Source organism: Pseudomonas sp. AC193, assembly GCF_979258075.1.
Genome location: NZ_OZ409832.1, coordinates 353,083 through 1,210,000, shown reverse-complemented (window position 1 = coordinate 1,210,000; position 856,918 = coordinate 353,083). Strand labels below are relative to the sequence as shown.

Annotated in this window: 752 protein-coding genes, 13 tRNA genes, 1 other RNA gene, 38 pseudogenes and 1 riboswitch (1 of these 805 cut by a window edge); of the genes and pseudogenes, 352 read left to right on the top strand and 452 right to left on the bottom strand. The window is 58.4% G+C overall.

Going from position 1 to position 856,918, the window contains the following annotated elements; all coding sequences use genetic code 11:
- The first annotated feature begins 425 nt into the window (after positions 1–425).
- Positions 426–1,313 carry a threonine/homoserine exporter RhtA gene (rhtA, locus tag ACZZ0D_RS05720; RefSeq protein WP_463552651.1) on the top strand — a complete coding sequence of 296 codons (888 nt, stop codon included), beginning with the start codon at positions 426–428 and terminating at the stop codon, positions 1,311–1,313.
- A 168-nt stretch (positions 1,314–1,481) separates the two neighbouring features.
- On the top strand, positions 1,482–1,763 hold the full coding sequence (locus tag ACZZ0D_RS05715; RefSeq protein ID WP_053122157.1) for a hypothetical protein: 282 nt from the start codon (positions 1,482–1,484) through the stop codon (positions 1,761–1,763).
- A 1-nt stretch (position 1,764) separates the two neighbouring features.
- Here the strand turns inward: ACZZ0D_RS05715 and ACZZ0D_RS05710 are convergent, their stop codons facing one another.
- Positions 1,765–2,328 (bottom strand): TetR/AcrR family transcriptional regulator, encoded by a 564-nt coding sequence (locus tag ACZZ0D_RS05710; RefSeq protein ID WP_463552650.1) that lies wholly within the window; start codon positions 2,326–2,328, stop codon positions 1,765–1,767.
- A gap of 92 nt (positions 2,329–2,420) precedes the next feature.
- Here ACZZ0D_RS05710 and ACZZ0D_RS05705 point away from each other — a divergent pair, with 92 nt between their 5' ends.
- Together ACZZ0D_RS05705 and ACZZ0D_RS05700 are read left to right on the top strand one after the other, a co-directional pair.
- Positions 2,421–3,149 carry an SDR family oxidoreductase gene (locus ACZZ0D_RS05705; protein WP_463552649.1) on the top strand — a complete coding sequence of 243 codons (729 nt, stop codon included), beginning with the start codon at positions 2,421–2,423 and terminating at the stop codon, positions 3,147–3,149.
- 37 nt (positions 3,150–3,186) lie between these two features.
- Positions 3,187–3,783, top strand: coding sequence for a 2-hydroxychromene-2-carboxylate isomerase (locus tag ACZZ0D_RS05700; protein WP_463552648.1), 597 nt, complete (start codon positions 3,187–3,189; stop codon positions 3,781–3,783).
- A gap of 49 nt (positions 3,784–3,832) precedes the next feature.
- Here ACZZ0D_RS05700 and ACZZ0D_RS05695 read toward each other — a convergent pair whose 3' ends face one another.
- The 4 genes from ACZZ0D_RS05695 to ACZZ0D_RS05680 form a co-directional block, all read right to left on the bottom strand.
- Positions 3,833–5,641 (bottom strand): aminopeptidase P family protein, encoded by a 1,809-nt coding sequence (locus ACZZ0D_RS05695; RefSeq protein WP_463552647.1) that lies wholly within the window; start codon positions 5,639–5,641, stop codon positions 3,833–3,835.
- A 56-nt stretch (positions 5,642–5,697) separates the two neighbouring features.
- Positions 5,698–6,864, bottom strand: a complete 1,167-nt coding sequence (locus tag ACZZ0D_RS05690) for an aminotransferase class V-fold PLP-dependent enzyme (RefSeq protein ID WP_053122167.1) — start codon at positions 6,862–6,864, stop codon at positions 5,698–5,700.
- Positions 6,865–7,069: 205 nt separating this feature from the next.
- Complete coding sequence (locus tag ACZZ0D_RS05685; protein WP_053122169.1) at positions 7,070–7,684, bottom strand: LysE family translocator; 615 nt, start codon at positions 7,682–7,684, stop codon at positions 7,070–7,072.
- Between the two features lie 101 nt (positions 7,685–7,785).
- Entirely contained in the window at positions 7,786–8,055 is a 270-nt protein-coding gene (locus ACZZ0D_RS05680; RefSeq protein WP_053122171.1) for a hypothetical protein, read from the bottom strand.
- Between the two features lie 392 nt (positions 8,056–8,447).
- Between ACZZ0D_RS05680 and msuE the strand changes: the two genes are divergently transcribed.
- The 4 genes from msuE (at position 8,448) to ACZZ0D_RS05660 (ending at position 12,626) form a co-directional block, all read left to right on the top strand.
- The gene (msuE, locus tag ACZZ0D_RS05675; RefSeq protein WP_463552646.1) at positions 8,448–9,011 is read left to right on the top strand and encodes an FMN reductase; all 564 of its coding nucleotides are present in this window, start codon (positions 8,448–8,450) and stop codon (positions 9,009–9,011) included.
- A 10-nt stretch (positions 9,012–9,021) separates the two neighbouring features.
- Complete coding sequence (gene ssuD, locus ACZZ0D_RS05670; RefSeq protein WP_008079343.1) at positions 9,022–10,167, top strand: FMNH2-dependent alkanesulfonate monooxygenase; 1,146 nt, start codon at positions 9,022–9,024, stop codon at positions 10,165–10,167.
- 131 nt (positions 10,168–10,298) lie between these two features.
- A complete protein-coding gene (locus ACZZ0D_RS05665) occupies positions 10,299–11,486 on the top strand; it encodes an acyl-CoA dehydrogenase family protein (RefSeq protein ID WP_463552645.1) in 1,188 nt (395 codons plus the stop codon).
- Between the two features lie 36 nt (positions 11,487–11,522).
- On the top strand, positions 11,523–12,626 hold the full coding sequence (locus tag ACZZ0D_RS05660; protein ID WP_053122179.1) for a sigma-54 interaction domain-containing protein: 1,104 nt from the start codon (positions 11,523–11,525) through the stop codon (positions 12,624–12,626).
- Here ACZZ0D_RS05660 and ACZZ0D_RS05655 read toward each other — a convergent pair.
- On the bottom strand, positions 12,623–12,988 hold the full coding sequence (locus ACZZ0D_RS05655) for an antibiotic biosynthesis monooxygenase (protein WP_053122181.1): 366 nt from the start codon (positions 12,986–12,988) through the stop codon (positions 12,623–12,625). The two genes, ACZZ0D_RS05660 and ACZZ0D_RS05655, sit on opposite strands and share 4 nt — an antisense overlap.
- Positions 12,989–13,081: 93 nt before the next feature.
- Here ACZZ0D_RS05655 and soxR point away from each other — a divergent pair, with 93 nt between their 5' ends.
- From soxR to ttdR, 4 genes are all read left to right on the top strand, one after another.
- Positions 13,082–13,534 carry a redox-sensitive transcriptional activator SoxR gene (gene soxR / locus ACZZ0D_RS05650; protein ID WP_463552644.1) on the top strand — a complete coding sequence of 151 codons (453 nt, stop codon included), beginning with the start codon at positions 13,082–13,084 and terminating at the stop codon, positions 13,532–13,534.
- Between the two features lie 257 nt (positions 13,535–13,791).
- Entirely contained in the window at positions 13,792–14,250 is a 459-nt protein-coding gene (locus ACZZ0D_RS05645) for a VOC family protein (RefSeq protein WP_053122185.1), read from the top strand.
- A gap of 214 nt (positions 14,251–14,464) precedes the next feature.
- Positions 14,465–15,340 carry an alpha/beta fold hydrolase gene (locus ACZZ0D_RS05640; protein WP_463552643.1) on the top strand — a complete coding sequence of 292 codons (876 nt, stop codon included), beginning with the start codon at positions 14,465–14,467 and terminating at the stop codon, positions 15,338–15,340.
- A 60-nt stretch (positions 15,341–15,400) separates the two neighbouring features.
- A complete protein-coding gene (gene ttdR / locus ACZZ0D_RS05635) occupies positions 15,401–16,315 on the top strand; it encodes an L-tartrate utilization transcriptional activator TtdR (protein ID WP_463552642.1) in 915 nt (304 codons plus the stop codon).
- A 56-nt stretch (positions 16,316–16,371) separates the two neighbouring features.
- On the opposite strand, the gene leuD is transcribed toward ttdR, so the two are convergent.
- Positions 16,372–16,986, bottom strand: a complete 615-nt coding sequence (gene leuD / locus ACZZ0D_RS05630; RefSeq protein ID WP_463552641.1) for a 3-isopropylmalate dehydratase small subunit — start codon at positions 16,984–16,986, stop codon at positions 16,372–16,374.
- Positions 16,983–18,401, bottom strand: a complete 1,419-nt coding sequence (gene leuC, locus ACZZ0D_RS05625) for a 3-isopropylmalate dehydratase large subunit (RefSeq protein WP_463552640.1) — start codon at positions 18,399–18,401, stop codon at positions 16,983–16,985. The genes leuD and leuC overlap by 4 nt, the downstream gene beginning before the upstream one ends.
- Positions 18,402–18,803: 402 nt before the next feature.
- Here leuC and ACZZ0D_RS05620 point away from each other — a divergent pair, with 402 nt between their 5' ends.
- The 8 genes from ACZZ0D_RS05620 to ACZZ0D_RS05585 are packed head-to-tail and all read left to right on the top strand — an operon-like array spanning position 18,804 to position 25,067.
- The gene (locus ACZZ0D_RS05620) at positions 18,804–20,003 is read left to right on the top strand and encodes a PepSY-associated TM helix domain-containing protein (protein WP_463552639.1); all 1,200 of its coding nucleotides are present in this window, start codon (positions 18,804–18,806) and stop codon (positions 20,001–20,003) included.
- Entirely contained in the window at positions 20,000–20,542 is a 543-nt protein-coding gene (locus ACZZ0D_RS05615) for a hypothetical protein (RefSeq protein ID WP_053122195.1), read from the top strand. Before ACZZ0D_RS05620 ends, ACZZ0D_RS05615 begins: the two co-directional genes overlap by 4 nt.
- Positions 20,539–20,880, top strand: coding sequence for a hypothetical protein (locus ACZZ0D_RS05610; RefSeq protein WP_053122197.1), 342 nt, complete (start codon positions 20,539–20,541; stop codon positions 20,878–20,880). Before ACZZ0D_RS05615 ends, ACZZ0D_RS05610 begins: the two co-directional genes overlap by 4 nt.
- Entirely contained in the window at positions 20,877–21,452 is a 576-nt protein-coding gene (locus ACZZ0D_RS05605) for a DUF6162 family protein (RefSeq protein WP_463552638.1), read from the top strand. Before ACZZ0D_RS05610 ends, ACZZ0D_RS05605 begins: the two co-directional genes overlap by 4 nt.
- Before the next feature lie 35 nt (positions 21,453–21,487).
- A complete protein-coding gene (locus tag ACZZ0D_RS05600; RefSeq protein WP_463552637.1) occupies positions 21,488–22,417 on the top strand; it encodes a metal ABC transporter substrate-binding protein in 930 nt (309 codons plus the stop codon).
- A complete protein-coding gene (locus ACZZ0D_RS05595) occupies positions 22,414–23,262 on the top strand; it encodes a metal ABC transporter ATP-binding protein (RefSeq protein WP_463552636.1) in 849 nt (282 codons plus the stop codon). Before ACZZ0D_RS05600 ends, ACZZ0D_RS05595 begins: the two co-directional genes overlap by 4 nt.
- Positions 23,262–24,161, top strand: coding sequence for a metal ABC transporter permease (locus ACZZ0D_RS05590; RefSeq protein WP_007917717.1), 900 nt, complete (start codon positions 23,262–23,264; stop codon positions 24,159–24,161). Before ACZZ0D_RS05595 ends, ACZZ0D_RS05590 begins: the two co-directional genes overlap by 1 nt.
- Positions 24,162–25,067, top strand: a complete 906-nt coding sequence (locus tag ACZZ0D_RS05585) for a metal ABC transporter substrate-binding protein (RefSeq protein WP_463552635.1) — start codon at positions 24,162–24,164, stop codon at positions 25,065–25,067.
- Between the two features lie 175 nt (positions 25,068–25,242).
- On the opposite strand, the gene ACZZ0D_RS05580 is transcribed toward ACZZ0D_RS05585, so the two are convergent.
- The 5 genes from ACZZ0D_RS05580 to ACZZ0D_RS05560 form a co-directional block, all read right to left on the bottom strand.
- Complete coding sequence (locus ACZZ0D_RS05580) at positions 25,243–25,467, bottom strand: MbtH family protein (RefSeq protein WP_053122206.1); 225 nt, start codon at positions 25,465–25,467, stop codon at positions 25,243–25,245.
- 83 nt (positions 25,468–25,550) lie between these two features.
- The gene (locus ACZZ0D_RS05575) at positions 25,551–26,963 is read right to left on the bottom strand and encodes an aspartate aminotransferase family protein (protein WP_400648365.1); all 1,413 of its coding nucleotides are present in this window, start codon (positions 26,961–26,963) and stop codon (positions 25,551–25,553) included.
- 142 nt (positions 26,964–27,105) lie between these two features.
- Positions 27,106–27,591 (bottom strand): GNAT family N-acetyltransferase, encoded by a 486-nt coding sequence (locus ACZZ0D_RS05570; RefSeq protein WP_463552634.1) that lies wholly within the window; start codon positions 27,589–27,591, stop codon positions 27,106–27,108.
- Positions 27,592–27,807: 216 nt separating this feature from the next.
- Positions 27,808–29,130, bottom strand: coding sequence for an ATP-binding protein (locus tag ACZZ0D_RS05565; protein ID WP_463552633.1), 1,323 nt, complete (start codon positions 29,128–29,130; stop codon positions 27,808–27,810).
- The gene (locus ACZZ0D_RS05560; RefSeq protein WP_463552632.1) at positions 29,130–29,810 is read right to left on the bottom strand and encodes a response regulator; all 681 of its coding nucleotides are present in this window, start codon (positions 29,808–29,810) and stop codon (positions 29,130–29,132) included. Before ACZZ0D_RS05560 ends, ACZZ0D_RS05565 begins: the two co-directional genes overlap by 1 nt.
- Positions 29,811–30,081: 271 nt before the next feature.
- On the opposite strand from ACZZ0D_RS05560, the gene ACZZ0D_RS05555 reads away from it, so the two are divergent.
- The 5 genes from ACZZ0D_RS05555 (at position 30,082) to dsbG (ending at position 35,086) form a co-directional block, all read left to right on the top strand.
- Entirely contained in the window at positions 30,082–30,786 is a 705-nt protein-coding gene (locus ACZZ0D_RS05555; protein ID WP_463552631.1) for a C2 domain-containing protein, read from the top strand.
- Positions 30,755–31,597, top strand: coding sequence for a hypothetical protein (locus ACZZ0D_RS05550; protein WP_463552630.1), 843 nt, complete (start codon positions 30,755–30,757; stop codon positions 31,595–31,597). The genes ACZZ0D_RS05555 and ACZZ0D_RS05550 overlap by 32 nt, the downstream gene beginning before the upstream one ends.
- A gap of 128 nt (positions 31,598–31,725) precedes the next feature.
- Positions 31,726–33,459 (top strand): protein-disulfide reductase DsbD, encoded by a 1,734-nt coding sequence (gene dsbD, locus ACZZ0D_RS05545; protein WP_463552629.1) that lies wholly within the window; start codon positions 31,726–31,728, stop codon positions 33,457–33,459.
- A complete protein-coding gene (locus tag ACZZ0D_RS05540) occupies positions 33,459–34,340 on the top strand; it encodes a TlpA disulfide reductase family protein (protein ID WP_053122220.1) in 882 nt (293 codons plus the stop codon). Before dsbD ends, ACZZ0D_RS05540 begins: the two co-directional genes overlap by 1 nt.
- The gene (gene dsbG, locus ACZZ0D_RS05535; RefSeq protein WP_053122222.1) at positions 34,316–35,086 is read left to right on the top strand and encodes a thiol:disulfide interchange protein DsbG; all 771 of its coding nucleotides are present in this window, start codon (positions 34,316–34,318) and stop codon (positions 35,084–35,086) included. Before ACZZ0D_RS05540 ends, dsbG begins: the two co-directional genes overlap by 25 nt.
- A gap of 48 nt (positions 35,087–35,134) precedes the next feature.
- On the opposite strand, the gene ACZZ0D_RS05530 is transcribed toward dsbG, so the two are convergent.
- The 3 genes and pseudogenes from ACZZ0D_RS05530 to ACZZ0D_RS05520 form a co-directional block, all read right to left on the bottom strand.
- Complete coding sequence (locus ACZZ0D_RS05530; RefSeq protein WP_463552628.1) at positions 35,135–36,658, bottom strand: hypothetical protein; 1,524 nt, start codon at positions 36,656–36,658, stop codon at positions 35,135–35,137.
- Between the two features lie 121 nt (positions 36,659–36,779).
- Positions 36,780–37,604 (bottom strand): alpha/beta fold hydrolase, encoded by an 825-nt coding sequence (locus ACZZ0D_RS05525; RefSeq protein WP_463552627.1) that lies wholly within the window; start codon positions 37,602–37,604, stop codon positions 36,780–36,782.
- A gap of 191 nt (positions 37,605–37,795) precedes the next feature.
- Positions 37,796–50,793: pseudogene (locus ACZZ0D_RS05520) on the bottom strand (non-ribosomal peptide synthetase).
- A gap of 371 nt (positions 50,794–51,164) precedes the next feature.
- Here ACZZ0D_RS05520 and ACZZ0D_RS05515 point away from each other — a divergent pair.
- Positions 51,165–51,719, top strand: a complete 555-nt coding sequence (locus tag ACZZ0D_RS05515; protein WP_463552626.1) for an RNA polymerase factor sigma-70 — start codon at positions 51,165–51,167, stop codon at positions 51,717–51,719.
- Between the two features lie 135 nt (positions 51,720–51,854).
- Here ACZZ0D_RS05515 and ACZZ0D_RS05510 read toward each other — a convergent pair whose 3' ends face one another.
- From ACZZ0D_RS05510 to ACZZ0D_RS05500, 3 genes are all read right to left on the bottom strand, one after another.
- Positions 51,855–52,868: a GNAT family N-acetyltransferase gene (locus ACZZ0D_RS05510; RefSeq protein WP_463552625.1), complete on the bottom strand. Its 1,014-nt coding sequence runs from the start codon at positions 52,866–52,868 to the stop codon at positions 51,855–51,857.
- Between the two features lie 87 nt (positions 52,869–52,955).
- Positions 52,956–53,753, bottom strand: coding sequence for a substrate-binding periplasmic protein (locus tag ACZZ0D_RS05505; RefSeq protein ID WP_053122232.1), 798 nt, complete (start codon positions 53,751–53,753; stop codon positions 52,956–52,958).
- Between the two features lie 91 nt (positions 53,754–53,844).
- Positions 53,845–54,468, bottom strand: coding sequence for a TetR/AcrR family transcriptional regulator (locus tag ACZZ0D_RS05500; RefSeq protein WP_053122234.1), 624 nt, complete (start codon positions 54,466–54,468; stop codon positions 53,845–53,847).
- A 185-nt stretch (positions 54,469–54,653) separates the two neighbouring features.
- On the opposite strand from ACZZ0D_RS05500, the gene ACZZ0D_RS05495 reads away from it, so the two are divergent.
- The 8 genes from ACZZ0D_RS05495 to ppnP all read left to right on the top strand — a co-directional run bounded on the left by ACZZ0D_RS05495 (position 54,654) and on the right by ppnP (position 63,998).
- Positions 54,654–56,438: an acyclic terpene utilization AtuA family protein gene (locus ACZZ0D_RS05495; RefSeq protein ID WP_463552624.1), complete on the top strand. Its 1,785-nt coding sequence runs from the start codon at positions 54,654–54,656 to the stop codon at positions 56,436–56,438.
- A 12-nt stretch (positions 56,439–56,450) separates the two neighbouring features.
- The gene (locus tag ACZZ0D_RS05490; RefSeq protein ID WP_463552623.1) at positions 56,451–57,320 is read left to right on the top strand and encodes an SDR family oxidoreductase; all 870 of its coding nucleotides are present in this window, start codon (positions 56,451–56,453) and stop codon (positions 57,318–57,320) included.
- Positions 57,321–57,323: 3 nt separating this feature from the next.
- Complete coding sequence (atuC, locus tag ACZZ0D_RS05485) at positions 57,324–58,940, top strand: geranyl-CoA carboxylase subunit beta (RefSeq protein ID WP_463552622.1); 1,617 nt, start codon at positions 57,324–57,326, stop codon at positions 58,938–58,940.
- A 31-nt stretch (positions 58,941–58,971) separates the two neighbouring features.
- A complete protein-coding gene (gene atuD, locus ACZZ0D_RS05480) occupies positions 58,972–60,129 on the top strand; it encodes an acyl-CoA dehydrogenase family protein (protein WP_212543687.1) in 1,158 nt (385 codons plus the stop codon).
- Positions 60,126–60,923, top strand: coding sequence for an enoyl-CoA hydratase/isomerase family protein (locus ACZZ0D_RS05475; RefSeq protein ID WP_463552621.1), 798 nt, complete (start codon positions 60,126–60,128; stop codon positions 60,921–60,923). Before atuD ends, ACZZ0D_RS05475 begins: the two co-directional genes overlap by 4 nt.
- A 110-nt stretch (positions 60,924–61,033) precedes the next feature.
- The gene (locus tag ACZZ0D_RS05470) at positions 61,034–62,995 is read left to right on the top strand and encodes an acetyl/propionyl/methylcrotonyl-CoA carboxylase subunit alpha (protein WP_463552620.1); all 1,962 of its coding nucleotides are present in this window, start codon (positions 61,034–61,036) and stop codon (positions 62,993–62,995) included.
- A gap of 70 nt (positions 62,996–63,065) precedes the next feature.
- Positions 63,066–63,608 carry a 3'-5' exonuclease gene (locus ACZZ0D_RS05465; protein WP_159815673.1) on the top strand — a complete coding sequence of 181 codons (543 nt, stop codon included), beginning with the start codon at positions 63,066–63,068 and terminating at the stop codon, positions 63,606–63,608.
- 105 nt (positions 63,609–63,713) lie between these two features.
- Positions 63,714–63,998 (top strand): pyrimidine/purine nucleoside phosphorylase, encoded by a 285-nt coding sequence (gene ppnP / locus ACZZ0D_RS05460; protein WP_007940055.1) that lies wholly within the window; start codon positions 63,714–63,716, stop codon positions 63,996–63,998.
- A gap of 73 nt (positions 63,999–64,071) precedes the next feature.
- Here ppnP and ACZZ0D_RS05455 read toward each other — a convergent pair whose 3' ends face one another.
- Together ACZZ0D_RS05455 and ACZZ0D_RS05450 are read right to left on the bottom strand one after the other, a co-directional pair.
- The gene (locus ACZZ0D_RS05455) at positions 64,072–64,878 is read right to left on the bottom strand and encodes an MOSC domain-containing protein (protein WP_159815674.1); all 807 of its coding nucleotides are present in this window, start codon (positions 64,876–64,878) and stop codon (positions 64,072–64,074) included.
- A gap of 166 nt (positions 64,879–65,044) precedes the next feature.
- Positions 65,045–65,980 (bottom strand): chemotaxis protein CheV, encoded by a 936-nt coding sequence (locus ACZZ0D_RS05450; protein WP_007908676.1) that lies wholly within the window; start codon positions 65,978–65,980, stop codon positions 65,045–65,047.
- A 456-nt stretch (positions 65,981–66,436) separates the two neighbouring features.
- Here ACZZ0D_RS05450 and ACZZ0D_RS05445 point away from each other — a divergent pair, with 456 nt between their 5' ends.
- From ACZZ0D_RS05445 to ACZZ0D_RS05435, 3 genes are all read left to right on the top strand, one after another.
- Entirely contained in the window at positions 66,437–66,907 is a 471-nt protein-coding gene (locus ACZZ0D_RS05445; protein ID WP_463552619.1) for a hypothetical protein, read from the top strand.
- A 475-nt stretch (positions 66,908–67,382) separates the two neighbouring features.
- Positions 67,383–68,276, top strand: coding sequence for a sensor histidine kinase (locus ACZZ0D_RS05440; protein WP_053122255.1), 894 nt, complete (start codon positions 67,383–67,385; stop codon positions 68,274–68,276).
- A complete protein-coding gene (locus ACZZ0D_RS05435) occupies positions 68,273–68,932 on the top strand; it encodes a response regulator (RefSeq protein ID WP_159815676.1) in 660 nt (219 codons plus the stop codon). The genes ACZZ0D_RS05440 and ACZZ0D_RS05435 overlap by 4 nt, the downstream gene beginning before the upstream one ends.
- Here ACZZ0D_RS05435 and yegS read toward each other — a convergent pair.
- Complete coding sequence (gene yegS, locus ACZZ0D_RS05430) at positions 68,916–69,833, bottom strand: lipid kinase YegS (RefSeq protein ID WP_463552618.1); 918 nt, start codon at positions 69,831–69,833, stop codon at positions 68,916–68,918. The two genes, ACZZ0D_RS05435 and yegS, sit on opposite strands and share 17 nt — an antisense overlap.
- A gap of 316 nt (positions 69,834–70,149) precedes the next feature.
- Here yegS and ACZZ0D_RS05425 point away from each other — a divergent pair, with 316 nt between their 5' ends.
- Positions 70,150–70,458 (top strand): hypothetical protein, encoded by a 309-nt coding sequence (locus ACZZ0D_RS05425; protein WP_212549054.1) that lies wholly within the window; start codon positions 70,150–70,152, stop codon positions 70,456–70,458.
- 60 nt (positions 70,459–70,518) lie between these two features.
- Here the strand turns inward: ACZZ0D_RS05425 and ACZZ0D_RS05420 are convergent, their stop codons facing one another.
- Together ACZZ0D_RS05420 and moaB are read right to left on the bottom strand one after the other, a co-directional pair.
- Entirely contained in the window at positions 70,519–71,745 is a 1,227-nt protein-coding gene (locus ACZZ0D_RS05420; protein WP_426619513.1) for a molybdopterin molybdotransferase MoeA, read from the bottom strand.
- Positions 71,729–72,268: a molybdenum cofactor biosynthesis protein B gene (gene moaB, locus ACZZ0D_RS05415; protein ID WP_053122265.1), complete on the bottom strand. Its 540-nt coding sequence runs from the start codon at positions 72,266–72,268 to the stop codon at positions 71,729–71,731. Before moaB ends, ACZZ0D_RS05420 begins: the two co-directional genes overlap by 17 nt.
- An 81-nt stretch (positions 72,269–72,349) precedes the next feature.
- Here moaB and mobA point away from each other — a divergent pair, with 81 nt between their 5' ends.
- Positions 72,350–72,952 carry a molybdenum cofactor guanylyltransferase MobA gene (gene mobA, locus ACZZ0D_RS05410; RefSeq protein ID WP_053122267.1) on the top strand — a complete coding sequence of 201 codons (603 nt, stop codon included), beginning with the start codon at positions 72,350–72,352 and terminating at the stop codon, positions 72,950–72,952.
- A 78-nt stretch (positions 72,953–73,030) separates the two neighbouring features.
- A complete protein-coding gene (locus ACZZ0D_RS05405; protein ID WP_053122269.1) occupies positions 73,031–73,252 on the top strand; it encodes a YgdI/YgdR family lipoprotein in 222 nt (73 codons plus the stop codon).
- A gap of 90 nt (positions 73,253–73,342) precedes the next feature.
- Here ACZZ0D_RS05405 and ACZZ0D_RS05400 read toward each other — a convergent pair whose 3' ends face one another.
- Positions 73,343–73,999: a thiopurine S-methyltransferase gene (locus tag ACZZ0D_RS05400; RefSeq protein WP_463552617.1), complete on the bottom strand. Its 657-nt coding sequence runs from the start codon at positions 73,997–73,999 to the stop codon at positions 73,343–73,345.
- A 102-nt stretch (positions 74,000–74,101) separates the two neighbouring features.
- Here ACZZ0D_RS05400 and ACZZ0D_RS05395 point away from each other — a divergent pair, with 102 nt between their 5' ends.
- Positions 74,102–74,869, top strand: a complete 768-nt coding sequence (locus tag ACZZ0D_RS05395) for a DODA-type extradiol aromatic ring-opening family dioxygenase (RefSeq protein ID WP_463552616.1) — start codon at positions 74,102–74,104, stop codon at positions 74,867–74,869.
- A gap of 106 nt (positions 74,870–74,975) precedes the next feature.
- Here ACZZ0D_RS05395 and ACZZ0D_RS05390 read toward each other — a convergent pair whose 3' ends face one another.
- Positions 74,976–76,649, bottom strand: a complete 1,674-nt coding sequence (locus tag ACZZ0D_RS05390; RefSeq protein ID WP_053122275.1) for a DEAD/DEAH box helicase — start codon at positions 76,647–76,649, stop codon at positions 74,976–74,978.
- A gap of 423 nt (positions 76,650–77,072) precedes the next feature.
- Between ACZZ0D_RS05390 and ACZZ0D_RS05385 the strand changes: the two genes are divergently transcribed.
- Entirely contained in the window at positions 77,073–77,864 is a 792-nt protein-coding gene (locus ACZZ0D_RS05385; RefSeq protein WP_212543698.1) for a crotonase/enoyl-CoA hydratase family protein, read from the top strand.
- 102 nt (positions 77,865–77,966) lie between these two features.
- Here ACZZ0D_RS05385 and ACZZ0D_RS05380 read toward each other — a convergent pair whose 3' ends face one another.
- Positions 77,967–78,722, bottom strand: a complete 756-nt coding sequence (locus ACZZ0D_RS05380) for a spermidine synthase (protein WP_053122388.1) — start codon at positions 78,720–78,722, stop codon at positions 77,967–77,969.
- A gap of 150 nt (positions 78,723–78,872) precedes the next feature.
- Here ACZZ0D_RS05380 and ACZZ0D_RS05375 point away from each other — a divergent pair, with 150 nt between their 5' ends.
- Complete coding sequence (locus ACZZ0D_RS05375; RefSeq protein WP_007964815.1) at positions 78,873–80,219, top strand: class II 3-deoxy-7-phosphoheptulonate synthase; 1,347 nt, start codon at positions 78,873–78,875, stop codon at positions 80,217–80,219.
- Positions 80,220–80,327: 108 nt separating this feature from the next.
- Here ACZZ0D_RS05375 and ACZZ0D_RS05370 read toward each other — a convergent pair whose 3' ends face one another.
- Entirely contained in the window at positions 80,328–81,554 is a 1,227-nt protein-coding gene (locus ACZZ0D_RS05370; RefSeq protein ID WP_463552615.1) for a winged helix-turn-helix domain-containing protein, read from the bottom strand.
- 64 nt (positions 81,555–81,618) lie between these two features.
- On the bottom strand, positions 81,619–81,834 hold the full coding sequence (locus ACZZ0D_RS05365) for a DUF1127 domain-containing protein (RefSeq protein WP_053122393.1): 216 nt from the start codon (positions 81,832–81,834) through the stop codon (positions 81,619–81,621).
- Positions 81,835–81,931: 97 nt separating this feature from the next.
- Between ACZZ0D_RS05365 and ACZZ0D_RS05360 the strand changes: the two genes are divergently transcribed.
- Positions 81,932–82,786 carry a LysR substrate-binding domain-containing protein gene (locus ACZZ0D_RS05360; protein ID WP_172680137.1) on the top strand — a complete coding sequence of 285 codons (855 nt, stop codon included), beginning with the start codon at positions 81,932–81,934 and terminating at the stop codon, positions 82,784–82,786.
- Here ACZZ0D_RS05360 and ACZZ0D_RS05355 read toward each other — a convergent pair.
- On the bottom strand, positions 82,776–83,525 hold the full coding sequence (locus ACZZ0D_RS05355; protein WP_463552614.1) for a sulfite exporter TauE/SafE family protein: 750 nt from the start codon (positions 83,523–83,525) through the stop codon (positions 82,776–82,778). The two genes, ACZZ0D_RS05360 and ACZZ0D_RS05355, sit on opposite strands and share 11 nt — an antisense overlap.
- Positions 83,526–83,636: 111 nt before the next feature.
- Between ACZZ0D_RS05355 and ACZZ0D_RS05350 the strand changes: the two genes are divergently transcribed.
- From ACZZ0D_RS05350 to ACZZ0D_RS05340, 3 genes are all read left to right on the top strand, one after another.
- Positions 83,637–84,593 (top strand): LysR family transcriptional regulator, encoded by a 957-nt coding sequence (locus ACZZ0D_RS05350; RefSeq protein WP_463552613.1) that lies wholly within the window; start codon positions 83,637–83,639, stop codon positions 84,591–84,593.
- 72 nt (positions 84,594–84,665) lie between these two features.
- Positions 84,666–85,121 (top strand): MarR family winged helix-turn-helix transcriptional regulator, encoded by a 456-nt coding sequence (locus tag ACZZ0D_RS05345; RefSeq protein WP_463554764.1) that lies wholly within the window; start codon positions 84,666–84,668, stop codon positions 85,119–85,121.
- A gap of 281 nt (positions 85,122–85,402) precedes the next feature.
- Complete coding sequence (locus ACZZ0D_RS05340) at positions 85,403–85,822, top strand: organic hydroperoxide resistance protein (protein WP_463552612.1); 420 nt, start codon at positions 85,403–85,405, stop codon at positions 85,820–85,822.
- A 144-nt stretch (positions 85,823–85,966) separates the two neighbouring features.
- Here ACZZ0D_RS05340 and ACZZ0D_RS05335 read toward each other — a convergent pair whose 3' ends face one another.
- Positions 85,967–86,536 carry an elongation factor P gene (locus ACZZ0D_RS05335; RefSeq protein WP_007908599.1) on the bottom strand — a complete coding sequence of 190 codons (570 nt, stop codon included), beginning with the start codon at positions 86,534–86,536 and terminating at the stop codon, positions 85,967–85,969.
- Positions 86,537–86,584: 48 nt separating this feature from the next.
- Positions 86,585–87,727, bottom strand: coding sequence for an elongation factor P maturation arginine rhamnosyltransferase EarP (earP, locus tag ACZZ0D_RS05330; protein ID WP_463552611.1), 1,143 nt, complete (start codon positions 87,725–87,727; stop codon positions 86,585–86,587).
- A 124-nt stretch (positions 87,728–87,851) separates the two neighbouring features.
- Here earP and ACZZ0D_RS05325 point away from each other — a divergent pair, with 124 nt between their 5' ends.
- Entirely contained in the window at positions 87,852–88,262 is a 411-nt protein-coding gene (locus ACZZ0D_RS05325; RefSeq protein ID WP_053122285.1) for a hypothetical protein, read from the top strand.
- Positions 88,263–88,264: 2 nt separating this feature from the next.
- Complete coding sequence (locus tag ACZZ0D_RS05320; protein WP_053122286.1) at positions 88,265–88,747, top strand: GreA/GreB family elongation factor; 483 nt, start codon at positions 88,265–88,267, stop codon at positions 88,745–88,747.
- Between the two features lie 9 nt (positions 88,748–88,756).
- On the opposite strand, the gene cysB is transcribed toward ACZZ0D_RS05320, so the two are convergent.
- From cysB to ACZZ0D_RS05295, 5 genes are all read right to left on the bottom strand, one after another.
- Positions 88,757–89,731: an HTH-type transcriptional regulator CysB gene (gene cysB, locus ACZZ0D_RS05315; RefSeq protein ID WP_007908591.1), complete on the bottom strand. Its 975-nt coding sequence runs from the start codon at positions 89,729–89,731 to the stop codon at positions 88,757–88,759.
- 112 nt (positions 89,732–89,843) lie between these two features.
- On the bottom strand, positions 89,844–90,347 hold the full coding sequence (locus ACZZ0D_RS05310; protein ID WP_463552610.1) for a universal stress protein: 504 nt from the start codon (positions 90,345–90,347) through the stop codon (positions 89,844–89,846).
- Positions 90,348–90,445: 98 nt separating this feature from the next.
- Positions 90,446–91,351: a 5'-nucleotidase gene (locus tag ACZZ0D_RS05305; protein ID WP_463552609.1), complete on the bottom strand. Its 906-nt coding sequence runs from the start codon at positions 91,349–91,351 to the stop codon at positions 90,446–90,448.
- 29 nt (positions 91,352–91,380) lie between these two features.
- Positions 91,381–92,337 (bottom strand): putative 2-dehydropantoate 2-reductase, encoded by a 957-nt coding sequence (locus tag ACZZ0D_RS05300; protein WP_282352551.1) that lies wholly within the window; start codon positions 92,335–92,337, stop codon positions 91,381–91,383.
- Positions 92,334–92,720 (bottom strand): thioredoxin family protein, encoded by a 387-nt coding sequence (locus ACZZ0D_RS05295; protein ID WP_463552608.1) that lies wholly within the window; start codon positions 92,718–92,720, stop codon positions 92,334–92,336. The genes ACZZ0D_RS05300 and ACZZ0D_RS05295 overlap by 4 nt, the downstream gene beginning before the upstream one ends.
- On the opposite strand from ACZZ0D_RS05295, the gene ACZZ0D_RS05290 reads away from it, so the two are divergent.
- On the top strand, positions 92,719–93,162 hold the full coding sequence (locus ACZZ0D_RS05290) for a PilZ domain-containing protein (protein ID WP_053122296.1): 444 nt from the start codon (positions 92,719–92,721) through the stop codon (positions 93,160–93,162). The two genes, ACZZ0D_RS05295 and ACZZ0D_RS05290, sit on opposite strands and share 2 nt — an antisense overlap.
- Before the next feature lie 130 nt (positions 93,163–93,292).
- The gene (locus tag ACZZ0D_RS05285) at positions 93,293–94,369 is read left to right on the top strand and encodes a 3-deoxy-7-phosphoheptulonate synthase (RefSeq protein WP_053122298.1); all 1,077 of its coding nucleotides are present in this window, start codon (positions 93,293–93,295) and stop codon (positions 94,367–94,369) included.
- A 60-nt stretch (positions 94,370–94,429) separates the two neighbouring features.
- Here the strand turns inward: ACZZ0D_RS05285 and ACZZ0D_RS05280 are convergent, their stop codons facing one another.
- The gene (locus tag ACZZ0D_RS05280) at positions 94,430–94,711 is read right to left on the bottom strand and encodes a GNAT family N-acetyltransferase (RefSeq protein ID WP_003226804.1); all 282 of its coding nucleotides are present in this window, start codon (positions 94,709–94,711) and stop codon (positions 94,430–94,432) included.
- A 636-nt stretch (positions 94,712–95,347) separates the two neighbouring features.
- On the opposite strand from ACZZ0D_RS05280, the gene oprI reads away from it, so the two are divergent.
- Complete coding sequence (gene oprI, locus ACZZ0D_RS05275) at positions 95,348–95,599, top strand: outer membrane lipoprotei OprI (protein ID WP_003199355.1); 252 nt, start codon at positions 95,348–95,350, stop codon at positions 95,597–95,599.
- Positions 95,600–95,725: 126 nt separating this feature from the next.
- On the opposite strand, the gene ACZZ0D_RS05270 is transcribed toward oprI, so the two are convergent.
- The 3 genes from ACZZ0D_RS05270 to ACZZ0D_RS05260 all read right to left on the bottom strand — a co-directional run bounded on the left by ACZZ0D_RS05270 (position 95,726) and on the right by ACZZ0D_RS05260 (position 97,790).
- Positions 95,726–96,697, bottom strand: a complete 972-nt coding sequence (locus ACZZ0D_RS05270; RefSeq protein ID WP_463552607.1) for a L,D-transpeptidase family protein — start codon at positions 96,695–96,697, stop codon at positions 95,726–95,728.
- 136 nt (positions 96,698–96,833) lie between these two features.
- Entirely contained in the window at positions 96,834–97,127 is a 294-nt protein-coding gene (locus tag ACZZ0D_RS05265; RefSeq protein ID WP_007908575.1) for a hypothetical protein, read from the bottom strand.
- A 57-nt stretch (positions 97,128–97,184) separates the two neighbouring features.
- Entirely contained in the window at positions 97,185–97,790 is a 606-nt protein-coding gene (locus ACZZ0D_RS05260) for an arylesterase (RefSeq protein ID WP_053122303.1), read from the bottom strand.
- Positions 97,791–97,800: 10 nt separating this feature from the next.
- On the opposite strand from ACZZ0D_RS05260, the gene ACZZ0D_RS05255 reads away from it, so the two are divergent.
- The 3 genes from ACZZ0D_RS05255 to greB are packed head-to-tail and all read left to right on the top strand — an operon-like array spanning position 97,801 to position 101,520.
- Positions 97,801–98,484, top strand: coding sequence for an ABC transporter ATP-binding protein (locus ACZZ0D_RS05255; RefSeq protein WP_159811583.1), 684 nt, complete (start codon positions 97,801–97,803; stop codon positions 98,482–98,484).
- Positions 98,484–100,988 carry an ABC transporter permease gene (locus tag ACZZ0D_RS05250; protein WP_463552606.1) on the top strand — a complete coding sequence of 835 codons (2,505 nt, stop codon included), beginning with the start codon at positions 98,484–98,486 and terminating at the stop codon, positions 100,986–100,988. Before ACZZ0D_RS05255 ends, ACZZ0D_RS05250 begins: the two co-directional genes overlap by 1 nt.
- Before the next feature lie 34 nt (positions 100,989–101,022).
- Positions 101,023–101,520, top strand: a complete 498-nt coding sequence (gene greB, locus ACZZ0D_RS05245) for a transcription elongation factor GreB (RefSeq protein WP_053122307.1) — start codon at positions 101,023–101,025, stop codon at positions 101,518–101,520.
- 4 nt (positions 101,521–101,524) lie between these two features.
- Here the strand turns inward: greB and ACZZ0D_RS05240 are convergent, their stop codons facing one another.
- From ACZZ0D_RS05240 to ACZZ0D_RS05225, 4 genes are all read right to left on the bottom strand, one after another.
- Positions 101,525–101,833, bottom strand: a complete 309-nt coding sequence (locus ACZZ0D_RS05240) for a class I SAM-dependent methyltransferase (protein ID WP_212549039.1) — start codon at positions 101,831–101,833, stop codon at positions 101,525–101,527.
- A 209-nt stretch (positions 101,834–102,042) separates the two neighbouring features.
- Positions 102,043–102,933 carry a pseudouridine synthase gene (locus ACZZ0D_RS05235; RefSeq protein WP_463552605.1) on the bottom strand — a complete coding sequence of 297 codons (891 nt, stop codon included), beginning with the start codon at positions 102,931–102,933 and terminating at the stop codon, positions 102,043–102,045.
- Positions 102,934–103,004: 71 nt separating this feature from the next.
- Positions 103,005–103,322, bottom strand: a complete 318-nt coding sequence (locus ACZZ0D_RS05230) for a transcriptional regulator (protein WP_053122309.1) — start codon at positions 103,320–103,322, stop codon at positions 103,005–103,007.
- A gap of 165 nt (positions 103,323–103,487) precedes the next feature.
- Positions 103,488–103,724 (bottom strand): glutaredoxin family protein, encoded by a 237-nt coding sequence (locus tag ACZZ0D_RS05225; RefSeq protein WP_053122310.1) that lies wholly within the window; start codon positions 103,722–103,724, stop codon positions 103,488–103,490.
- 209 nt (positions 103,725–103,933) lie between these two features.
- On the opposite strand from ACZZ0D_RS05225, the gene ACZZ0D_RS05220 reads away from it, so the two are divergent.
- On the top strand, positions 103,934–105,646 hold the full coding sequence (locus tag ACZZ0D_RS05220) for a cation:proton antiporter (protein WP_282352569.1): 1,713 nt from the start codon (positions 103,934–103,936) through the stop codon (positions 105,644–105,646).
- Here the strand turns inward: ACZZ0D_RS05220 and ACZZ0D_RS05215 are convergent.
- Positions 105,643–106,851, bottom strand: a complete 1,209-nt coding sequence (locus ACZZ0D_RS05215) for an ammonium transporter (RefSeq protein WP_463552604.1) — start codon at positions 106,849–106,851, stop codon at positions 105,643–105,645. The genes ACZZ0D_RS05220 and ACZZ0D_RS05215 overlap by 4 nt on opposite strands.
- Before the next feature lie 308 nt (positions 106,852–107,159).
- On the opposite strand from ACZZ0D_RS05215, the gene ACZZ0D_RS05210 reads away from it, so the two are divergent.
- The 8 genes and pseudogenes from ACZZ0D_RS05210 to ACZZ0D_RS05175 all read left to right on the top strand — a co-directional run bounded on the left by ACZZ0D_RS05210 (position 107,160) and on the right by ACZZ0D_RS05175 (position 118,485).
- Positions 107,160–107,474, top strand: a complete 315-nt coding sequence (locus tag ACZZ0D_RS05210; protein WP_053122315.1) for an ElaB/YgaM/YqjD family protein — start codon at positions 107,160–107,162, stop codon at positions 107,472–107,474.
- A gap of 2 nt (positions 107,475–107,476) precedes the next feature.
- The gene (locus ACZZ0D_RS05205; RefSeq protein WP_008079909.1) at positions 107,477–107,863 is read left to right on the top strand and encodes a phage holin family protein; all 387 of its coding nucleotides are present in this window, start codon (positions 107,477–107,479) and stop codon (positions 107,861–107,863) included.
- A complete protein-coding gene (locus ACZZ0D_RS05200; protein WP_463552603.1) occupies positions 107,860–108,198 on the top strand; it encodes a hypothetical protein in 339 nt (112 codons plus the stop codon). The genes ACZZ0D_RS05205 and ACZZ0D_RS05200 overlap by 4 nt, the downstream gene beginning before the upstream one ends.
- A 123-nt stretch (positions 108,199–108,321) precedes the next feature.
- The gene (locus ACZZ0D_RS05195; RefSeq protein ID WP_212543712.1) at positions 108,322–109,485 is read left to right on the top strand and encodes an EAL domain-containing protein; all 1,164 of its coding nucleotides are present in this window, start codon (positions 108,322–108,324) and stop codon (positions 109,483–109,485) included.
- Positions 109,486–109,554: 69 nt separating this feature from the next.
- Positions 109,555–110,883, top strand: a complete 1,329-nt coding sequence (locus ACZZ0D_RS05190) for a deoxyguanosinetriphosphate triphosphohydrolase (RefSeq protein ID WP_053122321.1) — start codon at positions 109,555–109,557, stop codon at positions 110,881–110,883.
- 329 nt (positions 110,884–111,212) lie between these two features.
- Positions 111,213–111,839: a response regulator transcription factor gene (locus ACZZ0D_RS05185; RefSeq protein WP_053122385.1), complete on the top strand. Its 627-nt coding sequence runs from the start codon at positions 111,213–111,215 to the stop codon at positions 111,837–111,839.
- A gap of 8 nt (positions 111,840–111,847) precedes the next feature.
- Positions 111,848–115,491, top strand: a pseudogene (locus ACZZ0D_RS05180) (transporter substrate-binding domain-containing protein).
- Between the two features lie 48 nt (positions 115,492–115,539).
- The gene (locus ACZZ0D_RS05175) at positions 115,540–118,485 is read left to right on the top strand and encodes an HD domain-containing phosphohydrolase (protein ID WP_463552602.1); all 2,946 of its coding nucleotides are present in this window, start codon (positions 115,540–115,542) and stop codon (positions 118,483–118,485) included.
- Here ACZZ0D_RS05175 and ACZZ0D_RS05170 read toward each other — a convergent pair whose 3' ends face one another.
- Together ACZZ0D_RS05170 and ACZZ0D_RS05165 are read right to left on the bottom strand one after the other, a co-directional pair.
- Positions 118,486–118,968: a GAF domain-containing protein gene (locus ACZZ0D_RS05170; RefSeq protein ID WP_159811571.1), complete on the bottom strand. Its 483-nt coding sequence runs from the start codon at positions 118,966–118,968 to the stop codon at positions 118,486–118,488.
- On the bottom strand, positions 118,965–119,855 hold the full coding sequence (locus ACZZ0D_RS05165; protein WP_282352585.1) for an ATP-binding protein: 891 nt from the start codon (positions 119,853–119,855) through the stop codon (positions 118,965–118,967). The genes ACZZ0D_RS05170 and ACZZ0D_RS05165 overlap by 4 nt, the downstream gene beginning before the upstream one ends.
- A 166-nt stretch (positions 119,856–120,021) precedes the next feature.
- Here ACZZ0D_RS05165 and ACZZ0D_RS05160 point away from each other — a divergent pair, with 166 nt between their 5' ends.
- Positions 120,022–122,343, top strand: coding sequence for a hybrid sensor histidine kinase/response regulator (locus tag ACZZ0D_RS05160; RefSeq protein ID WP_282352587.1), 2,322 nt, complete (start codon positions 120,022–120,024; stop codon positions 122,341–122,343).
- Here the strand turns inward: ACZZ0D_RS05160 and ACZZ0D_RS05155 are convergent.
- The 3 genes from ACZZ0D_RS05155 to msrB (ACZZ0D_RS05145) all read right to left on the bottom strand — a co-directional run bounded on the left by ACZZ0D_RS05155 (position 122,327) and on the right by msrB (ACZZ0D_RS05145) (position 123,851).
- Positions 122,327–122,788: a MarR family winged helix-turn-helix transcriptional regulator gene (locus ACZZ0D_RS05155; protein ID WP_400751750.1), complete on the bottom strand. Its 462-nt coding sequence runs from the start codon at positions 122,786–122,788 to the stop codon at positions 122,327–122,329. The genes ACZZ0D_RS05160 and ACZZ0D_RS05155 overlap by 17 nt on opposite strands.
- Positions 122,785–123,270 carry a glutathione peroxidase gene (locus tag ACZZ0D_RS05150; RefSeq protein ID WP_053122369.1) on the bottom strand — a complete coding sequence of 162 codons (486 nt, stop codon included), beginning with the start codon at positions 123,268–123,270 and terminating at the stop codon, positions 122,785–122,787. The genes ACZZ0D_RS05155 and ACZZ0D_RS05150 overlap by 4 nt, the downstream gene beginning before the upstream one ends.
- Positions 123,271–123,455: 185 nt before the next feature.
- Positions 123,456–123,851, bottom strand: a complete 396-nt coding sequence (gene msrB, locus ACZZ0D_RS05145; RefSeq protein WP_053122371.1) for a peptide-methionine (R)-S-oxide reductase MsrB — start codon at positions 123,849–123,851, stop codon at positions 123,456–123,458.
- A gap of 226 nt (positions 123,852–124,077) precedes the next feature.
- Between msrB (ACZZ0D_RS05145) and ACZZ0D_RS05140 the strand changes: the two are divergent.
- Both ACZZ0D_RS05140 and htpX read left to right on the top strand, forming a co-directional pair.
- A pseudogene (locus ACZZ0D_RS05140) lies at positions 124,078–125,290 on the top strand (pyridoxal phosphate-dependent aminotransferase).
- 305 nt (positions 125,291–125,595) lie between these two features.
- On the top strand, positions 125,596–126,483 hold the full coding sequence (gene htpX, locus ACZZ0D_RS05135; RefSeq protein WP_053122372.1) for a protease HtpX: 888 nt from the start codon (positions 125,596–125,598) through the stop codon (positions 126,481–126,483).
- A gap of 84 nt (positions 126,484–126,567) precedes the next feature.
- On the opposite strand, the gene ACZZ0D_RS05130 is transcribed toward htpX, so the two are convergent.
- Both ACZZ0D_RS05130 and ACZZ0D_RS05125 read right to left on the bottom strand, forming a co-directional pair.
- Positions 126,568–127,002: a DoxX family protein gene (locus tag ACZZ0D_RS05130; protein ID WP_053122374.1), complete on the bottom strand. Its 435-nt coding sequence runs from the start codon at positions 127,000–127,002 to the stop codon at positions 126,568–126,570.
- A gap of 109 nt (positions 127,003–127,111) precedes the next feature.
- Positions 127,112–128,533, bottom strand: a complete 1,422-nt coding sequence (locus tag ACZZ0D_RS05125; protein WP_053122376.1) for an MltF family protein — start codon at positions 128,531–128,533, stop codon at positions 127,112–127,114.
- 236 nt (positions 128,534–128,769) lie between these two features.
- Between ACZZ0D_RS05125 and ACZZ0D_RS05120 the strand changes: the two genes are divergently transcribed.
- The 3 genes from ACZZ0D_RS05120 to ACZZ0D_RS05110 all read left to right on the top strand — a co-directional run bounded on the left by ACZZ0D_RS05120 (position 128,770) and on the right by ACZZ0D_RS05110 (position 131,831).
- Positions 128,770–129,579, top strand: coding sequence for a TatD family hydrolase (locus ACZZ0D_RS05120; RefSeq protein WP_463552601.1), 810 nt, complete (start codon positions 128,770–128,772; stop codon positions 129,577–129,579).
- 173 nt (positions 129,580–129,752) lie between these two features.
- Complete coding sequence (locus tag ACZZ0D_RS05115) at positions 129,753–131,234, top strand: methyl-accepting chemotaxis protein (RefSeq protein ID WP_463552600.1); 1,482 nt, start codon at positions 129,753–129,755, stop codon at positions 131,232–131,234.
- Between the two features lie 231 nt (positions 131,235–131,465).
- Positions 131,466–131,831, top strand: a complete 366-nt coding sequence (locus ACZZ0D_RS05110; RefSeq protein ID WP_463552599.1) for a DUF962 domain-containing protein — start codon at positions 131,466–131,468, stop codon at positions 131,829–131,831.
- A 1-nt stretch (position 131,832) separates the two neighbouring features.
- Here the strand turns inward: ACZZ0D_RS05110 and ACZZ0D_RS05105 are convergent, their stop codons facing one another.
- The 3 genes from ACZZ0D_RS05105 to ACZZ0D_RS05095 all read right to left on the bottom strand — a co-directional run bounded on the left by ACZZ0D_RS05105 (position 131,833) and on the right by ACZZ0D_RS05095 (position 133,952).
- Positions 131,833–132,627 carry an acyl-CoA thioesterase gene (locus tag ACZZ0D_RS05105; RefSeq protein WP_053122383.1) on the bottom strand — a complete coding sequence of 265 codons (795 nt, stop codon included), beginning with the start codon at positions 132,625–132,627 and terminating at the stop codon, positions 131,833–131,835.
- A 202-nt stretch (positions 132,628–132,829) separates the two neighbouring features.
- A complete protein-coding gene (locus ACZZ0D_RS05100) occupies positions 132,830–133,597 on the bottom strand; it encodes a CHAD domain-containing protein (RefSeq protein ID WP_212549026.1) in 768 nt (255 codons plus the stop codon).
- Between the two features lie 76 nt (positions 133,598–133,673).
- Positions 133,674–133,952 (bottom strand): hypothetical protein, encoded by a 279-nt coding sequence (locus ACZZ0D_RS05095; protein WP_053122404.1) that lies wholly within the window; start codon positions 133,950–133,952, stop codon positions 133,674–133,676.
- A gap of 217 nt (positions 133,953–134,169) precedes the next feature.
- Between ACZZ0D_RS05095 and ACZZ0D_RS05090 the strand changes: the two genes are divergently transcribed.
- Positions 134,170–135,210: a patatin-like phospholipase family protein gene (locus ACZZ0D_RS05090; protein WP_159811562.1), complete on the top strand. Its 1,041-nt coding sequence runs from the start codon at positions 134,170–134,172 to the stop codon at positions 135,208–135,210.
- Positions 135,211–135,293: 83 nt separating this feature from the next.
- Here the strand turns inward: ACZZ0D_RS05090 and ACZZ0D_RS05085 are convergent, their stop codons facing one another.
- The 6 genes from ACZZ0D_RS05085 to kdpF all read right to left on the bottom strand — a co-directional run bounded on the left by ACZZ0D_RS05085 (position 135,294) and on the right by kdpF (position 143,457).
- A complete protein-coding gene (locus ACZZ0D_RS05085; RefSeq protein WP_053122408.1) occupies positions 135,294–135,989 on the bottom strand; it encodes a response regulator in 696 nt (231 codons plus the stop codon).
- 48 nt (positions 135,990–136,037) lie between these two features.
- A complete protein-coding gene (locus ACZZ0D_RS05080; RefSeq protein ID WP_463552598.1) occupies positions 136,038–138,689 on the bottom strand; it encodes a DUF4118 domain-containing protein in 2,652 nt (883 codons plus the stop codon).
- Between the two features lie 130 nt (positions 138,690–138,819).
- Complete coding sequence (gene kdpC, locus ACZZ0D_RS05075; protein WP_401241543.1) at positions 138,820–139,365, bottom strand: potassium-transporting ATPase subunit KdpC; 546 nt, start codon at positions 139,363–139,365, stop codon at positions 138,820–138,822.
- 231 nt (positions 139,366–139,596) lie between these two features.
- On the bottom strand, positions 139,597–141,654 hold the full coding sequence (gene kdpB / locus ACZZ0D_RS05070) for a potassium-transporting ATPase subunit KdpB (protein ID WP_212543727.1): 2,058 nt from the start codon (positions 141,652–141,654) through the stop codon (positions 139,597–139,599).
- Positions 141,655–141,664: 10 nt separating this feature from the next.
- On the bottom strand, positions 141,665–143,359 hold the full coding sequence (gene kdpA / locus ACZZ0D_RS05065; RefSeq protein WP_159811558.1) for a potassium-transporting ATPase subunit KdpA: 1,695 nt from the start codon (positions 143,357–143,359) through the stop codon (positions 141,665–141,667).
- A gap of 8 nt (positions 143,360–143,367) precedes the next feature.
- Positions 143,368–143,457, bottom strand: a complete 90-nt coding sequence (gene kdpF / locus ACZZ0D_RS05060) for a K(+)-transporting ATPase subunit F (protein WP_007899818.1) — start codon at positions 143,455–143,457, stop codon at positions 143,368–143,370.
- 396 nt (positions 143,458–143,853) lie between these two features.
- Here kdpF and eat point away from each other — a divergent pair, with 396 nt between their 5' ends.
- The 3 genes and pseudogenes from eat to ACZZ0D_RS05045 all read left to right on the top strand — a co-directional run bounded on the left by eat (position 143,854) and on the right by ACZZ0D_RS05045 (position 146,306).
- Positions 143,854–145,218 (top strand): ethanolamine permease, encoded by a 1,365-nt coding sequence (gene eat, locus ACZZ0D_RS05055; RefSeq protein ID WP_053122419.1) that lies wholly within the window; start codon positions 143,854–143,856, stop codon positions 145,216–145,218.
- A 222-nt stretch (positions 145,219–145,440) separates the two neighbouring features.
- Positions 145,441–145,608: a DUF2897 family protein gene (locus tag ACZZ0D_RS05050; protein ID WP_080896048.1), complete on the top strand. Its 168-nt coding sequence runs from the start codon at positions 145,441–145,443 to the stop codon at positions 145,606–145,608.
- A gap of 139 nt (positions 145,609–145,747) precedes the next feature.
- Positions 145,748–146,306: pseudogene (locus tag ACZZ0D_RS05045) on the top strand (TetR/AcrR family transcriptional regulator).
- Here ACZZ0D_RS05045 and fabF (ACZZ0D_RS05040) read toward each other — a convergent pair.
- The 3 genes and pseudogenes from fabF (ACZZ0D_RS05040) to ACZZ0D_RS05030 all read right to left on the bottom strand — a co-directional run bounded on the left by fabF (ACZZ0D_RS05040) (position 146,303) and on the right by ACZZ0D_RS05030 (position 148,941).
- Positions 146,303–147,577 carry a beta-ketoacyl-ACP synthase II gene (fabF, locus tag ACZZ0D_RS05040; RefSeq protein WP_463552597.1) on the bottom strand — a complete coding sequence of 425 codons (1,275 nt, stop codon included), beginning with the start codon at positions 147,575–147,577 and terminating at the stop codon, positions 146,303–146,305. The pseudogene ACZZ0D_RS05045 and the gene fabF (ACZZ0D_RS05040) sit on opposite strands and share 4 nt — an antisense overlap.
- A gap of 17 nt (positions 147,578–147,594) precedes the next feature.
- On the bottom strand, positions 147,595–148,392 hold the full coding sequence (locus tag ACZZ0D_RS05035; RefSeq protein ID WP_463552596.1) for an SDR family NAD(P)-dependent oxidoreductase: 798 nt from the start codon (positions 148,390–148,392) through the stop codon (positions 147,595–147,597).
- 211 nt (positions 148,393–148,603) lie between these two features.
- Positions 148,604–148,941, bottom strand: a pseudogene (locus tag ACZZ0D_RS05030) (ComEA family DNA-binding protein).
- Between the two features lie 445 nt (positions 148,942–149,386).
- Here ACZZ0D_RS05030 and ACZZ0D_RS05025 point away from each other — a divergent pair.
- On the top strand, positions 149,387–150,316 hold the full coding sequence (locus ACZZ0D_RS05025; protein ID WP_463552595.1) for an NAD-dependent epimerase/dehydratase family protein: 930 nt from the start codon (positions 149,387–149,389) through the stop codon (positions 150,314–150,316).
- 110 nt (positions 150,317–150,426) lie between these two features.
- Here the strand turns inward: ACZZ0D_RS05025 and ACZZ0D_RS05020 are convergent.
- Positions 150,427–152,422, bottom strand: a pseudogene (locus ACZZ0D_RS05020) (polysaccharide biosynthesis protein).
- Between the two features lie 623 nt (positions 152,423–153,045).
- Between ACZZ0D_RS05020 and ACZZ0D_RS05015 the strand changes: the two are divergent.
- Genes ACZZ0D_RS05015 through ACZZ0D_RS05005 form a run of 3 tightly spaced genes read left to right on the top strand, consistent with a single transcriptional unit; the run spans position 153,046 to position 158,685 of the window.
- On the top strand, positions 153,046–153,864 hold the full coding sequence (locus tag ACZZ0D_RS05015) for an ABC transporter permease (RefSeq protein ID WP_463552594.1): 819 nt from the start codon (positions 153,046–153,048) through the stop codon (positions 153,862–153,864).
- The gene (locus tag ACZZ0D_RS05010; protein ID WP_463552593.1) at positions 153,854–155,176 is read left to right on the top strand and encodes an ABC transporter ATP-binding protein; all 1,323 of its coding nucleotides are present in this window, start codon (positions 153,854–153,856) and stop codon (positions 155,174–155,176) included. The genes ACZZ0D_RS05015 and ACZZ0D_RS05010 overlap by 11 nt, the downstream gene beginning before the upstream one ends.
- Positions 155,170–158,685 (top strand): GT99 family glycosyltransferase N-terminal domain-containing protein, encoded by a 3,516-nt coding sequence (locus ACZZ0D_RS05005; protein ID WP_463552592.1) that lies wholly within the window; start codon positions 155,170–155,172, stop codon positions 158,683–158,685. Before ACZZ0D_RS05010 ends, ACZZ0D_RS05005 begins: the two co-directional genes overlap by 7 nt.
- A gap of 58 nt (positions 158,686–158,743) precedes the next feature.
- Here the strand turns inward: ACZZ0D_RS05005 and ACZZ0D_RS05000 are convergent, their stop codons facing one another.
- The 7 genes from ACZZ0D_RS05000 to ACZZ0D_RS04970 are packed head-to-tail and all read right to left on the bottom strand — an operon-like array spanning position 158,744 to position 164,931.
- The gene (locus ACZZ0D_RS05000; protein WP_463552591.1) at positions 158,744–159,556 is read right to left on the bottom strand and encodes a glycosyltransferase family 2 protein; all 813 of its coding nucleotides are present in this window, start codon (positions 159,554–159,556) and stop codon (positions 158,744–158,746) included.
- Positions 159,557–159,567: 11 nt separating this feature from the next.
- Entirely contained in the window at positions 159,568–159,924 is a 357-nt protein-coding gene (locus ACZZ0D_RS04995; protein WP_463552590.1) for a DMT family transporter, read from the bottom strand.
- On the bottom strand, positions 159,921–160,757 hold the full coding sequence (locus ACZZ0D_RS04990; RefSeq protein ID WP_463552589.1) for a sugar phosphate isomerase/epimerase family protein: 837 nt from the start codon (positions 160,755–160,757) through the stop codon (positions 159,921–159,923). The genes ACZZ0D_RS04995 and ACZZ0D_RS04990 overlap by 4 nt, the downstream gene beginning before the upstream one ends.
- Complete coding sequence (locus ACZZ0D_RS04985; RefSeq protein WP_463552588.1) at positions 160,754–161,548, bottom strand: NAD-dependent epimerase/dehydratase family protein; 795 nt, start codon at positions 161,546–161,548, stop codon at positions 160,754–160,756. The genes ACZZ0D_RS04990 and ACZZ0D_RS04985 overlap by 4 nt, the downstream gene beginning before the upstream one ends.
- Positions 161,545–162,786 carry a hypothetical protein gene (locus ACZZ0D_RS04980; RefSeq protein ID WP_463552587.1) on the bottom strand — a complete coding sequence of 414 codons (1,242 nt, stop codon included), beginning with the start codon at positions 162,784–162,786 and terminating at the stop codon, positions 161,545–161,547. The genes ACZZ0D_RS04985 and ACZZ0D_RS04980 overlap by 4 nt, the downstream gene beginning before the upstream one ends.
- Entirely contained in the window at positions 162,764–163,906 is a 1,143-nt protein-coding gene (locus ACZZ0D_RS04975; protein WP_463552586.1) for an FAD-dependent oxidoreductase, read from the bottom strand. The genes ACZZ0D_RS04980 and ACZZ0D_RS04975 overlap by 23 nt, the downstream gene beginning before the upstream one ends.
- On the bottom strand, positions 163,906–164,931 hold the full coding sequence (locus tag ACZZ0D_RS04970; RefSeq protein ID WP_463552585.1) for a glycosyltransferase: 1,026 nt from the start codon (positions 164,929–164,931) through the stop codon (positions 163,906–163,908). The genes ACZZ0D_RS04975 and ACZZ0D_RS04970 overlap by 1 nt, the downstream gene beginning before the upstream one ends.
- A 409-nt stretch (positions 164,932–165,340) precedes the next feature.
- Here ACZZ0D_RS04970 and ACZZ0D_RS04965 point away from each other — a divergent pair, with 409 nt between their 5' ends.
- Entirely contained in the window at positions 165,341–165,541 is a 201-nt protein-coding gene (locus tag ACZZ0D_RS04965; protein WP_463552584.1) for a transposase family protein, read from the top strand.
- Between the two features lie 152 nt (positions 165,542–165,693).
- Positions 165,694–166,515 (top strand): annotated as a pseudogene (locus tag ACZZ0D_RS04960) (IS66 family transposase); the annotation flags it as partial.
- Between the two features lie 152 nt (positions 166,516–166,667).
- On the opposite strand, the gene ACZZ0D_RS04955 reads toward ACZZ0D_RS04960, so the two are convergent.
- The 19 genes and pseudogenes from ACZZ0D_RS04955 to mtnA all read right to left on the bottom strand — a co-directional run bounded on the left by ACZZ0D_RS04955 (position 166,668) and on the right by mtnA (position 187,676).
- Positions 166,668–167,141, bottom strand: coding sequence for a hypothetical protein (locus ACZZ0D_RS04955; RefSeq protein WP_463552583.1), 474 nt, complete (start codon positions 167,139–167,141; stop codon positions 166,668–166,670).
- A gap of 40 nt (positions 167,142–167,181) precedes the next feature.
- Positions 167,182–167,760, bottom strand: a complete 579-nt coding sequence (locus ACZZ0D_RS04950; RefSeq protein ID WP_463552582.1) for an acyltransferase family protein — start codon at positions 167,758–167,760, stop codon at positions 167,182–167,184.
- A gap of 159 nt (positions 167,761–167,919) precedes the next feature.
- Positions 167,920–168,945 carry an MraY family glycosyltransferase gene (locus ACZZ0D_RS04945; RefSeq protein ID WP_463554763.1) on the bottom strand — a complete coding sequence of 342 codons (1,026 nt, stop codon included), beginning with the start codon at positions 168,943–168,945 and terminating at the stop codon, positions 167,920–167,922.
- Positions 168,946–168,949: 4 nt separating this feature from the next.
- Positions 168,950–169,903: a UDP-glucose 4-epimerase family protein gene (locus ACZZ0D_RS04940; RefSeq protein WP_463552581.1), complete on the bottom strand. Its 954-nt coding sequence runs from the start codon at positions 169,901–169,903 to the stop codon at positions 168,950–168,952.
- Positions 169,903–170,824: pseudogene (locus tag ACZZ0D_RS04935) on the bottom strand (glycosyltransferase). The gene ACZZ0D_RS04940 and the pseudogene ACZZ0D_RS04935 overlap by 1 nt, the downstream one beginning before the upstream one ends.
- A gap of 51 nt (positions 170,825–170,875) precedes the next feature.
- Positions 170,876–171,766 carry a glucose-1-phosphate thymidylyltransferase RfbA gene (gene rfbA / locus ACZZ0D_RS04930; protein ID WP_463552580.1) on the bottom strand — a complete coding sequence of 297 codons (891 nt, stop codon included), beginning with the start codon at positions 171,764–171,766 and terminating at the stop codon, positions 170,876–170,878.
- Positions 171,763–172,656, bottom strand: a complete 894-nt coding sequence (gene rfbD, locus ACZZ0D_RS04925; RefSeq protein WP_463552579.1) for a dTDP-4-dehydrorhamnose reductase — start codon at positions 172,654–172,656, stop codon at positions 171,763–171,765. Before rfbD ends, rfbA begins: the two co-directional genes overlap by 4 nt.
- Entirely contained in the window at positions 172,653–173,729 is a 1,077-nt protein-coding gene (rfbB, locus tag ACZZ0D_RS04920; RefSeq protein ID WP_463552578.1) for a dTDP-glucose 4,6-dehydratase, read from the bottom strand. Before rfbB ends, rfbD begins: the two co-directional genes overlap by 4 nt.
- Positions 173,730–173,952: 223 nt before the next feature.
- Complete coding sequence (locus ACZZ0D_RS04915) at positions 173,953–174,192, bottom strand: lipopolysaccharide assembly protein LapA domain-containing protein (RefSeq protein ID WP_463552577.1); 240 nt, start codon at positions 174,190–174,192, stop codon at positions 173,953–173,955.
- Between the two features lie 30 nt (positions 174,193–174,222).
- Entirely contained in the window at positions 174,223–174,519 is a 297-nt protein-coding gene (ihfB, locus tag ACZZ0D_RS04910) for an integration host factor subunit beta (protein ID WP_003189779.1), read from the bottom strand.
- Positions 174,520–174,664: 145 nt separating this feature from the next.
- Complete coding sequence (locus ACZZ0D_RS04905) at positions 174,665–174,943, bottom strand: hypothetical protein (protein ID WP_212543750.1); 279 nt, start codon at positions 174,941–174,943, stop codon at positions 174,665–174,667.
- Between the two features lie 197 nt (positions 174,944–175,140).
- Positions 175,141–176,823: a 30S ribosomal protein S1 gene (rpsA, locus tag ACZZ0D_RS04900; RefSeq protein WP_463552576.1), complete on the bottom strand. Its 1,683-nt coding sequence runs from the start codon at positions 176,821–176,823 to the stop codon at positions 175,141–175,143.
- A gap of 118 nt (positions 176,824–176,941) precedes the next feature.
- Complete coding sequence (gene cmk / locus ACZZ0D_RS04895; protein WP_159811537.1) at positions 176,942–177,631, bottom strand: (d)CMP kinase; 690 nt, start codon at positions 177,629–177,631, stop codon at positions 176,942–176,944.
- Positions 177,628–179,835, bottom strand: coding sequence for a bifunctional prephenate dehydrogenase/3-phosphoshikimate 1-carboxyvinyltransferase (locus ACZZ0D_RS04890; protein ID WP_463552575.1), 2,208 nt, complete (start codon positions 179,833–179,835; stop codon positions 177,628–177,630). The genes cmk and ACZZ0D_RS04890 overlap by 4 nt, the downstream gene beginning before the upstream one ends.
- Before the next feature lie 28 nt (positions 179,836–179,863).
- A complete protein-coding gene (hisC, locus tag ACZZ0D_RS04885; RefSeq protein WP_463552574.1) occupies positions 179,864–180,976 on the bottom strand; it encodes a histidinol-phosphate transaminase in 1,113 nt (370 codons plus the stop codon).
- A 13-nt stretch (positions 180,977–180,989) separates the two neighbouring features.
- Positions 180,990–182,084: pseudogene (pheA, locus tag ACZZ0D_RS04880) on the bottom strand (prephenate dehydratase).
- Positions 182,084–183,169, bottom strand: coding sequence for a 3-phosphoserine/phosphohydroxythreonine transaminase (gene serC / locus ACZZ0D_RS04875; protein ID WP_053122464.1), 1,086 nt, complete (start codon positions 183,167–183,169; stop codon positions 182,084–182,086). The pseudogene pheA and the gene serC overlap by 1 nt, the downstream one beginning before the upstream one ends.
- A gap of 231 nt (positions 183,170–183,400) precedes the next feature.
- Positions 183,401–186,175 (bottom strand): DNA gyrase subunit A, encoded by a 2,775-nt coding sequence (gene gyrA / locus ACZZ0D_RS04870; RefSeq protein ID WP_463552573.1) that lies wholly within the window; start codon positions 186,173–186,175, stop codon positions 183,401–183,403.
- A 424-nt stretch (positions 186,176–186,599) separates the two neighbouring features.
- Entirely contained in the window at positions 186,600–187,676 is a 1,077-nt protein-coding gene (gene mtnA / locus ACZZ0D_RS04865) for an S-methyl-5-thioribose-1-phosphate isomerase (RefSeq protein ID WP_212549005.1), read from the bottom strand.
- A 108-nt stretch (positions 187,677–187,784) separates the two neighbouring features.
- Here mtnA and ACZZ0D_RS04860 point away from each other — a divergent pair, with 108 nt between their 5' ends.
- The 5 genes from ACZZ0D_RS04860 to ACZZ0D_RS04840 all read left to right on the top strand — a co-directional run bounded on the left by ACZZ0D_RS04860 (position 187,785) and on the right by ACZZ0D_RS04840 (position 192,686).
- Complete coding sequence (locus tag ACZZ0D_RS04860; RefSeq protein ID WP_463552572.1) at positions 187,785–189,119, top strand: TRZ/ATZ family hydrolase; 1,335 nt, start codon at positions 187,785–187,787, stop codon at positions 189,117–189,119.
- Positions 189,120–189,175: 56 nt separating this feature from the next.
- Positions 189,176–189,874 (top strand): bifunctional 2-polyprenyl-6-hydroxyphenol methylase/3-demethylubiquinol 3-O-methyltransferase UbiG, encoded by a 699-nt coding sequence (ubiG, locus tag ACZZ0D_RS04855; RefSeq protein ID WP_463552571.1) that lies wholly within the window; start codon positions 189,176–189,178, stop codon positions 189,872–189,874.
- 4 nt (positions 189,875–189,878) lie between these two features.
- Positions 189,879–190,550 carry an N-acetylmuramic acid 6-phosphate phosphatase MupP gene (mupP, locus tag ACZZ0D_RS04850; protein ID WP_038364376.1) on the top strand — a complete coding sequence of 224 codons (672 nt, stop codon included), beginning with the start codon at positions 189,879–189,881 and terminating at the stop codon, positions 190,548–190,550.
- Positions 190,551–190,658: 108 nt separating this feature from the next.
- Positions 190,659–191,399, top strand: coding sequence for a YciK family oxidoreductase (locus ACZZ0D_RS04845; protein ID WP_400753361.1), 741 nt, complete (start codon positions 190,659–190,661; stop codon positions 191,397–191,399).
- A 360-nt stretch (positions 191,400–191,759) separates the two neighbouring features.
- A complete protein-coding gene (locus tag ACZZ0D_RS04840) occupies positions 191,760–192,686 on the top strand; it encodes a GGDEF domain-containing protein (protein ID WP_463552570.1) in 927 nt (308 codons plus the stop codon).
- Positions 192,687–192,805: 119 nt separating this feature from the next.
- Here the strand turns inward: ACZZ0D_RS04840 and ACZZ0D_RS04835 are convergent, their stop codons facing one another.
- From ACZZ0D_RS04835 to ACZZ0D_RS04805, 7 genes are all read right to left on the bottom strand, one after another.
- Positions 192,806–193,567: a TenA family transcriptional regulator gene (locus ACZZ0D_RS04835; protein WP_218959131.1), complete on the bottom strand. Its 762-nt coding sequence runs from the start codon at positions 193,565–193,567 to the stop codon at positions 192,806–192,808.
- Between the two features lie 79 nt (positions 193,568–193,646).
- Positions 193,647–196,106 carry an EAL domain-containing protein gene (locus ACZZ0D_RS04830; RefSeq protein ID WP_463552569.1) on the bottom strand — a complete coding sequence of 820 codons (2,460 nt, stop codon included), beginning with the start codon at positions 196,104–196,106 and terminating at the stop codon, positions 193,647–193,649.
- Positions 196,107–196,207: 101 nt separating this feature from the next.
- Entirely contained in the window at positions 196,208–198,025 is a 1,818-nt protein-coding gene (locus tag ACZZ0D_RS04825) for an ABC transporter ATP-binding protein (RefSeq protein ID WP_400649829.1), read from the bottom strand.
- Positions 198,018–198,620, bottom strand: coding sequence for a DsbA family protein (locus ACZZ0D_RS04820; RefSeq protein ID WP_172680145.1), 603 nt, complete (start codon positions 198,618–198,620; stop codon positions 198,018–198,020). The genes ACZZ0D_RS04825 and ACZZ0D_RS04820 overlap by 8 nt, the downstream gene beginning before the upstream one ends.
- Before the next feature lie 35 nt (positions 198,621–198,655).
- Positions 198,656–199,597 carry an oxygen-dependent tRNA uridine(34) hydroxylase TrhO gene (gene trhO / locus ACZZ0D_RS04815; RefSeq protein WP_053122483.1) on the bottom strand — a complete coding sequence of 314 codons (942 nt, stop codon included), beginning with the start codon at positions 199,595–199,597 and terminating at the stop codon, positions 198,656–198,658.
- Positions 199,598–199,893: 296 nt separating this feature from the next.
- Complete coding sequence (locus ACZZ0D_RS04810; RefSeq protein ID WP_008079766.1) at positions 199,894–200,193, bottom strand: BolA family protein; 300 nt, start codon at positions 200,191–200,193, stop codon at positions 199,894–199,896.
- A gap of 12 nt (positions 200,194–200,205) precedes the next feature.
- Positions 200,206–200,727, bottom strand: a complete 522-nt coding sequence (locus ACZZ0D_RS04805; RefSeq protein ID WP_053122485.1) for a DUF2059 domain-containing protein — start codon at positions 200,725–200,727, stop codon at positions 200,206–200,208.
- Between the two features lie 194 nt (positions 200,728–200,921).
- Here ACZZ0D_RS04805 and ACZZ0D_RS04800 point away from each other — a divergent pair, with 194 nt between their 5' ends.
- Positions 200,922–202,316, top strand: coding sequence for a class II fumarate hydratase (locus tag ACZZ0D_RS04800; RefSeq protein WP_463552568.1), 1,395 nt, complete (start codon positions 200,922–200,924; stop codon positions 202,314–202,316).
- A gap of 122 nt (positions 202,317–202,438) precedes the next feature.
- Here the strand turns inward: ACZZ0D_RS04800 and ACZZ0D_RS04795 are convergent, their stop codons facing one another.
- Positions 202,439–203,398, bottom strand: a complete 960-nt coding sequence (locus tag ACZZ0D_RS04795; RefSeq protein WP_463552567.1) for a DMT family transporter — start codon at positions 203,396–203,398, stop codon at positions 202,439–202,441.
- Positions 203,399–203,609: 211 nt separating this feature from the next.
- Here ACZZ0D_RS04795 and ACZZ0D_RS04790 point away from each other — a divergent pair, with 211 nt between their 5' ends.
- The gene (locus ACZZ0D_RS04790; protein ID WP_212543757.1) at positions 203,610–203,804 is read left to right on the top strand and encodes a DUF6316 family protein; all 195 of its coding nucleotides are present in this window, start codon (positions 203,610–203,612) and stop codon (positions 203,802–203,804) included.
- A 129-nt stretch (positions 203,805–203,933) separates the two neighbouring features.
- On the opposite strand, the gene ACZZ0D_RS04785 is transcribed toward ACZZ0D_RS04790, so the two are convergent.
- Both ACZZ0D_RS04785 and pap read right to left on the bottom strand, forming a co-directional pair.
- On the bottom strand, positions 203,934–205,118 hold the full coding sequence (locus ACZZ0D_RS04785) for a thiolase family protein (RefSeq protein WP_212543758.1): 1,185 nt from the start codon (positions 205,116–205,118) through the stop codon (positions 203,934–203,936).
- A 102-nt stretch (positions 205,119–205,220) separates the two neighbouring features.
- The gene (pap, locus tag ACZZ0D_RS04780) at positions 205,221–206,735 is read right to left on the bottom strand and encodes a polyphosphate:AMP phosphotransferase (RefSeq protein WP_159811527.1); all 1,515 of its coding nucleotides are present in this window, start codon (positions 206,733–206,735) and stop codon (positions 205,221–205,223) included.
- A 227-nt stretch (positions 206,736–206,962) separates the two neighbouring features.
- Between pap and mnmC the strand changes: the two genes are divergently transcribed.
- Positions 206,963–208,942, top strand: a complete 1,980-nt coding sequence (gene mnmC, locus ACZZ0D_RS04775; RefSeq protein ID WP_463552566.1) for a bifunctional tRNA (5-methylaminomethyl-2-thiouridine)(34)-methyltransferase MnmC2/FAD-dependent 5-carboxymethylaminomethyl-2-thiouridine(34) oxidoreductase MnmC1 — start codon at positions 206,963–206,965, stop codon at positions 208,940–208,942.
- Between the two features lie 3 nt (positions 208,943–208,945).
- Here mnmC and ACZZ0D_RS04770 read toward each other — a convergent pair whose 3' ends face one another.
- Positions 208,946–213,766: an NEL-type E3 ubiquitin ligase domain-containing protein gene (locus ACZZ0D_RS04770; protein ID WP_463552565.1), complete on the bottom strand. Its 4,821-nt coding sequence runs from the start codon at positions 213,764–213,766 to the stop codon at positions 208,946–208,948.
- A gap of 316 nt (positions 213,767–214,082) precedes the next feature.
- Here ACZZ0D_RS04770 and ACZZ0D_RS04765 point away from each other — a divergent pair, with 316 nt between their 5' ends.
- From ACZZ0D_RS04765 to ACZZ0D_RS04750, 4 genes are all read left to right on the top strand, one after another.
- Positions 214,083–215,855, top strand: coding sequence for an N-acetylglutaminylglutamine amidotransferase (locus tag ACZZ0D_RS04765; protein ID WP_212543762.1), 1,773 nt, complete (start codon positions 214,083–214,085; stop codon positions 215,853–215,855).
- 3 nt (positions 215,856–215,858) lie between these two features.
- The gene (gene ngg / locus ACZZ0D_RS04760; RefSeq protein WP_463552564.1) at positions 215,859–217,607 is read left to right on the top strand and encodes an N-acetylglutaminylglutamine synthetase; all 1,749 of its coding nucleotides are present in this window, start codon (positions 215,859–215,861) and stop codon (positions 217,605–217,607) included.
- Between the two features lie 159 nt (positions 217,608–217,766).
- Positions 217,767–218,954, top strand: coding sequence for an osmoprotectant NAGGN system M42 family peptidase (locus ACZZ0D_RS04755; RefSeq protein ID WP_463552563.1), 1,188 nt, complete (start codon positions 217,767–217,769; stop codon positions 218,952–218,954).
- A 175-nt stretch (positions 218,955–219,129) separates the two neighbouring features.
- The gene (locus ACZZ0D_RS04750) at positions 219,130–219,357 is read left to right on the top strand and encodes a YheU family protein (protein ID WP_003192759.1); all 228 of its coding nucleotides are present in this window, start codon (positions 219,130–219,132) and stop codon (positions 219,355–219,357) included.
- A gap of 5 nt (positions 219,358–219,362) precedes the next feature.
- On the opposite strand, the gene csrA (ACZZ0D_RS04745) is transcribed toward ACZZ0D_RS04750, so the two are convergent.
- The 3 genes from csrA (ACZZ0D_RS04745) to ACZZ0D_RS04735 all read right to left on the bottom strand — a co-directional run bounded on the left by csrA (ACZZ0D_RS04745) (position 219,363) and on the right by ACZZ0D_RS04735 (position 220,899).
- Positions 219,363–219,548 carry a carbon storage regulator CsrA gene (gene csrA / locus ACZZ0D_RS04745; protein ID WP_400753333.1) on the bottom strand — a complete coding sequence of 62 codons (186 nt, stop codon included), beginning with the start codon at positions 219,546–219,548 and terminating at the stop codon, positions 219,363–219,365.
- 139 nt (positions 219,549–219,687) lie between these two features.
- Positions 219,688–220,020: a YnfA family protein gene (locus ACZZ0D_RS04740; RefSeq protein ID WP_463552562.1), complete on the bottom strand. Its 333-nt coding sequence runs from the start codon at positions 220,018–220,020 to the stop codon at positions 219,688–219,690.
- Between the two features lie 63 nt (positions 220,021–220,083).
- Positions 220,084–220,899 carry an SDR family oxidoreductase gene (locus ACZZ0D_RS04735; protein WP_463552561.1) on the bottom strand — a complete coding sequence of 272 codons (816 nt, stop codon included), beginning with the start codon at positions 220,897–220,899 and terminating at the stop codon, positions 220,084–220,086.
- Positions 220,900–221,210: 311 nt separating this feature from the next.
- On the opposite strand from ACZZ0D_RS04735, the gene ACZZ0D_RS04730 reads away from it, so the two are divergent.
- Complete coding sequence (locus ACZZ0D_RS04730) at positions 221,211–221,369, top strand: DUF3309 family protein (RefSeq protein ID WP_169432680.1); 159 nt, start codon at positions 221,211–221,213, stop codon at positions 221,367–221,369.
- Positions 221,370–221,444: 75 nt separating this feature from the next.
- Here ACZZ0D_RS04730 and ACZZ0D_RS04725 read toward each other — a convergent pair whose 3' ends face one another.
- The 10 genes from ACZZ0D_RS04725 to ACZZ0D_RS04680 all read right to left on the bottom strand — a co-directional run bounded on the left by ACZZ0D_RS04725 (position 221,445) and on the right by ACZZ0D_RS04680 (position 230,957).
- A complete protein-coding gene (locus tag ACZZ0D_RS04725) occupies positions 221,445–223,538 on the bottom strand; it encodes an LTA synthase family protein (RefSeq protein ID WP_463552560.1) in 2,094 nt (697 codons plus the stop codon).
- 313 nt (positions 223,539–223,851) lie between these two features.
- Complete coding sequence (locus ACZZ0D_RS04720; protein ID WP_053122514.1) at positions 223,852–224,457, bottom strand: START domain-containing protein; 606 nt, start codon at positions 224,455–224,457, stop codon at positions 223,852–223,854.
- 41 nt (positions 224,458–224,498) lie between these two features.
- Positions 224,499–224,753: a YkgJ family cysteine cluster protein gene (locus ACZZ0D_RS04715; protein WP_401243336.1), complete on the bottom strand. Its 255-nt coding sequence runs from the start codon at positions 224,751–224,753 to the stop codon at positions 224,499–224,501.
- 166 nt (positions 224,754–224,919) lie between these two features.
- Complete coding sequence (locus ACZZ0D_RS04710) at positions 224,920–225,387, bottom strand: translation initiation factor 2 (RefSeq protein WP_463552559.1); 468 nt, start codon at positions 225,385–225,387, stop codon at positions 224,920–224,922.
- A 79-nt stretch (positions 225,388–225,466) separates the two neighbouring features.
- A complete protein-coding gene (locus ACZZ0D_RS04705) occupies positions 225,467–226,906 on the bottom strand; it encodes an aminotransferase-like domain-containing protein (RefSeq protein WP_053122520.1) in 1,440 nt (479 codons plus the stop codon).
- Between the two features lie 292 nt (positions 226,907–227,198).
- Complete coding sequence (locus tag ACZZ0D_RS04700; protein ID WP_053122522.1) at positions 227,199–228,011, bottom strand: OmpA family protein; 813 nt, start codon at positions 228,009–228,011, stop codon at positions 227,199–227,201.
- A complete protein-coding gene (locus tag ACZZ0D_RS04695; RefSeq protein WP_463552558.1) occupies positions 228,008–228,364 on the bottom strand; it encodes a DUF4398 domain-containing protein in 357 nt (118 codons plus the stop codon). The genes ACZZ0D_RS04700 and ACZZ0D_RS04695 overlap by 4 nt, the downstream gene beginning before the upstream one ends.
- A gap of 9 nt (positions 228,365–228,373) precedes the next feature.
- Complete coding sequence (locus ACZZ0D_RS04690; RefSeq protein WP_463552557.1) at positions 228,374–229,195, bottom strand: substrate-binding periplasmic protein; 822 nt, start codon at positions 229,193–229,195, stop codon at positions 228,374–228,376.
- 80 nt (positions 229,196–229,275) lie between these two features.
- Positions 229,276–230,205, bottom strand: a complete 930-nt coding sequence (locus tag ACZZ0D_RS04685; protein ID WP_007908340.1) for an electron transfer flavoprotein subunit alpha/FixB family protein — start codon at positions 230,203–230,205, stop codon at positions 229,276–229,278.
- Between the two features lie 2 nt (positions 230,206–230,207).
- Positions 230,208–230,957, bottom strand: a complete 750-nt coding sequence (locus tag ACZZ0D_RS04680) for an electron transfer flavoprotein subunit beta/FixA family protein (RefSeq protein ID WP_007908338.1) — start codon at positions 230,955–230,957, stop codon at positions 230,208–230,210.
- Positions 230,958–231,505: 548 nt separating this feature from the next.
- Here ACZZ0D_RS04680 and ACZZ0D_RS04675 point away from each other — a divergent pair.
- Positions 231,506–233,170 carry an electron transfer flavoprotein-ubiquinone oxidoreductase gene (locus ACZZ0D_RS04675; RefSeq protein ID WP_212543769.1) on the top strand — a complete coding sequence of 555 codons (1,665 nt, stop codon included), beginning with the start codon at positions 231,506–231,508 and terminating at the stop codon, positions 233,168–233,170.
- Between the two features lie 186 nt (positions 233,171–233,356).
- On the opposite strand, the gene ACZZ0D_RS04670 is transcribed toward ACZZ0D_RS04675, so the two are convergent.
- Positions 233,357–234,247 (bottom strand): AraC family transcriptional regulator, encoded by an 891-nt coding sequence (locus tag ACZZ0D_RS04670; protein ID WP_053122530.1) that lies wholly within the window; start codon positions 234,245–234,247, stop codon positions 233,357–233,359.
- Positions 234,248–234,439: 192 nt separating this feature from the next.
- On the opposite strand from ACZZ0D_RS04670, the gene ACZZ0D_RS04665 reads away from it, so the two are divergent.
- A complete protein-coding gene (locus ACZZ0D_RS04665) occupies positions 234,440–235,492 on the top strand; it encodes an NAD(P)-dependent alcohol dehydrogenase (RefSeq protein WP_053122532.1) in 1,053 nt (350 codons plus the stop codon).
- A gap of 6 nt (positions 235,493–235,498) precedes the next feature.
- Here ACZZ0D_RS04665 and ACZZ0D_RS04660 read toward each other — a convergent pair whose 3' ends face one another.
- The 7 genes and pseudogenes from ACZZ0D_RS04660 to ACZZ0D_RS04630 form a co-directional block, all read right to left on the bottom strand.
- A complete protein-coding gene (locus tag ACZZ0D_RS04660; protein ID WP_053122534.1) occupies positions 235,499–236,302 on the bottom strand; it encodes an IclR family transcriptional regulator in 804 nt (267 codons plus the stop codon).
- Positions 236,303–236,362: 60 nt separating this feature from the next.
- Positions 236,363–237,674: pseudogene (locus tag ACZZ0D_RS04655) on the bottom strand (MFS transporter).
- Positions 237,675–237,844: 170 nt separating this feature from the next.
- Complete coding sequence (dgoD, locus tag ACZZ0D_RS04650; RefSeq protein WP_030131992.1) at positions 237,845–238,993, bottom strand: galactonate dehydratase; 1,149 nt, start codon at positions 238,991–238,993, stop codon at positions 237,845–237,847.
- Positions 238,994–239,053: 60 nt separating this feature from the next.
- A complete protein-coding gene (locus ACZZ0D_RS04645; RefSeq protein WP_463552556.1) occupies positions 239,054–239,674 on the bottom strand; it encodes a 2-dehydro-3-deoxy-6-phosphogalactonate aldolase in 621 nt (206 codons plus the stop codon).
- Positions 239,675–239,693: 19 nt separating this feature from the next.
- The gene (locus ACZZ0D_RS04640; RefSeq protein WP_463552555.1) at positions 239,694–240,683 is read right to left on the bottom strand and encodes a 2-dehydro-3-deoxygalactonokinase; all 990 of its coding nucleotides are present in this window, start codon (positions 240,681–240,683) and stop codon (positions 239,694–239,696) included.
- A 182-nt stretch (positions 240,684–240,865) separates the two neighbouring features.
- On the bottom strand, positions 240,866–241,414 hold the full coding sequence (locus ACZZ0D_RS04635) for a hypothetical protein (protein WP_463552554.1): 549 nt from the start codon (positions 241,412–241,414) through the stop codon (positions 240,866–240,868).
- Positions 241,411–241,893, bottom strand: a complete 483-nt coding sequence (locus ACZZ0D_RS04630) for a GNAT family N-acetyltransferase (protein WP_159811512.1) — start codon at positions 241,891–241,893, stop codon at positions 241,411–241,413. The genes ACZZ0D_RS04635 and ACZZ0D_RS04630 overlap by 4 nt, the downstream gene beginning before the upstream one ends.
- Before the next feature lie 219 nt (positions 241,894–242,112).
- Here ACZZ0D_RS04630 and ACZZ0D_RS04625 point away from each other — a divergent pair, with 219 nt between their 5' ends.
- From ACZZ0D_RS04625 to ACZZ0D_RS04610, 4 genes are all read left to right on the top strand, one after another.
- Positions 242,113–242,766, top strand: coding sequence for an HD domain-containing protein (locus ACZZ0D_RS04625; protein ID WP_463552553.1), 654 nt, complete (start codon positions 242,113–242,115; stop codon positions 242,764–242,766).
- Positions 242,767–242,876: 110 nt separating this feature from the next.
- Positions 242,877–244,073 carry an MFS transporter gene (locus tag ACZZ0D_RS04620; protein WP_463552552.1) on the top strand — a complete coding sequence of 399 codons (1,197 nt, stop codon included), beginning with the start codon at positions 242,877–242,879 and terminating at the stop codon, positions 244,071–244,073.
- An 82-nt stretch (positions 244,074–244,155) separates the two neighbouring features.
- Entirely contained in the window at positions 244,156–244,497 is a 342-nt protein-coding gene (locus ACZZ0D_RS04615) for a hypothetical protein (protein ID WP_053122557.1), read from the top strand.
- A gap of 44 nt (positions 244,498–244,541) precedes the next feature.
- Complete coding sequence (locus ACZZ0D_RS04610) at positions 244,542–244,796, top strand: hypothetical protein (protein WP_053122559.1); 255 nt, start codon at positions 244,542–244,544, stop codon at positions 244,794–244,796.
- A 159-nt stretch (positions 244,797–244,955) separates the two neighbouring features.
- Here the strand turns inward: ACZZ0D_RS04610 and ACZZ0D_RS04605 are convergent, their stop codons facing one another.
- From ACZZ0D_RS04605 to ACZZ0D_RS04475, 27 genes and pseudogenes are all read right to left on the bottom strand, one after another.
- Positions 244,956–245,888 carry a PfkB family carbohydrate kinase gene (locus tag ACZZ0D_RS04605; protein WP_463552551.1) on the bottom strand — a complete coding sequence of 311 codons (933 nt, stop codon included), beginning with the start codon at positions 245,886–245,888 and terminating at the stop codon, positions 244,956–244,958.
- Positions 245,881–247,347 carry a purine-cytosine permease family protein gene (locus ACZZ0D_RS04600; RefSeq protein ID WP_053122564.1) on the bottom strand — a complete coding sequence of 489 codons (1,467 nt, stop codon included), beginning with the start codon at positions 247,345–247,347 and terminating at the stop codon, positions 245,881–245,883. The genes ACZZ0D_RS04605 and ACZZ0D_RS04600 overlap by 8 nt, the downstream gene beginning before the upstream one ends.
- A 171-nt stretch (positions 247,348–247,518) precedes the next feature.
- Complete coding sequence (locus ACZZ0D_RS04595) at positions 247,519–248,517, bottom strand: ADP-ribosylglycohydrolase family protein (RefSeq protein ID WP_463552550.1); 999 nt, start codon at positions 248,515–248,517, stop codon at positions 247,519–247,521.
- Positions 248,514–249,227 (bottom strand): GntR family transcriptional regulator, encoded by a 714-nt coding sequence (locus ACZZ0D_RS04590; protein ID WP_212543778.1) that lies wholly within the window; start codon positions 249,225–249,227, stop codon positions 248,514–248,516. Before ACZZ0D_RS04590 ends, ACZZ0D_RS04595 begins: the two co-directional genes overlap by 4 nt.
- A 322-nt stretch (positions 249,228–249,549) precedes the next feature.
- Entirely contained in the window at positions 249,550–250,518 is a 969-nt protein-coding gene (araH, locus tag ACZZ0D_RS04585; RefSeq protein ID WP_026000669.1) for an L-arabinose ABC transporter permease AraH, read from the bottom strand.
- A gap of 12 nt (positions 250,519–250,530) precedes the next feature.
- Entirely contained in the window at positions 250,531–252,075 is a 1,545-nt protein-coding gene (gene araG / locus ACZZ0D_RS04580) for an L-arabinose ABC transporter ATP-binding protein AraG (RefSeq protein ID WP_212548980.1), read from the bottom strand.
- A gap of 53 nt (positions 252,076–252,128) precedes the next feature.
- Complete coding sequence (locus ACZZ0D_RS04575; protein WP_008087257.1) at positions 252,129–253,133, bottom strand: substrate-binding domain-containing protein; 1,005 nt, start codon at positions 253,131–253,133, stop codon at positions 252,129–252,131.
- 135 nt (positions 253,134–253,268) lie between these two features.
- Positions 253,269–254,087: an SDR family oxidoreductase gene (locus ACZZ0D_RS04570; protein WP_159811504.1), complete on the bottom strand. Its 819-nt coding sequence runs from the start codon at positions 254,085–254,087 to the stop codon at positions 253,269–253,271.
- Positions 254,088–254,358: 271 nt separating this feature from the next.
- Positions 254,359–255,234, bottom strand: coding sequence for an SMP-30/gluconolactonase/LRE family protein (locus ACZZ0D_RS04565; protein WP_053122574.1), 876 nt, complete (start codon positions 255,232–255,234; stop codon positions 254,359–254,361).
- Between the two features lie 135 nt (positions 255,235–255,369).
- The gene (locus tag ACZZ0D_RS04560; protein ID WP_463552549.1) at positions 255,370–256,086 is read right to left on the bottom strand and encodes a FadR/GntR family transcriptional regulator; all 717 of its coding nucleotides are present in this window, start codon (positions 256,084–256,086) and stop codon (positions 255,370–255,372) included.
- A 177-nt stretch (positions 256,087–256,263) separates the two neighbouring features.
- Positions 256,264–256,824 carry a DUF1285 domain-containing protein gene (locus ACZZ0D_RS04555; protein ID WP_008087248.1) on the bottom strand — a complete coding sequence of 187 codons (561 nt, stop codon included), beginning with the start codon at positions 256,822–256,824 and terminating at the stop codon, positions 256,264–256,266.
- A gap of 16 nt (positions 256,825–256,840) precedes the next feature.
- Entirely contained in the window at positions 256,841–257,446 is a 606-nt protein-coding gene (locus ACZZ0D_RS04550; protein WP_053122582.1) for a DUF4823 domain-containing protein, read from the bottom strand.
- 169 nt (positions 257,447–257,615) lie between these two features.
- Positions 257,616–258,584 carry a GTP 3',8-cyclase MoaA gene (locus ACZZ0D_RS04545; protein ID WP_463552548.1) on the bottom strand — a complete coding sequence of 323 codons (969 nt, stop codon included), beginning with the start codon at positions 258,582–258,584 and terminating at the stop codon, positions 257,616–257,618.
- A 137-nt stretch (positions 258,585–258,721) separates the two neighbouring features.
- Positions 258,722–259,360 carry a TetR/AcrR family transcriptional regulator gene (locus ACZZ0D_RS04540; RefSeq protein ID WP_007908276.1) on the bottom strand — a complete coding sequence of 213 codons (639 nt, stop codon included), beginning with the start codon at positions 259,358–259,360 and terminating at the stop codon, positions 258,722–258,724.
- 454 nt (positions 259,361–259,814) lie between these two features.
- Complete coding sequence (locus ACZZ0D_RS04535) at positions 259,815–260,606, bottom strand: TatD family hydrolase (protein WP_463552547.1); 792 nt, start codon at positions 260,604–260,606, stop codon at positions 259,815–259,817.
- Between the two features lie 15 nt (positions 260,607–260,621).
- Positions 260,622–260,978 (bottom strand): PilZ domain-containing protein, encoded by a 357-nt coding sequence (locus ACZZ0D_RS04530; RefSeq protein ID WP_007950801.1) that lies wholly within the window; start codon positions 260,976–260,978, stop codon positions 260,622–260,624.
- Positions 260,979–261,020: 42 nt separating this feature from the next.
- The gene (locus ACZZ0D_RS04525; RefSeq protein ID WP_463552546.1) at positions 261,021–262,004 is read right to left on the bottom strand and encodes a DNA polymerase III subunit delta'; all 984 of its coding nucleotides are present in this window, start codon (positions 262,002–262,004) and stop codon (positions 261,021–261,023) included.
- A complete protein-coding gene (gene tmk, locus ACZZ0D_RS04520) occupies positions 261,997–262,629 on the bottom strand; it encodes a dTMP kinase (RefSeq protein WP_463552545.1) in 633 nt (210 codons plus the stop codon). The genes ACZZ0D_RS04525 and tmk overlap by 8 nt, the downstream gene beginning before the upstream one ends.
- A gap of 19 nt (positions 262,630–262,648) precedes the next feature.
- Entirely contained in the window at positions 262,649–263,821 is a 1,173-nt protein-coding gene (gene mltG / locus ACZZ0D_RS04515) for an endolytic transglycosylase MltG (protein ID WP_401243280.1), read from the bottom strand.
- Positions 263,822–263,824: 3 nt separating this feature from the next.
- Positions 263,825–264,641, bottom strand: a pseudogene (pabC, locus tag ACZZ0D_RS04510) (aminodeoxychorismate lyase).
- Entirely contained in the window at positions 264,641–265,885 is a 1,245-nt protein-coding gene (gene fabF / locus ACZZ0D_RS04505) for a beta-ketoacyl-ACP synthase II (protein WP_053122604.1), read from the bottom strand. Before fabF (ACZZ0D_RS04505) ends, pabC begins: the two are co-directional and overlap by 1 nt.
- A 111-nt stretch (positions 265,886–265,996) precedes the next feature.
- Positions 265,997–266,233 (bottom strand): acyl carrier protein, encoded by a 237-nt coding sequence (acpP, locus tag ACZZ0D_RS04500; RefSeq protein ID WP_003175607.1) that lies wholly within the window; start codon positions 266,231–266,233, stop codon positions 265,997–265,999.
- A 196-nt stretch (positions 266,234–266,429) separates the two neighbouring features.
- On the bottom strand, positions 266,430–267,173 hold the full coding sequence (gene fabG / locus ACZZ0D_RS04495) for a 3-oxoacyl-ACP reductase FabG (RefSeq protein ID WP_007908254.1): 744 nt from the start codon (positions 267,171–267,173) through the stop codon (positions 266,430–266,432).
- Positions 267,174–267,189: 16 nt separating this feature from the next.
- The gene (fabD, locus tag ACZZ0D_RS04490) at positions 267,190–268,128 is read right to left on the bottom strand and encodes an ACP S-malonyltransferase (RefSeq protein ID WP_463552544.1); all 939 of its coding nucleotides are present in this window, start codon (positions 268,126–268,128) and stop codon (positions 267,190–267,192) included.
- 123 nt (positions 268,129–268,251) lie between these two features.
- Positions 268,252–269,262: a phosphate acyltransferase PlsX gene (gene plsX / locus ACZZ0D_RS04485; RefSeq protein ID WP_082341469.1), complete on the bottom strand. Its 1,011-nt coding sequence runs from the start codon at positions 269,260–269,262 to the stop codon at positions 268,252–268,254.
- 4 nt (positions 269,263–269,266) lie between these two features.
- Positions 269,267–269,449: a 50S ribosomal protein L32 gene (gene rpmF, locus ACZZ0D_RS04480; RefSeq protein ID WP_003179396.1), complete on the bottom strand. Its 183-nt coding sequence runs from the start codon at positions 269,447–269,449 to the stop codon at positions 269,267–269,269.
- Positions 269,450–269,462: 13 nt separating this feature from the next.
- The gene (locus ACZZ0D_RS04475; protein ID WP_463552543.1) at positions 269,463–269,990 is read right to left on the bottom strand and encodes a YceD family protein; all 528 of its coding nucleotides are present in this window, start codon (positions 269,988–269,990) and stop codon (positions 269,463–269,465) included.
- Between the two features lie 105 nt (positions 269,991–270,095).
- Between ACZZ0D_RS04475 and ACZZ0D_RS04470 the strand changes: the two genes are divergently transcribed.
- Positions 270,096–270,674 (top strand): Maf family protein, encoded by a 579-nt coding sequence (locus ACZZ0D_RS04470; RefSeq protein WP_463552542.1) that lies wholly within the window; start codon positions 270,096–270,098, stop codon positions 270,672–270,674.
- 119 nt (positions 270,675–270,793) lie between these two features.
- On the opposite strand, the gene sppA is transcribed toward ACZZ0D_RS04470, so the two are convergent.
- The 3 genes from sppA to rluC are packed head-to-tail and all read right to left on the bottom strand — an operon-like array spanning position 270,794 to position 273,416.
- A complete protein-coding gene (gene sppA, locus ACZZ0D_RS04465; RefSeq protein WP_401244663.1) occupies positions 270,794–271,783 on the bottom strand; it encodes a signal peptide peptidase SppA in 990 nt (329 codons plus the stop codon).
- A gap of 24 nt (positions 271,784–271,807) precedes the next feature.
- Positions 271,808–272,470 (bottom strand): HAD-IA family hydrolase, encoded by a 663-nt coding sequence (locus ACZZ0D_RS04460; RefSeq protein ID WP_053122618.1) that lies wholly within the window; start codon positions 272,468–272,470, stop codon positions 271,808–271,810.
- Complete coding sequence (rluC, locus tag ACZZ0D_RS04455) at positions 272,457–273,416, bottom strand: 23S rRNA pseudouridine(955/2504/2580) synthase RluC (protein WP_045123283.1); 960 nt, start codon at positions 273,414–273,416, stop codon at positions 272,457–272,459. The genes ACZZ0D_RS04460 and rluC overlap by 14 nt, the downstream gene beginning before the upstream one ends.
- A gap of 697 nt (positions 273,417–274,113) precedes the next feature.
- Between rluC and rne the strand changes: the two genes are divergently transcribed.
- The gene (gene rne / locus ACZZ0D_RS04450; RefSeq protein ID WP_463552541.1) at positions 274,114–277,341 is read left to right on the top strand and encodes a ribonuclease E; all 3,228 of its coding nucleotides are present in this window, start codon (positions 274,114–274,116) and stop codon (positions 277,339–277,341) included.
- Positions 277,342–277,500: 159 nt separating this feature from the next.
- Here rne and ACZZ0D_RS04445 read toward each other — a convergent pair whose 3' ends face one another.
- From ACZZ0D_RS04445 to ACZZ0D_RS04390, 12 genes are all read right to left on the bottom strand, one after another.
- Entirely contained in the window at positions 277,501–278,091 is a 591-nt protein-coding gene (locus ACZZ0D_RS04445) for a nucleotidyltransferase family protein (protein WP_463552540.1), read from the bottom strand.
- Entirely contained in the window at positions 278,088–279,068 is a 981-nt protein-coding gene (locus ACZZ0D_RS04440; protein WP_463552539.1) for an XdhC family protein, read from the bottom strand. Before ACZZ0D_RS04440 ends, ACZZ0D_RS04445 begins: the two co-directional genes overlap by 4 nt.
- On the bottom strand, positions 279,068–281,389 hold the full coding sequence (locus tag ACZZ0D_RS04435) for a xanthine dehydrogenase family protein molybdopterin-binding subunit (protein ID WP_463552538.1): 2,322 nt from the start codon (positions 281,387–281,389) through the stop codon (positions 279,068–279,070). The genes ACZZ0D_RS04440 and ACZZ0D_RS04435 overlap by 1 nt, the downstream gene beginning before the upstream one ends.
- The gene (locus ACZZ0D_RS04430) at positions 281,386–281,856 is read right to left on the bottom strand and encodes a (2Fe-2S)-binding protein (RefSeq protein WP_053122632.1); all 471 of its coding nucleotides are present in this window, start codon (positions 281,854–281,856) and stop codon (positions 281,386–281,388) included. The genes ACZZ0D_RS04435 and ACZZ0D_RS04430 overlap by 4 nt, the downstream gene beginning before the upstream one ends.
- A 312-nt stretch (positions 281,857–282,168) precedes the next feature.
- Positions 282,169–283,188 (bottom strand): UDP-N-acetylmuramate dehydrogenase, encoded by a 1,020-nt coding sequence (murB, locus tag ACZZ0D_RS04425; protein WP_463552537.1) that lies wholly within the window; start codon positions 283,186–283,188, stop codon positions 282,169–282,171.
- A complete protein-coding gene (locus ACZZ0D_RS04420) occupies positions 283,185–283,649 on the bottom strand; it encodes a low molecular weight protein-tyrosine-phosphatase (RefSeq protein WP_053122639.1) in 465 nt (154 codons plus the stop codon). Before ACZZ0D_RS04420 ends, murB begins: the two co-directional genes overlap by 4 nt.
- Positions 283,649–284,413, bottom strand: a complete 765-nt coding sequence (gene kdsB, locus ACZZ0D_RS04415; protein ID WP_053122642.1) for a 3-deoxy-manno-octulosonate cytidylyltransferase — start codon at positions 284,411–284,413, stop codon at positions 283,649–283,651. Before kdsB ends, ACZZ0D_RS04420 begins: the two co-directional genes overlap by 1 nt.
- Positions 284,410–284,595, bottom strand: a complete 186-nt coding sequence (locus tag ACZZ0D_RS04410; RefSeq protein ID WP_003174668.1) for a Trm112 family protein — start codon at positions 284,593–284,595, stop codon at positions 284,410–284,412. Before ACZZ0D_RS04410 ends, kdsB begins: the two co-directional genes overlap by 4 nt.
- A gap of 21 nt (positions 284,596–284,616) precedes the next feature.
- Positions 284,617–285,627 carry a tetraacyldisaccharide 4'-kinase gene (gene lpxK, locus ACZZ0D_RS04405; RefSeq protein ID WP_463552536.1) on the bottom strand — a complete coding sequence of 337 codons (1,011 nt, stop codon included), beginning with the start codon at positions 285,625–285,627 and terminating at the stop codon, positions 284,617–284,619.
- Positions 285,627–286,055: an ExbD/TolR family protein gene (locus tag ACZZ0D_RS04400; protein WP_053122649.1), complete on the bottom strand. Its 429-nt coding sequence runs from the start codon at positions 286,053–286,055 to the stop codon at positions 285,627–285,629. The genes lpxK and ACZZ0D_RS04400 overlap by 1 nt, the downstream gene beginning before the upstream one ends.
- Entirely contained in the window at positions 286,052–286,687 is a 636-nt protein-coding gene (locus ACZZ0D_RS04395; protein ID WP_007908216.1) for a MotA/TolQ/ExbB proton channel family protein, read from the bottom strand. Before ACZZ0D_RS04395 ends, ACZZ0D_RS04400 begins: the two co-directional genes overlap by 4 nt.
- A 101-nt stretch (positions 286,688–286,788) precedes the next feature.
- On the bottom strand, positions 286,789–289,023 hold the full coding sequence (locus tag ACZZ0D_RS04390; protein ID WP_463552535.1) for a DNA internalization-related competence protein ComEC/Rec2: 2,235 nt from the start codon (positions 289,021–289,023) through the stop codon (positions 286,789–286,791).
- A 136-nt stretch (positions 289,024–289,159) separates the two neighbouring features.
- Here ACZZ0D_RS04390 and ACZZ0D_RS04385 point away from each other — a divergent pair, with 136 nt between their 5' ends.
- Positions 289,160–289,678, top strand: a complete 519-nt coding sequence (locus tag ACZZ0D_RS04385) for a DUF2062 domain-containing protein (protein ID WP_463552534.1) — start codon at positions 289,160–289,162, stop codon at positions 289,676–289,678.
- Positions 289,679–289,832: 154 nt separating this feature from the next.
- Here the strand turns inward: ACZZ0D_RS04385 and ACZZ0D_RS04380 are convergent.
- The 5 genes and pseudogenes from ACZZ0D_RS04380 to ACZZ0D_RS04360 all read right to left on the bottom strand — a co-directional run.
- Positions 289,833–290,009, bottom strand: a pseudogene (locus ACZZ0D_RS04380) (ABC transporter permease); the annotation flags it as partial.
- Between the two features lie 153 nt (positions 290,010–290,162).
- Positions 290,163–290,942 carry an ABC transporter permease gene (locus tag ACZZ0D_RS04375; RefSeq protein WP_053122664.1) on the bottom strand — a complete coding sequence of 260 codons (780 nt, stop codon included), beginning with the start codon at positions 290,940–290,942 and terminating at the stop codon, positions 290,163–290,165.
- Positions 290,939–291,871 (bottom strand): ABC transporter ATP-binding protein, encoded by a 933-nt coding sequence (locus ACZZ0D_RS04370; RefSeq protein WP_053122667.1) that lies wholly within the window; start codon positions 291,869–291,871, stop codon positions 290,939–290,941. Before ACZZ0D_RS04370 ends, ACZZ0D_RS04375 begins: the two co-directional genes overlap by 4 nt.
- A 123-nt stretch (positions 291,872–291,994) precedes the next feature.
- Positions 291,995–292,618 carry a glutathione S-transferase family protein gene (locus tag ACZZ0D_RS04365; protein ID WP_463552533.1) on the bottom strand — a complete coding sequence of 208 codons (624 nt, stop codon included), beginning with the start codon at positions 292,616–292,618 and terminating at the stop codon, positions 291,995–291,997.
- Positions 292,619–292,661: 43 nt separating this feature from the next.
- On the bottom strand, positions 292,662–293,321 hold the full coding sequence (locus ACZZ0D_RS04360; protein WP_463552532.1) for a transglutaminase-like domain-containing protein: 660 nt from the start codon (positions 293,319–293,321) through the stop codon (positions 292,662–292,664).
- Between the two features lie 249 nt (positions 293,322–293,570).
- Between ACZZ0D_RS04360 and ACZZ0D_RS04355 the strand changes: the two genes are divergently transcribed.
- Positions 293,571–296,018, top strand: a complete 2,448-nt coding sequence (locus ACZZ0D_RS04355; RefSeq protein ID WP_463552531.1) for an acyl-CoA dehydrogenase — start codon at positions 293,571–293,573, stop codon at positions 296,016–296,018.
- Between the two features lie 74 nt (positions 296,019–296,092).
- Positions 296,093–296,500 carry a PA2817 family protein gene (locus ACZZ0D_RS04350; RefSeq protein WP_053122680.1) on the top strand — a complete coding sequence of 136 codons (408 nt, stop codon included), beginning with the start codon at positions 296,093–296,095 and terminating at the stop codon, positions 296,498–296,500.
- 87 nt (positions 296,501–296,587) lie between these two features.
- On the opposite strand, the gene ACZZ0D_RS04345 is transcribed toward ACZZ0D_RS04350, so the two are convergent.
- Positions 296,588–297,586, bottom strand: a complete 999-nt coding sequence (locus tag ACZZ0D_RS04345; RefSeq protein ID WP_053122682.1) for a LysR family transcriptional regulator — start codon at positions 297,584–297,586, stop codon at positions 296,588–296,590.
- 88 nt (positions 297,587–297,674) lie between these two features.
- Between ACZZ0D_RS04345 and ACZZ0D_RS04340 the strand changes: the two genes are divergently transcribed.
- The 4 genes from ACZZ0D_RS04340 to ACZZ0D_RS04325 all read left to right on the top strand — a co-directional run bounded on the left by ACZZ0D_RS04340 (position 297,675) and on the right by ACZZ0D_RS04325 (position 301,727).
- A complete protein-coding gene (locus tag ACZZ0D_RS04340) occupies positions 297,675–298,301 on the top strand; it encodes an alanyl-tRNA editing protein (RefSeq protein ID WP_212548963.1) in 627 nt (208 codons plus the stop codon).
- Positions 298,302–298,392: 91 nt separating this feature from the next.
- Complete coding sequence (locus ACZZ0D_RS04335; RefSeq protein WP_463552530.1) at positions 298,393–299,163, top strand: 2OG-Fe(II) oxygenase; 771 nt, start codon at positions 298,393–298,395, stop codon at positions 299,161–299,163.
- 1 nt (position 299,164) lies between these two features.
- Complete coding sequence (locus ACZZ0D_RS04330) at positions 299,165–299,803, top strand: LysE family translocator (protein ID WP_463552529.1); 639 nt, start codon at positions 299,165–299,167, stop codon at positions 299,801–299,803.
- A 184-nt stretch (positions 299,804–299,987) separates the two neighbouring features.
- Complete coding sequence (locus tag ACZZ0D_RS04325; protein ID WP_463552528.1) at positions 299,988–301,727, top strand: dipeptidase; 1,740 nt, start codon at positions 299,988–299,990, stop codon at positions 301,725–301,727.
- Positions 301,728–301,828: 101 nt separating this feature from the next.
- On the opposite strand, the gene ACZZ0D_RS04320 is transcribed toward ACZZ0D_RS04325, so the two are convergent.
- From ACZZ0D_RS04320 to ACZZ0D_RS04295, 6 genes are all read right to left on the bottom strand, one after another.
- Positions 301,829–301,904: transfer RNA gene (locus ACZZ0D_RS04320), tRNA-Gly, on the bottom strand.
- 2 nt (positions 301,905–301,906) lie between these two features.
- Positions 301,907–301,982: transfer RNA gene (locus tag ACZZ0D_RS04315), tRNA-Glu, on the bottom strand.
- Between the two features lie 57 nt (positions 301,983–302,039).
- Positions 302,040–302,115 (bottom strand) — tRNA-Gly (locus ACZZ0D_RS04310).
- A gap of 3 nt (positions 302,116–302,118) precedes the next feature.
- A tRNA-Glu gene (locus ACZZ0D_RS04305) sits at positions 302,119–302,194 on the bottom strand.
- Between the two features lie 104 nt (positions 302,195–302,298).
- Positions 302,299–302,374 (bottom strand) — tRNA-Gly (locus ACZZ0D_RS04300).
- A 2-nt stretch (positions 302,375–302,376) separates the two neighbouring features.
- Positions 302,377–302,452 (bottom strand) — tRNA-Glu (locus ACZZ0D_RS04295).
- Between the two features lie 383 nt (positions 302,453–302,835).
- Here ACZZ0D_RS04295 and ACZZ0D_RS04290 point away from each other — a divergent pair.
- Positions 302,836–303,594, top strand: a complete 759-nt coding sequence (locus ACZZ0D_RS04290) for a hypothetical protein (RefSeq protein WP_053122697.1) — start codon at positions 302,836–302,838, stop codon at positions 303,592–303,594.
- A gap of 794 nt (positions 303,595–304,388) precedes the next feature.
- Here the strand turns inward: ACZZ0D_RS04290 and ACZZ0D_RS04285 are convergent.
- The 4 genes and pseudogenes from ACZZ0D_RS04285 to ACZZ0D_RS04270 all read right to left on the bottom strand — a co-directional run bounded on the left by ACZZ0D_RS04285 (position 304,389) and on the right by ACZZ0D_RS04270 (position 308,733).
- The gene (locus ACZZ0D_RS04285; RefSeq protein WP_463554762.1) at positions 304,389–305,252 is read right to left on the bottom strand and encodes a methyl-accepting chemotaxis protein; all 864 of its coding nucleotides are present in this window, start codon (positions 305,250–305,252) and stop codon (positions 304,389–304,391) included.
- Positions 305,250–305,474: pseudogene (locus tag ACZZ0D_RS04280) on the bottom strand (HAMP domain-containing protein); the annotation flags it as partial. The gene ACZZ0D_RS04285 and the pseudogene ACZZ0D_RS04280, both read right to left, overlap by 3 nt.
- A gap of 990 nt (positions 305,475–306,464) precedes the next feature.
- On the bottom strand, positions 306,465–307,841 hold the full coding sequence (locus tag ACZZ0D_RS04275) for an aminotransferase-like domain-containing protein (protein WP_463552527.1): 1,377 nt from the start codon (positions 307,839–307,841) through the stop codon (positions 306,465–306,467).
- 130 nt (positions 307,842–307,971) lie between these two features.
- Positions 307,972–308,733: an SDR family oxidoreductase gene (locus ACZZ0D_RS04270; protein ID WP_159811474.1), complete on the bottom strand. Its 762-nt coding sequence runs from the start codon at positions 308,731–308,733 to the stop codon at positions 307,972–307,974.
- 105 nt (positions 308,734–308,838) lie between these two features.
- On the opposite strand from ACZZ0D_RS04270, the gene ACZZ0D_RS04265 reads away from it, so the two are divergent.
- Together ACZZ0D_RS04265 and ACZZ0D_RS04260 are read left to right on the top strand one after the other, a co-directional pair.
- Positions 308,839–308,976 (top strand): hypothetical protein, encoded by a 138-nt coding sequence (locus ACZZ0D_RS04265; protein WP_463552526.1) that lies wholly within the window; start codon positions 308,839–308,841, stop codon positions 308,974–308,976.
- Positions 308,973–309,977: an NADP-dependent oxidoreductase gene (locus ACZZ0D_RS04260; protein WP_463552525.1), complete on the top strand. Its 1,005-nt coding sequence runs from the start codon at positions 308,973–308,975 to the stop codon at positions 309,975–309,977. The genes ACZZ0D_RS04265 and ACZZ0D_RS04260 overlap by 4 nt, the downstream gene beginning before the upstream one ends.
- A gap of 125 nt (positions 309,978–310,102) precedes the next feature.
- On the opposite strand, the pseudogene pyrF reads toward ACZZ0D_RS04260, so the two are convergent.
- A pseudogene (gene pyrF / locus ACZZ0D_RS04255) lies at positions 310,103–310,802 on the bottom strand (orotidine-5'-phosphate decarboxylase).
- A 296-nt stretch (positions 310,803–311,098) separates the two neighbouring features.
- Here pyrF and ACZZ0D_RS04250 point away from each other — a divergent pair.
- From ACZZ0D_RS04250 to xopAW, 3 genes are all read left to right on the top strand, one after another.
- Complete coding sequence (locus ACZZ0D_RS04250) at positions 311,099–311,848, top strand: response regulator (protein WP_053122719.1); 750 nt, start codon at positions 311,099–311,101, stop codon at positions 311,846–311,848.
- Positions 311,848–312,894 (top strand): sensor histidine kinase, encoded by a 1,047-nt coding sequence (locus tag ACZZ0D_RS04245; RefSeq protein ID WP_463552524.1) that lies wholly within the window; start codon positions 311,848–311,850, stop codon positions 312,892–312,894. Before ACZZ0D_RS04250 ends, ACZZ0D_RS04245 begins: the two co-directional genes overlap by 1 nt.
- 232 nt (positions 312,895–313,126) lie before the next feature.
- Entirely contained in the window at positions 313,127–313,777 is a 651-nt protein-coding gene (gene xopAW / locus ACZZ0D_RS04240) for a XopAW family type III secretion system calcium-binding effector (protein WP_463552523.1), read from the top strand.
- 516 nt (positions 313,778–314,293) lie between these two features.
- Here the strand turns inward: xopAW and ACZZ0D_RS04235 are convergent.
- From ACZZ0D_RS04235 to ACZZ0D_RS04220, 4 genes are all read right to left on the bottom strand, one after another.
- A complete protein-coding gene (locus tag ACZZ0D_RS04235) occupies positions 314,294–315,346 on the bottom strand; it encodes an AI-2E family transporter (protein WP_463552522.1) in 1,053 nt (350 codons plus the stop codon).
- Positions 315,347–315,415: 69 nt separating this feature from the next.
- Complete coding sequence (locus tag ACZZ0D_RS04230; RefSeq protein ID WP_400652023.1) at positions 315,416–316,222, bottom strand: DUF4892 domain-containing protein; 807 nt, start codon at positions 316,220–316,222, stop codon at positions 315,416–315,418.
- A gap of 115 nt (positions 316,223–316,337) precedes the next feature.
- Positions 316,338–317,192 carry an alpha/beta hydrolase gene (locus ACZZ0D_RS04225; RefSeq protein WP_463552521.1) on the bottom strand — a complete coding sequence of 285 codons (855 nt, stop codon included), beginning with the start codon at positions 317,190–317,192 and terminating at the stop codon, positions 316,338–316,340.
- Complete coding sequence (locus ACZZ0D_RS04220; RefSeq protein ID WP_053122732.1) at positions 317,189–317,995, bottom strand: alpha/beta fold hydrolase; 807 nt, start codon at positions 317,993–317,995, stop codon at positions 317,189–317,191. The genes ACZZ0D_RS04225 and ACZZ0D_RS04220 overlap by 4 nt, the downstream gene beginning before the upstream one ends.
- 210 nt (positions 317,996–318,205) lie before the next feature.
- Here ACZZ0D_RS04220 and ACZZ0D_RS04215 point away from each other — a divergent pair, with 210 nt between their 5' ends.
- Together ACZZ0D_RS04215 and ACZZ0D_RS04210 are read left to right on the top strand one after the other, a co-directional pair.
- Entirely contained in the window at positions 318,206–320,908 is a 2,703-nt protein-coding gene (locus ACZZ0D_RS04215) for an RHS repeat-associated core domain-containing protein (RefSeq protein ID WP_463552520.1), read from the top strand.
- Positions 320,905–321,219, top strand: a complete 315-nt coding sequence (locus tag ACZZ0D_RS04210) for a hypothetical protein (RefSeq protein ID WP_463552519.1) — start codon at positions 320,905–320,907, stop codon at positions 321,217–321,219. The genes ACZZ0D_RS04215 and ACZZ0D_RS04210 overlap by 4 nt, the downstream gene beginning before the upstream one ends.
- Before the next feature lies 1 nt (position 321,220).
- On the opposite strand, the gene ACZZ0D_RS04205 is transcribed toward ACZZ0D_RS04210, so the two are convergent.
- The 5 genes from ACZZ0D_RS04205 to ACZZ0D_RS04185 form a co-directional block, all read right to left on the bottom strand.
- Positions 321,221–321,664 (bottom strand): hotdog fold thioesterase, encoded by a 444-nt coding sequence (locus tag ACZZ0D_RS04205; protein WP_053122736.1) that lies wholly within the window; start codon positions 321,662–321,664, stop codon positions 321,221–321,223.
- A 31-nt stretch (positions 321,665–321,695) separates the two neighbouring features.
- Positions 321,696–323,351, bottom strand: coding sequence for an AMP-binding protein (locus ACZZ0D_RS04200; RefSeq protein WP_463552518.1), 1,656 nt, complete (start codon positions 323,349–323,351; stop codon positions 321,696–321,698).
- 167 nt (positions 323,352–323,518) lie between these two features.
- Complete coding sequence (gene sixA, locus ACZZ0D_RS04195) at positions 323,519–323,971, bottom strand: phosphohistidine phosphatase SixA (RefSeq protein ID WP_053122740.1); 453 nt, start codon at positions 323,969–323,971, stop codon at positions 323,519–323,521.
- Positions 323,968–324,315 carry a DUF4389 domain-containing protein gene (locus ACZZ0D_RS04190; RefSeq protein ID WP_463552517.1) on the bottom strand — a complete coding sequence of 116 codons (348 nt, stop codon included), beginning with the start codon at positions 324,313–324,315 and terminating at the stop codon, positions 323,968–323,970. Before ACZZ0D_RS04190 ends, sixA begins: the two co-directional genes overlap by 4 nt.
- Before the next feature lie 21 nt (positions 324,316–324,336).
- Positions 324,337–325,362: an NAD(P)H-dependent glycerol-3-phosphate dehydrogenase gene (locus ACZZ0D_RS04185; protein ID WP_463552516.1), complete on the bottom strand. Its 1,026-nt coding sequence runs from the start codon at positions 325,360–325,362 to the stop codon at positions 324,337–324,339.
- 196 nt (positions 325,363–325,558) lie between these two features.
- On the opposite strand from ACZZ0D_RS04185, the gene ACZZ0D_RS04180 reads away from it, so the two are divergent.
- From ACZZ0D_RS04180 to ACZZ0D_RS04155, 6 genes are all read left to right on the top strand, one after another.
- A complete protein-coding gene (locus ACZZ0D_RS04180; protein WP_463552515.1) occupies positions 325,559–327,682 on the top strand; it encodes a TonB-dependent receptor plug domain-containing protein in 2,124 nt (707 codons plus the stop codon).
- A gap of 1 nt (position 327,683) precedes the next feature.
- Complete coding sequence (locus ACZZ0D_RS04175) at positions 327,684–328,613, top strand: ABC transporter substrate-binding protein (RefSeq protein WP_463552514.1); 930 nt, start codon at positions 327,684–327,686, stop codon at positions 328,611–328,613.
- Positions 328,613–330,517 (top strand): response regulator, encoded by a 1,905-nt coding sequence (locus ACZZ0D_RS04170; protein ID WP_053122748.1) that lies wholly within the window; start codon positions 328,613–328,615, stop codon positions 330,515–330,517. The genes ACZZ0D_RS04175 and ACZZ0D_RS04170 overlap by 1 nt, the downstream gene beginning before the upstream one ends.
- A gap of 247 nt (positions 330,518–330,764) precedes the next feature.
- The gene (gene fabA / locus ACZZ0D_RS04165) at positions 330,765–331,280 is read left to right on the top strand and encodes a 3-hydroxyacyl-[acyl-carrier-protein] dehydratase FabA (RefSeq protein WP_003172830.1); all 516 of its coding nucleotides are present in this window, start codon (positions 330,765–330,767) and stop codon (positions 331,278–331,280) included.
- Positions 331,281–331,291: 11 nt separating this feature from the next.
- Complete coding sequence (gene fabB, locus ACZZ0D_RS04160; RefSeq protein WP_053122750.1) at positions 331,292–332,512, top strand: beta-ketoacyl-ACP synthase I; 1,221 nt, start codon at positions 331,292–331,294, stop codon at positions 332,510–332,512.
- Positions 332,513–332,903: 391 nt separating this feature from the next.
- A complete protein-coding gene (locus ACZZ0D_RS04155) occupies positions 332,904–333,092 on the top strand; it encodes a hypothetical protein (RefSeq protein ID WP_008079144.1) in 189 nt (62 codons plus the stop codon).
- Positions 333,093–333,158: 66 nt separating this feature from the next.
- Here the strand turns inward: ACZZ0D_RS04155 and ACZZ0D_RS04150 are convergent, their stop codons facing one another.
- The 8 genes from ACZZ0D_RS04150 to ACZZ0D_RS04115 form a co-directional block, all read right to left on the bottom strand.
- Positions 333,159–334,106, bottom strand: a complete 948-nt coding sequence (locus ACZZ0D_RS04150) for a hypothetical protein (RefSeq protein WP_463552513.1) — start codon at positions 334,104–334,106, stop codon at positions 333,159–333,161.
- A 231-nt stretch (positions 334,107–334,337) separates the two neighbouring features.
- Positions 334,338–334,880 carry a DUF2058 domain-containing protein gene (locus ACZZ0D_RS04145; RefSeq protein WP_053122756.1) on the bottom strand — a complete coding sequence of 181 codons (543 nt, stop codon included), beginning with the start codon at positions 334,878–334,880 and terminating at the stop codon, positions 334,338–334,340.
- A 26-nt stretch (positions 334,881–334,906) separates the two neighbouring features.
- Positions 334,907–335,740: a nucleoside triphosphate pyrophosphohydrolase gene (gene mazG, locus ACZZ0D_RS04140; protein ID WP_212543815.1), complete on the bottom strand. Its 834-nt coding sequence runs from the start codon at positions 335,738–335,740 to the stop codon at positions 334,907–334,909.
- A gap of 131 nt (positions 335,741–335,871) precedes the next feature.
- A complete protein-coding gene (relA, locus tag ACZZ0D_RS04135) occupies positions 335,872–338,115 on the bottom strand; it encodes a GTP diphosphokinase (protein ID WP_053122760.1) in 2,244 nt (747 codons plus the stop codon).
- A gap of 101 nt (positions 338,116–338,216) precedes the next feature.
- Entirely contained in the window at positions 338,217–339,593 is a 1,377-nt protein-coding gene (gene rlmD / locus ACZZ0D_RS04130) for a 23S rRNA (uracil(1939)-C(5))-methyltransferase RlmD (protein WP_282356195.1), read from the bottom strand.
- Positions 339,593–340,495 carry a cysteine synthase CysM gene (gene cysM, locus ACZZ0D_RS04125; protein WP_053122764.1) on the bottom strand — a complete coding sequence of 301 codons (903 nt, stop codon included), beginning with the start codon at positions 340,493–340,495 and terminating at the stop codon, positions 339,593–339,595. Before cysM ends, rlmD begins: the two co-directional genes overlap by 1 nt.
- Before the next feature lie 198 nt (positions 340,496–340,693).
- Entirely contained in the window at positions 340,694–342,118 is a 1,425-nt protein-coding gene (locus ACZZ0D_RS04120; RefSeq protein ID WP_463552512.1) for a histidine kinase sensor domain-containing protein, read from the bottom strand.
- Positions 342,105–342,827: a response regulator transcription factor gene (locus ACZZ0D_RS04115; RefSeq protein ID WP_282356200.1), complete on the bottom strand. Its 723-nt coding sequence runs from the start codon at positions 342,825–342,827 to the stop codon at positions 342,105–342,107. The genes ACZZ0D_RS04120 and ACZZ0D_RS04115 overlap by 14 nt, the downstream gene beginning before the upstream one ends.
- A 219-nt stretch (positions 342,828–343,046) precedes the next feature.
- Between ACZZ0D_RS04115 and ACZZ0D_RS04110 the strand changes: the two genes are divergently transcribed.
- Both ACZZ0D_RS04110 and ACZZ0D_RS04105 read left to right on the top strand, forming a co-directional pair.
- A complete protein-coding gene (locus ACZZ0D_RS04110; RefSeq protein WP_463554761.1) occupies positions 343,047–345,800 on the top strand; it encodes a response regulator in 2,754 nt (917 codons plus the stop codon).
- Positions 345,801–345,882: 82 nt separating this feature from the next.
- Positions 345,883–346,872, top strand: coding sequence for a 2-hydroxyacid dehydrogenase (locus tag ACZZ0D_RS04105; RefSeq protein ID WP_463552511.1), 990 nt, complete (start codon positions 345,883–345,885; stop codon positions 346,870–346,872).
- A 3-nt stretch (positions 346,873–346,875) separates the two neighbouring features.
- Here ACZZ0D_RS04105 and ACZZ0D_RS04100 read toward each other — a convergent pair whose 3' ends face one another.
- Entirely contained in the window at positions 346,876–347,331 is a 456-nt protein-coding gene (locus ACZZ0D_RS04100) for a hypothetical protein (protein ID WP_463552510.1), read from the bottom strand.
- Between the two features lie 133 nt (positions 347,332–347,464).
- Between ACZZ0D_RS04100 and ACZZ0D_RS04095 the strand changes: the two genes are divergently transcribed.
- Both ACZZ0D_RS04095 and ACZZ0D_RS04090 read left to right on the top strand, forming a co-directional pair.
- Positions 347,465–347,899, top strand: a complete 435-nt coding sequence (locus ACZZ0D_RS04095) for a hypothetical protein (protein ID WP_038367468.1) — start codon at positions 347,465–347,467, stop codon at positions 347,897–347,899.
- Positions 347,899–348,303 carry an META domain-containing protein gene (locus tag ACZZ0D_RS04090; RefSeq protein WP_463552509.1) on the top strand — a complete coding sequence of 135 codons (405 nt, stop codon included), beginning with the start codon at positions 347,899–347,901 and terminating at the stop codon, positions 348,301–348,303. The genes ACZZ0D_RS04095 and ACZZ0D_RS04090 overlap by 1 nt, the downstream gene beginning before the upstream one ends.
- A 138-nt stretch (positions 348,304–348,441) precedes the next feature.
- On the opposite strand, the gene ACZZ0D_RS04085 is transcribed toward ACZZ0D_RS04090, so the two are convergent.
- Entirely contained in the window at positions 348,442–348,909 is a 468-nt protein-coding gene (locus tag ACZZ0D_RS04085) for a TlpA disulfide reductase family protein (RefSeq protein ID WP_159814989.1), read from the bottom strand.
- A gap of 113 nt (positions 348,910–349,022) precedes the next feature.
- On the opposite strand from ACZZ0D_RS04085, the gene arsC reads away from it, so the two are divergent.
- From arsC to ACZZ0D_RS04070, 3 genes are read left to right on the top strand one after another with little or no spacing between them, the layout of a single operon-like run.
- On the top strand, positions 349,023–349,376 hold the full coding sequence (gene arsC / locus ACZZ0D_RS04080; protein WP_463552508.1) for an arsenate reductase (glutaredoxin): 354 nt from the start codon (positions 349,023–349,025) through the stop codon (positions 349,374–349,376).
- Positions 349,373–349,969, top strand: a complete 597-nt coding sequence (wrbA, locus tag ACZZ0D_RS04075; protein ID WP_053122780.1) for an NAD(P)H:quinone oxidoreductase — start codon at positions 349,373–349,375, stop codon at positions 349,967–349,969. Before arsC ends, wrbA begins: the two co-directional genes overlap by 4 nt.
- Positions 349,970–349,971: 2 nt before the next feature.
- Complete coding sequence (locus tag ACZZ0D_RS04070; protein ID WP_212543821.1) at positions 349,972–350,397, top strand: DUF2069 domain-containing protein; 426 nt, start codon at positions 349,972–349,974, stop codon at positions 350,395–350,397.
- A gap of 90 nt (positions 350,398–350,487) precedes the next feature.
- Here ACZZ0D_RS04070 and ACZZ0D_RS04065 read toward each other — a convergent pair whose 3' ends face one another.
- Both ACZZ0D_RS04065 and ttcA read right to left on the bottom strand, forming a co-directional pair.
- Positions 350,488–351,162 carry a DNA-3-methyladenine glycosylase I gene (locus ACZZ0D_RS04065; RefSeq protein ID WP_159814991.1) on the bottom strand — a complete coding sequence of 225 codons (675 nt, stop codon included), beginning with the start codon at positions 351,160–351,162 and terminating at the stop codon, positions 350,488–350,490.
- Positions 351,163–351,326: 164 nt separating this feature from the next.
- Entirely contained in the window at positions 351,327–352,151 is an 825-nt protein-coding gene (gene ttcA / locus ACZZ0D_RS04060; RefSeq protein ID WP_038367448.1) for a tRNA 2-thiocytidine(32) synthetase TtcA, read from the bottom strand.
- Positions 352,152–352,576: 425 nt separating this feature from the next.
- Between ttcA and ACZZ0D_RS04055 the strand changes: the two genes are divergently transcribed.
- Positions 352,577–353,179, top strand: a complete 603-nt coding sequence (locus ACZZ0D_RS04055) for a Yip1 family protein (protein WP_463552507.1) — start codon at positions 352,577–352,579, stop codon at positions 353,177–353,179.
- Positions 353,180–353,307: 128 nt separating this feature from the next.
- On the top strand, positions 353,308–353,802 hold the full coding sequence (locus tag ACZZ0D_RS04050) for a SprT family zinc-dependent metalloprotease (RefSeq protein WP_053122789.1): 495 nt from the start codon (positions 353,308–353,310) through the stop codon (positions 353,800–353,802).
- Positions 353,803–353,911: 109 nt separating this feature from the next.
- On the opposite strand, the gene ACZZ0D_RS04045 is transcribed toward ACZZ0D_RS04050, so the two are convergent.
- Positions 353,912–355,093 carry a CaiB/BaiF CoA transferase family protein gene (locus ACZZ0D_RS04045; RefSeq protein ID WP_463552506.1) on the bottom strand — a complete coding sequence of 394 codons (1,182 nt, stop codon included), beginning with the start codon at positions 355,091–355,093 and terminating at the stop codon, positions 353,912–353,914.
- Between the two features lie 232 nt (positions 355,094–355,325).
- Complete coding sequence (locus ACZZ0D_RS04040) at positions 355,326–356,660, bottom strand: dicarboxylate/amino acid:cation symporter (protein ID WP_053122793.1); 1,335 nt, start codon at positions 356,658–356,660, stop codon at positions 355,326–355,328.
- Positions 356,661–357,011: 351 nt separating this feature from the next.
- Here ACZZ0D_RS04040 and ACZZ0D_RS04035 point away from each other — a divergent pair, with 351 nt between their 5' ends.
- Positions 357,012–358,010, top strand: coding sequence for an AraC family transcriptional regulator (locus tag ACZZ0D_RS04035; protein ID WP_463552505.1), 999 nt, complete (start codon positions 357,012–357,014; stop codon positions 358,008–358,010).
- Positions 358,011–358,203: 193 nt separating this feature from the next.
- Here ACZZ0D_RS04035 and ACZZ0D_RS04030 read toward each other — a convergent pair whose 3' ends face one another.
- The 4 genes from ACZZ0D_RS04030 to ACZZ0D_RS04015 form a co-directional block, all read right to left on the bottom strand.
- Positions 358,204–359,259, bottom strand: a complete 1,056-nt coding sequence (locus tag ACZZ0D_RS04030) for a hypothetical protein (protein ID WP_463552504.1) — start codon at positions 359,257–359,259, stop codon at positions 358,204–358,206.
- A gap of 169 nt (positions 359,260–359,428) precedes the next feature.
- Positions 359,429–360,775, bottom strand: coding sequence for an ATP-binding protein (locus tag ACZZ0D_RS04025; protein WP_463552503.1), 1,347 nt, complete (start codon positions 360,773–360,775; stop codon positions 359,429–359,431).
- The gene (locus ACZZ0D_RS04020) at positions 360,772–361,449 is read right to left on the bottom strand and encodes a response regulator transcription factor (RefSeq protein ID WP_053122799.1); all 678 of its coding nucleotides are present in this window, start codon (positions 361,447–361,449) and stop codon (positions 360,772–360,774) included. Before ACZZ0D_RS04020 ends, ACZZ0D_RS04025 begins: the two co-directional genes overlap by 4 nt.
- Before the next feature lie 145 nt (positions 361,450–361,594).
- Positions 361,595–362,200: a hypothetical protein gene (locus tag ACZZ0D_RS04015; RefSeq protein ID WP_159812689.1), complete on the bottom strand. Its 606-nt coding sequence runs from the start codon at positions 362,198–362,200 to the stop codon at positions 361,595–361,597.
- A 144-nt stretch (positions 362,201–362,344) separates the two neighbouring features.
- Here ACZZ0D_RS04015 and ACZZ0D_RS04010 point away from each other — a divergent pair, with 144 nt between their 5' ends.
- Positions 362,345–363,136, top strand: a complete 792-nt coding sequence (locus ACZZ0D_RS04010) for a dienelactone hydrolase family protein (protein WP_463552502.1) — start codon at positions 362,345–362,347, stop codon at positions 363,134–363,136.
- A 150-nt stretch (positions 363,137–363,286) separates the two neighbouring features.
- Positions 363,287–364,006 carry a 4'-phosphopantetheinyl transferase family protein gene (locus ACZZ0D_RS04005; RefSeq protein WP_463554760.1) on the top strand — a complete coding sequence of 240 codons (720 nt, stop codon included), beginning with the start codon at positions 363,287–363,289 and terminating at the stop codon, positions 364,004–364,006.
- Between the two features lie 117 nt (positions 364,007–364,123).
- Here the strand turns inward: ACZZ0D_RS04005 and ACZZ0D_RS04000 are convergent, their stop codons facing one another.
- Both ACZZ0D_RS04000 and ACZZ0D_RS03995 read right to left on the bottom strand, forming a co-directional pair.
- Positions 364,124–365,734 carry an ATP-binding protein gene (locus ACZZ0D_RS04000; protein WP_053122805.1) on the bottom strand — a complete coding sequence of 537 codons (1,611 nt, stop codon included), beginning with the start codon at positions 365,732–365,734 and terminating at the stop codon, positions 364,124–364,126.
- Positions 365,731–366,453 carry a response regulator gene (locus ACZZ0D_RS03995; RefSeq protein WP_159812697.1) on the bottom strand — a complete coding sequence of 241 codons (723 nt, stop codon included), beginning with the start codon at positions 366,451–366,453 and terminating at the stop codon, positions 365,731–365,733. Before ACZZ0D_RS03995 ends, ACZZ0D_RS04000 begins: the two co-directional genes overlap by 4 nt.
- A gap of 832 nt (positions 366,454–367,285) precedes the next feature.
- Here ACZZ0D_RS03995 and ACZZ0D_RS03990 point away from each other — a divergent pair.
- Entirely contained in the window at positions 367,286–370,180 is a 2,895-nt protein-coding gene (locus ACZZ0D_RS03990; protein WP_463552501.1) for a ribonucleoside-diphosphate reductase subunit alpha, read from the top strand.
- A 1,019-nt stretch (positions 370,181–371,199) separates the two neighbouring features.
- On the opposite strand, the gene flgE is transcribed toward ACZZ0D_RS03990, so the two are convergent.
- The 6 genes from flgE to ACZZ0D_RS03960 form a co-directional block, all read right to left on the bottom strand.
- A complete protein-coding gene (gene flgE, locus ACZZ0D_RS03985; RefSeq protein WP_159812701.1) occupies positions 371,200–372,534 on the bottom strand; it encodes a flagellar hook protein FlgE in 1,335 nt (444 codons plus the stop codon).
- A 31-nt stretch (positions 372,535–372,565) separates the two neighbouring features.
- Positions 372,566–373,294, bottom strand: a complete 729-nt coding sequence (gene flgD, locus ACZZ0D_RS03980; protein ID WP_212543828.1) for a flagellar hook assembly protein FlgD — start codon at positions 373,292–373,294, stop codon at positions 372,566–372,568.
- A gap of 15 nt (positions 373,295–373,309) precedes the next feature.
- Positions 373,310–373,753 (bottom strand): flagellar basal body rod protein FlgC, encoded by a 444-nt coding sequence (flgC, locus tag ACZZ0D_RS03975; RefSeq protein WP_053122816.1) that lies wholly within the window; start codon positions 373,751–373,753, stop codon positions 373,310–373,312.
- A 3-nt stretch (positions 373,754–373,756) separates the two neighbouring features.
- Positions 373,757–374,164, bottom strand: coding sequence for a flagellar basal body rod protein FlgB (flgB, locus tag ACZZ0D_RS03970; RefSeq protein WP_053122819.1), 408 nt, complete (start codon positions 374,162–374,164; stop codon positions 373,757–373,759).
- A 324-nt stretch (positions 374,165–374,488) separates the two neighbouring features.
- On the bottom strand, positions 374,489–375,316 hold the full coding sequence (gene cheR / locus ACZZ0D_RS03965; protein ID WP_053122821.1) for a protein-glutamate O-methyltransferase CheR: 828 nt from the start codon (positions 375,314–375,316) through the stop codon (positions 374,489–374,491).
- Between the two features lie 46 nt (positions 375,317–375,362).
- Positions 375,363–376,295, bottom strand: a complete 933-nt coding sequence (locus ACZZ0D_RS03960) for a chemotaxis protein CheV (protein WP_159812703.1) — start codon at positions 376,293–376,295, stop codon at positions 375,363–375,365.
- An 82-nt stretch (positions 376,296–376,377) separates the two neighbouring features.
- On the opposite strand from ACZZ0D_RS03960, the gene flgA reads away from it, so the two are divergent.
- From flgA to ACZZ0D_RS03940, 4 genes are all read left to right on the top strand, one after another.
- The gene (gene flgA, locus ACZZ0D_RS03955) at positions 376,378–377,139 is read left to right on the top strand and encodes a flagellar basal body P-ring formation chaperone FlgA (RefSeq protein WP_082341472.1); all 762 of its coding nucleotides are present in this window, start codon (positions 376,378–376,380) and stop codon (positions 377,137–377,139) included.
- Between the two features lie 160 nt (positions 377,140–377,299).
- Complete coding sequence (gene flgM / locus ACZZ0D_RS03950; RefSeq protein ID WP_053122828.1) at positions 377,300–377,626, top strand: flagellar biosynthesis anti-sigma factor FlgM; 327 nt, start codon at positions 377,300–377,302, stop codon at positions 377,624–377,626.
- Positions 377,627–377,674: 48 nt separating this feature from the next.
- On the top strand, positions 377,675–378,142 hold the full coding sequence (locus ACZZ0D_RS03945) for a flagella synthesis protein FlgN (RefSeq protein ID WP_053122830.1): 468 nt from the start codon (positions 377,675–377,677) through the stop codon (positions 378,140–378,142).
- Positions 378,143–378,230: 88 nt separating this feature from the next.
- Complete coding sequence (locus ACZZ0D_RS03940) at positions 378,231–378,977, top strand: flagellar brake protein (protein WP_053122832.1); 747 nt, start codon at positions 378,231–378,233, stop codon at positions 378,975–378,977.
- Between the two features lie 525 nt (positions 378,978–379,502).
- Here ACZZ0D_RS03940 and ACZZ0D_RS03935 read toward each other — a convergent pair.
- The 5 genes from ACZZ0D_RS03935 to ACZZ0D_RS03915 all read right to left on the bottom strand — a co-directional run bounded on the left by ACZZ0D_RS03935 (position 379,503) and on the right by ACZZ0D_RS03915 (position 385,636).
- Positions 379,503–380,891, bottom strand: coding sequence for an MFS transporter (locus tag ACZZ0D_RS03935; protein WP_463552500.1), 1,389 nt, complete (start codon positions 380,889–380,891; stop codon positions 379,503–379,505).
- Between the two features lie 67 nt (positions 380,892–380,958).
- Positions 380,959–382,200, bottom strand: a complete 1,242-nt coding sequence (locus ACZZ0D_RS03930) for a glutamine synthetase family protein (protein WP_212543940.1) — start codon at positions 382,198–382,200, stop codon at positions 380,959–380,961.
- Between the two features lie 324 nt (positions 382,201–382,524).
- Positions 382,525–383,217 (bottom strand): sensor histidine kinase, encoded by a 693-nt coding sequence (locus tag ACZZ0D_RS03925; RefSeq protein ID WP_463552499.1) that lies wholly within the window; start codon positions 383,215–383,217, stop codon positions 382,525–382,527.
- Positions 383,214–384,818 (bottom strand): tetratricopeptide repeat-containing response regulator, encoded by a 1,605-nt coding sequence (locus tag ACZZ0D_RS03920; RefSeq protein ID WP_159812709.1) that lies wholly within the window; start codon positions 384,816–384,818, stop codon positions 383,214–383,216. The genes ACZZ0D_RS03925 and ACZZ0D_RS03920 overlap by 4 nt, the downstream gene beginning before the upstream one ends.
- Positions 384,819–385,559: 741 nt before the next feature.
- Positions 385,560–385,636, bottom strand: a tRNA-Arg gene (locus ACZZ0D_RS03915).
- 294 nt (positions 385,637–385,930) lie between these two features.
- Between ACZZ0D_RS03915 and ACZZ0D_RS03910 the strand changes: the two genes are divergently transcribed.
- Together ACZZ0D_RS03910 and ACZZ0D_RS03905 are read left to right on the top strand one after the other, a co-directional pair.
- Positions 385,931–386,161, top strand: coding sequence for a hypothetical protein (locus tag ACZZ0D_RS03910; protein ID WP_463552498.1), 231 nt, complete (start codon positions 385,931–385,933; stop codon positions 386,159–386,161).
- Between the two features lie 20 nt (positions 386,162–386,181).
- Positions 386,182–386,361, top strand: a complete 180-nt coding sequence (locus ACZZ0D_RS03905; protein ID WP_212548931.1) for a PA3371 family protein — start codon at positions 386,182–386,184, stop codon at positions 386,359–386,361.
- Here the strand turns inward: ACZZ0D_RS03905 and phnN are convergent.
- Positions 386,336–386,905 carry a phosphonate metabolism protein/1,5-bisphosphokinase (PRPP-forming) PhnN gene (phnN, locus tag ACZZ0D_RS03900; RefSeq protein WP_463552497.1) on the bottom strand — a complete coding sequence of 190 codons (570 nt, stop codon included), beginning with the start codon at positions 386,903–386,905 and terminating at the stop codon, positions 386,336–386,338. The two genes, ACZZ0D_RS03905 and phnN, sit on opposite strands and share 26 nt — an antisense overlap.
- Before the next feature lie 389 nt (positions 386,906–387,294).
- On the opposite strand from phnN, the gene ACZZ0D_RS03895 reads away from it, so the two are divergent.
- Positions 387,295–387,621, top strand: coding sequence for an Arc family DNA-binding protein (locus ACZZ0D_RS03895; RefSeq protein WP_003178899.1), 327 nt, complete (start codon positions 387,295–387,297; stop codon positions 387,619–387,621).
- Positions 387,622–387,861: 240 nt separating this feature from the next.
- On the opposite strand, the gene mgtE is transcribed toward ACZZ0D_RS03895, so the two are convergent.
- Complete coding sequence (gene mgtE, locus ACZZ0D_RS03890; RefSeq protein ID WP_053122849.1) at positions 387,862–389,304, bottom strand: magnesium transporter; 1,443 nt, start codon at positions 389,302–389,304, stop codon at positions 387,862–387,864.
- Between the two features lie 320 nt (positions 389,305–389,624).
- Between mgtE and ACZZ0D_RS03885 the strand changes: the two genes are divergently transcribed.
- Entirely contained in the window at positions 389,625–390,143 is a 519-nt protein-coding gene (locus ACZZ0D_RS03885) for a cell envelope protein SmpA (RefSeq protein ID WP_463552496.1), read from the top strand.
- A gap of 19 nt (positions 390,144–390,162) precedes the next feature.
- Here ACZZ0D_RS03885 and ACZZ0D_RS03880 read toward each other — a convergent pair.
- From ACZZ0D_RS03880 to ltaE, 8 genes and pseudogenes are all read right to left on the bottom strand, one after another.
- Positions 390,163–390,239 (bottom strand) — tRNA-Arg (locus ACZZ0D_RS03880).
- A gap of 72 nt (positions 390,240–390,311) precedes the next feature.
- Positions 390,312–390,388 (bottom strand) — tRNA-Arg (locus tag ACZZ0D_RS03875).
- 72 nt (positions 390,389–390,460) lie between these two features.
- Positions 390,461–390,537 (bottom strand) — tRNA-Arg (locus tag ACZZ0D_RS03870).
- A gap of 107 nt (positions 390,538–390,644) precedes the next feature.
- Positions 390,645–390,735: transfer RNA gene (locus ACZZ0D_RS03865), tRNA-Ser, on the bottom strand.
- Between the two features lie 62 nt (positions 390,736–390,797).
- Complete coding sequence (gene csrA / locus ACZZ0D_RS03860) at positions 390,798–390,986, bottom strand: carbon storage regulator CsrA (RefSeq protein ID WP_002554426.1); 189 nt, start codon at positions 390,984–390,986, stop codon at positions 390,798–390,800.
- Positions 390,987–391,174: 188 nt separating this feature from the next.
- Positions 391,175–392,416: an aspartate kinase gene (locus tag ACZZ0D_RS03855; RefSeq protein WP_053122853.1), complete on the bottom strand. Its 1,242-nt coding sequence runs from the start codon at positions 392,414–392,416 to the stop codon at positions 391,175–391,177.
- Positions 392,417–392,506: 90 nt separating this feature from the next.
- Positions 392,507–395,127, bottom strand: a pseudogene (gene alaS, locus ACZZ0D_RS03850) (alanine--tRNA ligase).
- Between the two features lie 146 nt (positions 395,128–395,273).
- Positions 395,274–396,278 carry a low-specificity L-threonine aldolase gene (gene ltaE / locus ACZZ0D_RS03845; protein WP_463552495.1) on the bottom strand — a complete coding sequence of 335 codons (1,005 nt, stop codon included), beginning with the start codon at positions 396,276–396,278 and terminating at the stop codon, positions 395,274–395,276.
- A 301-nt stretch (positions 396,279–396,579) separates the two neighbouring features.
- Positions 396,580–396,751, top strand: a riboswitch (FMN riboswitch).
- Between the two features lie 101 nt (positions 396,752–396,852).
- Here ltaE and ACZZ0D_RS03840 point away from each other — a divergent pair.
- Positions 396,853–397,362: a 6,7-dimethyl-8-ribityllumazine synthase gene (locus tag ACZZ0D_RS03840; RefSeq protein ID WP_007919335.1), complete on the top strand. Its 510-nt coding sequence runs from the start codon at positions 396,853–396,855 to the stop codon at positions 397,360–397,362.
- 148 nt (positions 397,363–397,510) lie between these two features.
- Here the strand turns inward: ACZZ0D_RS03840 and astE are convergent, their stop codons facing one another.
- The 7 genes from astE to ACZZ0D_RS03805 form a co-directional block, all read right to left on the bottom strand.
- Entirely contained in the window at positions 397,511–398,521 is a 1,011-nt protein-coding gene (gene astE / locus ACZZ0D_RS03835) for a succinylglutamate desuccinylase (RefSeq protein ID WP_212548927.1), read from the bottom strand.
- A gap of 12 nt (positions 398,522–398,533) precedes the next feature.
- Entirely contained in the window at positions 398,534–398,824 is a 291-nt protein-coding gene (locus ACZZ0D_RS03830; protein ID WP_007919345.1) for a hypothetical protein, read from the bottom strand.
- Positions 398,825–398,881: 57 nt separating this feature from the next.
- On the bottom strand, positions 398,882–400,228 hold the full coding sequence (gene astB, locus ACZZ0D_RS03825; RefSeq protein WP_463552494.1) for an N-succinylarginine dihydrolase: 1,347 nt from the start codon (positions 400,226–400,228) through the stop codon (positions 398,882–398,884).
- A gap of 163 nt (positions 400,229–400,391) precedes the next feature.
- Positions 400,392–401,861: a succinylglutamate-semialdehyde dehydrogenase gene (gene astD / locus ACZZ0D_RS03820; protein WP_400755718.1), complete on the bottom strand. Its 1,470-nt coding sequence runs from the start codon at positions 401,859–401,861 to the stop codon at positions 400,392–400,394.
- Positions 401,858–402,883 (bottom strand): arginine N-succinyltransferase, encoded by a 1,026-nt coding sequence (astA, locus tag ACZZ0D_RS03815; RefSeq protein WP_053122864.1) that lies wholly within the window; start codon positions 402,881–402,883, stop codon positions 401,858–401,860. Before astA ends, astD begins: the two co-directional genes overlap by 4 nt.
- Before the next feature lie 51 nt (positions 402,884–402,934).
- The gene (aruF, locus tag ACZZ0D_RS03810) at positions 402,935–403,954 is read right to left on the bottom strand and encodes an arginine/ornithine succinyltransferase subunit alpha (protein WP_053122867.1); all 1,020 of its coding nucleotides are present in this window, start codon (positions 403,952–403,954) and stop codon (positions 402,935–402,937) included.
- A 218-nt stretch (positions 403,955–404,172) separates the two neighbouring features.
- Positions 404,173–405,393 (bottom strand): aspartate aminotransferase family protein, encoded by a 1,221-nt coding sequence (locus tag ACZZ0D_RS03805; RefSeq protein ID WP_463552493.1) that lies wholly within the window; start codon positions 405,391–405,393, stop codon positions 404,173–404,175.
- A gap of 302 nt (positions 405,394–405,695) precedes the next feature.
- On the opposite strand from ACZZ0D_RS03805, the gene ACZZ0D_RS03800 reads away from it, so the two are divergent.
- Complete coding sequence (locus ACZZ0D_RS03800; protein ID WP_463552492.1) at positions 405,696–410,741, top strand: dermonecrotic toxin domain-containing protein; 5,046 nt, start codon at positions 405,696–405,698, stop codon at positions 410,739–410,741.
- A 24-nt stretch (positions 410,742–410,765) separates the two neighbouring features.
- On the opposite strand, the gene argR is transcribed toward ACZZ0D_RS03800, so the two are convergent.
- The 7 genes and pseudogenes from argR to acs form a co-directional block, all read right to left on the bottom strand.
- On the bottom strand, positions 410,766–411,746 hold the full coding sequence (gene argR / locus ACZZ0D_RS03795; protein ID WP_007912706.1) for a transcriptional regulator ArgR: 981 nt from the start codon (positions 411,744–411,746) through the stop codon (positions 410,766–410,768).
- A gap of 243 nt (positions 411,747–411,989) precedes the next feature.
- Positions 411,990–412,754: an ABC transporter ATP-binding protein gene (locus ACZZ0D_RS03790; protein ID WP_007912705.1), complete on the bottom strand. Its 765-nt coding sequence runs from the start codon at positions 412,752–412,754 to the stop codon at positions 411,990–411,992.
- A gap of 27 nt (positions 412,755–412,781) precedes the next feature.
- Positions 412,782–413,895, bottom strand: a pseudogene (locus tag ACZZ0D_RS03785) (M14 family metallopeptidase).
- A 1-nt stretch (position 413,896) separates the two neighbouring features.
- Positions 413,897–414,595, bottom strand: a complete 699-nt coding sequence (locus ACZZ0D_RS03780) for an ABC transporter permease (RefSeq protein WP_053122875.1) — start codon at positions 414,593–414,595, stop codon at positions 413,897–413,899.
- Positions 414,592–415,281 carry an ABC transporter permease gene (locus tag ACZZ0D_RS03775; protein ID WP_053122878.1) on the bottom strand — a complete coding sequence of 230 codons (690 nt, stop codon included), beginning with the start codon at positions 415,279–415,281 and terminating at the stop codon, positions 414,592–414,594. Before ACZZ0D_RS03775 ends, ACZZ0D_RS03780 begins: the two co-directional genes overlap by 4 nt.
- A gap of 92 nt (positions 415,282–415,373) precedes the next feature.
- Positions 415,374–416,147 (bottom strand): ABC transporter substrate-binding protein, encoded by a 774-nt coding sequence (locus tag ACZZ0D_RS03770; RefSeq protein ID WP_158833097.1) that lies wholly within the window; start codon positions 416,145–416,147, stop codon positions 415,374–415,376.
- A 786-nt stretch (positions 416,148–416,933) separates the two neighbouring features.
- Complete coding sequence (gene acs, locus ACZZ0D_RS03765) at positions 416,934–418,889, bottom strand: acetate--CoA ligase (RefSeq protein WP_053122882.1); 1,956 nt, start codon at positions 418,887–418,889, stop codon at positions 416,934–416,936.
- Positions 418,890–419,340: 451 nt separating this feature from the next.
- On the opposite strand from acs, the gene ACZZ0D_RS03760 reads away from it, so the two are divergent.
- The 5 genes from ACZZ0D_RS03760 to ACZZ0D_RS03740 all read left to right on the top strand — a co-directional run bounded on the left by ACZZ0D_RS03760 (position 419,341) and on the right by ACZZ0D_RS03740 (position 424,362).
- A complete protein-coding gene (locus tag ACZZ0D_RS03760) occupies positions 419,341–419,601 on the top strand; it encodes a DUF2790 domain-containing protein (RefSeq protein WP_053122884.1) in 261 nt (86 codons plus the stop codon).
- A gap of 562 nt (positions 419,602–420,163) precedes the next feature.
- Positions 420,164–421,414, top strand: coding sequence for a ribonucleotide-diphosphate reductase subunit beta (locus ACZZ0D_RS03755; RefSeq protein ID WP_064119947.1), 1,251 nt, complete (start codon positions 420,164–420,166; stop codon positions 421,412–421,414).
- A gap of 348 nt (positions 421,415–421,762) precedes the next feature.
- Complete coding sequence (locus ACZZ0D_RS03750; RefSeq protein WP_463552491.1) at positions 421,763–422,296, top strand: BRO-N domain-containing protein; 534 nt, start codon at positions 421,763–421,765, stop codon at positions 422,294–422,296.
- A gap of 114 nt (positions 422,297–422,410) precedes the next feature.
- A complete protein-coding gene (locus ACZZ0D_RS03745; protein WP_463552490.1) occupies positions 422,411–423,124 on the top strand; it encodes an HNH endonuclease in 714 nt (237 codons plus the stop codon).
- A gap of 251 nt (positions 423,125–423,375) precedes the next feature.
- The gene (locus tag ACZZ0D_RS03740; RefSeq protein ID WP_463552489.1) at positions 423,376–424,362 is read left to right on the top strand and encodes a hypothetical protein; all 987 of its coding nucleotides are present in this window, start codon (positions 423,376–423,378) and stop codon (positions 424,360–424,362) included.
- 166 nt (positions 424,363–424,528) lie between these two features.
- On the opposite strand, the gene ACZZ0D_RS03735 is transcribed toward ACZZ0D_RS03740, so the two are convergent.
- The gene (locus ACZZ0D_RS03735) at positions 424,529–425,209 is read right to left on the bottom strand and encodes a DUF6933 domain-containing protein (RefSeq protein WP_463552488.1); all 681 of its coding nucleotides are present in this window, start codon (positions 425,207–425,209) and stop codon (positions 424,529–424,531) included.
- Positions 425,210–425,583: 374 nt separating this feature from the next.
- Between ACZZ0D_RS03735 and ACZZ0D_RS03730 the strand changes: the two genes are divergently transcribed.
- A complete protein-coding gene (locus tag ACZZ0D_RS03730) occupies positions 425,584–425,901 on the top strand; it encodes a helix-turn-helix domain-containing protein (RefSeq protein ID WP_426619290.1) in 318 nt (105 codons plus the stop codon).
- On the opposite strand, the gene ACZZ0D_RS03725 is transcribed toward ACZZ0D_RS03730, so the two are convergent.
- Both ACZZ0D_RS03725 and ACZZ0D_RS03720 read right to left on the bottom strand, forming a co-directional pair.
- Positions 425,902–427,419, bottom strand: a complete 1,518-nt coding sequence (locus tag ACZZ0D_RS03725) for an amidase family protein (protein ID WP_463552487.1) — start codon at positions 427,417–427,419, stop codon at positions 425,902–425,904.
- Between the two features lie 111 nt (positions 427,420–427,530).
- Complete coding sequence (locus ACZZ0D_RS03720; protein ID WP_463552486.1) at positions 427,531–428,595, bottom strand: MBL fold metallo-hydrolase; 1,065 nt, start codon at positions 428,593–428,595, stop codon at positions 427,531–427,533.
- A 215-nt stretch (positions 428,596–428,810) separates the two neighbouring features.
- Here ACZZ0D_RS03720 and ACZZ0D_RS03715 point away from each other — a divergent pair, with 215 nt between their 5' ends.
- From ACZZ0D_RS03715 to ACZZ0D_RS03705, 3 genes are all read left to right on the top strand, one after another.
- Positions 428,811–429,419: a TetR/AcrR family transcriptional regulator gene (locus ACZZ0D_RS03715; protein ID WP_159812741.1), complete on the top strand. Its 609-nt coding sequence runs from the start codon at positions 428,811–428,813 to the stop codon at positions 429,417–429,419.
- Positions 429,420–429,576: 157 nt separating this feature from the next.
- Positions 429,577–430,632: a diguanylate cyclase gene (locus ACZZ0D_RS03710; RefSeq protein ID WP_463552485.1), complete on the top strand. Its 1,056-nt coding sequence runs from the start codon at positions 429,577–429,579 to the stop codon at positions 430,630–430,632.
- Between the two features lie 166 nt (positions 430,633–430,798).
- A complete protein-coding gene (locus ACZZ0D_RS03705; RefSeq protein ID WP_053122919.1) occupies positions 430,799–431,332 on the top strand; it encodes a DUF1003 domain-containing protein in 534 nt (177 codons plus the stop codon).
- On the opposite strand, the gene ACZZ0D_RS03700 is transcribed toward ACZZ0D_RS03705, so the two are convergent.
- Entirely contained in the window at positions 431,333–432,211 is an 879-nt protein-coding gene (locus ACZZ0D_RS03700) for a LysR family transcriptional regulator (RefSeq protein WP_463554759.1), read from the bottom strand. It lies immediately after the preceding gene.
- A 228-nt stretch (positions 432,212–432,439) separates the two neighbouring features.
- Between ACZZ0D_RS03700 and ACZZ0D_RS03695 the strand changes: the two genes are divergently transcribed.
- A complete protein-coding gene (locus tag ACZZ0D_RS03695) occupies positions 432,440–433,141 on the top strand; it encodes a CTP synthase C-terminal region-related (seleno)protein (protein WP_463552484.1) in 702 nt (233 codons plus the stop codon).
- Positions 433,138–433,443: an antibiotic biosynthesis monooxygenase family protein gene (locus ACZZ0D_RS03690; RefSeq protein ID WP_159812747.1), complete on the top strand. Its 306-nt coding sequence runs from the start codon at positions 433,138–433,140 to the stop codon at positions 433,441–433,443. Before ACZZ0D_RS03695 ends, ACZZ0D_RS03690 begins: the two co-directional genes overlap by 4 nt.
- A 116-nt stretch (positions 433,444–433,559) precedes the next feature.
- Here ACZZ0D_RS03690 and ACZZ0D_RS03685 read toward each other — a convergent pair whose 3' ends face one another.
- On the bottom strand, positions 433,560–433,886 hold the full coding sequence (locus tag ACZZ0D_RS03685) for a DUF2025 family protein (protein WP_463552483.1): 327 nt from the start codon (positions 433,884–433,886) through the stop codon (positions 433,560–433,562).
- A gap of 220 nt (positions 433,887–434,106) precedes the next feature.
- Here ACZZ0D_RS03685 and ACZZ0D_RS03680 point away from each other — a divergent pair, with 220 nt between their 5' ends.
- Positions 434,107–435,234, top strand: a complete 1,128-nt coding sequence (locus tag ACZZ0D_RS03680; protein WP_463552482.1) for a glycerophosphodiester phosphodiesterase — start codon at positions 434,107–434,109, stop codon at positions 435,232–435,234.
- 156 nt (positions 435,235–435,390) lie between these two features.
- Positions 435,391–435,696, top strand: a complete 306-nt coding sequence (locus ACZZ0D_RS03675) for a PepSY domain-containing protein (RefSeq protein ID WP_282357912.1) — start codon at positions 435,391–435,393, stop codon at positions 435,694–435,696.
- A 255-nt stretch (positions 435,697–435,951) separates the two neighbouring features.
- On the opposite strand, the gene ACZZ0D_RS03670 is transcribed toward ACZZ0D_RS03675, so the two are convergent.
- Positions 435,952–436,392, bottom strand: a complete 441-nt coding sequence (locus ACZZ0D_RS03670; protein ID WP_463552481.1) for a hypothetical protein — start codon at positions 436,390–436,392, stop codon at positions 435,952–435,954.
- Between the two features lie 207 nt (positions 436,393–436,599).
- On the opposite strand from ACZZ0D_RS03670, the gene ACZZ0D_RS03665 reads away from it, so the two are divergent.
- Complete coding sequence (locus ACZZ0D_RS03665; protein WP_463552480.1) at positions 436,600–437,622, top strand: transporter; 1,023 nt, start codon at positions 436,600–436,602, stop codon at positions 437,620–437,622.
- A gap of 334 nt (positions 437,623–437,956) precedes the next feature.
- Positions 437,957–439,571: pseudogene (locus ACZZ0D_RS03660) on the top strand (inorganic phosphate transporter).
- Between the two features lie 122 nt (positions 439,572–439,693).
- Here the strand turns inward: ACZZ0D_RS03660 and ACZZ0D_RS03655 are convergent.
- On the bottom strand, positions 439,694–440,590 hold the full coding sequence (locus ACZZ0D_RS03655; RefSeq protein ID WP_401242020.1) for a LysR family transcriptional regulator: 897 nt from the start codon (positions 440,588–440,590) through the stop codon (positions 439,694–439,696).
- 120 nt (positions 440,591–440,710) lie between these two features.
- Between ACZZ0D_RS03655 and ACZZ0D_RS03650 the strand changes: the two genes are divergently transcribed.
- Entirely contained in the window at positions 440,711–441,469 is a 759-nt protein-coding gene (locus tag ACZZ0D_RS03650) for an SDR family NAD(P)-dependent oxidoreductase (protein WP_463552479.1), read from the top strand.
- 131 nt (positions 441,470–441,600) lie between these two features.
- On the opposite strand, the gene ACZZ0D_RS03645 is transcribed toward ACZZ0D_RS03650, so the two are convergent.
- Entirely contained in the window at positions 441,601–442,038 is a 438-nt protein-coding gene (locus tag ACZZ0D_RS03645; RefSeq protein WP_212543856.1) for a multidrug/biocide efflux PACE transporter, read from the bottom strand.
- A gap of 89 nt (positions 442,039–442,127) precedes the next feature.
- On the opposite strand from ACZZ0D_RS03645, the gene ACZZ0D_RS03640 reads away from it, so the two are divergent.
- On the top strand, positions 442,128–442,982 hold the full coding sequence (locus tag ACZZ0D_RS03640; RefSeq protein ID WP_463552478.1) for a LysR family transcriptional regulator: 855 nt from the start codon (positions 442,128–442,130) through the stop codon (positions 442,980–442,982).
- 326 nt (positions 442,983–443,308) lie between these two features.
- Here the strand turns inward: ACZZ0D_RS03640 and ACZZ0D_RS03635 are convergent.
- The 3 genes and pseudogenes from ACZZ0D_RS03635 to ACZZ0D_RS03625 all read right to left on the bottom strand — a co-directional run bounded on the left by ACZZ0D_RS03635 (position 443,309) and on the right by ACZZ0D_RS03625 (position 445,352).
- Positions 443,309–444,549 (bottom strand): annotated as a pseudogene (locus ACZZ0D_RS03635) (RNA polymerase sigma factor).
- Entirely contained in the window at positions 444,542–444,886 is a 345-nt protein-coding gene (locus ACZZ0D_RS03630) for a YciI family protein (protein WP_008081988.1), read from the bottom strand. Before ACZZ0D_RS03630 ends, ACZZ0D_RS03635 begins: the two are co-directional and overlap by 8 nt.
- Positions 444,887–444,926: 40 nt before the next feature.
- Entirely contained in the window at positions 444,927–445,352 is a 426-nt protein-coding gene (locus ACZZ0D_RS03625) for a YybH family protein (RefSeq protein ID WP_463552477.1), read from the bottom strand.
- 141 nt (positions 445,353–445,493) lie between these two features.
- Here ACZZ0D_RS03625 and ACZZ0D_RS03620 point away from each other — a divergent pair, with 141 nt between their 5' ends.
- The 10 genes and pseudogenes from ACZZ0D_RS03620 (at position 445,494) to ACZZ0D_RS03575 (ending at position 453,066) form a co-directional block, all read left to right on the top strand.
- A complete protein-coding gene (locus tag ACZZ0D_RS03620) occupies positions 445,494–445,979 on the top strand; it encodes a GNAT family N-acetyltransferase (protein ID WP_159812775.1) in 486 nt (161 codons plus the stop codon).
- Between the two features lie 17 nt (positions 445,980–445,996).
- Positions 445,997–446,602: pseudogene (locus ACZZ0D_RS03615) on the top strand (pyridoxamine 5'-phosphate oxidase family protein).
- A 268-nt stretch (positions 446,603–446,870) separates the two neighbouring features.
- On the top strand, positions 446,871–447,932 hold the full coding sequence (locus ACZZ0D_RS03610; RefSeq protein ID WP_463552476.1) for a hypothetical protein: 1,062 nt from the start codon (positions 446,871–446,873) through the stop codon (positions 447,930–447,932).
- Between the two features lie 33 nt (positions 447,933–447,965).
- Complete coding sequence (locus tag ACZZ0D_RS03605) at positions 447,966–448,271, top strand: hypothetical protein (RefSeq protein WP_463554841.1); 306 nt, start codon at positions 447,966–447,968, stop codon at positions 448,269–448,271.
- Positions 448,231–449,298 carry an MATE family efflux transporter gene (locus ACZZ0D_RS03600; protein WP_463552475.1) on the top strand — a complete coding sequence of 356 codons (1,068 nt, stop codon included), beginning with the start codon at positions 448,231–448,233 and terminating at the stop codon, positions 449,296–449,298. The genes ACZZ0D_RS03605 and ACZZ0D_RS03600 overlap by 41 nt, the downstream gene beginning before the upstream one ends.
- Before the next feature lie 32 nt (positions 449,299–449,330).
- A complete protein-coding gene (locus ACZZ0D_RS03595) occupies positions 449,331–450,389 on the top strand; it encodes a hypothetical protein (protein ID WP_463552474.1) in 1,059 nt (352 codons plus the stop codon).
- Positions 450,386–451,036, top strand: a complete 651-nt coding sequence (locus tag ACZZ0D_RS03590) for an inositol monophosphatase family protein (protein WP_463552473.1) — start codon at positions 450,386–450,388, stop codon at positions 451,034–451,036. Before ACZZ0D_RS03595 ends, ACZZ0D_RS03590 begins: the two co-directional genes overlap by 4 nt.
- Positions 450,985–451,224 (top strand): inositol monophosphatase family protein, encoded by a 240-nt coding sequence (locus ACZZ0D_RS03585; protein ID WP_463552472.1) that lies wholly within the window; start codon positions 450,985–450,987, stop codon positions 451,222–451,224. Before ACZZ0D_RS03590 ends, ACZZ0D_RS03585 begins: the two co-directional genes overlap by 52 nt.
- Positions 451,225–451,246: 22 nt before the next feature.
- Complete coding sequence (locus ACZZ0D_RS03580; RefSeq protein ID WP_463552471.1) at positions 451,247–452,383, top strand: radical SAM protein; 1,137 nt, start codon at positions 451,247–451,249, stop codon at positions 452,381–452,383.
- Positions 452,380–453,066: a dTMP kinase gene (locus ACZZ0D_RS03575; protein ID WP_463552470.1), complete on the top strand. Its 687-nt coding sequence runs from the start codon at positions 452,380–452,382 to the stop codon at positions 453,064–453,066. Before ACZZ0D_RS03580 ends, ACZZ0D_RS03575 begins: the two co-directional genes overlap by 4 nt.
- Positions 453,067–453,279: 213 nt before the next feature.
- Here the strand turns inward: ACZZ0D_RS03575 and ACZZ0D_RS03570 are convergent, their stop codons facing one another.
- The 3 genes from ACZZ0D_RS03570 to ACZZ0D_RS03560 form a co-directional block, all read right to left on the bottom strand.
- Positions 453,280–453,768 carry a GNAT family N-acetyltransferase gene (locus ACZZ0D_RS03570; protein ID WP_053122958.1) on the bottom strand — a complete coding sequence of 163 codons (489 nt, stop codon included), beginning with the start codon at positions 453,766–453,768 and terminating at the stop codon, positions 453,280–453,282.
- 120 nt (positions 453,769–453,888) lie between these two features.
- Positions 453,889–454,383: a GyrI-like domain-containing protein gene (locus ACZZ0D_RS03565; protein ID WP_053122959.1), complete on the bottom strand. Its 495-nt coding sequence runs from the start codon at positions 454,381–454,383 to the stop codon at positions 453,889–453,891.
- 67 nt (positions 454,384–454,450) lie between these two features.
- Positions 454,451–455,113 carry a LysE family translocator gene (locus ACZZ0D_RS03560; protein WP_463552469.1) on the bottom strand — a complete coding sequence of 221 codons (663 nt, stop codon included), beginning with the start codon at positions 455,111–455,113 and terminating at the stop codon, positions 454,451–454,453.
- Between the two features lie 138 nt (positions 455,114–455,251).
- Here ACZZ0D_RS03560 and alaC point away from each other — a divergent pair, with 138 nt between their 5' ends.
- Complete coding sequence (alaC, locus tag ACZZ0D_RS03555) at positions 455,252–456,460, top strand: alanine transaminase (protein WP_053122962.1); 1,209 nt, start codon at positions 455,252–455,254, stop codon at positions 456,458–456,460.
- A 176-nt stretch (positions 456,461–456,636) separates the two neighbouring features.
- Here alaC and ACZZ0D_RS03550 read toward each other — a convergent pair whose 3' ends face one another.
- Both ACZZ0D_RS03550 and ACZZ0D_RS03545 read right to left on the bottom strand, forming a co-directional pair.
- Positions 456,637–457,992 carry a GntP family permease gene (locus ACZZ0D_RS03550; protein WP_053122964.1) on the bottom strand — a complete coding sequence of 452 codons (1,356 nt, stop codon included), beginning with the start codon at positions 457,990–457,992 and terminating at the stop codon, positions 456,637–456,639.
- Positions 457,993–458,074: 82 nt separating this feature from the next.
- On the bottom strand, positions 458,075–458,608 hold the full coding sequence (locus tag ACZZ0D_RS03545; RefSeq protein WP_426619276.1) for a gluconokinase: 534 nt from the start codon (positions 458,606–458,608) through the stop codon (positions 458,075–458,077).
- Between the two features lie 216 nt (positions 458,609–458,824).
- On the opposite strand from ACZZ0D_RS03545, the gene gntR reads away from it, so the two are divergent.
- Positions 458,825–459,856: an HTH-type transcriptional regulator GntR gene (gene gntR / locus ACZZ0D_RS03540; protein ID WP_053122969.1), complete on the top strand. Its 1,032-nt coding sequence runs from the start codon at positions 458,825–458,827 to the stop codon at positions 459,854–459,856.
- A gap of 115 nt (positions 459,857–459,971) precedes the next feature.
- On the opposite strand, the gene ACZZ0D_RS03535 is transcribed toward gntR, so the two are convergent.
- Complete coding sequence (locus tag ACZZ0D_RS03535; protein WP_463552468.1) at positions 459,972–460,844, bottom strand: LysR family transcriptional regulator; 873 nt, start codon at positions 460,842–460,844, stop codon at positions 459,972–459,974.
- 121 nt (positions 460,845–460,965) lie between these two features.
- Here ACZZ0D_RS03535 and ACZZ0D_RS03530 point away from each other — a divergent pair, with 121 nt between their 5' ends.
- From ACZZ0D_RS03530 to ACZZ0D_RS03520, 3 genes are all read left to right on the top strand, one after another.
- On the top strand, positions 460,966–461,406 hold the full coding sequence (locus ACZZ0D_RS03530; protein WP_463552467.1) for a PACE efflux transporter: 441 nt from the start codon (positions 460,966–460,968) through the stop codon (positions 461,404–461,406).
- A 125-nt stretch (positions 461,407–461,531) separates the two neighbouring features.
- Positions 461,532–462,956, top strand: coding sequence for an MFS transporter (locus ACZZ0D_RS03525; protein ID WP_463552466.1), 1,425 nt, complete (start codon positions 461,532–461,534; stop codon positions 462,954–462,956).
- Positions 462,943–463,074, top strand: coding sequence for a hypothetical protein (locus ACZZ0D_RS03520; RefSeq protein WP_463552465.1), 132 nt, complete (start codon positions 462,943–462,945; stop codon positions 463,072–463,074). Before ACZZ0D_RS03525 ends, ACZZ0D_RS03520 begins: the two co-directional genes overlap by 14 nt.
- A 134-nt stretch (positions 463,075–463,208) precedes the next feature.
- Here ACZZ0D_RS03520 and ACZZ0D_RS03515 read toward each other — a convergent pair.
- From ACZZ0D_RS03515 to ACZZ0D_RS03490, 6 genes and pseudogenes are all read right to left on the bottom strand, one after another.
- A pseudogene (locus tag ACZZ0D_RS03515) lies at positions 463,209–463,637 on the bottom strand (methyl-accepting chemotaxis protein); the annotation flags it as partial.
- A gap of 114 nt (positions 463,638–463,751) precedes the next feature.
- Positions 463,752–464,528, bottom strand: a pseudogene (locus ACZZ0D_RS03510) (PAS domain-containing protein); the annotation flags it as partial.
- Between the two features lie 545 nt (positions 464,529–465,073).
- Positions 465,074–466,087: an ABC transporter substrate-binding protein gene (locus ACZZ0D_RS03505; RefSeq protein WP_463552464.1), complete on the bottom strand. Its 1,014-nt coding sequence runs from the start codon at positions 466,085–466,087 to the stop codon at positions 465,074–465,076.
- A complete protein-coding gene (locus tag ACZZ0D_RS03500) occupies positions 466,084–466,611 on the bottom strand; it encodes a sigma-70 family RNA polymerase sigma factor (protein ID WP_463552463.1) in 528 nt (175 codons plus the stop codon). The genes ACZZ0D_RS03505 and ACZZ0D_RS03500 overlap by 4 nt, the downstream gene beginning before the upstream one ends.
- A gap of 178 nt (positions 466,612–466,789) precedes the next feature.
- Positions 466,790–467,581 (bottom strand): phosphate/phosphite/phosphonate ABC transporter substrate-binding protein, encoded by a 792-nt coding sequence (locus ACZZ0D_RS03495; protein WP_463552462.1) that lies wholly within the window; start codon positions 467,579–467,581, stop codon positions 466,790–466,792.
- 142 nt (positions 467,582–467,723) lie between these two features.
- Complete coding sequence (locus tag ACZZ0D_RS03490) at positions 467,724–468,665, bottom strand: fatty acid desaturase (RefSeq protein WP_463552461.1); 942 nt, start codon at positions 468,663–468,665, stop codon at positions 467,724–467,726.
- Positions 468,666–468,989: 324 nt separating this feature from the next.
- Here ACZZ0D_RS03490 and ACZZ0D_RS03485 point away from each other — a divergent pair, with 324 nt between their 5' ends.
- Entirely contained in the window at positions 468,990–469,397 is a 408-nt protein-coding gene (locus ACZZ0D_RS03485; protein WP_426619269.1) for a GNAT family N-acetyltransferase, read from the top strand.
- A gap of 81 nt (positions 469,398–469,478) precedes the next feature.
- Here the strand turns inward: ACZZ0D_RS03485 and def are convergent, their stop codons facing one another.
- The 3 genes from def to ACZZ0D_RS03470 form a co-directional block, all read right to left on the bottom strand.
- A complete protein-coding gene (def, locus tag ACZZ0D_RS03480) occupies positions 469,479–470,018 on the bottom strand; it encodes a peptide deformylase (RefSeq protein WP_053122989.1) in 540 nt (179 codons plus the stop codon).
- Positions 470,015–470,971, bottom strand: coding sequence for a YihY/virulence factor BrkB family protein (locus ACZZ0D_RS03475; protein WP_053122992.1), 957 nt, complete (start codon positions 470,969–470,971; stop codon positions 470,015–470,017). The genes def and ACZZ0D_RS03475 overlap by 4 nt, the downstream gene beginning before the upstream one ends.
- Before the next feature lie 165 nt (positions 470,972–471,136).
- A complete protein-coding gene (locus ACZZ0D_RS03470; RefSeq protein WP_053122994.1) occupies positions 471,137–471,328 on the bottom strand; it encodes a CsbD family protein in 192 nt (63 codons plus the stop codon).
- A 198-nt stretch (positions 471,329–471,526) separates the two neighbouring features.
- Here ACZZ0D_RS03470 and ACZZ0D_RS03465 point away from each other — a divergent pair, with 198 nt between their 5' ends.
- Positions 471,527–471,904 (top strand): hypothetical protein, encoded by a 378-nt coding sequence (locus ACZZ0D_RS03465; RefSeq protein WP_008082340.1) that lies wholly within the window; start codon positions 471,527–471,529, stop codon positions 471,902–471,904.
- Positions 471,905–472,139: 235 nt separating this feature from the next.
- Here the strand turns inward: ACZZ0D_RS03465 and fadD1 are convergent, their stop codons facing one another.
- A complete protein-coding gene (gene fadD1, locus ACZZ0D_RS03460) occupies positions 472,140–473,837 on the bottom strand; it encodes a long-chain-fatty-acid--CoA ligase FadD1 (protein WP_212548889.1) in 1,698 nt (565 codons plus the stop codon).
- A gap of 347 nt (positions 473,838–474,184) precedes the next feature.
- On the bottom strand, positions 474,185–475,873 hold the full coding sequence (gene fadD2 / locus ACZZ0D_RS03455; protein ID WP_426619268.1) for a long-chain-fatty-acid--CoA ligase FadD2: 1,689 nt from the start codon (positions 475,871–475,873) through the stop codon (positions 474,185–474,187).
- A gap of 199 nt (positions 475,874–476,072) precedes the next feature.
- Here fadD2 and ACZZ0D_RS03450 point away from each other — a divergent pair, with 199 nt between their 5' ends.
- Both ACZZ0D_RS03450 and ACZZ0D_RS03445 read left to right on the top strand, forming a co-directional pair.
- Positions 476,073–477,017, top strand: coding sequence for an alpha/beta hydrolase (locus ACZZ0D_RS03450; protein ID WP_053123001.1), 945 nt, complete (start codon positions 476,073–476,075; stop codon positions 477,015–477,017).
- 42 nt (positions 477,018–477,059) lie between these two features.
- On the top strand, positions 477,060–477,530 hold the full coding sequence (locus ACZZ0D_RS03445; RefSeq protein WP_053123003.1) for a MaoC family dehydratase: 471 nt from the start codon (positions 477,060–477,062) through the stop codon (positions 477,528–477,530).
- A 139-nt stretch (positions 477,531–477,669) separates the two neighbouring features.
- Here ACZZ0D_RS03445 and ACZZ0D_RS03440 read toward each other — a convergent pair whose 3' ends face one another.
- Positions 477,670–478,137, bottom strand: a complete 468-nt coding sequence (locus tag ACZZ0D_RS03440) for a ferritin-like domain-containing protein (protein WP_038369175.1) — start codon at positions 478,135–478,137, stop codon at positions 477,670–477,672.
- A gap of 205 nt (positions 478,138–478,342) precedes the next feature.
- On the opposite strand from ACZZ0D_RS03440, the gene ACZZ0D_RS03435 reads away from it, so the two are divergent.
- Both ACZZ0D_RS03435 and ACZZ0D_RS03430 read left to right on the top strand, forming a co-directional pair.
- A complete protein-coding gene (locus tag ACZZ0D_RS03435) occupies positions 478,343–478,579 on the top strand; it encodes a DUF3820 family protein (RefSeq protein ID WP_003213031.1) in 237 nt (78 codons plus the stop codon).
- 28 nt (positions 478,580–478,607) lie between these two features.
- Positions 478,608–479,789 (top strand): aminotransferase class V-fold PLP-dependent enzyme, encoded by a 1,182-nt coding sequence (locus ACZZ0D_RS03430; RefSeq protein WP_463552460.1) that lies wholly within the window; start codon positions 478,608–478,610, stop codon positions 479,787–479,789.
- Positions 479,790–479,794: 5 nt separating this feature from the next.
- Here the strand turns inward: ACZZ0D_RS03430 and ACZZ0D_RS03425 are convergent, their stop codons facing one another.
- From ACZZ0D_RS03425 to zwf, 4 genes are all read right to left on the bottom strand, one after another.
- The gene (locus tag ACZZ0D_RS03425) at positions 479,795–480,520 is read right to left on the bottom strand and encodes an intradiol ring-cleavage dioxygenase (protein ID WP_463552459.1); all 726 of its coding nucleotides are present in this window, start codon (positions 480,518–480,520) and stop codon (positions 479,795–479,797) included.
- 304 nt (positions 480,521–480,824) lie between these two features.
- A complete protein-coding gene (locus ACZZ0D_RS03420) occupies positions 480,825–481,490 on the bottom strand; it encodes a bifunctional 4-hydroxy-2-oxoglutarate aldolase/2-dehydro-3-deoxy-phosphogluconate aldolase (protein ID WP_008082815.1) in 666 nt (221 codons plus the stop codon).
- 17 nt (positions 481,491–481,507) lie between these two features.
- Positions 481,508–482,221, bottom strand: coding sequence for a 6-phosphogluconolactonase (pgl, locus tag ACZZ0D_RS03415; protein ID WP_159812809.1), 714 nt, complete (start codon positions 482,219–482,221; stop codon positions 481,508–481,510).
- Positions 482,208–483,674, bottom strand: a complete 1,467-nt coding sequence (gene zwf, locus ACZZ0D_RS03410; protein WP_053123011.1) for a glucose-6-phosphate dehydrogenase — start codon at positions 483,672–483,674, stop codon at positions 482,208–482,210. Before zwf ends, pgl begins: the two co-directional genes overlap by 14 nt.
- Before the next feature lie 227 nt (positions 483,675–483,901).
- Between zwf and ACZZ0D_RS03405 the strand changes: the two genes are divergently transcribed.
- Positions 483,902–484,762: a MurR/RpiR family transcriptional regulator gene (locus tag ACZZ0D_RS03405; RefSeq protein ID WP_171057240.1), complete on the top strand. Its 861-nt coding sequence runs from the start codon at positions 483,902–483,904 to the stop codon at positions 484,760–484,762.
- Between the two features lie 123 nt (positions 484,763–484,885).
- On the opposite strand, the gene ACZZ0D_RS03400 is transcribed toward ACZZ0D_RS03405, so the two are convergent.
- The 11 genes and pseudogenes from ACZZ0D_RS03400 to edd all read right to left on the bottom strand — a co-directional run bounded on the left by ACZZ0D_RS03400 (position 484,886) and on the right by edd (position 498,698).
- Positions 484,886–485,740, bottom strand: a complete 855-nt coding sequence (locus tag ACZZ0D_RS03400; RefSeq protein WP_463552458.1) for a D-hexose-6-phosphate mutarotase — start codon at positions 485,738–485,740, stop codon at positions 484,886–484,888.
- A gap of 297 nt (positions 485,741–486,037) precedes the next feature.
- Complete coding sequence (locus ACZZ0D_RS03395) at positions 486,038–487,387, bottom strand: carbohydrate porin (RefSeq protein ID WP_463552457.1); 1,350 nt, start codon at positions 487,385–487,387, stop codon at positions 486,038–486,040.
- A gap of 228 nt (positions 487,388–487,615) precedes the next feature.
- A pseudogene (locus ACZZ0D_RS03390) lies at positions 487,616–488,777 on the bottom strand (ABC transporter ATP-binding protein).
- Between the two features lie 2 nt (positions 488,778–488,779).
- The gene (locus ACZZ0D_RS03385; RefSeq protein ID WP_007917872.1) at positions 488,780–489,625 is read right to left on the bottom strand and encodes a carbohydrate ABC transporter permease; all 846 of its coding nucleotides are present in this window, start codon (positions 489,623–489,625) and stop codon (positions 488,780–488,782) included.
- Positions 489,618–490,526 (bottom strand): carbohydrate ABC transporter permease, encoded by a 909-nt coding sequence (locus tag ACZZ0D_RS03380; protein WP_463552456.1) that lies wholly within the window; start codon positions 490,524–490,526, stop codon positions 489,618–489,620. The genes ACZZ0D_RS03385 and ACZZ0D_RS03380 overlap by 8 nt, the downstream gene beginning before the upstream one ends.
- Positions 490,527–490,676: 150 nt before the next feature.
- Positions 490,677–491,979 (bottom strand): annotated as a pseudogene (locus ACZZ0D_RS03375) (ABC transporter substrate-binding protein).
- A 118-nt stretch (positions 491,980–492,097) separates the two neighbouring features.
- A complete protein-coding gene (locus tag ACZZ0D_RS03370; RefSeq protein ID WP_463552455.1) occupies positions 492,098–493,357 on the bottom strand; it encodes a D-mannose isomerase in 1,260 nt (419 codons plus the stop codon).
- A 188-nt stretch (positions 493,358–493,545) separates the two neighbouring features.
- Entirely contained in the window at positions 493,546–495,015 is a 1,470-nt protein-coding gene (locus ACZZ0D_RS03365) for an ATP-binding protein (protein WP_053123022.1), read from the bottom strand.
- Entirely contained in the window at positions 495,005–495,736 is a 732-nt protein-coding gene (locus ACZZ0D_RS03360) for a response regulator (RefSeq protein WP_008082801.1), read from the bottom strand. Before ACZZ0D_RS03360 ends, ACZZ0D_RS03365 begins: the two co-directional genes overlap by 11 nt.
- A gap of 179 nt (positions 495,737–495,915) precedes the next feature.
- Positions 495,916–496,875, bottom strand: coding sequence for a glucokinase (locus tag ACZZ0D_RS03355; protein ID WP_463552454.1), 960 nt, complete (start codon positions 496,873–496,875; stop codon positions 495,916–495,918).
- On the bottom strand, positions 496,872–498,698 hold the full coding sequence (gene edd, locus ACZZ0D_RS03350; RefSeq protein WP_463552453.1) for a phosphogluconate dehydratase: 1,827 nt from the start codon (positions 498,696–498,698) through the stop codon (positions 496,872–496,874). The genes ACZZ0D_RS03355 and edd overlap by 4 nt, the downstream gene beginning before the upstream one ends.
- 220 nt (positions 498,699–498,918) lie before the next feature.
- Here edd and gap point away from each other — a divergent pair, with 220 nt between their 5' ends.
- The 9 genes and pseudogenes from gap (at position 498,919) to ACZZ0D_RS03305 (ending at position 509,740) form a co-directional block, all read left to right on the top strand.
- The gene (gene gap, locus ACZZ0D_RS03345; RefSeq protein ID WP_053123028.1) at positions 498,919–499,920 is read left to right on the top strand and encodes a type I glyceraldehyde-3-phosphate dehydrogenase; all 1,002 of its coding nucleotides are present in this window, start codon (positions 498,919–498,921) and stop codon (positions 499,918–499,920) included.
- A gap of 189 nt (positions 499,921–500,109) precedes the next feature.
- Positions 500,110–500,637, top strand: coding sequence for an RNA polymerase sigma factor (locus tag ACZZ0D_RS03340; RefSeq protein WP_053123030.1), 528 nt, complete (start codon positions 500,110–500,112; stop codon positions 500,635–500,637).
- Between the two features lie 107 nt (positions 500,638–500,744).
- The gene (locus ACZZ0D_RS03335; RefSeq protein WP_463552452.1) at positions 500,745–501,710 is read left to right on the top strand and encodes a FecR family protein; all 966 of its coding nucleotides are present in this window, start codon (positions 500,745–500,747) and stop codon (positions 501,708–501,710) included.
- A gap of 120 nt (positions 501,711–501,830) precedes the next feature.
- Positions 501,831–504,386 (top strand): TonB-dependent receptor, encoded by a 2,556-nt coding sequence (locus ACZZ0D_RS03330; RefSeq protein ID WP_463552451.1) that lies wholly within the window; start codon positions 501,831–501,833, stop codon positions 504,384–504,386.
- 112 nt (positions 504,387–504,498) lie between these two features.
- The gene (locus ACZZ0D_RS03325; protein ID WP_159812518.1) at positions 504,499–505,107 is read left to right on the top strand and encodes a biliverdin-producing heme oxygenase; all 609 of its coding nucleotides are present in this window, start codon (positions 504,499–504,501) and stop codon (positions 505,105–505,107) included.
- 173 nt (positions 505,108–505,280) lie between these two features.
- Positions 505,281–505,676 (top strand): YbaN family protein, encoded by a 396-nt coding sequence (locus ACZZ0D_RS03320; protein ID WP_212543888.1) that lies wholly within the window; start codon positions 505,281–505,283, stop codon positions 505,674–505,676.
- A gap of 385 nt (positions 505,677–506,061) precedes the next feature.
- Positions 506,062–507,342, top strand: a pseudogene (locus tag ACZZ0D_RS03315) (methyl-accepting chemotaxis protein); the annotation flags it as partial.
- A 102-nt stretch (positions 507,343–507,444) separates the two neighbouring features.
- Positions 507,445–508,200 (top strand): methyl-accepting chemotaxis protein, encoded by a 756-nt coding sequence (locus ACZZ0D_RS03310; RefSeq protein WP_401242094.1) that lies wholly within the window; start codon positions 507,445–507,447, stop codon positions 508,198–508,200.
- A gap of 193 nt (positions 508,201–508,393) precedes the next feature.
- Positions 508,394–509,740 (top strand): CoA transferase, encoded by a 1,347-nt coding sequence (locus ACZZ0D_RS03305; RefSeq protein ID WP_463552450.1) that lies wholly within the window; start codon positions 508,394–508,396, stop codon positions 509,738–509,740.
- Between the two features lie 126 nt (positions 509,741–509,866).
- On the opposite strand, the gene ACZZ0D_RS03300 is transcribed toward ACZZ0D_RS03305, so the two are convergent.
- Both ACZZ0D_RS03300 and arcD (ACZZ0D_RS03295) read right to left on the bottom strand, forming a co-directional pair.
- A complete protein-coding gene (locus tag ACZZ0D_RS03300) occupies positions 509,867–510,730 on the bottom strand; it encodes a DNA-3-methyladenine glycosylase family protein (RefSeq protein ID WP_463552449.1) in 864 nt (287 codons plus the stop codon).
- A complete protein-coding gene (gene arcD, locus ACZZ0D_RS03295) occupies positions 510,727–512,154 on the bottom strand; it encodes an arginine-ornithine antiporter (protein WP_053123047.1) in 1,428 nt (475 codons plus the stop codon). The genes ACZZ0D_RS03300 and arcD (ACZZ0D_RS03295) overlap by 4 nt, the downstream gene beginning before the upstream one ends.
- A gap of 603 nt (positions 512,155–512,757) precedes the next feature.
- On the opposite strand from arcD (ACZZ0D_RS03295), the gene arcD (ACZZ0D_RS03290) reads away from it, so the two are divergent.
- The 12 genes and pseudogenes from arcD (ACZZ0D_RS03290) (at position 512,758) to ACZZ0D_RS03235 (ending at position 527,782) form a co-directional block, all read left to right on the top strand.
- The gene (gene arcD / locus ACZZ0D_RS03290) at positions 512,758–514,185 is read left to right on the top strand and encodes an arginine-ornithine antiporter (protein WP_212548873.1); all 1,428 of its coding nucleotides are present in this window, start codon (positions 512,758–512,760) and stop codon (positions 514,183–514,185) included.
- 35 nt (positions 514,186–514,220) lie between these two features.
- Entirely contained in the window at positions 514,221–515,477 is a 1,257-nt protein-coding gene (arcA, locus tag ACZZ0D_RS03285; protein WP_053123052.1) for an arginine deiminase, read from the top strand.
- A 69-nt stretch (positions 515,478–515,546) separates the two neighbouring features.
- Positions 515,547–516,557 carry an ornithine carbamoyltransferase gene (locus ACZZ0D_RS03280; protein WP_053123054.1) on the top strand — a complete coding sequence of 337 codons (1,011 nt, stop codon included), beginning with the start codon at positions 515,547–515,549 and terminating at the stop codon, positions 516,555–516,557.
- Positions 516,558–516,813: 256 nt separating this feature from the next.
- Positions 516,814–517,743, top strand: coding sequence for a carbamate kinase (gene arcC, locus ACZZ0D_RS03275; protein ID WP_053123056.1), 930 nt, complete (start codon positions 516,814–516,816; stop codon positions 517,741–517,743).
- 62 nt (positions 517,744–517,805) lie between these two features.
- Entirely contained in the window at positions 517,806–518,168 is a 363-nt protein-coding gene (locus ACZZ0D_RS03270) for a DUF5064 family protein (protein WP_463552448.1), read from the top strand.
- A 245-nt stretch (positions 518,169–518,413) separates the two neighbouring features.
- Positions 518,414–519,922, top strand: coding sequence for a sigma-54-dependent transcriptional regulator (locus ACZZ0D_RS03265; RefSeq protein ID WP_159812525.1), 1,509 nt, complete (start codon positions 518,414–518,416; stop codon positions 519,920–519,922).
- Between the two features lie 554 nt (positions 519,923–520,476).
- Positions 520,477–520,860 (top strand): glycine cleavage system protein GcvH, encoded by a 384-nt coding sequence (gcvH, locus tag ACZZ0D_RS03260; protein ID WP_159812526.1) that lies wholly within the window; start codon positions 520,477–520,479, stop codon positions 520,858–520,860.
- 11 nt (positions 520,861–520,871) lie between these two features.
- Positions 520,872–523,724, top strand: coding sequence for an aminomethyl-transferring glycine dehydrogenase (gene gcvP, locus ACZZ0D_RS03255; RefSeq protein ID WP_463552447.1), 2,853 nt, complete (start codon positions 520,872–520,874; stop codon positions 523,722–523,724).
- Positions 523,725–523,910: 186 nt separating this feature from the next.
- Entirely contained in the window at positions 523,911–525,287 is a 1,377-nt protein-coding gene (locus ACZZ0D_RS03250) for an L-serine ammonia-lyase (RefSeq protein WP_463552446.1), read from the top strand.
- A 166-nt stretch (positions 525,288–525,453) separates the two neighbouring features.
- Entirely contained in the window at positions 525,454–526,578 is a 1,125-nt protein-coding gene (gene gcvT, locus ACZZ0D_RS03245; RefSeq protein ID WP_463552445.1) for a glycine cleavage system aminomethyltransferase GcvT, read from the top strand.
- 404 nt (positions 526,579–526,982) lie between these two features.
- Positions 526,983–527,196, top strand: a pseudogene (locus tag ACZZ0D_RS03240) (cold-shock protein).
- Between the two features lie 97 nt (positions 527,197–527,293).
- Positions 527,294–527,782, top strand: a complete 489-nt coding sequence (locus tag ACZZ0D_RS03235) for an RDD family protein (protein WP_463552444.1) — start codon at positions 527,294–527,296, stop codon at positions 527,780–527,782.
- A 136-nt stretch (positions 527,783–527,918) separates the two neighbouring features.
- Here ACZZ0D_RS03235 and nadA read toward each other — a convergent pair whose 3' ends face one another.
- From nadA to ACZZ0D_RS03140, 19 genes and pseudogenes are all read right to left on the bottom strand, one after another.
- A complete protein-coding gene (nadA, locus tag ACZZ0D_RS03230; RefSeq protein ID WP_463552443.1) occupies positions 527,919–528,977 on the bottom strand; it encodes a quinolinate synthase NadA in 1,059 nt (352 codons plus the stop codon).
- Positions 528,978–529,247: 270 nt separating this feature from the next.
- A tRNA-Lys gene (locus ACZZ0D_RS03225) sits at positions 529,248–529,323 on the bottom strand.
- A 62-nt stretch (positions 529,324–529,385) separates the two neighbouring features.
- Positions 529,386–530,078 carry a 7-cyano-7-deazaguanine synthase QueC gene (queC, locus tag ACZZ0D_RS03220; protein WP_053123071.1) on the bottom strand — a complete coding sequence of 231 codons (693 nt, stop codon included), beginning with the start codon at positions 530,076–530,078 and terminating at the stop codon, positions 529,386–529,388.
- 1 nt (position 530,079) lies between these two features.
- Complete coding sequence (gene queE, locus ACZZ0D_RS03215) at positions 530,080–530,727, bottom strand: 7-carboxy-7-deazaguanine synthase QueE (RefSeq protein ID WP_159812532.1); 648 nt, start codon at positions 530,725–530,727, stop codon at positions 530,080–530,082.
- A gap of 166 nt (positions 530,728–530,893) precedes the next feature.
- Positions 530,894–531,736 carry a tol-pal system protein YbgF gene (gene ybgF / locus ACZZ0D_RS03210; protein WP_053123074.1) on the bottom strand — a complete coding sequence of 281 codons (843 nt, stop codon included), beginning with the start codon at positions 531,734–531,736 and terminating at the stop codon, positions 530,894–530,896.
- Positions 531,737–531,742: 6 nt separating this feature from the next.
- Positions 531,743–532,240 (bottom strand): peptidoglycan-associated lipoprotein Pal, encoded by a 498-nt coding sequence (pal, locus tag ACZZ0D_RS03205; protein ID WP_003178634.1) that lies wholly within the window; start codon positions 532,238–532,240, stop codon positions 531,743–531,745.
- A 52-nt stretch (positions 532,241–532,292) separates the two neighbouring features.
- A pseudogene (tolB, locus tag ACZZ0D_RS03200) lies at positions 532,293–533,574 on the bottom strand (Tol-Pal system beta propeller repeat protein TolB).
- Positions 533,575–533,591: 17 nt separating this feature from the next.
- Positions 533,592–534,671 carry a cell envelope integrity protein TolA gene (gene tolA, locus ACZZ0D_RS03195; RefSeq protein WP_053123075.1) on the bottom strand — a complete coding sequence of 360 codons (1,080 nt, stop codon included), beginning with the start codon at positions 534,669–534,671 and terminating at the stop codon, positions 533,592–533,594.
- A complete protein-coding gene (gene tolR, locus ACZZ0D_RS03190; RefSeq protein ID WP_161806672.1) occupies positions 534,671–535,123 on the bottom strand; it encodes a protein TolR in 453 nt (150 codons plus the stop codon). The genes tolA and tolR overlap by 1 nt, the downstream gene beginning before the upstream one ends.
- Positions 535,124–535,146: 23 nt before the next feature.
- Positions 535,147–535,842, bottom strand: a complete 696-nt coding sequence (gene tolQ / locus ACZZ0D_RS03185; RefSeq protein ID WP_008080223.1) for a protein TolQ — start codon at positions 535,840–535,842, stop codon at positions 535,147–535,149.
- Positions 535,832–536,299: a tol-pal system-associated acyl-CoA thioesterase gene (gene ybgC / locus ACZZ0D_RS03180; protein ID WP_053123077.1), complete on the bottom strand. Its 468-nt coding sequence runs from the start codon at positions 536,297–536,299 to the stop codon at positions 535,832–535,834. Before ybgC ends, tolQ begins: the two co-directional genes overlap by 11 nt.
- A gap of 127 nt (positions 536,300–536,426) precedes the next feature.
- Entirely contained in the window at positions 536,427–537,488 is a 1,062-nt protein-coding gene (gene ruvB / locus ACZZ0D_RS03175; RefSeq protein ID WP_053123079.1) for a Holliday junction branch migration DNA helicase RuvB, read from the bottom strand.
- A complete protein-coding gene (gene ruvA / locus ACZZ0D_RS03170) occupies positions 537,489–538,097 on the bottom strand; it encodes a Holliday junction branch migration protein RuvA (RefSeq protein WP_053123081.1) in 609 nt (202 codons plus the stop codon).
- 114 nt (positions 538,098–538,211) lie between these two features.
- Entirely contained in the window at positions 538,212–538,739 is a 528-nt protein-coding gene (gene ruvC, locus ACZZ0D_RS03165; RefSeq protein ID WP_008080220.1) for a crossover junction endodeoxyribonuclease RuvC, read from the bottom strand.
- A gap of 157 nt (positions 538,740–538,896) precedes the next feature.
- Complete coding sequence (locus ACZZ0D_RS03160) at positions 538,897–539,643, bottom strand: YebC/PmpR family DNA-binding transcriptional regulator (protein ID WP_016983823.1); 747 nt, start codon at positions 539,641–539,643, stop codon at positions 538,897–538,899.
- A 128-nt stretch (positions 539,644–539,771) separates the two neighbouring features.
- Positions 539,772–541,547, bottom strand: coding sequence for an aspartate--tRNA ligase (gene aspS, locus ACZZ0D_RS03155; RefSeq protein WP_053123083.1), 1,776 nt, complete (start codon positions 541,545–541,547; stop codon positions 539,772–539,774).
- Positions 541,548–541,656: 109 nt separating this feature from the next.
- Positions 541,657–541,878 carry an FmdB family zinc ribbon protein gene (locus ACZZ0D_RS03150; RefSeq protein WP_463552442.1) on the bottom strand — a complete coding sequence of 74 codons (222 nt, stop codon included), beginning with the start codon at positions 541,876–541,878 and terminating at the stop codon, positions 541,657–541,659.
- Positions 541,879–542,012: 134 nt separating this feature from the next.
- Complete coding sequence (locus ACZZ0D_RS03145; RefSeq protein WP_053123086.1) at positions 542,013–542,351, bottom strand: ribbon-helix-helix domain-containing protein; 339 nt, start codon at positions 542,349–542,351, stop codon at positions 542,013–542,015.
- A gap of 182 nt (positions 542,352–542,533) precedes the next feature.
- Complete coding sequence (locus ACZZ0D_RS03140) at positions 542,534–543,004, bottom strand: Dps family protein (protein WP_053123088.1); 471 nt, start codon at positions 543,002–543,004, stop codon at positions 542,534–542,536.
- A 313-nt stretch (positions 543,005–543,317) separates the two neighbouring features.
- On the opposite strand from ACZZ0D_RS03140, the gene ACZZ0D_RS03135 reads away from it, so the two are divergent.
- On the top strand, positions 543,318–543,920 hold the full coding sequence (locus ACZZ0D_RS03135) for a cold-shock protein (RefSeq protein WP_463552441.1): 603 nt from the start codon (positions 543,318–543,320) through the stop codon (positions 543,918–543,920).
- A 66-nt stretch (positions 543,921–543,986) separates the two neighbouring features.
- Here ACZZ0D_RS03135 and ACZZ0D_RS03130 read toward each other — a convergent pair whose 3' ends face one another.
- Together ACZZ0D_RS03130 and ACZZ0D_RS03125 are read right to left on the bottom strand one after the other, a co-directional pair.
- Complete coding sequence (locus ACZZ0D_RS03130) at positions 543,987–544,193, bottom strand: SlyX family protein (RefSeq protein ID WP_463552440.1); 207 nt, start codon at positions 544,191–544,193, stop codon at positions 543,987–543,989.
- A gap of 3 nt (positions 544,194–544,196) precedes the next feature.
- A complete protein-coding gene (locus ACZZ0D_RS03125) occupies positions 544,197–544,622 on the bottom strand; it encodes an HIT domain-containing protein (protein WP_053123094.1) in 426 nt (141 codons plus the stop codon).
- An 897-nt stretch (positions 544,623–545,519) separates the two neighbouring features.
- On the opposite strand from ACZZ0D_RS03125, the pseudogene ACZZ0D_RS03120 reads away from it, so the two are divergent.
- Positions 545,520–546,846, top strand: a pseudogene (locus ACZZ0D_RS03120) (OprD family porin).
- A 228-nt stretch (positions 546,847–547,074) separates the two neighbouring features.
- On the opposite strand, the gene ACZZ0D_RS03115 reads toward ACZZ0D_RS03120, so the two are convergent.
- Both ACZZ0D_RS03115 and ACZZ0D_RS03110 read right to left on the bottom strand, forming a co-directional pair.
- The gene (locus tag ACZZ0D_RS03115) at positions 547,075–547,917 is read right to left on the bottom strand and encodes a mechanosensitive ion channel family protein (protein ID WP_053123098.1); all 843 of its coding nucleotides are present in this window, start codon (positions 547,915–547,917) and stop codon (positions 547,075–547,077) included.
- Positions 547,918–548,069: 152 nt separating this feature from the next.
- On the bottom strand, positions 548,070–548,555 hold the full coding sequence (locus ACZZ0D_RS03110) for a YajQ family cyclic di-GMP-binding protein (RefSeq protein WP_008080210.1): 486 nt from the start codon (positions 548,553–548,555) through the stop codon (positions 548,070–548,072).
- A 140-nt stretch (positions 548,556–548,695) separates the two neighbouring features.
- Here ACZZ0D_RS03110 and ACZZ0D_RS03105 point away from each other — a divergent pair, with 140 nt between their 5' ends.
- From ACZZ0D_RS03105 to ACZZ0D_RS03095, 3 genes are read left to right on the top strand one after another with little or no spacing between them, the layout of a single operon-like run.
- Positions 548,696–549,613 carry a putative 2-dehydropantoate 2-reductase gene (locus ACZZ0D_RS03105; protein WP_212548863.1) on the top strand — a complete coding sequence of 306 codons (918 nt, stop codon included), beginning with the start codon at positions 548,696–548,698 and terminating at the stop codon, positions 549,611–549,613.
- 45 nt (positions 549,614–549,658) lie between these two features.
- Complete coding sequence (locus ACZZ0D_RS03100; RefSeq protein ID WP_159812536.1) at positions 549,659–551,695, top strand: sensor histidine kinase; 2,037 nt, start codon at positions 549,659–549,661, stop codon at positions 551,693–551,695.
- 3 nt (positions 551,696–551,698) lie between these two features.
- Positions 551,699–552,274 carry a cob(I)yrinic acid a,c-diamide adenosyltransferase gene (locus ACZZ0D_RS03095; RefSeq protein ID WP_463552439.1) on the top strand — a complete coding sequence of 192 codons (576 nt, stop codon included), beginning with the start codon at positions 551,699–551,701 and terminating at the stop codon, positions 552,272–552,274.
- A gap of 131 nt (positions 552,275–552,405) precedes the next feature.
- On the opposite strand, the gene ACZZ0D_RS03090 is transcribed toward ACZZ0D_RS03095, so the two are convergent.
- The 4 genes and pseudogenes from ACZZ0D_RS03090 to secA all read right to left on the bottom strand — a co-directional run bounded on the left by ACZZ0D_RS03090 (position 552,406) and on the right by secA (position 558,347).
- Positions 552,406–553,350, bottom strand: coding sequence for a Nudix family hydrolase (locus ACZZ0D_RS03090; protein ID WP_463552438.1), 945 nt, complete (start codon positions 553,348–553,350; stop codon positions 552,406–552,408).
- Entirely contained in the window at positions 553,347–553,979 is a 633-nt protein-coding gene (locus tag ACZZ0D_RS03085; protein ID WP_159812539.1) for a glutathione S-transferase family protein, read from the bottom strand. Before ACZZ0D_RS03085 ends, ACZZ0D_RS03090 begins: the two co-directional genes overlap by 4 nt.
- Positions 553,980–554,270: 291 nt before the next feature.
- Positions 554,271–555,489, bottom strand: a pseudogene (gene argJ / locus ACZZ0D_RS03080) (bifunctional glutamate N-acetyltransferase/amino-acid acetyltransferase ArgJ).
- A gap of 122 nt (positions 555,490–555,611) precedes the next feature.
- Positions 555,612–558,347: a preprotein translocase subunit SecA gene (gene secA, locus ACZZ0D_RS03075; protein ID WP_463552437.1), complete on the bottom strand. Its 2,736-nt coding sequence runs from the start codon at positions 558,345–558,347 to the stop codon at positions 555,612–555,614.
- Between the two features lie 307 nt (positions 558,348–558,654).
- Between secA and ACZZ0D_RS03070 the strand changes: the two genes are divergently transcribed.
- Positions 558,655–559,110 carry a DUF721 domain-containing protein gene (locus tag ACZZ0D_RS03070; RefSeq protein WP_053123114.1) on the top strand — a complete coding sequence of 152 codons (456 nt, stop codon included), beginning with the start codon at positions 558,655–558,657 and terminating at the stop codon, positions 559,108–559,110.
- Positions 559,111–559,200: 90 nt separating this feature from the next.
- Here the strand turns inward: ACZZ0D_RS03070 and ACZZ0D_RS03065 are convergent, their stop codons facing one another.
- Entirely contained in the window at positions 559,201–560,688 is a 1,488-nt protein-coding gene (locus tag ACZZ0D_RS03065) for a helicase HerA-like domain-containing protein (protein WP_159812540.1), read from the bottom strand.
- Positions 560,689–560,874: 186 nt separating this feature from the next.
- Between ACZZ0D_RS03065 and ACZZ0D_RS03060 the strand changes: the two are divergent.
- From ACZZ0D_RS03060 to ACZZ0D_RS03035, 6 genes and pseudogenes are all read left to right on the top strand, one after another.
- A pseudogene (locus ACZZ0D_RS03060) lies at positions 560,875–561,906 on the top strand (HAMP domain-containing protein); the annotation flags it as partial.
- Between the two features lie 93 nt (positions 561,907–561,999).
- Positions 562,000–562,764: a methyl-accepting chemotaxis protein gene (locus ACZZ0D_RS03055; RefSeq protein ID WP_371262383.1), complete on the top strand. Its 765-nt coding sequence runs from the start codon at positions 562,000–562,002 to the stop codon at positions 562,762–562,764.
- 246 nt (positions 562,765–563,010) lie between these two features.
- Positions 563,011–563,940: an IS110 family transposase gene (locus ACZZ0D_RS03050; RefSeq protein ID WP_463552436.1), complete on the top strand. Its 930-nt coding sequence runs from the start codon at positions 563,011–563,013 to the stop codon at positions 563,938–563,940.
- 282 nt (positions 563,941–564,222) lie between these two features.
- Positions 564,223–565,314 (top strand): glycosyltransferase family 4 protein, encoded by a 1,092-nt coding sequence (locus tag ACZZ0D_RS03045; RefSeq protein ID WP_463554758.1) that lies wholly within the window; start codon positions 564,223–564,225, stop codon positions 565,312–565,314.
- The gene (locus ACZZ0D_RS03040; RefSeq protein ID WP_463552435.1) at positions 565,307–566,083 is read left to right on the top strand and encodes a DUF2334 domain-containing protein; all 777 of its coding nucleotides are present in this window, start codon (positions 565,307–565,309) and stop codon (positions 566,081–566,083) included. Before ACZZ0D_RS03045 ends, ACZZ0D_RS03040 begins: the two co-directional genes overlap by 8 nt.
- Positions 566,080–567,075, top strand: coding sequence for a lysylphosphatidylglycerol synthase transmembrane domain-containing protein (locus tag ACZZ0D_RS03035; RefSeq protein ID WP_463552434.1), 996 nt, complete (start codon positions 566,080–566,082; stop codon positions 567,073–567,075). The genes ACZZ0D_RS03040 and ACZZ0D_RS03035 overlap by 4 nt, the downstream gene beginning before the upstream one ends.
- Positions 567,076–567,128: 53 nt before the next feature.
- Here ACZZ0D_RS03035 and ACZZ0D_RS03030 read toward each other — a convergent pair whose 3' ends face one another.
- Together ACZZ0D_RS03030 and purU are read right to left on the bottom strand one after the other, a co-directional pair.
- Positions 567,129–567,302: a hypothetical protein gene (locus ACZZ0D_RS03030; RefSeq protein WP_178124167.1), complete on the bottom strand. Its 174-nt coding sequence runs from the start codon at positions 567,300–567,302 to the stop codon at positions 567,129–567,131.
- Between the two features lie 85 nt (positions 567,303–567,387).
- The gene (gene purU, locus ACZZ0D_RS03025) at positions 567,388–568,236 is read right to left on the bottom strand and encodes a formyltetrahydrofolate deformylase (protein ID WP_007912774.1); all 849 of its coding nucleotides are present in this window, start codon (positions 568,234–568,236) and stop codon (positions 567,388–567,390) included.
- 337 nt (positions 568,237–568,573) lie between these two features.
- Between purU and mvaT the strand changes: the two genes are divergently transcribed.
- Positions 568,574–568,951 (top strand): histone-like nucleoid-structuring protein MvaT, encoded by a 378-nt coding sequence (gene mvaT / locus ACZZ0D_RS03020; protein ID WP_007933316.1) that lies wholly within the window; start codon positions 568,574–568,576, stop codon positions 568,949–568,951.
- Between the two features lie 94 nt (positions 568,952–569,045).
- Here mvaT and sbcB read toward each other — a convergent pair whose 3' ends face one another.
- Entirely contained in the window at positions 569,046–570,476 is a 1,431-nt protein-coding gene (gene sbcB / locus ACZZ0D_RS03015; protein ID WP_463552433.1) for an exodeoxyribonuclease I, read from the bottom strand.
- Positions 570,477–570,656: 180 nt separating this feature from the next.
- Between sbcB and ACZZ0D_RS03010 the strand changes: the two genes are divergently transcribed.
- From ACZZ0D_RS03010 to ACZZ0D_RS02975, 8 genes are all read left to right on the top strand, one after another.
- On the top strand, positions 570,657–571,382 hold the full coding sequence (locus ACZZ0D_RS03010; protein ID WP_463552432.1) for an RDD family protein: 726 nt from the start codon (positions 570,657–570,659) through the stop codon (positions 571,380–571,382).
- Positions 571,379–572,356 (top strand): stage II sporulation protein M, encoded by a 978-nt coding sequence (locus ACZZ0D_RS03005; RefSeq protein WP_463552431.1) that lies wholly within the window; start codon positions 571,379–571,381, stop codon positions 572,354–572,356. The genes ACZZ0D_RS03010 and ACZZ0D_RS03005 overlap by 4 nt, the downstream gene beginning before the upstream one ends.
- Complete coding sequence (locus ACZZ0D_RS03000; RefSeq protein WP_463552430.1) at positions 572,343–573,890, top strand: DUF4129 domain-containing protein; 1,548 nt, start codon at positions 572,343–572,345, stop codon at positions 573,888–573,890. The genes ACZZ0D_RS03005 and ACZZ0D_RS03000 overlap by 14 nt, the downstream gene beginning before the upstream one ends.
- Positions 573,887–575,050, top strand: coding sequence for a DUF4350 domain-containing protein (locus ACZZ0D_RS02995; protein ID WP_463552429.1), 1,164 nt, complete (start codon positions 573,887–573,889; stop codon positions 575,048–575,050). The genes ACZZ0D_RS03000 and ACZZ0D_RS02995 overlap by 4 nt, the downstream gene beginning before the upstream one ends.
- Positions 575,047–576,048 (top strand): AAA family ATPase, encoded by a 1,002-nt coding sequence (locus tag ACZZ0D_RS02990; protein ID WP_053123333.1) that lies wholly within the window; start codon positions 575,047–575,049, stop codon positions 576,046–576,048. The genes ACZZ0D_RS02995 and ACZZ0D_RS02990 overlap by 4 nt, the downstream gene beginning before the upstream one ends.
- Before the next feature lie 109 nt (positions 576,049–576,157).
- Entirely contained in the window at positions 576,158–577,489 is a 1,332-nt protein-coding gene (locus ACZZ0D_RS02985) for a DUF58 domain-containing protein (protein WP_463552428.1), read from the top strand.
- Between the two features lie 143 nt (positions 577,490–577,632).
- The gene (locus ACZZ0D_RS02980; protein WP_053123251.1) at positions 577,633–577,842 is read left to right on the top strand and encodes a hypothetical protein; all 210 of its coding nucleotides are present in this window, start codon (positions 577,633–577,635) and stop codon (positions 577,840–577,842) included.
- Positions 577,843–578,338: 496 nt separating this feature from the next.
- Entirely contained in the window at positions 578,339–578,716 is a 378-nt protein-coding gene (locus ACZZ0D_RS02975) for a DUF6124 family protein (RefSeq protein WP_053123253.1), read from the top strand.
- Positions 578,717–578,786: 70 nt separating this feature from the next.
- On the opposite strand, the gene ACZZ0D_RS02970 is transcribed toward ACZZ0D_RS02975, so the two are convergent.
- Positions 578,787–579,146 (bottom strand): PilZ domain-containing protein, encoded by a 360-nt coding sequence (locus ACZZ0D_RS02970; RefSeq protein ID WP_053123255.1) that lies wholly within the window; start codon positions 579,144–579,146, stop codon positions 578,787–578,789.
- Positions 579,147–579,376: 230 nt separating this feature from the next.
- Positions 579,377–579,763: a tetratricopeptide repeat protein gene (locus ACZZ0D_RS02965; protein ID WP_053123257.1), complete on the bottom strand. Its 387-nt coding sequence runs from the start codon at positions 579,761–579,763 to the stop codon at positions 579,377–579,379.
- 197 nt (positions 579,764–579,960) lie between these two features.
- Here ACZZ0D_RS02965 and pyk point away from each other — a divergent pair, with 197 nt between their 5' ends.
- Both pyk and ACZZ0D_RS02955 read left to right on the top strand, forming a co-directional pair.
- Complete coding sequence (gene pyk, locus ACZZ0D_RS02960) at positions 579,961–581,412, top strand: pyruvate kinase (protein ID WP_008080434.1); 1,452 nt, start codon at positions 579,961–579,963, stop codon at positions 581,410–581,412.
- Positions 581,413–581,599: 187 nt separating this feature from the next.
- The gene (locus tag ACZZ0D_RS02955; protein WP_463552427.1) at positions 581,600–582,859 is read left to right on the top strand and encodes an NHL repeat-containing protein; all 1,260 of its coding nucleotides are present in this window, start codon (positions 581,600–581,602) and stop codon (positions 582,857–582,859) included.
- 114 nt (positions 582,860–582,973) lie between these two features.
- Here the strand turns inward: ACZZ0D_RS02955 and ACZZ0D_RS02950 are convergent, their stop codons facing one another.
- From ACZZ0D_RS02950 to ACZZ0D_RS02940, 3 genes and pseudogenes are all read right to left on the bottom strand, one after another.
- Positions 582,974–583,723: an enoyl-CoA hydratase-related protein gene (locus tag ACZZ0D_RS02950; RefSeq protein WP_463552426.1), complete on the bottom strand. Its 750-nt coding sequence runs from the start codon at positions 583,721–583,723 to the stop codon at positions 582,974–582,976.
- A gap of 329 nt (positions 583,724–584,052) precedes the next feature.
- The gene (locus ACZZ0D_RS02945; RefSeq protein ID WP_463552425.1) at positions 584,053–584,988 is read right to left on the bottom strand and encodes an iron-sulfur-binding ferredoxin reductase; all 936 of its coding nucleotides are present in this window, start codon (positions 584,986–584,988) and stop codon (positions 584,053–584,055) included.
- Positions 584,981–586,088: pseudogene (locus ACZZ0D_RS02940) on the bottom strand (GGDEF domain-containing protein). The gene ACZZ0D_RS02945 and the pseudogene ACZZ0D_RS02940 overlap by 8 nt, the downstream one beginning before the upstream one ends.
- A 553-nt stretch (positions 586,089–586,641) precedes the next feature.
- Here ACZZ0D_RS02940 and ACZZ0D_RS02935 point away from each other — a divergent pair.
- The 7 genes from ACZZ0D_RS02935 to ACZZ0D_RS02905 all read left to right on the top strand — a co-directional run bounded on the left by ACZZ0D_RS02935 (position 586,642) and on the right by ACZZ0D_RS02905 (position 603,100).
- Positions 586,642–588,165, top strand: a complete 1,524-nt coding sequence (locus ACZZ0D_RS02935; protein WP_122589657.1) for a fumarate hydratase — start codon at positions 586,642–586,644, stop codon at positions 588,163–588,165.
- Positions 588,166–588,362: 197 nt separating this feature from the next.
- Positions 588,363–592,853: a SpvB/TcaC N-terminal domain-containing protein gene (locus ACZZ0D_RS02930; protein ID WP_463552424.1), complete on the top strand. Its 4,491-nt coding sequence runs from the start codon at positions 588,363–588,365 to the stop codon at positions 592,851–592,853.
- Positions 592,853–595,627, top strand: coding sequence for an RHS repeat domain-containing protein (locus tag ACZZ0D_RS02925; RefSeq protein ID WP_463552423.1), 2,775 nt, complete (start codon positions 592,853–592,855; stop codon positions 595,625–595,627). The genes ACZZ0D_RS02930 and ACZZ0D_RS02925 overlap by 1 nt, the downstream gene beginning before the upstream one ends.
- Positions 595,611–598,292 carry an RHS repeat domain-containing protein gene (locus ACZZ0D_RS02920; protein WP_463552422.1) on the top strand — a complete coding sequence of 894 codons (2,682 nt, stop codon included), beginning with the start codon at positions 595,611–595,613 and terminating at the stop codon, positions 598,290–598,292. The genes ACZZ0D_RS02925 and ACZZ0D_RS02920 overlap by 17 nt, the downstream gene beginning before the upstream one ends.
- A 103-nt stretch (positions 598,293–598,395) precedes the next feature.
- Positions 598,396–600,156 (top strand): ATP-binding protein, encoded by a 1,761-nt coding sequence (locus ACZZ0D_RS02915; protein ID WP_463554757.1) that lies wholly within the window; start codon positions 598,396–598,398, stop codon positions 600,154–600,156.
- Positions 600,156–601,478 (top strand): sigma-54-dependent transcriptional regulator, encoded by a 1,323-nt coding sequence (locus tag ACZZ0D_RS02910; RefSeq protein ID WP_159812554.1) that lies wholly within the window; start codon positions 600,156–600,158, stop codon positions 601,476–601,478. Before ACZZ0D_RS02915 ends, ACZZ0D_RS02910 begins: the two co-directional genes overlap by 1 nt.
- A 302-nt stretch (positions 601,479–601,780) precedes the next feature.
- A complete protein-coding gene (locus ACZZ0D_RS02905; protein WP_159812555.1) occupies positions 601,781–603,100 on the top strand; it encodes an MFS transporter in 1,320 nt (439 codons plus the stop codon).
- A gap of 149 nt (positions 603,101–603,249) precedes the next feature.
- Here ACZZ0D_RS02905 and ACZZ0D_RS02900 read toward each other — a convergent pair whose 3' ends face one another.
- Positions 603,250–604,005, bottom strand: a complete 756-nt coding sequence (locus ACZZ0D_RS02900) for a COG4705 family protein (protein WP_463552421.1) — start codon at positions 604,003–604,005, stop codon at positions 603,250–603,252.
- A gap of 341 nt (positions 604,006–604,346) precedes the next feature.
- On the opposite strand from ACZZ0D_RS02900, the gene ACZZ0D_RS02895 reads away from it, so the two are divergent.
- Complete coding sequence (locus ACZZ0D_RS02895; protein ID WP_159812556.1) at positions 604,347–604,601, top strand: hypothetical protein; 255 nt, start codon at positions 604,347–604,349, stop codon at positions 604,599–604,601.
- 257 nt (positions 604,602–604,858) lie between these two features.
- On the top strand, positions 604,859–605,488 hold the full coding sequence (locus tag ACZZ0D_RS02890) for a flavin reductase family protein (RefSeq protein ID WP_212543918.1): 630 nt from the start codon (positions 604,859–604,861) through the stop codon (positions 605,486–605,488).
- A 4-nt stretch (positions 605,489–605,492) separates the two neighbouring features.
- Here the strand turns inward: ACZZ0D_RS02890 and ACZZ0D_RS02885 are convergent, their stop codons facing one another.
- Together ACZZ0D_RS02885 and ACZZ0D_RS02880 are read right to left on the bottom strand one after the other, a co-directional pair.
- Positions 605,493–605,735, bottom strand: coding sequence for a hypothetical protein (locus ACZZ0D_RS02885; protein WP_053123283.1), 243 nt, complete (start codon positions 605,733–605,735; stop codon positions 605,493–605,495).
- Positions 605,736–605,778: 43 nt separating this feature from the next.
- Positions 605,779–606,132 (bottom strand): antibiotic biosynthesis monooxygenase family protein, encoded by a 354-nt coding sequence (locus ACZZ0D_RS02880; RefSeq protein WP_159812559.1) that lies wholly within the window; start codon positions 606,130–606,132, stop codon positions 605,779–605,781.
- A gap of 369 nt (positions 606,133–606,501) precedes the next feature.
- On the opposite strand from ACZZ0D_RS02880, the gene ACZZ0D_RS02875 reads away from it, so the two are divergent.
- Complete coding sequence (locus tag ACZZ0D_RS02875) at positions 606,502–607,431, top strand: AraC family transcriptional regulator (RefSeq protein WP_212543919.1); 930 nt, start codon at positions 606,502–606,504, stop codon at positions 607,429–607,431.
- A 129-nt stretch (positions 607,432–607,560) separates the two neighbouring features.
- Here ACZZ0D_RS02875 and ACZZ0D_RS02870 read toward each other — a convergent pair whose 3' ends face one another.
- Both ACZZ0D_RS02870 and ACZZ0D_RS02865 read right to left on the bottom strand, forming a co-directional pair.
- Positions 607,561–609,009: an aldehyde dehydrogenase family protein gene (locus ACZZ0D_RS02870; protein ID WP_463554756.1), complete on the bottom strand. Its 1,449-nt coding sequence runs from the start codon at positions 609,007–609,009 to the stop codon at positions 607,561–607,563.
- Positions 609,009–610,646 carry a 5-guanidino-2-oxopentanoate decarboxylase gene (locus tag ACZZ0D_RS02865; RefSeq protein ID WP_463552420.1) on the bottom strand — a complete coding sequence of 546 codons (1,638 nt, stop codon included), beginning with the start codon at positions 610,644–610,646 and terminating at the stop codon, positions 609,009–609,011. Before ACZZ0D_RS02865 ends, ACZZ0D_RS02870 begins: the two co-directional genes overlap by 1 nt.
- 229 nt (positions 610,647–610,875) lie before the next feature.
- On the opposite strand from ACZZ0D_RS02865, the gene ACZZ0D_RS02860 reads away from it, so the two are divergent.
- Positions 610,876–611,757, top strand: a complete 882-nt coding sequence (locus ACZZ0D_RS02860; protein WP_463552419.1) for a LysR substrate-binding domain-containing protein — start codon at positions 610,876–610,878, stop codon at positions 611,755–611,757.
- Positions 611,758–611,872: 115 nt separating this feature from the next.
- On the opposite strand, the gene ACZZ0D_RS02855 is transcribed toward ACZZ0D_RS02860, so the two are convergent.
- Both ACZZ0D_RS02855 and ACZZ0D_RS02850 read right to left on the bottom strand, forming a co-directional pair.
- Entirely contained in the window at positions 611,873–612,487 is a 615-nt protein-coding gene (locus ACZZ0D_RS02855) for an NAD(P)-dependent oxidoreductase (protein WP_463552418.1), read from the bottom strand.
- 255 nt (positions 612,488–612,742) lie between these two features.
- Complete coding sequence (locus ACZZ0D_RS02850; RefSeq protein ID WP_463552417.1) at positions 612,743–613,621, bottom strand: MBL fold metallo-hydrolase; 879 nt, start codon at positions 613,619–613,621, stop codon at positions 612,743–612,745.
- 114 nt (positions 613,622–613,735) lie between these two features.
- On the opposite strand from ACZZ0D_RS02850, the gene ACZZ0D_RS02845 reads away from it, so the two are divergent.
- Positions 613,736–614,641 (top strand): LysR family transcriptional regulator, encoded by a 906-nt coding sequence (locus tag ACZZ0D_RS02845; RefSeq protein ID WP_401243207.1) that lies wholly within the window; start codon positions 613,736–613,738, stop codon positions 614,639–614,641.
- Positions 614,642–614,771: 130 nt separating this feature from the next.
- A complete protein-coding gene (locus ACZZ0D_RS02840) occupies positions 614,772–614,948 on the top strand; it encodes a hypothetical protein (protein ID WP_212543925.1) in 177 nt (58 codons plus the stop codon).
- Positions 614,949–615,061: 113 nt separating this feature from the next.
- Here the strand turns inward: ACZZ0D_RS02840 and ACZZ0D_RS02835 are convergent, their stop codons facing one another.
- Positions 615,062–615,946, bottom strand: coding sequence for a helix-turn-helix domain-containing protein (locus tag ACZZ0D_RS02835; RefSeq protein ID WP_053123335.1), 885 nt, complete (start codon positions 615,944–615,946; stop codon positions 615,062–615,064).
- A gap of 187 nt (positions 615,947–616,133) precedes the next feature.
- Between ACZZ0D_RS02835 and pobA the strand changes: the two genes are divergently transcribed.
- Together pobA and ACZZ0D_RS02825 are read left to right on the top strand one after the other, a co-directional pair.
- Positions 616,134–617,318, top strand: coding sequence for a 4-hydroxybenzoate 3-monooxygenase (gene pobA / locus ACZZ0D_RS02830; RefSeq protein WP_463554755.1), 1,185 nt, complete (start codon positions 616,134–616,136; stop codon positions 617,316–617,318).
- 79 nt (positions 617,319–617,397) lie between these two features.
- Positions 617,398–618,915, top strand: coding sequence for an MDR family MFS transporter (locus ACZZ0D_RS02825; RefSeq protein ID WP_053123339.1), 1,518 nt, complete (start codon positions 617,398–617,400; stop codon positions 618,913–618,915).
- A gap of 127 nt (positions 618,916–619,042) precedes the next feature.
- Here ACZZ0D_RS02825 and ACZZ0D_RS02820 read toward each other — a convergent pair whose 3' ends face one another.
- The 4 genes from ACZZ0D_RS02820 to ACZZ0D_RS02805 all read right to left on the bottom strand — a co-directional run bounded on the left by ACZZ0D_RS02820 (position 619,043) and on the right by ACZZ0D_RS02805 (position 623,021).
- Entirely contained in the window at positions 619,043–619,891 is an 849-nt protein-coding gene (locus ACZZ0D_RS02820; protein ID WP_400648813.1) for a cache domain-containing protein, read from the bottom strand.
- Between the two features lie 169 nt (positions 619,892–620,060).
- Positions 620,061–620,915: an ATPase gene (locus ACZZ0D_RS02815; protein ID WP_463552416.1), complete on the bottom strand. Its 855-nt coding sequence runs from the start codon at positions 620,913–620,915 to the stop codon at positions 620,061–620,063.
- A 116-nt stretch (positions 620,916–621,031) separates the two neighbouring features.
- Positions 621,032–622,024 carry an NAD-dependent epimerase/dehydratase family protein gene (locus ACZZ0D_RS02810; RefSeq protein WP_463552415.1) on the bottom strand — a complete coding sequence of 331 codons (993 nt, stop codon included), beginning with the start codon at positions 622,022–622,024 and terminating at the stop codon, positions 621,032–621,034.
- Positions 622,025–622,121: 97 nt separating this feature from the next.
- Entirely contained in the window at positions 622,122–623,021 is a 900-nt protein-coding gene (locus tag ACZZ0D_RS02805; protein WP_053123347.1) for a LysR family transcriptional regulator ArgP, read from the bottom strand.
- A 96-nt stretch (positions 623,022–623,117) separates the two neighbouring features.
- Here ACZZ0D_RS02805 and ACZZ0D_RS02800 point away from each other — a divergent pair, with 96 nt between their 5' ends.
- The 3 genes from ACZZ0D_RS02800 to ACZZ0D_RS02790 all read left to right on the top strand — a co-directional run bounded on the left by ACZZ0D_RS02800 (position 623,118) and on the right by ACZZ0D_RS02790 (position 624,900).
- Complete coding sequence (locus ACZZ0D_RS02800; RefSeq protein WP_463552414.1) at positions 623,118–623,519, top strand: ACT domain-containing protein; 402 nt, start codon at positions 623,118–623,120, stop codon at positions 623,517–623,519.
- Positions 623,520–623,524: 5 nt separating this feature from the next.
- A complete protein-coding gene (locus ACZZ0D_RS02795) occupies positions 623,525–624,127 on the top strand; it encodes a LysE/ArgO family amino acid transporter (protein WP_053123351.1) in 603 nt (200 codons plus the stop codon).
- A 176-nt stretch (positions 624,128–624,303) separates the two neighbouring features.
- A complete protein-coding gene (locus tag ACZZ0D_RS02790) occupies positions 624,304–624,900 on the top strand; it encodes a superoxide dismutase (protein WP_008085479.1) in 597 nt (198 codons plus the stop codon).
- Positions 624,901–624,968: 68 nt separating this feature from the next.
- Here ACZZ0D_RS02790 and ACZZ0D_RS02785 read toward each other — a convergent pair whose 3' ends face one another.
- Genes ACZZ0D_RS02785 through ACZZ0D_RS02775 form a run of 3 tightly spaced genes read right to left on the bottom strand, consistent with a single transcriptional unit; the run spans position 624,969 to position 627,476 of the window.
- Positions 624,969–625,763, bottom strand: a complete 795-nt coding sequence (locus ACZZ0D_RS02785; RefSeq protein WP_463552413.1) for a hypothetical protein — start codon at positions 625,761–625,763, stop codon at positions 624,969–624,971.
- Positions 625,764–625,770: 7 nt separating this feature from the next.
- Complete coding sequence (locus ACZZ0D_RS02780) at positions 625,771–626,148, bottom strand: hypothetical protein (RefSeq protein WP_463552412.1); 378 nt, start codon at positions 626,146–626,148, stop codon at positions 625,771–625,773.
- Positions 626,148–627,476: a hypothetical protein gene (locus tag ACZZ0D_RS02775; RefSeq protein ID WP_463552411.1), complete on the bottom strand. Its 1,329-nt coding sequence runs from the start codon at positions 627,474–627,476 to the stop codon at positions 626,148–626,150. Before ACZZ0D_RS02775 ends, ACZZ0D_RS02780 begins: the two co-directional genes overlap by 1 nt.
- 491 nt (positions 627,477–627,967) lie before the next feature.
- On the opposite strand from ACZZ0D_RS02775, the gene ACZZ0D_RS02770 reads away from it, so the two are divergent.
- From ACZZ0D_RS02770 to ACZZ0D_RS02740, 7 genes are all read left to right on the top strand, one after another.
- Positions 627,968–630,019, top strand: a complete 2,052-nt coding sequence (locus ACZZ0D_RS02770) for a putative bifunctional diguanylate cyclase/phosphodiesterase (protein WP_053123358.1) — start codon at positions 627,968–627,970, stop codon at positions 630,017–630,019.
- Between the two features lie 218 nt (positions 630,020–630,237).
- Positions 630,238–631,584, top strand: a complete 1,347-nt coding sequence (locus ACZZ0D_RS02765; protein WP_053123360.1) for an imelysin family protein — start codon at positions 630,238–630,240, stop codon at positions 631,582–631,584.
- A gap of 408 nt (positions 631,585–631,992) precedes the next feature.
- A complete protein-coding gene (locus tag ACZZ0D_RS02760) occupies positions 631,993–633,420 on the top strand; it encodes a di-heme oxidoreductase family protein (protein ID WP_463552410.1) in 1,428 nt (475 codons plus the stop codon).
- A gap of 28 nt (positions 633,421–633,448) precedes the next feature.
- Entirely contained in the window at positions 633,449–634,513 is a 1,065-nt protein-coding gene (locus ACZZ0D_RS02755) for an imelysin family protein (RefSeq protein WP_053123364.1), read from the top strand.
- Between the two features lie 14 nt (positions 634,514–634,527).
- Complete coding sequence (locus tag ACZZ0D_RS02750; RefSeq protein ID WP_400755228.1) at positions 634,528–635,628, top strand: DUF1513 domain-containing protein; 1,101 nt, start codon at positions 634,528–634,530, stop codon at positions 635,626–635,628.
- A 266-nt stretch (positions 635,629–635,894) separates the two neighbouring features.
- The gene (locus tag ACZZ0D_RS02745) at positions 635,895–637,043 is read left to right on the top strand and encodes an efflux RND transporter periplasmic adaptor subunit (RefSeq protein WP_212543935.1); all 1,149 of its coding nucleotides are present in this window, start codon (positions 635,895–635,897) and stop codon (positions 637,041–637,043) included.
- Positions 637,044–637,056: 13 nt separating this feature from the next.
- On the top strand, positions 637,057–640,083 hold the full coding sequence (locus ACZZ0D_RS02740) for a multidrug efflux RND transporter permease subunit (protein WP_212543936.1): 3,027 nt from the start codon (positions 637,057–637,059) through the stop codon (positions 640,081–640,083).
- 487 nt (positions 640,084–640,570) lie between these two features.
- Here the strand turns inward: ACZZ0D_RS02740 and ACZZ0D_RS02735 are convergent, their stop codons facing one another.
- The 5 genes from ACZZ0D_RS02735 to ACZZ0D_RS02715 all read right to left on the bottom strand — a co-directional run bounded on the left by ACZZ0D_RS02735 (position 640,571) and on the right by ACZZ0D_RS02715 (position 644,296).
- A complete protein-coding gene (locus ACZZ0D_RS02735; protein WP_463552409.1) occupies positions 640,571–640,798 on the bottom strand; it encodes a hypothetical protein in 228 nt (75 codons plus the stop codon).
- A 2-nt stretch (positions 640,799–640,800) separates the two neighbouring features.
- A complete protein-coding gene (locus ACZZ0D_RS02730; RefSeq protein WP_212546268.1) occupies positions 640,801–641,514 on the bottom strand; it encodes a lipopolysaccharide kinase InaA family protein in 714 nt (237 codons plus the stop codon).
- Positions 641,515–641,518: 4 nt separating this feature from the next.
- A complete protein-coding gene (locus tag ACZZ0D_RS02725) occupies positions 641,519–642,187 on the bottom strand; it encodes a class I SAM-dependent methyltransferase (protein ID WP_463552408.1) in 669 nt (222 codons plus the stop codon).
- A gap of 152 nt (positions 642,188–642,339) precedes the next feature.
- Positions 642,340–643,623 (bottom strand): sensor histidine kinase, encoded by a 1,284-nt coding sequence (locus ACZZ0D_RS02720; RefSeq protein WP_463552407.1) that lies wholly within the window; start codon positions 643,621–643,623, stop codon positions 642,340–642,342.
- Complete coding sequence (locus ACZZ0D_RS02715) at positions 643,613–644,296, bottom strand: response regulator transcription factor (RefSeq protein ID WP_463552406.1); 684 nt, start codon at positions 644,294–644,296, stop codon at positions 643,613–643,615. The genes ACZZ0D_RS02720 and ACZZ0D_RS02715 overlap by 11 nt, the downstream gene beginning before the upstream one ends.
- 203 nt (positions 644,297–644,499) lie before the next feature.
- Between ACZZ0D_RS02715 and ACZZ0D_RS02710 the strand changes: the two genes are divergently transcribed.
- On the top strand, positions 644,500–646,449 hold the full coding sequence (locus ACZZ0D_RS02710; RefSeq protein ID WP_463552405.1) for an LTA synthase family protein: 1,950 nt from the start codon (positions 644,500–644,502) through the stop codon (positions 646,447–646,449).
- Between the two features lie 54 nt (positions 646,450–646,503).
- Positions 646,504–647,247, top strand: coding sequence for a phosphatase PAP2 family protein (locus tag ACZZ0D_RS02705; RefSeq protein WP_463552404.1), 744 nt, complete (start codon positions 646,504–646,506; stop codon positions 647,245–647,247).
- 373 nt (positions 647,248–647,620) lie between these two features.
- Here the strand turns inward: ACZZ0D_RS02705 and groL are convergent, their stop codons facing one another.
- From groL to ACZZ0D_RS02685, 4 genes are all read right to left on the bottom strand, one after another.
- On the bottom strand, positions 647,621–649,267 hold the full coding sequence (groL, locus tag ACZZ0D_RS02700) for a chaperonin GroEL (RefSeq protein WP_053123383.1): 1,647 nt from the start codon (positions 649,265–649,267) through the stop codon (positions 647,621–647,623).
- A gap of 50 nt (positions 649,268–649,317) precedes the next feature.
- Positions 649,318–649,611 (bottom strand): co-chaperone GroES, encoded by a 294-nt coding sequence (locus tag ACZZ0D_RS02695; protein ID WP_007916610.1) that lies wholly within the window; start codon positions 649,609–649,611, stop codon positions 649,318–649,320.
- Between the two features lie 259 nt (positions 649,612–649,870).
- Positions 649,871–650,347 (bottom strand): FxsA family protein, encoded by a 477-nt coding sequence (locus ACZZ0D_RS02690; RefSeq protein WP_159815384.1) that lies wholly within the window; start codon positions 650,345–650,347, stop codon positions 649,871–649,873.
- 65 nt (positions 650,348–650,412) lie between these two features.
- Positions 650,413–651,144: a HugZ family pyridoxamine 5'-phosphate oxidase gene (locus tag ACZZ0D_RS02685; RefSeq protein ID WP_400755538.1), complete on the bottom strand. Its 732-nt coding sequence runs from the start codon at positions 651,142–651,144 to the stop codon at positions 650,413–650,415.
- Positions 651,145–651,308: 164 nt separating this feature from the next.
- On the opposite strand from ACZZ0D_RS02685, the gene ACZZ0D_RS02680 reads away from it, so the two are divergent.
- On the top strand, positions 651,309–652,067 hold the full coding sequence (locus ACZZ0D_RS02680; protein ID WP_053123391.1) for an SDR family oxidoreductase: 759 nt from the start codon (positions 651,309–651,311) through the stop codon (positions 652,065–652,067).
- 132 nt (positions 652,068–652,199) lie between these two features.
- Here the strand turns inward: ACZZ0D_RS02680 and apbC are convergent, their stop codons facing one another.
- Positions 652,200–653,294, bottom strand: a complete 1,095-nt coding sequence (gene apbC / locus ACZZ0D_RS02675) for an iron-sulfur cluster carrier protein ApbC (protein WP_212546272.1) — start codon at positions 653,292–653,294, stop codon at positions 652,200–652,202.
- A 225-nt stretch (positions 653,295–653,519) separates the two neighbouring features.
- Between apbC and metG the strand changes: the two genes are divergently transcribed.
- The 8 genes and pseudogenes from metG to ACZZ0D_RS02635 all read left to right on the top strand — a co-directional run bounded on the left by metG (position 653,520) and on the right by ACZZ0D_RS02635 (position 660,519).
- Positions 653,520–655,571: a methionine--tRNA ligase gene (gene metG, locus ACZZ0D_RS02670; RefSeq protein ID WP_463552403.1), complete on the top strand. Its 2,052-nt coding sequence runs from the start codon at positions 653,520–653,522 to the stop codon at positions 655,569–655,571.
- 114 nt (positions 655,572–655,685) lie between these two features.
- Positions 655,686–656,255, top strand: a complete 570-nt coding sequence (locus ACZZ0D_RS02665) for an electron transport complex protein RnfA (protein ID WP_463552402.1) — start codon at positions 655,686–655,688, stop codon at positions 656,253–656,255.
- Positions 656,252–657,456, top strand: a pseudogene (gene rsxB, locus ACZZ0D_RS02660) (electron transport complex subunit RsxB). The gene ACZZ0D_RS02665 and the pseudogene rsxB overlap by 4 nt, the downstream one beginning before the upstream one ends.
- Entirely contained in the window at positions 657,443–658,426 is a 984-nt protein-coding gene (locus ACZZ0D_RS02655) for an RnfABCDGE type electron transport complex subunit D (protein WP_463552401.1), read from the top strand. Before rsxB ends, ACZZ0D_RS02655 begins: the two are co-directional and overlap by 14 nt.
- Complete coding sequence (locus tag ACZZ0D_RS02650; RefSeq protein ID WP_463552400.1) at positions 658,423–659,028, top strand: RnfABCDGE type electron transport complex subunit G; 606 nt, start codon at positions 658,423–658,425, stop codon at positions 659,026–659,028. Before ACZZ0D_RS02655 ends, ACZZ0D_RS02650 begins: the two co-directional genes overlap by 4 nt.
- The gene (locus tag ACZZ0D_RS02645; RefSeq protein WP_463552399.1) at positions 659,025–659,594 is read left to right on the top strand and encodes an Rnf-Nqr domain containing protein; all 570 of its coding nucleotides are present in this window, start codon (positions 659,025–659,027) and stop codon (positions 659,592–659,594) included. The genes ACZZ0D_RS02650 and ACZZ0D_RS02645 overlap by 4 nt, the downstream gene beginning before the upstream one ends.
- Positions 659,591–660,229, top strand: coding sequence for an endonuclease III (gene nth, locus ACZZ0D_RS02640; RefSeq protein WP_463552398.1), 639 nt, complete (start codon positions 659,591–659,593; stop codon positions 660,227–660,229). The genes ACZZ0D_RS02645 and nth overlap by 4 nt, the downstream gene beginning before the upstream one ends.
- Before the next feature lie 107 nt (positions 660,230–660,336).
- Positions 660,337–660,519 (top strand): PA3496 family putative envelope integrity protein, encoded by a 183-nt coding sequence (locus ACZZ0D_RS02635; RefSeq protein WP_463552397.1) that lies wholly within the window; start codon positions 660,337–660,339, stop codon positions 660,517–660,519.
- A gap of 88 nt (positions 660,520–660,607) precedes the next feature.
- Here the strand turns inward: ACZZ0D_RS02635 and ACZZ0D_RS02630 are convergent, their stop codons facing one another.
- The gene (locus tag ACZZ0D_RS02630) at positions 660,608–661,234 is read right to left on the bottom strand and encodes a response regulator transcription factor (protein ID WP_053123410.1); all 627 of its coding nucleotides are present in this window, start codon (positions 661,232–661,234) and stop codon (positions 660,608–660,610) included.
- Between the two features lie 474 nt (positions 661,235–661,708).
- On the opposite strand from ACZZ0D_RS02630, the gene ACZZ0D_RS02625 reads away from it, so the two are divergent.
- Positions 661,709–662,119, top strand: coding sequence for a hypothetical protein (locus ACZZ0D_RS02625; protein WP_463552396.1), 411 nt, complete (start codon positions 661,709–661,711; stop codon positions 662,117–662,119).
- A 10-nt stretch (positions 662,120–662,129) separates the two neighbouring features.
- Entirely contained in the window at positions 662,130–662,351 is a 222-nt protein-coding gene (locus ACZZ0D_RS02620) for a hypothetical protein (protein ID WP_463552395.1), read from the top strand.
- 113 nt (positions 662,352–662,464) lie between these two features.
- Here the strand turns inward: ACZZ0D_RS02620 and ACZZ0D_RS02615 are convergent.
- Positions 662,465–663,684: pseudogene (locus tag ACZZ0D_RS02615) on the bottom strand (argininosuccinate synthase).
- Positions 663,685–663,813: 129 nt separating this feature from the next.
- A complete protein-coding gene (locus ACZZ0D_RS02610) occupies positions 663,814–664,722 on the bottom strand; it encodes a flagellar protein MotY (RefSeq protein WP_463552394.1) in 909 nt (302 codons plus the stop codon).
- A 160-nt stretch (positions 664,723–664,882) separates the two neighbouring features.
- Here ACZZ0D_RS02610 and pyrC point away from each other — a divergent pair.
- Together pyrC and rnt are read left to right on the top strand one after the other, a co-directional pair.
- Positions 664,883–665,929: pseudogene (gene pyrC, locus ACZZ0D_RS02605) on the top strand (dihydroorotase).
- Positions 665,926–666,603, top strand: coding sequence for a ribonuclease T (gene rnt, locus ACZZ0D_RS02600; RefSeq protein WP_007916667.1), 678 nt, complete (start codon positions 665,926–665,928; stop codon positions 666,601–666,603). Before pyrC ends, rnt begins: the two are co-directional and overlap by 4 nt.
- 73 nt (positions 666,604–666,676) lie before the next feature.
- Here rnt and ACZZ0D_RS02595 read toward each other — a convergent pair whose 3' ends face one another.
- Positions 666,677–667,279 carry a peroxiredoxin gene (locus ACZZ0D_RS02595; RefSeq protein WP_003227723.1) on the bottom strand — a complete coding sequence of 201 codons (603 nt, stop codon included), beginning with the start codon at positions 667,277–667,279 and terminating at the stop codon, positions 666,677–666,679.
- Positions 667,280–667,593: 314 nt separating this feature from the next.
- Between ACZZ0D_RS02595 and ACZZ0D_RS02590 the strand changes: the two genes are divergently transcribed.
- Together ACZZ0D_RS02590 and bfr are read left to right on the top strand one after the other, a co-directional pair.
- On the top strand, positions 667,594–667,812 hold the full coding sequence (locus tag ACZZ0D_RS02590) for a bacterioferritin-associated ferredoxin (protein WP_003227725.1): 219 nt from the start codon (positions 667,594–667,596) through the stop codon (positions 667,810–667,812).
- 201 nt (positions 667,813–668,013) lie between these two features.
- Positions 668,014–668,487, top strand: a complete 474-nt coding sequence (gene bfr, locus ACZZ0D_RS02585) for a bacterioferritin (protein WP_042560739.1) — start codon at positions 668,014–668,016, stop codon at positions 668,485–668,487.
- A gap of 281 nt (positions 668,488–668,768) precedes the next feature.
- Here bfr and grxD read toward each other — a convergent pair whose 3' ends face one another.
- From grxD to ACZZ0D_RS02570, 3 genes are all read right to left on the bottom strand, one after another.
- Entirely contained in the window at positions 668,769–669,110 is a 342-nt protein-coding gene (grxD, locus tag ACZZ0D_RS02580; protein WP_007916674.1) for a Grx4 family monothiol glutaredoxin, read from the bottom strand.
- A gap of 97 nt (positions 669,111–669,207) precedes the next feature.
- Positions 669,208–671,313: a molybdopterin oxidoreductase family protein gene (locus ACZZ0D_RS02575; protein ID WP_463552393.1), complete on the bottom strand. Its 2,106-nt coding sequence runs from the start codon at positions 671,311–671,313 to the stop codon at positions 669,208–669,210.
- A gap of 134 nt (positions 671,314–671,447) precedes the next feature.
- A complete protein-coding gene (locus tag ACZZ0D_RS02570) occupies positions 671,448–671,738 on the bottom strand; it encodes a hypothetical protein (protein ID WP_053123421.1) in 291 nt (96 codons plus the stop codon).
- 404 nt (positions 671,739–672,142) lie between these two features.
- Here ACZZ0D_RS02570 and argF point away from each other — a divergent pair, with 404 nt between their 5' ends.
- Positions 672,143–673,063 (top strand): ornithine carbamoyltransferase, encoded by a 921-nt coding sequence (gene argF / locus ACZZ0D_RS02565; RefSeq protein ID WP_100845205.1) that lies wholly within the window; start codon positions 672,143–672,145, stop codon positions 673,061–673,063.
- Positions 673,060–674,169: an ABC transporter ATP-binding protein gene (locus ACZZ0D_RS02560; RefSeq protein ID WP_463552392.1), complete on the top strand. Its 1,110-nt coding sequence runs from the start codon at positions 673,060–673,062 to the stop codon at positions 674,167–674,169. Before argF ends, ACZZ0D_RS02560 begins: the two co-directional genes overlap by 4 nt.
- A gap of 121 nt (positions 674,170–674,290) precedes the next feature.
- On the opposite strand, the gene ACZZ0D_RS02555 is transcribed toward ACZZ0D_RS02560, so the two are convergent.
- Positions 674,291–675,073, bottom strand: coding sequence for a PhzF family phenazine biosynthesis protein (locus ACZZ0D_RS02555; RefSeq protein WP_463552391.1), 783 nt, complete (start codon positions 675,071–675,073; stop codon positions 674,291–674,293).
- A gap of 98 nt (positions 675,074–675,171) precedes the next feature.
- Positions 675,172–675,642 carry a Cys-tRNA(Pro) deacylase gene (ybaK, locus tag ACZZ0D_RS02550; protein WP_463552390.1) on the bottom strand — a complete coding sequence of 157 codons (471 nt, stop codon included), beginning with the start codon at positions 675,640–675,642 and terminating at the stop codon, positions 675,172–675,174.
- A gap of 361 nt (positions 675,643–676,003) precedes the next feature.
- Between ybaK and ACZZ0D_RS02545 the strand changes: the two genes are divergently transcribed.
- The 11 genes and pseudogenes from ACZZ0D_RS02545 to ACZZ0D_RS02495 all read left to right on the top strand — a co-directional run bounded on the left by ACZZ0D_RS02545 (position 676,004) and on the right by ACZZ0D_RS02495 (position 688,654).
- On the top strand, positions 676,004–676,855 hold the full coding sequence (locus tag ACZZ0D_RS02545; protein ID WP_053123429.1) for an MIP/aquaporin family protein: 852 nt from the start codon (positions 676,004–676,006) through the stop codon (positions 676,853–676,855).
- A 77-nt stretch (positions 676,856–676,932) separates the two neighbouring features.
- On the top strand, positions 676,933–678,435 hold the full coding sequence (gene glpK / locus ACZZ0D_RS02540) for a glycerol kinase GlpK (RefSeq protein ID WP_463552389.1): 1,503 nt from the start codon (positions 676,933–676,935) through the stop codon (positions 678,433–678,435).
- A 95-nt stretch (positions 678,436–678,530) separates the two neighbouring features.
- The gene (locus tag ACZZ0D_RS02535; protein ID WP_007916700.1) at positions 678,531–679,286 is read left to right on the top strand and encodes a DeoR/GlpR family transcriptional regulator; all 756 of its coding nucleotides are present in this window, start codon (positions 678,531–678,533) and stop codon (positions 679,284–679,286) included.
- Between the two features lie 294 nt (positions 679,287–679,580).
- Positions 679,581–681,122, top strand: coding sequence for a glycerol-3-phosphate dehydrogenase (glpD, locus tag ACZZ0D_RS02530; protein WP_463552388.1), 1,542 nt, complete (start codon positions 679,581–679,583; stop codon positions 681,120–681,122).
- A 432-nt stretch (positions 681,123–681,554) separates the two neighbouring features.
- The gene (locus ACZZ0D_RS02525; RefSeq protein ID WP_053123435.1) at positions 681,555–682,481 is read left to right on the top strand and encodes a glutamate/aspartate ABC transporter substrate-binding protein; all 927 of its coding nucleotides are present in this window, start codon (positions 681,555–681,557) and stop codon (positions 682,479–682,481) included.
- 193 nt (positions 682,482–682,674) lie between these two features.
- A pseudogene (locus ACZZ0D_RS02520) lies at positions 682,675–683,422 on the top strand (amino acid ABC transporter permease).
- Positions 683,422–684,093 carry an amino acid ABC transporter permease gene (locus tag ACZZ0D_RS02515; RefSeq protein WP_003227756.1) on the top strand — a complete coding sequence of 224 codons (672 nt, stop codon included), beginning with the start codon at positions 683,422–683,424 and terminating at the stop codon, positions 684,091–684,093. Before ACZZ0D_RS02520 ends, ACZZ0D_RS02515 begins: the two are co-directional and overlap by 1 nt.
- Positions 684,090–684,824 carry an amino acid ABC transporter ATP-binding protein gene (locus tag ACZZ0D_RS02510; RefSeq protein ID WP_212546293.1) on the top strand — a complete coding sequence of 245 codons (735 nt, stop codon included), beginning with the start codon at positions 684,090–684,092 and terminating at the stop codon, positions 684,822–684,824. Before ACZZ0D_RS02515 ends, ACZZ0D_RS02510 begins: the two co-directional genes overlap by 4 nt.
- A gap of 253 nt (positions 684,825–685,077) precedes the next feature.
- A complete protein-coding gene (gene aauS, locus ACZZ0D_RS02505) occupies positions 685,078–686,979 on the top strand; it encodes a two-component sensor histidine kinase AauS (RefSeq protein WP_053123442.1) in 1,902 nt (633 codons plus the stop codon).
- Positions 686,976–688,304: a two-component response regulator AauR gene (gene aauR / locus ACZZ0D_RS02500; RefSeq protein ID WP_053123444.1), complete on the top strand. Its 1,329-nt coding sequence runs from the start codon at positions 686,976–686,978 to the stop codon at positions 688,302–688,304. The genes aauS and aauR overlap by 4 nt, the downstream gene beginning before the upstream one ends.
- 11 nt (positions 688,305–688,315) lie before the next feature.
- Positions 688,316–688,654, top strand: a complete 339-nt coding sequence (locus ACZZ0D_RS02495) for a GlpM family protein (RefSeq protein ID WP_008079444.1) — start codon at positions 688,316–688,318, stop codon at positions 688,652–688,654.
- 107 nt (positions 688,655–688,761) lie between these two features.
- On the opposite strand, the gene ACZZ0D_RS02490 is transcribed toward ACZZ0D_RS02495, so the two are convergent.
- Positions 688,762–689,430 (bottom strand): DsbA family oxidoreductase, encoded by a 669-nt coding sequence (locus ACZZ0D_RS02490; protein ID WP_463552387.1) that lies wholly within the window; start codon positions 689,428–689,430, stop codon positions 688,762–688,764.
- A gap of 213 nt (positions 689,431–689,643) precedes the next feature.
- Complete coding sequence (locus tag ACZZ0D_RS02485; protein ID WP_463552386.1) at positions 689,644–690,678, bottom strand: alpha/beta fold hydrolase; 1,035 nt, start codon at positions 690,676–690,678, stop codon at positions 689,644–689,646.
- A gap of 203 nt (positions 690,679–690,881) precedes the next feature.
- Here ACZZ0D_RS02485 and metR point away from each other — a divergent pair, with 203 nt between their 5' ends.
- The gene (gene metR / locus ACZZ0D_RS02480; protein ID WP_008087231.1) at positions 690,882–691,799 is read left to right on the top strand and encodes a transcriptional regulator MetR; all 918 of its coding nucleotides are present in this window, start codon (positions 690,882–690,884) and stop codon (positions 691,797–691,799) included.
- Between the two features lie 83 nt (positions 691,800–691,882).
- On the opposite strand, the gene ACZZ0D_RS02475 is transcribed toward metR, so the two are convergent.
- Genes ACZZ0D_RS02475 through ACZZ0D_RS02465 form a run of 3 tightly spaced genes read right to left on the bottom strand, consistent with a single transcriptional unit; the run spans position 691,883 to position 693,488 of the window.
- The gene (locus ACZZ0D_RS02475) at positions 691,883–692,389 is read right to left on the bottom strand and encodes a GNAT family N-acetyltransferase (protein WP_053123451.1); all 507 of its coding nucleotides are present in this window, start codon (positions 692,387–692,389) and stop codon (positions 691,883–691,885) included.
- A 2-nt stretch (positions 692,390–692,391) separates the two neighbouring features.
- Positions 692,392–693,030, bottom strand: coding sequence for a LysE family translocator (locus tag ACZZ0D_RS02470; RefSeq protein WP_053123452.1), 639 nt, complete (start codon positions 693,028–693,030; stop codon positions 692,392–692,394).
- 23 nt (positions 693,031–693,053) lie between these two features.
- Positions 693,054–693,488, bottom strand: a complete 435-nt coding sequence (locus ACZZ0D_RS02465; RefSeq protein ID WP_463552385.1) for an NUDIX hydrolase — start codon at positions 693,486–693,488, stop codon at positions 693,054–693,056.
- Positions 693,489–693,730: 242 nt separating this feature from the next.
- On the opposite strand from ACZZ0D_RS02465, the gene ACZZ0D_RS02460 reads away from it, so the two are divergent.
- Positions 693,731–694,519 carry a helix-turn-helix transcriptional regulator gene (locus tag ACZZ0D_RS02460; protein WP_463554754.1) on the top strand — a complete coding sequence of 263 codons (789 nt, stop codon included), beginning with the start codon at positions 693,731–693,733 and terminating at the stop codon, positions 694,517–694,519.
- Between the two features lie 212 nt (positions 694,520–694,731).
- Positions 694,732–696,351, top strand: a complete 1,620-nt coding sequence (locus ACZZ0D_RS02455) for an FMN-binding glutamate synthase family protein (protein WP_463552384.1) — start codon at positions 694,732–694,734, stop codon at positions 696,349–696,351.
- 36 nt (positions 696,352–696,387) lie between these two features.
- Here the strand turns inward: ACZZ0D_RS02455 and ACZZ0D_RS02450 are convergent, their stop codons facing one another.
- A complete protein-coding gene (locus ACZZ0D_RS02450) occupies positions 696,388–696,750 on the bottom strand; it encodes a polysaccharide synthesis protein GtrA (protein ID WP_053123458.1) in 363 nt (120 codons plus the stop codon).
- A gap of 244 nt (positions 696,751–696,994) precedes the next feature.
- On the bottom strand, positions 696,995–698,416 hold the full coding sequence (locus ACZZ0D_RS02445; protein WP_053123460.1) for an amino acid permease: 1,422 nt from the start codon (positions 698,414–698,416) through the stop codon (positions 696,995–696,997).
- A gap of 627 nt (positions 698,417–699,043) precedes the next feature.
- On the opposite strand from ACZZ0D_RS02445, the gene ACZZ0D_RS02440 reads away from it, so the two are divergent.
- The 4 genes from ACZZ0D_RS02440 (at position 699,044) to ACZZ0D_RS02425 (ending at position 708,122) form a co-directional block, all read left to right on the top strand.
- Complete coding sequence (locus ACZZ0D_RS02440; RefSeq protein WP_463552383.1) at positions 699,044–699,502, top strand: REP-associated tyrosine transposase; 459 nt, start codon at positions 699,044–699,046, stop codon at positions 699,500–699,502.
- 296 nt (positions 699,503–699,798) lie between these two features.
- Positions 699,799–702,912 (top strand): transglycosylase domain-containing protein, encoded by a 3,114-nt coding sequence (locus tag ACZZ0D_RS02435; protein WP_463552382.1) that lies wholly within the window; start codon positions 699,799–699,801, stop codon positions 702,910–702,912.
- Between the two features lie 114 nt (positions 702,913–703,026).
- The gene (locus tag ACZZ0D_RS02430) at positions 703,027–704,580 is read left to right on the top strand and encodes a dermonecrotic toxin domain-containing protein (RefSeq protein ID WP_463552381.1); all 1,554 of its coding nucleotides are present in this window, start codon (positions 703,027–703,029) and stop codon (positions 704,578–704,580) included.
- 95 nt (positions 704,581–704,675) lie between these two features.
- Positions 704,676–708,122 carry an NEL-type E3 ubiquitin ligase domain-containing protein gene (locus tag ACZZ0D_RS02425; RefSeq protein WP_463552380.1) on the top strand — a complete coding sequence of 1,149 codons (3,447 nt, stop codon included), beginning with the start codon at positions 704,676–704,678 and terminating at the stop codon, positions 708,120–708,122.
- A gap of 54 nt (positions 708,123–708,176) precedes the next feature.
- Here ACZZ0D_RS02425 and ACZZ0D_RS02420 read toward each other — a convergent pair whose 3' ends face one another.
- The 6 genes from ACZZ0D_RS02420 to ACZZ0D_RS02395 form a co-directional block, all read right to left on the bottom strand.
- Positions 708,177–709,424, bottom strand: a complete 1,248-nt coding sequence (locus ACZZ0D_RS02420) for a hypothetical protein (protein ID WP_463552379.1) — start codon at positions 709,422–709,424, stop codon at positions 708,177–708,179.
- Between the two features lie 33 nt (positions 709,425–709,457).
- Positions 709,458–709,958 (bottom strand): CS1 type fimbrial major subunit, encoded by a 501-nt coding sequence (locus ACZZ0D_RS02415; RefSeq protein ID WP_463552378.1) that lies wholly within the window; start codon positions 709,956–709,958, stop codon positions 709,458–709,460.
- Between the two features lie 33 nt (positions 709,959–709,991).
- A complete protein-coding gene (locus ACZZ0D_RS02410; protein ID WP_463552377.1) occupies positions 709,992–710,729 on the bottom strand; it encodes a molecular chaperone in 738 nt (245 codons plus the stop codon).
- A gap of 60 nt (positions 710,730–710,789) precedes the next feature.
- Positions 710,790–712,043 carry a hypothetical protein gene (locus ACZZ0D_RS02405; RefSeq protein WP_463552376.1) on the bottom strand — a complete coding sequence of 418 codons (1,254 nt, stop codon included), beginning with the start codon at positions 712,041–712,043 and terminating at the stop codon, positions 710,790–710,792.
- A 28-nt stretch (positions 712,044–712,071) separates the two neighbouring features.
- Positions 712,072–714,594, bottom strand: a complete 2,523-nt coding sequence (locus ACZZ0D_RS02400; RefSeq protein ID WP_463552375.1) for a CS1-pili formation C-terminal domain-containing protein — start codon at positions 714,592–714,594, stop codon at positions 712,072–712,074.
- Positions 714,595–714,703: 109 nt separating this feature from the next.
- Entirely contained in the window at positions 714,704–715,195 is a 492-nt protein-coding gene (locus tag ACZZ0D_RS02395; protein WP_463552374.1) for a CS1 type fimbrial major subunit, read from the bottom strand.
- Positions 715,196–715,729: 534 nt separating this feature from the next.
- Here ACZZ0D_RS02395 and ACZZ0D_RS02390 point away from each other — a divergent pair.
- Entirely contained in the window at positions 715,730–716,305 is a 576-nt protein-coding gene (locus tag ACZZ0D_RS02390) for a PadR family transcriptional regulator (protein WP_463552373.1), read from the top strand.
- Positions 716,302–717,087, top strand: coding sequence for a siderophore-interacting protein (locus ACZZ0D_RS02385; protein WP_463552372.1), 786 nt, complete (start codon positions 716,302–716,304; stop codon positions 717,085–717,087). Before ACZZ0D_RS02390 ends, ACZZ0D_RS02385 begins: the two co-directional genes overlap by 4 nt.
- A gap of 144 nt (positions 717,088–717,231) precedes the next feature.
- Here ACZZ0D_RS02385 and ACZZ0D_RS02380 read toward each other — a convergent pair whose 3' ends face one another.
- Together ACZZ0D_RS02380 and ACZZ0D_RS02375 are read right to left on the bottom strand one after the other, a co-directional pair.
- Positions 717,232–717,861 (bottom strand): Pr6Pr family membrane protein, encoded by a 630-nt coding sequence (locus tag ACZZ0D_RS02380; RefSeq protein WP_463552371.1) that lies wholly within the window; start codon positions 717,859–717,861, stop codon positions 717,232–717,234.
- A gap of 1 nt (position 717,862) precedes the next feature.
- A complete protein-coding gene (locus tag ACZZ0D_RS02375; protein WP_008088485.1) occupies positions 717,863–718,093 on the bottom strand; it encodes a VF530 family protein in 231 nt (76 codons plus the stop codon).
- A 287-nt stretch (positions 718,094–718,380) separates the two neighbouring features.
- Here ACZZ0D_RS02375 and ACZZ0D_RS02370 point away from each other — a divergent pair, with 287 nt between their 5' ends.
- The 9 genes from ACZZ0D_RS02370 to cmoB all read left to right on the top strand — a co-directional run bounded on the left by ACZZ0D_RS02370 (position 718,381) and on the right by cmoB (position 730,199).
- Complete coding sequence (locus ACZZ0D_RS02370) at positions 718,381–719,742, top strand: carbohydrate porin (protein WP_158833869.1); 1,362 nt, start codon at positions 718,381–718,383, stop codon at positions 719,740–719,742.
- A gap of 144 nt (positions 719,743–719,886) precedes the next feature.
- Positions 719,887–722,298 (top strand): glucose/quinate/shikimate family membrane-bound PQQ-dependent dehydrogenase, encoded by a 2,412-nt coding sequence (locus ACZZ0D_RS02365; protein ID WP_463552370.1) that lies wholly within the window; start codon positions 719,887–719,889, stop codon positions 722,296–722,298.
- 521 nt (positions 722,299–722,819) lie between these two features.
- On the top strand, positions 722,820–723,185 hold the full coding sequence (locus tag ACZZ0D_RS02360) for a DUF6124 family protein (protein WP_463552369.1): 366 nt from the start codon (positions 722,820–722,822) through the stop codon (positions 723,183–723,185).
- Positions 723,186–723,971: 786 nt separating this feature from the next.
- A complete protein-coding gene (gene lon, locus ACZZ0D_RS02355) occupies positions 723,972–726,389 on the top strand; it encodes an endopeptidase La (protein WP_159815767.1) in 2,418 nt (805 codons plus the stop codon).
- 196 nt (positions 726,390–726,585) lie between these two features.
- Positions 726,586–726,981 carry a hypothetical protein gene (locus ACZZ0D_RS02350; RefSeq protein WP_463552368.1) on the top strand — a complete coding sequence of 132 codons (396 nt, stop codon included), beginning with the start codon at positions 726,586–726,588 and terminating at the stop codon, positions 726,979–726,981.
- Between the two features lie 253 nt (positions 726,982–727,234).
- Positions 727,235–727,627, top strand: coding sequence for a protease inhibitor I42 family protein (locus ACZZ0D_RS02345; RefSeq protein WP_053123491.1), 393 nt, complete (start codon positions 727,235–727,237; stop codon positions 727,625–727,627).
- Between the two features lie 2 nt (positions 727,628–727,629).
- Positions 727,630–728,268 (top strand): lysoplasmalogenase, encoded by a 639-nt coding sequence (locus tag ACZZ0D_RS02340; protein WP_400649443.1) that lies wholly within the window; start codon positions 727,630–727,632, stop codon positions 728,266–728,268.
- Positions 728,269–728,502: 234 nt separating this feature from the next.
- The gene (cmoA, locus tag ACZZ0D_RS02335; protein ID WP_007916813.1) at positions 728,503–729,246 is read left to right on the top strand and encodes a carboxy-S-adenosyl-L-methionine synthase CmoA; all 744 of its coding nucleotides are present in this window, start codon (positions 728,503–728,505) and stop codon (positions 729,244–729,246) included.
- Positions 729,243–730,199 (top strand): tRNA 5-methoxyuridine(34)/uridine 5-oxyacetic acid(34) synthase CmoB, encoded by a 957-nt coding sequence (cmoB, locus tag ACZZ0D_RS02330; RefSeq protein ID WP_463552367.1) that lies wholly within the window; start codon positions 729,243–729,245, stop codon positions 730,197–730,199. Before cmoA ends, cmoB begins: the two co-directional genes overlap by 4 nt.
- 130 nt (positions 730,200–730,329) lie before the next feature.
- On the opposite strand, the gene tadA is transcribed toward cmoB, so the two are convergent.
- Entirely contained in the window at positions 730,330–730,827 is a 498-nt protein-coding gene (gene tadA / locus ACZZ0D_RS02325; RefSeq protein ID WP_463552366.1) for a tRNA adenosine(34) deaminase TadA, read from the bottom strand.
- The gene (locus tag ACZZ0D_RS02320; protein WP_463552365.1) at positions 730,827–732,203 is read right to left on the bottom strand and encodes a multicopper oxidase family protein; all 1,377 of its coding nucleotides are present in this window, start codon (positions 732,201–732,203) and stop codon (positions 730,827–730,829) included. The genes tadA and ACZZ0D_RS02320 overlap by 1 nt, the downstream gene beginning before the upstream one ends.
- 256 nt (positions 732,204–732,459) lie before the next feature.
- Here ACZZ0D_RS02320 and ACZZ0D_RS02315 point away from each other — a divergent pair, with 256 nt between their 5' ends.
- On the top strand, positions 732,460–735,426 hold the full coding sequence (locus ACZZ0D_RS02315) for a membrane-targeted effector domain-containing toxin (RefSeq protein WP_463552364.1): 2,967 nt from the start codon (positions 732,460–732,462) through the stop codon (positions 735,424–735,426).
- Positions 735,427–735,495: 69 nt separating this feature from the next.
- Here ACZZ0D_RS02315 and guaA read toward each other — a convergent pair whose 3' ends face one another.
- The 4 genes from guaA to ACZZ0D_RS02295 all read right to left on the bottom strand — a co-directional run bounded on the left by guaA (position 735,496) and on the right by ACZZ0D_RS02295 (position 740,302).
- Positions 735,496–737,073, bottom strand: coding sequence for a glutamine-hydrolyzing GMP synthase (gene guaA, locus ACZZ0D_RS02310; RefSeq protein ID WP_212545604.1), 1,578 nt, complete (start codon positions 737,071–737,073; stop codon positions 735,496–735,498).
- Positions 737,074–737,172: 99 nt separating this feature from the next.
- Positions 737,173–738,642, bottom strand: a complete 1,470-nt coding sequence (gene guaB, locus ACZZ0D_RS02305; RefSeq protein ID WP_053123503.1) for an IMP dehydrogenase — start codon at positions 738,640–738,642, stop codon at positions 737,173–737,175.
- Between the two features lie 207 nt (positions 738,643–738,849).
- Entirely contained in the window at positions 738,850–739,398 is a 549-nt protein-coding gene (locus tag ACZZ0D_RS02300; RefSeq protein ID WP_053123506.1) for a sugar ABC transporter ATPase, read from the bottom strand.
- Positions 739,399–739,534: 136 nt separating this feature from the next.
- A complete protein-coding gene (locus tag ACZZ0D_RS02295) occupies positions 739,535–740,302 on the bottom strand; it encodes a sulfite exporter TauE/SafE family protein (RefSeq protein WP_463552363.1) in 768 nt (255 codons plus the stop codon).
- A 100-nt stretch (positions 740,303–740,402) separates the two neighbouring features.
- On the opposite strand from ACZZ0D_RS02295, the gene ACZZ0D_RS02290 reads away from it, so the two are divergent.
- The 3 genes from ACZZ0D_RS02290 to ACZZ0D_RS02280 all read left to right on the top strand — a co-directional run bounded on the left by ACZZ0D_RS02290 (position 740,403) and on the right by ACZZ0D_RS02280 (position 743,625).
- Positions 740,403–741,290, top strand: coding sequence for a LysR family transcriptional regulator (locus ACZZ0D_RS02290; protein ID WP_463552362.1), 888 nt, complete (start codon positions 740,403–740,405; stop codon positions 741,288–741,290).
- A 130-nt stretch (positions 741,291–741,420) separates the two neighbouring features.
- Complete coding sequence (gene xseA / locus ACZZ0D_RS02285; protein ID WP_008082520.1) at positions 741,421–742,800, top strand: exodeoxyribonuclease VII large subunit; 1,380 nt, start codon at positions 741,421–741,423, stop codon at positions 742,798–742,800.
- A gap of 3 nt (positions 742,801–742,803) precedes the next feature.
- On the top strand, positions 742,804–743,625 hold the full coding sequence (locus ACZZ0D_RS02280; RefSeq protein ID WP_282354647.1) for a peptidoglycan DD-metalloendopeptidase family protein: 822 nt from the start codon (positions 742,804–742,806) through the stop codon (positions 743,623–743,625).
- Positions 743,626–743,867: 242 nt separating this feature from the next.
- On the opposite strand, the gene ACZZ0D_RS02275 is transcribed toward ACZZ0D_RS02280, so the two are convergent.
- Complete coding sequence (locus tag ACZZ0D_RS02275) at positions 743,868–744,095, bottom strand: hypothetical protein (protein WP_463552361.1); 228 nt, start codon at positions 744,093–744,095, stop codon at positions 743,868–743,870.
- Here ACZZ0D_RS02275 and leuA point away from each other — a divergent pair.
- Entirely contained in the window at positions 744,088–745,767 is a 1,680-nt protein-coding gene (gene leuA, locus ACZZ0D_RS02270; protein ID WP_463552360.1) for a 2-isopropylmalate synthase, read from the top strand. The genes ACZZ0D_RS02275 and leuA overlap by 8 nt on opposite strands.
- Positions 745,768–745,944: 177 nt before the next feature.
- Here the strand turns inward: leuA and ACZZ0D_RS02265 are convergent, their stop codons facing one another.
- From ACZZ0D_RS02265 to trmJ, 21 genes are all read right to left on the bottom strand, one after another.
- Positions 745,945–746,736 carry an amidohydrolase gene (locus tag ACZZ0D_RS02265; protein WP_463552359.1) on the bottom strand — a complete coding sequence of 264 codons (792 nt, stop codon included), beginning with the start codon at positions 746,734–746,736 and terminating at the stop codon, positions 745,945–745,947.
- Complete coding sequence (locus ACZZ0D_RS02260) at positions 746,724–747,872, bottom strand: pyridoxal phosphate-dependent aminotransferase (RefSeq protein ID WP_401243154.1); 1,149 nt, start codon at positions 747,870–747,872, stop codon at positions 746,724–746,726. Before ACZZ0D_RS02260 ends, ACZZ0D_RS02265 begins: the two co-directional genes overlap by 13 nt.
- A gap of 246 nt (positions 747,873–748,118) precedes the next feature.
- Positions 748,119–749,588 (bottom strand): ribosome biogenesis GTPase Der, encoded by a 1,470-nt coding sequence (gene der / locus ACZZ0D_RS02255; protein ID WP_053123520.1) that lies wholly within the window; start codon positions 749,586–749,588, stop codon positions 748,119–748,121.
- 139 nt (positions 749,589–749,727) lie between these two features.
- A complete protein-coding gene (gene bamB / locus ACZZ0D_RS02250; protein ID WP_463552358.1) occupies positions 749,728–750,879 on the bottom strand; it encodes an outer membrane protein assembly factor BamB in 1,152 nt (383 codons plus the stop codon).
- Positions 750,872–751,513 carry a YfgM family protein gene (locus tag ACZZ0D_RS02245; RefSeq protein ID WP_053123524.1) on the bottom strand — a complete coding sequence of 214 codons (642 nt, stop codon included), beginning with the start codon at positions 751,511–751,513 and terminating at the stop codon, positions 750,872–750,874. The genes bamB and ACZZ0D_RS02245 overlap by 8 nt, the downstream gene beginning before the upstream one ends.
- Positions 751,514–751,554: 41 nt before the next feature.
- Entirely contained in the window at positions 751,555–752,844 is a 1,290-nt protein-coding gene (hisS, locus tag ACZZ0D_RS02240; RefSeq protein WP_426619192.1) for a histidine--tRNA ligase, read from the bottom strand.
- 37 nt (positions 752,845–752,881) lie between these two features.
- On the bottom strand, positions 752,882–753,991 hold the full coding sequence (gene ispG / locus ACZZ0D_RS02235; RefSeq protein ID WP_008084646.1) for a flavodoxin-dependent (E)-4-hydroxy-3-methylbut-2-enyl-diphosphate synthase: 1,110 nt from the start codon (positions 753,989–753,991) through the stop codon (positions 752,882–752,884).
- A gap of 3 nt (positions 753,992–753,994) precedes the next feature.
- Entirely contained in the window at positions 753,995–755,029 is a 1,035-nt protein-coding gene (locus ACZZ0D_RS02230; protein ID WP_463552357.1) for a RodZ domain-containing protein, read from the bottom strand.
- Positions 755,029–755,787: a type IV pilus biogenesis/stability protein PilW gene (gene pilW, locus ACZZ0D_RS02225; protein WP_053123531.1), complete on the bottom strand. Its 759-nt coding sequence runs from the start codon at positions 755,785–755,787 to the stop codon at positions 755,029–755,031. The genes ACZZ0D_RS02230 and pilW overlap by 1 nt, the downstream gene beginning before the upstream one ends.
- A 12-nt stretch (positions 755,788–755,799) precedes the next feature.
- Complete coding sequence (gene rlmN / locus ACZZ0D_RS02220) at positions 755,800–756,948, bottom strand: dual-specificity RNA methyltransferase RlmN (RefSeq protein WP_008084652.1); 1,149 nt, start codon at positions 756,946–756,948, stop codon at positions 755,800–755,802.
- Positions 756,949–756,976: 28 nt separating this feature from the next.
- Positions 756,977–757,402, bottom strand: a complete 426-nt coding sequence (gene ndk, locus ACZZ0D_RS02215; protein ID WP_007916882.1) for a nucleoside-diphosphate kinase — start codon at positions 757,400–757,402, stop codon at positions 756,977–756,979.
- Positions 757,403–757,489: 87 nt separating this feature from the next.
- A complete protein-coding gene (gene iscX, locus ACZZ0D_RS02210) occupies positions 757,490–757,690 on the bottom strand; it encodes a Fe-S cluster assembly protein IscX (protein ID WP_463552356.1) in 201 nt (66 codons plus the stop codon).
- A gap of 14 nt (positions 757,691–757,704) precedes the next feature.
- Positions 757,705–758,046 (bottom strand): ISC system 2Fe-2S type ferredoxin, encoded by a 342-nt coding sequence (gene fdx / locus ACZZ0D_RS02205; RefSeq protein WP_007916885.1) that lies wholly within the window; start codon positions 758,044–758,046, stop codon positions 757,705–757,707.
- Positions 758,046–759,911, bottom strand: coding sequence for a Fe-S protein assembly chaperone HscA (hscA, locus tag ACZZ0D_RS02200; protein WP_053123535.1), 1,866 nt, complete (start codon positions 759,909–759,911; stop codon positions 758,046–758,048). Before hscA ends, fdx begins: the two co-directional genes overlap by 1 nt.
- 51 nt (positions 759,912–759,962) lie before the next feature.
- Complete coding sequence (hscB, locus tag ACZZ0D_RS02195; RefSeq protein ID WP_053123537.1) at positions 759,963–760,484, bottom strand: co-chaperone HscB; 522 nt, start codon at positions 760,482–760,484, stop codon at positions 759,963–759,965.
- A gap of 8 nt (positions 760,485–760,492) precedes the next feature.
- Positions 760,493–760,816, bottom strand: a complete 324-nt coding sequence (gene iscA / locus ACZZ0D_RS02190) for an iron-sulfur cluster assembly protein IscA (RefSeq protein ID WP_003227904.1) — start codon at positions 760,814–760,816, stop codon at positions 760,493–760,495.
- Between the two features lie 34 nt (positions 760,817–760,850).
- Positions 760,851–761,237, bottom strand: a complete 387-nt coding sequence (gene iscU / locus ACZZ0D_RS02185; RefSeq protein ID WP_007916892.1) for a Fe-S cluster assembly scaffold IscU — start codon at positions 761,235–761,237, stop codon at positions 760,851–760,853.
- A gap of 101 nt (positions 761,238–761,338) precedes the next feature.
- Positions 761,339–762,553, bottom strand: coding sequence for an IscS subfamily cysteine desulfurase (locus ACZZ0D_RS02180; RefSeq protein ID WP_463552355.1), 1,215 nt, complete (start codon positions 762,551–762,553; stop codon positions 761,339–761,341).
- Between the two features lie 47 nt (positions 762,554–762,600).
- A complete protein-coding gene (iscR, locus tag ACZZ0D_RS02175) occupies positions 762,601–763,092 on the bottom strand; it encodes a Fe-S cluster assembly transcriptional regulator IscR (RefSeq protein ID WP_003227911.1) in 492 nt (163 codons plus the stop codon).
- A 245-nt stretch (positions 763,093–763,337) separates the two neighbouring features.
- Positions 763,338–764,114 carry a serine O-acetyltransferase gene (gene cysE, locus ACZZ0D_RS02170; RefSeq protein ID WP_463552354.1) on the bottom strand — a complete coding sequence of 259 codons (777 nt, stop codon included), beginning with the start codon at positions 764,112–764,114 and terminating at the stop codon, positions 763,338–763,340.
- Positions 764,115–764,117: 3 nt separating this feature from the next.
- On the bottom strand, positions 764,118–764,888 hold the full coding sequence (trmJ, locus tag ACZZ0D_RS02165) for a tRNA (cytosine(32)/uridine(32)-2'-O)-methyltransferase TrmJ (RefSeq protein ID WP_008084663.1): 771 nt from the start codon (positions 764,886–764,888) through the stop codon (positions 764,118–764,120).
- A 145-nt stretch (positions 764,889–765,033) separates the two neighbouring features.
- On the opposite strand from trmJ, the gene suhB reads away from it, so the two are divergent.
- Complete coding sequence (gene suhB / locus ACZZ0D_RS02160) at positions 765,034–765,852, top strand: type III secretion system regulator SuhB (protein WP_008084666.1); 819 nt, start codon at positions 765,034–765,036, stop codon at positions 765,850–765,852.
- Between the two features lie 241 nt (positions 765,853–766,093).
- Here suhB and ACZZ0D_RS02155 read toward each other — a convergent pair whose 3' ends face one another.
- The 6 genes from ACZZ0D_RS02155 to queA all read right to left on the bottom strand — a co-directional run bounded on the left by ACZZ0D_RS02155 (position 766,094) and on the right by queA (position 772,196).
- Positions 766,094–766,642, bottom strand: a complete 549-nt coding sequence (locus tag ACZZ0D_RS02155) for a glycine zipper 2TM domain-containing protein (RefSeq protein WP_053123539.1) — start codon at positions 766,640–766,642, stop codon at positions 766,094–766,096.
- Positions 766,643–766,761: 119 nt separating this feature from the next.
- Complete coding sequence (secF, locus tag ACZZ0D_RS02150; RefSeq protein ID WP_463552353.1) at positions 766,762–767,676, bottom strand: protein translocase subunit SecF; 915 nt, start codon at positions 767,674–767,676, stop codon at positions 766,762–766,764.
- A 9-nt stretch (positions 767,677–767,685) separates the two neighbouring features.
- Entirely contained in the window at positions 767,686–769,554 is a 1,869-nt protein-coding gene (secD, locus tag ACZZ0D_RS02145) for a protein translocase subunit SecD (protein ID WP_463552352.1), read from the bottom strand.
- Positions 769,555–769,619: 65 nt separating this feature from the next.
- On the bottom strand, positions 769,620–769,958 hold the full coding sequence (gene yajC / locus ACZZ0D_RS02140; RefSeq protein WP_003227923.1) for a preprotein translocase subunit YajC: 339 nt from the start codon (positions 769,956–769,958) through the stop codon (positions 769,620–769,622).
- A gap of 43 nt (positions 769,959–770,001) precedes the next feature.
- Positions 770,002–771,117 (bottom strand): tRNA guanosine(34) transglycosylase Tgt, encoded by a 1,116-nt coding sequence (tgt, locus tag ACZZ0D_RS02135; RefSeq protein WP_164979451.1) that lies wholly within the window; start codon positions 771,115–771,117, stop codon positions 770,002–770,004.
- Between the two features lie 14 nt (positions 771,118–771,131).
- Positions 771,132–772,196, bottom strand: a complete 1,065-nt coding sequence (gene queA / locus ACZZ0D_RS02130; RefSeq protein WP_053123547.1) for a tRNA preQ1(34) S-adenosylmethionine ribosyltransferase-isomerase QueA — start codon at positions 772,194–772,196, stop codon at positions 771,132–771,134.
- Between the two features lie 108 nt (positions 772,197–772,304).
- On the opposite strand from queA, the gene ACZZ0D_RS02125 reads away from it, so the two are divergent.
- From ACZZ0D_RS02125 to ACZZ0D_RS02090, 8 genes and pseudogenes are all read left to right on the top strand, one after another.
- A tRNA-Leu gene (locus ACZZ0D_RS02125) sits at positions 772,305–772,389 on the top strand.
- Between the two features lie 166 nt (positions 772,390–772,555).
- Positions 772,556–773,797: a tyrosine-type recombinase/integrase gene (locus ACZZ0D_RS02120; RefSeq protein WP_463552351.1), complete on the top strand. Its 1,242-nt coding sequence runs from the start codon at positions 772,556–772,558 to the stop codon at positions 773,795–773,797.
- 191 nt (positions 773,798–773,988) lie between these two features.
- On the top strand, positions 773,989–774,582 hold the full coding sequence (locus ACZZ0D_RS02115; protein ID WP_463552350.1) for a hypothetical protein: 594 nt from the start codon (positions 773,989–773,991) through the stop codon (positions 774,580–774,582).
- A gap of 130 nt (positions 774,583–774,712) precedes the next feature.
- Positions 774,713–774,958: pseudogene (locus ACZZ0D_RS02110) on the top strand (helix-turn-helix transcriptional regulator); the annotation flags it as partial.
- Positions 774,959–775,037: 79 nt separating this feature from the next.
- On the top strand, positions 775,038–775,430 hold the full coding sequence (locus ACZZ0D_RS02105; RefSeq protein ID WP_463552349.1) for a virulence-associated protein E: 393 nt from the start codon (positions 775,038–775,040) through the stop codon (positions 775,428–775,430).
- Positions 775,427–776,662: an AAA family ATPase gene (locus ACZZ0D_RS02100; protein ID WP_463552348.1), complete on the top strand. Its 1,236-nt coding sequence runs from the start codon at positions 775,427–775,429 to the stop codon at positions 776,660–776,662. The genes ACZZ0D_RS02105 and ACZZ0D_RS02100 overlap by 4 nt, the downstream gene beginning before the upstream one ends.
- Positions 776,663–776,664: 2 nt before the next feature.
- Positions 776,665–777,441 (top strand): hypothetical protein, encoded by a 777-nt coding sequence (locus ACZZ0D_RS02095; protein WP_463552347.1) that lies wholly within the window; start codon positions 776,665–776,667, stop codon positions 777,439–777,441.
- A complete protein-coding gene (locus tag ACZZ0D_RS02090) occupies positions 777,438–778,043 on the top strand; it encodes a hypothetical protein (protein WP_463552346.1) in 606 nt (201 codons plus the stop codon). The genes ACZZ0D_RS02095 and ACZZ0D_RS02090 overlap by 4 nt, the downstream gene beginning before the upstream one ends.
- A 995-nt stretch (positions 778,044–779,038) precedes the next feature.
- Here ACZZ0D_RS02090 and ACZZ0D_RS02085 read toward each other — a convergent pair.
- Positions 779,039–779,794 carry a bestrophin-like domain gene (locus ACZZ0D_RS02085; protein WP_463552345.1) on the bottom strand — a complete coding sequence of 252 codons (756 nt, stop codon included), beginning with the start codon at positions 779,792–779,794 and terminating at the stop codon, positions 779,039–779,041.
- A 357-nt stretch (positions 779,795–780,151) separates the two neighbouring features.
- Between ACZZ0D_RS02085 and ACZZ0D_RS02080 the strand changes: the two genes are divergently transcribed.
- The 10 genes and pseudogenes from ACZZ0D_RS02080 (at position 780,152) to ACZZ0D_RS02035 (ending at position 787,403) form a co-directional block, all read left to right on the top strand.
- Entirely contained in the window at positions 780,152–780,337 is a 186-nt protein-coding gene (locus tag ACZZ0D_RS02080; protein ID WP_463552344.1) for a hypothetical protein, read from the top strand.
- Positions 780,338–780,354: 17 nt separating this feature from the next.
- Complete coding sequence (locus ACZZ0D_RS02075) at positions 780,355–780,480, top strand: hypothetical protein (RefSeq protein ID WP_463552343.1); 126 nt, start codon at positions 780,355–780,357, stop codon at positions 780,478–780,480.
- Entirely contained in the window at positions 780,477–780,722 is a 246-nt protein-coding gene (locus ACZZ0D_RS02070; protein WP_463552342.1) for a hypothetical protein, read from the top strand. The genes ACZZ0D_RS02075 and ACZZ0D_RS02070 overlap by 4 nt, the downstream gene beginning before the upstream one ends.
- A pseudogene (locus ACZZ0D_RS02065) lies at positions 780,719–780,951 on the top strand (hypothetical protein); the annotation flags it as partial. The gene ACZZ0D_RS02070 and the pseudogene ACZZ0D_RS02065, both read left to right, overlap by 4 nt.
- Positions 780,952–781,563 carry a Rap1a/Tai family immunity protein gene (locus tag ACZZ0D_RS02060; protein ID WP_463554753.1) on the top strand — a complete coding sequence of 204 codons (612 nt, stop codon included), beginning with the start codon at positions 780,952–780,954 and terminating at the stop codon, positions 781,561–781,563.
- 332 nt (positions 781,564–781,895) lie between these two features.
- Positions 781,896–783,860 (top strand): alkyl/aryl-sulfatase, encoded by a 1,965-nt coding sequence (locus tag ACZZ0D_RS02055; protein ID WP_463552341.1) that lies wholly within the window; start codon positions 781,896–781,898, stop codon positions 783,858–783,860.
- Positions 783,861–783,946: 86 nt separating this feature from the next.
- Positions 783,947–784,618, top strand: coding sequence for a DUF3313 domain-containing protein (locus tag ACZZ0D_RS02050; protein ID WP_463552340.1), 672 nt, complete (start codon positions 783,947–783,949; stop codon positions 784,616–784,618).
- Positions 784,619–784,685: 67 nt separating this feature from the next.
- On the top strand, positions 784,686–785,966 hold the full coding sequence (locus ACZZ0D_RS02045) for an OmpP1/FadL family transporter (protein WP_463552339.1): 1,281 nt from the start codon (positions 784,686–784,688) through the stop codon (positions 785,964–785,966).
- A 184-nt stretch (positions 785,967–786,150) separates the two neighbouring features.
- Positions 786,151–786,672 carry a hypothetical protein gene (locus ACZZ0D_RS02040; RefSeq protein WP_463552338.1) on the top strand — a complete coding sequence of 174 codons (522 nt, stop codon included), beginning with the start codon at positions 786,151–786,153 and terminating at the stop codon, positions 786,670–786,672.
- A 437-nt stretch (positions 786,673–787,109) separates the two neighbouring features.
- Complete coding sequence (locus ACZZ0D_RS02035; protein WP_463552337.1) at positions 787,110–787,403, top strand: hypothetical protein; 294 nt, start codon at positions 787,110–787,112, stop codon at positions 787,401–787,403.
- A 241-nt stretch (positions 787,404–787,644) separates the two neighbouring features.
- On the opposite strand, the gene ACZZ0D_RS02030 is transcribed toward ACZZ0D_RS02035, so the two are convergent.
- On the bottom strand, positions 787,645–788,583 hold the full coding sequence (locus ACZZ0D_RS02030; protein ID WP_463552336.1) for an autotransporter domain-containing protein: 939 nt from the start codon (positions 788,581–788,583) through the stop codon (positions 787,645–787,647).
- A gap of 650 nt (positions 788,584–789,233) precedes the next feature.
- Positions 789,234–790,037: a DUF2092 domain-containing protein gene (locus tag ACZZ0D_RS02025; protein ID WP_463552335.1), complete on the bottom strand. Its 804-nt coding sequence runs from the start codon at positions 790,035–790,037 to the stop codon at positions 789,234–789,236.
- 428 nt (positions 790,038–790,465) lie between these two features.
- Between ACZZ0D_RS02025 and ACZZ0D_RS02020 the strand changes: the two genes are divergently transcribed.
- The 4 genes from ACZZ0D_RS02020 (at position 790,466) to ACZZ0D_RS02005 (ending at position 793,642) form a co-directional block, all read left to right on the top strand.
- Complete coding sequence (locus ACZZ0D_RS02020; protein ID WP_463552334.1) at positions 790,466–790,945, top strand: hypothetical protein; 480 nt, start codon at positions 790,466–790,468, stop codon at positions 790,943–790,945.
- A 927-nt stretch (positions 790,946–791,872) separates the two neighbouring features.
- Positions 791,873–792,580, top strand: a complete 708-nt coding sequence (locus ACZZ0D_RS02015; RefSeq protein ID WP_463552333.1) for a hypothetical protein — start codon at positions 791,873–791,875, stop codon at positions 792,578–792,580.
- A gap of 179 nt (positions 792,581–792,759) precedes the next feature.
- Positions 792,760–793,038: a hypothetical protein gene (locus ACZZ0D_RS02010; RefSeq protein ID WP_463552332.1), complete on the top strand. Its 279-nt coding sequence runs from the start codon at positions 792,760–792,762 to the stop codon at positions 793,036–793,038.
- A gap of 286 nt (positions 793,039–793,324) precedes the next feature.
- Complete coding sequence (locus ACZZ0D_RS02005; RefSeq protein ID WP_463552331.1) at positions 793,325–793,642, top strand: hypothetical protein; 318 nt, start codon at positions 793,325–793,327, stop codon at positions 793,640–793,642.
- Positions 793,643–793,762: 120 nt separating this feature from the next.
- Here the strand turns inward: ACZZ0D_RS02005 and ACZZ0D_RS02000 are convergent, their stop codons facing one another.
- Positions 793,763–794,242 (bottom strand): GNAT family N-acetyltransferase, encoded by a 480-nt coding sequence (locus tag ACZZ0D_RS02000; RefSeq protein WP_463552330.1) that lies wholly within the window; start codon positions 794,240–794,242, stop codon positions 793,763–793,765.
- Positions 794,243–794,530: 288 nt separating this feature from the next.
- Here ACZZ0D_RS02000 and ACZZ0D_RS01995 point away from each other — a divergent pair, with 288 nt between their 5' ends.
- Together ACZZ0D_RS01995 and ACZZ0D_RS01990 are read left to right on the top strand one after the other, a co-directional pair.
- The gene (locus ACZZ0D_RS01995) at positions 794,531–795,025 is read left to right on the top strand and encodes a hypothetical protein (protein ID WP_463552329.1); all 495 of its coding nucleotides are present in this window, start codon (positions 794,531–794,533) and stop codon (positions 795,023–795,025) included.
- Between the two features lie 706 nt (positions 795,026–795,731).
- The gene (locus ACZZ0D_RS01990) at positions 795,732–796,061 is read left to right on the top strand and encodes a hypothetical protein (RefSeq protein ID WP_463552328.1); all 330 of its coding nucleotides are present in this window, start codon (positions 795,732–795,734) and stop codon (positions 796,059–796,061) included.
- Here the strand turns inward: ACZZ0D_RS01990 and ACZZ0D_RS01985 are convergent.
- Positions 796,058–796,426, bottom strand: a complete 369-nt coding sequence (locus tag ACZZ0D_RS01985) for a PH domain-containing protein (RefSeq protein WP_053123551.1) — start codon at positions 796,424–796,426, stop codon at positions 796,058–796,060. The genes ACZZ0D_RS01990 and ACZZ0D_RS01985 overlap by 4 nt on opposite strands.
- A gap of 199 nt (positions 796,427–796,625) precedes the next feature.
- On the opposite strand from ACZZ0D_RS01985, the gene ACZZ0D_RS01980 reads away from it, so the two are divergent.
- The 3 genes from ACZZ0D_RS01980 to ACZZ0D_RS01970 all read left to right on the top strand — a co-directional run bounded on the left by ACZZ0D_RS01980 (position 796,626) and on the right by ACZZ0D_RS01970 (position 799,833).
- Positions 796,626–796,979, top strand: a complete 354-nt coding sequence (locus tag ACZZ0D_RS01980; RefSeq protein ID WP_053123553.1) for a hypothetical protein — start codon at positions 796,626–796,628, stop codon at positions 796,977–796,979.
- Positions 796,980–797,109: 130 nt separating this feature from the next.
- Positions 797,110–797,841, top strand: coding sequence for a hypothetical protein (locus tag ACZZ0D_RS01975; RefSeq protein ID WP_463552327.1), 732 nt, complete (start codon positions 797,110–797,112; stop codon positions 797,839–797,841).
- Positions 797,842–797,913: 72 nt separating this feature from the next.
- The gene (locus ACZZ0D_RS01970) at positions 797,914–799,833 is read left to right on the top strand and encodes an alkaline phosphatase D family protein (protein ID WP_463552326.1); all 1,920 of its coding nucleotides are present in this window, start codon (positions 797,914–797,916) and stop codon (positions 799,831–799,833) included.
- Between the two features lie 112 nt (positions 799,834–799,945).
- Here the strand turns inward: ACZZ0D_RS01970 and ACZZ0D_RS01965 are convergent, their stop codons facing one another.
- Positions 799,946–801,118 (bottom strand): acetylornithine/succinylornithine family transaminase, encoded by a 1,173-nt coding sequence (locus ACZZ0D_RS01965; protein WP_463552325.1) that lies wholly within the window; start codon positions 801,116–801,118, stop codon positions 799,946–799,948.
- A gap of 102 nt (positions 801,119–801,220) precedes the next feature.
- Between ACZZ0D_RS01965 and ACZZ0D_RS01960 the strand changes: the two genes are divergently transcribed.
- Positions 801,221–802,126 (top strand): LysR family transcriptional regulator, encoded by a 906-nt coding sequence (locus tag ACZZ0D_RS01960; protein WP_212545562.1) that lies wholly within the window; start codon positions 801,221–801,223, stop codon positions 802,124–802,126.
- Positions 802,127–802,182: 56 nt separating this feature from the next.
- The gene (locus ACZZ0D_RS01955; protein WP_463552324.1) at positions 802,183–802,590 is read left to right on the top strand and encodes a GNAT family N-acetyltransferase; all 408 of its coding nucleotides are present in this window, start codon (positions 802,183–802,185) and stop codon (positions 802,588–802,590) included.
- Here the strand turns inward: ACZZ0D_RS01955 and ACZZ0D_RS01950 are convergent.
- Entirely contained in the window at positions 802,584–803,432 is an 849-nt protein-coding gene (locus tag ACZZ0D_RS01950; protein WP_463552323.1) for an exonuclease domain-containing protein, read from the bottom strand. The genes ACZZ0D_RS01955 and ACZZ0D_RS01950 overlap by 7 nt on opposite strands.
- 107 nt (positions 803,433–803,539) lie before the next feature.
- Between ACZZ0D_RS01950 and ACZZ0D_RS01945 the strand changes: the two genes are divergently transcribed.
- Complete coding sequence (locus ACZZ0D_RS01945) at positions 803,540–804,343, top strand: HNH endonuclease (RefSeq protein WP_463552322.1); 804 nt, start codon at positions 803,540–803,542, stop codon at positions 804,341–804,343.
- A gap of 53 nt (positions 804,344–804,396) precedes the next feature.
- Here the strand turns inward: ACZZ0D_RS01945 and msrA are convergent, their stop codons facing one another.
- From msrA to msrB (ACZZ0D_RS01930), 3 genes are read right to left on the bottom strand one after another with little or no spacing between them, the layout of a single operon-like run.
- Positions 804,397–805,101 carry a peptide-methionine (S)-S-oxide reductase MsrA gene (msrA, locus tag ACZZ0D_RS01940; RefSeq protein WP_053123567.1) on the bottom strand — a complete coding sequence of 235 codons (705 nt, stop codon included), beginning with the start codon at positions 805,099–805,101 and terminating at the stop codon, positions 804,397–804,399.
- Positions 805,102–805,116: 15 nt separating this feature from the next.
- A complete protein-coding gene (locus ACZZ0D_RS01935) occupies positions 805,117–806,925 on the bottom strand; it encodes a cytochrome c biogenesis protein DipZ (RefSeq protein ID WP_463552321.1) in 1,809 nt (602 codons plus the stop codon).
- Positions 806,926–806,968: 43 nt separating this feature from the next.
- Entirely contained in the window at positions 806,969–807,487 is a 519-nt protein-coding gene (gene msrB, locus ACZZ0D_RS01930; protein WP_463552320.1) for a peptide-methionine (R)-S-oxide reductase MsrB, read from the bottom strand.
- A 151-nt stretch (positions 807,488–807,638) separates the two neighbouring features.
- Between msrB (ACZZ0D_RS01930) and ACZZ0D_RS01925 the strand changes: the two genes are divergently transcribed.
- From ACZZ0D_RS01925 to ACZZ0D_RS01915, 3 genes are all read left to right on the top strand, one after another.
- Positions 807,639–808,349, top strand: coding sequence for a response regulator transcription factor (locus ACZZ0D_RS01925; RefSeq protein WP_463552319.1), 711 nt, complete (start codon positions 807,639–807,641; stop codon positions 808,347–808,349).
- Positions 808,346–809,857 (top strand): sensor histidine kinase, encoded by a 1,512-nt coding sequence (locus ACZZ0D_RS01920; RefSeq protein ID WP_212545556.1) that lies wholly within the window; start codon positions 808,346–808,348, stop codon positions 809,855–809,857. Before ACZZ0D_RS01925 ends, ACZZ0D_RS01920 begins: the two co-directional genes overlap by 4 nt.
- Positions 809,858–809,975: 118 nt before the next feature.
- The gene (locus tag ACZZ0D_RS01915) at positions 809,976–810,677 is read left to right on the top strand and encodes a hypothetical protein (protein WP_053123575.1); all 702 of its coding nucleotides are present in this window, start codon (positions 809,976–809,978) and stop codon (positions 810,675–810,677) included.
- 301 nt (positions 810,678–810,978) lie between these two features.
- On the opposite strand, the gene ACZZ0D_RS01910 is transcribed toward ACZZ0D_RS01915, so the two are convergent.
- The 10 genes and pseudogenes from ACZZ0D_RS01910 to hmpA form a co-directional block, all read right to left on the bottom strand.
- A complete protein-coding gene (locus tag ACZZ0D_RS01910) occupies positions 810,979–811,470 on the bottom strand; it encodes a RidA family protein (RefSeq protein WP_212545555.1) in 492 nt (163 codons plus the stop codon).
- A 199-nt stretch (positions 811,471–811,669) separates the two neighbouring features.
- The gene (locus ACZZ0D_RS01905; RefSeq protein WP_463552318.1) at positions 811,670–811,975 is read right to left on the bottom strand and encodes a hypothetical protein; all 306 of its coding nucleotides are present in this window, start codon (positions 811,973–811,975) and stop codon (positions 811,670–811,672) included.
- A 317-nt stretch (positions 811,976–812,292) separates the two neighbouring features.
- Complete coding sequence (locus ACZZ0D_RS01900) at positions 812,293–812,607, bottom strand: helix-turn-helix domain-containing protein (RefSeq protein WP_129395407.1); 315 nt, start codon at positions 812,605–812,607, stop codon at positions 812,293–812,295.
- A 272-nt stretch (positions 812,608–812,879) separates the two neighbouring features.
- Positions 812,880–813,767 (bottom strand): heme o synthase, encoded by an 888-nt coding sequence (cyoE, locus tag ACZZ0D_RS01895; RefSeq protein WP_053123579.1) that lies wholly within the window; start codon positions 813,765–813,767, stop codon positions 812,880–812,882.
- A gap of 10 nt (positions 813,768–813,777) precedes the next feature.
- Positions 813,778–814,116 carry a cytochrome o ubiquinol oxidase subunit IV gene (cyoD, locus tag ACZZ0D_RS01890; RefSeq protein ID WP_053123586.1) on the bottom strand — a complete coding sequence of 113 codons (339 nt, stop codon included), beginning with the start codon at positions 814,114–814,116 and terminating at the stop codon, positions 813,778–813,780.
- Entirely contained in the window at positions 814,116–814,739 is a 624-nt protein-coding gene (gene cyoC / locus ACZZ0D_RS01885; RefSeq protein WP_042560958.1) for a cytochrome o ubiquinol oxidase subunit III, read from the bottom strand. Before cyoC ends, cyoD begins: the two co-directional genes overlap by 1 nt.
- 3 nt (positions 814,740–814,742) lie before the next feature.
- A complete protein-coding gene (gene cyoB, locus ACZZ0D_RS01880; RefSeq protein WP_053123588.1) occupies positions 814,743–816,773 on the bottom strand; it encodes a cytochrome o ubiquinol oxidase subunit I in 2,031 nt (676 codons plus the stop codon).
- A 3-nt stretch (positions 816,774–816,776) separates the two neighbouring features.
- Positions 816,777–817,719 (bottom strand): annotated as a pseudogene (gene cyoA / locus ACZZ0D_RS01875) (ubiquinol oxidase subunit II).
- An 825-nt stretch (positions 817,720–818,544) separates the two neighbouring features.
- Positions 818,545–819,054 carry a disulfide bond formation protein B gene (locus ACZZ0D_RS01870; protein WP_053123590.1) on the bottom strand — a complete coding sequence of 170 codons (510 nt, stop codon included), beginning with the start codon at positions 819,052–819,054 and terminating at the stop codon, positions 818,545–818,547.
- Positions 819,055–819,284: 230 nt separating this feature from the next.
- Positions 819,285–820,466 (bottom strand): NO-inducible flavohemoprotein, encoded by a 1,182-nt coding sequence (hmpA, locus tag ACZZ0D_RS01865; RefSeq protein ID WP_212548779.1) that lies wholly within the window; start codon positions 820,464–820,466, stop codon positions 819,285–819,287.
- Between the two features lie 164 nt (positions 820,467–820,630).
- Between hmpA and norR the strand changes: the two genes are divergently transcribed.
- From norR to ACZZ0D_RS01840, 5 genes are all read left to right on the top strand, one after another.
- A complete protein-coding gene (gene norR, locus ACZZ0D_RS01860; protein ID WP_463552317.1) occupies positions 820,631–822,190 on the top strand; it encodes a nitric oxide reductase transcriptional regulator NorR in 1,560 nt (519 codons plus the stop codon).
- Positions 822,191–822,514: 324 nt separating this feature from the next.
- Positions 822,515–823,417 carry a chemotaxis protein CheW gene (locus tag ACZZ0D_RS01855; protein ID WP_463552316.1) on the top strand — a complete coding sequence of 301 codons (903 nt, stop codon included), beginning with the start codon at positions 822,515–822,517 and terminating at the stop codon, positions 823,415–823,417.
- 27 nt (positions 823,418–823,444) lie between these two features.
- Entirely contained in the window at positions 823,445–823,906 is a 462-nt protein-coding gene (locus tag ACZZ0D_RS01850; protein WP_463552315.1) for a GNAT family N-acetyltransferase, read from the top strand.
- A gap of 152 nt (positions 823,907–824,058) precedes the next feature.
- A complete protein-coding gene (locus ACZZ0D_RS01845) occupies positions 824,059–824,385 on the top strand; it encodes a hypothetical protein (protein WP_282354300.1) in 327 nt (108 codons plus the stop codon).
- An 83-nt stretch (positions 824,386–824,468) separates the two neighbouring features.
- Positions 824,469–825,218: a YkgJ family cysteine cluster protein gene (locus tag ACZZ0D_RS01840; RefSeq protein WP_463552314.1), complete on the top strand. Its 750-nt coding sequence runs from the start codon at positions 824,469–824,471 to the stop codon at positions 825,216–825,218.
- 149 nt (positions 825,219–825,367) lie between these two features.
- Here the strand turns inward: ACZZ0D_RS01840 and ACZZ0D_RS01835 are convergent, their stop codons facing one another.
- Both ACZZ0D_RS01835 and ACZZ0D_RS01830 read right to left on the bottom strand, forming a co-directional pair.
- Positions 825,368–825,607 (bottom strand): hypothetical protein, encoded by a 240-nt coding sequence (locus ACZZ0D_RS01835; RefSeq protein WP_053123604.1) that lies wholly within the window; start codon positions 825,605–825,607, stop codon positions 825,368–825,370.
- Positions 825,608–825,905: 298 nt separating this feature from the next.
- A complete protein-coding gene (locus ACZZ0D_RS01830) occupies positions 825,906–826,268 on the bottom strand; it encodes a DUF6124 family protein (protein ID WP_426619177.1) in 363 nt (120 codons plus the stop codon).
- 957 nt (positions 826,269–827,225) lie between these two features.
- Between ACZZ0D_RS01830 and ACZZ0D_RS01825 the strand changes: the two genes are divergently transcribed.
- The 7 genes from ACZZ0D_RS01825 to ACZZ0D_RS01795 all read left to right on the top strand — a co-directional run bounded on the left by ACZZ0D_RS01825 (position 827,226) and on the right by ACZZ0D_RS01795 (position 837,308).
- On the top strand, positions 827,226–828,386 hold the full coding sequence (locus tag ACZZ0D_RS01825; RefSeq protein WP_400755331.1) for an efflux RND transporter periplasmic adaptor subunit: 1,161 nt from the start codon (positions 827,226–827,228) through the stop codon (positions 828,384–828,386).
- Positions 828,383–831,484, top strand: coding sequence for a multidrug efflux RND transporter permease subunit (locus ACZZ0D_RS01820; protein WP_426619175.1), 3,102 nt, complete (start codon positions 828,383–828,385; stop codon positions 831,482–831,484). The genes ACZZ0D_RS01825 and ACZZ0D_RS01820 overlap by 4 nt, the downstream gene beginning before the upstream one ends.
- Positions 831,485–831,493: 9 nt before the next feature.
- Complete coding sequence (locus tag ACZZ0D_RS01815) at positions 831,494–832,171, top strand: heavy metal response regulator transcription factor (protein WP_053123617.1); 678 nt, start codon at positions 831,494–831,496, stop codon at positions 832,169–832,171.
- Positions 832,161–833,525 (top strand): heavy metal sensor histidine kinase, encoded by a 1,365-nt coding sequence (locus tag ACZZ0D_RS01810; protein WP_053123619.1) that lies wholly within the window; start codon positions 832,161–832,163, stop codon positions 833,523–833,525. Before ACZZ0D_RS01815 ends, ACZZ0D_RS01810 begins: the two co-directional genes overlap by 11 nt.
- Positions 833,526–833,930: 405 nt before the next feature.
- The gene (locus ACZZ0D_RS01805) at positions 833,931–834,152 is read left to right on the top strand and encodes a hypothetical protein (protein WP_053123621.1); all 222 of its coding nucleotides are present in this window, start codon (positions 833,931–833,933) and stop codon (positions 834,150–834,152) included.
- 194 nt (positions 834,153–834,346) lie between these two features.
- Entirely contained in the window at positions 834,347–835,663 is a 1,317-nt protein-coding gene (locus ACZZ0D_RS01800) for an OprD family porin (RefSeq protein WP_463552313.1), read from the top strand.
- Positions 835,664–835,799: 136 nt separating this feature from the next.
- Positions 835,800–837,308 (top strand): sensor domain-containing diguanylate cyclase, encoded by a 1,509-nt coding sequence (locus tag ACZZ0D_RS01795; RefSeq protein WP_463552312.1) that lies wholly within the window; start codon positions 835,800–835,802, stop codon positions 837,306–837,308.
- A gap of 148 nt (positions 837,309–837,456) precedes the next feature.
- Here ACZZ0D_RS01795 and lpxC read toward each other — a convergent pair whose 3' ends face one another.
- From lpxC to rsmI, 18 genes and pseudogenes are all read right to left on the bottom strand, one after another.
- A complete protein-coding gene (gene lpxC / locus ACZZ0D_RS01790) occupies positions 837,457–838,368 on the bottom strand; it encodes a UDP-3-O-acyl-N-acetylglucosamine deacetylase (RefSeq protein WP_008082763.1) in 912 nt (303 codons plus the stop codon).
- 112 nt (positions 838,369–838,480) lie between these two features.
- Positions 838,481–839,677, bottom strand: coding sequence for a cell division protein FtsZ (gene ftsZ, locus ACZZ0D_RS01785; RefSeq protein WP_053123624.1), 1,197 nt, complete (start codon positions 839,675–839,677; stop codon positions 838,481–838,483).
- 105 nt (positions 839,678–839,782) lie between these two features.
- A complete protein-coding gene (gene ftsA / locus ACZZ0D_RS01780) occupies positions 839,783–841,042 on the bottom strand; it encodes a cell division protein FtsA (RefSeq protein WP_463552311.1) in 1,260 nt (419 codons plus the stop codon).
- A gap of 15 nt (positions 841,043–841,057) precedes the next feature.
- On the bottom strand, positions 841,058–841,924 hold the full coding sequence (locus ACZZ0D_RS01775) for a cell division protein FtsQ/DivIB (protein ID WP_053123632.1): 867 nt from the start codon (positions 841,922–841,924) through the stop codon (positions 841,058–841,060).
- A gap of 4 nt (positions 841,925–841,928) precedes the next feature.
- Positions 841,929–842,903 (bottom strand): D-alanine--D-alanine ligase, encoded by a 975-nt coding sequence (locus ACZZ0D_RS01770; RefSeq protein WP_212545542.1) that lies wholly within the window; start codon positions 842,901–842,903, stop codon positions 841,929–841,931.
- Entirely contained in the window at positions 842,900–844,360 is a 1,461-nt protein-coding gene (gene murC / locus ACZZ0D_RS01765; protein WP_463552310.1) for a UDP-N-acetylmuramate--L-alanine ligase, read from the bottom strand. Before murC ends, ACZZ0D_RS01770 begins: the two co-directional genes overlap by 4 nt.
- Positions 844,353–845,423 (bottom strand): undecaprenyldiphospho-muramoylpentapeptide beta-N-acetylglucosaminyltransferase, encoded by a 1,071-nt coding sequence (gene murG, locus ACZZ0D_RS01760; RefSeq protein WP_463552309.1) that lies wholly within the window; start codon positions 845,421–845,423, stop codon positions 844,353–844,355. Before murG ends, murC begins: the two co-directional genes overlap by 8 nt.
- The gene (gene ftsW, locus ACZZ0D_RS01755) at positions 845,413–846,630 is read right to left on the bottom strand and encodes a putative lipid II flippase FtsW (RefSeq protein ID WP_053123640.1); all 1,218 of its coding nucleotides are present in this window, start codon (positions 846,628–846,630) and stop codon (positions 845,413–845,415) included. The genes murG and ftsW overlap by 11 nt, the downstream gene beginning before the upstream one ends.
- Entirely contained in the window at positions 846,627–847,973 is a 1,347-nt protein-coding gene (murD, locus tag ACZZ0D_RS01750) for a UDP-N-acetylmuramoyl-L-alanine--D-glutamate ligase (protein ID WP_463552308.1), read from the bottom strand. The genes ftsW and murD overlap by 4 nt, the downstream gene beginning before the upstream one ends.
- A gap of 5 nt (positions 847,974–847,978) precedes the next feature.
- Entirely contained in the window at positions 847,979–849,061 is a 1,083-nt protein-coding gene (gene mraY, locus ACZZ0D_RS01745) for a phospho-N-acetylmuramoyl-pentapeptide-transferase (protein ID WP_008082775.1), read from the bottom strand.
- Complete coding sequence (locus tag ACZZ0D_RS01740; RefSeq protein WP_463552307.1) at positions 849,061–850,428, bottom strand: UDP-N-acetylmuramoyl-tripeptide--D-alanyl-D-alanine ligase; 1,368 nt, start codon at positions 850,426–850,428, stop codon at positions 849,061–849,063. The genes mraY and ACZZ0D_RS01740 overlap by 1 nt, the downstream gene beginning before the upstream one ends.
- Entirely contained in the window at positions 850,421–851,884 is a 1,464-nt protein-coding gene (locus ACZZ0D_RS01735) for a UDP-N-acetylmuramoyl-L-alanyl-D-glutamate--2,6-diaminopimelate ligase (RefSeq protein ID WP_463552306.1), read from the bottom strand. The genes ACZZ0D_RS01740 and ACZZ0D_RS01735 overlap by 8 nt, the downstream gene beginning before the upstream one ends.
- Positions 851,884–853,623, bottom strand: coding sequence for a peptidoglycan D,D-transpeptidase FtsI family protein (locus ACZZ0D_RS01730; RefSeq protein WP_178124211.1), 1,740 nt, complete (start codon positions 853,621–853,623; stop codon positions 851,884–851,886). The genes ACZZ0D_RS01735 and ACZZ0D_RS01730 overlap by 1 nt, the downstream gene beginning before the upstream one ends.
- Positions 853,623–853,917: pseudogene (ftsL, locus tag ACZZ0D_RS01725) on the bottom strand (cell division protein FtsL). Before ftsL ends, ACZZ0D_RS01730 begins: the two are co-directional and overlap by 1 nt.
- A complete protein-coding gene (gene rsmH / locus ACZZ0D_RS01720; RefSeq protein ID WP_463552305.1) occupies positions 853,914–854,861 on the bottom strand; it encodes a 16S rRNA (cytosine(1402)-N(4))-methyltransferase RsmH in 948 nt (315 codons plus the stop codon). The pseudogene ftsL and the gene rsmH overlap by 4 nt, the downstream one beginning before the upstream one ends.
- Positions 854,858–855,313, bottom strand: a complete 456-nt coding sequence (gene mraZ, locus ACZZ0D_RS01715) for a division/cell wall cluster transcriptional repressor MraZ (protein ID WP_008147486.1) — start codon at positions 855,311–855,313, stop codon at positions 854,858–854,860. The genes rsmH and mraZ overlap by 4 nt, the downstream gene beginning before the upstream one ends.
- A 402-nt stretch (positions 855,314–855,715) precedes the next feature.
- Positions 855,716–856,069: RNase P RNA component class A (gene rnpB, locus ACZZ0D_RS01710), an RNA gene on the bottom strand.
- Between the two features lie 73 nt (positions 856,070–856,142).
- Positions 856,143–856,918, bottom strand: the 3' portion of a protein-coding gene (gene rsmI / locus ACZZ0D_RS01705) for a 16S rRNA (cytidine(1402)-2'-O)-methyltransferase (protein ID WP_159815078.1). The gene runs 130 nt beyond the window's last position; only the last 776 of its 906 coding nucleotides appear in the window; its start codon lies off the right edge, out of view — the gene reads right to left on this strand; it ends in the stop codon at positions 856,143–856,145.

The window sequence follows — 856,918 nt, the reverse complement described above, 5'->3', positions numbered from 1 at the left end:
ACCGAGGCGCGCATTCTACAGCAGCCTCATTTGCTGTCAAGTGATTATTTTCAGAAGTTTTCGAAGAATTCTTCAACAACTTCAACCACTTGCGCTTCAGATCTCTCGTCAGCGGGAGGCGAATTCTACAGCGTTACACGCTGCTGTCAACACCTCTTTTTCAACTTCCTTTTGGCTTCGATGAACTGAAGCACTTGCTGCCGAAACCTACTTAACTCATTGAATCTCAAGGAGTTTTCCGTTTCGACTGCGCCGGAAGTGGGGCGAATTATAGACGCATGAAATCTGCCGTCAACCCCTGATTTCATTTTTCTATCGATAAACGCAAAAAGCCTGCTTATATATAGACGCCATCGTAGCGAATGCGCAGTATATTGCCCAACAACTCAAAAATGCCTGCTATATACCCTGGATGACACCGCGCAATGAATGACCAACCCCGCTCGCTTGCCTCAATGCTGTTCCCGGTTGGCCTGCTATTAATAGCAATGGCATCGATCCAGTCCGGTGCCTCGCTGGCCAAAAGCATGTTCCCGGTGGTAGGCGCCCAAGGCACCACGACCCTGCGACTGATCTTCGCCAGTATGATCATGCTTCTATTGCTGCGTCCATGGCGCGCCAAGCTGACGGCCAAGTCGCTGCGCACGGTCATTGTCTACGGCATGGCATTGGGCGGGATGAACTTCCTCTTCTATATGTCATTGCGCACAGTCCCACTAGGGATCGCCGTCGCACTGGAATTCACCGGGCCGCTGGCCGTCGCCATTTACGCATCACGTCGCGCTATCGATTTTCTCTGGATTGGTTTGGCGGCTGCAGGCTTGTTCCTTCTCATCCCCACGGGCGCGACTACTGCCGGCATTGATCTGGTCGGTGCGGGTTACGCATTGGGCGCAGGTGTCTGCTGGGCACTCTATATCCTCTTCGGTCAGAAGGCCGGGGCAGACAATGGCGTAACGACCGCAGCGTTGGGCGTGATGATCGCCGCGCTGTTTGTCGCGCCCATCGGCATCGTGCATGCCGGCGCTGCTTTGCTGACGCCCTCGCTGATCCCGATCGCTATCGGCGTGGCCATCCTTTCCACCGCCCTGCCCTACACCCTGGAAATGGTTGCCCTCACCCGCATGCCCGCGCGCACCTTCGGCACCTTGATGAGTATCGAGCCCGCATTCGGTGCGCTGTCAGGCCTGCTGTTTCTGCAGGAATACCTGACGTTGTCACAATGGATGGCGATCCTGTGCATTATTCTCGCCTCCGTCGGAGCTACGCTGACCATGGGCAGCGGCGCGAAGCCCGCCATTGCGGCCGATTGAAACAGGATTTGACGAAGGTCTGGCATTTGCCGCTTATTTAGGCCATGTTTAGTCCGTTAACCCAGTGTCAGGCATGGATTTTTTCGAATACGGACGTCAGTACGCTTCAAGCGCGATCGCATACAGGCAGACCAGAGCAACAGACTTCTGGCTGCCATAAGGACGGTAATGAAACGAATTTTGATATTGATCGCCATACTCGCGGTTGCAGGCTGCGCGGCGACATCGGAAACCCAGGTAAAACGCGGGAAGAAGGGGCTGCACATCAACTGTTCAGGGCTGTCGTCCTCCTGGGACAAGTGCTACACCCACGCCGCCAACGCCTGTGCCCCCAAGGGCTATAAAGTCATTGCCAAATCGGGGGATGGCGTCGAAGAGCCTGGCGATTATCCTTTTGGCCTCAACCCTGCCGGCTACACCAGCCGCAGCATGATCGTCATCTGCAAATAGATCATTGCAGTCTGGCGATCTGCCGAGCGATTTCTTCCTGACTGGACTTCAGCACTCTGTGCTGAATGTTCGGTGTGGCCAACATACGCGCCACCACCAACGCCCCGACACATTGCGACAGCACTGACCACGCCAGGCTGTCGCTCTCCAATATTTTCGCCCAACTCTCCTGCAACCGGCAGATCCACAGTTCTGCCTGTTCCCGCACTTGAATATCTGAACGGGCGATTTCCGCACCCAGCGATGGCAAGGCACAGCCGGACTCAGGCTGCTCGACATGGGCCATGCTCAAGTAATGTTTAAGACACCGCTGCAGTCGTTCGTGATCCTGAGTGCCCTGCCCGCCCAACCGTTCCAGGCTGTGGCCCAATTCGCGCTCGACGATAGCGGTAAACAACGCATCCTTCGACGCGAAGTGACTGTAGAACGCCGCACCACTCAAGCCGATAGCCTTCATCAAACCATCGACGCCTACCGTGGAAAACCCCGAACGCTTCGCCGACAGCGAACTGCTCTGCAGAAGCTTTTCCCGGGTTTCCAGTTTGTGACTGGCGGAGTAACGCATGTGTTTGCCCTCGAAATTGACCGCCTTGACGTTGTCGGAATCCTAGCATAACGTTCGTTCACTTAACGATCGTTTAGCAAAGGGATCTACCCATGAATAACAAGAAGGTCGTGTTGGTTGTCGGAGCCGGCGATGCTACGGGCGGCGCTATTGCCAAGCGCTTTGCCAAAGAAGGATTCGTTGCCTGCGTCACACGACGCAGTGCCGAAAAATTGCAGCCGCTGGTAGACGCCATTCAGGCAGACGGCGGCGAAGCACACGGTTTCGCCTGCGATGCGCGCAAGGAAGAAGACGTGATCGCGCTGATCGAAGACATCGAAACCCGCGTTGGCCCGATCGAAGCGTTCGTCTTCAACATCGGCGCCAACGTGCCGTGCAGCATCCTCGAAGAAACCGCGCGCAAATATTTCAAGATCTGGGAAATGGCCTGCTTCTCGGGTTTCCTCAATGCACGCGAAGTGGCCAAGCGCATGGTCACGCGCAATCGCGGCACGATCCTGTTCACTGGCGCTACCGCCGGTTTGCGCGGAGCTTCAGGGTTTGCCGCATTCGCCGGCGCCAAACACGGTATCCGCGCACTGGCCCAAAGCATGGCAAGGGAGCTGGGGACGATGAACATTCATGTCGCCCATGTGGTGGTGGATGGTGCGATCGATACCGACTTCATTCGCAACAGTTTCCCGGAGAAATACGCCACCAAGGATCAGGATGGCATTCTCAACCCCGAGCACATCGCCGAAAACTATTGGTACCTGCACAGTCAGCCGCGCGATGCCTGGACATTCGAGCTGGATCTGCGTCCATGGAACGAACGCTGGTAAACCCGCCGCCCATAACAATAATGAGAGTGCAGCAACCATGACGAAAACCGTGGAGTTCTATTTCGACCTCGGCAGCCCTGCCACGTACCTGGCCTACAGCCAATTGCCAAAAATCTGCGCAGCGACTGGCAGCGAATTGATCTATATCCCGATGCTGCTCGGCGGCGTGTTCAAGGCGACCGGCAACGCCTCCCCCGCGATGATCCCGGCCAAGGGTCGCTATATGTTTCAAGATCTGGATCGCTATGCAAAACGCTACGGCGTGCCGCTGAAATTCAACCCGCACTTCCCAATCAACACGTTGATGCTGATGCGTGCCGTCACGGGCATCCAACTGCGTCAGCCGGAACGCTTCCAAGCGTTTATCGATTGTCTGTTCACAGCGCTTTGGGTCGATGGCCGCAGCATGGACGAACCGCAAACCGTCGCAGTGGTATTGAGTGAACACGGTTTCGATCCGCAGGAAGTACTCGCGCTGACCAACGACGAATCCGTCAAAGCTGTGTTGAAAGAGAATACCGAGACTGCGGTTAAACGCGGCGTGTTTGGCGCACCGAGCATGTTCGTCGGCAACCAGTTGTTCTTTGGTCAGGATCGACTCGACTTCGTCGAAGAGGCATTGCGCCAGATCTAGTTCGAAGCCATCGCTCGGGCGCTGGCGACAGCGCCCGAGCGTCAATCGTTTAGATGGCAGCAGTACGCGTGTTCAACCACTCCAGCGCAGCACCTTCCAGCAACGGGCTCAAACGCTCACGCACTTCAGCGTGATAGGCGTTGAACCACTGTTTCTCTTCCTGAGTCAGCAGCGCCGGCGCCAGGCAGCGAGTGTCGATCGGGCACAGGGTCAAGGTTTCAAACTTGAGGAATTCGCCGAATTCACTGCTGCCCGCCTCGCGATTCATCGCCAGGTTCTCGATGCGCACACCCCAACGACCCGGACGATAGGTACCCGGCTCGATCGAGGTGATCATGCCCGGCAACATCGCGGTTTGCGGTGCTGGCGCGGCTTGGTAGGCAATCACCTGCGGGCCTTCGTGAACGTTGAGGAAATAGCCAACGCCGTGACCGGTGCCGTGACCGTAATCGACACTCTCAGCCCAGATCGGCGCGCGGGCGATGGCGTCGAGCAGTGGCGACAGAATGCCTTTCGGGAACTGCGCTCGCGACAGTGCAATCACGCCTTTGAGCACACGCGTGCAATCGCGTTTCTGCTCTTCGGTCGGCGTACCGACCGGCACCATCCGCGTAATGTCAGTGGTACCGCCGAGGTACTGACCACCCGAGTCGATCAGCAGCAGGCCATCACCCTCGATCACCGCGTGCTCTTCTTCGGTGGCGTGATAATGCGGCATCGCGCCATTGGCGTTGAACGCGGCAATGGTGTTGAAACTCAGCGAGACATAATCCGGACGACGTTCACGGGCAGCGGTGAGTTTCTCGTCGATCGTCAGCTCGGTAATCCGCTCACGACCCCAGGCTGACTCCAGCCAGGCGAAGAATTCGCACAGCGCCGCGCCGTCCTGCTCCATCGCTTGGCGGATGTGCTGAGCATCGGCTTCACTTTTCTGCGACTTGGCCAGCGTTGTCGGGTTAAGACCTTCGACCAGCGTCACGCCGCTGTCGAGGTTTTCCAGCAGTCCGCTGGTGACCCGCGCCGGATCCACCAGCACACTCGAACCACTCGGCACGGCGCGCAAGGCTTCAGCGACTTCACTGTAGTCACGCAGGGTGACGCCATCGGCTTCCAGCACGGCGCGCAAATCCGCATCAACCTTGCTCAGCGCCACGAACAGCGTGGCTTGCTGTTGATTGATCAACGCAAAGGACACAAACACCGGGTTGAACGACACGTCGCCGCCGCGCAGGTTGAACAGCCAGGCGATGTCGTCGAGGGTGGCGATGAAGTGCCAATCAGCGCCACGTGTCTGCAAGGTTTCGCGCAGCTTGGCGAGTTTTTCGCCACGGCTGACGGTCGCCTGTGGTGGCAGATGCTGATAGATCGCTGCATTCGGTAGCGTCGGGCGATCGCTCCAGACTTCCTGCAACAAATCGATGTCGGTACGCAAACGCGCGCCACGCGCTTCGAGTTTGCTGCTCAACGTGCGCGCCGAGGCCACAGCCATTACTGCGCCATCGACGGCGACCACGCCACCTTCCGGCGTTTGCTCAGCCAGCCAGTCCAGTGGACTCGGTTGACCCGGCTGCAACTTGACCAGTTCGATGCCGCTGCCGTTGAGTTCTTTGGTTGCCTGTTCCCAGTAACGGCTGTCGGCCCAGACGCCGGCGAAATCGTTGGTGACAATCAAAGTGCCCACCGAACCGTGGAAACCCGACAGCCACTGCCGGCCCTGCCAGTAACCCGGCAGATATTCCGACAGATGCGGGTCGGCAGACGGCACCAAGAGTGCGTGAATGCCTTCGCGACGCATCAGCTCGCGGGTGTGCGCCAGGCGCTGGGGCACCGATCCTTCGGTGAAGGTCTGGGTACTCATCATGTCTCCTGCTAATCACTTCATCGTTATTGTTCGTAGCCGTTAGGTCGGCTGGTTTACAGCCCTGTCGCCCAGAATGCCGGAGCACTGGCGCAGGCGGTCTTGATCAGTTCGCAAGCCTTGTCGATATCGTCGGCGGTGGTGAAACGGCCGAGGCTCAGGCGAATGGTGCGCCCGGCCAGGTGTGCGTCATGCCCCAGCGCCAACAGCACGTGAGACGGTGCGTTACTCGCGGAGTTACACGCCGAGGTCGCGGAAAACGCGATCGAATGGCTCAGCGCGGCGCTATTGAATTCGCCCTCGCTGAACGTCAGGCTCAAGGTGTGCGGAATGCGCTGGCTGGCGCTGCCATTGAGGCGCACGCCGGGCAGGCTCAGCAATTGTTCGAGCAGACGCTCGCGCAACGCGACGATCGTGCTCTTCTCTTCGTCAAATGCGGCAGCCGCCAGTGCGAACGCCGAGCCCATTCCGGCGATCTGATGAGTTGCCAGCGTCCCGGAACGCAAGCCACCTTCGTGGCCGCCACCGTGAATTTGTGCCTGCAGCTTTTGCTGTGCCCGTGGGCCGACATATAACGCGCCGATGCCTTTGGGGCCATAGAGTTTGTGCGCCGAAAACGACATCAGGTCGACCGGCCACTGCGCCAGATCAATCGCCACTTTGCCGGCACCTTGCGCCGCATCGACGTGAAACAGCGCTTCACGGTTGCGCACGATTTCGCCAATCGCCTGCACGTCGTTGACGGTGCCCAACTCATTGTTGACCAGCATCAGCGACACCAGAAAGGTGTCCTCGCGCAGCGCTTCACTGACCGCTTGCGGCGTGATCAGGCCATCGGCGTCCGGCACCAGATAGGTCACGGCGATGCCGGCGTCCTGCAATTGGCGGGCGGTATCGAGAATGGCTTTGTGTTCGATCTGACTGGTGATGATGTGGCCGCCGGACACGCCGCGCGCCTGTGCCACACCTTTGAGGGCGAGGTTGTTGGACTCGGTGGCACCGGACGTCCAGACAATCTGTTCGGCTTGAGCGCCCACCAGTTCGGCGACTTGCCGGCGCGCCTGCTCGACCGTGTGCCGGGCCTGCTGGCCGAAGGCGTGGGAGCTGGAAGCCGGGTTACCGAAGTTACCGTGAAACCCCAGACATTCGATCATCACCTGGATGACCCGCTCGTCCACCGGGGTGGTGGCGGCGTAATCGAAATACAACGGACGTGTGTTCATAAAAGACTCGCAGAGCGTGTTCCGGGATCAGGAGGCTCGTGTCTGCAAACGGCACCGCGCAGCCTTGTGAGCTGCGCGTCGGTTCGAGAGCGTCATCAATACCTGATCGGATGCCGTTAAAGAAGAACAACTTCATTTAAAAGTGCGTAGGAACGCTCCTGAAGCGAGCTTAACAGGCATCGGGCTGCGGGTTGAAGGCTATGCGTCAGTGAAAGCTTTCGAGAAGTAACGGATACAGCGAAATCACCAGCAGCGCGGCCATGCCCCAGTTGAACACGCGCAACCAGCGCGGATCTTTCAACACATTGCGTAACAGCGTGCCGCAGGCAGCCCAGACGCCGACACTCGGCAGGTTGATGATGGCGAAAACGGCGGCAATCACCACGACATTGGTGAAATAGCCCTGCATCGGCGTGTAGGTGCTGATTGCGCCGATGGCCATGATCCACGCCTTTGGATTGACCCACTGAAACGCCGCAGCGCCGAGATAACTGATCGGTTTGGCCTCGCCCTGAACGTTGTCGCCCACCGGCCCCGAGTGAGCGATTTTCCACGCCAGATACAGCAGATACGCCGCGCCGACGTAGCGCAGGATCGTATAAAGAATGGGATAGGTCTGAAACACCGCGCCGAGTCCAAAACCGACCGCCACCACCAACACAAAAAATCCGCAGGTAATGCCCAGCATGTGTGGAATGGTGCGGTTAAAGCCGAAGTTCACGCCCGATGCCAGCAACATGGTGTTGTTCGGCCCCGGCGTAATCGAGGTGACAAGGGCAAACAGGGCAAAGCCCAGCAGCAGATCAAGCGAGAGGGTCATGGTGGGCAATCCGTCAGGGTCATTCAGGTGTTGACCCTATATCACGCCACCGCGCAAACCCACGGACAGTTGAGTAAAACTTCCAGCAGTACAGTTTGTTATCAGCTAGGGCGACCGTGCAGCTGTACAGCTCGCTCGGCGCTCATCTCACCTTGTTTATCGAAGCCGAAAGTCTTCTGTGGCTGGCCGAGCAGTTGGGCTTTTTTCGCGTGGTATTCGTCGAAGGACAACCCACTGCGGTTCAGTGCTTCCATCGCCAGTTCGCGGGATTCTTCTGCGCTGTAAGGGCGCAATTCTGGCGAAACGTGACCGGCACAACCGGCGAGTACAGAGACAGCGAGCAGCAGCGAAACAGTCAGTAGATGATTCATGGGAGCGTCCTGGCGAGCAGTGGTAGTCGATGGACAAAGGCTACGCCCGGGCTCGCTCGCGCAGAAATCAACGCTCTCAATAGTGGCTATCAGGATTTTCGCAGAGCCTTAGACATATTCGTTAACGATCTATAAATATCTATTAACGGTCTTTTGCGGAATAACAACTAGCCTTTATAACTTCTTCCCCATAGGCGCTTCAGTGTTGCTCCAGCAACTGTTGCTCAGGCAACAGCAGTTCAACAAAGCCACCTGAAATTCGTACAAACGGCCGCTAGAAAAACACTCAAAGCCCCGCCACACCGGGCCTCCAGGAATTGGTACAGCGTTTGCTCAAGCCCAGTGACTTAGCCACTGCTCGCTGAGCAACTGTTGAAAACAAGGAATTGATCATGTCGCGTCCTCTGAAAGTCGTCGCCCTCTCCGGCGGAACCTGGCGTCCCTCGCGTACGTTGGTGCTGACCCAGGCCTTGCTGGCCGAACTTGCCGGGCATTTGCCGATCGACAGCCATCTGATCGAACTCGGTGACATCGCCCGTCCGCTCGGCGGTGCCCTCTCGCGTCAGGAGCTTAGCGCCGAAGTCGAGGCCGAGCTGCAAGCCATCGAACAAGCGGATTTGCTGATTGTTGCAGCGCCGGTTTATCGCGGCTCGTATCCGGGTCTGCTCAAGCATCTGTTCGACCTGATCGACCTCAATGCGCTGATCGATATCCCGGTGCTGCTCGCTGCCACCGGTGGCAGCGAACGCCATGCGCTGGTGCTCGATCACCAATTGCGTCCGCTGTTCAGTTTCTTCCAGGCCGTGACCTTGCCGATCGGCGTGTACGCCACCGAGGCCGATTTCGCCGACTACCAGATCACCAGCGAGCCGCTGAAAGCGCGCATCCGTCTGGCCGCCGAGCGCGCTGCGCCGCTGTTCGCCACGCAAATCAAACCGTTGCTGAAGATCGCTTAAGGAGCTGTTCATGGATGTTTTCTGGTTCCTGCCGACCCACGGCGACGGCCACTATCTGGGCACCACCCAAGGTGCGCGCCCGGTCACGCTCAACTATTTGAAACAAGTCGCGCAAGCCGCTGACAGCCTCGGTTATCACGGTGTGTTGATCCCGACCGGGCGTTCCTGCGAGGACTCGTGGGTGATCGCCTCGGCACTGGTGCCGTTGACCGAACGCCTGCGTTATCTGGTGGCGATTCGGCCGGGAATCATCTCGCCGACCGTTTCGGCACGGATGGCGGCGACGCTGGATCGACTGTCCAACGGCCGCTTGCTGATCAACGTGGTGACCGGTGGCGACCCGGATGAAAACCGTGGCGACGGCAGCTTCCTCAGCCACAGCGAACGCTACGAAGTCACCGACGAATTCCTGAAAATCTGGCGCCGCGTGTTACAGGGTGAATCGGTGGATTTCGAGGGCAAGCACCTGAAAGTGCAGAACGCCAAAGCGCTCTACCCGCCTGTGCAGAAACCTTATCCACCGCTGTACTTCGGCGGCTCCTCCGACGCGGCGCATGACCTGGCCGCCGAGCAAGTTGATGTCTATCTGACCTGGGGCGAGCCACCGGCGGCCGTCGCGGAAAAACTCGCTGATGTGCGCGAACGCGCGGCGCGCCACGGTCGCACGGTGAAGTTCGGTATTCGTCTGCACGTGATCGTCCGTGAGACCGCCGAAGAGGCGTGGAAAGCCGCCGACAAACTGATCGAGCACATCAGTGACGAGACGATAGAAGCGGCGCAGAAATCCTTTTCGCGCTTTGACTCCGAAGGCCAGCGGCGCATGGCGGCGTTGCACGATGGCCGGCGCGACAACCTGGAAATCGCGCCGAACCTGTGGGCCGGTGTCGGTCTGGTGCGCGGTGGCGCGGGGACGGCGCTGGTTGGTGATCCGCAGCAAGTGGCAGCGCGGATCAAGGAGTACGCGGATCTGGGCATCGAAAGCTTCATCTTCTCCGGTTATCCGCATCTGGAAGAGGCTTACCGCTTTGCCGAGCTGGTGTTCCCGCTGCTGCCCGAGCCGTACGCGAGCCTGGCCGGGCGTGGCGTGACCAACCTGACCGGGCCGTTTGGCGAAATGATTGCCAATGATGTGCTGCCCACCAAAGCCACTGCCTGAACCGAATTCCCTGTGGGAGCGGGCTTGCTCGCGAAGGCGTCGTGTCAGTCACCATTTATATCGATGACCCAACGCATTCGCGAGCAAGCCCGCTCCCACAGGGGGATTGCGTCGATTTTGAGGAACACCGTGTGACCGCCAAACCGCAAAGTACCCTGTTATCCCCGCTGCAAACCGCCCGCCTACTGGCCGCCGAGTTTGCCCTCACCGCCGTCGAACGCGACGAGCGCGGTGGTACGCCGAAAGCCGAGCGCGATGCTCTGCGCGACAGCGGCCTGCTGGCCCTGAGCATTCCCACCCGCTACGGCGGCCTTGGCGCGACCTGGAGTGAAACCCTGCAAATCGTCCGCGAGTTCGCCAAGGTCGACAGCTCTATCGCTCACGTCTTCGGCTTTCATCATCTGATGCTCGCTACCGTGCGCCTGTTCTCGCGACCGGAACAATGGCAGCCGTGGTTCGAACAGACCGCGCGGCAGAACTGGTTCTGGGGCAACGCGCTGAACCCGCTCGACACTCGCACCGTGGTCAAGAACCTCGGCGGTTGGCGCGAGTTTTCCGGGAAGAAAAGCTTCTGCTCCGGCGCCAGCGATTCGCAGATGTTGATTGCCTCGGCAGTCGATGAAAGCGCGGGCGGCAAGTTGCTGATCGCGGCGATTCCCAGCGGCCGCAGCGGCATCACCCTGCACAACGACTGGAACAATATCGGCCAGCGTCAGACCGACAGCGGCAGCGCCACATTCGAACGCGTGCGTGTCGAGGAGTCGGAGCTGCTGCTTGATCCGGGCCCGCTGAGCACGCCGTTCGCCTGCTTGCGACCACTGATCGCGCAGCTGACTTTCACGCATATGTTTCTCGGGATTGCCGAAGGCGCATTCGAAGAAGCGCGGCAGTACACCCTCAAGGAAACCCGGCTCTGGCACAAATCCTCGGCGCGCGAAGTCAGTGAAGACCCGTATGTGCTCGCGCATTTCGGCGAGTTCTGGGTGGCCCTCGAAGGCATTCGTTTATTGGTCGAACGCGCGGCGGCGTTGCTGGATGAAGCGTGGGCGAAAGGCGCAAACCTCAGCGCCGAAGAACGCGGGCATGTCGCCACGGCGATTGCCACGGCCAAAGTCGCGGCCAGCCGTCAGGGTCTGGAGATTTGCAGCCGTCTGTTCGAAGTCACCGGCGCGCGCTCGACCCACGCCTCGCTGCGTCTCGACCGGCACTGGCGCAACTTGCGCACGCAAACCCTGCACGATCCGCTGGATTACAAACTCCATGAGCTGGGCGACTGGGCGCTGAACCAGTCGCTGCCGGTGCCGACTTTCTATTCCTGACCTGTCTGCATTTGAACTAAAAAGAAGGACGAGCCCATGCAACTGCTGACCTTACCGCCCTCACCCGCGCTGGCCACGTCGATCCGTGCCACCGCGCAGGTGTTCGAAGATCCGAAGTCCCAAGCCCTGCTCGCGCATTTGCAACAGGTTGCACCGAGCGAGGCCAGCGTGCTGATCATCGGTGAGACCGGTACCGGCAAGGAGTTGGTGGCGCGGCATATTCATAACCTGAGCAACCGTCGCCATCGGCCGTTTATCGCGGTCAATTGCGGCGCGTTTTCCGAGTCGCTGGTCGAGGCCGAATTGTTTGGTCATGAAAAAGGCGCGTTCACCGGCGCCTTGAGCGCCAAGGCTGGCTGGTTCGAAGAGGCGGACGGCGGCACCTTGTTTCTCGATGAGATCGGCGATCTGCCGATGGCGATTCAGGTCAAGTTGTTGCGCGTGTTGCAGGAACGCGAAGTGGTGCGGCTCGGTTCGCGCAAAAGCATTCCGATCGATGTGCGGGTTTTGGCCGCGACCAACGTGCAACTGGAGAAAGCCATCAATGCCGGCAATTTCCGTGAGGATCTGTATTACCGCCTCAACGTGGTCAATCTGGAACTGAGTCCGTTGCGTGATCGCCCTGGCGACATCCTGCCGCTGACTCGGCATTTCATCGAGGCCTACAGTCAGCGTCTCGGTTACGGGCGAGTCAGCATCAGCCCCGGCGCCGAGCACAAACTGCGCGGCTACAGTTGGCCGGGCAACATCCGCGAACTGGAAAACGTCATCCATCACACCTTATTGATCTGCCGTAACGGCGTGATCGAACGTGATGATTTGCGCCTGTCCAATCTGCGCATCGAACGCCCGGACGATCATCACAACAGCGCCGACGACTCACCGGAAGCGTTGTTGGAGCAGGCCTTTCAAAAACTCTTCGCGCAACAGGCCGGCGCACTCCACGAAAAAGTCGAAGACGCGTTGCTGCGCGCGGCTTACCGCTTCTGCCACTACAACCAAGTGCACACCGCCGCCCTGCTCGGCCTGAGCCGCAACGTCACACGCACACGGTTGATCAAGATCGGCGAACTGGCAGTGAACAAGCGCCGGGCACCCGCCAATCTGCACGGCGAACGCCTGCTGCAACTGTCGATCTAGCCGACCAGATTGCAGTGCAGCGCATCGTCGTGACTGCGGGCGATGCTGCTGAGCACCTGAAAGGAATTGAAGGTGATGGTTTTCGCCTGATGCGTGTGGATCAACTGCCAAAAGTCCTGCTCGCCGCTCTCGAAACTGCGAAACGCCGCCTCCCCCGCTTCGCGGGTCTGCCATTGCAGAAAACTCAATACGCGCCGGCCATCGTCGCTGGCCTGCACACTCGCGCTGACAAATCCCGCGTAGCGCTGGGCCAGACGTTCAGTCTGTACCGACAGCGCATTGACCAATGCCGGCTGCTGACGTGGTTCGATTTCGAATTCGATCAACTGGGTGAAACTGCGATTTTTCGCTGTTGCTTGCATGAAAGTCCCCACTTGGCTGTAAGGCGAATCTTGCGACTCGAAGGCCTGCAGGGTAAAACCTCTAGTTAAGTCAAGGTCAAGAGCTGTTTTCCAATGATCAGCAAAGAACAGGTGTACAAGCAGCTAACGGTTGGCGAAGTCGCGGCGCGCAGTGGCGTGGCGGTGACGGCGCTGCACTTCTATGAATCGAAGGGACTGATCAAGAGCCAGCGTAATGCCGGCAATCAGCGGCGCTATCCGCGTGAGGTGCTGCGGCGGGTGGCGTTGATCAAGGTCGCGCAACGGCTGGGGATTCCGTTGGCGGAGATTGGCGAAGCGCTGAAGATTTTGCCGGATGACCGTGCGCCGACGGCGGCGGATTGGCGGGTGTTGTCCGAGCAGTGGCGGCGGGAACTGGATGAACGGATCGAGCAGTTGATGCTGTTGCGGGATCGTTTGAATGGCTGTATTGGTTGTGGTTGCCTTTCAATGGAGGCCTGCCCGCTGCGCAATCAGGGCGATGTGCTCGGTGAACAAGGGCCAGGGCCGCACTTCCCTGAATTTTGATGGAAAACCCTGTGGCGAGGGGATTTATCCCCGTTGGGCTGCGGAGCAGCCCCAAAACCTGCATCCCTATTCCTTCAGACATACCTCATTGACTGACTGAGGGTCTGCTTCGCAGCCCAACGGGGATAAATCCCCTCGCCACAAAGGCTGGTTTCCATCGCTCAATTTGGGTGCTGCTCGTCGGGCAAAAGTCTGGTGTGCGCGGACAGTTCTATAGTGATTCTTCACCTCGCAAAACAACAATCAGGGAGAAGGTCATGAGCGTCAAACCCATTCCCGAGGGGTATCACAGCATCACCCCCTACCTCGGCATCCACAAAGCCGCCGAGGCCATCGAGTTCTACAAGAAAGCTTTTGGTGCCACCGAAGTCATGCGTCTGTCCATGCCCGACGGCGGCATTGGCCACGCCGAACTGCGCATTGGCGACAGCGCGATCATGCTCGGTTCGCCGTGCGATCAAGGGCCGTTGAGCAATCCGGATCAAGCGGTGTCGGTTGGTTTGCATTTGTATGTGACAGATGTCGACAAGTCATTTCAGCGAGCGCTGGATGCCGGGGCGACGTCGGTGTCGGAGGTCAAGGATCAGTTTTACGGCGATCGCAGCGGGACGTTGAAGGATCCGTATGGGCATCTGTGGTTTCTGGCCTCGCGCAAGGAGGATTTGACTGAGGAGCAGATCAGGCAGCGGGCGATGGAGATGTTTGGCCAGGGTTAGGTTTTGCAGTGTTTGCATAGGCGCTATCGCGAGCAGGCTCACTCCTACAGGGGGACTGCATTCCAATTGTAGGAGTGAGCCTGCTCGCGATCGGGCCGGTACTGACAAACAAATCACACTTCATGAACCCGCCCATCACGCTTTGCGCCTTGCCCCAAACCCCGGACGCTTTCAGGATGCAGGCCACAAGAAACCTGAAACAAGGATCAGCCCGATGTTTGCCGGATTTCTCAAAGACCAGCGCCACGTCAACGGCGTCGACATTGCCTACCGCGTCGGCGGCAGCGGGCCGGGCCTGTTGCTGCTGCACGGCCATCCGCAGACCCATGTGATCTGGCACAAGATTGCCGAACAACTCGCCAAACACTTCACCGTGGTCGCCGCCGACCTGCGCGGTTACGGCGACAGCAGTCGCCCCGACGCTGACGAGTTGCACCTCAGCTACTCGAAACGCGAAATGGCCCGCGACAACGTCGAATTGATGCAAGCGCTAGGCTTCGAGCAGTTCTCGATCCTCGCCCATGACCGTGGCGCGCGCGTCGCTCATCGCCTCGCCCTCGACCACCCCGCCGCCGTGCAACGCATGATGCTGCTGGACATCGCCCCGACCCTGGCGATGTACACCCAAACCAACGAAGCCTTCGCCCGCGCCTACTGGCACTGGTTCTTCCTGATTCGCCCGGCGCCGCTGCCGGAAACGCTGATCGAAGCCAACCCGGAAGGTTATCTGCGCAGCGTGATGGGCAGTCGCAGCGCCGGCCTCAAACCGTTCACCGACGAAGCCTTCAGCGAATACCGCCGCTGCCTGCAACAACCCGGCAGCGCACGCGGCATCTGCGAAGATTACCGCGCCAGCGCCGGCATCGATCTGGAGCACGACCGCGCCGACATCGCCGCCCATCATCATTTGAGTTTGCCTTTGCGGGTGCTGTGGGGCGCGGAAGGCACCGTCGGCCGCTGTTTCGATCCGCTCAAGGAATGGCAGCAAGTGGCGACGAACGTCACCGGCCAGGCCCTGCCCGCCGGCCATTATATCGCCGAAGAAGTCCCCGCACTGTTGCTTGCCGAAGCGCTGGCCTTTCTGCGCTGAACAGAGCCTGTAAATCGCGGTGCTACGCCGGCGGCTTCTGCCGCCAGCGTGCGTTTTGACATGTCCCAGAAGAAAGACTCCGTGCCCCTGCCCGAAGACCTGCGTGTGCTGCTCACCGTGATCCGCAAAAACGGCTTTGCCGCCGCGGCCGATGAGTTGGGCCTGTCGCCCGCCTACGTCAGCAAACGCATCCAGATTCTCGAAACCACCCTTGGCACACGCCTGCTGCATCGCACCAGTCGGCGCGTCTCGCTGACCGAGGATGGCGAGCGTGTGCAGCGCTGGGCGTTGCGCATTCTTGATGACTTCCAGCAACTGCACGACGAACTTTCCGACGCCCACGACAGCCCGCGTGGGCGTTTGCACATCTGCAGCAGTTTCGGTTTCGGTCGCAATCACGTGGCGCCAGCGGTGTCGTTGCTGGCCGAGCGCTACCCGGAACTGCAGATTCGTCTCGACCTGTTTGATCGGGTGGTGGACATCATCAATGAAGGTTTCGACCTGGAAATCCGCGTCGGCGACGACATTCCCGGGCAGCACATCGGTCGACGTCTGGTGAGCAATCGACGCGTGCTGTGCGCGGCGCCGAATTATCTGCAACGGCGTGGCACGCCGCTGACGCTGGAGGACTTGCAGCAGCATGACTGCCTGGTGATCAAGGAACGCGACAACGCTTTCGGCATCTGGAATCTCGATCGCGAGGGCGGGCAGGAAAGTGTGCGGGTCAGCGGGCCGTTGTCGTCGAACAATGGCGAGATTGTTCTGCAATGGGCACTTGATGGGCGTGGGGTGTTGCTGCGTTCACTGTGGGATGTGAAACCGTTGCTCGAGCAAGGGTTGCTGGTGCAGGTGCTGGAGGATTACGGGCAGAGCGCGAATGTCTGGGCGGTGTACCCGACACGGTTGGCGAATTCGGGGAAATTAAGGGCGTGTGTGGAATTCTTGCAGGAGCACTTCAAAAGTCTGTCGCTATAACCCAAACACAACACAAAACCCCTGTGGGAGCGGGCTTGCTCCCACAGGTTATGCGTTTAGCTTAACCACGGGTTGTTAGCCAGATGTTGGCGTTCGAAATCCTGAATCTGTTCGCGGCGTTGCAAGGTGCTGCCAATCGCATCCAGCCCCAGCAACAGCGAAGTTTTGCGCAGGGTATCGATCTGGAAATCGATCACGCAGCCATCCGCCAAACCTATCTGCTGCGCTTCTAGATCAATGCTGATCCGCGCCGTTTCAGCCTGCCGAACAAGCTGCCCGATCCGCTGCACCTGCGCCTCTTCCAGGGTGATCAACAACACCCCGTTACGCTGGCAGTTGTCGTAAAAGATCCCGGCAAAACTGCTGCCGATCAACGCGCGAACGCCCAACTGCTGTAACCCCCACACCGCGTGTTCACGACTGGAACCGCAGCCAAAATTCGGCCCGACCACCAAAAAACTCGCGCCCTGCCATGCCGCTTGATTGAGCACGAAATCAGGATTGGGCCTGCCATCCGGCAAAAATCGCAGATCGAAAAACACCCCGCGATCCTGCCCTTGGCGATCGATGCCCTTGAGAAACTGTTTCGGCATGATCACGTCGGTGTCGACGTTGGCCGCCAGAAACGGCGCGGCCTGACCGCTGACTTGAGTGAAGGGTTGCAGGCTCATGGGCGTTCTCCAAAGTGGCGAATGTCGGTGAGTCGACCGCTGATCGCAGCAGCGGCGACCATCGCCGGGCTCATCAAATGCGTGCGTGCGCCGGCGCCCTGGCGGCCTTCGAAATTGCGGTTGGTGCTGGACGCGCAGCGGTCGCCGGGGGCGAGCACGTCGTCGTTCATCGCCAGGCACATCGAGCAACCGGACTGACGCCATTCAAAACCGGCGTCGAGAAAAATCTGCGCCAGCCCTTCCGCTTCGGCTTGCGCACGCACTTCGCTGGAGCCGGGCACGATCATCGCGCGCACGTGCTCGGAGACGCGTTGCCCGCGCACGACGCTGGCGGCATCCCGAAAATCTTCGATCCGCGCGTTGGTGCATGAGCCGATGAAGGCGTGGCTGATGACGATGTCGCTGAGCGCCATGCCCGCTTCGAGGCCCATATAGTTGAGGGCGCGGCGCATGTCCTGACGCAGGATCGGGTCGCTGATCAATTGCGGATCCGGCACTCGCGCACCGATGGCAGCGGCCTGGTCCGGGCTGGTGCCCCAGGTCACCATTGGCTCCAGCCCACTGGCGTCGAGGTGTATTTCGCGATCGAACACAGCGCCGGGATCGCTGCGCAATTCGCGCCATTTTTCCACGCCGCGATCCCACAACTCACCTTGGGGCGCGCGCGGTTTGCCTTTCAAGTAGCTGAAGACTTTCTCGTCCGGCGCCATAAAGGCCCCGCGCGCACCGGCCTCGACGGCCATGTTGCAAATGGTCATGCGCGCTTCGACGCTCAAGGCATCAATGGTCGAACCGCAGAATTCGATGGCGTAACCGGTGGCCCCGGATGCGCCGATCTGGCCAATCAGCGCCATGATCACATCCTTCGAGGTCAGGCCCGGCGCCAACTCGCCATCCACCGTGACGCGCAGGCTTTTCAGGCGTTTGTAGACCAGCGTTTGCGAGGCCAGCAGGTGCTCGATCTCGGAGGTGCCGATGCCGAACCCGAACGCGCCGAGTGCGCCGTAGGTCGTGGTGTGGCTGTCGCCGGCCGCGATGACCATGCCCGGCAGGATGAAGCCTTGCTCCGGAGCGATCACGTGTTCGATGCCTTGGCGCTTGTCGAGGATGTCCAGCAGTTCGATGCCGAAGTCCCGGCAGTTCTCCGCCAGATACGACACTTGCCGCGCACCGCCGGCATCGGGCATCGCAGCGATGCGCACCGGCGTGGTCGGGTTGACGTGATCGACCACCGCCAGCGCCGTGCCCGGCCGCCACACTTCGCGCCCAGCCGCGCGCAAGCCACTGAACGCTTGCGGGCTGGTGTATTCGTTGATCACCTGACGGTCGATATACAGCAGCACATGCCCCTGATCGTCGAGACGGCAGACCGTGTGGGAATCGATGTGTTTGTCGTAAAGGGTTCTGGGGCTCATCAGGGCATTCACTCAAGCAATCCAAGTGATTCCCATCATAGGCAGGCGCTGCCGCCCATCAATTGCCAGACAGTGATGGCGCAGATCATGAATCGTGTTCAATCCCCCCGCCCTACGCTTTTGTAGGAGTGAGCCTGCTCGCGATAGCGATATAACAGCCAATAAATTAATCGACTGACGCGACGCCATCGCGAGCAGGCTCACTCCTACAAGGGGCCGTGATAATTCGGCGGATTGCGAAACATTTGCTTTCATATCGCCTTTCGGGATTTGCGTCGCTCATTCGTCTTATAGAAATGCAGGCCGTTCGCGTAGGCAAAAGCCACGACCGGTCGTTCGGGGACTGCTGTGCTGCGAAGCCCGTGGTGCCGCGCCCTTCCATCGAAATCAAGACGCGCAATCATGTCGAAGAAATCCCGCTCCAAACTGTGGTTCCTCGTTCATAGCTGGCTGGCGTTACCGATCTGGTTCTTTGTGCTGATCGTCTGTGTCACCGGCACGCTGGCGGTGGTCAGCCAGGAAATCGTCTGGCTGGCCAACCCGCAAATGCGCGCCAGCCAACCGACCGACGACGCACCGCTGCTCAGCTACGACCAGGTACTCGCGGCGATCAAAAAAGCCGAACCACGCACCGTGGTCGAGAGCATCAGCCGCCCGGATGAGTCGCATTTTGCCCTGGACGTGCAGGTCAGCTACCCGGATGGCCGCGAGCAGACCGTTTACGTCAACCCGTATACCGGGGTGATTCAGGGAGTCGCGCCCGACTTCAACTTCCAGGCCTTTACCCGCGCCCTGCATGGCTGGTGGCTGGTGCCGTTCACCAACGGTTTCAGTTGGGGCTGGTACCTGGTGTCGTTCCTCGGTCTGCCGTTGCTGGCTTCGCTGGTGACCGGGCTGGTGGTTTATAAACGCTTCTGGAAAGGATTCTTTAGTCCGACCCTGCGCTTTCGCCACGGCGCGCGAATCTTCTGGGGCGATTTCCACCGCCTCAGCGGCATCTGGTCGATCTGGTTTATCGCCGTGATCTCGATCACCGGCACCTGGTTTCTGATTCAGGCGCTGCTGTTCGACAACCACATTTCCATCTCCAGCGAACCGATCATTCCGGCGATGTCCCGTGAAGCGGTGCCGATCTCGGCCGACGGCAGCCCGCCGCCGCGCATCAGTCTGGATCGGGCCATTGAAATCGCCCAAGAGAAAATCCCCGGCCTCGAAGTCAGCTTCGTCAGCCTGCCGGCCAACGCCTATACCCACCTCAGCGTCGGAGGACGCGGCTGGTATCCGTTGATGTTCCAGACCGCGACGCTCGATCCTTACAGCGGTGAGTTGGCCACTTCACGTTTGTTGAGCGACCGCACCTCGCTGGAGTTCGTCACCGAATCCATGCGCCCGCTGCACACCGGCGACTTTGGCGGGTTGTGGATCAAGTTGATCTGGTTCTTCTTCGGCCTGCTGCTGAGCATGATGGTGCTCAGCGGTTTGTTGATCTGGACCAAACGCACGGCGCTGGCCACGGCCAATGCTCTCAAGCGTGAATCGAAGAAAAACCGCGTGCAGGCGCAACCGGCGATGCGCCGGGAAACGTCGGAGGTCAACCCATGAGCAAGTCCGCAGCTTTGCCGCAACCGTCGCGCTTGAGCGTGTTCTGGCACAAATGGCGTTTCCACATCAACGTGCTGTTGCTGCTGATCCCGCTGGGTTTCATGCCGAAATACTTCGCCGATGTCGCGCTGTTTCGCGGCGATGCCGGCCTCGGTGAACGCGAAGTCGGCGAAATCGCAGTCGGCCCGTGGAGCCTGCGCCTCGCCGAATTGCGCAACGAGGCGCCACGTCTGGAAGGCCCGGCCGGCTACATGAAAGGCTTCAACGCCGCGCTTTGTGATGCTTGCATCGACAAAGTCAAAGCCACTTATCTGCGCATCGGCAAACCGCGCAGCCTGCGCGCCGCCGGGGTGATTTTCTTCGGCGCGCCGTATCGCATGGGCGCGCAGTTGCCGGTGCCGGAGAAAACCAAAGCCGACGCCGAACTGTGGATCACCATGGAAGGCTGGGACGGCAGCATGCATCAGGCCTCGATTCCCCTGAGCCAGGCCTCCCCCGCCACCATCGCCTGGCTGACTCAACAAGGAGCCAAACCATGACCCGCTCGCAACGCCCTTCCCGCCTGCGGCTGAGCGCCGCGCTGCTGGTGCTCTGCGCCGGTTTCACTGGCAGCGCTCTGGCGCATAACCCGATGTGCGAATGCAAAGCCATCGACGCCGACCAGATCAAATGCACCGGCGGTTTTTCCGACGGCAGCGGCGCCCCCGGCGTGACCCTCGACGTGATCGGTTACGACGAAACCATTCTGGTACCGGGCAAGCTTGGTAGCGATTCGACGCTGACCTTCAAAAAACCCGGCGCCGAATTCTACGTGCTGTTCGACGCGGGTCCCGGCCACGTCGTCGAAATCGACCAAGCGGATATTGAGGCCCCATGAGTACGCCCACCACGCAAGTCGTCCGCCCGGCCGGTGCCGGCCATGAAACCCTCAATGTGTTGCTGTTGTGCCTACTGATTCTGGCGGTTGCCGGTTCGGTGGTGGCGTGGCGCGGGGTGTCCCATGAGCCGGAACCGGTCGCCAGCCATCAGTTCGATGCGCGCCGCGATCTCAGTGCTTCCGAGCAGGGCATCTATGCCGATCTGCGAGTGACCCTCGACGAAATCCGTCTACTACGCGAAGAACAGCAAACCTTGCCGACCCCGAAAAATCTGGCTGACGAAGGTTTTGCGCCGTTTGCTCAGGATGCGAGTTCGGTCAGTCGCGGCGGTCATGCCTGGCAATTGCTGGCCGACACTGCCTACTTTGGCCACAGCCAGGCACCCTCCGTCGCCGGTTCATTCGTGATGCTGTTGAGCGCCGATCACAGCGCTGCACCGGACATCTGGCTCAACCGCGATGCCGATCTCAACGTGCCGACCGAACTGACCGACGCCGCCCTGTCTGCGTCGGGCTGGAAACAGATCGTCGCGCAATACGATGCCGGGGTTACCCGCGAACATCGCCATTGATTCCTCGCCCTCACCCGAGAGAAGACCGTTTGCCCATGTCTATTTCATCGTCCCGCCGTCCGTTGTTGCGTCTGTTTTTAGCCGGTCTCTGTGCCTGCCTGCTGAGCCCGTTGGCCAGCGCCGATCCCGCCAAACGCCTGCGCATCGGCATCACCCTGCACCCGTATTACAGCTATGTGGCGAACATCGTCGGCGACAAAGCCGAAGTGGTGCCGCTGATTCCGGCCGGTTTCAACCCGCACGCCTACGAGCCGCGCGCCGAGGACATCAAGCGCATCAGCGGGCTGGACGTGATCGTGCTCAACGGTGTCGGCCATGATGATTTTGCCGACCGGATGATCGCCGCCAGCGAAACGCCGAGCGTCAAAACCATCGAAGCCAACGAAAACGTGCCGCTCTTGGCCGCCACCGGGGTCGCCGCGCGCGGGGCCGGCAAAGTGGTCAACCCGCACACGTTCTTGTCGATCAGCGCCTCGATCGCCCAGGTCAACAACATCGCCCGCGAACTGGGCAAACTCGACCCGGACAACGCCAAAACCTACACGCAGAACGCCCGCGCCTATGGCAAACGCCTGCGGCAGATGCGCGCCGACGCCTTGGCCAAGCTGACCGAGGCGCCGAACGCCGAGCTGCGCGTCGCCACCGTCCATGCCGCTTACGACTATCTGTTGCGTGAGTTCGGTCTGGAAGTGACGGCAGTGGTTGAGCCGGCGCACGGCATCGAGCCGAGCCCGAGCCAGTTGAAGAAGACCATCGATCAACTGCGCGAACTGGACGTGAAAGTGATCTTCTCGGAGATGGATTTCCCGTCGAGTTACGTCGATACCATTCAGCGTGAATCCGGGGTGAAGCTGTACCCGCTGTCGCACATCTCCTACGGCGAATACACCGCCGACAAGTACGAAAAGGAAATGACCGGCAACCTCAACACCGTGGTGCGGGCGATTCAGGAGTCGGGGGCATGACTTCAAAAGAAACCCTCTCTCCCGAAAACACCGAATCCCCTGTAGGAGTGAGCCTGCTCGCGATGGGGCCAGGTCAACCAGCATCATTGTTGGATGACACTCCGCTATCGCGAGCAGGCTCACTCCTACAGGTTTCGGGGCCGACTTTGGATTTTGCGGAGGTTTGTCTGACGCTGGGGCGGACGACGATCCTCGACAAGGTCAGTTTTCAGGTGTTGCCCGGCAACGTACACGCATTGGTCGGCCCCAACGGTGGCGGCAAGAGTTCGTTGATCAAAACCCTGCTCGGGCAGATGCCGCATCAGGGCCAGCTCAGCCTGCAATGGCCCGGCGAGCCCGGCACCATCGGTTATGTGCCGCAAGCGCTGGAATTCGATCGCGGGTTGCCGATGACCGTCGACGATTTCATGGCCGCGATGTGCCAGCGTCGCCCGGCGTTTCTCGGTTTGAGCAAACACTACGCCGGCGCCATCGGCGATGCGCTGGAACGCGTCGGCATGCAGGACAAGCGCAAGCGGCGCATGGGCGCGCTGTCCGGCGGTGAGCGGCAGCGGGTTTTGCTCGCACAGGGTTTGATTCCGGCGCCGCAATTGCTGGTGCTCGATGAGCCGATGTCGGCTCTCGACGAAGCTGGGATTCAGGTGTTCGAACGCCTGCTCGGCGATTGGCGCGCGGCTGGCATCACGGTGTTGTGGATCGAGCATGATCTGGAAGCCGTCGGCCGTCTGGCCGATCGCGTCACCGGCCTCAATCGTCGCGTGCTGTTCGACGCCACACCTCGCGAGGCGTTGACCCCGGAGCGTCTGCTAACACTGTTTTCGACCCATCCACGGAGCGCGAGCTGATGAGTTACGAAGCCTTTCGTTTGATGGTTCAAGGCTGGGCCTCGTCCGGTTATCTGCCGGAAGCGCTGGCCTACGGTTTTGTCGTCAATGCGCTGCTCGCCGGCCTGCTGATCGGCCCGGTGCTCGGCGGCCTCGGCACGCTGGTGGTGGTCAAGCGCTTCGCGTTTTTCTCCGAAGCAGTCGGTCACGCCGCGCTGACCGGCGTGGCCATTGGCATTCTGCTTGGCGAACCCTACACCGGGCCATACGGCAGTCTGTTCGGTTACTGCCTGTTGTTCGGCATCCTGCTCAATTACCTGCGCAACCGCACCGGTCTGGCGCCGGATACCTTGATCGGCGTGTTCCTCTCGGTGTCGCTGGCCTTGGGTGCGAGCCTGCTGCTGATTCTCGCCGGCAAGATCAACGTGCACATTCTGGAGAACGTGCTGTTCGGTTCGGTGTTGACCGTCAACGGCAATGACCTGGCGGTGCTGGCCATCGTCGGCTCGCTGGTCATGGCGTTGGCACTGCCGCTGTACAACCGCATCATGCTGGCCAGTTTCAACCCGCAACTGGCGGCGGTGCGCGGCGTCGCGGTGAAGACCCTGGACTATCTGTTTGTGATTCTGGTGACCTTGATCACTGTGGCGGCGGTAAAGGTCATTGGTGCGATTCTGGTCGGTGCGCTGCTGGTGATTCCGGCCGCTGCGGCACGCTTGCTCAGCCAGTCGCTCAAGGGCTTTTTCTGGTGTTCAGTGTTGATCGCTACTGTGAGCACCTTGTGCGGGATTCTCGCGCCAATCGTTTTCGATCTGCCGATTCCGTCCGGCGCCGCGATCATTCTGGTTGCCGGCATCGCCTTCGCCCTCGCCGCCATAGCGCGCGGCGTCGTCCCGAGTCTGAAAGGGAATCTTGGATAAATGACTTTTTCAATGCGCAAACTGACCTTGGCCATGGCCCTGTGTGGCGTGGTCAGCACTCCGTTGTTCGCCGCCGAAAGCACCAAGCCGCTGCACGTGCTGGCCTCGTTGCCGATCACTTACGGCTTGGGCGAAGTGTTGCTCAAAGGCACTGACGTCAAGCTCGAACGCGCGGCGCCGGCGAATCTGCCGGGCAGTCGCCAGACCGCTTATTTCACCGGACGCGGCGCGCCGGCGCTGAGCAAACTGGCGACCGACGCCGACGCGGTGATCGGCGTGCGCTCGCTGTGGGCCGATGATCCGCTGTACCCGATTTCTCGGCGCAGCAATATCCGTATCGTTGAAGTCGACGCCGCGCGCCCGGTGGACGGCGCCCTGCCCGGCATCGCTGTGCAGCCGGATCTGAAGGTGGACGGTTTGAACAGTCAGCCGTGGCTGGCGAGCAACAACATGGGGCGCATGGCCGACGTGATGGCGGCGGATCTGGTGCGTCTGGCACCGAGCGCCAAGCCTGCAATCGAGGCGAATCTGGCGGCGTTGAAACAGCGTTTGCTCAAACTCAGTGCCGACAGCGAGGCGAAGTTGGCCAGCGCGGATAATCTGAGTGTGATGAGTTTGAGTGATCACTTTGGCTATTTGATTGGCAGCCTCAATCTGGAGTTGGTCGGCCAGGATCCACGGCCGGATGCGGAATGGACGGCTGAGGATCTGCAGAAACTGACGGCGACACTCAAGGACAATGATGTGGCGGTGGTGCTGCATCATCGCCAGCCTTCGGAGGCGGTGAAAGCGGCGGTGGCGGCCTCGGGGAGTCGGTTGGTGGTGTTGAGTACCGATGCGGCGGATCCGGTGGCGGAGCTGGAGGGGAATGTAGATTTGGTGCTTAAGGGGTTGAGCGGGGTTTAATTCAGTTCGACCGCGTTATCGTTCTTCGCGAGCAAGCCCGCTCCCACATTTGGAATGCATTCCCCTGTGGGAGCGGGCTTGCTCGCGAAGAGGCCTGACCTGACAACACATTCTCAAGACATGAAAAAACCCGCTAACCGTCACCGGTTCAGCGGGTTTGTTTTTGCCTGATGACTTACTGCGCCGCGACCTGCGCTTCCATCTTCTGACGCAAGCTCAGCGGACGCATGTCGGTCCAGACTTCTTCGATGTAGGCCAGGCATTCCTTTTTCAGGCCGCTCTTGCCCACGGTGCGCCAGCCTTCCGGCACGGCCTTGTAGTCCGGCCAGATCGAGTACTGCTCTTCGTGGTTGACCACGACCTGAAAGAGGATGTCCTCGCGGTCGAATACTGACGTCATGCTGGTTCTCCATCGTTGTAAGGGTGGGCTGCACAACGGGTGCAGCCGGGTATAAAGAAAGAACGTTCGGCGCGGCGAAAAATTTACACAGCGGTGGTGGCAGCGGCCAACGCGCGGCCGAAGATTTCGGCAACACGGTCGATCTCCGCCGCAGTAATCACCAGCGGCGGCAGGAAACGCACCACCGCGCCATGCCGACCGCCCAGCTCCAGAATCAAACCGCGCTTGAGGCATTCACGCTGCACCAGCGGCGCCAATCGCGCGAAGGCCGGCGGATGGCCGAGCGCATCCGCCGCACCGTTCGGGTCGACCAGTTCAACCCCGAGCATCAGACCGCGACCGCGAATATCGCCGAGTTGCGGGAAGTCGCGCTGCAAAATGCGCAGATGCTCGCTCAAGCGTTCGCCCATGGCGGCGGCATGTTCGCAAACCTTGTGTTCGACCAGATAACGCATCACCGCCGACCCGGCGGCCATCGCCATTTGATTGCCACGGAACGTGCCGGCGTGCGCGCCCGGCTGCCAAGTGTCGAGCCAGTCGCGATAGACCACCACCGCCAGCGGCAGGCTGCCGCCGATGGCTTTGGACAGCACCACCACGTCTGGCACGATGCCAGCGTGTTCGAAGGCAAACATCTTGCCGGTGCGGGCGAATCCGCTTTGAATCTCGTCGACGATCAATGCGACGCCGGCCTTCTCGGTGATCCGGCGCAAACCGCGCAGCCACTCGATGTCGGCCGGAATCACTCCGCCCTCGCCCTGCACTGCTTCGACAATCACCGCTGCGGGCAGTTGCACGCCGGCTTCGGGGTCGTTGAGCAGGTTGTCCAGATAACTCAAATTGGCCTTCACACCCGCCGCGCCACCAAGGCCAAACGGGCAACGGTAGTCGTACGGGAACGGCATGAACTGCACGCCGTTACTGAGCAATGCGCCCAACGGTTTCTTCGGCCCCAAACTGCCCATCAGGCTCAACGCGCCCTGGCTCATGCCGTGATAACCGCCGGAAAACGACAGCACGGTGCTGCGTCCGGTGGCCGTGCGCACCAGCTTCAAAGCCGCTTCCACGGCATCAGTACCGGTTGGGCCGCAGAACTGGATTTTCGCTTCTGCTGCCAAAGCCGCTGGCAGCAAAGCAAACAGATCCTGAACAAATTGATCCTTGACCGGCGTGGTCAGGTCCAGCGTGTGCAACGGCAATTCATCGGCCAGCACTTGCTGGATCGCTTCGATCACCACCGGGTGGTTATGCCCCAATGCAAGCGTACCGGCACCGGCCAGGCAATCGATGAACGTGCGCCCTTCAACGTCTTCGACGTACAAACCTTTGGCGCGTTTGAGCGCCAGCGGAATGCGCCGCGGATAGCTGCGGGCATTGGATTCCTGTTGCGCCTGACGCGCGAGCAACGGCGACTCGTTGAACTGGTACAGCGTTTCCGCCGGCACCGAGGTGACCCGGGCCGACGACTCTTCAATAAGGCTGGTGGCGACTGACATCTCTCGACCCTCAATACGCTATGGATAGTGACCAAAACAGCACACCGGGCAGGTGCGCGTTCCGGTCGCGGGGCGCACTTGCAGGTTTTCCTGTTCTGGAAACGCTTCAGCGTGTCGAGGATTTAGACCCTTGATCGAGTTGTCAGCTGGAGTCTGCCAACGGCTTGCTCATGGGCTGTGTCTGCAGGTCTTTGTCGTTAAGGGCTGGCGCCGATTCGCGGTAGCCCAGGTGGTGATAAAACGGCTCACCGGTGCGGGTGCTGTTGAGTTGAATGTGGATCGCCCCGCGAATGCGTAGCCAGCCTTCGAGATCGGTCATCAGCGCTCTGCCTGCACCGCGTCGAAAGCACTCCGGTTGCACGTAACAGAAGGTGATATCGCCATTCGCTGTGGCCATGCCGACGCCGATCGGTTTGTCGTCGAGCAGGGCGATGTTGAGGTAGAGCTGCGGGTTGGCGAGCCAGGCGCTGAAGTCTTCAGTTGACTGCCGGGAAATCCATTCGCTGACCCGTCGGGGATCGTTGCGATGATCGAGTGCGCAACCGATGCGGATAGAACGTTCGATGATGCGGCTGATGATGCCGGCGTCAGCCAGAGTGGCGGGACGAATGCAGATGGGGGCTTCCATGGCGCAGTTTCCTCAATCCATTGAGATAAAGCTGGGGCTGACCTTAACCCTCACACCAACGGATAGCGACCGCCAAGAAGTTACATTTAATGTGCCTAACACGGATCCCCTGTGGGAGCGGGCTTGCTCGCGAAAGCGCTGGGTCAGGCAACATTGCATTGACTGGTACACCGCTTTCGCGAGCAAGCCCGCTCCCACATGGGGACGTCGTTGGGATTAGATCGGTTGCAGCGGCATGCTCAGTTCGACGCGCAACCCATCCGCGCGGCTGTCGAAATGCAGGGCGCAATCGCAGCGCTGGACGATCGCCTGAACAATCGCCAGACCGAGGCCGCAACCAGTGCTCTGGCCGTTGCGCCAGAAGCGTTGAGTCAGATGCTGCAAATCGTCCGGCGCAATACCCGGCCCATGGTCGCGTACGACAAAATTCACGCGATTGCCGGTGGTTTCCATGCTCACCTCCACCGCGCAATCTTCCGGTGTATGGCGCAGCGCGTTGTCGAGCAGATTGCGCAACGCGGCAATCGCTAACACCGCCGGCATTTGCAACGGCGCCTCCGACAGTTGGGCAGGCAGTTGCAGTTTGATCCGCAGCCGCTCGCCGCCGGTGGCATCCTGAATCGCCAACCGCGCCACTTGCTCGGCACTGCACTGAGAGCCGTCGTCGAACGACAAACTGCCCTCGACCCGCGCCAGCAACAACAATTGCTCTAGGGTTCGATGCAATCGGTCAGCGCCCTCCTCGGCCCGCGCCAGTGACTGATCGCGAGCGCTGCCCTCGGTCATGCGCGCGACTTGCAGGTGAGTCTTGATAGCCGTCAGCGGACTGCGCAGTTCATGGGCGGCGTCACCGGTCAGACGGCGTTCGCGCTCGATGGTTTTGCCGATGCGCTGGAACAACTGATTCTGCGTATCCAGCAGCGGTTTCAATTCGCTGGGAAACGCCTGCAATTGCAACGGTTCGAGCGAGTCGGCATTACGCCGCATCAACGCTTCGCGCAGTCGATTGAGTGGCGCCAACCCTTGGCCGATGCCCAGCCACAACAGGCACAAGCAGCCCAGCAATGCCACGCCAACGGGCACCGAAGCGGCGAGCAGAATCGACATGTTCAAAGCCTCACGCTCGATCTGCCGATCCGCCGTGGTGATGCGCACATCGCCGCGCGCGAGGGTGAAACTGCGCCACGGCGCGCCATCGATCATCTGATCGTGGAAACCCATTTTCTCGGCTTCCAGCGCTTGTTCAGGATTGTTGTGGCTGCGGGCAAGAATTTCCCCGCGCAACGAACTGACCTGACACGCCATGCCGCCGGGAATGTTCAGTTGTTCCGCGCTGAAGTGAGTGCCCTCGCCTTTGCTTGGCAGTGTCGGCAATTGCTCCAGCAACCCGGCGACCATGCGCGCCGACGCCACCAGACGCTGGTCGAGGGAAAACATCATCTGGTTGCGCAGGTCGCTGAGCATCCAGGCCGCGGCCAGCGCCCAGATCAGCGCGAACGCGGCGCCGAGGGTCAGGCTCAGGCGCAGTCGCAGACTCATCACTTGCCTTGATCTCCGCCATCCGCCGGGCCGAGGCGATAGCCCAGACCGCGCACGGTTTCGACGATGCCTTTGCCGAGTTTGCTGCGCAGGTGGTGGATGTGCACGTTGAGCGCGTTGCTTTCCAACTCGTCGTTGAAACCGTAGACGCTGTCTTTCAGTTGCTCGGTGGAGAGCACCCGGCCGCGATTGTGCAGCAGGGCTTGCAACAATGATTGTTCGCGTCGCGACAAATCCACCGGCTGCCCGGCGAGCATGGTTTCGCGGCTGCTCGGGTCGTAGGTCAATGCGCCGTGCTCGATCAGATTGACGCTGCGACCGGCGACGCGGCGCAACAGGGTTTGCAGACGCGCGAACAGTTCGCGCAGATCAAAGGGCTTGAGCAGGTAATCGTCGGCGCCGGCCTGCAAACCGTCGACGCGGTCTGTGACCGAATCGCGCGCGGTCAGAATCAGCACCGGAATTTCCAGGCCACTCTGCCGCAATTGTTGCAGCAACTTGAGGCCATCTTCGTCGGGCAGGCCGAGATCGAGCACCATCACGTCAAATTCCGCGACCTTGAGCATCGCCCGCGCCTTCGACGCGGTGTTGACGTGCTCAACGGTCAGCCCCTGAGCCGTGAGACCGGCAACGATCCCGCTGGCGATCAGCTCGTCGTCTTCGCAAAGCAGTACGTGCATGGGAGCTCCGTGAGCAAAAAAGGCGATTCGAACAGAGAAAGATTAAGTGGCAATTATGGCAAGTGATTTCGCTGACGAGAAGAGGAGAAGCAACGGGGCTCCGCGAGTCCTGTTAAACAGCTTCTGTTAAATATCCACCTTATCGAGGCACACTCAAATATTAGATGATAGAAATAAACAGAACAACATGCCCTTCTCACATTTACCCGTTAGTGCATTACTGTCTACACCACAGGAATAATCCTGCTCACAACTTAAACACGAAATAATTATGCCCAAACTAAAAAACTTCGTTGCCGTCGACTGGCGCGCAGGAAAAGACAAAATCTACTTCTTCTTTAAAGACCCCGAGACGTACTCTCGATTCGATATTGATGATAACCGCGTCATTGACGGCCACCCCACTACCGTCCGATACCAAAACTGGCATGACTTCCATATCCACGTTGAAAATTTGCGTTTCGGTTTCACCACCACAGGTTTCAAAAACGCAGAATATCTGGCGTTTGACTCCGATATCTTGTGGTTATTCTACTATGACCGCGAGCAACCTATGGTCTGCAAATACGATCAGGATCTCGACAAAGTTAATAGCTTCATGCCCCTCTCAAAATCTCCCTGGTTCAAATTGGAACCCTTCTTCGATCGAATTGTTGCTGGTACTTGGCGAGAACGAGCACACCAGCCTCGGGAATTTGAGTTCTTGCTCAATGATGGTACCTGCCTGCTTCTGAATCTCACGAATGACGTAAACACACTGCGCCTTCTCCCTATCGACGCTCTCTACCCCGCGCTGACCCACTTTAAAGACAGGATCATAACCGCCGTGCAAAACGACCGGTCACTGGCAGAGAGTCATTACTATGTTTTTCTGACGGGAAACCAGTACCTCAGGTTCAACCTTTGGACGCGTGAATTGCTCGCAGGTCCGATTGACATCAATGATGGAAACTGGCCAGGGCTATTACGCGATTGAAGCGTTTCATCGAAGCGCGTGTCGGGCGAGCGAATTTCCGGTGAGGTTAATCATCCGCCAGGCCGTGCCCAAAAAAGTTAAACCCGCAACACACCCCATTACTTTTAATAAAATTTTCAATGTGAGTTTTAACATGAGCAAAAACTTTGTAGCGGTTGACTGGCGCTCCGGCCCCGACCGTATTTACTTCTTTTTCAAAGACCATAACTACTATAAACGCTTCGACCTTGGAGACAATAAAGTCCCCCCCGGCTATCCCGCCAGTGTTACCGATCATTGGCATGGTTTCGACAAGACTGCCGAATGTTTGTACTTCGGCTTCACCACCACTGCCCCCAGCTGGGACGGAGGTAACGATACCCTCTGGCTATTCTATGAGGAAGACGATGCACCTTACGTCTGCGAGTTCAACCAGAAAACCGACAAAGTCCGCTCAAAAAAACCTATCGAACAATCCATATGGGCAGTATTGCAACCTTACTTCTACAACATAGTGGGTGTCATGTGGGCCGAAAGTTCGGCCGACAAGGAAGTTTATTGGCTCCTAATGAATGACGGCAACTATTTAGTCTATGACCTGTATTCCAAAGCATTCGAAATACGTCCCCTGAAAAACTCTCCATGGGCAGAATTGGAACAATACAAATACCGTATGATGACTGCAGTAACAAACGACTATCCGACCTTCGATAGATATTTTTACGTCTTCCTGGATGACAATCAGTATCTGAAATATGAACAAAGCTCGAAAAAAATAACGGGGCCCCATGCTGTTTCCGACGTCTCCTGGCCCGGGCTGATAAAGAACTGAAGTCTCCTGTAAGCTTCTGTGCGCTGGCGTCGGACTCCTCATCCGTAATCAATGGGGATGGCGGTTAATCATCGGTTAATCGCCACCGCCCATTGTTCACCCCACTTGCACAGGGACAAGGCTCCTCCATGCGTCATTTTTTTCTATTGTTTGCACTATTGATCTCCGGTTTAGCCCAGGCAGGGAATAATCCTTTCGATTCAAAACCGGAATTTTTGCCGGTCGACAAAGCGTTCGTACTCACCTCCGAACGCCTGGAATCCGGTGAAACCCAGTTGTTCTGGCAGATCACCGACGGCTACTACCTGTATCAGAAACGCCTGAAATTCGATGGGCTGACCGCCGAACAACAACCAGCGCTGCCAACAGGTGAATCCCACAGCGATGAGTTTTTCGGTGAGCAACCGGTTTACCGCCAAGGCCTGGAGGTGAAAATCCCGGCCTCGGCCAGCGGCCAGATCAAAGTCAGCTATCAGGGCTGCGCGGATGCCGGTCTGTGCTATCCACCGCAAACCCGCGTGATTGATCTGGGGGGCAAAGCCGCCGTCGCTGCCAGTTCCGAAGCGCCGGATCAAGCCTTGGCCAGCAGCCTGCAACAACGGGCGCTGGGCTGGAGTTTGCTGGTGTTCTTCGGCCTTGGTCTGTTGCTGGCCTTCACCCCTTGCACGTTGCCGATGTTGCCAATTCTGGCGGGCATGGTCGTCGGCAGCGGCGCCACTCCGCGTCGTGGTTTTGCGCTGGCCGGCAGTTATGTGATTTGCATGGCGCTGGTGTATGCCGCGATGGGCGTGATTGCCGCGCTGCTCGGCGCCAATCTGCAAGCGTGGCTGCAAAATCCTTGGTTGCTCGGCACCTTTGCCGCGATCTTCGTGGTGCTGGCATTGCCGATGTTCGGCTTCTTTGAACTGCAATTGCCGGTGGCCCTGCGTGATCGCCTCGAACACGCTTCGCGCAGCCGCAGCGGTGGCAGCCTGATCGGTGCCGGTGTGCTCGGCGCGTTGTCCGGTTTGCTGGTCGGCCCGTGCATGACCGCGCCGCTGGCCGGTGCGCTGCTGTATATCGCGCAGAGTGGCAATGCGCTGCACGGTGGCTTGATTCTGTTCTCGCTGGGCATCGGCATCGGTGTGCCGCTGTTGCTGCTGGTCACGGTTGGTAATCGCTTCCTGCCGAAACCGGGTGCGTGGATGAACCTGCTCAAAGGCGTGTTCGGTTTCCTCTTTCTTGCTACCGCTTTGCTGATGCTGCGTCCGGTGCTGGATCCGTCGTTGTGGCTGGGCCTGTGCGGTGCGCTGCTGTTGATCGCCGCTTACAGCGCCTGGAAACAATCCGAAGGCTTTGGCCGAGTTGCGCAGATATTCGGCGCCGCTGCACTTCTGTTGGGTTTGTGGGGCAGTTTGCTGGTGATCGGCGCGGCGGGTGGCAGTGATGATCCGTATCAGCCGCTGCAGGTTTACAGTGCCGGTCGCACCGCAAGCGCCGCACCGAATGGTCATGAGGCGTTCACCACCATCAAGGATCCTGTCGCTTTGCAAAGCGAACTGGATGCTGCGAAAGCCAAGGGCCAGTGGGTGCTGCTCGATTACTACGCCGATTGGTGCGTGTCGTGCAAAGTCATGGAGAAACAGGTGTTCGGCAAAGACAAGGTGATGCAGGCGCTGAGTGATGCGCGTCTGCTCAGGCTCGATGTCACCGCCGACAACGCTGCCAGCCGCGAACTGCTCAGTCGTTACAAAGTGCCGGGGCCACCGAGTTTCGTCTGGATCGGCACTGACGGCGAAGAACGCCGCAGCCAGCGCATCACCGGCGAAGTCGATGCCGACACTTTCCTGCAACGCTGGGCCACCACCCGGGACACCAATTAATGCTGACTTTCACCCTCGGCACTTTTGCCATCGCGCTTAACCACCTGCTGCTGATCAGTGCTTTGGCGCTGGCGACGTTTGTCGGCTGGCGGGTGGCCAAGCGCGGCGGTGATAACCCCGAGTCGGCGCTGTTCAGTCTGTTTCTGCTGGGCATGTTGGCCGCGCGCATCGCGTTTGTGCTGATGTACTGGTCGCACTACCGTAATGACCCGTGGCAAATCATCGACCTGCGCGATGGTGGGTTTCTGGCCTGGCCGGGGGTGATCGTTTTGCTGTTGGCAGCGCTGTATCGCGGCTGGCGTCGTCCGGGCTTGCGTCGACCGTTGGGTTTTGGCGTAGCCAGTGGTGTGGTGTTCTGGCTGTTGGCGACGCTGTCGCTGAACATTTACGAACAGGGCACGCGCCTGCCGGACATTGCCCTGCGCAATGCCGCCGGGGAGACGGTCAAACTCAGCGATTATCAGGGTGGCCCGCTGGTGATCAACCTCTGGGCGACCTGGTGCCCGCCGTGCCGACGGGAAATGCCGGTGCTGGAAAACGCTCAGCAACAACGTCCCGACCTGACCTTCCTGTTCGTCAATCAGGCCGAAAGCATGCAAAGCGTCGCGACGTTTCTCGAAACCCAAGGCCTGAGTTTGAACAACGTGTTGTTCGATCGCGGCGGCCGACTCGGTCAAGCCGTGGGCTCCATGGCTTTGCCGACTACGCTGTTCTATAGCCCTGATGGCCGCCTGCTGGGCAGCCACTTGGGCGAGTTGTCCAATGCCAGCCTGGCGCGCGCACTGGAAAACTTCGACACCGCGCCTTCAAGTCCCAATCCGGCCGCAGCGACGGTCAACTCTGCAAGGAAACTGCCATGCCCCGCCTCCGCCACCTGCTGACGCTGACTCTGGGCACTGCCCTGTTGCACCTGCCGTCCGTGCAGGCCGCTGAAGAACTGCCGGCCGCGATCAAACAGATTGAAGCCAAAGGCGCGAAAATCGTCGGCCAGTTCGATGCTCCCGACGGCTTGCGCGGCTATGCAGCGCAATACCAGAATCGCGGCATGGCGCTGTACCTGACCGCGGATGGCAAACACGTCATTCTCGGCAATATGTACGACGCCGACGGCAAGGACTTGAGCAGCGAACCGTTGCAGAAACTGGTCTACGCGCCAATGGCCAAGGAAGTCTGGGCCAAGTTCGAAGCGAGCAACTGGATTCAGGACGGCAACAAAGATGCACCGCGCACCGTGTACCTGTTCAGCGACCCGAACTGCCCGTACTGCAACATGTTCTGGGAACAGGCGCGGCCTTGGGTGAAGTCCGGCAAGGTGCAATTGCGCCACATCATGGTCGGCATCATCCGCGAAGACAGCCCGGGCAAATCCGCTGCACTGCTGGCCGCAAAAGACCCGGCCAAAGCCCTGGAAGATCACGAAAAGGCTGGCAAGGGCAGCTCGCTCAAGGCCTTGAAAGATATTCCGGCAGCGGTGCAAACCAAACTGGCAGCGAACATGCAGTTGATGGAAGACCTGGACTTGCAGGCCACCCCGGCGATTTTCTACATGGATGCCAAGGGCGAGCTGCAACAGCAACAAGGCGCGCCTTCACCGGACAAGTTGGCGCAGATTCTTGGGCCTAAGTAATGAGAAAAGCCCGCTCTAAGTAGCGCGGGCTTTTTTTGGCTTAAAGGATCAACCACACATTGTGAAAAAGTCCAGAAAGCTATAGTCCTGCGCCACAACTTGCATGCTCTTGATTCGAGATTGGTCAGGGGCGACGAAATCGATCAATTGATGCAGATCGCCTCCTTCGTTTATCCCGTGATATTCACCCGTTCCCAAAATATCACCATTGATATCGAAATACGTTACGACACCTTTATGGTGCAGATGGGCCCATGTGAACGAAATCCGCTCGTAATCCGCCTGAAAATCAAACTGAATGCGTTGGGGTGGCGTTGTCATGCTCGAGTTAATGCACATGCCAAAAGAAAGTTGTTCAATGAACCCGACGGTGGTGTAGCCATAACGCATGATGCCTGCTGATCCTGCGCCCTCAAGCAACTTGATCGACATGGTGGGTAAGTTGAATGTGTAATCGTCAGCGACACTGACGAGTTTCACCTGCTGATCATCAAAATTTTCCACATGAACATAGCGCTGCTTCTGCACTGTCACTCGAGTGATGGGTGAAGGTCGCTCGATGCCATCGCGCTCAACCGTGTAGCTCACTTCGACAGTTTTACCCTCATTGGCGGCCACTGCCGATGCGCTTACGGCAACTTCAACAGTCCCTTCAGCATTACCATGAACAGTTGCCAGCTCAGGCGTACCGTCTCCCGGAGTGCCGCGCCAAAACGGCTTGATCTTGTCAGTCAAACGCATGCCGTCGTACTTGATAACGATGGTCACTTTTTCCGAGACCAGTTCCGGGTTCAGCACACCGTTCAACGTCTGTTCGACGGCAGGTGCCAGCAAATCGGTATCTGATTTCAGCAAAAGGTTGGTCCAGCGTGGCAATTCATGAGCGGTATCAATGTTCGTACCTTTGTCGTACGTAACAAACGTCTTCAGCGTCAAAGCCGATTTATCGTCGAGTCCACTCAACCAGCTTCGATCAATGGTCAATTCCAGACCGTTGCTGACCTCCTCGGAGGTCACTTGCCGCGCCGTGACCAATTCCAGCGTTTCATGGGTAGGATAATTGCGCTGCCCGACAACGCTGATCCAAATATGCTGCCCAAGTGCGATGAAACACCAAGGGGCAAGCTGAACACGCGCATTGCCTGAGAACCTGCGCATGTCCAGAAATACAGTACCTTCAATCATGACGACATCGGGTAACCGCGGTTCCGGCAAATCGGCGGGGGGAATGTGTTCTACGGTCAGATCGAGTTTGTGAGAAAGCATCACGTCCCCGCCCGAACTTGCCTCATACCAAACCTGCACGGTTTTACCGACAGATAGACCAACGAGCGACGCTGAAATAAACACCTCTGCGGGAAGTGAAGCGCCCTTCGACTGGGTGGTAAATTCCTCGATATGGCCGGGCCGTGCCCAAAAGAGCCGGACAGTATGTGCGGTACTGAGCCCCGGAAAATCAATTCGTACAGTTGTACCGCTCAACGCCTTGCCAGGGGACAAAGTCGAGTTGTACGACGCATCTACTACCAATGGAACCGGAAGTTCAGGATCATTTGCTGATTGATTTGACATGACGACTCTCCTGTCGGCGATCACACGATTCAGCCCACACCGGGCGAAGCCATTTGATGCCTGTTCGAGAGAGCCGCGCTACTGTCAGAGTTGACAGTAGCGCGGGATGCAGAAAGGTGGTTCAGGCGATGGAACGGTTCTGTTCAGACAAAAAGGCAAACAACACCTCCGTCACAAACTGCGCATTCTCCAGATTGGAGATATGCCCCGCTTCCGGCACCAGCGCCCACGGGCAGCCAATCAACTCGGCCATTTCCTTTGCCTCTGACGGTGGCCGTGGTTTGTCCTGATCGCCGCACAGCACCAGCGTGCTGGCAGCGTCCAATTCGCCCAGACGCGGCAACAAATCTTCGCGGCCAAAAGTGATGCGCCCCATCGGCACGATGCTTTCGCGCAGGCGATCTGCGCTGTACGCCGCCAGTTTCGCGCGGAATGCCTGATACAGCGGCGACTGCGGATCGATGCCCGGGCGGAAGAAGATCGGTACGACGATGTCGAGCAGTTGCTCGGAGATTTCGCCGGTGTCTTCGATTTGCTTGAACAGCGAGAAATAATATTGGCGGGTAGGTTCCGGTTCGACGCCGAGGTAGGTGTCCATCAGCACCAGCCCGTTGATCCGCTGCGGTGCCGCCAGCGCGAGACGTGCGCCCCACATTCCGCCGACCGACAATCCGACGAGAGTGACCTGATCGATCTGTAGATGATCGAGCAAGGCCTGCGCCTGGCGGGCGATGTCGTCCAGTGAGGCGGTGCCTTCCGGTAGCCGGCCTGACTCGCCGTGGCCCCACAGATCGAGGGCGATCACCCGGTAGTGTGGCAACAACGCGGCGATCTGCGGCGCCCACATGGCCTGATCCCACAGATAGCTGCCGGCGAGCAATACCGCCGGGCCGGTGCCTTGATCAATGTAATGCAGCGCTTGTCCGTCAACCGTAAAGAAGGGCATCGATTCACCTGCGCGGTAAAAAACAGAACCGGCAGACTGAGCTGCCGGTTGGTTGTCGTCAATCGGGGAAATGATGCGGTTTGTGTTGAGGCTGATGACGCCTTCGCGAGCAAGCCCGCTCCCACAGGGGAACGCATTCCAACGGTGGGAGCGGGCTTGCTCGCGAAGGGGCCCGTGCAGACACTAGAGAATTAAAGCCCTTCCAGCTCCGCCATCAGATCATTCAACCGATCCACCTTCTCCTCGGTAATGTCACTCGCCGCCAGTCCATCAATGTATTCGGCCAACTCCTCGACCGTGCTGCACTCGAACATCGCCCGCAGCGGCACGTCTCGTTGCAAGGATTTCTGCACACGCGAAGCGATCTGCGTGGCCAGCAACGAATGCCCGCCCAGTTCGAAAAAGTTGTCGCGCACACCGACCTGCTCGACCTTCAACACCTCGGCCCAAATGTCCGCCAGCGTCTGCTCCAGCTCATTGCGCGGCGCCAGATAATCCTGACTCTGCAACTGACCGATCTCCAGCGCCGGCAAGGCTTTGCGATCAAGTTTGCCGTTGGCATTCAGCGGCAACTGATCGAGCCACAACCAGTGCAGCGGCACCATGTATTCCGGCAATTCGGCGCGCAGACGCTGCTTGATCCGCTCAAGACGCTCGCTCGGATTGAGTGCCGAATCGGCCGCCACCAGATAACCAACCAAGTGCTTGCCGTTGACGCCCTCCTGCACACCGACCGCGCCATCGCGCACTTCCGGCTGTTCATGCAGACGCGCTTCGATCTCACCCAGCTCAATCCGGTAACCACGAATTTTCACCTGATGGTCGACGCGGCCAACGTACTCCAACACACCATCGCTACGCCGCCGCGCCAGGTCTCCGGTGCGATACAGACGTTCGCCCGGCGCACCGAACGGGTTCGGTACAAACACCGGCGCCGTGCGCAGCGGATCGCTGACATAACCGCGACCAACGCCCGTGCCCGCCACACACAACTCACCCACCGCACCCAACGGCACCAGCTCCAGCGCGCCATCGAGCAGATACAGCAAGTTGTTGTCGGTCGGCGTGCCGATCGGCAAATAACTGCCGCGCGTCGAAGCCATGTCGACCCGGAAGAACGCCACGTCGTCGGAACATTCCGCCGGGCCATACGCGTTGACCAGACCAATCTGCGGATAACGCAGCAACCACTGATGCGCCAGCTCCGGCGGCATCGCCTCACCGGTCGGCAACATCCAGCGCAAGCCATCGAGACTCAGGCGATCCGAAGCGAGCATGCCCTGAATCAGCGACGGCACACTCTCCAGCACGGTGATGCCCTGCACTTGCACATGCTTCAGCAGACCTTGCGGATCGTGGGCAATCGTATTCGGCACAATGTCCACTCGCGCGCCGAACAGCGGCGCGGCAAGGAACTGCCAGACCGAAATATCGAAGCTCTGCGAAGCGGTTTGCGCGATCACATCGGCGTCACTCAAATTCAAATACGGCACCTTGCTCAACTGGTTATTGAGCATGCCGCGCTGTTCGACCATCACGCCTTTCGGCAGGCCGGTGGAGCCCGAGGTGTAGATCACGTAAGCGAGGTTGTCCGGGCCGCTGTAAATGCCAGGATTCGCTGACGATAACGCCAAAGCCTGCACTTCTTCCCAAACCAGAAGCCGTGGACGATTGGCGCAGCTGAATTCATCCAGCAAGGTCTGCGCCTGTTCGCGACACGCCTCACTGCACACCAGCAGCGGCGTGCGGCTCAGTTCGATGATGCGTTGCAAACGCTGACTCGGCAGACCCGGATCCAGCGGCAGATAACCCGCGCCCGCCTTGAAGCTGCCAATGATCATGCCGAGCAGGTCGAGATTGCGTTCGGCGAGCAACGCCACCGGTTGATCCGTCTGCACACCCGCCGCGACCAGTGCATGGCCGAGACGGTTGGCGTTGTGGTTCAGCTCGGCATAGCTCTGTTGCTGATCAAGGCACGTCGCGGCGATGCGTTGCGGATGCGCAGTAACCTGCGTTTCGAACAGCGCCACATAGCTCTGCTCCAGCGGATAATCGTGGGCACTCTGGTTGCAACCATGCAGCAGGAAGTCCTGCTCCTCGGCGCCCAACAGCGGCAGATCAGCCATGTCGCCATGGAAGCCCTCGACCAGCGCCAGCAGCAGACGCTTGAACTCGCCGAGCATGCGCTCGATGGTCGATTCGTCGAAATAACGCTGGTCATAAGACAGGTGCAGACCAAGGTCATCGCCCGGGTAGCACACCGCCGTCAACGGGAAGTTAGTGTGGGTTCGTCCGGAGTCCGAGGTCGCGTTCAGGCTCTGCGCGCGATCCAGCACCGAGACTTCCACCGGGGCGTTTTCGAAGACAAACAGGCTGTCGAACAGCGGCTGGCCTTTCGGCAATTCGCTTTGTTCCTGGATGTTCACCAGCGGCAGGTATTCGTACTCGCGCAGTTGCATGTTGCTGTCGAGCAAAGCGCTGAGCCACTGACGCACGCTGCTGCGTTCATCGTCCGCCGGCATCTGCACCCGCAGCGCGATGCTGTTGATGAACAGGCCGACCGTGCGTTGCATCTCCGGCATTTCCACCGGCCGCCCGGCCACGGTGACGCCGAAGAGCACGTCGCGATCACCACTCAGGCGGCGCAGCACCAAGGCCCACGCCGCTTGGGCGAAGGTGTTGATGGTCAACTGATGCGCCTGCGCCAATTCACGCAGACGCGCACCGTCCTCGACTTTGAGGCGGGTGTAGCGGTCGCCGACGATCATGCCGCCGCTTTCACCGGCATGTTCACGCAAGAACGGCCGGTCACTAGGGATCGGCGTGGTGCGCTCGAACCCTTGCAGGTTCTGCTGCCACCACTGCCGTGCTTCGGCCAGGCTCTGGCGTTGCAGCCAGCCGATGTAATCGCGATAACGCGGCGGCACGGCGAGTTGCGCTTCGCGACCTTCACCCAGAGCGGTGTAAATCTCGAAGAAATCGTTCATCAGCAACGAGCGGCACCAGGCATCGATAAGGATGTGGTGGTTGCTCATCATGAACCAGTAACGCGCCGCGCCGACCTTGATCAGGCGCAGATGGAATGGCGCCTGATTGAGTAGATCGAACCCGGCCTCACGCTCGTTTTTCAGCAGCGCTTGCAGCTTTGGTTCCTGCTCGGTTTCGGCGATGGCGCTCCAGTCCAGATATTCGATTGGCGTGCGACCCGGCGTGTGAATCACTTGCAGCATGTCTTCGCCGACGTTCCAGCAGAACGAGGCGCGCAACGCTTCGTGACGGGCGATCACCGCTTGCCAGGCCTGGGCAAAACGCTCGGCGTCGAGTTCGCTGTTGATGCGGTAGCGATCCTGCATGTAGTACAGACCGGTGCCCGGTTCGAGCAAGGTGTGCAGCAACATGCCTTCCTGCATCGGCGTCAACGGATAGACATCTTCGATGTGCGCGGCCGGCACCGGCAAGGCATCGAGTTGCGCCTGAGTCAGTTTGGCCAGCGGGAAGTCCGACGGCGTCAGGCCACCGGCGTCGTCTTGCAGGCAATGGGCGATCAGGCTTTGCAGCTCACCGAGATAGGCATCGGCCAGATCGTGGATGGTTTGCGCGTCGTAACGCTCGGCGCTGAACGTCCAGCGCAAGAGCAGTTCACCGCCATACACCTGACTGTCGACGCTCAATTCATTCGGCAATGGCGCCTGCGGATCGTGGGCAGCGCCAACCGGCTCATCCAGCGGACGGAACAGTGCATCGCTGGCGAAGCTCTGGTCGAACTGGCCGAGGTAGTTGAAGGTGACCGGCGCATGCGGCAGAGCCTCCATGCTGCGCTGAGTGAAATCATCGGCCAGATAACGCAGCACGCCATAACCCAGACCTTTGTGCGGTATCGCGCGCAGTTGCTCTTTGATTGCCTTGATCGAAGCGCCCTGCCCTGCGGCCTCTTCGATGTTGTGCGGGGTCAGGCGCAGCGGGTAAGCACTGGTGAACCAGCCGACGGTACGGGTCAGGTCGATTTCGTCGAACAGGGTTTCGCGACCGTGGCCTTCCAGTTGAATCAGCGCCGATGGCTGACCGCTCCAGCGGCACAGCACCCGGGCCAGTGCCGTCAGCAGCAGATCGTTGACCTGCGTGCGATAAGCGCTAGGCGCCTGTTGCAGCAGCTGTTTGGTGTGCTCGGCATCGAGGCGCACGCTGACGGTTTGTGCATGACGATTCTGCTGGCCGCCCTGCGGGTTTTCGCAAGGCAGATCGGCGTTCTGACCGGCCAACTGGGTTTGCCACCAGTTGAGTTCTTCGCGCAGGGATTCGCTGCCGGCGTAGGCCTGCAAACGGGCGGCCCAGTCTTTGAAGGCACTGGTTTTTGCTGGCAGTTTCACCGCTTGCTCGGCGTCGAGTTGGCGGTACACGGTTTGCAAATCGTCGAGCAACACGCGCCACGACACGCCATCGACCACCAAGTGATGAATCGCGATAAACAGGCGTTGCTGAGCTTCCGGGCCGTCAACCAGCACGGCACGCAGCAGCGGGCCTTGCGCAAGGTCGAGGCTGCGCTGCGCATCGGCGAACAGCGCTTCACACTTGTCCATCGACGGCACGCGCACTTGCCACAACACCGCCGCATCCGACACCGGTTGGTGCGTCGCTTGCCACACGCCGTTGGCCTCGGTGAAGCGCAGACGCAGGGCATCATGCTGCTCGATCACCGCCAGCAGCGCTTGCTCCAGACGATGCGGTTGCAGCGCCACGGTTGGCTCCAGCAACAGCGCCTGATTCCAGTGCTGACGCTCAGGGATTTCCGTGTCGAAGAACCAATGCTGAATCGGCGTCAGACGCGATTCACCGGTCACCAGGCCTTGCTCCGCTGTCACTTGTTCGCTGCGACTGGCCACGGCGGCGAGGGTCTGCACAGTCTGATGCTGGAACAGATCACGCGGGCTGAAATGAATGCCTTGCTGACGCGCGCGGCTGACCACTTGAATCGACAGAATCGAGTCGCCACCGAGTTCGAAGAAATTGTCGTTGAGGCCCACCTGTTCGACATTGAGCACCGCGCACCAGATCTGCGCCAGGGTCTGTTCCAATTCGTTGCTCGGCGCCACGTAATCCTGGCGATTGAGCTCCGGATCCGGCGCCGGCAAGGCACGGCGGTCGAGTTTGCCGTTGGCGGTCAGCGGCATGCTCGCCAGCAGAATCAGGTGCGTCGGCACCATGTAATCCGGCAGTTGTGTCTTGAGGTGCGACTTGAGGGCTTCGCGCAGTTCAGCCTGTCTGGCTTCGCTTTGCTCGGCGACTTCAGTCACCAGATAGCCGACCAGTTGTTTGCCGCTTGGCGCATCAAGGGCGAGCACCACGGCTTCGCGGATCGAAGCGTGATCAAGCAGACGGGTTTCGATTTCGCCCAGTTCGATGCGGAAACCACGAATTTTTACCTGATGGTCGATCCGGCCCAGGTATTCAACCAAGCCATCGCCACGCTGGCGCACCAGGTCGCCGGTGCGGTACATGCGCCCGCCGTCAACGGCAAACGGATCCGCGACAAAACGCTCAGCAGTGATGCCCGGACGATCGTGATACGCCTGCGCCAGGCCCGCGCCGCCGACGAACAATTCACCGGTCGCGCCCTGTGGCACCAGCGCCAGATCGGCGTCAAGAATGTACGCAACACGCGCGCCAATCACGCTGCCGATCGGCACACTGCCCGCACCCTCTTCCAGCACCTCCGGCGCCAGACTGGCCAGCGGCATGACCACGGTTTCCGTCGGGCCGTAAGCGTTGAAAAACATCGCCGGTTTGAACGCTGCACGAATGCGTTGCAGGTGTTCACCGGTCAGCGCTTCACCGCCAGTGATGATCATCCGCACCGGCAGGATCTCGTTTTGCGTCGAAAGGAACTGCGCCAACTGGCTGCCGTAGCTCGGGGTGAAACCGAGCACGTTGATTTTATGCGTGCGGATCAAACCGCAGATTTCTTCGGCGTCCCACTGACCTTGCGCACGCAACACCACTTGCGCGCCGCTGAGCAGCGGCACCAACAAACGCTCAGTCGCCGCATCGAAGTTGATCGAATAGAAGTGCAGTTCGCAGTCGTCCGGGCGCATGCCAAACCGCTCGATCACGGCCTGACAGTGCATGGTGATTTCGCCGTGGGAAACCACCACGCCTTTCGGCTTACCGGTCGAACCCGAGGTGTAAATCAGGTAGGCCTGATGCTGCGGCAGGCTGATAAACGGCAGCTCAGTGGCCGGGTAATCGGCCAGCGCTGCACTGTCGTCTTCCAGGCACCAACGCGCCACACTCGACGGTAGATCGCCGAGGGCGTTGAACATCGCGCGATCACTGAGCAGCAGCCCAATGCGGCTGTCTTCGATCATGTAATGCAGACGGTCGAGCGGGTATTCCGGGTCCAACGGCACATACGCACCGCCCGCCTTGAGAATCGCCAGCAGGCCGATGACCATTTCCAGCGAGCGCTCCAGCGCCAGACCTACGCGCACTTGCGGGCCGACGCCACGCGCCCGCAATGCCCAGGCCAGACGGTTGGCGCGGGCGTCGAGTTCGGCGTAGCTCAGGCTCTGCCCGGCAAAGGTCAGCGCCGCTGCGTCTTTGCGCGCCAGTGCCTGTTCGGCGAACAGGTGATGAATGCACTGGTCGAGACGATGCTCGCCCGGCTCGATGCCGAGGCTGTCGCGCAGCTGCTGTTGCTCGGGCGCGTCAAGCAGCGGCAATTCACTGAGGCGCTGTTGCGGATCGGCGATCAACGCTTCGAGCAGGTTGCGCCAATGTTTGGCCATGCGCGCGATGGTCGGTTCGTCGAACAAGTCGGTGCTGTACGTCAGGCAGCAACCGAGACGATGGTCGAGGTCGGTGACTTCCAGGTTGAGGTCGAACTTGGTCGCCCGCGCATCGTTGGCCAGATATTCGACAGTCATGCCAGCGAGCATGCGGCTCTGTTGGAATTCCCAGCGCTGCACGTTGCACATCACCTGGAACAGCGGGTTGTACGCAGCACTGCGTGGCGGCTGCAAGGCTTCAACCAGATGATCGAACGGCAGATCTTGATGCGACTGGCCTTCGATCACGGTGTGGCGCACTTGCTCGAACAATTCGCCGACCGACATCATGCCGTCGAGCTGGCAGCGCAGCACTTGAGTGTTGAGAAACGCACCGATCAGCCCTTCACTTTCCGGACGAATACGGTTGGCCACCGGCGCGCCGATGCGCAGATCGGTCTGCCCGCTGTAGCGGTAAAGCAGCGTGGCGAGCGCGGCGGTCATGGTCATGAACAGGGTCAGACCGTTTCGCGCGTTGAACGCACGAACCCGCGTCGCGAGGTCGTCGCTCAGGTCGAAACGGAACAGCTCGCCCTGGTGGCTTTGCACCGGCGGACGCGGGCGGTCGCCGGGCAATTCCAGCAGCGGATGTTCGCGACCGAGTTGCGCCGTCCAGTAATCGAGTTGGCGTTGACGCTCGCCGGATTCCAGCCAGTTGCGCTGCCAGACGCTGTAGTCGAGGTACTGCACCGGCAGCGGTTGCAGCGGCGAATCGCGATCATCGACAAACGCTTCGTACAGTGCGCTGAGTTCGCGGGCGAAGATGTCCATCGCCCAGCCTTCGGTGACGATGTGGTGCAGGGTCAGCACGAAGTAATGCTCGTGCTCGGCGGTCTTCACCAGACAGGCGCGCAGCAGCGGGCCAGTTTCCAGATCGAACGGCAGATGCGCTTCTTCATCGGCGAATTGCTGAACCTGTTGCTCGCGCTGATCGGCGGCAATTTTCGAGAAATCCTTCCAGCCCATGCGCACGCCGGTCTCGGCATGCACCTGTTGACGGGCGATGCCGTCGACGCTCGGGAACGTCGTGCGCAGGGTTTCGTGGCGCAGGATCAGCGCTTGCAATGCGGCCTCGAAACGCTCGACGTGCAACACGCCACGCAGGCGCGCCATGCCACCGACGTTGTACGCCGGGCTGTCCGGTTCCATCTGCCAGAGGAACCACATGCGCTGTTGCGAGTACGACAGCGGCACTGGTTGGCTGCGGTCGACTTTGGCGATTGGCGGCTGCTTGTTGGTGCGGCCGCTGACTTGGATCAAGCGAATCTGTTCGGCGAAATCACCGAGTTCGCTGTGCTCGAACAACGCCCGCAGCGGCAGCTCGACGTCACAGGCCTGACGGGTGCGCGAGATGATTTGCGTGGCCAGCAGCGAGTGGCCGCCAAGGGCGAAGAAGTCGTCGCGCAGACCGACCAGGCTCAGGCCAAGGACTTCGCGCCAGATCGCGGCGATTTGCTGTTCCAGCTCAGTCACCGGTTCGACGTGTTCACGCACTTGCCATTGCGGCTCGGGCAAGGCACGGCGGTCGAGTTTGCCGATGGGGCTGAGCGGCATTGCGTCGAGGCGCATCAGTTGTGCCGGCACCATGTATTCCGGCAGTTCGGCGGCGAGTGCGGTTTTCAGACGAGCGATTTGTTCGTCGTGATGTTCACTGGCATCGGTCGCGGTGAAGTAGCCGATCAGTTGCGCGCCGGCAGCGGTTTCGCGCACCAGCACCACGGCTTGAGCGACGCCGTCCTGGGCGAGCAAACGCGCCTCGATTTCTTCCGGTTCGACACGGAAACCACGCAGTTTGACCTGCTGATCGAGGCGACCGAGGTATTCGATCACGCCGTCAGACGTCCAGCGCGCGCGGTCGCCGGTGCGGTACAAACGTGCGCCCTGCTCGCCCAATGGATCAACGACAAAACGCTCGGCAGTCAACGAAGGACGACCGAGGTAACCGCGAGCCAAACCAATGCCGCTGATGCACAACTCACCCGGCACACCGGCCGGCACGGGATTGAGATCAGCGTCGAGCACGCGGCAAATCACGTTGCCCAGCGGTCGGCCAATCGGCGAACGCTCGCCATCGGCGGTGGTGCAATGCCAGTGGGTGACGTTGATCGCGGTTTCAGTCGGGCCGTAACGGTTGTGCAATTGCACCGCCGGCAGTTGCGCCAACACGCGGTTGCGCAGTTCAGCGGGCAGCGCTTCACCACCGGAAAAAACGCGGCGCAGGCTGGTGCATTCGGCGCTCAGCGGTTCGTCGATGAACAGCGAAAGCAGCGGCGGTACAAAGTGCAGCGTGGTCACGCCGTGTTCTTGCACCAATTGGGCGATGCGATGCGGATCGCGGTGTTCACCGGCGCCGGCAATCAGCAAGCGCGCGCCAGTGATCAGCGGCCAGAAGCATTCCCACACCGAGACGTCGAAACTGATCGGCGCCTTTTGCATCAGCACATCGGTTTCATTCAACGCGTAAGCGCTCTGCATCCATTGCAGACGTTCGGCCAATGCCGCATGCGTATTGCCGACGCCTTTCGGCTGGCCGGTGGAGCCCGAGGTGTAGATCACGTAGGCGAGGTTGTCGCCGTGCAAGTGCAGACCCGGTGCCTGGCTCGGCCAGTTTTCCAGGTGCAGGGCGTCCATGGCGATCACGCTGACGCCGTCGCTGGCCGGTAAACCGCCGAGCAGTTCGGTCTGGGTCAGGAGCAATTCGACGCCGCTGTCGCTGAGCATGTAAGCCAGGCGATCAGCCGGGTATTCCGGATCCAGCGGCACGTAAGCGCCGCCGGCCTTGATGATCGCCAACAGGCCGATCAACAGTTGCGGCGAACGCTCGGCGGCGATGGCCACGCAAACGTCCGGGCCGACGCCTTTGTCGCGCAGATAGTGCGCGAGGCGGTTGGCTTGCGTGTGCAGTTCGGCAAAATCGAGGCTACCGCCCTCCCACACCAGCGCAGTGCGTTCCGGGGTCTGGCGTGCCTGTTCGTTGAGCAGTTCGGGCAGCCATTGTTGTGCCGGGGCGCACGGCGCGACGCTCCAGTTTTTCTGCTGATCGTGTTCGCCGACGGTGAGCAATTGCAGATCGCCGATGGCTTGTTCTGGACGCTCGCAGACTTCGCGCAACAGATTGCTGAAATGCTCGGCCAGTCGCGCGATGGTCGCGGCGTCGAACAGTTCGTCGGCGTAGTCGAAGGACAATGTCAGGCGACCATTACGGTCTTCTTCGCTGTGCAATTGCAGGTCGAACTTGGCTTCGCGGCTGTGCCACGGCAACTCTTCGGCGAGCAGACCCGACAGGTGCTTCAGCACACTGAGGTCGCGTTGCTGGTGGTTGAACATGACCTGGAACAGACCTTGTTCGCGGGCCTGCGGGAAGGCTTCGAGCAGTTGTTCGAACGGCAGATCCTGATTCGCCTGTGCGCCGAGTGTGGCCTGGCGGGTTTGCGCCAGCAGCTCAACGAATGGCAGGCGCGAATCGATCTCGGCGCGCAGTACTTGGGTGTTGATGAAGAAGCCGATCAGGCCTTGAGTTTCCAGGCGCGGACGGTTGGCGTTGGGCACGCCGATGCGAATATCACGCTGACCGTTGTAGCGATGCAGCAGACTCTGGAATGCCGAGAGCAACAGCATAAACGGTGTCGATTGATGCGCTTGCGCTGTGTTGCGAATCGCCTCGCTGAGGCTGACGTCCAGACGCACGGTGTGACGTGCAGCGCTGTGTTTGTGTTGCGCCGAGCGCGGATGATCGGTGGCCAGCTCCAGCACTGGATGCTCGTCGCCCAACTGCGCTTTCCAGTAAGCCAGTTGCCGCTCACCCTCGCCTTGCGCCAGCCATTGGCGCTGCCAACTGCCGTAGTCAGCGTATTGGGTTGGCAGCGGCGCGAGGTTGGCCGTTGCGCCTTGCGAGGCCGCGGCGTACAGGCGCGAGAATTCGTCGATCAACACGTTCAGCGACCAACCGTCAGCGATGATGTGGTGCATCGTCACCAGCAGTTGGTGATCTTCATCGTCGAGACGGATCAGCGTCACCCACAGCAGCGGGCCCTTTTCCAAATCGAATTGAGTGTGAGCTTCGTCGTCGCGGATCTGCTGCGCGCGGGCTTCGCGTTCATCGGCTGGCAGGTCGCTGATGTCGATCAATTGCAGGTTGAAATCGGCAGCGGCATCGACTTGTTGCAGAGCAACGCCGTCACGTTCGAAGAAACGCGTGCGCAGGGATTCGTGGCGCTCGATCAATTGCTGGAAGCTGGCGCGCAGTGCGTCTTCATCGAGTTCGCCACGCAAGCGCAGGCCGCCGGGAATGTTGTAGGCGCTGCTGTGCGGGTCGAGTTGCCAGGTGATCCACAAGCGGTTTTGCGCCAGCGATTGCGGCATCGGCTCGGAACGTGACAGCGCGGTGATTTCACCTTGCGCGCTGCCGCCGTCCTGTTGTTGCTGGGCGACTGCGGCGGCAAACGCGGAGAGGGTCGGCGCTTCGAACAGCAGGCGAAGGCTCAGCTCCAGACTGAGTGCTTCGCGAACACGGGCGATCACTTGCGTGGCGGCGATCGAGTTACCGCCAAGCAGGAAGAAGTGATCGTCGGCGTTGACCTGTTTGACGTTGAGTTGCTCAGCCCAGATCTTGCCGATCAGCGTTTCAAGTTCGGAGGCGCTGGCTATCGATTTTTGAGTTTCAGCGGTGCTCGACGGGAACACCACGTAGCTGTCGAGGCTGCCATCGGCCAGACGATTGCGGCACGCCGAGCGCTGTAATTTGCCGCTGGAAGTTTTTGGCAGTGCACCGGGATTGAGCAATACGACCACGCTCGGCGCTTCTTGATACGCCTCGGCCACGGCTTGGCGGATGGCTTTGATCAACGCTTCCGGCGGCAGGATTTTCTGCACGCTGCGGCTGATTTCTGCAGCGATGCCAATACCCTCTTCGCCATTCTGATTGATCGCGAATGCAGCAACGCGGCCCTTGCGCACCACTTCCACTTCACGTTCAACGGTTTGCTCGATGTCCTGCGGATAGAGGTTGTGGCCGCGCACGATGAGCATGTCTTTCAGGCGACCGGTGATGAACAGTTCGCCGTTGCGGATAAAACCCAGGTCGCCAGTGCGCAGCCAGGTGCGGCCAGCGTGCTGGACGAAGGTTTTGGCGCTGGCTTCGGGGTTGCGCCAGTAACCGAGGGCAATGCTCGGGCCGGTCGCCCAGACTTCGCCGACGGCATTGTCGGCGAGTTCTACGAGCGTATTGGGCTCAACGATCAGCACCGCGTGCTCAGGCTGGCTGATACCGCAACTCATGATCGGGGAACCATCGCCCGGCTCGGCACGATTTTGCGCCAGCGCTTGATCGTCCACGCGCAGTGCAGGAATGCCGGTGCCGCGCGGGGTGCCGGCGACGAACAGCGTGGCCTCGGCCAGACCGTACGAGGCCATGAAACTGTTATCGCTGAAACCGCTCGCGGCGAACTTGTCGGCGAAGCGTTCCAGGGTGTCGAGGCGGATCGGTTCGGAACCGGAATAGGCCACGCGCCAGCGGCTCAGGTCGAGACGCTCCAGCGCCGATTCGCTGACCCGTTCGCTGCACAAGCGATAGGCAAAATCCGGCCCGCCGCTGATGGTGCCGCCGTATTGGCTGATCGCTTCGAGCCAGCGAAGGGGCCGACCGAGGAAGTACGCCGGCGACATCAGAATGCACGGCACGCCGCTAAAGATCGGTTGCAGCAGACCGCCGATCAACCCCATGTCGTGATACAGCGGCAGCCAACTGACGATCACATCATCCGGGTTCACATCGATGCCGAAACCGTGGCGGATCAACAGTTCGTTGGCCACCAGATTGCCGTGGCTGACCTGCACGCCTTTGGGCAGCGCAGTCGAGCCGGAGGTGTATTGCAGGAAGGCGATGTGCTCTGGCGGCAGGTTCGGTTCAAGCCAGTTTTCGGCCAGCGCATTGTCGAGCGTATCGACGCACAACAGCGGCGGCGCGCCTTCGATCTGCTGCAAGGCGTCGCGCAGGTCGGCGCTGGTCAGCAGCAGACGCGGTTCGGCGTCGGCGATGATCGACAGCAAACGCTCCTGATGGTGTCGGCGCGCCGATTCCGGCGGATACGCCGGCACTGCGATCACGCCCGCATACAGGCAACCAAAAAACGCCGCGACGTAATCCGGGCCGCTGGGAAACAACAACACCGCGCGATCACCAAATCCCGCCTCAGCCTGCAACGCGGCAGCAATCGTGCGCGCGCGTTGATCGAGTTCGCGATAGCTGAGCACCACAGCCTGTTCTTCGTTTTCGGCAAGAAAACGCAAGGCCAGTTGATCCGGCGTCAGGGCCGCGCGGCGCTGGAGGGCTTGACCAGAGTGCTGGGGATGTCGAACGCGTCGGTCATGAGGTTTCCTGCCTGAAGTCGGCTTGCTGAGTGGAATCGGGTTGCTGCGTCACGCCCTCAAGGGCATGCAGGGCGCGGTCTGTGCCGACCGCGCAAGGCTGCGGAATGCTGTCTGGTCGGGGTTCGGTACCCGGAACCATTCACCAATGAGAACGGATGACGTCTTGAAATAATTAGTCGACAGGCTGGATCGCCAACGGGGCTGGGATGCGGCGGCGTGTCGCAGTTCTCACAACGCACCAATTTGTATCATTAGTTCTCTTTCTCAATTGACAATCATTATCATTCAACATAATTTGTCGCTCGATGTGTAGGACGGCCCCGTCCCCCCAAGGCGTCCCACTAACCTATTTGGCAGCAAGGTGATTTCCATGACGGAACCAGTATCCACAAGCAGGTGCGATTCACCGCTACTTCAGGCATTCGTCGACAATCGCCTGATTCTGGTCAAGATTGCAGCCCGCATTACCGGCTGCCGGTCACGTGCCGAAGACGTGGTGCAGGATGCGTTTTTCCGACTGCAATCGGCGCCACCGATCACGTCGTCGATCAAGGCGCAACTGAGTTATCTGTTCCAGATCGTGCGCAACCTGGCCATCGATCACTACCGCAAACAGGCGCTGGAGCAGAAATACTCAGGCCCTGAAGAGGAAGGGCTGAACGTGGTCATTCAAGGTGCTTCGCCGGAAATCTCGCACATCAACTTCTCCACCCTGGAGCACATCGCCGATGCACTGACCGAGCTGCCCAGCCGCACCCGCTACGCGTTCGAGATGTACCGCCTGCACGGCGTGCCGCAAAAGGACATCGCCAAGGAACTCGGTGTTTCGCCGACGCTGGTCAACTTCATGATTCGCGATGCGCTGGTGCACTGCCGCAAGGTGTCGAGCAGTCGTCGGGATGTGGTGATTGCGGGGCGGCGCTAGGATCTTAATTCGGCGTCAAGCCATTCGCGAGCAAGCCCGCTCCCACATTTGAATTGTGTACATAGATCAAATGTGGGAGCGGGCTTGCTCGCGAAGGCAGACATGAGAGCGCAATAGATCTCAAGCCCGGTCACCTCAAGCCAACTTGCACCGATCAAAAAACCGCTCACGCCCCAGGATCATCAGCGCCGCACGTTTGTGCGGGAAGTCGAATTCCTTCTCGCAGTGGAAGCACTGGTTCTGCATATGGCCAATCATCTTCGCGTTATCGGCACGCGGTTCGGCGACCACGCGCTGGGTGCGCGGATCGTCCAGAAACAGGTAATGCACCAGCGCCGATAACCAGCTCGCTACCTTGTGCGGGCCACGGTGATCCTCCTCCCCCACCAGCATGTGAATGCCCCGGTCGTAATCGTCGGCATCGTAGAACGGCGCGATACGATCTTCCTTGGCCCAATAAGCTTCGAAGTAGGCGAACGGCTGATCATCGAAACAGCCGATCAAGGTCAGTGTGTGCGGGTCGGCGTCGAGTTTGCTCAGGTATTCGCGATGCTTTTCGATGCTGCCTTCTTCCTGCCAGAAACTGGCGACACGCGGGCTGTTTTGCCAGCGGTTGAAGCGCGGCAGATCCTCTTCGATTTCCAGTGTGCGCAGGGAAATCCACGCCCCCAGACGCGCATCGAAACGCCGATAGACTTCACCGCGCGGTTTTACCGGTCGCAGTGGATGGCGCTTGCCAGCGCTGATGACCATTTGCTGCGGATAGCTGCCGGTCAGCGACGTGCCGAGCCACGGTTGCGGCAGTTGCCAGAACAACGTGCGCTCGCAGCGATATTCACCGGCCACCTCGGTGCTCACCAGCAAACCGCTGAGCAAGGCTTCGGTCGGCGGTTGATCGAGTTGCCAGGTCAATTGCTGGCATTCAGGATCGCGGGCGAACAGCCAATAACAGGCTGCCCACAGCGCTTGCCCCGGCGGCAAGGCGAAACGCTCATCGATCTGGATCGGCCCTTTGGCCTCGCGATCGAGGCGCAGGCGAATCAATGGTTGCCCGTCCAGGCTCAGGCTCAGACGGCTTTCGGTGGCATCGGCTACCAGTTGGCTGCCCGAGGGCAGGGACAAGGCAACCAGGTCATTCAGATTGGACATGGGTCGGGCTCACGATAATCGTCGACAGTTCAACGATTGGACGTGATCCGGCAGGGGAAATTTAGGCTTGGCAGAGAAATCGGTGCCTCAGTGATGCGGCACTGGCACCACGGCAATCTTGTACGGATCGAAGATTTTCAGCATCTCGCCGTTGTCGCGCAGGCCTTGCAGCAGCTTGCCGAACGCCTCGCCGGTGATCGGCGCGGCAGGACGCAGAATCGCATAGTGGTGGTAAACCTGATCAATGCGCTGCGACACCAGCAACTCGTCGCGAACCTTCTCGTTGCGCAGCAGGTAATCGCTCAGATAGGAGCGCGTCACCAGAGCAATGTCGGCGCGCCCGCGCAGCACCATCAGCAGGTTGCTGTCGTGGGAATAGGTCAACGTTGCATTGAAATTCTGCGCGAGGAATTTCGGGTCGGCGTTGAAGTTGGCGAACTCATAGTGATAGCCGCTGAACAACGCCAGACGCTTGCCTTTAAGGTCAGCGAAATAGTTCTGCTGGCGACCGTCTTCACGTTGCGCGACAAAAATCTCGGCGTCTTCAAGGCCCATGTCGACGTCAGTGTGAGGGATTTCCTTCCAGCCCCAATCAGGGTTCTCGAAGATCGCCATGTCGATCCGGCCTTGTTTGAAATCACCGAAACGTCGCGGGATCGAAGTCGGCACGAGGACGAATTGATAGTCTTTTTGCAGGCGGTTCAGCGACTCGACCAATTGTGGCAGCAGACCGGTGTCGGCACCGTTTTCCGGGCGGATGGTGTACGGCGGAAAGTGCGCGGCGCCCACCCGAACCAGTTGCGCTGCTTGCGCAGGCAACAACCAGAATGCCGCCAGCGCTGCGAGCATCACGCCCGACGCCGTCCGAATTGGCGAAGACTTCAAAACACCCCACTCCCCGAAAAATACCGATCAATGCATTCAAGCTAGGCGGTTTCGCCCAGTTAGCCAGTTTCACCGCCTGATAGAAAGCGTCTCAGCGCTCTTCAAGCACCAGAATCAGCGCCTCATCCGCCAGTTGATCGAGGCTCAGACTGCCGCCGGCACGGAACCAGGTGGTCGTCCAGGACAACGCACCGGTGAGAAAACGTCGAGTGACAAACACGTCGCCACGAATAAACCCGGCCTCTTTGGCTTCGCCGAGCACCTCTAGCCAGAGGTCTTCGTAGACATCGCGCAACGCCAGCACTTTGGCCTGGCCGTCTTCGGACAACGAACGCCATTCATACACCAGCACCGCCATCGCTTCGCCGCTGCCGCCCATGATCGACTGCAATTCACAGCGAATCAGCGCCAGCACCCGCTCACGCACATTGTTCGCGTCGGCGAGCGCGGCGCGCATCAGTGCCGTGTTGTAACGGATGGTTTCTTCCATCACCGCCCGGAGAATTTCGTCCTTGCTTTTAAAGTGATGAAAAATACTCCCCGACTGAATCCCCACCGCGCCGGCCAGATCGCGCACCGTGGTGCGTTCGTAGCCTTTATTACGGAACAGGTGAGCCGCCACTTGCAGCAGTTTGCCGCGCGCGCTGTCCGGGTCGGTCAACTGGCCGTCGTCGACCAATTCGCGCATGACCCTCAGGGCTTTTTGCTCGTCCACCCGTTCTCTCCTACAGTCGATCAGTCTGTTCCCCCCTGAAACCGCAGGGTTGCGCGCAATTTAAGCCGCCAACGGCAACCAAGCAAGCGCTTGGGCAGAAGATAGTGTTTCGCTGTTTACAAACCAAGCGCTTGCTTGGTAGCCTCCAGACACTTCTGTCGCAGGTTGCTGAGTCGGAGATAAAAATGCCCACCACCGTTCGCATCGGATGCGCCAGTGCATTCTGGGGAGACACCTCGACCGCCGCCGCGCAGTTAGTCGACGGCGGCAAACTGGATTATCTGGTCTTCGACTATCTGGCCGAAATCACCATGTCGATCATGGCCGGCGCGCGCATGAAAGACTCGCAGGCCGGGTTCGCCGGGGACTTTATCGAAGTCCTTACACCGCTGCTGCCACAACTGGCCGAGCAAAATATCCGCGTCATCAGTAACGCCGGCGGGGTCAATCCGCAAGCCTGCGCCGCCGCCCTGCAAGCGGCCTGCGACAAGGCCGGCATCCCACTGAAAATCGCCGTGTTGCTCGGCGATGACCTGCAACCACAATTCAAACAACTCAGCGGCATCACTGAAATGTTCAGCGGCGCCCCGTTGCCGCCAATGTGCGTCTCGACCAATGCCTACCTCGGTGCGCCGGGCATTGTCGAAGCGTTGCGACTGGGCGCCGATATCGTCATCACCGGCCGCGTGGTCGACAGCGCCGTGGTCAGCGCCGCGCTGGTGCACGAATTCGGCTGGTCGTGGCACGACTACGACAAACTCGCCCAAGCCGCACTGGCCGGGCACATCATCGAATGTGGCGCGCAATGCACCGGCGGTAATTTCACCGACTGGCGCGACGTGCCGGATTACGAGCACATCGGTTTTCCAATCGTCGAAGTCAGCGCCGACAGCCAATTTATCGTCAGCAAACCGGAAGGTTCCGGTGGACTGGTCACGCCACTGACCGTCGGCGAGCAAATGCTCTACGAAATCGGCGATCCGCAGGCCTATCTATTGCCCGACGTCGTCTGCGATTTCACCGAGGTCAAACTTCAGCAGCAAGGCAAAAACGCGGTGCACGTACACGGCGCCAAAGGCCTGCCACCGACGGATAAATACAAGGTCAGCGCCACCTGGCCGGACGGCTTTCGCTGCACCGCCAGTTGCCTGATCGCCGGCATCAATGCCGTTGAAAAAGCGCAGCGCGTCAGTCAGGCAATCATCGACAAGACCGCAGAAATGTTCAGCCAGCGCGGCTGGGCGCCCTACAGCGAAACCCACATCGAACTGCTCGGCAGCGAAGCCACTTACGGCCCGCACGGTCAGCGCCACGACAGCCGCGAAGTGGTGATCAAACTCGCCGTGCGTCACCCGAGCAAACAGGCGCTGATTGTGTTCTCCCGGGAAATCGCCCAGGCCGCGACCGGCATGGCGCCGGGGCTGACCGGCATCGTTGGCGGACGGCCAACCGTGTATCCGCTGATCCGTTTGTTTTCATTCCTGATCGATAAAAACGCCTGCACCTTGCAGATCGATCTGGCCGGTGAACGCCATTCTTGCGCCCTGCCCTCGTTGGTCGCGCTCGACAGTGAAGATTTGCCGATTGCCCAGCAACCGCCGAAACCTCAGGGCCGCGCCGATGCCAGCGTGGCACTGGTGAAACTGGCCGTGGCGCGCTCCGGTGACAAGGGCAATCACAGCAACATCGGCGTGCTGCCGCGCAAACCCGAATACTTGCCGTGGATCGCCGAAGCGTTGACCCCGGCAGTGATCGTCGACTGGATGAGCCACGTGCTCGACCCGATCCACGGCCGCGTCGAACGCTGGTATCTGCCCGGCACCCACAGCCTCAACTTTCTTTTGGAAAACGCCCTCGGCGGTGGTGGCGTGGCCAGTCTGCGCATCGACCCGCAAGGCAAAGCCTTCGCCCAGCAATTATTGGAAATCCAGGTCCCGGTGCCGCAGAGCATCGCCGAACAGCTCGACTAGAGGATGGTGTGCATGGCTTACGCGTCGATTTTCAATGCCGAGCTGTTCAGCGGCCAGACCATCATCGTCACCGGTGGCGGCAGCGGCATCGGCCGTTGCACCGCGCATGAACTGGCAGCGCTCGGCGCCAACGTGCTGCTGGTCGGGCGCAAACCGGAAAAACTGGAAAAAGTCGCCGCCGAAATTGCCGAGGACGGCGGCCGCGCGCATTGGCAGGCCTGCGATATTCGTGATGAAGAAGCCGTAAAACAACTGGTCAAGGAACTGATCGCCGAGCACGGGCCGATTCATGGTCTGGTCAACAACGCTGGCGGCCAATACCCGTCGCCGCTGGCTACGATCAATCAGAAAGGTTTCGAAACCGTGCTGCGTACCAATCTGGTCGGCGGTTTTCTGATGGCGCGGGAAGTCTTCAACCAGTCGATGAGCAAACACGGCGGCAGCATCGTCAACATGCTCGCCGACATGTGGGGCGGCATGCCCGGCATGGGCCACTCCGGCGCGGCGCGTTCGGGCATGGATAACTTCACCAAAACCGCCGCGTTTGAATGGGGTTATGCCGGGGTGCGGGTCAATGCGGTGGCGCCGGGCTGGATCGCCTCCAGCGGCATGGACACTTACGAAGGTGCGTTCAAAGCGGTGATTCCGACCCTGCGCGAGCATGTGCCGCTCAAGCGCATTGGCACCGAATCGGAAGTCAGCGCAGCGATTGTATTTTTGCTCAGTCCGGCGGCGGCATTCATCAGTGGCAGCACGTTGAAAATCGATGGCGCGGCCAGCCTCGGCAGCCGTGCGTGGCCGTTGCACAAAGCGACTCACAGCGAGTCGTTCAATGGCTTCCATCGCGCCTACCTTCCAGACGTGCTGAAGGACAAGGAGTAAGCCATGCCGCAGATCCAGTCCCAACTCGATCCGCACAGCGAGGCCTTTGCCCGTAACCGTGCGGCAATGCTCGTGGCCATCGAGCAAGTGCAGCAACTCGAACAAAACCTGCTGAATAAAGCTGCCGAAGCGAAAGAGAAGTTCGATAAACGCGGGCAACTATTGCCGCGCGAACGCCTGAATCTGTTGCTCGATCCCGGCGCGCCGTTTCTCGAACTGGCCAGTCTCGCCGGTTATAAGTTGCATGACGACAAGGACGGCAGCTCGGCCGGTGGCGGACTGATCGCCGGCATCGGTTACGTTTGTGGCATCCGCGCAATGGTGGTCGCCAACAACAGTGCGATCAAGGGCGGCACGATCTCACCGAGCGGTTTGAAAAAATCCCTGCGCCTGCAACAGATCGCTCAGGAAAACAAACTGCCGGTAATTACCCTCGCCGAAAGCGGCGGTGCCAACCTCAATTACGCGGCGGATATTTTTGTCGAAGGTGCGCGCAGTTTTGCCAACCAGGCGCGGATGTCGGCGATGGGTTTGCCACAGATCACCGTGGTGCACGGCTCAGCCACGGCGGGCGGCGCTTATCAGCCGGGACTGTCGGATTACGTGGTGGTGGTGCGCGGCAAGGCCAAGCTGTTTCTGGCGGGCCCGCCGTTGCTCAAAGCGGCCACCGGCGAAGTCGCCACCGATGAAGAACTCGGCGGCGCCGAGATGCACGCGCAGGTCGCCGGCACGGCTGAATACCTGGCGGAAAACGATGCCGACGGCGTGCGTCAGGTGCGTGAAATTCTGCGAATGCTGCCGTGGAATGAACAACTGCCATGGCTGCCGGAGCCGCAATACAAAGAGCCGCTCTACCCCATCGAAGAACTGCTCGGCTTGATCCCCGACGATCCGAAAAAACCCTACGACGTGCGGGAAATCATCGCGCGCATCGCCGACGAATCCTGCTTTCTGGAATTCAAGGGTGAGTTCGATCAGCAAACCCTTTGCGGGCAATTGAAGATTCAGGGTCGCGCCTGCGGTTTCATCGGCAACAACGGTCCGATCACGCCGAACGGTGCGAGCAAAGCGGCGCAATTCATTCAGCTGTGCGATCAGAGCCAGACACCGTTGCTGTTTTTCCACAACACCACCGGCTTCATGGTCGGCACCGAATCGGAACAGCAAGGCGTGATCAAACACGGCTCGAAACTGATTCAAGCGGTGGCCAACGCGCGGGTGCCTAAACTGACCATCGTCGTCGGCGGCTCGTACGGGGCCGGTAACTATGCGATGTGCGGACGCGGTCTCGATCCGCGCTTTATCTTTGCCTGGCCGAACAGCCGCACGGCGGTGATGGGCGGCGCGCAGGCCGGCAAAGTCTTGCGCATCGTTACCGAAGCCAAACAGCTCAAGGACGGTTTGACGCCGGATCCGAAAATGCTCGACATGCTTGAACAGGTCACCGCGCAGAAACTCGACAGCCAGTCCACCGCGCTCTACGGCAGCGCCAATCTGTGGGATGACGGGCTGATCGATCCACGCGATACGCGCACCCTGCTCGGCTACTTGCTGGACATCTGCCACGAAGCCGACATTCGCACGCTGCAACCCAACAGCTTCGGCGTCAGCCGGTTCTGACCGCCACGGATCTTACGGAGAACAATAAAAAATGATCTTCACCCCGGAACACGAAGCCCTGCGCCGTACCGTCCGCCAGTTCGTCGAGCACGAGATCAATCCGCACGTCGATGAATGGGAAAAGGCCGGACGCTTTCCCATCCACGAGATTTTCCGCAAGGCCGGCGACCTCGGTTTGCTCGGTATTTCCAAGCCGGAAAAATTCGGCGGCATGGGCCTCGATTACAGCTATTCGATTGTCGCCGCTGAAGAGTTCGGCACCATTCATTGCGGCGGCATTCCGATGTCGATCGGCGTGCAGACCGACATGTGTACGCCCGCCCTCGCCCGTTTCGGCTCCGATGAATTGCGCGAAGAGTTTCTGCGGCCGGCGATCACCGGCGAGCAGGTTGGCTGCATCGGCGTTTCCGAGGTCGGCGCTGGCTCCGACGTCGCCGGGCTGAAAACCACCGCGCGCAAGGACGGCGACGACTACGTGATCAACGGCAGCAAGATGTGGATCACCAACTCGCCGAGTGCTGATTTCATCTGCCTGCTGGCGAATACTTCCGACGATAAACCGCACATCAACAAGTCGCTGATCATGGTGCCGATGACCACGCCGGGCATCAGCCTCAGTTCGCACCTCGACAAGCTCGGCATGCGCAGCTCGGAAACCGCCCAGGTGTTTTTCGACGATGTGCGCGTGCCGCAGCGCAACCGCATCGGCCATGAAGGCGCCGGGTTCATGATGCAGATGCTGCAGTTTCAGGAGGAACGCCTGTTCGGCGCGGCGAACATGATCAAGGGCCTTGAGTACTGCGTCGACAGCACCATCGAGTACTGCAAGGAGCGCAAAACCTTCGGCAATGCACTGATCGACAATCAGGTGATCCACTTCCGCCTCGCCGAACTGCAAACCGAAATCGAATGCCTGCGCGCGCTGGTCTATCAGGCCACCGAGCAGTACGTGAAAGGCCAGGACGTCACGCGCCTGGCGTCGATGGCCAAGCTTAAGGCCGGGCGTCTGGGCCGCGAAGTCAGTGACAGCTGCCTGCAATATTGGGGCGGCATGGGTTTCATGTGGGACAACCCGGTGGCCCGCGCTTATCGCGATGTGCGGCTGGTGTCGATTGGCGGCGGCGCCGACGAAATCATGCTGGGGATCATCTGCAAATTGATGGGCATCCTGCCGGGGAAAAAGAAATGAGCAGCCTGCCGGAATGCCAGACGCTGTTGCTGGAACTGCATGGCGGCGTGCTGCACATCACCCTCAATCGCCCGGACAGCCGCAATGCGATGAGCCTGCAAATGGTCAGCGAATTGCGTGAGGTGCTGGCGTCGGTACGCGAGGATCGCAGCGTTCGGGCTCTGGTGCTCAGCGGCGCCGGCGGGCATTTCTGCGCGGGTGGCGACATCAAGGACATGGCCAGTGCCCGTGCTCAGGGTGCGGATGCTTACCGTGATTTGAATCGTGCGTTCGGGGCTTTGCTGGAAGAAGCGCAGCACGCGCCGCAAGTGCTGATCACGGTGCTGCAAGGCGCGGTGCTCGGCGGTGGTTTTGGGCTGGCGTGTGTCAGTGACATTGCGATTGCCGATCATCAGGCGCAGTTCGGTTTGCCGGAAACCAGCCTTGGTCTGCTGCCGGCGCAGATCGCGCCGTTTGTGGTGCAGCGCATTGGCCTGACCGAGGCGCGGCGACTGGCGCTGACCGCCGCACGTTTTGACGGGCATCAGGCACGCCGTTTGGGGCTGGTGCATTTTGTCGAGCAGGATGCGCAGGCGCTGGCGGAGCGACTGGATGAGGTGCTGCAACACGTGCTGTGTTGTGCGCCGGAGGCGAATGCCGTGACCAAGAAATTGTTGTTGGCGAGTGCCGGGCAGCCTTCGAGTGAATTGCTTGATGAGGCGGCGCAGTGGTTTAGCGAAGCGGTGACGGGAGAAGAAGGGATCGAGGGCACCATGGCGTTTGTGCAGAAGCGTAAACCGCGGTGGGCCACCTGAAAGCATCGCGAGCAGGCTCACTCCTACAGGGGAACGCATTCCAATTGTAGGAGTGAGCCTGCTCGCGATGAGGCCTCCACATCCACCGCAAAAACCTCAGGAAACCCACCATGCCCGCCATCCAAAAAATCCTGATCGCCAACCGCGGTGAAATCGCCTGCCGCATCCAGCGCACCGCTCAGGCTTTGGGCTACCGAACCGTCGCCGTCTACAGCGACGCGGACGCCGACGCCCTGCACGTGCAAATCGCCGATCAAGCCGTGCACATCGGCCCCGCCCCCGTGCAGCAGTCCTACCTGAACATCCCGGCGATCATCGACGCCGCCCGCCGCAGCGGTGCCGACGCCATTCATCCCGGTTACGGCTTTCTCTCGGAAAACGCCGAGTTCGCCCGCGCCTGCGAACAGGCTGGCCTGACGTTCATCGGCCCGAGCGTCGCAGCGATCGAATTGATGGGCAGCAAACGCCGCTCGAAAATCGCCATGCTCGACGCCGGTGTGCCGTGCATCGCCGGTTACCAGGGCGCCGAGCAGGACGACGCGACCCTGCTGCGCGAGGCCGAGCGCATCGGCTATCCATTGATGATCAAGGCCAGCGCCGGTGGCGGCGGTCGCGGCATGCGTCTGCTGCACGATGGCTCTGATTTACCGGCGCAACTGCGTACCGCGCGTTCGGAAGCGTTGAACGGTTTTGGCAGCGACGAATTGATTCTTGAACAGGCGCTGATCGAGCCGCGCCATGTCGAAGTGCAACTGTTCGGCGATCAACACGGCAACCTGATCTACCTCGGCGAGCGCGATTGCTCGGTGCAGCGCCGCCATCAGAAAGTCATCGAAGAAGCGCCCTGCCCGGTGATGACCGCCGAGTTGCGTCAGGCCATGGGTGAAGCGGCTCTCAAGGCTGGGCGCGCGGTGAATTATGTCGGCGCTGGCACCGTGGAATTCCTGCTCGATGCACGCGGGCAGTTCTACTTTTTGGAAATGAACACTCGCTTGCAGGTCGAGCATCCGGTGACAGAGCTGATCACCGGGCTGGATCTGGTCGCCTGGCAATTATGGGTCGCCGAAGGTCAGCCGTTACCGCTGACTCAGGATCAGGTGCAACTCCATGGTCATGCCATGGAAGTGCGCCTTTACGCCGAAGACCCTGCGCAGGATTTCTTGCCGCAAACCGGTTGTGTAGAGGCGTGGGAGCCAGCGCTGCAACACGGCGCGCGCATCGATCATGGTCTGCGCGAAGGGCAATCGGTCAGCCCGTTCTACGACCCGATGCTCGGCAAACTGATCGCCCACGGCGCTACTCGCGAAGAGGCTCGACGCAAACTCCTGCGCGCGGTGCAGGACACAGTGTTGCTGGGTGTGCAAAGCAATCAGCGGTTGCTGGTCAGCCTGCTGCAACATCCGCAGTTCATCAGCGGTGAGTTCAGCACGGCATTTATCGCGCAGCATTTCAGCGATCACGCGTGCCTGAACAGTTACGCGCCGAGTGCCGAAGACTTGGCCATCGCTGCGGTGTTGTTCTATCAAACCAGCGCCCTCAGTCACCGTGCGCCGCTGTCCGGTTGGCGTAATAACGCCAGTGTGCCGCTGCATTTTCGCCTCGGTCTTGATGAGCAAAACTGGACGCTGCAACTGCTCGCTGAGCCGCAAGGTGCGTTCAAAGTGCAAGTCGCCGAACGCACACTGGCATTGAAACTCATCGATCAAGACGCCCACTCGATAACGCTGGAAATCGACGGCGTGCGCCAACGCCACGCCTGTCGTCTCGATGGCGAACAACTCTGGCTGTTCACTCACCCCGGCAGCCTGCGCCTGGAGGATCGAACTCACGCGGTGATCGGCAGTCAGACCAGCGTCAGTTCCGGCACCTTGAAAGCGCCCATGGACGGCGCCATCGTCGACGTGTTGGTCAGCGAAGGCAGCCCGGTCTGCAAAGGTCAGCTGCTGGTGGTACTGGAGGCAATGAAAATGGAGCACCCGCTCAAGGCCGGCATCGACGGCGTGCTCAAGCGGGTGCAGGTCAAAGTCGGCGATCAGGTAAAAAATCGTCAGGTTCTGTTGCAGGTGGAGTAGTCAGCCGAGCGCAAACGCAGGGTTTGGCTACGCTCTGAATAATCAGAACGCACAAATCAGGAACCCTGCGATGCCCCACTGGCTGGTCATAGATCTGGAAGCCACCACCGATGAGGGTGGCTGGCCGGTCACCGAGATGGAAATTATCGAGATCGGCGCGACGCTGGTCGACCGTGCCGGGCGCGAGCAGGATCACTTCCAACGCTTCGTCAAACCGACTCGACGGCCGTTGCTGACGCCGTTCTGCCGCGAGCTGACGCACATCACCCAGGCCAATATCGATACGGCGCAACCGCTGACTGAGGTCTGGCCGGCGTTCGAACGCTGGCTCGCGCAGCATCAATCACGTCTTGAAGGCTGGGCCAGTTGGGGCGATTACGACCGCAAACAACTGCTCCAGGAATGGCAGCGCCTGCAGATCGACAGCGGCCTGAGTCGAGTGCCGCACATGAACCTCAAGCAACGCTTCGCCAAGGCCCGACGTCTGGAGCGGCCATTGGGCCTCAACGGTGCGCTGCAACTGGCCGGCATGCAGTTCAGCGGTCAGCAACACCGGGCGCTGGAAGATGCGCGCAATACCGCACGATTGTTGCCGCTGGTTTTGCCACTCTAGGGTCAATTCGAGAACTGGCTGGACAGGCGCCGGGCAGGTGACGGCGCCCAAAGCCTTGTGCATACTGGCCGCCTCCATTTTTTAGCCCTTTTCGAGGAATCGCCCATGTTTAAAGTCAACGAGTACTTCGACGGCACCGTCAAGTCGATCGCCTTTGGCACCGCTGAAGGTCCGGCGACCATCGGCGTCATGGCCCCGGGCGAATACGAATTCGGCACCAGCCAGCGTGAAATCATGCACGTGGTCTCCGGCGCACTGACCGTCAAACTGCCCGACAGCAGCGACTGGGAAACCTTCGCCGCCGGCAGCCAGTTCAACGTTCCGGCGAACAGCAAATTCCAGCTGAAAGTCGCGGTTGATACCGCTTACCTGTGCGAGTACCGCGGCTAACTCGTCGGTTTTCACAGCGCCAATAAAAATGCCCGGGTCCAAGGACTCGGGCATTTTTGGTTTCAGGGGCGGCTTATTCGAGGATTTCCACCGGCATTCCGACCTCGAGACGACCGTTGCTGTCATTCACCAGGTTCTGACCGAACATCGCGCCATCGGCTTCGGCGCGGTATTTCTGCAGGGTGGCCAGCGGTTCACGATCGGCACTGCGCTCGCCAGTCTGCGGGTCGATGGTGGTAAGGATGCAGCGCGCGCACGGCTTGACCACGCGGAACTCGACGTCGCCGATACGGATGCGTTTCCAGCCATCCTCGGCGTACGCTTCGCTGCCTTCGATCACCAGATTCGGGCGAAAACGCAGCATCTCCAGCGGTCGCCCGACCCGTTGCGACAGATCTTGCAGCGACGCCTCGCCAATCAACAGCAGCGGAAACCCGTCGGCGAACGCGACCTGATCATCATCCTTGCCGACACCTGACGGCGTGGTGCGCGCACGATCCAGCGGCACTTGCACCAGACGTGTCGGTTTGCCGATGAACTCGCTGACCCAACGCGCCGCCTCATCACCGGCATCCGGCACGCGCAGAGTGTCACGCCAGATAGTCACGCCGCGCAGTTCGGCGTCGCTGCCCGGCAAAGCGATTTCGATGGAAGACTGTTGCGCCGCGCTCAGGGTCAGACCGCCCTGCGCATTCCACAGCGCCGACAACTGGCTCATTTTTGCTACAGCACGCTGGGTCAGGAAGCGGCCGCTGGCTTCGTCCACGAGCATCCAGCGTCGGTCGCCATCGAGCCCCAGCTTGTCGAGGTCGACGCTTTGCAGCACATCGACTTTGCCGGATTTCAACGGGTAACGATAAAGCGCGCTCAGACGCAGCATGGCCAGCTCCCTGGAGGATAAAAACGCCACCCTATACGAGCTTGGTCAGGGAATCAAAGAGCAAACTGTAGGAGTGAGCCTGCTCGCGATAGCGGTGTGTCAGATAATGATTTGGGGCTGACAAACCGCTATCGCGAGCAGGCTCACTCCTACAAAGGGTGTGTGATCAGGCAGGGACTTCGTCGAGCATCAGGCGCTGGCGCACCACATCGACCAGTTTGTCCGGCTGGAATTTCGAGAGGAAGTTGTCGCAGCCAACCTTCTTCACCATCGAATCGTTGAAGCTGCCCGACAGCGACGTGTGCAGTACCACGTACAGCCCACGCAGACGCGGGTCGTTGCGGATTTCGGTGGTCAGACGGTAACCGTCCATTTCCGGCATTTCCGCGTCGGTGAAGATCATCAGCAACTTGTCAGTCATGTTCACGCCGGTGTCAGCCCAGGCCTTGAGCATGTTCAGCGCTTTCAAACCGTCGCTGGCGATGTGCATCTTCACGCCCAACTGGCCGAGGGTGTCACGCAGTTGCGAGAGCGCCACGTTGGAATCGTCGACCAGCAGCACTTCGCGACCACGGGCACGTTCGAGCACCGGGTCTTCGAGCTTTTCCCGCGAGACCTTGGCGTTGTACGGGACGATTTCGGCGAGAACTTTCTCGACGTCGATGATTTCCACCAACTGATCATCGACCTTGCTGATCGCCGTCAGGTAATGCTGACGACCAGCGCTGGTCGGTGGCGGCAAAATGGCTTCCCAGTTCATGTTGACGATGCGATCCACACCGCCGACGAGGAAGGCCTGCACCGAGCGGTTGTATTCAGTGACGATGATGGTGCTGTTCGGGCCCGGCACCAACGGACGCATGCCGATCGCCTGGGACAGATCGATCACTGGCAACGTCTGCCCGCGCAGGTTGACCACACCGCACACGAACGGGTGACGCTGCGGCATCAGGGTCAGCTTCGGCAGTTGCAGGACTTCCTGAACCTTGAACACGTTGATCGCAAACAATTGGCGTCCAGCCAGACGAAACATGAGAATTTCCAGGCGATTCTCACCCACCAGTTGCGTGCGTTGGTCTACCGTGTCGAGAATGCCGGCCATCAATGACTCCTGGGCTTGTTCAGATGAATTCACTAACTGGCTTTATCGGCAGTTAATGACGAATCTTGATTGCTGCGAAATTAGCCATCAAAATGCCACAACCGGCCATTGATGTCACATTAACATCATGCTTTACTGGCTCGGTTGTTTTCATCTGCTACAGTCTTTGCGGCGCGACCTCGGTTTGCACGGTAGGTTCCCGCGCCTAAGGGATTCCCCTAGTATCAATCAGGCCCAACCTGATATTCGCGATATCCAATAGCCATTAATGTGACGCCATTCTCATTGCATGAACGGAGTCAGGCTATTGTGTGCGATCGCAACTCAGTGGCAACCCATCCCCTGGAAATCCTCAGCCTGTGCACCTGCGGCACGTCTGGGCGCGATCTGCCGACGATTCACGATCGTCGCCACACACGGCACTCCCCCATCAGACATGACGCTGTGGAGGTAAGCATGCCAATCGACCGTAAAGACTGGGCGCAACGCTTCCCCGAATTTCTGCTCGAGGCTGAGACGCTGCTGGCCAAGTCGGAAGAATGCCTGAGCCATCTGCAACTGATCAGCAATGACAAGGATGCCATCGCGTGCATGCAGGGCACACTGCTCAAGCTCGCCGGCAGAGCTGAGGCACTGGCGCTGGAAGCGATTTCCGAGTTTTCCCTGCACATCTACAGCCTGCTCAATCTGACCCAGGATCACGTCGATCTGCACGAACAAGCGCTGAGCGCCTTGAAAGATTGCTTCACGCTGATGGCCTGGCAACTGGAGCTGGTCGATGTGAAGACCGGGCAACTGAGCCTTGATGGCAGCGAACAGGCCTCATTAATCGAAGCGTTCGCCTTTCATGTCGGGCAAAGCCAGTTCCAGATGCCTTTGCCGGGCAAACGTTTGCCACCTCTGTCGTTCTCTGAGCGACAGGCCTGATCTGGCGTCAGGCTTGAGCACTACTCATTTAATGTCGTTATTGAATAGTTCATACCCGCCAGCGACATATCGAACTAAATAAACCCACCTGACACGACGGATAATTTTCAGCCCGCCTCAGGGTTTTCCTGTGTGTTAAGAATCGTGATTTAGTCAATTTGTTTATCTGTCGAATAACATACTTCGACTTTTTTCCATTATGGAACATACGTCCATAATGGCGTCTTTCCTGACTCATTGGACATATAGAGCAGGCGCGACCAACGGTATCTTAAGTGGTACTATGCCGCCCATAAGTTGCTTTCAAATTAATGGCAAAGTGATTTCATTGATCGGCGTCCAGAGAAGTTGGCGGTTAACTACCGCTCACTGTAGCCAGTTGAAATCATTCACATAATTGACAGCATTTCCAGACAGAGACCCGTCAGCCACCGACCGGTCTACCCGCAGCGAACATCCATTGGCTCCATCCGTTATGTACGCCAGCATAAAGACCCTCACAACATGGCCACCCTCCCGGGAGAATGCCCGCCGGTTCACACTCATCCTGTGTGTCGCCGCTGCGCTGGGCAGCCTTCTGACCTACGGTTTTTCCAAGCCGTTGGGCTTGGGTCTGTTGTTGCTCGACATCGCAGCCACGGCGTGCGTCTGGGTGCAATATCGCCTGTCACGCAAATCGATCAAGTTCCAGCCACAGGAACTCGCCGATCGCCTGCTGGAAGTGCAGGAAAACGAACGCCACCGCCTCAGCCGCGAGCTGCACGATGACATCGGCCAATTGCTGACCGCCGCCAAATTGCAAAGCGACTGGCTGAAACGCCGTATGCCGGAGGAATTGCAGGAGCAATGCACCGTTCTCTGCGACACCCTCGAAGAAACCCTCAACAAAGTCCGCGACGTATCGGCCATCCTCAACCCACGGCAACTGACCAGCCTTGGCCTTGAAGCGAGCCTGCGCGCGCACCTGCTCAAGACATTGACCAACACCGACGTGCACTGGAGCCTCGACTGCCAGCAGCGCTTGAACGGTATTCCGGAAGAAATGGCCGTCGCTGCGTTTCGTATTGCGCAGGAGGCAGTGACCAACATCCTGCGTCACGCCCAGGCGAAAAACCTGCTGATTCGCGTGCAGCGCTTGCCCAAGGGCTTGACCCTGCTGATCAGCGATGATGGCCAGGGCTTCGCGCCGGCCGTCAATCCGGGGCGTGAAGGACAACGTGGCATGGCCGGCATGGCCGAACGGATCGAACAACTGGGTGGCACCCTGAGCGTGATCAGCGAACCGGGCAAAGGCACTCAAATCGAAGCACTTTTCCCCTGGGCGCCGCGCGCACTCGAGCGGGCCAGTACGAATAAGGTTATGCGTTGACTTGTAACTTACTTCTAGTGGATGACCACTCGCTGATCAGGGCCGGCGTGCGCGCTCTGGTTATGGATATTCCCGGTTACGCGGTAATCGGCGAGGCCAATGACGGCTCGCAGTTACTTGAAATGGTCGAGCTGCTGAACCCCGATATTGTCTTGCTGGATATTTCCATGAAGGAAACCGGCGGCCTCGAAGCGTTGCAGCGACTCAAACGCGTGCGCCCGCAAAGCAAGGTGCTGATCCTGTCGATGCACACCGACCCCGCATTGATCATGCAGGCGCTGGAATCCGGCGCTTACGGTTATCTGCTCAAGGATACGACCGGCACCGAGCTTGAACACGCACTGGACGCGCTGCGCAATAACGAGCGTTATCTAAGTCCGGCAATCGCCCACACGGTGATCAACCAGGCTCTGGTTCGCAATCAAAAAGGCCAGCCGGACACCTCCGATTCGCACAACCTGACGGCACGCCAACTGGAAATCCTCCGACTGATCGTGCGCGGCAAGTCGACCCGGGAAATCGCCAACGGCCTGGGCCTGAGCATCAAAACCGTCGAGACCCACCGCGCGCAGATCATGAAACGTCTGCAGATCTACGATGTGGCGGGCCTGGTGCTGTTCGCCGTGCGCGAACAGATCATCAGTCTGGACGACTGATCGGCGTTGTAGCGCTCAACAGCGGAGAGTCCTCAGGCAAATGCACCTGCAATGCCGCAGGGCGCGCTTCGAAGCGCAGGCTATCGCCTTCCAGTGGCTCACCATCCAGATTGATGTAAAGCCCTTCAGACACCTTGATTTCGACCCACGGCAAACGTGTCCGCACGAACATGTTGTCGAGGCCGAAGCCATCAGTGAGCAGATTCTTCAAGGTACCCACCAACTCCTGTGGCGCCGGCAGAATGCTGATATCCAAAAGACCATCATCAGCCAGTGCCTGCGGACACAGCACGTGCCCACCGCCCGCCTGACGGCCATTGCCGATGCCCAGCGCCAGCAGCTCGCCACGCCAGTGGAAATCCGGCCCCTGCAACTCGCCATAGGCTGCATGCAGCTCACTGAAGCGCGACAGACCGGTGAACAGGTAGGCCGCGCCACCGAGTACTTTCTTCAAGTCTTCAGAAGTATTGGCCGTGACCTGGCTACCAAAACCGCCCGTGGCCATATTGAGGAAAATCTGCCCGCCAACCTGGCCCAGATCGATGTCGCGCGCAGGCACATCGAGCAACTCAAGAGCCTCTGCCGGCTCCAGCGGAACGCCCGCCGCACGGGAAAAATCGTTCGCCGTACCCAGCGGCAACAGCACCAGGCTGGCTTCGCCCGGATGCGCCGCCAGCGCCTGGGCGATATCACGCAAGGTGCCATCGCCACCACCAGCGATAATCTGTTTATAGCCAGCCGCCAGCGCCTCTTCGACCAGACGCTGGGCATCGCCGCCCTCCCAGGTCAGGCGCACGGCCAGCTCCCAGCCTTGTTCGCGTTTACTTTCGACGGCGGCACGAACCGCCTCGTTGAGTGCCTGCTTGCCATGCAGAATCAACAGCGCCCTGCGTTCACTCATTGCAATCACTCCGTGAATGGATTCGGTATGAGACATCTTGACCACTGGCGCACGGAAAAAAGCCGCAAGAACCGTAATTAATTCAGGCGTCTCGGCGCAGGCGTCCTACAGGGCTGGGATTTTTCTTACAAGATGTGATGAATTGGCTGCATTGACCAACTCCAGCCATTGGTAGATCGTGCGTCGGCGGTATCAATCTTCAATCTGAAAACACACAAGGATGTGCATGTAATGAGTGGATACACCTCTAGGGCTTTCGATACTTTCATTGACACCGTTAGCGACCCGCGTCCATTTCCAGCAGGCGTCAACATCAATGCATAGTCAAGAAGCCAGACTGCCAGTGAGCCCGGTTGCTCCACTCGCGCAAAGTCGCACCAGCCACACCACTGACTTCCACAGCGGCGCCAAACCCACTGGAGAAACGAACATGGAACCTCGCGTCACCGAGCTGGAAACCCACCTCAAATACATCCGCAGGGACATGGATGAAGTCAGGGGCGATGTCAGAACCATCAAGCATCGCCTCGCCTACGCGGCAGGCGCAACAGCCGTCGTGATGGGTTTGCTGGGATGGATAGCCAACAGTCGTTTTGACCAGATCATTTCGCTCATGGCTCACTGACGCCTGAGCGGGCCCGCAGGTGCCGGCGACACGCGCCAGCACCTGCGGATACCGAGGCAGTTAACCCAGAAGCTCACTCAGGGGAATGAAGACAGCTTCGTCGCCCTCAACCAGCGTCCGGCCCTCAAGCACCTCGACGAGACCGTCAGCCCAGGCTGCACTGCGCAAAACGCCGGAGCTTTGATTGCGATAGATGATCGCCCGGCCCTGTTCCAGCCGTCCGCGCAAGTACTCACGACGGTTGCCAGCCACTGGCCAGTTGAACCCTGCCGGCACGCGGAACTTGAGTGGTTCAACGTCTTGCACGCCTTGGCGCCGCAACAGATACGGCCGGGTCAACAGGGCGAAGGTCACCAGCGTCGAAGCAGGGTTACCCGGCAGCCCGATCACCGGCACGTTACGGAAATGGCCGAAGGTCAGCGGTTTCCCGGGTTTGATCGCCAGCTTCCACAAGGCGAGCTCGCCCTCTTCCCTCAATGCGATGCCGAGAAAATCCGCCTCACCGACCGAAACACCACCAGTGGAGAGAATCAGATCGACATCCTGCAATTCGCCCAAACGCTCTCGGGTCGTCGCCAGATTGTCCGGAAGAATCCCGGCATCGATCACTTCGCAGCCCAGCCGCTGCAACCAGCTGCACAGCACCACACGGTTACTGTTGTAAATCTGCCCCGGCCCCAATGCCTGACCGGGCTCAATCAGTTCATCGCCGGTCGACAGCACGGCTACGCGCACCTTGCGCACGACATTCAGGCCGGCGCGGCCCAATGAAGCGGACAAGCCCTGCTCGATCGGCCCCAGGCGAGTGCCGGCCGACAGGACGAGTTCACCCACCGTGGTTTCCTGGCCCTGCGGACGAATGTTCTGCCCGACTTTCATGGCTTCGGAAAAACCTACGCGGCCGTCCGCCATGACTTCGGCGTTTTCCTGCATCTCGACACAATCGGCTCCGGCCGGCACAGGTGCGCCGGTGAAGATTCGAGCACAGGTTCCACGCTGCAAAGGTTCAGGCGCTTGCCCGGCGAATATTTTCTGGCTGACCGGCAACGGCTCGCCCGTCCAGTCGGCCAGATTCAGCGCGTAACCGTCCATCGCACTGTTCGGCCACGGCGGCAGATCCAGCGTCGAAACCAGATCCTCGGCCAGCACGCGCCCCTGAACCTCAGCCAGCGGCAAATACTCACGCTCGACGATTGGCGAGGCCTCGGCCATTTCCAGCAGCCGCGCCAATGCCACTTCGACAGGCATCAGCGCACCGGTCTTGCCCGGCTTACCCACGGGATTCACAAGGCGCCGCCTGTTTCAGATGCGGGACGAAATTGCATGGGCGGTGACGGGAATCCAGTTGCTCGGCGAGAATCCCGTCCCAACCGGTGCGTACCGCATTGGTCGAACCCGGCAGGCAGCACACCAGCGTGCCATTGGCCAGACCGGCCAGTGCGCGGGATTGAACGGTGGAGGTGCCGATATCGGCCACCGAGATCTGGCGGAACAATTCGCCAAAGCCATCGACCTGTTTGTCGAGCAGGCAGGCCACCGCTTCCGGCGTACTGTCACGGCCGGTGAAGCCGGTGCCGCCAGTGATCAACACGACCTGCACAACATCGTCGGCGATCCAGTTGGCGACTTGCGCACGAATTTTATACAGATCATCTTTGAGCAGAACCCGCTCGGCCAGGTTGTGGCCGGCCGCCAACAGGCGATCGACAAAGACCTGACCTGAGGTGTCGGTTTCCAGTGTTCGGGTATCGCTGACAGTCAGCACGGCAATATTGAGCGGTGCGAAAGGTACATCAGCCTTGGCTTTCATAGGCTCGTCCAGTTGTAGGAGAAACAGCCCGGTGTTATATCACAGCGCCCCCTTTTTACGCCGCCCCTACGGAGAGCCAAAATGACCGCAAATACGCCATTGCCCCCTTGTTCCGTGCTGCTGCTGGCAGGCGGACGCGGCCAGCGCATGGGCGGTCAGGACAAAGGTTTGATCGAGTGGCACGGCGAACCGCTGATTGCGCATCTGCAGCGCAAAGTACGAGCGCTGACGGACGATTTGATCATCTCCTGCAACCGTAATCGCGAACGCTATGAAACCTATGCCGATCAATTGGTGGTGGATGATGAGGGTGACTTCCCCGGGCCACTCGCCGGTATTCGTGCAGGCTTGAAAGCGGCGCGCCATTCACACTTGCTGGTGTTGCCGTGCGATGTTCCGCGAATCGACGAAGCACTGCTGCAAAGCATGCGCGAAACCGCCAATCACAATCCTGACAAACCTTTAATGTTGTGGCACGACGAGCACTGGGAACCGTTGTTGTGCGTGATTCCCGTGAGCCTGCTGCCAGCCTTCGAAACCGCCTGGAACAGCGGTGAACGCAGCCCCGGCCGGGTGATGCGGAGCCTCGGCGCCACTGCATTGGAATGCCCGGACAATGACCCGCGACTGGCCAACCTCAACACCCCCGAACTGTTAAAGGCGCATAACACTGTGTCAGACTGACACTATTCAAGGAACTCTCACGCCTTGTATACGTCTCAAGCTCAGTAACCAAAAGAATTCCCATTCGGAGACACACCCATGACTCAACGGACCATCGCCTCTCTCATGCTCGCACTGGGCCTGGCCACCCTCGCCGGTTGCTCGTCGCCTACAGTGATCACGCTGAATGACGGTCGCGAAATCCAGGCCGTCGACACGCCGAAATACGATGATGATTCGGGTTTCTACGAGTTCCAGCAACTGGACGGCAAAGAAACTCGCATCAACAAGGATCAGGTTCGCACCGTTAAAGAACTGTAAGGTTCTTCGAAGCGACGTCTGACCCAGCCGGTTTGCCCGGCTAAAAAAATGCCCCGATACGTCGGGGCATTTTTTATGCGCGCAAGAAAGTTACCGAGCGGTTATCCGATAGACCCGCTCCTCAAGCCGCGTCGCACCTGCCTGCACAAACTTGCCGCTGTCACTCAGCACATCCTGCGATTCCAGCACCTGCATCTGCCATGCGCCCCCGAACAAGTGTCGCACTTGAGCATCGTCTACGGAGAACGGCGGCCCGGAAATTTGCGATTGATCGTAATCCAGCGTAATCAACAGCCCCTTCAAACCCGCCGACAGAATATTCTGCAAATGCTCGGCGTAACGCTCGCGCATTGGCGCCGGCAAGGCGATCACTGCTGCACGGTCGTACAGCGCGGAACAATCGGCAACGTCCTCTGCGCTCAGCGCGAAAACGTCACCGCACCACAACTCGATTGTGCCAGCGCGGTAAACCTTGAAGACGCCGTGCTCGCTGATCTGTGGCTGCAGTTGTTGCTCGGTGAAAAAGTCTTCTACGGCTTTCTCTGACAGTTCAATACCGAGAACCCGGTGCCCGCGCCCGGCCAGCCACAGCAAATCCAGACTTTTCCCACACAACGGCACCAGCACCCGCGCTTGTGCCGCGAGATTCAGATCCGGCCAGAACCGTTGCAGATAAGGATTCACTTGCGGTAAATGAAAGCCGATCTGGTTCGAAGCCCACTTCTTGTGCCAAAACTCAGGCTGCATGCATCCCCCTAAAAATTCGATCAAAAAGCGTTAAAACTTATATTAGATTTAGATCAATGAACTGACTGAAGATGGGCCATCTTACCGTTCAGGAGCCCGCACATGTTTCCCAGTCTGTATATCTCACACGGCTCACCGATGCTTGCATTGGAGCCAGGCGCCAGCGGCCCGGCCCTCGCGCGATTGGCCGCCGAACTGCCGACACCGAAAGCCATCGTGATCGTCTCTGCACACTGGGAGAGCCACGAACTGTTGGTCAGCAGCAATCCGCAACCGGAAACCTGGCATGACTTTGGCGGGTTTCCCCGTGCGCTGTTTGAAGTGCAATACCCGGCGCCGGGCAATGCGCAACTGGCTGGAGAAGTGGCGCAGTTGCTGACGGCGAACAACCTGCCAGCACGTCTCGACCCGCAGCGCCCTTTCGATCATGGCGTGTGGGTGCCGTTGTCGCTGATGTATCCGCAGGCGAATATTCCGGTGGTGCAGGTTTCGCTGCCAAGTCGGGCAGGCCCGGCGCTTCAGACCCGTGTGGGTCGAGCATTGGCCGGTTTACGCGAGCAAGGGATTCTGTTGATCGGCTCTGGCAGCATCACCCACAACCTGCGCGAACTGGACTGGCATGCCGGGCCGGAAAGCGTTGAGCCATGGGCGCGGGATTTCCGTGATTGGGTGATCGACAAGCTGGAAGCCGATGATGAGGCGGCGCTGCATGATTATCGTCAGCAGGCGCCGAATGCGGTGCGCAACCATCCGAGTGATGAGCATTTGTTGCCGCTGTATTTTGCGCGGGGTGCGGGGGGTGAGTTTAGTGTGGCGCACAAGGGATTCACGATGGGTGCGCTGGGGATGGATATTTACCGCTTCGGTTGATGCCATCGCGAGCAGGCTCACTCCTACAAGGGCAAAAAATAGGCAAAAAAAAATCCCCGAACCAGTCGGGGATTTTTTATGTGCGATCAATCACCCCAAGAGCGGATCAATCTTCGCGGTAGCGACGCAGCTTCAACTGCTTACCGGCAACGCGAGTGTCCTTCAGTTTGGTCAGGAGTTTGTCCAGACCATCTTCCGGCAGCTCGACGAGGCTGAAGCTGTCACGCACCTGGATGCGACCGATCGCTTCACGGGCCAGACCGCCTTCGTTGAGGATGGCGCCCAGCAGGTTTTTCGCAGCGATACCGTCACGCGCACCCAGCGCGGTACGGCAACGAGCACGGCCTTCGCCCAAAGGCATTGGCGCGCGACGCTCGCGGTCACCACGATCAGGACGATCGCCAGTGCGCTCAGGACGGTCGCCACGCGGTGCGTTGTTCGGCACCAGTGGGCGTTCCTTCTCGATTGCAGCCAGGTTCAGCGCTTGACCGTTGGTGGCTTTGCGCAGCAGCGCAGCAGCCAGAGCACGCGGAGTGCAGCCGATGTCTGCGGTCAGACGATCGAGCAACTCACCGTGAGTCGATTCAGCGTCAGCCACCAGCGGCGACAGGCTGTTGGTCAGTTTCTTGATGCGCGCATCGAGAACGGCTTGAGCGTCCGGCAGGCGAACTTCAGCAACCTTCTGACCGGTTACACGCTCGATCACTTGCAGCATGCGGCGCTCACGTGGAGTCACCAGCAGCAGTGCACGACCTTCGCGACCGGCACGGCCAGTACGGCCGATACGGTGAACGTAGGACTCTGGATCGTACGGCATGTCTACGTTGAACACGTGAGTGATGCGCGGAACGTCCAGACCACGAGCAGCAACGTCGGTCGCAACAACGATGTCCAGACGGCCATCTTTCAGCGAGTCGATAACGCGCTCACGCTGGTTCTGGGCGATGTCACCGTTCAACGCGGCGGCTTTGTAGCCTTTGGCGTCGAGGGCGCTGGCCAGATCCAGGGTCGCTTGCTTGGTGCGCACGAACATGATCAGTGCGTCGAAGTCTTCCACTTCCAGCAAGCTGAGAACAGCCGAAGTCTTCTGGTCAGCGTGAACCAACAGGTGAGCCTGTTCGATCGCGGTAACGGTCTGGGTCTTGGTCTGGATCTTCACGTGTTGCGGATCGCGCAGATGGCGTTCGGCAATGGCGCGGATCGACTGCGGCAAGGTGGCCGAGAACAGTACGGTCTGACGGGTCGGTGGCAGAGCCTTGAAGATAACTTCGAGGTCGTCCATGAAACCCAGTTTGAGCATTTCGTCCGCTTCGTCGAGAACCAGGTGGTTCACGGTCGACAGGACTTTTTCGTCACGACGCAGGTGGTCGCACAGACGGCCCGGGGTGGCGACAACGATCTGTGCGCCATTACGGATTGCTTTCAGTTGCGGGCCCATCGGCGCGCCGCCGTAAACGGCCACAACAGTAACGCCTGGCATTTGCTTGGCGTAGGTTTCGAAAGCGGTTGCTACTTGCAGCGCCAACTCACGGGTTGGCGCCAGGATCAGGGCTTGCGGCTCGCGCTTGGCAGGATCGATGCGGTGCAGGATCGGCAGGGCGAATGCGGCGGTTTTACCCGTACCGGTTTGCGCCTGACCAATCATGTCTTGACCGGCCATGATGATCGGGATCGATTGCTGCTGAATAGCCGAAGGTTCTTCGTAGCCAGTCGCGATGACGGCTGCAAGAATGTTCGGATTAAGATTAAAAGCGGCGAAGCCGCCGGTTTCCTGGGTCATGGGTCTGCCTCTAAGTGCATCCGCAAAGACCCATGCTCCAAAGCTGCGCATGCCGTGTTGAGACTCAAGAGTCGCCCTGGCTGCTTTGTCGGCGGGGATTTGCGAAAACGAATGAATGAAAAAAAGAATCGTCCGGGAAGAGCCCGCAGTGCGGACGTGCAGCCGAAGCTGACTTCGGGGAATTGCGCTACCTAAACGCGGCCCGGTTAAAGGCCGGCGCGCACTATACCGGAAATTGCCCAAAAAGGGAGCTTTTTTTATCGGCAAAATGCGTGTGTCACCGCTGTGTAATGGGGTTTTGCGGATAATCGTTTCAAGGTCTATTTTTCAAAGGCCCGGCCCTGCGGGCGATGACGCTTAAACGATTCACCGACGTGCGGCATTCCGTCGCTGCACCCGCCCTTCCCGCCCGAGGATCTACCGATGAATCAGCCCTGCGCCGGCCGCGTCAGCCGAGAACGTCGTGGTCACGTCCACCTGATCGGCCTGGATCGAGCGGCCAAGCGCAATGCTTTCGACCTCGACCTGCTCAACGACTTGAGCCTGGCCTATGGCGAATTCGAAGCCGACAGCGAGGCGCGGGTGGCGGTGGTGTTCGGCCATGGCGAACACTTTACCGCCGGTCTGGATCTGGTAAATGCCAGCTCAGCGTTGGCCGAAGGTTGGCAGGTTCCGACCGGCGGTTGCGATCCGTGGGGTGTTTTTGTCGGGCCACGGGTGAGCAAACCGGTGATTGTCGCGGCGCAGGGTTATTGCCTGACCATCGGGATCGAGCTGATGTTGGCGGCGGATATCAATCTTTGCGCGAGCAACACCCGCTTCGCGCAAATGGAAGTGCAGCGTGGGATTTTTCCTTTTGGTGGCGCGACTTTGCGTTTTCAACAGATTGCCGGCTGGGGCAATGCGATGCGCTGGCTGCTGACCGGCGATGAGTTTGATGCGCACGATGCGTTGCGCTTGGGGTTGGTGCAGGAAGTGATGGCCAGTGAGGATTTGTTGCCTCGGGCGATCGAATTGGCGGAGCGGATCGCGCGACAGGCGCCATTGGGGGTGCAGGCGACGTTGATGTCAGCGCGGCAGGCGCGGTATGAGGGTGAGACGGCGGCGACGCAGGGCTTGCCGGCGCTGGTGAAGAAGTTGTTGGCGAGTGAGGATGCCAAGGAGGGCGTGCGGTCTTTAGTGGAACGGCGGCCTGGAATATTCAAAGGAATTTAACCCCTGTAGGAGCTGCCGAAGGCTGCGATCTTTTGATCTTGATCCTATGAAAAACAAGATCAAAAGATCGCAGCCTTCGGCAGCTCCTACAGGGGTTTCGGATCAAGTGGCCGGGCGAATCGCGTTGATCAACGACTGCAACGAATACCCCAACCGTGGCGCCAGTGCTTCGGCCCGCGCCGTCAACGCCTGCATGTCCAGCTCCTGATCGAGATCCGCCGGCACCAGCAAAATCACATTGCCCTCCTTCACCGGCAGCTCCCAGTAATGCCGGTGATAGAGCCCGCGCAACAGCGCCGCGCCCAACGGCTGGCCATCATCGGTGGCCCACTGATTGATCACCAGCCAGCCGCCCGGATTCAAACGCTTCTGGCAATCACCGAGAAACCCCCAGGCCAGGTGCCCGACACCCGGCCCGACGTCGGTGTAGAGGTCGACGAAGATCAAATCCGCAGGTTCCGCCGTCGGCAGCAATTCCAGCGCATCGCCAACACGGATGTACAGACGCGGGTCATCATCCAGCCCAAGATATTCGATCGCCAGACGCGGCACGTCCGGGCGCAACTCGATGGCTTCAACGTCTTCCAGCGGCAGAAACTTGAGGCAGGCCTGGGTCAATGTCCCCGCACCCAACCCGAGAAACAGCGCGCTGTCCGGTTGCTCATGGCACAACGCGCCGATCAGCATCGCGCGGGTGTAGTCGTACTCCAGCCAGCTCGGGTCAGCGGTGAACACGCAGCTCTGCTCGATCGCATCGCCGAATTCGAGAAAGCGGTAATCGGCCACTTCCAGCACGCGAATCACGCCGAACTCATCCTGTACTTCGGCGAGCAGATGCTCGACGCGCTCCTCAGTCATTTCGTCTCCTGATGGTCACCGGGCGCGGTGACGCGATGGCACCGCTGTGGCGCCGTGGCAAAGCGGCGATTGTCGGCGAAGGGGCGGGAGCAGGTCACGCACTAATTGCTGCTAACATGGCCGTCCGTGCGTAGAACCTTAGAGACCGTGATGAGCCAACCGTGGAGCCCTGACAGCTGGCGCGCCCTGCCGATCCAGCAACAACCCCAATACCCCGACGCCGCGCACCTGCGCCAGGTCGAGCAAACCCTGGCCAGTTATCCGCCGCTGGTGTTTGCCGGCGAGGCACGCGAGCTGCGTCGACAGTTTGCTGAAGTGACTCAGGGCCGGGCGTTCTTGCTCCAGGGTGGCGATTGCGCAGAAAGCTTCGCCGAATTCTCTGCGGCAAAGATTCGCGACACCTTTAAAGTGTTGCTGCAAATGGCGATCGTCATGACCTTCGCCGCCGGTTGCCCGGTGGTCAAGGTCGGGCGCATGGCCGGTCAGTTCGCCAAGCCGCGTTCGGCCAACGACGAGACCATCGATGGTGTGACGCTGCCGGCTTATCGCGGCGACATCGTCAACGGCATCGGTTTCGATGAGAAGAGCCGCGTACCGGATCCGGAGCGTCTGCTGCAGTCCTATCACCAGTCCACCGCGACGCTGAACCTGTTGCGCGCCTTCGCTCAGGGTGGCTTTGCCGACCTGCACCAAGTGCACAAGTGGAACCTCGATTTCATCGCCAACTCGGCGCTGGCGGAGAAGTACAGCCACCTCGCCGACCGCATCGATGAAACCCTCGCGTTCATGCGCGCCTGTGGCATGGACAGCTCCCCGCAACTGCGCGAAACCAGTTTCTTCACCGCCCACGAAGCGTTGCTGCTGAACTACGAAGAAGCCTTCGTGCGCCGCGACAGCCTGACCAACGATTACTACGATTGCTCGGCGCACATGCTGTGGATCGGCGACCGCACCCGTCAGCTCGACGGCGCTCACGTCGAATTCTTGCGTGGCGTGAACAACCCGATCGGCGTGAAAGTCGGCCCGAGCATGAACCCGGATGATCTGATCCGCCTGATCGACGTGCTCAACCCGGACAACGATCCCGGCCGCCTCAACCTGATCGCACGGATGGGCGCGAACAAGGTTGGCGATCACCTGCCGGCGCTGATCCGCGCGGTGCAGCGTGAAGGCAAGCAGGTGCTGTGGAGTTCCGACCCGATGCACGGCAACACCATCAAGGCCAGCAGCGGCTACAAGACCCGCGACTTTGCGCAGATTCTTGGCGAGGTGAAGCAATTCTTCCAGGTGCACGAAGCGGAAGGCACTTATGCCGGCGGGATTCATATCGAGATGACCGGGCAGAACGTCACCGAGTGCATCGGTGGAGCGCGGCCGATTACGGAAGACGGTTTGTCGGATCGCTATCACACGCACTGTGATCCACGGATGAATGCCGATCAGTCGCTGGAGTTGGCGTTTTTGATTGCTGAAACCCTCAAGCAGGTTCGCCGCTAAGGTTCGAGATCTTTATCGCTTGAACGGGCCTCTTCGCGAGCAAGCCCGCTCCCACATTTGGAATGCATTTCAAAATGTGGGAGCGGGCTTGCTCGCGAAAGGGCCAGCTCAATCAACGCCTATCTTGGCCAATGCCACCCGCAACCGCAGCGCACTCTCGCGCTGACAATTGAGCTGCACCCGCTCCAGCCCCAGCCAATCCGCCATCCGCCGCAAATTCATCGCCAGCGCCAACATCCCCTGCTCATCCAGCCCTGGCTCTTCCTCGTGCACCGCATGCACCGCCAACCGCCCCGCCGCTCGCTCAGCGCGTAAATCCACCCGCGCGGCAATCCGCTCATTGTGCAAAAACGGCAACACGTAATAGCCGTAGACCCGCTTGTCCTGCGGCGTATAAATCTCCAGTCGATAGCGGAAATCAAACAATCGCTCCGTCCTGCTGCGCTCCCAGATCAACGAATCGAATGGCGACAACAGCGCACTCGCCGTCACTTTGCGCGGGATTTTCGGCTCCGGCAGGCAGTAAGCGATCTGCCGCCAACCAGCCACTTCGCACATCTGCAACTGCCCCGCCTCGACCAGTTCCGCCAGTCGCGGTCGCGCATCCGCCGGATTCAAGCGGAAGTAATCACGCAGGTCTTTCTCAGTGCCGACACCCACCGCTTGCACCGCATGCAACAGCAATCCCCGTTGCGCCTCGGCTTCATCCGGCAATGCCTGCTGCAAGATCGAAGAAGGAATCACCCGCTCCGGTAAATCATACAAACGCTCAAAACCACGTCGTCCCGCCACCGTCACTTCACCGGCGGCAAACAACCACTCCAGCGCATGCTTTTCCGCGCTCCAGTCCCACCATGGCCCGGCCTTGTCTTCGCGGGTCGACAGACTGCCGGCGCCCACCGCGCCCTGCTCTTGCACCGAACTCAACACGCGACGCACCACGTCCTGCTGCTCGCGACCAAACTTCGCCAGTTGCTGATAAATATCCTCGCCGCGCCGCGCTCGCTGCATGCGCCAAGCCATCAACGGATACATCGACAGCGGCAGTAACGATGCTTCATGGCCCCAATATTCAAACAACGTGCGACGTCGCCCCGAACTCCAGGCAGCCTGGTCGAGCAAGTCAGAAGAATAGGTACCGAGACGGGAAAACAGCGGCAGGTAGTGCGAGCGCACCACGGCGTTGACGGAGTCGATTTGCAGCAAGCCCAGCCGTTCGATCAGCCGGTTGACGTGAGCGGCTTTGACGGTCGGCGGCTGGCGCCCGTTGAACCCTTGGGCAGCCAGCGCCAGTCGTCGTGCCTGTTTGAGGGAAAAGGACAGTGTCGCGGGCATGAGCATCTCCTTGTCTGCTCGCAACCTACCTCACCTGAAAGTGGTTTGTGTAGCGGCGCCCTCATCATTTATGCATCGGGTCGTCCCAGAATGGCCGCACGGTTTCGTGCTCGACGTCGGCACGACTGACCCCGATGTCCTTCAACGCTTCGTCGCTCAGACTGGCGAGCAACTCACGTTCACGGTGCAAATCGTACCAGCGGCTAAACTTGTGCAGCAGATCGGAAACGATGTGACCGCTAAATTTTTCTTCGCCTGCAAACTCTCTTTGACCTTTCATCGTGTTGCCCTCCGTTGTGGATGGCTCAAGTCTCTGCCTGGCGCTAAGATCAATCCAACGAATGTTTCTGATGGCATGCATCACGGAGATTCATCAATTGTCCGCCTACCCCAGTATCGATACCGATGTCCTGCGTACCTTCGTCGCGATTGCCGATCAGGGCGGGTTCACCCGCGCCGGCGAAATGGTCAACCGCACGCAATCGGCGGTGAGCATGCAGATGAAGCGTCTGGAAGAAGACGTGTTACAGCGTCAGTTGTTCGAGCGTGATGGACGTCAGGTGCGCCTCACGGCTGAGGGCCAGGTGCTGCTCGGTTACGCGCGGCGCATTCTTAAACTTCACAGTGAAGTGTTCAACACGCTGCGCGAGCCGCACATGGTCGGCACCGTGCGCATCGGTACGCCGGATGATTATGTGATGCGTTTTCTGCCGGGGATTCTGTCGCGATTCGCCCAGTTCTATCCGCTGATCCAGATCGAAGTGCATTGCGAGTCGACCAAACAACTGTTGCAGCGCACCGACCTGGACTTGTCGATCGTCACCCGCGAGCCGGGCAACGAGATCGGCCAACTGCTGCGCAAGGAGCGTTTCGTCTGGGCCGAGGCGCAGAACTTCAGCGCCCACGAACAAACGCCGCTGCCGCTGGCAATGTTCAACAGTGATTGTTTCTGCCGCTTGTGGGCGTGCAATGCGCTGGACGCGATGGGCCGCGATTACCGCATCGCCTACAACAGCACCAGTTTGTCGGCGCTGATGGCGGTGGTGAGCGCGGGTCTGGCGATCACCGCGCAACTGGAAAGCCTGATCACCCCGGACATGCGCATTCTTGGTGCCGACCAAGACCTGCCGTTGTTGCCGGAGGCCAGCATCATGCTGGTGCGCAACCTGAACAATCCATCGCCGATCACCGAATGCCTGGCCGAGCACATCGTCGAAGGCTTCAAACTTTAAACGCGAGCATCACCGCACACAGCACCAGAAAACCGCAGAACAGCCCACGCAGGAGTTTTTCCGGCATCGCGTGGGCAACTTTTACACCCCAACTGATGCTGGCCAGACCACCGATGGCCAGCGGCAGGCCGATCATCCAGTCCACTTCTTGATGCACCGCGTACGTCACCAACGTCACGCCGGTGCTCGGCAAGGCCAGCGCCAGCGATAAGCCCTGGGCAACCACTTGAGTGGTGCCGAACAGGCTGGTCAACACTGGCGTCGCCACCACCGCGCCGCCAACCCCGAACAAACCGCCCATGGTGCCCGAGGCCGCGCCGAGCACACCAAGCCACGGCCATGAGTAGCGCATCTCGGACGTCGCGGCAGGTTGGCGACCGAACATCTTCAACAGGTTGTAAACCGACAACACCACCAGAAAAGCGACGAAGCCGATGCGCATGGTTTGCGCGTCGATACCGACAGCCCAGATCGAGCCGATCCAGGCAAAGCAGAAACCCATCACCGCCAGCGGCAGCGCGTGGCGCAACTCAATGCGATTGCGCTGGTGATAACGCCACAGCGCCAGCATCACGTTCGGCACCACCATCACCAGCGCTGTGCCTTGGGCGATCTGTTGATCGAGGCCAAACCAAACACCGAGCAGCGGAATCGCGATCAGACCACCACCGATGCCGAAGATGCCACCGAGGGTGCCGAGTGCGGCGCCGAATAACAGGTACAACAAAAACTCCATCACAGCCGAATTCCTCTTACGTCAGGCGAATCATCCTACGCAGTCGCGGCTGGCGGGGAAACGCACAGCAACGCACAATGGCTATGCTGATTTCGCACAAGCATTGAGTTCGCCATGAATCCCAATCAACTCACCGACCAGCTCGGATTGTTTCTGGACGTGCTGGAAAGCGGCAGTTTTTCTGCCGTCTCTCGTCGTCATCCGTTGACGCCATCAGCCATTGCGCGACGGATCGACAGCCTGGAAAGCGCCGTGGGCAGCCAGTTGTTTGTCCGCAGCACTCACGCGGTGCTCGCCACGCCGGCCGGGCTGGCGTTCGCCGAACGCGCACGTCGAATCGTAGCTGAGCTGCAACTGGCTCGCGCCGAAGCCGTGTCTTTGAGCAGCGCGCCGGAAGGTTTGATTCGGGTTGATGCACCGGCGGCGTTCGGGCGCAGGCATCTGGCGCCGGTGATTGCCGACTTTCTGGTGCTATATCCGGGGCTCGATGTGCATTTGCACCTGATCGACAGTTTTGTCGACATGGGCGGCTCCAATCTCGGCAAGGTCGATCTGGTGCTGCGCGCCGGGCAACTGGCGGATACCCGGTTGGTCGCCACGCCGCTGGCGAGCATGGTGCGCATCGCTTGTGCGAGTCCTGACTATCTCAAGCGCCGCGGCGTGCCGAGCACTCCAGCGCAATTGAGCGAACATGACGGCCTCGACTGGGAAGGCCTCGCCCCGCCGTTCGCCTGGCGTTTCGAGCAGGACGGGCAGATGCAATTGCATCGCCCGGCGCGGATCCGCATGAGCGCCAACAATGCCGAAGCCTTGGTGTGCGGAGCGCTGGCCGGGTTGGGCATTGCGCATCTGCCCACGTGGCTGGCCAGTGAATACTTGCTGCGCGGCGAATTACTGCCACTGTTTTGCGCCGACGGTCTGCCGAAACCGGAAACCACCGGCATCTATGCGCTGCGCATGGAGCAACAAACCCACTCGCGCAGTCGCTTGCTTCTGGAATACCTGAAAACGCGCTTCAGCCCGATACCGCCGTGGGATTTGGCGCTGCAACGGGATATCGGCCGGCACTAGCGATGGAAAATTATCTGGCGCATTAAACACTCGAGCGCTAGATTCATGACCATCAACGATCAAGGCGTAGACATGACTTCCGAACGCGACACCTGCGACGACCTGCTGCTCGACAATCAGGCCTGCTTCGCCCTGCATTCCACCTCGCTGATGATGACCAAGGTGTACAAACCTATGTTGCAAGCGCTGGGGCTGACCTATCCGCAGTACCTGGCGATGATGGTGTTGTGGGAAAAGGACGGTTTGACGGTCGGGGAAATCAGCACAAAGTTGCTCACCGATCCGGGGTCGCTGACGCCACTGCTTAAACGGCTGGAGGTTGAAGGGTTGTTGAGCCGTACGCGCAGCCGAGAGGATGAGCGCGTTGTGATTGTCGAATTGACCGCCAAGGGGCGTGAGCTCAAAGAGAGCGCCCAAACCGTTCCGCAATGCATTCTCGGCGCCAGCGGTTTCTCCATCGAACGCCTGCAAAACCTGCAAGAAGAGCTACAAGCACTGCGCAGCCACCTGCAAAACAGCCTCACCTGAAACCATCACCTACCCCCCCCCCTGTGGGAGCGGGCTTGCTCGCGAAAGCGGTGCGTCAGATTCAAATTCGTAGACTGACACGACGCCTTCGCGAGCAAGCCCGCTCCCACACAATTTTGCTTCGATTCAAAAAATCCTTTCAGATCATGCCTTTCTGATAACGCGCATAATTTTTTGAAAAATTATCTTGCGCACTAAATATTAGCGCGATACATTCACTTCGCACTTACTTAGCGCGCAAACAATTAGCGCAACACATCACACCCTACGAGGCTCTCACCATGCAAACTCTCTACACCGCAATCGCAACCTCCACTGGCGGCCGTGATGGTCGCGCGATCTCCAGCGACAACATCCTCGACGTCAAACTCGCCACCCCGAAAGAACTGGGCGGTGCTGGCGGCGCGGCGACCAACCCTGAGCAACTGTTTGCCGCCGGCTACTCGGCCTGCTTCATCGGCGCACTGAAATTTGTCGCCAGCCAGACCAAACGCAAGATCCCGGATGACGCGTCGATCACCGCCCACGTCGGCATTGGTCAGATCCCCGGCGGTTTTGGTCTGGACATCGATCTGCACATCAGCCTGCCAGGCCTGGAACAAGCCGACGCGCAATCGCTGGTCGACGCCGCGCACCAGGTCTGCCCGTACTCCAACGCCACGCGTGGCAATGTCGACGTCCGCTTGCACGTCGCTGTGTAAACAAAGCAAAAGATCGCAGCCTGCGGCAGCTCCTACACCAATCCCTGTAGGAGTTGCCGCAGGCTGCGATCTTTTGCTCTTTCTTTCAGGCACAAAAAAGCCCGACTCAATGGCCGGGCTTTTTCTTTCCGCAAAAACCGGTGCTTATTTAGCACGGCCTTTGTAGGAACCGCCTTCGCGGGTGTCGATTTCGATCTTGTCACCGATTTCGATGAAGTCAGCAACTTGCAGCTCAGTACCGTTAGCCAGTTTGGCTGGCTTCATGACTTTGCCGGAAGTGTCGCCACGAGCCGAACCTTCGGTGTAGTCAACTACGCGCACGATGGTGGTCGGCAGCTCTACGGAAACCAGACGCTCTTCGAAGAAGATCGCTTCGCAAACATCGGTCATGCCTTCTTCAACGAAAGGCAGAACGGCTTCGATGTCTTCAGCGTTCAGCTCGTACATGGTGTAGTCAGTGGTGTCCATGAACGTGTAGGTGTCGCCGCTGATGAAGGACAGGGTCGCTTCTTTGCGGTCGAGGATTACGTCGTCCAGTTTGTCGTCAGCGCTGTAAACGATCTCGGTCTTGTAACCGGTCAGCAGGTTTTTCAGCTTGGTCTTCATGATCGCGCTGTTACGGCCCGACTTGGTGAATTCAGCTTTCTGAACCAGCCAAGGATCGTTTTCGAGACGGATCACGGTACCGGGTTTCAGTTCTTTACCAGTTTTCATTGCGAATATCCGAATTTGGATGGGATTTACAAAAATCTAGGCCGCGTATCATATCCAATTTAGGTAAAACTGTACCAGCGCTGCGGCAAGATCGGCCTGCAAGCCTTGTTCCAGACACCATTTTTGCGCATTTCCCTGCAGTTCTGGCCAGTGTTTGCGGCTTGCCAGCCAGTGTTCACCGATCGGCTGACCGGCACTCCACGCCCGCCACAGACCGTTCATCGCCTCAGCAGCGGCCGGCGACAAGCCTTTTGTGTAAAGCGCGAGGAAGGCGTCGAGCTTGTCCAGATGGATGTCTTCGTCCTGCTGATAGATGTGCCAGAGCATCGGCCGCCCCGCCCATTGCGCACGCACGAACGAATCTTCGCCACGCACTGCGTTGAAATCGCAGCACCACAGCAGATGATCGTACTGATCCTGTCGGACGAACGGCAGCACTTGCACGATCAACGACTGGCGCACATGAATCGCGCCGACACTCAGCGTTTCCACGTCCAGCCACTGGGCGACATCACCCAGCACGCGCCCTTCTGGCACCAACAGATGCGTCGGCTGACTGTCCGCCGCCAACACATCAAGCCAACTCGCCAGCCCTGCGTTTTCGTAAGCAAACAGCGAGATCAGTTGCGCACCCTCGGCGCGATCAATCCCCAGACCTTGCAGGAATGTTCGCTGCGCCTGAGCATCCTGCTGAAATTGCCTACGACGCTCCAGCAAACCATGCTCACGCAGCAAACCGCCTGTCCCCTGTTGGAATCCCGGAAAAAAGAAGAACTTCTGCACGGTTTTGTATTTGACCGACGGCAGTCCGTGGCAACCGATCACCCAGTCTTCAGCGCTCAGATAGTCAAGGTTCATCCACAGTGGCGGCTTCTCGCGCTCGGCCATGGCGTCCATGTAATCACTCGGCAGCTGACAGGCAAACGCAGCAATGACCACGTCGGCCGCCTCGGTGTGCAGCCACTCGCTCGGCCAGTGCCGCACCTCGACGCCTTGCTGAAATTGCTGCGCGACGTTGATATCAATCTCGGGACAGATACGCTCAAACGCACGCAGATCATCGACCCACAAGCGCACCGGCAAAGCATGCTCAGCGACCAATTGCCGAGCCAGACGCCAGGTCACGCCGATGTCGCCATAGTTGTCGACCACGGTGCAGAAAATATCCCAGCGGGGTTTCAGTTCCGACATTCAAGACTCCCGTTGGCAAAAGCCGCAATTGTCCGCATAAATCACCTCGCGCAGAAGAGCCGACGGCGATTAATCTTCGTGCGACAATCGCCGCTCGCCCGCAATCATCCGCCAGGAGGCAGCCATGCCCTACCGCCCAAACCCGCGTCGCCCCTTGCCTGTTCAGCTTAGTGCGTTGCGCCTGACCGGCAGCATTGCCTTGGGCATGTGGCTAGGCTTTCTCGCCATCGCGCTGACTTGCTGGGTGCTTTCCCGTTTTCTGTTCGCTGAACAATTGGCGCCGGTCGCTCAAGCCGTTCAGCAAGTCGCCAAACCACCTGCGGCGATTCCGGTTCAGCCGGACATTCCGCCGCAAAGCCAACTGTTCCAGCAGTACGAAGAAAACCTGCGCAAAAATGAACAGCAGGCTCGTCTGGATCAGGCGCGCAACAGCAGCCGCAATCAGTCGAACCCCAACTGCCAGTTCTGGCTGCAGCAAGATCAGACGGCTCCAAGCGAAAAATCCCGCGCCAACGTTTTGCAATTCTGCGATTGACCATGAACAAGCACACTGTCCACCAACTGATTCTCGACAAGCTGCGCATCGACCTCGACATCGCCGAACGTGCGGCGCAAACCGCCTACGAAACCGCGACCCACGAAGAGAACATCGCCGAAAACAAGTACGACACGCTGGGACTGGAGGCGTCGTATCTGGCGGCGGGTCAGGCGAAGCGGGTCGAGGAAATTCGGCAGTCACTGGCGCTGTGCCAGAACCTGACGCTACGTGCCTACGACGAAAATCGCGGCATCGAAGTCGGCGCCCTACTCGGTCTGGAAGACGAAAAGGGCCGCGAGCAATGGCTGTTTCTGGCGCCGGATGCGGCAGGCCTGAAAGTCGACGTGGTCGGTCAGCCGATTACCGTCATCACGCCGCGCTCGCCGCTCGGCAAAAGTCTGCTGGGCAAGTGCGAAGGTGATGAGGTGGAGATTCTGGTGGCGGGCACCCGGCAACAGTTTGCTGTCACCGAGGTGCTCTGATTCAACGGATCAGTGAACCGGCAGTTCGACGCCGTCGAACAGTTCTTCCAGTTCCTGCTTGTTGTGGCACTGAATGGCTTTGGCCATCACTTCGCGGGTCAGGTGCGGCGCAAACTTCTCGATGAAGTCGCACATGAAACCACGCAGGAAGGTGCCGCGACGGAAACCGATCTTGGTGATGCTCGACTCGAACAGCTCGCTGGCATCCAGCACCACCAGGTCGTTGTCGAGTTTGGTGTCGACCGCCATTTTCGCGACGATGCCCACGCCCAGACCCAGACGTACGTAGGTTTTGATCACGTCGGCGTCGGCAGCGGTAAACACCACTTTCGGCGTCAGGCCGCGATGGCTGAAGGCTTCGTCGAGTTTCGAACGGCCGGTGAAGCCGAACACGTAAGTCACGATCGGGTATTCGGCCAGTGCTTCCAAAGTCAGCTTCGGCAGCTTCGTCAGCGGGTGACCTTGCGGCACGACCACGCAGCGGTTCCAGCGGTAGCACGGCATCATCACCAGATCGCCGAACAGTTCCAGCGCTTCGGTGGCAATGGCGAAATCGACGGTGCCGTCAGCGGCCATTTCAGCGATCTGCATCGGCGAACCCTGGTGCATGTGCAGCGCAACGTCAGGGTATTGCTTGATGAAATTGCTGATCACCGGCGGCAAGGCATAACGCGCCTGGGTGTGCGTGGTGGCGATCGACAGGGTGCCCTTCTTCTCGTTGGAGAATTCCTGAGCGATCTGCTTTATGCTTTCGACCTTGCGCAGAATCTCACCGGCGGTGGTGATGATGCGCTCGCCGGCCGGGGTGACGCGGGTCAGGTGCTTGCCGCTGCGGGCAAACACCTCAACGCCGAGTTCGTCTTCCAGCAGACGGATTTGTTTACTGATGCCCGGTTGCGAGGTGTAAAGGCTTTGGGCTGTAGCGGAAACGTTGAGGTCGTGGTGCGCCACTTCCCAGATGTAGCGCAATTGTTGAAGCTTCATATGTATCCCTCAAAGCAGGTAGACGCCACGGGCATCAGCGACGGTATATAACTATATTAATGGTTTGAAGAATAAATCTAGAACTTTTTTGTCAAAGTGCCATTATTCTGCTTCAGCGATCCTCACTGCGCCGACGCTCAACCAGCGGCACCAGATAAACCGGCACCTTCGATAACTGCAGAACCCGCGCCGCCGTTCGCCCCAACGGCGTTTCCGCGCTCACCCCATGGCTATGACTGCCAACGATCAGCAAGTCGACAGAGAGCTTCTGCACCTGGTCGAGAATCACCTGTGACGGATCCCCCTGCAGCACGCGCACCGCGCGAATGCGCTGCAAGTCTTGTTCGCCTTCATCGCCCAATTCTTCACGAAAGCTTTCCAGCACCCGCTGCTCGATATTGGCGATGACTGTTTTCAGACCTTGGCTATGAAATTCGTTCAATGCCTGCTCATCGAGATAGCTCTGCAACACCGATTCGGCGAACAGCCCCATCGGCTCCACCGCGTGCACCACGTACAGGTCAGCATTGAATGTTCGCGCCAACGCCAGGGCATGCTGCATCACCAACGGTGCGTACAGACCGAGGTCAGTGGCATACAGCATCGAACGAATCATATGACCTCCTCGCAAGCCAACATGGCGGAGATTTGATTCAGCTTAGCAGTGCCTTGGCGACTACGACGTGCGGCGCAACGTCTTGAACCGTTTGGGCTTTAGACCGCCGGTTCGTTGCTGATGCCGTGGGGGACATGGCCCGTGGCAACCACTTCGCGGGCCGCCTCGCAATGCCCGGCCTGATCGTCGAAAAACACGTCAGCGGCGAACGCTTCGAGGAACGCCGATTTGGTCAGACCGCCGAGGAACAACGATTCGTCGAGACGAATATCCCACTCGCGCAACGTGCGAATGACCCGCTCGTGCGCCGGTGCCGAGCGCGCGGTAACCAGTGCCGTGCGGATTGGGCAATCGTCATCGGGGAATTCGCGCTGGAGCAAATTGAGTGCAGCCAGAAAGCCTTTGAACGGCCCGCCACGCAACGGTTCGCGGGCCGATTCGCGTTCCTTGGCCTGAAACGCTTCCAGCCCGCCGGACTGATACACACGCTCCGACTCGTCGGAAAAAATCACCGCATCACCGTCGAAGGCGATGCGCAGTTCATCGCTGGCCGCACGGCTGGCGCCACCGGACAGAATGGTTGCTGCCGCAAAACCAGCGTCCAGCGCCGCACGCACATCTTCGGCATGGGTTGACAGAAACAGATCACAACCAAAGGCTTTCAGGTACGGATAAGGACTGCGCCCGCCGACAAACGCCGCGCGGGAAATCGCCAGCCCGTAATGGTGAATCGAGTTGAACACGCGCAGGCCAGTATCGGCGCTGTTGCGCGACACCAGAATCACCTCGACCCGCGCGCGGCCGAGGCGACTGTTGAGTGTCAGGAGTTTTTCCACCAGCGGGAAGGCATCACCGGGCGCGAGAATCTCGTCTTCGTGTTCGATCTGATATTGCCGATAGGCTTCGACGCCGCTCGACAGATACACCTTGTGGCTCTCGCTCAGGTCGAACAAGGCCCGCGACGAAATCGCCAGCACCAGTTTGTCATCGATGTTCTTGGCCATGCGTTCCCCCGCCCCTTACAAAAACCGATCTAAACGTTGCGTCGGTCGATAAAGCTTAAATTGCGGTACAGCGCTTCGATACGCGGCAAGTCACAGCCTGCCGCTTTCGCTGCCGCCAATGGTCGAGCGTAGATCGCTTCGAGTTCCAGCGGACGCTTGTGTAAAAAATCGTGGTACATGCTCGGCCAGTAGTCGGGCATTTTCTCGGTCATCGTGAACAGGAAACCGGCGTAACCGGGCGGCATGTCGTGGCCGCAGGCTTTGGCGCCCTCAACCACTTCGGCCATCAATGCCTGGATGTGCGCGCGGCTGTCGGCATCTGCCATCAACGGCGTGGTGCCCGCGCCGAGCAAGACCGAGAGACCGTTGTAAGGGATATTCCAGACCAGTTTCTGCCAGCGCGCCTGGTGCAGATTGGGCATCGCTTGCGAATCAAGACCGGCGGTACGGAACAGTTCGGCGCCCTCCTCAACGATCGCCATGCGCGCGACATCATCAATCGCCGAGCCGCTGTGATAACCGACGTTGACCGCGCCGAGCGCCTGATGCGTCACCAGACCCGGCCCCTCGCGATGCACGCAGATCAGGCACAGACCACCGAGCAGATGCAGCGAATCAGGCAACAGCGCACGCAAACTGTCTTCGACATCCAGACCGTTTTGCAGCAACAGCACTTTCGCATCCGGCTTGGCGGCTTGAATGATTGCCGGCGCCAGATCAGCGTTGCTGGTGGTTTTTGCGCCCACCAGCAGCCAGTCACACTTGGGCATGTCTTCGGCTGACGAATAGGCTTGCGCCGGGTTCAGCGTCATCTGGCCATGCACTGCGCTGTTCACCTGCAAACCGCGCTCGGCGACTGCCGAGAATTCGCTGCGCAACAAAAAGTGCACATCGAAACCGGCCCGCGCCAGCATCACACCGTAAAATCCCCCGATTGCGCCGGTACCAATAATCCCGATCACCGGCTTATTCACTGCCGCCATCATGGCAACTCCTCTGCAATTCGACCCAGCGCCTGCGCCAATGCTTGGTTGAGTGCATCGGCGGTCAGGCGTGCGTGCACAGCCCCAAAGAACTCGCCGTCGCGCACTACAAATAGCGCCGGCAAATGAAAGACCTGATAACGCTCGACCAAACCACCGTTGTCGCCGGCGTCGATCCAGCACACGCGATCGGCCGCCAGCGCCATCCCCGGCAATACTTCGCGGGCATAGCGGCAACTCGCGCAGCCGACACTGGTGAAAATCACCAGGGAAACGCCGCTCATCGCCAGCAGCCGTTGGTCGGCGTCGAAATCGGTCAGTTCGGATTCGACCACTATACTGGGGGAAACAATGTCAAATGGCCGACACAGGGAGTCTGTGCTCATGGGACGTTTCATTCCTCATCCGGACGAGGTGCCGGTTGAATTAACCTTGCTCAAGCCTGAATGTATTTCCAGGCAACAGCTGCACACTATCAGCCTCGGCGGCATCGCTTGCAATTACCACCGTGCCTGGCGCCATGGCACGGCGCTGCAAGTGCGCATGCCGACGCTCAACACCGACATCTGTTATCCGGGCTACGTGGCGTGGTGTTTGCGGCGTAAAAAAGGTTATCTGGTGGGCATCGCGTTTACCGATGAGCAGACGCTGTTCAGCGCACGAATGGGTGAGCAGGTGTGTCAGATCGAGCGCTACTGCCGCATGAACGAAACCCACGATGATCTGCAGGAAATTCAGGCTGTGGCCCTGCAATGGGTCGAGCAACACGCCGATGAGTTCTCCCATGACAGCGTGCGCAAGGCTTTTGCGCAGCCAGCGCTGGACTAAAGCACCTTTTGCCCATTGTCGAGCAGGCGCTTTACGCGCTAAGGTTCCGCTCCCCGACGCGCTTAAATCTGCTGTGCTCCGCCGCGCGGGGATCGCTGGCGGCCGGCACCCGTGACCTGACGAGTAAACGATGGCTGATTTACCGATCAACGACCTAAACGTCGCCTCTAACGAGACCCTGATCACTCCCGATCAGCTCAAGCGTGATATCCCTCTGAGCGACGCTGCCCTGCGCACCGTCACCAAGGGCCGCGAAGTCATTCGCAACATTCTTGATGGCACCGACCACCGTCTGTTCGTAGTGATCGGCCCGTGCTCGATCCACGACATCAAGGCTGCCCACGAATACGCCGATCGCCTGAAGGTGCTGGCGGAAGAAGTCTCCGACACCCTGTATCTGGTCATGCGCGTGTATTTCGAGAAGCCGCGCACCACCGTCGGCTGGAAAGGTCTGATCAACGATCCGTACCTGGACGACTCGTTCAAGATTCAGGACGGCCTGCACATCGGTCGTCAATTGCTGCTGGATCTGGCCGAAAAAGGCCTGCCGACCGCCACCGAAGCCCTCGACCCGATCTCCCCGCAGTATCTGCAGGATCTGATCAGTTGGTCGGCCATCGGCGCGCGCACCACCGAATCGCAGACCCACCGTGAAATGGCTTCCGGCCTGTCCTCGGCGGTCGGCTTCAAGAACGGCACCGACGGCGGCCTGACGGTTGCGATCAACGCCTTGCAGTCGGTCTCCAGCCCGCACCGCTTCCTTGGTATCAACCAGGAAGGTGGCGTGTCGATCGTCACCACCAAAGGCAACGCCTACGGTCACGTGGTGCTGCGCGGTGGTAACGGCAAGCCGAACTACGATTCGGTCAGCGTTGCCCTGTGCGAACAGGCGCTGAACAAAGCCAAGATCAAGCCGAACGTGATGGTCGATTGCAGCCACGCCAACTCCAACAAGGATCCGGCCCTGCAACCGCTGGTGATGGAAAACGTCGCCAACCAGATTCTTGAAGGCAACCAGTCGATCATCGGCCTGATGGTCGAGAGTCACCTGAACTGGGGCTGCCAGGCGATTCCGAAAGACCTCGCCGATCTGCAATACGGCGTGTCGATCACCGATGCCTGCATCGACTGGTCTGCCACCGAGACCACCCTGCGCAGCATGCACGCCAAGCTCAAGGACGTGCTGCCGAAACGTCAGCGCAACTGATCGACGTTTCGCAGGCATAAAAAAACGCCGGGCAATGCCCGGCGTTTTTGTGTGTGCGATTCAGATCTTCGCGGCGCGGCGCTGGTGACGTTCCATATAGCGCTCGACGTAAGAGCACGACGGAATCACCGTGTAGCCCATTTCTTCAGCGTACTGCAGCGCGCTTTCCGTCAGCGCGGCGGCAATGCCTCGGCCACGCAGGGCATTGGGCACGAACGTGCGATAGATATCCAGGGTCTGTTTCCCCAGATCCATATAGGTCAGATAGGCACGATGACCGTCCACATTGGTCTCGAACTGATGACCAGCCTGGTCATGGTGGATGGACAACGCCTCGCTCATCACTACTCCTCGCGGGTCTTGAATTCTGACCCCTACCTTACCGATGTTTTTCCGGCGAAGGAACATCTACGCCACCCCGTGCCTGTTGGACACCGAGAAGAGCCACACCGATCTCGCGCAACCGAGCACCTGATAAATAGTAGGCACCATTGGCAAAAATGCTCAAGGTGCGCTCGTCATCAAGCCAGTTGACGGGGGTTGCTCCGATGGACGCAGGGGTGGCGTGGGAGGAGATCTTCCCGGGCCGCTCACCTGAACATTGCCGGATGTTGAGACTTAAGACGTGCAGCCTTTTTTAAAGTCACCTCAAGAAACATAAAGATAGGTGATGCACCACGCAAAATCGCAATGAAAGTATGGACGAATTGATATAGACAGACTTTAGCCAAGACCGCAAAAACAACCACCACAGCGGGAACTTTTTCACATTAACTCGCTCTGCACGGGGCTTGCAGCTGTTTATTTTTTAAACAGTGCAGTTAAAAGTTGCTCGAAAAAGAATCAACGCCTACAATTTTTTTTGCATCTTGCGCTACGTCAGTTTACTTACTACAAGTAATGGGTAGTATGTACGCCGGCTATTTCCTCAATCGGAGGAGACAGTCACTTAATTGAAAGTCCTTGAAGGGGAACACGATGAACAACGTTCTGAAATTCTCTGCTCTGGCTCTGGCCGCAGTTCTGGCTACCGGTTGCAGCAGCGCATCGAAAGAAACCGAAGCACGTCTGACCGCTACTGAAGACGCAGCTGCTCGCTCCCAGGCTCGTGCAGACGAAGCTTACCGTAAAGCTGATGAAGCTCTGGCTGCTGCTCAAAAAGCACAACAGACTGCTGACGAAGCTAACGAGCGTGCTCTGCGCATGCTGGACAAAGCTAGCCGCAAGTAATAGTCCTTCGGGATTGTTATCAAGCCGATCCGATGTCTGGATCGGCTTTTTTGTGCCTGATGCTTTTGTCCGGGCAATAAAAAACCCGCCGAAGCTTAAGGCATCGACGGGTTCTTGATCGCTAGCTTACTGCTGCATATCGATCGGTGTGCTCGAAACAATCGGCGTCGAAGTATTCGGTGTGCCGATTTCCGTTGGCAGACCATCTTCAGCCGCGACCACATCGCGCACTACATCCCAGTTCACGCGCAGATTACTGGTGACGTCTTCACGCTTGAGCATCGCATTGATGACCGCCGTGTGCTTGTCGACCACCGACGGGTTGCCCTTGTCGTCGATCGGCGTGTGCGCTTCCAGGTAAACCTTGCCGCCGCTGGTGCCGAACTTGTAGGCATCGTTGAGGATGCGCACCGACGTGCCGACCGGCACCATGCTAGCCATTTCCAGCACGTTGTTGTTGAACATACGGAAGCAGCCGTGGCTGGTGCGCATGCCAATGCCGAACTTCTTGTTCGAACCGTGGATCAGGTAACCCGGCGTGCCGAGGTTGAACTTGAACGGCCCCAACGGGTTGTCCGGGCCGGCCGGCACGACGTTCGGCAGCGGATCGCCATCAGCGGCGTGCTCAGCCTTGATCGACGCTGGCGGCGTCCAGGTCGGGTTCGGCGTCTTGGCGGTGATGGTGGTGTGCGCGATCGGCGAACCCCAACCCTCACGGCCAATCCCCAACGGGAACGTGTAAACCACGTTCTTGCCCTTCGGGAAGTAGTAGAGGCGGTACTCGGCGAGGTTGATCACGATGCCTTCGCGCGGGCCCGGCGGCAGGATGAAACGGGTCGGCAAGACGATTTCAGTGCCGGCGCCCGGCAACCAGGCATCGACGCCCGGGTTGGCCGCGACCATTTCCGAATAGCCCAGATCGTAGGTCGTGCCCAGATCGGCGAAGGTATCTTCGTACTTGGCTTTGATCACCTGCACCTGACCGATGATGTCTTCACCGGGTGGTGGCAGGGGAAACTCCAATGCAGCAACGGGACCGGCCACACACAGGGCGGCAAGTGACAGGCAGCGGGTGACGGCAGGCAAGCGCGGCAACATCCGGAAAATCCTTCGCATGATCAACAAGGGTATAAGAGCGCGATTGTACACCGCACCTAGAGTATTCGGGGAGACAGCCCGATAGGCTGGCGAAACTCTTCATGTAGGAGCTGCCGCAGGCTGCGATCTTTTGACCTTAAAGCTCGAAACGCAGCTCCGGCCAGATCGGCGACGTGCCACGCTTCTGCGACTCCAGAATCGCCCGGCACAGCGAGCACAGGCGCTGATCCTGAAACACCCGGCGATCCACGCTCGACCAGCGCGGTTGCGCCGGCAGCAGGCTGCCACACAGGGTTCGATCAGCCGAGCCACCGAGTTCGAGCTGACGCGTCACCAAATGCACCCGCACTTCCTGGCAGGCGAACAGATCCAGCTGCTCGTCAGGCTCGATCAGTTGGTAGGCAAACAGGGACCAGGCAGAACGCGACATCTGGGGCTCCGAATAAGGGGGCGCCACATTAGCCGAAAGCCTGCCCTTAGAAAAGCCTCATAACAGCGGTTTTAGCGTCGGCCAGACATTTTCCAGCAACTTGCCCTGAGCCCCGACCGCCGGGTGTAATCCATCGGCCTGCATCAAGTCCGGATGACCGCCGACGCCGTCGAGGAAAAACGGCACCAGCGGGATCTTTTTATCGTCGGCGAGTTTGCCGTAGACCTCGGCAAAAGCATCGGTGTACCGCTTGCCGTAGTTGGGTGGCAGCTGCATGCCGAGCAACAACACCTTGGCGCCGCTCTGGCGCGAGCTGTCGATCATCGAGGCAAGATTTTGTTGCAATTGAGTTGGCGGCATTCCGCGCAAGCCATCATTGCCGCCCAGTTCGAGGATCACCAGTTCCGGCTTATGCTCTGCAAGCAGCGCCGGCAGGCGCGCCTGGCCTCCGGCACTGGTGTCACCGCTGATCGAGGCATTGACGACTTTATCGTCGAAACCCTCCTGTTTGAGCCGTTGTTCGAGCAACGACACCCACCCCAAGCGGGTATCCAGCCCGAAACCGGCGCTGATACTATCGCCAACGATCAGGACAGTACCCGCCGCTGCGTTCTGGGCCATGCACATAACGGCCAGGCCAGCACTCAAAAACCACACACGCATCGGATTCTCCATGGGCTCAAGCATTCTCACCGCGAAGAACCTCAGCAAAGTGGTTCCCAGCGCGGAAGGTGAACTGACTATCCTGCACGAACTCAGCCTGGAACTGAACAAGGGCGACAGCCTGGCCATCGTTGGCGCGTCCGGTTCCGGCAAATCCACCCTCCTCGGCCTGCTCGCCGGCCTCGACCTGCCGAGCAGCGGCGAAGTCATCCTCGCCGGGCAAAGCCTGAGCAATCTCGATGAAGACCAGCGCGCACGCATTCGCGCCGAGCACGTCGGTTTCGTCTTTCAATCGTTTCAATTGCTCGACAGCCTCAATGCGCTGGAAAACGTCATGCTGCCGCTGGAGCTTGATGGCCGCAAAGACGCGCGTGAGCGTGCGACCGAATTGCTCCAGCGCGTCGGCCTCGGTCAGCGCCTGACTCACTCGCCGCGCCAGCTCTCCGGTGGCGAGCAGCAGCGTGTAGCGATTGCCCGAGCGTTTGCCGCCGAGCCTGATGTGCTGTTCGCCGACGAACCCACCGGCAACCTCGACAGCCACACCGGCGAGCGCATCAGCGACTTGCTCTTCGAATTGAACAAGGAACGCGGCACCACCCTGGTGCTGGTGACCCACGACGAACGCCTGGCCCATCGCTGCCGGCGCCTGATCCGTCTTGAAGCCGGGCTCTTGGTCGCCCCTCTGGAGCCTTGATGGCACGTTTGCCGCTGTTGCGTCTGTTCAGTCTCGCCATTCGCCAATTGCTGCGCGATGCCCGCGCCGGCGAATTGCGCGTGTTGTTCTTTGCATTGGTGGTGGCCGTGGCGGCCAGTACCGCCATCGGCTACTTCGGCGCACGTTTGAACGGCGCGATGATGTTGCGCGCCACCGAGTTTCTCGGCGCCGATCTGGTGCTTGAAGGCAGCTCACCGGCCCGCGAGGAGCAAATCAAAAGCGGCACCGAGTTGCGCCTGAATCATGCGCAAGTCGTGGAGTTCTCCAGCGTCATCGCCACCGACAACGGCATTCAGTTGTCGAGCATCAAAGCCGTCGATCGCGCCTATCCATTACGCGGTGAACTGAAAAGTGCACCGGCACCCTTCGCCCCTGAAGACATCGGCGGCGAACCGCAACCCGGCGAAGCCTGGGTCGAAGCACGCTTGCTGACCGCGCTGGATCTGAAGATCGGCGACAGCATCGACGTCGGCATGAAAACTCTGAAGCTGACACGCATCCTGACTTACGAACCGGATCGCGCCGGCAACTTTTATAGCCTGACCCCACGGGTACTGATCAACCTCGACGACCTCGCCGCCACCGGCGTGGTGCAACCGGGCAGCCGGGTGAGTTATCGCGAACTGTGGCGCGGTGAGCCGCAGGCGCTGGAAACCTATAGGCAACTGATCAAACCGGGCCTTGCGGCCAATCAGCGCATTCAGGATGCCCGCGACGGTAACCGGCAAATTGGTGGCGCGCTGGGCAAGGCCGAACGTTATCTGAACATGGCCAGCCTGGTCGCAGTGCTGTTGGCCGGCGTTGCAGTGGCATTGTCGGCGAACCGTTTTGCCAGTCGCCGTTTCGATGCCAGCGCGTTACTGCGCTGCCTCGGACTGTCGCGCCGGGAAACCATGCTGCTGTTCAGTATTCAACTGACCGTACTTGGCTTGCTCGCTGCCCTCAGCGGTGCGCTGCTCGGTTGGCTGGCGCAGTTGGGCTTGTTCGCGTTATTGCATGATTTGTTGCCGAGCGATGTACCTGCGGGCGGATTGTTTCCGGCGATTGCCGGGATCGGCACCGGGCTCGTAGCCTTGGCCGGTTTCGCCCTGCCGCCGCTCGCGGCACTGGGTCGCGTACCGCCGCTGCGAGTTCTGCGTCGCGACATGCTGCCGATTCCGTCGAGCACTTGGATGGTTTATGGCGTGGCACTCGGCGCGCTCGGTCTGATCATGTGGCGCTTGAGTCTGGATCTGCTGCTGACATTTGCCTTGCTCGGCGGCGGCGTGGTCGCCGCGCTGGTGCTTGGAGGTTTGCTGCTCTTACTGCTGAAAAGTCTGCGCCGCATGCTCGCCCGCGCTTCGTTGCCGTGGCGCTTGGGTCTGGGCCAGTTGCTGCGTCATCCCTTGGCCGCCGCCGGTCAATCGCTGGCCTTCGGTTTGATCCTGTTGTCGATGGCGTTGATCGCGCTACTGCGTGGCGAACTGCTCGACACTTGGCAAAACCAGTTGCCGAAAAATGCCCCTAACTACTTTGCCCTGAACATTCTGCCCGCCGATAAACAGGCGTTCAGCGATCACCTGATCAACGTGTCGGCCCAAGCTTCGCCGCTTTATCCGGTAGTGCCGGGCCGACTGATCAGCATCAACGGCGATCCGGTGCAGCAGATCGTCAGCAAGGATTCGGCGGGGGATCGTGCGATACAACGCGACCTGAGCCTGACTTGGGCTGCCGATTTGCCCACCGGTAACAAAATCACCGCAGGGTCATGGTGGAGCGGACAACCGTCGGACGACGTACCCGGTGTGTCGGTCGAAGGTAAAGTCGCAGAGAGCCTGAAACTGAAGCTTGGCGATCATCTGGTGTTCACTGTCGGCGGGGTCAATCGTGAAGCGAAGGTCACCAGCCTGCGCGAGATCAACTGGGATAACTTCCAGCCGAACTTCTTCATGATCTTCCAGCCGGGCACCTTGAAAGATCTGCCAGCGACCTACCTGACCAGCTTCTATCTGGCACCGGGTCATGATCAGCAGATTGTCGAGCTGTCGCGCGCCTTCCCGGCGGTGACCATCCTGCAGGTCGAAGCCCTGCTCGAGCAGCTGCGCAGCATCCTCGCCCAAGTCACCCTGGCCGTGGAATATGTATTGTTGTTTGTTTTGGCGGCGGGAATGGCGGTGTTGTTTTCCGGCCTGCAAGCGACGCTGGATGAACGTATTCGCCAAGGCGCGTTGTTGCGTGCGCTGGGCGCGGAACGGCAATTGCTGATCAAGGCGCGGCGCATCGAGTTCGGTTTGCTCGGCGCGGTCAGCGGTTTGCTCGCGGCCATCGGTTCGGAAGTGGTGAGTCTGGTGCTCTATCGCTACGCCTTCGACCTGCCATGGCATCCGCACCCATGGTTGTTGGTACTGCCATTGATAGGCGCGGCGCTGATCGGTGGCGCCGGTGTATTCGGTACGCGCCGGGCGCTCAACGCAAGTCCGCTGACAGTGTTGCGCGAGGGTTGATAGACTCCAGCGGACTTAACCACAAGAAGTTGCCATGAGTCGTTACCGCCCTCCCCGCCCCGCTGGCACCGCGCTGATCACCCCCGAAGGTGAAGCGCGGATGCGTGCCGAATTTCATGAGCTGTGGCATGTGCGTCGCCCGCAGGTGACGCAGTCGGTCAGCGAGGCTGCGGCGCAAGGTGATCGCTCTGAAAACGCCGAATACACCTACGGCAAGAAGATGCTGCGCGAGATCGACAGCCGCGTGCGCTTTCTGACCAAACGTCTGGAAGCACTCAAGGTGGTCAGCGAAAAACCCAGCGACCCGAACAAGGTTTACTTCGGTGCGTGGGTCACGATCGAGGACGAAGACGGCAAGCAATCGCGTTACCGCATCGTCGGCCCCGATGAACTGGATCTCAAACTCGGTTTGATCAGCATCGATTCGCCACTGGCCCGCGCCTTGATCGGCAAGGCGCTGGACGCTGAGGTGCGCGTGCAAACGCCGACCGGAGAACAGTTCGTTTACATCGTGGCGATCGAATATCTCTGAAAAGTCAGCGGCGGGTGATCAGGCCTTGCCGCGCAACGCGGGTCAGTTGCTTGATCATTTCCGGCGCGTCTTCCGCGCTTGGCGCCTGAATCACTGCCAGATCAAAACTGTCACTGGTAAACCGCGCCAGCGACTCGCCGTCTTCAACAAACTGGATCAGGAATGCGGCAGGGCCGCCGCTGCGGCGTGGCCAACCATCGAGATAACGCAACAGCGTCGGCTGATGTTTGCCGCCAAGCAGGATTTTCGGGTTGCGTTGAGTGATATGCGCGGTGATCGGCGCGGGACGTGCAGGAGGGCGTAGTGCATTCATTGGTCGTGTCTCTGCCTCAAAAGTCTGCATGGCAGGTGAGAGGCAACACCGAACCAGCGCTTTAGCGGTATTTCGAAGCCCTGTTCCGGCTTCTGACGGCAACTGTTTAAGTCACCTGGCGCCCCGCAAGTAGCTGTTTAAATCGGCGCATAAACACATGCTAGATAACGTGACCGTACAGTGTCAAGAATCAGCAGCTATAAGCGCTGTCACCACTGCAAGGTGATACGGCTCTCGAATTCACGCGCCTCCCCAGTGACTGGATCAATGAAGCGCAGGCCCTGCGCCAACAGTTTCAGCGGATTGGCGTAATCATCCTCGACGTCCTTCAACACGTCCGGGTAAAACGGGTCGTTGCAAATGCTCGCGCCCAATGCGGTCATGTGCACACGCAGTTGATGTTTTTTGCCGGTGACCGGGTACAGGCCATAGCGCCACAGATCGCCATTCTTCTCGCGAACTTCGACCGCCGTTTCCGTGTTGCTGACGCCCGGCCCTTCCTGCATGCGGAAAAACGGTTCGCCATCGACCAGACGACTCTTGTGTACCAAGGGGAAGTTCAGTTCAGGCAGTGCAGGCGCGATCGCCTCGTAGCGCTTGTCGATCTGCCGGGTCGGGAACAGTGACTGATACGCCGAACGGGTTTGCGGATTGGCCGAAAAGATCACCAGCCCGGCGGTGTGCCGGTCGATGCGGTGCAACGGCACCAGATGGGGATTGTCCAGACGCCGAATCAAGCGTCGCAGCAACGTCTGTTCGACGTACTCGCCAGCCGGGGTCACTGGCAGGAAATGCGGTTTGTCCGCCACCACCAGATGCTCGTCGGCATAAAGAATCGACTCGACCACCGGGATCGGTTTCTCGTCCGGCACTTCACGGAAGTAGTGAATGCGCAGACCTTCCTTGTACGGCAGATCCACCGAGATCGGTTGACCATTACCGTCCAGCACTCGGCCACGGGCGATACGATCCAGCCACTGTTCGCGGCCAATGGCCCGGAAGTGCTCGCACAAACAATCAAGCACCGTCGACCAGGAACCCGGTGGCAGATACAGGGTGCTGGCCTGATTGTGTGCAGCGGAAAATGGAGATGTGGACATACGAAAATTCTAACCCTCAGTGCAGGCCGGCATTATCCAACACTGAGGGAAACGAACCTAGCGCAGAATCCTCACGCCGGAATCGACTTGAGCGCCGCCGCCTCAGTGAACTCCTTGAGCCAGCGCAACACCTCGACCGCCTCCCAGCGACCCGGGTCATACAAGGCGTAGAGCAAGCCCTGATAACCGACTACGTCGAGTTGCTTGTGATAACCGGCACGCTGAAACAGCGCCTCGATCTCGGCAAAGCACGTATTGAAATGGACTTTATTGAAGGGCGTCTTGCCTTCCGTGACCAAGCCGTCGAGGCGCAATTCGGCGACGGCCTCGCGCACCACGTCAACCGACATCCGGTTCACGCTGTTCTTCAACTGTTCGACATTGACCACGGTGCATCCCTCTGACGTCCGGCTCACCTGCTCACACCCTGCAAAAAACACAGAATGCAGCAGGCCAACCCAATTACTGTATGAACATACAGTAACCGAATATTTGGCAAACTGCCAAGGAATGGATGCGCGGTCGCGACCGGCGGGGAGGATGCAGAAAACCGACTATTGGAGGAACGCCACAACCTGATCAGCGTTGAACGGCCAGCCCAATTCCGCGCCGGTGTCGACGCGGCGCAGCACTGGAATGCGCAGACTGTAAGCCTCGAACCACGACTCGTCGTCAGCAATGTCGACCAGTTCAACCAGCAAACCGTGCTCGACAAAAGGCATCAGCTCGGCTTCGGCCAATTCGCACAGATGGCATCCAAGGGTGCCGAACAGCTGACATTCAGGAGGCATGATGGGCTCGACCACAAAAAGAGTGCGCCTATTCTAGGCCGCAGCGAAAAACCCGTCGACCCACCGCCGCCCAAAGGCTTGAGTCTCTCCTACGTCGCTTGCGCGCAAAACCCTGATGCAAATCAGTCCGCAGAAATCGCAATTACGTGATCCTCCCGCTCTTTTTGCCTCTACGCTTGAACAGCCAGAGCCTGACATCGGAGTGTCTAGTGTTTGCCAACCTGTTGATCATCCTCGCCTCGTCCCTCGTGGTGATTGCCCTGTTCCGCCGTCTGCGATTGCCGCCGGTGCTGGGTTACCTATTCGTGGGTTTGCTGGTCGGGCCGAGTGCGTTCGACTGGGTCAACGAGAGTGAGCATCTGCCGGACGTGGCTGAATTGGGCGTGGTGTTCCTGCTGTTTTCGCTCGGGCTGGAATTTTCTCTGTCGAAGATGATTGCGTTGCGCCAAGTGGTATTCCGGCTGGGCAGTCAGCAGGTGCTGATCAGCACCGCGCTACTGGGGCTGATCCTGATTTTGCTGGGCATGCCGGTGACGCCCGCTTTGTTGCTCGGCGCCGGGCTGTCGTTGTCGTCCACGGCGATTGTTACCAAGGAACTCGGCAGTCTCGGCGAAGTGTTCAGCAGCCACGGCCAGAACGCGATCGGCGTGTTGCTGTTTCAGGACGTGGTGGCGGTTTTGCTGCTGACGCTGGTGCCGGTGTTCGCCGGCAGCAGCGCACAGGCCTGGTACTGGGCCCTGCCCCTGACGCTGGCGAAAACCGTGGTGCTGTTTGTCGGTCTGCTGCTCGCCAGTCGCTGGTTGCTGCCACGGCTGTTTCATGAAGTGGCGGCTTCGCGCTCCGCGGAATTGTTCGTGCTGTTGGCGCTGGTGATCGTACTGCTGACGGCGTGGCTGACGCACTTGCTCGGCTTGTCCCCTGCCCTCGGCGCGTTTCTTGCCGGCATGTTGCTCGGCGAGAGTCATTACCGGCATCAGATCGAAGCCGATATCCGGCCATTCCGCGACATCTTGCTCGGGGTGTTTTTCGTCAGCATCGGCATGCTGATCGACCTGCAACTGTTTGTCAGCGATGGCTTGCTGATTCTCGGGCTCACGGTCGGTTTGATGGTGATCAAGGGGATCGTCGTCGCGCTGCTGGTGAAGTGGCGCGGTAGCGATAGCGAAACCGCGTGGCGCAGCGGTCTCGCCTTGGCGCAGGGTGGCGAGTTCTGCTTCGCGCTGATGGCGCAGATGCAGCAAAGCAGTCTGCTGCCGGAAAGACTCGGCGCCTTGCTGCTGGCGGCGACGTTCTGCTCGATGGTGCTGACGCCGCTGCTGTTACGCGCCGCACCACGCATCGCCGCCGCCCTGCACCGCAAGCCCAATCAGGAAGCGCAGATCGAAGAAATCAGCGCGCTCAACGCTGACCTCGACAAGCACGTGGTGATCTGTGGCTACGGTCGTGTCGGCCAATCCATCGGCCGGTTCATGCGCAACGCCGGACAACCGTTCATTGCTTTGGACAATGACCCGGTGCGTGTTCAGGAAGCGGCCTCTGGCGAGAGCGATGTGCATTATGGCGATTCCGCGCGCGGTGATCTGCTCACCGCTGTCGGCCTGTTGCGCGCCCGCTTACTGGTGATCGCCGTCGATCAAAGCGATGTCGCCCTGGGCATTCTCAAAGAAGCGCGCCGACTCAACACGCACATACCGATTCTGGTGCGCACCCGCGACGACAGCCAATGGAGTGAACTGAAAGCCGCCGGCGCCACCGAGGTGGTGCCGGAGCTGTTGGAGTCGAGCCTGATGCTCGCCTCACACGCGTTGATCATGCTCGGTCTGCCCGCACATCAGGTGCAGGAACAAGTCGATCAAGTGCGCATCGACCGCTATCGTCTGTTGCACGGTTTTTATCCCGGTGCCGACGATGAAGAGGCCTAGTCCTGACTCACCGCGCCAATCTTGTGCAGCGACAGATCGGCGCCGTAATACTCTTGTTCCTGACTCAGGCGCAGCCCATGCAAGGCCTTGATCGCGCCGTACACGACAAAGCCACCGATCAGTGCCACCGCAACGCCGAGCGCGCTGCCGAGCAACTGGCTGATCAGGCTGACGCCGCCGAGTCCACCGAGCGCGGTCTGGCCGAAGATGCCACAGGCAATCCCGCCCCATACGCCACACAAACCATGCAACGGCCACACACCCAACACGTCGTCGATACGCCATTTCACCTGCGCGGCGGTAAAGCACCAGACAAACAGCGCACCGGCAATCGCGCCGGTGACCAATGCGCCCACCGGGTGCATCAAGTCGGAACCGGCGCAGATCGCCACCAAACCGGCCAAGGGGCCGTTGTGCAGGAAGCCCGGGTCATTGCGCCCGACGATCAACGCCGCCATGGTGCCGCCGACCATCGCCATCAACGAGTTGACTGCCACCAGCCCACTGACGCCTTGCAGCGTCTGCGCGCTCATCACGTTGAAGCCGAACCAGCCGACAATCAGAATCCACGAACCCAGCGCCAGAAACGGAATGCTCGACGGTGCAAACGCCACCAAGCGTCCATCGCGATAACGTCCATTGCGCGAGCCGAGCAACAACACCGCCGCCAGCGCCAGCCAGCCGCCCATCGCATGCACCACCACGGAACCGGCGAAGTCATGGAACGGCGCGCCGAACTGCGCCGTCAGCCACGCTTGCAGACCGTAGTTGCCGTTCCAGATCATCCCTTCGAAAAACGGGTAGATGAACGCTACGATCAGCGCCGTCGCACACAACTGTGGAACGAAGCGCGCGCGCTCGGCGATGCCGCCGGAAATGATGGCAGGGATCGCCGCCGCGAAGGTCAGCAGAAAGAAAAACTTCACCAATCCGTAGCCGTGATCAGCGCTGAGCACCGCCGCCGGTTGCATGAAGGTCACGCCGTAAGAGAGCCAATAGCCTATAAAGAAATAGGCCAGGGTCGAGACGGCGAAATCGCTGAGGATTTTCGCCAAGGCGTTGACCTGGTTTTTCTGGCGAACCGTACCGACTTCCAGAAAGGCGAAACCGGCGTGCATCGCCAGCACCATCACTGCACCGATCAAAATGAACAAGGTGTTGGAGCTGTGCACCAGGGTGTCCACAGCGCTTTGCAGATTTTCCATAAGCAGGCAGACCCTAAAGGCGAAAAAGGCACCAAAGCGGTTCATGCGGGCATTTCATGCACCAAGTTGCGACCACGCAGTCACTGAAGGGAGTTGTCCAGTGAACTGCTTTGGCGCACGAGGTCGATGTCCTGACACGTACCGGGATTATTTGAGTTAAGGTTTTCCAGCGCGTACGCCCGGCAACAGCGCACAGCGACCGGGCCACGCACCACGAGATAGCAAAAGTTGTACCAGTCATTTGTACTGAACCTTCGCGCAAGGCTCATACTCGAACGCATCAGAAAGCCAACTACGGAGATCCACCCATGGCCAGCATCAAGGCAAAGACTGCTCAAGAAATCCTGATGAACGACTTCCAGACACTGGTCGCCGACACCGAACGGTTGCTCGAGCACACCGCCACCCTGGCCGGCGATCAGGCAGATGAACTGCGTGAGCAGATCCACGACAGCCTGTTGCGCGCCCGCGAGACCCTGAAGCTGACCGAAGACACCCTGCGCGAACGCGGTCAGGCTGCGGTTTCCGCTACCGAAGACTACGTGTCGGCCAACCCTTGGCAATCGGTGGGGATCGCCGCTGGCGTCGGCTTCCTTATTGGCCTGCTGGCCACTCGGCGCTGATCATGTCGATCGGTGAATCCGGCCCGACAGCGGGCACCGCCTCCTCCACGCGGCGTCTGGGCGCCGCCGTTCTTGGTCTGCTGCACAGCCATGTCGAATTATTCGGCATTGAATTACAGGAGCAGAAATCACGCACCGTCAGCCTGTTGTTGTTCGCAGGCTTGGCGCTGGTCTTTGCCCTGTTGTTGCTGGTGGGTTTATCGACGCTGGTGATGATCATCTTCTGGGACACCTATCGTCTCGCCGCAATCATTGGCCTGTGCGTCTTTTACACCTTGGCCTCGATCTTCTGCGGGCTACGCCTGAAAGCCGCGATCTTCGATGAGTCCTCGCCTTTCCACGGCACGCTCGAAGAGCTGGCCAACGACCGGGAGCGCCTATTGCCATGAGCCTGCCTCAACTTCCGCACAATGGTTCGCGACGGGAAATGCGCAAGGCACTGATCCGTCTGCGCATGGAAATGCACCGTCAGGAAATCCGCCACGAAACCGCACAAGTGCTGCAACCCCTGCAGCGCATGCGCGGCATTACGCAAAACCTGCAAGGCGGCTTCGGCATCAAACACGCGCCGTTATGGGGTGTGGCGGCGGTAACGCTGCTGGGTTTCATCACCGGCAAAGGCGCGAAAAGCGGCGGCGTCGGTGGTCTGACCCGTCTGATCCGTCTCGGCACCAGCCTTGGGCCATTGATCAGACTGGTCATGCAAAGCTCTGGCAAACGCTGAACTGACGCATCTGGCTACATTCTTGCAACACCGGCGGGATGAACCTCTTATCCAGAGGTTCAATCCTGCACGCCTACCCGGTCGGCAGGGTTCAACCAGAACAAGAACGACTAAGGAGGCCCCGTGATCGACGGGCAACCGCTCGCCTGCTTTCAGCCTTTTATTGATACTGCCACCGGACGCATTGCCGGCGTTGAAGCATTGGGCCGCCTGCGTCAGGCTGATGGACAACTGAATTCGGTCGGGCCGCTTTTCGCCGACCCGCGCGTGCCGGCCATTGCCCTGCGCCGCCTCGACCGGCAGATCCGTGACAACGCCTTGAGCCGTCTGCATGAAGCGCCGGCAGACTGGTTTCTCAGTCTGAACATGTCGCCGCGCTGGATCAGTCGTCTGCGCCCCGACCAAGCCTTGCCCAGCCTCAAACAACTGGCCCGGCATGGCGTCGATCCGCAGCGCATCGTTTTCGAAATCACCGAATTGGGCGGCAATAGCCAACGCCTGGCCGAAGTGGTCGCGCGCTATCGTCAGGCCGGAGCGCGAATCGCCATTGATGACTTTGGCGCGGGCTATTCGCAGCTTGATCGAGTGCTGGCCTTGCAGCCAGACATCCTCAAACTCGACATGCGCCTGTTCCAGGCGGCCGCGTTGGGCGGGCCCAGCAGTGACGTGGTCAAAGCGCTGGCACAGATGGCAGAAAAGACCGGCTGCTGGATCATCGCCGAAGGTGTCGAGACCGAAGCGCAGCTGAATTTTGCCCTGGAGTGTGGCTCGCGTTACGTGCAGGGTTTTCTGTTCGCACGTGCCCAGCAAGACTTCTTCCCCGCCGACGCATTTGTGCAACGCTTCGCTGAACTTCGCCAACGCTACGTCCGGCAGAAACTCAACGAACGCGGGCGATTGATGCAGATGCGCCAGCAACTCAGCGAACTGATGACGATCCTGCAAACCTGGGCTCAGGCCCGCGCGCCCTTGACTGCATTGCCGCAACTGGATGCCTTTCCGTGGCTGCTGCGGTTTTACCAATGCGACCGCCACGGCACACAACTGACGCCCAATCTGGAATGGCGGCAGAACGGCTGGTTCGCCGACAACCGCTATCTGGGGCACAACTGGTCGTGGCGCCCGTACTTCTACCATCTGCTCGCCGAAGGCTGGGAAGAACGCCGTCTGACCCTGTCGAACACCTACCGCGATGCCACCAGCAACCAGTACTGCCTCACCGCCGGACAGTTTTTCGACAACGGTGAACGGCTGCTGCTGATCGACATAGATGCGGCGGGACTGTAGTTCCGCTTGCAGGCACGGGGCTGAACCGGGAAGCTAGGGCATCAGTTATCCAGACGGAGAGAATCAGCCTTGGATTGGCAGACCCTGCTCAACCGCGAACGCCTCGGAAAGCCGCTGCACAGCCCGCAAGAACTCGGCCGCAGCCCTTTTCACAAAGACCATGACCGCATTATTTTCTCCGGCGCGTTTCGTCGCCTGGGACGCAAGACGCAAGTGCACCCGGTCACCAGCAACGATCACATTCACACGCGCCTGACCCACTCGCTGGAAGTCAGTTGTGTCGGCCGCTCGCTGGGCATGCGCGTCGGCGAAACCCTGCGCAGTGCTCTGCCGGAATGGTGCGACCCCGCTGACCTCGGTATGGTCGTGCAATCGGCGTGTCTGGCTCATGACATCGGTAATCCGCCGTTCGGCCATTCCGGCGAAGATGCGATTCGCCACTGGTTCCAACAGGCCGCCGGACGTGGCTGGCTCGATGGCATGAGCGAGGCCGAGCGCGGAGACTTCCTCAATTTCGAAGGCAACGCCCAGGGTTTCCGCGTGCTCACGCAACTGGAATACCACCAGTTCGACGGTGGCACGCGACTGACGTATGCCACCCTCGGCACCTACCTGAAATACCCGTGGACTGCGCGTCACGCCGATTCCCTCGGTTACAAAAAGCACAAGTTCGGCTGCTACCAGAGCGAATTGCCGCTGCTCGAGCAGATCGCTCACAAACTCGGTCTGCCGCAAATCGAAGACCAGCGCTGGGCGCGTCATCCATTGGTGTACCTGATGGAAGCCGCCGACGACATCTGCTACGCGCTGATCGACCTCGAAGACGGCCTCGAGATGGAGCTGCTGGAGTACGCCGAGGTCGAGTCGCTGCTGCTCGGTCTGGTCGGTGACGACCTGCCGGAAACCTATCGCCAGCTCGGCCCGCAGGATTCACGTCGGCGCAAACTGGCAATCCTGCGCGGCAAAGCCATCGAACACCTGACAAACGCGGCGGCGCGAGCCTTCGTCGAACAGCAAGACGCCCTCCTCGCCGGCACCTTGCACGGCGATCTGGTGGAACACATGCACGGTCCGGCCAAGCGTTGCGTACTAAATGCCAAGGACATTGCGCGCAAAAAGATCTTTCAGGACAAGCGCAAAACCCTGCATGAAATCGGCGCGTACACCACGCTGGAAATCCTCCTCAACTCGTTCTGTGGCGCGGCGCTGGAACAACACAATGGCCGCACGCCGTCGTTCAAAAGCCGACGCATCCTCGACTTGTTGGGCAATAACGCGCCGGATCCACAGGCGTCGTTACACAGCTCTTTTCTGCGCATGATCGATTTCATCGCCGGCATGACCGACAGCTACGCCAGCGACATGGCACTGGAAATGACCGGGCGCTCCAGTCATTGATCCGTTTGCACCCGACCGGCGCCGGTCGGGTGTAATCATTATCGAAGGTCTCTGCTAGCTATGATGCACCCTCTTTTGCGGCGTAATTCAAACAAATATTAAACACACTATAAATCCCCAGTTGCGACCCGCACTTGCAAAACACTCTGCGCAAACCCGCGACAGTTGAAACAGCCCTTCCTTACGTCAAACCTAATCACCCGTAGTCCCATTCCCAAGTAATTGTAGGAATTATCCTATAACGCACCTAGAGCCATGTCCGCTCATACGAGCGTTCATACATCTGAGCTAAGGTGCGCGCTTTATTCGTGCTTGTATGGGATTTGATTATGAACTCCGTTTTTATTGTCGACGATCACCCGGTCATCCGTCTTGCCGTTCGCATGCTGCTGGAACATGAAGGCTATAAGGTCGTCGGCGAAACCGATAATGGGGTCGATGCCATGCAAATGGTGCGCGAGTGCATGCCTGACCTGATCATCCTTGACATCAGCATCCCCAAGCTCGACGGGCTCGAAGTGCTGGCCCGCTTCAACGCCATGGGTTCCTGCCTGAAAACCCTGGTGCTCACCGCCCAGTGCCCGACCTTGTTCGGCATTCGCTGCATGCAGTCCGGGGCTTCGGGTTACGTGTGCAAGCAGGAAGACTTGAGTGAACTGGTCAGTGCAATCAAGGCAGTACTTTCCGGTTACAACTATTTCCCGAGTCAGGCATTGAATCCTGTACGTAGCGATGACATTCGTTATGCTGAACTTGAATTATTCAAATCGGTCAACGACCGCGAACTCATGGTGTTACAACTATTTGCCCAGGGTCGTACTAACAAGGAAATCGCCAAAGGCATGTTTCTCAGCAACAAAACCGTGAGCACTTACAAAAAACGCTTAATGCAAAAACTCAAAGCCAAATCCCTTGTTGAACTAATCGAAATGGCCAAACGTAACGCACTCGTGTGAGAGCCCGCATGCCCAGTCGTTTAAAGGACTATTTAATAGCGTTGAGTGTAAGCCTGTTGCTGAGCTCAAACGTGTTCGCCATGGTTGGCGAATCACCGGTGTATGCCTTATTCAGTCGCACGACCGGCGAATCGCTATCGGTCACCTTCGAGGCGTCGCAACGACAGTGGTTGCACACCCGCAGCGAACTGGTGCTGGGCACTTCGGCACCGGATTACCCGCCGTTCGACATGACCGTCAGTGGCCGCGACTACGAAGGTCTGACTGCCGATTACGCCGGTTTCCTCAGCGAAGCCACCGGACTGCCGATCCGCATTCAACGATTCCCCTCGCGGGATGCCGCTATTCGCGCGTTGCTGGATGGCCAGGTCGATCTGCTCGGAACGGCGAACGGCTACGAAGCCGGCAACGCCAATCTGGCTCTGTCCGAGCCCTATGCGGTCGACCAACCGGTGCTGGTGACACGCGAAGGCGAAACCCGCTCCCTGAGCGAAGGCTTGGCCGGCCTGCGTTTGAGCATGGTTTATCACTATCTGCCGCTGGCCGAGGTCAAGGCGCTGTACCCCAAAGCGCTGATCACCTGCTATCCGTCGTACCAGAACGCAATTAACGCGGTGGCATTCGACCAGGCCGATGTCTTTCTCGGCGACACCCTGTCCACGCACTACATGATCAACAAGGGTTACCTCAACAACGTGCGCATGGCCAACTTCGGCAAACAGGAAGCCCAAGGGTTCAGCTTCGCCGTGCGCCGTAACAATCCGCAGCTGCTGGACGTCATCAACACGGTACTCAAAGCGGTGCCGCGCAGTGTGCGCGAGAACATCGCCAAACGCTGGAGCGCCGGCAGCGACATGTTGCTGACCGATCAGAAACTGCAACTGACCCGCCGCGAAGAGGCCTGGCTCAAGCAGCATCCCGTGGTCAGCGTGCTGGTCAACGAGGCTTACGCGCCGCTGACGTTCTTCGACGGCGATGGCAATTTTCGCGGCATCAGCGCCGACCTGCTGGAGCTGATCCGTCTGCGTACCGGCCTGCGTTTCGACATCCGCCGCAGCCGCAATGATGCCGAAATGGTCAAACAGATCGACAACCACCAGGCCGACCTCATCGCCGCGCTTCTGCCGACCGCCGAGCGCGAAGAGACCCTGACTTTCAGTCGCCCTTATCTGGAAAACTCTTACGTCCTGCTGACCCGCAAGAGTGCTGGCAGCCCGACCAATCTGGGCCAGCTCAAAGACAAACCGATCGCGATTGCGCAAGGCAATCCAATGGTCGAGTACCTGCGCCGCGAATTTCCACGCATCGAGTTGATCGAGACACCGGACACCTTCAGCGCGGTTTCGCTGCTGGCCGAAGGTCATGTTGAAGGCGCGGTGAATTCTCTGGTGATCGCCAACTACTTCATCTCTTCGAGGATTTTCGAGCGGGCGCTGCAGATCACCACCACCATCGGCACCGGTCAGGCTGCCTTTTCTCTGGCCACGGCGCGCGACAATACCGAGCTGAGTTCGATCATCAACAAAGCCCTGCTGAGCATCGCACCCGAAGAACTGGGTGTGATCAATGGTCGCTGGCGCGGCTACACCTCGGCCTCGCAGAACACCTGGCGCAATTATCAACGCCTGTTCTATCAAGTCATCGGGGCTGCCGGCGTGGTTCTGCTGTTGTTGCTGGCGTGGAACGCTTATATGCGCCGCCAGATCAACCAACGCAAAGCAGCGGAACGGGCGCTCAACGACCAGTTCGAATTCATGCGTTCACTGGTCAATGGCACGCCGCATCCAATCTATGTGCGTGACCGGCAAGGACTGTTGCAAAGCTGCAATGACAGCTACCTCGAAGCCTTCAACGCCAAGCGCGAAGACGTGATCGGCAAAAGCGTCATGCAGGGCACGCTAAGCAACGCCTTCGAAGCCCAGGCATTTCAGGCGGATTATCAGCGAGTCATCGCCCAAGGCAAGCCGCTGGTGCTCGACCGTCCCTTGCACATCGGCAATCGGCGGCTGACGATCTATCACTGGATCCTGCCCTATCGTGACTCCAGCGCAGACGTGCAAGGCATCATCGGCGGCTGGATCGACATCAGCGAACGCCGCCAGCTATTCGAGGAACTGCGCACGGCCAAAGAGCAGGCCGACGATGCGAATCGTGCGAAAAGTACCTTTCTGGCGACGATGAGCCACGAGATCCGCACGCCAATGAATGCAGTAATCGGCATGCTCGAACTGACGCTCAAACGCATGGATCAGCAGCACCCCGATCGCTCATCGATCGACACCGCCTACCATTCGGCCAAGGATCTGCTGGGTCTGATCGGCGATATTCTGGATATCGCGCGAATCGAATCCGGACGCCTGAGCCTGAGCCCGGAACGGGTCAACCTGGTCGAAACGGTGGCGTCTGTTACGCGCATCTTCGATGGTCTGGCGCGGCAAAAAAACCTGTCACTGCACATGACGTTCAACCCGCCGCAACTGGCGGTCGACGTGCAACTGGATCCGCTGCGCTTCAAGCAAGTGCTGTCCAACCTGATCAGCAACGCGATCAAGTTTACCGAGCACGGCCAAATCAGGATCACTCTCGATCTGATGAAAACCGACGATCCGGCGCGTTCATTGATGCAACTGACCGTTCAAGACAGTGGCGTGGGCATCAGCGCCGAAGATCAGCAGCGTCTGTTCGAGCCTTTTCCCAAGCGGAGAACAGCGCTCAGCAAGCCCGCAGTGGCGCGGGTCTGGGTCTGGTGATCAGCCGCAGCCTGTGCGAAATGATGGGCGGAAAACTGCAGTTGAGCAGCCACCCCGGGATCGGCACTCAGGTGTGTATTTCCCTGCCATTGGAAACATTTCCCGCCGAAGTGATCACCCGCAAAGCCGAGCCGCCGATCAAGGCATCACTCGCCCCACTCAACGTATTGGTGGTGGATGATCACCCCGCCAATCGTCTGCTGATGTGTCAGCAACTGGAGTTTCTGGGGCACCAGTGCAGCCTCGCCGAAAACGGCAGCAGCGGACTGGACATGTGGAAAGCAGGTCAATTCGATCTGGTGATCGCCGACTGCAACATGCCGTTGATGAACGGCTATGACCTGACCCGCGCGATACGCCTGCATGAGCAGCAGAACCACAGCCCGCCGTGCACGGTGCTGGGTTTCACCGCCAATGCTCAACCCGAGGAAATCCTGCGCTGTAAGCAGGCCGGGATGGACGACTGCCTGTTCAAACCCTTGAGCCTGAGCCAACTGAGCCACTGGGTGGACGGCATCACCCCGGCCCCCCAATCGCCGGCATTCAACCTGCAAAGCCTGAACTTGCTGACCGGCGGCAACCCTGCACAGGGCCGACGATTGTTGGCCGAGTTGCTCAAAAGCAGCCGCCTCGACCGTGAAGAATTACTCGCGCTGTCGCCGCAGAACGACTGCCAGGCATTGGCGCTGGTCGCCCACAAGATCAAAGGCGCGGCACGCATTGCACAGGCTTCGCGAGTGATCGAATGCTGCGACGCACTGGAACAAGCCTGCAACCAGTCAATGTCGGCAGACGAGATTGCGCGGCGCTGTGCGGCGAGCAATCAGGTGATGCTCGAACTGGAGCAGGCGTTGCAGCAACAATTGGCATTGGCCGACCAAGGCAAAATGACTGTGCCTTAACTATGCTTGGGCGCTGAGCAGTGAGTTAAACCTTTTGGAGAGCCAGAAATGCCCAGCCCACTGCGCCCGGAACAACGCCGGTTCCCTCTGCATGTGCACATCAGCGTCATGTTTACGTTTCTATTGCTGCTTACCGGGGTGATCCTGGGACTGTTCAATTACCGACAGACCACGCAGATCATCCTCTCGAGCAGCGAAAAACTGTTCAACCGCATCGAACAGGATGTACGCGTCGACCTGCACGCCACCTATCAGCCGATTCGCCATCTGCTCAGCCTGCTGGCAGACAACCCGGCCACGCAAGCTGTGGCGCTGGAACAGCGGCTGCCTTTACTCAGGCCATTCAGCCAGTCATTGACGGACAATCCGGATCTGGCCTCGCTGTATCTGGGTTATGCAAACGGTGATTTCTTCATGGTGCGACCGTTGCGCAATGGTGCTTTGAAAACCCTGCTCAAAGCACCGGAGGCCGCCGCGTTTCAGGTCTGGAGCATTGAGCACGGTGCCGATGGCCCGCCACGGTCGCAATCGCTGTTCTTTGATCAATCGCTCACGCCAATCAGCCGGCAGTACAACCCCGAAGACCTTTATGACCCGCGTACCCGCGCCTGGTTTACCAGCGCCCGACAGCAGGCCGAGCAAATCACCACCGAACCCTACGTATTTTTCTCCACCCACAATGTCGGCACCACCCTCGCCCGGCGCAGTGGCGAAAACGCCGTGATTGGCGCCGACCTGACGCTGGAAGCGCTGTCCGCGACGCTGACCAAACACGTGGTCACCCCGGCCACCGAAATCGCCTTGTTCGATGCTGACGGCAATGCCGTGGCCTACCCCGACAGCAGTCGTCTGATCGTCGACGATCGCACCGCACGGCTGGCCAAGGTGACTGATCTCAGTCCGCAGTTGCATGCGTTGCTGTCCGGCGCGCACAAAGGCAATCGCCTGGAATCCGAAGGTCGCCAATGGATCGTCGCCCGCAGCAGCATGCAGGAAGGTGGGCCGCGCGGTCTGCAATTGGCCTTGCTGGTGCCAGAGGACGAGTTGCTAGTCGACGCCTATCGCATGCGCTGGCAAGGTGCGCTGATTACCCTCGCGACGTTATTGCTGTGCCTGCCGCTGGGCTGGTTGATCTCACGAATTCTGGTCAAACCCCTGCACGCGCTGGTCAAGGAGGCCGACGCAATTCGCAGTTTCGATTTCAATTTCCCCCTGACCCGACGCTCACCGGTGCTGGAAGTCGATCAGTTGAGTGTGTCGATGGCGCGAATGAAAGACACGCTGGCGAGTTTCTTCCGCATCACCGACAGCCTTTGTGCCGAAACCCGATTCGCGCCGCTGTTACAGCGAGTGCTGTTCGAAACCGTGCAGATCGCCCAGGCTCAGGCAGGCCTGATCTACCTGCGTGAAAGCGACGGCAACCGCATGGAACCTTACGGGATGGTCATCGACGGCACCGCGCAAACCCTCGAAGATTTCGCTATTCAGGGCCACGACCTGCAGGCACATCAAGGTCCGGCATGGTTTCAGCAACTGGCACACGCCGACAACGTGGTGAGCAACCTGGGTTTCGAACAGGCCGGCGACTTGCAAAAAGTCTTGCTCGCGATGGCTTCGCCGCGCGTGCACCTGATCGGCATTCGCCTGCGCAACCGCCACAACGAAACCATCGGCCTGCTGATCTTGCTGGTGAACGACAGCGGCACGTCCGCCGACCTGGAAAAACTGCGACCGGATCGCATCGCCTTTCTCCAGGCCGTGTCCGGCGCCGCCGCGGTGAGCATCGAAAGCCAACGTCTACAGGCCAAGCAGAAACAACTGCTGGACGCCTTCATTCAATTGCTGGCCGGCGCCATCGACGCAAAAAGTCCCTACACCGGCGGCCATTGCCAGCGCGTGCCGGAACTGACTCTGATGCTCGCTCATGCGGCGGCAGCCAGTCACGCCCCAGCCTTCAAGGCCTATCAACCCAGCGAAGATGAATGGGAGGCGCTGCACATTGCCGCGTGGCTGCACGATTGCGGCAAGGTCACCACGCCTGAATACGTGGTCGACAAGGCCACCAAACTGGAGACCATCAACGACCGTATCCATGAGATTCGCACCCGCTTTGAGGTGCTCAAACGCGATGCGTGGATCAGCTACTGGCAAGCACTGGCCATGGGCGGTAACGAAGAACAGCTCAGCGTTTTGCGCGACACCACGTTGTCGGCACTGGATGACGATTTCGCCTTCGTCGCCCGCTGTAATCTGGGCAGTGAGGCGATGGCCGAAGCGGATCTGCAACGACTGAATGAGCTGGGCCAGCGCACATGGATGCGCACACTCGACGATCGTTTGGGGGTGTCATGGGAAGAAAACCGTCGCCAGTCGCGAACCTCGGCGCCGACTCTGCCAGTGCGGGAAAAACTGCTGGCGGACAAGCCCGAACACTTGCTCGAACGCGCCGACAGTGAGCTGATTCCGGAAGACAATCCGTGGGGTTTCAAACTTGATGTGCCACGCTACAAATACAACCGCGGCGAGTTGTACAACCTGAGCATCACCCGCGGCACGCTGACCCGCGAAGAACGCTACATCATCAACCATCACATGGTGCAGACGATCCTGATGCTCAGCCACCTGCCCTTCCCCGGGCATCTGGACAGCGTCGCCGAAATCGCCGGCGGCCATCATGAAAAAATGGACGGCACCGGTTACCCGAAACGGCTGAAACGCGAAGAAATGAGCCTGCCGGCACGGATGATGGCGATTGCCGATATTTTCGAGGCACTGACGGCGGCAGATAGGCCTTACAAAAAGGCCAAATCCTTGAGCGAGGCGCTGAATATCATGGCGACGATGAGCCACGAGTCGCACATTGATCCTGAGCTGTTCGGCCTGTTCATCAACGAAGGCGTGTATTTGCAGTACGCCACGCGCTTTCTTGATCCGCTGCAGATCGATGCGGTGGATCCCGCCAGCCTGCTCCGCAAGGCTGGCGTCAGCCCATGATCAGCAGTCGGTCAGGCGCAGGAAAATCGCCGCGAGTTGCTCGATGCCAGCCTGATCGTCAGCGCCAAAACGCGCCAGCTTCGGGCTGTCGAGGTCGAGCACGCCAATCAGGCGACCGTCCTTGACCAACGGCACGACCAGTTCACTGTTCGACGCGCTGTCGCAAGCGATATGGCCGGGAAACGCGTGAACGTCTTCAACTCGCTGCGTCTGCAAGGTTGCCGCCGCCGCGCCGCAAACACCGCGACCAAACGGAATGCGCACGCAAGCGATCTGCCCTTGAAACGGGCCGAGCACCAGCTCTTCGTTGCGGTTGAGGTAGAAACCCGCCCAGTTCAGGTCATCGAGCTGGTTAAACAGGAACGCCGAAAACTGCGCGGCGTTGGCGATGAAATCGCGTTCGTCCGCCAGCAGCGATTCCAGTTGCGCGGCCAACATGCCATAGCCTTCGAGACCCTGGCCGCTTTGTTGCAAATCAATCATGCCTTGTGCTCCAACAATTTCAGTCCCACCCAGTAGCGGGCGAATTGGTACGCGCAACGTCCGTTGCGATTGCCGCGGCCAGTGGCCCAACGCACGGCGAGGATGTCCAGCTCTTCGTCGCGCTGCCAGCTCAGATTGGCCTTGGCTGCCAATTGGCCGATCCAGTGTTCAACGACGTCGAGGAAGTGTTCTTGGGTGAATGGGTAGAACGACAGCCACAGGCCAAAGCGATCCGACAAAGCAATCTTGTCCTCCACCGCTTCGCTTGGGTGCAACTCACCGTCGACGCGTTTCCAGTTTTCGTTGTCGCTTTCTTTCTCCGGCACCAGGTGACGACGGTTCGATGTGGCGTACAACAAGACGTTGTCCGGCGCCTGTTCCAGCGAGCCATCCAGCACGCTTTTCAGCACGCGGTAATCGCCTTCACCGGATTCGAACGACAAGTCATCACAGAACAACACAAATCGCTGTGGCAGTTTGCCGATCTGCTCGACCACGCGCGGCAGGTCGGCCAGATGATCGCGTTCGATCTCGATCAAACGCAGGCCGGCTGCGGCGTGTTCCGCGAGCAATGCGCGCACCAGCGAGGATTTACCGGTGCCGCGCGAGCCCCACAACAAGGCGTGGTTGGCCGGCATGCCGTCAAGGAACTGCTGGGTGTTGCGGCCCAATTGTTCGAGCTGACGGTCGACGCCGATCAGGTCGGACAGACGCATGTCGAGGCTGACTTCCAGCGGCAGCAAATAACCGCTGCGCCCGTCACGCTGCCAGCGCGCGGCCAGGCAAGTGTTCCAGTCGATCACCGGACGCGGTGCCGGCAACAAGGGTTCGATCCGCGCCAGAACCGACTCGGCGCGTTCAAGAAAAGCATTCAATCGGGAATCCACGTCTTTTCCTCGGGCTCGTTCACAGTGATGATGGCGATCCAGCCACGACACACAGACTTAAAGTCCCGCACCCAGCCTTGTTACAAGGCGATTCGGGAACCTCGGTATCCATACATGATCGACTATGCTTGAGCAGCGAAGGGAAACGGAAGTGGTTCAACACCCCATGGATATCAAATTCACCCAACGGCTGTCGTACAAGCAAGCCAAGCTTACTGTGCTGGTCGGGTTCATTCTGGGCACGCTGCTCAGCCTGCTGCAAATCGGCATCGATTATGCCAGTGAAGACGCTTCCATCAACCGTGAAATCCTGTCTTTGCTGGAAATCAGCCACAATCCGGCGTCTCGCATCGCTTACAACATCGACGCCGAACTGGCCCAGGAACTCACCCTCGGCCTGCTCCGTTCGCCGGCCATCATTTCCGCGCAACTGACCGATAACAACGATACGGTACTGGCCAGCGTCAAACGTCCCGAACTGCAAAGCGGCTACCGGATGATCAGCGACGCCCTGTTCGGCGCCAAACGCCAGTTCGAAGACCGCCTCTACCTCGACCACCTGCCCACCGAATCGCTAGGGGTGCTGAGCCTTGAAGTCGACACCTACGCGTTCGGCAGCCGCTTTCTGCGCCGGGCGGAAATCACCTTGCTCAACGGTTTCGCCCGCAGCCTGATTCTTACCGGCATTCTGCTGGCGTTGTTCTACGTGATGCTGACCAAGCCACTGGTGCGGGTGATTCGCGAACTCAGCAGTCGCGATCCGCGCAGCGCAGAACCGACAACTCTGGAATGCCCCGCCGGGCATGCCAATGACGAAATTGGTGTGCTGGTCAAAGTCGCCAATCAGCAATTCGAAAACATCGCCACGGAAATTCAGCAGCGCCGCAACGCGGAAAACCGCCTGACCGATTACCTCAGCCAACTGGAAACCATCGTTTCCTCGCGCACCGCTGAACTCAAGGCGATCAACACGCGGCTCAGCCAATCCAATCAGGAACTTGAAGTCGCCCGCAGCACCGCGTTGGACATGGCCGAGGCACGCTCGGCGTTTCTCGCCAACATGAGTCATGAAATTCGCACGCCGCTCAACGGCTTGCTGGGGATGATCGCGCTATCGCTGGACGGCCCGCTGAACGCCGAACAGCAACAACAACTGGCGATCGCCCACGACTCGGGGAAAGTGCTGGTGGAATTGCTCAACGATATTCTCGATCTGTCGAAATTCGATGCCGGTCAACTGGAGCTCGAACACATTCCGTTCGACCTCGGTGCGCTGGTCGAAGACACCGCCAACCTGCTCTCGCAGAACGCTGCGCCGAGCGTCGAGCTGACCTGCCTGATCGATCCGCATTTTCCCGCGCTGGTACTCGGCGACCCGACCCGGGTTCGGCAGATCGTCAGCAACCTGCTGTCGAACGCGCTGAAGTTCACCCGTTTCGGTCGCGTCGATGTGCGCTTGTCGGCCTATAAGGATGGCGTGCGCATCGAAGTCTGTGACACCGGGATCGGCATCGCGCAGGAAGCGCAGGTGAAAATCTTCCAGCCGTTTACTCAGGCTGGCGCTGGCATCACTCGGCAATATGGCGGCACCGGGCTGGGTCTGGCATTGACCTACAACCTGTGCGAAGCCATGCAGGGCCGTCTGACGATCAGTTCGGAGGCCGGTTTCGGCAGCCAATTTTGTGCCGAACTGCCGCTGCCCAGCCATACCCGCGCGATCGCTCCGGCACCGCTGCATGGCAAAGTCCTCGCCATCACCGCTGGCAGTAGTGGCCTGGCGGAACTGCTGAAAAGTTTGCTGCCGGGCTGGGGCATCGAATACGACCAGTGCACGATTGATGATTCATTGCTGGGCCGCACGCCTGACGTATTGATCACCGATTGCCCGGAATGCCTGTTCGGCTTGCGCCCTACAATCAAGGCGCCGATTTTACTGGTCACCGCTTATGGCAGTTTTCTGCCCAGCGAAGAAGCCGCGGCGCTGGCGCCACTGCAGCAGCAGGCGCGACCGCTGGCTCGCAACGCGCTGTATCAGAATCTGCGCAGAACCTTGCAAGCGGACATCACCGATGTCGGTGATACACCTCTGGAGGCTGCACCCTCGCTTCGGCGCGCTCGGGTTTTGTTGGTCGAGGACAACCCGGTCAATCAACTGGTGGCCAAAGGCATGCTCGGCAAGCTTGGCTGCGAAGTGGTGGTCGCGGCTCACGGTGCCGAGGCGTTGGATCAACTGGAATTCCATGATTTCGACATGGTGCTGATGGACTGCAACATGCCGGTGATGGACGGCTACGAAGCGAGTCGGCAGATTCGCCAGAGCGGGCGCTGGCCGCAATTGCCGATCGTCGCCCTGACCGCCAACGCCATGTCCGAAGAACGAGAACGCTGCCGCGCGGCGGGCATGAGCGACTATCTGGCCAAACCGTTTCGCCGCGAAGAACTGGCAGCGCTGCTTGATCAATGGGTGCCGATTACGCCAAAGCCTTGATCTGCCCGAGCAAGTGATCGAGGCCGTTGCGCAATTCGTTGAGCCGGTCGAGATCCACGCCGCTGTCGCACAACAACTTCGCTTTGAGCGGCCCGACCTGCTCGCGCAATGCTTGCCCGGCGGGCGTCAGGCTCAAATGCACCTCTCGCTCATCACGGGCCGAACGCTGGCGCTGCACCCATTGCATTTGCTCCAGACGCTTGAGCAGCGGGGTCAGCGTCCCGGAATCCAGTGCCAGACGTTCGCCCAGCGCTTTCACCGTCGGTTGCTCCGGGGCGCTTTCCTGCCACTCCCACAACACCAGCATCACCAGATATTGCGGATAGGTCAGGCCGAGCTGATCAAGCATCGGCTTGTAGGCGCGAATCACTGCGCGAGATGCGGCGTACAGCTTGAAACACAACTGGTTGTCGAGCTGCATCGAATCGACGGACAGGCTGTTCATTTCAGCAGCGCTTCGATCTCGCCGTTCAGATCCTGTGGTTTGGTGGTCGGGGCGAAACGCTTGACCAGTTGACCATCCTTGCCGATCAGGAACTTGGTGAAATTCCACTTGATGCCCTGCGAACCCAGCAGACCCGGCGCGCGTTTTTTCAATTGCACGAACAGCGGGTGCGCATCGGCACCGTTGACGTCGATCTTCTTGAACAGCGGGAAACTCACGCCGAAATTCAGCTCGCAGAACTCACTGATCGCGCCTTCATTGCCCGGCTCCTGCTTGCCGAACTGATTGCACGGAAAGCCCAGCACCACCAGGCCTTGATCCTTGTAGGTCTGCCACAGTTCTTCGAGGCCTTTGTATTGCGGGGTGAAACCGCACTTGCTCGCCGTGTTGACCACCAGCACCGCTTTACCGGCGTAGTCGGCCAGGGTCTTTTGCTCACCCTTGATGGTGGTGCACGGGATATTCAGCAGGTTGTCGCTCATGGGTCGGGCTCCGCAGGAAGTGGCAAAGGGCAAACATAGCGAGCAATTAAATTGTGTGCAATTTAATTTATCGGATTACACCCCTGTAGGAGCTGCCGAAAGCTGCGATCTTTTGACGTTGTTTTTTAAAGCAAGATCAAAAGATCGCAGCCTTCGGCAGCTCCTATAGGGGTTTTATCGTGAGGTTACTCGCGTGGTTCGAGGTTCAGGCACACCGAATTGATGCAATAACGCAGACCGGTCGGCGGCGGGCCGTCCGGGAACACGTGGCCCAGGTGCGCGTCACAGCGCGCGCATTTCACTTCCGTGCGAATCATGCCGTGAGTGGTGTCACGGATTTCGGTCATCGCGCTTTCGCCGATGGGCGCGTAGAAGCTCGGCCAGCCGCAGCCGGAGTCGAATTTGGTCTTGGAGTCGAACAGTGGCTCATTGCAGCACACGCAATGATAAACACCGTCGGTTTTGGTCGCATTGTACTTGCCGGAGAACGGTCGTTCGGTCGCACTGAGACGGCAAACGTTGTACTGCTCGGGGTCGAGCATCTCACGCCATTCTTCCAGGGTTTTTTCCAACTTTTCCATCATCACACCTCAGCGGCTGAAAAAGCCCGATCTGTACCTTTTCCACGGATCGAGCGGCACGTATGATTGCGCCTCATTTGATGCCAGTCTGGCAGCCGCGTTACATGCACTCAAACGGATTTTTTGCAGCGTCACGTTCCGGCACCCGGTTGGCATGCAAACGCAGGAATCCCAGTACGGTAGTTCATACAGCGTCTGGATCGTTCATTTTCGGGATCACATCGCCATGCAGTTCAGCAAATCGAACAAGCTCGCCAACGTCTGCTACGACATTCGCGGCCCGGTGCTCAAGCACGCCAAACGTCTGGAAGAGGAAGGCCAGCGCATCCTCAAGCTGAATATCGGCAACCCGGCACCGTTTGGTTTCGAGGCGCCGGACGAAATTCTTCAGGATGTGATCCGCAACCTGCCGACCGCGCAAGGCTACAGCGATTCCAAAGGCCTGTTCAGCGCGCGCAAAGCGGTGATGCAGTACTACCAGCAAAAGCAGGTTGAAGGTGTCGGCATCGAAGACATCTACCTGGGCAACGGCGTGTCCGAGCTGATCGTGATGTCGCTGCAGGCGCTGCTCAACAACGGCGACGAAGTGCTGGTGCCGGCCCCGGACTATCCGCTGTGGACCCGCGGCCGTGAGCCTGGCGGGTGGTAACGCCGTGCATTACCTGTGCGACGAAGGCGCCGACTGGTTCCCGGATCTGGCCGACATCAAGGCCAAGATCACCCCGAACACCAAAGCGATGGTGATCATCAACCCGAATAACCCGACCGGCGCGGTGTATTCCAAGGAAGTGTTGCTGGGCATGCTGGAAATCGCCCGCGCACACAACCTGGTGGTGTTCTCCGACGAAATCTACGACAAGATTCTGTATGACGACGCGGTGCACATCTGCACCGCTTCGCTGGCCCCGGATCTGCTGTGCCTGACCTTCAACGGTCTGTCGAAGTCCTACCGCGTGGCCGGGTTCCGCTCGGGCTGGATCGCCATCTCCGGGCCGAAACACAACGCGCAGAGCTACATAGAAGGCATCGACATGCTGGCGAACATGCGTCTGTGCGCCAACGTGCCGAGCCAGCACGCGATTCAGACCGCACTCGGCGGCTATCAGAGCATCAATGATCTGGTGCTGCCGCAAGGGCGTCTGCTGGAACAACGCAACCGTACGTGGGAATTGCTCAACGACATTCCGGGCGTGAGTTGCGTCAAGCCGATGGGCGCGCTGTACGCGTTCCCGAAAATCGATCCGAAAGTCTGTCCGATCCATAACGACGAAAAATTCGTTCTCGATCTGCTGCTCTCCGAGAAGCTGCTGGTGGTGCAAGGCACGGCGTTCAACTGGCCGTGGCCGGATCACTTCCGTGTGGTCACCCTGCCGCGCGTTGATGATCTGGAAATGGCCATCGGCCGCATCGGCAACTTCCTCAAGTCTTACCGCCAGTAATAGGCCAGCAGTGCGCAACGCCCCGAACGTTGCGCACTGTCTGATTCGGCAACACTTCTGCGCCCCACCCTTTGCGTACGCCTTCTACACTTGCGACTCGTACCGATCACGTGCGTCTGACGTAGTCGCGACGGGTCGCGGCTGTTTGTCATCCCTGTCGGTTTACGTTGTGGGAAATGAACCTTGCACCGAAGAATTCACTGTAGGACACAGTTTGAAATAGTCACTCAGTTGAATAGCCCGCTGCAGCACCTTATATACCCCGCAGTACGCTACATCTTTAGCTTGAGGAGATTTCTACAACCATGATGCGCATCCTGCTGTTTTTGGCCACTAACCTGGCGGTCGTGCTGATAGCCAGCATCACCCTGAGCCTGTTCGGCTTCAACGGGTTCATGGCGGCCAACGGGGTTGATCTCAACCTTAGTCAGCTGCTGGTTTTCTGTGCGGTCTTTGGTTTTGCCGGTTCGCTGTTCTCGCTGTTCATCTCCAAGTGGATGGCGAAGATGAGCACCAGCACCCAGATCATCAGCCAGCCACGCACCCGGCATGAGCAATGGCTGCTGCAAACCGTCGAGCAATTGTCCCGCGAAGCCGGGATCAAGATGCCCGAAGTCGGTATTTTCCCGGCCTACGAGGCGAACGCCTTCGCCACCGGCTGGAACAAGAACGACGCGCTGGTCGCGGTCAGTCAGGGCCTGCTCGAGCGTTTTTCGCCCGATGAAGTGAAGGCCGTGCTGGCTCACGAAATCGGCCACGTGGCCAACGGTGACATGGTCACGCTGGCGCTGATCCAGGGCGTGGTGAACACCTTCGTGATGTTCTTTGCACGGATCATCGGCAACTTCGTCGACAAAGTGATCTTTAAAAACGAAGAAGGCCAAGGCATCGCCTACTACGTGGCGACCATTTTCGCCGAACTGGTGCTGGGCATTCTGGCCAGCTCGATCGTCATGTGGTTCTCGCGTAAACGTGAATTCCGTGCTGACGAAGCCGGTGCACGTCTGGCCGGTACCAGCGCAATGATCGGTGCCCTGCAGCGTCTGCGCGCCGAACAGGGCTTGCCGGTGCATATGCCGGACACCCTGAATGCTTTCGGCATCAACGGTGGCATCAAGCAGGGCTTCGCGCGCATGTTCATGAGCCACCCGCCGCTGGAAGAGCGTATCGACGCCCTGCGCCGTCGCGGTTAAACCCAGCGCAGCAAGCCAGTCGCAGTAACAAACAAAAAGGCCCGTATCTCACGATACGGGCCTTTTTTTGTCCGGGTTTTGCGATCAGCCAGCGATGGCGCGATCCACCGAGAGTTTGCCGGCGCCTTCGATCAGTACCGCGAGGCTGCCACCGAGCAGGGCCAAGGCAAATTCGTAACCGTTGTTGGCCATGAACAAACCGTTGCTGATGTGTACGGTGAAGATCGCCACCAGCGACAGGAAGGTCAAACCCAGCGCCGCCGGACGAACCAGTAAACCGATGATCAGCGCCAGACCGGCAAAGAACTCGGTACCACCCGCCAGCGTCGCCATCAGGTAACCCGGGTGCAAACCGATGCTGTCCATGTATTGCGCGGTGCCGGACAAACCGTAACCACCGAACAGTCCAAACAGCTTTTGCGAACCGTGAGCCGCGAAGATCACACCGACAGCGATGCGCAGGATGGTCAGACCGTAACCGGCGCGGGTGAACAGGACTTTGTTGATCAGTGAACTCATGGAAGCATTCCTTGTTTTGCGAGAAGTGTGTGTTGGTTGGCCGCTATATTAATCAGTTAATTTCATGATAAAAGCGCAATTATTCCGCCATAACAATCAAATTATTAGATCACTTCCGTGAGGCTACTTTTTGTCCTCCGGGCTCCAACGACTCTCGCTCCCGGTCGAACGCCAAGTAATACTTGTTCACGCTATTAACATAGCTGACCGGCCCCATTCCCACCTGCTCCATGGCAATGCGCTCGACCTGGAAGAACCACTGATTGGGGTTCAAGCCACGCCGCCGCGCTTCGGCGCGCATGCCTTGCACCCGCTCCGGGCCGATGTTGTAAGCCGCGAGCGTGAAGGCCATGCGCTCGCGCTCGTTGAGCTTGGGACTGTTGAAGAACTTGCGCCGGATCATCGCGAGGTATTTGGCCCCGGCCTGCACATTGGCATCGAGATTCTGAATATTGTCGACGCCGACGCGTTGCGCGGCGGACGGGGTGATCTGCATCAGCCCGGTTGGGCCACTGCCGCTACGGGCATTGGGTTGCAGCGCGGACTCCTTGAACGCCAGCGCCGCCAGGTTCAGCCAATCCATTTTTTGCGCGTCAGCGTGTTTTTGCAGGGTCGGGCGCAGTTTTTCCAGACGCTGGCGATCAGCCTTGGCCAACGGATAGTGAACTTGATAGAGGCGACGGTAGATGCGCAGAAACGCCGCATCTTCGTTGGACGGCTTTTTGTAGCCGGTCAAGAAGCGATCAATGCTCGCCCGCAGCATCGAGGCGTCGCGGCGGACGAACCAGTACTCTTCGCCAGGCTCGCTGATCATCAACTGCCGATCAAAACGCAATTTCGGCAGGATCTTGCCCCAACGCTCGGCGATGGGTTGCTCGACGATGGTCAGGTGGAAAATCCCGCCCTGCACCATTTCCAGCACATCTTCGACCGCCAGTGTCGGGTCGACCCATTCGATCTTGATCGGCGCCAGTTTGTGCAGCGCTAGTTTCTGATTCAGCTGGCTTACAGCCTCCCCCGCCGCGCTGCCGGTCGGCAAGGCGAGGGTTTTGCCGGAGAGTTGTTCAACCTTGGTGTAGCGTCGCTCGCCCTTGATGCCGACCAGGATCAGCGGCACGTTGCTGGCAATCGGTTCACTGCTGGCGACCGCGTGACCCGGTTGCAGGTCGAGCAATTCTCCCGGCGCCACCAGATCACCTTCGCCACGCTGTAAGGCGCCGAGCAATTGATCCTTGGATTTGGGGATGATCTTGAGGGTGATTTCCTGACCGTCACGGGCGTGACCGTTGAGGTATTGCTCGAAGGCCCGCAAGCGATGGTATTCGACGCCGATGGCCTGGCCCTGGACTTCGCCGGAGCTGTTGCGGCTCTGGTTGACCAGCACCCGCAACACGCGACTGCTGCGGATCTCCGAGAGATCGCGCACTTTCGCGGCCGGCACGGCTTGCAGCGGCCCGGGCAGGCGCGCAACCGCCGTCATCGGCAGCAGCAGCGATCCACACAACAGCAACAAAACCGAGGGACGAACCATCCACTCTCCGGAAAGAATACGGGGCAATTTCACCGCTGAACGGTCGAAATCACCGACGAAAACAGAGCGCCTGGAGCGCTGGCAAGGTGCGAGAGACTGGCACAGCGTTGGCATTGCTGCCAATCAGACGGGTCTCGCGGCATCAAAAGACAGCTTTAACTCGTTGTAGTTCTTGGCTTTTCTTATGAATCTACAGCTCTGGTATGCTTTCCGGCCTTCGGCCCGAGGTAGCAACCATGCAACTCATCGATATCGGCGTCAACCTGACCAACCCAAGTTTCGCCGACAAACACCAGGCCGTACTCGACCGCGCCTACGCCGCCGGGGTCTGCCAACTGGTGCTGACCGGCACCAGCGTCGAGGGTAGCGAACAGGCGCTGGAGCTGTGTCAGCAACTGGATGAGAGCGGTCAACGGCTGTTCGCCACCGCCGGCATTCACCCGCATTCGGCCAGTGACTGGAGCGCTGACAGCGCGGGGCGTTTGCGCAGTTTGTTGAAGGAATCGAACGTAGTCGCGGTGGGCGAATGCGGGCTGGATTTCAATCGCGATTTCTCGCCGCGTCCGCAGCAGGAGAAGGTGTTGGAAGAACATCTGGCGCTGGCCGTTGAGCTGCAGTTGCCGGTGTTTTTGCACGAGCGCGATGCCAGTCAGCGACTACTGGAGATACTGAAAGGCTTCCGCGATCAGTTGCCTGCTGCGGTGGTGCATTGCTTTACCGGTGAGCAAAAAGCGCTGTTCAGTTATCTCGACATGGATCTGCACATCGGCATTACCGGCTGGATCTGCGACGAGCGTCGGGGCACGCATCTGCATCCGCTGGTAAAAGAGATCAAACGCGGACGGCTGATGCTGGAAAGCGATGCGCCTTATTTGTTACCGCGTACGTTGCGACCGAAACCGAAGAACGGGCGTAATGAGCCGGCGTATCTGACGGAGGTGTTGCGCGAGGTTGCTCTGCATCGCGGGGAAACCGGGGAGGACCTGGCTGCGCACACCACCGCGTGCGCCCGCGCATTCTTCAATCTCCCGGCATTGGTGGTGTAAGCCGCAAAAAGATCGCAGCCTGCGGCAGCTCCTACATTGGAATGACGTACACCATGTAGCTACCGCAGGCTGCGATCTTTTAATCTTTTGACCCACATCAAATCCAGATCCCTCCGTAGCGGCACAATGCTGGCACCTTGCCAATGTTGTTTCCGCTATCAGAGAAGACCTCCATGGGTGCCTGGCTTAGCAATATCTCGCTGAAATACAAATTCTGGGCGGTCAACGCGGTCGCCTTCGTCACCACTTTGTTGTTGGTGTTGTACGCCGTACACCTCGAACAACAGGCGCGCACTGATGCGTCAAAGGCCTCCGCGCAGGCCCAGGCGCAGTTGCTCAAGGCCTGGCCGGTCGGGCAAGCGCTGCCCAAAGCCGATCAAGTGCTGACGTTTAAACGCGGTGAAGCGCCGCGCCTCAACGATCAACCGTTATTGGAAATCGCCGACAGCAACGGCTGGATCGAGATCAACCCGATGCCATTGTTCGGCAAAAATCCGTTGATGGGCGCCGAGGTGTTCGGCCGTGCCGACGGTCAACGCGTCGCCGTGATCGCTTATGGCCCGAGCCTGGCGCAGGTATTCGATGAGCGTTTTGCCAACTTCGCCGTGGCCGTATTGATCCTGATGCTGGCCATGCTCGGCGCTTCACAACTGTTGATCCGCTTCCTGCTCAGCCAACTCAACACCCTGAAAGACGTGATGCTGCACGTCGAGAAAAGCGGCGACCTCTCGGCCCGCGTGCCATTGGCCTGCACAGATGAAGTCGGGCAGATGGCCAGTGCGTTCAACGCGATGCAAGCCGGTTATCAGCGTGTGGTCACCACTGTCGCCAACACCGCGAGGCAATTGGATGTCGGTGCGGCGCGTCTGGCGGCGAGCATGAACGAGGTGCGTCACGGCATGCTCGGTCAGCAGAGCGAAACCGATCAAGCGGCCACGGCGATCAATGAAATGACCGCCACGGTCTATCACATCGCCCAGCACGCGGGCGCCACCCGCGATTTGTCGCAGACCGCTGACGGTCTGGCCGGCAGTGGTCAGCAAGTGGTGGCGCGGGTGCAGCATTCGATCGCCGGTCTGTCCAGCGGCGTGCAGCAGACTGCCGAGATGATTGAACGCTTGGCTGAGGACAGTCAGAAGATCAACGGTGTGGTCAGCGTGATTCACAGCATCGCCGAACAGACCAATCTGCTTGCTCTCAATGCTGCCATCGAGGCCGCGCGTGCCGGGGAAATGGGTCGGGGTTTTGCGGTGGTCGCCGATGAAGTGCGCCACCTCGCGAAACGTGTGCAGGCTTCGACTGATGAGATCACCACGATGGTGTCGGCTTTGCAGGCCGGCACGCGCGACGCGGTGGATTTCATGCAGGAGAGTTCGTATAAGGCAGACGATTGTGTGCAGCAGGCGCAGGAAGCTGGCGCGGCGCTGGCCGAGATCACCGGCGCAGTGGCGCAGATGCGCGAGAGCAATACGCAGATTGCCGTGGCTGCTGAGCAGCAGAGTCAGGTTGCCGAGGAGATGAATCGGGCGGTGGTGAGCATTCGCGATGTGACCGAGAACACCGTGCAGCAGACGGTGGATTCGGCGACGACCAGTAATGAGTTGGCGACGTTGGCTGGGGAACTGAGCAAGGCGATTGGGCAGTTGAAACTCTGAGGGCCTTTTCGCAAGCAAGCCCGCTCCCACAGGTTTCACTGGAGTTCACAAAATGGGTTTTCACTGGAGATCACTGTGGGAGCGGGCTTGCTCGCGAAGGCGTCAGATGGGCCGACATCGAATCCGAACATGACGCCTATCACTTCAATAGCCAACCTCGATTCGCCGCCCTTCCCGGCCCGGCCTATTCTTCATCCATGCAATCAACATGGATCGAGGAGTAGCCACATCATGGGCAAACGACACCCCAACCTTCCCGCGTGGCAATGGCGCGCGTACCCGGGCAATCATCAGCACCCGACCAATCTGGTGTTGCACCTGATTGCCGTGCCGTTGTTCATCGTGGCGTTTTTGTTGATCGTCTCTGGCGTGTTCAACCTGAGCCTGGCCAGTGTCGCCATCGGCGTGATTGGCATCGTCGCGGCGCTAGGTTTGCAGCGTCACGGGCACCGCTTGGAGGCACAAGCCTCCGAGCCGTTCAGTGATCGCAAAGACGCGATTTCACGTTTGCTGGTCGAGCAGTTTCTGACTTTTCCACGGTTCTTTCTCAGCGGCGGCTGGTGGCGCGCCTGGCGAGAGCGTCACCGTCGGCATTGAGTCAGGCGAAGATCGTGACGGTCTGCCGACTCATGGCAATCAACTCGCCCTCCGCGCTCCACAGCTTGGCGGCGGCATGCCCGTAGCCGTCGGCGGCGTACTCGGTTTCCACGCGGTACTTGCACCAGTCCAGCGTGCTCAATTCACGTAACGGCTGGACGAATTCGATGGTCCAGGTCAGCGTGCTGCCCATGGCCGGTTTCTTCAGATGTGGCAGCAGCGACGGCGGCCATGCGTCGACCAGCGCAAGAATGTGCGCCTCGGTCACTGGCTCTTCCTTCACGTCGCCACGCAAACGCACCCAACCGCCCATGTCCCGCGAAGAATTACCGGTGAACGGCAAACCGCCAATCGTCCAGCGCATCGCCAGGTGGCGCATGAATTCCGGCAACACACCTTTGATGTACGGCAGTTCCTGACATTCGTCCCAGTGCTTCATGTCCGGCGCAGGCTCAGCGGCAATCGCCACTTCCGAAGGACGCGAGGCGCCAAAACTGCCTTGCACCAGCGTGACCACCTGACCGTTCTGCATCGCCCGGCCCAGCACCTGGCTGACGGCTTTGCCTTCACGCAGCACATCCACTTCAAAACTCACCGGGACTTCCGGCTCGACCGGGCCGACGAAGGTGATCGCCAGCGAACGCACTGGTCGATCCGCCGGCACTTTCGCGCGCATGGCTTCGTATTGCAGCGCGGCAACCAGGCCACCAAAACTGGCGCGGCCCTGAGCCCATTCGGCGGGGATCGACAGTTCCGGCTGGCGGCGCACCGCATCGAGCAGATCACAAAAGCGCATGGCAACCTCAGAAAACGAAAATGAATGCAGGGATCTTAACCACAGCCGGAGAGCACCGCAGCGTCTATTCCGGTCAAATGCGCTGACAGATCAGACACCACTCCCTGTAGGAGCTGCCGCAGGCTGCGATCTTTTGATGTTGAAAAACAAGATCAAAAGATCGCAGCCTGCGGCAGCTCCTACAGGGGGTGATGCGGTGTCTTCAGGATTTGAAGCAGGTGCTGCTGAGTTTTTCGAGCACACGATCAGCCTTGGCCTCGGCTTGGATCAAACCTGCCTGCCAGGTGGCGACACACGGTTGCAGATCGGTTTCCAGTTCGGCTTTCGCCAGCCACTGCCAGCAATCGTGCCAATCGCCCAGAGCCCCTTGCGCAGACTTCAAGCGTGGCAGCGCCGCTTCCGGCAGACGATCCAGTTCTGGATACGCCTCGATGCCGTAACGCACACGCTTGATCAACAGACGCAGACGATGGCGATCATGCGCCGGATCATGCAGCGCCTGATCGAGATTCTTCCATTGTTTGCCGAGGCGTTTTTCGATGCGTTTAGCCAGACCTTTGAGCAAGCCCTGACGCTGAGACGCACGAATAAACCGTGGAAAAGCGTCGAGAATCATCAGCAGCGAGGCCACCTCGGCACTCGCCGCCAGTGCCGGGTAAGCCTCCGCCATCTGCGCCATGCGCCGCTGCGCCGCTAGCGGTTGATCGTGTTCCAGCAAGTAAGCCGCGAGCACTTCGCGATCGCGCCACGGCGTGGTCAATTGACCGACCGCCGAGGCTGCGTCTTCCAGTTGCTCAACCCCGGGCAAGCCGCGCAATGGCCGCAACAAGCTGCGCAAGCGACGCACGGTGGTACGCAGATCGTGCAGCGCTTCAGGATCAGTACGCGCCGTCAGCCGCGCCTGGCAACTGAGCAATCGCACTTCAATGCTCAGGATATGAGCCACCAACCGATCAACCAACGCAGACATCACTTGCTCCTTCAGAACGTCTTGGGGAGGAGTCTGGCGCCTCGTCAGCGCAGCATCCTTGCTTCAGGTCAGCCGCTTAACGGCCGGCGCGGGATTCGCGAATGTAGAAACGCGCCTTCTCGGCCTTGCTCGCGCAACCTTCGAAACCTTCGAATTGCTGCTGGGTTTTGGCCGCCGTCAGCAACGACAACGCTTTGGAATAACTGACGGTGCCGGCAAAGCCTTCGGCCTTGGCCAGATCCAGCTCATGCCACGCCGTGTCGAGCTGGCTGCCGCAACTGTCGCGGTACGCAGTCTTGCCGGCGCAACCGGCCAATGCCAGGGCGATCAAGGGCACACAGATCCAGGCTTTCATCACTTACACCTCAAAAATAGGTCAACAGTCGTGCAGGTAAGACGGTTCGGCGGCGAAAAAGTGCCTTGTGCGGCCGTGATTCTGCGGTGGCGAAAAGGATAGCCCCGCGCGGCCATGAAGTATCGAAAAAACGACGCGACTGCGCCGCTGAGCGACCTCGGCGATTGAGCCGCTTGCCCGATGGGTGCATTGTGCAACCTTGTCGGGAGGAAGCTGGATGAAAAAGCGTGTCGCGCTGGTACTGGGCTCCGGTGGCGCCCGGGGCTATGCCCATATCGGAGTCATTGAAGAAATCGAAAAACGCGGTTACGAAATCGCCTGCATTGCCGGTTGTTCGATGGGCGCGGTGGTTGGCGGTATCTACGCCGCCGGCAAACTTGATGAATACCGCAACTGGATCGAAAGCCTCGACTACCTCGACGTGTTGCGCCTGGTCGATGTCAGCTTCCGCCTCGGCGCAATTCGCGGTGAAAAGGTCTTCGGGCAGATCCGCAAAATCGTCGGCGAGATCAATATCGAAGACCTGCGCATCCCCTACACCGCCGTCGCCGCCGACCTCACCAATCAACAGGAAATCTGGTTTCAGGAAGGCTGTCTGCACCAGGCCATGCGCGCTTCGGCGGCGATTCCCAGCCTGTTCACCCCGGTGATGCAAGGCAATCGCATGCTGGTCGATGGCGGCATTCTTAACCCGCTGCCGATCGTGCCGGTGGTGTCCAGCCACTGTGATTTGATCATCGCGGTCAATCTCAACTCGACCAACCAGCGGCATTACAAACTGCCGGTGATCCAGCGTCCGCCGGCGTTTCGTTCGCGTTTCGACAGTTTGATCAGTTCGTTGGGCTCGAAGATGCCGTTTCGTCGCACCCAGGCTGAACAGTTGTTGAAGCTGGAACAGGAAGCGTTGCGTGCGGAAGCGGCGGATATCAATCCGTGGCTGGAAGGCGCCGACCCCGATAATCAGCAACCGGCCGCCGCGCCTGAGCGTGAAGGCGCGCCGAAATCGGCGACGGGTTCGTTCATCATCGATAACGTCGGGCCGGCGTCATTGCTGGATCTGATCAACCAGAGTTTCGAGGTGATGCAGACTTCGTTGGCGCAGTACAAGATTGCCGGGTATCCACCGGATATTTTGATCAACGTGCCGAAGCGGGTTTGCCGGTTTTTCGAGTTTTACAAAGCGCCGGAATTGATCGCGCTGGGCAGGGAGATTGCGCGGGATACGATGGATCGGTATGAGAGTGAGCAACAGCAGTAAAGATCAAAAGATCGCAGCCTTCGGCAGCTCCTACAGGAGGACGCATTGCAATGTAGGAGCTGCCGAAGGCTGCGATCTTTTAGCTATCCCACAAACTCCATAAGCCGATACCCAACCCCCGCCTCCGTCACAATAAACCGTGGCCGCGTCGGATCATCCGCCAGTTTCTGCCGCAAATGCCCCACCACTATCCGCAGATAATGACTGTCCTCGGTGTGCGTCGGCCCCCAGATATCCTTGAGCAATTGCTGCTGGGTGATCACCCTTCCCGGATGCCGCGCCAGTTGCGCCAGCACCGCGTATTCCTTGCGAGTCAACGCCACTTCGACGCCGTCGAGCAGCACCCGCCGATAGGCCAGATCCACGGTCAGCGGGCCAAAACTCAGCGCCGCTTGTTGCGCCTCCCCCGCCGGCGCCTGACGCAACAACGCCCGCACCCGCGCAAGAAATTCCTGAATGCCGAACGGCTTGGTCACGTAGTCGTTGGCGCCGCCATCCAGTGCCTCGACTTTCTGCCCTTCGCTGGCACGCACCGACAGCACCAGCACTGGCGCCGTGGCCCATTCGCGAAACTCACGGAGCACTTGCTGGCCGTCCATGTCCGGCAGGCCGAGGTCGAGCACCAGCAAGTCCGGTTTATTCAGCGCCGCTTGCGCCAGGCCCTCGGCGCCGGTGCCAGCCTCGAGCACTTTGTAGCCTTGTGAGGCGAGGCTGATGCGCAGGAATTTGCGGATCTGCGGTTCGTCGTCGATGACCAAAATGGTCGCGGTCTGGCTCATGAATTCACATCAACACAAAAGATGGGCAAGAGAGTAGCGCAGTCGGCATCAGGCTTCATTGTCCACCCCCGGTTGCGCCTGCAACGGCAAGTGCAGGGTGATGCAAGTGCCGCGACCTTCGATGCCGTCAGCGACGGTGATTCGTCCGCCATGTGCACCGACCATGCCCTGACAGATTGCCAGGCCAAGACCGGTGCCCTGCCCGCCGCGATCACCGCGTGCGGCGGTGTAGAACATATCGAAAATCTTCGCGCGCTCGTCTTCGGGAATTCCCGGGCCTTCGTCACTGACCGAGAAGAAAATCTCGCTGTCATCGGCGCCGGCGCGTAATTCCAGACGACCGTGATTTGGCGAAAACCGTGCGGCGTTTTCCATCACGTTGACCAACGCCTGCTCGATCAGCGCAGCATGCACGAACAGCAACGGCAACTCGGCCGGCACCTCGGTGCTGACCTGCAACGGCGCCAGTACCGCGCGCAGACGATTGAGCGAACTGCCGACGATGTCCGCCGGCGACACCCAGTCCCGCGCCAGCTTCAACGCGCCGTGGCCGAGGCGGGTCATGTCGAGCAGATTCTGGATGTAGCGATCAAGACGCTCGGCTTCGTCGCGGGTGCCTTCAAGTAGCTCGCGACGATCCTCCAGCGGAATCGCTTCGCCGAGCGCCAACAGGCTGTCGATGCTGCCGCGCATGGCGGTCAGCGGCGTGCGCAAATCATGTGAAACCGAGGCCAGTAGCGCACTGCGCAATTGCTCGGTTTCGCCATGCAGGCGTGCAGCTTCGAGATCGTCGGCCAGTTGCGCGCGGGCCAGTGCCTGCGCCAGCGGCTGGCTCAATGCGGTCAGCAGACGTCGACGCTGACCGCTCAAGGTCTGGCCTTCTTTGGCGCAGACGCCGAGCAGCGCCAGCGGCCCATCCTCGACCGACAACGGCCACCACCACCAACGCCCGAATGGCAACGTGCCGGTGCCCATACCCGCCGGTTGATCGTGTTGCCAGGCCCAATCGGCGGCGGCGCGTTCGGCTTCGGTGAATTGCAGCGGCCCGCCGGTCTCGACTTTCCAGCCGCCCTGACCGTCGCGATTGAGCAGGCACAGTTGCAGATCGCTCCAGCCGTTGAGGTGTTGCGCGGCGGCGCTGACCACGGCTTGACGATCGGTTGCGGCAGTGAGTTTGCGCGACAGATCGAGCAGCTCGGTGGTCTCTTCCTGGGTGTCGCGCAACGCCTGCAATTGTCGACGCTGACGCGCCGCAAGGTTGCCGGTGAGCGCCGCCATCAACAGGAAAAACAGCAGGGTCAGCACGTCTTCTTCGCGCTGGATGCTGAAGGAAAAATTCGGCGGAATGAATAAAAAATCGTAGGTCAGAAACGACAGCGCGGCACAGGCCAGCGCCGGGCCGAGGCTGCTGCGCACCGCCACCACCAACACCGCCGCGAGGAACACCAGCGAGATGTTCGGCAGCGGCAACACACTCGACACCGCCCACGCCAAGGCACTGGCCAATAGCGTGGCGACCAATGCCAGCGCGTAATCGAACCACACCAGCGTCAGCGGATTGCGTTGGCGCGGTTGATGCTGTTGGTGATCGCTGTCGAGGACGTTGATTTCCAGACCGTGGGCCTGGCGCAGTAAACGCGTTGCGAGACCGCCACCGAACAGTCGACGACGCAAACGCGGTCGCGACTGGCCGACCAGCACCAGACTCGCGCGACGTTCGGCGGCATGCTGGATCAGGGTTTTCGCCACCTCACCGGCGCGCAACAAAACCACTTCACCGCCGAGGCGTTCGGCCAACTGCTGAGCGCTTTGTAGACGCAGCCGCGATTGTTCGTCGCGCACACTGCCGTTATCGACGTGCACCAGACTCCACGGCAAATGCCGACGCTGCGCGACACGGCTGGCGTGGCGCACAAGGCGTTCGGCCTGCGCGTCGCCATCGACTCCGACCAACAACCTGCCACGCACCGCCGGCGCGGCTTGACCGAGTTGGCGATAGCCTTGGGCGAGATCGTTATCGACTTGCGCGGCGGCGGTTTGCATCGCCAGTTCGCGCAATGCGGTGAGGTTGGTCTGGGTGAAAAACGCATCGATCGCCGCGCGCGCCTGTTCCGGCACATAGACCTTGCCTTCGCGCAGACGCTCGAGCAATTCGCGTGGCGGCAGGTCGATCAGCAGCAGTTCGTAAGCCTCTTGCAGCACCCAGTCCGGCAGGGTTTCGCGCACCTGCACACCGGTGATGCCGCGTACCTGATCGTTAAGACTTTCAAGGTGCTGGACGTTGACCGTGGTGAACACGTCGATGCCGGCGGCGAGCAATTCCTGAATGTCTTGCCAGCGTTTGTCGTGGCGACTGCCGGGGGCGTTGCTGTGGGCCAGTTCATCGACCAGCACCAGTTTCGGTCTGGCCGCGAGGATGCCGTCGAGATCCATTTCTTCGAGCATCACGCCACGGTATTCCGAGCGCAGCAGCGGTTGTTGCGGCAAGCCGCCAAGGAGCGCTTCGGTTTCGGCGCGGCCATGGGTTTCGACGACGCCGGCGAGGACTTTTACGCCCTGACGGAGTTGCGTGTGCGCGGCCTGAAGCATGGCGTAGGTTTTGCCGACGCCGGGGGCGGCGCCGAGGAAAACCTTGAGCCGGCCCCGGCCGTCGCGGGGCAGGTCTGCTAACAGTGCGTCGGCGCGGCCGGAGTCGCTCATGCTTGATGCTCTCTCTTGCTGATAGTGATGCGGTGACTGTGATGGCCTCTTCGCGAGCAAGCCCGCTCCCACATTTGGAACGCGTACCCCTGTGGGAGCGGGCTTGCTCGCGAATGGCCGCGCCGCCGATTCAGAGTTTTTCCAGTGCCATGTTCAGCTCCAGCACATTGACCACCGGCGGCCCCACCAGCGGCTGTTCGATGTGCGCATCGAGCAGTTGCTGCAAGGTCGCGACCGGCAGGTTGCGCGCTGCCGCGACTCGCGCCAGTTGATAGGCAATTGCCGCCGGTGGCAAGTGCGGATCGAGGCCGCTGCCGGAGGTGGTCAACAGCGCTAACGGCACCGGGCCCTGGCCGGGCACCTGCAATTTGTTGGCGTCGTCGATCACACGCGTGGCGAGTGCCGGGTTGCTCGGCGCGAGGTTGCTGGCGCTGCTGGACACGGTGGCGAAGGCGCCGGCGGAAGGACGTGGATGGAACCAGGCATCGCCGACGAAATCCTGAGCAATCAGGGACGAGCCGCGGACTTTGCCGGTGGCATCGTGGACGAGGCTGCCGTTGGCTTGCTCGGGGAAAGCGACCTGGGCGATGCCGGTGACCACCAGCGGGTAGGCGACACCGGTGACCAGAGTCATCAGCACCAGCAGGCTGAGGGCGGGACGTATCATTGTGGACATTTCAAAATCCTCGAATTCGTTGGGCAAACTTTTTGTGGGGTGTCAGGGGGATCGCTTCCCCCTCACCCCAGCCCTCTCCCCCAAGGGGGCGAGGGGGAAAGGGAGCCGATTTCTATGCTTTTCAAAACCTGAGTTCGACTCGATAGCTCAGGTCGGTGCAGCTCTCAATAACACCCTCAATCAGTCCCCTCTCCCTCCGGGAGAGGGCTAGGGTGAGGGGCTCTTCCAGCCTCAAACCAAATGCAACGCCGTGAGCAACATGTCGATCGCCTTGATCCCCACAAACGGCACCAGAATCCCGCCCAATCCATAGATCAACAGATTGCGCCGCAACAACGCCGCCGCACTCGCTGCCTGCACGCGCACACCGCGCAATGCCAGCGGAATCAGCACAACGATGATCAATGCGTTAAACACAATCGCCGAGAGAATCGCGCTCTGCGGGCTGGTCAACTGCATGATGTTCAGCACCCCCAGTTGCGGATAAATCGAGGCAAACAGCGCTGGCAGAATCGCGAAGTATTTGGCCACGTCGTTGGCGATGGAAAAGGTCGTCAGCGCACCACGGGTCACCAGCAATTCCTTGCCGATCTGCACCACGTCCAGCAGCTTGGTCGGGTCGCTGTCGAGATCGACCATGTTCGCCGCTTCACGCGCCGCTTGTGTGCCGTCGTTCATCGCCATACCAACGTCAGCCTGGGCCAGCGCCGGAGCATCGTTGGCGCCGTCGCCGCACATCGCAACCAGGCGACCGTCGTTTTGCTCGTGACGAATACGCGCGAGTTTTTTCTCTGGCGTGGCTTCGGCGAGCACATCATCCACACCTGCTTCAGCAGCAATCGCAGCAGCGGTCAGCGGGTTGTCGCCGGTGACCATCACCGTGCGAATCCCGAGTTTGCGCAGTTCGGCAAAACGCTCACGAATCCCCGGTTTGACCACGTCCTTGAGGTGGATCGCGCCGAGCAATTTGCCGTCCGCGCAAACCAGCAACGGCGTGCCACCGCTCTGCGCGATCTTGTCGATTTCCCGCGCCAGCGCCGGGGCCAGATCCGCGCGTTTCTGACCGAGGAAACTCAGCAGCGAATCCACTGCGCCTTTGCGATATACACGTCCCTGATAGTCGACGCCGGATAAACGCGTCTCGGCGCTGAACGGCACGCCCGTCAGGGTTTCCGGCGCCGGTTCAGCTTGCGGATGCAGACCGCGCAGGTACTCAACGATCGACTTGCCTTCAGCGGTGTCGTCGGCCAGCGAAGCAAACAGCGCACCCTCGGCCAACTCACGACCATTCACACCCGGCGCGGCATACACCGCGCTGCAGCGACGGTTACCGAAAGTGATGGTGCCGGTCTTGTCGAGCAGCAGCACGTGCACGTCGCCCGCCGCTTCTACCGCACGGCCAGACTTGGCGATCACATTGAGGCGCACCAGACGATCCATCCCGGCAATACCAATCGCCGACAGCAGACCACCAATGGTGGTCGGAATCAGTGTGACCAGCAGCGCCACCAGGAACACCAGCGGCAAGCTGCCATTGGCGAAATGGGCGAACGGTTGCAGCGTCACCACGACCAGCAAGAAGATCAACGTCAGGCCGATCAGCAGAATATCCAGCGCCACTTCGTTCGGAGTTTTCTGGCGTTTGGCGCCTTCGACCAAGGCGATCATGCGATCGAGGGTCGACTCGCCCGGGTTGACGGTGATCTTCACCAGCAACCAGTCGGACACTAGCCGCGTGTTGCCGGTGACGGCCGAACGGTCGCCGCCGGACTCGCGAATCACTGGCGCGGATTCACCGGTGATCGCTGCTTCGTTGACCGCCGCGATGCCTTCGATGACTTCGCCGTCACCGGGGATCATTTCCCCGGCTTCGACGCGCACCACATCGCCCTTGCGCAGACTTGCCGCAGGCACGACCTGAAAGCTGCCATTGGCTTGTTTGCGTCGAGCGCTGAGGCCTTCGCTGCCAGCCTTGAGACTGTCGGCGCGGGCCTTGCCGCGACCTTCGGCCAAGGCCTCGGCGAAGTTGGCGAACAGCACGGTGAACCACAGCCACAAGGCGATTTGTGCGGCGACGAAGGTCGGTACGTCGGCATCCGGGAGGAAGCACAGCACGGTGGTGAAAATCGCGGTCAGTTCGACCACCAGCATCACCGGCGAACGCTTCAACTGCCGAGGGTCGAGTTTGACGAAAGCTTGCACCAGCGCCGGACGCCACAGGGCCGAGATCGCGGTTTTCGCTTGTTCCGGCGCCTTAACGGCAGCGGGTTTGATTGCGGGCATATTCATCGATAAGTCCTCAGAAGCCCATGCTCAGATGTTCAGCGATTGGGCCCAAAGCCAGAGTCGGCAGGAAGGTCAGGCCGCCCACCAGCAAAATGGTCACGGTCAACAGGGTCACGAACAGCGGGCCGTGGGTCGGGAAGCTGTTCTGGCCGATCGGTGCGGTTTTCTTCATCGCCAGACTGCCGGCCAAGGCCAGAACCGGAAGGATGTAACCGAAGCGACCGATCAACATGCCCAGACCCAACATCAAGTTGTGGAACGGCGTGTTCGCGCTTAGGCCACCGAACGCCGAACCGTTGTTGGCACTCGCCGAGGTGTAGGCGTAGAGCAACTGGCTGAAACCGTGCGGGCCGGGGTTGCTGATGGTCGCCGCAGCACTGGGCACCGCTGCGGCAATCGCACCGAGCACCAGCACGCCGACCGGCATCACCAGCAAGGTCACCACCAGCAATTGCACTTCCCGCGCCTGGAGTTTTTTGCCGAGGTATTCCGGGGTTCGGCCGATCATCAAACCGGCGAGGAACACCGCGATCAGTACGTTGAGCAACATGCCGTAAAGCCCGGCACCGACGCCGCCGAAGATCACTTCGCCGACCATCATGTTGACCAGCGCGACCATGCCGCTGAGCGGGTTGAGGCTGTCGTGCATGCCGTTGACCGAACCGTTCGACGCGGCCGTGGTGGTCACCGACCAGAGCACGGTGGCGGTGGTGCCGAAACGTGCTTCCTTGCCTTCCAGCGGCGCGGTCTGTTCGACGGCGGCGTTGTTCAGGGTCGGGTTCGGTTGGTACTCGGCCCACAACGAGGTCGCGCCGCCGATCAGGAACAGCGCCAGCATGCAGGCGATGATCGCGCGGCTCTGACGCAGGTCTTTGACGTAATGACCGAAGGTGAACACCAGCGCCACCGGGATCAGAATGATCGAGGTGACTTCGAACAGGTTGCTCCACGCGGTCGGGTTCTCGAACGGATGCGCCGAGTTGACACCGAAGAAGCCACCACCGTTGGTGCCCAATTGCTTGATCGCAATCTGGCTGGCCGCAGGGCCGAGCGGGATCACTTGATCAACGCCCTGCATCGTTACCGCATGCACATACTGCGCGAAGGTTTGCGGCACGCCTTGCCAGACAAGATACAGCGCCAGCAGCAAGCACAGCGGCAGCAAGCCGTAGAGGGTGGCGCGAGTCATGTCGACCCAGAAGTTGCCGAGGGTTTTCGTCGATTTTCGCCCAATGCCACGGCACAGCGCGACCAGTACGGCGAGGCCGGTGGCGGCGCTGACGAAGTTCTGCACGGTGAGGCCGACCATCTGGCTCAGGTAGCTGAGGGTCGCTTCGCCGCTGTAGGACTGCCAGTTGGTGTTGGTCATGAAACTGATCGCGGTGTTGAACGCCTGCGTCCATTCCTGGCCCGGCAGGTTCTGCGGGTTCAGCGGCAAGTGATCCTGGAACAACAGAATCGCGAACAGCAGCAGGAAACCGGCAAGGTTGAACGCCAGCAGCGCCAGGGTGTACTTCTGCCAGCTCTGTTCAGCCTCGGGATCGACACCGGAGATGCGATAGCAACCGCGCTCGACCGGGCCAAGAATCGGCGTCAGCCAGGTGCGCTGACCTTCCATCACTTTGTAGTAGAAGCGCCCGAGGAACGGCGCCGGCAGCAGGACCAACGCAAAAAACGCGAGGATCAGCCAATAGTCATAACTGTGCATAGCCGCTCCTAGTTCCGATCCGCGCGCAACAGCGCAACCAACAGATAAATGAACAGCCCCACTGCCAGTAGCAGTGACACCCCGTCCAGAACGCTCATGGAAGATCTCCGTGTTACGGCGTATTGCCGCGTGTGGGGTAATTGTCGGAAAGGAGGCTGTAAAGGAACGAGACCGAGGGGGTTGGCTGGGCATAAAGAAAGCGTAAAGAGTGTGTTTATGCGGGCTTTACGGAGATTTTCTGGCGTTTGCACAGGCCCCATCGCGAGCAGGCTCACTCCTACAGTTGGAATGCGTTCCCCTGTAGGAGTGAGCCTGCTCGCGATAGCGTCAAAACAGGCACCACTGCACCCAACTGGCGCACAGAAAACACTCATCCAACAGCCAACATCCCCGATACGACCCCATTCAACTTATTACGACTTGTTTCACCACAATGGCACGCCCACTGCACGCGCCCTCTCCCGAGCTTTCCAAACCGTTCAGGGAGCAAGCGCATGAACACACAACTCAAACCCACGCTGGGCACGTTGCACCTGTGGGGCATCGCCGTCGGCCTGGTGATTTCCGGGGAATATTTCGGCTGGAGTTACGGCTGGGGCGTCGCTGGCACGCTGGGCTTTCTGGTGACTTCGTTCATGGTCGCGACCATGTACACCTGCTTTATCTTCAGCTTCACCGAACTGACCACCGCGATTCCTCATGCGGGCGGGCCGTTTGCCTACAGCCGTCGCGCCTTCGGCGAGAAAGGTGGGCTGATCGCAGGGTTGGCGACGCTGATCGAATTCGTCTTCGCGCCACCGGCGATTGCGCTGGCGATTGGCGCTTATCTGAATGTGCAGTTTCCGGCGCTCGACCCAAAACACGCAGCGGTCGGCGCGTATATCGTCTTTATGGGCTTGAACATCCTCGGGGTGAAACTGGCGGCGACGTTTGAACTGATCGTCTGCGTATTGGCTGTTGCCGAGTTGCTGGTATTCATGGGCGTGGTCGCGCCGGCCTTCAGCTTCAGCAACTTCGCTCTGAATGGCTGGGCCGGTTCCGACGTATTCGGCGCACCCGCGATTGCCGGGATGTTCGCGGCGATTCCCTTTGCGATCTGGTTTTTCCTCGCCATCGAAGGCGCGGCGATGGCTGCCGAAGAAGCCAAGGATCCGAAACGCACGATTCCCAAGGCCTATATCAGCGGCATTCTCACTCTGGTTTTATTGGCGATGGGCGTGATGTTCTTTGCTGGCGGCGTCGGTGACTGGCGCACCTTGGCCAACATCAACGATCCACTGCCGCAAGCCATGAAAACCGTGGTCGGCGACAATTCGGGCTGGCTGCACATGTTGGTCTGGATCGGCCTGTTCGGGCTGGTGGCGAGTTTCCACGGGATCATCCTCGGCTACTCGCGGCAGTTCTTCGCACTCGCCCGCGCCGGCTACCTGCCCGCTTCGCTGGCAAAACTCTCGCGCTTCCAGACGCCGCACCGCGCGATCATTGTCGGCGGCATCATCGGCATCGCCGCCATCTACAGCGACGGCCTGATCAACCTCGGCGGCATGACCCTCACCGCCGCGATGATCACCATGGCCGTATTCGGCGCGATCGTCATGTACATCATGAGCATGCTCAGCCTGTTCAAACTGCGCAAATCGGAGCCGAACCTGGAGCGTACTTTCCGCGCGCCGTGCTATCCGCTGATCCCGATGATCGCGCTGGTATTGGCGGTGGTGTGCCTGGTGGCGATGGCGTGGTTCAACGCCTTGATCGGGCTGATTTTCCTCGGCTTCATGGCCGTGGGTTTTGGCTACTTTTTGCTGACCGGGCAGTTACGCGCCAATGCGCCGGCCGACGCCATGCTCACGGGCCAATAAGTCCCCTGTAGGAGCTGCGGCACGCTGCGATCTTTTGCCTTTGCTTGTTAAAAACACAAGATCAACAGATCGCAGCCTTCGGCAGCTCCTACAGGGAATTAAGGTGCTGCAGGGATATCAGGCCTAGAATGGAACCACTGCGAAGTCACTTCGCTCAAAAGTGGTAAGCAGCGTCGCACGGCGAAATCCTCGTCGATCGATCTGCTATTAAGGAGAGCCGTTATGCCCTGGTATGCCTGGTTGATTCTGGTCGTTGCAATCGGCTCGATCGTTGGCGGTTTGATGATGTTGCGAGACACCGCCAACAAGGTCGAACTGACCGATGAAGAACGCAAACGCGTGGCTGCACGCAACGCCGAAGCGGACGCCAAAGAAGCGCAAGACCGCTGAACCAGACCCCGCCAAATCGGCGGGGTTTGTGTTTTTTATACGCTTTGGACTTATCTGCATGCTTTTTAGAAGTAGAAGTACAGTCACCATTTAATTTTGTGTGGTTAAGATGGGGGCATTGTTGCGGAGAGAGTTTCAGATGCGTTACTCGCACGAACCATAAAGCCCAGACCCATCAGCGCATCATCAAGGAGGCCTCGGCACGATTTCGCAAGGACGGAATCGGCGCCACAGGCTTGCAACCCTTGATGAAGGCACTGGGGTTGACCCACGGTGGCTTCTACTCGCACTTCAAATCCAAGGACGAATTGGTGGAGAAGGCCCTGCAAGAAGCCGGCGCACAACTCGACGCGCACTGCGCGATGTTGTTTTCTGAAGAGCAACCTCTGGAAGCCTTCATCGACAGTTACCTGTCCGAATGGCACTACACCTCGCCCCATGAAGGCTGCCCGTTACCGACCATGTCTTCGGAGCTCGGTTTGCGCGGACAGCCAAGCCCGACCACCGACGCTGTGCTTAATGCGCGACTCGAGCAAGTGCAGAACACGCTCGAGGGCGAAACGGCCGCCGACCGCAGCATCGTGATCATGGCTACCCTGCTGGGGGCCCTGGTGTTGGCGCGTAGTGTCGAAGATCCTGAGCTGGCCCAGCGCATCCTCGGCGTTACGCGCGCGCATCTGAAAAATCAGCAGGACTAGTCTTTCCAGCGTTTGAACAACACGCTGGCATTGACGCCGCCAAAGCCGAAGCCGTTGGACAACGCATATTCGATTGGTATTGAACGTGCCTCACCATGCACGATGTCGACACCTTCGCTCGCCGGATCGGGGTTGTCGAAGTTGAGTGTCGGTGGCACCACCTGATCACGGATTGCCAGCAACGTAAAGATTGCCTCCAGGCCGCCTGCCGCACCGAGTAGATGTCCGGTTGCCGATTTGGTCGAGGTCACGGCGATTTTGTTTTCTGCGCCGAACACACTCTTGATCGCCGCCAACTCGCCTAGATCCCCGACTGGCGTTGAAGTGGCGTGGGCGTTGAGATGCTGCACATCAGAGGCTTTAATGCCGGCCTGAGCCAGTGCCAGCTCCATCGCCCGTCGCGCACCGCTGCCATCTTCAGGCCCGGCAGTCAGGTGATAAGCGTCAGCGCTGGTACCGTAGCCAACCAATTCAGCCAAGGGTTGAGCGCCACGCGCAAGGGCATGCTCGAGTGACTCAATGACCAGCAACCCGGCGCCCTCGCCCATCACGAAACCGTCGCGACCGCTGTCGAAAGGACGCGAAGCACGTTCCGGCGTGTCGTTGTAACCGCTGGACAGGGCTCGGGCTGCCGCAAAACCAGCGAGGCTGACCCGATCAATCGCCGCCTCCGCCCCGCCGCACACAGCAATGTCCGCTTCGCCCGCACGAATCATGCGCGCCGCATCGCCGATTGCCTGAACACCAGCAGCACATGCCGTGACCGGTGCGCCCAACGGGCCTTTCAAACCATGCTGGATCGATACATGACCAGCGGCCAGATTCACCAGAAATGACGGAATGGTGAACGGTGACAACCGTCGCGGGCCACGACTGTCCGTGGTGCGCACTGCATCGGCGATCGCACCGAAACCACCTACGCCGGATCCGATGATCGTCGCCGTACGCTCCTGACCCGCAGCGTCGGTCGGATGCCATCCTGCCTGCTCCAACGCCTGCCGCGCTGCCTCCATGGCGAACAGAATGAAGCGATCCATCTTCTTCTGTTCTTTCGGCGGCGTGGCGCGATCGGGATCGAAACCGCCTTCGGCGTCCTCCGCCAGCGTTGGCACTATGCCGCCGACGCGGGTGGGCAAATCAGCGCTCACCGCTTCCGGTAGAGTGCGCAAACCAGATCGCGCGCCCAGTAACCGCTGCCAAACGACTTCGACATCACTGCCCAAAGGCGAAACCAGACCCATCCCGGTAACTACAATTCGACGCTGATTCATACCGCAGTTACCTCTGATCAGTTTTTGTAGCGTTGGGCCGCCGAACTGCGCGACAGATTCGGAGCCATGACATGCCGGGCACGCACAAAGGCCTGCCATTCACCTTCGTCAGGCAGCGACGGGATAGTGATCAACTCGCCTTGATCCAGACCAGCCAGCGCCGCATCGACCATTTCACCGCCCTCCATCACCATCTCCGCCGGAATGCCAGTGGCATCGATGCCCGAGCGCTCCCAGATTTCGGTGCGGGTAACGCCGGGTAATACCGCTTGTACCTTGACGCCGGTGCCTTCGAGCTCCGTATTCAGCGATTGAGTCAGGCTTAGAACATAAGCCTTGCTGGCGCTGTAGGTCGCGTTGAAACGCTCCGGAAACAGCGCCACCACCGAGGCAATGTTGATGATCGTGCCGCGACCGGCCTTCGTAAAACTGGCGGCAGCCGCCGAAGCCAGAAGGGTCACGGCGGTGACATTCAACTGAATCAGGCGCTCCAGTTGCTCAGCATCGGAATTGGCCAGCAGACCATCGGCCGCCACCCCGGCGTTGTTCACCAACAGGCTGATGCTCGAGTCACTGCGCAAACGCTGCTGGAGTTTCAGCAGATCGTCCTTTTGCGTCAGATCGGCCTTGAGCACTTCGACCTGAACCCCATGGGCCTCGCGCAACTGGCTCGCGGCGCTTTCCAGACGCTTCTGATCACGGGCGACCAACACTAAATCAAAACCACGCGCTGCCAGCCGCTGCGCGTAAATGGCACCTATCCCGGACGAAGCACCGGTGACGACGGCTGTACCTTGAGACTGAACTGAACTCATTAGGGCGCTCCTGAAACACATTGGGATATGGGCCTCCAATGCTCACTGACCTGGAGGTGACGGAAATTATTATAGGCATAATCCAAAAATAATATGATACCAATAATTTTCAGCTTGCCGATAAACGCAACCAGGCTCCCTTTGCCAAATCTCTGCGCCAGAAAACAGAAAGGCCGGTCAATGACCGGCCCCTTGGCGTTGAATAATCAGGTTAGTTCACTTCCAGCTTCTCGCGATTGCGATCCAGGATCGCCTTGCCAATACCCTTCACTTCCAGCAACTCATCGATAGAGGCAAAAGCTGCCCGTTTGTTTCACGATATGCAACAATCGCTTTGGCCTTTGCCTCACCCACACCAAAGAGTTCTTTCTGTAGCGTTGCCGCATCACTGCTATTGAGATCAACCTTGGCAGTCTGGGATGCAGGTGTGGCGTGGATGGCCAATGGCGCCTTGACGGGTTCTGGCGCGATTGCCGGCGCAGCGATTGCAGCGATCGAGGCGCTGGCTAAAAAGGCAAAGACCAGAGAGTAGAGATAACCGTTACGCATAAGTGACGCTCCATGACATCGTTATAGAAAAGCAACATTCCGAATGCTGCCTCCCAAACTTAGGCGATGAATCCGAAGTGTCAAAGGTGTGTACGTTACGAGATATTTTAACTTCCGCATAAAACTAAAAATTGATTTTATGCAACTCCTATTATTGAAAAAGATATTTCAGGCATGGGAATTCCGTTAACCGATTCTTCACGATTTTTCATGCGGCACAAGGTCAAACAGATCACGGATGACGCATTGCACGGTGCCCGACACCTGATATTCACAAAGTATTTCATCTCGATAATCCGCAGCCAATGTGGGACACTCCTGCACCAATTCGGCTGCTTTTTCGCCCTGCAAAAGGCGGACTGAAGCACTTCACGCAAAAAAACTGCAATCCCTGGACACGAAGCCCTAAACGGGAATGTCCTTTGACTATCGGATGATGTACGTCATGGCTAACGCTCCTATCCTGATAACTGGTGGTGCCGGATTCATCGGCTCGCACCTGACAGATGCATTGCTTGAAAAAGGCTACAGCGTTCGGATTCTGGATGATTTTTCGACCGGCAAGCGCACTAATCTGCCTACCCAGGATGCCCGACTTGAAATCATAGAGGGTAATATCGCCGATGCCGAAACCGTATCGAAGGCGATGAAAGGCTGCCACGCTGTGGTTCATCTGGCGGCGGTGGCATCTGTTCAAGCCTCGGTCGACGACCCTGAAAAAACGCACCAGAGCAATTTCATTGGCACGCTCAATGTTTGTGAAAGCATGAGCAAGCTGGGCATCAAGCGTGTTGTTTTTGCTTCCAGTGCGGCGGTATACGGCAACAATGGTGAAGGCGAGGCTATTGACGAGGAAACACCTAAAGCCCCTCTGACGCCTTATGCCTCAGACAAACTTTCGAGTGAGTACTACTTCGACTTTTATCGCCGGCAGCATGGTCTCGAACCCGTAATTTTCCGGTTTTTTAATATATTCGGCCCTCGTCAAGATCCTTCTTCGCCCTATTCCGGCGTGATCAGTATCTTCAGTGAAAGGGCAAAAAAGGATTTACCAATCACCGTATTCGGTGATGGCGAACAAACACGAGACTTCGTTTATGTGGGCGACCTGGTGAAGGTACTGGTTCAGGCCGTTGAAATTCAGGCGTTCGAAGCTACCGCGATGAACGTCGGCCTTAGCCAAGCCACCACCTTGAACAAGATAATGGAAACACTCTCGGCGATTCTGCAAAAGCCACTGCAGGTCAGCTACACAAGCGGACGTCCAGGTGACATCAGACACTCAAGAGCCAACAATCGCCGGCTGTTGACACACTTTGATTTTCCTCAAGCCACCACGTTGATGGTCGGTCTGACCCACTTGCTCGAAGAGTGAGTCATCACGCCAGCCCTGCTTTTACAGCGTAATGACCGCACAAGAAAACGCCCCATTTCACAATAGGGCGTTTTTTTACCAGTACGTGCAACCTGACTCCGAAGCCTTGCTCAAGGCTCCAGCCGCCGCTGCTGGTAAATCCAGTCGACGATTTCTCCGTCCGGGCTGTACCCGCACACGGTTTCACGCAGCAATTTTCTGACCCGTGAATAGTCATCACTATCGACCGCTGCGAGCAGCGCCGCAATTCTTGCCTTCAAAACATCCCAAGGCAGAAAATCCTCATTTGCGCTCATGATCATCGGGTGCTGGGTCTCAACGACGTTATCCCCAATCAACAACTCTTCGTAGAGTTTCTCACCTGGACGCAGTCCAGTGAATTCGATGGCAATATCGCCTTGCAGGTTACGCTCGGATCGAACACTCAACCCGGAAAGATGGATCATCTTTTCAGCCAGCTCGACTATTTTTACCGGCTCCCCCATATCAAGAACAAATACATCGCCGCCCTGCCCCATTGAGCCTGCCTGGATGACAAGTTGAGCAGCCTCGGGAATGGTCATGAAATATCGAGTGATCTTCGGATGCGTTACGGTCAATGCTGCGCCCGGATTTGATCTGCCGGTAAAACAAAGGGATCACCGAACCGGAAGAACCAAGCACATTCCCGAAGCGAACCATCGTGAAACGGGTCTTGTTCACGCGCGATACTTTAGCTGTATCCCCAACAAGAACCGGTGCCTGTTCTCGACTCAGCGCCTGCAATATCAATTCAGCGAATCGTTTGGTGCCGCCCATGATATTCGTCGGGCGAACGGCCTTATCCGTGGAAATCAATACAAAATTCGCAACGCCTGCTTGAAGTGCTGCCTGAGAGGTGTTGAGGGTGCCGATAATATTATTGAGAACACCTTCGGCGATATTGTGTTCGACCATGGGTACATGTTTATAAGCGGCCGCATGATAAACCGTATCAACCCGCCAGGTTTTCATCACATCGAGCAGCTTACCTTGATCTCGAATCGAACCAAGAATTGGCAGAAGGCGCACTGAAATGGATTTTCGGCATGCCCGCTGCTCTAGCTCGGACAAAATATTGTAAAGACTGAATTCACTATGGTCGAACAACAGGAGCGTTCTGGCACCGAGTGAAAAAATCTGTCGACACAGTTCCGAACCTATCGACCCGCCTGCTCCCGTGACAAGCACGACTTTTCCTGTGATGCAGCGTGCCAGAAGCTCAGGTTGTGCCGGTACAGCATCGCGCCCAAGCAGGTCGGCAATATCGACTTCCTGAATGTCATCGACTTTGACCCGGCCACTGGCAAGATCCGTGAAGTTCGGAACACTGCGGACATGTAAAGGAAAGCCTTCCAGTACATTGAGGATTTCGCGACGCCTGGCCCGGGTGGACGATGGAAGCGCCAAGAGAATTTCCTGAGCGCCTGTCGTGTCGATCATCTGCTGTATGTGTTTGGGTTTGTATACCTGAAGTCCGGATATCGATCTGTCAGCAATGCTCGGATCGTCATCGATAAACGCAACAGGCCTCATGACTCTGCCCATTCTGAGAGCAGCCACCAGTTGGTTTCCCGCAACACCAGCGCCGTAAATCGCTACTTTGGTCAAGGCATCATTAGGACTGGCAAACGGCACATGCTGAGCCGCGGTAAACCAATCTCCCATGAAATATTGGCGCAAGAAAAGGCGCAACCCGCCAATGATCACCAGACTCAACCACCAGTAGTTGAAAATTATTGATCTCGGGACCACGGCCTCATGATTGCTGTACCAGTAGAGAACGACAGCAAGCAGCAACGACGACAGGCTGACAGCCTTAATAATGGCAATCAGGGCATCATTACCAAAATAGCGCATGACCGCCCGGTACATTCCAAACCGAACGAACAACGGGATGGCAATGACCGGGGCACAGACAAACAGCCAGACATGGACCTTTATCGGATTGTACATATCGTCAATACCGAGTCTGACGATAAAGGCCAGCCATAGCGCCAACCAGACCAGTCCGGCATCGGTTGCGACTTGTAAAAGTCTCTTGTGCCGACGCGGCAATCCAAGCAACAAAGTCCGAATTTTATCCATAAATACTCAACTGTTCAGATCCGGCTCCCTTGAACGGGAGACCTTTCCAGCGTACGAAAATCAATCTGTCCCGCTTTCATCGAAAGATCATAATCCACCCGGAGCCATTCAGGGGTCACACATGCCAAAAAAGCGTCCAGCCCGGCGCCTCGTGACATTGACTGAGGTCTGCAGGCGCCTGATGCAGGTCAGATTGGCTTGCGATGATGCTCGATTATTCGACCGGTGAGATCTTCCTTCTGATTGATTACTCCCCTTCACAGTTGGCAATCACGGATCGGAAAAACCCGAGGCGTATGGTACATTAGCCGGCAAATACACCTCGCTCGCCAATGCCTGTTGAGAGTCCATCCAGTTGGTGATCGAAGCTTTTCATTCCATAGCCGATTTCAGAACACATGATGGTCGAGATTGCTTATTTATGAAACTGCGGGACCTTTCCACCACCGGTTACCTCTGACACTGGCAAAAACCGCATTGATTGCAGATGTCATATCGACCGCCATGGCTTAGCCTTTCGGTCTTAGGGGTACGCAGTCTTCAACGATTGATGGCTTTCACCCGACGAGCTGTGATCCAAACAAAAACCGTGTCAATCCTTTCCCCGCGGAGCCTTTTTCCCAATGCAGAGTTATGCAACCTCTCCTCTCGAAATTTTCAGATCCAGCTGGAAAAATCGTAGATTAATCAGCGCACTGACCAAGCGTGAGGTCGTTGGTCGTTATCAAGGATCGCTTTTTGGCCTACTCTGGTCATTGTTCAATCCAATCCTGACACTCGCCGTTTATACGTTTGTGTTCAGCGTTGTATTCAAGGCTCGCTGGAGTGGTGGTAGTGACTCCAAAGCCGAGTTTGCTCTGGTGCTGTTCGCGGGCCTGCTCGTTTTCAACCTGTTTTCCGAAAACATCAATCGGGCGCCCGGACTGATTCTGTCGAATACCAACTACGTCAAAAAAGTGATATTCCCGCTGGAAATACTCCCGGTGATTTCACTCTGTGCAGCCCTCTTTCACACGGTCATCAGCCTCTTGGTATGGCTGGCGTTCTACACTGTTTTCATCTCGCCGCCGCCTTTGACCATATTGCTGACGCCGATAGTTCTCGTACCCATCGTGCTTATCTCGCTTGGAGCGGGTTGGCTGTTGTCGTCACTCGGCGTTTTTTTCCGTGATGTTTCCCAGATCATCGGTATTTTCACCACGGCGCTGCTGTTCATGTCTCCGGTCTTTTATCCCGTTTCGGCATTACCGGAGGAGTATCGATACTTTATGTATTACAACCCACTCACACCCTCGATCGAGTTTGTCAGAGACGTCATGATTCAAGGTGTAATTCCATCCCCCAAAGCGTTTCTTGTGTATCTGGCGGGAAGTCTCGTTTTTGCGCTGATCAGCTTTGCCTGGTTCCAGAAAACTCGTAAAGGATTTGCTGATGTCCTCTGAACTCGCGATAAAAGTCGAAGGTATTCACAAGTGCTTTCATATATATGAAGAGCCGCGCGACCGCTTTAAGCAGTTTATATTTCCGTTGACTCAAAGCATCCTACGACTGGAGCGGAAAAACTACTACCGCGAGTTCTGGGCTCTTCGGGATGTCTCGTTTGAAGTTCGCAAAGGCGAGATCATCGGGATCATCGGGCGTAACGGCGCTGGTAAGTCGACCCTTCTGCAAATAATCTGCGGGACGCTCAACAGCACCTCGGGCACGGCCCAGGTGAAGGGCCGAGTGGCTGCATTGCTGGAGTTGGGCGCAGGCTTCAACCCGGAATTCAGCGGACGCGAGAACATCTATCTGAACGGCAGCATTCTTGGCCTGACCAGAGAAGAAATCGACGCACGCTATGATGAAATCATTGATTTCGCCGACATCGGTTCATTTATCGAGCAACCGGTCAAAACTTACTCAAGCGGCATGTATGTTCGCCTCGCGTTCGCGGTACAGGCGTGCATCGAACCCGATATCCTGATCGTTGACGAGGCGCTCGCAGTCGGCGATATCGGCTTCCAGTACAAGTGCTTCAAGCGAATCGAAAAACTGCGCGATCGCGGCACGACCATTCTGATGGTGACTCACTCTACTGGCAGCATTCTGGAGTATGCCAATCGCTGCTTGGTCATCGACAACGGCCGTGTCATTACTGATACCACTGACGTGTTGTCGGCTGTATTGACGTATGAAAAAGGCATGGTTGCCAACCAGGCTGAGTCCAATCCATCTTCGGCACCTCATGAGTCCACCGGCAGTTACTCTCTGGAGGAGCTCAAGAACTTTCAGAGCACTGAATTCAATAGCGAGACCGGCGAGAAACGCTTCGGTTCGGCACGGGCGATTATCAAGAGCCTGGACATCTTCAGAATGGATGGCAGCAATATTGCTGAACGCCCAATCATCAAGTCCGGGGAGGAGCTGCGCTTTTCCTTCATGATCGCCTCTTCCGAGGAGATCCCTGAGGTTGCGCTTGGCATCTCTTTAAGCAAAGCTCAGGGGGGAGATATCTGGGGAGACAACAATCTTAGCGCAGGCACTGCAATTACCCTTCGCAAGGGTCAAAGCCGGATTGAATATGTGGTTCGACTGCCTCTAAGCGCCAGTGAATATTTGATTCACTGCGGGCTATCCTGTACCCACCTTGGAAAACGAGAAGAGCTTGATCAGCGCAGGCCGATGCAGCGCCTGCGCTTCTGGACACCTCGTGAGCAAGTAGGCGTCGTATACTCCCCTATCACCGTCAAAGTAATAGATGCCGAATGCTGAGCATATTCCTTCCCCCCTTCCCGTTTCGCGGACTGGAAGCCCCTTATCTCTGGGTCTTCTATAAGTATGCGCATGAGTCCCAAGAGCCTCTGCACTTCATGATGTCCCCTTCTTATCTGCAAAGTGAACAGCACTTCGTGGATGAAAAGCGCTGGGAGGTAGAAGAGGCATCCTATCGCCACCTTGGATACGCTTTCCCCTCGGCAGACGTATTGGCAACGCATCACTTCAGCCATTTTGAAGACACGATGTTTACCCAGCTAATGGTAGGTTCGGGGAATAATCCAATCCTTGCCTTTAAACGCTTGTTGACTGAGCGCATCCCCGCTTTGGAGACCGCCATCGAAGCGATGCTGAGCGGCCGCGAAAAGCCTGAAGCAATCATCTCTTGCTTAAATTGCCCCTCTCTCAAAGCAGTCGCTCTGGCTCAAGGCATTCCGGTAATTCATACAGAACTCGGCCCCCTGCGGGCGCCCAACTATCGTTGGACTGCCTATTTCGATTTCAGCGGCGTCAACGGCAATACCGAGGCGGAGAAACGCTTTCTACAAACCAAATCCAGTTTCGGCGAAAAGCCGATCACGATGGAACAGCTCCGGGAGTTTTTTATCTCGTGCGCTTATATCTTCCAACCCAGCAGCCGTGACGATAGCGTCGGCGTGCCTCTGCAAGTGGAAGATGACTCCAATCTGATCGCTTATTCGAATGGCTACGACAATAACTCACTTATTGCCTTCGCACGTTTTTGTGATAGCGAAAATCTGCTTGTCCGAGCACATCCGAGCAGCCAATTCGCGCTGAAGGGAAATAATGCGAAGATCGACGAGTCGGCCAACAGCGTCGAATTCATCGGTAAGTGCAAAGAAATTATCACCATCAATTCTAGTGTAGGACTCGAAGGACTGCTGCTCGAAAGAAAGGTCACTACGCTTGGAGATTGCTCCTTTACATTTATCAATCAGGCAACCAGTGAACAGGACCGAGTCGATCGCCTCGCATTTTACCTGTTCTGTTACCTGGTACCTTTCGACGCGGCATTCAATCCTGAGTATATTCGATTCCGGCTGAACAATCCGACCGAACTCGAAATTCTAAAATGGAACATGAGCAGCTACGGATTCGAGTCTGACGAACATGCGTCGTTGGCTGAAATTATTTACGACAGGACTACGCAACACATCATGGAAAAAATTACACAGTTAAAAGTCCAGATGGCAGAAGAGCTGGCATTGCTCAACGCCACTAATCAAAGGATTTTATCTGAACACCAACAGGCAATATCAGATCAACAACAAGCGCTCGCTGACAAGGAACAGGCAATATCAGATCACCAACAGGCACTCGCTGACAAGGAACAGGCAATATCAGATCACCAACAGGCGCTCGCTGACAAGGAACAGGCGATCGCGGATCAGCAACAGGCATTGGCTGACAAGGAGCAGGTGATCGCTGACAAGCAAAAGGTGATCGCTGAGAAGGAGCAGGCACTCGTTGAGCGGCAAGATGCACTCGCCGCGCAGCAACAGGCGCTGGACGAACAGTGTCAGCTGGAAGAGCAGAATCAGCGCTTGCTAGAGCAAAACCAGAAGCTGGAAGAAAAGCAGAACGATATCTCTCTTAACCAGGCAGCGATTATCGAAGAATACGAGCGCAACATTCGCGATGAACAGGCGCGCCTGACAAAAATATTGTCCAGCTCCTCGTGGAAAGTAACCATGCCGCTTCGCTACAGCAGAAGAGTAGCTTCTTCTACCGCACGCAGGCTCCTGGCTTATGCGAGACATGCAAAGCGTATCCTCGACACAATCAAATCTGACCCGAAAGTGCTGCTTCGTGCGATCCGGCATATAAATCAGAATGGTCTGAAAGCAACGCTCAGGCGCTCCACACAAGCGCTCGAAAACAACTTTGTGCCGAGTGTGACTCAGCTGAAATTAGACAAGCACACCACCACGCACATTCTCACTACTAAACACTGTATTTTCGTCGCAGAGTTGATCAAACGGAACCTCGAGAAAGCTGGATTTCCAGCCGACATCATTTTTGAGGCTCCGGACACCGGCTTCGATGGAACACTGCACTTCGTTATTTGCCCACAAATCTTCACCACACTGCCGGGCACTTACATTGCATTCCAAATGGAGCAATCCGTCAGCTCACGCTGGTTTGAAGACAGTTACCTGCGCACGCTCGAAAACGCATACGCTATTTTTGACTATTCCAGCATCAACGTGCAGTTCCTGCAGGATAAAGGTCTCAGCTTCAAACAGATTTACTACACTCCGATCTCCTTCATTCCTGACTACGCCACCCCTGATTCTGTAGAAAAAGAATACGATATTCTGTTCTACGGCGATGCCAACAATGAAAGACGACAGGAGTATCTCGCGGCGCTGAAAAAGAAATATAAAACCAAAGTCATCAGCAACATATTTGGTTCAACCCTGTATAACGAGATCGCCAAGGCAAAACTGGTAGTTAACATCCACTACTATGAAGGCGCACTGCTCGAGACAACTCGCGTTTACGAATGCCTGTCCAGAGACGCGATGATTGTTTCAGAAAGCAGTTCGGACATTGAAGATCACAAAAATCTTGAAAATATCGTTGACTTCACCGAAATCGGCGACATTCAAGGAATGGTGAATCGCGTTGACTTCTGGCTAAGTGACGACGCTCGACGCGAGCAAAAAATAGCACAAAACAGAAATGCGCTGCGTGAGGGACCCGACGAGTTTGAATACTACTTCCAGCGTTTCCTGCTGGCGACCGACCATATTAGCTTCGATGAGTTCTATGAAATTGCGGGCCATAACATCCAGTTTAAAACCAACTACGTCTGCCTCGGCCTACCTGAGTCCACAGAGCGCAGAAAAGATTTTGAACAGGACAACAAAGTTGGCTTCCAATATTTCCCGGGGCTGCGCCACAGCGCCGGCTGGATAGGCTGCGGCCTCAGCTATAAGTTCATTTTGCGCAAGGCTTACGAACATAACTTTAATAAAATCACTGTCTGTGAAGACGATGTCGAGTTCCTGGATGGCTGGAAAGAAAAATTTGACCAGATCCATGATCATCTTGAACTCAAGGAAAAGGGTTGGGACATATTCTCCGGCCTGATCGCCAACCTACATGCAGAAACGAACGTCAAAGAGATTGAAGCGTTTGACGGCTACGAGCTGATTCACATCAACAAGATGACCAGTACGGTTCTCAACACTTACAACGCAAGTGTTTTCCCAAAAGTGGTGAAATGGGATGAAAGCTTCCGCGATCCGTATAAAAACACTATCGACCGTTTTATCGAAAACCAGTCAAACATCGATGTCATTACCACAGCGCCGTTCCTTGTTGGGCACAAGGAAGAGTTGATGTCCACGCTCTGGGGATTCAAGAACACCCAGTACACCGATATGATCAATGCAAGTACGTTACTGCTGAAGGAAAAAATAGCTGCTTTCAAGGGCCTGGAAACTGTGACACACGAAAAAAGCAGTAACCAACCTTAAACAAGGTCGGTGGCGCCTCCGAAAGGCGCCACCCGCTGCTCATCCAAACCGAACCCGCTCAACGTTCTGGATTGTATTTTCCCAGGCAGGCGTTAAACAAAACCAGCAGAACCGATAGATTTCCCTTGAAGGCGCTAATCTTCGTTGGCACTTCCCCTTTCGGATAGCGGCGCACAGTCGCCAATTCAACGCAACGATAACCCAGTTTTGGCGCTCGGTAGGAAAGATAAGCCAACAGCTCGTAGGTTGTGAAAACGTCGCGAAATATGCCGATCTTTGGATCTAGCAACATCGTGCGGCTATAGGCGCGAAAACCCTGAGTCGTGTCAGTCCATTTAAACCCTGAAGAAAAGCTGAGCAGCGGTGCATGAATGAACTTGATAGCAAAATCTCGTGATAATGGTGTATTAACCGCGACACCACCCCTCAGATAACGAGATGCTTGCACGAAGTCAACTCCCTCCGCTAACGCTTTAATAAAGTCATGAATGGCGTCGGGGTCGTCCTTGTCATTACCATCAATGGTAATAATCCCCTCATATCCTTGGTCTAAAACAAAAGCGTAAGCGCATCGTAATTGAGCGCTTAACTTGCCTGCGCCTGTTTTAAGAATAAGGCCTCGGACACCGACGCTTTGCAGAAAGGGCAAGGCGAGAGATCCGTCGGTACTTCCGCCATCGACAATCAAAATATCGGCGGCAAGACTCACTGAACAAGTGGCCATGCGAGCCAGCAGACTTTTGATTCTTTCCCCCTCATTGATGACAGGAATGATGACGCAATAGCGATGTTCGCGGCCGAGCCACATAGGCACGTCAAAGGAAGGCACTTGCCAGCGTTTACGATTCTCAATGATTTCAGGGTATTTCATTCTATCTACCATTAGGCTACACGAGCAGTAATCAACGCCACACCAACAACTACCAGGAAAATTCCGGCCCCCGTAGTCCAGTGGAACGGCTCACGAAAAATCAGGACAGAGAACAATGCAACCGTCGCAACGGCGCCGGCTGTCAGCACGGGATGAGCGACATTCAGTGGCAGTCGCACCAATGCCGCGGCATAGAGAACGAAGGCGGCTCCATAAAGTGCGAGCCCTAACCAGAACGGCCAGTTACTCAGGGCCGCCAGCGGGTTGCTCAAGGATGGAAATTGCCTCGGTGGCATCATCGCCATCTTCACCAGAACGCTCGCAGAAGCATTGCTCAGAATACCCAAGAATAGAATCAGCCACTTCATCCACGTTCTCCTGTCGAATTGAAACGATAATGCTCAATGGCGACTTTCAATGAACGTTCGATCGATACGCTGTGCGGCTCATTCACCGTTGCCAGGGTTTCAATAGTCACCCAATCGTTAACCAAGTACTTACGAATGGCATCGCTCATGGCCCGATGTGAAGTCGTCCCATCGCCCAATGGCAACAAGTCTGGTTCACTTATATGAACGTGCCCGATCAGCGCGCAATGGTTGCGAAGCACCTCTTCCGGGTCTTCGCCATTGATCGCTAACGAACCCGTATCAAATTGCATTTTGACGGCGGGATGCGCGACCTCACGAACTATGAGCGCAGTTTCATCTGACGTCGTCATGAAGTTTGCACCGTAGTGCACGGGGTTCGGTTCGAGATTGATTTCAACCCCTGCATGCTGGGCGATCGCCCCTAACGCTTGAAAAAACGACACAGACAGATCACGGGCCTGCTGGTCACCAAGGCCGGAGCGGTCACGGTTTTTCGGCGAACCGAATACCAGCCGTGTGGCGCCGAGGCCGGCGCCAATATCGCAAACGCCTTTCAAGTGATCCAGCATCGCTTGGCGGGATGGTGCAGTGCCGAAAACATTCAGTCCGGAGGTGCCAAACAACAACGCCTGCATTCCGATGATTTGTATTCCGCAGTCTTCCCAGCGCTGACGAACTCGCAAGATATCACTATCACGGGCATTGACCGGATCGGGAAAGTTTTTCCCGGGTGCAATGTCTATTGCGCTGATGCCGTATCTCTTGAACAACTCGGCCATAGCTTCATCTTCAGCGACATCCCACGCGATGTTGGAGATGGAAATGTTCACACTTTATCTCCCACGCCCTTCGCGTTCGCCAATGGTTCAGACTGAGCGTACGCACGTATTGCTTGAGTGGTTTCGCGGGCACTGTATTGATGACGTTCACTGCCACCGAACAGCGTCGCATATTTGGTTTGCATATCATAAATGGCCGGCGTCTTGACCAAAGGATTATCGAATGCTTTACCGAATCCCTTTAATGAAATTTCTGAAACACTCACCGGCTCAGCGGTAAGGTGAACCAGCTTCAGACCGGCCGCCAGTGCCATCGTAATATCCGACCAAAGATTGACCATAGGATAAAATTGAAAAACTCCGCGACTATCGATGGAACTCAAATTATTGTCATTCAGAAAATCGAAAATCACATTTTTCTTTAACCCAGGCCCTACGAGGCCCGGCAGACGAACGATCAGATAGTTGTCGAAGTGAGATTCAACAAATTTTTCCAGCAGTCGACGATGCAGGCCATAAGCATTAAGTTCGGCTTCATCCACCTCAGAGTCCTCATCGACTCCAATGCTGTCCTTGAATACGTCCACAGTACTGATCAAGATCAGCGTTTTACATTGCATGCTTTTAAGGTGAGCAATCAAACGCTCAATTTTCTGAAGATCTGCTGCGGGCTCAAGATTGGCGAGCCACTTCTGCGCTGGCGCCCCTGCACAAACGACAGTATCAAATGTTTTTCCGGCAATATTCGATATATCAGTAGAACGATAGACCTGTGAAAAAACGGTCTGTTTAAGAAGAGTCCCACCTACAAAGCCGGAGTAACCTATCAATGCATTATTCATAATTCCGCTCCTGCGCGAGCACCAGCAAACATAACAACCTTATTGACATACAAGGTAAGCAACATTACAAATGCCAAACCTAGCGTCAATGAAAAGACATACCAGTCATACATGTCATGCCACATAATATGTTGATAGGCAAATACATACCACGAAGCATAGCCGGCAAAACCGAAGACATAGATGGAAAACTCATTCCAGTCCATGTACTTAAAGCGACCCAGTAGTGCTGCGAGCATTACAATAATGACATTCATTTCACTTAACACTGGCCAGGTATTTAACAGAGAAAACCCTGGGAGCGACCAGCGATTAGTCATGACATTATAGAATTGCAAAGTAAACGGCTTGGCGACTCCGCTGGTACTGGCGGTGCGCCTGGACAAGGTCGAGAATACATTGGTCATTGAGTCTGAAACAGATAACCCGGTTTCAACCATGCACAGCCCAACGTGGATACATAGCGCACAAATGAATGCGAGGACAGTCAACCCAAATACAATAGTGGTGGCTTTGAGCTTCTTGTAGACATTCCCGTCAGTGAAGAGAAATGCTGAGAACGCTGTGAGCAAGGCAAACACAGTGGCAAACTCGTAACCCCGCAAAAAGCACAGCAAGCACGCAATGAAAACCAATGGCAGATTGATCCTTCCTTTTTTACTCGCACTATAGGCCACTATTAATGCAGGCAAGATCAGAAGCCCGGGAACAAAGTACAAATTCAATGAAAAAAAAACATATCCGCTTGCCGATGCAACCAGAAAAGGAACGGGCCAAAACACCTGAAGCCCGGTTTTCCTTGTCCACAAATATAGAAGACTTACCAGCAAGCTGGCGAACAAAAAGCCATTCGTGAGTTTTAGAAAAATAAAGTAGTACTGAAACGTTTCATAGTCTTGAATCCCTATGAGCGATGCAAGAAAACTGGCCGGAGCAGTCTGTAATGCAAGGTTTGAATAATATTTCTTATAGCCCTTCTCGTAACTGGTGTAATCGCCAGTGCTGTAGCTGTCGGCAACGATTGGAAAAAAACCAAGCCCAGGCGTCAGTACATTTTTGCGAATGGTGTTTCTGACAAGATACTCAGAATATGAATCACCGCGATCCTCATACTTCCCATTACCATCTCCATAACTGCTTTTTACCGCAGATGGATTGAAGGTCCAGAAAAAAAGCACTGTCAGCACACATAGAAAAAGAAATGCGCGACGCCTGCTACTCTTGAGTAGTACGGTCAATTTCGATGCCCTCAATCAATTGTAAAATATCGTAGATATTGTCGATCTTCCCACCCAATACCGAGTAACAGTTAGGTAATTTAACGTGCCTCTCAAAAAATATCGGCCTACCGTCATCCCCCTCATTTTTTGTAAGTACCGTTTTAACCTCGAATAGAGAATCCTGATAAACAGAATTAAGGACTGAAGGAATATACCGACCTACGTCCCTGACCATTCGATCAACTCGACTATGGCGTTGGTAATCGCTCAAACGCCCATAAGGGTCGAGACCGCGACTGTCACTCCAGTTCAAGTGAGGCGTGTAGCGTACGTGTGAAAGCGAGTGGAGTCTGCGCGCAGGAAATGGCATCACGGAGAAAAACGGCCCATCCATGACGGTGATGCCCAACCCCTCCAGATCGGAGGGCATTTGCATCAGTGGCATTTCGGTGATCTCCTGTTTCAAGCTCGCCTTAATCACAGGAAAGTCGCCGCCGATTTGATTCAAACCGCTATAAGTACAGTTGAAGATGTAACGACAGTGCAACTCCTCTTGATCCCCATCACGCGCATCTGCGATGACGCGTAGACCGCCCTCTTCTTTTTTATAGACAGCGGTGGCGCGTCGACCATATCTGACCTGAACGCCACATTCATCCAGCTCTCTTTCAGCCCAACCGGCCAGCTTTAGCGAGTCGAATGCATACTCTTCTACTTGGTAGACCGCTTCTATCAGACGCGGCTCGAACAACGCAGACAGAGAACCGGAAGCCACTTCTATTACTGCACCAATGTCTTTGCAAAACCGCTCAAACTGCCGAGCCGTGACCTTGGAGTTCTTTCTGGAAATCGCGTACAGCTTTATGAAGTCCTTGCTGATCGCTTCAGGCCAGTCCGCCACGAATCGTGGAAGATTTATCCGGCTGCGATAGGCAGTCGTGAAGCTCCGGGGATAATGGTAGCCATTATGGACACGAGCCTGGTTGTTGTAAGAGGCACGGGTCATCAGCCGTGGTTCTCGCTCGAGGATCACTACACGTTTCAATCCGCGCGCTCGCGCCAGGTAGGCGGCGATCGCTGCGCCATAGAAACCTCCTCCGATAACAACAGCATCAAAAGTTCTATCTGCCGCAGACATCATAAGGCTCGGCCGTCCGTCGGGCTGGCCGGCTGAGCCGGCGATGCATCAGCTTCTTCAATGTTCAATCGTTGATGACGTGTCATGATGGCACTCGTGAACTCCTGCCCAACATGATAAGGCGGTCCCTCATTGGAAAGGCTTGCCATATTGAGGATGTACTCACCTAAAACGAGCAATACCAGGGAAATAAGAAAGAACATGCCCGACTGTTGCAGCGAGAAGCTAATCCATCCCGGCGCGACGTCAGTCTTAAAAATACCTATCGCCATCACGTAAATGCAATAAACCAAATTGGCGACCGCACCAAATAGGGACAACGAAGTAACCAGGCGCATGGGGGCACGTGTCGTCGACACCAGCAGCCGCATGCCGCGATCGATGCTCTCTACGAGCCGCTTCGTTTCAGTGGTTTTCGGAGCAGAACTGTAATTCAAATAGGCGCGAGCAAATCCCCCCGTTGCGGGGAGATGGCGATAGGTCAAAGCAGGCTGCGGGTGTTGCAGAATAAAATTAATAACCCGCTTGCTCAAAATTCTGTACTGAGGCGCCTCCTTGGCCAGATGAATTCCATTAAACCAACTGTATAGGCGGTGGAAGACTGAGTACGCCCCTCTGTAGGCTACGGTTTGTTTGGGCTTCTGCTCGTTATTGGCAAAAACCACATCTGCGCCTCCCACTGCGTGATCGAGCATCTTTGGTACGAACGCGATATCATCGGCCAAAGGATCAATCACGACAACGAAGTCACCCAGAGCACTCTCCAGTCCTACCCAGCAAGCGGTATCGGTATCAACTTCCTTGGTTAATGCATAAACCTGCAGGTTGGCCAAGCCCTTCTCACCAGTAATCCATTTCATGACGGATATACTGTTGTCTTCCGAAGCGTTGTCGACGATGATCAACTCATAATCGCTGACCAATCCGCCAATCACATCGGCGGCTTGCGTGACAATACTTTCGATATTCTCAGCTTGGTTGCGTACTACGAATACCACCGACAAAAAACAAGGAAAAAATTCCATCTCTGATCTCGATTTTAAACAGTCAATTAGCCAGACCGGGATTGTTCCGAATTCAATCAAGTCACCCTGACGTTTTGAGTCAAGCCCCCCCCTGCGACCCACGCCCGCTGCCACCGTTTTTTAATGAGCCAAGAGTACCATCTTACACGGCGGCGCCCGAAGAGTCAGAAGCTCCGTTGAGATGCGACGGCTGAGCAAATGGCATCATGAAAGACGCACTCGCAACGCCAGAGACCGTCTCTCGTATAGCTCGTATACCAAAAAGGCGCTGAAAAAGGTTAAAGAAACATATAACGCCCCACTGCACCATGCACTTAATAGCGGAGTAAGCGTTCCACAAACCCCACATTCAAAGCGTTTAGCTGATCCCGGATGCTGAGCGCCCGATTCCCTCAGGAGCCGGCTCGCCATGATGCGCCCCGATCCCAAAGTCAAAAAAGTGTATCTGCCCCCAAGCCGCGGACTTCCGAAAATCCATCGACGGCATGGATGTGCTGGCGAGCTGGATATTAAAGTTGCAGTATTTGACCCCGTGCTTTTCGTTCTCCTCAACAAGCCCCGTATCCGAGTGAAGATTTTACGTTGGGAGCGCAACGGCTTCTACCTTTGACTCAAGCGCCCAGAGTCCGAACGATTCAAAACATCGCCTGACGCCACTGACGAGGCGATTGTTCTGACCGTCCAGAAACTCAACTGGATGCTCGATGGCTTTGACCTCTGGCGAAACCGTCCCCATCAAGTTTTAACGCCGCGTTTCGTGACCTGATTCTGACCACCAAGTACGTCGATGGACTACCGCTTCACAGTTTCGAAAAAGTCTTGGGACGCCTCGGTGTGGATATCACGCACCCGACGTTGGCACGCTGGGTTATCCAGTGCGGCGAACACTTCCAGCCGCTGCTAAACTCGATGCGGGAGAACCTGTTGGGCAGCCGTGTTATCCACTGCGATGAAACGGGCGTGCAGGTGTCGAAAGAGCCTATTCGAGACCCGAGCAGCCAGTCCTGGATGGGGGTGCAAACAGGCGGCCCGCCCGATAAAGTGATCCTGTTTGACTACTCCAGCAGCCGCGCGCAGGAGGTGCCAACGCGCCTGCTCAATGGCTAACGTGGCTACGTGATGACCGATGATTACGCCGGATATAATGCGTCGGGCGCGCAGGCCGGAGTAGAGCGTGATCTGAAGGATGCGGGCGACGACGACCGTAATACAGGTCTTCATGATCGGAGCCTGCCAGTGCTGGCTCAGTTAAAGAACTGGATGGAAAGATACAGCCGCAAGTGACGTCTCAAACGCCTTGGGCTACGCCATCGGCTATCGGGCACCTGGAGTGGTGCGCCGAGGCAGACTATTTGCCGATCGACAACACCCCCGCCCAGCGTGCGATCAGGCCCTTCGCCATCGGAAGAAAGAACTGGTTGTTCATCGGCGCCCCGGAAGTTCCGATGCCAGCACTCAACGTTACAGTATGTTAGAGGCGGCTAAAGCTAAAAGCCAAGAGCCCTATGCTATTCGTGACTGCGCCACGTTTAGCGCCTGCCACAAGTAACTAGGGTAGAAGACTTCGAGGCCTTGCTGCCGTAGAAATGCTCGTCCCAAATTCCAAAACATTGAAAGATCCTCACTTTAAACGCGGGGCTCAGGGATCGTTTATGCTTCTTTCATAAAGCCGAGAACCTCTATCCCGGGATTCCGGGCAGAATTACATAAAAGCCGATACTGAGGCTTTTATAAAGTCATTTCTCGAGCACTTCCCCGTTAAATTTATATCTGAAGTAAGCTGTCTTAAGTAAAAGGGCTGGTTTTTCAACAACATTCCAGGAAAGAGCACCAGCAATCCAAGATAGAGGGATTGATATCAATGCTAGATGTACAGCTGATATCTCTGGAAAATAAAAAATTATAGTCGACTGAATGACATATGAGTAAAGATATATCCCATAAGAGTAATCCGCTATCCATCTTGGCGCAGAGAGCTTTCTCGAATATGCGAGAAGCAGAACTGCATAACCAATCGATATGAAAAACAGCAGGTTTTTGAAATTATGATTTGTTGATATGAATGTAAGTAGCAGTACGAAAGCCAGCAGTGGAAAACTAAGTGGGATATATTTTTTTAGGGTAAAAAAAACAGCACCAATAAAAAAACAAGCCACCAACCTAAAATTGGCGTCGCTCATGGGTATACCAGGCAACATATGCTGGCTCATGAGATATACCGTGGAGATAGAAGCGACGACCAGCCCTATGTTAGATCGAGCTATCAAAAAAAAACCAAAACAATCCAAGAATCAAATAAAGCCTACCTTCGAATGGAATAGTCCATAGACTACCGTTTAGCGAATGACTAACGCCCGGCAAGTAAAATTCGGCCCTATACAGAGAGGAATTATTTATTATGTAGTCCCATGTCCGAACATCCGTGATAAATTCTTTTGCTGGTAAAGATGTTAGGAAGACCCAAGCAAACATCGTTGTCACTATGACACACACAAATATCCCTGGGAATATTCGTAACGCGCGAGATATCGCAAAATCAAAAATCGACCTTCTTTGTAAAAGACTCCCCGTCACAAGATAACCGCTTAGGCAAAAGAACATCAAAACGCCTATACCGTGAAGGGTGAAACCAAAAATGGAAAAGTTCGCCATCAACTCTGGCGAATAATCTTTCGAAAGGACTATTGAGTGTCCTGCAACCACCATTGTTGATGCCAGCAATCGAATAACAAGAAAGTTATTTTTTTCGCTAATCCTTTTTTGTTCTTCCGCCTCTCCCAGATAAATCAACTCCCCCCTTATAGCGCATTTAAATATTAGGTTGCTCACGACAGTTTGCCTACCTAGCAAGAATACTTCAATTTTGCTATCAAAAAAACCAATTAATGTTTCCAGAGTAAGGCATTTATACCCCCACAATTTAAGGGCTGTCTCATGGAGAGACTAGCTCGATTCTTGATTCTTGGTAAAAATATATGGCTGGGAGCACTAATTGCTTGATGCAGGCTCAAGGCTGCCCGCTTTAAGCCGGTAAGCCGCAACGATCAAGGGCAGGTAAGCAAAGGGCACCCCAAGCAAGGGATCGAGACGCTGCAAACCTACCAGCAAGGCGATAGGCCAAAGCCACAACAGGTTAATCGCCACAATCGTCAAAGTCACTTTCCTGTGGCTCTGGAACAGGCGAGAAGCGTATTGATAAGCGTGGCTGCGGTGCGCTTGCGAAACAGCATCTCCGCGAATCAAACGCCGGAGCAATGTCCACGTTGCATCGACGATGAAAACGCCCAGTAAAATTATCCAGACCCAAAGCAATTGTGGGGCGACACAAGCGGCACTGATCGACAGGATTCCGAGAATCAAACCTAAAAAGCCACTCCCCGCGTCCCCCATGAATATTTTCGCTGGTGGAAAATTCCAGCATAGGAAACCTGCCGCCGCTGCTGCCAACATCAAGGGCGCCCAGGCGATTGCTGCCTGACCCATTAACCCATAGATAACCGCTGCGCCAATGGATGCGCATAGCGCCTCAGCACCTGCAAGACCATCGATCCCGTCCATGAAATTATAGAGGTTGAGCATCCACACCAGGTAAATTATCGCCAATACATCACCAAACCATCCCAAATGGAAAGTTGAACCAAAAAACTCGAGTGCAGGCAGCCCATTTAGCCAAAAAACTGCCCACAAAGCCGCGAGGAAGTGGCCAAGCAAGCGCCATCTTGCTGCGATGTGCCCATGATCATCGGCAAAACCGATGACTGCCACCGCCAAGCCGGCGCCCATCAATGAATAGAATTCGGAAGCTGCAAATAGCGCCAGTTTCAACATGAATACCAGAGCGCATGCGAAACAGATGACAATCGCCACACCGCCGCCGCGCGGGGTGGGAATGGAATGAGAACTGCGCGCATTCGGTATGTCGATCAAGTTTTGGGCCAACGCATAACGACGCAGTAACAGCGTCATAAGCCAGGAAGCGGCGAATACAGCAACTAACCCCCACCAAAATGTCATTACTTTATTTTTCCAGGTAATGGCCAGCGGTTTGACGCATGGCGCTGTCGACATTTACGGGCGGAGTCCAACCCAACACTTCGCTGTTCTTGCTTATATCTACTTGCAGTGAATCGCAGAGCCTGCGACCGATCACCCGTTTCCCCACCAAAAGCGTCATCAGGCTCAGCAACGAGACTGGTACTGGTAATAGATACGCTTTTTTCCCGAGAGCCATTGCAAGTCGTCGTAGCAACTGGGTTGTGGAGAGATCTTCGCCATCACTCACTAGAAACGTATTGCCGCATGCCGCGGGATGATCGATGCACACAACGATCAGATCAACCAGATTGCCGATCGCCACTAGACTTCTTCGATTGTGGATCGCCCCCAACGGCAAGGGGAAACCCTTTCTCAGCCAGTGCAGCATACTCAAAAAATTGGCTTTAACCCCGGGCCCATATACCAGCGGGGGCCGGATGATAACGACCTCCATGCCAGTGGAAGCACTTAATACTTTCAGTGCATCTTCCGCCTCATGCTTGGACACCCCGTACGGATCAAGCGGCGCAGGAACATCCTGTGCAGTGAACGGGCGCTCCAGGCAAGTGCGCTCACCATTGACTTTGATGGAGCTGATGTAAATGAAACGTTTGACCCCTGAAGCAGCAGCATGCCTGGCCAGTTGCAAAGTGCCCTCGACATTGACCTTGCGAAATTCCGCCAGCGCGTCGTCAGCCGTATCGTTCATCACATGCACCCGGGCCGCAGCGTGCACGACCACAGGAACACTACTCAAGTCCGGGAGAGATTGAGCATCAGCAAGATCTAAAGCCACAGTTTGACACAACCCCTGCAAACGCGTCGGCCCACGAACAGCTGCAACAGGGGTGAATTTTTTGTCCAGCAATAGCCTGAAGACCAATGCCTCGCCGACAAAACCACGTGCCCCTGTAACTAACACCCTCGACCCCGTCATCAGTTTTTTTTACCAATCAGTGCTGTCGCCCAGCAGATGAAAAAGAATAAAACCTTATCGCGCAGGCGACGTCTGCATTGCCAGGCACTGAAAGACAACTTGATAAGTTCGCGCTGACGCAGGCGTATCCAGCTTTTGACAAAAACATCAGACTCCTGCCCCACCAGGCGCGCAATAAGCTGCACTTGATTGAACCACCAGCCATCGTGGATGGTTTTATAACGGGAAACCAACGAATTCAGGCCTGTGTTGGCACCGACCTGATTGTTCTCATGCTGTCGATACTGCATGGAAGGAGTCGGATCGATGTACCAGCGGTATCCGTGACTACGAGCAAATGCATAAAAAAACCAATCATGCAAACTTACTTCCTGCAACAACCCCCAATTCCCCAGCATCAAGTCTTTCAAAGACTGTGCCAATCTTTCGCGGAACACGTAAGTGCAACCAGACACCCGCCGCCTCGAACAGATAATCCCATTGCACCTGTGGTTGCGCCTTGTCCAGCACTTGAGCCTTACCATCGAGCCAAAACGCAGTCACATTACTGGAATAGGCGTCTACCTGCTGGCGCTCGATTTCAGCTATTGCTCGCCCAAGCTTATCGCCGAGCCAGACATCATCCTGATCAGCAAAAGCAATGAAGTCGAATGCCGAGAAGTCGACGTCCCGAATCAAACGAAAGAAGTTGCGAGAAGCGCCACCAAAACTGCCGGCGGAGGGGAGCACCACGACATCTGTCGCCGTGGCCGCGTAAGCAGCGCACCAGACTTCCGTACCATCAGTGGAGGGATCAACGCTGATGTACACAGATACATCCACGCACGATTGTTCGAGGATCGAAGACAACTGCTCCTCAATCCATTGCATGCCGTTGTAGGCAGCCAGCAAAACTGCAACTTTCGGTAATCTTACTGGCATGCCATCCTGCTTGCACAATTGAACACTGGATCTTCGAAAGACGAATTCTGGTTAGCGGGAACTCGAATCCAACAGCTTTTGCAGGTATTGCCCGTAACCGGTTTTCTTGAGGCTCTCTGCCTGAGCAGCCAGGGCATCGGCGGTTATCCACCCATTGTGATAGGCGATTTCTTCCAGGCAAGCCACCTTGAGGCCCTGTCGCTGTTCGATCGTGTGAACGAAGTGACTGGCTTCCAGCAACGAGTCATGGGTGCCTGTATCCAGCCAAGCGAAACCTCGACCAAGCATTTCGACACTCAATGTCTTGCGCTCAAGATATGCACGGTTCACATCGGTAATTTCCAGCTCCCCACGAGAAGAGGGCTTGATGTTCTTGGCTATCTCGACGACATCGTTATCGTAAAAATACAAGCCGGTTACCGCGTAATTGGATTTCGGCTTGAGTGGCTTTTCTTCGATGCTCAACGCACGACCGGTCGCATCGAACTCCACCACGCCGAATCGCTCCGGGTCTGAAACGTGGTACCCAAATACCGTGGCCCCCTGTTGCTGTGAGGAGGCGGAACGCAAGTTGTCAGAAAAGTGCTGGCCGTAGAAAATATTATCGCCAAGGATTAGACAGCAAGGATCTTTGCCGATGAACTCTTCGCCGATGATAAACGCTTGCGCCAACCCATCCGGACTTGGCTGCTCTGCATAAGTCAGTTGAATGCCGTACACACTGCCATCACCCAGTAACTTGCGAAAGCACGGCAGATCCTCTGGAGTGGAGATAATCAGAATCTCTCGCATGCCGGCGAGCATCAGCACGGACAACGGATAAAAGATCATCGGTTTGTCGTAGATCGGCAACATCTGCTTGGAAACACCAAGAGTTAGCGGGTGCAGGCGCGTACCCGAGCCGCCAGCGAGGATGATGCCTTTACGATTTGTCGTGGTCATTTGTTCAGAACTTCCCTAAGCATTCGGGTTACACCACTTTGCCAATCCGGCAAGTGTAGAGAAAAATTGTCGCGCAGCTTCTGAGTATTCAATCGTGAGTTCAGAGGGCGACTTGCCGGTGTTGGATAGGCGGTTGTTTCGATCGGACTGACAGTCTTCACAGCCAGCTCCTCGCCTTGGGCTTTTGCGAAGTCAATGACATGACTGGCATAGCCATGCCATGACACTTCGCCCGCAGCGGTCAGGTGATAAAGACCGGCCAAATCTGGACACCTGAAGACTTGCTTGATGGCCAACGCCGTTACATCAGCAATGAGATCAGCCCCGGTCGGTGCTCCGATCTGATCCGCAATCACACTCAACGTTTCGCGATCATTCGCCAAGCGCAGCATGGTCTTTGCGAAGTTATTGCCGCGAGCACCGTACACCCAACTGGTGCGGAAAATCAGATGCTTGCAACCCGACGCGGTAATTGCCTGCTCGCCGGCGAGCTTGCTGGAGCCGTAATGGTTCACCGGAGCAACAGCGTCTGTCTCCTGCCATGGCGTGACGCCTTGGCCACTGAAAACGTAATCCGTTGAGTAGTGAACCAGCCATGCGCCCGACGCTGCGACTTCTTCCGCCATAACGCCACTCGCAAGGCCGTTTACGCGATCTGCTAACTCGGTTTCCGATTCAGCCTTGTCGACCGCGGTATACGCAGCGGCGTTAACAATAACGTCAGGCTTTACCTGACGAATCGTTGCGCGCAGGGATTCGAGATTGGACAGATCACCACTGAGCCCATCAACGGGATGACGGTCCAGGGCGATCAACTCGCCAAGCGGCGCCAGGGAGCGTTGCAGCTCCCAGCCCACTTGGCCGTTTTTCCCTAAAAGTAGGATTTTCATGCCTTGTTCGAACGATCCGCGTAGTTCTGATCAATCCACTGCTGGTAGCTGCCGTTCTTCACGTGATCTACCCACTCAGTGTTGGTCAGATACCACTCAACTGTCTTGCGAATACCGGTTTCGAAAGTCTCTTCCGGCGTCCATCCGAGCTCACGCTCGATCTTGCTTGCGTCGATCGCATAACGCAGGTCGTGACCTGGACGATCTTGCACATAAGTGATCAAGCTTGCGTGCGGACGGTGAGCCGAATCAGGACGCAACTCATCCAGCAGCGCGCAAAGTGTGTGCACAACTTCGATGTTCTGCTTTTCATTATGACCGCCGATGTTGTAGGTCTCACCCACAACACCTTCGGTGACGACTTTGTACAAAGCACGCGCATGATCTTCAACATATAACCAGTCGCGAATTTGATCGCCTTTCCCGTAAACCGGCAACGGCTTGCCTTCCAGCGCATTGAGAATGATCAGTGGAATCAATTTCTCAGGGAAGTGGCAAGGGCCATAGTTATTCGAGCAGTTGGTGACCAACGTCGGCAGACCGTAAGTGCGCGCCCAGGCACGAACCAAGTGGTCGGAACTCGCCTTACTGGCGGAGTACGGCGAGCTAGGTTGGTACGGTGTGGTTTCAGTGAAGAGATCTTCCGGGCCTTCGAGATCACCATACACTTCGTCAGTGGAAATATGGTGGAAGCGGAAATTGGCCTTGCGTGCATCATCCATGGCGACCCAATAGTGGCGCGAGGCCTCCAGCAGGGTGTAGGTGCCAATAATATTGGTCTGGATGAACTCGGACGGGCCAGAAATAGAACGGTCAACGTGCGATTCGGCAGCCAGATGCATGATTGCATCCGGTTGGTGCTCACGCAGGACGCGATCAATTTGTTCACGGTCGCAGATATCAACGCGCTCGAACGCATAACGCGGATCAGGGCTGACTTCAGCCAAAGACTCCAGGTTACCGGCATAAGTCAACTTGTCGACGTTCACGACAGAGTCAGTAGTATTGGAAATGATGTGACGGATGACTGCCGAGCCGATAAACCCGGCGCCGCCGGTAACTAAAATTTTCACGCGAAACCATACCCTTGAGTTGCTGACAGTGTCACCAACGAGCACCGTCTGATCCATGGATGCAAAAGCCGCCTAACATGGGGCATTTGTCAGAGTCAGTCTGAATCGATTTTGGGAATTTTCCATTATCGAACAAGGGCTGCATTTTACAGCTTAATGAACGTTTTACTAATGGATATAGACAAGCAGTGAGGCGACTCGATGGACGTAACAGCCCCGTTTGCTAGACGAGGCGTTTGCGCGCCGCTCTGGATGAACGCCCAAGCAGCCAAGCGAGCATAGGCCCGATCAACATACCCACGAGAAGTGCTGCAACGACAACCAGGGAAACTGGAAGCGCCGGCCCCGACCACCCCAAAAACATCAACTCTATCGACTGCTGGTTTTCAAGGATAAAAGCCAAAATCACCAGTACCAGCAATAAAGCAAAAACACCGAGAACAATACGCTTAAGGTTACGCACGCATGCCTCCTTGATAACTCAGAGCGAAGATCAAACCCCCTCCTCCTCTTCCTCATTCACACGATCGCGCAGTTCTTTACCTGGTTTGAAATGCGGAACGAATTTTCCGTCCAGACTCACAGACTGACCGGTTTTAGGATTGCGCCCAACGCGCGGCGCGCGATAGTGCAAGGAGAAGCTGCCAAAACCACGGATCTCGATGCGATCACCGGTAGCCAGACATTGAGACATTTGTTCAAGCATGGTCTTGATGGCCAACTCCACATCCTTGGATGAGAGCAGCCCTTGATGGGTGACAATTCGTTCGATCAACTCCGACTTCGTCATATTTTTCCCTTCTTTTTCAAGCAGCTAGATCAGCGCTTGAAAGGTTTTAGCACGCCCGGAAGATTTTGAACAGCCCAGGGATTGACATATCTTCCTGCGCATTGAAACGCCCGTTTTCAGGGCACAAGCTCTATAAACGGCCACCCTATCGACACATCACCAACATCGTGCGCGTCAGGTAACCCGCAGGATTGAAGCCAAAAGGATACTGATCATCATCCTTGGCATCATCGGATCTGGTAATGACCTTGTAGCCTGCGCCTTTGCATTCTTTTGTGGCGCGCTTTTGACACTTCTCCCAACTCGAGCCCAATCCCGAGCAATCGACCTCGATGCCGCTGACGCCGCGCACCACATGCGTCTTGGCGCTCGTGGCGCAGCCCGCCAACATCAGCACACCGACCAACACGATAAACTTGTTCATTCACTTCCTTATGCCAGGCAATCTGCCCGACTACTGCGATCTTCAGCCTAAGCCTAGTCGCGAATAGACGATTGATCCGAATAAAGAAACAGACAATTGAGTAACAAGATTGGTTTCACGCGAGAGGTGCCCCTCCACCAAATCGCAGGCACAAAAAAGGGCGACCGAAGTCGCCCTTTTTAATGATCAAGCAGAACTTAGTTCTGTTTGGCCATTGCCTGGCGCAGCAGTGCCGCCATGGTGGTGTCGCCAGTAGGAGCTTCTTCAGCCTTCAGGCTTTGGATAGCTTCTTTCTCTTCAGCATCGTCTTTCGACTTGATGGAGAGCTGGATTACGCGGCTCTTGCGATCAACGCTGATGATCTTGGCTTCTACTTCCTGGCCTTCTTTCAGAACGTTGCGCGCGTCTTCAACGCGGTCACGGCTGATTTCGGAGGCTTTCAGAGTCGCTTCGATATCGTCGGCCAGAACGATGATGGCGCCTTTGGCGTCAACTTCTTTCACAGTGCCTTTAACGATGGCGCCTTTGTCGTTCTCTTGAACGTACTCGGAGAACGGATCGCTTTCCAGTTGCTTGATACCCAGGGAGATGCGCTCGCGCTCTGGGTCAACCGACAGGATAACGGTGTCCAGCTCGTCGCCCTTCTTGAAACGACGAACAGCTTCTTCGCCAACTTCGTTCCAGGAGATGTCGGACAGGTGAACCAGACCGTCGATGCCGCCGTCCAGACCAATGAAGATACCGAAATCGGTGATCGACTTGATGGTGCCGGAGATTTTATCGCCCTTGTTGAACTGGCCAGAGAAATCTTCCCATGGGTTAGATTTGCACTGCTTGATGCCCAGGGAGATACGACGACGCTCTTCGTCGATGTCCAGAACCATAACTTCCACTTCGTCGCCGACTTGTACGACTTTCGAAGGGTGGATGTTCTTGTTGGTCCAGTCCATTTCCGAAACGTGTACCAGACCTTCAACGCCTTCTTCCAGCTCAGCGAAGCAGCCGTAGTCGGTCAGGTTGGTTACACGAGCGGTAACGCGAGTGCTTTCTGGGTAACGGGCTTTGATAGCAACCCATGGATCTTCGCCCAGTTGCTTCAGGCCCAGGGAAACACGGTTGCGTTCGCGATCGTATTTCAGAACCTTAACGTCGATTTCGTCACCAACGTTAACGATCTCGGAAGGATGCTTGATGCGCTTCCAGGCCATGTCGGTGATGTGCAGCAGGCCGTCCACGCCACCCAGATCGACGAATGCGCCGTAATCGGTGAGGTTTTTGACGATACCTTTGACTTGCTGGCCTTCCTGCAAGGATTCCAGCAGAGCTTCACGCTCGGCGGAGTTCTCGGCTTCCAGGACGCTGCGACGGGAAACGACAACGTTGTTGCGCTTCTGGTTCAGCTTGATGACCTTGAATTCCAGCTCTTTGCCTTCCAGGTGCGTGGTGTCGCGCACTGGACGGACGTCAACCAGGGAACCTGGCAGGAACGCACGGATGCCGTTAACGTCGACAGTGAAGCCGCCTTTAACCTTACCGTTGATAACGCCCTTGACCACTTCCTCAGCTGCGAAGGCTGCTTCCAGAACGATCCAGCACTCAGCGCGCTTGGCTTTTTCACGGGACAGCTTGGTTTCACCGAAACCGTCTTCAACCGAGTCCAGAGCAACGTGAACTTCGTCACCGACATTGATAGTCAGATCGCCAGCGTCGTTGTAGAACTGCTCAAGCGGGATGAGTGCTTCAGACTTCAGGCCAGCGTGAACGGTTACCCAGCGAGCTTGGTAATCGATATCAACGATAACACCGGTGATGATGGAGCCTGCCTGAAGGTTCAGGGTTTTTAGGCTTTCTTCAAAGAGTTCCGCAAAGCTTTCGCTCATTTTAATTCCTGTAAATGAGGGCGAAGGATACGCCCATCTCCACACCCCAGACGGTGTGGGTTAGTTTCATATAGAAGAAGCGCCGCAGGACTATGACTGGTCCCTGTGGCCTTCTTGGTCACCCGGCGATATCGCGAATGGCGATCTCGCTCATGATGCGTTCAAGCACCTGATCGATGGACAACTCCGTGGAATCCAGCTGTATGGCGTCAGCCGCCGGCTTAAGCGGGGCTACCGCTCGCTGGGTGTCACGCTCGTCGCGTGCACGGATCTCATCTAGCAGACTCGACAGACTAACACCCTCGACTTTGCCCTTCAACTGCAAATATCGACGGCGCGCTCTCTCCTCGGCACTGGCGGTCAGGAAAATCTTCAGCGGCGCGCTTGGAAAAACCACGGTGCCCATGTCGCGACCATCCGCGACAAGGCCCGGCGCTTCCTGGAAAGCCCGCTGGCGCTGCAGCAGCGCCTCGCGTACGGCCGGCAATGCAGCCACTTGAGAAGCACCGGAACCGACGCTTTCAGTGCGGATGACATCGCTGACCTCATCACCTTCCAGAATGATGCGTTGCAACTGACCGTCGGTCGCCGCAATAAACTGAACATCCAGATGAGCGGCGAGTTTCTTCAGCAGCTCTTCATTGGTCAGATCAACACCATGGTTGTGCGCAGCAAATGCCAGCAAACGGTACAGCGCACCGGAATCCAGCAGGTTCCAGCCCAGACGCTTGGCCAGAATCCCGGCTACGGTGCCTTTGCCCGAGCCGCTTGGCCCATCAATGGTGATGACCGGTGCAATGTTGTTCACGACTGAGCCTCTTGTGCCACACGAATACCGACCTGCGCGCACAATGCGAGGAAGTTCGGGAACGATGTCGCGACGTTGGCGCAATCATGGATGCGGATCGGTGCAGTGGCGCGCAGCGAGGCCACGCTGAAAGCCATGGCAATACGGTGATCGCCGTGACCATGCACTTCGCCGCCGCCGATCTGGCCGCCGTCGATGATGATGCCGTCCGGGGTCGGTTCGCACTTGACGCCCAGCGCCAGCAAACCGTCCGCCATGACCTGGATACGATCGGATTCCTTGACCCGCAGCTCTTCAGCGCCGGTCAGTACGGTGCGCCCTTCAGCACAGGCGGCCGCCACGAACAGCACCGGGAATTCGTCGATCGCCAGTGGAACCAGCTCTTCCGGAATCTCGATGCCTTTGAGTTTAGCTGCCCGCACGCGCAGGTCAGCCACAGGCTCACCGCCAACTTCACGCTGGTTCTCCAGAGTGATGTCCGCGCCCATCAGACGCAGGATGTCGATAACGCCAGTACGGGTCGGGTTGATGCCGACGTGCTCAAGCACCAGCTCCGAACCTTCAGCAATCGAGGCCGCTACAAGGAAGAACGCCGACGACGAGATGTCGCCCGGAACTTCAATGTGAGTTGCCGTCAGCTTACCGCCGGATTCAACCGAAGCCGTAGCGCCTTCAACGCTGACCGGGTAGCCAAAGCCGCGCAGCATGCGCTCGGTGTGATCGCGAGTCGGAGCCGGCTCGGTCACAGTGGTCTTGCCTTCAGCGTACAGACCGGCGAGCAGCAGGCAGGATTTCACCTGAGCACTGGCCATCGGCATGGTGTAGGTCAGGCCTTTGAGCTTGTGACCGCCACGAATAGTCATCGGCGGACGACCTTCAGCCGCGGTTTCAATCACGGCGCCCATTTCACGCAGTGGATTGGCCACGCGATTCATCGGACGCTTGGACAGCGAGGCATCGCCGGTCAAAGTGCTGTCGAAGTTCTGCGCAGCCAACAGGCCGGAGAGCAGACGCATCGAGGTACCGGAGTTGCCCAGATAGATCGGGCCCGGCGCCGGTTTCAGACCGTGCAGGCCGACACCGTGGATGGTCACGCGGCCGTGGTGCGGGCCTTCGATGACCACGCCCATGTCGCGGAACGCCTGCAAGGTCGCCAGGGCGTCTTCGCCCTCAAGGAAGCCTTCGACTTCGGTAACGCCTTCGGCCAGCGAACCGAGCATGATCGAACGGTGGGAAATGGATTTGTCGCCCGGTACGCGAATCCGACCGGACAGGCGGCCACCAGGTTGAGCCAGGAAGATCAGATCGTTGGAATTCATAGCGTCCACATAGGCCCTGCGGGCCAGGATTTTACTGAAATGCTCGCGGGCAACCCGGGCGCGCGTGAAAACGCCCAACAATTGGTGCCCATCCCCTGCATCGACCGCGTCGCGCAAGGCGTCGAGGTCGCTGCGAAATGTATCGAGTGTGCGCAGAACAGCCTCGCGGTTAGCGAGAAAGATGTCGTGCCACATCACCGGGTCGCTTCCGGCGATTCTTGTGAAATCGCGAAAACCACCGGCAGCGTAACGGAAGATCTCAAGGTTTTCATTGCGCTTGGCCAACGAATCGACCAGACCGAAAGCCAACAAGTGTGGCAGATGACTGGTCGCGGCCAACACTTCATCGTGACGCTCGACCTGCATGTGCTCGACGTCGGCGCCCAATTCGCGCCACAGACGATCAACCACAGCCAATGCAGCCGGATCAGTTTGCTCAAGCGGCGTGAGGATCACTTTGTGACGACGGAACAGTTCGGCATTGGAGGCTTCCACCCCGCTCTGCTCGGAACCGGCGATCGGATGGCCCGGCACGAAACGCGGCGGCATCGCGCCAAACGCTTCGGTTGCCGCGCGCACCACATTGCCTTTGGCGCTACCGACGTCGGTCAGAATCGCCTGACCCAGATCCATGCTCGCCAGACGCGCGAGCACTTTTTCCATGGCCAGAATCGGCACCGCCAGCTGAATCACGTCAGCGCCCTGGCATGCAGCCGCCAAGTCATCTTCACAACGATCGACCACACCCAACTCAACCGCGAGCTTGCGCGATTGCGGATCGAGATCGACCCCGACCACTTCGCGGCACACACCGCTTTCACGCAAGCCTTTGGCAAACGAACCACCGATCAACCCCAGACCGACCACCACAAGGCGACCGATCATAGGTGCAGCAGATTGCATTGCAGTGACATCACCCACGAGCCAGAACCTTGCGCAGCGCTTCGAGGAAGCGGCTGTTTTCCGCCGGCAGACCGATGGTCACCCGCAGGTGGTTCGGCATGCCGTAATTGGCCACTGGACGCACGATCACGCCTTCGCGCAGCAAACCCTGGAACACAGGGGCTGCAACTTGGCCGAGATCGACGCAGATGAAGTTGCCTTTCGACTCGATCCAGCCCAGACCCAGCTCACGAAAACCGGCCTGCAACTGCTGCATGCCCGACTCGTTGAGCTGACGGCTTTGCGCCAGATACTCCTCGTCTTTCAGCGCTGCGCAGGCTGCTGCCAACGCGAGGCTGTTGACGTTGAACGGCTGGCGAACGCGGTTCAGCACGTCAGCAACAACCGGGGTCGACAGGCCGTAGCCAACGCGCAATGCCGCCAGACCATAAGCCTTGGAGAAAGTGCGCGACACCAGCAGGTTCGGGTAAGCGGCGAGGAAATCCAGACCGTCCGGCAAATCACTGCCTTCGGCGTATTCGATGTAAGCCTCGTCGAGCACCACCAGCACATGCTCCGGAACATCCTGCAGGAACTCGTCCAGCGCTTCAGCGCCGAACCAGGTGCCGGTCGGGTTGTTCGGGTTAGCAATGAAAACCACGCGAGTGTTGGCATCGATGGCCGCGAGCATTGCAGGCAGATCGTGCCCCCAATCCTTCGCCGGCACCACTTTGGCCTGCGCGCCGACCGCTTGAGTGGCGATCGGGTATACCGCAAACGCGTGCTCACTGAACACAGCGTTGAGGCCCGGTGCCAGATACGCGCGCGCGACCAACTCAAGAATGTCGTTGGAACCGTTGCCCAGCGTGACCTGATTCAGGTCTACGCGGCACTGTTCGGCCAGCAGCGATTTCAGCGCGAAACCGTTGCCATCCGGATAACGGGTCAGCTCGGCCAGCTCTTCGCGGATCGCCGCCAAGGCTTTTGGACTGGCGCCCAGCGGATTTTCATTGCTCGCCAGTTTGACGATTTTTGCCGGATCCAGATCCAGCTCGCGCGCCAGTTCGTCCACAGGCTTGCCCGGAACGTACGGCGAAAGTTGTTGCACGCCCGGCTGTGCCAGAGCGAGGAAGTTGCCACTCATTTGCTACCGCCCCTTAGAGAACTGCTTTCGGGTAGGAACCCAGCACTTTGAGTGCTACTGCTTCCTGACTGATCTTTTCCAGCACACCTTTGATCAACGGATCACGGTGGTGGCCGACGAAGTCGATGAAGAACACGTAGGTTCATTTGCCGCTGCGCGACGGACGGGTTTCGATGCGGGTCAGGTCGATTCCGTTGTCATGGAACGGCACCAGCAGCTCGTGGAGCGCGCCGGGTTTGTTGCTCATCGACACGATGATTGAAGTCTTGTCGTCGCCGGTCGGCGGCACTTCCTGGTTACCAATCATCAGGAAGCGCGTCGAGTTGTCCGGACGGTCTTCGATCTTCTCGGCCAGACGCGTCAGGCCATACAGACCGGCCGCCATGTCACCGGCAATCGCCGCCGAATTCCACTCGCCTTTAACCCGCTTGGCCGCTTCGGCGTTGCTCGACACCGCGACGCGCTCGACATTCGGATAGTGCGCGTCCAGCCACTTGCGGCACTGGGCCAGCGACTGCGCGTGGGAGTAGATGCGGCTGATGCTGTCGGTCTTGGTGTTTTCACCGACCAACAAGTGATGGTGAATGCGCAGCTCGACTTCGCCACAGATGACCATGTCGTGTTCGAGGAAGCTGTCCAGCGTGTGGTTGACCGCGCCTTCGGTGGAGTTTTCCACCGGCACCACGCCAAAATTCACCGCACCGGCAGCAACTTCACGGAACACTTCGTCGATCGCCGCCATCGGCTTGCTGATCACCGCGTGACCAAAGTGTTTCATGGCTGCGGCTTGGGTGAAGGTGCCCTCAGGGCCGAGGTAAGCCACTTTCAGCGGCTGCTCGAGCGCCAGGCACGACGACATGATTTCACGGAACAACCGCGCCATCTCTTCGTTGCCCAGCGGCCCCTGATTGCGCTCCATCACACGCTTGAGCACCTGAGCTTCACGCTCAGGACGATAGAACACCGGCACTTCGCCTTCGGCCAGCGAGGCCATCTTTACTCGCGCGACTTCCTGGGCGCAACGCGCACGCTCACTGATCAGCTCCATGACTTTGGTGTCCAGAGCGTCAATGCGAACGCGCAGTGCCTTGAGTTCTTGCTCGGACATCAGCCGTGTTCCTTCTCGAATTCAGCCATGTACGCCACCAGCGCGTTGACCGCAGTGATGTCGACAGCGTTATAGATGGAGGCGCGCATACCACCCACGGAGCGGTGGCCCTTGAGGTTGAGCAGACCGCGCGCTTCGGCACCGACCAGGAACGGCTTGTCCAGACGATCATCGGCCAGACGGAATGGCACGTTCATCCACGAGCGATCCGATTTGTTGATCGGGTTGCTGTAGAGGCCGCTGGCGTCGATGAAATCGTACAGCGTGCGCTGTTTGACGTCGTTGAGTTTGGCGATCGCGTCAACGCCGCCCTGCTCTTTCAGCCACTGGAACACCAGACCGGACAGGTACCAGGCCAGGGTCGGCGGGGTGTTGTACATCGAGCCGTTATCCGCCGCGACTTTGTAGTCGAGCATGGTCGGGCACAGTGCGCGCGCCTTGCCGAGCAAGTCTTCGCGGATGATGTTGACGACGATGCCACTCGGGCCGATGTTTTTCTGGGCGCCGGCGTAGATCATGCCGAAACGCGAGATATCGACCGGGCGCGACAGAATGTCGGAAGACATGTCAGCCACCAGCGGCACGTCACCGACTTCCGGGATCCACTGGAATTCCAGACCGCCGATGGTTTCGTTCGGTGCGTAGTGAACGTAAGCGGCGTCTTTCGACAGGTTCCACTCGTTCTGGCCCGGGATGGCGAAATAGTCGTAAGGCTTGGCGGTGGCGGCGACGTTGACGTGGCCGTAGCGCGAGGCTTCTTCGATGGCTTTCTGCGACCAGATACCGGTGTCGATATAGTCGGCAGACCCGCCTTCAGGCAACAGGTTCAGTGGAATCTGCGCGAATTGCTGGCTGGCGCCACCTTGCAGAAACAGCACTTTATAGTTCGACGGGATATTCAGCAGGTCACGCAGATCCTGCTCGGCCTGGGTGGCAATGGACACGAACTCATCGCTGCGATGGCTCATTTCCATGACCGACAGACCCTTGCCGTGCCAATCAAGGAGTTCACCCTGGGCGCGCTGCAGGACAGCTTCAGGAAGCGCCGCAGGACCGGCGCAGAAGTTATAGGCTCGCTTGCTCACATCCAATCTCGCTCTGATTTGGTGGTATCACGCATTACAACATCAGCGACACGAATCGAATGTGGGAGCGGGCTTGCTCGCGAAAGCGGTAGGACTGGCAACATCTTCGCTGAATGTCAGTCCGTCTTCGCGAGCAAGCCCGCTCCCACACTGGATCTTCATGGGTGTCGATATTTCATACCGGACAAATAACAAGGGGGCGAATTCTCATCCGCCCCCTTGCTTGTCCGCTTATTCTTGCGGTTCTTCGTCTGCTGCGGCGTCGAGTTGCTGGTCTTCACCGGCATCGTCGTTTACGACAGTGCCTTCGAATTCCTCGCCCTCTTCCCCTTCAAGCTCTTCGCCTTCGACTTCCGAAGGTTCCTGAACCCGCTCCAGACCGACCAGGGTTTCATCCTTGGCCAGTTTGATCAGCGTCACACCTTGGGTGTTACGGCCCAGGCTCGACACTTCGTCGACGCGGGTACGCACCAGGGTGCCCTGATCGGAGATCAGCATGATCTCTTCACCGTCCTGCACCTGAACCGCACCGACCAGACGGCCGTTACGCTCGTTGCTGACCATGGCGATAACGCCTTGACCGCCACGCTTGTACTCAGGGAACTCGGTGATCGCCGTACGCTTGCCGTAGCCGCGCGCCGAAGCAGTGAGAATTTCGCTGCCTTCTTCCGGAATCAGCATGGAGATCAGCTTCTGCCCTTCTGGCAGACGCATGCCACGCACACCGCGGGCGGTACGGCCCATGGCGCGAACTTCGGACTCCTTGAAGCGCGTAACTTTGCCGCCGTCGGAGAACAGCATGATTTCCTGCTCGCCGTCGGTGACAGCCGCGGAGATCAGGATGTCGCCTTCGTCCAGCTCCAGCGCGATCAGACCAACGCTGCGCTGACGGCTGAAGGCCACCAGCGGCGTCTTCTTGACCGTACCGTTGGCGGTCGACATGAAGATGAACGGCGCTTTTTTACGATCAGCAGCCTTGATACGGGCACGACGTTCTTCGTCGGTCTCGTTGTTGTTTTCGATTTCCTCTACATCAACCTCAACGCCTTCAGCCTCTTCTTCTTCAGCCTGACGCTTCATGGCTTCGAGATCTACCGGCAGCATGGTGGTGATGTATTCGCCTTCGCTCAATGGCAGAAGGTTGACCAGTGGACGACCACGGGCAGCGCGGGACGCTTCCGGGATTTCGTAGGTCTTGAGCCAGTACACTTTGCCTTTGCTGGAGAACAGCAGCAGCGTGGTGTGGCTGTTGGCAACCAGCAGGTGAGCGATGTAGTCCTCATCCTTGACGCCGGTCGCCGATTTGCCTTTGCCGCCACGACGCTGAGCCTGGTACGCAGCCAATGGCTGGGTCTTGGCGTAGCCACCGTGGGAGATGGTTACAACGCGCTCTTCCTCCGGGATCATGTCACCCAGGGTCAGATCGAGACGGGCATCGAGAATCTCGGTGCGGCGCACGTCGCCGTATTCGGCACGAATCACTTCCAGCTCTTCGCGAATCACTTCCATCAGGCGCACAGCGCTGTTGAGGATGCGGATCAGCTCGCCGATCTGGTTAAGGATCTCTTGATACTCGGCCAGCAGTTTTTCGTGTTCCAGACCGGTCAGACGGTGCAGACGCAGCTCCAGAATGGCTTGCGCCTGTTCTGGCGACAGGAAGTATTTGCCTTCGCGCAGACCGTATTGCGGATCGAGGTTTTCCGGACGGCACGAATCGGCACCGGCACGTTCAACCATCGCGACCACGGCCGAGGATTCCCACGGCGTGCTGATCAGCGCTTCTTTAGCTTCCGACGGGGTCGGCGACGCTTTGATCAGGGCGATAACCGGGTCGATGTTCGACAGGGCAACGGCCTGACCTTCGAGGATGTGACCACGCTCGCGCGCTTTGCGCAGTTCGAACACGGTACGGCGGGTAACCACTTCGCGACGGTGACGGACGAAGGCTTCCAGCAGATCCTTGAGGTTCAGGATGCGTGGGCGGCCGTCGATCAGCGCAACGATGTTGATGCCGAATACCGATTGCAGCTGGGTCTGGGCGTAGAGGTTGTTGAGGATCACCTCAGGCACTTCGCCGCGACGCAGTTCGATCACGACGCGCATACCGTCCTTGTCGGACTCGTCGCGCAGTTCGGTGATGCCTTCCAGCTTCTTCTCTTTAACCAGCTCGGCGATCTTCTCGATCAGACGCGCCTTGTTCAACTGGTAAGGGAGTTCGGTGATGACGATCTGCTGACGGCCACCGACCTTGTCGATGTCTTCAATGATCGAACGAGCGCGCATGTAAATACGCCCGCGACCGGTGCGGTAGGCTTCGATGATACCGGCGCGACCGTTGATGATCGCGGCGGTCGGGAAGTCCGGACCGGGGATGTATTGCATCAGTTCATCGACGGTCAGCTCAGGGTTGTCGATGAGCGCCAGGCAACCGTCGATGACTTCACCGAGGTTGTGCGGCGGGATGTTGGTCGCCATGCCCACGGCGATACCGCTGGAGCCGTTGACCAGCAGGTTCGGGATACGCGTCGGCATGACCGCCGGGATCATTTCGGTGCCGTCGTAGTTCGGCACCCAGTCCACGGTTTCTTTGTGCAGGTCAGCCAGCAGCTCGTGCGCCAGCTTGGTCATGCGCACTTCGGTGTATCGCATCGCCGCAGCGTTGTCGCCGTCGACCGAACCGAAGTTGCCCTGACCGTCTACCAGCAGGTAGCGCAGGGAGAAAGGCTGGGCCATACGAACGATGGTGTCGTACACCGCGGTATCACCGTGCGGGTGATACTTACCGATCACGTCGCCGACAACACGGGCAGATTTCTTGTACGGCTTGTTGTAGTCGTTACCCAGCTCGCTCATCGCGAACAGTACGCGACGGTGCACGGGCTTGAGGCCATCGCGCGCATCCGGCAGTGCACGGCCGACGATTACGCTCATCGCGTAGTCGAGGTAGGACTGCTTCAGCTCGTCTTCGATATTGACCGGGAGGATTTCTTTGGCCAGTTCGCCCATGAGAAGCCTGATTCCTTTTTCTGGTGAAACTTCGTCATATCCATATGGGACCAACGAAGCTCGTCGGGGCCGGCCGAGTGCCATGCGCCGACTTACGACAAATCAACATTGGAGCGTGGATTTGCGCAGTAAAGACAGCTTCGTGAAGCTGCCTCGGAAAACGCCGGATGTTATCACAAAGGCCGCCACGCACCTATCCCCCAGATGCGCATGGAGCATAGTTAGTTGACCGGTGACAGGCTTAACGGGGACGAGAGAGGCTTAGAGCTTCTTTGAATGCAGAAATGGGGCTCGGTTTAACGATGTTTATTGACATTTAGGGCCTCATCGCGAGCAGGCTCACTCCTACAGGTTCTGCGTTCGACACAAGGCCTTGTAGGAGTGAGCCTGCTCGCGATAGCGGTCTTCCATGCGCCACAGCCAATCAATGCAGGCGTTTGCGGCACATCAACTGGGCCATTTTGGCGGTATCCGGGCGCTCGACGATGCCTTTCTCGGTGACGATCGCGTCGATCAGATCCGCCGGCGTCACGTCAAACACCGGGTTGAACGCTTCAACGTCGGCACCGACGCGCTTGCCGCCGACTTCCAGCAACTCGGCGCCATCGCGCTCTTCGATCGGGATGTCGTCGCCGCTGGCCAGGTTCATGTCGATGGTCGAACTCGGCGCCACCACCATGAAACGCACGCCGTGATGCATGGCGTTGACCGCCAGTTGATAGGTGCCGATCTTGTTCGCCACGTCGCCATTGGCAGTGATGCGGTCGGCGCCAACGATCACCCAGGTCACGCCTTTGGTTTTCATGATGTGTGCAGCAGCGGAGTCGGCGTTCAGGGTCACCGGGATGCCTTCGTTGGCCAGTTCCCACGCGGTCAAACGCGAGCCTTGCAGCCACGGACGGGTTTCGTCGGCGTAAACGCGCTCGACCATGCCTTCAATAAAGGCTGCGCGAATCACACCCAGCGCGGTACCGAAACCGCCCGTCGCCAGCGCGCCGGTGTTGCAGTGGGTCAGAATCGCCTGCGCATTGCCTTGATGCTTGCGGATCAGGTCGACGCCGAGCTGCGCCATGGTCAGGTTGGCTTCGCGGTCGCTTTCATGAATAGCGATCGCCTCGGCTTCCAGCGCCGCCAACGGATCGGCGTTTTCTCTCACGCGATCCAGGCGATCGTGCATACGGCCGAGCGCCCAGAACAAATTGACCGCAGTCGGACGGGAATCAGCCAGCAAGGCGAAATCCTCTTCCAGCGCCGCGTACCAGTCGCCACCTTCAGCGATCCGCGCACGCGCGGCGAGCACGATGCCATAGGCCGCACTGATGCCGATGGCCGGCGCGCCACGCACCACCATCGAGCGAATCGCCTCGGCCACGCCGGCGGCGCTGGTGTAGGCAATCCACGTTTCTTCGAACGGCAAAATACGCTGATCCAGCAGGTGCAGCGCGCCGTCTCGCCAATCGATGGCCTTCACTTTCTCCGCAGCCAACAGTCGATCGCGCATCCCACACCCCGCACTCATGAACAAAAGCCGCCGATTATAGCGATCCCCCCGCGAAGACGCTCGGGTATACTTCGCCATCCTTTACAAAAGCACTGGAACCGACCCTCGATGCCGAAACCTGCCATTGCGCTCGACTTATTATTGCTGCCGACCTGGCTGGTACCCGTCGAACCTGCAGGCGTTGTGCTCAAGGAGCATGGCCTGGGCATCCGCGACGGTCGCATTGTGTTTATCGGCCCGCGCGCCGAAGCATTGAAGTGTAACGCCACGGAAATCCGCGAGTTGCCGGATGTGCTGCTCGCCCCCGGCCTGATCAATGCCCACGGCCACGCGGCGATGACGCTGTTCCGCGGCCTGGCCGATGATCTGCCGCTGATGACCTGGCTGGAAAACCACATCTGGCCGGCCGAAGCGAAATGGGTCGATGAAGATTTCGTCCGCGACGGCACCGATCTGGCCATCGCCGAGCAAATCAAGGGTGGCATTACCTGCTTCTCGGACATGTACTTCTTCCCGAAAGTCGCCAGCGAGCGCGTGCACAACAGCGGCATTCGCGCGCAAATCGCCATTCCAATCCTCGATTTCCCGATCCCGGGCGCGAGCAGTGCCGATGAAGCCATCCGTCAGGGCGTCGAATTGTTCGGCGACTTGAAGCATCACGAACGCATCAAGATCACCTTCGGCCCTCATGCACCGTACACCGTCGGCGACGAGAATCTGGAAAAAATCCGCGTGATCGCCGAGGAGCTCGACGCATCGATTCATATGCATGTGCACGAAACCGCGTTCGAAGTTCAGCAGTCATTGGAGAAGCTCGGCGAACGTCCGCTCGCCCGCCTCGGCCGTCTCGGCTTGCTCGGCCCGCGCTTCCAGGCCGTGCACATGACCCAGATCAGCGATGATGACCTGACGTTGCTGGTAGAAAGCAACACCAGCGTGATCCATTGCCCGGAATCCAACCTCAAACTGGCCAGCGGCTTCTGCCCGGTCGAGCGTTTGTGGCAGGCTGGGGTGAACGTTGCGGTCGGCACCGATGGCGCGGCGAGCAACAATGATCTGGATTTGCTCGGAGAAACCCGCACCGCTGCGCTGCTGGCGAAAGCCGTCGCAGGTTCCGCCACCGCGCTGGACGCCCATCGCGCGCTGCGCATGGCCACCCTGAACGGCGCACGCGCGCTGGGCATCGAGGCACAAGTCGGCTCTCTGGAAATCAGCAAAGCTGCCGACATCGTCGCTTTCGATCTGTCCGGTCTGGCCCAGCAACCCGTGTATGACCCGGTGTCGCAGCTTATATACGCCACCGGCCGCGACTGCGTGAAACATCTGTGGGTCGCCGGCAAACAACTGCTCGACGACCGCCGCCTGACGCGACTGGACGAAGCACAACTGGGCGCCACCGCCAGGGCCTGGGGCCAGCGCATCAGCGGCCACAAAGAATCGTAAAAACCCCGGAACACACACCGGGGCTACAGCCTTTTTCAAGTTTTAGAGGATTTAACATGAGCAACGTCGACCACGCCGAAATCGCCAAATTCGAAGCCCTGGCCCATCGCTGGTGGGATCGTGAAAGCGAATTCAAACCGCTGCACGACATCAACCCGCTGCGCGTCAACTGGATCGACGAGCGGGTCAATCTGGCCGGCAAGAAAGTCCTCGACGTCGGTTGTGGCGGCGGCATCCTCAGTGAAGCCATGGCCCAGCATGGCGCCACCGTGATGGGCATCGACATGGGCGAAGCGCCGCTGGCGGTCGCGCAACTGCATCAGCTGGAATCCGGCGTCAACGTCGAATACCGCCAGATCACTGCCGAAGACCTCGCAGAAGAAATGCCTGAGCAGTTCGACGTGGTGACCTGCCTTGAAATGCTTGAGCACGTACCGGATCCATCCTCGGTGATCCGTGCCTGCTTCCGCATGGTCAAACCGGGCGGCCAGGTGTTCTTCTCGACCATCAACCGCAACCCGAAGGCGTACCTGTTCGCGATCGTCGGCGCTGAATACCTCATGAAGTTGCTGCCGCGCGGCACTCACGATTTCAAGAAATTCATTCGCCCGTCCGAGCTCGGCGCCTGGAGCCGCATGGCCGGTCTGACCGTCAAAGACATCATCGGACTGACCTACAACCCGCTGACCAAGCACTACAAACTGGCCAGCGACGTTGACGTCAACTACATGATCCAGACCCTGCGCGAGGAGTAAGCCGATGGCCATCAGAGCGGTTCTCTTCGACATGGACGGCACCCTGCTCGACACGGCGCCGGACTTCATCGCCATCTGCCAGGCAATGCGCGCCGATCGCGGCCTGCCGCCGATCAACGACAAGCACATTCGCGACGAGATTTCCGGCGGCGCCAAAGCCATGGTCGCGGTGACGTTCTCGATGGATCCGGAATCGCCGGGCTTCGAGGAATTGCGCCTTGAGTTCCTTGAGCGCTATCTGGTCGGCTGCGCCGTACACAGCAAGCTGTTCGACGGCATGGGCGAATTGCTCGCCGACATCGAAAAGGCCAACCTGATCTGGGGCGTGGTGACCAACAAGCCGCTGCGCTTTGCCGAGCCGATCATGCAGCAGTTGGGGCTGGCCGAACGTTCGGCGCTACTGATCTGCCCGGATCACGTGAAAAACAGCAAGCCGGATCCAGAGCCATTGATCCTCGCGTGCAAGATGCTTGATCTGGATCCATCGACGGTTCTGTTTGTAGGCGATGATCTGCGCGATATCGAATCGGGGCGCGACGCCGGTACGAAAACCGCGGCGGTGACGTTTGGCTATATCCATCCAGACGACAACCCGCGGCATTGGGGCGCGGACGTGGTGGTGGATCATCCGTCGGAGTTGCGCAAGGTGCTCGATAGCGCGCTCTGCAGTTGCTGATCAAGGTCAAAAGATCGCAGCCTGCGGCAGCTCCTACAGATATTTACTGTCCTGTAGGAGCTGCCGCAGGCTGCGATCTTTTAGCTATTAATGGATTGTGAGGTTTTTATGTTTGATTACTCCGCTCGTCCCGAATTGCTCAAGGATCGGGTCATTCTGGTCACCGGTGCCGGTCGTGGCATTGGCGCGGCTGCGGCGAAAACCTACGCCGCTCACGGCGCGACCGTGTTGCTGCTGGGCAAGACCGAAGCCAATCTGACGCAGGTCTACGACGAGATCGAAGCGGCGGGCCATCCGCAGCCGGCGGTGATTCCGTTCAACCTCGAAACCGCCCTGCCCCATCAGTACGATGAACTGGCAGCGATGATCGAAGCTGAATTCGGCCACCTCGACGGCCTGCTGCACAACGCCTCGATCATCGGCCCGCGCACGCCGATCGAGCAGTTGTCCGGCGAGAATTTCATGCGCGTCATGCAGATCAACGTCAATGCCATGTTCATGCTGACCAGCACCCTGCTGCCGCTGCTCAAGCTGTCGCAGGATGCTTCTGTTGTCTTTACCTCCAGCAGCGTCGGTCGTAAGGGCCGCGCCTATTGGGGCGCTTATGGCGTGTCGAAGTTTGCCACCGAAGGTTTGATGCAAACCCTCGCCGACGAAGTTGAAACCGTGGCGCCGGTGCGCTCCAACAGCATCAACCCCGGCGCCACTCGCACCAGCATGCGTGCTCAGGCATATCCGGGGGAAAATCCGCTGAACAACCCGACGCCAGAGGAGATCATGCCGGTCTATCTGTATCTGATGGGCCCGGACAGCACCGGCATCAACGGCCAGGCTTTCAACGCTCAGTAGTGCCATACGTCGGCTTTGTTGCCGCGGCGGATTCCCGTCGCGGCCAACATTTGCCGCTCGCGGCCGTCACAATTTAGTCAATTATCCAGCGCGAATTTTCCCTGCAAGCTCGCAAGCCATTGAATAAAAACGGTTTTAACAAATATGAACCGAATGGCACGACTTTCGCTCTAATTTTCCTCAAAGCAAGCCGCGTGAAGGCAATGGGGCGAGGCCGATTTCGATAGCTTACTAATCGTCATCAGGCAGACTAAACTTACGCCAAACGTCCTACGGGACTGATGGATCAGTATGACGCGCAGCCCATAGCCGCTCTCACCCAGCCTGTAAGACAGACTTACTGCTAAGGGTTCACGCCATATGAAATCACCCTCCCAGACCAATGCAATTGACTTCGACAGCGCCAAATTGCAACGCCTGGGCTTCGGTCAACTGCCTCCCTTGCTGGAGCGACCGACCAGTCTTGCGCAGCTGCGCCAGCAACTGAGCCTGCAACTGCAAACCAGTCTTGAACCGCAACGTATCCTCGGGCTGTTTTTCCGTGAGGTTCAACGCATCGTGCCGCTGGACGCCTTGAGTTACGTGCATCAGGGCAGCGATCTGCGGCTGGAGTTCGGCGCTCGCGGTCACCATTCGGTCAGCTACAGCTTGAGCCACGAAGGCGAGCACATGGGCGAACTGGTGTTCCGCCGCAATCAGCGTTTCAACGAACAGGATCAGGGCAACCTCGAATCACTGCTGTCGTCGCTGCTGTACCCGATGCGCAACGCCCTGCTCTACCGCGCCGCGACGCAAAGTGCTCTGCGTGATCCGCTGACCGGCGCCGGCAACCGCATTGCCATGGAGCAGACCCTGCAACGCGAGATCGACATGTCGCGCCGGCACGGGCAGCCACTGTCTGTGTTGATGCTGGATATCGACCACTTCAAACGCGTCAACGACAGCCATGGGCACAGCGCCGGTGATGACGTGCTCAAAGCCGTGGCGGCGTCGATCAAGGGTCAGTTGCGCAACGTCGACATGGTCTTTCGCTATGGCGGTGAAGAGTTTTTGATTCTGCTGTCGAACACCAGCCGCGAGGCGGCGGCGATGGTTGGCGAGCGACTGCGTTATGCGGCGCAGGCTGCCGAGTATTACGCGGATGGCCAGTTGATCGAGTTGACGGTGAGTCTGGGCTGCTCGACGCTGCTGCCGGGGGAATCGGCGGAGAGCCTGTTGCGCCGCGCGGACAGTGCGCTGTATGTGGCCAAGCGCGAAGGTCGTAACCGTTTGGCAATGGCGGGTTAAGCCCTCCCATACACCACAAAACAACTGTGGGAGCGGGCTTGCTCGCGAAGGCATAGTGTCAGTCAGCAAATCAGTTGACTGACACACCGCTTTCGCGAGCAAGCCCGCTCCCACATTTTTTATTGCGTAACTACAGCCCTGCGCTCACGGCTTACAAGCAAACGCTCGGACGTCTCCAGTTGCATGCACCGTTCGAGGAACAGGTACATATAGTCGTAGCTCTTGCACACCGCCTGACGCAGCTCGGTCTGCAAGGCCTTGCTTGGGTTCATCCCCGCCAAAGTGCAGATGATCTCCAGCGCTTCCCATGGATGCGCATCATCGTACTGCGCATGCATCTTCAGCCACTTCATCGCGCGCTTGCGATCCTCTTCCGGGAACGCGGCGGCGTAGACGCCCGTGGAGCACACCACCGCCGACCACTCACCCGTTGCGCCTTCAATTGCATAGTTAGTGGCGGCAATGGCCACGATCAGCGAATCGGCGGAACTGGTGTGCCAGCACCAATGACTCAAGGCATGCAATTCCGGCGGCACTTGTTGTGCTTGCAGGTCTTCGAGACTGACACCGTGCGCGCGACTCCAGTGCACCCAATAATCGGCGTGGTTGAGTTCAACGCGGATATTGCGCATCAACCAGCGCCGCGCCATGTCTTCACCCGGATGCCGGGCAAACTTGGTTTTGGTCAGGTTCTGCGCCATGTACAACGCGAACTGCTCAACTACCGGCCAGCCCCCGACAAGGTACTGACGCATGGTTTTTGCGCTGAGCTTGTTATCACGCATGCGCAGATACAACTCATGTTCGACAACCCGGCGCTTGCTCTCGCTGCAATCCTCAATGAGCTGTTGTGCCCAGGCAGGATAACTTGCAGCTTCCATGAGTGGTCCGGTTCGGTTGAATGTGTCGATCACTGTTCGGCTCCTTTTGATTTGTGATTATAAGGATCGGCAAGAGATTTCAACGGAACGTGCCAGGCGCTTTGAATAACAGCGGCTGCGGTCTGGCGGGCCGACTTTGCAAACTGTCACAGGTAAACAATTGCGGACGCTCAATAATGTAACCCTGAGCGTAATCAACTCCGATCTCAAGCAATGCCTGCTCGATCTGGGTTGTTTCAACAAATTCGGCAATTGTCTGCTTACCCATGACATGCCCGATGTGATTGATCACTTCGACCATTGCGCGGTTAATCGGGTCGTCCAGCATATCCTTTACGAAACTCCCGTCGATCTTCAGGAAGTCTACAGGTAAATGTTTCAAGTAAGCGAATGAAGACATTCCGGCACAAAAGTCATCCAGCGAAAAGTAACAACCTAAGCCTTTGAGTTCATTAATAAAACGTATTGCACTGCCTAAATTTGAAATAGCACTGGTTTCTGTAATTTCAAAACAAATCATTTCAGGCGGGATGGCATAGTTAACAAACTGTTCCCGCAGGAAGTGCAAAAACGCGTCATCTCCTATAGTAATGCCTGACAGATTAATCGCACACATCGCCAACGGGCCTTCATGTTCTTCTGCAATACATTGAGCAATAACCTTAAATACGTTTTGCACAACCCAACGATCTAACTGACTCATCAATCCATAACGTTCAGCGGCCGGAATGAAACTGTCCGGAAGAATCATCCGGCCGGATTCATCATGCAGGCGCAGCAAAATTTCGATGTGCGCGCGGCCATCCTGAATGCCGCCCAGCGGGGCGATTTCCTGGGCGTACAGGCAGAAACGGTTTTCCTCCAGTGCCATGTGCAAGCGTTGCACCCAGGCCATCTCGCCGAAGCGCAGGGACAGCTCGGAATCGTCGGCGTGATAGACCTGCACCCGATTGCGGCCCTTTTCCTTGGCCATGTAGCAGGCCATGTCGGCTGCGCGCAGCGACGCTTCGAGGGTGGTCGGCGTCTGACCGACATGCACCAGGCCGATACTGACGGTGGTCAGAAATGGACGGCCCTTCCACACGAAATGCAGGTTCTGCACGGTCTGGCGCAGGCTGTCGGCAATCTTCTCCGCTGCCTCCAGCGCGCAGTTCTCCAGCAAGATCCCGAACTCATCACCACCCAGCCGCGCCAGGGTGTCGCCCTCGCGCAGGCCTGATTGCAGCAACGCGCAGATATGCCGCAACAACTCATCGCCCGCCGCGTGACCGCAGGTGTCGTTGACCAGTTTGAACTGGTCAAGATCGAGGAACATCAGCGCATGTCGCCCGCCCTGCCGCGAGAGATTGTGCAGGGCTTGCTCCAGGCGATATTCGAACTCGCGGCGGTTGGCCAGCCCGGTCAGCGCATCGTGGGTCGCCTGCCACGACAGATTGGCGATGTATTGCCGCTCCTGGGTCATGTCGTGCAACACCAGCACCGTGCCGCTGACTTTGCCGGCATTACGGATTGGCGCGCCGACCAGCGTCACCGACACCGTGCTGCCGTCGAGTCGCTGAATCAGTTTGGAGTGTTCGCTGCCCCCGCTGAGCTGGCCGCTGAGAATATGTTCGATCAGCGTCAGCCCTTCGGCCTGCGCGTTGTCATCGAGCAAATTGAACAATGCCGCCAACGGCAAGCCGGCAGCCTGCTCGGCTTTCCAGTGGGTCAGTGCCTCGGCAGCCGGGTTCATATAGTCGATAGCGCCGTCGACATCCGTTGTGATCACGCCGTCGCCAATCGAATGCAGCGTGACATGCGCACGATCTTTTTCCAGTTGCAGGGCTTCGGCAAACGCGTGGCGTTGTTTGAGCAACTTGCGTGTGCGCAACAGCGCCAGCACGATCAACCCCAGCGCGGTGGCGAGGTTGGTGAACAGCAACAGCCGCAGAATCACCCGCGAACCTTCACCCAAAGCATCACTGAACGCTTTGGCCGCCGGCGTCACGCCGTCGTTGATATCAAAAATCTGCGCTTTCCAGAGGCGAACATCCGCATCGGACGCGGTGTTCTCGGTGATGCTGTGGTGCATCTCGCGAGCCACGTTATCCAGCTCCACCAGATAGGCATCGCCCACCTTCCAGCGGTCGATCGCCCTTTCCAGATAACTGAAATGACGAAAATTGAGGTACAGCCAGATCAGGCTGGAGACGTCATCCGGGTGGTTGCCACCCTTGAGAATGCCTTCACGCGCCGATTCCAGATCCGGCGGCTGACGATCCAGGGCCACGCGCAACTGATGACCGCCCTGCGGCACGGCAATGGCATCCTGATACTTGAGGAAGATCGCCTCGTCACGACTGTCGGCGTACAGGTTGAGGTAATAAATGGCGTCTTTCTGACCTTTCGACCACAGGCTCTCGCCCGCCACGTAACCACGCACGGCCGACAGGACATAAAGACTCACACCGCCCAATAACGCCTGAAACAACACGACGGCAATGAAAGGCCAGACGATGCCCAACAAACGTGGCGTTCCGAGCGTCCGCTTTTGCTTCATGGGATCCCTTGTATGGCTGCCTGATCATCCCTTCCGATCAGACCACCTTCCTAGACTAGGAGGCGTTTGGGCTCACGGCAAGCGGCATGGATGCCGATAACTCAGTGGCGCTGCAAATGCCCGTAGAGCTTGGCGTACAAACCACCATCGGCGATCAGTTGTTGATGATCGCCGTCTTCAGCCACTTGCCCGCCATCGAACACCAACACGCGATCGGCCTGCTTCACCGCTGACAAACGGTGGGCAATGATCAGCGTGGTGCGACCGTTGAGAAAACGCGCCATGGCCTGATGCAGGTTGTATTCGGTGGCGGCATCGAGGGCCGAGGTGGCTTCGTCGAGGATCACCACTTTTGGTTCGGCGAGGATCATCCGCGCAATTGCCAAACGTTGGCGCTGACCACCAGAGAGGCGCACGCCGGAGCGGCCGACGATGCTGTCGAGGCCATCGGGCAAGGCGCGGATGGTTGCTTCGAGCTGGGCGATTTCCAGCGCCTGCCAACAGGCTTCGTCGTCGCGCGTGCGACCCATGGTCAGGTTGGCGCGCACGGTATCGTTGAACAGCGCCGGGTGTTGCAACACCACCGCGACGTTCTCGCGAACGGTGTCGAGGCCGATTTCCTGCTGGGTCGAACCGCCGAAACGAATGGTGCCGGACAGCGGCGTGTACAACCCGAGCAGCAATTGCACGAGAGTACTTTTGCCGCCGCCACTGGCACCAACGATGGCGACTTTCTCACCGGGGGCAATCGACAGATCGAGCTGATCGAGCACCAGTTCATCGCCGTAACCGAAGCTCAACCCTTGCACCTGAATACCGACGGTGTCGCGGCCCTTGAACGGATCGACGCCGCCGGGATATTGCGGCTCGTCGGCCCGCGCCAGCAGCTCGTTGATGCGCGTCAGCGCGCCACCCGCCGCGTAATAGGCGTATTGCAGATTGAGCAGTTGTTCGACCGGGCCGATCATGAACCACAGGTAACTGAACACCGCGAGCATCTGACCGATCGACAGGTCGGAGAACAGCACGGTGAGCATCGCCGCCGCACGGAAAATATCGATACCGAACTGAAACAACAAACCACTGGCGCGGTTCGAGGCGTCAGTTTTCCATTGCGAGTTGACCGCGTAATTGCGCACTTCCTGCGCGCGCAAGCCGAGCCTGCCGAGGAAAAACCCCTGCCGGTTGCCGGCGCGAATTTCCTGAATCGCATCGAGGGTTTCGCTCAGCGCCTGAGTGAAGCGCGCGGTGCTGTCGTTCTCGAGTTTCTTCAGGTGTTTGACGCGTTTGCCCAACTGCACCGTGGCGTAAATCACCAGCGGGTTGAACAGCAAAATCAGCAGCGCCAGCTTCCAGTGCATCCACATGAGGATGCTCGCGGTGCCGACCAGGGTCAGCATCGCCACGAGAAAACGGCTGAGGGTTTCGCCGACGAATTTGTCGAGGGTATCGAGATCGGTGACCAGGTGCGTGGTCACCGTGCCGCTGCCCAGACTTTCGTATTCGCCGAGGGAAATCCGTTTGAGGCGCTCGATCAGGCGCACGCGGATGCGGTAAACGATGTCCTTGGCCAGTCGCGCAAACAGCCGCGACTGCAACACACCAAAACACAGCGAGCTGCAACGCAGCGTCAGCGTCACCACCAGCATCAGGCCGATGTAGCCTGCCGCTTGCTGCCACATGCTGGGCAACACATGGTTCATGACTTTCAGCGCAGCATCGCCGTGGCCGAGCAGCACTTCGTCGACGAGCAACGGCAGCAGCAGCGGAATCGGCACGCTGCACAGCGTCGCCAGAACAGCCACGCCGTTAGCGATCCACAGGGATTTTTTGTGTGTGAGAGCCAATCGCCGGACTTCTGCCCAGCTTAGCCGGTCGACACGCTTTACGGCTGGCGTGTCATCGGCCGGATCATGCACAGGCAGCGCGCTCCAGCCAGCGGCCGAGCAACGGCGACAGTTCGCTGAGCGGTTGATAGCCATTGGTCAGCAGCGCCAGTTGACCGTTACGCTCGGCGAGCAAGGTCGGGAACCCGGCGATGCCGAGATCCTGCACCCAATTGAAATCGGCCAACGTGGCTTCGTGCTGATCGGCACGGTCGAACAGCGCAGCGAATTCGATACGCGGCACGCCGGCCTGCTCGGCCAGTTCCACCAGCACGCTGGCTTGGGTGACATCACGACCTTCGGCGTAGAAGGCCTGCTGGATCAGTCCGACCAGTGTCCACGCGCAATCCGGCGCCAGGCTGCGCGCGGTGACGATCGCGCGACAGGCCGGCTCTGTGTCGTAAACAAAACCGTCGGGCAACGCGCCGTCGAATCTGAACGGCTGGCCAGTAGCTTCGGTGACCGCTTGCCAGTGCTCAAGAATGTAGCGCCGCGTGGTCGGCTCCAACGCCGAGCCGCTGCCGGTGCGCAAACCGCCGACCACCAGATGCAGCTCGACCCCGGCTGCCTGCGCCTGCTCCACCAATGCCTTGGCCACTGGAGCAAAACCCCAGCACCACGAACACATCGGGTCCATCACATAGAGCAGGCGTGCAGACATGATTAAGCCTCGGTGGATGCTTGCTTATAGTTGTAGCCGATCGGGTGCGGCTGGTTGCGCGCCTTGGCCAGTTCGATCTGCTTCTGTCGATCGATGGCGCTGCGGCGGGTCTTCTCGCTCAGCTTGTCCCAGCAATGCGGGCAACTGATGCCGGCGACGTAATGCTCGCTGGCGCGATCTTCAACGCTGACCGGTGTGCGGCAGGCATGACATTGATCGTAGTCGCCTTCGCTGAGGTCGTGGCGCACGGTCACGCGGTTGTCGAACACGAAGCAGTCACCCTGCCACTTGGTTTCTTCCTGCGGCACCTCTTCGAGGTACTTCAGAATGCCACCCTTGAGGTGGTAAACCTCTTCGTAGCCCTCGCTGAGCATGTAGCTCGAGGCTTTCTCGCAGCGAATACCGCCGGTGCAGAACATCGCGACTTTCTTGTGCACGGCCGGGTTGAAGTGTTCTTTGATGTAGTCAGGGAATTCGCGAAAACTGGTGGTTTTCGGATCAATGGCGCCTTCGAAGGTGCCGATCGACACTTCGTAATCATTGCGCGTATCGATCAACAGCACTTCAGGGTCGCTGATCAACGCGTTCCAGTCTTGCGGATCAACGTAGGTGCCGACCTTTTTGTTCGGATCGACGCCTTCGACACCGAGGGTGACGATCTCTTTCTTCAGTTTGACTTTGGTGCGATAGAACGGCTGCTCGTCGCAGTACGACTCTTTGTGATCGATGTCGATCATGCGTGGGTCGTTCTTGAGCCAGGCGAGCAGGCCGTCGATGCCTTCGCGAGTGCCGGACACCGTGCCGTTGATGCCTTCTTCGGCGATCAGCAGGGTGCCTTTGATCTGGTTGTCGACCATCGCTTGCAGCAGGGGCTCGCGCAGGTTGACGTAATCTTCGAGGGTGACGAACTTATACAGTGCCGCCACGACAATCGGTTGTGTCATGGGTATTTCTCCAGGTGGCTACCCTCGCAAAGGGTGAACCGGATTCAAAAAAAAACGCGCCGGGTGAGCGGCGCGTTGCGGATTCTAGCAAAAACACGATGTGTTTTGGATGTACTGAGCTTTCTGTGACAACACAAAACCTGTGGCGAGGGGATTTATCCCCGATGGGCTGCGAAGCGGCCCCAAACCCTGAGAATGCGGTCTTTCAGGGAGATTGGGTTCTGTGGCTTTTGGGGCTGCTTCGCAACCCAACGGGGATAAATCCCCTCGCCACAAAAATCCAGCCACATCCAAAATCAGTGTTTGCTTCCGCCGGCACAGGTCGGCGACGCCGGGGCGGCGCCGGTCTCTGCCCATTCCTGCGGGGTGTAGGTGTGCAGCGCCAACGCATGGAACTCGCCCATCAGCTCGCCGAGCGTGCCGTAGACTTTCTGGTGGCGCTTGACCCGGTTCAGGCCTTCGAACTGCGCGCTGACCACCACTGCCTTGAAGTGGGTCTGTAACCCGCGACTGTGCATGTGGCTTTCATCCAGCACTTGCAGATGCTCAGGCTGTAACAGGCCCAGCGTAGATTCGATGCGTTGTTGCATGCTCATCACGAACTCCGCTTACGGCTTTTTCTTGGCCGGAGCAGCGCCTTTCGGGGCCAGCTCGTTGGTCATGTCTTCCAGCAGCTTGTTGACTACCGGTACCGCGCTTTCCAGTTTGGCCTGGGTCATCTGGGCCGATTGCTGAGTCAGCTGCGGCATTTTTTCCAGGACTTTTTTACCCAGTGGCGACTGGTAGAACGCGACCAGGTCTTTCAGCTCGGATTCGCTGAAGTTGGTGGTGTACAGCTTGACCATGTCCGGCTTCAGCTTGTTCCAGCCAATGGCCTGATCCAGCGCGGCGTTGGCCTTGGCCTGGTAGGTTTCCAGCACGGCTTTTTTAGCTTCGGGGGCTTTGGTCTGCTCAAAGCGCTGAGCGAACATTTGCTGCACTTGCATGTACACCGGAGTGCCCAGTTTGTCAGCGTGGGCCAGTGTCAGGAAAGCTTCGGCACTGGCGTTGTGGCTGGCGGTATCGGCAAGCACCTGGCCGCTGGCGCAAACCAGTGCAACCGCGGTACAGATGGCACGAAGACGAGTCATCGAGTTTCCTTTTAAGCAAAGCGAGGTAAAACCCCAAGGGCGACCATTCTGCGCCTAAAAATCGCTGCGGCTCAACCCCCCAAGCCTTGCCGCGCTTGATTGGCGGGGTTTTACCGGTCAACAATCGATTCGATGGAACCACCCGGGCCGAACCCGGCCTAAACTGCGCAAACAGACCAACAGGAGTGTGCACGATGAGCCGTATCGAAACCGACAGCCTGGGCCAGATTGACGTCCCGGACGATGCTTACTGGGGGGCTCAGACGCAACGCTCGCTGATCAACTTCGCCATCGGTCAGGAACGCATGCCGCTGCCGGTACTGCACGCCCTGGCCCTGATCAAGAAAGCCGCGGCACGGGTCAACGACCGCAACGGCGACCTGCCCGCCGACATCGCCCGCCTGATCGAACAGGCCGTTGACGAAGTCCTCGACGGCCAGCATGACGACCAGTTTCCGCTCGTCGTTTGGCAGACCGGTAGCGGTACCCAGAGCAACATGAACGTCAACGAGGTGATCGCCGGTCGCGCCAACGAACTGGCCGGCAATCCGCGCGGCGGCAAAACCCCGGTGCACCCGAACGACCACGTCAACCGCTCGCAAAGCTCCAACGACTGTTTCCCCACTGCCATGAGCATCGCCACTGCGCAAGCCGTGCAGGAACAACTGCTGCCGGCGATTGCTGAGCTGTCCGGAGGCCTCGCCGAACTCGCCGCGCGCCATATGAAACTGGTGAAAACCGGGCGCACGCACATGATGGACGCGACGCCGATCACCTTCGGTCAGGAATTGTCCGGTTTTATCGCGCAACTGGATTACGCCGAACGGGCGATCCGTGCCGCGCTGCCAGCGGTGTGTGAACTGGCACAGGGCGGTACCGCCGTCGGCACCGGGCTGAACTCGCCGCACGGTTTCGGTGAAGCGATTGCCGCCGAACTGGCGGCGCTGTCGGGTCTGCCATTCGTCACCGCGCCGAACAAGTTCGCCGCCCTCGCCGGCCACGAACCGCTGACCAGCCTCTCCGGTGCGCTGAAAACCCTCGCCGTGGCGCTGATGAAAATCGCCAACGACTTGCGTCTGCTTGGCTCCGGCCCGCGCGCAGGTTTTGCCGAAGTGCGCCTTCCGGCCAACGAGCCGGGTAGCTCGATCATGCCGGGCAAGGTTAACCCGACCCAATGCGAAGCGCTGTCGATGCTCGCCTGTCAGGTGCTGGGCAACGACGTGACGATCGGCATCGCCGCCAGTCAGGGCCACTTGCAGTTGAACGTGTACAAACCGGTGATCATCCACAATCTGCTGCAATCGATCCGCCTGCTCGGCGACGGCTGCAGCAACTTCCAGCAGCACTGCATTGCCGGGCTGGAGCCGGATGCGGAAGTCATGGCGCGGCATCTGGAGCGTGGGTTGATGCTGGTGACGGCGCTGAATCCGCACATTGGTTATGACAAGTCGGCAGAGATCGCAAAGAAGGCTTACAGCGAGGGGCTGACGTTGCGTGAGGCGGCGTTGGCGTTGGGCTATCTGACCGATGAAGAGTTTGATGCGTGGGTGCGGCCGGAGAATATGATTGAGGCTGGGGCCAAGGGCTGAGGTTTGTAGCGCCTGCCAGTCCGTCTTCGCGAGCAAGCCCGCTCCCACAGTTGACCGCATTCTCATGTTGGAAATGCGGTCAACTGTGGGAGCGGGCTTGCTCGCGAAGAACGATGACGCGGTCAGCCTGCAGCCATTTTCATCCGCCGCGCCTTGAGCCCGGCAATCAACGACGGCCCCAACGCCACCAGCGCCGAGCCCAACACCACCAACACCGCCCCGCCATACCCAAGCCCATTGATCTGCTCGGCATGCACGTACTCCGGCCAGATCCCTGCCGCAATCGCCACCGCGCCAAACGTCACCAACGGCGTAATCGCCAGCGTCGCACTGACCCGCGACGCCTCCCAGTGCGCCAGCGCTTCGGCAAACGCGCCATAGGCAATCAACGTATTCATGCAGCACGCCAGCAGCAACCAACCCTGCAACGGGCTCAACTCCAGCGCTTCGAGCGGGTGCACCCACGGCGTCAGCAACAACGCGCAGAACAGGTAAATCACCATCATCACCTGCAACGAATTCCACACCGTCAGCAATTGCTTCTGACCCAGCGCGTAAAACGTCCACACCGTCGACGCCAGCAGCACCAGCAGCACCCCGGCGGTGTAATCCGACAGTGAGGTCAGCAACTCCGCCAGACGCTGATTAAAGAACAGCACAAAACCGACCAGCAGCACCAACAACCCAATGCCCTGGCCAATGCTGAAACGCTCCTTGAACACAAACAGACTGGCGATCAGCAACATGATCGGCCCCATCTGCACCACCAATTGCGCTGTGCCGGGGCTGAGCAGATTAAGGCCCATCAGATAGAGCACGTAGTTGCCGACCAGACCAAGCACCGCCATCAGCACCAGCCAGCCACCCTTGGGCCCCAGCACTTTGCGGCTCGGCAGGCGTTTGACCGCGGCCAGATAAATGAACAGGCAACTGCCGGACACCATCAAGCGAAACCAGGTCACCGTGACCGGATCCATCACCAGCAACACCTGTTTGAGTTTGATCGGCAGAATGCCCCACAGAAACGCGGTCAGCAGTGCCAGGAACAAGCCGTAAACCCAGCGACCGGATGAAATGTGCATGCGAACCCCAAAAGCCTGCTGACGAGTGCGCTCATTCTAGGCTTGCCGCCGGGCGCGACACAGGGACAGTTGGGGCCAGGACGTGAATGAAACTGTGCAGGTCGCAGCATTAAATTGACGCGCTGCCGTTGATCGGCTGGCCGCGCGGGTTAAGTGCTTCAGGCATAAGCTGATTGGATCCCGTCCAGCGCCTCAGCCAAGGAGACCGATCATGTTAGGCATGCGCGCCCAAGACAACGCCCCCGCCACGCACTTTCGCAGCGACCGCGTGTGCCGGGTCAATGGTGAACTGTATTTCAGCACTCGGGAAAACACCCTTGAGGGGCCGTTTGAGAGTGCCGAGCAGATTGAGAAGGAAATTCAGGCTTATATTGCGCGGATGCAGGGGCTGGATTCCAGCCGTTAGGCCTTGGCGCTGCCTTCGCGAGCAAGCCCGCTCCCACATTCGATCGCATTCCTCACATGGAATTGCGTTCAACTGTGGGAGCGGGCTTGCTCGCGAAGAGGCCCGAACAGGCAACGCAAATTCAGCGGTTTAACGCACCGCTTCAAACAACCCCGTCGCGCCCATCCCGCCGCCCACGCACATCGTCACAATCCCGTAACGCAAATTACGCCGCTGCAACTCCCGCACCAGATGCCCGACCTGCCGCGACCCGGTCATGCCGAACGGGTGGCCAATCGAAATCGAGCCACCGTTGACGTTGTATTTGTCGTTATCGATCTCCAGCCGATCACGGCTGTACAGGCACTGCGAAGCGAACGCCTCATTGAGTTCCCACAGATCAATGTCCGCCACCTGCAAACCTTTCGCCTTCAGCAGTTTCGGCACCGAGAACACCGGGCCGATGCCCATCTCGTCCGGCTCGCAACCGGCCACGGTAAAGCCACGGAAAAACGCTTTCGGCTTCAGCCCCAATTCCAGGGCTTTTTCCAGACTCATCACCAGCGTCATCGACGCGCCATCCGACAATTGCGACGAGTTGCCCGCCGTCACCGAACCGTCTTCAGCGAACACCGGTTTCAACCCGGCGAGGCTTTCATAGGTGGTGTCCGGACGGTTGCAGTCGTCGCGATCGACCACGCCGTCGAGAATTTGCACTTCGCCAGTGTTCTTGTCTTCAACGCGATACTTCACCGACATCGGCACGATTTCATCGTTGAACAGCCCGGCCGCCTGCGCCTGCGCGGTGCGGATCTGGCTCTGCAATGAATAGCGATCCTGCGCTTCACGGCTGACGCCATAACGTCGCGCAACCACTTCGGCAGTCTGGCCCATCGTGTAATAGATGCCCGGCGACTGTTGCTTGAGCAGCGGATTGATCAGGTGATCGGTGTTGACGCTTTTCATCGTCAGGCTGATCGACTCGACGCCGCCAGCGACAATGATGTCGCTGCAACCCGAAGCGATCTGGTTAGCGGCAATCGCAATCGCTTGCAAGCCCGACGAGCAGAAACGGTTGAGGGTCATGCCGGCGGTGCCGGTGCCCAGACGCGAGAGCACCGCGACGTTGCGGCCGATGTTGTAGCCCTGCGCGCCTTCGTTGGAGCCGGCGCCGACGATGCAATCCTCGACGCTGGCCGGGTCGATGTCATTGCGCGTTAGCAGCGCGTTGACACAGTGTGCCGCCATGTCATCGGGGCGGGTCTGGTTGAACTTGCCGCGAAAGGATTTGGCCAGGCCAGTCCGCACGCTGTCGACGATCACCACTTCACGCATGGCATACCTCATTATTGTTGTCGGTTGAGAGTGAACCGAGCATAAGTCCACCCCATTGCCGACTGCGACAATCATTCACCCCGCGTATGCGTGTCCATCGGTTCAGTCCTTGTGCTTTTTCGCGTGCTTGTCGGATTTCTCGAACGCGTCTTCGAGCGCGCGGTTGATCGTGCGCAGCACTTTCACTCGCGCCCAGCGCTTGTCGTTGGCCTCAACCAGCGTCCATGGCGCGATCTCGGAACTGGTGCGATCGACCATATCGCCGACGGCGGCGCGGTAATCGTCCCACTTGTCGCGGTTGCGCCAGTCGTCCTCGGTGATCTTGAAACGCTTGAACGGGATCTCTTCGCGCTCCTGGAAACGCTCCATCTGCGTGTCCTTGTCGATGGCCAGCCAGAACTTGACGACGATCACCCCGGCGTCGGCCAGCTGCTCCTCGAAGTCATTGATCTCGCCATATGCACGCAGCCAGTCCGCCGGTGTGCAGAAACCTTCAATGCGCTCCACCAGCACTCGGCCGTACCACGAACGGTCGAACACGGTGAACTTGCCGCGCGCCGGAATATGTCGCCAGAAACGCCAAAGGTACGGTTGCGCACGCTCCTCTTCGGTCGGCGCGGCAATCGGCACGATGTTGTATTGGCGCGGATCGAGCGCCGCCGCAACCCGACGGATCGCCCCGCCCTTGCCCGCCGCATCGTTGCCTTCGAACACCGCGACCAGTGCATGGCGACGCATGCGTTTGTCGCGCATCAGACCGGACAGGCGCGCCTGTTCGGTGATCAGTTGTTCTTCGTAATCTTTCTTGTCCAGACGCTGGGTCAGGTCGAGGCTGTCGAGCAGGTTCAGATGATCAACCGGCGTACCCAGCGGCGCGGCGCTGACATCGTGGGGATGCACGTCCGGGCGTTTCAGCGCACTTTGCAAACCTTCAAGGAGAATCTTGCCGACGGCCAGACTGCGGTAGTTCGCATCCATGCCTTCGATCACATGCCACGGCGCGTAATCGCGACTGGTGCGGCGCAGCACGCGCTCGCCGTATTTGACGAATTTGTCGTAGGTCTCCGATTGCTGCCAGTCGAGCGGGCTGATGCGCCAGCTGTGCAGCGGATCGTCGGCCAACGCTTTGAGTCGCGCCTTCATCTGCTTTTTCGACAGGTGAAACCAGAATTTGAAGATCAGCGCGCCTTCATCGCAGAGCATCTTTTCCAGACGCTCGGCGCCAGCGATCGCTTGATCCAGGCGTGGATCCTTGAACAAACCGTGGACTCGCCCCTGAAGCATCTGGCTGTACCAGTTGCCAAAGAAAATCCCCATCCGCCCTTTGGCCGGGAGCATCCGCCAGTAACGCCAGGCCGGTGGCCGCGAGAGTTCTTCGTCGCTCTGTTGGTCGAAAGTGCGCACCTCGATCAGGCGCGGATCCATCCATTCGTTGAGCAACTTGACCGTCTCGCCCTTGCCCGCGCCTTCGATGCCGTTGATCAAAATGATCACCGGGAAACGCTTCTGTTGCTGCAACTCGAACTGGGCCTCCAGCAGCGCTTCACGCAGTGCCGGGACGGCGGCCTCGTAGGTGTCTTTGTCGATGGCGTGACCGATTTCAGCGGATTCAAACATTGGACGGCTCCTTCCAGGGTTCAGCAAGACTAGCGGATGATGACAACCTCTGAACAGATCGCAGCCTGCGGCAGCTCCTACACTGGAATGCAATCCACCCTGTAGGAGCTGCCGAAGGCTGCGATCTTTTGACATTTTCCATGGCCCCCTGGATCAGACCTTGCCATGGATCAAGCACCCCTCGCCCGATCGGCTAGAATGGCCGCCTTGTCGTTGCCGAGCCTGCCATGAAACCCGTATTGCCCCACGCCCAACTCGATTGGGATGAACAGGGACGCCCGCGTTCGCGAGTGTTTGATGACGTGTATTTTTCCGACAAGTCCGGTCTGGATGAAACCCGTTATGTGTTCCTCGAACAAAACCGCCTGGCCGAGCGTTTTGCTGCGCTGCCGGCAAGCGGTCGTCTGGTTATCGGCGAAACCGGTTTTGGCACCGGGCTGAATTTTCTCTGTGCCTGGCAGTTGTTCGCACAACACGCCGTGGCCGGGGCGCGGCTGCATTTTGTCAGCGTCGAAAAATACCCGTTGAGCCCGGCCGATCTGCAACGGGCATTGGCCTTGTGGCCAGAACTCAAACCGCTGGCCGATCAGTTACTCAAGCATTACGTAGCCATCCATCAAGGCTTTCAGCGCATCACCTTGGCCGACGGTCGCGTGACGCTGACCCTGCTGATCGGCGATGCGCTGGAGCAACTGCCGCAACTCGATGCACAGATCGACGCATGGTTTCTCGACGGTTTCGCCCCGGCGAAAAATCCGGACATGTGGACGGCGGAACTGTTCGTCGAACTGGCACGACTCGCGGCACCCGGCTCGACCATCAGCACCTTCACCAGCACCGGATGGGTACGCCGTTTGCTCAACGCCGCCGGCTTCAAAATGAAACGCACGCCGGGCATTGGCCATAAGTGGGAAATTCTGCGTGGCGAGTTCCTCGGTTGGCCGTCAGACGTTGCGCCACCCGCCCCGGTAAAACCGTGGTTCGCCCGCCCTGCCCCAGTGGCAGGCGAACGTCGTGCACTGGTAATCGGCGCCGGACTGGCCGGTTGCGCCACCGCTTCCAGCCTCGCCGCGCGCGGTTGGCAAGTGAGCTTGCTGGAGCGCCACGATGGCGTGGCGCAAGAAGCCTCGGGCAATCCGCAGGGCGTGCTGTATCTGAAGCTCTCCGCCCACGGCACCGCGTTATCGCAATTGATCGTCAGCGGTTTCGGCTACACCCGTCGCTTGCTGGAAACCCTGCAACGCGGCACCGATTGGGACGATTGCGGCGTGCTGCAACTGGCGTTCAATGCCAAGGAAGCTGAGCGTCATGCGCAATTGGCCGCAGCGTTTCCCGAGGATTTACTGCATTGGCTCGACCAGCCCGAAGCGCAACATCGCGCCGGCATCGCTTTGGCCCACGGCGGTTTGTACTATCCCGAGGGCGGCTGGGTGCATCCACCGGCGCTGTGTCAGGCGCAAGCCGCGCAGCCGAACATCGAACTGCTCAGCCATCGTGACGTACTGGAACTGCGCAAAGTCGACGATCAGTGGCAAGCCTTCGACGGTGACCGCTTACTGGCCAGCGCACCGGTCGTGGTGCTGGCCGGCGCCGCCGAGATCAAACGTTTTGCGCAAAGTGCCGAGCTGCCGCTCAAGCGCATTCGCGGACAAATCACTCGCCTTGCCGAGACCGCAGAAAGCCAGGCCCTGACTACCGTGGTTTGCGCCGAAGGCTACGTCGCCCCGGCACGTTTGGGCGAACATACCCTCGGTGCGAGCTTCGATTTCAACAGCGACGACCTGACCCCGACCATCGCCGAACACGAAGGCAATCTGGCGATGCTCGAAGAGATCTCCAGCGACCTCGTATCGCGTCTGCACATCAGCGAACAGCCTGTCGAAAACCTTCAGGGCCGCGCCGCATTCCGCTGCACCAGCCCCGACTATTTGCCGATCGTCGGCCCCGTTTCCGACCGCGATGCGTTCAATCAGGCATACGCCACGTTAGCCAAAGATGCCCGCCAGGTTCCGGACGTGGCCTGCCCGTGGCTTGACGGGCTCTACGTCAACAGCGGCCACGGTTCTCGCGGTCTGATCACCGCACCGCTGTCGGGTGAATTGCTCGCAGCCTGGCTCGATAACGAACCGTTGCCGCTGCCGCGAAGTGTCGCTGAGGCGTGCCACCCCAATCGCTTTGCGCTGCGCCGCCTGATTCGCGGCAAGTAACTTTTACCCTTGGGGCAAGGCGCAGATCCCCAGATTAACCAAACGTATCGCATCGTCGGTCAGGCGTGTCAGCACAGCTTCCTCAGCCAGCTCGCGCTGGAACCTGATCGCATCCATCTGGCTGAGATAATCGGCGGAACTGAGTGTGCTCGCCTGTTCAAATACGGCATCCAACTGCGGGGAAAACGTCTCGTCAATATTGGAGAACTGGCGACTGAACGTGCGTTTGAGGTAATCGCACCAGAATGACTGGCGCTGCAGGAACGTCACCCACTGCGCTGAAGCTTCAGCCGCAACGATCCTGTTCTTCGCAATGTCCAGATCAGCACGGGTCACACCGGCCAGTAAGGCATAACGCATGAACCGCGGCTGCCCCGGCAGATCCAGGTCATCGGCGAGACCGGTGCGATACGCGAGGTTGACCTCCAAAGGATCGGAGGTCGGATTCTTGTCGGCATGTTCTTGAGCGATCTGGTTCAACTGATCCAGTCGGAACAGCCCACGGCCGAGTTTGATCAGGGGTTTGGCACCATTTACTCGACCTTCAGCAGGGCTGATCACCCTGTCGACTTCAACGGCGATTTCCAGATGACTGAAGTTTATCGCTGCACTGTCCGTACAGTTGATCGGATTGGCCGCCAGATCGAGGATCTGTTCGTACAACGGCGCTCGCTGCTCCGCCGCCTCGAGTACCGCCCAGACCCGTCGTTGCATGTCTTGGGTCGCTTTTTCGGAATCGGCGGTATGACTGAGTTCCGCCAGCAGATGGAATAATCCTTCGGCCCTCGGATCATCCTTGAATGCCGTCCAGATTCGGTTACGACGATTCCAGTCCTCCCCCGCGCCGTCAGTGAACCAAAGCGATCGCGCCTGGTTTTCGTCGAGACGGGCATTATCGTTATCCAGATAGCCCATGCCGACGCCGATGTTTTCCCGGTAATTCGACAGGTGCGTGTTGCTGACGTCGGACAATGGATTGAATCGCAGGTTAAGTGTCTGACTGAAACGTCGCGGGGTTTTGAAGAGCCAATCCGGCAATACCTTTATTTCGTTGTTGCGCAAATCCACCCAATCCAGATTCGGCAAACGTGCCAGACCGTTGGGCAACTCCGTAGCACCGGTCTCGCGCAGTGCCAGAGAGCGCAATTTCAACATATGGCTGACATCCGGGGTTGCCCCCAGCGGATTGCCGCTCAGGTTCAAACTGTGAAGCGTGCGCAACTGGCTCAGTTTCAGCAGCGTCTGCTCGGTCAGCTTGATCTGGTTACCCGCCAGGCTCAACCGGCCAAGATCAGGCATGAACGAGAGAATTTCCGGCAGCCGAGTGAGCTTGTTGCGATCAAGCTCCAGGGATTCAACTTGCTTGAACGAGCGGAGGAAATACGCGATATCGTCCCCTTGCTCCATGTTCCTCAACGACAATCGCTTGATGTGGTCGAACTTCAGACCAGGTGGCAGAGTGGGCAGTTTGCCGACTCGCATGCCGTCCAGACTCAACGTACAAACGGGTTGACCATTGGCGTCTCTGACCCATAAGAGTCGCCGAAAACTGTCCTCAATCAGTTCAGCGGTGGCTTTGCGACTATGACGCACCTCTTGCCCATCCCCGCCGAGCGCCCTTATCGCGGGCTCATCCTCGCTCCAGAGTTCCAGTGCATCGCGCAGGCTGCGCAGATCCTCACGCAACGCTTTAACACCGGTTGCCCGGGTCAGCGGGTCGTTGCCCAACTGATCGATCAATTGGCTGGCCTGGGCTTCGGTGTAGCTGGGGAAAAGCCTCAAGACTTTGCGCAGCAATGCTCGCGGATGAGCCGTCGTCATCACCTGATCGGCCTGCACACAAGCCGGCTCGAAAACAACCGGCTCAGACTTGCCGGAGATCAACATCCGCGCAGTCACCTCGCGCTCGTCCAGTGCAGTTTCAAGCAGCTTATTGCGTAGTCGAGCCCCATCAGCAGGCACCGGATCGGGAAAACCGGCGGCGGTACGTTGCGCGGGAGCCAGCGCCTTGAGAATGGCTTGATAGAGATCGTCAGCCCCCGCCTCAACCCGTCCCAGCGATTTTCTGTCGCCATCAAACACATCGTACCCGCCATTGGATTTAACCAAAGTGCGGGTGTTCAAGGGCGTCGCCGGCTCGACGCCAATCGCTTCCAGCAAAGGCCCTTTCAGGGTTTTTTCTCGTACCTCAAGCCGCAGTTGTGCATCCCAGCCGCTCAGACGGGGCAGTAACTGTATGGCCAGCTTTTCAGTGTCCGGATTGGCCAATACCGGCAAATGAAGCCCGATCAGCGCACGATCAACACGTACCTGATGGGTCGCGGCCCTGACCTTCTGCGCCAGACCGACAGGCACTCGACCGGTAGAGCGCAGGTGCAGACGCTCGACACTCGGCGCTTGATCGATAAGACGCTGGGCATGGCGCGCCGGCAGCTCGACAAACGTATTGCGCAGCTTCTGCACATCGTCAGCCTCGATCCGGTCATAGCGTTCATACATTCGCTGGAACACCGCCGGACGATCAGCCTTGAGCCGTGAGCCGAGTTTTTTAGCGAGAATCTCGCGTTCGTTCTGACGACCGGGACTGCCCCCCAGCAAGGCATCGACTTCCTTCTGATACAAACCGTCGATGACCTTTTGCAGTAATTGACCTTCAGCCAATTGGTCTTCATTAATCAGCACACTGAGACGATCGTCGCGCACCGTGGTGAGGGGGTAGGTTGCCGTGACTTCGCCTGCGGCATCGGTGACCGCGATGTAACGGTCTGTCGGCCAGCCGGGCATCCTTGGCAACGCACGCAATTGTTCATGCACAGGTTGCCCTGAGTGGGTTTCGCCCCGCTCAAGCTCGCCGATGAGCACACGGAGCCGTCGCTCCGTACGCAGTCGCTCCACGCTGTCGCGCAGACGGGATGACAGCGGCAGATTGTCGCGCAAGGCACGCTGCAACGCTTCGTAGCGGTCGCCGCTGATCCTGCGCATCATGTCCAGTTCGGCATCTGTAAAATCACACAGCTGTGGATCGATACGTTTGAGGGTATACGCCGCGCTGCGCCACTGTTCTGTGTCTTCGGCCGGAGTGTGCCAGCCACCTTCGACGTGACGTTCAAGCACCGGGGAGAACGCTTCAGTGCGTCCAGGGTGTTGCAGGCGCCAGGTACCCGCTGCCGAATCGGTAGTACCAGCAAGGATTCGGTGCTCGACCCGACCGTAAAACCTGCTGCCGATCTTATGAAGCTCTTTGGCGCCTTCGGCCAGCGTGAGCCCGGGCGGAAGGTCATGCTCGTAAGGGCTTAAATCGGGCCGCCACAGGCGTGGTTTGCCGGCATGATTGTAAATCGCGGTGAACTGGCCAAAAAAGGCCGGGTGTGAACGCACCAGATTGCGTCCAAGCGTGCCAACGACTTTCTGGCCACCCGCGAACACGCCCATCAGTGCAATATTTTCCGCCACGCTGAGCAGGTGTGACAGCGCTTCCTGCTGGTCGCCCCGCCGCCAGTCCTCGATGCCTTCATACACCTCGCCAAGCAATTGCCCTACCGCAACGCCCATCATCAGTTGGCCGAGCACCGGTACAAAAAATCCTGCTACGGAGGCGACGGTGACACCGAGCTGGAGAAAATCCAGCAGACGTTTGCCGCGTGCATCGTCATCAATGTCGGCGGTCGGCACCACCAGTTTGCGTGCATCAACCTGCATTTTGCCTACGTGACTTTGCACCATGAACTCGAACAGCGGCACCGTGATCGGCAATGACCTGATGGATCCCAGCTCAGCGGAATCGGCGACAGCCTTGAAAAAATCTGCCTTGTCATCTTCATCAATGCTGTTGGCGAAGTAATCCTTGTAGCGCCGATCCTTCAACTTTTGCGTCAGGTACTGTTTGAACGCATTGAAGCTCGGGTACTCGTACAACGCGCGCTCGGGCTCTCCCGCCATATACACCAGACACGGTTCCTGAGGATGCGATTCGAACGAATGGGCGCAAAACACCACGACACCCCAAACGCAGCTGTCGAAAATCTCCAGGCCTTGCATCGTCAGTGTCTGTTTTTTGTAGAGCAGCGTTGCCGCCGACACCACACCTTCGGCGTCAATAAGCCGTTGCACAGTCTGCAAACCGGCAGGGGTGATGTGATTTTTGATGGCGGCGAGTTGGGTGTCCAATTGCAGCGACAGCTTTTTCATGCTCGCAATGTCGTGAACCATGGCGTTGCGCACCACGGCCTTGTCGTCACCCTCCAAAGGCCCGAAAACCTGCTGAAAATGCGCCTGATAGCGTTTACCAAGATCCAGCTCTCGGCATAGCCCGGCAAAGGCCGCCACAGTCAAACCGCTTACGCCGGCCGGAGTGCTTTGTACGACGACCTGACTGCCGACGGGAAATCCGCCTGCTGCTTCCTCTTCGGTGAAATTCTGCATGGCGGCCTGTAGCAACGTCTGCGTGGCCGCCGGAAAGGTTTTTACGCCATTTTCATCTGTCGATATCGGCTCGCAGCCGCAATCGGCACCGGGCAAGCTCAGAAAATCCTTTTCTACGTCGAAATCCACCGGCCATTTCTGGCACAGCGCAACGTTCAGTTCATCGATACAAAAGGAGTGCAACGGCTTGAGCGTGGCCAGCTCCTTTTCGACTGTCAGTTGAACGGCATGCAAATCTCGAGTAGTTCGATCAATCGCCGCGAGTTGGGTGACTGAACATTTCAGCAAAAAAGCGGGCAGGTTTTTTTGCAAGGCTTCGGCGCTGTCCAGATCGCCAGTGGCGTCGAGCAACGTGTTCAAAGTCAGATCTTGAGACTGCGTTTTTATTTCTGTGGTCGGCATCTGCAATAGTCCTTTATTGCGGGTTCGAACGACGACCATATCAATACCGAGGAAAAATAAAAAACCTAAAAAAACGGCTGAAACCCCGGTAATTCAACAGTTTTTTGCACCGATAAAATATCTATATACCGCCATTTGAATTCGATCATTTGGTAAGTGGTGCGGCGCTCGCTTTGTCATTACGCGCTGTCGGATACGCGCGCTTATAACTCATCGTTCTAAAACTCCCACAACCGCACCGGGTCAGTTTCTGAGTACCGGCCATGTCGGCCGCTGAAGAAATACCCTCCCCAACGGAAAAACCGGTAAGGACTTTATGTGCGGATTAGCTGGCGAGTTACGTTTTGATCAACAACCTGCAGACCTTGCAGCCATCGAGCGAATCACCCATCACCTGGCGCCTCGCGGCCCTGACGCGTGGGGCTTTCATGCTCAAGGGCCGATTGCCCTGGGCCATCGTCGCCTGAAAATCATGGACTTGTCGGACGGCTCGGCGCAGCCGATGGTCGACAATCAACTCGGCCTGTCGCTGGCCTTCAACGGCGCGATCTACAACTTCCCGGAATTGCGCGCTGAGCTCGAAGCGCTGGGCTATGCCTTCTATTCCGGCGGTGACACCGAAGTGCTGCTCAAGGGCTATCACGCTTGGGGCGAAGCGCTGCTGCCGAAACTCAACGGCATGTTCGCGTTTGCCATTTGGGAGCGCGATGCCAAGCGTCTGTTTATCGCCCGTGACCGTCTCGGCGTGAAGCCGCTGTACCTGTCGCGCACCGGTCAGCGTTTGCGTTTTGCCTCGGCCCTGCCGGCGCTGCTCAAGGGCGGCGACATCAACCCGATCCTCGATCCGGTGGCGCTCAATCACTACCTGAATTTTCACGCCGTGGTGCCTGCGCCGCGCACCTTGCTGGCCGGTATTGAAAAGCTGCCGCCAGCGAGCTGGATGCGCGTTGAAGCCGATGGCACCACCGAGCAGAAAACCTGGTGGACGCTGCCTTACGGCCCACACGACGACGAGAAAAATCTGACGCTGGAAGACTGGGTCGACCGCGTGCTAGACAGCACTCGCGAAGCGGTGGCTATTCGTCAACGTGCCGCCGTCGATGTCGGCGTGCTGCTGTCCGGCGGTGTCGATTCGAGCATGCTCGTCGGTCTGTTGCGCGAAGTCGGCGTGGAGAATCTGTCGACCTTTTCCATCGGTTTTCAAGATGCCGGCGGCGAGCGCGGTGACGAGTTCCAGTATTCGGATCTGATCGCCAAGCACTACGGCACGCAGCACCATCAACTGCGCATCGACGAGAAAGAGATCATCGAGCAACTGCCCGCGGCGTTCCGCGCGATGAGCGAACCAATGGTTAGCCACGACTGCATCGCGTTCTATCTGCTGTCGCGCGAAGTGGCCAAGCACTGCAAGGTGGTACAGAGCGGCCAGGGCGCGGACGAGCTGTTCGCCGGTTATCACTGGTACCCGCAAGTCGACGGCGCGGCCGACCCGTACGCGGCATATCGCAACGCGTTTTTCGACCGCAGTTATGACGACTACGCCGCCACCGTACAACCGAAATGGCTGACCGCGAATGACGCTGCCGGCGACTTCGTAAAGGAACATTTCGCACAGCCCGGCGCAGATGCCGCTGTGGACAAAGCGCTGCGTCTGGACAGCACGGTGATGCTGGTCGATGACCCGGTCAAACGTGTCGACAACATGACCATGGCCTGGGGCCTGGAAGCGCGTACGCCGTTTCTCGACTACCGACTGGTTGAACTGTCGGCCCGTGTGCCCGGCAAATTCAAGCTGCCGGATGGTGGCAAGCAAGTGTTGAAAGAAGCCGCGCGCCGAGTCATTCCAAGTGAAGTGATCGACCGTAAAAAAGGCTATTTCCCGGTGCCTGGCCTCAAGCATTTGCAAGGCGACACCTTGAACTGGGTGCGCGAACTGCTGCTCGATCCGAGTCAGGATCGCGGCCTGTTCAACCCGGCCATGCTCGACAAATTGCTGACCGACCCGCAAGGCCAACTGACGCCGTTGCGCGGTTCGAAGCTGTGGCAACTGGCTGCTCTGAACCTGTGGCTCAGTGAACAAGGAATCTGATCGATGAAACCCCATGCCACGGCCATCAATCAGCGCCTGATTCGCGGTCAGACTCCGTCCTATGAACGCTTGCAGGCGCGGTTGGCCGAAGATGGTAGCACCCTCGCCGCCGACCCGATCGCAGTACATTGCGGTTGGGGCCGGTTGCTGATCGGCCACACCTTTCCTGACCCGGCGTCACTGGCGCAGGAACTGCTCAACGAGCAGCCCGGCGAACGCGATATCGCGCTGTACGTGGCTGCGCCGCAGCAGATTCTCGGGCTGGAACCGACGCAGCTGTTTCTCGATCCGTCCGACACGTTGCGTTTGTGGTTCAGCGATTACCGTCAAGCGACCCGCGTGTTTCGCGGCTTCCGCATTCGCCGGGCGCAAAATGAGGCGGACTGGCAGGCGATCAATCTGTTGTATCAGGCGCGCGGCATGTTGCCGATCGACTCCACCCTGCTCACCCCGCACCATCAGGGCGGCCCGGTGTATTGGCTGGCCGAGGATGAGGACAGCGGCGCGGTGATCGGCAGCGTCATGGGCCTGAATCATCACAAGGCGTTCAACGATCCGGAAAACGGCAGCAGCCTGTGGTGCCTCGCGGTTGATCCGCAATGCTCGCGGCCGGGTGTCGGCGAAGTGCTGGTGCGTCATCTGGTCGAGCACTTCATGAGTCGCGGTTTGAGCTATCTCGATCTGTCGGTGTTGCACGACAACCGTCAGGCGAAAAACCTCTACGCCAAGCTCGGTTTTCGCAACCTGTCGACCTTCGCGATCAAGCGCAAAAACGGCATCAATCAACCGCTGTTTCTTGGCCCCGGGCCGGAAGCACAGTTCAATCCGTACGCGCGGATCATCGTTGAAGAGGCGCATCGGCGCGGCATTGACGTGCAGGTCGACGACGCCGACGCCGGATTGTTCACCCTCAGCCATGGTGGCCGTCGCGTGCGTTGCCGTGAATCGCTGAGCGACCTGACCAGCGCGATCAGCATGAGTCTGTGTCAGGACAAAAGCCTGACGCACAAAGTACTGAAAGCGGCCGGTCTGAACCTGCCCTCGCAGCAACTGGCGGGCAATGCCGACGACAATCTGGCCTTTCTCGATGAGCATCAACGGGTGGTGGTCAAGCCGCTCGACGGTGAACAGGGCCAGGGTGTGGCCGTGGATCTGCAGAACATCGAAGAGCTGCAGCAGGCTATCGAAGCGGCGAAACAATTTGATAGCCGAGTGCTGTTGGAGAGCTTCCACGAAGGCCTTGATCTGCGAATTCTGGTGATCGGTTTTGAAGTGGTCGCAGCAGCGATTCGTAAGCCGGCGGAAGTGGTCGGCGATGGTCAGCATTCGATCGGCGCGTTGATCGAGGCGCAAAGTCGACGTCGGCAAGCGGCCACCGGTGGCGAGAGCAAGATTCCACTGGATCACGAAACCCAGCGCACCTTGCATGCGGCCGGGTATGACTACAGCAGCATTCTGCCGGCGGGTGAGCATTTGTTTGTGCGCCGTACCGCGAATCTGCACACCGGTGGCACGCTGGAGGATGTCACGGCGATTCTGCATCCGACGCTGGTCGACGCGGCGGTGCGTGCGGCGCGGGCGCTGGACATTCCCATGGTTGGCCTCGATTTGATGGTGCCGGCGGCGGATCAGCCGGAGTACGTGTTTATCGAGGCCAACGAGCGCGCCGGGTTGGCCAATCATGAACCGCAGCCGACGGCTGAGCGGTTTGTTGATTTGTTGTTTCCGCACAGTCAGCCGGCTGTTTCTTGATTCTGCTTTGTCTTGGCTGACGCCTTCGCGAGCAAGCCCGCTCCCACAGGGGAACGCATTCCAAATGTGGGAGCGGGCTTGCTCGCGAAGAGGCCCTCAAATTCACCAGCATTCTTCCTCATCGAAACCATCGATGTGCTCAACCCATCAGGAGTTTCCATGACCTCACAAATCCCCGAACCGGATCTCAACTACCTGCAAAAAGTCCTCCTGGAAATGCTCGCCATTCCCAGCCCGACCGGGTTCACCGACACCATCGTGCGTTACGTCGCCGAGCGTCTCGAAGAACTCGGCATCCCGTTCGAAATGACCCGGCGCGGCACCATTCGCGCCACGCTCAAGGGCAAGAAAAACAGCCCTGACCGCGCAGTCTCTGCACACCTCGACACCATCGGCGCCGCCGTCCGCGCGGTGAAAGACAACGGTCGCCTGACCCTCGCCCCCGTCGGTTGCTGGTCGAGCCGTTTCGCCGAGGGCAGCCGTGTCAGCCTGTTCACCGACAACGGTGTGATTCGCGGCAGTGTGTTGCCGTTGATGGCGTCCGGGCATGCGTTCAACACCGCCGTGGATGAAATGCCGATCAGCTGGGATCACGTCGAATTGCGTCTGGACGCCTACTGCGCGACCAAGGCCGATTGCGATTCGCTGGGCATCAGCGTTGGCGACGTGGTGGCGTTTGACCCGCTGCCGGAGTTCACCGAAAGTGGCCACATCAGCGCCCGTCACCTCGATGACAAGGCTGGCGTTGCTGCGCTTCTGGCGTCGCTGAAAGCCATCGTCGACAGCGGTCAGGAACTGATGATCGATTGCCATCCGCTGTTCACCATCACCGAAGAAACCGGCAGTGGCGCGGCGGCGGCATTGCCGTGGGACGTCAGTGAATTTGTCGGCATCGACATTGCGCCGGTCGCGCCGGGGCAGCACTCCAGCGAACACGCGGTGAGCGTGGCGATGCAGGATTCCGGCGGGCCTTACGACTATCATCTGTCGCGGCATTTGCTGCGCCTGGCCGCTGAAAACGAGCTGCCGGTGCGTCGTGATCTGTTCCGTTATTACTTCAGCGATGCGCATTCGGCGGTGACGGCCGGGCACGATATTCGTACCGCGCTGCTGGCGTTTGGTTGCGATGCGACCCATGGTTATGAGCGTACGCACATCGACAGTCTGGCCGCACTGAGCCGATTGTTGGGCGCGTACATCTTGAGCCCGCCGGTGTTTGCCAGTGATGCGGCGCCGGCGAATGCTTCGCTGGATCGCTTCAGTCATCAGATTGAACATGACACGCAGATGGAAAGCGAAACGCGGGTGCCGCCGGTGGATAGCCTGGTGGGGCAGCGTTCCGACTAGATAGATAATTGTTGTCTGTACCGGCCTCTTCGCGAGCAAGCCTGCTCCCACATTTGGAATGCGTTTCCCCTGTGGGAGCGGGCTTGCTCGCGAAGGCGTCGGTGCGGTCAACACAAAACTGGCAGCCAACCGGCAATCGCCGTAGCATCCCGACATTGATTCAGCCGAGGTGCCCATGCTCATCCCTTACGACGCTCTTGAAGTCGACACCCTCACCCGCCTCATCGAAGATTTCGTCACCCGTGACGGCACCGACAACGGCGATGACACGCCGCTGGAAACCCGCGTGCTGCGCGTACGTCAGGCGCTGACCAAAGGCCAGGCGTTGATCGTCTTCGACCCGGAAAGCGAGCAGTGCCAGTTGATGCTCAAGCACGACGTGCCCAAGCATCTATTCGACTGAAATTCTCAGCGGGCCCCTTCGCGGGCCTGCTTGCGCTGGATTCGGTCATAGACTTCGGCGCGGTGCACATTGACCTTCTTCGGCGCTTCAACGCCAAAGCGCACGCTGGAGCCGTTGACGGACAGCACGCGCACGGAAATGTCGTCACCGATGGAAATCAACTCACCAACTACACGGCTGAGTACAAGCATGAGGTTCGTCCTTCAGGGGGTGGCAAACCCTGAAGATGCGCGGCTTGCCGGCGCGCCACAATGCGTGGCCGACAAATCAGTTTTGCCTTACACCCTCGCAAGCCTCTAGCTGTCAGACACTTCCCACAAATCGATCAGTTCAGGCAGCAGAAAAGCGCGGCCCGAACAAAATCACGCTGGCGCCGATCACGCACAGCGCCACGCCGATCCAGTCCGAACCCAATGGACGAACGCGCTCGACGACCATCAACCAGCCAATCGACGCGACGATGTAAATCCCGCCGTAAGCGGCGTACGCACGGCCGGCATAGTTGGCTTCAACACGGGTCAACAACAGCGCGAACAACGTCAGGCTGAGCAACGCCGGGATCACCCACAACGCACTTTTGCCCTGACGCAGCCACATGTAAAAGGCGTAACAACCGGCGATTTCAAACAGCGCCGCGAGGAAGAACCACAAGTAATTGAGCATTGACGCGTCTCGACAGGGTGACCATTGCGGCCACCCTAACGACGCAATCGGCAACGAGCAAGGTCAGCCGTTGATCTGTTTGGCCTTGGCGCGCATTTTCTCGGCCATCGAGGTCATTTCGTTGTAGAGCAGTTGCGGGTTTTTCTGCTTGATCGCCCACGCCATGCGCCCTTGTTCGTGAGGCAGGATCATGAACTCGCCGGCAGCGACTTGCTGGTAAATGTAATCGGCGATGTCCGCTGCGGTAATCGGCGAACTCTCCAGCAACTTGCCGACCGCCGCCTTCATTGCCGGAGTCGGGCCACGGAAAGAATCAAGCAAGTTGGTCTGAAAGAACGAAGGACAGACCACATGCACGCCGACTTCCTGTTGCGCCAGTTCAATCAACAGACTTTCCGAAAGCGCCACGACACCAGCCTTGGCGACGTTGTAGTTGCTCATTGCCGGGCCCTGCATCAGCGCGGCCATCGAGGCGATGTTGATGATCTTGCCTTTGCTTTGTTCGAGCAGCGGCAGGAACGCTTTGCAGCCCTTGACCACACCCATCAGGTTGATCGCGATCTGCCAGTCCCAGTCTTCCAGCGACAGTTCGCTAAAGAAACCGCCTGACGCGACGCCGGCGTTGTTAACGATGATGTCGATGCCGCCAAGTTTTTCTTCGCAAGCCTGTGCGAAGGCTGTGAGTTGGCTGTAATCACGCACATCGCAGCGCTGGATGAAGCCGTCGCCGCCCGCCTCGCGCACCATTTTCAGGGTTTCCTGCAGGCCAGGTTCGCTGACATCGGACAAGGCCAGTTGCCAGCCTTCACGCGCCCAGCGCAGCGCGATTTCGCGACCCAGGCCTGAGCCCGCGCCAGTGATCATCATGCGATTTTGCATAGCACACAGCCTTGTTGTTCTGGGGAAGATGCGCGGAGTGTAGCGAAGGTTGTGCGCGCGCCCACGCTCCATCAAGTTGCTGAATACAAGGTCAAAAGATCATTCCGTACACGAATTTCTGTAGGAGCTGCCGAAGGCTGCGATCTTTTGATCTTTCGCTTTAAAGGAAATAAGCCTGAAATCCAAATACATTAAAAAAACATTGAATTTTCTTTCATTCGCACCAGTCGGACTTTGTAAGCCGTCTGGAATTACTTAGTCTCCAGTCGCCCCTTGAACACCAAGACTTCTCGAACTCTCTCAACAAGGAAATCGACATGGGCACAATTCTTATCATTATCCTGATCCTGTTGCTGATCGGTGGTCTGCCGGTCTTCCCGCACTCCAGAAGTTGGGGTTATGGTCCGTCGGGCATCATCGGTGTGGTGCTGGTCGTGCTGTTGGTGCTGTTGCTACTGGGTCGGATATAACCCTCTAGCCGGCAAAAAAAAAGAGGCCCTTTTCAGGGCCTCTTTTTTATTGCGCGGACTTTTACTTTACAGCGCTTAGTCCGGCTTGCCGTTAATCACACCGGCGGTGTTGTCCATCAGGCTCTTGGTCGCCGTTTGCAGGAACGCTTCGAGTTTGTGTTTCAACTCGGCAGCGCGCGGTGCATCCGGAATAACCTCGGCACTTGGGGTGGCGCCCAGTTGGTACTGATAGAGCTTCGCCGACATGTCCTTGTCTTTCGGCAGTACCAGAATCTGGTCTGCGGTGACGATGGCAGTGGTCTGCTCGCTGCCCGACGGTTTGATCACACCGAAACCGGTGTCGCCTTCCGGCAGGTTGAGCAGGTCACGGCCCCAGCACTGGTGACGCACTTCGCCACCGAGGCGACCCATGATGGTCGGCACGATGTCGATCTGCGTGCCCACGGTGTGGTCACGGGTGCCGAACTTCTCCTGGATGCCCGGCGCGATCATCAGCATCGGCACGTTGAAGCGGCCCAGATCCATTTCGGTGATCTGACGCTCATTGCCGAAACCGTGGTCGCCGACGATGACGAACAGGGTTTCCTTGAAGTACGGCTCTTTGCGCGCCTTCTCGAAGAACTGACCCAACGCCCAGTCGGAGTAACGCATGGCGGTCAAGTGTTCGTTGAGGCTGCCACGATCGGTGACGCGCTCGACCGGCAATGGCGACGGCAAGGCGTATGGCGTGTGGTTGGACAGGGTTTGCAGCAACGCATAGAACGGCTTGCCGTTTTCACGCGCCTTCAACTCGACCAGACCGCGATCGAACATGTCCTGGTCGGACACGCCCCACGTTGGATCGGAGAACACCGGATCGACGAAATCGTTACGGCCAACGAAGTTGGTCATGCCCTGGTTGCTGAAGAAACCCGACTGGTTGTCCCAGGCGAAGTCACCGTTGTAGACATACACGTCGTCGTAATCACGGGCGCTGAGCAGTTGCGGCAGGCCGGACAGTTTGTGACTGCCTTCCGGGGTCTGCATCAGGTATTCGAAACCCGGCAGGTTCGGGAAGCAGGCCATGGTCGCGAACATACCCTGGTGGGTGTGCGTGCCGTTGGAGAAGAAACGGTCGAACAGCAGGCCTTCCTTCGACAGTTTGTCGAGGTACGGCGTGATGTTGCCCGGCGCGCCCAATGCACCGACCGAGTGACCGGCCATGCTTTCCATCAGGATCACCACGACGTTCTTGATCGGCAGGGTCTTGTCGGCCGGCGGCGTGTAATCACGGCGCACGGCAGCGATGTCGGCATCGACCAGTTTGTCGTCCAGCATCACCAGCATCTCGCGCACCACTTTCTGCGCTTCTTCTTGCGGCAGTGTGGCTTTCCAGATGTTGTCGCGGTCTTCGCCCATGCGGTCTTTCGCAGCGGCGATCAGCGACAGCGTACCGTTGAGGCCGAGTTGGTTGGCGAAGTTGGAATCGGTGGTGTAGACATCACCCCAACGCATTGGCGGGCCCTGACGCAGGGTGCCACGCGCGGCAACCACGCAGATCAACAGGCACACCACGAATACCGCAGCGCGGGTGTACCACGGCGCCACCTGACGGGTGCTGACGGTACCGCCGCTGAACGGCCCGCGCGGACGCGTTGCACGATCAGCGCCTTTGAACGCCAGGGTTAGAATCACCGTGCCGACGACCCACGCCAGCAGATAACGCACCACCGGGAAACCGTACCAGAGCATGCTCATCACGGTTTTCGGGTCTTCTTTTACGTACTGGAACACCAGACCGTTAAGGCGCTGGTGGAACTCACGGTAGAAGTCCATCTCCATCAGGCCGAGGAACAGCGCGATGCTCGAAGCGATGGTCAGCCACAGACGGAAGAAACCGCGTGCTGCCATGGCCCGTGCGCTGAACAGCGCCAGTACCAGCGGAATGCACAGGTAAACCACCAGGCGCAGGTCGAAACGCAGGCCGTTGGCGAAAGCTTCGAGGAAGGTCGAGGCCGGGGTATCGAGGATCATCTCGCGGTTGTAGACCAGCAGCGCGAGGCGCAGCACGGAAAACATCACCATCATGACCAGCGCACAAAGCAGCGTGTAGGCCAGATGCGATTTGAGGGTCGGTTGCAGCAGGCGAGCAGAAGATCGCTGCTGATTCAGGGCGTCCGGGTTTGCCATGTCGTTTTAGGACCCATTAGTTGAAGTTGCAAAAATACAGCGGCGCCCTGCCCTCTATTGGCCATTCCAGGCCCCGGGGCGTGCGCGGTGCGCAAATGTTGCACGATCGTTCGCACCATTGCCATTGATTACTGCCCCGCCGCCAGACAGTTTCATTTCAAGCGGCAGCAGACAGCGGCAACGTGCAAACAGCGCGGGCGAATTGTCTGGAACACTTTGTGAAAATTTCGTGCAACGCATATCTGGAAACACAATATAGATACAAAACAAAACGCCCCGAATCGGTCGGGGCGTTTTGTGTAGAGCGGGCTGATTACTTCTCGGCGCGTTCTTTCAGAGCTTTGAGGGTGTTGAACGGTGCATCGACCACGAACTTGTTGGCAACCATCGCCGGCACGCTGCCGCCTGGCTCAGTGTGAACTTGATAGGTCACTTCAACCTGATCACCTTTCGGTACGAACTTCCAGAAGCCTTTGACCTGTTCAACACGAACGAAGCCTTTTTCTTCCGGAATGTACTTCGGCAGGCCTTCCAGGTTGCGGGTCAGGCTGCCGTCGGCGCCTTCAACGGTGGTGACTTTCAGCACCGAATCACGCGGGGTGACTGGCCAAGGCGTGTTGAACTGGGTGTAAGTCCAGCTCTGATCGCCTTCGTGTTTGAGCAATTTCTGGGTCTTGCACTCGTGAATCCAGGCGCAGGCACCGGAGACGTCTTCCTGCAGTGCGCGCAGTTTGGCGACGGTGGTCTTCATCAGCGCGACGCCCTGATAGGACTTGTAGTCCGAACCCGGCACTTCGCTCAGGGAGACTTTGATGCCGTCTTCGTTCTTGGCGACTTTCCAGTCTTCAGCCTGGGCAACCGAGGTGGCCAGCACAGCGGTCAAACCACACAACACAGCGATACGATGCAGCGAACCCATAGTCTTATTCCTTATTGTTGAAGTTCCGTTCGTTTTACACATCACGCCGCCGTCATTTGTTCCCACCAGCCGATCAGCCTGATCGCTTCTTCCGAGTTGCTGCCGCAGACTTCGATGTCGGCAGAGAAGCCGGAACAGACTGCCGGGCGCTCGGGGCGGCCGAAAATATTGCACAGGTTTTCGACCGAGAGTTGCACGCAACGTTCGCCGGCAGGTTTGCCATCAGGCATGCCGGGAATCGGCGAACTGATGGAGGGGGCGATGCAGCAAGCGCCACAGCCTTCACGGCATTTCATGACGAACAATTCCTCGCGACGGGCGATGTGTAAAAGGGACGCGGAACAGAGTAACCGCTAAAACGGCTGTTTTAAATTGCCTGAACCGGGGTTTTTAGCGATTACTGAATGTGACTGACCGGTCTCCGACAAAGCGTCTGGTCTGCGGGTCACAGCAACGTGCTGTTTATTGCTTGAATTCGAAATCGAGCGCCGCGCCTTCCACTTCCCGACGCTCTTCGTTGCGCAGCTGCAACTGCATTTCGTTGCTGAGCAAACGGCCATTGAGCTGGAACCCGGTGTTTTTCTCGCCGAACATCTGCGGCAGGATCGGCTCGCGCTTGGGCATCTCGACGGTGCCCTTAGGCTTCAACTCTTGAACCATGTCTTTGGGCAGGCTCAGATCGAGTTTGGTCGACGGCAGCGGGGTTTTCGCCACTTCACGGGCGGACTTCGATTTGGAAGCCACCGGTGGGCGTTTCTTCACAATTTTCTGCTGGACTGGTTTCGCAGCTGCGGCCTTCTTCACTGCCGGCGCTTTTTTCGCCGGCGTGGTCGCTGCCGGTTTTTCCGGGCCAGACGCCATGACATCGGGCACATGGCCGATCATCAGCAGGCAAAGCACAACCCAGGCGGCAGGAAAAATCGCTTTCATGAACTCCAACGACATTAACGGCAGAGGGCCATATGCTGGCCTGTTGCACGTCACATGACAAGCATGACGCGCCGTTCGTTCAGAAACCGCCCGCCGTTTCCTGACACAGTTGCGTTGCCAGCAAGCCCAGAGTCATCAATGCCCGCTCCGCCTCGCGGTTCCACGGAATGCCGCAATTCAGGCGGATACAGTGGTTGAACTGCTCGGTATTACTGAAGATCAGCCCCGGCGCGATGCTGATGCCCTGCTGCAAGGCGCGCACGTGCAAATCCTGCGTATTCACCCTCCCCGGCAAGCTCACCCAGAGAATGAAACCGCCAGTAGGACGGGTCATTTGCGTGCCTTCGGGGAAATACTGCTGCACCGCCAACTGGAAAGCGCTGAGATTCTTGCGGTACTCCTGACGGATGTAGCGCAAATGCCGGTCATAGCCGCCGTTTTCCAGATACGCAGCAATCGCCATCTGCGTGACGCTGCAGGCTGAATGGGTGCTGAAGGTCTGCAGACGCTGGATTTCCTGCTGATACTTACCGGGAATCATCCAGCCGATGCGCACACCGGGCGACAAGGTCTTGGAAAAACTCGAGCAGTAAATGACCCGATCCAGTCGATCGTAAGCCTTGAGCGCTTTGGTTTTGCCCTGCTCGAACATCAACTCGCCATAGATGTCGTCTTCGACGATCTGGATATCGAAATCCGAGGCCAGTCGCAGCAACTGTTTCTGGCGCTCTTCGGGCATGGTGCCGCCCAACGGATTGCTCAGGCGCGTGGTCAGCACCAGCGCTTTGATCGACCATTGGTTGGCCGCCAGTTGCAGAGCTTCGAGGCTCATGCCGGTGGCGGGATCACTCGGGATTTCGATGACTTTCAAGCCAAGCAGATCAGCCAGTTGCAGCAAGCCGTAATAAGTCGGCGACTCAGCGGCGATCAGATCACCCGGGCGGGTCAGCACGCGCAGCGACATCTGCAAGGCATCGACACAACCGTGGGTGATCACCACCTCTGACGGATCGACGACGACACCGGCGTCGCGCATGCGAATTGCCACTTGCCGGCGCAACGGTTCGAAACCGGGGCTGAACATGTAACTGAACGCGCGCGGGCTGTGGAATCGGGTGACTTTCGCCAGTTGCTGATGCAGCGCGCGCACCGGCAAATAATCGACGCTCGGCACGGCGGCACCCAGCGGGAACACACCTTCGCGGCGCGACTCGACCAAAACCTGTTGAATGATGCTGCTGCGCGTCACCAGACCGGGACGCTCAACCCGGGCAATGTCCGGCGTTGGCGCGGTCAGTGCGGGGGTCTGGTGGACGTAATAACCGGACTGCGGGCGGGCGCGAATCAGCCCCTGATCTTCTAGATTGGCGTACGCCTGCAACACCGTGGCATGGCTGACGTTGAGCTGCGAACTCATCTTGCGCACCGAAGGCACGCGCTCCCCCGGTTGATAGACACCACGGCGGATGTCTTCGGCCAGTTGTTGAGCAATACGTTGGTAGAGCAAGAGATTGGTCATGACGCAGCACTCGATTTCACGGGCATTTTATTCTTGTGTGAAACAATACCGGAACAGTTTAGAAGTGTACTGGGACAGTTGCCACAATACTCGACCATACAGTGCAGTGTCTGCCCCCGACTGTACCGATTTGCGAGCCAATCGACAGACGTAAAAAAACCCGGCGCTGCATGACAGGCCGGGCTTTTGTAGGAGCTGTGTAGGAGCTGCCGAAGGCTGCGATCTTTTGATCTTCAAAAAGAAAAGTCAAAAGATCGCAGCCTTCGGCAGCTCCTACAGGGCTTTGCGTTGCTTAGCGGGCGGCGCCGAGCTGGCCTTTTTCGTCGGAGAAGACAATTTCCACGCGACGGTTCTGTGCGCGCCCACGCTCGGAAGCGTTGACGTCCACCGGGTATTCGTCGCCGTAGCCTTCGACCTGAATGCGTTTGTCCTCGATACCAAGATCCATCAGCACGTCGGCCACCGCTTGCGCGCGGTCGCGGGACAGTTTGAGGTTTTCCTGCTTGCCGCCGGTGCTGTCGGTGTAACCCTCGATGCGCACTACGCGTTTCGGGTTCAGTTGCAGGAACTGGACGATTTTCAGCACGACACGGTTGGCCGAGTTTTTCAGCTCCGCTTCGCCAGTGTCGAACAGCACGTCGCCGAGGGTCATCACCAGACCACGGTCGGTCTGCGTAGTGGCCAATGCGACGATCTGCTCTTCGAGCCATTTGCCTTGTTGCTGCACGCTGAGCAGTTTCGATTCGCGCAGGGCCAGTTGCAGGCGCTGACGTTCGAGTTCGAGCTTGGCGATGCGTTCTTCGTTGAGCACTTGATTGGTGTGCTCGCGGGCGATTTCGCTGTAGCGCTGGCTCAGGTAGGCGTAATGCACCACGTCCGAACCGCTGCCCCAATAGGTCGACAGGCGATCGGCGCGGGCCAGGGATTCCCCGGCGCGGATCACGTCTTTCGGCGCGATGCGCAGCACGTTCGAGTCTTCTTTGACTTTCTGAAAGTCAGCGCCCGCCTCTTGCAATGCCGTTTCGCTGTGTTGACCGGCGCAGCCGTAAAGACTGGCGCAACCGGCGAGAATCAGACCGCCAAGGACTTTCGACTTGAGGCTCATTGGGCATCTCCCAGTTGCTTGCCCAGACGGACGATGCGGGTGTTGAGCACATTCACCTGTTCTTCACTTTTTTGCGTCAGCACCTTGGCTTCGGCCAGACGCGCATCCAGTTCGGCCTGTTCGGCACGCATCCGCGCATTGCGGTAGGACTCGTCGGCCATGTTGCCCTTGGCTCGATCGTACTTGGTTTCGGCCAGTTTCATTTCCGGCACATCATCAGCGGTGGCACCGACAGCCTTGGCCTGGGTGATGGCCTGCTCGGTGAGGCGCATTTGTTCGTTGGGTGCCGGATCACTGGCGCAACCGGCCAGAGCCAGAACGGCCATCGCCGCGAAAAGAGGTCGAATACTCACTAAGAATCCCTACTGTTTTGGGGCACTGACAGGCTGTTGCGGCTGTTGCTGCTGCGCCTTCCAGCGCTCGATATTGCGTTGCAGCACGGCTTCCGTCAGTCCGGACGCGGGCAATTCTGTCATCTTTTTGGCTAGCTGTCCGCGCAACCACGGATCGTTGCAGGCCGAGTTGTGGGAAACCGCGAGGAACAGGCCCGGGCGGTCGATGGGTTGCTCGAACGCCAGCAGATCATTGGCCATGCCCAATGCCTGCGCGGCGGCCATGCCCGAGTAGCGGCCGGCGAGTACATATTCCACTTCACCGAGGAGCAATTTCTGCAGGGCTTGGGTGAGGTTGGCTGTCTTGGTCAGGGTCAGATTCTGCTCGGCGAAAGTGCCGAATCCCTGCGTCATTCGAGACTTTTCCGACAGCGCGCCCGCGTGACCCTGCAGGTCTTTGGCTTCGCTGTAGACCAGTGTCGAGCCTTTGCGCGTCCACACCAAGTAGTCGTTTTCAAGCAGCGGCGGGTAGATGTAGTCGAGGTTTTCCAGCTCGTTGAAGATCAACGGCGCGTCGGCGAGCATGTCCATGCGCCCGCTGCGCACTTCGTCGAGGCTTTGCGAGCGTTTACCGGCGTAGAGCAACTCGACTTTGATGCCGAGATCCTTGGCGACTTGTTGAAGCAGGTCGGCACTGGCGCCGATCAGTTGCTTGGGATTTTGCGGATCCTGCCACAGGTACGGCGGCGCGTCCGGGCTGCCGGTGACGACAAGGCGCTCGCACTTGCCAGCGGCCATCGCCAAACCGGGCAACAGGGCCAAACCCAACAACCATCCGCAGCGCAGATCCATGGCGAAACGCTCCCACTCAAATCCAAGACAAAAAAAAGCCCGACCAACAGGTCGGGCTCTTTATAAGTGAAGCCGCCGGTTTAAACCAGCTTCTCCAGCTCAGGTACTGCTTCGAACAGATCCGCCACGAGACCGTAATCGGCCACCTGGAAGATCGGCGCTTCTTCGTCCTTGTTGATCGCAACGATCACTTTGGAGTCTTTCATGCCGGCCAAATGCTGGATAGCGCCGGAGATACCGACGGCGATGTACAGCTGTGGCGCAACGATTTTGCCGGTCTGACCGACCTGCATATCGTTCGGTACGAAACCTGCGTCGACGGCGGCGCGCGAAGCACCCACCGCAGCGCCCAGCTTGTCGGCCAGAGCGTACAGGTGTTTGAAGTTGTCGCCGTTCTGCATGCCGCGGCCGCCGGAAACGACGATCTTGGCAGCGGTCAGTTCTGGACGATCGGACTTGGCCAGTTCTTCGCCAACGAAGCTCGAAGTGCCCGCGTCGTGTGCAGCGCCGACTGCTTCAACAGCCGCCGAACCACCTTCAGCAGCAACCGGGTCGAAACCGGTGGCACGCACGGTGATCACTTTGATCGCAGCGGTCGATTGCACGGTAGCGATGGCGTTACCGGCATAGATCGGGCGCTTGAAGGTGTCAGCGCTTTCGACCGAGATGATCTCGGAGATCTGGTCAACGTCCAGCTGCGCAGCAACGCGCGGCAGGATGTTTTTGCCGTTGGAAGTGGCTGCAGCCAGGATGTGGCTGTAGCCAGCGCCAAGCTCAGCGACCAGCGGAGCAACGTTTTCCGGCAGCTGATGCGCGTAAGCCGCGTTGTCAGCGTTCAGAACTTTGCTCACGCCAGCGATTTTCGCTGCGGCTTCAGCCACGGCGCCAGCGCCTTGGCCTGCAACCAGAACGTGAATGTCGCCGCCGATTTTGGCAGCAGCAGCCACGGTGTTCAGTGTGGCCGGGGCCAGCACTTTGTTGTCGTGTTCAGCGATTACCAAGATAGTCATGATTAGATTACCTTCGCTTCGTTTTTCAGTTTCTCGACCAGTTCAGCCACCGACTTGACCTTGATGCCTGCGCTGCGTGCAGCCGGCGCTTCGACTTTCAGGGTCTTGTTGGTGGAGGCGGTGGAAACGCCCAAAGCGTCCGGAGTCAGCACTTCGAGAGGCTTCTTCTTGGCTTTCATGATGTTTGGCAGGGACGCATAACGCGGCTCGTTCAAACGCAGGTCGGTGGTGACGATCGCCGGCAGTTTCAGGGAAACCGTCTGCGCGCCGCCGTCGATTTCGCGAGTCACGGCAACGCTGTCGCCAGAGACTTCGACTTTCGACGCGAACGTGCCCTGACCGTAGCCGCTCAATGCCGCGAGCATCTGGCCGGTCTGGTTGTTGTCGCTGTCGATGGCCTGTTTGCCCAGGATCACCAGTTGAGGCTGTTCCTTGTCGACCACAGCCTTGAGCAGCTTGGCCACGGCGAGCGAGGTCAGATCTTCAGCGGATTCGACGAGGATGGCACGGTCGGCACCCAGAGCCAGTGCGGTACGCAGCTGCTCCTGAGCGGTGGTCGGGCCGATGGAGACGACGACGATTTCAGTCGCAACACCTTTCTCTTTCAGGCGTACGGCTTCTTCCACTGCGATTTCGCAGAACGGGTTCATCGACATCTTGACGTTGGCGAGGTCTACGCCGGAATTGTCCGCCTTGACGCGAACCTTGACGTTGTAATCCACAACGCGTTTGACAGCTACAAGAACCTTCATGGATTCCTCGTTACTCTCCGGTGAAAAGAAAGTCGCCTAGGCGAACCTGGCGGTTGATGCTCATCGGGCTACAAGGGCACCTCTAAAAACGCCGGCTTGTACTCGGGATGATTTCACGTTGCGAAGTGCGTGACCGTTCGTCAGTGGTGACCATTCAGTCATTCAACTTCGCGGTGTGTAAACTGCGCGCCAGACCTGCGCTGCGCATCACCCTTTCTGCCTACGCCCTGTCTTTAGAGGTGCTCTTGAAACCGCCAGTCTGCCTACGACGAGCGCAAAACCGCCCGTATCTTGACCGGAACGCCTATTCCGGTCAATACAGCAAAATGACCATTCATAAGCCGCGCTTCTTTGATTTCTCTGGGCTGGAGCCAATTCAAACAAACGTTTGTATTGGACGCTGAGAGTGGTGTAGATATAATGCGCCGCCTAGAGAGAAAGGTGGGTTTCCCGATATTCCCTTTGACGTTAACGTAAAGGCAATTCGGATGCGAGATCGAACCTCCAAATTAGAAAAAAAACTGTGAGCCTTGAGTAGGAGATAGCCTGTGGAACGCGAATACATGGAATTCGACGTGGTCATCGTCGGTGCCGGCCCCGCTGGCTTGTCCGCCGCCTGCCGTTTGAAGCAGAAGGCCGCCGAAGCCGGTAAGGAAATCAGCGTCTGCGTGGTCGAAAAAGGCTCCGAAGTCGGCGCACACATCCTGTCCGGCGCCGTGTTCGAACCACGCGCTCTGAACGAACTGTTCCCGGACTGGAAAGAACTCGGCGCCCCGCTGAACACGCCCGTCACCCGCGACGATATTTTCGTGCTGAAAAACGCCGAAAGCGCGCAAAAAATTCCAGACCTCTTTGTGCCCAAGACCATGCACAACGAAGGCAACTACATCATCTCCCTCGGCAACCTGTGCCGCTGGCTGGCCCAGCAGGCCGAGAACCTCGGCGTAGAAATCTACCCGGGCTTCGCCGCTCAGGAAGCGCTGATCGACGAGCAAGGCGTGGTGCGCGGGATCATTACCGGTGATCTCGGCGTCGACCGCGAAGGCAATCCGAAGGAAGGCCTGTACACCCCGGGCATGGAACTGCGTGGCAAATACACGCTGTTCGCCGAAGGCTGCCGTGGTCACATCGGCAAGCAACTGATCCAGCGCTACAACCTCGACAGCGATGCCGACGCTCAGCATTACGGCATCGGCCTGAAAGAAATCTGGGAAATCGACCCGGCCAAGCATCAACCAGGTCTGGTGGTGCACACCGCCGGTTGGCCGCTGGACATCATGGGCACCGAGAACACCGGTGGCTCGTTCCTCTATCACCTGGAAAACAATCAGGTGGTGGTCGGTCTGATCGTCGATCTTTCCTACAGCAACACGTACCTGTCACCGTTCGACGAGTTCCAGCGCCTCAAGCATCACCCAGTGCTGGCGCAGTACCTGGAAGGCGGCAAGCGCATCAGCTACGGCGCCCGCGCGATCTGCAAAGGTGGCCTGAACTCGCTGCCGAAAATGGTCTTCAAGGGCGGCGCGCTGATCGGTTGCGACCTCGGCACCCTGAACTTCGCCAAGATCAAAGGCAGCCACACCGCGATGAAGTCGGGCATGCTCGCCGCTGAATCGGTAGCTGACGCGTTGTTCGCTGAGAAGGACGGCACTGAAGAATTGACCACTTATGTGGACGCGTTCAAGAAGAGCTGGCTCTACGACGAACTGTTCGCCAGCCGTAACTTCGGCCCAGCGATTCACAAGTTCGGCGCCATCGTTGGCGGCGGTTTCAACTGGCTGGATCAGAACATCTTCGGCGGCAAACTGCCGTTCACCCTGCACGACACCAAGCCGGATTACGCTTGCCTCAAGCTCGCCGCCGACTGCAAGAAGATCGACTATCCGAAGCCGGACGGCAAACTCAGCTTCGACAAACTCAGCTCGGTGTTCATCTCCGGTACCAACCATGAAGAAGAACAGCCTTGCCACTTGAAGTTGAAAGACCCGAGCATCCCGATCAGCAAAAACCTGCCGCTGTACGACGAACCGGCGCAGCGCTATTGCCCGGCCGGCGTATATGAAGTGATCACCAAGGAAGACGGCGAGAAGCGCTTCCAGATCAACGCCCAGAACTGCGTGCACTGCAAGACCTGTGACATCAAGGATCCTTCGCAGAACATCACTTGGGTCACGCCGGAAGGCGCTGGCGGCCCTACTTATCCGAATATGTAAGTCGAACCGCTGAACATCAAGGCTCCCGAATCGGGGGCCTTTTTGTTGCCAAAAATTCCTTGTATCACCACAAAACAACTGTGGGAGCGGGCTTGCTCGCGAATGCGGTGTATCAGTCAATGAATTAGCTGAATGACACTCCGCATTCGCGAGCAAGCCCGCTCCCACAGGGGGATCTTCGTCGACTCAGGCAGCGCGTTCGTCGCCCGGGCTGCGCTCGAAGTAGCGCTTATATTCGCGACTGAACTGCGACGTACTCTGATACCCGACCCGATGCGCCACTTGCGCCACGCCCAAGCCCTCCGCCACCAGCAACGTCTGCGCCTTCAACAAGCGCAAACGCTTCAGATACTGCACCGGCGACAGCAACGTGCTGCGTTTGAAATGCTCATGAAACGTCGACACGCTCATGTTCGCGCAACCGGCCAATGTCTCGACATTCAACGGCTCGGTGTAATGCGCATGCAGATGACTGATCGACGCCGCCACCCGCGCAAACTGCCCCTGCTGTTCGACCAACGCGCGCAACACATCCGCCTGCGGCCCGCGCAACGCAACGAACAATAATTCACGTACCCGCGCCGGCCCGAGAATCTGGCACTCCAGCGGATCGTGCAGGCAACTCAACAGCCGCTCGACGCAGCCACGCATGTCATCGTCGAGCACCACCGAGGTCATCGACTCCGGCGTCTGCGCCGGAATATGCCGCCCCGGCGCCAGCCCCATGGCCAACACCAGTTCACCGAGCAACACCCGATCAATCGCCACGCTCACGCCAAGCAACGGCGCATTGGGCAAGGCAAACGTCTCACACTCAAACGGCACTGGCAGCGCCTGAATCAGATAATGTCCGGCGCCATATTCCATCGTCCGCGGCCCGAGAAACGCCAGTTTGCTGCCCTGCGCGATGATCATCAGGCTCGGTTCATAAATGTGCGGGCCACGGGCGACGTCGCAACTGGCGCGCAACACTTGCACACCGGGCAACCCGGTCGGGGAATAACCATCGCGCAGCGCCAACGGTTCGATCAACGAAACCAGCCGGGCATTGGCATCAAGATGACGGGTTAATTGCATCAAAACTCTTCACTGAAAATAAGGCGGAAAAAGGCGATGAAAGCATGATGGCAGATCCTTTTGCCGCTGCGGCCAATGAAACCCGCATGCCGGAGGATTAGGCATGAGACCCGGAGGAATCGTCATGGCCGGACTGTCAGTCGACGCCCAGAATGCGCCGCCTCACTTGTTCCTGCTTTTGCGAGGTTTTACATGTACACCGCCATCGGCTATGCCGCCCAATCGGCCACCACCCCCCTCGCCCCGATGAAATTCGAACGTCGCAGCCCGCGCGCCGACGACGTCGCGATCGAGATCCTCTACTGCGGCGTCTGCCACTCCGACATCCACCAGGCTCGCAATGAATGGGGCATCGCTGTTTACCCGTTGATGCCCGGCCACGAGATCGTCGGAAAAGTCACCGCGATCGGTGCGAATGTCACCCAACACAAAGTAGGCGATCTGGTCGGGGTTGGCTGCATGGTCGACTCGTGCCGCACCTGCGAAGCCTGCCAGTCGAACCTTGAGCAATACTGCCTCGAAGGCCCGACCATGACCTACGCTACACCGGATCGAGTTGATGGCAGCAATACCATGGGCGGTTATTCGGACAGCATCGTCGTCAGCGAACACTTCGTCGTGCGCATTCCGGAAAGACTGGCACTGGCCAGCGCCGCGCCGATTCTGTGCGCCGGCATCACCACCTACTCACCGCTCAAGCACTACGGCGTCAAGGCTGGCGACAAGGTCGGGATTCTCGGCATGGGCGGTTTGGGCCACATGGGTATCAAGTTCGCTAAAGCCATGGGCGCCGAAGTCACCCTGTTCACCCGCTCGGCGAGCAAGGCTGAAGAAGGTCGTCGTCAGGGTGCCGATCACGTGATCGTGTCTACCGATGCCGAGCAGATGAAAGCCGCTGCCGGTTACTTCGACTTCCTGCTCGATACCATTCCGGTGCAGCACGATCTCAACCCGTACCTCGACACCCTGCGCTTCGACGGCGTGCACATTCTGGTTGGCCTGATCGAACCGATCGATCCGCCCGTGCATGCCGCCAAACTGGTATTGGGTCGCCGCATCCTGGCCGGCTCGTTGATCGGTGGCGTCGCCGAAACCCAGGAAGTGCTGGATTTCTGCGCCGAGCACAACATCACCTGCGACATCGAAATGCTCGACATTCGCCAGATCAACGAGGCTTACGCGCGCATGATCGCCGGCGACGTGAAGTACCGTTTCGTCATCGACATGGCGACGCTCAAGGTTTAAACCCGCTTAAACCTTCAAGCCAAGCTCCGCCGAGAGCCGGGCTGTGACCCCTTTGATCAGGGGAATCAGCTCGGCCATTTTTTCCAGCGGCATGTACGGCACGGTGCTGGCGATACTGATCGCCGCCACGATGCCCTTGCTCGCATCGCGAATCGGCGCCGCCACGCAGCGGATCGACGGTTCGTTGTCTTCCAGATCGAACGCGTAGCCACCGGCGACGTACTCGGTCATGCGCTGCTCAAGCTGTTCCCACGACTGCTGGGGATGCTGCGGCCAGAACTGACTTTTCCCACCCGCCGGCAGACTGATGTCGTACAGCCGCTGCCAGTCTTTCGGCGAGTCATCGAGCATCAATGCCTTGCCAATCCCGGTGCGCGCCAGCGGCATACGATGGCCGACCCGCGAACGCATTTCCGGGCCATTGCGCCCCGGGTTCTTCAGCAGATACAACACTTCATCGCCTTCACGAATGCCCAAGTGCACGGTGTCGCCGGTCAACGCCGACAACTCGTCCAGATACGGCCCGGCCAGGCTCACCAGCGGCAACTCTTCGCGCGCCTGGAAACCCAGTTCGATCAGCTTCGGCCCGAGCAGATAACCGACTTGCGGCACCACGCGCAGGTAGCGTTCATCGACCAGGCAACTGGCCAGACGATGGGTGGTGCTGCGCGTGGTGCCGATCAGTCGGGCAATTTCCTTGAGATCGCGGGCGCCACTGGCCACCGCTTGCACCACACCGAGGCCGCGCAACAGCGTCTGGGTGCCGGTGGGCGCGGCGTCCTTGGTTTTTTCCGGAGCGTCTTCCTGCATATCCAGCCTTTACCGTTGAGCGAGGGAGCGGGCGGCATTATGGTCGCCCGACGCAGACCACTACAACTCGATACGCTCGACCTTGCCGACCAGCAGCACGTAGGACAAAGCACCGATCAATGCGAGCACCGCGATATAAGTGATCGCCGGCGCGAACGAATCGCCGCTGGCGAGGAAGCCGATCACGATCGGCGTGGTGATCGCCGAGAGGTTGCCGATGAAGTTGAACACCCCGCCGGTCAGGCCGAGCAAACGAGCCGGCGCAAGTGTCGAGACCAGCGACCAAGTGATCGAGGCCAGGCCATTACCGAAGAACGCCAGCGCCAGAAAGGCAATCACCAGCGGCGTCGACTCAACGAAGTTGGCACCGATGATCGAGGTAGAAATCAGCAGCCCGCCAATGATCGGCAACTTACGCGCAAAGCCGACGGTGTAACCGCGACGAATCAGGAAGTCGGAAAAGAACCCCGAGCACAACACGCCAACGAACGCGGCAAGAAACGGCAGCGACGCGAGCAGGCCGGACTTGATGAAGTCCATACCGCGATATTTCACCAGGTATGTCGGGAACCACGTCAGGAAAAACCACAGCGTCGAGTTCAGGCAGAACTGGCCGAGGTAGATGCCCCACAATTTGCGTTTGGTCAGAACGATACCGAGATCGGTCCAACTGAATTTGGCTTTGACCTTGGCCGTTTCTTTCTGAATATCGACCAGGCCACCGCCCTCGCGGATCAGGTCGATTTCGGCTTCGTTGGCGCCTTTGAAATCCCGTGGCTCGCGATACACCGCGTACCAGATCGCCGCCCAAATAATGCCGACGGCGCCGGTCGCGACGAAGACCATGTGCCAGCCGAATTCGTGTTGCAGCCAAGCGAGTACCGGGGTCAGGAATGCCAGGCCGACAAATTGCCCGGAGGTATAGAAACCGATGGCCGTGGCGCGTTCACGCTCGGGGAACCAGGTTGTTACAACGCGGCTGTTGATGGGATAGGCCGGTGCTTCCAGCGCGCCGACGGCCATGCGCAGCACGAACAGCGCGATGAAACTGGCGGCGAAACCGAGCATCACCGTGGCAATCGACCACAACAGCAAAGCGACGCTATAAAGGATGCGCGGCGGCACGCGATCGACCAGCCAGCCGCCGGGGATCTGCATGGCGGCGTAGTGCCCAGCCGAACGCGGAGAAGATCAGGCCGACGTGGATCGGGTCGATGCCCAGATCACTGGTCAGCGCCGGCGCGGCAATCGACAGGTTGCTGCGGTCGAGGTAGTTGATGACCACGGTGATAAACAGCAACACCATGATGAAAAACCGCTTGCGGCTGGGCGCGACTAAAGACGCCTGCCCGGTGAGGGTTTGCGGTTGCATGGGGAGAGCCTCTTTTTATGTTTATTGAGGTCGGCCTGAGGCCTGTACTGCACCCTGTGGGAGGGGGCTTGCTCCCGAAGGCGGTGTGTCATTCGACATCTCTCTGACTGATACACCGCCTTCGGGAGCAAGCCCCCTCCCACAGGTTTTTTTGTGGTGTCAGGGACGACTCACCACTCGGCAAAGCTGCCATCGGCATGGCGCCAGATCGGGTTGCGCCAGCGATGCCCAACCGCCGCGCGCTCGATCACGTATTCCTCGTTGATCTCGATGCCCAACCCCGGGCCGTTCGGAATCTTCACGAAGCCTTTGTCGTAATCGAACACCCGCGGATCTTTCACGTAGTCGAGCAAATCATTGCTCTCGTTGTAATGGATGCCCAGGCTCTGCTCCTGGATAAACGCGTTGTAACAAACCGCGTCCAGTTGCAAGCACGCCGCCAGCGCAATCGGCCCCAGCGGGCAATGCAGCGCCAGCGCGACGTCGTAGGCTTCGGCCATGTTGGCGATCTTGCGGGTTTCGGTGATACCGCCGGCGTGGGAAGCATCCGGCTGGATGATGTCGACGTAACCTTCGCTCAACACGCGTTTAAAGTCCCAACGCGAAAACAAGCGCTCGCCGAGGGCAATCGGTGTGCTGGTCAACGGCGCCAGTTCTTTCAGCGCTTCGTAGTTTTCGCTGAGCACCGGCTCTTCGATAAACATCAGTTTGTATGGATCGAGTTCCTTCATCAGCACCTTGGCCATCGGCTTGTGCACGCGGCCATGGAAGTCGACGCCGATACCGACGTTCGGCCCGACCGCGTCACGCACGGCGGCAACGTTGGCCAGCGCCAAGTCGACTTTCTCGAAGGAGTCGAGGAATTGCAGCTCTTCGGTGCCGTTCATTTTCACCGCAGTGAAACCACGGCTCACCGCCTCTTTCGCCGCACGCGCGGTGTCGGCCGGACGGTCGCCGCCGATCCACGAATACACACGAATCTTGTCGCGCACCTGGCCGCCGAGCAGATCACTCACCGACACGCCGAGGGCCTTGCCTTTGATGTCCCACAGCGCCTGATCGATGCCGGCCAGTGCGCTCATATGGATCGCTCCGCCACGGTAGAAACCGCCGCGATACAGCACCGTCCAGATGTCTTCGATGTTGCGCGGGTCTTTGCCGATCAGGTAATCGGACAATTCTTCGACAGCGGCGGCAACGGTGTGCGCGCGCCCTTCAACCACAGGCTCGCCCCAACCGGTCACGCCCTCGTCGGTTTCGATCTTGAGGAAGCACCAGCGCGGCGGAACGATGAAGGTGGTGAGTTTGGTGATTTTCATCTCTGCTCTCTTTTTGTAAATGCAGCTCTTATCTGGATAGCGCACGCAGCGCCAGAATTCTTAGCGAAGGGCCTTCCACGCGGCCACGTAGGCCTTGGCATTCACCGCCACTTGCTCCGGGCTCATGCCCGGTTTGAACAGGCCGGAACCGAGGCCGAACCCTTTCACGCCGGCATCGATAAACGCCTGCATGTTGTCCGGGGTGATGCCGCCAACCGGCGCCAGCACCGTCCCGGACGGCAACACCGCAAGCCAGGCTTTGACGACTGCCGGACCCATCTGCTCGGCCGGGAACAGCTTGAGAATGTCCGCGCCCTCCGCCAGCGCCGCGAACGCTTCGGTCGGCGTGGCAACACCCGGCGACAGAAACAGCCCCGCCGCTTTCGCCGCGCGCAACACCTTGGCATCGCTGTGCGGCATGACGATCACTTGGCCGCCGGCCTCTTTCACCAACTCGACCTGCTCCGGCGTCAACACTGTGCCGGCACCGATCAGGCAATCGGCGGGCAAGGTCTTGCGCAGGATGCGGATACTTTCGTACGGCGATGGGGAATTTAGCGGTACTTCGATGACGCGAAATCCGGCGGCATACAGGACTTCTCCGACAGCGGCAGCTTCCTGCGGGTGCAGGCCACGCAGAATCGCGATCAGACCGTTTTGCGCCAATGCTTGCTTGAGCATGTCAGGCCTCCAGTCAGGGTTAACGGGATGAGGAATCGATCAGTGCAGCGGCCAGCGCCAGTTGCCACAAACCACGCTCGGTGGCCTGCTCGGCCAGCGTCACCTTGGCGAAACCACAGGCGTCGAGGGCACGGCGGTAGCGCGCACACAGTTGCGCGTTGCCGATGAGGATGATCGAAGGAAGATTCGGGTTGTTGCGGCGTCGGCGTTGAGCGCTGGCCAGTGCCGCCAGCTCATGGCCGATCATCAGCCCGGACAGATAATCCGCCTGCGCCGTCGGGCTCAGTTCACCGGTCAGGCCCAGCGTGCGGGCACTGAACAAGGTCGACAGCACGCCGAGTTCGCCGTCCGCCGACTGCGCAATCTGCACGCCACGGTCAAACGCCTGAGCATCGAACGTCACGCTGTGTTGCTGGGTGCGGCCAAGGATGCTGTGTTCGCTGAGCACGGCGAACACTTCGCCGGTCATGAACGTATCGAAACGGGTGATGCAGCCTTCGACCACGTCCACCCACTTCGAATGACTGCCCGGCAGACCGATCAACAGATCAGCGCCCGCCTCGACCGGCAGATTCTGCAGAACACCCAGCACTTGGGTTTCTTCGCCGCGCATCACGTTCGGCAAACGCGAACGCTGAATCACGCCCGGCACGATATGCACCACGGTGCCGCGAATGCTGATAACTGTTTGTAGGGAGTTTCCGAGATTGGCGACGTTCGCCGGCGTCTCGCAGTAGGCCGCTTCACGCCAGCCCTGCGCACTGCCGACCATGCCGCAAGCAATCACCGGCAGATCCGGCTGCGCATCGAGCCAGTCGCCGCAGGCTTCATCGAAAGCCAATTCAAAACCATCGGCACATTCGCGACCGTTGATGATTCGCGGGGTCTTGGGCAACTGCATGATCCCGGACGACAGCGAGCGCTGCTCCAGCACCACACCGTCAGCCGCGAGTTTGTAAGCACGTAATGAGGTCGTCCCCCAATCGAGCGCGATCAATTGCGCCAGCATCGCTTCACCTGTTTTGTTTTTGGCAGTGAGTGCGATGGACTATAGCCCCTCCGAGAACAAAATCTCAATATGTAATTTTGCATCCCATATTATGGGAATAGATTAAAAGAAGTGCAGGCAAAAAAAAGGCGCGATCCAGTCAGGTATCGCGCCATTTTGTTCAACCGCTTGCGTCGCCGGAATCAATAGTTGCCGACTTCTCTCAACACGTCCGCCGAAGGTATTTCCATCGATTCGGAAAAATAGGTCTTGTACGAATACGCGTTGACTCGAACCTTGCAGACAATCGCTTTTTTCTGCTGCAACACCGCTTTCATCTGATCGCTGCTCATCACGCTGTCACTGCTGGCGTCTTTGACTTGGCTGAAGAGCAGATCAGCTTTGAACTCATTGGCCGATGACTTGCGCTCAATCATCCCCTCGGCATATTGATCGATGCGATGAGCCACCGAAAAATCCGTATCCCCATTCAAAGAACACAGCAGTGTCTGACTGATCCTCGACTTGAACAGGTCGAGCACGTCGACATCGGATTTGAAGCTGACCTGATAAATCCGGGTGTCCTGATAACGCTCCACACCTGAGTAGGTGATTTTCGCGATCGGTTTGCCGTGATTTATCGCACAGGACGTGCACGCCAAAAAGACCAGCAGCAACAGTAATCTAGGCACTTTGCGCTCCTGTGAAATGCGAGCAATGAACCGCCGACAATCAAAAAACCGCGTATTCATTGCCCTTCAGCAAACTCACGCAATACCTTGCCGTCCATGCGATACCTCACCCACTCTTCCTGCGGTTGTGCGCCCAAGGATTTGTAGAAGTCGATCGCTGGCGTGTTCCAGTCGAGGACGCTCCATTCGAAGCGGCCGCAGTCGTTGTCGCAGGCGATTTTTGCCAGGTGGCGCAGCAGGGTTTTGCCGGCGCCGCCGCCGCGTTGTTCGGGGGTGATGTAGAGGTCTTCGAGGTACAGGCAGTTGCTGCCGAGCCAGGTCGAGTAGCTGAAGAAGAACACGGCGAAACCGATCGGCAAGCCGTCGCGCAGGCAGATCAGACCGTGGGCGGTGGCGCCTTCGCCGAACAGGCTGCGTTCGATGTCGGCGACGCTGGCGATGACTTCGTGGCGGGCCTTTTCGAAATCGGCGAGTTCAGTGATGAAGGCGAGGATTTGCGGGGCATCGCTGGGGGTCGCCGGGCGGATTTCGATCGTCATGGACGGGCCTTGTCGGAAAAGGAAAACGCCATACTAAGGCCGTGGACGGCGCTCGTCACACTCCAAACCTGATGAGGAACCCTGTGGCGAGGGGATTTATCCCCGTTGGACTGCGCAGCAGTCCCATTTTTAGGGCCGCTTCGCGCCCCAACGGGGATAAATCCCCTCACCACAGAAGTATCATCAACTGAAAATCTACGACAGCCAGTAAGGATGCTTATGAACGATGCTGCTTTTGCACCACTGATTTCACTCGCCGCCGAGTTGCTGCCCCACGCTCTGGAAATATCCGACGACGGCGCGCACGACCTCGCGCATTTGCAGCGGGTCTGGCACAACGTGCGCACGTTGCATGAGGAAGAAGGTGGCGATCTCGAGGTCTTGCTCGCGGCCGTGCTGCTGCACGATTGCGTGGCCGTCGAAAAGAACTCGCCGTTGCGCTCACAAGCCTCGCGTCTGGCCGCAGAAAAAGCGTCGTCAGTGCTCGCCGAACAGAACTGGCCCAGCGATAAAATCGCCAGCGTCGCCCACGCCATCGAAGCGCACAGCTTCTCCGCCAACATCACCCCGCTCACCCTCGAAGCGAAGATCGTCCAGGACGCTGACCGCCTCGATTCGCTGGGCATGCTCGGCGTCGCCCGCACGTTTTATATCGCCGGGCGCATGGGGTCGGCGCTGTACGACCCGCAAGATCCGCAGGCGGAACATCGCGATTACGACGACAAGCGTTTTTGCCTCGACCACTTCCAGACCAAACTGCTGCACCTCGCCGACGGTTTCCAGACCGTCGCTGGCCAGCGTCTGGCGCAGATACGTCATCAACGTCTGAAGGGTTTCATGGAGCAATTCATGGAAGAAATCGGCATCGTCTGAATGGTTACTCCGGCCTGTGCTGAACCTGACTTCGCCAACCGCGCACCTAACCCACAGGCCCGACGTGTTAAACAGATGACGCTCAATTTTCCCGGTCAAGGAACCGCGTCATGTCGCAAGCAACACCCCAAGTGTCAGGCAAGTTGTTCGGCCTGTTCTGCCTCGCCAGTTATCTGTTGTCGCTGTCGTATGGCTCGACGTTTTTGCTGTCGCTGTTGATCGGTTCACGCGGCGGAAATGAACACGATGCCGGCAGCGTAATTTCGGCGGCGATGGTCAGTACGTTTGTCGCGGTGCTGGTGTCCGGGCATCTGTCGGACATGCTCGGTGCGGCGCGGTCGATTGCGCTGTTCGGGTTGTTGCTGGTGGCGGCGAGCCTGGGTTTTGCGATGACGCCGGGGTTCGGGCATTTGCTGTTGTTTTTCGGTTTGCTGCTGGGGTTGGGCTGGGGTGTTTTCTACACGTTGGGGCCGATTATTGTTGCCAGTCTGGTAACTCCGGCGCAGCGGGCGAAATACTTCGCGTTGCTGTCCGGCAGCATGATGACCGGCATCGGCAGCGGCCCGTTACTCGGGCGCGCAGCCAGTGCGCTGGGGTTGCCGGTGACGTCGGCGTTTTATCTGGCGGCACTGGCGAGCCTGATCGGCGTGCTGATGTTCTGGCGTGTCGGCGCTCGACTGAAAAGCACGCAAGCCACCTCTGCCGCCAGAATCAGCTGGCAAGCGGCCCGCCAAGTGCTCAGCTCGCGCGCCGTGTTTCCGATCATCATGGTCGGGCTCGGCGGCTGTGTGTTCGGCGGGCTGTCGAGTTTTCAGACCAGTTATGCGGCGGCACGCTCGCTGGATTATTCGCTGTTCTTTCTCGGCTTCATGAGTGCGGCCATCAGCAGCCGGATGTTGATCGCAGGCTACGTGGTCAAGCGTGATCCGCTGCGCGCTTCGTGTCTGTTGTCCGGGCTGATGCTCGGCTCGATCGTGCTGTTCGCGTTTGGTGTGCACAGCGGATTTACCTATCTGCTGGCGGCGCTGATGCTTGGCGTTGGATATGGCCTGACCTATTCGGTGATCAACGGACTCGCGGCGAACGAAGCACCGACGGGGACCACTTCGCAGGCGTTGTTGCTGTTCAGCCTTTCGTATTTTATCGGCGTGTTTGGCTTTCCATTGCTGGCCGGGAAAATCATCGTTGAACACGGCATGGCGACGTTGTTGCTCACGGTATTGGCGGTGGCTTTGATCAACTGGCTTATCACCTTGGGCCGTCTGCTCTGGCGCCGACTCAACGTAAAAACGGTGGAGGCGATTTAGACCGTTCGTCGTTCATCAGGCACCAATCGGATCACAGGGCAGACCAACGACAGGTAAGGATTCCAATCACTGGAGAAGCCCTATGATCTCGTCAAGGTTGACCGCTTTCGTATTCAGCGCCCTGCTCTGCCCTGCGGTGTTCGCCGCATCCGCCACTGCGGCAGGCACCGGCCCTACCGACCCGACCCCGCCTCGCGCCCCCGCCATTAACAGTGCTCCCGGCATGAACACCGATGGTTCGGGCGTGCCGTTGATCAATCAGCCGCCGGCCACCGGCACTGATCCGCGCACGCAGGGCAGTGACCCGGGTCGTCAGGGCGGCATGAACACCCCCGACGCCCCCGGCATGCCCGACAACGCGGGCCCCGGCGTCGGCTCTAAATCCACCACGGGTGGTTCCGGTTCCGAAGGCTCCGGTCAGTAGTTCGCCGACGCGAGCGTCCTATTCAATCCAATGAAGAGGTAACCATGAACGTCGATAAAAACCTGGAAAAAGAAGTCCTCACCCGCCTGCTGCACGCCCACCCGAGTGGTCTGGGCAAGGAGGTGCTGGACAATTACCGGGGCGAGAAAGTCGTGGCCGGCGCCCTCGCCGCTTTGCAGGATCGCGGACTGATTCATCACGGCCATGTGACCTGCAACGAAGCCGGCGAACATTCGCTGAACCTGCCGATCAAGCTCAGCGCGGCCGGGGTTGAAGCGGCGCGTAAGCTCGACAGCTGAGCAATGTGATCGTGTGATCGTAAATTATGTAGGAGCTGCCGCAGGCTGCGATCTTTTGCCTCTTTCAAGATCAACAGATCGCAGCCTTCGGCAGCTCCTACAGGGGATTTAGGTGCGACACAGATCCAATGTGGGAGCGGGCTTGCTCGCGAAAGCTATCTATCGAGCACCGCCAGACTCGCGGATAAACGCATCCACCTCAGCCGTCCCCGGCGAGGTCGCCGGCCCCCAGCGTGTCACCGCAATGGCCGCCGCCGCATTCGCCCGTCGTGCCGCGTCATGCGCGCTCAAACCCTGCGCCAACCCGGCAACAAACACCCCGGCATGCGCATCGCCAGCGCCATTGCTGTCCACCGCTTTCACAGTAAACCCCGGCACATGCCGACGCTCATCAGCCTGATGAATCCAGCAACCCTGCGGCCCGTCGCGCACCACCATCAACACCTCTTTGGGCAGATGCTCAGCCAGCCGATCCAGCGCCAGCGCAATGTCTTCAGCGCCGGTAAACCGTAGCGCTTCAACGCTGTTGCTCGTCCACACATCAATGCGTGGCAGCAGCGCCTGCATCATCGGCGAATCCGGCGATTCCACCAGCGGGCCCGGATCGAAGACCACGTTGACCGAGCCCGGCAACGCCAGCGTCCAGTCGAGCAACGCCTGCGCCTTGCCTTCGTGAAGCAAGCTGTAACCGCTGAGATAAACGTAATCGCCCGCCTCGGCTGCAACGCTGTTCAGATCGTCCTCGGTCACTTCACCCTCAGCGCCGATGTAGGAAATGAAACTGCGCTCAGCCGAGGCATCAGTCAGCGCCACACACAAACCGGTGTCGCGCTGCGCACGTTCTTTGATGCCGATGTGAATGCCTTCGACAGTCATCGCGTCACGCGCCAGATCGCCGAAACGCCCGGTGCCATGGCGACCGAGGTACACCACCGGCAAGCCATTACGCACCGCCGCCGCCATTACGTTGAATCCGCCACCGGCCTCGAAACCGGCTGACTGCGCGAGCACGTCGCCGCCAATCTGCGGCAGTTTATCCACGGCCATGACCAGGTCGATGATGACCTGGCCGGTGTGCAACATCTTAGGCATGAGCATTCTCGGTTGGCGCGGCGCGGCGATCTTTCGCCCCGCCGAGGACGAAGTAAATGCCACCGGCGACCACGAAGGTCACGATCCAGCCGAGGCCGTTGTGGCCCAGCCACGAGTCGGACAGGAAGCCTTTGAACCAGACATTTTCAGCGGTGGTGCCAATAGTGGTAAAACTGAAGCCAAGCACGATGGCAATCGCCCACGCGCCGAACGCACGCCACTCGATGCCGCCGTTGTACCAGTAGGCGCTGCGCGGGCTGACGTCGAGCAAGTCTGTCGGGCTGTAGTAGTGACGGTGAATCAGGTCAACGATGAAGATCCCGACCCACGCGGTGATCGGCACTGCCAGCAAGGAGATGAAGGTGATGAACGGGCCGTAGAAGCTGTCAGCGATCAGCATGAAGTAAATCGAACCGGCGAAAATCGCAACGATATCGACCACTACCGCGTAGACGCGTTTTACCTTCAGACCGAGGGTCAGCGTGGTCAAACCGGCGGAGTACACCGACAGGTTGTTCGACAGCAGCAGGCCACCGAATGCGGTGATCAGGTAAGGCACGGCCATCCACGTTGGCAGCATGTCGCGGATCGCCACGATCGGGTCAGTCGCCGAAGCCAGGTCGTTGTTGCCCACCGAGAGCAAGCCGCCGAGGGTGATCAACAACACCAGCGGAATGCCTGCGCCGAATGCTGCCGACGCGACCAAGCGTACGGCTTTGACGCTGCGATGTTGATAGCGCGACATGTCGGCGCCAGCGTTGGCCCAACCGATGCCAGTGCCGGCGGCCATGGTGCCGATGCCGATGATCATTGCGCTCATCGGTGCCGGCGTGGCGTTGAACACCGCGCTCCAGTCGATGGTGGCGCAGAGGAAGCCGCCGACGAGAATGTTCAGCGCGCCGAACACGTAGGTCGCCCACTTCTGGATCACCAGCAACGTCGCGTGACCGAGGCCGGAAACCGACAAGGTCAGCAGGACGAAAATGGCGATGAAAATCAGCGTCAGTACCGGAGCGCTTTTCGCTTCAACCGGCGAGCCGAAGAGGATTGAGCACAGCGACAGCAGCACGAATGCCGCGGTGGTGGTGTTGACCGTTTCCCAGCCCAGACGCGACATCAGCGAGACCAGCGTCGGGCCGATATTGCCGCGCACGCCGAAGATTGCGCGTGACAGGGTCAGGCTCGGCGCACGGCCACGGCGACCGGCAATCGAGATGATCCCGACCACGGCAAACGAGCCGGCAGCACCGATGATTGCGACGATGATGGCTTGCCAGATCGCCAACCCGCGAAACGCGACCAGCGTGGCGCCCAGCGGCAGACCGAGGATGGAAATGTTGGCGGCGAACCAGACCCAGAACAGTTGCAGCGGATGACCGTTGCACTCGGCTTCCGGCACCGGCTCGATGCCGCGGGTTTCCAGTTGTCCGGCGCTTTGCCCGGCGTTTGATGAACTCATGAAAAATGCTCCTGTTTGCCATTCTTGTGTTTATGGGCAATTCAATACCTGCACCTCCCCTTGTAGGAGCTGCCGCAGGCTGCGATCTTTTGATCTTGATTTTGTGGTGTGCCGAAAGCTGCTGAAGATCAACAGATCGCAGCCTTCGGCAGCTCCTACACATGGGTGTCCTCAGCGAAGAGTGAGGAGTCCTTTCACAAGGGGTTCCAGCTCCAGATCGTTGACGGTTTTCACTGTCTCGATCATCTCGACAGGCCAGCTCTCAAGGCCCAGGCAGGCCCCGAGCATCGCGCCGAGAATCGCCGCGATGGTGTCGGTGTCGCCACCCAGACTGGCAGCCATGCACAGCGCATCAAACGCGCTCATCTCACCGACGGCCACTTGCTGCGCCAGCGCGAACGAGACCACCACCGATTCCTGCGACGCCACCGATGTACCGATCACGTCGTAGAGCAGATCGGCCAGCAACGCGTTGTCGCTGTCGACGCTGATGCTGCGCGCCCAACTGATGCGCGAAGCGATACGCCCACCGGCAACCCAGTGACCGTGCGCTTCCGCTTGCTGAGCGATTTGCTGACCGAGGTTCAACGCCTCGCCCAGATCCATGCCGTTGATGCCCGCAGACACCACCGCCGCCACCGCCGCCGCACTGGAAATTCCCAGCGTGGTGTTGTGAGTGACTTGGCAAGCCTGCATGACGGCGGCGATAAAACGCTCAGGATTGGCGACATCCGCCGCGATGCCGACCGGTGTGATGCGCATCGCGGCACCATTGGTGGTGCCGTAACGCCCGGCCTCTTCCGGCGAGTGGCCGGCGAGGATCATTTCGATCGCGCGTTTGGTCGACGGGCCGAGCAAATCTTGCGAGCCCTTGGCCTGCATCGCGGCTTCCCACTCGATCAGGCGTTGCGCGAGGATGGCCGGTTCGATGTGGCCGTTGCCTTCGACCAACAATTCGCCGACCAGAATCGCCTGTTCGGTGTCATCGGTGATCGAGCCTTTGGGCATGTTCGCGGCGATCGGTTGCAGTGGCCCGGCATCTTGCAGATCGGTGATCTGGCCGAAGCGCGCCTTGATGGTTTCGCGGTTCAGCGATTGCGTCGGCATGCCCAGCGCGTCGCCGAGGGCCAGGCCATAGAAAGCGCCGAGGGCACGGTTGAGCGGGGTCATTTTGCTTCTCCAAATTGCAGGTGCAGACGGAAATGCACCGGGTCGAGCAGGCTTTCAACCAGCTCCATAAAACGGTTCTGCCGATCGTAGGTGGTGCGCAGGGCCTTGAGGAACACCGTGCCTTCCGCGCGGCCGAGCAGTTCAGCGTCGACGGCGTTCAGTGGTTCGGCGCCGATCCATTGATCGCCGCGCTCGCCGACGTAGCCGTAGGCGGCCAGGGTGATGGTCAGGGAATTGTCGATCAGACCGACGCGCGGCAGGCTTTCCAGGCCGCCGGTGGCCGGCATCAAAGAACGTTCAAGGGACACCAGCGTGCCTTCGGTGGAACGGCGACGACGGTCGAGGGTGATGAATTGGTCAGTGCCAAAACGCGCGAGCAGATCGGGCCGGGTCACGGCTTCCAGACGCAACACTTCGGTGTTGATCATCGCGCCACTGTCGGCCAGCGCCTGCGCCCAGCCGCTGCGTTGGTCGAGGGCGACACCGTCGAAGGTGACGATCGAACCGACCCCGCTTTGCGTGGCGATGTACTTGCGCCGCTTCAGTTCAGCCAGCGCTTCGCGCAGCGTGCCTCGGCTGACTTTGAATTCTTGAGCCAACTGATGCTCGCCGGGCAACAGAAAGCCGTCCTCCATGAGGCCGCTTTCGATGCGCCGGACGAGTTCGTCGACCACCCGTTGTTTCTTGTCAAATCGTACCTGTCTAATCATGTACAAAGTGATAACCGAAACAGCCGGGATCAGGCAAGAAATATTTAAGGGAGGTGACAGAAGGCTGGAAGCTGACGCGATCACCTGTGGGAGCGGGCTTGCTCGCGAAAGCGGCGTATCAGTCGCCAAGAATGCTGACTGACACGGCCTCTTCGCGAGCAAGCCCGCTCCCACAGGTTTAGCGGCGAACTACATATCCTGAGCAACCCTCGAGCTCCCTGTGGGAGTGAGCCTGCTCGCGATGACGTTGGCACCACCGACATCAATGTGACTAAAAGTCCGCAATCGCGAGCAGGGTCACTCCTACAGGGATGAGGGGGTGTCAGCGTTGTTTGAGGCGGTCGATGACCACGGCCAGCAGCAAAATCGACCCGCGAATCACGTACTGGTAGAAGGTATCAATATTCTTCAAGTTCATCGCATTCTCGATAATCGCCAAAATCAGCACCCCGGCAATCACATGCCGAATCATGCCAATCCCGCCGCTCAACGACACCCCGCCCAACACGCAAGCCGAGATCACCGTCAGCTCAAACCCCTGACCAATCATCGGCTGCCCCGAGGTCATCCGCGACGCCAGAATCACCCCCGCCAGCGCACCAATCACGCCATGCACGGCAAAGATAATGATCTTGGTGCGGTCAACGTTCACGCCCGCCAGCAGCGCCGCTTCCTGGTTGCCGCCGATGGCCATGGTGTTGCGCCCGTAGGTGGTGTAATTCAGCAGCCAGCCGAAAAACAAAAAGCACACGATGGTGATCAGAATCGGCACCGGCACGCCAAACAGCTGACCGTTACCAAACACGAAAAATGATTCCTGCGAAACACCCACCGCTTTGCCATTGGCAAAAATGTACGCCAGACCGCGAACAATCTGCATGGTCGCCAACGTCGTGATCAAGGCATTGACGCGCAACTTAGCGATCACAATCCCGTTGATCAGCCCGACAATCAGGCCCATCACCAACGCCGCACTGACACCAAGAAACACGCTGTTGGTGTCGCGCATCACCACCGCCGCGACCACGCCGGCGCAGGCAATCACCGAGCCCACCGACAAGTCGAAGTGGCCCGATGCCAGGCAGTACAACATCGTGCACGCGGCGATCCCGGTGGTGGAAATTGCCAGGCCCAGACCACGCATGTTCAACGGCGAAAGGAAGTTGTCGATCAGCAGCGTACAGGCAACGAAAATGCCCACCGCCGCCAGCAACATGACCCAGTCATCAAGAAAGCGGCGCATGTCCAGCGGTTTGCGCTCTTTGGGCAGGGTTTCGTTTTGGGTTGTCATCATAGTCACCTCTCAGTTCGCCACGCCGTCAGCGCGGTGGCGCGGCAAAGCCAGTTGCAGCAGGTTGGATTCGTTAGCCTGGTCGCGGCTGATTTCGCCGCGCAGGGCGCCTTCGCAGAGCACCAGAATGCGGTCGGAAATGCCCATCACTTCCATCAGGTCGCTGGACACCACGATCACCGAAATGCCCTCGGCAGCGAGGTTGTGGATGATCTGGTAGATCTCCGCTTTGGCGCCGATGTCGATGCCGCGCGTGGGTTCGTCGAGCAGCAGAACTTTCATCGGCATCGACAGCCAGCGGCCAAGAATGGCTTTCTGCTGATTGCCGCCGGAAAGGAATTTGATCTGCTGCCCGGCGTGCGGGGTTTTCACTTTCAGCGCTTTGATCTGTTTGTCGGCATTGCCCTTTTCCCACAAACCGCGAATCAGGCAGCCGAGCCCCGAATGCGCGCCACGGGCACTGATGTTGATATTCTCGGCGACGCTGGCCAGCGGGATGATGCCTTCCTTCTTGCGATCCTCCGGGCACAGCAGAATCCCGGCAGCAATCGCGTCGCGCGGTGAGCGCAGTTTCAGTTCATGGCCGCGCAATTCGAGGCGGCCAGCGGTGTTGCGTTCCAGCCCGCTGAGCAAACGAAACAGCTCGGTGCGCCCCGCCCCGACCAATCCGAACAAGCCAAGAATTTCACCCTTGTGCGCTTCGAAACTGATCGGCTCACGCAGACCCGGGCCGAGTAAACCGTCGACCTTCAGCGCGACGGCGCCGCGTGGACGATGGCGATAATCGTAGATGTCCTGAATGTCGCGCCCGACCATGCAGGTCACCAGTTGATCGTGGCTCAACTGGCTCATGTCTTCGAACGTGCGCACGTAGCGGCCGTCCTTGAACACCGTGACCGCGTCGCAGATACGGAACACTTCTTCCATGCGATGGGAGACATAGAGCACGACTTTGCCCTCGTCGCGCAGGCGGCCGATGATCGCCATCAAGCGGTCGATCTCACGGGCCGAGAGGCTGCTGGTCGGTTCGTCGAAAGCGATAACGTGGGCGCCGCGCGACAGCGCTTTGGCGATTTCCACCAATTGCCGCTGGCCGAGGGACAAGCGTCCGACTTTGGTCTGCGGATCGATTTCGTCGGCCAGGCCTTTGAGGCAATTCAACGCTTGCTGGCGTAACACACCGCGATTGATCAAACCGAAACTGGCCGGCAGATGGCCGAGAAACAGGTTTTCGGCGACGGTCATTTCCGGCACCAGATGCAGCTCTTGGTGAATCACCGCGACGCCGCTGCCGATGCTGTCAGCGGTCGACCTGAACGCCATGGTCTGCTCGCCGATCTGCAACTCGCCGCTGCTCGGGATGTAAGCGCCACCAAGGATTTTCAGCAGGGTCGATTTGCCGGCGCCGTTCTCGCCCATCAAGGCATGAACCTGCCCCGGATGCGCGACGAAGCTGATGGCGTCCAGCGCCTTCACACCGGGAAAGGTTTTACCGATCCCGTTGAAGCGCAGGCTGCCGCTGGAGCTGTGTTGTTGTGTCTGTACTTGCGCGTGCATAAAGCCACCTCTTCACACCGAAAAACGGCCCGGCTGCCCGGGCCGTCGCTGCATCAGTTCCACAAGCCGATTTTTTCCAGCTCTTGCTTGAAGTTCTCGCGGGTGATCAGGGTGACGTCGTCCATGGCGGTGTACTTCGGCGGTTCTTTGCCGGTGGTGACCCACTCGTACATCATCTCGGCGGTTTTGTAGCCTTCGATGTGCGGGCTTGGCAGCATCGAGCCGAAGAAGCCGCTGTTAGGCTTTTTCAATTCGCCAATGGCGTCGGTGCCGTTGATGCCGATGCCGATCACGTTGGTCGCGGCGAAACCTGCGGCTTCAGTGGCGCGCACGCCACCGAGCACGGTGTTGTCGTTCATGCCGCCGATGATCAGGTTTTTCGCCGCGCTCGGCAGTTTCACCAGCGCCGAGTTGGTGGCGTCCATGCTGCCCGGTACGTCGAGGGTTTTCAGCGCGGCGAAGAGGATGTGATCCTTCGGCATGCCGGCGTCTTCAAGGGATTTCACCGAGCCGTCGGTGCGCTTCTTGCCGGTGTCGAGTTCGTTGTAGGTGTTGACCACAGCGTAAGTGTCTTTCCAGTCCCAGTTACGCTTCTTCGCTTCGGCGACCATCGCGTTGCCCTGCTTCTGGCCGACTTCGAACGCGGCCATGCCGAGGTACGGCACGTCTTCCATGAACTTGCCGTTGGCGTCGACAAAACGGTCGTCGACGGCAATCACTTTCAGGTCATTGAGTTTGGCTTTGGCCATGATCGCCGGGCCGAGCGACACGTCCGGCGGGCAGATCACGAAGCCCTTGGCACCGTTGGCGGCAAGGCTGTCGATGGCCGATAGGGTTTTCTCGCCATCCGGCACAGCAATCTTGATCAGTTCGAAGCCCTTGTCCTTGGCGGCTTTCTCGGCGAAAGCCCACTCGGTCTGGAACCACGGCTCTTCAGCCTGCTTGACCAGAAAACCGATTTTCACGGTGTCGGCAGCGAGCAGCGAACTGCTCAGGCTGAATGCAGTGACCGCCAGGGCGGTAGTGCACAGGGTACGAATCCCGAAACGACGTTTCATAAGCTGACTCCTTGTTATTTTTTTTGAGCAATGTTTGAAAGCGTTAAAGCGTGTTCCTGCAAAGCCTGTTGAAAATAGTCATATCGTATGATGATTGGATTTCACCCGGATCTATACGCGTGAAAGCCGTTGCGCTCAGTCGTGGTACATCACCGAGCGGCCACCATCGATGGTGATGCATGACGCGTTGATAAACGGTGCTTCATCACTGGCCAGAAACACCGCGGTCATCGCCACTTCCAGCGGCTGACCGATGCGTTTCGGCGGGTGCAGATCGAAGGCGCGCTGACGTTCGGCGTGCGGGTCGGCGAAACCGTTCCAGTAATCAACATTCAATTGGGTTTCGATGTAGCCCGGCGCGATGGCGTTGACGCGAATGCCTTTCGCCGCGTATTCGATGCCGAGGGCGCGGGTCAGGCCGAGCAAACCATGTTTGGCCACCGGGTACGGGAAGCAGCCGGGAATGATGTGGCTGGAATGGGTCGAGGCGATGTTGATGATGCTGCCAACGCCCTGCTCGATCATCTGCGGCAGCACGGCTTTGCAGCCGAACCAGGCACCATCGAGGTCGATGGCGAAGCAGCGATGCCAGTCTTCATCGGTCATTTCTAGCGGATCGCGGAACACGTTGACCCCGGCGCAGTTGACCAGCACGTCGATACGCCCGTGCAGCTCAACGGCGCGTTTGGCCATCGCGTGCAGATCGTGCTGGCGTGACACATCGGCCTTGAGCGCCTGCACGTCACAGCCCTGCTCGCGCCAGTGGGCGGCAACCTTCTCAACCTTTTCGGCCTGAATATCGCTGATCAGCAGTTTCGCTTGCTGCGAGGCAAACGCAGCAACTATCGCTTCACCGATGCCTTGCGCAGCGCCGGTCAGCAAGACCACCTTGTCTTTCAGACGCTCGCCCTTCGGCGGTGCAGGCACCGGCGGCAGGGAAAGGGGTTCAGCCATGGATCTCGACTCCTGTTTCGCAAGCACAAAAAAACCGGACAGCTGACGATGTCCGGTTCGGAAGGCGTTTGAAACAAAACAGGCAGGCGTCGCTGACGGCATGGGGCCGTTGCGAGACGCGGACTCCGCGTGGGAGTGCGATGGAGATTCGCTGCATCACTTCACCTGTTTTGTTCTTTTTAAGTGTGAGTGCGTGTTACTGCTGGAGCCGACTATAAACCCGTCGGCCAAATAATCTCAATATATAATTTTGCATCCCATATTTTGGGATTTAACCAGCAAAGCGGGTGCAGAGTTTTCCCGGCACATCAACGCGCATCGACAGCACTGCACCGTCCAGAGGATGCTTGTGCGGGCTCTGGGCGCTGGTGATGTAAAGGGTTTTCAGGTCATCGCCACCGAACACGCAACTGGTCGGGCGGCTGACAGGCAACTCGATTTTGCGCTCGACTTTGCCTTCAGGCGTCAGGCGCAGCAGGCAACTGCCATCCCAACGGGCATTCCACACGTAACCTTCGGCGTCCATCGCCGAACCGTCCGGGCCGCCCTGTTGGTCGGGGCCGTACCAGGTTTCGGCGGCACCGAGATGGCCGTCCGTTTGAATGAAATAGCGATGGAGCGTGCTGTCCATGCTGTCGCCGAACAGAACTGTGGTGCCGTCGTCACTCCACAGCAGCGTGTTGGGAATGCCCAAACCGCGTAGCAATGGCGTGACGCGTTGATCCGCATCGACGCGGAACAGGCCACCGGAGCGGCGAGTGATCGGCAGGTCTTCGCCATTTTCGCCGATGTTGTTTTGCATGGTGCCGAGCCACAAACGGCCTTGGCCATCGCAACGCGCTTCATTGGGCCGATTGCCCGGTTGCGGGTCGGCGACGCAGAACAGGGTCAGGCGCGGTTCGAGGCCAGGGGAATCGAGATCGAGGCGATAGACGCCGCTGCTGAGCGTGACCAGCGCATCGCCGCTGGCGCAGGGGATGAACGCGGAAACGTGCTCGGGCATCTGCCAGATTTGTACGTTCTGGCCGATCAGGCGCAAGGCCTGTTTGCCGGCGATGTCGACCCAGTACAACGCCTGGGTCGGCGCGTCCCAGAACGGGCCTTCACCGAGTTGGGCGCGGTGTTGGGTCAGGGCGGTGCACGGCATATCCATTCCTCTATTGTTCTTATGATTTTCTGTAGGAGTGAGCCTGCTCGCGATCGCGTCGTGTCAGTTGACTTCAATGCGACTGATTCACCGCTATCGCGAGCAGGCTCACTCCTACAGGGGATTTCTGTGAGTTCAGCTGGCTTTTTTGTCGGCCATGACTTTCGGGTAAAAACGTTTGATCGCCAGATCGGCGTTATCGATCAAAGTCATGCACGCCCACACACCGCGCGCGGAATCCCGAGCGGCGATGGCATCGGCCATGTCTTTGTGGATCGGTAATGTGCGGCGCAGTTCATCGGGATCGGCGGCAGACACTTCAAACGACACCGCCAACAAAGCGCCGAGCGCCGGCACCATTTGTTCAATGAATTGATTGTGACTGGCCGCAAGAATGGATTCGTGAAAGACCTGATCGGCGCGGTTGTAATCAATGCCGCTGTCGACCGCGCGTTCGAGGGCGTTGTAGGCCAGTTGAACGGCTTCGATCTGTTCGAAGGTGGCGCGCTCGCAGGCCCAGCGCACGGCCATCGGTTCGATGGTGCGGCGCAGATCGAGCAGGTCATCGACGAAGTTTTCCGGCAAGCCGTTGCGCGACAGCCAACCGACGACTTGCGGATCGAACAGATTCCAGCGCCGAACCGGCAGCACGCGGGTGCCGACTTTCGGCCCGACTTCGAGCATGCCTTTGGCAACGAGGGTTTTGATCGCTTCGCGGATCACCGTGCGACTGACGCCGAGCTGCTCACCCAGATCCGCTTCGACCTTGATGGTCTGCCCCGGTTTGACCTGGCCGGCGGCAATCCAGCTGCCGAGCCAGTCAACCGTGGATGCGTGGAAGCTGCTGGACATGAACACCTCAAAGCGGAGTGCGATGGGTGATAAAGCTAATCATCATATGATTAACAGTCAATACAATCCCCTGTAGGAGTGAGCCTGCTCGCGATTGCGGAGTGTCAGTCACCACAAGGATTGACTGATCAACCGCTATCGCGAGCAGGCTCACTCCTACAAGGGGGGATGTGTGTCTCAGGGTTCGAGGCCGATGCGGAAGAACTCGCCGCCGCTCCACACGCCCAGCCAGCGCTGGCCATCGATTTCGCGGCTGACCGCCAATTCCACCAGTTGGTAGAACACATTGCGGTGAATCAGCGCCTCAAGATTGGTACGCACATGCACATAAGGCGCAGGCTCTTGCGTTGCCGGATCAATCTCGACGCGGATCGGATGCTCAGGCCCGGCCTCAGCCGTCTCATCCACGTTGGTGGTAAAACGCAAAAGCTGCGCCTCACCCTCGCCTTCCACCTCAACGGCAATCGCCACAAACGGCGCGTCGTCGACCTTGATCCCGACCTTCTCGACCGGAGTAATCAGGAAATAATCATCGCCATCGCGGCGCATGATCGTCGAGAACAGTTTGACCATCGGCTTACGCCCGATCGGCGTGCCCAGGTAATACCAGGTGCCGTCGCGGGCGATGCGCATGTCGATGTCGCCGCAGAAGTCCGGGTTCCACAAGTGCACCGGCGGCAAGCCTTTGGTTTTGGGGATTTGTCCCAACAGGTCATTGGCTTTTTGCGGGCCACTCATGGCGTTCTCCTTGAATTTATTGGTCGCCGATCCCCAACAGGCTGCGCGCGTACTGTGCCAGCGGCGGGCCAATGAGGTCTTCGGGTTTATTGTCGTGGAACGTCAGTAAACCGCCACGACTTTTGATGCGTGCAGTATCAATCAAATACTGGGTGCTGGTCTCGATCAACATGATCTGAATCACGCCACCGTCGATGCCGAGACGGTCGACCGCTTCTTCATCGAGCCACTCATCAGAGTTACCAATGCGGTCATCAGCCTTGGCGAAACGCGTGTACAGCAGGTAATGAGCACCGGCATCGCGTGCTTCGCCCATCGCTTGATCGAGGCCTTCCGGAGCGCGAGCGCGGCGCACCATCGGGAAGTATTCGACGAAACCCTTGAAGGCTTCCTCGGCGACCACGTTTGGACGCGGGTAAGAACCGCCCGGCGGGGCGAACGCGCCTTGGGCGATGTAGATGAACGAATCAGGCTGAATGCGGAAGTTGTTCACGCGACGGCTGTCGCTGTGATCGAGCAAACCGGCGTCGCTCATCTGGTAGCGAGTGCCTTCGGCCATATCGCTGACAGTCATACAGCCGCCAAGCGCCAAAACGGCCAGCAGCAAAACCAGGCTACGCATCCTATTCCTCCAGAGGCCGGTGACGGAAAACCGGCGAATGGCCGTTGGATGCAGCTTTTGCGCCAGCTCTGTTTTTTCGTTGTTAGTTAGATCGTATTCGCGAGCAAGCCCGCTCCCACACAGGAACACATTCCAAGGTGGGAGCGGGCTTGCTCGCGAAAGCGGTTTTTCAACCGCCGATGATCTTCATTACTGTGGCACCACCGGAGAACGCCACTTCCTGCTTGTCGCCCAACGCCTTGACCAACAAACGCTGCAGCGCTGGCAACGCCTGATGACGCGGCTTGTCGAGCAGATCACCAACATAGTGGCGGTTGCTCGACGACAGGCAGCCATGCAGCCAACCCGTCGACGACAGTCGCAAGCGCGAGCATGTCCGACAGAACGGCACGCTTTCGTTGGCAATCACGCCGAAGTTGCCCAAGCCCGGAATCGCATAGCGCACAGCGGTGGCATCGATCGGCGCATCAGTCTGCGCATACTCGTAGCGCTCGCCGATCAGGCTGAGCAATTGCTCAAGGCTGACGAACTGGTGCAGGAAGGCATTGGAGTCTTTAGCCAAGTGGCCCATGCGCATCAATTCGATGAAGCGCAGTTCGAAACCTCGTTGCAGACAGTAATCAAGCAGCGGCATCACTTGATCAAGGTTCTGCCCGCGCAACGGCACCATGTTGACTTTGATCTTTATCCCCGCGGCGGCGGCTTGATCCATGCCATCAAGCACGGTAGCCAGATCGCCGCCGCGGGCGATGCTGCGGAAGGCACCGGCGTCGAGGGTATCGAGGGAAACGTTGATCCGGCGTATACCGGCATAGACCAACAGCGGGAGTTTCTTGGCGAGAAGCTGGCCGTTGGTGGTCAGGCTGATGTCTTCCAGGCCCATCTTGCCGACGGCGGTCATGAACGATTCGAGTTTCGGGCTGACCAGCGGCTCGCCGCCGGTGATGCGCAAGCGCTCGATACCGGCCGCTTCGATCAGGTATTCAACACCGCGCGCCATGGCTTCGGCCGACAGTTCATCCTGCGCAGCCACCAGCCGCTTGCCGTTGGGCACGCAGTAGGTACACGCGTAATTGCAGGCTGAGGTCAGGCTGATGCGCAAATTGCGAAAACGCCTGCCTTGACGGTCAACGATCATGATCACTCCGGCGGAAAAATTTCGAGCCGCTAAAACTTGACTCACAAATCAAGTTTTAGCAAGCCCTATGCCTGAGTATATTCCTGCGGTACTGCGACATGTAGCGAAATCATGGCGCAATAAGGCGGCTGAATGGCTCAGCTGCTTGGGGTTTCCGGGTCGCGCTTGCGCTTGTTGCCCATGCGCACGCCGATGTCCATCAGGAACTGGAAGAAACCTTCCTGATCTTCCAGCACGTTGCTCCAGAACGGCGAGTGATACAGCGCCACCGCGCCGTGCACCAGCGCCCAGGATGCGCAGTAGTGGAAGTACGGCGGCACGTCTTCGAGCTTGCCTTCGCTGATGCGGCCCTTGATCAACAGGGTCAGACGTTCGAAGTTCGAGGCACGGATCTTGTGCAACTCTTCGACCATTTCCGGCACTTGATTGCCCTTGACCACCTTCTCTTCGAGGCGATCGAACAGGCGATAGCGCTGCGGGTCGCGCATGCGGAATTCGAAGTAGGCGCGGGACAGCGCTTCCTTGTCCTTGTCGACGTCGGCCGAATGCAGCAGCTCATTCAAATCGCGCTCGTAATCGAGCATCAGGCGCAGGTAGATTTCCGCCTTGGATTTGAAGTGCTTGTAGATCGTGCCTTTGCCGATACCGACGGCATCAGCAATCATCTCGACGGTGACACTGTCTTCACCTTGGTCGAGGAACAGCTTGAGCGCGGTATCGAGAATTTCTTGCTCGCGGCGACGAAACTCACGGACCTTACGAGGTTCTTTGTGCATAAGAAAAGGTCTGAAGGGTCAAAATTCGAAGCCGCGTATTATGCCTAACTTGCGCAAAAATGCACGGATCATCCGACCATATCTGCGTTTCTTGTTCATTTTGAGAACGTTTTGGACGCAATGAGAACTCAACTGAAGCAAACGTATTCCAAATTTGTTTAAAAACCCCGACCGGCTCACTGGACTGCACGCCAGACTGATCAATACTTGAACTGTCGGGCGACATCTCCCCCAAGTGTCGCGCCGATAAAGGTACCAACGGACCGCGTGCCTTTGTTTTACTCCTAATGGTCTTAACCCGGATTCACCCCCCAGAACCCGGGTTTTTTTTGCCTGCGATTTGACCCTTACCCCAGCGACCCGAACATCACACCTGTAGGAGCTGCCGCAGGCTGCGATCTTTTGCCCTTGCCTGTCAAAATCAAGATCAAAAGATCGCAGCCTGCGGCAGCTCCTACACGGCAGATTTAACGGAGGCCAGCGGGAACAGGCGTTTGAAGTTTTCGGTGGTCTGCTCGGCAAAGCGCTCGTAGTTCTCACCGCGCAGCATGGCGAGGAATTCCGCCACTTCACGCACGTATTGCGGCAGGTTTGGCTTGCCGCGGTGCGGAATCGGCGCAAGGTACGGCGAGTCGGTTTCCACCAGCAAGCGATCCGCCGGGACTTTGCTTGCGACATCGCGCAACGCATCGGCATTGCGGAAGGTGACGATCCCCGACAGGGAAATGTAATAACCCATGTCCAGCGCAGCCTTGGCCATGTCCCAGTCTTCGGTGAAGCAATGCAGCACACCGGCCTGAGGCAACGCCGCTTCGCGCAGCAGTTCAAGAGTATCGGCCCGCGCGCCACGGGTGTGGATGATCACCGGTTTGCCCGTTTGCTGCGCCGCTTGCAGGTGCAGACGAAATGACTCCTGCTGCAACTCGGCGGCTTCCGGCTCGTAGTGATAGTCCAGACCGGTTTCACCGATTGCCACCACTTTCGGGTGATTGAGTTCGTGCAGCAACCAATCCAGCGCAGGCGCAGCGCCCGGTTGCACATCCAATGGATGCACACCGACCGAGCAATCAACGTCGTCATAACGCTCAGCAAGGGCTTTGACGTCGGCGGCGTTGTCGGCACTGACGCCGATGCACAGAAAGTGCCCTACCCCGAGCTGCCGGGCGGCATCGAGTGCGGCATCCAGCGAACCGTCATGGGCGGCGAGGTCGAGGCGATCAAGGTGACAATGGGAATCTACGAGCATAAAAAGGACGGCTACTTACATCGTATGAGTGGGACGGTCGGACTTGAGGGCTCCGGCCAGATGGGTTTCGATGCGACTGCGCGCGGTGTTGTCGCCATCATTGAACTGCACGCCGACACCGGCGGCGCGATTGCCCTGCGCACCTTTGGGCGTGATCCAGGCGACCTTGCCGGCCACCGGAATCTTCTCCGCCTCGTCCATCAGGTTCAGCAGCATGAACACCTCGTCGCCCAACTTGTAGCTCTTGTTGGTCGGGATGAACAAACCGCCGTTCTTGATGAACGGCATGTAGGCGGCGTAAAGCACCGACTTGTCCTTGATGGTCAGGGACAAGATGCCGTTACGCGGCCCCGGGCTGACGGGTTCATTCATGTTGACCTCCACTGCTGATGTTCAGAGTCTAGGTACACATTCTTATCTTTGGCCAGGCAATCCCGCCCATTGCACCAACAATGCCTCCAGCAGCAACGCCGGATTGAGGTTGGCCTTGCTCATGACTTTCTGCCGCTGCGCGAGAATCCAGTCCTGAATCTCGAGGACTTTGCCCTGCGCACTTTTCTGCGCGAGGTACTGCACAACTTTACGCATATCGGTCAGGCCGAGGCCCGCTTCATCCTGCGTCAGTTGATAGCGCAGGATCAGGCTCGACCAGTCGCAGAACCAGTCGAACAGGCGCAGCATCGGAATGCTTTTCCACTCTTCGGCCAGTTGCGTCGGCGATTGCTGTTGCTTGAGCAGCTTCTTCACGCCTTCGACCACTTGCGCGCGTTGTTCACGCACGCCCTGGGATTGAAGACTAACCGCCATCAACGGCGAACCGGCCGCCAGCGTCAGCAGTTCGACACGCTCCTCTTCCGAACATTCCGGCAGAGCCTGAGCCAGCCATTGCAGGCTCATCGCCTCACTCGGCAGCGGACAGGCCTGTTGCACGCAACGACTCTTGATCGTCGGCAGCAAACGGCTGGTCTGATGGCTTACCAACAGCAACACAGTATCGCCGGAAGGCTCTTCAAGGCTTTTCAGCAAGGCGTTGGCGGCGTTGATGTTCATCGCCTCGACCGGCTCGATCAGCACCACTTTGCGCCCGCCCAGTTGCGCGGTTTGCACCACGAAACTGACCAGATCACGCACCTGATCGACTTTGATCGCCTTGTCGGCCTCTTCCGGTTCGAGGATGTAATTATCCGGATGACTGCCGGCCCTGAGCAGCATGCAGGATTTGCACTCGCCGCAGGCTTCCGGGGTCGGACGCTGGCACAGCAGGCTCGCCATCAAGCGCTCGGCCAGCGCGCGCTTGCCGATCCCGGCCGGGCCGTGCAGCAAATACGCGTGCGCGTGCTGCTTACGCCCGGCCAGTTGCTGCCAGAGGCTGTCCTGCCATGGATAGGCCTCAGCCACGGGCCAGCTCCAGCAAATTCGGCAGCAAGGTATCCAGCGATTGCTGAACCTTGGCCAATGGTTGGCCGGCGTCGATGCGCACATAGCGCGCAGGATCGGCTTCGGCGCGCTTCAGAAACGCATTGCGCACTGCCTCGAAAAACGCCCGGCCTTCCAGTTCGAAACGATCGAGACGACCACGGGCGTTGGCGCGGGCGAGGCCGATTTCCACCGGCAGATCGAAAATCAAGGTCAGGTCAGGACGCAGATCGCCCTGCACGAAGTTTTCCAGCGTAGCGATGCGCTCCAGCGACAAACCTCGTCCACCACCCTGATAGGCGTACGTCGAGTCGGTAAAACGATCACACAGCACCACTGCACCGCGGGCCAGCGCCGGACGAATCACTTCGGCCAGGTGCTGAGCGCGCGCCGCGAACACCAGCAACAGCTCGGCATCCGGGTTCATGACTTCGTCGGCCGGGGCCAGCAGCACATCGCGGATCCGCTCGGCCAGTGGCGTACCGCCGGGCTCACGGGTCAGCACCACTTCGATACCGGCGGCGCGCAAACGCTCGGCGAGGTACTCACGGTTGGTGCTTTTGCCGGCGCCTTCCGGGCCTTCCAGAGTAATAAACAAGCCAGTCACAGGCAGTCCTTAGTCAAAGTCATTGCGCGTTGGAGGGTGCAGCGGCGTCCGGTGCCGGGGTTGGCGCAGGTTCCTCGGCGGGAACTTGCGGCAACGCTTCCGGCGCCGTGTCCGGAGATGCCGCAGGAATCGGATCTTGCGCAGATTCCGGTGCAACTACAGGCGCCGGGCTGGAACGATAATCCGCACGACGCTTGAGCTGAAACTCACGCACCGCCGCGTTATGCGCATCGAGATCATCCGAGAACACATGACTGCCGTCGCCACGCGCGACGAAATACAGGCTGGTGCCATCGACCGGATTCAGCGCCGCATGAATCGCTTCACGCCCGACCATCGCAATTGGCGTCGGCGGCAGGCCGGGAATCACATAGGTGTTGTAAGGCGTCGGCTCTTTCAAATGCGCGCGGGTCAGCTTGCCGGTGTAGCGATCACCCAAACCGTAGATCACCGTCGGGTCGGTCTGCAACTGCATGCCCAACGCCATCCGCCGTACGAAGACCCCGGCAATCTGCCCGCGCTCTTGCGGGACGCCGGTTTCTTTTTCGACCAACGAGGCCATGATCAGCGCCTGATACGGCTCCCGGTAAGGCACATCAGACGCACGTTTTTCCCATTCGCTGGCCAGCACTTCATCGAGACGGTCGAAGGACTTTTTCAGCAACTCGGCATCGGTCATACCGCGCACGAAGCGGTAGGTGTCAGGAAAGAAACGCCCTTCCGGGAACAGGCCTTTGTGGCCAATCTTCGCCATGACGTCGCTGTCGCTCAAACCGCTCAGGGTCTGCTCGATTTTCTCGTCCTTGGCCAATGCAGCACGCACTTGATGGAAGTTCCAGCCCTCGACCAGGGTCAGGCTGTACTGAACCACGTCGCCGCGCTTCCACGAATCGATCAGACCGTTGACGGTCATGCCCGGCTGCATGCGGTATTCACCGCTGTGGATCGGTGTGCCGGCGAGGTTGAAGCGCCAGTAAACCCGTAGCCAGAACGCGTCTTTGATGACGCCATCGGTTTCGAGTTCGAGGAAAGTACGGGTGGGGGTAGAGCCTTTCGGCACATCCAGCAGCTCTTCCTGCGTGATGTTCAGGGGTTGTTCCAGTGCGGAGTGAATCTTCCAGGCGCTGGCGCCCAACAACAGCCCTGCCAGAACCAGTCCGGTTTCCAGCAGCAGCAAAAGTTTACGTCTCACGAATCAGGCATCCAGTAGTGCGCGGGCAATGGTTTGCAGTTTACGGGTGAGCGGACGCAACCGGCCAGCTCAGTGCAGCGTAGGCGCGTACCGGCCAAACGCCATAAACACTGTTGCAGAGGAACACTTCATCAGCCCATTGCAGCTGTTCGAAGCTGATGTCGGCGATTTGCGTGGGGATGGCCAATGACTCGGCCTGAAACAATATTTCGGCGCGCATCACACCGGCGACACCGCAGCGTTTCAGATCGGGCGTGATCAACACACCGTCACGCACCAGAAACACATTGCTGAACACCCCTTCGATGACCCGACCAGCCTGATCGAGCATCAAGCCTTCGGCGTGCTCGCTGTCCTGCCATTCGGCACGGGCGAGCACTTGTTCGAGTCGGTTGAGGTGTTTGAGTCCGGCAAGCAGCGGCTGGATGGCCAAGCGTGTGCTGCACGGAAACAGGCGAACGCCTTGTTCAGCATGGACGGCGGGATAAGCCGCCGGTGGATTGCCTTGCAGAATGCGTCGGCCCGGCGCCGCAGGATCTGGCGCATAACCGCGCAAACCGTCGCCACGGGTGAGGATGAGTTTGAGCACGCCCTCGCCCATCGCTGCCGCATAGCTCAGCAGTTCATGACGAATCAACTCGATATCGGCGGCGATGGCCAGACGCGAACAGCCATCGGCCAGTCGCGCCAGATGCCGATCCAGCAGGATCGGTTGGCCGCCACGCACAGCAATGGTCTCGAACAGACCATCGCCGTAAGCCAGGCCGCGATCTTTCAGCGACAGAGCGTCAGCCGGTTGACCGTCGACCCAGCAGTCCATCAGCCTGCGAACCGACGGAACGCCAGGGTGCCGTTGGTGCCGCCAAAACCGAAGGAGTTGGACAACACAACATCGATGTCCATGTTGCGCGCAGTGTGCGGCACAAAATCGAGATCACAGCCTTCGTCCGGCTCATCGAGGTTGATAGTTGGCGGTGCCACCTGGCTGTTGATCGCCAGCACGCTGAAGATCGCTTCAACCGCACCGGCCGCACCCAACAGGTGGCCGGTCATCGATTTGGTCGAGCTGACCGCCAGTTTGTAGGCGTGCTCACCGAACACCGACTTGATCGCGTTGGCTTCGGCAAGGTCGCCGGCCGGAGTCGACGTGCCGTGGGCGTTGATGTATTGCACTTGATCGACGTTGATCTTCGCGTCGCGCAGTGCATTGGTGATGCAGCGTGCTGCACCGGCGCCGTCGGCCGGTGGCGAAGTCATGTGGAACGCATCGCCGCTGGTGCCGAAACCGATCAGCTCGGCGTAGATGGTCGCGCCGCGTGCCTTGGCGTGCTCCAGCTCTTCGAGTACCAGTGCACCGGCACCGTCGGACAGGACGAAACCGTCACGGCCCTTGTCCCATGGACGGCTGGCGCGGGTCGGCTCGTCGTTGCGGGTCGACAGCGCACGGGACGCGCCGAAGCCGCCCATGCCCAGACCGCACGCGGCCATTTCGGCACCGCCGGCAATCATCACGTCGGCTTCGTCGTACATGATGTTGCGCGCGGCCATGCCGATGCAGTGCGTACCGGTGGTGCATGCAGTGGCGATGGCGTAGTTAGGCCCCTGTGCACCCAGATGGATGGACAGAAAACCGGAAATCATATTGATGATCGAGCCTGGCACGAAGAATGGCGAGATTCGACGCGGGCCCGTCTCATGCAGGGTACGGCTGGTTTCTTCGATGTTGGTCAGACCGCCGATCCCCGAACCCATGGCCACGCCAATGCGTTCACGGTTGGCGTCGGTGACTTCCAGACCGGAGTTGCGCACGGCTTGAAAACCGGCGGCGAGACCGTACTGAATGAACAGGTCGAGCTTGCGCGCTTCCTTGACCGACAGGTATTCCTCGACATTGAAACCCTTTACCGAGCCGCCAAAGCGGGTGGAATAGGCAGAAAGGTCGGTGTGTTCGATCAGACCAATGCCACTGCGGCCAGCCAGAATGCCCTGCCAACTGCTCGGCACATCCGTGCCCAGTGGCGACAACATACCCATACCGGTGACTACGACGCGTCTACGCGACACAGCACTCTCCTTTTTCAAATGACGACGACTTTGCATCAGGCCTAAAGAAAAAACCGCACGCCATGATGGCAGTGCGGTTTTTCCATGACAGCAAACAACGATTACAAACTATTACGCCTGGTGGCTAGTAACGTAGTCGATTGCAGCTTGTACAGTAGTGATCTTCTCAGCTTCTTCGTCAGGGATTTCGGTCTCGAATTCCTCTTCCAGAGCCATCACCAGCTCAACGGTGTCAAGGGAGTCGGCACCCAGGTCTTCTACGAAGGAAGCGGTGTTAACCACTTCTTCTTCTTTAACACCCAGTTGCTCGGCAACGATTTTCTTGACGCGCTCTTCGATGGTGCTCATACCTTGTTTTCACTCCTAATGGACAAATTCAGGCAGCTGGCCAGTGGGTAAGTGTATAGAAAGACTTTTCAGCTTTTCAACTGAAAGCTTCACTCCTCAAACCCGGTGGCCCTCTGCCTATAAATAGATTGCAGCTTTATAACGGATTTTAGACAGCTCGTATGACATTTTTTTGAAGCAATCCGTCACATTTTACTTACATGTACATCCCACCGTTCACCGGGATTGTAGCCCCAGTGACGTATGCCGCACCGTCGGATGCAAGAAAAGCGACCACAGACGCGATCTCTTGAGCTTGTCCCAGACGACCCAGCGGAATCTGCGTCTGCAAGGCTTCACGCTGTGCTTCAGGCAGTTCGCGGGTCATATCGGTGTCGATAAACCCTGGGGTTACCGAGTTGACCGTAATCGAACGCGAACCGACTTCACGCGCCATGGCACGACTGAAACCTTCCAGACCGGCCTTGGCGGCTGCATAGTTTACTTGGCCAGCGTTGCCCATGGCACCCACTACCGAGCCAATACTGATAATTCGACCCCAGCGCGCCTTGGTCATGCCGCGCAGAACGCCCTTGGACAGGCGGAATAGACTGTTCAGGTTGGTATCGATCACGTCGTACCACTCATCGTCTTTCATGCGCATCATCAGGTTATCGCGGGTGATGCCGGCATTATTCACCAGTATCGCCACTGGCGCACCGAACTGCTCCTGAATGCTCGCCAGCACTGCGCTGACCGATTCATCGCTGGTCACGTTCAGCTCAAGGCCAGTGCCCTGAATACCATTTTCCTTCAGGGTTGCAGCAATGCGCTCAGCACCCGAAGCCGAGGTCGCGGTGCCAATAACGATGGCGCCCTGACGACCCAGTTCCAGCGCGATGGCCTGGCCGATGCCACGGCTTGCACCGGTGACCAGTGCAACTTTACCTTGCAGACTCATGCAAGTTTCTCCTGATTCAGGCTTGCGCTGCGCGAGCGGCAGCGAAAGCGTCTGGGGTATTGAGGTTGGAAGTCGCCACGCCTTCAGCGCAACGTTTGTTCAGACCGGCGAGGACTTTGCCCGGGCCACATTCGACCAGATTGGTCGCGCCCTTGGCTGCCAGCATCTGTACCGATTCAACCCAACGGACTGGCTTGTAGAGTTGTTCGAGCAGATCACGCTTGAGGGTTTCCAGATCAGCCGGCACTTGCGCGCTGACGTTCTGTACCACCGGAATCTGCGGCGCCTGCCAGTTAATAGCGGCGATGGATTCGGCAAAGCGCTCGGCGGCCGGACGCATCAATTCGCAGTGCGACGGCACGCTTACCGGCAGCGGCATCGCGCGCTTGGCACCACGGGCCTTGCAGCCTTCGATGGCGCGCTCAACGGCAGCCTTGGCACCGGCGATAACGACTTGGCCAGGCGAGTTGAAGTTGACGGCGCTGACCACTTCACCTTGCGCAGCTTCGGCGCAGGCTGCCAGCACGTCAGCGTCTTCCAGACCGAGGATGGCGGCCATGCCACCCTGCCCGGCCGGAACCGCTTCCTGCATCAGTTGGCCACGGCGCTCAACGAGCTTCACCGCGTCCGCCAGCGTCAGGCTGCCAGCGGCAACCAGCGCGCTGTATTCGCCCAGGCTGTGACCGGCAACAAAGGCCGGACGCGCGCCACCTTCTGCCAGCCACAGACGCCACAGGGCGATCGAAGCGGTCAGAATGGCCGGTTGGGTTTTATCGGTTTGATTGAGCAGCTCTTCCGGGCCCTGCTGGGTCAGTGCCCACAGGTCATAGCCCAGAGCAGCGGAGGCTTCTTGGAATGTTTCGAGGATCAGCGGGTATTGCGCGCCCAGCTCGGCCAGCATGCCGAGGGACTGCGAACCCTGTCCTGGAAAGACGAATGCGAGGGAAGCAGACATGTAACAAGCCCCTAATGATCTTGTCGTCGGAAAATGACGCCCCGCTTGGGGACGCAAGAAACTGACAGTTGGATGGCCCTTTGAACCGGGCGGTCACATTTAAGCATTGTCCGACGAAAACGCCTAAGACAACAAATCCTCCAGACGACCGTGGAGACGCTCGGGTAAGTTCTCTTGAATCTCGATCAGCGCACGCTGGATCGCACTCTGGAAGCCCTGAACACCGGCCGAACCGTGACTTTTCACGACGATGCCCTGCAAGCCGAGAAAGCTTGCGCCATTGTGTCGCGCCGGCGCCAGATCCGCCTGCAAACGCTTCATCAATGGCAACGCCAACGCACCCACCGCACGGGACGCCAGATTCTTTTTGAACAGCGCCTCGATGCGCGCAGCGATCATCGTCGCCAGGCCTTCGCTGGATTTGAGCAGAATATTGCCGACGAAACCGTCGCACACCACCACATCCGCCTCACCGCGATACAACCCGTCGCCTTCGATGAAGCCGATGTAATTGATGCCACGAGCAGCCTGCAACAACGTCGCCGCCAGTTTGACCTGCTGGTTACCCTTGATGTCTTCAGTGCCGATATTCAGCAGCGCCACACGCGGACGATTGATCCCCAGCGTCTGCGCCGCCACCGAACCCATTACCGCAAATTGCAGCAGATGCTCGGCACTGCAATCGACATTGGCGCCGAGATCGAGCAACTGGCAAAAACCCTTCTGCGTCGGAATCGCCGCCACCATCGCCGGACGATCAATACCCGGCAGCGTCTTCAGCACAAATCGCGACAGCGCCATCAACGCACCGGTATTGCCGGCACTGACACAGGCTTGCGCCTTGCCATCACGCACCAGCTCCAGGGCGACACGCATCGACGAGTCCGGCTTGCCACGCAGGGCTTGAGTCGGTTTTTCGTCCATTGTGATGACTTCGCTGGCACCCACAATCGTCAGGCGCGCGCGATCGGCAGCCGATTGGCCGTGGATCAATTCTTCAAGAAGGGAGGGTTGACCGACGAGGGTCAGGTGCAGCGAGGGCGTAGCAGAAAGGCAAGCAAGGCTGGCCTGAACAATGCTGCGGGGACCGAAGTCCCCGCCCATTGCGTCAATCGCGATGACTTGAGCGGACAAGTGATTACTCGTCAGCGCCCTTGTCGATCACTTTACGGCCACGGTATACGCCTTCTGGCGATACGTGGTGACGCAGGTGAACTTCACCAGTGGTTTTTTCTACAGACAGGGTGCTAGCCTCGAGAGCGTCGTGCGAACGGCGCATGTCACGGGCAGAGCGGGATTTTTTGTTCTGCTGAACAGCCATAATTGATTAACTCCTAAACGTTTGGGTCACGCTTTAACTGCGCCAATACACTGAACGGGTTGGACCGCGTTGACTCGTCCTCGCTCGGTTCGGGCTCATCGAGACCCGCCGGCTGCTGGCATTCTTCCGGATGATGAGCAGGCACAATGGGCAAGGCGAGCAGAAGCTCCTCCTCGATCAGTGACTGCAGATCCAATGGATCTTCGCCCAGTTCCAGCACGTCATAACCTTTCGGCAACGACTGGGTATTCGCACCCTCTTTCACCACAGCATAACTGCATTCGCTGTGGATCGGCAGGGTGACCAGCTCAAGACAACGCTGGCAAACCATTTTGACCTCGGTGTCGATAAAGCTGTGGATCACCACAGATTTACGTTCATCTCGTTCAAAAATGAATTTCGCCTGCACCGTACCGACATCGTCGGAAAGCGGGTCGCAGAGTCTCTTCAAATCGCCTAGCAGCAATTCACCTTGAAGGGTGGTGCCACGATCAGCCAATTTGCGCGGGTCAACGTGAGGTGGAATCGGGTCATTCAACATAGGCGCAGCATTATAGGGATGCACCCACCCATGTCAAAGGAAATTGTTCCCTGTCCGTCACTTGCACGCCTCCGCTAGAATTCGCACCTGCCTCAGGAGACACGAATGCTGCCTTTATTACTCGCTTCAAGCTCGACATATCGTCGCGAATTGCTCGCCAGACTGCACGTGCCGTTCGTCTGCTCCTCTCCGGATATCGATGAAAGTCATCGTCCGGGCGAGCCAGCCATCGAACTGGTCAAACGCCTCGCCGAACAAAAAGCCCGGGCACTGGCCGACAGTCATCCTGCGCACTTGATCATCGGCTCTGACCAGGTTGCCGTACTCGGTGAGCAGATCATCGGCAAGCCGCACACCTTCGAGAAGGCCCGCGAGCAACTGATGGCCGCCAGCGGCGCCAGTGTGACCTTCCTGACCGGCCTGGCGCTGCTCAACAGCCAGACCGGCGAATGCCAGGTCGACTGCGTGCCGTTTACCGTACACATGCGCCAGCTCGATCAGGCGCGCATTGAGCGCTATCTGCGCACTGAGCAGCCTTATGACTGCGCTGGCAGCTTCAAGGCTGAAGGTTTGGGGGTGAGCTTGTTTCAGTCTACTGAAGGGCCGGACGCGACCAGCCTGATCGGCCTGCCATTGATTCGGCTGATTGACATGCTGTTGGTGGAAGGCGTGCAGATTCCTTAAAAGCAAAAGATCGCAGCCTTCGGCAGCTCCTACAGGATTCATGTCATCACAAAAATGCGATTGGACATGAAACGTGTAGGAGCTGCCGCAGGCTGCGATCTTTTGATCTTTACAACGAATTAACGCAACGAAGGCCCGTGGAAACCCATCCACATCGCCAACTGCTCAGCCACGCTGGCACCGAGCTTCTTCGAGAAGCGGTCGAACGGCGATTCCTGAACGGTGAAATCCACCAGTTCTTTCTCGCCAATCACGTCACGCGCAACCGAACTGGCATTGCCCAGCCCATCGATCAAACCTAACGGCAGCGCCTGTTCGCCCGACCAGACCAGCCCGGAGAACAGCTCCGGATGCTCTTTGTCCTTCAGACGATCACCACGACCCTGCTTGACGCTATTGATGAACTGTTTGTGCGTGGTATCCAGCACCGTCTGCCAGAACGCCGTTTCATCCGGCTTCTGCGGCTGGAACGGATCGAGGAAGGACTTGTGCTCGCCCGAAGTGTACGTGCGACGCTCAACGCCAAGCTTCTCCATGGTGCCGACAAAACCGTAACCGGCCGCCGTCACACCGATCGAACCGACCAGACTCGCCTTGTCGGCATAAATCTGATCCGCCGCGCTGGCGATGTAATAAGCACCGGAAGCACCCAGATCGGAAATCACGGCATACACCTTGATATCCGGGTGCAGGCCGCGCAGGCGCTTGATCTCGTCATACACATAACCTGACTGCACCGGACTGCCGCCCGGGCTGTTGATGCGCAGGACGACACCTTTGACCTTCTTGTCCTCAAACGCAGCGCGCAGACTGCCGACAATATTATCGGCGCTGGCCGGCTCTTTATCGGCAATCACCCCGATGACATCGATCAACGCGGTGTAGTTATCGCTACGGGTGGCGCTCTTTTCCATGTCCATCAGCGGCGTGAACAGGATCAGCGCAATAAACAGATAAACAAACGTCAGCAGCTTGAAGAAGATCCCCCAGCGCCGCGAACGGCGCTGCTCTTGCACGCCGGCCAGGAGAGTCTTCTCCAGCAGCTTCCAGCTTTTCTCGTCACCGCCGTCGGCATCTGCCTTGGCCGGTGCTTTCCATTCGTCGGTCATGCCATCCACCCTAGCAAAAACGTATTAAGCCTGCTGCGCCAGCCAGGCATGCAATTCGGAAAAACGGTCGATCGACAGGCGCGGCTCGAACTGCTGCAGCGATTCGATCGATTGCGCGCCATAACTGACCGCCACCGAATCCATCCCCGCGTTACGCGCCATCAGCAGATCGAAGGACGAATCACCAACCATCAGCGCCTGCTCGGCGCGCACGCCGCAATGAGCAAGGATCTGCTCCAGCATCAGAGGGTGCGGCTTGCTCGCAGTTTCATCGGCAGCGCGGGTGATATCGAAATAATCTTCCCAGCCATTGGCCTTGAGCACTCGATCCAGACCCCGGCGATTCTTGCCGGTGGCCACGGCCAGGTGATAACCCTGCTCGCGGAACGACGCCATCGACTCGACCACCCCTTCGAACAACGGCGAAGGCACGGCTTCGGCGGCGATGTAGTGATCAGCGTAATACTCGCGAAACAAGGTCATTTCAGCGTCGCTGATCTCGGGATACAAGGTGCGGATCGCCTCAGGCAGGCCCAGGCCGATGATGCCTTTGACGGCGAAATCATCACGCAACTCGAAACCGGAACGCCCGGATGCCGAGTGCATCGCCTCGACGATCCGATGGATGGAATCGGCCAGCGTGCCGTCCCAATCAAAAATCAGCAGCTTGTAATCAGATGGGCGCACTCAATCGCTCCACGGTCTTGGCCCACATTTCATCGACCGGTGCCTGCAAGGTCAGCTTGCCGCCATCCGGCAGCGGCACGGTCAGCATGTAAGCGTGCAGAAACAGACGCTTGCCGCCCAGATCGCGGATTTCCTTGGTGAAATCCTCATCGCCGTACTTGCTGTCGCCAGCAATGCAATGGCCAGCATGCAAGGTGTGCACGCGAATCTGGTGGGTGCGACCGGTAACCGGTTTGGCTTCGACCATGGTGGCGAAATCACCGAAGCGGCGCAGCACCTTGAACATCGTCAGGGCCTCTTTGCCTTCTTCGTTGACTTCGACCATGCGCTCGCCAGAACGCAGATTGCTCTTGAGCAATGGCGCGCTGACTTTCTTGATCGAGGTTGCCCAGTTGCCGCGCACCAGCGCCATGTAGCGCTTGTCGACGCCATCGCCGCGCAATTGCTCGTGGAGGTGACGCAACATGCTGCGCTTTTTGGCGATCATCAGCAGGCCGGAGGTGTCACGGTCGAGACGGTGAACCAGCTCCAGCTCTTTGGTATCCGGGCGCAACTGACGAAAGGCTTCGATCACACCGAAATTCAAGCCACTGCCGCCGTGAACCGCAATGCCGGCGGGCTTGTTGATCACGATCAGGGCTTTGTCTTCGAAGACAATCGAGGCTTCCAGGCGCTGCAACAGACCCTGGGCCAATGGCACCGGTTCGTCGCGCTCAGGCACGCGAACGGGCGGCACGCGCACGATATCACCGGCCTGCAGCTTGTATTCGGGCTTGATCCGACCTTTGTTCACGCGCACTTCGCCTTTGCGCAAAATGCGGTAAATCAAGGTCTTGGGCACGCCTTTGAGCCGGGCGAGAAGGAAATTGTCGATTCGTTGGCCGGCATACTCCGGCGAGACTTCAAGCAATTGAACGCCTGGAGTCGAAGGGGCAGTAGTTGTCATGCCGCGGATGATAACAATTTTTATGGAATTGAAGCACTTAATCATTGCTGCTATAGTCGCGAACGCCGCCAAAAGCGGCCTGGACAGCGGCACCACGGTCAAAAACCGGCCCTGACCATCGCAATTCACCAGGACGCGAGGCCGTCCTACGGGGCTTTTGCTACGTAACGGTGGAGTTTGCAGTTGTAACAAGCGCAGGTGACATGAGGCCTGAATTACACCGTCGAGCAGAGTTTTTACTCGCCTGACAGGCAGATATTCACGGCCAGTTCACAAAGTGCAGTCAACCGCAGATGACCCCGAGCGAAAGCTTCGGAAACACCGCCTGATTAGCCATGATGCGTGACCTCCCCTTTCGGAGCTCACGGTAAATGCCAACCCGCTGCGGATTCTGCGCGCGGCAGCACCCGAATTATCAGGGATACGTGTAGGGTGGAGATGCACAACCGCTGGACTGTGTAGCATTAGGCTTTATCAAGACGCTTCATCTCGTCCACAGCCACGGTTGATTCCTCCTCCTGACTGAGTGCTTAAGTAGCCACAGCAAGCAGGACGCGTACGTCGCTATATCGGCCCAATTGGCCGCATATCGCTGGACACGGGAATGGCCAACCACTCCCGACGCACCTGACACCGACCGTGAGAAGTCGTGTGTGCCGAACGCCGTTTCCGGCAGCCCGGAAACCGACGGTACTACATGAAAAGAATGCTGATTAACGCAACTCAACCCGAAGAGTTGCGTGTTGCACTGGTAGATGGCCAACGCCTCTACGACCTGGACATCGAATCCGGTGCACGCGAGCAGAAGAAGGCCAACATTTATAAAGGCCGTATCACTCGCATCGAACCAAGCCTTGAGGCTGCCTTTGTCGATTTTGGCTCTGAGCGCCATGGCTTCCTGCCCCTCAAAGAAATCTCCCGCGAATACTTCAAGAAAGCCCCCGAAGGCCGCGTCAACATCAAGGACGTCCTGAGCGAAGGCCAGGAAGTTATCGTTCAGGTCGAAAAAGAAGAACGTGGCAACAAGGGCGCAGCCCTGACCACCTTCATCAGCCTGGCCGGTCGTTACCTCGTGCTGATGCCGAACAACCCGCGTGCCGGCGGTATCTCCCGCCGCATCGAAGGCGAAGAGCGCAACGAACTGCGTGAAGCGCTGAACGGTCTGGTTGCACCGGCCGACATGGGTCTGATCGTGCGCACTGCCGGCCTTGGCCGCAGCAGCGAAGAAATGCAGTGGGATCTCGATTACCTGCTGCAACTGTGGACCGCTATTAAAGAAGCCTCGCTGGATCGCTCCGCGCCATTCCTGATCTATCAGGAAAGCAACGTGATCATCCGCGCCATCCGCGATTACCTGCGCCAGGACATCGGCGAAGTGCTGATCGACAGCGTTGAAGCCCAGGACGAAGCCCTGACCTTCATCCGCCAGGTGATGCCGCAGTACGCCAGCAAGATCAAGCTGTACGAAGACAGCGTGCCGCTGTTCAACCGTTTCCAGATCGAAAGCCAGATCGAGACCGCTTTCCAGCGCGTCGTTGAACTGCCTTCCGGCGGCTCCATCGTTATCGATCCGACCGAAGCCCTGGTGTCCATCGACATCAACTCGGCGCGCGCCACCAAAGGCAGCGACATCGAAGAAACCGCTCTGCAGACCAACCTTGAAGCCGCCGAAGAAATCGCCCGTCAGTTGCGCCTGCGCGACATCGGCGGCCTGATCGTCATCGACTTCATCGACATGACCCCTGCCAAGAACCAGCGCGCCGTGGAAGAGAAAGTCCGCGAATGCCTGGAAGCCGACCGCGCTCGCGTGCAGATCGGCCGCATCTCGCGCTTCGGCCTGCTGGAAATGTCGCGTCAGCGCCTGCGTCCATCGCTGGGCGAAAGCAGCGGCATCGTCTGCCCGCGTTGCAACGGCACCGGCATCATTCGTGACGTTGAATCGCTGTCGCTGGCGATCCTGCGCCTGATCGAAGAAGAAGCCCTGAAAGACCGCACCGCCGAAGTTCGCGCACAAGTGCCGATCCCGGTGGCCGCGTTCCTGCTCAACGAAAAACGCAACTCGATCACCAAGATCGAACTGCGCACCCGTGCTCGCATCGTCATTCTGCCGAACGATCACCTCGAAACGCCGCACTTCGAAGTTCAGCGCCTGCGTGACGACAGCCCGGAAGCCGCGACCAACCAGTCCAGCTACGAAATCGCTGCCGCCGCTGCTGAAGTTGAAGAAGTTCAGCCAGCCGCCGCGACCCGCACCCTGGTTCGCCAGGAAGCCGCGGTCAAAACTGCACCGGCTCGCGCCAACGCTCCGGTGCCGACCGAAGTGGCCGCACCTGCTGCTGCCGCCGCGCCGGCTCCGGTTGCCGCGCCAGAACCAAGCCTGTTCAAAGGTCTGGTGAAGTCGCTGGTCAGCCTGTTCGCTACCAAAGAAGAGCCAGTTGCTCCGGCCGTGGTTGAAAAACCGGCTGCCGAGCGTCCGGCCCGTAACGAAGAGCGTCGCAACGGTCGTCAACAGAGCCGCAACCGTAATGGTCGCCGCGATGAAGAACGCAAACCGCGCGAAGAGCGTGCACCGCGTGAAGAACGCGCCCCACGTGAGCCGCGTGAAGAGCGTCAGCCTCGTGAAGCCCGCGAAGTTCGCGAGCCGCGTGAAGCCCGTACCGAAGCAGCGCCAGCCGCCCGTGAAGAACGCGCGCCACGTGCGCCGCGTGAAGAACGTGCTCCGCGCGCTCCGCGTGAAGATCGCAAGCCACGTGGCGAGCGTGAAGAACGTGTACGTGAACTGCGCGAGCCACTCGACGCCGCCCCTGCCGTGACCACCGAGGTGGCTGCTGAAGAGCGTCCGGTTCGTCAGCCACGCGAAGAGCGCGCACCGCGTCCGCCGCGTGAAGAGCGTCAACCGCGCGCCGAACAGGCCGCTGCTGCCGTCGCTGAAGAAGAAGTGAACACCAACGAAGAGCAACTGCCGGAAGACGGTTCGGAGAGCGCCGAAGGCGATCGCCCACGTCGTCGTTCGCGCGGTCAGCGTCGTCGCAGCAACCGTCGTGAGCGTCAGCGTGATGCCAACGGCAACGTGATCGAAGGTTCGGAAGAATCCGAAGCCGGCGAAAACGCTGAAGAGCCAAGCACTGCCGATCTGGCCGCCGGCCTGGCTGTTACCGCAGCCGTTGCCAGCACCGTGATCAGCGCTCCGGCCGAAGCCCAAGCCTTTGAGCAAGCCGAACGCGCCACCGCTGCTGTTCAGGAAACTGCTCCAGTGGAAGCGCCGGTTGTTGAAGCGACCACTCCAGTAGAAGTGGTTGCTGCTCCGGAAGTCGAAGTGGCTCCGGTTCAGGAAACGCTGCCTCAGGTAGAGCCGGCTCCAGTTGTGGTTGCTGAGCCGGTGGTTGAAACCGTCGCTGAAACCGTGACCGAAACCGTACGTGAAGTTCGCGAAGAGCAGACCGCTTTCAACTGGGTAGCCGAGCCGGTTGTCGCTGAAACGCCAGCGCCAGTGGTTGAAACGCCGGTTGTTGAGACGCCAGTGTTCGAAGCACCAGCATACGAAGCGCCTGTTGCCGAAGCTCCAGTGGTTGAAGAGACCAAAGCTGCCGAGCCAGTGGTTGTTGCTGAACCAGCTCCAGTCGTCGAAGCGCCGGTAGTTGTCGAAGCTCCTGCTCCGGTGGCTGAAGTGGCTCCGGTCAGCGCTCTGGCTGCAAACGGTCGCGCACCGAACGATCCTCGTGAAGTGCGTCGTCGCAAGCGTGAAGAAGAGCGCCTGCAGAAGGAAGCCGAACAGGCTGCCGCTGCTGCTCCGGTTGCAGAAGTCGTCGCTGAACAAGCGGTAGTTGAAGCGGTCATCGCTGAAGCGCCTCGCTCCGTTCAAGACGCAGCAGAGCACCACGAAGAAGCCCAGGAAAAAGAACACGAGCCTAAACCCCTCGTCTGATTCCTGAAGCTGTAAAAAAGCCCCGCCCGGTGAAAACCTGGCGGGGCTTTTTTTATGCCATTTAAAAGATCAAGAGATCGCAGCCTTCGGCAGCTCCTACAATTTGAAATGCGTTCCCCTGTAGGAGCTGCCGAAGGCTGCGATCTTTTGATCTTGCTGTTATTTAAAAACCAAAGCCTCCGGCACATCGATATCCCACAAAACCCCGGGATCATCCACCACCACCTCAACCACCCTGCCCTGCTTGAACAAAGGCCGAGCCCCACGATCACCACTCAACGCCAGCAACCCCGCACCAAACGACCGGCCAAATCCCACCGGATGCCCAAACTCACCGTCCTGCACCGGCACGCTCACCGCATCATCAGCCATCGCCGCAACAACCCGCTCAATACTCGAGGGCAAGATAAACGGCATATCCCCCAGCACAATCAGCCAGCCATCCGCTTGCGGGCACGTCGCGATTCCCGCCGCAATGCTGTCGCCCATGCCGGTCGTGCCAATCGTCACAACTTCACAGCCATACGCCTGAGCCATACGCATCGCTTGCGGTCGTTCTTCCGTCGTGACCAGTACACGTTTGTCGAGGCTCGCCGGCAGATTCACCAGCACCTGCTCGATCACCGAGCGCACCGCGCCATCGCGACCGGTGCAATCAGCGAGCAACTTATCCTTGTCCGCACCCGCCACTTTGCGAAAGCGACTGCCCTCGCCTGCGGCCAACACAATCACGCCAATGGTTCGGCTCATGCGCCCTCCACGGGTTTCTTCTGCTTCAACTCAACGCCGTTTTTGATCGCGACGATCTCTGCGAGCAAAGACAAGGCAATCTCCGCCGGCGAATGACTGCCAATGTGCAGACCGATCGGCCCATGCAATCGAGCAATCGCCTCTACCGACAAGCCTAGCTGAGCCAGATTCTCGCGGCGCTTCAAACTATTGACCCGCGAGCCGAGTGCGCCGACGTAAAACGCCGGCGAATCCAGTGCAGTCAGCAATGCCATGTCATCCAGACGCGGATCGTGGGTCAACGCGACAATCGCCGTGCGCTCATCGGTCTGAATGTTCAACACCGCCTCGTCCGGCATACCCTTAACGAAGCGACCGTGCTGCTCTTCCCAGCCATAAACGAACTCAGTGCGCGGATCGCAGATCAGCACTTCGAAATCCAGCAACCGCGCCATGTCCGCCACGTAGCGTGACAATTGCCCGGCACCGATCAACAGCAAGCGCCAGCGCGGGCCGTAAATCGCGCGCAGAAGCTTGCCGTCGAACTCCAGAGCATCGGTTTTGCTCGCCGCTGTCAAAACCACTTCACCGGTTTCGATATTCAGTTCGCGGGCGACGATTTCGTGGGCTTCACAACGCGCGAGCAGCTCGGCGACCCACTGCGGATCGCCAACCTGCTCTTCGGTCAGGCGCAGCGTACCTCCGCAGGGCAAGCCAAACCGCGCCGCCTCCTCCCGAGTGACGCCATACGTGATCAGTTGCACCGGCGGCCCGTCGCTGGCAATCCGCCCGTCGTGCAGGCGGGCGATCAAGTCATCCTCAACGCAGCCGCCCGACACCGAACCGATCACCACGCCGTCCTCGCGCAGGGCGAGCATCGCACCGGGCGCCCGAGGCGCGGTGCCCCAGGTTTGCACCACGCTAAACAACACCACCCGCTGCCCGGCGCGGCGCCATTCGAGCACGCTGCGCAGAACATTGAGGTCGACACTGTCCATCAGGCGTCCGCCTTCTGCCAATCCTGCAGTTGATAACGCACGGGCAAGTTACGAATGCGCTTGCCCGTGGCAGCAAAAATCGCATTGCACAGCGCCGGCGCAATCGGCGGCACACCCGGTTCGCCGACACCGCCCAACGGCACGTCGCCCGGCGGCGTCACCAGATGCACTGCGACCTCCTTCGGCGCCAGCGACATGCGCGCCACTTCGTACATATGGAAGTTGTCCTGCTGAACCTTGCCGTCCTTGAAGCTGATTTCACCCAGCACCGCGTTACCCAGGCCCATGACGCAGGCGCCTTCGAACTGCGAGCGAATCCGCTCAGGGTTGATCTGCGGCCCGCAATCCACGGCGATGTCAGCTTTGTGCACGATCAGCGTGCCATCGTCTTTAACCTCGACTTCGATCACCGCCGCCACATAGGTGACGAAGCTGTAATGCACCGCCAGCCCCAAGCCACGGCCCTTGGGTAATTTACGCCCCCAACCGGCGGCTTTGGCAGCGGTTTCCAGCACGGTGCGCATGCGCCCGGTATCGATCGGATAACGCTCGGGGGATTCGCCGTAGTTCCACTCTTCGCTCAAGGTGCGCGGGTCGATCTGCCGATCCGGGCCGAGCAGTTTGATCTGGTACTTGAGCGGATCCTCACCGGCCTTGTGCGCCAGCTCATCGACGAAACTCTGGATGGCGAAACCATGAGGAATGTTCGACACCGAGCGATACCAGCCGACCCGTGTGTGCACGGTGGCTTCAGGATTTTCCAGGCGTACGTTGGGAATGGCGTAGGCCATGTTGGTGAAACCCATGCCCAGCTCGAACGCCGCTTCGTGGTTCATGCCCGGCGCGAACAGCGCGGTGATGCTCGGTGCCACGGTGCGATGCAACCAGCCGGACGGCATGCCGTCCTTGCCGATGCCTGCTTTCAAATATTCGGCGGACACGGTGTGGAAGTACGAGTTGTGGATGTCATCTTCACGCGTCCACTGCACCCGCACGGCTTTGCCGGGAAATTCTTTGGCGAGAATCGCCGCTTCAACGACGAAGTCCGGTTTCGACTTGCGCCCGAAACCGCCGCCGAGCAGCGTGACATTAAAGGTGACGTTGTCGAACAGCAGACCGAGACGCTCGGCAATACGCTCGCGGGTGACTTGCGGCGCCTGGCTCGGTGCCCAGGCTTCACAGACACCGTCCTTGTAGCGGGCGATGGCCACCATTGGCTCCATCGGTGCCTGCGCAAGATGCGGCAAATAATACGAAGCTTCGAGGGTGCTGGCAGCGCCGCTCAATGCTTTGTCGATATCGCCGGTATTGCGTACCACTTTGCCGGGTTTCAGCGAGGCGGCTTCCAGCTCCTTGCGATAGGCGATCGAGTCGTAACTGGCGTTGGGGCCGTCATCCCATTCGATTTTGAGCGCCTCGCGGCCCTTGATTGCAGCCCAGGTATTGCTGGCCACCACCGCCACGCCACCCAGTGGTTGAAATTCCGAAGGCAGTGGACGGCCTTCAATCTGAATCACTTTAAGCACACCGGGGACTTTCAGTGCAGCGCTGTCATCCAGCGATTTGACCTTGCCGCCATACACCGCCGGACGGGCGATGGTCGCGTAAACCATGCCGTCGAAATGCACGTCGGCACCGTATACCGCGCGGCCGTTGACGATATCGGCACCGTCGATGGCTTTGGTGCCTTCCTTGCCGATGTAGCGAAACTCCGACGGTTGCTTGAGGCGCAGGCTGTCACGCGCTGGCACCGCCAACGCACTCGCGGCGGCGGCCAGTTCGCCATAACCCAGCTCACGGCCAGACGGCTTGTGAATGACTTTGTGCAACTGCGCGTGGCATTCGCCGACCGGCACTTTCCACTGCGTGGCCGCCGCTTGTTCAAGCATCGTCCGCGCTGCAGCACCGCAACGCCGCATCGGCTCGTACCAGTGACGCATGCTGCGCGAACCGTCGGTGTCCTGATTACCGAAGCGCACTTCATCGCCCGGCGCCTGCTGCACTTTGACCTTGGCCCAATCGGCGTCCAGTTCATCGGCGACGACCATGGTCAGACTGGTGCGCACGCCCTGCCCCATCTCCGAACGGTTGCAGACCACGGTGACCGTGCCGTCAGCGGCAATGCTCACGTAGACTTTCGGGTCATCGATCCAGCCGTTGGGCATACCGTCGGCGCCGAATTTCTTTTCTTTCTCGTCGGCCAGCGCATCCTGCCAACCCCAACTCGCGGCCAGCACCAACGCGCCCGTCGCGCCGACGCCTTTGAGGAAACCGCGGCGACTGAGATTGCTCAGGGCGAAATCGTTCGGAAGGCGGCTCATGCTTTCGCCTCCTTCAAATGCGTGGAGGCTTGGCGGATCGCGGTTTTGATGCGGTTATAAGTGCCGCAGCGGCAGATGTTGCCGACCATGGCTTCTTCGATCTGCTCGTCGCTCGGGTTTGGATTGGTTTTAAGCAGCGCGGTGGCCGACATGATTTGCCCGCCCTGACAGAAACCGCACTGCGCGACCGCCGTATCGAGCCAGGCTTGCTGGACGACTTGCCCGACCGGATCGGCATGCAGATTGTCGATGGTGGTGACGTTCTGCCCGATCACCGAGCCGATCGGCGTGATGCAACTGCGCGCCGGCAAGCCATCGATATGAATGGTGCACGCGCCACACAGGCCCATGCCGCAGCCGAATTTGGTGCCGTTGTAACCGGCAACGTCGCGGATCGCCCAAAGCAGCGGCATGTCCTCCGTGACGTCGAGAGAATGATCCTGGCCATTGAGTTTCAGGGTAATCATGGGCACGCCCGCATATTTTTGGTGGTTATGGGGTCGAGCAATCTGCCGCCGTTGCATCGGCGGTGGTTCACGCAGATCGACTCAGGCTAATGAGGCTCTCTTGTGTCGACGCGAAGGTCTGCACCGGGCCTTTGGTGGAGCAAATGACGGTTATCGTTAGCTCGCTAAGTTAACCCAACATTAACGAAAAAGCCCTGCTGAGACAGGGCTTTTCAGTGGCGAGTTTTTAGCTACAAGCTGCAAGTAAAAGCAGTAGCTGGCTCACGCTCAAGATTGTAGCTTGCCGCTAGAAGCTTGAAGCTCGCCGCTGCTTCAATACCGATTGGGCTCCATTTCCAGGTCGACATTGAAACGTTCGGCAATGTCTTTCTGAATACGTTGCGCCAGATCGAGCAGTTGCAGGCCGGTCGCCGCGCCGTAATTGACCAGCACCAGCGCCTGCAATTTGTGCACGCCGGCATCGGCTTCACGGAAACCCTTCCAACCGGCGCGTTCAATCAGCCAACCGGCTGCCAGCTTCATCTGCCCGTCCGGCTGCGCATAAGCCACCACATCCGGGTGCTGCGCTTTGATCTGCGCGACGATGGCCGCCGACACCAGCGGGTTCTTGAAGAAACTGCCGGCATTGCCGAGCACCGCTGGATCCGGCAGTTTTTCGCTGCGGATGCTGCAAATCGCGCGGCTGACGTCGGTCGGCGTCGGTTGTTCGATGCCCTGCTCGGTCAGGCGCTGACGTACGGGGCCGTATTCCAGATGCAGATGGGCGACGCGATCCAGTTTGAAACGCACACGCAGAATCAACCATCGCCCCGGCTGCTGTTTGAACAGGCTGTCGCGGTAGGCGAAGTTGCACTCTTCCAGGGTGAAATCGCGCAGCTCGCCGGTCTGACGATCCAGCGCGGTGAGCCCGGCAAAGACATCCTTGATCTCGACACCGTAAGCGCCAATGTTCTGCATCGGCGCAGCACCTACGGTGCCAGGAATCAGGCTGAGGTTTTCCAGTCCGGAAAATCCTAGCGCCAGCGTGTGCTGCACGAACGGATGCCACGGTTCGCCCGCTTCCGCCTCGATCACCACACGGTTGCCGTCATCGCTGATCACACGAATCCCGCGTGTAGCCATGCGCAGCACCAGCGCCGGAATATCTGCCGTGAGCAGCAAATTGCTGCCACCGCCGATCACCAGCAGCGGCACATCATGAGCAACGGCATAGGCCAGCGCTTCACGAACATCGCCATCGCTATGGGCTTCGGCGAACAGTTGCGCGCGAACGTCGACGCCAAAACTGTTGAACGGTTTCAGGGAAACCTGCGGTTGCACCTGCAAACTCATAACCGGCCCTTCACTTCGATCAACAATTGGTCACAAGCCGCTTCAATCAGATCCAGCACCTGCTCGAACCCTTGATCGCCGTCGTAATACGGATCCGGCACCTCATCGACGAGCCCGGCATAACGGCGCAGGAACAGATCCAGTTCAGCGCGGCCGGTGGACGGTTGCAGGGCCTTGAGGTTGCGCAGGTTGCTGTTGTCCATCGCCAGAATCAGATCGTAACTGGCGAAATCGGCGCGGCTGACTTGCTGCGCGCGTTGCGCCGACAAGTCATAACCGCGCACTTTGGCAGCGGCCTGGCTACGTTTGTCCGGCGGATTGCCGACGTGCCAGTCACCGGTGCCGGCGGAGGCCACTTCAACCTGATCCGCCAGCCCTGCGGCGCGCAACTTGTGGCGCAACACGCCTTCAGCCGTGGGCGAGCGGCAAATGTTGCCAAGGCACACAAACAGAACGCGCATCAGGCCCCCAGCAGGCGACGAACGCGCTCGAGGTCTTCGACAGTGTCGACGCCAGTCGGCGGCGCGATCAACGCGTCAGCAACATGAATACGCACGCCGTGCCACAAGGCACGCAGTTGTTCGAGGGATTCAGTATTTTCCAGCCAGCACGGGCCCCAGCTCACGAAGTCCTGAAGGAACCCGGCGCGGTAGGCATAAATGCCGATATGGCGACGGTACGGCACACCTTCCGGCAGTTGCTCGCGGCTTTTGGCGAAGGCATCGCGTGCCCATGGCAAAGTCGCGCGGCTGAAGGTCAGCGCCAGACCGTTGATGTCGCTGACGACCTTGACCACGTTCGGATTGAACAGGGTTTCCACGTCTTCGATCGGCTCGGCCAAGGTGGCCATGCGCGCTTCGGTGTGCGCGGCCAGGTTGGCAGCGACCTGATCGATCACGCTCGGCGGAATCAGCGGCTCGTCGCCCTGCACGTTGACCACGATCGCATCGGGCTCAAGGCCCAGTTTCGCAGCGACTTCAGCCAGACGATCAGTGCCGGAATTGTGATCTTCACGGGTCAGCACCACTTCGGCGCCAAAGCCTTTGCAGGCCTCGACGATGCGCGGATCGTCAGTCGCAACGACCACGCGGCTCGCGCTGCTTTTGCTCGCCTGTTCCCAGACGTGCTGGATCATCGGCTTGCCGGCGATGTCCAGCAGCGGTTTGCCGGGCAGACGGGTCGAGGCGTAACGCGACGGGATGACAACGGTGAACGCGGTGGTCATTTATCCAGACGCTCGTCGGTGGTCAGGGTGCGGGCTTCGCTTTCGAGCATCACCGGAATGCCGTCGCGGATCGGGTACGCCAGGCCGGCACCCTTGCTGATAAGCTCGGTCTTGTCGGCGCTGAGCTTGAGCGGGCCTTTGCAGATCGGGCACGCGAGGATGTCGAGCAATTTGGTGTCCATGAACTTTCCCTGATAAATGAGTTAAGGCAAAAGCCGATCGGGCAGCAGGCGCATCAGCTGTGTGTCGAACCAGGCCACGAAGGCCGGCGACGGCACGGCATCGACCGCCAGATACCACCAGTCGGCAGCAGCGAAGGCACGGCACTTCACCGCGTCCTTTTCGGTCATCACCAACGGCAATGACGGTGTGAAATTCAACGCCTGCACGCTGTATTCGGCGTGGTCGGCAAACGCATGCGGGACTGCGCGCCAGTCTAGCGCTTCGAGGGTATTGAAGAAACGTTGCGGATTGCCGATACCGGCGACCGCGTGGACGCTCTGACCCGGCGCAAAATGCTCGAGCGACTTGCGCTCGCCACTGCGCAGATTGACCAGCGCGGTCGGCTGCAGATGAAAAGCGAAACCGTCGTCGCGATCTTCAGTGGCACCGTTGAACAATACGCCGTCGACGCTCTGCAGACGTTCGATCGGCTCACGCAACGGCCCCGCCGGCAGGCAGCGCTTGTTGCCGAGACCGCGAGCGGCATCAATCAACACCAGCTCCAGGTCTCGCGCCAGACGGTAATGCTGCATGCCATCGTCGGAGAGAATCAGATCCAGCGGTTCACTGGCGAGCAAGGCTTTGACGGCGGCGCTGCGATCGGGATCGATCATCAATGGCACGCCGGTGCGCTGGACGATCAGCAGCGGTTCGTCGCCAGCAACGTCGGCGGCCTGATCGGCCTCGACCCGCCATGGCAATTGCGGCGGTTTGGCGCCGTAACCACGGCTGACCACGCCGACGCGCAAACCACTGCGCCGACAGTGTTCGATCAACCAGAGGATCATCGGCGTTTTGCCGGTGCCGCCCACGGTGATGTTGCCGACCACGATCAACGGCACGGGCGGCTGATAAATTTCGCCCTGGCCATCGAGAAAACGCTGACGCTTGTTGACCACCACGCGGCGATACAACGTTTCCAGCGGCCGCAGCAGCGTCAGGGCCGGGTGCCCCTGATACCACGCGGCGAGCAAGCGGTCGGACAGGCTCATCAGGATTTGGGCGCCGCCTCGACAGTGGTCATGCGCAGATGGCTGAAACCGAGCTTGCCGGCCGCGTCCATGGCGGTGATCACAGATTGGTGCTGCGTCTTGCCGTCAGCACTGATCGACAACGGCATATTGGTGTCACCGTTGGATTCTTTCTGCATCGCGTCCATCAATGTCGCCAAATCGTTCTTCGGCAGAATCTTATTGTTCACCGAAAATACGCCCTCAGCGCTGATGGCCACGTCGATCTGCTTGAGCTGCTGATCTTCGGCGGGCGAGCCGCTGACGGCTTCCGGCAAATCAACGCGCAACTGGGTTTCGCGGGTAAACGTGGTGGTCACGACGAAAAACAGCAGCAGGATAAACACCACGTCGATCAGCGACGCGAGGTTGATGTCGATCGTTTCCCGTGGTTTGCGACGGAATTTCACGCGCGGCCCTCGGCCAGATCGACGTCACGGTCGCCCTGCACCACTTCAACCAGTTTGATCGCTTCCTGCTCCATGCCCACCACCAACTCGTCGATGCGGCGTTGCAGGAACCGGTGGAAGAACACCGCCGGAATACCGACCATCAGGCCCGCTGCCGTGGTGATCAGCGCTTTCGAGATACCACCGGCCAATACCGAGGCGTTGGTGGTCATGCCGGAACCGGTGAAGGCACTGAAAATGTCGATCATGCCCAGCACCGTACCCAACAGCCCCAGCAGCGGCGACATCGCGGCGATGGTGCCCAGCGCATTGACGTAGCGTTCGAGCTCGTGAATGACGCGGGCGGCGGCCTCTTCAATGCACTCTTTCATGATCTCGCGACCATGCTTGGAGTTGGCCAGACCGGCGGCGAGGATTTCCCCTAGCGGCGAGTTGGCGCGCAATTCCTTGAGTTTTTCTTTATTGAGCTGTTTGTCCTTGATCCAGACCCAGACCTGGCCCAACAAATGCTCGGGGGTGACGCGACTGGCGCGCAGGGTCCACAGGCGCTCGGCGACAATCGCCATGGCCGCGATGGAGCTCAGAATGATCGGCAACATCATCCAGCCGCCGGATTTGACCAATTCCCACACAGTGACAGTCCCCTCGAAAAAGTGCGCCACTTTACCATACCGATCCGCGATTAAGACCCGCCGCTCCGACGACCGTGATGCGCCATCCATGCTGGCACCGATCAACGGGCGAGCGCAGGCGGATCGCGCCAGAAACGCCGCTGTTGACGCATCGTCCACGGCGCTTTGAAACGGCCCAATTGCAGATGAATGGCGCCTTGCTCGGCGCTGTCGTAGATGCGCAGGCCTTGTTTGCGATAACGCGCCAGCACGGTCGGGTGCGGATGGCCGAAGGCGTTGCCGTGGCCTCGGGAGATCAGCACGGCTTCGGGCTTCAGCGCGTTGAGCAGGGCCATGGATGATGAGCTACGACTGCCATGGTGCGGGGATTGCAGCCATTGCGTTGGCACCGCCAACGGACTGCCGAGCAGAACGCGCTCGGCATGCACATCGATATCGCCGGTCAGCAGCAGACGCTCGCCGTTGGCTTCGATCTGCAATACACAGGAGCGCTGGTTGCTGTCGCGGGCGTCCGCCCACATCCACAGTTGAAAACGCACACCGTCCCACTGCCATTGCTCGCCACTTTCGCAGGCTTCAGCGCTCAATTCGGCAGGCAGGCCCAGCGGATCGCCGCTCAATACACGGACGACCTTCATGCGCCGCGCAATCGCCAGCGCACCGCCGGCATGATCGGCGTCGGCGTGACTGAGCAGCATCACATCGAGATTGTCCACGCTGAGTTTACGCAGGGCTGGCAGCACCACGCGTTCACCGAGATCGAAATCGCCGAAGCGCGGGCCGGCGTCGTAGAGCAGCGTGTGATGGCGGGTTCGGATCAGGATTGCCAGGCCTTGGCCGACATCAAGTTGCCAGACATCGGCCAGTCCTTCGTCCAGTCGCTCACGCGGCGGCACCACCAGAATCAGCAGCAACGGCCAGCCCAGCGGCCGCAGCGGCACCCCGCGTGGCAATAGCAACAGCACGGCGCCGAGACTGCCGAGAATCCACACCCAGAACGGTATCGACGGCGCAGTCCACGCAGGCCATTGCCCAGCAATCAGTGCCAGTGCGCGAAACAGCCAATCGATCAAACCGCCGGCCAGCCACAGCAGTCCTTCGCCGACATACGGCACCGGCAACAACACAGTGCCGAGCAGCGCCGGCGGCAACACCACCAGACTGATCCAGGGCACCGCGAGCAAATTCGCCAGCGGTTCGCTGAGACTGATCGGCAGGTTCAGCGCCAGCAGCACCGGGCATAAACCAATGGCAATCAACCATTGCGCCCGCGTCCACGTTTGCCACCAACGCCACGCGCCCAAGCGTCCGCCAAAGGTGAAAATCAACACCGCCACCGCCGCGAACGACAGCCACAAACCCGGACGCAAACTGGCGAGCGGTTCCAGCAACAGAACGCCGTTGAACGCCAGCAGCAGCGGCCACCATGCACCCAGATGACGAAAGCGCAGGCGCCACAACAACACCAATCCGACCATCACGCAGGCGCGCTGCACCGGCACGTCGAAACCAGCGAGCAAGGCGTAACCCAGCGCCGCCGCGAACGCCAATCCGCAGGCCCACGGCAACCATGGCCAGCGCAATGGCCACAGTCCAAAACGCGCGAGCCCGGCGACCAGCAGGTACATAACCGCCGCCAGCAAACCGATGTGCTGCCCGGAAATCACCAGCAAATGCACAGTGCCGGTGTCCTGCAGAATCTGCCAATCCTCACGGCTGAGCCCCGAACCGTCGCCCAGCACCAGCGCCGCCAATGCTCCGGCGCGACCTTGCGCTTCCACTGCCAGCAAGCGCTGACGAATGCTGTCGCGCCAGGCCCAGCGTGCTTCACTCAGGCGCTGGCCATCCTTGATCGTGCCCGTCGCGCCGATGCGTTGCGCGAGCAGCCACGCCTCGTGATCGAACGCATCCGGATTGAGCAAACCAACGGGGCGCTTGAGTTTGACCGCCAATCGCCAACGCTCGCCGCTGTTGACCGGCGGCCCGGCGTACCAGGCCAGACGCAGCAGCGACGGCAGTTTTTCGTGTCGCGAGTGCGCATCGGCCAGTTCGAAACGCACCACGCCGTCCGCATTTTGCGGCAAGCCAACCACCCGCCCTTCGAGCCAACGGGTTTCACCGTCGAGATGGGCGGGCAATCGATCATTCAGCGCCCATTGCGCGCTGACACAAGCCCAAGCAAAGCCAAACAATAAAAATGCCAAGGGATAGCTGCGAAACGGCAACAGCATCAAACCCACCACCGGCAACACCAGCATCAACCCGACCGGCGGTAATGCCGGTAAAAACATCGGGGCCAGCAGACCGACTGCCAGCGCCATCATCCCTGTGCGCATAAGCCCGTCCTTGAGAGTCCCGTTCTTAGGCATAGCGGGTATTGCGCACTCGCGCCGTCAACAATTGTCACAAAGTCTGAATGGGCGGTTCACCGAATCCAGACATACTTGCCGCCTTAACCGACCGAGAAGCCTTATGCCCCGGCGCTTATTCAAACGTTACATGCCCGACCCGACGAGCATCAGGGAACACAAATCCTTACGCTTTCTCGGTAAGTTGCTGCATGACCCGAACCTCTGGCACCTCAATCGCCACTCGGTCGCACGGGCGATGGCGGTCGGTTTGTTTGCCGCTTTCCTGCCGATTCCGGCGCAGATGCTGGTGGCTGCCGCGCTTGCCGTCATGGTGCGCGGCAATATGCCGATTGCGGTGAGCCTGGTCTGGCTGACCAATCCGATCACCATGCCGGCGGTGTTTTTCTGCACCTATCAGGCCGGAGCGTGGTTGATGGATGTGCCCGCGCGGCATCTGCCCGATGAGCTGACCTGGGAATGGATCAGCGGTGAGTTGTCGACGTTGTGGCAGCCGTTTTTGCTGGGATCGGTGGTGGTGGGACTGGTGCTCGGTGCCCTCGCCTACTTTCTGGTGATGATGTATTGGCGTTGGTGGGTGGCGCGGCAGTGGGCACGGCGCAAGAAAAGTCACAAGTCCTGAATGCAAAACGGCCTCCGCGATGGGAGGCCGTTTTGGTTTGTGCTATCTGGACACTATCTGTAGGAGCTGCGGCACGCTGCGATCTTTTGATTGTGATCTTCAAGATCAAAAGATCGCAGCCTTCGGCAGCTCCTACAGGGATTGTGCGTGTGGATCAGGTACGCATCCCGCGCCCACTCACCAGCAACCGCGCACAACCGAGATACAGCACCACCGTCGCCACCAGCATGAAGGTGATCGCGATGCCGATCTTGATGTCGGACACACCGAGAATGCCGTAACGAAAGGCGTTGACCATGTGCAGCACCGGGTTGGCCAACGACACATCCTCAATGCAAAACGGCCTCCGCGATGGGAGGCCGTTTTGGTTTGTGCTATCTGGACACTATCTGTAGGAGCTGCGGCACGCTGCGATCTTTTGATTGTGATCTTCAAGATTAAAAGATCGCAGCCTTCGGCAGCTCCTACAGGGATTGTGTGTGGATCAGGTACGCATCCCGCGCCCACTCACCAGCAACCGCGCACAACCGAGGTATAGCACCACCGTCGCCACCAGCATGAAGGTGATGGCGATGCCGATCTTGATGTCGGACACACCGAGAATGCCGTAACGGAAGGCGTTGACCATGTGCAGCACCGGGTTGGCCAGTGATACGGTCTGCCAGAACGGCGGCAGCAAGGTGATCGAATAGAACACGCCGCCCAGATAAGTCAGCGGCGTCAGCACGAACGTCGGAATGATCGAAATATCATCGAAGTTGCGCGCGAACACGGCGTTGATAAAGCCCAGCAGCGAGAAGATCGTCGCCGTCAGTACCACCACCAAAATCGTCACGCCGAGGTGATGCACCTGCAAATCGGTGAAGAACATCGACAGAATCGTCACGATCACGCCGACCATCAAACCGCGCAGCACGCCGCCGCAGGTATAGCCGATCAGGATCGTGTGCGGCGACACCGGCGACACCATCAGTTCTTCAATGGAGCGCTGGAACTTGCTGCCGAAGAAGCTCGAGACCACGTTGCCGTAGGAGTTGGTGATCACCGACATCATGATCAGACCCGGCACGATGTACTGCATGTAGGTGAAGCCACCCATGTCGCCGATCTGTCGACCGATCAGGTTACCGAAGATCACAAAGTACAAAACCATGGTGATCGCCGGCGGCAGCAGGGTCTGCGGCCAGATCCGCGTGAAGCGTCGAACCTCGCGATAAACGATGGTGTTGAGGGCGACGAGGTTGGGACGTAACTCGGAACTCATACCGCCACCTTCGACAGATTTTTCTCCACCAGGGACACGAACAGCTCCTCAAGACGATTGGTTTTGTTGCGCAGGCTCAGCACTTCGATGTTCTGCTGCGCTAATTGAGTAAACAACGCCGTAATGCCCATGGATTTGTCGACCTGGACTTCCAGGGTATGGCTGTCGATCAACCGCGCGGGGTAGCCGAGCAATTGCGGCGTGACGCTCAAGTCGTTTTTCAGATCGAGCAAGAAGGTTTCCACGTGCAACTGGCCCAGCAACTGTTTCATGCTGGTGTTCTCGACGATGGTGCCGTGGTCGATGATGCCGATGTTGCGGCACAGCTGCTCAGCCTCTTCCAGATAATGCGTGGTGAGGATGATGGTGATGCCTTTCTGGTTCAGTTCGGTGAGGAACGTCCACATCGAGCGGCGCAACTCGATGTCGACGCCTGCGGTCGGTTCATCGAGGATCAGCAGACGCGGTTCGTGCACCAGCGCGCGGGCGATCATCAAACGGCGTTTCATGCCGCCGGACAGCGAACGCGACGGCACATCGCGCTTGTCCCACAGGCCCAGTTGCGTCAGGTACTGTTCGGCGCGTTCCTTGGCGATCTTCGCCGGAATGCCGTAGTAACCGGCCTGAGTGACAACGATGTCGAAGGTCTTCTCAAACTGATTGAAGTTGAATTCCTGCGGCACCACGCCGATCGAGCGCTTGAGCTGCGCAGGATTCTTGTCGAGGTCATGACCGAAGATATTCACGCTGCCGCTGGTCTTGTTGACCAGGGTCGAGAGAATGCCGATGGTCGTAGATTTGCCGGCACCGTTGGGGCCGAGCAAGGCGAAAAAGTCACCTTCGGCGACGTCCAGATCGATACCACTCAAGGCCTGGAACCCGTTGCCGTAGGTTTTGGTTAGCTGCCGGATGGACAGAGCGGAACTCATATCTGATTTACGCACCATGGAAGGAAGAAAGGAGACGGCGGCGATGGATCCAACCGCAGCGCAAGTGCGCAATGTTGCTTGCCGCCGCCGTACAAGTACAGTCAAGTGTGTCGATAGTAGGTATTAAGTCAACGCGGTCATGACGGCTTTCTGGTAGGCCGGACGCTGCTTCAGGCGCTCGTACCAGGCTTGCAGGTGTGGTTGCGGGGCGCGTTCGATGGGCATCTCGAACCAGGCATAAATGAAACTGCCCAGTGGAATATCGCCCATGCCGATGTCTTTTCCGGACAGGTACGGTTGGCTGACCAGCGCCTCGTCGGCCATGCTCAGCAACTCGGTGCATTCCTTGATCGCGGCGTTGATCGCAGGCCAGTCCTGCTTGTCCGCCGGGGTGCGCAAGACGCCCCAGAACACCGTGCGGAACGGCCCGGCAAAACTCGAGGTCGTCCAGTCCATCCACTTGTCTGCGAGGGCGCGGGCTTGCGGATCGGCCGAATACCAAGTGCTGTTCGGCGCATGTTTGCCCAGCAGATAGCGCACGATGGCGTTGGATTCCCACAGCACGAAACCGTCGTCTTCAATCACCGGCACGCGACCGTTCGGGTTCATCGCCCGGTACTCCGGCGTGTCGACCACACCGAACGCGCCACCGGCATCGATCGCCTCGTAAGCCAGACCGAGTTCCTCGGCAGCCCACAATGGCTTCCTGACATTCGATGAGTTTTTCCGTCCCCAGATCTTCAGCATGACCGCCTCTTTTCAAATGAGTGGGCGGCCAGCATACGCCGGATCAGACGCGGCTTACATCGTTGTGCATGTCACCCAACAGTTGTGGCTGCTGATCGCCGAACAGGTGCGGATAGCATTTTTCCAGGTGTTCGAAGAAAAAGATTTCCGGCACATCGGTGAACTGGCCGTGATCGACCAGGTACTCCATCAACTGCGCGCCATCACGGTTGAACGGGTGGAAAACACTGTCGTTGATGCCGTCGAACTCCAGCGGCGCGACGTTGAACAGTTCGCAGAGTTTCTGGTTGAACGCCGGTGTGGCCTTTACCCAACGATCGTTGAGGAAAAACTCGGTGTAGCCGTGCATGGCGAACATGTCGCTTTTCAGCAATTCGAGCAGACGTGGCGTCGATAAATGATTCTTCACGTCGGCCAGACCGATCCGCGCCGGGATCCCGCAATGCCGCGCGCAACCCGCGAGCAGCGTGGCTTTGGGCACGCAATAACTCTCCCCCGCCGCCAATGCATAGCTGCCACGCAGGGTTTGCGGATCACGGCTGAAGGTGTAAGGGTTGTAGCGCACCGCTTCGCGCACGGCGTAATAAAGATTGATCGCCTGCTCGACCGGGTCGCGGCTGGCACCCCGGTGTCGTTCAGCGAACTCCACCACCGCCGGGTGGTCACTATCGGTGAAGCGGCCGGGACTCAGATATTCGTGCATGACGACAATCTCCTTGATGAAACTGGAGTCTAGCGACAGCTCAAGCACAGAGATAACGACGTTTCGGCCAAACTTGGACGCAAAGACGCGGGATCACCGAACGATTTCCCACACGTGTTGCCCACCGAACCTACGAACACCATCCGGGGTTTCCCACGATTTCAATCACCTTGGTCTGACCACCCGGTTTTGCAGATGCGGTCTAAGCTCTGGAGGGTCGATTTGCCTTGGTTCACGGAGGACTGAAATATGCTGTTGTTGTGGATACTGGTTTTGATTGTCGGGGTGGCGTATATCGCCCACCGGCGTATCGCCTCGTTGCCCGCGTTGGGCATCGTTGCCGTCTACTTATTGGCAATGGGCATTTTCAGTCACGCACCGGGCTGGCTGCTGCTGGTGTTCTGGGTGCTGCTGGCGGTGGTCGCCGCGCCGTTGCTGCTACCTGATCTGCGCCGCAAACATTTCACCGCGCCGCTGTTCAACTGGTTCCAGAAAACCCTGCCGCCGATGTCGCAGACCGAGCGCGACGCGATCGATGCCGGCACCGTGTGGTGGGATGGAGAGCTGTTCAGCGGCCGTCCGGACTGGGACAAACTGCTGGCCTATCCCAAGGTGCAACTGACCGAAGAAGAACAAGCCTTCATCGATGGCCCGACCGAAGAACTGTGCGCGATGGTCACTGACTGGCAGATCGGCCAGTCGATGGACTTGCCGCCGGAAGCCTGGACACACATCAAGGAACACGGTTTTTTTGCCCTGATCATTCCGAAAGAATTTGGCGGTAAAGGCTTCTCGGCTTACGCCCACTCGCAAGTGGCGATGAAACTCGCGACCCGCAGTGGCGACCTCGCCTCCACCGTGATGGTGCCCAACTCCCTCGGCCCGGCCGAATTGTTGCTGCACTACGGCACCGACGAACAACGCAATCACTACCTGCCACGTCTGGCCCGTGGCGACGACATTCCGTGCTTCGCCCTCACCGGCCCGCTCGCCGGTTCCGATGCCGGTGCAATGCCCGACACCGGGATTATCTGCAAAGGTCAGTGGGAAGGTCAGGAAGTCATTGGTCTGCGCCTGAACTGGGAAAAACGCTACATCACCCTCGGGCCGGTGGCGACGCTGCTCGGCCTCGCATTCAAAGCGTATGACCCAGAGCACTTGCTCGGCGACAAGGAAGACCTCGGCATCAGCCTGGCGCTGATTCCGACCGACACCGACGGCGTCGAGATCGGCCGTCGTCACCTGCCATTGGGCGCGGCGTTCATGAACGGCCCGAACTCGGGCAAAGACGTGTTCATCCCGCTGGACTTCCTTATCGGCGGTCAAGAGATGCTCGGCAAAGGCTGGATGATGCTGATGAACTGCCTGTCGGTCGGCCGTTCGATTTCGCTGCCAGCGGTGGGTACCGGTGCGGCGAAATTCACCAGTCTGGTCACCGGCCAGTACGCGCAGATTCGTGAGCAGTTCAACGTGCCGTTGTCGGCGTTCGAAGGCATTCAGGAAGCGATGGCGCGCATCGGCGGCAACGCGTGGATGATGGACGCGGCGCGGATGCTCACCGCCAACGCGGTGGATTTGGGTGAGAAACCGTCGGTGCTGTCGGCGATCCTCAAGTACCACCTCACCGAACGCGGCCGCGAATGCATCAGCCACGCCATGGATGTCCACGGCGGCAAGGCGATCATCATGGGCCCGAACAACTACCTTGGGCGCAGCTGGAACGGTGCGCCGATCTTCATCACCGTGGAAGGCGCGAACATCCTCTCGCGCAACCTGATGATCTTCGGTCAGGGCGCGATTCGCTGCCATCCGTTCGTGCTCAAGGAAATGGCCCTGGCCGGTCGTGAGGACAAGGATCAGGCGCTGAAAGAGTTCGACGGTCTGCTGCTCAAGCACATCGGTTTTGCCGTGAGCAACGCCGCCAGCACGCTGGTGCTGAACCTTGGTTTCGGCCACTTCGAACATGCGCCGGGCGACAAGATCAGCCAAGGCTACTTCCGCGCGCTTAACCGTCAGGCAGCCGCGTTCGCGATGCTTGCCGACTTCAGCATGATGCTGCTCGGCGGTGAGCTGAAACGCCGCGAGCGTCTGTCGGCGCGACTGGGCGATGTGTTGAGCAACCTATATCTGGCTTCGGCGGCGCTCAAGCGTTATCACGATCTGGATTCGCCGGCGTACATGGAGCCGCTGTTCCGCTGGGCGATGGAAGAAAGCCTCGGCCAGGCGGAACGCGCCATGGACGAGTTGCTGCGCAACTTCCCGAACAAAGTCTTCGGTTGCCTGCTGCGCGTCATCGTCTTCCCGTTTGGCCGTCGTCACAAAGGCCCGTCGGACAAACTCGGTGCCGAAGTGGCTGGCGTGATTGGTCGGGCGAAAGGCGATCCGGCGCTGGAAGAATTGCTTGCCGGCTGCTATCGCCCGCAATCGCCGGACGATGCGGTGGGTGCGCTGCAACACGCCAGCGACCTGCTGACGGCTGCGCAACCGCTGCATAAAAAGCTGCATGCGTCGCTGAAAAGCGGTCAGGTCAAACCGGTCGCCGGCGAACACGCGATCGACGCGGCACTGGAGGCCGGCGTACTGCAAGCGGTGGAAGCGCAGAGCCTGCGTGATGCCGAAGCGGCGCGACGCAAGGTGATCGATGTCGATGATTTCGACAAAGAAGAGCTGAAACAGGCAGAGGGCAAAGTCCGCTGATCCTGAGACCCATGTCCAAGCGGGCGCAGGAGCTTTATACTCCCGCGCCCGTTTTGCTCTTGAGGACTTATCTCGTGTCCAACGTCGTTGCCGATCATCTTGTCTTGCTCGACCACCTGCGCAGTATCCTGGTCGCCGTAGGTGAGGCCGAACAGGTTCCCGAAGAAAGCCATGCCTTGTTTCTGGAGCGTTTCGACGAACTGCTCGCTTCGTTGCCGATCGATCCGATCGAAAGCCAATACCTGGGCCAGGACATCCTGACTCAAGTGATTAGCCGTTATCCGCAAATTGCCCACCTGATCCCGCGGGATCTGCTGTGGTTCTTCGCCGGTGATTGCCTGCATTACCTGGCCGATGAAGAAATCGACTTGTATCAGGCGCTGGAAGAACGTCGTTTCGAAGCTGAACAGAACGACGAACCGTTCGACTGGAATCAGGAAAAGCAGTTGCTGGCGATGTCTGCTCAGGACAGCAAGCACTGATCAAATAGATTGGTTGAAGATCAAAGATCGCAGCCTTCGGCAGCTCCTACAGGGAACTGCTGAAGGCTGCGATTTTTTGCTTTTGCGTTAAAGCAATCCCTCACTTTCAGGCAGTTCATACGCCATCGCGGCGTTACTCGCATTGCCCACCTTCCCCGGCTTGCTCAGGGTCGGTTCCTTCTCCAGACACTCCACCAGAAAATCGATAAGCACCCGCAATTTCGGCGGCAGATACCGCGTCGGCGAATGCAGTAGCCACAGCCCACCGTGATACGAAGCCAGGAACGTCCAGTCCGGCAACACCTGCACCACCAACTTCTGCTCCAACGCATAACGCGCAGTGAAGTACGGCAGGCTGCCAATGCCGATGTGCTGCAACACCGCGCCCAGTCGCACGCCAGTGTGATTGGCGGCATAGCGACCGCGTACCCCGACCGTCACCGCTTTGCTGCCCTTCTTGAATTTCCAGCGCGCATCGCTCGGGGTTTCGCCCAGATAAATACAACTGTGATTGAGCAGGTCATGCGGATGCGTGGGTGTGCCGTGTTCGGCGAGGTATTGCGGCGTGGCGCAGAGCATATGGTCGATGGTCAGTAATTGACGTCCGACCAACCCCGCCGGCGGCCGATCGGTGATGCGGATGGCCAGATCAACATGATCATCGATCAGATCGACCTGCCGATCCTCCAGCAATAACTCGACATCGACTTTGGGATAGCGCCGCAGAAACTCCGGCATGTGCGGATGAATCACAAAGCGCCCCACCGCTTTCGGCACGCTGACGCGCACCAGCCCTTCCGCTTCGTGGGTGAACTGGCCGCTGATTTCCATCACCGACTTGGCCGCGCTGACCATCTCCTGACAGCGCTTGAACACCTCTTCGCCGCCATCGCTCAAGCGCAGTTTGCGCGTGGTGCGCTGCAACAAGCGCGTGGCCAGGGCTTTCTCCAACCGCGAGATGCTGCGACTGACCGCCGACGGCGAAGAGCCCAGTTGGCGAGCCGCTTCAGAGAAGCTGCCGGTCTCCACGACCTTGACGAAAATCGCCATTTCACCGAGCAGCGGTAGCGGCAGATTGATGCTCACAGCGCACAAGTCCTTTGATGTTTGGATGGATTATCACGTTATTGCACGATTCATATAATAAAAACAGAACTTTAATAAGGCCTGAAACATGACGCTTCGCCTGTTTTTCCACAGTGATGACCTCAAGGCCAACGTGGAAGTCCTCGACTGCACACCCCACGAAAACGAATATGCCGTGGTGCTCCGTGCCACCCTGTTTCACCCACAGGGCGGTGGTCAGCCTTGCGATACCGGCTGGATCGGCGAAAGCCAGGTGCTGCGCGTGGTGCAGGAGCCAGAGCGCATCGTGCATTTCGTTGATCGCCCGGTAGCGCTCGGCATGACTTGTATCCGCGTCGACGAAGATCGCCGTCGCTTCAACACACGCATGCATTCGGCCGGTCACCTGATCGGTCATTTCGTCCAGGCCATGGGCTGGACACCGATCAAGGCGCATCACTGGCCGGACGAAGGCCGAGTGCAATTCAAACCCAGCGATGTCGCCCAGGATGTCGATGCCGAGACCGTTCAATACGGCGTCGGCCAGTGGATCGAACACGATCTGCCACGCCTCACCTCGCTGCGCGAAGGCGCGCGGGAAATCAGTTTCGGTGAGCTGCCAGCCTACGGTTGCGGCGGCACCCATGTACGTAGCCTGAAGGATCTGGGCACAGTCACGATCGCGTCCCTCTCGCAGAAGAAGGGCACGCTGTCCGTCCACTACAGCGTGGATTGAGCATTTCGGGCGCTGCCGCCACGCAGCGCCCGACGCCGTGGAACCGCACTCGCCGGTTCCGTTGACTATCGATAGATGGACCTAAAATAAAATGATGCTAGACGTCGAGCGTCTCGATGAGACGTGCATAAAAAAACTGGCCAACGAAGAAGTCCTCGCCATCCGCGTCAAAGGCTTTTTGCCCAAGCCGCTGGCGATCGAAATTGGCGACAAGATTCTCGCCCCGGGCTATGAGGGCTACATCAACGCCCCAAGTATCGGCCGAATCGGCATGGCGTTTTACGAGGCAGAAAATCAGCCGATGCTGATCGAGGACTACTTCGAACTCGCCACCCGCAACATCGCCGAGCTGCGCCATCGCTGCGCGCCCTACTCCTCTCCGGTCGACACCTTGCGCTGCATGCTCGACGAATCCTGGCCGGCCGGCGCGCATCTGGAAAACCTCTACGGACGCAAAATGTACGTCGGCCTGTCGCGCGTGGTGAAGCCCGGCGTGTGCTTTCTCGCCCACCACGACATTTTCGCCAAGGACGCTCCGGACAGTTTTCAGGCGCGCAGCCTCGATGCGCAATTTGCCTGCAACGTGTACCTGAACATGCCCACCGAGGGCGGCGCATTGCAGATGTGGGACGACGACATCACGCCGGATCAGTTCGACGAAATGCGCGGCGACAGCTACGGCATCGACCCGTCGCTGCTAGGCCGCCCAGCCCTTGAGGTACGCCCCGAACCAGGCGACTTCATCATGTTCAATTCGCGCTGCATGCACTCGGTGACGCCGGGCGTGGCAGATCCGCGTTTGAGCCTTTCCTTCTTTGTCGGCTATCGCGGCAATGCTTCACCCCTGACTTTCTGGAGCTGAGATGTATTCGAATTACCTGGGCGAGTTTCTGGCGCTGGCCACCATTCACTTCCTTGCCGTGGTCGCTCCCGGCCCTGATTTCGCGGTGACCATCCGCCAGAGCGTGCGCTTCGGGCGACTGGTGGGAATCTGCACAGCGCTGGGCATTGGTGCGGGGATTTCCGTGCACGTGTTGTACACGTTGCTTGGGGTCGGCGCGCTGATGCACACCACGCCGTGGCTGCTGACCGTGGCCAAAGTGGTCGGCGGTGCTTACATTTTGTACCTCGGTGTCAGCCTGATTCGCAGCAAACCGAAGACAGCGCTGGAAGGGGAAAAAGCGGCCGAGGAACCACTGGTGGAACAGTCTTTGTTCAAAGCGTTCAGCACCGGTTTTCTGACCAATGCGACCAATCCCAAAGCAACCCTGTTTTTCCTGGCGATCTTCACCACGATCATCAGCGCCAGCACGCCCCTGCAAATCCAGGCCTTCTATGGTTTATGGATGTGTTTTGTAAACGCGCTGTGGTTTGTGATCGTCGCGCTGTTCTTCTCCAGCAACAAAATACGCGTGCTGTTTATGCGCATGGGCCACTGGTTCGAACGCAGCATGGGGGTGATTTTGATTCTGTTCGCCGGGCGCTTGATGCTCTCCATGTAATGCAAAAAAAGTCCCGGCGATGCCCGCCGGGACTTTTTCATTTGTGCGCCTCTTTTGCAGTTCTGTGCGACACATCCCGTTTAGAGCCTCCCACGGCAGGTGCTTGCAGTGTTAGTTTGCGAAATGTTTCTGACACACCCGTCGGCAACATCTCATTAACCGCCTGCAAAGGAATGCCTCCGTAATGGACTTTTCCCTCAAGCAACTGGCCGCCGCTACCCTGATGCTGGCCAGCCTCGCCTCGTTCACCACTGCCGCTCAAGCCAACATCACCCCAGAGCAGAGCGCGGTCATCCTGAAATCCTTCGACGCCAAAACCGTCACGGATTTTCGCGAGTTTCTGGGCAGTCTGGCCAAAAGCGACATCGCTAAAACCGACAACCTCGGCCCGGCCATCAGCGCTTTCCTCGACAACAAAACCCTGAACGCTGAGCAGCAGAACGAGATTCATCGTCTGCTGGGCATCTATACGCGCGTGAAGTACGGCAAAGCCGCGCTGGAAACCCTGCGCGAACTGGTCGAGATTCCGACCTTCCAGAAGGAAGGTGTGGCACAGCACGACAACCCTGAGTTCATCAAAATCGCTGCCAAGATCAAGAGCCTGGCCGAATCTTTCAACCTGAATTTCCGCAACGTCGATAACCGCGTTTACGAGATTTCGCTGGAAGGCCAGGGCGATGAAGTCGTCGGCATTCACGCGCACGCCGACGTGGTGCCGGTCACCCCGGAAAACTGGGTGCTCAAGGACGGCACCAAACTTGATCCGTTCAAGGTCACGCTGATCGGCGATCGCATGTACGGTCGCGGTACCGAGGATGACAAGAACGGCATCGTCGTCGCGATGTACGCGATGAAAGTCATCAAAGAAGAAAAGCTGCCACTGGCACGCAACTTCAAGCTGTTGGTCGACACCACCGAAGAGACCACCGGCGATGCGATCCCTTACTACTTCGAACACAACCCGACACCGGCCTACAACATGGCGCTGGATGGCGGTTACCCGGTGGTAATTGCCGAGAAAGGTTACGGCACCGTGATGGCCAACTTCGCCAAGCGCAAAGCTGAAGGCAAAGGCGCCGAAATCACTTCGATGACCGGCGGCCTGGCGACCAACCAGATTCCATCGGCCTCCGTCGTGACGTTGGTGACGGACAAACCTGCCGAACTGGCGACCAGTCTGCAAAAGGCCGGCAATGAGTTCGCCAAAAACAACGGCGGCAACTTCGAAGTGGCGGCCAAGGTTGATGGCAAAGACGTCAAACTGACGGTGACCGGTGTTTCTGCGCACTCCTCCGAGCCAGAGTCCGGCGTGAACCCGGTGGCGCGCATGCTGGTGTTCATCAATAGCCTGAACGGCAAAGTCGCCCTCAAGCACAACCAGTTCACCGACGCCGCGCGTTATGCCGCTGACAACTGGGGCCTGGATTACTTGGGCAACACCTTGAAGGTCGGTTTCGCCGACAGTTTCATGGGCCCGCTGACCACTTCTTTGACCTACGTTGGTGAGAACGACAAAGCCTTCAAACTGGCAGTCAATCTGCGCGTGCCGAAGGGCAAGTCGCCAGAAAAGCTCAAAGCTGAAATCGCTGACAAGCTGAGCGCGTGGACGAAGAAAACCCACGTCGCCGTGTCCTTCGATTACTCGATCGCCGAGCCGATGTACCGCAACCCGGAAGGCGAATGGGTCAAGGCGCTGCTGGCAGTGTCGACGGAAAACCTTGGCATGAAACACGAGTTCGGCACCTCTGCCGGCGCGACGTCGGTGCATGAATTGCCGAATGGCGTGCAGTTCGGTCTGGCGCGTCCCGAGGTGAAATACACCGGGCACACCGATGGCGAGTTCAAGACCGTTGACCAGTTCTTGCTGGATCTGCAGATCGTCACCGAAATGATGGGGCGCATCGGGCAACTGCCGAAGCTGTAACGGAAACAATAAAAGGAACCTTTACGGTCTTTTTATGGGCGACGATAAATCGCGCACAAACAAAAACGCCGATCATCACTGATCGGCGTTTTTGTTGAATATGGAGCGGGAAACGAGACTCGAACTCGCGACCCCGACCTTGGCAAGGTCGTGCTCTACCAACTGAGCTATTCCCGCAATGGCGTCCCCTAGGGGACTCGAACCCCTGTTACCGCCGTGAAAGGGCGGTGTCCTAGGCCACTAGACGAAGGGGACACAGGCTACAACTTTCACTAATAAAAACGCCGCTCACTGAGCGGCGTTTCTAGAATTTGGAGCGGGAAACGAGACTCGAACTCGCGACCCCGACCTTGGCAAGGTCGTGCTCTACCAACTGAGCTATTCCCGCAAATGGCGTCCCCTAGGGGACTCGAACCCCTGTTACCGCCGTGAAAGGGCGGTGTCCTAGGCCACTAGACGAAGGGGACACGCTACCCGGAACACATGGTGTGTGTTTCGGTGTCCAGATCCGCATCCGAAGACTTGGTTCTGGTTTCACTCAGCACCGCCCGAAAGCACTGCTGTTTAAAAATGGAGCGGGAAACGAGACTCGAACTCGCGACCCCGACCTTGGCAAGGTCGTGCTCTACCAACTGAGCTATTCCCGCAATGGCGTCCCCTAGGGGACTCGAACCCCTGTTACCGCCGTGAAAGGGCGGTGTCCTAGGCCACTAGACGAAGGGGACACGCTACAACTTCACTCCCTACCGCGTTTCGCTGTGTGCTTTACGCTGTAAGTGGCGCGCATTCTATGGATGGATTAAGGGGTCGTCAACCCCTTGATATAAATTTATTTAAATCAATGACTTCGACCTGCTTTACCAAGTCAATCAGGCTTTTCCGTCGCCCGACGATTGACGCCTATATTCCGCCACTCGCCAAGGCGTTATAGTCCACCGCACAATGATGGCCATATGCGCTTACCGCGCCAGCATTTATCTAAGCAGTGCGTGGCCGATATAGACACAAGCTACCGACCCAACGTGTCGAGCAGCGGCAGCCAGCTGAATGCCGAGCCACTGAACTCGCAAGTGAACCCTATAAAGAGGTCTTACCGGTGACACCACTCATGATCACCCTGCTAGTCGTAGCCGGGATCGCAATTCTGATCGCCATTGGCTACATGAACCATGTGGTGGAAAACAACAAACTGGAGAAGGCCCGCACCAAGGTCGAACTCAACGACCGCCTGCGCCGCTGCGGCGAACTGACCGAGACTTTCCCAGGCCAGTTCATGACCCCTGCGCTGAAACTGTTGCTGACCCGACTGGAACTCAACGTCTGCCAGCGCCTGCTCAACCTGGAAAAAACCAGCGCCACCACCAAAGCGCGCATCAGCGAACTCAGCGCATTGGTCGCCCAGGGCGAATCGATCCCGGTCAACAACCCGCCGGCACCGATCCTGACCGAAGCCAAAGCCAAAGACGTGCGCTTCCTGCTCGAAGCCCTGCACGGCCAAATCACCCGCGCCGCCCACGACGGCTTCCTGCCACCGAACGAAGCCAAACAGTGGATCCGCGAAGTCCGCCACATCCTCGTACTGCTGCACATCGAATTCTTCAACAACCTCGGCCAACAATCCCTGCAACAAAACCAACCCGGCCAAGCCCGCCTCGCCTTCGAACGCGGCGTGCAATACCTGCGCAAACAACAAGACCCGCAGGCCTACGCCGAACAACTGCAATACCTGGAAAAACTGCTCGCCCGCGCCAACGCCCAGGTCATGGACAAAATTGCACCCGTGGAAGGTGAAGAGAACCAACTGACCACAGGTTTGAAAGATGTAGAGGCGGATGCGGACTGGAAGAAGAAAGTGATTTACGACTGATTGAAGAAGTAGCGAGAGAAGCCACCGGGAGGTGGCTTTTTTGTGGGTGATGGATGGGGACTGAGGGGAATTTCAGGCCGCTTTCGCTAGCAGGCTAGCTCCCACAATTAGATTCGGTGCGTACAGTCAGATAATTGTTGGTTGTGAGGCCGTCATCGCTGGCAAGCCAGCTCCCACAGAGATTGAGTACAACCGTAGAAATGAGTCGGCTGTCGGGCCGCTTTCGCTAGCAGGCTAGCTCCTACAGTTGGATTGGGTGCGTACAGTCAGATAATGGTTGGTTGTGAGGCCGTCATCGCTGGCAAGCCTGCTCCCACAGGGATTGAGTACAACCGTAGAAATGAGTCGGCTGTCGGGCCGCCGTCGCGAGCAAGCTCTGCTCCTACAAAATTAAAATCAAAAGATCGCAGCCTTCGGCAGCTCCTACACAGGATGAGCGCAAGCTCGGCTGCAGCTTTTGATCTTGCCGTGCTGGCCCCTTCGGAAGGCTGAGTGGAGGGGTTTATCCGGGGGTAGGAGCGCAGCGACGTTTGGCGCAGCCAAACACATCGAGAGGAGGTGCAGCGAAGCAAACCGGAGGCGATGCCCCCGGATGAATCCCGTAACGAAGGAACCCCGAGCCCCAGCGAGCGGGCCGAACGCCGGGGCCCAGACCTTTGCTTCCTTTGGGGCGTCTGCCAAAGGGAGTCGCTGTAAGAGCGAAACCGCCAGCCGCCCCCCCCGAAGAACCGGATATACACCCAAAACCCCAAGAACATGGTCGGCCCAAAGGCCGCCAAGCCACACCAAAAGCGTCAAAGCCGAAAATGCCCAACCATCCCCCGCAACCCAACCCCCAACTGCGCCAGCTCAACACTAGAAGCCGCATTCCCCCGCATAGCCAACGAAGACTGATCGGCACTCGCACGAATACTCGTCACACTGCGATTAATCTCCTCCGCCACCGAACTCTGCTCCGCCGCCGCCGCCGCAATCTGCTGATTCATCTGCTGAATCAACGACACCGCCGCCGCAATACTCCCCAACGCACTCTCCGTCTGCAGCGCATCACTCACCGCCAGCTTCACCAACTCACCACTGCTCTGAATCTGCTGCACCGACGAATGCGCCGCCGCCCGCAACGCACTGACCAAGCGCTCAATCTCCTCGGTCGACTGCTGCGTACGCCGCGCCAACGCACGCACCTCATCCGCCACCACCGCAAAACCCCTGCCCTGCTCCCCGGCACGCGCCGCCTCGATCGCCGCGTTCAACGCCAACAGATTGGTCTGCTCGGCCACGCTCTTGATCACCCCCAGCACCGTGCCGATATTCTGAATCTCCGCACTCAGACTCTCGATACTGGAACTCGCCGACGTTGCCGAATCCGCCAGTTGCTCGATCCGCGCCATGCTCTGCCGCACCACCTGCTGACCACTCTCAACCTTGCTGTCTGCGGTCTGCGCCGCCAACGCCGCTTCTTCGGCATTGCGCGCAACATCATGCACCGTCGCTGTCATCTGATTCATCGCGGTGGCAACCTGCTCGGTTTCCTCCTTCTGACTGCTGACCTCAAGATTGGTCTGCTCAGTCACCGCCGATAGCGATTGCGCCGAGCTCGCCAACTGCTCGATACCCGCCTGCAACCCGCTGACAATCGTGCTCAACCCCGCGCCCATCTGCTGCATCGCCAGCATCAACTGGCCAATTTCATCACGACGCGTCACCGGCACCGTCGCACTCAAGTCCCCCGCCGCAATCTGCTGCGCCACCTGAATCACACTGCGCAACGGCGCAACGATCAACCGCGTGATCACCCACGCCGCGATCAACCCGACCAACAGCGCCAACGCCGACGAAGCAATAATCAGCAACGAATTCTTCTTCAGCTCAGCCTGCATCGCGCCGTCTTCAGCGACGTACGCCTGATTGACCCGCTCCACCACTTGCGCGGCCCGCTGATGCAATTGGCCGTAGACGGTTTTTTCCTGCGCCAGCAAACCGGTGTACTCCGCCAGCTTCTCGTTGAACCCGGCAATGTGCCCCGATACTTCATTGAGCACCGTCAGATAACCCTCGTCCTTGACTGTCGACTTCAGCGCCTCGGCCTGCGCCTGAGCCTGCGCGGCCTGCTCGATATTGCCTTTGTCGGCACCGTCGGCATCGCCCTTGCGACTTTGATCCAGACGAACCCGCGCCTCGTTCATCGCCTGCAACATCAGCCGCGACACCTGACTGACCTGACTGGCTTGCTCGATGAATTGCGCACCGTCCTTGCCCTCGGACTCTTTCAAGGTATAGGCGCCGTCGTCCGCCAACCCGGCCTGCAACACATCGAGGTTATTGGCGACGCTGGACACCGACCAACTGGCCATCTCCAGCGCCAGATCCTTGGTCTGGGTCAGCGAAACAAATTCATCGAAAGCCTTGCGATAGGCCTCCAGCGATTGCACGACATCGTTCATCACCGGCACGTTGGCCGCTGATTGCGCCTTGAGCGCGTTGGCTTGAGCAATCAGCCCATCGACGCCTTCACGCAAGGCATCGGCGGTTTTCGGATTGCCGCGCAACGCATATTCCTGCTCCAGCAGCCGCACATCGAGCAGACCGCTATTGAGCGATGACATCTGTTTGAGCCCATCAAAACGCTGACTGATGGTTTGCAGAGACCAGACGCCAATCGCCGCGACCAACGCGGTCAACAGCAGCACCAGTGCAAATCCGATACCCAGTTTTTTTGCCATACCGAGGTTGGCAAAACGTCCTTGCACGGCCGAAATCATTGCGCTTAATCCCCTGCCAAAGTCTGTGAACGCAGAGTCGCAACGGCCAACAGGCAGCACAAGTCTCTGGCGTCGGAATAATGGCAAAAAGCTACGTCCGCGTCGTTTTCAGAACACTCGAGGTCGATCCGCACAAGTGTTGCGAAAAAACTGCCGCGCGCGCGGATCACAGGCATGCGCCACATTGATCCGCTGCCAGTCGCTGCTTTCGCCACTCGGACTGAACACACTGGACGCCGACAGCAACACACCACTGCGCTGAGCCTGGCGGCACAACCGAACATCATCGGTCTGCGGGGCCCGCGCCCAAATGAACAATCCGCCCGTAGGCTTGCCGAACACCTCCCAATCGGCGTCTTCCAGCAACTGCAATGCGGCGGTGCGATCGGTATTCAGGCGCTGACGCTGGCGCTGCACCAGTTTTCGATAAGCGCCGCTGGCCATGAGGCTTGCCACAACTGCCTCACTGAAGCTCGAGGCGCCCATGCTGCTGATCATCTTCACTTGCGCCAGACGGGCAATCACTTCAGGTTCGGCGAGGACGAAACCGACCCGTAATGAACTGCTCAGGGTTTTCGAAAAACTGCCGACGTAAATCACCCGTTCATCCAGCGCCGCCAGCCGAGTACCGTTACCACTGTGTAGATCGGCGTAGACATCGTCTTCGATCAGGCGCACATCATGCAGCCTGCACAAGTACAAAACCTGCTGAGCCGCGGCCGCTGTCAGGCTGGTACCCGTGGGATTGTGGTGATGACTGTTGATGAACATCGCCACCGGGCGAAATTCACCCAGTAACCTTTCAAGCGCTTCAAGATCAGGCCCGGTCGGCGTGCGGCGCACCTCGATCATGTTCACCCCTTGCAGGCGCAGCAGGTTGAACAGCGGCGCGTATCCGGGTGTTTCCACGACAACGCAATCTCCCGCTTGCAACAGGGTGCGCACGATCAAATCCAGTGCATGGCTGGCACCTGCAGTGGTGAGCAATTGCTCTGCAGGCGCATCGATATTGAATATTTTCAGGCGTTTGACGATCTGCTCGCGCAGCGCCGGAAGGCCTGCCGCGCTGCTGTAGTTGAACAGGCTGGCCATGTCCGTGCGCGCGACCTCGCGGATCGCATAGCTCAAGTCACCGGACTCGCGCCAGCTCTCGGGCAAGCCGCCACCGCCCAGTTTCAGTCCGCCAGCAGCGCCGTAGAAGCCACTGCAACCAGCCTCGCTCTCGCCCTGTCCGCACAGCGTCTTGGGTGATGCGGCCACCATGAACCCCGTGCCTTGGCATGAAGCCAGAATCCCCTGCGCGACCAGCCGCTCGCAGGCCTCGGTCACACAGGACTGGCTGAGCAAGTTGCCCCGGGCAATTTGCCGAACCGAGGGCAAACGAGTGGCGGGCGCGACGCCACTCTGCGCGACCCACTCCGTCATTCCATCAACGATTTGCTGCACCACTGGCACCAATGCCTGTCGGTCGATTCTCAATTCCATGAGCGCACAAACTCCTGTCCGTTTTGCTGGCCGCAGTAAATCACAGCCGCCGTCAGGAGGCTGTGCGACAAAGCCGACAAAAGCGCTCGATCTAACTATTTGATACACATTGCTGGGTGAGGGAGCAGGTTCAGAACGCGGTGACACCGCCATCTACTGCCAGCGAATGACCGGTGGTGAACGCCGCACCGTCGCTGCACAGGTACAACACGGCGCTGGCGATTTCCTCGACCTTGCCGATGCGGCCGACCGGGTGCATGGCGTTGGCAAACTCGCCTTTCTTCGGGTCGGCCTCGTAGGCGCGACGAAACATGTCGGTGTCGATCACCGCCGGGCACACGGCGTTGACGCGGATTTTCTTCTTCGCATATTCGATGGCCGCCGATTTGGTCAGGCCGATCACTGCGTGTTTCGACGCCGCATAGATGCTCATCTTCGGCGCTGCGCCAAGACCGGCGACCGAAGCAGTGTTGACGATCGCCCCGCCGCCCTGTGCCAGCAGCAATGGCAACTGGTACTTCATGCACAGCCAGACGCCTTTGACGTTGACGCCGATGATCGCGTCGAACTCGTCCATCGAGCCCTCGGCCAGTTTGCCCTTTTCGATTTCGATCCCGGCATTGTTGAAGGCATAGTCGAGACGGCCGTAGGTATTGATCACCTCGTCCATCAGATTTTTCACTTCGCTCTCGACGGTCACGTTACAACGGACGAAGGTCGCTTCGCCGCCGGCTGTACGAATCAGCGCCACGGTGCCCTCGCCCCCTGCGGTATCCAGATCGGCGACCACCACTTTCAAGCCTTCGGCGGCGAATGCCTGGGCGGTCGCACGGCCGATGCCGTTGGCCGCGCCTGTGACTACGACAACCTGACCGGAAAACGTCATGCTCATTGTTATGTCCTCGAACGCATAGATGCAGGGGGAATGCTTAGCGTTGCAGCATAGCCACAGCGGTTGGCCGGGCGTCAGCACTATCCAGTGGCTGTTTAGGCGCCCATGCGTTGCAGTGATAAAACCGGCCCGGTGATCATCACTGCACTGGATCGACGTGCATTCGCCTCATCAGCCAACCTTGCGGCATCGGCCGTGAAGGTCTATCAACAAGGCTTCATTCCGTTCGAGTGCCTGCCATGACCAACCAGACCAATCGCCAGTTCCTGCTCGCCAAACGCCCGGTGGGCGCAGCCACCCGCGAGACTTTCACCTATCAGGAAGTACCGGTCGGCGAGCCGGCGGCGGGCCAGATTCTGGTCAAGAACGAATACCTGTCCCTCGACCCGGCCATGCGTGGCTGGATGAACGAGGGCAAGTCCTACATCCCGCCGGTCGGCATCGGTGAAGTCATGCGCGCATTGGGCGTGGGAAAAGTCGTCGCCTCGAACAATCCGGGATTTGCCGTCGGCGACTACGTTAACGGTGCCATTGGCGTGCAGGATTATTTCCTCGGCGAGCCACGAGGCTTCTACAAAGTCGATCCGAAACTGGCCCCGCTGCCGGTGTATCTGTCAGCGCTGGGCATGACCGGCATGACCGCCTATTTCGCTTTGCTGGATGTCGGCGCGCCGAAGGCTGGCGACACCGTGGTGTTGTCCGGCGCGGCCGGCGCGGTGGGCAGCATTGCCGGGCAGATCGCCAAGATCAAAGGTTGCCGCGTGGTGGGCATTGCCGGTGGCGCCGACAAGTGCCAATTCCTCATTGATGAGCTGGGTTTCGACGGCGCCATCGATTACAAAAACGAAGACGTGATCGCCGGGCTCAAACGCGAATGCCCGAAAGGCGTGGACGTGTATTTTGATAACGTTGGCGGTGACATTCTCGACGCGGTACTGAGCCGTTTGAATCTGAAAGCGCGAGTGGTGATTTGCGGCGCGATCAGCCAGTACAACAATAAAGAGGCGGTCAAAGGCCCGGCCAATTACCTGTCGCTGCTGGTTAACCGTGCGCGGATGGAAGGTTTTGTGGTGATGGACTACGCGGCGCAATACGCGAGCGCGGCGCAGGAAATGGCCGGCTGGATGGCCAAGGGGCAGCTCAAGAGCAAGGAAGATATCGTCGAAGGCCTGGAGACCTTTCCAGAAACGCTGATGAAATTGTTCAGCGGCGAGAACTTTGGCAAGTTGGTATTGAAGGTTTAAGGCCACCACAAAACCAATGTGGGAGCGGGCTTGCTCGCGAAATCGGTGTATCAGTCGACATTAATGTTGAATGACAAACCGCATTCGCGAGCAAGCCCGCTCCCACATTTGGATCTTCAGCGTGCTTAGGCGATTTCGGCGACTACCGAAGCCAGCGCCTGAGCCGGATCCGCCGCCTGGCTGATCGGACGGCCAATCACCAGATAGTCGGAACCGGCATCCAGCGCCTGACGCGGGGTCAGAATGCGGCGCTGATCGTCTTGCGCGCTGCCCGCCGGGCGAATCCCCGGGGTCACCAGTTGCAGCGACGGGTGCGCGGTTTTCAGTGCGGTGGCTTCCAGCGCCGAGCACACCAGACCGTCCATGCCAGCCTTCTCGGCCAGTGCAGCCAGACGCAGCACTTGCTCTTGCGGCTCGATGTCCAGGCCGATACCGGCCAAATCTTCACGTTCCATCGAGGTCAGCACGGTCACGCCGATCAGCAACGGTTGCGGGCCCGTGCGCTTGTCGAGCACTTCACGGCAAGCAGCCATCATGCGCATACCGCCGGAGCAGTGAACGTTGACCATCCACACGCCCATCTCGGCAGCGGCTTTCACGGCCATCGCGGTGGTGTTGGGAATGTCGTGGAATTTCAGGTCGAGGAATACCTCAAAACCCTTGTCACGCAGGGTGCCGACGATTTCCGCGGCGCAACTGGTGAACAGTTCCTTGCCCACTTTGACCCGGCACAGTTTCGGGTCGCAACTGGTCGGCCAGCTTCAGTGCGGCGTCACGGGTGGGAAAATCCAGGGCGACGATGATAGGAGTCTGGCAGGCGGACATGAATGGGCTCTCAGGCAGGACGAAATCGGCGCGCATTGTAGCGGAACCGGTGGCGGCGCGGCACCCGATGATCGGTAAATCGTCGCGCCAACCGTGATCAGCATAGCGCTCGCTGCTATTGTGTCGACTCCGATACACAGCCGACACGCCAGCAACAAGCACCCGCGCTAGCCTCGCCAGCCGCAACACGTCCTTACATCAGCACTTCCCGCCTCACGGCCGGACGCCTATGCTGAAACCACTACCTCGCAGCCCATCTTTGTGGTTGGCGGCCTACCTGGCAGACGAACAGCCTCATGCACAACACCCAAATGACCGCGACTGATGAGCCCAAAGACGACAAACGCTGGAGCATTCGCGCGCTGATCGTCGACGACGATGTGCCGATCCGCGAGCTGATGATCGACTACCTTGCGCGTTTCAACATCCACGCCAGCGGCGTCACCGATGGCGCGGCGATGCGTTTGGCGATGCAGGCCGAACATTTCGACGTGGTGGTGCTCGACCTGATGCTGCCCGGCGAAGACGGTTTGTCGCTGTGCCGCTGGCTGCGCAGCGAATCGGACATCCCGATCCTGATGCTCACCGCGCGCTGCGAGCCGACCGACCGCATCATCGGCCTCGAACTCGGCGCCGATGACTACATGGCCAAGCCGTTCGAACCGCGCGAACTGGTGGCGCGCATTCAGACGATTCTGCGCCGCGTGCGCGACGACCGTACCGAGCAGCGTGCGAATATTCGCTTCGACAACTGGCGCCTGAACAGCGTCCTGCGCCAATTGATCGCCGATGACGGCCTCGTGGTGCCGCTGTCCAACGCCGAATTCCGCTTGCTCTGGGTGTTTATCGAACGCCCGCGCCGGGTGCTCAGCCGCGAACAATTGCTCGACGCCGCGCGCGGCCGCTCGATCGAAGCGTTCGACCGCAGCATCGATTTGCTGGTGTCACGCTTGCGACAGAAACTCGGCGACGATCCGAAAGCCCCGCAGTTGATCAAAACCGTACGCGGTGAGGGTTACCTGTTCGACGCGCGGGACATCGGCTGATGCGAGCGCGCTTCGACACGCTGTTCGGCCGCCTGTTTGGCATGCTGTTCGTGGCGATTGTCCTGGCGCACTTGCTGGCGTTTGCCTGGTTCCACCACTACGGCCCGCCTCCGCCGCCACCGCAGGAATTTTCCGAGGGCGTCGACGGCCAGCGTCCGCCGATGGATCCGCGCTTCGAACCGCGTCCACCGCGCCCATGGTTTGGCGGGCCGTTGGTGCCGCTGACGTTTCAGTTCATCTCGCTGATGATCGCCGCATGGTACGGCGCCAAACTGCTGACCCGACCGATCCAGCGCCTGAGCGACGCCGCCGAACGCCTCAGCGAAAACCTCGACAGCCCGCCGCTCGATGAATCAGGCCCGAAAGAAGCCCGGCAAGCGGCGCACACCTTCAACCTGATGCAACAGCGCATCCGCGAACAGGTGCAGCAACGCGCGCGCATGCTCGGCGCCGTCTCCCACGACCTGCGCACGCCGCTGTCACGCCTGAAACTGCGCCTGGAAAACATCAGCGATGAAAAGCTGCAAGGCCAGATGCGTCAGGATCTCGACGACATGATCGGCATGCTCGACGCCACCCTCACCTACCTGCACGAACAGCGCACCAGCGAAGCCTTGCAGTTGATGGACGTGCAGGCGCTGGTCGAATCGTTGTGCGAAAACGCCCAGGATCAGGGCGCCGACGTGCAGGTCAGCGGCCATTGCGCACCGCTGCCGGTGCAACCGATGGCGCTGCGCTCGTGCCTTAACAACCTGATGGACAACGCGCTGCGCTATGCCGGGCAGGCGCGGATCGAACTGCAGGATCAGCGTGAACAACTGCTGATTCGCGTGATCGACCACGGCCCGGGCATCGCCGCCGACAAACGTGAAGCGGTGTTTGAACCGTTCTACCGACTGGAAGGCTCACGCAACCGCAACTCCGGCGGCGTCGGCCTCGGCATGACCATCGCCCGCGAAGCCGCGCAGCGTCTGGGCGGACAGCTGAATCTGGAAGAAACCCCGGGCGGCGGCCTCACCGCCATCATCCGCCTGCCCCGCCCCTGAAAACACCACCATCCCCTTGTGGGAGCGGGCTTGCTCGCGAAAGCGGCGGGTCAGCCAGCAATGATTTGACTGACCCACCGCTTTCGCGAGCAAGCCCGCTCCCACAGGGTTTTGTCGTGTTCTTTTGATCTGTGTACCACCCGGTACAAATCGCACATACCCCCGACAACTTGTGCCCCGACGCTGCATAAGCCGGTACACCCACCGGTTTTCATTCCAGGGAGTGAGTCCAATGATCGGTAGCGTCAGCAACTACACGAGCTATACCAGCACCAGCACCAGCACCAGCACCAGCAACACCACACGGAACGCCCGCAGTCAGGAACTGCAAAAAGAACTGTTCGCCAAACTCGACAGCAACGGCGACGGCACCATCAACAGCGACGAACTCAGCAGCGGCCTGACCAGCGCCGGCAGCTCCGCCGACAGCAGCGAAATCTTCTCCGCCCTGGACAAAAACAAGGACGGCACCGTCAGCCAGGACGAACTCACCGCCGGCCTGACGCCACCCCCGCCACCGCCACCGCCACCGCCACAAATGAACAGCGACGAACTGTTCAGCCAACTCGATGCCGATGGCGACGGCAGCGTCACCGCCACCGAACTGAGCAGCGCGTTGCAAACCAGCGACAGCACCTCAACGAGCAACACCGACACCAGCGCCGCCCTGCTCCAAGTACTCGATAGCGACAGCAGTGGCGGCGTAAGCAGTGATGAACTGAAAGCCGCTTTACAGGCTGGACGCGAACGCCCGGATGAAGAACAGACGGCTTCGACTCAAAGCACGACAGAAGCGCTGAATCGCATGATTGCCAATTTGAGCAAGCAGTACTCGCTCGATAACGCGGCGCCGGTGGGCAAGTATTTGAACGTGGCGACTTGAGTCTGCGACGCAATCTACAGCGCAAAATCAAAAGCCCCTCACCCTAGCCCTCTCCCGGAGGGAGAGGGGACTGATCGAGTGGTTTGGTAGAAGTACGCCGACGCGGGATACCGAGTTGAACTCAAGTTTTGAAAAGTCCACCAATCGGCCCCCTCTCCCTCGGGAGAGGGCTGGGGTGAGGGGCGAATCCAACGAAAATCAAAAGATCGCAGCCTTCGGCAGCTCCTACACAGGATGAGCGCAAGCTCGACAAGCTTTTGATTTTGATCTTAGAGCCCGTCGGGAGGCTGAGCGGGAGGGATTCATACGGGGAAAGCATCGAGAGGAGGTGCAGCGAAGCAAACCGTAGGCGATGCCCCCGGATGAACCCGGAGCGAAGGAACCCGAGCCTTAGCGAGGGCCGGACGTCAGGGCACAGCCTTTTCGGTTACCTTTTCGGCGTTTGGAAAAGGTGACTCGCCGTAAGGGCGAAACCATAATCAGCCACACCCGAAGCAACGGATATGCCCAAAAAAATCAGCGCCGATCCTCAACCCTACCCTGACTCTTACTCCAATCCGTCAACAAACTATAAGCCACCGCCAACAACGTAGGCCCAATAAACAACCCGATAAACCCAAACGCAATCAACCCGCCAAACACCCCAAGCAACACAATCACCAACGGCAAATTCCCCCCGCGGCTGATCAAATACGGCTTGAGCACGTTATCCACGCCACTGATGACAAACGTCCCCCAAATCCCGAGGAACACCGCCATCCCATACTCACCCTTCCACGCCAGCCAAGCCGTCGCCGGCACCCACACCAATGGCGGCCCCATCGGAATCAGACTGAGCAGGAACGTCACAATCCCCAGCACCAGCGCCCCCGGTACCCCGGCAATCAAAAACCCGATCAACGCCAGAACCGCCTGCGCCGCTGCCGTGCCGATCACCCCGTTGACCACCCGCTGCACCGTACCGGCCACCAGCTCGATGTAATACCCGGCGCGATCACCAATCAACCGCTCCAGCAAACCATGAACAAACGCCGCCAGTCGCGGCCCGTCACGGTAGAAAAAGAACACAAACACAATACTCAGCGTCAGCTCAAGAATGCCGCCCCCGATCTGCGCACTGCGCGCCAGCAACCAGTTACCGACCTGCCCCAGATAAGGCTTGATCGACACCATCAGCGCCGCGCCCTGCTGATCGATACTGTCCCAGATGCCGACCAAACGCTCGCCCACCAACGGCACAGTCCCCAGCCACACCGGCGCTTCCGGCAAACCGTCGACCTGCACATCCTTGATGAACGCCGTGGCATCGCGCACGTGATCCGCCAGGTTGAACCCCAGCCAAACCAACGGCGCCGCCACCAGCAACATCCAGCACAAGGTCAAAATGGCCGCCGCCAGCGATTCCCGGCCATTGAGCCAGCGGGTCAGCAGGCGCATCAGCGGCCAACTGGCAAACGCCAGCACCGCGCCCCAGAACAGCGCCGACCAGAATGGCGCCATCACCCACAGGCTGGCGCCAAACAACACCAGCAGGAGGATCTGCACCAGCAGGCGATCGTTATTGAGCATGTAAGATTCCGAAAAAGTCAGTCAGGCCAAGAGTAGGCGAACACGCCGCGCGCGCTCGCCCGATACAGCTTATCGCAACAGATCGATGCGCAGGCCAACACCATCGACGCTGCCGGTCTCCATGCGCGCCGCACGTACGCCCTGATTGATCAACGCCTGACGCCACGCCTCGGCCTTGGGTCCGGACACCGTCACGCGTAACGTCGTGTCGAGATTCAAGCCACGGGAAATCAGCCGCAGCCAAGCGTCATCCGGAGCATCCACGCGGTTCGGGAAATCCAGCTCACCGGTGCTTTTCAATTGACGCAACAAGGTCGCCGAGGTCGGCAGCAGCTCGCCCAGCGGCGCGACTGCTTCGAACTGTTCAACGTGCAGATAGGCTTTGCGATTGCCGCGCGTGATGCTGTACAGCGCCACCAGCGTGTTGTCGCGCGGAGCTGCCAGCCTCAACAGCAAGTACGCCTGCTGTTCATCAGCGCCGTACAGTTTGGAGTTGCCGAACACCTCGTTGGCCCACAGGCTGCTCTCGCCACAATCACGCGCCTGACACCAGAACAGCAACTCGGCGTCCTGCTTTTGCAGGGCTTCGCGGGCAGCGGTGAAGGCTTCGGTGGCGGAATGTTCGGGTGGCAACTCATAGGTCACCGCCGTGGTTTGGCCTCGGGCGGTGACCTGGCCGTCAAAGCGCAACTGGCCACTGATCTTGCGGATCGAGCCCATAGGGTAGATGCGCTCCAGCTCCACCGGAGGGCGATAGTCGACAATCTGCGCATCGGCCAGACGCGGCACGATCTGCAGATCCTGACTGCCGGGCACATCGGCGGCGAATGAAAAGGAACTGAAACAGCACAGCGCCAACAGACTGAGTGACCGCATAGTCAGGCTCATCGGATCGGCATGACTGTGTGATTCGAGGTCGCAGCGGTATAGAAATCCATCGTGGTTGTCTCCCATTTCAACCCGCCCAGCCTCGACAGTTGCCCGCAGCAAGTCAAGGAATGGCGAAGAACCGATTGAAACAGTCTGCGACAAGGTCGGCACCGGCCTCGTCGTTCAGGTGCAAATGGTGGCCACCCGGCAGCTGTTCCCGGCTAAAGGGTAGACGTTCCAGCAGCTCAGGATGTTTCGCCAGCATGCCGTCGGCCGCGACCACCAGTTGCGCCGGGCAACTGATGCGCGCGACGAAAGCCATCGCCTGTTCCTGGGTCAGACGCAACGGCGACGGCAAGGTCAGGCGATTATCGGTGCGCCAGGTGTAACCGCCCGGCACCGGCATCAAACCGCGCTGGGCCAAGAGTTCGGCCGCCTCACGACTGACCGCCACCAACCCTTTCATCCGTGCCTCGATCGCACGGTCGAGGGTGTTGTAAACCGGTTTGCGCTTCTCACGCAGATCCAGTTGCGCTTGCAGGGCCATGCCCATGCGCTCGGCGGCATTTTCGCCTTTGTCTGTAGGAGGAATCACGCCGTCGATCAGCGCCAGATGGGTGATGCGTTCCGGCAACGCACCCGCCAGCACCAGCGAAACAATTGCGCCCATCGAATGCCCGAGTAGACCGAAACGCTTCCAGCCCAGTTGCTCGGCGACTTGCAGCACGTCATGGGCGTAGTCCCACAGGGCGTAACCGGCGCCGTTCGGACGATGCCCGGAATGGCCGTGCCCGGCCATGTCCAGTGCGATGATGCGCAAGCCTCTAAGCTTCGGTGCCAGCCGCGCGAAGCTGTTGGCGTTGTCGAGCCAGCCATGCAGGGCAATCACCGGCAGACCGTCCTCGGGGCCGAACAAATGCGCCGCCAGTTCGATATGCGGCAGGCTCAGGCGCACTTCTTCGAAAGTCGGGCTCATGCGCAATCCTTGTCCTGACGGTTTTCCCAGCGCGTAAACAGAGTCTTCAGCAGCCGCGCGGTGTCCTGCGGGCGCTCAAGAGGAAACATGTGGCCGCCGGGCATGCTCAGCGCTTCGCCCTGCGCCAGTCGCGAGACGAACCGCGTGTGATGACGCATGACCACGCGACTTTTGTGCCCGCGCACCACCGCCAGCGGTACCTGCAATTGTCCGGTGCGGCCAGGGCTGGTGTGCGGCACGCCGCGGTAGATGCTGATTTCAGTGGCGGGGTCGAAGCGCAAGCGCAGCTTGTCGCCGACCTTGTGCAAACCGTGTTGCAGATAAGCGTCGAAGCATTCCGGATCAAACCCGCGAAACAGGCTTTTGCCGGCGAAATAACTGCGCGCACTGTCGAGGTCGGCGAACTCTTCGCGGCGGCCCAAGGTACGACCCGCGGGGGTCAGTTTGTCGATGAAGCCAAAACGCTTGGCCGCACGAATCACCCATTGATCGGTGCGCGTGAGCACCGGCGAATCGAGCATCACCACGCCGCGATACAACTCCGGGCAACGCAGCGCCGCGTGCAGGTGCAGCACGCCGCCAAACGAATGGCCAACACCCCACACCGGTTGATCTTGCTGCTGCAAATGGTGGATCAACTCATCGACGAGGTTGTACCAGTTGTCATCCGCCGGAAAACGCGGGTCATGGGCATGCTGCTCGAGATGCGCGACCCGGTACTCGGGCGCCAGCGCCGCGAACAACTTGCCGTAGGTGCCCGAAGGAAAGCCGTTGGCGTGGGCGAAAAAGATGGGTTGCGACATACCGGTACATCCATGAGCGGGAAACGTGGCGTTGATTGTCCGCAAGACGGCGCGCGACAGCAATGACCGTAACTGCCAGGAATGATGACAGTCGCGCCACGGCTATGGCAGGCGCCGTTCTGGCACTTGTCAACTGTCAGTTCTGTCAGTTGACAGGCGCCCTGCTCAGGCCGATAAAAACCTACCCCCTTTGTCTGGCGCTGGCTGCTCATGACTCACGCGAACACGCCGGCCATTCAAGCGCGCGATCCGAGGGGGCTGCCCGTGCGCAGCGTGGCCTATCATCACCGCGACGCGAGTGCGGCAATTGAAAGCTACGTCACTCAACAGATTTACGATGCATCAGGACGCGCGCTCCAGAGCCGCGATCCGAGACTGTTCCTCCGACATCAGCTCGATCCTTCGGCCCCGGCGAATCAGAGCAACGTGTTCAGCCTCTCGGGATCGCCGCTGTTAAGTGAAAACACCGACGCCGGCTGGCGCTTGAGCCTGATCGCAGCGGACGGTTTCAGCCTTGAAGGCTGGGATCAGAAACGCAACCACCGACGCACGGGCCTCGATTCGCTGCGCCGCCCGAGCGCGATATTCGAGCACGCAGAGAGCGAGCCTGAACACTGCACGGAGCGTTTCACCTATGGCGATGAATCGACGGAAATCGTCCATAATCGTCGCGGCCGATTGATTCGGCATGACGACACCGCAGGCACCCTGCACTTTGCGCAATTCAGCCTGAGCGGCCTGCCCCTTCAATGCGCTCGCACCTTTTGCGCCGACCCGGAGTGGCCGGTGAACTGGCCGGAGGTGGAAACCGATCGTGATCGCTTTCTGGAACGTAATCCTGCCACGACTCTCTGCACCTACAACGCTGTCAGTGAACTGATCAGCCAGACCGATGCGCTGGGCAATCGGCAAACACTGTTGCAGGATCGCGTCGGTCAGTTACGCGAAATCCATCTGACGCTGGCAGCCAACCCGCAGAGCCAGACGATAGCCAGCGATATTCAGTACAACGCCGAAGGCCATCTGGAACATCAACGTGCAGGGAACGGCGTGGTGTCTCGAGCACGGTTCGGCGCTGATGACGGTCGCCTGCAGCATCTGCTCAGTCAGACAAATGATGGCCAGACGGTGCAGGATCTGACGTACGAATATGACGCGAGCGGTCACATCACGCGTATCGCCGATCACGCAGCGCCCGCTCACTTTCACCGCAACCAGCGCACCGAAGCGACCTGTCGCTATCGCTACGACAGTCTCTCGCGCTTGATTGAGGCCAATGGCCGGCAGATCCGTAACGCCACTGGCGGCCCACAGTTACCGGAGTTTTCCTCGCCTGCCGATCCGGCACAACTGGAAAACTACACGCGTACCTACACCTACGATTGCGCCGGTAATTTACTGCGCATGGAACACCGCGCCGCCAGCGGCAACCGCACCGAACGCACGGCCGTCGCTCACTCCAGCAATCGTAGCCTGGCGGAAAAACCTGACGGCCAGTTGCCGGATGAAGGCGAAATTGCTGCGAGGTACGACGCCAGCGGCAATCGCCTGTTTCTGCAGTACGGAAAAGAATTGCATTGGGATCGGCGTAATGAATTACGGCAGGTTAGCCAGATCGTCCGTGCCGATGAGCCAGATGACATCGAGTTCTATGTGTATGACGGTGGTGGCCAGCGTCAGCGCAAAATCAGTCAGCGTTTCACCGGCACGCTGACGCGCGATAGTGAAACCCGTTACTTGCCCGGTCTGGAGATTCGCACTGAGCCAGACCAGATTGTCCACGTCATCTCGATCAAGGCCGCACGCGCCACCCTCCAGGTGTTGCATTGGGCGAAAGGCCTGCCGGCGGGCATGGTGCAGGATCAGCAACGCTACAGCTTCAGCGATCACCTGAATTCCAGCACCGTGGAGCTGGACGCACAGGCACAACTGATTTCGCGGGAGGACTATTACCCCTACGGAGAAACCTGTTGGTGGGCCGGGCGCAGTCAGGTCCAAGCCAGTTACAAAACCCTGCGCTATTCGGGCAAAGAGCGTGACGCCACGGGTTTGTATTACTACGGTTTTCGTTACTACGCGCCATGGCTGCAGCGCTGGCTCAATGCTGATCCGCTGGGCACTGCGGACGGCCTGAATCTGTTTGCCATGGTGCATGGCAATCCGGTCGGCAATGTCGATTTTCAGGGGCTGGTCACGGTGACAGAAGGTACCGCGGCGGCGCTGGCCACGTTTGCCCGAGATGGCGTGAGTGCACTGGCCGGAAGCACGGTGAGATATTTTGCCGCCGCAGGATTGGAGCAATGGGCCTCTGGCGATACGGACTCGCCTCCCGACCCTGGTGTCAATCTGGGATTGACCATCGCGGGCGCGATTGTCGGTGCCGCTGCCGGTGGATCGATGGGATTGGGAGCAGGCAGTCGGCTTGCCATCGGTCGTAATTACGGCCGCAAAACACAGAAATTCATGGCTGGCGCATTGGGGCTGGTGGGGGCTGCGGCGGGAGCCGCTGCCCCGGTTTACGCCTACCTCGCCAACCGTGAAGCTTTAAACGTAACGGCCATCGCAATCCTGGCCAGCGCACCCGGGAATCTGACAAGAGAAACCGGGCAACGCATACTCGCCGACGCTGGCCCTAGCGTTACCGTGGCACCTTCGTTCCGCACGACAGCCTTGCGCACCAGCGCTTACGCAGTATTGCTGGCGGCCGGCGGCTCGGTTAAACCAGAACTATCGGATTTTGCGGCCGGGGTTGCTGTCGGTGCGGTTGTTGAAGCTCTGGACGGCGTATCTATCACCACAATCAACTCATTCCGGGGGGGAAATACCAACGCCCTGAAAACAATGGACTCTCGAAACCGAAGTTCGGGGAGGTGCTGTATGGGGTGGCGACGCGTACTGCAGGATCGACTTTGACAGCAACTCTGGCATTGGGCTTAGCCTCTAAGACAGGCGAAATCAGCAATGCCAACTTACAATCCGCAGCGATCAACAGTCTGGCAACGCCCACTGAAGCCCGCACTTACCTTGGGCAACATGTACAGTTCGGCGTGAGCAAGTTAATCGGCACTGACGACAGGAAATTCAGGCTGGATCGATTTACTCCTCCGAACAGCATCCTGAGAAGCGTCGAACCCGACTACCACCCGGAAGTACCGAATGCGTTGAGTCTGGAGCTGACGCAATATGGCCGTCGGAATAGCCAATCAAATCGATCCAGCCATTGACTCACTGCGCAGGCGGCGTCTGCCCCAACGGCACCACCGCCATGGTCAGCCGCGACACACAACTGGCCTTGCCTTCATCGCTGGTCAGACGGATATCCCAGACATGCGTGGTGCGGCCGATGTGGATCGGCTTGGCCACCGCCGTCACCCGACCACTGCGCAATCCGCGTAAATGGTTGGCGTTGATCTCCAGCCCCACGCAATAAAACTTGCTGGCATCGATGCACAGGTAACTGGCCATCGAACCGACGCTTTCCGCCAGCACCACCGATGCGCCGCCGTGCAGTAAACCGTACGGTTGATGGGTGCGATGGTCGATGACCATGCTCGCGGTCAGCGACTCTTCGTCGAAAGATTCAAAGCGAATGTCCAGCACTTCGCCGATGGTGTTTTTCTGGATCGCGTTCAACTGCTCGATGTTCGGAGTGGTACGCCACAAGCTCATCGCAGACTTCCTTTGTTGTTTTAGTCGTCGCTCAATCCTGCCACAGCACCGCCTCGCTGCGCTCGCTCCATTCTTCGAAACGCGCGCCGTAAGTGTCTTCGATGACGTTGCGTTTGATCTTCAAGGTCGGCGTGAGAAAACCGTTTTCCACCGCCCAACTGTCCTTGACCACCACCAGACGGCGCAAGCGTTCGTGCTTGTCGAGCACAGCGTTGACCTCTTCGAGGAGTTTTTCCAGGCTGGAATGCAGACTAGCCCGGCCCTCCTCCTGATTGACCGTCGACAGCACGCACAAGCCCAGCGGCGCACTCAAACCATCGCCGACCACACAGACCTGTTCGATGCGCGAATGCACTGCCAGGCGATTTTCGATCGGCGCCGGGGCGACGTATTTGCCCTTGCTGGTTTTGAAGATTTCCTTCAGCCGCCCGGTCAGGCGCAAGCGCCCTTCGGCATCCTGTTCGCCCTTGTCGCCGGTGCGCAGGAAGCCATCCTCGGTGAGCGTTTCAGCGGTTTTCTGGGGATCCTTGAAGTAGCCGAGCATGGTCGCCTGACTGCGCACCAGCACTTCGCCGGTTTCATCGATGCGCACCTCGACATCCGGGCACGGCTTGCCGATCCAGCCCTGTTTGTATTGCCCCGGCAGGCAGATGTGCGAATAACCGCAACTCTCGGTCATGCCATAAACCTCAAGTACATCGAGGCCGAGTTTCTGATACCAGGTGAGCAAGGTCTGCGGCACCGGCGCCGCGCCGGACAACGCCACGCGCAAGGCATCCAGCCCCAGCCCCGCGAGCACTTTGTGGCCGACGCGTTTGCCAATGAACGGCAGGCCGAGGAGGAAATCCAGACGCTTCGCCGGGATCTTGCTGTACACGCCCATCTGGAATTTCGTCCAGATACGCGGCACGCCGAACATTGCGGTGGGCCGCGCGCGCTGCAAATCCGTAATAAAGGTGTCGAGGCTTTCGGCGAAGAACACGGTTTGGCCGGTGTAGATCGACGCCAACTCCACAAACATCCGTTCGGCAACATGACACAGCGGCAGGTACGACAAAAGCCGGTCATTCTCGTTGAGCCCGAACAGCTGCGTGCCGCGCGTCGTGGCGAAACCGAGATTGGCAAAACTGTGCATCACGCCTTTGGGCAGGCCGGTGGTGCCGGAGGTGTAGATGATCGTCGCCAGTTGCTCGGCGGCGGGACGCGGATCGTCCTGGATCGGTGAGCTGCGTTGTAAGTCAGCCCAGCTGAAATCGAAGTCGCCCGGTGGATGCAGCGGCAGGCTGATGATCGGCAAATCGTCCGGCACGCCTTTGGACATGCTCGGCCAGTCATCGAGCTTGCCGATAAACGCCAGTACGCTTTCCGAGTGGTTGAGCACTTGCGCGACGGAATCGGCGGTGAGATTGGGATAGAGCGGCACCGACACGTGCCCGGCCATCCAGATCGCGAGGTCGGCGATGATCCAGTGCGCGCAATTTTTCGAGATCAGGGCGATGTGGCTGCCTTGCGGCAACTCGCGAGCACGCAGCCAATGCGCGGCGCATCGGGCCTGATGGCCGACGTCGGCCCAGCTCAGGGTCTCGACTTGCCCGCCACCGATGGGCTGCACGAGAAAGCGCTGGCGCGGGTGCCGGGCTTCTCGTTCGTAGAACACGTCCAGCGGCAAACGGAAGGCGGCAGACATGCGACTCGCTCCTGTTTTTTAGGTCTGGAGCAAGCGTAGTCAACCAAGCAAGTGCTTGGTTGGATTTTTTACCAAAAGAAACAAGATCAAAAGATCGCAGCCTTCGGCAGCTCCTACAGGGAAATGCATTCCAATGTAGGAGCTGCCGAAGGCTGCGATCTTTGCTTTTAAGGGTGTTTGAGGCTGTTAAGGGTCATCGAGCCAATCAGCAACTCAGGGCTTTCCAGCTCGGCCAACCCGGCAGTGCTGACCTTCTCCGGCGGATAACCGGCGCCATGCTGCAGATAGCTGAGCAGATTGCCCACCAACGGGTTGTGGCTGACCAGCAGCACATTGCTCACCGACACCAATTGATCGGTGACCTTGTCCGGATCAACCTCCGGCGTCAGCCATTCAACCGTGCGAATCTCCGGCTCAAAACCCAGCGCCTCGCGCACAATCTGCGCGGTCTGCTGCGCACGCAAATACGGGCTGGCGTAGATCGCTGTAAGCGGCTGGCCGATCAAATGGGCGGCGCTGCTCAAAGCTTCTTTGCGACCGTGGTCGGTCAGCTCCCGTTCGGAGTCGGGGCACGAGCCGTAAGGCACCGCTTCACCGTGACGCAATACCCAGAGTTTCATAGTTTGGGTTCCTCATCTCGAACCGGATGCGGTGCCGGCGCGACGGCGTGCGGCGCTTCACCTTCCGGGTTACGCGGCGTTGGCCAGTCGGCGAACGGCCACGGTTTCTGGTCGCTGTGGAAACTGCCGAAACGGCCGATCTGCGCCAGAAACTGGCTCAGGCTGTCGCCGAAATTCATCAGGCTGGCGCTCGGTGCGCCATAGATCAAACGATAGATCAGTTGCACCAGCACCACCGCGCCGAGGATGAACTGCGCCACTTGCCAGACCAGTGCGTAAACGATCATCCACAGCACACGCAGGAGGATGGATTCGTACTTGGCTTCGGTTTTCGGATCGTTCATGGCTTGCTACTCCCGGCTCACTCAGTTGAAACCGCTGGTGGAAATAAAGTCGACGTCGGTTTTCGGCTCGGCGCGCATCAGTAGACCGATGACCTGCTCCAGCGTGCGTCCTTCGAACAGGATCGCGTGCAGCCCGGCGACCAGCGGCATGTACACGCCGACTTCCTGCGACTTGGCCTTGAGCACTTTCAGCGTATTTACGCCTTCGGCGACTTCACCGAGGCGCGACACCGCTTCATCAAGGCTCAGGCCCTGACCGAGGGCGAAACCGACCTGATAGTTGCGGCTCTTCGGCGACGAACAGGTGACGATCAAATCGCCGACACCGGCCAGGCCGAGGAAGGTCATCGGATTCGCGCCCTGATTCACCGCAAACCGGGTCATCTCCGCGAGGGCACGGGTGATCAGCATGCTTTTGGTGTTCTCACCCATCTCCAGCGCCACCGCCATGCCGGCGATGATCGCGTAGACGTTTTTCAACGCCCCGCCCAACTCGACACCAAAACGGTCGGCGCTCGCATAAACGCGGAAGGTGCGGCCGTGCAGCGCGGCTTGCACGGCTTTGCACAGATCTTCGTCTTCACTGGCGACCACCGTGGCGGTCAGCGCGTGCTCGGCGATTTCGCGCGCCAGGTTCGGCCCGGACAGCACGCCGATGCGCGCTTGCGGGGCGATCTCTTCGAGAATCTGGCTCATCAGTTTGAAAGTCTGCGCTTCGATGCCTTTGGTCAGGCTGACCAGCATCTTGCCGCTGAGGCGCTCGGCGTGGGCAGCGAGCACCGTGCGCAGCGCGCTGGACGGCAGCGCGACAAAGCACAAATCACAGGCGTCGAGCGTGGCTTGCAGGTCGGTGACCGCAATCACGCCCGGCAGAATCTTGATGCCTTTGAGGTAACGCGGGTTTTCGCGATTGACCCGGATGGCTTCAGCCTGTTCGGGGTCACGCATCCACTGCAGGACTTGATGGCCGTTCTCGGCCAGTAAATTGGCCACGGCGGTACCAAAACTTCCGCCTCCCAGGACCGCAATCGGGCGCTGTTCAGTCATATGCAATCCGTTAATCCATACCAGTGGCGATGGCGGCATTATACGGGGCGACCCGGTCGCGGCCAGCCCCCGCAACAATTACCGACACTTGTAGGAAGAAGACCAATAAAACCTAGGAAAATGCCCGCAACGTGACTGGAAAAGTCGCTGTCCTCGGTTAACATGCGCGCCAATTCTTTGCTTTCAAGGCTGTGTCGTGTCCGTCGGTTCCCCTCCTCCGCGTTCGTCACTGTTGCTGGCGCTGTTATTCAGCCCGGTGGTGCTGGCAGACGACCTGTTCATCGACAGCGAAGCGCTGCCGCAGGTGCTGACCGCCACGCGTTTGAAGCAGACGCCGGCGGAAGTGCCGGGAAGCATGACCGTACTCGACAGTGAATTGATCAGCGCCAGCGGCGCCCGCGACATCAGCGAACTGCTGCGGCTGGTGCCGGGAATGATGGTCGGCAACATCAGCGGCAATCAGGCGGCGGTCAATTACCACGGCACCAACGCCACCGAAGCGCGGCGCATGCAAGTGCTGATCGACGGCCGTTCGGTGTACCGCGCCGGTTTGGCCACGGTCGACTGGAGCGATATTCCGGTGGCCATGGAAGACATCGAGCGCATCGAAGTCTTTCGCGGCCCGAACACCGTCAGCTACGGCGCCAACGCGCTGATGGCGGTGGTCAACATCATCACCCGTCACCCGGCGGACAGCCACGGCACGCGACTGAAAATCACCCGTGGCCAGCGCGGCATCAATGATTTCTATGCCAGTCAGGGCACCGGTTGGAATGGCGGCGATCTTCGCCTGTCGTTGTCCGGTCAGGAAGATGACGGTTTCGACAACGATCGCCGTGGCGACGACTATCGCGACAGCCGCCGCTTGAACCGCTTCAGCCTCGCGGTCAGCCACACCCTCAGCGATAACCAGAGCCTCGACTGGCAGGTCAACGCCAAGGACGGCACCAACCAGCGGCCCTACACCTACCACCCGGTGTTCTCGGGGATTACCGCCGCCGGGAACAATTCCGACGTGGTGGCGAAGGATTACGCTGGTTCGGTGCGCTGGAATCTCGACATCAATCCCGAGCACAGCCTCTATGTACAAGCTTCGGCGCAACACTGGGATCGTCAGCAAACGTGGCGCGCCTGTGATGCCGAAGTGTCGTTCAGCCCTGAGTTGACGCAACTGTGGCAGCTCAACCCGAATTACACCGAACGCCTGGCGCGCAACATCACCCAGTTCACCGGCCCCGGTGCCGCGCCCGGTACGCCGCAGGAAATGGCCCTGGCCAACCAAGTGCTCGATCAATGGCGCAACGGCGCCAGTCGAACCCTGTGCGGTGACATCGACCAGAGCGCCCGCGAATCGCGCTACGACCTCGAATTGCAGGACACCCTCAGCCTGTCCGACAGCCTGCGTCTGGTCAGCGGCATGAACTATCGTTACGACCGCGCCGACTCCGAAACCTATTTCAACGGCACACTGGACGACACCACCTGGCGCGCGTTCGGCCAACTGGAATGGCGCGCGACAGAACACTGGTTGTTGCAGGGCGGCGCGATGTACGAGGACACGCAACTGATCGGCAGTTCGCTGACCCCGCGTTTCGCGATCAACTACCTGATCAATCCGCGCCACAGCCTGCGCGCGGTGTACTCGGAAGCGATCCGCTCGCCGGACATGTTCGAAAACAACGTCAACTGGAGCTATCAGGTGAGCAACCTGCGGCCCTCGGCCTACGGCCAGTCTTCGGCGCGCTATTTCGTCAAGACCCGTGGCCCGGGCGATCTCGATCAGGAACACATGCGCTCGCGCGAGTTGGGCTACAACGGCTATTTCGCCGAGCTCGGCCTTGCCGTCGACGTGAAACTGTTCTACGACGAAATCACCGGGATGATCAGCGAGCCGTTGCGCAACAATCAGTACATCGCCAGCAACGCCAACAGCTCACGTTTTCGCGGCACCGAAACCCAGCTCGACTGGCGCGTGAGCCGGGCCGACCGTTTGCGCTTCACGTATGCCTTCGTCGATGCCGAGGCGAGCAATCCACTGGATCAGCAATTCACTTCGCGCAACAGCGGTTCCGCCGGCTGGCTGCGCGACTGGGGCCACGGCTGGAACAGCGCCCTCTTCTATTACGGCGACAACGCCCTCAACGGCTACCGCTTCGAACGGATCGACACGCGCATCGCCAAACGCATCACGCTGGGCAAGGCGCAGTTGCAACTGGCCGGCGTGCTGCAACAGCGCCTCGACCATGAGCCGACCACTTTCGTTGACAACAACTACGACGAGCGCCGAGTCATGTACTTCAGCGCCGAGTTGGAGTTCTAGGATGGGATCGGGCACGTCACGGAAGACGCCAACCCTGGGCCACTGGCTGGCCGGGCTCTGCCTGTTTTTGACCGCGTGGCTGCACGGCGTCGGGGTGCAGGCCGCCGACATTCTGTTGACCGGCACCGAAGAAAGCCCCGGTGTGCAGGCGTTCGTCGAAGCGCTGAGCGAATTGCGCCCGACCGATAACGTGCGTTTTCAGCCACTGGCAAGCCTGCCGGCACCGGGCAAATTACCGTCCAGCCTGCGGCTTATCCTGCTTGACCTGCCGGCGCTGGATTGGCGCCTGCAAGATGCCCAAGGCCCGGCGACGCTGGTGCTGCGCATCAGCCGTCTGCAAGCGCGGCAACGTTTTGGCACAGCGCAACCGATGCATCTGAGTCTGTTGTGGAGCGATCCGCCGCTGGCTCGCCAGTTGCAATTGATCCGACGGATTCTGCCGCAGGCCAAGCGGGTCGGCGTGCTGTTCGATGAGCACAGCGAATTCCTCCTCAAAGAACTGAATCTGATTGCCGAGCCGCTGAATCTGCAGATCTTCAGCCAGCGCTGGGACAACACCAACGACAGTCGCCCCTTGCAAATCATCCTGAAAAACAGCGACGTGCTGCTCGGCCTCGACGACCCTGACCTTTACAACCCGAAAACCGCGAAGAACCTGCTGCTCAGCAGCTACGCGCGGCACGTTGCGCTAATCGGACCGAATGCTGCCTTCGTACGCGCCGGCAGCCTGGCCAGCAGTTACAGCGACCAGAGCGACTGGCTGGCGATTCTGGATGATTTGCTCGACCAGCCCACCACGCGCTGGCCACGAACCCTCTATCCCGAACGTTTTAAAGTCTCAAGTAATGCGCAGGTGGCGCGTTCCTTAGGGATCGAACCGTTGAATGAAGCGTCTGTCGCCAGAACGCTGGCTGAAGGAGAACGCCACTGATGAGTTTCCGTCGCCGTTGGGACATCAACACCCGCACTCAGTTGATCAGCCTGGGCCCGGCGCTGTTGCTGACCTTGTTGCTGATCAGCTTCTTCACCTTTGTGCGTATTCAGGATTTGCGGCAGGAGCTGACTCACACCGGCCAGCTGATCGCCAACCAACTGGCGCCCGCTACCGAATACGGGGTGATTTCCGGCAACAATGAAGTGCTGGAAAGTCTGCTCAGGGCCACGCTGGCCACGCCGAATGTGCGTTTCCTTGAGGTGCAGGACAGCGCCAACCGGATTCTGGTGTACGTCGAGCAACCGGCGGCGTCCCACAGCCAACCGCATCAGGTCGAGGTGTTTCAGGCGCCGGTGCGATTGCAACGCATCGCTCTGCACAATGATTTTTTCCAGGACACCAAAGCCAATAACGCGGCGGCCGGCGAGGATTATCTGGGGCGAGTGATCGTCGGTCTGTCCAACGATGCCTTTAATCAGCGTCAGCAGGAAATTCTGCTCAAGGCCGGAATTCTCGCGCTGTTTGCCCTGCTCTTCACCTTCGTATTGGCGCGGCGTCTGGCCGGCAGTCTGTCGCAGCCGATCCGCGACATCGGCAATGCGGTCAAGGCGATTCAGGAGGGCGAGTACAAAACTCCGCTGCCAATTGTCGATGACACCGAACTCGGCGCGCTGTCGCAGCACATCAATAATCTTGCGCAGGCACTGGAACAGGCCAGCCGCGAACAGCATCAGGCGATGGCGCAGTTGATCCAGACTCGCGAAGAAGCGGAAAAGGCCAACAACGCCAAATCCGACTTTCTGGCGATGATGAGCCATGAACTGCGCACGCCCATGAACGGTGTGCTCGGCATGCTGCAACTGCTGGAAACCACTGAGATGACCGAGGAGCAGGTCGAGTACGCCGCCCTCGCCTCCGAGTCCACCGAACACTTGCTGAAAGTCATCAACGATATTCTCGATTTCTCGCGGATCGAACGCTCAGAGCTGGAGCTGGAACATATTCCGTTCAACCTCGCCGAGTTGATCAGTGCCTGCGCGCAGTCGTTCCAACACAGCGCCGTGCAACGGGGTCTGGCGCTGAATCTGCGGGTTCCCGAGGACATGCGTGGTTTGCAGGTACAGGGCGATCCGACGCGGATCCGGCAGATTCTGGTCAACCTGGTCGGCAATGCGCTGAAGTTCACCGAACAGGGCCGGGTCAGCATCGAGGCGCAGTGGCAGTCGCTGGATCACGAACTGCTGTGGTTCACCTGCTCGGTGCGCGACAGCGGCATCGGTATTTCGTCGGAGAGTCTGGAGCTGATGTTCAACGCGTTCCAGCAGGCGGACAGTTCGATTTCACGGCGTTACGGCGGCACCGGCCTCGGTTTGCCGATCGCCCGAACGCTGGCCGAGCGCATGGGCGGCACATTGCGCGCACAAAGCGAGGAAGGCCGCGGCTCGGTGTTTACCCTGGAGATTCCGCTGGCGCTGTCGAAGCAGGCGTTGCCTCAACTAACCGCGCCACGCACGCTGAATGGCGACGGCCACGGTGAAGGGCGCAATGTGCTGCTGGTCGAGGACAACCCGGTCAATCAAACGGTGATTGAAGCGATGCTGCGCAGTCTGGGCTTTACTGTCAGCGTGGCCACCGACGGCGCGCAAGCGGTGCGCAGTGCCGAAGAAAATGATTTCGAAGTGATTCTGATGGATTGCCGCTTGCCGATTATCGACGGCTACGAGGCGACTCGGCAGATTCGCTGTCTGCCCGGGCGCACCGACGTGCCGATCATCGCGCTGACTGCCAACGCTTTGCAGGGCGACCGCGAAACCTGCCTGCAGGCGGGTATGAACGATTATCTGGCGAAGCCGTTCAAACGTAATGATCTGCAGCAGATTCTGCAGCGCTGGGTGTCGTAGAGTGGGCCTTTCGACCATCTGCGACTGGCGTGAAAAGCGAAAGTGCGGCAGTCTTAGGCACCCGAACGAGCCTCAAAAGGGGCTTGATTAAAAATTTCAGTGCACAAGTGTACATTCATGTCCTTGGTGCTGTGACTTTCACCACAACGCAATAGTCTATGAGTAGGCTGCCGGTTCGAGGCATGAACGCTTCGAACGGTCGGGAAGATTTGCCCCACCTGCCGCATGGGATTATTGAGGAGCTCGCATGACCAAACAAAACGCCTTTACTCGGGAAGATCTGCTGCGCTGCAGTCGCGGTGAGCTGTTCGGCCCAGGTAACGCGCAACTGCCCGCCCCGAACATGCTGATGGTGGATCGCATCACCCATATCAGTGAAGAGGGTGGCAAGTACGGCAAAGGTGAATTGGTCGCCGAACTGGATATCAACCCTGACCTGTGGTTCTTCGCGTGCCACTTCGAAGGTGATCCGGTGATGCCGGGCTGCCTGGGTCTGGATGCCATGTGGCAACTGGTCGGCTTCTTCCTGGGCTGGCAAGGCCTGCCGGGCCGTGGCCGTGCGCTGGGTTCGGGCGAAGTGAAGTTCTTCGGTCAGGTACTGCCGACCGCCAAGAAAGTCACTTACAACATTCAAATCAAGCGCGTCCTCAAGGGCAAGCTGAACCTGGCTATTGCCGACGGTTCGGTGTCTGTTGACGGTCGCGAAATCTACACCGCCGAAGGCCTTCGCGTCGGCGTGTTCACCTCCACTGACAACTTCTAAGGGTTATTCGCATGCGCCGCGTCGTTATCACTGGTCTGGGCATTGTTTCGTGCCTGGGCAATGACAAAGAGACCGTCTCCGCTAACCTGCGTGCAAGCCGCCCTGGCATCCGGTTCAACCCGGAATATGCCGAAATGGGTCTGCGTAGCCAGGTTTCCGGCTCCATCGACCTCAACCTTGAAGAGCTGATCGATCGCAAGATCTATCGCTTCGTCGGCCACGCAGCGGCTTACGCCTACCTGGCCATGAAAGACGCCATTGCTGACTCCGGCCTGACCGAAGAGCAAGTGTCCAACCCGCGTACCGGCCTCGTTGCTGGCTCCGGTGGTGCTTCCACGCTGAACCAGATGGAAGCGCTGGACATCCTGCGCGAGAAAGGCGTGAAGCGCGTTGGCCCATACCGTGTAACGCGGACCATGAGCAGCACCGTTTCCGCATGCCTGGCCACACCGTTCAAGATCAAAGGCCTGAACTACTCCATCGCGTCTGCCTGCGCCACCAGTGCTCACTGCATCGGTACCGCCATGGAACAGATTCAGATGGGCAAACAGGACATCGTCTTCGCCGGTGGCGGTGAAGAAGAGCACTGGAGCCAGTCGTTCCTGTTCGACGCCATGGGCGCTCTGTCCAGCAAGCGTAACGACACTCCGGAACTGGCTTCCCGTGCCTACGACAAAGACCGTGACGGTTTCGTCATCGCTGGCGGTGGCGGCATGGTCGTGGTTGAAGAGCTGGAACACGCTCTGGCCCGTGGCGCGAAAATCTACGCCGAAATCGTTGGCTACGGCGCGACGTCCGACGGCTACGACATGGTTGCCCCAAGTGGCGAAGGCGCGATCCGCTGCATGCAAATGGCGATGTCCACCGTTGATACCCCAATCGACTACCTGAACACCCACGGCACTTCGACTCCGGTCGGCGACGTCGCGGAAATGAAAGGTGTGCGTGAAGTGTTCGGCGACAAGGCACCTGCGATCAGCTCGACCAAGAGCCTGTCCGGTCACTCCCTGGGCGCTGCCGGCGTTCACGAAGCGATCTACTGCATGCTGATGATGGAAGGCAACTTCATTGCCGGCTCCGCCAACATCGACGAGCTGGATCCTGAAGTGGCCGATCTGCCGGTGCTGACCAAGACCCGCGAGAACGCCACCATCAACACCGTGATGAGCAACAGCTTCGGCTTCGGCGGCACCAACGCCACGCTGGTACTGAAGCGCTGGGAAGGCAAGTAATTCCGCGAGCTTGAGCCACACATAAAAACGCCCCGACTGGTTCGGGGCGTTTTTTTCGTCTGAAGAAATTATCCGGAAGATTACATTCCCCTGTGGGAGCGGGCTTGCTCGCGAATGCATTTTTCCAGTAACCATCTTCATTCCTGACCCACCGCCTTCGCGAGCAAGCCCGCTCCCACAGGGGAGTTTTAGTGCGTCTGGAAATGAAACTTCTGTCATGAAACTTTACCCCCTGCGACCGAATGTCGCGGTTTACGGGGGCTGCAGCACTGTTGCAAAAACCGCAACAACACATTGCACAAATCAGCCGTTTACTTAGCAAGCTAACAAAACATATAAAAGAGCCCTGCACACGCCTTGCTGCAGATAAACCAGAGATTGGAGCTAGCAGATGACTGTAAAAGTAACTGAACGCGACGATTCACACATGTCCCATGAAGGCGTAGCCGCGGGTATACGGATCTGGGATGTGCATCAACAAGACTTGCTGGTCGGCATGTTCCACAACGAGATCGATGCCCACAACTACAAGGCCGAACTGGAAGTGCAAGAACAGCAACGGGATCTACGATCCGCCTGACTCACCACTCTTCAGGGTTGCAGCCTGCCCCTTTCGGGATGGCAGGCTGCAACAACATCAGAACCTTCACACCACGCGAATCACACTCAAATAAAGGTTGTCGTCGATCTCCTCCGAAGCTATTTCATCGACGATCAGCCCCTCCTCGAGTCTGACCACCTCACATGCACCACCGCCCATGCCGTCATTCCTGATCGAGTACTGCACGGCAGTCGGGTGCTGCTTGTCGTAGTCCAAGGACATGCCGCAGGCAATCAGGAAGTCGATTTTCACTTCAGGGATTTCAACTTCCTTATCCCGCTCACCTTCCTTCAGCACGGCATAATCAAGGCACACGTTAATACCGAACGGGCAGCCCGGCACAAGACTATTGATAAACAGTCCCTGGTAACCGCCGAAGTAACTGTGCTCGGCGCTGACGTCGCTGTAATCCTTGATCTTGATGACAAACTCGTCAAACAGCCTGAAGAACCAGAAGCCATCTTGATTACCGACATTCCGACCAAAGTCGATACCGGAAACATGTCGCTTTGGCCACATCGACATCAACGGGATATCTGCTTCATATTCTTTATTAGTAATCGTCAGCAAGTAATTAATGACTTCGTAATAACTCGCATCACCCTCCCCCACTTTTACCAAGGTCGCACAACTGCCCGCCAACAGGACAATCTTGCCGTACCGTTCAACTGGCAGATCTTTCATTAACGACGAAATATACGCAGGTACTTTTTCCAGGTAAGCGGTGGTCAATTCATGCAGCTCGTCCTCGCTGTCGACCTCACGCCAAGGGATGTTCCAGAAGAATTCAGGCAAGGTGAAGAACAGGCACTCCGAGCCGTCATGGTCTGCTGCAGCGGCCTTGGCAGCGATCCTGATTTTGCGGCGCACAAACTCGACCCGGGCATCCAGTTCGCTGACCACGTAATCGGTAATTGATTGGCCAGGCGCCCGCAACTGAGAAAACTGCGGATTAAAAGTCGGTTGGCGCAACGAAGCAATGCTTAATAACATTAGCAACATCCTTATTTATTTAAATTAATTCCATTTATTCTCCCCCTACAAAAACACCTATATAAAAGTGCAGCGCGCTGTTTATGAGCCGCGCAAAATCTTCACACTTCAAACACGTTAATTTCTGCCAAAAGAAAACCCGCCGATCGTATCGATACGAATCGGCGGGTTCAATCTATAAACACTTTCAAAGTACTAGCAAAGATGTAAGTCGCTAGAACATTAAAACCATTACCACATCAGATCATCAGGGATCTGATACGCCGCATACGGATCATCTTCGGTGCTGACTTCTTCGGTCTGCACGTTGAGTTGGACGATGCGCTGCGGATCGCGCTCCTGGATCTTCAGGGCCGCCTCACGCGGAATCACTTCGTAGCCGCCGGCATGGTGGACGATCGCCAGCGAACCGCTGCTGAGCTTGTTGCGCATCAGCGTGTTGACCGAGATCCGCTTGACCTTCTTGTCGTCGACGAAGTTGTAGTAGTCCTCGGTGGTCAGCTTCGGCAGACGCGAGACTTCAATCAGTTGCTTGACCTGAGCAGCACGCGCCTTGGCTTCAACTTTCTCCTGCTGTTGGCGGTTCAGCTCCTGGTCGCGCTTGACCTTCTCGGCCTTGGCTTCCTGAGCGGCGCGCTGTTGCGAGTCATCCAGTTCGATCTGGCCTTTATGCGCCAGACGCTGCTGCTTCTGCTTGTCTTTGCCGACCTGCTTGGCCTGCTTTTGGTTGACCAGGCCTGCTTTGAGCAACTGGTCGCGAAGGGAAATACTCATTAATGCTTACTCACTTGGGCAGTTGCTCAGCCGCAGCTGGGCGCATTCTTTTCCTGACGTTTGGCTTCGCCCCACAGGGCGTCCAACTCTTCGAGGGTGCAATCTTCTATGGGACGGTGGGTGTCGCGCAATGCCTGTTCGATAAAACGGAAGCGTCTTTCGAATTTGCTGTTGGCGCCACGCAGCGAAGTTTCCGGATCGACCTTCAGATGCCGGGCCAGATTGACCACGGAAAACAGCAAGTCGCCGATCTCGTCCGCCATGGCGACAGGATCGTTTTGTGACATGGCTTCAAGAACTTCATCGAGCTCTTCGCGCACCTTGTCGAATACCGGCAAAGCCTCCGGCCAGTCGAAACCGACCTGCCCGGCACGCTTCTGCAGCTTGGCTGAACGCGACAAGGCTGGCAGCGTGGCCGGCACGTCGTCGAGCAGCGACAGTTGCTCGGGCGCAGCGGACTTCTCGGCACGTTCTTCGGCCTTGATCTCTTCCCAGCGCTGCTTGACCTGTTCTTCGCTCAAGCGCGGAACGTCCAGCGGCGCGTACAGATCGCCCGTTGGGAACACATGCGGATGACGACGGATCAGTTTGCGAGTGATGCTGTCGATCACCCCGGCAAATTCGAAGCGCCCTTCTTCCTTGGCCAACTGGCTGTAATAGACGACCTGGAACAGCAGATCGCCGAGCTCGCCCTGCAGATGATCGAAGTCGCCACGCTCAATGGCGTCGGCCACTTCGTAAGCTTCTTCGAGGGTGTGCGGAACGATGGTCGCGTAGGTTTGCTTGATGTCCCACGGGCAACCGAACTGCGGATCGCGCAGACGGTTCATCAGATGGAGCAGGTCTTCAAGGCTGTACATCATTTATCTCTCACCACAAAACCTTGTGGGAGCGAGCCTGCTCGCGAAAGCGGTGTGTCTGCAACAATGATGTCGACTGACACACCCTCTTCGCGAGCAGGCTCGCTCCCACAGTTGATCGGCGTCGATCTTCACGGGGTACGGTTACGCCGCGTTTCGATGATGTTCGGCAACTGGGAAATCCGTCCCAACAACCGCCCCAGCGCATCCAGACCCGGGATCTCGATGGTCAGGGACATCAACGCGGTGTTGTCCTCTTTGTTCGAGCGGGTGTTGACCGCCAGCACGTTGATGCGCTCATTGAGCAGAACCTGCGAAACGTCACGCAGCAGCCCGGAACGGTCGTAAGCACGGATGATGATGTCCACCGGATAGGTGAGCACCGGCACCGGGCCCCAGCTGACCTGAATGATCCGCTCTGGCTCGCGCCCCGACAGTTGCAGCACCGAGGCGCAGTCCTGACGGTGAATGCTCACACCACGGCCCTGTGTGATGTAGCCTACAATCGCGTCGCCCGGCAGCGGCTGGCAGCAGCCGGCCATCTGCGTCATCAAGTTACCGACGCCCTGAATCTGAATGTCGCCGCGCTTGCCCGGTTTGTAACCGGTGGCTTTGCGCGGTATCAGTTCCAGCTGCTCGTTGCCACGCTCCGGCTCGACCAGTTGTTGCGCGAGGTTGACCAGTTGCGCCAGACGCAAGTCGCCGGCACCAAGGGCGGCGAACATGTCTTCGGCGGTTTTCATGTTGGCCTTGTCGGCCAGCTTGTCGAAGTCCACCGCTGGCAGACCGAGGCGCGCCAGTTCGCGTTCGATCAGGGTTTTACCGGCGGCGACGTTCTGATCACGCGCCTGCAATTTGAACCAGTGAACGATCTTCGCCCGCGCCCGCGAGGTGGTGACGTAACCGAGGTTCGAGTTCAGCCAGTCGCGGCTCGGCGTGCCGTGCTTGCTGGTGATGATCTCGACCTGCTCACCGGTCTGCAGGCTGTAGTTGAGCGGGACGATGCGCCCGTTGATCTTCGCGCCACGGCAGTTGTGACCGATCTCGGTGTGCACGCGGTAAGCGAAGTCCAGCGGCGTCGCGCCTTTCGGCAAGTCGATGGCGTGACCGTCGGGGGTGAAGATGTAGACCCGATCCGGTTCGATATCGACGCGCAACTGTTCGGCCAGACCACCGATATCGCCCAGTTCTTCGTGCCACTCGAGCACCTGACGCAGCCAGGAGATTTTCTCTTCGTAGTGATTCGAACCGGATTTGACGTCGGTGCCTTTGTAGCGCCAGTGCGCGCAGACGCCGAGTTCGGCTTCTTCGTGCATCGAGTGCGTCCGGATCTGCACCTCAAGCACTTTACCCTCAGGGCCGATCACCGCCGTGTGCAGTGAGCGGTAGCCGTTCTCTTTCGGGTTGGCGATGTAGTCGTCGAATTCTTTCGGGATGTGCCGCCACAAGGTGTGGACGATGCCGAGCGCGGTGTAGCAGTCGCGCATTTCCGGCACCAGCACACGCACCGCACGCACGTCGTAGATCTGGCTGAATTCCAGACCCTTGCGCTGCATTTTGCGCCAGATCGAATAGATGTGTTTGGCCCGGCCGCTGATGTCGGCGTCGACGCCGGTGGCCTGCAATTCGTCCTTGAGCTGGGTCATTACGTCGGCGATGAAACGCTCGCGATCAAGCCGTCGCTCGTGGAGCAACTTGGCGATCTGCTTGTATTGATCCGGCTCGAGGTAACGGAAGGACAAGTCCTCCAGTTCCCATTTGATATGACCGATGCCGAGGCGATGCGCGAGCGGCGCATAGATGTCGAACACTTCGCGGGCGACGCGGTTACGCTTTTCATCGTCGGCGGTTTTCACCGCACGAATCGCGCAGGTACGTTCGGCGAGTTTGATCAGCGCGACGCGCACGTCGTCGACCATCGCCACGAGCATCTTGCGCAGGTTTTCCACCTGCCCTTGCGTGCCCATCACCATCGACTGACGCGGACTGAGGCTGGCGCTGATCGCAGCCATGCGCTGCACGCCGTCGATCAGTTTCGCCACCACCGGGCCGAAGCGCTGGCTGATGGCCGCGAGTTCGATCTGGCCTTCGCGCACGCCGCGATACAGCACCGCAGCGACCAGCGAATCCTGATCGAGTTTGAGGTCGGCGAGAATCTCGGCGATCTCAAGTCCCGTGCTGAAACTGCCGGAGCCTTCGGCCCACAGATTCTTCTTGGCATTGGACTGTTGTTCGGCCTCGCGAGCGAACTCGCAGGCTTCTTTCAAGGCTTCGCGATCCAGTGCCAGATCGACACTGACCGCGTGATCGAGCCAAGCCTCGAGATTGATACTGCCGTCAGTGTTGATCGGCTGGTGTGCTCTCACCTGTACCATCTTGCTTTACCTTCCCTACGACGCAGATTCAATGCGTCAAATCGCTGACCTCTACTGCCCGTTTGCGCTCGCGGGGCTGATGCGAGCGCTGCGCGGACAGGTCAGGCGGATTCAGACGAGCCATCCTGGCTCGCTTCAAATAACGCCATGGCCTCGACATGTGCCGTCTGAGGAAACATATCGAGAATCCCGGCACGTTTTAACCGGTAGCCCTGCTTGATCAATTCGACCGTGTCGCGCGCCAGCGTTGCCGGGTTGCACGACACATACACCAACCGCTTCGCGCCCAGGGTCGCAAGCTTGCGTACCACCTCGAAAGCACCGTCACGCGGTGGATCCAAGAGTACCGCAGAAAAACCGTTTCCGATCCACTGAGCATGGCTCAAAGGCTGGGATAAATCGGCTTGAAAAAACTTTGTGTTATGCAAATTGTTACTAGCAGCGTTGGCTGCGGCGCGATCGACCATGGTCTGCACGCCTTCGACCGCCACCACTTCACGCACGGACTTGGCCAGTGGCAAGGCAAAGTTGCCGAGGCCGCAGAACAGATCCAGCACACGCTCATCGCTGCCCGGCTTCAACCAGTCCAGCGCCTGCGCGACCATCGCTTCGTTGACGCCAGCGTTGACCTGAATAAAGTCGCCCGGCCGGTAAGCCAGGTTCAAATCCCACTGCTCCAGGCGATAGCCCAGCGACTGCGTGGCATCGACCGGTTGTGGCTCGCCTTCGCCATGCAGCCACAATTGCGCTTCATGGAATTGGCAGAAATCCTTGAGGATGCTCAGATCCGCTTCGGACAACGGCGCCATGTGCCGCAGCAATACCGCCAGCGACGATCCGCTGAATAACTCGACGTGACCCAACGCTTGCGGCTTGCTCAAGCGACGGAGCATCTCCGGCAAACGGGTCATGATCGGTTGCAAGGGCTGTACCAGCACCGGGCATTCGCTGATCGCGACGATGTCCTGACTGCCAGCCGCGCGGAAACCCACTTCGAGTTTCTTCGCTTTCATGTCCCAGCGCACCGCGATCCGGGCACGACGGCGATAGCCGAATTCCGGGCCGGTCAGCGGCGCTGCCCACTCTTCAGGTTCGACACCGGCAACGCGCGACAACTGCTCGGCGAGCATGCGCTGTTTCAGGGCAAGTTGTTCGCTGTGGGGCAAATGCTGAACGCTGCAACCGCCACAACGACCGGCATGCTGACACGGCGCCGGGCGACGCAGTTCGCTGGCGGTGAACACGCGCTCGGTACGCGCCTCGACCACTTTGCCGTGGGCGCCGAGCACCCGCGCTTCGACCTCTTCACCGGCAAGGGCGCCGAGGACGAACCAGGTTTTGCCTTCGAAAAACGCGATACCGCGACCGTCATTGGCCAGGCGCTCAATGCTCAAGCGCTGCTTCTTGCCGGTCGGAATTTGCGCAGCCTTGCTTCCGCCAGTGGGCTGAAAGCGCAGGCCTCTCTCGTGCTTGGCCATCAGTTGGGCGCGTCGAAAATGCCGGTCGACAGGTAACGGTCGCCACGGTCGCAGATGATCGCGACGATCACCGCGTTTTCAACTTCTTTGGACAGGCGCAGCATCGCTGCCACCGCACCGCCCGAGGACACGCCGCAGAAGATGCCTTCTTCACGGGCCAGACGCCGGGTGACGTCTTCGGCTTCGCTTTGCGCCATGTCGACGATGCGATCAACACGGTCAGCCTGATAAATCTTCGGCAGGTATTCCTGCGGCCAGCGGCGAATGCCGGGAATGGCCGAGCCTTCCATCGGCTGCAAACCGACGATCTGCACGTTGTCGCTCTGCTCTTTCAAGTAGCGCGACACGCCCATGATGGTGCCGGTGGTGCCCATCGAACTGACGAAATGCGTGATGGTGCCCTGGGTCTGACGCCAGATTTCCGGGCCGGTGGTGGTGTAGTGCGCTTCAGGATTGTCGCCATTGGCGAACTGATCGAGCACCTTGCCACGGCCTTCGGCTTCCATACGCTGCGCGAGGTCGCGCGCGCCTTCCATGCCTTCTTCCTGACTAACCAGAATCAGCTCGGCACCGTAAGCGGTCATCGCCGCTTTGCGCTCGGCGCTGGAATTGTCCGGCATGATCAGGATCATCTTGTAACCCTTGATCGCGGCGGCCATGGCCAGCGCAATGCCGGTATTACCCGAAGTCGCTTCAATCAGCGTATCGCCGGCGTGGATCTGCCCACGCAACTCGGCGCGAGTGATCATCGACAACGCCGGACGATCCTTGACCGAACCCGCCGGGTTATTCCCTTCGAGCTTGAGCAATAGGGTGTTGCTGGTGGCACCGGGCAGGCGCTGCAAACGCACCAGCGGAGTGTTGCCGACGCAATCGGCGATGGTTGGGTACTGCAAGGTCATGGCGTATTCGCAATCCAGACGAGCGGGGGCGCCTATCATACCGGCAAACCCGCGCAGGCCATATCACGCAAAGTGCGGTGCTTATGGTTTATGGGAATAAGCAGCATTTGTCTCACCACTGGTGAGACTTTTAAGGTGAATACTGGATCGAAGGGCCTCATCGCGAGCAGGCTCACTCCTACAGGGGATCGATGCTGTTCAGACGATCTGCGGTGAACGCAAATCCAATGTAGGAGTGAGCCTGCTCGCGATGGCGTCAGTCGGCGCAACACAATCATCCGCCATCAAGCGCAGATTCAGCCGCAACCCCGCCCCGCTATTCTCCGCCCAAATAAACCCGCCCTGACGCTGCACCGCATTGCGCGCAATGCTCAGCCCCAAACCAAACCCACCGTCGCCAGGCCGCGAGCCATCGAGTCGGGTGAATGGCAAAAAGATTCGCTGCAGATCAGCGTCAGCGACGCCACCGCCCTGATCCTCCAGCCACAAATGCCAGTAATCGCCATCACGCCGCCCATCGAGCCGGACGATCCCGCCTTCCGGCGAATGACGAATGGCGTTGCGCAGAATGTTTTCCAGCGCCTGCGCCAAGGTATTCAGATTGCCGCGCACCCAGCACGATGCCTCGACCGAACACTGCAATTGCAGGCTCGGCCAGCCGCTTTCGTAACAGGCGTTGTCGGTAAGCATTTCCCACAGCGCCTGAATCTGGATCGCCTCGTCCGGCAGTGGCGTGCGGTCGGTGTCGAGCCAGGCCAGTTGCAAGGTATCTTCGACCAGCCGTTGCATGCCGTCGACTTCACGCCCGATGCGCTCGCGCAATTGCGGCAGACCTTGCTCACTTTCGCTGGCCACGCGCAGGCGGCTCAGCGGCGTGCGCAATTCGTGGGACAGGTCGCGGAGCAATTGCTGTTGCAGGGCGACGGTCGATTGCAGGCGCTCGGACATCGAATCAAACGCTCTCGCCAGTTCACCGAGTTCATCCGGGCGCTGGGTAATCCCGCTCGACAACCGCACATTCAATTGATCGGCACGCCAGGCGTTGGCCTGTTCGCGCAAATTATTCAGCGGCACAACCAGCAAGCGATACAACCCGACACACAACAGCAAAGTGAACAGTCCCGGAATCACACCGTTGGTGATCACCCGCCAGAACACCCGATATTTGCCCGGCAGAAAACGCTCGGGCAATTCGATCACCAGACTGCCGGCCGCCGGGTCTTTGGGAAATGGAATGCGCAGCCACGGCCGCCCCTGTTTGTGAATCGGCCAGTCGAGGCCGCGCAAAAAGGTCAGGTGCTGGGTTTCCTGATCGTTCAGCGGGTCGTTGCTCAGCGACTGCAAATTGCCGCCGATCACGCCGACCCAACTGGCCTCGCGCAATTCCATGCTCTGTAACCAGTCATCAATACCGCTGCGACCGCCGCGCTGCCAGGCACGTTCGGCCTCACCGGCATAACGCGTTAAGGTGCCGCGCGCCTCATCGGAGAGAAACTGATTGCGCTCCTCCATATAGCGGCCCCACGACCAGCTCAGCCAGATCATCAGCAGACAGAAGGCGACCAGCAAGCAGGCAAGTTTCCAGAACAGCGAATGGCGGCCCGGCAGTTCAGACAGTTTCATCGGCACCGCTCAGTACATAACCCTTGCCCCACACCGTGCGCACTTCCCGCTCGGTGTAACCGATGGCTTTGAGTTTGCGGCGGATCTGGCTGATGTGCATATCGAGGCTGCGATCGTGGGCCGCGTAGCCGCGTTGCAAAACGTGCTGATAAAGGAAGGCTTTGCTCAGCACTTCTTCATCATTGCGGTTGAGGGTTTCCAGCAGACGGAATTCGCTGCGGGTCAGCCCGGCAGGTTGATCGCGGAAAAACACGTCGCACTGTTGATCGTCAAAATGCAGCGCGCTGATCGTCGCGGCAGGCGCACTCGCCGCCGGACGCCGATCCAGCGCGACCCGGCGCAGGATCGCTTCGATGCGCACATGCAGCTCGGCCATGCTGAACGGCTTGGGCAGATAATCATCGGCGCCCAAACGAAAACCGCTGATGCGATCGGCCTCGGCACCCAGGGCAGACATCAGCAGCACCGGCGTCGAATGGCTCTGGCGCAATTGCGTCAGCACGTTCAAACCGTCCATTCCCGGCAGCAGAATATCCATCAGCACCACGTCGAACGGCTGGCGCTTGGCAATGTTCAAGCCCTCCTGACCGTTCTGGCACCAGGTCACCTGAAAGCCGCTGCGGCCCAGATGTTCGTGAACATAGGCGCCGAGCACCGGATCGTCCTCGATGGAAAGTATGCGTGGCTGGCCAACGGAAACAGGAGTCATGAGTATCTGCAAGTCATTCTCAGTTGAGGGCGATTATTCAAGATTGCCGGGCATCGGGCAACTGATGGTTAGCCCTTCGGACAAACGAGCACCCACACGCTGACCGATGGCGACACCATTTTTCCGGAGATTGCCCGCGAGCAAATCGCTACACTGCGCCAATGTCGCGTGCCGGATGCACGCATGAGTCAACAGATCAGCGGGATGCAGGAGATAGGCGTGCTCAAGAAACTGGGAATCAAAGGTCGCGTGTTGTTGCTGACCTTGTTGCCGACCAGCCTGATGGCGCTGGTGCTGGGTGGCTATTTCACCTGGATGCAGCAGTCCGACTTGCAGAGCCAATTGATGCAGCGCGGCGAAATGATCGCCGAACAACTGGCCCCGCTGGTCGCGCCCGCCATGGGCCACGGCAACAATGAGTTGCTGGAGCGCATCGCCACGCAATCCCTTGAACAACCCGACGTGCGCGCGGTGACCTTCCTTGCGCCGGATCGCTCGCCGCTGGCCCACGCCGGCCCGACCATGCTCAATCAGGCACCGAGCGGCGACAGCGCACAATTGCAACGACGCAGCGGCAATGACGCGACGCGTTACCTGATGCCGGTGTTCGGCAAGCACCGCAACCTCGCCGGCGAACTGATCCCGGCAGAGTCCGATCGCCTGCTCGGCTGGGTCGAACTGGAGCTGTCGCACAACGGCATGCTGCTGCGCGGTTATCGCAGCCTGTTTGCCAGCCTTCTATTAATAGTCGCCGGTCTGGCCGGTGCCGCGCTGCTCGCGTTGCGCATGGGCCGCACCATCAACCGTCCGCTAGGCCAGATCAAACAGGCCGTCGCGCAACTCAAGGACGGTCATCTGGAAACCCGCCTGCCGCCGCTCGGCAGTCAGGAACTGGACGAACTCGCTTCCGGCATCAATCGCATGGCCGGCACCCTGCAGAATGCCCGCGAAGAGTTGCAGCACAGCGTCGATCAGGCCACCGAAGACGTGCGCCAGAATCTGGAAACCATCGAGATCCAGAACATCGAACTGGATCTGGCGCGCAAAGAAGCGCTGGAGGCGAGCCGGATCAAATCCGAATTCCTCGCCAACATGAGTCATGAGATCCGCACGCCACTCAACGGCATTCTCGGCTTCACGCATCTGTTGCAGAAAAGCGAACTGACCCCGCGTCAGCTCGATTATCTGGGCACCATCGAAAAATCCGCCGACAGCCTGCTGGGGATCATCAATGAGATCCTCGACTTCTCGAAAATCGAGGCCGGTAAACTGGTGCTCGACCATATTCCATTCAACCTGCGCGACCTGTTGCAGGACACCCTGACCATCCTCGCCCCAGCCGCGCACGCCAAGCAATTGGAGCTGGTCAGTCTGGTGTATCGCGACACGCCGCTGTCGCTGGTCGGTGATCCACTGCGCCTCAAGCAGATCCTCACCAATCTGGTCAGCAACGCGATCAAGTTCACCCGCGAAGGCACCATCGTCGCCCGCGCCATGCTCGAAGAAGAGCACGAAGACAGCGTGCAACTGCGCATCAGCATTCAGGACACCGGCATCGGCCTGTCGAATCAGGACGTGCGCGCACTGTTTCAAGCGTTCAGTCAGGCCGACAATTCGCTGTCGCGCCAGCCCGGCGGCACCGGGTTGGGGCTGGTGATTTCCAAACGTTTGATCGAGCAGATGGGCGGCGAAATCGGCGTCGACAGCACGCCGGGCGAAGGTTCGGAATTCTGGATCAGCCTGAGCCTGCCGAAAACCCGTGATGATGCCGAAGACCTGCCCGCCGCGCCGCTGCTCGGGCGTCGCGTGGCGGTGCTGGAAAATCATGAACTGGCGCGCCAGGCCTTGCAGCATCAACTGGAAGATTGCGGCCTCGAAGTCACACCGTTCAATACCCTCGAAACCTTGACCAATGGCGTCACCGGCGCACATCAGACCGATCAGGCGATTGATCTGGCGGTCATCGGCATCACCAGCAATGACATGCTGCCGGAGCGTTTGAACCAGCACATCTGGGATCTCGAACACCTCGGCTGCAAAGTACTGGTGCTGTGCCCGACCACCGAACAGACACTGTTCCATCTGTCGGTGCCCAACCCGCACAGCCAGTTGCAGGCGAAACCGGCGTGCACGCGCAAGTTGCGCCGGGCACTGTCCGATCTGGTCAATCCGCGCCAGATGCGCAGCGAACCGGGCGAACCGTTGTCGAGTCGCGCGCCGCGTGTGCTGTGCGTCGATGACAACCCGGCAAACCTGTTGCTGGTGCAGACCTTGCTCGAAGACATGGGCGCCAAAGTGCTCGCGGTCGAGAGCGGGTACGCCGCTGTCAAAGCCGTGCAAACGGAATCCTTCGATCTGGTGCTGATGGACGTGCAGATGCCCGGCATGGACGGGCGCCAGAGCACCGAAACCATTCGCCAGTGGGAAAGCGAGCGGCATTGCACGCCGCTGCCAATCGTCGCCCTCACGGCCCACGCGATGGCCAACGAAAAACGCGCGCTGCTGCAAAGCGGCATGGACGATTACCTGACCAAACCGATCAGCGAGCGGCAACTGGCGCAGGTGGTGTTGAAGTGGACCGGTCTGGCCTTGCGCAATCAGGCGCCGGATCGACTCAGCGACAGCGCTGCCCTCAACCATGAATTGCCGGTGCTCGATCACGACGAAGGTTTGCGTCTGGCCGCCGGCAAAGCCGATCTGGCGGCGGACATGCTGGCAATGCTGCTGGCCTCGCTTGAAGCCGACCGTGAAGCGATTCGCACGGCCCGCGACAGCCACGATCAAAACGCTTTGCTCGAGCGCGTGCATCGCCTGCATGGCGCCACCCGTTACTGCGGCGTGCCGCAATTGCGCGCGGCCTGTCAGCGCAGCGAAACCTTGCTCAAGCAGGATGACCCCAAGGCCTCGGCAGCGCTGGATGAACTGGAACGTTCGATCAATCGCCTGGCCACGCAAGCGAAGATCAGCGCCTGACCCAGCGCAACACCGCTTACCGCTGTTGCCGCTAAAGTGCTCGCGGGTGTTTCAACCCGCGTCGATGCTCCAGGAGGATTTCATGCGCACGATCGTTTTCAGCAGCCAGACCTACGACCGCGACAGCTTCCTCGCCGCCGACTGCCCGGCGGATCTCGAACTGCATTTTCAACCGGCCCGGCTCAGCCTCGACACAGCGGCCCTCGCCGACCAACACGAAGTGGTTTGCGCCTTTATCAACGACGATCTCAGTGCTCCGGTGCTGGAACGTCTCGCCGCTAGCGGCACGCGGCTGATTGCCTTGCGTTCGGCGGGTTACAACCATGTCGATCTGCCTGCCGCCAAGCGTTTAGGACTGGCGGTCGTGCGTGTTCCCGCCTATTCGCCGCATGCTGTCGCTGAACATGCGGTGGCGCTGATTCTCGCCCTCAACCGTCGTCTGCACCGCGCCTACAACCGCACCCGCGAAGGCGACTTCACCCTGCACGGTCTGACTGGTTTCGATCTGGTTGGCAAAACGGTGGGCATCGTCGGCACCGGGCAGATCGGCGCGACCTTCGCGAAAATCATGCACGGTTTCGGCTGCGAGTTGCTCGCTTACGACCCGTATCCAAACCCGGACGTTGTCGCTTTGGGCGCGCGTTATTTGAGCCTGCCGGAGTTGCTCGCGCAGTCGCGAATCATCAGCCTGCACTGCCCGCTCAATGAGCAGAGCAAACACCTGATCAACCGCGAGTCACTGGCGCACATGCAAGCCGGCGCGATGCTGATCAACACCGGGCGCGGCGGACTGGTCGACACGCCAGCGCTGATCGACGCACTGAAGGATGGGCAACTCGGTTATCTGGGGCTGGATGTTTACGAAGAAGAGGCGCAGCTGTTTTTCGAGGATCGCTCGGACTTGCCGTTGCAGGACGATGTGCTGGCGCGGTTGCTGACCTTTCCTAACGTGATCATCACCGCGCATCAGGCGTTTCTCACGCGCGAGGCACTGGGCGCGATCGCGGCAACCACGCTGCACAACATCGCGACCTGGGCGGCGGGTGCGCCGCAGAACCAGGTCGAGGGCTGACCGTTATTTCGGCGACAGCGACGACGCCAGAATCAGCAGGGCCAGCCAGCCGAAGCCGAACAGCCGTTGTTTCGCCGAGTGCCCGTTGCGCAGCAGGAACCAGACAAACACCATCGGCAGCAGGAAGATCATGATCTTCAGCCAGCCTTCGACCGGGCGGCTGCCATCGGAATTGATCTGCGGTGGAACCGGTTGCGCCGCTTGCTGACGACGGCGACGCCCTGCTGCGGCGGGCATCACTTTCGGTAGCGGTTCAACGGCGGGCGGGACAACGGCCTCCGGCACAGCCTTGTTGCGCGGCAGGCTGCCGAAAGAAATCGTCGAGGCCTTCGTGGGGGCAGCGGCGGCCTGCGCTTGCACATGCGCCGCTTGCTCGGCCATCGGAGCCCCGCAATGAATGCACACCAAGGCTTCGGAACTGATGTTCCGCTTGCATTCATAACATTCGATCAGCGCCATGTTCCGTTCCTTCAGAGTCGAGGGCGGCAGTTTGCCATGGGTGCGGGTCGATTTGAACCGGATCGAAGGTCGCACGCGCGCATCATCCTGCAATCGAGCCCGTGCTAGCATGTCGCGCATATTTGGAGGACCCATGGTCGAACACGATTTCCGCTACACGCTGATGAACCCGCAACACACCCTCACCGAATGCCGCGCCCTCGTTCCGGGCCGCTATCAGGTCACCGGCAACGGTGGTTCGATCCGCATCGGTGACGCGCTGTTGGTCACCCTCAAAGGCAGCAAGGATTTGTCCATGCGCCTGACCGTCGAAACCGTCCGCCACCTGATCAATCCGCCGGGCCAATGGACTGCGATGACCACCGGCCCGGTGTTCGGCGAACTGGCGATCCACACCTGGCAAGTCAACTGCGACAGCTGCGCCAAAGAGCTGAGCTTTGAATTCGCCGTGGACGCCAAGCTGGGCAAAACCGCAGAGAAACCGGCCGCCACCGCGCGGATTGCCGAGCTGGGCTGGAAAGCCGTTGGCGACAAGCACCTGTGCCCGAAATGCCAGGAGCCTGCGTGATGAAACGCTTTGCCCTGACCGCGTTGGTCGGTGTTGGTCTGGTGGGTTGTGCGGCTGAGCCTGTGCAACTGCAACAAAACCGCAGCTACATTCTGGAATGGATCGGTGAACGGCCATTGATGGATTACAGCCATCTGACCGTGACCCTCGGCGAGGATGGTCGCGCTTACGGCAACGGCGGCTGCAACCATTGGTTCGCGCCGTACACGCTGGAAGGCGACAAGCTGAGCTTCGGCAAAGTCGGCAAGACCCGCAAACTATGTGCGCCGGCGTTGATGGAGCAGGAGCAACGTTTCCTCGAGGCGCTGGAGCATGTCGAGCGCTGGGACATCTCGCCGATCGAGCAGATGCGCTTCTGGCCGGCTGAAGGCAAGCCTTTGCGTTGGTGGCTGGAAGAGGGTTGATTGTTCAGCCGCAAAAAAGATCGCAGCCTTCGGCAACTCCTACATGAGTCCACGTACCCCCTGTAGGAGCTGCCGAAGGCTGCGATCTTTTGATCGTTCCCACGCTCCGGCATGGGAACGTGCCTGAATGGCAACAACCTATTTGGTAGCCTGCAGAGCCTCCAGCTTCGCCATCACCCCCGCCGCCGTCTGCTCGCCCATCAGTTGTTCACGCACCTTGCCCTTGTTGTCGATGATGTACGTCACCGGCAGCGCTTCACTGCGCGGCACGTCAAACAACTCCGCCGGATCCTGCGCCAGCACGGTGAACTTGATACCGAGTTTTTCACTGGCCTCTTTCAGCTCCGCGCCCTGCACGTTATCGAAGTTAACCCCGAACACGCCGACGTTCTTGCCCTTGAGCTCGTCAGCCAGATGATTGAGTTCCGGAATCTCCGTTCGGCACGGCCCGCACCATTCGGCCCAGTAGTTAAGCACTACCCATTGTTTGTCCAGACGCTCGGACGCGACTTTCTGCCCGTTCTGGTCGATGCCGTAGTCGTTGCCGCAGCCCCCCAGCATCAACGCCCCGATAATCGTCAATGCCGCTGCCAATCGCCGTGTCATGTCATGTTCCTTGTGAAAATTTAAACGCGCCTGCGACCCATCGCCTCTGACGGTTCTGGATTGCGCGCTGCACAGTTAGAATAGCCGCCACTTTACGCCAGAAGCGACCCGCCATGACCGATCTGACGCTTTATCACAATCCGCGCTGCTCGAAATCCCGCGGCGCGCTGGAACTTATTGAAGCCCGCGGCCTGAGCCCAAACGTCGTGCGTTACCTCGAAACCCCGCTGAACGCGGCGCAAATCAAGGCCCTGCTCGGCAAGCTCGGGATCAGCGCACGCCAGTTGCTGCGTACCGGGGAAGATGAATACAAAATGCTTCAACTGGCGGATGAAAGCCTCAGCGAAGCGCAATTGATCGACGCCATCGCCCAGCATCCGAAACTGATGGAGCGACCGATTATTGAAGTCGGCGACAAAGCCGTGATCGGTCGTCCGCCGGAAAATGCGCTGGAGTTGCTGCCGTGAGCGCGCCGTACATTCTGGTGTTGTATTACAGCCGCAATGGCTCGACCAACGAGATGGCGCGGCAGATTGCTCGCGGTGTCGAGCAGGCTGGCCTCGAAGCGCGTCTGCGTACCGTGCCGGCGATCTCCACCGAGTGCGAAGCCGTTGCGCCAAGCATTCCGGACGAAGGCGCGCTCTACGCCACGCTGGATGATTTGAAAAACTGCGCCGGCCTGGCCCTCGGTAGTCCGACGCGTTTCGGCAACATGGCCGCGCCACTGAAATACTTCCTCGACGGCACCAGCAACCTGTGGCTGACCGGTGCTCTGGTAGGCAAACCGGCCGGCGTGTTCACCTCCACCGCCAGTTTGCACGGCGGTCAGGAAACCACGCTGCTGTCGATGATGCTGCCACTGCTGCACCACGGCATGCTCATCACCGGTCTGCCGTACAGCGAATCGGCACTGCTGGAAACTCAGGGCGGCGGCACGCCTTACGGCGCCAGCCATCACGCTGGGGCGGACGGCAAAAAAGGTCTGGATCAGCACGAAGTCGCGCTGTGCCGTGCGCTCGGCCATCGTCTGGCCAAGACTGCGCAAAAACTGGAGGGCTGACGGTGGCGAAGAAGCCGAAAGTCCTGCCCTCGGTCGAGTGGCTTGAGCCGCGCGTGAAAGCGATGCGGGTGGTCAGTCTGCTGAGCTTTTTTGCCTTGGCCGGGTTGCTCGCTGCGTACTATCTGATCTTCGCCGATCTGCACGGCGCGCGGCCGTGGGTGATTCTGCTGGTCGAGCTGATCCCTTGGCTGGTTCTCGCCCCGGCGATGATCATGGGCAGCGCCCGTGGTCATTCGTGGATGTGTTTTGTGGTGAACCTGTATTTCATCAAAGGCGCACTGGCGGCGTATGACCCGAACCGGCAGTTGTTTGGTGTGCTGGAGATGGTCGCGAGCCTGGCGGTGTTCTGCTCGGCGCTGTTGTATGTGCGGTGGCGGTATCAGTTGAATCGCAAGTTGGCTGGAGAAGGCGAGATCAGCGTCGCCTGAGCTGACGCCTTCGCGAGCAAGCCCGCTCCCACAGGGAAACGCATTCCAAAATGTGGGAGCGGGCTTGCTCGCGAATGGGGCAACGCAGTCTTAATGGTTGACGGTATAAGCAAGCATCATCGAAATCTGGCTCATCGGCCGTCCGCCACTCTCTTCATGCCACTGATTGAAGACATTCTGCACAATCGCCAGATCACGCTGGCTGGTCGGCACTTTGTCGACGATCTTCTGCGCATTCAGCGCCGCGACCACGTCGTAGCTCGGCACAAAAGTATCCTTGCCAACCATGCGCAAAAACCGTGGCGCTGACAGCCCGCCGAGCTGATGGCCGTGCTTTTTCAGGTACGTCCACAGGCCGACGATATCGGTCACCGGCCAGTCGGCGATCAGTGCGCCGAAACTGCCCTTGTCCTTTTCCACATCGAGAATGAACTGCGCATTGCGCGGCACGCTTTTCAGTTTGCCGAGGTGGCGGATGATCCGCGCATCCTGCATCAGGCGTTCGAGGTGTTCGGCGCTCATCAGCACGACTTTTTCCGGGTCGAACTTGAAGAACACTTCTTCGAAGGCCGGCCACTTGGCGTCGACCAGACTGTGCTTGAGGCCGGCACGGAACACGCGCAGGGCCATGGTCGAGAGGTAGCGGTCGTCGCTGATCTTGCGCAGTTGTGCGGGAGTCTTGGGAACGGGCAGATGGGCTTCCAGTTCAGCCGCCGAACCGAAGCGGTTCAGACAGTATTCGTGCAGCCACTTGTAATCGCGCATGCCCTCTCCTGGTGAATTGAATAAAGAAACTAATGCGGGGCCCTGTGGTGAGGGGATTTATCCCCGATGGGGAGCGGAGCTCCCCAGAAAAGCTGGGGCTGCTGCGCAGCCCATCGGGGATAAATCCCCTCGCCACAAAAAGCGCGGCCACATAAAAATGGGGTTTACAGATTGACGACGTTCACGAAGCGCGAAGCCGCAGTTTCGTCGATCTTCAGGCTGGTGAAGTCGAACAGGTTGCGGTCGGCCAGTTGCGACGGGATGACATTCTGCAGACTGCGGAAGATGCTTTCCGTTCGACCGGGTGTCTTGCGTTCCCAGTCCAGAAGCATTTCCTTGACCACCTGACGCTGCAGGTTTTCCTGCGAACCGCAGAGGTTGCACGGGATGATCGGGAATTCCTTCAAGTCCGAATAGGCCTGAATGTCTTTTTCGTTGCAGTACGCCAGCGGACGGATCACCACGTTGCGGCCGTCGTCGGCGCGCAGCTTCGGCGGCATGGCTTTCAACGAACCGTTGAAGAACATGTTGAGGAAGAACGTCTCGACGATGTCGTCGCGGTGATGACCGAGGGCCATTTTCGTCGCGCCGATTTCGTCAGCAAAGGTGTACAGCGTGCCGCGACGCAGACGTGAACACAGCGAGCAGGTGGTCTTGCCTTCCGGAATCAGCTCCTTGACCACCGAGTAGGTGTCTTTCTCGACGATGTGGTACTCGACGCCCAGTTCTTTCAGATAGGCCGGCAGCACATGCTCGGGGAAGCCCGGCTGCTTTTGATCCATGTTCACCGCGACGATCTCGAACTTGATCGGTGCAACCTTCTGCAGGTGCAGCAGCACGTCGAGCATGGTGTAACTGTCCTTGCCCCCGGACAGGCAGACCATGACCTTGTCGCCGTCTTCAATCATGTTGAAGTCAGCAACCGCTTCGCCGGCCAGGCGGCGCAGGCGCTTTTGCAGTTTGTTCTGGTTGACCGTAAGAGTGCCCATGACGCGAAATCCGTGAGGTGTGACGAAAGGCCGGCATTTTACGCAAAAACCCTGGATGCGCGAAGCATCTGTGGCGAGGGGATTTATCCCCGTTGGGTTGCGAAGCAGCCCCAAAACCTGAGAACTCGTATTGCCTGACACTGCGCGGTGAATGGCTTGGCGACTGCTGCGCAGCCGAACGGGGATAAATCCCCTCGCCACAAAAGTGTTTCAAGCATCAAAAATGCCTTACCGGCAAGACCCCAAGGCGATTAAGCCCCGAGTTTACAGCGCGATTTGCTCTAAGCCCCTAATACCTGTGCGGTTAAGTCCTTTCTATACTGCGACATAAGGTCGCACACATCCATGACCTGACTTTGCTCGGCCTCATTGGCCCGTAGGCGCTCCGTTGGGGGGCGATGGCAATAACAAGAGGAGTGACTGGCATGATCCATCACGTAGTGGGACTTTTTACCCACCCCGATCAGGAATGGAAGGAAATCCGTGGCGACCAAGAGGAAAGCATCAGCCACATGTACCTGACGCACACGCTGATTCTGGCGGCGATACCCGCCATTTCGGCGTTTATCGGTACTACCCAAGTCGGCTGGGTGATCGGCAACCGCGCACCGGTGATGCTCACCGTTGAAAGCGCGATCTGGATGACCGTCATGTCGTACCTGGCGATGCTTGGCGGCGTCGCGGTCATGGGCGCTTTCGTGCACTGGATGGCGCGTACGTACGACGCCAACCCGAGTCTGGCCCGGTGTGTCGCATTCGCCACTTACACCGCAACACCGTTGTTTGTCGGCGGGCTGGCGGCGCTGTATCCGCATATGTGGCTGGGGATGATCGTCGGCACGACGGCCATCTGTTACACGGTTTATCTGTTGTACGTGGGGCTGCCGACGTTCATGAATATTCCGTCAGATGAAGGTTTCCTGTTCTCAAGCTCAGTGCTGGCGGTGGGTCTGGTGGTGCTGGTCGCCATCATGGCGTTTACCGTGATCGTCTGGGGGCTGGGCGTAGGGCCTGTCTACACCAACTAGCAAACGTCTTGTTCATAAAGGCCGCCGCGAGGCGGCCTTGTCGTTTGCCGGACGACCATTCGGCAGCTCGACGATTCGCAAGTCCCCAGGGTTGCGGCATACTCGACGTCTCTGGAGATCCATCAAGCATGCCCGAGCAACTCAATACCCGCGTCGAAGACTGTTACCAACTCGCTGAATCCTTTTTCAAACGTCACTTCCAACGCCCTGTCGTCAGTCTCAAGCTGCGCGGGCAAAAAGCCGGTGTCGCGCATTTGCACGAGAACCTGCTGCGCTTCAATCCGCAGCTGTACCGGGAAAACACTGAACATTTCCTCAAACAAACCGTGGCCCACGAAGTTGCGCACCTGATCGCCCATCAGTTGTTTGGCGACCGCATTCAGCCGCACGGCGAGGAATGGCAATTGATCATGCGCGGGGTTTACGAACTGCCGCCGGATCGCTGCCATACCTACGCCATTAAACGTCGCAGCGTGACCCGCTATATCTACAAATGCCCGTGCGTGGACAGTGATTTTCCGTTCTCGGCGCAGCGGCATAGCCTGGTGCGGCAGGGGCGGCGGTATTTGTGTCGTAGTTGCCGGAATACGTTGGTGTTCAGTGGTGAGATGCGGGTGGAATAGTCAGATTTGTGTTGTCTGTTCTGGCCCCATCGCGAGCAGGCTCACTCCTACAGGTGGAATGCATTCCATTGTAGGAGTGAGCCTGCTCGCGATGAGGCCGGCACAGGCACTAAAGAATGACCTTGGCCCGCCGCAGCTCTGCAATTTTCGCAGGACTAAACCCCAACGCCCCCAACACCTCATCCGTATGCTGCCCCAACACCGCCCCCACATGCCGCGGTGCCGGTAATTCCTCGGAAAATTTCAACGGACACGCCATCTGCGCCTGCGTCATGCCATCCCCGCGCGGCACCTGCGTCACCAGTTCGCGCGCCTGCAACTGCGGATGCCGCACCGCCTCACTCAAATTCAACACCGGCTCGACACACGCATCGATCCCGGCAAACAGTTCGCACAGTTCAGCAAAGTCATGCCGTTCGAACTCGATCTTCAACGCCTCCTTCAGCGCTCGCTGTTGCTCAGGTTTCGGCGACAAGCCTTGCGCCGCCAACTCCGGCCGGCCCAGCGCCGTACACAGCTGCTGCATGAACGCCGGCTCGAGACTGCCAACCGACATCCAGCGCCCATCCCGCGAACGGTAATAGTCGTAAAAGCTGCCGCCATTGAGCATCTGGTCTTCCCAGCCCGGTTCCTCGCCGCAAGCCAGATAACCGGCGCCGGCCATGGCATTCAGGCTGAATGCGCAATCGGTCATGCTCACGTCCAGATGGGTACCCTGCCCCGTTTGCTGACGCGCAATCACCGCTGCGAGTAAACCGATCACCCCGTGCAACGAACCACCGGCGACATCCGCCACTTGCATACCCAACGGCAACGGCCCGCTGTCGGCGCGACCGGTGTAGCTGGAGAGCCCGGCGAGGGCGAGATAGTTGATGTCATGCCCGGCGCGATCCTTGTACGGCCCGGTCTGGCCGTAACCGGTGATCGACACGTAGATCAGTTTTGGATTGATCGCCTTCAACGCTTCATAACCCAGGCCCAATCGCTCCATCACGCCGGGGCGAAACTGTTCCAAAACGATGTCATGATCCGCCAGCAATTGCTTGATCACCTCCAGTGCTTCGGGCTGCTTGAGATCCAGCGCCAGGCTGCGCTTATTGCGATTGAGATAGGCGTGACTGGCAGACATGCCGCCATCATGCGGCGGTAATACGCGCAGCAGATCCATGCGCGTCGGCGATTCGATACGCAGCACCTCGGCGCCCATGTCCGCCAACAACAGCGACGCGAACGGCCCCGGCAACAACGTGGAGAAATCGAGGATTTTCAGTGAGGCCAGCGGTGCAGACATGGGCGAACTCCTTGGGCGATGCACTCAGCCTAGGCAGCCATTGCCGATGCAGCAATCACCGGATATGTCAGCGGGTGTGACCGTTACGCTCAAATCGCAGGCAATAAAAAACCCTGTGGTGAGGGGGTTTATCCCCGATGAGTCGCGTAGCGGCTCCCTTCTACCACTAAAAAGAAGGGACTGCTGCGCACTCCATCGGGGATGAATCCCCTCGCCACAAGGGCTTTTTTACTTACTTGACGCTGCTCGGGGTTGGGCCTTCAGCCACACCCAGATCATCTTCAGGACGGGTATCAGCGATACCGCGACCACCCGAAGCCAGCTCGGATTGCAGTACGTCGGTGTCCAGCTCTTTCACCCACTTGGCAACCACGATGGTCGCAACGGCGTTGCCCACCAGGTTGGTCAGTGCGCGTGCTTCGGACATGAAGCGGTCGATACCGAGGATCAGCGCCAGACCGGCCACCGGCAAGTGACCTACCGCCGACAGGGTCGCGGCCAGCACGATGAAGCCCGAACCGGTCACACCGGCTGCGCCTTTGGAGGACAGCAGCAACACCACCAGCAGCGTGATCTGGTGCGTGATGTCCATGTGCGTGTCGGTTGCCTGAGCAATGAACACCGCAGCCATGGTCAGGTAGATCGCGGTGCCGTCGAGGTTGAACGAGTAACCGGTCGGAATCACCAGACCCACTACCGATTTCTTCGCGCCCAGACGCTCCATCTTGATCAGCATGCGTGGCAGTACCGATTCCGACGACGAAGTGCCGAGTACGATCAGCAGCTCTTCACGGATGTAACGGATCATTTTCAGCACGCTGAAACCGTGCATGCGGGCGATACCGCCAAGCACGATCAACACGAACAGCAGGCAAGTGATGTAGAAGCAGATCATCAGTTGACCCAGCTGCACCAGCGAACCCACGCCGTAAGCGCCGATGGTGAAGGCCATGGCACCGAAGGCACCGATTGGCGCGAGCTTCATGATCATGTTGATGATGTTGAACATCACGTGGGCGAAGCGATCGATGAAGTCGAGGATCGGACGGCCGTAGTCACCCAGGCGATGCAGGGCGAAGCCGAAGATCACCGAGAACATCAGCACTTGCAGGATGTCACCGGTGGCGAACGCGCCGACGATGGTGGTCGGGATCACGTTGAGCAGGAAGCCGACAACGCTTTGGTCAGCGCCCGCCGCTACATAGGAAGCGACTTTCGAAGCGTCGAGGGTGGCGACGTCGATGTGCATGCCGTTGCCCGGCTGCACGATGTTGACCACAACCAGACCAACCAGCAGAGCGATGGTCGAAACGATTTCGAAGTACAGAAGCGCGTAACCACCGGTCTTGCCGACCGATTTCATGCTTTGCATGCCAGCGATGCCGCTGACCACGGTGCAGAAGATGATTGGAGCGATGATCATTTTGATCAGTTTGATGAACCCGTCACCCAGCGGCTTTACCGCCACGCCGAACTGCGGGTAGTAATGACCAAGCGCGATACCGATGATGATCGCGATGATCACCTGGAAATACAGGGATTTGTACAGTGGCTGACGAGTCGTCATTGCAAGTTTCCTCAAGAGCCCCGCGTGCAACATCCATCTGTTACGCCGCGAAACCTGAATTGCGAACCCTCCTGCACTGGAGGGATTTGTTGTTGGAGCGGCGTTTTCCGGGCGGGATAAACGCACGCTTCTGTCGCTCTTATCGCAAACGCCGTGCCACTTTGGTGCATTTCCCGGCAAGCCTTTTGACATCAAGGGCTGCAGGTCTTTTTAGTGTCAATGTCCGGTGACTTGAGTGTGGCGGATTTCCGCCAACTCGCCGCTTGTCGTCCTACAATTTGGCGGAAATCCGCCTTGTTGCTCGCATCACCCCCGGCTACCATCCGGCGCCTGAGGAAGGATTTGCCGCTTATGCGCGAACGCACCATCGCCAGTCATTTCGCCCGTGCCGCCCTCGGTGGCGCACGCCGCCTGGGTTTCGATTATTCGAACCTTTTGCTGCAACTCGGCATCAGCCCGGAATTGCTCGACGAACCTCGCGCGCGCCTCGCCCCGGAACAGTTCACTCAGTTGATCCAGGGCCTGTGGCTGGCGCTGGACGACGAATACCTCGGTTTCGGCAACGCACCGAGCAAGCCCGGCAGCTTCGCGATGATGTGCCACGCCTCGATTCATTGCCGCAATCTGGAGAAGGCTCTGCAACGCGGCTTATTGTTTTATAGCCTATTCCCGCAAGGCCCGCGCCTGACCCTGAGCCGCGAAGACGAATGGGTACGTTTGAGCCTTGATGATTCGCAATTGTGGGATCCGGATCACTTTTTGACTGAAAGCCTGCTGGTGATCTGGCATCGCCTCGGCAGTTGGCTGATTGGCCAGCGCATCCGGCTGGAGCAGGTGACGTTCAGCTACCCACGCCCCGAACACGGCGCGGAATACGATTTGCTGTTTCCCTGCCCGATGACGTTTGCCAGCGATCAGAGCAGCCTGCTGTTTCACAGCCGCTACCTGCACATGCCGTTGTTGCAGGACGAACGCACGCTCAAACACTTCCTCGAACGCTCCCCCGCTGACCTGCTGTCGCGCCCGGACGATGGCGACAGCCTGAGCAGTCGGCTGCGCCGCTTGCTCAGCCGTGACAGTGCGAATTGGCCGGATCTGGAAGCGGTGGCGGCGCAGATACACATCAGCCCGCAGACGTTGCGCCGGCATTTGCGTGAGGAAGGCACAAGTTTTCAGGAGTTGAAGGATCAGCTGCGGCGGGATATCGCCATCTACCATTTGGGACGGGCGGATTTGTCGTTGCAGCAGATTGCCGAGCAGTTGGGGTTTTCTGAGCCGTCGGCGTTTCACCGGGCGTTCAAGAAATGGACGGGGCTGACGCCGGGTGCTTATCGGGCGCAGGAACAGTGAGGCACCACATCAAAAGCCCCTCACCCTAACCCTCTCCCGGAGGGAGAGGGGACTGATTGGGGGATGCTCGAAATCTCCGCCGACCTGAAACTTCGCTGTTGAATCCATAACCGACTGGCTATTTCAGGTCGATGGATAACGCCAGACACCTCGGTAGGCCCCCTCTCCCTCTGGGAGAGGGCTGGGGTGAGGGTCAATCCGGCATCGGCAGTTGAAGTCTCAACAGTGGCGTTCCGACTACCTCCCCGGTCTTACGCTCCACAATGCCCAACGCTCTTAAACTCGGACCTAATTGAGCATGGAGCAAAGGCACATTGATCAGCAGATCCTCACCGATGTGATGGGATTCCAGAATCTGTCGCCAAACATAAGAAGTCCCGATCATGGCCCCTGTAAAAACAAACGTGACCACATCACCTACGCTCATGCCATGAGTGCTCAGCGTCATTGGAATACGCCCGCCTTCATCAATAAGATCCAGTTGCCCCGGAACATAATGCCCTTGCGATCCATAGACCGGTTCGGGCACTTCCAAATTCCCTTCGACTTCCAAGTCTATAAGGGAAGTTGTCCACTTTCGACCGGCATTCTCCACCGTGTAAATCAGTTGAACAGTGCCGTACTTGTTCGGCCGTAAAAAGCGCGGAGCAATGCCAAACACCACATCTTTTCCTTCATCGCTACTCTGGATCCGGAAATGGCTGACGTATGAGCCTTCGCACGCAGTCCCGTACCAGTAAAAGGAAACGAGTGCCCCGTCTGACAATGCTTTGGAAGCCCTCAGACGAACGTTCACCCCGAGATCAACCGCTGCCAGCGGGATAATTCCGTTCTCGGCCTCATCCACAACGGGACGATAAATTTCATCTTCAGCGAAGTAACGAGTACTCGGCGAGGTCGGATTTTCGATTTCCAGATAGAAATAACCAAGCACTAACGATTGCCCACGAAAATTCAGTGCGCGATCGGCGGGGATGGTTACAAGGGTGTCGCCCTCAGCGCTATCGATGCTTCCATCCAGCCCCCAGCCACCCATTGAATCCTCGACACCTACAATAACGTAATACCTGTCTCCAACTTGCTGTCCATCGATGTGAGGAAGGCGTACAACAAGCCCGTTTTGCATCTGGATCAGGTTGATTCTGCCGTTCTCAACACCATCGATCACTGGAGCCGGCAGCTCCGAGGCCCTCTGCGACATCGCCTTACCAAGCTGCTCCCGAGCCTCAACCGTCACGAACTCGACCATTTCCAATCTCCTTGGCCCGAATGAAATTCCGTATCCATTCATGAAAGGCCGAAACAGCAGACCGGCGCGTTCACCTAATGAACGCGACCAGCCTGATCGGAAAAAGAAAAAGGCACACCTGTCAGATCTGACAGTTGCGACCAGTGGTCAGCGTTCGACGATACGTCAATCACACCGCCGGAAAATGAATCCTGAACGCTGCCCCACCCATCGGTGAATCCCCCAGCGTCAGCTTGGCGCTGTAACTCTCGATGATGTCCTTGACCACCGCCAAACCGATCCCCTGCCCCGGATGCTGGGCATCCAGCCGTTCGCCACGCTCGAGAATCCGTGCACGCTGATCCGGCGGTACGCCCGGGCCGTCGTCTTCGATGCACAGTTCAACCCCGGCGTGATTTTCACGCACGCTGATGCGCACTTCGCCCAAGCACAGGCGATAAGCGTTTTCCAGCAGGTTGCCCATCATCTCCAGCAAGGCGCCCTGCTCGATCGGCACGTAACAATGCTCCGGCAGATCAAACGCCACGCGTACATGTTTGTCGCGGTAGACCTTGTCCAGCGTGTCACAAAGGCTTTTCAGTACCGGTTGCAGTCGCGCCTGATGGCGCACCAGGCCGCTTTTGCGCAGGCTTGCGCGTTGCAATTGGTAGCCGATCTGCTGGCTCATGCGTTCGATCTGCGATTGCAGCACCCAGGCCTGATCGCGATCTTCGGGGCGCTGGGCCATGTCTTCGCTGACGCCTTGCAGCACCGTCAACGGGGTTTTCAGGCTGTGCGCGAGGTCATCGAGGGAGTCACGATAGCGGCTGCGCTGCTGGCGTTCGCTGTGCAGCAAGCGGTTGAGCGAGCCAGTCAGGCGCAGCAGTTCGCGCGGGTGTTGTTCGGTGAGGCTTTCGCGGGTGCCGCCTTCGATTTCGTCGAGTTCCTGACTGAGTCGGCGCAAAGCTTTTAAGCCCCAGGTCAGGCCGATCCACAACAGCGCCAGCAACACCAGCAAAGCTGCGCCGAAACCGAGGTAGAGGTTTTCGCGCAGGCCTTCGAGGGTGACTTCGTATTCGCGCACCGGTTGCAGCGCGACGATGCTGAACGCCGCACTTTTGCCGCCGAGCAGTTTCACTTCGACGTCATAGACGAAGAATTCCTGACCGTTGGCCTCACGAATCCGCGCGAACTCGTTGCCGAGGCCGTCGTAGCGCGGTTTGTAGTTGATCTGTTCTTCCTGGGTGGCTTTCGAGCGCCAGACCAAGTGCCCTTCGCGGTCGTAGATGTAACCGAGCAGACGGAAATCGGTGAGGTTGAAACGCTCGTCCGGCAACTGATTCGGCATCACCAGCCGACCGTTTTCAATGCGTGCGGCAGAGATCAGCGTGGTGACGTCCGAAGCCAAGCGCTGTTCGATCGAGTCCTGCAACGCGAGGCTGAACGCGCCCTGCATCGCCGGGAGCAAGGCGAGCATGAACAGCACCGCCAACGTGGTGGCGGCGAGCATCAGCCGGACGCGAAGCGAACGAATCAAGTGCAGCGCTCATTGAACAGGTAGCCGAGGCCGCGCACGGTGTCGATCGGTTTGAACCCGGCCGGGCCTTCGAGTTTGCGGCGCAGGCGGCCGACCAGCACTTCGATGACATTCGGATCGCGCTCGTCGTCGTCCGGGTAGAGCTGCTCCATCAAACGATCCTTGGGCACCACTTGCTGGTGATGACGCATGAGGTATTCGAGGATGCGGTACTCGTAGGCGGTCAGCGCCAGCGGTTGTTCGTCGAGCGTCGCCTGTTTGCGATTGAGGTCGAGCAGCAGCGGCCCGGCAACGATGGTCGACTGGGTGAAACCGCTGGAGCGGCGCAGCAAGGCATTCAGGCGCGCGTCGAGTTCTTCGAACTGGAACGGCTTGACCACGTAATCGTCGGCACCGGCGGCGAGGCCTTCGACCTTGTCCTGCCAGTTGCCGCGCGCGGTGAGGATCAGGATCGGAAAGGTCTTGCCGCCCGAGCGCAACTGGCGGATCAGGTCGAGGCCGTTCATGCCCGGCAAGCCGAGATCGATCACCGCCAGATCAAAGTTGAACTGCCCGGTCTGGTATAGCGCCTCTTCAGCATTGGCCACGGACTCGACCACGTGACCGCTCTCCGTGAGACGGGTTTGCAGGTGATGGCGCAACAGCGCCTCATCTTCGACGACCAACAGTTTCATGACCTTCTCCTAATCACTTGAAATCTCCACAACCTCCTGTGGGAGCGGGCTTGCTCGCGAAGGCGCCGGATCAGTCAACATCTACATTGACTGATCCACCGCTTTCGCGAGCAAGCCCGCTCCCACAATGATTTCGCTGTCGTCCTTAGAAGTTGTAGTTGGCCGACAGGTAAGTCTGCGCGCTGCTGTTCAGATCCAGCGAGCCTTGTTTGCTGCCGCCGCTTTCTTTCATTTCGGTGCTGGCATTGCTCATCAGGTAACGATAACCGAGTTCCACCGAGGTGTTCTGGGTGACTTGTTGCAACACACCCAACTGGCCGCCGACCGCATAACCGATGTCACTGTCGCGGCTGTAGCCTGGCGAATCCTGAGTCAGTTTAGTCAGACCCGCCGTGGCACCGCCGAACAACTTGGTGCTGCCGCCCACCGGGTAGAACAGATCGTAGCTGCCGAGCAGATTTTCCTGACGCAGTTTAATGCCATTGTGCGAACCCGACACGTTGTCGTAGGTGGCGTAGTAGCGACCCTGGCTGTTTTGCTGACCGAGGCGCACGCCGTAAGTGTTGTTGCCATCGATGGCGCCGGTGGCGTTCGGGTGACCGAGGTTGTCGTTCAGCGCGTTGGACTTGTCGATCTTGTCACTGGTCTGGCCGAAAGACAGGCCGGCGAAATTGGTGGTGTCGTCGGCATTGGCCGCGAGGCTGGAGCCCAACAGGGTAAATGCCAGCAGCAGTTTGTTTAAACGAGTCATGGGTATTTCCTCTTTCACAGTGCTGTTTGGGTATGGCGCAAGGTTACTGACCAGCCCCTGTACCGCCCCTGAACCGTCTCTGAACCTGACCTGAACCAAATCGTCTAGGCTGTTTTGACCACTTTCGATAAAGAGACCCCGACCATGCGCCTGTTCCTCGCCCTCACTTTACTGGCGGTCAGCAGCCTGACTCAGGCAGCGATCAAGACCGAAGAAATTCCCTACCAGAGTGCCGACGGCACCAAGCTGATCGGCTATTACGCTTATGACGACGCTATAAAAGGCGCACGCCCGGGTGTCGTCGTGGTGCATGAATGGTGGGGCCTGAACGATTACGCCAAACGCCGAGCGCGTGATCTCGCCGAGCTTGGCTATAGCGCGCTGGCGATTGATATGTACGGCGAAGGCAAGAACACCGAGCACCCGAAAGATGCGATGGCGTTCATGCAGGCCGCGACCAAGGATTCGGCGGCATCGAGCAAACGCTTCGAAGCCGGTCTGGATTTGCTGAAGAAGCAGCCACAGACCGACGTGAACAAACTCGCGGCCATTGGTTATTGCTTCGGCGGTGGCGTGGTGCTGAACGCGGCGCGTCAGGGCGAGCCGTTGTTGGGCGTGGTGAGTTTCCACGGCGCGTTGGCGACCAATACGCCGGCGACGCCCGGCAGTGTGAAGGCGAAAATTCTGGTGGAGCATGGCGCGCTGGACAGCATGGTCACGCCGAACAACGTCATCGCGTTCAAGTCGGAAATGGACAAGGCCGGGGCCAACTACAAGTTCGTCACGCTTGAGGGTGCCAAGCATGGTTTTACCAATCCGGATGCGGATCGTTTGAGCCATGGCGAACATGGCGGGCAGGATATTGGTTACAACAAGGCTGCGGATGAAAAATCCTGGGCGGACATGAAAGCGTTCTTCCAGAAAATCTTCAGCTGATCAGAGACACCGCTGCGCGGCATTCGCGAGCAAGCTCGCTCCCACAGGGGATCTACTAGGCGGCAGAGATCCAGTGTGGGAGCGAGCCTGCTCGCGAAAGCTTCACCGCCGATCTCGACCTTGTCTCGATGAACCGGCAAAATGCCCGCCATGAACCTCACCCTCCCCGCCTGCTGCACCCCGCTCGATGCCGATTGGCCGTTGCCCTCGGTGCTGGCCGATACCGTGCTGCTCAGTACTCACTTCGATCCGGCGCAGCTGCTCGGCGATGACTTTCGTCGCAGCGCCATCGAGCCGCCGCCGAGCATTCAGCGTTCGGTGGCCAAGCGTCAGGCTGAGTTTCTCGCGGGGCGGATCTGCGCTCGGGCGGCGTTGCAGCAACTGGAAGGCTCCAGCGTGGTTCCGCCGATTGGCGAAGATCGTGCACCCGTTTGGCCGGCGCATATCTGCGGCTCGATCACCCACAGCACCGGGCGCGCGGCGGCGATTGTTGCCAATAAGCAGCACTGGCGCGGCTTGGGCATGGATCTGGAAAACCTGCTCAACGCCGAACGCGCCGAACGCCTCGCCGGGGAAATCCTCACGCCGGCGGAAATGCAGCGCGTGGCGGCAGGCTCGCGGGATCAGTTGGCGTTGTGGGTGACGCTGACGTTTTCGGTGAAGGAGAGTTTGTTCAAAGCGCTGTATCCGATTGTGCAGAAGCGCTTTTATTTCGAGCATGCGGAAGTGCTGGAATGGACGGAGGCCGGTGAAGTGCGATTGCGGCTGCTGACGGATTTGTCGGCTGAGTGGTGCAGCGGGACGGAGCTGGATGCGCAGTTTGGGGTGCGGGATGGGCAGTTGTTGAGCTTGGTCAGCATTAAGGCCTGAGGATTTTCAGCGCCTGTTCGGCCGTCTTCGCGAGCAGGCTCGCTCCCACATTTTGAAATGCATTCCCCTGTGGGAGCGAGCCTGCTCGCGAAGGCGGCATCGCGGCCACCACAAGAATTACCGGCGCTCCTGGTTCCTCGGCCAACTCAAACTAAAACACGCCCCGCCCAAACTCTTGCTCTTGCCAATCAACGCCCGGCCGTCGTGCCAGTGAATAATCCGCCGCACAATCGACAACCCCAACCCGTGCCCGCCCGACGCCCGCGTGCGGCTGTCATCCAGGCGCAGAAACGGCGTGAAGATTTTCTCCCAGGCAACTTCCGGCACACCTGGCCCGTCATCCTCAACGTCGACCCGGCAACGCAACTGCCCGACCTGATAACTCACCGTCACGTTCGAACGGGCATGGCGCATGGCGTTGCTCACCAGATTCTGCAACGCGCGGTGCAGATAACGCGGCTCAGCCTCGACCCAGGCATCGTCATTGTCCGCAGCCGACAGACACAACCCGCGCTGCACCGTGACCTCGGCGCGCAACGGCGCCAACTCTTCGATCACCTGATTGACCAGCGCATCCAGATCAATCCGCTGGAAGGTCAGCGCCGGTGAGCCCTGCTCCAGTCGTGCGTAGGTGAGCATCTCATCGACCAGCTTATCGAGATCCTCGATGTCGTGATCCATGCCTTCGCGGTATTTTTCCAGCGCTTGCGGGGTGGTCGCCGAGCCGATCATTTCCAGACCGAAACGCAGACGCGCCACCGGCGTGCGTAGTTCGTGGGACACCGCGCGCACCAATTCACGCTGGATCGCCAGCAGTTGTTGCAAGTGCTCAGCCATGCCATTGAACGCCGCCGCCAGCCGTCCGACCGAGTCGGCACCGCGCGCCGGCACCCGAGTTTCCAGACTGCCCTTGGCGATGCGCGTGGCCGCCGCTTCAAGACCGCGTAAACGCCGTTCGAGTTGGCGCACCAGCAAGTAAACGATCAAGCCGATCAGACTCAGCCCGAGCGCGGCGATCAGCACCAGCCACTCCGGCGGATAGGGATTCATCTGGTACAGCGGGCCGATCTCCAGCACCCACGGTGTGCCGACCATACCGGCGAACACACGGATCGAATCGCCGCCCTTGCCCAGCGCCATCACCGTGTCGCCTTCGGCCACGCGGCGGCTCTGGTCTTCGTCCATGTCGGCGTCATCCACCGTGACCAAACGCAAATCGAATCCGAAGCCCTTCTCTTCCTTTATCTGCGCCAGCCGTTTCGGTTGGTCGGCGACCGGCACGCGCACCAGCTCATCGGCGAGCAGGTAAATAGTCGCACGGGCCAGTTGCTCGCTGATCTGCTGTACCTCGCCTACGAGCACAAGCTGCTCTTTGTCGCTGACCAGTCGATAGACCTTCGCCGCGTGCGGACCGGTCTGCTCGACCAACGCTTGGCCGCGCTGCACGCGGGTGCGTTGGGTCAGGTCGAGATCAGTGTCGGTAAACTTTTTCAGCGCCAGCGGAATCCCCAGCAACCGCTCCCACACCAACAGTGCGCGATGGCGTTCGGTTTCGTTCATCGGTTGCAGGTTGCTGGCCATCAGCGAGAACGTGCCGTGGGCCAGACGCTCGCGGTACTGCTCGCTGCGCACTTGGTTGAGCAGGTTCAGCGCCAGCACGCCGAGCACCGCTACCAGAATGATCGCTGCGCACATGCCGCCGTAAATGCGCAGGAAGATCGAGTTCACAGCGGCAGGTCTACGCAGGCTTCAGGGACGAACAGGTAGCCTTTGCTACGCACGGTTTTGATCAGGCGTGGATGGTCGGGGTCGTCGCCGATTTTCGGGCGAATGCGCGAGATGCGCACATCGATCGAGCGATCCTGGCCGTCGTAACCGATGCCGCGCAAAGCAGTGAAGATTTCTTCCCGCGAGAGAATGCGCCCGGCGTTGGAGACCAGCAGCCAGAGCAAATCGAATTCGGCGCTGGTCAGTTCGATGCCGTTATCGCTGAGCCAGGCTTCGCGCAATGCGTTGTCGACCACCAACGGGCCGAATTGCAGGCGACGGCTTTTTTCGCTGGTCGGCTCGGGTGAGTCACTGCGTCGCAGCAACGCCTGAATCCGCGCCAATAACAAACGCGGGCGCACCGGTTTGCACACGTAATCGTCGGCGCCAAGGTCGAGGCCCTGGATCTGATCGGCATCATCGGTGCGCGCGGTGAGCATCAGGATCGGCCCGTCGTAACGGTCGCGGACTTTGCGGCAGATGCTCAGGCCATCTTCGCCGGGCAGCATCAGGTCGAGGATCACCAGATCCGGTTGCTCATTGATGATCCGCGCTGCGGCGAGCGCACCGTTGCCTTCAATTTCCACGCGCAGTCCATTGGCTTGCAGGTAGTCGCGCGTGAGTTCGGCCAGTCGCTGGTCATCCTCGACGATCAATACCTGCCAGGCTTGTTGCTCCACCGGTGACCTCTGCTTTCTATTGTTATTAATAAAGGAAGACGATTGCCCGAATCCAGACGATCCCCTGTAGGAGCTGTCGAGTGAAACGAGGCGGCGATCTTTTGATTTTGTTTTTTTCAAGATCAAAAGATCGCAGCCTTCGGCAGCTCCTACGGGGGATCTTCTCGTGCTTTTGTCGCGTTCACATGGCCCGATTGTATAAACGGCGTACAGCCAGAACACAAGTCGGTAAATGCGTTCGGACAAGGCGATTTTTTGTGGTAGGGTTCGCGCCCTTAAAAATCCGCTGAAGCGTTTTTCCCGGTGAGAAAACGGTGACAAACGGTCTAGCTCAGCAGGTTCGCGGCCTACACGAGAATTCCACCTTTCTTACACAATTTACGCACAGGTTTATCCACAGGTAGTACGTTGCAACACCCCTCGAAACGCATTATCTTGTAGCACGGCGCAAAAAAAACCCTACATATAGGGTTTTTGACTGAAAAGCCCAACCACATTTCAGACCTGAAACTCAAGCGATTTATTGCCGGTTTAGGGTTGAACCAAGCAAGTTTTCTGAAGACCAAACCGCACTTGCGGATGGCACCGTTTTTCAGGTCGGAAACGACCGAAACGGTACGGGTGTTGCAGTCATTACTGTCACCCGGGATGGAACCCGGCTCGAGCCTTGGCTCGCAGCCAAAAACTTCGGCAGGGACGCGGCGTCATTAGCCTTTTTCCTACTGGTCCGAAGTTGTTATGCCCGACGCCCGTCGGTTGTAGTGCTTCTGGCCAGAACGGTGGGCACCATGATGGTGCCCAAACAAACTAGAGAATGTGGAGATCACCCCCCATGCAAACCGACACAACTCGCGAGAACCCGCAGGGCACCTTGCCGCAGGCCGCTGATTCGAATTCGGATCTGGCAGCCACCGCGCCTGGTCAACTGCGCGTGATCAAGCGTAATGGCACTGTCGTTCCTTACACCGATGACAAGATCACCGTCGCTATCACCAAAGCGTTCCTCGCAGTTGAGGGCGGCACCGCTGCCGCCTCGTCGCGAATCCACGACACTGTTGCCCGCCTGACCGAACAAGTCACCGCGACCTTCAAGCGTCGCATGCCTTCGGGCGGCACCATCCACATCGAAGAAATCCAGGATCAGGTTGAACTGGCCCTGATGCGTGCCGGCGAGCAGAAAGTGGCGCGCGACTACGTGATCTACCGTGACGGTCGTTCGAAAGAACGCGCTGCCCACGCCCCGACCGAAGAAGCGGTCAACGCGCACCCGTCGATCCGTATCACCCGCACTGACGGCAGTCTGGCGCCGCTGGACATGGGCCGCCTGAACACCATCGTCACCGAAGCGTGCGAAGGTCTGGAAGAAGTCGACGGCGACCTGATCCAGCGCGAAACCCTGAAAAACCTGTACGACGGCGTGGCCCTGACCGACGTCAACACCGCGCTGGTGATGACCGCCCGTACTCTGGTTGAGCGCGAGCCGAACTACTCGTTCGTCACCGCCCGCCTGCTGATGGACACCCTGCGTGCCGAAGGCCTGGGCTTCCTCGGTGTGGCCGAAAGCGCTACTCACCACGAGATGGTTGACCTGTACGCCAAGGCGCTGCCGGCTTACATCGCCAAAGGTATCGAGTTCGAACTGCTGAACCCTGTGCTGGCCACCTTCGACCTGGAAAAACTGGGCAAGGCGATCAACCACGAGCGCGATCAGCAATTCACCTACCTGGGCCTGCAAACCCTGTACGACCGTTACTTCATCCACAAGGACGGTATCCGCTTCGAACTGCCGCAGATCTTCTTCATGCGCGTGGCCATGGGCCTGGCGATCGAAGAGAAGCAGAAAGAAGACCGTGCGATCGAGTTCTACAACCTGCTGTCGTCCTTCGACTACATGTCGTCGACGCCGACCCTGTTCAACGCCGGTACCCTGCGTCCACAGCTGTCGAGCTGCTACCTGACCACCGTGCCGGATGACCTGTCGGGTATCTACCACGCGATCCACGACAACGCCATGTTGTCGAAATTCGCTGGCGGCCTGGGCAACGACTGGACGCCGGTGCGTGCACTGGGTTCGTACATCAAGGGCACCAACGGCAAGTCGCAAGGCGTGGTTCCGTTCCTGAAAGTCGTGAACGACACCGCCGTCGCCGTTAACCAGGGTGGCAAGCGCAAAGGCGCTGTCTGCGCTTACCTGGAAACCTGGCACATGGACATCGAGGAGTTCATCGAACTCCGCAAGAACACCGGTGATGATCGTCGTCGTACCCACGACATGAACACTGCCAACTGGATCCCTGACCTGTTCATGAAGCGTGTCTTCGACGACGGCAAGTGGACCCTGTTCTCGCCATCCGAAGTACCGGACCTGCACGACCTGACCGGTAAAGCCTTCGAAGAGCGTTACGAGTACTACGAAGCCCTGACCGAATACCCAGGCAAGGTTCGTCTGTTCAAGACCATCCAGGCTAAAGACCTGTGGCGCAAAATGCTCTCCATGCTGTTTGAAACCGGCCACCCATGGCTGACCTTCAAAGACCCGTGCAACCTGCGCAGCCCGCAGCAGCACGTCGGCGTGGTTCACAGCTCGAACCTGTGCACCGAAATCACCTTGAACACCAACAAGGACGAAATCGCCGTTTGCAACCTGGGCTCGATCAACCTGCCGAACCACATCGTCAACGGCAAGCTGGACACCGCCAAGCTGGAACGCACCGTGAACACCGCCGTGCGCATGCTCGATAACGTTATCGACATCAACTACTACTCGGTGCCACAAGCGAAGAACTCCAACTTCAAGCACCGTCCGGTCGGTCTGGGCATCATGGGCTTCCAGGACGCGCTGTACCTGCAGCACATCCCTTACGGTTCCGACGCTGCCGTCGAATTCGCCGACAAGTCGATGGAAGCGGTCAGCTACTACGCGATCCAGGCTTCCTGCGACCTGGCCGACGAGCGCGGTGCGTACGAGACGTTCCAGGGTTCGCTGTGGTTCGAAGGCATCCTGCCACTGGATTCGCAACAGATCCTGATCGAGCAACGTGGCCAGAAGTACATCGACGTTGACCTGAACGAATCCCTGGACTGGGCACCGGTTCGCGCCCGTGTACAGAAAGGCATTCGTAACTCCAACATCATGGCCATCGCACCGACCGCGACCATCGCCAACATCACTGGCGTCTCGCAGTCGATCGAACCGACTTATCAGAACCTCTATGTGAAATCGAACCTGTCGGGCGAATTCACCGTGATCAACCCGTACCTGGTTCGCGACCTCAAGGCTCGCGGTCTGTGGGACTCGGTCATGATCAACGACCTGAAGTACTACGACGGTTCGGTTCAGCAAATCGAGCGCATCCCGCAAGAACTCAAAGAGCTCTACGCGACTGCCTTCGAAGTGGACACCAAGTGGATCGTTGACGCGGCCAGCCGTCGTCAGAAGTGGATCGACCAGGCCCAATCGCTGAACCTGTACATCGCTGGCGCATCGGGCAAGAAACTCGACGTGACCTACCGCATGGCTTGGTACCGTGGCCTGAAAACCACCTACTACCTCCGTGCCCTGGCCGCAACCAGCACCGAGAAGTCGACCATCAGCACCAGCAAGCTGAACGCTGTTTCCAGCGGCGGCAACCACGGTGATGATTCGGTCCTGGCTGCTCCAGCCGGCCCAGCGCCAGTGCCAAAAGCCTGCGCGATCGACGAGCCGGATTGCGAAGCTTGCCAATAAGCTGAGCGAAATCAGGTGTTGAAAAACACCTGATTGAAAAAGCCCCTGACAGACCTCCGGTTTGTTGGGGGCTTTTTTTTGGCTGGTTGAAATGGATTGAATATGAACAGCTATCGCCAGCAGGCTCACTCCCCCCAATCAAATCAAAAGCAAACCCTCACCCTAGCCCTCTCCCGGAGGGAGAGGGAACTGACCGGGGTGTTTGGGCAAGATGCACCGACATGAAATACCGAGTTGAATTTGAGCTTCAAATCCAAATCAAGAGCCCATCGCACTAGCCCTCTCCCGGAGGGAAAGGGGACTGACCGGGGTGTTTGGGCAAGATGCACCGACATGAAATACCGAGTTGAATTTGAGCTTCAAATCCAAATCAAGAGCCCATCGCACTAGCCCTCTCCCGGAGGTGAGGGGACTGACCGGGGTGTTTGCGCAAGATGCACCGACGTGAAATACCGAGTTGAATTTGAGCTTCAAATCCAAATCAAGAGCCCATCACCCTAGCCCTCTCCCGGTGGGAGAGGGAACTGACCGCGTGGATTGGGAGAGGTACGCCGACATGAAATACCGAGCCGAACACAAATCCTGAGAAGCCCAAAAATCGGCTCCCTCTCCCTCGGGAGAGGGCTGGGGTGAGGGGCGAATCCAACGAAAATCAAAAGCCGACCACGCTGTGCTCTTCACCACTCAACACGATGAGCGCAAGCTCGGGTGCAGCTTTTGATCTTGATCTCAAGGCCCGTCGGGAGGCTGAGTGGAGGGATTCATACGGGGAAAGCATCGAGAGGAGGTGCAGCGAAGCAAACCGTAGGCGATGCCCCCGGATGAACCCGGAGCGAAGGAACCCGAGCCTTAGCGAGGGCCGGACGTCAGGGCACAGACCTTTGGTTCCTTTGGGGCGTTTGCCAAAGGGACTCGCCGTAAGGGCGAAACCGCCAGCCGCAACACCCGAAGAACCGGATATACACCCAAAAAAAAGCCCCTCAAAAAGAGGGGCTCTTCTCAAACAGCAAAACCAAAAATCAGGTCATTTGAATAATGGTCTGCATAATCGTGCTCTGCGTAGAAATCGTCTTCGCATTCGCCTGATAGTTACTCTGACCCTTGATCAAATCAACCAACTCATTCGTCAGGTTAACGTTCGACTCCTCCAGCGAGTTCGACGCGATCGAACCCAAAGTCCCGGTCTCCGGCGCATCGTACCCCGGAATACCCGAAGCAAACGTCTCCTTCCAGCTAGTACCACCAACCGCCTGCAAACCCTGCTCGTTGGTGAAACTGGCCAACGCCACCTGCCCAATCGCCTTACTCTGATTGTTACTGAAGTTGGCGAACAAGGTACCGGTGCCATCAATCGTCAGGTTAGTGATCTGCCCGGTGGCATAACCATCCTGAGTCGGAATCGAACGCGCAGTATCAGCGTTGTACTGAGTAGTCTTGGCCATCGAAATGGTCACACCCGCCGGGTTCGCTGCCGCACCGTTAGGCGTAAACACACCATTGGTCACAGTGCCTGGCTTCCAGTTACTCAGCGTCAAGTCGCTGCTGATAATCGGATTTGCAGGATCCGCCGGATTCGGCGTGCTCACCTGAGTCAACTTGCCCGAGCTGTCGAACGACAACGTCGAAGCCGTCGGCGCCGTCAGGGTTGGATCACTGCCGGTCGCGTCCGGGTTACGGCCGTCAACCAGGGTGTAAACCTTCCAGGTGTTGTCGCTGGTCTTCACCACGTACTGATCCATGACGTGGGAGTTACCCTGAGTATCATAGATCGGTGTGCTGAACGACTTGGTGTACGTCTCGGCTTTCGATGGATCGAACTTCACCGCGTTGGCGCCGGTATCAACGATCACCGGTGCCGACGAGTTCAGGTTGATGGTCGAGGTCACCGACGAAGTCGATTTCGGTGCCAGGTTCGAGGTGTCGATTTTCAGGTCAGTCAACACACCGTTGAGAATCTTGCCGTTGGCATCCACACCGTAACCCTGCAGACGCGAGGTGTAATCGGTGTTGGTGATGTAACCGGCGTTGTCGACCTTGAACGTACCGGCACGGGTATACGACACCGAACCGTTGTTGCTCATGGTGAAGAAGCCCGAACCGTTGATACCCATGTCGAGCACGTTACCGGTGTTGCTGATGTCACCCTGGGTGAACTGCTGAGAAACGTTGGCCAGGCGCACGCCGTTACCAATCACTTTGCTGCCGCTGCCCAGACGAGTCGCCGAGTAGACGTCTTCGAATTCTGCGCGCGAGGATTTGAAACCGGCGGTGGCAACGTTGGCGATGTTGTTGCCGGTCACGTCCAGTTGTTTGTTGGCTGCATAGAGACCGCTAAGGCCGATATTGAAAGACATATTCCACTCCTTTGTGCCGGGTTAATCGGCTCTATATACCAATGGTTTGTACTTTGGACAGGGCAACGGTGCCCTTGCCGGCCAGGTTGAGCATCAGCTCGCCGCCGGTCTGGCTGATGGTCACGCTGTTGACCGTGGCCGGCAGGTAAGTGGCCAGATCCGTTGCGGCGCCATCGATCGGTGCGCTGGCCTTGAAGGTGTAAGTACCGACCGGCACCACGGTGCCGGAAGAATCCTTGCCGTCCCAAGTGAAGCTGGCATCGCCGGCCGCGCGGCTGCCCAGGTCGATAGTGCGAACAGCTTTGCCGTCCTTATCGGTGATGGTGACGGTGCCGCCGGCGATCGACGAAGGCACGGTGACCGAACCGGTCAGGCCTTTGGTTGGGTCGTCGAGCTGCGCGGTGTTGGTCTGCACGATCACGTTGCGACCGACCAGCGACGACGCCTGCAACGCTTGCGAGGAGTTGTAGTTACCGGCCAGCGAGCTGACGGTGCTGTTCAGTGTGGTGATGCCTTCCAGGCTGCTGAACTGCGCCAACTGTGCAACGAACGCACTGTTGTCCTGCGGATCGAGCGGGTTCTGGTTTTTCAGCTGGGTCACCAGCAATTGCAGGAACGCATCTTTGCCCAGCGCCTGGCCACCGGTGGCGCTGTTGGTCGCCGAAGCGATGCCGCCGGAGGTGCTGCTGCTGGCCGTCTTCGACGAGTTGGCCAGAATGTCGTTCATGCTCAGGGAGCTGGTGGTATCGGTAACGCTCATGGCAGTCGCCCCTTATTACTGACCGAGGGTCAGTACCTTCTGCATCATGGTTTTGGCGGTGTTCATCATTTCGGCGTTGGTCTGGAACGAACGGCTCGCGGAAATCATGTCAGCCATTTCTTCCACCACGTTGACGTTCGGGTAGTAGACGTAGCCTTTGGCGTCGGCCGCCGGATGGTTCGGCTCGTAACGCGCTTCGAGGTTGCTCTGGTCTTCGACCACGCCGAGTACCTGCACGCCCTGCCCCGCGGCGTCCTGACTCTGGAACAGCGAGTTGCTGCCAGCGTTTTGGCCGCCCTGGAACATGGTGGCAAACACCGGGTGACGGGCGCGGTAGGTCTGGTCGATGCTCGAGGAAACGGTTTCGGCGTTGGCGATGTTCGACGCCACGGTGTTCAGACGCGTGGTTTGTGCGCTCATGCCGCTGCCGGCAATGTTGAAAACGCTGGACAGGGACATGGATTACTCTCCGCGCAGGGCTGAGACCAGCCCTTTGAATTTGCTGTTGAGCAGCGTGAAGCTGGCCTGGAAGCCCACGGCGTTTTCCGCGTAGTTGGACTGTTCCAGTTGCGCATCCACGGTGTTCTGGTCGATCGAAGGTTGCATCGGCGTGCGATACAGCAGCGATTCGTCGCCATTGCCCAGGCCTTCAGCTTCGATGTGACGGCTGTTGGTCATGTTCAGGGCGATGGTGCCGTTGGCGTTCTTCTGGGTCTGTGCTTCGAGCACTTTCGAGAAGTCCAGATCCCGCGCCTTGTAGTTCGGGGTATCGGCGTTGGCGATGTTGTTGGCCAGCACTTCGGCACGCTGGGCGCGGAAGCCCAATGCTTTTTCGTGAATGCCGAGCGCTTTATCGAAGCTGATGCTCATGTCGGGAACCTTCAGGTGACCGGTTTTTCGTACATGAGCTTTAGCAAGCCGCGTGCCAAACAGAAGAAACCCCGTAAACCGGGGCTTTGCGGGCAGCCGGCAAAGCGGCAATGCCAGAAAAGCGGCAAGCGGTTTCCGCCAGATGCCGCTTTTCTGCCGCTTCGCCCTGCGAGCACCTCCACCTGTAGGAGCTGCCGAAGGCTGCGATCTTTAGATCTTGATCTTAAAAAACAAAATCAAAAGATCGCAGCCTTCGGCAGCTCCTACGTGAAGCATGCGGCAAAAAAAAGGAGCCCCTGAGGGCTCCCTTCTTCTGCACATGCTTCATTTCGCCTGGTAAATAATTCCCGGGCTGCACTGCACCATCTGGTAATGATCCGGCAAACCGTTCAGCGCTTCCGACGCGCCAAGGAACAGATAACCGCCCGGCTTCAGCGTGCTGTGAATGCGCAACAGGATGTCTTTCTTCACTTCGGCAGAGAAGTAGATCAACACGTTGCGGCAGAACACGATGTCGAACTTGCCCAGCGCAGCATAGCTGTCGAGCAGGTTGAACGAGCGGAACTCGACGCGGCTTTTGATCGGCGCCTTGATCACCCAGCGCCCCGGGCCTTTCGGATCGAAGTAACGCTGCAGACGTTCCGGCGACAAACCGCGACCAATGGCCAGGCTGTCGTACTCGCCGGTCTTGCAGTTGTTGAGCATCAGGCCGGACAGATCGGTGGCAACAATCTGCACGCCCATCTTCAGCTGACCGAGGTTAGTGCGTTCGAACTCATCGATCGACATCGACAGCGAATACGGTTCCTGACCCGACGAGCACGCTGCCGACCAGATCCGCAGACGCTGGTTGGGGCTGGCCTTGATCGCTTCGGGCAGGACTTTTTTCTTCAAGACTTCAAACGGATAGGTGTCACGAAACCACAGGGTTTCGTTGGTCGTCATGGCATCGACCACCTGCTCGCGCAAACCGCTGCGCGGCTGGGTCTGGATGCGCTGCACCAGCTCACCCAGGGATTTGATGCCTTGCTGTTCCATCAGTTTGTTGAGACGGCTCGAGACCAGGTACTGCTTGTTTTCACCGAGCAAAATGCCACAGGCTTTTTCCAGGAAGACCCGGAACTGTTCGAAATCCAAATTACCCGTAGACAATGATGCCGCCTCTTAAATCGTGTTGACCGCCAGGAGCAAAGCGCTCCTAGCTGATATCTGCTGCTTTGATCCGGTCGACTACCCGGGATGCCAGGTCATCAGGGCGGAATTTGGCCAGAAAGTCATCGGCGCCGACTTTCTTGACCATCGCCTGATTGAATACCCCGGACAACGAAGTATGCAGGATGATATGAAGCTTTTGCATGCGTGGGTCGCTGCGGATCTCGGCCGTCAAAGTGTATCCGTCCATCTCCGGCATCTCGATGTCGGAGATCATCATCAGGAACTCTTCTTCCGGCTTCTTGCCCTCATCGACCAGCTTGCGCAGGTAATCCAGCGCCTGTTTGCCGTCGTTCAGCGCCACCACTTCGACGCCGACCGTTTGCAGGCAACGCGACACCTGCTTGCGCGCCACCGACGAATCATCGACCGTCAGCACCCGCAGCGACAACGCTTTGGTCTGGGTCTCGACATCGACCACGCCCACCGAAATCGCTTCCGGCGTCGGCGCAACTTCCGCCAGCACTTTCTCGACGTCGATGATTTCGACTAACTGATTGTCCACCCGAGTCACAGCGGTCAGGTAATGATCGCGACCCGTGCCCTTGGGCGGCGGATGAATCTCTTCCCAGTTCATGTTGACGATGCGCTCCACCGAGCGCACCAGGAAACCCTGGGTCTTGGTGTTGTACTCCGTGATAATCACGAACGGGTTGTTCTTGTCTTTCAACGCGCCGGAGCCGGTCGCCATCGCCAGATCAAGGATCGGAATGGTCGCCCCCCGGATATTTGCCACCCCGCACACGACAGGACTGGACTTGGGCATCAACGTCAGCGACGGGCATTGCAGCACTTCCCGCACCTTGAACACGTTGATTCCGTAGAGCTGCTGACCGTCGAGACGGAACAACAACAGCTCCAGGCGATTCTGCCCCACCAGTTGCGTGCGCTGGTTTACCGAATCCATTACACCAGCCATGCCCAGACTCCTACCTCAACGCCAAGTGTTGTTGCGACGCACATTCATTGCTAAACGGCACGGCGCTTGCTTTTTAACTCGTATGAACGCTCAAACGACATTTTTCCGACACCTGACCTCTCCCCTTCGCAAAGGGCTTTGCGCGGTGTCTGCCGCCTGCTGTTTGCTCGCTGGCAGCCCTGCCATTGCGGATTCGGTTACCTTGCCTGACATGCTTATCGGCGTCACTCAGGGCTTTCTTGAGTTCACCGTAGAAGACTATTTGGCAACCAGTCAAACCGAAGGCCGCTACGAGATCGAAGTCAAGCAGCTCGATCCGCGTATGCGCATGCCGATGTGCGACAAGGAATTGACAGCGTCGCTGGAGAATACCCCCCGTCCTTTGGGCCGGGTGACGGTCAAGGTTCGCTGTGAAGGCAGTTCGCCCTGGACGGTGTTCGTACCCGCTCAAGTCCGCCTGTTTCGCGAGATTGTCACCACCACCCGAGCACTCAGGCGCGCCGGGATTATCGAACCTCAGGACGTGACGTTGCGCGAGCGCGATGTCAGTCAGATCAATCAAGGTTTTCTGACCTCGGTAGACGAAGCGATCGGGCAAAAATTGACCCGACCAACGGTCGCCGATCAGGTGATTACCCAAGTCCACCTGGAACAGGCCGAAGTCGTGCGTAAAGGTGATCAAGTGGTCATCACCGCGCGCAGCGGCACACTCGCCGTGCGCATGCCCGGCGAAGCCCTGTCCAACGGTGGACTGAAAGAACAGATCCGAGTGAAAAACCTCAATTCGCAACGGGTGATCAAGGCGCAAATCATCGCGCCGGGACAGGTGGAAGTTTCCATGTAAACACCGAGGAGAAAACTGGCGCTGGCCATGGCTGTTCCCTAAACTGTGCCGCAGCAGGACGCGCGCGGGTGCATGCAGCTTTCATTGCTAAATGTGCCTAAAGTTTTCCAAGAGATGGCCGAAAACATGGCAAGCGTCCAAATTCCCAGAGGTTTTTATCATGGTCATCGATTTCAGCCGTTTGAACAGCTCCTCGTCACTGACAGGCAGTACACGTACCAGCGCGCCCAAGGAAACCGCCGAAAACGGCACTTCCGCGCCGCTGAATACCCAGGCCGAAACGGCCAGTACCGCTAAAAGCGGGGAATCGGTACACCTCAGCAATGAGGCTCAACAGTTGCAGAAGGTCACTGACAAGCTGCGCGATCAGCCTGCTGTCGACAAAGCCCGTGTGGCCGAGTTGAAAGCCGCGATTGCCGATGGCAGCTATAAAGTCGACAGCAACCGTGTAGCCAGCAAACTGCTCAACTTCGAAGCCCAGCGCTAGGCTTTTGCCGGCGCGAGGCTTTTGGACGCTTAAAACCCAAGGCCAGCCATGCACGACACTAATTTATTGCAACTGATCAACGACGACTTTGCTCCAGCTCAACAATTGCTGGAGTTATTGCAAACCGAGTCCCTCGCTTTGCACGGTCGCGACATGCCCCTGCTCGAAGAGATTCTGGCAACCAAACAGGCACTGATCATTCTGCTTGAACAGCATGGCCGCAAGCGCAGCGAAATCCTCGTCAGCCTCAACCTGACGCCAGACCGCCAAGGTCTCGAGCAACTGGCCGCGCAATCGAGCGTTGGCCAGCAGTTGCTGACCCAGGGCGACGCTCTGACTGATCTCATCGCCCAATGCCAGGCGGCCAACGTCAAAAACGGCCAGTCGATCCTCATGCAACAGGCCGCGACCAGCAATCAACTGAAGATCCTCACCGGGGGCGAAGCGCCAGCGTTGTATGACGCCAGCGGCACGTTTGCCAAACCCGCGATGCCGCGTCCGCTCAGCCAGGCATGAGTCGTTGATGCGCCAGCTCTATCAACTCGCGAAACATGCTGGCAAAATGCTGGCTAGTCGTCATATTTTGTCTGGAGATTGATAAACCGTGTCCAACGCCCTCAGCGCGGATGATGCTCCGCAGCCTCCAAAGGTGCTCACCACACCTCTGGAAATCTCCAGCAACCTGCGTCAGTTGCAAGACAGCCATGATCCGCTGATCATCACCTTTCACGAGCGCAGCCAGCGTTTCCAGAGCTACCTGATCAAGGTCGATCGCGATACCGCTTCGATTAACCTCGATGAAATGGTGCCACGTGACGGTGAACGCTTTCTGCTGGCGGGCGAGCCGTTCAAGGTTGAGGGTTTCCATGAAGGCGTGCGCATCGCCTGGGAATGCAATGGCACGCTGGACATCGTCGATGCCGACGGCGACCGCTTCTACACCGGCGAACTGCCGACCGAAGTGGTTTACCACCAGCGCCGCAACGCCTTCCGCGCCGCGCTGAAGCTGACCGATCTGGTCAACGTCGAACTCGGCGGCGAGAAACTCAAGGCGCCGATCAACGGCAAGCTGCTGGACATCTCCGCCACCGGTTGCAAGCTGCGCTTTGAAGGCGACATCACTGACCGCCTGCAACTGGGCCAGGTCTACGACCGCCTGATCGCCCCGCCGCTGTTCGGCAATCAGCCGACTTCGGTTGAACTGCGTTATCTGCATTTCGAAGAAAAACTCAACATCACCTTTGCGGGTCTGCGCTTCCACAACATCAGTGGCCAAGCGGCGCGTAACGTTGAGCGCTTTGTGTATCAACTGCAGCGTGAAGCACGGCGTTTCGATAAAGACGATATGTGATTCGTAGCGGCAAATAAAAAAAGGGCAGTCCTTGGCGGGACGGCCCTTTTTTGTGCCTGAGAGAATTCAATCAAGAATCTGTGGTGAGTGAGTTCTTGTGGTGAGGGGATTTATCCCCGCTGGGCTGCGAAGCAACCCCAAATCCTGACGGCACAATGTTCCTGTTGAACCGAGCTGGATGGTTTTACGACTGCTGCGCAGCCGAACGGGGATAAATCCCCTCGCCACAGGTTAAGTGTTTCGCTTTAGGGTCTTGCACCTATGTGAATTATTTGCATGAGAGAATTCAACCCAGAATCTGTGGTGTATGAATTACTTGTGGCGAGGGGATTTATCCCCGCTGGGCTGCGAAGCGGCCCCAAATCCTGGCTGCACATTTTTCCTGTTGAACCGAGCTGGATGGTTTTACGACTGCTGCGCAGCCGAACGGGGATAAATCCCCTCGCCACAAGTAATTCACTCACCACAGGGTTATCCATTCATCATTAAATCTGTGTTCACCACAGGTGAATATTGCAGTCAGATTCAGGGTCTGGCGCCACTGATGTCTGGCGTGGGTTTATCGCTGCCATCATCCGGCTCTGTTTCCACCACTGGCTCCGGCGGAGTCTCAGATTCAGGCTCCACTTCCGGCTCAGGCTCAGGCTCGGCCGGTGTCTGCATCTGATCCTGCACCACCTGCTCATCCACCCGTGGATCCAGCGCTGCCACCAGCGGTGAGCTCGACATGCTGTCCGGCATCGCCACGTGATGCAGCGGCGCGTCATCAACCTGGTGCAGATTGGTCACGGCTTTCGGACGGATTCGCCACACCAGCACCAACGCAAAGAAGCTGAAAAACGCATACAGACTCTGGCTGCCGAGAAACTTCATCAACACACCCGCCAGCAACGGCCCGATGCTCGCGCCGACGCCGTACGTCACCAGCAGCATCGCCGTCAGCGAAACCCGGCGATCGCCCTCAACGTGGTCATTGGAAAACGCCACTGCCAGCGGATACAGACAGAACTGCACCAGCGAGCAGAAGAAGCCGACCACAAACAGCACCTCCAGCGGCACCTCCGGCATAATCGCCAACGGCAGCGCCGCCACCGCGAGGAACCCGGCAAAGCAGCGAATCAGCAGCGCACGATCATAGCGGTCGGACAACCAGCCCAACGGCCACTGCACCAGCAGCCCGGCAAAAATGCAGCTACCCATGAACAGACCGACCTGCTCGGTCGAGAGCCCTTGCTGCGAGGCATACAACGGCGCCAGACCGTAAAACGCACCGATGATCAAACCGGCGCCGAGCACCGTACTCAGCGACTGCGGCACACGTTTAATGAAGAAGCGCGGCTCCATCGGCGCAGGATGCAGCGGCGCCGGGTGAATGCGGCGCGTCAGCGTCACCGGCACCAGGCACAGGGCGAAACACAGCGCGACCAACATCAACAGTTCCGGGCCCAACCCCGGGTGCATGACCAGAATCAACTGACCCAACACCAGCCCCAGATACGAAGCGATCATGTATCCGCTGAACACCAGCCCACGCTGATTGGCGTCGGCCTGCTCGTTGAGCCAGCTCTCGATCACCATGTATTGGCACATCATGCCCAGACCGACAATCGTCCGCAGCACCAGCCACGCCGGCAGCCAGTCCACCAGACCATGCCCGAGCACCGCCGCACCGACGATCCCGGCGCACGCCGAATACGCCCGGATATGCCCAACACGGGCGATCAAGCGGTGACCGATCTTGCCGCCCAGCACCAGACCAAAATAGTTGCAGGCCATCAGCGCACCGACCCAGAGCCCGTCGACATTGTCGGCGGCCAGGCGCAAAGCCAGATAAGTAGACAAAAGGCCCGAGCCGATCAACATCATCAGCGAGGCGAAATACAGCGCTCGAAAGGATTTCCAGATTTGGCGCATCGGCGTTCCGAGCGGCTCCTTGCAGTGAGTCCGGGCTATCAAACGATAGCCCGGTGGCGACAGTTCGTCAGGCCTGGGCTGCTAGAACACGTCGTTCCCAGGGGGTAATTTCATCAAAGAAACTCGTCAACTCCATGGTCTTCGAAGCGATGTAGCCTTCGATGAACTCCTTGCCGAACAGTTCCATGGCCAATTGGCTACGTTTCAGACGTTCGAGTGCGGCATGCAAGGTACACGGCAGCGACAGATTGTCCGGCACTTCGAATTCGCCCTGAATGGCCTCGGTCGGTTCCAGCTCATGCTCGATGCCATGCAAGCCCGCGGCCAGGCTGGCGGCGATTGCCAGATACGGGTTGGCGTCGGCGCCCGGCAAACGGTTTTCGACGCGACGGGCCACCGGCGAGCTGGCGGGAATCCGTAAGCCCGCGGCGCGATTGTCGTGTGACCAGCAGGCATTGTTCGGCGACGCGAATGGATGACACAGACGCTGATAGGAGTTCACGTTGGGCGCAAACAGCGCGGTGAATTCAGCCATGCCCGCCTGCTGTCCGCCGATGAAGTGGCGGAACATTGCGGTCGGCTGGCCCTTCTCGTCGCTGAACACATTCTTGCCGCTGCCGATCTCGACGATGCTTTGGTGAATGTGCATCGAACTGCCCGGCGTGTGCGCCAGCGGTTTGGCCATGCATACCACGGTCAGCCCGTGTTTGAGCGCGACTTCTTTGAGCAAGTGTTTGAACAGGAAAGTCTGGTCGGCCAGCAACAGCGGATCACCGTGCAGCAGGTTGATCTCGAACTGGCTGACGCCCATTTCATGCATAAAGGTGTCGCGCGGCAAACCGAGGGCCGCCATGCATTTATAGACTTCGTTGAAGAACGGCCGCAGACCGTTGTTGGAACTGACGCTGAACGCCGACTGCCCATCCTCGCGGCGACCGTCGAGACCAACGGGTGGGCGGAACGGTTGATTCGGATCGGTATTGGGTGCGAAGACAAAGAATTCCAGCTCGGTCGCCACCACCGGCGCCAGGCCCAACGCCGCATAACGGGCGATGACTTTCTTCAACTGGCCACGGGTCGACAGGTTGGAGCTTTCGCCGGTCAGCTCATCGGCATCGCAGATCGCCCATGCGCGCGGTTCGTCGCTCCATGGCAACGGATGGATCATGCTCGGTTCGGCCACCAGCGCCAGGTCACCGTCATCGCTGCCGTAAAACTTCGCCGCCGGGTAACCGCCCATGATGCATTGCAGCAGCACACCCCGCGCCATCTGCAAACGCCGCCCTTCGAGGAACCCCTCGGCGGTCATCACCTTGCCTCGCGGCACGCCGTTCAAATCCGGCGTGACACATTCAATCTCATCAATGCCCGTCAATCGCTGTGCGAGTGAGCGCTGGCCATCGGTTGTCATGACGCAATCCTTGTTGTTGTGCGAGCCGCGAACGGCGACCCGGACAAAATAGGCTGCGGCTGTTCGGAATATCAAGCAGCGTCAAATAAATATCCGATCTTCTGTAGGAGCTGCCGAAGGCTGCGATCTTTTGATGTTGCCGTTAGAAACAAGATCAAAAGATCGCAGCCTTCGGCAGCTCCTACACGGGGAGAACGTTGCCGTCACGATCAGTCGAACGTCTCAGGGGAGAAAGAGGCTGAAGAGGCCGCCACCGAGTGGGCCGCCGTTGCTGATTTCGGTGCGTCCTTCGACGCCGTTGCGCTGATGCAACGCCGCAATACGTTGGGCGAAATAGAGGCCAAGCCCCGTGCTGCCACTGCTGTGATTGATGCCCTGCACGTAATCGGCCTGACGCTCAAGCATCTCGGCCGGGTAACCGTCGCCATCATCATTGATGGTCAGCACCAACTGCCCCGCCTCGTCGCTGACGGTGATCAGCAACGACTCGCGGGCATAGCGGATCGCATTGTTGATGCAGTTGCCGAGCACCGAAGCAATCAGTTCACGGTCGAAGAAACCCAGCGGACACAGCGGATCAATTTCATAGGTGGCGATGATCCCGCGACTGGCGAACACTTCCTGATGTGCGGCCAGTTGCGCTTCGATGAAGTCGTCGAGCTCGTGATACGCCGGCTGCAACGGCATCTGATTAACACCGAGCTTATACAGCCCGAGCAACTGCACGAGCATGCCGTTGAGGTGAGCGAATTCGAAGTCGATCACGCCCTGCTCAGAACCCTCGCGCTGCGCTGGCGGCAACCGCGCCAGCCATTGGCTGTGGGCCTGCATGAGCATGGCCAGCGAGTTCTTCATGTCGTGAACGGTGGAGGCGATCACCGTGGAAAAATCCAGTGTTTGCTCGTCGTGGTTCATTCGCCAAACGCCTTGCTTTTCAGCTTCTGGTAACGCGCATGACGCGCGTCGGTGTCGGGCATCAGGCCGACCATTTTCAGGCAGGCCCGACATTCTTCCAGCTCCGCCGACGGCACCGACGTGTCGGTACCGTGCAGCAGCGACTGGGCCAAGTTCAGCGCAATACTGATGTTCTTCGGCTGCAACTTCAGCGCCTTGCGGAACACCTCGCGGGCCTCCACCAGATTGCCGGTCTTGTACACGCGCACGCCCTGACGGTTGAGGTCGGCAGCAGCGTTGCTCGAACTGAGGATAGTCGGGTCATCGGTGAGCTTGGCGATGTCTTTCATCACCGCCGGATCATCGCCGTAGATCTCCGCGCAACTCTTGAGCATCGAAGTGCCCGCCTCGGCCTGACCGAGCATTTGCAATTGCTTGGCCACCAGCAGCGCGGCTTCAGGACTCATGAATTGCTCCATGCCGTCGAGACGCAACATCGCTTGTTCGGTGAGTTTGTCAGCGGTTTCGGCATCGTTGAGCAACAGGCTGGTAGCCTTCATCAACCGCGCACGAATTTGCAGGCCCGGGTCGCTCGGGTTTTCCTTGGCCACGGCGCTGAGCGTGGTGTTGATCTCCAGTCGTGTACGCGTATCGAGACCGCGCTCGCTGCCCTTGCTGATCAACGCGTGGGCCAGACCGAGATTGCTTTCCGCATCCTTGAAACGCGACTGCGCGCCCTGCGCCACGGCCTGACGGTACGCCCGCGAGGCGGTGTCAAAATCTTCATTGGTCATCGCCAGTTTGCCGAGCAAGGCCTGCCGGCGCACCGCCAGCGGCGACAAGCGAATCGCCTCTTCAAGCACCCGTTGCGCGCCTTTGGTATCACCCTCAGCCACCAGCACATCGGCCATGCCGTCATACAGCGACGGCATCATCGGAAACACCTTCAGGGCTTTTTCGTAAACACCTTTGGCCTGCGCAATCTGCCCGCGCTTGAACAACAGTTTGCCTAACCCGGCAAACGCCCACGGCAACGGCCGGTCAGCAATGATGCCGTCGTAGAGGCGCTCCAGCGCTTCGTTCTGATTGAGATCGCGCAGCGCATCGGCGCGGTAACGCAGGCACAACGGCGAGTAGCGAATGTCCTGCTTGCACAACGCGATGCAGGCGTTAAGCACCTCAACCGGTTTGCCACGGTCGAGGGCCTGCAGAATCGGTTTGAGCAAAGTCTTGCGCTGCTCCAGACGCTCCAGTCGCTGCGCCAGACCCGAACGGTTGAACGGCTTGGTCAGATACGCATCCGGCTCATGCTCCAACGCACTGAGCACCATCGCCTGACTGGTCTCGGCGGTGACCATGACGAACACCGCTTCATGGCTGATGAGCTTTTCCAGCATCAGGTCTTCAAGCACCTGCTGACCGTTCTTCTTGCCGTCGCCAAGATGGAAATCCTGCAGGATGAAATCGTAGGATTTCTGCGCACACATCTTCAGCGCCTGCTCACCAGTGTCCGCAGTGTCGACGTCCTTGACCCCAAGCTCACGCAGCATCGAGCGAACCGAACTGCGAAAATCCGAGAAATCATCGACGATCAGAAAACGCTTTTGGTGATACGACAGCATCGAAGATTTCCAGGCAATTGAAGTGAGGGCAATTTCGGGCGCGACGATGATAGCTGGCGGCAAAATGCTATCAAGGAATTTCACGCGACTTTGAAGTCACCGAGTACGTTATCGGCACCGGGTGGCGTTCCCTGAGGGTGGGTGCCTGAAGATTCCTGATGTGCTCGTCAGAGCGCGATGCTGAAAGCTGGCTGGGGCGAAGGAGATCCGAATTCGGTTAGCGCCGGTGGAGCGGCATAATTATCTCGGCAACGACTCATGCGGAGGATAAAAATAATTACGCCCTTCCATGTGTCATGCGGAGTAATCCTCCCAGCCAGGCCCTCCGTAAGGAGTTTTATCCAGCTCGGGAAAATCCGTGGTCCACTCCCCCCAATCCATGTACTCATAGTACTTATTCATCGCTTCGAAGCGACTCGCCGCCTCAACTTCCCAAATCAGCTTAGAACCAGGCTCAAGAAGGGCGCGGGACTCATCGCCCTGAGGCCCAGAGGTACAGAACAGTTGGAGGCCATCAGGCTCCAGCCATAATTCATGATTCAAAGTTCACCCTCATATGTCCGAATGAGCCATTGGCTGGAGCGCACTTCAACTTATACCGCTATTCGTGAATTGCGAGGCGGATATGAAAAAGCCCCGTCAAGCGAACTCTAGACGGGGCTTCTTGGGGACTGCGGCTGTCACCCTGTTGCCACAGGAAGATGACTAGCACTGGCTTCTGCTCGAAAGTCCCGAATTATATGGTGTCCCAGGCGGGGTTCGAACCTGCAACCTTCCCCTTAGGAGGGGGATGCTCTATCCAATTGAGCTACTGAGACACTGAGTTGTCGCGGGCAGACGCGGCGCGACGGACGGCGTGCATGGTAACGGCCAGGCCCTGATTTGTCATGTCATCCGTAGGGCTTTTTAAGTGTAGGCAGGCGCCCTGCAAGGCTGCGGGATGTTTTACCGTGCATTTTGCACTACCACAAAATGCCATCATTGCAGATTGCAACCTAGGCTCTGCGAAAAACCCTCTCAAATGCTTGTTTTTAAAGGACTTAACAGCGGTTAGACTGTTGGCACGGCGGGTGCTTTGTCTGTTCCATAGAAGAACAATCGGAGTCCGCCTCATGAACAGCACCCTCTTGCTTGCAAACGCAATCGCATTGGCGGTCTTGGTGGGCTTTCACTTCGCCCCGGACAGTCATGAGACGGTCGCCCAGCGCATGCCTCATTACCTGCAAGTGCAGAAGCAGCCGCAACTGGCGGTGCTGAACGATCAGGGCAGCTATGGCCCAAGAGCTGTGAGTGAGGCCGAACAGGCTATGCCGGCGCAGGTTTCCGAACGTCTGGTTTTTTGAAATATCTTCAGGAGTACAGCATGTCCAAATCAGCTGCAGGATTTCTGATCCTCGCTTTATTGAGTGGCGTTGCGCATTTTTCGCTGTTCGAGGACACCCAGGTCACCCTGCCCCTGATTGGCTGCGGCGTGTTTGCGGTGTTATTTGTGCTGGCGTTGGTGGCCGGGCGTCGGATCAAGTTTGATCCGGTGCTGCGTTGAGATTGAGCACATTCAGTAATTGATTGACGGCGGTCGCCAGATCGCCGGAGTTGTCGATTAGATTCACGGGCGTGTCGCTGGCTCGTCGGTCTTTGAACAGCGCATTGCGCGCCAGCCTCGCATCGATTTGCTCAAGGGTTTCACGACCTCGTTTGAGCAAGCGTTCACGCAACACTTCATCCCTCACCGTCAACAGCACTGGCACCAGCGTTGGATACAGCTCCTGCGCTTGACGCAGGTTGGCCCGCGAGCCATTCACCAAGACGTTTCGCCCGTCTTTAAGCCACCGATCCATTTCTACTGGAATGCCGTAAGCGAGGCCATTAGCGTGCCATGCCAGCGCGAAGTCACCGGCTTGCTGGCGGCGCTCAAACTCTCCTGGCGTAACGCCGACCGCGTCCTCACCCACAGACTCCGCTGATCGGGTTATCACCCGGCGAATGATTTCGCAATTCATCGCACGCAAAGGTTCGCGTGCCGCCTCAATCAGGCTGTCCTTGCCTGAACCGGACGGCCCCATCAGATAAATAAGCTTGCCATCCATCCTGAAAATGCCCTCTGGCACGGGTCTGCCCCTAGTAAATCGGCAAATTGCCACTATCCTGTACAGGTAAGGAACAAGGATAGAAAGCCGCATAGCATGCACGTTCTGAGGTCTTTGGACACCCATTGATGTGCAACAGGAAGCGGGCAGTGATTCGGACGAAGGCAAAGATTTCAAACCAGTCCGCATTTCTGACAATTGGTGCTGGCATTACGCCTTTACCCGGCTCAATATTTGTCACAGAATTGACGCCAATGAACTGGCAATTTTGAGGCATGATGCGCGCCTCTTAACAATTCAGGTTGAACCATTTGGCCCGGATGCTTGTCCTATCACACATCCTGCGGCCATTCCCGAGAACCGCTCCCCTGAACTAACCGGTTAAATATATGCGCCCATTGAAACAGGCAATTTATTCCAGCCGTACGGCTGACAAGTTCGTCGTACGTCTGCCAGACGGAATGCGTGAACGCATTGCCGAGGTGGCTCGCAATCATCATCGCAGCATGAACTCCGAAATCATCGCGCGCCTTGAACAGAGCCTTATTCAAGAAGGTGCACTGGGCGAAGAGCTGAGCATGCGCCTCGATAGCCCTGAGCTGTCGCTTCACGAACGTGAGTTGCTGCAACGCTTCCGCCAGCTGTCGCACCGTCAACAGAACGCATTGGTGTCGTTGATCGCACACGACGCCGAGATGGCCGCAGACGCGTCCTGAGCTACACCGAATATCTCAAGCCAGCATGATTGCTGGCTTTTTTTTGCCTTCGTTTTGGCTGATCAAACACCGTACCTGTGGCGAGGGGATTTATCCCCGCTGGAGTGCGCAGCAGTCCCAATGTTTTTTGGGGCCGCTGCGCAGCCCAACGGGGATAAATCCCCTCGCCACAATTGTTCTATATTGTCTGTCAGGCACAAAAAAGCCCGCCAATTTGACGGGCTCTTTGTTTGCAGCGGATCAGAGCAGGAAGATTGTCGCCAACCCGAGGAAGATGAAGAAGCCACCGCTGTCGGTCATCGCGGTGATCATCACGCTGGCGCCCATGGCCGGGTCGCGGCCCATCTTGGCCAGCGTCATCGGGATCAGTACGCCCATCAGCGCTGCCAGCAGCAGGTTGAGCGTCATCGCCGCCGTCATCACCACACCCAACGACCAGCTGCCATAAAGCAGATAAGCGACCACACCGATCACCCCGCCCCAGACCAGGCCGTTGATCAAACCGACCGCCAGTTCCTTGCGCATCAGACGCGAGGTATTGCCGGTGCTGACCTGATCGAGCGCCATCGCGCGAACGATCATGGTGATCGTCTGGTTACCGGAGTTGCCACCAATACCCGCCACGATCGGCATCAACGCCGCCAGCGCTACCAGCTTCTCGATCGAGCCTTCAAACAGACCAATCACACGCGAAGCTACAAACGCGGTGATCAGGTTGACTGCCAGCCACGCCCAACGGTTACGCAGGGATTTCCACACGGAGGCGAAGATGTCTTCCTCTTCACGCAGACCCGCCATGTTGAGGACTTCGTTTTCGCTTTCTTCACGAATCAGATCGACCATTTCGTCGATGGTCAGACGGCCGATCAGCTTGCCGTTCTTGTCGACCACCGGGGCCGAGATCAAGTCATAACGCTCGAACGCCTGAGCGGCATCGTAGGCGTCTTCGTCCGGATGGAAACTCACCGGGTCGCTGGCCATGACCTCGGCAACTTGTTTGTCCGGATCGTTGACCAGCAAACGTTTGATCGGCAGCACGCCCTTGAGCACGCCGTCGTAATCGACCACAAACAGTTTGTCGGTATGGCCCGGCAGCTCTTTGAGACGGCGCAGATAACGCAGCACCACTTCGAGACTGACATCCTCACGGATCGTCACCATCTCGAAGTCCATCAGCGCACCGACCTGCTCCTCGTCATAAGACAGGGCCGAACGCACGCGCTCACGCTGCTGGTTATCGAGGCTCTCCATCAGTCCATGGACGACGTCTCGCGGCAGCTCGGAAGCCAGGTCAGCAAGTTCGTCGGCGTCCATGTCCTTGGCCGCAGCCAGGAGCTCGTGATCGTCCATGTCGGCGATCAGCGTTTCACGAACGGAATCGGATACTTCGAGAAGAATGTCGCCGTCGCGATCAGCCTTGACCAGTTGCCAGAGCGTCAGACGATCGTCCAGCGGCAAGGCTTCAAGAATGTAGGCAACGTCGGCGGAGTGCAGATCATCGAGTTTGCGTTGCAACTCGACCAGATTCTGCCGGTGAACCAGGTTTTCCACCCGGTCGTTGTGCGCGCCTTCCTGGCGATGAGTCAGGTCTTCGACGACTCGTTGGCGCTGCAGCAGCTCGACCACTTGGGCCAGGCGATCCTGCAGGCTTTCCTGTGTTTTCTTTACTTCGATTTCGGACATAGGCGAACTCCACTCCCAGCAGCGGGGCACGCCGGAAGAATCAATCAGTCAATTCATGATTGGTGAAACGGGTTACTGAACAACTACTGGGTAAGTCCATGGAGGTTTTCCATAAGCCCCGGCGGGGCTGACGGGCGCAATGATACACGCCTGACGGTTTAATACGTTAAAAAATCACGGCTGAAACAAGCGCTTGCGAGACAAACCTGAGCGCCATCCTGATCCATGCAAATGCGACGACTCATCTTGAAAAGAAAACACACCGGCAGCGCAAAATGTAGCGACTACCCTTGAGCGTAGATCGTCATGGAGGACGTCGAATGCCACTCAAATCATCTTTTTTCGTACTGACTTTTTTGCTCTGCCTACCGCACGCCGGGGCCACGACCACCCTGCATCGCTGCGAAGCACCTGACGGCAGCATCACCTTCACCACGATGAGTTGCGCGCACGGTGAACACCTCTCCGTGCAGGAAGTACACCCCTACTCGCCCGGATCTGTCGTGGCGGTGATGCCTGAAGCCAATCACGAAGAAACATCCGGTATGAATAGCAGAGGCCGAGCACCGGGCATTGTCGGCGGCGCGGAGCACATCTGCGGCAACGTGATCGATGCGAGACAACGCCGCCAGGCGATCATCAATCGGCGTGTTATCGCAGGGATGAGCGCGCAAGATGTCGAAAGCGCTTTAGGCAAGCCGGACAAGATCAATATTCGGACATCGACGACAACGTATCGTTACGACCTCAAGCGAGGCCGAACGGCACAAATCGATTTTGATCAACGGGGATGCGTGAAGGAAAAAGCCAAATCCCGGACAGCAAAAAGCCCGCGATAAACGCGGGCTTTTCGGTATATGGTGCACTCGACAGGATTCGAACCTGTGACCGCTCGGTTCGTAGCCGAGTACTCTATCCAGCTGAGCTACGAGTGCATTTTGTGTTTTTAGCCCAGACCACAACTGGATGAAGCCAAGTTATCTGCGTTGCTGCAACTAACTCTTAAATGGTGCACTCGACAGGATTCGAACCTGTGACCGCTCGGTTCGTAGCCGAGTACTCTATCCAGCTGAGCTACGAGTGCATTTTGTGTTTTTAGACCAGATCACATCTGGTTGAAGCCAAGTCATTTACATTGCTGTAACTGACTCTTAAATGGTGCACTCGACAGGATTCGAACCTGTGACCGCTCGGTTCGTAGCCGAGTACTCTATCCAGCTGAGCTACGAGTGCATTTGTTGCGCCGCATTATAGCCCGTCTAATCTCTATTCCAACCACTTTTTCTATTAATTTCAACAACTTACAGAAAAAGCCAGATTACGACGTACTAAGCAAATAATGGCGGAGAACGGGGGATTCGAACCCCCGACACCCTTTTGAGGTGTACTCCCTTAGCAGGGGAGCGCCTTCGGCCACTCGGCCAGCTCTCCGCAACACGGGGCGTATCTTAACCAACCTTTTCCCCGTTTGCAAACATAAAAATCGATAAAAATTAATGGCTTGGTTCTTCGTCCTTCTCTTTCTTTATACGCAGGTAAATTTCCTCACGGTGCACGGCAACCTCTTTCGGCGCGTTCACACCGATGCGCACTTGGTTTCCTTTAACGCCGAGCACGGTCACGGTGATTTCGCCGTCACCGATAATCAGGCTTTCTGCGCACCGACGGGTCAGAATCAGCATACCTTTCTCCTTACGCAATTCAGTTCAGGGACAACAGTCTGCAAAAAAAAGGCACCCGACCTACAACCGGAGCGATCGTAGCCCTACATGCCTGAGTATTGACCAGCGCGAGCAAAAGAACAGTCAGGGCTCACGCCATTCAAAAAAATAAAGGGCGCGGTCAGACCGCGCCCTTCAGTTGAACGGAATTACTCGCCTTGACGGGCCGGCGCATCCAGTTCGAAAGCCGTGTGCAGAGCGCGCACGGCCAGTTCCAGGTACTTCTCTTCAATCACCACGGAAACCTTGATTTCCGAAGTCGAGATCATCTGGATGTTGATGCTTTCTTTTGCCAGCGATTCGAACATGCGGCTGGCCACGCCTGCGTGGGAACGCATGCCGACGCCGACGATCGAGACCTTGGCAATCTTGATGTCGCCAACCACTTCACGGGCACCGATCTCGCGAGCGGTGTTTTCCAGCACGTTCTGTGCGGCCTGGAAGTCGTTGCGGTGTACGGTGAAGGTGAAGTCGGTGGTGTTATCGTGCGCGACGTTCTGCACGATCATGTCGACTTCGATGTTCGCGGCACTGATCGGGCCGAGAATCTTGAACGCCACGCCCGGGGTGTCTGGCACGCCACGGATGGTCAGCTTGGCTTCATCGCGGTTGAAAGCGATGCCGGAAATGATCGGCTGTTCCATGGTTTCCTCTTCATCAATAGTAATGAGGGTGCCCGGACCCTCCTTGAAGCTGTGCAGTACGCGCAGCGGTACGTTGTACTTGCCGGCGAATTCCACGGCACGGATCTGCAACACCTTGGAACCGAGGCTGGCCATTTCCAGCATCTCTTCGAAGGTGATCTTGTCCAGACGCTGAGCGACCGGCACAACGCGCGGGTCAGTGGTGTAAACACCATCAACGTCGGTGTAGATCTGGCACTCGTCAGCCTTCAACGCCGCAGCCAGTGCCACGCCGGTGGTGTCGGAACCGCCACGACCGAGGGTGGTAATGTTGCCGTGCTCGTCGACGCCCTGGAAACCGGCGACAACTACCACGCGACCTGCTTTCAGATCACCACGAATCTTCTGGTCATCAATCTGCAAGATACGCGCTTTATTGTGCGCACTGTCGGTCAGGATCCGCACCTGATTACCGGTGTACGACACCGCCGGCACACCGCGCTTGATCAGCGCCATGGCCAACAGGGCAATCGTCACCTGCTCACCGGTGGAAACAATCACGTCCAGCTCACGCGGAACCGGTTGACCGTCGCCACTGATTTGCTTGGCCAGATCGATCAGACGGTTGGTTTCGCCGCTCATTGCAGACAGCACAACCACCAGGTCATCGCCGGCATCGCGGAATTTCTTAACCTTGTCGGCGACCTGCTCGATTCTCTCGACAGTACCGACCGAGGTGCCTCCAAATTTCTGTACGATCAAAGCCATTTCAAAGCCGCCTCTGCCCATGAAGGGCGCCCAATAATCACTCGAACAGCCGCCGCGCCCGCCACTAGACTGCGAGCGCGACGGACCGTCTTATAAACCCTGCTCGACGAATGGAACGGTCAGCGCCAGTGCACCATCCAGCGCGCCGGCATCAACGCCACCGCCCTGCGCCATGTCCGGACGACCACCGCCCTTCCCGCCCACTGCCGCAGCAGCTTGCTTCATCAAATCACCGGCTTTGAGTTGGCCAGTCAGGTCTTTGGTTACGCCTGCAACCAGAACGACCTTTTCCTCATGGACACTGCCGAGCAGGATCACTGCGCGGCCGAGTTTGTTCTTCAACTGATCAACCAGCGCCAGCAGCGCCTTGGCGTCCTGACCATCCAGACGTGCGGCCAAAACCTTCACGCCTTTGACGTCCAGTGCCGAGGACGACAGATCGTCGCCCGCCGCGCTCGCCGCCTTGGCTTGCAACTGCTCGAGTTGCTTCTCCAGTTGGCGATTGCGCTCGAGCACAGCCGACAGCTTGTCGATCAGGTTGTCGCGGCTGCCCTTGACCAGGCTGGCCGCTTCCTTGAGTTGTTCTTCTGCAGCATTCAAGTAGGCCAGTGCCGCGGCACCGGTGACCGCTTCGATACGACGCACACCCGAAGCCACACCGCCTTCGCTGATGATTTTCAGCAGGCCGATGTCGCCGGTACGGTTGGCGTGGATACCGCCGCACAGTTCGACGGAGAAATCACCGCCCATGCTCAGCACGCGCACGTTGTCGCCGTACTTCTCGCCGAACAGCGCCATCGCGCCTTTGTTCTTCGCGGTTTCGATGTCGGTTTCTTCGGTTTCAACGGCGGAGTTCTTGCGAATCTCGGCGTTGACGATGTCTTCCAGCGCCTTGATCTGCTCAGGCTTGATCGCTTCAAAGTGGCTGAAGTCGAAACGCAGGCGCTGACTGTCGACCAACGAACCTTTCTGCTGAACGTGCTCGCCCAGAACCTGGCGCAGTGCAGCGTGCAGCAAGTGCGTGGCCGAGTGGTTCAACGAAGTGGCGTGACGCACTTCGGCGTCGACGTGGGTTTCCACTGGCGCGCCGATGGTCAGGCTGCCCGAATCCAGCACACCGTGGTGCAGGAATGCGCCGCCGGTTTTGGTGGTGTCGCGCACGTCGAAACGGCTGCTGCCGGCCTGCAGATAACCGCAGTCGCCGATCTGGCCGCCGGACTCAGCGTAGAACGGCGTCTGATTCAGAACGATCACCGCCTCTTCGCCTTCATTCAAGACGTCGACCGACTGGCCATCTTTATAGATAGCAACGATTTTTGCCGAACCGCTGGTGTCTTTGTAACCGGTGAACTCGGTGGCCACGTCAACCTTGACCAAGGTGTTGTAGTCCAGACCGAACGAGCTGGCCGAACGCGCACGCACACGCTGAGCTTCCATCTCACGTTCGAAGCCGACTTCATCGACAGTCAGGCTGCGCTCGCGGGCGATGTCGGCGGTCAGGTCCATCGGGAAACCATAGGTGTCGTAGAGTTTGAACACTACGTCGCCCGGCACCACGGTGCCTTTGAGTTCCAGCAGATCCTGCTCAAGAATTTTCAGGCCGTGCTCCAGCGTCTTGGAGAACTGCTCTTCTTCAGCCTTGAGCACGCGCTCGATGTTGCTTTGCTGCTTCTTCAGTTCCGGGAAGGCTTCGCCCATCTCGGCAACCAGTGCGGCAACGATCTTGTAGAAGAAGCTGCCGGTAGCGCCCAGCTTGTTACCGTGACGGCAAGCGCGACGGATGATCCGGCGCAGTACATAACCGCGACCTTCGTTGGACGGCAGCACGCCGTCGGCGATCAGGAAACCGCACGAACGAATGTGGTCGGACACGACTTTCAACGAAGACTGATCGCCGTTTTCGCAGCCGATCGCTTCAGCCGAGGCCTTCAGCAGGTTTTTGAACAGGTCGATGTCGTAGTTGGAATTGACGTGCTGCATCACCGCACTGATCCGCTCCAGGCCCATGCCGGTGTCGACCGATGGCGCTGGCAACGGATGCAAGACGCCATCGGCGGTGCGGTTGAACTGCATGAACACGTTGTTCCAGATCTCGATATAACGGTCGCCGTCTTCTTCCGGCGAGCCCGGCGGGCCGCCCCAGATGTGGTCGCCGTGATCGTAGAAAATCTCGGTGCACTGGACCGCACGGGCCGGTATCGCCCATGGTCCAGAAGTTGTCGGAGGCGTACGGCGCGCCTTTGTTGTCGCCGATACGGATCATGCGCTCGACCGGCACACCGATTTCTTTGGTTCCAGATGTCATACGCTTCATCGTCGGAGGCATAGACGGTGACCCAGAGTTTTTCCTTCGGCAGTTGCAGAACGCCGGTCAGGAAGGTCCACGCGTAGGTAATCGCGTCCTTCTTGAAATAGTCACCGAAGCTGAAGTTACCGAGCATTTCGAAGAACGTGTGGTGACGAGCGGTATAACCGACGTTTTCCAGGTCACTGTTCTTGCCACCGGCACGCACGCATTTCTGGCTGCTGGTCGCACGGGTGTACGCACGTTTTTCCTGGCCCAGGAAGCAGTCCTTGAACTGGTTCATCCCCGCGTTAGTGAACAGCAGGGTTGGGTCGTTGCCCGGAATCAAAGAGCTGGAGGCTACACGGGTGTGGCCTTGCTCTTCGAAGAAGCGAAGGAAGGCTTCACGGATTTCTGCGCTTTTCATTAGGTTCTTCCACGGAGGCTGCGGCCAAAGGCCTGTTCGAAACGTCAACAGACGAAGCGACGGCAAAGGGCCGCATTATATCGGCCCTGCGCGCGGGGTACAGCGTGTTTATACGATAGAAACGGTCAATTGGACGGCTAACGCTGTCACTTGCGCGAAAAGTCGACGAATGTCGCGATCACTTGCTCGATTTGCGCGCGACTGACGTCCATGTGCGTGACCATACGCAGACGCGCGGCGGCGCTCAACTTGATCCCGCGTTCGCCGGCAAACGCCTTGATCGCTTCGGCTTTGTCGCCCATTTGCACATAAACCATGTTGGTTTGTACCGGTTCAACGCTGAAACCTGCTTCACGCAGACCATCGGCCAAAAACTGCGCGTTGGCGTGGTCATCCGCCAGGCGTTCGACGTTGTGATCCAGCGCATACAGCCCCGCCGCCGCCAGCAGTCCGGCCTGACGCATGCCGCCGCCGACCATTTTGCGCAAACGCCGGGCCTTGCCGATCAGTTGCTCGGAACCGCACAGCACCGATCCCACTGGCGCACCGAGGCCTTTGGACAGGCACACCGATACCGAATCGAAATGTTTAGTGATTTCCCGCGCATCAATCCCGAGTTTGACCGCCGCGTTGTAAAGACGCGCGCCGTCGAGGTGCAGTTGCAAGCCGTGGTCTTGGGTGAATTTACGCGCCCGCGCCAGATATTCCAGCGGCAGCACTTTGCCTTGCATGGTGTTTTCCAGCGCCAGCAAACGGGTGCGAGCGAAATGGAAGTCGTCGGGTTTGATCGCTGCCGCGACTTGATCCAGATCCAGCGAACCGTCGGCCTGCACTTCCAGCGGCTGCGGCTGGATCGAACCGAGCACCGCCGCGCCGCCGCCTTCGTACTTGTAGGTGTGCGCCTGCTGACCCACGACATATTCGTCGCCGCGCTCGCAGTGCGCCATCAATCCCAACAGATTGCTCATGGTGCCGGTCGGCACGAACAGCGCTGCGGCAAAGCCCAAGCGTTGAGCCAGTTCGGCTTCCAGACGATTGACCGTCGGGTCTTCGCCGTACACATCGTCACCGGTATCGGCTGCGGTCATCGCGTCGAGCATGGCGGGTGTCGGTTGGGTGACGGTGTCGCTGCGAAGATCGATAACGCTCATGAACCTGGCCTCAATTCAGCAGGGGAAATCCCTTTACGAAGGTCAATTACTGCGGTCATGAGGCAGATTATTCAAGCCTTTAATAAGAAAAGGCCACGTAACTCCTCAGGAAAGCGCAATCCATGTGGGAGCGGGCTTGCTCGCGAAGGCGCACTGCCAGCCAACATTTGCGTTGAAGGTTAAATCGCTTTCGCGAGCAAGCCCGCTCCCACAGGTTCTGTATTTCGGTCGGCCGGTATTGAGTATGCAAGCCCTGAAAATATGTGTTAAAAACGCTGCGCCGCCCGCAATAGGGCGGCAAAAACGTTCTCAGGGCGGGGTGCAATTCCCCACCGGCGGTAATTGCGCGCAATGCGCATAGCCCGCGAGCGCTTGGCGACGAATACGACTTCGGTTGAGATCGGCGGCAAGGTCAGCAGACCCGGTGTGATCCCGGGGCCGACGGTCATAGTCCGGATGAAGAGAGAACGGGATTAACGCCAAAGGGCCGTCCGCGCAATGTTGTGCGTGTGCGCACCCTTGAATCCCTTTCGATTCATAACGCCCTGTTTTTCACACAAACAGGAGTCAGAACATGCAACCCACCGCTATCGACAGCAAAAGCAAACACCCACACGGCGAGCGCGTTGCGTTCATCCAGGCCTGCTGGCACAAAGAAATCGTCGACCAGAGCCGAAAAGGCTTCGTCGCCGAAATGATTGCCCTGGGTTATCAGGAATCCGATATCGACATCTTCGAAGTCGGCGGCGCTTTTGAAATGCCTCTGCACGCCAAGTTGCTGGCCAAAACCGGTCGTTATGCCGGCATCGTCGCCGCAGCCCTGGTGGTGGATGGTGGCATCTACCGTCACGAGTTCGTCGCCCAATCGGTGGTCAGCGGCCTGATGCAAGTGCAGCTGGAAACCGAAGTGCCGGTGTTCTCGGTGTCGCTGACGCCGCATCACTTCCATGCGGGTGACGAGCATCAGAAATTCTTCTTTGAGCACTTTGTACACAAGGGTCAGGAAGCGGCGCGGACTTGCGCGGATACACTGCGCAAGGTTCGCGCACTGCGCCGTACTGAGCCGCATGCAGTAGCCGTCTGACTCCAAAGCTGAGTGAGGTCTCGGGCCTCACTCAAATCCAAATGTGGGAGCGGGCTTGCTCGCGAAAGCGGTGTGTCAGTCAGCAAATGAGTTACCGACAGACCGCATTCGCGAGCAAGCCCGCTCCCACAGGGGTTCTGGGGTGAACTCAGGTTAAGTGTTCATCTGTGGTCGGGACGATCAGGATGCCCGCGCGCAGGCCGTTCTTGACCTTGGGATTAGGGAAGATGATGCGTGCGCCCTCTTCCTCAATGATCCAGCGGGTATTGGCCAGATCTTCGGCCAACACATAACCCACCTCCAACTCGGAAAAGTTTTCAATGTCCTGCGGCAGGTTCAAGCGGAACGCATCGCTGTGCTTGATGATTTCCCGCGCGACACTGAACAGCTGCAAACCATCCAGCTGCGCTTCAGCCATCTCTGGTTCAGTGCCTTCAATGATCTGCTTTAAGCGAGTTTCCAGCAGCGAGACGTTAACCCCGTCGTTCTGCCCGAACGGCCGCGCCTTGCCCAGTTCCAGCGTGAAAGCCTCGGCGCCGAGCTTGTCGTAGGTGTAAGAGCTGAACACGATCGACGGCTTGTTCTGCAACAGCACCGCCTCCATGCCAGCCGCGCGCAAACGTGCCAGTTCAAGGCGTGAATGCTGGCGCCCTTCTTTCCACGGATACAGCGCGAACTGCTCGATCTTCGAGCCGCGAATCGCTGTGTGCAGGTCGTAGTGCAGGCGCTGGCGATCCGGCAGGCTGAAGAAACTCGCCGCCAGACGTTCCAGCTCACAGGCTCGCAGCGCTTCTGAGCCACTGCTTTGTTCGTGACGGCCATTGAACAGCCGATTGACGTCCTGCTCGACAAAGCGCTCGCCTTTGCGAATTGCCTCGGGGTTGCCGAACAGGAACAGAATGCGTGCGCGCGGCTTCAGATCGCCGCGTGCGATGTCGTGCAGCAGCCGATCAAGCAACTCGATCGGCGCTGTTTCGTTGCCATGGATCCCTGCCGACAGCAGTAGATCCAGGCCATTGTCGCGCGCTTCGGGTGGCCGGACTTCCAGCGCACCTTCGCTCAACCAGCGCATGCGCACGCCTTCGACAGTCAGTTGAGTCTTCTCCGCCGGTTCGCGGCCGGCGAGGGTCAGTTCAAGCAGTTTGCCGAGGGCGAGCATAGAGCGGTTTCCTTAGTGGTCGTGGTTGCAATCCGGGCCGTGCACGTGGTCTTCGTCGTCGCCAACGTCGGCCGGTTCCATTTCCAGTTGCAGACTTACCAGGTTAGTCGCCAATGGGCGCAGCAGCAGGTTGGCGTACTCGGCGTCACCTTCTTCAACGTCCACGCCGATCAGCAACTGGCCACGGCCGTCCTGCTGGATCCACAGCTCTTTGCCTTGCCACATGACCGCAACGCGGGTGCAGGAGGTCTCCAGTTGCGTGCCGTCGGTGTCTTCAAGGATCAGCTGCAGGGAATCGCTCATGTTTTTACTCTCTTGGTGAGACAAGCCGCGCGCCGCGTTCAAGCGGCGCGCCGGCCATCAATTGATCTGGAATGGATAAACCGCGCCCAGTTTAAGGATTTGCGTCAGTTCATCCAGTGCCGTCCGGCATTCAAGCAACAACTGCGGATCCGCCAGATCGGTTTCGCTCAGGCGGTCGCGGTAGTGTTTTTCAACCCATGCGGTCAACGAACCGTACAACGGTGCCGTCATGATAACCCCTGGGTTGACCGCCGCCAGTTCGGTTTCGTTGAGCGCGACGCGCAGTCGCAGGCACGCCGGGCCACCGCCGTTCTGCATGCTTTGCTTGAGATCGAAGACTTTCACTTCGCGGATCAGACCGCCGGAACTGGTCAGGCTTTGCAGGTAAGCCCAGACGCGTTCGTTGGCCTGGCACTCTTGCGGCACGATCAACAGCATCGAACCGTCAGGACGCGAGAGCAATTGGCTGTTGAACAGGTACGAGCGCACCGCGTCATCCACGGTGATTGCCGAACGCGGCACACACACCGATTGGAAGTTACCACCGACTTTGGCCAGTTTGCTTTGCAGCTCGGCCAGCATCGACTCGGTGTCGAGGAACGCGTCCTCGTGATAGAACAACACCTCGCCATTGCCCACGGCAATCACGTCGTTGTGGAACACGCCTTGATCGATCACGTTCGGGTTCTGCTGGGCGTAAACCACGCCTTCATCACGCAGACCGTGCAGACGCGCAACGGCTTGCGAGGCTTCGAGGGTCTGCCGCGCCGGGTACTTTTGCGGCGCCGGGAAACGGTTGTCGAACGCACTGCGACCGAACACAAAGAACTCAACGCCCGCCTCGCCGTACTCACGGCAGAAACGCGTGTGGTTGGCCGCGCCTTCGTCGCCGAACTGCGCCACGGCCGGCAACGCGGCGTGATGGGCGAAGTGCTGCTGATTGGCGAACATTGCGCCGAGCACACGGCTGGTGGTCGGGTGCTCGATGCTGCGGTGGTACTTGCAATTGAGGTTGGCGGCGGTGAAATGCACGCGACCGTCAGCAGTGTCGGCACTCGGGCTGACCGTGGCGGCGTTGGCCACCCACATGCTTGACGCCGAGCAACTGGCGACCAACAGTGGCATGGCTTCTTTGGCGGCGCGTTCGATCACTTGCGCGTCGGTACCGCTGAAACCCAGACGGCGCAGAGCGGCCACGTCCGGACGTTCCTGCGGCGCCAGTACGCCTTGCTGAAAGCCCATTTCCATCAGCGCTTTCATCTTCGCCAGACCTTGCAGCGCCGCTTCCTTCGGGTTCGAGGATTGCTGGCTGTTGCTCTGGGACGCAACGTTGCCGTAGGACAGACCACCGTAGTTATGGGTCGGCCCCACTAGACCGTCAAAATTGACTTCATAGGATTTCATCAGCGAGGCTCCACGAGAATCTGTTGTTATAGGCTTCAGGTAACAATTCAGTCAGACCGCGTCGCGGCGATCGCGAGCAGGCTCACTCCTACAGGTTTAGCGGTGAATACACATGTTGTGTACGACACAAGTCCTGTAGGAGTGAGCCTGCTCGCGATGGCCGTTACGCCATTTTCACGCCTGGCGTGAGGGCCGATGGCAACACCAGGCTCGGCGTCTCCAGCGACGCCACCGGGTACGCGCAGTAATCCGCCGCGTAATAGGCGCTGGCGCGATGGTTGCCCGAGGCACCGACACCACCAAACGGCGCGCTGCTCGCAGCACCGGTCAGCTGTTTGTTCCAGTTGACGATGCCGGCACGGCTTTCCAGCCAGAACTGCTGATAACGCGCTTCGGAATCCGACAGCAAACCCGCAGCAAGCCCATAAGCGGTGTTGTTGGCTTCAACGATCGCTGCTTCAAAATCAACGTAGCGGATCACTTGCAGCAACGGGCCGAACAGTTCTTCGTCCGGACGCTCGGCAACCGCCGTCACATCAACGATGCCCGGCGTCAGCAACGCGGCTTGTGCTTGCGGCTGAGTCATTTCCAGCAGCGACACCGCGCCGTTGGCCAGCAGATGTTCTTGAGCGTCCATCAGCGCTTTCGCTGCGCCGAGGGAAATCACCGAGCCCATGAACGGGGCCGGTTGCTGATCGAACGCGCCGACTTCAATGGTCGCGCTGACTTCAACCAGACGCTTCAACAGGCTGTCGCCCCACGCGCCTTGCGGCACCAGCAGGCGGCGTGCGCAGGTGCAGCGCTGACCGGCAGAGATGAACGCCGACTGAATAATCGTGTAAACCGCCGCATCCAGATCCGCGACCTGATCAACCACCAGCGGGTTGTTACCACCCATTTCCAGCGCCAGAATCTTGTCCGGACGACCGGCGAATTGCTGGTGCAGATGATTGCCCGTGCGGCTCGAACCGGTGAAGAACAAACCGTCGATGCCCGGGTTCGCTGCCAGCGCGATGCCGGTTTCCCGGGCGCCTTGCACCAGGTTCAACACACCCGCTGGCAGACCGGCTTCGATCCAGCACTTGACCGTCAGCTCGGCCACTTTCGGCGTCAGTTCGCTTGGCTTGAACAGCACGCTGTTACCCGCCAGCAGCGCCGGCACGATGTGGCCGTTTGGCAAGTGACCAGGGAAGTTGTAAGGGCCGAATACTGCGACCACGCCGTGCGGTTTGTGGCGCAGCACAGCAGTGGCGTCGCCCAACGGGCCGCTCTTCTCGCCGGTACGCTCGCGGTAGCTCTGCACTGAAATCGCGATCTTGTTGACCATGCTGGTCACTTCGGTCGCCGATTCCCACAGCGGTTTGCCGGTCTCTTCACCAATGGTGCGAGCCAGTTCGTCAGCGTGGTTTTTCAGCGACGCGGCGAAAGCCTCAAGCACCGTGATGCGCTCGTCCAGCGTGCGACGCGCCCAACCCGGGAACGCCTGACGCGCAGCTTGCACAGCCGATTCAACCTGAGCCGCCGTGGCGCCCTCCCCCGACCAAAGCACCTGCTGCGTCACCGGGTTCAGCGATTGAAAAGCTTCGCCCTGACCGGCCAGCCACTCACCTGCGATGTATAGCGAATTCATTATTTCGACTCCCGTGCAGCGGACAACGCCACGGCGCGCACTTGATCGCCAGCGTTGAGTTGAAGACGTTTGGCGGTCTGCGGATCGACCACCAAAGTACCGGCAGCGAGACGCGCCGGCGCAGCGGTGATGCGGCAGTCTTCGCGCTTGCGGTTATGGATGATGAACGGCGTGGCGTCATCGCCCGGCGTACCCACAGCCAGCACCAGCGCTTCGCTGTCACGCACCGCGCGGATCTTGCCGGTTTCGCATTCGATGGCCGGGCCGGCGTCGAAGATGTCGACGTAACCCTGATAGCTGAAACCTTCGCCCTTGAGCATCGCCAAGGCAGGCTCGGTGTCCGGGTGAACCTGGCCGATGACCTGACGCGCGCCTTCGGACAGAAAGCAGGTGTACAGCGGGAATTTCGGCATCAGTTCAGCGATGAACGCCTTGTTGCCGACACCGGTGAGGTAATCGGCCTGGCTGAATTCCATCTTGAAGAAGTGCCGACCGAGGCTTTCCCAGAACGGCGAACGACCGGCGTCATCGGAGACACCGCGCATTTCGGCGATGATCTTGTTGCCGAACAATTCAGGAAATTCCGCGATGAACAGCATCCGCGCCTTCGACAGCATGCGACCGTTCAGACCGCTGCGGTAATCGGCGTGCAGGAACAACGAGCACAGCTCGGAATTGCCGGTCAGGTCGTTGGCGAGAAACAGCGTCGGAATCTCGCGATAGATATTCAGTTCTTGCGACGCACTGACGGTCAGGCCGACACGGAAGTTGTACCAAGGCTCACGCATGCCGACAGCGCCAGCAATGGCGGAAATCCCCACCACGCGGCCGTCATCGTCTTCGAGCACGAACAGGTAGTCCGCATCACCACGGCCGGCTTCGCCGCGAAAAGTCTTCTCGGCCCAGCCGACCCGATGGGCCAGACGTTCTTCGTTGGCCGGCAAAGTAGTCAGGCCGGTGCCGGTGCTACGGGCCAGGTCGATCAGCGCGGATAAATCGCTGCTGCGTACGGGACGAACAATCATGCTATCTCCTCAAACGGGCCGCCTTCGCCACCCGTGAAACTCGCTAAGGCGTTAAACCGCCACCAGGCGCACGCTGGCACCTTCACCGACGCCCAGGGCTTCGGCCGCTTCCAGATCCAGAGTCACCGGTTTACCCGGCGCGTAATCCAGTTCCAGCAGCACCGCGCGGTAATCCTGCAACTGCGCGTTGGCCACCAGATACTGGCGCCCGGCGCCTTTCACCGGCTCGCCGATCTTCACTGGCACCACACGGCTTTGGGCGATCGAACGGATCCCCGAAACACGCGCATGCAGGGTCGGGCCACCGTCGAAAATGTCGATGTAGTGATCGGTCTCGAAGCCTTCGCGCATCAGGATGTCGAAGGTGATCTGCGCACGCGGGTGCACCTGGCCCATCGCCTCTTGAGCGGAGTCCGGCAGCAACGGCACGTAGATCGGGTAATGCGGCATCAGCTCGGCGAGGAACGTGCGGCTTTTCAGCCCGCACAGGCGTTCGGCTTCGGCGTAATTGAGGTCGAAGAAGTTACGACCAATCGCGTCCCAGAACGGCGAGTCGCCATTCTCATCGCTGTAACCGACGATCTCGGTAACCACCGAATCAGCGAAGCGCTCGGGATGGCTGGCGACGAACAGCAGACGACCACGGGAATTCAGCTCCGACCACGGCGACCCGACCAGTTCGCGCTGCACGTAGAAACTGGTCAGCAAGCTGTTGCCGGTCAGGTCGTGGCACTGCGAGAGCACGTGAATCTTGTTGTGGATCTTCAACTCGCGGGAGGCGTGGACGAAGGTCTCGTTACGGAAGCTGTAGAACGGCTCCGAGTAACCGGCGGACGCGACAATCGCCGAGCAACCGACCAGTTTGCCGGTGGTGGATTCTTCGAGGACGAAGAAATAGCTCTCTTCACCGTTGAAGCTCACTTCGGCGGAAAACGACGCTTCGCTCGCGGCGATCTTGTCGCTCAGACGTTCCACGTCATCCGGCAAGGAAGTGACACCAATCGGGCTGTCCGCAGCCAGACGCTGTACCTCGCCCAGATCAGCCATTTGCGCGGGGCGCATCACCAGCATGGTGTCACTCCTTTTCTCTTATCAATTCACAGAAAAAATAACCGGGCCTACATGGAGATCAATGTAGGAGTGAGCCTGCTCGCGATTGCGGTCTGTCAGAAACCAATGAGTCGACTGACATACCGCAATCGCGAGCAGGCTCACTCCTACAGTTAATCTGGTCCGGCATCAAAAAATTTTGATCGACGCCTGAAAAGCTCCAGGCGCCGAAGGGTCTATCAGGCTTGCGTCAGTGCTGCGGCAGCGCGTTCGAAGCGGTCGAGACCGGCATCAATATCAGCGTCGTCCACCACCAGGCTCGGGGCGAAACGGATCACGTCCGGGCCGGCTTGCAGAATCATCAGGCCTTCTTTTTCAGCGGCGTTGAAGATGTCTTTGGCCTTGCCTTTCCAGGCATCGCTCAGCACACAGCCGATCAGCAGACCGAGGCCACGCACCTGAGTGAACAAGCCGTATTTCTCGCCGATCTGCTCGAGGCGTGCCTTGAACTTGTCGTGCTTGGCATTCACGCCGTTCAGCACTTCCGGGGTATTGATCACGTCGATCACCGCTTCAGCGACCGCGCACGCCAGCGGGTTGCCGCCGTACGTGGTGCCGTGAGTGCCGACGACCAGATGTTTGGCCAGCGCTTCGGTGGTCAGCATCGCCGCGATCGGGAAACCGCCGCCCAGGCTCTTGGCGCTGGTGAGGATGTCCGGGGTCACGCCGTAATGCTGGTAGGCGAATAGCTTGCCGCTGCGGCCCATGCCGGTCTGCACTTCGTCGAACACCAGCAGCGCGTTGTTCGCGTCGCAGAGTTCGCGGGCACCTTGCAGGTACGCCAATTCGGCTGGCAGTACGCCGCCCTCGCCCTGGATCGGCTCCAGCACGACCGCACAGGTCTTGTCGGAAACCGCCGCTTTCAGCGCGGCCAGGTCGTTATAAGGAACGTGGGTGATGCCGGTGATTTTCGGGCCGAAACCGTCGGAATACTTCGACTGGCCACCGACGTTAACGGTGAACAAAGTACGGCCGTGGAAGCTGTTCAGCGCGGCGATGATTTCGTATTTCTCAGTGCCGAAACGGTCGAACGCAACACGACGGGCCAGCTTGAAAGCGGCCTCGTTGGCTTCAGCGCCGGAGTTGCAGAAGAACACGCGCTCGGCGAACGTGGCGTCGATCAGTTTGTGCGCAAGACGCAGGGCTGGCTCGTTGGTGAACACGTTGGACACGTGCCACAGCTTGTTCGCCTGTTCGGTCAATGCACCGACCAGCGCCGGGTGCGCGTGGCCCAATACGTTAACGGCAATCCCGCCGGCGAAGTCGATCAGCTCGCGGCCGGCCTGATCCCAGACGCGGGAACCGGCGCCACGCACCGGAATGAAAGCGGCAGGCGCGTAGTTGGGAACCATTACCTGGTCGAAATCGGCGCGTTGTACCGCAGCGTGCTCAACGGACATCGGAGTCTCCTGAAGAGGAACACCCGCCTGAAACTGGCGAGCGATGGGGGGATTGTAAGGACAGTTTTCAGCCCGGCCTTGCCGCCAAGCGACAACTTCTTATAGCGCAAACCCCGGATTTTCCCGGGTTTACGGCAATGCGACATATAGCGTCGCAAAGGCGCAGTTTAAACTGCCCGGGCGGATCTGCGGTGGCTTCACTGTATTTGATCGAAGAATTCCATGTGCGGTAACTATGTACCGCACATGATGATTTTTTTTCTGATTTGCTGGGCGCTCTCCACACGCTAATGGATGAGCGTATGAACCTGTCACAACCGCTTCAACCTACCGTCCGTCTCGACGCTTTCGACACGGTGCACGACGACACGCATTTTCTGCACCTGCATCACGCCACGCCTGACTGGCTGGCCAACGCGTCACCACTTCGACGCAATGCTTTGCGCCACGGCACGCCACACCCAAAGCCTGGACTGGCAACCGCTCCTCGCCGCCATCACGCGCATTTAGGCGCACTGAACGCGCAGCACTGGACGGCGCAAAACCAGGTGGATCGCCTGCTGGCCGACCTCAAGGATGTCGACGCCTTTGCCGCACCGTTGCTGACAGCGGCGATCAATAAACAATTCGGCCTGACGCTGGACGTCAAAAACACCTTCGTGCGCCTGTACATCCCGGTGACAAATCCCTGGTTCGGATTCTCCACGGGCGCCAAGCGGATCTGGAGCGTGTCGCTGCTGGACGCCGCGCTGCATAACTTCGAGCGCCATGAAGCCGAGGCGGATGCATTCGATTCCGACTCCTGCTTCATCACCCGGCCAGACGAGCGCGAGCAATTCGAAACCTTGCCGGACATCACCCGGACGCTATCAATAGCCGACTTCATCAAACTGTGCAGGTCACTCGATCTCGGCGCGCAATACCAAGCTCATCTGCAACACCACCTCGGCGTTACCCGACCCGACGTGGCGGCGACGCTGCGTCTGCATGTCGAAACGAGCCAGAAGGCCGCGCTGAAATCGGCGCTGTTGTTCGCCCGCATGAACAACGACATTCAGGAGGATTTGTTCCGTTTGATTGGCGGCTTGATCGACGGTTTGTCAGGGATGCGGCTCGATGGCGAAACCCTGCGCTGTCATAGCCTGTCGCTGCTGTCCTCAGCGCTGCACGGCATCATTGTGTTTGCGCCCGACCTGAGCGCCAGTCAACAGGTCAGCCGGATTGTGGCTTATGTGCCGAACGATCCTGAGCACCCGATCAAGGAATACGCTTCCAGCACTGCATTCGCCGCCGAACTGACGCGCCAGTTGCGACAAAGCGACTATCAGCATTTCTTCAGCCGCTTCATCGCTCACAACGAACGCGGCCGTTTCTTCTCGACACTCAATTCACGCCTGATACATATTCAGTATTACCCGCACGAACGAGGCGATCCGAAACCTGCCTGGCGCGAAGTCGCCGTGGACCATCCAGACCTGCAATTTCGCGCCGAGATCATCCATACATCGCTATGGCAGCAGCAGTTCGAGGATGCGCTGAACAAAATACTCAACGACGGAATAAGCCTCGCCGTGCCCACAGCAAGGGCTGATCAGCAAGCGCGCTGGGCGTTCTGGGATTCGCTGATGAGCATCGCCTCAACGCTGCTGACCGTCGCCGCTTTGGTGGCGACACCGTTCGTGCCGTTTCTCGGCGAGCTGATGCTGGGGTACATGGCCTATCAGTTTCTCGACGAGACCTTTGAGGGCATCATCGAGTGGGCGCAGGGGCAACGAACCGAAGCGTTTCTGCATCTGATGGACGCGGTGGAATCGGTAGTGCAATTGGGCATATTTGCCGCCGGCGGCATGCTAGTCGCCGGCGAGTTTCGCAATGTACTGCCGCAGCATGTCGTGCGCTTTATCGACCGGTTCAAACCCGTCACCGCCCCCAGCGGAAAAACCCTCTACTGGAAAGCCGATCTCGCACCCTACGAGCAAACCATTGCGTTGGCGAAAGGCTCGCTTCCAGATCAGCACGGTTTGCATCAAGTCGATGGAAAACAACTGCTGCCGCTGGACGGCAAAGTCTTCACAGTCAGGCCGGAGCCGGGCGCCACAGGTTTTCGAATCGATCACCCGACACGCACAGACGCCTATCCTCCGGCGCTTGAGCATTTTCACAACGGCACCTGGCAAACCGAGCTTGATCGCCCGCTGACCTGGCCAACCGACAAACTGCTGCGACGCATCGGCCACACGGTCGACAGCCTGTCACCCACTGAGCTGGAACAAGCACTGACCAGCAGCGGCTATCACGAAGACGTGTTGCGCAAATTTCACGCCGATCGCGAACCACTTCCACCACTGCTGGAAGACACCCTCAAGCGCTTCAACATCGACAAAGGCATTCGCACTTTTATCGATCAAATGAACAGCCCCCACGCGACCGAATTTTCGCAAGCCGAGCCGATCACTCAGTTGCAACTGCTGATCGAACATTGCCCTTGGCCAGAGAACAAGAGCCTGCGTTTGCTCAACGCTCAAGGCGAAACCCTATGGGAAAGCAAACGCCAGGATCTGCCGAGCATTGAACTGACTGAACCGCCACCGGGCTCGGCCGACCTGCTAAACCATCTGCTGTCGAAACTCGACGAAAGCGAGCTCAAAACGCTATTGAACGAAGAATCCGGCCGCCCGCCCAGAGCCTCTGCGGCGCGCGCCGATGCACTGAGGAAAACCTTGGCGAACATCGCCAGCGAGCGACGAAACATCCTGTTCGACGCACGCTATCGCGCCAGCGAACACAGCACCGACGCTGCTTTGCACACACTTATCGACGCAACACCCGGACTGCCCACCAGCGTGGCCCGGGAAATCCTGCGCACTGCCACCGGCGAAGAGCGTCAGCAGCTTAAACAGTCGACTGTGCCCAAGCGATTGGTGCAGCTGTCTCGCTGGGCTCTCGAAGATGTGCGCACCAGCCGCGCCTTTGAAGGTTTGTATCTGGACTCAAGTACGCCGCTGGACACGCACCGACTGGCATTGCACTCACTCGAACGTCTCCCGGGGTGGCCTGACAATTTGCGAATCGAAGTCCGCGAGTTCGGCATCCACGGCACACCGCGTGACAGCATTGGCCGCGGCGATGCCGCGCCACACAAAACTCTGGTACTGCTCGAAGACGGCCGCTATCAGGCTTACGACGAAAACGATCAGCCTTTGTCCGCCGCGCTCGATTTCTACAGCGCCGTGCTGCAAGCCCTCCCCGACAATGCGCGCGATGCGCTAGGCATCAACATCGGATCAGGCCCAAAACTCAAGCAGACCATCCGCGAACACGCACTGCCGCGCGACGATTTGAAACAAATCCTCGCACTGCACCGCGATCTCAAACCTACCTACGATCCGCGCATCATGCGCTTGCCGGGCGGAACCGAAGGCTACAGGCGTTTCACCCCTTATGTGCCTCCGCTGGAGCAGAGGGCGATGGAGCTCAACCCCTCGCTCACTCCTGAGCAATTGCAGGTGTTCATCCAAAGGCTTATGACCCACAGCAGCGGCCCACGCGTTGAACTGTATCGCCTGATAGCCGAATTCAACACACTTCGCGCCGATCTCCATACCTGGACAGCGCAGACACCAACCCTACACCCATTAACAGGGATACCGCTCGACGCAGAAGCACTGTCCGAAGCCAGGATTGATCGTCGGGTATTCAAGGAGATTTTGCAGCGCTGCTGGCTCGAACAGACAACCCTCAACAACCAGGATCCCAATGCGCGAACGCTTATGCATTTTGCTCATCCCATCATCGGCGAGTTTCCACACCTCACGGCGGACTTCAGTCACGTCACTCATCTATCGCTGGAAGGCAGCAGCGCCGCACAGGGCACGGACCTTTTCCTGAGCTATTTCCGCAAGCTGCAGCATCTGGAAATCCGCAACTTCAAGCTCGTCAGCGTGCCCCAAGCCATCAGCACCATGCCGGATCTGAATCAACTGATACTCGCCGAATGCCACATCAGCCTCGACGACGCTGCAGTGAGCCTGTTGAGCAACCTGACCACGCTAGGGGCGCTGGATCTCTACAGCAATCCCTTGGGCCGCACGCCGGATATCAGCGCCATGCACGAACTGACCTACATCGATCTGGCAGATACCGGCATCAACAGTCTTCCCGAGGGCCTGTTGAATCATCCGAAATTGAATACCGGCGTTTTCAACAACAACCAGATCAGTGAGATACCGCCGGCGTTTTTTGACTATCCCGCGGAAGTCACTTCCGGCTTCGACTTCGCCCACAACCCTCTATCAAGGGCCACACGCGACAGGGTGAGAGCGCATTTTCACAGATCCAGACAGACCCTCGGAGTGCTCAGCGAGCACGTCGATATTGCTCGGGCGAGGCAGCTGTATTCGCTGATGAACGTCGAGGAGGCCAGCCTTTTCTTCTACCGCCTGCCCGGGCTCACCCAAGACGCCAGACTGCAACTGACTCGACTGGAAAACGAATATTCAACACTGAGAAATGATCTGGAGGTGTGGACGGGTGATATTCCGGACATCAACCCGTTTACCAGCGTGCCCTTCACATTAGTTGAACTGGCAGAAGAACAATCCGCCAGGGATGAGTTCAAGACGCTGGTCGAGGAGTGCTGGCGCAGGGAAAGTGAACTTGATGAAATCGGCGAAAATGGTGAGTCGCTCTTCGAGCTAAACCTACCGACGACCATCGTCGGCGAGCTGCCCGCACTGAAGGCAGACTTCAGTCATGTGTCGACCTTGACCCTGTTCAGCGAAGAAGGCGCAACTTCGCAAGCTAATCGATTCCTCAACAGCTTCCCTAAGCTGCGGACGCTCAATATTCGCGAATTTTCGCTCGGCAATATTCCCGAGGCAGTGTTCAACATGGGCGAGCTCACCGCGCTGTACCTGACCGCATGCGGCATCAGTCTGAGCACACAAAGCGTGGCAGCACTGGGAGAAATGGTAAATCTGGAGATTCTCGACCTTAGCTTCAACCCCTTGGGACTGACACCGGACCTGCGCCAGCTATCACTGCTGACGGATTTGATACTCAACGACACCGGTATCAATCAACTTCCCGATGGCCTGTTTCAACTCAAGCACTTGAACAAGGTGGATTTGAGCGGCAATGCCATCACCGAGATGCCAAGCGATCTTCTCGAACTGCCCGGGGAAATCGCCGAAGCGATCAATTTACGCGACAATCCGTTCGACGCGCAGAGCCAGATCATCCTCGCGGCCTACTTCAAAAAGCACGGGATGGACTTCGGCATCGAAAGCACGATTGAAGAAGCAGAGATGGAGGTATCAACCTCCGAAGGCTCGGAAATCGACGAATAGTGTTCGTCGACTGAAGCGCGGCGATCAACCGCGCTCTGGCGGCACCGATGACAATTCAAACGGGCTGCTGCTGCGCCGCTGGTTGCGATCTTCCCGCGGCGTGGCGCCGAAGAAATTGCGGTAGGCGCTGGAGAAATGCGGCCCCGATGAGAAGCCACACGACAGGCCGATCTGGATGATCGACTTGCTGGTTTGCATCAACATCTGCCGGGCCTTGTTCAGGCGCAATTCCAGGTAGTACTGGCTCGGCACACGGTTGAGGTATTGCTTGAAGATGCGCTCCAACTGACGACGGGACACGCACACGTGCTGGGCGATTTCGTCGGTGGTCAGCGGTTCTTCGATGTTGGCTTCCATCAGCAACACCGCTTGGGTGAGCTTCGGATGGCTAGAGCCGAGACGGTTCTGCAACGGGATGCGCTGACGCTCGCCGCCCTCGCGGATGCGCTCGACCACCAGTTCTTCGGAAACGGCGCCGGCCAGTTCCGCACCGTGATCGCGGGCCAGTACCGCCAACAGCAAATCGAGAACCGACATGCCGCCGCAGGCAGTCAGGCGATCACGATCCCAGTCGAACAGATGACTGGTGGCGATGACTTTCGGGAAGCGCTCAGCGAAATCGTCCTGCCAGCGCCAGTGCACCGCCGCGCGATAACCGTCGAGCAAACCGAGTTGTGCCAACGGATAAACACCGGCAGACAAACCGCCGATGACCGTACCGGCACGCACCAATTGCTTGAGCGCACTGCTGAGTGCCGGGGCCAATGTGGTCGGCGGCTCGTCAGCGAGCAGGAACAGTTTCTGGAAGTTTTCGAGCTTGCCCGCCCACGCTTCACCGGGCAGTTGCCAGGCACCTTCGGCCGGTGGTTCGGCTTGCAGGAACGACAGTTCGTAAACCACGTCCGGGTGCACCCGCTGAGCAACACGCAAGGCTTCCTCCGCCAGCGCCAGCGTCAACGCTTTAGTGCTGGGCCAAATCAGGAAACCAATTCGATGGGCAGTCATGGGCGGGCAATCCGAAGCGAAGAACAGTGATGAAGGCATGGGCCAATGCTAGCCCGTAAATGAACACAAATCTTGAAACTGCACAGATCAAATGTGGGAGCGGGCTTGCTCGCGAAAGCGGTGGGTCAGAGAGCAAAGATATCGACTGATATACCGCTTTCGCGAGCAAGCCCGCTCCCACAGGGATCCGGGTCGGTCTCTAGGTCGCGAAGCATGACCTAATTTGGTGCATAACGGCAGCGATTACTTGAGGCTGCCCGAGAGGAATTGTTGCAAACGTTCTGATTGCGGATTCACCAGCACTTCGCGCGGGTTGCCACTTTCTTCAACCACGCCTTTGTGCAGGAACACCAACTGGTTCGACACTTCACGGGCGAAGCCCATTTCGTGCGTCACCACGACCATGGTGCGACCTTCCTGAGCCAGCGCTTGCATCACCTTCAGCACGTCGCCAACCAATTCAGGGTCGAGGGCCGAGGTCGGTTCGTCGAACAGCATCACCTCAGGTTCCATCGCCAGCGCACGGGCGATCGCCACGCGCTGCTGCTCGCCACCGGACATGTGGCCCGGGAACGCATCTTTACGATGGGCCACGCCGACCTTGTTCAGGTAGTACTCGGCTTTTTCGCGCGCTTCGTACTTGGGTACGCCGAGCACGTGAACCGGCGCTTCCATGATGTTTTCAATCGCGGTCATGTGCGACCACAGGTTGAAATGCTGGAACACCATCGACAGGCGCGAACGCATGCGTTGCAGCTGCTTCGGATCAGCGGCTTTCAGCGCGCCGTCCTTGTTCGCCACCAGTTTCAGCTCTTCGTTGTTGAGCAGAATCTTGCCCGCGTGCGGCTGCTCGAGCAGGTTGATGCAGCGCAGGAAAGTACTTTTGCCGGAGCCACTGGAGCCGATGATGCTGATCACATCGCCAGCTGCCGCTTTCAGGGACACGCCCTTGAGCACTTCGTGACTGCCATAGCGTTTATGCAGGTCTTGGACTTCAAGTTTGTACATGCGGTCGGTTCTCACAAAAACAGTCAGTCAGTCGTTGAGCAAGCGCCCGTGACGCAGCGCTTCGCGCCCCGCCACCTTGGCCAGCCAGAAACCGGGTTGGGCATAGCGCAGCCGTTCAATGGCAAACAGCACCCCGGAGGTACGCAGCACACACCGTGCTGACCCGATCGGACACAGGATCAATCACTTCAAAAATCTCGTCGCCCGCCTCGACCCACTCGCCGGGCTTGCGCAGAAAACTTACGACGCCGGGATGGGGTGCGAGGAGCAATTCGGTGCCTTCGAACGGCATGCCTTCGCACGCTTCGTGCGCAGGATTCGGCCACTCGCCGGTGATCAAACCTTGCTCGGCGAGGAACGCCAGAATGCCTTCAGCATACGCCTCAGCCTCAGCGCGACCGGTGTCGGCCTGGCCGCCCAGCTCAATCGTCGTCGCCAGACACGCCAGCGGAATCTGCGCATCGGGGAACTGCCGCGACAGACGCAACCACGGCAACGAGCAAGCCTCATCGAACGAGCTGCCGCCGGAATCTTCCGCGAGCAAACCGACGCGAACATTCAGGTGTGCGGCCAGCGAACGCCACTGCGGCCAGTGCTGCGGCAACGCATACATGTGCAGTGCGGCCTCGGCATCGCAATGCAGATCAAGCACCACATCGGCGGTGCAGGCATGGCTGAGCAACACACGCTGCATGCCTTGCAACTGGCTGCTCGCCTCCGGCAATGCCGCCAGATGATCGGCCATCGCCTGACGAATCAGGCGCACATTGGCGTGCGGATCATCACCGAGACTGTCAGCCAAAGCGGCCGCAACCGGCGCGCTCAGCTCAACGAAATCACGGTTGAAATTCTTGCCGCTGCCTGCCTCGAAACGCCCCTGATGATTGCCTTGCAGCAATTGCCCAAGGCCCAACGGGTTGGCGACCGGTACCAGCTCGATAACACCGTTGAGCAAGCCTTTGGCTTCGAGTTCGCCGAGGCGCTTTTTCAGCTCCCAAGCGGTGCGCATACCCGGCAATTCATCAGCGTGCAGGCTGGCCTGAATGTAGGCCTTGCGCTCGCCATGACCGAAGCGGAACACGGAAATCTTGCGCTCGCTGCCCAGATGGCTCCACGGCAAAACGTGGTCGATGCGTTCCATATCAATGCTTCCGCGGGGCGAGGTAGCTCAACCAGCGACGCTCGGCCAGCTTGAACAGCTTGACCAGAATGAACGTCAGGCAGAGGTAGAAAACGCCAGCGGTGATGTACGCCTCGAACGGCAGATAGTACTGCGCGTTGACGGTACGGGCTGCGCCGGTAATGTCGATCAAAGTCACGATGGACGCCAGACTGGTGGTCTGCAGCATCATGATCACTTCGTTGCTGTACTGCGGCAGTGCCCGGCGCAGGGCCGATGGCAGCAGAATGCGTTTGTACAGTTTGAAGCGCGACATGCCCATGGCTTTCGCCGCTTCGATCTCACCGTTCGGCGTGGCTTTGAGGCTGCCGGCGATGATTTCAGCGGTGTAGGCGCTGGTGTTGACCGCGAAGGCCAGGCACGCGCAGAACGTTGCGCTGGACAGCCATGGCCACAAAAAGCTTTCGCGTACCGCTTCGAACTGCGCCAGACCGTAGTAGATCAGAAACAGTTGCACCAGCATCGGCGTGCCACGGATCACGTAGGTGTAAAGCCACGCGGCACCGTTGACCACCGGATTTTTCGAGACGCGCATCAGCCCCAGCGGCAGTGCCGCCAGCAGACCGAAAAACAGCGAGAGCGCGAGCAATTTGAGGGTGGTCAACAGCCCGCCGAGGTACAGCGGCATCGCCTCCCAAATGACGTTGTAGTCGAAGATCATAGATCAGCCGCCCTTACGCCTACCGAGTAGCGCTTCTCAAGTTGACGCAATGCCAGCAACGAGACGCTGGTGATCACCAGGTACATCGCCGCCACTGCGAGGAAGAAGGTGAAAGGTTCGCGGGTGGCATCTGCCGCCTGCTTGGCCTTGAACATCATGTCTTGCAGACCGACCACGGAAATCAGCGCGGTGGCCTTGGTCAGTACCAGCCAGTTGTTGGTGAAACCCGGAATCGCCAGACGAATCATCTGCGGCACCATCACCCGGAAGAACACCTGAAAACTGCTCATGCCGTACGCCATGCCGGCTTCGGCCTGGCCCTTGGGGATCGCCATGAACGCGCCACGGAAGGTTTCCGACAAGTACGCACCGAAGATGAAACCGAGGGTGCCGATACCGGCGGCCAACGGGTTCAGGTCGATGTAATCGTTGAAGCCGAGCAGCGGCGCAACGCGGTTGAGCAAGTCCTGACCGCCGTAGAAGATCAGCAGGATCAGCACCAGATCGGGAATCCCGCGAATAACCGTGGAATACAGATCGCCCAGCCAGGCCAGCCAGCGCACTGGCGACAGGCGCAACGCGACACCGATCAGCCCGAGAACGATGGCCAGAGCCATGGACGACAAGGCGAGCTGAAGCGTCAGCCATGCGCCATCGAGGATGACAGCCCCGTAGCCTTTCAACATGATTCAGGTCCGTCGAAAGTTGGGATGAAAAAATGGCGCAAACCTCAGAGATCCTGTTGCTTGCGCCATTTCGGACTTGTCGCAGAGACGTGTTACTTGCCGTAGATATCGAAGGCGAAGTACTTGTCCTGGATTGCTTTGTATTTGCCGTTTTCGCGGATGGCCGCGATGGCAGCGTTGATCTTGTCTTTCAGGGCGTCGCCCTTACGAACAGCGATGCCTACGCCGTCGCCGAAGTATTTGACGTCGGTGAACGCAGGACCGACGAACGCGAAGCCTTTACCGGCGTCGGTTTTCAGGAAACCGTCGTCCAGCAGGGTTGCGTCAGCCACGGTACCGTCGAGGCGACCGGCAGCCACGTCGAGGTAGATTTCGTTCTGCGAGCCGTACGGCTTGATCTCGGCACCCAGTGGAGCCAGCACTTCGCGGGCGAAACGTTCGTGGATCGAACCACGTTGTACGCCGATGTTCTTGCCTTTCAGCTCGCTCAGGTTTTCGCTGACCTGAGTGCCGGCCTTCATGACCAGACGTGCCGGGGTGTTGTAGTACTTGTTGGTGAAGTCGACCGACTTCTTGCGGTCTTCAGTGATCGACATCGACGACAGGATCGCGTCGATCTTGCGCACTTTCAGTGCCGGGATCAGACCGTCGAACTCTTGCTCGACCCACACACACTTGACCTGCATCTGCTCGCACAGAGCGTTGCCGATGTCGTAGTCGAAACCAACGATGCTGCCGTCCGGTGCTTTCGAAGCGAACGGAGGGTAAGCCGCTTCGATACCGATTTTCAGAGGTTTTTCGTCAGCGAAGGCATTCAGCGACAGCACGGACAGTGCCAGGGCGCCAAGCAGCACAAGTTTCTTCATCTTGGGACTCCATCGGTAAAGGGCAAAAACGGCAGAGTGAGCGACAGCCCAATATGCGAATGGGTGAATCGGGAAATCGGTTGCTGCATCGGTGGGAAATTCCCCATTGAAACCTGGAGAGATTTCAACATCAGCCACGATGAGCGAGTGATCGGCATTCTAACGACAGGCCCGAAGTCGATATTTCTTCAATGCGACAACTAATTACAGATGCACAGAGAAACCCGCTTGAGCACGTTGACAGCCTTGCAAATTCATGCAAGAGCGAAAGACAGTGAACCGATCTATGCTGCAAATTGCGGGCCTATTATTCGCAAACCCTTCTAATCCGGCAAGCGCAGCGTTGTGTCTTATTTTTCACCGGGGGTTTGGAGGCTCTAAAACGGGGCGATGCGTTTCCCAATGCCCCGCTCCAGGGCACGCGGTTACACATTCGGTTACGTGGAAGGCGGCGGGTAACAGTAGGAAAGGGCTTACGGCTCTGGTCGATAATTATTGGCTGGGCCGCTGATCGTTCCCACGCTCTGCGTGGGAATGCCTCCCTCGACGCTCTGCGTCGGCTTCTGGGACGCAGAGCGTCCCTTGCTGCATTCCCACGCAGAGCGTGGGAACGATCAGATCGCGAGCAGGCTCACTCCTACAGTTGATCGCGTTTCTTCAGGTGGAATGCGATCCCTGTAGGAGTGAGCCTGCTCGCGAAGGGGCCGGCATGACCGCTACAAACCCTACAGACACAAAAAAGCCCCACCCGGCATTCACCGGACAGGGCTCCTATGCATCTACCGCTTAAGCCACATTCATCGTCTTGTGCGTATCAATCAAATGCTGCACCACACCCGGATCCGCCAGCGTCGAGATATCCCCCAACCCGTCGTATTCCGCCGTGGCAATCTTGCGCAGAATGCGGCGCATGATCTTGCCCGAGCGCGTCTTCGGCAGCCCCGGCGCCCACTGGATCACATCCGGCGAAGCAATTGGCCCGATCTCTTTGCGCACCCAGTTTTTCAGCTCCAGACGCAACTGCTCGGTCGGCTCCTCGCCATTCTTCAACGTGACATAGACATAAATGCCCTGCCCCTTGATGTCATGCGGAACCCCAACCACCGCCGCCTCAGCGACTTTCGGATGCGCAACCATCGCGCTCTCGATCTCGGCCGTGCCCATGCGGTGACCGGACACGTTGAGCACGTCATCGACACGCCCGGTGATCCAGTAATAACCATCGGCATCACGGCGCGCGCCATCACCGGTGAAGTACATGCCACGGAACGTCTTGAAGTAGGTATCGACGAAACGATCGTGATCGCCATACAGCGTGCGCGCCTGACCTGGCCACGAATCGAGAATCACTAGATTGCCTTCAGCCTCGCCCTCAATAATGTTACCGAGGTTGTCGACCAGCGCCGGCACCACACCGAAGAACGGACGCGCCGCCGAACCCGGCTTCAGCGCATGCGCACCCGGCAGCGGGCTCATCATGTTGCCGCCGGTTTCGGTCTGCCACCAGGTATCAACGATCGGGCAACGCGACTTGCCGACATTCTTGTAGTACCAATCCCAGGCTTCCGGGTTGATCGGCTCGCCGACCGAACCGAGCAGACGCAGACTGCTGCCATCCGCGCCTTCAACCGCAGCCTGACCCGAGGCCATCATCGCGCGGATCGCGGTCGGTGCGGTGTAGAGGATGTTGACCTTATGCTTGTCGATGATCTTCGCCACCCGGGTGATGTCCGGATAGTTCGGCACGCCTTCGAACAGCAGCGTGGTCGCGCCATTGGCCAGCGGGCCGTAGACGATGTAGCTGTGGCCGGTGACCCAGCCGACGTCGGCGGTGCACCAGTAAACTTCGCCCGGACGGTAGTCGAACACGCGCTCGTGGGTCATCGCCGCGTACAGCAGATAACCGCCGGTGGTGTGTTGCACGCCCTTCGGCTTGCCGGTCGAGCCGGAGGTATAAAGGATGAACAGCGCTTCTTCCGCGCCCATTTCTTTCGGCGCGCAAACGGTGCCCGCCACTTTCATCAGGTCTTCGTACCAGATGTCGCGATGCTGGTTCCACTTGATGTCGCCACCGGTGCGCTTGCAGACGATGACTTTCTGAATGCTGCTGGTTTCCGGGTTGGTCAGCGCGTCGTCGACGTTGGCCTTGAGGGAGATTTTCTTGCCGGCACGGATGCCTTCGTCAGCGGTGATCACCACTTTCGATTTGCAGTCGATGATGCGACCGGCCAGGGCTTCTGGCGAGAAACCACCGAACACCACCGAGTGAATCGCGCCGATCCGGGTGCAGGCCAGCATGGCGACCACGGCTTCGGGAATCATCGGCATATAAATGGTCACCACGTCGCCGCGGTGCACGTCCTGACCACGCAGGGCGTTGGCCAGTTTGCACACTTGTTCGTGCAGTTCGCGGTAGGTGATGTTGCGGCTCTCGGAAGGATCGTCGCCTTCCCAGATGATCGCCACTTGATCGCCTCGCTCGGCCAGATGACGGTCGAGGCAGTTGTAGGAAACGTTCAGGGTGCCGTCGGCAAACCATTTGATGTCGACGTGGTGATCGTCGAAAGAAGTCTGTTTCACCGTGGTGAAAGGCTTGATCCAGTCGAGGCGCTTGGCTTGCTCACGCCAGAAGCCGTCAGGGTTGACGACCGACTGCTGGTACATGGCTTTGTAGGTCGCCTCGTCAGTCAGCGTGTTAGCCAAAACCTCGGGACGAACGGGATACAGAGAAGCCGCACTCATCTTTCTTACCTCGGTGTAATAGTTGTTTTTGTATGACCCTGTTGTAACGGGGCCGGGCCCATAGAACCATTCGACGATGGTAGTAACAACCCCTCGCCCACCCACGATGGCCCGTGTACGGACCTGCCGAAGGCTGCGATCTTTTGACCTTGCCTCTAAAAACCCAAGTCAAAAGATCGCAGCCTTCGGCAGCTCCTACGGGGGATTGAGGTGTTTTTTGGGGGATTGTTACCAAATATGTGAAAAGTGTTTATCAAAACCCGGTCTGTTTACCCCTACTCCACCTCCCTAGAATTCACCTCGCCGACAAGGCAAACGCGATTAACAACGTTACAGCCCCCACGAAGGCCGTTAATCCAGCTCTCAAGTAACAACCGCAAACGATGAAGTTCCACACGCAACCCTAAAAAGGTTGCGTGACCCCACTCGACCTCAAAAAGGTAAATTTGAAATGAAAGCTTTATTGGTTCTGGCCCTCAGCAGTCTGTGCGCAACCGCCATGGCAAACGAGGTCCCGACTGATGTCGCCCAGCAAAAACCGGCCATCGAGGAATACACTTACTCGACCCACCTGGACATCGCCAACGTTGTATCGATGAGCGAAGTTCCGAATGTCTGCGAAGTTGTGCCAATGAAAATGGAATACGACGACTCCACCGGCCAGCGCCACATCCTGCGTTACAGCGTGATGGGCAACGGCTGCACTAATTGATGATTTCAGACTGCACCGAATCGGATCTCTCAGCGCTTCATTGAGGGTCGATTCCAGCCCGGCTTCGGTCGGGCTCAGTTGTGTCTGGAGTCGGTCAAAAGGGTTGCAAAACACAAGATATAGTGAAAAACGCGGTTTTTTGCTCATTTCTTGAGCAACCAAAGCCCGACGAAAAAATTAATCAAAAAAAATTCTCAGGGGCCAATCCCAGCGAAAGCCCTGTAAACCCTCGCTCCGACAGAAATCCCCTTCCTGATCGACCGCCCTGCGCGCTTTCGCCCTCCCCCACGACCTCATTTTTTTCCCTATAATGCCGCCCTAATCGGGTTAGCAATATTCCCTTACAGGGATCAAAAGCCATTCTGAAGCCCCGCAGCAGTGTTCAACGCTGATTGCGCCCGTCAGAGGCTCTCGGAAACCCGGAAAAAATTCTGTTTTATTGCCTGCGTATAGCTGCAAAAAACGATTCCTTAAGATCCAACGCGGTCTGTACGACCGTGTGAAAAACCAACCAATCAGGTTTCACACGGGCGACAGGCCCTCACGCAGGAGACGACACGTCATGCTGAGCTGGGACGAATTCGACAAAGAAGACAGTGAAGTAGCAGCAGTGAAAGGCGCCAACGCCGGCCACGCTACTGAAGCCAACATGGATCGCCTCGACAACGCTGGCGGTGCCGCCGCGATCGAAGCCCGCGCCGTGACCGCCGACGACTCGGCCGCCGTGGCCCGCGCCAAGGCTGCACTGAACTCCCTCGACGTTGCCGAAGGCCTCGCCGAACTCGAAGGCGCCTCCGCCCGTGTCGCCGTTGACGAAAAGCGCATGATCAACTGCCGCGCCGACCTCAACCAACTCGTGCCATTCAAGTACGACTGGGCCTGGCAGAAGTATCTGGACGGTTGCGCAAACCACTGGATGCCGCAAGAAGTCAACATGACCGCCGACATCGCCCTCTGGAAAGACCCGGAAGGCCTGACCGACGACGAGCGCCGCATCGTCATGCGCAACCTCGGCTTCTTCTCTACCGCCGACTCCCTGGTTGCCAACAACCTGGTACTGGCCGTGTACCGCCTGATCACCAACCCGGAATGCCGCCAGTACATCCTGCGTCAGGCCTTCGAAGAGGCGATCCACACCCACGCCTACCAGTACTGCATCGAATCGCTGGCCATGGATGAAGGCGAGATCTTCAACATGTACCACGAGATCCCATCGGTCGCGAAAAAAGCAGCCTGGGGCCTGAAATACACCCGTTCGATCTCCGATCCGAAGTTCGAAACCGGCACCCCGGACACCGACAAAGAGTTGCTGCGCAACCTGATCGCCTACTACTGCGTTCTGGAAGGCATCTTCTTCTACTGCGGCTTCACCCAAATCCTCTCCATGGGCCGCCGTAACAAAATGACCGGCGTCGCCGAGCAGTTCCAGTACATCCTGCGCGACGAATCCATGCACCTGAACTTCGGCATCGACGTGATCAACCAGATCAAAATCGAAAACCCACATTTGTGGGATGCTGAGATGAAGGAAGAAGCGACCCAGATGATTCTGCAGGGTACGCAGCTGGAGATTGAATACGCACGTGACACCATGCCTCGCGGGGTGTTGGGTATGAACGCGGCGATGATGGAGGATTATCTGAAGTTCATCGCTAACCGTCGTTTGAGCCAGATTGGTTTGAAGGAAGAGTATCCAGGGACGACTAACCCGTTCCCTTGGATGAGCGAGATTATGGACTTGAAGAAAGAGAAGAATTTCTTTGAGACTCGTGTGATCGAATACCAAACTGGTGGTGCGTTGAGCTGGGACTAATAGTCTCGCTTGGCACGATTTGACGATTGCGGTTTGAGTCGGCGAGTCGAGAAAGCAAAAAGCCCCGATCTGATCGGGGCTTTTTTATGGGCGATTGGTAATCATATTTACGCCTACGTCACAGCGTTCAATCTCCTACAGCACTTACAGTCGCTTCCCATTGAAGCCTGCCACGAGCACTACTAAGCTCTATCGCAGGTGCCTAAGAAACGCCCAACGTAGAAAGCTTGGTCAGTGACACAGACGCGTAATTCGTCGGTGGCAACTGCTCTGCTCGTTGGGATTTCTTAAGTCCGCTCTACGTTGGGGTCAGGCCCTCTCAAAATCTAAAACGTAGAGGTCATAGATATGCCTTATCCATGCTCGGTAACCGTCTTCTCTCGCCACAAACTTTCTCTGCATGCCCTCCTATTAGAGAACCAGCCTTGGTTCTCCGCTCGCGATGTTGGCCGCTTGATGGGTTTCCATCTGAATGATCGGGTGGTCAACAAGCTAGATAGCGATCAACGCCGCGTCATGTGGATTGAGTACTTTCGAGAACCTGAACAGCATCTGATGCTCAGTGAATCTGGGGTGTATGCGTTGTTGGTCTATCACTACGTTCCGGGGAATCGGTTGTTGCGGGAGTGGCTGACCAATGAGGTAGTGCCAACCTTGCGGGATGCTGCAGATTCAGGAGATTCGAATCGGCCAATGTTGAGCTTGTTGGATTGGCCGGAGATGTCTTTGAGTTTGCTGCATTGGCAAGATGAGGGCTGGATTCGGCTTCGGGATATGCCTTACCTGTTGAACGACCAAAAACCTCGGCGGGCTAAGGAAGGAAAACCTTGGTGGCGAAGGGTTTCGCAGGTGTTTCACTTCTCGAAGCACTCGATGGGCTAGGGATGGATATGTAGGATCGCGCAGGATTCGTCGCTTTTTTTCTGTAGGATTTTTCGTAGACAGATGTGATGGCCACTCAGTATCGTCCGAGGGTTTTCAACCCTCGGCGATTGTATGGACACGGATAAAAGTAATAGCGATTGGAGTGAGGTCGAGATTCAGGCGGCAGTCGATGCCTATCTCAAGATGCTTGCACGCGAGCAGAGCGGCCAGAAATTCGTCAAAACTGAGGAAAATCGAATCCTGCGTGAAGGCCCGTTAGCCGGTCGGACTAAAGGCTCTGTCGAGTTCCGGATGCAAAACATCTCTACCGTGCTGGTCGAAATGGGTAGACAGCGTATTGAAGGTTACAAACCTGCACAGAATGTTGGTGCGAATGTAGCGCGCAGCATCCGGAAGGCACTTGATGCTTCTACTGTTCTGACGCCTGAAGACTCTGAGCCCGCTGCGGACGAAATATTGCTGGAACAACGCGCCGCTAAGTTTGAGCGGAAGCAATTTGATTACGTCCCCAAAGGTAGAAAAACACCTCTCCAAACGACGTCCACCAGAAAAGTTTACTTTCGTGATCCTGAATTGAGGGGCTGGGTTCGGCAGCAGGCCAATGGGATTTGCGAAGGTTGTGGCAAAGTTTCGCCATTTAAAAAGGATGGGAAACCATTTCTGGAAGTTCATCACGTTAAGCATATGGCACAAGAAGGATCAGACCAGCCTTCGAATGTCGTGGCGCTGTGTCCTAACTGCCACCAACGTTGTCACCATTCGGACGACAGAGCGGAATTCACAGCTTGGCTTTATGACAACGTTGGAAGACTTGAAGAGGAATAATTTCGGTTTATCTGACTAACTGCATTGGCTGATCTTGGGGCAGCTTCGCTGCCCATCGGGGATAAATCCCCTCACCACAATTGAAACGTGTTGCTGCCGGGCGGGTGTCTGGATTCGGTAATGAGTTGATACCGCCAAGCGTCAGCAGCCTGGCTCCCACAAATCCCGCACCATCCTGAAAACAATCAGTGCAACCTACCCCGCCTCCCGCTATTAATACCCCTCCCCCACTCAAGGATCCGAGCCCCACCATGAAATTCGATCTCGCCTACTGCCTCAGCCTCGACGACAAACTGTCGATCTATGACGTTCGCGATCTCAATTTCGATGAGACGGTGGCGTTCGACTCGACGAAGGAACACTTCCAGTGCCCCAACGATGCCTGTCGTTCGGCGTTCGAGGCGTCCAACGAGCTGGGCACGTTCAACGCCAAGAACGTGAATTACGTGCGCACGCCGCACTTCAAGAATCTGCCCACTACGCAGCATGTGGCGGGTTGTCCGTATGTGAGTTTGAAGGCTTCAGCGTCTGGCGTTGAGACGGCGGATGGAGAGGTGGATGACGGGCGTGAGGAGCACTTCCCATCGGAGTTGTTGCTGACCCGGCGTGAGTATGTGCGCAAGCCTGTCGCGCCAGCGGGGGCGGCGGATGTTTTGCGCGATGATCCGGTGCGGGTGGCGGTGGACGGTGGTAAAGAGTCGACGGGTCGTGAGTCGGCGCCGGACAAGACCAGTGTGTTTGCGCATCCGGTGGAGTGTTTTGTTTCGAACTTCGCCGACAAGGATTTGCTCAAGCGGATGCCGTTGAAGGTCGGCGAGCATTCGGCGCCGTACAGTTCGTTCTTCAAGAAGGTTGAGTATCTGACGGACAACAAGGGGCTGATTTACTGGGGGCGGATCAAGAAGATCGAGGACTTCCACAGTGCCAGTTTTCGTATCGATTTCGAGGACAAGGTCTGGTTCAAGAAGCCCGAGGACAGTAAGAAGAAGCCGTATCCGGTCAGCGTTTATCTGAACAAGAAGCTGATCGACAACTACCGCAAGCGCAAGGCGTTTCTGGAAGAGATCAAGCACGCGGTGGATAGCGACAAGGCGTTGTTCTGTTTCTTCTATGGGGTGACGCCGGAGTTGAAACAGGTGCCCGGCAAGAAGAACCCCGAAAAGCCTTTCGAGGTCTTCAATGCCAATATCGAGAACCTGGATCACTTTATTATTCGGGAAGCGCCGGGGCTGGAGTGACGGTTAGCCTTGGGGTAGTTGCAGGTTGACGGCGCCAGCAGGCTGGCTATGTCGGGATACAGAACTGCTGGAGCGACGCTCATACTGCTCAGCATTCCCCCCCTGCAACATACGAGCGTGATAACTGATGACTTCGCGCCCGAGTTGCTCAAGCATGGGCTGCACCCTAGCGCCTATGACAAGCATTGATCTCTCGCCACGCCTCCAGACGTCGCTTCAAGGCACGTTCGATACCCGCCTCATCAACAGCGCAATATTCACGCAACCAGTGAGCGACCATTTCGACATTCGGCCAGTACACTTCTTTCTGACCTTTGCTGCTTCTGGGCGTGTCATTCATCGCGGCATCGAAACCAATGGCTGCCCGTTCACCCGGTGGTAAACAGCCCGACTCAGATGCACTGCCTTGGAAATACCAGGCAATTTCATCAATGTGTTTTTGCGCACTGCGATGGCTACGTCGATAAAACCTGTAATCGTGACAGCCTTGATCCATGCGCTCCGGCATGACACCGGCATCGACCCAATCCATGAAGCCGTGATTGATCGCATCGCGGATTAATCCTTCACGCCAACGATCAGCAAACCAGGCAACGAAACCTTCTGCGTCGGCTTTTTTCGCCTCGGCGAAGACCATGCAGTAACGGGTTTTCACATGGATAACCAACAATACGTGCTTACGTTGCACCGTGATCGCATGAACTAGCCAGTGCTCTACGGAATTGCTGGCCTCGTCATCTTCAATGGCTTTCGACGGCGGTTTGTTGTCCACCAGCGTGATTTTTTTGCCCTTGTGGACACGGCTGAAAAACTTGCTGGCGGCTTCGGTGCAATTGAAGATCAACATGCGTTTTCTCTTTTGAATACTGAGGCCATCTTAGATCAACCGGGTATCCACTTCACTGATCTCGTGCCCTTCCCAGTGTCGCCTGAAGGAAAGCTACCCACACGGTGTCGGAGTTTTCTGCAACGTCCCAACATGCGTCAAACACTCCCACAGCCGACGGAGCAGTTACCCGTAAGCTTGCCTACCTTCGATCGTTCTTGCGCCCGCAGACCGGGACGAGTTTCAGCGAGCAGCGACGACTCGGTCAGGCACCGTCCGTCTGGTTGGAGGCGGCGAATCAGGGAAAATCAAAAAATGCGTTTGATCCCGGCCGAAAACAACTGTACAAAAACACAGTATATTTTCAATCAGCACTCTTGAGCCCGGAGCACACCATGGCCACTTCTGCGATGAACCTCATTCTCGAACATATCGCGCTTTTCCAATTCACCCCGACGCACTGCGTGCAGGCCCGAGCCATGCTGGGCTGGAGCGTTGAGCAGTTGTCGCGTGAGGCCCAGGTGTCTGTCGAAGACATTCAGCGGTTTGAGGCGCAGCAGGATGTGGCCGATGCGGCGCGGCTGGCGTTGGCGTATCGCTTGGAAGCGCAGGGGTTGGTGTTTTTTCCCGGGTTCGCGCCGGGGCGTAAATTGAATCCCCAGGCTATGCAGCAGAACGCTGTCGAGCGTGGGGATTTTGCTCAGGTTGGATGATTACTTGAAGGCAGGATGGCGCAGTTCGGCCGAGGCTTGTTCATAGCTGTAGGCCATGGCGAACAGTTGCGGTTCGCTCCAGGCTTTGCCGAAAAAGAATACCGAGGTCGGCAGTCCGTCATCGTCCATGCCCGATGGCACAGTGATCGCTGGATAGCCGGCGACGGCAGCGGCGAACTGCGAGTAGCCGTCGGCCTCGGCAACCATTGCGTCGAGATTGTGTTCTTGCAGTTGCTCGTCGATGGCGCCTTTGAATTTTTCGCTGATGGTTGCGAGCGAGGTGCGTGCCTGATCATGGGTCATGTCCATATCGTTGATCGCTTCGAGCATGGCTTGTCCGTGACCTTCGTCGCCGGGATTGGCTTTGTTGAAGTCGATCAACGCTTGCAGCGACTGGATTGGCAGGTCGGGACGGCTTGCGAAGTATTCCGGCAATTCGTGTTTCATCCCACCCATCAGGCTGGGGATGTAACCATCGATGTCCGGCAAGCGAACCGTCACGGGCACGATCGTGGCGCCTTGTTCCTGCATTGCAGCCATTGCCATTAGAAATTCGACGCCGGGTGTCAGAGGCGTACCGTTTGTGCCGACATAGGCAACTGGATAGCCGATGCGTTTGCCTTGCAGGGCGTCGTTACTCAGCAACGCGGTGTAATCGATTCCTGTCGGTGTGCCGGAGGTGGCCGAGTCCGCCGCATCGATGCCTTGCATGAGGTTGATGGTCAGCGCCGCATCGCGAACGGTTCGGCTGAGGGTACCCGGAGTGTCTTGCAGTCGAGTGATCGGTACGATCCCGGATCGGCTTAATAGGCCGAGAGTCGGTTTCACGCCAACCACACCATTAGCCGAGGCCGGGCAAGTGATCGAACCATTGGTTTCGGTGCCCAAGGAAATCGGGGCGTAACCTGCTGCGACGGCAGAGGCGGAACCGGAGCTGGAGCCGCAAGTGCTTTCACTCGCCAGATGTGGGTTTTTCCCTTGGCCACCGCGACCGCTCCAGCCATGCGGCAGATCCATGTCCCGCACGTAAGCCCATTCACTCATGTTGGTTTTGCCCAACACAATCGCGCCAGCATCCCGTAATTGCTTAACCACGAAAGCATCAGCGGCAGCCGGCTGACCGACCATCGCCAAAGAACCCGCGCTGGTTTGCAGACTGTCGGCGGTATCGAAGTTGTCTTTGAGCAGCACGGGAATGCCATGCAACGCACCCCGCGTCTGACCTGCTGCGCGCTCTTCATCCAGTGCCTTGGCGATATCGAGCGCTTGCGGGTTGAGCTCGATAACGGCGTGAAGGGTCGGGCCTTGTTTGTCCAGGTCTGCGATTCGCTGCGTGAGGTGCTCAACCAGTGCGACGGCAGTCAGTTCATTGTTCGCCATCAGGGTGCCGAGTTCAGTAACGCTGGCGTATTCGAGTTCGGTATTCGCGGTGGCGGTGTTGGCAACGGTTGTGGCTGTCAGCGAAATCAGAATTGCTTGCGCCAGCGTGTTTACGCGGCGTTTGAAGGGGTGTTTCATGTGGATCATCCTTGTATGAAAAAACGCGAGTGACTCATTCACTCGCGATACAGCCTACCGACACCGTCAGAAAGAGCTGTCAGCAACAAGGACAATCAGCAGTAGGAAAAGTCAGCCTGACTTGTAGCCGCTACACGGGGCGGAGGCTTTTTCTGACGTGATTTCTTCCAGGTTCAACCACCACGCACTCCCCCGCTGCGGCTGCGCCAGATTAAACGCCTCGCCCATCTGCGGCGTCGTGATCGTCACACTGCGCTCCCACGCCAGCGCGAGGATTCGGTCGAACGGTTCGTGCCAAGCATGCATGGCCAGGTCGAACGTGCCGTTGTGGATTGGAAATAGCCAGCGGCCCTTGAGGTCGATGTGCGCTTGCAGGGTTTGTTCCGGTTGCATGTGCACGTGTGGCCATTCGACGTTGTAGGCGCCGGTTTCCATCAGGGTCAGGTCGAACGGGCCGTATTCTTCGCCGATGCGTTTGAAGCCGTCGAAGTAGCCGCTGTCGCCGCTGAAGAAGATCCGCGTGTCTGCGTCGATCATCACCCACGACGCCCAGAGTGTGCTGTTGCCGTCGAACAGGCCTCGACCGGAGAAGTGTTGCGACGGGGTGGCGATGAAGCGGATACCGGCGATTTCGCTGCCTTGCCACCAGTCGTACTGGCGTACTTTGCTGGCGTCGATGCCCCATTTGATCAGGGTGTCGCCGACGCCGAGCGGGGTCAGGAAGTAGTTGGTTTTTTCAGCGAGTTTGAGTACGGCTTGGTAGTCGAGGTGGTCGTAGTGGTTGTGCGACAGGATCACCGCTTCGATCGGCGGCAATTGATCGATGCTGATCGGTGGCTGGTGAAAACGTTTCGGGCCGGCCCATTGCACGGGCGAGGCGCGCTCGGCGAAGACCGGGTCGGTGATCCAGAATTTATCGCGCAGTTTCAACAGCAGGGTCGAATGGCCGAGGCGATAGACGCTGTGGTTCGGCGCCGCCAACAGGTCTTCGCGGGTCAGCGTTTGCACCGGGATCGGCGCGGCTGGCCGGGTGTCGCGGGGTTTGTGGAAGATCATATTCCACATGATCCGCAGCATTTTGCGCAGGCCTTCACGCTGCACCGGCGCGTGGTTGCGGAACAGCCCTTGAGCCTGGCGTGAGGCTTCGGGTGTTGAAGCGGGATTTGAGTTGGCCATGACTGAGTGACTCCTGAAAAACCGGGGAATTCACGGCGTTTCACGGTGGGACGATAAATGGCCAAGGCTGCACGCACAGGCCGAACTGTCTGTTTTTTAGGTTGCGAGGATTAACGCAATATTACACTGAGCGGTGTAGTTTCTAGGTTGCATCAAACACGATGACAAGTAAACTACCGAGTGTAATTTCATTCACTTCCTGCCGAAGCTTACTTATGACAGCTCCACAGCGCCTCACCGACCGTAAACGCGAAGCCATTATTCAGGCGGCGATCGCCGAATTTCGTGCCAACGGGTTCGAGGTCACCAGCATGGATAAGATCGCCGCGACGGCGGGTGTGTCGAAGCGCACGGTGTACAACCATTTCCCCAGCAAGGAAGAGTTGTTCGCCGAGATTCTGAATCAATTGTGGGCGCGGATCAGCGCAGAAATGCGCGAACCGTATTGCGCCGACAAACCTTTGCGCGAGCAGCTGCGGCAGATGCTGTTGGCCAAATTGCAGATGATGGCCGACGACAATTTCCTCGGCCTGGCGCGGGTCGCGATTGCCGCCACCATTCATTCCCCGGAGCGTGCGCAGAACATGGTGGCGCGCATGGGCGAACGTGAAGAAGGCCTGACGGTGTGGATTCGTGCAGCGGTGGCCGACGGTCGATTGAAGCCTGTCGATCCGGAATTCGCCGCGCATCAGGTGCAAGGGCTGCTGAAGTCGTTTGGCTTCTGGCCACAGATTTCCATGGGCCAACCGCCGCTGGATGCCGAGATGCAGAACACCGTCGTTGAATCGGCTCTGGACATGTTTCTCGGCTGCTATCAGCTTTAAGTCGCCGCTCTCCTGCGTGAGCCATCGATTAATGGCTCGGAAGGACACTGATCATTCCCGTTGGAATAAATGACAATGTCCGACAATCGACCGACAGACGGTCGACCTGAGGAAATATACTGCAAAGTATTTCAGGACGAATCTCGCGCAGGACACCATGGAAAACAATCGCGGCAAAGGCTTGTCATTCGCCAGACGTATTTACCTGCCCCGGATCATCGGTCTGGGCGTCGGGTTTTTCTGTGTCGGCGCCGCGCTGTATCCGCTGAACATGCCGGGCTGGATCTGGGCACTGTTGCTGTTTAACGGCTTTGCCTGGCCGCATCTGGCGTATCAGATCTCCACGCGCTCTGCGTTCCCCTATCAGGCCGAGCGCCGCAACATGCTTTATGACTCGCTGTGCGGCGGGTTCTGGGCGGCGAGTTTTCAGTTCAATCCGCTGGCGACCGTGACCATTCTGTCGATGATGACCATGAACAACGTGGCGGCCGGCGGCCAGCGCTTGTTCGTGTTTGGCGCCCTCGCCCAACTCGTCGGCGTGTTGCTGGGCTGGTCGATCTTCGGTTTCAAATTCAGTCTGACGATGACACAGGCGCAAGTCTGGGCCTGCTTGCCGATGCTCACCTTGTATCCGCTGGCGCTGGGCGTGGTTTGTTATCGACTGGCGATCAAACTGTCCCAGCATAAACGTGCGTTGAGTGCGCTCAGCCGAACCGACAGCCTGACCGGTCTGCTCAATCACGGCGCCTGGAAAGACCTGCTGCATCTGAAGTTTCAGCAGTGCCGTCAGCACAATACGCAAGCCACATTGGCGTTGATCGATATCGATCATTTCAAAGTGATCAACGACAGTTATGGGCACATCGTTGGCGATGCGGCGCTGCGTCAATTGAGTCTGGAGCTCAAGCGTGTGCTCGATGATTATGAGTTGGCCGGGCGTTATGGCGGGGATGAGTTTTGCGTGATTCTGCCGACGTTGCCATTGGCCAAAGCCGAGGTGCTGATGGAGCAATTGCGCGAGGCGCTGGAGCAGTATCGCCATCCGGATGTGCCGGATTTGCGGGTGAATTTGAGTATTGGCCTGGCGCGCTATCAGGCCGGGTATAAGGACGCGGTGGATTGGCTGGAGGATGCGGACAAGGCGTTGTATACGGCGAAACATACGGGGCGTAATACGATCAGTGTCGCATTGGCGCACGACGCCAGAGTTTGAGGGACCGTGGCGCCGCCTTCGCGAGCAAGCCCGCTCCCACAATTTGACCGAGTTTCATCAGTAGGAATGCAGTTCAAATGTGGGAGCGAGCCTGCTCGCGAAGGGGCCAGCAGCATCGACGCAAGACTATAGTGATGCACAGCCACCCAACCCCGCCGAGCCCATCATGACCCCTGACCCATCGGAAAAACCCACCACCGACCCCACCGATCACCTGCGCTTCCATCGCCCCCACGCCCACCTCGCCACCACGTTCGGCAACGACACCTTCGCCTTGCGCGCCGAGGCCTTTGCGCGGTTCTTCGGCACGCCGACATTTCTCGGCGCGCAAACCCTGATCGTGTTGCTGTGGGTGTGCCTCAACGTTTTCGGCGTGACCACGTTCGACGTTTACCCGTTCATCCTGCTCAACCTCGCGTTCAGCCTGCAATCGGCCTACGCCGCGCCGCTGATTCTGCTCGCGCAAACCCGCCAGGCCGCGCGCGACAAGGCGCAATCCGACGCCGACGCCCAGCACCGTGAAGACCTCGCGCGAGCTAACACTGAGCGCCAGGCTCAAGCGGCACAGAACACTGCGCAGTTACTGGAATTGCTGGAGCAAAACACCCGCCTCACTGAAATGACCAAAAGCCTGACCGAGCGCATCGAAAGTCTCACCAGCGAGATGCACGATCACATGCGCCAGTCTGCGCAGCGCTGATCACGGCAGACGCAGCGCCCGCCCAAGTTCATCGAACAGCGTGACCACCGAGCGCAACGCCCGGCAATCCGGACGGGTCAGCAGCCACAGCGCGGTGTCGTAACCGTGCAACGGTTCGCTCAAGGCTTGCAGGTCATCGCCCATCAGAAAATCCGGCAATGCCGCCACACCGAGCCCGGCGCGCACCAACTCCGTCACCGAGAGGATGCTGTTGCAGCGATAACCCGGCACCACGCCGGGCAAGTGCTGACGGCGCCAGGCGATGGTCGGGTGATCGGGCAGAAAGTCATCCGGGGCGATCCAGGTCAGCGCGGCCAGATCTGTAGGATCGACGTTCTGCAGATAGCGCGGACTGGCACAAACCCTGTAGGAAATCTTCGCCAGTTGCCGTCCGACCAAGTGCTCCGGCGGTGTGCGTGTCAGACGCAGGGCAATGTCGGCATCACGGCGGCTGAGGTTGGCGAAGTCGTTGGAGGTGCTCAGTTCGATGGTCAGCGCCGGGTAGTTGGGCATGAACTGCGCCAGCGCCGGCAGCAGCAGGCCTTGCAGTACCGAGTCGGTGCAGGTCAGACGCACCGTGCCGCTGATCACTTCACCGCCCTGCTCCACGCCAATGCGCGCGGCTTCGAGGGCCTGCTCGGCGCGTTCGGCCTGCTCGGCGAGGTTCTGTGCGAGGGTGGTCGGCAGGTAACCGGCGCGGCTTTTTTCGAAGAGTTGCTGGCCGAGCGCGGCTTCGAGACGGCGCACGGCGCGGAACACGGTGGAGACGTCTACTTTTAACAGCTGAGACGCGCGGGCCAGAGAGCCGCCGCGCACTAAAGCGAGGATAAGGGCCAGATCGGGGTAGTCGAGCTGATAGTGCGCCGCTGCATTGATCACTTGGGGAAACGCCAATATTGAGTGCGTGAGCGCCAATCTATAGTGAGTGGCGTTAGCGGGCAATCACACCTTCTTCAAAGCAAACGCAAAACTCTGTGGTGAGGGGATTTATCCCCGTTCGGCTGCGAAGCAGTCGTCGCTCTTGAAATCTTGGGGCCGCTTCGTAGCCCAACGGGGATAAATCCCCTCGCCACAGGGGTTCATCGATCTATTCAAAAAGGAATTTACATGGACGCTGTTTCCATCGCCCTCATCGGCGATTACGACCCGCAGGTGACTGCCCATCAGGCCATCCCCGTCGCCCTTGGGCTGATCGCTGAACACCTCGCCCGCCCCGTGCATTTCGAATGGCTGGCCACCGACCAGATTCACGCCGATACCGCGCTGCATCGTTTCGACGGTATCTGGTGCGTCCCCGCCAGCCCTTACAAAAGCGAAGCCGGCGCTCTGCGGGCCATCCGTTTTGCCCGCGAGCAGCAGCGACCTTTCCTCGGCACCTGCGGTGGTTTTCAACATGCCGTGCTGGAATTTTCCCGCAACGTGTTGAGCTGGGCCGATGCCGAGCATGGCGAAACCTCGCCCGAATCCGAACGTGCTTTGCTCACGCCGTTGACTTGTTCGTTGGTCGAAGCGACAGACAGCATTCATCTGGTATCCGGTTCGCTGATCGCCAAGGCGTACGAAACGTCGGAAATTGAGGAAGGCTATCGCTGCCGTTACGGTGTGAATCCGCAGTTCGAGGGTGATCTTCTGAGCAATGGCCTACACGCCACAGGGCATGATTCGGTGGGGGATTTACGTGCGATCGAGCTCAAGGATCATCGGTTCTTTGTCGCAACGTTGTTCCAGCCGGAACGCGCGGCGCTCAAAGGGAAAATCCCGCCGCTGGTGCGGGCGTTTGTCGAAGCTTGCGTGGAGGCACGGCAATGACCTCGTGTTTTGCGGTGATCTTCACCTCGACGCGCACTGAGGGTGATAACGGTTATGCCGCAGCCGCCGAGCGCATGGAAGAACTGGTGAATATGCAACCGGGGTATCTAGGTGTGGAGTCGGTTCGTGGGGCGGATGGTGTCGGCATTACTGTGTCGTATTGGGAGAGTGAGGCGGCGATTCTTGCGTGGCGGCAGAATCCTGAGCATCGGGTAATTCAGGAGCGTGGGCGATCGATTTGGTATTCGAAGTTTCATACACGGGTGTGCCGGGTTGAGCGTGAGTATCGGTTTGGGCAGTGAGGGTGGTGGTGCTCTCTCGGCCGCCTTCGCGAGCAAGCCCGCTCCCACATTTGGAATGCATTCCCCCTGTGGGAGCGGGCTTGCTCGCGAAGAGGCCCCTCAGTCACAGCAAAATCTCAACCGCGCACCAAGCTGCGCACCGCCACAATCTCCGGCACTTCAACCTTCTGCATATACACCCGCAACGGCTCGGCAATGTTGATCCGCTCATCAATATGTTGATCCAGCAGCAACTGAATCAACTCACGTTTAAGCGTCATGGTCTGCTCGGTCGCCGGCGCCCAGACGAACTCGCTGGTCGGAATAATGCCGTCATCGGCCACGTCCATGCCGAACGAATCTTCGCTGAAACGCACGATGTATTGACCGGTTTTACGATTGAGGCCAACAAAACCCTTGAGGTCGTCGGCAGCCTGGCAGATGAGTTGGGAGGTGATGCGCATGGTAAACCTCACGAAAAGTGATCGATGGTTTACACGCAAGGTGATCGAGTGGCGCGCCCTCTGCCGGGGCGTCTGCCGAGGGCAAGCGTACTGCAGTTGGCGAGCAGAATTGTAGGAAAATTCGGTTTTAATACATTTATGTCGGTCTGGCGATAGCACGCAATCGATTCAGTTGTTAAAAGGTACGTCTTTGAAACAGACCCGCGAAAGGATCTCGAACATGCCCGCCACTTTCACCAAAAGCGCCCTCATGCTGAGCCTGTTGCTCGGACTCGGTCAGGCGCACGCCGCCAGCCAGAGCAATCCCGACGCCGTGGCCGGGGCGCATGGCATCCCGCACCCGGCGGTGATCGCTCACCGTGGCGCGTCCTTCGATGCTCCGGAATCCACTGCCGCCTCCTACACACTGGCCCGCGACCTCGGCGCTGATTATCTGGAAATGGATTTGCAGCGCAGCAAGGATGGCGTGCTGTTCGCCCTGCACGACAACAACCTGCAGCGCACCACCGACGTCGCGAGCAAGTTCCCGGATCGCAAGGACAGCCCGGCCAACGCCTTCACCATGGCCGAACTGAAAACCCTCGACGCCGGCAGCTGGTTCAACGCCAAGTACCCGGAGCGCGCGCGTCCTTCTTATGCCGGGCTGAAAATTCTGACCCTGGACGAAATCATCAACATCGCCCAGGCCAACCCGCACCACAAGCCAGGCCTTTACATCGAAACCAAAGAGCCGCAACTGTTCCCTGGCATCGAGCATGACCTCAAGGAAAAACTGCAGCACCGCGGCTGGCTGAGCCCGGCCGGTTCGAAACTGGCGAAGAGTCCGTTGGGCGTGGGTCAGGGTAAAGGCAAAGTGATCCTGCAGACGTTCGAGAAAAACAGCCTCGAACTGCTGGAAAAAGAAATGCCGCAAGTGCCGAAAATTCTCCTGTTGTGGGTCGGCGAAGGCAGCATCGAACCGAAGTCGAAAGTGACTTTTGCCGAGTCGGGGGAGAAGGACAAAAACGTTTTCTACGGCAAACAGGAGCCGAAGTCTGAAGCCGAGTTCAAGCAGTGGGTCGACTATGCCAAGGCGCAAGGTGCAATCGGCACCGGCCCTTCCGCGAAGTTGACCAACAGCGGCGATCAAAGCTATTCGGATCTGGTGCAACCGTGGATGAATAAATACACCCACGATCAAGGCATGCTCGTTCACGTTTACACCGTCGATGAGCCGGTGGATTTCGAGAAAGTGATGGCAGCCGGTGTCGACGGCATCTTCACCAACCGCGCCAGCGAACTGTTGAAGTTCTATAAGCGTCCGGCGGCCGGCAGTGTTGATCAGGTGTTGAAGAACAACGGTTATTGAGCGGCGATCGAGTTGGCTGCATCGCGAGCAGGCTCGCTCCTGTAAGAGCAGTTTGTTGGCGGTGCTAGTTTTTAAGGGTGAATTAAGTTGCGCTGGTTAACCTGAACTCACTTAAACAGCTCACCCAATTAGACACACCACTAAAGGATTGAACCGATGAAAACTTTGACTGCCCTGTTTACTGCCGCTGCTCTGACCCTGACTGCTGGCCTGGCCCAAGCTGATGTTCGCGTCGACCAGATCCCTCAGTTGGTGAAGGAAGGCAAGATCAAGTCGCTGGAATCGATGAACGCCGAAGCGTTGAAACTGCACCCGGGTGCGACCATCACCGACACCGATCTCGATAACCACTTCAATGGTTATGAGTATGAAGTTGAACTGAAACTGGCCGATGGCACTGAGTGGGATGTCGACTTCGACGCCACTACCGGTAAAGTGCTGAGCAACAAGCAAGACCACTGATACAGCGCACTAGCGAAAGCCGCACGATTGAAAGATCGTGCGGCTTTTTTGTGTTTGGTCTGAGAGATTTGTCGACGGTGGGATTTTACCCCCTCACCCCAGCCCTCTCCCCCAAGGGGGCGAGGGGGAAAGGGAGCAAATCGTGAGCTTTTCAAAGTCAAAGTACGGCTCGAAATCTCAGGTCGGTGAACCTTAAAAGAACACCTCGGTCAGTCCCCTCTCCCCGGGAGAGGGTTAGGGTGAGGGGAAAAGCCATCACGCCGAAGTACTGACCAACGCCCCCGACGTACTCGACCCCGAATCCTGCAATGCCTGCAACAACGACGCCGTAGCCGTCTGCAAAGAAGCCGACGTCGTGGTGATCTGCGCCTGCGCCGCCGCCACATCCGCCGCTTTCGCGTCCGCGCTTTCCTGCTTCGCCTGCGCCGCTTGCAGCGCCTGTTGCTGTTGCTGCAATTGCTTTTGCAACTCCGCGATCTGCTTGCGCAGTTCCTTCACCGAATCCGATTCTTCACTGCTGCTGGAACTGCTATCCCCCGCCGGTGCCGCGCCGCCCGCCGCTTTCGGCGCATCGCCGGATGCACTCGCAGTCGCCGTCGCGGCGGTGGACGTGTCGTCGCCAACGTCGTTGATCGTGGTTTTACTGGTGGACGTAGTGACAGTCTGATTGATCGAAACAGAGCTGATGCTGACCATGGAAATACTCCAATACCGGTGATAGATAAGCGGTCATCGACCAGAGCCGCGTTGAATTGAGATCGACTGTGTACCCACACGGTATCGAAATCGGTACATGTCACCCCGTCATCGAGCGGTCACAAAACCGTCACGCACGATTGCGAAGATGCCGAGCAGGTGAATCTGTAAACCCCACGCCAGACGCCCTCCTCGCAGCGAGCCTCCATGAACCACAGCCTCGACATCAGTCATCGCGATCCCGATCTGTTTGGCCTGCTCTACGGTTTTCGTTTTCTGCCCGGCGAACGTGGTCGCGAAGTGGATTCGGCGACGGCATTACGCTGTTTGCAGGACAACAGCGACAGCGGCGAATTTCTCTGGCTGCACCTGAATTTGGCGCACGCCGCGTGCGAGCGCTGGATGAAGAGTCATCTGCAATTGCCTGAAGAGTTTTTCGAGGCGCTGCATGAAGGCTCGCGCTCGACGCGCATCGAGCATGTCGACTCGGCGTTGCTGGCGGTGGTCAACGATGTGGTGTTCAACCTCAGCAGCATGGTGTCGTCGGACGTGTCGACATTGTGGGTCTGCGTGCGCAGCAAATTGATCGTCAGCGCGCGCCTGCAACCGCTGCACTCGGTGGATAAATTGCGTTCGTCGGTGAAGGCTGGCGAGCGCTTTCGTTCACCGTCGGAATTGCTCGTGCATTTACTGCGGGATCAGGGTGAGGTGCTGACGCAAATCGTGCGCAAAACCAGCATGAGTGTGGATCAGGTCGAGGATGAATTGCTCTCCTCAAAGCTATCGACCAACCGTGCCGAACTGGGTGCCAATCGACGGGTGCTGGTGCGGCTGCAACGGCTGTTGGCGCTGGAACCGGGTTCGCTGTTGCGCCTGCTCAATCGGCCGCCGCCGTGGTTGCAGAAGGAGGACGTCAAGGAACTGCGCAAATCCACTGAGGAGTTTGCGTTGATTATTAACGACCTCACGGCGCTGGGTGAGCGGATCAAATTGCTCCAGGAAGAGATCGCCGCCAACCTCAACGAACAGAGCAACCGCACGCTGTTTACCCTGACCGTGGTGACGGTGCTGGCGCTGCCGATCAACATCATTGCCGGTTTTTTCGGGATGAATGTGGGCGGGGTGCCACTGTCGCAGGATCCGGAAGGGTTCTGGATATTGGTGGCGCTGGTGGCGACGTTTACCGTGATTGCCGGAAGGTGGGCGTTTCGTAAAAGAGGTGATTACTGACCCTTGCGCACCACAGATCTATTGTCGCTGCAGAGATCTATCGAGATGACAAAGATCCTGTGGCGAGGGGATTTATCCCCGTTCGGCTGCGCAGCAGTCGTAAATCCGGTGATCGCGGTTGAGCTGATACACCGAGGTGAATGGTTTTGGGGCTGCTTCGCAACCCAACGGGGATAAATCCCCTCGCCACAAAAGCTCTCCCCAGAGTTCAGGGATGGACTCAACAGATCAATGGTCAGGCTATTCATCCAAACACTGATCTGCCGCAGTCTCTCTGTAACATTCCGCAATGATCATGAGCGACATTCCTTCCCTCGCTGAGGATTGTCCGCTCATGGCTACTCCCTCCCTGACCGCCAGCCACACATCCGCCCCCAGCGGCAGGCCCGCCCTCGACAAGAAAACCAGCCCGTTCACCTACGTGATTTTTTTTGCCGTGCTGGCGATGGGCATGCTGTTCACCGCCTACAGCCTGATGCACGACATGCACGAACTCGGCACGGTCGTTACCACGTGGACGCCGTTTCTGCTGCTCGGCGTGGCGCTGCTGATTGCGCTGGGTTTCGAGTTCGTCAACGGTTTCCATGACACCGCCAACGCCGTCGCGACAGTGATTTATACCCACTCGCTGCCGCCGAATGTCGCGGTGGTCTGGTCGGGGTTTTTCAACTTTCTCGGTGTGCTGCTTTCGAGCGGCGCGGTGGCGTTCGGCATCATCGCGTTGCTGCCGGTAGAGTTGATTTTGCAGGTCGGCTCGTCGGCCGGTTTCGCGATGATTTTCGCGCTGCTGATCGCCGCGATCCTGTGGAACCTCGGCACTTGGTGGCTGGGTTTGCCGGCGTCTTCGTCGCACACGCTGATCGGTTCGATCATCGGCGTCGGCGTGGCCAATGCCTTGATGCATGGCCGCGACGGCACCAGCGGTGTCGATTGGGCGCAGGCGACCAAGATCGGTTACGCGCTGCTGCTGTCGCCGCTGGTGGGTTTCGGTTGTGCCGCGCTGTTGCTGCTGGCGCTGCGGGCGTTCGTGAAGAATCGTTCGCTGTACAAGGCACCGGAAGGCAACGCGCCGCCGCCCTGGTGGATTCGCGGTTTGCTGATCGCCACGTGCACCGGCGTGTCCTTCGCTCACGGCTCCAACGACGGCCAGAAAGGTATGGGCCTGATCATGTTGATTCTGGTCGGCACGCTGCCGATGGCGTACGCCTTGAACCGCACTATGCCCGAAGAACAATCGCTGCAGTTCGCCGCTGTGGCGCAAGTCACCCAGCAAGCGCTGGTGAAAAGTGCACCGCAGCCGGCGCCGGCCGATCCGCGCCCGATCCTTTCCGATTACGTGCGCAGCAAGGAAGCCACGCCGCAACTGATCCCCGCCCTCGCCGCCCTCACCGGGCACATTGGCGAAGAAGTCCGGGGCTACGGTTCGCTGGCAAAAGTTCCGGCCGAAGCGATGGGCAACGTGCGTAACGACATGTACTTGGCCAGCGAAAGTATTCGCCTGATGGACAAGAACAAGGTCGGCAATTTCGACGCCGACACCAGCAGCAAACTGCAACTGTTCAAGCAACAGATCGACAACGCCACGCGGTTTATTCCGCTGTGGGTGAAGATCGCCGTGGCCATCGCACTGGGGCTTGGCACCATGGTTGGCTGGAAGCGGATTGTGGTGACGGTGGGCGAGAAAATCGGCAAGACCCACCTGACGTATGCGCAGGGTGCGTCGGCGGAAACCGTGGCGATGCTGACCATTGGCGCGGCGGATATGTTCGGTTTGCCGGTGTCGACGACGCATGTGTTGTCGTCGGGCGTGGCGGGGACGATGGTTGCCAATGGCGGTGGATTGCAGATGAGCAACCATCCGCAATTTGCTGATGGCGTGGGTGCTGACGTTGCCGGCGGCGATCCTGCTGTCGGGCAGCCTCTACTGGCTGTTTACCCAGATCTTCTAATCACCACAACTCACCTGTGGGAGCGGGCTTGCTCGCGAAGAGGCCGTGTCAGCCAATACACGATTGACTGACCCACCGCTTTCGCGAGCAAGCCCGCTCCCACATTTGATTTTTGGTGTTTTTTAGAGGGTTGAGCGGATCACATCGCCGAGCCAATCCATAAATACCCGCACGCGCAACGGCAAATGTCGCTGCCGGGCATACAACAACGAAATCGCCATCGACGGCGCCGTGAACTGCGGCAACACCGCCAGCAGTTCGCCGTTATCCAAATGCGGTTTCATGCCCGAGCGCGGCACTTGGGTCAAACCGAACCCGCCCAGACACGCCGACTCATAAGCATCCGTGCTGTTAACCGTCACACTGCCCGCCATCGGCAAACGCTTAACCTCACCACCCTCCTCGTACACAAACCCTTCCGAACGCGAACCCAATACGCCGACGTAATGCACCAGCCGATGCTGCGCCAGATCCTCCAGCGTCTGCGGCACACCATAGCGTTCAAGGTAAGCCGGGCTCGCGCAGTTGATCATCGAAAAATCGCCCAAATGCCGCGCGACCACCGATTGATCCGGCTGCGCGCCAATGCGCACTACGCAATCAAAACCCTCGCTGAGCAGATCGACGCGGCGGTCAGTGCTGCTGATTTCCAGTTCCAGATTTGGGTGACGATCCATGAACTCAGGCAACAGCGGCATGACCAGACGTCGCGACAGAATGTTCGGCATGTCGACACGAATGCGCCCGGTCAGCGAAGCCTCGTCCTGACGGAACAACCCTTCAATCTCATCCATGTGCGAAAGCAGATCCTTGCTGCGTTCGTACAGCACCAGTCCGTCTTGCGTCGCCTGCACTTTGCGCGTGGTGCGCTGCAATAGACGCGTGCCGACCAGTGTTTCGAGTGCCTGCACATGTTCGGACACGGTAGAGCGCGGCAGGCCAAGGCTCTCGCCGGCGAGGGTAAAACTCGACAGTTCGCTGACCCGGACGAAGGTGCGCAGCAATTCCAGTTTGTTCATGTGAACACCTGACGATTGTTCGGCTGAGCCGATCAGTGATTCCGATTTCAGTCTGTTTATCACCTATCAGCGGACAAATAAACTGAGCCCATCACCACTCATCACAACCGAGGAAGTCCCATGAACCGCAAAATCGCATTGATCACCGGCGCCAGTCGTGGCCTCGGCAAAAACGCCGCCCTGCACCTCGCCGCCCAAGGTGTCGACATCATCGGCACTTACCACAGCCGCGCGGATGAAGCGCAGGCGCTGGTCGTCGAAGTGGAAAAACTCGGCGCCAAAGCGGTGATGCTGCAACTGGACGTCGGTCGCAGTGACAGCTTTGCCGGGTTCGGGGCGAAGGTTGAGCAAACGCTGCGCGAACAATTTGAACGCGAGCGTTTTGATTTCCTGATCAACAACGCCGGTGTCGGTTTGCACGTGAGTTTCGCCGAGACCACGGTTGAGCAATTCGACATGCTGATGAACGTGCATTTCAAAGGGCCGTTCTTCCTGACTCAGCAGCTCTTGCCGCTGATTAACGACGGCGGACGCATCATCAATATCTCCAGCGGCCTCGCGCGTTTCACCATCCCGGGCGCCAGTGCTTATGCGGCGATGAAAGGCGCGATTGAAGTGCTGACTCGTTATCAGGCGAAAGAGCTGGGCGCGCGGCAGATTGCTGTGAACACGTTGGCGCCAGGCGCGATTGAAACTGACTTTGGTGGCGGGACGGTTCGCGATAATTCGGCGGTGAATGCGATGGTCGCGGAAAACACTGCACTAGGACGCGCCGGTCAGCCGGATGATATTGGCGGGGCGCTGGCGTTGTTGCTGTCGCCGGGTGCGCAATGGATCAATGGGCAGCGGGTTGAAGCCTCCGGCGGGATGTTCCTCTAAACCTGACACCCATCCATTGTGGCGAGGGGATTTATCCCCGTTGGGGTGCGCAGCGCCCCCTCTTTTGATCCAGAAAAGATGGGCCTGCTGCGCAGGCCAACGGGGATAAATCCCCTCGCCACAGGTTTTGGTTAACCCTCACAAACACCACGGGTCATGAAGCGTTCGCGCAGCACGTCGTACGCCCAGTGATAAACATAGGTGTACGGCAGGAAGAACAGCAGCACGCCGATATCCAGCAAAAACGCCTGCCACAAACTTACCGACAACCACCACGCAATCAGCGGCACGCCCATCACGATCAAACCACCCTCGAACAGCAGCGCATGCACCACACGCACCCAGGCGTTGTGCGCAACATTCATCCGCGCCAGCACCCGGTCGAAGTAGCGGTTGAACACCACGTTCCAGCCCAGCGCCAGCATCGCGATCAACACCGTCACCGCGCCCATTTCAAGCATCGGTTTTTTCATCAACCACGCCAGCAGCGGCGTGCAGATCAGAATGGCCAGCAGTTCGAAACCAACGGCCTGGAAAATACGTTCAGTGATGGATTTAGGGGCAGTCATTGCCTGACTCCTTGAGTGAAGATGGTTGCCATGATCTACCCTCACACCGATACTTTATAACCAATAACCATCGATCAAGGCGATAGTTCATGGCCTCGCAAGAAGTGCTGTTGGCGTTTGTTCAAGCGGCGACTCAAGGTTCGTTTTCGGCGGCGGCGCGCAAACTCGGGCGCAGCCAGTCGACCATCAGCGCGGCGGTGGCCAGCCTTGAGATCGATCTGGATCTGGTGCTGTTCGATCGCAGCAGCCGTAAACCGACGCTCACCCCCGCGGGCCATGTGATGTTGCAACGAGCGGAGGCGATTCTGGCGGCGACCAGTCGTCTGGAGATGACCGCGCGGCAGTTGTCCCAGGGTGTCGAGCCGAAACTGACCGTGGCGATTTCCGACACGTATCAGTCCTATCGTTTTGAAGCGGCGCTGGTTGGGTTTGAGCAGCGTTATCCGGATCTGGAGCTGGAATGTCTGATCGCCGAATGCGAGGACTTGATCGAACTGGTGCAACGCGGTCGCGCACATCTGGCCTTCGCAGAGATGCAGGAAAACTACCCGCCAGATCTGGTGACCTCGACCGTGGCCGAACGCACGGAAATCGCTCTGTTCGTCAATCGCGATCATCCGTTGGCGACGCTTGATCACGTTGATCAGCACACCTTGGAACTGCATCGCGAGCTGCGCCTGGCGACCATCGTTAATCCGTACGACAGTCGTGGCAAAGGCCGGGTGTGGTCGGCGCCGAGTTATTTGATGTTGCTGGAAATGGCCGAAAAGGGTTTTGGCTGGGCGCCGTTGCCGCGTTGGCTGGCGCAGCGGTTTGGCAATGATTTGCTGGTGGAGTTGAAGGTGCGCGGCTGGCCTAAACCGGTGTTTGTCGATGCACTGTGGTCGCGGCTGTATCCGCCGGGGCCGGCGGGGAGCTGGTTGTTGAACAAGATGTTGGAATAGCGGCGCGGCCGATCAGGCCTAGGTCAAAAGCCCCTCACCCCAACCCTCTCCCAGAGGGAGAGGGGGCCGACCGCGGTGTCTTGCGGTTTACATCGACCTGAAATTTCGAGTCGATTATGGATTCACCGTTGTTTTTTCAGGTCGATGTACTTCTACAGCATCCCCCAATCAGTCCCCTCTCCCTCCGGGAGAGGGGGCCGACCGCGGTGTCTTGCGTCGTACATCGACCTGAAATTTCGAGTCGATTATGGATTCACCGTTGATTTTTCAGGTCGGTGTACTTCTACAGCATCCCCCAATCAGTCCCCTCTCCCTCCGGGAGAGGGCTAGGGTGAGGGCAATTTCAACGCCAAAAGCCGCCCCTCGATAAACCGCCGCTCCGGCTCCTGCCGCGTCAACTCAAGCGCCCGCAAATACGCCTCCCGCGCCTCTTCCACCCGCCCCAACTGCCGACAAAACTCCGCCCGCGCCGAATGCGCCAAGTGATAATCCTGCAACTCGCCCCGCGCCAAAATCCCTTCAATCAACTGCAACCCCGCCAACACCCCATCCCGCTTCGCTACCGCCACCGCTCGATTCAACTCAATCACCGGCGAAGGCACCGCCCGCAACAGCACGTCATACAAACCAACGATCTGCTCCCAATCCGTCTGAGCCGCCGTCGGCGCCTCGGCATGCACCGCCGCAATCGCTGCCTGCAAACAATACGGCCCAAACCGTCGCGTGGTCAGCGCGCGCTCGACCAGCGCGCAACCTTCAGCAATCAACCCGGCATCCCACAACGCGCGATCCTGATCATCCAGCAGCACCAGTTCACCACTCGGCGACGTGCGCGCCGAGCGTCGTGATTCGTGCAACAGCATCATCGCCAGCAGCCCCATTACTTCCGGCTCCGGCAGCAATTCCATCAACAACCGCCCCAACCTGATCGCCTCACGCGTCAGATCTTCGCGGGTCAGTTCAGTGCCGACCGACGCCGAATAACCTTCGTTGAACACCAGATAAATTACCCGCAACACGCTGTCGAGGCGCTCGGGCAATTCACTCAGGCTCGGCACCTGATAAGGGATTTTCGCGTCACGGATCTTGGCTTTCGCCCGCACGATGCGTTGGGCAATCGCCGCCGGTGCCAGAGAAACGCGCGGGCGATTTCTTCGGTGGTCAGGTCGCAGACTTCGCGCAAGGTCAGCGGCACTTGCGCATCCGCCGCCAGCGCCGGGTGACAACAGGTGAAGATCAGCCGCAGGCGATCGTCTTCCACGTCTTCGCCACTCCAGTCTGCCTGTTCGAGTTCTTCTAGTTGCGCCAGCAACATCGGCTGCGAGGCCTTGAACCGGGCGCGGCGGCGCAATACGTCAATCGCCTTGAAGCGCCCGGTCGAGACCAGCCAGGTGCGCGGATTTTCCGGCACGCCGTCGCGCTGCCAGCGTTCGACGGCGACGAAGAACGCCTCGTGCAAGGCTTCTTCGGCGAGGTCGAAATCACCCAGCAGGCGAATCAGCGTCGCCAGAATCCGCCGCGAGTCTTCGCGATAGACCTGCTCGACTCGCGCCCGAACCTCAGACATTCAACTGCCGCACCGGGCGCACTTCAACGCTGCCGACCCGCGCCGCCGGAATGTTGCCGGCGACCTGAATCGCTTCGTTGAGATCCTTGGCGTCGATCAGGTAGAAACCGGCCAATTGCTCCTTGGTTTCCGCGAACGGGCCATCGGTGATCGACAGTTTGCCGTTGCGCATACGCACCGTGGTGGCGGTCTGCACTGACTCCAAAGCCTCGGCGGCGACCATTCGCCCGCTGCCCTGAATCGACTCGGCGTAGGCCCAGCATTCGGCGTCTTCCGGGCTGTCTGGCGATGAATGCAGCAAGCGTTCATCGCTGTAGACCAAGCATAAATACTTCATGGCGTTCTCCTGAAGCGGACGGATCAACTATGGCTGAAGATCAGGGTTGCACATCGAACAGGGTCGCGCCGCTCATCGGATCGAACGGCGCCGACCAGTGTTCGTGAGCGATTTTCCACGCCCCGCCGACCTGCCGATAGCACGCAGTGACGCGCATCCAGCAGCTCTGGGTTTCGCCTTTTTCATTGGTGCCGCCGCAGTTGGCGACCCAGTGGGCGAAGGCGATGTTGTCGGCGCTTTCGATGGCGATTTTATGGAATTCGAAAATGTGCGGGCCGGGGCACATTTCCATGCACGCGACCCAGTGTTCGCGGTACGCCGGTTTGCCCTTGAATTGCAGGGCCTTGATCGCGTCGAACGAGACGACGTCGTCGGCGTATAGCGCCATGACTTTCTCTACGTCCTTTTTCATCACGGCGTCGCGGTAGGTGTTGATCAGGGTCTGGATTTCGGATTGTGCGCTCATGGTGTTCTCCGTGGTTTTTGTTGTGAAGACACCCTTAGTCGCTTGGTGGATCGGCAGATCGACAGGCGAAACAAAAAATTTCCACTGAGGCCAAAATCGCTAGAATCCGAGGCTTATCTTTGTAGGAAAAAGGAAATTCCCGTGTCAGCCCAACTCGTGCCGTACGACAGCCTGAATGCTTTGCAGCGTCAACAAGTCGAGGCGATTGAAATCCATGCCGAGCAGATCAAGTTCTCCGGCGATATTCACGGTGCGTTGCACACCTTGTTGTCGAAACCCGGCCCCGGCGTGAAGGGTTTTGCCTTGCTGGCGGATGAAGTGCCGGTGGCGTTTCTGCTGCTCAAGCGCCCGCCCGTGTTGCCGGCCTGGGCTGATGAACACAGCGCCACCTTGCATGCGTTGCAGGTTGATCGCCGCGCGCAGGGCAAGGGTTATGGCAAGGCGTGTCTGCAAGCGCTGCCCGAGGTCGCGCGTCAGGCTTGGCCGGAGATCAAAGGGCTGGAGTTGTCGGTGGACGCGGATAACGACGCGGCGATTGCGCTGTATGCAAAGCATGGCTACGTCGACAGCGGCGAAGCGTACAAGGGTCGGATCGGTTACGAACGGCGCATGGGGCTGGTTTTCTAAGTCATCGGGGTGCAAGGATGATCGGTTCGATCGAAGCGCTGGAAGCGATTTACGGATTGCCGCATGAACGGGCGGTGCGCAAGTAGATTGGCTTACTCAATGATGATTATCAGGCAATGGTGCGGGTGTCGCCGCTGGTAATCGTCAGCTCAGTCGGCGTCGATGGTTTGGACAATTCGCCGCGCGGGGATGCGCCGGGGTTTGTGCGGATCATTGATCAGAACACCCTGGCCCTGCCGGATCGCCCCGGCAACAATCGCATCGATACCTTGCGCAATGTCCTGCAGGATTCGCGGGTGTCGCTGCTGTTCATCATTCCGGGGATTGGCGAGACGTTGCGGGTCAACGGCACGGCGGTGATTAGTGCTGAGCCTGAGCTGTTGGAAAGCTTCGCGGTGAATGACAAACCGGCGAAAACGGTGTTGCTGGTGACGGTGGAGACGGCGTTCTTTCATTGCTCGAAAGCCTTTGTCCGTTCGGATGCGTGGAACCCGGAAACGCATCTGCCGCGCTCGGCCCTGCCGTCTGCCGGTGCCTTCCACAAACGTCTGAACGATGGCGAATTCGACGCCGAAACTTACGACCGGGAAGCGCCGACGCGGGTGTGTGAAAGCCTCTACTGAAAAAGATCTCATGTTCTCTTACAGGACTAAATAATCATCCTGTAAGAGTTATGCCACGAACAAGTCTCAAATCGTTTAAAACAGATAAAACCCTGTAAGTAAATTCTGATTTTCATCCTGGATATTGACGCCTCACTGTCAAACAATCTAGGTTGTAGCCATGAGCAAATTTATTAATTACTCAACAGCTTATGTAATTCGAACATCGACCTCAAACAAACAAACACTTAAAGCACTACACCACTCGTTTTTTAATAAAGAGAACAACATGATAGACTTTCTGATAAAAACCGCAAAGTCTAAAATCACGCACGATGAAATAATCATATTGGACGGAATAATCTCAATCCCAAAAAGCTATCTCCGAAAGAAAGCATTTTTAGAACCGACAAGCATCCTGATTATTTCCGGCTCTTTAATTGAGGGCATTGGAACAATTCACTCCGACATTGACTGCATTATACTCTGCGACGAGCGTCCCAAAGCTTGCAACATTAAAGATATCGAACACGCGTTTGTCACTGACGAGGATTATCGCCATATTACAAAGAACGAAAAAGTTCACAACACAACCGACTTCTACGGTGATACGAGCATCCACATCGACGCCGACTACATCACTTTCTCAGAAATTGAAGATATATATAAAAAAATCAACAAAGCTTTTGACGAAGTGATTTCGGACCAGCGATTTCTATATAACCCTGTACTCACAAATACAGAGAACAACATCGTTCACCGCTCTATTATTGGACATGCAATTACCAACGAAGAAAAATTTGATTCAATAAGAGCACAAATCCCCCTGAAAAAACATATCTACATTGCACATCGGGAAAAGCTTCCAGTTTTTTACGCATTTCAGGATATTCAAGGCTGCTGGCAGTCAGGAAATCTATGGATGGGCTGCGAGATAGCCAGGGACATGATGCTAAAAACATCCATGAGCTTCACCTACCTCACTGGCACCTCGAACAAGCATTACAAGTGGATATATTCAAATATGTATCGGATTGAAGGGTTCGACGCCATCAAAAATAAGTTTTTCGATTTAGCCAGGCAAGGAGCAACTACGGAAACAGAATGCAGATCTTACATCCAAGAGATTTTGGACTACATGGACTTGGTATTCCTCGCGATTGAAGGTCTTCTAAAAACAATAGATATATATCCAACGACAGAAACCTCCCTTGCCGCTCTTGATAATGAATTCAATGAACGCAAGCAAACCGAACATAAAACATCTGTGTGCGAGTACTACTTTAGGAAAAAGTATTTTGCTGCTTCCCAGACTCCTCCACTAACGACATTACTAAAAGAATGGGACTAATCCCCTCCCGAAACGCCACAAGCGATCCATACTATGGAAGTACTTAAATTATCTGTACCGCTGATGCTTTCAAGATTGGGAGATATGATAGGGTCACTGATTTTCTTCTCATTTATCGGCCATCACATTGTCGACTCTCTGAGTGCAGCATCATTCGCTTTGGCTTCAATATCTTTTTTGACCGTTGTCGGGATCGGTTTCTTTTCAAAAACATTAGTAACCGTTGCAGGCGCAAACAACTTAAGCACCACCAGCATAAACTCCGAAATAACCACATCATTTAATCTTGCAATTTTTTATGGGTTATTCAGTTCCGGTCACGATATTTCTAGCAGGTAGAATTTTTTTAGAACTTGATACCGACCCGAACAATGTGGAAGACTTCAAAGTACTTTTAACACTTTCGATTTCGCTGCCTGCCGTTTTCCTACAAACCACCATTTTCAACGTCTATAATGGCATCAGAAAAACGCAATACGAACTCACTTACACATGGCTATTGAATAGCGCACTCGCACTGACATGTTTTGCACTCATGAACATAGAGTCAAGTATAAATCTATACGATTTCATCATCACATACGTTTGCCTGCGTTATGTGTTCTCATGTGCAGCGCTGATCTTTTTCAGAACAACAACAAACAGACTCTTTAAAAGCTCTCCCCGCCTCGTTATATCAAGAGATGATTATATAAAGTACACAATTAACGGCTTCCCTATGGCACTGTGCTTCGGCAGCGAAAGCCTCCTTTTCTTTTTACTTTCCCTGATATCGAAACACATAAATGACATCAGCCTTTCTGCATACCAAGCTTCTATCCATGCAGCCAGTATCATATATATGATCTCTATAGGAATAGGAAATGCCGCAGGAATAATTACAGCACGCCATTACATCACGAAGAATATCCAAGCAATCTCAAAAACGTTTCTATTGTCTATCGGACTCGGATTACTCGTACTGTCACCCATCCTAGTGTCTTTTTATTACTTTAGTGAAAGTATCGCTCTAATCTACACATCCGACACAGCGACGAGGGTTCTCATAGAAAACAACATCATTATCTCAATACCCTTTTTAGTATTTGAGTTCATCTTCGTTGTCGCCAGATTGACTTTGAGAAGCATGAACGACTTTTGGATACCCACAATAATGACAATACTGACACTAAACATTTTTGGTGTGCTTTCTTCAGCAACCCTATTATTACTCTACGAGAACAACGTGCACTCAATATTCCTGGCATTAGTACTATGCTCATTTACTTTAATGCTGCTTTTACTCTGGAGATTAAGGTGCACATTAAAATACGCATCTAAAACCCTCTACATTGAAGAGAACCTACACGGAATAAAACAGCGCTGACCTTTTCTAATTAGTTTTGCGAGAATCGACCAATGAGACAGACCTCCTCATTTATCAACACAAAACATCAGCAGTCAACTTTGACAACGATAATCAGCGAGCATCATGCCTGGCGAACATTGAGTGGATTGCAAACGACCGACTATTACGCCTACCGCAACGCATTACTTAATGGATGTCATCTTCAACGTGCTCTATTCGAACTACGCCACCCAGAGGTAATGATATGTGACTTGAGCAATCTTGAGCCGATTTTTAACTACATGTCTGATTTACAAATAGTGAAAACCTGGTATCAAATCAACTCAGCCATTAATCAAGCAAAATTTGAAGGCATGCGCAAAATATTAGGCGATGGCCTATCACCGGAAATAGCTATTTCTGGGCCAAGCAAGAAAAAGCTCCTCGATTTTAAAAATGAGTTAATCGAAAAAATCCTATCGAAATTTATGAAACAGAAAAGACCCTCACACACCCAATCAACAAAGCGTGGTATATCGAAAAACAGATTACTTACAGATACCAATGATAACACCATTAACTTTCACAACCGCTTCTGCGCATTTTATAGTGCCTACATATCACATGAGCATTGGGACAGCTGCATTACGTTGAACACCCGATATATTTACGAAGACCATCCAATCTGGCATAAGATCAAAACACTATCCAAGAACAAACTATTTTTATTATCAGCCGGACTACCTATTGCTCTAGGTTATCTCGCGACAACTGGAGATGAAAAGATATTCTTTTCAGAAATTCATCGACAAAACGATGCAAATTTACTGACGCGCGATAGTGAGTTTTTGGATATTTTCCCTCACAAAGAAATAACAAATGAGCCTTGGTTGATTATAGACAAGTCATATACAGGCGGTAGCCTCAGGCAAGCTGGGAATATGATTAGAAAAAAAATCGGTTATAAAGCCGAGGTTAGAACTCTCGCATTGTTCCCGAAAACATTTAGCGCATTCATGAGCGCGGATTACGCCGTTTACGGAGGAAAACTATTTGAAGTGAGACTCTACGCATCACGCCTAAACAGAGAAACCTGGCACACACAACTCATATCCGAGAAATCAACATGAGAGCTCTATTCAGAGATGAACACGTTTCTGAACTGGAAGAATGTCTCTACAAGGCCAGGAAGCAACTACGTCGTTATTGGGCTGGAACGCTCGTATGCTTACCTGACTACGACATACCACAAGACAAGTGGATAAACGCCCAAACACAATCAGACTTAGATTGCCAATCTATATTATTTGAATGCCTTTCAAATATCAGTTTCAAGATCACAATATACTCAGAAGAAACTGACAACTTCAGCAGCTCCGATGAAAGCGAAGAGTTCTCACTTCTTATTGACCCATTAGACGCTACGCACAACGCAGTCCTTGGCTTCCCCGGCTACACATCAAGTGTGGCGCTTTATCACGAAGGCGCATATATATTTGGATGGGTGTATGACATATCAAGAGATTTGGTGTACACGGCAGCATTAAACGAGGGAGCGTATCTGCAATCCTCGATAATTGTTAAAAGACTTAAAACACGCACCACCCACTCTCTAACAGATATGAGAGTTTCTTTACATCGCCCCAAAGACGTTCAGGAGAGATCCAGAATTGAAAAAATAATATACTGTCCGCGGCGAAGGTTCGAATTTACTCCTGTTCCTCATTGGAAATCTGTCTTATTGCTGCCGGGGTACTTGATGCTTTTATTGACGTAGGCGCACCCGGACACGAACGGAGTTGTGATATTGCCGCAGCAGAGTTGATACTCAGAGAGGCGGGTGGCGTATTATTCGACGACAAAGGTGGTATCAGAAACAGCCTCCCCCCTTCACAAACATCGCTATCGGACACCGGAACGTTAATAGCCCTATCCACGAAAGAACTTATACGATTACTTTTATAACATACTGAACTGGAGACGAATCATGCTATTCGAAACAGTCGCCCTAAAACTTGAATTATTGTCTAATGGTGTTAATTTCTCTAAAGAATTCCTAGATTACTTTCAGAATCAATCGACTCACATTGAAAAAAGACGAGCATATGGTACAGGTGACAGTGTAATACTTGAACCAAACACGCACACACCGCAGGAAATAATTCTAGATGGACAAATCATCGCAGCCGCTAATTATAACCCTAATTCAGCGTACCAAGTCGTCTTAGCACAAGGAAATCCTGCATTAAGGCATGGAAGTAAAATTATAAAAATCACGTTCCCCACTAGACCGACAGCTTATGGAAAACATTTAAGTAACGGCGAGTTATTCGAAACACATTTAACCGTCTATGGTAACTCCACTCTCGGAGTATTCTCACCTGGCCACTGTTACTACTTCAATAATGGCAGAGAGTGCAAATTCTGCTCTCTGGGCGCTGCCAGAGAAAACCTTTCCGATCACAAAATGCGTATCAAAGGAGATTTGGCAGGAGAAGCAGTAGAGATAGCCACTGAGATCGAGAGTGGACGTTACAAGAGAGTACTGTTTAATGGCGGCACGATCCGGGACTATGATAAAGGCTACTCAATGCATTTAGACTTAATGGAGCGAGTTAAAGAGAGAAATACTGCAAGCAAACTCGAATACCACTTAATTACGATGCCACCCAAAGATTTCCGGCTATTCGAACGATTCAAAGGACTGGGCAATAATTTATCCATGAGCCTGGAAGTATTCAATGCAGATTTGTTTTCTGAAGTTTGCCCTGGAAAATCACAGGATTACACAAGAGCACGCTTCCTATCTGCGTTTGAAGCCGCTGTCGAAGTTCTTGGTCGCGGAAATGTATACGCAGGCTTTGTGGCAGGCATGGAACCTTTAGAGTCAATCATTGAAGGAATCGAATATTTCGGAAATATGGGAGTGGTGCCCGCGGTTGCAGTATTCCACCCCGATGCGGGCTCATACTACTCTACAAAAGCGCGTCCTTCCGTTGACTTTCTAAGCACACTCGGTAAAAAAATGTCAGAAATTTATCATAGAGAAGGCTTTAGACCGTTAATAGAAGGAAGTGGAAGAAACTCTTTAGATACTGAAGCGTACTTAGGAGGTTTTGCATGAATCATTCTTTGGGCAAAGGACTATTTATTGCATTCGAAGGTACCGATGGTGCAGGAAAATCAACGGTTGCGCGAGCGACATATGACAGAATTCTTGAATCCCATTCTGCACTGCACTATATAGACAAAAACCGCCCTCCAGTGCCTACAGGCTATACAGAGTTTCATATGTCTCGGCTACGTGAAGTCTTATGGGATTATCCGGACAATGCTCCCCTGGAACAATTAGGTGACAAACACTGGATGAGCCTCATAACTGCGTGGTTTCACGCCACAGATCACGCGGCTATAAAACCTTTAATCAATTCTGGCGCAAGTTGCATCGCCGATGGTTGGCATTATAAATACCTGGCGCGCTTCTTGCTCAAAAGTACTGATCTGGCTGAGGATGCGTTGACAATGTTCTCAACAATTAGAAAACCTGACTTCATAATTTTTTTAGATGTTGATCCGGCACTGGCAGCACAGCGAAAAGGATCATTTCGCCTTAGCGAGAGTGGGGCCTATGACGGCGCCAATGCAGATCCCCAGAAGGGCTTCATTGACTATCAGAATCGAGTTAGATCCAGTTATGAGCGCTGCGGTCTGATGAACTGGATAAGAATCGATACAACCGACCTAAGTGAGGAAGCCGTTCTCGATAAAGCGGTGACAGCAGTCCAGAGCATTCTTTGTAGGGAGTAGAAAGCAACGAACGTTTCTAACGACGGGCTGATCGACGCCGACAGCTACGAGCGCGAGGCGCCAAAATATGTGAGCGACACGCTTTACTGGCTCAACACGGTCCCCTGTAGGATTGAGCCTGCTCGCGATAGCGGTGTGTCAGTTAAATCGATGTTGTCTGACACTCCGCTATCGCGAGCAGGCTCACTCCTACAGGTTTTGATCGGGGTTGAATCAGAGAGTCAGGATCATCTCGTGCCACGCCATGCCGCCGTGATCCGACTCCGACGGTTTGATGTAGGCAAAGCCAAACCCGGCGTACAGCGGAATATGCTTTTCCTTGCACATCAAATGAATCGTCGCCTTGTCCATCCCGCGCATACGCTCGATAAACTCAGCCATCAAGCGCTTCGCCAACCCTTGCCCCTGATAATCCGGGTGCACCACCACCGACATGATCACCACGTTCGGCCCTTTCGGGTCATGGCCGATCAACTCTTTGAATGCCTCATCCGACATCTGCACATCAAACGCCGCGCCCGAATTGACGAAACCCGCCACCACGCCATCCACTTCCGCCACGACAAAGCCTTCCGGCCAGGTGGCGATACGCGTGGCGATTTTCTCGCGGGTGGCGGCTTCGTCGCCTTCGTAAGCAACGGTTTCGATGGCGTAGCAGCGATCCAGGTCGGCGGCGGTGACGTTGCGGATGACGGTGTTCATGGCGGCTCGGAAATCAGCAGAAGAAAGTGCCGAAAGCATAAAGGAATCGCGGGGGCATATCGATCCGCACACGGCGCAAACGCATGAGGCGGATCAGTGATCCGCCTCATCCCTGTGGGCTCAGGCCTTGGTATCGACCGGCACGCAGATTTCCAGTTTGCCAGTATGCAGGCGCGGGTTGAAATCGGCGCTGTAACGCTCCAGTTCCGGGGCATTCAGCTCGACGTAGTGAGAGGTCGGCAACCAGGTTTTGTAGATGTATTGCAGGGTTTGCGGCAACTGATCGAGCGGCCCTTTGTGTTCGAACACCGCGTATTGACGGGGCAGCACTTCGACCCAGCGATAGACGTCCTGCGGCAGTTCGTCGAGCTTGGTGATTTCCACGCCGGCGATGTAATCGAAGCCGCCCTTGCCGTCGAAATTGCAGCAGACGCCGTAGGTCACTTCGCCTTTTTGCCCGGGAATTCGTCCCAGGTGCGGCAGGAATTTCTCCCACAGCGCCGGGATGTCCTTGGCGGTGTCTTGGGTAAATCGATCGCCAAATCCTGCAATCAGCAGGAAGTGTCCATGTTCGAAGCGAGGTTCAGCCACTTCGACGCGTGTTTGCTCATCCATGACTCGACTCCTGGCACAAAAAAGGGGTTCGGCTGGGAGTATAGAAAGCCAAACCCGTTTCGCACGGTTACAGCGAATGCAACTGCTCGACGGCACCGGAACCGACGAATTCGTTGTAGCCGGATACGATCACGTAGACTGCGAAATAGCAGAAGATCGCTGCAGATGCCATGTAGGAATAGCGCAAAAGCCTGTCGCCCAGCAGCTTGCCACCGTGGCTGGCAGCAAAGCACAAACCGGCCGACCAGAGCAGCCCGGCGCAGAGGAAACCACCGAGGAACAGCGCCGAACTCACCGGGCCACCACCACCGGAGCGGGCGATCAGCGTGCCGCCCACCGCAGCGAACCAAAGAATCGCGCTCGGCGACGACATGGCGAGAAAAATCCCACGAAAGAATTCCTTGCGATGGGAGTTCTGCCCCACCTCCGCCGTCTCGGCCAGCAGCGCTTCGTGATGGATCGCCGAGTAAATCATTTTCGCCGCAAAGTAGATCAGCAGCGCCGAACCGCCGATCCACAGCACCCAACGCACGCTTTCGTATTGCAGCAGAACCGTCATCCCGGCCAGCGCCAGCACCGCGTAAATCAGGTCGCCGACGCAGGTGCCGAGGCCCAGCGCGAAGCCTTGAAAGTAACCGCGCTGCATCGCCAATGTGATCATTGCGATGTTGGCCACGCCGATATCCAGGCACAGCGAAAGGCTCAGCAAGAAGCCGCTGGTGAATTCCATCAACCATTTTCCTTGGAAAAATTTGTTAACAAACGGGCTGGACAGTATGCCATCACTGACCTTATCTTCCGCCACAGGTCACCGCAGTGACCAGCGTCGCTCGGACGGTTCCGGGCGCTTACGTTATCCGAGGCAACAATGGCCGAACAAGGTTCGCCGCGCCGCTTTGCGCGCATAGATCGACTCCCCCCTTACGTTTTCAACATCACCGCCGAGCTGAAGATGGCCGCGCGTCGTCGTGGTGAAGACATCATCGACTTGAGCATGGGCAACCCCGACGGGGCCACACCGCCGCACATTGTCGAAAAACTCGTACAAGTGGCCCAACGCGAAGACACCCACGGTTACTCGACGTCCAAGGGCATTCCGCGCCTGCGCCGGGCGATTTCCAACTGGTACAAGCAGCGCTACGAGGTCGACATCGACCCGGAAAGCGAAGCCATTGTCACCATCGGTTCCAAGGAAGGCCTCGCGCATTTGATGCTGGCGACCCTCGATCAGGGCGACACCGTACTGGTGCCGAACCCGAGCTACCCGATTCACATTTACGGTGCGGTGATTGCCGGCGCCCAAGTGCGTTCGGTGCCGCTGGTGCCCGGTGTGGACTTCTTCGATGAGCTGGAACGGGCGATTCGCGGCTCGATTCCGAAGCCGAAAATGATGATCCTCGGCTTCCCGTCGAACCCGACTGCGCAGTGCGTGGAACTGGATTTCTTCGAACGGGTGATCGCCCTCGCCAAGCAATACGACGTGCTGGTGATTCACGATCTGGCCTACGCCGACATCGTCTACGACGGCTGGAAAGCCCCGTCGATCATGCAAGTGCCGGGCGCCAAGGACATCGCGGTGGAGTTTTTCACCCTGTCCAAGAGCTACAACATGGCGGGCTGGCGCATCGGTTTCATGGTCGGTAACCCGGAACTGGTTAACGCCTTGGCGCGGATCAAGAGCTACCACGACTACGGCACGTTCACCCCGCTGCAAGTCGCGGCGATTGCGGCGCTGGAAGGTGATCAGCAGTGTGTGCGCGACATCGCCGAGCAGTATCGGCAGCGTCGTAACGTGTTGGTGAAAGGCCTGCACGAACTGGGCTGGATGGTCGAGAATCCGAAGGCATCGATGTATGTCTGGGCGAAGATTCCCGAGGCGTATGCGCATCTGGGTTCACTGGAGTTCGCCAAGAAACTGCTGGCTGAAGCGAAGGTTTGCGTCTCGCCGGGGGTGGGATTTGGTGAGTATGGCGACGATCACGTGCGCTTTGCGCTGATCGAAAACCAGGATCGCATTCGTCAGGCTGTGCGCGGCATTCGCGGGATGTTCCGGGCCGATGGATTAGTTACCAAATAACTGACCCACCTCCCTTGTAGGAGCCGCCGCAGGCTGCGATCTTTTGATCTGGTTTTTACAATCAAAAGATCGCAGCCTCGTTTCACTCGACAGCTCCTACAGGTGCCGTGTTCACGCAGACCATCACCCACAAAAAAACCGCATCGCTGCGGTTTTTTTGTGTCTGCAAGAAGCGCTTAAACGAACAGCGACAGCAGCAGAATGAAGCCCAACGCAACCACCGACAGGATGGTTTCCATCGCTGTCCAGGTCTTGAACGTCTCGGCCACGGTCATGTTGAAGTACTGCTTCACCAGCCAGAAACCGGCGTCGTTCACGTGCGACAGGATCAACGAACCGGCGCCAGTCGCGAGTACCAGCAACTCACGGTTAACGCCCGGAATCATCCCCACCACCGGCACCACAATGCCCGCGCCAGTGATGGTCGCCACAGTTGCCGAACCAGTCGCGATACGGATCACCGCCGCCACCAGCCATGCCAGCAGGATCGGCGAGATCTGTGCGCTGACCGCCATGTGGCCGATCACGTCGCCCACGCCGCTGGTCACCAGCATCTGCTTGAAGCCACCGCCCGCACCGATGATCAGGATGATCGCGGCGGTTGGCGCCAGGCTCGCGTCCAGCCACTTGAGCATCTGTTGCGAACCGATGCCTTGCTTGTAACCGAAGGTGTACAGCGACAGCAGCAACGCCAGCAGCAGTGCGGAGATCGGGTGACCGATCATGTCCATCCAGGTGCGGAAGAAGTGACCGTCCGGCAGCGCGACGTCGGCGAAGGTTTTCAGCAGCATCAGGAACACCGGCAGCAGCACGGTAACCAGGGTGATACCGAAGCTCGGCAGGCTCGCCGAGTCATCGTTTTCGCGGGCCAGTTGATCGACCAGTTCCTGATTCGGGTGACCCGGAATGTGCTTGGCGATGAAGGTACCGAAGATCGGACCGGCAATGATCGCGGTTGGCAGCGCCACGATCAGACCATAAAGAATGGTCTTGCCGATGTCCGCGCCGAACACGCCGATGGCCAGCAATGGGCCCGGGTGCGGTGGCACCAGACCGTGCACGGCGGACAGACCGGCGAGCAGCGGGATACCGATCTTGATGATCGACACGCCAGTGCGGCGCGCAACGATGAACACCAGCGGAATCAGCAGAACAAAGCCGATTTCGAAGAACAGCGGGATGCCGACCAGAAACGCGGCGAACATCATCGCCCACTGGACTTTGTCCTTGCCGAACGCACGAATCAGGGTCTGGGCAATCTGATCCGCCCCGCCCGATTCAGCCATCATTTTGCCGAGCATGGTGCCCAGCGCGAGGATGATGCCGACGAAACCGAGCACGCCACCGAAGCCGTCCTGGAACGCTTTGATGATGGTGCCGATCGGCATGCCGGAGGTCAGACCGAGGAACGCGGCAGCGATGGTCAGGGAAATAAACGGGTGCAGCTTGAACTTGGTGATCAGGACAATCAGTCCGATCACGGTGACCACTGCATCAAGCAGCAGAAACGCGTCGTGGGACATGCCAAACATTGGGGGTGTCTCCTGGATTGTTGTTGTTATTAAAGCGGGTTAAACAGAAATCGTGAGGACAGCGCTATCTCTTTCAACACACTCATACCGCCTGTTTCAGACCGTGGGCTTGCCACCAGACGTGAGCCTGGGACGCCAGTTCTTCAACGCTGTGGATCGAAGCATTCAGCGCCAGGGTCAACGGCTCGCCCTTGGGCGATTCGAGGGTGGCGAACTGGCTTTCGATCAACGTGGCCGGCATGAAGTGGCCCGGACGGTGGGACACACGTTCAGCGGCGACTTCAGGGGTCAACTCAAGAAACACGAAGCCCAGGCCCGGCAAGGCGCTGCGCAACACTTCGCGATAACTGTGTTTGAGGGCCGAGCAGGTCAGCACCGGGCGTTTGCCCAGCGCATCGACGCGACGCAATTCGACGCACAGGCTGTCGAGCCAGCCGGCGCGGTCGTCGTCGTTCAGGGGGATCCCCGCGCTCATCTTTTCGATGTTCGCGGCCGGATGGAAAGTATCGCCTTCAATGGCAGTGGCGCCGCTCAATTGGCACAGGGCCTCGCTGACGCACGTCTTGCCGCAACCGGCAACGCCCATGATGACCAGGGCGGTGATGGGATGACTCATATAACACCTCAGCGCGCAGACAGCGCTACCTTTGCTAGCTATGACTCTAGTGCACAGGCAGAAGTTGCCGACGCCTTCTTGTCGTTTTTTTGGGTTGCAGCAGGTTTGCGCCCAACGCCAAAAAGCGAAGATCAGGCACGGACCTCGCTTACGCATTTACAGCTGCATCAGGACAGCGCTACCTTAGTGCCTTGATTTTTGTTTGGCAAGCCGTCGATGACCACCCCTAAAAACGATAAAAATACCCGCACCACCGGCCGTCCCACCCTGAATGAAGTTGCCCGCCTGGCCGGTGTCAGTCCGATTACCGCCTCCCGCGCCTTGCGTGGGGTCAGCACCGTGGCCACCGAACTGGTGGAAAAAGTCCGCAAAGCCGCCCTCGAACTCAACTACGTGGTCAACCCTGCCGCCCGCGCTCTGGCCTCGGCGCAGAGCCATTCGGTGGTGGTTTTGGTGCCATCGTTGTCCAACCTTTTGTTTATCGACACGCTGGAAGCCATTCATCGGGTGCTGACGCCCAAGGGCTTCGAAGTACTGATCGGCAACTTCCACTATTCCCGCGATGAAGAAGAAAACCTGCTGCGCAATTACATGGCGTATCAGCCGCGCGGATTTCTGCTGACCGGGTTTGATCGCACGGAAAGTTCGCGGCGGATGATCGAGGCGAGCAACATTCCCTGCGTGTACATGATGGAACTGGACAGCGCTGCCGGGGTGAATTGCGTCGGGTTTTCGCAGCTGAGTGCCGGGGAAACGGCGGCTGAACATTTGCTCTCTCGTGGGCGCAAGCGTCTTGCTTACATTGGCGCGCAACTCGATCAACGTACGTTGTTACGCGGTGAGGGTTTCCGCAAAGCACTGCAGAAGGCCGGGCGTTACGACCCGGATCTGGAAGTGCTGACGCCCCGTGCTTCGTCGGTGGGCTTGGGCGGGGAATTGTTTTTGCAGTTGCTCGCGGCGCATCCGGATGTTGATGCGATCTTCTTTGGCAACGACGATTTGGCGCAGGGTGCTTTGCTGGAAGCGTTGCGCAATGGCATCAAGATTCCTGAACAGGTGGCGATTCTCGGTTTCAACGACTTGCCGATGTCCGAACACATGGTGCCGCGTTTGAGCAGCATCAACACCCCGCGCGAGGCGATCGGCCGGCGCGCGGCGGAGCAGATGTTGACGTTGATGGCCGGCAACTCGGTCGCGCGCCCGGTGGAAGACATGGGCTTCGAACTGAAGATTCGCGAAAGTACCTGACGCTTCGCAATCCGATCACGCTCTGCGTGGGAATGCCTCAACGGACGCTCCGCGTTCGGCGGTGAAGGGACGCAGAGCGTCCCGGGCTGCGTTCCCACGCGGAGCGTGGGAACGATCAACCACTCAACAGATCAACGAGGGCCAATGCGCCTTTCTGTAGCGGCTGGCTTTTGAGCCACACCGCGTGCACCGGCATCACCAGACCGTTTTCAATATTGCGGAAATTCAGCCGTTTCAGCCGGCCGCTGTCCAGTCGCGATTGCACCACCGACAACGGAAAATTGCCCCAACCCAATCCCGCCTCAACCATCTCCATCGCCGTTTCCAGACTGTCGGTGCGCCAATACGACTCTGCCACCAACGGCCGCGTCTCGCTGATCGGCAAGTCGCGACTGGCGACGATGATCTGCCGCACATGCACCAGATCTTCCAGAAACAAATCCTGCCCCCGCAACAACGGGCTGTCCGCCGCCAGCGTGGCGATCATCCGTTCGCTGCCGACAAACTGGAAACGCTCCAGCACGTTCATGCTCAACCCGGCGAACGCCAGGCACACACTGACCCGACCACTGTGCAGCATCGCCAGCACGTCATCCTGCGGCGCGGTCAGCACTTCGATGTCGAGCAGCGGATGACGCTCAGCAATCACCTTGATCGCCGCCAGCAGACGCCGCCGATCAATGTCCGCAACCACGCCAATCGACAACTTGCTCTCCAGCCCCAACGACAACTCCACCGCATGCACTTGCAGTTGCTTGAGTTGCTCGGCGATCAGCCGCGCGTGCGGCACCAGTGACAGCGCCATTGCTGTGGGTTGTGGCTCGCGATGGCTGCGGTCAAACAGCAGATAACCGAGTTCGGCCTCAAGGTTGCCAATACTCATGCTCACCGCCGATGGCACCCGACCCAATGCCCGAGCCGCCGCCGAAAACGAGCCGCGCTCAATCACCGCAAGAAACAACTCAATGCTGTCGCTGTTGAAATTCACTTCACCTACCTATCACCAAAACTGAAAGCTACTGACTTTTTCTGTCAGTCCTATTGAAGCTATCTTTCGTCGCCTTCGCCAGTCCCGCTGGCCAACAAACGGCAAGAAAGAGGCAATTCCCATGCAAGGCGTCAAACGCAAACTGGTCTACGTGTCGCTCTACGAAGTGATCGGCATGACCTTCTCCGCCCTCGGTCTGGCGCTGTTGTCCGGCACATCCCCGGGCAGCACCGGGCCACTGGCGGTGATCATCACCACCATCGCCGTGACCTGGAACTTCATTTACACCTCGCTGTTCGAGCGCTGGGAAAGCCGTCAGGTGTCGCGCACGCGCACGGTGAAACGCCGCATCGCCCACGCCATCGGTTTTCAGTTGACCTTGATCGTGTTCCTGATTCCGTTGATTGCGTGGTGGATGAACATCAGGCTGGTGCAGGCATTTCTGCTGGATCTGGCGCTGATCATTTTCATCCCGTGCTACACCTTCGCGTTCAATTGGCTGTTCGACCGGATTTTCGGTTTGCCGGCCTCGGCACTGCCGGATTCGGCGGCTGCGGCATAAATCGTTAATTCGTAAGCAGATATTGCAAGAAATCAGCGGTTTCCCGGGGCAAATCGCTGATCTTCACAATCCGTGGTTTCCGATAGCAGGCTAAGCTTTTCCATCAATAAAAAATGGATCTGCCCATGACTGCACACGCCCCCGCCGCCGCGCAAAGCGACGGCATCGACCCGATCCGCGCTGCCGAAGTTTCCGCCCGTATCGACCGTCTCCCCGCTGTCGCGACGATCTGGCGATTGGTGGCGCTGCTGTCGATCGGTGGTTTCTTCGAACTCTACGATTTATTCCAGACCGCCTACATCAGCCCCGGACTGATCCGCGACGGCATCTTCGCCACCGGCAATCAGGGCGTGTTCGGTTTCTCCGATCAAGCAGCGTTCGCCTCGGCGACGTTTCTGGGATTGTTCCTCGGCGCCAGTCTGCTCAGTCCGCTGGCGGATCGCTTCGGTCGCCGCGCGATCTTCACCTTCGCGCTGGTCTGGTACACCGTGGCGACGGTGTTGATGGGTATTCAGAGTTCGGCGCTGGGCATCATTTGCATGCGTTTTCTGGTCGGCATCGGTTTGGGCATCGAGTTGGTGACCATCGACGCTTACCTCTCGGAACTGGTGCCCAAACGCATGCGCAGCTCAGCGTTCGCTTTCGCGTTTTTCGTGCAATTTCTCTCGGTGCCGGCAGTGGCGTTGATGTCGTGGTGGCTGGTGCCGCAAGCGCCGTTCGGTGTGTCCGGCTGGCGTTGGGTGGTGTTGGCGAGCGCGGTGTTTGCGCTGTTTATCTGGTGGTTGCGCAAGCGTCTGCCGGAGTCGCCACGCTGGTTGGCGCAGCACGGACGATTCGACGAAGCCAACCGGATTCTCGATAACATCGAGGCACGCTGCGAGAAGGATCATGGCCAGCCATTGGACATGCCGGAAACCGTGCCGGTCGATGTTGAAGGCAAGGGTCGTTTCGCCGACATCTGGCAACCACCGTATCGCCGCCGCGCCTTGATGCTGATCGTCTTCCACGTCTTTCAAGCGATCGGTTTTTTCGGTTTTGGCAATTGGTTGCCGGCGCTGCTGTCCGGCCAGGGCGTGAGCGTCACCCACAGTTTGATGTACGCCTTCATCATCACCCTCGCCTACCCGCTCGGGCCGCTGCTGTTCGTCAAGTTCGCCAACCGTTTCGAGAACAAATGGCAGATCGTCGGCTCGGCCCTCGGTGCGATGACCTTCGGTACGTTATTCGCGCTGCAGACCAGTGCCTTCGGGCTGATCTTTTGCGGGGTGATGATCACCTTCTGCAACGCCTGGCTGAGCTTCAGTTATCACTCGTACCAGAGCGAACTGTTCCCGACCAATATTCGCGCCCGCGCGGTAGGGTTCTGCTATTCGTTCAGTCGTTTGTCGACGGTGTTCAGCAGCCTGCTGATCGGCTTTTTTCTCGACAGTTTTGGCACGCCCGGCGTGTTGGCGTTCATTGCCAGCAGCATGTTGATCGTGATGCTGACCATCGGCTACTTCGGCCCGCGCACGCGTAATCTGGCGTTGGAAAACATTGCTCATCGCTGATAGCGGCAAAGATATCGCCGAGCGCTTGCAGGACAAGATGAAGTTGGCGGAATCGGAGAAAAACAACGACGTGAAGGACAGCGATAAAACGGCGGACAAATTCCTCGCTGGCCTCTAATCCGAAGATCTGCACAAAACAAATGTGGGAGCGGGCTTGCTCGCGAAAGCGGTGTATCAGTGAAATTTCCACCGACTGACACACCGCTTTCGCGAGCAAGCCCGCTCCCACAGGTTTTGTGTTGTTAGAAAATGTCAGTTCAGTTGCAGGGTTTCGTTGAACTGGCTGATGGCATCGACGACGTGGCGTGAGCCTTGCTGAATCTCCTGAATCACTGCCCCCGCCTCGTTCGCCAGCTCCACACCAAGTCCGGTACGGCTGAGACTCGACTGCATGCTCGACACCGCGCTCAGCGACAGGTCGTGGTTGCGGCGCACCACATCGACGATCTCTAAAGTAGCCTGACTCGTTCTTGCCGCCAGACTTCGCACCTCATCCGCCACCACGGCAAACCCGCGCCCATGCTCGCCGGCACGCGCCGCTTCGATCGCGGCGTTGAGCGCCAGCAAATTAGTCTGATCGGCAATCCCGCGAATGGTCTGGACGATGGTGCCGATGATGTCTGACTGTTTGCTGACCGCATCGATGCTGACTGCCGCTTCGTTGAGGTCGCGGGAAATGTCCTGAATGATCTGCACCGTTTGCTGCACGACTTGTGAGCCTTTTTGCGCGCAGGCGTCGTTTTGTACCGAGGTGCTGTGGGCCGATTCCGCGGCGTTCTGCAGCGTGGTCATTTGCTGGGTGATGTCGCTGGCGAATTTGACCACTTTGTACAAGCGGCCCTTGGCGTCGAACAGCGGGTTGTACGAGGCTTCGAGGTATACCATGTGCCCGGACTTGTTCTTGCGCTCGAAACGGTGCGAGTGATATTCGCCGCGATTGAGCGAAGCCCAGAAAGCTTTGTATTGCGACGATTCGGATTCGCTGCGGTGGCAGAACATGCTGTGGTGATGGCCAACGACTTCGTTGTGCGAGTACTGCATGGTCTTGAGAAAGTTGTCGTTGGCGGTGATGACATTGCCTTCCGGGGTGAACTCGATCACGGCCATCGAGCGACCGATCGCCGCGAGCATGGCTTCTTCTTCATGCTCCTTGTTAATCCGCGCGGTAATGTCGGACGCGACTTTGATCACGCTTTTAACTTGCTTGTCCGGGCCATACACCGGCATGTAACTGGCTTCGAGCCAGACTTCCTTGCCACTTTTGTTCAAACGCAGAAACGTCCCGCTGATCGGTTCACCACGGGCCAGGTCGCGCCACAACTTGGCGTATTCCTCGCTGCGATAAAACGCTTCTTCACAGAAGATCCGGTGATGTTTGCCGCGCACTTCATCGGCGCCATAGCCCATGGTTTTACAGAAATTTTCGTTGGCATCCAGAACGATGCCGTCGGGGGTGAATTCGATCATCGCCATCGAACGGCTGATCGCGGCCAACTTGGCATTGGCCTCGGTCAAGGCACAGCTGAATCGTTCGATTTCCAGCAGGTCAGCCTTGTGATGTAGGTTAAACATGGTTGTATCACCTTCCGCGCGGACTTTTGATTTGATGAAAGTTCAGGTCTTTCACGATCCACCACTACGTTCCAAAGAACAGGCACACGCATTCCTCCACGGGAGGAAGTTGTCAGGTGATAAATGATGGTCAATCGGAGAGTCCATGCAGCGACGCTCTAATCAAGACATCCTTCTCTTGATAGCCCGCTCGCGGGCCAGCCCTAACGCGTTGAAGAACTTCCATTTAAAAAATGCTCCTTGTTGGTTCAGTGTCGGTGCCTTGGGTTGCGCACTCTGGCAGCATGAATTTGCAGACTAACCGTGCACGGTCGACATAGTTAGTTACAGAGCAGCATAGCTAGCGCAAAACCTTGCGCAAGGCCACTAGTCGGCCAGTAGTGAGGACTTTTTGCACAAGAATCGGTTCAGCGCGAAGGGAGGTGTTGGCGGGGCGGACGCTTTCGCGAGCAAGCCCGCTCCCACATGAGAATGCATTTCAAGTGTGGGAGCGGGCTTGCTCGCGAAGGCGCCAGAAGCAGCACTACAAAAACATCAGAAAAAACCTACAAACCTGCACTCACTTTGCTCGCCACTTCTGCTGGCACCCACGCCTTCCATACCTGCGGCTGATCGCGCAAAAACGCCTGCGCCACCACCCTCGGTTGCAAACGTTTTTCACTCATCCCCGCCAGCGTCTGGTTCAACAGATCTATCGGCAAGTCGACCTTCTCAAAAAACGTCACCAGTTCCGGGTACTGAGCCTTGAACGGCGCCGACACGCCAATCGCCAGACTCGCCGGCATCGACCGCGTGCCTTTGGGATTCGGATTATTGGCATCGGCCAAGGTCTTCCAGGCTTCGGCATCAAACGGCGGTTCTTCGAGTTTCACCAGTTTGAAACGCCCGAGCAGCGGCGTTGGTGACCAGTAGTAGAACAGCACCGGTTTGCCACGTTTGATCGACGACGCCACCTCGGCATCCAGCGCCGCGCCGGAGCCGGTGCGGAAGTTGACGAAGCTGTCGTTGAGCGCGTAGGCCTTGAGCTTCTGAGTGTTGACGATCTCCGACGTCCAACCCGTCGGGCTGTTGAGGAAACGCCCACGGCTCGGGTCTTCAGGATCACGGAACACGTCTTTGTAGCGCGGCAGATCCGCCACCGACTTCAGTTCCGGCGCCAAGGGTTTGATGCCGCGCTCGGGGTCGCCCTTGATCACGTACTCCGGCACCCACCAGCCTTCGGTAGCGCCTTTCACTGTATCGCCGAGCCCAAATACTTTGCCTTCAGCAGCAGCCTTGACCCACGCCGGACTGCGCCCCGCCCACTCTTCGCCGATCACTTGAATATCGTTTTTTGCCAACGCCGCTTCGAGGCTGACGGTGCTGCCCGGCAGCGTATCGGTCGGGTAGCCGTAGCCTTTTTCGACGATCAGGCGCAGCACTTCGGTGATAAAACTGCCGCTCTCCCAAGTGATGTCGCCGAAGTGGATCGGCGCGGTTTTCTCCGCCGCTGAAACAACGCCGACGCTCAGGCTCAGCGCCAGCAGCGAACCGCCGAGCAGGGTTTTGATCGATCTCATGCAGACCTCTTGTCTTGTAGGAATTGGTTGGCGCTGTGGCGATCGCACAGGGCTTGGGAACGGGTCATGTACACGCTGACCGAGCGCTGGGAGATGCCCAGTTCGGCAGCAATTTGCGGGTAGGTCAGGCCATCGATGCGGGCGAGCAGAAAGGTCGAACGGACTTTGCCGGGCAGGCGTTGCAGGGTGTGATCGAGGCGTTTCAGGGTTTGCGACAGTTGCGCGAGATGCTCGGGCGACGCGGTGCCCTCCTCATCGACCTGTAGCTGATGCCGACGCTGTAGATCCGCACGGCGCCAGTGCTGATAAAGCAGACGTTGGGCGACGGTGGTGAGCAAGGCGCGGGGTTCGCGGATGGCGGTCAGGGATGATGATTCAAGCAGTTGCGCGAAGGTTTCGGCGGCGATGTCTTCAACGCTCGCCGCGTCGTACAGATGCCGACGCAGATAGGTGCAAAGCCAGTGGTGATGGGCGCGGAACAGGCCGGCCAAGTGTTGGCGATGGGAAAGGTCGGCGCCGGACATAGGGGCTCCTGGGTTAGGGGTCGCTGAATGTCCGGTGTTCCGGTGGCGCGATCGTAGCAAGGCGCCTTATGCATTAATAATATTTAAATTTCATTTTTATATTCAATTATGGAATACAAGATCAAAAGATCGCAGCCCGGAACGCGATCCCTGTAGGAGCTGCCGAAGGCTGCGATCTTCAACGCAAGCGGCCATACCCCAACTCCTCAGCCTCACGCTGGTAGTCGAGCACCACCTGATAATCACCCTCTCCCGCCGCCAACACCTCAGGCAATCCCAACGTTTGCACAACATCCGGAAGTTCGTGCAACGACTGATTCATCACTTGTCGCAGCCGCTCGATCTGTTCGTCCGTAGCACTGGCGACGGTGATAAAAGGCAACGTCGGACTGAACGCACTGCGTCCAACAACACGTAGTCCCCTGACTTCCTCAGGCGCATGCTGCGCGAGGTAGGCGTAGGTGACGCTGTCGATGGCGGCCAGATCTGCGCGCTTCTCACGCAACCAGCGCAGGCTTTCACGGTGACCGCCGCTGTTGCCGACCGTGGAGAAGAATTGCCCATCGCGATGCAACGGGGCGAGGCGTTGTCGCAACAGGTTCATGCCGCTGTTGGAGTCGTCGCTGTTGATCACGCCGCGACTGTCGCGAAAGGCTGGCAAGGTTTTGCGTGGGTCATCAGCGCGGCTGAGGATCAGGCTGCAATGGTTGCCGGCACTGGCGTCGGGGAGTTCGTAGCGTGGGCGGCCGATCACACGAACCTGGCCTTTTAATGCCGTCATCAATGGATAGCCGCAGGTTTGTGTGAGCAGCAGATTGGGGGATAACCAGAGTTCGCGCAGTGACAGGCCTTCGGTGTTCAGCCGTGTATGGCCGAGGTGTTCCAGGATGCGCCCGAGCCAGCGCTCGTTGGCCACACGGATGGGCTCGGGGGCGGTGTACATGAGGAGCTCGGCGTGGTGTTGAGTCATGCGCATATTTCCTGACAACAAATTTCCAACTGTAGGAGTGAGCCTGCTCGCGATAGCGGTTTTTCAGTGACATCTTCGGTTCTGATACACCGCGATCGCGAGCAGGCTCACTCCTACAGGGAGTTATGTGGTGATCGTGAGACTAGTGATAAGGATGCTCGGGGCTGTCGATCGGTCTGACGCCATGCTCCCGCCACAACTGCCCATACCCCTGCACCAGAAACCCGCCACTCCTCGCCACCCATTGCTCGCGATTCGCGCGATACACCTTGGGCAAGTCGTACCACGCCAGCCCCGGCAAATCATGATGCACCAGATGGAAATTCAGATTGAGAAACAGCCAGCGCCACGGCCATCCGGCTTCGTTCAGCACCGTGCGCTGCTCCGGTTGCGCGTGCGGTCGATGTTCGTAGTAGGAGCGGATCATCGCAATCGACAGCGCCGGCACACTGATCAACAACAGGTAATGCCACACCGGCAACACGCTGTAGCGCGCGATAAACCACAACATCAACAGCGTGAACGCGCCATGGGTCAGCCACATCAGCCAGGCTTGGCGCTCACGGTTTTTCAGCCGCTGCAATTCTTCACTCGCCAACGCCAGCAAGCCCAGCGGCGCACCGATGGCGAAACGCCCGAGCACGGTTTTATTCAGCCAGTGCAGGCTGCGTTCAAACAGCGAACTGCCCTGCCAGCGCCCCCGCGTCAGGTAACGGCTTTCCGGGTCGACACCGGGCACCGTCAGATCTTCATCGCGGTGATGCAGTAAATGGCTGTCGCGATACAGCGTGTACGGATACCACACGGCAAACGGCGCATAGCCGAGGATTTTATTGAAGCGAGTCCAGCGCGTCGGATGGCCGTGGAGCAATTCGTGTTGCACCGACAGCCACAGCACCAGCAGCGGAATCAGCAGCACGGTACTGAAACCCCGTCCCAGCCAGTGGCTGTTCAACATGATTGCAAACCAGCCGCCATACACGCCGATCAACAACAGCCAGGTCGGCCAGTCGCTGCGAGCGGTAAAACGTTGGCGCAGGGTTTCGATGTGTTGACGGTGGGCGGCGTCGAAATAATGAGACATGGCGTTGCTCGCAGCGGGTTCCTTCCCTTTCTGTGCAACGACCACCGAGAATCTTGCAGATTATTTTGGATCAACAGGGAAGCCCGAGAACCGGGCTTCCGAAAGGCGTGATCAATGACCGAAAATATCGGTTTTCTTGGCCTTCTTCTCCGCGCGTTTTTCAATCGCGGTCTTGGCCGGTTTCTTCTTCGCGGCTTTCTTTGAATCCATACCTTTGGACATGATGCGTACTCCACTCACAGGGGATGTGAGCTCAGGTATACACCTATCCAGACGCGCGCGTTCTTTTATAATCGCCGCGAAATCTACCGACAGTCAGAACCCATGCCCGATACCCAATACAGCCTGCTCGACGCGTCTCTCTGGCCGTTGATGAACAAGTTTTACCGCAGCCACCAATCCTCGATGAAAGCCGTGCGTGATGCGCAATTGTGGGTGGCGCGACGTGGGGAAATTGTTGCAGCGTTGTGCTTGCGACCGGTGGCGGGTGGGCATTGGTTGACCGGGTTGTTTGTTGATCCGGGGTGTCGGGATCAGGGGATTGCGGCGCAGTTGATGGCAGCGGCGGTGCAGGATGTGACGGAACCGGTGTGGCTGTTCTGTCATCCGGATTTACGCGGGTTTTACGAGCGGCGCGGGTTCCGGTTTGATCCTGAGTTGCCGCAGGCGATGGCGGAGCGATTGAGCCGGTATGCGCGGAGCAAGCCGATGATTGCGATGGGGCTGGGGTGAAGATCAAAAGATCGCAGCCTTCGGCAGCTCCTACACCTATCCCTGTAGGAGCTGCCGAAGGCTGCGATCTTTTGATTCTGGTTAATCGTCAGCTGTGGGATCGAGATCCGGGAACATCACTTCGGTGAAACCGAATTTGCTGAAATCGGTAATCCGCGACGGGTACAACCGGCCGATCAGGTGATCGCACTCATGCTGTACCACCCGCGCATGAAAACCTGAAGCCACACGCATGATCGGCTCGCCCTTCGGATCAAAACCCTCGTAGCGAATCTGCTGATAACGATCCACCGCGCCGCGCAACCCCGGCACCGACAAACACCCTTCAAACCCCTCCTCCATCAACGGATTCAACGGCGTGATCAGCGGATTGATCAGAATCGTCTGCGGCACGGCTTCAGCGTCCGGATAACGTTCGCTGTGCTCGAAACCAAAGATCACCAATTGCAGATCGACGCCGATCTGCGGTGCGGCCAGACCGACGCCGCCGACACTTTCCATGGTCTGGAACATGTCGTCGATCAGTTGCCACAGCTCAGGGCTGTTGAACATTTCCGGCGGCACCGGCGGGGCGATGCGCAGCAAGCGCTCGTCGCCCATTTTGAGGATTTCACGGATCATGATGTGGCTTCGTCAGTGTCCGGCTTGAGCGAGTGATCGCGGCCCAGGCCCGAGACGTGTTGTTTGGGTTGTTCATCGAGTTCGCCGGGGACTTTCTCGCCCTCGTCTTTGCCCTCGCTGGACATGTGCTCGATCACCGCATTCATCTCCGCGCCGAGCAGCAGCACCGCGGCAGAAATGTAGAAGTACAGCAAGAGCACGATGATCGCCCCGATGCTGCCATACATCGCGTTGTAGTTGGCGAAGGTTTTCACGTAGAACGCGAAACCCAACGAGGCGATGATCCACACCACCACGGCCAATACCGAGCCCGGAGTGATGAAGCGGAATTCCTGTTTGACGTCGGGCATCACGTAATAGATGAGGGCCACGGCGACCATCATCAAAATCACGATCACCGGCCAGCGCGCGATCGTCCAGATGGTCACGATGACCTCTTCCAGCCCCACTTGCGCGGCAATCCAGCCCATGACTTGCGGGCCGAGCACCATCAGCGCGGCGGCCATCAGCAGCATGCCGGCGATGCCGACGGTGTAGACCACCGACAGCGGAAAGCGCTTCCAGATTGGTCGGCCTTCGACCACGTCATACGCCGCGTTCATCGCGCTCATCATCAGGCGCACGCCGGCAGACGCGGTGTACAGGGCGATGACGATACCGACCGAGAGCAAGCCGCCCTTGGACTGCTGCAACTGGTCGATCACCGGGTTGACTGATTCCAGCGCCTGCGGCGGCAGCACCAGTTCCGATTGCAGGCGCAGCCAGGAGAAGAAGTCCGGCAGGTGCAGGAAACCGATCAGGGCAATCAGAAACAGGATGAACGGGAACAGCGAGAACAGCATCTGGTAGGCCAGTGCCGAGGCGTAGGTCGACATTTCGTCATCGACGAATTCAGTGACCGTGCGCACCATCACTCGGTGCAGGGGCAGACCTTTCATGTCTGGAAATATCATTCGCGTCTCCTTTCGCCGCAATACAGGTTTGAAGTCGTGGCGACTCAGGGGCCGTTTTTTACATCAAGGTAGCTTGTTTGGCGAACCTTGGTGGGTGTCAGCAGGATTTCGACACAAAAACGGCCATCCTTGGATGGCCGCTCGTGTCTTTCGTTCAAGGCTGGATTACGCCTTGTCGACGCCTTTTTTGACAGCGTCCTTGGCTTTGCCGACCGCTTGCTGGGCTTCGCCTTTTTTCTCCTGGACTTTGCCTTCGGCCTGCAGCTTGGTGTTGTCGGTGGCTTTACCGACGCCTTGCTTGACGTTGCCGACCGCTTCGTTGGCCATGCCTTTTACTTTATCGCCTGTGCTACTCATGGTGTTTCTCCTTGGTGCAATTAGGGGGAAAAGTCAGTACGTAATGATTGACTGGCCGGGTTTGCGCCAAGTTTCATTTATTTTTCGCCGGATCATTTCGTCGCGACGAACAGGTTGGGCTTTATGTTTGCGTGCAATGCCCCGAGAATGCGCAGCATAAGGGCGCCACGCGCCAGGAACCGATCCTGCAGGAATGTTATGAAACTCGATAAAACGCTCGCCATCGCCCGTAGAAACAAGGAACTGGGCGGCGCCGTGCTCGGCACCAACAATTGCCACTTCGCCGAACTGAACCGCAACCGCAACATCTGGTGGTTCGACCTGCCAGTGTCGCGTCTGGCGATTGGTCAGTACGAGTGGATTCACCTGCTGATGCACACGCCGGCCACCGACGAACTGCTGCACCTGAAAGTGCCGACGGTGTTTCTGCGTGAAAAGCTCGAAGGGCTGGTTATTCGCAATGAAGGCAAGCGCAAAGCGGCGCTGAGCCTGGAATTGAGTGCAGACAAGGATTCGTATCTGCAGGACATGCGTCCGGCGGGGACTAATGTGAATTTCGCGCCGTTCCGTCAGTAGGATCAGTGCCGCTCCCTTCCCCTCACCCTAGCCCTCTCCCAAGGGAGAGGGAACTGACCGAGGTGTTTGGGCGAGGTACGCCGACATGGGATATCGAGTCGAACTCAGGTTTTGAACTGCACGTGATCGGCCCCCTCTCCTTCGGGAGAGGGCTGGGGTGAGGGGCAGGTTCAACGCATAACCCAAGCCATGCTCTGCACCAACAAAAAGCCCCGCATCTGCGGGGCTTGGTGTTTTAGGCGGCGGACTTGGCCTTGATCTTCTTCAGCTCTTCATCGCGCAGTTCGCGGCGCAGGATCTTGCCGACGTTGGTGGTCGGCAGCGCATCGCGGAACTCGACCGAACGCGGCACCTTGTAACCGGTGACGTTGGCGCGCATGTGCTCCATCACCGTTTCCTTGGTCAGCGTCACGCCCGGTTTGGCGACGATGAAAATCTTGATCGCTTCGCCCGACTTCTCGTCCGGGATGCCAATGGCCGCGCACTGCAACACGCCCGGCAGGGTCGCCAGCACGTCTTCCAGTTCATTCGGATAAACGTTGAAACCGGAGACCAGAATCATGTCTTTCTTGCGATCGACAATGCGCATGTAGCCGTCCGGCTGGATCAGCGCGATGTCGCCGGTTTTCAGCCAGCCGTCGCTGTCGAGCATTTCGTCGGTGGCTTCCTGACGCTGCCAGTAGCCCTTCATCACTTGCGGGCCCTTGACGCACAGTTCGCCGATTTCGCCCATTGGCTGCTCGACACCGGCATCGTCGATGACTTTGCACAGGGTCGACGGCACCGGAATGCCGATGGTGCCGATCTGGATGTTCTGGATCGGATTCACCGTGGCGACCGGGCTGGTTTCGGTCATGCCGTAACCTTCGCAGATCGAGCAACCGGTCACCGCTTTCCAGCGCTCAGCAGCGGCCAGTTGCAGGGCCATCCCGCCCGACAATGTCACTTTCAGCGCCGAGAAGTCCAGCTTGCGGAAACCTTCGTTGTTGCACAGCGCCACGAACAGCGTGTTGAGGCCGACGAAACCGCTGAACTTCCACTTCGACAGTTCCTTGACCATCGCCGGCAGGTCGCGCGGGTTGCTGATCAGGATGTTGTGGTTGCCGATCAGCATCATCGCCATGCAATGAAAGGTGAACGCATAGATGTGGTACAGCGGCAGCGGCGTGATCAGGATCTCGCAACCTTCATTGAGGTTCGAGCCCATCAGTGCCTTGCATTGCAGCATGTTGGCGACGAGGTTGCGGTGGGTGAGCATCGCGCCTTTGGCCACGCCGGTGGTGCCGCCGGTGTATTGCAGCACCGCGACATCGCCGCTGTGCGGGTTGGCTTCGGCCACAGGCTGGCCTTGGCCTTTGCTCAACGCGTCGTTGAACTTGATGGCTTTCGGCAGGTGGTAAGCCGGCACCATTTTCTTCACGTACTTGATGACGCTGTTGATCAGCAGGCGTTTGACCGGCGGCAACAGGTCGGCAACTTCGGTGACGAAAACGTGTTTGACGCCGGTTTTTGGCACCACGGTTTCGGCCAGGTGCGCCATGTTCGCCAGGCAAACAAGGGCTTTGGCACCGGAGTCGTTGAATTGGTGTTCCATTTCCCGCGCGGTGTACAGCGGGTTGGTGTTGACCACGATCAGCCCGGCACGGATGGCACCGAAGACGGCCACCGGGTACTGCAGAACGTTGGGCAATTGCACGGCGATTCGATCACCGGGCTGCAAGTCGGTATGCTGTTGCAGATACGCGGCAAACGCACCGGACAATTCGTACAGTTCACCGTAGGTGATTGTCTTGCCCAGGTTGCTGAAAGCCGGTTTGTTGGCGAAGCGTTGGCAGGACTGCTTCAACACTGCCTGAATATTCGGGTACTCATCTGGATTGATGTCGGCAGCAATTCCAGCGGGGTACTTATCCTTCCAAAAGTCTTCGTTCATGGAAGCCCACTCCTCAGCAACGCGAATTCTTCACCGCATTTGATGCGATTATTATTGGTGTGTGTTTTGTATTGGTGAATCTGGCTTTTTGATAGGCCGAGAAGTCACAAAGCGCGCCGAGAGTAGCAGCTTTGCCGAGGGTCGACTAGAGCCAAAAGCGGCCCATACAGTCATATTTATGACTCAAGACTTGCTAACAGTCATTTTAGAGCAAAAATCCTAGAACACCTTGAAAGTCCCGCAAAACGGGGCTTCAAAGCAAAAGATCGCAGCCTTCGGCAGCTCCTACATTGGAATACGTTTCCTGTAGGAGCTGCCGAAGGCTGCGATCTTTTTGTTTTCAGGCGTTAAGCGATATCGCGCAACTCACGCCGCAGAATTTTCCCTACCGGCGTCATCGGCAACGACTCGCGCAGCACGATGTGCTTCGGCACTTTGTACGCGGTGAAATTCTCTTTGCAGTACGCCTTCAGCTCTTCAAGACTCACGCCGGTTTCCCGCGCCACCACAAACAGCTTCACCGCCTCGCCCGAACGCTCGTCCGGCACGCCGATCACCGCGCAGTTGGCGACTTTCGGGTGGGCCATCACCACGTCTTCGATCTCGTTCGGGTACACGTTGAAACCGGAGACAATGATCATGTCCTTCTTGCGATCAACGATGCGCACGAAACCGTCCGGGTCGATTACTGCGATATCGCCGGATTTGAACCAGCCTTCGGCATCCAGTACTTCGGCGGTGGCCTCGGGTTTGTTCCAGTAGCCCTTCATGATCTGCGGGCCCTTGATGCACAGTTCGCCGCGCTCGCCCATTGGCTGCTCGACGCCATCATCGTTGATCACTTTCAACAACGTGCCCGGCACCGGCAAACCGACTGTGCCGAGGCGCGATTGATCGCCGTACGGGTTGGTGCACGCCACCGGCGAGGTTTCGGTCAGACCGTAGCCTTCGGTGATGCGGCAACCGGTCATCTGTTCCCAACGCTCGGCGGTGGCTTTGACCAGCGCGGTGCCGCCAGAGTTAGTGAGTTTCAGGCTGGAGAAATCCAGGGTCTTGAAATCCGGGTGATCCATCAGCGCAACGAACAGTGTGTTCAGCCCCAGCAACGCCGAGAAACGCCAGTTCTTCAGCTCTTTGATGAACCCGGCAATGTCGCGCGGATTGCTGATCAATACGTTGTGGTTGCCCGAGACCATCATGCACATGCAATTCGCGGTGAACGCATAGATGTGGTACAGCGGCAGCGGCGCGATCATCACCTCCTGACCTTCGCGCAGCAGTGGCTGACCATCCGGCCCGAGCTGCGCCAGACACGCGCGCACTTGCTGCATGTTCGCCACCAGATTGCCGTGGGTGAGCATCGCGCCCTTGGCCAGTCCGGTAGTGCCGCCGGTGTATTGCAGCACGGCGATGTCGTCGAGGCTGACCTTCAACGGCTTGATGCCCAAGCCCCGGCCCATACGCAGCGCACTCTTGAAGGAGATCGCCTGCGGCAGCGAATACGCCGGCACCATTTTTTTCACTTTGCTGACCACGGTGTTGATCAGCCAGCCTTTGGCGGTGGGCATCAAGTCGCCCATCTTCGCTTCGATCAGGTATTGAATGTCAGTGTCGGGCAGCACTTCCTGGACTTTCTGGCCGAACATGTTCAGGTACACCAACGCACGTGCGCCGGAATCCTTGAACTGGTGACGCATTTCCCGCGCGGTGTACAGCGGGTTGGTGTTGACCACGATCAGCCCGGCGCGCAAGGCACCGAACACGGCAATCGGGTAATGCAGGACGTTGGGCATCTGCACGGCGATGCGATCGCCCGGCACCAGATCGGTGTGCGCTTGCAGGTAACCGGCGAAAGCGGCGCTCTGACGTTCGAGCTCGGCGTAAGTCAGGGTCACGCCCATGTTGCTGAATGCCGGGCGATCCGCAAACTTCTTGCAGGAGCGCTCAAACACCTCGATCACCGACTTGAACTCACCCATGTCGATGTCCAGCGGTACGCCGGCCGGGCGTTTGTCGTTCCAGAAATCAGGTTGCATTGTTCTTGTCCTCTTTACCTGAGCCGATCCGGGCCGCTTTCTGTCATTTCTGAAAAAGCGGAGCTTCACGGACACTAGCAGTTATGGCCATTGAGGCAAATACGGGCAAAGCCGTCATTGATCGTGTGAATCTTCCTGCCGTGGCGTGGGCTGATCAGACGCGCTATACAATGTTCCGACTCTGAGCAAAGGAATCGCCATGATCCACCACCCCCTATGGCTGGACGCGAGTGACCGCAGCCGCCTGTTCGTCAACCAATGGCTGCCCGCCGCGCCGTTGAAAGCGGTGATCCTGCTGGCCCACGGCATGGCCGAACACAGCGGCCGCTATGCCCGTTTGGCCGACACGTTTTGCGACAAAGGTTATGGCGTTTACGCGCCGGATTTGCGCGGACATGGCAAAACTGCCGAACACGGTACGCTCGGACATTTCGCCGACGACGATGGCTGGTGCAAGGTGCTGGGTGATTTGGCGAGCCTCAATCAACACATCGGCCAGCAGCACCCCGGCGTGCCGATCATCCTGCTCGGCCACAGCATGGGCAGCTACCTCGCGCAGGCCTATCTGCTGCACCACAGCGCCAGTTTGCAGGGGGCGATTCTCAGCGGTTCGAACTTTCAGCCAGTGGCGCTTTATGGCGCGGCACGGCAGATCGCCCGACTGGAAAAACTGCGTCAGGGCGGCAAGGGGCGCAGTGCGCTGATCGAGTGGTTGTCGTTCGGCTCGTTCAACAAAAAATTCAAACCGGTGCGCACGCCGTTCGACTGGCTCAGCCGCGATCCGGCTGAAGTCGACCTGTACGCCAACGACCCGTTGTGTGGCTTTCGCTGCACCAATCAGCTGTGGATCGACTTGCTCGGCGGCTTGCAGCAAATCAGCAAAGCGTCCAATCTCGCCCAGATCAACCCGGGCCTGCCGTTGCTGGTGATTGGCGGCGAATGTGATCCGGTGAGTGAAGGCAAGCGTCTGACTGATCTGGCCAACGCTTTGCGCTCGGCCGGCAGCCAGAACCTGCAACTGCAGATCTACCCGCAGGCGCGGCACGAATTGTTCAACGAAACCAATCGCGATGAGGTGATTGCCGATGTGCTGGCCTGGATCGATCAGGTGCTCAGCCATCCGCGCCCGCAACGCAGCGAATAATTTTTTGTGGATTTATTTAATCCGTCACAGGAATCGAGACCGATGACCCAGGTTACCAACATCCCTTACGAAGCCCTCGAAGTCGGCCAGACCGCCAGCTACAGCAAGACCGTCGAAGAGCGCGACATTCAACTGTTCGCCGCGATGTCCGGCGACCACAACCCGGTACACCTGGACGCCGAGTTCGCCGCAGCCAGCATGTTCAAGGAGCGCATCGCTCACGGCATGTTCAGTGGCGCGTTGATCAGCGCTGCCGTGGCGTGCGAAATGCCTGGGCCGGGCACTATTTATATCGGTCAGCAGATGAGCTTTCAGAAGCCGGTGAAGATTGGCGACACGTTGACAGTGCGTCTGGAAATCCTCGAGAAACTGCCGAAGTTTCGTGTGCGCATTGCTACTCGTGTGTTTAACCAGCGTGATGAGTTGGTGGTGGATGGTGAGGCAGAGATTCTGGCACCGCGTAAGCAGCAGACGGTGACGTTGCCGACATTGCCGGCCATCAGCATCGGCTGATTTAAAAGATCGCAGCCTTCGGCAGCTCCTACATTGGAATGCGTCCCTGTAGGAGCTGCCGCAGGCTGCGATCTTTTGCTTTAAAAACAAACATAAAAAAACGCCAGACTGGCTGGCGTTTTTTGTTACTGGCGTACGCTTACGAGCGTGCGCGAGCCTGGTTACGCAGGGCTTTCACCTGGTCGTGGTTGCGTTGTACGCCGTGGTACTGACGTTCAACCAGGTCACGAATGCCCACCAGGTTGTGCTTGTTGATTTTTTCCAGTGCTTCTTTGTAAGCCTTCAGCGCATGGTCTTCACCACGTTCGGCTTCGTTCAGCACAGCCTCTTCGTCTTTGCCGGTGAACATCGCTTTAACGTCGACCCAGCGACGGTGCAGATCACCGCTGACGCTGGTGGAAGTTTCCGGATCGCCGCCCAGTTTGCGAACTTCAGCTTGCAGCTCAGCTGCAGCGGTAGCGCAATCGGCGGAGCGGGTCACGAACAGGGTTTTCAGTTCTGGGTGCTTGATGTCTTCAGCGCAAGTCTTGAACCCTTCCTGACCGTCCTTGCTGGTTTCAATCAGGTCATTGAGTACAGAGATGGCTTCTTTATTCATGTCGGTCATTTTTCAATTCCTTGCGATCGGTGGAAGATGCAAGGGATATTGCAGTGTGCGTGCCAGTTTTTACTCTGATAGAAAACACATATAAATCACCAACTTAAAGATAAATGAACTATCTGTGTTGCGGTTATTTGCATGATCTGTCATTTGGCCTGCATGCAGAATGCCTGTATTTTCCAATCTGATTTGAAGCCAGACGATCCTTTTGATGAATCCCGAAAAACTCGAACTGCTGATCACCCGAGAAATGCCCTTCGGCAAGTACAAGGGCCGGATCATCGCCGACCTGCCAGGCCCTTACTTGAACTGGTTCGCCCGTGAAGGTTTCCCGCACGGCGAACTCGGCGGATTGCTTGCACTGATGCAGGAGATCGACCATAACGGTTTGTCCGAGCTGCTCGAACCGCTGCGTGCCAAACATGGCAAACCCGCCCCGCGCCATTGAAGCGCCCTCCTCTATAGAGCCAGCCGCCATGCCCGATAACACCCTGCGCGCCCGTGATGAAGCTTTCTGGCAAATGTTTGTCGGCCGCTATGACGTCCAACCCGGCCCGATCAATCTGGAGAACGGTTACTTCGGACGCATGTCGCGCACGGTGATCGAGGAGTACCAGCGCAACATCGAGCTGATCAACACCAGCAATTCGGTGTATGTGCGCCAGCGCTACGAGCAATACGACAACCTCGACATCCGCGCACAACTGGCCGAGCTGATCGGCGTGCGCGCGCAGAGTGTGGCGTTTACCCGCAATGCCACTGAAGGCCTGCAATCGCTGATCCGCAACTACAACCGCCTGCAACCCGGCGATCAGGTGCTGATCTGCGACCTCGAATACGATACGGTCAAAGGTGCCATGCGCTGGCTAGCCAAGCATCGCGGCGTCGAAGTCATCGAGATTGACCACGCGCATCCGGCGACTTTCGAGAGCCTGCTGGCCACCTACCGCGAAACCTTTATTCGTCACCCGAAACTGAAACTGATGGCGCTGACGCACGTCACCCATCGCACCGGTCTGGTGATGCCGGTGCAGGCCATCGCCGCGCTGGCCAAAGAGCATGGGATCGACATCATCCTTGATGGTGCCCATGCCCTCGGCCAGATCGAGTTCGACTTCGAAGCCCTCGGCATCGCCTTCGCCGCGTACAACCTGCACAAATGGATCGGCGCACCGCTGACTCTCGGTTTCCTCTATATCGCTCCGCAGCGGCTGGCCGATATCGACCCGGACATGGGCGAGATGCACTACCCGGTCAACGATATCCGCTCGCGCACCTCGTACAGCACACCGAACATTCCGGCGCTGATGAACTTGCCGCTGGTGTTCGAAGAGCATCGCTCGCTCGGCGGCGCAGCGGCCAAAGGGGCGCGAATCAATTACCTGCGCAACCTGTGGGTCAGCGCCGTGCGCCAGTTGCCGGGTATCGAAGTGATGACGCCAGACGATCCACGCTTGTATTGCGGGATCACTGCGCTGCGTTTCACTCGCCATGACAATCAACAGGCGATGGCCGAGCGTCTGCTCAACGAATACAACCTGTTCACCGTGGTGCGCACCGGCGCTGCCTGCGGGCCGTGCATTCGCATTACGCCGGGGCTGACCACCACCGCCGCCGAGATGCAATTGCTCACGCGCGCGCTGAACGAGCTGCGCTGAATCGCTCAGACGGTGTATTTGTCGAAGTCCTCGGGTTTGATCTGCGACGACATCGCAAAGGTGTCGATGCCGATGGTCAGGTGGCCGAAGAAACCGTCCTCGTGGGAGTCGCGGCCGATCGGCCAAACGGTCAGGGTCGAAGCCTCGCCGCCCATGTCGGCGTAGAAACTGTCCTGAGCATTGTTCAACGCTGTTGAGGCGCGACCGCGATAGGCTTTGGCATTGAGCACCGAGCGCGACACTACTTCGGGGAAGTACAATTGGCCGACCCACGCCACGTTGCGCTCTTCGAGGTACTCGGTACCCGAGACCATGCGCACCGCCACATGGATGTGCAACGCACGACCGGCGTAGAACCCCGGATAGATCGTGGTAAAGCGCGCCCTGCCCTTGTGATCACAGAACTGACTGCCGCGCAGGTAGGTGTCATCGTCGGTGCGCGGGATCGAACCGATGGCTTCGGCGTCGACTTCGAGATCCGGGTTGATCCGGCTCCAGCCCGAATACGCACCGCGAGCGTTGCAATGCCAGATGTCCACCAGCGCGCCGCTCACCGGTTCGCCCGTCATCGCATCAACGATGGTCAGGCGCAACAGCAGCGGCAAGCCTTCCGCACCTTCGCTGATGTTGCGGCGCAGCAGTTGCGGGTTGCGAAAATACGGCCCGGCGATTTGCTCGGGGGCCAGTTGATACACCGGGTTCGGTGAGGGTGTTGCAGCGTCTCGATCCATGATGCGTTCTCTCTTCCATAAGAGAACGCAGATTAGCGCCACGCAATCGCCTGTGTGCGGTAACTATGTATCGCGTCGTAACTCCAGGCTGCGATCTTTGGGCGTAGCCATTTGAAAGCAAGATCAAAAGATCGCAGCCTCGTTGCACTCGACAGCTCCTACATCGCATCCCGTAACAACGCCCTGTAGGAGCTGCCGAAGGCTGCGATCTTTTGATGTTGGCTTTTCTGCGGGCAAAAAAAACGGTGCGCCGACCGAGCGCACCGTAAAGCCGTAGAACACACAACGAAGTGTTTGGTAACAATCAGTCCAGCAGCGCCAACGCCTCAGCGGTGCATTCCTGAATGCGGGCCCAGTCGCCGTTCTTGATCCACTCCGGATCAAGCATCCAGCTACCGCCCACGCACATGACGTTTTTCAGCGCCATGTAGCTTTTGATATTGGCCGGGCCGACGCCACCAGTCGGGCAGAATTTCACTTCGCCGAACGGGCCACCGAGGGCTTTGATTGCTGCGACGCCACCGCTGACTTCAGCCGGGAACAGCTTGAAGCGGCGATAACCCAGACCGTAGCCTTCCATGATGCCGGAGGCGTTGCTGATGCCCGGCAACAGCGGAATCGGGCTGTCGACGCTGGCTTCCAGCAGGTCACGGGTAATGCCTGGGGTGACGATGAATTGCGAGCCGGCAGCTTCGGCCGCCGCGAGCATGTTGCGATCGAGCACGGTGCCGGCACCGGTCATCAGTTCCGGACGCTGGTCGCGCAGGATCTGAATGGCCTTGAGGCCGAACTGCGAACGCAGGGTCACTTCCAGCGCGGTCAGACCACCGGCGGCCAAGGCGTCGGCCAGTGGCAGCACGTCCTGTTCGCGGGCGATGGTGATCACCGGCAGGATCCGCGCCTTGGCGCAGAGGCTGTCGATCAGGGCAACTTTGTCCGCCATGGAAACGGTCGGGGATGGGGTTGTCATAGCGGCTGTTCCTTGGCTCATGGGCACCAGTAAATCTCTAACGTAGGTTGCAGAAACGCGCGCACCGGCATGGCGGCGACGTCATCGGATGCCAGCGCGGCATTCAGGGTGGTCAGTTTCGACTGACCGGAAATCGACAGAATTTTGTGTTTCGCCGAAGCCAGCAGCGCACGGCTCATGGTCAGGCGCTGACGCGGCACGCTCGGCGCCAGCATCGGCCAGCAACGGCGGGTGCCATCGGCTTGCAGCGCTTCGGCAAGGTTCGGACTGTTCGGGAACAGCGACGCGGTGTGACCGTCATCGCCCATGCCCAACACCAGCACGTCAATCGGCGGCAGCTCGGCGAGCAATCGATCAGCCTGTTCAGCAGCCTGCTCGACATTCGCCGCAGCGCTATAAAGGCTGAGGAACTGCGCTTTCGCCGCCGGGCCTTTGAGCAGGTATTGCTTGAGCAGACCGGCATTGCTGTCGGCATGTTCAACCGGTACCCAGCGCTCGTCGGCGAGGGTCACGATGACCTTCGACCAGTCCAGTTCCTGTTTGGCCAGGTGCTGGAAAAACGCCACCGGGCTCCGACCGCCCGACACCACCAGCACCGCGTTGCCGCGTGCCGCAATGGCCTCGCTCAGTTGCTTGGCGACATTCAGCGCCAGACCTTCAGCCAACAGCACCGGGCTCTTGAATTCGTGAGCGTTTACGCCCGCAGGCAGTTGCACATTAGATATCGCCATACCACGACCTCCCGTCCCGCGTGATCAATGCAATGGAGCTCATCGGCCCCCACGACCCGGCCGCGTACGGCTTGGGCGCGTCACCGGATTTTTTCCAACCGGCGATCAACTGGTCACACCATTTCCACGCGGCTTCGATTTCATCTTTACGGACAAACAGGTTCTGATTGCCGTTCATCACTTCCAGCAACAACCGCTCGTAGGCATCGGGGATCCGCGCGCTACGCCAGGTGTCGGAGAAATTCAGTTGCAGCGGCCCGCTGCGCAGTTGCATGCCTTTGTCCAGGCCCTGCTCTTTGGTCATCACGCGCAAGGAAATGCCTTCGTCCGGTTGCAGGCGGATGATCAGTTTGTTGCTGATCTGCAAGCGCTGCTCGGGGGCGAAAATGTAGTGCGACGGTTCCTTGAAGTGGATAACGATCTGCGACAACTTCTGCGGCATACGCTTGCCGGTGCGCAGGTAGAACGGCACGCCGGCCCAGCGCCAGTTGCGGATGTCGGCACGCAAAGCGACGAAGGTTTCGGTGTCACTCTGGGTGTTGGAATTTGGTTCTTCGAGGTAACCCGGGACGGATTTGCCTTCGCTGTGGCCGGCGATGTACTGGCCGCGCACTACTTGCGTGGTCAGACCTTCCGGACTGATCGGCGCCAGCGCCTTGAGCACTTTTACTTTTTCGTCACGGATGCTGTCGGCGGACAAGTCGGCCGGCGGATCCATGGCGATCAGGCAGAGCAACTGCAACAGGTGATTCTGGATCATGTCGCGCAGTTGGCCGGCCTTGTCGAAGTAGCCCCAGCGGCCTTCGATGCCAACCTTCTCGGCCACGGTGATTTCCACGTGGGAGATGTAATTCTGGTTCCACTGGGTTTCGAACAGGCTGTTGGCGAAACGCAGGGCGATCAGGTTCTGAACGGTTTCTTTGCCCAGATAGTGATCGATGCGGTAGGTGCGGTTCTCCGGGAAGAACTGCGCCACGGCATCGTTAACCTTGCGCGACGATTCGAGATCGGAGCCGATTGGTTTTTCCAGCACCACGCGGGTGTTTTCTGCCAGACCGACGCTCGCCAGGTTCTCGCAGATCGCGCCGTACACCGCTGCCGGTGTGGCGAAGTAAGCAATCATGCGCTGCGTGCTGCCAGCCTGTTCGGCCAGCGCGACATAGTCTTCAGCCTTGAGGAAGTCGACGTGCAGGTAGCTCAGGCGCGCAAGAAAGCGCTCGGCCACGGCTTCGTCCAGCTCTTTGCCGACATAGCGACGCAGTTCGGCGGCGATGAACGCCAGGTGCTGCTGCTCGGTGCCGTCTTCTCGGGCCAACGCGATGATGCGCGTGTCCTCGTGCAACAGATCGGCGCCATCGAGGTGATACAGGGCAGGAAACAGCTTGCGCAGGGCCAGATCGCCGAGAGCGCCGAACAAGGCAAAGGTGCACGGTTCAACCGTAATCGAAGGCATGATGTTTGTTCTTTTATCAAGTTAAGCTACAAATACCTTTTTTCAAGGCATCACTCAAGGGAAAATGTAGTAATAACCACAACATTTTCGCAAAATACAGATTCCGAGTGGTGGTCGGTCGGAGCCATCAGTAGGATAGGCCACCGTGACGGGCCACATCAAAGGCCCAATTTGCATAGATCAGCGCACCTTTGCGCTGGTGAATTAGGAATTCCATATGCGACCGCGTGCGAAATTTACTGGAACAGATCCAGAGTCGCCTTGAAGACCTGAACAAGGCCGAACGCAAAGTCGCCGAGGTGATCCTGCTCAACCCACAGCAGGCCACCCGCTTCAGCATCGCCGCCCTCGCCCAGGCCGCGTCGGTGAGCGAACCGACGGTCAACCGTTTCTGCCGTTCGTTCGGCGTCAGCGGCTACCCGGAACTCAAGCTGCAATTGGCGCAGAGCCTGGCCAGTGGCGCGGCGTACGTCAGCCGCGCGGTCGAGGCCGATGACAATCCCGAGGCCTACACGCAAAAGATTTTCGGCAGCGCCATCGCCTCGCTGGACAGCGCTTGTCAGGCGCTGGATCCGAACCTGATCAGCCGCGCCGTCGACCTGCTGATTCAGGCGCGGCAGATCCACTTCTTTGGTCTCGGCGCTTCGGCACCGGTGGCGCTGGATGCGCAGCACAAGTTTTTCCGTTTCAACCTGGCGGTTACCGCGCACGCCGATGTGTTGATGCAGCGGATGATTGCTTCGGTGGCGCATACCGGTGAGCTGTTCGTGATCATTTCCTACACCGGGCGCACCCGTGAACTGGTGGAAGTGGCGCGCATTGCTCGCGAGAACGGTGCTTCGGTGCTGGGTTTGACGGCGGAGAATTCGCCACTGGCCAAGGCGAGTACGTTGAGCCTGAACATTCCGCTGCCGGAAGACACCGACATCTATATGCCGATGACTTCGCGGATCATTCAGTTGACCGTGCTGGATGTGTTGGCGACGGGGATGACCTTGCGGCGCGGGGTGGATTTCCAGCCGCATTTGCGCAAGATCAAAGAGAGCTTGAATGCCAGCCGGTATCCGGTTGGGGATGAGTTCAACTGATCCGGGATCTTGGCTGACAGATCCGGTCTCTTCGCGAGCAAGCCCGCTCCCACATTTGGAATGCGTTCCCCCTGTGGGAGCGGGCTTGCTCGCGAAGGGGCCAGCCGATTCACCACACGATCATCAAGCCGCCGCCCACGCCTGCAAACTCAAATGCGCCTTCTCCCCCGGCGCCAGGTGCAGGCTGTCCGTCCCGCCCGCCGCCGCTTCAACACAGACAAACTCCGAAATCTCATCCCACGTCACGCCCAATAATGGCCGCGCCCCGGGATGCCAGACCACCGTGTCGGCACTGTCGCCGGTATCGATGCACAACTCGCGCTGCCAGGCGTGATCTTTCAGCTGTAATTCGCCGTCATGCTGGAACACGCGCTGACAACCGCCATCCACGCGCAACTCGCCTTCCTGCTGGCAAGACTGACGGCTTAGCTGATCGTAACCCTGCGCGCCTTCGAGTCCAGACAGCGCTATCTCACCGACATCGCCAATACGCCAGTAAGCGTGCAAAGCCTGGCTCAACTGGCACGGCATATCATCCTGATGCTCGGTGCTCAGGCGCAGATCCATGCGTTCGCCAAGGTGCGCGTGCAGATCAACCTGCCAGTCGCACAGTTGCAATTGCCAGTGCAAACGCACGCCGTCGTCGGCGGTGCTGCTGTCGAGTAATTTCCAGTCGAGCAAACGCGCCCAGCCATGCGACGGCCATGCGTTCTCGCTCGGATGACGGCCATACCACGGCCAGCAAACCGGCACACCGCCACGGATCGCCCCGACATGCGGCCACTTTGCCGCACACCACAACCACGGTTTCTGCCCGCGCGGCTGAAAGTGCAGCAACTGCGCGCCCTGACGACTGAACACCGCCTGACACAGCGGGTGATCGATCACCAACACGTCGCGCATCTGATAGCGCTCCCAGGCGAATATCGGCTGTTCGCGCAGGGATTTGTAGAAGCGTTGTAGCGGATGCTCATGCATGGGCCACGGTCCTGAAAATCATGGGAGTACTTATCAATCCAAAAGCCTTGCACAGCACTTTGTGGCGAGGGGATTTATCCCCGATGGGTCGCGAAGCGGCCCTAAAACCATTCACCGAGGTGTATCAGCCAGATTGTGCTTATCGGATTTGGGGCCGCTTCGCAGCCCATCGGGGATAAATCTCCTCACCACAAATTTGTACGACACAAACATTGTTTACCTGTGTCACAAAAAAAAGCGGACAGCCTTGGCTGTCCGCAAATATGCGCACATAGAGAGGAGCTTATCGCAGACGCGTTAGAACGTAGACTGAATTTTCAGGCCAGCGACCAAAGCGTTGTCCACTTCATCCACACCGCCCGGATGAGTGATGTACTGCAGGTTAGGACGTACGGTCAGCCAGTTTGTTACGTGGAAGCCGTAGTTGATTTCGTAGTTGTATTCGGTTTCACGAATCGGCGAGAACACCGGATTGTCGTAATCCGACACACCGTTGGAAACGTTCAGCAGCTCGGCGTTTTTCTTCACGTCATCGTTGACGTGGATACGTGCCGCACCGATACCGACGTCATCCTTCGGACGTGCGTCGAACGGGCCTTTGTAGACAAACATCACCGACTGGTAGTTGTCGATGAAGTTGGTGTCTTTGTCGTGGAACGTGGCGTTGGCCGCGATGTTCAGACCGCGAGAAGCATCACCGTTGTGGCTGGTGAGTTGCTGTTGCGCCACAAACCAGTAGCCGCTTTTGCTGCTGTGGGTTTTGTAAGCGTCGCCCGTGGTAGCCGCGTCGAAACCGTTGACGTCTTCACGAACGTCGTCGGCATCGGCCGTGCTCTTGTAGTAACCGACGCGGTATTCGCCCGGCAGGCTGTTGACCTTCGGCGACCAGACCAATTCAACCGGCAACACAGTACCTTTGGTACCACTGCCGCTGAGTTTGAAGCCGTTGCCGTGTTCCAGCTGCGACGGGTTCTGGTTGTAAGCACCGATTTGCGCGTAGAGCTCGTCGTTGATGTTGTACTTCACGCGGATCGCGGCCTGGCTGACGGGCCAGTTGTACCAGATGTTGGTGGCCCAGTTACCCACTTGGGAACCGCAGAACGCCAGGTTCTGGAAGTCGCACGGGAAGGTGTTGAAGTCTTCGCCTTCACCGAAGTAACCGGCCTTGACGTCGAGTTTGTTGTCGAAGAACTGGTGCTGAATCCACAACTGAGTCAGACGCACCATGTGGCCACGACCGTAAACTTCCTGCGAGGAGCTCAGGGTGCCGGCACGCGGATCGCCAACGCGGTCGTTGGAGATGTTGTAACCGTTACGGTTGGTCAGCTGGATCTTGGCCTGAGTGTTGTCCCAGCCCCACAGCTTTTGCAGATCGAGTGCCACGCCCAGACCGAACTGGTCAGCGTAACGCGCAGTCTTGTCGTCGTTGTAGCCACCGTTCAGGTTGCCACCGACTTCCCCAACGTAGTCGGCCTTGATGTCGATACCCTGCTCGATCAGCTTGGTACGCTCGCCACCCCAGTCGCCCGTCATCCATTTCGAATCGGAGCTGAAGGCATCCGCCGCCATGGCGTTACCGGCCAGCACCAATGCCGCCGCAGCTGATACTTGGCAGATCAACCGGGCATTGACGTGTTTCTTTTTCATCCCTACATCCTCGTCTTTATTGTTATTAACTGTTTTTATCTAACGCGGTTTACTTAAATTGCGATGGATTACAGGCAATCCGCCGCGTGCTCCTTTGTTGGAGTGAACCCTGTGGCGAGGGGATTCATCCCCGTTGGGCTGCGTAGCAGACCCCGCTTTTATGGGGCCGCTGCGCGACCCAACGGGGATAAATCCCCTCGCCACAAAAGCCCTCTCCTACATCAAATTTCAGCGGCCTTTGAATTGGGCCACGTTCGCAGACCGCGCATCGGTCTGTGGTTGGCCGGCAGTGCCGAGGCGCTCGCCGGTGTTGGCATCGAACAACAACACTTTCGACGGATCGAATTGCAGCGTCAGGCTTTCGCCCACCTGCGGTGCCACGTCCGGCGCCAGACGGCAGCAGACTTTGGTTTCATTCAAATTGACGAACACCAGCGTGTCCTGGACCGGTCGGTTCGGTGACCTGCACTTCGGCACGAATGCTTGGCAGGCCATTGCCTTCGCCGTTCGACAGAACGATCTGCTCCGGGCGCAGGCCGAGGATCACTTCGCGATCTTCAAGACCAGCATCCTGCATGCTCATCGGCAACTCGCAACGGGCCTGGCCGCTGTCGAGCAGCGCCAGCAGACGACCGTCCTTGCGTTGCAGGCGCAGCGGAATGAAGTTCATCGGCGGCGAACCGATGAAGCTCGCCACGAACAGGTTGGCCGGATCGTTGTAGATCTCTTTTGGCGTGCCGAACTGCTGAATGATGCCGTCCTTCATCACCGCCACTTTGTCGCCCAGGGTCATTGCTTCGATCTGGTCGTGGGTCACGTAGACCGTGGTGGTTTTCAGGCGCTGGTGCATCAGTTTCATTTCGGTGCGCATCTCGACGCGCAGTTTGGCGTCGAGGTTGGACAACGGTTCGTCGAACAGATAAATCTTCGGACGACGCGCCAGTGCACGGCCCATCGCCACACGCTGTTGCTGACCACCGGAGAGCTGACCCGGTTTACGGTTCAGCAAATGTTCGATCTGCAGCAGCTTGGCCACACGCGCGACTTCTTCATCAATCGCCGCCTGCGGCATCTTGCGAATTTTCAGGCCGAATTCGATGTTCTCGCGCACGCTCATGGTCGGGTACAGCGCGTAGGACTGGAACACCATGGCGATGTCACGATCCTTCGGGCTCATGCCGCTGACGTCTTGATCACCGATCATGATCGCGCCGCCGGTGATGGTTTCGAGACCGGCGATGCAGTTCATCAACGTCGATTTGCCGCAGCCCGACGGGCCGACGAGGATCAGGAATTCGCCTTCCTTGATCGACAGTTCGATGTTCTTCAAGGTGTCCGGCAGGCCGGCACCGTAGGTCTTGTTTACGTTGCGAAGTTCGAGCGTTGCCATGATTACCCCTTGACTGCGCCGGCCGTCAGCCCGCGCACGAAATACTTGCCTGCGACCACATAGACCAGCAGGGTCGGCAGGCCGGCGATCATCGCCGCTGCCATATCAACGTTGTATTCCTTGGCACCGGTGCTGGTGTTGACCAGGTTGTTCAGCGCCACCGTGATCGGTTGCGAATCACCGCTGGAGAACACCACACCGAACAGGAAGTCGTTCCAGATCTGGGTGAATTGCCAGATCAGGCAGACCATGATGATCGGCGTCGACATCGGCAGAATGATGCGGCGGAAAATCGTGAAGAAACCCGCGCCATCCAGACGTGCGGCTTTCACCAGCGCATCCGGAATGCTCACGTAGTAGTTACGGAAGAACAGCGTAGTAAACGCCAGACCGTAAACCACGTGGATAAACACCAGGCCGGTGGTGGTGCTCGCCAGGCCCATTTTGCCGAGGGTGAACGAGGCCGGCAGCAGCACGGTCTGGAACGGCAGGAAGCAACCGAACAACAGCAGACCGAAGAACAACTGCGAACCACGGAAGCGCCAGAACGACAGCACATAACCGTTCAACGCACCGATGGCGGTGGAGATGATCACGGCCGGAACGGTGATCTTGATCGAGTTCCAGAAGTAACCGTCAACCGTGGCCCAGGCCTTGACCCAGCCGATGCCGCTGACCACGGTCGGCCAGCTCAACAGGTTGCCGGTGCTGATGTCTTCCGGGGTCTTGAAGCTGGTCAGCAACATGACCACCAGCGGCACCAGATAAAGCAGGACAGCGAGTATCAGCACCGCATAAATCGCGATGCGACTCAGGCTGATAGCAGGTTTGGCAGCGAGACTAGTCATTGCGCTTGGTCATCAGCTCGGAATACAGGTAAGGCACGATGATCGCGAGGATCGCACCGAGCATCAGAATCGCACTGGCCGAGCCCATGCCCATCTGGCCGCGACTGAAGGTGAAGGAATACATGAACATCGCGGGCAGGTCGGAGGAGTAACCCGGACCACCGGCGGTCATCGCCGCGACCAGGTCGAAGCTCTTGATCGCGATGTGCGCCAGAATCATCACGGCACTGAAGAACACCGGACGCAGGCTTGGCAGCACGACTTTCCAGTAGATCATCGGCATGCTCGCGCCATCGATCTGGGCGGCACGGATGATCGATTGATCAACGCCACGCAGGCCGGCGAGAAACATCGCCATGATGAAGCCCGAGGCTTGCCAGACAGCAGCGATCACCAGGCAATACACCACGCGATCAGGGTCGATCAGCCAGTCGAGACGGAAGCCTTCCCAGCCCCAGTCACGCAACAATTTGTCCAGGCCCATGCCCGGGTTGAGCAGCCATTTCCACGCGGTACCGGTGACGATCATCGAGAGCGCCATCGGGTACAGGTAAATGGTGCGGATAAAGCCTTCGCGACGGATGCGCTGGTCGAGGAACACCGCCAGCAACACACCGATCACCAGAGTGATACCGATAAACATGCCGCCGAACACCGCGAGGTTTTTGCTCGCGACCCACCAGCGATCGTTATCGAACAACCGCGCGTATTGCGCCAGACCGGCCCACTTGTAGTTGGGTAGGAAGGTCGAGGTGGTGAACGACAGCACGAACGTCCACAGGATGTAGCCATAGAAGCCCACCAGAACGATGAACATGCTCGGCGCCAGCACCAGTTTGGGTAGCCAGCGCTGCAATGCATCGAACGGCGAGGCCTTGCTGAACACAGCAACAGAACTCATGGGGAAATCCAGTACAAGAGAAAAGGACTACTTGGGCAACTCGCCCCCTTGTAGGAGTGAGCCTGCTCGCGATTGCGGTGAGTCAGTTGATAAATCTGTTACCTGACCAACTGCTATCGCGAGCAGGCTCACTCCTACAGGGGCCAAGCATTACTTGGCGGACTTGATCGCTGCGCCGAGTTTCTTGGCGGTGTCGGCCGGGTCGGCTTTCGGGTCGTTGATGTAGTTGGTCACGACATCAAAGAACGCGCCTTGCACGGCCAGCGTGGTCGCCATGTTGTGCGCCATGCTTGGTTGCAGGCCGCCGGATTTGGCGTCAGCCAGGAAGTCCTTCGCAGCGGTCTGTGCGCAGGAATCGAAGCCCAGCGCTTCCATGTTGTTCAACATGTCGTTGCGAACCGGGATCGAGCCTTTGTTGATGCTGAAGACTTTCTGGAAGTTTTCACCCAACACGACTTTGGCAATGTCTTTCTGACCGGCCGCAGTGCCTGCGTCTTTCTGCTTGAACACAGCCAGCGAGTCGATGTTGTAGGTGAACGCTTTGTCGGTGCCCGGGAAGGCTACGCACTCGTAATCCTTGCCGGCGATTTTCTTGGCGGCAGTCCATTCGGACTTGGCCCAGTCACCCATGATCTGCATGCCGGCCTTGCCGTTGATGACTTTGGCCGCTTCCAGGTTCCAGTCCTGACCTTTGCCGTCGACGTCCATGTAGGTCGCGACTTTCTTCAGCTCGGTCAGTGCCTTGACCATCTCCTGGACCGGTCAGCGCGCCGTTGTCCAGATCAACCAGGGCTTTCTTGTAACCATCAACACCCATGACCGACAGCACCACGGCTTCGAACACGGTGCTGTCCTGCCAAGGCTGACCGCCGTGAGCCAGCGGGATGAAGCCCGCAGCCTTCAGCTTATCGCCAGCGGCGTAGAATTCTTCGAGGGTGGTCGGGTTCTTGGTGATCCCGGCCTTCTTGAACACTTCCGGATTGATCCACAGCCAGTTCACACGGTGAATGTTCACCGGTACGGCCACGTAATCACCGTCGTACTTCACGGTATCGGAGACTTTCTTGTCGAGCAGGCTGTCCCACTTTTCCGACTTGGCGACGTCTTTCAACACGTCGGTGTCGAGCAGGCCGGTCGATGCCCATTCCTGGATGTCCGGGCCTTTGATCTGAGCAACGCCAGGCGGGTTGCCGGCGACTGCACGGCTTTTCAGCACGGTCATGGCAGTGGCACCGCCACCACCGGCGACAGCGCCGTCTTTCCAGGTGAAACCGTCTTTTTCGACTTGAGCCTTGAGCACATCAACAGCGGCTTTTTCGCCACCGGACGTCCACCAGTGCACGACTTCGACCGAACCTTTGGATTCGGCAGCAGAAACACTGAGAGGCAGAATTGCGAGCGGGAACAGGGAGGCGACAGAAATGACAGTAGCGAGGCGAGAAATCGCATTCATCTGAGATGTACCTTTCTTGTTGTTATGCATGCAAGTCTGGTGCTTGCGCTGCACAGGAGTTTAAACAGGACGTTTCACTTTGCAGGTAACGAAGGGACGCGCGAATGTCACCGCATGGTTACACAGGAATCTCTTGAGACAACTGCGCCAAAGCAGTCGCCATGCTCGGTGACAAGGGTAGACGAGGGATCAGCACGGCTTGCCAGGCGTGATACAGGTCGGGTTTTCCCGCCCAGATATCGGCACTTGGGAGGTTTTGCGGATTGAGTTCGTGATGCCAACTACCGTCACAACGATCGATGAAATGCGTTTCGCAGAATTCCCAGAACAGCCGGTACCAGGTTTCGTATTGCTCATCACCGGTGCGTTTGAGCAAGGCGCTGGCGGCGGCGCTGGCTTCGGCGTGCGTCCAGTGCAAGCGATGACGGACGACGGCTTTGTTGTTCCAGTCGAGGGTATAAACGATGCCCGGCAAACCATCGACGTTCCAGCCGTTGCGGCAATTGTTCTCGAAAAGTTTCTGCGCATCGGTCGCCAGCCAACCGGGCGTGAGCATGCCGGCCTGCACCCGCGCCGCTTCGAGGTGCAGCAACAGCCGCGCCCACTCGAAACCGTGGCCCGGCGTGGTGCCGTAGGGGCGGAAACCGTCAGCCGGATTGTCGTGGTTGTATTCACGCAGCGGTTGCCAGTCGCGATCGAAGTGTTCGATGACCATGTAACCGTTGCCGGCAGCGTGAGCGTGGATCACCCGCTCGACGATGCGTTGCGCACGTACCAGCCAGCGCGGGTCTTCGGTGACATCGGCCAGCGCGAGGAACGCTTCGGTCGCGTGCATGTTGCTGTTGGCGCCGCGATAGGCTTCTTCTTCGCTCCAGTCGCGATTGAAGAATTCGCGCATGGCGCCCTCTTCTTCGCTCCAGAAATAGGTGTCGATGATGTCGATCGCATCATCCAGCAACGCTTGCGCGCCAGGGCGTTTTGCGGCCACAGCAGAGCTGGCGGCCAGCGCGACGAAGGCATGCAGATAGGCGTTTTTGCCGGTGTTGTCGTCGCGGTGTTCGGCGACGGCAAACCAGCCACCGTGCAACCCATCACGCAACGGCCCGCGCAGTGCGGCGATGCCGTGATCGACCAGTTCAGCGAAACCCGGCAAGCCCTGAATATGGGCCATGGCGAAGCTGTGGGTCATGCGCGCGGTGTTCATGGTTTCGGCTTGCGCGTTCGCTGGTAGACGGCCGCGTTCGTCGAGGTTGCCGAAACCTTGCGGGAGTTTTGCAGCCTTGGCGAAATCCAGCAGACGCAGGCCTTCAGCGGCGAGCCATTGCTGGTGGGCAGGGGCATTCAGCCAACTGCTGAAGCCGGGTTGGAAGCGATCCATGGGTGGCCTTTTTTGTTGTTATGACTGCGGGGAGTCTAAACAACAGGCCGGGGCGGGCTTGTAACGAAGGGGGCGGGTTTTGTCACCAGCCAGTGACATTGGAAAGAGCAAAGTCAAAAGATCGCAGCCTTCGGCAGCTCCTACAGGGATCAGTGTAGGAGCTGCCGAAGGCTGCGATCTTTTGATCTTCAGTCCGCGGAACGCGGCAATTGCAGGGTCACCCGCAACCCACCCTCACGCAAATTCTGCAACGTCACTTCGCCGCCATGACTGTGGGCGATGTTGCGCGCAATGCCCAATCCCAAGCCATATCCCTGCTGCTGCCCCGCCAATCTGAAGTGCGGCTCGAACACCTGCTCCAGCCGCTGCTCCGGCACGCCAGGGCCTTCATCATCAACGTGCAAGACAAACGCGCTGTCATCGTCATCGATGTGCAGATGCGCGTTCTGCCCGTACTTCAACGCGTTGTCGATCAAGTTGCCAATGCAGCGTTTCAACGCCAACGGCTTGCCCGAATACGCCGCCAGTGCCCGGCCCTGTTGGGTCACGCGGCCATTGCCGTTTGGCGCCAGATACGGCTCGACCAGACAATCGAGCACATGGTTAAGGTCGACCGGTTCGATGTTCTCGTGGATATCGGTGTCTTTCACGCATTGCAGCGCGCCTTTGACCAGCAACTCCAACTCGTCGAGATCGCGGCCGAACTTGGCTTGCAGTTGCTCGTCTTCAAGCAACTCCACGCGCAAACGCAATCGCGTGATCGGTGTGCGCAAGTCATGGGAAATAGCACTGAACAACTGACTGCGTTCGGTCAGGTAACGGCTGATGCGTTCGCGCATGCTGTTGAACGCGCGCCCCACTTCCACCACCTCACTGCCGCCGCCCTCGGCCACCGGCTCAACGTCGGCGCCCAGCGACATGTCCCGCGCCGCACGCGCCAGACGCTTGAGCGGACGGCTCTGCCAGTGCACCAGCACGCCGATGAACAACAACAGAAAGCCACTGGTGAGGACGATGAACCACACCTGCTGCGACGGCAGGCCTTGTTCTTCAAGACTGGTGTACGGCTCGGGCAGCAACGAGGCGATGTACAGCCATTCGCCCGGCGCCATCTGGATTTGCGTGACCAGAACCGGCGGATTGACGGGCTCGAGGGTCAACGCGTAATGCGCCCACGAGCGTGGCAATTCATCGAGTTTCAGCCCGGCATTGAAGATCCGCAGATCCTCGGGACTGACGAAGGTCACCGAAATATCGGTGTCATGACCGAGGGTCTGGCGCAGCACTTCGTCGACCGCTTTCATCACCGCCGCTTTACGCGGGGTGACCGGCAGAACGTCCATGCCCAGCGGTTTGTCATTGAGCGTCACGACAAACCGCGTGCCGCCCATGCTGCGCAATTGGTCGAGCACCAACGGACGATAAGCCACCGGCAACGATCGGAAATAACTGACGCTGGCGGTCATCGAATGGGCGAGACTGCGGGCGCTGGTGACCAAGCCTTCGAGCTGGGTGGCGCGCAGTTGCGAGACCCAGATCACGCTGGACAACGTCTGCGCAAACAGCACCGCCAGCAAGGTCAGCAGCAACATCCGCCCGAGCAGCGAGCGCGGTACCGGCACCTTGGCGGCGAGTTTACGCAGCGACTCAGTGACCATTGCCGGCAACCACATTGGCTGCCAATTGGTAACCGCTGCCGCGCACGGTGCGGATCAGTCGCGGCGGTTTTTCCGTATCGCGCAGGCGTTGGCGCAAGCGGCTGACGGCCATGTCGACGATGCGATCGAGCGGCATCAGGTCGCGGCCACGGGTGGCGTTGCCGATGGTGTCGCGGTCGAGGATTTCCTGCGGATGATCGAGGAACAGTTTCAGCAGGGCGAAGTCGGCGCCGGAGAGAATCACTTCTTCGCCGTCGGTGTGAAAGAGGCGATGACTGACCATGTCCAGCCGCCATTCATCAAATGCCAGCACTTCGCTGCCATTACGTTCCTGACCGAATTGCGCGCGGCGCAGCAGGGCTTTGATCCGCGCTTGCAGTTCGCGCGGGCTGAAGGGTTTGCCGAGGTAGTCGTCAGCGCCGAGTTCGAGTCCGATCACGCGATCGGCTTCGTCGGAACTGGCGGTGAGCATGATGATCGGCACCTGCGCCTGACGCGGATGCTGACGCACCCAGCGGCACAGGCTGAAGCCGTCTTCGTCGGGGAGCATGACATCGAGGATCACCAGATCACTCGGCGCCTCGTTGAGTGCCTGGCGGAAACTGGCGCCATCGGCCGTGGCACGTACCTGAAACCCGGCGCGGGTCAGGTAGGTTTCCAGCAACTCGCGTATTTCCTGGTCGTCATCGACCAACAATATCGACTTGTTGACTGAGCTCACTTCGAAGGCATCCTTGTTGTTGGAATTGGGGCGGATTATGCCTTAAGCATCGAACTTACAAACACCACAGAACCACTGTGGGAGCGGGCTTGCTCGCGAAAGCGGTGTGTCAGGCACCTTGAATGTTTCTGATAGACCGCTTTCGCGAGCAAGCCCGCTCCCACAATTTCGACCGTATTTCAGGTTGGGATTGATTGCTCGAGGGCCACACCCGCGCCCATCAGGCCAGAATACGGCGCTGTCACCAGCCACACCGGTATGCCTTTGAAATAATCACTCATGCAGCCCTTATCCGCAAAGCTGCGGGCAAAACCGCTTTCGAGGAAGAAATCGGCAAACCGTGGAATCACACCGCCAACGATAAACACCCCGCCACGCCCACCCGTGGTCAGCACGTTATTGCCGGCGACACGGCCGAGCCAGCAGCAGAACTGCTCGAGCACTTCCAGCGCAATCGGATCACCCGCCAGACCGGCCGCGGTAATCGCTTCCGGCGTATCGAGTGTCGGTTCATGTCCGTCCACCGCGCAGATCGCCCGGTAAACCCGTGGCAAACCGCCGCCGCTCAACGCCGTCTCGGCACTGACATGGCCGATTTCGTTATGGATGTGCTGCCACAATTGCGTTTCACGCGGGCTGCTCAGCGGCAGATCAACGTGACCGCCCTCGCCCGGCAACGCCGCGAAACGACCTTCACCGAGATCGAGCAAGGTGCCGACGCCAAGACCAGTGCCCGGCCCGATCACCACCGCCGGGCGCAACGGTTCCGGCGTGCCTTCGCAGACCACGCGGAATTCGCCGGGCTGCAAACGGGTCATGCCCAGCGCCATCGCCGAGAAGTCGTTGACCAGCAACAACTGCTCGACCTGCAAGGTTTTGCAGAACGCCGTGCGGCTCAGGCGCCAGTGGTTATTGGTGAATTTGAATTCATCACCGCTGACCGGACCGGCCACCGACAGGCACACCGAACCGATCGAACCCGGCGCCAGACCGAGCCCACTCAGGTAGAGGCTGATCGCCTCTTCCGGGCTGGCGTGGTCGGCGGTGGCCAAGACCTGAACCGATTGCAGTTGCTGATCTTTCCACAACGCAAACCGTGCGTTGGTGCCTCCGATGTCACCGACCAAAGCCAGTTTCAATTAAGCGTCTCCAGGGCAGAAGTGAAGGCGCTGGCGCCCTGCTCTGCCGAGCTGAAAGCCATGCGCATAAAGCTGAACAGTTCGCGACCGCTGCCGATGTTGTTGCCCAACAGGCCTTTGGCGGGTTCGCGCGCTGCAAATTCTGCGGCGTCGACTTTAAGTTCCAAAGTGCCTTTGACGCCATCGACGCGGATGATATCGCCCTCTTGCACGCGTGCCAAAGCGCCGCCGACATAAGCTTCGGGGCTGACGTGAATCGCCGCCGGGATTTTCCCCGAGGCGCCGGACATGCGCCCGTCAGTTACCAGCGCGACTTTGAAGCCGCGATCCTGCAGCACACCGAGGAACGGCGTCATCTTGTGCAACTCGGGCATGCCGTTGGAGCGCGGGCCCTGGAAGCGCATCACGGCGACAAAATCTTTTTCCAGCAGACCGGCCTTGAACGCGTCGGCCAGATCCTGTTGATCCTGGAACACCATCGCTGGTGCTTCGACGATCTGGTTTTCCAGCGCCACCGCAGACACTTTCATCACACCGCGCCCGAGGTTGCCTTCCATCACGCGCAAACCGCCTTCCTGCGAGAACGCACGAGCGACCGGGCGCAGGATGTTTTCGTCGAGGCTGTCGACCGGGCCTTCACGCCAGACCAGTTCACCGTTATCGAGGAACGGTTCTTTGGTGTACTTGCTCAAGCCGTGGCCGAGCACCGTGTTGACGTCTTCGTGCAACAGACCGGCGCCGAGCAGTTCGCGGATCAGGAACGACATGCCGCCCGCCGCCTGGAAGTGGTTGATGTCGGCTTTGCCGTTCGGGTAGACGTGGCTCAGGGTCGGCACGACTTCGGAGAGGTCGGCCATGTCCTGCCAGGTCAGTTGAATGCCTGCCGCCATGGCGATGGCCGGCATGTGCAGGGTGTGGTTGGTCGAACCGCCGGTGGCGTGCAGCGCCACAATCGAGTTGACCAGCGACTTCTCGTCGACGATTTCGCCGATCGGCATGAAGTTGCCGTTTTGTTTGGTCAGGCGCGTCACCTGGTGCGCGGCTTCGCGGGTCAATGCGTCACGCAGCGGCGTGTTCGGGTTGACGAATGAGGCGCCCGGCAAGTGCAGGCCCATGACTTCCATCAGCAACTGGTTGGTGTTGGCGGTGCCGTAAAAGGTGCAGGTGCCCGGGCTGTGGTAGGACTTCATCTCCGATTCCAGCAGCTCTTCGCGGGTCGCTTTGCCTTCGGCGTACTTCTGGCGCACGTCGGCTTTTTCCTTGTTGGAAATCCCCGAGACCATCGGCCCGCCCGGCACGAAAATCGTCGGCAAGTGGCCGAAACGCAGCGAACCCATCATCAGGCCCGGCACGATCTTGTCGCAGATGCCGAGCATCAGCGCGCCGTCGAACATGTTGTGCGACAGCGCTACCGCTGTAGACATGGCGATCACTTCGCGGCTCGGCAGGCTCAGTTCCATGCCCGGCTCGCCTTGGGTCACGCCGTCGCACATCGCCGGAGTACCGCCGGCGAACTGGCCGACCGAGCCGATTTCGCGCAGGGCGTTTTTGATCTGTTCCGGGAACACTTCATATGGCTGGTGCGCCGAGAGCATGTCGTTATAAGACGAAACAATGGCGATGTTCGCCGAGTTCATCATCCGCAGGCTGTGCTTGTCTTCGCTGCCGCAACCGGCCACGCCATGGGCGAAGTTGGCGCATTGCAGCTTGCCGCGCATCGGCCCGTCAGTGGCGGCGCCGCGAATCAGTGCAAGGTAAGCCTGACGCGTGGCGCGGCTGCGGGCGATAAGCCGTTCGGTGACCTCAAGAACGCGGGGATGCATGTGTAGAACTCCAGGCTAACGGATGTGGCGACCTGATTGTCTATGCTGATCAAACACCGTTGTTGTTGGTATGACAGACGGTTTTTTTGATCATTCGGACCAGTTGATTCAGGTCACTCGTTGTAGATAAAACAAAATATTGCCATTAAAAAGGCTTGTTTTCTATTTTTATGCGAATAATCTTGTAATTCCAACAACAAAACGACGGCGGCGCTGTTCCATGACTCTACGAATCGCAATCAATGGTTTTGGCCGCATCGGCCGTAATGTCCTGCGCGCACTGTATACCCAAGGCTATCGACAGGATTTGCAGATCGTCGCCATCAACGATCTGGGCGACAGCTCGATCAACGCCCATCTGCTCAAATACGACACCGTTCACGGCACGTTCGACGCGCAAGTCGAGCATGACAACGAGAGTCTGACCGTCAACGGCGACCGCATTGCGGTCAGCGCGATTCGCAACCCGGCCGACCTGCCCTGGGCCGCGGAAAAGATTGATGTGGTGTTTGAATGCACCGGTCTCTTTACCGACCGCGCCAAAGCGGCCGCGCATATTACTGCCGGCGCGCGCAAAGTGATCATCTCGGCCCCGGCCAAAGGCGCCGACGCCACCGTCGTTTATGGTGTGAACCACGACATTCTGCGCCAATCGCATCAGATCATCTCCAACGCTTCGTGCACCACCAACTGTCTGGCGCCAGTGGCGCAGGTGCTGCACCGTGAGCTGGGCATCGAAAGCGGTCTGATGACCACCATTCACGCCTACACCAACGATCAGAACCTCACCGACGTCTATCACACCGACCCGTACCGCGCGCGTTCGGCCACGCAGAACATGATCCCGAGCAAGACCGGCGCTGCTGAAGCGGTCGGCCTGGTGTTGCCAGAACTGGCCGGCAAACTGACCGGCATGGCCGTGCGGGTGCCGGTGATCAATGTGTCGCTGGTGGATTTGACCGTGCAATTGAAGCGCGAAGCCTCGGCGGATGAGGTCAATGCGCTGCTCAAGGCTGCGAGCCAGCATTCGAAGATTTTGGGTTACAACACGTTGCCGCTGGTTTCCAGCGACTTCAACCACAACCCGCTGTCGTCGATCTTCGACGCCAACCACACCAAATCCAGCGGCAAACTGCTGAAAGTGCTGGCCTGGTACGACAACGAGTGGGGCTTCTCCAACCGCATGCTGGATAACTGCCTGGCGCTGTGTAACGCCGAGTAAGGTTGCCTCGCTCTCCCCGTAGGAGCTGCCGAAGGCTGCGATCTTTTGATCTTGTTTTTTAAGATCAACATCAAAAGATCGCAGCCTTCGGCAGCTCCTACATTTATCCGTGTCGATCACAAAACAATACTTGACCATTCGCATAGATGATAAGCATTATCATTCGCTCGAAATGGATCAGGTTCCCCCGTGAGTCAATCGCGCTTCAACCACGTCTTCCTCACCCAGCGTATGTCCCTGCTGCGGACGCTGGAACGGATGGTCAACAATCACAGCACCGCTGAAGACCTGCTGCAGGAAACCTACCTGCGCGTGACGCGGGCGTTGAGCGAGCGGGCCATCGATCACCTCGAGCCCTTTGTCTTCCAGACCGCGCGCAATCTGGCGCTGGATCATTTGCGTGCGCGCAAGCTGCACTCACGGACGATGGTCGATGACGTGCCGCAAGACGTCGTGCACAGCATCGCCGCCCCCGCCAGCAGCGCCGAAGACGCCGCCCACGCCGAACAAATGCTGGAGCGATTGAATGTGAGTCTCAGCGAACTCAGCTCGCGTCAGCAGCAGATTTTCATCCTCAGCCGTTTGCACGGCAACAGCTACCAGGAAATCGCGGACGAACTGAACGTCTCCCTGAGTACCGTGCAGAAAGAATTGAAACTGATCATGTCCATTTGCATCGGCGTCGCCGAACGGCATAACAGCAGCGGCGAGTTATAAGCTTCAAGCGGCAAGCTGAAAACTCAAAGTTCACACCGAATGAGCTTTAGCTTGCAGCTTGTCGCTTGAAACTCGAAACTTGCTTTGAAAAAGCCCGAGGAAACACCGTGACGGACACCCACCGCTCGCCTTCGCCTGATTCGGCGCGGGACGCTGCAGACGCAATGGACCAGGCGCTGGACTGGCTCATCGTGCTCGGCAGCCCGGACGAGGAGCAGACCCGGCAGTTCCATGCCTGGCTGGCGGCTGATCCGTTGAACGCCGAAGCGTTCGCCAAGGCGCAGGCGATCTGGGATGGCCCGCAAGTCATTCAGTGCGCGCAAAGCCTCGCGGCGAAACCGGCCAAGGTCACCTTCCTCAAGCGATTGCGCCCGCACTGGAAACCGTTGGCCACCGCAGCGGTGCTGATTCTCGGTCTGTTCAGTTTCAGCAACCTGCCGATGCGTATTCAAGCAGATCACTTGACGGTGGTCGGTGAGCGTCAGCGCCTGCAACTGGAGGACGGTTCGAAAGTCCTTCTCAACACCAATTCCGCTTTCTCCAGCACGATCAATGATCAGCAACGCGTGGCGCGGCTGTATCAGGGCGAGGCGTATTTCGAGATCGCCGGCAGCCGCACTCAGCCTTTGGAAATCGATGCCGGCCCGGTCAAAGCCAGTGTGCGCGACACCGAATTCGCCGTGCGTTATCTCGATGGCATCGCGCAGGTCAACGTCCAGCGTGGCGATGTCGATCTGCGCGCGACCCACAACGATGCCCGCGTGCGCCTGTCGGCCGGGGAAAGTATCCGCATCGGCCCTAATGGCTTTGACCGCCCGTCCAAACTCGATGCTGCGACCGATCTGGCCTGGGTGCAGGGCCGACTGGTGTTCGAGAACTGTCCGCTCAACCAAGTGCTGGCCGAGCTGCGCCGCTACTATCCGGGCTGGATCATCAACACCAACGAGCAGTTGGCCGATGTCGCCGTGACCGGCAATTATCGCCTCGATCAACCACTCGACGTGGTGCGCTCTCTCGCCCACATCACCTCCGCGCGCTTGCAGGAATTTCCGGCGCTGGTGATCTTGAACTAAATGAGAATTATTTTTACTCGATAGCTAAAGCCCGTTCGTCTCGTTATAGCCAATGCAATTGATTCGCATCACGATGCCAATCAGCACCTATAAAGATTCGTGCGACACGGAGCGCTATCGATGTCCTCACGCCTTACCCGTCAGACTTCCCCTTCCCGCGTATTGTCGCTGCTGACCGCTGCCATTCTCATGGCCGGCACCGCACCGCTGATGGCTGCCACCGAGCAACCGGCGCGCAACATGGGTGATTACGCGTTCTCCATCAACCAGCAACCGCTGGTGTCGGCGCTCAATGCCTTCACCTCTGTGACCGGTTGGCAGGTCGGCTTGCCGGCGGAACTGGGTCAGGGCGTATCGTCGCCGGGCGTGCGCGGCTCGCTGCCGCCGGAGAAAGCGCTGGAGCGGCTGTTGGTGGGGCACAATCTGAGCTTCCGCAAGCTGAGCAACAACAATGTGGTGCTGGAAAAGCGCAACAGCAGCGGCACCCTCAACCTTGATCAGGTGACCATCAGCGCCACGCGTCAGGAACAGTCGGTCAATAGCGTGCCGGCCACCGTCAGCGTGCAGACCCGCGAAGATCTCGATCGCAACAACGTCAACTCGATCAAGGATCTGGTGCGGTACGAGCCGGGCGTTTCGGTGGGCGGTGCCGGTCAACGTGCCGGCATCACCGGCTACAACATCCGTGGTATCGATGGCGACCGCGTGCTGACTCAGGTCGACGGCGTGCAAGTGCCGGACAGTTTCTTCAACGGTTCGTACGCGCAGACCAACCGCAATTACGTCGACCCGGAAATCGTCAAACGCGTCGAAATTCTCCGTGGTCCAGCCTCGGTGCTGTACGGCAGCAACGCGATTGGCGGCGCCGTCAGCTACTACACCCTCGATCCGGACGACATCATCAAGCCTGGTCAGGACGTCGGCGCACGGCTGAAAACCGGTTACAGCTCGGCCGATGACAGCTGGCTGACCTCCGGCACCATTGCTGGCCGCACCGGCGACTTCGACGGTTTGCTGCACCTGAGCCAGCGCAACGGTCACGAAACCGAATCCTACGGCGAAACCGGTGGCACCGGCCTGAACCGCACCGAGGCCAACCCGGAAGACGTGCGCACCACCAACGTGCTGGCCAAACTCGGCTGGAACTACGCTGACGACGCGCGCTTCGGCCTGACCTACGAACACTATAAAGATGATCGCGACACCAACCAGTTGAGCGCCGTCGGTGGCCCGTTCAACGCTGGACGCGGTTTCGGTTTCTATAAGTCGCGCACCGGCAACGACACCGTTACCCGCGAGCGTTTTGGTCTGGAACACCGCTTCGCGCTGGACACTGTGCTGGCCGACAACATCAAGTGGTCGCTCAACTATCAGATCGCCAAAACCGATCAGAGCACCCAGGAAATCTACGCGCCGTCGCGCACTGTGCTGCGCAACCGCGACACCAATTACAAAGATCGCCAGTGGGTATTCGATGCGCAGGCTGACAAGTCGTTTGCCATCGCCGACACCGATCACACCATCACCTACGGCACGACCATCAAGCAGGACAAGGTCACCGGTCTGCGCACCGGCTCCGGCACTTGCCTGACCGTCGCCGGCGCCTGCCGCGTGATCGGTGCGCCAAGCGCGGCCGACACCTTGACACCGGCCAGCGACTTCCCGGATCCGACCATCAACAGCTACAGCCTGTTTGCCCAGGATCAGATCAGCTGGGGCAACTGGACGTTCCTGCCGGGCGCGCGTTACGACTACACCGAACTCAAGCCGCACATCACCGATGAGTTCCTCGCCACTGCCGACCAGAGCGGTAACGGTCAGGTCAGCGACGAGAAGAAAACCTGGCATCGTCTGTCGCCGAAGTTCGGTACGACTTACAGCTTCAACGATAACTACACCTGGTACGGTCAATACGCCGAAGGCTTCCGCACCCCGACCGCCAAGGCTTTGTATGGTCGCTTCGAAAACCTCGCGGGCGGCTACCAGGTCGCGCCGAACCCGGATCTTGAACCGGAAAAAAGCAAAAGCTATGAAACCGGTCTGCGTGGCCAGTTTGAAGCGGGCACCTTCGACGTTGCGGTGTTCTACAACAAGTACCGTGATTTCATCGACGAGAACGCCATCACTCCCGGTTACACCGAGACCACGTTCCAGAGCAACAACATCAAACACGCCACCATCAAAGGCGTGGAGCTTAAAGGTCGCTTGAACCTCGATACCTTCGGCGCACCGACCGGCCTCTACACCCAAGGCTCGATGGCGTACCTGTATGGCCGCAACGACGACAGCGGTGAGCCGCTGAACAGCATCAATCCGCTGACCGGCGTGTTCGGCCTCGGTTATGACCAGGACAAATACGGCGCGCTGCTGAGCTGGACGCTGGTCAAGCGCAAGGATCGTGTCGACAGCACCATGTTCAAAACACCGGACGGCACCAGCACCCAGTTCAAGACCCCGGGTTATGGCGTGCTCGATCTGGCGGGCTTCTACAAAGTCACCGACGACGTGACCGTCAACGCCGGTCTCTACAACCTGACCGACAAGAAATACTGGCAGTGGGATGACGTGCGCGGTTACGACAGCGTTGGCGAAGCCTCGGTCACGCAACCGGCCAACCTCGATCGCCTGACCCAACCGGGCCGCAACTTCGCGATCAATCTGGTCTGGGACATCTGATCCGGCCGACCTCACTGCGCGTGTTCAAGCACCGCGCAGTGAGGTTTTTTTACGCTCAGGCGTCTGCTTGTTCGTCTCGTTAGCAAGCGCCTCTCTTTCTCAAGGATTTCCCATGACAGCTCAAGACACCGAACAACGCCCTGCCCTGCGTTCGCAACGCTTGAACCAGATCACCAACGAGCCGCACACCAAGCTCGATGCCCTGGTGAAGGCTCACGCGCCGTTCGAGACCCGCGCCAACTTCGCTCGTTTCGTGGTCGCGCAGTACCTGTTCCAGTCGGAACTGGTCGACCTCTACAACAGCGCCGAACTGACCGCCATCGTCCCTGACCTGCCGGCCCGCTGCCGCGCTGAAGCGGCCAAGGCTGACCTCGCCGATCTCGACACCGAAGTCCCGGCCCCGGTCGCCGGCGCGGTGAAAAACCCGAGCAAGGCACGGGCACTGGGCTGGATCTTTGTGTCCGAAGGTTCGAAGCTCGGCGCTGCGTTTCTGATCAAACGCGCCGTGGCCCTGGAGCTGAGCGAAACCTTCGGCGCCCGTCACCTCGGTGAGCCAGAGGGTGGCCGTGCTGAAGGCTGGAAGAGCTTCGTGCGCACGCTGGATTCACTGGAATTCAGCGCTGAGGAAGAAGCCGAAGTGGAACAAGGCGCGATCGACGCGTTCAACCGCTTCACCGTGTTGCTGGAACAGGCTTACGCCACCGAGGCCGAACCGGCCTGATTCCCGACACAGCACAAAACCCATTGTGGGAGCGGGCTTGCTCGCGAATGCGGCCTCACATTCGACAGAGATGTTGGCTGACATACCGCCTTCGCGAGCAAGCCCGCTCCCACATGGGAACTGCAACAACCTGTAAGATCCCGATCCCGCTTCAGAAGCATCCCGCCGAGCCCATGCCGCAACCAGCCTCCTCCAAACTCGCCCGCGTGCTGTTCGGCCTTCTGGCCTACGTCAGCCTCGGCATCGGCCTGATCGCCATTGTCGTGCCCGGCCTGCCAACCACCGAGTTCATCCTCCTCGCCGCCTGGGCCGCCACCCGCAGCTCGCCGCGCCTGAGTGCCTGGCTGGAAAACCATCGCCTGTTCGGGCCGATTCTGAGCAACTGGCGCAATGGCAAGATCATCGCGCGCAAAGCCAAAGTCAGCGCGACGGTAAGCATGTTGCTGTGCGCGACGTTGATGCTGGTGATGCTCGATCACGGCTGGCCGATCTATCTGGCGATCGCCGGGATGGGGTTGGGGAATCTGTGGATCTGGTCGCGCCCGGAAACCATCACTAAACCCGCCTGATATTTCAAAGATCACTCCAAATCTGCGGCATACATAAACCCTGTGGCGAGGGGATTTATCCCCGCTGGGCTGCGAAGCAGCCCCAAACCCGGCCCCCCCCGTTCCACTGACAGACCGCATTATCTTGTCTAACGACTGCTTCGCAGCCGAACGGGGATAAATCCCCTCGCCACAAAAGCTATCCAATTCACGCAAACACTTCCCTGAAATTGTTCTGATTTCCAGCACTTTCCCCTGCGCAAACGTTTAGCGCTGACCGTTCGTCGGCGCGCGCCTCATGCCTTTTCGCCTCGCGCCGATGAGCATTCATGGCGCTGAATGGATTTGGCGAACCGGGTAGTCCATACCCGCAAGCCAACCGTTTATCCATTCGCGAGATCGCCCCATGTTCGACTCTCTGTCCATCCGCCTGAAAATCGTCCTGCTCTCCGGCCTGTGCCTGCTCGGTGTGGTCGCGCTGATTGTTGGCATGAACATCTACCAGACCAACCAGAACGATGAACTGGTCAGCAACTCCAGCAACCAACTGCTCACCGCCAGTGTGCAAAACCTGCTGCAAGCCAAAGCCGCCGAACAAGCGGTGCGGGTGCAGAAAACCTTTGGCGAAAGCTTGTTGGTGATTACCGCGCTGGCGGATCAGATCAAAGACATGCGCGTGATGGCCGCCAAGCGTTCGCTGGACGCCGGCGCCCTGCGCGAAGAGTTGAACCAGAGCCTGAAAACCGCCTTCGAGCGCAACGATAAAGTGCTCGGAATCTGGCTCGCCTTCGAACCCAACGGCCTCGACGGCAAGGACAGCGAGTTCGCCAACGACGCCGCGCGCCAGTCCAACGAAGCCGGACGGTTCGCGACTTATTGGAGCCGCGCGGCCGGCGCCTCGCTGAACACGATCATGGTCGAAGAAGACCTGACCAAAACGACCCTCAGCGTCAGCGGCACGCCGTACAACAGCTGGTACACCTGCCCTCGCGACAACAAACGCACCTGCTTGCTCGACCCGTACGCCGACACCGTGGGCAATAAGGAAATGCTCATGACGACCATTTCCGTACCGTTGATTGTCGACGGCAAAGCGATCGGCGTGGTCGGTGTCGACATCGCCCTCGACGCGCTGCAAGCAGCCGCCGTCGACTCGCAACGCAACCTCTTCAACAACGCCGGGCACATGCTTATCGTCTCCGGCAGCGGCGTGCTCGGCGCCGACAGTTCGGACGCGACCAAGGTCGGCAAAAAGATCAACGACACCCTCGGCGCCAATGGCCAGGACGTACTGCAACTGCTCGCCTCCGGCACTCCGAAAATCCTCGAACAGGGCGACCTGATCCGTGCGGTGTACCCGGTCGACCCGATTGGCAACTCGCGTGCGTGGGGCGTGGTCATCGACCTGCCGAAACAAGTGCTGCTGGCCGACTCGGTCAAGCTGCAAGCGGTGCTCGATGATGCCCAGGAAACCGGCGTGCTCACCGCGTTGCTGGTGGCTGTGGTGGCTGGCGTGGTTGGCCTGCTGCTGATCTGGCTGACCGCGTCTGGCGTTACCCGTCCGATCAACAGCGTCGCCGAGATGCTGAAGAACATCGCCAGCGGCGAAGGCGATCTGACCCAGCGTCTGAACTACAGCAAGAAAGATGAACTGGGCGAACTGGTGAACTGGTTCAACCGTTTCCTCGACAAGCTGCAACCGACCATTGCGCAGATCAAACAGAGCATTACCGAAGCGCGCGGCACCGCCGACCAGTCTTCGGAAATCGCCCGTCAGACCAGCGAAGGCATGCAGGTGCAGTTCCGCGAAATCGATCAGGTCGCCACCGCATCCAACGAAATGAGCGCCACCGCCCACGACGTCGCCAACAGCGCATCCAATGCCGCGAATGCCGCGAAAGGTGCCGATCAGTCGGCGAAGGACGGCATGTCGATCATCGAACGCAGCACCCGCGACATCAATCAATTGGCCGATGAAGTCAGCAAAGCGGTGACCGAAGTTGAAGCGCTGGCGGTCAACAGCGAGCAGATCGGTTCGGTACTGGAAGTGATCCGCAGCATCGCCGAACAAACCAACCTGCTCGCGCTCAACGCGGCGATTGAAGCGGCCCGTGCCGGTGAGAGTGGACGCGGTTTCGCCGTGGTCGCCGACGAGGTGCGTAACCTCGCCAAACGCACGCAGGATTCGGTCGAAGAGATTCGCGTGGTGATCGAGCGTATTCAGACCGGCACCCGTGGCGTGGTCGCGACCATGCATTCGAGCCAGACTCAGGCACACAACAACGCCGGGCAGATTCGTCAGGCCGTGGATGCGCTGGGCAAGATCAGCGACGCGGTGACGGTGATCAGCGACATGAATCTGCAGATTGCCAGCGCGGCGGAACAGCAGAGCGCGGTGGCCGAAGAGGTTAATCGCAACGTTTCGGCGATTCGCACCGTGACCGAGACCCTGACCGGACAAGCCACCGAGTCGGCGGCGATCAGCAGCCAGCTCAATGCCCTGGCGAGCCAGCAGATGAAATTGATGGATCAGTTCCGCGTCTAGACCCTCACCACACATTCCCTGTGGGAGCGGGCTTGCTCGCGAAGGCGTCAGTTCCTGCAACATCGCAGTGACTGACACATCGCTTTCGCGAGCAAGCCCGCTCCCACAAGGGAAACGGGTTCACATTCCCGGATTTCATCTGCCTCAAAATTCTTTTGCACTATCATCGCCCTCTCGCTCCGGAGGGCCTTCGATGACTGATTTACTCACGTCCATTCAAGCCGCACTCGGCTTGCCGCACACGCCGATTGCGTTCACCGCCAGTGGCGCCCTGCCCTCGGCCTTCGCCGTCACCGATCTGGCCTGCGCCAGCATCGCCGCTGCCGGGCAAGCCGTCAGCGAACTCTTGCAGCAACAAACCGGCCACCTGCCCGCCGTAGAAGTCGATCGTCGTTTGGCCTCGTTTTGGTTCTCCTCATCACTGCGCCCGATCGGCTGGCAAGTGCCGCCGCTGTGGGATCCGGTCGCCGGTGACTACGCAACGCGCGACGGCTGGATTCGCCTGCACACCAACGCCCCGCACCACCGCGCCGCCGCTGAACGCGTGCTCGGTGCCTGCGCCGACCGCGCGGCGATGGCGGCGAAAGTCGCGCAGTGGGCGAGCACGGAACTGGAGCAAGTGGTGGTCGACGCCAAGGGTTGCGCCGCCGAAATGCGCAGTTGGGCGCAGTGGCAACAGCATCCGCAGGGGTTGGCGGTGAATGCCGAGCCGCTTGTTCACTTCTTCGCAGATCAGGATGAACATGCGAAATCGTGGCAAGGCTCGGTGGAACGCCCATTGGCCGGGATCAAGGTGTTGGATCTGACGCGCGTACTCGCCGGCCCTACCGCCAGTCGTTTCCTCGCGGGGCTCGGTGCTGAGGTTTTGCGCATCGATCCACCGACCTGGAACGAGCCCGGCGTCGTCCCGGAAATGACCCTCGGCAAACGCTGCGCACGGCTGGATTTGCAGGTTCCGACGAACCGCGCGGTGTTCGAGAGTCTGCTGAAAGACGCCGACATTCTGCTGCACGGTTATCGCGCTGATGCGTTGGAGAATCTTGGTTTCGGCGTTGAACGTCGTCGCCAATTGGCACCGGGATTGATCGACGTCTGCCTCAACGCTTACGGCTGGAGCGGCCCGTGGCAAAACCGCCGGGGTTTCGACAGCCTGGTGCAAATGAGCAGCGGCATCGCCGAGGCCGGGCAGCGCTGGAAGCAGGCGGACAAACCGACGCCGTTGCCGGTGCAGGCGTTGGATCATGCGACCGGCTATTTGATGGCGGCGAGTGCGATCAGATTACTGACTGAGCGGTTGAGGAATGGACATGGTGGTTCGGCACGGTTGTCGTTGGCGCGGACGGCGAAGTTGTTGATTGGGTGTGGGTCAGGAACAAGCGAAGCGTTGCGTGCCGAGGATGAACAAGACCAAGGGTTGCCCTTGGAACAAACCCCATGGGGGCCAGCACATCGGTTGCTGGCGCCGGTGAAGATCAGCGGCACACCGTTGCAGTGGGCGTTGCCTGCCACGGACTTGGGTTCCCACCAACCTCAGTGGTGAATTTTAAACCGCTATCGCGAGCAGGCTCACTCCTACAGTTGACCGCGTTCCAATAGTAGAAACGCGGTCAACTGTAGGAGTGAGCCTGCTCGCGATGAGGGCTGAATTGGCCACGCAAATTCCGGATCAATCACCACGGCTCAAAGACGCCCACAACACCTGCGCCGCATACCCGCGATAAGGCCGCCAACCCTCCGCCCGCACAGCCAATTCCCGCGCCGTCGGCCGCTGTCCTTCCAGCACTTCCAACGCCCGCAACAACCCGACATCGCCATGGGGAAAGCCATCCAGATCGCGCAATTGCCGCAGCGCAATGTACTGCGCCGTCCACTCGCCAATCCCGTGCAACGCCAGCAACCGCGCCACCCCGCCTTCGCGATAAGGCTCAAATAATGCTGGATCATCAAGCAACGCCTGCGCCACGCCCGACAGTGTCCGCCCTCGACTCTTGGGCATCCCCGACGCTGCCAAATCGGCCTCAGCCAACACACTCGCCTCAGGAAACACGTAACTCAAACCCGGCACCTTCGATTGCAACGGCGAGCCATACTGAGCCACCAATTTCCCCGCCAACCGAATCGCCGCCACCACGGTAATCTGCTGCCCGAGCACAGCACGAAACGCCAGTTCCAAGCCATCCCACGCCCCCGGAATGCGCAACCCCGGACGCTCGGCCATCAACCGCGCCAGCAGCGGATCCTGCGCAAGATGCCCTTGCATCAGCGCCAGTTCCGCATCCAGATCGAACATCCGCCGTAACCGCCGCACAATCTCTGGCAGCGCCTGCGAATCAGGAAAATCCACTTCAACCGCCAGCGAATCAGCAGCACCGGGCCACACTGAAACCGTGCCATGCACCCCGTTCAACCCGATGCTGCGCGAATACACGCCATCGACCACGGTCTCCATCCCGACCACCGCTCGCGCCGCGAGAAAACCCAGCATCGCCTCCCAGTCATACGGCGGTTGATACGCCAGCGCCAACCTCACAACGACAGCATGCCGCTATACAAGCCATACGCCGCCAGACCCGCACCGATGATGACGACGGTAAAGATGCCCTTCTCAATCGACGTGAAGATCGGCTCGCCCTGCTCATGTTTGGCCTTGGCAAACAGGATCACCCCCGGCGCATACAGCAGCGCCGAGAGCAGCAAATATTTCACCCCGCCGGCGTACAGCAACCACACCGCATAACCCAGGGCGATGCCGCCGATCAGCAAATCCTTGGTGCGTTCGGCCGAGGCGTGTTCGTAGGTTTCGCCACGCCCGCTCAGCAGCACGGCATACGCCGCCGACCACAGGTACGGCACCAGAATCATCGACGACGCCAGATAAATCAGGCTGGTGTAGGTGCCCGCCGAAAACAGGGTGATCAGCAGGAAAATCTGGATCATCGCGTTGGTCAGCCACAACGCGTTCACCGGCACGTGGTTTTTGTTTTCCTTTTTAAGGAACGCCGGCATGGTTTTGTCTTTGGCCGTGGCGAAGAGGATTTCTGCGCAGAGCAGCGCCCACGACAGCAGCGCACCGAGCAGCGAGATTGCCAGGCCGATGCTGATCAGCAATGCGCCCCACGGCCCGACGATGTGTTCTAGCACCGCTGCCAGCGACGGGTTTTGCAGGTTGGCCAGTTCCGGCTGGCTCATGATCCCCAGCGACAACACGTTGACCAGCACCAGCAACGCCAGCACACCGATAAAGCCGATCACGGTGGCGCGGCCGACGTCGCTGCGTTTCTCCGCGCGCGCCGAGTAGACGCTGGCGCCTTCGATGCCGATGAACACGAACACCGTGACCAGCATCATGTTGCGCACTTGATCCATGACATTGCCGAAGTTCGGGTTGCTGGTGCCCCAAATGTCGCGGGTAAAAATGTCGGCCTTGAAGGCGACGGCGGCGATGACGATGAACATGATCAGTGGCACGATCTTCGCCACCGTGGTCACCTGATTGATGAACGCTGCCTCTTTGATCCCGCGCATCACCAGAAAATGCACGCACCACAACAGCACCGAAGCGCAGCCGATGGCGATCGGCGTATTGCCTTGACCGAACACCGGAAAAAAGTAGCCGAGGGTGCTGAACAGCAGAACGAAATAACCGACGTTACCCAGCCAGGCGCTGATCCAGTAACCCCACGCCGATGAAAACCCCATGTAGTCGCCGAACCCGGCCTTGGCATAGGCGTAGACGCCGGAATCCAGTTCAGGCTTGCGGTTGGCCAGGGTCTGAAAGACGAACGCCAGCGTGAGCATGCCGATCGCGGTGATGCCCCAACCGATCAATATCGCCCCGGCATCGGCCCGCGCCGCCATGTTCTGCGGCAGCGAGAAAATCCCCCCACCAATCATCGACCCCACCACCAGAGCGATCAACGCGCCTAGGCGCAGCTTTTGCGTCGGTTGCGACATTCAAATCTCCCTTCCTGATGAACGAATTCTCAATTTCTACCGAAACCCCAGATACACCGGCCCCCCTGTGGCGAGGGGATTTATCCCCGTTCGGCTGCGCAGCAGTCGCAAAACCGTCACGCGAAGTATGTCTGAATTACTGCAGTGACTGGTTCAGGGCGGCTACGCCACCCATCGGGGATAAATCCCCTCACCACAGGTTTATGTCTTAACTAACTAAATGGGTAAAGAGTATGTACGTTTATTAGATAACGCCAACAAACGCTCATTTATATATAGCCGATCACGCTAACGCCTAGCACGCTCAGACAATTTTGTGCGCTGATCCTAATAAATCAATTCTGTACTGAAAACAGACGCGGAAAATTTGCCAATCTGCCAAAACGAACTAGCGTCATAATTCGAAAGTAATAATAGCTATTCCCAAGCATGTAGCCAAAAAGCGTCTAAATCGGGCTTCGCAGACGATAGCTTTATGCCTTCAGCCCATTCATAAGTCATTCATTAACAATGGAATGTGACCATGCACTGATCTAAGTCAGCTAACTGAACAGACAACAGAACTACGCTGTGATCTCTCTTCTCCTGCAATGGAGTCATGCAATGTCTGAAGCTCCCGGAAAACTACGACTCGGTGCACTGGTTGCGTTGGTAGTCGGTTCAATGATCGGTGGCGGGATATTCTCTTTGCCACAAAACATGGCCGCCAGCGCCGACGTTGGCGCCGTGCTGATCGGTTGGGCCATCACCGCTGTCGGCATGCTCACCCTCGCTTTTGTCTTCCAGACCCTCGCCAACCGAAAGCCTGACCTGGACGGCGGTGTCTACGCCTACGCCAAGGCCGGTTTCGGCGATTACATGGGTTTCTCGTCCGCCTGGGGTTACTGGATCAGTGCCTGGCTGGGCAACGTCGGTTACTTCGTTCTGCTGTTCAGTACCCTCGGCTACTTCTTCCCGATTTTCGGTGAGGGCAACACCGTTGCGGCGGTAATCGGCGCCTCGGTGCTGCTGTGGGCCGTGCACTTCCTCGTCCTGCGCGGGATCAAGGAAGCAGCGTTCATTAACCTTGTGACCACGGTCGCCAAGGTTGTGCCGCTGGTGCTGTTCGTTCTGATCGCGATTTTCGCCTTCAAACTGGACATCTTCACCGCCGACATCTGGGGTATCAAAAACCCTGATCTGGGCAGCGTGATGAACCAGGTGCGCAACATGATGCTGGTCACCGTGTGGGTGTTCATCGGCATCGAAGGCGCGAGCATCTTCTCGGCCCGCGCGGAAAAACGCTCGGACGTCGGTAAAGCCACCGTGATCGGTTTCATCACCGTGCTGCTGTTTCTGGTGCTGGTGAACGTGCTGTCGCTGGGCATCATGACTCAGCCGGAACTGGCGAAACTGCAGAACCCGTCGATGGCCGCCGTGCTTGAGCATGTCGTCGGTCACTGGGGCGCGGTGCTGATCAGCGTCGGTCTGATCATTTCGCTGCTGGGTGCGCTGCTGTCGTGGGTGTTGCTGTGTGCGGAGATCATGTTCGCCGCCGCCAAAGACCACACCATGCCGGAGTTCCTGCGCAAGGAAAACGAGAACCACGTACCGGTCAACGCCCTGTGGCTGACCAACGCGATGGTGCAGATTTTCCTGATCATCACCCTGTTCTCGGCGAGTACTTACCTGTCGCTGATCTACCTCGCCACTTCGATGATTCTGGTGCCGTACCTGTGGTCGGCGGCGTATGCCCTGCTGCTGGCGGTGCGCGGCGAAACTTACGAAGGCTTTGCCGCCGAACGGCGCAAGGATCTGATTATCGGCGGCATCGCGCTGATCTATGCGGTGTGGCTGTTGTATGCCGGCGGGGTCAAGTACTTGCTGCTCTCGGCCCTGCTCTACGCACCTGGCGCGATCCTGTTCGCCAAAGCCAAGCTGGAACTCAACCAACCGATTTTCACTAACGTCGAGAAGCTGCTTTTCGCCTTGGTGATCGTGGGTGCCCTGGTGGCAGCCTATGGTCTCTACGACGGCTTCCTGACTCTGTAATACCCGACTAATTTGTCATCTGGAGGATCACTGAAATGACCACGGAAAAAGTTAAGTACGGCGTACATTCCGAAGCCGGCAAACTGCGCAAAGTCATGGTTTGCTCCCCAGGTCTGGCCCACCAGCGGCTGACCCCGAACAACTGCGATGAGCTGCTGTTCGACGACGTGCTCTGGGTGGCCCAGGCCAAGCGCGACCACTTCGACTTCGTCACCAAGATGCGCGAGCGCGGCATCGATGTGCTGGAAATGCACAACCTGCTGACCGACATCGTCGCCATCCCTGAGGCGCTGGACTGGATTCTCGAGCGCAAGGTCACCGCGGACTCGGTGGGCCTGGGCCTGATCAACGAAGTCAAATCCTGGCTGAAAAGCCTCGAGCCACGGCACATCGCCGAGTTCCTGATTGGCGGCGTGTCCGCTGATGATCTGCCGGACAGCTTTGGTGGCAAGACCATCCAGATGTTCCGCGACTTCCTCGGCCATTCGAGCTTCATTCTGCCGCCGCTGCCGAACACTCAGTTCACCCGCGACACCACCTGCTGGATCTACGGTGGCGTGACGCTGAACCCGATGTACTGGCCAGCGCGCCGTCAGGAAACCCTGCTGACCACCGCCATCTACAAATTCCATCCACAGTTCACCAACGCCGAATTCGAAATCTGGTACGGCGACCCGGACAAGGATCACGGCAGCTCCACCCTTGAAGGTGGCGACGTCATGCCAATCGGCAACGGCGTGGTGTTGATCGGTATGGGCGAACGCTCGTCCCGTCAGGCCATCGGCCAACTGGCGCTGAACCTGTTCAAGAACAAAGCCGTGGAAAAAGTCATCGTTGCCGGCCTGCCGAAATCCCGCGCGGCGATGCACCTCGACACCGTGTTCAGCTTCTGCGACCGCGACCTCGTGACGATTTTCCCGGAAGTGGTCAATCAGATCGTTGCCTTCACCCTGCGACCTGACGAAGGCAAACAGGGCGGCATCGACATTCGCCGCGAAGAAGGCACTTTCCTCGACACCGTGGCCAAGGCCCTCAATCTGAAAGCGTTGCGCGTGGTGGAAACCGGCGGCAACAGCTTCGCCGCTGAACGCGAGCAATGGGACGACGGCAACAACGTGGTGGCCGTGGAACCGGGCGTGGTCATCGGCTACGACCGCAACACCTACACCAACACCCTGCTGCGCAAGGCCGGCGTGGAAGTCATCACCATCAGCGCCGGTGAACTGGGCCGAGGCCGTGGCGGTGGCCACTGCATGACCTGCCCAATCGTGCGCGACGCAATCGACTACTAAACCTCTGAGCCCTGGCCGTCACTTACAACGTGCGGCCAGGGGGATAACCGACACCGAAGGAGATCCATCATGGCTTTTAACATTCACAACCGTAACCTGCTCAGCCTGGAACACCACACCCCACGTGAGCTGCGTTACCTGCTCGACCTGTCCCGCGACCTCAAACGCGCCAAGTACACCGGCACCGAGCAACAACATCTGAAGGGCAACAACATCGCCCTGATCTTCGAAAAAACCTCGACCCGTACCCGTTGCGCGTTCGAAGTGGCGGCGTATGACCAAGGCGCCAACGTCACCTACATCGACCCGAACTCTTCGCAGATCGGTCACAAGGAAAGCATGAAAGACACAGCCCGCGTGCTGGGTCGCATGTACGACGCCATCGAGTACCGTGGCTTCAAACAGGAAATCGTCGAAGAGCTGGCCAAGTTCGCTGGCGTGCCAGTGTTCAACGGTCTGACCGATGAATATCACCCAACGCAAATGATCGCCGACGTGCTGACCATGCGTGAGCACGCCGACAAGCCGATTCACGAAATCAGCTACGCCTACCTGGGCGATGCGCGCAACAACATGGGTAACTCGCTGCTGTTGATCGGCGCCAAACTCGGCATGGACGTGCGCATCTGCGCGCCGAAAGCCCTGTGGCCGCTGGATGATCTGGTCGAGCGTTGCCACAAATATGCCGAAGAAAGTGGCGCGCGCATCACCCTGACTGAAGACCCGAAAGCGGCGGTCAAAGGCGTCGATTTCATCCACACCGACGTTTGGGTATCGATGGGCGAGCCGGTGGAAGCCTGGGCCGAGCGTATCCAGCAACTGCTGCCGTACCAGGTCAACGCCGAGCTGATGAAAGCCTCCGGCAACCCGCGCACCAAGTTCATGCACTGCCTGCCGGCGTTTCACAACAGCGATACCAAGGTCGGCAAGCAAATCGCCGAACAGTATCCGCACCTGAAAAACGGCATCGAAGTGACCGACGACGTGTTCGAGTCCCCAGCCTGCATCGCCTTCGAGCAAGCGGAAAACCGCATGCACACAATCAAGGCGATCCTGGTCTCGACCCTCGCTGATCTGTAACTGAAATAGCTCCCACGAAGGAACCGCTTCCAAATGTGGGAGCGGGCTTGCTCGCGAAAGCGGTGGGTCATTCAACAGTGATGCTGATTGATCCACCGCCTTCGGGTGCAAGCCCCCTCCCACAGGAGATCCTGCGGAGCCCTTAACCATTACTGTAGGAGCTGCCGAAGGCTGCGATCTTTTGATCTTGTTGTTGAAGATCAGGATCAAAAGATCGCAGCCTTCGGCAGCTCCTACATGAAAAAGGACATGCACCATGCGTATCGTCGTAGCTCTGGGCGGTAACGCCCTGCTTCGCCGTGGTGAGCCGATGACCGCTGACAATCAGCGCGCCAACATCCGCATCGCCACCGAGCAAATCGCTAAAATCCATGCCGGCAACCAACTGGTCATCGCCCACGGCAATGGCCCGCAAGTCGGTCTGCTGTCGCTGCAAGCGGCGGCCTACACCTCCGTCACTCCTTACCCGCTGGACGTGCTCGGTGCCGAAACCGAAGGCATGATCGGCTACATCATCGAACAGGAACTGGGCAACCTGCTCGACTTCGAAGTACCGTTTGCCACCCTGTTGACCCAGGTTGAAGTCGACGCCAACGACCCGGCGTTCAAGAATCCAACCAAACCGATCGGCCCGGTTTACGACAAAGCCGAAGCGGAAAAACTCGCTGCTGAAAAAGGCTGGGCGATTGCGCCGGACGGCGATAAGTACCGTCGTGTGGTGGCCAGTCCACGACCAAAACGCATCTTCGAAATCCGCCCGATCAAGTGGTTGCTGGACAAGGGCAGCATCGTGATTTGCGCCGGGGGTGGCGGGATTCCGACCATGTATGACGAGAACCGCAACCTCAAGGGTATCGAAGCGGTGATCGACAAAGATCTGTGCTCTTCGCTGCTCGCCGAGCAACTGGAAGCGGATCTGCTGGTGATCGCCACCGACGTCAACGCGGCGTTTATCGATTACGGCAAACCAACGCAGAAAGGCATCGCCGAAGCGCACCCGGACGAGCTCGAGCGCCTCGGTTTCGCCGCCGGTTCGATGGGGCCGAAGGTGCAGGCAGCCTGCGAATTTGCACGCCATACTGGCAAGGTCGCGGTGATCGGTTCGCTGGCGGACATCGAAGCGATTGTCCAAGGCACCGCCGGTACACGCGTGACCACAGCGAAGCCTGGCATCACTTACCGATAATTAGAAACGGCGGGGGCAGGCCCGGGGTCTGCCCTCTTTCCATGCCTTGAAAGGAGTTCCTCATGGCCCAGTTTGAACCCGGTCATTTGCACATCGAGCGGCATGCGTTGACCGACGATGACGTCAATTACAACGTCTGCCTCGACTATGAAGTGTTCACCGATCCGAAAAAAGGCAAAGGGATACAGTTCACCCTGCACGGCAATATGCAGGGCAAGGACATGAAGGAAACGTTTTTCCTGCCCAAGGAAGAGGCCTACAACTTCGCCCGCGACGTGACCCGGATTGCCGAGAAGTACGGGATTCCCAAGACGCACAGCCAGATCGGCTCGGTGCATAAACATTACGACCTGATGTTTGAAGACATCCGCAAGCAGCTGAACATGCAGTCCGGGGATCCGGTTAATCCTGAGCATTTTGAGTAACCGTCAAAAGCCCCTCACCCTAGCCCTCTCCCAGAGGGAGAGGGGACTGATTGGGGGATGCTTCAGAATTACGCCGACCTGATCTTGCATCACCGAATCCATAATCGACTGGTTCTTTCAGGTCGATGTCAAATCCCAGACACCTCGGTCGGCCCCCTCTCCCTCCGGGAGAGGGCTGGGGTGAGGGTGTTTTTGATTTAGGGCATACTTGCCACCCTCCGCTCTGCAGATCACTGAACCGCCCCATGCGTATCCACGTCAGTTTCATCGACCGCGTCGGTATCACCCAGGAAGTCCTGGCTATCCTCGGTGGGCGCAACCTCAATCTGGATGCGGTGGAGATGATCCCGCCGAACGTCTACATCGACGCGCCGACCCTGAGCCCGACAGTGCTCGAAGAGCTGAAAGATGCGTTGTTCCGCGTGCTCGGCGTGGAAGCGGTGACCGTGGTCGACATCCTCCCCGGCCAGCGTCGGCACTTGCAGCTTGATGCCTTGCTCGCGGCGATGACCGATCCTGTTCTTGCCCTCGACAGCGCCGGCAACGTCTTGCTCGGCAACCCGGCATTGATCGCCCTCTACGGTCGCGAACCGGCCGGCGAAAGCGTCTCCGAATTGTTCAACGACCCCGGCCTGCTCGACACGCTGCTCGAACACGGCTTCCGTCTGCCGCTGCGGGAAATCACCGTCAATGGTCAGACTCTGCTGCTCGACGCCACGCCAATCACCGACGCCGGCGCGCTGCTGACGTTGTATCAACCCAACCGCATCGGTGAACAACTCTCGGCGCTGCACCACGACCACGCCGAAGGTTTCGATGCGCTGCTCGGCGAATCCCCGGCGATCCGTACGCTCAAGGCCCGTGCTCAACGCGTGGCAGCCCTCGATGCACCGCTGTTGATTCAAGGCGAAACCGGTACCGGCAAAGAACTGGTTGCCCGCGCCTGTCACGCGATCAGTGCGCGGCACAACGCGCCGTTTCTTGCTCTGAACTGCGCAGCGCTGCCGGAGAACCTCGCCGAGAGCGAGCTGTTCGGCTACGCCCCCGGCGCCTTCACCGGTGCGGCGCGTGGCGGCAAACCCGGGCTGATGGAGCTGGCCAACCAGGGCACGGTGTTTCTCGATGAGATCGGCGAGATGTCGCCGTACTTGCAGGCGAAATTGCTGCGCTTCTTGAATGACGGCAGCTTCCGTCGCGTGGGCGGTGATCGTGAAGTGAAGGTCAACGTGCGCATCCTCAGCGCGACCCACCGCGATCTGGAAAAAATGGTCAGCGAAGGGTCGTTCCGTGAGGATCTGTTCTACCGCCTCAACGTGCTCAACGTGGAAGTGCCGCCGCTGCGTGAACGTGGTCAGGACATTCTGCTGCTGGCGCGCTACTTCATGCAGCAGGCTTGCGCGCAGATTCAGCGTCCGGTCTGCCGCCTCGCCCCGGGCACTTACCCGGCGCTGCTCGGCAATCGCTGGCCGGGCAACGTGCGGCAATTGCAGAACGTGATCTTTCGCGCGGCGGCGATTTGCGAAAGCAGTCTGGTAGACATCGGCGACCTCGACATCGCCGGCACCTCGGTGGCGCGACAGACCGACAGCGATGTCGACAGCCTCGAACAAGCGGTCGAGTCGTTCGAGAAAGCGCTGCTGGAAAAACTCTACGTCAGCTACCCCTCGACCCGGCAACTGGCGAGCCGCCTGCAGACTTCGCATACCGCTATCGCCCATCGGTTGCGCAAGTACGGCATCCCCAACAAACCCTAAGCCGAACGCGGTCGAAAATGTGGGAGCGGGCTTGCTCGCGAAAGCGTCAGATCAGTCGACATCATTGGTGAATGACACACCGCATTCGCGAGCAAGCCCGCTCCCACGTTTTGAACTGTGTTCCAGATTGTTTTCTGTAGGAGTTGCCGGAGGCTGCGATCTGTTGACTTTGGATGTGTATTGGCCGGGACAAGATCGCAGCCTTCGGCAGCTCCTACAGTCCGGGTTTCCAATTCAAGCATTGAATTTACTGCTTAAAAGCGACCTTTATCTGTACTGAAAGCGCTACAGTGGAATGATATCGTTACACCCTCCTCTGATCACCGCTGTGCAAGGCTTTGATCCGGTTCAGCTTTTCTCCTCGCCTCATGCTGTAGCGATTTCGCTACACGCCTCATCAAAACCCATATTCAAAAACCTGCCAAATCATTGATTTATAACGATAAATCAACGTTGGCCGCGTTCTTGCTAATCAACCCTTCATAAATAAAGGGCTTCCCTGCCCAAGCCTTCCACCGCGTCCACCAGACGAGTCTGGCCCCTGAGGAGTTTCCATGAGCGAGTTGCGTTTTACTGAAGATCACGAATGGCTGCGCACCGAAGCTGACGGCAGCGTTACTGTCGGCATCACCGCTTTCGCGCAGAACGCCTTGGGCGACGTGGTGTTCGTGCAACTGCCTGAATTGCAGGCGTACGACAAAGGCGCCGAAGCCGCCACCGTGGAATCGGTGAAAGCCGCCAGCGGCGTGTACATGCCCCTCGACGGCGAAGTGCTGGCAACCAACCCGGCGCTGGAAGACAGCCCGGAACTGGTCAACGAAGATCCGCTGGGCGAAGGCTGGTTCTTCCGCTTCAAGCCAAGCGACGCCGCCGCTGTCGGCAAACTGCTCGATCAGGACGCGTACGACCGTCTGATCAAAGCCCAAGCCGAAGCCTGAGGAACACCGACATGACTCAAGTAAACCTTGGCACCGCCAACGAATTCATCGCCCGTCACATCGGCCCGCGCGCCGGTGACGAGCAAGCCATGCTCAACAGCCTCGGCTTCGATTCGCTCGAAGCGCTGAGCGCCAGCGTCATCCCGGAAAGCATCAAGGGCACCAGCGTGCTCGGCATGGACGACGGCCTCAGCGAAGCCGATGCCCTGGCGATGATCAAAGGCATCGCCGGCAAGAATCAGCTGTTCAAGACTTACATCGGCCAGGGCTACTACAACTGCCACACGCCGTCGCCGATCCTGCGTAACCTGCTGGAAAACCCGGCCTGGTACACCGCTTACACGCCGTACCAGCCAGAAATTTCCCAGGGCCGTCTCGAAGCGCTGCTGAACTTCCAGACCATGATCAGCGACCTCACCGGCCTGCCGATCGCCAACGCCTCGCTGCTCGACGAAGCCACCGCCGCTGCCGAAGCGATGACCTTCTGCAAACGCCTGAGCAAGAACAAGGGCAGTCACCAATTCTTCGCCTCGATCCACAGCCACCCGCAAACCCTCGACGTACTGCGCACCCGTGCCGAGCCACTTGGCATTGAAGTTGTTGTGGGCGATGAGCGTGAACTGACTGACGTGACGCCGTTCTTCGGCGCGCTGCTGCAATACCCGGCCGCCAACGGTGACGTGTTCGACTACCGCGAACTGACCGAACGCTTCCACGCCGCCAACGCGTTGGTGGCCGTGGCCGCTGACCTGCTGGCCCTGACCCTGCTGACCGCCCCGGGCGAATTCGGCGCTGACGTCGCCATCGGTTCGGCACAACGCTTCGGCGTGCCGCTGGGCTTCGGTGGCCCGCACGCCGCTTACTTCTCCACCAAAGATGCGTTCAAGCGCGACATGCCGGGCCGTCTGGTCGGTGTTTCGGTTGACCGTTTCGGCAAGCCGGCCCTGCGCCTGGCGATGCAAACCCGCGAGCAACACATCCGTCGCGAGAAGGCCACTTCGAACATCTGCACCGCGCAAGTGCTGCTGGCCAACATCGCCAGCATGTACGCCGTCTACCACGGCCCGAAAGGTCTGACGCAGATCGCCAACCGCGTGCATCACTTGACCGCGATTCTGGCCAAGGGCCTGACCGCGCTGGGCGCGACAGTTGAACAAGCGAGCTTCTTCGACACCCTGACCGTCGCTACCGGCGCACAAACCGCCGCACTGCACGACAAGGCGCACGCTGCGCAGATCAACTTGCGCGTGATCGACGCTCAGCGTCTGGGCCTGTCGGTCGATGAAACCACCACGCAGGCTGATATCGAAACCCTGTGGGGCCTGTTCGCCGACGGCAAGACCCTGCCGGACTTCGCTGCTCTCGCCGCCTCGGTGCAAAGCACCATCCCAGCAGCGCTGGTACGTCAGTCGCCAATCCTCAGCCACCCGGTGTTCAACCGTTATCACTCGGAAACCGAGCTGATGCGCTACCTGCGCAAACTGGCGGACAAGGATCTGGCGCTGGATCGCACCATGATCCCGTTGGGCTCGTGCACCATGAAGCTCAACGCCGCCAGCGAAATGATCCCGGTGACCTGGGCTGAATTCGGTGCGCTGCACCCGTTCGCTCCAGCCGCGCAAAGTGCCGGTTACCAGCAACTGACCGACGAACTGGAAGCGATGCTCTGCGCCGCCACCGGTTACGACGCGATCTCGCTGCAACCGAACGCCGGTTCGCAAGGTGAATACGCCGGCCTGTTGGCGATTCGCGCTTATCACCAGAGCCGTGGCGATGAGCGCCGCGACATCTGCCTGATCCCGTCTTCCGCCCACGGCACTAACCCGGCCACCGCCAACATGGCTGGCATGCGCGTGGTCGTGACTGCATGCGATGCCCGCGGCAACGTCGATATCGAAGACCTGCGCGCCAAAGCCATCGAGCACCGCGAACACCTCGCCGCGCTGATGATCACTTACCCGTCGACCCACGGCGTGTTCGAAGAAGGCATCCGCGAAATCTGCGGGATCATTCATGACAACGGCGGCCAGGTGTACATCGACGGCGCCAACATGAACGCGATGGTCGGCCTGTGCGCACCGGGCAAGTTCGGCGGCGACGTCTCGCACCTGAACCTGCACAAAACCTTCTGCATCCCCCACGGCGGTGGCGGCCCGGGCGTCGGCCCGATTGGCGTCAAGTCGCACCTGACGCCGTTCCTGCCCGGCCACGGCCAGATGGAACGCAAAGAAGGCGCGGTCTGCGCGGCACCGTTCGGCAGCGCAAGCATTCTGCCGATCACTTGGATGTACATTCGCATGATGGGCGGCGCAGGCCTGAAACGCGCTTCGCAACTGGCGATCCTCAACGCCAACTACATTTCCCGTCGCCTCGAAGACCACTACCCAGTGCTGTACACCGGCAGCAACGGTCTGGTGGCGCACGAGTGCATTCTGGATCTGCGTCCATTGAAAGACAGCAGTGGCATCAGCGTTGATGACGTCGCCAAGCGCCTGATCGACTTCGGCTTCCACGCGCCGACCATGTCCTTCCCGGTCGCCGGCACGCTGATGATCGAGCCGACCGAAAGCGAATCCAAGGAAGAACTGGATCGCTTCTGCGACGCCATGATCCGCATCCGCGAAGAAATCCGCGCGGTGGAAAACGGCACGCTGGACAAGGACGACAACCCACTGAAAAACGCTCCGCACACCGCAGCGGAACTGGTTGGCGAGTGGACGCATCCGTACAGCCGCGAGCAAGCGGTTTACCCGGTTGCATCGTTGGTTGAAGGCAAATACTGGCCACCGGTCGGTCGTGTCGACAACGTCTTCGGCGACCGCAACCTCGTCTGCGCCTGCCCGTCGATCGAAAGCTACGCTTAAACGTGTTGGGGGCGAATTTCTCGCCCCCACCGCCTCACCTGTAGGAGCTGCCGAAGGCTGCGATCTTTTGATCTTGCTGTTGAAAGATCAGGATCAAAAGATCGCAGCCTTCGGCAGCTCCTACAGGGGGATGTAACCAGCCTGATGTTTCGCCAATTCCTATAACAAGAAACCGGAGAACCACTCATGTCGTTAAGCGTGTTCGACCTGTTCAAGATTGGCATCGGCCCCTCCAGTTCCCACACCGTCGGCCCGATGCGTGCTGCTGCGCGTTTTGCCGAAGGTTTACGCCGTGAAAACCTGCTGACGGCCACCGCCAGCGTTCGTGTCGAGTTGTACGGTTCCCTCGGTGCCACTGGCAAAGGCCACGGCAGCGACAAAGCCGTGCTGCTCGGCCTCGAAGGCGAACACCCGGACACTGTTGATACCGAAACCGTCGCCGCGCGCCTGCAGGAAATTCGCGGCAACGCTCGCTTGAACCTGCTCGGTGAACACAGCATTGCGTTCAACGAGAAAGAACATCTGGCGATGATTCGCAAGCCGCTGGCCTATCACCCCAACGGCATGATCTTCCGCGCCTTCGATGCGGCCGGGTTGCAGATCCGCAGCCGCGAGTACTACTCGGTCGGTGGTGGTTTTGTCGTCGATGAAGACGCGGCCGGTGCCGATCGCATCGTCGAAGACGCGACGCCGCTGACCTTCCCGTTCAAAAGTGCCAAGGATTTGCTCAGCCATTGCACCACCTATGGTCTGTCGATCAGTCAGGTGATGCTGACCAACGAAAGCGCCTGGCGCCCGGAAGCGGAAACCCGCGCCGGCCTGCTGCACATCTGGCAAGTGATGCAGGACTGCGTTGCTGCCGGTTGCCGTAACGAAGGTATTTTGCCGGGTGGGTTGAAGGTCAAACGCCGAGCGGCAGCGCTGCATCGGCAACTGTGCAAAAACCCGGAATCAGCATTGCGCGATCCGTTGTCGGTGCTCGATTGGGTCAACCTGTACGCCTTGGCAGTGAATGAAGAAAACGCCAACGGCGGCCGCGTGGTCACCGCACCCACCAACGGTGCGGCGGGGATTATTCCGGCGGTGCTGCATTACTACATGCGTTTTATCCCCGGCGCGAATGACGACGGCGTGGTGCGCTTTCTGCTGACCGCTGCGGCCATCGGCATTCTCTACAAGGAAAACGCGTCGATCTCCGGCGCCGAAGTCGGTTGTCAGGGTGAAGTCGGCGTGGCCTGTTCTATGGCCGCCGGCGCGTTGTGTGAAGTGCTCGGTGGCACTGTTCAGCAAGTCGAGAACGCCGCAGAAATCGGCATGGAGCACAACCTCGGCCTCACCTGCGATCCGATTGGCGGGTTGGTGCAGGTGCCGTGCATCGAGCGCAATGCGATGGGCTCGGTGAAAGCCATCAACGCAGTGCGCATGGCCATGCGCGGCGACGGCCAGCATTTCGTCTCCCTCGACAAAGTCATCCGCACCATGCGTCAAACCGGCGCCGACATGAAAAGCAAATACAAAGAGACCGCCCGCGGCGGTCTGGCGGTCAACATCATTGAATGCTGAACCTTATTTAACGTCGCCTCCCTCAGGGAGACGATCGCACTTAGCCCCTCTCCCTCCGGGAAAGCAACGTAACTAACTCCCTCTCCCTCCGGGAGAGGGCTGGGGTGAGGGGCTTTTGATCTTGATCTTACCCTTACCCCAAACCCAAATTTTCAAGGAGCCACGCATGTCCACCGAACAACTGTCGAAAACTCCACTTCACGCCCTGCACATCGAACTCGGCGCCCGCATGGTGCCGTTCGCCGGCTACGACATGCCGGTGCAATACCCGCTCGGCGTGATGAAAGAACACCAGCACACTCGTGAACACGCCGGGCTGTTCGACGTCTCGCACATGGGCCAGATCCGCCTGACCGGCGCCAACGCCGCCAAAGCCCTGGAAACCCTGGTGCCGGTGGACATCATCGACCTGCCGGTGGGCATGCAGCGTTACGCCATGTTCACCAACGAGACCGGCGGCATCCTCGATGACCTGATGGTCGCCAACCTCGGCAACGACGAACTGTTCCTGGTGGTCAACGCCGCGTGCAAGGATCAGGATCTCGCCCATCTGCAAAAACACATCGGCGATCAGTGCACCATTACAGAGCTGTTCGAAGAGCGCGCCCTGCTGGCGCTGCAAGGCCCGGCAGCCGTTACGGTGCTGGCGCGCCTTGCACCGGAAGTCGCGAAGATGACCTTCATGCAATTCAACCGCGTGTCGTTGCTGGGCGTGGATTGCTTCGTCAGCCGCTCGGGCTACACCGGTGAAGACGGTTTCGAAATCTCGGTTCCTGCCGCCGATGCAGCAAAACTCGCCCGCGCCCTGCTCGCCGAACCGGAAGTCCAGGCCATCGGCCTCGGCGCCCGCGATTCGTTGCGCCTCGAAGCCGGCCTGTGCCTGTACGGTCACGACATGAACACCGAAACCACACCGATCGAAGCCAGCCTGTTGTGGGCGATCTCCAAGCCCCGTCGTGCTGACGGCGCGCGGGCCGGTGGTTTCCCGGGTGCAGAGCAGGTATTCGCACAGCTACAGAACGGCGTCGCACGTAAACGCGTCGGCCTGCTGCCGCAAGAACGTACCCCGGTGCGCGAAGGCGCCGAAATCGTCAACGAAGCCGGCGAGATCATCGGCAGCGTGTGCAGCGGCGGTTTCGGCCCGACTCTTGGCGGGCCTTTGGCGATGGGTTACCTCGACAAGGCTTATAACGCGATCGATACCGTCGTATGGGCCATCGTACGTGGGAAAAATGTGCCAATGCTTGTAAGCAAAATGCCATTTGTTCCGCAACGCTACTACCGTGGTTGATTGACTGTTTCTATAAGTAACGCGGTTGCGTTAAACGTGCACTAATGTGTAACGCAACCGCCATAAAACAGTGCATCTCCGACCCTTCTATTCGAATATGAACTTTGCTTATAACGATCGAAAACAATTGAACAAGCGAATCGCCTAAGCCGCACTAGTGAACTGACTAATTGCCATCAAGCGTAGGGAAACCGGGGCCTTCACGGGGGCTTGTTTTTTCTCCCGTAGTTGGCGTAGAGTTTGTTCACTGTGTTTGCATGGGTCAGCTTTGAATCGTGACCTGGGCAGTAGCCTACAAGTTAGCTACATCCCGTTCGACGTCTTCTTACTCTCCTGCAACCAGCCCCAGTACTCTTTCATGTGAAAGAGACTGTCATTAATTTTTGCGTCAAAGGAAATAAGAAATGTCCACACGTCAGAGCGGTACCGTCAAGTGGTTTAACGACGAGAAGGGTTTTGGTTTTATCACTCCAGAAAGCGGTCCAGGATCTGTTCGTGCATTTCCGCGCCATTCAGGGCAACGGCTTCAAGAGCCTGAAAGAAGGCCAGAAAGTGACTTTCGTTGCTGTGCAAGGCCAGAAAGGCATGCAGGCTGACGAAGTACAAGCAGAAGCCTAATCTTCTGTAACGAAAAAGCCCCTGATATTGATATCAGGGGCTTTTTTGTGCGCGCGAACCCGTAAAATGGCGCTTCCTTTTGCGTCCAGAGGCTGCCATGTCGAAAAACCTGCTCACTCCCCAGGGCGATTTTCCTGCCGTTGGCCTGGGCCGTCGTCTGGCCGCGATGTTCTATGACTTTCTGCTGTGCACGGCACTGCTGATCGTCACCGGTTTCATTTACAAACTGATCCAGGCCGCGATCATCGGCGAAGAACGCCTGCGCGTGCTGACCGATGCCGGAAAAATGGACGGCGATCCGCTGTATTCGACGGTACTGTTGTTGGTGCTGTTTGGATTCTTTGCCAAGTTCTGGAACCACGGCGGGCAGACACTGGGCATGCAGGTGTGGGGGATTCGCGTGCAAAACGCCAATGGCAGCGCGATCAGCCTGTGGCAGGCGCTGTTGCGGTTTATGGTGTCGATTGCGTCGTGGCTGTGCGTGGGACTGGGTTTTTTCTGGTCGCTGTACGACAAGCAGAAGCGCACGTGGCATGACATCTATTCGGATACGCGCGTGGTGCGAATCCCGAAGAAGACCAAGTAACTTCCAGACACTGAATACCAATGTGGGAGCGGGCTTGCTCGCGAAGGCGTCGTATCAGTCAATTTCAATGGTGACTGATACGCCGCTTTCGCGAGCAAGCCCGCTCCCACATTTGATTTGCGTGGCCTGGAAGATGCTACGCGTTACCGGCGAGCTTCATCCGTGCAGCCTGGGTGAAGTCGAGCATGCGCTTCAACGGACGAATTGCCTGCGGAATCAGCGCCGGATCAACAAAGATCTCGTTCGTGCCTTCCTTCAAGCTCTTCAGCGTGCGCTCAAGGGTGTTCATGGCCATCCACGGGCAATGTGCGCAACTGCGGCATGCTGCGCCGTTACCGGCGGTTGGCGCCTCGATGAAGACCTTGTCCGGGCACAGCTGCTGCATCTTGTAGAAGATGCCACGGTCGGTCGCGACGATCAGCGTCTTGTTCGGCAACGACTGTGCAGCGGCAATCAGCTGACTGGTCGAACCCACGGCGTCTGCCAGCTCGATCACCGAGGTCGGTGACTCCGGGTGCACCAGAATCGCGGCGTCCGGGTACAACGCTTTCATGTCTTCGAGCTGCTTGGACTTGAACTCCTCGTGGACGATACAAGCACCGTCCCACAGCAGCATGTCGGCGCCGGTCTTGCGCTGGATGTACGTCCCCAGGTGCTTGTCAGGGCCCCAGATAATCGTCTCGCCGTTGTCCATCAGGCTTTCGACGATCTCCAGCGCGCAACTCGATGTCACCACCCAGTCGGCTCGCGCTTTAACAGCAGCGGAGGTGTTGGCGTAGACCACCACCGTACGCTCCGGGTGCTGATCGCAGAACGCCGAGAACTCATCGACCGGGCAACCCAGATCCAGCGAGCAGGTTGCCTCAAGCGTCGGCATCAGCACGCGTTTTTCCGGGTTGAGAATCTTCGCGGTCTCGCCCATGAACTTCACGCCGGCGACCACCACGGTCTTGGCCGGGTGGGCGTTGCCGAAGCGCGCCATTTCCAAGGAGTCGGACACGCAACCACCGGTTTCTTCGGCCAGAGCCTGAATCACCGGGTCGCAATAAAAGTGGGCAACCAGCACCGAGTCCTGAGCCTTGAGCTCGGCGGCGATGGCGGCACGGTAATAAGCCTCTTCCTCAGCCGTCAGCGGTTTGGGCTGTTTGGCATCGAGGTGGGCTTGAACCAGAAGGCGTTCGGAAATCTGCGTCATGTTCGCAAGACCTGCAGGCGCGTTCGCGCGAAAGTCGAGTATACACCCGGCTCCGGACCGCTTGAGGGTACCGCCGGGAGAGTGAGTATTATCAGGCACGGACAGCATTGAAGCTGCGCAAGGCTACAGAATATCCCGTTGATACAAAAGATCATTCTGACCTGCGTCAGCGCTGCTGCCACTGAAACGACGCGGGGCCGAATTGCAGGCAAAAAAAACCCGGAAATCCTCACTTGCGTGGGCCTTCCGGATTTTCTAAACCGCCAAAAATGGTGGGTCGTGTGGGATTCGAACCTACGACCAATTGGTTAAAAGCCAACTGCTCTACCAACTGAGCTAACGACCCGCTGTGTGGTGGCGCGTATAATACTGATTTTTAAGGACTATTCAACACCTTTTTGAAAATAATCAAAAATAAGGTGTTGGGTCGTCCACACCAGCGGCCGCGAAGCCTTCCGCACGCAGGCGGCAGCTGTCGCATTTGGCGCACGCGCGGCCTTCATCGTCGGCCTGATAGCAGGAAACGGTGAGACCATAATCAACGCCCAGCTTCACGCCGGCCTGGACGATCTGCGCCTTGCTCAGGTTCTGCAACGGCGCCTGGATGCGGAAGCCATTGCCTTCCACGCCAGCCTTGGTTGCCAGGTTGGCCATGCGCTCGAACGACTCGATGAACTCGGGACGGCAATCCGGGTAACCGGAATAGTCCACCGCGTTCACACCGATAAAGATGTCGCGCGCGCCAAGCACTTCTGCCCAGCCCAATGCCAACGACAGGAACACGGTGTTACGCGCCGGCACGTAGGTCACCGGAATGCCTTCGCCGAGTTCTTCCGGAATGTCGATGCTGGTGTCGGTCAGGGCCGAGCCGCCCATGCCGTTCAGGTTCAGGCCAATCACTTTGTGCTCGACCACACCCAAATCGCGGGCGACGCGTGCAGCGGCGTGCAATTCGGCGTGGGAGCGCTGACCGTAGTCGAAGCTCATGGTGTAGCAGGCGTAACCTTCAGCGCGGGCCATGGCCACGACCGTTGCCGAGTCGAGACCACCGGACAGCAGGATTACCGCACGTTTTTCGTTAGTGTTCAGTTGTTCAGTCATATCAGCGCCCCGGCTCATCATTCCATAGATATTTATGCAGCTGCAGTTGCAACCGCACTGGCAGGTTGTCTGCCACCACCCAGTCCGCCAGATCCCTGGCATTGAGGTCATGATGACTTGGCGAAAACAGCACTTCTCCCGCACGTCGATCAAGCCCGTACTGAATCAGTTTCGATACCGCCCAGTCATAGTCTTCCCGCGAGCAGATGACAAACTTCACCTGATCGTTGGGGGTCAGCAATTCGATATTTTCGTAACGGTTGCGATGGGCTTCTTTCGAACCCGGCGTTTTCAGGTCAACCACGCGACTGACGCGCGGATCGACCGCCGAGACGTCGAGGGCGCCGCTGGTTTCCAGCGAGACCTCGTAACCGGCATCACACAACTGTTTAAGCAGAGGAATGGCATTGGGTTGCGCCAGCGGCTCACCGCCGGTGACACAAACGTAGCGCGGACGAAATCCGGCCACTTGCTCGAGGATGTCGTCGAGGCTGCGCACGGTGCCGCCACTGAAGGCGTATGCGCTGTCGCAGTATTGGCAACGCAAAGGGCAACCGGTCAGGCGCACAAAAACAGTGGGCAGCCCGGCAGTCCGCGTTTCCCCCTGCAAAGAGTAGAAAACTTCGGTGATTCTCAATGTGTCTTGCATAGTCGCCACGGGCGTAACAGCTAAACAGGCTGTCCGCCTCCGTCAGGCACTTCAGGCAATCCCGCCAACGCGTAGACCGCAAGAAGCGTGTTTCAGAAAAAGGGCGTGAATTCTAACGAAAAAACCCGCGACAAGCGCGGGTTTCTTCTTGAAAGGTCAAACGGCCTTACATGCGTTGCAGGTCGCGTTGGGCCAACTGAGCGGCGGAGGTACCCGGATATTGGGCCACCACCTGCTGCAGAATGCCTTTGACCTTGTCGGTGTGACCAAGGCGGCGCTCTACATCAGCCAGCTTGTACAGCGAATCCGGCACTTTGGCGTGCTTGGGATACAGCTGCGAAACCTTGGCGAAAGCCTGACCCGCACCTTGCAGATCGCCTTTGGCCAGGTTGACTTCGCCCAACCAGTACTGGGCGTTGCCCGCGTATTGGCTGTTCGGGTATTTGCGCAGGAAAGCGGCAAAAGCCTGGCTGGCCTTGTCGAAATCCTTGGCTTTGATCAGGTCGAAAGCGGCATCGTAATACAGCTTTTCTTTGGCCGGATCAGCCGGTTCGCTACCCGCAGCCGGCGCCTGGGTTGCTGCAGCAGCAGCCCCTGCACCAGCGGCAGCACCGGCAGCAGCGCTTGCGTCGCCACCGGCAGAAGAATTCTCGGGAGTCGCGGCAGGTGCAGCACCGGATCCTATGCGCCGATCAAGATCCTGGTATCGCTCCAGGGATTCCTGCTTCATGCGCGCAACCTGATTCTGCAGTTCTTCAATCACGCCTTGCTGGCGCGAGATCTGATCCTGCATCTGTTGCAATTGGTTGAACAGCATGCCTTGTGCCGAGGCAGGGGCCGAAGCCGCTCCCCCGGCATAGGCGCCGTTCGTACCGTAACCTGCAGGCGGATAACTGCTCCCGCTATTGTTATAACCGGAGTTGTCATCGACCACAGGAACCGCAGCCCACGCCGCAAGCGGCGCGAGGCTGAGAGCCAGAACAGTTACAGCACGACGGCACGTTCGCATATCGAATTACTTACGCAGTTCGACGCGACGGTTTTGAGCCCAGGACTGCTCGTCGTTGCCGGTAGCAACTGGACGCTCTTCGCCGTAGGAAACCAGTTCCAGCTGAGCTGGGGAAACACCTTGCAGTACCAGGTAGCGTTGAACGGCTTTCGCACGACGCTCGCCCAGTGCCATGTTGTACTCACGAGTACCACGTTCGTCGGTGTTGCCTTCCAGAACAACGCGAGCGCCGTTTGCTTTCAGGTCTTTGGCGTGAACGTCCAGAGCGCGCATGGCTTCTGGCTTCAGGTCCGAGCTGTCGTATTCGAAGTAGAAGGTGGTGATTGCGCGCAGAGCAGCTTCTTCGCTCAGGGAACCGTCAACGGCACCAGTGTTTGCGCCGTAACCAGCGTTTGGATCAACAGCGCCTTCACCGGCGTTGTCGCCGCCTTTGGACGAGCAACCTACAGCTACAGCCATGGCCAGAGCCAGCGCAGCAAATTTACCAAACTTCAGCATTTCCATCGTGAAACTCCTAATGAACCCCAGTGTGTTAAGTAAAACGTGTAGCGCCCGCTCACTTCAGGTAAGGGAACCAGGACGGTTCTCTGACTTCGCCTTGAGCGGTAGGAAGCGGGAGCCTAACGCGTCCATTAATGGACACGAGCATCAAGACTCCCCGGCCCTGTTGGCGGGTGGCGTAGATTACCATGGTGCCGTTGGGCGCAACAGTAGGCGACTCGTCCAGAGTGCTATCAGTGAGGATCTTTACACTACCTCGCTGCAAATCCTGGGCTGCCACCTTGAAATTGGTGAAACCGTCCTGACGATGGATCATCACCAGGGTCTTTTCATCCGCCGACAATTTAGGGTTGGCGTTGTAGTTACCGATGAAGGTCACTCGCTCCGCACCGCCGCCACTGGCGCTGGTTTTGTAGATCTGTGGCTTGCCGCCGCGATCCGAGGTGAAGTAGATGGTCGAACCATCCTTGCCCCAGTAAGGTTCGGTGTTGATGCCCTGGACCTGCGGTCACGCGAGTGATCTGACGCGAAGCCAGGTTCATCACGTAAATGTCCGGGTTACCGTCTTTCGACAGGACGAACGCCAGACGATCACCATTCGGCGACCAGGCCGGTGCACCGTTCAAACCTTCGAAGTTGGTGATCTGCTCACGGCGACCGGTGTCGATGTTCTGCATGAAGATGCGCGGACGGCGCTGTTCAAACGAAACATAAGCGATGCGCTTACCATCCGGTGCGAAACGCGGCGACAGGATCGGCTCACGCGATTGCAGCAGAGTCACGGCGCGAGCACCGTCGTAGTCCGAACGCTGCAGGGTGTAGCGAGTGTTCTTCTCGGAGAAACGCTCGGCCGTTACGTACAGCAGGCGAGTCGAGAACGCACCCGGGATACCGGTGAGTTTTTCGAACGACTGGTCAGCAATGAAGTGCGCCATGTCGCGGATTTGATCCGTGGTACCGGAGACACTGCCGTCAGCCACTTTCTGCTCGGTGGCAACGTTGAACAGCGCCCATTGCACCTGCAGGCGACCGCCCGCTGGAGCAATGCTGCCGACCATCATGTATTGAGCACCCACCGCCTTCCAGTCACGGAAGATGATTTCGCTCGGCTGGCTTGGCTGGCTGATCATGTTTTGCTTCGGAATCGGCGAGTAGTAGCCCGAGTTACGCAAATCGTTACCAATGATTTCAGCCATGTCGTCCGGCAGGACGGCACCGCCCTGCATACCAAACGGTACAACCGCGATCGGAGTAGCCCGATCGCTGCCGCTGGTGACCAGAATGTTCTTTTCATCAGCCATCGCGATCCCTGCCATGCAGCAGATCACGACCAGCATTCCTCGAAGAAGGTTTCTCACAAGGCTAGATCCTCAGGTGTGAATGTCATCTTGAATGAACGATACGGAGCGAAATCGCTCGGCTTCATTCCCTGCATTTCTGTCAAACGTCCAATATTCTTCACTGCCGCCACTGCCGAAGCATCAAACGGACCATCGCCGCTGGACTTGGACACGCTGACCGAAGTCACCGTACCGTCCGGCAACATGCCGATTTGCAGCACGACCGTCATGCCTTTGCGTGCCGAAGGCGGTCGAGCCCAACCTTCTGCTGCTCGCGCACGAATCAGGTCATCGAAACTGCCCGCGACTTCGTCACCCTGCTCATCCGCCAAAGCCTGCTGGCGCTGCGGCGTGTCGGAAAGCAAATCGGCCAAGGCCTGAGCCTTTTTGTCTTCGGTCGATTTACGTGCCGCATCCTGCGCTTTCTTCTTCGCAGCATCGGCAGCAGCTTTCTTCTTCGCTTCGTCGGCGACTTTCTTCTTCGCCTCGTCAGCTTCAGCTTTCTTCTTGGCGTCGTCGGCGGCTTTCTTCTTCGCGTCTTCGACAATCTTCTTCTTGGCTTCTTCAGCGGCCGCTTTCTTGGCCTCTTCTTCAGCAGCCTTTTTGGCTTCGTCTTCGGCTTTCTTCTTGGCTATATCAGCCAATTGTTTCTCTTCTGCCTTTTTCGCCTCAGCCTTTTTCGCGTCGTCGGCTTTTTTGGCTTCATCAGCCTTTTTCGCTTCGTCCGCTTTTTTCGACTCGTCGGCCTTCTTGGCTTCCTCGGCTTTTTGAGCCGCTTCTTCTTTCTTTTGTTCCGCCGCAGCCTTGATCTCTTCCTGCTCGACCTTTTTCTGCTCCATCTGCTCGACTTCGGTCTGACGCGCGGCGGATTTCTTCGCCTCACCCGCAATCTTCTGATTGGTCTGGGTGGTTGCCTGACTTTTCGATTTCAGCTGGTACAGGGTCGCCTGGACAATCGGTTTGGCCGGCGGCAGCTCTGGTGTGAAGGCGAAACTGACGAACAGCATGCCGAACACCAGCACGTGCAGGACAATTGCCAGAACACTAGGCCAGAAGTAGCTTTCCGAGGCGGACGGCTCTCGCTGTTGCTGCATCAGGGGGCCTCGGTAATCAAACCAACATTACCGACCCCGGCTTTCTGCAACCCGCCCATGGCGCCCATGACGGAACCATAATCGACGGTCTTGTCACCGCGGATGAAGACTTGGGTACGCTTGCCGCCTTCGGTGCCGGCACGAATGATCTTGGTCACCGCGTCGGTCATTTGCGGCAGGGTCATGGCCCTGTCCTGTTGCTTCTCGGTATCGACTTCGCTGCCAAGGTTCCAGTAGTAGGTCTTGTCAGCCTTGATCGAAATGGTCAGGACTTGCGTGTTGTTGTCCTGCGGCAAGGCTTCGCTGGAAACCTTGGGCAGATCAACTTTCACGCCCTGATTGAGCATCGGCGCGGTCACCATGAAGATGACCAGCAGCACCAACATCACGTCGATGTAAGGCACCACGTTCATCTCGGCGACCGGCTTGCGCTTTTTGCGAGCTCGAGCGATTAAAGCCATTGGAAATTACCTGCTTATTCTTCGCTGGTGTGCACTTTGCGGTGCAGGATCGCCTGGAATTCATCGGCGAAGGTGTAGTAGCGGCCCAGCAAGGTTTCGCTGCGAGCGGCGAAACGGTTGTAAGCGATAACCGCAGGGATCGCGGCGAACAGACCGATCGCGGTGGCGATCAGGGCTTCTGCGATACCCGGGGCCACAGTGGCCAGGGTTGCTTGCTGGGCGCTGGCCAGACCGCGGAAGGAGTTCATGATGCCCCACACGGTACCGAACAGACCGATGTACGGGCTGACCGAACCAACGGTGGCGAGGAACGGCAGGCTCTGCTCGAGTTTCTCTTCTTCACGGGAGATGGCAACGCGCATGGCACGGGCCACACCTTCCATTACCGCTTCAGGGTCGACACCTGGCTGCTGACGCAGACGCGAGAACTCTTTGAAACCGGCGCGGAAGATTTGCTCGACGCCCGAATCCGGATCCGGGTTGCTGCCCGCCTGACGGTACAGTTTGGACAGATCGATACCCGACCAGAAGCGCTCTTCGAAGCTCTCCAGGGCGCGTCGACCGGCACGCAGCAGATTGCTGCGCTGAAAGATCATGATCCATGAGGTCACCGATGCGGCCACCAGGGTCAACATTACCAACTGCACCACGATGCTGGCATTGCTGACCAGGCTCCACATGGAGGAATGGTCGACGACGTTAGCTTCCACGCTTTATCTCCTGCTTTGAGTGTGTACCCGGGCCGACCGCGTCGGCAAAGGCCGCACGCAAGTCTTCGGGAAGGGCCCGGGGTTTCAAACTGTTAGTGCGCACACAGGCCACCAAAAACTGCCCTTCACAGAGCAGCACATTATCCGTAGCCCGCCTGACCTGCTGTTTAAAGCGCAGGCTGGCACGGTTCAATTCGATTACTTCAGCGCTTACCAGCAGTTCGTCATCCAGTCGCGCCGGCGCGTGGTAACGCGCTTCGCTGGAATGCACGACAAACAACAGATCCTCCCCTGCCAACTGCGATTGGGCAAAGCCCAGTTCACGCAGCCGCTCGGTTCGAGCCCGTTCCATAAACTTGAGGTAATTAACGTAATACACGATGCCGCCCGCATCGGTGTCCTCGTAATAAACGCGACAACGATGTGCGAACGGCCCAAGCCCGTTTTGCGCGCGCATACTCTAGTGCTTACTCCTCAGGTTGCCAATCCGGCCAGGCAACTGTTTTTCATGGTTTCAAAGCTTTAACGCAAAAGTACCGTCGTCTGACAGTACAAACCCTGAATAAATCGACAACAAATGTGTATTAATCGTCCACGGCATCGAGAAACTCGTCTGCCACGGGCATTTCGCCCATTCGTGACGGGATGTTTAAACCGAAATGCAGGTACGCATGCCGGGTCACCACCCTGCCCCGTGGTGTACGCATGATGTAGCCCTGTTGAATCAGGTACGGCTCCAGCACGTCTTCAATGGTGTGGCGCTCTTCGCTGATCGCCGCCGCCAGACTGTCGATACCGACCGGCCCGCCGTCGAACTTCTCGATCATGGTCAACAGTAGACGTCGATCCTGATGGTCGAAGCCATGTTCATCAACGTCCAGCAGGTTCAACGCCAAATCGGCGACCGACTTGGTGATGTGCCCTTTGGCGCGGACTTCAGCAAAATCACGCACGCGCCGCAACAAACGGTTGGCGATACGCGGCGTACCACGGGCACGGCGAGCGATTTCAAAGGCGCCTTCCGGATCCAGTGGCAAACCGAGAATAGCCGCCGAACGACTGACAATCGTCGACAGATCGGCAGTGCTGTAGAACTCAAGACGCTGGACGATACCGAAGCGGTCACGCAGCGGGTTGGTCAGCATACCGGCGCGCGTCGTGGCGCCAACCAGGGTAAACGGTGGCAGATCAAGCTTGATCGAGCGCGCCGCCGGCCCTTCGCCGATCATGATGTCGAGCTGGAAATCTTCCATCGCCGGGTACAGCACTTCTTCAACGATCGGCGACAGGCGATGGATTTCATCGATGAACAACACGTCGTGCGGTTCAAGGTTGGTCAGCAATGCCGCGAGATCACCCGGACGTTCAAGCACCGGGCCCGAGGTACTCTTGATCGACACGCCCATTTCCTGGGCAATGATGTTGGCCAGCGTGGTCTTACCCAAGCCCGGCGGGCCGAAGATCAGCGTGTGGTCGAGGGATTCACTGCGGCCACGCGCGGCCTGGATGAACAATTCCATCTGCTCGCGCACGGTCGGCTGGCCAATATAGTCGGCCAGACTGACCGGGCGAATGGCCCGATCCTGGACTTCTTCGCGCTCACGCGGGCTGTGCGCGGCGGCGATCAGACGATCAGCTTCAATCACTTAAATCATTCCCTTCAGGGCGCGGCGGATCATGTCTTCACTGCTCAAATTCTTGTCCTTGATCGCGGAAATCGCCTTGCTCGCTTCCTGCGGTTTGTAACCGAGGGAAATCAACGCACTGACGGCATCGTTCTCGGCGGTATTGACCGGCGCCGGGCCATCCGGCTGATTCGGCACCAGCGCAAACATCGCCGGCGAAGTTTCCCACGCCTTGAAGCGATCTTTCAGCTCGACCAGCAAACGCTCGGCCGTCTTCTTGCCAACGCCCGGCACCTTGGTCAGCGCCGAGGTGTCCTGGGATTGCACGCAGCGGATCAACTCGTCGACTTCCAGACTCGACATCAACGCCAGCGCCAGTTTTGGCCCGACACCATTGAGACGGATCAACTCGCGAAAAAAGTCTCGCTCACGTTTACCGGAAAAACCATAGAGCAGTTGCGCGTCTTCGCGTACGACCAAATGGGTGTGCAGGGTCAGCGGTTCACCGACCGACGGCAGACGATAAAGCGTGGTCATCGGTACTTCCAGCTCATACCCGAGGCCGTTTACATCCAGAATCAGGTGCGGCGGCTGTTTCTCAGCCAGGGTGCCGCGCAAGCGTCCAATCACGTTTCAGATCCTTGAGCGTTGGCCAACCGTGGGCTGGCGACTGTCGAAACGCGGATTTCGGGCCGACGACACAGGCGCAAGCATCCGCTTTCGGGAAATTTGATGCTGATGCTATCAGAGACGCAGGCGCCCGCCACGACTGCGTGCAGTGCCCAAGCCGTGCGGCAGCAGACTGGAGCGGGTGTGCGCGTGGCAAATGGCAATGGCCAGTGCGTCGGAGGCATCGATTTGCGGTTTGGCGGTCAGCTTGAGCATGTGCATGACCATCATCTGCACTTGTTCTTTATTGGCGGCGCCGGTGCCCACCACGGCCTGCTTGACCTGAGTCGCAGTGTACTCGGCGATCTCCAGGCTTTCTTCGGCGCCAGCGACAATCGCCGCGCCACGGGCCTGACCGAGCTTCAGTGCAGAGTCGGCGTTTTTCGCCATGAAGACTTTTTCGATGCCCATGGTGACCGGGCCGTAGGTCTGAATGATTTCACGCACGCCGCGATAAACGATTTGCAAACGTTCGTGCAGCTCGCCCGCACCGGTGCGGATGCAGCCGGAAGCCACATAGATACAGCCGCCGCGCCCGGTATCACGAACAATCCCGTAACCGGTGATGCGCGAACCGGGGTCGATACCAAGAATTAAAGTCATAACGCCTGCGGTTTTGAAAAAACACGATTTACATAACAACAAAAAACAACTGTGGGAGCGGGCTTGCTCGCGAAAGCGGTGTGTCATTCAGCATTGATGTTTGCTGATACGCCGCCTTCGCGAGCAAGCCCGCTCCCACATTGAAGACTAGTCGCTCTTATCCGAGCTGAGCAGCCACGTCTTCCGGAATGTCCGCGTTGGAGTAGACGTTCTGCACGTCGTCCAGATCCTCAAGCATGTCGATCAGCTTGAGCACCTTCTCCGCGCCTTCCAGATCCAGCTCGGCGCTGGTGGTCGGCTGCATGACGATTTCTGCGTCATCACCCTTGAAGCCGGCCGCTTCCAGCGCGTTACGCACCGCGTAGAAACTGGTAAACGAGGTGAACACGTCGATCGAACCGTCTTCGTGTGCAACCACGTCATCAGCATCGGCTTCCAGCGCTGCTTCGGTCAGTGCGTCTTCATCGACGCCCGGTGCAAAGCTGATCTGGCCTTTGCGCTCGAACAGGTACGCCACCGAGCCGTCGGTGCCAAGGTTGCCACCGCACTTGCTGAACGCATGGCGCACGGCTGCGGCGGTACGGTTGCGGTTGTCGGTCATGCACTCGACCAACACCGCTACGCCGCCCGGGCCGTAGCCTTCGTAGGTCAGCTCTTCAACGTTGTCCGCTTCGGTCGCACCGGCGCCACGTGCAACGGCACGGTCGATGATGTCGCGGCTCATGTTTGCGCTCAGCGCTTTATCCAGCGCCAGACGCAGACGCGGGTTGGAGCCCGGATCACCGCCGCCCTGACGGGCCGCAACGGTCAGTTCGCGGATCCACTTGGTGAAGATCTTGCCCCTTTTGGCATCCTGACGTTCTTTGCGGTGCTTGATGTTCGCCCACTTGGAATGACCAGCCATAACTCGCTCCGAATTCTCTTTGAAACGTTGCCCGCCCTGCTCATGCAGCGGCCAGCACACAAAAAATCTCGACCTGCTTTCTATAGATAGAAAAAAGGCGCATCCGAAGATGCGCCTTCAGGCCCGTGTTACTCAGCCTTTGGCGTTTCGCGCAAACGAATGTGCAGCTCGCGCAGTGCCTTGGCATCCACGACACCCGGCGCTTGCGTCATCACGTCAGCAGCACTCTGGGTTTTCGGGAAGGCAATCACTTCACGGATCGACTGGGCGCCGGTCATCAGCATCACCAGACGGTCGAGACCGAAGGCCAGACCACCGTGCGGCGGTGCACCGTACTTCAGGGCGTCGAGCAGGAAGCCGAATTTCTCTTCCTGTTCCGCTTCGTTGATACCCAACAGGCGGAATACCGCTTGCTGCATTTCCTTGCGGTGAATACGGATCGAACCGCCACCCAGTTCGGTGCCGTTCAGCACCATGTCGTACGCGCGGGACAGCGCGCCGGCCGGGTTGGCTTCCAGTTCTTCCGGGGAGCACTTCGGCGCGGTGAACGGGTGGTGCAGCGCGGAGAAGCTGCCGTCGTCGTTTTCTTCGAACATCGGGAAGTCGACAACCCACATCGGTGCCCACTTGCAGGTCAGCAGGTTGAGGTCGTGACCGAGCTTGATACGCAGTGCGCCCAAAGCTTCGCTGACGATCTTGGCCTTGTCGGCACCGAAGAACACGATGTCGCCGTCAACGGCGCCAACGCGATCGAGGATGGCGTTGAGGTTTTCCAGCGGGATGTTTTTCACGATCGGCGATTGCAGACCTTCAACACCGGCAGCGCGCTCGTTGACCTTGATGTACGCCAGGCCCTTGGCACCGTAGATGCCGACGAACTTGGTGTAATCGTCGATCTGCTTGCGTGGCATGCTTGCGCCGCCTGGTACGCGCAGAGCAGCGATACGGCATTTCGGATCGTTGGCCGGGCCGCTGAACACTTTGAAATCAACTTCTTTCAGTTGATCGGCGACGTCGACCAGTTCCAGCGGAATACGCAGGTCTGGCTTGTCGGAACCGTAGCGGCGCATGGCTTCTTCGAAGGTCATGTGCGGGAATTCGCCGAATTCCAGATCCAGCACTTCCTTGAACAGGTTGCGGATCATTTGCTCGGTCAGGCCCATGATCTCTTTTTCATCGAGGAAGCTGGTTTCGATGTCGATCTGGGTGAATTCTGGCTGACGGTCAGCGCGCAGGTCTTCGTCGCGGAAGCACTTGGCGATCTGGTAGTAACGGTCGAAACCGGCAACCATCAGCAGTTGTTTGAACAGTTGCGGCGATTGCGGCAGAGCGAAGAAAGAACCGGCGTGAGTACGGCTCGGCACCAGATAGTCACGCGCACCTTCAGGGGTGGCACGGGTCAGGATCGGTGTTTCAACGTCGAGGAAGCCGTTTTCGTCGAGGAAGCGACGGATGCTGGTGGTCATGCGCGAACGCAGACGCAGCTTCTCGGCCATTTCCGGACGACGCAGGTCGAGGAAGCGATAGCGCAGACGGGTTTCTTCGCCGACGTCGGAGAACTCGTTCAGCGGGAACGGCGGGGTTTCCGACTCGTTCAGCACTTCCAGCTCATAACCCAGCACTTCGATCATGCCCGACGCCATGTTGGCGTTGGTGGCACCGGCCGGACGCAGACGCACCTTACCGGTGATCTTCACCACGTATTCGCTGCGCACGCGATCGGCGGCGGCGAAGCTCTCGGCGCGATCCGGATCGAATACCACTTGGGCCAGACCATCACGATCACGGATATCGAGGAAAATCACCCCGCCGTGGTCGCGACGACGGTGAACCCATCCGCAAAGGGTAATTTCCTGACCTTCCAGGCTTTCGTTCAGTTGGCCGCAATAATGGCTGCGCATCATGGTAGTGGTTTCGCTTCTCGTAATTCGAAATTCGGTGGAGATCCCGCCGCACTCAAACTGTGTGCGCCATCGGGACACTCACGCGTGTCGTTCGACCTGGGCCTGAACCCTAGTCAGATTTGTCGCCACCGGCCAGGTTCTTCTTGGCGCCGGTCTTGAAATCGGTTTCGTACCAGCCGCTGCCGCTGAGGCGAAAACCTGGCATGGACATTAGTTTCTTGAGCTCTGGCGCCTGGCAGGCAGGGCAGTCGACCAGCGGTGCAGCGCTGATCTTTTGAATGGCTTCCAACTGATGACCACAGGAAGCACATTGGTAATCGTACATCGGCATGGAGGTGTCTCGGCGATCAGATTGCTTACCGCGCGCAGGGCTTTGCGGCGAAAGAGCGGGATTATATCCATTAAATGCGGCCTGTGCAGCCGTAAGACTGCACGGGCCGCGACCTCGCTTGCAACCGTCACTGTTCAGACCGCGATGGCCGGCGCCACCTCCCGGCCGCTGTTCATCACACAGACCACCCGCACCAGCGCACTGAAATTTTTCACTCCGCCGTGACGCAACTGCACCTCGCGGTCGACGTGGGACAACAGCGAACTGATCGAACAGCAATTATTGGCCGCCATATTGGCGAGGATGTTCCAGTACACCTGCTCCAGTCGCAGGCAGGTGGCGTAACCATTCAAACGCACGGATCGCGACAGCGGCCGGATCAATGCCATGTCGAACTCATTGACGAACGGATCGACGATCAGTTCATGGGGCGGCACGACAACCCTGTCGTTGCGCCTGTCTGCATCTTCCATATCGTTGACACTCCTTTGCCATCTCTGCGGATTTTCAAAGCCACTTCCTGTGACCTCCATAAAAACGCAGACGCAAAGTTATAGCCAGACGACTTGTTGACCTGCCACGTAGGATAAGCCAACGCAACAAGTAAGAGTCTGGACAGCGCGCCTGCAACCCAGCGATTGCAGGCGCACCGAGGTCAACCTTCGAGCAGGGCGCGGAGCATCCACGCGGTTTTTTCGTGCACCTGCATGCGCTGAGTCAGCAGGTCGGCGGTCGGCTCATCGCTGACTTTATCGAGCAACGGGAAAATGCCGCGTGCGGTGCGGGTCACGGCTTCCTGGCCAGCGACGAGTTGCTTGATCATGTCTTCGGCGCTCGGCACGCCCTCTTCTTCCTTAATAGAAGAAAGACGCGCGTACGTCGCGTAGGCGCCCGGAGCCGGAAAGCCCAGCGCGCGAATGCGCTCGGCGATCGAATCCACGGCCAGCGCCAGTTCGTTGTATTGCTCTTCGAACATCAGGTGCAGCGTACGGAACATCGGGCCGGTGACGTTCCAGTGGAAGTTGTGGGTCTTGAGATACAGCACGTAGGTGTCGGACAGCAGTCGCGACAGTCCTTCAACGATGGATTTGCGGTCTTCTTCACTGATACCGATATCGATTGCCATGTTTACCCCCTAACGGCGATTGAATTCATCCAACAGGTGCAGACCCACTCTAGCAAGGCTGACCATACCTCGCAGCCTTGATTGGCCACAGACGCTGCGACAAATCGACCGACGCTGTGCCGCTGGCCGGGCTGATTTGAGTAGCCGCAGGCTTTGCTGTTAAATAGGCAGTGTGTCGCCATGCCCCATTTTTCCGGGTGTTGCGCATAGGCTGATGTCACGTACGTGTTTACCGCCTCTTTATTTTGTTGTGAAGCGAACCGTGCGCCTTCAGCTCTTCCTTGTGAGCCGTCATAAACGTGAGCCAATCAAAATGTTGAAAATCGTCCACCTGCTAATGGGCGCAGCGGCTTTGCTGCTGTCGTTCATACCTAGCTTGAAATCCGAAGCCGTTCCCTACCTGCAACAACCCGATGCACTTTACCTGGCCTTTTTCGGCCTGCTGAACCTGATCATTGCCCCGGTGATACCTTACTGGAACAAAGGCTCGCGTCAGCATCTGCAAAACCTCGTCAGCGCGCTTCTGGTACTGACCGTTGTCCTGCAAACCCTGACCCTGATCGCGCCGATGCCTGTCATCGCCGGCCAGCCAGCCGTGCTGTTCACCCTGGTGATCGCTCTGGTTGCCGTGGTTCTGCACCTGGCCGTCAGCTTCTATCGTTCTTCACCTGCTGCTGCGCCAACCAGCTATGACATGACCAATCGTGATACCGGTACCGTCAAGTGGTTCAACACTTCCAAAGGCTTCGGCTTTATCTCCCGGGATTCCGGCGATGATATTTTCGTGCACTTCCGTGCAATCCGTGGCGAAGGCCACCGCGTTCTGGTCGAAGGCCAGCGCGTCGAGTTCTCGGTGATGAACCGGGACAAAGGCCTGCAAGCCGAGGACGTGATCGCTGCTCTGCCGCGTCGCTGATCCAAGGCAATAAAAAACCGCGAGCAGCCTGGCTGTTCGCGGTTTTTTTATGCCTTCAGAAAAACCTTAATAGTGCGGCGGTGGCGCCTCTTCTTCAAAAGACTCGAATTGCCCGACCATTTCTTCCTGACGCTTGAGCAGCGCCGCTATCTGCAATTGCAGACGATCGACTACGCGCTGCTGCGCGACCAGCACGTCGTTCAACGCCTGAATGGTGTCGTCCTGAAACGCCAGACGGCTTTCCAGATCGGTAACGCGTTGTTCCAGGCTCATGCTTCAGCCCTCCAGAAACGTGAAGTCTTCGGTCAACACCAGACGCAAGCGCTCGCGAATCGCGGCAACCTGCTCGGCACTGTATGGCTTGGCCGGGTGCTTGCCCCAGACCGGCGCCGGCCAGGCGGCGTCATCGCGTTTGCGCACAATCACATGCATGTGCAACTGGCTGACAACATTACCCAGTGTTGCCACGTTCATTTTGTCCGCGTCCAGCAAGTCCTTGAGCAACTCGGCCAGTGCGGTAGTTTCCAGCCACAACTGCTGCTGATCGGCGACATCCAATTGAAACAACTCGCTGATATCGTCGCGACGAGGCACCAGGATGAACCATGGATAGTTGCTGTCGTTGGATAGCAACAGTCGGCAGAGCGGGAAGTCACCGATGGTCAGCGTGTCCTGTTGAAGTCGTGAATCTAAAGCAAACACTGCGCGCACTCCCGGCTGATCGATACATTTAGCTTAGCGGCCAGCCCGATGGGCAGCGCACCAAGCGACAGACCGGAAGCATACCGCGAATACGCCAGTCTTCACGACAGCTGTGCCCTGCGGCGCTTTCGCCGAACGCCCCGACATGTGACATTTATTGGCGCCCTGCACCAGCACGGAACCGAGAGGGATAACGAATACGCGTAAATGACTGAAAACCATTGAGGCGTTCGAGATTACCCACATGCCGGACTGTGTGATTACAGGACAGGGTGTCATTTTTTTTGCACCAAAACCGCACAGTGCGTCTACGCTCAGGCGTCGAAGCATCCGCCGAATACTCACTGGCGGGGTGAACCGGTAACGTTTTTGGCTGTCGCACGCGGCCGATGCCTTGGCAACACGATAGCCGGAATGGCGTCAAGCCCTTGTAGAAAGGGGCTTGGCGCCCCGTATTTATAAGGTTTTTACAGGTAACACGCGCTGTTCAGAAAAATAACCGCACCGACATTGCGGTTTGTGCACGCTTGTTGCATTCGTACACATATGGACTATAAGCGCACCACACGATGTGGATGCCTCAAGCCCAACAAAAACAGTGGCAGGGTTGCCCGATGGAGATTCAAGTGTTTTGCCAGGGACTCTTTTTTAGCGATGCAAAAGGCTAGAAAAACAGCGAGAAAGTTGTAGACCCGATTGCATCGGTACTGTGAATTTGCGACCTCTACAAAGCCATCTGCGACAGCGTCGTAAAGAAGGTGAAACGTTAGATTCGCAAGTATCGCCAACATTGTCGGCGTGATATAAGTTTGCGCCGACACAAAAAGAAAGAGCCGCCCAGATAATAAAACAGGTGGGACGGCAGTACTCTTCTAAAAACCAAAGGAGCAAATCACGATGCGCGTGATGAAGTGGAGCATGATCGCACTGGCTGTTGCAGCAGGCACCTCGCAGTTCGCAGTGGCGTCTTCTCAGGATGATTCCAAAGGTTTCTTCGGCGACCAGAGTCTGAAACTGAAGACTCGTATGGAATACATGAACCGTGACTTTAAAAACGGTGCAGGCAACGGCTCTTCCGGTACTGCTGGCTATCGCCAGGACACCGGTGTCAGCCAACTGCTGACTTACGAGTCGGGCTTCACTCAAGGCACCATCGGCTTCGGTCTCGACGCCATGGCAATGGGTTCGGTCAAACTGGACGGCGGCTCGGGCCACCGCGGTAACGGCCTGTTCGCCAGCGACAGCGACGGCAACCCGGAAAAATCCCAGGGCAAAATCGGCGGCGCAGTTAAATTCCGTCTCTCCGACACCACCCTGAAATACGGCCAGCAATTTGTTGCCAGCCCAGTGTTCGCTACCGATGACAGCCGTCTGCTGCCAGAAGTCGCGACCGGTACCCTGATCACTTCCAAAGAGATCAAAGGTCTGGAACTGAGCGCAGGTCGCTTCACTTCCCTGAGCAAGCAAACCGGTATGGGCCGTGACAGCATCGGCGGTCTGCCTGATGAAAACGGTAATGGCGGCAAAGGCCTGACCAACATCAATATCTTTGGTGCCAGCTACGCCTTCACCGACAACTTCACCGGTGCACTGGCTGCTTCCGACGCCGATGACTACTTCAAGAAGTACTACATCAACCTGAACTACACCTTGCCGATCGACGACACTCAGTCGTTGAACTTCGACCTGAACGGTTACAAAACCAAGGGCGACAGCCGTGGTGACCTGGTCGACGCCATCGGTGACGGCACTCTGGGTGTGGACAACAACCTGCTGGTCCCTGGCCGCTGCTTACAGCCTGGGCGCGCACAAGTTCACCGTTGCCTACCAGCAGTCGAGCGGCGACAACGCTTACTACTATGGCGTTGACGGTAACAGCACAATCTTCGTAGCCAACTCCATCCAGATCTCCGACTTCGTGGGTCGCGAAGAGAAATCCTGGCAGGCTCGCTACGACATCAACATGAAAGACTACGGCGTTCCTGGCCTGAGCTTCATGACCCGTTACGTGATGGGTGACAACATCGAGACCAACGGTCTGGGTGAAGGTAAAGAGAACGAGTGGAACGCCGAGTCCAAGTACGTTCTGCAAGAAGGTCCAGCCAAAGACCTGTCGTTCCGTCTGCGTTATGCCATGTACCGTTCGAACGGTGCTTACAGCGGCTACTCGTCTGACAACAACGACGTGCGTCTGATCGTTGAGTACCCACTGAACATCCTCTAATAGGGATGCACAGCTGAAGTACTGTAGAGCTCTGCTCTAAACAAGAACCGCTCTCCTGATTCAGGTGGGCGGTTTTTTTATGCCTGGCTTAACTGCATTCGAATGACAAAGATTAGTCAGCTATCTATTAGCTGGCGAACTTTAATGGCGGCCATAAAAAACCCAAGAGTGCGAACAGCTCTTGGGTCTTTATTGATTAACTGACTGCAAAGCCAGGTATCAAGGTTGTTACTGCGCTGCTGTTTCCTGAACTACGCGAATGGTTCGCTGCGGAAAAGGAATATCAATACCAGCGGTTTTTAAACGATCACGCGACTGCTCGTTAAACATGAACATCACGTCCCAGTAGTCTGCAGTTTTAACCCACACACGCAGGGAAACGGTGATCGCGCTGTCACCCAGCGTCGAAATTACCGCCTGCGGCGCCGGGTCTTGCAGAATGCGCTCGTCGTTGGCCAGATCCAGCAGCACTTGACGGGCCTTTTGCAGATCGGCTTCGTAATCAACGCCCACATCGAACACCACCTTACGGGTCGGCTGACGATTGGTGTTGGTGATGATGCCGTTCGACAGGTTGCCGTTAGGCATGATGATGGTCTTGTTGTCGCCGGTACGCAGTACGGTGTGGAAGATCTGGATGCTGTCGACAGTACCCGCCACGCCCTGCGCTTCGATCCAGTCACCGATACGGAACGGACGGAACAGCAGAATCAGCACGCCACCGGCGAAGTTCGCCAGGCTGCCCTGCAACGCCAGACCGATGGCCAGACCGGCAGCACCGATTGCGGCAACGAACGAGGTGGTTTCCACGCCGATCATCGACGCGACGCTGACGATCAGCAGCACTTTGAGAATGATGTTGGCCAGGCTGCTGATAAAACCTTGCAGCGCCAGGTCAGCATTGCGCAGAGCCAGCAGACCGCCGAGTTTTTGCGTGACCTTGTTGATCAGCCACCAGCCGATGGCCAGGGTAATCACTGCCAGCAGCACGCGGCTGCCGTATTCCATGATCATCGGGATCCACGCCTGGGATGCCTTGACCAGTTGGTCTACCTCAGCATTCAAATCCATCTTCTATCTCCTGATTTCCGGCTTTCCGGGGTGTATTCAAAACAAATGTGGGAGCGAGCCTGCTCGCGAAAGCGCTGGGGCATTCAGCCAACGAGTTCACTGACACAACGCTTTCGCGAGCAGGCTCGCTCCCACAGGTCATCTGACCGGGCTTAGTCGCGGAAGTTGTTGAACTGCAGCGGCATGCCGAATTCCTTGGCACGCAGTGCAGCGATGGCTTCTTGCAGGTCATCACGCTTCTTGCCGGTCACGCGCACTTGCTCGCCCTGAATGGCGGCCTGCACTTTCAGCTTGGCATCCTTGATGTGGCCGACGATTTTCTTCGCCAGTTCTTTGTCGATGCCTTCCTTGAGGATGGCGTCCTGCTTCATCAGCTTGCCCGATGCATAAGCGTCCTTGACCTCAAGGCACTGCACATCGATCTTGCGCTTGACCAGCGCCAGCTTGAGGATTTCGATCATCGCTTCGAGCTGGAACCCGGCTTCAGCGGTCAGGCTCACGGTCAGGTCTTTTTCCTTGAACTCGAAGCTGCCTTTGCCTTTCAGGTCATAACGACGATCGAGTTCCTTCACGGCGTTCTCGACCGCGTTGGTGAGTTCGTGTTTGTCCAGTTCGGATACCACGTCGAACGACGGCATGTAATCTCTCCAATAAAAAGGCGCGCTCAATGAGGATGGAGCGCGCTTGGCTTGCGGTTAAAATCGGGCTCATTATAACGGGTCTTTTCCTACGAACACGGCGAGCCGCACATGCCTGTACGCAATCGAGCAAAAAACTGATGTCGACCACCTGGCACGTCCTCGGCGCCGGCAGCCTCGGCACACTGTGGGCCACGCGTCTGGCCCGGGCCGGTTTGCCGGTGAAATTGATCGTGCGCGATGCCGAACGCCTGCGCAGTTATGAAGCGGCCGGCGGGCTAACGCTCGTCGAACACGGCCAGGCCAGCACTTATGCGGTGCCGGGCGAAACCGCCGACAGCCCTGAGCCAATTCGCCGACTGCTGGTCGCCTGCAAAGCCTACGACGCCGAAAGTGCCATCGCCCGCCTCGCTCCGCGCCTGACAGCGGATGCCGAACTGATCCTGTTGCAGAACGGCCTCGGCAGTCAGGACGCCGTCGCCACGCGCGTTCCGCAAGCGCGCTGCATTAGCGCGTCCAGCACCGAAGGCGCGTTTCGCGATGGCGACTGGCGCGTGGTGTTCGCCGGTCACGGCTTCACCTGGCTGGGCGATGTCACTCAACCGGTTGCGCCGATCTGGCTGGACGATCTGCAAGCCGCGAACATTCCCCACGAGTGGAGTACCGATATCCTCACGCGGCTGTGGCGCAAACTGGCGCTCAACTGCGCGATCAATCCACTGACCGTGCTGCACCACTGCCGCAACGGTGGTTTGCAGGATCACCACTGCGAAGTCGCCACGCTGTGCGCCGAACTCGCCGAGTTGTTGCAGCACTGCGGCCAACCCGCTGCCGCTGAGAATCTGCAGCAAGAAGTCGAACGGGTGATTCAGGCGACGGCGGCCAATTACTCATCGATGTATCAGGACGTCGCCAACCAGCGCCGCACCGAAATCAGCTATCTATTGGGCCACGCCTGCAAAGTTGCCACGCGTCATCAATTGAATCTGCCGCACCTCAACCAGTTGCAACAGCGCCTCGTCGCGCATCTGCACAGCCTTGGATTGCCCAGCGACTGAGCAGCGGCTACGCTGGCCACTTGTTCCTTTGCTGCGATAAAACTGATGCCATTGCGCCAGCGCCTCGAAAACCTGCCGGTCGGCCAGAAACTGCTGGCCGCCCTGCTGGTGCTGTTGACCACTGTGTTGCTGGTCGCCAACCTGACCTTTATCAGCGCCGCCTACTACATTTCCCAGGAAAGCATGGCGCCGCAGGCGTTGCAGACCATCGGCCGACTGATCGCCAACCCGAGTCTGGTCAGCGAGTCCCTGCAATCGCCGGAGAGCGCCGAGCGTCTGCTCAAGGAGCTCGACAGCTACTCGCCATTACGCGCCGCTGCGATCTATGACGGCAAAGGCGAACGCCTCGCGCAGGTGCAGCGCGGCGACAAACTGAAATTGCCGGAGCGCTACCGGCACATCGAAGCCTGGCAACTCACCGAATTTCGCAGCAACCAGTTGATCACCCTGCCTCGCCCCGGCACCGCGCCCGGCCATCTGCTGTTGGTGGCGAGCAGCGAACTGCCGATGGCGTTCTACACCGGCACCCTGACCGCGAGTCTTGGGATTCTGATTTTCAGCGTGCTGTTGTGGCTGGTGATTGCCCGCCAGATCAAACGCCTGATCACCCGGCCGATCCATCAACTGGAAGAACTCTCGCGCCAGGTCACCCGTGAAGAGAACTACGCCCTGCGTGCCTCGCGCGGCAACCACGACGAAATCGGCAGCCTCGCCGAAGCGTTCAACACCATGCTGTCGCGCATCGAAGCCCGCGAGCAGCAGCTCAAACGCGCCCGTGACGACTCGCAAGCCGCCTACGATCAAGCTCAAGGTCTGGCCGAGGAAACCCGCCACACCAACCGCAAACTGGAACTGGAAGTTCAGGTACGCAGCAAAATCGAGAAGAAGCTCACCGGTTTCCAGAATTACCTCAACAGCATCATCGACTCGATGCCGTCGGCACTGATCGCCCTCGACGAACAGCTCTACGTCACCCAATGGAATCAGGAGGCCAGCGCCCTTTCCGGCACACGTCTGGACGAAGCGCTTAACCAGCCGATCTTCCTCGCCTTCGAACCATTGAAACCGTTTCTGCCGCAGCTCAAGCAAACCGTCGAACAACACACGGTGGCGAAAATCGAGCGAGTGACGTGGTTCAAGGACGACGAGCCGAAGCATTACGCGCTGACGTTTTATCCGCTGATGGGCGGCGCCGGCCGTGGCGTGGTGATCCGCATCGATGACATCACCCAGCGTTTGTCGCTGGAAGAAATGATGGTGCAGTCGGAGAAGATGCTTTCGGTCGGCGGCCTCGCGGCGGGCATGGCCCACGAGATCAATAACCCGCTGGGCGCGATCCTGCACAACGTGCAAAACATCCGTCGACGCCTTTCAGCAGATCTGCCGAAGAACATCGAAACCGCCGAACAACTGGGCATCGAACTCGATACCGTCAACCGTTACCTGCAAGGCCGCGAAGTGCCGAAACTCCTCGACGGCATTCAACAGGCCGGCGCCCGTGCGGCGAAAATCGTTACGCACATGCTCAGCTTCAGCCGCCGCAGCACTCGGGAAATGGCACCGTGCGACCTGCCGGCGCTGATCGATCAAGCGGTGGAAATTGCCGGCAACGACTTCGATCTGGCCATCGGTTTCGACTTCAAGGGTCAGGCCATTGTGCGCCAGTTCGACCCGGCGCTCGGCCCGGTGCCTGGCACTGCCAACGAACTGGAACAGGTGCTGCTCAATCTGCTGAAAAACGCCGCACAAGCGATTCACCAGCGAGAGGACGACAGCGAGCCAGGGCGGATTATTCTGCGCACCAAACTCAATCCGCCGTGGGCCGAGATTCAGGTCGAGGACAACGGCATCGGCATGAGCGAGAGTGTGCGCAAACGCACCTTCGAGCCGTTCTTCACCACCAAAGAAATCGGCCAGGGCACCGGGCTTGGCTTGTCGGTGTCGTACTTCATCATCACCAACAATCACAAAGGCCAGATGGAAGTGCAGTCGGCGCCCGGTCAGGGCACCTGCTTCACCCTGCGCCTGCCGCTGGCGCCACCACCGGCCATCGCGGCTGAAATTAATCAACTTCCGAGGTAACCCATGGGCTTTCGCTTGTCGAAGATTTACACGCGCACCGGCGACAAAGGCGAAACCGGCCTGGGCGACGGCCGCCGCGTACCGAAGGATCACCCGCGCATCGAAGCGATTGGTGAAGTCGATACGCTGAACAGTCAGGTCGGCGTGTTGCTCGCCGGGTTGCTTGCCGAGCGCGAGGCCACTCCGGGGCTGAATGAATTGATCGAGGTGTTGGCGCCTTGTCAGCATCGCTTGTTTGATTTGGGCGGCGAGTTGGCGATGCCGCAATATCAGGCGCTGAACGCGGCGGAAATCGAGCGGCTGGAAGCGGCGATCGATGTCTGGAATGAGGAGTTGGGGCCGCTGGAGAATTTCATTCTGCCGGGTGGTTCGATGTTGATTGCGCAGGCGCATGTGTGCCGCAGCCTGGCGCGGAGTGCCGAGCGGCGCTGTCAGCATCTGAATGCGATCGAGCCTTTGGCCGGGGTTGGCCTGGCGTATATCAATCGGTTGTCGGATGTGTTGTTTGTGGCGGCGCGGTTGATTGCGCGGCGACAGGGGATTGCGGAGATACTTTGGCAGCCAGCCGCCAAACCTTAGATTTGCAGTGTTTGGAAGGACGCCTTCGCGAGCAAGCCCGCTCCCACATTTGATTGCATTCCAAATGAAGGAACACGATCAACTGTGGGAGCGGGCTTGCTCGCGAAGAGGCCAGTAGCCTCAATACACAATCAGGCCTCAGGCCAGAACGCGCGAATCCCCGCCACACCCTGCGCCCCAACACCCCAAGCCTTCTCGCGCTCCGCCGGGCCAACCCCGCCCAACAGAAACACCGGTTTACTGAAGCCTTCGATCAACGCCGAAGCCTGCTCCCAACCCAACGGCTGCGCATCCGGATGCGTCAGCGTCGGCTGCACCGGCGACAGCGTCACAAAATCCACGCCCATCTGCTCTGCCAACGCCAATTCCTCAGCGTTGTGGCACGACGCCGCCAACCAGCGCTCAGCCGGCAACGGCCGCCCCGCCGCTGCGTATTTACGCAACTGCGCTGAAGTGATGTGCCAACCCGCCGACGGGAAATCACCGAGCCATTCAAATGGCCCTTTGATCATCAGTTGCGCCTTACCAGCACAGAGACCGGCGGCATCCACAGCCAGATCACGGTACTTCGGGTCGTAACCGTTCGGTGCGCGCAGCTGGATGAGCTTGATCCCGCCAGCAATCGCCTTCTGAATCCCGCGCAGCAAAGCCGGGGTTTCCAGATCTTCCGGGGTAATCAGGTATTCGCCCGGCAAACGCGCGGCGGCGACGATGGGCTGGTTGGCGGCCGGGAACTCGTAGTTCGGCAAGTCTTTCGCAGTCACCCAGGCCAATGGCTGGCCTTCGGCACCGTGCGGTTCGCCGGTGAATGCCGAGACTTCCCAGACATCCAGCAACACCTGCTTGTCCGGGTAATCGTGACGCACTTTGATCAGCGGTCGGGCAGCGCCAACGACGATGCCCAGCTCTTCTTTCAGCTCACGGGCCAGTGCGCTTTCGACGGTTTCGTCCGCCTCGACCTTGCCGCCGGGAAACTCCCACAGCCCACCCTGATGCTGGGAGTCGGCGCGGCGGGCAATGAGGATTTTGCCGCTGTCGTCACGGATGACGGCGGCGGCGACGTGTACACGTTTCACGGATTCAACTCCTCCAGTCCAGCCTGCTGCCACGCTTTGAAGGCGGGCCATTGGTAGACGGTTTCAACATAGGCTTCGTCGGCGGCCGGCAGCTTCACCTGATAGGTACGCAGGCGCACGGCGATCGGTGCGAAAAAAGCATCGGCCAGACTGACGCGACCGAACAGGTACGGCCCGCTCTCGGTGGCGGCGTCACGGCATTCGGCCCACAGCGCGAGCATGCGTTCGATATCGACCTTCACTTCTGGCGGCACCGGGTTGAGCGGCGCGTCATGACTGAGGTTGAACGGCATGTGATTGCGCATGGCGAAGAAGCCGCTGTGCATTTGTGCGCAAGCGGATCGGGCCTGAGCGCGGGCGAAAATGTCGCTCGGCCAGAGTTGCTCGGACGGGAACTGTTCGGCCAGGTATTCGGCGATGGCCAGCGAATCGGCAACCGTGCCGCGTGAGGTTTGCAGCAGCGGCACTTTGGCGGTCGGCGAATGCTTGAGCAGCCGCTCGCGGGTGTCGGGCTTGCCGAGCTTGATCAGTTCTTCGGTGTAAGGAGCGCCGGTCAGTTCAAGCGCCAAGGCAGCGCGCAGAGACCAGGAGGAAAGCAGTTTGTCGCCGATGATCAGGTGCAAGGACATGGTGTGGCGCCTTTTCGTCAGTTGAAAGCTTCAAAACTTGCTGTGTCTGAACCATCGCTTTCGCGGGCAAGCCCGCTCCCACTGTGATTGAGCTCGTTCACAAACGTTGTGTACACCCCAAAACCTGTGGGAGCAGGCTTGCTCGCGTAGAGGTCGGCCCATTCAACATTGATTTTGCCTGACAGGTCGCCATCGCGAGCAGGCTCACTCCTACAGGGGATCTGTGGCGTTTACAAAACCACTGTAGGAGTGAGCCTGCTCGCGATGGCATCGACTCGGTCTCAGGTTAGATCAAGTGCGGTATTCAGCGTTGATCTTCACATACTCATGCGACAGGTCGGTGGTCCAGATGGTTTCGCTGCATTCGCCGCGACCCAGTTCGATGCGGATGGTGATTTCTTCCTGTTGCATCACTGCCGAGCCTTGCGCCTCAGTGTAGGTCGCCGCGCGCGCGCCACGGCTGGCGATGCACACGTCGCCGAGGAACACGTCGATTTTGCTCACGTCCAGATCCGGCACGCCGGCACGACCGACGGCCGCCAGAATACGGCCCCAGTTCGGGTCGGAGGCGAACAGTGCGGTCTTGATCAGCGGCGAGTGCGCCACGGTGTAGCCAACGTCCAGGCATTCCTGATGATTGCCGCCGCCATTCACTTCAACAGTGACAAACTTGGTCGCGCCTTCGCCGTCACGCACAATGGCTTGGGCCACGTCCATGCAAACCTCGAACACCGCTTGCTTCAACTTGGCGAACAGCTCGCCTTCGGCACGGGTGATTTCCGGCAGTGCAGCCTTGCCGGTAGCGATCAGCATGCAGCAGTCGTTGGTCGAGGTGTCGCCGTCGATGGTGATGCGGTTGAACGATTTGTTGGCGCCGTCGAGCATGAGGTTGTGCAGCACATCGCGGGAGACTTTGGCGTCAGTGGCGATGTAACCGAGCATGGTCGCCATGTTCGGACGGATCATGCCCGCGCCCTTGCTGATGCCGGTGACGGTGATGGTCACGCCGTCATGCTGGAACTGGCGGCTGGCACCTTTTGGCAAGGTGTCAGTGGTCATGATGCCGGTGGCAGCGGCTTCCCAGTTGTTTTCCGAGAGATCGTCCAGCGCAGCTTGCAGCGCGCCTTCGATCTTCTCGACCGGCAGAGGCTCGCCGATCACACCGGTGGAGTACGGCAGAATCTGGCTGGCATCGACGCCGGTCAGCTCAGCCAGTCTGGTGGTGGTGCGCTCGGCAGCGGCCAGGCCCGGCTCGCCGGTGCCCGCGTTGGCGTTGCCGGTGTTGGTCAGCAGATAACGCACGGCGTTCTGTACGCGTTGCTTCGCCAGAATCACCGGCGCGGCACAAAAGGCGTTCAACGTGAACACGCCGGCCACGGTCGAACCTTCGGCGCAGCGCATCACAACGACATCTTTGCGCCCAGGGCGCTTGATGCCGGCCGAGGCGATACCGAGTTCAAAACCGGCAACCGGGTGCAACGTTGGCAAAGGACAGAAGACCAACAGCCATGAATGCGCTCCTTACTCAATGATGTCAGCACCGCCACGCGCAGCGACGGTGGTTTAAATGGCAAAACGCCGCGACGGCATAAGCCGGTCGCGGCGCGGGTATTTCAGCAGTGATAACGGGTTTTACTGGATCTGCCCGTGGCAATGCTTGAATTTCTTGCCCGAACCGCAGTAGCACAGTTCGTTGCGGCCCAGCTTCTGTTCGTTGCGAACCGGGGCGGCGGCGAGGGCCACATCGACCTCTTCACCGAGCAGTTCCGGTTGCTCCAGACCTGGCGCTTCAGCGTGTTCGAACTGCATGCGGGCAGCCAGTGCTTCGGCTTCCTGACGCAGACGTTGCTCTTCGGCTTCCGGATCTTCGCGGCGAACCTGAACGTGCGAGAGCACACGGATCGAGTCGCGCTTGATCGAATCGAGCAGTTCGGAGAACAGCGTGAACGACTCGCGCTTGTACTCTTGCTTCGGGTTCTTCTGGGCGTAGCCACGCAGGTGGATACCGTGACGCAGGTGATCCATGGTCGACAGGTGGTCTTTCCACAGGTCATCCAGCACGCGCAGAACGATTTGCTTCTCGAAGGAGCGCAGTGCATCGGCACCGGCCTGATCTTCTTTCTCGTTGTACGCCGCCATCAGCTCGGTCATGAGCTTCTCGCGCAGGGTTTCTTCGTACAAGTGATCGTCTTCGTCGAGCCACTGCTGAATCGGCAGTGTCACGCCGAAATCGCTGGCAATCGACGCTTCCAGACCGGCAACGTCCCACTGTTCCGGCAGCGATTGCGGCGGAATGTGTGCGCTGACGGTGGCGTTAAGCACGTCCTGACGGAAGTCGGCGATGGTTTCACCGATGTTGTCAGCGGCCAGCAACGTGTTACGCATGTGATAAATCACTTTACGCTGTTCGTTGTTGACGTCGTCGAACTCGAGCAGTTGTTTACGAATGTCGAAGTTACGGCCTTCAACCTTGCGCTGCGCCTTCTCGATCGCGTTGGTCACCATGCGGTGCTCGATCGCTTCGCCCGGCTGCATGCCCAGGGCTTTCATGAAGTTCTTCACCCGGTCAGAGGCGAAAATGCGCATCAGGCTGTCTTCCAGCGACAGGTAGAAGCGGCTCGAACCGGCATCACCCTGACGACCGGCACGACCACGCAACTGGTTGTCGATACGGCGCGATTCGTGACGCTCGGACGCGATCACCTGCAAACCACCGGACTCCAGCACTTGCTGGTGACGCTTCTGCCAGTCGGCCTTGATCTGGGCAATTTGCTCAGGGGTCGGGTCTTCCAGCGAAGCGACTTCCACTTCCCAGTTGCCGCCCAACAGAATGTCGGTACCACGACCGGCCATGTTGGTGGCGATGGTCAGCGCGCCCGGACGACCGGCCTGCGCAATGATTTCAGCTTCTTTTTCGTGGAACTTGGCGTTGAGAACCTTGTGTTCGATGCCTTCCTTCTCGAGCAGTGCAGACATGTGCTCGGAGGTTTCGATGGTGGCAGTACCCACCAGCACCGGACGACCGGCAGCCATGCTTTCTTTGATGTCTGCAACGATTGCCGCGTACTTCTCTTCGGCCGTCAGGAACACCAGGTCGTTGTAGTCCTTACGCGCCAGCGGCTTGTTCGGCGGAATGACCATGACCGACAGACCGTAGATCTGATGGAATTCGAACGCTTCGGTGTCAGCGGTACCGGTCATGCCGGACAGCTTGGTGTACAGACGGAAGTAGTTCTGGAACGTGGTCGAGGCCAGGGTCTGGCTCTCGGCCTGAATGTTCAGACCTTCTTTGGCTTCGATGGCCTGGTGCAGACCTTCGGACAGACGGCGACCCGGCATGGTACGACCGGTGTGTTCGTCGACCAGTACGACCTGGCCGTCCTGCACGATGTATTCGATGTTGCGGTTGAACAGTTTGTGCGCACGCAGACCGGCATAGACGTGGGTCAGCAGGCCCAGGTTATGCGCCGAGTACAGGCTCTCGCCTTCAGCCAGCAGGCCGACGCCGGTGAGCATGTCTTCGATGTACTGGTGACCGGCTTCGTTGAGTTCGACCTGACGGGTCTTCTCGTCAACGGTGTAGTGGCCAGCCTTGGTGACTTCGCCTTCAACTTCTTCGACGTGCAGTTCCAGCTGCGGGATCAGTTTATTGATCTCCATGTACAGCTTGGAGCTGTCCTCGGCCTGACCGGAAATGATCAGCGGGGTACGCGCTTCGTCGATGAGGATGGAGTCGACTTCGTCGATCACGGCAAAATTGAGTTCGCGCTGGAATTTTTCTTCCATGCTGAACGCCATGTTGTCGCGCAGGTAGTCGAAACCGAATTCGTTGTTGGTGCCGTAGGTGATGTCGGCAGCGTAGGCGATGCGCTTCTCTTCCGGCGGCTGGAACGGCGTCACGACGCCGACGGTCAGGCCGAGGAATTCATACAGCGGACGCATCCAGTTGGCGTCACGGCGGGCCAGGTAGTCGTTCACCGTCACAACGTGCACGCCCTTGCCGGACAGTGCGTTGAGGTAAACGCCCAGTGTTGCCACCAGGGTCTTGCCTTCACCGGTACGCATTTCTGCGATCTGACCTTCATGCAAGGTCATGCCGCCGATCAGCTGGACATCGAAGTGACGCATACCCATGACACGCTTACCGGCTTCGCGGGCGACCGCAAAGGCTTCTGGCAGCAGTTTGTCGAGGGTTTCCCCTTTGGCGATGCGGGCCTTGAACTCGTCGGTCTTGGCGCGCAATTGATCGTCCGAAAGGGCCACCATTTGCTCTTCGAAGGCATTGACGAGCTGCACCGTCTTGAGCATGCGTTTGACTTCACGCTCGTTCTTGCTTCCAAAAAGTTTCTTTAACAAAGGCGCAAACATATCGGCAGGATCTTCCACACTAAAGGGATGGAGGGCGGCCCCGTGAGTCGCCCGAGCAGCCCTCATGGCCGCATGCGAACGAGCATTCTACCCGGAAACGGTGGTGAGGAAAGTGGCGATGTTCCACGATGCTGGCACTGCGCTTTGACGGGGCTCACTTAAAATAGGGGCGTTTTGCTCAACTTCAAGTCGTACGGAAAAGAAGTTAGTCGTTGATTTAATGGGTAAAGCAGGGGCAATTGCAATGGGCGAGTGAAAAGTCCGCTTTCTGCTACCATGGCGTTTCTGTTACTTCAGGTGTTCGATCATGGCATTTCGCCCTCTTACGGCCAGAGCACCCGCCGTTCTGCTTCGCGAAGCCAAACCGCTCAAGGCCATCCTCGGCCATGCCCAACGACTGGGGCATTTGCAACGCCTGCTCGAAAGCCAACTGCAACCCGCCGCCCGCGAGCATTGCCATGTGGCGTCGTGGCGTGAGGGCAGTCTGTTGCTGATTGTCACCGATGGTCATTGGGCCACGCGTCTGCGTTACCAGCAAAAGCGTTTGCAGCGCCAGTTGCAGATGTTCGATGAGTTCGCCAGTTTGACGCGGATTCTGTTCAAGGTGCAGCCGCCGACGATTCAGCGCGCGGTGGTGGGTAATACCATGGATTTGTCGACGGATGCCGCGGCGACGATTCAGGCGACGGCGGACGGGATCAGTGATCCGGGGTTGCGTGCGGCACTGGAGCGTTTGGCGGCGCACGCTAAAGACAAGTCCTGAAGCAAGATCAAAAGATCGCAGCCTGCGGCAGCTCCTACAATTGGAAATGCATCCATCTGTAGGAGCTGCCGAAGGCTGCGATCTTTGCTTTCAGCGGCGTTTGCTGCCGCCTAATAAAGAGCCCATCAGGCCGCGCACCAGTTGTTTGCCGAGGTTGTTCGCGGCTTGGCGCATGGCGGATTTCAGTGCTTGCCCGGCGGCGGTGCCGAGGAACTCTCCGGCTCTGTCAGCGAGGCTTGGCTCTTCAGCCGCAGGTTTTCCGGCAGGTGTCTCAGCCTCCGGCGCCAGGCCTTTGCGGCCCATGAGGATTTCATACGCCGACTCGCGATCAATCGGCTTGTCATACCGTCCCTTGAACGGCGAGCCGGCGATCAGCGTGGTGCGTTCGGTCTCAGTCAACGGCCCGATCCGCGATTGCGGCGGCGCTACCAGCACACGCTGCACCATCTCTGGCGTGCCCTTCTCCGCCAGCGTGCCGACCAGCGCCTCGCCGATCCCCAGCTCCGTCAGCACCGACAACGTATCGAACGCCGGATTCGGCCGGAAGCCGTCCGCCACCGCGCGCAGGGATTTCTGTTCCTTGGCGGTGAACGCGCGCAGACCGTGCTGGATGCGCAAACCGAGCTGCGCCAAGACGTCATCGGGCAAATCCGCCGGCGACTGCGTGACGAAATACACACCAACGCCTTTCGAACGGATCAAGCGCACCACCTGCTCCAGCCGCTCCTGCAAAGCCTTCGGCGTATCGCCAAACAACAAATGCGCCTCATCGAAAAACAGCGCCAGCAGCGGTTTGTCGGCATCACCGCGCTCTGGCAACTGCTCGAACAGTTCGGCCAACAGCCACAACAGGAACGTCGCATAAACCTTCGGCGCCTCATGCACCAGACGACTGGCGTCGAGCAAATGAATGCGCCCACGGCCATCAGCGGCCGGTTGCAGGATGTCTTCAAGTTGCAGCGCCGGCTCGCCGAACAAAGCTTCCGCGCCTTGCTGTTCCAGAGTCGCCAAACGGCGCAACAGCGCCTGACTGGAACCGGTGGTCATCAGCGCGGCGTCTTCGCCCAACAGCTGCGGATTTTCCTTGAGGTGATTGAGCAGCGCTTTCAGATCTTTCAGATCCAGCAACAACAACCCTTCGCGGTCAGCGACCTTGAACGCCGCGTACAGCGCCGACTGCTGACTGTCGGTGAGTTCCAGCAGGCTGCCGATCAGCAGCGGGCCCATTTCACTCAACGTGGTGCGCAGTGGATGACCGGACTCACCGTGGATATCCCACAAGGTCACCGGATAAGCCTGCGGCGTGTAGTTGAGCCACGGCATACCGGCGATGCGCTCGGCGATCTTGCCCTGCGGGTTGGCGGCGGCACCGAGGCCGCACAGGTCGCCCTTGATGTCGGCGGCGAACACCGCCACGCCGGCATCACTGAACGCTTCAGCCAGACGCTGCAAGGTCACGGTTTTACCGGTACCGGTCGCGCCGGCGATCAGCCCGTGACGGTTCGCCAGGCGCATGGCCTGGCCAATCGGTTGCCCCGTGAGATCGGCGCCGATTACGAGTTGCGATGAGTCAGGCATTTTGTCACCCATGGTTAATCTTTGATTCGCTTTGGCCGATAGATAAAACGTGAACCTGGCTGAAAAGTCGGTAGGACATTTCCCTAAGGAGAGACGGAAATATTCACGTGTACTCACCCTTGCCCATAGTGCGCGCCTTTATAAAAGCACGCCCAGGACATTAAGACCTTAGCGGAACCCCAAGCCATGAACAAAAATCTGCGCTTCAGCCATAAAATTTTGCTTGCCGCCGCCCTCATCGTCATCGCCGCTTTCGCCTCGTTTACGCTGTACAACGACTGGTTGCAGCGCAACGCGATCCGCGATGACCTGAACAACTATCTCAACGAGATGGGCGAAGTCACTGCCGGAAACATTCAAACCTGGCTCAACGGTCGCATTCTGCTGATCGAAAACGCCGCCCAGAACATCTCGATCAACCCCGAGCCCGCCAACGTGGCCGGCCTGCTGGAACAGAAAACCCTGACCTCGACGTTCATGGCCACCTACCTCGGCGACGCCACCGGCCACTTCACCATCCGCCCGGACACGAAGATGCCAGAGGGTTTCGATCCGCGCGTGCGCCCTTGGTATAAAGGTGCCGAAGGCAGCAGCACGTCGACCCTGACCGAACCGTACATCGATGCGGCCACCGGGCAGTTGATCATCTCCATCGCCACCGCCTCGAAAAAGGCCGGCCAAAGCGTCGGCGTGGTCGGCGGCGATCTGAGCCTGCAATCGCTCATCGACACCCTCGCCGCTCGAGATTTTGACGGCATGGGGTATGTGTTCCTGGTCAGCGCCGACGGCAAGATCCTCGTGCACCCGGACAAGGCCTTGGTGATGAAATCACTGAAAGACGCCTTCCCGCAGGACACCCCGCGCATCAGCGGCGACTTCAGCGAAGTCACCGTCGATGGCAAAACCCGCATCGTCACTTTCGCGCCGATCAAAGGTTTGCCGTCGGTGAACTGGTACATCGGTCTGTCGGTAGATAAAGATCAGGCGTTCGCCATGCTCAGCGAATTCCGCACCTCGGCGGTGATTGCGACGGTGATCGCGGTGGCCATCATCCTTGCCCTGCTCGGCATGCTCATCCGCATTCTGATCCAGCCCTTGCACGTGATGACCCGCGCCATGGAAGACATCGCCGACGGCGAAGGCGACCTGACCAAACGCCTGACCATCGTCAATAACGATGAGTTTGGTGTGTTGGGCACAGCGTTCAACCGTTTCGTCGAGCGCATTCATGGCTCGATCCGCGAAGTGTCGTCGGCCACCGGGCAAGTCAACGAAGTTGCGCTGCGCGTGGTCGCTGCGTCGAATTCGTCGATGTACAACTCCGATCAGCAAGCCTCGCGCACCAGCAGCGTCGCCGCAGCGATCAATCAACTGGGTGCCGCCGCTCAGGAAATCGCCCGCAACGCCGCGCAGGCATCGAATCAGGCCAGCGATGCGCGTGGCCTCGCCGAAGACGGCCAGCAGGTGGTGGATCGCAGCATCAAGGCGATGAATCAGCTGTCGAGCATGCTCAGTGCGTCGAGCAGCAATATCGAATCGCTGAACAGCAAAACCGTGAACATCGGCCAGATTCTTGAAGTGATCACCAGCATCTCCCAGCAAACCAACCTGCTGGCGCTCAACGCAGCGATCGAAGCGGCGCGTGCCGGTGAGGCCGGGCGCGGCTTTGCGGTGGTGGCGGATGAAGTGCGCAACCTCGCGCATCGCACGCAGGAATCGGCGCAGCAGGTGCAGACGATGATCGAGGAGCTGCAAGTCGGCGCCCGGGAGTCGGTGAGCACCATGAGTGAAAGTCAGCGTCACAGTCAGGACAGCGTCGAGATTGCCAACCTTGCCGGCGAGCGTTTGAACAGCGTGACCCTGCGGATTGGCGAGATTGACGGGATGAACCAGTCGGTGGCGACGGCGACGGAAGAGCAAACGGCGGTGGTTGAGTCGATCAACGTTGATATCACCGAGATCAATACGCTGAACCAGGAAGGGGTGGAAAACCTGCAGGCGACGTTGCGGGCGTGTTCGGATCTGGAACAGCAGGCTTCGCGGTTGAAGCAGTTGGTGGGTAGTTTCAGGATCTGAAGCGCGACTGCCGACCTCTTCGCGAGCAAGCCCGCTTGTGTCTTGCATAGGAGTTAGAATCGGGATGAGAGGGATGGTTGGCAAGCTGAATGCCCGGGGTGCTTAAAGCACGTGTGGGAGCCCAAGCTGCCAATCATCTCTCGCTCTGGTTATTGAGCCCGAACAGTTGAACGAGCCGACCTCGAACAGTACAAGCGTGGTGCCCAACCAGAGTGCTCTCACCTTTGAGTGTAAGAGGATTCCGCCATGTTTTCCTGCGCCGGTATCGATGTCGCCAAAGATACTCTTGAGATTCGGATTAACCCGCAAGACGTAGGTGCGAGTTTTTCCAATAGCATCAGTGACTTCCCCAAGCTTATTGATTGGTTTAATTGCTATAAGGTCAATCGCGTGTTGCTTGAAGCCACAGGTGGTTATGAGCGAGAGGTCATGAAAGCGCTTCAGGCCGGGGGGTTCGACGTTATACGAATCAATCCTCGCCGCGCCAAGAGCTTTGCCAGTGCAATGGGCCAACGCGCTAAAACCGACCCGATTGATGCACGACTTCTTGCGCAGTTTGCAGAAGTCATAAAGTCGCCAAACAGTCGAGTCTCTAGCCCTGAGCAGGATAATTTGCGTGCGCTCGTACAGCAGCGTGAAAACTTTGTTCAGCAACAAAGTGACGATTTGCGACGCATCAAAACGGCTTCAGCAGATTTGGTGAAACCCTTGTTGCAGAGCCATATCGATTATCTAACCCAGGCAATAAAGTCGATAGAAAAGCTGATCCGTCAAAGTGCGAAAAAACTGGACAGTGATAAAGCTGCACGCTTGTGCTCGGTCAAGGGTATCGGGCTCGTGACGGCTGCCAGTTTAATGGCCTATTTACCTGAGCTGGGTGAGATTGGACGCCACGAAATAGCAGCTTTGGCAGGTATAGCCCCTTACAACGACGACAGCGGGAAACACAAAGGACTTCGACACATTGAGGGGGGAAGATTTTCCGCTCGCCGCGCGCTGTACATGGCAAGTTGGGTCGTGATTATGCGCCAGCCCGAGTTTCAGGCTCGATATCAAACCCTACGCGACAAAGGAAAATGCGCAAAAGTAGCGCTGATCGCCTGCATGCGTGTGCTGTTGATAAGACTGAACGCAATGATCCGGGATCGAACGCCATGGAAGGAACAGTTGGCTTGAAATAGAGCGGTGTTTCTGGGAAAAAATGCACGGCTATGGGCTGTGGGAGATCAGCTGCCTATCACCCTGCATTCAAAATAAAGGGTATCAAGACAGTTGCTCCATTGGAATGCATTCTCCTGTGGGAGCGGGCTTGCTCGCGAAAGCGTCATTTCAAGCAACACAAAACCTCACTGACACCCTCCGCGCATTCCCGACCGAACCATCCATTCCAGACATAGGTCAACCAAGGGAGTACCACGCAGCGGAGGGTTGTTCACCGTGCACATCGCCGACATCACCATGTTTTACGCCCCGGCCAGCGGTGGCGTGCGCACGTATCTGGATGCCAAACATCGTCGTTTGGGCTTCAAACCCGGCATTCGCCACAGCCTGCTGATCCCCGGCGCCCGCTTCGGCGAACACGACGGCGTTTACACGGTTCCCGCCCCCGCCCTGCCCTTCGGCAAAGGCTATCGCTTCCCGCTGCGCCTCGCGCCGTGGCGAAACGTCCTGCAGGATTTGCAGCCCGATCTGATCGAAGTCGGCGACCCCTACCTCACCGCATGGGCGGCACTGGATGCCCGACGGCAACTGGATGTGCCGGTGATCGGCTTTTATCACTCGGATCTGCCGCTGCTGGTCGGCAATCGCATGGGTCATTGGGTCACGCCAAACATTGAGGCCTACGTCACCAAGCTGTACGGCAACTTCGACCGCGTGCTCGCGCCAAGTCAGGTAATGGCCGACAAGCTTATCGGCCTCGGCGTGCGCAATGTCTTCGTGCAACCGCTGGGCGTCGATCTGCAAACCTTTCACCCCGAGGCCCGCGACCCGAATCTGCGCGCAGAACTGGGCATCGCCGACGACACCCGCCTGCTGATCTACGCCGGGCGCGGTTCAAAAGAGAAAAACCTGCCAGTGCTGCTCAAATGCATGCAACGCCTCGGCCCGCGCTATCACTTGCTGCTGGTCGGCTCGTCGAGGCCCGCCGTGGTGCCGGACAATGTCAGCGTGATTGATCAATTCTGCCCGGCACCGCGCGTCGCGCAATTGATGGCCAGCGCCGATGCGCTGATCCATGCCGGCGATCAGGAAACCTTCGGCCTGGTGATTCTCGAAGCCATGGCCTGCGGCATTCCGGTGGTGGCGGTGGCGGCCGGGGCGTTTGAAGAAATCGTCAACGAATCCTGCGGTTTGCTCTGTGCACCGAATAATCCACAGGCGATGGCCAATGCCGTGCGCGAAGTGTTCAGTCGCGGCACTGTGAAACTGGGCGAGCAAGCGCGACAGCACGTTGAACAGCATTACGCGTGGGACACGGTGGTCGACAGTTTGCTCGGCCACTATCACGCCGTCCTCGGCCATGCGCTGCCCAAGGTGGCCAATGGCTGAGGCGCTGAATCGCCCCGCCGTGTTGTTGGTGCTGCATGACGTGGCACCGTCGACGTGGGCGGATTACCAACCGTTTGTCGAAGCCGTCGACGCACTGGGCAGCGTGCCGATGACCTGGCTGGTCGTCCCCGATTTCCATCGGCGCAACGCCCTCAACGAACATCCGGCGTTTTGCCGACTGCTCGATGAGCGTGTTGCCCGCGGCGATGAGTTGGCCTTGCACGGTTTTTTCCATGACGATCAGGAACCCGGCCCAACCAGTCCGCGCGACTGGTTCATGCGCCGTGTTTACACCCACGAAGGCGAGTTTTATCGTTTGTCCCGCGAAACCGCCCTCGCCCGTCTGCGCGATGGCATCGAAGTGTTCCAGCGCCACGACTGGCCGTTGCACGGTTTCGTCGCCCCGGCGTGGTTGATGAGCGACGGCACCCGCCAAGCCCTGCGTGAATTACCGCTGAGCTACACCAGTGATCCACAGCATCTTTATCGATTGCCGGATTTCACCGCCATCGACGCGCCGGGTCTGGTCTGGAGTGCCCGCAGCGCCTGGCGTCGCGGTTTATCGAGAATTGTCAGTGAGCAGCGGCAACAGCGTTGGCGCCAGGCGACGGTGATTCGGCTAGGCTTGCACCCAGTGGACATGCGCCACGGTTTTTCCCGCGATTACTGGCTGCACACCTTGCAGCGACTACTGAATGAAAGACGCGTACCGATGACCAAAATCCACTGGCTCGCCCAACAGCGCGGTCAATCGGGATCTGCTGCATGAGTCGCGGCATTCTGTTGTTGATCGGCCTGCTCGCGGCGGTGTTGATCCCGGTGGTGCTCGGTGGCGGCGAAACCTGGGCGCGCCTGCAAAGTTTTCCACTGTTATGGCTGTTGATCATGTTCGGCATGATCCTGCTCTGCTGGGGCATCAATACCCTGCGTCTGCGTTTGTTGCTCGGCGATCAGCGCGACCGCGTCACGCCGCTGAAAAGCCTCGGCGTGGTAATGGCCGCCGAGTTCGCTTATTGCGCCACGCCCGGAGGCAGCGGTGGGCCGTTGACCATCATGGCGTTGCTCGCCCGCTGCGGTGTGCGTCCGGCCCGTGGCAGCGCGGTGTTTGCCATGGATCAACTCAGCGATTTGCTGTTCTTTCTCTGTGCGCTTAGTGGGATTCTGATTTATGCGTTGTTTCAACATCTGAGCGATCGCTTGGAATGGCTGCTGACAGTCAGCGCGATTTCGTTGTTTGGCGGCTTGTTCAGTTGCGTGTTGATTGCGCGTTATCACCGCGCGTTGATTCGCTTGAGTGGCCGCTTATTGGTAAGGATGAACGTTAAACCGGGCACTCGCCGTCGCTGGGCGCGCAAGTTGCTGCACTTTCTCGCGGCGTTTACCGACACGTTGAAGTTGCCCTGGCCAACCCTGATCAAAGTGTTCGCGCTGACGTGTGTGCATTGGTTATTGCGTTACAGCGTGCTGTATCTGGCGTTGCGCGGCCTCGGCGCGGACTTGCAGTGGGCCTGGAGTTTTCTGGTGCAGATGCTGTCGCTGGGGGCCGGGCAATTCAGTTTATTGCCGGGTGGCGCGGGGGCGGCGGAATTGACTTCAGCGGCACTGTTGGCGCCGATGGTGGGGAAATCCACCGCAGCGGCGGCGATTCTGATTTGGCGGGTGGTGACGTATTACTTTTATCTGCTGGTGGGGGGGCCGGTGTTTTTGATGATGTTGGGGCGGCCGTTGTTGCGCAAATTGATGAAAGTGCCGCAGACGTAAAAGATCGTCCGATCGCGGCCCGAGCCTGCGGCAGCTCCTACAGGGATCGGATTTCAAACATCGTTTTGTTTATCGTCGGACTCTTGCAACTGTTCCCACAACTCGGCCGCACCGGGAAACTCGGTGCCATCCTCCGGGGTCATGTCCTCGGGGTCGTAGCGACTCAAACAACCTTCGCCCAATGTCGCCGGCGCTTTGGACGTGGCTTTGTCCAGTGGATCACTCATGTAAGTTTCCTCGGGGCTTAAACGACAAAGGGTCTGAGCGATTGAGCGCCCAGACCCTTGGTTTTTCAAGCCTGCGTGTGTTCGATCAGAACACCACAGTCTTGTTGCCGTGCACCAGCACGCGATCTTCGAGGTGATAACGCAGGCCGCGGGCCAGCACCATCTTCTCGACGTCACGGCCGAAACGCACCATGTCTTCGATGCTGTCGCTGTGGCTGACACGCACCACGTCCTGCTCGATGATCGGGCCGGCGTCCAGCTCTTCGGTCACGTAGTGGCAGGTCGCGCCAATCAGTTTCACGCCGCGCAGCGACGCCTGGTGGTACGGCTTGGCACCGACGAACGACGGCAGGAAGCTGTGGTGAATGTTGATCACCTTGTGCGCGTATTCGCGGCACATGTCCGGCGGCAGGATTTGCATGTAACGCGCCAGCACCACTACTTCAGCGTCGTGCTGTTTGACCAGACGCGACACTTCGTCGAACGCCGGTTGCTTGTCCTGCGGATTGACCGGGACGTGGTAATACGGGATGCCGTGCCACTCGACCATGCTGCGCAGGTCGTCGTGGTTGGAAATCACGCAGGAGATTTCGCAATCCAGCTCATCGCTGTGCCAGCGGTGCAACAAGTCCGCCAGGCAGTGCGATTCGCGGCTGGCCATCAGCACTACGCGCTTCTTCTGCTCAGTGTCGGTGATGCGCCAGTCCATCGAGAACTCTTCGGCGATCGGCGCAAACTTCTCGCGCAATACTTCAATACCGAATGGCAGCGAATCGGCACGAATTTCGTGACGCATGAAGAACCAACCCACCTGATTATCCGAGTGGTGGCTCGCTTCGGTGATCCAGCCATTGTGGGCTGCCAGAAAATTACTGACTTTGGCAACGATGCCAACGCGGTCCGGGCAAGAAATCACCAGACGAAAAGTGCGCATGAGGGGAAGACTCCAGAACTTCGCAAAGGCCGCCATTCTAGCGACTGCGCGGGAAAACTGCAGTATTGATGAGCGCTGGCGTGGCCGGCGGCGGATACCCACACTTTTTTGACGGAAACAAACGCCAGAGGGATGGCGCTTTGCTGGCATTGTTAAACAGACATTTGTGAATATCTGTGCTGACGGCTTCACACTATTTAACTGAACAATCAATTTGCGGCTATTTCTCGTAACTAATTTAAATAAAAACCCCGGTTAAATGTTTACTTGATGAAACAGCCTGACTATTATTGCGCCACTGTCCCCTGTCATTCAGCATTCTACTAAGGTAGTAATCATGTCCTTGATCAACGAATATCGCGCCACCGAAGAAGCTATCAAAGAGCTGCAAGCCCGTTTGAAGAACCTGTCGCAAGACGACAAACTGCAAACCGAGCTGGAATTCGAAGGCAAACTGCGCACCCTGATGGGCGAATACTCCAAGTCGCTGCGTGACATCATCGCGCTGCTGGACCCAGAGTCGAAAACCAAAGCACCACGCGGCGGCGCAGTAAAAACTACCGGCACCAAGCGTGCTCGCAAAGTTAAACAATACAAAAACCCGCACAACGGCGAAGTCATCGAAACCAAAGGTGGCAACCACAAAACTCTGAAAGAGTGGAAAGCCAAGTGGGGCGGCGACGTGGTTGAAGGCTGGGCTACCCTGCTGGGCTAAGCCGCAACGCCTTCGCAGAGCGATCCGCGAAAAAGAACGCCAGCGAATGCTGGCGTTTTTTATGCCTGACGTTTAGTAACAAACATGTTCGATTTCAAAGACCCAAACGTTTGCGCAATGCCTGGACATAACTCTGCCATTCATTGAGCACTGCGCTCTGCTCTGGCGTAGCACTAAGCAACCATTGCTCGGCCGCCTCGCTAAAAGATTTCAAGGTATTCGGCGCGCCGAATTCCGGGGCCGACAAACGTTGCTGACACAATAATTTCCAGCGTGCCTGTTCTTCAGAATTCAACGTATCGGGAAAGTTACGTGCGCGATATCGAAAGAGTAATTCAGGCAAACGTTCATCATCGAACGGCCATTGCTCTTGTGCCAAATGTGCCGGGTCAGCGTTTCTCACTTGCTCACACAGACGCCGATCACGATCACCGATAAATCCGTCGTACAACTGTTGTTCCGGATCTTCACTCGGGGTGAAATCTTCGCTGGCATAAATAGCCGCAATTTTATCTTTCCAAACTTGTTGTGCGTCAGTTAGCCGCAGCGCTCGTTCCTGATAAAGCGCCATGTCCAGACCCAATCGTTGCTGATCGTCGGCGCGCAGTACTGATAACGGCGCGACGACCGGGCAACGGTTGATGTGAATAATCTTCAACGGCACCGGCAATTCGCCCTTAAGCAAATCGTCACGGCGCGTGTACAGACGCTGGCGCAGGGTTTGTGCGTCGAGATCGAGCAAGCCCTGTGGATCGAGGTGCAAGTCGCAAACAATCAGCGCGTTGCGGTTTTTCGGGTGCCAGGCCAGCGGCATGACCACGCCGACATAACTGCGCGCCGCCGAGAAGCGTCCGGAGATGTGCACCAGCGGCTGCAACAGGCGAATCTGATCCATCACCTTCTGTTTGCTGCGCAACTGAAACAGCCAGTCATAGAGCTTGGGCTGTTTGTCGCGGATCAGTTTCGCCAGCGCAATGGTCGCGCGCACGTCCGACAACGCTTCGTGGGCATGGCCGTGATCGATGTTATTGGCGGCGGTCAGGCGTTCGAGCTTGAGGGTCACGCGGCCCTCGTCATCGGTCGGCCAGACCAGCCCGTCCGGGCGCAAGGCGTAAGCAGCGCGCACTACATCGATCAAATCCCAGCGACTGTTGCCGCCCTGCCATTCACGGGCGTAGGGATCGAAGAAATTGCGATACAGGCTGTAACGGGTCATCTCGTCGTCGAAACGCAAGGAGTTGTAACCCGCACCGCACGTACCGGGAGCGGCCAATTGCGCGTGAACCCGGGTCATGAAATCGGCTTCGCTCAAACCTTTTTCGGCGAGCTGACTGGGGGTGATGCCGGTGATCGCGCACGCCGCCGGGTGCGGCAGGATGTCTTCGCTGGGCTGGCAGTAAAGGTTGACCGGCTCGTCGATTTCGTTGAGCTCGTGGTCGGTGCGAATCCCGGCGACCTGCAGCGGGCGGTCGTTACGCGGATTGATGCCAGTGGTTTCGTAGTCGTACCAGAAGATTGAAGTCACGGGCGGATCCTGAACTGAAGATCGGCAAAGTCTAGGCGCTCAACCGCCGTCGCGGCCAGTCTTGAAACATTCAAACACCTGGCGACACATGCTGTGCAATACATAGTTATGTCGTTTCCCCCCGAGAGGCTGCTAGCATCGGACGCACTTGCACTCAGAACAGGCGACATCAGGTAGCCCATGCTCGAGCCCACAGCACCGCCAAGGAAAGCACCGCTGGCCCCGCCGCTGGATACGCGGCATCAGGTCGAAACGCCGGAAGGCATCGACCTGCCCCTGCGCCCTGCCGGGTTGATGGTGCGGGCCGTGGCGTTCGCCATCGATCTGGGCATTCGCGGTGTGATCATGGGCGTGCTGTTTATCGCGTTGGCGTTCCTCGGCAAGCTCGGCATGGGCCTCGGTTCGCTGCTGCTGTTTGCGATCAGTTGGTGGTACATGGTGCTGTTCGAAGTGCTGCGACAGGGACGCTCGCCGGGCAAACAGTGGATGGGCCTGCGCGTGGTACACGATGACGGCACGCCGGTTGGCTGGTCAGCCTCGTTGTTGCGCAATCTGCTGCGCTTCGTTGATCTGCTGCCGTTCGGCTACTTCCTCGGCAGCCTCAGTTGCCTGCAACACCCGACCTTCAAACGCCTCGGCGACATCGCTGCCGGCACGCTGGTGGTTTACAGCGAACGCCCGCTGACGCGCCCGCAATTGCCTGACGCCGAACCCCGGCGCTCGCCCGTGCCGCTGACGCTCAGCGAACAACGTGCAGTGCTCGGTTTTGCCGAACGCCAAGGCGAACTGTCACCGGCGCGGGTCAATGAACTGGCCGCCCTGCTCGCCCAGCCGCTGAATATCTCCGCGCCCAAAGCCGTTGCCGAACTCAATGGCATCGCGCGCGGCTTGTTGGGCCCGACATGAAGCAGAGCCTTTTCGAAAGTCGCCACATGGCCGAATGGGAGCGTTTTGCGCTGGCCCTCGAACGCCTTGAACGCGGCAAGGACACCTCGCAAATTGCCGGATTTCCGAGAACCTATCGCCGACTCTGCCAGCATCTGGCGTTGGCACAGGAACGCGGCTACAGCAGTTTCCTGATCGACTCGTTGCAGCAGCAAGTGCTGCGCGGCCATCAACAGTTGTACCGTCATCGCAGCCGCCTCGGCGCCAACCTGCTCAGTTTTATCCTTGCCGATTTCCCGCGATTGGTGCGCGCCGAATGGCCTTTTGTGCTGGTCGCCGCGCTGCTGTTTTTCGGCAGCCTGATCGGCGTCGGGGTGTTGGTGTATGTGTTTCCCGACCTCGTTTACAACCTGATTCCCGCCGATCAAGTGCGCGAGATGCAAGGCATGTACGACCCGGTCGCCGGCCACCTCGGGCGCCCCGCCGAACGCGCGGCCAGTGAAGACTGGGTGATGTTCGGCTACTACGTGATGCACAACATCGGCATCGCCTTTCAGACCTTCGCCAGCGGATTGTTGATGGGCGTGGGCAGCGCATTCTTTCTGTTCTACAACGGCCTGGTCATCGGCGCGGTGGCCGGGCATCTGACCGAGATCGGTTTCGGCCAGACCTTCTGGTCGTTCGTCATCGCCCATGGCGCTTTCGAACTGACGGCGATTGCTCTCGCCGGCGCGGCCGGTCTGGAACTCGGCTGGGCGTTGATCGCGCCCGGGCGCCTGACCCGCGCCGAAGCCCTGAAACGAGCAGCGCGCAAAAGCGTGTTGCTGGTCTGCGGGGTGATGTTGTTCCTGCTGATCGCGGCGTTTATCGAAGCCTATTGGTCATCGAAAACCAGTGTCGCGCCGCTGACCAAATACCTGGTCGGCGCCGGACTCTGGACGTTGGTCGCGTGCTATCTGCTGTTCGCCGGAAGGACACGCCATGCGCCTGAGTGACGCCACCGTGGTGATCCGCCCGCGTACGACCTGGGAAGCCATGGATCTGGGCGTGCTCATGTGTCAGCAACATCGACGCTTGCTGATGACCAGTTGGGCCATCGTCACCTTGCCGCTGTTCGCCCTGCTCAGCCTGGTGTTTTGGGATTCGCCGACGCTGGCCGTGTTTATATTCTGGTGGCTGAAACCGGCGTACGAACGCCTGCCGTTGTACATCCTGTCCAAAGCGCTGTTCGGCGAAACGCCCACCCTCAAACAAGCGCTGCGCGAATGGCCGCGTCTGCTCAAACCACAACTGCTGGCCAGCCTGACCTGGCGCCGCTTGAGCTTCAGCCGCAGCTTTCTGCTGCCGGTGGTGCAACTCGAAGGCCTCGACGGCAACGCTCGCCAACAACGCCTGCAAGTGCTGTTGCAGCGCAACGCAGGCGCGGCGCAATGGCTGACCATCATTGGCGTGCATCTGGAGACTGCGCTGTGGATCGGCTTGATGGTGCTGTTCTATCTGTTGCTGCCGCAGCAGGTCGAAACCGATTGGGACTGGCAGTCGCTGATTCTCTCGGCCGATCATGACTGGCGCTGGCTCGAACACCTGACCAACGCCTTTTACGCGCTGGTGCTGGTGGTCTGGGAACCGATCTACGTCGCCTGCGGATTCAGCCTCTATCTGAACCGCCGCACGCAACTGGAAGCGTGGGACATCGAACTGGTGTTCCGGCGTTTGCGCCAACGCCTGAACAACGGCGTGCTTGGTCTGCTGCTGGCGATCTGTCTGGTGCTGCCGAATGTGCCCTCGGTCTGGGCGGCTGAACCCGACACCCGTCCGGATGCACCGCGCTTGTTAAATCAGCCGCTGACCAGTCAGGCCTCCCACGACAGCATCAAGGCCTTGCTCGAACAACCACCGTTCAAGAACAAGGAATCGGTCACCCGCTACCGTTTTGGCGACGACCCGGCAACGCCGGCCAAAGACGCAAAACCCGGCGAAGCACCGCAGTGGCTTAAAACCTTGCTGGGCTGGCTCGACGGTCGACACTTCAATGGGCTGGCCAAGCTGATCGAGGTGCTGTTGTGGGGTGTGCTGATTGCCTTGATCGGTTGGCTGATCTGGCATTACCGCGAGTTTCTCCGGGCCTTCGTCAGTCGCCGGCCGAAACTGCCAGCGCTGCCAAAACGAGCGGTGCCGCAGCAAGCGTTCGGTCTGGATTTGAACCGCGACACCTTGCCCGACGACATCGCCGCCAGCGCCGAACAACTCTGGCTCAGCCAACCGCGAGCGGCGTTGAGCTTGCTCTATCGCGGTCTGCTCAGCCATCTGCTGCACGACTTCGATCTGACGCTGAAACCTGCCGACACCGAAAATCAGGTGCTGGCGCGCGTAGAACAACTGCAGCGACCGGAGTTGCTCGCCTTCAGTCGCAACCTCACTGTGCACTGGCAGAACATGGCCTACGGACATCGAGTCCCGGCAGCGCATCTGCAACAGGAATTGTGCGACGGCTGGCGCGCCTTGTTTGGCCACGGAGCTGCCCGTTGAATCGCCGTACCCTGTGGTGGGTCGGCGCAGTGCTCGTCGCACTGCTGATCGCATTGAGCGTGTTTCTGTTTCTCAAGGCCAAGCCGTATCAGGAAGAAGTCGATCACGGCCCGTCCCCTGCTGCCCAAGCCAATCCGTATCTGGCGGCGGAAATGTTTTTGCGTGAGCGCGGCCTCAAAGTCAGTCATGCCGAAAGCCTTTCCGTACTGCCGGATATCGACCCACGCCGACACACGCTGCTGCTGTTCAACGACCGTTCACGCATGACCCCACGTCAGGTCGAACAAGTGTTGAACTGGACGCGGGCCGGCGGGCGACTGGTGTTTGTCGCTGAATCGTTATGGGACGAACAGACCAAACAGAGCAACGACCTGCTGCTCGATCGCGTGCAACTGCATCAATCCCTGAGCAAGGATCTCAAGGATCCGCCCAAAGACCTTGAGCAAGACCCCTTCCCGAAATTGACCAAGCTGTATGTGGAGGATGAAGACGCGCCGGCCTATGCCGGGTTCGACACGGACTTCCACCTCGACGACCCGAAAAACCTCGCGCAAGCCTGGGCCAACAGCGGCAAAGCCACGCACATGATGCAACTGCCTTACAGCCTCGGCTCGATCACCGTGGTCACTGACGCCGAGCTGTGGAAAAGCCAGACCATCGCGCAATACGACAATGCCTGGCTGCTCTGGTACTTGAGCGCCGACACCGACGTCACGCTGATCTACAACAGCGAACACGACGGCTTGCTGACCTTGCTCTGGCGCTACTTCCCGCAGGCCATCGTCGCCCTGCTCGCCTTGATCGGCCTGTGGTTGTGGCATGTCGGTGTGCGCCACGGCCCGCTTCAGGCACCGGCGCCCATTGGCCGTCGACAGTTGCAGGAACACCTGCGTGCCAGCGCGGATTTCCTGCTGCGCCACAACGGTCAGCAAGCGCTGCTGCAAGCCTTGCAACAAGACGTGTTGCGTCGCGCGCGCCGTCGCCATCCCGGTTTTGATCGATTGAACGTTGCCGAACAATGGCTGGCACTGTCACGCCTGACCCGTCAGCCCACCCGCGCCATCAGCCAAGCCCTGAGCCCGGTTCCGAACCAGCGTTTGTCCAGCGCCGAGTTCTGCCGTCAGGTCGCCCACCTGCAAACCTTGAGGAACACGCTATGAGTGAACAGACCGAGCCCGGCAGCGCCAGCCACGCCGCCCAGCAACGCCAGCGCGCCAGCCAACTGGCGCAAGCGGTTCGCAGCGAATTGCAAAAAGCTTTGATTGGCCAGAATCAGGTAATCGACGACGTGCTGACCGCGCTGATCGCCGGTGGCCACGTGCTGCTTGAAGGTGTGCCGGGGCTGGGTAAAACCTTGCTGGTACGGGCATTGGCGCGCTGCTTCGGTGGCGAGTTCGCGCGTATCCAGTTCACCCCGGATCTGATGCCCAGCGACGTCACCGGTCATGCCGTCTATGACCTGCAAACCGAGCAGTTCAAATTGCGCAAAGGCCCGCTGTTCACCAATTTGCTCCTGGCCGACGAGATCAACCGCGCCCCGGCAAAAACCCAGGCGGCGCTGCTCGAAGCGATGCAAGAAAGGCAAGTCACCCTCGAAGGCCGCGCCCTGCCCATCGCTCAGCCGTTCATGGTGCTGGCCACGCAAAACCCGATTGAACAGGAAGGCACTTACCCGCTGCCCGAAGCCGAACTCGACCGCTTCATGCTCAAGGTGCGCATGGATTACCCCGACGCCGATCAGGAGTTGAACATGGTGCGTCAGGTCAGTCGCTCGACCCGCGCCGACATGCTTGATGTGCAACCGTTGCGCACCGTGCTGCAAGCCAAAGACGTGCAAGCGCTGCAACGTATTGCCAGTGATTTGCCGCTGGACGATCAAGTCCTCGATTACGCCGTACGACTGGCGCGCAGCACGCGCAGCTGGCCGGGGCTGACCCTCGGCGCCGGGCCTCGCGCCTCGATTGCCCTGGTGCGCTGCGCCCGCGCCCGCGCCCTGTTACGCGGCGGCGAATTCGTCATCCCCGACGACATCAAAGGCTGCGCGTTGGCCGTGCTGCGCCACCGCGTACGCATCGCCCCGGAACTGGACATCGAAGGCCTGCAAGTCGATCAGGTATTGCAGCAACTGCTCGACCAGATCCCGGCGCCGCGCCTGTGAAATCCGTTTTGGGCAGAAAAGATCGCAGCCTCCGGCAGCTCCTACACATCACTCATGCAGGAGCCGTCGAAGGCTGCGATTTTTGCAACAGACAGCCCGGTGCCAAGCCATGAAACCATCAAAACTCTTACTAATCTGGCTAACACTGCTCATGGCCATCGGCATCGCCCTGGGCACCTTGCAGGCACTGCAAATCGCCCTCCCGCCCAGCCTGCCGGCGATCACCTGGGGCTTACTCCTCGCCCTGCTGGCCCTGGCCGCCATCGATGCCCTGCGCCTCAAACGCCTGCCCGCCATCCGCGTCAAACGGCACATGCCCGGCAGCCTCGCACTTGGTCGCTGGAGCGAAATCCGCCTGGACGTTGAACACCCCTTCAGCGAGCCACTGCACCTGCACATCTTCGATCATGTCCCGGAAGGCCTGAGCTTCGAAAACCTGCCGCTCAGCGTCGAACTGCAGCCCGGCAAAATCAGCCAAGTCGGCTACCGCCTGCGCCCCCTCCAGCGCGGTCATTTCAGCTTTGAACGCTGCGAAATCAACCTGCCCAGCCCGCTGGGTTTATGGACAGGCAAACGCCTGCTCGACGTCACCGATCACACCCGCGTCTACCCGGACTTCGCCCGCCTCTACGGCGGTGAACTGCTGGCCGTGGACAACTGGCTCAGTCAGCTCGGCGTGCGGCAAAAGCAGCGCCGTGGTCAGGGTCTGGAATTTCATCAACTGCGCGAATTTCGCGAAGGCGACAGCCTGCGCCAGATCGACTGGAAAGCCACCGCCCGCCAGCGCACACCGATTGCCCGTGAATATCAGGACGAACGCGATCAGCAGATCATCTTCATGCTCGATTGTGGCCGCCGCATGCGTAGCCAGGACGACGAACTCTCGCACTTCGACCATGCGCTGAATGCTTGTTTACTGCTGAGCTACGTGGCCCTGCGTCAGGGCGATGCGGTGGGTTTGTGTACCTTGGCCAATGCCCACCCGCATTACCTCGCACCGGTTAAAGGTGCGGGTCAGCTCAATATCGTTCTCAACAGTGTCTACGACCTGCAAAGCACTCAGCGCACGGCGGACTTTCAAGCGGCCGTCAGCCAACTGCTGTCGCGGCAAAAGCGTCGGGCGCTGGTGATACTGGTCACCAACCTGCGCGATGACGACGACGAGGAACTGCTCACCGCCGTCAAACGCTTGAGCCAGCAGCATCGAGTGTTGGTGGCGAGCCTGCGTGAAGGCGTACTTGATCAAGTGCCGCAGAGCACCGTTCAGACACTGGATGAAGCGTTGACCTATTGCGGCACCGTGGACTATCTGAATGCGCGCAATGAATGCCATGAAAGGTTGACCGCACATGGCGTTCATACGCTGGATGTGCGGCCACAGTCGTTAGGGACTGAGTTGGTGACGCGTTACTTGAGCTGGAAGAAGGCTGGTACGTTTTGAAGGTGGTTTATTCCCACGCAGCATTTTCAACGGACTACTGATCCGATCTACAGCCTGTTCAATAGAAAGACGTAAACAATTTTCAAAGCGCTGCACCCGAAAACCGTTGCTATGCTTGTCTTTTCTCGAACGGAGTCGAACCAATGCCAGATGAATATTCGCTGTCTGATTTATTGGAAAGGATGTATCAGAATCAATTGGGTCTAGAGGCCGCCATCATGGAATTGACGCTGCACGCAGAGAAGGAGGGTTTAAATGAGGTTGGTGAAAACATCCGAGGTGCACTGAGTATAATTGGTGAAAATGCCGGCTACATTAAACAGGGCTTCGCCAAACTCAGAGTAAAAAAATGACAACGCTTATTGCAACAGAAGCATGAAAGGTTTTTAAAATCACTCAAGTCACACCCAAACAAGACCTGCCACTAATAATTTAATACCAAGTAGCTATACAGCTACTTGGCACCCTCCCTAAAACTTCCGAACTGATTTAAAAAAGCATAGCTCTCCATGATTCGGAGCATGTCTTGCCGGGGGATTCGGACTACAACGCTTGGCGCCGTTCCCTACACTCCCATCAGAACTGACTGACTTACACGCTAGGTGCCGCCCATTAAATTGATGCATGTCGCTGACGACCAGCGATCGGGTTTAGTCGCCCGGTGGATTAACAAGGTGCATCACATCATCTCGTAGGGTTTTCATACCCGCACTTGATGGTGGCTATGTGCAGGGCGCCCTAGGGCGCGCCGGAAAAGCCTTGTTTCCACCGGTCGACTAACCTGCGCATAGCCGCCACCCTTCCCTTAGTCGCGAAGCGTGTGGTGTCATCAAACAAGGAAACAAGGCAATGTTTAAAATTACACCAAATCCACCTGAAATAGATCCTACTGATACTTCCCCGTATGCTTCACAAGACTCAAGAAAACTCCACGAAGCAGCTGAACGCGCTTTAGACCACTATTTAAAACCTGATATACCTTCCCGTAACTCCGTAGACCGAGGTATGCAAATGTTTATGGTTTCTCCAGAAATCAATTCCGAAGCTATCGCTATCCAGACCTATGAAACGTTTTCGTCTGTGAGTATTCTTTTGCTGGATCTAGCGGACAGTTTGGAAGATAAGCCCCGCCATTTGGCAATGGCAATATATCAATTGAGCGAGATGGGATTGTTGCTAGCTGAAAAAACATTGGATAGTGAACGAGCGATTGCTAATAAAACTTAGAATTTGCAGTCTGCGGCAGCCACATTTATGCGCACTGCCCTGAGCTACCGCAGGCTGAATTTCCCCATTATCAGGCAGACGCCGGCAACGGCTGAAAACTGAAGTACTGCTTCAACGCTCGCACCAGTTGCCCATACTCGGCAGGCGGTCGGTGCAAACTGAAACCAGCATCGTAATGTTGCGGGGTTGCATCCTCGTGACACCACAAACAGCACGCCGAAAAGTCGATGACCTGGTGGCAACCATCACCCATGGGGATTTTCAGACGTAGCGCGAAATCAACTCCGATCATCATCGGTAACTGGCTGATAAGCATCAGCCCGTCTTCTGAAACGTTGCCGAGAAAGCCAATCGGTTTGTCGGTGACGCTGTTGAACACTCTCAAGAAGTACGGCAGTTGGTGCCGTTCAATCCGGCGGTCGGTAAACATGCGCAGTTCGCCATGCAGGGCTCCGTCACAGAGCCGCACCTTTGCTTCGGAACGAACCTGTTCGGCAGGCCCGCTCTCCCCGCTTCCGGTGTGACGGTCGCTACGTCGCCGTCACTTGACCACTTGCCAGTCGCAGGTGTTGCCCCGGATCAGAGACAGCGCTCTAAATCCGGATCATTCGACTATAGCTCAGCCTGTGCGCACGGCCAGATTTTGTATGACAACTGTCATCAGAAACGCGTTGGACGTACCACGGCTGCGGCGCTGCGCGTTGGGTAATGACCCAGGCTTTGTAGGGTCTCCAAACGGGCGCGGGCACGGTAGGCGTATTCGCTGTTGGGGTACGAGGCGATGATGAACTGATAGGTCTGCGCGGCATCGACAAACATACTTTGCCGTTCCAGGCACTGACCGCGCATCATCGACACTTCCGGCCACACGTACGGGCGGGCACGGCTGGCGCGTTCGACCTTGGACAGTTCGAGCATGACCTGCTCGCAATTGCCACGATCGTAGGCGCTGTAGGCGTTGTTTAAATGGTGGTTCATCGACCAACGGGTGCAGCCCGTGACGGCGAGGACGCTGAGGGCAAGGGCGGCAATGGGCAACAATCGCATGGGGGTTCTCCTGTCTTGTGCTCTGTATCGACCTTGCGTCGAAAATCTTCAGAACGGTTTGTGCCGATTGTCGCGTTCATGGCGTTCAATAAAGAAACTATTAACAAAGCCCTTCACAAAAAGTAGTGCATTCGAACAATGACTACACCCCAAGAGCATAGTAGCCTTCGCTTGCGCTTGAACTCAGGAGTCTTTGCATGTCCGTCCGTCGTACCAAAATCGTCGCTACCCTTGGCCCGGCCAGTAACTCGCCGGAAGTTCTCGAACAGCTGATTCTGGCTGGCCTGGACGTTGCCCGTCTGAACTTCTCCCACGGCACCCCCGACGAGCACAAGGCTCGCGCGAAACTGGTGCGTGACATTGCCGCCAAGCACGGCCGCTTCGTCGCCCTGCTGGGTGACCTGCAAGGCCCGAAAATCCGTATCGCCAAATTCGCCAACAAGAAGATCGAGCTGAAGATCGGTGACAAGTTCACTTTCTCCACCAGCCATCCTCTGACCGAAGGCAACCAGCAAGTGGTCGGCATCGACTACCCGGATCTGGTTAAAGACTGCGGCGTAGGCGACGAGCTGCTGCTCGACGACGGTCGTGTGGTCATGCGCGTTGATACCCAAACTGACGACGCATTGCATTGCACCGTGACCATCGGCGGCCCGCTGTCCGACCACAAAGGTATCAACCGTCGCGGTGGCGGCCTGACCGCTCCGGCCCTGACTGAAAAAGACAAGGCCGACATCAAGCTCGCCGCTGAAATGGAAGTCGACTACCTCGCGGTATCCTTCCCGCGTGACGCTGCCGACATGGAATACGCCCGTCAACTGCGCGACGAAGCCGGCGGCACCGCTTGGCTGGTGGCGAAGATCGAACGTGCTGAAGCCGTCGCAGACGACGAAACCCTCGACGGCCTGATCAAGGCTTCCGATGCGGTGATGGTTGCCCGCGGTGACCTCGGTGTGGAAATCGGCGACGCCGAGCTGGTGGGCATTCAGAAGAAAATCATTCTGCACGCACGCCGCCACAACAAGGCTGTGATCGTCGCGACCCAGATGATGGAGTCGATGATCCAGAACCCGATGCCGACTCGCGCCGAAGTGTCCGACGTGGCCAACGCCGTGCTCGACTACACCGACGCCGTGATGTTGTCTGCTGAATCCGCTGCAGGTCTGTATCCGCTGGAAGCGGTTCAAGCGATGGCGCGCATCTGCGTCGGCGCTGAAAAGCACCCGACCGGCAAGACTTCCAGCCACCGCATCGGCAAGGAATTCACCCGTTGCGACGAAAGCATCGCACTGGCGACCATGTACACCGCCAACCACTTCCCGGGCGTTAAAGCGATCATCGCGCTGACCGAAAGTGGCTACACCCCGCTGATCATGTCGCGCATCCGTTCCTCGGTGCCGATCTACGCGTTCTCGCCGCACCGCGAAACTCAGGCGCGCGCCGCCATGTTCCGTGGCGTGTACACCGTACCGTTCGATCCGGCTTCGCTGGAACCGCACGAAGTCAGCCAGAAGGCGATCGACGAGCTGGTTAAACGCGGCGTTGTGGAAAAAGGCGACTGGGTCATCCTGACCAAGGGCGACAGCTACCACACCACCGGCGGCACTAACGGCATGAAGATCCTGCACGTGGGCGACCCACAGGTCTGATTGACCGGTTGTTGAAAAACGAAAGCCCCGCCATGTGAATGGCGGGGCTTTTTGTTTTCTGGTCAATACGCGTCGGGCAAATTATATGACCTGTAATTTCTGACAGTAGGCACTGCTCGACTTCTCCGATTGAATGGCTTTCCTCGATCACCCGCCATGGGTACTCGATCAGAGTTGGAGCGACAGGATGTTGATCAATACGACGCAACCGGCCCGCCGTGCAGGCGATCTGGACAGGACTTTTGGTCTCGACGGCGTGACCGTGCTTGAAGGCAGCGAGGTGAAAGCCATCACCGTGCTGAAAAGTCCTGGCTTGCAACAGGGCAAGATTGTCGGCGTGCTGCGAGACGGCAGCGACTTCAAACTGTTTCGCTTGAACAAGAATGGCGCACTCGACACTTCCTTCGGGCTTGACGGTTACTCGCGCTGGGGATTTTTGGGAACCGCGGGCACTTCGATTCCCACCGGCATCCGTGAACTGAGTGCCGATAAACTCTTGGTGACTGGATACCTTCAGGATGGCAGCCCGGCGACCCAAAACTACCCGGCAGTCGCACGATTCAATGGCGAGGGAACCATCGATCTACTGTTTGGAAAAAACGGTGTATTTGTTTTCAGAGAGCCTTTACCGACCGGTCTTCACTCGTCCGATATCGACTCAGGGGACATCGGTGAAGCCGCCCTTGCTGGCGCGATTATTCCTGCCAGTCACAAGCTGTTGCTCGCCTTCAACAGCCGTGGCCTCTGGCCGTATAACAATCAAGGGTTATTGATTCAGCTGACGCCAAACGGCCATCTGGACACACTGTTCAATAACACCGGTTATGCCTTCTTTCAGATCGAACAGCAAAGTACCGCCTCCGTCGGATTGATCATCCGGGATAACGGCCATTTTCTGGTCGCCGGCAATTCCGGCAATCGAGGATTTGTGGCTGATTTCGATGCGACGGGAACGATCAATCCGTTGTATGGAACAAATGGTTTTACCCTGTTCAACCTGACTGGCGGGATCTTGAGACTCAATTCGCTGCTCCTGCAACCGGATGATAAACCTGCTGTAACCGGCTCGTTTACCACCACCGGGTCAACGGTAAAAGGCTATGTGAACAGGCTTTCACCGAACGGTCATCCCGACCCGGACTTCAATGCCGGTCAGGCGCTTATCATCGAGCGGCCATTTGTCAGCCTGCAGTTGAACAGTGCCGAACTCGACAGTGAACAGACCATCGTCGTCGCGGGTGAGTTGAATACTCGGGGTCTGGCGCTGGCGGGTCGTATCACCGCCCAAGGCAAAATGGATTCGACGTTCGGTATCGATGGGCTCACCGAGACACCGACTGAGGGTATTTTGAATTACACAAACAGCGTTACGACCGGGGATCTCCGGCAGGTTTTGATCGCTGGCAAAAAAGCCATGCGATCGGCTGTGAGTCGCTATGTGGGCTGATTGATGTGTTGACGGTGGCGACGCATTCGCGAGCAAGCCCGCTCCCACAGGGGAGCGCATCCCCACTGTAGGAGTGAGCCTGCTCGCGATGGGGCCAATCCGGCCACCCAAAAATCAATGCCGTTTGATAAACCCGGTCAACGCCGCCAATGCTTCCGGCGACTTCAGGCGCTGGGTAAATAACACGCCCTCCTCCTCGATCACTTTGCGGATCAACTCACGATCCGGCGCCTTCATCAGTTGCTTGCTGATGCGTACCGCTTCTGCCGGCAAATCATCGAAACGTAGCGCCATTTCCCGCGCTTTGCTCAACGCCGCATCGCCATTGTCCAAAGCTTCAGTGGCAATGCCCCATTGCGCCGCCTGTTCACCGGTGAAGCCTTCGCCCAGCAACAGCAACTCCGATGCTTTGGCTTGGCCGAGCAAGCGCGGGAGGATCAGGCTGGAACCGAACTCCGGACACAAACCGAGGTTGACGAATGGCATGCGCAACCGTGCATCGCGGGCCACGTAGACCAGATCGCAATGCAGCAATAGCGTGGTGCCGATGCCCACCGCCGCGCCGGCCACTGCGGCGATGACCGGTTTGCGGCATTCGAGCAGGTTTAGCATGAAGTGAAACACCGGGCTGTCGAGGTCGCTGGGTGGTTGCTGGATGAAGTCGGCGATGTCGTTGCCGGCGGTGAAGCACTCGGCGCTGCCGGTGATCAGCACGGCGTTGATTTCGGGGTCGCTGTCGGCACGCTTCAGGGCCTCGGCGAGGCGGCTGTACATCGCGCGAGTGAGGGCGTTTTTTTTGTCCGGGCGGTTGAGGCGCAGGGTGAGCAAACCGCGTTCACGTTCCAGCAGGATGGCTTCGGTCATGGTGGGTCTCGGCGATAGTCGGGCTCACGAAGTTCAAGCGGGATAGTGCCTTCTGTGGCTAGGGGGCTTTTGTGGCCAAGGGGGCTTTTGTGGTGAGGGGATTTTTGTGGCGAGGGGATTTATCCCCGTTTGAGTGCGCAGCGCTCACAAGATTTTGGGGCCGCTGCGCAGCCCAGCGGGGATAAATCCCCTCGCCACATAATCCCCAGGCCACAAAATCCCATTGCCACATAAATCCCCTCGCCACTTAAATCCCCTTGCCACAAAAAATCCTCTGACCATAAAGACTTGGCCACAAAGAACCTATGAAACCCGATAAGCATTAGCGCTCAACCGCGGGACAGGAACACATCGGCCAGCAGTTGATTGCGCGGCAGTCCGGCCAGGTACAGACGCCGGGCGAAGGCGTCGACACTGGCCGTCGAGCCGCAGACTAAAGCCAGGGTTTGTCTGGAGACAAGGCGCAGTTGCGCCAAAGCGGCGGCTGACTCGGCCGCCGTCCACAGTTCGACACTGAGGTTTTCACGCTGGGCAGCAAGCGCCGCAAGGGGTTTGGCCAGGTAGTGTTCGCGATCGTCATGGGCCAGGTGAATGACACGGATTGCGCCTTGGTGATCCTGGCGCAACGCTTCACGCAGCACGCCGAACAGCGGGCCTAAACCAGTGCCTGCCGCGAGCAGCCACAGTGGCCGGTCATGCCAGTCGGCGTCGTAATGCAAAGCGCCGCCGCGCAGTTCGCCGAGGCGGATCGCATCGCCAATCTGCAAACGCCGGGCTGCGTCGCTGAATTCGCCGGGCTGGCGGCAATCAAGGTGGAATTCGAGAAAACGATCTTCTTCCGGCAAGCTCGCCAGCGAATACGGTCGGGCGATGTGATTGATCCACAGCACCAGATGCTGCCCGGCGCTGTAGCGCAATGGACGTTGCGGAGTCAGGCGCAGACGCAGCACGCTGTCGCTGAGCCAGTCCAGCGCTTCGACCACGGCCGGGCGACCGTCGGCAATCGGGTCAAAGGTGTGCACCTGCAAGTCTTCGGTCACCTGACATTGGCAGGCCAGTCTCCAGCCTTCTTGCCGCTGTTCGGCACTCAAGGCATCCGGGCGACTGTCAGCAGGCAAGCCTTGCACGCATTGCACCAGACACGCATGGCAACTGCCGGCGCGGCAGCTGTACGGCACGGCAACGCCATTCTGGTTGAGGGCGTCGAGCAGATTAGTGCCCGGCGCCACCGACCACTGCCGTTCACCGACGCGAAGTTCAGGCATCGACGTTCTCCCACGCCGCCGCACAGCGATTACGCCCGTCGCGCTTGGCCCGATAGAGTGCCTGATCGGCGCGATGCAACGCGTCGTCCAGATCATCGCCCATTTCCAACAAAGTCATACCGACCGAAAGACTCAGGTTGCGCACATTCAGGCCCACCAGTTCGACATCGGCGAACGCAACGCGCAGACGTTCGCAGCACGCGGTCAACTGTTCGGCATCGCAGTTGGGCAGCAACACCACGAACTCTTCACCCCCGTAGCGCGCCAGCACATCACCGTCGCGCAAGCACGCTTGAGCAACGCCGGCGAACGCCTGCAACACTTGATCGCCGGCGGCATGGCCGTGCATGTCGTTGATACGTTTGAAGTGATCGAGGTCGATCAGCGCCAGGCCGTGCGCCACGTCTTCGTCCATTTCATTCAGCTCGCGCGAGGCCAGACGCAGGAAGTGACGGCGGTTGAACAACCCGGTCAGCTCATCGGTGGCGACCAGATCTTCCAGCTGCCGCATCATCCCGCGCAGGGTGTCTTGGTGCGCCTGCAAGGCAAACCGGCGCTGACGCTGGCGTTGTCGCGAGACCTGAACGAAGCGTGCGTAGAGCACCAGCCACGCCAGCACCATCGCCAGAATGCACACTTGCAACGCGGCCAATGCGGGCTCGGCCAAGCGGAAGTTGTAACCGTCCCACAAGGTGATGGCGCAGAAACTGAAGAACACCAGCAGCGCCGTTCGAATGAACGCGCGTCGACTGAGATGGAACAGCCCGAACAGCAGGATCAGCACGTAAAAAACCAGAAAGGCGCCACGCGCCTCATCCAGATGGGCGATCAGCCAGGTTTGCCAGCCGAGGCCGAGCAGCACCTGCACTTCGGTCATGCTCGGATCGTCGAAGCGCTGATTGCGCCCGGGCCCAGAACAACACGAACAGGGTTGCCTGACTGATCACCACGAGGGCGCTGCCGACGGCCACAGTATTGAGGGATTGTTGGTAATGCCCGGTAAAAAACGCCAGCCACAGTAGCAGCAGAGCCAATCCATAGGTGGCTGCAGCAAGGGCAAAACGTTTGAGCAAAAGACGTTGTATGGCGTTATGGGTCAATCGTTGACTCACCGTGCGATAGGAGGCTGACTGAGTGTCCTACTCTACAGACCGGCTGCCACTTTAGAGGCGTAGTCGATAAATGACCACCGATTTTCGGGCCCGAAAATTGACGTCAAATGGATGACCTGCCTGCCTCGTATCTACGTCCCGGCGAGGTCCCCTGTGGCGAGGGGATTTATCCCCGTTGGGTTGCGAAGCGGCCCCCTGCGGTGTTCCAGTTAAATCAAGTGTTCAGGTTTAGCGACTGCTGCGCAGCCCAACGGGGATAAATCCCCTCGCCACAGGGGTATGGTGGTGGCAGTCAGTGTGCGGTATGCGACCAACGAATGACTGCCGGCGCGTGTATGCCCCTTTGATGCGCGGTATACTGCCGCGCCTTTTTAGCGTCGCGCCAGCAGCCCCGGCGTGCCCGGCCCCAAGGGCCAGCTTCAAGTTGCAAGCTTCAAGCCGCAAGCTCAAGCAGTCCGCGTACTGCTCCAACTTGCCGCTGATAGCTTGAAGCTTGTAGCTGCCCCATAGAATGTTCCCGTCTTTTAGAGGAGCGCGACTCATGACCGTGATCAAGCAAGACGACCTGATTCAGAGCGTTGCCGACGCCCTGCAATTCATTTCCTACTACCACCCCGTGGATTTCATCCAGGCGATGCACGAAGCCTACCTGCGCGAAGAATCGCCAGCGGCGCGTGACTCGATGGCGCAGATCCTGATCAACTCGCGCATGTGCGCCACCGGCCATCGCCCGATCTGCCAGGACACCGGTATCGTCACCGTGTTCGTGCGCGTCGGCATGGACGTGCGTTGGGATGGCGCCACCATGGGCCTGGACGACATGATCAACGAAGGCGTACGTCGCGCCTACAACCTGCCGGAAAACGTCCTGCGTGCCTCGATCCTCGCCGACCCGGCGGGCGCTCGTAAAAACACCAAAGACAACACCCCGGCCGTGATTCACTACTCCATCGTCCCGGGCAACACCGTGGAAGTGGACGTGGCGGCCAAGGGCGGCGGTTCCGAGAACAAGTCGAAAATGGCCATGCTCAACCCGTCCGACTCGATCGTTGACTGGGTGCTCAAGACCGTTCCGACCATGGGCGCCGGCTGGTGCCCACCGGGCATGCTCGGTATTGGCATCGGCGGCACCGCCGAGAAAGCTGCGGTGATGGCCAAAGAAGTGTTGATGGAATCCATCGACATCCACGAGCTCAAAGCCCGTGGCCCGCAGAACCGCATCGAAGAAATGCGTCTGGAACTGTTCGAGAAGGTCAACCAGTTGGGCATCGGCGCCCAGGGCCTCGGTGGCCTGACCACCGTGCTCGACGTGAAAATCATGGACTACCCGACCCACGCAGCCTCGCTGCCGGTGTGCATGATCCCGAACTGCGCCGCCACCCGTCACGCACACTTCGTGCTCGACGGTACAGGCCCGGCCTCGCTGGAAGCGCCACCGCTGGACGCCTACCCGGAAATCGTCTGGGAAGCCGGCCCGTCGGCTCGTCGCGTCAACCTCGACACCCTGACCCCGGAAGACGTGCAGAGCTGGAAGCCGGGCGAAACCGTCCTGCTCAACGGCAAAATGCTCACCGGTCGCGACGCCGCGCACAAGCGCATGGTCGAGATGCTCAACAAGGGTGAAACCCTTCCGGTCGACCTCAAAGGTCGCTTCATCTACTACGTTGGCCCGGTTGATCCGGTCGGTGACGAAGTGGTTGGCCCGGCTGGCCCGACCACCGCGACGCGGATGGACAAGTTCACCCGTCAGATCCTTGAGCAAACCGGCCTGTTGGGCATGATCGGCAAATCCGAGCGCGGCCCGACCGCAATCGAAGCGATCAAGGACAACAAAGCCGTGTACCTGATGGCTGTCGGCGGCGCTGCTTACCTGGTGGCTCAGGCGATCAAGAAGTCGAAAGTGCTGGCATTCGCCGAACTGGGCATGGAAGCGATCTACGAGTTCGAAGTCAAAGACATGCCGGTCACCGTTGCGGTGGACAGCAAAGGTGAGTCGGTACACATCACCGGCCCAGCGATCTGGCAACAGAAGATCAGCGAAAGCCTGGCGGTAGAAGTGCAGTAAGTTTTTGCAGCACCGAAAAAGGCCGATTCATCTGCGAGGATGAACCGGCCTTTTTTGTGGGCGTGACCATCGCGATAAAAACCCCGGAAAAGCATACAAAATGATCTTGCGCACCTGTCAGATCTGACAGGTTACGCCGCCTGCACTTCTTGATAGCGTCACTCCACCTGCCCCGCATCCGCGCAGTGGATGGAACCATGGCCGATCAAGACCTCAGCATCGTCACCCCGTCAATCTCCAGAAGCGCGTCGATTGCCACCATTGGCAAGGACTGGGGCGTGGTCGGCCCGACGGGCGCAGCTTCTTTTGTGTTGCCGATCCCCTCTTCTGCCGGACGTGGCTGGGATCCTCAACTGTCACTGTCTTACAGCAGCCAGACCGGCAATGGTTCATTCGGGATTGGCTGGGGAGTGGGCCTGGCGCAGATCAGTCGCCGTACCCACAAAGGCGTGCCGCGCTACACCGATCTCGACGAAATCGTCGGCCATGACGGCGAGGTGTGCAGACCTGAGTTTGAGAGCGATGGATCGATCAAATCGCGCCAGGAAAGTCAGTACAACGGTGTGGACATCGGCCTGCATGAGGTGGTGCGCTATTGGCCTGAGGTCGAAAGCGATTTTACTCTCCGCGAATACTGGAAGCCTGTAGCAGACCAAACGCCTTTCTGGCTGATTCATGGCGCCGATGGCTCGCTGCAGGTGTACGGCAAGACCGCGTCTTCACGCATTGCAGATCCGGATGATCCACAGCGCGTGAGCGCGTGGCTAATTTGCGAAAGCCTGAATTCACGTGGCGAACACATCTGCTACGAATACAAGGCCGATGAAAAGATCCCCGGCAGCGACGATGACCCCAGCGCCCAGCGATACCTGCAACGCGTCTGGTATGGCAATGGCGAGGCCAACGCGGACTTGTACGCCTGGAGTAACGCCAACCCTGCGGACATGAGTTGGCATTTTCATCTGCTGTTCGACTATGGCGAGCGCAGCACGGCGTACCCGGACAAACCTGCCTACGTCGGCGACAAGCCCTGGCTGCTGCGCAAGGACACGTTTTCCACTTACGGCCAAGGCTTTGAGGTCGGCACTCAGCGGCTGTGTCAGCAGGTGTTGATGTTCCATCATTTTCCGCTGGAAACGGGGCCCGACCCGGTGCTGGTTCGGCGGCTGTTGCTGGAGTACTCCAACAACCCGCAAACCGGCGGCTACAGCCTGCTGTCGGCCGCGCACTACCAAGCGTATGACAGCAGCGCTTACGTGGAAAACACACCTCCGGTGGAGTTTGACTACTCACCGTTCGTCATCAACAAAAGCCCTTCGCGCCTGTTTGAATCCGAGGCCATGCCGGGGATCGATACCGGGACGTATCGCTGCGTGGATTTGTACGGTGAAGGCGCTGTCGGTTTTCTCTGCTCCTACAACAATGCCTGGTACTACCGTGAGCCTTTCCGAGAAAGCAGCGGCCCGGATGCGATTGGCTACACACCGTGGACACTGCTGGAAAAAATCCCCGTCGCCAACAGCCAGCCGAACGCGCGGCAGATCCTCACCGATCAGACCGGAGACGGCCGGCTCGACTGGATCACGGTTGAACAAGGCATCAGCGGTTACAACACGTTGAATGCCGATCGGCGCTGGACGGCGTTCACCGCGTTCCGCACCTTCCCGGCGGAGTATTTGCACACCCTCGCACAACTCGGTGATCTGTCCGGCGATGGCCTCAGCTCGATTGCCTTGATCGGGCCGCACTCGGTGCGTCTGTATGCCAATCGCCGCGAGGAAGGTTTCGCCAAAGCCGAGGAAGTGGATCACACGCCCGACCGGTTGCCGTTGTTCGGTCATTCGCGCAGCCAACTGGTGATGCTGGGCAACTTGCGCGGCACCGACATGCCGGAGTTGTTCAGCATCAGTCACGATCAAATCAAGTGCTGGCCCAATCTCGGGCACGGCACATTTGCCCATGGCCGCGTCATCTCCAGCCTGCCTTTCACGTACGAGCAGTTCGATAGCGATCGGGTGCGCATCGCCGATCTGGACGGTTCCGGCGCCCCCGCCCTGCTCTATCTGAACAGTGAAGGCTTCGACATTTACCTGAACCGCGCCGGCAACGGTTTCGAGCAAACGCCGATCCACGTGCCGTGGCCGCACGACGTGCGTTATGACCCCTTGTGCCAGGTCACCGTCGCCGATCTGCAAGGTCTTGGCTGCGAGAGCCTGATCCTCACCGTAGCGCACAGCAAACCGCAGCACTGGCGCTATGACTTTGTCTCGGCCAAACCTTATCTGCTGACAGCCAGCAATAACAATATGGGCTGTAGCGCAAGCGTAAGTTACCGCAGCAGCGCGCAGGAATGGCTGGACGAGAAAACCCGACGGCTTGCCGAGCAGCCGACACAGACGCCGGCTTGTTACCTGCCGTTCCCGATTCAGGTGGTCAGCCGGCAAAGCCAACTGGATGAAATCACCGGCAATTGCACCACCCAGTTGTTCCGGTACGCCGAAGGTTTTTACGATGGCAAGGAGCGCATGTTTCGCGGCTTCGGCTTCGTCGAACAAACCGACAGTGAGAGCGCCAGTCCGGCTGATGACGCCAGCTTCACTGCGCCAGTGCGGGTGTGCAGCTGGTTTCATACCGGACAATCAATGGATCGCTCACGCGAGGGCTATTTCAAGCGTGACGCCGATGCCGTTGCGCTGGGCCGCACCGTGTTCAGCCAGTATCACCCCAGCGATGAATGCGATGTCGTGGTGACGCCACCCGAAGATGCTCACGACGAAATAGCCAGAGCACTGGCCGGTTCCATTGCCCGCATCGAAACCTACGCTGCCGACGCTGATCCGGCTGTCGCTGCGCCCTTCTCGGTGCAGGAAACCCGCTATCTGATTCGCGAAGTTCGCCCCAAAGGTTCACACGATGCGGCGCGGGTATTGCTGCCGATGGCGCTGGAACAGATCAACTACGCCTACGACCGGTTTATCGACGACCCACTGTGCACTCACGACATTACGCTGTGCCGGAATGCGTACGGATTGCCAACCCATAACGTGACAGTCAGCTACGCCCGGCGCCTGACTGAAGCCTCGCCGCCGCCCTTTACCGATCCGGATCATCAGCAATGGTGGCGCGACGCTCATGATCCCGCGCAACAGTCTTACTACCTGAAAGAGAGCCGGGCGCGGTTTATCGACCTGAATCAGAATCCACAACAATGGCGGCTGGGCCTGACTTTTCAGCAGCGCGGCAATGCCTTGGTACTGCCTAAAGGTTCTCTGCCCGAAGGCCTGTCGCCCGCTCAAGTGTCGTACGAACACCTGATCGAACATCAGGGCTCACTGCATTGGCAGACCGAACGCGTGCTGACCACACAATCGGTGCAGCGTTATCTCAAGACCCTCGACCAGTCTCCCCTGCCGGACGGTGAAGCCGAATTTGCAGCGTTGCCGGGGCCTCTCGAACTGGCGCAAATGGACAAGACCGCGCTGGACGCCTACAGCGAATTGGCGAACTTCGATATTCGCGCGCAACTGACCCGCATCGGTTACACCCCGATGCCGTTTTTGTTCAAGCAAACGCCCGAGGACGACAGCGCTCGCAATCTCTGGTCGTCGCGCTACAACTTCGCCCGTTATGCCGGGCCGGAAGGTTTTTACAAAGTCCAGGCGTTCAACGAAACGCCCAGCCACGGCGTGACCACGGCCGAATACGACGCTTACCGTTTGGCGGTCACTCGGGTGGTGTTGCCTGATGGCTGCACGACCCACGCTCGATACGATTATTTGCATCAGCTCCCTGAGCAGATTACCGACGCCAACGACAACATCGAAGAAGTGATTTACCTGCCCTCGGGTCAACCGCTGGCGGTGAGTTTCTACGGCACTGAAAACAGTGTGCCGGCGGGATTCCAGCCGCTAAGCGAGTATCAGTTGCCGAAGGATCTAGACCCGGCAGCGGCCATCGAACATCCGGCCAAAGCGGTGCAAAAAGCCGCCAGTACATTGCGCAAGAATCTGTTCAGCTGGATGGGCAATGTCTTGCCTGATGTCAGCACCGAACAACTGCTCGAATGGACTGGCCAGCGCCATGTTTTGCCCAGCGGCCATATACGTGCCAGTGCGCGTCTGCAGCTTGCTCGCTCGCAGGTTCTGACACCCGCACAACAACTGTTGAGTGCCGCCGTTGCTGCGGCCGCGCGCGATCCGGTGCACAGCGTGATGCTCAGCGCCGACCGTTACCCCGATGATGCAACGGCGGCGCAGATCCATATCGTCAAAGCCTGTGTCGACGGCTTCGGGCGGCCCTTGCAGACTCAACATCGGGTCGATCCCGGTCTGGCGTATGTCGTGGCGGCTGACGGCTCGCTGGTCATCGAAAACGGTCAATTGGTTGAAGCGTTGGCTGATCCGCGCTGGCGCATCAGCGAACGCATCGACTACAACAACAAAGGGCTGCCGATCCGCCAATACCGCGCGTTTTTTGCCAACGTCCACGGTTACGTCAACGACCACTCCCTGCGCGAATACGGCTTTTACGATCAACTGTTTTATGACGAGCTTGGGCGGCTGATCAAAGTGATCAATGCCACCGGTGACTTCTCTCGCGAGACTTATCACCCTTGGTATAAAACCAGCGAAGACGCCAATGACACCGCAGAACCGGCGCCTGCAAAACCCTCGCGGACGCTGCACTGATGGACAGCGACGTCCATCTGCGCACACCGTCACTGACGGTGAACAATGGCTGTGGCTGGCCGGTTCGGCAGATCGCCTACCTGCGCACGGTTGCCGATGAAACGCCTGTCGCCCTGGTCAGCCGTCAGCAACACGACGTTGCCGGACGGATCATCAAGCAATGGGATGCGCGCCTGCCGCATCCCAATCTCACTAGTGTTTACGGGTTGGACGGTGCGCCACTGAAAGTCGATAGCGTCGACGCTGGCTGGCGCTTGAACCTGCCGGGGCTGGCCGGGGAAATCCTTGAACGCCGCGATGAACGCGGCAGTCTTTGGCGCACGACATACGATGAGCAGTTACGCGTTGTCGCTGTAGAAGAAAACGCCCAGCCGAATGTTGAAACCTTTAGTTATGCCGATGGCTTGGCCGATGCCGGTCAGAACTTGCGGGGCCGTCTTCTCAGCCACATGGATCAGTCCGGCGGTCTGGCGATGCACAGCTACGGACTGGCGGGCTCGACGCTGCACGATACGCGCACCTTTCACGATGCTCAGGCGTTTTCCAGCGCTCGCACGTTCGGCCCTCTAGGGCCTGTGCTGGAGCAAACCGATGCCGGTGGCCACCGGCAACAATCGCATTACGATCTGGCCGGCCAGCTCAGCCACGTAGCGTTAAAAATCGATGCTGCAACCGATTGGCTGCGTGTGCTGCTCGAGGCGCAGTACAACGCTGCCGGGCAAATCATCCTGCAGCAAACGGGCAACGGTGTAACCAGCCGCTGGCACTACGATTCGGCCAACGGACGCCTGCATCGGCAATCGGCGACATCGCAGCAGTCGGCAACGCTGCAAGACTTTGAGTATGCATACGATCGCGTCGGCAACCTCACCCGAATCCTCGACCACGTCTTTACGCCCAGTTACTTCGCCAACCAGCGGGTTGATGGCCACCGCGAGTTCAGTTACGACTCGCTGTACCGGTTGAGCAGTGCCAGTGGTTACGACGATGCCGCGCCCACTGATCATCCGGGCCGACCCGAACCGGGCAACCCTGCTGACCGGCGCAATTACTTGCAGACCTATGCGTACGACAGCGGCGGCAACCTGATCGAACTGCGCCATGTGCGCGCTGACGCCAACCTGACGCAACGGATGTCGATCGACCCGAACAGCAATCGCGCCGTACGTAGCAATGAACTCGATCCGCAGCCTGACTTTGACACACTGTTCGACCGCCACGGCAACCTGCTGACGCTGCAACCTGGTCATCCAATGACATGGAGCGCACGCGATCAACTGACCGACGTCACGCTGGTGAAGCGCGATAACGATCCCGATGATCAAGAGCACTATCGCTATAGCCAAGGGGGGCGCGTCTACAAGCGTCACGACTTCGATTCGAATAAACACTTCCACGAAGTGCGTTACCTGCCAGGGCTGGAAATCCGCCGCAAAGACAATGGCGAAGAGTTGCACGTGATCAGCGTCGGCAACGCACGGTGCCTGCATTGGGCAGCTTCACCGCCCTCCGGGATTCCTCAGAATCAACTGCGCTACACCCTCGAAGATCACTTGGGCTCGTGTCTGTTGGAGCTGGATCAACTGGGCCAGACCATCAGCCACGAAGGCTATTACCCGTTCGGTGCCACGGCCTGGATGACGGCACGCTCACTGATCGAAGTCGCCTACAAATTCATTCGTTACTCGGGCAAGGAAATGGATGTCAGCGGTCTGTATTACTACGGTGCGCGCTACTACGCGCCGTGGGTACAGCGTTGGGTCAGCGCCGACCCGTTGGGCGCAGTGGACGGGCTGAATCTGTATGCGTTCGTGGGCAACAATCCGTTGCGCTATGTGGATGCAGGCGGGGGCAGTAAAGCGCAAGCGGATATCAGGCTGTCTTCGGCCTTCATCTCTGCTGTAGGCGAGTTTGCCGATCACACCAATCGCGTGATGCATAACGTTATCAACCAAAAGCACCTTGTCCGAAACTTGTTGGTCAACTCAGCAGTGGACGTGGGCAAAGGCATCGCGGGCAGTTTGCTCGGCGAGGCTCCGGCAGCGCTTGTCGACGGTCTGGTTCCCAGCGTGCCAGGCATCCCTTTTCTGGCAACCGGTGGATTGACCGCCGGCAATCTCGTCGGGGATGCGGTCGACGCTATCGTCAACCCGCTGGCAAACATGGCTGCGAGCAAAACGGGACTGGTATACGGTCCACTGATACCGCAGACCTCAACCATGTCAGTGACCAGAATCAACAGCAAACTGGGCATCAAGGAAGATACCAAAGACATCACAAGCGCCAGTGATTTTATGGATCAAGTGGTCAACCCGGCACTCGATGCCGTGCTCAACCCGGAATTTGTGATGAACCGGATCATCGGCTCTTTTCTGTCGGTTGTTCCCACTTCGCTCAGCCTGTTTTCGCGTGCCATTGAAGTCGAAGACATCAAGAACGGTCTGGATCCCGTGAAGGTGGGCAAGATCGAATCGATGTACACCGATTGGCAAGCCGCCGTCAGTGAGCACGCAGCCTCTTACGAAGCCGCGTTCAAGATACTCGGCACCGATGTCATCGCCTCCTCGGGGATAGGCAAAAGCGCTATCAGCCTGGCGTCCTTACGCCAGCAAACCCAAACCGTGCAGGCGGATATCAGCCTCGGCCTGGCGGGCATTGCTGCCTACAGGCAAATGAACACTACCGACAACCGCTATTTAAGAGCGCAAGCCCACCCGCAAAACAAGGCCCACTCGCGTCTGTACAACTGGTGGACGCATGAGAACAAAATGTAGCTCGATCCATTGGCAGACACCTGCTCTGAAGGTGCGGGACAGCCGTCAGTTGACGGTGCGCGAGGTGCGCTATTTGCGCAGCGCAGAGTCGGTTGAAGCGCAGCCGCTGGTGACTCGCCAGCAATATAATCCTGCCGGTCATCAGGTGGAACAACGAGATCCGCGCCTGCTCGACGCCAGCACGCCTGCCAATATCGCGACCGTTTACTCGCTGTCCGCTCACCCGCTGATGATCGACAGCGTCGACGCCGGTTGGCGACTGAACCTGCCGGGCATGGCCGGACAAGCGCTGGAGCGTTGGGACGGGCGCGGTAACCACTGGCAAACCTGCTTTGATGAGCAACTGCGCGTATTGAGTGAGGCAACCGCCGACTCTGGCCACCTGGAAACGCGCAACTACGCCGATGCCTCAGCCGACAGTGGCCACAATCTGTGCGGCCAGATGACCACATTGAAAGACACCTCAGGCTCGCTGACCTTCCAGAGCTTTGCCTTGCTCGGTCAGCCGCTTGAACAAACCCGCACCTTTGCAGATTCGCAATCTCACACCAGCCGGCAATCGTTCGGCTCGCTAAATCAGTTGCTGACGCAAACCGACGCGGGTGGTCATCGACAGACTTTTTCTTACGATGTGGCCGGCCAGGTCGCGCAGATTTCTTTACAGCGTCAGGGCAGTGAACCTCAAAGCATCTTGCAAGGTGCGCAATACAACGCTCACGGCCAGATCATCGAGCGGCTGGCGGCCAATAACGTCGTCAGCCAATGGCTTTACGATCCTGCCAATGATTGGCTGCTAAGCGCTCAAGCCGGCGTTGCCGGGCAACCGCTGCTGCAAAACTTTACATACGCCTACGATGCCGTCGGCAATGTACTGCGTATCGACGATTCCACATTTACACCGGTGTATTTCGCCAACCAGTACATTGATGGCCACCGAGCGTTCAGCTATGACTCGCTTGATCGGTTGCTCACGGCCAGCGGCCATGACGCCGCCCCGGCCTCTGAGATTCCGGGCAGACCCTCGCCCAGTGATCCGAACAACCTGCGCAATTACACGCAGCACTTTGAATACGATGTGGCCGGCAACCTGATCAAACAGGTGCACGAACGCGCCACGGGCGGCTACACGCGACAGATGCAAGTCGCGCCATCGAGCAACCGTGCGCTGCCTTGGCAAGCCGACGATCCGCCACCGGATTTCGCCACTGCTTTCGATGCCCATGGCAACCTGCTCAACTTGCGCCACGGCCCGCAACTGGCCTGGAACGCGCTGGACCAACTGCGCCAGATCACCCTGCTCAAGCGCAACAATTCTTTAGCAGATGATCAGGAAGCGTACCTCTACAGCCTGGGCGAACGCGTCTCCAAACGCCTTGAAACCCACAGCGTCGGCGCATCACATTTTCAACAGGTGCGTTACTTGCCGGGGCTGGAAATCCGCACCCGCGACAGCGGCGAAGAGCTGCACGTCATCATCCTGCCCGACAACGTGCGTTGCCTGCATTGGCGTAACGCGCCACCGCCGGACGTCGCCAACAATCAACTGCGTTACAGCCTCGGTGATCATCTGGGTTCGAGCGCGATGGAACTTGATCAACAGGGGCAAGTGCTCAGTCAGGAAACCTACTATCCGTTTGGTGGCACCGCGACCTGGCTGCCCCATTCCAAAAGCGCGGGGGATTACAAAACCATTCGTTATTCGGGCAAGGAGATGGATGTCAGCGGCCTGTATTACTACGGTGCGCGGTATTACGCACCCTGGTTGCAGCGCTGGGTGAGCGCGGATCCGGCGGGGGATGTGGATGGGCTGAATGTGTATGTGATGGTGGGGAATAATCCGCTGACCTACATCGATCCTGATGGACGCGCGCTGGACAAGTCCCCAGGTTGGATAGCGATCGCTGCCGGGTTTAAATCCGAGACGAATCGGTTCGTGGAAGAATTTGGAGATGACGACAATGCAATGACACCTGAGCAACGCAAAGCTACGACCTTCAAGCAGTTTCTGAGCAAAAAAAGTGGCATTGGCGCATTGACTAGAGGGGGCGTCCTCGGCGGGTCATTAGGAACTTCTATTGGTATAGCCGTGGGCGAAGCCGTGCCCTTTGAGAATATGTCCGCCTATATAGGGCCGGTTTTAGGCGCGCTCGGCACTTACGCAGGTGGTCATGCCTACGCTTATGTTCGATACATATTCTTCAAAAACAATGTTCTGAGTGCAGCGACTCAGTTCGCGCACAAACAGGCAGTTGAGGCAAGACGACTTGCAGAGAGGGCGCAAGGCACTATTCCAGTCGACGTACTAAATGAAATTGCCACTCTTGAGAAAAATGCCATGCACGAAATGACGACGGCTATGCAACGCTGGTCAGCGGTTGACCGACTACGATTCACCACCGGGACGCCGGCAGGTGAATCGGTGACAGCGTTTCTCGAACGGTTCGTAGACTTTGAAAAAACCATGCTCGGTGGAACTGCTGACGTGGTCGAACCTGTGGATACTGAAAGTCAGGGAGCCAGATCCTCGATCAGTGGCTCACTTGACGACCCCGCTTCTGCAGCCGGTGACATCGCTCAAGCTGATTATTCCTGGTGGGCACAATTCAAAGGTTTCTTCAAAATAGGCACACGCCAAAATTCAATCCCAATGGATTCCCTTGCGTAACTGAAGAAATCCCCAGGTCACGGCACGATTACCTGCGCTCTCATGGGCCGCCATGCCCGCCCATGCTATCGTGCCCGCCCGACCTGCCACCCATCTGCCCAGCATGCTGCCGACTTCCCGTACCTTGCGTCTGTCGTTGTATTCCCTGCTGATCGTCGCCGGTGCGGCCGTTGCCGCGACCCTTGCCATCCGCCACGCCGAACGTCAGGCGCTGGAGGAAGATGCGGCGCGTGCCAATCAGCAACTGGCGTTGTACGCCAACTCGTTGCACACCCTGATCGACCGTTATCGCGCCTTGCCCGCCGTGCTGGCGCTGGATCCGCAATTGCGCTCGGCGCTGGCAGGTTCAGTGGATGCCGAAGAGCAGGCGACGCTGAATCTGAAGCTGGAAAAAATCAACGGTGCGGCGCAGTCCTCGACCCTTGAATTGCTCGACCACACGGGCCTTGCCGTGGCGGCGAGCAACTGGCGCCTGCCGAGCAGTTACGTCGGCCACAACTACGGCTTCCGTCCGTATTTCAGTCAGACCCGCACGCAGGGCACCGGGCGTTTTTACGCGGTGGGCGTGACCAGCGGCATTCCCGGTTACTTCCTGTCCAGCGCGGTGTTGGGCGACAAGGATGAGTTTCTCGGGGCGATGGTGGTCAAGCTGGAATTCCCCGAACTGGAACGGGAATGGAGCCAGGGCAGCGACACGCTGCTGGTCAGCGATGCGCGCGGGATCATCTTCATCGCCAATCAGCCAGGCTGGCGCTATCGCGCGCTGCGACCGCTGAGTTCCAGCGACATGGCCGAGATCAAAGCCACCCGCCAATACGACAAGCAAGCGCTGGTGCCGCTGACGCATCTGGCACTGCGCAGTTTTGACGACAACAGCGATCTACGCCGCGTTGAAGGCCCGCAAGGCACGGCGGATTATCTGTGGGAATCGTTGCCGCTGGCCGCCGAAGGCTGGACGTTGCATCTGCTGCGTCACCCGCAGGTGGCCTTCGAAGATTTGCGCAACGCCGGGCTCGCCGCTGCCGGGGTGTGGCTGGCGCTGGTGTTTTTGCTGTTGTTCCTCAATCAGCGCTGGCGTCTGGCGAAGATGCGTCAGCGCAGCCGCGAAGAACTCGAACAATTGGTCGAAGAACGCACCCGCGATTTGCGTACCGCGCAGGACGGTCTGGTGCAATCGGCCAAACTCGCGGCGCTGGGGCAGATGTCGGCGGCGCTGGCCCACGAAATCAATCAACCGCTGACCGCTCAGCGCATGCAACTGGCGACTCTGCGGCTGCTGCTCGACCATGGCCGCGTCGACGATGCATACAAAGCGTTGAAACCGGTGGACGAGATGCTCACGCGCATGGCGGCGCTCACGGGCCATCTGAAGACGTTCGCACGCAAGAGCCCGAGCGGTTTGCGCGAGCGGCTGGATCTGGCCACGGTGGTCGATCAGGCGCTGCAATTGCTCGACGCGCGACTGCGTGATGAACAGGTCAGTCTGGTGCTGCACCTGACGCGGCCGGCGTGGGTGCGCGGCGATGCGATCCGTCTCGAACAAGTGCTGATCAATCTGCTGCGCAACGCCCTTGATGCAATGCAAGGCAAAACCTGCAAGCGTCTGGAGATTCGTCTGGAAGCCGACGAACAATTGTGGCGCCTGAGCGTCATCGACAATGGCGGCGGCATTGCCGAAGAGCATCTGAGTCAGGTGTTCGATCCGTTCTTCACCACCAAACCGGTAGGCGACGGTTTGGGTCTGGGGTTGGCGGTTTCCTTCGCCATCGTGCATGAATCCGGCGGTCGCCTGAGCGCCGACAATGGCGAGAGCGGCGCGGTGTTCAGCCTGACGCTGCCGATCGATCTGGAGGCGCATATCTAATGCTCAATTCGGTGATGGTGGTCGATGACGAAAGCAGTATTCGCAACGCGGTCGAGCAGTGGCTGAGCCTGTCGGGGTTCGAGGTGCAGTTGTTCAGCCGCGCCGAAGAATGCCTCGCCGCCCTGCCCGCGCATTTCCCCGGGGTGATCCTCAGCGACGTGCGCATGCCGGGCATCGGTGGCTTGGCGCTGTTGGCCGAAGTGCAAAAGCGCGATGCTGATTTGCCGGTAATTTTGCTCACCGGCCACGGCGATGTGCCGATGGCGGTCGAAGCGATGCGCGATGGTGCGTACGACTTTCTGGAAAAACCGTTCAGCCCGGAAACGCTGTTGGGCAGCTTGCGCCGGGCACTGGATAAACGCCGCCTGGTACTGGAAAACCGCGCGCTGCACGAGCAGGCCGACAACCGCGCCAAACTCGATACAACGTTGCTCGGGGTGTCGCGTGGTTTGCAGACACTGCGTCGGCAAGTGCTCGATCTGGCGGCGCTGCCGGTCAACGTGTTGATCCGCGGTGAAACCGGCAGTGGCAAGGAATTGGTTGCGCGCTGCCTGCATGATTTCGGCCCGCGTGCGGACAAGCCGTTTGTGGCGCTGAACTGCGCGGCGATCCCCGAGCAGTTGTTTGAGGCCGAGTTGTTCGGGCATGAGAGCGGCGCGTTTACCGGTGCTTCGGGCAAGCGTATCGGCAAGCTGGAATATGCGTCTGGCGGCACGTTGTTTCTCGATGAAATCGAAAGCATGCCGCTGGCGCAGCAGGTGAAATTGCTGCGGGTGTTGCAGGAACAGAAGCTCGAGCGCTTGGGTTCGAATCAGAGTATTCGCGTAGATCTGCGCATTGTTGCGGCGACCAAACCGGATTTGCTCGACGAGGCTCGCGCCGGGCGTTTTCGTGAGGATCTGGCGTATCGCTTGAACGTCGCAGAGTTGCGCTTGCCGCCGCTGCGTGATCGTCGTGAGGACATTCCTTTACTGTTTGAAACCTTCGCGCAGAGTGCGGCTGAACGCTTGGGGCGGACTTTTCCGCCGTTGAGCGGCGCGCAGTTGAGTCATCTGCTCAGCCACGACTGGCCGGGGAATGTGCGGGAACTGGCGAACGTCGCCGAGCGACAAGTGCTGGGGCTGGATGAACCGGCTCCGGGGATTGATCCGGGGCAATCGCTGGCGGCGCAGCAGGAAGCGTTTGAAGCGCAGTGTTTGCGCGCGGCGCTGACGCGGCACAAGGGTGATGTGAAAGCGGTGCTTGAAGAGCTGCAACTGCCGCGCCGTACGTTTAACGAAAAGATGCAGCGGCATGGGTTGAGTCGGGAGATGTTTCTGTAGCGCATGTACTGGCGCCTTCGCGAGCAAGCCCGCTCCCACAGTTGACCGTATTTCTCCTGATGAAATGCGGTCAACTGTGGGAGCGGGCTTGCTCGCGAAGAGGCCCGACCCGACACCACAAACCCCATCCTGCATAAGCGTTTTTCCGCTCATCCCATTCCAACAATAAGCGGATTTCCGCTCACCCGATCCCGTCACCCCCTCTAAACCGCCCCTCCCCCCGTTGGCACACCTCCTGCTATAGCCCACGCAGGCTGCGTTTTAACGCGCTCCACAAAAACAATTAAACGAAGGATCCTTCAATGGATAACTCCAACGCCCTGCCACTTGGGTCGGCTGCCGTGCCCGCCAAAGAAAGAACCACCGCCAGCCGGATCAAATCGATCTTCAGCGGTTCCGTCGGCAACATGGTCGAGTGGTACGACTGGTATGTGTATGCCGCCTTCTCGCTGTACTTCGCCAAATCCTTCTTCCCTGCCGGCTCCTCCACCGCACAACTGATGAACACCGCTGCGATCTTCGCCGTGGGCTTCCTCATGCGTCCGATCGGTGGCTGGTTGATGGGCCTCTACGCTGACAAAGTCGGGCGCAAGAAAGCGCTGATGGCCTCGGTCTATCTGATGTGCTTTGGCTCCCTGCTGATCGCGCTCAGCCCGAACTACGAAACCATCGGCATCGGCGCGCCGATCCTGCTGATCTTCGCCCGTCTGCTGCAAGGCCTGTCGGTCGGTGGCGAGTACGGCACCTCGGCGACCTACCTGTCCGAGATGGCGACCAAGCAACGTCGCGGCTTCTTCTCCAGCTTCCAGTACGTGACCCTGATCTCCGGCCAGCTCATCGCGCTCGGCGTGTTGATCGTCCTGCAAAACGTGCTGACCACTGAACAGCTGTACGCGTGGGGCTGGCGTATTCCGTTCGCCATCGGCGCACTGTGCGCAGTCGTTGCGCTGTACCTGCGTCGCGGCATGGAAGAAACCGAGTCGTTCACCAAAAAAGAGAAGTCCAAGGAAAGCGCAATGCGCACCTTGATGCGTCATCCAAAGGAGTTGATGACCGTGGTCGGCCTGACCATGGGCGGTACGCTGGCGTTCTACACCTACACCACCTACATGCAGAAATACCTGGTGAACACCGTCGGCATGAGCATCTCCGACTCGACCACTATTTCCGCAGCCACGCTGTTCCTGTTCATGTGCCTGCAACCGATCATCGGTGGCCTCTCGGACAAGATCGGCCGTCGTCCGATCCTGATCGCTTTCGGCGTGCTGGGCACGATCTTCACTGTGCCGATCCTGATGACCCTGCACACCATTCAAACCTGGTGGGGCGCATTCTTCCTGATCATGGCGGCGCTGATCATCGTCAGCGGCTACACCTCGATCAACGCGGTGGTGAAGGCCGAACTGTTCCCGACTGAAATCCGCGCGCTGGGCGTCGGCCTGCCGTACGCACTGACCGTGTCGATCTTCGGCGGCACCGCTGAATACATCGCGCTGTGGTTCAAGAGCATTGGTATGGAAACCGGTTACTACTGGTACGTGACGGCGTGCATTGCCGTGTCGCTGCTGGTGTACGTGACCATGAAAGACACCCAGAAGCATTCGCGTATCGTGACTGACTGATTGGGTTTTCACAGCCACTGCAATGGTGGCTGTGATGGCTCTATCGTGAGCAGGCTCGCTCCCACAGTGGTCGGTGGTGTTCACACATTCTGTGTTCACCACACTCCTCTGTGAGAGCGAGCTTGCTCGCGAATGAGGGCGACTCTGTATCAAGTCAACTCGGCAACCTGCGGCTTGCCATAGCGCTTCTGCGCGTACGAAGCGCCGACAATCATCACCAGCAGAATCCCCGCCAATACCGCCGACGAACCGATGGTGCCGAAATCCAGCCCGCCCTTCTCATGGGGTTTGGTCATCAAATCGCCCAGAGTCGCGCCAAACGGCCGGGTGAGCACGAACGCCACCCAGAACAACACCACAGTCGAAATCTTCGTGAAGTATTTCAACAGCACGACCACCGCAATCGTCGAGCCGATCAGCAACGCGCCACCGGCAAAACCCAGGCCCGAGTCATCGGCCAGATAATCGCCGAGCGCCGTGCCAAGGGTGTTGGAAAACAGAATGGCCATCCAATAGAACATCTCGCCGCGAAAGCTCTGCACTTTGTTGACGTTGAGCGAGTCACCACTCAGGCGCCACGCCGCGAAAATCGCCAGCAGAATCGCGATGAGGATCATCGAGCCGGTGGCGTAACCCAGACCGAGGGTGCGATCCATGAAATCGGACATGGTGGTGCCGGCGGTGCTGGTCGACAAAATCACGATCCAGTACAGCAGCGGCTTGTAGGTCTTGGCCATCAATTGGGTGATTAGCGTCAGCACAAATACGCTGATCAAAATCAGCGAGCTGATTGCATAGCCAACGTTGAGGGTCATCGACAGCAAATCGCCTGCGGTTTCCCCCAAGGTCGTCGCGCAGATTTTCATGACCCAAAAGGCCAGGGTGATTTGAGGAAGTTTATTCATCGCAGGTAACGCTCCAGTGTGTGACGGCCGGTTCTTGGTTTTAGGGCCGTGGGCAGACTGGCGTTGAGGCGGTGAAAAAGCGGTCGGCAAAGTATGAAAAATCTGTCATGTACGGATAAAAGCGATTAATCGCTAATTAATGCTGGCGCGACATCCTGCCCCTACCTGATCGATGACCTGCGCGACGTTCGCTTCGACGACGTAAGCGATTTAAATGCGCCGCTCTTAACATCAACTTAATCGATATTTTTTAGCATTATTTTGCGCTTTTTAATCGAATTGATCGGCGTAGCATTAAACCCAAGCAAGACACACCCCCAACGCATTCGGAGTACACGACCATGAAAACCAAACTGATCCTCGCTTTCGCCCTGTCCGTACTGGCTGCCAACACCTTCGCCGCCGACGGTTACGACCGCACGGGTTCTGCTGTTGCTGCTGATGGTTATGACCGCACGGGTTCTGCCGCTGTCGCTGCCGATGGTTACGACCGCACTGGTTCGGCGACTGTTGCTGAAGATGGCTACGACCGCACCGGCTCCGCGACTTTCGCAGCCGACGGTTATGACCGCACCCAATCCGCTGCCATCAGCTAATCGCTGCTGCACAGCGCACAGCCCGGCTTCGGCCGGGCTTAGTTATTTCTGGGGTAACACAAATTCCGAATGCACCCCGTTCCCCTGTAGGAGTGAGCCTGCTCGCGATAGCATTTCATCAGTCAACATTGATGTGACTGACACACCGCTATCGCGAGCAGGCTCACTCCTACAATGAATTTTTGTTTGGCTGGAAATATGTGGGGCTGCCTTGCACTATGGGCTCATTCAAAACCTAGCCTCAGGATCCCCCCGCCATGCCCGATGACATCCATTTCTACGAACCCGCCAACGGCCACGGCCTGCCGCACGATCCGTTCAACGCCATCGTCGGCCCGCGCCCGATCGGCTGGATTTCCTCGCAGGATGCCAACGGCCAACTCAATCTGGCGCCGTACAGCTTCTTCAACGCGTTCAACTACATTCCGCCGATCATTGGCTTCTCCAGCGTCGGGCGCAAAGACAGCCTGAACAACATCGAGCAGACCGGCGAATTCGTCTGGAACCTTGCCACGCGCCCATTGGCCGAGCAGATGAACCAGAGCTGCGCGATGGTCGCGCCTGAGGTCAACGAGTTTGAATTGGCGGGACTGACGACTGTTGCGTCGAAGGTTATTTCGGTGCCGCGCGTGGCCGAAAGCCCGGTGTCCTTTGAGTGCAAGGTCACGCAGATTATTCAGTTGCAGCGTGCTGATGGCGAGACGGTGCCGAGCTGGCTGATCCTCGGCGAAGTGGTCGCCGTGCATATCGCCAAATGGCTGTTGAAGGACGGCATCTACGACACCGCCGCGGCAGAACCGATTCTGCGCGGCGGCGGGCCGGCGGATTACTTCCAGTTGGGGCCTGAGGCCCTGTTCAAGATGTGGCGTCCGGGCGCAAACAAGTAACGCGTTACCAGATCAACTCGGCTTCTTCGGTGACGCCTTTGAGGTTATCCAGCTCATTGATGGCAGCCTCATCGGCGGCGATGGCGCCGGGGAAGACCTGGTCATTCAGCAGTTTGTGAAAGCGTGGTGCACCGCCATCGACCAAGGCCTTGACCGCGATTGCCGCGTAATAGCCCTTGTTGCCACCCAGTTCGACGGGGACGACTGCGGATACTGCTTCGAAGTGTTCGAACTCTTTACGTGCCATGTCGCAAGTCCTGGCTCAGTCAATTAAGCCGGACATTAAACCCTCAACCGACGAGTTTGTGTACCGCTGCCGGAGATTGGCCGAGCGCTTGTGCCGCCGAGACGTCTTTGAAGGTGTGGAAATCCAGACTGTTGACCACCAGTTCCTGCACCAGCTCGGCGAAGATACCCATCGACGGGCTGTTGAAATATGCGGTCATCATTTGCTGATTACTCCAGAACCCGGAGACCAGCCACAACTCGGGATCACACTGCGAATGCTGCAAGGCAAAGCTCAGGCAACCGGGGGCGGCGCGGGACGGTTCGATCAACGCGCTCAGGCGTACACCGAGTTCCGCCGAACGCCCGGCGCGCGCCCGGACGAAGGCCATATGACTGACGGGAATCTGCTTGGACATGTTCAACCCTCCCAGGGAGTCGCGTGGCAGCCGGGGGACGGGCTGCGACAGGATCAAAGGTTAAGGGCCAGGCGCTGAGTGCCGTTAGTCGATTCCTGCCGCCGCGTTGCACAATCCTGCGAGACTTGTCTGAACCTGAGTTCACACACATCCCCTGTAGGAGCTGCCGCAGGCTGCGATCTTTTGACCTTAAAGACAACAATCAAAAGATCGCAGCCTTCGGCAGCTCCTACAGTCCGGCGTCGCGTCGGTGTTGAGCAATAGCGCGGTGCAGAATCAGGCAAGCATTTCGCAGGATGTGTCTACCGCTCGCGCTTGCACAAACATATGCTCTGCTCCATTCCACCTCCCTTGCCGAGGATGCCGTGCATGACGTCATTCGATCGTTTTCAAGCCGAACCCAGCGCAGACATGGAAAAACAGCGCGCGGAACTGGCGGCGATCATCCGCCGCAACACCACGGACGATGGCAGCTACGAGACCGCCATCGGTTCGCTGTTTATGTCACGCCACACCAAATCCCACGACTTCGCCCCGGTGCTCGCGCAACCGGCGCTGTGCATCATGGCGCAGGGTCGCAAAGAGGTGCGGCTGGCCGACGAGTACTTCAATTACGACCCGTTGAATTATCTGGTGGTGTCGGTTTCGATGCCGCTGAGTGGGCGCGTGGTTAACGTGTCGCCGGAGGAACCGATCCTCGCTGTGCGCCTGGATATCGACCCGGCGGAAATCACCGCACTGATCGCCGACGCCGGGCCGATGGGCGTACCGACTCGACCGACCGGACGTGGCTTGTACGTGGAAAAAATCGACAGTTCGATGCTCGACGCGGTGCTGCGTCTGGCGCGTTTGCTCGACGCACCGAAAGACATCGCCATGCTCGCGCCGCTGATTCGCCGGGAGATTTTGTATCGCCTGCTGCGCAGTCCGCAGGGCCATCGTTTGTATGAGATCGCGATTGCCAACAGCCAGAGCCATCGCATCAGCCAGGCGATCAAATGGCTCAACGGCAATTTTGAGCAACCGTTGCGCATTGATGATCTGGCCAAAGAAGTGAACCTGAGCGTGTCGACCTTGCATCACCGGTTTAAGGCGATGACGGCGATGAGTCCGCTGCAGTATCAGAAGCAGCTGCGTTTGCAGGAGGCGCGGCGGTTGATGCTGGCGGAGGGGCTGGAAGCTTCGGCGGCGGGGTATCGGGTGGGGTATGAGAGTCCGTCGCAATTTAGCCGCGAGTACAGTCGGCTGTTTGGGGCGCCGCCGTTGCGGGATTTGGCGCGGTTGCGGTTGTCTGTTTGATCCGGAATGTCATTGGGCTTACAACCCTATCGCGAGCAGGCTCACTCCTACAGGGTCAGGTGTACACCCGCCCAATGTAGGAGTGAGCCTGCTCGCGATGAGGCCAGTTCAGACGAAAAAACCTCTGGATCAGATCGCGCGAATCACATGTTTGATCTCTTGAAACGCCGCCAATCCCCAAGGCCCTAACTCGCGGCCAATACTGCTCTGCTTGTACCCGCCCCACGCCGCCTGCGGGAAGATCACTTGCGGTGCATTGATCCACACCATCCCCGCCTGCAACGCATTGGCCACACGATCCGCCGCTACAGCATCCGCCGTCACCACACTCGCCACCAAGCCAAACGGCGTGTCATTGGCCAGCGCAATCGCTTCGGCTTCGCTGCTGAAGCTGCGCACGCAAACCACCGGCCCGAAAATCTCTTCACACCACAACGCACTGTCCAGCGGCACGTCGGTGAACACCGTCGGCTGCAAGAAATAGCCGCGCGGCAGATCCGCCGGACGATTACCGCCGCAGACCAATCGCGCACCCGCGCTCAGCCCACGATCGATGTGCCCGAGCACGCGCTGGTACTGCGCCTGATTGACCAGCGCGCCCATTTCCACCTCAGGATCAAATGGATCCGCCACACGAATCGCCTGCGCACGCTTCTGCAAACGAGCGAGAAATTCCTCTTCCAGCTCCTCAGCCACCAACACCCGACTGGTGGCCGAACACATCTGCCCGGCATTGAAAAACGCGCCGCCACAGGCCAGCTCAACCGCCAGATCGAGGTCAGCATCGGCCAACACCAGCAGCGAAGATTTGCCGCCCAATTCCAGGCTGACGCCCTTCACCGTTTCCGCCGCGCGCTGCATGACCTGCACGCCGACCGCGTTGCTGCCGGTAAAGGAAATCTTGGCGATACGCAGATCTGCCGACAACGGCGCACCGACCGCCAATCCAGTCCCGCAAACCAGATTGAACACGCCATTCGGCAGTCCCGATTCAGCAATGATCGCCGCCAATTCCAGCTCCGGCAGCGGTGTCACTTCCGACGGCTTGAGCACCACGCAGCAACCCGCCGCCAACGCCGGCGCAAGCTTCCACGCGGTAGTGACCATCGGAAAATTCCACGGCACGATCAGCCCGACCACACCGCACGGTTCGCGGCGCAAACGTGCACTGAAATCATCGCTCGGCAGCGGCACATTGCTGTCCTGTTTCGCGTCGAGGCCTTCAGCGAGTTCGGCGTAATACTCGAACGTGGCGATAACATCATCAACGTCGATGGCCGCTTCGAATTGCGGTTTGCCGTTGTTGCTCGACTGCAAATTCATCAAATGCTCGCGGCCGTTGCGCACGCCGTTGGCGATGTTGCGCAGAATCGCGCCGCGCTCGGCGCCAGTGGTTTGCGACCAACTCTTGAACGCTTCGCTGGCAGCGGCGACGGCTTGCTCGACCGCCTGCTCGTCACCGCCATTGACTGTGGTCAGCAGCGCTTCGGTGGCCGGGTTGATCACGCGCAGATGTTCGCCACCCGCCGACCATTGGCCGTTGATGTAGAGGCCATCGAGTGTGGTTGGGAAACTGATCATTGCGCCACCGCCTGCATCCATTGGGTCTGGTCGATTTCAATCAGGGTCGGGCCCTGACGATCGCTTGCACAACGCAACGCGCTGCGCAGTTGTTCGATGCTGCTGATCGCTTCGGCGGCGCAGCCGAGGCCTTTGGCGACCGCGACAAAATCCGGGGTGTAGATGTCCACGCCGACCGGTTCAATGGCGCGGTTGACCATGTATTTCTTGATCTCTTCGTAGCCCTGGTTATTCCACAACAGGACGATCACCGGCACCCGCGCTTCGACCGCGCTGGCCAGTTCCGGAAGGGTGAATTGCAGCCCGCCGTCGCCGATCAGGCACACCACGGGAGGGCGCGCACCTTTGTCGAGTTGACCACCGAGCCACGCACCAATCGCGGCCGGCAAGGCGTAGCCAAGAGTGCCGTAACCGGTCGAGGCGTTGAACCAGCGGCGCGGGTGATCCGGGTTGAACGTGAGGTTGCCGGTGTACACTGGTTGCGTCGAGTCGCCGACGAACACCGCGTTCGGCAATTCATCGAGCACGGTGTCGAGGAAACGGGTTTGTGCGAGGGTCGGCGCGTCCCAGCTCGCGGCCAGTTCAGCGCGCAGTTTGCCGGCCCGAGCCTGCCCCCAATCGCTGCTGCGCTCGGCGAGTTTTTCCTGCGACAGGGTGTTCAACAAAGCCTGTGCAGCATTGCGTGCGTCGGCCACCAGCGCCAGGTGCGGCGGGTAGTTGCGCACAGTCTGGTCGGCGTCGATATCGATGCGCAGCAGTTTGCCGGGAATCTCGAAACCGCCGGCGAAGGTCACGTCGTAATCGGTCTCGGCCAGTTCAGTGCCGATGGCCAACACCACATCAGCATCAGCGACCAGCGCGCGGGTGGCAGCCAGCGTCTGGGTCGAACCGATCAGCAGCGGATGGTTGCCCGGCAGCATGCCTTTGGCGTTGATGGTCAACGCCACCGGAGCGTCGAGCAACTCGGCAAGCTTGGTCAGTTCCGGCGCGGCGTCGATGGCCCCGCCACCGGCCAGAATCAGCGGACGTTTGGCACCGGCGAGCAATTCGCTCATGCGCTTGACTGCGCTTGGCGCAGCACCGGCGCGGTCGATATTGACCGGCACACTGGCGAGCAAGTCATCGGCGTTTTCGACCAGCACGTCCAACGGAATCTCGATGTGCACCGGACGTGGACGACCGGCCTGGAACAAGGCAAATGCACGCGCCAGCACCACCGGCAATTCAGCGGCGGACATCAAGGTGTGCGAGAACGCCGCGACACCGGAAACCAGTGCGCTCTGGTTCGGCAACTCATGCAGCTTGCCGCGCCCGCCGCCCAATTGGCTGCGCGATTGCACGCTGGAAATCACCAGCATCGGGATCGAATCGGCGTAGGCCTGACCCATGGCGGTGGTGATGTTGGTCATGCCCGGGCCGGTGATGATAAAGCAGACACCCGGTTTGCCAGCGGTGCGCGCGTAGCCGTCAGCCATGAAACCGGCGCCCTGCTCATGGCGAGGGGTGACGTGACGAATACTCGAACGCGCCAGCCCGCGATACAGCTCCACGGTGTGCACCCCGGGAATGCCGAACACCTGCTCGACCCCATAACCTTCGAGTAACTTGACCAGTACTTCGCCACACGTCGCCATGTCGATTGCCCTTCTTGTTCGCTGAAAACATAAGGCTTTTCTGTAGGAGTGAGCCTGCTCGCGATAGCGTCATCACATCCAACATCGCAGTGACTGATCTACCGCTATCGCGAGCAGGCTCACTCCTACATAAAAGCCCTTCATGGCTTCATTGAACGGTCGGCAGGTAGCCGCAACAATCGATTAAAAGTCATACTAGCCATGTCCTCACGTCATACCTTGGATCCACATGAAACGCATGCCTCCCCTGCCCGCCCTGCACACGTTTTTGATCACCGCGCAGTGCTGCAATTTCACCCGCGCCGCCGAGCAGTTGCACATCACCCAAGGCGCGGTGAGCCGGCAGATCGCCGGACTGGAAGAGCATCTCGGTTATCCGCTGTTCATCCGTCTGGCCCGAGGTTTGGCGCTGACCGTCGAGGGACGCGAATGGCTACCGCGCGTGGAAAAAGTCTTCGGTCTGATCAGCGAAGCGACCGAGCAGATCGGCCAGCAACGCGAAACCCTGCAACTCAAGGCGCCGAGTTGCGTGATGCGCTGGCTGCTGCCGCGTTTGCTGCAATGGCAGAAAGAACGCCCGGATGTGCCGGTGAAACTCACCGCGTCGTTGCAGCACGGGGTGGATTTTCAGCGTGAGCAATTTGATGCGGCGGTGATCTACGGGCCGCCACCGGATAACTCGCCGGGCGCTCTGCACCTGTTCGATGAGCAACTGACGCCGGTGTGTTCGCCGCTGCTGCTCAAGGGTTCACCGGCACTGAATGCTCCGGCGGATTTGCAACAGCATCTGCTGCTGCACCCGACGCACGATATTCAGGATTGGTCGGTCTGGTTGAACGCCGCGCAGCTGAATTTGAACAACGTCAGCAGCGGCCAGCATTTCGAAACGCTGGATCAGGCGATGTCGATGGCGTCGCACGGGACGGGGGTGGCGATTGGGGATTGGTCGTTGATCGGCGATGACTTGCGCGCGGGACGGCTGGTGATGCCGTTTGAGTTAAAGGTGAAGACGGGGTTGGCGTATTACGTGGTGTTGCCACCGGGAACCGAACCGTCGCCACCGCTCGAAGAACTGATGATCTGGCTGACAGAACAAGCCCACACCCGCTGAACACAAATCCCCCTGTAGGAGCTGCCGAAGGCTGCGATCTTTTGATCCTGGTTTTTTAAAATCAAAAACAAGATCAAAAGATCGCAGCCTTCGGCAGCTCCTACAGGGGGGTGTATTAGTAGCCGACGGTGTAGCGTTGGCGGGAGTGCTTTGGTGTTTCTACTTCGTCGATCAGTGCAATCGCATAGTCGGCAAAGGTGATCCAGCTACGGCCCTCGGCGCTCGCCAGCAAGTGATCCTGGCCAACACGAAATTTGCCACTGCGCTCACCTTCCACAAACTCCGCCGATGGCGACAGAAACGTCCAGTCCAGTTCCTTCTCCTGACGCAGCGCATCCAAAAACGCCGCCCCCGCACTGGCCTCGGTTTTGTATTCCGCCGGGAAACCCGCGCTGTCGATCACGCGTGTATCGTCCGGCAGCAACAGCGAACCGGCACCACCCACCACCAACAACCGCTTCACACCCGCCTGCTTAACCGGCCCGACAATCGCCGATGCCGGCACCGTGGCGAAATGTGCGGCGGTGATCACCACATCGTTGCCGGCCACCGCGTCTTGCAGCGCCGCCGAATCCAGCACATCGACATTCTTGCTGACGACACCGGCTCGCGCGCCGATCTTCGACGTATCGCGGGCGATGGCGGTGACGCTATGACCGCGACGCAGGGCTTCTTCCAGCAGTTGGCTACCGGCACGGCCGGTGGCACCAATGATTGCGATCTTGCTCATGACGTTCTCCAGTTGGCTTGAGTGTTTCAAATGAGGCACAAATCTATTGAGTGAAGATATTCCCTGTGCTGAGGAAACTTTGTGGCGAGGGGATTTATCCCCGCTCGGCTGCGCAGCAGTCGTAAATCCTGATAACTCGGTGTAACTGACAAAAATGCAGGGGAGCGCTTCGCACTCCAGCGGGGATAAATCCCCTCGCCACAAAAAGCAGTGCTAAATCCCTGAGACCTCAGTATTCAGATTGAATGAAGCGCATTACCACGTCATCTCGCCCTTCGCGACTTTCGCGCTCAGCTCCAGCGAGCTCTCTTCGCCCAGCGTCGGGTAGCGCTTTTTCATCGCGGCGATCAGCGCAGCAGAATCCTTGGCCTTCGCCGTTTCTTCATCGAAAGCTTTAATGTAGTCGGCAGTAAATTTCACGCTGGCCAGCGAGCGGCTGCTCTCACCCAAATAGTGACCCGGCACCACGGTTGTCGGCTTCAGCGTTTCAATCGACTGCAGCGTTTCCAGCCAATCCGCATGAGATTGCGCGGTCTGCGTATCGGCCATCCACACGTGAATGTTCTCGGCCACCACGACGCCACCGACCACTGCCTTGAGCGACGGAATCCACACGAAACTGCGATCCGGCTGCTTGCCGTCAAGCCCGACCACCTGCAACTTCTGCCCTTCAAGCATCAGGCTATCGCCCTTTAGCACGCTCGGCACGATGGTTTTCGCTGGCACGTCGGCGCCCATTTTCGGCCCCCAGAACGCGAGTTTGCCGACGACGGTTTTATTGATGTGATCGACGGTCGGTTGCGAGGCCAGCACCTTGGCATTCGGGAACGCCTTGGTCAGGGTGTCGAGGCCGAAGTAGTAATCCGGGTCGCCGTGGCTGATGTAGATGGTGGTCAGTTGTTTGCCGCTGGCGCGGATCTTTTCTACCACTTGTTCGGCCTGGGATTTGCCGAACTGTGCGTCGACGAGGATCGCGTCTTTCTCGCCGCTGACCAGCACCGAGGTCACCGGGAAAATCGCATTGGCGCCGGGGTTGTAAACATCCAGCGTCAGGTTGGCGGCCGCGGCATGCGCAGCGAAACCCAGCGAGGCGGTGGCGAGTAGAACGCGTTTGAGGGTGGTGAAGCCGATCATCTGTTGCTCCGGTGTTCGAATGCCTTGCTTGGCGATGGAACAGAGCTTAGTTGCCAGACTCAGTACAAAAAATGCGATGCTGGGACATAGTTTGTTTCTGAAAGCGGGCAAATCATGGATCGTCTCCAGGCAATGCGGGTGTTCGTCACGGTGGTGGATCTCGGTAGCCAGTCGGCCGCTGCGGATCATCTGGATCTCTCGCGGCCGGTGGTTTCACGCTACCTGGCGGAGCTCGAAGATTGGGTCGGCGCGCGCCTGATGCACCGCACTACGCGCAAGTTGAGTCTGACCGCGGCCGGCAGTGAAATCCTCCCGCGCTGCCGACAGATGATTGAGTTGTCGAGCGACATGCAGGCCGCCGTCAGCGAACCCCATGACGCGCCGCGCGGTTTGCTGCGAATCAGCGTCAGCACCTCGTTCGGTCAGGCGCAACTGGCCGATGCGATGGCCGCGTACGTCAAACGTTATCCGGGGGTGAGCATCGATTTGCAGATGCTTGATCGCACGGTGAACCTGGTGGATGAACGCATCGACCTGGCGATTCGCACCAGCAACGATCTCGATCCCAACCTGATCGCTCGACGCCTGACTGTGTGCCGTTCGGTGGTGTGCGCGGCGCCGGCTTATCTGCAAGAACAGCCGATGCCTTTACGGGTGGAAGACCTGAGCCGCCACAACTGCCTGACGCACTCGTATTTCGGCAAGAGCCTGTGGCATTTCGACGAGGATGGCGAACCGGTGTCGGTGCCGGTGCAGGGCAATATCAGCGCCAACGAGGCCAGCACGTTATTGCGCGCAACGCTGGCCGGCGCCGGGGTGGCGATGCTGCCGACGTATCAGGCCGGCGTGCATGTTCACAGCGGCGAACTGGTACGCCTGCTGCCCCACGCCGAACCACGCCAGATGAACATCTACGCGGTGTACGCCTCGCGCAAACACATGCCGGCGGCGCTGCGCAGCATGCTGGATTTCCTGGTGCAGCGATTCCCCGAGAACCCTGCTTGGGACGTGGGATTTTAAAAGTCAAAAGATCGCAGCCTGCGGCAGCTCCTACACGGATCCATGTAGGAGCTGCTGCAGGCTGCGATCTTTTGATCTTGTTCTATGCTGAAAGTAATACCGCAGGGTATTTCGTTCAGAGGTGAACGCCATGAACATCAAAACAAGAAGGTACGCCGCGATTTTCATCACCTGCGCTGCCACGCTGGCGCTGTACGGCACCGCGGCCTGGCGGGTCGAGCAGTTGCGACAGCTGCCGCGTGAATACGCGAGCTGCAATTTCGAGCGCTGCATTCCGCACAATGCGTCGCTGAACGCCTTGCGCTGACTTTGTAGGAGTGAGCCTGCTCGCGATAGCGGTGTGTCATTCAGATAAATTTTGACTGATACACCGCTATCGCGAGCAGGCTCACTCCCACAGGGGGTTGTGGTGATTTCGGTTTACTGTTCGGTCTTCAAGCGATCGCGGAAGGCCTTTGGCGATATGCCCACCCGGCGCCGGAACAGGCGCGTGAAGTTGGTTGGATCAGAGAACCCCAACAACTCCGACATCTCATAAATGGTCATGCTGGTGTACGTCAGCAAGCGCTTGGCTTCCAGCAATTGACGTTCGTGCATGATCTGCAACGCCGGTTGCCCCGCCAGTTCACGGCACGTGCCATTAAGGTGCGACACCGAGATCCCCAGCCGATGCGCCAGATCCTCGACCTTCACGTGCTGGCGGTAAGTCTCTTCCACCAACTGAATAAACCCGTTCAGGTATTCGCGTTGACGCTGCGGCCGTTGACTCGCGTTATGCCGCACGATTGCCTGGCGACTGACCCAGACCATGATCACGCTGACCAGCGAATGCATGAGCATTTCCCGCGCCGGTTGATGGCCGTTGTACTCGGCCTGCAATGCGGTGAACAAGCTGTTGAGGTAGTCGCCGTCCTTGCCCGCCGGATAATTCTCGGTCTGCGCCAATGCGTGCACCGAGTCGCCCAGTTGCGCCTGCAAATGGTTGATCAGCGGTGTGGCGAGGGTGACGATAAAGCCTTCAACGTCCTCGGAAAAACGAAAGCCATGCACCGATAACGGCGGCAGAACCTGGATTGCCGGGGTCTGCAACTGCGTGCGATGGCCTTCGATTTCAAGCTCTGCCTGACCTTTGAAAACGAAGAGTAACTGGCACAAATCGGCGTGGCGGTGGGGTTTGATTTCCCATTGATGTTCGCGACTGCGGGAGGAAATGGTTTCACAGTGCAGCAAGTCAGGGGTCGGCCAATCCAGGCTTTCACCGTAGAGCTTGAACACTGGAATCGAAGGCAGGTCAGGCTTGTTCATCACTTCAATCCAGGCCTCGAGGTTTGCGGGCGATAATCGCACCGATTGGCAGAATGTACAGGTATCGGCTCAGTTTTCACCTTCAATTGACAGACCCGCAAGGGAAAAATGCAAGCACTCGATCCATAAAAATAAATCAGCGGCGATTGTCGCGCGAAGCTTGCGAGTCATAAAAACAATGAAAACGCTGAAAACCCAAGTTGCCATCATCGGCGCCGGCCCGTCCGGTTTGCTCCTCGGCCAGTTGCTGCACAACGCCGGCATCGACACCCTCATCCTCGAACGCCAGACACCCGATTATGTGCTCGGCCGCATCCGCGCCGGCGTGCTTGAACAAGGCATGGTAGAGCTGTTGCGTCAGGCTGGGGTGAGTCAGCGCATGGACGCTGAAGGGCTGGTTCACGGCGGCTTCGAACTGGCGCTCGACGGGCGTCAGGTGCACATCGATCTGCACGCGTTGACCGGCGGCAAGACCGTAATGATCTACGGCCAGACCGAAGTCACTCGCGACCTGATGGCCGCTCGTCGGGAGGCTGGCGCGCAGACAATTTATTCAGCGAGCAATGTCGTTCCCCACGGCATGAAAAGCGACGAAGCTTTTGTCACCTTCGAAAAGGACGGAGAAACCTGGCGCGTCGATTGCGATTACATCGCCGGCTGCGATGGCTTCCATGGCGTGGCGCGGCAGTCGATTCCTGAGGATTGCCTGAAAGTGTTCGAGCGGGTTTATCCGTTTGGCTGGCTGGGCATTCTCGCCGACACGCCGCCGGTGCATGACGAGTTGGTCTACGCCCGCCACGAGCGCGGTTTTGCCTTGTGCAGCATGCGTTCGGCGACGCGCACGCGTTACTACTTGCAGGTGCCGGCAGAAGAAAACGTCGCTGACTGGAGCGACCAGCGCTTCTGGGATGAACTGAAAAACCGCCTGCCAGTTGCATTGGCCGAGAAACTGGTCACCGGCCCTTCGATCGAAAAAAGCATCGCGCCGCTGCGCAGTTTTGTCGTTGAACCAATGCAGTACGGGCGGATGTTCCTGGTCGGCGACGCCGCGCACATCGTCCCGCCCACCGGCGCCAAAGGTCTGAATCTGGCGGCGAGCGATGTCAGCACGCTGTTCAATATTCTGCTGAAGGTTTACCGCGAGGGGCGTAACGACCTGCTGGAGAAATACTCGGAGATCTGCCTGCGCCGCGTGTGGAAAGCCGAGCGGTTTTCCTGGTGGATGACTTCGATGCTGCACCGTTTTGATGATCACGATGCGTTCAGTCAGCGCATCAGTGCCTCCGAACTGGACTACTTTGTCAGTTCAGAAGCGGGCCGAAAAACTATTGCAGAAAATTACGTCGGACTTCCTTATGAGGCTATCGAATAGCTTCCTACCGACTTACACTGGCGAGCATCCCCGCTCGCCTGACGAACTGCGGGACTCTCACTGCCCGCAGGTTTTGCCCGTGACCAATCTTAATCACCCCGAAACGCCCAAACCGGCCATTCGCAGCGTGCTGGTGGCGCTGATGATGGCGATCTTTCTCGGTGCGCTGGATCAGACTATCGTCGCCGTGTCGATGCCGGCCATCTCCGCCCAATTCAAAGACGTCAGCCTGCTGGCCTGGGTGATTTCCGGGTACATGGTGGCGATGACTGTGGCGGTGCCGATCTACGGCAAGCTCGGCGATCTGTACGGGCGACGCAAACTGATGCTGTTCGGCATGGGCCTGTTCACCCTGGCCTCGCTGTTCTGCGGCATGGCGCAAAGCATGGAGCAACTGGTGCTGGCGCGGATCCTTCAGGGCATCGGCGCCGGCGGGATGATTTCGGTGAGTCAGGCGATCATCGGCGACATCGTCCCGCCGCGCGAACGCGGACGTTATCAGGGTTATTTCAGCAGCATGTACGCGGTGGCCAGCGTTGCCGGGCCGGTGCTTGGCGGCTACATGACCGAATACCTGTCGTGGCGTTGGGTGTTTCTGATCAACCTGCCGTTGGGGCTTGGCGCTTACTGGGTCGCGCACCGCAACTTGCGCGGGCTGCCGATTCCGCAACGCAAACCGATCATCGATTATGTCGGCACCGTGCTGATGATCATCGGCCTGACCGCGCTGCTGTTGGGCATCACTCAGGTGGGTCAGGGTCATGCGTGGCGCAGCGCTGAAGTGCTCGGGTTGTTTGCCTGCGCGGTAGTGGTGCTGGCGATTTTCGTCTGGCACGAACGTCGGGCACGAGAGCCGTTGCTGCCGATGCATCTGTTCGCCAACCGCAATGCGCTGCTGTGCTGGTGCACGATTTTCTTCACCAGTTTCCAGGCGATTTCCTTGATCGTGCTGATGCCGTTGCGCTTTCAAAGCGTCACCGGCGCCGGCGCGGACAGTGCCGCGTTGCACTTGCTGCCGCTGGCGATGGGTCTGCCGATCGGTGCGTATTTCGCCGGTCGCCGCACATCGGTGACCGGGCGCTACAAACCGCAAATTCTGACCGGCGCGATTCTGATGCCGATTGCCGTGCTGGGCATGGCCTTCAGTCCACCTGAAGCCACATTGATCAGTGGATTGTTCATGTTGCTCTGCGGGATCGCCAGCGGCATGCAGTTCCCGACCTCGCTGGTCGGCACGCAGAACTCGGTAGAACAACGCGACATCGGCGTGGCCACCAGCACCACCAACCTGTTCCGCTCGCTGGGCGGGGCGGTGGGTGTGGCGTTGATGTCGGCGCTGCTGTTGGCGTTGTTGCAGGATTCCAGTTTCGCTCATTTGGCGAGCAGTTCGTTGATGAGCGAGGGGCACTCCGGGAATGTCTTGCTGGACGGTCTCAACGCGGCACCGGGGGATGCGCAGAATGCCTTGCGCGCAGAGTTGCTGGTGACGTTCCGGCATTTGTTGTGGGTGAGTGCGGCGGTGTCGTTGCTTGGATTGGCGGCGGCGATTGCCATGCCGAACAACCTGCTGCGCGGGCGTGAGCACGGCGCAAAATAATTGCCGTGACACTGTCCCCTTGTGGGAGCGGGCTTGCTCGCGAAAGCGGTATGTCATTCAACGATGATGTTGTCTGACACGACGCCTTCGCGAGCAAGCCCGCTCCCACAGGTGAAGCAGCGCTCACTTAAGGGCTGTAGTAACCGACCGCGACGAGGAAATGCCCGACCTTTTTCAGGTAGGCATGCTTATCCTCGATCTTGCCGGTCACCGGGTTTTTCCAGCGGTACTCATACTCGCCTTCATCCTGCTTGCCGATCAGCGCCAGAATCGGCTCGCCCACCGGTTTGCCCTCCGGATCCTTGACCTTGCCGAAGTCGGTATTGATCAGCCGCAGATTGGTGCCGTGGGCAACGTAGCGCTGGGTATTCAGATCGACCACAAACACATACAAGTCATCCTGCAAATATCCGCCCTTGAGCGAGTTGATCGCCGTCAGCGTGCCCTTCTCGTCTTTGCTCAGATCCGTCGCGGCTTTATCCAGCAGGGCTTTGGCTTGTTCTGCGGAGGCGCGCGGCAGGTAATAACCGACCGCCAGAATCCGCTGACCGATGCGCTGATAGAACACGTGCTTGCGCTCGACCTTGCCGTCAGACCAATTCTGCCAGCGGTATTCGGCTTGCTGAATGCCATTGCCTTCCGGCACCAGCAACGCCTGTTTGAAAGCTTTCTGCAAATCCGGCCCGAGCACTTCGCTGACATCACGGCCAATCAGCGCTGACGACGGCCCACCGCTGGCGAGCATCACGCCTTTGGTGTCGACCACAAACACGTAGCGATCTTTGTCGACAAACTCGCCCTGACGACTGAAGGCCGCGAAGGCCTTGTCGCCGTTGTCGTGGTAGTAAGCGAGCGCTTTTTCCAGCAGGGCGATGGCCGCCTGACTGTCATCTTTTGCGGCGGTCGCGGCGCTGGCCTGACCGAACCCGGCCAATACCAGCAAACAGAGCCAGGCGAATTTTTGCACAAACCCCATGACGCATCCCTCGTTCTTGTTGGTGTTTCAAGAGCGTAGACGGGTTGGCGTTAGACGGAGGTTGAAGATGAATCGAGAGATTGCCGCATCTTCCTGTGACAAAGGAGATTTCTGTGGTGAGGGGATTCATCCCCTCACCACAAAGGCTCCCCGCATTAAGTGATCTGAGTTATGGCCGGGAATTGATCTGCTGCTGCAAGTTCTGGATCTGCGCCTGCAAGGTGTTGATGGTGCGGGTCATCTGCCCGCGGAACGCGTCGAACTCGGCGGTGTTGCCGCCGCCCTGTGGCGCTGCCGGGCGATTGTCCTGCTCGCTCTTCAGCACAACGATGTCCTGCTCCAGACGCTCGATCGCCGCGCTCGGATTGCCTTGCTTCTTCAACGCCGCGATATCAGCGCTGAAGCTCTTGAACTGCGCATCGAAGGCCTTCAACTGCGTATCGACCTTGCTGGTGTCCGCCGGGGTGCTTTTCAGCGTCGCCAGTTCTGCGCTCAAGGCTTTGACCTGCGCCTGCAACTGGGTATTGGCGTTCTGCTGTTCGGTGGTCTGCGCGGTCATCTGCGCCAGACGCTTGTCCAGATCACTGGCCTGCCCCGCGACGCCTTGCTGCTGTTTGTTCTGATCGAGCAGCTTTTCTTCGAGTTGCTTGATCTGCAACTTCAAGGCTTCGCTGTCGCTGGTGACGTTGCTCTGGCTGGCGACGACTTTGCCGGAAATATCCTGCAAGCGCCCCGCCGCTTCTTCACTGATCCGCGCGAAGCTTTCCTGAGTCGCGACCAGTTGCTGCTCCATCAAGGAAATCTGCTGAAAACTCCACCAGGCCAGACCGATGAAGGCAAAAAACAACGCGCCGACCAAAGCCCAGAGCGGCCCGGTGCTGGCGGCTTTGACCTTGACCACTGGCGCTGTGCGCGAATGCACGGTGGTGCGGGCGGTGGTCGGAATGTCATCGTCGTCGAAGGTGTCGGCACGCAGGCTCGGCACATCATCGAAATCGTCGTGGGCATCATTACGCATGGACATTGAGGCAACCTTTGTAAAACGCGGTGATGGCTAAATGCTGCGAAGTATAACCCGCTCAGCCGCAGGCATTGACCCTCGACCGAGGGCGCGGTTCAGTGCTGGCCGACCAAGTGAGCTCAACGAATGTCCTGGGCTTTCCACCAGCCGCAGAACTCATCGAGCGCCGTCCACAGGCTGACTTGCGGATCGTAGTCCAGATAATGCCGCGCGCGGCTGATGTCGAGGGTGAAATTTTTCTTCATCACCTGCATGCCCAACCGCGACAGCGTTGGCTCCGGACGCCCGGGCCAGAGTTTGCACGCGCCTTCATTCAGCGCCGCGACGCTGTAGGCCAGCCCGTAGGAACGGTACTTGCTGACCTGTGGGACTTCCATCTTGCGCATCACGTAATTGACCACATCCCACAACGGCACCGGCGCACCGTTACTGATGTTGTAGGCCTTGCCTAGCGCCGAACCGGCGGCGAGCAGACTGCTGAGCATCGCTTCGTTGAGGTTCTGCATACTGGTGAAATCGACTTTATTCAGGCCGTTGCCGATGATCGCCAGACGGCCCTTGCGCTGCATATTCAGCAGGCGCGGGAAGATGCTCATGTCGCCGGCGCCGGTGACGAAACGCGGGCGCAGGGCGATGGTTTCCAGCCCAAATTCCTGAGCGCCAAAAACCTTTTGTTCGGCCAGATACTTGGTCGCGGCGTAGTGATGTTTGAAGCGCTTGGGCACTTGCTCTTCGGTCAGGTTGAGGTGGTCGCGGCCGTCGAAATAGATCGACGGCGACGACAAGTGCACCAGCCGCCGGACGCGCTGCTTCAGGCAAGCTTCGACGATGTTTTCTGTGACCTGCACGTTGCCCTGATGAAAGTCCTGATAGCGCCCCCACAGCCCGACGGCCCCGGCGCAATGCACCACGGCTTCGACATCGCTGCAGAGTTCGCGCGCCAGCTCGGCATCGCTAAGATCGCCGGGCACAAACTCGGCGCCACGGCGTACCAGATGCTCGACGCTTTCGGCCCGGCGCCCGTTGACCCGTACGTCCAGGCCCTGCTCCAGAGCGAAACGCGCAAAGCGTCCGCCAATGAAGCCGCTTGCGCCGGTGACCAGAATTTTCATGCACAACTCCAACAGAAAAGCAGCTGCGAGCGTCAAGCTTCGCGCTACAAGTAAAAACGGTGCGCAAGCCCACAACTTGCCGCTTGCAGCTTGACGCTTACAGCTGTTTCCAAGGCACTAGCCATTGTGCTGAAGCGCGCACCAATTGCTCGGTCAGTAAGCCGAGCAACTGACCGCCATTGCGCCAATGATGCCAGTACAGCGGCACGTCGATCGGTTTATCTGGCAACAGTTCGCGCAATTCGCCGCGTTGCAGTTGCTCGCGCACTTGCAGTTCCGGCACCAGTCCCCAGCCCAAACCGGCTTCGGTCAGACGGATAAAACCTTCCGAAGACGGACACAAATGGTGCTCGAATCCGCCGTCGACACCCAGCGACGCCAAATAGCGATGCTGAAGAAAATCGTCCGGGCCGAACACCAGCGCCGGGGTGCGCGGCAGTTGCTCGGCGCGCACGCCATCGGGGAAATGCCGCTCGATAAACGCCGGGCTGGCCAGCGCGCGATAACGCATCGCGCCGAGCAACACGCTACGCGCACCCGCCACCGGTCGTTCGCTGGCGCACAAGCACGCGGCCACTTCACCGGCACGCATGCGTTTGAGGCCGACGGTCTGGTCTTCGACGATCAGATCCAGCAATAAATGTTGCTCGGCGCAGAAATCGCCGACTGCCTGCGCCCACCACGTCGCGAGGCTGTCGGCGTTCAGCGCAATGCGCAGGCGCTCCGGCAAGCCCTCTTCGTCCAAGGCCGGGACGAGGGTTTGCAGGTCGCGCTCAAGCAAACGCACCTGCTGCACATGGTTGAGCAAACGCCGGCCGATTTCCGTGGGCGACGGCGGCGTGCCGCGCACCAGCACCGGCTGGCCGACCCGCGCCTCCAGCAGTTTGATTCGTTGCGAGATCGCCGATTGCGACAACCCGAGAATCTGCGCGGCGCGTTCGAATCCGGCTTGCTCGACCACGGCGGCCAGAGCAGACAGCAATTTGTAGTCGAACATCAGTTTTCCTAATGAGCGATCAGCACTATTGGTTTTTCTTATACAGGTTTCGGCCGGAGAATAGCCAGCAAGCACTCTTTATCAAGGAACACTTCAATGGCTGGCGAAACCTCTCTCACAACCTTGTTGCGCAGCATGAGCCCGCAACTCAACGCCGGCGAATACGTGTTCTGCACCCTGCGCGACAACAAATTGCCGGAAGGTCTGGAGACCGTCGGCAGCTTCCGCGAGCAGGAAGGTCTGACGGTGATTCTCGAACGTTCCCACGCTGAACAGGCTGGTTTCAGCTTCGACTACGTCGCCGCGTGGATCACCCTCAACGTGCATTCAGCGCTGGAAGCCGTCGGACTCACCGCCGCGTTTGCCACGGCATTGGGCAAGGCCGGGATCAGTTGCAACGTGATCGCCGGCTACTACCACGATCATTTGTTTGTCGGTCAGGCCGACGCCGAACGCGCGATGCAGGTCCTGCGCGACTTGGCAGCCAACGCGGAGTAACTGTTATGTGGCAAAGCTATGTGAACGGCCTGCTGGTGGCGTTCGGGCTGATCATGGCGATCGGCACGCAGAACGCGTTTGTATTGGCGCAGAGCCTGCGTCGCGAGCATCACTTGCCAGTGGCGGCATTGTGCGTGGTGTGCGATGCGCTGCTGGTCGCCGCCGGGGTGTTCGGGCTGGCGACGATTCTGGCGCAGAACCCGACGCTGCTGGCGATCGCTCGCTGGGGCGGCGCGACGTTTCTGATCTGGTACGGCAGCCAGGCGCTGCGCCGGGCGTGCTCGAAACAGAGCCTGAATCAGGGCGAGAATCAGACCGTGCGTTCGCTGCGTGCGGTGATGCTCAGCGCGTTGGCGGTGACGTTGCTCAACCCGCACGTTTATCTGGATACGGTTTTACTGATCGGTTCGCTGGGCGCGCAGCAATCGGTGCCAGGCGCTTATGTGGTCGGTGCTGCGAGTGCTTCGCTGTTGTGGTTTTTCACCTTGGCGCTCGGCGCGGCCTGGCTGGCACCGTGGTTGGCACGGCCGAGCACGTGGCGAATTCTCGATCTGGTGGTGGCGTTGATGATGTTCACCGTGGCCGGGCAATTAATTATCGCCAGCTGATTTATTCCAAAAGGCTCTGGAACCTCTATCCCACACAGTTGTTGCGTGGTTATGGCGCAACCCCGGTGCTATGATCCAACCCCTGCGCCGCAAAGAGTAAAAACTCGCCGGTGCATTTCTGGCCGCCCGTGATCGGCCTTGCGCTCACCGCAACAGACCTGATTAGGAGAATCATCATGGCTTTCGAATTGCCGCCGCTGCCTTACGCACACGATGCCCTGCAGCCGCACATTTCCAAGGAAACCCTGGAATACCACCACGACAAGCACCACAACACCTACGTCGTGAACCTGAACAACCTGGTGCCAGGCACCGAGTTCGAAGGCAAGACCCTGGAAGAAATCGTCAAGACTTCCTCGGGCGGTATCTTCAACAACGCCGCTCAGGTCTGGAACCACACTTTCTACTGGAACTGCCTGGCGCCAAACGCCGGCGGTCAACCAACCGGCGCGCTGGCTGAAGCCATCAACGCTTCGTTCGGTTCGTTCGACAAGTTCAAAGAAGAGTTCAGCAAAACCTCGATCGGCACCTTCGGTTCCGGCTGGGGCTGGCTGGTGAAAAAGGCTGACGGTTCCCTGGCTCTGGCCAGCACCATCGGCGCCGGCAACCCGCTGACCAGCGGCGACACCCCGCTGCTGACCTGCGACGTGTGGGAACACGCTTACTACATCGACTACCGCAACGTTCGTCCTAAATATGTCGAAGCGTTCTGGAACCTGGTCAACTGGAAGTTCGTTGCTGAGCAGTTCGAAGGCAAAACCTTCACCGCTTAAGCTGCGCGCCAGTCAAAAAACCCGGCTTTTGCCGGGTTTTTTTATGCCTGTGATTTGCGGCAGCAGTATCAGGCAAATACTCCAAAAGTTTTCCCACCGAGGTGGATGACCAAAAATCCAAGAAAAGAATAAGCAATTATTTGCGCAGGAATAACAACCAGGCGTCGTAGATGCGAGGGGAAAGCAGCGATCTCATCCATCGCATAGGGATCACTTTTTGACAAAAAATCATCGTCGATTAAAAGCATCTGTGAAATGTGAGACAAACGACAGTAGCGACCGTAGACGCCGTTTCCCAACACTCGTTGATTGCGAGCGACGAAGTACGATGTTTTCAGGAGAGACTCAAGCTGCGCCAGTCTGAAAAAGCTGATCCATACTTTTGCAAATACAGCGATCAGGCCCAAGGAAAAACAGGCAATTAACCCGGCAACACCGATTAATTGCAGATCACTCGCTGGTCTGGAAAGAGTCACGCATATCCAACCAGTACTCAACCAAAGCAAGAGTAACCCGCCACCGATCACACTCAGCTGGAAGAGGTAGTCTGAATTCTCACCCACTTTTTCAGATGCTCCGGGATAAGTTCTGCTTCCATGACTGCATGCGGATCCAGCATTTGAATGGGTCAAACGGCCCGTCAATGCCCCTATTTCTCTGACTCGTCTCATTCGTCCAAATGGGCCGTTTCCCAATATTCTGCTATTAATGCCCACAACGTGGGAGGCAATGAAATGGTCTTCCATCTGATCAAGCCGGAAATAGGCGGCGAACAACACGAATGCCCCGCTGAGGAAGAAAAGCAGAAGTACCACGGCCCATGAATAGAGATAGACGAGATCAAAATGTGGGGCGATCAGCACTGCGCGCTCACAGATAACCTTTGATATTGACCCATACCAAAATCGCAAAAAACCATACAAGGCAGACTGCATTGATGTGGCCGGGAATGATCACCCAAGGTCGCAATTTCTTTGGAAAATTAATTACCTCCTCGATGGACTCAGGATCCATCTTTCGGAAAAATTTTAAAACCAAAAGGGCGTATACAACCTCAAGATTCCCCACCTTGAAGACCATCGGAGTGTTTTTTTGGCCCCGATGCGATGCGACGAAACGAGAGTTCGAGAAATGGCTCTGAATTTCTTCCAGCTTGTAGGTCGCCACATAAGCTGAAAAGCAATAGTTCAGAAGAAATAATACAAATAGGGGAACCCCAGATAAGCCAATAAATTGATCGAGGCTCATTATTGACTCACCTCATACAACTTTTCACCGACGAATTCACCAAACTGACCACCGCTATCCCCCATTTGCGCTGCAAGCATCCCACTTACAACCAACATGCAAACCAGCCCTCCTGCACCCGCTGTGCCCACTCCAAGAGCAATACATGTCATTGGTGCGATTGGCGCCAGTCTTGTTGCCATCATTCCCCCCACAACATTTCCTGACAGCTTAGAACCTTCGACGAACTTCGCCTGACGGCATTCCTCTTCGCGTCCGGTACGGCATGCTTCGTGTATCTTCATCGCCGCTGAGGTCGCACCCAATCCAATTGCCAAATAACCGCCTGCCTTTATGTACTTAGAGGATCGCGCCACGCCCTCAATATGCGTCGCATATCCCGGCAATTGATTCGGTGCGCCTGCCTTGTTCCAGTTGTGCACAATTCTTCGCGAAGATATCCCTAAAGCACGTTTAAGTTTGGGGTGATCCGGGATACCTGTCATCTTGCGAACCAACGGCCCCAAACCGGCATCAAGCTTCTTCATCAACCTTTTACGTTGTGCAAAAAACTCCGGGGAGTTGAGATTGCCATGCTGGCGGTATTGCTCGATGTGTAAGCGCTCCAGTTCTTTAAGCGTGTTATTGAGCGTTTCCATGTGCTGCCCCACCATGAACGATGCAACGCCCAATGCTCCGGAAGAAACACCCAAAAACGGCTCAATCACCTGATGATGCTCAACCATGAAAGAAGCTTCTTCATCCGTCAGATCCTTCAGCGCTTCATTCACCTTCTCCGCTGCCGCCATCATCTGCGCCTCTTCGCGTCGGCACATGTAGTTGCGCGAGTCACTGAAGATGACCATTTGCCCCGGTTTGACCTGTTCACTTAAATGACGGTTTAGCGAACGGAACTCGCGGCGCAATGCATCGCCAGGCGTCGTTTCATACAGCGCTCGCTCCAGCGCTTCGCGGCTCATGGGCTTCTGGACAATGTGAAAGCCCGACTCAGCCGGTGGCGGCAAGGTGTAGGCGTGGTCTTCCACCAGATGCTCGGCGGATGGTGGTTCTGATTTGGGTTTGAAGGCGTTCCAGGAAGCACCGCTGTTATTCGCGACAACACGTGGTTTCACCACAACCCACTCACCATTACTGACGGCTTCGCCGAGTTTTCTCTGGTTGGCGCCTTGCAGGTAATTGGAATGATTGAGATTCATTGCATTGAGCAGATTGTCGAAGCCCGGCAATTCATCTGGGCGGTTGAGTGCCTCTCGAAAGATGTCCATGGCTTGATGGGTGTCGAGTACCTGCTGGCCGTGGAGTTCGCGTTGAGGGATAAGTCTGGTCACGTCCGTGCACTGTTCTGCAAAACAGCGGACTTTGACGAGCGAACTCAAGCACGGATGCAGGCCGATTCCGCATTGTGCGTAGGGAAATTCCGACTTTTCCTTGGCGGGAGAGACTCGCTGAACTTTGGGGAAATCGAGCCCTTGATGACCGCGACTCATTGGCCGGATGGTATTTCAGATCAAAAGATCGCAGCCTTCGGCAGCTCCTACGTGAAAATGGCGTTTCTCCCACAGAAAATGCAGCCTCACGCCGCTTGCTGCCGTGGCGCAGAGGGCTAACATCAATCAAAGGAAAAATTGTCAGACAGCGCTCAAGTTGAGGGCCAATACAACCGACACAGTACTAATCGGGCGAAGACGCCACAGAGCAGCATTTCGGCCAACGCCACGGGTAATTCATTCGGGGCCTGATTGTCCCTTTGACTGCCAACACGGGATTGCCAATACTCATGGCAACTTGACGCTACCCGCACGGATTAAGGAATAACCCTTTGAAGCTGGAACTCAAGAACAGCTTGTCGGTGAAGTTGCTCCGGGTCGTGCTCCTGTCGGCATTGATCGTCGGCGTGGTCTTGAGCTGCGCGCAGATCGTTTTCGATGCCTATAAAACACGTCAAGCGGTTGCCGGCGACGCCGAACGCATCCTCGACATGTTCCGCGACCCCTCGACCCAGGCGGTTTACAGCCTCGATCGGGAGATGGGCATGCAGGTGATCGAGGGCCTGTTCCAGGACGACGCCGTGCGCCAGGCCTCCATCGGTCATCCCAACGAAGCCATGCTCGCGCAGAAATCCCGCGACTTGCAGCATTCCAACAGCCGTTGGCTGACCGACCTGATCCTCGGTCAGGAACGCACCTTCACCACGCAACTGGTGGGGCGCGGGCCCTATAGCGAGTATTACGGCGACTTGAGCATCACCCTCGACACCGCCACCTATGGCGAAGGTTTTATCGTCAGCTCGGTGATCATTTTCATCTCCGGCGTATTGCGCGCACTGGCCATGGGTCTGGTGCTGTATCTGGTCTATCACTGGCTGCTGACCAAACCGCTGTCGCGGATCATCGAGCACCTCACCGAGATCAACCCCGATCGCCCCAGCGAACACAAGATTCCGCAGCTCAAGGGCCACGAGAAAAACGAGCTGGGCCTCTGGATCAACACCGCTAACCAGTTACTTGAATCGATCGAACGCAACACCCATCTGCGCCACGAAGCGGAAAACAGCCTGCTGCGCATGGCCCAGTACGACTTCCTCACGGGTTTGCCGAACCGTCAGCAATTGCAGCAGCAACTGGACAAAATCCTGGTCGACGCCGGCAAGCTGCAACGCCGCGTTGCGGTGCTGTGTGTAGGACTGGACGATTTCAAAGGCATCAACGAACAATTCAGCTACCAGACCGGCGACCAACTGCTGCTGGCGCTGGCCGATCGCTTGCGCGCCCACAGCGGCCGCCTCGGCGCCCTCGCCCGTCTGGGTGGCGACCAGTTCGCACTGGTGCAGGCCGATATCGAACAGCCTTACGAAGCGGCGGAACTGGCGCAAAGCATTCTGGATGATCTGGAAGCGGCGTTTGCCCTCGATCATCAGGAAATCCGTCTGCGCGCGACCATCGGCATCACGCTGTTTCCGGAGGATGGCGACAGCACCGAAAAGCTGTTGCAGAAAGCCGAGCAGACCATGACCCTGGCCAAGACCCGCTCGCGCAACCGTTATCAGTTCTACATCGCCAGCGTCGACAGCGAGATGCGCCGTCGCCGCGAGCTGGAAAAAGACCTGCGCGATGCCTTGCTGCGCGATCAGTTCTACCTCGTCTATCAGCCGCAGATCAGCTACCGCGATCACCGCGTGGTCGGTGTCGAAGCGCTGATTCGCTGGCAACATCCGGAACACGGTCTGGTACCGCCGGATCTGTTTATTCCACTGGCGGAACAGAACGGCACGATCATCGCGATTGGCGAGTGGGTGCTGGATCAGGCCTGCAAGCAATTGCGCGACTGGCACGATCAGGGTTTCGCCGACCTGCGCATGGCGGTGAACCTGTCCACCGTGCAATTGCACCACGCCGAGCTGCCGCGCGTGGTCAACAACCTGCTGCAGATGTACCGCTTGCCGCCGCGCAGCCTGGAACTGGAAGTCACCGAAACTGGCCTGATGGAAGACATCAGCACTGCTGCGCAACACTTGTTGAGCCTGCGCCGTTCCGGTGCGCTGATCGCCATCGACGACTTCGGTACCGGTTATTCATCACTGAGTTATCTGAAAAGTCTGCCGCTGGACAAGATCAAGATCGACAAGAGCTTCGTCCAGGATCTGCTTGATGACGACGACGATGCGACCATCGTTCGCGCGATCATTCAACTGGGCAAAAGCCTTGGCATGCAGGTGATTGCCGAGGGCGTGGAAACCGCTGAACAGGAAAGCTACATCATTTCCGAAGGCTGCCACGAAGGTCAGGGTTACTTCTACAGCAAGCCGCTGCCGGCGCGTGAGTTGAGCGTTTACCTCAAACAGGCGCAGCGCAGTAACGCGGCCATTTTATAAAAGCAAAGATCGCAGCCTGCGGCAGCTCCTACATTTGCAATGCTTTCCCCTGTAGGAGCTGCCGCAGGCTGCGATCTTTTGATCTGCACCAATCCCAGCGTAAATAAGAAATATTTCCAGCCACAACCCTTTACACATAATGCGAAAGATTTGCATTATGTCGCAGTTTTGCGCACCCCCGCGCCTGTCCCATAAACCACCGAAGCAGGATGTTCGCCATGATTCGTATGCCTCTGGCTACCGCCAGTCTGCTGGCCATCGCTATTTCCCTCGCCGGTTGCGGCGAAGGTAAAGACAAAGCCGCCGCACCGGCCACGCCGACTCCAGCCGCCAGCACCACCGCACCTGCGGCTGCTCCTGCCGCTGCCGGTAAAGTCGACGAAGCCGCCGCCAAGGCTGTGGTCGCGCACTACGCCGACATGGTCTTCGCCGTTTACAGCGATGCCGAATCTACCGCGAAAACCCTGCAAACCGCCGTCGACGCTTTCCTCGCCAAGCCGAACGCCGACACGCTGAAAGCCGCTCGCGAAGCCTGGATCGCTGCTCGCGTTCCTTACCTGCAGAGCGAAGTGTTCCGCTTCGGCAACACCATCATTGACGATTGGGAAGGTCAGGTTAACGCCTGGCCACTGGACGAGGGTCTGATCGACTACGTCGACAAATCCTACGAGCACGCACTGGGTAACCCGGGCGCGACCGCCAACATCATCGCCAACACTGAAATCCAGGTCGGCGAAGACAAGGTCGATGTCAAAGACATCACCCCGGAAAAACTCGCCAGCCTCAATGAGCTGGGCGGTTCCGAAGCCAACGTTGCCACCGGCTACCATGCCATCGAATTCCTGCTGTGGGGCCAGGACTTGAACGGCACCGGCCCTGGCGCTGGTAACCGTCCTGCTTCCGACTACCTCGAGGGCGCTGGCGCCACTGGCGGTCACAACGATCGTCGTCGCGCTTACCTGAAAGCCGTGACCCAACTGCTGGTCAGCGATCTGGAAGAAATGGTCGGTAACTGGAAGCCGAACGTGGCTGACAACTACCGCGCCACGCTGGAAGCCGAGCCAGGCGAAAGCGGCCTGCGCAAAATGTTGTTCGGCATGGGCAGCCTGTCGCTGGGTGAACTGGCGGGCGAGCGCATGAAGGTTTCCCTGGAAGCCAACTCGCCGGAAGACGAACACGACTGCTTCAGCGATAACACGCACAACTCGCAGTTCTACGATGCCAAGGGCATTCGTAACGTCTACCTGGGCGAATACACCCGCGTTGACGGCACCAAGATGACCGGCGCCAGCCTGTCGTCGCTGGTGGTCAAAGCCGACCCGGCTGCCGACACCGCGCTGAAAGCCGACCTGGCTGCCACCGAAGCGAAGATGCAGGTCATCGTTGATCACGCCAACAAGGGTGAGCACTACGACCAGTTGATCGCGGCCGGTAACACCGCTGGCAACCAGATCGTTCGCGACGCCATTGCCTCCTTGGTCAAACAGACCGGTTCGATCGAAGCCGCTGCCGGCAAACTGGGCATCAGCGACCTGAACCCGGACAACGCTGATCACGAGTTCTGATCACAACGTCCGCTTCAAAAAAGGCGACCTTCGGGTCGCCTTTTTCATACCTGCTTCACACGATTCCTTGTGGGAGCGGGCTTGCTCGCGAAGGCGGTGGGTCAGATACAGATGGGTTGACTGACCCAGCGCCTTCGCGAGCAAGCCAACTCCCACCAGTACAGCGGCGTTCGCAATATCGGTACACACCACCAAACCCTGTAGGAGTGAGCCTGCTCGCGATAGCAAAGTGTCAGTTGACGAATTGGTGACTGATACACCGCTATCGCGAGCAGGCTCGCTCCTACAGGGGTTTTGCATAGGCCTTCAGGTTTGCGCTGTATCAAGCAAACGATAATTCCTCTTATTCAAACCCCCTCGCCCTGTTAGACTTTGCGCCTTTATTTTCGCTCGTCCGCAGGATGTCTGATGCCCTCGCTGCCTCTTCGCTTGTTCGCACTGTTCATGGCCCTGGGCCTGAGTGCCTGCGATGACGCCCCGCGTTTCACCAAGGCTGAGCCCGGTGAAGCGCGATCCGGCGGGGCGGCGACTGTGCGCAAGACTGATCAGAACGCGTTTTCCCTGCCGTCGGCCAATCTGCCGCCGTCGCGCCGGGTCGATTTCAGCGTCGGCAACAGCTTTTTCCGCAATCCGTGGGTGATCGCCCCGGCGACCACCACCGCCCGCGATGGCCTCGGCCCGCTGTTCAACACCAACGCCTGCCAGAACTGCCACATCAAGGACGGTCGCGGACATCCGCCGACGCCCGGTGCGTCGAATGCCGTGTCGATGCTGGTGCGCCTGTCGATTCCTGACACACCGGCCTACGCCAAACTCATCGAGCAGGTCGGCATCGTGCCGGAGCCGGTGTATGGCGGGCAGTTTCAGGACATGGCGATCCCCGGCGTCACCCCGGAAGGCAAGGTGCGCGTCGATTACACGCCAGTGCCGGTGCGCTTCAAGGACGGCACCGAAGTCGAACTGCGCAAACCGCTGTTGCAGATCACTCAACTCGGCTACGGCCCGATGCACCCGGACACGCGTTTTTCCGCACGCGTCGCCCCACCGATGATCGGCCTCGGCCTGCTCGAAGCGATCCCCGAAGAAGCCATCCTCGCCAACGCCGCCGCACAGGCCAAAGCGAAAAACGGCATCAATGGCCGGCCAAACCAGGTCTGGAATGACGAACTGCAAAAAACTGTCATGGGCCGATTTGGCTGGAAAGCCGGGCAGCCGAATCTCAATCAACAGAATGTTCACGCGTTTTCAGGTGATATGGGCCTGACGACCAGCCTGAGACCGTTCGATGATTGCACCGACGCGCAAACCGCCTGCAAACAGGCGCCGAGCGGCAATGGCCCGGACGGCGAACCGGAAGTCAGCGATAACATTTTGCGTCTGGTGCTGTTCTACAGCCGTAACCTCGCTGTGCCGGCACGCCGTGGCGTTAACGAGGCAGAGGTCATCGCCGGTAAAAACCTGTTTTTCCAGGCCGGTTGCGACTCGTGCCACACGCCGAAATACACCACCGCCGCCAACGCCGCCGAACCTGAACTGGCCAATCAAGTGATTCGCCCGTACAGCGATCTGCTGCTGCATGACATGGGCGACGGCTTGGCCGACAACCGCACGGAATTTAAGGCCTCCGGCCGCGATTGGCGCACGCCGCCGTTGTGGGGGATTGGCCTGACGCAAGCGGTCAGCGGCCACACACAATTTTTGCATGACGGTCGCGCGCGCAATCTGCTCGAAGCGGTGCTCTGGCACGGCGGCGAAGCGACGGCGGCGCAGCAACAGGTTTTATCTTTCAATGCCGAGCAGCGTGCCGCGCTGCTGGCGTTTTTGAACTCACTTTAAACACTGATAAAAGAATCGGGAGCCCGACATGTTCCGTCCCAAGCTACTGTTCACCAGCCTTGCCGCACTCGCCCTCGGCGCCTGCTCGCCGCAGGATCCGCAAGCGGTCACCTCGGCGGCCATCGCCAAATCGGTGATCCTGCCGACCTACACCCGCTGGGTCGAGGCCGACAAGCAACTGGCCGTCAGCGCCCTCGCCTACTGCCAGGGCAAAGAAACCCTGGAGACCGCCCGCGCCGACTTCCTGCACGCGCAGAAAGCCTGGGCCGAGTTGCAACCGCTGCTGATCGGGCCGCTGGCTGAAGGCAACCGCGCCTGGCAAGTCCAGTTCTGGCCGGACAAGAAGAATCTGGTCGGTCGTCAGGTCGAGCAACTGGTCGTCGCCCAGCCGCAGATCGATGCCGCCGCGCTGGCCAAATCGAGCGTAGTGGTTCAGGGTCTGTCGGCTTACGAATACATCCTGTTCGACGCCAAGCCTGATGTGGCCAACGACGAGCAGAAAGCCAAATATTGCCCACTGCTGATCGCCATCGGCGAGCGTCAGAAGCAACTGGCCGAAGAGATTTTGCAGAGTTGGAACAACACCGACGGCATGCTCGCGCAGATGTCCAAGTTCCCTAACCAGCGCTACGCCGACTCCCACGAAGCGATCGCCGATCTGCTGCGCGTACAAGTCACCGCGCTGGATACCCTGAAGAAAAAACTCGGCACGCCAATGGGCCGCCAGAGCAAAGGCGTGCCACAGCCGTTCCAGGCCGATGCATGGCGCAGCCAGTCTTCGTTGACCGCGCTGGAAGCCAGCCTCACCGCCGCGAAAACCGTGTGGGAAGGCGTCGACAACAAAGGCCTGCGCGGTCTGTTGCCGGCTGAGCAAAAGCCGTTGGCGGACAAGATCGATGCTGCCTATGCTGCCTCGCTGAAACTGTTCGACAGCACCCAGCGCTCGCTCGGCGAAATGCTCGAAGACGACGCCGGTCGTCAGCAACTCAACGACATCTACGACAGCCTCAACGTCGTCCATCGCCTGCACGAAGGCGAACTGGCTAAGGCGCTGGGCATCCAACTGGGCTTTAACGCCAACGACGGTGACTGATGAGGGCAAGTGCCATGCTGCGACGCCAGGCTCTGACTTTAGCTAGTACGCTGCTGGGAGCAGTGACACTGGGCGGCTGGACGCTGTTCAAACGCAAGGATCAGAGCCCGCTGCTGCTGTCGGCGCGCGACGATACCGACGGCAAGCATTACGCCGTCGGCTATCGGCTGGACGGCACGCGGGTGTTCGCTACCGAAGTTGGCCAGCGTTGCCACGACATCATCAACCATCCGACGCAGCCGATTGCGCTGTTCGTCGCGCGGCGTCCGGGCACCGAGAGTTACCTGATCGACCTGCGCGACGGCACGTTGTTGCAGACAGTGACCTCGCAGCCGAACCGGCACTTCTACGGCCACGCCGTGGTGCACAAGGACGGCGAGTACCTGTACGCCACCGAAAACGACACGACCGATCCTGGCCGTGGTTTGCTCGGTGTGTACAAGTTCGAAGGCGAGCGACTGGTGCACAGCGGCGAGATTTCCACCCACGGCCTCGGCCCGCATCAAGTGTCGTGGATGCCTGACGGCGAGACGCTGGTGGTGGCCAACGGCGGGATTCGTACCGAAGCGGAAAGCCGTGTCGACATGAACCTCAGCGCCATGGAGCCGAGCCTGGTATTGATGCAACGCGACGGCACGTTGCTGAGCAAGGAAACCCTCGCCCAGCAGATGAACAGCGTGCGCCATTTGGGTATTGCCAGTGACGGCACCATCGTTGCCGGTCAGCAGTTTATGGGCGCCTCTCACGAGCGTTCGGAGCTGCTGGCGATCAAGCGTCCGGGGCAGCCATTTGTGGCGTTCCCGGTGCCTGAGCATCAGTTGCAGTCGATGGGGCATTACACCGCCAGTGTTGCGGTGCACAGCGAGTTGCGTCTGGTCGCACTGACGGCGCCGCGTGGCAATCGCTTCTTTATCTGGGATCTGGACAGCGGCGAAGTGCGCCTCGATGCGCCGTTGCCGGATTGCGCGGGTGTCGGTGCGGTGCAGGATGGTTTTGTCGTGACGTCTGGTCAGGGCCGCTGCCGCTACTACGATTGCCGTCAGGATGAACTGCTGGCCAAGCCGCTGGAATTGCCGGCGGGGCTCTGGGACAACCATCTGCACCTGATGGCCTGATACCCATAGTTAAAGTTAACGCCGTACCTGTGGCGAGGGGATTTATCCCCGTTCGGCTGCGCAGCAGTCGCAAAACCATCCGACACGGTTTAACAGACAGACCGCGTTCGCAGGTTTTGGGGCGGCTTCGCCACCCAACGGGGATAAATCCCCTCGCCACAGGGGGTCATGTCGTCTGAAGTGTAAAAAGTGGCAGTTGGATTCCCTGCCGCTCTCGGAGTAATGTTCGGGCCTGTCTCACCTGATTTATCCAAGGAAATGGAAATATGCTGCGTCGCCGCATGCTGATCATGTTGGGTGTTGTCTTGTTGATCGTCCTGGTCTTGGGCGGCTACAAAGCCTTTTCGATCTACACAATGATCCAGGGCTTCTCCAAACCGAAACCGCCGATCAGCGTTGCCGTGGCCACTGCCGCCGAGCGCCCGTGGCAGATGCGCTTGCCCACCGTCGGCACGCTCAAGGCGCTGCAAGGCGTCGAGCTGAGCCTGGAAGTCGCCGGCACCGTCACCGAACTCAAATTCGAATCCGGGCAGAAGGTCAAAGCCGGGCAACCGTTGCTGCAACTCGACAGCGCCGTCGAAACTGCCCTGCTGGAAACCGCCAAGGCTGATCTGGGCCTCGCGCAACTGGACTTCGGCCGTGGCGCGCAACTGGTCGACAGCCGCGCCATCTCCAAAGGCGAGTACGACCGCCTCTCCGCCGTGCTGCAAAAGAACAAAGCCACGGTCAATCAGCTCAACGCCTCGCTGGCAAAAAAACGCATCCTCGCGCCGTTCAGCGGCACCATCGGCATCCGTCAGGTCGACATCGGCGACTACCTCGCCAGCGGCACCAAAATCGCCACGTTGCAGGATTTGAGCAGCCTCTACGCCGACTTCTACCTGCCCGAACAATCGGTGCCGAAACTGGCCATCGGCCAACCGGTGCAAATCTCGGTCTCGGCTTATCCGGGGCAAAACTTCGCCGGCAAGATCAGCGCGATCAACCCGATCGTCGAAAGCACCACGCGCAACATTCTGATCCGCGCCACCCTGGCCAACCCGGACGGCAAATTATTGCCGGGCATGTTCACCAGCCTTGAAGTGTTGCTGCCCGATCCGCAAAAACACATCGTCGTGCCGGAAAGCGCGATCACCTACACCCTCTACGGCAACTCGATCTATGTGGTCGGGCAGAAGAAAGCCGAGGACGGCACGGTCGAAAAGGATGACAAGGGCCAACCAGTACTGATCGCCGAGCGGCGTTTCATCGAAACCGGTGAGCGCCGTGATGGCCTGGTGATGATCAACAAGGGCGTGCAGAGCGGCGAAGAAGTAGTGACGGCTGGCCAGATCAAACTGGACAACGGTGCACGCATCGCCATCAGCGACGACAAGACCCTCGGCGAGCAGAACAGTCCGCCTCGCGCCGACTGATCAAGGAATCCCCATGGCTTTTACCGATCCGTTCATCCGCCGCCCGGTGCTCGCCACCGTGGTCAGCCTGTTGATTGTGTTGCTCGGCTTCCAGGCCTGGAGCAAGTTGCCGCTGCGCCAATACCCGCAAATGGAAAACGCCCTGATCACGGTGACCACCGCCTACCCCGGAGCCAACGCCGAAACCATTCAGGGCTACATCACCCAGCCGATGCAACAGAGCCTGGCCAGCGCCGAGGGCATCGATTACATGACCTCGGTCAGTCGGCAGAATTTCTCGGTGATCTCGATCTACGCGCGTATCGGCTCGAACACCGACCGCTTGTTCACCGAGTTGCTGGCCAAGGCCAACGAGGTGAAAAACAAGCTGCCGCAGGACGCCGAAGACCCGGTGCTGAGCAAAGAATCCGCCGACGCCTCGGCGCTGATGTACATCAGCTTCTTCAGCAAGGACTTGAGCAACCCGCAGATCACCGACTACCTGTCGCGGGTGATCCAGCCAAAACTGGCAACGCTGCCGGGCATGGCCGAAGCGGAGATTCTCGGCAATCAGGTGTTTGCCATGCGCCTGTGGCTCGACCCGGTGAAGCTCGCCGGTTTCGGCCTCAGCGCCGCCGACGTGACCAACGCCGTGCGCCAGTACAACTTCCTCTCCGCCGCCGGCGAAGTGAAAGGCGAGTACGTCGTCACCAGCATCAACGCCAACACCGAACTGAAATCCGCCGAAGCGTTCGCCGCCATTCCGCTCAAGGTCAGTGGCGACAGCCGCGTGCTGCTCAGCGATGTCGCGCGGGTGGAAATGGGCGCGGAAAACTACGACTCGATCAGCTCGTTCGGCGGCACGCCGTCGGTGTATATCGGCATCAAAGCCACGCCGGGGGCCAACCCGCTGGACGTGATCAAGGAAGTGCGCAAGCTGATGCCCGAGCTGGAAGCGCAGCTGCCGCCGAACCTGAAAAGCGAGATCGCCTACGACGCCACGCTGTTCATTCAGGCCTCCATCGACGAAGTGGTGAAAACCCTGTTCGAAGCGGTGTTGATCGTCATTGTGGTGGTGTTCCTGTTCCTTGGCGCATTGCGCTCGGTAGTGATCCCGGTGGTGACCATTCCGCTGTCGATGATCGGCGTGATGTTTTTCATGCAGATGATGGGTTACTCGATCAACCTGTTGACGCTGCTGGCGATGGTGCTGGCGATTGGTCTTGTGGTGGACGATGCAATTGTCGTGGTGGAGAACATCCACCGGCACATCGAGGAAGGCAAAACGCCGTTTGACGCGGCGCTTGAGGGCGCCCGGGAAATCGCCATGCCGGTGGTGTCGATGACCATCACCCTGGCGGCGGTGTATGCGCCGATCGGTTTTCTCACCGGCCTCACTGGCGCGTTGTTCAAGGAGTTCGCCCTGACGCTGGCCGGGGCGGTGGTGATTTCCGGGGTCGTCGCCCTGACCCTGTCGCCAATGATGTGCGCCTATCTGCTGCGCCACGAACAAAACCCCAGCGGCCTCGCCCATCGTCTCGACCGCATCTTCGACGGCCTCAAGCGCCGCTACCAGCGCACGCTGCACGGCACGCTGAACACGCGGCCGGTGGTGCTGGTGTTTGCGGTGATCGTGCTGTGCCTGATTCCGGTGTTCCTCAAGTTCACCAAATCGGAACTGGCGCCGGACGAAGACCAGGGCATCATTTTCATGATGGCCAACGCGCCGCAACCGACCAACCTCGATTACCTGAGCACTTACACCGACGAATTCATCAAGATCTTCAAGGAATTTCCGGAGTACTACTCTTCGTTCCAGATCAACGGCTACAACGGCGTGCAGGCGGGCATCGGCGGTTTCCTGCTGAAGCCGTGGAACGAGCGCAGCCGCACGCAGATGGAAATTCTTCCCGAAGTGCAGGGCAAACTCGAAGGCATTCCGGGCCTGCAGATTTTCGGCTTCAACCTGCCCTCCTTGCCTGGCACCGGCGAAGGCTTGCCGTTTGAATTCGTGATCAATACGGCCAACGATTACGAGCTACTGCTGCAGGTGGCTGACCGGATCAAGAAACGCGCAATGGAGTCGGGCAAGTTCGCCTTCGTCGACCTTGATCTGGCGTTCGACAAACCGGAAGTGGTGGTCGACATCGACCGCGCCAAAGCCGCGCAGATGGGCGTGTCGATGCTCGATTTGGGCAGCACGCTGGCGACGCTGCTGGGCGAGGCGGAAATCAATCGCTTCACCATTGAAGGGCGCAGCTACAAGGTCATCGCGCAGGTTGAACGGCCGTATCGCGATAACCCGGACTGGCTGAACAACTATTACGTGAAGAACACCCAGGGCGAGCTGTTGCCGCTGTCGACATTGATCAAAGTCACCGATCGTGCGCGACCGCGACAACTCAACCAGTTCCAGCAACTCAACGCGGCGAAGATTTCCGGTTTCCCGCTGGTCAGCATGGGCGAAGCCATCGACACCGTGCTGCAGATCGCCCGCGAAGAAGCGCCGGCCGGGTTTGCCTTTGACTATGGCGGCGCTTCGCGGCAGTTCGTGCAGGAAGGCAGCGCGTTGTGGGTGACGTTTGCCTTGGCACTGGCGATCATTTTTCTGGTGCTCGCGGCGCAGTTCGAGAGCTTCCGTGATCCGCTGGTGATTCTGGTGACGGTGCCGTTGTCGATCTGCGGGGCGCTGATTCCGCTGTTTCTTGGCTGGTCGAGCATGAATATCTACACGCAGGTTGGGTTGGTGACGTTGATCGGTTTGATCAGTAAACACGGGATCTTGATCGTCGAATTCGCCAACCAGTTACGCAAGGACAAAGGCCTGACCGCGCGTGAAGCGGTGGAGGAAGCGGCGGCGATTCGTTTGCGTCCGGTGCTGATGACCACGGCGGCGATGGTGTTTGGCATGGTGCCACTGATTCTGGCGACTGGTGCGGGTGCTGTGAGTCGATTCGATATCGGCATGGTGATCGCGACGGGGATGTCGATCGGCACGCTGTTCACCCTGTTTGTATTGCCGTGCATCTACACCCTGCTGGCAAAACCCGATCCCAAGTAACACCGATATCCCCTGTGGGAGCGGGCTTGCTCGCGAAGGCGGTGGGCCAATTAATGCATATGTCGACTGACACACCGCATTCGCGAGCAAGCCCGCTCCCACATTTTGACCTACGCACGCTGTTTGTATTGCGGTGCATTCCCACTCTGCTGGCAAAACCCGATCCCAAGTAACACCGATATCCCCCTGTGGGAGCGGGCTTGCTCGCGAAGGCGGTGGGCCAATTAATGCACATGTCGACTGACACACCGTCTTCGCGAGCAAGCCCGCTCCCACATTTTGGCCTGTGTGCGGCAATAAGATCGGGTTGCCGTGCATCTACACCCTGCTGGCAAAACCTGACAAAGCTTAAGATCAAAAGATCGCAGCCTTCGGCAGCTCCTACATTGGAATGCATCTCTGTAGGAGCTGCCGAAGGCTGCGATCTTTTGATTCTCAAAAAAAAGGCCTCGCATCTGCGAGGCCTTTTATTTTGGCTTCAATCGGTTCAACTTTGCGGCCTCATTCCCTGTGCCATCCCAAACATGAACAGCAATAAATCATGGTCGGGTTTGGTCGCCACGGCGGCTTTCGCCACCCGTGGTATTGCGCAGTGCTCGCCCTCTACGGACGCACCGATGACCTGCATACGTGGCTGCTCCCAGGCAGCCACCGCCAATGAAGCAACTGCCAAGGCCCCTACCAGGAACAAACCTCGTGCAATTTCTAGTTTCATCGCTATAAACCTTTGATAGCGCTGCCAAACGCCGTCTCGTAAAAGTAGACGAGTTTCTTCCAGTCAGCATCGCTGAACGACGAATGGCGGCGCATTTGTTTCATGTCATGGGAGGCGGCGCGATAGGCGGTCAGACGCTGACGGCACTTCTCCAGATCGATCAAGGCCACTTCAACCTTGGCCGAATCCCCTTCGCCGGTCACCCGTACAAAAACGTGTTTGATGTAGATGCAGCTGTGCTGCCAACGGCCCTTGTGCATGCGCGCCATGTTCTCGGCGAGGTCTTTGAGCACGCGCTCATACACCGCTTCGCCGTACTGCGCACGACCACCGGCGGCTTCCCACTTTTCCAGCTCGTCGAAGCCATCCAGCGACTTGGTGACCAGCAGTGCACGCCACTTGTATTGCGGATCAGGCTGGGCACCGCAGAACACAATCTCCGGCACACGTACACCGAGCTTGCTGACGCCGGTCAGGGCATCCAGTTCACGCAATACGGTCGGACGGCCAAACGGGTGCAGCCAGCTACGATAAATGTGGCCGGTCTGACGCTTGGCATACAGCAGTTGACCATCACGCCCCACGACTCGCTGAACACCACTTTGGCCACCACGGCGGACATTGGGTTCTTCTACCCATTCGCCTTGCTGGTTCCAGTAGTAGTCGAAACGATCCTGCGGAGCGACGTCCGTCTCAGCTGCAAATTGCACTGCAATCCTGCTACCTCTTGCGTAATACGTAGACCCGCCACATCGCGTATAGCGGGATAAAATCCAATTGTTCCTGAATGCGGAAACCGGCGGCTTCGAATTCTTTCTCGACCGTAGCGGCCGGTAACACAAAACGGTTCTGGTAACCTTCCTGCCCACGTTTTGCCTCGGAGCGCTTGCGCTTCCAGGACTTGAAATTGCCGTCCACCCACAGCGAAATAATCACGCTGTCACGGGTCACACGCTCGAATTCACGCAGGATCGCCATCCGATGCTCGGTTTCACCGATGTGGTGCAGCAGGCGCATGCAGAAAATGCTGTCAACGGCGTTGTCCGGCAAGGCGATGTCGAACGCTGATGTGTGCAAGGGTTGTACCCGTTTCACCACATCGGCCGGTTGCGCCTGCATCGCGGTCTTGATCATTGATTCGGAGTTGTCCGCACCGATAATCACCCGATTCGACTTTTCCGCCAGCATCGGCCAGAAACGGCCTGCACCGCAGGGCAAATCCAGCACCAGCCCCGGCTCGCCGGCCAGAGTCAGCGCCTTGCGAGCCAACTGAACATCGCGCCAATGAGACAAACGGCGCCCGAGATTGGCTTGATGCTTGTGCAGATATTTCTGCGCATGGTTGTCGTCGTACTTTTCGGAAAAATCGAGCTTGATCGGGCCGGCCATCACCAGGACTCCTGAATTACTGATGCCCCCACCTTAGGGATGGGGGTGTCAGTGTCAGGTCATCCAGTTGTGAAAATTTCGTTCGGTAAACCGACAAACTATTACAGAGTTATACAGGATTTAGACAGGTAAGCGGGAGTGGCGCCGAGCCACTAGCCGCCTCTAACTTTGCCCAGAACTACTTCGAAGCGGCAGCCATTGGGCTCCATCGTACTCAAGCTGACTGTCCAGCCTTGGTTTTCGCAGATGCGTTGCACCAAGGACAAACCAAGCCCCAAACCCTCACCGCGCTTTTCTGCGCCACGGACGAAAGGCTGGAACATGGCTTCGCGTTTTTCCTCCGGAATACCCACGCCCGAGTCCTCGACCACAAAGCCGTTGCCGTTCAGCGTCAGCTGGATAAAGCCCTGCTCGGTGTAGTGGCAGGCGTTGCGCAGAAGGTTGCCCATCACCGCCGTCAGCAACGTAGCGTTGTAACGGGTGTCCGGCGGGTTACCCGGTTCGAACTGCAGTTTCAGGCCTTTGCTTTCGATCGGCTCGCGCCATACGCAGAGCAGGCTGTCTGCCACTTGCGCAAGATTCTGTTGCGGCGCCGCGCCCGCGTCTTCGCGCTGGGCGCGGGCAAGCATGAGAAAGGTCTGTACCAGTTCACGCATCTCTTCACTGGCGCGGGCGATGCGCTCGACCTGCGAACGGCCGCGTGCGTCGATCGCCGGGTTTTCCAGCAGCAGCTCACAGGAGCTGGCCAGAACCATCAACGGTGTGCGCAGCTCATGGCTGACGTCGCTGGTGAACAATCGCTCACGCGTCAAAGCCTGACGCAAACGCCCCAGCGTGGCGTCGAACGCCACTGCCAGTTCACCGACTTCGTCAGCGGCATAATCCGGCGCCAACGGTGGCGCCAGCCCGAGCAACTGGTCACGATGGCGAACTTGCCGCGCCAAGCGCACCACCGGCGCCATCACCTTGCGCGCGAGCACCCAGCCAAGGAACACCGCCAGCGCCAGACTGAGCACAAAGCCCACCAGCACCACGGCGAACAGCACTCGCTCGCGCTCTTCGAAATCACTCTGATCCTGCAGCAGCACATAACGCCGACCGTCGACGATCTCGACCATCGCGTGATACGACAGCTGCTCGCGGAAAACTTCGTGGAAACCGGAATCAAGGTGACGCAGATCTTTCGGCAACTCGAAATCGCCCGGCCCGCCGCTGAAATAGAACAATTGATCCGGCTCAGGGCGATGGCTCCAGTCCGAAACGTTGTCCATCAACAGTAAGCGCTGCAAGTCGCCGCCCAGGCCCGCCGAAATCAGTTTCTCTTCGACCAGGTGCACAGTCGCAACGATGCCCATGGCAAAAGCGCCCGCCACCAGCGCGCTCATCAACGCAAAGGCGATGATGATCCGTTGAGAAAGGCTTTGCTTAAACTCCATCACGCCCCTCGGCCAGTCGATAACCCACGCCGTGCACGGTGTGCAGCAATGGCTTGTCGAAAGGTTTGTCGATCACCTGGCGCAATTGGTGGACATGACTGCGCAAGCTGTCGCTGTCCGGGCAATCGTCGCCCCACAGCGCTTCTTCAAGAATTTCGCGACGCAGTACGTGCGGGCTCTTTTGCATCAGCACCGCCAACAGCTTGAGGCCAACCGGGTTGAGCTTGAGAAACTTGCCATCGCGGGTCACTTCCAGCGTGTCGAGGTCGTAGCTCAGATCGCCGACCTGCAAGGCCCGGCGCCCGCCACCTTGGGTGCGGCGCATCACCGCTTCTACTCGCGCGGCCAGTTCGGACAACGCGAACGGTTTGATCAGGTAATCGTCGGCACCGGACTTGAAGCCCTGCAACCGGTCATCGAGTTGATCGCGGGCAGTGAGCATGATCACCGGTGTGTCGCGGCGGGCATCTTCACGCAGGCGCTTGCACAGGGTGTAGCCGTCGATCCCCGGCAGCATGATGTCGAGAATGATCAGGTCGTAATGTTCGGTTGCGGCCAGATGCAGGCCTGACAACCCGTCCTGCGCGCAATCGACGGTATAGCCTTTGAGGCCCAGATAATCGGCCAGATTGGCCAGGATGTCGCGGTTGTCTTCGACCACTAGAATTCGCATGGGCACCTCTTCCGTACACAGTAACGGCCGTCATGGCCCGGGCAGCTTAAGGCCAACGCGGGCTCAGGGCCAGCGCTGAACGCCACGTATATCGACGCGTTCAACCAAATTTAATCCTTAACAAGTTTTTCACTATCGGTTCACAACCTGACTACAGTGACAACGTGACACTCCCGCGCCATTAGATATAAGGAATGTAGACAATGGACTCTTTCAAGATGGCGCCCTTGCGCCTTCTGCTGCTGATCACTGGCGTTTGGCTGGTGATCTTTTCCGCGACCCGCGCCGTTCTGCTGCTGACTCATCTGGATGAGGCCGGAGGCGGGGCCTTTTCCGTATTCGGCATCGGCCTGCTGTATGACCTCGGTTTCCTCGCCTATGCGGCGTTGCCGATGGGCCTGTATTTGCTGCTGTGCCCGCCAGCCTTGTGGCGCCGTCGCGGCCATCGCTGGTTCCTGCAAGGGCTGTTCACCGTCAGCCTGTTCGCCATGCTTTTCGTTTCGGTGGCCGAGTGGCTGTTCTGGGACGAGTTTGGTGTGCGCTTCAACTTCATCGCCGTCGACTATCTGGTGTATTCCGATGAAGTGCTGAACAACGTGCTTGAGTCGTACCCGATCGGCACGCTGTTGAGCATCATCGCGTTGCTCGCCGTTGCCATCAGTTTTGCCCTGCGCAAGCCGTTCAATGCTGCGCTGGACGCACCGTTGCCGCCACTGCGCGGACGTCTGCTGAATGCCTTGGGCTTGCTGATTGTCGCGGGTCTGAGCCTGCAACTGCTCAGCCAGGACGCGCCGCGTGCAAACGGCGGCAACGCTTATCAGAACGAACTGGCGAGCAACGGCCCTTATCAATTCTTCGCCGCGTTCCGTAACAATGAACTGGACTACACCCAGTTCTACAAAAGCCACGCACCGGCTGTGGTGGCCCAGCAAATTCGCGCTGAGCTGAACGAACCCAATGCGCGCTTCATCGGCGAAGATCCGCAAGACATCCGCCGCATGATCGATAACCCCGGCACTGCGCGTACACCGAATATCGTCTTGGTGACCATTGAAAGCCTCAGCGCCAAGTACCTGGGCAGCAACGGTGACGAGCGTAATCTCACGCCAAATCTGGACGCCCTGCGCAAACACAGCCTGTACTTCAACAATTTCTACGCCACCGGCACCCGCACCGATCGCGGGCTGGAAGCCATCACTTTGGCCATTCCGCCAACGCCGGGCCGTTCGATCGTCAAGCGCATCGGTCGTGAAAGTGGTTTCGCCAGCCTTGGTCAGCAGTTGAGTGCGGTCGGCTACGACAGCGTCTTCGTCTACGGCGGCCGTGGTTACTTCGACAACATGAACGCGTTTTTCAGCGGGAACGGTTACCGCGTTGTCGATCAGAGCAGCGTCGATGAGGCGGACATTCACTTCAAGAACGCCTGGGGCATGGCCGACGAGGATCTGTACAAGCAGACGCTGAAACTGGCCGATGCTGACTACGCCAAGCAGCAACCGTTTTTGTTGCAGTTGATGACCACCTCCAACCACCGCCCGTACACGTACCCGGAAAACCGCATCGACATTAAATCCGGCAATGGTCGTGATGGCGCGGTGAAATACACCGATTACGCGATCGGTCAGTTCCTTGAGCAGGCGCGACAGAAACCGTGGTTCGACAACACGATCTTCATTTTCGTCGCCGACCACACCGCGGGCAGCGCCGGCAAGGAAGACCTGCCGATCGCCAACTACCAGATCCCGCTGTTCATCTACGCGCCGAAGCTGATCGAGCCTCGCGAAAATGCTCAACTGGCCAGCCAGATCGACCTTGCGCCGACGCTGCTGGGCTTGCTGAACATGGACTATCAGTCGACGTTCTTCGGTCGCAACTTGTTGCAGGACAATCCGCTGCCGCCGCGCGTAGTGGTTGGCAACTACCAGCATCTGGGTTTGTTCGACGGCAAGGATCTGGCGATCCTCAGTCCGCGTCAGGGCCTGCGTCGGCATGACGATGCGTTGAGCGAAAGCCGTGAATCCCGGGCAACCAGCGATGATCCGCTGATCAGCCGCGCAATCACCTATTACCAATCTGCCAGTTATGGCTACAAGCAACAGCTGCTTGGCTGGAAAGCACCCAAGGAGGGTGCTCCGCAAGTCAGCGAACGTTAATCGAAGCGCCCCGGGCTGATGCTCCGGGGCGTTTTCTTTTATTCAGGATCCAACATGTCATCAAACGTTGTACGTCCCACCCCTCGCCCGCTGAACTGGTGGATATGCCTGGGCATACCTGCCGTTGCGGCGATCGCTCTGGTGTTGCTGGAGCTGACCGATCTGGACATGAATCTGGCCCGGCTGTTTTATGACCCGGCGGCCGGCGACTTTATTGGCCGGCACAGCTACTTCCTCGAAAACATCCTTCACGATCGCGCCAAAGAGGTGGTGATCGCGTTTTCGGTGTTCGCCGTTATTGGCTTTATTGCCGCGTTTTTCGTTGAGCGACTGAAACCGTTCAAGCGTGAACTGGGCTGTCTGGTGCTGTCGCTGGGGCTGGCGACTTCGTTCGTTACGCCGATGAAAGCGGTGACGGCGGTGCAATGCCCGTGGAGCCTTGAGCAGTTTGGCGGCCATGAGACTTACAGCAAGCTGATGGAACATCGTCCGCAGACCGACAAGCCGGGGCGTTGCTGGCCGGGTGGGCATGCAGCGACAGGGTTCACGTTGTTTGCACTGTTTTTCGTACTGCGTGATCGCCGTCCGCGTCTGGCCAAACAGGCGTTTATCTTTGCCTTTGCCTTGGGTTCGGTGTTCTCGATCAGCCGGATGATGCAGGGCGCGCACTTCTTTTCGCACAACGTGTGGACGGCGATTTTCTGCTGGCTGATTTGTCTGGGGTCATATTACTGGGTGCTGTATCGCCCGGCGGTGAGGGCTGAGGCAGTCGTCAAAGCACAACCAATCAGCGCCTGAAATACAAACCAACTGTGGGAGCGGGCTTGCTCGCGAAGGCGTCGGTTCAGCCAACATAAATGTTGAATGACACACCGCTTTCGCGAGCAAGCCCGCTCCCACATGGGTTATGTGTGAAGCTGAAAATTGGACTGATTTGTCTGGGGTCGTATTACTGGGTGCTGTATCGCCCGGAGGTGAGGGCTGAGCACAACCAATCAGCGCCTGAATGGAGATCAAAAGATCGCAGCCTTCGGCAGCTCCTACAGATGTTCGCGATCCCCTGTAGGAGCTGCCGAAGGCTGCGATCTTTTGCCTGTGATCTTTTGAAGGACAATAAAAAACCCCGCTGACTTGCGTCAGCGGGGTTTTTCGTTTCGGGGGTAAGGCTGGCTTACATCATGCCGCCCATGCCACCCATGCCGCCCATGTCTGGCATGCCGCCGCCAGCGCCGCCGTCTTTCTTCGGCGCGTCAGCGACTGCAGCTTCGGTGGTCAGGATCAGACCGCCGATCGACGATGCAGCTTGCAGAGCGGAACGAGTCACCTTGGTCGGATCCAGGATGCCCATTTCGATCATGTCGCCGTATTCGCCAGTTGCAGCGTTGTAACCGAAGTTACCGGTGCCGTTCTTGACTTCGTTGACCACAACACTTGGCTCGTCGCCGCTGTTGGCAGCGATCTGACGCAGCGGTGCTTCAACAGCGCGACGCAGAACAGCGATACCGACGTCCTGATCAGCGTTGTCGCCTTTCAGGTCGTTCAGGGTTTGCAGAGCGCGGATCAGCGCAACGCCACCGCCAGGTACCACGCCTTCTTCAACGGCTGCACGGGTTGCGTGCAGGGCGTCTTCAACGCGGGCTTTCTTCTCTTTCATTTCTACTTCGGAACCAGCGCCAACCTTGATCACTGCAACGCCGCCGGACAGCTTGGCCAGACGCTCTTGCAGTTTTTCACGGTCGTAGTCCGAGGAAGTTTCAGCAGCCTGGGCACGGATCTGAGTGATGCGCGCCTGGATGTCTGCTTCAACGCCAGCACCGTCAACGATGATGGTGTTTTCCTTGGAGATGCTGACCTTTTTAGCGCTACCCAGGTTTTCCAGGGTTGCTGCTTCCAGGCTCAGGCCGATTTCTTCGGAGATAACGGTACCGCCGGTCAGAACAGCGATGTCCTGCAGCATGGCCTTGCGACGGTCGCCGAAGCCTGGAGCCTTGACGGCTGCGACTTTAACGATGCCACGCATGTTGTTCACAACCAGAGTCGCGAGGGCTTCGCCTTCAACGTCTTCGGAAACGATCAGCAGTGGACGGCCGGCTTTGGCAACGGCTTCCAGTACTGGCAGCATTTCGCGGATGTTCGAGATCTTTTTGTCGACCAGCAGGATCAGCGGGCTGTCCAGCTCGGCAACCATGGTTTCTGGCTTGTTGACGAAGTACGGGGACAGGTAGCCACGGTCGAACTGCATGCCTTCAACAACCGACAGTTCGTTTTCCAGGCCAGTGCCTTCTTCAACGGTGATCACGCCTTCTTTACCGACTTTTTCCATGGCTTCGGCAATGATGTCGCCGATGGAGCTATCGGAGTTGGCGGAGATGGTGCCGACCTGAGCGATTGCCTTGGTGTCAGCGCAAGGCTTGGACAGGTTCTTCAGCTCTTTGACGATAGCGATGGTCGCTTTGTCGATACCGCGCTTCAGATCCATCGGGTTCATGCCGGCAGCGACGGCTTTCAGGCCTTCGTTGACGATCGACTGAGCCAGAACGGTAGCGGTAGTAGTACCGTCACCAGCGTCATCGTTGGCACGGGAGGCAACGTCTTTGACCAGCTGCGCGCCCATGTTTTCGAAACGGTCTTCGAGTTCGATTTCTTTGGCGACGGAAACGCCGTCCTTGGTGATGGTCGGAGCGCCGAAGCTCTTCTCGATGATCACGTTACGGCCTTTCGGGCCCAGAGTCGCTTTTACTGCGTCAGCCAGGACGTTGACGCCCTTGAGCATTTTTTTACGGGCGGAATCGCCAAACAGAACTTCTTTAGCAGCCATGATCGATATTCCTTAAATACTTTGTAGTAGCGGGAAAATGAACGGGGGTATCAGCCTTCGATAACAGCGAGGATTTCGTTCTCGCTCATTACCAGCAGGTCTTCGCCGTCGACTTTCACTGTGTTGCTGCCGGAGTAAGGACCGAACACAACCTTGTCGCCTTCTTTAACGGACAGTGCGCGCACTTCGCCGTTTTCCAGAGCTTTGCCCGGGCCTACAGCGAGAATCACACCGTGGTTGGCTTTTTCAGCAGCCGAACCTGGCAGGACGATACCGCCAGCGGTTTTCTTTTCTTCTTCGCTGCGACGGATTACGACGCGGTCATGCAGAGGACGAAGCTTCATTGTCGATCTCTCCTAATTGTGGTTTTCATCGGCCGGTGTAGTCCCGGCGGGTTTAACAAATCCGGCCTTCGCCGGTTGCGCCTCGTCGAGCGAGACGCGGAAGACTGACTGGCGCAAATGCCAGAAACCTTTCGGTGACCGATACATAAGGGCGCATAAGCTTATTACAAGGGCGAGGCGAAAAAAATTTCGCGGATTCTGCGGACAAAATCAGCCCCAAACGAACACGGCACCCGAAGGTGCCGTGTCGATACAGACGTTACTTGGGATCGCGGTGTTCGAACTCGCCTTCGATCACATCACCCTCGCGGCCCAGAGGCTGACGTGGCGCAGGGCCGCCACGCGGTTGCAGGTCGTCAGCAAAGGCGCGCTGGCGGATCGCCTGTTCTTCGGCGCGCTGGCGCATTTTGTTCGCCAGCAAACGACGCGTGAACGGCAGCAGCATGACCAGACCGACGACGTCGCTGATAAAGCCCGGCAGAATCAGCAGACCACCGGCCAGTGCCAGCATCAGGCCTTCGAGCATGGTTTGCGCAGGCAGTTCGCCGCGGTTCAGGCTTTCACGGGCACGCAGTGCCGTGGCCAGACCGGCGACGCGCAGCACGAACACACCGAACATCGAGCCGACAATGATCAGCAGCAGGGCCGGGAAAAACCCGATAGCCCCTGCCACTTTGACGAATACGAACAGCTCCAGCACCGGAAACAGCAGAAAGAGCAACAGAAAAGGGCGCATCAAAGTTTCCTCAACGCAAGAAATGCCTTGCAGTAAGCCTTAGATGACGTCGGCCTTTCGTGAATTCAAGCGTCGGCCACTTCATTTTTTGGCCAGACCTCGGCGTGAGCCAGAGAAACCAAGGCTTCGCGCACTTGTGTCGGCGTATTACAAGGTGCTGGGAACGGCAGCCAGTACAGCGCCTGACCGATGCGCAGGTGCATGCCCTCGGTGTCGATGCCCGCCAATTGCGCCGGCACGGTTTTCGGCAGACCGGCAAGGTCGACGTAGTGCGCGATGGCTTTGGCGTGGTCGCTGTTCATGTGCTCGACCATGCTGATCTCGCCCTTGCCGGCGAACGGGTTGGCCAGCGTCACTTGATCGATCCAGTGAATCGCGCCGAAACCGCCGATGTAACGATGGCGCACCGGGGTCAGCACCCAGAAATCGAAATCGTGGGCCTTGTGGTAGTTCTGCGAATCCGGGAAGTAGCGGTAGTAACGCTCGGCGGCGGCTTCAATCGCAGCGCTGTCCTCGAGCTTTTGCGCTTCGGCGAGATAGGTCAGGCGACCAACGGCTTGCACGTCGTCGGCTTCACGCTCACCCACCAACAGCGAGCATTTCGGGTCTTTCTGCAGGTTATGGGTGTGCTGGGCGATGCGGCTGATGAGGATCAGCGGGCGGCCCTGCTCGTCGAGGCAGTACGGCACCACGGAGCCAAACGGAAAACCGGGCATCGATTTGGAGTGCGTCGACAGCACTCCACGGTATTCCTTGAGAAGCAATTCTCGGGCATTCTTGGCCACTTCAACGCTCAATTTATGACTCCTTAAATAGAATCCGTCGAAAAAACGGACAGGCGCCCGGAAGAAAGTTTCGGTCACGCCATCGGGCAATTCTCATGTGCAAACCAGCCACGGCCGGTGCAGATCGGGAGTCGCTAACAATAAAAACTACTCAGACCTGCTATCGGGGCATGCGAATGCAACTCAACGACAAAGTAATCATTATCACTGGCGGTTGCCAGGGTTTGGGCCGCTCCATGGCCGAGTATTTCGCTGGCAAGGGCGCGAAGCTTGCGCTCGTCGACCTCAATCAGGAAAAACTCGACGACGCGGTCGCGGCGTGTAAAGCCAAGGGCGTCGAGGCGCGCAGCTATCTGTGCAATGTCGCCAATGAAGAACAGGTCGAGCACATGGTCGCTCAGGTGGCCGCCGACTTCGGTGCGATTCACGGCCTGATCAACAACGCCGGGATCCTCCGTGACGGCCTGCTGTTGAAGGTCAAGGACGGCGAGATGACCAAGATGAGCCTGGCACAGTGGCAGGCCGTGATCGACGTCAACCTGACCGGCGTGTTCCTGTGCACCCGTGAAGTGGCGGCGAAAATGGTCGAGCTGAAGAACAGCGGCGCGATCATCAACATCTCGTCGATCTCGCGGGCGGGCAACGTTGGCCAGACCAACTATTCCGCAGCCAAGGCTGGCGTGGCAGCGGCGACGGTGACTTGGGCTAAGGAATTGGCGCGTTACGGGATTCGCGTGGCGGGGATTGCGCCGGGCTTCATCGAAACCGAGATGACCTTGGGCATGAAGCCGGAAGCGCTGGAGAAGATGACCTCGGGGATTCCGCTCAAACGCATGGGCAAGCCGGAAGAGATCGCGCATTCGGCGGCGTATATCTTCGAGAACGACTACTACACCGGGCGGATTCTGGAGATGGATGGCGGGTTGCGTATATAACCCACACCGCAAAACCAACTGTAGGAGTGAGCCTGCTCGCGATTGCGGTCATTCATTCAACAAATCTGTTGAATGTTATTCCGCTATCGCGAGCAGGCTCACTCCTACAGGGTTATCAGTGTTGCGGATGTATCAATCGTCGCTGATGGTGATGTTCGGCATCGCCGGCGATGCCGCTTCCTGCAACACAATCCGCGCGCCAACGTGGCGGGCCAGTTCCTGGTAGACCATGGCAATCTGGCTGTCCGGCTCGGCGATCACCGTTGGCTTGCCGCCATCGGCCTGTTCGCGGATCAGCATCGACAACGGCAGCGAAGCCAGTAGCTCAACGCCGTACTGCGTCGCCAGTTTCTCACCGCCGCCCTCACCGAACAGATGCTCGGCATGCCCGCAGTTCGAGCAGATGTGCACGGCCATGTTTTCCACCACGCCCAGCACCGGAATGTTGACCTTGCGGAACATTTCCACGCCTTTGCGCGCGTCAAGCAGGGCCAGATCCTGCGGCGTAGTGACGATTACCGCCCCGGCCACCGGAACCTTCTGCGCCAGGGTCAGCTGGATATCGCCGGTGCCTGGCGGCATGTCGATGACCAGATAATCCAGATCGCCCCACGCGGTTTGCGTGACCAGTTGCAGCAATGCGCCGGAAACCATCGGGCCGCGCCAGACCATCGGCGTGTTGTCGTCGGTGAGGAACGCCATCGACATGACTTCAACACCGTGGGCCTTGAGCGGCACGAACCACTTCTGATCCTTGACCTCTGGGCGGGTGCGCTCGGGAATGCCAAACATGATGCCTTGGCTCGGGCCATAGATATCGGCGTCGAGAATGCCGACCTTGGCGCCTTCACGGGCCAGCGCCAGCGCGAGGTTGGCGGCGGTGGTCGACTTGCCCACACCGCCCTTGCCGGAGGCCACGGCGACCACGTTCTTGACGTTGGCCAAGCCCGGGATCTGCGCCTGCGCCTTGTGCGCGGCGATCACCGTGTTGACTTCAACCCTGGCAATCACCACGCCGTCGAGGTTTTCGATGGCCAGTTGCAGCAATTGCGCCCAGCCGCTCTTGAACAGACCGGCGGCGTATCCGATTTCCAGCTGCACATTGACGCGATCACCGACGATCTCGATGTTCTTCACGCAACCGGCGCTGACCGGATCCTGATTCAGGTAAGGGTCGGTGTATTGGCTGAGGACGGCTTCCACCGCTGCGCGAGTGACGGCGCTCATGGGCAACTCCGATAACAAGACTGGGAAAAGATGGTGGGTATCGTACCTGAAAAAGATCGCAGCCTTCGGCAGCTCCTGCAGGGGATTATGTGTAGGAGCTGCCGAAGGCTGCGATCTTTTGATCTTTGCTGTTTCTCATCCAATGAAACAGGTGCACAGGGTGAAAAATATGCGCCAGCGCTTTATAGTGGCCGACCTCCGTTTCATCAAGTAGCGAAGCCCCACATGTCCGAACCACGCAAGATCCTCGTCACCAGCGCCCTGCCCTACGCCAACGGTTCGATTCACCTTGGCCATATGCTGGAATACATCCAGACCGATATGTGGGTGCGCTTCCAGAAGCATCGCGGCAATCAATGCATCTACGTCTGCGCCGACGACGCCCACGGTTCGGCGATCATGCTGCGCGCGGAAAAGGAAGGCATCACCCCGGAACAACTGATCGCCAACGTGCAGGCTGAACACAGCGCCGACTTTGCCGAGTTCCTGGTTGATTTCGACAACTTCCACTCCACTCACGCTGAAGAAAACCGTGAGCTGTCGAGCCAGATCTACATCAAGCTGCGTGACGCCGGGCACATCGCCCAACGCTCGATCACCCAGTATTTCGACCCGGAAAAGAAAATGTTCCTGGCCGACCGCTTCATCAAGGGCACCTGCCCGAAATGCGGCACCGAAGACCAGTACGGCGACAACTGCGAAAAATGCGGCGCGACCTACGCACCGACTGACCTGAAGGATCCGAAGTCCGCGATCTCTGGCGCCACCCCGGTGCTCAAGGATTCCCAGCACTTCTTCTTCAAACTGCCGGACTTCCAGGAAATGCTGCAAACCTGGACCCGCAGCGGCACCCTGCAAGACGCCGTCGCCAACAAAATCGCCGAATGGCTGGACGCTGGCCTGCAACAGTGGGACATCTCCCGCGATGCGCCGTACTTCGGTTTCGAGATTCCGGGCGAGCCAGGCAAGTATTTCTACGTGTGGCTGGACGCGCCGATCGGCTATATGGCCAGCTTCAAGAACCTTTGCGACCGCACGCCGGAGCTGGATTTCGACGCGTTCTGGGCCAAGGACTCCAGCGCCGAGCTGTACCACTTCATCGGCAAGGACATCGTCAACTTCCACGCACTGTTCTGGCCAGCCATGCTTGAAGGCGCGGGCTACCGCAAGCCGACCGGCATCAACGTGCACGGCTACCTGACCGTCAACGGCCAGAAAATGTCCAAGTCGCGCGGCACCTTCATCAAGGCCCGCACTTATCTGGATCACCTGTCGCCGGAATACCTGCGCTATTACTACGCGGCCAAACTCGGTCGTGGCGTTGACGACCTCGACCTGAACCTCGAAGACTTCGTGCAGAAGGTCAATTCCGATCTGGTCGGCAAAGTCGTCAACATCGCCAGCCGTTGCGCCGGTTTCATTCAAAAAGGCAACGCCGGCCTGTTGGTCGACAACAACGCTGCGCCAGAGCTGACCGAGGCTTTCCTCGCCGCCGCGCCAAGCATTGCCGACGCCTATGAAGCCCGCGATTTCGCCCGCGCCATGCGTGAAATCATGGGTCTGGCCGACCGCGCCAACGCCTGGATTGCCGACAAGGCGCCGTGGTCGTTGAACAAGCAGGAAGGCAAACAGGATGAAGTCCAGGCGATCTGCGCCACCGCCATCAACCTGTTCCGCCAACTGGTGATCTTCCTCAAACCGGTGTTGCCGCTGCTGGCCGCCGATGCCGAGGCGTTCCTCAACGTCGCCCCGCTGACCTGGAACGACCACACCACCCTGCTGGCCAACCATCAGCTCAACGAATTTAAGCCGTTGATGACCCGCATTGACCCGGTAAAAGTGCAAGCCATGTCCGACGCCTCGAAAGAAGACCTGACCGCCAGCCAGACCGATACCGGTGCTGCTGCCCCGGCCGGCAATGGCGAACTGGCCAAGGATCCACTGTCGCCGGAAATCGACTTCGATGCATTCGCCGCGATCGACCTGCGCGTCGCGCTGATCGTTAAAGCCGAACACGTGGAAGGTGCCGACAAGCTGCTGCGCCTGACCCTCGATATCGGTGACGAGCAACGCAACGTGTTCTCGGGGATCAAGAGCGCTTACCCGGATCCGTCAAAGCTCGACGGCCGTCTGACCATGATGATCGCCAACCTCAAGCCACGGAAAATGAAGTTCGGTATCTCCGAAGGCATGGTCATGGCAGCCGGCCCTGGCGGTGAAGAAATCTACTTGCTGAGCCCTGACAGCGGCGCCAAGCCGGGTCAACGCATCAAGTAACACTCGGCGGTGAATCGATCCCACAGGCGTGCCCGGCATGCCTGTGGGATTTTTCATATCTGCCCGGATAATGCCTAACCTTAAGAGACAGCCGCCCGTTTCGCTGGCAGAACCATGACCGAACTTGTGCTTACGCTCATCAGTGCTGCGCTGCTCAACAACTTCGTGTTGCACTGGCCGCTGGGCGTCGATCCGCTGTTGGCGGGGAGTCGTCGGCAGGTGCATGCGCTGGGGCTGGCGACGTTGTGTCTGATGTTGATCGTCGGCGTCATCGGTTACGCGATCTGGCATTGGCTGCTGGTGCCGCTGCAACTTGAGGCGCTGCGCCTGTTGGTGTTTCTGCCGTTGAGCGTCTTGTTGATTGCGCCGCTGTTGAAACTGTTGGCGCGCGGGTTGCCGAATCTGCCTTTCGAAGGGTTATGGCCGCTGTTGTTGGGCAATGCCGGTGTGCTTGGACTGGCCTTGATCAACGCGCAAAACGATCAAGGCCTGCTCCACGCCACAGCGCTGAGCCTCGGCGCCGGGCTGGGTTTCTGGCTGGTGCTGAGCCTGTTCTGCGATTTGCGTGAGCGCACCGCCGACAACGACATTCCCCTGCCCTTTCGCGGCTTGCCGATCGACTTGATCGGCGCCGGACTGATCGCAGTGATTTTTCTCGGATTCAGTGGACTGATCAAAACATGAGTCTGATTCAACGCATCGATGCCCTCCTGCCGCAGACCCAATGCGGCAAGTGTGGCCATCCCGGATGCAAACCCTATGCGCAAGGCATCGTTGACGGCGAGCCGATCAACAAATGCCCGCCCGGTGGCGACGAAACCATCGCAGCGTTGGCCGAGCTGTTGAAGGTGCCGGTGCTGGAACTCGATATCAGTCGCGGTTCGGCGCCGCCGCAAGTCGCCTATATCCGCGAAGCCGAATGCATCGGCTGCACCAAATGCATTCAGGCCTGCCCGATCGATGCCATCGTCGGCGCGGCGAAATTGATGCACACGGTGATCATCGATGAATGCACCGGCTGCGACCTGTGCGTCGCGCCGTGCCCGGTGGATTGCATTGAAATGCATCCTTTGCCTTTGAGCACGTTGCCGGTGGTCGGCGGCTTGGCCTTCAGTCTTGAAGAGCAACGCGCGCGCGCCGCCAAACGCGATCACGCACGTCTGCGATTCGAACGACGCAATCGCCGGTTGCTGCGCGAAGAACAGCAAAAGCAGGCCGAACGTGAAGCCCGCGCCAAACGTGCTGCTCAGCCTGAGTCGACCGCGTCGGATCCAGTGCAGGCTGCGCTGGAGCGCGTGCGCGCCCAGAAAACCGCGACCGCCGATGCGGCACTGAAAAAAGCCAAGATCGATGTGGCGATGAGCCGTGCGCAACTGCACAAATCGCTGAAAGCTTTCGGCCATCCGCCGACCTTCGAGCAACAGTCGCAATTGATCGTGCTCCAGCAACAATTTGAAGCGGCAGAACAGGCCTTGGCGCAACTGGAAAGCAACGCCCCGGCAGTTGCGGCACCAGCCCCGCGAAAGATGCCGACCTGAAACGCGCGAAAATCCAGTTGGCGATGCGCCGCGCCGAGCTGAAAAAAGCGCAAACCGCCGAAGCAGCACCGGAGCAGATCGCCGCACTGGAACACGCACTGCGCGACGCCGAGCAGGCCTTGCACGACGCCGAAGCCACAAGCGATCAGCCTGCGCCTGACTTGGTGCGCGTCGAAAAACGCCCGATCGACAGCCAACTTCGCCAGCTAAAAACCGAATTGGCCTACGCCCGCGCCGATCTCAACAAACTCGAACGCCGCGCCGACACGCCCGACGACATCCTCGACAAGGCCCGCGCCCGCCTGCAAACCGCCGAGCGCCAGGTGCAAGACCATGTCGCCCCTTGAGGCACCGGACGAGCGCCTGCAGCAAGCGATGAAGCTTGTGCTGCTGGCCCTGTTGCCGGGGCTGCTGGCGTTGTTCTGGTTGTACGGTTGGGGCGTGTTGATCAACCTGATTCTGGCTGTTACCACGGCGTTGATCGTCGAGGCGATTGCCACTCGACTGCGCCGTCAGCCCTTACAGCCGACGCTGAGTGATGGCAGCGCGATCGTCAGTGCAACATTACTCGCCATCGCGCTGCCGCCCTATTGCCCGTGGTGGCTGACGGTGACGGCGGTGGCTGCGGGGCTGTTGTTCGGCAAGCATTTGTACGGCGGTGTCGGCAAAAATCCGTTCAACCCGGCGATGCTCGGTTTTGCTTTCGCGATGGTGATGTTTGCGCAGCCGATGACTCATTGGCCCGCCCACGGCCTGGATCTGACGACAAGCTTTCAACAGGTTTTCAATATCGGTCAGGCGCCGGATGCCTGGGTACAGGCCACCGCACTGGACAGTCTGCGCATCAACAAAAGCCTGACCATGGATGAGCTGTTCGCCAGTGATTCGGCGTTCGGGCGTTTCGGCGGTCGCGGCGTGGAATGGGTGAATCTGGCGTTTTTCGCCGGCGGGCTGTTTTTGCTGCAGCGGCGAGTGATCGCCTGGCACGCGCCGGTCGGCATGCTCGCCAGCCTTTTTGTGATCAGCCTGCTGTGCTGGAACGGATCGGGATCGGACTCCCATGGCTCGCCGCTATTTCACCTGCTCAGCGGCGCGACCATGCTCGGTGCGTTCTTCATCATCACCGAACCTGTCTCGGGTGCCAGAACGGCGCTTGCCAGACTGCTTTTTGGCGTCGGCGTCGGCCTGCTGACCTATCTGATTCGCACGTGGGGCGGTTACCCCGATGGCGTCGCGTTTGCGGTGCTGTTGATGAACCTTTGCGTGCCGGCGCTGGAACGGTTTGCCGCTAGCCGTCAGCCACAGGTGAGCCCATGAACCGCACGGGCAGCGCACTGACGCTATTGTTGTTGGCGATGGTCGGCATCGGCGCGACGTATTTGCTGCAACGTAACAGTGCGCCGCAGATCGCTGCCGAGCACCGTTTGGCCGACAGCCGCAAACTGCTCGACGTGCTGCCCGCCGACAGCTACGACAACCAACCGCTGGAACAGCCGCTGACACTGACCGATACGGGGCTGAGCCATAGCACGCTCACGGCGGCTTATCGCGCAACCAGGAATGGCCAGACCGTTGCAGTGTTACTGCGTAATCAAACCGAAGGTTACGCCGCTGCCATCGAATTGCTGATCGCCATCGATACCAACGGCAAATTGCTCGGCGTGAAACCCCTCAAGCAAAACGAAACCCCGGCACTCGGCGGGCCCATTGGCGACTGGCCGAACCACTGGCTTCAGACATTCACCGGCAAATCACGCGGCGAACCGAATGACGCTGGCTGGGCATTGAAAAAAGATCAGGGGCAATTCGACCAAATGGCCGGGGCGACCATTACTTCCCGCGCAGCCATCAACGCGATCCACGATGCATTGCGCTACTTTGACGAGCATCGAAGCGTATTGCTGGGGAGCGAACCATGAGCCTGTCCAACTCACTGATGCTGGTGCTATTGCTCGGCACCACCGTTTCTTTGGCCGGTGCGTTGGGCACGATGTTGATGTTCGTCGCAGTGGTCGGCATTTATGCTTTGGGCATGTCACCACTGCGTTCGCGCCTGACAGATGGAAGTGCCTTGCTGGCCGGTGTGTTGCTTGCTGCAACATTGGCCAGTTGTGCCGATCTGTTGGCGCAACGCTGGTTCCTGGCGTGGCATCAGTCGTTCGGCCTCTATGGCGGATTGATCGCCTTGCAGTGCGTGGTGCTTGAACACAACGGCTTCTTCCGCCAACCGCTGGCGCAGCGCTTCAAGCTTTGCGCATTGTTTGGCGGTTTGATGCTGGTGCTCGCCGCGCTGCGTGAACTCATCGGGCAGGGAAGCCTTGGCCGTGGGTTGTCCGCGCATGGCTCAGGCCCTGTTTTATTCGGCGAAGGGCTGCATCTGGCAACCCTGGTGCCTGGCGCCTTTATTGTATTGGGGCTGCTGCTCGCGGCCCGTCAGGCGTGGACGCGCCCGAACTCTATTTCCAAGGAAACGCATCGCCCATGAATGCTGCAAAACGTCTTGAGATCTTTCGCCGACTGCATGAAGACAATCCCGAGCCGAAGACAGAACTGGCCTACTCCTCGCCCTTCGAACTGCTGATAGCGGTGATTCTTTCGGCGCAGTCGACCGACGTCGGCGTCAACAAGGCCACGGCGAAACTGTTCCCGATCGCCAATACGCCCGCCGCCATTTACGCCTTGGGCGTCGAAGGCCTGTCCGAATACATCAAGACCATCGGCCTCTACAACAGCAAAGCGAAAAACGTCATCGAGACCTGCCGCATGCTGGTCGAACTCCATGGCAGTGAAGTCCCGCAGACCCGCGAAGAGCTTGAAGCCCTGCCTGGCGTTGGCCGCAAAACCGCCAACGTGGTACTCAACACCGCATTTCGCCAATTGACCATGGCCGTCGACACGCACATTTTCCGCGTCAGCAACCGCACCGGCATCGCCCCCGGCAAAAATGTGGTTGAGGTGGAAAACAATCTGATGAAGTTTGTGCCCAAGGAATTCCTGCTCGACTCCCATCACTGGCTGATTCTTCACGGACGCTATGTGTGTCTGGCCCGCAAGCCGCGCTGTGGCAGCTGTCGAATCGAAGATCTGTGCGAATACAAAGCCAAAACATCCGACGATTGACTGGCTATTAGGTTTATCGATTCGTCGATTGAAAAAATCTTTTTTACCCGCCGCTGGAATGTCGATATAAGGAGCGCCAAAGGCCCCTCTTAGCCTGGAGTTAACCTATGAGTACCAGCAAAGAGCAACTGGAAGAATCTGACGACGAATTTGTAGCCGCGGATGCTGATGATGCCGAACCGGTCGTCGAGGTCGCCAAGACCAATCTGAGTAAACGTCGCACCATCGATAACCTGCTGGAGGAGCGCCGACTGCAAAAGCAATTGGCCGAATACGATTTTGATGACTGACACTTGAAAGCCTCCCGAAACGGAGGCTTTTTACTTTCTACTGGTCGCTGAATTCGATCGCCCATGATTACGTCAGCGTTGGTCATGCTCAGACCAGTCCGTTGCGTTGCGCCAGCTCGATGAGGTCAACCAGTGAGCGGGCATTGAGTTTCAGCAATAAACGGGTCTTGTACGTACTGACCGTTTTATTGCTCAAAAACATGCCGTCGGCGATCTCCTTGTTGGTTTTGCCCCGCGCCAACTGTTGCAACACCATCATCTCTCGTCCTGAAAGGCGATCGACCATATCGGCTTCACTGGCATTGCCCAGACTGGTACGCACGGTATGCAGCGCTTGATTCGGAAAATAACTGTAACCGGAGAGTACGGCTTTGATGGCGCTGAGCAACTCCGTCAGATCCTGTTGTTTACACACATAACCCGCCGCGCCCGACTGCATGCAACGCATGGAGAAGTGTCCGGGGGCCTGTGAAGTCAGCACCAGAACTTTCATCGGCATGGCCACCGAACTCAAGCGCGCAATAACTTCCAGGCCGTCCAGTTTCGGTATTCCAATATCCAGAATCACGATATCCGGCATTTGTTCGCGCGCCAGTTGCAATGCATCGACACCATTATCGGTTTCAGCAATCACTTCGTAGCCATGACGCTCCATCAGCATACGTACCGCAAGACGAATGACGGGGTGATCATCCACGATCAGCACTTTATTCATGGGCAGGTTCAATTTCGCTGTTCGATTTTTAGAGCCCGCACAATAGCCTAGTCAATTCACTCGTGGCACAGCGCAGTTCTCTTGCACTTGCAGCGCAAGACATTCCCTACAACCAATGAGGATTATTCCTACAAGAAATACACTTGCTGCTATCGAATGGGCTGTACGTGCATTCCTCGCTTCATTCAGGCGCGTTTTAACCCGCTGATATTTTTAGTACAAAATTTTCATACAGATCCGTTGCCTGCCCGAAAAGTACGCCGCCGTCCAAGCCATTGGGCTTGCGGATACAGCTCTGAAAAGCTGCTTGCTCTCGCGCCTCAGAGAATATTGGCAACTAACTTCGCTTTGCAAAAAATCTGAAACAAGACACTTCTACCCACACAGCAATTTTTAATATAAACATTAAAGCCGCAAAACTTTAACCACACACTTAATCAAATCAGCGACCTCAAAAACAATAGAGCCAACACCATGCGGAACTTTAAAAAGAAAATCTCTAACCCCATGACAATTATCGCGATCTTCGCGTTTATTTCGGAAACTTCCGCAGCGGTATCACTACCCTTTCTGGATAACGACGAACGTGAAATTTACATATGGTTTTTAATCAGCTTTCCGTTTTATTTGTTGTTTTTGTTTTTTATCACCTTGAACTTCAACTACCGATCGCTTTATGCGCCGTCTGACTTCGACAAGGATGATAACTTTCTGAAAGCGTTTGAAGACCTTAGATCCGGCGACCATCAACACGATCCTCTTTCGAAAACGTCCGAGCGTACGGGTAACGTACCCGATCCACCCACTCCCAGCGATTGGGCGCCCCCCGTGGATCGAACATCACGTGCAGTTGCCCAAACCCATGAACGCGCTGCGGGTTATTGATGTACGACGGATGAACAGCAAGGCGCAATTCGATCAGTTGCAGGCCAGTCTGACAGTCACCAGTAGGCCATCGGTAAGGTTCATGGTGTTTCTGACTGATCCGGTGTCAGACGCATTACTCAAGCAAATAAGGCTCAGCCCCGGCAAACAGACAAAAAAAGGCACAGCGAGCACGCTCTACATCGCCTACAACGTCAGCCAGCAGATCACGACAATTTTGAGAGGACATTAAAAGGCGGGCGAATATCGTGAAGAACACAGATAACGCAAAAAGCAGGAAGGAGTTGAACAGTGGCAGCCTTGTCGCGATGACAAGGCTGCCCTTTCATTCCAGGCCCGAGGGGCTTAGAAAAGTTTGCGGCCCTTGTTGGCAGCAATACGCATGCGCAGCGCGTTGAGCTTGATGAAGCCCGCCGCGTCGGCCTGGTTGTAAGCACCGCCGTCTTCTTCGAAGGTTGCGATGTTGGCATCGAACAGCGAATCGTCGGACTTGCGGCCAGTGACGATCACGTTGCCTTTGTACAACTTCAGACGCACAACACCATTCACGTTGACCTGCGACGCGTCGATCATCTGTTGCAGCATCAGACGCTCAGGGCTCCACCAGTAACCGGTGTAGATCAGGCTGGCGTACTTCGGCATCAACTCGTCTTTGAGGTGAGCGACTTCGCGATCCAGGGTGATCGATTCGATGGCGCGGTGAGCGCGCAGCATGATGGTGCCGCCCGGGGTTTCGTAGCAGCCACGGGACTTCATGCCGACGTAACGGTTTTCAACGATGTCGAGACGACCGATGCCGTGCTCGCCGCCGATCTTGTTCAGCGTTGCCAGAACAGTGGCCGGGGTCATTTCGACGCCGTCCAGCGCAACGATGTCGCCGTTACGGTAAGTCAGTTCCAGGTACTGCGGTTTATCAGGAGCGTTCTCCGGGGAGACGAGTCAGATTTCCACATGTCTTCTTCGTGCTCGGCTCAGGTGTCTTCCAGCACGCCGCCTTCATAGGAGATGTGCAGCAGGTTGGCGTCCATCGAGTACGGGGATTTCTTCTTGCCGTGACGCTCGATCGGGATCGCGTGCTTCTCGGCATAGTCCATCAGCTTCTCGCGGGACAGCAGATCCCACTCACGCCAAGGGGCAATCACTTTTACGCCCGGCTTGAGTGCGTAGGCACCCAGTTCGAAACGCACCTGGTCGTTGCCCTTGCCGGTGGCGCCATGGGAAATGGCGTCAGCGCCGGTTTCGTTGGCAATTTCGATCAGACGTTTGGCGATCAGCGGACGTGCGATGGAGGTACCCAGCAGGTACTCACCTTCGTAAACGGTGTTGGCGCGGAACATCGGGAACACGAAATCACGCACGAATTCTTCGCGCAGATCGTCGATGTAGATTTCTTTGACGCCCATGGCCTGAGCCTTGGCGCGGGCCGGCTCGACCTCTTCGCCTTGACCGAGATCAGCGGTGAAAGTCACCACTTCACAGTTATAAGTATCCTGCAGCCACTTGAGGATCACCGAAGTGTCCAGGCCGCCGGAATACGCCAGAACGACCTTGTTTACGTCCGCCATGCCATCACTCCACGGGGTTCTACGGAAAGCCGAGGAGTCTACCGCCCAAACGCGATAATTTACAGAGGCGCGACAGCTTAAGACGACAAAGCGACAGAATCTGTCGAGAGCGCGACGATGACCGGCGGGTCAGGAAGTTGCTGCAGTGCTCGCGGGTGTACTCGCTTGCGGCGCCGGAGCCGCGACTGGCGTAACCCGCGCAAGGTGCACATTGACCCGACGATTCTTCGCCCGATTCGCCGCATTGGTGTTGGGTACGACCGGATACTGCTCACCGTGGAAACGCACGGTGATCTGCGATTCCTGAATGCCATTGGCCTTGAAGTAGTCGACCACCGCCAGCGCCCGGCGGCGCGACAGTTCACGGTTGGTCAGACGGTTGCCGCTGTTGTCCGAGTGGCCGTCGAGCTCGATGTGATTAACCGTCGGATCTGCCTTCATGTACTCCAGCATGACCGCGAGTTTGGCTTTGGCGGCGGCGTCGAGATCGGTGCCTTCGCCGGGAAAACCGATTTGCGACTGTTTAACCTGATCGAAATTCTGCGGCAACAATTTCGCCACGCAGGATTGATAGTCGTTAAACGCTTTGCTGAATTTGACTGGCAACAGGCGCACTTCCGAGACCCGACCATCACCCGACGCGCGGCGCACGACCGGACTGCGACCGTCCAGCAAACCGCTGATCAAACCGCCAGCCTGAGACTGCGAACTGTTGAACAAGACATTGCCGCTGCCGATTCTGACGCTGCCCAGATTAATGTCAGCGCGTCCCGGCTGCCATGGCGCCGCCGCTGCGAGCAACGTCGCCGAACCGCCGCCCAGCATGGCGTTGTAGGCGTTCAGACGGAATATCGCCTGCTCGCCGGCCTTGCGCACGAACTCACCCGAGCCGAAATCTGTAATCGGCTGTGTCAGGCGGCATTCGAACTTGTCGCCGGCGACCGTCCACTCAATGTTCTCCAGACGTGTCTGGTACGTGAGCGCCATCGCGGGGAGGCTGGCAAACACACTGAGCAAGGCTAAATAACGCTGGCGCACGGGAGGCTCCATTGGCTTCTGAAACACAAAGACCGATTCACACGATGTTTACGGCATACCTACGGGATATCGGAAGGTTCCCGCAAAACTTGATAGCGAGTGCCTGCAAGAGTCTTTTCCGGTAGCATTCGCCTCAGTTTGACCCGCCTGGAATCCCCTCATGTCCGACCGCCTGACCCTGCTGCGTCCCGACGACTGGCACATTCATCTTCGCGATGGTGCCGTGTTGACCAATACCGTTGCCGATGTTGCGCGCACTTTTGGCCGCGCGATCATCATGCCCAACCTGGTACCTCCGGTGCGCAACGCCGCTGAAGCCGACGGCTATCGCCAGCGGATTCTCGCTGCCCGCCCGGCCGGCAGTCGCTTTGAGCCGCTGATGGTGCTGTACCTCACCGACCGCACCCAGCCCGAAGAAATTCGTGAAGCCAAGGCCAGTGGTTTTGTCTACGCCGCCAAGCTGTACCCGGCCGGCGCGACCACCAACTCCGACTCCGGCGTGACCAGCATCGACAAGATTCTGCCGGCGATCGAAGCCATGGCCGAAGTCGGTATGCCGCTGCTGATCCACGGTGAAGTCACCCGTGGCGACGTCGATGTGTTCGATCGCGAAAAGATCTTCATCGATGAGCACATGCGCCGCGTGGTTGAGCGTTTCCCGACACTGAAAGTGGTGTTTGAACACATCACCACCGCCGACGCCGTGCAGTTCGTCAACGAGGCTTCGGCCAACGTTGGCGCGACCATCACCGCGCACCACCTGCTCTACAACCGCAACCACATGCTGGTGGGCGGGATTCGGCCGCACTTCTATTGCCTGCCGATCCTCAAGCGCAACACACACCAGGAAGCCCTGCTCGACGCCGCCACCAGCGGCAGCGCGAAGTTCTTCCTCGGCACCGATTCGGCACCGCACGCCCAGCACGCCAAAGAAGCCGCTTGCGGCTGCGCTGGCTGCTACACCGCGTACGCTGCCATCGAGATGTACGCCGAAGCCTTCGAACAGCGTAATGCGCTGGACAAACTCGAAGCCTTCGCCAGCCTCAACGGCCCGCGTTTCTACGGCCTGCCGGCAAACACCGATCGCATCACCCTGGTTCGTGAAGAATGAACCGCCCCGACCAGCCTGCCATTCGGCGAGCTGACCGTTATCCCGCTGCGCGCCGGTGAAAAACTGCGCTGGCGCCTGCTGGAGGAACACGCGTGAGTGAAGACCATTTCGACGACGAACTGGACGGTCAAAGTGGCGGCGGCGGTTCCCGTCACCCGATGGCAGCACGCTTTCGCGGCTACCTGCCGGTTGTCGTCGACGTAGAAACCGGTGGCTTCAACTCGGCCACCGACGCGTTGCTGGAGATTGCTGCGACCACCATCGCCATGGATGAAAAGGGTTTCGTATACCCCGACCACACCTACTTCTTCCGCGTTGAGCCGTTCGAAGGCGCCAACATTGAAGCAGCAGCGCTGGAGTTCACCGGGATCAAGCTCGATCACCCACTGCGCATGGCCGTCAGCGAAGAAACCGCGCTGACCGACATCTTCCGTGGCATTCGCAAAGCGCTTAAGGCCAACGGCTGCAAGCGCGCGATTCTGGTCGGCCACAACAGCAGCTTCGACCTCGGCTTCCTCAACGCTGCGGTCGCGCGTCTGGACATGAAGCGCAACCCATTCCACCCGTTCTCCAGTTTCGACACCGCGACGCTGGCCGGTCTGGCCTACGGTCAAACCGTACTGGCGAAAGCCTGTCAGGCAGCCGACATCGACTTCGACGGCCGTGAAGCGCACTCCGCGCGTTACGACACCGAGAAAACCGCAGAGCTGTTCTGCGGCATCGTCAACCGCTGGAAACAGATGGGCGGCTGGGAAGATTTCGACGACTGATCGTCGTTGAGTAAATCCCGCGCATAAAAAAACCGGCCACTTGGGCCGGTTTTTTGTACCTCGACGTTGCGCCTTACAGGGCAGCAGCGTTCTCGGTCAGGTATGCCGCAACGCCTTCTGGCGAAGCGTTCATGCCTTTGTCGCCTTTTTTCCAGTTGGCAGGGCAAACTTCGCCGTGCTCTTCGTGGAATTGCAGAGCGTCGACCAGACGGATCAGCTCTTCCATGTTACGGCCCAGCGGCAGGTCGTTGATGATCTGCGAGCGGACAACGCCTTTGTCGTCGATCAGGAACGCGCCACGGAACGCTACGCCGCCTTCGGATTCAACGTCGTAGGCTTTAGCGATGTCGTGCTTCATGTCGGCAGCCATGGTGTATTTCACCTGGCCGATGCCGCCATTGTTCACTGGAGTGTTGCGCCATGCGTTGTGAGTGAAGTGCGAGTCGATCGACACAGCGATCACTTCAACGTTGCGGGCCTTGAAGTCAGCCATGCGGTTGTCCAGAGCGATCAGCTCGGACGGGCAGACGAAGGTGAAGTCCAGTGGGTAGAAGAACACCAGGCCGTATTTGCCTTTGATGGCCGAGGACAGAGTGAAGCTGTCAACGATCTCGCCATTGCCGAGTACGGCCGGGACGGTGAAGTCAGGGGCTTGTTTGCCTACGAGTACGCTCATTGATATCTCCTGGTGTAGAAACTTGAAGTTCAGGGTTTGCGCCAGCCTGCCATCCTCAGACGACAGCCCTGTGACACGAACCCCCTTCGCAAGGGCCGACCATCATACACTGCGAATTTGGCCTGTCCTTAACGGTTTTTTAAAGCAGGCGCAGAACCGTGCTGCATTTGCAGGGCCAGGCAAATAGCCAGCAAATACCGTTCGTCAGTCGTAGCTGTTAATCCGCTGAAGCGGTCGGAAAGCACTTTGACAATCATTCTCGTTAACATTAAGATCCATCGCAATTGAGTCACAACCAGCGACGGTTCTCACTTATGTATGTTTGTCTCTGCACTGGCGTCACCGACGGACAGATCCGCGAAGCGATCTATGAAGGTTGCTGCAGCTATAAAGAAGTTCGTCAGGCCACCGGCGTCGCCAGCCAATGCGGCAAATGTGCCTGCCTTGCCAAGGAAGTCGTTCGCGAAACCCTGACCAAGCTGCAAACCGCTCAGGCTGCGATCCCCTATCCGGTGGAATTTACTGCCGCGTAATAACACCCCATTTCAAAGAACCGGACTTAGGTCCGGTTTTTTTATGCCTGTAAATCAATTGCTTAGGCTCCAGACGCGGAACACAAACATTCTTATTCCGATTAATTTTCATATATTATTCAATAACTTAGGTTTGACACTTATAAATACGAAGCTCAAACTCTGCCGTATATACAGCGAATACAGGGCAGGACTCCGATCATGAAAGGCGACATTACAGTCATCCAGCATCTCAACAAGATCCTTGCCAATGAGCTGGTCGCGATCAATCAGTACTTCCTGCATGCGCGCATGTACGAAGATTGGGGTCTGAACAAGCTCGGCAAGCACGAATACAAAGAATCCATCGACGAGATGAAACACGCAGACAAGCTGATCAAGCGCATCCTGTTCCTCGAAGGCCTGCCGAACGTGCAGGACTTGGGCAAACTGCACATTGGCGAGCACACCCAGGAAATGCTGGAGTGCGACCTGCGCATCGAGAAGACCGGCCACGCTGATCTGAAAGCTGCGATCGCACATTGCGAAACCGTCGGTGACTTCGGCAGCCGTGAACTGCTGGAAGACATTCTCGAATCCGAAGAAGAACACATCGACTGGCTGGAAACTCAACTGGGCCTTATCGGCAAAGTCGGTCTTGAGAACTACCTGCAATCGCAGATGGGCGAAGAGTAGAAGCTGCCGCAGGCTGCGATCTTTTTAGATTGCACCGGCAACTCGCAGTAACTTTTCGGACGCACTAAAAAGCCCCGCCCTCTTTCGAGGTGCGGGGCTTTTTATTGGCTGCAGATCAAAAGATCGCAGCCTCGTTTCACTCGACAGCTCCTACACAAGCAGCAGAAGTCGCATGAAACGAATGCGGGAGCGGGCTTGCTCGCGAAGACGTCGTGTCAGTCGACATCACAGCTAGCTGAAAGACTGCTTTCGCGAGCAAGCCCGCTCCCACAAAAGCCTTATCAGGCTTCGGACTTGTTCGCCGCTGCCGCTTCAACAGCCGACTTGATGGTGGTTTGCAGCGAACCGTCTGCAGCCATCTCGGTCATGATGTCGCTACCGCCGACCAGCTCACCGCCAACCCACAGTTGTGGGAAAGTCGGCCAGTTGGCGTACTTAGGCAGGTTAGCGCGGATTTCCGGGTTCTGCAGGATGTCCACGTACGCAAACTTTTCGCCACACGCCATGACAGCCTGCGCAGCTTTCGCGGAGAAGCCACACTGTGGGGCATTCGGCGAGCCTTTCATGTAAAGCAGAATGGTGTTGTTGGCAATCTGCTCTTTAATCGTTTCGATGATATCCATGGAGCACCTCGGCTGAACTTTCCGACTCACGGGTCGGCACGGTGACGCATTGTAACGGAATCCCGAGCGCCATGCTCGGTCTCCCCGACGGTCACGTTCAAGCCGCCGCCACGGTGACCGGCACGCCGTTCAACGCGGCATTCCCGGACAATTCGTCGAGCTGACACTCATCGGTCAGATCATTGGCGCTCGAACCTGGCTGGCCACTGGCAATCGCCATCTGCACACCCGGTCGCGTATGGCCCCAACCGTGCGGCAGGCTCACCACGCCTTTCATCATGTCGAGACTGCCGAGCACTTCCACTTCAATCTGCCCGACCCGCGAACTGACGCGCACCCACTGACCATCGTTGAGCCCACGACTGGCGAGATCGTCCGGATGCATCAGCAACTGATGGCGCGGCTTGCCTTTCACCAGCCGGTGATAGTTGTGCATCCACGAATTGTTGCTGCGCACATGTCGGCGGCCAATCATCAACAACTCGTCGGCGGCCGGAGCTTGCAGCGCGGCAAACCGTGCGAGGTCAGCGAGGATCTCTGGCGGCGCGGCCTGCACGTGCTGGTTCGGCGTTTTCAGGCGCGGCGCCAGATTGGCTTTCAACGCGCCCAGATCAATGCCGTGAGGATGATCGAACAGTGTCGCCAACGAGAGTTTCTGCTCGGAGGCGTCACCGTACATGCCCATCCGCAGGCCCATGTCGATCATCTTCGCCGGTGACATGGTCGGTTTCAGCTCCTTGCCGGTTTTCTCGGCGAATGCTTTGGCCAGACCGACAAAGATCTCCCAGTCATGCAGCGCGCCCTCAGGCTTGGCAAGGATCGCGCGGTTGAAGCGAGTGACATTGCGCACCGCGAACAAGTTGAACGTGGTGTCGTAGTGATCGTTCTCCAGTGCCGACGTCGACGGCAGGATCAGGTCGGCGTAACGCGTGGTTTCATTGATGTAGAGGTCAATGCTGACCATGAACTCCAGGCCATCCAGCGCCTGCTCCAGTTGTCGCCCGTTCGGCGTCGACAACACCGGGTTACCCGCCACGGTAATCAGCGCGCGGATCTGGCCTTCGCCTTCGGTGAGCATCTCTTCGGCCAGCGCCGAGACTGGCAGCTCGCCTCCGTATTCAGGACGCCCGGAAACACGGCTTTGCCACTTATTGAAATGCCCGCCCGACGTCGACGCCACCAAGTCCACGGCCGGCTCGGTGCACAGCGCACCACCCACCCGGTCGAGGTTACCGGTAACCAGATTGATCAGTTGCACCACCCAGTGGCACAGAGTGCCGAAGGCTTGAGTCGAAACGCCCATCCGGCCATAGCAAACCGCACTCGGCGCCGCAGCAAAATCACGCGCCAGTTGGCGGATCTGCTCGGCGGGAACGGCGCACAGCGGGCTCATGGCCTCGGCGGTGAACGTCTCCACCGCAGCGCGCACGTCGTCCAATCCATCGACCGGCAAATGACTGTCGCGTGTCAGGCCTTCACTGAACAATGTGTTGAGCACACCAAACAACAATGCGGCATCGCCACCCGGGCGCACGAACAAATGCTGATCGGCCATCGCCGCGGTTTCGCTGCGCCGTGGATCAACGACCACGACTTTACCACCGCGTGCCTGGATCGCTTTTAAACGTTTTTCAACATCTGGCACGGTCATGATGCTGCCGTTGGAGGCCAGTGGATTACCGCCGAGAATCAACATGAAATCGGTGTGATCGATGTCTGGAATCGGCAGCAGCAAGCCGTGGCCATACATCAGATAGCTGCTCAGGTGATGCGGCAACTGATCGACCGAGGTCGCCGAGTAGCGATTGCGCGTTTTCAGCAATCCAAGGAAATAATTGCTGTGGGTCATCAGCCCGTAGTTGTGCACGCTCGGGTTGCCTTGATAGACCGCCACCGCGTTCTGCCCATGACGCTCCTGAATCGCCGCCAGTTTCTCGGCCACCAGCGCAAACGCCTCGTCCCAGTTGATTGGCAACCATTCGCTGCCAACACGACGCATCGGCTGACGCAGGCGATCCGGATCATTCTGGATGTCTTGCAGCGCGACAGCTTTGGGACAGATATGGCCACGGCTGAAGGTGTCGAGCGCATCACCCTTGATCGAGGTGATCGCGACATCGCCATCGGTTTCAGTGGTCTCGATGGTCAGGCCGCAGATGGCTTCACACAGGTGGCAGGCACGGTGATGGAGAGTCTTGGTCATGGCCAGTCTCTGTCTTGTTCTGGGCGGGCAATGACGCCCGCGGGAACAAAACTATGGCCCCGTCGCGGGTCAGGCGCCAGCGACGTTCGTCTTGTGAATCGACGGCTATCAGGTGCGCCGATAGACCGCGTCACTCAACTGGAGGGCAGTTGCGGCGGCGCGGCCAGCTGGATTTCCTGGATGGTTTCGATCTGCTCGTGGGCGACGTGTACGCCAGTGAGCTCGCCGATCAATCGCCAATGCTCGTCGAGCCCGGCACTGATGGTCGCCATGCGGTCGATCATGTGGCGGCCGGCGGATTTGACCACGTCGTCTTCGCTGCGCAGCAGCTCGAAGGACATTGAGGTCATTGACGCGGTGAGATGGGTCAGAGAGCGAGCCGTGTGGCCCAGCAATTCCATTAACAATTTTTCTTTCGATTCCATGCGGAGGCTTCCTGCGTCGCTCGAAACTTATTTATAACCCAGCACTTTGCTTTAGCAAATGTTTCAACCTGAGCATCCGACCAAGTGATGGCATGCCGCCACGGTCGTAAACCGACTCAAGCGACCCGATCCCCGCCACGGCGGATTGCCAAGCCCCGCGAGGCCAGTGTACAAAGGGACTCGCTGCTGTCCTGAACCCGGCTTCAAATGCGCGACTGCAACATCCTGTCCGCTCTCCGAATCCCGCAAAACCGTAGCCTATTGGAAAAACGCGACATTTAATGTCAATATCGCGCCTCCCCCTATTTCGTCGCCCCGTGCGGCTTACGCCGCAGGTCTCGCCCGTTGTTCCGTTAAACAAGGCTTTGAGCATCTGCGGTTTGTAGCAAAAAAGGTAGTCAATGATGAGCGCAAGGCACTTTCTCTCCCTGATGGATTGCACGCCCGAAGAGCTGGTCAGCGTGATCCGTCGAGGCGTTGAGCTCAAGGACCTGCGTAACCGCGGCGTACTGTTCGAGCCTCTGAAAAACCGCGTGCTGGGCATGATCTTCGAGAAATCCTCGACCCGCACCCGGATCTCCTTCGAGGCCGGCATGATCCAGCTCGGCGGTCAGGCGATCTTCCTCTCGCCGCGCGACACCCAACTGGGCCGTGGCGAGCCGATCGGTGACTGCGCCATCGTCATGTCGAGCATGCTCGATGCGGTGATGATCCGTACTTTTGCCCACAGCACCCTGACCGAATTCGCCGCCAACTCGCGCGTGCCGGTGATCAACGGCCTGTCCGATGATCTGCACCCGTGTCAGCTGCTGGCCGACATGCAGACGTTCCTCGAACATCGCGGTTCGATCCAGGGCAAAACCGTGGCCTGGATCGGCGACGGCAACAACATGTGCAACAGCTATATAGAAGCGGCGATCCAGTTCGACTTCCAGTTGCGCATCGCGTGCCCGGAAGGTTACGAGCCGAACCCGGAATTCGTCGCCAAGGCCGGCGATCGCGTGACCATTGTCCGTGATCCGCAAGACGCCGTGCGCGGCGCGCATCTGGTGAGCACCGACGTCTGGACTTCGATGGGTCAGGAAGAGGAAACTGCCAAGCGCCTCAAGCTGTTCGCGCCGTTTCAGGTCAACCGTGCGCTGCTCGACCTCGCTGCCGAGGACGTGTTGTTCATGCATTGCCTGCCGGCGCACCGCGGCGAAGAAATCAGTCTCGACCTGCTTGATGACCCGCGCTCCGTCGCCTGGGATCAGGCAGAAAACCGTCTCCACGCACAGAAGGCCCTGCTCGAGTTCCTCGTTGAACCGGCATATCACCACGCATGAGCCATGAATTACTGCTGAACCTGCGCAACCTCGCTTGCGGCTATCAAGATCAACGCGTGGTGCAGAACCTCAATCTGCACCTCAACGCCGGTGACATCGGCTGCCTGCTCGGCTCGTCCGGCTGCGGCAAGACCACCACCCTGCGCGCCATCGCCGGTTTCGAGCCGGTGCACGAAGGTGAAATCACCCTTGGCGGCGAGACCATTTCCAGCGCCGGTTTCACCTTGGCGCCGGAGAAGCGCCGGATCGGCATGGTGTTCCAGGACTACGCGCTGTTCCCGCACCTGAGCGTCGCCGACAACATTGCCTTTGGTATCCGCAAGCATCCGAACAAGGAGCGCGTGACCGAAGAGCTGCTGGAACTGGTCAACCTGAAAAATCTCGGCAAGCGTTTCCCGCACGAGTTGTCCGGTGGTCAGCAACAGCGCGTCGCCCTCGCCCGTGCGTTGGCGCCGGAGCCGCAATTGCTGCTGCTCGATGAGCCGTTCTCCAACCTCGATGGCGAGCTGCGCCGCAAGCTCAGCCATGAGGTGCGCGACATTCTCAAGGCCCGTGGCACCAGCGCGATTCTGGTCACCCACGATCAGGAAGAAGCCTTTGCCGTCAGCGATCACGTTGGCGTGTTTAAAGAAGGTCGGCTGGAACAGTGGGACACGCCGTACAACCTGTATCACGAACCGGCGACGCCATTTGTGGCAAGTTTTATCGGTCAGGGTTACTTCATTCGCGGCCAGCTTGGTAGCCCGGAATCGGTGCAGACTGAATTGGGTGAATTGCGCGGCAATCGGGCTTATACCTGGCCGATTGGCGGGGCGGTGGATGTGTTGCTGCGTCCGGATGACATTGTTTATGCACAGGACAGTTCGTTGAAAGCGCGGATTGTCGGCAAGACGTTCCTCGGGGCCTCGACCCTATATCGCTTGCAACTGCCGACGGGGGCGCAGCTGGAATCGATTTTCCCGAGCCATGCTGATCATCAGGTCGGTGCAGAGGTGGGGATTCGGGTTGCGGCTGAACACTTGGTGCTTTTCCAGGCCTCCGGCAGCACCGCCGCGCAGATCCCGGCAGTTGAGAACGGCGTCCGCCGATACAACACCGCCCTCTGATCAGTCCTGGATCAAAACTGTGGGAGCGGGCTTGCTCGCGAAGGCGTTATGTCAGTCGACGATAATGGCGACTGACGCAACGCCTTCGCGAGCAAGCCCGCTCCCACATTTGGTTTTGGGTTTATCCCAATAACAGGGTGCCGCTCGCAACGAGCGTTGCATGCCCGCCAATCTTCACCCGTTCACCCTCCAGCCGACAAAACAACTCCCCGCCCCGCGCCGAGCGCTGGCACGCGGTCAGGCTCGATTTGCCCAGACGTTTTGACCAATACGGAATCAAGCTGCAGTGCGTCGACCCGGTCACCGGATCTTCATTGATGCCAATCGCCGGGGCGAAATAGCGCGAGACAAAATCATGCTGATTACCGCGCGCGGTGACGATTGCACCGAGCCACGGCAGTTTGGCCAGCGCGACCATGTCCGGCTTGCAATCGAGTACGGCCTGCTCCGACTCCAGCACCACAAACAGTTCGTTCGAGCCGAGCACATCAACCGCTTCAACGCCCAGCGCCCGCTCGACATCCAGGGTCACGCCAATCTCTGACGGCACGATCGAGGGGAAATCCAGCCACAAACGCCCGTCTGCCCGTGTCACGCTCAACGGCCCGGACTTGCAGGTGAAGTCGATACGCTCGGCCGTTTCCTTGTAGATCTCGAACAACACATAAGCGCTGGCCAGCGTCGCATGGCCGCACAACGGCACTTCAGTGGTCGGGGTGAACCAACGGATATGCCAGGCCGAACCTTCGCGCACCAGAAACGCGGTTTCCGCCAGGTTGTGTTCACCCGCGATCTTTTGCATCAAATCATCGGCGAGCCACGCATCCAGCCGATAAACCATCGCCGGGTTGCCACTGAACGGCCGCTCACTGAATGCGTCGACCTGATGAAACTCGAGCTGCATAACCTTCTCCTTAAGTCAGTCGGCAGATCATGCAGCGCATACCGGATCAGCGCCAGAGACAGAACCGGACAATTTTCTTCATACAGAATCAGCCAACATTACGCACGACCGATGTCGGCGAATTTGGCCTGGGTGTGTTCAGCGAGCACGGCGGGTGCCAATTCGACTTCCAGCCCACGCCGGCCGGCGCTGACATAAATAGTCGCAAAAGCCTGAGCCGACTTATCGATGAAGGTGCGCAGACGCTTTTTCTGCCCCAACGGACTGATACCGCCCAGCAGATAACCGGTGGATCGCTGCGCCGCTGCCGGGTCAGCCATCTCGACTTTTTTCACCCCCGCCGCCTGCGCCAGACCTTTGAGGTCGAGGCTTCCGACGACCGGCACTACGGCCACCAGCAGCTCACCTTTTTCACTCGCCGCCAGCAAGGTTTTGAACACCTGCGCTGGCTCAAGTGCCAGTTTTTCCGCAGCCTCCAGCCCGTAGGACGCGGCCTTCGGATCATGTTCGTAACTGTGCACGCGATGTTCGGCACGAACTTTTTTCAACAAGTCCAACGCAGGGGTCATGGCAGCTCCAGGCTCGGCAATGGCAGAAAATCCTGCGCCGGATTCTAGGACATCGAGCCGTAAAAGGCTCTATCCCGGCCCCGAATTACGCGGCTTTGCAGGTAATTCACAACGCTAAGAAAGCGGTCACCCGGTGAGTCATTCATGCGACTGATAGTTCTATTGTGACTGATGGTTCACTTTCGACCTTTGACAGGTTTGTTTCTTGTCTATATTTTTTCGAATCTGAATAATGTAAGAATTATCATCATTGCAGCACTCAGCAGTAAACCGGGAAACGAATGGGGATTCCGACCCGGTGAAAATCGCGCCTTGCCCTGTCGGCAATCGCGCCAGACAACAACAAAAATTGAGGTTTTCAATGACAACTGCTTTACAGCAACCATCGCTTTCGAGCCAATGCATGGCCGAGTTTCTGGGTACTGCACTTCTGATCTTTTTTGGCACTGGCTGTGTCGCCGCCCTCAAAGTCGCGGGCGCCAGCTTCGGCCTGTGGGAAATCAGCATCATTTGGGGTGTCGGCGTGAGCATGGCGATCTACCTCACCGCGGGCGTTTCCGGCGCGCACCTGAACCCGGCCGTGAGCATTGCGCTGGCAATCTTCGCCGACTTCGAAAAGCGCAAACTGCCCTTCTATATTCTTGCGCAGATCGCCGGCGCCTTCTGCGGCGCGCTGCTGGTTTACACGCTGTACAGCAATCTTTTCTTCGATTACGAACAAACTCACCAAATGGTTCGCGGCTCGGCCGCCAGCCTTGAGCTGGCCTCGGTGTTCTCAACGTTCCCGAACCCAGTGCTGTCCACCGCCCAGGCATTCCTGGTCGAGATGATCATCACCGCGATCCTGATGGGCGTGATCATGGCCCTGACCGACGACAACAATGGTCTGCCAAGAGGCCCGATGGCGCCGCTGCTGATCGGCTTGCTGATCGCGGTGATCGGCAGCTCGATGGGCCCGCTGACCGGTTTTGCGATGAACCCGGCGCGTGACTTCGGTCCGAAACTGATGACTTTCTTCGCTGGCTGGGGTGAAATTTCCTTCACTGGCGGCCGCGATATTCCGTACTTCCTGATTCCGATTTTTGCACCGATTGTCGGTGCCTGCCTCGGCGCTGCCGGGTATCGCGGGCTCATCGCCCGTCACCTGACCGGCGCCACACCTGCTACAAAGGATGCAGAACCGGCCATTGACGGCAAACCAAGAACTTCTTGAAACAGTCGGCGCAGGCTCCTGCCCTCTAGAGCCTGCGCCACGGCCCACTCTCCCTTATTTCGTCCAAGGCAATCGACATGACCGACATTCAGAATAAGAACTACATCATTGCCCTCGATCAGGGTACGACCAGCTCCCGCGCGATCATTTTTGACCGCGACGCGAACGTGGTCTGCACCGCGCAGCGCGAATTCGCTCAGCATTACCCGCAAGCCGGTTGGGTCGAACACGATCCGATGGAAATCTTCGCCACCCAAAGTGCGGTGATGGTTGAAGCGCTGGCACAGGCCGGTCTGCACCACGACCAGGTCGCAGCCATCGGCATCACCAACCAGCGTGAAACCACCGTGGTCTGGGACAAGACCACCGGTCGCCCGGTCTACAACGCCATCGTCTGGCAGTGCCGCCGCAGCACCGAGATTTGCCAGCAGCTCAAACGCGATGGCCACGAGCAATACATCAGCGACACCACCGGTCTGGTCACCGACCCGTACTTCTCGGGCACCAAACTGAAGTGGATCCTCGACAACGTCGAAGGCAGCCGCGAGCGTGCGCGCAACGGCGAACTGCTGTTCGGCACCGTCGATAGCTGGCTGATCTGGAAATTCACTGGCGGCAAGGTGCACGTCACCGACTACACCAACGCCTCGCGCACCATGCTCTTCAACATTCACTCGCTGGAGTGGGACGCGAAGATGCTGGAGATTCTCGACATCCCGCGCGAGATGCTTCCGGAAGTGAAGGCGTCGTCGGAAATCTACGGCCACACCAAGAGCGGCATCGCCATCGGCGGTATCGCCGGCGACCAGCAAGCGGCGCTGTTCGGTCAAATGTGCGTAGAACCAGGTCAGGCGAAAAACACCTACGGCACCGGCTGCTTCCTGCTGATGAACACTGGCGACAAAGCGGTGAAATCGCAGCACGGCATGCTCACCACCATCGCTTGCGGCCCGCGCGGCGAAGTCGCTTACGCCCTGGAAGGCGCGGTATTCAACGGCGGTTCGACCGTGCAATGGCTGCGTGACGAACTGAAAATCATCAACGACGCCCACGACACCGAATACTTCGCCAATAAAGTGAAGGACAGCAACGGCGTGTACCTGGTGCCAGCCTTCACCGGCCTGGGCGCTCCTTACTGGGATCCGTACGCCCGTGGCGCACTGTTCGGCCTGACGCGCGGCGTTCGCGTGGATCACATCATCCGCGCCGCGCTGGAATCGATCGCCTACCAGACCCGCGACGTGCTCGACGCCATGCAACAGGACTCCGGCGAACGCCTCAAAGCCCTGCGCGTGGACGGCGGTGCGGTGGCGAACAACTTCCTCATGCAGTTCCAGGCCGACATCCTCGGCACTCAGGTTGAGCGCCCGCAAATGCGCGAAACCACAGCGCTGGGCGCGGCATACCTGGCCGGTCTGGCGTGCGGTTTCTGGGGTAGCCTGGAAGAACTGCGCGGCAAAGCGGTGATCGAGCGTGAGTTCGAGCCGAGCCTGGACGAAGTCGAGAAAGAGAAGCTGTATAAAGGCTGGAAAAAAGCCGTTAGCCGCACCCGTGCCTGGGCGCGTGAAGACGCTGAATAAGCCAACCTTCAGAGACTGATAGGCAACTAACTGGTCGGGAGCGGATTCCTGCGGCATCATGGGCAAATTTTGCACGGCAGCCCAAAGGAAGCCCCATGAATCTGCCTCCCCGTCAGCAGCAAATCCTCGAACTGGTTCGCGAACGCGGCTATGTGAGCATCGAGGAAATGGCCACGCTGTTCGTTGTTACCCCGCAAACCATCCGCCGCGACATCAATCAGCTCGCGGAAGCCAATTTGCTCCGTCGCTACCATGGCGGCGCGGCTTATGATTCCAGCGTCGAAAACACGGCCTATGCGATGCGCGCCGATCAGATGCGCGATGAAAAACAACGCATCGGTGAAGCCATCGCCGCGCAGATCCCCGATCACGCCTCGCTGTTCATCAACATCGGTACCACCACCGAATCGATTGCCCGCGCCCTGCTCAATCACAACCATCTGAAGATCATCACCAATAACTTGCACGTGGCGTCGATGCTCAGTGCCAAGGATGATTTCGATGTACTGCTGACCGGTGGCAATGTCCGTCGGGACGGCGGTGTTGTGGGTCAGGCGAGTGTGGATTTCATCAATCAGTTCAAGGTTGATTTCGCGCTGGTCGGGATTAGCGGGATTGATGAAGACGGCAGCTTGCTGGATTTTGATTATCAGGAAGTGCGGGTTTCGCAGGCGATTATTGCCAATGCGCGGCAGGTGATTCTGGCGGCGGATTCGAGCAAGTTTGGGCGTAATGCGATGATTCGTCTTGGCCCGATCAGTCTGATTGATTGTTTGGTGACCGATCAACAGCCGGTGCCGGCGTTGGCGCAGTTGTTGAGTCAGCACAAGATTCGCCTGGAAGTCGTTTAATCCTTCTAATCTTCATTGGCTGTTCCGACGCTTTCGCGAGCAAGCCCGCTCCCACATTTGGAATGCATTCCCCTGTGGGAGCGGGCTTGCTCGCGAAGAGGCCCTCACAAACAGCACACCTCTAGCGCCGTCGGGCGCACTTGATGTTCGAAAATTTTCCTTTCTCCGCCCTTCGATGAGTTTTTTCAATCGAAGTCGACTGGCTGTGACCGTCTTTATCGGCTACCATTTTCGCAAATGAACATTCATGTTCGATTTCCAATATAGAAAATCAAAAGAGCCTGAGGCCAGCCGATGTCCACATCTACCTTGCGTACGCCCCCTATCTCCGAGATCTACGACCTCGCCGTTATCGGCGGCGGGATCAATGGGGTGGGGATCGCAGCGGATGCCGCCGGTCGCGGTCTCTCGGTGTTCCTTTGCGAAAAGGACGACCTCGCCAGCCACACCTCGTCGGCCAGCAGCAAGCTGATCCACGGTGGCCTGCGCTACCTCGAACATTACGAATTCCGTCTGGTGCGCGAAGCACTGGCCGAGCGCGAAGTGCTGCTGGCCAAGGCCCCGCACATCGTCAAGCCAATGCGCTTCGTGCTGCCGCATCGTCCGCACCTGCGTCCGGCGTGGATGATTCGTGCCGGCCTGTTCCTGTATGACAACCTCGGCAAGCGCGAAAAACTGCCAGGTTCGAAAAGCCTCAAGTTCGGCGCCGACAGCGCACTGAAAAGCGAAATCAAGAAAGGCTTCGAATACTCCGATTGCTGGGTCGACGACGCCCGTCTCGTGGTACTCAACGCCATGGCCGCCCGCGAAAAAGGTGCCCACGTACACACCCAGACCCGTTGCGTCAGCGCCCGTCGCGCCAAAGGTTTGTGGCACCTGAACCTGGAACGCGCCGACGGCAGCCTTTTTTCGATCACCGCCAAAGCGCTGGTGAACGCCGCCGGCCCGTGGGTCGCCAAGTTCATCCGTGACGATCTGAAGATGGAATCGCCGTACGGCATCCGTCTGATTCAAGGCAGCCATATCATCGTGCCGAAACTGTACGAAGGCGATCACGCGCACATTCTGCAAAACGAAGATCAGCGCATCGTTTTCACCATTCCGTACTTGAACAACCACTTCACCCTGATCGGCACCACCGACCGTGAATACACTGGCGATCCGGCGAAGGTCGCCATCACCGAAGGCGAAACCGATTACCTGCTGAAAGTGGTCAACGCACACTTCAAGAAACAAGTCAGCCGCGAAGACATTCAGCACAGCTACTCGGGTGTGCGCCCACTGTGTAACGACGAATCCGACAACCCGTCGGCGGTTACTCGCGATTACACCTTGGCGCTGTCCGGCAGCACTGAAGAAGCGCCGCTGCTGTCGGTGTTCGGCGGCAAGCTGACCACCTACCGCAAACTCGCCGAATCGGCGATGGCGCAACTGATGCCGTTCTTCACCCAGATGCGCCCGAGCTGGACGGCCACCGCCACCCTGCCCGGCGGCGAAGACATGACCACGCCGCAAGCCTTGAGCGCGCTGATTCGCGACAAGTACGACTTTGTGCCGAGCGAGATCGCGCGTCGCTGGTCGACCACGTACGGCAGCCGCACCTGGCGCATGCTTGAGGGCGTTGAAACCCTCGCCGACATGGGCGAACACATTGGCGGCGGGCTCTACACCCGTGAAGTCGATTACCTGTGCAGCGAAGAGTGGGCGACCTCGGCGCATGACATTCTGTGGCGTCGTAGCAAGCTGGGGTTGTTTACCACTCCGGCGGAGCAGGAGAAGCTTGCGGCGTATCTGGGTAAGGTTGAGCAGAACCGTAGCAAGATTGAAGCGGCGTGATTTGAACATTGGTTAAACAAAAAGCCCCTGAATCGTAAGGTTCAGGGGCTTTTTTTGTTTGCCTGACACACCGCCCCCCCCTGTAGGAGTGAGCCTGCTCGCGATGGCGGTGTGTCAATCAACATAGCTGGCGCCTGACATACCGCCATCGCGAGCAGGCTCACTCCTACAAAAACTCGTTCGGTTTTCCGAACGAGACTCCCCGGTCAATTCGGTAAACCGGATCACTCCTCACAAAAAAATCCGCCATAAAACTTTAATCTCCTTATAAATCATAATCTTAACCAATCCAGACTGGTCTGGCACGAGTCATGCTCTACACTCTCTCGACGAATGCCTGTTGTGCCAACACTTCAGGAGCCGTCAGGCATTCGAAGCACAAAAGGGCCGACGAACTGGCTCCATAAAAAAAACAATGTCGAGGAAAATTTGATGCGCATCGTTCCCCATATCCTGGGCGCAGCCATTGCTGCCGCTCTGATCAGCACGCCAGTTTTCGCCGCCGAACTCACCGGCACCCTGAAGAAAATCAACGATTCGGGCACCATCACGCTCGCTCACCGCGACAGCTCCATTCCGTTTTCCTACATTGCAGATGCTTCCGGCAAACCAGTGGGCTACTCCCACGACATTCAGGTGGCTATCGTTGAAGCCCTGAAAAAAGACCTGAACAAGCCCGATCTGCAGGTCAAATACAACCTGGTGACCTCGCAAACCCGTATCCCGCTGATCCAGAACGGCACCGCGGATATCGAGTGCGGCTCGACCACCAACAACGCCGAACGCGCTCAGCAAGTCGACTTCACCGTCAACATCTTCGAAATCGGCACCCGTCTGCTGGTCAAGAAAGACAAGGATGGCAAGCCGTCCTACGCTGACTTCGCCGACCTCAAAGGCAAGAACGTCGTGACCACCGCTGGCACCACGTCCGAGCGCATCATCAAAGCGATGAACGCCGACAAGCAAATGGGCATGAACATCATCTCCGCCAAAGACCACGGCGAATCCTTCAACATGCTGGAAAGCGGTCGCGCCGTTGCCTTCATGATGGACGACGCTCTGCTGGCCGGCGAAGAAGCCAAGGCCAAGAAGCCGAATGACTGGATCATCACCGGTACTCCACAGTCCTTCGAAGCCTATGCGTGCATGGTTCGTAAAGATGACCCGGCCTTCAAGAAAGCCGTCGATGACGCCATCGTTGCGCTGTACAAGTCTGGCGAGATCAACAAGATCTACAGCAAATGGTTCGAGAGCCCGATCCCACCGAAAGGCCTGAACCTGAACTTCCCGATGAGCGACAAGGTAAAAGATCTGATCGCCACCCCGAGCGACAAGCCGGCGCCTGACGTAAAAATCTGATTCCTGACTAACCTTATCTCCTGAGGGAGTCACCCTCCCTCAGGCGTCTGTTACTACCTGCTGGCTGTACTGTGGAACACTCGACCTGGCGGTTTTCGAGCCGATCGCGTGTGCCCGGCGTTCAACGTCGGACGGGAAAGGATTTTCCCCGAGCGGGTGCTTGTACATCGATCGATCTCGAGGGGAGACCCTAATGAATTACAACTGGGACTGGGGCGTGTTCTTCAAGTCCACCGGCGTCGGCAGCGAGACTTATCTCGACTGGTACGTCACCGGTTTGGGCTGGACCGATTGCCATTGCCATCGTGGCATGGATCATCGCCTTGCTGCTGGGCTCCATTCTGGGGGTCATGCGCACTGTGCCAAACCGCATCGTATCGGGCATCGCGACCTGCTACGTGGAACTGTTTCGTAATGTGCCGCTGCTGGTTCAGCTGTTCATCTGGTACTTCCTGGTGCCCGACCTGCTGCCGCAAAACCTGCAGGACTGGTACAAACAAGACCTCAACCCGACCACCTCGGCTTACCTGAGCGTTGTCGTGTGCCTGGGCTTGTTCACCGCTGCGCGTGTTTGCGAGCAAGTGCGTACCGGTATTCAGGCGCTGCCACGCGGCCAGGAATCGGCTGCGCGTGCCATGGGTTTCAAGCTGCCGCAGATCTACTGGAACGTGCTGCTGCCCCAGGCCTACCGCATCATTATTCCGCCGCTTACCTCGGAATTCCTCAACGTCTTCAAGAACTCCTCCGTGGCGTCCTTGATCGGTTTGATGGAATTGCTGGCACAAACCAAACAGACCGCCGAATTTTCGGCCAACCTGTTTGAAGCCTTCACCCTGGCCACGCTGATTTACTTCACCCTGAACATGAGCCTGATGCTGCTGATGCGCGTGGTCGAGAAGAAAGTCGCGGTGCCTGGCCTGATCTCCGTGGGGGGCAAATAATGGACTTCGATTTCAGCGGCATCATCCCCGCTATCCCGGGCCTGTGGAACGGCATGGTGATGACCTTGCAGTTGATGGTCATGGGCGTAGTCGGCGGCATCGTGCTCGGCACGATCCTGGCGCTGATGCGCCTGTCGTCGAGCAAACTGCTGTCACGCGTGGCCGGCGCTTATGTGAACTACTTCCGTTCGATCCCGCTGCTGCTGGTGATCACCTGGTTCTACCTGGCGGTGCCGTTCGTGCTGCGCTGGATTACCGGTGAAGACACGCCGATCGGCGCGTTCACCTCCTGCGTCGTGGCCTTCATGATGTTCGAAGCCGCGTACTTCTGCGAAATCGTCCGCGCCGGTGTGCAGTCGATCCCTAAAGGTCAGATGGCCGCTGCACAGGCGATGGGCATGACCTATGGCCAGACCATGCGTCTGATCATCCTGCCTCAGGCGTTCCGCAAGATGACGCCGTTGCTGCTGCAACAGTCGATAATCCTGTTCCAGGACACCTCGCTGGTTTACACCGTGGGTCTGGTGGACTTCCTCAACTCCGCCCGCTCCAGCGGCGACATCATTGGCCGTTCCAACGAGTTCCTGATCTTCGCCGGTGTCGTCTACTTCATCATCAGCTTTTCCGCCTCGCTGCTGGTCAAGCGTCTGCAAAAAAGGTTCGCCGTATGATCTCTATCAAGAACATCAACAAGTGGTATGGGGACTTCCAGGTACTGACGGATTGCAGCACCGAGGTCAAAAAAGGCGAAGTGATCGTGGTCTGCGGCCCGTCCGGTTCGGGTAAATCGACCCTGATCAAATGCGTCAACGCGCTGGAGCCGTTCCAGAAAGGCGACGTCGTGGTTGACGGTACGTCGATTGCCGATCCGAAGACCAACCTGCCGAAACTGCGTTCGCGCGTCGGCATGGTGTTCCAGCATTTCGAACTGTTTCCGCACCTGACCATCACCGAAAACCTGACCATCGCGCAGATCAAAGTGTTGGGCCGCAGCAAGGAAGAGGCGACCAAAAAAGGTCTGCAACTGCTCGATCGCGTGGGTTTGTCGGCGCACGCGCACAAGCATCCGGGGCAACTGTCCGGTGGTCAGCAACAGCGTGTGGCAATTGCCCGTGCGCTGGCGATGGATCCGATCGTCATGCTGTTCGACGAACCGACCTCGGCGCTCGACCCGGAGATGGTTAACGAAGTGCTCGACGTGATGGTGCAACTGGCCCACGAAGGCATGACCATGATGTGCGTAACCCACGAAATGGGTTTTGCGCGCAAAGTGGCCGACCGGGTGATTTTCATGGACGCCGGCAAGATCATCGAAGACTGCCCGAAAGAGGAGTTCTTCGGCGACATCAAAGCCCGCTCCGAACGCGCGCAGCACTTCCTCGAGAAAATCCTGCAGCACTAAAAGCAACACACCCGCACCCTGTCTGTGGGGTGCGGGCTGCCTGACAATGAGATCCCCTGTGGCGAGGGGATTTATCCCCGTCCGGCTGCGCAGCAGTCGTAAAACCTGTGCATGCGGTCTTTCAGTTAAACCGCATTGATGGTTTTGGGGCTGCTTCGCAACCCAACGGGGATAAATCCCCTCGCCACAGAGTCCACCTCCAAACCAGCGGTGATTCACAAACAAGTGTTGTGGTTGACCCAAGGCATCTGTGATGAAATGCGACCCCAATCTCTATCGCGCCGCGCCGCCATCACTTGCCGTGAAGCCCCGTCTGATTCGTCATTTGTTCCTGCCGCCGCTGATCATCATTTTGATGGTCGGGTTGGGTTACGCCGGGTTCTGGGTCAGTGAGCATTTTGGCATTCGCAACCTCAGCGAAAACGGCCAGCGCCAGCTCGAACTGAACGCCCGCGCGGTCGAAAGCGAGATCAGCAAATACACCTACCTGCCCAGCCTGCTGGAACTCGAAACCAGTGTGTCGCGGCTGCTGGCCGACCCGACCCCGGAACACCGGCAAACGGTCAATGCTTACCTTGAAGGCCTGAACCGACGCAGTCGCAGTCGGGCCATCTACGTCATGGACACCACCGGCCGCGTCATGGCCACCAGCAACTGGCGCGATGTCGACAGTTATCTCGGTGAAGACCTGTCCTTCCGTGCCTATTTCCAGAAAGCCGTGCGCGGTGAACCCGGGCGTTTCTACGGCATTGGCAGTACCAACGGCGAACCCGGTTACTACCTCGCCCACGGCCTTGAAGAGCACGGCAAGATCATCGGCGTCGCCGTGGTCAAAGTGCGTCTGGAAGCCATGGAAGAACGCTGGCAGCGCGCGCGTCTCGAAGCGTTTGTCAGCGATGAAAACGGCATCATCATTCTTTCCAGCGATCCGGCACGCCGGCTCAAATCAGTGATTCCGCTGAGCGAGGAAACCAAAGAAAAACTCGCCCGCAGCCTGCAGTACTACTGGTTCCCGCTCAACGAACTGCAACCGCTGGCCCGCGAAACATTGGCCGAAGGTGTGGAGAAACTCACCTTCCCGGCCAACAGCGAAGTGCAGTCAGGCGAGGACGACATCAGCTACTTGGCGCAGACCCGGCCATTGAGCGACACGCCGTGGAATTTCACCCTGCTCACGCCGCTGCAGGATTTGCGTCGCGAGGCGATTAACCAAGGCATTCTCGTTGCGGTGGCGTTTGCACTGGTCGCCTTCCTGTTGATCGCCTGGAACGAGCGACGCAAGGTCATCGCCACCCGCCTCGCCGCCCGCGAAGCCTTGCAGGAAGCCAACAATCAACTGGAGCGTCGGATTACCGAACGCACCACCGACCTGCGCGCCAGCAACGAGCGCTTGAAGAGTCAGATCCGCGAACGCCGTCAAGCCGAAGAGACCTTGCGCCGCGCGCAGGATGAACTGGTGCAAGCCGGCAAACTCGCCGCCATCGGTCAGATGTCGACCAGCATCGCCCACGAATTGAATCAGCCACTGGCCGCGATGCGCACGCTCTCGGGCAACACCGTACGTTTTCTGGAACGCGGTCAGCTCGACGTCGCCAGCACCAACCTCAAGACCATCAATGACCTGATCGACCGCATGGGCCGAATCACCGCGAGCCTGCGTTCGTTCGCCCGTCGGGGTGACAATCAGGGTCAGGCCAGTCTCGGCAAAGCCGTGGACGCCGCGCTGCAATTGCTCGGTGCGCGTGTTGAACATGCGGCGCTGCAAATCCATCGGCAGTTCATCGACGTGCAAGTGCAGATCGACCAGACTCGCCTCGAACAGATTCTGGTCAATCTGGTCGGCAACGCCCTCGATGCGATGCAGGCGCAACCGCAGCCCGAGCTGTGGCTGGAGGGCGAAGAATTCAACGGCAAATATCGCCTGCGCGTGCGCGACAACGGTCACGGCATCGACGCCGAAGCGCGCAAGCATCTGTTCGAACCGTTCTTCACCACCAAACCCGGCGAACAAGGCCTGGGTCTGGGCCTGACGCTTTCCGCCAGCCTCGCCGCTGCCACCGGCGGTCATCTGGGTGTCGAACACCCGGGCGGCGGCGGAACCACTTTCGTCCTCAGTTTACCGTTGGTAAGCCCTACTCCCGCCGAGCCAATATGAACCAAGAACTCAGTGTGCTGATCGTCGAAGACGACCCCCATGTGCTGCTCGGCTGCCAACAAGCGCTGACGCTGGAAGACATTCCCTGCGTCGGCGTCGGCAGTGCCGAAGAAGCGCTGGAGCGGGTCGGCGACAATTTTGCCGGCATCGTCATCAGCGACATTCGCCTGCCGGGCATCGATGGCCTCGAACTGCTCACGCGCCTCAAGCAGCGCGACCGTAGCCTGCCAGTGGTGTTGATCACCGGGCATGGCGATATTTCCATGGCCGTCGGCGCGATGCAGAAAGGCGCCTACGATTTCATGGAAAAACCGTTCTCGCCGGAACGTCTGGTCGATGTTGCGCGACGTGCGCTGGAACAACGCAGCCTCGCTCGCGAAGTGTCGTCGCTGCGTCGGCAACTGGCCGAACGTGATTCCCTCGAAGGACGCATCATCGGTCGTTCGCCGGCCATGCAGAATTTGCGCGAACTGATCGCCAACGTCGCCGACACCTCGGCCAACGTGTTGATCGAAGGCGAAACCGGCACCGGTAAAGAACTGGTCGCCCGTTGCCTGCACGATTTCAGTCGGCGCCACAGCAAACAGTTCGTCGCGCTGAACTGCGGTGGTCTGCCGGAAAATCTGTTCGAAAGCGAAATTTTCGGCCATGAAGCCAACGCCTTCACCGGCGCGGGCAAACGGCGCATCGGCAAAATCGAACACGCCGACGGCGGCACGCTGTTCCTCGATGAAGTGGAAAGCATGCCGCTGCCGTTGCAGATCAAACTGCTGCGCGTGTTGCAGGAACGCACCCTAGAACGCCTCGGCTCGAACCAGAGCGTGGCAGTAGATTGCCGAGTGATCGCAGCGACCAAATCCGACCTCGACGAGTCGAGCAAGGCTGGCGAATTCCGCAGCGATTTGTACTACCGACTCAACGTGGTGACGCTGGAATTGCCGCCCCTGCGCGAGCGCCGCGAAGACATTCTGCAACTGTTCGAACACTTCACCCAACAGTCGGCGCTGCGCTTCGACCGCGCGTTGCCGGAACTGGATAACCAGACCTTGTCGAACCTGATGAGCCACGACTGGCCGGGCAACGTGCGTGAATTGCGTAACGTTGCTGAGCGCTTTGCCCTCGGTTTGCCGGCGTTCAAAAAGTCCGGTGCCAACAGCGGCGGACAAGGCCTGGGCTTTGCCGAAGCGGTGGAAGCCTTCGAACGCAATCTGCTCAGCGATGCATTGCAGCGCAGCGGCGGCAACCTGACTCAGGCGAGTCTTGAGCTGGGCATGGCCAAGACCACACTGTTCGACAAAGTAAAAAAATACGGCCTGAGCCATTAAGCGAGAACGACGTGGATCTGTTTTTCAAAGCGCTGTTGGGCGCAGCGGTGGTGCTGATCATCGCGGCGCTGTCGAAGACCAAAAACTATTACATCGCCGGACTGGTGCCGCTGTTTCCGACGTTTGCGCTGATTGCGCATTACATCGTCGGCAAGGGGCGCTCGATTGAGGATTTGAAGACCACGATCGTGTTCGGGATGTGGTCGATCATTCCGTACTTCGTCTATCTGGCGACGTTGTATGTGATGGTAGACCGGATGCGGCTGGAGGCGTCGTTGGCGGTGGCGGCGGTGGCTTGGTTGATGGCGGCCACGGTGTTGGTGACGGTTTGGGTGCGCCTGCACAGCTGACGAACACCGATACACTGTAGGAGCTGCCGAAGGCTGCGATCTTTTGATCTTTTTAAGAGCAAGATCAAAAGATCGCAGCCTTCGGCAGCTCCTACAGGGGTAGGTGTTTAGCCGTTGACGGTGCCGCCTTTTGACTCGGCCATGATCTGGCGGATCGCCCCGACAAATGTTTCTACCGGCTGCCCACCCGTCACCGCGTACTGGCCGTTAAACACCACCGTCGGCACCGAACTCACTCCCCGCTGCAACCATACCTGCTCTTCTTCGCGCACTTCGTCGGCAAACTCGTCCGACGCCAGAATCGCCTCGGCCCGCTGGCGATCCAGCCCGACACTCTCAGCAATCTGCACCAGTTGGCCGTGATCAGACGGATTACCGCCATCGCTGAAATACGCCTTGAACAACGCTTCCTTCAACGGCAACTGCAAACCCTCAAGCCCCGCCCAATGCAGCAAACGGTGCGCATCGAAGGTGTTGTAAATGCGGCTGTTGGAATCGGTGCGAAAAGCAAACCCCAGTTCTGCACCACGAGCGCGGATCGCGTCGCGATTCTTCTGCGATTGCTCCGGTGTCGAGCCGTACTTTTCTTGAATGTGCTCGGCGATGTTCTGCCCGTCGGCGCCCATTTTCGGGTTCAGCTCGAACGGCTGGAAGCGGATCTCGGCCTGCACTTCGTTGCGCAGGATTTCCAGCGCTTCCAGCAAGCCATACAAACCAACGACGCACCACGGGCAGGACACGTCGCTGACAAAATCGATTTTCAAAGCGGAACTCATCACACACCTCGCGAGGGGAAATCGTGCGGGAAAGTTTGCACGATACACCCTGATCACCTTGCACCTGTAGGAGCTGCCGAAGGCTGCGATCTTTTGACGTTGTCCTTAAGATCAAAAGATCGCAGCCTTCGGCAGCTCCTACAGGGGAACGCACTCCAAATGCGGGAGCGGGCTTGCTCGCGAAGAGGCCCTGGCCAACCACGAATCTGATGGTTACAGCAGATTCCCGCCTACCACCGGCTCAATCTGCGCCCAATGCGAAGTGTCTTCCCGGTGCGCCTGCAAATACGGCAACACTGCCGCCAGCAACGGCTCCTTGAACGCCTCCTGGAACCGATGCGCCAATCCCGGAATCAGCTTCAACTGACTGCCACGAATATGCGCCGCCAGGTGCACGCCATGCATCACCGGCAACAACGGATCGGCCGTGCCATGCACCACCAGCGTCGGTACGCGCAACTGGTTGAGCAACGCAACGCGGCTAGGCTCGGCGAGGATCGCCATGATCTGCCGCTTCACACCCTCGGGATTAAACGCGCGGTCATAGGAAGCCGCTGCCTGTTGCAGCAAATTCTGCCGATCATCGGTCACCGCCGGGCTACCCAGCGCCGCCAGCAAATCCGCCTGCTGCTCCAGCGCCACCTGACGATTCGGTGCGCCGCGCCGCGACAACAACTGCACCAGCGCTGCACTCGGCGCCGGCAAGCCTTCCGCGCCAGAAGTGGTCATGATCAGCGTCAGGCTCTCGACCCGCTGCGGCGCCATCGCCGCCATGTGCTGTGCGATCATGCCGCCCATGCTCGCGCCCAGGACGTGGAATTGCTCAACATGCAGCGCGTCCATCAGCCCCAGCGCATCATCGGCCATGTCCGTCAGGCTGTACGGCGCCGACACCGGCAGCCCGAGTTTGTAGCGCAGCACTTCGAAGGTCAGGTTGGCCTCCTCCGGCGCCTGGCGCCAGGTCGACAGACCGACATCGCGGTTGTCGTAGCGGATCACCCGAAAACCCTGCTGACACAGCGCCACCACCACCTCATCCGGCCAGTGGATCAACTGCCCGCCCAGGCCCATCACCAGCAGCAACGCCGGATCCGACGCTCGACCAATGCTCTGATAAGCGATGCTGACTTGTTGCAAATCGACATGCTCGGTCGGCACGTTGACATCGCAACGCGCGGCCGCCATCGACGGCGCACCGAACAAAAGCGCGGCCAACATGGCCGCGACTGATAAAAACACCTTGTGCATGAAAAACACCGAAACGCAGAACCCCAGTAGAGCGCGAGTCTGATGAACTTTGTTCAAGCGCGCTGCCACAGTTGCGTGACAGTTTGATGAAGAGTGCCGAGCGGTCATTGCGCCTCTCGATCGGACGCGGTCGACAGCCCCGCCAACATGAGACAAACTCACCACCATCGCTGAATCAGCAAATTTTGTTCATGGAGCCATCGGTGCTTGAGATCCGCCACTTGAAAACCCTGCATGCCCTGCGCGAGGCTGACAGCCTTGTCGACGCGGCGGATCGTCTGCATCTGACGCAGTCGGCGCTGTCCCACCAGTTCAAGGAACTGGAAGAGCGTATGGGCATGCAATTGTTTGTGCGCAAGACCAAACCAGTGCGTTTCACCAGCGCCGGTTTGCGCCTGCTGCAACTGGCCGATGCGACCCTGCCGCTGCTGCGTGCCGCCGAGCGTGACATCAGCCGCTTGGCCGGTGGCACCGCCGGGCGTTTGCACATGGCGATCGAATGCCACAGCTGCTTTCAGTGGCTGATGCCGACCATCGACCAGTTCCGCGATGCGTGGCCAGAAGTCGAGCTCGACCTCGCGTCGGGTTTTTCCTTTGCACCGCTGCCGGCATTGGCGCGGGGCGATCTGGATCTGGTGGTGACATCCGATCCGTTGGAAATCGCTGGTATCACTTATGTACCGCTGTTCACTTATGAAGCGATGCTGGCGGTGGCCAATCAGCATGCGCTGGCGAGCAAACCGTACATCGTGCCTGAGGATTTGCTCACGGAAACATTGATCACTTATCCGGTGGAGCGTGATCGGCTGGACATCTTCACGCGCTTCCTAGAACCGGCGGATATTGAGCCGGCGCAGGTACGGACTTCAGAACTGACGGTAATGATGATGCAACTGGTCGCCAGTGGTCGTGGCGTGTGTGGCATGCCGCATTGGGCGCTGCACGAATACAGCTCGCGCGGTTACGTGAAGGCCAAGCGGCTGGGTGAGAAAGGCCTGTTCGCCACGCTGTACGCGGCGATCCGCGCGGACATGCTGGATGCGCCGTACATGCGCGATTTCTTGCTGACGGCGAAGGACACTTCGTTCTCTACCTTGGACGGTGTGAGCGCGGTTCGCTAAAACCCAAATCAAAAGATCGCAGCCTTCGGCAGCTCCTACACAAAACCCTGTAGGAGCTGCCGAAGGCTGCGATCTTTTGATCTTTATGCCTGAGGCAGTTCACGCCACATATGGATCTTGTCGAAGTAGTCTTCGCCAACCCGCACCGCCAATGGCTCCAGGCCAAACTGGATAAAGCCGCATCGCTCATAGAGTTTGAACGCCGCGTCATTGCCAGCAGTAACGGTCAATTGAACGACCTTCAACGCCGGATGATTCTGCGCTTCAGCCAACGCCGCCTGCACTAGTTCATAGCCCAAACCGTGCTGTCGAAAATCCGCCGACACATACATTCCGAACAACGTGGCTTTATGCCGAGCCTTCTCCCGAGGTTCAAACGCCAGCCCGACAATTCCGGCCAGCGTGCCACCCTCGAATGCCCCAAGCACCACATCGAGCTTGCTGGTCAGCCGCCCTTCCCACCAGCTCAACGGCATCACCGCGCGCTCACGCACGCTGGAGGTAAACGCCTGCGGATGGCGATCGTAAGCCTCCAGCATCAACTCCCGATAAGCCAGGGCATGACTGGCGTCCAGCCGTTCGATCCACATGCTCACGCCGCCCTTCGTTGCTCAAGCATCAATCGCACGGCCAACCCGGCCAACACAAAACCCATGAAATAACGCTGCATTGCCAGCCACGTCGGATTACGCACGAACCACGAAGCAATACCTGCCGCGAACAATGCGATCAGCAGATTGACGGTAAAACTCACGCTGATCTGCGTCAGCCCGAGGATGAGGCTTTGGGTGAACACCGAGCCGTGCTCAGGCGTGATGAACTGCGGAAACACCGATAGATAAAAAACCGCAATTTTCGGGTTCAGCGCGCTGGTGAGAAAACCCATGGTGATCAGTTTGCGCGACGAGTCTGGCGGCAATTGCTGTGCCTCGAACGGCGAACGCGCACCGGGCTTCACCGCTTGCCACGCCAGCCACAGCAGGTACAACGCACCCGCCCACTTCAACACTTCATAAGCCATCGGCACCGCGAGAAACACCGCAGTCAAACCAGCGGCTGCGGCAAACATATGCACAAAGAACCCCGCGACCACGCCCAGCAACGAGGTGACCCCGGCCTTACGCCCCTGACAGATCGAACGCGAGATCAGGTAGATCATGTTCGGCCCCGGCGTCAGTACCATCAGTAACGCGGCGGCGGCGAATATCAGCAGGTCTTGAAGCGGGATCATGGCAAAGTCCTTTGCGTGGATGATCAGGCGATGGCAGTCAGCGAGGCTCGATAAAACGGCAGGATCACATCGCGTGTCAATGGCGCCAAAACGACATCGCCGTCAGTGGCCGGGTCGATCCAGATCACTTCTTCGATTTCCGCTGCCGGGGAAACGTCGGCGTTGATTGTCAGTTGAAAGATATCGGCCTGTACGACACATCCCGGTTCGTTGGCAGCAGGTGCAGAAAACTGACCCAGGAAGATCGCTTGCGCCGGATCGATTTGCAGATCCAGTTCTTCTTCCAGCTCACGGGCCAGGGCATGCACCGGCAATTCATGCGCTTCGATCTTGCCGCCCGGTTGCATGAACGCCGTAGTGCCGCGTTTGCGTACCAGCAGGGTTTGGCCATTCGCGTTAAGCAACAGAGCGGCGGCGATGCGGATGATGGAAGTGGTAGCACCGGAAAGCGTCGACATAAAAACGATCCTTGTTTCGAAAAACGCAAAGGATCCCACGCAAACCCGCCTTACGCCATAGTCCGCTGTAGGAGCTGCCGAAGGCTGCGATCTTTTGATCTTGATCCTGGAAAAACCAAGATCAAAAGATCGCAGCCTTCGGCAGCTCCTACAGGGGATTTGTGGTGGCCCGGGATTTGTGTCCGGCCATCGAGTGGGCCAGTATGCGCAGCAGCATCCGGCCGGGCATTCAAGGTAAACCGATGACACTTTCCTTCGACGACATCACCTGGCACCGCGCCGTCGGGCAATTGATCGAGGCGCTGGACAAGCCGAATTTCTGGGCGCAACTGGTGCGTTTGCTTGATCAGTACATGCCGTTCGATAGCTGGGTGGCGCTGCTGTTCAGTTCAGACCAACACCCGCAAGTCTTCGCCGCCAGCCCCGGCGTGGAAGGTATCCCGGACGCCCTGTTCGAAGATTACCTGCGCGGCGTGTACCTGCTCGACCCGTTCTATATCGCCAGTCGCGAGCAATCGCGCTCGGGGTTGTATCGTCTGTGGGAAGTCGCGCCCGAGCATTTTGAGCAGACCGAGTATTACCAGCGATACTTTCGTCTGAATGTGGTCGCCGACGAAATCCAGTTCAATTGTCAGCTCGAAGGTGATCGCACGTTGTGTCTGTCGCTGGGCAGCAAACAGCGTTTCAGCAGCGAGCAGATTGCCTTGTTATCACTGATCCAGCCGTGGGTGCTCGCGCTGTTGCGCCAGCGTCTACCCTATGAAACCAACGAAACCGGCGCGCCTGCCTCTGCCGATTGGCGGGTGCAACTGGAAACTTCGGTGCAACAAATCAAGGGCGCGCAACTGACCGCCCGCGAACTGGATGTCGGGCGTTTGATGCTCAGCGGTTGCTCCAGTAAAGAAATCGCCCGTAAGCTGGAAATCTCCGTAGAAACCGTGAAAGTCCATAAGAAACACATGTACAGCAAGCTGGGGATCAAATCCCAGTCCGAGCTGTTTTCGATTTTTCTTCAGGCGCAAAACGCCTGAAACAGCTTTCCTGTGTCGATGAATCCCCTGTGGCGAGGGGATTTATCCCCGTCCGGCTGCGCAGCAGTCGTAAAACCTGTGCATGCGGTCTTTCAGTTAAACCGCAGTGATGGTTTTGGGGCTGCTTCGCAACCCAACGGGGATAAATCCCCTCGCCACAAAGGCCCATCCAATGGGTTTGCAATCCACTGAGTCCGAACCAAGGAAACCGTATGAGCCTGTCACTCCTGAGCCGCTACGCCTTCTTTGCCGTCTGCGTGATTTTCACCCTCGCCAGCCTGCCTTTTCTCGACCACGACTGGCTGTGGCCGATCACCGCCGTCACCGGCGTCCTCAGCCTGCTCGGTCTGTTCGACCTGCTGCAGACCCCGCACGCGGTGCGCCGCAACTACCCGATCCTCGGCAACATCCGCTACCTGGTTGAAGGCATCCGCCCGGAAATCCGCCAATACCTGTTGGAATCCGACAGCGACGCCCTGCCCTTCTCCCGCGCCCAGCGCTCGCTGGTTTATTCCCGAGCGAAGAACGAAACCGCCGACAAACCGTTCGGCACGCTGATCGACGTTTACCAGTCCGGCTTCGAGTTCATCGGCCACTCGATGCGTCCGGCGCCGTTGAGTGACCCGAACAGTTTCCGCGTCACCGTCGGCGGCCCGCAGTGCTCGCAGCCGTACTCGGCTTCGGTGTTCAACATCTCGGCGATGAGCTTCGGCTCGCTCAGCGCCAACGCCATTCGTGCGTTGAACCAAGGCGCGAAACTCGGCAACTTCGCCCACGACACCGGCGAAGGCAGCATCAGCCCGTATCACCGGGAAAACGGCGGCGACCTGACCTGGGAACTGGGCAGCGGCTACTTCGGCTGCCGCACCAGCGATGGGCGATTCGACCCGGAGCGCTTCGCCACCCAAGCGCAAAACCCGCAAGTACGCATGATCGAAATCAAGATGAGCCAAGGCGCCAAACCCGGCCACGGCGGCATCCTGCCCAAGCACAAAGTCACCAAAGAAATCGCTGAAACCCGTGGGATCATGATGGGCGAAGACTGCGTGTCGCCATCGCGTCACAGCGCGTTTTCCACGCCGATCGAAATGATGCATTTCATCCAGCAACTGCGTGAACTGTCGGGCGGAAAACCGGTGGGCTTCAAGTTCTGCCTCGGCCATCCGTGGGAGTTCATGGGCATCGCCAAAGCCATGCTGGAAACCGGCATCCTCCCAGACTTCATCGTCGTCGACGGTAAAGAAGGTGGCACCGGCGCGGCGCCCGTGGAATTCACCGACCACATCGGCGTCCCCATGCGCGAAGGTCTGCTGTTTGTGCACAACACCCTGGTCGGCCTCAACCTGCGCGACAAGATCAAACTCGGCGCCAGCGGCAAGATCGTCAGCGCCTTCGACATCGCCAGCGTGCTGGCCATCGGCGCCGACTGGGCCAACTCGGCGCGCGGCTTTATGTTCGCCATCGGCTGCATTCAGTCGCAAAGTTGCCACACCAATAAATGCCCGACCGGCGTCGCCACGCAGGACGCCTTACGCCAACGTGCGCTGGTGGTTCCGGACAAAGCGCAGCGGGTGTTCAACTTCCATCGCAGCACGCTGAAAGCGCTGGCGGAAATGCTCGCGGCGGCGGGGCTTGAGCATCCGTCGCAACTGTCGGCCAAGCATCTGGTGCGACGCATGTCGGCGACCGAGATCAAGCTGTTTTCCGAGCTGCACGTGTTCTTGAAACCCGGTGAATTGCTCACGGGCGAAGTGAGCGGCGCATTCTATTCGCGGATGTGGCAGATGGCGCGGGCGGACAGTTTTGAGCCGAATGAAATCGCGGCGGCATAACGTTGAATGCGCCAGTCTTAACCACAGGCTGGCGCCTCAAATTTCATACTCGCGAAACAATACAAAGCGGAAAAAACAGTACCCGAGCAATAGATTCAGCACGGTAAAGGACGCCACTGTGATCAGCCCGTGCAGCGCGTGAGCATCGCCAATCAAGCCGATGCCCACACTCACGCCAGCCATCACACAGATGAACAGCAGATAGCTGAGCAATGACGTTCCAGTCTCGAAGGTGTAAAGCATGTTCACGTACAGCGTGAACGCCGCCGCCACGCAAAACGCAGCGAAGTTACTGGCCGCCTGGGACAAGCCACCGGCACTGCACATGACGAAAAATACCTGCCAGTGGATCAACGCATCGGCCAGGCCGATGACCATCAATGCTGAAAATCCTTTCATTAGCGTTCCTTGCCATGATTTGACAGGTATTCACGCTAAGTCAGGAATCGAGCGCGGTCTACTGTCAGAAATTACAGGTAAGGCGCCTCTTTCGACGAGCGGTGCGGGCGCATTACTGCGGCAATCGGTCGTGCGGCTCGTTTATAGAAAGCAAAAGATCGCAGCCTCCGGCAGCTCCTACAGGAAACACGTTCCAAGGTAGGCGCTGCCGAAGGCTGCGATCTTTTGTTTCAGAGGCTATGAATCAGGAAGCCGAACGCGCCGCACCTTGTGTGACTTGCGTCGGCTGCAGCTTGAACACGTAGAACAACACCGTCAGCAGCACCAGGAACGCAGGCCCAACATACAGCGCCACGCGCGTATCCGGGAAGTACGCCATCAGGCCGACCACCAGCACCAGAAACGCCAGGGCAAAATACGAGCTGACCGGGTACAGCCACATCTTGTACTTGAGGCCGGCACGTTCGCTGGCGCTCAGGCCTTTGCGGAATTTCAGTTGCGCCAGCAGGATCATCACCCAGGTCCAGATCGCGCCGAAGGTCGCAATCGAGGTCACCCACACGAAGACTTTTTCCGGCACCAGATAGTTGAGCATTACGCCCAGGAGCAACACCGCAATCGACAGCAGCAATGCACGACGCGGCACACCGTTGTTCGACGTCTTGGCGAAACCGGCCGGGGCCTGACCGTTCTGCGCCAGGCTGTAGAGCATGCGCCCGGTGCTGAAGATGCCGCCGTTGCACGACGACAGCGCCGCGGTGATCACCACGAAGTTAATGATGCCGGCAGCGGTTTTGATGCCCAGACGTTCAAACGTCATCACAAACGGACTGCCCTGGGTGCCGATTTCATTCCACGGGTAGATCGACAGGATCACGAACAACGCGCCCACATAGAACAACAGAATCCGCCAGAACACCGAGCCGATCGCGTCGGGAATGGTCTTCTGCGGGTTCTTCGCTTCACCGGCGGTCAGGCCGATCATCTCGACACCGAGGTAGGCGAACATGACCATTTGCAGGGACATCAATACGCCGGTCACGCCGTTAGGCATGAAGCCGCCGTGGGCCCACAGATTGGAAATGCCCAGCGCCACGCCGTCATTGCCGAAACCGAAAGCGATGATGCCGACGCCGCCGATGACCATGGCAATGATGGTGACGATCTTGATCAGCGCGAACCAGAATTCGAATTCACCGAAGGCTTTTACCGCGATCAGGTTGATCGAGCCCATGCTGATCAACGCCGCGAGGGCCCAGATCCAGCGCGGTACATCGGGGAACCAGATGCCCATGTACACCGCCACCGCGGTGATCTCCGCGACGCAGGTTACCAGCCACAGGAACCAGTAATTCCAGCCGGTGAGGAAGCCCGCCAACGGGCCGAGGTAGTCTTGCGCATAACGGCTGAACGAGCCGGCAACCGGGTTGTGCACGGCCATTTCGCCGAGGGCACGCATGATCACCAGGATCGCCAGGCCGCCAAGAATGTAGGAAATCATGATCGCCGGGCCGGCCATTTCGATGGCCTTGGCCGAACCTAAAAACAGACCGACGCCGATACAGGCACCGAGCGCCATCAGGCGAATGTGCCGTTCGCCGAGTTCGCGTTTGAGCGGACCGCCCTGAGCGGTTTCGCCGTGAGGCAGGTGATTGCCGACTGGCATGGGTACAACCTCGTCTTGTTATTGGATATGACCACCGAGTGTCGCAACGTCGGCCGGTAAGCCTTGGCTGCCGTGAAACCGCGTCGACCTCGTGGGCAAACGCGTCTTGTAGGACAAAACCTGCAAGATCAGCGGGGCGTGCAGTATAAAAAGCCTTGGGCAGGGCTTTTCACTCTATAAACCACAACATTCAGCGACAACTCTCGGCAAAAGACCGGTTTGCGGAGAGGCATTCCCTGCTTCACGTAGGAATATTCGCCACCGAAAAAGGCGCCGAGTATTGCACAGCATTGGTGCATCGTCATGTCCCTGCTTTGGCAATATTGACGGATGGATAGCTCTATACCGGCCATTTCCAGCCTTCGTTCACTCTGTCAGCAGATGGGGTTTCTTGTGGCGAGGGGATTTATCCCCGTTCGGCTGCGCAGCAGTCGCAAAACCTGCAAATGCATTCTCACAGAAGGATTGAGGTGTCTGGATTTGGGGCTGCTTCGCAGCCCAACGGGGATAAATCCCCTCGCCACAGATCCTTCACTTATCTCAGACATTTCCTTCAGGGCTTGCAGATCCGAGTCGGACGACCGGGCACTAGTCTTGATGTGTGATCAATCAATGCAAGGAAGCAATATGACCGTCCAACCCAACTCACATCGCCTACGCCAAGGCCGATTCTCCGAACCCGGCCGCGCCTATTTCATCACCTCAGTCATTCACCAGCGCCAACCCGTCTTCGCCGATTGGCAAACAGGCCGATTGCTGGTGGCAGAGCTTCGCAAGGCACATGACCAAGGCTGCGTAGAGTCCATTGCTTGGGTGGTGATGCCTGACCATTTCCATTGGCTGGTGCAGTTGCAAAGCGGTTCGCTCGCGGAGGTCATTGGCGCAATAAAGGCCCGCTGTACTCAGGCCGTCAATCAGAAAACCGGGAAACAAGGGCCGTTGTGGCAAAGCAGTTTTCACGACCGTGCGATTCGTGATGATGAGGATTTGCTGCCGTTCGCCCGGTACATCGTGGCCAACCCGTTGCGGGCTGGTTTGGTAAACAAAATTGGCGACTATCCACTTTGGGATGCCTGCTGGCTGTAATTGGTTTAGATAACCTGTGGCGAGGGGATTTATCCCCGCTCGGCTGCGCAGCAGTCGCAAAACCAATCAATGCGGTGTGTCAGAAAAACTGCATTGGCTGGTTTTGGGGCGGCTTCGCCACCCAACGGGGATAAATCCCCTCGCCACAAAATCTCCAACCTCACAGCCATGTGCCGCTCTTCCAGATTTATTCAGCAACTCTCGCCACCCAACCCGTCACAATTTTTTCACCACTGCCAACCACCGTCTAAGCTTCAAACAAGTCCGATCAATCTGCGTGAATGGATCAATCGACTATGGGCGCTTTGTGGCAAACCGATTCGAGTAAATCTGTGGTTCCGACTGAGAGTGTGGATCAAGCGCCTGTCCCCGAAAAACCACGCCGTCCCCGGCATGGCTGGAAGGCTTTCTGGTTATTACTGCTGATTATTGCAATCGTGGTGGGAATGGCTGCGGCCAAGGAAATGCGTACCTCGCGTTTCCAGTCGAGTGAGCTGAGCAAATTCGCCGCCTCGCTGACCTACAAACTGGAACCGGGCCCCAGTGAAGCGATTCACTACCCCGGCAACGGCCCTTTCGATTTGCGCCTGGGTTACAGCGCCCTCGATGAATTCCTGCCGCGTCTGCTCAAGCGTAATTACGTGATCACCGAGCAGACCCGTTTCTCCCCCGCCCTGCTCAGCTACACCGGCAAGGGCCTGTTCGTGCCCTATTCGGAAAAGATTCAGGCCGGCCTGACCATCACCGATTGCCGCGCCGCGCCGCTGTACAAATACAACTATCCGCAACAGCTCTACTCGAACTTCGCGGCGATCCCGCCGGTGGTGGTCAGCAGTCTGTTGTTTATTGAAAACCGCTTTCTGCTCGACCCTAAACAACCCCGTGCCAACCCGGCGGTGGACTGGCCGCGCTTCGGCATGGCGGCGTGGTCGCAAGTGGCGAAGTTGCTGCACCTGCCCGGCCAGTCAGCCGGAGGCAGCACCTTGGCCACGCAATTGGAAAAATATCGCCACTCGCCGGATGGCCTGACCGTGTCGGGCGCCGAGAAGATCCGCCAGATGATTTCCGCCAGCGTGCGCGCCTATCAGGACGGCCCGGACACCCTGGGCTCTCGGCAAAACATCGTCCGCGATTACCTCAACAGCGTGCCTTTGTCGGCAGTGCCGGGGCACGGTGAAGTGCACGGCATGGCCGAAGGTTTGCGCGTCTGGTACGGCAGCGATTTCAACAAGGCCAACGAACAACTCAACAGCCCGGCCACCGACCCGAAAACCATGGCCGACAAAGGTCTGGCCCTGCGTGAAATGCTCTCGCTGATGATCGCCCAACGCCGTCCTTCGCACTACTTGACCAAGGGCCGCGAAGAACTCGCCGACCTCACTGACAGCCACCTGCGTCTGCTTAAACAGAACGGAGTGATCGACAACGCACTGGCCGATGCCGCACTCGCCAGCAAGGTCACGTATCGCGACTGGCAAACCCAGCCGACCATTCAGCCGATAGAAACCAACAAAGGCATCAGCGTCGCCCGCAGTCGCTTGGCGAGCATGCTCAACCGTCCGCTGTACGACCTCGATCGTCTCGACCTGTCCGCGACCAGCACCTTGCAAGGCGACCTGCAAATGCAGGCCACCGAGTACCTGAAAAAACTCGCCGACCCGGCCTTCGCCGCCGAAATCGGCCTGATGGGTGAACGCCTGCTGACGCCCACCAGCACCACCCAGGTTCGCTACAGCTTCACCCTGTTCGAGCTGACCCCGGACGGCTCGCGCGTGCGCATCCAGACCGACAGCACCGATCAGCCCTTCGACATTAATGAAGGCAGCAAACTCGAACTCGGCTCGACGGCGAAAATGCGCGTACTGACCACTTACCTGCAAATCATCTCCGAGCTGCACGACAAATACGCCGGCATGTCTGTACCGGAACTGAAGAAAGTCGAGGTGCCGGATCAGGATCGCCTGAGCCGCTGGGTCATCGATTATCTGGTGCAGAACAAGGATCGCGATCTGTCGAAAATGCTCGGCGCCGCGCTCGATCGCAAATACTCGGCGAGCCCCGGGGAGGCGTTTTTTACCGGTGGCGGTCTGCATGTGTTCCATAACTTTCGCAAGGAAGACAACGGCCGCCTGCCGACCCTGCGCGATGCATTGCGCGAGTCGATCAACCTGCCGTTCATTCGCCTGATGCGCGATGTGGTGCGCTACGTCACCTACTCCGGCCCGAACAGCAGCGCCGAATTGCTCAAGGACGACCGCGACCCTCGGCGTCAGGAATACCTGGCCAATTTCGCCGACCGCGAAGGCACCGCGTTCCAGCTCAAGTTCTGGAAAAAGTACAAAAACAAAGACACTCAGGCGCGCCTCGAAACCTTCCTCGACAGCATGCGCCCGACCCCAATCCGCATGGCCGCCGTGCACCGTTATCTATTGCCGGATGCCAGTCAGGAAGACTTCAACACCTTCGTCCGCGCTCACCTCAAGGGCGCCAAGCTCAACGAAAAACTCACCGATGATCGCTTGATCCGCCTCTACGATTCCTACGGCCCGGGCAGCTATGATTTGCCCGATCAGGGCTTCATCGCCAAGGTGCACCCGCTGGATCTGTGGATGATGGGCTACCTGCTGCACAACCCGGACGCGACCTTCAGTCAGATCGTCAAAGCCAGTCATTTTGAGCGTCAGGAAGTCTATAGCTGGCTGTTCAAAAGCAAGCACAAAGGCGCGCGCGACAGCCGCATTCGCACCATGCTCGAAATCGAAGCGTTCCTTGAAATTCACCAGCGCTGGCAGAAAGTCGGCTACCCGTTCGACCACCTGGTGCCATCGCTGGCGACTGCGATCGGCAGCTCCGGCGACCGTCCTGCGGCGCTGGCCGAACTGATCGGCACCATCCTCAACGACGGCGTGCGCATGCCGACTTTGCGCATCGACAGCCTGCATTTCGCCGCCGGCACGCCGTACGAAACCCTCGTGACCAACGACCCTCACGTCGGCAAACGGGTGATGCCGTCCGAGGTCGCCACGGCCATGCGCGAGGCGCTCTCGCAAGTGGTCGACTCTGGCACCGCCAAGCGTGTTTCCGGCAGTTTCAAAACCGCCGACGGTACGCCGTTGGTCATGGGCGGCAAAACCGGCACCGGTGATAACCGCATCGAAGCCATCGGCTCGGGTGGGCGGATTCTCAGCTCGAAATCGATCAATCGCACCGCGACCTTCGTGTTCTACATTGGCGACCATCACTTCGGCACGCTGACGGCGTTTGTGCCGGGGCGTTCGGCGGAGAACTTCAAGTTCACCTCGGCGCTGCCCGTGCAGGTGCTCAAAGGCATGGCGCCAATTCTGTCGCCGTATCTGCAGCCTGACTCCCACACCCGCTGCGAGGTGCCCGTCGTCGCCCAGCGCAATTGAAATATTCGGTAAATCCCGCAAACACTGCGATACACAAACGATAACTATGTATCGCATGCACCGCTCAACAGCCGCGCAAACTGATGTCCTTTCTACGCCAAAAGGATTTTGCGCATGTCTGATTCCGGTGCCCGGGGCATTCACTTCGAGACCTTGAAAAAGGCCATTCCACACGTACTGATCAAGGCCTCGGCGAAACGCCGGGCGGAGCTGCGCGAGACCCGGGCCGTGTTGCCAAGCTGGTTTACCAAGGCCTCGAGCAATCAGAAACAGGAACTGAAAAACGCCACCGAAGCCCTGCACCTGCGGCAAAACCAGCGGGATGCTCTCTTCGACAAGATTCAGAGCATCGAAACTTTTGCCAAAAAACTGTTGGAACCGGAGCTGCACAAACTCGATGCAAGTTTTGACGCTGACAACACCTGGCTGCGTCTCTACGCGCCCAAAAGCCTGGGCATTTTTGGCCTGAAAAGTGGGGGGATGGCGGTCAAGACCCTTTCATTGCTGCAAGCGGCCCTGCACAACTTTGAATACGACGAGACCCGGCCAGGCTTCTACAAGGAGAACTCCTGCTTCATCAGCAGTCCGGATGCCAACGGTCATTTCGAAACGATCAACACAGCGGTCAGCGTCGACACCTTTGCCCGCCTGTGCCGGCGTCTGAACATCGGCGAACAGTATCAAAACTACCTGAAAGACTTCCTCCGCCCGCCCGGCAACCGTCTCGTCGAGAACCTGTTGCGCCAGATCAACGGTGCTTACTACAAGCAATCGTTGCACGCCGCAGCCCTACTGGCGCTGATCAAAAAAGACATCGGCAAGGCCGAATACGATCAACTGATGAAAGTCGTCAGAGGCGACAGCGTCATCATGGACGGCAACAAACAAGTGCGTATGCGCGGTTTAAGCATCATGGGGCTGCGGCTGACTGATTGCGTGTTGTTCATTCCCAGCGAGTTCCGTCGCTACAGCACCGGATCACTGATCGCCTGGATCCCGGACGATCCCGAACACCCGATTAAATGTTACGCCAGCTTTCAGGCGTTCGAGCAGGAGCTGACTCGCCAGCTGAGCGCTCGCCCCTCGGGTGATATCGGCCCTGACGCAAGCAAGCCGAGCGCTTATCAAATGTTCTTCAGCCGATTTGTTGCGCAGAAAGACAAGCCCTATTACTTCAAACGCTTTACCGAAACCGTCAGCGATGGCCCGCCAAAAACCTTTGTGGAGAAATGGCGCCATCATGAACTGGTACAGTTGGGCGAACGGTTGATGTTCCATCTCGACATTCCACCACCGCGTGAAGTCGGGACTCGTCAGGATCCGCTGAACGCACCCAACTTCGATGTCATCGACTGCAATTTGCCCGGAAAAGGTTTATGGGAAGACTTCGAACTGTGGCCAGTGCTTCACGAAGCCACACTGAACAAGTTGATCAACGACGCCCGAACCGTCGCCGTACCCAACGCCGATGAAGATGCCAAGGCCAGAGCCGAGCGCTGGGCCAATTACCTCAACATTGGCTTCATTGCCTTGGGTGCTTTCGCACTGGTCGTGCCCGGTTTGGGCGAACTGATGCTGGTCGCAACCGCCGGTCAAATGCTCTACGAAGTACTCGAAGGTGCTGTGGAGTTGAGTGAAGGGACCGCGAAGCGGGCTGGGCACACCTGACGGATGTCATCGAGAATCTCGCCACCAGCATCGCTCTGGCGCCGGTTTTTCACTTCACCGTTTCTCCCTTCATCGAGAATCTGAAAGCGATACGGTTGCCGAGCGGCAAAATAAAACTGTGGAAACCGGATCTCGAGCCTTACCGATTCAAAGGCAAGTTGGCGCAAGACATCCCGCGCGATAGCCAAGGCTTGTATCAGCATCAGGATAAAACCCTGCTGCGCGTCGATGAGCATCATTACGAACTTTCAAAACAATCCCCGACCGGGGAGTTGATAGTGCGGCATCCCTCACGGCCGGATGCTTTTGCAATACCGGTCAAACAAAACGGCGCCGGCAGTTTTGTGCTGGAAGGTGAAACGCCGCGAAATTGGGACAACGCGACCCTGATGCGCAGGTTAGGCCATACAGTTGAACCCTGGAGCGACCCGCAGCAACTGGAACTGATCCGAAAAACCAGTGGCACGTCGCCCGACGTTTTGCGTCGCATGTATCACGACAATGCCGGGCTACCGCCGCTGCTCGCGGACACGGTGCATCGGTTCAATATCGAACGCGATGTGCAGACCTTCATCGACAACGTCACCAGCGATGATCCGTTACCACAGGCGCAGGCTCGGCGAGACCCGGCCAGCCAACTGCAAATTATCGAGGCGCAAGGTCTATGGCCAGTCGAAGTGCCGTTACGCGTGATTGACGGGCGAGGCAACACGCTCTGGCAGTCAGCGGCGGCGAAAGTCGCTCGCGGTAAAAAACTGGTGGTGCAGTTGAGCGACCAGCAGATTGCCGGCGGTCAGGGTTTGCACAACGTCATGCAAACGCTGGAAGCCAACGGCACACCGATCACTGTCGAAAGTGAAGCGCAGTTGCAAGCGCACATCGCCAACACCGCGAAAGGCCTGCGCAACGAACTGTTCAATCAACGCTACGAATTCGACCAAACGCCCCTCAGTCCCACCCGACAACTGGTCAAGCAGACCTTCCCGCAATTGCCGGTGACGATGGTCGATACTCTGCTGGGCGACGCAACGCCAGCCGAACTGGACTTGATGAGTGAACATCAGCATCTGCCTCTGCGGCTGAAACATCTCGCCCGAGAACTGCAATTCGAAACCCGCACAACCCATGCCTGGCAGGGTTTCCATCACGACTGGCTGGCGACCGCCGATACCGAGCGTCTGGCGCTCAATGCCCTGCGCATCAACAGCGATGTACTGGCTGAACTGCGTATCGACGTTCGCCAACTGTCGCTGGATGGCAAGTTGAGTTGCAGCGCAGGGGCCGAAGACGCCACCACGGTTCGTACGCTGATCAAGGACGAAGACTTTCAGTACCGGGCCCATGACAATCAGGGGCAGCCTCTGCAAGAAAGCAGCACTGATCTGTTTGAGTCAATTCTCGCGGCCCTGCCCACGCAACAACGTCAGACTCTGGGTTATCGGCTCAACGATGCGGCAGGATTCAAACAGTGGGTCATGGCCAAAACCGAACCTGCCAACGTCCGTCGCACACTTCTGGTCGAGCCTCCTGTCAGCTCCGTTGTACCCAGAGAAACCCTGGTGCTGCTCGGTGGCCCTGGCTACTCCAGAGTCGGCGAAACCCTACAGCAACGCATTCAGGATATTTACCCACATTTAAATGAATCCGAGGTGCAAGGATTCGCCCAGTCACTGACGGCGCAGGGTGACGCCGAGGCTGGCATCCGTCGAATTGAACATGACCTCGACACATTACGGATCATCCTCGACACCTGGCGTTTTGAAGAAGTCGTCAACTTCAATGCCGGGAATGGCGGCACGCATAACCTGGCGTTCATGCTGGACGGTGGCGCGCATCTTTCCGAGCGACTGATCGCCTGCTTCGAGCGCAAATCCGTGGTATTTGGCGAGCGCAGTGTCGGCCCATCAGCCGGTTTCAGACTCGATCTTTCATCGGAGTTGCGCCGCTACAACCTTGAGCACTGGTGGAAAAAACTTCCCGACATCAAACCGTATCTCGAGCAGATCACCAGCCTCTCGCTCGATAACGTGCCGCTGGTCGAGGGGCCGACAGGGCTGCTCAAGGACTTCTCTCACCTGCGCGAACTCAGCGCGCGCAACTGTGAGCTGAAAAGCCTGCCGACCAGCATTGGCAAAATGCGCCAACTGGAGAATCTGCGCCTGTCCGGTAACCGCATCAAATTGACGCCCCAATCCGCGGAGCAACTGAGAAACCTCACCCGCCTGCATACCCTGCGTCTGGACGAAAATCCACTGGGCCTGATACCCGATGTCGGCCGGATGCCACGCCTGAGTGTTTTGTCGCTGAACGATACCGGCCTGACAACCTGGCCCAAGGGTCTCTTCGAAAAGCACCGGCCCCGACTATTTTTCCTCGACATGCTGAGAAACCCGATCGAGGACATTCCGCAAGTGGCGCCGGGTTCCAATAATGCCTACATCGTCGCGCGCACCCGTCTGATGGCCAACGAACTGTCTGACATCAATCGCTTGCTTTACGAACAGTACCGCACTTCGGTCGGGCTGATTCCCGAGCACATTGCGTCGGCGACCACCACCGACATGCTCAGGCGTTGGCCGCTAAAAACCGAAGCACTGTTTACCCGCATACCCGGGCGTGGCATTTACCGCCCCGAAGCCTGGCCGGATCTGGCCTCGGAACCCAACTCCAGAGGCTTCTTTAAAATCATTAACGACCTTACCCAATCGGCCGATTACCGGGCTGGCGGTTCAGCGCTGGAGCAATTAAGTGATCGTGTCTGGCGGATGATCCACGCTATCGACATCGACAAGGATCTGCGTCAGGACTTGTTCGACATGGCCACCTCACCGGTCAATTGTCGGGATGCCGGTGCGCAGGTATTCAATCAAATGGGCATCAAGGTGATGGCCGCCGAAGCCCGGCTTTTATCAACCTCCAGAGAGGTGCTTGAGCAAAAACTGGTGACATTGGCCCGAGGTGCGGCACGTCTGGAACAAGTTGACGACATAGCCCAGGCCGATATTCAGAGCCGGGGCGGTAATCCGGATGTGGTCGAGGTGTACCTGGCGTATCAAACCGGGCTGGCCCGGCGCCTCGACTTGCCTTGGCAATCGCAGAACATGCTGTTTCCCATCACTGCTGGCGTAGATCAGATAAAGATTGATTCGGCATTCGAGACGGTGATCGCAATGGAGGCTGGCGATGGTTTGATCAATCGCATGCTCGAGCAACCGTTCTGGACGAACTATTTGCGCGAAACCTACCCCGAAAGCTACTACGCCAACAAAACGCGCTTCGAGGAGAAAGCCTCGCAACTCGACGACCTGCGCACCGCGCAGGACGAATGGGCCAGTGCCAATTCGACCTACCTGGAAAAAGCCGCACTACGTGAAAAGATCAAGGAGCTGGCGAAAATTCTCAGGGTGCCCAAAGAGCAAGTGCCGACACGACAACCCATGGCCGATTCGATGTACGAACGACTGATCAATGACCTCGGTGATCAGGAACAGCAACTCAGCCGCCAGCAGACCCGCGATGCGTTGAAAACAGCCGGGCTCTGAACTCAAAGCGAACCGATTTCGAGCAAGGGCGCGCTCGCAATCGGTTACGCAAACTCAACCGACTTCTGAATCCCAGATAACCGTGACGGTGCCTTTGTAAGTCGAAGCCCCGCTGGACAACATGCGCTCGACATCAACCTGATCGACACCAAAGTGCAATACGCCCGGTTTGCGATCGATGTAGATACCCGGCTCAAACAGTCCGGTACCCTCACCGCTTACCCGCAACGGTTGTCGAACCACAGGGCGACCGCCGGCCGAGGTCAGGCCGGTGGGCAATGTCACCGCCACCTGCAATGGCACGACAACGCCACCCGACTCTCTTATTCCACAGGTATCACCGACGGTGTACTGACATTGCATCTGCATTTTGAATTGCGAGCTGGTCCACAGATTAAAGGTCTGATCGCGGAACAATCGTGTTGGCTTGCGTCCTTGATTGAGCCAGGCCTGCCAGCCACCTTCAGGCGTCAATTCAACTTTGTTGCCCCCCGGGGGAATTTCGACCTTGAGCATGTGCTCCACCGTCAGGGTGAAGTTCAACTGCAGCAGATTGTCATTCGGAATCATCAGATCGCCCATATCGAAATCCATTCCCGGCCCCACCGTGTATTCGATGCTGCCGTGATACCGACCGGACTTCATGGCCAACGGGTTAGGCGTACGCAGTTGATAGCCGTAAACGAAGTAGCGAAAATAAAATGCAGGGATCAGAAATCGCGCCTGTTTGGCGCACACTCCGGCGTTCACCGGAACCTTCCAGAAACTGTTGTAGCCGTACGGCCCCACCGTCGCACTGCCCACGCCTAAACATGGAGCCGGTGCTTCCCGCCAAGACCCGCCCGTCCACAGAATGCTCCATGCCAGCGAAAGGTCGTCACCCGCCTGCTTCTCCACAATTTCAGTGACAGGCGTGAACAGGCCTGATTCATGCCCAATGCCGGCAATGCGTACTTCAAGCACGTCCGTGTCCCCGGATTCATGGGTGACCACGATCCGCTGCCAATGGGAAGGTACCTTGGCCATCCCTCCTTGACGCGGATCAGTGTGAAACGCCTGGATGGGCTCACTGGCGTTAAAAACAATGGGCGCGATCAAGGTGAACAGGCCCTCCGGTTTGCACTGATGGGGCAACTGAAGACAAAAGCCCTCTGAAGGCGTCTGGTTGATGAACTCGTTGCTTTGCGGATTGGCCGAGTCAGGCCGAAACAACGCTTCAATTTCTTTGACGGCCGCGGATGCCGGCAAAGTCGCGAGACCCGCCATCAGCATGACGGTCAAACCTCGATATAGATTGATCATGATCCCTCACCCTTCATTCCCGCTAACCGGTCATCAAGCACCCGGCAACATCGCGTTGAACATCATGTTGACGTTGCCGAAGTATTTACCCGGTTTGTAGACGCCATCACCGGGGGGCTGCGGAGTGATTTCCAGCAACACCCGGCGACCCTGCCGACCGTCCGCCGCAGACACCACTTCAACCGCCTCGCCCACCTTCAATTCTCTGCCGTTGAACACCACCTGCAATTCGATCTCGTGGCCGGACTCGCCGCTGGACAGATACGCCAGACCGTCCAGACGTGCCTCGATCGCGCCCCCCTCGTTCTTCACATCAAAATCCTTGCGCAACCCACCGAGCGTCGAATTGAGCAGACTCCACGGTAACCGCTGCTCCCGGCTGATCCATCCGGGATCGACCGGCAGCACATGGAATCTGGAAGTGGGGATGCTCACCGATACATCAAACTCATACGCTTCGCGTGCTGCATGGGCGCAAGTGCACATCAGCCATAAGCCGCTCAGCGTCACCAGCGCAATCTTTCGCCTGTTCATGATTGATCCTCTGCCATTCGATTGGCCTTGTCCCTAACCCTTCACGTCGACTTTCTTTTTCGCCGCGCCTTCAATCACCGTGAAGCGGTAAGTGCGCCCGGCCTGCTTGTCGAAGCGGAATGTCCGGCCCGCCAGAATGTGGTGTTTGGTGGTCGGCTGACAGTCCTGGTCATTGCCCACGGCACAGTCCTTGAACTCGTCGATGACCACCACGCTATTGCCGTTATTGCGGATTTGATATTGGCCGCTGCCGTCATCAACCACGCTGTCGAACCGGGTGTTTTTAGGGCGGACAAAGAACACCGTGCCGTAACCGGCCAACACCGTAACGCCAGCGGCAAAGTCTTTTTTGTAGTCGGCCTGCTCTTCATCCGTGAGCGCAAACTCATCGGCCGCTTCAGGCACCACCGGCACAAAACGGACGCGGAAATAACGCTCCTGATCGCGCGCGCCCATGTACAACAAGCGCGTGCCTTGAGTGCCATTGGCGGGCACGATCAGCCGCGCCGGGCTGGCCATCAAGCCGTCGCGTGCCGTGGCACCGGCCTGGGATTGCAGTGGAATTTCACGGGCAGTGCCCTGCTCGTCGAAGATCATTTCAAGGATGTTGATCTTGATAAACGCGGTGCTGTCGCCGCCATTGAAGATGCGTTTCAGATAGGTGCTTTTGTCAGCATCCAGATAGTCGTAGACCACGCCGACGTTGATCTGCGGAGCGGCAAAAGCGAGGGGTGCAAACAACCAAAAACCAACGGCCAATAAACGTTTCATTCAGTTCTGCCTCTGTAGATGCAACACAGCCGCTGGCGGCTGTAACAGCGAGTAAATGGGTTAAACCTCTGAATCCCAGACCACCGTCACCTTGCCGGTGTAATCCCGCGCCTGATCCGTCTCAAGCATTTGCGCGACATGACTGGCTGCAATGTCGAAGTGCAAGGTGCCGGCCCGGCGATCCAGATAGAAACCCGGCTGAAAGATGTCGGCGTTACTGCCTTCAAGGTGCAAGGGACGCCGATTGACCGGGCGTTCAGCCTCATCCACCAGCCCGTACGGCAAACTCACGCTGACACTCACCGGCACTGAATGACCGGACACGGGATCGCGAATATGGCAGGCGTTATCACCGGAGTCAGGGCACTCAAGCCACATTCGGAAGCGCGATGACGTTGAAATATTGAAGGTCTGGTCACGAAACAAACGGGTCGGCTTACGGCCCTGGCTGAGCCATTGCTGCCAGCCACCTGCAGGCAGTAATTCAACTGTGTTGCCGCCCGGGGGAATTGTCACTTTGAGGGTGTGTTGCACATTCAGTTTCAGCTCCAGCGTCACTTCCGATTCCGTGCTTACCATGATGTCGCCCATGTCGAAATCCATGTTCGGGCCGATGCGGTAGGTGATCTGCCCTTCATAATCGCCATCGGACATACCCAACGGGTTGGGTGTGCGAAGTTCGTAGGCAAAATCGACATAGTCGTAACTGAAGGCAGGAATACGGAACCTGGCCTGCTTTGCACAAACGAAATCGCTGGGCACTGTCCAAAACGACGCGTAGTGCTTTGGCCCCCAATCGGCCGAGCCGCTATATCCGCAGCCAAGAGGCGGGTTTTGCCAACTACTCCCTGTCCACAACACTCGATGGCCTTGTGCCCAGTCACCATTCTCGATCCCGGTCAGGACATCCACGCGTTCATCAGTCATCCACAGCACGCCAATGCCGGAGATACGCACCTCGACCGTTTCGCGCTGATTGTTCTTTTTGTTGATCACCTCCACCGCACGCCAATCCGCAGGGACTTTAAACATCGCGCCTTGGCGCTGGTCGCTGTGATTGGCTTCTATGGCGGCAACGGAAGAAAACTTGATCGGCAATTGCAGACTGAACGTTTTGTTTGCGATGCAGTTGGTGGGATACCTGACGCAGTAGCCTTCCTGCGGTGTGGTATTGACGAAGATGTTCTGGTTAGGCTTGGCAGGGTCGACTTTAAAGTCTGCGGTGATGTTTTTGCTGATCGCCTCTGAGATTGGCGAAGTCGTCAGCAACATTCCAAGGCACATCAAATGGGCTGCCACGCGTTTGGCTTTCACAAGTATTCGCACGTTCAACACTCCCTGATCAACCTGCGGTTTCAAGAGCAATAGCGTTGTCCGCCAACGTATCCGGCGTGCAGCGCAGATCACCAATCATCAGCACGTTGTTTTCCACCCGAGCGGCATCGGTGTTCAAACGGAACCGGCAGAGCAATTGATCGCCCTGACGCACTTCCAGGGTCGGCGCACCGGCGTTCATTTCCATCGAGAAGAATCCGTCGACTTCACTCACGCCACGGCTGGCGTGGTTGATGATGTGGTGGCCCTTGAGCGGCTGGCCTTTGGGGTCGATCAAGCGGCCGAGCACCGTCAGGGTTTTCATCACGCGGATTTTTCGATAGTCCACGCCGCCCTTGTTCAAGTGGTAACTCGTGCGTGCCGGTTGAATCGCCGCGGCCGGGACGTCGTTGCCTTCGAAATCGAAGCTAACGGTGCCGTTTTTGTAAGCGGTGATCGGGATGAAGTTGCGCCCGGGCCGCAGGTTGGCGCTGCCGCCGCTCAAGTCATCGGCGCGCAGGGCGATGTCGTCCAGATCAGACTCGACATCAACGATCATCCCGGCGCCACCTCGGTCGTGTTGGCTGGTCATGGCGATGTATTGGCCACTCAGCGCTACGGTGCTGTCGAGGTTCAAACCGCCGGAAAAATTGTTGTTATACGAAGAGCGCTGAATGAAGCCGTCGCCGTTGACTGCGTCACTCTGGAAGCTGCCAGTCCCGGAAAGCCCCAAGCCGTAGGTGTCGGTGATCGCCGTGGCCGAGACGCTCTGCAACAAGTGATCCTGCAAGTCTTTGCGATAGGTGACGGAGGCATTGTTGTCACGCCCGCCATCGCGCGAAGTTCGCGAACCGAGGCTGCCGGAAATCTGCTCGCCCGGCCCGCCGAGCGCCAGGCTGACACTCAAATCGACCCCGCGATTGCGCGCATCGCCGCTGCTGAAACTGCCGGGGCGGTCGAACACCGAGAAGCGCCAGTTGGCATCGCTGCCAAACAATTCGCCGCGCTGCGTCCAGCCGAGATCGAGACCGACACCTTCGATATTGCCGTCGCTGTGCGAGACCCGCGCGTTGATCGAACTTTTGTTGCTGACCCGATGATTGACCGACAGCGCCGAGTTGCTGGTCTGGCCGATGAACACGTTGCGCTGCCGTACTCGCGTGCCGTCGGGCAGGGTTTCGTAGGTGTTGGTGGTGTCGAGCCAGCTGCGGTTGTGGGTCAGGAAAATACTGCCCGAGCCGTAGCTGTACATGCCTTGCAGATCGAGGCCGGTGCCGTGGTCTTCGGTTTGGTAAACATTGCCGAACACGCTGGTATTGTTGGCCAGCGTCCAGTCGATCGAGGTGCCGTACTGCAGTTTTTCGCTGATCTGCCGCCCGGAAAATCCGACGATGACCCGTGGATGCAGCAAGTAGTTGAACGCTGCGCCCGCCGTCATGCCGCCGGATGCCTGATCGTCCCAGTTGCTCCACAATTTGCTCTCGCGCCCGGCGAACACGTTGTAGCGCCAGCGCTCGTCATGATTGCGCCAGTTGTTCGGTTTGTAGATCAGCTCGGACGTGGTGGAGGTAATCTGACCGTCTTCGATCAGGCGCACTTCAACTTCATAAATGCCGCCGGGTAATGGTCGGGTGTCGAGAGTTTGCAGACCGGCGTCGACCGGTTGCGTGTTGATCAACATGCCGTTGCGATAAATCTCCACCGAAGCCTGGCGGTTCGCGGTGACGTAGAGCGGATAAACGCTGGGTTTCGGATTGTCGATGGCGAGGCTGTCGGAGCTGCCGTACATGGCGCCCACTGCCGTGTCCGGGCTGACACCGAACGATCGCGGCTGGCGGGTCAGGCCTTCGGAATCGGGCATGAAATAGCCCAGGCGAACAAAACTGCCCTGCAGCTCTTTCTGGCTGTAGAGCTCTTGCACGGCGTGATACATCTGCTCGTCCGAACCGCCCAGACGGGCCATTTGTACGTTAAGGCTTTGCGTCCAGTTACCGAGGCTGCTGCTGGTGACCAGACCGTAACGGCCACCAAGATCCTGATCCTGACCGCCGTTGAGGTTGAGCTGGTTACGCACGATCAACCCGGTGCTGCCGGACTTCGGTTGCAGGTAATAACGCGGGGCCTGGCTGTCGCGCTCGGCATTTTCGGTGACGATCGACACCAGCGAATTTTCCAGGTTGTAGTGCACCGCGAGCATTTGCTCCGGGCAACTTCCCTGACAGCTGCCCAAGGCAACGCCACGGCCTAAATAGTCGGCCCAGACATCGCGCTCGGTGGCGCTGAAGTTACTGTCGACACTCTCGGTGAATTCAAGCAGGGTGATGCGGTCATCGCGTGACAACACAATCATCGCCTCGCCCAGAAACTGTTGATCCAATTCCACACGCACCGCGAGTGGCACATCAAAGAAGTGCTCTTCGAATTCACTCGGCAACCCTTTGGCCTGCGCCAGCAAGTTACGCGGTGTATGACTGGCATCGGTAGACGCAGCCAAGGCATTGGCACATAAAAAAAGTGCAAGCGCTGCCGCGATGGGTGTCATCGGAAACATGAACTTAGTTACTCTTTTTGTTTGATTGGCCAAACGCCGGCCGAACGCTATTAACTAGCGGCCGGCCGGACGAACCCATTGCCAAAGACTGGCAGTGGTCGAAAACGCGTTACTGGGTAATGCGCGGAATGGCGTCAAACATCACCACCGGTGTGGCGGTGTACAGGCCGGACTGGCCATCGGCCGGTTTGGCGGCGGTGATCACCAGATCAGCACGCATACCGCCGTTGGATTCAGTGTCACCCACTACTTCTTGAGAGGCACCGGTCAGGGTTTTACCGTTGAAGGTGTAGGCCAGAGCGATGGTGTTGGCGCCGTTGAACAGCGGCTGCGGGCCACCTTCGACATAAGCGCCGACCGCGCCCTGGGTGTGTTGAATGTCATAGGTGCCGCGTACCGGGGAGAGTGTGCCGGCGCCAATGATGTAGCGCATTTCTTCGTTTTTACCGAAGTTGGGATCGACCGGTTGAGCATGGAAAATCTTGCTCGGAATGTCCGCGACGATATTGATCGCGGTACGCGATTCTTCAGCCGCAAAGGCAACCGAAGCACCCAGTGTCAGCATGGCCAGAGGAGTAGCGATTGCAAGTTGCTTGAACATGATTAACTTCCTGTTATTTCGTTGTGGGAGATGGCTGAAGTCCTGAACCGCTTACAAGGTCTGAAGAATGAAGCCAGCTGGCTCCAGACATGTAAGAAAGTGGACGTTCAACGCCGAGGAATATTCCGCTATTCCCAACACGAAATAAGCAGGCCGTTTCTGACGCACGCGTAGCCCAAGTGCTATTTGACTTGAAAGAAAAACAGCAACTTTCATAAAAAACACCTGAGCAACTGTAAGACCGGTACTACATCAGGACAAAATGACAAAGTTGCACGTTATGCGACTTCTGTAAGAACCAAACTACACGCGCAACAAAATAAGGACGATATCGATACTTTAGAGTAATTAATCAAACTAACTGAAAGTTGTATAGGCATTTATTGTTACCGGCGCCGCAAAAAAATCCTGCCCAATTGCCCCTTGCGCCATCTGCACGCGGGTGCAGACCTGCTCGACCGTTGGTCATTTCAGCTTGATCACGCCATAAGATATATCTTAAGTTGTATCTAAACACGACGAGAGAAGACTGAAATGAGAGACCATCATTCCCCCCACCGCGAACATGGCGACGGCCGTGACGGCTTCGAAAAACGTCCCGGTCGCGAACGCGGCGGTCGCGGCCCAAGGGTGTTCGCCCCCGGCGACTTGAAATTACTGTTGCTGGCACTGATCGCCGAACAGCCGTGCCACGGCTACGACCTGATCCGCCAGATCGAAGGCATGTTCGACGGCGCCTACAGCCCGAGCCCCGGTGTGATCTACCCGACCCTGACCTTTCTCGAAGAAAGCGACCTGATTGCCGATGACGCCGAGGGCGGCAAAAAACGCTACAGCGTTACCGACGCCGGTCGTTTGTCTTTAAGCGAACAAGCCGTGGCGCTCGATGGCGTACGCATGCGCATTGATGTGAGCAAACGCTCGCTGCGCGGCCATGACCGCCCTGCTGAAATCCATGAAGCCGTGCACAACTTGCGCCACGCCCTGCAAATGCACCACGGCCGCTGGAGCCCGGAAGAAATCCTGCGAGTGCGCGATCTGCTCAACGACACCGCCAAAGCCATCGTCGACGGCCCTGCCGTTCAACCTGCCTCGGAGAAAGCCGAATGACCGCAGTCGATACCCAAACCATCCACCGCGTGATGCACCAAATCAAACGCCGCAAACTGGAAGTGTTGCGCGTGGTCGACCTGACGCCGCGCATGCGCCGCATCACCCTCGGCGGGCCTGAGCTGGCAGGGTTTATCAGCCTGGGCACGGACGATCACGTCAAACTGCTGTTCCCGCAGAACGCCGAGCAGGCCGCCGCGCTGGAAACCATGGTGCTCGGCGCCGGCAAGGACGATGGGCCGAAGCCAGAGATGCGCGACTACACGCCGCGCCGTTACGACCTGGATGCACTGGAACTGGACATCGATTTTGTGCTGCACGGTGACGGCCCTGCGTCGACCTGGGCTGAGCAAGCTGCACCGGGACAATTCCTGCACATCGGTGGGCCGCGTGGCTCGATGATCGTGCCGGACATCTTCGACAGCTATTTGCTGATCGGCGACGAAACCGCCCTGCCCGCCATCGCCCGCCGCCTCGAAGGTCTGGCGGCGAATCGCAAAGCCTTGGTCGTGATCGAGGTGGAAAACGGTGCTGAACAGCAAGTGCTGGAGAGCGCGGCGCAGGTCAATGTGATCTGGGTGTTGCGTGAGGGCGGCCAGGATAACCTGCTGACCACCGTGAAGCAGTTGCAGGTGCCGAAGGGCAATCTGTACGCGTGGGTGGCGACGGAGACCAAGGTGTCACGGCAGATTCGCCGTGTCCTGATCGATGAGCACGGGCTGGATGAGCAACTGATCAAAGCCGTCGGCTACTGGCGCGCCGAAGGTTCCGAAGAAGAGTGATATCCCCTGTAGGAGCTGCCGCAGGCTGCGATCTTTTGACGTTGATTGTTCAAAAACAAGATCAATAGATCGCAGCGTGCCGCAGCTCCTACAAAAGTCCGCATTCCAATGTAGTAGCTGCCGAAGGCTGCGATCTTGTGAGGTTCATCGCCGAGATCGGTCGAGGCCGATCACCAGCAACCCAATCACCACGAACCCCAGCAATATCCCCCCGGCATTGACGAACACCTGTGGATAACCCAACACCGCCACATCAATGAACGGATACGCATACGCGCCGAGCAAATGCCCGCGCAGCAAGGCGTAGATGAAGTACACCAGCGGATAAATCAGCCACAACGGCAGATGCCACAGGCGCAACGTGCCCTTCGGTACGCACACCCACCAGTACCCCAAAAACAGCAGCGGCATCACGTCGTGCAGCAATTCATCGGCAACAAACTGCCAACCTTCCGGGTGCCACAAATGCCGCAGCAAAATGCTGTAGGCCAGGCCGACCACGACAATGCTCACGGCAATCCCACTGCTCATCCACGGCTGTAAAAACCAGCGACGTGCAGCGGACTCGCGCTCGGTCACGGCGCAGGTCAGCACCGTCGCCACCAGCGTATTCGTCCATATCGTGAAGTAACTGAAAAAGCTCACCAGCCCGCCCAACAGGCTGGCGCTGACGCTCAAGCGTGCGAAGAAAATCAGGTACAGCTGAATAGCCAACCCCGCCCAACCTAAAACGGCCGCGCAGGTCATAAGGCGATGGCGCCAGACGGCGTCCATCTCAGAGTGGTCGCTTGGTGCGCATCAGCTTCACGTACAGACGCTCGACCTTCTCCCGCGCCCACGGGGTTTTGCGCAGGAACGTCAGGCTCGACTTGATGCTCGGATCGCTTTTGAAGCAGCGAATATCGATGCGCTCGGCCAGCCCCGACCATTCGTAATGAGTCACCAAGGCGTTGAGGATCTGTTCGAGGGTGACGCCGTGCAGCGGATCGGGGGTTTGGTCGTTCATGCCAGGCCTTTGGGCGAAGTGAATATGCAGAAGCCGCGCACCTTAGCCGAGGGGGTGGTTGGGTGGAAGGGCTTCCTTTCAAATGTAGGTCAAGGTCAAAAGATCGCAGCCTTCGGCAGCTCCTACAGGGACTGTTACCGAATCCGAAACGCTGCATGTTCACAAAAGGCCTTTGTCTTTTTGTAACAGATCATTATCCTGCCGCCCTTCCGCTGAATCGCTTCACTGCCTGCGACATATTGAAGCGCTCAGTTTGCACCCCGAAAACACCAAAAAAAGACTTATTCATGCCCGATTTTTCCTTCTCCCGAGACAGCGCTATCTCTGCCCTGCGCACCCTTGGCGGCTGCACCGCACTAGGCCTTGCCACCTGCGCTCAGGCGGCGCCCGCGTTCGACAGTGAATCACCGTACATGCTCGGTGACTGGAACGGCACGCGCACCGAACTCTCGGAAAAAGGCTACGACTTCAAGCTCGATTACACCGGCGAAATGGGCAGCAACCTGCACGGCGGCTACGACCATGACCGCACTGCGCGCTATAGCGATCAGTTTGGCCTCGGCACCCACCTCGACCTGCAAAAGATCCTTGGCTGGGACGACGCCGAGTTTCAACTGACCATCACCAAGCGCAGCGGCAACAACATCAGCAACGACCGCATCAACGATCCGCGCGTTGGCGGTTTCACCTCGGCCCAGGAAGTCTGGGGCCGTGGCCAGACCACGCGCCTGACGCAGATGTGGTACCAGCAGAAATTCTTCGATCAGAAACTCGACATCAAGGTCGGTCGTTTCGGCGAAGGCGAAGACTTCAACAGCTTCCCGTGCGACTTCCAGAACCTCGCGTTCTGCGGCTCGCAGGTCGGCAACTGGGTCGGCGGCATCTGGTACAACTGGCCGGTCAGCCAATGGGCGCTGCGCGTCAAATATCACCTGACCCCAGAGCTGTACGCACAGGTCGGCGCATACGAGCAGAACCCGTCGAACCTCGATCGCGGCAACGGCTTCAAGCTCAGCGGCAGCGGCACCCAGGGCGCGATCCTGCCGATCGAATTGGTGTGGACGCCGAAACTCAACGGCCTGCCGGGCGAATACCGCGCCGGTTACTACTACAGCAACGCCAAAGCCACCGACGCTTATAAAGATCAGAACGGCCAACCGGCGGCCCTCAGTGGCGAAGCCTACCGCAGCGCGTCGAGCAAACACGGCGTCTGGCTGGGCATTCAGCAGCAAGTCACCAGCGTTGCCAGCGATAACAGTCGCGGTTTGAGCGTGTTCGCCAACGGCACGATGCACGATAAGAAAACCAACGCGATCGACAACTACGTGCAGGCCGGCATCACCTACAAAGGCCCGTTCGATGCACGCGCCAAGGATGACATCGGCTTCGCCCTCGCCCGCGTGCACGTCAACCCGGCCTACCGCAAAAACGCCGAAGCGACGAATCAGGCCAACGCCGTTTACGACTATGACGATCCGTCCTTCCTGCCACCGCAAGACACCGAATACAGCGCCGAGCTGTATTACGGCGTGCACGTGACCAACTGGCTGACCGTACGCCCGAACCTGCAATATATCCGCCACCCCGGTGGCGTGAACAACGTCGACGACGCCCTGATCGGCGGGATCAAGATCCAGTCCTCGTTCTAAAGGTTTACGCAAATCCCGCTCCCACAATGGGGATTTATGAAATTCGTTAGCTAGACAAGTTTTTATCTGAACCATGCCCGCGCTCAATCGTCATCTACAGTGACTACAGCGCGGGACTACATAAACGTCACGGAGAATCACACTATGAGCACCGAAAGTGCTTCGAGTCGGGGCCGTTTGCTACCGAGCCTGCTCGGCATTCTGCTTCTACTGATGGGCCTGGCCATGTTGGCCGGAGGGGTCAAGCTGAGCATGCTCGGCGGCTCGTTGTATTACCTGCTGGCCGGTATCGGCATTGCGCTGAGCGGCATCCTGTTGCTGCTGGGCCGTCGTGCGGCGCTGGGCCTGTACGCCATCGTCCTGTTTGCCAGCACCGTTTGGGCGCTGTGGGAAGTCGGTCTGGACTGGTGGCAACTGGTGCCACGTCTGGCCCTGTGGTTTGTCCTCGGCTTCGTGATGTTGCTGCCGTGGATCCGTCGTCCGCTGCTGCTTGACGGCCCGGCGCCGATGGGCACTCGCGGTCTGACTGTGGCCGTGGTTCTGGCCGGTCTCACCGCGCTGATCAGCCTGTTCACCCACCCGGGCGAAACCTTCGGTGAACTGGGCCGCGACACCGCCGACACCACCAGCACCGCACCAGCGATGCCGGATGGCGACTGGCAGGCCTACGGCCGCACCGAATTCGGTGACCGTTACTCGCCGCTGAAACAGATCACTCCGGCCAACGTCGGCAAGCTGCAAGAAGCCTGGCGCATCCAGACCGGCGACCTGCCGACCGCTGATGACCCGGTCGAGCTGACCAACGAAAACACCCCGCTGAAAGCCAACGGCATGGTCTACGCCTGCACCGCGCACAGCAAAGTGTTGGCCCTGGATCCGGACACCGGCAAAGAACTGTGGCGCTTCGACCCGCAGATCAAGAGCCCGGTCGGCTTCAAAGGCTTCGCCCACATGACTTGCCGTGGCGTGTCGTACTACGACGAAGCCGCGTACGCCAAAACTGAAAACGCAGCTTCCGCGGTGATTTCCGAAGCCGGCAAAGCTGTTGCTCAGGCCTGCCCGCGTCGTCTGTACCTGCCAACCGCTGATGCCCGCCTGATCGCCTTGAACGCCGACACCGGCAAAATCTGCGAAGGCTTCGGCACCAACGGTGTGGTTGACCTGACCCAAGGCATCGGCCCGTTCACCGCTGGTGGCTACTACTCCACCTCGCCGGCCGCGATTACTCGTGATCTGGTGATCATGGGCGGTCACGTCACCGACAACGAATCGACCAACGAGCCATCGGGTGTGATCCGCGCCTTCGACGTGCACGACGGTCACCTCGTATGGAACTGGGACAGCGACAAGCCAGACGCCACCGAGCCTTTGGCACCGGGTGAAACCTACAGCCGCAACTCGGCCAACATGTGGTCGCTGGCCAGCGTCGACGAAAAACTCGGCATGGTTTACCTGCCACTGGGCAACCAGACTCCAGACCAGTGGGGCGCTGACCGCACCCCGGGCGCCGAGAAATTCAGCGCCGGTATCGTTGCTCTGGACCTGGCCACCGGTAAAGTGCGCTGGAACTACCAGTTCACCCACCACGACCTGTGGGACATGGACGTTGGCAGCCAGCCAACCCTGCTCGACATGAAAACCGCCGACGGCGTGAAACCGGCGCTGATCGCCCCGACCAAACAGGGCAGCCTGTACGTCCTCGACCGTCGTGACGGCACGCCGATCATTCCGATCAAGGAAATCCCGGTACCGCAAGGCGCCGTGAAAGGCGACCACACCGCACCGACCCAGGCGCGTTCGGATCTCAACCTGCTGGCCCCGGAACTGACCGAAAAAGCCATGTGGGGCGCGAGCCCGTTCGACCAGATGCTGTGCCGCATCCAGTTCAAAGAACTGCGTTATGAAGGCCAGTACACCCCGCCGTCGGAACAGGGCAGCCTGATCTACCCGGGTAACGTCGGCGTGTTCAACTGGGGCGGCGTTTCGGTCGATCCGGTTCGCCAAATGTTGTTCACCAGCCCGAACTACATGGCCTTCGTTTCGAAAATGGTGCCACGCGAGCAAGTCGCCGCCGGCAGCAAACGCGAAAGCGAAACCGCTGGCGTGCAACCGAACACTGGCGCGCCATACGCCGTGATCATGCACCCGTTCATGTCGCCACTCGGCGTACCGTGCCAGGCCCCGGCCTGGGGCTACGTTGCCGGTATCGACCTGACCACCGGCAAAGTCGTGTGGAAACGCAAAAACGGCACCAGCCGCGACAGCTCGCCAATCCCGATCGGCTTCACCCTGGGCGTGCCTAGCATGGGCGGCTCGATGGTCACGGCTGGCGGCGTCGGCTTCCTCAGCGGCACCCTCGACCAGTACCTGCGCGCGTACGACGTCAACAGCGGTAAAGAGCTGTGGAAATCGCGTCTGCCGGCGGGTGGTCAAGCGACCCCGATGACCTACACCGGTAAGGACGGCAAGCAATACGTTCTGTTGGTTGTTGGTGGTCACGGTTCGCTGGGCACCAAAATGGGCGACTACATCATTGCCTACAAACTGCCGGAATAAGCTTTAACGGCGGTAAAACAAAGGCGATGCCCCGCAAGGGACATCGCCTTTTTTGTGCACCACATTTCAGAATTCACCACAAAACCTGTAGGAGTGAGCCTGCTCGCGATAGCGGTATGTCAGCCAACATCTTCGGTGACTGATTTACCGCTATCGCGAGCAGGCTCACTCCTACAAAGGACGGTATTCGTCCTACAGAAGCGCATTGTCAGCGAGAGTTTTCCGACAAGTCGCGTCGGTTGTGCCTCGGAAGTGGGGTGGATAGGCTCTGAGGGTCGCTGCAAATTCAGCGAACGGGCGTCGCGGCCCGAGCAGTTCATTCGATTTGATGCATAATCGCCGACCCAAACGGGAGCGCTCAGGTGCTTGTTGTTTGGTTTGATGGTGGCTGTGCGCGGGATACCTTCGGGTATGCCGAGATTGCCGAATGGCTCGGTTCGCGAACCTGCGTACAGCTGCCACCCTTTGTCGCGTCGCGGCGATTGAGAGTGACAGCCTCACTCATCATTCGGAGCTTCACCATGATCAAACCAACCCCCAATCCGCCCACAGCGGAAGACACCACCCCCTACGAATTCCCCGGCTCGAAGCGATTCCACGAAGCCGCCGAACGCGCCCTCGACCACTACCTCAAACCCAACGCCCTCACCCTGCGCTTCCACAAACCCAGCACCATGTTCCAGGTCGCCCCCGACCAAGACAACGAAAGCCTGCTGGTTCACGCCTGCGAATCCCTGGCCCAAGCCAGCCTCATGACAAGCGACATCGCCGCCTACATCGAGCTGCCGCAGCGACGCACGATTCTGGCGATCCAGCAAATCATCATGCTCGCCGAACTCGCGGTGAACCGCGCACTGGATAACCACGAACTCCCCACCCAAAACTGACACCGACCTGTAGGAGCTGCCGAAGGCTGCGATCTATTGATCTGGATTTTTAAAATCAAAAGATCGCAGCCTTCGGCAGCTCCTACATGTGAATCTAGTTCATCCGTCAGAACAGGTCGGCTGGCAGGCCGACATCGCGAGCAAGCTTTACTCCTACAAGATCAAAAGATCGCAGCCTTCGGCAGCTCCTACCGTTGAATCCAGTTCATCCGCCAGAACAGGTCGGCTGTCAGGCCGCCATCGCTGGCAAGCCAGCTCACAGGAATTGAGTTCACCCAATAAATTTTCGCATCGCGCCCGCTCCTCACCACTCAACACGATGAGCGCAAGCTCGGGTGAAGCTTTTGATCTTGATCCACGGGCGACGTCGGAAGGCTGAGTGGAGGGATTGATCCGGGGGTGGGAGCGCAGCGACCGTTTGGCGCAGCCAAACACATCGAGAGGAGGTGCAGCGAAGCAAACCGTAGGCGATGCCCCCCGGATCAATCCCGCAGCGAAGGAACCCCGAGCCCCAGCGAGCGGGCCGAACGCAGGAGCAAAGCCTTTTCGGTTACCTTTTCGGCGTCTGGAAAAGGTGACTCGCCGTAAGGGCGAAACCGCCAGCCGCAACACCCAAAAAAACGGATATACACACAAACCCCAAGAACATGGTCGGCCCAAAGGCCGCCAAGCCCAAAGCGTGACCCCTGTCAAAACCCTGAACACACAAGCAGAAACATCGCCCACCATTGAAACCACCGAAAGCCTGCCCCATCTAAGACCCATACCCCATTGCGCAGGTGCCCCATGAGCGACCAGCAAGAATTCCCCGATCACCCCGACGACTACACCGAAGACGACCACATCGAACACACCTCCTCCGGCAAAGGCCTCGCCCTGCCAGGCCAAAACCTGCCGGACAAGGTCTACATCATCCCGATCCACAACCGCCCGTTCTTCCCGGCCCAAGTCCTGCCGGTCATCGTCAACGAAGAACCCTGGGCCGAAACCCTTGACCTGGTCAGCAAATCCGACCACCACTCCCTGGCCCTGTTCTTCATGGACACGCCCCAGGAAGACCCGCGCCACTTCAACACCGGCGCCCTCCCCGAATACGGCACGCTGGTCAAGGTTCACCACGCCAGCCGCGAAAACGGCAAACTGCAATTCGTCGCCCAAGGCCTGAGCCGCGTACGCATCAAAACCTGGCTCAAACACCACCGCCCACCGTACCTGGTCGAAGTCGAATACCCGCACCAGCCGACCGAGCCGACCGACGAGGTCAAGGCCTACGGCATGGCGCTGATCAACGCGATCAAGGAACTGCTGCCGCTCAACCCGCTGTACAGCGAAGAGCTGAAAAACTACCTCAACCGCTTCAGCCCCAACGACCCGTCGCCGCTGACCGACTTCGCCGCCGCGCTGACCTCCGCCACCGGCCCCGAGCTGCAAGAAGTGCTCGACTGCGTGCCGATGCTCAAGCGCATGGAAAAAGTCCTGCCGATGCTGCGCAAGGAAGTCGAAGTCGCGCGCCTGCAAAAAGAAATTTCGGCAGAAGTTAACCGCAAGATCGGCGAGCATCAGCGCGAGTTCTTCCTCAAGGAACAACTCAAGGTCATCCAGCAGGAACTCGGCCTGACCAAAGACGACCGCAGCGCCGACCTCGAACAGTTCGAACAACGCCTCGAAGGCAAAGTCCTCCCCGCGCAGGTGCAGAAACGCCTCGAAGAGGAAATGAACAAACTGTCGATCCTCGAAACCGGCTCGCCGGAGTACGCAGTCACCCGCAACTACCTCGACTGGGCGACCTCGGTGCCGTGGGGCGTGTATGGCGAGGACAAACTCGACCTCAAGCACGCGCGTAAAGTGCTCGACAAACACCACGCAGGCCTCGACGACATCAAGGATCGCATCCTCGAATTCCTCGCCGTCGGTGCTTATAAAGGTGAAATCAGCGGCTCCATCGTGCTGCTGGTCGGCCCGCCGGGCGTGGGTAAAACCAGCGTCGGCAAATCCATCGCCGAATCCCTTGGCCGACCGTTCTACCGCTTCAGCCTCGGCGGCATGCGCGACGAAGCCGAGATCAAGGGCCACCGCCGCACCTACATCGGCGCGCAGCCGGGCAAACTGGTGCAGGCGTTGAAAGACGTCGAAGTGATGAACCCGGTGATCATGCTCGACGAGATCGACAAAATGGGCCAGAGCTACCAGGGCGACCCGGCCTCGGCGCTGCTGGAAACCCTCGACCCGGAACAGAACGTCGAATTCCTCGACCATTACCTCGACCTGCGCATGGACTTGTCGAAAGTCCTGTTCGTCTGCACCGCCAACACCCTCGATTCGATCCCAGGCCCGTTGCTCGACCGCATGGAAGTGATTCGCCTGTCGGGCTACATCACCGAAGAAAAAGTCGCCATCGCCAAGCGTCACCTGTGGCCAAAACTGCTGGAAAAGGCCGGCGTGTCCAAGGGCAGCCTGAGCATCAGCGACAGCGCGCTCAAGTCCCTGATCGACGGTTACGCCCGTGAAGCCGGCGTGCGTCAGCTGGAAAAACAGATGGGCAAACTGGTGCGCAAAGCGGTGATGAAGCTGATCGACGACCCGAAAGCGGTGATCAAACTCGGGCCGAAAGATTTGGAAGCGTCACTGGGTCATCCAGTGTTCCGCAACGAACAAGTGCTGTCCGGCACTGGCGTTATTACCGGTCTGGCGTGGACCAGCATGGGCGGCGCGACCTTGCCGATCGAAGCGACGCGCATTCATACGCTCAACCGTGGCTTCAAACTCACCGGGCAACTCGGTGATGTGATGAAGGAGTCGGCGGAGATCGCCTACAGCTACGTCAGCTCGCACTTGAAACAGTTCGGCGGCGATGCGAAGTTCTTCGACGAAGCCTTCGTCCACCTGCACGTACCCGAAGGCGCCACCCCGAAAGACGGCCCGAGCGCCGGTGTGACCATGGCCAGTGCGCTGCTCTCGCTCGCACGTAATCAGCCGCCGAAAAAAGGCGTAGCCATGACCGGCGAACTGACGTTGACCGGGCATGTACTGCCGATTGGCGGCGTGCGCGAGAAGGTGATTGCGGCGCGGCGGCAGAAGATTTTCGAGCTGATTTTGCCGGAGCCGAACCGGGGTAATTTCGAGGAATTGCCGGATTATCTGAAAGAAGGGATTACCGTGCATTTCGCGAAGAAATTTGCCGATGTGGCGAAGGTGTTGTTCTGATAAGAACTGACACCCTGCCTGCATCACCATCAATTTCAGGGGTGATGCAGGCAGGCCAGACATCTCATTAGAAACTAAAACTGCATTCGATATCGCTAACAAGCATTAATAACTGTCACAAATGACAGTTACCCGATTGCGTCAATCCTTTACCTTTCCCTTTCGAACTGACTTCAATTAGCAAGGGAATGACACCATGACGTCCACGCCATCGTCAGAAAATGTACGCACCGCCGACTATTTTACGATCAGCCAAAACGGCCAGGTGCTTTTTACAACCGACAGGATCAGAGTGGAACATCAGTCCGGTCACATCAGCATCGAGGGATCCCGACGCTTGGGTTTTGCTGATGAAGAACTCATTCACTTGGTGATTGACCCGGCGACTCCGTCGGGTGAGCAGCCGTTCAAACGTGGTGAACGACTCAAATCCGTTTTCCATCGCAATAGTAATGATGGGGAGCGGTACGCCTATGAAGGTAGGTTCGACGCCAACCTCGACAACGACAATAAAAAATATCGGCTGACTTTCGAGCTGAAATTTTATGGTCATACACACGCTATTAAATGTGAGATCGACGTTGCCGGTTAAACTTGTCACTGTTTTTTTATTGCGACGCAACTGTCCTGATAATTAGCAGCATCCAATCCGCCGTTATCGCGAGCAGGCTCACTCCTACAGTTTTCTGTGTTGAACACTTTATCGTGATCACCACAACCTACTGTAGGAGTGAGCCTGCTCGCGATGGCGTCAGCCCAAACACCAACACGCCCCGACTGTCACACTTTGTCTCATCTTCAGTTATGCTCGCCGTTCGTCGTGAACGCCCGGAGCCGCTGACCTTATGTCCCCCACTCGCCTGTTTGTCCCCCTCGCCCTCTCGTTGCTGGCCGCTTGCGCCAGCCAACCGAAACAGAACGTGACCGTGGAAAAACAAAGCGAATGCCCGGTGCAACTCACTAACGGGCAAAACCTGATCATCACCCTGCCAAGCAATCCAACCACCGGCTACCGCTGGGCCATTCAGGATTCCGCCGGTGGCGTGCTGCGCGCACTCAGCCCTGAGGTTTACAGCAATCCGGAAGATGCCGGCGTGGTCGGTGCCGCCGGAATTTCGACCTGGCGCTTCCAGGCGTTCGCGCCCGGCACCGGGCGTCTGCGTCTGACCTCGCAACAGCCGTGGGCGCCGGAAGTGCTGCCGGTGGAAACCTTTGATTGCGCGATTTCGGTGAACTGATCGTGGGTTGGTTGATTCTGGCGCTGATGGGCGCGGTGACGTTTCTTTATGGTTTGAGCACCCACGCGGCGCTCCTGTGTTTGTTGGTCAAACCACTGCCAGTGCTGGCGCTGCTCGGCTGGCTGCATGATGCGCCGCCCAGCGACTATCGGCGCTGGATCAGTCTGGGGCTGATTTTCTCGTTGCTCGGTGATGTGCTGCTGGCGTGGCCGGGGGATTTGTTCGTGTTCGGGCTTGGCGCGTTTCTGGTCGCGCATCTGGCGTATCTGAAGGCTTATCTGAGTGACTGCAAGCGTCTGGCGATGCTGCCGCTGGTGCTTGCCCTCGGTGTTGGCGCGGTGCTGTTGGGGATGCTGATTTCCAGCGGGCTCGGGCCGTTGCTGGTGCCGGTGATCGTCTATGGCACAGCAATCAGCGCGATGCTCTGGCGCGCACTTGCCCGGCTCGGCACCGATGTGCCGAAACGTTCGGCGTTGCTCGCGGCCGGCGGTGCGCTGGCGTTTGTATTCTCCGACAGCGTGATTGGCATCGATCGTTTCGTATCGCCATTTCACGCTGCGCCATACGTCATCATCCTCAGCTACTGGCTCGGCCAGTGGGGCATCGCCGCCTCGGCGTTCTCCCAGACCAAACGGATCTGATCATTCCCACGCTCCGCGTGGGAATGCATCCTGTGACGCTCTGCGTCACTTGCGCAGGGACGCAGAGCGTCCGGGGCGGCATTCCCACGCCGAGCGTGGGAACGATCAGCCGATCTCTGCAGGAGCTGCCGCAGGCTGCGATCTTTTGATTTACCGCTTTATCAGACAACCCAAGCATCCCCGCGCCCTTTTGGCTAAAATGCCGGCCTTTCCATTTACACCGCCGGAACCGCCGTGAGCAAAGAACCCGATCGCATTTTCGCCAAGCCTCTGGCCCAGGTACCCGACTTCGCCTTCAACGAAGACGTGGTGCGGGTGTTCCCGGACATGATCAAGCGCTCGGTGCCGGGTTACCCGACCATCGTCGAAAACCTCGGCGTACTCGCGGCGCAGTTCGCCCAGCCGAACAGCGTACTCTACGACCTCGGCTCCTCGTTGGGCGCTGTCACTCAAGCCCTGCGCCGTCACGTGCGCACCGACGGTTGCCGAGTGATTGCGGTGGATAACTCTGCCGCGATGGTCGAACGCTGCCGCGAATACCTCAACGGTCAGGACTCGATGTTCCAGGAGTTGCTGCCGGTCGAAGTGATCGAAGGCGACATCCTCGCCCTCGACTTCCAGCCCGCCTCGGTGGTGGCGCTGAACTTCACCCTGCAATTCATCGCCCCGGATCAGCGCACCGCGTTGCTTTCGCGCATCCGCCAATCGTTGCTGCCGGGCGGCGCGCTGATTCTCTCGGAGAAGCTGCGCTTCAACGATGCCGAAGAGCACGCGCTGCTCACCGATCTGCACGTCGCCTTCAAACGCGCCAACGGTTACAGCGAACTGGAAATCGCCCAGAAGCGCAGCGCCATCGAAAACGTCATGAAGCCCGACAGCCTCGAAGAACACCGCGAGCGCCTGTTGGCCGCCGGGTTCTCGAAAGTCGTGCCGTGGTTCCAGTGTCTTAACTTTGCCTCGTTGATTGCCTTGCCATGATTGATCTGTCCCCCCTCGCCCGCCGTCTGGCCGGCACGCCGCTGGCCGAATGGGCCAACACCCTGCAAGCTCAACTCGACAAGAAAATGGAGAAAGGCCACGGCGACCTGGAGCGCTGGCAAAGTGCGCTGGATGCCTTGCCGAAGATTCAGCCGAGCGAGATCGATTTGCTCAACGGCCTGAAACTCGACACCGATTGCGACGACGAAACCCGCGCGCAGATGCGTACTGCGTTGATGGGCTTGTCGCCGTGGCGCAAAGGGCCGTTCGATCTGTTCGGCGTGCACGTCGACACCGAATGGCGCTCGGACTGGAAGTGGTCGCGTGTCGCCCCGCATCTGGATCTGAAAGGCAAACGCATCCTCGATGTCGGTTGCGGCAACGGCTACTACATGTGGCGCATGCTCGGCGCCGGCGCCAACAGCGTGATTGGTGTCGATCCGAACTGGTTGTTCTTCTGCCAGTTCCAGGCGGTGCAACGCTATCTGTCCGAGCCGAATGCCTGGCACCTGCCGTTCCCGTTCGAAGACCTGCCGCCGAATCTGGAAGGCTTTGATACGGTGTTTTCGATGGGCGTGTTTTATCACCGTCGCTCGCCGATCGAGCACTTGCTGGCGCTGAAGGATTGCCTGGTGAAGGGTGGTGAACTGGTGCTGGAAACGCTGGTGGTTGAAGGCGACAAGCATCAGGTACTGGTGCCGGAAGACCGTTATGCGCAGATGCGTAACGTCTGGTTCCTGCCGTCGGTTCCGGCGCTGGAATTGTGGTTGCGTCGTGCGGGATTTACCGACATTCGTTGTGTGGATGTGAGCACCACGACTGTTGAAGAGCAGCGCGGTACCGAGTGGATGAAGTATCAGTCGCTGAGCGACTTCCTTGATCCCGAAGACCACAGCAAAACCATCGAAGGGTTGCCGGCACCGATGCGTGCCGTGATTGTCGCCAAAAAATAACTCCATCTCCTGCACAACGGAGATCCCCTGTGGGAGCGGGCTTGCTCGCGAAGGCGGAGTGTCAGGTAATAAATAGTTGCCTGACACTCCGCCTTCGCGAGCAAGCCCGCTCCCACATTGGGGTTGGTGTTTATTCAGCTGGTTTGGCTCGGCGGGCGCGGAAGAACTCCGTCAGCACCGCACCACACTCCTCCGCCAACACCCCGCCTTCATACAACACCCGGTGATTCAAAAAGCCCTGGGTAAAAAACTGCCCCTGACTCTGCACAATCCCGGCCTTCGGCTCCAACGCGCCATATACCACGCGCGCCACCCGCGAATGCACGATCAACCCCGCGCACATGCTGCACGGCTCGAGCGTCACATACAGCGTGCTGCCCGGCAGCCGATAGTTATCCACTGCCTGCGCCGCCGCACGAATCGCGACCATTTCGGCATGCGCACTCGGGTCGCTGGCACTGATCGGGCAATTAAACCCACGCCCGATAATCTCGCCATCCTGCACCAGCACCGCACCCACCGGCACTTCGCCCAGCGCTGCACCTTGCGCGGCGAGCGCCAAGGCTTCACGCATGAAATCGCGATCACGGCTGCGGTCGATAATCGCCGCGGGGCGAATCTGGCGCATCACTTCACCTCGATGGCGGCCATCAGGCCGGTTTCCATGTGGTCGATCACGTGGCAGTGGAACATCCACACCCCCGGATTATCGGCCACCAACGCCACTTGCGCGCGCTCGTTCTTGCCCAGCAGATAGGTGTCGGTGAAATACGGAATGACCTTGTGCCGGTTCGACGACAACACTTTAAAGCTCATGCCGTGCAGGTGAATCGGGTGCTGGTACTGGGTCATGTTTTTCAGTTCGAAAATATAGCTCTGCCCCAGCTTCAAACTGGCGATCGGCCGATCAGCGCAGGTCTTGTCGGTGATGTCCCAAGCCTTGCCGTTGATTTGCCACAGGCTCGGCGGCCGCCCGTTGTCGACGTCGACCGACACCGAACCGACCCATTCGAAATTGAAGTTGAGTTTCTCGGCATTCGCCAGATCTGGTTCGGCCACCGGGTTGGCCGGCAAGGTTTTCGGCCAGTCGGTCGGCGCGTCGGTATTGGCCACCGAACGCAATGTGCCCAAACGCACCGGGCCATTACGCAACGACAACTCTTCGCCCGCCGCCGGTGCCTTGATCGCCAGACAAATGCGCATGCCCGGGCCCAGCCAATATTCCTTGCCCAATGGCCGTGGCTCGACCGGGTTGCCGTCCAGCGCATAAATTTTCGCTTCGACGCCGGGAATATTGATGCGATACGTGAGGGTGTTATCCAGATTGAGCAGCCGCACCCGGGTGATCTGCCCCGCCGGCAATTCAATCACCGGGGTCGGCACACCATTGATCGTCGACAAACGCCCCGCCGTACCGCCCCGCGCCGCTTCGCGCGGAATGCTGAACTCGACGAAATTTCCTACGTCATCAATGTGCCAATTCTTCAGGCTCAGGGTCTTTTCGTAGACGAAACCGGTGGGCTCGCGCTCTTCGACGATCAGCGGCCCGACCAGCCCGCGCCCGAGTTCTTCGCTGCTGCTGACGTGCGGGTGATACCAATAGCTGCCGGCGTCCGGCACGCGGAATTTGTAATCAAAGTACTCGCCCGGCAACACCGGCAGTTGCGAGACGTACGGTACGCCATCCATTTCCAGCGGCAGGCGGATGCCGTGCCAGTGAATGGTGGTCGCCACCGGCAAATGGTTGATGAAGCGCACCCGCAGCCATTCACCCTGACGCACGCGTAATTCGGTACCCGGCGCCGACGGGCCGAACGCCCACGCCTCAGTCTTGTGCCCTGGCACCAGCTCAACGTCCAGTGGCGCGGCGATCAGCTCGTAATCGTGACCCGCCTCAGCGTCGGCCATCTTGCCCAGCCAGTAACGCGACGCGCCCCCTGCGCCAACGCCAACGACAACTAGACCGGCCAGGCCACCGAGGATTTGGCGACGGGTAAAGGACATGAACTCAACTACCTCACGTATCAGCGACAGGCCCGGGGGCCCGTTAAAAGGCGAATACGATACACCCGCAACTGAGAAACAGTAAGGCCGGCGTGGCAATGCGACACAGGTTCGCCATGTCTGCGGGACACTTTCGTACAGATCGCGTCCCTGCTTCCTTCACGCTCAGATGGCCTCAGCCCTACAGATTCGCGCCGCTGAAAAAGCCATAGTGTTGATCAGTTTTTTACCCCCCCCATTTCTCAAGGAGCGAGAAGTGAATATTCCTGTAACCCTGCCCCCATCTCTGCTTCCAAACCCTGCCGACGAACAGTCACTGCACGCGCTGGTGCTGCCGTTTACCGAGGCCTGCCCCGACCTGCACGACATGGCCCACGAAGCGGCCCAAGGCATTCTCGACAAATACGGTATCAAAGACATTGATCCCGAAAATGTCTGGTGGCACCGCTTCAACAACACCTCAGTCAGCAGCGACAAAGCCTTTCTGGGCTGGGAGCATTACCCGTCACCTTCGGAGTCACTGACGCTGGCGGAGCTAGTGGTCAAACGCTTTCACGCCCCCGATCAGGACAATGCCGACCTCCTCGACGGCTACGGCGGCTTTTACAGCGAAGGCGCAGACGCATCGGTCTTCAACGAGACCAACGAGGTTCGCCTGCGCCCCAGCGAAGTGCTGAAAGACCTTTGGGCGATCAACTTCAGCGAACTCTATCGAACGAAAATGCAGCAGTTCTGGACGCTGCACGCCGACGATTTCCGCACGTTGGCCAAACTGAATTTCCTCGCCAAAGCCCTCGATGAACACGACGGCGCGCGGCTGAATAATGAAAACCTCAAAACATTGCTCAAGGCTGTGGCGAGCGATATCACTTGGCCGGTTTCGCTGGTATTTCTGCAGCGTGAAACGCTCATCACTGACGGACTGCGAGTGAGCGCCCTGAACATCGGCGGCTACAGCGCCACGGATATCTTGTGCATCGCTGACAGCAATGGCGTGCAGATTATCTATACCCCCGGTGAACTCGACTGCTTCCATGTGTTCGCCACTGAGTCCGATCTGCATTGGTGGTTGTTGATGCAAAACAATCATGCGGAGAATCGCGCACGCTTCATGGCGCATTTCCCCTTGGCCGCCCAGCAACAGGACGATGGCAATATCGGTCTGAATGCCATGATCGACTTGCTGTACTCGACGTGGGGCAAAAGCGATCACCACCTGATCAATCAGAACACCACAGCGATCACAGGTGACGCGTTCAGTTGGCTACGCGACTCGGTCAAGGCGCGTATGCACGGTGACGCCGATCTCTCGCTGCATTCCAACGGCGAACTGCGCAAGAAGATGTGGATCGGTTACCTGAACGCCTTTCTCCGGGTGTTCGGCTCAATGGCCGCAATCGGCTGGCCGGCAGCGCTGGCGGTGGTCGGCGCGGGGCTTGCGGATATGGGCATGAACATCGATCAAGCGATCAACGGCACCAGCAAGGCAGATCGCAAGGCCGGGGTGATCGGAGCGATTGCCAGCGGCATCGATGTGCTGTTCAACCTGCCTTACCTGCGTGGCGCGGCAGAGCTTTCGGAAGTGGGCGAAGCGAGTGAAACGTTCAACACTCAGGATGAATTTACTGAAGCAGAGCCGCCGGAAGACTCTGCTGATATCCCGCTGATTGCCCGTTATGCACCTGGCCCCGCTTATGCGCAACAAGGCGCAGATCTGCTCGATACGTTCGAGACCAACGAAGTGTTGGACGGATTATCGCCGCTCGCGCAGGAAGGCCAGTTTCAGGGAATATTTCAACCGTCAGCCGGCGGGCATTACGTTCTGATTAACGACAACTACTACTTGGTGCGCTACATCAAAGAGTTGAAGAGCTGGGCGATCATCGACCCGACTAACCCCTACTCCTTCTATCGCAGCTTGCCGATTCGTCTGGACGAAGCCGGCGAATGGCAACCGATCAACCGCCCGGGTCTGATGGGGGGCGGCAAGTGCATCGGAATATGGCCATGGGGGCGCACTCGCACCCCGCTACCGGATGTAGACAGCCCACCAACGGCTTACGACATTCAACCCGCTTCGCGCGATGCGCTAAACGAGATTGCTCAGGGCGGTGGCACCAAGTACGACCTCAAGGACTACATGGCCACCCTGCCCAACGCTGACGGCACGAATCCACTTGCAGATTTCAAGGCGATGCGCCAAACGCTTTACCGCGATGCCACTGCATTTATGGAGTCACCTCAGCTACCAGCGCGTCCCGAGATCCCTATCCTGCCGGAAAAACTGGCACCGAAAGAGATCATCAAGAAGCTGTATAAATCGGCGTCCGGGCTGGTCATTGGCGAAAATCACTCCAGTGTCGGCAGCAAACAGTTTCTGATCGACAACATGGCGGCACTCAGTAAACAGAAGGTCAAAACCCTGTATCTGGAGCATGTGCTGACGGACTTCCATCAAGCCGATCTGGATGCTTTCAATCGCACCGGGAAGATGTCAGAGACGTTGGAAACCTACCTGAAGACCATGGACGGGGGATTCAAAACCGACACCAGCGGCCAGTACACCTTCCTCGAACTGGCCAAAGCGGCGCAAAAAAATCATATCCGCATCCAGTCGATCGATTGCCTGGCCAGCTATAGAAGCACCGGCATGAGCGGTGTCGACAAAAGCACGTTCCGCCAGAAGATGATGAATTACTTTTCGCATGAGGTGATCACCGCGGACCAGAACGCTCGTGGCGCCCATCGCTGGATCGCGCTGGTAGGCGACAGCCATGCCAATACCTGGGAAGGCGTACCGGGTTTAAGCGAACTGGAAGGCGGCATCGGCCTGCGTATAGAAAGCACCCCGGCCGGAACTGCCCGAGGCATAGAACCGGATCCCGGGCGCATTCCGACCGACGAGTTTGCCCGCCCGTTATCGCCCGTCAAAAGCGACCTGCGCCTGCAAATCGATACCCCCGCCAGCGTTGCCTTGGCCGACTCACTGGAAAAAACACTGATCAATCCCGGCGATTGCACGGTGATGAACATCGACGACGTCGCCACGCTGATTCATCGCAGCAGCGATGGCAACATCGTACGAACGCCGATCCTCAACAAGGGCGGGTTCTATTACGTTGAACGGCCGAACTGGCCCATCAGCGGCCGACGTTACCCCAACCTTGCCGAGCTCTCGGCTGCGTTGCGGATCATGGGGTTCAAACCAATAAAAATCAGCTGACGTAAAAAAGCCCCGTGAACTCGCGTTCACGGGGCTTTTCGGGGTTAACACCGATCAATCAGACCGGGATTATTCCCACTCAATCGTTGCAGGCGGCTTGCTCGACACGTCATAAGTAACGCGCGAAATGCCTTCGATTTCATTGATGATGCGGCCGGAGACGGTTTCCAGCAGTTCGTAAGGCAGGTGCGCCCAACGCGCGGTCATGAAGTCGATGGTTTCTACGGCGCGCAGGGCAACGACCCAGGCGTAACGACGGCCATCACCAACAACACCAACCGATTTCACTGGCTGGAACACCACGAAAGCCTGGCTGACTTTGTGGTACCAGTCGGCTTTGCGCAGTTCTTCGATGAAGATGTGGTCGGCACGACGCAGCAGGTCGGCGTATTCCTTTTTCACTTCACCAAGAATACGCACACCCAGGCCCGGGCCCGGGAATGGGTGACGGTAGACCATGTCGTACGGCAGGCCGAGTTCCAGGCCCAGACGACGGACTTCGTCCTTGAACAGTTCGCGCAGTGGCTCGACCAGTTTCAGGTTCATCTCTTCCGGCAGGCCGCCCACGTTGTGGTGCGACTTGATCACGTGGGCCTTGCCGCTTTTCGCGCCAGCCGACTCGATCACGTCCGGGTAGATGGTGCCCTGAGCGAGGTACTTGATGTTGTCCAGTTTGTTCGACTGGGCATCGAATACGTCGATGAAGGTGCGACCGATGATTTTGCGCTTCTTCTCTGGATCGGCTTCGCCGGCCAGGTTGTTCAGGAACTGCTCTTCAGCGTTGGCGCGGATCACCTTGACGCCCATGTTCTCGGCGAACATGGCCATCACTTGCTCGCCTTCGTGCAGACGCAGCAGGCCGTTGTCGACGAAAACGCAGGTCAGTTGGTCGCCGATGGCTTTGTGCAGCAGCGCGGCAACCACCGAGGAGTCAACGCCGCCGGACAGACCCAGCAGCACGTTGTCGGTGCCGACTTGTGCGCGGATGTTGGCGATGGCGTCTTCAGCGATCTTCGACGGCGTCCACAGGGCTTCACAGCCGCAGATGTCGAGCACGAAGCGCGACAGGATGCGACCGCCCTGCTTGGTGTGGGTCACTTCCGGGTGGAACTGCACGCCGTAGTAGCCACGGTCGTCGTTGAACATACCGGCGATCGGGCAGCTTGGGGTGCTGGCGAGGACGTGGAAGTCTTCCGGCATCTTGGTGACCTTGTCACCGTGGCTCATCCAGACGTCGAGGCCGAACAGGCCGTCAGCGTCGATGTGGTCTTCGATGCCGTCGAGCAGGCGGCTCTTGCCGACTACGTCAACGCGGGCGTAACCGAACTCACGCAGCTCGGAACCTTCAACCTTGCCGCCCAGTTGCTCGGCCATGGTCTGCATGCCGTAGCAGATACCGAAAACCGGTACGCCCAGATCGAACACTGCCTGTGGGCAGCGCGGGCTGTCGGCGACGTGTACGGACTCGGGGCCGCCGGCGAGGATGACGCCTTTAGGAGCGAATTCGCGGATCGCATCTTCGTCCATGTCGAACGGGTGCAGTTCGCAGTACACACCGATCTCGCGCACGCGGCGGGCGATCAGCTGGGTGTATTGCGAACCGAAGTCGAGGATCAGGATGCGGTGAGCGTGAATATCGAGGGCCATGATTCAGTCTCGTCTAAGTCATTCAGAAACAGTCGTGATACAGAAACAACTCGGGGCTGAATAAAACAGCCCCGGTTGTCTAACGATTTGCTTGAAGCATCAACCTACGCGGTAGTTTGGCGCTTCTTTGGTGATCTGCACGTCGTGAACGTGGGATTCGGCCATGCCGGCGCCGGTGATCCGCACGAACTCAGGCTTGGTGCGCATTTCTTCGATGTCGGCGCTGCCGGTGTAACCCATCGAGGAACGCAGACCGCCCATCAGTTGGTGAATGATCGCGCTCAGGGTGCCTTTGTACGGCACACGGCCTTCGATGCCTTCCGGAACGAGTTTCTCGGCGCCTGCCGAGGAGTCCTGGAAGTAACGGTCGGAGGAACCTTGAGCCTGGGACATGGCGCCCAGCGAACCCATGCCGCGATACGCCTTGTACGAACGGCCCTGGAACAGTTCGATTTCGCCCGGCGCTTCTTCAGTACCGGCGAACATCGAGCCCATCATCACGCAGGAAGCACCGGCAACGATGGCCTTGGACAGGTCACCGGAGAAACGGATGCCGCCGTCGGCGATCAACGGAACGCCAGTGCCTTCAAGGGCAGCGGCGACGTTGGCGATGGCACTGATTTGCGGGACGCCGACACCGGCGACGATACGGGTGGTGCAGATCGAGCCAGGGCCGATACCGACCTTGACTGCGTCAGCGCCTGCTTCGGCCAGAGCCTTGGCAGCGGCGCCCGTGGCGATGTTGCCGCCGATCACCTGCACTTCAGGGAAATTCTGTTTAACCCAGCGAACGCGGTCGATCACGCCTTTGGAGTGACCGTGAGCGGTATCGACTACCACCACGTCCACACCGGCATTGACCAGCGCAGCGACGCGGTCACCGGTGTCTTTACCGGTACCGACAGCAGCGCCAACGCGCAGACGACCTTGATCGTCCTTGCTGGCCAGCGGGTAGGCTTTGGCTTTTTCGATGTCGTTGACGGTCATCATGCCTTTGAGGGCAAATTTGTCGTCAACGATCAGAACGCGTTCGATGCGGTTTTTGTGCAGCAACTCACGAACGTCGTTCTTGTCCGCGCCTTCCTTGACCGTGACCAGACGCTCTTTAGGCGTCATCACTTCACGGACGGTGGCTTCCAGACGGTTTTCGAAACGCACGTCACGGGAAGTGACGATGCCGACCAGGTCGCCATCGTGCAGTACCGGAACGCCGGAAATGTTGTGCAGACGGGTCAGTTCGAACAGTTCACGCACCGTGGCATCAGCCTCGATGGTGATCGGATCCTTGACTACACCGGCTTCGTAACGCTTGACCTTGCGAACTTCGGCAGCTTGCTGCTCGATGGTCATGTTCTTGTGGATAATGCCGATGCCACCTTCCTGAGCCATGGCAATTGCCAGACGGGCTTCAGTAACGGTGTCCATTGCGGCAGAAACCAGAGGAATATTCAGCTCGATGCCACGGGTTAGGCGGGTCTTGAGACTGACTTCGTTAGGAAGCACCTCGGAATAACCGGGCACTAGGAGAATGTCGTCGAATGTCAGAGCTTCTTGGCTGATACGCAGCATCGCGGGGGCTCCCGAGCGGGAAAATGGAAGCGCGCCATTATAGTCAGACACCCCCTTCGGATCAACGTAAAACTCAGTCTAATTGATATACGGAAAACCCTGTTTTTTGTAGGAGCTGCCGGAGGCTGCGATCTTTTGACGTTGTCTGTTAATAACCCGATCAAAAGATCGCGGCCTTCGGCAGCTCCTACAGGGAATGTTTGAGGGTCAGAGTTCGACTTTTACCCAACTGACGGGGAGATCGAGCCAGTCGGCGAACTCGTCGAGGAAGCTTTGTTTGAAACCCGCTTCCAGCCAGTTGTTGAAGATGAAGCCGAGATTGGAGAACCCGCACTCTTGCAGGTACAGGAAGCCGTTGATGTCGTCTTCGTGCCCGCATTCCGGGCAAGTGAAGTTGTCGGTGCGCCCAGGCATCCAGTCTTCCAGGCTTTCGAACAGTGCCTCGCCGATCTCGCGACGGCATTCGGCACAACCGGCTTCTCCGAGAAACCCTTTGGCCGGGGTATAGATGCAGCGTTTGGTGACGATTTCCAGACCGTTGATGGGCTCACCGAACGGCAACGCCTGCGGGTGCAACACCACGGCACGCGCGCCATCGGCAATCGCGTAAGCCATGCGATTGCCAGTGCGGCCGCAGGTGCTCAGCTCTTCCTTGACGATGTTTTTGCGCACCAGCCAGCGCACGATCGCCCGAGCCCGGGGTTCGTGCACCGGCAGGGTGGAGATTTTCGGGACGATGATGCTTTGCGAATTCATGGAAAGTCCTGCGGTGTGGCTGCTGACGCCTTCGCGAGCAAGCCCGCTCCCACATTGGAATGCAGTTCCCTGTGGGGGCGGGCTTGCTCGCGAAGAGGCCCTAAAGGCCGGCAGCTTAATCCCTGACAAAATCCGGTCAAGTGCTGAGATAGCGCCCGATCAACGCCAGCCCGCTCGCGAGCACCAGCCACGTCACCAATCGCACAAACGCCTCGCGCGACAACCTCATGGTCAACCGTCGCCCGACCCACAACCCCAACGCCATGGCCGGCAACAGACACAGCGCCAACATCAACAAGGGTAGCTCGGCATACACCCCGGCGATGGCAAACAGGCTCAAACGCACCACCGTGCTGCAACTGATCAGCGCACTTTGCGTGGCTCGCGCCGCTTCCTTCGGCAATCGGCTGTTCAAATAAATCGCATATAAAAAGCCGCCACTGCCAAACAGCGCACCAAATAACCCACCCACCGTGCCCATCGGCACTGCCCAACCGGCCGACAATTGCGTCGGCCGCGCTTTCACCCACAGGCTGTAAATCGCGTAAGCGCTGATAAACAGCCCCATCAACAGCAACAGCAGGTCGGACTTGAGGTTGAGCAGGAATATCACCCCCAACGTACAACCGACCGCCATGCACGGCAGCAACCGCAACAGCTCCGGCTTGGCGACATCGCGCCGCGACGGCAGCAGATTGCCGAACGCCGCGACGAAATCCAGCAACACCAGCAGCGGCACGATCTTCGACAACGGCATGAACAGAATCAGAATCGGCCCCGCCACCAACGCCGTGCCGAACCCTGCGATACCGAAGACGATATAAGCCAGCACGATGCCCAAGCCAATAATCACCCAGCCTTGCGCGCCCCACGGCCACTCACTCAACAACCCCACCACGCTCATCGATGCGCTTCCTTAATAAGCCTGAGATGACTTTAGCCAGCGCCAACGCTTGCGACTAATATCTTCAAAGTCGCCAAGTCATCTCGAAAAGGCATACCTGATGCTTTCCACCCGTCAATTGCGTTACTTCGTTGAGATCGCTGAAAGCGGCAGTTTCAGTGCGGCGGCGGAGCGTTTGTTCATTGCCCAATCGGCGCTAAGCCGGCAGATCAAGACCATGGAGACGCACCTGCAAACGCCGCTGTTCGAGCGCACAGCACGTCAGCCGCGACTCACGGCGGCGGGCGAAGCGTTTTTACCGCGAGCGCGTAATCTGCTTATCGAACTGAACAAGGCCAGCGTCATGGCCACCGAAGTCGGTAACGGGCAACTCGGCACTCTACGTTTGAGCCATTCCAGCACCGTGTCGATCAGTGGCCGTTTGCTCAGCGATATCGGCGCTTATCTACAGCAACAACCGGGCGTGTCGCTGGATATCGGCAAGCTGTCTTCCGAGGCGCAACTGGAGGAATTGGCCGAAGGTCGCCTCGATGTCGGATTGCTGCGCTTGCCAGTGCTGCGCCAGCGCGAAGGCATTCAGATCGTGCCGCTGTTTAGTGAACGCCTGTTGCTGGCCGTGCCGGCGGATCATCGATTAGCCTCCTTGGATACGGTGGAACTGGCGCAGCTCAAGGACGAAGCCTTCATCTCCATTCCCCATCCACAGCGCGGCGGCCTGAGCTATTTGTGCGCCGATCTGTGCATGCGCCAAGGTTTCTTCCCGAAAGCGGCGCGGGTAATGTCGCGCAAAACCACGCAGCTCCAATTGATTCAGGGCGGATTCGGCATTGCCCTGCTGCCGGAATCAATGCAAGACATTGCACCGAGCGGCGTACGATTTCTGCCGCTGAGCGATCCCGACTGCCAAAGCACCGTCGCCCTCGCCTACCGCCAGAATCCCAGTCCCCTGATCCGCCACTTCCTCCAGACCTTCACCACTCCCCTGTAGGAGCTGCCGAAGGCTGCGATCTTTTGACCTTGATCTCAAAAACCAGATAAAAAGATCGCAGCCTCGTTTCACTCGACAGCTCCTACAGGGATCGTGCAATCAGCGGAACAATGCCTTTAAACTGCGCCCCATGATTAAAGATCCCTTTGCAAGACTTGGCCTGGACCGTGAAGTCCTGACCGTCAGCCAGCTCAACGGCCGCGCGCGGGTGTTGCTCGAAGACGTGTTCAGCAACATCTGGGTCGAAGGCGAAATCTCCAACCTCGCCCGACCGGCGTCCGGCCACATCTACTTCACGCTCAAGGACAGTGGCGCGCAGGTGCGCTGCGCGCTGTTCCGGCAGAACGCCGCGCGCGTGCGCCAGGCGCTGAAAGATGGTTTAGCGGTGAAGGTGCGCGGCAAGGTCTCGCTGTTCGAAGGCCGTGGCGACTATCAGTTGATCCTCGACACCGTGGAGCCTGCCGGTGACGGCGCGCTGCGTCTGGCCTTCGATGCGCTGAAAGAAAAGCTCAGCGCCGAAGGCCTGTTCAGTGCCGAACGCAAAGTGCCGCTGCCCGCGCATCCGCAGCGTATCGGCATTATCAGTTCGCCGACGGGTGCGGTGATTCGCGACATCATCAGTGTGTTCCGCCGTCGTGCGCCGCAGGTTCAGTTGACGCTGATTCCGACCGCCGTACAGGGCCGTGAAGCCACCGCACAAATTGTTCGTGCGCTAAAAATGGCCGATGCCCGTGGCTTCGATGCGCTGATCCTCGCCCGTGGCGGCGGCTCGCTGGAAGACCTTTGGTGCTTCAACGAAGAGGCCGTGGCTCGTGCGGTCGATGCTTGCGTGACGCCGATTGTCAGCGCTGTCGGTCATGAAACCGACGTGTCGATCAGTGACTTTGTCGCTGACGTTCGCGCACCGACGCCATCTGCGGCTGCCGAATTGCTCGCGCCTGATTCCAGCCATCTGATCCGCCAGGTCGAGAGCCTGCATCGCCGCTTGGTGATGCGCATGCGTGACCGTTTGATGCGTGATCGTCTGCGCCTCGAAGGCATGGCGCGTCGCCTGCGTCATCCCGGCGAACGTCTGCGCCAACAAGCGCAACGTCTGGATGATCTGGACATGCGCATGCGCCGGGCCTTCGAGCGCAGCCTGAATACCCGTCGCGAGCGACTGATCCGTCTGGAAACCCGCCTCGCCGGGCAACATCCTGGGCGGCAATTGGCGATGTTGCGCCAGCGCCTCGACAGCCTCGCCGAACGTCTGCCGCGTGCCATGCGTGAAGGCCTGAAAAACCGTCGTCTGCAACTGCACAGTCAGATGCAGACGCTGCATGTGGTCAGCCCGTTGGCGACCCTCGGTCGTGGTTACAGCATTCTGCTCGATGAGCGCGGCCATGCGATTCGTAACGCCGCGCAGACCCACACCGGCCAGCGCCTGAAAGCCAAACTCGGCGAAGGCGAACTGCAAGTGCGCGTCGAGGACAATCACCTGACGCCTGTCACCCTTTCTTTACTGGACTGATCCATGCCGCGTTTTCTGGCTCCACTGTTTTTGCTCTGCCTGACCTTCAACGCCCATGCCGACAGCTACATCACCCGCATGCTCAACAAACCGGTGCCGGGTGGCGTCGCCGTGGTTGATCTGGGCACGGCCGCGCAGGCACCGACCGCCACCTATCAAGGCAAACCGGTGCTGGTGGTCAAGGAACAGGACAACTGGCTGGCAATCGTCGGCGTGCCGTTGACGGTCAAACCGGGTGCGCAGCAGATCAGCAGTGGCGGCCGTAATCTGCCGTTTACTGTCGGTAACAAGAAATACCCGGAACAGCACATCACCCTGAAGAACAAGCAGCAGGTCAATCCGGATCAGTCGAACCTCAAGCGCATCGAGGGTGAGCTGGCCGTGCAGATCAAGGCCTATCGCAGCTTCAGCCCGAACACACCGAGCAATCTGTTGTTGGACAAGCCGGTCAACGGACCGCTGTCGAGCAAGTTTGGTGTACGTCGCTTCTTTAATGGTGAAGAACGCAATCCGCACGCGGGCCTCGACTTTGCGGTGCCGGCAGGTACGCCAATCAAGACCCCGGCGGCGGGAAAGGTAATTCTGATCGGCAACTACTTCTTTAATGGCAACACGGTGTTTGTCGATCACGGGCAGGGCTTTATCAGCATGTTCTGCCACATGTCGAAGATTGATGTGAAGGATGGCCAGCAACTGGCGCGTGGCGCGGTAGTGGGCAAGGTGGGCATGACCGGCCGCGCGACCGGGCCGCATATGCACTGGAATGTCAGCCTGAATGATGCGCGGGTGGATCCGGCGATTTTTATTGGCGCGTTTCAACCTTAAATATGTATTGAGGCGACTGGCCTCTTCGCGAGCAAGCCCGCTCCCACATTGGATTTGTGTTGTGAACACGATCCACTGTGGGAGCGGGCTTGCTCGCGAAGGCGGCCTGACCAACCCACAAATCACCCTGACACCCATCCAACCTCAATTGCGCCCCAATCTAACCTCACGCAAACTTCAACAAGATCCGCTGACTTACTCGCAATAAAATCCTGCAAAACCCCGCTTTCCGAGTATTCCTCTCAATTTTTTTCGACTGCTTGCCATCCTCTCCCCTCGCGGTTAGGGTTGAAGGCATGAAAACCTCTCACACCCTCATTCAGCTTCGCCAGCACCGCAGCCTGTGCCTCGTCAGCGCACGACTGCCAGGCTGAACGCTGCGCCTCGCCCAGAGCTTTTCCCAACATATTCGTAACACCGGCAGGCCGCCTTTTTTCGGCCCAGACAATAAGGAATTTCCCGATGAGCATGCTCAAAGACCCGTCTTCGAAATACCGCGCGTTTCCTGTCATCAACCTGCCGGATCGCACCTGGCCGTCGAAGACCATCGACACCGCGCCGATCTGGTGTAGCTCCGACCTGCGTGACGGCAACCAGTCGCTGATCGAGCCGATGGACGCGGTGAAGAAGCTGCGCTTCTGGAAAACCCTGGTGCAAGTCGGCGTGAAGGAAATCGAAGCCTCGTTCCCGGCCGCTTCGCAAACCGACTTCGACTTCGTGCGCACCCTCATCGAAGAAGGCCACATCCCGGACGACACCACCATTCAGGTGCTGACCCAGGGTCGTGAAGACCTGATCGAGCGCACGTTCGAATCCCTGCGCGGCGCGAAGAAAGCCATCGTTCACTTGTACAACGCCACCTCGCCGTCTTTCCGTCGCATCGTTTTCAACCAGGACAAGGACGGCATCAAGGCCATCGCCGTGAACGCCGCCAAGCTGTTCGTCAAATACGCCGCGATGCAGCCTGACACCGAGTGGACGTTCGAATACTCGCCGGAAACCTTCAGCGCCACCGAGCTGGAATTCGCCAAGGAAGTCTGTGACGCGGTGATCGAGGTGTGGAACCCGACGCTTGAGCACAAGATGATCCTCAACCTGCCCGCCACCGTTGAATGCGCAACGCCGAACATCTACGCCGATCAGATCGAGTGGTTCGGCCGCAACATCAACCGTCGAGACAGCGTGATCATCAGCCTACACACCCACAACGACCGTGGCACCGGCGTCGCCGCCACCGAGCTGGGCCTGATGGCGGGCGCCGATCGCGTCGAAGGCTGCCTGTTCGGCAACGGCGAGCGTACCGGTAACGTCGACCTCGTCACCGTCGCATTGAACATGTACACCCAGGGCCTCGACCCGCAGCTGGACTTCTCCGACATCGACGGCGTGCGCAAAGTCGTCGAAGAATGCAACCAGATTCAGGTTCACCCGCGTCACCCGTACGTTGGCGACCTGGTGCACACCGCGTTCTCCGGCTCGCACCAGGATGCGATCCGCAAAGGCTTCTCCCAGCAGAAACCGGACGCACTGTGGGAAGTGCCGTACTTGCCGATCGACCCGGCCGACATCGGCCGTAGCTACGAGGCGGTGATTCGCGTCAACAGCCAGTCGGGCAAGGGCGGCATCGCGTACTTGCTGGAGCAGGAATACGGCATCAGCCTGCCACGTCGCATGCAGATCGAATTCAGCCAGGTCGTGCAGCGTGAAACCGATCGTCTCGGTCTGGAGATGACCGCCAAGCAGATTCACTCGCTGTTGATCAGCGAATACCTGCAAGCCAACACCCCGTACGCGCTGGTCAGCCATCGCTTGCAGGAAGAAAACGGCAACAGCAATGTTGAAGTGGAAGTGGCGAGCAAAGGTCAGGGCGAAACCAACCTTCACTGGCGCGGCAAGGGCAACGGTGCGCTGGAAGCACTGGTCGCCGGCCTGCCGATTCCGGTGGAGATCATGGACTACAACGAACACGCAATCGGCGCCGGCACCAACGCCAAAGCGGCGGCCTATATCGAACTGCGTGTGAACGGTGAACGTGCGGTGCACGGCGTGGGTATCGATGAAAACATCACCACGGCCAGCTTCAAGGCCTTGTTCAGCGCGCTGAACCGCTCGCTGAGCCAGCCTGAGGCGAAAGCGGCGTAATCGACTGCTGAAATGCACAAGGCCCCGAAGTGAAAGCTTCGGGGCCTTTTTTTGTCTGCTGGTTTTGGGTTGCCTGTGCCGGCCCTTTCGCGAGCAAGCCCGCTCCCACATTTGGAATGCATTCCCCCTGTGGGAGCGGGCTTGCTCGCGAAGGCGTCCTGTCAGGCGCCGCAGGAATCAGGTGAATTCAAACGTGTCGGCATCCAGATTCGCCGGAAAGCGCTCGCGATACGCCGCCAATGGCGCCGCTTCCAGCACCACCTTGAACACACCGTCCGCCTCCCCCGCCGCCAGCAAGCTCTCGCCCTGGAAATCCAGCACCTGGCTGTCACCGGTATAAGCGAAACCCTTACCATCAGTGCCAACGCGATTCACCGCTGCCACATAACAAAGGTTTTCGATCGCCCGCGCCGGCAGCAAACGGTTCCAGTGCAAACGCCGCGCACCCGGCCAGTTCGCGGTGTACAACAGCAGATCAGTGTCCTGCGAATCACGGCTCCACACCGGGAAGCGCAGGTCGTAGCAAATCAGCGGACGCACGCGCCAGCCCTTCAGTTCGAATTGCACCTGCCGCTCGCCGGGGGTGTAGTGGTTGTGCTCACCGGCCATGCGGAACAGATGACGCTTGTCGTAATGCAGCACTCCGCCGTCCGGCCGCGCCCACAGCAGACGATTGCGATGGCTGCCGTCTGCCGCCTGAATAATCACGCTGCCGGTAATCACCGCATCGAGTTTCGCCGCCTGAACGCGCAGCCATTTGCTGGTCGGGCCGTTCTCGGCTTCGGCGAGCGTTTCTGACTCCATGGAGAAACCGGTGGTGAACATTTCCGGCAGGATAATCAAATCCGCACCACGCGCCTGCTCCAGCAATTGCTCGAAGTGCTCGAAGTTGGCCTGACGGTCGTGCCAGGCCAGGGTGGTCTGGATCAGCGCCAGATTGAGATCGGGTAATGCACTCAGATCACGCATAGTTTCGCCGCCGCTTCACGCAGCGTCTCCTCGCGCTTGGCAAAGCACAGACGCACCAGGCGCTGGCCTTGCGGTGGATTCTGGTAGAACACCGACACCGGAATACTTGCCACGCCGTGTTCGCGGGTCATCCACATGGCCATCTCGACGTCGTTCAAATCAGGACGGATCTGCGAGTAGTCGACCAGTTGGAAATAGGTGCCCGCGACACGGCTGAAGGTGAAGCGCGACGGGGCCAGCAGGTCGCAGAACAGGTCGCGTTTGGCCTGATAAAAACCCGGCAACTCTTCGACGTGCTCCGGGTGCTCGGCCATGTAATCGGCCAGCGCGTATTGCAGCGGTGTCACGCCGCAGAAGCTGACGTACTGATGGACTTTGCGCAGTTCGGCGGTCAGTGCCGGCGGCGCAACGACATAGCCGGTTTTCCAGCCCGTGACGTGATAGGTCTTGCCGAACGAGCTGACCACGAAGGCGCGCTGATACAGCTCTTCGTGCGCGAGCACGCTGACGTGGGGCACGCCGTCGAAGACCAGGTGTTCGTAGACTTCATCGCTGATCAGGTAGATGTCGCGATCGCGGATCAGCGCTGCCAGTTGATCCAGCTCCGCGCGGGTGATCAGGGCACCGCTCGGGTTGTGCGGGGTGTTGATGACGATCATTTTCGTGCGCGGGCTCAGGGCCGCCGCGAGCTGCTCGAAATCAATGGAAAAGTCATCCGGGTTCAGTTGCACATGCACGCAACGACCGCCCGCCAATTCCGTTGCCGGTGCATAGCTGTCGTAGCATGGATCGAACACGATGACTTCATCGCCGCTGTGGATAACTGCCTGAATCGCACAGAAGATGGCTTGAGTCGCACCGGGAGTGACGGTCACTTCGCTGTCGGCGTTGACCTGCACGCCGTAGCTGCGCGCGATTTTCAGCGCAATCTGTTCGCGCAGCGCCGGCAAACCTGTCATCGGCGAATACTGGTTGTGGCCACTGGCAATGTGCCGACCGACCGCATCGCGCAACGACTGCGGGCCGTCGAAATCAGGAAAACCCTGGGACAGGTTGATCGCGCCGGTTTGCGCCGCGAGCTGAGACATCTGCGTGAAAATAGTGATGCCGACATTCGGCAGCTTACTGGTGATCATCGGGGGTTCCCTGCTCAACACCCGGCTCTGACGACGGCGCGGGAGAGCCCGAGGATAGCCCATCCGGCGCCCATAAAAAAGGGCGCTCTGGTGAGCGCCCTTCTTATCGCCGAACCCTGTAGGAGCTGCCGAAGGCTGCGATCTTCTGATCTTGCCTTTAAAGCAAAATCAAAAGATCGCAGCCTGCGGCAGCTCCTACAGAAGCCATTGAGCATTCCCACACCAAGGCAGGAATGGCCACCTCAATTACTTCTTGTCGCGGCGCTTCTTGTCGGCTTTTTTGCTGTGCGACATCATCCGACGCTTCCTGTTGACCTGGCGGTCGGTCAGGGTGTTTTTGTTGCCTTCGTACGGGTTCTCGCCGCCCTTGAACTCGATGCGGATCGGCGTACCGACCAGCTTGAGCACACGACGGTAAGTGTTCTCCAGATAGCGCACATACGACTTCGGCACTTTCTCGATCTGGTTACCGTGGATCACGATGATCGGCGGGTTAGCACCACCCAAGTGGGCGTAACGCAGCTTGATCCGGCGGTTGTTGACCATCGGTGGTGCGTGCTCGCCCACCGCGTCTTCCAGAATCTGGGTCAGACGGTTGGTCGGCCAGCGGGTGACCGCGGACTTGAACGAGTTCTGTACGGATGCGTAGAGGTTGCCCACGCCAGTGCCGTGCAGTGCCGAAATGAAGTGAATGTCAGCGTAATCAACGAAGAACAGACGACGCTGCAGCTCGACCTTGACGAAGTCGCGCTCGCTCGGCGTCATGCCGTCCCACTTGTTGATCGCGATCACCAGCGCACGGCCCGACTCGATGGCGAAGCCGAGCAGGTTGAGGTCGTGGTCGACCACACCTTCACGGGCGTCCATCACAAAGATCACCACGTTGGCGTCTTTGATCGCTTGCAGGGTTTTGACCACGGAGAATTTTTCGACTTCTTCGTGGATCTTGCCGCGCTTGCGCACACCGGCGGTGTCGATCAGCGTGTACTTCTCTTCATTCCGCTCGAACGGGATGTAGATACTGTCGCGGGTGGTGCCGGGCTGGTCATAAACGATTACCCGGTCTTCACCGAGCATACGGTTGACCAGGGTCGATTTGCCGACGTTCGGACGACCGATGATGGCGATCTTGATGCCGTCTTTTTCACTCGGGCCAGGAATGCGCTTGGCTTCCTCACCTTCGGCAACGATTTCTTCTTCGCCGTCTTCCGGCTCTTCTTCATCACGCGGGAAATCACCCAGGGCGATTTCCAGCATCTGCGTGATGCCACGGCCGTGAGCACCAGCGATTGGAATCGCGTGGCCCATGCCCAGTGGTGCGAATTCAGCGCGGGCCATTTCCGGGTCGATGTTGTCGACCTTGTTGGCAACCACGTAGGAACGCTTGTTACGTTTGCGCAGGTGTTCGGCGATCATCTGGTCGGCGGCGGTGAAACCGGCCTTGGCATCTACCAGGAACAGCACAACATCTGCTTCTTCAATGGCCAGCAGCGACTGCTCGGCCATTTTTTCGTCCATACCGTGCTCGTCACCGGAGATACCACCGGTGTCGACCAGAATGTAGGAACGCCCTTGCCACTTGGCCTCACCGTACTGGCGATCACGGGTCAGACCGGACAAGTCGCCGACGATGGCGTCGCGAGTCCTGGTCAGGCGGTTGAACAAGGTGGACTTGCCGACGTTCGGTCGGCCCACCAGGGCGATTACGGGAACCATGCGGCTCTCCACTTCGTTATTTCAGAAAATACAAAAGCCGCTGCGAGGCAGCGGCTGGTGCTCGGGGCAACACTGTGGGAGTGAACAGGTTCACTTCCACTAGTGAAGCTGCCTGGGGTGTTATCCCCAAGCATAGTTGTTACTTGATGGTCAGGGCTTCCAGTTTGCCGCTGTTGCCATACACATAAATCGTGTCACCCACCACCAGCGGACGGGCACGCAGGCCGTCGCTGTCGATGCGCTCACGGCCGACGAAACGACCGTCAACCTGACTCAGCAGGTGCAGATAACCTTCCAGGTCACCCACTGCTACATAGCTGGAGAACACTTCCGGAGCCGACAGTTGACGGCGGGCCAGCGAATCGTTGCTCCACAATGCTGTGGTGGAACGCTCGTCGACGCCTTCAACAGTGCCCGAAGACAGGCTCACGTAAACGCTGCCGAAACCCTGAGCAATACCAGCGTAGCTCGACGCATCGCGCTGCCAGAGTTGACGACCGCTTTCCAGATCCAGTGCCGCGACGCGACCCTGATAGCTGGCAACGTACAGGGTGCCGCCGGACAACAGCAGACCGCCGTCGATGTCGACCACGCGCTCCAGTTCCGAGCGACCCTGTGGAATCGCGATCCGTTGTTCCCAGACCGGCACGCCGTTGGAAATGTTCAGAGCGACCACTTTACCGGTCGACAGGCCAGCCACCGCGAGGCGGTTGGTGACCAGCGGAGCACTGGTGCCACGCAGGGTCAGAACGGCCGGGGTGCTGTCATACACCCAGCGTTGCGTACCGGTGGTAGCATCCAGACCGATCAGACGATCGTCCTGAGTCTGCACAACCACCACGTCGCCGTTGTTGGCCGGCGGCGCGAGGACTTCGCTGTTGACGCGAGCACGCCACTTCTCTTCACCATTAATGGCGTCCAGAGCGACGACTTCGCCGCGCAGCGTACCAATCAGAACCAGACCGTAACCCACGCCAACGGCGCCGGAGACAGGCAGCTCAAGATCTTTTTTCCACTTCACATCGCCGTTGCTGCGATCCATGCCCATCACTACGCCGGTTACATCGGCGGCGTAGATGGTGTCACCGTCGATCGCCGGCACCAGCATGTTGTAGGTTTCGCCCTGACCGTCACCGATCGAACGACTCCACTGCTTTTGCAGAACCACTTCTTCTTTGAAGTCGGTCAGTTCAGCCGGTGGCAATTCTTTTTTGCTGTTGCTGCTGCAACCCGCGGCCAGAAGGGCCAGAGCCAGCAATGCTGCATGCTTCCAACGGATCACGTCACGCATCCCCTTTGGCCAGGTCGTCGAGCTTGATTTGAAGGCCACCGACCGCCGCTTCATCCGACAGTGCTGCCTTGGCTTTTTGATACGCCTTGTTCGCGTCATCGGTACGGCCCAGCTGCACCAGCAGGTCGCCCTTGAGTTCTTCGCGAGTGGCCAGGAACGCTTTGTCGGCGTCGCCGTCGAGCAGTTTCAGACCGTCTTCAGCCTTGTTCAGCGCACCCAAAACCTGTGCCAGACGCTGACGGGCGATTTCGCCCAGCGCCGGGTTGGCCGGTTTGTCGACGATGGCTTTCAGCTCGGTCGCGGCGTCGTCCAGCTTGCCGCTGTCGACCGCCACTTTGGCGACGAACAGGCTGCCGTACTGCGCGTAGGCAGTACCGCCGAATTCGCTGTTGAGCTTGCCGGCCAGATCCGCAACGCGGGCAGCATCAGGCTTGCCGTCAGGCGTCAGCGTGGTTTCCAGCAATTGCTGATAGAGCACCGAGGCGCCTTGCGACTGGTTGCCCTGATATTTGTGATAAGCCTGCCAGCCGAACACGATGACCAGCGCCAACAGGCCGCCGGTGACCAGAGGTTTGCCGTTGCGTGTCCACCAGTCCTTCAAATCCGCCAACTGTTCGTCTTCGGTACTCGACACCCCAATACTCCTTAATCGCTAAATCGGCTGTTTAGACAGCTTCAACCCTGCACGACGCAGGTGGCCAGGTGAGCGGCGAGCGCATCCCAGGCAATGCTTTGTTGTTCGCCCTGGCCACGCAGGGGTTTGAAACCTACCACTTGCTGGGCCATTTCGTCGTCACCGAGGATCAGTGCGTACAGCGCACCGCTCTTGTCGGCTTTCTTGAACTGGCTTTTGAAGCTGCCGGCGCCGGCATTGACTTGCAGGCGCAGGTTTGGAAGTTGATCGCGAACCCGTTCGGCCAGGGCCAGACCGGCCAGCTCGGCCTCTTCACCGAAGGCGCAGAGGTAGACATCGACCTGACGGGAGATTTCTTCCGGGATCTGCTCAAGGGTTTCGAGCATCAATACCAGACGCTCGATGCCCATGGCGAAACCAACGCCGGTGGTCGGCTTGCCGCCCATTTGCTCGACCAGACCGTCGTAACGACCGCCCGCGCAAACAGTGCCTTGGGCGCCGAGCTTGTCGGTGACCCATTCGAAAACGGTTTTGCTGTAGTAATCGAGGCCACGCACCAGCTTCGGATTGAGCACGTACGGAATGCCGACGGCATCCAGACGCGATTTCAGACCTTCGAAGTGTGCACGGGACTCTTCATCGAGGTAGTCGGCCATTTTCGGCGCATCGACCAGCACCGCTTGAGTGTCGGCATTTTTCGTGTCGAGCACGCGCAGCGGGTTGGTTTTCAGACGACGCTGGCTGTCTTCATCGAGCTTGTCGTGGTGCGCTGAGAGGTACTCGACCAGCGCTTCACGATAACGCCCACGGGACTCGCTGGTGCCGAGGCTATTGAGTTCAAGTTTGACCGCATCACGGATACCCAGCTCGCCCCACAGGCGCCAGGTCATGATGATCAGCTCGGCGTCGATGTCCGGACCGTCGAGGTTGAACACCTCCAGACCGATCTGGTGGAACTGGCGATAACGGCCTTTCTGCGGACGCTCGTGGCGGAACATCGGGCCGATGTACCAGAGTTTCTGCACCTGGCCACCGCCGGTGATGCCGTGCTCAAGCACCGCACGCACGCACGCCGCAGTGCCTTCCGGACGCAGGGTCAGGGAGTCGCCGTTGCGGTCTTCGAAGGTGTACATCTCTTTTTCGACGATGTCGGTCACTTCACCGATCGAGCGTTTGAACAGCTCGGTGAACTCGACGATCGGCATGCGGATCTGCTTGTAACCGTAGTTATCCAGCAGACGCGCAACGGTGCCCTCTAAATAACGCCACAGGGGAGTCTGTTCGGGCAGGATGTCGTTCATGCCACGAATGGCTTGCAATGACTTGCTCACTTTAAATCCTTAAATTCGTTCGGCTCTTCAGTCAGGGTCAGCCGCGCGCAATTACGGCAGCGTCAGCTTCGACCTTTTCGGCCGCTTTCTGGCGGATCAGCCTTTCCAGCTCGTCCACCAGATTGTCATTCGTCAGTTTCTGCGCCGGCTTGCCGTCGATGTAAATCAGGTTTGGCGTGCCGCCGGTCAAGCCGATATGGGCTTCCTTGGCTTCGCCGGGGCCGTTGACCACGCAACCGATCACCGCGACATCCAGCGGCACCAGCAGGTCTTCAAGGCGCCCTTCCAGCTCGTTCATGGTTTTCACCACATCGAAATTCTGCCGCGAGCAGCTCGGGCAGGCGATGAAGTTGATGCCACGGGAACGCAGATGCAAAGACTTGAGGATGTCGTAACCGACCTTCACTTCTTCGACCGGATCGGCCGCCAGCGAGATGCGGATAGTATCGCCAATCCCTTCGGCGAGCAGCATACCTAGGCCCACGGCGGATTTCACTGTGCCCGAACGCAATCCACCGGCTTCGGTGATGCCCAGGTGCAGCGGCTGGACGATTTCTTTCGCCAGCAAGCGGTAGGCTTCGACGGCCATGAACACGTCGGAGGCCTTCACGCTGACCTTGAAGTCCTGAAAATTCAGGCGTTCGAGGTGTTCAACGTGACGCAAAGCAGACTCAACCAGCGCGGCTGGGGTCGGCTCGCCGTATTTCTTTTGCAGGTCTTTTTCCAGCGAGCCGGCGTTGACGCCGATGCGGATCGGGATCCCGCGATCACGCGCGGCATCGACCACAGCACGAACACGGTCTTCGCGACCGATGTTGCCCGGGTTGATGCGCAGGCAGTCGACGCCCAGTTCGGCTACGCGCAGAGCGATCTTGTAGTCGAAGTGGATGTCGGCAACCAACGGCACTTTGACCAGTTGTTTGATCTTGCCGAACGCCTCGGCGGCGTCCATGTCCGGTACCGATACGCGGACGATGTCGACGCCGGCGGCTTCCAGACGATTGATTTGCGCGACAGTGGCGGCAACGTCATTGGTGTCGCTGTTGGTCATGCTTTGCACAGCGATCGGCGCATCGCCGCCCACCGGTACGTTGCCGACCCAGATCTTGCGCGAAACGCGACGTTTGATTGGAGATTCGCCGTGCATGACTTATTGACCCAACTTCAGGCGAGCAGTCTCGCCACTGGTGAACGGAGCGACATCGACCGGCTGGCCGTTGTAGCTGACCTGCGCGCCGCGAGCGTAGCCCAGGCGGACGGCAAACGGTGGCTTGCCGGCAACGGCGAGGCTGTCGCCCTTACGCTTGAGACCACTGAACAATACTTTGCCGCTGCCATCGGTGACTTGCGTCCAGCAATCGGCAACGAACTGCATTGAAACCTGACCTTCGCCAGCCACTGGTGCCACTGGAGCCACGGTTGGGGCGATCGGTGCAGTCGTGGTTGGTGCTGGTGTGGCAGGCACAGCCGGAGCAGGTGTTGCCGGAGTGGCAACCACTGGCGCTGGCGTGTGAACCGGCGCAGTCGGCGCAACCGCTGGAGCGGACGGCGTTGCTGGCGCAGTCGATGTTGCAGGAGCAGTAGCTTCGGCACCGGTGGATTCCGCGGTGGTTTCCGATTGTGGCAGCGCCAGAGCGGTCGCGCCCTCGGCCTGACCTTCGGCGACGGCCTGGTCTTCCGGCTCGTCGATCGGGTGAATCTGCGTGGTGCCGTCGGCGCCTTCGACTTCAACGTGTTCCGGCGTCAGGCTGGTGAAGTCCTTGGTACGCAGCGAGGTCTGATCCTGCCACCAGACGAAACCACCGCCGATGACCGCGATCAGCAACAACAGGCTGACGATACGCAAAATAGTGTGGGAAACCCGTACAGGCTCTTCGATACGGCCCAAGGCGTGAACGTTGCTGCCTTGGGAATCGGTGCCGGTGGACTGGTCGAACTGCTGAACCAGAACGGTCTGATCCATGCCGAGCAATTTGGCATACGCGCGAATATAACCGCGAGCAAAGGTATGCCCCGGCAGCTTGTCGAAAGCACCGGCTTCAAGATTGCCCAGAGACGTCACGGTGAGGTTGAGCTTGAGGGCCACTTCGGCCAGCGACCAGCCATTGCTTTCGCGGGCCTGGCGCAGGGTCTCACCGGGGTTAACGCGATTCGCTGCTACAACTTCGGGATGCGCCGCTTTCATCATTGCTCCGACAGGTATTGCTGATATTCCGGCGTACCGGGATAGAGTCGTTTTAATTGCAGGCCATAACTGGCGGCCTTGTCGCGATCTTCAAACACTTTTGCCAGCCGAACGCCGAGCAATAGACTACGTGCATTTTGTTCGGTCAGCAGGCTGAAACGGTCGTAATAGTCACGCGCGGGCACATAATGCCTGTCTTCGAAGGACAACTCAGCCATTTCCAGCAATGCGCGCGGTTGTTGACGGTTCAGCCGCAAGGCTTTTTCCAGTTGCTGCTGCGCGACATCACGCTGACCGAGTTTCGCCGCCGTCATGCCGAGGTTCTCGAACACACGCGAGCGCTCAGGATACAGGGTATCGGCGGCCGCCTGTTCAAAACGCTCGTAGGCTTCTTTATAACGCTGTTCTTCGTAGAGAAAACTGCCGTAGTTGTTGAGGATACGGGCATCGGCGGGACGCGAGGACAAGGCCTTGCGGAAATGCTCGTCGGCCAGTGCAGGCTCCATTTCGGCTTGAAACACCAAACCGAGCGCGGCATTGGCGTCTGGATCCGAACTGTCGAGTTCCAGCGCCTTCTTCAACGGCACCTTGGCCCGTTCGGTCATGCCTTGTTGCAAGTATCCCAGTCCCAACTGCACATAGGCAGCCCGCGCTTCATCGCGGCCCTTGCTGGTCTTCATCGGGTTGTAATCACCCGACAGGACACAACCAGCACACAGGCTGGCCAACAGCAACAGCAGCGCAAAGCGCAGGGACATAGAGATCCTCTCTTAGTTAGTGTTCGCGGCGTTCTGTGCCAGATCGCTGTCGGCGTTCAACTCACGCACGGCGATATAACGTTCGCTGCGACGGGTGCGATCCAGCACCTGCCCTACCAATTGACCACATGCGGCGTCGATGTCTTCACCACGGGTGGTGCGAACAGTGACGTTGAAACCGGCCTGATGCAACTGATCCTGGAAACGACGAATCGCGTTGTTGCTCGGACGCTCGTACCCGGAATGCGGGAACGGGTTGAACGGAATCAGGTTGATCTTGCACGGAATGTTTTTCAGCAGCTCGACCATTTCAACGGCATGTTCAACCTTGTCGTTGATGTCTTTGAGCAAGGTGTACTCGATGGTCAGCACACGTTTTTCGCCCAGGGACGACATGTAGCGCTGGCACGACTCGAGCAGCATCTTAAGCGGATATTTCTTGTTGATCGGCACCAATTGGTTACGCAATGCGTCATTCGGTGCGTGCAGGGACAACGCCAGGGAGACGTCGATGTGCTTGGCCAGCTCATCGATCATCGGCACCACGCCCGAGGTGGACAGGGTCACGCGGCGCTTGGAGATCCCGTAGCCGAGGTCATCCATCATCAGATGCATGGCGGCGACGACGTTGTCGAAGTTCAGCAGCGGCTCACCCATGCCCATCATCACCACGTTGGTGATGGCACGGTCGACGGTTGCCGGGACACTGCCGAAAGATTTGTTGGCAATCCACACCTGACCGATGACTTCGGCGGCGGTGAGGTTGCTATTGAAGCCTTGCTTGCCGGTGGAGCAGAAACTGCAATCCAGGGCACAGCCTGCCTGGGACGAAACGCACAAAGTGCCGCGTTTGCCCTGGGGAATGTACACGGTCTCGACGCAGCTGCCGGACGCCACGCGCACCACCCACTTACGGGTGCCGTCGGTGGAGATGTCCTCGCTGACCACTTCCGGACCACGGACTTCAGCAATAACCTTGAGCTTGTCGCGCAAGGCCTTGCTGACGTTCGTCATGGCGTCGAAATCATCGACACCAAAGTGGTGAATCCATTTCATTACCTGACCGGCACGGAAACGCTTCTCCCCGATTGAGTCGAAGAATTTTTCCATTTCCTGTTGAGTCAGACCCAGCAGGTTGGTTTTTACAGTCGATGTAGTCATGGATTCACCTTCACTCTTAAGCCAATGCTTAGCGAGTGGTTACTTCAGTAGCTGCGAAGAAGTACGAGATTTCACGAGCAGCTGCGGCTTCGGAGTCCGAACCGTGAACAGCGTTGGCGTCGATGGAATCAGCGAAGTCAGCGCGGATGGTGCCGGCAGCAGCTTCTTTAGGGTTGGTAGCGCCCATCAGTTCACGGTTCAGAGCGATAGCGTTTTCGCCTTCCAGAACCTGAACAACAACAGGACCGGAGATCATGAAAGCAACCAGGTCGCCGAAGAAACCACGAGCGCTGTGCTCAGCGTAGAAGCCTTCAGCTTCAGCTTTGGACAGTTGCTTCAGTTTCGAAGCTACAACGCGCAGGCCGGCTTTTTCGAAACGAGTGGTGATTTCGCCGATGACGTTTTTTGCAACAGCGTCAGGCTTGATGATGGAGAAAGTGCGTTGAACAGCCATGGTGTAACTCCAGAAACGGTAATTTGCGAAAAATTAAACCCGCGAATTATACGCGGGTTCTTGGGTATTGCCTAACCTGCGAGACGATCAGTCCAATTCTTTGGCCCAGAGCTCCTGAACCGCTTCCAGCACCTTCTCTCCGACACGGCCAGAAGTGCCATCGAAGTCAGGCAGATCAAGGATCATCTGCTGCAAACGGACAAAACCTACAGAATATGGATCGACGCCGGCATGGGCCTCGTCCAGTTCTTCTGCAATACGTTGAACATCATTCCAACCGTAGCTCATGACAGTCTTACCAGTCAGTGCGGCGCTTCAGCCGCATGGTTAAGCGAATATTTCGGAATTTCGACGGTGATGTCTTCTTCACCAACGATAGCCTGACAGGCCAGACGCGATTGCGCTTCCAGACCCCACGCACGATCGAGGAAGTCTTCTTCCAGCTCGTCAGCCTCTTCCATCGAGTCGAAACCCTCGCGGATGATGCAGTGGCAGGTGGTGCAAGCGCAGACGCCGCCGCAGGCGCTTTCCATCTCGATGTGGTGTTCGTGGGCCAGTTCGAGAATCGATGTGCCGGGCGCAGCCTCGACCACCATGCCTTCAGGGCAGAACTTCTCGTGGGGCAGAAAAATGACCTGCGGCATCAGATATCCTCGATTTCATTCAGATTGCGCCCCGACAGAGCGGCTTTCACCGTCAGATCCATGCGGCGGGCAGCAAAAGCATCGGTCACTTGCGACAGACGCTTGGTCTGCTGCTCAATGGCGTAACCATCGGTGCCTTTCATCAGTTCGGCCAGTTCCTGCAGCTGCAAGTCGATGACCATGCGCTCTTCGGCGTCGAGCAAGCGCTCGCCATCAACCTCCAGAGCCCCCTGCACCGCTTCGATCAGGCGCTGGGCATCGACTTGCTGCTCGCGCAGAACGCGGGCGACCTTGTCGTCATTGGCGTGCTGGAACGAATCCTTGAGCATTTTGGCGATTTCGCCGTCGGTCAGACCGTAAGACGGCTTGACCTGGATGCTCGCCTCAACGCCCGAACCCAACTCACGGGCAGACACGCTGAGCAGACCGTCGGCATCGACCTGGAAGGTCACGCGAATTTTCGCTGCGCCGGCCACCATCGCTGGAATGCCACGCAATTCGAAGCGCGCCAGCGAACGGCAGTCACTGATCAGCTCGCGCTCACCCTGCAGAACGTGGATCGCCATGGCCGACTGGCCATCTTTGTACGTAGTGAAATCTTGTGCGCGAGCGACAGGGATGGTGGTGTTGCGCGGAATCACCTTCTCCATCAAGCCGCCCATGGTTTCCAGCCCCAGGGACAGTGGAATCACGTCGAGCAGCAGCAGTTCGCCGCCATCGCGCTTGTTGCCAGCCAGGGTATCGGCCTGGATCGCGGCACCGATGGCCACCACTTGATCCGGGTCGATTTCGGTCAGAGGCTGACGACCAAAGGCTTCGGCAACGGCTTCGCGAACGCGAGGAACGCGAGTCGAACCGCCAACCATAACCACAGCGTGTACGTCGTCCAGCTCGATGCCGGAGTCGCGCACGGCGCGGCGGCAGGCTTTCAGGCTGCGCGCGACCATTGGCTCGATCAGCGCATCGAAGGCTTCGCGGGTCAGCGGTGCTTTCCAGTCGCCGTAGGCCACTTCAACACTGGCCGAATCGGTCAGGGCTTCTTTGGCCGCGCAAGCGGTTTGCAGCAGATTACGTTGTGCGCCCGGATCGAGATCGGCGGACAGCCCGGCGCTCTCGATGATCCAGCCGGCAATCGCGTGATCGAAGTCATCGCCGCCCAGCGCGCTGTCGCCGCCAGTGGCCAGCACTTCAAAAACACCGCCAGTCAGACGCAGAATCGAAATATCGAAGGTACCGCCGCCGAGGTCATAAATCGCGACCAGGCCTTCAGCATGTTGATCCAGACCGTACGCCACAGCGGCCGCAGTCGGCTCGTTGAGCAGACGCAGCACATTCAGACCGGCCAACTTGGCCGCATCTTTGGTGGCTTGACGCTGAGCATCATCGAAGTAAGCCGGAACGGTGATCACCGCGCCAACCAGCTCGCCACCCAAGGTCGCTTCAGCGCGCTGACGCAGCACCTTGAGGATATCGGCGGAGACTTCGACCGGGCTTTTCGGGCCTTGCACGGTGTCGATGAACGGCATGTGCGATTCGCCACCGACAAAGCGGTACGGCAACTGGTCGCCCAATTGCTTGACGTCGGACAGACCACGACCCATCAAGCGCTTGACCGACAGCACAGTATTCAAAGGATCGGACGCGGCGGCCAGCTTCGCCGACTCGCCGACTTCGACGTGATCGGCGTGGTAACGCACAGCGGACGGCAGGATGACCTGCCCGTTTGCGTCGGCCAACGGTTCGGAAAGACCACTGCGCAACGCAGCGACCAGCGAATTGGTAGTGCCCAAGTCGATCCCCACAGCCAGACGACGCTGGTGCGGTTGAGGACTTTGGCCGGGTTCGGCGATCTGCAGTAGGGCCATCGTGATCAGGACTTATCTGTATATCAGGCGTGCGACCGGAGCGGCACTGGGTTAATCGTCGAGGCGCTCTTCTAACTGGCGCACTTCGTAGGTGAGCTTGTCGAGGAACTGCATGCGCCGCATCAGGCGTTCGGCCTGTTCGCGTTGCGCCGCATCATCCCAACAGGCTGCGAAGCTTTCGTTGAGTTCTTCCTGAGCCACTTTCAAGCGACGCTTGAACACCGCGACACCGTCGAGGTCGGCACTGTCCTGGAGGTCTTCAAGCTCTTCGCGCCATTGCATCTGCTGCAGAAGAAACTCGGGATCATGGACAGTGACTTCCATCGGCACTTCATGCCCGCTGATGGTCAGCAGGTAGCGTGCGCGCTGGGCCGGACTCTTGAGCGTCTGATAGGCGTCGTTGAGCCGTGCAGACTGCTCGAGTGCGGTTCGCTGCTCACGCTCGGAAGCGTCGGCGAAGCGATCAGGATGAACGCCGCGCGCCAACTCTCGGTAGCGCGTGGCCAACTGCTCGAGATCCAGACGGAAGCTCGGTTGCAGCTCGAATAAAGCGAAATGACAAGGAATACCCACGACAAGCCTCAGATGTTGAAGCTTTCGCCGCAGCCACATTCACCGCGTACGTTGGGGTTGTTGAACTTGAAGCCTTCGTTCAACCCTTCCTTGACGAAATCGAGCTCGGTGCCGTCCAGGTAGGCGAGGCTTTTCGGGTCGATGATCACTTTTTCGCCGTGACTCTCGAACACCTGATCCTCTGCAACCACCTCGTCGACAAACTCCAGCACGTAGGCAAGGCCGGAACAGCCTGTGGTGCGAACACCCAGACGAATCCCTTCACCTTTGCCGCGCCCGTCGAGGGAGCGCCGCACGTGTCGAGCAGCCGCTTCTGTCATGCTGATAGCCATCGGTGACTCCTTACTCGTCGCCAAATCCAGAAAGTCAGATCAAGCCTTTCTTCTGCTTGTAATCGCGAACAGCCGCTTTGATAGCGTCTTCAGCCAGTACCGAGCAGTGAATTTTCACTGGCGGCAGGGCCAGTTCTTCGGCCAGCTGAGTGTTCTTGATGGTTTCTGCTTCGTCCAGGGTCTTGCCCTTCATCCACTCGGTGGCGAGGGAGCTGGAAGCGATAGCCGAACCGCAGCCGTAGGTCTTGAACTTGGCATCTTCGATGATGCCGGCGTCGTTGACCTTGATTTGCAGACGCATCACGTCGCCGCATGCCGGAGCGCCGACCATGCCGGTGCCGACATCAGGATCTTCCGCGTTCATCTTGCCGACGTTGCGCGGGTTTTCGTAGTGGTCGATGACCTTTTCGCTGTAAGCCATGATTCTCAATCCTCACTCATCAGGGCCGCTCTTGAGACCCTGCAACTGCGCTGCGTAAACCGCCGCGTCGCTACAGGATCTGTATCTGGCGGCTTCTATATTTAGTGTGCCGCCCACTCGATTTTCGAGATATCGACGCCGTCTTTGTACATGTCCCACAGCGGCGACAAAGCGCGCAGCTTGGTAACGGCCTCGCAGACTTTCTGCGCGGCGTAGTCGATTTCTTCTTCGGTGGTGAAGCGGCCGAAGGTGAAGCGGATCGAGCTGTGTGCCAGTTCGTCGTTGCGGCCCAGGGCGCGCAGTACGTACGAAGGCTCCAGCGACGCCGAGGTGCACGCCGAACCGGACGATACCGCCAGATCCTTGAGCGCCATGATCAGCGACTCGCCTTCAACGTAGTTGAAGCTCAGGTTCAGGTTGTGCGGAACGCGGGCGGTCAGGCTGCCGTTGACGTACAGCTCTTCCAGATGCTCGACCTGCTTGTAGAAGCGGTCGCTCAACGCTTTGATACGGACGTTTTCAGCAGCCATGTCATCTTTGGCCACACGGAACGCTTCGCCCATGCCGACGATCTGGTGAGTCGCCAGGGTGCCGGAACGCATGCCACGCTCGTGACCGCCACCGTGCATGGTCGCTTCGATGCGCACACGCGGCTTGCGGCTGACGTACAGCGCACCGATGCCTTTAGGGCCGTAGGTTTTGTGGGCGGAGAACGACATCATGTCGACTTTCAGCTTCTGCAGGTCGATCTCGACCTTGCCAGTGGACTGAGCGGCGTCGACGTGGAACAGAATGCCCTTGGCGCGGAGCATTTCGCCAATCGCGGCGATGTCGTTAACGGTGCCGATTTCGTTGTTCACGTGCATCACGGAGACCAGAATGGTGTCTTCGCGCAGTGCCGCTTCAATCATCGCCGGGGTGATCAGACCGTCTTCAGTTGGCTCGAGGTAGGTCACTTCGAAACCTTCACGCTCCAGTTGGCGCATGGTGTCGAGGACAGCCTTGTGCTCAATCTTCGAGGTGATCAGGTGTTTGCCCTTGGAGCCATAGAAATGTGCCGCACCCTTGATTGCCAGGTTGTCGGACTCAGTGGCACCGGAGGTCCAGACGATTTCGCGCGGATCGGCGTTGACCAGATCGGCCACCTGACGACGGGCGTTTTCGACGGACTCTTCAGCTTTCCAGCCGAATACGTGGGAACGGGACGCCGGGTTACCGAAGTTTCCGTCAACCAGCAGGCATTCACTCATTTTTTGCGCAACGCGCGGATCGACCGGGGTGGTCGCAGAGTAATCGAGGTAAATCGGCAATTTCATGGACTATCTCCTAAATCAGGGCTGGCGTACCGCTAGCTCTTCGGCTGTCATTCGACGGCGGACGCTTCAATCTTGTCCAGGCGTGGCGCCTTGCTGTTGCAACGACGCTGGTCCTGACGCTGGGCTACTTCTTGCACCTCACGGCGAGTTACAAGATCAGCCAAGCTGATACCACTTAGAAATTCGTGAATCTGCAGGCTCAAATCGCACCACAGATGGTGAGTCAGGCACGTATCGCCGGAATGGCAATCGCCCTGGCCCTGGCATTTGGTGGCATCAACCGATTCGTTTACCGCATCGATCACCTGGGCGACCTGGATGCCCTGCATGTCGCGGGACAACTGGTAGCCACCACCCGGGCCGCGAACACTGGAAACCAGGTTGCTGCGGCGCAGCTTGGCGAACAGCTGTTCGAGGTAGGACAGGGAGATGCCTTGGCGCTCGGAGATATCGGCCAGGGACACGGGCCCGTGCTGCGCGTGCAACGCCAGGTCAAGCATGGCGGTCACGGCGTATCGGCCTTTTGTAGTCAGTCGCATGGACAGTTACCACGGAGTTCAGAATGGGGCGAGTATGCAATTCCCGAGTATTTAAGTCAACTTTAAGACCTAGTACTTTAGTCAGGATTACCCGCAAAAGAGCGCGCGAATGATAGCAGGGTCTGCGGCGTAATGGCACACCGGTTGACGGATGCCTGTGTAGGAGCTGCCGAAGGCTGCGATCTTTTGATTTTATGAAAGGCAAGATCAAAAGATCGCAGCCTTCGGCAGCTCCTACAGGGGCGCTAGCCGGCTTTGGATTCGTCTTTGTCTTTGACGCAGGCGAAGTCTTCTTCGCGCAGCGAAGGCAGATCTTTCGCACAGTAATTGCTGCCCAGATCCTTCAGCGCGCCGCACATCCCTTCCAGCCGCCCGTCCACCGCTTGCAGGTGATCGAGCAACTGACCGATGGCGCGCGCCACCGGGTCGGGCATGTCTTCGCTGACGCCGTAGGCATCAAAACCGATCTTCTCGGCCATGGCCTTGCGCTTGGCGTCCTGCTCTTCGTCGGATTTGACGATGATCCGCCCCGGAATTCCCACTACCGTGGCGCCCGGCGGCACTTCTTTGGTCACGACCGCATTGGAGCCAACTTTGGCACCGGCGCCGACGGTGAACGGGCCAAGCACCTTGGCGCCCGCGCCCACGACAACTCCATCACCCAAGGTCGGGTGACGCTTGCCTTTGTTCCAACTGGTGCCGCCGAGGGTCACGCCCTGATAAATGGTCACGTCATCGCCAATTTCGGCGGTTTCGCCAATGACGATGCCCATGCCGTGGTCGATAAAGAAGCGTCGACCGACTTTGGCGCCCGGATGAATTTCGATCCCGGTCAGCCAGCGACCGAAGTTCGACACCAGCCGCGCCAGCCATTTCAGCTCGTTACGCCACAGCATGCCGGCCAGTCGATGGATCCAGATTGCATGCATGCCGGGGTAGCAGGTCAGGACTTCAAAAGCGTTACGCGCCGCCGGGTCTCGATGGAACACGCTCTGGATATCTTCACGCAAACGCTCAAACATCATTTAGTCCTTCCGCTTTAGAAGCTCACCACGGGCCGCTTTTTGGGTTTCCGTGAGGATGCCACGCAAAATATTCATTTCCGCCCGGCTGACCGAGCTGCGTCCGTACAACCGGCGCAGGCGCGCCATCAAGTGCCGTGGTTTTTCCGGATCGAGGAATTCGATAGCGACCAGCGTCTGCTCCAGATGCTCATAAAAGCGCTCCAGCTCATCCATCGTCGCCAGCTCGGCGCTTTTCACCGAGGCCACTTCTTCTTTCTCGATCTTGCTCGGCTGACCTTGCGCGGCCAGCCAGGCCATGCGCACTTCATAGCTCAACACCTGCACCGCCGCCCCGAGGTTCAGCGAACTGAACTCAGGATCGGAGGGGATGTGCACGTGAAAGTGACATCGCTGCAGCTCGTCATTGGTCAGGCCGGAATCTTCACGACCGAACACCAAAGCGATTTCTGCGCCCTGCCCGGCCTCCTCGACCACTTTGGTGCCGCATTCGCGCGGATCCAGCAGCGGCCAGGGAATACGGCGATCTCGGGCGCTGGTGCCGAGCACCAGATTGCAGCCGACCAACGCGTCTTCCAGGGTGGCGACGACTTGCGCATTTTCAAGGATGTCACCGGCACCGGAGGCGCGAGCATCGGCCTCGTGGTGCGGAAACAGGCGCGGTTCGACCAGCACCAGTCGCGACAGACCCATGTTTTTCATGGCGCGCGCGGCCCCGCCGATATTGCCGGGGTGGCTGGTATTGACCAGGACAACACGAATGTTCTGCAGCAAGGGAGGCGCTCTCGGACACAGGAAAGGGGTGCAAATCTTACAGAACAGCCTACCGTTAAGCTATGAAAGCGAACAGCGTCCTTCACCTGAAGAAAAGTTCTGATAGAATGCGCGGCTTTCTTTAACAACCTTAGGTGACACATCCATGCAGCCCATGCTGAATATCGCGCTGCGCGCCGCCCGCAGCGCCAGTGAACTGATCTTCCGCTCCATCGAGCGCCTGGATACCATCAAGGTCGACGAAAAAGACGCCAAGGATTATGTATCCGAGGTCGATCGCGCCGCTGAACAGAAAATCATCGACGCGCTGCGCAAGGCTTACCCGAACCACTCCATCCGCGGTGAAGAGACTGGCATGCACGCCGGTACCGGCATCGAAGGCGAAGAGTACCTGTGGATCATTGATCCGCTGGACGGCACCACCAACTTCCTGCGCGGCATTCCTCACTTCGCCGTCAGCATCGCCTGCAAATACCGCGGTCGCCTGGAACACGCTGTTGTTCTGGATCCGGTTCGTCAGGAAGAATTCACCGCCAGCCGTGGTCGCGGCGCTCAACTGAACGGTCGTCGTCTGCGCGTCAGCGGCCGTACCAGCCTCGACGGCGCACTGCTCGGCACGGGCTTCCCATTCCGTGACGATCAAATGGACAACCTGGAAAACTATCTGGGCATGTTCCGCGCTCTGGTTGGCCAGACTGCCGGCATCCGTCGCGCCGGTTCGGCGAGCCTGGATCTGGCTTACGTGGCTGCCGGTCGTTTCGATGCGTTCTGGGAATCGGGTCTGTCCGAGTGGGACATGGCTGCAGGCGCCCTGCTGATTCAAGAAGCTGGCGGCCTGGTGAGCGACTTCACCGGCGGTCACGATTTCCTTGAAAAAGGCCACATCGTTGCCGGCAACACCAAATGCTTCAAGGCAGTACTGACGGCGATCCAGCCGCACCTGCCGGCTTCGCTGAAGCGCTAAGCGTTACGCGAAACAAAAAAAGCGCCCTTCGGGGCGCTTTTTTATGCCTGCGATTTCAAACGCGCCTAAATCCACTGTGGGAGCGGGCTTGCTCGCGAATGCGGTTTATCATTGCGAATAGATGCCGGCTGATCCACCGCTTTCGCGAGCAAGCCCGCTCCCACAGGGGTCACGGCATAGCCAAAATCGCGGGCACAAAAAAAGCACCCCGCAGGGTGCTTCTTTCTAAACGATCGGCCTGTTACTGGCCCGGCTCGTTCTGCGACAGAATCAACTTACCTTCCTTGTCGACCGGAATCTGGTTGCCCGGATCACGATCCATGCGCACTTTGCCTTCCTTGCCATCCAGCGAATAACGCACGTCATAACCAACGACCTTGTCGCTGATGTCATTCACCGTGTTGCAGCGGGTTTGCGTGGTGGTGTAGGTATCGCGATTCTGCATACCTTCCTGCACCTTGTTACCGGCATAACCGCCACCGACTGCGCCAGCGACCGTGGCAATTTTCTTGCCGGTGCCGCCGCCGATCTGGTTACCCAACAGACCACCTGCCAGCGCACCGACTACCGTACCGGCAATCTGGTGCTGATCTTTTACAGGCGCCTGGCGAGTGACCGTTACATCCTTGCACACTTCACGTGGTGTCTTGATCTGTGTCTTGACCGGCTCAACGGCCAAAACCTGCGCATACTCAGGGCCGCTTTTAACCAGGCTGTAGGTGGCAACAGCACCCCCGGCAGTGACACCGACAGCACCCAATACCGCACCAACCAGCAACGACTTGTTCACATGAACCTCCTGACCATCACATGCGGGACGCGCCCGCGCTTCTCCCAGCCTTGGAGCATAAAAAAGGCGCGAGTTCAACTCGCGCCTTTTTTGGCTGACAACCGGGAAAACGCTACGCGTTATGGACGGTCGTCGACTTCCTTCTCAGTGTTTGCAGGAGGAATCAGGTCTTCTGTGCTCAGGTTCAGCCAGATCAGCACCACGTTGGCGATGTAGATCGACGAGTAAGTACCCGCCAATACACCAATGAACAGTGCGATGGAGAAACCGAACAGGTTATCGCCACCGAAGAACAGCAGTGCCGCGATCGCCAGCAACGTCGAGATCGAGGTCGCCATGGTGCGCAGCAGGGTTTGCGTGGTCGAGATGTTGATGTTCTCGATCAGCGTCGCCTTGCGCAGGACACGGAAGTTCTCACGCACCCGGTCGAATACGACGATGGTGTCGTTCAACGAGTAACCAATGATCGCCAGTACCGCCGCCAGCACCGTCAGGTCGAAAGTGATCTGGAAGAACGACAGGATACCGATGGTCACGATCACGTCGTGGATCAGCGAAACAATGGCGCCGACCGCGAATTTCCACTGAAAGCGGAAAGCCAGGTAGATCAGGATGCCGCCGAGCGCCAGCAGCATGCCGAGGCCGCCCTGGTCGCGCAGCTCTTCACCGACCTGCGGGCCAACGAACTCGACGCGCTTGACCGTCGCCGGGTTGTCACCGCCGAGCTTTTGCAGCGCTTCCGCGACCTGATGGCCCAGTTGCGGGTCTTCACCCGGCATGCGCACCAGCAGGTCGGTGGTAGCACCGAAGCTCTGCACGATGGCTTCGTGATAACCGGAAGTTACCAGCTCTTCACGCACTTTGGTCACGTCGGCTGGACGTTCGTAGGTCAGCTCGATGAGCGTACCGCCGGTGAAGTCCAGACCCCAGTTCATGCCCTTGGTAGCGACGCTGAAAATTGCCAGCAACGTGAGAAACACTGTGACGCCGAACGCGAAGTTGCGAACGCCCATGAAGTTGATTGTACGTAACATGGCAGCCCCTTAAATCCACAACTTCTTGAAGTCACGTCCGCCAAAGATCAGGTTGACCATTGCGCGGGTCACCATGATGGCCGTGAACATCGAGGTAAAGATCCCGAGGGACATGGTCACTGCGAAACCTTTGACCGGGCCGGTGCCCATGGCAAAGAGAATCCCGCCGACCAACAACGTAGTCAGGTTGGCGTCGAGAATCGCAGTGAATGCCCGGCCGAAGCCTTCGTTGATTGCACGCTGCACAGTCATGCCGGCGGCGATCTCTTCACGAATCCGCGAGAAGATCAGCACGTTGGCGTCGACCGCCATACCCATGGTCAGCACGATACCGGCGATACCTGGCAGGGTCAGTGTTGCCCCCAGCAGCGACATCAAGGCCAGCAGCAACACCATGTTCACTGCCAGTGCGACAGTAGCGATGATGCCGAAGAAGCGGTAGATGGCGATGATGAACAGCGACACGAACAGCATGCCCCACAGCGACGCATCGATACCTTTGGTGATGTTGTCAGCACCCAGGCTCGGGCCGATTGTGCGCTCTTCAGCGAAGTACATCGGTGCAGCCAGACCACCGGCACGCAGCAGCAGCGCCAGCTCGGACGACTCGCCCTGACCGTTCAGGCCAGTGATGCGGAACTGAGCACCCAGCGGCGACTGAATGGTCGCCAGGCTGATGATCTTCTTCTCTTCTTTAAACGTTTGCACCGCGACGTCTTTTTCGACGCCGTCGACCATCTGCTTGACGTAGGTGGTCACCGGACGCTGCTCGATGAAGATCACCGCCATGCTGCGACCGACGTTCGAACGGGTTGCGCGGCTCATCAGCTCGCCACCGTGACCATCCAGACGGATGTTCACTTCAGGCGTACCGTGCTCGCCGAAACCAGCTTTGGCGTCAGTGACCTGGTCACCGGTGATGATCAGACCACGTTCGATCTGCGCAGCGGGACGATTGCCTTCACGGAACTCGAAAGTCTCGGAAGTGGCTTTCGAAGCACCCGGCTCTGCAGCCAGACGGAACTCAAGGTTGGCCGTCTTGCCGAGAATACGCTTGGCTTCGGCAGTGTCCTGCACGCCTGGCAGCTCAACCACGATGCGGTTGGCGCCCTGACGCTGGACGATCGGTTCGGCAACACCCAGCTCGTTGACGCGGTTACGTACCGTGGTCAAGTTCTGCTTGATGGAGTATTCACGGATTTCCGCCAGCTTCGCCGGGGTCATCGCCAGACGCAGTACCGGTTGACCGTTGAGATCGGCCGGAACAATGTCGAAATCGTCGAAGTTCTTGCGGATCAGTGCACGGGCCTGTTCGCGGGAATCTTCATCGCTGAAGCCCAGCTGAATGGCACCGCCCAGTTGCGGCAGGCTGCGATAGCGCAGCTTCTCTTTGCGCAGCAGGCTCTTGACGTCGCCTTCGTAGACTTTCAGGCGTGCATCGAGGGCTTTGTCCATGTCCACTTCCAGCAGGAAGTGCACACCACCGGACAAGTCCAGACCCAGCTTCATCGGGTGCGCGCCCAGATTGCGCAGCCATTGCGGGGTGGTCTGTGCCAGGTTCAGCGCAACGACGTAGTCATCACCCAATGCCTTGCGCACAACGTCTTTGGCCGGCAGCTGATCTTCAGCTTTGGTCAGACGGATCAGACCGCCCTTGCCGTTGGCTGCCAGCGTGGCTGCCTTGACGTTGATCCCGGATTCCTTGAGCGCAGTGCTCACGCGATCCAGATCAGCCTGATTGACTTGCAGCGCAGTGCTTGCACCGCTGACCTGAATGGCCGGGTCATCAGGATAAAGATTGGGAGCGGAATAAATCAGACCGACCGCCAGCACCGCCAGGATCAGAATGTATTTCCACAGAGGGTATTTGTTCAGCATCACGCCGCCCGTTATGAACGCGGGGCGCCTTGCGCGCCCCGTCGATTGAGTAGAAGTTGTTACCTTTAGATCGCTTTCAGCGTGCCTTTTGGCAGCGTGGCGGCGATGGCGCCTTTCTGGAATTTCATTTCGACGGTGTCGGAAACTTCCAGAACCACGAAGTCATCGGCAACTTTGGTGATCTTGCCGGCGATGCCGCCAGTGGTCACAACTTCGTCGCCCTTCGCAAGGCTGCTCAGCAGGTTCTTCTGCTCTTTGGCGCGCTTGGCCTGTGGACGCCAGATCATCAGGTAGAAGATGACCAGGAAACCGACCAGGAAAATCCACTCGAAACCGCCGCCCATTGGGCCGGCAGCAGCCGGTGCAGCCGCGTCAGCCATGGCGTTAGAGATAAAAAAGCTCATTTAGCACTCCAGTTGCAAATGTTGAATCTTGGGGTCAGAAAACTCAGTCCAAAGGCGGAACGGGGAGCCCGCGTTTGGCGTAGAAGGCATCGACAAAGGCGGCCAATGTACCCTGTTGAATAGCCTCGCGCAAACCAGCCATCAGCACCTGATAATGGCGCAAGTTATGGATGGTATTGAGCATGCTTCCCAGCATTTCGCCGCACTTGTCCAGGTGATGCAGATAAGCGCGAGAGAAGTTCTGGCAGGTATAGCAATCGCAGGTCGGATCCAGCGGCGATTCATCATGGCGATGGAACGCGTTACGGATCTTCAGCACGCCGGTATCAATGAACAGATGCCCATTGCGGGCATTACGGGTTGGCATCACGCAATCGAACATGTCCACACCGCGGCGCACACCCTCAACCAGATCTTCCGGTTTGCCAACGCCCATAAGGTAACGAGGTTTGTCAGCCGGCATCATGCCCGGCAGATAATCCAATACTTTGATCATCTCGTGCTTCGGCTCGCCGACCGACAGACCGCCGATAGCCAGGCCATCAAAGCCGATCTTGTCGAGGCCTTCGAGCGAGCGCTTGCGCAGATCCTGGTGCATACCGCCCTGCACGATACCGAACAACGCTGCGGTGTTTTCACCATGGGCATTTTTCGAGCGCTGAGCCCAACGCAACGAAAGCTCCATCGATACGCGCGCGACATCTTCGTCAGCCGGGTACGGGGTGCATTCGTCAAAAATCATCACAACGTCCGAGCCCAGATCGCGCTGAACCTGCATCGACTCTTCCGGGCCCATGAACACTTTGGCGCCGTCCACCGGGGAGGCGAAGGTCACGCCCTCCTCTTTGATCTTGCGCATCGCGCCGAGGCTGAACACCTGGAAGCCGCCGGAGTCGGTGAGGATCGGGCCTTTCCACTGCATAAAATCGTGCAGGTCGCCGTGCTCCTTGATCACTTGGGTGCCAGGACGCAGCCACAGGTGGAAGGTGTTGCCCAGAATCATCTCTGCGCCCGTGGCGACGATGTCACGCGGCAACATGCCCTTGACCGTGCCGTACGTGCCCACTGGCATGAACGCCGGGGTCTCGACGGTGCCACGCGGGAAGGTCAGGCGACCACGACGGGCCTTGCCATCGGTGGCAAGGAGCTCAAAGGACATGCGACATTCGCGACTCATTCTGTTTCCTCTGGGCCGGTTTCTTTAGGGGCAGTAGGTGCGGGGTTACGCGTGATGAACATCGCATCACCGTAGCTGAAAAAGCGGTAACCGTTGTCGACGGCAGCCTTGTAGGCGGCCATGGTTTCGGGATAACCGGCAAATGCCGAAACCAGCATCAACAGCGTGGATTCCGGCAAATGGAAATTGGTCACCAGGGCATCGACCACATGGAAAGGCCGGCCCGGGAAGATAAAGATATCGGTGTCGCCGCTGAACGGCTTGAGCACGCCATCGCGCGCAGCACTTTCCAGCGAACGCACGCTGGTGGTGCCGACAGCAATCACCCGACCACCGCGCGCACGACAAGCAGCCACGGCATCAACCACGTCCTGGCCGACTTCCAGCCACTCGGTGTGCATGTGGTGATCTTCAAGCTTCTCTACGCGAACAGGCTGGAAGGTACCGGCGCCCACGTGCAGCGTGACGAACGTGGTCTCGACGCCTTTCGCAGCAATGGCCTCCATCAGCGACTGATCGAAATGCAGCCCCGCCGTCGGCGCTGCTACCGCGCCTAAGCGCTCGGCGTACACGGTCTGATAACGCTCGCGATCCGAACCTTCGTCCGGACGGTCTATATAAGGAGGCAGCGGCATGTGCCCGACGCGGTCGAGCAGCGGCAACACTTCTTCAGCGAAGGCCAACTCGAACAGCGCATCGTGACGCGCGATCATTTCAGCTTCGCCACCACCGTCGATGAGGATCTTCGAACCCGGCTTCGGCGACTTGCTGGAGCGCACATGGGCCAGCACGCGGTGCGTATCGAGCACGCGTTCGACGAGGATTTCCAGCTTGCCGCCGGACGCTTTCTGCCCGAACAGCCGCGCCGGAATCACGCGGGTATTGTTGAACACCATCAAATCGCCCGGGCGCAAATGCTCAAGCAAATCAGTGAATTGGCGGTGTGCGAGGGCGCCGCTCGGCCCATCAAGGGTCAGCAAGCGACTACCGCGACGCTCGGCCAAAGGGTGGCGAGCGATCAGCGAATCAGGGAGCTCGAAAGTAAAGTCAGCAACACGCATGATGGGGTTCGTCTAGCAGGGCCGGAAAGTTTAGCGGAAATATCGAAAATAGACCATGAAACGTGATTGACCAACGGTAATCTCATCTCTATACTTCGCCGCCATTGAGCCCTGATGGCGGAATTGGTAGACGCGGCGGATTCAAAATCCGTTTTCGAAAGGAGTGGGAGTTCGAGTCTCCCTCGGGGCACCAATCATATGTTTCAAGCTGTCTCAGACAGTTTACGAAACAGCCCGCAAAGCCCGCCTAGCGCGGGCTTTGTTGTTTCTGACTGTATCTCTCTATCTCACCTTATCTCTTCCCTCCGTGTATCCCTCCTTGTATCCTCAGAAAAAGCCCTAACTTTGGGATACAAATCATGAAGCGTTCCGATATCAAGCGCCGCCCGCTGGCTGATACCGTACTGAGTAGCCTTGAGCCAGACACTCAGGAATATCGAGAACTACATGAGCGCGGGCTTTACTTTCGCGTGAAGCCGAATGGCGGCAAATCGTGGCAGCTCCGATACAAGAATGCGTCAAGTAAATGGGCATGGATGGGGTTAGGCAGTTATCCCGAAGTGAGCGCTAGGCGTGCTGGCGAGGAAGCGGACAAGCTGAGGAAGCTAATCAGCGACGGAATTGACCCACAGGAACGAAAGCTCGCCGCCAAGACCGCCAGTGCAGCTGCCCAAACACGAACATTCCGCGTAGTGGCTGATGGCTGGCTCAAAGCCAAGGTAGACAAAGGGCTGGCCGACTCCACCCTGAGTAAAATCCGCACCTATCTTGAGAAGGACATACTCCCTGCTCTAGGTGACATGCAGTTGGACGAAATCACCCGCACCGACTGCGCCGCCCTGCAAGCTTCACTCGAAGCGCGCAACGCTCATAACGTTGCCGAGAAGTGTCGTAGTTGGATAAATCAGATTTTTGGCCGGGCCATCGGCCTGGGACTGACGGAGAACGATCCCGCCAGCAGGCTGCGCGATATCGCAGCGCCCGCCCCCAAGACCCAGCAACACCCGCACTTACTGGAACCCGAATTGCCGGAGTTCATTCGGGCATTGAAATCCACCACCAGCCGCCTACCATCCAAAACCGCCGCGTGGCTTTGCATCTGGACAGCATCCCGGCCCGGAATGGTGCGGCTGGCGGAGTGGGCGGAAATAGACTTCGACGCCGCCACTTGGACGACGCCCGCCGCCAAGATGAAGATGCGCCGAGATCATGTGGCTCCCCTCCCCAACCAAGCGATCGATGCCCTTCGCGAACTGCACAGGGTGACAGGCCGCAGCCGCTGGCTGTTCCCCGGCGTCGGGCCAAAAAACCCGACGATCAGTGAAAATACCATCAACAAGGTATTCGCCGGGATTGGGTACAAAGGTCGATTGGTCGGCCATGGCACCCGCCACACTGCCAGCACCCTGTTACGGGAAAACGGCTGGCAGAAAGACCACATCGAAGTGCAACTCGCGCACAGGGAACAGGGTATTTCCGGCATTTACAACAAGGCCCAGTATCTTGAGCAACGCATGACCATGATGCAGTGGTACGCCGACCACCTGGACACGCTAGCCGGGGGCAACGTGGTGCAAGGCCTATTCAACAAAAAGGCATAGCGCTTTCCCGTTGGCGCGTAGACAGATATAGACTGTGCACCGCCACCTGCGGATAACAGCACCCAAAAGGTCGATCCGGGTAACAGCGCTCAAATAGTGCAATTTCACGCCCATCCGGGGGGGGGCTGAAGCGTGAGAACTCAAGAGCACTTTCAGCCAAAACACGATGCATGCTGCGGGAATTGACAAGATTGAAAGACAAATATAACTACATACCGCCTACTTATAGGTCAGTCAAAGACAGCCATGATGCAGCCTCCGAACAGTTTGCGGAAATCCGAAGAAGAAACGGACGCATCGAAATTGAAGATTTAGTGGTTTTCGCAGAGAGCATGACCAATCACCTATCCGAGAAAGAGCGAAGAGTCATCGACCATTTGCATGAAAGCGCCATGCTGGATGTGATTTCGCTACTGAAAAAACACCCGGAAAGTGAAGAATTGATAATGGGGAGCGCTCTGTCATTGACTCTTGCGGGGGTCTTGTCTGTTGAAGACTTGATCTTCAAGTCAAGTAAATCCGAGCTGCAAAAAGCACGTCCGTTCTTGATAGCCAACAGACAGAAGACAATTGTTGTCGAACGTGCCAGAGCCATTGCTGGTGATGTATGGCAAGCCGATACAGCGCAGGAATATCGAGTATCTGAAGTGGCCGTGATGGTCATGGATACGTTGAAGCTGGAAGGGATTACTGATCTTCCAACCAAAGAACGCGTGAGGGAATGGATTCGTCCAATAGCACCGCCCCACGCCCGTCTAGGTGGGCGTCCAAGTAAAACCCTATAAGGGTATCGAAAACCCTCTTAAGCGTGACGGATACCTATATATCCGTCACGACCGGGGATTTTTATAGCCCGCTTGAACGGTCAATCTGCCCCCGTCTTAATCAATGACGGGATATATATATATGCGCAATATGCTCCCCCTCAATGCCGCCGGTTACGCGGCTGGCTCTCTGTTCGACCCCGACACCACCATCATCCGCATGCCAGATCTGGCAGCCATCACTGGCCTTGCTCGGCCGACCATCTACAAACGCCTGAAAGACGACCCTACCTTTCCTCGTCCCGTTCAACTGAGCGACAGTAAGTCTCGCGGCGCACCCGTGGGTTTCGTTCTGTCTGAAGTCCAGGATTGGGTTCGCAAACGCATTGAAATGCGTGAGGTAGTCGAAGTGAAAAAGGCTGCCAGCACCAATGAGTCCGCATATAACGCCCTGCAGCGCTCCGAGGAGTAATTGAATGAAGCCTGCAGACAAACTTTTGCCACTCCTCGACAAAGTTCGCCAAGTGAAATTGGGTGAGTGGACGGCTCGCTGCCCGGCACATGATGACAAGACTCCCAGCCTGCATATCACAGAGGTCGAGGACGGGAAGCTGTTGGTGAAGTGCTGGGGCGGCTGTTCGGTGACCGAGATCCTCGCCTCCGTCGAGCTGGAGTTGCGCGACCTGTTCCCTGATTGCGGCAGCAAGCCACGTCGACTGGGTCCGAGCCGAGCGGCCATCGAGCGTGAGCGCATGATCCACCTCATTGGCCAATCCCTAATCGCCCAAGGTGAAAAACTGTCCGAAGAGGATCACCATCGCTTCGAGCTGGCGCGTGATCGTTTGGCAGGCTTGGAGTTGAAAGCATGAATGCCAAAGCAAAAGATCCCTACCTCAACCAGTGGGCATCACAGCGCCAGCAGCAGATCAGCACTCCCGACTTCCGTTTTGTAGCGGCCTGCCATATGCCAATCAAGCCTGTTGCCTGGTTGGTTGAAAGCTATATCGAGGAAGACGCACTCACTGTGATGTACGGGCCTCCCGGTAAGGGGAAATCGTTCGTTGCTTTGGACTTGTCTTGCTGTATTGCTAGCGGCATGCCGTTCCACGGCCATTTGGTGAAACCGGGAATTGTAATTTACATCGCAGGGGAAGGTCACAACGGTATTGCTCGGCGCCTTCACGCATGGGCGCAGCATAACGACACTGCCTTGCCGGAACTGCTGTTCGTATCAGAGGCCCCTACGGATCTGTCCAGCGAAACAAATGCTAAAAAAGTGGCAGAAGCGGTTAAGCAGATTGCCGAAGCTACTGGCGAATCCCCGGTGCTGATTGTGATCGATACCATGGCCCGTAATTTCGGAGGTGACGAAAACAGCGCAACGGACGTGGGGCATTTCATCCGCAACGTTGACGCACTCCGTCGGCACTGGAAGGCCACTGTCTTGATCGTCCATCACAGCGGCAAGGATGGCGAGCGAGGCGCACGCGGATCGTCGGCACTGAAAGGTGCTGCAGATGCTGAATACGAAGTGAGCCGTAGCAATGAAGACAACCTGGTTCGACTGATCCCGCGCAAGATGAAGGATGCAGAAGAACCTTCCTCACTTGCCTTCGAACTGGTCGGAGTATCAGTGCGCGACGACAGTGGCAGCCTAATCAGCGGTGCCGCGCTGCGTCTGACTGGGTACACAGCACCAGCAGCGCCAGTGTTGGCAAAGTTGGGTAAGCAGCAAAAAGCTGCGCTGGAAACGCTCGAGCAAATGCACGCGGAGATCGCGCAACGGTTGAATAGCCAGGGCCGGGAGGATCACCCGGTATTCATCACACTTGACGCATGGAAAGCGAAGTGTGAAGAAGCCGGAATTTCTCGCCAGCGGTTTCACGATGTCAAAAACACGCTGACCGATCGTCAGCAAATCCGAATCGACGGTGCACATGTATTTCTTGTCCGTCCTGTCCTGCAGTCCTTAACGGAACCGGACCGGACGGACAGTCTGAAGATCGCTAATACCGGACAAACCGGACGGGAAGCGGACGAAAACCGGACACAGAACGGACAGCATGCCAAGTCGCATGCTGTCGACTTTGAGGAGTTTTGATCGTGGCCGCTTTGGACTACCTGCTCCGGGCCGGACTCACCGCCGAGCTCAACGGAGATAAACTTCGCCTCCGCCCCGCTGACCGCATCACGGATGCCGACCGACTCTATGTACGCAAGCACCGCGTCGAGCTCATTGCCGAACTGAATGCGGCTAATGATCCGACCCTTTGCTGGTTGCACCTGCTGGTGTTGGCCAACGGGTACGTGGTGCAAGCATGCGGCAATATCGACACCGCTATTACACAACAAAAGGCTCATCAGCAGCACGGCGATACCCTGTTGGCGGTAGTTGCAGTCCCAGGCTTCGAGCGTCCTCTCTCCGAGGCGGAGATCGTCAAGGCGCTAATCGGCACACTCGCCACGCCATCGCCTAAACCTACTCCGTCGAGCCTCTGGCTGCCTCGCGTCGCGCGCCTGCTCGGCACTCATCCTGCTGTACTGCTGGACGAGGGGCATTTGGAGCCGCACGACCTTGCCGAGCTGGCCGATGCGAACGTCGTGCTGGTGGCCGACACGATCCACGTTAGCCCGGCGTGGATCAATCGGCCGCAGCGGGTTGAGCAAACGGCCGAGATCCACACCGTGGAGGAAGTTAAGCCGCAGCACATCATCCACACCGCAACTACGGCGTCACAGGCATGGCGAGAGGCCGATGCGGTACACACCAATCACCTGATGAGCTGCGACAAATGTCATGCGGCATCGGGTCGTTACTGCGCGGCTGGTGCTGGTCTGCGCCAGCGTTATAACAACATCCCGATGGAGGTGAGCGAATGAGCGATTCGTCGCACGTGAATGTGGCCCAAGAGGAAACTGAGGAGCAGGTATTCGCCCGCAACTGCCTGACCCCTGAGAACCTGAGCGCAGCAATGCTTGTCAGCGGCGACCTGCTCGGCACGACGCCGGTTACCGATATTGTCTTTGAACTGAAGCGGCAGACGGCTGCAATTAACAGCGGTGACATGACCCGAGCAGAAGACATGCTGGTGGCGCAGGCACACTCTCTGGACACTCTTTTCGCGCAGCTCGCGAGTCGGGCACTGAGAGCCAAGCATATGGAGGGACTGGAGTCCTACATGCGTCTCGCACTCAAGGCCCAGAATCAGGCCAGGGCTACCTTGCAGACTTTGGGCGAACTCAAAAACCCCAAGCAGGTCGCTTTCGTGAAGCAGGCGAACATCGGCCATCAGGTTCAGGTCAACAACGGTACTCAAGAGAAGCCCGCGCGCATGCGGAAAACTAAAAAGGCGCAAATCGAACTATTGGAGGTTGAGCATGGCGAATGGCTGGACACCCGAGCGACGGGCGCGACAGGCGGAGCTGATCCGGCAATGGCGACCTTGGGAACAAAGCACCGGACCGCGAAGCGCCGAGGGTAAGGCCGCTGCATCGCGCAATGCCTGGACAGGTGGGATGAGGACGCTGCTGCGAGAGCTGGCCGAAGAGCTGCGAGAGCAGGACAAGATTCGTCGCGAGATCCTAGACTGAACGAAACGCCACGGATGGCGATTACCAAGTAGTTGTTGATTCCAGAGGTACGATCAATTGAGGGTTGAACGCCGTGGGCACAGGCGGTGTGATCATGGAAACCACCGCTCCAGCGAATGCCATAATCGTAGGGCCGTCAGCTCACAGTATCTGGTCGGCTGAGCACGAGTTCACCGTCATCTGGCGCAGGCTGGGCACGATAAGTTGTAATCGAGATTTTTCTCCATGCCGGTGACAATCGGAGTCGACCAGTGATGTAGCAACGCCCAACTGCTAAGCCTTCGTAAGTTATTCCCCAGGTACTGTACCCGCCCCGAACTTATTGGCGCGTATCACTTTGAGTTACCCCGACAAAGTGCAACGAAAAACACTTTTCCTAAGCCCTGAAATCAAGACTCGCCCGTTCCGGTTTGTCCGATTATGTGTTGCACCTGAGGTGCACATAAAAAACACACTGTGACGGGATATGACAACGCCCTTGATAGGGCACCCCAATGAATGAATACGCATCTAGCTTGACCAATACGGGACGGTTTGTGCAGGACGTACAACCGCACTCCCCTTGAGCATCCTGTATGACTTCACGCTTTCATCAAGGCAAACTGGACTTGAAGTGGTTCGATTTCAGAACCAATGAGGTGAATTCAGCAGTCGCGCCAAAAGGAAAATGATGACCTCCGAAAGCCTCAGGCAAGAATTTTGATGATTTTCGGAGCAGTACGCGCGCTTAGAACTACTAGGTAGTTTGTCTACTGAAATGCCCACGTGGACGTCCTATTTAGGTCGAATAAGCACTGCCGATATAACCCCTCGTGAGAGGCAGCAACCGGCCAATTGCTGCCTGTCGTCGCGTCCAGCAAGCATTTGGTAGGGGAGGCATTGGGCTCTACAACTGCATCTCAGCAAGAGCCCTTTCCAGCGGCAAGTCTGAAATCTGGATGATCCCGGAAAATGGAATGTCCATGTCGAGTACCAAATATACCGACGCGGCGATTAAAAGTGCAGAAACTGTAAACATGCCAATAACCATCGGGTTCCGGGGGGCTCTGTAACCGAAGCTTGCATAGATGAGCGTCATCCAGGCAATTAACATCCCTATCAAGGGGCCCGGAATTGTACCTTCAGCTTGTTCAACGATTTTCCAGCGTTGCTCAATAAGCGAGTGATATTGCTGACGTAAGCCCGAGAGCATGGTTTCGTGAAACCTATCTGGGGGCGCTACTGCAGCCAGTGCTGTCCCAATGTTGTCTAGCAGTCCAGCCGCGTTGCTTTTTCGATGTTGCATTGCCTCATCCCCTTTATAGGGATTGGCAACAGCCTGCTCTACATAAGCGATCAACTGTTTTTGAGTATTTTGTGAGTCTGCACCGTAGGTCTTAAGCGATCGATCAAAAATGATCAGACTGGTTGCATAGTCATGAAAATTTGCATCAATGCTTTCGAAGGTGTTTTTTGCGGAGTTGATCAACAGGCCGAATACAAGCGAGGTCATGACCACGAATATGTTCGCAACCAGACGAACTACAGTATTTGTTTCTTCGTCCCTGTGTCGCGCTGAAAGCCTCGGATATATCAGCATCATCATCAGTGCCGCTGATATCAGGCAGGCGAACGCTAACACTGAGATCCAGATAGATTCCAATTACCCCTCCACTCCATCGAATCAGTCAGTGGTTACGTGGAGCCACAGCTGATGTCGTCAACTCACCGTCCGAGAAGCATAGTATTTATCTGCATGGTTACCAGTCGTACATCAGTTTCGGGCCGGTACGGCGTGAATCGCCCCTGAATTTCTAGACGCCTCCAGAGGCCAGCTATTGGCTGATAGCGGCTTTTGATCGCCGGTACATTGAATTCCAGCTTATGTGCAATTGGCCCCACACCAAGCACCGGCGGTTTTTTGTAGCCGTGAAAGCCAGTCGCCCCTAGGCTGGTCTACCATTTCCTGACATTCTGGCCGGCTCCTACACCGCCACTGACACGAACAGGAACGCTACACATGTCGCACGTTTATGAGGGCCTGGCCACCGTTGTGGTGATTGCCCGCTACCTAGCGCAGGCTCCGATCGAGCTGACGACGCTTGAATGCCATGTGCGCTTGAGCGATGCCGGCGCCGGACACGCCCGGATAGAATTGCAGCAGTATCTACAAGGGCACGAAAGACGGCCAACCTGCTGCGGGTGATGCTGCCCGACGGGCGGATGGTCCAGGGGCAAATCCTCGATAGCTGCAACGAACCGGGCGGCGGCTGGCTGCTGATCAGGATCGAGCAGTTCGAACTGACACTTGAGCCGCCGGCGGACGCCAGTGGCTGGAAATGGGAATGAGCCAGTTTGAGGCGTTGAACGCACTGAACCTGCCGGCACCCGTCTACATGCAAACCGCGAATTTTTTGGCGCGCATGGAGACTTGCCTCACCCTCGTTGAGCTGCAGCGCGTGGCGGATCGCGCCGACGGTTTTGTCCTCGGCATTGAAACCGTGCGGGCCGTTAATTACGGCACCATCGAAGGTTTGCACGTACTGCTCAAGGACGCAGTTCAGATCCACCGTGAGGCGTTGCAGGCATGATCGGCGACGGCATTCACGAAGAGGTGTTGCGCGCCCTGGTCGAACAGCACGCGGTGCGCGAATGCCTGGTGGCCAGATCGACGGCGGCCCCGACTGGGGCCTGTCGATTCGCCTGGGTGGCAGCGGCGCGCGCTGGGTACCGGTGCGCTCGCGACGTGACCCGCTGCGCACCTGGGCCAGCCTGACGGCGGTGGGGCGCCTTACCGAGAGCGTGGGTTTTCGGGGGTTCATGTGGAACTCTGAACTGTTTCAACGCCTGCTGAAAGTCTGTGGCGAGTGGCTGCTTTTGGCTGAAAGAGGCCAGTCGCAGAGAGCTGCAACCGGTCAATGGCAACCGTCCCCTATGGCCTTTAGGTGGTGTCTAGGGCAAAGAGTATGGTTCAACCTTACCTTGCAGTGTGGTCTATCCTATCCATTTATCCTCATTCAAAGTGGCCGTCACGTGAAATGGATCTCAGCATCAATGCTCATTACCGCTGCATGGCTCCCTGTCACTGTGCTTGCGGACGGTCGTTCACTTCTTGAAGCCTGTCAGATTTCTTTGAGCCACCCTCAAGAATTCACAGGAGTAGACGCATCAAAAGCCGGTCATTGCCTCGGGACGATTGGAGGAGTTGTAGATACCCTGTCAATCATGCAGGCCAACGGATTAGTGTCCGCGAACGCGTTTTGTTTGCCTGAAAAAGCTATCCCCGCTTCGGAGCGAGTTCGGGAGGTCGTTGAGTTTTTGAACGCACATCCTGAAGACTTGGGCTCGATGGAAGCCAAGTTGATCATCACCGCTTTGATGAAAGCCTACCCATGCACCTCTGAGCGTTCGCTCACCCAACTGAATAACTAGCCGCTCATAGTCCTTCATATCCGTCTGGCTGATAAGGTCGACGCCCGCTTGTAGCTACCGGCAGAGGACGGTTAATAGCAGCTGAACAGACGTCAATAAACCCCGTGCTAAGCAACCAGCATTTACGAGCACCTAGCTCTGCCTTCGCCTCAGTTTTCATTTGTATATCGCCCTTCGGTAACCCACGCAGGTGCGAATCGTGACCTTCAGCACATGATGATTAATACTTTTGTGCGAAATACGAAACCCTGTTCTACGCTCGAATGTGCCTTCACCTCGATCAGAACCTTGGAACAGAGCATCGCCAAGCCTTAATGCTAAGGAGATTTCGTATGCAGGACTTGCAAAGAAGATGGACCGTGTTAGCGCTCACCTCTGTATTTTTAACCGGTAGCGCTTTCGCGGCCCCCAATCCGGCGACCGACGCAACCAAAAAAGCCAATCAGGCCATTGCGGACTACCTTCCATTCGCCAACAAGCAGGATTTCGAAGACGCGAAAAACGGCTTCATCGCCGACCTGCCGAGCCCCGTGATCAAGGGCGACGCAGGCAATACCGTTATTGACCTTTCGCAGTACGATTTTCTGAAAAAGGAGGGCCCGACTCCAGATACTGTTAACCCGAGTCTATGGCGCCAATCGCAGATCATGGCCGGTCGCGGTCTGTTCAAGGTGGTGGACGGCATTTACCAGGTTCGTAACATCGACTTGGCAAACGTCACCTTCGTGCGCGGGAAGACTGGCTGGATCGTCATCGATCCGCTGACATCTACGGAAACAGCGAAGGCTGCATTGGCGTTGGTCAACGACAAAGTTGAGAAGCTGCCCGTCACAGCGGTGATCTTTACGCATTCACATGTTGACCACTTTGCCGGCCTACGCGCCATCGTCGACGAGAAGGATGTGAAAGCCGGCAAGGTTCCGGTGATCGCTCCTGAAGGCTTTATGGAAGAAGCCGTCAGCGAAAACGTGTTCGCCGGCACTGCGATGAGCCGCCGTGCGTCTTACATGTATGGCAACCTGTTGCCGAAGAATCCTCAAGGTAACGTCGGCGGCGGGCTGGGCCTGACCACCGCCGCCGGGACAATCACACTGTTCGAACCGACCAAGCTGATCAGCAAGACTGGTGAGAAGCTCACAGTTGACGGTATCGACATTGAGTTCCAAATGGCACCCGGCACCGAAGCTCCCGCTGAAATGCTGTTCTACTTTCCACAATTCAAGGTGCTGGATCTGGCAGAGGATGGTAATCACACCCTGCACAACATCCTGACGCTGCGTGGCGCCAAGGTGCGTAGTGCGAAAAAATGGGCAGATACGTTGTCTGAAACCATCGCCATGTGGGGCGACAAAGCTGAAGTTTCTATGGGTAGCCACCACTGGCCGCAGTGGGGCAAGGAACGAGTTGTCGAACATCTGGGCAAACAACGCGACCTGTACAAATACATCAACGATCAGACCCTGCGCATGGCGAACGAAGGCATGACCATGCATGAGATCGCCGAGAAATTTGTATTGCCCGACAGTTTGGCCAAAGAGTTCTACAACCGAGGTTACTACGGCGACCTCAAGCATAACGTTCGCGCAACCTATCAGCTCTATCTGGGCTTCTGGGACGGTAATCCGGCGACATTCAACCCGCTTCCACCGGTGGACGAAGCGAAGAAATTCGTTGAAATGGTCGGTGCCGAAAAAATGCTCGAATCGGCCAAGCAAGCCTATGACAAAGGTGATTATCGCTGGTCAGCCACGGTCAGTAACAAGGTGGTCTTCGCCGATCCCGAGAACAAGAAGGCTCGCGAATTGGAAGCCGATGCCCTGGAGCAGATGGGCTATCAAGCCGAGTCCGGACCAGCGCGGAACTTCTACTTGTCAGGTGCTCAAGAACTGCGCGGCGGCGTGAAAAAAATGGCCACGCCGAATACCAGTTCGCCGGACATTATCCGTGGCATGACTACCCAGATGTTCCTCGACTTCCTGGCCATTCACCTGAACGGGCCAAACGTTGCCGACAAGAGCTTCTCGTACAACCTGGAGTTTCCCGATACCAAAGAGAAGTACCTGCTAACAGTGAAAAACGGCGTCATGAACTACGCGTTGAACCAGCATGACGACAAGGCCGATGGCAGTGTTTCGCTCAACCGGACGACCCTTGACGATATCGCCTTGGGCAAGCTGAAGCTAGGCAACCTCTCCGAAAGCGGCGAAGTGAAAATCGAAGGCGACAAGGAAAAGTTCAAGAGCCTGCTGGCTTACTTCGACAAGTTCGATTTCTGGTTCACTATCGCCGAGCCTTAGTCGTTTCGTTTCTCCCGTCAAGCGCAATGCCCCACTAGAGGGCATTGCGTGATGCACTAATTAGAATGACCATCAAGGAGCGGTACATGAAACTGACTAGCATTGTGGGTTCGCTGATGATTGCCTCCGTCGTTCTTGCGGGTTGCTCCAGCAAAACCGTTCAACCCGACGAGTACTCCGGATTTCTAAAAGATTACAGCCGCCTAAAAGAGGAAAAGACTTCTTCAGGGGCGCCAGTTATGCGCTGGATCGATCCCAAGCTGGACCTGAGTCAGTACACAAGCTTCTACATTGAACCGAGCCAGCTGTATCCAAAACCACAAGCCACTGAAAAGATCCCTCAGAGTACCTTGCAGGGAATCACCAACTACTACGACCAAGCCCTCAAACGCGAGTTTGGTAAGTCACTGCCGCTGGCTGCAGCACCAGGGCCTAAGACTATTGTTGTGCGTCCAGCCATTACGGCAGTTAGCAGCAAAACTGAAGGTTTGCACTTCTACGAGGTGATTCCGATCGCTCTGGTAGCAGCCGCTGTAAGCACCGCAACAGGTATTCGTGACCAGGAGACTACCCTGGCAACAGAGGCTGTTTTTCTCGATGGCTCTACCAATCAGTTGCTGTCCCAAGTAGTACGCAAAGGAACGGGAGAGTCGCTGGAAAACGACAGCCAAGTCATGAAAGCCACTGACGTCAAAAAAGTACTGGATGGGTGGGCATCCGATATGAATCAGGCGTATGTGATGCTCAAAAACAAATAGCATTAAAAAGGGTGACTATGCGTATTGCGTCATGGTCACCCTTTCATGGACTAGCAGAGGACGCGCGATGTTCAGTAAATACTACTTACCCACCCTCAGTTGCACGTTGGGGTTACTAACAAGTAACGCTTGGGCCGGCGGTATCTTCATCTACGAAGCTGGCCAAGAAGGAAATGGCTTGGCCAACGCCGGCGCTGCAGCACTCGCCCGCGATCCCAGCGTGTTGATGAGCAACCCTGCTGGAATTACCGAACTTCAGGGTACCCAGATCAGCGCCAACGCTCAGGTCATCCTCGGTGATATCAAATTTTCCCGTGACAGCAACAACCAATTCGATGGTAACGAAGGCGGTAATGCCCTGCAGTATCTACCTGGTGCCAGTATATTCATCAGTCATGAGCTAGACGAGCGATCAGCGATCGGCTTCGGTATGTACGGCAACTTTGGCTTGGCCCTCAATTACGACGACGATTGGGCCGGTCGGTATTTCACCCAGGAAGCAGCGATTATCGGTGTGTCATTCCAGCCGACGTATGCCTACAAGGTTACCGACGATCTGTCCTTGGGTATTGGTTCACGTTTGATGTACGCCTACTACCGCAACGAGATGGCAATCAATAACAACCCGCTTGGCCTGTTCGACAGCCCGGACGGCCAATTGGAATACAAGGACACCGACGTCGGTTACGGTGTCAACTTCGGTTTACTCTACCATCTGGATCAACGCACGCAGATCGGCCTGGCGTACACCAGCAAGATCGACTTAGAGTTCAAGGACAGCCCGCATGTGACCAACGTGACCAACCCAATCATCAATGCAGCGTTGAATCGGTTCGACGTCAACTCATTGGAGTTGGACATGACGGTTCCGCAAACCGTACAGGTCAGCGTCGCCCACGACCTTGATACGCAATGGAAATTGCTCGGTAGCCTTGGCTGGCAGGACTGGAGCGAGTTTGGAGACATCGGTGTAGAGGTCGATTCCAGTGCTGCTGACGTCAGTCGTAGTGCGAACCGTCAATACAAAGATACGTGGCACGCATCCATCGGTGCTCAATACCAGGCCACACCTCAATTGCGCTGGAGTTTTGGTGTCGGTTACGACAGCTCTGCCGTGGAAGACAAGGATCGTACCGTGGATAACCCCATGGGCGAGGCTTGGCGCTTCGCAACAGGTGTTAATTATGAATTGCAACAAGGTCTAGACTTGCATATGGCCTATACCTTGGTCTGGTTAGGTGATATGGACGATGAACAGACCAAATCGCTCTCTGGTACAACCGTATCCGGTACATACAAAAACGCCGCACTGCATATACTTGGCGGGGGGGCAACTTGGCGCTTTTGATTTTTATTTCTTGCGCCTGAACTCAAAGTGCAAAAACTGCTCCGGGCCTTCTTGCATGAAGTTAAATTTGCATTATCGGCAGATGGCAAGAAATTATTGTTCGAGGGGGGGCATAGAAAAATTATGAACCCCGAAAAAAACTAACAAAATCAAATCCATTTAAATAGGTTTATGAGAGGTCAACATGAATGCGGTGTTGCTAAAAATCAAACATGAATTTATGAAAGCTCTTCCACCCACCATATTCTTTTTTATTATTTTGCACATTGTCGCTCTCGTTCGCGGCCTCATGATCAAAGGTTCAGGGATTGATCTACCAGTTTCCGCCTCAGTACTTATCGCATCCCTCGTACTCGGCAAATCAGTATTAGTCGCGGACATGTTGCCGTTCATAAACCGATTCCCCGAAAAACCATTGATTTGGAATGTAACATGGAAGACCTTAATGTATGCGACAATTGCGCTCATCGTTCATTATCTTGAGCGACTATACGAATACTGGAAAGAGGCGCACAGTTTTACGGACGCAAATTCTTTATTGTGGAGTTCAATGAACTGGCCTAGATTTTGGGCGGTGCAAATACTTCTGATTACATTGATGTTCATGTATTGTGTAATTGCAGAGCTGGCGCGTGTCATTGGCCGTGATCGGCTAAAAATGATGTTCATTGGCCCGCTTCCAGTTGATGCACCGAAATCTAAATAGCTAGGATCTCCAGAAGATTTGTTGACTAATAATAGCCACTCAGTGCGGCACTCATAGCTTCTTACTACTGACTGATTCGGCTGCGAGCCCGCGACTTCAAGGGCTTATATATAAATTTTTAATTTTCGCCCTGCCCTAGATGAATGTATTGAGCCGGCACGATAGCCGGCGGGGATTTAGCAATGGACGAAAAAGCAAACTCTGCGTTATATGTCATTTTAACTATCATCTGGTTTGTGATTGTTATCGGTGTCGTGACTTGGCTCTGGTAATCTGAAATCTCCAATCAAACTTCTGAATTTTAATAATGGTCGGCGGCCACTTTCTCAACATCCTGCCTTTGGACGAAACGGGGAATTTCGACATGTCCGCGAAATTAGGATCTATTCAAATATCTACTATTGTTGCGTGCAGCCACCCTGACACAGTACTACCGCATGACGAGCAAAGATCATAATTTTTCGGTTTCGGAACTCATCGTCGCGCTTTTGCGAAATCAAAAAATCCACGCTGGATGGTGGGGACTGACTATGCACTTCAACGCCAAAGACGGAAGTGTTCTGTCGTCAGGTTCGAGTGGTTCGATGCTGCCTGGATTGACGATCGCCGTCTCAGGGGTGACGCTCGTTTCGGCCAAAGAGGGTGAGGAGGGTAGTGTAGACGCTTCTGTCGTCAATCCTGAGAAGCCCTCACGAACCAGAAAAGTTCTCCCCTCGAAGGCCTTGCATTAATTGTAGAGGCTCAAATACAAAGCCCGCACAAGGCGGGCTTTGTATTTTTACGCTAGCAGCTGACCCCTCAGCCAAAATCACTGTAGCAAACCTCCTGCATATCGCAAATTATAACGGAAACCCTAGCGTGTTTACGCGACCTCTAAACCCCAGCTTTTCTCTGCCTATTTCTGCCTGTCGCCGAGAGCAGACGTTCACGGGCAGTTGCTTACGGCCTATAGCTGACGACCAGCAATAATAATTAGAAGCTACAAGCCAGTCCTACTGAAACTCCGGAAACGTGATCACCTGTTACATGGCGCACGACCAAGCGTGTGCGAGTGATAAAGACATCATAGGCACTAGAATCCAACTCCAGGCCTATCCCCACAGTTGAAAGCCGATCAAATCCCAGGACTCCTCGCTGATCTCCTAGGTATTCCGAGTGTGAGCCCTCCAGTACATATCGCAGTGGACGGTGCAGTGCAGTCAGACCTGTAGGAGCTCGCCACCGAGTGTAGAGGTTGACGGAGTCAGCAATTGCCTGGCCGTCTATATCGTTTTTGCCGCCAACGTTCTGCAAATTCATATAACTGTAACGAAGCTCGATATCGAGCTCGTAATTGGGCCTGACGCGCTCTAGGTCTAACATCAGCGCGCCTCCCAGCCCGACTGCCGTCATGTGCCCGTTGTCGAGAAACTTGATGTCTTTATCGAAACGACGGTTGATGAACAGTCGAGCGGCGTTGATGTCGCTGGTCAGGTAGCCGGCGGCGAAATTGAAAATCGGGCGCAGGGCGAGTTCGTCTGTCAACGCAAAGTCCCAGCCGACACCACCTGTGGCGGAAACGGAGTTCCACTTCACCGGCAGGGTTTGGGTTTGCTCGCCATCGGTGGCAACGAAGCGCGGATCATAACGGCTGTAGGCGACTGCGCCCTCAAGGTACAGAGGGAGTTCCTTGCCAAGCGTTGATCCTCCGCCAGCCTGAGTCATGGTCAGGCTGGGGTTGCCGGCACTGTTGTCATTAATACTCAACGAACTGGAGGTGAGGTCTGGCGTCATGGCGTAGGACATCAAGGCGAGCATGCCATTAGCGCGCTCTTCCAGATCTATATCGCGCAAGCGTGAGATGTCGGCAGCGTCGGCACTCGCCGCCATTAACACACTGAGCAGTTGAACGGTGTAACTAGGTTTAAACATAGCGCCCCCAGTCAATGCGCTGCCCGATTACTGGACTATGAGCAGCGTCAGTACAGGGTAGTCATCTGAAAGGGTTGTGCCAGTGCGGTTGCCAAGTTTTTGCAGGCTTGAATGATTAAGTTGGCTACGCGAGCCGTATTCATTGAGGGTTCCACTAACCAAGGTTGGCCAAAGTGGTGCGCGAAGAACGGGTGGGTGACTAGAACGACTACCAGATGATGAAGGCGATGGACGTCGAAAGGTGCTCGACGGTTGGGCGAAAGCCATGGATCACGCGAGCCTGATGCTCAAAACGAATAGCGTCCTCGTACGCAACGAGATTAGGGTGCCCGGTTTAGTGGGCACCCTTTTTCTTGATATTGTGCAGTAGCAATGGGTAATCCTTCGCCGAAAGCGATCCATTTACTTGAAGCCTACAATAGCTTCAGTCCGCATAAATTACGCCATACGAACAGGCAGCTAGTTATTCCTTCGAGCCGTACGCCGCGCTACTCCGGCAACGCTTACAGGGGTGAGAGGACGCCCAACCACTGCTTCTGCTGGAGTAATCATGCTGTGTACCCCGGGGATCGACAACGTTTCCCCCAATTCAAGTGCACACATCAAAACCAGACCTACAACAAGCAGACCAGCCGATCTCATCATGAGGTTCATTTAGTTTTTCCTCGCACAAAATTGCCCGGCAAATCCTCTGCATTGGGAAGGTCTTTAAGATCGATTTTCTTGGCATTTGTCGAATTATTGAAAGCAAAATCATCGGACACAATCGCATCACTGCTTTTCCAGTCGCTGAACTGGATGCTGTACTGAGGGCCACCGGTGACTAATTTTGACGTGATGACATAACGGCAAGGGTATGGCTTATCGCCTTGGGCGATCCATATCTGCCAATCCACTTCCTTTTTCCGGAATGCCAAATGATCGCACTCCACTCCCCCGATCACCCCACTGCCCAGATCCTTGATGTCGTTCACGCCTGCCATGAGTTGTTCTTGGGGGTTTGACATGAAGAGGTCGGCACCGGGCATTGGCCGGTTGTACTTGTCTCTGAGCACATCGAGTAAATGATCGAGCGTGCCTGGTACTTCCAGTTGCGTGTAAATGTTTTGACCTTTGCCAATCAAGGTCAGCGTCTTGCCGTCAAATAGCATCTCAACGTCGGCAAACCCACTGGAACGCGTATTACGCAGCTTGTCAGGACGGTTCATCACAACCGAGCCGGAGCCCGCCAAGGCCAGTCGCTGCTGATCTTTGCTCACGACTTCGAGGATCGTGTCGTAATTGAACGACAGGCTTTTCTGGGCTGACATATAGTCGGACATCTTCTTGAGCAACGTTTTTGCGTATGCCTCATCGGCATTCGCTGCTATTGGCATGCTAAGCCCGATGAGTAGAACAAGTCCTGTTACGCCTGTTACTGCAGTGTTGATCAGCTTCATGTCGATCTTTTGCATGGTATGTCACCGCTATAGGAGTGCCGGGTTGGCAGTGCGGATTTACAACGCTAGTCCCAACACAGCCTACATGCGGTAATTTCGTTGACCATTCATCTGATGACCGATCAGTACCAGCAACAGCGAAGGTCATTGGTAAGCCGTTATCGTCTGCTTTTGGCCGAAAGAGGTCGGCAGCAAGCGGCCAAATGCGGGCATCTGACCAGAGGCGTTACCGGAAAAATTTGATCGAGCGTAGACGCTTGTATCGGTAAATAATCGGAAATCGCATCACTGCTTTATCTTTTTTTCATTACAAGTCGCGCTACTCATCTATCCTAAAAAGGCGGGAGAGCGGATGCACGCACGGAGTGTGGGCCTGCTAGCGGTTAAGCTGATAGCACGGATTACGGAGGTGTCGGGTGCCGACACAAGACAGGAAGTTTTTCATGCTGACCCTACTATATGCGGCTGGGGGCGCACTGATTATTTTTATACTGTTTTTCCGCGACCAACCTGAAGCTTTTGGTTATGAAGGCGCAGATGTTAAATCTATGCGAGGCACATTGGCACACGCAAGCCCTAAACGGGAAAGGCGAGGAGGATTTACGGAAGGGCAACTAATATTTCAGGATGCAAATAATGGAAAATTTGTAAAGTTACATGATTTGTTTACGCAAGCCTCCAGTCTATTGCATGTGGCGAGGGGGCACGAGATAGAGCTGTACTTTATCAAGGATCAATTACTCGACTGTTACGTTGATGACATCCAACGATGCATAGCGAAATGCTCGACCGCGTCAGAATGTGAAACCCTTAAAGTCGAAACGCAAAGGGCTAAAAATGCTCAGATCGACGTCATACTGATTTTGTTCGCTTTGGGTGCTTGTTTAGCTTATTGGTGCAATGTATGGAAAAAAAGACGATGACTGAAAACATCTATTTTTTTGGGGCTAACTGGTTTCCACTGTTATTCTGTAGACTATGCTCTTAATCTTTTGAGTAAATTTCCAAAAATTTCCTAGACAGGTCTGATCAACTGCTTGGGCCGAGGCAGCGTAACAAACTTTTAGAACGATTTTAGCAGTTTGGGCTGGAACAAAAATCTCGCTCCTACGCAAAATTTTGGTCTGCTGATTACACATGCACCAGCAGACTTTACGTAGCACCGCACACTCAAAAATGGCGGTCGCTTTTTTACAGACTCTGGGCCGTTGTCCGCAAGTCTTAACAGATGTCTATACTCGCCCAATCAGTACAGTGCTCCCGCGAGGCGAACGGATGGTAATCAGTCGTAGAGATGATCTGACGTATTCAATTCTGGTGACAGCGCCTCTCTTTCTCTATATGTCGGAAGGGGTCAGCTCACTAAACGTCGGCGTTTGGATCGTAATGGCTCTGCCTATCGCTGTGATTACTTTAGGTGTGTCTTTAAGAGTGCCAGCGTTATTTTTGACTGGAGCCTCTATCGCAGCAATGATAGCAGTAATGGTTTACCTAAGAATAACCTTCAACGCGGGCCGTGACGGTGGGCTTGTTTTCCTAGCGCTTTTTTTTCGTCACCAGGCATGTTGATTGGCGCTGGCGTGTCTGCATGGCTTCTGAAGTATAGAGTTAGGGCCACTTTGCCGTGGATTTTGGCATGTTTCGGTTTGCTCGGGGCAGGTTTGGGATTTCTATTTGCTCAGACAATTGTGTGCAATACACTCATGTACTGTGGTGTCCTGTCCTTGAAAGTATTGCTCTAAAGTTGATGGTCTGCCTCTGGCCGAAAGTGTCACCGGTGACCGCCCTGAAAAAGAGGCATCGCTGATCTAGTATGAGGTGACTTTGCATCGACCGTCAGGAGTTCACCTATGAAACGCTCCGTAGCTACCACGCTCTTCACGCTGCTATTTTTTGTTATTGCCCCTTACGCCTTAGCACAGCAGGAAGCTGCTCCTGTGACGGCAATCGATGTCTTGCTTGAGCCCGACGCGGCAATGCTTACACATGCAGAAGCCAACAATGCTCGACTACTCAAGGCTTTTCCGAAAGGTTTTGCTTTGGATGCAAGCCATCGTCCGCATATCACTCTGGTGCAGCGCTTTGTTCGTAGTAGTGAGCTGAATAATGTTTATGCCGCCGTCGGAAAGGTGCTGGAGAATGCCCGCTTGAGCGACATCAAGCTGACGGCATTCAAGTACTACTACATTCCAAGCAATGAAATTGGGCTTGCCGGGATCGTTGCCAAACCCACTCCAGAACTACTGACGCTCCAAGAAGCGGTGATTGCGGCAGTAAAGCCGTTCGCTGTGGAGAACGGCGATTCAACAGCGTTTGTCACCACGCCTGATGACCCTGTTATCGACCCCATGCTGATTCAGTACGTTTCGGCGTTTGTGCCAAAGGCGTCTGGCGAACATTTCAGCCCGCACGTCACTACCGGCGTTGCACCACGCAAGTACCTAGATGAAATGCTTGCTGAGCCATTCAAGCCATTCGAGTTTTCGTTCAAGAGTGCAGCGATCTATCAGTTGGGTCAGTTCGGCACTGCGGCTAAAAAGCTAAAGGGTTGGGACTAGGTCAGTACCCGCTGGCTCTCGACAGGCCGCTATTGGCCGGAAGCGGTAATTAAAGCCTAGACAACCACAGCCAGAGACAGCCATCGGTGCTCAAGATTTATAGACTTATCGTGCCAGAGCAAAGAGCCACGTAACTGCTATACCTTCATATGCTGCGTTCCTGCATAGTGAGAGATCGAATGACCACGGGCCTTCTTGGAGACACCTATCAGCAAATCATCACATGGCGCCGACTCAGCGAATCGGCGGCAATGAGATACGTCTGTTTTTTTAATTTTCAAACCTCTCTGTACACAGTCCAAAGCGCTGATTTTTTTAACCTGCCATTGGACGCCTCGAATCAAACCTTTCTTGATAGTCAGTTGATTGAGCTATTCATTGAGGTTTCGCCGCTTGATCGGAACGATGGGTATCGGAGCTTGACGGAAGCTATGGATGCTCACGATGCAGCGTTCTGAATACACTCGGCACGTCCCATTCTGTATTTCCTACTTACAATCGACCTTTTTTTTAACTAGCGAATAACCGATCTGGGTCGATTGCTACCTATCACGAATGGCAGCTAATGGCCGTTAGCTGCCGCTCATGACCGTCAACTTCCGGCCAGAAGCGGACACTCATCGAGCGCAAAAGACAGACCTTCAAACCTTCCTCGGTTAACTTGGTTCTGTAACTCGCAACAGATTACGCGGCCTATCATCTAACTTCTTCGAGCAATATCGAATACAAAAAAAAGGAATCATGATGACGCTGACCGAGCTACAACGATTATCTGCGTCCGATAAGGAGTTGGTTCTTTCCTATTCTGATGCGATCACAGCGCTTCAAATTTTTGAGTCCAATGGCACTACCCTGCTGGGTTGGGAGGGATGGATACGCTTTGCGGATGGCAGACTCGGCCATTCCAGCGCGCACCAAGGTCTCACCCATGATTCAGCATTCCCTACATCAGAAGCGTATCGCTTGGCAAAAGCCTCGATCTGCGAATCGCAAAAAATGCATGAAAGCCAAAAAACAGGGACGCATTCCGATTTGCTTTTCTGCATCACTGTCGCTGAATGAGCGCATAAGCTTGATGAAGATTCGGCTCACTATCTAACCCGCTTTGGGTCGTTTTCAGCCGGTCACGAAAGGCAAAAAACGACCCGTAATGGACATTCGGGTAATAGAAAACTCGCGGAATCAGCTTCTTATCCAGAGCATCGTCTGCACCGTAATATGCGGATGACTTTCTAACGGCTCCCATTCATCCATGAAAGCAAAATCCTGCTTGAGATAGAAGTTCGAGGCTCTGGCATTGTCGGGTGATACATCGAGAAAAACGCGATCAAATCCTTCCGCGATAGCGCGAGCTTTCACGACTTCTACCAGCTGAGTTGCCACACCAGAGCCCCGTGCAGCAGGTTCAACCCACATCCCGATCAAGTTAAAGCGGTGCGTGCTACTGACTGCGGCACCAATCATTCCGACAGGCCTGGCTTTCTCGAATGCCAGCCAAAATGCTGTTCCGGATGATGAGGCTCTTACTTTCCACTGCTCGTCAGTGTAAGCGGCGGCAGTTTGATAACTGACACCAAATGCCGTTGGCGTGTCCAAAAGTGCGGCGAGTCGGACTTTCCTCAATAGCATCCAGTCTTCTGTTTCCGTCGATCGAATGTCCATGATCTTCCTTGATGGATTAGCTTCACCTCAATTTCTCACAAGGAAGTGTAGGGGACAACCAGGCTCGCGTTGCATACGTCCGCTTCTGGCCGATTTCTGCCTCTCGCGATGGACAGAAAGCGGTTCTGTGCAGACGTTCCGTGATGACTGCTTACGCCCAGTTACTGGCTCACACGAAGGGTGGGCAGTCGTCACCAACTGCGCGGGGGAAGCTCTGTATTAGATTGCAAGAGCCATCCTTTTGCTCTCATTCAGTGACAATTGGGTAAAGAGTAGAGGCTTCGAAGTATGGCTTTACCATTAATTCCGATCATCTCCGCTCTGGCAGCAGGCGGCTCCCTTGTGCCCCATGCCGCTGGTGGCCTGATCGTCTCCAGCGCGGGCGGATATGTTGCTGGTACCTATCTGAGCTCCGCTGCTACCTCGTCATTGCTGCTCGGATCAGGAGCTCTTTTTGGCGTTGGCACCTTGTCTGCTTCTGGCATAGCGACAGCGATCATCGGTAGCGCTGGCTATTTCGGTACAACCGTAGGCGCTACTGGCATCACTGGTTGGTTGATGTCTGCAGGCATCATTTCTGCAACCCCGATTATGTACCCGGTTGGAGTCGGCTTGGCTGGCTTGGCTGGTGTTGTTCTAACCGGCCTTATCCTTCGTCTTCGCCGCAAGTTGAAGCGGGCCAGCAAGGGGCAAAAAGTGATCTTCAACGCCATTGAGGCGAAAATCATAGAAGTACTGCTGGTTTTCTTTGCTAAGAAAAGTGGCCTCAAACCTGAGCTTTAAATACCGGAAGCAAAGGCCTATAGCCCTGTCTGAAGGGCTATACCAATCAGTTCCTGCGCCCCACCCAATCGTTTTTCCTGTGTTCAGCTGCTGTTGGAGTCGCTGCATAACTCGCGTGCGACCGCCTATGGCCTTTCGAATCCATGACTCCCGTCAGCTTCAATAAACTGAGAAGCTGTGACCAAATCAGGAACTAAACATAGAAAACAAAAAAAGCCCACCTTTCGGTAAGCCTAAGTTGTTGATTCGTATGGTGCCGGCACTAGGAGTCGAACCCGGAATCTACTGATTACAAGTCAGGCGTTACAGAAGCGGCAGGATCGAAGGTTATGCTATGTTGCGAAGCGGATTTTTTGCTCACGTGAATTAGTGCCTGCGGACAGACCGACCGTCCATCGGACTGCACACTACCAGCATCGCGGCTGGATAGGACATAATCACCGTACGGATGCTACTTCACTGAAAGAGCCCAGTAGTGGGCACCGTGTATCCCAGCGTGTATCCCTGACTGCATAATCGAGCTGCAAGCCACGTAATATATGGAACCCGATAGTCTCCCTCGGGGCACCAAAATTAAGAAAGGTCTTGCTTAGCAAGGCCTTTTTTTTCGCCTGCAATAAAGCCCCTGCCCCTGCAGGAGCTGCCGCAGGCTGCGATCTTTTGACCTTCAGCTTCTCGACCGACGAAAACCCCAAGGATCATCACCATGGAAACGTCACTGGAAACAGTCGCCCTGTTCTCCCTGAAACTCGCGTACGAGGAAGAAGGCCTGAGCCCGATCCTGCGCGATGACATGGTCATGGGTGACTACCAGCGAGATATTTTCGAGTTGTTGGTGAAACGTGGCGATGTCGAGACTATTCAATTGAAGATGAATGAGTGCCTCGCCCTGGCGCTGGATGCATTGGGCGGCGTCGAGAAACCGTTGGGGCGCGAGCTGCACAAGTTGTCAGCCGATCTCAGGCAGGCGCAGTCGCTGGAGCAGCTTGATCCGCCGCTCCTCGCGCTGAAGGGTTATCTCAAAGACATTCTTTAGAACAGGTACTTGGAGATGTACTTCGAAATCTCCACCATCGAGGTCTTCCCGGTGAATTCGAATTTCACTTTCCCCAGCGACGAAAAGTAAATCTCCAGCTCCGAGTCCAGATCGAACGTTCCCGACGTTTCCACGGAATACGCGACGATGTTTTTATACGGCAGCGACGTGAAGTCTTTCTTGCTGCCGGTGATGCCTTGAACATTGACGGCGATGATGCGTTTGTTGGTAAACACCACGCCATCGCGCATCGACTTGTACGAATCGATGACCTCTTCCCCATCAAGCAATAGTTCGGTCACGCGTTGCGCGTACTCATCGTTTTGCTTGAGCTTGAAGAAGCCTTTGTTGTTGAAGTCGATCATCTGTCCATCCTTCTGTTCGAGAAAACATCCTGGTCGTGCTTCGTATCAGTGACGCGCTTCTAGTGCAAAAAATATCTTCCGGAAAGCCTTTACCAGGATGACCAGCGTGGCGCGACGCTACTATTTTGCTATCTTGCCGTCCACTGTCGGTTGGGGCATCGAGCGCTTCGACCCGCACTGATTTCAGGAGAGAAATTCGATGGATGTGTTGGTGTTCTTTGTGGTTTGGCCAGCGATGTGGGTGTGGGTGGTCAAAGTCCGTGGGACTTGGAATCTGTTGCTTGCCAATGTGTTGGGCGCTATCAGTGGGCTGATCGTTGGCCTGACCAGTGCGCAACTGTGTGCAGGACTGTTCGGTTCAGCGCGGCCACCGGTGCCCGGCGTCATCGGCACCCTGATGGAAATGATGGCGACTGCCGGTGCGCTCATCGGCGTATGGATGTGGGTCGCCCGCCGCTCGCAAGTTGAACCCCCAATCGCACGTCAGCTTTTGGCTGCCCTCTGCGGCACTGCGGCGGGCATCACTACACTGGCGTTTTTCGCCCTGACGTAGCGTTCGTTTGAGCAGTCGGTGAATGTGTTCGTGGCGCCAGACGTCGATTTTGATATCTTGCCGTCCATCTACAGCGCGCTGTCTCAACACGCGCTGATCCAAGCTTTTTGCAGGTTAAGGAAAGGATCGAATGGAGTTTCTGCGTTTTCTGGCGTTCATCGCCGCCTGGGGTTTCATGTGGCGCTGGGTGGTAAAGAACCGCGGCAGCTGGAATCTGTTCTACGGCAATATCGTCGGCGCTGCGGGCGGCTTCATTGTCGGCTTGGTGGTGCTGTCGATCACGCTGTCGCTGCTGCCATCCAGGCACAGCGCTGAACAGGCGCCGGTCGAAAACACCGTCGCGCAGAACGTCCAACCGACCTCTTTGCTGCCTGAATCCGAATCAGCGGCGGCACCTGCTCCGCTCGAAAACGCGCCGAACTTCGCCGCCATTGAACCGGACAACACGCCATCGCCGCCGGATTCTGCGCTGCTGCCGAACTACGCCAGCCGCGCGCCGACGTCGATCTCGGAAAAAACCGTACTGGATCAAAGTGACGAGCAGGGACGCAAAGCCCTGACCGCGCTGAGCAAAACACTCGGGCATGACGCTGACAGCGACAAGTCGATGCTCGCCTATGTCATGTGCAGTCCGCTGGTGACCAGCACCTTGCGCTTCCCGGCCTCGGCGCGTTTTGCCGACAGCAAAGCGATCACCACCCAGCGCTTCAAGAATCAGGTGTACACCTTCAGCAACAGCGTCACCGCGCGCAACATGAACGGCGACGATGTCACCTACCGTTTCGACTGCTCGGTGCAAGAACAGGCGTCGTCCGGCGAGTGGCAGCTGTTGGCGCTGAAGCTACAGAAAACCGACTCTTAAGCCTCACTTAAGGGTTCAAGGCGCCGGCTGCGCTATCATCGCCGACCTGTGCGCCTTGAGCTTTGTCCCCGGATGTCCGCAACCCTTGATGACCTGACCCCGCTGCCACCTGTTTTGGCCGGCCCGCTGCTGCGACGGCTGGAACCGACTCGGCTGGTGTTGTGGCTGGTCGGCACGCGCCAACTGTCTCTGACCTTGCGCCTGCAAGGTGTAGGAGAGATTCCTCTCGATGCGGCGAAATGCACCGTCATTCCCGTAGGCCGTCAGGCGTTTGTCCATCTCATCGATGTCACGCTGGAAAACGCCCTGCCCTGCGACACCCGCATTGACTACGACCTGCTGATTGACGACACCCACGGCATCGCCGATTGGGCGCCGCATCTGTTGTATGGCACTGCGACGAGCCCGAACCTTGTTGTGCGTTCGCGGATCGATCAGTTGCTGCATGGCTCCTGCCGCAAACCGCATCACCCGGCGGCGGATGGTTTGCTCTGCGTCGACAAACTGCTGGCCAGCGAAACCGACCCGCAACAACGCCCGGCGCTGTTGATGATGAGCGGCGATCAGGTCTACGCCGACGACGTCGCCGGGCCAATGCTGCGCGCGATTCATGCATTGATTACACGTCTCGGCCTGTTCGACGAGCACCTCGAAGGCGCCGTGGTCAGCGACAGTGCCAAGCTCTACGAACACCCGGCGAGCTACTACCACCGCGCGGATTTGTTACCGGCGCTGGAGAGCAACGAGACTTTGCGTGAGCGATTTTTCGGCGGCGCACGTAAGCCGATTTTCACCAGCAGTAGCGCTGACAATCACCTGGTGACGTTCGCCGAAGTCATGGCGATGTACTTGCTGGTGTGGTCACCAACCGCGTGGGCACTGGTTGATCCGCAAGCGCCAGCACTCACGCCCGAACGCCTCAAGCGCTATGCCCTCGAACAAACGCGGATCGATGCCTTCACAGCAGGTCTGGGCAACGTCGCCCGGGCGCTCGCGCATCTGCCGAGCCTGATGATTTTCGACGATCACGACATCACCGATGACTGGAATCTGTCCGCGCAATGGGAGGAAACGGCCTACGGCCATCCGTTCTCCAAACGCATCATCGGCAACGCTTTGATCGCTTATATGTTGTGCCAAGGCTGGGGCAATAACCCGGACGCCTTCAACGATCTGCTGAAGAAAACTCAAGGTTTGAGCGCCAGCGGCGACGATCAATACCTCGACAGCCCGATGCAGGACGCGCTGATCGATGATCTGCTGCGCTTTCAGCACTGGCATTTCGTGCTGCCGAGCAGTCCCGCGCTGGTGGTCATCGACACTCGCACCCGACGCTGGCGCAGCGAGATGGCGCTCAAGCAACCGTCGGGACTTCTCGACTGGGAGGCCTTGAGCGAACTGCAACAGGAACTGCTCGATCACCCGTCGGCGATCATCGTTTCACCGGCACCGATCTTCGGCGTCAAACTGATCGAAACCGTGCAAAAAGTCTTCAGTTGGTGCGGTTTTCCGCTGCTGGTCGACGCTGAAAACTGGATGGCCCATCGCGGCGCGGCACAGGTGATCCTCAACATTTTCCGACACTCGCGTACACCCGGTAACTACGTGGTGCTGTCCGGCGATGTGCATTATTCCTTCGTCTACGAAGTCCTTATCCGACACCGCAAGGCCGGCCCACGGATCTGGCAGATCACCAGCAGCGGGATCAAAAACGAGTTTCCGCCGACCTTGCTGGAATGGTTCGACCGCCTCAATCGCTGGCTCTACTCGCCGCGCTCACCGCTGAACTGGTTCACCAAACGCCGGCTGATGCGCATTGTTCCGTACACGCCTGAACATGCAGAGGCTGGGGAACGCTTGTGGAATTCGGCGGGAATCGGCCAGGTGTTTTTCAACGAACAGGGGCAACCGCGAGAGATTTTTCAGCACAACTCGAACGGAAAGGTGAAGACGCGGATGCTGGCGCCGGATATGACGGATTATCCGGACTGAGGCCCTACTGATTTCAAATGTGGGAGCGAGCCTGCTCGCGAAGGCGTCCGACCATTCAACATACATGTCGACTGAGATGACGCTTTCGCGAGCAGGCTCGCTCCCACAGTAATCAGTCGGCGGCCAATACCCGTCCAATCCCCCTGACAATCATCTCCACCTCCCGCTCATCAATCGTCAGCGGTGGCAGCAGTCGTATCGTCTTGCCACGCGTGACGTTGATCAGCAATCCATGATCCCGCGCCGCGATCAGCGTCAGATCACGCACCGGTTGCTTCAACTCGATACCGATCATCAATCCCAAGCCACGAATCGCCAGCACATTGGGATTGTCCGCCAGTTCAGCACGCAGCCGCGTCAGCAGACGTTCACCCTGCAACCGCGCGTTCTCCAGCAAGTCCTGTTCTTCGATGATATCCAGCACCGTGCAACCCACGCGGCAGGCCAGCGGATTACCGCCGAACGTGCTGCCATGGCTGCCCGGCGTGAACAGATCCGCCGCCCTGCCCCGTGCCAGACACGCGCCGATCGGCACGCCATTGCCCAGTCCTTTCGCCAGTGTCATCACGTCCGGAACGATGCCTTCGTGCTGGAACGCAAACCAGCGCCCGGTGCGACCGATGCCGGTCTGGATTTCATCGAGCATCAGCAACCACGCCTGACGATTGCACACCTCACGTAAAGCTTTCAGGTAACCGGGCGGTGCCAGTTGTACGCCGCTCTCGCCCTGAATCGGTTCGACCAGAATCGCAACGATGCGCTCGCCGTGCTTCTGCCGCACGTGCTCCAACGCGTCGAGATCGCCGAACGGCACTTTGACGAAATCCCCCGGCAGCTCATTGAAACCCAACCGTACCGCCGGGCCATCACTGGCTGACAACGTGCCAAGCGTGCGGCCATGAAAGGCGTTGGCCATCACCACCACCAACGGCTGTTCGATGCCTTTGCGCCAGCCATAAAGGCGCGCCAGTTTCAGCGCGGTTTCATTGGCTTCGGCGCCGGAGTTGTTGAAGAACGCGCGCTGCATTCCCGACAACTCAGTCAGCCGCTTTGCCAGTTGTTGCTGCCAGTCGATGCTGTAGAGATTGGAGGTGTGCAGCAGCAATCCCGCCTGCTCGCTGATCGCCGCAACGATCCGTGGATGCGAGTGACCGACATTGGTCACGGCCACCCCGGCAACCGCGTCCAGATACTCGCGCCCCGCCTGATCCCACAGTCGGGTACCCAAGCCTTTAATAAAACTCAGGGCCAGCGGTTGGTAAGTGTTCATCAGGGCGGCAGTCATGACTTTAAACTCCAGTGCAGGTCGGTGTGATGGGAGTATGGTTAGCCACTTGAACTGGATAAACTCGGAAAAACTTCGATCATTTAAAAGCAGGACTTGATAATGGATTTATTCCAGTCGATGAGCGTCTACGTCAAAGTCGTCGAAGCCGGGAGCATGACGGCGGCCGCATTGCAGTGCGACATGTCGACGACGATGGTCGGCAATCACCTGCGCGCGCTGGAGCAACGGCTGGGCGTGCAACTGCTGCAACGCACCACTCGCCGCCAGCGGCTGACCGAGTTTGGCAGCGTTTATTACCAGCGCTGCCTGGAAGTACTGGGACTGGTCGCCGATTCTGAAGCCCTGGCCGAACAAGCCCTCGATCAACCGCGTGGCATGTTGCGCATCACCGCGCCGCTGACTTTTGGTGTCGAACGTCTGGCGCCAGCGCTCAGCGAGTATTCGCTGCTGTACCCACAAGTAAAACTCGATGTGGTGCTGACCAATGGCCGCCCGGACTTGCTGGAAAGCGGTCTCGACGTGGCATTTCGACTGGGCAATTTCGAAGAGTCGAACCTGATCGCCCGGCCCTTGATCGATTACACCCTGACCGTGTGCGCATCCCCGCAATACGTGGCGCGACGCGGCATGCCGAAAACGCCTGAAGAGTTGCAGCAGCACGACTGCCTGTCGTTCGCCTATCCGGCCGGCGATGACTGGCAATCGGTGGAAAAACGCTGGCGCCTCAGCGGCCCGGACGGGGAAATCATGGTCGACGTCAGCGGGCCGATGCTGATCAACAGCTCCGCCGGTTTGCATCAGGCAGCGCGCAACGGCATGGGCATCGTCATGCTGCCGGATGCGCTGGTCGAGCAGGATCTGCGTGAAGGCAAACTGGTCAAGGTCATCCCTGATTACCATGCACCGAGCAGGCCGATGCATTTGCTGTATGCGCAGGATCGCTATCGACTGCCGAAGCTGCGCCGGTTCGTTGAATTTGCCATGCGCATGTGGGGGAAATCCTGACTCCGCGCGTGCTTCAACTACTCTCGAAACAACGACGAACAAGGACGTAATCTGAAATGGAAAACACATTGAACGTGCGCGATTTGCATCCCGGCGAAATCGAATCAGTGCGGCTGTTTCTGCAACAGCATGGCTGGGGACATCGCGTCGGCTCACCTGAATATTTTGCCCAACTGATCTGTAACTCACAGCGAACGGCAGTCGCACTGAAATATGCGCAAATTATTGGTTTCGCCCGGGGCATCACCGACGGTTTATCCAACGGCTACCTGTCGATGGTGGTCGTTGATGACCACCATCGGCGAGAAGGTGTGGGTCGAGCGCTGGTTGAACATGTGATGGGCGACAACCCCGACATCACCTGGGTACTGCGCGCCGGGCGTGACGGGGCTGAAGCGTTCTTTGCCAGTCTGGGGTTTGAAACGTCAGTGATTGCGATGGAGCGACCACGCATTCGTTACTGACTCGCGCGCTCTATCAAAGCGGTAAAATCACTTTCTCTCAGTATCCGGATGCTCTGACCACTCAAGATAAGCTGCTCCGCCTTTAGATGCTTGGCGCTTTTGTCTTTCCCGGCTAACCGGATCACATCCTGATCACCGACAACCAAGAGCGTTGTCTTCTGCGTTACACCGCTAGCAACTGCACACCCACAACTCAAAGCCATTGCTTCAGCTTCTTTCCTGACAAGGCTCATGCTTCCTGTAAAGCAGATCACCTCACCCAACAATAACCCGTCTGGATTCTGTACGGTCTCAGGCCCAATAAATAACGGCAGGCGAATTCGTTGCCCCCACTCAGAGACTTCTATCCCGGTAGCTTTCACAGCAGCCAGCAGAATATATCCGGCAGCTTTGGCATCCTCGAGTGCATCGTGGTGTTTAAAACTATAACCAATATGCGCTGCGACGTTTGCCAACCCGTAACCCTTGTTTGAAAACTGCGTCCAGCTTCTTCGGGCTACTCGCGCCGAATCCACCCAGTTGATATCGATCCGCGGTAAGGCGTGCTTACTGAAAGCCCTATCGAGTGAAATACGGTCAAAATGCGTATGACACACACAGATCCTGCCGCTGAGATAATTCCTCAGTTGTTCAAAGATCTCTACGAATGTTGGCGAATTCATCACATCGGACTCATCGATTCCATGAATCCCAATGTTGATATCACTGAAGTAATCCTCAGGATTGACAAGCGTTTGCCATTCTTCGGTAAGTACTCCGCCTTGAAAGCACGCGATACCTATTTGGCAAATCGAAGCCATGTCGGCGTTAGCTGTCTCAACGTCAATAGCCACAAAATCCATTTCAGCTCTCCCTGAACCACCGATGGCATCGAGCAGGTGATCGATACCGTGATGAGTTTCAATATGCCATCATCCTGTCTCGAATGTAAAAACACAGGGAGTGGCACATGAAGATCAATCAAGAAGAGCGAGCTGCGCGTGCTTGGCCAATTTTGATTCAGCACGCCGTGCAGGGTACGAATCTCACTTACGGACAATTGGGTGCGGAACTCGGTATCCACCATCGAGCATGTCGGTACGTTCTATTAGAGATTCAAGATTACTGCCTGGAGAACGACTTACCGCCACTAACCATGGTTGTGGTCAATAGCACTACCAAAACACCTGGACAAGGATGTGTTGCTCACGATCCTCGGTTGATCGCACAACAGCGAGCAGAAGTTCAGCGCTTTCAATGGTCGACACAAGAAAATCCGTTTGGATACGCAACATTAGGTGTTACAGGAGACCAATTGGCTGATGAGCTTTTACGAAAGCCCTCTAGTGCAGGTGAGATCTACTCGATGGTCAAGGTCAGAGGGAAAATTCAGCGCCTCTTCAGAACGACATTGCTCAAAGCCTATGGATATCAATGCGCATTGACTGACACGACGTTTACACAAGTGTTAGAAGCTTGTCACATCATGCCTTGGAACCAATGCACTGAAGAAGAAAGGCTTGATGTTCGGAACGGCGTTTTGTTGAACTCAAATCATCACAAGCTATTTGATCGAGGGATTATCACCTTTGGCCTGGATTTGAAGGTGATTTATACCGACATGGCAGAAGAAGATGGTCCTTACACCGAGAGCGACCACAACCTTTCAACTCGTCTTCACGGAAGATCGCTGAACATGCCTAACCCGCTCAACCTTGCTCCCGGTACTGAATACCTGAAAAGAAGCCACAAATGGTATGGGTGGGATTTGTAATCTGCCAAACGCCCCTGCGTCATCCGTGACGCAGACGCATCCATTCCCGCTAGTCACGACCCGCCCTTCACCAACACCGGTTTTTCCTGATAACGCTCCGCAAACATTTGCTTCAAATTCGCCACTTTCGGCATGTCGTTGATCGCGATGTACGGATAGCTCGGATGTTCGGTCAGGAAGTCCTGGTGATAGTCCTCTGCCGGGTAAAAGCCGTTGTAGCTTTCCAGTTTGGTGACGATCGGTTTGCTGAAGGCATGGGCCGCATCGAGTTGCGTGATGTAGGCCTGTGCGACCTTCTGCTGATCGGCATTGATCGGGAACAGCGCCGAGCGGTATTGCGTGCCGCTGTCCGGGCCCTGACGGTTGAGTTCGGTCGGGTTGTGGGCCACCGAGAAGTAGATCTGCAACAGGTCGCCGTAGCTGACCTGCGTCGGATCGAAGGTGACTTGCACCGATTCCGCGTGGCCGGTATCGCCGCCGCTGACCCGCTCATATTCAGCGGTGTTGGCCGCGCCACCGGCGTATCCCGAAACGGCTTTCTGCACGCCTTTGACGTGTTGAAAAACCCCCTGAACGCCCCAGAAACACCCGCCCGCAAACACGGCAGTTTCGCTGTGGGCCTGGGTGACTTCATCAAGTGTGGGTGGCGGGATGGCCACAGCGTCTTCGCCGCCAAAGGAGAACGCTGAGACCTGGCCGATCACGCCGACGACCGCAACGGCCAGCAACATACGACGCCATGTGAATTGGGTTTTCATGTCTGTCACTCCTGATCAACCGAAGGTAAACGCGTAGGCGGAAACACCGGGGTCGAGAAATTCGATGCTGAAGGTTCGATCCTTCACGCCGCCGGACTGCCGCACCAACTGATACAAACGCTGTTCGGTGACTTGGCCAGCGCCGTCGGGGGAAACATCGACGCCATGCGCATCGCCCGGGGCCTGACCATCAATCGACACTTTGAAGCGCACCGGTTTGCCATCCGCGCCCGGCCCGAGCACCAGATGCAGGTCGCGGGCATGGAAGCGGTAAACGATGCGGCTGGCCGTGGCACCGGCGGTGGCGCGTTCGGCGCCGACGTTCCATTGGCCGCCGAGGCTCCAGTCATTCAGGGCCAGATTGGCCGGCGGGACATAGACGGAAACTTTGTTGGGCAGCAGGCTAGTTTCGGGCACGAAATGTTCTGCGCGCTGGTAGCCCAAGTAGGTTTCCGGCGATTGCACTTCGTTCATGTCCGGGGCCAGTTGCACGCCCTTGGCGTCAGCATTGATCAAGCCATCGGTGACGGTTTTCGAACCGGCTTCACGCAACAGTTGTTGAATGACGCGTTCCGATTCGGCGTAGTCCCCTTCACCAAAGTGGTGGTAACGAATGCGTCCCTGGGCGTCGGCAAAGTAATGCGCCGGCCAGTATTCGTTGTTGAAAGCGCGCCAGATCTTGTAGTCGTTATCGATGGCCACCGGATAGTTGATGCCCAATTCCTTCATGGCTTTGGTGACATTGCCTACATCGCGTTCGAAAGCGAATTCCGGCGCGTGTACACCGATCACCACCAGCCCCTGATCGCGATACTTTTCCGCCCAGGCTTTGACGTAAGGCAGGGTGCGCAAACAGTTGATGCAGGTGTACGTCCAGAAATCCACCAGCACAACTTTGCCCTTCAACGCTTGCGCATCCAGCGGCGGCGAGTTGAGCCATTGCACGGCGCCATCGAGCGGCGGCAACTGGCCTTCAACCGGCAACGTGCCCGGTGCTTTCGCGGCCATTTTCATCGCGCCGCCGGCGGCCATCATGCTGCCGTTCGCCAACTCATCCGCCGGCGGAATTTGCGCCATCATCGTGCCGTTCGCATCAGGTTTTTTTGCTGAAAGCTTGCCAACCAATGCTTGCTCGAGCCCTCCGGTAGACGCGGTCGATATCCGCGCGAGAATGCCGGTATCAAGACCCAAAGCGATCGCTGCCACCCCGGCCAACATCAACGCGCCGAGGCCTCGACGTATCCACTCGCCGGTACCAATCGAACGCTTCATGAAGGCGAAAACCTTACCGCCCAGCAACAGCGCTGCGGCCAATGAGGTCGCGGCACCCGCCGCGTAAGCGAGCAACAACAGCGTGGTGGCGATGCTTGCCCCTTGCAGCGCGGCACCGGTCAGAATCAAGCCGAGGATTGGCCCCGCGCAAGGCGCCCAGAGCAGCCCCGTGGCGACCCCGATCAGAAACGAAGCGCCGGGACGCGGGCGATTGCCCTGCCCGGCGGCTTGCGACAAACGACTGCCGGCCGATACCAGGGGCCGGGTCAGGCGCTCGGCCACACGCGGCAGGAGCAAGGTCAGCCCGAACAGCGCAACGAACAGCAACGCGAGCCAGCGCCCGTACTGATTGACTTGCACCACCCAACCGCCGCCCACCGCCGCCAACGAGGCGACGAGCGCGAAGGTCAGCGCCATCCCCGCCAGCAGCGGCAAGCCACTCTTGATAAACGGCTGCCCGGTGCGAGCGAAGACAAAAGGCAGAACCGGCAGGATGCAGGGGCTGACGATCGTCAGCACACCACCGAGATAAGCGAGAACCAAGAGCCACATAGATTTGTCCTGTGTGAGGTGAAGATCGCCCGCGCTTCATGGCTTACGCCGCCACGGCTTTGAAGGTCATGGCCAGGCCATTCATGCAATAACGCAGACCGGTGGGTTTCGGGCCGTCATCGAAAACATGCCCCAAGTGACCGCCGCAACGCCGGCAGTGAACCTCTTCGCGCGACATGCCGAACGATCGATCCTGGCGCACCGCCACCGCACGCTCCAATGGCGCCCAGAAGCTCGGCCAACCGGTGCGGCTGTCGAATTTGGTCGCGGAGGAAAACAGCGCCAGATCACAACCGGCGCAGGCAAAAGTGCCGACCCGATGCTCGTTGTTCAGCGGGCTGGTGTAGGCGCGTTCGGTGCCTTCTTCGCGCAGGATCTGGTATTGCTCGTCGGAGAGGATCGAGTGCCATTCACTGTCGCTGTGCATCACTTCAAACATTTCATCTGCCTGCGCTGCGCTGACCACTGCAGCGCTGGTCGACAATTTTGGCAATACACCCGCGACCAGGGCTGCAACCCCTAGCCCGCCGCCCGCTAACAGAATCTGTCGCCGTGAAAACATGGCCGCCTCCGAAAATTCCAAGTGCTCTTCATGGAACACAGCCTAGGCTTGGATTGATCGCCAAATCCTCACAGGGAGTTAACGAATTCGTGATAACTCGCCACGGGAAAAAACCGCACAATGCGTCAATCGCGCCGAAGGATTGAGCTTCATGGAACAGACCAAACGCGTTCTCGTGGTCGAGGACGACCAGCACATTGCCGACCTGATTTGCCTGCATTTGCGGGATGAACAATTCGAGGTGACCCACAGCGCCGACGGCGACGAAGGTATGCGCCTGCTGCAACAAGGCCACTGGGACGCGCTGATCCTCGACCTGATGTTGCCGGGGGTCGACGGTCTGGAAATCTGCCGCCGCGCCCGGGCCATGGCGCGCTACACACCGATCATCATCACCAGCGCCCGCTCCAGCGAATTGCACCGGATTCTGGGTCTGGAGTTGGGCGCCGATGACTATCTGGCCAAACCGTTTTCGATGCTGGAACTGGTGGCGCGGGTCAAAGCGCTGTTGCGCCGGGTCGACGCGATGGCGCGCAATCTGAAGATGGATGCCGGCAGCCTCATTCTCGATGGGCTGAGCATCGACCCGATCACCCGCGACGTCAGCCTCGACGGTCAGCGCCTGGATCTCACGCCACGGGAGTTCGACCTGCTGTATTTCTTCGCCCGCCAACCGGGCAAAGTCTTCTCGCGCATGGATTTGCTTAACGCCGTTTGGGGTTACAGCCACGAGGGTTACGAACACACGGTCAATACCCATATCAATCGTCTGCGGGCAAAGATCGAGAAAGATCCGGCACAGCCGACGCGCATCCTCACCGTGTGGGGTCGCGGTTATAAATTCGGTGCCGAGCAGCCATGAAACTGACCCTGACGCAGCGCCTGTCCATCGTTTTCGCCGTGTTGCTGCTGGTGTGCTGCGGCACGTCGGCATGGCTGCAGGTGCGCTCCAGCAAAATGCATGAACTGGAAGTGGTGCAAGGGTTGTCGAGGGATCTGGCGCAACACATCGCCCACGACACCGTGCTGATGGACAGCAACGGCTTGATGCCCGGTGCCGTGCGCCAACTGTTCAGCCAATTGATGCTGGTTAATCCGAGTGTCGAAGTGTATTTGCTCGACGGTGAGGGGAAGGTTGTCGGCAGCGCCGCGCCTGAAGGCCGGATACTCCGGCAGCAGGTCGATCTGGCGCCGATTCGCCAATTGCTCAACGACCAGCCCTTGCCGATCCTCGGCGACGATCCGCGCAGCGTGGACGGACGCAAAGTCTTCAGCGCCGCACCGCTGAAGGTCAACGGCAAACCCGCCGGTTATCTGTACGTGGTGTTGCTCAGCGAAGAACATGATCGTTTCGCAGAGCGCGGGGCGACCAGCGCCGCGCTCAACACTGCTCTGTTGTCGATCGGACTGGTCGCGCTGCTGTGTTTGATCGCCGGTCTCACCGCATTCAATCTGATTACCCGACCGTTGCGGCGACTCACTGATACGGTCAGCCGTTTTGATATCGATGGAGCACCGCAACCGGTCACTGCGCCTGTGGATAAATCCGCCGACCCGGATGAAATTGCCGTTCTCGACGCGGCGTTCCGGCAGATGCAAAACCGCCTCGGCGAGCAGTGGCGCTCATTGACCCGTCAGGATCAGGAACGCCGCGAACTGGTGGCGAATATTTCCCACGACCTGCGCACGCCACTGGCCTCGCTGCACGGTTATCTGGAAACCCTGTCACTGAAGGACGCCACGCTGTCACCGGAAGAACGCCGGCGTTATCTGGGCATCGCGCTGGATCAGAGCCGCAAGGTCGGCGGGCTGGCGCAATCGCTGCTGGAACTGGTGCGGCTGGAACACGGGTTTGTGCAACCGGTGCTCGAACGCTTCTCTCTGACCGATCTGGTGCAGGATATCTTTCAGAAATTCGAACTGACGGCCGAGGCACGACAGGTCGAGCTCAAGGCGCAGTTCGTGCCAAACCTGCCAACGGTCTGCGCCGACCTTGGGCTGATCGAACGGGTGCTGACCAATCTGGTGGATAACGCGTTGCGGCACACGCCACAGGGCGGCGAAATCGAACTCGATCTGAAACCCCATGGCGCTTTGGTCGATGTTACGGTCAGCGACACCGGCCCAGGCATTGCGCCTGAATTGCGCGAAGGGCTGTTCCTGCGCCCGTTCAATATCGGTGGCGCGCGACGGGATGGCGGCTTGGGTCTGCGCATCGTGCACCGCATCTTGCAATTGCATGGACGTGACATTCAGTTGCTGGACGTTAATGGGCGCGGCGCGACGTTTCGCTTTTCGCTGCCAACGGATCAGCAAACTGCCGAGCAATGGATGGTACGTTCAATGAATCTGCACACCCCGGCCAAATAGTTGAGACCGCCGGCCCGTTGCTCCGTGACAACGCCGCCCCGCTCCCCTAAATTAGTCGACCTGAAAAAGCCCTCGGGCTTGCTCATCTCCACTCAAGTTAAAAAGTAGTGAAATTTCAATGTCCGATTTCAACACCGCTGAATCCGTAGTCACCGAATCGTCCAAAGCGGAATACGAAAACTCCATCAATCTTTCACAACACCTGCCACAAGCCAAAATCATCAGCGAGATGGTGCTGGACGCGTTCCAGTCGACCCGCGAAAGCGACCAGATCCGCGAACTGCGCGCCGCGATCCGTCACGCTCACGACAGCTTCGACGACGACAAGGCTTACGAGCTGATGGGCGAACTCAAGGCTCTGAAAGACGCCGAAGCCGCCGACCTCGCCGCCCTTGAAGACCTGAGCAGCAAGTTTTCGATTGGCCGCATCCTGTCCAGCTTCAAGGACGATCCGGCGTTCCAGGAAATCGTTTACGGCCTGGCCCTCAAAGTGCTGAATCAGACCCATCAGGCGATCAGCAACCCGAGCGGCGGCAAGAGCAAGGCTGCGAAGAAGAAAGAAGTCGAAATCTTCACCATCAGCAAAGACGGCATCAGCGTGACCCTGCCACTGCGCACACCGCGTTCGCGTCTGAATGTTGATCGTGAAGCGCTGGAGTTCCTCGGTTTCACCTTCGTCGGTGAAGGCGAAGAGGCGGAACTGGAAAGCGAAGTCTTCGTTGATAACGACGGCGCCGAGCAGGCCGTGAACCGCAAGAACATCATCACTGCACTGCAGAAGCAGACAGCGTTTGATGGGTACAGCATCGCTGCGCAGTAATTTTCAGCGCTGACGAAAAAGCCCCGCACTGGGATTCAGTGCGGGGCTTTTTGGTTTTCGGCTTGGGTTTAGTGGGATGGCCTACACCGAGGCCCCTCACCCCAGCCCTCTCCCGAGGGAGAGGGAGCCGATTGGGGGATATTGTAGAAGTACGCCGAAATGAACGTGCTGTGCCGAATCCACAATCGCCACGGTCTTGCAGGTCGATGAATAGCTCAAGACACCTCGGTCAGTCCCCTCTCCCTACGGGCGGTCCGACGTTTCGGGAGGGCTAGGGTGAGGGCAATTCGCGAGATCAGACTCAAACCGCAGGATGCAACGCCACAATCATGTCCACTTCAATCGCCGCATTCTTCGGCAACTGATACACCCCCACCGTCGTCCGCGTATGCCGCCCGGCATCACCCAGTACATGGCTGAACACATCCGAAGCACCATTGGCCACTTCACTCAAATCGACGAAATCCGGCGTCGACTTCACATACACCGTGACCCGCAACAACGCCTTGATCTTGTCCAGCGATCCCACCGCATCAACAATCAGCGCCAGACACCGCATCGCACTGATGCTCGCCGCCGCCTGCGCATCCTTGAGCGTCAGCTCCAGCCCAACGCGACCGGGATACTGAATCTTGCCGTGAGTGCGCGGCACCATCCCGCTGATGTACAACTCATCATGATGACGAATCAGCGGCGCGTAATTACCGCCAGCCGTGTTCTCGCCATAGATGTCGTAATTCAGCTCTTGTGCCAGGGCAATAAAGCGTTCGTCGCAGGTCATCCTCTCAGTCATGTCGCCCAGCCTTGTGATCAGTGCATGAAAAAACGCAGGTTACAACAGTTGAGCTTCAGTGAATAACGAAGGGTTGTCGATGGCTGGAGCCGAATCTGAAAATTTAACCAGCAGGCCGCAGTATGTACCTCCAGGGCAAAAAAGCTCCGCACTCTCTCGAGAAACGAAGCTTTTCAAAGGCACTTTTAAACATGAGTAGCTAACGATGAAATTTTTTGTCGGTACCGGCTATAAAGTCCGGATTACCCGCTGACGAATAGTCAGGAAAAATCTCAAATCCTTTTACAACCGTCCCATCTTCTTTCAACTTATCGACCCCCAAGAACACCTCCCAGAGCTTGGAATGTTCGAGCGTCAAATCCTTACCATATGCAGTCCAGAAAATCGTCACACTGGAATCAGTGGCGGCCTTGAATGTTCCCGAACTTTTAGCGTAGCTTTTTTCAACAAGTTGGATTTTCGTACCAACTGAGACATTTGCAAAAGAACACTTCGAAAAAGCCATGATGATTACTCCGCCTGTAGGTGAGCTATGAACTTAGACTCATAGAAAAAAGCGCACACCTGTAAAAAATGACAGTTATTCAGATGTATCTCTCATAACTATCAAGCTTCTAATTGCTAACCTTGCCGCAGTGAATCGACTTACCTTGGCCGGTCTCACACATCCAGTCTCCATAAGCCAACAAAAAACCCCGCACATTTCTCAATGTGCGGGGTTTTCTTGAAGCGTTCAAAACTCATGACTGTATGTCTGCAACAATCCATAACTGATGCTCCGAAAACAAAATGAGCTATTAGCTAAAACCTGAGCTTAGCGCGCTAGACAGCGCTCAACCGCTCAACCATGTCTGGAAATTTCTCAACCAAACGAATCAACAGGGCTGCTTGAGCATTGGGCTTCGACTTTTCCTGCTCCCAGTTTCTCAAGGTGCTGGGGCTTGTTCTGATTCGCTTGGCAAAAACCGCTTGGGACATATGTAACCTTTCCCGTAGCGCGACAATTTCCTGGGCGCCGACCTCGGGGACAGGTTTGTCCTCGACGATTGTATTACGCAACGTAATTTTGCCTTCGCGTTGAGCTGCCATCTCATCAACGCCCTGCATCAACTCTGCAAACAGGTCGCGTTTTTTCATGGGGTGCCTCGTGCTTTTAACTCTCTATCGCGGCATCACATAGCCAGCGAGCGGATTACCCTGCAGAAAGTCCTGCAGCTCTCGATACTCATCGTCCGTCAGTTAATGATCAACGTTCGCAGTAAAAATTGTGGTTTCAAAGAAGACAGTTCGCATGACCAAACTATAGGCAGATTGCCTATAGACAGACTATCAACAAATCACGTTTCCGTTAAACAAAAAAACCCCGCACATCTCTCAACGTGCGGGGTTTTTCATACAACCTTTAAACCTTACGGCGCATACGTCAGCAGCAGCTCCGCCGGCACCTTGAAGTCCAGGGACATCATGACGCTCAGCGCGGTGATGGTGAAGATCGAGAACACGAACAGCTTGCGTGCCCAGACCGTGTCATCCACCGCTTTGTAGCCGGTCCAGGCCATGTACAACCAGTACATGCCCATGGCCGCGGCGACAGCGAGGTAGCTCATGCCGGCGTAGCCGCTGAAGGTCAGCATCAAGGTCGCCACGAGGAACGCCAGGATGTAGAGCAGGATGTGCTTCTTGGCCACTTGAATGCCGCGCTTCACTGGCAGCACCGGAATCGATGCGGCCAGGTAATCGTTGAAGCGGAAGATTGCGATGGCGTAGGAATGCGGCATCTGCCACAGGCTGAACATCACCAGCAGCGTCAGCGCGGCCATGTCGAAGCTGTTGGTTACGGCAACGTAACCGATCACTGGCGGCATGGCGCCCGACAGACTGCCCACCAGCGTGCCGTGAACCGACTTGCGCTTGAGGTACAGGCTGTAGAAGCCGACGTAGATAACGAAGCCGATTACGGCGAACAGGGCAGCCAACGGGTTGGCCACCTTGTACAACAAGGCAACGCCGAGAACACCAAGGATGGTCGCGTAAACCAGTGCCAGTTTCAGGGAGATCAAGCCCTGCACCAGCACGCGGTTTTTGGTGCGTTCCATCTTCAGGTCGATGTCGCGGTCGATGCAATTGTTGAACACGCAACCGGAGGCGACAACCAGGGAGGTGCCGATCATGGCTGCCAGAAACACCGCCAGATCGACATGCCCTTTCGAGGCCAGGAAGAACCCGCCTGCCACAGAAAGCACGTTACCGAAAATGATCCCCGGTTTGGTGATTTGGATAAAGTGCTTAAGCGACATCGGGTCTACCTCACTTCGCCATCATGTACGTGTGGATGCTGAACATGATCCACAACGACAGACCAACCAGCAGCACGATCACAATCGCGGCGAACACGAAGGCGATCACATTGTTACGTTGCGCAGCCGAGCGGTCCAGGTGCAGGAAGTACACCAGGTGGACAACCACCTGGATCACGGCGAAGGCCAGAACGATCATCAGCGTGATCGACTTCGGCAACGACGGGTACATCACCAGAGCAAACGGGATCGCAGTCAGGATCACCGACAGGATGAAGCCGATCGCGTAGGACTTGACGCTGCCGTGGCCGGCGTCGTCGTGGCTGTCATGGGAGTGTGCGTTAGCCATTACAGGGTCCCCATCAGGTAAACAACGGTGAATACGCAGATCCACACCACGTCCAGGAAGTGCCAGAACAGGCTCAGGCAGCTCAGACGGGTCTTGTTGGTCGCCGTCAGGCCGTGCTTGTTGACCTGGTACATCATGATGCCCATCCAGATCAGACCCGCGGATACGTGCAGACCGTGGGTACCGACCAGGGTGAAGAACGCGGACAGGAAGCCCGAACGGCTAGGACCGAAGCCCTCGGAGATCAGCAGGTGGAACTCGTTGATCTCCATGGCGATGAAGCCTGCGCCCAGCAGGAAGGTCATGAACAACCAACCCAGAACCTGCTGCTTCTTACCTTTGTACAACGCCAGCATGGCGAAGCCGTAGGTGATCGAACTGAACAACAGCAGAGCGGTTTCGCCCAGCACGTATGGCAGTTCGAAGATGTCGTGGCCCGACGGGCCACCGGCGACGTTGTTTACCAGTACCGCGTATACCGCGAAGATCGACGCAAACAAAATGCAGTCGGTCATCAGGTAGAGCCAGAAACCGTATACGGTCATCTCGCCCGAATCGTGGTGATGGTCATCGTGCCCATGTTCACCATGGGCGTGTCCAGCATTGGTCACTAAATTCGACATGGTTTAAGCCTGTTCCAACGAGGTTTCAACACGGGTGGCATTGGCCGGGATTTTCCCTGCCGCGACCAGACGCTTGTGCTGCTCGGCTTCGATACGTTCGATCGTTTCAACCGGAACCATATAGCCCTGGTCGTCACGTGCAGCGTGGATCACGAAGTAGACAACAGTGCCTACCAGGCTCGCGATGGCCAGCCACCAGATGTGCCAGATCATGGCAAAACCGAAGACGGTCAACAGTGCGCCCATCACCACGCCAGTGGCGGTGTTGTTCGGCATGTGAATCGGCTCGTACTTGGCCGGACGCTGGTACGCAGTACCGTCTTCCTTGGCTTCAGTGAACGGGTCGATGCAGTCAGCTTTTGGCAGCACAGCGAAGTTGTAGAACGGCGGAGGCGACGAGGTCGACCATTCCAGAGTGTGTGCATTCCACGGGTCACCGTGATCGCAAATGTTCTCTGGCTTGTTGCGGTCACGCACACTGACGTACAGCTGAATCAGTTGGCAGGCGATACCGACAGCGATCATCACCGCACCGAACATGGCAACGTACAGGTACGGTACCCACTCAGGGTTGGTGGTGGCGTTCAGACGACGGGTCATGCCCATGAAGCCCAGTGCATAGAGCGGCATGAACGCGACGAAGAAGCCGGAGATCCAGAACCAGAACGCTGCTTTACCCCAGCCTTCGTGCAGCTTGAAGCCGAACGCTTTCGGGAAGTAGAACGCGAAACCTGCGATGTAACCGAATACCGCACCGCCGATGATCACGTTATGGAAGTGCGCGATCACGAACAGGCTGTTGTGCAGAACGAAGTCAGCACCCGGGATGGCCAGCAGTACGCCGGTCATGCCGCCGATAGCGAAGGTCACCATGAAACCCAAAGTCCACAGAACCTGGCTGGTGAAACGCAGACGGCCCTGGTAGATGGTGAACAGCCAGTTAAATAGCTTCACACCCGTCGGGATGGAAATCAGCATCGTCGCCAGACCGAAGAAGGCGTTGACGCTTGCACCCGAACCCATGGTGAAGAAGTGGTGCAGCCAAACCATGAAGCCCAGTACCGAGATCGCGCCCGAGGCGTAGATCATCGAGTGGTGGCCGAACAGTTTCTTGCCGGTGAACGCCGAGATCACTTCCGAGAAGATGCCGAATGCCGGCAGGATCAGGATGTAAACCTCAGGGTGGCCCCACGCCCAGAACAGGTTGACGTACATCATTGGATTGCCACCAAGTTCATTGGTGAAAATGTGGAAATCCATGTAACGGTCAAGGGTCAGCAGTGCCAGGGTAGCGGTCAGGATCGGGAACGAAGCCACGATCAGAACGTTTGCCCAGGTGCAGGTCCAGGTGAAGATCGGCATGTCCATCAGTTTCATGCCAGGGGTACGCATTTTCAGTACGGTCGCGAGGAAGTTAACCCCGGTTAACGTCGTACCTAACCCGGATAACTGTAGCGCCCAGATGTAGTAGTCCATGCCCACGCCAGGGCTGTACTGCAGACCCGACAGCGGTGGATAAGCAACCCAACCGGTCTTGGCGAATTCGCCAACGCCCAGGGACAGGTTGATCAGCACAACGCCGGACACCAGCAGCCAGAAGCTCAGGGAGTTCAGGAACGGGAACGCAACGTCACGCGCGCCGATCTGCAGCGGCACTGCAAGGTTCATCAGGCCGGTGAAGAATGGCATCGCCATGAAGATGATCATGATCACACCGTGAGCGGTGAAGATCTGGTCATAGTGTTCAGGTGGCAGGTAGCCAGGCGAACCCTCGGTGGCCATGGCCAACTGGGTACGCATCATGATGGCGTCGGCAAAACCGCGCAGCAGCATGACCATGGCGACGATGATGTACATCACGCCGATTTTCTTGTGGTCAACCGAAGTCAGCCACTCGGTCCACAAGTACGTCCACTTCTTGAAGTAGGTGATTGCAGCGAACAGCGCCAGACCACCGAGGGCGATCATGGCGATGGTCACCATCACGATCGGCTCGTGGAATGGGACTGCTTCCCAACTTAATTTACCAAACATCGTTTACTCCTCTGCCCCGGCAGCTGAATGCGAACTCGAGTCAATTTCCGTGGCCGCCACTTCTTTCTCTTTCTTCTCGTGCTTCAGCGGCTTGCCCGGCTTCATACCTTCGTACTTGTCGACGATGATCTGGAACTGGTTCGGCGTGACCGAGGAGTAGAGCTCGACTGGGTTGTTCTGGCTTGGCTTGGCAAGGGCTGCGTATTCAGCTTGATCAAGCTGTTTAGGTGACTTCTTGACTTCACTTACCCAGGCGTCGAAATCTTCCTGAGTGGTGGAAATAGCTTTGAACTTCATGCCGGTGAAACCCGCGCCGCTGTAGTTGGCGGAGATACCGTCCATTTCAGCGTTACGGTCAGCGATCAGGTGCAGCTTGGTCTGCATGCCCGCCATCGCGTAGATCTGGCCGCCCAGCCCCGGGATGAAGAACGAGTTCATCACAGCGTCAGAGGTGATCTTGAAGTTGATTGGCGTGTGCGCCGGGAACACGATCTTGTTGACCGTGGCGATGCCTTGTTCCGGGTAGATGAACAGCCACTTCCAGTCCAGCGCGACCACTTCGATGGTCACAGGCTTGACGTCGGATTCGATCGGACGATACGGATCCAGCTCGTGAGTCGAGATGTAAGTGATGTAACCCAGGGCAATGATGATCAGAACCGGGATGCTGCCACACCGCCACTTCGATTTTGGTCGAGTGCGACCATTTCGGGGTGTAGACGGCGTTCTTGTTCGACGCGCGGTATTTCCAGGCGAACAGGAAGGTCATGACGATAACCGGCACAACGACCAACAGCATCAGCAGGGTCGCGGTGATGATCAGGTTGCGCTGTTCCAGGCCGACCTGGCCCGTTGGATTGAGCAAGGTCATGTTGCAGCCTCCCAGCAACAACGTGCCGAGCAGCGGCACTAGGCCTAGTAATCTGGGGTACCTGTTTTTACTCATCTCACGACCTCTAAAGCAGCTTGCGCAATGCAGTTGGGTTTTGATCGCCAACACTTCACCCTGCCAAGGGTTGGCATTTTCTTTGGATTGAATAAGGGCCGCCCGTCTCGCGTCAGACGCTCGACAAATCCTGGGACAGCGGTGAGTTCTTATTCGAATTCGTGGTCAAAGGCCTAGTTACAGACCAATTCCATTTGGTGCGGAAAGTTGGAAGGCACCGACACCTGGGTGTCTTGGAAGCCTAACGACTCACTCGACACCCGACTTCCTGCTCGCCTCCTTAATAAAGGCTGAACAGTGCCGGGAATTCAGTGCGGGCGATTGTAGATAGGTAGCGCCCTATACACCATGTCTTATCCCGAAATAATTTTTATCCGTTCGAGCAACAATCCATCGCCATTTTTGCAAAAGTTCCGCATGTTATCGAAATCGATTCTCAACAAAAACACCAAAAATTGTAGGTCTACACGCCTCAGTTCAGACAGCTCTGATGGCTTTTTCCCACGTCGATATCAGCGTAAAGCCCGACAACACAAGGGCTCTGGCCATTTGCCAGAGCGTGTTAAAACTGCCTGTTCGAGCGTTTGTGCTTAAAAGCAGAAAATTGCCGAAACAGACCAATGTTTTTGTGTAACAGGAGGCCAATCCAGCCCCTCGCGAAGCCCTGCGACACACCGCGTGTGACAACATGTCGCACACCTGTCGCACCCTCCGTTGCCGTTCGTCACGGTGTTTTCACAAAGTCTCTGAAATGCAAAACGCCCCGATTTACTGATCCGCAAATCGAGGCGTTTTCTGTATCGGCTTACTTGCCGAATAGTTGACTCAGCGCAGTGCCTTGCGGTTACGCGAGGTCAGCAGCGGCACCAGAATCACCACCAGCACGAACGCCACCAGCGCCCATTGCGCCAGCGACAGGCCGAGGATCGGCGGGTACGGCGTCGAGCAGAAACCGTCGACCTGAAAGCCCAGCGGGAAGATCTTCGCCAGCGGCAGATCATCGACAATCGGCTGCAGCACATCGATGCCGCAGCTCACTGCCGGATAGAACTGCGTGTACACGTGGTGCCCGGCAACAGCCGCGCCGGCCAGTGCGCAAATCACCACCAGCACTTCGAACACGGTGATGCTGCGACGCGTGCGCATGGCCGCGCCGATGAACGCGAAGATCGCAATCAGCAGCAACGCATAACGCTGCAAGATGCACAGCGGGCATGGCGCTTCACCGAGCACGATCTGCATGTACAACGCCCCACCGATCAGCGCCAGGCAGATGATGCCCAACAGCACCAGAAAGCGCCGCTCACGTCCCAACCGCATTGTTTCCTCGCTCATCGCGTTTCCCTTGTATGTCCATGGTTCAGCCGGCGTGCGGCTGAAAGTTGTCGCAAGTCTACACCGGGGGAATAAACGATAAAGCGGTTAAGGAACCATTAACCTTTTAAACAGGGTGCACAAATACAGACCGCATAACGGCCTTCGCGAGCAAGCTCGCTCCCACAGTTTGAAATGCATTCCAAGTGTGGGAGCGGGCTTGCTCGCGAAGGGGACAACTCGGTCTCAGATCATTCCAAAGCCGAAGCCGGCCCGAAGAACTCGTAACGGCTCTGCTGCTCCGGCACACCCAGCGCTTTCAGGTGACGCTTGATCGCGCCCATGAACCCCTTCGGCCCAAGGAAGTAAGCATCGACATCACGCTGTTCCGGCAACCACTCGCCCAATTGCTCCAGGCTCAACATGCCGACCTTGTCCGCCGCCGGGCTAACGCCATCGTCTTCGGCGTAGCAGTAGAAACGCTTGAGCTGCGGATGACGCGCCGCCAAGCCATCGACCCAGTCGCGGAACGCATGCACGCCGCCATTGCGCGCGCAGTGGATAAAGTGCACCGGACGCTCGGTTTCCAGCGCCGCTTCGAGCATCGCCAATGTTGGCGTAATACCCACACCGCCACTGATCAGCACCAGCGGTTTATCGCTGGCCGTCAGGGTGAACTCGCCCGATGGCGGGAACAGCTGAATGCTCGCGCCGACGTGCAGTTGATCGTGCAAGTGATTCGACGCACGGCCACCCGGTTCACGTTTCACGCTGATGCGGTACTGACCTTTGTTGGCCAGCGCCGACAGCGAGTAGTTGCGGCGGATTTCTTCGCCATCGAGGATCAACTTCATGCCGATATACTGACCCGGCTCAGCCGCCAGAATCGCGCCTTTGTCGGCAGGTTCGAAGTAGAACGAGATAATTTCCGCGCTCTCTTCAACCTTGGCCGCGACGATGAAGTCGCGCGCCCCACGCCAGCCGCCTACTGCGTGTTCTTTCTCGTCGTAGATGGCTGTTTCTGCACCGATCAGAATGTCGGCCAGTTGACCGTACGCCGCGCCCCACGCGCTCATCACTTCCGGGGTGGCGATTTCGTCACCGAGCACTTCAGAGATCGCCCGCAGCAGGCAGGTACCGACAATCGGGTAGTGCTCCGGCAGAATCTGCAGGGCCACATGCTTGTTGATGATCTTCGCCACCAGATCGCCCAACTGATCAAGCTGATCAATGTGGCGGGCGTACATCAAAACCCCGTTGGCCAGAGCACGCGGTTGATCGCCGCTGGCTTGGTGCGCCTGATTAAACAGAGGGCGTACTTCCGGATATTCAGAGAGCATCATGCGATAGAAGTGCGTGATCAGCGCTTCCCCGCCACTTTCCAGCAGAGGCACGGTGGATTTGACGATGGCACGATCCTGGACGCTAAGCATAAGAGTGACTCCTGAGCTTCTTGAAAAAGTTATCTGAGTCATATCAGTTTCCGTGCCAACTTTTTAATCCCTATAAATCAATGGCTTGAGAAATACGTAGTCATAACGACTCAAAGGGTTTTATAGTCATCGCGACTACATCTTGTCTTTTTGACTACAAGACCATGACTGCCAAATCTCTGCTTACCGCTCTACTGCCATTAGTCTCCGACCTGTCTCGCGAACTGCCCGAGGGCGAGCGTTATCGACGCTTGCTCGAAGCCATGCGCGCCCTGCTGCCGTGCGATGCCGCCGCGTTGTTGCGCCTCGACGGTGAATCGCTGGTGCCGCTGGCAGTCGATGGTTTGAGTACCGACACCCTTGGCCGCCGTTTTAAGGTCAGCGAGCACCCGCGCTTCGAAATCCTTCTGGCCGGTGCCGGGCCAACGCGTTTCGCCGCCGACAGCGACTTGCCCGATCCTTATGACGGTTTGGTCGATGGGCTCGACGAACATCTGGAAGTCCACGACTGTCTCGGCTGCCCGCTGTTTGTCGATGAAAAACTCTGGGGGCTGATCACCCTCGACGCGCTCGATCCGGAGCGTTTCGAGCCGATTGAACTGGATGCTCTGCAAGCGTTTGCCAGTCTGGCCTCGGCCACGGTCAACGCGGCCGAGTGCATCGAACGACTGGCGATTCGCGCGGAGGACGAGCATCAGCGCGCCGAGGTGTACCGCCAAGCCAGCGGTCAGCAAAACCGCGAAATGATCGGCCAGAGCAAAGCGCTCAAACGCTTGGTGGAGGAGATCAACCTGGTCGGCGGCAGCGATCTGACTGTGCTGATCACTGGCGAAACCGGAGTCGGCAAAGAGCTGGTGGCGCAAGCGATCCACGCCGCCTCCCCGCGCGCCGAGAAACCGATCATCAGCCTCAACTGCGCCGCACTGCCGGACACCTTGGTGGAAAGCGAATTGTTCGGCCATGTCCGCGGCGCGTTCACCGGCGCCACCAGCGACCGTCGTGGCAAGTTTGAACTGGCCAATGGCGGCACGCTGTTTCTCGATGAAGTGGGTGAACTGTCGCTGACGGTGCAGGCCAAGTTGCTGCGGGTGTTGCAGAGCGGGCAGTTGCAGCGTTTGGGCTCGGATAAAGAGCATCAAGTCGACGTGCGTTTGATCGCCGCGACCAACCGCGATTTGGCCGAGGAAGTACGCAGCGGTCGCTATCGTGCCGACTTCTATCACCGTATGAGTGTGTACCCGCTGCGTGTGCCGGCGCTGCATGATCGTGGGCGGGATGTGTTGTTGCTCAGCGGTTTCTTTCTGGAGCAGAACCGTTCGCGCATGGGCCTTAATAGCCTGCGTCTGAACAGCGATGCGCAGGAAGCGCTGCTCGCTTATACCTGGCCCGGCAACGTGCGCGAGCTGGAGCATTTGATTGGGCGCAGTGCGTTGAAGGCGTTGGGTAACTGCAAGGTGCGGCCGAAGATTTTGAGTTTGAGTGCAGCGGATCTGGATTTGCCGCGTGAGGTTGTGGATAACTCTGCCGCCGCGGCTGCCGATGTTGTCGCGACGGCGCCGTTGATTAACGGTGATTTGCGCAGTGCGACTGAGGAGTATCAGCGGCGGTTGATCAGTGCGGCACTGGAGCGGAATCAGGATAACTGGGCGAGCGCGGCGCGGGAATTGGGGCTGGATCGGGCGAATCTTGGGCGGATGGCTAAGCGGTTGGGGATGAAGAGCTAAAGGCAGACCCTCACCCCAGCCCTCTCCCGGAGGGAGAGGGAGCCGACCGAGATGTCTTGCATCATCCATCGACCTGAAACATTGAGTCGATTGTGGATTCAGCAGAGCACGTTCAGGTCGGCGGAATTCTACAATATCCCCCAATCGGCCCCCTCTCCCTCTGGGAGAGGGCTGGGGTGAGGGGCTCTGATCTGACCGCAGACTCTGAATCCAACCCCCACCCGACAACTGACCTAAAGCCCCACCCCTTAACGCCGATAACCCGGCATCAATAGTTCTTGGCGATCCACCCTCGCCCACCACCTTTTTCCACAGAAGGTTTATATGTCTTCCACCAAAGCCCGCGCAGATTCACTTTCGCTTCTGCTGTTTACCTTGCGCAGCGGCAAGCTGATGGCGATCAACCTGCTGAAAGTCAGTGAAATCATCCCCTGCCCGCCACTGACCAAACTCCCGGAATCACATCCGCACGTCAAAGGCATCGCCACGCTGCGCGGTAATTCGCTGTCGGTGATCGACCTCAGCCGCGCGATCGGCGAACGACCGCTGGAAGACCCGGACGGCGGCTGCCTGATTGTCACCGACGTCAGCCGTTCCAAGCAGGGCCTGCACGTGCAAGCCGTGAGCAAAATCGTCCACTGCCTGACCACCGACATCAAACCCCCACCGTTCGGCTCCGGCGGCCCGCGCGCTTACATCACCGGCGTGACCTCGGTGGACGGCACGCTGGTGCAGGTGCTCGACATCGAAAAAGTCATCCACAGCATCGCCCCGGCGCAGATCGAAATGGCGCCGACCGACCTGACCATGGAAGACGCCGAAGTCCTCGGTAACGCACGGATTCTGGTGGTCGACGACAGCCAGGTCGCGCTGCAACAATCGGTGCACACCCTGCGTAACCTCGGCCTGCAATGCCACACCGCGCGCAGCGCCAAGGAAGCCATCGACTGCCTGCTCGACCTGCAAGGCACGGCGCAGCAGATCAACCTGATCGTCTCCGACATCGAAATGTCCGAAATGGACGGCTACGCCTTCACCCGCACCCTGCGCGAAACCCCGGACTTCGCCCACCTCTACGTGCTGCTGCACACCTCGCTCGACAGCGCGATGAACAGCGAAAAAGCGCGGCTGGCGGGTGCGAATGCGGTGTTGACCAAATTCTCCTCGCCGGAACTGACCCAGCGTTTGATCGAAGCGGCCAAGCACGTCGCTGCGCACGGGCAGTGAGTGTTGAGCGAGACGTATTGTTTTCTGATGCGGCGCGACTTGGCTGAAGTCGTGCCGGATGTGCAATGGCCCTCAGGCATCGACATTTCCGTATACCGCGCAGAACTGGCGCCAGCGGTGCATCACCTGATGCAACTCGGTTACCGCGAGGGCGGTGGCCGGGTGCCGATGCTCGATGAATGGCAGCAACGCTTTGAGCGCGATCCGGAATACGACCCGACCTTGTGCTTTATTGCCTGCGATGGCGAAGGGGTTGTCGGTGTGGCGCAGTGCTGGACGAGTGCCTATATCAAGAATCTGGTGGTGCACCCTCGGGCGCAGGGCCGAGGATTGGGCCGGGCGTTGCTGGTGAATGCGTTCAAGGTGTTTCAGCAACGGCGCGAAGGGTTTGTTGATTTGAAGGTGCTGGAAGACAACCTGCGGGCGCAGCGCTTGTATGAAAGTGTCGGGATGTATGTAGTCCGCCGGGAATTGGTGCCCGACCTGTAAAGTCAAAAGATCGCAGCCTTCGGCAGCTCCTACAGATGTTCGCGATCCCCTGTAGGAGCTGCCGAAGGCTGCGATCTTTTGACGATAACCTAAGCAACAAAACTGCAGAGGCAGACTCCAAGCTTGGCCACCCACACCAAGGACGCCCAATCATGAAAGCCCTCACCCTCAGCCTCCTCTGCCTCACCGCCCTAGCCTCCCAGGCCCAAGCCTCAAGCCCCGACGCCTGGGCCGCCTACGATAAAACCGTCCTCGCCAGCTGCACCAAAGCCAGCGGTCTCAAAACCCCAAAACCCGTGGGCAGCCCCGCGCAATTCGATGACCGCGTCGGCTACACCGCCGTGCTGCTGCAAGGCACCTACCCGCAAAAACACATGAAAGGCCAGCAAGGCACCGAGCTGTGCCTCTACAACAAACAGTCGAAAACCGCGTTCGTCACCGAGTGGGACTCGATCCGCCCGCCCGCCAAAACCCAGTGAGTGGCGCACAACTTGCTTCGATTCAGGTCAGCGCGGTGGTTTTCCGTCACCGTTTAATGCCCTGAATCGCGACTGGCCGTTCAATGAATACAACGTTTTCCTGCGTAGGCTGCGGCAAATGCTGCACCGACCACCACGTCCCCCTGACCCTGGCCGAAGCCCGCATGTGGGCGGCGGACGGTGGTCAAGTGATCGTGTTGGTCGAGGCCTTTCTCGGCAACGGACTCGGCTTGCCAACGCAGCAACGCGAGCACGCCGAACGTCGCTCGGCGGTGGTACGCAGCGGCGCGACCGCTGCGCACGTGGCAATCACCTTCGCCGCGTACAACGTCGGGCCTTGCCGGAATCTTGACGAAGACAAGCTCTGCCGCATCTACGAGCGCCGACCATTGGTGTGCCGCATTTATCCGGCGGAAATCAACCCGCATATCCCGCTCAATCCCTCCGCCAAAGATTGCCCGCCAGAGTCTTGGGAACAAGGGCCGGCGTTGATTGTTGGCGGTGAGTTGGTGGATCAGGAACTGGTCGAATTGATTCAGCGCTCACGCCAGGCGGATCGTGATGACATTCGGCTCAAGGATGCCATTTGCGCGACGTTGGGGATTCGTACCACGGCGTTGAAGGGCGACGGCTTTACCGCGTATCTGCCGAACATGAGCGCGTTCGCGTCGGTGATTGATCAAGTGATCGAACAACCGCTGAACAAGGCGCAGAGTGAATGGTTGTTTCATGTGTCCGGGGAGGACATTGCCGGGCAAGTGCTGGCGGCCGGGGCTCAGGTGGTGACAGAGCCGGCGCAGACGTATGCGTTTATTTCGTTGCGGGCGGCTTGATGCGGGAGTTGCGCTGGGGCTGATGGCGCCTTCGCGAGCAAGCCCGCTCCCACAGGGTTTTGTGCCGTACACAAATGATGTGAACACCCGAGAAACCTGTGGGAGCTGGCTTGCCAGCGAAGAGGCCCGCCCGATCAAGCAAATCTGACTCAGCGCTTACCCATCGACCGACGCGTACCCGGCGGGGCCATGCCCGGGGTTTTGGTGTGGCCGTTCTTGGCGCCGTTCTTGTACCACGGCTGATTCGAGTCCTTGCCAGCCGCCAATTCGCCGGGCTTGAACGGGAACTTGAACGCCGGGATCGCAGGCTTGGTTTCGCTGACGTCGGTCAGATCGGCCGGGACATCGCTGATAGCGTCGTCAACCGGCGGTTGGGTCGGGGAAGTCATGAAAGCTCCGGAAAGCAAAAAGTCGGGCCCGAACAGTGAGCCGCGAAGGCGCGCAGTATACCTGTGCGCCATGGCTCGGCACCTGAAGATTTGCAGTGCGCGCCGAACGGCTTGCAGAGCAGTCAGTCCCTTTTTGGGACTGATCGGTCCCTTTTGGGACTGCTTAACAACGCTGACCGGTAGAGATGTGTTGCCCGATCCGACGTCTTCGCGAGCAGGCTCGCTCCCACAGGTCGGACGCCTTTCAAGGTGGGAGCGAGCTTGCTCGCGAAGAACGATGACGCGGTATCAGGACGAGTTACATTTGCGGATCAACCCGATCCAGTGCCCGGTTTACCGCCAATTCGGCAAGCATGACGATCTGCTGGATAGCCAACGCCGTGCTGCGTTGCGGGCGGCTGAGCTGATCGGCGAAATCGCCGGCCATCACGTTGGCCGAGGCCAGGGATTCGCAGGCGTGAGCGAGCAGGCTTTCAGTGTCGATGTTCGGGTGGACGAGGAACATCGTGCTCGGCAGGCGCGGTTTTATCGGGTCGGGGCTGAGGTAGAAATCGAGGGCGCGTTTGATGGCTTCGCGGTTTTTGATCTGGTCGTCGGCGCGGATGGCGTCTTCGAGGGGGGTTGTTGTTTCGAAGGGGGGATCGGGTACGGGCTTAGTCATGGAATCGGTTCTCACTGATCGGAGCCAACCAATTGCCGTTTCTCACGCGACGTATTGGGTGGCAGCTATGTGCAGGGTGAGAAACCGGGTAAGAACCACCACTTCCGGCCGAACCGAAGTTCGCCCGCACACAGCCGCCATAGAAATGCAGGCAGCAATGAACTGGCGGCAATTATGACGATACTGCAGGTGGAATAATACTTAGCCCGGGTTCTCACACCCGATCGCCGAGTTTTCGGCGACAAGCCAAGACTAGAGAGCGCGCGTCCGACGGACAACCTGAAAACCTTGTGGGAAGGTTCCGTTGAAATTACACAAAACTAAACAGCCAAAAAGCAAACCCTCACCCTAGCCCTCTCCCAGAGGGAGAGGGGACTGATCGAGGTGTGTGGGCGAGGTACGCCGACGTGCAATACCGAGTCGAACACACATTCTGAAAAGCCCAAAAATCGGCCCCCTCTCCCTCGGGAGAGGGCTGGGGTGAGGGGCAGCAACAACACAAATCAAAAGCCAGCCACGCCCCGCTCTTCACCACTCAATAGGCCGAGTGTCAGCTCGCCTGCTCTTGATCTTGATCCACGGGCGACGTCGGAAGGCTGAGTGGAGGGATTGATCCGGGGGTGGGAGCGCAGCGACCGTTTGGCGCAGCCAAACACAGCGAGAGGAGGTGCAGCGAAGCAAACCGTAGGCGCTGCCCCCCGGATCGATCCCGGAGCGAAGGAACCCCGAGCCCCAGCGAGCGGGCCGCACGTAGGAGCAAGCGTTTTTGGTTACTTTTGAGGCGTTTGTCAAAAGTGACCCGCCGTAAGGGCGGAACCGTAATCAGCAACACCCGCAACAACGGATATGTACCCAACGAAACTGACAGCGCCGACAGCTAGCCGTCACCCTCCTGACCCCCAAACAAGTTTATAAAGACCCTAACCCTGCCCAAAATCCGTCCGGCGCCCGACCCGCATGCGAATCCAAAAGAACAAAGCCCTGCTCGCCACCCTATTGATCGTCCTCGCAGGCGCAGGTCTGTGGTACGCCCTGAAACCCGCCCCGACCAAACTCGCCACCCCCACAGCAATCCCCGTGCGAGTCATAGCGGTCAGCGAAAAAGACGTCCCCCGCTACACCAGCGGCATCGGCTCCGTCCTCTCCCTGCACAGCGTTGTAGTGCGCCCACAAATCGACGGCATCCTCACCAAAATCCTCGTCAAAGAAGGCCAACTCGTCAAAACAGGCGACCTCCTGGCCACCATCGACGACCGCTCCATCCGCGCCAGCCTCGACCAGGCCCGTGCTCAACTGGGCGAAAGCCAGGCACAACTGCAAGTCGCCCTGGTCAACCTCAAACGCTACAAACTGCTCACCGTCGACGACGGCATCTCGAAACAGACCTACGACCAACAACAAGCCCTGGTCAACCAATTGAAGGCCACCGCCCAAGGCAACCAGGCCTCCATCGATTCCGCACAAGTACAACTTTCCTACACGCAAATCCGCTCCCCGGTCACCGGCCGCGTCGGTATTCGTACAGTCGACGAAGGCAACTTCCTGCGCATGACCGACACCGCCGGCTTGTTCACCGTCACCCAGATCGACCCGATCGCCGTCGAATTCTCCCTGCCCCAGCAAATGCTGCCGACCCTGCAAGGCCTGATCAACGATCCACAGCGCGCACAGGTCAAGGCCTACATCGGCGCCGACACCGATGGTGAAACCGGCAACCTGCTCGGCGAAGGTCACCTGACCCTGATCGACAACCAGATCAACGCCAACACCGGCACCATCCGCGCCAAAGCCGAATTCGACAACGCCAGCCAGAAGCTCTGGCCCGGTCTGCTGGTCACGGTAAAAATTCAGACAGCCCTCGACAAAGATGCGCTGGTCGTGCCACCCACCGTCGTACAACGTGGTCTCGACCAACACTTCGTTTACCGCGTGAATGGCGACAAGGTTGAAGCCGTGCAGGTGCAGATGGTTTACCAAGGCAGCGGTCAGGACATCATCAAAGGCGTGAGGGCCGGTGACGTGCTGGTCACCGACGGCCAGTCGCGGCTCAAACCCGGTTCCACCGTGCAAGTCATGACTGAGCCTGCGCAGGTGGTGCAAACGGAGCCGAAACCATGAAGGCGCACAAGGGCGTCTCCACGTGGTGCATCGATCACCCGGTCGCCACAATCCTGCTGACCATCGCTCTGGTGCTGGTCGGTTTGATTGCCTTCCCGCGCCTGCCCATCGCCCCACTGCCGGAAGCGGAATTTCCTACAATTCAAGTCTCCGCGCAGTTGCCCGGCGCCAGCCCCGATACCATGGCTTCATCCGTGGCCACGCCGCTGGAGGTGCAATTCAGTGCCATCCCCGGCATGACCCAGATGACCTCGAGCAGTGCGCTGGGCTCAAGCCTGTTGACCCTGCAATTCACCCTCGACAAAAGCATCGACACTGCCGCGCAAGAAGTCCAAGCCGCGATCAACACCGCCGCCGGCAAACTGCCCAAGGACATGCCGACGCTGCCAACCTGGAAGAAGGTCAACCCGGCCGACAGCCCGGTGCTGATCCTCAGCGTCAGCTCGACACAAATGCCCGGCACTGAACTCAGCGATCTGGTGGAAACCCTGCTCTCGCGTCAGATCAGTCAGATCGACGGCGTAGGACAAATCAACATCACCGGCCAGCAACGTCCGGCGATCCGCGTACAAGCCTCGGCGGACAAACTGGCGGCGATTGGCCTGACCCTCGCCGACATTCGTCTGGCGATCCAGCAGACCAGCCTCAACCTCGCCAAAGGTGCGCTGTACGGCGAGTCGAGCATCTCGACGCTGTCGACCAACGACCAGTTGTTCCACCCCGAGGACTACAGCCAACTCATCGTTTCCTACAAGGATGGCGCCCCGGTTCACCTGCGCGATGTCGCCAAAGTCGTCAACGGTTCGGAAGATGCCTACGTGCAAGCGTGGGCCGGTGACCAACCCGGGGTGAACCTGGTGATCTCGCGCCAACCCGGCGCCAACATCGTTGAAACCGTCGACCGCATTCAAGCCGCCCTGCCCGGCCTCGAAGCGATGCTGCCGGCCTCGGTGCAAGTGAAAACCCTGATCGACCGCACCCAGACCATTCGCGCCTCACTGCATGAGGTCGAAATCACCCTGTTGATCGCGATCATGCTGGTGGTCGCGGTGATGGCGCTGTTCCTGCGCCAGCTGTCGGCGACCCTGATCGTGTCGGCAGTGCTCGGCGTGTCGCTGATCGCCAGTTTCGCCTTGATGTACATCCTCGGCTTCAGCCTGAACAACCTGACGCTGGTGGCGATCGTGGTGGCAGTGGGGTTTGTGGTCGACGATGCGATCGTGGTGGTGGAGAACATCCACCGCCATCTGGAGGCCGGCGATGACATGCGCGAAGCGGCGATCAAGGGCGCCGGCGAGATCGGCTTCACCGTGGTCTCGATCAGTTTCTCGCTGGTGGCGGCGTTTATTCCGCTGCTGTTCATGGGCGGTGTGGTCGGGCGACTGTTCAAGGAATTCGCCCTGACCGCAACCTCGACCATCATGATTTCCGTGGTGGTGTCGCTGACTTTGGCGCCAACGCTGGCCGCGCTGTTCATGCGCAAACCGGTGCACCACGCCCACGACAAACCGGGCTTCAGCGAACGTCTGCTCGGCTGGTACGAACGAGGCCTGCGCCGCGCCCTCGCCCATCAGAAATTGATGATCGGCGTGTTCGGTTTGTCGCTGGCGCTGGCCATCGGCGGTTACATCTTTATCCCGAAAGGTTTCTTCCCGGTGCAGGACACCGGTTTCGTCCTCGGCACCACCGAAGCTGCGGCGGATATTTCCTACGGCGACATGGTGAAAAAACACCTGGCGATGGCCGAAATCGTCGCCGCCGATCCGGCCGTGCAGGCGTTTTCCCATTCGGTCGGTGTCTCCGGCAGCAACCAGACCATCGCCAACGGCCGCTTCTGGATCGCCCTGAAAAAACGCGGCGACCGCGACGTCAGCGCCAGCCAGTTCATCGACCGTATCCGCCCGCAACTGATGAAAGTCCCCGGCATCGTCCTCTACCTGCGCGCAGGCCAGGACATCAACCTCAGCTCCGGCCCGAGCCGCGCGCAGTACCAATACGTGCTGAAGAGCAACGACGGCGCGACCCTCGCAACATGGACGCAGCGCCTGACTGAAAAACTGCGCAGCAACCCGGCGTTCCGCGACATTTCCAACGATCTGCAACTAGGCGGCAGCATCACCCACATCAGCATCGACCGCAGCGCCGCCGCGCGTTTCGGCCTGACCGCCAGCGACGTCGACGAGGCGCTGTACGACGCCTTCGGTCAACGTCAGATCAACGAATTCCAGACTCAGGTCAACCAGTACAACGTGATTCTGGAGCTGGACACCAAGCAGCGCGGCAAGGCCGAAAGCCTCAACTATTTCTATCTGCGCTCACCGCTGAGTGGCGAGATGGTGCCGCTGTCAGCGCTGGCCAAATTCGATGCGCCGACCATTGGCCCGTTGTCGATTGCCCACGACGGCATGTTCCCCGCCGCCAACCTGTCGTTCAATCTCGCGCCCGGCGTGGCCTTGGGTGATGCGGTGATTCTGCTCAATCAGGCCAAGGCCGAGATCGGTATGCCGACGGCGATCAGCGGCAATTTTCAGGGTGCGGCGCAGGCGTTCCAGAGTTCGCTGGCCAGTCAGCCGTGGCTGATTCTCGCGGCGCTGGTGGCGGTGTACATCATTCTCGGCGTGCTTTATGAAAGCTTCGTACACCCGCTGACGATCATTTCGACGCTGCCGGCGGCAGGTTTGGGCGCGGTGATCATGCTGTGGATCTGCGGCCAGGACTTTTCGATCATGGCCTTGATCGGGCTGGTGTTGCTGATCGGTATCGTCAAGAAGAACGGCATCCTGATGATCGACTTCGCGCTGGAGGCGCAGCGCCATCGAGGCCTGTCGCCGCAGGATGCAATTTTCGAGGCGTGCATCACGCGGTTCCGGCCGATCATCATGACCACCCTCGCCGCCCTCCTCGGCGCGCTGCCGCTGATGCTCGGTTACGGCACCGGCGCCGAACTGCGCCAGCCGCTGGGGATCGCGGTGGTGGGCGGTTTGCTGGTCAGCCAGATGCTGACGTTGTTTACCACTCCGGTCATATACTTGTGGCTCGAGCGACTTTTCCATAGACCCAAACCTGCGCCCCAGCCGGCGTTGGCGACCACAGACTGAGGCAGGGTCATGCGCGTTCTGATTATCGAAGACGAGGAAAAAACCGCGGATTATCTGCACCGCGGTCTGACGGAACAGGGTTACACCGTGGATCTGGCCCGCGACGGCATCGAGGGTCTGCACCTGGCGCTGGAAAGCGACTACGCGGTGATCGTCCTCGACGTCATGTTGCCGGGCCTCGATGGCTTCGGCGTGCTGCGCGCATTGCGTGCGCGCAAGCAAACCCCGGTGATCATGCTCACCGCCCGCGAGCGCGTCGAAGATCGTATCCGAGGCTTGCGCGACGGTGCCGACGATTACCTCGGCAAACCGTTTTCCTTCCTCGAACTGGTCGCACGCTTGCAAGCGTTGACCCGACGCAGTGGCGGCCATGAACCGGTGCAGGTGAGCATTGCCGACCTGTGGATAGATTTGATCAGCCGCAAGGCGACCCGCGCCGGTACGCGACTGGATCTGACCGCCAAGGAATTTTCGCTGCTGAGCGTCCTCGCCCGCCGCCAAGGTGAAATCCTTTCGAAAACCGCCATCGCCGAAATGGTCTGGGACATCAATTTCGACAGCGACGCCAACGTCGTCGAAGTCGCAATCAAGCGCCTGCGCGCCAAGCTCGACGGGCCGTTCGACGAGAAACTGCTGCACACCATTCGCGGCATGGGTTATGTGCTGGAGAGCCGTGGTGTCCAGTAACTCGATTGCCCTGCGTCTGAGCGGGATGTTCACGCTGGTGGCGCTGCTGGTGTTTCTGTTGATCGGCGGCGCGCTGTATCAACAAGTCGATAAAGGCTTGGGGTTGCTCCCGGAAGCCGAACTCGATGCGCGTTACAGCGTGCTCGAATCCACGGTCGGCCGCTTCGGCACGCCCGAGCACTGGGTGAAGATCAACAACAAACTCAAGCTGCTCGGTGAAGAAGACAAGCGCATCAGTTTCTGGATCAGCAGCGGCGATCCGCAATACGAATACGGCAACCTCACGCCCCAAATCCGCGAGATCACCAATGGCCCTTTGGGCACGCGCGATCTGCAATTGCCGGGGCAGCCTTATCCACTGAAAGTGCTGGTAAGTGAGTTTCCGGCCAAAGATCAGCGCCCGCCGCTGCGCTTTATGATCGGCATCGACACCGATACGTTTCATGAGACTCAGCACAACCTGTTGATCGCGTTGATCGGGCTGGCGATTGTCGGTGTGTTGATGGCTTCGGCGCTGGGTTATTGGGTGGCGCGGATTGGTTTGAAGCCGTTGATCAAACTCTCCCACGAAGCACAGCGACTGGCACCGCCGCTGAGGGCTGGGCGCTTGCGTTTGTCGCCGCTGCCACCGGAACTGGAGCAGTTTGTCGACTCGTTCAACTCGACGCTGGAGCGGGTCGAACTGGCCTATTCGCGGCTGGAATCGTTCAACGCTGACGTCGCTCATGAGTTGCGTTCGCCGCTGACCAATCTCATCGGCCAGACCCAAGTGGCGCTGACCCGTGGGCGCTCTGCGGAACATTATTTCGAGGTGCTGCAATCCAATCTGGAAGAGCTGGAACGGCTGCGTTCGATCATTAACGACATGTTGTTTCTGGCCAGTGCGGATCAGGGTAATAAGGCGACCAAGCTCACCTCGACTTCGCTGGCGGATGAGGTGGCGACGACGCTGGAGTATCTGGATTTCATTCTTGAAGATGCGCAGGTTCAGGTGCAGGTCAGCGGTGATGCGCTGGTGCAGATTGAAGTCGCGCATTTGCGCCGGGCGTTGATCAATTTGCTGAGTAATGCGGTGCAGCATACCGAGGCGGGTCAGGTGATTGAGGTGCGGATTGAGGTTGAAGAACATCAGGTGAGTATAGGTGTGGCCAATCCGGGATCGCCGATTGCCAGTGAGCATTTGCCGCGGTTGTTCGAGCGCTTTTATCGGGTCGATGCGTCGCGCAGTAACAGCGGCAATAACCATGGGTTGGGGCTGGCGATCGTCAAGGCGATTGCGCTGATGCATGGTGGGGATGTGTTTGTGCGCAGTGATCGGGGGATGAATACTTTCGGGATTTATTTGCCGGTCTGAAAAGCCCCTCACCCTAACCCTCTCCCAGAGGGAGAGGGGACTGATTGGGGGATGCTGCAGATGTGCACCGACCTGATCTTGATTCACCGAATCCATAATCGACTCGATCTTTCAGGTCGATGTACAACGCCAGACACCTCGGTCAGCTCCCTCTCCCTCCGGGAGAGGGCTGGGGTGAGGGGCTTTTGACTGGCATTGAAATATCCAGTCGAACTCAGGCTTTGAAGAGCATGGAGATCTACTCCCTTCCCCCTCGCCCCCTTGGGGGAGAGGGCTGGGGTGAGGGGGTGATCTTTGCTTTTGCTGTAACAGTCATTTATGAAAATCGCGCTGTTTCCCATCGCTCGGCAACCTTATCTTTGCCCGCACCAAACAGCACACTCGCCAAGCGAGAAGGTTTTCAAGATGTCCAACAGTATGGGTATTGCCAGCGCTTTCGTTTTGTCCTCATTGATCCTGTCGCCGATGGCGATGGCTGAAGAATCCCACGCGTTCGTGGCGCAGAACTCTGCCCGCGCTCAAGCGTATGACCAGCATCAGGCAGAAATGATGGCCAAGGCCAAAGACGCCACGCAGGCCCCTCAGGCTGCAACTTCCCAGGCTCAATCGCTGGAAAAAGACAGCTGAGTCGCGCACCGCTCCGTTTCCCTCGACGCGGTTGTTTGGCTCTTCCCGTTCAACCGTCGTCATTCCAGGCCGCTGCCTTTCAGCGGCCTTTTTTCGTTGTGGTCTGAAAGCCGTTTGGTTCGTCTGTAACAACAAGAAACATCGAGCGCCTCAAAACATAGCGGCGCCAGTTGACCCAAGGAGCTCCATTGCACGTGCGTTACCCAGTCCGTTTCACTCCGTTGTTCATTGCAATTGCCGCAACGATTGCCCCCGCCGTTCACGCCGACGAGCCTGCGAAAGAAGGTTTCATCGAAGGCTCAAGCCTCAACCTCAACGCCCGCAACTACTACATGAATCGCAACCGCTTGCAGCAGGCGGACGACAACATTGAGTGGGGCCAAGGCTTTCTCGGGATCTTCCAGTCGGGTTACACCGAAGGCACGGTCGGTTTCGGCATCGATGCCCACGCCATGCTTGGCCTGAAACTCGACGGCGGTGGCGGCACGGACGGCTCGAGCATCCTGCCGATCAGCGATGGCAACGGCAAAGCGCCGGGCTCGTTCTCAACAGCGGGCGGTACGTTGAAAATGCGTGCGTTCGATACCGAGTTGAAGGCCGGTGATCTGTTCCTCAGCAACCCGGTGATCGCGGGCGGTGACACGCGCATGCTGCCGCAGACGTTTCGTGGTGTCAGTCTGAGCAACCACAGCTTCGACGGCTGGTTGATCGAGGGCGGTCAGGCGAGTTTCACCAAGCCGTACAACCAGAGTGGTCACACACGCATCGGCACCTCTTACGGGACGTTGGCCGAGGGCGACGAAAGCCAGCATCTGAACTGGGCTGGCGTGGCGTGGAGCGGTGTCGAGGGTTTGACCAGCAGCCTGTACGCGTCCGAACTCAAGGACATCTGGAACCAGTACTACTACGACCTGGATTACACCTGGCAGTTGAACGATCTGGTCAGCCTCAACCCGGGCCTGCACTTCTATCACACGCAAGACACCGGCGATGCGCTGCTCGGCGACATCGACAACAACACCTACAGCCTGCATTTCACCGTCGGTATTGGCAGCCACAGCGTTACGGCGGCGTATCAGCGGGTCAACGGCAATACGCCGTTCGACTACATCAGTCAGGGCGACAGCGTTTATCTGGATAACTCGCAGCAGTACTCGGACTTCAACGGCCCGAACGAACGCTCGTGGAAGCTCAAGTACGCCTATGATTTTGCCGGTGTGGGTTATCCGGGGCTGACGTCAGCGGTGTCGTACTCGCGCGGGACGGTGGATTTGACCAAGGTTGATCCGGATAGCCAGGGTTACTCGAACTGGTACAGCGCCGAGGGTCGCAATGCCAAGCATTGGGAACGTGATATCGATTTGAAGTACGTGGTGCAAAGTGGCCAGGCCAAAGACCTCGCGGTGCGCCTGCAATGGGCGACCAACCGTGGTGGCAATGGTTACGGCGCGATTGATACCGACACCGACGAATACCGCGTGATCATCGACTACCCGATCAACGTCTTCTAAGATCAGTTAACACTGAACCTGTAGGAGCTGCCGAAGGCTGCGATCTTTTGATCCTGATTTTTAAAAACAAGATCAAAAGATCGCAGCCTTCGGCAGCTCCTACGCTTAGAAGATCCCCTCAACCGATAATCCGATCATGATCGCGAGCCGTACCCCTCCCGTTTCGGGCAAGACCGGACGCCCCGAGCTGCTGCTGATCTGCGGCAGTTTGCTCAGCGTGATCGCGATTTTATCAATCGTCACTTTTCTGCTGATTCGCGAGCACGCCAACGCTCGGCAATCCGCCACCCGCAGTGCGACCACCATCGCCCAGTTGATCGACGCCGACGTGCTGCGTACCGTCGAACTCTACGACCTGTCCCTGCAAGGTTTGATCGCTGCCGCCCAGCGCGATGACCTGCAAAATGTTTCGCCCGAGATCCGCCATCTGGCGCTGTTCGACCGCTCCACCACTGCGCGCTTCAAGGGCGATATTCTGCTGCTCGACAAACACGGCGATGTCCTTGCTGACTCCTCAAGAGTCGAACCGAAACCGGGCAACTTCGCCGACCGCGATTACTTCCTCGCCCACGCTTTCAACCGCGATGTCGGCATGTTTATCAGCCGACCGTTCAAGACCCGTTGCGACTGCGACGAAGCCAATCAATGGCGAATCAGTTTCAGCCGACGCATTTCCTCGGACACCGGCGAATTTGTCGGGGTGGCGGTGGCGTCGATGAAGCTCGACTATTTCGATCAACTGTTCAAAAGCCTCGACATCGGCAAGGGCAGCACACTGAACATCATCGACGATGACGGTGTGCTGCTGGCGCAGAAGCCCTATCTGCAAAGCGACTCGATCGGTAAGAGCTTCGGCAACCGGCCCAATGTCATCCGGATTTTGCGCGACAAGGATGGCAAAGGCAGTTTCAGCAGCACGTCGAGCATGGATCATCAGCAGCGCCTCTACACCTATTCGCGGGTGGGCAATTTACCGCTGACGGTGATGGTCGCGCTGTCCAGCGATGAGGTGTTTGCGACGTGGCGGCGTACGGCGATGCTGATCAGTGGCGCCACTGGGGTGTTGTGTCTCGGTTTGTTGTGGCTGACCTGGCTGCTCGCCCGCGAACTGCGCCGACGTCAGCGCGCTGAACGTGAACTGGCGCAACTGGCCGCCACCGATGCGCTGACCGGTGTCGCCAATCGTCGGATGCTTGATCAATCACTGCGTCACGAGTGGTTCCGCGCGCAGCGTTCGGGCAAACCGATGTCGGTGATGATGATCGACGCCGACCATTTCAAGGCGTTCAACGACCAGCACGGGCATCAGGCCGGGGATCAAGCGTTGAAGGCGTTGGCCAAGGTGATTACGGACAATGTGCGGCGACCGGCGGATCTGGTGGCGCGGTATGGCGGCGAGGAGTTTTCGGTGATTCTGGCTGAGACCGATAGCCAGGGCGCGCAGCAGATTGCCGAGCATATTCGGCAGGCGGTGGAGCAGTTGCCGTGGGTTGCAGGGGCTGATCGGCCGATGACGGTGAGTATCGGCATTGCGACGTGGACGGCGGCGAGTGAGATGACGCTGGAGCAGTTGTTGTTTGTGGCGGACAAGGCGTTGTATCAGGCGAAGGAAGGTGGGCGCAATCGGGTGGTGGTGGCTGCCTGAAGATCAAAAGATCGCAGCCTTCGGCGGCTCCTACAGGTGATCGCATTCCAGTGTAGGAGCTGCCGAAGGCTGCGATCTTTGGCTTTTTAAAGAGAATAAAAAAAGGCCATCCGAGGATGGCCTTCAAAAAACTAGAGAGGTTTTTTACTTACACCGCCGCAACCGGGCGCATGTAAGAGATTGGTGCGGTGCTGGCGTCATCGAACGTCACCACTTCCCAAGCATCTGTTTGCTCAATCAACTTGCGCAACAGCTGGTTGTTCAGTGCATGACCGGACTTGAAGCCTTTGAACTCACCAATCAGGCTGTTACCCAAAAGGTACAGGTCGCCAATGGCATCGAGGATCTTGTGCTTCACGAATTCGTCTTCATAGCGAAGGCCGTCTTCGTTCAGTACGCCATCGGCATCGACCACGATTGCGTTTTCAACGCTGCCGCCGAGTGCGAGGTTGTGCTTGCGCAGGTACTCGATATCACTCATGAAACCAAAGGTACGGGCGCGGCTGACTTCTTTTACGAACGAAGTGCTGGAAAAATCCACGCTTGCACTTTGGGTGCGGTCACGGAAAACCGGGTGATCGAAATCGATCTCGAAGCTCACCTTGAACCCTTCGAAAGGGACGAAAGTGGCGCGCTTGTCGCCGTCTTCCACTGTCACTTCACGCAGGATGCGGATGAATTTCTTGGCGGCGTCCTGTTCTTCCAGGCCTGCCGATTGAATCAGGAATACGAAGGGTCCAGCGCTGCCATCCATGATCGGGACTTCGGACGCGGAGAGCTCGACGTAGGCGTTATCGATGCCCAGGCCAGCCATGGCCGAGAGCAAGTGCTCTACCGTGTCCACTTTGACGTCGCCATTGATCAGCGTCGTCGACATAGTGGTTTCACCGACGTTTTCCGCGCGGGCAGGGATCTGCACCACAGGGTCGAGGTCAGCGCGACAAAACACAATGCCAGTGTCGACAGGCGCAGGCTTGAGGGTCAGATAGACCTTCTCACCGGAGTGCAGGCCTACACCTGTGGCACGGATAATATTTTTCAGTGTGCGTTGTTTAATCATGGCTTGGGCCGCTTCAGCGCAAATTGCGAACTGGTATCAACAAAGGCTGGCGATAATAGCAGACCGAGCCTTTGCTGAACACCAATCACCTTCATAGCCCTGATACATTCCATCAATCGGCCTGACGACGCAGGAATGCCGGGATGTCCAGGTAGTCCAGGTCATCTTGCGGATTCATCTTCGCGGCAGCCGCAGCACCGGCCTGAGCCTGGTTGCGCATGACGGTCGGACGATCCAGATCACGGTAATTTACCGCTGGCGCTTCCTGACGGGTCGGAGCCGGTTGTTGTACCTGAGCGGTCGACATCGAGGTATGAACGGTATTGTCGATAACCTTCACAGGCTTCTCGATTTTTGCGCCCAGACCGGTAGCAACCACAGTCACGTGCAGCTCGTCGCGCATGTCCGGATCGATAACGGTACCGACTTTGACCATCGCGTGCTCGGAAGCGAAGGCTTCGATGATGCTACCCACGTCGGAGTACTCACCCAGAGACAGGTCAGGACCGGCGGTGATGTTCACCAGGATGCCGCGTGCGCCTTGCAGGTTCACGTCTTCCAGCAGCGGGTTGCGGATCGCCGCTTCAGTGGCTTCACGTGCACGGTTCGGACCGCTGGCGCAGCCAGTGCCCATCATCGCCATGCCCATTTCGCTCATCACGGTACGCACGTCGGCGAAGTCGACGTTGATCATGCCCGGACGCTTGATGATGTCGGAGATACCGCGAACGGCACCTGCCAGTACATCGTCAGCCTTGGCGAAAGCCGACAGCAGGCTGGCGTCTTTACCGAGGATGGTCAGCAGCTTCTCGTTAGGAATAGTGATCAACGAGTCGACGCTTTCGGACAGCATGCGGATGCCTTCATCGGCGATCTGCATACGCTTGCGGCCTTCAAACGGGAACGGACGAGTCACGACCGCAACGGTCAGAATGCCCATTTCCTTGGCCACTTCGGCGATGATCGGTGCAGCACCGGTACCGGTACCGCCGCCCATGCCAGTGGTGATGAACACCATGTTGGTGCCCTGCAGCACTTCGGCAATACGCTCGCGGTCTTCCAGAGCAGCCTGACGGCCGACTTCCGGGTTCGCGCCGGCGCCGAGGCCTTTGGTCACGCCAGTGCCCAGTTGCAGGATGGTACGTGCGCCGATGTTTTTCAGCGCTTGAGCATCGGTGTTGGCGCAGATGAATTCAACGCCTTCGATGTTGCTCTTGACCATGTGGTTGACAGCGTTGCCGCCGCCACCGCCGACACCGATAACTTTGATTACCGGGCTTGCGGGGATGTTGTCTACGAGTTCGAACATTTTCCCTCTCCTTACATTCTCTAGTTTTTTTCGCCTACTGCATGTTTGTTGCGGTGCATCTACTGCTACTGCTTGCCGCTCGAAGCTTGACGCTTCGAACTGCTCTTAAAAGTTGCCTTGAACCCACTTCTTCAATCGGCCCAGCAACGGCGCCTGTGGCTCTTCGTTGCTGTAGCTGTCGCGGCTGCCGATGCCCGAGAACGAGATCCCGTCGGACTGCTTTTGCAGGCCGTACATCAACAAGCCGACGCCAGTGGAATAAATCGGGTTGCGCACCACGTCATCCAGACCTTTGACGCCGTGCGGCACGCCCAGACGAACCGGCATATGGAAGATTTCTTCGGCCAGTTCAGTCGCACCTTCCATCTTCGAAGTACCGCCAGTCAGCACGATGCCGGCCGGGATCAGGTCTTCGTAGCCGCTGCGACGCAGCTCGGCCTGAATCAGCGTGAACAGTTCGTCGTAACGCGGCTCGACCACTTCGGCCAGGGCCTGACGCGACAGTTCGCGCGGTGGGCGGTCGCCGACGCTTGGCACCTTGATGGTTTCACCGGCACCGGCCAGTTTCGCCAGGGCGCAGGCGTAGCGGATTTTGATTTCTTCGGCGTACTGAGTCGGGGTGCGCAACGCCATGGCGATGTCGTTGGTCACCTGATCACCGGCAATCGGGATCACCGCGGTGTGACGGATCGCGCCTTCGGTGAAGATCGCGATGTCGGTAGTACCGCCGCCGATGTCGACCAGGCACACGCCCAGTTCTTTCTCGTCGTCGGTCAGTACCGAGTAGGCCGAGGCCAGTTGCTCGAGAATGATGTCGTCGATTTCCAGACCGCAGCGACGCACGCATTTTTCAATGTTCTGTGCAGCGTTGACGGCGCAGGTGACCACGTGAACCTTGGCTTCCAGACGCACGCCGGACATGCCCAGTGGCTCACGAACGCCTTCCTGATTATCAATCACGTAATCCTGCGGCAGGGTGTGCAGCACGCGCTGGTCAGCCGGGATCGCCACAGCCTGAGCAGCGTCGAGTACGCGCTCAAGGTCGGCCGAGCTGACTTCGCGATCACGGATCGCGACGATGCCGTGGGAGTTCAGGCTGCGGATGTGATTGCCCGCCACGCCGACGAACGCCGAGTGAATGCGGCAGCCCGCCATCAGTTGGGCTTCTTCGATCGCACGCTGGATCGATTGCACGGTGGACTCGATGTTCACCACCACGCCCTTCTTCAGGCCACGGGACGGATGGGTACCGATCCCGACGATTTCCAGCGTGCCGTCGTCGGAGACCTCGCCGACCAGCGCCACCACCTTGGAGGTGCCGATATCGAGACCGACGATCATTTTGCCGCTTTGCACGTTTGCCATGGGTCCTGCCTCTTCTTAATTCTTCGCGACAGCGGGTTGGGCTGTCGTCGGCGCTACAGGTTCCCGCCAGCCAACAGCAAGGCCGTTGGCGTAGCGCAGATCGATGCGCGCAATGTTCGTAATCTGGTCTTTAAGCGTCTTGTCATAGATGGCGATAAAGCGGCGCATCTTTTCCACCAAATTGCCGCGTCCCAGCAGCAGCTCGATGCCGGGGCCGGAACTGCCGGCACCGGTGGTCAGGAACCAGCTCCCGCGTTCACGCAATTCCAGGCGTGCAATCGAGAAGCCCAACGGCCGCAGCATCTGGCTCAGCACCTGATACTGCTGCATCACTTGCTGCTGGGCCCGTTGAGGGCCGAACAGCTGTGGCAGGTGTTCGTAGTTCGCCAGTTCCTTTGGCGTAAACGCCTGGCCCTGGTTGTTCAGCAACGACTCGTCACCCCAACGCGCCACCGGCAATTGCTCTTCGAGGCGGATCACCACTTGATCCGGCCACACCCGACGTACTTCGGCATGGGCGATCCAGGGCATCTGCTCAAGCTCGGTGCGCATCCCGGCCAGGTCGATGGTGAAGAAGCTCGACGCCACGTACGGGGCGATGCGCTGCTGCACTGCTTGCTGGCTGATATAGCTCAGGTCGCCCTGCACGGCGATCTTGGTGATCGGCCGGTCGGCGTACGGCAGCAAACGCGTTGCGCCTTCGTACGTACCAAAGCCCAGTACAACCAGCAGCACCGGCCAGAACAGGCTTTTCAGAAAACCAAAATTGGCTTTCGGCAGGCGCGCGGACATCGGCTCTTTCGCCACCATTCGGCTGGCACCCCGCGGCACCGGCTTGCGGCCGGGTGCGGGTGGCTGATGTCTGAGCTGAGCGCCTTGCATGGTCTTAACCTCGCGCCTCTTGGGTAACTGCGCCTTCAACACTGGCGGCCAGAATCGCCAGTACCAGTTGCTGGAAATCCAGACCGGCAGCACGGGCCGCCATCGGCACCAGACTGTGATCGGTCATGCCCGGTGCGGTGTTCACTTCCAGGAACCAGAACTGCCCGTCGGCGTCCTGCATCACGTCCGCCCTGCCCCAACCGGCAATCCCCAGCGCCTCACTGGCCTTGGCCGTGAGATCCATGAGTTCCTGTTCCTTGGCGGCATCCAGCCCGCACGGAATGCGGTACTGGGTATCGTTGGCGATGTACTTGGCGTCGTAGTCGTAAAACGTGTGCGGTGTACCCAGGGCGATTGGAGGCAACACCTGGTCACGCAGGGTGGCGATGGTGAACTCCGGACCTTGAATCCATTGCTCAACCAACACTTGCGAATCGTAGGTACTGGCCGCTTTCCATGCGTCGATCAACTCGGACGCAGAACTCACTTTGGCCATCCCGATACTTGAACCTTCATGGGCCGGTTTGACGATCAAAGGGAAGCCCAGTTCCGTCGCCGCAGAAATACAATCGGCTTCGCTGCACAGCACGGCGTGACGCGGTGTCGGAATCCCGAGGCTGTGCCAGACCTGCTTGGTGCGCAGTTTGTCCATCGCCAGTGCCGAGGCCAGAATGCCGCTGCCGGTGTAGGGAATGCCGGCCACTTCGAGCAGGCCCTGCATGGAGCCGTCTTCACCGCCACGGCCGTGAAGAATGATGAAGGCGCGGTCGATTTTTTCGCTGAGCAGGCGTTGCAGAATGTCGGCGCCAACGTCGATACCGAACGCGTCGACGCCAGCGCTCTGCAGCGCGTCGAGTACAGCGTTACCGGATTTCAGCGAAACCTCACGCTCGGCACTCAAGCCGCCGAAGAGCACGGCGACGCGGCCGAAGTCTTTCGGCGCGATGGTGGAGAACAGGTTGGCGTAGGCAGCAGTCATTTCAACTTCCCCTCGACCGACGCCGCCACGGCGCCAGCGAACAATTCACTTTTCAACAGCTTTGGCGCGAGACCGCCGATATCACCCGCGCCCTGGCACAGCAGGATGTCGCCGGCACGCAACAGCGGCTTGACCAGCGGTGCCAGATCAACGCCACGCTCGATGTAGATAGGGTCGAGCTGACCGCGCTGGCGGATGCTGTTGCACAGCTTGCGGCTGTCGGCACCCGGAATCGGCTCTTCGCCGGCCGGATAAACTTCCATCAGCAGCAGCACGTTGGCGTCGGCCAGTACATTGACGAAATCGTCGTACAGGTCGCGGGTGCGGCTGTAACGGTGCGGTTGATACACCATCACCAGACGGCGTTCCGGCCAGCCACCGCGTACGGCTTTGATCACGGCCGCGACTTCGGTCGGGTGGTGACCGTAGTCGTCGACCAGCATCACGTGGCCGCCGTCCACCGGCAGTTCGCCGTAGACCTGGAAGCGTCGACCGACACCCTGGAAACCCGACAGGCCCTGAACGATGGCTTCATCGCTGACGCCCTCATCGGACGCGATGCAGATGGTCGCCAGCGAGTTGAGCACGTTGTGGTTGCCCGGCATGTTCACGGAAACGTCCAGCGGCTCGCGGTCAGGGCGCAGCACGGTGAAGAAGGTCTGCATGCCTTGCTGACGCACATTGATCGCGCGGACGTCAGCGTCTTCGCTGAAGCCGTAGGTCACGGTCGGACGTTTCACCAGCGGCAGGATTTCGCGCACGACCGGGTCGTCCAGGCACATCACGGCCAAACCGTAGAACGGCAGGTTGTGCAGGAACTCGACGAAGGTTTTCTTCAGTTTGTTGAAGTCACCGTCGTAGGTCGCCATGTGGTCGGCGTCAATGTTGGTGACCACGGCCACCAGCGGTTGCAGGTGCAGGAAGCTCGCGTCGCTTTCATCGGCTTCGGCGATCAAGTAACGGCTGGTGCCGAGCTGGGCATTGGTGCCCGCAGCATTCAGACGACCACCGATGACGAAGGTCGGATCCAGACCACCGGCGGCAAACACCGAAGCGATCAGGCTGGTGGTGGTGGTTTTGCCGTGCGTACCGGCGACGGCGATGCCGTGGCGATAGCGCATCAGCTCAGCGAGCATTTCGGCCCGCGGCACCACTGGAATACGACGCTCAAGCGCAGTCGCGACTTCCGGGTTGGAGGTATTCACAGCGCTCGACACCACCAATACATCGGCGGTCGCGGCGTTCTCGGCACGGTGGCCGATGAAGATGTGCGCGCCGAACGATTCGAGACGCTCGGTGACCGGCGAAGCTTTCAGGTCGGAACCGGACACTTCGTAGCCCAGGTTCAACAACACTTCGGCAATACCGCACATGCCCACGCCGCCGATACCGACGAAGTGGATGCGACGGATGCGGCGCATTTCCGGTTGCGGCATGGCTTTCTGATTCTCAACCATGGGCCACCTCCAGACAGGTATCGACCACGCTACGGGTGGCATCGGGTTTCGCCAGACGGCGGGCCGCTTGGGCCATATCTTCGAGTCGTTGCGGTTGCATCAAGACCTCTGTCAGGCGCGCGGCAAGATCCGCGGCACCAGTCGTTCTTTGCGGCATCAGGAAGGCTGCGCCTTCACGGGCCAAATAATCGGCGTTGCGGGTCTGGTGATCGTCGATCGCGTGGGGCAAAGGCACCAGCATCGAAGGCAGACCGGCGGCAGCCAGCTCACTGATGGTCAACGCGCCTGCGCGGCACACCACCAGGTCGGCCCAGCCATAGGCTTGGGCCATGTCTTTGATGAACGGCTGCACCTGCGCATCGACGCCGGCGGCGCGGTAGCGCTCTGCAGTCACTTCATCGTGGTTTTTGCCGGCCTGATGAAACACTTCCGGGCGCAAATCGGCAGCGACTTGGGCCAGGGCTTCAGGCAGCAATTTATTCAACGGTTCTGCGCCAAGGCTTCCGCCAAGGATCAGCAAACGCGCTTTGCGACCAGCCAGAGCCGGGCGCGATGTTTCGAGGAACAGCTCGCTGCGCACCGGGTTTCCGGTGGTACGGCGGGTGTCCGACAGAGTAAAGGTGTCGGGGAACGCTTCACACACCCGGGCGGCGAACGGCACCAGCAACCGATTGGCGGTGCCGGCCACAGCGTTCTGCTCGTGAACGATCACCGGCACGCCGGCCAGTTTCGCGGCAAGCCCACCAGGGCCAGTCACATAACCACCGAAACCGACCACACACACTGGTTTCAACTGGCGAATGATCGCCCGCGCCTGCCACACCGATTTCAGCAGCATGAACGGCGCCTTGAGCAGCGACAGCTTGCCCTTGCCGCGCAAACCGCTGGCGTTGATGCGGTGCAGTTCCAGCCCTGCGCCCGGCACCAGTTCGTTTTCAATTCCGCGCGGCGTGCCGAGCCAGTGCACGGTATAGCCGCGCGCCTGAAACTCGCGGGCACAGGCCAGCGCCGGGAACACGTGGCCACCGGTTCCGCCGGCCATGATCAATACGTTAGCGCCCATGATTCGGCTCCTCAGCGAAGTCGCTCTCATGGAATTCCATTTCTTCACTGCCCAGGTGGGTTCGACTCTCCCACTCGATCCTCAATAACAAGCCGAGGCAGGCACAGCAGATCACCAACGAACTGCCGCCGTAACTAAGGAACGGCAAGGTCAGACCCTTGGTTGGCAGCAGGCCGACGTTCACCCCGATGTTGATCAGGAACTGACCAATCCACAGGAACGACAAGCCGTAGGCCACATAAGCTGCGAAATACTGTTTGGCTTTCTCCGCCCACAAGCCGATGTACATGCCGCGAATACACACGAACACGAACAGGGCCACGGTGCACAGCGAACCGACCGCGCCCAGCTCTTCAGCGAGAACCGAGAACACGAAGTCGGTGTGCGCTTCCGGCAGGTAGAACTGCTTCTGCACGCTGTTGCCCAGGCCCACGCCGAGCCATTCACCGCGACCGAAGGCGATCAACGCCTGCGACAGTTGATAACCGGCGCCGAACTGGTCAGCCCACGGGTCAGCGAAGTTGGTCAGACGCGCCATTCGATACGGCTGCATCTGAATCAGCAGCACCACCGCCCCGACCGCCAACACCACCATCAGCGAGAAGCGGAACAGCCCGACCCCGCCAAGGAATAGCATTGCCGCCGCAGCGCCCATCATCACGACGGTGGCACCGAAGTCCGGCTCCATCAGCAACAGACCGGCCATCGGCAGCAACACGATGAACGGCTTGAAGAAGCCCATCCAGCTCTCACGCACTTCTTTCTGACGCCGCACCAGATATCCGGCGAGGTAGATCACCACGAATACTTTGGCGATTTCGGACGGCTGCACGTTGAAGAAACTGAAACCGATCCAGCGCATCGAACCGTTCACTTCTCGGCCGATGCCGGGGACGATCACCATCACCAGCAAACCGAACGCACCCAGCAGCATCAACCAGCCGAGGCGCTGCCAGGTGGCAATTGGGATCATCATGGTAATGACACATGCGCCCAGGCCCAGCACCACATATATAAGGTGGCGAATCATGTAATACAGCGGACTGCCCGACTGCGCGGCCGCCACTTCAGTGGACGCCGAGGCGATCATGATCAAACCGAGACCGAGCAGCGCCAGGCAACCGGCGAGCATCGGGAAATCGAGGTCGATACCGCGCCCGGTGATGATCGGCGACGGATACGGTTTGATGATATTGCGCAGGCTCATGCCAATTCCTCCACAGCGCGGACGAACTGGTGACCACGGTCTTCATAATTCTTGAACATGTCGAAACTGGCGCAGGCCGGCGACAGCAGCACCACGTCACCCGGCTGGGCAGCGGCGCGGCATTGCGCGACGGCATCGACCAGCGAGGTCGCGCGGATCAGCGGCACGGCATCGCCGATGGCGGCGCCGATCTTGTCGGAGTCGCGGCCCATGAGGATCACGGCGCGGCAGTTGGCCGCCACCGGATCATGCAGATCGTTGAATTCGGCACCCTTGCCATCGCCACCGGCGATCAGGATGACCTTGCCATCGATGTCCGCGCCCAGGCCTTCGATGGCAGCCAGTGCGGCGCCGACGTTGGTGGCTTTGGAATCGTTGTAGTAAGCCACGCCGTCGAGATCACGCACCCACTGGCAACGGTGTTCGAGACCGGCAAAGTTGCGCAGCGCCGCGAGCATCGCATCGAACGGCAGGCCGACCGCATGACCGAGTGCCAGCGCCGCGAGGGCGTTGGACTGGTTATGCGCGCCACGAATCTTCAATTCGCGCACTGGCATCAGGTTGTGGAATTCGAAGGCCAGATACTTCTCGCCGTCTTCTTCGCGGATACCGAAGGCTTTGAAATCGGGTTTGGTCAGGCCGAACGTCCAGCATGGCTGGCCTTCGCCCATCAGCGGACGGCTCAGCGCATCCTGACGGTTGACCACGAACTGCTTCGCGCCACGGAAGATCCGGTGCTTGGCCAGGTGGTAAGCCGGCAGGCCGCTATAGCGATCCATGTGGTCTTCGCTGATGTTCAGCACGGTCGCCACTTCAGCGTTGAGCTGGTCAGTGGTTTCCAGCTGGAAGCTCGACAGCTCCATCACGTACAGCTCGATGTCGTCGCTGAGCAAGTCCAGCGCCGGAGTGCCGAGGTTGCCGCCGACGGCGACGCGTTTGCCCGCCGCAGCCGCCATCTCGCCGACCAGGGTGGTGACGGTGCTTTTCGCGTTGGAACCGCTGATGGCCACGATCGGCGCCTGCGCGTTACGCGCGAACAGCTCGATGTCGCCGGACAGTTTCACGCCACGGGCCGCAGCGGCTTGCAGGGCCGGGGTCGCCAGCGCCAGACCGGGGCTCACGTAGAGCTCGTCGGCACGGCAGAGGAATTCGACGTCCAGCTCGCCACAACGCACTTCCACGTGCGGATAGTCACGCTTGAGCGTGGCCAGTTCCGGTGGATTTTCCCGCGTGTCCGCCACGGCAAACGACGTGCCCCGGTTCGCCAGGAAGCGAACCAGGGACATGCCGCTCTTGCCGAGGCCGACAACGATGCGGAAGTGGTCAGAAGCGATCAGAGACACTCGTTCTACCTCAGCTTCAGGGTGGCAAGGCCGACAAGCACGAGAATCACGGTGATGATCCAGAAACGGACAATCACGCGCGGCTCGGGCCAGCCCTTGAGTTCAAAGTGGTGGTGTATCGGTGCCATGCGGAACACACGGCGACCGGTCAGCTTAAAGGACGCAACCTGAATGACGACTGACAGGGTTTCCATCACGAACACGCCGCCCATGATGAACAGGACGATTTCCTGACGGACGATCACCGCGATGGTGCCCAGTGCCGCGCCGAGTGCGAGGGCACCGACGTCGCCCATGAACACTTGCGCTGGATAGGTGTTGAACCAGAGGAAGCCCAGCCCGGCGCCAATCAGCGCGCCGCAGAACACGATCAGTTCGCCCGCGCCCGGCACATAAGGGATCAGCAGGTATTCAGCGAATTTCACGTTACCCGACAGGTAGCAGAAGATGCCGAGGCCACCGCCAACCATCACGGTTGGCATGATCGCCAGACCGTCGAGGCCGTCAGTCAGGTTGACCGCGTTGCTCGAACCGACGATCACAAAATAAGTCAGCACGATGAAACCGAGACCCAGCGGAATGCTGTAGTCCTTGAGCATCGGCAAGATCAGCGTGGTTTCCACCGGGGTGGACGCGGTCATATAAAGGAAGATCGCTGCGCCGAGGCCGAACACCGACTGCCAGAAATACTTCCAGCGGCTTGGCAAGCCACGGGAGTTCTTCTCGATGACTTTGCGGTAATCGTCGACCCAGCCGATGGCGCCGAACAGCAGGGTCACCAGCAACACAGTCCAGACGTAGCGGTTGCTCAGGTCAGCCCAAAGCAACGTGCTGACGCCGATCGAAGACAGAATCAGTGCGCCGCCCATGGTCGGGGTGCCCGACTTGGACAGGTGCGATTGCGGGCCGTCGTTACGCACGGATTGACCGATCTGACGGTTCTGCAGGGTGCGGATCATCCACGGGCCATAGCACAGCGACAAAACCAGCGCGGTCAGCACACCGAGAATCCCGCGCAGGGTCAGGTACTGAAAGACCGCGAAGCCTTTGTAGAACTGTTGCAGATACTCCGCTAGCAGCAGCAGCATTAATGTTTCTCCAGACTGGATCCGCACAGAGCCGCAACGATGTTTTCCATCGCTGCACTGCGCGAACCCTTGATCAAAATAGTGGTGTTTGTGTCCTGCTCGGCGTCGAGGGCCTGGATCAGCTCGGCTTGCGTGCCGAAGTGATGCGCCTGTTCACCGAATGCGTTGACGGCGTGAACCATGTTTGGCCCGACGGCGTAAAGCGCGGAAACCTTGCCCCGGGCGTACTCGCCCACGTCGCGGTGCCCCTGCTCCGCCCAATCGCCCAACTCGCCGATATCCCCGAGCACCAGGACGGTGCGGCCGGAAAAGCCGGCGAGTATATCAACGGCCGCGCACATCGAGGTGGGGTTTGCGTTGTAAGTGTCATCGATCACGCGCATGCCGTTTTTCGCCAGTTGCGCGACGGTGCGACCCTTGACCGGTTGCACCGCGCCAAGCCCGGTGGCGATGCCGAACAGCGACACGCCCAAGGCGTGCGCGGCAGCGGCGGCGGCCATGGAATTGGCGACGTTATGGGTGCCGAGCAGGTTCAGTTGAACGCGCTCGACACCTTCAGGTGTGTGCAGATTGAAGGCCGGGCAACCACGGGCATCGGTGGTCAGGTCGCTTGCGTAAAAGTCCGCCTGCGTGTTGCTCAGGGCAAAGGTCAACACCTTGCGACCGGCAGCGCGGGTCTTCCAGATACCGAAAGCCTTGTCATCGAGGTTGAGCACGGCGATGCCATCGGCCGCCAGCCCTTCGATGATTTCGCCTTTGGCTTCGACGATTTTTTCCGGGCCGCCGAACTCACCGACGTGAGCGGTGCCGGCATTGTTCAGAATCGCTACGTGCGGCTTGGTCAGCCCGACGGTGTAGGCGATTTCACCCAGACGCGAGGCGCCCAGTTCGATCACGGCCGAGGTGTGTTCCGCGGCCAGTTCGATCAGGGTCAGCGGTACGCCGAGGTCATTGTTCAGGTTGCCACGGGTCGCCAGCACCGGGCCGCGCGTGCGCAGGATGCTTGCGAGCATTTCCTTGACCGTGGTTTTGCCGCTGGAACCGGTCACCGCCGCTACAGGCTGAGAGAACGCGGCGCGATTCAAGGCGCCCAACTGGCCAAGGGCCTGACGGGTGTCCTTGACCAGCAATTGCGGCAAGGTGCTGTCGGCGACTTCACGCTCGACCAGCGCAGCCACCGCGCCTTTGGCGGCGACGTCATTCAAATAGTCATGACCGTCGAATCGCGGGCCGGTCAACGCAATAAACAGTTGGCCTGGCTGGATCGCACGGCTGTCGATGCTGACGCCGTCGAAGCTGGCATCGCCGGCGATCAAACGGGCATCGAGGGCGTTGGACAGTTCGCTGAGTTTCAGGGCCTTAAGCATGGGCCACCTCCCAAGCGGTCAGGGCATGATCAGCCTCGACCAGGTCGGAGAAAGCGTGGCGCTCGCCGTTGATTTCCTGATAGTCCTCGTGACCTTTACCGGCCAGGACGATCACGTCATCGGCCGACGCGCCGGCAATCAGTTGTGCAATCGCCTGACCACGGCCGGCGACGAAGGTGACTTTATCCACAGCCGTGAAACCGGCGCGGATGTCGTCGAAAATCACCGCTGGGTCTTCAGTGCGCGGGTTGTCGTCGGTGACCAACACTTGATCGGCCAGACGCTCAACCACTTCAGCCATCAACGGACGCTTGCCGCGATCACGATCACCGCCGCAGCCGAACAGGCACAGCAGGTGACCTTTGACGTGCGGGCGCAACGCGGTCAGTACTTTTTCCAGTGCGTCCGGGGTGTGGGCGTAATCGACCACCACCAACGGTTGCGTGCCACCGCCAAGACGCTGCATGCGTCCGGCCGGGCCTTCGAGTTTCGGCAGCACTTTGAGAATTTCGTCGAGCGCGTAATCCAGACCGAGCAATGCGCCGACCGCAGCAAGGACGTTGCTCAGGTTGAAGCGACCGAGCAGCGTGCTGCGCAGATGATGTTCGCCCTGCGGCGTGACCAATGTGGCGCGCACACCGTGGTCGTCGAACTGCGCTTCGCGGCAATACAGATAGGCGCTGCTGTCGAGCAGGCTGTAGGTGATCAAACGCGACTCACGTTTTTCAGCGGCCAGTTGCCGGCCAAAATCATCGTCGAGGTTGACCACGCGGCACTTCAAATCATTCCAGGCGAACAGCTTGGCCTTGGCCTCAGCGTACGCCTGCATGGTGCCGTGATAATCCAGATGATCACGGGACAGGTTGGTCATCACCGCGACGTCGAACGCCAGTGCAGTGACGCGGCCCTGATCCAGACCGTGGGACGAGACTTCCATGGCCACGGCTTTGGCGCCGGCCTTTTTCAGGTCGCCCAATGTCGCTTGTACGGCAATCGGATTCGGCGTGGTGTGCAGACCGCTTTGCAGTGCGCCATAGAAGCCGGAACCCAGCGTGCCGACGATGCCGCAATGTTGACCGAGCAGATCCAGCGCCTGCGCAACCAGTTGGGTCACGCTGGTTTTACCGTTGGTGCCGGTCACGCCCACCAGGTTCAGGTGATGACTTGGCTCACCGTAAAAACGCCCGGCGATGTCCGACAGTTGCGCAGCGAGGCCTTTGACCGGGATCAGCGGCACGTCGGTGATCGGCAGCACAGTGGCGCCTTCGACTTCATAAGCTACAGCGGCAGCACCGCGTTGCAGTGCATCAGCGATGTGCGCACGGCCATCGAATTTGCCGCCCGGCACGGCGAGGAACAGGTCACCCGCGCGTACGTTACGGCTGTCCAGCGCCAATTCACGGATCAACAGATCGTGGCCGGCGTGGGGGAATATCTTGTTCAGACTTAATGACATCAGCCGCGCCCTCCATTGGCTTTCAGCGGTATGACCGGGGTGGCGTTGGCCTGTTGTGTCGCCGGCAGATTGTCCGGGGTCACGTTCATCAGACGCAGGGTGCCGGACATCACACGGCTGAACACTGGCGCCGATACCAGACCACCGAAGTAGCCGGCCTTGCTTGGTTCGTCGATCACCACAACGATGGCGTAACGCGGATCGCTCATCGGACCGAAACCGGCGAACAGCGAGCGATAGGAGTTTTCGGCGTAGCCCTTGGTACCCACCGACGTTTTACGTGCGGTACCCGACTTGCCGGCCACGTGATACGCCGGCACCTGCGCACGGAATACGCCGCGCGGTGCTTCGATCACTTGGGTGAGCATGCCTTGCATGGTTTTCGCGACGGCTTCCGGCAGCACTTGCGTGGTCTGCGGCGGCTTGTCGGTTTTGATCAGGGTCAGCGGCGCGAGACGACCGTTGTTGGCCAGCGCAGAGAAGGCGTGCACCAGCTGAATCGCGGTCACGGAAATACCGTAGCCGTAAGACAGGGTCGCGGTTTCAGCCTTGCGCCACTCACGGTAGTTCGGCAGGTTGCCGACGCGCTCGCCCGGGAAGCCGAGGCCGGTGTCCTGGCCGAGGCCGACTTTCTGTGCGAGGCGATAAATGGTTTCGCCGCCGATATCGAACGCGACCTTACTCATGCCGACGTTACTGGAATTGATCAGGATGCCGGTCATGTCCAGCACCGGGCCTTCGGTTCTCGAAACGTCTTTGATGGTGTACTTGCCAATCTGCAAAGTACCCGGATACACCTCGACGGTGTCGGTCGGTTTCCAGCGGCCGGATTCGATCGCGGCGCTCATCGAGATGGCTTTCATGGTCGAACCCGGCTCGAACACGTCGATCATCGCGCGGTTACGCATCATTGCCGGTTGCAGGTTGCGACGGTTGTTCGGGTTGTAGGTCGGCTGGTTGACCATGGCGAGGATCTCGCCGGTCTTCACGTCCATGATCACCAGACTGCCGGCCTTGGCGCCGTTTTCGATGATTGCGTTACGCAACTCGCGGTTGGCCAGGTATTGCAGACGCAGGTCAATGGACAACGCCAAGGGCTTGCCGGCCTTGGCGTTTTTGGTGACCTGGACATCCTTGATCAGCCGACCGCGCCGATCCTTGATGACCTGCCGTTTGCCCGGCACACCGGCGAGCCACTCGTCGTAGGCGAGTTCGACGCCTTCACGACCGTGGTCGTCGATGTCGGTAAAGCCAACCATGTGCGCAGTGACTTCACCGGCCGGATAGAAGCGGCGGAATTCTTCGATGCCGTAAACGCCCGGCACTTTCAGATCGAGCACAGCCTGGCCCTGCTCGGGGGTCAGCCCGCGCACCAGATAAATGAATTCTTTGTTGGCCTGAGCTTCGAGACGCTCGGTCAGGGCTTTCGGATCCTGACCCAGAGCTGCCGCCAGTGCCGGCCATTTCTCTTTGGCCGACTGCATTTCCTTGGCGTTGGCCCACAGGGTGGTCACCGGCGTACTGACGGCCAAAGGCTCGCCGTTACGGTCGGTGATCAGACCACGGTGAGCTGGAATCGGGATGTGGCGAAGACTGCGTGCGTCGCCCTGACCTTTGAGGAAGTCACGGTCAACCACTTGCAGGTCGATGATGCGCCAGCAGATTGCTGCGACCATCACGCCGAGCAGTGCCACCATCAGGCGGAAGCGCCACGGGAAGAGTGCGCCTTCGAGTTTCATCATGGCGCCACCATCTTCACGTCAGCCGCGCCCGGAATGTGCATTTTCAATTGTTCGCTGGCCAGCACTTCGATGCGGCTGTGTGCGGGTCCAGGTGCTTTGTTCAAGAATCAAACGGCCCCACTCGGCCTGCGCCTTGTCGCGCACGCTGAGTTCGTTATAAAGATTGTTGAGCAACTGGCGGTTCCAGTGCGCGCTGTAAGACACGCCGATGGCCGACACGAGCACGCCGATAAACAGCAGCAGCATCAAAAAGCTGCCGCCGGGCAATGGCTTGGCGAAAAGCTTGCTCACCGCAACTTCTCCGCGACGCGCATGACGGCGCTACGGGAACGTGGGTTGGCTTTGAGTTCGGCGTCGGAGGCCGTCTGCGCTTTGCCATGGACTTTGATTTTCGGTTCAAACGCGACGTGACGAACCGGCAGGTTGCGCGGCAGGTTGTCGGCTTCGCCTTTCACCAGTTTGCGCATGAACAGTTTGACGATGCGGTCTTCCAGCGAGTGGAAGCTGATCACCACCAGACGACCACCGATTTCCAGTGCGTCCAGCGCGGCTTCGAGGCCGGCTTCCAGATCGCCCAGTTCGTTGTTGACGTGAATGCGCAAACCCTGGAACGCACGGGTGGCCGGGTTCTTGCCCTTTTCCCACGCCGGGTTGGCGACCTTGAGCACTTCGGCCAGATCGGCGGTGCGCTCGAACGGCGTGATATCGCGACGTTCGGCAACGGCACGAGCCATGCGACCGGAGAAACGTTCTTCGCCGTATTCCTTGAACACCCGGGCGATTTCTTCAGCCGGCGCGGTGTTGACGAATTCGGCAGCGCTGATGCCACGGGACGGATCCATGCGCATGTCCAGCGAACCGTCGTTGAGGAAACTGAAGCCGCGTTCAGCGTCGTCGAGCTGCGGCGAAGAGACGCCGAGGTCGAGCAGAATGCCGCTGACCTTGCCGCTCAGACCCTGTTCGGCAACCACCGAACCGAGCTCGGCAAAGCTGCGCTGCACAACGACAAAGCGGCCGTCTTCGGCCGCTAGCGTTTGCCCGGTGGCAATCGCTTGTGGATCTTTGTCGAATCCGATGAGACGACCATCTGTTCCGAGCTGGCTGAGGATCAGCCGGCTGTGTCCGCCGCGACCGAACGTACCGTCCAGATAGCATCCATCAGGACGTACGGCGAGAGCCTCCACGGCTTCGTCGAGCAGTACGGTGATGTGGTTAAAGCCGCTATCAATAGTCACAGGATCAAATCACGCAGTTCATCAGGCATGGCGCCCGGTTGTTGAATAGCAGCAAGGTCAGCGGCAGATACCGCGTCCCATGCATCCTCGTCCCACAATTGGAACTTGTTCAGTTGGCCTACCAGCATCGCGCGCTTATCGAGCTTGGCGTATTCGCGCAGACGCGGTGGAACCAGAAAACGACCACTGCCATCGAGTTCGAGATCGACGGCATTACCAATCAATAAACGTTGCAGGCGACGGTTCTCTTCGCGAAGCGAAGGAAGTGCGCGCAACTTGGTTTCAATAATTTCCCACTCATCGAGCGGATAGACACACAGGCATGGATCAACGGCATCAATGGTCACGATCAATTGGCCGGAACTACGCGAAACGAGCTCGTCGCGGTACCGGCTCGGCATAGCGAGACGGCCCTTTGCATCGAGACTGATAGCGTTAGCTCCGCGAAACACGTCAGCGCTTCTCCAATTTTTATCGTTTTGAGCTCAAAAAACCCACTTCATGCCACTTTCCGCCACTTGCGCACACTATAGGAATGCGCCCACCACACCGTCAAGGCGCGGAGTAAAGGAAAACCCTTACAGAACGGAGATTTAGGAACATAAAAGGAGGGGTAACGACAAATTGGCGGATAGTTTTGACCAATAACTTGATGCAGCACTGGAAGCTGCGCTCGGAAGTTAAAGTAATTTGTTAAGAGTAAGATTTTTTCGGTATTACAAAAGCGCTTCTGCTGTTGATTGAAGCACGGTGGGAAATGGCTATTACTGCGTTTGCCGCTGCCGGACTTTCACAGCAGGTCTGCTGATATTACACAGCCCTGTTGCTATTGATTCAAGCAGGGAAAGTAAAAGGTGGAGAGTCGATCTGTAAGCCGGGTTCTGTCTTGAACAGTCATTCGTCTACGATGGCCATCACTGGACATCTTTAGCAACCTACCCTGGTCCCAGCGCGGGCCACGCCTTGGGACCCTATTTGGTCTTGCTCCAAGTGGGGTTTACCTAGCCACGAACTGTTGCCAGACGTGCGGTGCGCTCTTACCGCACCTTTTCACCCTTACCGGCGCCGAAGCGCTTAGGCGGTTATTTTCTGTGGCACTTTCCGTAGGCTCACGCCTCCCAGGCATTACCTGGCACTTCGCCCTATGGAGCCCGGACTTTCCTCCCCCCCTAATTTTCATAGAGGGCAGCGACTGTCCGATCGACTCTCCGCCGCGAAGGTTAACGGCAGAGCGCCCGAAGAACAAGCGCTAATAGCCGCAAGACCTGTCTGCGCGACGGGTTACTCGCCCTTCTGTTTCTCCAGCGCGACCTGATACAGCACGTTTTTGCGCTCGCCGGTGATTTGCGCGGCGAGAGCGGCGGCACGCTTGAGTGGCATCTCTTCGAGCAGCAGATTCAGCACGCGCATCGCCTCGCTGCTGACCGCGTCTTCAGACTCCGGCGCCGTCCAGCCCGCCACTAGCACCACGCATTCGCCACGCTGCTGATTGCTGTCGGATTCAACAAACTCGCGCAGTTCAGAGAGCGGCAAGCCTTTAAGCGTCTCGAAGGTCTTGGTGATTTCGCGAGCCAACAGTGCCTGACGCTCACCACCGAACACTTCTTCCATATCCTGCAAACATTCAAGAATGCGGTGCGGAGCTTCGTAGAAGATCAGCGTGCGCGGCTCTTCTTTGACCGCTTGCAGTCGCGCCTTGCGCCCGACCGACTTGGCCGGCAAGAAACCTTCAAAGATAAAACGATCGGATGGCAGCCCCGCCGCCGACAATGCCGCGATCAACGCGCACGCACCCGGCACCGGCACCACCGCGATTCCGGCCGCACGGGCCTGACGCACCAGGTGATAACCCGGATCGGAAATCAGCGGCGTGCCCGCATCGGAAATCAGCGCAACGTTGTCGCCCGCCAGCAGACGGGTAATAAAGCGGCTACCTTCATCACGTTCGTTATGTTCGTGGCAGGCGGCCAGCGGCGTGGAAATACCGAAGTGCTGCATCAGGCGCGCCGAGTGGCGGGTGTCTTCGGCAGCGATCAACGCCACTTCGCGAAGTATTT

Excerpts from the sequence above, each read along its gene's own strand:
- rhtA (WP_463552651.1), top strand. The coding sequence starts at position 426 with ATGAATGACCAACCCCGCTCGCTTGCCTCAATGCTGTTCCCGGTTGGC.
- ACZZ0D_RS05715 (WP_053122157.1), top strand. The coding sequence starts at position 1,482 with ATGAAACGAATTTTGATATTGATCGCCATACTCGCGGTTGCAGGCTGC.
- ACZZ0D_RS05710 (WP_463552650.1), bottom strand. The coding sequence starts at position 2,328 with ATGCGTTACTCCGCCAGTCACAAACTGGAAACCCGGGAAAAGCTTCTG.
- ACZZ0D_RS05705 (WP_463552649.1), top strand. The coding sequence starts at position 2,421 with ATGAATAACAAGAAGGTCGTGTTGGTTGTCGGAGCCGGCGATGCTACG.
- ACZZ0D_RS05700 (WP_463552648.1), top strand. The coding sequence starts at position 3,187 with ATGACGAAAACCGTGGAGTTCTATTTCGACCTCGGCAGCCCTGCCACG.
- ACZZ0D_RS05695 (WP_463552647.1), bottom strand. The coding sequence starts at position 5,641 with ATGAGTACCCAGACCTTCACCGAAGGATCGGTGCCCCAGCGCCTGGCG.
- ACZZ0D_RS05690 (WP_053122167.1), bottom strand. The coding sequence starts at position 6,864 with ATGAACACACGTCCGTTGTATTTCGATTACGCCGCCACCACCCCGGTG.
- ACZZ0D_RS05685 (WP_053122169.1), bottom strand. The coding sequence starts at position 7,684 with ATGACCCTCTCGCTTGATCTGCTGCTGGGCTTTGCCCTGTTTGCCCTT.
- ACZZ0D_RS05680 (WP_053122171.1), bottom strand. The coding sequence starts at position 8,055 with ATGAATCATCTACTGACTGTTTCGCTGCTGCTCGCTGTCTCTGTACTC.
- msuE (WP_463552646.1), top strand. The coding sequence starts at position 8,448 with ATGTCGCGTCCTCTGAAAGTCGTCGCCCTCTCCGGCGGAACCTGGCGT.
- ssuD (WP_008079343.1), top strand. The coding sequence starts at position 9,022 with ATGGATGTTTTCTGGTTCCTGCCGACCCACGGCGACGGCCACTATCTG.
- ACZZ0D_RS05660 (WP_053122179.1), top strand. The coding sequence starts at position 11,523 with ATGCAACTGCTGACCTTACCGCCCTCACCCGCGCTGGCCACGTCGATC.
- ACZZ0D_RS05655 (WP_053122181.1), bottom strand. The coding sequence starts at position 12,988 with ATGCAAGCAACAGCGAAAAATCGCAGTTTCACCCAGTTGATCGAATTC.
- soxR (WP_463552644.1), top strand. The coding sequence starts at position 13,082 with ATGATCAGCAAAGAACAGGTGTACAAGCAGCTAACGGTTGGCGAAGTC.
- ACZZ0D_RS05645 (WP_053122185.1), top strand. The coding sequence starts at position 13,792 with ATGAGCGTCAAACCCATTCCCGAGGGGTATCACAGCATCACCCCCTAC.
- ACZZ0D_RS05640 (WP_463552643.1), top strand. The coding sequence starts at position 14,465 with ATGTTTGCCGGATTTCTCAAAGACCAGCGCCACGTCAACGGCGTCGAC.
- ttdR (WP_463552642.1), top strand. The coding sequence starts at position 15,401 with ATGTCCCAGAAGAAAGACTCCGTGCCCCTGCCCGAAGACCTGCGTGTG.
- leuD (WP_463552641.1), bottom strand. The coding sequence starts at position 16,986 with ATGAGCCTGCAACCCTTCACTCAAGTCAGCGGTCAGGCCGCGCCGTTT.
- leuC (WP_463552640.1), bottom strand. The coding sequence starts at position 18,401 with ATGAGCCCCAGAACCCTTTACGACAAACACATCGATTCCCACACGGTC.
- ACZZ0D_RS05620 (WP_463552639.1), top strand. The coding sequence starts at position 18,804 with ATGTCGAAGAAATCCCGCTCCAAACTGTGGTTCCTCGTTCATAGCTGG.
- ACZZ0D_RS05615 (WP_053122195.1), top strand. The coding sequence starts at position 20,000 with ATGAGCAAGTCCGCAGCTTTGCCGCAACCGTCGCGCTTGAGCGTGTTC.
- ACZZ0D_RS05610 (WP_053122197.1), top strand. The coding sequence starts at position 20,539 with ATGACCCGCTCGCAACGCCCTTCCCGCCTGCGGCTGAGCGCCGCGCTG.
- ACZZ0D_RS05605 (WP_463552638.1), top strand. The coding sequence starts at position 20,877 with ATGAGTACGCCCACCACGCAAGTCGTCCGCCCGGCCGGTGCCGGCCAT.
- ACZZ0D_RS05600 (WP_463552637.1), top strand. The coding sequence starts at position 21,488 with ATGTCTATTTCATCGTCCCGCCGTCCGTTGTTGCGTCTGTTTTTAGCC.
- ACZZ0D_RS05595 (WP_463552636.1), top strand. The coding sequence starts at position 22,414 with ATGACTTCAAAAGAAACCCTCTCTCCCGAAAACACCGAATCCCCTGTA.
- ACZZ0D_RS05590 (WP_007917717.1), top strand. The coding sequence starts at position 23,262 with ATGAGTTACGAAGCCTTTCGTTTGATGGTTCAAGGCTGGGCCTCGTCC.
- ACZZ0D_RS05585 (WP_463552635.1), top strand. The coding sequence starts at position 24,162 with ATGACTTTTTCAATGCGCAAACTGACCTTGGCCATGGCCCTGTGTGGC.
- ACZZ0D_RS05580 (WP_053122206.1), bottom strand. The coding sequence starts at position 25,467 with ATGACGTCAGTATTCGACCGCGAGGACATCCTCTTTCAGGTCGTGGTC.
- ACZZ0D_RS05575 (WP_400648365.1), bottom strand. The coding sequence starts at position 26,963 with ATGTCAGTCGCCACCAGCCTTATTGAAGAGTCGTCGGCCCGGGTCACC.
- ACZZ0D_RS05570 (WP_463552634.1), bottom strand. The coding sequence starts at position 27,591 with ATGGAAGCCCCCATCTGCATTCGTCCCGCCACTCTGGCTGACGCCGGC.
- ACZZ0D_RS05565 (WP_463552633.1), bottom strand. The coding sequence starts at position 29,130 with ATGAGTCTGCGACTGCGCCTGAGCCTGACCCTCGGCGCCGCGTTCGCG.
- ACZZ0D_RS05560 (WP_463552632.1), bottom strand. The coding sequence starts at position 29,810 with ATGCACGTACTGCTTTGCGAAGACGACGAGCTGATCGCCAGCGGGATC.
- ACZZ0D_RS05555 (WP_463552631.1), top strand. The coding sequence starts at position 30,082 with ATGCCCAAACTAAAAAACTTCGTTGCCGTCGACTGGCGCGCAGGAAAA.
- ACZZ0D_RS05550 (WP_463552630.1), top strand. The coding sequence starts at position 30,755 with ATGGAAACTGGCCAGGGCTATTACGCGATTGAAGCGTTTCATCGAAGC.
- dsbD (WP_463552629.1), top strand. The coding sequence starts at position 31,726 with ATGCGTCATTTTTTTCTATTGTTTGCACTATTGATCTCCGGTTTAGCC.
- ACZZ0D_RS05540 (WP_053122220.1), top strand. The coding sequence starts at position 33,459 with ATGCTGACTTTCACCCTCGGCACTTTTGCCATCGCGCTTAACCACCTG.
- dsbG (WP_053122222.1), top strand. The coding sequence starts at position 34,316 with ATGCCCCGCCTCCGCCACCTGCTGACGCTGACTCTGGGCACTGCCCTG.
- ACZZ0D_RS05530 (WP_463552628.1), bottom strand. The coding sequence starts at position 36,658 with ATGTCAAATCAATCAGCAAATGATCCTGAACTTCCGGTTCCATTGGTA.
- ACZZ0D_RS05525 (WP_463552627.1), bottom strand. The coding sequence starts at position 37,604 with ATGCCCTTCTTTACGGTTGACGGACAAGCGCTGCATTACATTGATCAA.
- ACZZ0D_RS05515 (WP_463552626.1), top strand. The coding sequence starts at position 51,165 with ATGACGGAACCAGTATCCACAAGCAGGTGCGATTCACCGCTACTTCAG.
- ACZZ0D_RS05510 (WP_463552625.1), bottom strand. The coding sequence starts at position 52,868 with ATGTCCAATCTGAATGACCTGGTTGCCTTGTCCCTGCCCTCGGGCAGC.
- ACZZ0D_RS05495 (WP_463552624.1), top strand. The coding sequence starts at position 54,654 with ATGCCCACCACCGTTCGCATCGGATGCGCCAGTGCATTCTGGGGAGAC.
- ACZZ0D_RS05490 (WP_463552623.1), top strand. The coding sequence starts at position 56,451 with ATGGCTTACGCGTCGATTTTCAATGCCGAGCTGTTCAGCGGCCAGACC.
- atuC (WP_463552622.1), top strand. The coding sequence starts at position 57,324 with ATGCCGCAGATCCAGTCCCAACTCGATCCGCACAGCGAGGCCTTTGCC.
- atuD (WP_212543687.1), top strand. The coding sequence starts at position 58,972 with ATGATCTTCACCCCGGAACACGAAGCCCTGCGCCGTACCGTCCGCCAG.
- ACZZ0D_RS05475 (WP_463552621.1), top strand. The coding sequence starts at position 60,126 with ATGAGCAGCCTGCCGGAATGCCAGACGCTGTTGCTGGAACTGCATGGC.
- ACZZ0D_RS05470 (WP_463552620.1), top strand. The coding sequence starts at position 61,034 with ATGCCCGCCATCCAAAAAATCCTGATCGCCAACCGCGGTGAAATCGCC.
- ACZZ0D_RS05465 (WP_159815673.1), top strand. The coding sequence starts at position 63,066 with ATGCCCCACTGGCTGGTCATAGATCTGGAAGCCACCACCGATGAGGGT.
- ppnP (WP_007940055.1), top strand. The coding sequence starts at position 63,714 with ATGTTTAAAGTCAACGAGTACTTCGACGGCACCGTCAAGTCGATCGCC.
- ACZZ0D_RS05455 (WP_159815674.1), bottom strand. The coding sequence starts at position 64,878 with ATGCTGCGTCTGAGCGCGCTTTATCGTTACCCGTTGAAATCCGGCAAA.
- ACZZ0D_RS05450 (WP_007908676.1), bottom strand. The coding sequence starts at position 65,980 with ATGGCCGGCATTCTCGACACGGTAGACCAACGCACGCAACTGGTGGGT.
- ACZZ0D_RS05445 (WP_463552619.1), top strand. The coding sequence starts at position 66,437 with ATGCCAATCGACCGTAAAGACTGGGCGCAACGCTTCCCCGAATTTCTG.
- ACZZ0D_RS05440 (WP_053122255.1), top strand. The coding sequence starts at position 67,383 with ATGTACGCCAGCATAAAGACCCTCACAACATGGCCACCCTCCCGGGAG.
- yegS (WP_463552618.1), bottom strand. The coding sequence starts at position 69,833 with ATGAGTGAACGCAGGGCGCTGTTGATTCTGCATGGCAAGCAGGCACTC.
- ACZZ0D_RS05425 (WP_212549054.1), top strand. The coding sequence starts at position 70,150 with ATGCATAGTCAAGAAGCCAGACTGCCAGTGAGCCCGGTTGCTCCACTC.
- moaB (WP_053122265.1), bottom strand. The coding sequence starts at position 72,268 with ATGAAAGCCAAGGCTGATGTACCTTTCGCACCGCTCAATATTGCCGTG.
- mobA (WP_053122267.1), top strand. The coding sequence starts at position 72,350 with ATGACCGCAAATACGCCATTGCCCCCTTGTTCCGTGCTGCTGCTGGCA.
- ACZZ0D_RS05405 (WP_053122269.1), top strand. The coding sequence starts at position 73,031 with ATGACTCAACGGACCATCGCCTCTCTCATGCTCGCACTGGGCCTGGCC.
- ACZZ0D_RS05400 (WP_463552617.1), bottom strand. The coding sequence starts at position 73,999 with ATGCAGCCTGAGTTTTGGCACAAGAAGTGGGCTTCGAACCAGATCGGC.
- ACZZ0D_RS05395 (WP_463552616.1), top strand. The coding sequence starts at position 74,102 with ATGTTTCCCAGTCTGTATATCTCACACGGCTCACCGATGCTTGCATTG.
- ACZZ0D_RS05390 (WP_053122275.1), bottom strand. The coding sequence starts at position 76,649 with ATGACCCAGGAAACCGGCGGCTTCGCCGCTTTTAATCTTAATCCGAAC.
- ACZZ0D_RS05385 (WP_212543698.1), top strand. The coding sequence starts at position 77,073 with ATGAATCAGCCCTGCGCCGGCCGCGTCAGCCGAGAACGTCGTGGTCAC.
- ACZZ0D_RS05380 (WP_053122388.1), bottom strand. The coding sequence starts at position 78,722 with ATGACTGAGGAGCGCGTCGAGCATCTGCTCGCCGAAGTACAGGATGAG.
- ACZZ0D_RS05375 (WP_007964815.1), top strand. The coding sequence starts at position 78,873 with ATGAGCCAACCGTGGAGCCCTGACAGCTGGCGCGCCCTGCCGATCCAG.
- ACZZ0D_RS05370 (WP_463552615.1), bottom strand. The coding sequence starts at position 81,554 with ATGCCCGCGACACTGTCCTTTTCCCTCAAACAGGCACGACGACTGGCG.
- ACZZ0D_RS05365 (WP_053122393.1), bottom strand. The coding sequence starts at position 81,834 with ATGAAAGGTCAAAGAGAGTTTGCAGGCGAAGAAAAATTTAGCGGTCAC.
- ACZZ0D_RS05350 (WP_463552613.1), top strand. The coding sequence starts at position 83,637 with ATGAATCCCAATCAACTCACCGACCAGCTCGGATTGTTTCTGGACGTG.
- ACZZ0D_RS05345 (WP_463554764.1), top strand. The coding sequence starts at position 84,666 with ATGACTTCCGAACGCGACACCTGCGACGACCTGCTGCTCGACAATCAG.
- ACZZ0D_RS05340 (WP_463552612.1), top strand. The coding sequence starts at position 85,403 with ATGCAAACTCTCTACACCGCAATCGCAACCTCCACTGGCGGCCGTGAT.
- ACZZ0D_RS05335 (WP_007908599.1), bottom strand. The coding sequence starts at position 86,536 with ATGAAAACTGGTAAAGAACTGAAACCCGGTACCGTGATCCGTCTCGAA.
- earP (WP_463552611.1), bottom strand. The coding sequence starts at position 87,727 with ATGTCGGAACTGAAACCCCGCTGGGATATTTTCTGCACCGTGGTCGAC.
- ACZZ0D_RS05325 (WP_053122285.1), top strand. The coding sequence starts at position 87,852 with ATGCCCTACCGCCCAAACCCGCGTCGCCCCTTGCCTGTTCAGCTTAGT.
- ACZZ0D_RS05320 (WP_053122286.1), top strand. The coding sequence starts at position 88,265 with ATGAACAAGCACACTGTCCACCAACTGATTCTCGACAAGCTGCGCATC.
- cysB (WP_007908591.1), bottom strand. The coding sequence starts at position 89,731 with ATGAAGCTTCAACAATTGCGCTACATCTGGGAAGTGGCGCACCACGAC.
- ACZZ0D_RS05310 (WP_463552610.1), bottom strand. The coding sequence starts at position 90,347 with ATGATTCGTTCGATGCTGTATGCCACTGACCTCGGTCTGTACGCACCG.
- ACZZ0D_RS05305 (WP_463552609.1), bottom strand. The coding sequence starts at position 91,351 with ATGGCCAAGAACATCGATGACAAACTGGTGCTGGCGATTTCGTCGCGG.
- ACZZ0D_RS05300 (WP_282352551.1), bottom strand. The coding sequence starts at position 92,337 with ATGATGGCGGCAGTGAATAAGCCGGTGATCGGGATTATTGGTACCGGC.
- ACZZ0D_RS05290 (WP_053122296.1), top strand. The coding sequence starts at position 92,719 with ATGGGACGTTTCATTCCTCATCCGGACGAGGTGCCGGTTGAATTAACC.
- ACZZ0D_RS05295 (WP_463552608.1), bottom strand. The coding sequence starts at position 92,720 with ATGAGCACAGACTCCCTGTGTCGGCCATTTGACATTGTTTCCCCCAGT.
- ACZZ0D_RS05285 (WP_053122298.1), top strand. The coding sequence starts at position 93,293 with ATGGCTGATTTACCGATCAACGACCTAAACGTCGCCTCTAACGAGACC.
- ACZZ0D_RS05280 (WP_003226804.1), bottom strand. The coding sequence starts at position 94,711 with ATGAGCGAGGCGTTGTCCATCCACCATGACCAGGCTGGTCATCAGTTC.
- oprI (WP_003199355.1), top strand. The coding sequence starts at position 95,348 with ATGAACAACGTTCTGAAATTCTCTGCTCTGGCTCTGGCCGCAGTTCTG.
- ACZZ0D_RS05270 (WP_463552607.1), bottom strand. The coding sequence starts at position 96,697 with ATGTTGCCGCGCTTGCCTGCCGTCACCCGCTGCCTGTCACTTGCCGCC.
- ACZZ0D_RS05265 (WP_007908575.1), bottom strand. The coding sequence starts at position 97,127 with ATGTCGCGTTCTGCCTGGTCCCTGTTTGCCTACCAACTGATCGAGCCT.
- ACZZ0D_RS05260 (WP_053122303.1), bottom strand. The coding sequence starts at position 97,790 with ATGCGTGTGTGGTTTTTGAGTGCTGGCCTGGCCGTTATGTGCATGGCC.
- ACZZ0D_RS05255 (WP_159811583.1), top strand. The coding sequence starts at position 97,801 with ATGGGCTCAAGCATTCTCACCGCGAAGAACCTCAGCAAAGTGGTTCCC.
- ACZZ0D_RS05250 (WP_463552606.1), top strand. The coding sequence starts at position 98,484 with ATGGCACGTTTGCCGCTGTTGCGTCTGTTCAGTCTCGCCATTCGCCAA.
- greB (WP_053122307.1), top strand. The coding sequence starts at position 101,023 with ATGAGTCGTTACCGCCCTCCCCGCCCCGCTGGCACCGCGCTGATCACC.
- ACZZ0D_RS05240 (WP_212549039.1), bottom strand. The coding sequence starts at position 101,833 with ATGAATGCACTACGCCCTCCTGCACGTCCCGCGCCGATCACCGCGCAT.
- ACZZ0D_RS05235 (WP_463552605.1), bottom strand. The coding sequence starts at position 102,933 with ATGTCCACATCTCCATTTTCCGCTGCACACAATCAGGCCAGCACCCTG.
- ACZZ0D_RS05225 (WP_053122310.1), bottom strand. The coding sequence starts at position 103,724 with ATGCCTCCTGAATGTCAGCTGTTCGGCACCCTTGGATGCCATCTGTGC.
- ACZZ0D_RS05215 (WP_463552604.1), bottom strand. The coding sequence starts at position 106,851 with ATGGAAAATCTGCAAAGCGCTGTGGACACCCTGGTGCACAGCTCCAAC.
- ACZZ0D_RS05210 (WP_053122315.1), top strand. The coding sequence starts at position 107,160 with ATGGCCAGCATCAAGGCAAAGACTGCTCAAGAAATCCTGATGAACGAC.
- ACZZ0D_RS05205 (WP_008079909.1), top strand. The coding sequence starts at position 107,477 with ATGTCGATCGGTGAATCCGGCCCGACAGCGGGCACCGCCTCCTCCACG.
- ACZZ0D_RS05200 (WP_463552603.1), top strand. The coding sequence starts at position 107,860 with ATGAGCCTGCCTCAACTTCCGCACAATGGTTCGCGACGGGAAATGCGC.
- ACZZ0D_RS05185 (WP_053122385.1), top strand. The coding sequence starts at position 111,213 with ATGAACTCCGTTTTTATTGTCGACGATCACCCGGTCATCCGTCTTGCC.
- ACZZ0D_RS05175 (WP_463552602.1), top strand. The coding sequence starts at position 115,540 with ATGCCCAGCCCACTGCGCCCGGAACAACGCCGGTTCCCTCTGCATGTG.
- ACZZ0D_RS05170 (WP_159811571.1), bottom strand. The coding sequence starts at position 118,968 with ATGATTGATTTGCAACAAAGCGGCCAGGGTCTCGAAGGCTATGGCATG.
- ACZZ0D_RS05160 (WP_282352587.1), top strand. The coding sequence starts at position 120,022 with ATGGATATCAAATTCACCCAACGGCTGTCGTACAAGCAAGCCAAGCTT.
- ACZZ0D_RS05155 (WP_400751750.1), bottom strand. The coding sequence starts at position 122,788 with ATGAACAGCCTGTCCGTCGATTCGATGCAGCTCGACAACCAGTTGTGT.
- ACZZ0D_RS05150 (WP_053122369.1), bottom strand. The coding sequence starts at position 123,270 with ATGAGCGACAACCTGCTGAATATCCCGTGCACCACCATCAAGGGTGAG.
- msrB (WP_053122371.1), bottom strand. The coding sequence starts at position 123,851 with ATGGAAAAGTTGGAAAAAACCCTGGAAGAATGGCGTGAGATGCTCGAC.
- htpX (WP_053122372.1), top strand. The coding sequence starts at position 125,596 with ATGATGCGCATCCTGCTGTTTTTGGCCACTAACCTGGCGGTCGTGCTG.
- ACZZ0D_RS05130 (WP_053122374.1), bottom strand. The coding sequence starts at position 127,002 with ATGAGTTCACTGATCAACAAAGTCCTGTTCACCCGCGCCGGTTACGGT.
- ACZZ0D_RS05125 (WP_053122376.1), bottom strand. The coding sequence starts at position 128,533 with ATGGTTCGTCCCTCGGTTTTGTTGCTGTTGTGTGGATCGCTGCTGCTG.
- ACZZ0D_RS05120 (WP_463552601.1), top strand. The coding sequence starts at position 128,770 with ATGCAACTCATCGATATCGGCGTCAACCTGACCAACCCAAGTTTCGCC.
- ACZZ0D_RS05115 (WP_463552600.1), top strand. The coding sequence starts at position 129,753 with ATGGGTGCCTGGCTTAGCAATATCTCGCTGAAATACAAATTCTGGGCG.
- ACZZ0D_RS05110 (WP_463552599.1), top strand. The coding sequence starts at position 131,466 with ATGGGCAAACGACACCCCAACCTTCCCGCGTGGCAATGGCGCGCGTAC.
- ACZZ0D_RS05105 (WP_053122383.1), bottom strand. The coding sequence starts at position 132,627 with ATGCGCTTTTGTGATCTGCTCGATGCGGTGCGCCGCCAGCCGGAACTG.
- ACZZ0D_RS05100 (WP_212549026.1), bottom strand. The coding sequence starts at position 133,597 with ATGTCTGCGTTGGTTGATCGGTTGGTGGCTCATATCCTGAGCATTGAA.
- ACZZ0D_RS05095 (WP_053122404.1), bottom strand. The coding sequence starts at position 133,952 with ATGAAAGCCTGGATCTGTGTGCCCTTGATCGCCCTGGCATTGGCCGGT.
- ACZZ0D_RS05090 (WP_159811562.1), top strand. The coding sequence starts at position 134,170 with ATGAAAAAGCGTGTCGCGCTGGTACTGGGCTCCGGTGGCGCCCGGGGC.
- ACZZ0D_RS05085 (WP_053122408.1), bottom strand. The coding sequence starts at position 135,989 with ATGAGCCAGACCGCGACCATTTTGGTCATCGACGACGAACCGCAGATC.
- ACZZ0D_RS05080 (WP_463552598.1), bottom strand. The coding sequence starts at position 138,689 with ATGAGCGACTCCGGCCGCGCCGACGCACTGTTAGCAGACCTGCCCCGC.
- kdpC (WP_401241543.1), bottom strand. The coding sequence starts at position 139,365 with ATGTCCACAATGATACGTCCCGCCCTCAGCCTGCTGGTGCTGATGACT.
- kdpB (WP_212543727.1), bottom strand. The coding sequence starts at position 141,654 with ATGAATATGCCCGCAATCAAACCCGCTGCCGTTAAGGCGCCGGAACAA.
- kdpA (WP_159811558.1), bottom strand. The coding sequence starts at position 143,359 with ATGCACAGTTATGACTATTGGCTGATCCTCGCGTTTTTTGCGTTGGTC.
- kdpF (WP_007899818.1), bottom strand. The coding sequence starts at position 143,457 with ATGAGCGTTCTGGACGGGGTGTCACTGCTACTGGCAGTGGGGCTGTTC.
- eat (WP_053122419.1), top strand. The coding sequence starts at position 143,854 with ATGAACACACAACTCAAACCCACGCTGGGCACGTTGCACCTGTGGGGC.
- ACZZ0D_RS05050 (WP_080896048.1), top strand. The coding sequence starts at position 145,441 with ATGCCCTGGTATGCCTGGTTGATTCTGGTCGTTGCAATCGGCTCGATC.
- fabF (WP_463552597.1), bottom strand. The coding sequence starts at position 147,577 with ATGAATCAGCGTCGAATTGTAGTTACCGGGATGGGTCTGGTTTCGCCT.
- ACZZ0D_RS05035 (WP_463552596.1), bottom strand. The coding sequence starts at position 148,392 with ATGAGTTCAGTTCAGTCTCAAGGTACAGCCGTCGTCACCGGTGCTTCG.
- ACZZ0D_RS05025 (WP_463552595.1), top strand. The coding sequence starts at position 149,387 with ATGGCTAACGCTCCTATCCTGATAACTGGTGGTGCCGGATTCATCGGC.
- ACZZ0D_RS05015 (WP_463552594.1), top strand. The coding sequence starts at position 153,046 with ATGCAGAGTTATGCAACCTCTCCTCTCGAAATTTTCAGATCCAGCTGG.
- ACZZ0D_RS05010 (WP_463552593.1), top strand. The coding sequence starts at position 153,854 with ATGTCCTCTGAACTCGCGATAAAAGTCGAAGGTATTCACAAGTGCTTT.
- ACZZ0D_RS05005 (WP_463552592.1), top strand. The coding sequence starts at position 155,170 with ATGCTGAGCATATTCCTTCCCCCCTTCCCGTTTCGCGGACTGGAAGCC.
- ACZZ0D_RS05000 (WP_463552591.1), bottom strand. The coding sequence starts at position 159,556 with ATGAAATACCCTGAAATCATTGAGAATCGTAAACGCTGGCAAGTGCCT.
- ACZZ0D_RS04995 (WP_463552590.1), bottom strand. The coding sequence starts at position 159,924 with ATGAAGTGGCTGATTCTATTCTTGGGTATTCTGAGCAATGCTTCTGCG.
- ACZZ0D_RS04985 (WP_463552588.1), bottom strand. The coding sequence starts at position 161,548 with ATGAATAATGCATTGATAGGTTACTCCGGCTTTGTAGGTGGGACTCTT.
- ACZZ0D_RS04975 (WP_463552586.1), bottom strand. The coding sequence starts at position 163,906 with ATGTCTGCGGCAGATAGAACTTTTGATGCTGTTGTTATCGGAGGAGGT.
- ACZZ0D_RS04970 (WP_463552585.1), bottom strand. The coding sequence starts at position 164,931 with ATGGAATTTTTTCCTTGTTTTTTGTCGGTGGTATTCGTAGTACGCAAC.
- ACZZ0D_RS04965 (WP_463552584.1), top strand. The coding sequence starts at position 165,341 with ATGATGCGCCCCGATCCCAAAGTCAAAAAAGTGTATCTGCCCCCAAGC.
- ACZZ0D_RS04955 (WP_463552583.1), bottom strand. The coding sequence starts at position 167,141 with ATGAGCCAGCATATGTTGCCTGGTATACCCATGAGCGACGCCAATTTT.
- ACZZ0D_RS04945 (WP_463554763.1), bottom strand. The coding sequence starts at position 168,945 with ATGACATTTTGGTGGGGGTTAGTTGCTGTATTCGCCGCTTCCTGGCTT.
- ACZZ0D_RS04940 (WP_463552581.1), bottom strand. The coding sequence starts at position 169,903 with ATGACGGGGTCGAGGGTGTTAGTTACAGGGGCACGTGGTTTTGTCGGC.
- rfbA (WP_463552580.1), bottom strand. The coding sequence starts at position 171,766 with ATGACCACGACAAATCGTAAAGGCATCATCCTCGCTGGCGGCTCGGGT.
- rfbD (WP_463552579.1), bottom strand. The coding sequence starts at position 172,656 with ATGAAAATCCTACTTTTAGGGAAAAACGGCCAAGTGGGCTGGGAGCTG.
- ihfB (WP_003189779.1), bottom strand. The coding sequence starts at position 174,519 with ATGACGAAGTCGGAGTTGATCGAACGAATTGTCACCCATCAAGGGCTG.
- ACZZ0D_RS04905 (WP_212543750.1), bottom strand. The coding sequence starts at position 174,943 with ATGAACAAGTTTATCGTGTTGGTCGGTGTGCTGATGTTGGCGGGCTGC.
- rpsA (WP_463552576.1), bottom strand. The coding sequence starts at position 176,823 with ATGAGCGAAAGCTTTGCGGAACTCTTTGAAGAAAGCCTAAAAACCCTG.
- ACZZ0D_RS04890 (WP_463552575.1), bottom strand. The coding sequence starts at position 179,835 with ATGATCGGTCGCCTTGTGGTGGTCGGTCTGGGGTTGATCGGTGGTTCG.
- hisC (WP_463552574.1), bottom strand. The coding sequence starts at position 180,976 with ATGAGTGGCAACTTCCTCGCTCTGGCACAGCCGGGCGTGCAACAACTT.
- gyrA (WP_463552573.1), bottom strand. The coding sequence starts at position 186,175 with ATGGGCGAACTGGCCAAAGAAATCCTCCCGGTCAATATCGAAGACGAG.
- mtnA (WP_212549005.1), bottom strand. The coding sequence starts at position 187,676 with ATGCGCGATCGACTGTTGGCTGCGGAGAAAGTGAAGGCCATCGATTGG.
- ACZZ0D_RS04860 (WP_463552572.1), top strand. The coding sequence starts at position 187,785 with ATGCCGAAACCTGCCATTGCGCTCGACTTATTATTGCTGCCGACCTGG.
- ubiG (WP_463552571.1), top strand. The coding sequence starts at position 189,176 with ATGAGCAACGTCGACCACGCCGAAATCGCCAAATTCGAAGCCCTGGCC.
- mupP (WP_038364376.1), top strand. The coding sequence starts at position 189,879 with ATGGCCATCAGAGCGGTTCTCTTCGACATGGACGGCACCCTGCTCGAC.
- ACZZ0D_RS04845 (WP_400753361.1), top strand. The coding sequence starts at position 190,659 with ATGTTTGATTACTCCGCTCGTCCCGAATTGCTCAAGGATCGGGTCATT.
- ACZZ0D_RS04840 (WP_463552570.1), top strand. The coding sequence starts at position 191,760 with ATGAAATCACCCTCCCAGACCAATGCAATTGACTTCGACAGCGCCAAA.
- ACZZ0D_RS04835 (WP_218959131.1), bottom strand. The coding sequence starts at position 193,567 with ATGGAAGCTGCAAGTTATCCTGCCTGGGCACAACAGCTCATTGAGGAT.
- ACZZ0D_RS04830 (WP_463552569.1), bottom strand. The coding sequence starts at position 196,106 with ATGAAGCAAAAGCGGACGCTCGGAACGCCACGTTTGTTGGGCATCGTC.
- ACZZ0D_RS04820 (WP_172680145.1), bottom strand. The coding sequence starts at position 198,620 with ATGTGTTCGTGGTGCTGGGGTTTTGCTCCAGTGGCCAAGGCATTGGTG.
- trhO (WP_053122483.1), bottom strand. The coding sequence starts at position 199,597 with ATGACACAACCGATTGTCGTGGCGGCACTGTATAAGTTCGTCACCCTC.
- ACZZ0D_RS04810 (WP_008079766.1), bottom strand. The coding sequence starts at position 200,193 with ATGAGCATGCAACAACGCATCGAATCTACGCTGGGCCTGTTACAGCCT.
- ACZZ0D_RS04805 (WP_053122485.1), bottom strand. The coding sequence starts at position 200,727 with ATGACTCGTCTTCGTGCCATCTGTACCGCGGTTGCACTGGTTTGCGCC.
- ACZZ0D_RS04800 (WP_463552568.1), top strand. The coding sequence starts at position 200,922 with ATGAGCCGTATCGAAACCGACAGCCTGGGCCAGATTGACGTCCCGGAC.
- ACZZ0D_RS04795 (WP_463552567.1), bottom strand. The coding sequence starts at position 203,398 with ATGCACATTTCATCCGGTCGCTGGGTTTACGGCTTGTTCCTGGCACTG.
- ACZZ0D_RS04790 (WP_212543757.1), top strand. The coding sequence starts at position 203,610 with ATGTTAGGCATGCGCGCCCAAGACAACGCCCCCGCCACGCACTTTCGC.
- ACZZ0D_RS04785 (WP_212543758.1), bottom strand. The coding sequence starts at position 205,118 with ATGCGTGAAGTGGTGATCGTCGACAGCGTGCGGACTGGCCTGGCCAAA.
- pap (WP_159811527.1), bottom strand. The coding sequence starts at position 206,735 with ATGTTTGAATCCGCTGAAATCGGTCACGCCATCGACAAAGACACCTAC.
- mnmC (WP_463552566.1), top strand. The coding sequence starts at position 206,963 with ATGAAACCCGTATTGCCCCACGCCCAACTCGATTGGGATGAACAGGGA.
- ACZZ0D_RS04770 (WP_463552565.1), bottom strand. The coding sequence starts at position 213,766 with ATGCCGACCACAGAAATAAAAACGCAGTCTCAAGATCTGACTTTGAAC.
- ACZZ0D_RS04765 (WP_212543762.1), top strand. The coding sequence starts at position 214,083 with ATGTGCGGATTAGCTGGCGAGTTACGTTTTGATCAACAACCTGCAGAC.
- ngg (WP_463552564.1), top strand. The coding sequence starts at position 215,859 with ATGAAACCCCATGCCACGGCCATCAATCAGCGCCTGATTCGCGGTCAG.
- ACZZ0D_RS04755 (WP_463552563.1), top strand. The coding sequence starts at position 217,767 with ATGACCTCACAAATCCCCGAACCGGATCTCAACTACCTGCAAAAAGTC.
- ACZZ0D_RS04750 (WP_003192759.1), top strand. The coding sequence starts at position 219,130 with ATGCTCATCCCTTACGACGCTCTTGAAGTCGACACCCTCACCCGCCTC.
- csrA (WP_400753333.1), bottom strand. The coding sequence starts at position 219,548 with ATGCTTGTACTCAGCCGTGTAGTTGGTGAGTTGATTTCCATCGGTGAC.
- ACZZ0D_RS04740 (WP_463552562.1), bottom strand. The coding sequence starts at position 220,020 with ATGCTCAATTACTTGTGGTTCTTCCTCGCGGCGCTGTTTGAAATCGCC.
- ACZZ0D_RS04735 (WP_463552561.1), bottom strand. The coding sequence starts at position 220,899 with ATGCAAAATCGCATGATGATCACTGGCGCGGGCTCAGGCCTGGGTCGC.
- ACZZ0D_RS04725 (WP_463552560.1), bottom strand. The coding sequence starts at position 223,538 with ATGGCAAACCCGGACGCCCTGAATCAGCAGCGATCTTCTGCTCGCCTG.
- ACZZ0D_RS04720 (WP_053122514.1), bottom strand. The coding sequence starts at position 224,457 with ATGGGTTCGCTGCATCGTATCGCTGTGTTGTGTGGTTTGACCGCTGTG.
- ACZZ0D_RS04715 (WP_401243336.1), bottom strand. The coding sequence starts at position 224,753 with ATGAAATGCCGTGAAGGCTGTGGCGCTTGCTGCATCGCCCCCTCCATC.
- ACZZ0D_RS04710 (WP_463552559.1), bottom strand. The coding sequence starts at position 225,387 with ATGAAAGCGATTTTTCCTGCCGCCTGGGTTGTGCTTTGCCTGCTGATG.
- ACZZ0D_RS04705 (WP_053122520.1), bottom strand. The coding sequence starts at position 226,906 with ATGACCAATCTCTTGCTCTACCAACGTATTGCTCAACAACTGGCCGAA.
- ACZZ0D_RS04700 (WP_053122522.1), bottom strand. The coding sequence starts at position 228,011 with ATGAGCCTCAAGTCGAAAGTCCTTGGCGGTCTGATTCTCGCCGGTTGC.
- ACZZ0D_RS04690 (WP_463552557.1), bottom strand. The coding sequence starts at position 229,195 with ATGGATCTGCGCTGCGGATGGTTGTTGGGTTTGGCCCTGTTGCCCGGT.
- ACZZ0D_RS04685 (WP_007908340.1), bottom strand. The coding sequence starts at position 230,205 with ATGACTATCTTGGTAATCGCTGAACACGACAACAAAGTGCTGGCCCCG.
- ACZZ0D_RS04680 (WP_007908338.1), bottom strand. The coding sequence starts at position 230,957 with ATGAAGGTTCTTGTAGCTGTCAAACGCGTTGTGGATTACAACGTCAAG.
- ACZZ0D_RS04670 (WP_053122530.1), bottom strand. The coding sequence starts at position 234,247 with ATGCAATTAACCCGTCATCTTGATGCCAATGCCCGGCTGGTTTCGTTG.
- ACZZ0D_RS04665 (WP_053122532.1), top strand. The coding sequence starts at position 234,440 with ATGTACACCGCCATCGGCTATGCCGCCCAATCGGCCACCACCCCCCTC.
- ACZZ0D_RS04660 (WP_053122534.1), bottom strand. The coding sequence starts at position 236,302 with ATGCAGGAAGACGCTCCGGAAAAAACCAAGGACGCCGCGCCCACCGGC.
- dgoD (WP_030131992.1), bottom strand. The coding sequence starts at position 238,993 with ATGAAAATCACCAAACTCACCACCTTCATCGTTCCGCCGCGCTGGTGC.
- ACZZ0D_RS04645 (WP_463552556.1), bottom strand. The coding sequence starts at position 239,674 with ATGCTCAAGCAAGCATTGGCGCAAAACGGTCTGATCGCGATTCTGCGT.
- ACZZ0D_RS04640 (WP_463552555.1), bottom strand. The coding sequence starts at position 240,683 with ATGCTGGCGCAATTGATCGCGCTCGATTGGGGGACGACCTCATTACGT.
- ACZZ0D_RS04635 (WP_463552554.1), bottom strand. The coding sequence starts at position 241,414 with ATGAATACGCGGTTTTTTGATTGTCGGCGGTTCATTGCTCGCATTTCA.
- ACZZ0D_RS04630 (WP_159811512.1), bottom strand. The coding sequence starts at position 241,893 with ATGACGATCGAAATCCGCCCGGCGACCCCCAGCGATGCCCCGCAAATC.
- ACZZ0D_RS04625 (WP_463552553.1), top strand. The coding sequence starts at position 242,113 with ATGAACGATGCTGCTTTTGCACCACTGATTTCACTCGCCGCCGAGTTG.
- ACZZ0D_RS04620 (WP_463552552.1), top strand. The coding sequence starts at position 242,877 with ATGTCGCAAGCAACACCCCAAGTGTCAGGCAAGTTGTTCGGCCTGTTC.
- ACZZ0D_RS04615 (WP_053122557.1), top strand. The coding sequence starts at position 244,156 with ATGATCTCGTCAAGGTTGACCGCTTTCGTATTCAGCGCCCTGCTCTGC.
- ACZZ0D_RS04610 (WP_053122559.1), top strand. The coding sequence starts at position 244,542 with ATGAACGTCGATAAAAACCTGGAAAAAGAAGTCCTCACCCGCCTGCTG.
- ACZZ0D_RS04605 (WP_463552551.1), bottom strand. The coding sequence starts at position 245,888 with ATGCCTAAGATGTTGCACACCGGCCAGGTCATCATCGACCTGGTCATG.
- ACZZ0D_RS04600 (WP_053122564.1), bottom strand. The coding sequence starts at position 247,347 with ATGAGTTCATCAAACGCCGGGCAAAGCGCCGGACAACTGGAAACCCGC.
- ACZZ0D_RS04595 (WP_463552550.1), bottom strand. The coding sequence starts at position 248,517 with ATGACCCCGCTCAACCGTGCCCTCGGCGCTTTCTATGGCCTGGCCCTC.
- ACZZ0D_RS04590 (WP_212543778.1), bottom strand. The coding sequence starts at position 249,227 with ATGATTAGACAGGTACGATTTGACAAGAAACAACGGGTGGTCGACGAA.
- araH (WP_026000669.1), bottom strand. The coding sequence starts at position 250,518 with ATGACAACCCAAAACGAAACCCTGCCCAAAGAGCGCAAACCGCTGGAC.
- araG (WP_212548980.1), bottom strand. The coding sequence starts at position 252,075 with ATGCACGCGCAAGTACAGACACAACAACACAGCTCCAGCGGCAGCCTG.
- ACZZ0D_RS04575 (WP_008087257.1), bottom strand. The coding sequence starts at position 253,133 with ATGAAACGTCGTTTCGGGATTCGTACCCTGTGCACTACCGCCCTGGCG.
- ACZZ0D_RS04570 (WP_159811504.1), bottom strand. The coding sequence starts at position 254,087 with ATGGCTGAACCCCTTTCCCTGCCGCCGGTGCCTGCACCGCCGAAGGGC.
- ACZZ0D_RS04565 (WP_053122574.1), bottom strand. The coding sequence starts at position 255,234 with ATGCCGTGCACCGCCCTGACCCAACACCGCGCCCAACTCGGTGAAGGC.
- ACZZ0D_RS04560 (WP_463552549.1), bottom strand. The coding sequence starts at position 256,086 with ATGTCCAGCAGCTTCCACGCATCCACGGTTGACTGGCTCGGCAGCTGG.
- ACZZ0D_RS04555 (WP_008087248.1), bottom strand. The coding sequence starts at position 256,824 with ATGAGTGGCCCGCAAAAAGCCAATGACCTGTTGGGACAAATCCCCAAA.
- ACZZ0D_RS04550 (WP_053122582.1), bottom strand. The coding sequence starts at position 257,446 with ATGCGTAGCCTGGTTTTGCTGCTGGCCGTTTTGGCGCTTGGCGGCTGT.
- ACZZ0D_RS04545 (WP_463552548.1), bottom strand. The coding sequence starts at position 258,584 with ATGATCGTTGACCGTCAAGGCAGGCGTTTTCGCAATTTGCGCATCAGC.
- ACZZ0D_RS04540 (WP_007908276.1), bottom strand. The coding sequence starts at position 259,360 with ATGCACAAAGAACCTCGTAAGGTCCGTGAGTTTCGTCGCCGCGAGCAA.
- ACZZ0D_RS04535 (WP_463552547.1), bottom strand. The coding sequence starts at position 260,606 with ATGCTCGTAGATTCCCATTGTCACCTTGATCGCCTCGACCTCGCCGCC.
- ACZZ0D_RS04530 (WP_007950801.1), bottom strand. The coding sequence starts at position 260,978 with ATGAATGAACCCGTCAGCCCGGGGCCGCGTAACGGCATCTTGTCCCTG.
- acpP (WP_003175607.1), bottom strand. The coding sequence starts at position 266,233 with ATGAGCACCATCGAAGAGCGCGTCAAGAAAATCGTTGCCGAGCAACTG.
- fabG (WP_007908254.1), bottom strand. The coding sequence starts at position 267,173 with ATGAGTCTGCAAGGTAAAGTTGCACTGGTCACCGGTGCAAGCCGTGGC.
- fabD (WP_463552544.1), bottom strand. The coding sequence starts at position 268,128 with ATGTCTGCTTCCCTCGCATTCGTCTTTCCAGGACAGGGTTCGCAGTCC.
- rpmF (WP_003179396.1), bottom strand. The coding sequence starts at position 269,449 with ATGGCTGTTCAGCAGAACAAAAAATCCCGCTCTGCCCGTGACATGCGC.
- ACZZ0D_RS04475 (WP_463552543.1), bottom strand. The coding sequence starts at position 269,990 with ATGTTGAATGACCCGATTCCACCTCACGTTGACCCGCGCAAATTGGCT.
- ACZZ0D_RS04470 (WP_463552542.1), top strand. The coding sequence starts at position 270,096 with ATGCTGCCTTTATTACTCGCTTCAAGCTCGACATATCGTCGCGAATTG.
- sppA (WP_401244663.1), bottom strand. The coding sequence starts at position 271,783 with ATGACCGACGAATGGAAAGCACCGGCCAAGGCAGATGCCGACGGCGGT.
- rluC (WP_045123283.1), bottom strand. The coding sequence starts at position 273,416 with ATGACAACTACTGCCCCTTCGACTCCAGGCGTTCAATTGCTTGAAGTC.
- rne (WP_463552541.1), top strand. The coding sequence starts at position 274,114 with ATGAAAAGAATGCTGATTAACGCAACTCAACCCGAAGAGTTGCGTGTT.
- ACZZ0D_RS04445 (WP_463552540.1), bottom strand. The coding sequence starts at position 278,091 with ATGAGCCGAACCATTGGCGTGATTGTGTTGGCCGCAGGCGAGGGCAGT.
- ACZZ0D_RS04440 (WP_463552539.1), bottom strand. The coding sequence starts at position 279,068 with ATGGACAGTGTCGACCTCAATGTTCTGCGCAGCGTGCTCGAATGGCGC.
- ACZZ0D_RS04435 (WP_463552538.1), bottom strand. The coding sequence starts at position 281,389 with ATGAGCCGCCTTCCGAACGATTTCGCCCTGAGCAATCTCAGTCGCCGC.
- ACZZ0D_RS04430 (WP_053122632.1), bottom strand. The coding sequence starts at position 281,856 with ATGATTACCCTGAAACTCAATGGCCAGGATCATTCTCTCGACGTCACG.
- murB (WP_463552537.1), bottom strand. The coding sequence starts at position 283,188 with ATGAGTTTGCAGGTGCAACCGCAGGTTTCCCTGAAACCGTTCAACAGT.
- ACZZ0D_RS04420 (WP_053122639.1), bottom strand. The coding sequence starts at position 283,649 with ATGCGCGTTCTGTTTGTGTGCCTTGGCAACATTTGCCGCTCGCCCACG.
- kdsB (WP_053122642.1), bottom strand. The coding sequence starts at position 284,413 with ATGACCACCGCGTTCACCGTTGTCATCCCGTCGCGTTACGCCTCGACC.
- ACZZ0D_RS04410 (WP_003174668.1), bottom strand. The coding sequence starts at position 284,595 with ATGGACACCAAATTGCTCGACATCCTCGCGTGCCCGATCTGCAAAGGC.
- lpxK (WP_463552536.1), bottom strand. The coding sequence starts at position 285,627 with ATGAGCCTGTCCGACCGCTTGCTCGCCGCGTGGTATCAGGGGCACCCG.
- ACZZ0D_RS04390 (WP_463552535.1), bottom strand. The coding sequence starts at position 289,023 with ATGCGCACAGGGATGATGGCGCTGGCAGTCGGTCTGCTGGCCCCGATG.
- ACZZ0D_RS04385 (WP_463552534.1), top strand. The coding sequence starts at position 289,160 with ATGCCCCGGCGCTTATTCAAACGTTACATGCCCGACCCGACGAGCATC.
- ACZZ0D_RS04375 (WP_053122664.1), bottom strand. The coding sequence starts at position 290,942 with ATGAGTTCCGAGTTACGTCCCAACCTCGTCGCCCTCAACACCATCGTT.
- ACZZ0D_RS04370 (WP_053122667.1), bottom strand. The coding sequence starts at position 291,871 with ATGAGTTCCGCTCTGTCCATCCGGCAGCTAACCAAAACCTACGGCAAC.
- ACZZ0D_RS04365 (WP_463552533.1), bottom strand. The coding sequence starts at position 292,618 with ATGCTGAAGATCTGGGGACGGAAAAACTCATCGAATGTCAGGAAGCCA.
- ACZZ0D_RS04360 (WP_463552532.1), bottom strand. The coding sequence starts at position 293,321 with ATGCACGAATATCTGAGTCCCGGCCGCTTCACCGATAGTGACCACCCG.
- ACZZ0D_RS04355 (WP_463552531.1), top strand. The coding sequence starts at position 293,571 with ATGCTGTTGTTGTGGATACTGGTTTTGATTGTCGGGGTGGCGTATATC.
- ACZZ0D_RS04340 (WP_212548963.1), top strand. The coding sequence starts at position 297,675 with ATGACGCTTCGCCTGTTTTTCCACAGTGATGACCTCAAGGCCAACGTG.
- ACZZ0D_RS04335 (WP_463552530.1), top strand. The coding sequence starts at position 298,393 with ATGATGCTAGACGTCGAGCGTCTCGATGAGACGTGCATAAAAAAACTG.
- ACZZ0D_RS04330 (WP_463552529.1), top strand. The coding sequence starts at position 299,165 with ATGTATTCGAATTACCTGGGCGAGTTTCTGGCGCTGGCCACCATTCAC.
- ACZZ0D_RS04325 (WP_463552528.1), top strand. The coding sequence starts at position 299,988 with ATGGACTTTTCCCTCAAGCAACTGGCCGCCGCTACCCTGATGCTGGCC.
- ACZZ0D_RS04290 (WP_053122697.1), top strand. The coding sequence starts at position 302,836 with ATGATCACCCTGCTAGTCGTAGCCGGGATCGCAATTCTGATCGCCATT.
- ACZZ0D_RS04285 (WP_463554762.1), bottom strand. The coding sequence starts at position 305,252 with ATGGGCGCGGGGTTGAGCACGATTGTCAGCGGGTTGCAGGCGGGTATC.
- ACZZ0D_RS04275 (WP_463552527.1), bottom strand. The coding sequence starts at position 307,841 with ATGGAATTGAGAATCGACCGACAGGCATTGGTGCCAGTGGTGCAGCAA.
- ACZZ0D_RS04270 (WP_159811474.1), bottom strand. The coding sequence starts at position 308,733 with ATGAGCATGACGTTTTCCGGTCAGGTTGTCGTAGTCACAGGCGCGGCC.
- ACZZ0D_RS04265 (WP_463552526.1), top strand. The coding sequence starts at position 308,839 with ATGCGTTGCAGTGATAAAACCGGCCCGGTGATCATCACTGCACTGGAT.
- ACZZ0D_RS04260 (WP_463552525.1), top strand. The coding sequence starts at position 308,973 with ATGACCAACCAGACCAATCGCCAGTTCCTGCTCGCCAAACGCCCGGTG.
- ACZZ0D_RS04250 (WP_053122719.1), top strand. The coding sequence starts at position 311,099 with ATGCACAACACCCAAATGACCGCGACTGATGAGCCCAAAGACGACAAA.
- ACZZ0D_RS04245 (WP_463552524.1), top strand. The coding sequence starts at position 311,848 with ATGCGAGCGCGCTTCGACACGCTGTTCGGCCGCCTGTTTGGCATGCTG.
- xopAW (WP_463552523.1), top strand. The coding sequence starts at position 313,127 with ATGATCGGTAGCGTCAGCAACTACACGAGCTATACCAGCACCAGCACC.
- ACZZ0D_RS04235 (WP_463552522.1), bottom strand. The coding sequence starts at position 315,346 with ATGCTCAATAACGATCGCCTGCTGGTGCAGATCCTCCTGCTGGTGTTG.
- ACZZ0D_RS04230 (WP_400652023.1), bottom strand. The coding sequence starts at position 316,222 with ATGCGGTCACTCAGTCTGTTGGCGCTGTGCTGTTTCAGTTCCTTTTCA.
- ACZZ0D_RS04225 (WP_463552521.1), bottom strand. The coding sequence starts at position 317,192 with ATGAGCCCGACTTTCGAAGAAGTGCGCCTGAGCCTGCCGCATATCGAA.
- ACZZ0D_RS04220 (WP_053122732.1), bottom strand. The coding sequence starts at position 317,995 with ATGTCGCAACCCATCTTTTTCGCCCACGCCAACGGCTTTCCTTCGGGC.
- ACZZ0D_RS04215 (WP_463552520.1), top strand. The coding sequence starts at position 318,206 with ATGACTCACGCGAACACGCCGGCCATTCAAGCGCGCGATCCGAGGGGG.
- ACZZ0D_RS04205 (WP_053122736.1), bottom strand. The coding sequence starts at position 321,664 with ATGAGCTTGTGGCGTACCACTCCGAACATCGAGCAGTTGAACGCGATC.
- ACZZ0D_RS04200 (WP_463552518.1), bottom strand. The coding sequence starts at position 323,351 with ATGTCTGCCGCCTTCCGTTTGCCGCTGGACGTGTTCTACGAACGAGAA.
- sixA (WP_053122740.1), bottom strand. The coding sequence starts at position 323,971 with ATGAAACTCTGGGTATTGCGTCACGGTGAAGCGGTGCCTTACGGCTCG.
- ACZZ0D_RS04190 (WP_463552517.1), bottom strand. The coding sequence starts at position 324,315 with ATGAACGATCCGAAAACCGAAGCCAAGTACGAATCCATCCTCCTGCGT.
- ACZZ0D_RS04185 (WP_463552516.1), bottom strand. The coding sequence starts at position 325,362 with ATGACTGAACAGCGCCCGATTGCGGTCCTGGGAGGCGGAAGTTTTGGT.
- ACZZ0D_RS04175 (WP_463552514.1), top strand. The coding sequence starts at position 327,684 with ATGGGATCGGGCACGTCACGGAAGACGCCAACCCTGGGCCACTGGCTG.
- ACZZ0D_RS04170 (WP_053122748.1), top strand. The coding sequence starts at position 328,613 with ATGAGTTTCCGTCGCCGTTGGGACATCAACACCCGCACTCAGTTGATC.
- fabA (WP_003172830.1), top strand. The coding sequence starts at position 330,765 with ATGACCAAACAAAACGCCTTTACTCGGGAAGATCTGCTGCGCTGCAGT.
- fabB (WP_053122750.1), top strand. The coding sequence starts at position 331,292 with ATGCGCCGCGTCGTTATCACTGGTCTGGGCATTGTTTCGTGCCTGGGC.
- ACZZ0D_RS04155 (WP_008079144.1), top strand. The coding sequence starts at position 332,904 with ATGACTGTAAAAGTAACTGAACGCGACGATTCACACATGTCCCATGAA.
- ACZZ0D_RS04150 (WP_463552513.1), bottom strand. The coding sequence starts at position 334,106 with ATGTTATTAAGCATTGCTTCGTTGCGCCAACCGACTTTTAATCCGCAG.
- ACZZ0D_RS04145 (WP_053122756.1), bottom strand. The coding sequence starts at position 334,880 with ATGAGTATTTCCCTTCGCGACCAGTTGCTCAAAGCAGGCCTGGTCAAC.
- mazG (WP_212543815.1), bottom strand. The coding sequence starts at position 335,740 with ATGTACAGCCTTGAAGACCTGCTCCATCTGATGAACCGTCTGCGCGAT.
- relA (WP_053122760.1), bottom strand. The coding sequence starts at position 338,115 with ATGGTACAGGTGAGAGCACACCAGCCGATCAACACTGACGGCAGTATC.
- rlmD (WP_282356195.1), bottom strand. The coding sequence starts at position 339,593 with ATGGCCAAGCACGAGAGAGGCCTGCGCTTTCAGCCCACTGGCGGAAGC.
- cysM (WP_053122764.1), bottom strand. The coding sequence starts at position 340,495 with ATGACCTTGCAGTACCCAACCATCGCCGATTGCGTCGGCAACACTCCG.
- ACZZ0D_RS04120 (WP_463552512.1), bottom strand. The coding sequence starts at position 342,118 with ATGAAACTGTCTGAACTGCCGGGCCGCCATTCGCTGTTCTGGAAACTT.
- ACZZ0D_RS04115 (WP_282356200.1), bottom strand. The coding sequence starts at position 342,827 with ATGACTCCTGTTTCCGTTGGCCAGCCACGCATACTTTCCATCGAGGAC.
- ACZZ0D_RS04105 (WP_463552511.1), top strand. The coding sequence starts at position 345,883 with ATGCGCACGATCGTTTTCAGCAGCCAGACCTACGACCGCGACAGCTTC.
- ACZZ0D_RS04100 (WP_463552510.1), bottom strand. The coding sequence starts at position 347,331 with ATGGCGCTGATCGAATGTTATGAATGCAAGCGGAACATCAGTTCCGAA.
- ACZZ0D_RS04095 (WP_038367468.1), top strand. The coding sequence starts at position 347,465 with ATGGTCGAACACGATTTCCGCTACACGCTGATGAACCCGCAACACACC.
- ACZZ0D_RS04090 (WP_463552509.1), top strand. The coding sequence starts at position 347,899 with ATGAAACGCTTTGCCCTGACCGCGTTGGTCGGTGTTGGTCTGGTGGGT.
- ACZZ0D_RS04085 (WP_159814989.1), bottom strand. The coding sequence starts at position 348,909 with ATGACACGGCGATTGGCAGCGGCATTGACGATTATCGGGGCGTTGATG.
- arsC (WP_463552508.1), top strand. The coding sequence starts at position 349,023 with ATGACCGATCTGACGCTTTATCACAATCCGCGCTGCTCGAAATCCCGC.
- ACZZ0D_RS04065 (WP_159814991.1), bottom strand. The coding sequence starts at position 351,162 with ATGCGCGATTACAAGTGGCTGCACGAATACTGTCTGAACCGCTTCGGT.
- ttcA (WP_038367448.1), bottom strand. The coding sequence starts at position 352,151 with ATGGGCACTCTTACGGTCAACCAGAACAAACTGCAAAAGCGCCTGCGC.
- ACZZ0D_RS04055 (WP_463552507.1), top strand. The coding sequence starts at position 352,577 with ATGATCCATCACGTAGTGGGACTTTTTACCCACCCCGATCAGGAATGG.
- ACZZ0D_RS04050 (WP_053122789.1), top strand. The coding sequence starts at position 353,308 with ATGCCCGAGCAACTCAATACCCGCGTCGAAGACTGTTACCAACTCGCT.
- ACZZ0D_RS04045 (WP_463552506.1), bottom strand. The coding sequence starts at position 355,093 with ATGTCTGCACCGCTGGCCTCACTGAAAATCCTCGATTTCTCCACGTTG.
- ACZZ0D_RS04040 (WP_053122793.1), bottom strand. The coding sequence starts at position 356,660 with ATGACGACTCGTCAGCCACTGTACAAATCCCTGTATTTCCAGGTGATC.
- ACZZ0D_RS04035 (WP_463552505.1), top strand. The coding sequence starts at position 357,012 with ATGCGCGAACGCACCATCGCCAGTCATTTCGCCCGTGCCGCCCTCGGT.
- ACZZ0D_RS04030 (WP_463552504.1), bottom strand. The coding sequence starts at position 359,259 with ATGGTCGAGTTCGTGACGGTTGAGGCTCGGGAGCAGCTTGGTAAGGCG.
- ACZZ0D_RS04020 (WP_053122799.1), bottom strand. The coding sequence starts at position 361,449 with ATGAAACTGTTGGTCGTCGAAGATGAGGCGCTGTTGCGCCATCACCTG.
- ACZZ0D_RS04015 (WP_159812689.1), bottom strand. The coding sequence starts at position 362,200 with ATGACTCGTTTAAACAAACTGCTGCTGGCATTTACCCTGTTGGGCTCC.
- ACZZ0D_RS04010 (WP_463552502.1), top strand. The coding sequence starts at position 362,345 with ATGCGCCTGTTCCTCGCCCTCACTTTACTGGCGGTCAGCAGCCTGACT.
- ACZZ0D_RS04005 (WP_463554760.1), top strand. The coding sequence starts at position 363,287 with ATGAACCTCACCCTCCCCGCCTGCTGCACCCCGCTCGATGCCGATTGG.
- ACZZ0D_RS03990 (WP_463552501.1), top strand. The coding sequence starts at position 367,286 with ATGCAAACCGACACAACTCGCGAGAACCCGCAGGGCACCTTGCCGCAG.
- flgE (WP_159812701.1), bottom strand. The coding sequence starts at position 372,534 with ATGTCTTTCAATATCGGCCTTAGCGGTCTCTATGCAGCCAACAAACAA.
- flgD (WP_212543828.1), bottom strand. The coding sequence starts at position 373,294 with ATGAGCGTTACCGATACCACCAGCTCCCTGAGCATGAACGACATTCTG.
- flgC (WP_053122816.1), bottom strand. The coding sequence starts at position 373,753 with ATGTCCCTGTCCAGCGTTTTCAACATTGCCGGCAGCGGCATGAGCGCA.
- flgB (WP_053122819.1), bottom strand. The coding sequence starts at position 374,164 with ATGAGCATCAGCTTCGATAAAGCGCTCGGCATTCACGAAAAAGCATTG.
- ACZZ0D_RS03960 (WP_159812703.1), bottom strand. The coding sequence starts at position 376,295 with ATGGCTGGTGTAATGGATTCGGTAAACCAGCGCACGCAACTGGTGGGG.
- flgA (WP_082341472.1), top strand. The coding sequence starts at position 376,378 with ATGAACGCTCAAACGACATTTTTCCGACACCTGACCTCTCCCCTTCGC.
- flgM (WP_053122828.1), top strand. The coding sequence starts at position 377,300 with ATGGTCATCGATTTCAGCCGTTTGAACAGCTCCTCGTCACTGACAGGC.
- ACZZ0D_RS03945 (WP_053122830.1), top strand. The coding sequence starts at position 377,675 with ATGCACGACACTAATTTATTGCAACTGATCAACGACGACTTTGCTCCA.
- ACZZ0D_RS03935 (WP_463552500.1), bottom strand. The coding sequence starts at position 380,891 with ATGCGCCAAATCTGGAAATCCTTTCGAGCGCTGTATTTCGCCTCGCTG.
- ACZZ0D_RS03930 (WP_212543940.1), bottom strand. The coding sequence starts at position 382,200 with ATGACCGCCGAGGGGTTCCTCGAAGGGCGGCGTTTGCAGATGGCGCGG.
- ACZZ0D_RS03925 (WP_463552499.1), bottom strand. The coding sequence starts at position 383,217 with ATGAACCACGACGAGCAAACACTGGATTTTTCCACGGTGATCGCCTCC.
- ACZZ0D_RS03920 (WP_159812709.1), bottom strand. The coding sequence starts at position 384,818 with ATGCTGTCGTATCACCAAAAGCGTTTTCTGATCGTCGATGATTTCTCG.
- ACZZ0D_RS03910 (WP_463552498.1), top strand. The coding sequence starts at position 385,931 with ATGAACAGCACCCTCTTGCTTGCAAACGCAATCGCATTGGCGGTCTTG.
- ACZZ0D_RS03905 (WP_212548931.1), top strand. The coding sequence starts at position 386,182 with ATGTCCAAATCAGCTGCAGGATTTCTGATCCTCGCTTTATTGAGTGGC.
- phnN (WP_463552497.1), bottom strand. The coding sequence starts at position 386,905 with ATGGATGGCAAGCTTATTTATCTGATGGGGCCGTCCGGTTCAGGCAAG.
- ACZZ0D_RS03895 (WP_003178899.1), top strand. The coding sequence starts at position 387,295 with ATGCGCCCATTGAAACAGGCAATTTATTCCAGCCGTACGGCTGACAAG.
- mgtE (WP_053122849.1), bottom strand. The coding sequence starts at position 389,304 with ATGTCCGAAATCGAAGTAAAGAAAACACAGGAAAGCCTGCAGGATCGC.
- ACZZ0D_RS03885 (WP_463552496.1), top strand. The coding sequence starts at position 389,625 with ATGCCACTCAAATCATCTTTTTTCGTACTGACTTTTTTGCTCTGCCTA.
- csrA (WP_002554426.1), bottom strand. The coding sequence starts at position 390,986 with ATGCTGATTCTGACCCGTCGGTGCGCAGAAAGCCTGATTATCGGTGAC.
- ACZZ0D_RS03855 (WP_053122853.1), bottom strand. The coding sequence starts at position 392,416 with ATGGCTTTGATCGTACAGAAATTTGGAGGCACCTCGGTCGGTACTGTC.
- ltaE (WP_463552495.1), bottom strand. The coding sequence starts at position 396,278 with ATGAGCGTTATCGATCTTCGCAGCGACACCGTCACCCAACCGACACCC.
- ACZZ0D_RS03840 (WP_007919335.1), top strand. The coding sequence starts at position 396,853 with ATGCAACCCACCGCTATCGACAGCAAAAGCAAACACCCACACGGCGAG.
- astE (WP_212548927.1), bottom strand. The coding sequence starts at position 398,521 with ATGCTCGCCCTCGGCAAACTGCTTGAACTGACCCTCGCCGGCCGCGAA.
- ACZZ0D_RS03830 (WP_007919345.1), bottom strand. The coding sequence starts at position 398,824 with ATGAGCGATTCCCTGCAGCTGATCCTTGAAGACACCGACGGCACGCAA.
- astB (WP_463552494.1), bottom strand. The coding sequence starts at position 400,228 with ATGAAATCCTATGAAGTCAATTTTGACGGTCTAGTGGGGCCGACCCAT.
- astA (WP_053122864.1), bottom strand. The coding sequence starts at position 402,883 with ATGATTGTTCGTCCCGTACGCAGCAGCGATTTATCCGCGCTGATCGAC.
- aruF (WP_053122867.1), bottom strand. The coding sequence starts at position 403,954 with ATGCTGGTGATGCGCCCCGCGCAAATGGCTGATCTGGGCGAGGTACAG.
- ACZZ0D_RS03805 (WP_463552493.1), bottom strand. The coding sequence starts at position 405,393 with ATGTCCGTTGAGCACGCTGCGGTACAACGCGCCGATTTCGACCAGGTA.
- ACZZ0D_RS03800 (WP_463552492.1), top strand. The coding sequence starts at position 405,696 with ATGAACCTGTCACAACCGCTTCAACCTACCGTCCGTCTCGACGCTTTC.
- argR (WP_007912706.1), bottom strand. The coding sequence starts at position 411,746 with ATGACTGCCCATCGAATTGGTTTCCTGATTTGGCCCAGCACTAAAGCG.
- ACZZ0D_RS03790 (WP_007912705.1), bottom strand. The coding sequence starts at position 412,754 with ATGTACAAACTTGAAGTCCAAGACCTGCATAAACGCTATGGCAGTCAC.
- ACZZ0D_RS03780 (WP_053122875.1), bottom strand. The coding sequence starts at position 414,595 with ATGATCTTCGACTACAACGTCATTTGGGAGGCGATGCCGCTGTACCTC.
- ACZZ0D_RS03775 (WP_053122878.1), bottom strand. The coding sequence starts at position 415,281 with ATGTTGAAAGGCTACGGGGCTGTCATCCTCGATGGCGCATGGCTGACG.
- ACZZ0D_RS03770 (WP_158833097.1), bottom strand. The coding sequence starts at position 416,147 with ATGAAGAAACTTGTGCTGCTTGGCGCCCTGGCACTGTCCGTGCTGTCG.
- acs (WP_053122882.1), bottom strand. The coding sequence starts at position 418,889 with ATGAGTGCGGCTTCTCTGTATCCCGTTCGTCCCGAGGTTTTGGCTAAC.
- ACZZ0D_RS03760 (WP_053122884.1), top strand. The coding sequence starts at position 419,341 with ATGAAAGCTTTATTGGTTCTGGCCCTCAGCAGTCTGTGCGCAACCGCC.
- ACZZ0D_RS03755 (WP_064119947.1), top strand. The coding sequence starts at position 420,164 with ATGCTGAGCTGGGACGAATTCGACAAAGAAGACAGTGAAGTAGCAGCA.
- ACZZ0D_RS03750 (WP_463552491.1), top strand. The coding sequence starts at position 421,763 with ATGCCTTATCCATGCTCGGTAACCGTCTTCTCTCGCCACAAACTTTCT.
- ACZZ0D_RS03745 (WP_463552490.1), top strand. The coding sequence starts at position 422,411 with ATGGACACGGATAAAAGTAATAGCGATTGGAGTGAGGTCGAGATTCAG.
- ACZZ0D_RS03740 (WP_463552489.1), top strand. The coding sequence starts at position 423,376 with ATGAAATTCGATCTCGCCTACTGCCTCAGCCTCGACGACAAACTGTCG.
- ACZZ0D_RS03735 (WP_463552488.1), bottom strand. The coding sequence starts at position 425,209 with ATGTTGATCTTCAATTGCACCGAAGCCGCCAGCAAGTTTTTCAGCCGT.
- ACZZ0D_RS03730 (WP_426619290.1), top strand. The coding sequence starts at position 425,584 with ATGGCCACTTCTGCGATGAACCTCATTCTCGAACATATCGCGCTTTTC.
- ACZZ0D_RS03725 (WP_463552487.1), bottom strand. The coding sequence starts at position 427,419 with ATGAAACACCCCTTCAAACGCCGCGTAAACACGCTGGCGCAAGCAATT.
- ACZZ0D_RS03720 (WP_463552486.1), bottom strand. The coding sequence starts at position 428,595 with ATGGCCAACTCAAATCCCGCTTCAACACCCGAAGCCTCACGCCAGGCT.
- ACZZ0D_RS03715 (WP_159812741.1), top strand. The coding sequence starts at position 428,811 with ATGACAGCTCCACAGCGCCTCACCGACCGTAAACGCGAAGCCATTATT.
- ACZZ0D_RS03710 (WP_463552485.1), top strand. The coding sequence starts at position 429,577 with ATGGAAAACAATCGCGGCAAAGGCTTGTCATTCGCCAGACGTATTTAC.
- ACZZ0D_RS03705 (WP_053122919.1), top strand. The coding sequence starts at position 430,799 with ATGACCCCTGACCCATCGGAAAAACCCACCACCGACCCCACCGATCAC.
- ACZZ0D_RS03695 (WP_463552484.1), top strand. The coding sequence starts at position 432,440 with ATGGACGCTGTTTCCATCGCCCTCATCGGCGATTACGACCCGCAGGTG.
- ACZZ0D_RS03690 (WP_159812747.1), top strand. The coding sequence starts at position 433,138 with ATGACCTCGTGTTTTGCGGTGATCTTCACCTCGACGCGCACTGAGGGT.
- ACZZ0D_RS03685 (WP_463552483.1), bottom strand. The coding sequence starts at position 433,886 with ATGCGCATCACCTCCCAACTCATCTGCCAGGCTGCCGACGACCTCAAG.
- ACZZ0D_RS03680 (WP_463552482.1), top strand. The coding sequence starts at position 434,107 with ATGCCCGCCACTTTCACCAAAAGCGCCCTCATGCTGAGCCTGTTGCTC.
- ACZZ0D_RS03675 (WP_282357912.1), top strand. The coding sequence starts at position 435,391 with ATGAAAACTTTGACTGCCCTGTTTACTGCCGCTGCTCTGACCCTGACT.
- ACZZ0D_RS03670 (WP_463552481.1), bottom strand. The coding sequence starts at position 436,392 with ATGGTCAGCATCAGCTCTGTTTCGATCAATCAGACTGTCACTACGTCC.
- ACZZ0D_RS03665 (WP_463552480.1), top strand. The coding sequence starts at position 436,600 with ATGAACCACAGCCTCGACATCAGTCATCGCGATCCCGATCTGTTTGGC.
- ACZZ0D_RS03655 (WP_401242020.1), bottom strand. The coding sequence starts at position 440,590 with ATGAACAAACTGGAATTGCTGCGCACCTTCGTCCGGGTCAGCGAACTG.
- ACZZ0D_RS03650 (WP_463552479.1), top strand. The coding sequence starts at position 440,711 with ATGAACCGCAAAATCGCATTGATCACCGGCGCCAGTCGTGGCCTCGGC.
- ACZZ0D_RS03645 (WP_212543856.1), bottom strand. The coding sequence starts at position 442,038 with ATGACTGCCCCTAAATCCATCACTGAACGTATTTTCCAGGCCGTTGGT.
- ACZZ0D_RS03640 (WP_463552478.1), top strand. The coding sequence starts at position 442,128 with ATGGCCTCGCAAGAAGTGCTGTTGGCGTTTGTTCAAGCGGCGACTCAA.
- ACZZ0D_RS03630 (WP_008081988.1), bottom strand. The coding sequence starts at position 444,886 with ATGAAGTATTTATGCTTGGTCTACAGCGATGAACGCTTGCTGCATTCA.
- ACZZ0D_RS03625 (WP_463552477.1), bottom strand. The coding sequence starts at position 445,352 with ATGAGCGCACAATCCGAAATCCAGACCCTGATCAACACCTACCGCGAC.
- ACZZ0D_RS03610 (WP_463552476.1), top strand. The coding sequence starts at position 446,871 with ATGATAGACTTTCTGATAAAAACCGCAAAGTCTAAAATCACGCACGAT.
- ACZZ0D_RS03605 (WP_463554841.1), top strand. The coding sequence starts at position 447,966 with ATGGAAGTACTTAAATTATCTGTACCGCTGATGCTTTCAAGATTGGGA.
- ACZZ0D_RS03600 (WP_463552475.1), top strand. The coding sequence starts at position 448,231 with ATGGGTTATTCAGTTCCGGTCACGATATTTCTAGCAGGTAGAATTTTT.
- ACZZ0D_RS03595 (WP_463552474.1), top strand. The coding sequence starts at position 449,331 with ATGAGACAGACCTCCTCATTTATCAACACAAAACATCAGCAGTCAACT.
- ACZZ0D_RS03590 (WP_463552473.1), top strand. The coding sequence starts at position 450,386 with ATGAGAGCTCTATTCAGAGATGAACACGTTTCTGAACTGGAAGAATGT.
- ACZZ0D_RS03580 (WP_463552471.1), top strand. The coding sequence starts at position 451,247 with ATGCTATTCGAAACAGTCGCCCTAAAACTTGAATTATTGTCTAATGGT.
- ACZZ0D_RS03575 (WP_463552470.1), top strand. The coding sequence starts at position 452,380 with ATGAATCATTCTTTGGGCAAAGGACTATTTATTGCATTCGAAGGTACC.
- ACZZ0D_RS03570 (WP_053122958.1), bottom strand. The coding sequence starts at position 453,768 with ATGAACACCGTCATCCGCAACGTCACCGCCGCCGACCTGGATCGCTGC.
- ACZZ0D_RS03565 (WP_053122959.1), bottom strand. The coding sequence starts at position 454,383 with ATGGATGAGCAAACACGCGTCGAAGTGGCTGAACCTCGCTTCGAACAT.
- ACZZ0D_RS03560 (WP_463552469.1), bottom strand. The coding sequence starts at position 455,113 with ATGGAATTCACCAGCGGCTTCTTGCTGAGCCTTTCGCTGTGCCTGGAT.
- alaC (WP_053122962.1), top strand. The coding sequence starts at position 455,252 with ATGGCCGAACAAGGTTCGCCGCGCCGCTTTGCGCGCATAGATCGACTC.
- ACZZ0D_RS03550 (WP_053122964.1), bottom strand. The coding sequence starts at position 457,992 with ATGTTTGGCATGTCCCACGACGCGTTTCTGCTGCTTGATGCAGTGGTC.
- ACZZ0D_RS03545 (WP_426619276.1), bottom strand. The coding sequence starts at position 458,608 with ATGAGTCATCCCATCACCGCCCTGGTCATCATGGGCGTTGCCGGTTGC.
- gntR (WP_053122969.1), top strand. The coding sequence starts at position 458,825 with ATGACCACCCCTAAAAACGATAAAAATACCCGCACCACCGGCCGTCCC.
- ACZZ0D_RS03530 (WP_463552467.1), top strand. The coding sequence starts at position 460,966 with ATGCAAGGCGTCAAACGCAAACTGGTCTACGTGTCGCTCTACGAAGTG.
- ACZZ0D_RS03525 (WP_463552466.1), top strand. The coding sequence starts at position 461,532 with ATGACTGCACACGCCCCCGCCGCCGCGCAAAGCGACGGCATCGACCCG.
- ACZZ0D_RS03505 (WP_463552464.1), bottom strand. The coding sequence starts at position 466,087 with ATGAGATCGATCAAAACCCTGCTCGGCGGTTCGCTGCTGGCGCTGAGC.
- ACZZ0D_RS03500 (WP_463552463.1), bottom strand. The coding sequence starts at position 466,611 with ATGTCCGGCGCCGACCTTTCCCATCGCCAACACTTGGCCGGCCTGTTC.
- ACZZ0D_RS03495 (WP_463552462.1), bottom strand. The coding sequence starts at position 467,581 with ATGACTCAACACCACGCCGAGCTCCTCATGTACACCGCCCCCGAGCCC.
- ACZZ0D_RS03490 (WP_463552461.1), bottom strand. The coding sequence starts at position 468,665 with ATGTCTCATTATTTCGACGCCGCCCACCGTCAACACATCGAAACCCTG.
- ACZZ0D_RS03485 (WP_426619269.1), top strand. The coding sequence starts at position 468,990 with ATGCCCGATACCCAATACAGCCTGCTCGACGCGTCTCTCTGGCCGTTG.
- def (WP_053122989.1), bottom strand. The coding sequence starts at position 470,018 with ATGATCCGTGAAATCCTCAAAATGGGCGACGAGCGCTTGCTGCGCATC.
- ACZZ0D_RS03475 (WP_053122992.1), bottom strand. The coding sequence starts at position 470,971 with ATGATATTTCCAGACATGAAAGGTCTGCCCCTGCACCGAGTGATGGTG.
- ACZZ0D_RS03470 (WP_053122994.1), bottom strand. The coding sequence starts at position 471,328 with ATGAGTAGCACAGGCGATAAAGTAAAAGGCATGGCCAACGAAGCGGTC.
- ACZZ0D_RS03465 (WP_008082340.1), top strand. The coding sequence starts at position 471,527 with ATGAAACTCGATAAAACGCTCGCCATCGCCCGTAGAAACAAGGAACTG.
- fadD1 (WP_212548889.1), bottom strand. The coding sequence starts at position 473,837 with ATGAACGAAGACTTTTGGAAGGATAAGTACCCCGCTGGAATTGCTGCC.
- fadD2 (WP_426619268.1), bottom strand. The coding sequence starts at position 475,873 with ATGCAACCTGATTTCTGGAACGACAAACGCCCGGCCGGCGTACCGCTG.
- ACZZ0D_RS03450 (WP_053123001.1), top strand. The coding sequence starts at position 476,073 with ATGATCCACCACCCCCTATGGCTGGACGCGAGTGACCGCAGCCGCCTG.
- ACZZ0D_RS03445 (WP_053123003.1), top strand. The coding sequence starts at position 477,060 with ATGACCCAGGTTACCAACATCCCTTACGAAGCCCTCGAAGTCGGCCAG.
- ACZZ0D_RS03440 (WP_038369175.1), bottom strand. The coding sequence starts at position 478,137 with ATGACCGACATGAATAAAGAAGCCATCTCTGTACTCAATGACCTGATT.
- ACZZ0D_RS03435 (WP_003213031.1), top strand. The coding sequence starts at position 478,343 with ATGAATCCCGAAAAACTCGAACTGCTGATCACCCGAGAAATGCCCTTC.
- ACZZ0D_RS03430 (WP_463552460.1), top strand. The coding sequence starts at position 478,608 with ATGCCCGATAACACCCTGCGCGCCCGTGATGAAGCTTTCTGGCAAATG.
- ACZZ0D_RS03425 (WP_463552459.1), bottom strand. The coding sequence starts at position 480,520 with ATGGATCGAGACGCTGCAACACCCTCACCGAACCCGGTGTATCAACTG.
- ACZZ0D_RS03420 (WP_008082815.1), bottom strand. The coding sequence starts at position 481,490 with ATGACAACCCCATCCCCGACCGTTTCCATGGCGGACAAAGTTGCCCTG.
- pgl (WP_159812809.1), bottom strand. The coding sequence starts at position 482,221 with ATGGCGATATCTAATGTGCAACTGCCTGCGGGCGTAAACGCTCACGAA.
- zwf (WP_053123011.1), bottom strand. The coding sequence starts at position 483,674 with ATGCCTTCGATTACGGTTGAACCGTGCACCTTTGCCTTGTTCGGCGCT.
- ACZZ0D_RS03400 (WP_463552458.1), bottom strand. The coding sequence starts at position 485,740 with ATGCATGAGCATCCGCTACAACGCTTCTACAAATCCCTGCGCGAACAG.
- ACZZ0D_RS03395 (WP_463552457.1), bottom strand. The coding sequence starts at position 487,387 with ATGAAAAAGAAACACGTCAATGCCCGGTTGATCTGCCAAGTATCAGCT.
- ACZZ0D_RS03385 (WP_007917872.1), bottom strand. The coding sequence starts at position 489,625 with ATGACTAGTCTCGCTGCCAAACCTGCTATCAGCCTGAGTCGCATCGCG.
- ACZZ0D_RS03380 (WP_463552456.1), bottom strand. The coding sequence starts at position 490,526 with ATGAGTTCTGTTGCTGTGTTCAGCAAGGCCTCGCCGTTCGATGCATTG.
- ACZZ0D_RS03370 (WP_463552455.1), bottom strand. The coding sequence starts at position 493,357 with ATGGATCGCTTCCAACCCGGCTTCAGCAGTTGGCTGAATGCCCCTGCC.
- ACZZ0D_RS03365 (WP_053123022.1), bottom strand. The coding sequence starts at position 495,015 with ATGGTCACTGAGTCGCTGCGTAAACTCGCCGCCAAGGTGCCGGTACCG.
- edd (WP_463552453.1), bottom strand. The coding sequence starts at position 498,698 with ATGCATCCCCGCGTTCTTGAGGTCACCGAACGGCTTATCGCCCGCAGC.
- gap (WP_053123028.1), top strand. The coding sequence starts at position 498,919 with ATGACTCTACGAATCGCAATCAATGGTTTTGGCCGCATCGGCCGTAAT.
- ACZZ0D_RS03330 (WP_463552451.1), top strand. The coding sequence starts at position 501,831 with ATGTCCTCACGCCTTACCCGTCAGACTTCCCCTTCCCGCGTATTGTCG.
- ACZZ0D_RS03325 (WP_159812518.1), top strand. The coding sequence starts at position 504,499 with ATGACAGCTCAAGACACCGAACAACGCCCTGCCCTGCGTTCGCAACGC.
- ACZZ0D_RS03320 (WP_212543888.1), top strand. The coding sequence starts at position 505,281 with ATGCCGCAACCAGCCTCCTCCAAACTCGCCCGCGTGCTGTTCGGCCTT.
- ACZZ0D_RS03310 (WP_401242094.1), top strand. The coding sequence starts at position 507,445 with ATGCAGGTGCAGTTCCGCGAAATCGATCAGGTCGCCACCGCATCCAAC.
- ACZZ0D_RS03305 (WP_463552450.1), top strand. The coding sequence starts at position 508,394 with ATGACTGATTTACTCACGTCCATTCAAGCCGCACTCGGCTTGCCGCAC.
- arcD (WP_053123047.1), bottom strand. The coding sequence starts at position 512,154 with ATGTCGCAACCGACGCAAAAGCTGCGCCTAGGCGCGTTGATCGCTCTG.
- arcD (WP_212548873.1), top strand. The coding sequence starts at position 512,758 with ATGTCTGAAGCTCCCGGAAAACTACGACTCGGTGCACTGGTTGCGTTG.
- arcA (WP_053123052.1), top strand. The coding sequence starts at position 514,221 with ATGACCACGGAAAAAGTTAAGTACGGCGTACATTCCGAAGCCGGCAAA.
- ACZZ0D_RS03280 (WP_053123054.1), top strand. The coding sequence starts at position 515,547 with ATGGCTTTTAACATTCACAACCGTAACCTGCTCAGCCTGGAACACCAC.
- arcC (WP_053123056.1), top strand. The coding sequence starts at position 516,814 with ATGCGTATCGTCGTAGCTCTGGGCGGTAACGCCCTGCTTCGCCGTGGT.
- ACZZ0D_RS03270 (WP_463552448.1), top strand. The coding sequence starts at position 517,806 with ATGGCCCAGTTTGAACCCGGTCATTTGCACATCGAGCGGCATGCGTTG.
- ACZZ0D_RS03265 (WP_159812525.1), top strand. The coding sequence starts at position 518,414 with ATGCGTATCCACGTCAGTTTCATCGACCGCGTCGGTATCACCCAGGAA.
- gcvH (WP_159812526.1), top strand. The coding sequence starts at position 520,477 with ATGAGCGAGTTGCGTTTTACTGAAGATCACGAATGGCTGCGCACCGAA.
- gcvP (WP_463552447.1), top strand. The coding sequence starts at position 520,872 with ATGACTCAAGTAAACCTTGGCACCGCCAACGAATTCATCGCCCGTCAC.
- ACZZ0D_RS03250 (WP_463552446.1), top strand. The coding sequence starts at position 523,911 with ATGTCGTTAAGCGTGTTCGACCTGTTCAAGATTGGCATCGGCCCCTCC.
- gcvT (WP_463552445.1), top strand. The coding sequence starts at position 525,454 with ATGTCCACCGAACAACTGTCGAAAACTCCACTTCACGCCCTGCACATC.
- ACZZ0D_RS03235 (WP_463552444.1), top strand. The coding sequence starts at position 527,294 with ATGTCGAAAAACCTGCTCACTCCCCAGGGCGATTTTCCTGCCGTTGGC.
- nadA (WP_463552443.1), bottom strand. The coding sequence starts at position 528,977 with ATGACGCAGATTTCCGAACGCCTTCTGGTTCAAGCCCACCTCGATGCC.
- queC (WP_053123071.1), bottom strand. The coding sequence starts at position 530,078 with ATGACTGAACAACTGAACACTAACGAAAAACGTGCGGTAATCCTGCTG.
- queE (WP_159812532.1), bottom strand. The coding sequence starts at position 530,727 with ATGCAAGACACATTGAGAATCACCGAAGTTTTCTACTCTTTGCAGGGG.
- ybgF (WP_053123074.1), bottom strand. The coding sequence starts at position 531,736 with ATGCGAACGTGCCGTCGTGCTGTAACTGTTCTGGCTCTCAGCCTCGCG.
- pal (WP_003178634.1), bottom strand. The coding sequence starts at position 532,240 with ATGGAAATGCTGAAGTTTGGTAAATTTGCTGCGCTGGCTCTGGCCATG.
- tolA (WP_053123075.1), bottom strand. The coding sequence starts at position 534,671 with ATGCAGCAACAGCGAGAGCCGTCCGCCTCGGAAAGCTACTTCTGGCCT.
- ybgC (WP_053123077.1), bottom strand. The coding sequence starts at position 536,299 with ATGCGCGCGCAAAACGGGCTTGGGCCGTTCGCACATCGTTGTCGCGTT.
- ruvC (WP_008080220.1), bottom strand. The coding sequence starts at position 538,739 with ATGACTTTAATTCTTGGTATCGACCCCGGTTCGCGCATCACCGGTTAC.
- ACZZ0D_RS03160 (WP_016983823.1), bottom strand. The coding sequence starts at position 539,643 with ATGGCTGGTCATTCCAAGTGGGCGAACATCAAGCACCGCAAAGAACGT.
- aspS (WP_053123083.1), bottom strand. The coding sequence starts at position 541,547 with ATGATGCGCAGCCATTATTGCGGCCAACTGAACGAAAGCCTGGAAGGT.
- ACZZ0D_RS03150 (WP_463552442.1), bottom strand. The coding sequence starts at position 541,878 with ATGCCGATGTACGATTACCAATGTGCTTCCTGTGGTCATCAGTTGGAA.
- ACZZ0D_RS03145 (WP_053123086.1), bottom strand. The coding sequence starts at position 542,351 with ATGGAAGATGCAGACAGGCGCAACGACAGGGTTGTCGTGCCGCCCCAT.
- ACZZ0D_RS03140 (WP_053123088.1), bottom strand. The coding sequence starts at position 543,004 with ATGGCAATCGATATCGGTATCAGTGAAGAAGACCGCAAATCCATCGTT.
- ACZZ0D_RS03135 (WP_463552441.1), top strand. The coding sequence starts at position 543,318 with ATGTTGAAAATCGTCCACCTGCTAATGGGCGCAGCGGCTTTGCTGCTG.
- ACZZ0D_RS03130 (WP_463552440.1), bottom strand. The coding sequence starts at position 544,193 with ATGAGCCTGGAACAACGCGTTACCGATCTGGAAAGCCGTCTGGCGTTT.
- ACZZ0D_RS03115 (WP_053123098.1), bottom strand. The coding sequence starts at position 547,917 with ATGGATTTGAATGCTGAGGTAGACCAACTGGTCAAGGCATCCCAGGCG.
- ACZZ0D_RS03110 (WP_008080210.1), bottom strand. The coding sequence starts at position 548,555 with ATGCCGTCGTTCGACGTGGTATCCGAACTGGACAAACACGAACTCACC.
- ACZZ0D_RS03105 (WP_212548863.1), top strand. The coding sequence starts at position 548,696 with ATGTCGACCACCTGGCACGTCCTCGGCGCCGGCAGCCTCGGCACACTG.
- ACZZ0D_RS03100 (WP_159812536.1), top strand. The coding sequence starts at position 549,659 with ATGCCATTGCGCCAGCGCCTCGAAAACCTGCCGGTCGGCCAGAAACTG.
- ACZZ0D_RS03095 (WP_463552439.1), top strand. The coding sequence starts at position 551,699 with ATGGGCTTTCGCTTGTCGAAGATTTACACGCGCACCGGCGACAAAGGC.
- ACZZ0D_RS03085 (WP_159812539.1), bottom strand. The coding sequence starts at position 553,979 with ATGTCCTTGCACCTGATCATCGGCGACAAACTGCTTTCCTCCTGGTCT.
- secA (WP_463552437.1), bottom strand. The coding sequence starts at position 558,347 with ATGTTTGCGCCTTTGTTAAAGAAACTTTTTGGAAGCAAGAACGAGCGT.
- ACZZ0D_RS03070 (WP_053123114.1), top strand. The coding sequence starts at position 558,655 with ATGGCATTTCGCCCTCTTACGGCCAGAGCACCCGCCGTTCTGCTTCGC.
- ACZZ0D_RS03065 (WP_159812540.1), bottom strand. The coding sequence starts at position 560,688 with ATGCCTGACTCATCGCAACTCGTAATCGGCGCCGATCTCACGGGGCAA.
- ACZZ0D_RS03055 (WP_371262383.1), top strand. The coding sequence starts at position 562,000 with ATGTACAACTCCGATCAGCAAGCCTCGCGCACCAGCAGCGTCGCCGCA.
- ACZZ0D_RS03050 (WP_463552436.1), top strand. The coding sequence starts at position 563,011 with ATGTTTTCCTGCGCCGGTATCGATGTCGCCAAAGATACTCTTGAGATT.
- ACZZ0D_RS03045 (WP_463554758.1), top strand. The coding sequence starts at position 564,223 with ATGTTTTACGCCCCGGCCAGCGGTGGCGTGCGCACGTATCTGGATGCC.
- ACZZ0D_RS03040 (WP_463552435.1), top strand. The coding sequence starts at position 565,307 with ATGGCTGAGGCGCTGAATCGCCCCGCCGTGTTGTTGGTGCTGCATGAC.
- ACZZ0D_RS03035 (WP_463552434.1), top strand. The coding sequence starts at position 566,080 with ATGAGTCGCGGCATTCTGTTGTTGATCGGCCTGCTCGCGGCGGTGTTG.
- ACZZ0D_RS03030 (WP_178124167.1), bottom strand. The coding sequence starts at position 567,302 with ATGAGTGATCCACTGGACAAAGCCACGTCCAAAGCGCCGGCGACATTG.
- purU (WP_007912774.1), bottom strand. The coding sequence starts at position 568,236 with ATGCGCACTTTTCGTCTGGTGATTTCTTGCCCGGACCGCGTTGGCATC.
- mvaT (WP_007933316.1), top strand. The coding sequence starts at position 568,574 with ATGTCCTTGATCAACGAATATCGCGCCACCGAAGAAGCTATCAAAGAG.
- ACZZ0D_RS03010 (WP_463552432.1), top strand. The coding sequence starts at position 570,657 with ATGCTCGAGCCCACAGCACCGCCAAGGAAAGCACCGCTGGCCCCGCCG.
- ACZZ0D_RS03005 (WP_463552431.1), top strand. The coding sequence starts at position 571,379 with ATGAAGCAGAGCCTTTTCGAAAGTCGCCACATGGCCGAATGGGAGCGT.
- ACZZ0D_RS03000 (WP_463552430.1), top strand. The coding sequence starts at position 572,343 with ATGCGCCTGAGTGACGCCACCGTGGTGATCCGCCCGCGTACGACCTGG.
- ACZZ0D_RS02990 (WP_053123333.1), top strand. The coding sequence starts at position 575,047 with ATGAGTGAACAGACCGAGCCCGGCAGCGCCAGCCACGCCGCCCAGCAA.
- ACZZ0D_RS02985 (WP_463552428.1), top strand. The coding sequence starts at position 576,158 with ATGAAACCATCAAAACTCTTACTAATCTGGCTAACACTGCTCATGGCC.
- ACZZ0D_RS02980 (WP_053123251.1), top strand. The coding sequence starts at position 577,633 with ATGCCAGATGAATATTCGCTGTCTGATTTATTGGAAAGGATGTATCAG.
- ACZZ0D_RS02975 (WP_053123253.1), top strand. The coding sequence starts at position 578,339 with ATGTTTAAAATTACACCAAATCCACCTGAAATAGATCCTACTGATACT.
- ACZZ0D_RS02970 (WP_053123255.1), bottom strand. The coding sequence starts at position 579,146 with ATGTTTACCGACCGCCGGATTGAACGGCACCAACTGCCGTACTTCTTG.
- ACZZ0D_RS02965 (WP_053123257.1), bottom strand. The coding sequence starts at position 579,763 with ATGCGATTGTTGCCCATTGCCGCCCTTGCCCTCAGCGTCCTCGCCGTC.
- pyk (WP_008080434.1), top strand. The coding sequence starts at position 579,961 with ATGTCCGTCCGTCGTACCAAAATCGTCGCTACCCTTGGCCCGGCCAGT.
- ACZZ0D_RS02955 (WP_463552427.1), top strand. The coding sequence starts at position 581,600 with ATGTTGATCAATACGACGCAACCGGCCCGCCGTGCAGGCGATCTGGAC.
- ACZZ0D_RS02950 (WP_463552426.1), bottom strand. The coding sequence starts at position 583,723 with ATGACCGAAGCCATCCTGCTGGAACGTGAACGCGGTTTGCTCACCCTG.
- ACZZ0D_RS02945 (WP_463552425.1), bottom strand. The coding sequence starts at position 584,988 with ATGCCTGAACTTCGCGTCGGTGAACGGCAGTGGTCGGTGGCGCCGGGC.
- ACZZ0D_RS02935 (WP_122589657.1), top strand. The coding sequence starts at position 586,642 with ATGACCGTGATCAAGCAAGACGACCTGATTCAGAGCGTTGCCGACGCC.
- ACZZ0D_RS02930 (WP_463552424.1), top strand. The coding sequence starts at position 588,363 with ATGGCCGATCAAGACCTCAGCATCGTCACCCCGTCAATCTCCAGAAGC.
- ACZZ0D_RS02925 (WP_463552423.1), top strand. The coding sequence starts at position 592,853 with ATGGACAGCGACGTCCATCTGCGCACACCGTCACTGACGGTGAACAAT.
- ACZZ0D_RS02920 (WP_463552422.1), top strand. The coding sequence starts at position 595,611 with ATGAGAACAAAATGTAGCTCGATCCATTGGCAGACACCTGCTCTGAAG.
- ACZZ0D_RS02915 (WP_463554757.1), top strand. The coding sequence starts at position 598,396 with ATGCTGCCGACTTCCCGTACCTTGCGTCTGTCGTTGTATTCCCTGCTG.
- ACZZ0D_RS02910 (WP_159812554.1), top strand. The coding sequence starts at position 600,156 with ATGCTCAATTCGGTGATGGTGGTCGATGACGAAAGCAGTATTCGCAAC.
- ACZZ0D_RS02905 (WP_159812555.1), top strand. The coding sequence starts at position 601,781 with ATGGATAACTCCAACGCCCTGCCACTTGGGTCGGCTGCCGTGCCCGCC.
- ACZZ0D_RS02900 (WP_463552421.1), bottom strand. The coding sequence starts at position 604,005 with ATGAATAAACTTCCTCAAATCACCCTGGCCTTTTGGGTCATGAAAATC.
- ACZZ0D_RS02895 (WP_159812556.1), top strand. The coding sequence starts at position 604,347 with ATGAAAACCAAACTGATCCTCGCTTTCGCCCTGTCCGTACTGGCTGCC.
- ACZZ0D_RS02890 (WP_212543918.1), top strand. The coding sequence starts at position 604,859 with ATGCCCGATGACATCCATTTCTACGAACCCGCCAACGGCCACGGCCTG.
- ACZZ0D_RS02885 (WP_053123283.1), bottom strand. The coding sequence starts at position 605,735 with ATGGCACGTAAAGAGTTCGAACACTTCGAAGCAGTATCCGCAGTCGTC.
- ACZZ0D_RS02880 (WP_159812559.1), bottom strand. The coding sequence starts at position 606,132 with ATGTCCAAGCAGATTCCCGTCAGTCATATGGCCTTCGTCCGGGCGCGC.
- ACZZ0D_RS02875 (WP_212543919.1), top strand. The coding sequence starts at position 606,502 with ATGACGTCATTCGATCGTTTTCAAGCCGAACCCAGCGCAGACATGGAA.
- ACZZ0D_RS02865 (WP_463552420.1), bottom strand. The coding sequence starts at position 610,646 with ATGGCGACGTGTGGCGAAGTACTGGTCAAGTTACTCGAAGGTTATGGG.
- ACZZ0D_RS02860 (WP_463552419.1), top strand. The coding sequence starts at position 610,876 with ATGAAACGCATGCCTCCCCTGCCCGCCCTGCACACGTTTTTGATCACC.
- ACZZ0D_RS02855 (WP_463552418.1), bottom strand. The coding sequence starts at position 612,487 with ATGAGCAAGATCGCAATCATTGGTGCCACCGGCCGTGCCGGTAGCCAA.
- ACZZ0D_RS02850 (WP_463552417.1), bottom strand. The coding sequence starts at position 613,621 with ATGATCGGCTTCACCACCCTCAAACGCGTTCTACTCGCCACCGCCTCG.
- ACZZ0D_RS02845 (WP_401243207.1), top strand. The coding sequence starts at position 613,736 with ATGGATCGTCTCCAGGCAATGCGGGTGTTCGTCACGGTGGTGGATCTC.
- ACZZ0D_RS02840 (WP_212543925.1), top strand. The coding sequence starts at position 614,772 with ATGAACATCAAAACAAGAAGGTACGCCGCGATTTTCATCACCTGCGCT.
- ACZZ0D_RS02835 (WP_053123335.1), bottom strand. The coding sequence starts at position 615,946 with ATGAACAAGCCTGACCTGCCTTCGATTCCAGTGTTCAAGCTCTACGGT.
- ACZZ0D_RS02820 (WP_400648813.1), bottom strand. The coding sequence starts at position 619,891 with ATGGGGTTTGTGCAAAAATTCGCCTGGCTCTGTTTGCTGGTATTGGCC.
- ACZZ0D_RS02815 (WP_463552416.1), bottom strand. The coding sequence starts at position 620,915 with ATGTCCATGCGTAATGATGCCCACGACGATTTCGATGATGTGCCGAGC.
- ACZZ0D_RS02810 (WP_463552415.1), bottom strand. The coding sequence starts at position 622,024 with ATGAAAATTCTGGTCACCGGCGCAAGCGGCTTCATTGGCGGACGCTTT.
- ACZZ0D_RS02805 (WP_053123347.1), bottom strand. The coding sequence starts at position 623,021 with ATGTTCGACTACAAATTGCTGTCTGCTCTGGCCGCCGTGGTCGAGCAA.
- ACZZ0D_RS02800 (WP_463552414.1), top strand. The coding sequence starts at position 623,118 with ATGGCTGGCGAAACCTCTCTCACAACCTTGTTGCGCAGCATGAGCCCG.
- ACZZ0D_RS02795 (WP_053123351.1), top strand. The coding sequence starts at position 623,525 with ATGTGGCAAAGCTATGTGAACGGCCTGCTGGTGGCGTTCGGGCTGATC.
- ACZZ0D_RS02790 (WP_008085479.1), top strand. The coding sequence starts at position 624,304 with ATGGCTTTCGAATTGCCGCCGCTGCCTTACGCACACGATGCCCTGCAG.
- ACZZ0D_RS02780 (WP_463552412.1), bottom strand. The coding sequence starts at position 626,148 with ATGAGCCTCGATCAATTTATTGGCTTATCTGGGGTTCCCCTATTTGTA.
- ACZZ0D_RS02765 (WP_053123360.1), top strand. The coding sequence starts at position 630,238 with ATGATTCGTATGCCTCTGGCTACCGCCAGTCTGCTGGCCATCGCTATT.
- ACZZ0D_RS02760 (WP_463552410.1), top strand. The coding sequence starts at position 631,993 with ATGCCCTCGCTGCCTCTTCGCTTGTTCGCACTGTTCATGGCCCTGGGC.
- ACZZ0D_RS02755 (WP_053123364.1), top strand. The coding sequence starts at position 633,449 with ATGTTCCGTCCCAAGCTACTGTTCACCAGCCTTGCCGCACTCGCCCTC.
- ACZZ0D_RS02750 (WP_400755228.1), top strand. The coding sequence starts at position 634,528 with ATGCTGCGACGCCAGGCTCTGACTTTAGCTAGTACGCTGCTGGGAGCA.
- ACZZ0D_RS02745 (WP_212543935.1), top strand. The coding sequence starts at position 635,895 with ATGCTGCGTCGCCGCATGCTGATCATGTTGGGTGTTGTCTTGTTGATC.
- ACZZ0D_RS02740 (WP_212543936.1), top strand. The coding sequence starts at position 637,057 with ATGGCTTTTACCGATCCGTTCATCCGCCGCCCGGTGCTCGCCACCGTG.
- ACZZ0D_RS02735 (WP_463552409.1), bottom strand. The coding sequence starts at position 640,798 with ATGAAACTAGAAATTGCACGAGGTTTGTTCCTGGTAGGGGCCTTGGCA.
- ACZZ0D_RS02725 (WP_463552408.1), bottom strand. The coding sequence starts at position 642,187 with ATGGCCGGCCCGATCAAGCTCGATTTTTCCGAAAAGTACGACGACAAC.
- ACZZ0D_RS02720 (WP_463552407.1), bottom strand. The coding sequence starts at position 643,623 with ATGGAGTTTAAGCAAAGCCTTTCTCAACGGATCATCATCGCCTTTGCG.
- ACZZ0D_RS02715 (WP_463552406.1), bottom strand. The coding sequence starts at position 644,296 with ATGCGAATTCTAGTGGTCGAAGACAACCGCGACATCCTGGCCAATCTG.
- ACZZ0D_RS02710 (WP_463552405.1), top strand. The coding sequence starts at position 644,500 with ATGGACTCTTTCAAGATGGCGCCCTTGCGCCTTCTGCTGCTGATCACT.
- ACZZ0D_RS02705 (WP_463552404.1), top strand. The coding sequence starts at position 646,504 with ATGTCATCAAACGTTGTACGTCCCACCCCTCGCCCGCTGAACTGGTGG.
- groL (WP_053123383.1), bottom strand. The coding sequence starts at position 649,267 with ATGGCTGCTAAAGAAGTTCTGTTTGGCGATTCCGCCCGTAAAAAAATG.
- ACZZ0D_RS02695 (WP_007916610.1), bottom strand. The coding sequence starts at position 649,611 with ATGAAGCTTCGTCCTCTGCATGACCGCGTCGTAATCCGTCGCAGCGAA.
- ACZZ0D_RS02690 (WP_159815384.1), bottom strand. The coding sequence starts at position 650,347 with ATGCGCCCTTTTCTGTTGCTCTTTCTGCTGTTTCCGGTGCTGGAGCTG.
- ACZZ0D_RS02680 (WP_053123391.1), top strand. The coding sequence starts at position 651,309 with ATGCAACTCAACGACAAAGTAATCATTATCACTGGCGGTTGCCAGGGT.
- apbC (WP_212546272.1), bottom strand. The coding sequence starts at position 653,294 with ATGAGCGCCGTCACTCGCGCAGCGGTGGAAGCCGTCCTCAGCCAATAC.
- metG (WP_463552403.1), top strand. The coding sequence starts at position 653,520 with ATGTCCGAACCACGCAAGATCCTCGTCACCAGCGCCCTGCCCTACGCC.
- ACZZ0D_RS02665 (WP_463552402.1), top strand. The coding sequence starts at position 655,686 with ATGACCGAACTTGTGCTTACGCTCATCAGTGCTGCGCTGCTCAACAAC.
- ACZZ0D_RS02655 (WP_463552401.1), top strand. The coding sequence starts at position 657,443 with ATGTCGCCCCTTGAGGCACCGGACGAGCGCCTGCAGCAAGCGATGAAG.
- ACZZ0D_RS02650 (WP_463552400.1), top strand. The coding sequence starts at position 658,423 with ATGAACCGCACGGGCAGCGCACTGACGCTATTGTTGTTGGCGATGGTC.
- ACZZ0D_RS02645 (WP_463552399.1), top strand. The coding sequence starts at position 659,025 with ATGAGCCTGTCCAACTCACTGATGCTGGTGCTATTGCTCGGCACCACC.
- nth (WP_463552398.1), top strand. The coding sequence starts at position 659,591 with ATGAATGCTGCAAAACGTCTTGAGATCTTTCGCCGACTGCATGAAGAC.
- ACZZ0D_RS02635 (WP_463552397.1), top strand. The coding sequence starts at position 660,337 with ATGAGTACCAGCAAAGAGCAACTGGAAGAATCTGACGACGAATTTGTA.
- ACZZ0D_RS02630 (WP_053123410.1), bottom strand. The coding sequence starts at position 661,234 with ATGAATAAAGTGCTGATCGTGGATGATCACCCCGTCATTCGTCTTGCG.
- ACZZ0D_RS02625 (WP_463552396.1), top strand. The coding sequence starts at position 661,709 with ATGCGGAACTTTAAAAAGAAAATCTCTAACCCCATGACAATTATCGCG.
- ACZZ0D_RS02620 (WP_463552395.1), top strand. The coding sequence starts at position 662,130 with ATGAACAGCAAGGCGCAATTCGATCAGTTGCAGGCCAGTCTGACAGTC.
- ACZZ0D_RS02595 (WP_003227723.1), bottom strand. The coding sequence starts at position 667,279 with ATGAGCGTACTCGTAGGCAAACAAGCCCCTGACTTCACCGTCCCGGCC.
- ACZZ0D_RS02590 (WP_003227725.1), top strand. The coding sequence starts at position 667,594 with ATGTATGTTTGTCTCTGCACTGGCGTCACCGACGGACAGATCCGCGAA.
- bfr (WP_042560739.1), top strand. The coding sequence starts at position 668,014 with ATGAAAGGCGACATTACAGTCATCCAGCATCTCAACAAGATCCTTGCC.
- grxD (WP_007916674.1), bottom strand. The coding sequence starts at position 669,110 with ATGGATATCATCGAAACGATTAAAGAGCAGATTGCCAACAACACCATT.
- ACZZ0D_RS02575 (WP_463552393.1), bottom strand. The coding sequence starts at position 671,313 with ATGACCAAGACTCTCCATCACCGTGCCTGCCACCTGTGTGAAGCCATC.
- ACZZ0D_RS02570 (WP_053123421.1), bottom strand. The coding sequence starts at position 671,738 with ATGGAATCGAAAGAAAAATTGTTAATGGAATTGCTGGGCCACACGGCT.
- argF (WP_100845205.1), top strand. The coding sequence starts at position 672,143 with ATGAGCGCAAGGCACTTTCTCTCCCTGATGGATTGCACGCCCGAAGAG.
- ACZZ0D_RS02560 (WP_463552392.1), top strand. The coding sequence starts at position 673,060 with ATGAGCCATGAATTACTGCTGAACCTGCGCAACCTCGCTTGCGGCTAT.
- ACZZ0D_RS02555 (WP_463552391.1), bottom strand. The coding sequence starts at position 675,073 with ATGCAGCTCGAGTTTCATCAGGTCGACGCATTCAGTGAGCGGCCGTTC.
- ybaK (WP_463552390.1), bottom strand. The coding sequence starts at position 675,642 with ATGACCCCTGCGTTGGACTTGTTGAAAAAAGTTCGTGCCGAACATCGC.
- ACZZ0D_RS02545 (WP_053123429.1), top strand. The coding sequence starts at position 676,004 with ATGACAACTGCTTTACAGCAACCATCGCTTTCGAGCCAATGCATGGCC.
- glpK (WP_463552389.1), top strand. The coding sequence starts at position 676,933 with ATGACCGACATTCAGAATAAGAACTACATCATTGCCCTCGATCAGGGT.
- ACZZ0D_RS02535 (WP_007916700.1), top strand. The coding sequence starts at position 678,531 with ATGAATCTGCCTCCCCGTCAGCAGCAAATCCTCGAACTGGTTCGCGAA.
- glpD (WP_463552388.1), top strand. The coding sequence starts at position 679,581 with ATGTCCACATCTACCTTGCGTACGCCCCCTATCTCCGAGATCTACGAC.
- ACZZ0D_RS02525 (WP_053123435.1), top strand. The coding sequence starts at position 681,555 with ATGCGCATCGTTCCCCATATCCTGGGCGCAGCCATTGCTGCCGCTCTG.
- ACZZ0D_RS02515 (WP_003227756.1), top strand. The coding sequence starts at position 683,422 with ATGGACTTCGATTTCAGCGGCATCATCCCCGCTATCCCGGGCCTGTGG.
- ACZZ0D_RS02510 (WP_212546293.1), top strand. The coding sequence starts at position 684,090 with ATGATCTCTATCAAGAACATCAACAAGTGGTATGGGGACTTCCAGGTA.
- aauS (WP_053123442.1), top strand. The coding sequence starts at position 685,078 with ATGAAATGCGACCCCAATCTCTATCGCGCCGCGCCGCCATCACTTGCC.
- aauR (WP_053123444.1), top strand. The coding sequence starts at position 686,976 with ATGAACCAAGAACTCAGTGTGCTGATCGTCGAAGACGACCCCCATGTG.
- ACZZ0D_RS02490 (WP_463552387.1), bottom strand. The coding sequence starts at position 689,430 with ATGAGTTCCGCTTTGAAAATCGATTTTGTCAGCGACGTGTCCTGCCCG.
- ACZZ0D_RS02485 (WP_463552386.1), bottom strand. The coding sequence starts at position 690,678 with ATGCACAAGGTGTTTTTATCAGTCGCGGCCATGTTGGCCGCGCTTTTG.
- ACZZ0D_RS02475 (WP_053123451.1), bottom strand. The coding sequence starts at position 692,389 with ATGTGGATCGAACGGCTGGACGCCAGTCATGCCCTGGCTTATCGGGAG.
- ACZZ0D_RS02470 (WP_053123452.1), bottom strand. The coding sequence starts at position 693,030 with ATGATCCCGCTTCAAGACCTGCTGATATTCGCCGCCGCCGCGTTACTG.
- ACZZ0D_RS02465 (WP_463552385.1), bottom strand. The coding sequence starts at position 693,488 with ATGTCGACGCTTTCCGGTGCTACCACTTCCATCATCCGCATCGCCGCC.
- ACZZ0D_RS02460 (WP_463554754.1), top strand. The coding sequence starts at position 693,731 with ATGACACTTTCCTTCGACGACATCACCTGGCACCGCGCCGTCGGGCAA.
- ACZZ0D_RS02455 (WP_463552384.1), top strand. The coding sequence starts at position 694,732 with ATGAGCCTGTCACTCCTGAGCCGCTACGCCTTCTTTGCCGTCTGCGTG.
- ACZZ0D_RS02450 (WP_053123458.1), bottom strand. The coding sequence starts at position 696,750 with ATGAAAGGATTTTCAGCATTGATGGTCATCGGCCTGGCCGATGCGTTG.
- ACZZ0D_RS02445 (WP_053123460.1), bottom strand. The coding sequence starts at position 698,416 with ATGCCAGTCGGCAATCACCTGCCTCACGGCGAAACCGCTCAGGGCGGT.
- ACZZ0D_RS02440 (WP_463552383.1), top strand. The coding sequence starts at position 699,044 with ATGACCGTCCAACCCAACTCACATCGCCTACGCCAAGGCCGATTCTCC.
- ACZZ0D_RS02435 (WP_463552382.1), top strand. The coding sequence starts at position 699,799 with ATGGGCGCTTTGTGGCAAACCGATTCGAGTAAATCTGTGGTTCCGACT.
- ACZZ0D_RS02430 (WP_463552381.1), top strand. The coding sequence starts at position 703,027 with ATGTCTGATTCCGGTGCCCGGGGCATTCACTTCGAGACCTTGAAAAAG.
- ACZZ0D_RS02420 (WP_463552379.1), bottom strand. The coding sequence starts at position 709,424 with ATGATCAATCTATATCGAGGTTTGACCGTCATGCTGATGGCGGGTCTC.
- ACZZ0D_RS02415 (WP_463552378.1), bottom strand. The coding sequence starts at position 709,958 with ATGAACAGGCGAAAGATTGCGCTGGTGACGCTGAGCGGCTTATGGCTG.
- ACZZ0D_RS02410 (WP_463552377.1), bottom strand. The coding sequence starts at position 710,729 with ATGAAACGTTTATTGGCCGTTGGTTTTTGGTTGTTTGCACCCCTCGCT.
- ACZZ0D_RS02400 (WP_463552375.1), bottom strand. The coding sequence starts at position 714,594 with ATGTTTCCGATGACACCCATCGCGGCAGCGCTTGCACTTTTTTTATGT.
- ACZZ0D_RS02395 (WP_463552374.1), bottom strand. The coding sequence starts at position 715,195 with ATGTTCAAGCAACTTGCAATCGCTACTCCTCTGGCCATGCTGACACTG.
- ACZZ0D_RS02390 (WP_463552373.1), top strand. The coding sequence starts at position 715,730 with ATGAGAGACCATCATTCCCCCCACCGCGAACATGGCGACGGCCGTGAC.
- ACZZ0D_RS02385 (WP_463552372.1), top strand. The coding sequence starts at position 716,302 with ATGACCGCAGTCGATACCCAAACCATCCACCGCGTGATGCACCAAATC.
- ACZZ0D_RS02380 (WP_463552371.1), bottom strand. The coding sequence starts at position 717,861 with ATGGACGCCGTCTGGCGCCATCGCCTTATGACCTGCGCGGCCGTTTTA.
- ACZZ0D_RS02375 (WP_008088485.1), bottom strand. The coding sequence starts at position 718,093 with ATGAACGACCAAACCCCCGATCCGCTGCACGGCGTCACCCTCGAACAG.
- ACZZ0D_RS02370 (WP_158833869.1), top strand. The coding sequence starts at position 718,381 with ATGCCCGATTTTTCCTTCTCCCGAGACAGCGCTATCTCTGCCCTGCGC.
- ACZZ0D_RS02365 (WP_463552370.1), top strand. The coding sequence starts at position 719,887 with ATGAGCACCGAAAGTGCTTCGAGTCGGGGCCGTTTGCTACCGAGCCTG.
- ACZZ0D_RS02360 (WP_463552369.1), top strand. The coding sequence starts at position 722,820 with ATGATCAAACCAACCCCCAATCCGCCCACAGCGGAAGACACCACCCCC.
- lon (WP_159815767.1), top strand. The coding sequence starts at position 723,972 with ATGAGCGACCAGCAAGAATTCCCCGATCACCCCGACGACTACACCGAA.
- ACZZ0D_RS02350 (WP_463552368.1), top strand. The coding sequence starts at position 726,586 with ATGACGTCCACGCCATCGTCAGAAAATGTACGCACCGCCGACTATTTT.
- ACZZ0D_RS02345 (WP_053123491.1), top strand. The coding sequence starts at position 727,235 with ATGTCCCCCACTCGCCTGTTTGTCCCCCTCGCCCTCTCGTTGCTGGCC.
- cmoB (WP_463552367.1), top strand. The coding sequence starts at position 729,243 with ATGATTGATCTGTCCCCCCTCGCCCGCCGTCTGGCCGGCACGCCGCTG.
- tadA (WP_463552366.1), bottom strand. The coding sequence starts at position 730,827 with ATGCGCCAGATTCGCCCCGCGGCGATTATCGACCGCAGCCGTGATCGC.
- ACZZ0D_RS02320 (WP_463552365.1), bottom strand. The coding sequence starts at position 732,203 with ATGTCCTTTACCCGTCGCCAAATCCTCGGTGGCCTGGCCGGTCTAGTT.
- guaA (WP_212545604.1), bottom strand. The coding sequence starts at position 737,073 with ATGGCCCTCGATATTCACGCTCACCGCATCCTGATCCTCGACTTCGGT.
- guaB (WP_053123503.1), bottom strand. The coding sequence starts at position 738,642 with ATGCTGCGTATCAGCCAAGAAGCTCTGACATTCGACGACATTCTCCTA.
- ACZZ0D_RS02300 (WP_053123506.1), bottom strand. The coding sequence starts at position 739,398 with ATGAATTCGCAAAGCATCATCGTCCCGAAAATCTCCACCCTGCCGGTG.
- ACZZ0D_RS02295 (WP_463552363.1), bottom strand. The coding sequence starts at position 740,302 with ATGAGCGTGGTGGGGTTGTTGAGTGAGTGGCCGTGGGGCGCGCAAGGC.
- ACZZ0D_RS02290 (WP_463552362.1), top strand. The coding sequence starts at position 740,403 with ATGCTTTCCACCCGTCAATTGCGTTACTTCGTTGAGATCGCTGAAAGC.
- xseA (WP_008082520.1), top strand. The coding sequence starts at position 741,421 with ATGATTAAAGATCCCTTTGCAAGACTTGGCCTGGACCGTGAAGTCCTG.
- ACZZ0D_RS02280 (WP_282354647.1), top strand. The coding sequence starts at position 742,804 with ATGCCGCGTTTTCTGGCTCCACTGTTTTTGCTCTGCCTGACCTTCAAC.
- leuA (WP_463552360.1), top strand. The coding sequence starts at position 744,088 with ATGAGCATGCTCAAAGACCCGTCTTCGAAATACCGCGCGTTTCCTGTC.
- ACZZ0D_RS02275 (WP_463552361.1), bottom strand. The coding sequence starts at position 744,095 with ATGCTCATCGGGAAATTCCTTATTGTCTGGGCCGAAAAAAGGCGGCCT.
- ACZZ0D_RS02265 (WP_463552359.1), bottom strand. The coding sequence starts at position 746,736 with ATGCGTGATCTGAGTGCATTACCCGATCTCAATCTGGCGCTGATCCAG.
- ACZZ0D_RS02260 (WP_401243154.1), bottom strand. The coding sequence starts at position 747,872 with ATGATCACCAGTAAGCTGCCGAATGTCGGCATCACTATTTTCACGCAG.
- der (WP_053123520.1), bottom strand. The coding sequence starts at position 749,588 with ATGGTTCCCGTAATCGCCCTGGTGGGCCGACCGAACGTCGGCAAGTCC.
- bamB (WP_463552358.1), bottom strand. The coding sequence starts at position 750,879 with ATGCGTGACGTGATCCGTTGGAAGCATGCAGCATTGCTGGCTCTGGCC.
- ispG (WP_008084646.1), bottom strand. The coding sequence starts at position 753,991 with ATGCACGGCGAATCTCCAATCAAACGTCGCGTTTCGCGCAAGATCTGG.
- ACZZ0D_RS02230 (WP_463552357.1), bottom strand. The coding sequence starts at position 755,029 with ATGAAAGCGGCGCATCCCGAAGTTGTAGCAGCGAATCGCGTTAACCCC.
- pilW (WP_053123531.1), bottom strand. The coding sequence starts at position 755,787 with ATGTCCCTGCGCTTTGCGCTGCTGTTGCTGTTGGCCAGCCTGTGTGCT.
- rlmN (WP_008084652.1), bottom strand. The coding sequence starts at position 756,948 with ATGACTACATCGACTGTAAAAACCAACCTGCTGGGTCTGACTCAACAG.
- ndk (WP_007916882.1), bottom strand. The coding sequence starts at position 757,402 with ATGGCTGTTCAACGCACTTTCTCCATCATCAAGCCTGACGCTGTTGCA.
- iscX (WP_463552356.1), bottom strand. The coding sequence starts at position 757,690 with ATGAGCTACGGTTGGAATGATGTTCAACGTATTGCAGAAGAACTGGAC.
- fdx (WP_007916885.1), bottom strand. The coding sequence starts at position 758,046 with ATGCCGCAGGTCATTTTTCTGCCCCACGAGAAGTTCTGCCCTGAAGGC.
- hscA (WP_053123535.1), bottom strand. The coding sequence starts at position 759,911 with ATGGCCCTACTGCAGATCGCCGAACCCGGCCAAAGTCCTCAACCGCAC.
- iscA (WP_003227904.1), bottom strand. The coding sequence starts at position 760,816 with ATGGCTATCAGCATGACAGAAGCGGCTGCTCGACACGTGCGGCGCTCC.
- iscU (WP_007916892.1), bottom strand. The coding sequence starts at position 761,237 with ATGGCTTACAGCGAAAAGGTCATCGACCACTACGAAAACCCGCGCAAC.
- ACZZ0D_RS02180 (WP_463552355.1), bottom strand. The coding sequence starts at position 762,553 with ATGAAATTGCCGATTTACCTCGATTACTCTGCGACCACCCCGGTCGAT.
- iscR (WP_003227911.1), bottom strand. The coding sequence starts at position 763,092 with ATGCGACTGACTACAAAAGGCCGATACGCCGTGACCGCCATGCTTGAC.
- cysE (WP_463552354.1), bottom strand. The coding sequence starts at position 764,114 with ATGTTTGAGCGTTTGCGTGAAGATATCCAGAGCGTGTTCCATCGAGAC.
- suhB (WP_008084666.1), top strand. The coding sequence starts at position 765,034 with ATGCAGCCCATGCTGAATATCGCGCTGCGCGCCGCCCGCAGCGCCAGT.
- secF (WP_463552353.1), bottom strand. The coding sequence starts at position 767,676 with ATGTTACGTACAATCAACTTCATGGGCGTTCGCAACTTCGCGTTCGGC.
- secD (WP_463552352.1), bottom strand. The coding sequence starts at position 769,554 with ATGCTGAACAAATACCCTCTGTGGAAATACATTCTGATCCTGGCGGTG.
- yajC (WP_003227923.1), bottom strand. The coding sequence starts at position 769,958 with ATGAGCTTTTTTATCTCTAACGCCATGGCTGACGCGGCTGCACCGGCT.
- tgt (WP_164979451.1), bottom strand. The coding sequence starts at position 771,117 with ATGTCCTTTGAGCTCCTTGCCACCGATGGCAAGGCCCGTCGTGGTCGC.
- queA (WP_053123547.1), bottom strand. The coding sequence starts at position 772,196 with ATGCGTGTTGCTGACTTTACTTTCGAGCTCCCTGATTCGCTGATCGCT.
- ACZZ0D_RS02120 (WP_463552351.1), top strand. The coding sequence starts at position 772,556 with ATGAAGCGTTCCGATATCAAGCGCCGCCCGCTGGCTGATACCGTACTG.
- ACZZ0D_RS02105 (WP_463552349.1), top strand. The coding sequence starts at position 775,038 with ATGAAGCCTGCAGACAAACTTTTGCCACTCCTCGACAAAGTTCGCCAA.
- ACZZ0D_RS02100 (WP_463552348.1), top strand. The coding sequence starts at position 775,427 with ATGAATGCCAAAGCAAAAGATCCCTACCTCAACCAGTGGGCATCACAG.
- ACZZ0D_RS02090 (WP_463552346.1), top strand. The coding sequence starts at position 777,438 with ATGAGCGATTCGTCGCACGTGAATGTGGCCCAAGAGGAAACTGAGGAG.
- ACZZ0D_RS02080 (WP_463552344.1), top strand. The coding sequence starts at position 780,152 with ATGTCGCACGTTTATGAGGGCCTGGCCACCGTTGTGGTGATTGCCCGC.
- ACZZ0D_RS02075 (WP_463552343.1), top strand. The coding sequence starts at position 780,355 with ATGGTCCAGGGGCAAATCCTCGATAGCTGCAACGAACCGGGCGGCGGC.
- ACZZ0D_RS02070 (WP_463552342.1), top strand. The coding sequence starts at position 780,477 with ATGAGCCAGTTTGAGGCGTTGAACGCACTGAACCTGCCGGCACCCGTC.
- ACZZ0D_RS02060 (WP_463554753.1), top strand. The coding sequence starts at position 780,952 with ATGTGGAACTCTGAACTGTTTCAACGCCTGCTGAAAGTCTGTGGCGAG.
- ACZZ0D_RS02055 (WP_463552341.1), top strand. The coding sequence starts at position 781,896 with ATGCAGGACTTGCAAAGAAGATGGACCGTGTTAGCGCTCACCTCTGTA.
- ACZZ0D_RS02050 (WP_463552340.1), top strand. The coding sequence starts at position 783,947 with ATGAAACTGACTAGCATTGTGGGTTCGCTGATGATTGCCTCCGTCGTT.
- ACZZ0D_RS02045 (WP_463552339.1), top strand. The coding sequence starts at position 784,686 with ATGTTCAGTAAATACTACTTACCCACCCTCAGTTGCACGTTGGGGTTA.
- ACZZ0D_RS02040 (WP_463552338.1), top strand. The coding sequence starts at position 786,151 with ATGAATGCGGTGTTGCTAAAAATCAAACATGAATTTATGAAAGCTCTT.
- ACZZ0D_RS02035 (WP_463552337.1), top strand. The coding sequence starts at position 787,110 with ATGACGAGCAAAGATCATAATTTTTCGGTTTCGGAACTCATCGTCGCG.
- ACZZ0D_RS02030 (WP_463552336.1), bottom strand. The coding sequence starts at position 788,583 with ATGTTTAAACCTAGTTACACCGTTCAACTGCTCAGTGTGTTAATGGCG.
- ACZZ0D_RS02025 (WP_463552335.1), bottom strand. The coding sequence starts at position 790,037 with ATGCAAAAGATCGACATGAAGCTGATCAACACTGCAGTAACAGGCGTA.
- ACZZ0D_RS02020 (WP_463552334.1), top strand. The coding sequence starts at position 790,466 with ATGCTGACCCTACTATATGCGGCTGGGGGCGCACTGATTATTTTTATA.
- ACZZ0D_RS02015 (WP_463552333.1), top strand. The coding sequence starts at position 791,873 with ATGAAACGCTCCGTAGCTACCACGCTCTTCACGCTGCTATTTTTTGTT.
- ACZZ0D_RS02010 (WP_463552332.1), top strand. The coding sequence starts at position 792,760 with ATGACCACGGGCCTTCTTGGAGACACCTATCAGCAAATCATCACATGG.
- ACZZ0D_RS02005 (WP_463552331.1), top strand. The coding sequence starts at position 793,325 with ATGACGCTGACCGAGCTACAACGATTATCTGCGTCCGATAAGGAGTTG.
- ACZZ0D_RS02000 (WP_463552330.1), bottom strand. The coding sequence starts at position 794,242 with ATGGACATTCGATCGACGGAAACAGAAGACTGGATGCTATTGAGGAAA.
- ACZZ0D_RS01995 (WP_463552329.1), top strand. The coding sequence starts at position 794,531 with ATGGCTTTACCATTAATTCCGATCATCTCCGCTCTGGCAGCAGGCGGC.
- ACZZ0D_RS01990 (WP_463552328.1), top strand. The coding sequence starts at position 795,732 with ATGGAAACGTCACTGGAAACAGTCGCCCTGTTCTCCCTGAAACTCGCG.
- ACZZ0D_RS01985 (WP_053123551.1), bottom strand. The coding sequence starts at position 796,426 with ATGATCGACTTCAACAACAAAGGCTTCTTCAAGCTCAAGCAAAACGAT.
- ACZZ0D_RS01980 (WP_053123553.1), top strand. The coding sequence starts at position 796,626 with ATGGATGTGTTGGTGTTCTTTGTGGTTTGGCCAGCGATGTGGGTGTGG.
- ACZZ0D_RS01975 (WP_463552327.1), top strand. The coding sequence starts at position 797,110 with ATGGAGTTTCTGCGTTTTCTGGCGTTCATCGCCGCCTGGGGTTTCATG.
- ACZZ0D_RS01970 (WP_463552326.1), top strand. The coding sequence starts at position 797,914 with ATGTCCGCAACCCTTGATGACCTGACCCCGCTGCCACCTGTTTTGGCC.
- ACZZ0D_RS01965 (WP_463552325.1), bottom strand. The coding sequence starts at position 801,118 with ATGACTGCCGCCCTGATGAACACTTACCAACCGCTGGCCCTGAGTTTT.
- ACZZ0D_RS01960 (WP_212545562.1), top strand. The coding sequence starts at position 801,221 with ATGGATTTATTCCAGTCGATGAGCGTCTACGTCAAAGTCGTCGAAGCC.
- ACZZ0D_RS01955 (WP_463552324.1), top strand. The coding sequence starts at position 802,183 with ATGGAAAACACATTGAACGTGCGCGATTTGCATCCCGGCGAAATCGAA.
- ACZZ0D_RS01950 (WP_463552323.1), bottom strand. The coding sequence starts at position 803,432 with ATGGATTTTGTGGCTATTGACGTTGAGACAGCTAACGCCGACATGGCT.
- ACZZ0D_RS01945 (WP_463552322.1), top strand. The coding sequence starts at position 803,540 with ATGAAGATCAATCAAGAAGAGCGAGCTGCGCGTGCTTGGCCAATTTTG.
- msrA (WP_053123567.1), bottom strand. The coding sequence starts at position 805,101 with ATGAAAACCCAATTCACATGGCGTCGTATGTTGCTGGCCGTTGCGGTC.
- ACZZ0D_RS01935 (WP_463552321.1), bottom strand. The coding sequence starts at position 806,925 with ATGTGGCTCTTGGTTCTCGCTTATCTCGGTGGTGTGCTGACGATCGTC.
- msrB (WP_463552320.1), bottom strand. The coding sequence starts at position 807,487 with ATGTTTTCACGGCGACAGATTCTGTTAGCGGGCGGCGGGCTAGGGGTT.
- ACZZ0D_RS01925 (WP_463552319.1), top strand. The coding sequence starts at position 807,639 with ATGGAACAGACCAAACGCGTTCTCGTGGTCGAGGACGACCAGCACATT.
- ACZZ0D_RS01920 (WP_212545556.1), top strand. The coding sequence starts at position 808,346 with ATGAAACTGACCCTGACGCAGCGCCTGTCCATCGTTTTCGCCGTGTTG.
- ACZZ0D_RS01915 (WP_053123575.1), top strand. The coding sequence starts at position 809,976 with ATGTCCGATTTCAACACCGCTGAATCCGTAGTCACCGAATCGTCCAAA.
- ACZZ0D_RS01910 (WP_212545555.1), bottom strand. The coding sequence starts at position 811,470 with ATGACTGAGAGGATGACCTGCGACGAACGCTTTATTGCCCTGGCACAA.
- ACZZ0D_RS01905 (WP_463552318.1), bottom strand. The coding sequence starts at position 811,975 with ATGGCTTTTTCGAAGTGTTCTTTTGCAAATGTCTCAGTTGGTACGAAA.
- ACZZ0D_RS01900 (WP_129395407.1), bottom strand. The coding sequence starts at position 812,607 with ATGAAAAAACGCGACCTGTTTGCAGAGTTGATGCAGGGCGTTGATGAG.
- cyoE (WP_053123579.1), bottom strand. The coding sequence starts at position 813,767 with ATGTCGCTTAAGCACTTTATCCAAATCACCAAACCGGGGATCATTTTC.
- cyoD (WP_053123586.1), bottom strand. The coding sequence starts at position 814,116 with ATGGCTAACGCACACTCCCATGACAGCCACGACGACGCCGGCCACGGC.
- cyoC (WP_042560958.1), bottom strand. The coding sequence starts at position 814,739 with ATGTCGAATTTAGTGACCAATGCTGGACACGCCCATGGTGAACATGGG.
- cyoB (WP_053123588.1), bottom strand. The coding sequence starts at position 816,773 with ATGTTTGGTAAATTAAGTTGGGAAGCAGTCCCATTCCACGAGCCGATC.
- ACZZ0D_RS01870 (WP_053123590.1), bottom strand. The coding sequence starts at position 819,054 with ATGAGCGAGGAAACAATGCGGTTGGGACGTGAGCGGCGCTTTCTGGTG.
- hmpA (WP_212548779.1), bottom strand. The coding sequence starts at position 820,466 with ATGCTTAGCGTCCAGGATCGTGCCATCGTCAAATCCACCGTGCCTCTG.
- norR (WP_463552317.1), top strand. The coding sequence starts at position 820,631 with ATGACTGCCAAATCTCTGCTTACCGCTCTACTGCCATTAGTCTCCGAC.
- ACZZ0D_RS01855 (WP_463552316.1), top strand. The coding sequence starts at position 822,515 with ATGTCTTCCACCAAAGCCCGCGCAGATTCACTTTCGCTTCTGCTGTTT.
- ACZZ0D_RS01850 (WP_463552315.1), top strand. The coding sequence starts at position 823,445 with ATGCGGCGCGACTTGGCTGAAGTCGTGCCGGATGTGCAATGGCCCTCA.
- ACZZ0D_RS01845 (WP_282354300.1), top strand. The coding sequence starts at position 824,059 with ATGAAAGCCCTCACCCTCAGCCTCCTCTGCCTCACCGCCCTAGCCTCC.
- ACZZ0D_RS01840 (WP_463552314.1), top strand. The coding sequence starts at position 824,469 with ATGAATACAACGTTTTCCTGCGTAGGCTGCGGCAAATGCTGCACCGAC.
- ACZZ0D_RS01835 (WP_053123604.1), bottom strand. The coding sequence starts at position 825,607 with ATGACTTCCCCGACCCAACCGCCGGTTGACGACGCTATCAGCGATGTC.
- ACZZ0D_RS01830 (WP_426619177.1), bottom strand. The coding sequence starts at position 826,268 with ATGACTAAGCCCGTACCCGATCCCCCCTTCGAAACAACAACCCCCCTC.
- ACZZ0D_RS01825 (WP_400755331.1), top strand. The coding sequence starts at position 827,226 with ATGCGAATCCAAAAGAACAAAGCCCTGCTCGCCACCCTATTGATCGTC.
- ACZZ0D_RS01820 (WP_426619175.1), top strand. The coding sequence starts at position 828,383 with ATGAAGGCGCACAAGGGCGTCTCCACGTGGTGCATCGATCACCCGGTC.
- ACZZ0D_RS01815 (WP_053123617.1), top strand. The coding sequence starts at position 831,494 with ATGCGCGTTCTGATTATCGAAGACGAGGAAAAAACCGCGGATTATCTG.
- ACZZ0D_RS01805 (WP_053123621.1), top strand. The coding sequence starts at position 833,931 with ATGTCCAACAGTATGGGTATTGCCAGCGCTTTCGTTTTGTCCTCATTG.
- ACZZ0D_RS01795 (WP_463552312.1), top strand. The coding sequence starts at position 835,800 with ATGATCGCGAGCCGTACCCCTCCCGTTTCGGGCAAGACCGGACGCCCC.
- lpxC (WP_008082763.1), bottom strand. The coding sequence starts at position 838,368 with ATGATTAAACAACGCACACTGAAAAATATTATCCGTGCCACAGGTGTA.
- ftsZ (WP_053123624.1), bottom strand. The coding sequence starts at position 839,677 with ATGTTCGAACTCGTAGACAACATCCCCGCAAGCCCGGTAATCAAAGTT.
- ftsA (WP_463552311.1), bottom strand. The coding sequence starts at position 841,042 with ATGGCAAACGTGCAAAGCGGCAAAATGATCGTCGGTCTCGATATCGGC.
- ACZZ0D_RS01775 (WP_053123632.1), bottom strand. The coding sequence starts at position 841,924 with ATGCAAGGCGCTCAGCTCAGACATCAGCCACCCGCACCCGGCCGCAAG.
- ACZZ0D_RS01770 (WP_212545542.1), bottom strand. The coding sequence starts at position 842,903 with ATGACTGCTGCCTACGCCAACCTGTTCTCCACCATCGCGCCGAAAGAC.
- murC (WP_463552310.1), bottom strand. The coding sequence starts at position 844,360 with ATGGTTGAGAATCAGAAAGCCATGCCGCAACCGGAAATGCGCCGCATC.
- murG (WP_463552309.1), bottom strand. The coding sequence starts at position 845,423 with ATGGGCGCTAACGTATTGATCATGGCCGGCGGAACCGGTGGCCACGTG.
- ftsW (WP_053123640.1), bottom strand. The coding sequence starts at position 846,630 with ATGAGCCTGCGCAATATCATCAAACCGTATCCGTCGCCGATCATCACC.
- mraY (WP_008082775.1), bottom strand. The coding sequence starts at position 849,061 with ATGCTGCTGCTGCTAGCGGAGTATCTGCAACAGTTCTACAAAGGCTTC.
- ACZZ0D_RS01740 (WP_463552307.1), bottom strand. The coding sequence starts at position 850,428 with ATGCTTAAGGCCCTGAAACTCAGCGAACTGTCCAACGCCCTCGATGCC.
- ACZZ0D_RS01735 (WP_463552306.1), bottom strand. The coding sequence starts at position 851,884 with ATGTCATTAAGTCTGAACAAGATATTCCCCCACGCCGGCCACGATCTG.
- ACZZ0D_RS01730 (WP_178124211.1), bottom strand. The coding sequence starts at position 853,623 with ATGAAACTCGAAGGCGCACTCTTCCCGTGGCGCTTCCGCCTGATGGTG.